Here is a 920,100-nt window from a genome sequence, read left to right as displayed (position 1 = left end):
ATATAAGCGGGTTGAGAGTGGGTTTTTGTATACTGCTCTTCAAAAAATTATTGATAGTTTAAATAATGAGAGGAGTATTGGTGGTGATACTCTTGCTGTACATAAGGAGATATGTGAAATATATGATATTAACGAATCTCGTCAACTGGATGAAGATTGTCTTTTTTCTGTTCAATTTATATTTCACCTAGTTATGATTTTTTTTGATATTATTGGTATTAAAATTCCCAATATTAATTTTCCTAGCTTTTCTGTTCCTATGATCGAAGTTCCAAGCTTCTCTATAGAAAAGCTAATGGAAGATTTAATGTCGGGAATAAAAAACAATTTTAATAATTTAGTAACTAAGATTAGTACTCCTGAGATGAAAATATCACTTATTATTCTTGTTGCTCTGCTCATAGTAATACTGTATAGAAGTGGAATCATAAATAAAAAAATCAAAAAAGATAGTAATTTGAAAGAGAAAGCAAGGGTAAAAGATGAACGTTCGATAGTTCCATCTGAAACTAAAGTTTCACAAATTCCTGCATCTATATGCTTGATCGTATATGCTAGGGATGTTGCAAATTTGACAGTAGGCCAGATTATTTCTGTTGATGAAGTGAAAAAATATATAGAGGGTGCTTCATACTATAGGGTAATCAGAGATGAGCTTGTAGATAATTTAGAGAAAAAATTGTCTATATCAAATAAACCAATTTTAAAAGATAGTGTGAATGACACATACTTAAGAATAAAGGTATCTGACGGTAAAGAAATTATTGGCAAATCCCCCAAGTTCGCAATATATGGAAATTTGAATGCCAGTTCTAAATATACTATTGCTTACCTTAGCTGCTTAGATAATCTTAACGGTGTTGAAGAGTTTATTCGCGCATAAGGATAGCTTCTAGAATGGATTGGAAATCAGCATCATCCTATTATGAGTCTCGTCTAACTGATGCTCTAGCTGTGAGTCGTTATGCAATTAGCTTGGCTACTCTACCCCAAGCTGAAGTTCCGAGCACCCTCAAGGAAATTCTGATACAGGAAGCTGAGCCAGCACGCCGTCAACTACAACGACTGAAAAAGCGTGAGTTTCGTATTGCTGTGGTAGGTTTAGAGAAAGCTGGTAAAAGCACATTTATTAATGCTTGGCTAGAGTGTGATCTACTGCCAGCAAAAGGAGCTAGATGCACATTTACGACAACTCAAATCTACTCAGTTGTTAGTGATACAGAGCAACGCCTAGAAGTTCAAGCAAAAACCGATGAGCAATTTTTCCAGCTTCTTGAAAATCTGAAACAAGCTAATGCAACTGAAGATCTGCGGATTATTCAGCAGTATGAAGACACTTTATCTCAAGTTAGACAAGAAGGCAGTCTGACAATTCCTTTCACTCGCTTAGAAGATATTAAAGAACATCTCAGAAAATATGTGGCAGACGAGCATTATGCCCATGCGGTTCAAGAAGCACGCCTATATACCAGCAAGCTAGCTCAAGCCGAAGGGATTGTTTTCTATGATGTTCCAGGCCTTGATTCGGGCTTGGCAATGCACGTTGAAGAAGCACGTAAAATGCTCTCCGATTGTGATGCTGTGATATTAGTGCAGCGATTTACTAATTTGCGAGAAAGAGAGTTAGAAATTATTCAGTTTACAGAACTTGGCGATGTTAATGTTGCTGTTGCTGATAAGCTGTTTGTTTTTTTAAGTCGAATTGATTCATTTGCTAGTCCTGAAGCCTTAAAACAACATATTAGAGAAGCTTCCCAAGATTGGCTATTACGAGCAAAATTACCTACCAATCGTATTGTTTCGGGATCGGCGGGAGCATATTTAGTCTTAAACGGACTAGCTGAAAAGCAGACAGAGCTTGAAGTTGGTGATCCTATTTCACTAAAAAATAGATTTGAGCTACTTGGGTTCTCTACTGATAGTCATGAGTCCCTCAATGAGGCAACAGGAATCCCTGAAATTAAGCAAAAGGTCTTTGATTACATTAATTTTGAGCGTGTCAATGTTCTAAAAAGAAGGTGTGATGCAATTATCACTAAGATCATAGAAACTTCAGAGAAAATTGCTGCTCTAGTCAAGGAAAAATATCCTGAAAATCCTGAGGATGCACAACGTGTTCAAGAAGAAAGACAGCGCATTCTCTTTACTGAGTGGTGGCATAAGAAATGGGAGCAAGTCAAAGCTGATCTCCAAACCTATTTCAATACATCTGTTGTCAGTCGTGATGCGAATAGTTCGGTGCCAAGTCCAAGTAGTATTCAAAAATTTAAGCAACGTTACTATGAACTTGTTGAGTCTGAAATGAATGCTCTGATTGAAAGAGCACAGCAGAAAAAGGAAGTGATTTTTGCGGCTAACTCTAATCCAGTTTTTGATCGGGTTAATGCAAATTTTAGATGGCGAGAAGCTTTATATATCGATGTCAGTAAAGCTTTGGCTTCTATTGCTAGTCAACTGGCTCAAGAACTACAGGATGAAGCTACTAGTCTTATTGATTATATGACATCGCTTCTTTGGGGAAGTTCTTTGGTGCATGATCGGTTGATTGGTAGCTCTGGCAATCTTTTTGCATTTAAGCTAGAAAATAGTTTAAGTGTTTTATTTCTGAGATTTGCTAGACCTGTGGCAGAGGCTATTATTCGTGGGCCTGTTAATAGTGATACTCGCAATGAAGTCGTTAAGAATCTGGGAGTAGATGTTGAGATAGTTGATAATTACTACAATGGCAAGGAACCTGCCTTTCAAGTTTTAAGGCGTTATGTCAGGTATGGCTCAAAGCTGCTGTTTGATTCTGGATTGAGACGAGAGGTTTTGGGCGTTTCGCAGCCCACTACGTTAGAAGACTTTCAACCCCTTGCTTGCGAGCCACAATCCCCTGAAGAGGTAGTTACTTTTGAAGTTCTTTGTGATATAAAAGCCTTCAAGGAGTTTCTGCTTTCAGCCATATTTGATGCTGCGGGATTTGAATCCTATTGCATTCAGGAGCTAAAAGGTCTCGTTGATCAATTTAGAGACATGGAAGGGACATGGGCAGGTGTTGCTCTCAATGAGTGGCTGCAAGGTAATCCTGCGCTACTGTCTGAAGTTCCCAATAGCCTTAAATCCCTAGAAATTAACTTAGAGGTCAGTGAGCGTTTACGGCAATTAGTTTCCTCGTTGCAGAGTTTTAGGCTGAATGCTGAGTTAAGTGTTTGAGAAGGACAGTTATCCTACTTTTTGTTAATCAGCAGATCTAAAATCTCTGTGGCGGCGCGATCGACCACACCGGGGGTACCCATGGCAGCTCGCATTTCCGCATAGCCTGCCTGCATCGCGAGGCGCTTCTCAGGCTGATCGAGCAACTCAAGGGCAGCGGCGGTAATGTTGGCAACGGTGGCTCGTTCTTGAAGGAGTTCAGGGACAATTTCTCTATTTACGAGTAAATTGGGGGGGGAGACAAATTTGAGATCAAACTTCAGGAAGCGCTGATAGAGCCACAAACTGAGGGGATGGACACGATAGATCACGACTTGGGGCACGTTCAAAAGGGCTGTTTCTAAATTGACGGTGCCCGACTTGGCGATCGCCAGATCCGCTGCCGCCAGAACTTGTAGGGAGTCTTCCGCAAGGGTGACGCGAATTGGATACTGTTTGAGGACTGCTTCAATGGCTGGACGATACTGCCGCAGAGACAGGGGTAACCAAAAGCGGGCTTCAGGATAGGCTTTGGCAATATTTGTGGCAGCCCCTAAAATCAGTGGCAAGAGGGATTTGATTTCCTGTTTGCGAGATAGAGGCAACAGGGCGATCGCTAGCTCATCGGCAGCTATGCCCAAACTTTGACGGGCGACTTCACGACTGGGAGCCGCAGCAATGCGATCCAAGAGGGGATGCCCTACCCAAACGACATTGGCACCATGACGACGGTAATAGGTGGCTTCTTCTGGAAAAATGGCAAGCAGGCGATCGCTGAGGGCAACAATTTGACGAGTCGCCTTGAGGCTATGGGACCAGACCCACTCTTGGGGGGCAATATAGTAAACCATCGGCACAGAAAAGTGCTTGCGAATAAATCGCCCCATAGCCACATTGCCGCCAATGTAGTCAATCAAAACCACCAGATCGGGCGGGTGCTGCCGTAGATAGCGACGTGCCTTGAGTTGCAGCACGATCGTCGGTTTGATCAATGGCAGGGCTTCTAGTAGCCCCACGGAGCCAATTCCCCCAGTATTAAAGAGCAGCTTTGCCCCCGCAGCAGCCATGCGATCGCCCCCAAGGGCAGAAATTTCTAAGGGAATCCCCCGCTCTACCGCCAAGCGATAGAGTGCCTTGACTAATAGGGCACCCTGCAAATCCCCGGAGACTTCCCCCGTGCTAATGAACAAATGCGCCATGCCTAGCCCCGCACTGCCGCCACTGGTTGACAGAGTTGATCCGCAAATTCCTGTTCGCTAGCGGCCATTTCCTCTACGGCGGCAGCCATAATCTCAGGGATGGATTGCCCCGCTGCATATTGAGCCAGCCATTGCCGGGCAGTATTCCCCTGTCGCAGGATTTTCTTAATCGGTGCCAGAAAGCAGCTAAAGCCCTGTGCTTTGGCGATCGGCCAGACTTCTTCATAGAGTTCTGCTATCCAAGCGGCTGCCGTTAGTTGTCGGCGATCGCGCCAATGGGTCAACACGGCCTCTAGGCTATTTTTTGCAGCAAGCTGCTCGTTTTCATCGGCTAGTTGTGCCAGCATCTCACCATCACCCCAGCGGAGTGGGTCAAGATCAGGAGTGTCGAGCAATTGTAGGAGTCGCGCCTCCAAAAGAGCGGTAATCGCCAGTAGGGCAATGGGATCCGTAACTAAATCACAAATTCGCAGTTCAAGACGATTCAGATCATAGGGTCGGCGATCGCCATTAGGACGCACTGCACTCCAGAGATGCCGCACATTTTGCATTGTGCCCAGTTGCAGTTGTGTTTCTGTCCACTCAATGAAGTGGGCATGGCTGGTAAAGAGGGGCACTTGGGGTGGTGTTTTGGGAAAGATTGCCCAACGGGTGGAGTGATAGCCCGTTACCTTGCCATCGAGAAACGGCGAAGCAGCACTCAGCGCTAGAAACAGAGGTGCCTCCACACGCACCAGCCGACAGGCACGGATCAACTCTTCTGGATCCCGCAGGCCAATGTTGATGTGGACACTGGCGGTGACAACCCGCGTGCCATAGGTTTGCTCAATGTAGGTGTGGTAGGGGTTCTGGGGGTCAGAGCGATAAAAGTGTTGACTATCCCCTAGGCTCAGGGTGCTGCCGGGGACAAGGGTTAAATCCCCCAAAGATTTCAGATACGCCCGCAGCCGAAAGCGAGGACGCAGCAAGTCACAGAGGGCTTGATCATAGAGATACACAGGGGGCGTTGTGAATTCGACATTGCGGCTATCGGGTTCGCGCACAAACCCCGGCAAGTCCCTCACGATTCGATCCGACAGTCCCACAATCTCGCCCGTGGGTTTACCCGTGTAGAGTTCAACCTCAAAGCCCTTTGATAGCATGGCAGCCCCTTAACTGAGTTGGGTGAGCGGGCAACCCCGCGTAGATTGGGAATTTTTAGCTACTTAGTCACGATACCACGCTCCCGCGCTTGTCGCATATATGAACATTCATGAAACTGCTGCTGTAAGCATAAGAATCTGATACGATAGCCTGTAATTCAAATTACACTGACCACTAGGAGTTTATAGGTATGTTTGGTCAGCGGCGAGCCCAAGCAGATGTCCGCGTTGGTCGTCTCTTAGATCACTTGGGAATTCGCTACCAAGTGGATGAGGATGGCGATTACCGTGTCGTCTTTGATTTGGGCAATGGGCGATCGCAACAGGCCTTTATTGACTCGCAGACCCAACAACTGGGCAGCTATGAAATTCGCGATGTCTGGTCGATTGGCTATATCTCCGACGGCTATCTCGACCAAGAGGTGGCCAACTATCTGTTAATTGAAAATGCCAACACGAAAATTGGTGCTTGGGAATTGCGCTCTAATGGTAACAAATATGCTGCTGTTTTTTGTAACAAAATTGCTGCTGATTGTGATGCCGAAGCTCTTTACACTAGCATCCGCGTGGTTCTACAGGTAGCAGACGAGCTGGAGAAAATCCTAGAGGCGGGCGATCGGCTGTGATCTAAATGCATCAGGAAACATCTCCATGGCTCAATCCCTGACCTTAACAGAATTTCTCGATACGCAAACTGTGGCTGAGCGGCTCGACAAAGGCAACACCGCAGAACTAGATACATTCCGCAATGAGGAAACGGGTCAAACGTGGGTCAAGCGCATTTGCTTAAGTGGCATTTCCCTTGAGTGGGAGCTAGCAATGAGTTTGGAGTTAGCAGAACTGGGCATGGCACCCGCCGTCGAACCCTTTTTGGAAAATGGCTATATGCTGATCCAATTGATTGATGATGGCATTGCTCTGCGGGACATTCTTTTGGGGCTAAGTTCAGGCTACGGCACCTGTGACCAAGCGAGACACATTGGTGCACAGATGGGAAAGCTCCTCTACGAATTTTGGCATGCAGGCTACATCCATGGTGATCTTCATACAGGCAATATTGTGTTCTCACTGGCAACCGTACAGCCGTTTTTGATCGACTTTACGACCACATTTCAAGATACAGAAACAGGGCGCCGTGAATTTCGGCAGGCACATCCAGAGTTTCAACATCTGCGGCTCTGTTCACGGGAAGAGGAGGAAGCCTTTCTCATTGAGTGCATTGAGGACTACTACCGAGCGGTTACATGGGAATTGGGTCAGACCCTGATTGATGAGCTGCTGGATAGCCTCAGCCGTGAAATTTAGTCTCCTAGGAGCTGCTGCCATGTTTGTTGCCCGCAACCTCTACAACAAAGTGACCTGTCGCTTAACCCGTCGTGAAACCTTTGGCTCAGCTCGGCGTTCTACCCTCACTAAAATTGATGGTGTCCAGCAGTGGCTGCGCAAAGAGGGACATTATGACTTGCGCCATGAGTATGAGTGTCAAGTGGCTTTGGCTGCCGCAGGCCTAGGCCCAAAAATCATCACAGAGATTGGCCTGCAAAACAACAGTTATGTCATGCACGAGGAACTGGGGGGAGCAACCCTCTACCATTACCTAAAAGCGATGGGGGATAACATTGCCACCCAAACGGAATCGGGGGATTTGGGCATGGCGGTGGGAGAACTGCTCAGGACATTTTGGCGATCGTGGCGGCATGGGGCATTACGTCCTCAAGAAATTTTGGTTTTCTATACGGAATCTGAGCTAACTTGGGGTGGCCATATTATTGATATGGAGTGGGGCGATCGCCAGCCTGACAATGGTACTGAAGCACGCCAGTTTATTGCAGACACGTTACCCCAGACTTGGCTAGAACTCGGCTTCCCAGCCAACCACCAAAATTATTCGGCATTTATGGAGACGTTAAAAACGGAAATTGCTGGGTCACTCTAGAATGAACTTAAGTCCCCTTGAACTCCACCCATGAGTGAACCCGTCACCCAATCTCAATTCGCAGAAGTCCTCGAGACCATGAAGGCCATGCAGTCCCAACTGGCGGAACTCACCCTTGAGGTGAAAGTCGGTCACGCCGAAATCCGCGAGAAATTCAATACGATTGATCAAAAGTTCCAGATAGTAGATGAAAAATTGAATGCTATAGAAGTCAGATTTGGAGAAAAATTCAACACCCTAGAGGCCAAGTTTGAAGAGAAACTAAACACGCTGGAAGCAAAATTTGACGAGAAATTTAACACGATTGACGAGAAATTCAACACCATAGAAGCCAAAATTGAGGCAGTGCGCTTGGAAGTACAAACCAATCGTGAGCAGTTAGTGGACTTAGGGAAGCGCCAAGGTTCAACGGAAAATCGCCTCTGGGCACTGCTAGTGGCCCTCTTTTTGATGGTGGCGGGACTGTTGGCCAAGATTACGCTGTTTGACCGAGGCTACTGAGGCAGGTTGTGGCTGTTCAGAATGGGTTAAAAAAAGAGGGCTGAGGGGAAAGCCCCAACCCAACCCTCTTGAATCGGTCTCAGTTGCCCCTAAACGGTTACCAGTTCCGCTTGGCGCTGGAAGCTGAGGCGTTCGTTGTCGCCCACATCCACCAGAATCGTATCGCCATCAAAGAAGTCGCCCCGCAGGATAGCTTTGGCAATGGGGGTTTCCAGTTGTTTCTGGATGGCGCGTTTCAGCGGGCGAGCACCATAGACGGGGTCGTAACCCACTTCGGCCAAGAAGTCGATCGCCTTCTCAGTGAGGGACAAGGTAATGTGGCGATCGCTCAGGCGTTGCTGCAACCGCTGCACCTGCAATTGAACAATTTGCCGCAATTGATCCTTGCGCAGGCTGTGGAAGATGATAAATTCATCCACGCGGTTGAGAAATTCGGGTCGGAAGTGGGCACGCATCGCCTCCATGACACGGTTGTACATTTCCGTGTAGCGACTGTCATCGCCGGCCACATCGAGAATGTACTGGGAACCAATATTGCTGGTCATGATGATGATCGTGTTCTTGAAGTCCACCGTCCGCCCTTGGGCATCCGTGACGCGGCCATCATCGAGAATTTGCAGGAACACGTTGAAAACATCGGGATGGGCTTTCTCGATCTCATCGAAGAGAACCACGGCATAGGGACGGCGGCGAATGGCTTCCGTGAGTTGACCACCTTCGTCATAGCCCACATAACCGGGGGGCGCCCCAATCAACCGCGATACGGCGTGTTTCTCCATGTACTCGGACATATCAATCCGCACCATCGCCTCTTCGGTGTCGAACATGAAGGCCGCCAAGGCTTTGGCCAATTCTGTTTTACCGACACCCGTTGGCCCAAGGAAGATGAAGCTGGCAATGGGACGATTGGGATCCGCTAGCCCGGCACGGGAGCGCTGAATGGCTTCCGCCACTGCGGTGACCGCCTCATCTTGACCCACAACCCGTTTGTGCAACTCTTCTTCGAGGTGCAGCAGTTTTTGGGCTTCCGACTCCACCAGTTTGCTCACGGGGATGCCTGTCCACTTCGAGATGATTTCGGCAATGTCGGCCTCAGTCACTTCATCTCGCAGGAGCGATCGCCCGCCTACTTGAATCTCCCGCAGTTTGGCTTCAGCTTCCGCCAGTTTTTTGTGGAGTTCTGTGAGCTTGCCGTATTTGAGTTCGGCAGCCCGGTTGAGGTCATAGTTGCGTTCCGCTTGCTGGATCTCGATGTTGACTTTTTCGATGTCCTCTTTGATGGCTTGGAGACGGTCAATGACTTCTTTTTCTGCTTGCCACTGGGCATTGAGGCGGCTTTGCTCCTCCTTGAGGTCGGCTAGCTCTTTTTCGAGTTTCTCAAGGCGATCGCGCGAGGCTGCCGAGGTTTCTTTTTGCAGCGAGAGCCGCTCCATCTCCAATTGCAGGATTTTGCGGTCAATCTCATCCAATTCCTCGGGTTTCGAGGTGATTTCCATTTTTAATCTGGCTGCCGCTTCATCCACAAGGTCAATCGCTTTGTCGGGCAAGAAGCGATCGCTAATGTAGCGGGCTGAAAGCGTAGCCGCTGCCACCAAGGCGGTATCGGAAATTTTGACACCGTGGTGGATCTCATAGCGTTCCTTGAGACCGCGCAAAATCGAGATCGTGTCTTCAACGCTGGGCTGATCCACATAGACCTGCTGGAAGCGCCGCTCTAAGGCTGCATCCTTTTCAATGTATTTGCGGTACTCATCGAGGGTAGTGGCACCAATACAGCGCAGTTCGCCCCGTGCCAACATTGGTTTGAGCAGGTTGCCGGCATCCATCGCCCCTTGGGTAGCCCCGGCCCCAACGACGGTGTGGATTTCATCAATAAAGAGGATGATTTGGCCGTTGGAGTCTGTCACTTCCTTGAGAACAGCTTTGAGGCGCTCTTCAAATTCACCGCGATACTTGGCACCGGCAATCAAGGCACCCATGTCGAGAGCAATCAACTGGCGATCGCGCAGGGAATCAGGCACATCCCCCGCCACAATCCGCTGTGCCAAGCCTTCAGCAATGGCGGTTTTACCAACGCCGGGTTCACCAATGAGCACCGGGTTATTTTTGGTACGGCGGGAGAGAATCTGAATCACGCGGCGAATTTCATCATCACGGCCAATGACGGGATCCAGTTTCCCTTGCCGAGCCAAGAGCGTCAGATCACGGCCATATTTTTCTAGTGCCGCATATTTGCCCTCTGGGTTTTGATCCGTCACTTTTTGAGAGCCACGAATCTGCTGAATCGTTTCCCGCAGCACTTTTTCCGTAAGGCCAATGTCCTGAAAGAGTTTTTTACCAAAGCGATCGTCGTGGGCAAAGGCCAATACCAAGTGCTCAATCGAGATAAACTCATCGCCAAACTGTTTGCGTGCCTCTTCGGCGCGATCAAGGAGCTTGTCAAGGCTCTGTCCCAGATAGACGCCACTGGGATTACTGATTTTCGGCTGACGGTTAATAAACTCATCGGTGAGATCCCGAATGCGCTGCACCGAACAGCCAGCTTTTTGGAAAATTTGTGTGGCCAGACCCTCTTGCTCGAGCAGCGATTTCATCAGGTGTTCACTTTCGAGATTCTGATGCTGTGCCTGCTTGGCTAGATCCGGCGTGCGGGCGATCGCGGCCCATGCTTTTTCGGTAAATTGATTTGGATTGGATGGTTGCATAGCTGACCCTTTGACCCCTTTTTACACTTTTTAACTATTTATATTGTATGGATTGCAAGAAAAACGCTGTTTCGGACTTCCCTACTCTACAGGTAGAATTAGCCACCCAAGAGTAGTTCTAGCCTAGCTTTTATGCAGAGCATTGTGGGGCAGAGACATTCTTTCTTTAGGAATACCCCCAATTTCTCTTAATATGTAAAGTGCTTTAACTTTGGCAACGCAAGCTATGACGAACTCCCCTGTAACTGAGCCATCCCCGCGTCAAGAGTCGGTTCTGCGCTATACGGTGCTGGGTTCCCGTCGCCCTAGTAACTACTTTTGGGCAACAGCGGTCTCCATTGGTGGCTTGGGCTTCTTTTTGGCTGGTCTCTCTAGCTATTTGCACCGCAACCTACTGCCCATTGGTAACCCAATTGATTTGGTCTTTATTCCCCAAGGCATTGCCATTGGCTTTTATGGAGTGGCGGCGCTGCTGTTGGCAACATATCTGTGGCTGGCGATCGCCTGGGACATTGGCGGTGGCTTCAATGAGTTCAACAAAGAAACGGGCTTTGTGCGCATTTTTCGCTGGGGCTTCCCCGGTAAGAACCGCCAAATTGAGGTCAGTTGCCCGATTAGCGATGTTCAAGCTGTGAAAATTGTCATTAAAGAGGGACTCAACCCCAAGCGTGCCCTCTACCTGAAGATTAAAGGCCGAGGTGAAGTCCCCCTGACTCGCGTGGGTGCACCGCTGCCCTTGGCCGAACTGGAGACGCAGGGAGCAACAATCGCCAGCTTTTTGGGAGTTCCCGTCGAGGGATTGTGATTTTAGTCCTCGTGATCGTCGAAGGGATCCGCTAGCTCCTTCGAGGGGGGGCCAAAGGAAAGATAGATGGAGTAGCCAGTGACGCCAATGCAGACGGCAGCGAGAGCAATGCTAAGAACTGTTGCAGGTTCCATAGAAGCGTACTAAATGGGAGCAAGATATGCTTCTATAATATTACGAAACATTAAAACGCTGTTCATTTCGTTCAAAAAAGGGATTTATGGCACGACGGACTTGGCTCGGGGATATTCTGCGCCCCTTGAACTCTGAATACGGTAAAGTCGCCCCCGGCTGGGGTACCACTCCCTTGATGGCGGTCTTTATGGGGCTATTTTTGGTCTTTTTGCTGATCATTCTGCAAATCTACAACTCGACACTGATCCTCGATGGTGTTAACGTGAGTTGGAAAGCACTGGGATAATCCATGAACGTTTTTGGGATCGGTCTGCCGGAACTCATCGTCATTTTGGTGGTGGCACTGCTCATCTTTGGCCCGAAAAAGCTGCCGGAAATTGGCCGCAGCCTTGGCAAAACAAAGCGTGCCTTTGAGGAAGCCTCCCGCGAATTCCAAGATGAAATGAAGCGGCAGACCGCTGCCCTCGAGCAGGAACAGCAGGCCAAGACAGAGTCTGAATCACCTCGGGAACCCTCCGCTTAGGTGGCATGGCACTCCAGCCCTGTGTGATTGTCGGCCTTGGAAATCCGGGGATAGAGTACGCTACAACGCGCCACAATATTGGCTTTCGTGTCCTCGACGCCCTTGCCGAGCGGTATAGGGTACAGTTGACCCCGCAGCGGCGTTTCTTGGGAGAGGTAGGAGAAGCTCTGATTCATGGTCAAAAGGTGCGCCTCCTCAAGCCCACTACCTATATGAATAGTTCGGGGCAATCTCTCCACGCCCTGTTGAATTTTTATAAGCTGCCCCTTGAGCGAACCCTTGTGGTCTATGATGATGCCGATTTGCCCCTGGGGCGGGTGCGCTTGCGCCTGAGTGGCTCAACGGGGGGACACAACGGGATTAAATCAATTATTCAATATTGCCATTCCCAAGAGTTTCCCCGCCTGAAGGTGGGCATTGCCTTTGGCGATCGCCTGAAGCAACAAACCGGGCCACGCAATGCTGTGCCCTTTGTTTTGGGACATTTTTCAGCCGCCGAACTGGCGATTTTACCGGCTGTGCTTGACCTTGCTGTGGATGCGATTGAGTTAAGTATTCAGTCTGGGGTTGAGGCGGCCATGAATCTCTACAACGGCAAAAGTATTCCCCTACCGCAATCCTGAACCTGAGGGGAAGGAGCCTCTCAAGTTAGATTAAAAACAGGTGTTTTCGGCGCAGGATCATGGACATTGCTGAAAGTGTGCGCATGGCGATCGCTACCCTTAAGGCCAATCGGCTCCGCAGTGGGCTAACGATGCTGGGGATTATTATTGGCAATGCAGCGGTGATTGCTATGGTCGGCGTGGGTCAGGGGGCACAGCGCTATGCCGCCAGTCAGTTTGAATCCCTCGGTCCGAATACGCTTTTTATTGTGCCGGGGACGCCCCAAGCCCGTAACCGCACGTTTAATGTGCCGCAAACCCTTGTCCTTGAGGATGCCAAGGCGATCGCCACCCAAGTACCCACGGTGAAGGAAGTGGCGCCGCAAATCCAAGTGCAACAACGGGTCACCTATCGAGGACGCAACACGAATGTGCTGATTGTCGGAACCACCCCCACCTTTCCCTCAGTGCGCAGTTTTACAGTGGCGCAGGGGCGCTTTATCTCCGATAAGGATGTGGAACGGCATCGTCGCGTCGTGATTTTAGGCTCGGATTTGGCGAAGAAGCTCTTTATCAATGAAAATCCTGTGGGTCAGCAGGTGCGGATTAAGAATCTTTCCTTTGAGGTGATTGGCGTCATGGCCGAAAAGGGCGCGTTCCTTGGCAACAATCAGGATGAGGCGGCCTATATTCCGATTACAACGATGTCTTCCCGTATTGTCGGGCAGCGTTCCCCCTATGGGATTTCCCTAACCTTTATTTCAGTGTCGGCTCGCGATGAGCAGAGCATTGATGCGGCCAAGTTTCAGATTACTAACCTCCTGCGGCTGCGGCATCAAATTGTTGATGAGGATGACTTTACCATTCAAACTCAAAAGGAAGCCTTGCAAATTATTGGCAACATTAGCAATGCCCTGACCTTGATGTTGGCGGCGATCGCGGGCATTTCGCTGCTGGTGGGGGGGATTGGCATTATGAACATTATGCTGGTATCCGTGACGGAGCGTACCCAAGAAATTGGTCTGCGCAAGGCCATTGGTGCCACGCAGCGGGATATACTGGCACAGTTTATGATTGAGGCGATGATCCTGTCGGCCCTCGGTGGCCTAATTGGTACCGGCGTCGGTGTGGGCGGTGTGATGCTGGTGGTAATGCTCACTCCCCTAGAGGCTGGAGTTGCTCCCGTTGCTGTGGCTCTTGCTGTGGGCGTTTCGGGCAGTATTGGCCTCTTCTTTGGGGTGGTTCCGGCTCAACGGGCAGCGCGGCTGGATCCGATTGTTGCCTTGCGCAGTGTCTAAAAGTACGGAAATTGCTGATGGAAACGACAACCCTAGACTGGATTGCTGGCGGCCTTGCGATCGCCATTGTCATTGGTGGCCTGTTGATGATGTTTACCAATCTTTGGACACGGCGATGACCCTACGGCGAGGCTGGATATACCTGCTGTTGGTGGCGATCGCGATCGCCATGCTGCTGCCTTTGGTCTGGCTCACCAGTACGGCCTTCAAGTCTGCCAATGAAGATATTTTTGCCTTTCCACCCCGCTGGCTGCCCGCCGAACCAACCTGGGCGAACTTTGTCACGGTTTGGCAAACGAATCCCTTTGGCCAGTACCTGTTCAACAGTGCGCTAGTGGCGGTCTTAACGGTGGCCTGCAATCTCCTGACCTCTGCCTTGGCCGCCTATCCCTTGGCACGGCTGTCCTTTCGCGGGCGTGAGGTGATCTTTACGGCCATTTTGGCGACGATCATGATTCCCTTTCAAATCATCATGATTCCCCTGTTTATTTTGGCGGTGCAGTTGGGGCTGCGGAATAGCTATCTGGGAATTATGCTGCCAAGTTTGGCCTCCGCTTTTGGGATCTTTCTGTTGCGACAGGCCTTTATGGCGGTGCCCAAGGAACTAGAGGAAGCGGCTCGCCTCGATGGCTGCTCAGAACTGGGGCTGTGGTGGTTTGTGATGCTGCCGGCCATTCGCCCTGCCCTCGTTACCCTTGGCATTTTTGTGTTTATTGGCGCTTGGAGTGATTTTCTCTGGCCCCTGTTGGTCTTGGATCAGCCAGAGCTTTATACCCTGCCCATTGGCGTGGTCACCTTGGCGGGGACGTTTTCCTTGGATTGGCGACTCATTGCCGCTGGCTCCGTAATTTCAATTGTGCCCGTGTTCATTGTGTTTATTTTCTTGCAGCGGTATATCATTCCCTCCCAAACTGGTGCTGGTCTGAAGGGCTAACTTCCTAGGCCGCGATAGCGAATTGGCTGGCGGTGGGCATATTGGCGAAAGAAGGTTTTAATTTCCGCTGCTCGGCCAAGGGCAATCAGGGTGTCTCCCGGTGCTAGGGGCAAGGTTAAGGGGGGATGGGTCACCAAGGCACCATTCTGATGGCGGATAGCGACAATAATAAAGCGGCCTCGGCCTTTTGCTTCCACATCGGCGATCGCTAACCCCACCAGCGAGGACTCCAAGGGCAGCGTAAACTCCTCAATCTGAAGATCGAGTTGGCTGAGTAGCTCAATCAGGTGACTGCGCTCATCCTTTTCCTCAAGAAAATCCAACACTGTCGGGCGAGTAATGAGCTGCACCATGCGTTGGGCACTGATACTCGAGGGCAAGACCACATGATCAGCTCCAGCAAAACGCAGTTTGGACTCTGTGGCTGGCAATTCACCATAGGCCAAGATTTGCAAGTTGGGATTGAGGCGACGGGCAATCAAGGTAATAAAGACATTACTGGCATCATCGGCCAAAACCGCCACCACAGTACGAGCGCGATCCACCCCCACCGCCAAGAGTTCATTTTCATCCATGAGATCGTCACCGCGATAGAAAAGGTGCCCTGACTGTTGGGCAAGCCGTAGTCGCTGCCGCTGGTTGTCAATTACAACAAAGGGGATTTGGGCAGCGGCCAAGTTCATCGCTAGGGTGCGACCAAGGGAGCCATAGCCGCAAATGATGACGTGATCCTTGAGGTCAGCAAGATGAGCGGGAGTTGTCATTGGGAGTGGCGGGAGCGGGACGTATATTTGCGAATGAGCTTGGGGGCATCTTGGGCATGACCCAATAAAATCAATGTATCGCCCACTTCCACAAGGGGATTGGCGCGGGTTGGGAATAATTGGCCATCACTTTTGCGCAAGCCAACAATAATAAATGCCCCTTGGCCACGTACCTCAAGTCCTGTCAAGCGCGTACCCACGTAAGGGTAATCGGCGGTAATCTCCAGTTCCTCAAGGCGAGCATCAATGTTGCTCAAGAGGTCGTTGAGGGTCTCGCGATCGCCCGTTTGTTCGAGGAAGTCAATGCGTGGCCGCCGAATGAGGTTGGTCATTTGACTGGCGCCAATTTTTGTTGGCAAGACGATGTGATCTGCCCCTGCCATGCGCAGCTTCGATTCCGTGGTGGCTAAATTCGCCCGTGCCACAATCAGCAGGCTCGGATTCATGGATCGCGCTGTCAGCGTAATAAAGACATTGATCGTATCATTGGGCAGCACTGTCGCTAGGGCGATCGCCCGATCAATGCCCACCACGCGCAGCGTTTCTTCCTCCGCCGCACTCCCCAAATAGGCCAAATAGCCCAACTGTATCGCTAGATCAATGCGCTGTTCATTGACATCCAAAATCACAAAGGGGGTTTTTAATGCCGATAATTCTTGGGCCATCACCTGACCAATGCGGCCAAAGCCACAGACAATGACATGGCGGTTGAGTTTGTTGATGTCGCGGCTCGCCCGTTGAATATCGAGTAGGCGTTTAATCTCCCCTTCGGTAAACAGTTGCACCACGGCACCGATGGTATAGACGGTTGCGGCACTGCCGGCCACAATGATCATCATGTTAAAGAAGCGTTGCGCTGGCGTAATCAGCGGTCGCACTTCACTGTAGCCAATGCCAAAGACGGTGATCACGTACATGTAGAGGGCATCGAGCCAGTTCCAGCCAAAGCTGGTGTAGCCCACCACCGCCACCAACATAATCAGGACAAAGAGGGTGATGCCAATAATAAAACGGTTGAGGGCAGGGGTCGCAGGTAACCGTCGCATGGCTTTAATACTTGCGCTCCTGGGGGGGAAACATGGTGATGGTGACGGGTAGATAGTCAATTTTAATGCCGTCGCTGTGGTAGGTGGCTAGGGTGTGGCGTAGGAAGTTGACATCATCCCGCTGAGGGTAGTCCTCACGGAAGTGGGCACCACGACTCTCTTGGCGGGCAAGGGCACTACTGAGAATCACCTCAGCAACGATCAGTAGGTTGGCCAGTTCAAGAGCCTCAACCAGCTCTGTATTCCAATAGCGCTGGCGATCGTCGAGGCGAATCCGGCCATAGGCCGCCTTGAGCCGTTGCAATTCCGCTAGCCCCTGCTGCATTAAGTCAGCCGTGCGAAACACGCCACAGTATTGGGTCATGCAATCTTGTACTTGCTGCCGCAGTTGGGCAATGCGTAGATCCCCGGCTTGGTCAAAGAGGTGTTGAATTTGTTGCTCCGCTGCTTGCAGGTAGGGCTGGGGGTCAAATTGGGGGCGGGGCAGACTCGGTAAATCCTTGGCGATCGCGGCACCCGTGCGGCGGCCATAGACCACGCACTCTAAGAGAGAATTACTGCCCAAGCGGTTGGCACCATGCACCGAGACACAGGCACATTCGCCGGCAGCATAGAAGCCGCTCACCATCTGCGTAGCATTGGCACGCACCTGACCATTGACATTGACGGGAATGCCCCCCATTGAGTAGTGTACCGTCGGACGGACAGGAATCGGCTCCACCACCGCATCCACCCCCGCCAAGCGATGGGCTTCCTCCCAACAGAAGGGAATGCGACTCATGATGGTTTCGCGACCCAAGTGGCGGACATCGAGATAGACAAAAGGCCCACCGGCAGAACCGTCACTGTGGATGCCCCGCCCTTCGCGAATTTCGATGGCGATCGCCCGCGAGGTAATATCACGGGGAGCCAGTTCCATGCGACTGGGAGCATAGCGTGCCATAAAGCGTTCCCCCTCGGCATTGAGTAGATAAGCCCCTTCACCGCGCACCGCCTCAGAAATCAAAACCCCCGCTGGATACAACCCCGTTGGGTGAAATTGCACAAACTCCATATCCTCAAGGGGCAAGCCTGCCCGTGCCGTCATCGCTAAGCCATCCCCAGTGGAGGCAAAATCATTGGAAGTGGTATTAAAGACGCGACCATAGCCCCCTGTGGCAAAAAGAATGGCGGGTGCCCGCAGAATGTCCAGTTGACCGGTTTCAATGTGGTAAGCGACGACCCCCTTGGCCTGCTGATCCTCGACAATTAGCCGCAGCACATACCACTCACTAAAAAAGGTGACATTGTATTTCAGGAGATTGCAGTAGAGTTCGTGGAGAATGGCATGACCAGTTTTGTCGGCTGCATAGCAGGTGCGCTGGTGCGTGTGACCACCAAAGGGACGTTGGGCAATGCGGCCATCGGGCAAGCGAGAGAAGAGCACTCCCAAATGCTCAAGGTCAATCACTACATCGGGCGCTTCTTGGGCAAGAATGGCGACGGCATCCTGATCCGCCAGAAAGTCTGACCCCTTGACGGTGTCAAAGGCATGGCTTTCCCAAGAGTCTTCGCTGTCCACATTTTTCAGCGTAGCGGCAATGCCCCCTTGGGCGGCAACGGAATGGGAACGAATGGGATGAGTTTTGGCCACAAGGGCAATCGGGATCTCCGGGGCAAGGCGGCAAATTTCCAAAGCAGCACGACAGCCTGCTAGGCCACCACCAACAATCACAACGCCAAAGTCTTGCATCGTCCGTTTGTCCAGCATCTTTTCCTATACTAAGTTGGCGATTAGGAGAGCGGCGGCGGCAGCAAAGCAGCAAAGATGAAACAAAGATAAAAACAGTAGCAAAATGATCTTGCGAGCCTCACGCTGAATCGTTAGAGTGGCAGTACAGTTCTTTTGGGGGCACAGCGCTTTCGATGCTTTTGTGCGTGTTCTCTCTCTGGGAAAAGGACTGTAATTTTATGGGAGGCAGCCGTCCTTGAGTGCATTTTTTCTTCACTATGGGGATTGTGGGGTGCGCCATTGGTGCGATCGCGATCGGGCAGCGGTCATGCACCTCATTGCCAATGTCCTCAGTGAGTTTGGCCTTTCTTGGCAACCCGAAGGCGCCGATGCCGATGTGGTTCACGTTGAAGATTACTACCACCGCCGGGGCGGACAATTTTGGGTGGTGGAGCAGGCCTCGGAAGTCGTTGGCACGATCGCCTTCTATCCCATTCAGCGGGGCGAAGCTGCTGTCGAAATTCGCAAAATGTATCTCCATCCCCGCGTGCGCGGCCAAGGCCTAGGGACGTTTCTCTTGCACCATCTGGAGGCAGCCATTGCAGCGGCCGGCTACCGCAAAATCTGGATTGAAACGGCCTCGATTATGACTACGGCCGTCCATTTGTACGAAAAGGCGGGCTATCAGCCGGCGACAGGTGTGGAAACGCAGCGCTGCGATCGCGTCTATGTCAAGGATTTAGCACTTCATGGCATGGCTTCGATGGCTTCTGCCCCCTGCTAGTCTGATTGTCCTGCTGATTGCACCTGCCGCCTTTGGTCTCTGCCGCCAAGACTTGGCTCGTGCCCTGCAACAGGAAATTCAAAATCCCCAATGGCAACGGGGTCAGTGGGGCATGGTGGTGCGGGACTTAACCACGGGGGATCTTCTCTACGACTACCAAGGGGAAAAGCTCTTTTTGGTGGCCTCGAATGTCAAGCTAACAACAGTGGCCGCCGCCCTAGACTATTGGGGAGCCAATCATTCCTTTGAGACCACCCTCAGTGCGCGATCGCCCGACCGAACAACGCTGCGCCTTCAGGGCAGTTTTGACCCCAGTTTTAGCAGCCAAGACCTGCAACAAATGGCCACCGGTCTTGCTCAGCAGGGGATTCGCCAGATTCCAATCTTGGAAATCGGCGGTGTTACACCCGTAACGATCGAACCCACATGGGCGATCGAAGACCTGACGATGGGTTATGCAGCCGTAGTGACGCGCTTTAGTCTCAATCAAAATGCCCTGAACCTAGAGGTCATACCACAACAGTTGGGGCAACCCTTGATACTACGGCAGCCGCAGACTCATTTTCGGGTAGTGAATGAGACCCGCACCGTGGCTCCCTCTGAGCCGGAATTTCTCGAAAGTGAGGTGCGCGGCCAGCAAATCATTGTGCGGGGTCAACTCCATGGGGGCAGTGAGCCAGCAGAAATGCGCATTCCCCTCAGTGAGCCGATCCCCTATCTTCAGCAGCAGGTGCAGCGTGCCTTTGCCCAAGCCGGTATTCAAGTGCAGCAAATTCGCCTTGTGGAGACAGCAGAGCCATTACCCGATGTGTTGGTGCGCCATGCCTCAGCTTCCCTAGGGGCGTTGATCTTGCCAATTCTCCAAGAGAGTGACAACTTCTATGCAGAAATGCTCCTTGCGGCTCTGGAGGCAGCACAGCCCGGCTATCGCCAACGCTACCTACAGCGAATCGGAGTACAAGGGGCGGTGTTGGTGGATGGTTCTGGACTCTCACGGCAAAATTGGCTAACACCCAATGGATTGGTGACGCTGTTGCAACAGATGGCGCGCACGGATCATGCCTCGCTGTGGCGGCGATCGCTCCCCCTTGCTGGGCGATCAGGGACGTTACGTCAGCGCTTTCGCAATACAGCAGCTCAAGATCGCGTTTGGGCTAAAACCGGGACACTGCGGGGCGTCGTTGCCCTAGCTGGCTATGTGGAACCCGTGCAGGATCGCCCCCTTATCTTTAGCCTTGTGGTCAATCAAGGGGGGGAGGCCACGGCTCAACTCCGTGCTGGTTTGGATCGCATCGTTGTTTTGCTGGCGCAATTGCAGAACTGTCCTCACCGCTAATAGCGAAACTCTACATCTATGCAGTGGTTCAAACTACAGCCCAACATACACTCAAAACGGCGAAGGTGGGAGAGGAGTGCATACTTTTGATGTATTCCATATTTTTTTGATGTATTCCATATTTTGGAAAAGGGCTATATCTATTGATTATGCTTATAAAAGAAATATAAAAACAAAGATCAAAAATAATAACACTGAATCTTTTGATTTGATAAGATTAGGAAGTATTAAGGTTTTCGAGTGTTAACCGATTTCTTGAATCCTAATAACCTAATAATTTTATTATTTGAAAAATGAGCAAATGAAAGAATAATAATCAAAAATAAAAGTTTTTACTCATAATTCCCTAGGCTATTAAACTACGTTATAGTGGCAGTGCTATTTCGATATTTTCGATAACAGTACCGCAGATAGGTCTTCAGGAGGTGTCCAATGCTCACGGAAACTCGTCCCCGTGATGTGCAAGTCGCAGAAATTGCGCCTGGGGTTTTGGTCTTGCGATCGCGCACTTGGGATCGGCTGAAGTTTGAAGTGGAGTATGGCCGCCAACAGGGAACTACCTCCAATTCCTACCTCATCCAAGCCCCCCAGCCCACACTTCTAGATCCGCCGGGGGAATCCTTTACCCAGATTTATTTGCAAGAACTCCAGCAGCACATTAATCTGAGTCAACTGCGGTACCTGATTCTCAGTCATGTCAACTCCAACCGTCTGGCGACCGTCAAGGTTTTGCTGGAAAAAGCGCCCCAGATTATTATCGTCTGCTCTAAGGCAGGGGCAGTAACATTGCGCTCTACCCTTGGCGAGCAATTGAATCTCTGGATCCCTCGTGCGGAAACACCCCTAGAGTTAGGAGGCGATCGCCAACTGGAATTTATTGCTGCTGCTACGCCCCGCTGGCCCGATGGCTTGATTACCGTTGATCCTCAGAATCAAATTGTGTTCACAGATAAGCTCTTTGGTGCCCATGTCTGTGGCGATAGCCTCTACGATGAGCAGTGGAAAAAACTCGATGAGGATCGTGCCTACTACTTTGAATGTTTGCATGCGGCACAAACCCGCCAAGTGGAAAGCATTTTGGATCGCTTGGCAGAACTGACACCGCCACCGCGCCTCTATGCCCCTGCCCACGGCCCGATTGTGAAGTTTAGCCGTAGCCGCCTCTTTCAGGACTACCGCGACTGGTGCCAAGCCCAAACGGAACAGGACACCAAGGTGGCGCTTTTCTATGCCTCTGCCTATGGCAATACGGCAATTCTAGCCAATGCGATCGCCCAAGCCTTAACCGCAGCCGGCGTTCAAGTGGAGGCCGTTAACTGTGAAACGACACCCCCAGCGGAAATGCAAGCCCTGATCCACAGTAGCGACGGCTTTATTATTGGCTCGCCCACCCTAGGGGGACACATGCCGACACAGGTGCAGACCGCCTTGGGGTTTATCTTGGCGGAGGGCAGCCAAACCAAGCTGGCGGGGGTCTTTGGCTCCTATGGTTGGAGTGGCGAGGCCATTGATGACATTGAGCAAAAGCTGCTTGATGCTGGTTATACCCTTGGCTTTGAAACGCTGCGGGTGAAGTTTACCCCCACGGCCAGTGATCTTGAAAAATGCCAAATTGCTGCCAACGAGTTTGCCCAAGCCCTGAAGAAACTGCGCAAGAGCCGCACTGTCCGCCCCCCCAGTCTCGTGGAAGCACAGGTGGATCGCACCGAACAAGCCATGAACCGGGTCGTGGGTTCCCTGTGTGTTCTGACCACCCTACCGGAAGGGTGTTTTCACCTTACCCAAGCGGCGGCTATTTTGGTGTCGTCGGTCTCCCAAGCTTCGTTTAATCCCCCCGGTATCACAGTGTCCTTGCCGCAGGAATGGGCAGAAAGCCTCTGCTTGGTGGGCGATTGCTTTGTCTTGAATATCCTCAAGGAAGGCAGTCCCCTCGTTCGTCAATTTCAGCAGGCGCAACGCCTTGGTGAGCAACAATTAGCCACCCTTGGCCTCAAAAGCGCTGAGAGTGGTGCCCCCATTTTGCTCGATGCCCTTGCCTATTTAGAATGTACGGTAGAGTCCCGCATGAACTGTGGCAACCACTGGCTCATCTACGCCGTGGTCGAGAGTGGTGAGTTGCTGCAAACTAGTGGCTTAACGGCAATCCAACATCGCAAAACCAGCAGTTAGCACGGGGATCTAAAACGCATTTTCAGCCGTTAATTCAGCCGCTTGTTGCTGCGCTAGCTCCGCGGGATGGGTGAGCAGGTAGAGCATTGGCAGATCTTCTTCGCGAATATGGCGCACTACTAGGGCACCAATCGCCTCAATGGTCTCTGGTGTCAGCTTTTCGGGATGACTCTGCACCTCCTCAAGCACCCCACTCAAATCCCGTAGCAGATTTTGGTGAGCCGCACGGTGGGAGAGATAGAGGGGATGATTGGCAGCAGCCATCAGGGTCTCTTCGTGCTGGAAGTGGCGTTCCGTTTCGCTGGCACACTCTAGTAATCGCGGCTTCACTTGCGAAAAGGTTGCCCCGTCGGCGATCGCTGAGTGTAACTGCTGCAACATCTCCAGCAGTGCCTGATGTTCCTGATCAATTTCCGCCAAGCCAGAGACAAACTCCGCTTGCCATGCCAGCCCATCCATAGATCGATCCTCCAGACTGCAACAGGGAAAGGATGCTTTGAGGTAGTGCCTCCAGCCTAACAACCCCCTATCGTAGCAGGCAGGAACTGTTACAAAGCGTAGCGGACTGGCACCGTTTGGCTAAGAAGCCTTAACGGCCACCCAATACTTACTCATAAAGTGGTGCTGCACCTCTTTGACCACCAGACCCGCTTTTTCTAAGCGGATGTTGAGATCATCTTCGATGTAGTTGCGGTAAAAGGGTTCGTGGAAAAGGTTGGCAAAGTTTTCCATCATCGGGCGCTGCTCTGGGGAATCCAAAGCTTGAATCGAGTCACAGATGACAAAGACGCCCCCCGGCTGGAGAACGCGGGCGCATTCATTGATCACGTTTTGGCGCACTGGGGCGGGCAGTTCATGGAAGAGAAAGACACAGGTGATGGCACTAAAGTAGTTGTCCACGTAGGGCAGGGTCTCGGCATTCCCTTGAATCAGTTGTGGCAAATCCCCGGTCTGGGTAGCGAGAAGCGAGTTGGCCTTGCGCAAATAGGTGGGCGACAGATCAATACCAAAGAGTGCCGCTTCTGGAAAGCCATAGCGCAGTTGTTTCAGCGTGCGACCGGTGCCACAGGCGACATCGAGAATGCGTACAGGTGGCGTAGGAGGATGAGTGGCGAAATGTTGGGCAACGGGAGCAATCACGCGCCGCCGCATCGCATCTGCCGTACCGCCAAAGAGCAGTTCCACTTGAACATCGTAGAGGTTGGCGGAGGTTTCACTGAGGTAGCCATCAGTTTGGTAGTGGAAGTTTTGGCGATAATACTGCGGATAGTCCTCAAGGCGCACGTCTTTGGCAAACTCCTGAAATTGACGCGATCGCGCCCGCTGCCACATCTGCGGCAAATCTAGCCACAGCACTGGATAAAAGCGCAAAAACTCTTCCCAAGGGGCGTCAAAAAGGAGTGTGGGGGGATACAAGCCAGCCGCCGCATCCTGCCAATCCTGCTGGAGTAGGGCTTCATAACGTTCCTTGAGCCATGCTTGCAACTCAGGGCTAAGGGGTTGCGTCCGCTCTTCGGTCGGAAAGAGAGTATTCAAAAGACGGGCACTCAGGGTTTTGTGGGCGATCGCAAAAATGTTTTTGCCCCATTGCAAGGCTTGATAACCACTGTGCAGCGTCTCTTCCACAAAGGGTAACTGAGAGGCAAAGGGCGCAACCAACATAGCTCTTAACTAAACTTCATAATTTCCATTCCTCACTATATCGCAAACCCTAGGGGCAGTACCCCCGTTCGCGGTACCAAGTCACGGCGTCTCGGAGCGCCTCATCAATCGGCGTCTGGGGCAAGCCCAATTCGGCCACGGCTTTGCGCGCATCGTAAAACATTTTTTGCTGTGCCATTCGCACCCCATCCACGGGAATCGCGGGTGGTTTGCCCAAAGCCCCCAGCACCACTTCATCGAACCAAGCCACCACGAGGGGAATCACCACGGGAATTTCACCCAAGGGGCGCGGCAGCCCAGTGATCGCAGCTAACCGTTCTAGAATGTCCGCCAGCGTTAGGTTTTGGTGACCGAGGATGTAGCGTTCACCGGTTTTGCCTTTTTCCAAGGCCAAGAGATGACCGATCGCCACATCCCGCACATGGATCAGGTTCAACCCCGTGTTGACGTAAAAGGGCATCTGTCGCCGTAAAAAGCGCAGGATCATCTCGCCAGTGGGGGTGGGCTTCGCATCCCAAGCGCCAATGGGGGTACTGGGATTGACAATCACAATATCTTGCCCTTGGCGGATCGCCTCGTGAGCCACCTGCTCTGCCCAGTACTTGGAGCGCTTGTACTCGCTAATCAGCTTTTCGGGGGGGCTTTGGTAGGCTTCGGTGGTGGGTTGGCCACTGGGATCCACACCAATGGCGGCCACGGAACTGGTGTAAATGGTGCGCTCAATGCCAGCCTCACGGGCAGCAGCTAAGATGCGACGGGTGCCCTCCACATTAACGGCATAGAGGAGGGGGCGATCGCGCCGCCACAGACTGTAGTGGGCTGCAACATGGAAGAGAACTTGGCACCCCTGCATCGGGGCAACGAGGTCATTGGTGCGCAGATCCCCTTGCACCAACTCCACACCCCACGCCTTGAGGTGGGCTGCCTGCTGCGGTTGCCGCACAAGGGCACGGACGCGATACCCCCTTTCTGCAAGAACCTGAGCCACATGGGTACCGACAAAGCCACTGGCACCCGTGAGAAAGGCGGTGGTGCTCAATCTTCCTCGGCCTCCATGCTACCGGGGGGCAAGACGGCTGCCGTGACAATTACATCATCCTCATCTAGGCGTTGCAGACGGACGCCCGTGGCCGATCGCGACTGTGAGGAAATATCCATCACCTTTTGGCGAATAATGATGCCGCGACTGGTAACAATCATCAATTCATCCTCAGCATTGACAATCCGCAGGGCAGCCAGTTGATCCTCGTTACTTTTGGCTTTGAACTTGGTGGCGGTAATGCCCATGCCGGCGCGGTTTTGTAGCCGAAACTGTTGCACAGGTACCCGCTTGCCGTAGCCATTGGTCGTAATTACCAGTACCCAAGGGCCTTCACTGTGAGCTACCGTCTCCTCAGTGTCTTCAATCTCGGCACTGTCATCCTCAGGGGTGGTGGCAAAACGGTTAGCGATCGCCGCCGGCAGAATATCCATCCCCACCAGTTCATCCCCCGGCCGCAGGCTCATGGATTTGACCCCCCGCGTGGCGCGGCCAAGGGGGCGCAGTTGATCATGACTGGCGCGAAAATGAATGGCCATGCCCTGCCGCGAGCCGATGATAATCGTGTCCTCTTCGCGGGTACGCCGCACCCACCGCAGTTGATCCCCCTCTTCAAGGGAAATGGCAATCAGGCCATTGGTGCGGATATTACTAAAGGCCGCCAGTGCCGTTTTCTTAATGAAGCCCTTGCGGGTGAGCATCACCAGATACTCATCTTCACTAAACTCTTGCACCGCAATGACGGAGGTAATTTTTTCCTCGCGGGGAATGGGCAACAGTTGGACAATGGGGGTGCCGCGGGCTTGGCGGGAACCACTGGGAATTTGGTAGGCGGGCAAGGCATAGACTAAACCGCGATCGCTAAAGAAAAGAATGCGATCGTGATCATTACAGCTAAAGAAGTGCTCAACGGCATCATCCTCTTTAATCTCTGCCCCTTTGCGTCCCCGTCCATCGCGACTTTGGGCTTCAAAGGTATCCACGGGCATGCGCTTGATGTAGCCCTGCTGGGTAACGAGAATAACGGATTTATCGTTGGCAATTAAATCGGTGTCGCTAATCTCCCCATCCGCTTGCACAATCAGCGATCGCCGCGGCGTGGCAAACTTGGCCTTGAGTTCTGTGACTTCTTTTTCAATAATCTCCAGTACCCGCTGCCGATTGGCCAAAATATCGCGGTAATCGGCGATTTGCCGCTGGAGGTCTGCGTGCTCCCGCTCAATTTTTTCCGCCTCTAAGGCCGTGAGGCGCCGCAGTTGCATCTGCAAAATGGCATCAGCTTGGGCTTCACTGAGGGCATAGGTCTGCATCAATTGCTGACGCGCAAGGGTCGTGTCACTGGCACTGCGAATGAGTTGAATCACGGCATCGAGATTGGCCAGCGCCACCAGCAACCCTTGGAGCAGGTGATCCCGTTCTTCAGCCTTGCGCAGGGCATAGCGGGTACGGCGGGCGATCGCCTCTTCGCGGAAACTAAGGAACACCTCTAAACTGCGCTTGAGGGTCAGCAGTTGCGGCTCGCCGTTGACGATCGCCAGCATATTGGCGCCAAAATTCACCTGTAGCGGCGTTTGCTTGTAGAGGTTGTTGAGCACCACCCGTGGGTAGGCATCCCGCTTTAGCTCAATCACCACCCGAATGCCGTCGCGATCGCTTTCGTCCCGCAGATCGGCAATGCCCTCAATTTTTTTCTCGTTGACCAACTCGGCAATTTTTTCCATCAGTGCTGCCTTGTTGGTTTGGTAGGGCAACTCCGTCACAATAATCGCTTCGCGAGGTTGGCGACCCGGTGCTTCAAGGGTTTCAATCGTGGCCACTGCCCGCAGTGTAATCGAACCGCGACCGGTGGTGTAGGCCTCTTCAATCCCCCCTTGGCCGAGGATATGCCCGCCAGTGGGAAAATCAGGCCCCGGAATGTAGCGCATTAGCTCGCGATCGCTGATCTGGGGGTTATGAATTAAGGCCACCAGCCCATCCACCAGTTCTCCCAAGTTATGGGGTGGGATATTCGTCGCCATCCCCACAGCAATGCCGGAGGTGCCATTGAGCAGTAACTGGGGAATCCGCGCCGGTAAAACTAGGGGTTCCTGCTGCGAGCCATCAAAGTTATCAACAAAGTCAACGGTTTCCTGCTCGATGTCCTGCAACAGGGCTTCTGTGGCTAGGGCTTGCAGCCGACACTCGGTGTAGCGCATCGCTGCCGGCGGATCATTGTCAATGGAGCCAAAGTTGCCATGGCCATCAATCAAGGGGTGACGCATGGAAAAGTCCTGAGCCATTCGCACCAGGGCATCATAGACCGCTGAATCGCCGTGGGGGTGATATTTCCCTAGCACTTCCCCCACCACACGGGCACATTTGCGGAAGGGGCGATCGCTGGTCAGCCCCAACTCGTGCATGGCATAGAGAATGCGGCGGTGTACCGGTTTGAGACCATCGCGGGCATCGGGAAGGGCACGCCCAACAATGACGCTCATGGCATATTCAAGGTATGAGCGCGAAATTTCGTCCCGCAACTCAGTGGGAATGATCCGAGAAGAATCAGCAGCAAAGCTCATGGGCGTGTTTTACCAAGCAATTAATCTGGAAGCCTTGTTGTTCAGTTGGAAAATTTAATGATATCACGCCCGCCTAAACGCCAACCTTAACCCCTCTCTGCTGCGGCGTTCTAGCCCTCAAGTCAGCCTCAGCGATCGCTGGTTTACTGGCTCCTATGGCCAAACCTTAACAATCTCTTGCTTTGACGTTTCTGGATCCAAGAGAAACCCCTATAATAGCGAGAGACCCTATACGTTGCTCCATCACCAGCACTCTCTAATCTCTATACTGTCGCCTTGGCTCCCCCTTTCGAGTCGTGGCGTTTTTCAGTCCCTAGAGCAGGTTGCTGTTGCCAAGACAACGTTTTCATCCCTCAGTCGATTGAACGCTTTCAGACCCATGCAACAATCCACCTTTTCTTCCCCCGTGCATCAAGTTGGTTACCATGGACAGCCTTGGCTTGTGGCCGAGCGAGATGCCTGTGGTGTGGGTTTTGTTGCCCATCGCAAGGGGGTGGCCAGTCACCGCATCTTGACCCAAGCCCTTGAGGGATTGACCTGCCTTGAACACCGGGGGGGCTGTAGTGCCGATCGCGACTCTGGGGATGGGGCTGGCATCATGACGGCAATTCCGTGGGAGTTGTTGCCGGAGTTTGGCATTCCCCGCCAGCGAATTGGGGTGGCGATGATCTTTTTGCCCCAGGGGGCGGCAACAGCAGCGGCCAAAGCCATTGTGGAAAAAGTTCTCAGTGAAAATGAACTGCGCCTATTGGGCTGGCGACCGGTGCCCGTGAACCCCAGTGTGTTGGGGGTGCAGGCCAAACAAAATCAGCCCCAGATTGAGCAACTTTTTGTGGCTTCGAGCAAAGCCAGTGGCGATGAACTGGAGCGGCAGCTCTATTTGACCCGCAAGCGCATTGAGCGGGCGATCGCCCAGACGAAAGCGGACTGGCGACAGGATTTTTATATTTGCTCCTTCTCGACCCGCACAATTGTCTATAAGGGCATGGTGCGATCGGTGGTGCTGGCTCAGTTTTATGATGATCTGCGCAACCCCAACTACATCACCCCCTTTGCCCTCTATCACCGTCGCTTTAGTACCAACACCATGCCCAAGTGGCCCTTGGCTCAACCAATGCGGATGCTGGGGCACAATGGCGAAATCAATACCCTCTTGGGGAATATCAACTGGATGCGGGCACGGGCAACCCAACTCAGCCATCCCTATTGGGGCGAAGCCTTTGCGGATCTCATGCCGATTGTCAATGCCGAAAACAGCGACTCCGCCAACCTCGACAATGTCCTTGAACTGCTGGTGCAATCGGGACGACAGCCCTTGCAGGCAATGATGATGCTGGTTCCGGAGGCCTATCAAAATCAGCCCGATTTAGCGGATCACCCAGAGGTGGTGGACTTTTACGAATACTACAGTGGCATTCAAGAGGCGTGGGATGGTCCTGCCTTGGTGGCCTTTTCCGATGGCAAAATTGTTGGCGCCACCCTCGATCGCAATGGCCTACGCCCCGCCCGTTACACCCTCACCAATGATGATCTCGTGATTGTCTCTTCCGAGGCAGGCAGCATTCAAATTGATGAAGCAACGGTGATTGAAAAAGGCCGCCTTGGCCCCGGGCAGATGATTGCCGTTGACTTGGAGCACCAAGAACTCCTCACTAACTGGGAAATCAAACAGCGGGTGGCGCAGCAGCAGCCCTACGGCGAATGGCTGAAAACCTATCGCCAAGAACTTGCGCCTCAACCCTACGGCGAAACCCCCACCCTCGAAAGCCAAACCTGCCTGCAACAGCAAATGGCCTTTGGCTTTAGTGCCGAAGATGTGGAAATGATCATTGAGGCCATGGCCAAGGACGGCAAGGAACCCACCTTCTGCATGGGGGACGACATTCCCTTGGCGGTGCTGTCGCAGCAACCCCACCTGCTCTACGACTACTTCAAGCAGCGCTTTGCCCAAGTCACCAATCCTGCCATTGATCCGCTGCGGGAAAAACTGGTGATGTCGCTGGTGACTCGCTTGGGTAAGCGGGGGAATCTGCTCATTGAAAGCCCAGAAGATGCCCGCCTGCTGCAACTGAATTCACCCCTCATCAACGAAGCGGAGCTAGAGGAGATTCTCAGAGCACCCTTTGGCACGACCCGCCTTTCGACGCAGTTTGCGATCGCCCAAGGGCCGGCGGGGCTTGAGGCCGCCGTAAATCGCCTTTGTGAACAGGCTGCCGCTGCCGTCAAAGGAGGCGCCGAAATCCTGGTGCTGAGCGATCGCCACAACGTTGCTGGCGAACCCCATCTTTTGGATGCCGACACGTCCTATATTCCACCCCTATTGGCGGTGGGGGCAGTGCACCACCATTTGATTGCCCAGGGCATTCGCCGTCGTGTCTCCCTTGTGGTGGAAACAGCCCAATGCTGGAGTACCCATCACTTTGCCTGCCTGATTGGCTATGGCGCTGGGGCAGTGTGTCCCTACCTGACATGGGAAACGATTCGCCAGTGGTGGCATAGCGATCGCACCCAAAGCCTGATGGCCAAGGGCAAACTACCACAACTGACACTGCAACAGGTGCAGGCCAACTATCGCAAAGCCGTTGAGGAGGGACTCCTGAAAATCCTTTCCAAGATGGGGATTTCTCTGATTGCTAGCTATCGCGGTGCCCAAATTTTTGAGGCCATTGGCATTGGCGATGACCTGCTCAACAAGGCCTTCATTGGCACTACGTCGCGGGTGGGGGGTCTGACGCTCCAAGACTTGGCCCAAGAAACCATTGCTTTTCACCACAAGGCCTTCCCCGAACTCACCGCCAAGAAACTGGAGAACTTTGGCTTTGTCCAATTCCGTCCCGGTGGCGAGTACCACATGAATAATCCGGAGATGGCCAAGGCACTCCACAAGGCCGTGAGCAGCAATAGCTACGACCATTACGAGGTCTATCGCCGTCAACTCACGGAGCGGGTACCCACAGCACTGCGGGATCTGCTGGACTTCCAGAGCGATCGCCCCAGTATTCCCCTCGAGGAGGTTGAACCCGCCAGCGAAATTGTCAAACGCTTCTGCACAGGGGGGATGTCCTTGGGTGCCCTCTCGCGGGAAGCCCATGAGGTGCTGGCGATCGCCATGAACCGTCTTGGCGGTAAATCCAACTCTGGCGAGGGGGGCGAAGATCCGATTCGCTTCCAAGTGCTCACGGATGTCGACGCTGAGGGACACTCTCCCCAATTTCCCCATCTGCGGGGCTTGCGCAACGGTGATACCGCCAGTTCCGCCATTAAACAGGTGGCCTCTGGTCGCTTTGGGGTCACCCCCGAGTACCTGATCAATGCCCAGCAAATTGAAATCAAGATTGCCCAGGGCGCGAAACCGGGGGAAGGTGGTCAACTGCCGGGCACCAAAGTCAGCCCCTACATTGCCATGCTGCGGCGCTCCAAGCCGGGCGTGTCCCTCATTTCGCCGCCGCCCCACCACGACATTTACTCCATTGAGGATTTGGCGCAACTGATCTTTGACCTGCACCAGATTAATCCCCAAGCCCAAGTCTCCGTGAAACTAGTGGCGGAAATTGGTATTGGTACGATTGCTGCTGGGGTGGCAAAAGCCAACGCCGATGTGATTCAAATTTCCGGTCACGATGGTGGCACCGGTGCTTCGCCCCTGAGTTCGATTAAGCATGCGGGCAGTCCGTGGGAATTGGGGCTGACGGAGGTGCACCGCGTTCTTTTGGAAAATCAACTGCGCGATCGCGTGATTCTGCGGGTGGATGGTGGCCTCAAGTGTGGCTGGGATGTGGTCATGGGGGCACTGATGGGTGCCGAGGAATTTGGCTTTGGCTCGGTGGCAATGATTGCCGAGGGCTGTATCATGGCGCGCATCTGCCACACCAATAACTGTCCTGTGGGCGTGGCCACTCAAAAAGAGGAACTGCGCAAGCGTTTCCCCGGCATCCCTGAGCATGTGGTGAACTTCTTCCTCTTTATTGCCGAAGAGGTGCGCTCGATTCTCGCCAAACTGGGCTACCGCACCCTCAATGAGATCATTGGTCGCGCCGATCTGCTGGTGCCTCGCCAGGATGTCACCCTAACGAAAACTGCCCCCCTGAATCTGGCTTGCCTGACGAAGCTGCCGGATACGCGCAGCGATCGCCAGTGGTTGCAGCACGAAACAGTGCACAGTAACGGGGCTGTTCTCGATGATGAAATTTTGGCACGCCCAGAGGTGCAAGCCGCCATTGAGAAGCAGCAAACCGTTGAACTAGAGCTGCCCATTGTCAACACCGATCGCACCGTCGGGGCACGCATTGCCGGTGCCATTGCTAAAAAGTATGGCAACACGGGTTTTGAAGGTCAGATTACCCTCAACTTCCGAGGCAGCGCTGGCCAGAGCTTTGGCGCCTTCAACCTGCCGGGGATGATCCTCAACCTGACAGGCGAAGCCAATGACTATGTCGGCAAAGGCATGCACGGCGGTGAAATCATTATCAAGCCCCCCGCCAATGCCCCCTATGCGGCTGCGGACAACGTCATTATTGGCAATACCTGCCTCTATGGCGCCACGGGTGGGTTCCTCTTTGCGAATGGCCGTGCCGGTGAGCGATTTGCTGTTCGCAACTCCAAAGCCGCTGCCGTTGTCGAAGGCACAGGGGATCACTGCTGCGAATACATGACCGGTGGGGTGGTTGTGGTCTTGGGCACCACGGGTCGCAATGTGGGTGCCGGTATGACCGGTGGCTTGGCCTACATCTTGGATGAAGCCGGTAACTTCCCCGCCAAGGTCAACCCCGAAATTGTCAAACTTCAGCGGGTCACCTCTAGTATTGGCGCCGCCCAACTCAAGCAACTGATTACTGCCCACCACGAGCGCACGGGGAGTGCCAAAGCCGCGATGATTCTGGAGCAGTGGGAGCGCTATTTACCCCTCTTCTGGCAGGTGGTGCCGCCTTCGGAAGCCAATACTCCGGAAGTGGTGGGTGAAGTGGCCACTGACAGCGACAGCAAAGTGCTCAGTCCCCTTTCCTAAAGGATTCGCCGTTTTAGGCAGCCTAAAATTAAGGGGAAAGCCTAGGGAGGGCGATCGCCATGCTGAGCAAGCTATCCTTTCGCCATAAGCTCTTGCTGGGGACGCTCCTGCCGATTGTTGTCATCTACACAGGCCTATTCTTCTACATTCGCGGGCGGGTGATTCGCCGCAGTACCACTGATTATGAAGAATGGCAGCAGGCCATGGTGTCGCTCTATGCCACCCAATTTGATGACAACCTAGAGCAGATGGCGGAGTTGGCAACGGCCAGTGCCCATGCCCTAGAGACCTTCCCGATGGCCAGTGAACAGGAATTGTATTCATTTCTGCGCCGCAATGTGGAAATGAATCATCTGGCCTATGGCGTGGCGATCGCCTTTACCCCCTATAGCTTTTCCCCTCGCAAACGGCTCTTTGCCCCCTACGTTTATAAAAACAACGGCACATTGGTACAAAAAGACACTGGCCGCATCTACGACTACACGCAACCCCGATGGGACTGGTATAGCGAAGCAATCCGCACGGGCCAATCCCGCTGGAGTGATCCCTACTTTGATCAGGGGGCAGGGGATGTCTGGATGGTGACCTATGCCGTTCCCTTTCGTCGGCAGGGGAAAGTGCGCGGGGTGGCCACAGTGGATGTGGCGCTGGAAACGCTGCAAAGACAAATCAACATTCAAGGCCTGAAGGAGGAGCAATTTTTTGTTTTAGATCGCAAGGGACGGATTATCTTTCACGGCGATCCTCAGTTCATTGGCCAGTCCATTTTCTACATTGCCAAAGAAGAAAATCGCAGTGATCTTGAGGCCTTGGGCAGAGCCATGGTCAGCGGCCAAAGTGGCCATCTGTGGATGCGGGATTGGACTTCCAATGAGCGGCAATGGGTCTTTTACACGCCGATTTCCCAAGCGGGCTGGAGTCTGGCGATTCGCCTCAATGAAGCCACCCTCTTGGCCTTTATCCACGAAGAAACACGGGCGGGGCTGCTCATTCTCGTCGTCTCTTTCTGTCTGATTAGTCTGGTGACGTGGGGAGTCACGGGCTACATGGTGCGCCCAATTCAGAAGTTGGATGCGGCAGCCCACAAAATTGCCGTGGGAGATCTGGCGATTGAAGGGGATGTGGACACCCACAGCCAAGATGAAGTGGGGAACTTGGGGCGAACCTTTCTCGATATGGCGGGGCAACTCCAAGAGAGTTTTGGTGAACTGCATCGCTTTAATCAACGCCTTGAAGAAGAAGTGACCCACCGTACTGCTGCCCTTGAGGCGGCCAATCAACAACTGCTCGAAAAAGAACGGGTGCTCCATGACCACAATGTGGCTCTTGTGCAACTCAGCCAATCTCCCCATGTGCAGCAGGGGCACTTTCGCATGGCCTTGCAGGAGATTATTCAGGTAACCGCGACAACACTGCGCGTCCAGCGGGCTTCGGCATGGGAACTCCAAGGCGATCGCCTCAAGTGTGTTGTGCAGTACGACCCTGCTGCCAATAGCCATGCCCAACCCACCTACCTCACCCAACCCCCCTATCCGGAGTACTTGAAACTGCTGCGCACCGGAGAACCCCTCGTCGTCAATGATTTACTCACGGATCCGCGCACTCACGAACTGCGGGACTATGCCAAACTCCAACGGGTGTATTCTCGCATTGATGCGCCAATCATCTTCAATGGCCAATTATTGGGGGTCATCTGTGTTGAGAGTATTGGCGAGCATCGGGTTTGGCTGGTGGAGGAACGCAGTTTTGTCTCCAATGTCGCCGATATTGTGACGATCGCCCTTGCCGCCCATCAACGCCATCAAGCGGAGCGGGAGCTGCTCAAGGCGAAGGAAGCAGCGGAGGCCGCCAACAAAGCCAAAAGTATTTTCCTTGCCAATATGAGCCATGAACTGCGCACTCCCCTCAATGCCATTCTCGGCTTTAGTCAAATTTTGCTTAGCGATCGCACCCTTGCACCGCAGCATCGGCAAACCCTTGAAAAGATCAACCGCAGCGGTGAACACCTTTTGGGTTTGATTAACGATGTCCTTGACATGGCCAAAATTGAAGCTGGGCGCATCACGCTTCAGGAAACCACCTTTGATCTGCGGCGCATGCTGCAAACCCTCGAAGAAATGCTCAAGGTGCGAGCTGAAGCTAAAGGGTTGCGTCTGGTCTTTGATTTGCCCGCCAATCTGCCGGTGGCGGTAACCACCGATGAAATGAAGCTGCGCCAAGTATTGGTGAACCTCTTGGGCAATGGCATTAAATTCACCAAAGAGGGGGGCGTTTCCCTCAAGGTCAGCTATAAAGCCCAAGACCCCCCACGACTCGCCTTTGAAGTCAGCGACACGGGTATTGGCATGACCCCGGCAGAGTTGAAAATGCTCTTTCAGCCCTTTGTCCAAACCGATAGCAGTAAAAAAGTCAGTGAAGGCACTGGGCTGGGGTTGGCCATTAGTCGCCAGTTTGTGCAATTGATGGGGGGTGATATTCAGGTGCGCAGCACCAAGGGGCAGGGAAGTCACTTTTACTTCGAGATCAACATTGGCCTTGGCGATCCCCAAGCGTTACAGGAGGAAAAGGCACAGACTGTTGTTGGCCTGCGATCGCCCGCCTCAGAAGTTCGCATTCTGGTGGTGGATGATATTCCCGAAAATCGCCAACTGCTCACGCAACTCCTAGAACCGGTGGGCTTTCGCTGTCGAGAAGCGGGCAATGGTCAAGAGGCGGTGCAGATCTGGCGAGAATGGCAGCCCCATGCAATTCTTATGGATATTCGCATGCCCGTGATGGATGGCAAAACGGCAACGCGACAGATCAAAAAAGAAGTGGGCGATCGCCTGCGACGCGGCGAAGCGGTTTGCCCCCCGAAAATTCTTGCGGTGACCGCCAGTAGCTTTGAGCAGGATAAAGAGGAACTGCTGAATCTCGGTTGTGATGACTACATTGCCAAGCCTTTCCGTCCGCAAACGATTTTTGAACGACTTGCCGCCCAGTTAAACCTAGAGTATGCCTACGAGGATGCTTTGGCCGCCGCGAGTGCCCCTCGTCCTCAGGTGCTGGATCCAGCCGCCCTAATGGTGATGCCCCGCCCTTGGATTACCGAACTCCAAGAAGCCGCCAAAAAGCTCAATGCCAAGCGCATTCGCGAACTGATTGCTGAAATCCCACCCGAAGAAGCCGCCTTGATTGCAGGCCTTCAGCAACTGGTGAAAACATTCCGCTTTGATAAAATTGTCGAGTTGACGCTGGTTTGATGTTCACGCTGACGCAACTTTGCCCTACAACATTGGAAAATGCCCGTCAGTTGCACCTCTCATTGACCGCAGAGGAACGCTGTCGCAGTCGTCTCCATTGCCACAGTGATGAGGGGGAATCCCTCTATCTGAAGTTGCCGCGCGGGATTACCTTGCAGCCGGGCGATCGCCTTCAAGACGAGGACGGCACAGTGGTCGTCACGGTTCATGCCAAACCCGAACCCACGCTAAAGGTGATGGCTACCACTCCCCTTGACCTTCTACAGGCGGCCTACCACCTTGGGAATCGCCATGTCCCCTTGGAAATTCACACCGATTATCTTCGCTTGGGGGCAGATTCCGTGTTGCAAACCATGCTGGAACAGCGGGGCTTAACAGTGACGTTTGAAGTCGCTCCCTTTTGTCCCGAACGCGGTGCCTACCATGCTCACTGATTCAGCGCTGTTAACCTTGTTGCAGTGGGTGAGTCCCGCTTTGCCCATTGGCGGCTTTAACTATTCCGAGGGCTTGGAGACCCTGATTGCCCAAGGCAAGATCACCTCAGCCGCAGCGGTACAGGACTGGCTCACCTTTGAACTGACCTTTGGCAGTGCCCACTTGGAAACAGCAGTGATGGGGCGGGTCTATGGGGCGATCGCCAAGGGTGATTTTGATGCCGTTCACCAGTGGAATGCGTGGCTCTCGGCTGCCCGCGAAAGCGCCGAACTGCGTGCCCAAAATTGGCAAATGGGAACAGCATTGATCAACCTCGTCGCTGCCCTCGATCGCCTACCCCCAGAACTTCAGACTGGTCAGCCCTACCCCTGGAATGTCAGTGTTGCCTTTTGCATTACCGCTGCCCTTGCCGACATTCCCCTAGAAACGGCACTGCTAGGCTATCTCCACAGTTGGGTCACCACCCTGATCAATGCAGCGGTGAAACTGATTCCCCTTGGTCAGACAGCGGGTCAAGTGCTCCTGCGCCAACTTCAGCCCCAAATTCAGCAAACCGTGCAGCAGAGTCTGAATGTGACTGACAATGATTTAGAAAGCTGTACCTTGGGCTTAGCCCTCGCCAGTATGCAGCACGAAACCCTCTACTGCCGCCTATTTCGCAGTTAATCCTGTCTAGAAAATGATTTCCGTTGAAACAGCCGTTGACCTGATTCAGCAGCATTTGCCCGATTGGGGCACAGAGAGCATCTCCTTGACTGAGCCTCGGTACAGCCGACTGGCGGCAGCCATTACCAGCGATCGCCCCTATCCGCCCATTGACCGCATCATGATGGATGGTATTGCCCTGCGATGGGCCGCCTATGAGTCCGGTCAGCGTGCCTTCCCGATTCTGGGGGTTGTCCCTGCTGGTGAAGCCCCACCCACGTTGACGGATCCACAAGCCTGCTTGGAAGTGATGACGGGTGCCACGTTGCCCCAAGGCTGCGATCTGGTCATTCCCTATGAGGCTCTGGAAATTCGGGACGGCATTGCCCATATCCGCCACCCCGAACCGTGGTCGCCCTATCAATTTGTCCACCGCTGTGGCAGTGATGCCTCGGCAGGTCAACGGGTGCTGGCGGCAGGTACCCCTCTCCACAGTCCGGCTTGGGGCATTCTTGCCTCTGTGGGGCAGACTGAAGTTTGTGTGCAGCGCACCCCCCGCACTCAGATTGTTGCCACCGGCAATGAACTGATTCCCCCAGACCACGTACCTCAACCCCATCAACTGCGCCTCTCCAATGCCTACGCCCTAATGGCCGCCCTCAAGCACCAAGGGTACAGCCACGTCAGCATCACCCATTTACCTGATGATCCAGTACAACTGGCAACCCACTATTGCCAAGCGAGCCAAGCGTACGATCTCCTGATTTATTGCGGCGGCGTTTCCAAGGGCAAGTTTGATTACTTACCCCAACTGTGGCGCGATCATGGCGTGCAGCAATACATCCACGGTGTCGCTCAGCGCCCCGGAAAACCCCTCTGGTTTGGGGTGGATCACAGGCAGCAAACGGCAGTGTTTGGCTTACCGGGGAACCCCGTCTCCAGTTTGGTGTGTTTACACCGCTATATTTTGGACATGCCACCCCTCTATGCCCGCTTAGCCACTCCCTTCTCTTTTGAGAAGCCCTTAACCTACTTTTTACCCGTTAAACTAGAAACCACGAAAACCGCTGAACTGATTGCTCACCCCCGTCCGATGCAAAACTCTGGTGATTTTTTGGCCTTGGCTGACAGTGATGGCTTCTTGGAACTACCCGCCTCGCAAGGGATATTTGCCGCTGGGGAGTGCTATCGCTATTTTCCATGGAGTTAGGGCGGATGGTTGTCACCACAGCTATCCCTAGCCAACGTTTGCTGGATACCCAAGGGCGACACATTCGCAAGTTGCGCCTGTCGGTCACCGATCGCTGTAATTTGCGCTGTACCTACTGTATGCCCGTGGCTGCCGCCTTTATGCCCCCCCAGACCTATTTAAGCCCCACAGAGTATGCCACGATTGTGGCTGAACTAGTGGCACTGGGGATTGAGGCGGTGCGCCTAACGGGGGGTGAACCGCTCCTACGAGCTGAGTTTGCTGAGATTGTCGCGGCCTTGGTGGCAGTGGGGGTACCAGAGCTAAGCTTAACCACGAATGGGATTCGCTTGCTGCCCTTTTTGCCCCTCTTGGCACACTATGGGGTACGGCGTTTGAATATCAGTCTGGATAGCCTCGACCCCGAAACCTTTGCCGCCATTAGTCATGGCCACCACTTAGAAGCAGTGAAGGCGGCGGTGGCCACTGCGGTTCATCAAGGGTTTCAAGTGAAGCTGAATATGGTGGTTATGGCGGGTGTCAATGATCACGAACTGGTACCAATGGTGGAGTATGCCAAGGGGTTAGGGATCGAGGTGCGCTTTTTGGAGCTGATGCGCATTGGCTATGCTTGCCACCTAGGGAGCGATCGCTTTGTGAGTGCCGCCACAATGATTGAGCGCTTGCGCCAACACTATGATCTGCAACCTGTGCCACGTCCTCTAGATTCCACCTCGTTTAACTTTGAGACGGCCTGTGGCGGGCGAATTGGTTTTATTGCTTCAGAATCGCAACCCTTTTGTGGCCACTGCGCCCGTTGGCGCTTGTCTGCGGATGGTGTCCTGCGGGCGTGCCTGTTTAAGGAGGCGGGGGTGTCCCTGCGGGGCTTAAGTCAAAGGGAACGGTATGCTGCCTATGAGCAAGTGTTGGGCATGAAACCCAGCCTGCGCGCAGCAGAAGTTCACCATGCGATGCACCAGATCGGAGGCTAGGAGGATGCTCTCCCACATCAATGAGAACCAACAACCCCAGATGGTGGATATTAGCGAGAAGGCCGTGAGCGATCGCCGTGCGGTGGCAGAAGCCCTCATTGAACTGCCGCCAGTCTTTCAGGCCTATGTGCAAGGGGGAGATCTCTTTCTCAAGAAAGGGCCTGTGGTGCAAACAGCGATTATTGCTGGCACAATGGCGGTAAAACGCACCGCTGAAGCGATTCCCTTTTGCCATTCGCTGCCGATTACCAGTTGTCGCTTTGAGACGGATATCGAGTCCCTAGAGAGTGGCCTACGAATTCGCCTGCGCTGTGAGGTCAAAACCCGCGATCGCACCGGGGTGGAAATGGAAAGCCTGCATGGGGTGGCGATCGCAGCCCTCACAATCTACGACATGGCCAAAGCCCTCAGCCCCCATATTGTGATTCGCGAGGTGCGCCTACTGGCAAAAAGTGGCGGCAAGAAAACCCTCGGCCAATATCCCCTCTACGGCCTTGTGCTCACCGGCGGCCAGAGTCAGCGCATGGGTCAGGCCAAAGCCCTGCTAGACTACTACGGCGAACCCCATGCCCAGTACCTCTACAATTTGTTGAGTGAATCCTGCGAACAGGTCTTTCTCTCAGCGCAACCCAACCAATGGCAGGGGACTCCCCTTGCCGATTTGCCAACGCTCCCCGATACCCTGCCTCAGATTGGCCCCATTGCCGGCATCTTAACAGCTTTACGTGCTTATCCCCAAGTGAACTGGTTAGTGGTGGCCTGTGACTTGCCCTATTTGACCACAGAAACCCTTGCGCCCCTGTTGCACCATTACCGCGAAGATGTGGTGGCCACCTGCTATCACCATCCCCAAGAGGGTTTCCCAGAGCCGCTGTGTGCCATTTATACCCCCCAAGCTCTGCCAGTGTTTGAGGCCGCCTATGCAGAAGGGATCTACTGCCCTGTGAAAATTCTCCAGCGATCGCCCTGCCAGCGGATTGCCCCACCCCAGCCGACCATTACTGCCAATATCAACACCCCTGAAGACTATCTTGAAGCCCTACACCATGTCCGACGCCCCTAAAACAATTTACCTGCGCTACTTTGCCCAGTTGCGGGAGCAAAGCCAACGGGAACAGGAGGAGCGAGTGACCACCGCCCAAACCTATGGCGAGCTATACCAAGAGCTAAAGAGTCAGTACGGCTTTACCCTTGATCTCACCCATATTAAGGTGGCGGCTAATGATACGTTTGTGACACTGGATCAACCCCTACGAGCGGGAGATAAGGTCGTCTTTATTCCCCCTGTTGCGGGGGGTTAACTAAGCGATGGTGATCAAGCAGTTCTCTCTAACCAATGCTCCCCTAGAGCCAGCCCAGTTGTGGCAGCCCCTTGCCAACTTGAGGGCCGGTGCCTTTGTTAGCTTTGAAGGTTGGGTGCGCAATCACAACCACGGCAAGATCGTCACTGCCCTAGAATACGAGGTCTATCCCGCCTTGGCTCTCAAAGAAGGGGAGCAGATTCTAGGAGAAGCCATTGAGAAATTTGACTTGCTGGGGGCGATCGCCAGCCATCGCTATGGAACGCTCACTCTTGGCGAGGTTGCTGTGTGGGTAGGGGTGACGGCGCCTCATCGCCAACAAGCCTTTGCTGGAGCCGCTTATATCATTGACGAGATCAAACACCGCCTACCGATTTGGAAAAAGGAACACTATCTAAATGAGCCAGCCACTTGGGTGTATTGCCGTGAGCATCACCATGACAGTTCGTTTTAGGACACAAGATGGTTTCTATGGTGGCGATCGCCGACCCTTAAATGTGGGCGCAGATTTTGCGATGAGTGTGGCGATCGGAGCAGAAATCAGTGACATTCTCCTTCACTAACCTAAAGGTATCGTGAAGGCTTCCAACATCGCTATTGGAATTTCCTGCTTCACAGGCTGGGGAACCCCTAAGCCTCCACAGGCAGACACCGCGAGTCCCACGGCGTGTAAGGCACGTTTCAGAATCACTCTCGCCGAGTTGTGGTCTCTTGTGGTATTCAGCCCACAGGCACAGCGATGCTCTCTATCGGCCAGAGTCTTGGGAACCATTGCGCCACAGTTTGCACACTCTTGTGATGTGCCTTGCGGGTTGACCTTCACCATCCAGACGCCGCATTTGACTGCTACTGCTTCCAGAATCGTGAGGAACTGACCCAAGGCCGCATCCAAGATTGATTTCGCCAGCTTGCTCCTAGCCAGCCCTCGGATGTTTAGGTCTTCCACTCCGATTAAGTCGTATGTTCGGCATAGTTGATAGGCCTCTTGGACATTCAGGAATCTCACCGATGGGTTGAGAGACCAAAGAGCATCGATCAATGAAGCAGCGAGCGCGATGCAACCAATCGAGTCTTTGTCCCAAGCAGTAGTTCCAGTAAGGACAGACCCGCAATTCCCCGTACCACTCAGCTACGCTATAGTGGTAGCCCCCTTGCGAAGTTTATGATGGATCACGCCTATTTTTGTCCAGCATGTTTTGCGGAGATTGCTGCGGACGACTCAATCTGTCCTGTATGTGGTGTTGATATTCACCAGTGGGAACAGGAGCATCCCTCCTATGAAGATCGACTGATCAATGCCCTGAAGCATCCCAACTCCGAAGCCCGCATGGGTTCAATTATTACCCTTGGCAATCGCGGTAATCCAAAAGCGGCCATTCCCCTTGCCGAATGTGCTTTAACCTACTCCATTGACGTTTGGCAAGCTATGGAAATCGTCCGATCCTTAAGAAAGCTACCTGACTCTCCTGAGAAAACCACAGCCTTGCAAATGTTATTGGATCATCCTGCCCGAGTCATTCGTGAGGAAGCAGCGGCCACTCTAACTCAAGTCACCCATGAAACATGTTCCTAATGGATTGGCATCCCCCTTGAAGTTGCTATACTCTTTTCACCACAAACCCATCCTTAAGGCAAAAAATTAGGGTAGATATTTATGCCTGTTAATCTACCCTAGACAGCTATTTCAGTAAAATAAGGATGGTTACCATTATTGCTATAGACGATCAGGATTGGGCACTTGGATACTGCCACCCAAGGGAGCTTCATGGAGGTCATTTTCCTCTTGACCCGCTAGCTCCGTTTTGAGGATACGCCCATTACCGGCATCCACCTTGACCTCAGCATTGGGAAAGCGCACTTCGTACACCAAGCTACCGTTTTCTGCCCCTAGGGCAACCCGTATTGCCTTTCGGCCTTGAGCCACTTCTGCAATTTGTTGAGCTTGTTGGGGGCTAATTTTAGCAAGGCTACGGTATTGGGCTTCCTCTTGCATTTCCTCAGCCGTATTGTTCGCTTCGTAGCGATCGCTCTCATCATACCCACCCTTTTGATCTGTTTGCGCTGCCACAGCATAGCTAATGTGACGCTGCGTTTTCAGTGCCATTGCACTGCCACCAATAGCGACAGTTCCAAGTAGTCCCAAAGCAAGTACTGTTCTAGTGAAGGTCTTCATCACTCTTATCTCCAGTAAATTCGACAGCCCCTTTAAGGAGCTATCTTCAAGGTAAGATGCTATTGTCAAGAAATCGTCAAGACTATTCACCCCTTGGAAATTAACTTAAGTTTAGATATAACTCTTTTCGCATACATAGAATATGCTCAAAACTGTAAAAGCTTCTATAGAAGAGACTTGCATTTGCTTTGTATGATCTAGATTTTAGAAAATGACTGTATTAACAAGTTCTTGACATTTATTTGCTTTTCTATTGAAAATTGGCTAGAGACGTTTCCATATTTGTCGAATTTTCTTAAGTCATCATCTATCCTAGCTGGAGTGCACTCTCGGATGTTGTTGTTGGCTGGGTACGGGCAGATTCTAGCGATCGCCTACTAGATTATTTCAGGTTCGGATGCTAGCAAAAGGGGGCGAGGGAGAGAACCCTCGATTCCCCTGTGAGGAGCAATGAGTTAGGACGACCTTACTTACTAGTTGTGTTTGTCATTGGTTTTAGAGGAGATTGAGTGTGGTGCTTTTTGGTTTCTTTGGTTTTAGTTTTATTTTTTTGGGTTTGGATTGAGTGATCATTGGTTGGCTTTGTGTGTTGGGCAGTCATAGTACCCTGAGTGGGTTTTGAGTTACTTGGCATTTGGGACAGAGGGCTTAAGGGAGCAGCCATTGCTGCACTAGTGGTTGCCACTGCTGAGAGTAAGCCCAAGGTAAGGGTGGCCTTGATTAACTTTTCCATCGTTGTTTTAACTCCGTTGAACGTGACTTTGATGCTCTGTTGTAGAGCCAGCCTTCAAGGTAGGGGAGAATTGTCAAGAAATCGTCAAGATATTAGAAATTCCTTGGAGTGATCCATCTTTTTAGAAAAGAGTCGCAACAGAGCTTTCTTGCAGAGTTTTTAACAGTTGGTCTGTAAAGTCAGGCTGAAGTGTTGGAAGCATCCCCCGATGAAAAAGCTATAGCTATTTCGAAAGGAAGTGAAATATTTTCAAGAGGGATAGGCTATACTCAAAGAGTCATGAATGTTACTCAAGAATATGAGCTATAGCTTGGACTTACGAGAGCGGGTTGTCTCCTATATCAAGCAAGGCGGCAAAATCAGTGAAGCGACTCAAATCTTTCAGGTCAGTCGCGCTACCATCCATCGCTGGCTGAAGCGAGAGGACTTAGCCCCCACGGTTGTCCCTCGTCGTCCTTGGAAACTGGATTGGGCGGCCTTAGCAGCCGATGTTGCTGCCCATCCCGATGACCGTTTAATCGACCGCGCCCAGCGATTTGGCGTCCAAGTTTCCACCATTAGTTACGCCCTCGACCAGATGGGCATCACCCGAAAAAAAAACAGATGCGTTACCAAGAACGGTGTGAAGAAGAGCGCCAAGCGTATCAACAGCAGCTCGACACATGGGTAGAGAGTCACGGCGAGGAAACGGTGGTGTATATCGATGAGATGGGGTTTGACTCTCGGATGGATCATGCGCCGATTCACCCGAAAGGGGCGATTCAGGAAGCAGTCAAAGCAGCGGGTCATGAGGTGTTATTTTTACTCTCCCGATTTGAATGTGATTGAGAACGACTTTAGTGCATTGAAGCGAGTGCAGATGTATGCAAGGTCAAATAGTTCTATTGGTGAGGTGATTTGCAGTTATTGTGCCGAATAATATCTCATTCTTAGTTGGAATAGCTATAATGAGTTTTTCGGCGAGGATTTATAGTTAGTTGTGATTCCTTTGCAGGTTTTTGATTAATTATATATGAATAGCTGATTTCTTCTCTGAGCGTGACAAATCCACTTTTGACTGCTGCCCAAGGGGCACTTGCAACCACCTTTGCGGAAATTGATGGCCGCGTTAAGGAAAATTTGGATCGGGTTCTAGGGGCGTTTCGTCAGCAGCGGCTGGGGGTGCATCACTTCAGTAGCATGACGGGCTATGGTCATGGGGACTTAGGGCGTGAGGTGCTTGATCGCGTTTTTGCGCAGGTGATGGGAGCTGAGGCGGCTTTAGTGCGGGTGCAATTTGTCTCTGGTACCCACGCGATCGCCACTGCGCTATTTGGTGTGCTCCGCCCCGGTGATGAATTGATTTCCCTTGCGGGTGCTCCCTACGACACCCTAGAAGAGGTGATTGGCCTGCGGGGTCACGGCCAAGGCTCCCTCAAGGACTTCGGCATTCACTATCGCGAGATTCCCCTCCTGAGTACGGGCGAACCGGATTGGGGGGCGATCGCCACCTGTGTCCAACCCCAAACCCGCATGGTGCTCATTCAACGCTCCTGTGGCTATACATGGCGCCCGAGCCTCAGCCTTGAGGACATTGGCAAGATGATCCAACTGATCAAGGGGCAGAATCCCGATGTGGTTTGTTTTGTGGACAATTGCTACGGCGAATTTGTCGAGACCCAAGAACCGCCCCATGTTGGCGCCGATTTGATTGCGGGTTCCCTGATTAAAAATCCCGGCGGCACGATCGCCACAGCAGGGGGTTACCTAGCAGGACGCGCTGATCTCATTGAGCAGGCCAGTTATCGCCTCACCGCACCGGGGATTGGCCACGAAGGGGGTGCCACATTTGATCAACATCGTCTGCTCTTTCAAGGGCTGTTCTTAGCACCGCAAATGGTCGGCGAAGCCCTCAAGTGCGCCCATCTCTTAGCCTATGTCTTTGACCAACTCGGCTATTCTGTCAACCCCGCCCCCCTCGCCCCCCGCCGCGATGTCATTCAAGCCATCCAATTGGGCAGTCCTGAAAAGCTGATTGCCTTTTGCCGCACGTTGCAACGTTACTCCCCCGTGGGTTCCTATCTTGATCCCGTCCCCGCACCCATGCCCGGCTATGCCGATGATTTGGTGATGGCTGGGGGCACCTTTATTGACGGCAGCACGTCGGAACTCTCTGCCGATGGCCCTTTGCGTCCACCCTATATTGTCTTTTGTCAGGGGGGAACCCACTGGACGCATATGGCCTTGATGTTAGAGGCTCTCCTAGAGGATCAGGCTTTTTGAGGCCAGCCGTAGGCTTGGGCAACCGCTTCCCATTGGCATAAAATGCTCTGCTCAAAGGCGCCCTGCCAGGTGGGGCACGTTGCTTGGGTGATCTGGTGTGCCTGTGCCCCCATCCGCTGGCGATAGTGGGCATCGTCTAACAGTGGGGTGATGGCGGCGGCCCAATCTTGGGGGTCGCGACTGTAAACCACTACCCCGTCCTCCCCTGAACTTTGCACATATCTACGTCCACCATCAAATCCAGAAATGACGACGGGTAATCCCGCTGCCCGTGCTTCCACCACCACATTGGGACCTGTTTCCGACTCTGAGGGAAAGACGAATAGATCACTGCTGGCATAGATTGCCCCTAATTTTTCTTGGGGTACCTTGCCTGTGAGGGTGACGCGATCGCCCAAAAGGTCTTTGACAAGGGCAGCCTGCGCCCCTTCGCCGACAATCAACACATGGAACGCCTTTCCCTGATTGGCTAACACTTGAGCCGCCTGCGCCAACAGGAGCACATTTTTACTGGCATCCACCCGACCGACAAAAAGCAGGATTGGCACCTCTGGCAGGTGGTACTCCTCCCGTAGCCATTGGGGATTGCGAAATCGCGGATGAAAGCGATCGCGATCGATGCCGCGCTGAAACCACGCCACCCGCTCAGGGGGCAAAAACGTGAGCAGCCAATCGGCATCCTGCTGCCGCGAGACCAGTACGCGATCGCTCGCACGCATAAAGCCTGCTAATTTACGTTCGGCTCGGTAACCAAACCACTGATCCACTTGTAATTTCTCCAGCCATAGCCAGCGCCAAAACTCCCGCCCCCAACTGCGGCCACTCATGCGCCAAATAATTTCCCGCGAATAGGTGCGGGTCAATAAGGGCAAATCCGTGTGAATTGAACTGAGCAGAGGACGATGCTGCTGGCGACAAAAGCGGCGCACCGTTTGAGCAAAGCTAAAGGTATCCGTCATGTGAAACACTTGATGTTGGGGTAAATAACGGCGCAATGCCCAGTGAAAGGGAGCCACATCGGTCATGCCTGCCCCTTGGCGCATAATTTCCAGTGAGTGCGTGCTGAACTGGGGCGGTAGCAATTGGTAGCGAACATTAGCTGCTACCTCTAGGGTTTGCTGTTTTGCACTAAGGAAGTAAATGGTCAGGTCAACGCGGTCTGGGTAGTGGCTGGCAGCTTCCGCAAAACGTTCCCAACATTTGACGTGTCCCCCGGCATTGGGTTGCCATTCTAGGCAAATAAAGACAGCAACAGATAGTGGTTGTGGCAATCCAGACTCCTCAAGGTTGCGTTTTGCTAAAGATTAACTAAATATCGCATTCTAGAGTCATGTATGGTTTCACATGATGGGCTACCGTAATCGCGCGATCGCCATTCTCTTAGCCTTGGCCGGCATCTTTCTCCCCGGACTCCATAAGTTTTATTTGCGTCAACCCCTGTGGGGTGGCGTTTACCTCATGCTGGGGCTACTCTTTTCGACGGTGCCCTACGGTTCTCTGGGTAGCATTGCTCGCATTGCCTGTGTGATTGAGGCCGTGTGGTATTTGTTTCAGGGAGCCGATGCCTTTGATGCCACCTTCAATCCTGAGATTAGTGCCGTCGTTCCGAAGCTCCCCGCGTCTCGTCTTGAGGAAGCGAATTAATACCGCCAGTAGCGACGACCTTGCCAGAAAATCCCCACGGCTGTGCCAATCAAGAACACCTCTGTGAGCGGAAAAAATAGCGGCCGCAGTCCCAAGGTGCCGCCCAAAAAGCTCAAGAACACACTGGCCATTAGGACACACAGAAATAACGCCCAGAGGGTGCCGCTATAGATAGGCGCTGGGTTAAACCACACCTCCAAAGAGATCACTGCCACCATCCCAAGACCAATACTCAGACCAAGGCGGACTAAGAGACCCAAAGGAGGCTGAAGCAGGATGATCAACGCCTCGCGGACAGATGCAACAGCACCAGCAATATAGTAAAGCCCGGTATCAAACAGCGCTGCAAGCAGGGCAACGAGAAGACCTGTGGGCACCAGCGATCGCCAAGGCAGTGCCTTAAACTGTTGCCAAGGATCAGACACAAGCAAGACTCACATCAAGTTATGTTGGGAGAACCTAGGGCATCGGTAGATCGCCGAGGCTCATTTCCAGTTCCATGCGCTGCTCCATCTGGCGCAGAAAATACCCCGTCATCATGGCTGAGGCCAATAACCCCGCAAGGTTATCGCGATCGGTGGCAATTTGGACATTAAAATCCTCGGAGGGAAGGCCGCCCACGAGACCTTGGACATTTTGGCTGATAATTTGGCGAATTTCTGGACTGACGGAACGGGCAATACGGTTCAAAACTTCTGGCGATTGGCTTTGCAGGTACTTCAGGAGCAGATTGGGCTGCCCATCATCCGTAGAAGACTGGTAGAAATTAGCGTTTCCGGGATCAAAAACCATAGGCAGTGCTCGTTAGTTATGTTAACTATATGTTACCAAACCCAAATGCGCTACTAGAGCTAAGACTCCCGTGCTACCTGCTCTAACTGTAGAATAGACCTCAGCACTCGGTGAGACTGAATACACAAGGATTCTTGCATGACCGCCCTCGATCAGCTTCAGCCTGCCAACGCCCGGGAAGTGAATATCTTTGCCCCCTACATGCGTGCTGAGAAACGTCCACTGCTGCCCTTGGGCATTGCCCTCTACCGTCTGGGGAAGTTGGAGGGACAACGGGGGATTGAAGGCGGTAACAATGTTGATTTTGTTGCCACATGGACGATCGCCAATTTGCCAGCGGATTTATCCCGTTGTACGGTGACCTTTGATAACTCTCCTGATCTACAGTACGAAATGTCTATCACCACGTTTGAACTGGTGGATCATCTCATTGATGTAATTATTAACTATAAAAAACATCGTATTGCCGATTTTTCTAAAGCGTTTTATCGTAAGCTGTTACGGCTTGACTAAGGATAGCGTGTTTAGGGTTGGGGTTGCGGGAGGAGTAACTAAACGGTGGCAAAGCATTTATTGATTGGTTCAATTGTGCCCTACAGCGGCAAATCCGCAACGGTTTTAGGCTTGGCCAAGCTCTGTCGCGATCGCCATCTGCGCATTGCCTATGGTAAGCCCTTGGGCACATACCAACCCGCTACCGACAGCGAAGAAACCGAAGCTGATGTCAGTTTTTTACAGAAAACCCTCAACCTAGAGAATGTGCGACCAACATTACTCACGCTGACGCCAGAAGCCATCAAGGCACGGCTCATGGGCACAGATCAGCAGGATTATCGCCAAGCCCTAGCCGCCTATCACAATATCAACAGTGAAGACTTGGTGCTCCTTGAAGGGCCAGCCACATTGGCAGAGGGGCGGCTGTTTGATTTGGGGTTAGCTCAGATGGCAGCAGTGTTGGATGCACCCATTTTACTGGTGGTGCGCTATGAGTCCCCCTTGGTGGTGGAATCGCTCCTCCTCGCCAAGTCGGAATTGGGCGATCGCCTATTGGGGGTGATCATCAACGATATTCCCCAACCCGAAGCCCAACCCTTGCCTGCCATTCGTCAATATCTCGAGGCACACCAAATTCCAGTTTTTGGTATGTTGCCCCGTAGTCAGTTGCTGCGCAGTGTCAGTGTCAAGGAATTGGTACGCCAGTTAAATGCCGAAGTTTTGTGCCGTCCGGATCGCTTGGATTTGCTGGTAGAAGAACTTACCATTGGGGCAATGAACGTCAGTGCTGCCCTGAAGTATTTCCGTAAAGCGAACAATATGGCGGTGATTACCGGGGGCGATCGCACCGATATTCAATGGGCGGCCTTGGAGACTTCCACCCACTGTCTGATCCTCACGGGGCATTTGCCGCCTTCCCCTGCGATTCTTGCCCGTGCCGAAGAGTTGGAAATTCCCATCCTCTCAGTGGACTTAGACACCCTGACAGCCGTGGAAATTGTGGATCGTGCCTTTGGTCAGGTGCGCCTCCATGAAATCGCCAAAGTCAAATGCGTCGAACAAATGATGCAGGAGCACGTGGATGGCGATCGCCTGCTGGCTCAGTTGGGACTCTTGACGGTTGAGGCCTAAGGTTTCGCGGTCAAGGCAAAAATCAGGACTTGGGTCGGCGTTTTGCCATCAAAGTTGTTATCGCCAATGATGTAGAGCGATCGCGCCCCATCGGCCAAGGGGGGCCCCAAACTCATTCCCTCTAAATTGGTGAGGGGAATCCCCAGCGTCTTGAAATCCAAAATCAGACGTTTCTGCACAGGGCGGATGGTGCGTAGATCAACCGGTAACGTGGCCATGCCAAGGGTATCTGTCGCCCCTGCTAGGGACACTTCAAAGAGCTTGATGCCATGCCCCACCCCCGGACTATAGCTGCGCTCCAAGCTCAGAAAATGACCACCATTGTCAAGGGCGAGTAGCTCCACGAGGCCGTTAAACACTGCCTCTGAGGGATCCAAGGGATAGAGATGCTCCGCCAGCAACACAGGGGCAACATCCCCCCGCAGGTAATGGAGCAGGCGGCAGTAAATGGGGATATTGGGGCGGACATCTTGGGCAAGGGCCGATTCAACGCCGACAAACAGGCGATCGCCCGCCGGCGAAAGCGTCAGTGCCTCAAAACCAAGATTATTGCGAATGCCCTGCTGGCCATTGGGGAGATAGTACTTGGGAATAGGGAGAGCTACACTGGTTCGTCCATTCGCGCGCTCAAACTCTTTGATCCAAGGGGGGCTAGCCGTAGCCGTTACCCCTTCGCTGCTAATGACAAACTGCCCCTCAGGCGTCAGCGCAATCCCCTCAGTGTCGGCAGTGTTGGGCGGATACACCTCACCATTAGGCTGCCGCAGAAAGGTCACGCCCTTGGGGGTAATAGTTTCGGGAGTGATTTCGAGGGTGTAAAACCGAGGTTGCTGGCGATCGTCACTAATGGCATAGAACTGTTGTTGACGCGGATCGTAGGTCAAACCCGACAGCCCCCCCACCTCGGTATTCTGCCACTGGCTGCCGACGGGTAGTTGGACTTCACCACGAAATTCCACCCCGACATTCAGAAACAGGCGCTCCTCTGCTCGCACTTGAGGAAGAGCACATCCCCACAGAAAGCCAAGGATCAAAATTCCCGTTAGCAGGCGTCGCCAGGGCATGGGTGTGTCTTAGCGGTTCGTTCCACTCCCCTGTTGATTCGGTCGCTGAGCATTATTGCCACCGCTCTGTTGCACGGCAAACTGAATCGCCTCAGGGGTTTGTACCAATTGAATTTGACCCGCCACGGGATCGTTGGTACTCAACATGGTTGCCACCAAATTATCCAGCATGACGACGCGAATCCCCGTATCCTTGGCCAGTTCAGGACGCTGCTGGCGGGCTTGATCCACTTCCCGTTGGAGTTGGGTTTTGTCAAAGTAAAAGGGGATAAACCGCTGGGTGCGGGTCTGGCCGTTTTCGCGTAGTTGTGCTTCTACGGCGATGGGGTTGCCTGTTTTGCTATCTGCTAGGAAAAAGAGAGGGGTACCGCCCATAAACGGCCTACCATCCTTGGTCAGAATTCTGCCATCGCGCTCGACTAGATCGCCACTTTGTTTGAGCAGATTCACCGCTGCTTCCAGTTGCGGTCTGGAGGGGATAATGTCCACACCAATGGCAGGGTTCTTTTGGCTTTCGAGGGCAATTTTCACCGCTCCACTGAGGGCGGCTGCCGAGACCCGAGCCACGCGACCCACATCCGGCTGCTGGGTTTTAATCGTGTTCAGGGCCGTTTGGGCATCCTGCTGACTAACAAAGAAGGTAAAAACTTGAATTTTCTTGCTTTGATCTTGGGGATTGGGCATCTCAAAGGTCAGCGGCTCCCCCTTATCATTGGTGATCATAAAAACGGGCACATTGTTGAGGATCCGCAGCACTTGTTCTTCGGGCAAGGCAGTGGCAATGTCATAGCGGCTGATGGTGGGTGCGAGCCACAGGCTACTCACTAACCCTGCCAAAACACCCAAGTGTGCCAATCTTTTCATACAGTCTCCTAAATGAATGCTCTATTGCAGTAGATCAACTCTCCAAATTCAGTCTCTTAGTTGTGGAGAGGGGTGGCGATCGCAATGTAGTACCTAACTCACACCAAAACTTATGCATTAAGTACAGCCCTTTTCTTAAATATGGAATACATAAGGGGGATGTAATCCTTGCCCATAGCGGCTTTCACGGTTTTGAGCGTGTGCCATCCTTGTGAAAGGGGCTGTAAGTGAGTATTTTTACATATCAAGTACTCCCTTTGCTTTCCCACCCTAAGCCAATTTGACGCAATGGACAAGGGGCAAGTTTCTATACCCTTGCGGGAACTAGCGTTCAGTCTCTAGGGGGTCTAAGCTGGTGGTGCTTTTGAACCAGCCCTTGCGCCAGAAAAAGAAAAATAAACTGCCCGCCACGGTAAGCATGACCGCCCAGCAGGCCGGATAGCCCCAATACCACTCGAGTTCCGGCATATTCCAAGGAGAGGAACTGGCCGCCAGTTCACGGTAGGTTTCCACCATATCTAGTACCTGAATGGCATGGTCATAGCAATCTCGTAGGTAGATGCGCACTTCCTCAGAAAGAAGAGGGCTGGGATCTCGAATCATGGCATTGATGGCATCCCGTTGCGGCCAAATGGCACGGCGCAGCGCCAGTAATTCGCGGCGCACTTGGTGGACTTCTTCGAGAATGGCGCGACTGGGACGGGTGACCACAGCATCCTCTAGCTCTTCAATGCGTTCGCCATAGTTCTCCAGCACAGGATAGAAACCATCAATAATGGCATCAAGGAGGGCATAGCCCAGATAATCGGGGCCGTAGCGGCGAATAATGCCACGGCTCGTCCGAATCCGCTGCCGCACCATGTCAAAACAGTCCCGTTCGGGTTCTTCTTGGACAGTGAGCAGAAAATGTTGCCCTAGGACGAAGCTCACCTGTTCGGTATAAAAGCCGTGTTCATTTTCTTTGGGGGTGACCATGCGGGTAATCAGCACCATGTAATCGTCATGGTCTTCAACTTTGGGGCGCTGCGGAACGTTGACAATGTCTTCAAGGACAATGGGGTGCAGGTGAAAAACTTGGCCGAGTCGCCGCATCACGTCTTCATCACCAATCCCTTGAACATCTATCCAACTGACGGAGGGACTGCTGAGGTAGGGGCCACATTCTTCAGGTGTTTCTAAAATGCGACGGCTGGCCTGATCTGGCTGATAGTCAATGAGAATGATAGTTGGTGGTGGCGCATCGGCCTCAATACTGAGGGTACCCGGCATGGCTCCGGGTTCATCAAAGAAGTAATCTTCAAGATAGTTATCTTCTTCCTCGGCGGGGGGTGTGGGGTCTGGCGGGGGGGCACTACGGAAAAAGTGAAAGGGTTTTCTGGCCATAAAGAGCGAACAGACGGAGTACAGGCTGGCTACTGGAAGCCTAGGGCAAATGGGGCGGCAACGTCCCAAAACCGCCTGAAAAGTTAAGATTTTTAAGTGTAGTGGCATTCACGGTGGGAGCGGTGTGGTGAATTCTCAAGTTTCGAGAACCTCAGTGCCAACTTGGATGGCGATCGCCCAACTGTTGCGCTGGCATAAGCCTGCGGGTCGTTTGATTCTCCTCATTCCTGCGCTGTGGTCGTTGACGTTGGCCAGTGAGGGCTTGCCGTCGTTGCAGTTGCTCCTCATTATCACAGTGGGGGCGATCGCCACCAGTGCGGCGGGCTGCATTGTCAATGACTGCTGGGATCGCAATATTGACCCCCATGTGCAGCGGACTCAAAACCGCCCCCTAGCCAGTCGCCGCCTCTCCCTCAGTGTGGCCTTGGGCTTGATGGTGATTGCTTTCCTCTGTGCTTGGGGATTGACGTTTTACCTCACTCCCTTGGGGTATTGGCTGGCGGTGGCCGCAGTGCCGGTAATTCTCCTCTATCCCTTGGCGAAGCGAGTCTTTCCCATTCCGCAACTGGTCTTGGCAGTGGCTTGGGGGTTTGCTGTACTCATTCCTTGGGCAGCGGTACAGGGACGTTTAACCTTGACCACCGCGTGGTTGTGGGCGGCAGTGGTGATGTGGACATTAGCCTTTGATACGGTGTATGCCATGCCCGATCGCCCCGACGATCGCCGCCTGGGGGTAAATTCCAGTGCTTTATTTTTCGGTGCCTATGCACCCTTGGCGATCGCGCTATTTTATGGGCTGACGGTGGTGTTCCTGATCATTGTTGGCTGGAGTGCGGGACTCACTTGGCGATTTTGGCTAGCTTTGGCCGTGACCACCTACTTTTGGCTGCGCCAATCCCTGCAAATCTATACCCACGAACGTCGTGATACCCAAACCACAACGCTCCCCATTCAGACCTATGGTCGTTACTTCAATGAAAATGTCTGGTTGGGCTTTTTGCTTTGGGTGGGGATGTGGTGCCCTAGGCCTTAGTCAAGAGCTTGGGGGAAACCTGCCACGGCACAATTGCCAAAATATCCACTTGGGCACAGTATTTGAGATCGGCTTCATTGCCAAGGTTGAGCAAGCGCTGCCCGTGGCTGGAATGGTGAAAGAGGGTCAATAGATCATCTTGGTAGTAGCGGTACAAAGCAGTAGCCGCAATGGTTTCGTCATTACCCGCAAGGGCTTCGAGGGGGGCATCCTGCTGACCCCAGAGGTGATGAATCAGCGCCCCGGCACAGACGGTATCTTCGAGGGAATAGCTGCCTTCCCAGCCGGAACCAACAATCCAGATGGTTTCCGGTTGATGTTTTTGGACAAACTCGGCAACGGCAGCACGATTGACAAGGGCGGCAGCAAGAACGAGAGGACTGGCTTGAATTCGCTCAAGGGAACGGGTGCCATTGGTAGTGCTCATAAAGAGGCGACATCCCTTCACCCGCTCTGGCAAGCATTCAGCAGGAGAATTCCCCATGTCAAAGCCAGCAACTTTTTTCCCACCCCGTTCACCGACGCGAATCCGCTTGGCTGCCGGCCACTGCTGACTGACTTGTTCTAACTCTGCCAAATCACTAAAGACTTGAACGGCTTCTGCGCCAGCGGCAAGGGCAGTGGCGATCGTGGTGGTTGCCCGCAGGACATCAACAGCAATGGCACAGTCGGGTTGCCAGTCGGCTGGTACACGCTCTGGTGTGTGGTAGGTATAGATTTTCATAAATGGAAGGGGAGCTTGGCTACGATGATCCTTGATACATAAAGTATGTCACCATTGGGATCACTGTAGCGGCGATTAGCAGGGCAACCACGATAATTGTGGCGGAGCGATCGTCGGTTTCCTCTTTGCTCTTGTAGGTTTTCTCGACAACCACTTCGCGTACCACAGGAGGCCCTGGATCGGGTTCGCCTTTGAGGACTTTCGCAAGGCGATCGACGGTGTCAAGGACTGATTGATTGTAGTTGCCATCCCGTAGGGGCACCCGCATCGTTTCTTGGACAATACTTTCGGCAGTTTCAGGATTCAAGCGTTCGGCCACGGCGTCGCCATAATGAATGGCTGTACCATTGGTAACGGTATCGAGGGCAATGATGACTTGATTGGCTTGGGACTCAGGATCGGGAAACCACTGGTTAAAGAGGTCATCCACAAAGCTCTGGGGGGTTTCACCATAGTCGAGGCGGTGCAGTGTAACCACATGAACATTGATGCCCGTTGCCTCGGCGAGGTCTTGGAGCGATCGCCCGACGCTGCCTTGGGTGACGGCACTGAGCACATTGCCTTCATCAACGACACCAGCCGCTGTTCCCGGAAAAGGGATATCGATCGCGCTAGTTGCCCAGACGGGGGTGACCCACAACGTACTAGCGAGTAGTGCCAGCAAAAGATAGCGAATGCCGTTTTTCCAAGCCACTTGCCAATCCATCTGTGCTTAATCCTGTATGTCTCTATGCAATTTTCTCAGATGTTGATCGCAAAAATAAATTTTCTTCTAATAAATCTTAATTTTCCACTGCTGACCATGAATAGATCAGATGAGGCTGCCACTCACTGGGGGGCTGTTGGGTGTAGGCTTGGCGATCGAGATCCATCGGTAGGTTGAGCATCGGATCGCTGCCGGTGGCCACAAGAAACTCAAATCCCTTCAGGGTTGGCCATTGGCAAAATTGGCGCAGCAGGGTTTGCACCGCAAGCACATAGGGGTGTTCCGGCTGCTGATACCACTGGCGATCGGCCACATGGGGTTGATCAAAGCCAAAGTGAACAATCAGGTCAGGATGCCCAAAGATGGCCTGAGCAACGGGGCGAGCTTCTTCGCGCACTAGCAAATGGACGCCTGCGGCCAGATGACGTAGTTTTTCCAACCGCTCATAGCGATCGCCCGCATTTAATTGCGACTCCTGCCAGCGAAAGGCCACCGTAATCAGGTAAGTTTGCAGCAGCAGATGCCCCAGTTTCTCCGCTTTGGTTGTCAAATAAGGGGTGTTGTAGGGAGTCGCTTCAATCAACAGGGGCACCCGATCCACCACTTCGAGGCCATAGCCCTTGAGGCCAGCAATTTTGCGGGGATTATTGGTAATCAGGCGAATCTGCTTCACTCCCAAGTCATTGAGCATTTGGGCGCCGACGCCGTAGTTGCGCAAATCCGCTGGGAAGCCGAGGTGCTCATTGGCCTCTACCGTGTCCATTCCCAAATCTTGCAGCGAGTAGGCACGCAGCTTGTTCACTAGCCCAATGCCACGACCCTCTTGGCGCAGATAAACCACCACACCACGTCCTGCTGCGTTAATCATTTTCAGAGCCGCTTGCAGTTGCATCCGACAATCGCAGCGCAGGGAACCTAGGGCATCGCCTGTCAAACATTCAGAATGAACGCGCACTAGTACGGGGTGCTCGCTAAATGTGGCGGGATCCCCTTTGACAATGGCGACGTGCTCCGATTGATCAAGGGAATTGCGATAGCCATAGATTTGAAATTCGCCGAACTCCGTCGGTAGCTTGGCCACAGCTTCGCGGCGGACAAAACGCTCATGCTGGAGACGATAGCTAATTAAGTCGGCAATGCTAATAATTTTCAGTTGGTGGGTGCGGGCATATTCAATGAGTTGGGGCAGCCGCGACATGGTGCCGTCGGGATTTTGAATCTCACAGATCACCCCCGCTGGATAGAGACCTGCCAACCGCGTTAGATCCACGGCGGCTTCGGTATGACCGGCTCGCTTCAGAACCCCCCCAGGGCGCGATCGCAGGGGAAAGACATGGCCGGGGCGACGTAAATCTTGAGGCTGGGTGGTGGGGTCAATAAGGGCTTGAATGGTGCGGGCACGGTCTTCGGCGGAAATGCCTGTGGTCACGCCCCAACGGGCACCGGCATCAACACTCACCGTAAAAGCGGTTTGATTACTATCGGTATTTGTTGTTACCATTAAGGGCAAATCCAATTCATCGAGGCGATCGCCCTCCATGGCGAGGCAAATCAGTCCCCGGGCATGAACAGCCATAAAGTTAATCATGGCGGGGGTCACACGCTCAGCGGCACCAATGAGATCCCCCTCATTCTCACGATTCTCATCATCCACCACGACAATGACTTCACCCCGCCGCAGGGCATCCAACGCAGATTCAATTGGGTCAAACACAGGCACATCCGCCAAGGCAGTTCCTTCCAGAATTTTTAAGGTTTCTTATTATTAAGTTACAGCCTTTTTCACGAGGATTGGGTGCCGGCAGCACTAGCAGGCAGGATTGCACCAATTTTTCAAGATAGTATTGAGCAGCGTACAATCTCCCACGAACGAAAATCCATCTGTGGCTCTTTCCCTTGTGAAAATGCTGAAAACCTCGCCATTATAGTGAAAGGTTTCACCAGCCAATCTACTGCATGTCTCATCTATTGCTCATACTGGTTATCACTGTTGGTGCGTTAGTCCTCGTGGGGTTAGCGCTTTATCTACTGTTTCCCCGCAAGTACGAGTCTGCCCGCTCTGTCGCCGAGTCCTATGACGACTGGACCAATGACGGCATTCTTGAATTTTACTGGGGTGAACATATTCACCTTGGCCACTATGGTTCGCCCCCCCGTCCCAAAGACTTTCGCCAAGCAAAGGTAGATTTTGTCCATGAAATGGTGCGTTGGGCAGGTCTCGATCGCTTGCCGCCGGGGAGAACGGTTTTGGATGTGGGCTGTGGCATTGGCGGCAGCAGTCGCATACTGGCGCGTGACTATGGCTTTCACGTGACGGGAATTACGATTAGCCCTGAACAGGTAAGGCGGGCGCGGGAACTCACTCCTGCGGATCTCAATGTGCAGTTTCAGGTGGATGACGCTCTAGCCTTGTCATTTCCAGATGCCAGCTTTGACGTGGTTTGGTCCATTGAGGCAGGCCCGCACATGCCGGATAAACAGCAGTTTGCTAAGGAATTACTCCGTGTTCTGAAGCCGGGGGGAATTCTTGTGGTTGCCGATTGGAACCAGCGGGACGATCGCCAGCACCCCTTGAATATCTGGGAGCGGCTCATTATGCGGCAGCTCTTGGATCAATGGGCACACCCCGCCTTTGCCAGCATTGAAGGCTTTGCCGAAGCCCTTGCCGCAACGGGTTTAGTGGCTGGAGAGGTGATGACTGCGGACTGGACACAGGAAACGCTCCCCTCGTGGCTAGATTCGATTTGGCAGGGAATTGTGCGGCCAGAGGGGCTGATTCGCTTTGGTTTACCAGGGCTAGTGAAGTCCTTGCGGGAAGTGCCGACATTCCTGCTAATGCGGATTGCCTTTGGCATGGGACTGTGCCGCTTTGGCATGTTTCGCGCTGTGCGAGCAGAAATTCCTGCTGTCTCCCTTCACTCAGCCTCTCAAGTTAATTGCTGATAGATGATCGGATACATCATGCCCCAAATGGCCGGCTGTACCTCCTTGAGGGCGTGATCACTGTCCAATTCCACCCGACTTACCCAAGGGCGGCCTGCACAGTAGCGACGACTGGCTTCGATGGGAATCACCTCATCCTGAAGACCATGGAAAATGAGGGTGGGCACAGGCCGCTGAAGCTGGCGATCGTCATAGGCCAGTAAATCCTTGGCAAAGCCATAGCTGAGGGGCAATAGGCGTTCTTCGGTGTAGTGATAGACCTCTAAAACGCCCGTTTCTTGCCAGCGACGGTATGCATCGCCTAAACGCGGCAGCCACTGGATCGCAAACTCAAAGGCAGGGGCAAGGAGAAAGAGTTGCACCACTTGGGGATGCTTTTCGGCTAGCCAAGCAGCCGTCAGGCTACCAAAACTGGAGCCAATCAATGTGACGGGTTCCTCTGGGGCGAGCAGCGCTTCTACCTGTTCAATTTGGCGACTCAGGGTCAAGTGAAAAAAATCCCCTTGATTGAGATCAGGAATGAGTAGCGGTTGACCGAGTTCCTCAAAGCGATCGCGAAAATACTGAGCTTTACTCGATCGCGGCGACGAGGCAAATCCATGAAGGTAGAGATATTGCATTGCTCAATAATCCCTTGGGAGGAGCGGACATATTTTTGTCGCACTTTGTCAATAATCTTAACAAATTAGCCCTTTAGCCATAAGTTTTTCAAGGGTGATCATTGAAAATAATTCAGAATGCTGATCAAACAGCTCAACAACAATTCCTTATTTTGAAGGAACTGTTACAGTTTCTCACAACTCGCATCAACACCGCGATTTCAATGCTACGATGCCGTTGAATCTGGCTACAGCCCTTTTCCCAAGGATGGCAAACGCTTAAAACTGCGAAGGCCTCTATGGGAGAGGATTGCATCCCTTTTGTGTATCCCATATCCAAGAAAAGGGTTGTATCCAGCCGATCTTAAGGATAAAAACGTGAGAGATTGAGGATCGAACGCATGACAACACTCACTGGGCAACCTCCGCTCTATGGTGGCAGCACCGGCGGCCTCCTCAGCGCAGCGGACACCGAAGAGAAATACGCCATCACTTGGACAAGCCCCAAAGAACAAGTTTTTGAAATGCCGACGGCTGGGGCTGCTGTTATGCGTGAAGGTGAAAATCTCGTTTACCTTGCCCGTAAGGAGCAGTGCCTTGCCCTCGCTGCCCAACAACTGCGTCCCCGCAAAATTAACGACTACAAAATCTATCGCATTTTCCCCGATGGCGAAACAGTATTGATCCATCCCAAGGATGGCGTTTTCCCTGAGAAAGTCAACCAAGGGCGGGAAGCGGTCAACAGTGTACCTCGCTCCATTGGCCAGAATCCCAACCCCTCTCAACTGAAGTTCACTGGCAAGAAACCCTACGATCCATAGGTCGGTGCTGAACGACCACTTTGGTTGCCCCCTGTGGATGAGCCATGGGGGGTATTGTTTTTGTGGAATCAGAGCAGTTTATGATTCAGCAGTGCCGCTGTGGAGTCCCTCAGTTCGTTGTGATTGAGCAGTGCCGCTGTTGAAGCTTCTAATTCATTGTGATTCAGGAGTGCTGCCGTAGAAGCCTTTAACTCCTCATGGGTTTGGCGAAGAGTTCTCAGGTTCTGCGCAAGGGTGAAAATCGGTTCAATGGCTGCCTTGGCATCGGCATACCCCTGCGCTTGCAGAGCGGCAATGCGATCGCCCCGGAAATCGAGCAAGCTTTCTAGACTCCCCAGTACAACTGTGTTTGAAGTATTGAGCAAGGTTTGTGGTCGAATCTCGATGATCGTCAAGTCAGGAAAGTCATAACGATTCCAGGGCACTCCATCCTCAAGGTGAATAACAATGGCATGGGTACAGCCCCGCTGCGCCAACGCTCCCAAGGGCACATTATCCTGAAGTGCCCCATCCACATAGGTTTGACCATTCACCTGCCGCTGCGGAAAGGCTAAGGGAATCGCGGCACTGGCCAACAGCAAATTCAACAACGTCTCTGGGTCATTAATGTCCTGTGCCCGTAGCCAATCGGCCTTTGTCCCTGTGCAAGCGCGAAACCCATCAATTAGTGCCATCAACAGGTCATAGCCCAACCCCGGAATCTTCAATGAGGGAAAAACTGTCACCCAAAGCTCCGTACCCCGTTTCAGTTGGTTGTAGTTGACATAGGAGCGCACGAGTTCTTCGATCGGGCGCGGGTCAAAGAAGGAATGGCATTTGGGGAGGATGCCCGTCATCTCCAGAAAAGCATTGAGCCATCCGCCAAATTCAGGCAAGGCAGATTGCAGGCCATAGCTGATGAGAATGCTCGGCCAGTTGGGGTTAGCGGAGATGATATTGGCGGCACCAATCTCACGCCAAATCTCCTCGAGCTTGCTCACACCCCGAGCCAACTGCTGGGGATAACTGGCAATGATGGCACCGTTTAGGGCACCAATACTCGTACCTGCAATGATGTGGGGTTCAAACCCCTTTTCGGCAAGGTAGCGCAATGCCCCCACTTGGTAGGCACCTTTGGCACCGCCACCCGTGAGTACTAAACCAACTTTTGAACCAGCGGCGAGGCTCAGCATAATAACTCCTTGGGTTTCAGGGACTGGAGGGAATGCAACGTTGCAGCGGCAGTTTCATAAACAATCCGCTGAATGACTTCTTTGGCATCTAGGGTATAGGGGGCGTGCTGGGGAAAAAAGGCAGGCCGCTGTTGAGCATACAGCGTTGTTAGGGTGTGTAGCAGGGGATAGGGTTCTGAATAGCGGCAGCTTGCTAGGATGTCGTGAACAAGGGCTTGATCCTCGGGTGCTGTTGCTTGCCAAGTTGCTTCTAGCAGCGTTGCGGTACTGAAGAAATGCTTGGGTAGGTAGTGCCGTTGGTGTGCCAAAATTTCATTTACCAGTAAGTCACGATAGTAGGTGGCCTGTTGCTCTAATTCTAGGTAGGCAATGGAGCTATTGTAGATTTCGCGGGCTAAAAACAGAATTTGAACTGCCCAAGGGAGATCGTGATAGCTTTGGCCACTTCGCCAAAGGGAGAAAATACGATCGAAATCTTCTCGTGCCGTCACCCGCCGTTCAAGGGTAGCAATGCGTTTCTCTTGCTCTTGAAACTTGCGATCGCACACCTGAATTAAATTTACCAATAACTGGGTGTTGCGATTAAGCACCTCGCGGGTTTCTAGGAGGGAGCGTTGTGTAGCTACAAGATCTCTGCGCGTTTCTAGAAGAGAGTTTTGCGTAGCTACAAGAGCTTTACGGGTTTCTAATAACGAGTGCTGAGTAGTGATAAGGGCATATTCAGCAAATTCTAACTTTTCAACCAGTTCATTAGTGATGCTCAGCAATGCTTCCTGCCCTCGGGTCAAGTTTTGAGCAAGGAGGGTGTCTTGCTTATAAGTACGACCTGTTAAACTATCCAGCAACCTACCAAAGAAACCTCGATTAGCGCGATAGGCTATCAAAGATTGATTTGTGTGAATGCTATTGACTAAATCAATCAGTAGCTGATCATGCACAAGAGGAATACGCTCTTCAATGGCCGAGTAATTCATAGAATCTAAACTCCAAAAAAGTACTTTAATCGGCTTAAATAAATCGGCATCATCTGCAAAATACTTCGAATATTTATTTCAATTTCATCAAGTGAGTTATAATACTCTATAAATTGATAAACTTTATTTTCACAGTTCTTTTTACAATCACTTAAATGATCGATATACTGATGTAAATTAGCCCTAGCATATTGTTCCAAATATTGATTTACTATCATTGCTGTTTCTTCTAGCTTTGTAGATAATTCCGATAAGTGTGTGATTTTTGGAATTTCTAAAGATTTAAAAGTTTTAGTAGGAGCACTAGAAATAGAACAACTAAATGTAAAATCATAATCTTCTTTCATTTGATTCTTTAGTTTTTTCAGGAAGTTATACATTTTTTTATCAATATGTTTATTTATTTTATTTACTTTATCATAGATGGTATCTTTGATGGTCTGAGAAACAGTATTTTGATCTACTGAATATGAATAAAACCACATAGAGAAGCGTAATTTAGATGATTTGTTATACAACTGTTGATAAGTATGATGAGCAGTAATAATGCTATCAATATCAATTAGTTTGCTTAGTTCCTCAATACTTTCATCGATTTGGTTGATTTTATTTTTGTATCTATTAATATCTGATTGATAATTTTTCTTTTCTAGTTCAATGCTCTGTAAAAGCTGGTTCATAAAACCATAAATTGTCTTCAGGGACTCTTGTATTAATCTTGGGATAGGATTTTTTCTTAATTCATGAATAGTGTTTACATAAAAGTAATAGAAATTTGAGTGTTGATACCACTGCTGCTTTGCTCTTGCAGTTAACTCTTCTCTGGTAATTACTTCTAAATCTCTTTCCCAGTTGTTTCCAAGAATTTCTTGTGCTAAATCTCTAGTTTCAGGCTGACGCTGCCAGTCTTCTCCTAAATTAGGTTGCTTCAAAAAACGAGCCGCACAATAGGCACGTTGAGCAGACACCTCAAAAACGTGAGGGCTAGGAATATTGAACGTTCGCTGTACAAACTCCCGCACTTCTTCAGGAGTCATATCCCCTCTGCGTCGTTGATCAACTTTGTTTACAAGGGCATAGACGTTTTCAGTATCACTGCGAATCTCAGCAATTGCTTGAACAGTGTCTTGCACACTTTTAGCCGCTTCAGTGTTGAGTTGGGTAAAATCCAGTACTACTAAAGCCAGACTACTACGCTGAATCTGTTGAGCAAAAATATTCTTAATCCCTAAGTTCTCTCCCACTTCGTTCGGGGGTGGAGTGTCAATTATTACAAGGTTACCTAAGCCCGCATTGATAACCTCTCCCTCAAGAGTAAAAGGTGCCACCCTAATCTGAGGTAGCTCTCGCATCCACTTTACAGGGTTATAAGGAGGAACGATTTCGCTAGCTAAACGTACCAAATCATTCATTATCTGTAAGCTAGTACATACATTTTCAACACCTGTTGTTTGTGGAGCAAGCAAAGTATAATTGCTGATGATATCGATCAATGTTTTGAGAAGATGAGGATACTGCTGTCGTAGTCTAGCTTCAACTTCGACACGATTCTGGTGGCATTCTTGGCGGATTTGCTCTGCTGTGTCTTCAAGTATAGTGCGAGTCTCTTGGGGAACAAAGAGAACAGGTTCAGGGTAGTTTATATCTAAAATAATTTCAGTTGCAATGGCAGTCATCGCTGTGTTGCGGGCTGGTAGCAGCGGTTGACCAACGATCGCATTGATAATCGTGGACTTTCCTGCCTTCATGGGGGCGACCACGGCCATGCGAAGAGCAATTTCCTCAACATTGGCGAGGGCTTGCCGAATCGCTAGTGTACCTGAAAATTCTGTGCCTGTTGTTTTATGGAGGTTGTTGTAGCGTTCAACAATATCAACGGCCTGTTTCAGCAAATGAATGACATCTTGGCGCAAGTCTTCTACTAGCGTCTCACGCGGCTCAATGTCTTGGGGAATACCGTGGGGGATGGCCGTGGCCATATCATCAGCAGTCAGGGAGTACTGATGGCTAGGCTAGCACAAAAGATAAAAAGTGTTGACACTGTACAGCAAGAAAGTTGAATCTGCAATAAAATTTAATAATTGGTCTGCTCAGCAATCGCCCTTAATCAGGGGAGATGAGTAATCATGGGTTTTGGCAGGTTCTAGCGATCGCCCCCCTGACTGCTACAAATATAGTGAATCAAACATCGGTGACCTCAATGAGTCGTACCCCCTTCATTGAACGCCTTGCGGCGGAAATTGGCCGTGAGATTTATATGGATGTCGCTAAATGGCACCTGTATCTTGGCGATGCAAAGCTGGCAACCCCCCTTGCGGAGGCATTTTTGCCCCTCTTGGAACAGGGGGAGATCAGTTCGGCGCAGGTCACTAGCATCTTGCAAGAGGTTTCAGTTCCTCTTGGCGGGGGTCAGCAGTCCCTTTCCCTCGATCGCCTGATTCCCAAGGCCAACCAAGCGTTGCTGGTAGAACTGCTCAACCGTTTTCGCCAAGAGGAGCTTTAGTCTTAGTGAACGGTGCCCCATTCCTGTTGGGCATTGACCGGGGGCAATAGATAAATGCGCAGGAGATGACCCGCGATCGCCAACTGGTGAGGAAGCTTCCGCAAGGCCTTCAGCCACTTCGGTTGATTGCTGGCTTCAATGGCTTGGAGTTTCTCGCTGATTTCAACACAGCGTTGCAGACGCGGATAAAACTCAGGGTGATCGACATTGAGCACCACAGAGAAGGTGCGCGCCGCTGTTTCATTGGTTTTGGCAATCACCTCGCGATCGAATTCCGTGGCATCGAGGCCAAGGGCTTCATAGAATTTGGCTCGCTCATGCACCGTCAGCGTATGGGTGGCAAACACCGTCAGCAGGAAGAAGCGCATCCATAGTTTGGCGCCCCAGCCTTGAATCAATTGGGGTTGGGAGTGGATCAAGGCCTTGAAAATATCGCCGTGGCGGTTTTCGTCTTGGCACCAACTTTCAAAGTAGTTAAAGAGGGGATAGAAGGAATGTTCGGGGTGCTTTTCCAGGTGACGGTAGATGATGATGTAGCGCCAGTAGCCAATTTTCTCCGATAGATAGACGGTGTAGAGTACCCACGGTAGCGGGAAAAACGTGTAGGTGCGCGCCTTGGAGAGATAGCCCAAGTCCATGGCATGGCCAAAATCCATCATTGCCTTGTTGAGAAACCCTGCGTGCCGCGCTTCATCCCGTGCCATCAGGTGAAAGATTTCCGCCAAGAGGGGGTTACGATTCTTGAGCTTGCGCGAGAGTTCCTTAAAGAGCAAAAACCCTGAAAACTCAGAGACACAGGAACGTTCAAGGTAGTCAATAAAGGCTTTGCGGGTCTCGGCATCCAAGGTGTCCCATGTGCCTTTGAAGGAGTCATCGCGGACAAAGTGATGGCGGTTATAGTCTGCCCGCATTTCCGCCAACATTGCTTCGAGTTGTTCCTGCTGGCGACTGAGGTCAAGTTTTGCTGCGTGTTCAAAATCTGTTGTGTAAAAACGGGGGGTTAAAAGGTTTTCGCGAATGGTTTTAACGCTCTGGCCTGAATCGGGATTGGGGGCGATCGCCACCATAAGCCTTTCACTCCTATAGAACTAAACCTATGCAGGTCATACCGTTTTACTATACTATATCCCTGAGGACGGTCAATAACCGCCTTGACGATTTTGCAAAAGTAGGCAGTTTTGTAATGTTTTTTGAAGTTTCGCTTGACAGCCATATGGTCAAAAAGTAATACTCACCGGTAGTTTGCCGTTCTGCCCCTATTCAGCCCACGGCCATTCTCCGTTGGCAGGATGAACTTGTCCCAAAAAAGATTGTCAAAAACTGATTTCAGGAGTTACAGGTATGACAGTACTCTCCCTTGCGCTGCGGGAAGGAACTGCTGAGGCTCACACCTTGGCTGAACACACCGCCTTCATGAAATGTTTTGTGCGCGGGTTGATTACCCCTAGCCTTTTTCGCCAATTCTTGGCCAACCTTTACTTCGTTTACACCACTCTCGAAGCTGCCTTAGCCAGTGCTACGGGCGATCGCCTGCGGGCAATGTACTTCCCCGAACTGAACCGCAGTGGCCAACTGGCCGAAGACTTGGCCTTCTACTACGGCGACAATTGGCGCGATCAGATTACCCCCCTCACGGCTACTCGCGTTTACCTCAGTCGTATCCATGATCTAGCCCAGAGTGATCCTCTGTTGCTCATTGCCCATTCCTACACCCGCTATATGGGGGATCTGTCCGGCGGGCAAGCCCTGAGTAAAATTGTCCGTTCCCAGTTAGCGCTCCCCGAAGGCAAAGGCACCGCTTTTTATGAGTTTCCAGCACTGCCAACCCCGGAAGACAAGAAAGCCTTTAAGCAGCGGTATCGGGAAACCTTAGATAGTCTTGGCCTCGATGAGGAGGCGATCGCCCGTATTGTCAAGGAAGCGAACTTTGCCTTTGCCCTCAACTGCAACCTGATGCATGCCCTTGAGTCGGAGTTAAAAGCCACCATTGGCGATCAGATGTGGCAGTCCGTGGTGATTGAGAATCAGCCCAGTCGGCGGGAGCACCCGCGTCCTGAAGCCGTTGCTGTCTAAGACCCACTGTTGATCTTGTTAGGAGCTTGCAAACATCCATGAGTGTGGTTCAGCCAATTCAATTTGATGGGGCACTGCTGCAAAAATACGATCGCCCCTTGCCCCGCTATACGAGTTACCCCACGGCTGCCGAATTTACTGCCGATTTTGATAGCCACTGTTTCCAGCGGGAGCTACTGCGGAGCAACGAAGAGTACCTGCCTCTCTCCCTCTACGTGCATATTCCCTTTTGCCAGACCGCCTGCTATTTTTGCGGTTGCAACGTCATCGTCACCCAAAGCCAAACGATCGCCAAAACCTACTTGGATGCCTTGGCGGAGGAAATTGCCCAAGTGGCGGCACGGCTGGATCGCACTCGTCCCGTGATTCAAATGCATTGGGGCGGCGGTACCCCCAACTACCTCACCATTGATCAAGTGGAATCCCTGTGGCGGACGCTCACTCACCACTTTGAATTTGCCAACAATGCGGAAATTTCCATTGAGGTGAATCCCCGCTACATCAACCGTGAGTACCTCTTTCGCCTGCGGGATCTCGGCTTCAATCGCATCAGCTTTGGCCTGCAGGACTTTGATCCCCAAGTGCAACTAGCGGTGAATCGCGTACAGCCTGAAGCATGGCTCTTTCAAGTGATGGAGTGGATCCGCGCTGCCGAGTTTGAGAGTGTCAACATTGACCTTATCTATGGCCTGCCCTATCAAACCGTCCAATCCTTTGAAGCCACAATTGCCAAAACGCTGCGCCTTGACCCCGATCGCATTGCGGTCTTTAACTTTGCCTATTTGCCCAATCTCAAACCGATTCAAAAACGCATTGACCCGACAACGCTCCCCGATGGCACAACCAAATTGGCCATTTTGCAGCGGGTGATTGAAACACTGACTTGTCAGGGCTATCAGTACATCGGCATGGATCACTTTGCCAAGCCCACCGATGAGTTGGCGATCGCCCAAGAGGCAGGGACGCTGAAGCGCAACTTTCAGGGCTATACAACACTGCCCACCGCAGATTTAATTGGCTTTGGCCTCACCTCGATCAGTATGTTGCAGGAGGCCTATGCCCAAAATCAGAAACACTTAGCCACCTACTTTAGTGAGGTTGCGGCGGGTCAACTGGCCACAGAACGGGGTATTCAACTGCACCGTGAGGATTTGCTGCGCCGCACGATCATCATGGAACTGATGTGCCAATTTACCCTCGACAAAGCAGCGATCGCCCGCCAGTTTAATCTCGATTTTGATACCCACTTTGCCCCCGAGTTAGCTGCGCTGCGGGAATTGGCTGCCGATGGCCTCATTCACTTGGGGCGCGATCGCCTAGAGGTCACCCCCGTAGGCCGACTCCTCATCCGCAATGTGGCTGCCGTCTTTGATACCTACCTGCAACAAAAATCTGGTAGGACATTTTCTAAGGCTATTTAGTCCCACATTGCCTCTCCTATTTTCGGGGTGATCCAGAATCCCGAGATCTAAACTCGCGTCTAAACTCATAAACGGTGTTGAGGAGTGCCTATGTCATCATCCTTGGAATTGCAACCGGAGACTGCCCGCCTCAATTGGGGTTTTGTCCTCTTTCTCGCGGCTGTCCATGTCTTGGCCGGGGTTGCCTTCTTCTTTTTCTCGTGGTCTGCCTTGGCTGTCACCATCTTTCTCCACTGGCTCTTTGGCAGTATCGGCATTTGTTTGGGATACCATCGCCTCTTGAGCCATCGCAGTTTCCAAGTGCCCCAGTGGTTGGAGTACATCATTGCTGTTTTGGGTGCCTTGGCCATGCAGGGCGGTCCTATTTTTTGGGTTGCCGGTCACCGCTTGCACCATGCCCACACCGAAGATGAAGTCAAAGATCCCTACTCAGCGCGGCGGGGCTTTTGGTGGAGCCATATGCTCTGGTTGGTCTATCCCCACCGCCAATTTTTTGATGCTGAGGAGTATGCCCGCTATGCCCCGGATTTGACACGAGATGCCTTTTACCGCTGGCTCGATCGCTACTTTTTGCTGCTGCAAGTGCCCCTTGCCTTGCTGCTCTATGGCCTAGGGGGTTGGTCGTGGCTGCTGTGGGGAATGTTTGTGCGGGCGGTCTTCCTCTGGCACAGCACTTGGTTTATTAACTCCGTGACCCACAAATGGGGCTACCGCCGCTTCGACACACCGGATAACTCCCGCAATCTCTGGTGGGCGGCACTCCTCACCTATGGTGAAGGTTGGCACAACAACCACCACGCCTATCCCCACGTCGCCAAAGCCGGCTGGTACTGGTGGGAAGTGGATCCCACATGGTGGGTCATTCGCACGCTCCAAGGGCTAGGACTGGCTTCTAAGGTACAGTTGCCCCCGCCCACGGCATTGTCCTAATTGCCTCGGCTCCGTTGGGCGATCGCCAGATTGCTCAGCCGATTGAGACCGACGCCCTCGGTGGTCATTAACTCTGTCCAGAGAGTGTTAATTTTGGTGTCATTGGGCTGCTCTTGCCGCAGTTTCACCAACGCATCGAGGGCATCATACCAAAGACCATTGCTAGCCAACAGATCATATTGTTGGAGCGGACTGGCTTCGCGGAGTTGTTTTTCCAGGGTCTCGGGCAGAGCGACCCGTTGTACCCAGCCTTCGACAAAGCGAATTTGTGAGGGATCAGGGTCACTGGGGTTACAGATGAGGCTCACCGTCCAGCGGTAATCTACCCCTTCCTGTAGGGGCGGTACGTCACCCGCCAACGTCATACTGTCTAGGCGCGGGCGATTAGCCATCGGAAACTGCTGCTTGTAAATTTGCACCTGCGTCCCATCGGCAAGGTTTTGAAAGAGGGCAAACTCCAGAGCTTGGTAATTATTGGCGGGTAAATACCAGTAAAACGTGGGGCGATTGGCTGCCGTCAAACCAATGTTACTGGCTGGCACCAGTGTCGTTAGATCAGGCTCATTCGCTGCGGTTTGCACTTTACAGACACCACGGGTGGCCGCCCCCTCACGATTCCCCGGCCGGGATAGGTTTCTGGGGGGCGTAAATCCCGCCCAACTCAGACCCGCATTGAGGATGAGTACGGCCAAGCTCCAAGGAGCGAAATATCGCAGTGACGTGAAAAGAGGGCGTTTCATAGGTCAATATCCTTAGTGAAAAGCGGTAGCGGGACGTGTTAGGGGGTCGTTCATCTTTGGTTATTTCCCTACCTGCCACACTACTACCATAGGAGTTTGGTGTGGGCTGCGGGGTGATAGTGCCAACGAGATGGTGATGATGTCCATCACGTACTGGTATTGCGCTGGCTCACAACCTGAGTAGTTTTCGAGACGAGGACAGCACCCTCGCAGTTCCAAAGTGGCGCGGGCATGATGTCAGCAGCAGGCATATTAGCAAAGGGCTATCTCTATACTGGAAAGTACCTATAGAATTTTTGCGCTGAGCGCTGTTCCCACTACTTTTCTAAATTTCTTGATCTAGTGGTGTTGCGTGACTCCTCGCTGTGAACACTCTCTCCCTTAAGTGGTTTCTCTTGCCCCCCCTCAGTGTCGTGGCGGGTCTCAGCATCTTTTTGGTGGGATCAAGGGGGCTGTCGGCAACGGCAGCAGAGCGGATTATTTTTCGCTATGGCCCCTTCGAGCGATCGCTCCCCATTGCTGATTTGGAACGCTTTGCTACCACTGGCCAAGCCTCGCCAGAACTCGCTAGCTATTTACGGTTATTGCCGCCTGTGCATCAGCAGCAATTGCGCTTGGCCTTACAAGAACGGCTGCGATTGTCCCCCGTGGCTGTTGCCCAACTGCTGTACTCCCCCCTAGGTCAAGAATTGATGGTGCAAGCGGGTCGGATCCTCGAAACCCAAAGCCGCCAAGAAAATGCCCTTGCCCTGCGATCGGCGCTGATTCTCGCTGCCACTGATCCCAAGGGTCTCACCGCGTTGAGTGTGATGCGCCATTACCCCTCCCCCAGTATCCGCTTTGACCTCAAGGAAGGACTGGCGATTCTCAAAAACTTCCAGCACACAATCCGCGAAACAGAGACAATTCTGGATGTTGTTCGTCAACAGGCGATCGCAAATCAGACAGAATCTATCCCTGCCAGTGTGCAATTACTGCTCCAACCGGGGCCTTGGCGGTGGCTAGAGATGCCTTGGACAGCGGTGGATGAATCGCCTCGGCGGTTGCAGTTGACGGGACATGCCCGCCCGATTGAAGCGGATCTCTATCTACCCATTGTTCCTGCGGGACAGCGGGTTCCAGTGGTCATTGTTTCCCATGGACTAGGGGCAAGCCGCTACAGCTATCGCTATTTGTGTGAACATCTGGCCTCCCACGGTTTTGCGGTTATTGCCCTTGAGCACGTTGGTAGCTCGACCCGTCAGGTACTGTCGTTTCCCATGGGCTATGTCAGTCCAAAGATGGCGGCTCAAGAATTTCTGGATCGCCCCCTTGATGTCACGTTTGTCCTCAATCGTTTGGGTGCATTTCCTGAGCAACTCTACCCTTGGGCAGGGCGGCTCAACTTGGAGCGGGTGGCAATGATTGGTCAATCCTTTGGCGGCTACACGGCTCTCGCCCTCGCGGGGGCACCGTTGGATTTTCAACAACTGCGGCGACATTGCACCAGAAGTGTCCTCGACTCGTTTAATGTGTCACTGCTGCTCCAATGCCAAGCGCAAGCATTACCCCCAAAGGTCTATTCCCTACAGGATCCCCGTGTACAAGCGGTAATTGCTGTTAACCCGATTACCAGTGCTGTCTTTAGTCCTGAATCCTTGAGTCAGTTGAAAATTCCCGTTATGTTTGTGGCTGCCAGTGACGATACGATCGCCCCAGCGGTCGAGGAGCAAATTTATCCCTTTACGTGGCTGACGACGCCCGATCGCTACTTGGTGTTGATGGACAACGCGACCCATTTTTCGACAATTGGTGAGGCTGGTCAAAATGAAGCTGTCTTGCCTGTGCCCAAGGCACTCGTCGGTGCCATGCCCCCGCGATCGCGCACCTATCTGCGAGGATTGAGCTTAGCCTTTTTACGCTTGCACCTTCTCGGAGATGAACAGGCACGGCAATGGCTGACACCAGCGGCAGCGATGGCGTTGAGTTCGCCCACCCATGGCCTAAACCTGACCCAATCCCTAACCCCAGAACTGTTGGAAAAGGTTCCGCAGGCAGTGAAGTATCGCTAAGCTAACTGTGAGTTTCTGCAAGCACCGTTTAGAGTTGTCTCAAGATTGACATGGCGATCGCTATCCCAATTCCCCAATCAGAGCTAATTGCACTTTGCCAGCGCTACCGAATCACACGACTTTCTCTCTTTGGTTCAGTGACGCGCGCGGATTTTGGGCCAGACAGTGATGTGGATATCCTAGTAGAGTTTGCGCCAGATGTCCCTGTTGGTTTTCTGACAATGAATCGCCTCGCTAGGGAACTAGCTGAAGTGCTGCGAAGACCGGTTGATCTCGTACCTCGCAATGGCCTCAAGCCCGCTATTCGTGATGCTATTCTCCGCGAAGAGCAGGTGATCTATGCGGCCTGAGCGTCTCTATCTACTAGACATGATAGAGGCTGCAGATGCCATTGCTCGTTTTCTTAAGGGAGTTAAAGCATCAGATTTTATGGAAGATGAGTTACGGCAGAGCGCTGTATTGCAAAAGTTGATCGTCATTGGTGAAGCTTGTGCGCGACTACCGCGGCGATTTACTGAACAGCATCCCCAGATTCCATGGAGCGATGTTGTTGGGTTTCGCAATATTGCTGTGCACGAATATTTTGCCTTGAACTGGCACATCGTTTGGGTAACAGCTACCCAAGAAGTACCGCTGTTGCGGGCACAGATCGTTCATGTTTTAGAGCAATTGGGTGATGATCAAATCAACTTTGAATGCTAAATCCCTGATGGTAGTGGGCACCACGTCCCATGCAGGTAAATCTCTCCTCACAGCGGTAATTTGTCGTTGGCTGGCGCAGCAGGGCTATCGTGTCACTCCCTTTAAGGGACAGAATATGGCCTTGAATGCCTACGTCACCCGTGAGGGCGGTGAAATTGGTTATGCCCAAGCAATGCAGGCCTGGGCGGCAGGGATAGAACCTGAAGTGGCGATGAATCCGATTCTCCTCAAGCCCCAAGGCAACATGACCTCTCAAGTGATTCTCAAGGGGCAGGTGGCGGGGGTCACCCAAGCGGCAGACTACTATCGGGACTATTTTGAGCGGGGGTGGCAGGCAATTACCGAGGCATTGGCGGATCTGCAACAACGCTTTGATTGGATTGTGTGTGAAGGCGCAGGGTCACCGGCGGAAGTCAATCTCAAGCACCGCGATCTCACGAATATGCGGGTGGCCACCTATCTTGGGGCACCGACGATCCTTGTGGCGGATATTGATCGAGGGGGGGTGTTTGCCCATATTGTCGGGACATTGATGCTTCTTGACCCTGCCGAGCGATCGCTTATTCAGGGGATTGTGATTAATAAATTTCGTGGCCAGCGATCGCTCCTTGACAGTGGTGTGCAATGGCTAGAGGAGACCACGGGGGTACCGGTTTTAGGGGTGATTCCATGGCTCGAGCGCCACTACGCGGCTGAAGATTCCCTGGATCTATGGGATCCGCGTCCCCAACGCCAAGGGGGAGACTTGAAAATTACAGTAATTCGACTACCGCGTATTGCCAACTTCACCGATGTTGATCCCCTATTGGCGGAACCCAGTGTCTCCCTTGAGTTTCTGCCCCCCCATCGTCCCTTGGGGCAACCCGATGCCGTGATCCTGCCGGGGACGAAAACGACGATTGCCGATCTCCACGTCCTACGGCAAACGGGGATGGCAGAGCAACTACAAGCCTACGCTGCCCAAGGGGGAACGATTCTCGGCATTTGCGGCGGTTGGCAGATTTTGGGTCAGACCATTAGCGATCCGCTGGGATTAGAGGGCTGCCCCGGCACCTATGAAGGACTGGGACTCATGCCGCTGCACACGCAATTGGGGGTAACTAAATGTACTCGACAGCAACAAACCCAATCGCTGTATTTCCCCTGTTCTGAGCCGATCGTGGGCTATGAAATTCACCAAGGCCAAAGTGAATACACAAGTGATCTCAACGGTTGGCAACCCCTTTTTGCTGCCTCAGAACTCGGGCTTGTTAATGCAGCGGGCACGCTTTGGGGCACCTATCTGCATGGGCTATTGGAAAATGGTGCTTGGCGCCGTCATTGGCTCAATGGGTTGCGATCGCGCCGCCAACTGCCCCCCCTACCCACAGCCATTCCCCACTATGCCGAGCAACGGACTGCTGCACTGGATCAACTCACAGAAACCGTGATGGCTCACCTGAATCTAGAGAGCATTTGTAAATTATGTTGATGTAAAAATTTCAAATTGTTAGCAATTGTCATCCCTTGCAAATGACTCCCCTAGACTGAGGAACGATGTGCTGATGATAGGGAGTGCAAAAAGACAATGACAGTGGCTGCTTCTTGGTCAGTGGGAATCTTAATTGTTTCAGCGATCGCCGCCCTGAGTGGCTTAAGCTGGCTCTTGTACAGTGCTCATCAAGAGGAAAAACAATGTCCCCTACGGGAGTATTCCCCCCAAGAGGCCTATGGTGAAACCCTTTGGCGCATGATCTTTGTCTATTGGCTCGTCTATTGTGGTGCGCGGGGTCTGCAAATCGCTGTACCATTAGAAGGCACCGATTTAGGTCAAATGTGCAAAATCACCGCACTCTTGGCCTTTTTGCTCACCACCTCTTCGCTGCTTTGCTTACCGATGCACTATTGGCAGGCACGTCAGCGCCAGCAACAACTCAATTAAGTCTAGTTAAGTCTAATTAAGTCTCGATTCTCTGCCTACACGGTTCAATGTGGTCTGACCTGCTCCAACAACTCCTCGATCGCCAAGCCCTGACGCAAGAGCAGGCCACCCAGTTAATGCAAGGATGGCTAGCAGCAGAAATTCCCGATGCCCTCTCCGGTGCCATTCTCACCGCCTTACAGTTCAAGGGGCTGACGGTTGAGGAACTTACGGGGATGGCCAATGTATTGCTGGCTCAGTCCGCCGGTGCGCCCCTAAATTTAGCCGAACCCCTCATTGATACCTGCGGCACTGGGGGCGATCGCGCCGGTACCTTTAATATCTCCACAGCGGTTGCCTTCGTCGTGGCAGCAGCGGGGGTCAAAGTGGCCAAGCACGGCAATCGTTCAGTTTCTAGCCGCGTCGGTTCAGCGGATGTCCTTGAGTGCCTTGGGATCAATCTTGCCCACAGCGATCCCGCCTTTTTGCTCAAGGAAGTGGGGATCACATTCCTCTTTGCCCCCGGTTGGCATCCCGCCATGAAAGCCGTGGCTTCCCTGCGCCGCACCCTGAAAATTCGCACCGTCTTTAATCTCCTCGGTCCTTTGGTGAACCCGCTCCATCCCACAGGGCAGGTGATTGGGGTCTTTAGCGATCGCTATCTTGAAGCCATGGCCGGCGCCCTACAACGTCTCGGACGCCAACGCGGCATTGTCCTCTATGGTCGCGAAGGGGTGGATGAAGCTACCCTCGGCAATATGACCGATCTCGTGATGTTTAGTAGTCCTGAGGAGTCGCTGCGCCAAGAAGTCCTTGATCCCCAAGCCTTGGGACTTGCGAGTGCCCCCCTGCGGGATCTGGCTGGGGGAGATGTCCAGACCAATGCTGAAATTCTTACGCAAGTTCTGCAGGGCAAAGGCACAACGGCTCAGCAGGATGTGGTGGCGCTCAATGCCGCCTTAGCCCTCTACGTGGCAGCAGCCGTTCAGGATTGGTGGGAAGGGGTGGATCGGGCAAAGGCGATTCTGGCCAGTGGCGCGGCATGGGATAAGTTACAGGCATTGGTGACGCTCTCCAATGAGTCCTAAGGTATCTGCCTATTTGCCGCCGTGGTGTGTCTTGGATCCCCTCTTGGATCAATGGTTACAGGAGGACATCGGTCGGGGCGATCGCACCACCCAAGCCCTGCATCTCCAAGATCGCCAAGGCAAAGCCCATATCCGTCTCAAAAGTCAGGGAGTCATTGCCGGTCTGCCCATTGTGGAGCGGGTGTTTCAACGCCTGACAGCAGCAGTAGGGTTTACCTACGAGCAGGCCGAGGGCACCCTTTGTGAGGCGCCGACAATTGTTGCTCGGATTGCAGCTCCCTTAGAAACCTTGCTCTTGGGTGAACGGCTCGCTCTCAATTGCTTGATGCGCCTGAGTGGGATTGCTACCCTTACCCATACCTATGCCCAGCAAATTGCTGACTTGCCGACGCAACTCGTCGATACCCGCAAAACAACGCCCGGACTGCGCCTGTTAGAAAAATATGCAGTGGCGGTGGGGGGCGGTGTCAACCATCGCTTTGGCCTTGACGATGCAATCATGATTAAGGACAACCACATTGTGGCAGCGGGGGGCATCACGGCTGCGGTTGAGCAAGTCCGCCAAGCCAGTCCCTTTCCCTTGGCCATTGAGGTGGAAACTGAGACGCTAGAGCAGGTGCGCGAAGCCCTCTCCTTGGGGGTAGAGGTGATCATGCTCGACAATATGCCGATTCCAGAGATGACCCAAGCCGTGGCGATGATCCGCGCCGCAGCCCCCCACACTAAAATTGAGGCCTCTGGCAATATCACCCTAGAAACCTTGCGAGCAGTGGCCTTGACGGGGGTGGACTACATTTCCACGAGTGCGATGATCACGCGATCGCCCTGGCTAGATTTTAGTTTGACGATTCTTTGAGTCTTTTTGAGGAAGTGAGTGCCTGTTTTCGGAGGTTGTGCCGTGTCGAAATCCCTAAGCCTACCTCGGTGGGTTCGCCTGAAACCTTGGGAGTTACTGGTGTGGCTGATTGCCCTTGTGATTGCCGTGCCCATTCTTGTCATTCTCAGTCAAGTCTTTGTGCATACGGGTGACACTTGGCAGCATCTCGCCACAACGGTTTTGCCCGACTACCTGTTGAACTCCCTCTGGTTGATGGTGGGGGTGGGAATAGGCGTCGTGGTCATTGGCGTCAGTACAGCATGGCTGGTTACCAACTGTCAATTTTGGGGCGTGCGCTGGTGGCAATGGCTGCTGTTGACCCCTTTGGCGGCACCGGCCTATGTCTTGGCCTACACCTATACGGAGTTTTTTGCCTTTGAAGGTCCGATTCAGGCATGGCTGCGGGAATTAACGGGCTGGGGCTACGGTGATTATTGGTTTCCCAATATCCGCTCCCTCGGCGGGGCGATCGCCATGCTCACCCTCGTTCTCTATCCCTATGTCTTTCTCTTGGCGCGAGTAGCCTTTTTGGAGCAGGCCACCTGTAGCTTAGAGGCCAGTCGTTCCCTTGGCTGTGGGCCTTGGCGCAGTTTTTGGACGGTGGCGTTGCCCCTTGCTCGGCCAGCGATCGCTGCCGGTACCAGTCTCGCCCTGATGGAAACCCTCAATGATTTTGGTACTGTGCAGTACTTTGGTGTCGATACCTTCACCGTTGGCATTTACCGCACTTGGTTTGGCATGGGCGATCGCGTGGCGGCGGCGCAGTTGGCCTCAGTTTTAGTGGTGATTGTTTTTGCCCTGCTGCTAGTGGAGAAATGGTCTCGGGGCAAGGCACGCTATTACAATCGCGGCGGCGATCGCCCCATTCCCTACGTGCTCAAAGGCTGGCGAGCGGCTTTGGCTTGGCTAGTCTGTGCCCTACCGGTGTTCTTGGGTCTTCTACTCCCCGGCGGGTTGCTCCTTTACTTGGCCATCAGTTACCAACAACTGCACCTCAGCCGTGAATTTTTAGAACACGCCAGCCACAGCCTGATTTTGGCCACCCTCTCTGCGGTTTTAGCGGTGGGTATTGCCCTGCTACTGGCCTATGGGCATCGCTTGCTGCCAACGGTTTGGGTGCGTTGGGGAACACAGATTGCGGCGATGGGCTATGCCATTCCCGGTACAGTGATTGCGGTGGGGATTCTCATGCCCTTGGGGTGGCTAGATAACGTCATTAATGATCTCACTGAGCACCTGTGGGGCGTGGAAGTGGGCTTGATTCTCAGTGGCACGATCACAGCCTTGATCTACGCCTACTTGGTACGCTTTTTGGCGGTTTCCTTGGGCAGTGTGGAGGCCAGCCTAGTGAAAATTCGTCCGTCCTTGGATGAGGTGGCGCGGACATTGGGGCGATCGCCTTGGAATATTCTGCGCACGGTTCACTTCCCGCTGATGGTGCCCGGCCTTTTTACCGCTGCCCTGATGGTCTTTGTCGATGTGATGAAGGAATTGCCTGCAACATTGGTCATTCGCCCCTTTAACTTTGATACCCTAGCAATACAGGTTTACCGCTTTGCCTCTGATGAGCGACTTCCCGAAGCCGCCTTAAGTGCTTTGGCCTTGGTGGTCGTCGGTCTCATCCCGGTCATTTGGCTGGGACGGCAAACTCGCTGGGCAGATTAGGGAGTTCGGTTTACCGTTTACCGATCTTCGTAATAATTCGTTACATTAGAAACAACGTTCGCTAGGTGTGCTATGTACTTAGAATTTAAGGCCAGCCAATCTGTCCGCCTCAGTATTGAAACACCCACGGCTCCCTTGCAGCACTACCTGCGCCAACCCCAGCGGCTTGTCTATGCCCTCACCGATCCAACCCGAGTGGAATTTTTGGGGAGCGATCGCTTTCGCCTGAAGATGCGTCCTCTGAACTTTCTCATGGTCAGTTTGCAGCCCACGGTGGATCTGGCTGTCCATGCTAATAGCGATGGCTCTTTACAATTGCACTCCCTTGGCTGTGAAATTCGTGGGGTGGACTACATCAATCGCCGCTTTCACCTCGCCCTCGAAGGTTACTTGTCTCCCCAAGCAACGGCAAACGGCACGGATTTGATTGGTCTAGCTGACTTGCAGGTGGGGGTAGATATTCCGCCGCCTTTGGATCTCACACCGCGCCCGATTCTTGAAGCCACCGGCAATGGCTTACTCAAGAGCGTTCTGTTAACGATTAAACAGCGCCTCAGTCAACACCTTGTCGCCGATTACCAACGCTGGCTGACGGAAGTGGAAACCCATGGCAGTGGCGATTGGCTCACGCCTCTCCCTGTCAGTTCCAGCTAAAACTTCCCTAGAGATAGACCTGCTTCGTGCTCAGTAACTGCCTAAGGCCAAAGAGTCCCCGCTGGAAACCCCTTGCAGCAGCACCAATGGCCAAGGCATCTAAGCGCTCTAGTTGGGGGGGACGATTGACAAAAACAAGGGGGGTTTGCACCTGCTGATAAAAGGCACGGCAGTCTTCGTAGCTGCTGGCCATAATCCCACTGGCGGCGCTGCCATACTGGTGAATCCAATGCACTGCGGCGGCTAAATCTTCTTCGTAGTGCCACGCCAAGCGTTGATCTAGATAGGGGAGCGGCCACTCACTGGCATCCACGAGGGGAATTTCGGGATAGTTGCGGTGTAAGTGCTCATCCACCCCCTGCTTGTAGCCCGCTTGAGTGAGTTCATTGATCACAAATGCCAGATGGGAGGGATTGACATTACTGAGCACAATCACCTTTTCAATGGCAAGGGCGCGATCGGGATTGGCTTGGTGGCTGTGCTGAATACAGTTGAGAACACTCTCTGGCGAGACGGAACCATCCCAAACCAGATAGGTATTCCCAAGGGAAAGAGAGACCAAGGGACAGCGAGCAGCAGCGCGTTGCTCGGCCACAAAGCGGGAGCGGCCATAGGCAAGGGCAAGATCAACGGCGGTGGGATCCGCAAGCCAACTGGCTGGACTCAAGGAGAGGGTTTGAATGGCGGCTTGGGGCAGACTGGTTTTACTGAGGGCGGCCTCGATGAGACTGGCGATCGCCCCAGCAGTATAGCGGCTACTTTCACCACTCCAGAGCACAAGGGCATTTCCTGTCTTGAGTGCCATGCCCGCCAGCATCAAGCTTAAAGTGGGTAGCCCTTCATAAACCAAGGCCACCACCCCTAGGGGAACGGCATACTGAAAGCGCTCGGGTCGCGTCGGTAATGGTTGCTGCCATGGATCTGCGGCATGGTAGAGGTGCTCGAGCCACTGGCGAATACGGTGCAGGCGCTCATGGGTCAGCCGTAGCCAGCCAAGAACAATCTGAGACACTGCTAGATCGCGGCTGGATTCCAGATCAAGGGTATTTTGCTCCAATAGGAGGGGTTCTGCTGTTGCTAGCTCCTCAATCAATCGCCGAAGCGCGTCCTGACGGAGGGCATAGCTCACTTGGCTGAGGTGTGTACTGGCGACTCGCGCCCCCCTTAGCGGCTCAGGCAACATGGCCGCAGCGCATTCAACGACGGGAGAGGGCAATCCAGACTAGAAATGCTGGCGTCAGTGCAATCAGCAGGGAGGCAATAATCCATAGCAGCCCTTCAGGTTTTAAGGACAATTGTAGAAGTAAGGGCAGCCAGAGGAGAATAGGCATCAATAAAAAGAAGCTCAGGCCAATCGCAAAATACCAATAGCTTTCTGAGAAGCCCCGCTGCAACTGATTCCACTGCAATCCTGTCCAATACCACGCTCGCTTGTAGGGATAGGTGGTGGCCAACTGCTCAATGGAAAAGCCATCAGGACGGACGACAAAAATTTGCTGACAGCGCCGACAGCCAAAAGCTTCCGTGAGGGCGATCGGCATCAACTCCCCTTGGCGACGACAGGGGCAGGGGTAACTTGCATCGAGATCCAGTTTGTGAGGTTTAATCGGAGCCACGGTGGCTGTCCAAAACGCAAACGACAGGAAATGATTCGATGGCGGGCGATCGCTCGCCTACTGATACAGCATACAAAGAGAATTCTGTTTTGCCTGTGACTTATACAATTTGTTAAAGATAGCGGCGAAAGGGGGATATTTCGATTTTTCTGTAATGAGAGAATGTAGGCTAGGATACAGTTCTGCCGCAACCTCTCTTGATCATGATTCCCCAAGATTTTCTCGACCAAATTAACCCCGATCGCTACATTGTTCCCGTGGGGGAGAAATTTCACTGGAAGGACTATGATCCTGCAGATACCGCTGGCCTCAAAAGCAAAGTCGAAGCCCAAGAACTCCTTGCCGCGGGCATTAAGAAGCTAGCCGCCTATCAAGATGTTCTCTATGCCCAGAATATCTATGCGCTGCTGATTATTTTCCAAGCGATGGATGCAGCGGGCAAAGACAGCACGATCAAACACGTTATGAGTGGCATCAACCCCCAAGGCTGTCAGGTCTATAGCTTTAAGGCACCGAGTGCTGAGGAGTTGGATCATGACTTTTTGTGGCGCGCGAATCGGGCATTACCAGAGCGAGGCTGTATTGGTATTTTTAATCGCTCCTATTACGAAGAAGTTCTTGTGGTGCGGGTACACCCCGATTTGCTCAATCGCCAGCAACTTCCCCCCGAAACCAAGACCAAGCACATCTGGAAAGAGCGCTTTGAGGACATTAATCACTACGAACGTTACTTAACCCGCAATGGCATTCTCATCCTCAAGTTTTTCCTGAATATCTCCAAAGCAGAGCAGAAAAAACGCTTTTTGGAGCGCATTAGTCGCCCGGAAAAAAACTGGAAATTTTCCATTGATGACGTGCGCGATCGCGCCCACTGGGATGAGTATCGAGAAGCCTATGCCGATGTCTTTCGCCACACCAGTACCGAATGGGCACCGTGGCACATCATTCCCGCCAATCGCAAGTGGTTTGCCCGCCTCATGGTGGCTCACTTCATTTATCAAAAATTGGCGAGTCTCAACTTGCACTACCCGATTGTCAGTGAAGCCCACAAGCAGCAACTCCTAGAGGCAAAAGCGCTGCTGGAAAATGAACCGGATGAGGATTAGGCACTGCCATCGCCTTGGGGCACGTCTTGCCAGAGGGGGGTGATCTCCCGCAGACTTTGGTAATCGCCATTGCCAAGAATCAAATGATCCAGCACTGGAATCCCCATGAACTGTCCCGCTTGTAGCATTTGTTTGGTTAAGTCCAGATCCGCTTGACTGGGAGAGAGATTGCCTGAGGGATGGTTGTGGGCAATGATCAGGCGGCTGGCATTGCGGCGCACGGCTTCACGGAAAACTTCGCGGGGATGGGCAAGGGTTTCTGTAGCGGTTCCCACCGTAATCACATGAGACCCCAACAGGCGATGGCGCACATCTAGCAAGAGAACGGCAAAGCGTTCCGTCGGTTGCCACATCAGATCAGTACTGAGGACAGCGGCAGCAAGCGCAGGATTATCAATGATCGTTTGCTCCCCCGGCCGCGACTGAAAGACCCGCTTCCCCAATTCGACTGCGGCTAGGATCGTGGTGGCTTTGGCGGGGCCAACACCGGGGATGGCCATCAATTCCTCTGGGGTAATGTCGCGTAAAACGCTCACAGCATCGCTACTGTCACCACTGCGCTCCCCCAACTGTTTGAGGATGAATTGTCCTAGGCCGACGGCTGAGAGTTTGCCAGCCCCTTGACCCGTGCCCAGTAAAATCGCCAACAGTTCTGCGGAACTTAGATAGCGGGCACCTTGGCTGAGCAGCTTTTCACGGGGGCGATCGCCGACGGGCAGATCAGCAACACGGAGCGAGTAGGACATGACAGCAGCGATCAACGGAGTTGCTAAAAAGCATATCAAGATTTGCTTGCAGTAGCATTGGGACTGGCTTAGAGAAATTCGCAAGAAGTAGTTGACTTTTATTTGCAAGTAGTTCAAGCTAAAGAAAGTAAAGAAACCGTTTTCCTCTGTTCAGCCTCAATGAACTTATTGCGAATCCACTCCTAACTTTTCCTAGGGGGCAGGTGATGGTTGCCTGTTCAGAAGTGCTGCGGGCGATCGTCCGATTGCCCTTGAATATCCTATCAATCGAGGCTTGCAGATACTTTGATCATGATTGAGGAGTGAATAATGGCGAGATCGATCGCGGTCTGGCTGGGGCTGGCTTTGGCTCCTGCTTGGGGAATGTCAGCGGCACTAGCTGCAAATCAATTGCAAAATACACCCCATACGAGTGATGTGGCTTCTTTTGAGTTTTTTGATGATGAGTTGCAACAAGTCACTCATTCAGTAAAATCCCCCTTGCAAGTGGCACAAATGCCAGCGGTGGCGGACTTAGAGGCGCAAGCTCCCCGACTCCCTGCCGCCGAGCCGTCTTCGGGAATGCAGCGGACAATGCCGCAAGTGACCTCAGTGAATCAACTCTCGGATGTGCGCCCCACGGACTGGGCCTATCAAGCATTGGCCTCACTGGTGGAGAAATATGGCTGTATTGCCGGTTATCCCGATGGCACCTTTCGCGGCAACCGAGCAGCGACACGTTTTGAAATTGCTGCGGCCTTGAATGCCTGCCTCGATGTGATGAGCGATCGCTTTGCCAGCAAGGAAGATCTGGCCACACTGCAGCGCCTAGCGGAGGAATTTAGTAGCGAATTAGCCGTGATCAAAGGACGGGTGACAAATCTGGAAGGCCGCGTTGCCAATCTTGAGGCAACCCAATTTGCCACCACCACTAAACTACGCGCTTCCGCAATTTTTAGTGTGTCGGATGTCTTCACGGGCACCCAAGCCGTTGCTGCTCCCGGTCGCGGGCCAACCATCGAAGACAATCCCGTTGCCACCTACCGCGCGCGGCTCAACTTTGACACCAGCTTCTATGGCAAGGATGTCCTGCGGGTGCGCATCCAGGCGGCCAATATGCCTAACTACGGAACCGTTACCGGTACCAACATGGCACGCCTCAGCTACGACACCAACACGGCTGGCCAATTCGCCATTGATGACCTCTACTACCGTACCCCTCTGACCAACCGCCTGTTCCTTGCCTTTGACGCCGCAGCAGGGAACTTTGATAAGAATGTCTTCACCTTTAACCCCCTCTTGCAGTCCGATGAAACGGGAGCCATTAGCCGCTTTGGTCGCTTTAACCCCCTCTATCGCTTTGGTGGCGGTAACAGTGCGGGTCTGACCCTGCGTTACACGCTCCTTGAAAACAAAGAGCAGGGCACAAGCCTTGTCCTCAATCTTGGCTATCAAGCGCCCAATGCCAACAATCCCAACCGCAATACCCCGAATACCAATGGTTTGATTGGGGGCGCCTATGCAGCCTTGGCTCAATTAGATTGGCGACCAGTGAAGAACTTAGCCCTCGGATTCACCTATGTGCGCTCCTTTGGTACGAGTGTTGCCGGCGGCACAGGCAGCAATGGTTTTATTGGATCTGCTGATAACCCGATTGGGAGTAATGCCAATGCAGCCGCTGATAACTTTGGCTTTCAGTTTACCTATCGCCCGATTCCCAAGTTCAATATTGCTGGTTGGGTCGGCTACTCCAATGTCTATCAAGTGCAAAACTTTACAGGACCTCGGGCAGAAGCGGAGGTTTTGAACTGGGCAGCCACCTTTGGGGTGCCGGACATCTGGCGTAAGGGCGATGTTCTGGGTTTGATTGTCGGTCAGCCCCCACAAACCATTAGCGTTCGGAATGTGGCGGGTGCTCCCGGCGCAACGTTTAACTCCTACCACATCGAGGGGTTATACCGCATTCCCATTTCGCCCAACATCTCGATCACACCGGGGGTCATTGCTTTAGTCAACCCCAACAGCAACAGTAACAATGCCCCAATCGTCCTCGGCGTGGTGCGCACAACCTTTAGCTTCTAGTGCCTTGCATCTTCCCTGCCCAACCGGGCGGGGTTTCACTTTAATCTTTTGGGAGTTGGGGCAAAACGGCATTTGCTAAGGTAGGGGTACAGCCCTTTTCTGGGGTGCTCAAAATAATTGCTAAGCTTGTTGAGTACTCACTTGGGAGTATTGCCCTATGTCCGAAGAACAAGTTTCGCCACCCGAGTCCCCGACTCCCGAACCTGAAACAGAAGCCGTTAGTCCAGAAGAGGTCACCGAAGCGGCAAAAGCTCTCCTTGCGGCTCTGCAACGCTTTGCAACTGCTCAACTCAAAGCCCTACCAGCGGATGTGCAAAAAGCCCTTGAAACAGCGATCGCGGAGCTGAAGTCGAATGCTGATACTGTCTCTAGCCATGTCAAGGATTTTGAGGAGCGACTCAAAGCCGCATGGGAGGTGCTAACGGCAAAGAAAGAGTTGCCCAGTGGTGGTGATGGCGAGTCCTAGCCCGTTATTGCTTGAGCCATTCCCTTGGCAGGAGACCCTCCAGTGGCAACCCACACCCCAACAGCAGGAACAGTTCCAACGCTTCTATGGGGCAATCCTCACAGCCAACCAAGGGATCAACTTGACGCGGATTACGGCAGTCCCTGATTTCTGGGAGAAGCACCTCTGGGATTCGTTGCGGGGGATTTTGCCATGGCTTCAGCCCGCTGCGGGAATGCCGTGGGGAACTAAAATTCAACAGGTCATTGATATTGGTAGTGGCGGTGGTTTTCCGGGGGTACCGGTGGCGATCGCCCGCCCCGATTGGTCAGTGACGCTCCTTGAAGCAACCCAAAAGAAAGTCAAGTTTTTGCAGTCTCTCCCTTCAAGCGTTGGTTTGGCCAACATTCACCCGCAATGGGGACGGGCAGAAGACCATGAGCGCCGCTATGATTTGGCCTTGATTCGAGCCGTGGGTGATGTCGCTCGTTGTTGTGCCTATGGCTTGCCCCTATTGCGATCGGGGGGCATTTTAGTCCTGTACCGAGGCCAGTGGAGCGACGAGGATAGCCAGCATTTAGAGACCCTCTTGCCGCGATACCGCAGTCAACAGTTAGACATTCAGGCATTCACGACCCCCTTGAGCCATGCCCAGCGCCACTGCATTTACCTTCAGCGTCAGGCTTGAACATGTTTAGCCTGCACTCCCCCATCCTCGCGTCGCAGGTGGGGTTTAAGGCGCAGCAATGTAGCGAAAACGCGAGTGGTTCACTCAAACGGTGAAGGTTTATCGTCGTTTGTGCAGGCACTTGATGGGCATTGTGTTTACCCACTGGTCAACTTTGGCCGACTTGAGTGCGCAGCAAGTGATCTTTGCTGTCGAGAGACTGAGCCACGCGACCGCTCACCGTCCCCAAGTCACTTACCCCATTGACCGCACCTTTTACAAGTTCCCCAGCTATTACCGTCGAGCTGCCATTGCCTTTGCCGTCGGTCAGGTGAAGAGTTTTGTCACTCGCTATCAGCAATGGCAATCAGGTACTTGCTCGCACCGTGATGCGAAGCCGCCACCCTCAACGGTGATACTGTCTGCTACCCCGTCTTGTACAAAGGGCAGTGCTACAAACTTCATGGAGAAGACAAAGTCGCAATCAAAGTGTTCACGGGCAGGGATTGGGTGTGGACGACGGTGGCCATCACCCGCCGAGGGGAGCGGCATCGAGTAGAAGCGAACCAAAGGTTGTCTCCCTCACGCGTCACCGATGGCAAACGTTGGCATTTGTCGGTTCCCTTTGAGTGTTCTCCTGAACAGCGGCAACCCGATACAAATGTGGTGGCGGTTGACCTCGGCCTCAACACCACAGCAACGGTTTGCGTCGTGAGCTTTGACGGCACGCTCACCCAGCAGCCTTGGTGGAATAACCAACGGGGGTGGCAGAACTTATTAAACAACCTGCGACTGATGATCCAACCCCTGATTTGCTTCAATGGGCTGAAGCGGTGGTTAGGGATCTTTCCGATGCCATCGTTACAGTTTGGCTTTGCCCAAATCACCCATCAGATGAATGCCTTTATTTGTCCACTTGTGCACCAGTGGAACCAACAACGTGTCTTTTCATCCACCTAAAGTCACTAAAGAGGGATACATAATCCGCCCACTGCCCATTCGATCTAAGGATCCCTAAAAATTCTAGACTTGTGTAATGCCATCACAGGAGAGTAGGCTGAAAAATGGCAAAGTATGACGTTTTGTTGAGGATTCCATGCGGGTTTCCCTTCGCTGGCTACGGGAATTAGTGGCTGTTGATCTCGATGTGACGACTTTGGCCGATCGCCTGACGATGGCGGGGTTTGAAGTCGAAGAAATTGAAGATCGGCGCACATGGGCGGAAGGGGTTGTGGTGGGTCATATTTTGGCCTGTGAACCCCATCCCAATGCCCAAAAATTACGGGTCTGCCAAGTGGATGTGGGTCAAGGGGAACCGCGCACGATTGTCTGTGGGGCACCCAATGCCGCCGCAGGCTTGTATGTACCCGTGGCACTACCGGGGGCATATCTGGCCAAAATTGATCTGAAAATTCGACCGGCAAAACTGCGGGGGGTGAAATCTGAGGGGATGATTTGCTCCCTTGCTGAATTGGGGCTAACCAAAGAGTCTGAGGGCATTCACACATTCGTTGATGGGGTGACGGTGGGCGAAGATGTCCGTCCTCTCCTTGGCTTGGATGATGTGATTTTGCACCTGACCTCAACCGCCAACCGTGCGGATGCCCTGAGTATGGTGGGCATTGCCCGTGAAGTGGCCGCACTCACTGGTGCTTCCCTGACGCTCCCCACCCCCAAGGCGATCGCCCCCAAAAAGTCTCGCACCAAGGCTCCCGTACAGCTTGCGATCGCTGACCCTCAGGCCTGTCCTGCTTACTGTGGCACACTGATCACCAATGTCCAGATTGCCCCTTCGCCCCTTTGGCTCCAGCAACGGTTAGAGGCTGCGGGTTTGCGTGCCATCAATAACGTGGTGGATATTACCAACTACATCCTGCTGAAGTGGGGCCAGCCCCTCCATGCCTTTGATTGGGATCGGTTGCAAGGGGTTGCTGCCCAAACCCCAGTGAGTGTCGGCGTGCGTTTTGCCAAGGCTGGGGAAACCCTGAAAACCCTCGATGGTGAGCAGCGGGTGCTGAGTACCGACAATCTCCTGATTACCGCCGGGGATGTGCCCGTTGCCCTTGCGGGGGTCATGGGGGGCGAAGAAACTGAGGTTTATGAGGGTACGCAGAATGTCTTCCTTGAGGCGGCACTCTTTGCCAGTCCAGTGATTCGGCGATCAGCTCGTGCCCAAGGATTACGCACGGAAGCTTCGGCTCGCTATGAACGGGGGGTAAACCCCGCAGAACTAGAGGCGGCCACCGCTGAGGCGATCGCCCTATTGACTGAGGTGGCCCAAGGGACAGTAACCTACACCACACTGGCGGATCAGCGTCCGCCCCTCGAACGTACCCTTACCCTACGACTGGAACAAGTGCATCGGCTCTTGGGGGCCGTGGTTGCTGATGCAGCGGAGAGCGAGGAACTCGCCTATTTGGACGCAGAGACCGTTGAAGAGCTACTCAGCCGCCTTGGCTTTCACCTCAGCCGTCAAGAAACCTTTGAGGACGAGTTAGTGGTGTGGTCGGTAACAGTGCCCCCCTACCGCTTTCGTGACATTGAGCGCGAGGTGGATCTCATTGAGGAAATTGCGCGGCTCTACGGCTACGACCGCTTTGAGGAAACCTTGCCCGCTCAATCGGAATTGGGAGCACTACCGCTGGAACTCACCCTACTGCGGGAGCTACGGGCGGCCTTTCGCGGAGCGGGTCTGACGGAATTGATGCACTATTCTTGGGTAAAAGGTGGTCAGCCCAACCAAGTCACCGTTGTGAATCCGCTAGTGGCGGAGTTTTCGTCGCTGCGTACGGATCTAATCACGGGTCTAGTACAGGCCTTCCGCTACAACCAAGAACAGGGGAATCCGCCCCTCAATGGTTTTGAAATTGGCCGTGTTTTTGGTCAAGATGAAGAGGGTCTCTGGGAAAGCGATCGCCTTGGGGGCATCATCGGTGGCGATCCGTGGCAGGGTAAATGGGTGCGCCGCTCACAGCAAGCCCAACCCCTCACCTGGTATGAAGCCAAGGGGATTCTTGAGAGTGTCTTTCAGCGATTTGGTTTGCATGTGGAATATCAGAGCGATCGCCAAGAAGAACGCCTGCATCCGGGGCGGACGGCAGCCCTTTGTTTGAATGGGGAACGGCTCGGTATTTTTGGCCAGTTACACCCGCAGTATGCGGCGACCCTCGACCTGCCGGCGGCAGTGTATGTCTTTGAACTGGATCTAGAGGTACTCCTGAGCCGTCTTGAGGAACGCTATCGCCAGATCATCTTTCAACCTTTTTCAACCTATCCCGCCAGCGATCGCGACCTCGCCTTCTTTGCGCCAGCGGATCTCACTGTGGCGGAACTCAGCCGCACCATTTGGAAAGCCGCAGGCGGGCGCGACTCCCTCCTTGAGAGTGTCGAAGTCTTTGATGAGTACAGTGGCACGGGTGTCCCTGAAGGGCAGCGCAGTTTGGCCTTTCGCCTCACCTACCGCGCCAGCGATCGTACCCTCACCGAGGCCGAGGTGAATGAATTGCATCAGCGCATTCGCGACAGCCTTGTGGAAAAATACGCCGTGACCCTCCGTAGCTAAGAAAAAACCATGAACACAGTATTGACGACCGATTGGCAGCAGCTTGCCGATTTAGCCCTTGCCGATGAATGCCTCAGCCGCGATCAAGCGCGGGCGGTGTTACAAGCCGCAGATACCGAACTTCTGAATCAATTGGCGGCGGCCTATCGGGTGCGCTACCACTACTGGGGGAATCGAGTACGGCTGCACTATCTGCTCAATGCCCAAAGTGGTCTCTGTCCAGAGGATTGCCACTACTGCTCACAATCAAAAATCTCCACGGCTGAGATTGAAAAGTATCCCCTACTCTCGCAGGAAAAAATTCTTGCCGCGGCCGATCGCGCGGCCCAACTCAAGGCCGGTACCTTTTGCATGGTTATTTCCGGGCGATCGCCCAATGAAAAGGTCTTTGAGCAGGTGCTTGCGGCTATTCGAGCGGTTAAGGAGCGCTATCCCCTCAAAATCTGTGCCTGCTTGGGCTTACTCACCGCTGAGCAAACCGCCCGGCTGGCGGCAGCAGGCGTCGATCGCGTCAATCACAACCTAAATACTTCGGAAAACTTCCACGGCGAAATTTGCACCACCCACACCTTTAGCGATCGCGACCAGACCCTAGCGAATATCCAAGCCGCTGGAATTACAACTTGCTCTGGCGGCATTTTGGGTATGGGGGAATCCGATGACGATGTCATTGATCTTGCCCTTTCCCTGCGGCAGCGGCAGGTGACCAGTGTACCGGTGAACTTTCTGATTCCCATTGCGGGGACCCCCCTTGGCCAACAGCACAACCTCAATCCGCGCCACTGTTTACGCATTCTCGTGCTGTTTCGTCTGCTTTTGCCGCGCCAAGAGATCCGCATTGCCGGTGGCCGCGAAGTGCATCTGCGATCGCTCCAACCCCTTGGCCTCTATGCCGCCAACTCCATTTTTGTCGGCGATTATCTAACGACCCCCGGCCAAGCCCCCCACCAAGACTGGCAAATGATTGCCGATGCTGGCTTTGTGCTTGAAGACCCCGAAGGGCGGGCGATCGCCCCATAACATCTGCACTGCGCATCGCTAAACTAGGGATTGGCGGCACTACTGTTGCGGAGTCTCCAATGGGCGTTTTTGGTGGCCTTTTGCTAATTGCGGCGATCGTCCTCTTTTTTGTGCAGCGCCACTATCGTCTGAAGCTCCGTAGCCTCAAGCTAGCCACGCCATCCACCACAGCGGATCTTCATCAGCTCCAACAGCAGGTGGCGCAGGAAATTGGCGGTGGCAACCTACGGGAATATGTGAAGGTCTCGGGTCAGATTGTTGTGGATCAGCCCCTGATCTCAGAGTTAAAGCAGGTGCCCTGCGTCCATTACCGCATGTGTGTCAGCCGCGAGTATGAAGAACAGGTGCGCGAAACCGATAGTGAAGGCCGCACCCGCTGGCGCACTGAACGCCGCTCCGACACGATTAGCAGCAATAGCCAGACCATTCCTTTCCGCGTGCGCGATCGCTACGGCGAGATTGAAGTCGATCCCCGCGGGGCTGATATGGAAACCATCCAAGTCCTCGATGAATTTCGACCCGCCAATAACACTGCCCGCCTTGGCTTTGGCAGCTTTCAGATCAACGTGGGCAGCCTCACCTTTGGCAGTGGCAATACCATTGGTTATCGCTATCAGGAATGGATCACGCCAGTGGATCGGCAGGTGTTGGTGGTGGGTACTGCCAGTGATCAAACGGGTACGCTGCGCATTGAGCGTCCCACCGCCAAGGGACAAAAGTTCTTTGTCTCCCTAAAATCAGAAGACAGCCTGAGTCAAGACACCAGCAATGCCGTACTCTACTCAACCATTGGTGCTGCGGCCTGTGGTGGGTTGGGGGTCTTGTTGATCTTGGTAGGGCTGCTGTAGCAGTTCACTGAGGGCGAGCCAATCCTCGAGGCTGAGGGCTTCGGCGCGGCTATTGACATCTCGCCCCAACTGAAGCAGCGCTTGGCGCACTTGATCGGGTTCCACAAGGGACTTGAGGGCATTGGCCAGCATCTTACGGCGAGTGGCAAACCCCTGTTTCAGCAGCGTTTCTAACCATTGGGGCGATCGCACCCTTGGCAGTGTCGCGTGGGGACGCAGACAGATCACCACAGAATCCACCTTAGGTGGCGGCTGAAAGGCCCGGGGGGGCACCGCACACACCTTCTCACAGGTGGCCAGAAATTGCACCCGTACGGAGAGGGCACCGTAGGCTTTGCTACTGGGGGTTGCCATCAGGCGATCGCCAATTTCTTTTTGCACCAGTAGAATCAACCGCTCAAAGGCCGGGCGACGCGGTCGGGCAATACTGCCAAGCAGATGCCCCAGTAAGGGTCCTGTAATGTTGTAGGGGATATTGGCCACCACTTTGTTGCACCCCAAGGGCGCTAAGTCCAGCCGCAAAATATCGCCTGCGATCAACTGAAACCGGTCACTGCCAAACTGCCGTTGCAATTGGCCACAGAGATCTCGATCCAGTTCAACGGCAATTACCTCAGCACCGCTAGCTAGAAGAGGACGAGTGAGGGCACCCCGACCGGGACCAATTTCCAAGACGCGATCGCCCGCGTGCAGTTCAGCCGCTGCAATGATCTGGGCTAAAACCGATTCGCTGCGCAGCCAATGCTGGCCAAACCGTTTGCGGGCACGAATCACCTAGCGCGGCCCCAAGCCCACCGTGGGTGCGTAGACCGCCTGATCCCCTAATTCTGCTTCAATGCGCAACAGGCGATTGTACTTGGCAACCCGTTCACTGCGGCAGAGGGAACCGGTTTTAATTTGACCCGCACGGGTGGCCACGGCCAAATCGGCAATCGTGGTATCTTCGGTTTCACCAGAGCGGTGGCTAATCACTGAGCGGTAGCCCTTGCGGGTTGCCAGATCAATGGTTTGCAGGGTCTCGGTTAGCGAGCCAATCTGATTGAGTTTAATCAAGATGGCATTGGCTACGCCATTGTCAATCCCCCGTTGCAAGCGCTTGGGATTGGTAACAAACAGATCATCCCCCACCAGTTGAATGCGACCGCCAAGGGTTGCGGTCAAGAGTGCCCAGTTGTCCCAGTCCTCCTCCTGCAATCCGTCCTCAATCGAGACAATGGGATAGTTGCTCACCAGTTCTTCGTAGTAGCGGATTAACTCAGGGCCAGTGCGGCTGGCATTATCAAACATATATTTGCCGTCTTCATAAAATTCATTGGCGGCGACATCGAGGGCAAGGGCAACGTCAGTGCCGGGGGTGTAACCTGCGGTTTCAATCGCCTGCAGCAAAATATCCAAGGCCGCTTGGTTGGAGTCAAGGTTAGGCGCAAAGCCGCCTTCATCCCCCACACCGGTCAGTAACCCCTTATCCGCCAGCACCTTACTCAGAGCGGCAAAAACCTCTGCCCCCCAGCGCAGTCCCTCCCGAAAACTAGGGGCACCAATGGGCATGATCATGAATTCCTGGAAGTCAATATTGTTGGCGGCGTGGGCACCACCGTTAATGACATTCATCATTGGTACAGGCAGCACATTGGCCAGCGGCCCCCCCAGATAGCGGTAGAGGGGTTGACCAAGATATTCGGCGGCTGCTTTAGCCGTGGCAAGGGAAACCGCAAGAATGGCATTGGCACCGAGGTTGGATTTGTTCTCACTGCCATCCAGTTCCAAGAGGCACTGGTCAATCACCGTCTGATCAAGGGCGTTGAGATCCACAAGGGCACTGAGAATCGTGGTTTCAATGTTTTCCACCGCTGTGAGGACGCCTTTGCCACCGTAGCGCTTGGGATCGCCGTCCCGCAGTTCATGGGCTTCAAAACTCCCCGTTGAGGCACCACTAGGAACCTGCGCCAGTCCAACAATGCCACAATCTAGTTCGACTTCTGCTTCTACCGTGGGGCGCCCCCGCGAGTCGAGAATTTCGCGGGCACGAATCGTTGCGATCGCCGTATCCATCATCTGCTTATCCTCAATATGCAGCTAGATTGTACGATAGATGCCCGATAAAACTGAAATGGCTTAAGGATGACCTAAGCTATTAAAGTGCCCTGTATTGCATTGCCTTTCTTGTCTGAGACTGGTTTAATTTGACTCAACTTTGGTGTATATCATTCACAATTGGGGGAGTAACGATTACCGAGACTGTTAGTCAGTTTCACTTGACCAACCATTCGTAGGAATCCATCATGACCACTATTGCCCGAAGTCGTTCCCCGCAGTCTGAGATACCCGCCCGTCCTATCACCACAGAGACCGTTCACTATCAGGTTGTGCATTGGATTAGGGGGCGCTTTCGGATTCGTATTCCTCGGTTGGGCTTTGATGCAGAATATGGGGCACGGCTGCTCTACATTGTGGGCAGTTTACCCGCAGTAACAACGGCACGCATTAACCCCCCTGCCCGCTCCCTTGTGGTGGAATATAACCCTAAACTTTTTGGGGAAGCCCTAGCAACGATTCAGGGGCAAATTTTTGAGTCGATTCAAGTGGCCGCCAATCCAGATCTTCCCGCCCTGAGCACTGAAAAAGCCACCCCTGCGGCAGAAGCTCACGAAATTAACTATTGGGAACGCTTGGGTTTACCGGCTCTGGGTTTGGGGTTGAGTGTGGCCTCCCTGATGGGGGTACCGATTCCCGGCTATGTGATTGCTAGTGTCGTGATTGCTGGGGCAATGCCGGTGTTTCAGCGAGCATGGGAAGCGATTCAGGAGGAAAAACAGTTAACGATTGACTTCCTCGATGGGTTGGCAATTTCCCTGCACACCATGCAAGGACACTATTTTGCCCCCTCCTTTATGCTGGGTCTGATTGAGGGGGGGGAAGTGATCCGTGACCTCACGGCACGGGGATCGGAGCGGGCGAACCTTGATTTGCTCGACTGTCTGGGCAAAACCGCCTTTGTGGAACGGGACGGCGTTGAGGTGGAGGTGGCAGTCAAGGATCTCGTGGAGGGCGATCGCGTGGTCGTCTATCCGGGGGATCAAATTCCCGTTGATGGCATTATTTTGCGGGGTACAGGCCTCATTGATCAGTGCAAACTCACGGGGGAGTCCGTACCGGTAACCCGCACTGAGGGAATGGAGGTTTTTGCTTCGACCCTACTGGTGGATGGCCAATTGGTGATCTTAGCGGAGCGGGTGGGTAACAATACCCGTGCGGGCGTGATTGTCGGCTTAATGCAGTCGGCACCGGTGCATGACACTCGCATTGAAAACTATGCGGCTGCTGTCGCTAACCAGATGGTGGTGCCTACCTTGGCCATTGGGGCAGGCGTGGGGTTACTCTCTGGGGATTTGAATCGGGCGATCGCGCTGCTGACCCTTGACCTCGGTACGGGGATTCGGGTCTCTGTGCCCACCACGATTTTGTCGGCGCTCACCTATGCAGCCCAACATGGCGTGCTCATTCGCAGTGGCCGGGCGATTGAAAAACTGGCGCAAATTGACACGATTGTTTTTGATAAAACGGGCACCCTCACCCAAGGTCATGCTGGCGTGACAGATATTAAAGTCATGGATCCGCGCTTCAGCGCCGATGACATCCTCAGTATGGCCGCCAGTGCTGAGCAGGGACTTACCCACCCCGTGGCTGAAGCCATTGTCCGCCATGCCCGCGAAACCCAGCAACCCCTCTTTGACTGTGAAGACTGGGAATACCGCGTTGGCCTCGGTGTGGCCACAAAAGTGCGGGGTGTGGATCTGCGGGTGGGCAGCCGCCGCATGATGGAGCAGGAAAACATTTGCCTGATTGATCTCAATGAACGCTTTCCCGATCTCGATTCTGGGCGAGCTTCGATTGTCTATGTGGCTGGGGATGGGCGTTTGATTGGGGTGATTCTCTACAGCGACCCGATCCGCAATGAAAGTCCTGAAGTCATCCGTGAACTCAAGGGGGCGGGCATTACTCCCCATATGCTGACGGGCGATATTGGCCGCGTTGCCCGTGCGGTGGCCAAAGACTTAGGGATTGCTGCCAACAATATCTACGCCGAAGCCTTCCCAGAAAAGAAAGTGGAGGTGGTGCGTGCCCTTCATGACAGCGGTAAAGTGGTGGCTTTCTGTGGGGATGGGATCAATGACTCGGCGGCGCTTGCCTATGCCGATGTCTCTATTTCCTTTGCTGGGGCAACCGATATTGCCCGTGAAACCGCAGATGTGGTGCTGATGGAGGATGATCTGCGGGGACTGACCCTTGCCATTCGCATTGCCAAGCAGGCGATGGAGATTGTCTGGCAAAATACAGCAATCGTTGCCATTCCCAATATTGGGGCGCTGCTGTCGGGGGTGTTCTTTGCCCTTGACCCGATTTTGGCAGTGGTCATTAACAACGGCACAGCCATCTTAGCGGAGTTGAATGGGTTGCGCCCCTTGGCGGGTCCCGGTGGCTCCTTGCCCTTACCCCCCGTCAAAGACACGCAGGAATTTCTCGCTGAATGGGAAGCCACCCACCCGGATCATCCGGTGCAGCATATTCCGCCGAAAGTCACTGGCGCTCAGGCTGAGCCTTCGCGGTTGGCTGGATAAGCAAGGGCAGCCAATTCACGGCGGCTGAGGGGACGAACGGCTCTGGGGCGAAGATTGCCGAGATGAACCGGGCCGATCGCGATCCGTTGCAAGGCAACAACAGGATAGCCAAGCTGATCGGCCACACGGCGAATCTGGCGGTTGCGGCCTTCGTGCAGGATGATTTCCAAGAGGGAGCGATCGCCCTCACTGCGCAGGAACTGAACCACCGCGGGTAACGTCATTACCCCGTCCAAGGGAACCCCTTGTCGCCATCTTTGTAACACCCTTTCTGGCGGCTGTCCCTGCACCCAAACGCGGTAGGTTTTGGGGATGTGATGGCGGGGATGACTGAGATAGTAGGTGAAAGCCCCATCATTGGTCAGCAGCAGCGCCCCACTGGAGTCAGCATCTAAACGACCCACAGGATGTAGCCCCCCCACGCCCTGATACATTCGTGGCAATAGATCCAAAACCGTGGTTCGACCTTGGGGATCGTGACAAGTACAGAAAACCCCCTTGGGTTTATGGAGCAGCAGGTAGAGCCGTTGGGGTGGGTGGGGTGGGTTCAGGCACTCTCCTTTGTATTCAATGCGATCGCGCGTTGGATCGACTTTGTCCCCCAATTGTGCCCGCTGACCATTGACAAAGACGTGACCACTGCGAATGAGTATTTCCGCATGGCGTCGCGAGGCCACTCCCCAATGGGCAAGGACTTTTTGTAATCGCTCAGTCGTCATAGGGGGTATAGTTGCTATCTAGGATGTGGTGGCACTTTTGAGGAGAATCTCTATGGCAGATGGTTGCCCGGTAGTTGCCAATCCCGCAGCAAACTTGATAGAAAAGAACTGTTTAATCCTTAACTATTATCTGCCGTGAGGAGTTCTATGAAATCTTTTTATAAACTTGCCGCCCTAGGCTTAATTTTAGTTGGTTTTTCTACAACACTGGTTGCCTGTGGTGGTGGCGGTGGTACGACCGATAACCAAACACCAGCGGAATCTCCGAGTCCGCAGACCCCAGGGCAGTAGTTCCCTCTCATCCTTACTAGCATATTGACGACACTAAGTGGGGGTAGCCGTAGGGGTTGCCCCTTTCATTTGCACGAAATGCAGTAAGCAACTCCCCTATCCGAGGGAGCTTTCCAGTTGATACTGCTCCCAAAGGGATTGATAGAGTCCCTCGGTTGCCACCAGTTCATTGTGGGTACCCTGTTGAACAATGCGCCCTTCATCCATGACCAGAATGCGATCGCAAGTTGCCGCTGCCGACAATTGATGGGAAATAAAGAGCACCGTGCGCGTGTGCTGTTGCTGCCGCAGCGCTTGCAAAATTTGGCTAGCGGTTTGGTTATCAACGCTGGCAAGCGCATCATCGAGGACTAAAATCGGCGCATCCACCAGTAGGGCACGGGCTAAGGCGGTTCGTTGGCGCTGTCCCCCAGAGAGGGTAATGCCCCGCTCGCCCACAAGGGTGTCGTACTGCTTGGGAAAGTTGAGAATTTCGTGGTGAATTTGGGCTTGGCTGGCGGCAGCAATCACCTTTAGCTCCGTGGCATCGGGTTCGCCATAGCGGATGTTGTTTTTGATCGTGGTGCTAAAGAGAAAGCTTTCTTGGGGCACGTAGGCGATCGCCCCCCGCAGATCGGCAAGGCGCAGCCGCGTAATGTCAATGCCATCAAGGAAAATCTGATTCGGAGCAATCTCCAAGAGTCGGGGTAGGGCACTGGCCAAGGTGGATTTGCCACAGCCAATCGGGCCGACGATCGCCACCATTTCCCCCGCTTGAATTTCAAAACTAAGGTGATTGAGGGCAGGGGTGCTGCGATTGGGGTAGGTAAAGGTCAAGTCTTGACAACGCAGGTGTCCTTGAACGCGATCGCGGGGGAGGGCAAGGGCATCCGGGGCATCGGCAATGCGCGGCTCGACACTCAAAATCGCTTCAATACGGTCAATGCTCACTTCACCCCGTTGGTAGGTGGTAATCGTAAATCCCAATAATGCCGTCGGGAAAATCAATCGCTCAATGTACAGCAGCAGGGCAATAAAATCCCCCACCTGAATCGTATTGGCTGCAATCATGCGGCTGCCAAACCACAGTAAAATCAGCAAACTAAAGCTGACCATCCCCCCCAAGAGGGGAAAGAGAATGTTGCGGGTTTTGGCCAGTACCAAGTTATTGCGGAGTAAGTCTTGATTTAACTGGTCAAATTGGCGTTGTTCATTGGCTTCTTGGCCATAGATTTTAATTAGGGCAATGCCACTCATGTCCTCTTGAATGAGATCGCTGAGTTCCGAGAGGCTTTGTTGCACATCGAGCTGCTCTGCCCGCAGGCGATCGCTAAAGGTTTGGACAATAAAAAGAACCGCTGGATAGACGGCGATCGCCCCCAAGCTCAACCCCGGATGAATTGCCAGCATCACGGGCAGCGTCATACCGTAGGCAAACAGGGTGTTCGCCGCACTCAAAAGGGCAAAACCCACCAAACGGCGAATATTATCCACATCACTGGTGGCACGGCTAATGAGATCCCCAGGGGTATTCTCCGCAAAGTAACTGGGTTCTAAACGCAGCAGATGTTCAAAGAGCCGTTGCTTGAGGTCAAATTCCACCAATCGCCCAGCCCCAAAGATCCACAGGCGCGAAGCCATGCGAATCAGCCACATCAGAGAGGCTAGGCCAATCAGCAGCAGGGCATAGAACACCACCCGCTGAAAGTCAAACTTAGCCTGCAATTCATCAACGGCAGTGCCGATCAGCAGTGGCAAATAAGTCCCTAGGAGGTTGACAATGAAAAGCGCCGCAATGCCCCCCCAAATTTTTGTTTGGTGAGGACGCAGATAGGCCAGCAGGCGACGAAAACGGCCAGAGCGGCCAGCTTTAGGAAGAGTAACCATATCCTCAACCTAACAGATATTGCCCCCCTAGGGGGTAGCGCTTTCGAGAAACTGGTTGAGGTCTTCCACTAGACGATTTAGCTCTGCTTCAGTGGTTAAGCGAATGCGGTCATCGCGTACCGTCAAGAGGACTTTAGCGGCGTAGGGGTTAGCCCAGATATTCGGGTTACAAAATACTTCAAAAAAGACTTCACCCACGTGCTGGTATTCCATCGCCGCTTGGGGAGACAGGGGAGTACCGCTGGCTTTGGCATTGGCGATCGCCCGCATCCGTTCCATTAAGACTTGAATCTCTTGCCGTAGGGCCTCTGCGGCTGCCGCCGAAAAGCAAAAACTTACTGAGCCTTCGACCAAGTTCACCCGCATTCGCTGCTCACTCATCGGCTCTGGCTGAACACATCTGTTGTCATTATAGAGGGCATCTTCTCAGTCAAAAGGTGGGGAATCCTCTTGGGGGGGATCTACGCTATGCTCCACCAGATATTCATAGCGCAGCAGTTCAAAACTCCGCTCACCGTAGCGATCGCGAATGTGTTCACAGCAGCACTGAATGGCAAATTCATCGAGTTCCTCGGGCATGACGCCGTACAAGTCCTCAAAAACCTCTGGGGTGACGCGGCAAAAGCGGGGGCGATTCTCATATATACGACAGCGGCGGCTCAGGGGTTCAAAGTGAATACACCAGCCATCGGCACCAATGAGGGATTGGTAGAGGGCAAATTCCTCTGCATTGAGAATGGTGGGCACCTCTGAGCGATCGCTCAACTCAAGGTAACAGCAGGCACCACACCCCTGCATACACTGCCATTTTTTCATGCTTTCAGGATAATGCAACGGTTTCTGGGGGCATTGGTGTCTCAGCAGGCACTTCCTCCAGCCAAATTTGATCACTACGGGGATCAACACGACTCACCCGCACCAGCACACACTCTCCTAAATTAGCCTGCCGTTGAAAGCGCATTGCCAGTTCTACTCCCAAATCCTCCAGTAAAACCAGCCCCAGCCCCTCCTCAGAACGCAACCAACGCAGTAGAATGCCCCGCCACACCTCTTCGCGATGCCGCCGCAGGTACTCCAAGCACCAATAGCGGTTGGTCTGCCGCTCCACAAGGGAGGACTCCTGAACTGAAGATACCAACCCCAATAAAATTTCATTCAGTTGCTCGGGGGTTAGGGGTGGGGTTTCCCCGCGCAGGTGGGCTTTAATTTGACGGTGCGCCAGCAGATCCGTGTAGCGACGAATGGGGGAAGTCACTTGGCAGTAGGCATCAAGACCCAGACTGGCATGGGGATTGGGTTGGGTACTCATTTCACTGCGGGGCATACAACGACGAATGGCACAGTCACGCACCATTCCAGCGGGCAGTTGCAACAATTCCTCCTCTGAGGGCAGTTCTGGCGGTGATTGACTGCGAAAGGGCAGAGGGATGCCCTCACGGGCGCCAAAATGGGCGGCTACTTCACCAGCAAGAATCATCATTTCTGCCACCAGTTGGCGGGCGGGGGAGTCATGGAGGGGCGAGATTTCCACCTCTTCACCAGCCACTTTAATGTTGGGTTCAGGGATATTAATGCGAATCGCTCCCCGTTGTTGTCGCCACTCACTGCGCCGCTGTCCCCATTGGGCGATCGCCAGCAGATCCGCTTCCCCAGTCACCCCCTGCTCCAAAATCATGTCCACATCGTCATAGCTCAGGCGATAGGTGGGGCGAATCCAACTGGGGCAAATTTCGTACTCCAAGACCTCACCACTCTCAGCCAACAGAATGCCAAAACTCAGCGCACAACAGGTTTGTCCCGCCACCAAACTCATCGGCCCTGTGGCCAACTCTGTCGGAAACATGGGAATCATCCCCGTCGGTAGATAGACCGTTGTGGCGCGGCGGCGAGCCTCCTGATCCAAGACATCATCCACCATCACCCAGCGGGTGGGATCGGCAATGTGAATCCACAGCTTTTGGCGATCGCCCACGACTTCGAGGCTGAGGCCATCGTCAATTTCTTGGGTACTTTCGTCGTCAATGGTATAGACCTTGAGATGGGTGAGATCGCGGCGCAGGGGAGCGTCAATATCTGTGGGGGGTGAGGTGAGGCGTTCATGGGCCACAGCAAGTACCTTGGCAGAGAATTCAACGTCAATTTGACTACGGCGCAGGAACAGATTTTCGTGCTCTGACCAGAGACCCAGATCCACCAACAGTTGGAAGGCGCCCAAGGGTTGGGTGGGACGCTTCAATTCACTGAGGAGGTCAATGGCTGCTTGGTGTTGGCCACTGGGTTCAATGGCTATAGCATAACGTTCTAACTGCTCAAGGCGCTTGCGATCGCTGGCAGACCACGCCACAGTTTCCCCTTTCAGGGCTTGGGTCAAATGTTCACGGAAGCTGACTTCCTCCGCCAAGCGTTGGGCTTCCCGCTCGCTTTGATGTTTGAGTTCTGCCACTTGGGCAGCCGGTCGAGCCTCGTAGGTTTCCCCCTTGAGCTTGAAGTAGAAACGATCCTCGCTGAGGAGATAGTAGGCGGCATAGCAGGCCACCGCCGATCGCTCCGAAAAAAGTAGCTCCGCTAGATCCGCTGGCGTAATGGCGCGGTTTTCCTCGCGGATAATTTCCCAAGCCACTTCTAAACTGTCGGCATCCAAGAGCGGCTGCACCTGTTGCCAAAATGTGGGAATCTCTTGGGGACGAAACCGCTCCTCGGGCACCGTAAAGGTCAGTTGGCGCGGATGAATGGTGTGGGCTTGCAAATGCTGATCAATGGCAATCCAATGCTTCTTACCTTCGGGACGATCGATCACCGCCAAGCGACGCTGGTTATTGACCCGAAATTCAATGAGGGTGCCTTTTTCCACGGCTGCCGTGCTGTACCATAACCTGACAATTATAAAGTTTATTGCCTCTGACTGAGCAGCAGGGGATAACCACAGTAGCGTTCCAACAGGACAATGGCGACAATATCATCAATGGGTCGGGGGGGCAGGCGCAACCCCTTGGGAATCAGCCGCTGCCAACCTTGGGGCGGAAAGAGTTGCCAATAGCGATCGCGGGCCTCTAGGGTGCTATTGCGCTCATCCACTGGAATAATTTCTACAGCCAACGCCGCTTGCAGTTGCTGCTGCCACTGGCGGGAAGTGGTTTGATTGCCCATAATCACCTGTTCAAATGGGTAGGCTTGATGCCACTCCTGGACACGGGCGATCGCGCGATCGCTGGCCACCACTTCATAACGGATCACTTCTTGACCAAAGGCAAGGGCTAACCCACACTTGTCCCGCCCCGGATCAAACCCCAACAAATACTTAGTGCGACCCATTTGCGTCATTTGCTAGAGTGGAGAGGTTATCGAATTGGGAGCGATCGCCCTGTGAGCCTACCCGCTGCGACCATCCGTCGTCTGTTGAATGTACCGCAAGTTGCTGCCATTTGGGTCGGTGGCGGCCGCAGTCTCGACAGCGAGAACGACGAGGTCTTTTGTGCTGCTTGGCTCGATCCCAAGGATCAGGGGGTACGCAGCATGGAGGTTGGTCAGTTTCCACCCACCCCAGAGCAACTCATGCGGCTGTTGGTGCAGGCGATCGAATATCCCCGCCATCCCCAAGCTCAGCCCTGCCGTCCCCACACCATCATCGTTGATGACCGCGAGTTGCAATTTTTTCTGCGCGGTGTGGTGGCTCCCCTCGATATTCAGGTGGAGTATCAAGCCCACATTCCCCTGCTGGATGAATTTTTTGAATTCATTGCGGCAGAAGTAACCAGTGATGATGAAGATGTTGAGGTACTCCCCCCTGAATATGTTTCTCTCTACAAACAGAAAATTAGGGAATTTGCTCAACTGGACATCTGGCGGCGCCTAGACAGTCTTACCCCCCTTAAACTCCACTGCGACGCTTGGGACTCTCCCACCCTTTTTGCGGTACTGGTGAACCCCCAAGGAGCCAACCGTGACTTTGGTCTGATGCTCTACCGCGGGGAGGAGGCACTACGCAACTTTTGGCAGCAGATTGATCAAGAATATCCCTACATTGACGAAGACGATGATGAACGCTTAGAGGAAACGGTTCTGCGCAACGATTGTCTCTTCTTGAACTTTTCTGAGGTTGACGAAGAGGATTTAGGCAACGATCTCTTTTTTGCCCTCAAGGGCCATCTTTACACCATTGAACCAGGTGTCATCCATCCTTTGGAGGGAATGCGACCCTTTTACGCCCCTGAGGAAGCGGAAATGGTCTATGTGGCGATCGAGGCTCTGATCAAATTCTGGAAAAAGACCAAGAAACAGTTTGAGAAGGAGGAGTGCCCTGAACTAGAGCTGAGGTTCAAGATTCCTTCACCCCGCCATTCTGCCCTTAGTTATCAGGTGCAAGTGGCAACCGTGCCAGAGATGATGGCAGAAATCAATGGTGACCTTGAGGAGAGCGAATCACAGCACCAGATTCCCATTGATACGGAAGCAATTCCGGGGGAAGCCTATATCCTCTTTAAGTTGTTTCCGCCGAAAGAGCTACAGGAATTACAAACAGCCGTCTCTTACCATCAACGGGGGGAGATTCCCGAGGCGTTTGAGGGCTATCCTGTGTTGACGATTCAAACCAAAAAAGCCGCAGCAGAGGCGCTCGCCGCGAAAATTGCCGAGGAGGGCGGCATTCACCATCTGACGGTCTTTCCCCTCTCAGGCCCCGAGCAAATAGTCATGCTCCTTGCCCAAACCAATGCCAATCATCTGTGGCTTTTGGATACCTTTGACCCCGAAAGTGGTCCGCTGCTCCTCGACTGGATCAAGGAGGTCAATGAACTTGAGGGCGCCTGTGGCCTTGCTGTGGCCTATGGCATGACGGGCAAAACGCGGATGCAGCCAACCCTCAAGCAAATCGTGGGACTTTTTGAAACGTCCCTTGTGTTTAGTTTCGTGGACACCCAACGTCCACCAACCCCTCAGCCCATTGAGATTTCTAAACGCTAGAGAACGGTGAAGTCTCTACGGATTCTACTGCTTCAGGCACGGGGCGATCGCACCACCCAGCAGGAGGAATTGGCGGAGTTTATCCGCCTGAGTGCTTTGGCCGCCGAGCAATTTACAGTGCTCAATGGCTTTGAGTGTGCTGACTTTAGCCCCGACTGTATTCAAGGCTTTGATGCACTTTTTATCGGTGGCTCCAGTGATGCCACAGTGCTTAAGCCAGACATCTATCGCTTTGTCCCGCCGGCAATGGACTTAATTTTGGCCTGTATTGAGCAGGAGATCCCCGTGTTGGCCTCCTGCTTTGGCTTTCAATTGGCAGTGCAGGCTCTAGGCGGTCAAGTGATTGTGGATCGCGAGGCCATGGAAATGGGCACCTACCCTTTGTATCTCACCCCAGCGGGGGTTGCGGATCCATTGTTTGCTGGCTTTCCCAATCCCTTTTTGGCCATTTCCGGACATCAGGAGCGTGCCTTGACGCTGCCAGCGGGAGCGACCTTACTGGCCTACAGTGAGTTGTGTCCCTACCATGCCTTTCGCTTGGAGGGCAAGCCCTTCTATGGCTTTCAGTTTCATCCCGAAGTGGACGATCGCGACCTGATTGCCCGCATTAGCCGTTATTGCGATCGCTATCAATTGGGCACTGCGGAACTGGAAAAACTCAAGCAAACAGCCCGTCCCACCCCCTACGCCAATCAGTTGATCCGCCGCTTTGTTGAGGTGGTGCTGGGCTATATCCCCAGTTGTGCTTGAATCTCGGCTAGTTGCTCCTCTAGGGTGGTGGCTTGGAGCCAATGAATCCCCGGTTCTGCCCGAAACCATGTCCGCTGTCGTTTGGCAAATTGCTGTGTGTGCTGCACGGTGAGGGCAATAGCCTCCGCGAGTGTGACTTCTCCCCGCAGATATTGGCGCATTTCGCGATAGCCCAGTGTGTCTAATAGGGGCAGTTCATCACCGTACTGCGCTTGCAGTTGCCGAATTTCATCGAGCCATCCCATCGCTAGCATCTGGTGGGTGCGCTCTTCAATCCGTGCCCGCTGTTGTTGGCGATCGCCCCCCGGCAGGGCAAAGTACCAAATCGGGTAGGGAGGCGGTTCGCGCCGCTGCTGCTGGCTGAGGGGTACCCCCGTTACGTAATAGACTTCCAAAGCTCGCAGGGTACGCACCTGATCGCGGGCATGGATGCGTTGCGCCGCCACAGGATCCACCTTTTGGAGCCATTGATAGCATTCCTGCTGACCCAGCGCCATCAACTGCGCCCGTAGATGCGGTTGCGGTGGGACTTGGGGCATCGTTAGCCCTTGGGTAATACTGCGGATGTACAATCCTGTCCCCCCCACCAAGAGGGGTGTGATTCCTTGGGCGTGGTAGTGGGCAATGAGGGCTTGGGCTTTGGCTTGGTAAATCGCTAGGGTCAAAGTATCGCGGGGGTCACAAATATCAATGAGGTGGTGAGGCACCTGCTGTTGCTGGGCTGGGGTGGGCTTGGCGGTGCCAATATCAAAGCCCCGATAGACTTGGCGGGAGTCCGCACTCAAAATCACGCTATTCAATTGCTGGGCAAGGGCGATCGCCAGCGCCGTTTTGCCTGTGGCCGTTGCCCCCCCAATAACAATTAGCCCTGCATCCCCCACTCAAATACAGCCTGAAAATTTCCTAGAATCCCCTATAACCCTTATGTGCTAAAATTTAGGTCAGATTTGACATTTAGGCAAGTGAAGACGCATTTGCCTCGATTCTATAGCAGTTAGGGAGTTGCCATGACCGCCGAGTATTCCTCTGCCCAGTTGCGGGTGCTCAAAGGCCTTGAACCCGTGCGGACACGACCGGGGATGTACATCGGCAGCACTGGCCCCAAGGGACTCCACCACTTGGTCTATGAAGTCGTGGACAACTCCGTTGATGAAGCCTTAGCGGGATACTGCTCCACTATTTTAGTCCAGATTAATGCCGATGGTTCCGTCACTGTCACCGACAATGGGCGCGGTATTCCGACGGATATTCACCCCGATACAGGCGTCTCTGGGGTTGAAACCGTGATGACGGTGCTCCACGCCGGGGGCAAATTTGGCGATGGCGGCTACAAAGTCTCAGGGGGGTTGCACGGGGTTGGTGTCTCTGTGGTCAACGCCCTCTCGGAATGGTTAGAAGTGACGGTGTGGCGCAATGGTTTTGTCCATCATCAGCGCTATGAACGGGGAGTTCCCATTACTCCCCTCGAAAAGACCCCCGATACTGAAGAACGGCGGGGTACGTCAGTGACCTTCTTTCCCGATCGCCAGATTTTCACAGAAACGATTGAATTTGACGCCAAGGTGCTGATGACACGGCTGCGGGAACTGGCCTACCTCAATGCCGGCATCCGCATTGATTTCAAAGATTTGCGCGTTACGCCCCCCCTCAGTGAAACCTACTGCTATGAAGGCGGCATCCGTGAATATGTCCGCTACATGGTGCAGGAAAAGGAACCCCTTCACCCCGAGATCATCTACATTCAGGGGGAAAAAAACGATGTGCAGGTGGAAGCAGCCCTACAGTGGTGTGCCGATGCCTACAGTGAAAACCTGCTAGGCTTTGCCAATAATATCCGCACCATTGATGGCGGTACCCACATGGAAGGGCTAAAGGCAGTCCTGACGCGGACGCTCAATGCCCTTGGCCGCAAGCGCAACAAACTCAAGGAAAATGATGCCAACCTTGCCGGCGAAAACATTCGCGAAGGTCTGACCGCGATCATTTCTGTCAAGGTACCCAACCCCGAATTTGAAGGGCAAACAAAAACCAAGCTGGGCAATACCGAAGTACGCGGCATTGTGGATGCCATTGTGGGCGAAGCCCTAACGGAATACCTTGACTTTCATCCGACGGTCACTGACACGATTTTGGAAAAAGCCATCCAAGCCTTTAATGCGGCTGAAGCGGCGCGGCGGGCACGGGAAATGGTACGGCGCAAGTCGGTGTTGGAGTCTTCAACGCTGCCGGGGAAATTGGCGGATTGCAGTTCACGGGATCCGGCTGTCTCGGAAATTTTCATTGTCGAAGGCGATTCTGCCGGTGGGAGTGCTAAACAAGGGCGCGATCGCCGATTCCAAGCGATTTTGCCGCTGCGGGGCAAGATTCTCAACATTGAAAAAACTGATGATGCCAAAATCTACAAGAATAATGAGGTGCAGTCCTTAATTACTGCCCTTGGTTTAGGTGTGAAGGGTGAGGAATTTGACCCTGCCAAGCTGCGCTATCACCGCATCATTATTATGAGTGTGGCCGGGGATGAACCCACCCTTGTCATGAATGCCTACGGCCATGTGGAATTGGTCAAAATTGGCGAGTTTATTGATCAGTGTATTGAGGGGCAGCGGATTGCTGAGCACTATCAGGTGATGTCCTTTGATCCCAAGACGGGTCAGACTCGCTTTCAACCCCTGAAGGCAGTGATTCGCCATTCCCATGAGGAGCCAATGTATGCAATTCAAACCCGCTACCATCGCTCCATTAAGGTGACGGCCTCCCACAGTGTCTATGTCTATGAAGACGGCCAGATCAAGTTGAAAAAGGGGAATGAGATTCGAGTGGGCGATCGCCTTGTTGCCAGTCGCCGTTTACCGCGTCCCCCAATTGTTGAGCGCATTGATCTGCTGCACCTGTTTTACCAAGCGGGTCTCACGGAGGGGCTGTATCTCAAGGGGGAAGGTGTCAAAGCCCTCTGTGGCCAACAACTGCTGGCACGGGTCGAGTGCCCCTCGGAATGGCAAGAACCGCGTGTTGCCTATGATCCCCATTTGTGGGAAACCCTACGGCAGGCCCGCCAAGCCCAAGGCCTCAGTCAACAGGCTGTTGCTACCCAAGTGGGGGTTAAACAGGCCATCACCATTTCCCAATGGGAACGGGGTCAAACAACGCCCACCCTGAAACACTTCCTCAATTACCTCGAGGCCATTCAGTGGCATTACCCACTACACTACCAAACACTACCATCGCGGCTGGAGAGTATTCAAAATCAAAGTGACGACAGCCGAAATGCCCCGTACCGCCAAATCAGTGGTTATAAGCCCCTCAATAGCTTTACCCTTGCGGAACTGGCGTACCTCACTGGGGATGTGCAACTCGTACCCCGCGCCCACCATGACAAAGCCTTTGATCGGTATTTAGCGGTCAGTCGGCAGTTACTGTGGTTTTTGGGCTGGTATGTGGCCGAGGGAAGCTTGAGTGAACATCAGGTGAGCCTGAGCCTAGGGGCAAAAGATCAACCCTTCATCCCTGAACTCTGCCGTACCATTGAAACCCTCTTTGGTGAGTCTCCCCGCTGCTATGCAGATCCTGACAGTCAAGGGCAAAAGCTCTACTTCCACAGTGTCTTGGCAGCCCGCTTGCTTAAAGCCTTGGGAGTGGCGGGCAAGGCCCATGAGAAGTCCCTGCCTTCGCTCATTTGGCGAGTGTTACCAGAGCTACAGTTGGCCTTTTTGGAGGGGTATTTCCTCGGCGATGGGGCGATCGCCCGCAGCCACATTTCTATGACCACCACTTCTCCTACCCTCAAAGATGGCCTCCTCTACCTGTTTGGTCAGTTGGGCTGGGTAGCAAGCTGGACAACGCTAAAACCAGAAGCCGTTGCCAATTCACGGGTACAAACCCGCCACGAAGTGCATTGCCTCACCCTGAGCGGTAAACCCCAACTGGAAGCTGCTCGACCCATTTGGCAGCGTCATCCCCACAGTGAATCCCTGAAGGCCTATCTAGCTTCCCCCCACCACAGGTCACTGGCTTTTACCCCTATTAGTGAAGACTTAATGGCACTAGAGGTGACGCAAGTTACCGAAATTCCACCCGTGGGTGAGTATGTCTATGACTTCTCAGTGGCGGGGGATGAGAACTTTATTTGTGGTATCGGTGGGTTGTGTGCCCACAATACGGACGCTGATGTGGATGGCTCACATATTCGCACGTTGTTGCTGACCTTTTTCTATCGCTATCAGCAGGAATTGATTAACCAAGGCTTTGTCTATATTGCCTGCCCACCCCTGTATAAGGTTGAACGCGGGCGACAGCACTTCTATTGCTATAGCGATCGCGAGCTGCAACAACAGATTGCTTCCTTCCCGGAAAATGCCAACTACACGATCCAGCGCTTTAAGGGTCTTGGGGAAATGATGCCTGAGCAGTTGTGGGAGACGACGATGAACCCAGAAACGCGCATTCTCAAACGGGTGGAAATTGAAGATGCCGCTGAGGCCGATCGCATTTTCACGATCCTCATGGGCGATCGCGTGGCACCTCGTCGCGAATTTATCGAGACCTATGGCCCACAGTTGGCGCTCGAGAACCTCGATATCTAAAGCCAGCCCCCAGAGTAGATGTGCTATAGTAGCTTTAGTTTGGCTGCGACGTTGGTGACTGCCAATATTGTTTTGTGATCTACAATTGCAAAACATTTGGGAATCAACACTGTGGGCGGCAGTAAACTGGTCTTCGAGCCAGAAACTTCTAAGTCTGCGGTTAGCATTCCCCCCTAGTCTTTACTAGGTCATAAACTGAGGTAAAACGGCGTCGCGGTTAGACTTTTCCTAACCATGAACCATCGTTACATTCTCCTGTACAAGCCTTATCGCGTTCTCTGTCAGTTTCAAGATCAAGAGGGGCGATCGACCCTCAAAGATTACGTTCCTATCCCCGATGTTTATCCCGCTGGGCGCCTCGACTACGACAGTGAGGGGCTGGTTCTGCTCACCAATGATGGCTGGTTGCAACACCGCTTGACGGATCCCCGCTATGGCCATCCGCGCACCTACTGGGTACAGGTGGAAGGTGAACCGGATACAGCAGCCCTGACTCAATTAGCGGCGGGGGTAGTGATCCAAGGCTACCGCACCCGACCGGCTCGTGTCGAGATACTCAAACAAGACCCGCCTTTGCCGCCAAGGGATCCCCCGATTCGCTATCGCCGCCATATCCCCACCCAGTGGCTGAGCTTGACTCTACAGGAAGGTCGCAATCGCCAAGTCCGCCGCATGACGGCTGCGGTAGGATTTCCCACCCTGCGCTTGGTACGGGTGGCGATCGCCAACTTGCAATTGGGTGACCTTGCCCCCGGCCAATGGCGAGAGATTCTGCCCTCAGAACGGCAAGCCCTTTGGCAATCCTGCGGTCGGCGACCTTAGCATTTCTTAATAACCTTGGAAGTCTATATTAAAATCAAGTAATGCTTATTCGCCTTGACTGCACTGCATTTATTTACGAGGTCGTCCGATGGGACAGCCGTTTCTCAGTAAAATTGGTCGTCCATGGCTGATCGGGGGGGCGATCGCCATCGGATTGGGAAGTTTGGCAATTAGTTTTAACTACTGGCAGCAGCTTCAACGCGCCAGTGAAGAGCAAGAAATCCAAGCCGCCCTCGCCAACCCCATCAGCGATCGCATTACCGCCCTTGGCCGACTGGAACCGGAAGGGGAAGTGGTGGCGGTGAGTGCCCCCTCAATGACAGAGCGATTGGGACAGTTGTTAGTGCGCGAAGGCGATCGCGTGGTTGCTGGTCAACCCCTTGCCTATTTAGATACCTATCCAGAGCGCAAAGCCGAACGGGATTTGGCTGCCAGTCAGTTGCAGGAAGCCCGCCTACGCTATGAGGCCGAAACCCGCTTAGCCCTTGCTCAAATTGCCGAAGCCGAGCGCCGTCGCGATCGCGCCAATGAACCGGCGATTGCCGCCATTCAAGCCCAGCAGGCCACGATTCAACGCATCCAAGCGGAACTCGAGACCGCTAACCGGGAGTATCAGCGCTTTGCCCAACTCTTTGCCGATGGGGCAGTGTCGCAACAGGATCTCGACGATCGCACTGTCCGCGTCCGTAGCTTGCAGGAAGAACTGCGCAACGCCCAAGCCAACCTCGTTCGCTTGCAGGAAGAGCGCCGCACAGAACTGGCCACAGCAAATGCCCAAGTGGACGCCGCCCAAGCGAATCTGAGACGGGTACAAACCCAAGTGCAACTCCTTTCAGCAGAGCGCAATCTGCAACTGGCAGAAGCCCGCCTTGAGCGCACCATTATTCGCGCCCCCCGCAATGGTCGGGTGCTGCGGATTCACACCAGAGCCGGCGAAACCATCAATGAACGGGGGATTCTTGAATTGGGGAATACTGACCAAATGTATGCCGTTGCTGAGGTGTATGAGACCGATGTGCCTCGGGTTCGTGTGGGGCAGCCCGCTGAAATTCGCAGCAGTGCCCTCAGTGCGCCGCTTACTGGCCGTGTGGCTCAAGTGGGGCTGGTGGTGGCCAAGAATGACGTGACTGATACGGATCCAGCCGCCAAAACCGATGCGCGGGTTGTGGAAGTCAAAATTCGTTTAGATAACAGTGAGCCAGTGGCGGGGCTGACCAATATGCAGGTGGAAGTGGCCATTGATCCCCGTTGAGGTGCACCAATGATTTTTGCGATTCCCCTTGCTTGGCTGCAACTGATTCGGGAGCGGATTCGCCTCTTGGTGGCGATCGCTGGCATTGCCTTCGCAGTCGTGCTGATGCTGATGCAGTTTGGCTTTCGCGATGCCCTCTTTAAGGCGGCAGTGCGCTTCCACGAGAGCTTAAACACCGATATTGTCCTCATTAGCCCTCAATCCACGGCGCTGATTGCCATGCGCAGCTTTCCCCGACGGCGACTTTACCAAGCCGCGGGCTTTGAAGGGGTTGAGTCGGTTTCTCCCCTCTACCTGAGTTTTGGTCTCTGGCGCAATCCCATTAACAAAAGTACTCGCCAACTGATGGTGATTGGCGTGGATCCGATGGCGGTGTCCATTTCCGTATCCGATACCCCCCACTGGCAGGATGCCATTAAGCTGGCGGATCACGTCCTTTTTGATGCCCAATCCCGCGCTGAGTTTGGCCCGATTCCTGAGCTATACCGCCAAGGGGAAGAGGTCACGACCGAAGTCTCTGGCCGCAAAATCACCGTAGCAGGCTTGTTTCGCATGGGAGCCAACTTTGGTGCCGATGGTAATTTGCTCACGAGCGATTTGAACTTTTTGCGCCTTTTCCCCGAACGTAATCCGGGGCTGATCGATGTCGGTCTAGTACGGGTGCAGCCGGGGGTAAATACGAAAGCACTGGCACGGCGGATGAATGCTTCCCTCGGAAATGATGTGCTGGTGATGACCCGTGAGGAGTTTGCTGAGTTTGAGCGCAGTTACTGGGAAAACAGTACCTCCATTGGCTTTATTTTCTCCCTCGGTGCCCTAATGGGATTTATCGTTGGTTCGGTGATTGTCTATCAAATTCTCTACACCGATGTCACGGATCACTTGGCGGAGTATGCCACCCTCAAGGCCATGGGCTACCGCGATATCTTCTTCTATGGCGTGGTGATGCAGGAGTCGTTGATTCTTTCCTGTATGGGTTATATTCCTGGATTCATCGTTTCGTTTTTACTCTATATCGTGATTGCCGATGCCACATCACTGCCAGTGTGGATGACAGTAGAGCGAGCCAGCTTGGTCTTTACCCTCACGGTGCTGATGTGTACCCTTTCGGGGGCGATCGCCATGCGGCGGATCCAAGCGGCTGATCCTGCCGATATTTTCTAGGATGGTGTTATGGAGCCAGTGATCCACATTCAAGGCCTCAATCACTACTTTGGTCAGGGGCAACTGCGCAAGCAAATTCTCTTTGATCTTTGCGCTCGCATTGAGGCGGGTGAAATTGTGATCATGACGGGGCCTTCGGGGTCAGGGAAAACCACACTGTTAACCCTGATCGGTGCCTTGCGATCGGCACAAGAGGGCAGTCTGCGGGTGCTGGGTCAGGAGCTACGCAATGCCACAAAAGAGCAGCAGATTCAAATTCGGCGGCAAACGGGCTATATCTTCCAAGCGCACAATCTGCTCCATGCCTTGACGGCTCGCCAAAATGTTCAGATGGCACTGGATTTGCAACCCCACCTCAGTCCACAGGAAGTCCGAGAACGAGTGGAAGCAATGCTCTGTGCCGTTGGCCTTGGAGAGCGCCTTGACTACTATCCCCATGAGCTGTCGGGGGGGCAAAAGCAACGGGTGGCGATCGCCCGCGCTCTCGTGGGACACCCCAAAATTGTGCTAGCAGATGAACCCACGGCTGCCCTCGATAAAAAATCGGGTCGCGATGTGGTGGAAATCATGCGTAGCCTTGCTCGCGAACAGGGCTGCACTATTTTAATTGTGACCCACGATAACCGTATTCTCGATGTCGCCGATCGCATTATTCACATGGAAGATGGCCGCCTCTCAGAAACCACGATTGGCATTTCCGCCTAGCCTAGAATAGGGGCAGGCAGTGCAGGGCAAATCCGCTGATCATGTTTGCAGCTCGAACAGTACCCATTTTGGAGAGTGGCGATCGCCTCAGTCGCGAGGCCTTTGAGCGCCTCTATGCCCAATGTCCCCACATTAAAAAAGCGGAACTGATTAACGGAGTCGTGTACGTGGCCTCCCCTGTGCGGGTGAATTCCCACAGCCGTCCCCACAGTCTGATCATGGGCTGGTTGATGGCCTTTGAAGTGGCAACAGTCAACGTCATGGTGCTCGATAATGCCACCGTCCGCTTAGATGCCCAAACAGTGGTGCAACCCGATGCCCTGCTGCGCCTTGTCAATGGCACCTCCCGTATCAGCGAGGATGACTATCTTGAAGGGGCACCTGAACTGATTGTCGAAATTGCCAGTAGCAGTGCCGCCTATGACCTCCACGACAAACTAGAGGTTTATTGTTGCTGTGGCGTTCAGGAATACTTGGTCTGGGTGGTACCGGAGCAGGATTTTCACTGGTATCTCAAGGAAGGAACCAGCTACCGCCGTCAAGCGCCCGATGACCACGGCATTTTTCGCAGTAGGCACTTCTCTGGATTGTGGCTACACTGGCCAGCCCTCAGAGATGGGCATTTACCCCTAGTGCTGGAAACCCTGCAAACAGGATTGAAGTTGCGGCAAACCCCATAACTATTAGTGAACTGTCGCTTAACTGTAAGAACTCTGTGCTATGGTCATAGGTAGCGGCTTGCAAGCGCGGCAGTGGCACTTGTCAACTCTTCTCGTTTCCAACAGCTTCATCTTGCCAGAGGTCTCCGGCGGCAGTGTTTGCCGTAAGCGGAGCTTTTGGTGTGCTTGACAGGGCGACGCCTCTTCATTTAAGATGCAAGATCCGCGTTTTAGCGATACCCTCTAGAGGATATACATGGCTAGTAATCAGATTTACACGCCACCCGCTTTTACCTTGCCAGACCTTGTCGAGATTCAGCGGGCCAGCTTCCGATGGTTTCTTGAAGAAGGACTCATTGAAGAGCTAGAGAGTTTCTCCCCCATTACTGATTATACCGGCAAAATTGAGTTGCACTTTTTGGCCAAGGACTACCGACTCAAGGAGCCGAAGTATAGCGTAGATGAGGCCAAGCGGCGGGATGCCACCTACTCAATGCAAATGTATGTCCCGACTCGCCTCATTAACAAAGAAAACGGCAATATCATTGACCAAGATGTGTTCATCGGCGATCTGCCCCTGATGACCGATCGCGGGACATTTATTATCAATGGTGCAGAGCGCGTCATTGTCAACCAGATTGTCCGCAGTCCCGGCGTTTACTACAAATCAGAAACCGACAAGAATGGTCGCCGTACCTACAATGCCAGCCTGATTCCCAACCGCGGCGCTTGGCTGAAATTTGAAACCGATAAAAACGATCTGCTCTGGGTACGCATTGACAAAACCCGTAAGCTCTCAGCCCACGTTCTCCTCAAAGCCTTAGGATTAACCGATAGCGAAATCCTCGAGCGACTGCGTCACCCCGAGTACTACCAAAAAACTGTTGAAAAAGAAGGCAAATTCTCCGAGGAAGATGCCCTCATTGAACTGTACAAAAAACTGCGGCCAGGGGAGCCGCCCACGGTTTCAGGGGGACAACAGCTTCTGGAGTCGCGCTTCTTTGATCCCAAACGCTACGACCTTGGCCGGGTGGGCCGCTACAAGCTCAACCGCAAGTTGCAGTTGAATATTCCCGACTCGGTGCGCATCCTCACCCCCGAGGATATTCTTGCGGCCATTGATTATCTGATTAACCTCGAGTTTGATCTGGGAACGATTGATGACATTGACCACCTCGGCAACCGCCGCGTCCGTTCTGTTGGTGAATTGCTGCAAAACCAGGTGCGCGTTGGCCTCAATCGCCTAGAGCGCATTATTCGCGAGCGGATGACCGTGTCTGACACGGATTCTTTGACGCCCACTTCGCTAGTCAATCCGAAGCCCTTGGTGGCGGCCATTAAGGAATTCTTTGGCTCTAGCCAGCTTTCCCAATTCATGGATCAGACCAACCCCCTCGCGGAACTCACCCACAAACGGCGCTTGAGTGCCCTAGGCCCCGGTGGTCTGACTCGGGAGCGGGCGGGCTTTGCGGTGCGGGATATTCACCCTAGCCACTATGGTCGTATTTGCCCCATTGAAACCCCTGAAGGCCCCAATGCTGGGTTGATTGGCTCCTTGGCGACCCATGCCCGCGTCAATGAATATGGCTTTATTGAGACGCCTTTCTATCCGGTGAAAGATGGTCGCGTCCTGAGGGATCAGCCGCCTATTTATATGACCGCTGACGAAGAGGATGATAAGCGGGTGGCGCCGGGGGATGTGCCCACCGATGAAAACGGCTACATCCTTGGGGATGTGGTGCCAGTGCGCTATCGTCAAGATTTCACCACCACCACCCCTGATCAGGTGGACTACGTGGCGGTTTCGCCAGTGCAGATTATCTCTGTGGCCACATCGCTGATTCCCTTCCTTGAGCACGATGACGCCAACCGTGCCCTGATGGGATCGAACATGCAGCGGCAGGCAGTCCCCCTGTTGCGATCGCACCGTCCCTTGGTGGGTACTGGCCTAGAGGCTCAGGCAGCACGGGACTCTGGGATGGTGATTCTCAGCCAGACCAATGGCGTGGTCACCTATGTGGATGCCAATCAAATTCGCGTCAAAACCGATAATGGCCCTGAGATGACCTACACGCTGCAAAAGTATCAGCGCTCCAACCAAGATACCTGCTTGAATCAGCGACCGATTGTCTTTGTCGGCGATCGCGTCCAAGCGGGGCAAGTGATTGCCGATGGCTCCGCCACTGAGGGGGGTGAACTCGCCCTTGGCCAAAACATCCTTGTCGCCTATATGCCTTGGGAGGGCTACAACTACGAAGACGCGATCCTGATCAGTGAACGGCTGGTGCAAGAGGATGTCTATACCTCTATCCACATTGAGAAGTACGAAATCGAGGCGCGGCAAACTAAACTAGGTCCTGAGGAAATTACCCGCGAAGTGCCCAACGTCTCTGAAGATGCCCTGCGGCAGTTGGATGAAAACGGCATTATCCGCATCGGTGCCTTTGTAGAGGCGGGGGATATTCTTGTCGGTAAAGTCACCCCCAAAGGGGAATCGGATCAGCCCCCCGAAGAAAAACTCCTGCGTGCCATCTTTGGTGAAAAAGCGCGGGATGTGCGGGATAACTCCCTGCGGGTGCCCAATGGTGAAAAAGGTCGCGTGGTCGATGTGCGCGTCTTTACCCGTGAGCAGGGAGATGAGCTACCCCCCGGTGCCAATATGGTGGTGCGGGTCTATGTGGCCCAGAAGCGCAAAATCCAAGTGGGAGATAAAATGGCTGGCCGCCACGGCAACAAGGGGATTATTTCCCGCATTCTCCCTGTAGAGGATATGCCCTTCCTGCCCGATGGTCGCCCCGTGGATATTGTCCTCAATCCCTTGGGGGTGCCCTCACGGATGAATGTGGGGCAAGTCTATGAGTGTTTGTTGGGCTGGGCTGGGGAGTGCCTTGGTCGTCGCTTCAAAATTACCCCCTTTGATGAAATGCACGGCAAGGAAAAATCCCGCGAAACCGTCCATGCCAAGCTGCAAGAGGCCAAAGAAGTCACAGGCCAAGATTGGGTCTTTAATCCTGAGGATCCGGGCAAAATGGTCGTCTATGATGGCCGCACCGGTGAACCCTTTGACCGACCCGTGACGGTGGGCATGGCCTATATGCTGAAGCTGGTGCACTTGGTGGACGATAAGATCCACGCCCGCTCCACGGGTCCCTACTCCTTGGTTACCCAACAGCCCCTCGGTGGTAAAGCCCAGCAAGGGGGTCAGCGCTTTGGCGAAATGGAGGTGTGGGCACTGGAGGCCTATGGTGCCGCCTATATTCTCCAAGAGTTGCTGACGGTCAAGTCCGATGATATGCAAGGACGCAATGAAGCCCTCAATGCCATTGTTAAGGGGCAATCCATTCCACGACCGGGCACGCCAGAGTCCTTCAAGGTGCTGATGCGGGAGCTGCAATCCCTGTGCTTGGATATTTCCGTGCGCAAGGCCAGTATTCCCAGCTTTGATGACGATGGCGAAATGAAACCTGACCCCGAGGTGGATTTGATGGTGGATGTCAGCCCTCGCCGTACACCGGCACGACCCACAATTGACTACAGTGCCCTCGACGACACGGACGACAAAGAAGGGGCAACGACATTCTAAACGCTCAGAACTGAGTCAGCTTGTTTGGGGGCGATCGCCCCCTTGATCCATTCACCGCCAAAGGATTTGTGAGTTTATGCCCAGAATCGAGCAACGCTTTGATTATGTAAAAGTGTCTCTCGCGTCACCGGAGCGCATCATCCAATGGGGGCAGCGCACGCTCCCCAACGGTCAAGTGGTGGGCGAGGTGACCAAACCAGAAACCATTAACTATCGCACGCTCAAGCCGGAGATGGACGGCCTCTTCTGCGAGCGGATTTTTGGTCCTGCTAAGGATTGGGAGTGCCACTGCGGTAAATACAAGCGGGTACGCCATCGTGGCATTGTCTGCGAACGTTGTGGCGTTGAAGTCACCGAATCGCGGGTGCGCCGCCATCGCATGGGCTACATTAAGTTGGCTGCCCCAGTGACCCATGTCTGGTACCTCAAGGGGATTCCCAGCTACATGGCGATCCTACTCGATATGCCCCTGCGGGATGTCGAGCAAATTGTCTATTTCAACTCCTATGTAGTGCTAGATCCGGGCAATCACCCCGCCCTCAGCTACAAGCAGCTCCTGAGCGAAGATCAGTGGCAGGAGATTGAAGAAGAGATCTACAGCGAAGACTCAGAGCTCGAGGGCATTGAGGTGGGCATTGGGGCTGAAGCCATTCAACGCCTGCTTCAGGATTTAGATCTGCAAGCGGAGGCCGACCAACTGCGGCAGGAAATTCTCAACTCCAAGGGGCAAAAACGCGCCAAGCTGATCAAACGGCTGCGGGTCATTGATAACTTTATTGCCACGGGTTCCAAGCCGGAATGGATGGTCTTGACGGTGATTCCCGTGATTCCACCGGATCTGCGGCCAATGGTGCAGTTAGATGGCGGGCGCTTTGCTACCTCTGACCTTAATGACCTGTACCGCCGCGTTATTAACCGCAACAACCGCCTTGCCCGCCTGCAAGAGATTCTCGCACCCGAGATTATTGTCCGCAATGAGAAGCGGATGCTTCAAGAGGCGGTGGATGCCCTGATTGATAATGGTCGTCGCGGTCGTACGGTGGTGGGCGCCAATAACCGTCCCCTGAAGTCGCTTTCCGACATTATTGAGGGGAAACAGGGTCGCTTCCGCCAAAACCTGCTGGGAAAACGGGTGGACTACTCTGGTCGTTCAGTGATTGTGGTGGGGCCAAAACTGCAAATGCACCAGTGCGGCCTGCCTCGGGAAATGGCCATTGAACTCTTCCAGCCCTTTGTGATTCACCGCTTGATTCGCCAACAAATTGTCAACAACATTAAGGCAGCGAAGCGGATGATCCAGCGCAATGACCCCCAAATTTGGGATGTGCTGGAGGAGGTGATTGAGGGTCACCCGGTGCTGCTCAACCGTGCGCCGACACTCCACCGTTTGGGGATTCAGGCCTTTGAGCCAATTCTGGTGGAAGGGCGTGCTATTCAACTGCACCCCTTGGTGTGTCCCGCCTTCAACGCGGACTTTGACGGTGACCAAATGGCGGTGCACGTGCCCCTCTCGATTGAGGCTCAAGCGGAGGCGCGAATGCTGATGCTAGCCTCAAATAATATTCTGTCGCCGGCCACGGGCAAGCCGATTATTACCCCCAGCCAAGATATGGTTTTGGGCTGCTATTACTTGACGGCAGAAAATCCGAAGCTGCCGGATTATAGCGATCGCTACTATGCCAACTTCCAAGACGTGGTCATGGCCTACGAACAGGGACACTTGCCGCTCCATGCCTTTGTCTGGGTGCGCTACGACGGTGAGGTGGACGATGGCGACACCAGTGAACCCCAAATTACGACCTATGAAGATGGTTCCCGTTTGCTGGAGTATCCCCTGCGGCGGGTCAAGGAGGATGCCAACGGTCAACTGATTTCCCAATACATCCGCACCACCCCCGGTCGCATCATCTACAACCAAACGATTCAAGAAGCCCTAGCCAGTTAATTTGGGAGACCCCAACACCATGACTGAGAAAAAGCCTGTTTTCTTTAACCGCATCATTGACAAAAAAGGCTTGCGGAACCTCATTGCTTGGTCATTTAGCAACTTTGGCACCGCCCGCACAGCGGAAATGGCCGACAAAGTCAAAGACCTTGGCTTTCGCTATGCCACCCGCGCCGGCGTCTCCATCAGTGTTGATGACCTGCTCGTGCCTCCGAAAAAACAGGAACTCCTCGAAGCGGCCGAAAAGGAAATTAAAACCGCTCAGGAGCGCTACTCGCGGGGTGAAATTACGGAGGTGGAACGCTTCCAGAAGGTGATTGACACTTGGAACACCACCAACGAGGAACTGAAAAACGAGGTGGTACGGCACTTCCGCAATACCGATGTCCTCAACTCCGTGTACATGATGGCCTTCTCGGGGGCACGGGGGAATCTCTCGCAGGTGCGCCAGTTGGTGGGAATGCGGGGGTTGATGGCCAATCCCCAAGGTGAAATCATTGACCTGCCGATTAAAACCAACTTCCGCGAAGGGCTGACGGTGACGGAGTACATTATCTCCTCCTACGGTGCGCGTAAAGGACTGGTGGATACGGCACTGCGGACGGCGGACTCCGGTTACCTGACCCGGCGCTTGGTGGATGTCTCCCAAGATGTGATTATCCGTGAAGAGGATTGTGAAACGGAGCGGGGCATCACGCTGCGCAGTATGACGGTGGGAGATAAGGTACTGGCGCTAGAGGATCGGCTTTTGGGTCGGGTGGTGCTTAATGATGTCTGCCATCCGAAAACAGGCGAAGTGCTGGTGGCCAAAAATCAAGCCATCTCTGCGGATCTAGCGAAGAAAATTGTTGATGCGGGTATTGAAGAGGTGGTGGTGCGATCGCCCCTCACCTGCGAGGCCACTGGCTCTGTGTGTCGTCTCTGCTACGGCTGGAGCCTTGCCCATGCCCAACTCGTGGATATGGGGGAAGCCGTAGGGATTATTGCGGCTCAATCCATTGGTGAACCCGGTACGCAGTTGACCATGCGCACGTTCCACACCGGGGGCGTGTTTACGGGGGAAGTGGCTCGCCAAGAACGCGCTCCCTTTAGCGGCACGGTGGAGTACGGCAAGAAATTACGGGTACGTCCCTACCGCACCCGCCATGGCGATGATGCCTTTATTGTCGAAACCGCTGGCAAGCTTGTGATCAAAGGTGGTCAGCAAAGCCAAGAATTTGACCTCTCCCAAGGGTCAATTGTGCTGGTGGCAGAGGGTGAAACCGTTGAAGCGGGTCAATTGTTGGCGGAAGTGGCGCAGGCCTCCCGCAGTGTCCGCAAGTCCACGGAGAAAGTGACCAAGGATGTGGCCTCGGATTTGGCGGGTCAAGTGAAGTTCGTCAACCTCGAGGCAGAGGAGAAGCGCGATCGCCAAGGCACCACAACGCGCATTGCCCCCAAAGGTGGGTTGATTTGGGTACTGTCTGGGGAAGTCTATAATCTGCCCCCCGGTGCTGAGCCGGTGGTGAAAAATGGCGATCGCATTGAAGCCGGGGCTGTGCTTGCAGAAACCACGGTGAAAACCGAGCATGGCGGTGTCGTGCGTCTCCCTGAGCAACAGGACAGCAAAGGCGGTCGCGAGGTCGAAATTATTACTGCCTCAGTGATGCTCGATAAAGCCAAGGTGCTCAAAGAAACGCAGCAGGGACGCGAGCATTACATTATTGAAACCGCCACTGGTCAGCGGTTCTCCCTGAAAGCCGCCCCCGGTACGAAAGTCGCCAATGGTCAAGTGGTGGCTGAACTCATTGACGATCGCTACCACACCACGACGGGCGGTATCCTCAAATATGCCGACATCGAAGTAGCCAAAAAAGGCAAAGCCAAGCAGGGTTACGAAGTCCTCAAGGGGGGGACGCTCCTGTGGATTCCCGAAGAAACCCATGAGGTGAACAAAGACATTTCCCTACTGATGGTAGAGGACAACCAATACGTCGAAGCGGGGACTGAGGTTGTCAAGGACATCTTCTGTCAAAACAGCGGTGTCGTCGAAGTCATCCAGAAAAACGACATCCTGCGGGAAATTATTATCAAGCCTGGCGAACTGCACCTTGTGGATGATCCGGAAGCCGCGCGGCTGAAGCATGGTGTGTTGGCGCGTCCCGGTGAAGAGGTACTCCCCGGCCTTGTGGTCGAAACCCTTTCGCAAGTGGATTATCTTGAGGACACCCCCGAAGGACCAGCGATTCTGCTGCGCCCCGTCCAAGAATTTAGCGTGCCTGATGAGCCATCGGTACCCAGCCAAGACTCCAGTGATAGCTCAGGGCAGTCCATTCGCCTGCGGGCCGTACAGCGGTTGCCCTACAAACACGATGAGCGAGTTAAATCCGTTGATGGCGTTGATCTGCTGCGGACGCAGTTAGTCCTTGAAATTGGCAGCGAAGCCCCACAACTGGCCGCTGACATTGAAATTGTGACGGATGAGGTGGATCCAGAAGCGCAGCGCCTCCAACTGGTGATTCTGGAATCCTTGGTGATTCGCCGTGACATTGCTGCGGATCAAACCCAAGGCAGTACGTTTACTTCCCTCTTGGTCAAAGATGGCGATCACATTGGCCCCGGTGCCGTGATTGCCCGCACGGACATCAAAGCCAAGCAGGCGGGTGAGGTGCAGGGGATCTTGCGCAGTGGCGAATCGGTTCGCCGCATTCTGGTCGTTACTGAGAGCGATCGCCTGCGGATCGAGACCAACGGGGCTAAACCCACGGTGAAAGTTGGCGATCTCGTGCGTCCCGGCGATGAACTGGCCAAGGGAGTGAGTGCCCCAGAAACAGCAGCGGTAATGGCGGTGGCCGATGACCACGTGATCCTGCGCTTAGCCCGTCCCTACCTTGTCTCGCCCGGGGCGGTGCTGCAAATTGAGGACGGTGACCTTGTGCAGCGGGGGGATAACCTCGCCCTGTTGGTGTTTGAGCGGGCGAAAACGGGTGACATCATTCAGGGGTTACCTCGGATTGAAGAACTCCTTGAAGCGCGCCATCCCAAAGAAAAATGCGTGCTGGCGGTACGCCCCGGCACCTGTCAAGTCACCTACAACAGTGATGACAGCGTAGATATCAAAGTCATTGAAGAGGATGGCACAATTCAGGAATACCCTGTCCTGCCGGGTCAAAACCCCTTGGTGGTGGATGGTCAAAAGGTGAATCTCGCTGACCCCCTCACCGATGGCCCTGTGGATCCCCACGACATCCTCTCCATTTACTTTGAGTACTACAAACCCCAAGGGTTGCTCAAAGCCGCCCAAATTAGCCTTGAGAAGGTGCAATCCTTCTTGGTCAATGAGGTGCAGTCGGTCTATCTCACCCAAGGTATTGAGATTGCCGATAAACACATTGAGGTGGTCGTCCGCCAGATGACCTCCAAGGTGCGGATTGATGATGCGGGCGATACAATCGTTCTCTCCGGTGAACTCATGAGTCTGCGTCAAGCGGAGCAAGCCAACGAACCCATGGCACTCACCGGTGGTGCACCTGCCCAATATACCCCCGTCCTCTTGGGGATTACCAAGGCTTCACTGAATACCGATAGCTTCATTTCAGCCGCCAGTTTCCAAGAGACAACACGGGTACTCACGGAAGCGGCCATTGAAGGCAAGTCCGATTGGCTGCGGGGACTCAAGGAAAACGTGATCATTGGCCGTCTCATCCCAGCGGGTACCGGCTTCAACAGCTACGAGGAAAGTACCAACGGCGACGAAGAGTGGGAAGAGGGTGAAGATCGCTTGGGTCAAACCCACGTTGTCAGTCCTGAACCTGAACCCCCCTCAATGACGGTCAATGTGACCGCTGACCTCGGTGAGGATGTCCTCATTGACGATGAAACGGCACCCCACGTGATTGAAAAAATCACTGGACGGACTCGCGATTTTGAATTCGCCAGTAGTGATGCTGACGATGAGGAGGACGACCTTACAGACGAGGACGATGACTATGGGGATGAAGAGGAGGATGACGCCTTCTAACTAAAACTCCCTTGATTGCAGAAGGCTACGGTAGGAGTTGGCACCCAATCCAGTAATGTCCTGAGGACAAACTATAGGTGCACTTGCCGTAGCTTTTTTTGGTCTCAGGTCGGAGATCATGCCGAACACCCCCGAACGTTTTGGCAGGGATGCGAGAAACCTGTGCCATGCCCTAAAATTGGCAGTAGAGGGGTCAAAGTAAAAATTACGATTTCATGCCTGTTTCAGCGTATTCCAGCCTCAGGGCAGATCAGTTTCGTCATCCCCGCGATCGCGAGGCCACCCAAGCACTCCAACAACTGCCGGGGTTAGATATTCTCGTGCGATCGCTCCTAGGTTCGGTGGCAGAGCAGGCCTTTTACCTTGAGAACATTGGCAGTAGTCTGCGCCTCAGTGAACAGCAACTTCCCGACATTTACGGGCTGCATATCGAGGCTTGCCGTATTTTAGGCCTAGAGCCACCCCAACTGTATCTGAAACAGCATCCTGTCCCCAATGCCTATACCTTTGCCATGCGGGGCAAGCAGCCCTTTGTCGTACTACACTCCTCCCTTGTCGAATTGCTGACACCCAAGGAATTGCAGGCAGTACTGGCGCACGAGTTGGGACATCTGAAGTGTGAGCATGGCGTGTATTTGACGATCGCCAACCTGCTGCTTTTTGCCACTAGTCAACTCTCTCCTTGGGGCTTGCTCTTGGCGCAAGGACTGCAAACCCAATTGATGCATTGGTTGCGCTGTGCTGAACTGACCTGCGATCGCGCGGCATTGTTGGTGACCCAAGACCCGCGTATTGTGGCCTCGGTGCTGATGAAACTCTGTGGTGGTTCGCCGCAGTGGAGCGATCGCCTGAATCTCGACGCCTTCATTGCCCAAGCCCGCGAATATGAGGCTGCGGATTGGGGTTGGTACAACCTTTTCAAGGAATTGCAAGCCAGTCAACTCACCCACCCTCTACCTGTTCTGCGGGCACGGGAAATTCTTGATTGGGCGGAAACTCAACAGTATGATCGCCTCGTCAAGCAATTACGTCCCGCTCGTCAATAACGATGGCCAAATCTATTCCCTATCAACCCCTTCTGCTGCGCCTTGCCCATGGGGCGATCGCGATTTTGGCACTCCTCGCTCTCATCTCAGGGTTTTGGGTCTATAACACCTACGATGGCCGCTGGGGAGCACTCCCTCTACCAAGGATTCCCGATATTCAAGGCCTCCACGGGACGATTGCCCTCGTCCTTTTATTGCTGTTTCCCTTCTTTGCGCTCTACTGCTTTCATTGGGGTGATCGCCGGCTGTTGCACAAGAAATCCTTGGCGCAACTTTCCCAAGGGAATTGGCACGCTTGGCAACGGTTGGCAAATACCCTCATGCTGGTGGCTGTCACGTTTGCCCTCATCACTGGGCGAATGATGAAAGAGGAGTGGTTGCCCACAGGTGAGCTAAATCGAGGCTGGTACTTGGCTCATTTAGGGGCTTGGAGCGTGGTGCTCCTGAGTTTGCTGTCTCACTTGATTCTGGGGGCAAAGGCAGGGGGGCGGTCACTTTTGGTTTCAATGGTGAGTTTTGCCATCCGCCCAGAGGATCGGCGGGTCGGCAACTGGTGGCGTGGCGGTAGGCTCAAGCCTGCCAATCAACTGTTGTTGGGTCTAGAAATCATTGTTTTGCTGGGGATTGTGATCGCTTTTGTTTTGCCCGCTCTCATAACTGCTCGATAATGCCCCGCAGACGATCGTAGTCATCCTTGAGGAGTCGGTTCAGGTATTGAGCTGCCTGCACCAGCCACTGGCGATCGCGCTGGTGGAGTTGATACAGGGAACGCAGCGTTGCCGCCACCAAGGCATCGCCGGGACCATAACGCAGGGTCAACAGTGTTCGCAAAAAAGTCAATGTGCCACTGAAGGCAATCACTTCCTCAGCGGGACACCCATAGACCTGCTGATGCATTTGGGGTGGGCGGGGGGGCAAATGGTGATAAAAGCGTTCCTGTTCCTGAAAGCCAGTGATGGCGATTGTGATCTCAGTTTTCAGCATGGCAAAAATATGGGGCTGCTCTTGCCGTAGTTGCTCTAGGGATAGCCCCAAGGCGGTGGCACGGTGAATCGTGTCAATGGGAGCCGTCACTACATAGGCAACAACGCCATAAATGACGCGATCGCCGTCGGGAATCCGCACCCAACTGCCCAGAGCTGGCACCACGGGAAAATCGAGGCTAGCGGGTTCGTGGCACTGGGCAATGCAGTGATCCGTTGCTGTCTGGATAATTTCCGCAAAGGGCTGGAGGGGAGGCGATCGCTGCGCCATCGTTTACTTTTTCGCTTTCGCTTTTTCCTTAGGCGTGGTCACGACTGGCTCTAGCTCACTGGTCTGAAAAGTAACCAATTTATCCCAGTTCCCGCCTTCAAAGAGCACTGCCACTTTACCATCAGTGATCCGCTGCACAATCCCCTGAAATCGGTAGTAGGTATCGTTGGGATTGGTCACCTTCACGGTCATACCGGGGAGAATCGTCATTGCTAAGTCGCTGGCCATCGTCTTATCCCAAAGATGTTGATGTAAACTTATTATCTCCTGCCCTTGACCCGTTCGTGCTTTGCTGAGGGGTAGCAAAGGATAAGTTTCAGCTATTGGTTTGATGATATTTTCTTTAACGGAGAGGGAGGGATTCGAACCCTCGGATAGGAGTTACCTGCCTATCAACAGATTAGCAATCTGCCGCTTTCGACCACTCAGCCACCTCTCCTTTTTGAGGGTTCCTTATTCTAGATCAGTTTTCTCCCCCTTTTCAATCCTCGTGGTCTGCGGCTGTTGCTCTAGGGGGCGATCGCAATTGAGAATCCATGCTAGAGTTTTGCAGAATGGGTGTGTTGTGGGAGTGAAGCACATGGCTGTATGCTGGCAATCTTCACCAGTACTTAGGCGAAGTCCTACCGTGGCTAAGTTGAGCAGGTTGCACGTCTAAGTTCTCATGTTGAATGATCTGGCCCTGAATCCGAAAAACATGCTGGTGTCGGGACTCCTCGCGATCGCCCCTGTGACGTTGCCTAGCCTCGTTCAAGCTACACCCACCACGACGCCAGTGGCACAGGCATCTTCCCAAACGTCGGATGCCCTCACGCCTCTCAACCCCAATCCCGATAGACTAGCACTTCCTGAGACAGTCAACATTGACCTCAATCAACCCCTCACCCTCGAGCAAGCGATTGAGGTGGCCATTCGCAATAACATTGGCCTACAAATTAGTGAGCTACAACTACAACGGGCACGGGCACAACTGCGACAGGTGCAAGCACAGCTTTATCCCACCCTTGCGTTTCAAGCTAGCATTGGCCAAAATACCTCCCCCGGTGGCCAGCCTGCCTACCTGCCCCTCAACTTTCAGCAGCAGCTCTCTTTACAACAGCAGCAACAGCAACAGGCGCAGCAACAGCTTCTCGCTCAACAACTGGCCGCCAGCAGTATTTTGAATACTCAGGTGCAGCGGCTGCAACAACGATTTCAAGGTCCGCAACTCACGGCATTTTCGGATCAGCAAAACCTAGAACTGCAACAGCAACTGCAACAACTGCAAAATAGTGCTAGTCAGGCGGCTACGCCCTCCAACTTCACTCCCATTACCCTTGCACCAGTGAATCAACTCAACTTCACGAACTTTTTCACCAATCTTTTTGGGGCGACGAGTGGGGCAACGTCGAATGCAGCCCTAGTGATGAACTATACGTTGTTTGCGGGGGGCGGGCGATCGGCAGCCATTGCAGCAGCTCGCGACCAAGTGCGCTTCAGTGAACTAGAGGTACAACGCCAACTCCAACAACTGATCTTTGATGTAACCAGTGATTACTATTTGGCGCAACAGGCCAAGGTACAGGTGCAAATTGGTGAAGCAGCAGTAGCCAATGCCCAAGTGACCCTGCGGGATGCAACGGCCTTTGAGCAAGCAGGGATTGGGACGCTCTTAGATGTGTTGACCGCAGAGGTGAGCCTTGCCAATGCCCAGCAAAACTTGAGCCAAGCGCGCAATTTGGAAATCACCACCCGGCGGCAGTTGGCACAGCGATTGAATGTGAATCAGACGGTGGATGTGGCGATCGCTGACCGCGTTGAACCCGCTGAAGAATGGTCACTTTCCCTTGAGGACAGTATTCTCCTTGCCTATCAGAACCGTGTTGAGCTAGAGCAGCGGCTGCTACAGCGCACGATTGCCCTGAAAAATCGTCAGGTGGCCTTGGCGGCTACCCGTCCCCAACTGAGTCTCTTTGCCAGTGGCAATATGCTCGACAAAGTCACCGATGATCTCGCCCCTCGCTTTGGCTATGGGGTAGGGCTGCAAATGCAACTAGCCCTCTTTGATGGCGGCAATGCCCGTGCCAGTGCGGCTCGCCAAGAAGCCCTTGCGGCAACCGCTGAGGAACAATATGCCAATCAGAAAAACACCATCCGCCTAGAGGTGGAAACAGCCTACACCAATCTCAGAGCCAATGAGAAAAATATTGCCACCGCACGAACAGCGGTTACTCAAGCCACTGAAGGGCTGCGCCTCGCTCGGCTGCGTTTTCAAGCGGGGGTGGGAACGCAACAGGAAGTTACCAATGCGGAAACGAATTTGACCCAAGCCCAAGGGAATCTTCTTGCCGCCATTTTGAACTATAATCGCTCCCTAGCCGCATTAAAGCGGGCTGTGGGCTATCCAGAACAAACACGTTTAGGATCAAGGCAATAAAGGATGGGCGATCGCAAGCGGGCATTAATTACCGGCATCACGGGTCAAGATGGGTCTTATCTGAGTGAGCTACTCCTAGAGAAGGGCTATGAAGTTCATGGCATTATTCGCCGCACTTCTACGTTTAACACCGATCGCATTGACCACATCTACGTTGACCCCCACCAAGAGGGGGCTGCCCTGCGCCTGCACTATGGCGATCTCACCGATGGCGGTACCCTACGGCGGATTTTAGAGCTGAGTCAGCCCGATGAAATTTACAATCTGGGGGCGCAATCCCATGTGCGGGTAAGCTTTGATGCGCCGCAATACACTGCAGAAACGGTGGCCATGGGGACGCTGCGACTCCTAGAGGCAATTCGCGAATATCAAGAGCGCACGGGCAAACAGGTGAAGTTTTACCAAGCAGGTTCCTCGGAGATGTTTGGCCTTGTGCAGGAAGTGCCGCAGCGGGAAACAACGCCCTTTTATCCCCGCAGTCCCTATGCCTGTGCCAAGGTCTATGCCCACTGGCAAACGGTGAATTATCGCGAGGCCTATAACCTTTTTGCCTGTAATGGGATTCTCTTCAACCACGAGTGTGTGACTGGCACCACACCAGTGATTCTGCGGCGGCGGGGACTGATTGATATTCTGCCCATTGCCGATGTTGTTCCCCATCGCACGGATCCCAAGCATGGTAAACGCTATACGACCGACTTAGCACCCGAGGATCGCTTTGAGGTCTGGGATGCCCAAGGCTGGACCAGTGTGACCTGCATGACGGCCACTTGGAATGGCGGTGATAAAACCGTTCATCGGATCATGGCGCGGGCAGCCCTCTACGAAACAACTGCTGATCATCAAGTTTTTGTTCTCGATGGGGAAACGCCCTGTGCGAAGGAGACACAGCAGGTACAGGTGGGCGATCGCCTTGCCCTTATTGATCTGCCCCCCGCTACGGAGCAAGTGGATGTCAGCCCCAGCGAAGCTTGGCTCCTCGGGATTTTAGTCGCAGAGGGGCATATTACTCCTGAAGGTAAAGTAAAAGTCGCCAACCAAGACCCAGAATTATTGGCGCGGGTCAGTGCCACATGGCGAAAAGTTGCCGCAGGATATACCAGTGAGTACACCGCTGCGAGTGGCTTCCCAAACGGTCAACCTGTGACCCAACTGCATCTTAATGGCAATTGCGACTATGGCCGCTACCTCTACCCCCAAATCTATACCCGTGAGGGTCACAAGCGGATTCCCCAACGCATTCTCAACGCTGATCATGCGGCTCGCTTGGCGTTTCTTGAGGGCTTTAACGCTGGGGATGGTTTGCGCAGTACCCCTTGTACCTATGAATTTCAGGGCTTTTGCACGGCTTCACCCGTATTGGCGGCAGGCCTCTATTGGTTGGTGAGCACCACCTTGGAGCAGCGTATTACCCTTTGCCTCGAAGAACGGGGCGATCGCACCTACTACAAGTTGAATTTGAACAGTCCCCAGACCACCCAATCAGGACAGCATCTCTGCAAACCCAAGGACGAAGTCATTAAAGCCCACGCGATCGCCCATGAAGGATGGGTATTCGATTTGGCAACCACCTCTGGCACCTTTCATGCTGGTATTGGCCAAGGTTGGATCCATAACTCCCCTCGGCGCGGTGAAACATTCGTGACCCGCAAGATTACCCGTGCCGTTGCCCGCATTGTAGCTGGCCAGCAAAACAAGCTCTATTTGGGGAATCTAGAAGCGAAGCGGGATTGGGGCTACGCCAAGGACTATGTGCGTGCCATGTGGCTGATGCTGCAACAGGAGCAACCCGATGACTATGTGGTGGCCACAGGCGAAACCCACTCCGTGCGGGAATTTTTAGAACTGGCCTTTGGTCATGTGGGTCTCAATTGGCAGGACTATGTGGAATTTGACCCCCGTTATTTGCGTCCCACAGAGGTGGATTTACTCTTGGGGGATCCCACCAAAGCCAAAACGGTTTTGGGCTGGCAGCCCTCGGTTACCTTTCCTGAACTGGTGGCCTTGATGGTGGAAGCGGATCTCCATGCCGTGGGGATTCAAGGAACAACTCCCAAAACCACCTCTGACACCGTACTCGATCTCATTGCCCAGCGGCAGTTTATCAGTAAGGCAGACTAGTCATGGATCTCAGTGAAAAAAGGATTCTCGTCACCGGTGGAGCAGGATTTTTGGGACGCCAAGTGGTGGCACAATTGCAAAACGCGGGGGCAGTGCCTGAGCAGATTACGGTTGTGCGATCGCGCGACTACGACCTACGCCAACTATCTGCTTGCCAAGCTGTCGTTCAAAACCAAGATATTGTTATTCACCTTGCCGCCCATGTGGGGGGGATTGGTCTCAATCAAGCCAAGCCCGCTGAACTTTTTTATGACAACCTGATGATGGGGGCACAACTCATTGACTGTGCCTATCGCGCAGGCGTCGAGAAATTCGTCTGTGTGGGGACGATTTGTGCCTATCCCAAATTTACCCCCGTTCCCTTCAAAGAAAGCGATCTTTGGAACGGCTACCCCGAAGAAACCAACGCCCCCTACGGCATTGCTAAAAAAGCCCTTCTCGTGCAATTGCAAGCCTATCGGCAGCAGTATGGCTTTAATGGTATCTATCTCTTGCCCGTGAATCTCTATGGGCCGGGGGATAACTTTGACCCCCTGAGTTCCCATGTGATTCCTGCTTTAATTCGCAAAGTTTACATTGCTCAGCAACAGGGGGAGAGGGTGATTCCCGTGTGGGGGGATGGCAGTCCTAGCCGCGAATTTCTCTATGTGGAGGATGCGGCTCGCGGCATTGTCATGGCTACCCAAGCCTACGATCATCCGGATCCGATTAACCTCGGTACAGGCGAAGAAATCACCATTAAGAACTTAGTTGAACTCATCTGCGACCTGATGGACTTTCAAGGGCAAATTGAATGGCAAACCGATAAGCCCAATGGTCAACCCCGGCGTTGCCTCGACACCACTAAGGCAAAAGAAGCTTTTGGGTTTCGTGCCCAAATTCCCCTCAAAGAAGGCTTAGAACGTACAATTACTTGGTACCGTCAGCACGCTACATCCCTATGAGACACTGGCTCCAGCTTATTCAGGAGATTGCCCAAGACATCTTCCAAGAATTAGGCAGTGGTTTCAGCGAAGCCATCTACCAAAAAGCTTTTGAGGTTGCCCTGCGGGAGCGGCAAATTGAGTACGAAGAACAACGCAAGGTACCGATTTTCTTTCATGGTTATTTTGTCGGGGAGGCCATTCCCGATCTGATTGTGCGTGACAATGGCCAAGCGGTTATTGTAGTTGAACTCAAGGCTGTTCAGAACATTGGTGATAAGGAAGTCAAGCAAGTCAAGAAGTACATGGAGACCCTCAAAATTCCTGTGGGGGTTGTCGTCAATTTTCCCACTTCTACGGCAGCAGATCGCCCACAAATTATTGAAGTGAACCTAAGTTCTTAATTGTTCAGAACTCCCCTATTCTAAAGGCTCTCCCGATACTGAGCCAGTAGGGCAATTACCTGCATCAGTACCTCTCGATTATGGGGCGAGGGGTCAACTAGAAAGTTGAGGAGTGCAAGATCGCGTTCAGCTTCGATTCTAGCTCGGCGAGCCGCTCGTTCTGCTTCTGCAATTCGGCGTTGCTCTTCTGCAATTCTTTGAGCCTCTGCTCGTGCCAAGCGATCTGTTTCTCGATTTCGACGGTTCCACTCAACGCCGAGATTAACCACTGCCACCAAGAGGGCTGCCACGGTGAGTCGGTTGCTCCAGATGCGGGGGTGGGCAAGGTATCCGAGGAGGGTAAAGTCGGTCTGGTCATAAAATCTTAGAAAGGCAATACTGATGACTAAAATCGTGAGGATGGTATTAGGGAGCAGGGCAAGCAGGTTAATCCAACGGCTCATACCTTCATCCTAAAGGCTCTCCCGATACTGAGCCAGTAGGGCAATTACCTGCATCAGTACCTCTCGATTATGGGGCGAGGGGTCAACTAGAAAGTTGAGGAGTGCAAGATCGCGTTCAGCTTCGATTCTAGCTCGGCGAGCCGTTCGTTCTGCTTCTGCAATTCGGCGTTGTTCCTCAATAATTCTTCGTTGCTCTTCTGCAATTCGGCGTTGCTCTTCCGCAATTCTTTGAGCCTCTGCTTGTGCCAAGCGATCTGTTTCTCGATTTCGACGGTTCCACTCAACGCCGAGATTAACCATTGCCACCAAGAGGGCTGCCACGGTGAGTCGATTACTCCAGATGCGGGGGTGGGCAAGGTATCCGAGGAGGGTAAAGTCGGTCTGGTCATAGAATCTCAGAAAGGCAATACTGATGACTAAAATCGTGAGGATGGTATTAGGGAGCAGGGCAAGCAGGTTAACCCAACGGCTCATAGCTTGAATCCTACTCCCTATGTATCCAGTATTAACCCAGTTGATTGAGGGGAGGTTGGCCACGCATTTGCCGTAGGGCATTTAGACACAGGGGACAATCACAGCCAAATAGCGCGATCGCGGTATTACTTTCTTCCTCAGTAAATTCCAGTACGGGAGGGGGCAGCGAACCATTATCACGGCTGGCTTGCAGTTTCGTTTCCTGAGCGCCTAGGCGAGTACAGACCAGTTGAAACTTCTGGTGGGGATTGGTGACACACTCACTGGTTTCTGGGGGTGGCACGGGAATAGGGGTACTGAGTTGGGCATGGGCAGGTGCAATCAATGCAACCAAGCTCAGGACGGATCCCAAAAAGGTAGGGCTGACTAAAAGAGCGAGACGCAAAGCTGACATACATCACCTCACAAATTTTTGTTGAACAAGTCTTGGATGACTGAGGGTAGTCATTGCTACTCTAACCACGATTGCTTCATTTGGCGCACCCATGCAATATGCTGAGGACAGTCACAGCCAAAGAGGGCAACCGCTAAATCACTTTCTTCTTCGCTGAAGTCAAGCACTGCTGCTGTAAGACCTGAGAGGTCATCTAGACCAGTGATGCAAGATTCCGATAGGCTTGGTGAACAACTTGGGGACAGTTGATCTGGGTTTAATTTCGTGGGGGCAGCGATCGCCAGCTCTGACAAGAAAGTAAACAAACTCACAAGGGTAACGAACCACCAGCGCAGATGCTTCATAATTTCCTCCACGTTCTTGGATTTTGATTCTAACTCAGTCAATTGCGCGCTCTGCTTTTACGACTTTTCGCTACACCTGTGCAGTTCTTTCAGTTTCTGTCTGTACTAAATGATCTTCGATAGTAGTGGCCTGAATTCAGGACTGGCAGTGAGCTGTGGAGCAAGAGATGCGATCGCCCACAATCAGGGTACGCCACTGTTCTGGCTTTAAGCGGGTTTGTGCCACCCGTTGCAGATCCGCCGCCGTTGCTGCTTTAACCGCTTGCTGATAGCGGAAGATAAAATCCTTGGGCAAATCGTAGTATTCGTAGCGCAGGAGACGATTGAGAATTTGCAGGCGATCGCGAAAATTAAAAACAAAGGAATTGAGAATACTGTCCTTGGCATAATTCAGTTCCGCTGTGCTCACAGGTTCCTGTTGCAGTCGTTCAATTTCTCGTCGTAGGGCGCTGAGAAACTTGGCCGTGGTTTCTGTTTGCGTTTGGCCGACGCCATAAAATACCCCCGGATAGTCAAATTCCGGACTCCAAGCGGCATAGACACTGTAGGCCAAGCCTTGGCGCGATCGCAGTTCATTGAAGAGGCGCCCGCCAAAGCCATTGAGAACCCCATTGAGGACATAGAGGTTAAACACGTCTGGGTCTTTGAGTGTGCCCCCCAATTGGCCGGTATAGATGTAGCTCTGGGAGAGATGGGGGCGCTCAATTACCACTGTTGTGGGCGAGGTATCCACGGTTACCCTCGGTACAGGGGGTAGGGGCGGTAAGTTCGGCGGATCCTGCCATGAGCCAAAAATGGCTTCAAGGCGATCGCCCATTTGCGAGGCATCAAAGTCGCCCACCAAGCCCAAAATACAGCGGGCGGGAGCGAGGTACCTGCGGTAAAACTGCTGCACATCCGCTGGTGTGATCTTGGCAAGGGTCTCTAACTCTTGGGTGCGGGCATAGGGACTCTCAGCACCGTAGATTAGCTTGTAAAATTCCCGTTCTGCTTGGGCATTGGGTTGATCATCGCGGCGTTGAATAATCCCCTGTCGGCGCCGAATCGCCAGTTCAAATCGCTCTGGTTCTACTGCTGGCGCTTGGAGCATCTCCGCCAGTTGGCTCAAAACCGCTTCACTGTGTTCCTTGAGGCTGTTGAAATTAATCCGCCCTAAACTTTTGCCGACACCCGATTCAATGGCTGCTGCTCGATCCTCAAGCCATTGGTCAATTTCAGCGGCACGATGACCTTGGGTACCACCCGTGCGAATCAGGTCACCACTCACTTCTGCCAAACCCACCTGAGCCGGCGGATCCCAACGACTACCTGCCCGAAAAATTAAGGTGCCTCGCACCAAGGGCCACTCGTGATCCTCTAGGAGATAGACCACCATCCCATTGGCCAACTGACGACGTTGATAGGCCGGTACCTGAATCTCTGGTAAGGGGGGAAATGTCAGCTCAGTGTAGTGCTTGGGGGTCATGGCTGCCGCCAAAGGGGGTGGGATCAACCATAGCAGGAGAGCAGCTAGGAATCCAAGGCAAAGCGATCGCCCCAATGGACGGCGTCTTTGGAGCCAGACAGCCACCAAGAGAAAAAGAATAAAAATAATCCGATAGGATGAAGCCAACATATAACCCTTTTCTAAATGATGGGATATGTCAGGGGGATGTCATCCTCTCCCAGAGCAGTTTTCACGGTTTTAAGTGTGTTCCATTGATGTGAAAAAGACTGTCACCAATGAAAATTACATTACACTATTAAGGAATGCTTAACTTATTCTAAGTATTGTCAGGATAAAGACTGTACTGCAACCCAGTAAATTTTCTGTAAACAGGATAAAATCTTACCCCCTAGAATAGCAAATGAGTCTCTTCATCAATACCCGTTTGATTGGGGAGTTGCTAGTGAAAACCGTTCCCTCATGACAATTTGCCGAGGCGATTAATGTGAAGTCTGATCCGCCGAAGAAGTGGCGCCATCTTCTCGTTATTGAGGATCAAGAGGGTCGGCGTACCATTCCCTTGGAAGCCAGCACCTATACGATTGGGCGACATCCCAGTAATACGATTGTTCTCAAGTCGCCAATGATTTCCCGCCAGCATGCTGTCTTGCTACGGGTGTTGGATCCCAACAGTAGTAACTTTTTCTTTCGCCTGATTGATGGCGATTTGCAAGGGAAGCGCAGTGTCAATGGTCTGACGGTCAATGGCAAGCCCTGTCAATCCCACATTCTCCAGCATAAGGATTTGATTGTCTTTGGGGGTGATGTGCGTGCCCGCTACCACGCGATCGCCAATATCTCTGATTCAGGGTTCAACCGCTACACCCGTGCCCTACAGGCCTCAAGTATTTCAGATCAGGATGTGGCTTCCTTTGGCGGCGCCTTCATCGGCAGTCAGATGTCCGAGTTGACGGAACTGCAACTGCTACGACTATCTTCTTTTCCAGAGCTAAGCCCCTATCCAATTATTGAACTGGCTCCCAATGGGCAACTCACCTACCTCAATCCAGCGGCGATTCAGGAATTTCCCGATCTCGGGGAACCAGATGTGCAACATCCGCTGCTATCGCGCCTCCAAAGCTGGTCGTTGCAGGAAAAGCGATTTTCCGTTGAGGAAATCAACGTTGGCGATCGCACCTACGAAGTGACAATCCATCTGCTGCGGGAGAGCCAATTAATTCGCTGCTACATTACCGATATTACTGAGCGCAAACGTTCCGAACTCGCCCTGCGCATTAGTGAAGAACGCTATGCCCTTGCGGCTGAGGGTGCCAATGATGGCCTTTGGGATTGGCACATTAGCGATCGCTCGATGTATTATTCCCCCCGCTGGGAACTACTCATTGGCGAAACCCCCGGTACCCTACAACCCACCATCGAAGAATGGTGGCGGCGTGTCCACCCCGATGACCTAGAGCGGTTGCGCCAGAGCATGAAGGAACATCTCCTCGGTACCCGTCCCCACTTTGAGTGTGAATTTCGCATTAAACACGCCGATGGCAGCTACCGCTGGATGCGATCGCGGGGCAAAGCCCTGCGCAATGAAGAGGGGCAGCCCTATCGCATGGCCGGCTCGATGACCGATGTCACGGAGTACCACCTAATTCAGGAGCAAATTCTCCACGATGCACTCCACGATGCAATGACGGGGCTACCCAACCGGGTGCTCTTTATGGATCGCCTCAGTCAAGCCATTACCCGTCGCGTGCGGCGTCCCCACTCCCTCTTTGCGGTGCTGTTTTTGGATGTGGATCGCTTTAAGGTGATCAACGATAGCTTGGGGCACTTAGCTGGGGATCAACTCCTGATTGGCATTGGCCAGCGACTGACCGCCTGTACCCGCGCTGAGGACACGATCGCCCGCCTTGGGGGGGATGAATTTGCCATTCTCTTGGAGGAGTTAACGACTCCCGCCCAAGCGATCGAAGTGGCAGAACGAGTGTTGGTGGCCTTGAGCCGTCCTTTTCTCCTTGAGGGGCATGAAGTCTTTACCAGTGCCAGTATTGGCATTGCCTTCCCCAGCGAGGAAAGCAAAACGGCTGAGGACTTATTGCGGGATGCGGATACCGCCATGTACCGCGCCAAATCCTTGGGTAAAGCTCGCTATGAAGTCTTTAGTATGACAATGCGTGCCCAGAGCATTGCCCTGATGCAAATTGAAACGGATCTGCGCCGGGCAGCAGAGCGCGATGAATTTTTGGTGTACTATCAACCAATTGTCGATCTATCAACGCTCAATATTGTCGGCTTTGAAACGCTGCTGCGCTGGCAACATCCCGAACGGGGAATCGTCTCCCCCGGTGAGTTCATGAGTGTGGCTGAAGAAACGGGTCTGATTCTACCCATTAGTTGGTGGGTGATGGCGGAGGCCTGTCGGCAAATGCAACGCTGGTCAAAGGTGTTTCCCCGCAGTCGCGGTTTAAGCATTAGTGTCAATCTCAGCGGTCGTCATTTCCAGCAAGCGGATCTGCTGCTCAACTTAAGATCAATTTTGTCAGAAACAGAATTTCCCGCTGAGCGACTGCGCCTTGAGGTGACGGAGGGGATTCTGATTGACAACAAGGAGGTCGCGATCGCCACCCTTGAGGAAATTCGTGCCATGGGCATTGGCCTGTATATGGACGATTTTGGTACGGGGTATTCTTCCCTGAGTTATTTACACCGCTTTCCCATTGACACACTAAAAATTGATCGCACGTTTATTTCCGCCCTCAATAGTGAGGAATCTTCGGCAACAATTGTGCACACGATTCTCATGCTGGCGCATTCTTTGCGGCTAAAGGTCGTGGCGGAGGGCATCGAAACCCGTCAACAATATCGTGTGCTCCAAGCCCTCGGCTGTAACTATGGCCAAGGTTATTTCTTTGCCCGTCCCCTCTCGGCTCAACAGGTGGAACAATTATTTGCCAGCCAATCGTTACCGCACTTAATACGCCCCACTCCCAAAGAGCACAATGCGCACGGTCTCCACTAGAATTTCCAAATCCAGATTCAGAGACCAGTTATCGATGTAGTAAAGGTCAAGGCGGGCGGCTTCATCAAAATTGTCAATTTGAGAGCGGCCAGAAATTTGCCACAGTCCGGTAATCCCCGGCATCACCTGATGGCGAATATGGTGCCAAGAATGAAAACGGGCAACATCCCGCAGGGGGAGCGGACGCGGCCCCACTAAGCTCATGTCTCCCCAAAGGACATTAAACAGTTGCGGCAGTTCATCAATGCTGGTCTTGCGTAGGAAACTGCCGAGGCGCGTGCGGCGGGGGTCGTTTTTCACCTTGAAGAGAATGCCATCGGCGGATTCATTTTGTGCTTCCAACTGCGCTTGGAGTTGCGGGGCATCGGCTCGCATGGTGCGAAATTTCCACATCTGAAAGACTTGGCCGTGGAGTCCTACCCGCTCTTGGCGGAAAAAGACAGGCCCCGGAGAGGTGAGTTTGATGGCGATCGCCACCACAATAAAGAGCGGGGCCAGCACCACGATGCCAAAGAGTGCCAAAATCACGTCCAAATAGCGCTTCAGCCGATACTCCCAACCATTGAGATACGTCATATCTACCCGCAGGGTGGGCAAAGCCGCCACAATTTCCGGGGTGCCCCGTCGGTAAAGCATTTCCAAGCTGGAGGGGATCAACCGTAGGGCAACGCCATGTTGGCGCAATTGCCAATAGAGTGCTGAAGCGAGATGGGCTGGGGGGAGGCCTTCTACAATCACCTCTTGGGCTTGACAGTTGAGAATCTTGGTCAAGGTTTCCGGTTCATTGGCCATGGTCGCGATCGCCCTGCCGACAATCTTATAGTTCGAGCGTTGCTCTAGGAGGTTGCTGAGATGTTCCTGCCGCTCCGGAGGTGCCACTAGAAAAGCGCGAATCGGTTGCCGTAGGGTGCAAATTTTGAACGCCAGACTCACGGCCAAGCGCAAGATCACGGCGAAGACTACACTCAGACCCCAAGCACTAAAAAACAGTGAGCGAGGTAAATCTACCTTGGGATCATAGAAGTAGGCGATCGCCAGTGCCAACAAATAGCCCAAGCTCAGTACCTTAGCAAGGCGCAGATAATTTTTCCAATGGCCGCGCGGGTGATACAGCCCACTCACAGCAATCAAAAACAACAGACCAGTGGCAAAGAGCCAAAAGACACTGGGCAATCCCAGCCAGTACCACGCTGCCAAATCAGGGGGCAACGGCGCATAGAAGCGATTGAGTTGTAAGCCCAACTTCCAAGCCAACACCAACCCCACGAGGTCACTGGTCAACAGCAGCAGGGCAAAGGCCGTTTCTGAGCGTAACCACATCCGACGGCAGCGGGGTGCCCGAATATCGCGCGGAGACGTGTGAAACCGCATCTTGGAGCAGCAAAATCACTATCGCTAGGGTTTAGTATTCCGCAGAACCCCAAAGGGCGATCGCCGTGCAATATCTCTTTGCAGACCCCAATAAATCCTCGACAATGAGGGTAGCAAGTGCATCCGTTCAGACCCCCTCAACATGTCCAGCGATTTAATTTATCCTTCCACTCTCCTACTCACGAGCCTCTTGGCCGTCGGATTTGTGTTTTTTATTCGTGCCTCCACCAAAGAACGCATTGAAACCAAAGAATGGCTCATTGCCCAGCCCATTGCTGAACTTGCTCCCCGCCTCAAGCAGTATTTTCAGCAGCGGGGCTACCGCCTGCATACCGTCAGTGCTGATGGTAGTGAAGTGACGTTTCAGGGACATGTTGCCGCGAGTCCCTTTTTGGCCGCATTGCTTTTTGGCCTTGCCGTCTCTGGCGCTACAGCGATCGCCCTTGTGTTGACCGTCCTCTTTCCTGATCGCGGCATCTTGGCCTTTGGCCTCATTGGTCTGACCCCCATTGCCCCTTGGTTCTACTGGCGAGGTGCCCAGCGGCTCGAAACCGTCAAACTCTCTTTGCAGCCCCATGCGATCGGTACCCAAGTCACCCTAGAGGGACACCGCGATGAACTAATGACTTTCGAGGACACGGTGTTGGAAGGTCAGTAGGGCGCGTTCTCAGGTGAAGTGCATAACGGAGAAAACGTCACAGGATAATCTTTTGACGACCTGTGAGGGACTTCGCGATGACCTACTCCCAAACCACCACCACCACTGATCAGCGTACCTTTGGTCAACTCCTGCTGGAACTCGACATCCACCTCAGTCCCGAGGAAGTGGATCGTTTAGAGAAAAACTTTCGGGTGTATCTCGCCTGTAAAGGCTATCCCCTCACTAAAGTTCCTTACTGCGCTATCGAGCGTGAGGTAGATAGTCATGGTCGCTTGATGGCTGAAACGGTCAAGCCCAGTTCCCTAGAGACCAATGCCGCCTTTGAGCGGGCTTGTCAATGTGCTCAGATGTCCCTGAGTCACCTCAGTGCGATGACCGAACGCTTCCTAGGGGATCTCCAAGACTTGGCCACAAGCCACGGTTACCCCAAACGGTTGGGAACTGACCTTGCGCGGGGAATTCTCGCCAACTATTGGCAACAATGGGGGCGGGAGCGATTTTACCAATGGGTGATTTGGTTGGTGGAAAATTACACCAATGAATCCACGGAAGAAATTCGTGAATTGAGTGAACTCTATGAAACAGCGTTAGAAATTTATGATCAACTGTTTCGGGATTATTGCGGCTTTTCACCGCGTCTAGGGGCGAAATAATGCCCAACTTCGGCGGGGGACTTTGCTAGAATCAGTCAACAGATAGTTTTTCTGTGGTCAGCGGTAGGCTATCGCTCCTAGGTATCTTGCGAGGTCGGGTTTCTATGCACTTAAGTGAACTCACCCATCCTAACCAGTTGCATGGGTTGTCCATTGCCCAATTGAGTCAAATTGCCGCCCAAATCCGCGACAAACATTTGGAAACGGTGGCGGCCACGGGAGGACACCTTGGGCCAGGGTTGGGGGTTGTCGAACTCACCCTCGCACTGTACCAAACCCTTGACTTAGACAAAGATCGCGTGATTTGGGATGTGGGGCACCAAGCCTACCCCCACAAAATGTTGACGGGTCGCTACAACAACTTCCATACCCTGCGGCAAAAAGGAGGAATTGCTGGCTATCTCAACCTCCGCGAAAGTCCCTTTGATCACTTTGGTGCCGGTCATGCCTCCACCAGTATTTCGGCAGCCTTGGGGATGGCGATCGCCCGCGATCTCAAGGGAGAGAAGTTCAAAGTCGTGGCCATTATTGGCGATGGTGCCCTAACTGGGGGGATGGCGCTAGAAGCGATTAACCATGCCGGCCACTTGCCCCACACCAACCTAATGGTGGTGCTCAACGACAATGAGATGTCCATTTCCCCCAATGTGGGCGCGATTCCCCGCTATCTGAATAAAATCCGCCTCTCGCCGCAGGTGCAATTTATTACTGATAACCTCGAAGAGCAGTTCAAACATATCCCCTTCTTTGGTGAAAACCTCACCCCAGAGATGCAGCGCATCAAGGAGGGGATGAAACGCCTTGCAGTTCCTAAGGTAGGCGCCGTCTTTGAGGAATTGGGCTTTACTTACGTTGGCCCGGTGGATGGCCACAATTTGGAAGAACTCATTACCACATTCCAACATGCCCATACGATTCCCGGTCCTGTCTTGGTTCACGTGGCAACGGTTAAGGGCAAAGGCTACGCGATCGCCGAGAAGGATCAAGTGGGCTACCATGCGCAAAACCCCTTTGATCTCGTCACTGGTAAGGCCAAGCCCTCCAGTAAACCCAAGCCCCCCAGCTACTCCAAAGTTTTTGGCGAAACCCTGACCAAATTAGCGGAAAACGACCCGCGCATTGTTGGCATTACAGCGGCGATGGCCACGGGTACAGGGCTAGATATTCTCCAAAAACGGGTGCCCAACCAATACATTGATGTCGGGATTGCCGAGCAGCACGCCGTAACGATGGCCGCTGGTATGGCCACCCAAGGAATGCGCCCCGTAGCGGCGATTTACTCCACCTTCTTGCAGCGCGCCTACGACCAAATTGTGCACGATGTCTGCATCCAAAAACTACCCGTCTTCTTCTGCATGGATCGGGCGGGGATTGTCGGTGCTGATGGCCCCACCCACCAAGGGATGTACGACATTGCCTATTTGCGCTGCTTACCGAATATGGTGCTGATGGCACCCAAGGATGAGGCCGAACTGCAACGAATGATTGTAACGGGCATCAACTACACCGATGGACCGATCGCCCTGCGCTATCCCCGCGGCAATGGCTATGGTGTCGCCCTCATGGAGGAAGGCTGGGAACCCCTCGAAATCGGCAAAGGGGAACTCCTGCGCCCCGGTGAAGATATTCTCTTGGTGGCCTACGGCTCAATGGTCTATCCAGCGATGCAAGTGGCGGAAATCCTCAAGGAACACGGCATGAGTGCTGCAGTGATCAATGCCCGCTTTGCCAAACCGCTAGATAGTGAGTTGATTCTGCCTTTGGCGAAACAAATTGGCCGCGTGGTCACCTTAGAAGAAGGCTGCCTGATGGGCGGCTTTGGCTCGGCGGTACTCGAGGCACTCCAAGAGGCGGATATTCTGGTGCCTGTGCTGCGTTTGGGGGTACCGGATATCTTGGTTGAGCACGCTAGTCCCGATGAATCAAAAGCGGACTTAGGACTCACACCCCCACAAATGGCTAAAACGATCATGCAAAAGTTTGGGGTTGCTCAACCAACGGTGGTGACTGCCTCCTAGGGATAGGGACGTGCCAGAGTGATCACGGCATTCTGACCACCAAAGCCGTAGCTACAGCAGAGAATGTGCCCTAAAGAGGCAGTGCGGCTGTGTTGGACAATGTCGAGGTCAAAGGCGGGAGTCTCACAGCCAACACAGGGGGGAATCTCCTGTGCCCGCAATGACAAACAGGACAGGGCGATCGCGATCGCGCCAGCAGCACCTAGGGTATGCCCAAGGGCACCTTTGTGACTCGTGACCGCAACCCCTTGACCAAAAAGGGTTTGAATCCAAGTGGCTTCGGCGGCATCATTACGCTGTGTGCCCGTACCGTGACTATGGATACAGTCGATCTGGTGCGGTGTTAGCCCCGCCTGAGCCAAGGCCTTTTGGATAGCTAGGAGAGCACCGGTTTGGTTGACACTGGGAGCAGCCATATGCTCGGCATCGGCACTGAGACCCACCCCAGCAATTCGGGCATAGGGGTCAATACCTCGCGATCGCGCCCGTGCCTCGGATTCTAGGACGACAATGGCACCGCCGGCAGCTAAGCCAAATCCCTGCCGCTGGCGATCGAAGGGAGCCGCGCGTGCCTGAGCCAACACCCCCAACTGCCGAAACCCTGCCAAGGTCAAGGGGGAGACAGCGGATTCAGCGCCCCCAGCCAACACCAGATCACAATAACCCTGCTCAATCAACAGTGCCCCTTGGGCGATCGCCCACATTCCCGTGGCACAGGCCGCTGTGGGGTTGAGCACTATCCCCTGAATGCCCGCAATTTGCGCCACCTGCTGCGAGACAGTTGCTGGCAAGGTTTGTAACCATGTTTCTCGCGATAGGGAAGGCTGCCGCAACCACGTTTCCCACTGAGCTTGGAAGCCCCGACTGGAGCCAACCACCACTCCAGCACCGCCTAGGGGAGCCGTTAATTTTGCATCGTTGAGCGCTTGAGTCGTCGTCGTTGCAATAATTTTCTCAATCGGCAAGGTGATTGCACCCACCAGTCCTTCAGGCGTGGCGATGAGTGCCGTTTTTCCTTGACAGTAGCGCTGCCATGTGGCGATCGCGGTGTCCCCAAGCGCTGTCCACAGCCCAATCCCAGTAATAACAACATTCACTGCACAATTGATTCAAGTTATGATCGACGTAATCAAAACGTAATCAAAATCGTGACGCGAGGACAGCAAGCTTGGAAGCGGCAACGGAGTATTGTGTGGTGATGGTTACCACGGCCACAGAAGCTGAAGCACTCTCCTTGGCCGAACAACTCGTGGCTGAGCACCTCGCCGCCTGTGTGCAGATTCTGCCCATTCAATCAATATACCGCTGGCAAGGAACCGTACATCGCGATCCAGAATGGCAATTGCTCATTAAAACTCGCATCGCTTTATTTGAGCAGGTGCGCGATCGCCTGCTGGCATTGCACAGTTATGAAGTCCCAGAGATCATTGCCCTACCCATCATTGCTGGTTCTCCTGCCTATTTGAATTGGGTGCAAGAGCAAACTCAAAAGCCATCTAGAGGTTAAGAATGTCGGAACCCAAGATCAAAAGTTTGTATTACATTACCCATATCAACAACCTACCCTCTATCTTCCAACATGGCATTCTTTCCCACCAACAAGTTATAGAGCGTCGTCTTTCCCCCACACCGATTTATAACGCAGAAATTGTTGCGCGGCGGCAGCAACGCCTCACGCCGAAGGGGCGGAGCCTATGGGAGTATGCCAACCTCTATTTTCAAGCCCGCAATCCGATGCTCTATAAAGTCTTGAGTGAAACCAATAAACATAACGTCGTCATCTTAGGAATTAAACCCCGTGTCCTAGACACTGAGGGAGCATTGATTGCTTTAGGGAATGCAGCTCACTCCCTGACTGAGCTAGTCGATGTTAAAACTGGATTGCAAGTCATCAATCGCGATTATTGGAGCATTCTCAATAATGACTGGTGGAAAACTGAAGACGGTACAAAACGGAAAATCATGGCAGAATGTCTCATTCCAGAAGCAGTTCCCCCCACTGAAATTCATTCTGTCTATGTTGTCAGTCAAGAGAGTGCTGAACGCATTCGAGGACAGTTGAATTCCGTTGCAGTCGTGGTTGAACCCCACATGTTTTTCCAGCCTCGACGACGTGCTGCAATTACCAGCCATCTATCTTGGGTAGATGGAGATATGTTCTTCTCCCAAATGCAAACCTTAACAATCAGTGTCAATACCGTTGGTGTGATGGGTAAGGGATTGGCGTCGCGGGCGAAATACCAATTTCCCGATATGTATGTTGTTTATCAAGATGTCTGCAAGAAAAAGCAACTCACAATGGGTAAACCCTATTTGTATAAGCGTGAAGCCTCCTTGGACAGTGATCTTGCTGATGAGCCTTTGAGCTTACCCAACTTAAATGCCAACAAATGGTTTTTACTCTTTCCGACTAAAACTCACTGGAAACAATCTTCTGATATCACAGGGATTGAGCAAGGTTTGCAGTGGTTAGTGGAGAACTATCAAACGGAAGGAATACAATCTCTTGCTGTGCCAGCCCTTGGCTGTGGTCTCGGCGGGCTAGACTGGAAAGAAATCGGGCCACTGATGTGTCGTTATCTTTGCCAAATGCAGATTCAGGTTGCCATTTACTTGCCCCAAGAACAAGAGGTGCCAGTCGAGTTTTTAACCAAGGATTTCTTGTTGGCTTCTTAAGGTCATCGCGAACCTCTTTGCTCCAACTGCTTGAAAACGCCTAGACACCGCTTCCTCTAAAACTTAAGATGGAGAAATGGTCTCCCTTGCTCGCAAAAATCTTTTAGAAGACTTTAGTCGCTTTCTCGTTGCGCAACTGGGCATCACGTTTGCTGTCAGTCTCGTTACCATTCAAACGGGACTGCTTGAGGGGTTTGGTCGCTCCGCCACTCTCTTGGTGAACAAAAGCCAAGCGGATTTCTGGATTGCCTCCAACGAGCTGCGTTATTTTGGCCTGACATTGCCCATTGAGTATCAAGTTGTCCTCGATGCCCAAGCAGTGGAAGGGGTTGCGGCCGCAGAACCACTCCTGACCCAATCAGCGATGTGGCGGCGTTCAGAGACAGAGGCGATCGATCCAGTACAAGTGGTGGGTATTGAACCGACAGGAACCTTGCTGCCTTTGACGACAGTGGCTGGTGCAGCCCTGACGGAGCTAGAGGAACCCTACCGTGTCATTGTGGATCGCATTGACCTCAATGCCCTTTCCCTCACGGCTCTAGGGGAGCAAGGTCGCGTGAATAACTACCCAGCGACGGTCATTGGCTGGACGCGCGGTGTCAAATCCATTGTCTCTAGCCCCTATGTCTTTACCTCGTTGGAAACGGCGAACCTATACTTGAACTTCCCTCGGTTTGATACCAGTGAGCCGGTGCCCGAATTTCTGCCGTTGGTGTCCCCCAGTACTCGCATCACCTATGTCATGGTGAAAGCCAAGCCGGGAGAGGATTTAGCAAAGGTACAGGAGCGATTGCGGACAGCCTTTCCCAACTATCAAGTGCTCAGTCGTGCCGCCCTGACTGAAATGACGCGGCGCTATTGGTTGGCCAGTACCAGTGTGGGGTTTATTTTGGGGCTGGGAGCAGGGGTGGGCATGGTTGTAGGGGTCGTGATTGTTAGTCAGATTCTCTATTCCTCGGTGAGCGATCGCCTACAGGAGTATGGCACCCTCAAAGCAATGGGGGCTTCTGACTGGTACTTGTATCGCATTATTATTGAGCAAGCCCTGTGGATGGCAGTACTGGGTTATCTGCCCGGTTTAGGCCTGTGCTGGGGACTGGGGATGTGGACGATGCAAGCCCGTGCCATCCAAATTATTATTACTCCCCAACTCGCCCTAGCGGTTTTTAGTGCCACCGTGGCCATGTGTGTCAGTGCTTCCCTATTGGCGATTCAAAAAGTGATGCGTCTTGATCCCGCCCAAGTTTTTCGAGCTTGAATCATGCCCCGCCCTACCCTCCCTTGGTCAACCTGTCCGCCTCAAGGAGAACCTGTCCTCAGTGGTTGGGAACAGGCGTTGAGTGAAGTGCCCCGTTGCCCCCCCTTGCCCCCCCAAATGCTCTCCTCTATTCGCGCGGCCTTTGCCTGTGCCCTCCATATGCACCAGCCGACCATTCCAGCGGGGGAGGGCGGCAGCCTCATCAGTCACTTGCAGTATATGCTGATGCATCCCCATGAGGGGGACAATCACAACGCGACCCAATTTCTCTGGTGTTATCGGCGCATGGGAGACTGGATTCCCCAGTTGGTGGCTGAGGGCTGTCAACCTCGGATTATGCTCGATTACTCCGGCAACCTCCTCTGGGGTCTGGAGCAGATGGGACAGGAGGAGGTACTGGACGCCCTACGGCGGATTACCGTCGATGCCTATGCTCCCTATGTGGAATGGCTGGGCACCTGCTGGGGACATGCGGTGATTCCCTCCACTCCAATCGCTGACATTGAGTTGCATATTCGCGCTTGGCAGCATCAATTTGTGGCCCTCTTTGGGGTTGAGGCGCTGCAACGGGTACAGGGCTTTTCACTGCCAGAAATGCATTTGCCCAACCATCCGGATACGCTCTTTACCTTGGTGACCTGCCTCAAACGCTGTGGATACAGTTGGTTGTTGGTACAGGAGCACAGTGTCGAACAGTTGGATGGGGCGCCGCTACCCTACGCTGCCAAGTATGTACCGAATGTCCTTGTGGCTCGCAACTCCCAAGGAGAGGTGGCGGAAATAACGGTGCTGATTAAAACCCAAGGCTCGGATACGAAACTTGTGGCGCAAATGCAGCCTTATCACGAAGCTAAGCATCTGGCCACTCACTGGCAGGCTCCCCTCGGTCCCCCCTGTGTGAGTCAAATTGCCGATGGTGAAAACGGCGGTGTGATGATGAATGAATATCCCCGCGATTTTATGCCGGTGTGGCATGAGATAAAAGCGAATCCGCAGGCGGGGGTGGTGGGTCTCAATGGCAGTGAGTACCTTGCCCTCTTGGCGGCTCAGGGGGTGACTAGCGATCAATTTCCTCGCTGTCAGGCGGTGCACCAACATCTACTCTGGCAGACCTTAGGGGATAGCCCGATGACGCCAGAAAGGGTTGCGGCAGCGATCGCCCACCTCGAGCAAACCAATCCCCGCTTCTCCATGGAAGGTGCCTCTTGGACGAATCACCTCAGTTGGGTCAAGGGCTATGAGACCGTTCTGCAACCGATGGAACGCTTGAGTGCCGAGTTTCACCGCATCTATGATCCTTTGGTGGCGGCTGATCCGCAAGTGACCCAAAGCCCTGCCTACCGCGAAGCGCTCCTCTATGTGCTGACATCACAAACCAGTTGTTTTCGCTATTGGGGGAGTGGCCGCTGGACAGACTATGCAAAAACGATTTGCGATCGCGGGATGGCACTGTTGCAAGAAACCCGCGTTTGAGAGGGAGTTTGCCAAGAATTCGTAAAATAAGTTATGGCATGGCAGAACTGGTGCATACCTCCTTTAGGAGCGATTGTGGCGGGTTCCCTCGCCGTCACCCTTACCCGTGAACCGCTTCCTGTGGTGGCGGTCAGTTCTGTGGGGGCATTGGTGGGCACTTGGGTGCAAGATCGTCAACGTCCTTCCCTAACCCCCCAGATCGAAGACCTCCTCCAACGTTTAGAGGAAAGACTGCAACACCTTGAAACCCCAACTTCTGGGAATGGCCCACGTCGTACCGCTATTTTCTACGACATTGAAAACCTGATCAAAGGCTACAACATCAAAGCCGCAGATGTGGCCAAAATTTCCCTCGCGGCCATCCAAGCCCATATTCGCCAAGCCTACCCCATCGAGCGGGTGCTGCTGCAACGTGCCTATGCCAACTGGAGTGATGCTCGCCTTGGGTCACTGCGCCGGGAAATGCACCAATTGGGCATTGAGCCTGTACAGGTCTTTGGTTTTTCCTACGAAAATCGCAAAAATGCTGCTGATATTCAGTTGGCCATTGATGTGGTGGATTTGATTTTTCAGGATGACCGCTTTGATACGTTTGTGATTGTCTCCGGCGATGGTGGCTTTGGCTCCCTTGCCAAGAAGTTACGGCAGTACGGCAAAACAGTCATTGGCTGCGCCTACGAAGATGCGGCTGGCAAGAGCTTTCAGGCCATTTGTGATGCCTTTGTCCACATCCCTGATCCAACCGTAAAACCCCGCCCACCTGTGGCCAGTCCCGCTCCCCCCATTGAAACTCCGCCCCCGAGCATCCCACCCTCCGCCATTCCCTTAGATCCCGATAATCGTCGTTTGTGTGCGGATTTGAGTGTCAGCTTGGCTCGCCATGCTGAGGGGGCGATCGCCAAAACGCGGGAGATTCTCGATTGGTACCGCCGTGATCCAGAGTGCGGTAAACTCCTGCGCGAGGAAGGGCTACCCATTAGTAAAGTCCAAGGGGCGGTGCAAGCCCTGCTGCCCAACTTTGACATTTTGCTATTGGGGATGGTCAAGTTCTCGGAATACTTGCGCTACGTCTGCAAAAACACGATCTTCTGCGTCTTTCATCGTCAGGGCAGTGCCAATCAACTGCGTCTTGGTCTACGGGAGCATCTTCCCCCCAGTGCTGTGGTGATGGCCAATTTTGAAAAGCGTCCCCTCCATAGTCTGGCAACCTATCGCGCTTTGCTCAGTCACGAACGGGTGGCGATCGCTCAACCGACAGCCTTGGCTCATACTTTGGCATGGCTCCTTGATCATCGCGATTGCGCTGCGACTCTAGAAGAACTGGCCACCATGATTGAGAAAACCGCGCCAACGGAGCTTAGTCGCAGTCAAACTGAAATTGCGTTGAATAACTGCCAAGCGGCGAATATTCTCGTGCCGGCTCCCCACACGGGCGATCGCTATTTTGTCGCTGCGAAAATCACAACACTCCCCGAAGGCTATGCAGCACTGGCGCAGTGGCTAGATCAGACCCTTCAGGTGTTTTTTGAACGGGTAGGGGCACATCCGAAACCAGAACTGTTGCGGGCACTCATTGAGCCATCTGTTTCAGTACCCAAGTAGGCGATCGCCATGGATTTTCCTTGGTTGGTGTGGTTAGAGACCTGTGAGAGCACGAATACATGGGCATTGCACTACGCCGATCAGCTCTATGGTGGTCAAGTTATCTACACTCAGGCACAAACACGGGGGCGAGGTCAGTACAACCGTACTTGGCAGTCCCCAAAGGGAGTGTTGACGGCCTCTTTTATCCTGCCGCAGTCACCGGCGATCGTTGCTCCCAGTGTCCAAGCCGGGATAGCAGTGATGCGGGCGTTGAGTGGGCTGCGGCCAGCGGTAGAACGCCATCTGCAATTGAAGTGGCCGAATGATGTGATGGCTCAGGGCAAGAAACTGGCGGGAATTCTCTGTGAAAGCCGTTCCCCTTGGCTGGTGGTGGGGGTGGGACTTAACCGCTGTGTTGATGTTGAGGCGATGGGCATTCCCCAAGCCATGAGTCTTCATCGGCTTCTTGATCCTTGTGAAGCGGTCCCCACAGACTTGGAACTCTTGGCGGCCATTCGTGCTGAACTCCTTTGGTGCTGGCAACGGGCACAGGGGGCGGGGGTAGCTGCGGAGCGAGATTTTCTGCGGGGGCGATCGCTCACTCTTGTTCAAGGAGCACAAAGGTGGCAGGGCATCGGTGTGGGAATTAGCGATCGCGGGACATTGCAGGTGCGCCTCAGCAATGGCGAAGTGCGGGAATTTAGCAGTGGCCATGTCATCTACACCCTCTAGAATTGATTGCGGAAGTGGGCAGCCCGTCTGCGAAAATTGTCCTTGGTACTACAACCATCTGAGGTGTGCATGAAGGGTTGGCAGGTCTGTTGGCAACGGGCGATCGCTTTCGTTCTCAGCATCGTTCTCCTGTGGTCAGTGGGGGACATCGCAGCGGCAAAATCCAGTGGCTCACTGGCAGAGGTGGCGGCTCCTGTGGCCATTGAGGATATGAAGGATTGGTTCGATCGCTATGAACCTCGGCTGAAAATTCTCACCCCCGAAGCCAACCAAACCCTCCAAAGCCGCAACGTCACCGTCAAGCTAAGTGTCCAAGGGCTACGCCTGTTTCAGGATCAGCGCACAGGGTTAGGCCCCCATGTGGAGGTGGTGCTCGATGATCTGCCCAGCCGCAGTGTCTATGACCTGAGCACCCCCATTGAATTTACGAACCTTGAGCCGGGAACGCACCTTCTGCGTGCTTTTGTCGTGTATCCGTGGGGTGAAAGCCTGAAAAATCCCCTTGCCTATGCTCAAACCGCCTTTCATCTCTACACCGCAGATGAGGACACTCGATCTGCCAGTCTTCCCCTGCTCACCTACAATCAGCCCAGCGGTACCTATGGCGCTGAACCAGTGCTCCTTGATTTTTATCTCAGCAACCTGCCGTTGGATCAGGAATTAAACAATGAGAAGGTGTGGCAGGTGCGCTGCACGATCAATGGTCAATCCTTCACGGTCGATCGCTGGCAGGCCTACTATCTCACCGGACTCCAGCCGGGGGATAACTGGGTGCGGCTCGAACTTCTTGATGGCAATGGTCAGCGTATCCCCTCTCCCTACAATCCCATTACCCGCCTCGTGACCTATCAACCCAATGGCAAGGATGTCCTCTCGCGCCTGCTGCGGGGAGAACTGGCGGCAAAAAATCTCCAAAGCAGCCTCAGTCCGGATCTACCCAGCAACCTGCCTCCCGAACCCACGCCAGAGCCAAGCCCTGTTGTTGAGGAACCCGCAGCTCCCGTTGCTCAGGAATCTGCACCAACACCACCCGCAGAAGAAGTCGAGGAAGCGTCACCCACCCCTGAACCCGTAGAGGAACCAGCCGTTGCCCCAGAGTCAACCCCAGAACCGACAGTGAAGGTTGAAGCAGAAACAGAGACACCGGCACCGCAAAAACCCTTCTGGCAGCGTCTGAATCCCTTCAAGAAAGCAGAAAGCCCCACTCGTTCTGTCCTCGTTAGCCCGCGAATCAAACCCTCTCCTTCTGTGGATGAACCCACCCCAGCGGCTACTACACCTGAGGTCACTGAACCCGAGACTGCTGCCACTCCAGAGGATTTGCCACAATTAGAAGAACCGACGCCCCCTCAGGAGTAAAACCATGCAAGGAACCTCCTTAGCCACTGTTCGCCTTCAACCCTCATTTGCCGTCCCTTTAGGCGTACTGCTGTTGAGTCTGCCCCTATGGTGGCTGCGCTGGTGGTTGGGCTTGCCCCTTTCGCTCTTTGCGATATTTTTGGCGGTGCAGGCGGCGACGCTGCGCTTGGAGTTTACCGCAACCGCTCTCGATGTCTATCGCGGCAGCCAACAGATTCGCCACTTTCCCTATCAACAATGGCAGCACTGGGAGGTCTTTTGGCCAGCATTTCCTGTCCTCTTTTATTTTCGGGAGGTCAAGAATATCCACTTTCTGCCGATTCTGTTTGACGCCAAAACTTTAGTACAATGCCTCCAAGAACGCTGCCCACGCACAGCCTTTATTTCCAAGGTTCGCAATGACGGATGACCCTACGGTGACTGATGCCTCTGAACCTACCCCAGAGGAATTGACTGCCCTGAAAGCTCAGCGGGATGCCCTCAAAGCTGAAATTCAAGCCCTTGATGCTGAGTTTCATCGTCTCGTTCACGATCGCCTCAAGTCCCTTGAAGAGCGGCAACAAAGTCTGCAACTCACCATTGAGCAACTAGAACGGCGCAAGGAACGCATTGAACAGGAGCTACGCCGCAATTTTGTGGGTGCCTCCCAAGAACTCGCGATTCGAGTGCAGGGGTTCAAGGAGTTTCTCGTCAAGAGTATGCAGGAGTTGGCGGCCACCGTCGAGGAAATGGAATTGCTGCCCCCGCCGCCCGCTGTAGCGGAAACTGCCCCTGCCCCAGCAGAAACAGCGACAACGCCCCCCAAGTTAGTTCTTGATGAGGGATTTCAGGAGGAAGCGGATCGGATTCGCCGTTTGCTAGAGCAATATCGGAGTAGCCCCAACTACTATGGCCCCCCTTGGCAGTTGCGACGCACGTTTGAGCAAGTTCATGCTGAGCGAGTAGAAAGTTGGTTCTTTGATCTCGGGGGACGGGGTGCCCTGCGATCGCTCCCCAGTCGGTTGCAAAATATCCTTGTTGCCTCGGCAATCATTTCGATCCTACGGGACTTCTATGGCGATATGTTGCGGGTTTTGGTTTTGGCTGATTCCCCTGAGCGGCTGGGGGACTGGCGACGCGGATTGCAGGACTGCTTAGGGATTAACCGTCAAGATTTTGGCCCCGATCAGGGAGTGGCCCTCTTTGAATCTGCGGATGCTTTGGCCTTTCGGGCCGATCGCCTCGAGCAGGAGGACTACATCCCTCTAATTCTCATAGATGATTCCCAACCCCAAGTCAGCCTTTCCCTGCTGCAATATCCCTTGCTCTTGGGCTTTGCCCCTGAACCCCAGTTGCGTCCTAGCCGTAGTTCTGATTTCTTTGAGTAGTTTCAGTCACCCTTGGAGGCTCCCGTGACCACTGCATTGATCCTTGGACTACTGGCGCTCATGAGTTACCTGCTTGGCTCGATTCCCACGGGCTACCTCTTGGGGAAAGCACTGCGGGGTATTGATATTCGTGAGCATGGCTCTGGTTCAACGGGGGCGACCAATGTGCTGCGGGTGGTGGGCAAAGGCCCCGGACTGGTGACGTTTTTAGTCGATGTGGGCAAGGGACTAGGGGCAGTTCTTTTGGCACGTTGGGTCTTGGGGCAATCTTGGAGTACAGTACCCGCCAATTGGTTGGAATTTGTGCTGCTGGCGATCGCCTTCATTGCGGTTCTCGCTCACAGTAAGCCGATTTGGTTGGGCTGGCGCGGCGGCAAATCCGTTGCCACGAGTTTAGGGGTGCTCCTTGCCCTCAATGCCCCCACGGCTTTGGCCACCTTTGGGGTGTTTCTCGTGGTCTTGGCCGCCAGCCGCATTGTCTCCCTGAGTTCAATCACTGCTGCTATCTCTTTGCCCTTCTGGTTTTGGTTCTTTACGCAGTCGTGGCCGTTTATCGGCTTTAGCGTGATTGCAGGGGCTTTTGTGATTTGGCGACACCAGAGTAATATTCAGCGCCTGCTTGCAGGGACAGAACCACGTTTGGGCGCCTCGGAAGGATAGACCGCTGAGAAGGTCACGTTTGGACAGGTTCGGAGTTTGCTCCCCACATTTGAGAAAACGGTTGTCTTTGTACATTTGCAAGGCCTCTGAGGTTGCTACGATGAGTGGATACCAGTTTTGGTGGGGAGATTTGTGATGGAAACACTGCGGGGTCGTGATTTGCTGAGCATCGCTGACCTTTCACGGGCAGAGGCGGAGTATCTGCTGGATTTAGCAGCACAGATGAAAATCGGCAAGGTGGCTCCCCAGTGTCCCAAGGTCTTGGGGCTGCTGTTTCAGAAGGCTTCCACCCGTACCCGTGTCAGCTTTACGGTGGCGATGTACCAACTGGGTGGCCAAGTTATTGATCTAAATCCCCAATCCACACAGGTGGGGCGCGGTGAACCGTTGCCCGATACAGCACGGGTATTGGATCGCTATTTGGATGCGGTGGCAATTCGTACCTATGGTCAGGCGGAAGTGCAACTGTTTGCTGACTATGCACGGATACCCGTGATTAATGCCCTCACCGATCGCGAGCATCCCTGTCAGATTTTGGCGGATCTGCTGACGCTACGAGAATCCTTTGGCACGTTGGCGGGACTGACCCTCTGCTACATTGGCGATGGCAATAATGTGGCGCATTCTTTACTCCTGGGCTGTGCCCTCTTGGGGGTGAATATTCGTGTGGCTTCTCCACCGCAGTTTGCGCCTTTGCCCGATATTGTGGCGCAAGCCAAGGCATTGAGTGGCGGCAAGAGTGAAGTGACTGTTCTCACGGATCCGCAGGCAGCGGCTAAGGGTGCCCATGCACTTTACACGGATGTCTGGGCGAGTATGGGACAGGAAGCAGAAGCAGGCGATCGCCAGCCCATTTTTCAGCCCTACCAAATTAATGATCAACTCCTAGCCCTTGCGGATCCACGGGCGATCGTTCTCCATTGCTTGCCGGCTCACCGCGATGAGGAAATTACGGCCAGTGTCCTTGAAGGGCCGCAGTCTCGCGTTTGGGAGCAGGCGGAAAATCGTCTCCATGCCCAGAAGGCTTTGCTTGCCAGTCTCTTGGGATAGGGTGATGCTCTACCACCGTTGGCAGAAATTCAGCCTCTCAGATCGGTTATTGCTGGTGGGAGCGGTCATCTGTGGAGCTTTTCTGCTGCTGGCGGTTCTTGCTCCCCTTGGCCAAGCCCTCGGTTGGATTGCCAATCCCCAAGAATTTCTTGACTTTCCGATTCACGCGCCGCCTTCACCGCAGCACTGGTTTGGTACGAATCGCTTGGGCTATGATGTCTTTTCCCGCACGATCTTTGGTGCCCAAGCGGCCTTGCAGGTGGTCTTGGTGGCAACGGTTTTGAGCTTGCTGGTGGGGGTGCCCTTGGGATTGTTGAGTGGCTACCGCGGGGGCTGGCTCGATCGCGGGTTGCTCTTTTTTATGGATACGATTTACACGTTGCCGGGGCTACTACTGGCGGTAACGGTGGCCTTTGTGGTCGGCAAGGGGGTGCTCAATGCGGCGATCGCCCTTAGTGTCGCCTATATTCCCCAGTACTATCGGGTTGTGCGCAACCACACGGTGAGCCTGAAAAATGAGGTCTTTATCGAAGCTGCCCGCGCCCTTGGTGCCTCTACCCCTCGCATTCTGCAACGCTATCTTTTGGTGAATGTGCTTCCCAGTATTCCCGTGCTCTTTACGCTCAATGCCGCCGATGCCATCCTGACCTTGGCCGGATTGGGGTTCTTGGGCTTAGGGTTGCCGCCGCAGGTACCAGAATGGGGGCAGGATCTGCGACAGGCCTTGGATGGGTTGTCGGTGGGCATCTGGTGGACGACGCTCTTTCCGGGACTGGCCATGACCCTGCTGGTCGTGGGTCTGTCGCTCCTTGGTGAGGGCTTGGGAGAACGTCTTGATCCCCGACAGTTGAGTTAGCCAACAGTGTCTCATCATGCCTGATCATGTCTTGGTGACCGGTCCGAGTCGCAGCGGCAAGAGTGAATGGGCAGAAGCCTTTGCCGCCCAAAGCGAACAACCGGTGATTTATATTGCGACGGCGATCGCCCCCCCAGAGGATACAGAATGGTTGCAACGGATTGACCAGCACCGTGCTCGCCGCCCCCCTGAGTGGGAGTTACGGGAGTGCCCCCTCGAACTGGCTGCCCTGCTGCGTGAGCTGCCGCCTGATCATTGCGCCCTTGTCGATTCCTTGGGAACATGGGTGGCCAATTGCCTAGATCAATCTCAAGATCAATGGCAAGAAACCGTTACTGAATTCCTAGCGAGTGTGCAAGGGTGTGCCGCTCAACTGATTTTTGTGGCTGAAGAGGTGGGCTGGGGAGTCGTTCCTGCCTATGCCAGTGGTCGCTGTTTTCGCGATCGCCTAGGGGAACTGTGTCAGCAATTGAGTCCGTTGATGGCGGAAGTGTATCTTGTCACAACTGGCTTTGCACTGCCGCTGCACCAATGGGGTATCTGTCTCAGACATGTTAGGGATAAATTGGACTCGCAAGGATAGCCTTCAGGGGGATTCCTCAGGGGTCATGGGGGCAAGGGCAGCCACAATGGCATCAGTGACACGACGTACAGGATAAATTTCTAGCCCCGCGATCGCGCAGGCTTGGCTTTCGGGAACAATGGCACGGCGAAATCCCAACTTCAGCGCCTCCCGCAGCCGTAGCTCCAATTGAGAGACTGCTCGCACCTGTCCCCCTAAACCCACTTCACCAATGATCACGGTTTGGGGGTGCACCCAGCGATCGCGAAAACTCGCCACAACAGCCACTGCCACCCCCAGATCAGCAGCGGGTTCCGCCACATTCAGCCCCCCCGAGGACGCCACATAGGCATCTAACTTTGAGAGGGGCACCCCTAGGCGTTTTTCGAGGACGGCGAGAATTTGCAAAAAGCGATTGTACTCAATGCCTGTGGCCGTGCGGCGCGGCGAGGGATAACTGGTGGGGCTAACTAAACTTTGCAACTCAACCACCAGAGGACGGGTACCTTCACAGGCAACAATGGTGGCAGTACCGGGGGTTGGCTCGCGATCGCCCAAAAACAGCGCGGAAGGATTGCTGACCTCGGCTAAGCCCTGCGCCCCCATTTCAAAAACACCCATTTCTTGACTGGCACCAAAGCGGTTTTTGACGGCGCGCACCAAGCGGTGACTGGCAAAGCGATCGCCCTCAAAGTAGAGCACGGTATCCACCAAATGTTCCAGCACCTTCGGACCGGCGATCGCCCCCTCCTTTGTTACATGACCCACAATAAACAGACTCATCTGCTCCCGCTTGGCTAAGCGCATCAAGGCGGCGGTGCCCTCGCGTACCTGAGACACAGATCCCGGAGCTGCCGTCAGTTGGGGCAGATACACCGCTTGGATGCTATCAATTATCGCTAGATGGGGTTGCAGGTGGCTAAGTTCCTGCAAGATGACCTCTAAATCCGTCTCGGCCAATAGATAAAGGGAAGGGGGGGCAGCAATGCCCAGTCGTTGCGATCGCAATTTCACCTGTTGGGCTGATTCCTCTGCACAGACATAGAGCACCCGCTGCTGTTGCCCCAAGGTGGCTGCCATCTGCAACAAAAGCGTGGACTTGCCAATTCCCGGTTCGCCGGCCACCAAGACGAGGGAGCCAACCACAATCCCCCCTCCCAAAACCCGATCCAACTCAGTAAATCCAGAGGCAGAACGGCTCTGTGTCTGTTCGCTAATCTCTCCTAAGGCCTTGGCGCTGAGGGGTTGGGGAGTGGTCGATTTGCGGTGGGTTGTGCGTCGAGCAGCGGTCTCTACAGGGGTAACCACCTGCTCATCAAGGGTATTCCACTGACCACAGTTGGGACAGCGACCAAAGTATTGCAGCGACTCGGCACCACACTCGCGGCAGATGTACAGTACCTTGGCCTTGGGCATCCCTTGCCGAGTTCAATCCTATTGCACACCCAACAGTTCAACGTCAAAAATCAGCGTCGCATTGGGGGGAATGACCCCACCGGCACCGCGTGCACCATAGCCTAAGTTCGGGGGAATAATCAGCCGCCGCTGCCCCCCCACGTGCATCGAGCCAACTCCTTCATCCCAGCCTTTGATGACTTGACCGACACCAATTTGGAATTGGAAGGGCTGACCGCGATCGCGGGAGCTATCAAAAATGCGGCCATCGGTGAGCATTCCTGTGTAGTGCACCGTTACCCGATCGCCCACTTGAGGCTGTGCCCCTGAGCCGACAACAATATCTTCGTATTGCAAACCTGAAGGGGTGGTCACCACCTTTGGATTCCCCATAAGTCCCGCAGCCTCCGTTGACGCTTCCAAGGGCACACTGGCGATCGCGATCGGAGCGGCCACCAACCATACCACTACTAGGACAATACCACACAGGAGCCAGCCGTAGGCTCGATGCACCAGTTGTCTTACCATGAGCGATTTTTTAACTCCCTAACTTCCCGTTCGAGGCGATCAATGCGTCCCCGCAGTTCATCAATTTCTGACTGTTGTGGCACCCCCAAGCTCTCTAAAAACTGGCGCGTTTGCCGTTGCACCGCTTCATCGAGGGAAGCGGCATCTTCTTTGAGGTGGGCAAGGACTTCATCCACCATTGCCTTGGCCTGATCGGCATTGAGGCGTCCCTCTTTCACCCATTGGTCGCTCACTTGACGTAACTTTTCGGCCACAAGAGAGGTGGTGCCGACACCAATTAAAAGCAATTGCTGAAGCAGATTTTGCTGGTTCATGGGGCACGTTCAAAACGCCTATCTTGTATTGTGCCATCGGCTCCTAGGGTTGCGGTAAGATGAGTAAAAGGTCAAGTTGTATAGATTCGCATCGCCAGCGAGGTTGAGGATGATTGAAAAAATTGCCATTGGTCTGTGGGCATTTTCAGCAGTTGGCCTGATTGTATTGGTCTTGCTCCACAGTCCCAAGGGGGATGGCCTCGGTGGTATTGGCGGTCAAGCCCAGCTCTTTACCAGCACCAAAAGTGCAGAAACCACATTAAACCGTGCCACTTGGACATTGACGGTGTTGTTTATGGCGCTCACCGTTGCTCTGAGTGCCGGTTGGCTGCGCTCGATTTAGTTAAGACAGCGTGTCTTTCTCCTTTGCGATTCGTCCAGCGACCCCAGCGGATGTTCCCATCATTTTCCAACTGATCCAAGCGCTTGCGGCCTATGAAAAGCTTAGCCACGCCGTAACGGGTACAGAGGAAGCGCTGCGGCAGCATTTGTTTGGCGATCGCCCTTATGCCGAGGTACTCCTTGCCCATACCCCCACAGAAGTGATTGGCTACGCCCTGTTTTTCACCACCTACTCCACATTCCTGACGCGCCCCGGCCTTTGGCTAGAGGATTTGTTTGTCCTCCCTGCCTATCGGCGTCAAGGGGTGGGCACTGCTCTCCTGAAGGCATTAGCCCGGCTAGCCAGCGATCGCGACTATGGCCGTATCGAGTGGAGCGTCTTGGACTGGAATACTCCCGCGATTCAATTCTATGAGCGCATCGGTGCCACAATCCTATCCGACTGGCGAATCTGTCGGTTAACCGGCAGCGCCTTGATGAATCTGAAGGAGATGACCTAAAGTCTATTGCCCAAACAAACGCTTCAAATCTTGCTGTGAGGAGCCAAAGCGAGAATTAACTCGCAATGACTGTTGGTCGAGTGAACGGCTGTAAGTTAGTGGTTCCAAGGCCCGCAAGCGAGCTTGCCCCTGCGCCCGCAAACTATGAGCTGGTTTTTCGACGATTAGTTGCTCAATTGCTTTGATGCGAGCAGGAACATTGGGATGAGTAGTATCAAACTCAGAACCCGGTAGGCGTGCTAAAACTTGAAGTAGTCGCAAACAACCCTCTGGCTCGAAACCAGCCGTTACAGCATAAACATAACCCGTAGCATCTGCTTCAAATTCCTGCTTGCGACTACTTTCGAGAATTTCACGCTCAAACTGCTCTTTCTTTTGGCGTTTAATCTCTTCAATCCGTTGCCGAGAGACTTCAATGGTGCGCTGACTAAATCCAGAAGTATTCACCCCAAAAATAGAGCCTAGGATTGCATTGGTTGTTAATTTTCCTTGGGCACGGCGAATTTCCTCTTTGATTGCTGCTTCAGCCTCCGCTTCAATTTCCTTGAGGCGCTGCTGTCGCTGAGCTTCACTGAGGGCAATGTGACGGTGAGTGTGATGGGCAATTTCATGACCCACTAAACAAGCCAATGCTGAGGCGTCTCCTGACAATTGATCAACAATACCTGCATATAATGCGACAAGATTTACTTCAGTTGCAAAGGCATTAATGTCATACTTTGGGAGAATAACAATGCGCCATGGATTTTGTTCCAACCCATTTGCCCTAACAATTCGCTCGGTAACACGATAAAGTACGTACCAATCATGGGATAGTTCTTTTTCAGCCTTCTGATAAATTGGATGAGGGGTATTTGCAGGGCGAGAACTTACATTTTGAGCACTGACGGCAGGAGCAAATCCTAGAAGGCTTGTCAATAAAAATGATAATATTTTTGTGGTTGTTTTCGGCTTAATAAGCATGATTCGTTAACTCAATGTAGGAACAACAAAACTGAGTTTTTACTTGAATAACTCAGTACAAATTAAGTTAAGCTTTTTGGCAACTTAGTACCGTAGGTCACTACCAAGTAATGATCCTTCCTTAGTTTTTAACAAAGAAAGCTCTCATGGTTTGTGACTAGAAAGACAATTTATTATAAAATTTTGCTTGGAAAGCCTATAGACTTATGTCTATGATTTTGATTTTTGAATAACCCGTCGCCCCAGATAGCGGCCAAGGGTGTAGGCCAACCATTCTAGATCTCTTGAGGTCACGCTAAGGGCATTTTCAGTCAGTTCGATCGCTTGGCTACCGGCACGAATCACCAGTTTGCTCGCTAGCTCTTGGCGATCGCCCCCCTGATCGCGGTAGGTGCCTTGGGGCTGAAATTCAATCTGTTCAATCACTTCAAGGGGCAGGACTTTGGGACGACGCCAGCGGAAACCCAGGATATGTTCGTAGAAGCGCAGATCCTTACGGGTGACCATCAGCACCTGCCATCCCAATAGCATGTAAAGAATGCCACCAATGAGACCTAAACCGACAGCAAGATGACCAGTGGCAAAAACAGCCATCAGCCAAAAGCCAGAACTAATCGCTAGGCTGTACCAGACCACTAAAAACCCATTCCAAGCCACGGCAAAGGGAATCAGGAAGAAGAGACTGACATTAAATCCAACCGGGGGAATTTGCACCAGTAGCCCTTGGGGCGTTTCTCTCACCTGTAGGCGGGAGCCGTAGGGTGGCGTTTTTGTGATGAGTGAGGCATTGTCGGGTGACGTGTCCAGTTGCTTGAGGGCTTGGCGAGCCGCAGTCGCGGAGTCAAATCGCTCCTCAAGGGCGGGGGCAACCATCTTTTCGAGCCAGCGGATAAAGGGGGGACTTAAGGAGACCAAGGGTTGAAATTGAACCCGCAGTTCCTTTTGTGGCAGTTCATCGGGGGGAGTGCCGGTTGCTAAGTAGATGAGGGTCATGCCCAAGGCGTAGAGATCACTGGCGGGCAAGGTTTTACCGCCGAATTGTTCCGGGGGCATATAGCCGTAGGTACCCACCACGGTTCGGGTGCGGCCTGCGATCGCGGTTTGTACTGCCCCAAAATCCACAAGATAGACCTTGCCAAGATCATGACCGGAGCGATCGCCCAAGAGAATATTCGTCGGCTTAATATCGCGGTGAATCACCGGCGGTTGACGGCTATGGAGATAGATCAAAATATCCAGCAGGCGATCGGCCAAAAGCCGCAAATCCTCTTCGCTAAACACTCGTCCTTCTGCTTGCCATGTGGCGAGGGATTTTGCCTCAATGTAGGTTTGCACCAGAGCAAAGCCCTTGAGATCAGGGGTATTGATTTCAAAGTAGTCGAGATAGCGGGGAATGGCCGGATGATCCAAGGTTTGCAGCACCGCCGCTTCCCGTTCAAAGAGCTTAAAGTCGTCCCATGTCATGCCGCCACCAAAGAGCAGCAGCTTCAGCACCACCTGTTCATAGCGCCGCCGATCCAACGCCAGATAGGTGCGCCGCCCCGGATGAGACCCCAGTTCGCGCAGAAGTTCATAGCGATCGCCCAAAATTTGACCAATCAGCTCCGCCACATGTCTTTCCCCGTTGGCCAACTCTATCCTAGCGAGTGAGTTGCTGAACAATCTCTGGGGCAATCCCTTCGAGCACCTTGAGGGCTTTGAGGCTGCCTTGAATCAAATGTGCCGCCGCACGGGGGTTGCGCAGCATTGCGATCGCCAGTGGCCCCGGACGCAAATTGCCTTGAGAATCAAAGGCTTGACTCAATTCGGGTAGGTCGCGATCGCCACCATCACTGATCACCCGCACCATCACGACTGGAATTCCCGCTAAAGCCTTGAGGAGTGGCACCCCCTCCATATCCACCACCTCCACCCCCCAGCGAGCCGCAAGGCTCTGTTTTTCCTGAGCCTGAGAAAGGGTTCTTGCTGTGGTGATGCCTTTCACCCGTCGCCACGCAGGCGCCAATTTCGCCGATAACCTCTGGTCTAAAGAATAGGTTTGCCCTGCTTCATCCTGACACGTGGTATAGACCACCACTTCACCAACGCGATCATCAGGACGTAAGCCGCCACAGACCCCCAAGATGAGAACCATGGCAGGCGATTCCTCAAGGGCACTCATCAACGCCGGTGTGGTCACTGCGGCTGCCCCTGCTCGGATCGGAATAATCACCCCCTTGGACGCCTGTAGCCCCCGTTGTACCGCTTGATATTCTGCCCCTTGGGGCACAAGGATGAGGCATCGAGTCATTGTTGATGAACGTTGCTGTGCTGCCCTGTTGACACAACCGCTACGCTGGGAGTACACATTTTCGAGCTGACTGCCGTCTTAACTTTTGGATAGGCCGATCGCGGGCAATTTAGAAACTGACCAATGGAAAGAGTGTCACACTCAAGCGTCCGCTATGGTGGACGAGAGGCATTTTCCGCCAAATCTGATACCGTTGTTAATTGTTGAAGCTATGTTATTGTTCTGGCAAATTGTGAGCTATCCGCCATTCTACCTCAGGCAATCTCGGCAACTGTCACAGGCCACCTAGACAAACAAAAATGAGTATGATAACTATAGATTTTGCTCAATCCTTGTTTGTGGAAGTCGTCCCCTGCTGGGTTGCGATCGCGAGACCCTTTTGGAGAATCGTGAATTGACTGCCCTAGAGCGTTGGCCTGAGGAACGGTCGAGGATTGACTCAACTATCGATCAATGCGTGTAGGAGTGAACCCCCATATGATTCAAATGGTGCTGGAGAACCCAGTTTCCGTCAAGGATGCTGAGCGCTTTTGCCAAGAGATACTCCCCCAAGTCTCGCGCACATTTGCCCTCAGTATTCGCTTCCTTCCTGGAAATTTGGGTCGGGCGGTTCTTGTGGCCTATCTCATCTGTCGCATTGCCGATACCGTTGAGGATGATCCGGTGGCCAGTATCCCGGCAAAAACAGCCCTCTTGGATCACCTGCTGGAGTGTTTTGACAGTGCCGATCTAGCCAATAGCTATGGTGAAACCGCACGGGGGGTTCAGGGGGAGCCAGCCCATGTCCAACTGGTGAAAAATACGGGACTCGTTTTTGCCCTCTACCGTTCTTTGCCCCTCACGTCCCAACAGCACGTCCAACGCTGGGTCAGCGAAATGGTGCACGGGATGAAAAAGTTTATTAACCTCTATCCCAACGGCATTCGCATTCAAACCCTCGATGAATATAAAGAGTACTGTTACTACGTCGCGGGTACCGTTGGCTATCTCCTGACGGATTTGTGGTACGAGCATTCCCCCAGTATTGGTGCCGATGAATACCAAGTCCTGCTCAAGCGCTGTGCTGCTTTTGGTGAAGCGCTGCAAACGGTGAACATTCTCAAGGATATTGCTTGGGATGCGGAGCACGAAAACTCGATCTATATCCCCAATGAATCTCTTATGCTCCAAGGCAGTAGTCATCAGTCCATCCTCAGTGCTGAACATCTTGAGCAAAATCATGCTGCCATTAAGGAATTGATTGCCCTTGCTTGGCATGATCTCGATGAAGCCCAAGCCTACTTGCTGTCGGTGCCCAAGGCGGCGATTCCGATTCGCCTCTTTTGCGTACTGCCGCTGCTCTTTGCCTATGCCACCCTGCGGGAACTCACTCACTCGACGGCGATGCTGCAGCCGGGGGGGGTGGTTAAAATTAGCCGTGCCGAGGTGAAATCCCTGATGGTCATGGGGCCTTTATCGATTCTCAGTAACCACAGTCTGCGCTGGCTGATTGGCCAAGTACGGCAAAAGCCTTTCATCCTTGGCGGTCTTTAGGCAAATGTGCCAAAAAAGCCAATGGTTGGGAGAACCAGAATCCGTTAGGATAGGGGGAGATTGCTGAATTGTTGCAAATCTTCATAACCCGACATGAATTGTATTATTCACCGCCGTGCTGAGTTTGCCGCCAGTCATCGCTACTGGTTGCCAGAATGGTCTGAAGCGGAGAATTTGGCTCGGTTTGGTGCCAATAGTCGCTTTCCCGGCCACGGTCATAACTATGAGTTGTTTGTTTCGATGGGGGGCGTTGTTGATGACTTTGGCATGGTGTTGAACCTATCGGATGTCAAGCACATCATTCGCCGTGAAGTCATTGAACCCCTGAATTTTTCCTATCTCAATGAGGTGTGGCCAGAGTTTCAAGCCACGTTACCGACAACTGAGCATATTGCACGGGTGATTTGGGATCGCCTCTCGCCCCATTTACCCCTGGTGCGCATTCAACTGTTTGAACATCCCCGCCTTTGGGCGGACTACACGGGAGACCCTATGGAAGCCTATCTTTCTGTTGGTACTCACTTTAGTGCGGCGCATCGCCTAGCCCTTGAGGATCTCAGCTACGAAGAAAACTGCCGCATCTATGGCAAGTGTGCCCGCCCCCACGGCCATGGCCACAACTACCACGTGGAGATTACGGTTAAGGGGGCGATTCATCCGCGTACGGGCATGATTGTTGATTTGGTCAAGCTCGAAGAGGTTCTCAAGGAACAGGTGATTGAACCTTTGGATCACACGTTTTTGAATAAGGATATTCCCTATTTTGCGACGGTGGTGCCGACGGCAGAGAATATCGCCATTTACATTGCCCAATTGTTGCAGGAGCCGATTCGCCAGTTGGGGGCGACGCTGCATAAGGTGAAGTTGATTGAGAGTCCCAATAACTCTTGCGAAATCCTCTGTGAGGAATTGCCCCCTTGCGATGGGGTGCTCAGTGGTGCGCTGCCAGTGTTGGAGCGAGTCTAGGTCATGTTGAGCAATATCCCTTGGCTACTGGCCGCTAGTTTGTTGACAGCAACGTTGCTGATCTATTTTCCCTACATTTTCGTTGTGGTGGGGCGCTTGCAGGCGGGCTTTGATATGGCAGCTCCCCGTGCCCTCTTTGAGAAGCTGCCCCCCTTTGCGCAGCGGGCGGTGTGGGCACACGAAAATAGCTTTGAAACCTTCATGCCCTTTGCGGCGGCAGTGTTGCTGACCCTTTTTGCGGGGGTGAATAATTCAACGGTGGCGATCGCCAGCCTCAGTTTTGTCGCGGCTCGCTTTTTGTACAGCATCTGCTACATTGCCAACTTTCCCCTTGGTCGCTCTCTCATGTTTGGCGTGGGAACAGCAACCACCTTGACGCTTTTTTGGCAAAGTCTCACCGCCCTTGGCCGTTAATATAGTTTATAAAATCCTTGAGGAAATGCACTGAGCATAGAGTATTCTAAATGTCTCTTGATAATCTCCGCACCCTCTACCAGCAAGTCATTCTCGAGCACTACAAGAAACCCCGCCACCGTGGCCGCACCCAGCCCGTGGATCGCCAGCAGCGGGGACATAACCCTTCCTGTGGAGACACAATTGATTTAACCGTTGCCCTAGGCACCAATGAGCAGGGGGAGACGATCATTCAGGATATTCAGTTTGAGGGGGAAGGCTGTGCGATCGCCATGGCCTCAGCGGATTTAATGGCCGATGCCCTGCGGGGGCAACCCGTGAGTCGTGCCCTACAAATGGTGGAGCAGTTCCAAGCGATGATGAAGGGGCAGTTTGAATTCCCTCGCGAGTTTCGCAAGCTCAATGTCATGCAGGGGGTGGCTCAGTTCCCGGTGCGAATTAAGTGTGCGACATTGACATGGCATACCCTACGGGCAGCGTTGCAGCAGGATCAAGCCCCTGTGAATGGTTTTGTCAGTAATGAGGAGGAAGAGTAGTGCTGACCCCCGCCGATTTTGCCACCTATAGCCGTTGGGCTGGCATTGCCACCCTTGTCATGGCTGGCTTAACCGCAGTCACATTTGTTTTTCGCTGGGGTGTGCGCTTTCGCTTTGTTGGTATTACGGGGTTTCTCGGTGTTGTGACGGTGGGACTCTTTGCCCTGAGTATTGTGCCGATTGTGCACTCCCCAGTGCCCGGTGCCGGCAAATACACCCTCGTCTATGACAATGGGGCAACGCAAGTCGTGATCACAGTGCCCCCTGATATCGAGAGCAGTACCCTTGAGGCAACGCTCGTACAGGCAGCGAATGATTTATTTTCCTTGGGACGGTTAGGCCGAGGGGGCGATCGCCTGACGGTGATTGCGCGTACCGTTGCGCACCCTGAACCGGGGGTGACTGAACCCATCATTTTAGGGGTGGCCACCCGCTCCTTGAGCGATCGCACCTATACAAATGTGACGGTTAAACTACTCAAAACCTAACCGCATGTATGGTATATTAGTAATTCCGAGGACGCATAGCTCAGTTGGTTAGAGCACCACGTTGACATCGTGGGGGTCACTGGTTCGAGTCCAGTTGTGTCCATTCTTCTAAAATTTTGAATTCAAGGAATTTTGAAGAAAGCCTCAGGGAGGCTAGTTGACAATCCCTTCTTGGCTCCCAACTGCAAACTTTGCACTCAATTGCTAATCGCTAAGATGCGGACGGAGGGACTTGAACCCACACACCTTGCGGTACTAGAACCTAAATCTAGCGCGTCTGCCAATTCCGCCACGTCCGCAGCAAACCTAGTCTAGCGCACTTTGGGTAGGGAGTGCCCAAGTTTAGTAATGGTTCCCCACTTTGCGATGGTGAACGGCGGTCATGCCATCGGGTTTCGAGACGCGGCCACTGTCAACGGTGCTATAGACAATCCAGTGATCGTGGGCATCAAGACGGCTGACCACTGTGCATTCCATATAGGCAAGGGCATCGGCCAAAATCGGACTGCCGTTATTCGCAGGATAGGTTTTCACATGGGCAAAGCGATCGGCGCCCGGTGGGAAGCGTTTCAAGAAGTGGCGCATCAGGGGCTGATAATTCTCCTCTTCAAGAACGTTGAGAACAAAGGTATCCCCGACGTGTAGGAAGGACTCAATGGCACGATCCTTGGCCACTGCAATCGAGACGCCAAGGGGTTCAGTACTGGCCTGTGCCACCCAAGAGGCCAACATAGCACTGTTAATCGCACCCTTTTGGGCGGTGATGATGTAGAGACCACCGCTCAGTCGCCCAAGGGCTTTATCGAGGTCGGTATCCAAGGCCTTCATCTGCTTGACGGTGCGATCGCGCAACAGCCATTGACCCATGTCGGTACCCGCTTCTTCCGCCTCTTGAAAGAGGGCATCGGTGGGAGTTGCTGTTACCCGAATCACCGGAAACGAGGGCGTCAGACCGGCATCCCGAAACTGGTTGAGCAGGGGATAGGCGGGTTCAGCATCGGCCACGCCACTTTCAAAGACCCCAATGGCCTGTTTAGCATGGGCAGCCGCACGAATCGTACTCAGGGCAGTTTTAGCAACGGCGGTGGTGGGTGGTGTACCGATAATCACCCCAGCGGCAATCTCGGTGAGTTCGCGAATATCTTGGGGTTCAGCGGTGAGCAGATCCATTTTTTCAACCACCACACCCGTTTTTGCGGCTCCCCGTTCGATCGCCTCTGCGAGAGCATTGGCATAACCATAGTTGGCGGCGTAGAAAATGGCCACCGTTGTTGCTGCTTTGGCCTGTTCTTGACTCCAGTTGCGGTAGGAATCTAGCCACTGAGGGAGATGATGGCGCAGCAGTGGACCATGACCTGTGGCAACCAGTTGCACGGGGGGCAAGGGTTCCAAGCGCTTGAAGGCGGAGAGGACTGAGCGGGCATTGGGTCCCATGAGACAGTCATAGTAAAACTTGAAATCTGGCTCTAATAGTTCTGGCTCGGTGTCAAAGGGATCGTCATTGCAGAAGTGGGCACCAAAAACATCGCAGGTAAAGAGGGTCTGGGTGCCGTGATCAAATGTGAGGATCGTGTCTGGCCAGTGGAGATTGGGTGCCATGACAAATTCAAGAACGTGCCCTTTGCCCAAGTCAAGGCGATCGCCATTTTTCACCTGCCGCTGACTAAAGGGCTGATGGATCAAATCCCCCAGAAACTGCAAGGCCACCTTCGAGGCCACCACGGTCACATGGGGGGCTTTTGCCAATACGTCCTTGACGAGGCCACTGTGATCGGGTTCGGTATGGCTGACGATGAGATAGTTCAAGTCACTGGGGTTCACCAGTTGCCAGAGTTGCTCAAGGTAGCGATCGCCAAACTTGGCATGGGACGTATCTACGAGGGCAATCTGTTCCCCTTTGATCAGAAAGGAGTTGTAGGTGGTGCCATTTTCAAGGGCAAACTCAATATCAAAGCGATCGCGATCCCAATCTAGGCAGCGAATTGCCGTCGTCTCAGGGGCAATGTCCAACACCTGAAGCGTTAAGCGCGGTGGACGTTTGGGCGTACTGACGGCCATAGGCAGTTCCTCAATCTTTGAAACTACCTTTTATCCTGACATATGAAGAAAGGTAACAGTATTCAAAGTTTTTAATAGCCGTGATAACAGGCTTTACAAAGGGCAATCCTTATTCGGGTTCAAGGGGTGCCATTGTCAGCCCCGCCCGCAAAAGTTGCTCATGGTACAGTTCCGCCTGTTCTTGGGGACCGACCCAAACAATGGCTTGGCCTTCGTAATGGACTTGATTCGTCAATTCCCACGCGCGATCGCTGGTCATATTGGGAATGTATTTCATCAAACAGGCAGCCACGTGCTGAAACGTATTGAAGTCATCGTTGAGGACAATGACTTTGTAGTTGGGGTAGTGCTTGCGAATAACCTGCTGCCGCTCTTGGGGAACAACGCTAGGCATAGGTCAGACACTTTTGTAGCTACACTGCCCCCTAGTTTACCTCATTCGTGAAGGATTGGTTAGTTGGCTATAGCAACATTGGGAAAACTCCTATGCTATAGCTAGACTTAGGTTGATGACTTGGGGGCATTGGTGATGACGGCAATGAATGTGTTGGGAACACCCTTAGAGTGCTGCTGTCAAAATCCACTCACAGGATTCTATCGCGATGGTTTTTGTCGGACGGGGGCGGGGGATGTTGGTGCCCATGTGGTCTGTGCTGAAATGACCGCAGAATTCCTCACGTTTACCCGTTCGCGGGGCAATGATCTTTCGACGCCGGTACCCGCCTATCAATTTCCGGGGTTGAAACCGGGCGATCGCTGGTGTCTGTGTGCCTCCCGTTGGCGGGAAGCCCTTGAAGCCGGCGTGGCTCCCCCAGTGATTCTGGAAGCAACCCATGTCAGTGCCCTTGAGTATGTCTCCCTAGAGGATTTGAAAGCCCACGCCCTCGGTGGTAGCCAGCAACCCTGATCTGGGGAATACTCAAGTATGCCCGATCCAGACTCCGATTTTCGCTTAGATCCTCGCTACGTTGCGGGTTTAGCGGCCTTTAATCGCGGCGATTATCAACTGGCGATCGCCGCCTTCAAAGCAGTTATTGCCAGCCACGGTCAACGCCGCGAAGGTCTAAAGGCTCACCTGCACCTGATTAAGGCCTATGCCCACACCCGCCAGTGGCAAGAGGCCATTGATCTGTGTCAACTCTTGGCGCGATCGCCCCTGCCGCCGATTCAGGCTTGGGCACAAAAGCATCTACCAGAGCTAGAACGCTATCTCGATGAGGAACCAACTTCGCCCCATCTGCTGTTTGTTGCGGCAACGGGTGCCAATGCGCCCATCCAACTACGGCGGGTGCCTCGCATTTATCTCTGGCTGAGTCAGGGGGCAACACTGCTGCTGATTGCTTGGCTGCTGCAAGGGCTGCTCCAAAGGCTGATTGCGGGTCTCCTCAGCGATGCCAATGATCAACTGGCACTCCTGCGGGGCTGGGAAGGGGTGATGGCGTGGTTTTTGCTGGGCTGCTTGGGGCTGGGGCTGCTCAGTGGTGGCAGTTGGCTGTGGTCGTGGCGATTGCGTGCCCGTTATGGTCTGCGTCCCGTGAGTCTCGGAGAACTTGAGGAGTATAGTCCTGAAACGGTGATGCTCTTGGGGCGTTTGCCGTGGTCATGGTGGCAACCCCGTCCCCAGATAGGCTGCTTGATGACGGCAGCACCGATCGTTTTTAGCTATGGACGCTGGCAGCGCCGCATTATTGTCAGCGAAGGTCTGTTGCGATCGCTCTCTGGCGAGGAACTGCTGGCTTTAATGGCCAGTGAAATTGCCCAACTGCGGCTGGGGCTGAATACCCTAGTCACCCCCCTTGTGCTGCTGTTGCAACTGCCCTATGACCTTTACTGTTGGTCTAGCCGTTGGGGCGATCGCTTGGCACCTCCCTATGGCAACGACTGGGGACGATGGATCATTAGGGGTACCCTCTATCTCCTCTGTGCCATGGTGGGTCAAGGGAGTTACCTCCTCTTTCGCGGGCTGGAGATGCTCTGCTTTTCGAGCAATCAAGTGCGGCAGTACTATAGCGATCGCCAAGGGGCAGCCTTGATCGGTAATCCCAATACCCTTGTGATGGCTTGGTTGCGCCTCATGGAAGCCACAGCAACGACCGTGGGTGCCCAAGGGGAAATCGGTGCCCCCCTAGAATCTTTGCGCCTGCTCCTGCCTCTAAATCCAACCCAAGCTGCCCTGTGGGGCAATCAACCCCTCGATTGGCCAACGTTGATCCGCTGGGATACCGCCCATCCCCTGCGCTATTGGTTTCGCTTGACCTCCTCCCATCGACCCCTTGGACTGCGCCTGCAAGCGCTGATGACCTATGCGCGGCAATGGCGAGTGGAACCCCTGCTGTCGCTGCCCTCGACTACCTCCCCTCACTGTCAACGAGCTTGGCAACAACTGGCACCCTTCTGGGGGGCGATCGCGGGAGTGATCATCACAATCATCCTCATGGGCATTGGTCAATTTGCCCTGCGGGCGGGGACAATCGCCTTTCCTCTCTGGTGGTTGGCGGATGGGTCAACCTTGGCACGGGGCTTCATTCCCATTGGCCTTGGCTTAGGTCTCTTTTTACGCTTGAATGCCTACTACCCGCCTCGACCCCCCCAAACCTACACCTTGGCTCAGCTTCTCCATCGTCTTTTACCCCTCGATAGTCCCGTTGTGGAGCTCAAGGGGCATTTACGGGCAGTGACGGGCTTGCGCAATGGCCTAGGACAGCACCTCTGGCTGGAGACCGATCAGGGCTTGTTTCCCCTGCGCTGCCATCGAGCTTGGGGGCCGATTTGGCCAATCCTTGAGCCAGCCTATCTCAAAACCTTGGCGGGGCGATCGCTGGTGGTACGCGGCTGGTTTCGACGTGGGACAGTTCCCTTTGTTGAAGTGAGCGAGTGGCACGCTTCGGATCTGCAAGAAAAGCAATCTTGGGCCGCTCCCTATTGGGCGATCGCCCTTGCCACGCTGTGGATTCTCTACGGCATCATGACACTATTGGGTTGGATTTAGACGATGCAACTTTCCCAAGCCCATCTGCGCACCCTGCAAACCTGTCCACGGCAATATCAGTATCGCTATCTTGACAGCCTAATGCTGCCAGAGGCCACACAACTAACGGAAACCACTGCCCAAAAGCAGGGTCGCGACTTCCACCGCCTGATGCAACAGCACTTTCAAGGACTCGATATCCGCCCGATTCTTGAGGCGCAGCCCGAATTACAACCTTGGTTTACAGCCTTTCAAACCATGCCACCCCCCATGATTGAGGGTCAAGGGGAAGCAGAGCATGTCCGCAGTCTGGGCTGGCAGGAATTTACCCTTGTGGGCGTGTATGACTACGTGATTTTTGGCCAAGGGCAAGCGCAGATTCTCGACTGGAAAACCTATGCCCACCCGCCCACCCCAGCGACCCTAATTCACCATTGGCAGACTCGCCTTTACTGTTATCTACTGGCAGCCACCAGCTCCTATCTCCCCAGTCAGATTTCCATGACCTACTGGTTTGCCCAAGGAGAAAAGGGGGCAAATTTCTACACCTTTCCCTACAGTGAGGCGATCCACCAGCAAATCCACCACACCCTAGAGCAGTGCCTTCACCAACTGCGCCAATGGTTGCAAGCCTATGAGCAAGGGCAGGATCTGCCCCAAGTGCCCCCAGCCCAGATTCGGCAATACTGCGATGCGTGCGCCTTTAATGAGCGGTGTCAGCGTCGCCAGCCAACTTCTGTTTCGACCATTGACCCGTTTCTAGCCGTGCTCAAAGACTTGGGTGTACCCCGCTAAATCCAGATCGACGATCGCGGGTAGGCAACTCAGTGCCGTTTGCACTAACTCAAAGCGTTCTTCCCGTTTCAGCATCGCCGTTAGTTGCTGCCGCAGGGGAATCAGATAGCGCACATCATTGGCCGCATACCGCAGTTGATCTTCCCGCAGTGCCATGGCATTCCCCCAGTCGGAGCTTTGCGCCGATTTATCAATTTCTACCCCCAGCAGGTCCAAGACCAAATCCTTAAGGCCGTGGCGGGGGGAATAGGTGCGGGCAATCTTACTGGCAATTTTGGTGCAGAAAACAGGATGAACACGAATCCCCAAGTGGTAGCGCAAGGTAGCTAGATCAAAGCGGGCATAGTGGAAGATTTTGGTAATGCGGGGGTGCTCTAGGAGTTGCTGAAGGTGGGGGGCTTCGGTTTGGCCGCGACCAATCTTGACAACGGCTACTTGCCCCTCGGGGTCACACACCTGCACTAAACACAAGCGATCGCGGGGGATATTCAAGCCCATGGTTTCCGTATCCACGGCCAACTGATCAGCATTGAGAAAATGGGCGAGAGCCGTGGCACTCAAATCGTACTCAAAACACTCAAGGGGAAATTCCAGATCCATGATTCGCTCACAAACTACGTCGGGGGCAATTCTGAGGACTGCTCTTTGGCGACATCAATACGTTCCAATTGCCAGAGAATTTGGTTACTCTCACGGCGGACGCGGGAGATCTGCCAATTGCGCCATGTCCATTCTTCACCGCGACTGGTGACGGCACTGGCGTGCACATCCATCAATTCTGCCAATTCACCACTGGTAATCAAGTATTTACCAGCCGCTAATTCATCGGCAATCCGCAGTGTCACAATTAATTCTTCAAGGCGGGCGCGGCGCTCAGACCACTGGGGCGATTTTCCCCCCAACCATTCACCGTCACCATCGATCCCTAGGGATGGTTGCACCATGAATTTTTTCCCGTAACTGACGTGCTCCAAAAATCTTAGCGACAAATGGCACCTTCACCAAGATTCCAGATTTAGGCGAGTGGCAAACATTGCTCAGGTGAGCATCCGCTCTAAAAATTGACGGGCGCGATCGCTCTGGGGATGACGAAAAAAGGCTTCAGGAGACGCATCTTCAGCAACAACACCTCGATCAAGAAAGAGAATTCGACTGGCCACTTGGCGGGCAAAGCCCATTTCGTGGGTAACAATGGCCATCGTCATCCCTTGTTCTGCTAGCGATCGCATCACCTCTAGCACCTCTTTCACCATTTCTGGATCAAGAGCAGAGGTGGGTTCATCAAAAAGCACCATTTCTGGTTCCATCGCTAAGGCGCGGGCGATCGCCACCCGTTGTTTTTGTCCCCCTGAGAGCGTTGCGGGATAGACCTTTGCCTTATCTGCCAGTCCCACCTGTGCAAGGAGCGTCATCGCCAGTTCTTCAGCGACAGCAGGCTTCAGTTTGCGTACCTTGATCGGGGCATAGGTGAGGTTTTGCAGCACCGTCATGTGGGGAAACAAATTGAAATGCTGGAACACCATCACCAACCGCTGGCGAATCTGGCGGATATTTACGTTGGGGTCGAGAATATTGATGCCGTTAAAGAAAATTCGCCCTTGACTGGGTTCCTCGAGTCGATTGAGACAACGCAAAAAGGTTGACTTGCCTGAGCCTGACGGTCCCAAAATCGCCACGACTTCCCCCGCATGAATCTCGGTACTCAAACCCTGCAACACAGGGAGTGGACCATACGATTTATGCAAATTTTCAACCCGAAGCACTGCGATTCATCCTTTGTTCTAAACGACTGGTGGCGAAGGTTAAGAGCATCACCATTCCATAGTAGAGAGCACCCACGAAAATCAATGGTTCAAAGTAGAGATAGGTTTCCGCCCCAACCACATTGGCACGACGCAGCAGATCCGCAGCCCCAATTGTTGAAACCAGTGCCGAATCCTTGAGCAAGTTAATGACTTCATTGGCAAGGGCTGGCAAGATATTCCTGAGGGCCTGAGGCATGATAATGTCCTGCATCATCAGCCAATAGTTGACACCAAGGGACTGAGCCGCCTCCCACTGCCCCCGATCCACTGCCAAAATACCGCCCCGTAGGGTTTCAGAGACATAGGCGCCTGAATTGAGCGTAAAGGCAATGACTCCCGCTTGGAAGGCTGGAATGTTGTAACCCGTCAGTTGGGGAGTCGCAAAATAGACAAGGGCAATTTGCAAGATCAGGGGAGTGCCGCGAAAAACCGATGTATAGGCTGTGGCCAACCACCGCAGCGGTGCAAGTTTACTAATTTTGGCCAGCACAAGGACGATCGCCCAAAGAAAGCCACCAATTGCAGAGACAAGCGTAAAGGACAGCGTTACGGGCAGCCCCCCCAAAATATAGGGAATTGAACTAGCAATCTGTTGCCAACCACTTGGGCGTTGGGCGTCGCTATCAGTGAGCCACTTTTGAGCCAGCCGTGTCAGGGTGCCATCTGCTTTCATTTTCTGAATGACTTGATTGAAGGGTGCCACTAGGGGTGATCCCTTGGCAAAGGCAATGGCATAACCGCCACTGCTCTCGGGCAACACCGTAAACATCAGGTCGGGAAAGGCTTGAATGTAGCCTAGGGCAACTGATTCTTCGATCAGGGCAGCATCTACGCGGCCAGCTTTCACCTCCTGAATTAAATCAGGAATGCGATTGTACACCCGCACTTGCGCTTGGGGAATGCGGTTGGCTAACTCCTGTTGCGTACTGCCCAACTGAACCCCCACGATTTTGCCCTCAAGGTTAGCTAGGGTGGTGAGGGGGCGGTCTTTGGGCGTCACAATCGTGTCGTGCACCTCATAGTAAAGTTCAGAAAAGTCCACGTTTTGGCGCCGCTCAGGAGTAGGAGTCATTCCCGCAAGGACAAAATCCACCCGCTTGGCACCCAATGCTGGGATGAGGCCATTAAAGTCCATATCCTTGATTTGCAGGGCAAACCCCAATTCAGCGGCAATGTGTTTGGCCACATCAATATCGAAGCCAACAATTTGTTCGCTACCTGCTGCTGTTTCATAAAAGGCAAAGGGTTTGTAGTCGGCAGAGGTGCCCATCGTCAATTCCTTGGGAATGGCCGTTGCACTGCATATCCACAGCCCCCACCCCAGTAGGATGCCCAAAAGAATCATCACCTGTCGTTTCCTGTTCAAGTTGCTCCGCTCCTATCGCTCTTTCCTAAAATAGGGCGATCGCCCACCACGCCGAGGATAGGGCTAGAATGGTTTTAAGATTTGTTAATTCATTGAACCGAACACCATGACGGTAGCCTTGACCCCTGCATCCACCCTTCACGAGCGGGTCGCCACGATCGCCCGCCGCCTTGGGATTGAGAAATTTGACCTTGGTGGCTCCCATGTGGATGAGGTGAGTGTCCAAGTGCAGCAGGGGGAACCCAAACAGGTGAAGGCCTCCCAGCGATCGGGCATTACCGTGCGGGTGTGGAACTCAACGGGTCGCCTAGGGGTGGCCAGCACCACCCAACTGGACGATCGCGGTCTGGAAACAGCCCTAGAAATGGCCAAAGAAGCCAGTGCCTTTGGCGTCACTGAGGACATTCCCGACTTTAGCCCCTTGGCCACAGCGCCCCTTGGGGAGACAACGCAAACGACGGCTGATGTGCCCCTTGCCCCAGCCAAAACCCTTTTGGATCAACTGATTGCTGCGGAACGAGACCTCTTGGGACGCCACCCAGCGATCGCCAGTGTGCCCTACAATGGCCTGAGTCAGCGGCGGCTAGAACGGTTTTATCTCAACAGTGAGGGCGCCAATCGCCAGCAAACCACCACCACTACCACGCTCTATCTCTACAGCAAAACCGATGAGGCGGGTCGCAAACCCCGCAGTGCGGGTGCCATTCGCATGAGTCCCGACCTTGAGCACTTAGATATTGCGGGCTGCATTGATGAGGTGGCCGACAAAACCATTCGCCACTTGGCCTATGAACCCATTGCTTCGGGTCAATACCCCGTTCTTTTTTCGCCCGCCGCCTTCCTCAGCTTGCTCAATGCCTTTAGTAATCTCTTTAATGCCCAAAACATTTTGGATCGCCAGAGCCTCTCAACGCCAGAGTCCCTGCATCAGGCGATCGCCAGCCCCCTGCTCAGCATCTATGATGACGCTCGCCACCCTGAAAATGTCGGTCAACCCCTGTTTGATGGCGAAGGCACCCCCACCCGCCGCACCCCTTTGATTGAGCAGGGGATTCTCGCGGGTCTTTACCACAGTGCAGGCACCGCTCGCCGCTTTCAAACCCAGCCCACAGGTCATGCCAACTTGGGGGCAAAGGTGACGGTGAGTGGTCACTTCTACGATGTCCCAGCGGGTGAAGGGGGCGATCGCGCCGATGGCCTTGTGTGGATTGATGAACTCCATGCCCTGCACGCCGGTGTCAAAGCGCTGCAAGGCTCATTTTCCTTGCCCTTTGACGGTTGGTTACTGCGCAACGGCGAAGCGATCAGCATTGAAGCAGCTACCGTGGCCGGAGACATTCGCAGCCTGCTGAAAAATATCCTTCACCTAGGCACCGAGGTTGAAGTGACCCCCTACGGTTGTTGTCCGCCCGTGTGGGTGAGTCCCCTTGCGATTACAGGTGAATAGCTAAACCTGCATCAAGTCGAGACTACGCGAGGTGCCCAAGCGGGTCGCACCGGCATCAATGAGTTCAAGGGCTTGCTCCCGAGTACGAATGCCGCCAGAGGCCTTAATGCCCACGCGATCGCGACTCAGGCGCTTGAGCAGACGCACGTCCGCAACCGTGGCACCACCCCGCCAGCCCGTACTGGTTTTCAGGAAGGCCACTCCGGCATCCAAGCAAATATCCACCGCCAGTTGTTTTTCTTCCTCTGTCAGCACCGTGGTTTCCAAAATGGCCTTGACGGTCACCCCCGTTTCCGCGCAGATTTGGGCAATATCGCGATAGACGGCCTCGGTGTTTCCCTCCTTCAGCCAACCCAAGTTAATGACCACATCCAACTCTGTCGCACCACTGTCAACCGCCTCCTGCGCCTCATAGAGTTTCGTGGCACTGGTGTGGGCACCACTGGGAAAGCCAATGACGGTACACACTTTCACGGGTGTGCGATGCAGAAGCTGCACTGCCGTCTTCACCCATACGGGCATGACACAGACAGCGGCAAATTTCCATTGTTCGGCTTCGGCACAGCAACGTTCAATCTCTGCTGTGGTTGCCAAGGGGTCAAGCTGGGTATGATCAATGTAGGGTGCAAGGTCAAACAAATCACGTTCCGTCATACGGATTCACCAAGAACAACCCTATTTTTAGTAACTAAAAATAATAATAAAAACGGGGACGGAAAATGAGACCTTGGGAGATCGGTTCTCCCACCCCCCACCTAAAATTCACCCTTGCTAGATTAAATCTAGGCTATCACAGGCACGATGACCTGTTGGCCAGACTACCTTTTTGGGAGGACACTCTATGGAGCCAACCATGAACCCTCGCAATCTTCAAGAAAGTGCTGATTCCCTCTGGAACTATCTGCAAAGTTTGGATGCAGAAGTGGTGGCTCGCCTGTCCCGTCCCGCGTCGCCGGAAATGGCCATTGTGATGGAACGCCACATTGGTAACCTGCTGGGCTACTTGCCACCGGAGGGGTTTGAGGTTTCCATTACCACGAATCGGGAGCACCTTGGGCGTCTCTTGGCTTCGGCAATGATGAGTGGTTACTTCTTGCGCGGTGCCGAGCAACGTCTTGAATTCGAGCGATCGCTCCAAGCGGCTGCCCAAGCGGAAGACAGCAAATAACCCATGCCAACGGTACAGGACAGTGGGGGCGGGTACACACTACCTGCCCTTCGTTTTGCACTTTTACAGTGGTATCAGCAGCAGGGGCGGGATTTACCTTGGCGGCACACTCGCGATCCCTACGCCATCTGGGTCTCAGAAATCATGCTCCAGCAAACCCAAGTGGCCACGGTGATTCCCTACTACCAGCGTTGGCTAGCTACCTTTCCCGCGATCGCCGACTTAGCGATTGCCGATTTGGAAACCGTCCTGAAACTGTGGCAGGGATTGGGCTACTACGCACGGGCGCGCCATTTACACCGCGCGGCTCAACAGATCATGGCCGATCATGGGGGGCAATTTCCCTGCACCTACGAGGCCGTGCTGGCATTACCGGGAATTGGTCGGAGTACCGCAGGTGCGATCCTCAGTGCTGCCTTTAATCAGCCCCAGCCGATTCTCGATGGCAATGTCAAACGGGTGCTTGCCCGTCTCTATGGACTCACGATCCCCCCCAAGCAAGCGGAAGCCCAACTCTGGCAGTGGTCAGCACAACTGCTGTGTCCCCAATCTCCCCGCGATTTTAATCAAGCCCTGATGGATCTGGGGGCAACGATCTGTACACCCCGCCAACCCCTGTGTCATGCTTGTCCTTGGCAAGACTATTGCTTGGCGCATCGCCACCAGTTAACCCATGAGATTCCTCGCAAAATGAGCCGTTCCCCCTTACCCCACAAAAAGATTGGTGTCGCGGTGATTTGGAATGCGGCAGGTCAGATTCTCATCGATCGCCGGCCACCAACAGGTCTATTGGGGGGACTATGGGAATTTCCGGGGGGCAAAATTGAACCCAATGAGACGGTGCAGGAGTGTATTCAGCGCGAAATTCGTGAGGAATTGGGCATTGAGATTAGTGTTGGTGAGCATTTGATTGACATTGATCATGCCTACACCCATTTTCGGGTGACGCTCCATGTTTACTACTGCCACTGTCTTTCAGGCACCCCTCAGCCGTTGGGCTGTGATGCCATCCGTTGGGTAACCCCTGAGGAATTGGAGCAGTTTCCCTTTCCGAAAGCCAATACTGCAATTATTCAGGCCATTCACGAACGGGGCAGACCCCCAGCCTAGGCGTTTTCAACCACACCCTCAGCCGCCGCCGCATCCAAAAACCAAAGGGCATTGCCAGTAATCAGCCGCGCTGGATAGAGATGGGGATCACCCGTGCCGGCAAAAATATGGCGCAGGGCAGTTTGTTTATTGGCACCGGTCACGAGAAAGAGAATTTGGCAGGCATGGTTAATCAGGGGCACTGTGAACGTCAGGCGGAGCTGACCATCTTTGTTGCCCACAGTTATCAGGCGATCGCCCACCGTCAGGGCTGCTGTGTGGGGAAACAGGGAGGCCGTATGGCCATCGGGTCCCATACCGAGCAAAATCAGATCAAAGCTGGGAAATTCTCCTTCACGGATGCCAAAGGTTTGGCGCAGGGTTTGCTCATAGCGATCGGCAGCGGTCTGCGGATCCGCATCCTCCGTTGGCATTGGGTGAATCTGGTTTTTGGGAATCGGTACATGATTGAGCCACGCCTGAAAGGCCATCCCCGCATTGCTGTCAGGATGATCGAGGGGAACATAGCGTTCATCGCCCCAGAAAATGTGCCACCGTGACCAAGGGGTATCCGCAGAGACAAGGCTTTCATACAACGGTTTAGGCGTGTTGCCGCCGGCAAGGGCAAGCGTAAATTGCCCCCGTTGGGCGATCGCCCCAGTGGCCTGCTCAAGAACAAACTGCTTTGCCGCCGCCGTCAGGGCAGTCAAATCTGGAAAAACACGTACATTGGGTGTTGGCATAGAAGCATCATCCTAATTGGAGCGAATCACACCATCGGTCGCCGTACCCAGTCCAGGACTGGAAAAGGGATCAGCATTGCCGCGCCAGTTAAAACCATTAATGCGCAAAAGAATCGTCGCCAACTGGCGATCGAGGTTATAGCGAAACACCACCCCATAGGTGCGCCGGCTATATTCCACAATAATGTCGGTATCGAAAACTGTGCCAGTATCCACATTAATCTGCATTTGCGCACCCGCTCGCAACGGACCATAAATCTGCTGCAACAATCCCACATTGAGCACACTAAAGTCAGTAATCCGATCAAAGAGAAAGGGGGAGGATGGCTCACTCAATGTCTGTGTAAATCCGACATCAAAACTGGTGTAGTCAAACCAATTACGAGAAAAATGACCCACTTGACCCCGAAAACCTGCCCCTGCAACTAACGCGGGTTGGTTACTGCCATTGGTATAGTAGTTCGCTACACCGCCCAACTGACTATAGAACTGCAAGAAGGGTTGTACGGGACGGGGGCTATAGCGCAGGCCTTGGGTTCGCGTAGGTGGTAAGGGAGTGCCTCGCCAAATGGGCATCACCCAGTTAAGACTTGCAGCAGCTTGAAGACGACCTAGGCTTGGCTTAGGGGGTAATGATGGATCATCACTGGCCGCCGTGACGTATTGACCTCCCAGAAGATAACTGAGTGCTAGGCCTTGAGTTAAGGGAATGCCTGTACCGCTAAACGTGCCCCCAAAGCTACTAGTAATTTCCTGCTCCCCAAGGGAACGATTAAAAACCCGTTGGCGATAAATGGCAGAAACCGTCAGCAGATTTCGAGCATCAATGTTGTGGAATAAGTCTGCTCCCGCCCGTGACGTACTTGGCCAGTCGTTAGGGTTGAGGGTATTCAAGAAGCCGTAACCGCGTACTCGCGTTTGGGGGGTGAATCGATGGCCTAGCTCAATTGCTGCCCCATAGCTTTTAGCATCAAAAACATCAAAGTCGTTGTTGATGATCCGTTCTAAATAAATGGATGGTAGGAAGGTGATTTGGGTATTGGGGGTATTGATTGCTCTGTACCGATAGGCGAGAAATAGTCCGCCGCGATCCTGTTCATCATAGCCAAACTCAAAGGGCAACACTTCGTAGGGACGCCCCACCACAAATCGGCGCAGGACAATGGGCAGAGCCACCCGTTGATCAAAAACGACTCTGCCTCTTCGCACAGTTAGGACTGTTTGATCAGGACCGAGAGGTTCGGCGGTGGCTTCCTGTGCCCGTGCTTCCAGCTCTGGCGGACTAAAGGGATCATTCGTAATTCGTAAGTTTGTCGCTAACCAGCGGCGGCCATCAAATTCTAGGCGATCGGCCTCAAAGCGCAACCGATCAAACGTTTCCGTCACTTCGGCTTGGGGATCTGTGCCCTGTTCGTCAAGGCCGGGGAGGGTGCTAAGGGGTGGGGGGCTAGGAGAACTCGTCAGGCTTAGGTCTTGATCTACCCTAGCGGTATTGACGACGCCGCGAGCATTCGTGAGGGAACCTTGATCGAGTCTGAGATTATATTCCAAGCGATCGCCCTGTAGGACTTGATCGCCGCGCGTAATCGTCACATTGCCTTCCGCCACAAGAATTTGGGCGTCAATATCGGTTTGAATGCGATCTGCGGTGAGTTCGGCTTCCTTGAATCGGAGGAAAACATTGCCAATGGCATTAAACAATCGCCGCATCAGGTCAAACTCTTGGCGATCAGCCGTCACCTCTAGGGGGTGATCACGGACAATGGGCGTTTCAGCATTGGCCTCCCCAAGGCGGAGGGGGGCTGTAAAATCAGGTGCTGGCCTAGGGCTGATCGGCGTTGTACTGCTGAGATTGCTGAGATCAGGGGCTACCGTTGTTCCCAGTAAATCCGCTTGTGATGCGCCGATGACCTCAGTAATTTCTGCGGGTTGTGTCGGGGGGGGCAGACTAGCAAAAAGGGGTAGGAACAACAACGGCCAAACTTCCTCACGACCACTGCCTAGTTACCTTACCCGATGCCCACCCCCTTTGGCGAGGATTACTCGAGATCCTTACGCTTGGGATTACGAGCTGGGTCACCCGAGAGAAACCCGAAAACAAACAGCAGGACAAAGAAAGTCACAACGATATAAACGGTAATTTTGAGTGTTTCCATGATGTTGTCGTTTTTCGTAGCGTCACCTTCTGATCATACGGGATGAGGGACTCCCTCGCATCCCCTAAAACACTTGGCTTTTTGTCGCATCCGACAGCGTGGGAATTTCGGCATAGATGCCGCGTACAGACTGCACCACTGCATAGACAACGCCAATCACCGTGGCAATAAAGACAAAGTTGAAGAGCACTTTAATCAGCAGGTCAAAACTAGCAACGCGGATCAGCAGTTGTACCAGTAGTTGGACAATAAACAGCACAATCCCCATCAACAGTGCCTGCATCGTGTTGTAGCGAATAAAGAGACTCACACGGTTGTTGCGCACTACCAGTAGGTACAACAGCATAAAAACGAGCAGCCCCGCAAAGGGAATTGAGTAGATCAAGGCAACGGGCAGTACCACCAACACCAGCGCTTGCAGCGGTGGAAACAACTCAAATAAAAAGCCGCCAAAGGGCATGACGTAAAAGAGTGGTAGCAGATATGCCAAGCTGGCAAAAATCCGATCTGGGATGGTGGTGGTGGCACGCCAACTCATGGGGTTCTCCTTAAAGTGCTGATGGTTGCTGGCTCATCACCTTTAGCAACAGTTCAGGGGGAATCATATTGCATTCCACTGCTTTGCTAATCAAGGGTGGTCCGACCCGCGAGGCAATGATGGATTGCAGATCGGGGCTGTTTTTAATTGAGAGCATGACCGCACCAATAATCGAGTTGGGATCAGGTGCTGGATTGCTGCCATTGGTGGGGAGCATCTTGATCAACTGGGCAATGTCAGTGCAACTAGCTCCCGACACGTATTTCGCAAGGGAATCACTCACCTGCTGAACCGTGGTTTTCATCATTTCTGGTGGCAGAGGGCTGGCGGCTTGGGCACGCACGGGCTGACTCGTCCCCAAGGTCATGAGGGCACCCACAAGGAGAGGGAGGCTGCTAACAGATAAGCTAAGGCCTACGGCACGCTTTGGCGAATACCTACAGCACGCTTGCGCGATTTGCAACATAGTAAACCTCAATATCTTAATAAGTGTAACGAGTGCAGGCTAACTAGTTGGGACGCTCCTCAATCACTCGATCAATCAGGCCGTAGTTTTTTGCCTCTTCAGCGGACATGAAGAAGTCGCGATCCATATCCCGCTCAATTTTTTCGAGGGGCTGGCCAGTATGGTAGGCGTATAGCTCATTGAGTTGTCGCCGTACCCGTAAAATTTCGCGAGCTTCGATCTCAATATCCGTTGCTTGGCCACGGGTACCACCAGACGGCTGGTGAATCATGATGCGGGAGTGGGGTAGTGCCAACCGTTTGCCTTTGGTACCGGCTGCAAGGAGGAAAGACCCCATCGAGGCAGCCAGACCCACACAAATGGTGACGACATCGGATTTAATATGTTGCATCGTGTCATAGATTGCCATACCAGCGGTGACGGAGCCACCGGGGGAGTTGATGTAGAGCATGATGTCTTTGCCCGGATCTTCGGAGTCAAGGTAGAGCATCACCGCCACAATTTGGTTGGCAATCTCATCATCGACTTCTTTACCAAGGAAAATAATCCGCTCGCGATAGAGACGGTTGTAGATGTCAATCCACTGGGTGTAGGGTTCACCGGGCATCCGGTAGGGGACTTTGGGTACTCCGATGGGCATAGAATCCTTCCACGCTGAGCTATCAACGCCGCAACCTGAGCCATGAAGGCGGCTTTTCTCCCTGATTCTAACCTATTCCTAGAGCCTTCGTTCTAAACTTGGCAGAGGCAGAGAGCAAACCACTGCTGCGGATCAGTAAAGGCGTTGATCCATCGAAATCCAGTAGCCGTTAATGCCGCCTTGAGGGCAGCAAGATCAAACTTGCGGGAAATTTCGGTGAGAATCGGTTCACCCACAATAAAAGTGCACTGAAAATCAAGGGCAGCCAAGGTAACGGTTTGCCTCTGCTGCGAATCGAGATACATTTCAATTTGCTGGGCAATCGGGTTATAGATGGCGCGATGGGCAAAGGCTGCGGGCTGAAAGTTTCCTTGAAAGCGCCAGTTGAGGTGATGAAGGATGTTGCGGTTAAAAGCCGCCGTCACCCCTTGGGCATCGTTGTAAGCAGGGAGCAAAATGCTGGTGTCTTTGATCAGATCCACGCCCAGCAGGAAATAGTCTCCGTCCCTAAGAACCCGATGAATCTGTTGAAAAAGGGTCTGGCATTCGCTAGGAGAGAGGTTGCCAATGGTGCTACCGAGAAAGCAGAGCAAGCGGCGGGGTGCCAAGGGGGGTGGTAGGTGCTCTAAGCCCACTTGATAGGTGCCGACAAGACCATGAATACTGAGCTGGGGATAGTCAGCCAGAAGAGCCATGGCACTGGTTTTGAGGATCGAGCCACTGACATCAATGGGACGATAGTAAAGCCGAGGTTGTACGTGGGCATAGGCCGATAGGAGAAGGCGAATCTTGCGATCGCTGCCACTGCCAAGTTCCACGAGTTCACAGGCGCCCGTGAGTTGGGCGATCGCTTCAGCGGCGGTCTCTAAAATGCCCAATTCTGTACGGGTGGGGTAGTATTCCGGCAGCTCACAGATTTGCTCAAAGAGGCGCGATCCCGCAGCATCGTAGAAGTAGTAGGAGGGAAGGGACTTGGGTTGTTGAGTCAGACCTTGGATGACATCTTGGCCGTCCCGTTCTGTGGCGAGACTGGGTAAGTGGGTCAGGTGCAGGCGATCGCTCACAGGGAAAGCGGCTCCAGAATGTGCAGACCTTAGGATATTTTAGCCTTTAGCCGCTGCTCCAAACGCCGTCCCCACCACGCGATCGGCAAACTCATCACCAAGTAGAGGATTAAGGCCAGCGCATAGAGGGGAAATGGATTGCTACTATTGCGAATCACCCATACCCGCATCACCGAGGTTAAGTCCACGCCGGCAATCACACTGACAATGGCCGAATCCTTGAGCATGTAGATAAAGTCATTGACTAGGGGTGGGATCACAATTTGAATGGCTTGAGGCAAAATAATGCGCACAAATCCCTGTTGTTGACTCATGCCTAGGGAGAGGGCAGCTTCCCGTTGACCCACATCCACCGCTTGCAGACCCGCACGAAAGACCTCTGCTTCATAGGCGCCATAGTTGAGCGCCAAGGCTGTCACCCCCGCTGTCCACGCATTCACCCAAGTCGCAAGATTCATCTGGGCTAAGACTGCACCGACGCCGTAGTAAAGCAAGAGCAGTTGGGTGATCATGGGAGTATTGCGCATTAGCTCAATAAAGCCAAGCGCTGGCCAGCGCAGAAACAGAAAGGGGGAGGTGCTCATGGCGGCGAGGACAATGCCCAGCAGTACCGCCAAGGGAAAAGAGATGCCACAGTAAATGAGTGTATTCAGTGCCCCTCGCAAAAAGGCCGGCAGGGCAGCTTGGATCAGTTCCATCGAAGAGGTTGGGTTACGTCTGTTGCTACTGCCTAAACAATACCAATTTGCGTCTGTTGATCATTCCACATTTTCCATTTTTCGTAGATGCGGCGTAATGTGCCGTCCTTCTTGAGGATGTCAAGGGCTTCATCAACTTCTGTTTTGAGGGTTTCTCCTTTGGGGTTATTCTTGTTAAAGGCAATCACATAGTTATTCAAAAAGATGGGGACACCAATTGGGCGCAGGCTATTGTTCACCGTCCCCCCCGGACCGGCGCCAAGAACGTAGTAGGCAACAATTGGATAGTCTAGCATCACGGCATCAATGCGCCCTTGGGCAAGATCATCAAAGGGCAGGTTGCCATCGTAGGCACGGGTTTTAATGTTTTTGTCCCTTTCAAGAATTTCTTGGGCTTTGTAGCCAATGCCAGTACCGACAGTCATGCCAGCCAGATTGGCCAGTGTGACTTCACTCGTGGCAGTGTATTGCTCAAAACGGGGGTCATTGGCTCGGACAACGATCTGTTGGCCATAGCGATAGTAGGGCTGGGAAAAGAGTTGGGTGCGATCGCGATCGGTGGTGATTTCCCAACCGTTGAGAATCATGTCAAAACGATTGGCAGCAAGGGCAGCGGACAGTTGATCGTAGGCAGTGGCAACGAATACGGCATTGACCCCCATCAGTTGGGCGATCGCGTCGGCAATTTCCACCTCAAAGCCAATCAACTTACTGGGATCAACTGGGTCGTAAAAAACGTAGGGAGCACCACTAATCGCCTCAGCCCCCCAGGCCAATGTACCGGGATTGAGGAGGCCATTGCTGGAGACGGTGCCCGTAGTTGAGGTTCCAGAGGTCGAATCCACATTGCCGGCACAGGCCGTGAGTAGGGTTTTACTCCCTGTGGCGATCGCGATCGCCCCCATCCCCTGTGCCATACGGCGCAAAAACGTACGACGGTGCAGTCCCATAGTGCTCTCCTCACATCAGGTTGATCATGAATTTAGAGTTATCAATTGATCAACTCTGACTCAGTTTAGTTTCTATCGCTACCGCTGCCAAGACTACGACGTTTTGTCACTGTTTGGAAGGCGTAAATAATATCTCCTTCCTGCCATTGTTGAAAATCATCCAAGCGTACACCACATTCGTAGCCCGCCGCAACTTCGCGAACATCGTCCTTCATGCGTTTGAGCGAACTCAAGATGCCTGTGTGAATGACGTTTTGCTGGCGCAGCACCCGTACTTTGCAGTTGCGTACGAGCTTGCCATTGAGGACATAACAACCGGCCACAGCCCCTTTGCTGAGGGGGAAGATCGCTCGCACTTCGGCTTGACCCAGTTCTTCCTCGACCAGTTCGGGTTCCAGCATCCCCTCCATTGCCCCTTGAATATCATCGAGGAGCTTATAGATGATGTTGTATTCGCGGACATCAACGTTGTGCTGCTCAGCCGCTTGGCGTGCCCCTGAGGCAAGGGTGGTATTAAAGCCAATGATGACGGCACTACTGGCGGCGGCAAGGTCAACATCGGTTTCGGTAATTTCGCCGGGGGCAGCCAACAAGACTCGCAACTGGACTTGATCTTGGGGCAGTTGGTTGAGGGCCGCCAAAATTGCCTCGACGGAACCTTGAACGTCGGCTTTGAGAATGAGATTGAGTTCCTTGAGTTCCCCTTCGCGGGCTTGACTGGACAATGAGGTAAGGGAGACCCGCCGGGCGGCTGCGGCTTGGGCAAGGCGGGATTGGCGTTGAGCGGCGGCTCGCTCCTCCGCAAGGGCACGGGCGGCTTTTTCATCGCTGAGGACTTCAAATTCATCCCCGGCAGCAGGGACATCCGCCAGACCCAAGACTTCGACGGCAAAGGAGGGGGTTGCTGCCTCGACACGCTGCCCGCGATCGTCAATCATGGCGCGCACCCGACCAAAACAGGCACCTGCCACCAGAATATCGCCGACCCGCAGGGTACCGTTTTGTACCAGCAATGTTGCCACAGGTCCCCGTGCCCGATCCAAGTGGGCTTCAATGACAGTGCCTTTGGCGGGGCGATCGGGATTGGCGTAGAGATCCTCCACCTCAGCCACAAGCAGGATCATCTCTAGAAGCGTATCGAGATTTTGCTGTTGCAAGGCACTGACGGGCACCATAATTGTGTCACCCCCCCACTCTTCGGGCACCAACCCGTATTCAGTGAGTTCCTGCTTGACCCGCTCCGGTTGGGCAGACTCTTTGTCAATTTTGTTGATGGCGACAATGATCGGCACTTTAGCTGCCTTGGCGTGGCTAATGGCTTCAATGGTTTGGGGTTGTACCCCATCATCGGCAGCAACAACGAGAACGGCAATATCGGTGACCCGTGCCCCCCGTGCCCGCATGGCGGTAAAGGCTTCGTGACCAGGGGTATCGAGAAAGACCACCTGATGTTTCTCGCCGTTGTGTTCGACATCCACGTGGTAGGCGCCAATGTGTTGGGTAATGCCGCCTGCTTCCCCTTGAGCCACTTTGGCATTGCGAATGGCATCGAGAAGGCTGGTTTTGCCATGATCCACGTGACCCATAATCGTGACCACGGGTGGACGCCGTTGCAGGTGATCGAGGTCGCTCGACTCCAGCATTTCGGTGACTTTTGTGGCCTCGGCTTTGTGCTGTGCCGTTTCCATTGTAATTCCCAATTCCTTGGCCACGAGTTCAATCGTTTCCACTTCAAGGGTTTGGTTGATAGTGGCAGCAATTCCCTTAAAGAAGAGAATTTTAATGATTTCTGCTTCGGGGCGACGCACTAAACTGGCCAACTCCTGCACTGACATCGGGCCTTCAATCGTAATGTGATCGGGCGGTGGTGCTTCGGCTGGCTCTTCGTGACGGCGATCGCGATGGCGGGGTTGTTTTTTCTCGCTGCTTTTTTCGGTTTTCGCCGCTGGCGTAACGGGACGGGCGGGACGAGGCACCTTGGGCTTGGGTGGCCGTTGCAGTGATTGACTGACATCAACCGTGACTTGGTGCACCCCGACCAAACGGCTGGTGAGTTCCAGTTCTTCCTCTTCGTCAATGACTTCTTCCCGCAACTTGACGACGCGGGAGGATTTCCGTTTGTTCTCCTCATCATCAAAGTCTTTGTGACGGTGGCGCTCTTTGATGACTTTACTAACGGACTTGTCATCGAGTACCTCAACGGTTTCGGTGACGGGCTTCGGCGGATTTGGTGCCCGCAGGACCGGCGCAACGGGTTTGGGTGGCGGTTGTAGCTCTGGTAAAGCTGGCTTGGGCGCCATTTCCGGGGGCTTGACGGGTGCCGGGGGAACTGCCCGCTGGACAATTTCAATGCGATCTTGGCTGCTGGGTTTGGCGGGAGCGATCGCCCCTTTCTCTTTTTTAGGGGGTTCCTTGAGTTCTTTGCGGGGTGGGGGAGCCGCAGCGACTTTTTCCACTTTCTTGGTGGGGCGGGCGGGCGGGGGAACTAAAGTAGGCGCTGGGCGCGGTGGTGTCGGCTCGGGTTTTGCAGGGAGTGTAGGGGGCTTGGGCGCCACAGGTTCTACTGGCTTGGTGGCAACTGGCGCAGGGGGAGTGGGCCGCGCAGGGGGTTGCGGCGGTTGAGGGCGAGCAGGAGGTTGTTGTAATTGAGGCTTGGGCGCTTCTGGCGTCTCAGAGCGGGGTTGAGTGTGCACAGCAACAATTTGCTGTGTTTTTTGGGGGGCTGGGGCTTTCTTCACTGGGGGCGGTGTTTTTGAGACTTTACGGGGAGGGGTACTATGGGGTTGATAGGTTTTGGCAGCTTCGCGAATGCGATCGGCATCAGCATCGGAAATCGTGCTGCTGTGACTTTTATAGGCAATTCCCAACTGTTCACAGATCGCCAATAAATCTCGATTATCTAGGTTGAGTTCTTTTGATAGGTCATAAATACGAACTTTACCAATGCTCATGCTGTCTCTCAAAGGCTCTGAAATCTCTACGAAAGGACAGACGGTAGGGCGATCGCGATCGCTCAGGTAAAGGCTACCGTCAAAGTGGAATTAATGGGTTTTAAGGGATGGGCTGGGGCAACTCACTCAACAACAATCTCAAGAGTCGGGGCTAAAAAAATAGAAGTATCCCTATTATTAACGATTTTGGTAGGGATTGATCAGGGCAACAGCCCCAAGGGGGGATCAATTTCAATTCTTCGGGCTGCTAGATCAACCACCGGCACGATGGCTGGCACAAAGGGAATATACACGGATGGGGGTGCTTCTGGCGCTGGGTCGAGTAACTGCACTTCTAGTAAGTCATTGCCCGCATTGACCAAGCCCACCACTTCACCAACCCGCTCACCTTGGTGATACACGGCGAGTCCAATCAAGTCCATGAGGTGGTATTCATTGGCCGCAAGGGGTGGGCGATCGCTAGCCGGGACTAGAATTTCTGCCCCCTTGAGTGCCTCCGCTGCGGTGCGATCGCTGACTTCTGCAAAAGTAACCACAAACTGTTCGGCACGGGGTAAAAATCGCCCCCGCACAAGGGTAACCGCATAGGGTTGGGGCTGCCGAGGCGATCGCAACCAACGGCAACCCGCCACCGTAAAGCGTTCGGGAAAATCACTCAAGGGCTTGACCTTGACCTCTCCCCGCAGGCCGTGGGCACCGACAATTTGGCCGATACAGAGCCATTCACTCGTCTCAGGGAAGGGGGTCACCATAGGCCGTCCACGCCAACTTGAGTAAACCGTTCATAATTGCTGTGGCAACGCTCACACCCCCCTTGCAACCCTTAATGGAGATGTGGGGCACCCAAGACTTTTGCAGGCGATCCAAAATGGGGGGGAGAAAATTGGGGGCAGCGTCAATAATTAACGCAGGGCGAATTTCCTGAGCCTCCACTAAGGTCAGGAGGGGTTCTAGGGCTGAATGATCACTACTCAGGACAAAAATGGCTGTGGGATGGCGTCGTGCCAAGGTTTCTATGCCAAAGGCAATGCGGGACTTTTCTTGCTGCGGACGGGTGAAGGTTTCTGCTCCACAGTAAATGGGATTGCCAAAGGTGTTTTGAGTGTAGGAGAGCACCCCCACCTGCACCATCGTGACATCCACCACAATCGGGGTATGAGCGGCAAGGGCAGCCACACCGGATTGCAGGGCCTGCTCTGAATAGACAATCAAATTCAGATATTCTAAATCCCCCGTCGCATAAATCACACGGCGCGTAATATCATACTGGGCTGGACTCAGGTTGTGTCCGGCCAGCAACTGGTCAATCAGGCGTAATTGCGCAACATCAGATTGGTGCCATTCCATCAAAGGTGCCGCAAGGGAGTTAGGGAATAATCAATATAGCAACAAAGTTTCTGCCCCACTAGACGCGGGGTAGGCGTGACACCCTCTAGTGTACGGGGCGATCGCCCGATTTCATGCATGGTGTGGCGATCCACGATTTCAGCGAGACTGGTATGCTGGAAACAGCGTCCTTGAACTTGTGCCACTGTGTCTCAGATTCTCTGTCCTGTCCCGGCAGATCAACGACCGATCAACGAATATCGTGACCTCAAAGCCTCGTGGTTTTTTGAATGGTCGAGTTGGCCGCGTCCGCGCTTTCAACGGCGTTTGCTACTGCTGTGGGGGATGGCCTGGCTAGTCAGTGGACCGGTGGCGATCGCCAGCTTTTCTCTAAAAGAGGCACCCCTTCACACGTTCTTGGCCGGTGCCCTAGGCGCCAATTTCCTGCTGTTACTTATTCTCCTGCGCCTTGTGTTGGGCTGGGCCTACGTCGGCGATCGCCTGCAACGTCCCACCGTGGTTTATGAAGAAACGGGCTGGTATGACGGTCAAGAATGGCAAAAGCCCGAAGCTGAATTGGCTCAAGATCGCCTGATCTATACCTACGAGTTGCGCCCGATTTTGCAACGGTTACAGGTGACCCTTTTGGCGCTCGTGATCTTTTCTTTGGGACTCGCCCTTGCTTGGGCACTCCTGTAGCTGCTGCTGATATTGTTGCTCATTTACCCGCATGACCGAACCTATGTCCAAACGCACCCAAGCCCCTGCCCTCGATGTTTGCTTACTGCGGGAAGGGATTGTTGAGTCGCGCCACTATGCCCATGCCGTTGTCTGTGATGTCCGGGGTCGAATTCTTGCCCTTGCGGGAAATGCTGAAACCGCTGCTTTTATCCGCTCTGCCCTCAAGCCCTTTCAAGCCTTGGCAGTGACCACCACAGGAACGATGGAGCGGTTTGACTTGAGCGATCGCGACCTCGCCATTATCTGTAGCTCTCACCAAGGCCGTATTGAGCAAGTGCGCCAAGTCTTTAACATTCTCTGGCGTGCTGATGTGGATCCCACCGCGTTGCAATGTCCCGTTCCCGCCGGCCGCCAAGGGGCACTCCAACACAACTGTTCGGGTAAACATGCGGGGATGCTGGCGGTTTGTCAACAGCGCAATTGGCCATTGGCAAGCTATCTGCACAAAAATCACCCCGTTCAGACCCTGATCCTCTCCAAGGTGGCGGAACTGCTGAAGATGCCCGCCGCAGAATTTATCTGTGCCCACGACGACTGTGGGGCGCCCACGTACTTGATGCAACTGGTGCAGATGGCTACCCTTTACGGCCAACTGGCCTCGGGCAATGACTGGGCAATGGAGCGCGTCGTTCGTGCCATGACTCATCACCCTGATTTTGTTGCCGGTCCCGGGGCCTTTGATAGCGAGCTGATGCGCCTTACGGAGGGGGAAATCCTCAGTAAGTCCGGGGCTGAGGGGATTCAGTGTGTGGGTCGTGTCGGTGAAGGGATGGGATTGGCGATTAAGGTGAGTGATGGTGCTAAGCGTGCTAAATATGCCGTTGCCATTCAACTATTGAAGCAACTGGGCTGGATTACTCCCAGTGTGGCGGAAGCCTTGGGGGAGCAGTTTCTGATTCCCAACCAATTTACCCGTCTCGAGGTGAATGGGGAACTGACCTTTGCCTAGGGAGCTAAATTCCAGACGGATAGGCTCTCCCTTGGGTTATGATTTGTATTCAATTTGAGTGAGCACGGAGGCTGTTGTGGCTGTCACAGCAAATGTCGGAACCATCTTTCCTGTGGTGTGGGCGGGCGATCGCGTGCAGTTAATTGACCAAACCCGCCTGCCAGAACAGTATGAACTCAAGGACATCACCACCGCAGCGGAGATGGCCACCGCCATTCGGACGATGATTGTACGGGGTGCGCCAGCGATTGGTGTGGCAGCAGCTTTTGGTATGGTCTTGGGGGCACGGGAATACACCGGGAGCGATCGCGCGGGCTTCTTGGCTCACCTGGAGAATGTCGCTGCCGAATTACGGCAAACCCGCCCAACAGCAGTGAATTTATTTTGGGCGATTGATCGCATGTTAGGGGCAGCCCAGCAAGCCACCGCCAGCCTTGAGGAACTCCAGCAGCACCTTCTTGACACCGCCCAAACCATTGCCCGTGAAGATGTGCAAACCTGTCAAGCCATTGGTGAAAACGGCCTTAGTGTCCTGCCGAAAACGCCTGAGAAATTACGCCTGCTCACCCACTGCAATGCCGGTGCCCTAGCGACGGCAGGCTATGGAACAGCGTTAGGGGTGGTTCGTGCGGCTTGGGCGGCGGGTCGCTTGGAGCGGGTCTATGCTGACGAAACTCGTCCCCGTCTTCAGGGAGCGAAATTAACCGCTTGGGAATGTGTGCAAGAGGGCATTCCCGTCACTCTCCTTGCGGATACGATGGCGGCGCACTGTATGCAGCGGGGGATGATTGATGCGGTGGTGGTGGGTGCCGATCGCATTGCCCTGAATGGCGATACCGCCAACAAAATTGGCACCTATAGTGTGGCTCTTGCCGCCAAAGCCCACAACATTCCCTTCTTTGTCGCCGCCCCCCTTTCTACAATTGACACCAAAATTGCCACTGGGGCAGAAATTCCGATTGAGGAGCGCCACCCCCAAGAAATTTATCAGGTGGGGTTTAGCCGCATTACACCCGCTGGGGTAGATTTTTATAACCCTGCCTTTGATGTCACCCCTGCCCATTTAATTAGTGGCATTATTACGGAACTAGGGGTTTTTGCTCCCGCTGACCTCGCACGGGGTATTGGTGCAGCAGTAGACTAACGGCGACAAACCGCACGGCCAATATCACCAGATTTATGTCTGGAAGCCCCGTTACTTTAGTACAGGGAGGAAAGACAAAGGCGACTTTAGTCGTTGCCACAGACGATACAATCTGATGATAGAATATTATCCATGGAACAAACCCTAACAGTCGTTTGCAAGCTTCAGCCCACTCCTGAACAGTCTCTCAAAATCGAGAGATTCTTGAAAGTGTTTGCAGATGCTTGCAACTTTGCCAACAAAACCGTTCAGCCGACCGTAACGAATAAGATAACCATTCAAAACAGGGTTTATCAGGAACTTCGTTCTCGGTTTGGGTTAAGCGCTAATCAAGCGGTTCGGGTTTGTGCCAGAGTCGGAGCCAATCGCAAGACCGCCAAGCTCAAAGGTAAAGTGGTTAAAGAATTCAAGCCAACTTCGGCAGATTATGATGCTCGCATCTTTACCTTTAAGGAAAAAGATGGGGCGGTGAGCCTGACGCTGTTGGAGGGTCGAGAGACCATTCAGCTCGATATGGGTGATTATCAAAGGGACAAATTGAGAGGGCGAAAGCCCACATCGGCTCAGTTGTGCAAACATCGGGATGGCTCCTACTATATCCACATCCAATTAACCGAAGAGGTTCCTGAACCTTCTGAACCGAGCACCGTCATTGGCGTGGACTTGGGGCGACGAGAAATTGCTAAAACTAGTACAGGTGGAGGTTGGGATGGGAATCAGTTAAACGAACGTCGAGATAAATTTCATCGAGTGAGAGCGTCGATTCAAAAACGAGCCTCGCAGGGCACGAGAAGTTCGCGGCGGTCTTGCCGAAAACTCTTGAAACGGCTGGCGGGTAAAGAACAACGCTTTCAACAGTGGTTAAACCATTCGATCAGTGCTGCAATTGTCCGTGAAGCGAAAGCACTCAATGCAGTGATCGCGATTGAGGACTTGACGGGAATTCGCGAGCGCCTGAACCAACAACCCCGAAGTAAAACCGAACGCAGACGCTCCAATAGCTGGTCGTTCTATCAGTTGCGGCAGTTTATTGAGTACAAATGTTTGCGAGACGGCGTGAGGTGGGTAACGGTCAATCCAGCGTATACTAGCCAAACTTGCCATCGATGCCTGCATATTCATCCTGATCCTTGTCGGTTCTATCGAAATGGCAAACAGTTTGCTTGTGGTCATTGTGGCTGGGTTGGTGATGCTGATCTGAATGGTGCCTCTGTGATTGCCTTATTGGGCGAGTCCGTAACGCTCGCTGGAAGTTCAGGCTATTTGGCTTGTTCAATGGCCTAGGGCTACTGAAAGCCCCCGACTTTAGTCGGTGGGAAGTTTACTCTTAACATCGTAGGGATTGCAGGAGGCGGTTGCCCGATGCCAGTAATCATCGCCAAGAGTCGAGAGGCTAAAATCCACTTGGATAATGCCATTGCTATTCCATTGCTATTTCTATAGAAGCGACGGGAATCCATATCCACAGTGTAAACACGGCCTCTACTGTCGCGAGCCACTTCCACTTCCATTTCTGCCAAGACAGGGGGAGCGATCGCCAGACCTAGGCTCAAAGTTGCTGCCCCCAGCAGGGCAACAGGCGTCCGAAACATGGTCAGAAACCTCTTTCTTTGGTACTACGATCGTAGCAACTGTGCTAGAACATCGTTATTCTCAGTTCAAAAAGCTTTATAGAAAAAATAGCAAAAATGATTTCCTCGCCATCCTCTTTAAGTACAACCGACCTCAACGCCCTTGCTGAACGTATCCGTATGGCGGCTGAGCGAGCCAATGGAAATGTCCATGACCTGTTGGCATTGCTGCGGCTTTTGGAGCAATTGCATCGCGAAATTTGTGACAATCAGTTTCAGGCGGCATTGCCCACGAACCGCCAAGCCCTCTATAAATTGCTGCGGGATATTGAAACCAATGGCGGCTGGCCCTACATTCCTCGCAAACGCCTAGAGTCCTTTTTGGGGGCAATTCAAGAGGAAGCGGATAGTCATGAATGTTGAACGCTGGCTGATCCGCCAAGAGCCGCAGTGGCTAGAGCTAGAACAACTCCTCAACCGTGCTGAGACAGAGGGGATTCAGAGCCTATCGGCAATGGAGATTTGCCGCCTCAGTCAGTTGTACCGCTTGGTTAGTGCCGATTTAGCGCGGGCAAAAACTCGCCGCTTGGGCAGTAGCATCATCAACTATTTGCAGGGGCTCACCGTGCGGAGCTACAGCCAAGTCTATCAGGGGCAGCGTTCCCAAGATTGGCGCAAAGTTTGGTGGTTTTTCCAGCGGGGCTTCCCAGCAGTTGTCCAGCAAACATGGGTCTATACGGCCTTTGCTTTGGGGGTGTTTCTGGTGGCGGCAGCGATCGCCTGGTGGTATGCGTGGAGCGATCGCCAATTTTTGGAGCTAGTGGTGCCCTCAGACATTCTGTCCCTTGTGGAAGAGGAGGGCAAGCTGTGGATGGGGTCAATTGTGGGTGTCGAACCCTTGGCCTCGAGTGCCATTATGACCAATAACCTGAGTGTCGCCTTTGCAACGCTGGCGGGGGGCATCCTAGGGGGGCTAGGAACCCTCTATATTCTCTGGAACAATGGTTTGCATATGGGGGCGATCGCTGCCCTTGTGGCGCAAAACAACCTAGAGTATCCCTTTTGGGCGTTTGTTAGTCCCCATGGTGCCTTGGAGTTGCCCGCCATTTTTCTAGCCGGCGCTGCGGGTCTATTGCTGGGGCAGGCGATTCTCTTGCCGGGACGGTACCGCCGCTTTAGCGCTTTGAAACGCAATGGTGCCTTAGCCGTGCAACTGATGTTTGGGATTGTACCCCTACTGGTGATTGCGGGTATTATCGAGGGCTTTTGGTCGCCTAATCCGCTGATTCCCAACAGTGTGAAGTACCTTTCTGGTCTAGGCTTGTTTGCTGCTTTAGGGTTTTATTTGGCTTGGCCTGTAGAGCGATCGCCCACGGGTGAGGGAAAATAGAAGGATGCTTTATTGACAAGAATGGGCTTTAGCCCGCCGCAAGCTGCTATGGTTTTAACCTAAGCAGTTAGGCGCTTTCTAATTTGCTAAAATTGAGTTGTTTCCACGTTCAGTTAGAGACGTGCAAACTATCTACAAAGTATCTGGGTCTCAGGTCAGTCCCAGTAGTTGGGGTTATGGCTCCCCCCATTGGGTTAAGCCCGATGTAGCTCAGTGTGTAACAACACTGAGAAGCCGCCGTCCCTTTATGACGTGCGGAGAGTCACGTTTAGGCCGATCGCGAGAACACTATGGCAGAAAACTGGCGCAGTCGCATCATTACAGAAGGCGTTCAACGCACCCCCAACCGAGCCATGCTGCGAGCCGTGGGCTTTGGCGATGAGGATTTCAACAAGCCCATTGTTGGGGTGGCCAGTGCCCACAGTACGATTACCCCCTGCAATATGGGAATTGCTGCCCTTGCCAGTCGCGCCGAAGCCGGCATTCGGGCAGCGGGGGGGATGCCGCAGTTGTTTGGCACAATTACGGTCAGCGATGGGATTTCCATGGGCACGGAGGGGATGAAATACTCCTTGGTCTCGCGGGATGTGATTGCTGATTCGATTGAGACCGCCTGTAATGCCCAAAGTATGGATGGGGTGCTGGCGATCGGTGGCTGCGACAAAAATATGCCCGGTGCGATGATTGCCATGGCACGGATGAACATTCCCGCCATTTTTGTCTATGGGGGCACGATTAAGCCCGGTCACTGGCAGGGTCAAGACCTAACGGTTGTTAGCGCCTTTGAAGCCGTGGGTCAGTTTAGTGCCGGCAAAATGGATGAGGCGACGCTCCATGCGATTGAACACCATGCCTGTCCGGGAGCGGGTTCCTGCGGTGGCATGTTCACGGCCAACACAATGTCCTCAGCCTTTGAAGCCATGGGCATGAGCCTGATGTACTCCTCAACAATGACGGCGGAGGATGCTGAAAAAGCTGACAATACAGAGCTAGCGGGCAAGGTGCTGGTGGAGGCGATTCGTAAAAATATTCGACCCCGCGATATTATCACCCGCAAATCCATTGAAAATGCCCTCAGTGTGATTATGGCCGTGGGAGGATCTACGAATGCCGTGCTGCACTTTCTGGCGATCGCCCACAGTGCCGAGGTTCCCCTCACCATTGATGACTTTGAAACCATTCGCCAGCGGGTGCCCGTCCTCTGCGACCTCAAGCCCTCGGGTAAATACGTGACTGCGGATCTACATCGGGCAGGGGGCATTCCCCAAGTGATGAAAATGCTCCTCAATGCTGGCTTGCTCCACGGGGATTGCCTAACGATTACGGGGGAAACCATTGCTGAGCGGCTGCGGGATGTGCCCGATACCCCCGACCCCAACCAAGATGTGATTCGTCCGTTTGACAAGCCTCTCTACGCCACCGGCCACCTGACGATTCTCAAGGGTAATTTAGCCAGTGAGGGGGCTGTGGCCAAAATCTCCGGGGTGAAAAATCCCCAAATCACTGGGCCAGCACGCGTCTTTGACTCCGAGGAAGCCTGTCTTGATGCCATTCTTGCTGGCAAGATCAATCCCGGCGATGTCATTGTCATTCGCTATGAAGGCCCTGTCGGCGGTCCGGGGATGCGGGAAATGCTGGCTCCCACCTCTGCCATTATTGGTGCCGGTTTAGGGGATAGCGTTGGCCTCATTACCGATGGTCGCTTCTCTGGTGGAACCTATGGCATGGTCGTGGGTCACGTGGCTCCGGAAGCGGCAGTGGGTGGGACGATCGCCCTTGTGGAGGAGGGAGACTCGATCACCATTGATGCCCATCAGCGGCTGCTGCAACTCAATGTCAGTGAGGAAGAACTGGCAGCGCGGCGGGCTAAATGGCAGCCCCCGGCACCTCGCTATACCCGTGGGGTATTGGCCAAATATGCCAAACTGGTGTCTTCTAGTAGCTTGGGGGCAGTGACCGATCGCTTTGTTTAGAGGTGGCTAATTCCTGCAAAAAGGCCTCGATACCAGCGCGATCGCTCGTTTGGCGCGGATAAACCATAGGCGGGCGTTGCAGCGTAATCAGCTTCACCCCCAGCTCACGGGCAAGGGTCTGCTTGATCTGCTCACTCTCGGTACCCGAGGCCTTGGTGACCACCGTTGTAATCTGCCACTGTTGCCAGAGGGCGCGCTCTAGCTCGAGGGACACGGGTGGGAAAATAGCAATTAACCGCTGGCGATCGAACCCCGCCGCTAGGGCAGCTTCTAGGGCAGTGACCGTCGGCAAAATCCGTGCAAAGAGCGTTGCTTGACGCTGGAGAGGGGTAAAGGCCGCCAACTGTTTTACCCCTAGGGTCAACAACACCCGCTCCCCCACCAAGAGATGACTTTGCAGCAGCGTCGCTACATCTGTATAGGTACCCGTTGCTTGGGGCAAATTTGGGCGTTCAAACCGCAGGTAAGGCAGCCCCAGTTCTTGGCTGATCTCAATGGCAAGGGCAGAAATGTCAACCGCAAAGGGGTGGGAGGCATCCACAATCCCTTGAATGGTGTGTTGCTGAATTAACTTGCGGGCGCGGTCAGCGGTCAAGCGCTCCACATGGCACGTGAGCAAGGGATGGGCGGCATAAAGGCTAGAGGCGGCCGGTGTGGTTACGCTTACCCAGCAAGGAAACCCTTGGCATAGGATTAAATCGGCAATCCAGCGACTCTCATGGGTGCCGCCAATCAGCCAAATCGTCCCCCTCACCTAGCCCAGCAGTGCGCGGCGAAAGTTTTCCCGATAGGACTTATTCATGAGTAGCGGTAGCCACAGCACGCTGAGCACAAAGCGCGATTGTGTGTAGTAGGTGCGGTGAAACCCTTGCCAAAAGCGCAGGGCAATCAAGAAGTAGAGAACAATTGCACCAAGACCAAGGAGTTCCATAGAGAGGTTGGTGAATCTGAACTACCACTTCCACATTACTGGATTCTCCGGATCAAGGGTGGCGATGACCGGCTGGCTAATTTCATCGAGCATGGCCAAAATCGACTCATCCAAGTGGAGGTCAGCCGCTTTGATATTTTCTAGCACCTGCTCTGGATGGCGGGCACCGACAATGGCACAGGTTTGCGGTTGATGGAGTAGCCACGCCAAGGCTAAATTCCCTACCGTTGTGCCCAAGCTGGTGGCAATGGGCTTCATCAGCTCAATCGCTTCAAGGGCACGGGCGTAGGTTTCCCCCTGAAAGAGTTGGTTTTTGGCACGGTTATCTTCAGGATCAAACTGGTGGCCGGGGCCAAAGCGACCCGTGAGTAACCCTTGGGCAAGGGAGGAGTAGGCCAAAACCGTAATCTCATGCTCAATGCAAAAAGGAATTAATTCTGTTTCTGCCCAGCGCCAAAAGAGGGAATAGGGGGGCTGGATACTATCAATGCGTCCGTACTGCATGGCTTCGGCCAGTTGGGCACGGGAGAAGTTAGAAACACCAATGGCACGGATTTTGCCGGCGACTTTCAACTCCACCATTGCCTGCATGGTTTCCGCAATGGGCACGATTTCTGAGCCAAAGGAACCGGCTGGCCAGTGAATTTGGTAGAGATCAATGTAGTCGGTATTGAGGTTGCGGAGCGATCGCTCGCAGGCGGCAATCACCTCTTTGTAGCGCAAGTGATTCGCAAAGACCTTCGTCGCATAGACACAGCGATCGCGCAAGTCGCCGACAGCGGCGGCCACAATCCGCTCTGAATGACCATCGCCATAGACTTCAGCCGTATCAATGGTGGTCATCCCTGCTTCGACAGCGGTACGAATTGTGCGAATGGACTCCTCATCTTCAATACCGACCCACCAACGTTTGCCTGCTTGCCAAGTGCCAAGAATCAGCGGTGTAATTTGAATCTCTGTGCGGCCGAGGGGGCGAGTTTGCATAGAAAATCCCCATAAAGGAACCACTAACGAGGCACTGTGGGCGACTTGACAATGGGGCGGACAACAATGCGGTTGCGTCCTTGGCGTTTGGCATCATAAAGGGCCTGATCCGCTGCGTTAAAAAGCTCTAAGGGAGACTCACTGCCCCTCGGAATCAGGGCTGCCACCCCAAAGCTAAGACTCACACAATGACTCGCTGAAGAATATTCATGGACAATGTACCGTGCCTGCATAGCTTCCTGCAACTGCCGTGCCACCAATTCAGCACCACCAATGTCGGTATTGGGCAGGATGATCACAAACTCTTCACCGCCATAGCGGGCAACAAAGTCACGGGGACGGCGCACCCCCTCACGTAAAACCATTGCCACCTGCTGTAGGCAGAGATCGCCGGCGTGGTGACCGTAGTGGTCATTGTAGGTTTTGAAGCAGTCCACGTCCGCTAGAATTAAGGCGATGGGCTGGCGATCGCGAATAGCAGCCAACCACTCTTGACGTAAATAGGCATCAAAATAGCGGCGATTCGGCAATTCCGTCAGAGCATCTGTTACCGATAGGCGCATCAGTTCTTTGTTGGCGGCTTCCAGTTCGGCAGTGCGGGCAGCAATAATCGCCGCCTGCTGACTCACCACCCGCTCCAGTTCGCCATTGGCTTCTCGTAGCTCTTCATTTAACAACTGCAAGCGGTAGTTTTGCTCCTCTAGCTTGCGGTCTTGGAGATAGCTGTGAACTGCTTCTAAAACGGTCACTTTCAAGTCTTCGGGAGACCAAGGCTTTGCCATGTAGCGATAGAGTTTAGCCTGTTTCAAGGCATTACCAACGGCCTCCAAATTGGCTTGCCCCGTCAGCATAATCTTGAGGGTGTTGGGGGACATTTCATGCATCCGTGCTAGCAGTTCATCCCCTTTGATATTTGGCATGATGTAGTCGGAGAGGACAAGGGCAATCTCGTAATCTTCCTCCTGTAGCTCACTCATCAAGGCAAGGGCATCTTCACCATCTTCTGCGGTTTCCACAATGCACTCCTCTCCGAGGGCACGCCGCAGTTCAATCCTTAAACTCTCAAGTACGGCTGGCTCATCATCCACACAGATGACAACAGGCTTGCGGTTCATTGGTTGATTTTTCACGGGGGTAGGCAATATGTGTAGAAGCTTTTGAGGAGTACTGAGGAAACTTTACTTACCATAGCCTAGGAGAGCGATCATCTTTCGTAGTCTTTGCTATCAAGTTCGCTCCTTGAATGTCAATTTTTGTAACAAGCCAAGAAGAGTACTGTCGTGCTGCCATAGGTTTTAATACGTTGCTGCTGCCAGCCGATCGCCCGAATCGCCTCGAAGTCTGGTGGATGTTTCGTGCGACACTCAACAGCAATTTCGCCCTCAGGACTGAGCCGCTTGTCCTGCCAAAGTAACTGGAGAACGGGTAGATATAAATCACTATTGTAGGGTGGGTCAAAATAGATAAAGTCAAACTGGGGAATAGGAACTTGGGGCAATTTCTGGCGCACATCCCCCCGCAGAACTAGCGTGTGCTGATGGGGTTGGGCAAGGGCTGACCAGTTTTCACGAATGACTTGGCAGGCTTGGGAAGATTGCTCAATACCTACTACCCACTGGGCACCACGCAGCAGGGCTTCTGCTCCCATTGCACCGGTACCAGCACACAAATCCAGCCAGCAACACCCCTGTAGGCGACCTTGCCAAATATTGAAAATCGCTTGGCGAACTTTGGCACTCGTGGGACGGGTACTGTGGCCGGGAAGCGTTTTGAGCGATCGCTGGCCAGAAATTCGCAACGGCATACTCTATAAGGTAACGGCTTGAGCCCAAAATAAAAAGCCCCGGGAGTCTTGCCGTGTTTCGACCCCAGGACTTTTGTTTGCGAATCACTCCTCACTAACTAAACAATACTCTGAGCTTCTGGGAAGCTGTAGAGCGACACATGACACTTTCTCAAGCGGCACCTGTTGCTTCCTAGGCTGAGGGTGTTGACTGCATTGTGGTGGTTGATTTTGTTTGGGCAAGCTTGCCAATTTCCTGATCGATAAAAAAGAGCCCCTGTCCGTCTGTGCCAATCAGTTCGATTTTGTCGAGGATGCTCTTGAATAAAAACTCCTCTTGATGCTGTTCAGCAACATACCACTGCAAGAATTGCAATGTTGCATAGTCAGGTTCGGTATCTGCTAACTGCACTAGCTCGTTAATTTTGCGGGTCACAAACTGCTCATGCTCATAAACTTTGCTGAACATCTCTTTTAGGGATTGAAACGTGTGCGGGGGCGCTTCCATGCCACCTAGGATAGCCAAGGCACCAGTTTCGTGCATGTAATTCAAGAGCCGTCGCATGTGAGCCATTTCTTCATCGGCGTGTTGGCTGAGGAACGCTGCACACCCTTCAAGAGCCTTATGAGCACACCAAGAACTCATTTGCAGATAGAGGTGCGCTGAATAAATTTCAAGGTTGATTTGTTCATTGAGCCGATTGGTCATTGCTTGAGATAGCATTATTTGTCCTCCATTGGTAGAGTTCAAGGGTATGGAAGCCACACTGGTGACAGCCTCCACAGCGGCTAGAAGCCACTTTCTGCACGCGCCCTTTGCGGATGAGTTGGCCTAAGATTGGTTCAATGACTGTCGGAGATGTCTGAAAATGGGTTGCCAATTCTGCCAAGGACACCATTTGCCGCTGTTGAATATACGCCTGTAGTTGCAGGAGCATGATCATGTCCTCCGTGGCGTAGAAAACCGCTGGCGATCGCCCCGATATTTGAAGGCCAAGATCACCACCCCCATCACTGCCCCTAGGCCTAATAACCAGACCAGCGAGAACATTGGATGCGCTGCAAATGTCATGACTTGGTAGTAGGCAGTGGCCACCCAATAGGCCAAGCCCGTTGTCCAAGCCGCTACAAAGACCGTCCAGCCCAAATTGGTTTCTCGATAGACAGCAGCAGTGGCCGACACACAGGGGAAGTAGAGTAAAACAAATAGTAGGAATGCGATCGCCGCCGTGGGCGTACCAAACCGCCGTGCCATCTGGCCAAAGGTTGTGTAGTGCACATCCTGAACCTCAGCCGCTGCTTCGGGGTTGTCAGCGTTCTGCAACACGTTCAATCCCAACGGATCAAGAATTTGCTGTCCAATCTCACCAAGATTGTTGGGAATACTCAACACAGCTTCCCGCAATCCTGCCCAAACTGAGAACGGTTCTTCTGGCTCATCTGCCGCGTCAACTGCTTGAGACTCTTGGCGGGCTAAATCGGTATAGAGGGCATCCATGGTTCCCACCATCACTTCCTTGGCAAAAACTCCGGTAAAGAGTCCCACGGTTGCTGGCCAGTTCTCAGGCTGAATCCCCATGGGTGAAAAAATCGGTGTAATCTGGCGACTAAAGGCGCTCAAAATTGAGTGGGTGCTATCCTTTTTGCCAAAGCTGCCATCAGTGCCTACGGAGTTGAGCAGTCCAAGGATGACCACAAGGATGATAATCATCTTGCCTGCCCGAGTAATAAATGTCTTCAGCCGCTCCCAAGCCCGTAGGATTATCCCCTTCAATGTGGGCAAATGGTAGGGGGGCAATTCCATGATAAAGGGGGCAATCTCTCCTTGAAACAGAGTGCGCTTCATCAGGAATCCGGTGAAGATAGCTGCTGCAATGCCTAACAGATAGAGCAAAAAGACGATATTTTGGCCATTGCGAGGAAAGAAAGCAGCCACAAACAGGGCATAGACGGGTAGGCGGGCACCGCAAGACATAAAGGGATTCATCAGGATCGTCATTAGGCGATCGCGCCGATTTTCAAGAGTACGGGTGGCCATGATGCCGGGGATGTTACAGCCAAAGGAGACCATCATTGGCACAAAGGATTTCCCCGGTAGACCCAGCCAGCGCATTAACCGATCCATGACAAAGGCTGCCCGTGCTAGGTAACCGGAGTCTTCAAGGAGCGTGAGAAAGATAAAGAGCAACCCAATTTGGGGAATAAATGTTGCCGTTGTTTGGATACCGCCCCCCACGCCTTCTGCCAAAAGACCAATCAGCCAACCGGGGGCATTGAGGGTTTCGAGGATCTGTGTTGGCCAGCCGACAACCAGCGTACCCACACTAATATCGAAAAAGTCAATAAAGGCACCCCCCACGTTAATTGAGATCAGAAACACCAAGTACATGACGGCCAAGAAAATGGGAATGCCTAGCCAGCGGTTGAGCACAATACGGTCAATGCGATCCGAAACTGTGGTGGTCAGGCGATCGCCCTGTTCCAGAACCTCAGCCATTAGGTGCTGAATCCAGCAATAGCGACTATCGGCAATGATGAGATCAATATCTTCCCCGAGGGTCTGGTGAATCCGCTGTCGCCATTGGCGCAGTGATGCCAAAACATCATTAGGAACCGATTCAACGTATTGCAACCACGCCAAGGCCTCAGCTCGATCCTTGACACCTTGGGTGAGCAACTCAGCGATCGCCTCTTCAATCACAGGGGGTTGGGGTACGCTAACGTTGGAAACAGGCGGTGCTGCCAAGGCGGTGCGAATAGTTTGCCGCAGTTGAGCAAAATGCTGCTGTTGTTTGGCACAAAAAGGCAGAACTGGAAGACCTAAGCGCTGGCTTAAGGCCTCAACATTAATCTTGATTTTGGCGGCACGAGCCACATCCATCATGTTGAGGACAAGGATGAGGGGGACTCCTAGATCAAGCAACTGCGATGTGAGGTAAAAATTGCGCTCTAAGTTAGCGGCATCCAGAATATTCACTACCAAGTCATATTCCCCCGCCAACAGAAATTTGCGGGCAATCTGCTCATCTAAACCAGTGCTATCCTCAGCATCGAGGGCATAGACACCTGGTAGATCGACGACCTGAACAGTGATGTCGCGATCGCGATAACGCCCTTCCTTGCGTTCAACAGTGACTCCTGGCCAATTCCCCACCCGCTGATTTGCCCCTGTAAGACCATTGAAAATCGTTGTTTTGCCACAATTGGGGTTACCAATCAGAGCAATTGTTGCTACCATGTCGCACTCCTTTGCTAGAGTGGATAGACGTTGAGAGCATCAGCTTCATCCTTGCGTAAACTCAAGTGAAAGCCCCGAACTTTAATATCTGTGGGATCACCCAAGGGGGCATGGCGAATTACCTCAACTTCAGTGCCAGGGGTTAAACCCATTGCTAATAATTTGCGTTTGTAGCTGGGGGCAGTGGGGGCATAGCCAATAATGCGCAGGCGAGTCCCAATGGGGGCAGTGCGTAGGTTTACTACTGGCAGTTCCAACACCTTGAGGAAGATGTTTTGGGCTAGCTCATGGTTAATGCAAAACCGCTGTGAATCAAGACCCACCATGACGGCTCCGCGATCGCTTCGGTGCAGGACGGTAATGACTGCTCCCGGTGCTAGACCCATCCCCAAGAGTTGTTGAGTATTGCCGCACATTAATCTCGCAATGCAGTAGCGATCGCCTACCTTAGCTTCAGCAAGGGAAATCAGGTTAGACATGCCTCGTCTCCAGCGCTGTCTTTGAGAATGGGGGTCGGCGATATAAGTAAAGGGTGACCACAAAGGTGATGACATATTGCATTTAATGACTTTTTGAAAGCTTCTTATTGCAGATGATTCTCAATTTATAGCACAGCTTTGCAGTGAAACTATGACTTTAGCAAGTCTTAACCTATCTCCAATCATTCTGAGAGCTGGGGCTATTTGAAAGTTTTGGTGTAGCTTTTGTCTTAAGTGAGATATTTAGACTTGTAATAAGTCTTTTATTGAGACGTTTAATCTTATAAGAGATTTTATAAAGAGCCATTTTTTATGGATGGGCAAAGTTGCTGCAATGTCACCTCAGCGTTATGGCACGGGGATCAAACGCGCTCAAGACTACGAGAGTCCCTATAGGTTTAGAAATCACCCTTGCTCATAGAGGCAGTTTGAAAATTTGCCTGAGTTTTGTGGTCAGCCAAGTTTTGATGGTCTTTTTCTGCGCTTGGGTCATCTCCGCCTCGATAAAACAAATAAACAGGCGAGCAAGGTCAGAGCTTTTGATTTCCAAGTAGCGTTTGAACTCATTGGGTTCTTCAGGCCAGTGGGGTAGCGTGTCATCCCCCATTCCCAGCGCTTTGGCAGCGACAATTAAATCGTAGTAATCGGTGTACCACACCTGTGGGTCATCCATATCGGGAAAGAGCCGAGCGTGGCCAATCAGATACAGGAGAGCGACCAGCATCGTCTTTCTGGTGCGGTAGAGCTGTCTAGGCGAGCAATGTTCTGCTGTGAGCAGATGAACAAGACGAATCAGGGCAAACACGCGACTTAAGGTGATCTCGAAGTCTGACCGTACTCGAGACGGCGGATGCTCTTCTCCTTGGCCATAGGTTGTTCGCGGTAGGTTATCGTGCTGAAGCCGTGCTGCTTTTAGCTCTGCTGGAGAGACATTGGCCGTTGATCGCAAGAGAACCTCAAAGAAGCGCATCTGACTGGCTCCTAGGGTGGGAGAGGATATTCCTAGCCTACAAACTATAAAGGAATTTTGTCATAGAGTCTTCATCAAGGTTTACAGTTCCCATCACGGCAAAGAGCAGTGGCTACGGAAGACTTCAGTAAAGGACTGTGCCTGACTGGTTCCGTTTGACCGATTGTGGGTGCCGCAATAGAGCAGATTTTTCAAAGCACCTCCCAGAGGGAGTTTTAATTTCTCTAGTTTGGACTATGGACTAAAATTGGCCTAAATTTCCTTGCGGCACAATCCCCACAGCTCAATTGAGGAAAAAGCCAGCAAATGCTATCTTAGATAAGTTATCGGGATGTAGCGCAGCTTGGTAGCGCACTTCGTTCGGGACGAAGGGGTCGCAGGTTCAAATCCTGTCATCCCGATTGGTCAGCCTTCAACTGTTAAGATAGGTAATACATACCCTAGGATTGTGTTGTGCTATGACCTCGGCTGCATCCTCAGTTGCCCGTTCTGACTTAGCAGAATTGCGTCGTCTCAAGTCTCTCTTGCCACCAGAGCTGCAAAGCTGGGTGATGATCGAACCAGCCAGTGGGGTGAATCCTCCCCTCATTACCTGCGAAGAAATTGGCAAGGATGAGGTGGAAATTCAAATTGATTTAGCCCGTTGGGATCAATTGGCCAAGGATCAGCGCAATCTCCTCTTTTGGCATGAGGTGGCTCGTATTCAAAATGACACGATTCCCCGCGATGGCTGGGAGATGGCGGCACTGGCGATTGGTCTGGGGGGAGCCGTGGGAGAACTTTGGGTACAGGATGGCCTATTGTTGCTACTTGCCCTTGGGCTGTGTGGCTTTTCGGGCTGGCGGCTTTACCAGCGCAATAATGGTGAAAAGGTTCTGAAGGAAGCGATTGCTGCTGATGAGCGGGCGATCGCCCTTGCGACTCGTTTTGGCTATGAACTCCCTAACGCCTACAAAAGCCTTGGCAGTGCCCTCAAGCTCTTGATTGAGCAAGCCCCCAATCGCCGCCAACGCAAACGTTATGAGATGCGTCTGCAAGCCCTGAAAAAAAGTGCGGCCAAAGCCAAAGCCCGCATGCAGGCCATGCAAAACGATACTCCAGCGGCATCCTAGATCATGGCTCGGCCAAAGCGTCAACTGCTGCTGCCAACGGTCATTCTCCTATGGACAGTGGCTAGTCTAGGGTTGATGGCGCAGTGGGATTTACATCCTGTCCTGCGGTACTATGGCTGGGTGTTCACGGCTCAAGTTGCCTTTTTGATTTTCTTTGCGCCAGCGATCGCGCGACAGCTTAGGGGTGCCAAACGTTCCCAAAAAAATGAAAGCCTGCCTTAAATTCATAAAAACCCTCGATCGCTCTGACCGAGGGCAGCACCTATGGCTCAAGAGGAGAACTATTGCGATTAGCTTTCAACAACTGGATTGAGAAATTTTTCTAATTCCTTGAAATTGAATCCCATGGCTCGTAGAGCGTGCCAAAGATGCCCCTGTAGGAAGAAAAAGGCAAGGAAGAAGTGAGCATTTGCTAACCAAGCACGGGGGGTATGCTGCCCAAGCGGCAAATCAATGGTGTCCGCAAAGTAGGGGGCAATTCCCAATTTCACTTCTAGGGGTGGCCCATAAAACTCTACGGGATAGGCGAGGGTATTCACCGCACAGAAATAGGCTGCCACAAATCCCGCGAGGGCAATACCGCCAAGGGAGTAGGAAAGGATGGCTTCAGCATTAAACATCAGGACTTTCCGTGCCCAATTCAGCGGCGGCACAAGAATATGCCAAATGCCACCCGCAATCAGCAAGACAGCGACGTAGATATGCCCGCCCACGAGGTCTTCCAGATTGTCAATCGTGGCAAAGTGAGTTTGATAGCCGTAGATGACAAAGGGATCCAACGTCGGTTCAGTAACAAGGCGTACCGTCTGCAAGTTCGCGTCATAGAGTCCACCCCAGAGCGTGGCCTTGAGCACTAATAGCAGGGCACCAAACCCCAAAAAGAGCAAATGATGCCCCAGAATAATCCCTAGTTGTTTCGGATCGTCCCAGCGGAAATGGAAGCGCCGCGCCCGCCCTGTCGCGGTACTGAGATCGTGAGGGGCACGAAAAGTATGAAAGAGGGCACCGGCACCAAGCACTGCCGAGGCAATGAGATGCACTGCGCCAATGACAAAGTAGGGATATAAATCAACAACTTTACCGCCCTCGCCGATGCCAAAGCCCAGTGTCGCTAGATGGGGCAATAAGATCAAACCCTGTTCCCCCATGGGCAGATTGGGTTGGTACTGGGAAATTTCATAAAGCGTAAACGCTCCTGCCCAAAATACGGTCAGTGCTGCTTGCGCCACATGGGCAGCGATAAATAACCCTGAAAGGTTGACGAATCGGGCATTGCCTGCCCACCAGTCGTACTTGACATTGGCTTGGCCATAGGTTTGCAGGCCTGCACCTGTTGGTGGTGGTGTCGTCACAGAGGTTGCGGATTCACTGGCGATCGCCATACGTTCCTCCTTCGATAAACGCATAATGTCAACACTGAACTTATTGAGGATAAATCTCAATAAAGCCTAGGCTAACTATAGCACCACTATTGAGAATTAATAGCATCTAGCAAGAATAAGAATGTAAAAATATGTAACTGCTCTCCAGCGGCAATCTGTATCTCCGAGAACTTGAGCAAGATCAAGCCAAGGCAGTAGGGTAGTAGCAATAGGCTGTTGGCGGGCAAGTATGGCCATTTTGCTTTATCACGACGACGTGGCAACGGCAGCAACGTTGGTCTCCATCTTGACCACTGCGGATCATCGGGTGGATGTCGTTGCTCGAGCGGAAGACTTCTGGGGATTAGTAGCCAGTAGTCGCTACCATCTCTTGATTGTGGATGAGTCCCATTTGGGCACAGCAGTTGACGCCTTTTGCCAGCAGGTGCGCGATCGCGGATTTCAGGAACCGATTTTGATTCTCACCCGCAAAGATTGGCCAACCCAGCCAGAAACCCAAGTGATTTATTACCACTATCCCTGCTCCCCAGCCGCCCTCCTTGAAATTGTCCAGCAACTCCTCAGCGCGATCGCCACCTCCAAACCTGACAATAACAACGACTCAGGCTTGCCCCTTGTCCTGCACATTGACAACGACGCCGAGTTAATTCGCTCTCTTGAGGAGCACTCCGCTGATGGTGGGTTTCGCTACGTCGCTATGGATAGCTGGCCGCTGGTCAACACCTTCCTTGAGGAATGCTGGCCGAATGCTGTCATTCTCAATCCTGAAGTGATGCCTGATGAGGTGACCACCCGCGAGTTTTTGCAGCAATTGCGACAACATCGTCCGCCCATCCCCGCACTGGTATTTACTGCCCATGACACGTGGCGCGATCGCCTTGCTGCCATTCGCCTTGGCTCACGGATGACCCTGAGTAAGCCCGTAGATGTTGAGCGGCTGTTGCAGACCCTCGAACAGTTACTCCAACCCCAAGAAATTACCTCCGCTAGTATCCTGACCGTGGATGATGACGCCGTCACCCTAGCCATCTTGAAACGGCTCTTGGAACCTTGGGGAATGAGTGTCACCTCCCTTCAGGATCCCGATCAATTTTGGGATGTCCTAGAGGCCACCAACCCCGAATTGGTGATTCTCGATGTCCAAATGCCCGGTATTAACGGCCTAGAACTCTGCCAAGTGGTGCGCAATGATCCCCGCTGGAACCAGCTTCCGATTCTCTTTCTCACCGCAACTACCGATCCAGCCCTTGTCACCCAACTCTTTGCCGCTGGCGCCGATGATTTTGTCAATAAACCGATTGTTGGCCCTGAGCTAATGACACGGATTATCAATCGCCTCGAGCGTACCCGCCTCCTGAAACGCTTAGCAGAGGTGGATCCCCTCACGGGGTTGAGCAATCGTCGTAAAGCCACAGAAGATATTGAACGCTTTTTGACCCTTGCCAGCCGCCAACAACAAACCCTTTGCATTGCCGTTTTAGATTTAGATCATTTCAAACGCATCAATGACACCTATGGTCACGACGTTGGCGATCAGGTGTTGGTAACCACTGCCCGCATGCTGCGACAGTCCCTACGGATGGAAGATGTGGTTGCTCGCTGGGGCGGCGAAGAATTTTTAATTGCCCTCTATGATATTTCCCTTGATGTGGCCAAACACCGCCTTGCCATCTGTTTACAGCGATTGCGGAATCACACCTTCCATGCCCCCAACCATGACAGCTTCAAGGTGAGTTTTAGTGCTGGTATCAGTCAATTTCCCACCCATGGACAGAGTTTACTGCAACTGGTGAAAATAGCCGATGATGCCCTCTATGCCGCTAAGGCAGCAGGACGCTCTCAGATTGTCATCGCCCCCAAAGAGGCTGCCCCAGAATTTGCCAACGCTTCCTCCCCAGAGGAATAAGCTATCCTAAAGGAGCACACTAATTCTCAGTAAAACCCTGCACCAGCACCGTTGACTGTCCTAACCGTATGAACCTTGAGGCGTCCCCTGCGCAAAATGCCACGATTCTCTTGGTAGATGATGACCCCAACCTTGTCCTCTTGGTGAAGGATTACCTTGAGATGCAGGGGTATCGTGTGCTGACGGCAGCCCATGGCAATGAGGGTCTGGCCATTCTGCAGCAGCAGACGCCCGACTTAATTATTTGTGATGTGATGATGCCGCAGATGGATGGCTATAGCTTTGTCAGTGCGGTGCGACAGCAGACACACCTCAGTTGGTTGCCGGTGCTCTTTCTCTCAGCCAAGGGGCAAACCCACGATCTCATTAAGGGGTTGCAAACCGGTGGTGATGTTTACTTGGTCAAGCCCTTTGAACCGGATGAACTCCTCGCCCAAATTCAAGCCCTCCTCAAACAAACGGCTCGCCTACGGGAAGCCCAAGGACTGCAATCGCCGCCTGTGCCCACACCACCCCCCGGTGTCGAACTCACCCCCACAGAAACGCGAATTCTGCAATACGTCGCTCGAGGCATGTCGAATCGTGAAATTGCTGCTGAGCTACATGTGAGTCAGCGCACGGTGGAAAGCCACGTTAGCAATATGCTGGGGAAAACAGGCTGCCACAATCGTACTGAATTGGCTCGCTGGGCGATCGATTACCATTACGTGTAACATCCTCCTGACGATCGCGGGGCTGCCCACCTATATTACCGCTGCATGTGCTCTGCCAATAGGGCTTGGGCGCGGGGTTTATAGAGCAGATAGAAGAGTGCCTCCATATAGCGCATCATGTCTTCGCGGTTTTCTTGGGAAGAGAAGTTCCAGAAGCCGTAGATCTTGGCGAGGGAGAGCAGGCGTGTGCAGTGAATTTTCCAAGTGTAGGTGCTATAGACCCGCTCAATACCGGCTTTGGAAATCCGTTGCCACTGCTGCGGATCGCGATCGCAAGCCTCCAAAAAGCGGACAATGGTTTCGGCCATTTCTTCTAAGTGGGTGGGGTTGATATAAAAGCCATTCACCCCATCTTGGATAATTTCCAGAGGGCCGCCAAAGCGCGTGCCAAAGGTGGGCAGACCACTGATCATTGCTTCGAGAATGGTCAAGCCAAAGGCTTCAAACAAAGCAGGCTGGACAAAAATCCCTTGGCGATCGGCAATGATGCGGTAAATTTCCCCCGAATCTGCCTTCGGTAAACGAATTCCCAGCCAGCGAATTTTGCCGTGGAGATTGTACTCGTGGATGATTTGATAGAGCTTCTCAATTTCGGCGATTTCCTCGCGATCGCTGGAGTCTTCGGTGCGCAGCTTGCCCGCCACCAAAATTAAGTTGCAACGCTCTTGCAGTTCTTTACTCCGACCAAAGGCCTCTGCCAATCCTGTCAGGTTTTTGATCCGATCCAGCCGTGCCATCGAAAAGAGGGGGCGCTTTTCCGGATCCTCTAAGTGACCGTAGATCTGCTGCGGGTCTTCAAGGGTAAAGAGTAATTCCTCCAACCGCTGGCGATCGCCCTCCAGTCGCTCCGTGTAGTGGTAGTAGGGAAAGTAAACCTGTTCATTCACCCCCGGTGGCACCACATTAAATTTTGGGCTAAAGAGTTCAATGCCATTCACCACATGGTATAAGTCAGGCATGGTAAAGGATTGATAGGATTCGTACTGGCCAATACTATCGGGCGTCCCCACAATCTCTTGGTAGGTGCTGCTGATAATAAAGTTGGCGGCATTCATGGCAATTAGATCCGCCGTAAATTGCAGCGAGAAGTGATACTTATCCTCTAAGTCCTGCCAGTAGAGGTTACTAAAGAGGTACTTGGATTTCTCCAAGGCATGGGCAATGTTGCATTGGGTTACCTTCAGTCGCCGCGCCAGCAAAAAGGCCACCAAGTTGCCATCGGAATAGTTGCCAATAATCAAATCGGGAACATGGCCAAACTCGGCGCGCAACTCCCGCTCGGCATCAATGGCAAAGGTTTCCAGATAGGGCCAGATTTCAAAGCGAGAAATCCAGTTTTGTGTCACCTTGGGATTAAATTCACGGAAGGGCACCCGCAGGATCCAAGCATCATTGGTGCCGTAGATTTTCTCTAGGCGTTGGTTGCACAGCGTCCCTTCCGCATTGGGAATCAGGCGAGTCAGGACAATAATTTTAGGCCGTACCTCCAGTACCCCCAGCCCGGCCAGTTCTAAATCCTCGCGCATTTGTTTTTCAAGGCTTTTCACTTGGTCGAGGATATAGACCACCTGCCCACCCGTGTCGGGTCGCCCCAGCACCCCCTCTTGGCCAAACCAGCCGTGGGGAGAAATTAGGGCAATGCGAAAGAGCATCGGGATCCGCGAGACAAAGGCCTCCAGCACTTGGTGATCGGGGGAATCCAAGAGTTGATCCAAAATTTCTAGGGTGTCCCGCACTCGGGCGACGGTATTGCCCCAACCCGGTTCAAAGCCGAGATTTTGCAGTTCAAAGCGAAACTCACTATAGGCCTCGTCGGGGGCGCGATCGCTAAGGGCTACGAGGGCTTGTTTTACCTGTTCTGAGAGGTGCTGGGGAGAGCGAATCCGCTCATTGATCAGGAGTTGATAACCGTTGTAGCGGTGAATTTGCAAAAAGTTAAAGAGGTTCTGCTGCCACTGGCGCGGGTCTTGGAAAAGCTTACTAGATAAATAGCGATTGAGAAATTCCACCCCCTTACCGATATTCTTGGCATCACGGATAATCGGCGAGTAGTCATAGAAGGGCTGGACATCAATTTCAAAAACATCCCCCTCGTTGGGATGGTACCGATTCACTAGGCGATCGCGCAGATCCAGTAGCTCTGGAATCGTCATCGGCACGATCGTCAAATCCTCCACCAGCAGCCGACACACCTCCTGCTGCGCAATCCGTGGTCGAATAATCCAACACAGACTTTCGTTGTCAACAATGATCTCTTGGGTATAGAACACCAGCTTGCTGAGGCGGGATTCTAAGGGGGTGGGGACAGGGCGATCAAGATCGCGACAGTAATCTGCAAAGGCGCCCAGAATATCATTGCGCAGAAGATAGCGTTTTTCCCCGAGTTGCAGGATGCGTGAAAATTGGCGCAGATCGGCACGTTCATCACTTTCAACAACGGATTTGAGGAGCACAGAGGTCATTGGCAAACTCACAACACGGCTTTTACCTGAGACGGCACAGCGGCTCAAGTCGTTTCTATTCTAGGTTTCTCCCCGAATAGGGTCAATTTTGTGCCAGCGATCGCCGGATTTGGCCATAATTCCACAAACCAAACCACAACCACAGCAGCAATAGCACACCGGTCAATCCCAGCACGGGCACAACGCCAAAATTACGGATCAGAATGGGTGCTGCCGCCGTAAATAACCCACCGCCGACAATTGGCTCAAAGAGAATTTGCTTGTAGGCAAAACTTTCCAGTGCTCCCGATTGGTTGTGGGGATCCACCATACGAATCAGCAATAGCCCAGTAGATGTCACCCCCATCGATTGCCCCATATCGCCAATCCCCCGCTCAAACCAAAACACGGGCAAAATTCGCGGCGCTAAATAGAGCATGACAAAGAGATTCCAAGCAATTCCCCCTACGCTCAAGAGGAGAAAGGGAATGAGATTTTCACCAATGGCGGCTAAAGAGAGGGTAGCCAAGGCAGTAATAATCGTCACATCCAAGGCGACACCGCCAATGTGGTTAATCAGTGGCCGGCTAATTAGGTACTGTTTGCGCCAACGGGTCAAGATGAACTGCACAATAATGCCACCGATCAGCGCCAAGGGAAATAGGGGTACATAGGCCATGAGCTTCAAACCCGTTTGTCCCCAAGTGACACGCTCCAAGAGCCGCAGAGCTTCAAGAATCACCCAGCCCACAATAATCGCCAAGCCCACAAAACAGAAATTTAATGACAAAGGATCAATGAGTAACTCCCGCAGCAGTTGTCGCCGCCGTTGCCGTGTTTCTAGGTCATCGTGGGGATGGGGGTTGGGATTCTCCTCGACTTCAGAAGTCACTAGGGGTTTGACCTGTAAGTGTCCCGTGCGCCGTGCCCAGTTAATCAGTGCCACCCCAAAAACCACCCCAGAGACTAAGCCCACAGTGGCCAAACCCAAGGCCATATCAGCCCCAGCGGTAAAGTTTAACTCCCTAAAGGTATCGGCCATGCCAGCAGCAGTGCCATGCCCCCCCTCAAAGGTGATCTCAATCAGGGCACCAGCAATCGGATCCATGCCAAATACAGGAGTGAGAACGAGCAACGTCAGCACCAACCCCACCACGTATTGCCCCCAAGCCAAAATCTGACCAAAGGCGACCTGCGGTGAAGCTTTCTGCCAAATTTCCCGGGGGCTAGGGATAATCTCCCCTAGAAATAGACAGGCAAAAACAATGTTGATGAAAATGCTGGGGGACTGCTTCCAAACTTCACGGATGTCTTCGGCAAAAAGACCGTTCACTAAGCCAGAGTTGGGAGCAATTTGACTGGCGATCGCCCCCAGCACACTAGGGCCAAGAATGAGTCCCAAAACGCCCGCAATCACTGAACTGGGCATATAGAGCGATCGCATCAGTGCCCAACGCTGCCGCACGATTCGCCCCAAGAGGAGCAAAACACCAATAAAAATAAACGCCCAGAAAACCGTAATCAGCCTAAACATCCGCCACGCCAACTTCTAAAGATTGCCGTGATCATAAAGCCTGCAACCGTAGGACTCAACCCCTCGCCAGTTCATGGCTGCGCAACCAATCCAAAATCAGCCCATTGACGCGATCGGGCTGCTCATCGTGGGGACAGTGCCCCGTGTGCTCCAACTCCACCACCTGCATCCTTGGCTGTACCTGTTGAAACTGCTGGCTGAGCATCGGCGGGATGAAGCGATCCTGTTTGCCCCAGATCAGCAATAGGGGTTGGGACACCGTTTTGAGCATGGTTTTGGCACTGGGGCCAAAGTCCGTACGACTCATGGCGCGGGTTATTTGCACAAAGGCGCGATCGCTATCACGGTCATAGGCAGGCGTAAGCAGGATGTCCAGCAATTCATCATCCACACAGTTGGGGTTGGCGTAGCCCAGTTGTGCCCAACGCTTGACAATGAAGGGACGGCGAATCGCATAAAAAAGGGTGCGTAGCAGCCAAGGAGCCGTAAAAACTTGTTCAATTCCGCTCACAAGGGGAGCGATCGCCCTTGGAATCAACTCTTCGCGCACGGCTGGATCCGGCAGACTCAGCATCACCACCCCCGCCGCCATCTGCGGATAGCGATAAGCACAGGTCAGGGCAATCAATGCGCCAATGGAGTTGCCAACAATCACTGCTGGCTGCCCGACAATCTTCTGCCAAAAGGCGTGAACCTGAGCCGCCCAAAACTCAGCCCCATAGGCCGCAATGGGCTTTTCTGCTGCCCCCAACCCCATCAAATCAAGGGCATAGGTCGGCTGATGCTCTCCCAAGAGCCGCAAATTGTATCGCCAGTGCCGTAGAGAGGCCCCAAAGCCGTGGAGCAAGATCACAGGAGACCCCCCATGAGCGGGTCGCCAAAAACTATAGCGACTCTGCCACCCCCGCCAGCACCACTCCCGCTGGACGCCATAGCGATAAGGCTCCACCAGTTGTCTCCTGTACCTATTCGTCCAATAATGGCTTCTATCTTATGAAGTTTTGCAACAGGTTCATCCAGCCCCAAAAAGGAGTTCGACCTTGAGTCCATCAGCAACAGTACAAACAAAGGACGCGATCGCCCCCCACGGCGGTGTTCTCGTCAATCGTATTCTCTCCCCCGAACAAAAACAGGCTTGGCTTGCCCGTGCCGATCAATTGCCCCGCATTACCCTCGATGAACGAGCCGTCTCTGACTTGGAACTCATTGCCATTGGTGGCTTTAGCCCCCTGACGGGCTTTATGGGACAGGCCGACTATGAGCGAGTGGTCGAAGAAATGTACCTTGCCAATGGCTTGCCTTGGTCAGTGCCCATTACCCTCTCAGTCAATGCTGAGGTGGCGGCTCCCCTAGAAATTGGCCAAACCATTCGCCTCGATAATGCAGCAGGTCAGTTTTTGGGAATTCTCGAGCTTACAGAAAAATACACCTACGACAAACGCCGCGAGGCTCACTGTGTCTATCGCACCGAAGATGACAAACACCCCGGCGTCAAGGTGGTCTATGAACAGGGAGAAGTCAACCTTGCAGGCCCGATTTGGCTCCTAGAGCGGCATCCCCATCCCCAATTCCCCAACTATTGCATTGATCCAGTGGATTCCCGTGCCCTCTTCCGTGAAAAAGGGTGGCGCACAATCGTTGGTTTCCAGACCCGCAACCCGATCCACCGCGCCCATGAATATATCCAAAAATGTGCTCTTGAAATCGTCGATGGTCTCTTTTTGCATCCCCTCGTGGGTGCCACCAAGGAGGATGACATTCCCGCCGATGTACGGATGCGCTGCTATGAAATCATGCTGGAGCACTACTTCCCCAAAGATCGGGTAATTCTGGCCATTAATCCGGCAGCGATGCGCTATGCAGGGCCACGGGAAGCGATTTTCCATGCCCTTGTCCGCAAAAACTACGGCTGTACCCATTTCATTGTGGGTCGTGATCACGCTGGCGTGGGGGACTACTACGGCACCTACGACGCCCAACACATTTTTGATGAATTTGATCCAGCAGCCTTGGGGATTATTCCCTTGAAATTTGAGCATGCCTTCTACTGCACCCGTACCCAGTCTATGGCCACCAGTAAAACCAGTCCCAGCAAACCCGAGGAGCGCATTCACCTCTCAGGGACCAAGGTACGGGAAATGCTGCGGCGGGGCGAATTGCCACCCCCAGAGTTTTCGCGCCCAGAAGTAGCAGCAGAACTAGCACGCGCCATGCGCCAACCGCAACTCACGCCATAGCCTAAACATAAAACGAGGGGGTCAAGCTGACGGCAGCAAGACCCCTAACGAAGTTAGCAATGACGAAGTAACTCAACAACTAACGTGGACAAAACGTGGTTTTAGCTGGCGATCCAAACCCCCACTAGGCGATCTCAACCGATCAAGCTTGGAGCATGGACACTAGGTAATGGATTGCTGTCAACGTTGACGACCTTGGATACTGGGAGGTTACCTAGCTTTGCCTTAACTCCCATGGACGACAGGATGGGGACTTCGGCAGTAACCACACAAACGATAAGGCTGGATAAAGCGAGAGGACAACTATACAACGGTGAAGCTCAAAGGATTGATTTTGATATTACTCGCAAGACAGGAGTGAGATTTATCTTGGAGTAACTTTGCTTTATCCCGAACTCAAGGACTGGGAGGCACAAGCCTTAAGTTCACTCTTATCGTTAACCTTTCTTTCTGTGCCTACTTTTAAGTTAGCATAGGCCTTTGGGAATGCTCAAATGTTAACGGGAAATTCAATATCTGAAATATTCCTTAACTAATTCTGCAATATGCCGTTAGATTCAGTGGTTGCGACCTTTTAGTGATATCCTCAGCGCTGAGCGTTATCTCTAAGTTTTAACAGTTTGGGCGATCGCCCCAAGCTTATCAAAAAAACTGCACCAGCCCCATGATTGCCGCTGTGGCGGAGCTGATGCCGAACTCATACTAGTTATTTTTACCTGTAAACTCTCTACAGGGATTCTGCTTGTGGAAGACAGTAACTAACTCTTACGGGAGGGCGTTCCCGTGAAGGGCTGTGCTCCTGTGGAAGGATAGTGATCATTGCGAGGGGTGAAGATGCGCCCAAATGCCTCCATCAAAAAGACCATCATACTTTGTAGTTTCTCACGTAGTGCTTTTAACATAGGTCAACTCCTAAAGAAAGCGATTTAGGCTTCAGCCTTTGGCTTAATGATTGAACACCGCAGGAAAAACTTGAAACTTGCTCTACCGGAGCAACGGAATCGGACTTCACCTCAAGATCATTAGGTATAGCCCTTTTCACATGAATGGAACACACTCAAAACAAGTAAGGCTCCTATAGAGGAGGTTTATTTCCCCTTATGCAGCCCATACTTAGAAAAGGGCTGTAAAGGCTGTACTTTTAGTATAAAAAATCAGACCAGTTACCTGAGAGAGTTTGAGACAATTTTTTATATCCTAAATAAGGAAGTTATTGATTTGTGAAATTTTGTTCTGCATGAGACGACACCCATGACATTTATTCCCCCTCTTTCTGATCTTTCGCTGCGGGCACAGGTGGCGCAGATGGTGGTTGTACGAGCCAGTGGCTACCTCTACGATCGCCAGATTCAGTACCCCGCGTGGGAGCCGCCCCAAAACACCTTAAAACACTGGATTAAAGACTGGGGAGTTGGCGGGGTGATTCTCTTGGGGGGCAGTGCCGTCGAAGTGGCAGAACGCTGTCGGCAACTCCAATCTTGGGCGACGATTCCCCTATTACTAGCGGCGGATATTGAGGAGGGGGTTGGTCAACGCTTCAGTGGTGCGACACAATTTCCCCCGCCAGCAGCCTTGGGAGCCATTGCCCAAAAAAACCGAGAACGGGCAGTTGACCTTGCCAAGGAAATGGGCGCATACACCGCAGCCGAGGCTTTAGCCATTGGGTTGAATTGGGTTCTCGCGCCGGTGGTGGATGTGAATAATAATCCCGCAAACCCAGTGATTAATGTGCGTGCCTTTGGCGAGGAGCCAGACATTGTGAGTGCCCTTGCAACCGCTTTTATTCAAGGGGCACGTACCTATCCAGTGCTCACAACGGCAAAGCACTTTCCCGGCCATGGGGATACAGCCACGGATTCGCATTTGGAGCTGCCCGTAATTCCCCACGATCGCGATCGCCTGCAAGCCATTGAATGGCCGCCTTTTGTTGCTGCCATTGCCGCCGGGGTGGATACCGTCATGAGCGCCCATGTCCACCTACCCGCCTTGGATGCGGAGCGACCCGCCACCCTTTCTCCCCCGATTCTCACGGGAATCCTCCGCCACGAGATGGGGTTTAAGGGTCTAATTGTGACCGATGCCTTGGTCATGGGGGCGATCGCCAACACCTACGGTACCGCCGAAGCTGCCGTCAAAGCCGTAGAAGCAGGTGCTGATATTTTGCTCATGCCCTTGGATCCGCCGGCAGCCATTGAAGCGGTGGTTGCCGCCGTTGAGTCAGGGCGGATTCCTCCTGAACGCATTCAGGCCGCTGTAGCCCGCATTCAAGCTGCAAAGGCTCGTCTTCAGCCCTTGGCATTGCAGTTGGACTATTTCCAAACCACACCAGCCGTTGAGGTGGCCACCGCCATTGCCCAAGACAGTCTCGAGCGGGCTGGCCAAGCCTTGCACCCCGTGACCTCAGGGGTGAATTGTCTGATAGTGGATGATGCCCTGCACGCTAGCTTTTTGCACCGTACTTGTCCCGCATTAACACTGCCCGCCACTTGGGGCTTTGGCCAACGGGTGGTGATTGATCAGCAAACGCCGCTCACCATGATTGAGGGCTTCCCCAAGGCACCGACCTTAGTGCAGGTGTTTAGTCGCGGCAATCCCTTTCGGGGTAAAGCGGGTTTAAGTGCGCCAGCGATCGCCACCCTCGAACGACTGCAAGCCCAAAATCAACTGGCGGGTCTCGTGGTTTATGGCAGTCCCTATGCCTATCGCGAGATTGCCCAGCATCTGCACCCCGATGTGCCCCGCGTTTTTAGCTATGGGCACTACAGTATCGCCCAAGGTCTGGCTCTAGAGTGCTTGCTAAAGGTTTCTTGATCTTTTGCAAGGGAATCCATAGGGAACCCCTATACTTTCTCTACGTCCCTAGAGACAGCCCCATAGGATTTGGTCTTTCCTCACTATGATTAGGTTTCCCACTGCGGCTGGCTTGGCAACCCTCTACACAGTGGCCACAACGCTGGCGATCGCCCCCATGAGTTTGGCAGCCCCCCAGTCTTGGCTCGATCAACCGCCGCGCAACTGGAATCCCAACCTTCCTATCCTAGACATTCCCCCACGGGGCAATCCCGATCCCAGTGAGTTGAACCGCTGTCGCAGCACCCTACGTTCTCCCCAATCCATGGCCGATCGCCTGATCCAACAGCGGGGTTGGTATCTAGTGGGCACCCCCATTCGCCATCAGAATCTGGAGATTATTCTCGGCAATAGTAGCTTTGATGGCATGTGTCGCCCGATGGGGTATCAGGCCTTTGTCTTTTCCGGGGGACGTTACTTGGGAACCTTATCGCCGAATCTCATGGACTCTCGTACGGATGGCTCGTTTCTTGGCGAGGTCAAGTTCCAAAACGATGGCACCTTCACTGCTGAATTTGCCCGCTACGCTCCCAATGATCCCCTCTGCTGCCCCAGTCGCATCAGCACCGTCACCTATCGCCTTGAAGGAGGACTCCTACCCCTGCCGCGCTTGGTGCCTGTGGCGGTTTCCACGCGAGCAACGGTAAATAACCCTCCCTCTCAACCCCTAGAACTAAGCCTCAGCGGTCAACGGTGGCGTCTCAGACGCATTGGCAATCAAGCCGTGCCAGTGGATACCGCCTTTATTGAGTTTGATAGTGCCAACCGCCGTGCCAATGGTTTTACGGGCTGCAATAGCTTTAATGGTGGCTACACCGCCAACGGCCCGCGTCTGCTTTTTGCCCCCGTAGCAACCACCCAACGCCTCTGCGGCCAAGAACCGCTTCAGAGCGTGGAAACCCAGATGCTACAGGGGCTAAGCCGCACCAACCGCTACCGCGTTCAAGGAAATACGCTGCAACTCTTTGAGGGCAATCGGCTGCTGTTGACCTTTGAAGCGGGTGCGACTGCAAGTCCCCTCAGTGGCCGCTGGCAACTTCAGCGTCTAGCCAATATGCCAATGCCACCGCGCAATCCCATGAATACGGCGTTTATTGAGTTTGATAGCAACGCCCAGCGAGCAACGGGCTTCAGTGGCTGTAATAACTTTAACGGTGGTTACAACGTCAATGGCCAGCAATTGCGGTTTTCGGCAGTGGCGACAACGCGGCGCGCCTGTATGAGCCAACGGGCACAACGGATGGAGATGTCGTTTTTGCAGACCCTTGAGCAAACGAACCGCTACCGCATTGAGGGAAATACATTGACGTTCTATGATGGCGATCGCCCCCTTGCGATGTTTCAGCGAACACCCTAGGGAAGATCTGCAATCTTAGTGACTCTTCATGACCGAGAAACCTCGTCCCCGCAAAAAAAATCGCCCGACAGCGACTCGCCCTCCTCGCCCCCAGCGACGCACCCCAGCTCAACCAATTCGGAAAGCACCCCCAACTGCGGAGGATGCCCCCGAACTCCTCTATGGCCGCCATGCCGTGCTCTCAGCCCTTGAAAGTGGCCGCCCCTGCAACCGTATTTGGGTGATTCCCTCGCTGCGCTACGATCCGCGTTTTCATCAACGCCTGAATGAAGCCAAACAGCAAGGAGCCATTATTGATACCGTGACCCCCGAACGCCTTGATCAACTCTGCCAGCGGGGACGACATCAGGGGATCGCCCTGCAGGTGGCGGCCTATAACTATTGGTCCCTTGAGGATCTCTTGGCCAAGGCGTCAACTGTCAATCAACCGGTACTCTTGGCTGCCGATGGTATTACAGATCCCCAAAATCTCGGTGCCATGATCCGCACCGCAGAGGCGCTCGGGATGCAGGGGGTGATTATTCCCCAACGCCGGGCAGTGGGCATTACCGCAACCGTGGCCAAAGCAGCCGCAGGCGCCCTAGAGTATTTACCGGTGGCACGGGTGATCAACCTCAATCAAGCCCTTGAAACCCTGAAGGCGGCGGGCTATTGGATCTATGGCCTCTCAGAGCGCGGCGCGGTGCCCCTACCGAAAATCACCTTCGATCGCCCCACGGTCTTTGTGGTTGGTAGTGAAGGGGAAGGGATTAGCCTGCAAACGCAAAAGCACTGCGATGAAATTGTCGCCATTCCCTTGGCGGGGCGCACCAATAGCCTCAATGCCTCAGTGGCGGTGGGCATTGCCCTCTACGAGATCAGTTGTCAGCGATCGCCCGCTTGGGATTTGACCCAAGAACCAGAGGCCTAGGCAACCGTCGCCACAGACCGTAGGGCAAAAATTTTATTGAGCACCTCCTCGACCACCTTATCGGGAGTGGAGGCACCGGAGGTAATGCCAATGGTGATTGGGCGATCAGGCAGCCAGTGTTCAACCACGGTGAGATCCTGATGCAGGGGCTTGTGCTCAATGCGATTCCCCGGCCCAATGCGATCGGCAGAATCAATGTGGTAGGAAGGAATCCCATGTTCAATGGCAATTTCTTGAAGGTGGGTGGTATTCGAGGAGTTGTAGCCACCGATCACCACCATCAGATCTAAGGGTTCCTTGACCAAATTCAGCATCGCATCTTGGCGTTCTTGGGTGGCATCGCAAATCGTGTTGAAGCTCATGAAGTGCTCATTGAGGCGATCGGGGCCGTACTTTTGGATCATCGTGCGTTCAAACAATTTGCCGATCTGCTCTGTTTCTCCCTTGAGCATTGTGGTTTGATTGGCAATGCCGACCCGCACCAGATCGCGATCGGGGTCAAAGCCGGCAGAACAGGCCTTGGCAAACTTGGCCATGAAGGCCTCGCGATCGCCCCCCTTAAGGATGTAATCGCAGACATAGCGGGCTTCTTCGAGGTTGAGCACAATCAAATAAGTCCCCGCAAAGGAACTGGTGGCGATGGTTTCCTCGTGGTTGTACTTACCGTGAATGATCGAGGTGAAGCTCACCTTTTTGTGCTTTTCAACACTGTGCCACACCTTTGACACCCACGGGCAGGTGGTATCGACAATTGTGCAGCCGCGCTCATTCAGCAGTTGCATTTCTTGGACACTGGCACCAAAGGCGGGCAAAATCACCACATCCCCTTGGCGCACCCCACTAAAGTCCTTTGCCCCATTGACCACCGGAATAAATTCCACGGCCATTTGCCGCAGGCGCTCATTTACCGAGGGATTATGGATAATTTCATTCGTGATCCAAATGCGCTCCGTGGGAAAGTGGGTGCGGGTTTCATAGGCCAAGGCAACGGCACGTTCTACCCCCCAACAAAAGCCAAAGGCCTCCGCCAAGCGAATCGTTACATCCCCCTCCTGCCAGCGATAGCCATTGGCGCGGATTTGCTGAATCAGAGAACTTTGATACTCCCCTTGGAGCTGCTGGTTCACTTCCTCGCCGTGGCCGAAGCCTTTGCGGTGGTAGTTTTCTGAACTGTGTAGCGATCGCTTGAATGCGCGGGTATCCATTGGCTTTCCTCTGAAGCAATCTGTATGGTATTTTGACACACTCTAGAGAGCAACCATGGGGCTAGCTCCCCGTTGTGCCAACTCCTGTACCGTTTCTCGCGCCCAGCGATCGGCGGCCAAAATGTCCTCTAGGGTAGGGTTGCTAATGTTTTGGGCAGAGTAGCGATCGCAGGTCATCTCAATCAGGCGGGGAATCTCAAGGAACGAAATCGCCTCGGCAATAAAGAGCGCCACCGCCTGTTCATTGGCCGCATTAAGAACTGCGGGCATGGCGCCGCCAGCACGACCAGCCGCATAGGCCAGTCCCATGCAGGGATACTTTTGGTGATCGGGCGATCGAAACGTCAAATCCCCTGCCTTCACGAGATCCAGTGCCGACCAATTCGTGGGAATTCGCTCCGGCCACGAGAGGGCATACAACAGTGGCAACCGCATATCTGGCCAGCCCAACTGCGCCAGCACGGAGGTATCCTGCAACTCAATCAGCGAGTGGATAATACTTTGGGGATGGATCACAATCTCGATATTGTCGTAGTCCATACCAAAGAGGTAGTGAGCTTCAATCACCTCTAGGCCTTTATTCATCAGGGTTGCTGAATCCACGGTAATTTTGGGTCCCATCGACCAGTTGGGGTGTTTGAGGGCATCGGCCACCGTCACTTGCGAGAGCTTCTCCACCGGCCAATCACGAAAAGCGCCCCCGGAAGCAGTGAGAATAATTTTCCGCAGTCCTCCCTCGGGTACCCCCTGCAAACACTGAAAAATCGCCGAGTGCTCAGAATCAGCGGGCAAGAGCTTGACACCGTACTCCTGAAGCAGCGGCAAAACCACTGGCCCACCGGCAATCAGCGTTTCCTTATTGGCCAAGGCAATATCTTTGCCCGCTTTAATGGCGGCGATCGTCGGCACCAGACCGGCACAGCCAACAATACCAGTGACCACAACATCGGCATCCCCATAGGCCGCCACCGTCGCAATACCCGCTTCCCCGGCCACCAGTTGCGGTTTTTGGGGCAGATCGGCCAATGCCGCCTCTAACTCTGGCAGTTGCTTGGCATCGGCAATACTGACAATCTCCGGCTGAAATTGGCGAATTTGCGGAATGAGTCGCTCCAAGTTGCGACCGGCAGCAAGGCCAACGATACGAAAGCGATCGGGATATTGGGCAACAATGTCAAGGGTTTGGGTACCTATGGAGCCAGTGGAGCCAAGGAGATTGAGTGCCTTCACAGTTTTTGGGGGAGGGTCAGTGGACACCTTAATATCTACCGCAGGAGGGGACACAAGGCAAACCCATACCTATTCCGATGAGAATAGCAACAGGCGTTTCTCTGGTCTTTTGCGGTCATGGTGTTACCCCTTTCCCAACTGGTGCAGCAACTGAATCATAAAAAGGCTGAATTTCTCAGCTATGACACCGCCTTGGCTCAGGTGCGACAGGCCTATCAACAGGCTCTCAAGACATGGCAGCAGCAAACCATTCCCGACATCACCGCTGCCATTGATCCGCAGATCCCAGATTGGGGGGCACGTCCCATTGAACCTTGGCATCAGGGGTGGCGCATTCCCTTGGGGGTACAGTGGCCCCATCGCCAGGCGGCGCGGGACTGGGCGATGACTCAACTCATGGATGTCACCACTGTGGCGGTGGATGGCTCCCAGATTGTGCCCAGTGAGGAGCTATTTTTGCCCGTGGGTGTGGTACAGGCAGGGTGGTTTCTCAATCCCCATCGCCGCGATCGCCCCTACGCCAAGGAAATTCTGCTTGAACTGATTACACCGGCGGAACTGCGCCAAGCGGAAGAACAGTTGCGACAGCCGCAAATTTATCGCTTCCACGAACGCTATATCCACCTGCGCCGCTTTGAACTGGAACTAAAAATCCTCCGGGAGCGCATGGCTGAGGTAACCGCACCTGCATTGCTCTTGTTTGATGGCTCCTTTGTGGCCACGTTTGCCGAGTCCTATGCCGCCGAGTGGCAAGGGCGATATGTGGCAGCCCTGCGTCAGACCTTAGAGGCGAGTTTGCAGCAACGCATTCCAGTGGTCGCTTACATTGATAGCTCCCAAGCCCGGGATTTAGTCACTCTCTTGGGGCATCTGGATCATCTCGCCCCTAGCCCTCACCTCTCCGATGCCCAACTCTTGAACACTGTTTTGACCCAATGGGGCGATCGCTCCCCCTTGTTTATCTGCGATCGCGGCGGCATCCTTGAAAATTATGGTGCTTGGGCCAAGGGCATTGGCTTTTGCTACCTTAAGGCGCATCAAGGCTATCCCGTGCGTCTAGAACTCCCCTTGTGGCTCTACGAAGCCGGCCTACTGGATCAGGTGATTCGCTGGCTCTGTGGCGAACTGATTACCGGTCAAGGCTATCCCTATGCCCTTGAAGCTGCCGATCAATTGGCCGTTCTCCAAGGGAGCGATCGCCAAGCCTTCCTCAAGCAACTACAAGTCTGGGCAGAGGGCGTGGGCATGGAACTGCGCTTTAGTCGCAAATGGGTGAGTAAACAGCAGCGGCGTTAGCTTTATTGGGGCGAATTTTGCAGCGCCTTCAGTGCCTGTTCCAATTCCCTTTGCGACCTCGGCATCCAGTCTTTGCCCCGCAATCGCCGCAACATTTCTAGGGCTTCCTCACGGGTCTGACCCGTATTTTGTTGGTGCCGTTGCCAGAAGTCATCCCACCAGCCGGGGGGTTCCTGCTTGCTGCCGGTGTATTCGGTGGGGCGGCCAGTGTCGCCATCAATGACGAGGCTACCCACATAATCGGCATTGCTATAGACCTTGGCAATTTGATCGTTGATGTGGCGCATATCCTCGGCAGAGACAACCCCATTATCGGTGGCCTTGTAGAATTGCACCGTGACGCGGATGGGGAAGCGCGGATCCCGCTCGATCGGCAGGTTATCAATTTCAGTGAAGGGGCCTTCCACCTTGCCATAACTAATGACTGCCGCCTCGACATTGGAACGACCAGCGCTAGCGCTAGGTGCGGCCTCCATGAGCGCGGGTAGTGGCATCGAGAAAAGGGGCATGGCTGGTCGTGGCCGAGGGGCTTGCTTCAGGGGCACTTGGATCAACATCACCATATTCATCCCCGCCGCTTCCGCTTGGGCAGAGGTGATCTCGCCGCCGCCGGTTCTCACCCCAAAATCACTGGCGCGTTGTCCCACGAGGCTCGCCCGTTCGCCATTCTTATTGAAAAACAGTCGCTGCCCCCACGTTCGCCCGGCTTCAAAGGCATCCCGCTTGTTGTCAATAACGGTGGCACTGGTACCTTGGCGGGTGACGAGAATTGCTAAAACTGCTGGATTTTTTTCGTAGCTCTGGTAGTTAAAGAGGACGGGGTTAAAGGTGGCTTCCCCTTGGGATGGAATGGGTAGGAAACAGGCTTGGGCACTCACGAGGACGTGGCTATCGCGATCGGCCAAAAGGGAGCGACGATTCCCTGCCCACGATCGCGGGTTGTGGAGATAGTTGCGGAAGTTACCCAGAAATTCCTTGAGGTTCACCCGTTGCAGCGGCTTGCCCTTTTCATTGCCGACAAGGATAAAGAAGCGCTCAAGGGGAATATCCGCTGTGCGATCGCTAAAGTTGGGAAAGCGAATCACAGGCATCAGACTCAGTTCATACCCCTTGGTGCGTGGGTTGTACTGCTGGATTTGAATCGTCATGTCACTGATATTTGGCCCCACAGCGGAGTTGTGGTAACGACCCGTGTCTTCCCATGTAACGTCCAAAATATTCAAGCCATACCGCTGGGCCAGTTGCTGCGCCTCTGGGTTGTGGATCATGCTGCGGGTGCGCTCAATCACTTGGCGATAGCGATCGTAGTCGGCCACAGAAACGCGCGGTGGGGGTTCAGGTTTAGAGAGTGGCGTCGGGTCTGATTCAATTCCCCAATTGGGTTGACCTTGGGCAGAGGACATCAAGCTTTCTCCTAGGGAGAGCAACTTCCCCGCTAAAAGGGTACCAAGAGCCAGTAAACCAATGAGGCCAAGGGAGAGTTTGAGGGGCACAGCCATAGCAGCGTTCTGAATCCTACCCTCTAGCCTAGTCAAGCAGCCTGAAAATCCTGCCATGGTTTCACTTTTTGCAACAGGGTTTTAGGATCAAAAAGCATCCTTGCCCGCAAATTGCCTGTGTTATCCGCTGCTGAAATTCGCGATCGCGCCACCCACCTCAAATCAACGCTTCCGCCCCATGTCCGCCTGATTGCCGTGAGTAAGTTTATGCCAGCGGCCGTGATTCGGGCTGCCTACGAGGCCGGCATTCGGGATTTTGGCGAAAGTCGCGTCCAGGAAGCGGCCAGCAAACGTGCTGAATTGGCTGACCTCACGGATATTACTTGGCATCTCATTGGCCACCTCCAAACCAATAAAGTGCGGCAGGCACTGCAACTCTTTGACTGGATCCACACCGTTGACCGCTGGAAATTGGCCGAGCGCATCAATGCCATTCTCAAGGAAACCGACACCCCCAGTCCCCACTGTCTATTGCAAGTGAAGCTCCGCCCCGACCCCCAAAAACACGGCTGGGAAAGATCCGAACTGGAAGCAGCCCTGCCCCAACTCGATGCCCTCTCTCATCTGCGCTGCTGTGGCCTAATGACGATTCTGCCCTTGGGGTTGCCCCCCTCAGAACAATTGCAGGTCTTTCAGGAATTGCGGGCTTGGGGTGAGGAACTGCGTACAAAACCGTGGCGGCAGCTTCAGTGGCAGGAGTATTCCATGGGCATGACGCAGGACTATCCCCTTGCGGTGCAGGCCGGGGCAACGATGGTGCGCATTGGCACGGCTATTTTTGGCGATCGCCAAGCAGCGCTAGAAATTCACCACGACTAAGGCGCTGGGCAGCGAGTGATTCGGGAATCATCGCCAGTGGCGCAAAGAGGGGACTGCCCGGCCACCAAAGCTTGAACTCTCCCTAAAACCACGTCTTGCGCTTAAAGAGCAACACCACCCTGTTGGGGCGCACATTGGGCTGCAAGCCAACAACAAGATTTGATTGTCCAAAATTGGGATGCACTGTTTCATCCTCCACAAAAGAATCCACTAGCTCCCATCCCTGCTTACCCAGCTTTTCTACCTCACTCTCCAACTCCATCAGGGAAACTTCTTTTGCGGAAAATTTTGGGTACGCATCTGAAGATACTGTTTTTGCCCTCACATATACCGTCTTGTACTCCCACTTGCCATTCGGGAAAAGCCCCCCCAGCAGCAGCATCAAGAAGATCGCAAGGGCTGACGCCGCCGTAATGGTTTGATTATAGAACTGAAACCGCTGCCCAAATTCCGAGAGGCTTGTTTGCAGCTTTTCTTGAATAACCGCTTGCGGGGGTGGGGGGGATAGCGGTTCGGCATATTCCCATTCAGGGGTTCCCCCAGTTTTGCGCCCATAAAATTTCACGAAGTTGATCCGTCCCAAGGGCTGCCGATTTAGGATATCCACAGTTTGATCCGCTAGAGCCGTAAAGTCCACTGTTTTGTCCCTAGGGCGATTGAAAATGACCGTGAGTTGAGAGCCTGTCTGTGAAACTTCAACCGTCACTGCTTCGCTGGTGATCGCGCTTTGGATCTCTTGCTTGATGGCCTCAAGATTCATTTTCATCACTGCTAATCCCAGAGACACAATATCTTTCCCTAGGTTTTATCCATTCGAGAAAAATGCAATATGCACCGCTACGCCTTTTTTCTCTGTCCAGCCAAAGCCAAAAGCTACACTAAAAGAGCGATGCCGCAGGAGCCAAGCAACAGACTGCAAGATGACTAGACCTGCCATTCTCCAGCCCGGACAGTCCTATACCTTTCGACAATACTTTGAAATGCCCTATGAGCCAGAGGATATTCTGGCAGAATTTGGCTACACCCTTCAGCGGTCTATGCTCACGCTACCTCAATCCACTGCCCCCCTCGATCGCCTTGAGGACTTAAAAGCACGGATTGAAGAAAGCCTCCCCTACATTAGCCTGACCAGTGAAGCTGCTCGCCGTGAACTGCTCATTGCGCCTATCTTGCTCGATGTTGTGCACTATACCCATGCCCAACTGCGCATCGAGTATCCCCTCACCGTCAGTGACCAGCTTAAAGGCTCCCTCGACTACTACCTTTACGCTGTGGGCAAGCTGCTGGTGGTTGAAGCCAAAAATGCTGACCTTGCCAAAGGCTTTACGCAACTGGCCGTTGAACTGATTGCCCTCGACCAATGGACAGAGAGTCCGCAGCCCATCCTGCAAGGGGCAGTTTCCACAGGGGATATTTGGCAATTTGGCCTGCTGCATCGAGAGCAAAAACAAATTCAACAAGGCCTAACTCTGTACCGTGTGCCCGACGATCTTGAGAGTTTGATGCGGATTCTCGTTAAAATTTTGGAGCCATCTTCTGCTTAGAGCTTATCAAATATAACGTCGCTTAGGGGCACAGGGAATTGCGGTTCTGTCCTTGAGACTCAGACTATAAATGATGGCACCCGCTCAACACCAAGAATTGTCTTATCCGACAACAATCTCCATGCCGTTGCTAGCCATCCTCCTGAAGCACTAATTCTCGTACTCGATCGCCCCTATCACTTTAGTAAAATTACCACCTATCACTAGAACGGTGGTCGAGGTGCTCCTGCTGGACAAGTGATGCTCTGGAATGTGGAAACGCGGCAAGTGGTGGGCACATGGCCTGCACGACTAGAAAATCGCTACTATTGGGTCGTGCAACCCGAAATTGTGGTAGCGCCGGGGCGGTATGCAGTCTTGACCTCCAGCCCGCAAACGTGGTCTTACAATGCGACTTCCAAAAATGCTGATTTGGATTGAAGGGTACCCAATGCCTCGCTAGTGTCAAGGTTGGAGAAATTGTTTGGAAGGGGGGCGATCGCGAGTCGCAGGGCGGGGCTTCAGACCCAATTCTTTGGTAAGCTAAAGAATGCTTTCTAAAACCGTGCTAAAACCTCCTATGGCTGCATCTGTAAGCTTTGACCTCGATGCCCTGAACCAACGCTTTGAGGGGGCACATCCCCGCGAAATTCTAGCGTGGGCAGTGGCTGAAATTCCCCAAGGGCTGGTGCAGACCAGTGCCTTTAATGTCGATGACATGATGATCACGGATTTGCTCTACCGTGATCTACGCCCCAATCCGCCAGTGCCCGTTCTCTTTTTGGATACGCTGCATCACTTTCCAGAAACCCTTGAATTTGTGCAGCAGGCCAAGGAAAAATACGGTCTGGATTTGCGCACCTACAAAACCCCCGATGTGGACAGCCGTGAGGCCTTTGCTGCTCGCTATGGCGACAAGCTTTGGGAAAGCAATGTTGAGCAGTTTCACCATCTGACTAAAATTGAACCACTGCAACGGGGCTTGGCAGAACTCAATACTGTGGCTTGGATTACGGGACGGCGTCGGGATCAGGCGGTTACCCGCGCCAATATGCCCTACGTGGAACTGGACAAAGAGGGGCGTCTGAAAATTAATCCCCTTGCTGCTTGGACACGCAAACAAACGTGGGCCTACGTGATGGAGCACGGAGTGATTTACAATCCCCTCCACGATCGCGGCTATGCCAGCATTGGCGATGAACCCCTCACTACCCCTGTCGCCGAAGGGGAAGATGAACGGGCGGGTCGCTGGCGTGGCATGGGCAAAACCGAGTGCGGCATCCACATCTAAGCCCATGTACTTTCAAGACGTTATTGCCACACTGCACCAATTTTGGGCGGCTCAGGGATGCCTGATTGCCCAGCCCTACGACGTGGAAAAGGGCGCCGGTACCAAAAGCCCCCATACCTTTTTGCGTGCCCTCGGTCCTGAACCTTGGGCAGTAGCCTATGTTGAACCCTGTCGGCGACCCGGAGATGGCCGCTATGGCGAGAATCCCAACCGCTATCAGTACTACTACCAGTACCAAGTGCTGATTAAGCCCTCTCCTGACAATATCCAAGAGATCTATTTGGAGTCGCTGCGCGCCCTTGGCATTCGCCCCCAAGAGCATGACATTCGCTTTGTTGAAGATAACTGGGAGGATGCGGCCGTTGGCGCGTGGGGTGTGGGCTGGGAGGTCTGGCTCGATGGTATGGAGGTTACGCAGTTTACCTATTTCCAGCAGTGTGGTGGTCTAGATTGTCGGCCAGTGTCCATTGAGATTACCTATGGTTTGGAACGGTTGACAATGTACCTCCAAGAGGTGGACGCGATCGCCAGTATCCGCTGGAACTCTACCCTTACCTATGGCGATGTCCATCTCCAAGGGGAAATCGAGCAATCCACGTACAACTTTGAGGCCTCTAACCCGGAACGATTGTTCACCCTTTTTAGTCTCTACCAGCAGGAGGCAGAGCAGCTTCTAGAAAAGCAGTTGGTACTGCCCAGCTTGGATTATGTGCTCAAGTGTTCCCACACCTTTAACCTGCTGGATGCCCGTGGTGTGATTTCGGTGGCAGAGCGCACTCGCTACATCGGTCGCATTCGTGGACTGGCACGGCGCGTTGCCCAAGCCTATGTCCAACAACGGGAAGCCCTAGGATTTCCACTGCTGAAGGAGCCAGCGCCGATTGCCTCCTAGATCACTACTATTCAAGGAGCATCCATGGGACGGCAGTGGCATCTGTCGGTGGTCTTGGCTTTGTTTGCAGCATCGGCAACGCTGGCAGCGGATGTGCCGCGCTTTCTCAGTCCTAGAAAGTTTTGGGGGCAGTTGGTCTATCAAGTCAAACCCGTGAAGCCTGAAAAAGTGGTGGCGCTGACCTTTGATGATGGCCCTTGGGGAACCTCAACCCGCCAAGTGCTGCAAATTCTCAAGGAGGAGGATGTCAAGGCCACATTTTTTGTTCTTGGCAAGCACGCTCTCATGTACCCCGATATCATTGCTGACATTGTCAAAGCCGGTCATGCCGTTGGCAACCATAGTTGGAGTCATCCCTACAAGCGCGTTGACCCTGAAGTAGCCAAGCAAGAAATTGAAAACACCTCTGCGCTCATTGCCAAGCAAAGCCAAGCGCAAACGCGCCTTTTTCGGCCACCAGGGGGCAATTTGACCACGGGGCTAGTGGATTATGCCAAGTCGAAAAACTACGCCATCATCATGTGGTCGGTGGATACCCATGACACCCGCCCCAACACCACAGCAGCGGACATTGTTGAGCGCACCCTCAAGGAAGTGAAACCGGGTAGTATTATTTTGCTCCACGATGGCGGCGGCGATCGCGCCACTACCCGCCAAGCTCTCCCAACACTGATTCGTCGCCTGCGGCAAAAAGGTTATCGCTTTGTCACTGTGCCGGAACTACTGCAACTGGCAGTTAAAGCCCCCACGCCGAAGCCTGAACCGACACCAACACCCACGCCTCAACCGACAATCACGCCGACACCGACTCCTGAGCCAACTGCCACCCCGGAACCCAGTCCAAGCCCAGTTCCCACCCCAGAAAGCCTGCCCAGTCCTGAGCTGACGCCTACCCCTGCCGTCCCTAGTGAACCGCAATTAGAGCCACCACGCATGCCCCCTAACTAAGGCTCTAGGGGAAATTCACTAATCTGTGGCGTCGAGGTACCATTGAGGGTTTCCCCCAGTTGATGGAGGGGTTCGTAGACCGGTTCTAAACTGGCTTGGGTGTGGGCGATCGCCCGCAGGAGTTCGGCCGTGAGATATTCCAAGGGATGGGGAGGGGGCGGTTGGCGGCGCCGATACTTGGGGGTGGGCACAAACTCACTGGCCACGGCTTGAAGTTGGTAGGCCAATGCTTTCACCTTGGCAAGGTAGGTCAGGGTTTCCTCAAGGTGCTGGGTAATTTGCTGGTGCTGAACTTGCAGTTGTTGCCACTGTTCGGGAGCGATCGCACCCGCTGCTGGTTTGAGATCGAGGGGAGTCAAATCCTGAAACAGTGCTTCTAAGTCTGGGGTTTCACTACTCACGAGTCCCTCCAACAAGGCCGCATCAAATAACTCCCCGAGCACTTCGGGAGAGACGGCTGCCCACTCACTGGGGGAAGAAAATGCAGGGTCAGGCGCTGTCATGGGCATTTACCAAGTCGCGTTGGGCGGGATTGCAGTGCATCAAAAGGGGGCAGTTGCCCTAACTTTGTTAACCTTATAACGGTTTTGTTTGGTGATCGCGGTTGTGACCTCCTCTTCTTTACCCATTGTTTTGGGTGTAACGGGTGCGTCTGGTCTGATTTACGCAGTGCGTGCCATTAAATTTCTATTACAAGCGGACTATCCTATTCAATTAGTGGCATCAAAGGCCGTGCATCAGGTGTGGCAGGCAGAATATGGCCTCACCTTGCCGATTCAGCCCGATAAGCAGGAACTGTTTTGGCGCGAACAGGCGCAAGTCTGGGAAGGTTCGCTCACCTGTCATCGGCCAACGGATGTGGCAGCCGCGATCGCCAGCGGTTCCTTTCGCACCTTGGGCATGGTGATTCTCCCCTGTAGTATGAGTACGGTCGCTAAGTTGGCGGCAGGCCTGAGTTCAGATCTCCTAGAGCGGGTGGCGGATGTCCACCTCAAAGAGCACCGTCCATTGGTGCTGGTGCCCCGCGAAACGCCTTTTAGTCTCATTCACCTGCAAAACCTGACCCAATTGGCAATGGCGGGGGCGCGAATTGTACCCGCTATCCCGGCGTGGTATCACCGACCGCAGACCATTGAGGACTTAGTGGATTTTGTGATCGCCCGTGCCCTTGATCAGTTAGGGTTGGATTGTGTGCCTCTGCGACGTTGGCAAGGACCCCTTTCCTAATGCGCGCTTGGATTTATCTGGGGGCGATCGCCCTGCTTACGACACTAGTCGTCCAAAATTGGCAACCGGTGGTCTCCCTGCGCTTTTTGGGACAGCAAACCCCAGCGCTGCCCCTTGCTGCTTGGATTGTGGTGGCAGCCCTCTCAGGAATCGTGGCAGGGCAGTGTTTACTTTGGCTATCCGCAGAAGCACCAGCGCCAGTAGCGCGGCCAACCCCGCGATCGCAACCCCGTCAAGCAGCACCCCCTGAACCTGAACTAGATGCCTCGATGCGTCCGCCAGAGGATGAACCCGAGATCGATACCAGCGATGTGGAGGATTGGTTTAGCGAGCCAGAGCCAGCCCCCCGCGAACCTGAGATTCAAGACCGCCCCCGCACCACCTATTCGTATCAATATCGCCCTTCCCGCAAAGCCACCGCCAAAGCCCCACCGCCCCCCGATCAGGTTGTGGATGCTGAATACCGCATTCTGACGCCGCCGCCCCCCAAGGACGCTCCCCCAGAGGATGAAGAAGACTGGGATATTCCCCTATGATCAAAGGCGTTGCCATCGGAGGGACGTGCTGTGAAGGTTGCAGTGGTTGGTGCCACAGGTCGCACAGGTCATCGCATTGTGAGTGCCCTACAAGCGTCTGAGCATCAGGCGATCGCTGTTGTGCGCAATCCCGCCAAAGCCCAAGGGCGCTGGCCAACGGTAGAGATTCGCACTGCTGATGTGACCCAGCCCCAGACGCTGCCCCCAGCGCTGCAAGAGTGTGATGCTGTGATTTGTGCCACGGGAGCCAGCCCCAGCCTCAACCCCTTAGAACCGCTCAGCGTGGACTATCTCGGCACCAAGCATCTGGTGGATGCCGCCAAGGCTGCCCATGTGCAGCAGTTTATTCTTGTCTCGTCGCTGTGTGTCTCGCAATTTTTCCATCCCCTGAATCTTTTTTGGCTGATTTTGTATTGGAAGCAGCAGGCAGAACGTTATCTCCAAGAAAGCGGTCTAACTTACACGATTGTGCGGCCGGGGGGTCTGAAGGAAACCGATGACGGTGGCTTTCCGATCATTGCCCCAGCAGATACCCTCTTTGAGGGAAGTATCGCGCGATCGCGGGTGGCGGAAATCTGTGTGGCAGCCTTGGGCGAGCCGAGTGCCTACAACAAAATTTTTGAGGTGGTAAGCTGTCCCGATCAGACGCCTGTGGCCTATCCAGAGTTATTCCGCTCAGTTGCGGCGGTGTGAGGAGTAGTTGGTGCGTTTTTCCCGTTGGTTGCTGGCGATCGCTCTGCTGGTGGGCATGGGCTATTTCTTTTTTGGGTCGCGTTCAAGTGCCCTCTGGTGGTACTGGTACCGCTGGCAGCCGGGTCAAATTGCCCCCTTAGTGATGCAGGGGGGTGATCCCTATGTGCGGGCACTGATGCGCACCATTTCTGCCAGTGAGGCCAATGACGCTAATCCCTACACACTGCTCTATGGGGGTGAGCACATTCAAGACCTCAGCCAGCATCCCGATCGCTGTATTCCCATTCGCCGAGGCCCCAATCAGCACCTATGTACCACCGCCGCAGGCCGCTATCAATTTCTCACCACCACTTGGGCAGAAAAAGCCGCCCGCTATCATCCCCAACCGCCGAGCTGGTTTTGGCAGGACTATAGCTTTGCCCCAGAGTATCAAGATCAAGTGGTCTATCGCTGGCTCACAGATCCTGCCGCTTGGAATGCCGATATTCCCCAACTGTTGCGAGAAGGTCGAGTACAGGAAGTTTTTGCCCTACTGTCGGATACATGGACCAGTCTGGGCTATGGCATTGAAAGCAACCTGATCACACCCCACCTCGAAGAGATTTACCAGCAACTATTGGCTCAAGAATTAGCTGCCTCACAAACTGCACAGTCTCCAGCGGGGAGGAATACGTTACGCTAGTCAATTTTCTCTGCCGACGGATCTATTCATGTGCCCCAATTTCTGATTCTTGCGTAGAATCCCTCGGAGTCGCTCTAGGAGAGAGTTTGAGTATTTTCGATGGTTTCGTAGAAAATAATTTGACACCCCTCGCAGGGGATACCTCGGAACAGGGGGTTGCAATCCGCTCAGGGAGAGGCTATATTGAAGATGCTATTGCTTTCCTTCGGGGAAGTCGATTAAATGGAAACTGGGTGGCACTCGTCACGTTCGTGCTCGCCGTCGGCTACTTGCTTTCCTTCGGGGAAGTAGATTAGATGTGGACTTGAAACTTTTAAGTTTGTTCAGAAGTCTGGTGGAGTAGTATTGCGTCTCAGGGTTAAGGGCGCGATCGCCAAAGTAAAATTTCACAAGTTTTTGTAGTCAATGATTTTAGTGCGAGGGTGGCAGATTCTTGAAGATCCCTATGGGAGGAAGAACGCAGACCCTTCAAGGGAGGCTAGAATATACGCTCTCATCTCTTTTTGCAGTTTTTGCTTTAGGCGGCGCGCCCAGCAGAGTGCTCAATGAGCCGCTCCCCGTGAATCCTGCAATCAGCAGCAGCACTTGCTTTCCGTTGCAGAAGTAGATTAAATGGAAACAAAAGAAATATATTTTGAATGGAAAATAAATGATGACACCACAACCGATCAGTTTGGTGAGTAGAAAAATCAAGGAGATTATTTTTGTGGTTGAGGAGGATGCTGAGGGTGGCTATATTGCTCAGGCGTTGGGTGAGTCCATTTTTACTCAGGCAGATGATTTAGACTCCCTGCGAGGAATGATCAAAGATGCTCTAGAGTGCCATTTCGCCAATCCAGAAGAACGCCCCCAACTCGTTCGTTTGCATATTGTCCGAGATGAGTTTTTTACTCTATGAAGCTACCTCGAGACATCACAGGTACAGAATTAGCAAGCACTCTCAAGCAATTAGGATATGAAATAGTCAGACAAACAGGCAGTCATATCCGCTTGACAACTCAGCAAGGAGGAGAGCATCACCAGATTTATGTCTGGAAGCCCCGTTACTTTAGTACGGGGAGGAAAGACAGACACGACTTTAGTCGTTGCCACAGACAATATAATCTAATGATAGACTGTTATCCATGGAACAGACCCTAACAGTCGTTTGCAAGCTTCGACCGACTCCTGAACAGTCTCTCGAAATCGAGAGATTCTTGAAAGCGTTTGCAGAGGCTTGCAACTTTGCCAACACAACCGTTCAGCCGACCGTAACGAATAAGATAACCATTCAAAACACGGTTTATCAGGAACTTCGTTCTCGGTTTGGGTTAAGCGCTAATCAAGCGGTTCGGGTTTGTGCCAGAGTCGGAGCCAACCGCAAGACCGCCAAGCTGAAAGGGAAAGCGGTTAAAGAATTCAAGCCAACTTCAGCAGATTTTGATGCTCGCATCTTTACCTTCAAGGAAAAAGATGGGTCGGTGAGCCTGACGCTGTTGGAGAGTCGAGAGACCATTCAGCTCGATATGGGTGATTATCAAAAGAACAGGTTGAGAGGGCGAAAGCCAACATCGGCTCAGTTGTGCAAACATCGGGATGGCTCCTACTATATCCACATCCAAATAACCGAAGAGGTTCCTGCACCCTCTGAACCGAGCACCGTCATTGGCGTGGACTTGGGGCGACGGGAGATTGCTAAAACCAGTAGAGGTGGAGGTTGGGATGGGAATCAGTTAAACGAACGTCGAGATAAATTTCATCGAGTGAGAGCGTCGATTCAAAAACGAGCCTCGCAGGGCACGAGAAGTTCGCGGCGGTCTTGCCGAAAACTCTTGAAACGGCTGGCGGGTAAAGAACAACGCTTTCAACAGTGGCTCAACCATTCGATCAGTGCGGCAATTGTCCGTGAAGCGAAAGCACTCAATGCGGTGATCGCGATAGAGGACTTGACGGGAATTCGCGAGCGCCTGAATCAGCAACCCCGAAGCAAAACCGAACGCAGACGCTCCAATAGCTGGTCGTTCTATCAGTTGCGGCAGTTTATTGAGTACAAATGTCTGCGAGAAGGCGTGAAGTGGGTGACGGTCAATCCAGCGTATACCAGCCAAACTTGCCATCGATGCCTGCATATTCATCCTGATCCTTGTCGGTCCTATCGAAATGGCAAACAGTTTGCTTGTGGTCATTGTGGCTGGGTTGGTGATGCTGATCTGAATGGTGCCTCTGTGATTGCCTTATTGGGCGAGTCCGTAACGCTCGCTGGAAGTTCAGGCTATTTGGCTTGTCCAATGGCCTAGGGCTACTGAAAGCCCCCGACTTTAGTCGGTGGGAAGTTTACATCGCTGCTCACAAACACTCGATCTACCATCGCGAAGAGCTAGAAAAAAGTGAGTATTGCGGATGTTTCTTTTGTCTTCGGGTTTTTGACCCCTCTGATATCGAGGAATGGCTTGATGGCGGCGAAACAGCCCGCTGTCCCTTCTGCGGTATTGATTCTGTGATCGGTTCTGCGTCGGGCTATCCCGTTGACGACGACGATTTCCTAACAGCCATGCGTCGACACTGGTTTTGGTAGGAAGAACAAAGAAATACTGTCATTAAAAAGAGGCTCACTAGTCAATTTCTTTGAGGGGGTGTTTTCTGCACCCCTATTTTTTTGGCAAGCAAGTTCAAGGCCGAGCTGTCAGTCTCATCCTTGGGAAAAGGGCTGTACCTCTCCCGGACAGATTAAAATCAGAAGAACCCTCTGGTGCAAATTGGCTGGCCTTGGTGGATGTCTATGTCGTTTCTTGAGTATCTCCATGCAGAACCCCGGCGCGTCATTGTCTTTGATGGCGCAATGGGCACGAATCTTCAGGCACAAAACCTGACGGCAGAGGATTTTGGTGGTAAGGAGTACGAAGGCTGCAATGAATATCTGGTGATCAGCAAGCCAGAGGCGGTGGCCAAGGTGCATCGCGATTTTTTGGCAGCGGGGGCGGATGTCATTGAAACGGACACTTTTGGCTCATCCTCGATTGTTCTCAGCGAATACAATTTGGGCGATCGCGCCTACGAAATCAGCAAGAAAGCTGCCGAACTGGCCAAATCCGTGGCCGCTGAATTTAGCACCCCCGAAAAACCCCGCTTTGTCGCTGGCTCGATGGGTCCCGGCACCAAACTCCCCACCCTTGGCCACATTGACTACGACACCCTCTACACCGCCTTTCGCGAACAAGCCGCTGGTCTCTTTGATGGCGGGGTTGACCTATTTATTATTGAAACCTGCCAAGACGTGCTGCAAATCAAAGCAGCCCTCAATGGGGTCATGGCCGTTTTTCAAGAGCGCGGAGAACGCCGCCCCCTCATGGTCTCGGTGACGATGGAGCAGCAGGGCACGATGCTGGTTGGCTCGGAAATTGGCGCTGCCCTGACGATTCTGGAACCCTATCCCATTGATATTTTGGGACTCAACTGCGCCACGGGGCCTGACCTAATGACGGAGCATATCCGCTACCTCTCGCAGCACTCCCCCTTTGTCATCTCCTGCATTCCCAATGCTGGCTTGCCCGAAAATATCGGTGGCCACGCCCACTATAAATTGACGCCGATGGAATTGCGGCTGACCCTCACTCGCTTTGTCGAGGACTTTGGGGTGCAAGTGATTGGCGGCTGTTGTGGTACTCGCCCGGATCATATTGCCGCTCTGGCGGAGATCGCAGCAACCTTGACCCCCAAGGCGCGATCGCCCCAACGGATTCCTGCTGCCGCCTCGATCTACAGTCCGCAGCCCTATGACCAAGAGAATTCCTTCCTGATTATTGGTGAGCGACTCAATGCCAGTGGCTCGAAAAAATGCCGCGATCTCCTCAACGCCGAAGACTGGGATGGCCTCGTTGCCCTTGCCCGTGCCCAAGTGCGTGAAGGTGCCCACATTCTTGATGTCAATGTGGACTATGTGGGGCGCGATGGGGTGCGCGATATGCACGAGTTGGTGTCGCGATTGGTCACCAATGTCACCCTGCCCCTGATGCTTGACTCCACTGAATGGCAAAAGATGGAAGCAGGTCTCAAGGTAGCCGGCGGGAAATGCCTGCTCAACTCCACCAACTTTGAGGATGGTGAACCCCGCTTTTATAAGGTCTTGGAACTGGCAAAAACCTACGGCGCTGGCGTTGTCGTCGGCACCATTGATGAAGAGGGGATGGCACGAACCGCTGAAAAAAAGTTTGCCATTGCTGAACGAGCCTACAGGGCTGCCCTTGACTACGGTATTCCCCCCTACGAGATTTTCTTTGACCCCTTGGCACTGCCCATTTCCACAGGGATTGAGGAGGATCGGGTCAACGGACGTGAAACCATTGCTGCTATTCGCCGTATCCGTGCTGAACTCCCCGGCTGTCATATCCTGCTGGGGGTCTCCAATATCTCCTTTGGCTTGAATCCAGCGGCGCGGCAAGTCCTCAACTCCATGTTTCTCCATGAGGCGATGCAAGCGGGCATGGATGCTGCCATTGTCAGTGCTGCCAAGATTCTGCCCTTGGCCAAGATTGAGCCAGAGCACCAAGAAGTGTGCCGTGATCTCATCTACGATCGGCGGCGTTTTGAGGGGGAAGTGTGTGTTTATGACCCCCTTGCCGAACTGACCCGCCTCTTTGAGGGCAAAACCACCAAACAGGATCGCTCACAGGTGGAGAACCTGCCCATTGAGGAGCGGCTAAAGCGCCACATTATTGATGGCGATCGCCTTGGCCTCGAGGACACCCTTGCCAAAGCCCTTGAAACCTATGCCCCCCTTGAAATTATCAATACATTCCTGCTCGAGGGCATGAAGGTGGTGGGGGAACTCTTTGGCTCTGGGCAGATGCAACTGCCCTTTGTTTTGCAGTCAGCAGAAACGATGAAGGCTGCCGTCGCCTACCTTGAACCCTTTATGGAGAAATCCGTCACGGGGGACACTGCCAAGGGCACTGTTGTTATTGCCACGGTGAAGGGGGATGTCCATGATATTGGCAAAAACTTGGTGGATATTATCCTCACCAACAACGGCTATCGGGTGATTAACTTGGGGATTAAGCAACCCGTTGAAAATATCATCCAAGCCTACGAAGAGCATCAGGCAGACTGCATTGCCATGAGCGGCCTCTTGGTGAAATCCACCGCCTTCATGAAGGAAAATCTCGAGGTTTTTAATGAGCGGGGCATTACCGTTCCCGTGATTTTGGGAGGAGCTGCCCTGACACCCAAGTTTGTCCATGAGGATTGCCAGTCCACCTACCACGGTCAAGTGATCTACGGCAAGGATGCCTTTGCCGATTTGCATTTTATGGATCGGCTGATGAGTGCAAAGGCCGCAGGTCAGTGGGACGATCGCCAAGGATTTTTGGATGGTACAACGGTCGCCACCCCAGAGGCAGAGAGCACACCCGCGATCGCCCCCGAACCCCCCTCGATTTCTGAACCCGAAACGCCAGAAGTAGTAGATACCCGCCGCTCTGAAGCCGTTGCGGTGGATATTCCTCGCCCGACGCCCCCCTTCTGGGGCATTTGTCACCTCAAGGCGGATCAGATTCCCCTTTCTGAGGTTTTTGGCTATCTGGATCTCCAAGCCCTGATTGCGGGTCAGTGGCAGTTTCGCAAACCTAAGGATCAAGACCGTGCCACCTACGACGCCTTCCTTGCCGAGAAGGTCTATCCCATCCTTGAGGAGTGGAAACAGCGCATCCTTGCGGAAAACCTACTCCATCCTGAACTGATTTATGGTTACTTCCCCTGCCAAAGTGAGGGCAACACGGTCTATATCTATGATCCCGAGCGGGTAGGGGATAAAGATGCCTGCGTCCCTGAACGGGCGATCGCCCAGTTTACCTTCCCCCGCCAAAAGAGTGGCCGCCGCCTCTGTATTGCTGACTTTTTTGCCCCTGTGGAATCAGGCATCATAGATGTCTTTCCCATGCAGGCTGTTACTGTGGGTGAAATTGCTACCCAAGTGGCGCAGGAGCTATTTGCGGCCAATCAATACAGTGACTACCTCTACTTCCACGGCATGGCGGTGCAAACGGCTGAAGCCCTCGCAGAGTGGTGTCATGCCCGCATTCGCCGCGAATTGGGCTGCACTCCCGATCCAGCGTCGATTCGCGATATTCTCGCCCAGCGCTACCAAGGCTCCCGCTATAGCTTTGGCTATCCTGCCTGCCCGAATATGCAGGATCAATATACGCAACTGCGACTCCTCCAGAGCGATCGCATGGGGATGTACATGGACGAGAGCGAACAACTCTACCCTGAGCAATCCACCACGGCGATCATCTGCTACCATCCCACCGCCAAGTACTTTAGTGTCTGAGCCTCAGCTTTCTTCGTGCTAAAACTAATCATTAAAGGGTGCCCTAATCCTCTAGGGCAACAGGTTCACTGGGATCAGTGTACTCGATGGGTACCCCCCGTAGAGGATAGGGATTTTCTGAGATTGCTTGGCCAAGCTGTTGCCCCAAGGCCACGATGTCCTTGTAGCGTGCCAAGGTCTGCCACCAATCCGCAGGCACATCCCCAAGGCCACAAGCAAGGGCAGCTATGCCGCCTGTCACTGTTGCGGTTGTATCGGTATCGCCCCCCAAGTTGACCGCCTTCAGCACCGCCTCCAAGTAGGATTGACTGTTCAAGAGACACCACAGTGAGGCCTCAAGGGTATGCACGACATAGCCCCCCGATTCAATGGCGCCTCGATCGAGGTGGGGTAGCTTGCCGCTGAGGATGCGTTGAAAGTGCGACAGTTCGGCAGCAAAGGGGTCACGGTTGTAGGTGGTATTTGCCCAGTCAATCGTTGCCTCGTAGGCACGCATGGGGGTCATTCCCTGCTGAAGCTGGATGGCAAAGAAAACATAGACTCCACAGGCCAGTTGCGATCGCGGGTGCGCGTGGGTGATGCCACACACCTGATGCACTTCCTCTAGCAGCCGCTGCTGATCGCGATGCCGCCAATAGTGAAAAGCAAGGGGGAGCGTGCGCATCAAACCGCCATTGCCATTGCTGTATTCGTCAGTCCCGCCCGAGGTGAGGGGGGAATTCCCTGCTTCTAACTTCATCAAGGCGCGACGGGTGGCAATACCGACATCAAAGACGGCGCCATGGGGAGTCCAGAGATTTTCGGCGTACCATGCCAGAAACTTAGCGGCAATCTGCTCTAGGTCAAATCCCCCACAGAGAGCATCCGCAAGGCACAGCATCAGCGAACTATCATCCGACCATGTTCCCGGCGGCTGGTAATAGGTACCGTAGCTGCGCATATCCACCACCGGGTCGCGATCGCGCTCCCAGCGAGTGCTAAATTCCACAGGTACACCAAGGGCATCCCCTAAACAGGCACCCAACAATCCATTGACGACGTATTCAGTATTCATAGGGGGCGATCGGGAGTCTCTAAACTTCTCAAAAATCCTTACTATTATTTTATTTCCATCAAACTAATAATGGTCTTAATTAGAGCAGTGAAGTCTCTGATTTTCCAGTTAGCAGGCAACTCCCTTAATAATTTGCATTTCCTCTGGAGTTAAACCGTATAGTTTCGCTACTATTTGATCAATTTCTCGCTCCCATTGATCTACTCCCTGTCCTTTCGCTGATATGCACTGCTGAACTAGTCTCTCAAGGATGGTGCGATCTTCTAAAGTTGGGTTAGGGATAGGAATTTTTTCAAGATTCTCTTTATAAGCCTGTAAGTAACCATTTTGCAAGTCAGTACATAGCTTTTTCAAGTAATACCAACCGATTGAGGAATTGAGAATAGATGTCACATACTCATCTGCCCCAGCTATGATGTGCAAAGCATTATTTACAAACAAACCATTTCTATCAAAAGCAAATGTTGGCTTATCCATGAAAATTCCTAGAATTATCTTAGGTTGCTCAAACTCCTGCCAGTAATTTGCTCCCCATCGCTGGAGTGCATACCATTCATATCTAATCCCTGTTTCTGATTTATTTCTTGCTGACAGTTGAGGCTTAAATTTGAGCATATGTTTATAAATTGCTGGATAAAGTTTACTAAATTCTTCTTCTGCTCTCAATGATGCACCTGTAATGCTGATGTCTTGGTGTAATGGGAAATGCCAAGGAATGAATAATAGATACTGTTCCGCAAATTCAATACTCCACCGTTTTACATCACGCCCTCTCAAAAAAGGTTTAATCACTTCTGCTGAGGATGGATGCTCGGCAATCAGGCGGTCTCTGGTAGCACGATCGATTACAAAAGCTTCATTACAGCCTGTTTTGATACCATAGTAAAACCTGCCATTGACGTATTCCCCTAAAGGTTTGCCTGCTTTTCTCAGTTTGTCGAGCAGTGCCAATACTGTACTTGATTCTAGTCGCCAGCCATCGGCAGTTAATTCCTTTTGATTAACAGTGAAGTGCTGAGTTTGGAAGGTAGAGGCAAAGTTATTGAGGTCAAATTCGGGCTTCCATGTTAGGGCTGTAATTGATTGCTGGTTAGGTTTACACTTCTTGAAAATCAAAATACTAGGATAGGCAATCGCTTCAAATACGCTAGTATCGCCGAAGTCAATGATGCTTTTAATAGTAGCATTTTGACAGAGAAAATCCCGTAGTTTTTCCCCGTAAGCAGAACGGAAGTATTTATTAGAGGTGATATATGCCAAATAGCCATTTTCCCTGAGTAGCCTAAAGCCCCGCTCATAAAAATAGACAAAAAGATCGGCAGTACCTGTGTAACAATCATACTCTCTTTGTAAGGCTGGTTTTAATTCTTTAATCTGTTCTTGGCGCACATAAGGCGGGTTGCCAATGATAATATCAAATCCTTCTCTAATTCCAAACATCCACTCAGCATCAAAAAAGTTAGCTGAGGCATTCTGATTATAGGGATTCCATTTCGCTAAAGTATCACTAGTGGCAGGTTCTAAGCCTGTTTCTGTGAGTAAGCGGGCAATTTCGCAGCGTATTTCCTCATCCCGTTGGCGATATTTCATCTTTGTCTTAGGTGTGCGGGCTGTAAAGTGTTTTCTGCGAATTTCTTTTAATTCTTGCTCTAGGGCAATCACCCCTGGACTCCTTAAATTGAGTTGGCTACTGATTCCTATCAAAGTATTTGCTGATACAAATTTAGTTTCTAGGTTAGGTAAGGGTAGGATTCCTCGATTAGGGGCATGATCATTTACCTTTTGCTCCACAATTAGAGAGATAAAGAATCTAAGTTTCGCGATCTGAACAGCAATAGGTTGAATATCTACACCATAGATGCAGTTCTCAATGAGGAATAGTTTGCGGGGGTAATCCATTTCATTGTTGGCAAAGTCTGCTTCTATTTGGGCTAATCTCTCTTCAAGTTGCTGGATAGCGGCTAATCTTGCCTCTTCATAACTGATTTTTTGTGCCTGCTGAAGATCGTTTAATACAGGTAAAATTTCTCGCTCTCTTTGTTGTCGTTTCCAGCGCGCATTGTTAGGGTCTAATTTGCCCAAAATGAAAACCAATTTTTGTAAAATACCCATCGGAAATGCACCTGAACCTACGGCAGGATCAAGCACTTTCAAGTTATCAATTGCAGAAATAAGTAAATCAGTTGCCTCTGGATCATCGGCAAAGGGATTGGTAGGAGTGCTATAGTCTAGCAGTTGTTCTAACTTCTCCCGATGTTGTGGTTTACCAGCAATCTTATCTTCTAGGTAGAGTAATAGAGACTGATTGACCATGTAGTCCACGACTTCACGGGGTGTATAAAATGAGCCTGTTTGTTTGCGGGCTGTAACTTTAGTTTCAGGGTTATATGCCGCTAGTAAGTTTTCAAAAACTTTGCCTAATAATTCTGGATCAAGAGCAATTTCCTCTTCTATGGGAGTGTTTTCAGTAATAGTGAACTTATAGCGATTAAAAATATCAATCAATCCCCGTACTTTATACCTCTTATTTTTTGTACCATAGGCTTGGTTGAGATCAACTGTTTGTTCCTCAGAGAAGAAAAGATAGTTAGGTACTGTTAGTTTATTGTCAGGGCGATCAGAAAAACCATCTATGCGTACTTGTTTTTTGGTTTGTGGATCAAGATAATCCAAGCATTCAAACAAGCCACCATTGAGAAATGGAATAGATTCAAACAACTTTAGGGCTTGGTCAGCATTGCGGAATAGGTCTTCGTAGCGATAGACATTGTGGATCATGTAATGCTGGTCTTGACCATTGCTTCGACTCTTGCCTCTAAATTTACGATTGTCAGGTTTGTCAGGGGTGTTCATTTCTTGGTTGAGAGTGGCAAAAAAGAGGTTTTGTAGAATGGCTTTGTAGTAAGTAGTGGCATTTGCATCATCTAGGTCAATTAGATTCTGCAGGTAATCTTTACGGAACAGTTCATCAGGTACAAGTGGCTGACCATCCTCTCCCTTCTTCTCTTTCAAGAACCAAATAAAAATTAGGCGAGTGATTAATCTAATCAAACTGGCAGAGTCTTTCCCTTCCTCATCCTTTGGTGCAGAATCAGGAAAACAAACGCATTCTCTTGCCCAAAAGTACCAGTTGGAAATTTCTTGAAAAAACTGTTTATTTAATTCTGTAATGTTGAGTGTATTTTGCCATGCGCGATGTAATTCAACAAAATTAGTGAATTTATATTTTTTGTGAAGCTCGCCTAGTGATAGGTCAAACAAAATTTCTATGTGGGCACGGTGGGGTCTAGCAATACTAACATCCTTAATCAGGGTAACTTTGCGTAGGACATCTTTTGATTCATCCCGCTTGTTTATCTCTCGATCGATGATTGCTAAGGAAATTGTTTGACCATACTTAAATAACACCATCACAGGCATCGCAAATAGTTTGTTTACTTCACGGGCGATGGTGGCTAGTTTAGTACGGCTGTGCTGACTGCCTACTAATTCAATAGCTATAAATAGATAAGATTCAATGATGGTATTGTCTACTCTGCTCTGTTTACTAAAATCTAGCTTAGCCTGCTCATTACCAGTAATTTCATCTTTGGTAAGTTGAAATACTAAATCAACAAATTGCCAGTCTTCTGTAGATATTGATTTCTCTTGTGCAAATTGCTCTATGAATGCTGATGGAGTAGGAGCTTCAAGGCGGATAGATTTGTTTGTGCCATAACCCAGAGTATGGAATAGGTTCTGGGTACAGTCCGCTAGGTTATCTGTGGCAAATCGCTGGATTGCCCTTTCTATCTCTTGCTTTAGTCTCATTTCATTCATTGCGTTACTCCATTGGTTGTCTGGGAACTAAGCTTTACTAGATGCTTTAGTATCTGGGCTACTCGTATGAGGTTGCAATCGCTATCGGAAAGTAGAGTAAAGTTGTGGGACAAAGCAAATTCATTGCCTAGCAGTTTCACAAAAAGATAATCATAGCCATTAGTTACCATGCCAAAAATAGGACTATTGCAATCGGGACGAGCAGACATATAGGCGAGGGCTTGGGGCACAGCCCGTAATACACTAAAACCACTGCGTTTACCTTCAATCACCACTAGCCAAAAGTGATCCCGAATGGTCAGCGCATCTATCCGCCCCTCTAGGTTGATTTTGCCTTCTTCACTATCAATTTCTGTTTGGATTTCTACCCATGTTTCGCCTCGAATCCGATAGGGTGGGTCGCACAAACCTAGTGCATCCAATAGAGGGGATAGCAAAATAATGTTTAGCGTACCTTCACTAACTTCACTTTCTTCTAAGTAGAGTAAATACCTTTGGGATAGACGATTTAACGCCTCTGTTTCCCTATCAGTTAGCGGTGGGGTTTCGGATTGCCACTCAGTAAAAAAGCTAGGGTTTGCTGATTTAGTGAGACCTAACTTGGTTTCTACATCCCGAAAGTTGATGATTGCTCTAGCGATCGCTGTTACAGTAACCATTATTGTTCTTCATTAGACTTGATCACTAACCATGTAATTAAATCAAATTGAGTAGAGTCTGTCACTTGGTGCTCGTGGTCTGGCAGGATAGCACTGCGGCTGGTGGTCAGTTGGGATAGCGATCGGCGTTTGAATGTATTGGCGATTGATTTTATCGCTGATTGCAGTAATTCATTGTATTTGGTCATGTCTCTTCCCTGTTCAGTTTCTCTATCAAACAGACTGCACAGTTCTTCGTAGGGGGCGGTATGATGGGCGCAAAGTAGGCGGTAGATTTCTAAAATTTGTTTTGGTTGGGCAAAGTTATAGCGAACGATTCGATCCTTCTCCAGTACATATACCAGAAAGTACGGTTGTAGAGGGTTTACCGTCTCTTGATTTGTAGCGCTTCTTTGCCTTAAGCAGAAAATTACACCGGGAGCGATCGTGCTGTAGTTAGGATTAGTCGGTACGACTGCATACAACCCAAGGGGAGAGGATTGCAATAATTTGCGGTTACTTTCTATATAATTACTCAACTCGATGCGAAAGTCATCTAAAGTGAAGTCGGTCAAGGAAATACTCTCATTGAAATCCTCTAAGTCTAATACCTCTTCCCGTAGGCGAAGAAGTTGTTGGTCTCGGAACTGTAAGTCTGCCTTGATATTATCTAACAAATTATCATCACCAGTGGCGGTGATGTCCACCAGTGCCATCCGTGCTTCTACCCGATTTTTCAAGTCAATGTATTTATTTAAGTCTTCAGTAGCCCAAAAGTTTACCATCTGTACTGCTGTGTTTAGACTACCAATGCGATCAATTCGTCCAAATCGCTGAATCAAGCGTACAGGATTCCAGTGGATGTCATAGTTGATTAAGTAGTCACAGTCCTGTAAATTCTGCCCTTCAGAAATACAATCAGTGGCAATTAGTAAATCTATTTCACCATCTTGAGGCATACTAGAAATACGCGATCGTTGCTTGGCGATGGGAGAAAAATTTGTCAGAATATGATTGTAATCAGCCTTGCCAAAGGTAGTGCGATTGCGGGATGCATCTCCTGTAACTAGAGCAATATGAATTTTTAGTTCTGCTCTAGCCCATTTTTCTAAAGCTTCATACAAGTAGCAAGCGGTATCAGCGAAGGCAGTAAAAACTATGACTTTACGATTAACATTGCCCTGTTTGTTGATGGTAGGATGCTCTACTTTCTGTTTGATCAGTCGTTTGAGTTCTGCTAATTTTGCATCTCGTTCTACAGTAACTACCTTGGCTGAATTATATAATCCCACTAATTGATCTTTGTCTTGTTCTAAATCTCTTAACCAAGTCTCTACATCCAAATGGGCTAGTTTGTAGATAAAATTTCCCCCCACCTGCATAGCATCATTAAGTTCTTCATCATCAGTTTCGCTATCTAAGTATTTTGTAATATCTACTTCTAGCGATTGAAATTCCTTAAGTTTCTCCTGTAATTCTTCTATTTTTTTAATTGTTCTATCCATTGTGATCGCAAAGGATGACACTGAGCTTTCTAGGCGTTTGAGAAAATTAACTTTCATCATGCCAATTAGATAATGCTCCCGATCGCTCTGCTTAAACCCTACCTTATCTTTGTCGTACAGAGATTGATATTCTGGCAGAACGTATTTAGAGGGATTAAATAAAGAAAGTTGATATTTGGAGATTTCATCATTTATTTTGTCAAAAGAGGGGAAACGCCCGCCTGTATCAATTCGTGGATAGACAGAAATAGGTTGTAGTCTTTCAGGGAAACCGCCTAACTGAGAAATAGTCTCTTGGTAATACTGCTGGATATGTTTGCGAGAACGAGCGATCGTTAGCTCATCTAGTAACTTAAAAAAGCTGGGGCTAAGTTTTTCTAATAAGTCTCTAGTTTGACGGTTGGGATCCTTTGCCCAATTAGTGAATGTGCGTTGAGCAGATGCTAGGGTATCTCGCAGGCTATTGATACCCATAGATTCACGGAAGGCATCGTCTCTTCCCTCAGTTAGAAAGTACAATTGATTACGCAAGTCTTTGAGATCGTTATTAACAGGTGTAGCTGACAGTAGTAATACTTTGGTTTTGATCCCTTGTTTGATAATGTCATCCAGCAAGCGATCGTATCTGCTCTTGCGAATTATGTTGCCATCTGCATCCCGACGACTCCTTGTGTTATTGCGAAAATTGTGGGACTCATCAATCACTATTAAATCATAGTTTCCCCAATTGATTGTTGCTAAATTTATATCGCCTGAATATCCAGTATCACGGCTTAAATCAGTATGGCATAGGACAGTATAGCTAAAGCGGTCTTTAACAAAAGGATTCAGTTCACTGTTATTTTGCACTTGATAAATTGTCCAGTTCTCCCGCAATTTTTTTGGACAAAGCACTAGCACCCGATAATTTAGTAGTTCAAAGTATTTAATGATTGCTAATGCCTCAAATGTTTTTCCTAGACCCACGCTGTCTGCAATAATACAGCCGTTGTGGATACGCATTTTGTTGATGGCTCCCTTTACTGCATCTTTCTGAAATTCAAAGAGCGTTTTCCAAATCTCTGTATCTATTAGTTGGCTCTTGGCAGTGAGTAAGCCACTTGCATCTTGTTCACTGAGAAATTTCTCAAAAATATGAAATAGTGTCTTGAAATAAATAAACTGGGGTGCATGATTTTGATAGAGTTGTTCTAGGTACTGTAAAACTTCATATTTGACATCTTCTACTAGTTCATCGTTTTGCCATATCTCGTCAAACCATGCCTTCAGGTCTTGGCGATCGCGATCGTCATTCACAATTAGATTTAGCTCTATGTTATTCCCGTCTTGACCTAATCCTAATCCCCGCACAGTGAAGTTAGAACTACCTATGATAGCTTGCTCTACTCCATTGCGCTCAATGTGATACATCTTTCCGTGTAGTAGGTTGGCTTGCTTGATCGAACGAATTTCTACTTTTTCCCTAATCCATTCGGCGCAAGCTCTAGCAAGCGGTTTCTGTTGTAGGTAATTCTGTAACTGTAAGCCTTCGTCTGTAATCTGAAATGACTTCTTCTCTGTCTTTTCTGGATCAAGGGTATTTATAAAATGGGGTTCGCCAAATAAAAATCGCAATCCTTCAATGCTTTGTAGTTGTTCCTGTAAGGCATCAAAGGCATAGATTGTGAAGTAAGCTGAAACGATTGCTAACTTTGAGCCGTCTTGAATTTTCTCCCTTAAGAACTCCCCTACAGTACCACGATCATGGTTGTCTCTGATTCCCGAATTATAGTTTACTGACATAAAGAAGCTAAAATTGTTGGTATTGTGAGGTAATAAAATTATGCTACTACATAACTCTGCTGATGGTGGCAACCACAAGGTCAAGCTCTTTCAGGTCAATATTGAAGGCTTGATGCTACCCAGAAGTGCTGAATCCTACAACAAAACTTAACATTCTAAGCCACACGTGGCTCTGGCTGCCAAGGGAAGCTGCAATGCACTACCGTATCTTGCGTGACGCTAGCCATACACCGCCGACTCAGTTCCAGTTGTACATATCGTAACTTATCTAACAGCTTCCTCCTAAAGTATTCAGGCGTATCCACTAGCTCTAAACTTAAATACGCAATCAATACCATGTATATCTGGTTTACTACTTCATTGGTTCAGATCAGCGATCGCCCCAATGATAAACTGCAAACGAAAGAGTGTCGGAGATGCCCTCGGTGACGCGCCCAAAAATTATTGTCCTAGATGATGACCCCACCGGTTCACAAACGGTGCACAGTTGCCTGCTGTTGACCCGCTGGGATGTGGATACCCTCTGTCGCGGCCTCACCGATCCTGTGCCTATTTTCTTTATCCTTACCAATACTCGTGCTTTGCCAGCAGAAATCGCAGCAGAGGTCACGCGCACAGTTTGCTGTCATTTGAAAGAGGCGATCGCCCAAACCGGCACAACCGACTACATCGTTGTCAGCCGTTCCGACTCCACCCTACGCGGCCACTACCCCCTTGAAACCGACGTGATTGCTGCTGAACTGGGTCCCTTCGATGCCCATTTTCTGGTCCCTGCCTTTCTCGAGGGGGGGCGCATTACCCGTGATAGCCAGCACTATCTGCTCGTTGAAGGTGAGCCTGTGCCTGTCCATGAAACGGAGTTTGCCCGCGATTCCGTCTTTGGCTATCACCACAGCTACTTACCCGACTATGTAGCCGAAAAGACCCAAGGGCGCATCCCCGCCGCAGCCGTAGAGCGTTTTGTCCTTGCCGATGTGCGCAATCCAGAGACCCTGCGCAGTCGCTTGACGCAGTTGACCGGCAATGTGTGTGGGGTTGTCGATGCCGAGAGCCAAGCAGATTTAGACCAATTTGCAGCGGCAGTGCTTGAGGTGGCCAGTCAAGGAAAACGCTTTTTGTTCCGCAGTGCTGCAAGTTTACTGACTGCCTTGGCACAATTGCCCCCCCAGCCCACCCCCCCAGAGGCAATGGCCACCTATTGCCGCCCGGGTCGTTACGGTGCGGTTTTAGTGGGTTCCCACGTGCGCAAAACTACTGAACAACTAACTGCTCTGCTAGAGGAACCGAGTGTGTTGCCCATTGAAGTGCCGGTAGCCCGATTGCGCGACAGTGCAGTGGCTGAACCTGACATCATCAACGAAGTCTTGGCGGCAGTGGATCAGGCGATCGCCCGTGAGAAAACCCCCGTCATCTTTACCAGTCGTGAGGAACTCACCTTCGCGGATGCGGCGACACGGTTAGCCTTTGGGCAGCGAGTCTCGGAAGTACTGATGGCGATCGTCCAGCAGTTGCCCGCCGATTTGCGCTATTTGATCAGCAAGGGGGGCATCACCTCCAACGATGTGCTGAGTAAGGGCTTAAACCTAGCCACGGTTCGCCTCTTGGGGCAAGTGATTCCGGGTTGCTCCGTGGTACGCACCGGTGCTGATCATCCCCGTTTTCCCGAATTACCCGTGGTGCTATTCCCCGGCAATGTCGGCGATCGCGAGGCACTGCGCACGGTCTATCATCGCTTTCAGGGCAGTGGCACCGCAGTTTAGGAATGATTACTCACTCGCTTGAATCTAGCTGAGTTCAGGGTTTAGAATGCAGTTGTAACAATAATAAACAATTTTTAATCTTTCCCGATAAGTGAATGAGTTTAGTCAACACGGTTGGGGCTAGATCAACGGTATGGCGCTGGCTGCTGCCGGTCTTGGTGGTGCTGGTGGTGGGCGGCGGTTGGGGGTTTTCTCTCCTGTTGCCCCTGCGGGATCCCTACATTCAATCCGTACGGGCGGCGGTGGGCGATCCGAGTCGCGGCGAGCAAATTTTTATTCTCAACTGCGCGGGCTGTCATGGCATTGATGGCAAAGGCGAAGTCGGCCCTAGCCTCGTGCAGATTAGTCACCGCCGATCGCAGGCGCAACTGATCCAGCAAATTATCAGCGGCAACACCCCTCCCATGCCCAAGTTTCAAGCCCAACCCCAAGACATGGCCGACCTATTAAGCTACTTGAAGACACTCTAAAACTTTTGACAAGAATGGGCTTTAGCCCGCCGCAAGCGGCTACGGTTTTAACCTAAGCAGTGAGGCGCTTTCTAATTTGCTAAAATTGAGTTGTTTCCACGTTCAGTTAGAGACGTGCAAACTATCTACAAAGTATCTGGGTCTCAGGTCAGTCCCAGTAGTTGGGGTTATGGCTCCCCCCATTGGGTTAAGCCCGATGTAGCTCAGTGTGTAACAACACTGAGAAGCCGCCGTCCCTTTAGGGCCTGCGGAGAGTCACAAAAATCTCACAGGGAAAGCCAGTATATTAAATTGAAAATTGTGTTATCAGCATTACCAATTTCGAGCATCCTTTGGTGGGAATGGAAGAAGCCTTTGCGGTGGGCGATCGCGTTCGCCTTGTAGAATTGCCCCCCTATGTGAAAACAGCGGAGCCAATGCCAATGTTGCGTCCCGCCAGTATCCTCACCCTCGGTGAAGAAGGGGTGATCCTCGGCCAGCAACCGGGGAACTATTGGGTTGTGCGCCTAGAGCGGGGTGCCTTTTTGCTGGAAGCCAAGTATCTCAAGCGGCTGTAGTGCCTTCGCTGCCATGGCTCCGCTGCTGTCCCTGTGCATGATTGTCAAAAATGAAGCCCATCAATTACGGCGTTGCTTGCAGTCGGTTCAGCCTTGGGTGGATGAAATCATTATTGTGGACACGGGTTCGACAGATGAGACGATCGCCATTGCCCGTGAATTTACCCCCCATGTCCATGCCATTGTCTGGCAAGCAGATTTTGCTGCCGCCCGCAATGCCTCCCTGGCCCACGCAAGCGGGGAGTGGGTCTTTTACATTGATGCCGATGAAGAATTGGTGGTTACGGATCCCCAGTGGCGAGACCAATTGACGGCTGAAAGTGCCAATACGATCAATCAGTGGAGTCTGCTGCGCCGTGAACAGGCGGCGAATCTCAACTGGAGTGAGTTTTGGAATGTCCGCTTTGGCCGTCGCTTTCCTGATCTCCACTTTGCCGGGGCACTCCATGAGCAACTGTACTATCGGGAGCGGCAGGCAGTGGTGGGTCAGTTGCAGGGGGTCTATCTTATTCACCACAACCAACAAAGCCAAGACCAGTTCCTCGCAAAAATTCGCGATCGCAATATCCCCATCCTGGAAAGAATGGTGCAGCAGGGCGATCGCCGACTGCAAAACTTGGTGTGCCTTGGGGATCACTACGCCGCCTGTGGCGATGGCGATCGCGCCCAAGCATGGTACGAACAAGCCCTTGAGCAGATTGCCCCTGTCGTCGAACAGGGAGTGTTGCCGAAGGACACCACATGGCTGCGTCATCTCCTTTTTTGGGTGAGCTACCGCGCCTTTACAGCCAAGGACTACGAAACAGCTCAGTATTACCTCAGCTATGGCCTACGCTTCTTTGATCGCTATCCGCCCCTGCTCTACGTGGCGGGGTTACTCATCTTTGAATTGGGCTTGCATCGGGGAGCCTTGCCCTACTTTCACCGCTGCTTAGATCTCTTTGAGCAGGGAACCTACGATCGCGCTGAACCCTTCGATCGCCAGTGGCTGACTACTCAGCCTGCCTACAGTCTGGGTTTTACCTACATGACCCTTCAGGAGCGCAATCGCGCCATTGCCTATTTTCAAAAGACCCTTGAATTTAACCCTGACTATCCCCCCGCGCAGATGTACCTGCAACAACTGTTGACGGCATCGGCAAATCAAGGGTAATGCGAGTACCCGCCCCGGCTGCTGAGCGAATCCACATCCGTCCCTGAAAGCGCTTGGTAACAAAGAAGGCCTTCGTCAGCCCAAAGCCACCCCCCATCGTGCGGCGATCTTGAACGTTGGAGCCTCGGTAGCCAAAGCCAACCACCTTGGGAATTTCCTCGACGGGGATGCCACAGCCCGTATCCTCCACCACAAACTTGAGATGATCGGCCGTTTGAACCAGTCCGGCAATAATTTTGCCCCCTTGGGGAGTATATTTACGGGCATTGGCAATCAAATCTCGCATCACATCCTCAAAGACGGGGGGCATCAAGACCGTGCGACCATTGGGGGTTTGAATGTCAAAGGTAAGAAAATAATCCGAAGCTTCCTGAGCGGCAATATTGTGGAGAATGCGGTAACGCCCCTTACTATTTTTCTCGATGGCTTGGAAGACTTGCTCAAACTGAGCCTGCAATTGCTCAATGGGTACCTCGACCCAAGCGGTGGGTGCCTTTTCGCGGGCAAGGAGTTGCTGCACTCGTACCTCCACCACATCAAAGACCGATTGGATATTGGCTACTGCCTCCTGCACATCAGGGGTTGTGGCTTTGTCTGGATGCTGGGCTAGTGCAGTTTCAATGTTGCTGGTGATGGCTGCCCGTAGATCACTGATTTGCTGTAGATAGGCTAAAATCGTCGGGCGATCGCCCAACGCATTGACAAGTTGCTCTAAGCTTTTCAGACTGGGCTGCAATACGTCCCAATCATCGAGTTCCAGTTCCAAAAATTGCAGTTCCCCCAGCAAGATATTCAGGGTATTCAAGACACTGTGCATATCCAACAGGGTTTCCTGCTGACTGGAAAGGGGGGGCGCCTCAGTAATTTCTATCTCCACAGGGCAACAGGATTGCGTACTCATTTCAAACCAACCTTTTCCTTAAAGTTATCAATACTGCTTTCGGCTAGGGTTTCCTTTAGCCTAGGCCAAATTTTTGTCGTCTGCCTTATGTCACAAGGATGCCACTCAAGGTCAGGGTAAGAGTTTGTTAGGATCAAAGGGCAGTTCAATCGGTCTAAGACTATGGTACTGCTGGGACAATCCGCAGCAGAACTGAAAGCATGGGTAGAAGCGCAAGGGCAGCCCGGCTATCGGGGGCAACAACTCCATCAGTGGCTCTATCAAAAGGGGGCGCGATCGCTCCAAGAGATTACGGTTTTTCCCAAGCAGTGGCGTGACGCCCTTGCTGAGGTAGAAATTGGCCGCTCCCAAATTCGCTATCGCCATGATGCCCAAGATGGCACTGTGAAGCTTCTGTTGACCTTAGCCGATGGCGAAACCATTGAAACGGTCGGTATTCCCAGTGGCGATCGCCTGACGGTGTGTGTCTCTTCCCAAGTGGGCTGTCCCATGGCCTGTGATTTTTGTGCCACGGGGAAGGGGGGCTATCGCCGTAATCTGGCGAGCCATGAAATCATTGATCAGGTGCTCACCATCCAGAGTGAAATGGGGCGCCGCGTCAGCCATGTGGTGTTTATGGGCATGGGCGAACCCCTGCTAAACCTCAAGGCCGTCCTACAGGCCGTCACCTGTCTCAACCGCGATATTGGGATTGGTCAGCGGCACATCACCATTTCCACTGTGGGCATTCCCCAGCAAATCCAGCGACTGGCACAGCACCAATTGCAAACCACCCTTGCCGTCAGTCTCCATGCCCCCAACCAAGCCCTACGAGAACAGCTCATTCCCAGTGCCAAGCACTATCCCCTCAGCCAGTTAATTGCCGATTGTCGTGCCTATGTGCAGCAAACGGGGCGCCGCGTCACCTTTGAATATACGGTTCTGGCTGAAGTCAACGATCGCCCGCAGCATGCCGAGGAACTGGCGCAGCTCTTGCGAGGCTTCCAAAGCCATGTCAATCTGATTCCCTACAATCCCATTACTGAGGCAGCCTATCAACGTCCCACGGAGCAGCGTCTGCGGCACTTTCTCAGCCAACTGCAAGCCCTAGGGGTCACTGCCAGCATTCGGCGATCGCGGGGTCTAGATCGACAAGCTGCCTGTGGCCAACTGCGCCAAGCCCAACTCAGTGCCTAAACATTTTTTGCTATCATAATTTCCTAATTCGTGTAATTCCTATCACATTTTGAATGAAGCCAGAGCTTTGGTTCATTGCTCCCGTTAGCGCGATCGCCCTCGGTGGTATTGCCACACTGATTCAACCCCAACAACCCTTAGCAACCCTTTTAGGGAGTGGCATCGGTGCCCTTGCGGGTGCGCCCCTCATTGAAAAGAACCAACGCCGTAGCGATCGCCTGCTTCGAGACATTCACACCGTCCTCTCCTCCGCCCCAGAGACCACCGACCTCAAAGCACTTCTCCTGCGAGAATTGGAGCAACAACGTCAACAACTCACTGACCTTGAACAGCAACTGCACCAAACACTTCCTGAAGCCCTGCGTCCGATGCGTAACGAGATCATGCAGAGGCTGGAAACCCTCAAGGACCATCTAAGGGACGCTGCTGTTAACACGGCGCCGCCGCAGCAACTTGAACCGCTCATTGAAGCCATTCATGCCCAGAGTGCTGCTCTGCAAACCATTCAAACCCTCCTGCAAAAACCCCAACCCCCAGCAACCACCCTAAAAACCGCTGTCCTCTACGACATTGAGAACTTAGTCTTTAACCAAGGGCAGCGACTGGATCCGGCCAGAGTCAATGAGCTGGTGTCCCTCGACAAGATCCTGGAATCAATTCAAGGCACCATTGATCTGGGGGAAATCGCCATCAAGCGTGCCTATGGCAACTGGCAAAATCAAATTCTCCAAGCCCTCAATGCTCAACTGGAGCGATCGCAAATCGAGCGGGTAGGGGTCTATGGTCGCAATCACAATCAGCGGAATGCGGCGGACATTCAACTTGCCCTTGATGCCATTGATCTAGCCTACCAACATCCCGACATCAATACCTTTGTGCTCATCTCCGGGGATGGTGGCTTTGGCTCCATTGCCCTGCGTCTGCGGGACTACGGTAAAACCGTGATTGGCTGTGCCTACCGTAACGCCGCCAGTGATAGCTTTCAGCGGGTGTGCCATCAATTTATTTTCCTTGAGAATCCCTTCATTCATTCTGCCCCTGCCACCAATGGCAGAAACGGCACACCTCCCCCACGTCAACCCCATCCAGAAAGTCGCCCAGCGCCACCCTCACCTCGGCGTCTTCCCATTGAGCCGTTGAACTATGAACAAATTCCGCCATCGGCGATTCAACAACGGGAAACTGAAAAACTCTTGGAGCTATTCTCCTACTACACCACTGATGCAACAAAACGGCGAGAACTCGCTAGGGGTATCGTCTTTAATACTGTATTTTTAGAAATGAGATCTGTGGTACCCCAACTCGATCCGCTGCGATTTGGCTTTTTGAAGCCCTCTGAACTAGTGGCCTACTTAACCACGCAACATCAGTTACAAATTGGCGTTGCGGTGAATGGTCAATTGGGTAGAACGATTCTCTGCTGGCGAAATAACCTACCCGAACGTTACACCCTGCGCACCTCCAGTCCCCAAAGCATTCACACCGTCTCGATCTACCGTAGTATCTTTGCCGATGAAGTGGCAGCAGATTTTTTACTGACTCAGGTGGGAGAGTGGTTAATTGCCCATCGCCCTCGCAATGCCCCTTTTGAGAGAATGATCAATATTATCCTTGAGCAAGCTCGTCGGCGGCAGCAGCGCATTGGTCAGCAAGGGATTAAGCGGGCGATCGCCAACTATGTCAAAGCGGGTATTCTCACCCGAACAGCGAACACCCTTACCCTCAACCCTGCCATCAAGGACTTTGCCACTTTGGCGATCGAGCTGCAAACCCGCTTTCGCCAAGCCGTGGAAGAGCGCCTCAGGAACATTGGTGAAACCGTGAATGAGCAGGTCTTTGCCCAAGCCGTTCCCCTCAAGCCGCTGCAACTGCCCACCCAGAGTCCAGAGAAGGCACCGGAATCTCCCTCTTAGGACGCATTGGGGGGTTCAATATGACTCGGTAGCTCTAAGCAGTACCCAGCCCCATAAACTGTTTTGATATAGCGAGGACTGCGGGGGTCGGGTTCTAATTTTGTCCGCAGGTGACGCACATGGACGCGGATGGTTTCAATGTCATCATCGGGGTCATAGCCCCAGACTTCCTTAAGGATTTCACTGGGGGAAACGGTTTGGCCGTGGCGTTGCAGCAGGCAGTGCAGCAGTTCAAATTCAAGGCGTGTCAGCTTAATAATTTTGCCAAACCAAGAGACCTCAAATCGTTCGGGCACCAGTGTCAATGGACCATAGCTGAGGATTTCGCGGTGGCCTGCGGTTGCCGGAATGCGATCGGCCCGGCGCAAAAGAGCACGCACCCGTGCCAGCATTTCCTCCAATTCAAAGGGCTTAGTGAGGTAGTCATCGGCACCAGCATTAAACCCCTCCACCTTGTTGTGGGTTTGGCTCAGAGCCGTCAGCATCAAAATCGGAATATCTTGGGTACGCGGATCGCGCCGCAGGCGTTGGCAAATGGTGAAGCCATCCACTTGGGGCAACATCAGGTCAAGGAGAATCAGATCGGGAGAGAGTTGCACGGCGAGGGCTTGCCCTTGCATTCCATCTAAGGACTTGGTGACCTCGTAGCCCGCCATTTGCAGGTTAATTGCCAAAACGTCAGCGATCGCAGGGTCATCATCAATGATTAAGATGCGGGGCTTCATAAGATGGACGGTACTCAATCCTCATGGGCGGCGAACTACCGCTTCTGAGAGAATTATAAACATCGCTGCAAAAACCTTAAGAGTTTGTTGAGTTTCTTTAGATTTTCTCAATATTTGACGCCAATCTAGGGATACAGACCTTCTCTAAAATAAGGGGTACATCCAGCAGATCAGAGGCTATCCTGCATCAGCTTGTCCAGTGTTGAGCGTGTGCAATCGATGGGACACTTAACGATCTAGAATTGGCCTAGACCACTTTCTAATCAGCACTTGGCGCAGTCTGAAACCCAGTTCTAGGCTGGCATTACGCGAAGCAACCTAAACTGAAAGTACGTTCATGCCGCGAGCTTTATGCGGTCTTCAGCGGATTTTCCACAAACCTAGGCTATACTTTGGGAATGCAACTTTTGGGCAGAAACGATGATCCTGTCCTGACTTTTGCGAACTGCTCACTCATGTAATGCTGTGGTTTGGATCGAATATGCTTGCTCCCATTCTTGTGGCACAAGCCGCTCTAGCAACTCCACCCCAACATGCATCCACCGTTGTACAGGAATATTCGCCTCGCTCGAATGTTGTTGTTCAGGCCAATGCGGTACCCGTCAACGTTCCACCTCCTGAAGTTCCTTCCCCACCCGCTGCAACGGCCTACGTCACACCCACCAATTTCGCCTATTTTCCCCAAGACATTCGTCCCCTCCCCGGCCAATTAGATGATGTGCCGGTCTTTAACAGCAACAGTCCAGAGATGGTGCGCTCTGAGGGGATTCTCCTCTCCACCTTTCCACCCCAAGGGAAATGGCAACCGGCCGCTCACCTCAACTATCCCCTAGAGGGACGCTTTGATGTCTTTGCCCACCACATTACCCAATCCAATCGGGCGGTGAGTACGCCAACCCTCTATTTGGGGCTGCTGGCCTATAACCCCACGGATCGCTATGTCACGGTGAGATTTCATCAAGCCGCTAGTTTTTTAAGTACGCCAGATGCTCCCTTCCGCAATTTGCCCGCCATGCTCGATAACCCCACGGGCTTTGTCTTTTCAGGGCCTGGCAGTCGAGTCACCAACCAAGTGCTGCGGGGGGTACGGCAGACGTTCTTTCCCTCACAGGTAACCATTCCCCCTCGTGAAGCACGGATGCTGGCTAATTTGCCGCTGCCATTGCCCACCCAATTTCCCAATGCGGTACTCAATCGGGTTCGCGCAGAGTTTATGCTCAATGCCGATGGCACGGTCGGCCCAATGCTGCCCTTAATCCCAGATACGAATCCCTTTGGCGAGGTCTCCTCCTCCAATGGCCGCTCCACCCTAATGTATTTAGAAAGCAATGGCCCGATTTATCTAGCGCAAATGTCAATGTTTGCCCGCATGAACGAGCAGGGCACCGAACGGGCACCCACCCTAGAGGAATGGTGGGCAATGCTCCATCGTGGTCAACTGGTGACCCCCCGCGATATTCCACCCACTCCCCCCAATAGTAGTCAGTTTGGTCGCTTTTTCTATGGTCGTGTGGCCGGTGTTAGTCAAGGCTCTCGCTGGCAAGCCACGCTCACCGATGGCCAAACCCATGGACAGGCTTTAACGATTCCGGCACCGGGGCGAGCCATCTCCTATGGCATTAGTACGCTCCACCGAGGCACCCTTGGCACGGGTCAAATTCAAAGTGCCCCCATGTTGGTACGCTATCCAGACACCGCCTACTACGCCCATGGCAATTATGGCGTTCACTATAGTTTGACCTTGCCCTTGGTCAACAATACTCGCCAGTTTCAGTCGGTGGTGCTAACGCTGCAAACCCCTCTCAAACAAGATCACCGCAGTGTAACGCTGCAGTTTCTGGAACCCCCTGCCCCGCAAGTCTTTTTCCGCGGAACGGTGCGCGTTCGTTTTACGGATGATTTAGGACAGATGCAAGAGCGCTATGTCCATTTGGTACAGCGGCGGGGTCAGCGGGGAGAACCATTAGTAACACTAAATATGCGTCCGGGTGAAAAACGCGATGTTACTGTCGATCTACTCTACCCACCTGATGCTACCCCACCCCAAGTGCTAACAGTAGCGACATTACTTGGCCCTAGCTATGAGAACACCACTCAAGTGCCCGCCGCTCCCAATTCTCTCTCCCTCACACCCGTAACGACACCCTAGGAGTGACCAGAGTGGGCGATCGCGCAGCGTGGCCAAAGGACAATCGCCTTGTTCTCATTGGGGATGTCCACGGCCATTATGAAGGCCTGTGCCGTTTACTGGATCTCATTTCACCTCGGGTGGGCGATCGCCTGTACTTTCTTGGTGACCTCGTGGATCGAGGGCCGAGTAGCGCCTCCGTCGTAGAATTAGTGCGCCAGTGTGGCTATGGTGCTGTGCGGGGCAACCACGAAGACATGATGCTCCTCACCTTCGAGGGCAAACAAATCAATGCTGCGCGGCTCTTTGTCTGGTGCAATAGTGGTGGCGATGAAACCCTTGCCAGTTACACTTCTACTGATTTGCTTTGGGAGCACCTCGACTGGCTGCACACGGTTCCCTTCTATGAAGATTTAGGGGATGTGTTTGTTGTGCATGCGGGTCTTGATCCCTATCTTCCCCTAGAACAGCAAGGCAGCCAACAATGCTGCTGGATCCGTGAACAGTTTTTAGGCCACCCCAAGCCCTACTTTGCCGATAAAACAATTGTGGTGGGTCACACGATTACATTTACGTTTCCCGGTGTGGAAGCCGGTAAAATTGTGCGCGGGGCTGGCTGGTTAGGGATTGAAACGGGTGCCTACCATCGCCGCAGTGGTTGGTTAACGGCGCTCGACTGGACGAATCAATGGGTCTATCAAGTGAATGTGCTCTACGGTGGTACCCGCCAAGGGGAATTGGCTCAATTTTTGACCGATTTAGGAGATGTCTCCTACAGTATCAGTTAGCGCTGGCGCCACGCCGACCACAAAAGACAGGCAATGCCGATATTGATGGCAATGTCCGCCACATTAAAGACGGGAAATTGAATCAAGCGAAAATCCAAGAAGTCAACCACCTCGCCCGTGAGAAAGCGATCAATACCATTGCCCAAGGCGCCACCCAGTAAACAACCATAGCCCACCTGCTGCCAGCGATCGAATCTCGGACCGAGCACTGCCCAAGTGATCAGACCCAAGCTCACGATGAGAGACAGCCAGCGCAACCAGACACTGCCATTGGCAAAGAGGCTAAAGGCCGCCCCGGTATTTGTCACGTAGGTAATATGAAAGACACCCGGGATAATGGGTGTTGTTTGCGGCGGCACTGTTAGGGCATAGGTGGCCACAATCCATGCTTTGGTCAGGCGATCGCTCATTAAGGCGAGGCCAGCCGCCCACCAAAAAAGGGGATTCTTGATCTTGAAGCGCTTACTGCTCATCCCACAGGACTAAGGGCAGCCACTGAGACCCGTGCTGCCACCTGTTGGGCGATCGCCCGTAGGGCTTGAGCCGAAGCAGACTGCGGATCCGCAATGAGAATCGGTTGACCCAAATCTCCCCCTTCCCGCACGGACAATTCCAAGGGCACCTGTCCTAAAAGGGGGACACCCATTTCCGCTGCCAAGGCTTCACCGCCCCCACTGCCAAAAATGTCATAGCGACGATTGGGCAAATCAGGGGGAATAAAGTAGCTCATATTTTCCACCAACCCGAGGACAGTGACCCCCAACTGCTGAAACATCCGCAATCCCCGCCGTGCATCGCCAAGAGCAACGGGTTGGGGCGTTGTTACGATGACCACCCCTGCCATCGGTACCGCTTGCGCCAGTGTGAGTTGGGCATCCCCAGTGCCGGGGGGCAAATCCACAATCAGATAGTCCAATGCGCCCCAATCACTTTGGTAGAGAAATTGGCGAATAATGCCATTGAGCATCGGACCGCGCCAAATGACCGGCTGATCGCGATCAATCAGGAAGGCCATGGAGACCACTTTCAAGCCGTGAGCCACTGGGGGTAACAGAACATCGCCTCTGGCTTCCTTGCGCACTTCGACAATGGCATCCTCTAGCCCCAGCATCGTCGGAACATTCGGCCCATAGATATCCGCATCAATAATGCCGACAGCAGCCCCCGCTTGGGCAAGGGCAAGGGCTAAATTCACCGCAACGGTACTTTTGCCGACCCCCCCTTTACCACTGGAGACGGCAATAATGTTCTTGACCCCCGCTACATCGGTGCGATCGGGCAGGCTCTTTTGCTGCGGCGTTTCAGCGGTAACCGCCACTTGCACATCCATCACCCCCGGCAGGGTAAAGATAGCCTTTTTGCAATCCTCGACAATGAATTCCCGTAGGGGGCAGGCGGGGGTTGTCAGCACCAGCGTAAAGCGAACCGTGCCATCCTCAATGGCGACATCGCGGATCATGTTCAACTCCACCAGCGATCGCCGTAACTCGGGATCTTCCACAGGGCGGAGAACGGCCAACACAGACTCAACAGTAAGGGGGGCACTCATGCAGGTGATTCGTTACATTCGCTACTTAGATAGCGATCGTACCACTGTTGGGCAGATTCCCCCGCCAGCCACAGCAGCGATACAGCCAAGAATGCAAGCCAAGAGCGCTCTCCGACGGGATTACATCACCCATATTTCAGAAAAGGGCGGTATTCTGGAAAGTATGAGCTATTTGGGATCAGAAGGATTGCAACGTTGACTCACTCCACCCTCCACCAACCCGCCACAGCCGCCGACCAAGGCCTGCAACGCCAACTTATTGTCATTCTCGATTTTGGGTCGCAGTACTCCGAACTCATTGCCCGCCGCATTCGTGAGACCCAAGTCTATTCCGAGGTCATTTCCTACCGCACCACTGCTGAGCAACTTGCCCAATTGGCTCCCAAGGGCATTATTCTCTCCGGTGGCCCCAACTCTGTCTATGACGAGAATGCTCCCCACTGCGATCCAGAAATTTGGAACCTCGGGATTCCCATCCTTGGCGTGTGCTATGGCATGCAACTGATGGTGCAACAGTTGGGGGGAACTGTGGAGCGAGCCACCGCCGGCGAGTATGGTAAGGCAGCGCTCTTTATTGACGACCCCACGGATCTGCTCACGAATGTTGAGCAAGAAACAATTATGTGGATGAGTCATGGCGATAGCGTCACCGAGCTGCCCCCCGGTTTTCGCGTCTTGGCGCATACCCACAATACGCCAATGGCAGCGATCGCCCATCCAGAGCGGAAACTCTATGGCGTGCAGTTCCACCCAGAGGTGGTGCATTCCGTGGGCGGTATTGCCCTGATCCGCAACTTTGTCTATCACATCTGCGATTGCGAACCCACTTGGACAACCGCTGCCTTTGTTGAAGAAGCGATCCGTGAAGTGCGCGCCAAAGTGGGGGACAAACGGGTACTCCTTGCCCTCTCGGGGGGGGTAGATTCCTCGACACTGGCCTTTTTGCTGCACCGCGCCATTGGTGATCAACTCACCTGTATGTTCATTGACCAAGGGTTCATGCGCAAAGGGGAACCGGAGCGACTCCTCAAGCTCTTTCAGGAGCAGTTTCACATCAAGGTGGAGTACGTCAATGCCCGCGATCGCTTCCTTGCCCAACTGGTGGGTGTCACAGACCCCGAAGAAAAGCGCAAACGCATTGGCCATGAATTTATTCGCGTTTTTGAAGAAGAGTCGCAGCGGCTAGGGCCCTTTGACTACCTTGCTCAGGGCACGCTGTATCCCGATGTCATTGAATCGGCAAATACCAACATTGACCCCCAAACCGGCGAGCGCGTAGCGGTGAAAATCAAGAGCCACCACAATGTGGGCGGTCTGCCGGAGAACCTGCGCTTTAAGCTCGTTGAACCCCTGCGTAAGCTCTTTAAGGATGAAGTGCGCCAAGTGGGGCGATCGCTGGGGCTGCCCGAAGAAATTGTGCGGCGCCATCCTTTTCCCGGTCCCGGTTTAGCGATTCGGATTCTGGGGGAAGTGACTCCGGAACGCCTCGAGATTCTGCGGGATGCAGATCTGATTGTGCGGCAGGAAATTAACCGCGCTGAGATGTACCACGACTTTTGGCAGGCCTTTGCGGTGCTGCTGCCGATTCGCACTGTGGGGGTCATGGGGGATCAGCGCACCTATGCCTATCCAGTGGTGCTGCGGTTTGTTACCAGTGAAGATGGAATGACTGCTGATTGGGCACGGGTGCCCTACGATCTCCTCGAGCGCATTTCCAACCGCATTGTCAACGAAGTACCGGGGGTGAATCGGGTCGTGTATGACATTACCTCCAAGCCACCGGGAACCATTGAGTGGGAATAAATTTGCCAGAAAGGGGAGCGATCGGTTTAACTGGGAAAGATGGTGGTGTAAACTTCCCACCGACTAAAGTCGGGGGCTTTCAGTAGCCCTAGGCCATTGAACAAGCCAAATAGCCTGAACTTCCAGCGAGCGTTACGGACTCGCCCAATAAGGCAATCACAGAGGCACCATTGAGATCAGCATCACCAGCCCAGCCACAATGACCACAAGCAAACTTTTTGCCATTTCGATAGGACCGACAAGGATCAGGATGAATATGCAGGCATCGATGGCAAGTTTGGCTGGTATACGCTGGATTGACCGTCACCCACTTCACGCCTTCTCGCAGACATTTGTACTCAATAAACTGCCGCAACTGATAGAACGACCAGCTATTGGAGCGTCTGCGTTCGGTTTTGCTTCGGGGTTGCTGATTCAGGCGCTCGCGAATTCCCGTCAAGTCCTCTATCGCGATCACCGCATTGAGCGCTTTCGCTTCACGGACAATCGCCGCACTGATCGAATGGTTGAGCCACTGTTGAAAGCGTTGTTCTTTACCCGCCAGCCGTTTCAAAAGTTTTCGGCAAGACCGCCGCGAACTTCTTGTGCCCTGCGAGGCTCGTTTTTGAATCGACGCTCTCACTCGATGAAATTTATCTCGACGTTCGTTTAACTGATTCCCATCCCAACCTCCACCTGTACTGGTTTTAGCAATCTCTCGTCGCCCCAAGTCCACGCCAATGACGGTGCTCGGTTCAGAAGGTTCAGGAACCTCTTCGGTGATTTGGATGTGGATATAGTAGAAGCCATCCCGATGTTTGCATAACTGAGCCGATGTTGGCCTTCGCCCTCTCAACCTGTTCTTTTGATAATCACCCATATCAAGCTGAATGGTCTCTCGACCCTCCAACAGCGTCAGGCTCACCGCCCCATCTTTTTCCTTGAAGGTAAAGATGCGAGCATCAAAATCTGCCGAAGTTGGCTTGAATTCTTGAACCGCTTTACCTTTCAGCTTGGCGGTCTTGCGGTTGGCTCCGACTCTGGCACAAACCCGAACCGCTTGATTAGCGCTTAACCCAAACCGAGAACGAAGTTCCTGATAAACCCTGTTTTGAATGGTGATCTTATTCGTTACGGTCGGCTGAACGGTTTTGTTGGCAAAGTTACAAGCCTCTGCAAACGCTTTCAAGAATCGCTCGATTTTGAGAGACTGTTCAGGAGTGGGCTGAAGCTTGCAAACGACTGTTAGGGTCTGTTCCATGGATAACAGTCTATCATCAGAGTGTATCATCTTTGGCAACGACTAAAGTCGTCTCTGTCTTTCCTCCCCGTACTAAAGTAATGGGGCTTCCAGACATAAATTCAGTGAGTGATGTGCAATGAACGGCAAATGGACACTGGCTCTTGGCTTCAGTGTAGGTGTGTGGCTGCCCCTCGCGGCAACGGCGCAATCTAGTCCACCCCAATGGCAAATTGAGGCTCGGCCAACAACTAACCCAACCTTTGAAGTGGCACCAACGGCGGAAGCACCGCCCCAATGGCAAGCCGTTCCCGAACCCAGTGGCGATCGCCCTTGGCAGCCAGCGACGCCAGAAGAACTAGCACAACCCATTCTCCCCCCCGTTGCTGAGCAGGCACCGACACCGGTCATTGCCGAAGAACCCCAGTATCGCATTCCCCCTTTAATGCGTCCGCCCACCCGTCTCTTTAACTTGGAGACCGCCAATATCCTGCCGGAGCAAACCCTTGAACTGCGGGGCGGCATCCGCAACTATGATCCCCAAGTGGCTGGGGGTGGCGGCGGTCTGCAAATTTTCTATGGCTCCATTGACTATGCGATCAATAATCGCTTGCAAGTGAGCTTTAGTGGCAATTACTACGATGACCCCTTGGGACGCTTGGTGAACGGGCTACAACCTGACCTTCAGTTTGGGGCGATCGCTGCTGGTCTCAAATATCAAGTGCATCGCGGCGAGAATCTATCTGTGGCTGTGGCTGGCTCCCTAGAGGCAGTGCGGGTGCGATCGGACAATTTCCTCTTTGTGCCGGGTGCCGCGCGAGCGGGGACGTGGACGGTTGCCGCCTCATTACAAGCGCCAATTACCTATTCCTTTAATCCCCAGTTGCAGTGGCACTTTACGCCCAACCTCACCTATTTTCCCGACACAGTGAACAAGGGCGGGGAATTTTACGGCACGAACTTCAACTTTGGCACAGGCATTAGTTGGCAGCCCCATCCTCGCTTTAATCTTTTTGCCGATGTCAATATGCCCGTCGGTCCGGGGGGCAATGCCGTGCGCAGTAGCGATGGCGCGATCGTCAACTTGCCCGTGTGGAGTGCCGGTGTACGCTTCCTAGTGAACCCTGCAGTGAGTATTGATTTGGCAGCCACCAACGCCTTTGGCATTACACCTGCCAGTCGAACCTTGGCTTTTTTGCCCGGTGCCGATCAAGTGGGTGTCATGGCGGGATTAAGCTATACCCCCAATATGGGGCCTGATTTTGCGCCACCCTTTTTGCCCAGTTTTCGCAGTGGGCCTCGGCAACCCCTCACAGATCGCGATCGCCAGCTTTTGCTCAATGGCCTCACCCTTACCTCCCCCAGCACCCTTGATCCGGGGATGCTGCACCTGCGGGGCAATAGCGGCACCACAGGAACCGGTTTTCAGGTGGGCTTTGGTCTTGCCTACGATGCCCAATTTGCTGTTGCCATTGAACAGTGGGAACGCGGCGAAACCCTCATCGAAAACATCAACTACAGCGGTAACTTGCAGTTGGGGCTAGCGGCTAAGTTGCGTTTCCTCGATCAGGCTCAAGGGGATCCCTTTTCTTTGGCTTTTCAAGGCTCATTTAATCGTGGCATTAAGCAAGGAGGGGGTGGCAGTCGTTCCCTAGGTGGCTTGGAACTGGCCTTTATGTATGAGCCAACTAAGAATGTGGCACTGCTGCTGAATCCCAAGTTAGGGATTTTTACTCCCAATCAAAAAGTAGTGGGTGGCGTCGGGGTCGGCCTCAATGTTGAGGTAGTCCGCAACCTCCAATTTATTGCGGAAGCCACTCCTGTCTTTGGCCAAACGGGGGTTTATAGTGCTGGCTTGCGTTACGTCGTGCCCCAGTGGGGACTAGGCATTGATCTCTATGGATCAACGGCAGTCGGCAGCAGTATTCCCAATGCAGGTCTTGTCGGTCAGGGGTCACCGGGGGTAGGGGTTAACCTCCATTGGCTATTTGGCGGATCGCGACAGCCAGAGAATTAAAGTCAAGCAAACTCAATAGTTGTTAATCCCCCCTCAAGAGAAATGAAGGGGGAGAAGGGGCTAACGCCTAACTGCCGTAGATACCTTTATCATCCCGTTGGAAGAGGCGCTTGATGTGCTCCCACGCCTTAATGAGGGCATTTTTTTCATCGTTGGACTCCTTCAGCGCCTCGTTGTAGGCTTCGACAAATTTAGACTGAGCGGCCTCCGAGAGATCTGCACGTACCTCTGGGGAAATATCCTCTGGCCCAGACAACTGCCCCTCAGGCTGACGCGGAATTTGCATCTCCGTAATGGCCGCCTCTTGACCGCCGACGGATTGCAATAAGAGAAAAATCTCCCCGGCTTTGTCCTCAGGGACTTCAACGACCAGAAAAAATTCACCTGCCTGTACCCGCGTTTGATAAATGGCAGCTTTGTCCTGCGGCATCCCCAAGGAAATCAGTGCGGAGCCTAACCCGGCGCCCAAAGCACCATAGAGAGCACCACTGGTCGCCCCCAAAAGGGCAGCCGCCAAAGGACCAGCAGCAGCCACAACGCCAATAAAAGGAATAAAGAGGACACCGACGCCGGTCAGCAGACTCAGTAGCGAACCAAACACCGAGCCATAGAGGGCACCCGTGGTGACGCCATCCAAAATAATATCTTTCTTAGTAATAAATCCACTAATGCGGGCTTCAGACTGAAAATTGCGGCCAATGATTGAGATATTTTCCTTGGGCACACCGCGATTCAAGAGCCGTTCGATCGCCTCTTTGACTTTGGCCTCTTCCTTGAAGGTGGCCGAGACACATTTTGTTGCTGGTTGAGCAAAAGTCGTACTCATTGATGGGTTTCCTCATCAGGACATAACCCCAGTATAGATACGAGCAATTATCGTTGACACCGAACCTCCAAGGTGAGGAAACAGAACGCTCTCCCCACTCGACTAATCGCGAGCAAGGTTTTCAAAGCGAGTGTATTGGGGGTCAAAGAGGAGCTTGACGGTGCCCACCGGACCATTGCGGTGCTTGGCAATCAGGAGTTCACAAATGCCGCGATCGGGGGTGTCAGGGTTGTAATATTCATCGCGGTACAGCAGGATCACTAAGTCGGCATCCTGTTCAATGGAGCCGGATTCGCGCAAATCAGACATGAGGGGGCGTTTATTTTGCCGTGATTCGACACTGCGGCTGAGTTGGGAGAGAGCAATGACAGGGACATTGAGTTCCCGCGCCAGTCCTTTGAGGGAGCGGGTAATTTTCGAGAGTTCCTGCACCCGACCTTCTGTGGTTTCTTCACCGCCCATTAGTTGCAGATAGTCAATCAAAATGAGGCCAAGGCCATTGGGATGCTCAGCATGGAGACGACGGGCAGTGGAGCGAATCTCCCCAAGGGTGGGATTGGGGGTGTCGTCAATGTAGATGGGCAGTTGCGAGAGAATCCCGATCGCCCGACTTAGGGGTTCCCACTGGTGTTGGCTAATGCGCCCTGCCCGTAAATAGTTGCTGTCAATGCGGGCTTCGCTGGCAAGGAGACGTTGCACCAGTTGCTCCTTGGACATCTCAAGGCTGTAGATCGCCACCCCCAGATTGTGAATTTCGGCAATGCGACGGGCAATTTGCAGGGCGATCGCCGTCTTGCCCATTGAAGGACGACCGGCAATGATAATCAAGTCCGATCGCTGGAAGCCTTGGGTCATGTTGTCCAGATCATAGAAATTGCAGGATAGACCCGGCTGAATATTACCGATTGCCCGCTGCTCTAACTCCGTAAACGTGCGGGTAAGAATTTCATCGGTGCGGGTCAATCCCTGCTGAATCCGATCCTGCGTCACGCTAAAGATCTGCTGCTCGGCCTGATCCAAGATCACATTCAATGAGAGACTGCTATCGTAGCCCAGCTTCACCACATGGGTACCAGCTTCAATGAGCTTGCGGCGCAGGTATTTTTCCTTGACCAAGAGGGCGTAGCGATCGATATTGATCGCGCTGACTGTGCGCTCCACCAGTTCCGCCAGCTTGGTGTGCCCCCCAACTCGCTCCAATAGACCCTGATCCTGTAACCAAGCGGTAACGCACAGCAGATCCGTGGGGCTGCCGCGACTGTGGAGAGACACTGCTGCCCGATAGATCTCACGGTGGGCACTGAGGTAAAAGGCCTCAACCGGCAAAATATCCACCACCCGGTTAATGGCTTCCGGGTCTAAGAGAATACCCCCCAAGATCCACTCTTCCGCTTCGAGGTTCTGGGGGGGAATCAGTTGGCTATCGGGCTGAAAACTTGGCTCCTGAACCATCAAGGAGGTTAGCCCTAATCGGCAACGACTTGGATATTGAGTTTGACACTCACTTCAGGGTGGAGCTTAATTTCAGCCGTGTAGGTGCCCAATTTGCGAATCTCAGGCAGAATCATTTCACGGCGATCAATGGTTTCGCCGGTAATGGCTTGGATGGCATCGGCCACATCTTGGGGCGTAACGCTGCCAAAGAGCATATCTTTTTCGCCCACGGGCATCGAGATAGTAATGGTGGCCAGTTTTTCGAGGGTGGCTTTTTGTTTTTCAGCAACGCCTTTGAGTTCAGCGAGCCGCTGCCGTTCTTTTTCTTGGAGCCGCTCTACACGCCGCAGGGCACTGGGGGTTGCTGGCTCGGCAATCCCTCTTGGAAATAGGTAATTACGGGCATAGCCAGGGGCGACTTCGACGACTTGACCCATTCGCCCGAGTTTATTGACGGTTTCATTCAAGACAACTTGCACCCGCTTTGCCATGGGGATCCTCTTTCATTGAACTGGATGGGTTAACAGCAAGCGTCAGCGCTGGTGGCTACGGCTGCTATTTTAGGACAAATAACTATTTTATAGCCTCTGGGGAGCAAACACCTACGGTGCGCGATGCGATCGCGACAAAAAAAGGGCAGAACGCTGTTCCACCCTTGTACCGAGTTTGTTCAAAAGTTAAGGGTTCACCTAGAGGGGATGGAAGAGCAAGTCGGGATAGAAGCGATTAAACTCAATCAAAATCCCAGCAGTAATCGTCATCCAAATGGCGGCCAGCACGGGCGCGGTGGAAAGATAGGTCAAAAAGTGTTTCATGGCACGTCGTCCTTGTAACAATCAACAAACAGTAAAGCTAGCGAGGGGAAACCGTGATTTCGTTATCTTTGGCGGTGAGTTCACCCGATGCCAGCTCTTTGAGGGCAGCCAGCGGCCAAGCAAACCCCGTGAGCATGCATTTGATGGCAAGGGGCACATCAATAATGATTTCTTTTTCGTTGGCCTCACCGCTATCGCGCACGGCAATCAAGTAGGCACGACCCACCCAGCCAATCCAGCCGGCAATGTACAGGAAGAGCACACTGGGAATGAGAAAATCACCCGCACGGCTGAGGCGACCATCCACAACGAGGTGGGGCAGACCATCTTGGCCGCACAGGGCTTGGCTGTAGCGCTCAAACCGTTTTTGACCGGAGGCGGGATCAGCGGTGGTATTCACAGCAGCGGCAGCGCGTTTTTGAAAGGCAGAAGAATCTTTGCAGGGGACGAGTCCTGCCACATCAGCGGAGGCTAGAGGGGTAAAACCTAGCCACAGGGTCAAGACAAGGAGTAGGGCTAACAATCGACGCATGGAGTGTTGTCCTCAAATGCAGACAGGTCAAAGTGCATTCACGGAGAGAGCAATCCCTCCCAAAGCTGCCATCATTTTAGCGGATGGGCTTCAACCCAACTCTAGGGGAAAGGTTAATAATTTTTACGAGGGCAAATAGTGACTAATGCTTCCTCTGGCGATCGCTCTATGGTTGATTGGGGCTACCGTACAGACTGCATCTATTGAGCCAGACAAAGCTCCTTTGCTAGACTAGATCTATTGCTGGACTTCACTTTCAAACATTTGCACGTCGGTGGCGCTGGGGGGAGAGCTGACCCACGGTGATTTCTTAACTATGAAAAGTGTTTCTCCTATTTTGCCCCCCATGGATGCTGACCTGACGTTTAACTTGCCCGATCAAAAAATCCTCGAAACCTTACCCCCCAAACAATTAGTGGCGATTATTTTGCGTCAGCAGCAAATTATTAATCAACTGCGCCATACCCTTTCGCAAATTCCCGGTGTCCCCGAGGTCATTCACCCGGAAGCTCCACCCCCCTCAGAACCCCATCTAGCACTGGTGAGCGAGGACACGGTTTGTTATTTTCCCTTGACGGGTGGGAACTGCTGGACAATTGGCCGCAGTGAAGACAATTCCATTGTGCTCGGCGATCGCTGGATGTCACGGAACCATGCCATGATTCAGCGCATGGGACAGGGGGAGTTTTATCTGATTGATCTCGGCAGTCGCAATGGTACGTTTGTCAATGGTCGCCGCGTCAGTATTCCCGTTGCCCTGCACAATGGCGATCGCATTACCTTTGGCCAAACGGAACTGGACTTTTTTAACGAACCCTTTGCCCCCCTATTTGGGGAAAATGCCACTCTGTCTTTACCCCAATCCGAAGGCTCCGCCACAGCACTTCTCCATGTCCGCCGTCTGTTGACGGTCTTAGTTGTGGATATTCGTGACTTTACCAAGCTGACCCGGCAACTCGAAGAGGAGCTACTGTCGGAGCTAATTGGCACGTGGTTTCATCGGGCGGGTGAAATTATTCGTCAATACGGCAGTTGGGTCGATAAGTACATTGGTGATGCGGTCATGGCGGTTTGGATTCACGAAAGCGAGGAGATTGGCTATCAAGAAATTTGCCACACCCTCTCTGCCTTAGAGGATTTACGGCTGATGACGGGAGAACTGCACCAGCAATATCCCTTGCCGTGGCCACTGCGCATTGGTTCTGGCTTAAATACAGGCTATGCAATGGTCGGTAATACGGGGAGTGGCGATCGCCCCGACTATACTGCTCTGGGAGATACCGTTAACGCCGCCTTTCGCCTTGAGAGTGCCACCAAAACCATTGCGGCTGATCTGGCCATGGGGGCAACCACCTACCACTACCTTGTGCAGTCTTGTCCAACCGTTGTTCCCTTTCGACCCCAAGTGCTGAACCTCAAGGGTTATGATGCCCCTGTACCCGCCTACGTAGGCAGCTTTGATGAGCTTCATAGGTTCCTTGCCCAAGCCATCAAAGGTCGGGACACCCTGCACTAAACACCTCAAAAAAGGGATTAAGGGACGGCCTCCCTCTGATATTATTGAATCACCTGTAGGGGGCAGCCTAGACATCAGTCTATTGTGGGCGTGATGCCTCAGTTTCCTCTGTCACCCTGCTGGCGATCGGCTACCGCCGCCTGCGCTCGCTGTGCGATGTGGTCAGTTCTTTGCTTTGACTCTTAATGAACCGCTGTTTTTTGTAATGACCTGTGAGATTTGGGAGGTAAAGGAATTATGCAACGTTTGGGCCGCTGGCTAGCACTGGCTTACTTCGTGGGCGTTAGCCTGTTGGGCTGGATCAACTGGAGTGCCCCAACCTTGGCGGCAACTGCATCCACCGAGAAAGAACTGGTCAATGTGGTAGATGAGAAACTCGGCACTGCCTTTGGTGAAAAAATTGACCTCAACAATACCAACATTGCCGCCTTTATTCAATACCGGGGTCTGTACCCAACCCTAGCTAAATTAATCGTTAAAAATGCCCCCTATCAATCCGTTGAAGATGTCCTGAACATTCCCGGTTTGACGGAGCGGCAAAAGGAAATTCTGCGGGAAAACTTGGATCACTTTACGGTGACCGAGGTGGAAACGGCTCTCGTTGAGGGTGGCGATCGCTATAATAATGGGCTATACAAATAACTACCCCCATTAGATCAATTTTGGGTTAGCGTTGACTCCCGCAACTTCTGAATTTGATGTCTTAATCATTGGCAGTGGTGCTGCGGGTCTCAGTGCTGCCCTTGCCCTTCCCCCTAGCTATCGCATTGGCCTCATTACCAAAACTGACCTGCGGCAATCTGCCAGCGGCTGGGCACAAGGCGGTATGGCTGCGGCCATTGACCCGACGGATTCTCCCTTGCTCCATGCCCAAGATACCCTTGCTGCGGGGGCGGGTCTCTGTGATCCAGTGAGTGTCCAGTTTTTGGTTGAGCAGGCACCGGCACAGGTGGAGCGGCTCTTGGCGATGGGGGTCGCTTTTGATCGCGCGGGCGATCGCCCGGCCCTGACTCTCGAAGCGGCTCATTCCCGTCCTCGGGTGCTCCATGCCGCTGACACCACCGGTCAAGCCCTGATTACGACCCTGCTTGAGCAGGTCACTGCTGCACCTCACATTACACTTCTACCCAATAGCTTTGTCTTTGATCTGTGGCTAGAGTCGGGGCGATGCTGTGGGGTGTGTCTGTTGCGGCAGGGACAACTTCAGTGGCTGCGCTCGGGTGCAGTCGTTCTCGCCACGGGGGGCGGCGGTCAAGTTTTTGCCCAAACCACGAATCCCCCCTTAAGCACTGGCGATGGTGTGGCAATGGCATGGCGGGCAGGCGCCCACATTCGCGATGTCGAGTTTTTCCAGTTTCATCCCACTGCTCTTGCCGTTGAGGGAGCACCGCGATTTCTGATCAGTGAAGCAGTGCGCGGTGAAGGGGCGCATTTAATCGACAACACAGGGCATCGCTTTGTGGCGGATTACCATCCTGCTGGCGAGCTTGCACCACGGGATATTGTCAGTCGTGCCATTTACCGTCACCTTCAGCAGAGCCATGCCCCCCATGTCTGGCTGGACTTACGACCGATTCCTCGCGATCGCCTGCACTACCGTTTTCCGAAAATCATTGCTGTCTGTCGGCAGTGGGGCATTGATGTTGAGCAGCAACCCATTCCCGTGTCTCCAGCAGCCCATTACTGGATGGGGGGAGTCGTCACCGATTTACAGGCCAAAACCAGTCTTCCCGGCCTCTATGCCGTTGGCGAAGTTGCCAGTACGGGTGTCCACGGTGCCAATCGCCTAGCGAGTAACTCCCTTTTGGAATGCTTTGTCTTTTCAGCGCAACTGGCACATCTGCACCTTCAGCCCCTTCCCTTGGCGGTGTCCCCTGTTGGTCAGCAAGCCCTTGAAATTCAGCCAGTGAGCTTTCAGCAGTGGCGCCAAGATCTGCGGGAACTCCTGTGGCAAAGTGCTGGCATTTGTCGCGATGCTCCCACCCTGATGGCCGCTCTTTCCCAAGTGAAGGAATGGCGCCAAGAATTGCTGGCTCATCCGATCGCGATCGCCTTTCGTGAACTCAACCCCAATCACTGCTATACCCTCAGCAATGCAGCCGCTCAAACGACTCTTTGGGAATGGGGCGAGCTACGCAATCTCTTGGACATTGCCTACTTAATTCTTAAAAGTGCCCTCTTTCGCGAGGAAAGCCGCGGGGGTCACTACCGCCAAGACTACCCCCAACCCGATCCCAACTGGCAAATGCACACCCTGATTTGGGGAGAGCACTGGCAAAAGGCGGCGATTCAAGGCGTCCAGAGTAAACTATAGTTGCTATAGATTCCAAAAATTTTTTGCGGTGATCTATCCCTATGATGCAGTCACGGCGTGTGCAGGAAAGTTTGGTGGGTCTGGTGATCCTTGGGGGCTTAGCCACATTAGGGGTCGGCCTACTCTGGTTGCGGGGCAACCTTGCCGGTGCCAATAGCTACACCCTTGAGGTGGAATTGGATACAGCACCGGGTTTAGCAGTGGGGACACAGGTGCGCTATCGCGGTGTCCAAGTGGGACGAGTCACGGCCATTGGTTTTGATGCCAATGGTGTCCAAGTGAGTGTGCGCGTCAACAATGTGTTGATTCCGCGTAGTGCTGTACCGGAGATTCGCCAGTCGGGCTTTATTGGTCAGGCCTTTTTGGACTTTACCCCCAAGGAGCGGGTACCGGAGATTCCCGAGGGCATCACCGCCTTTGCCCCCAAGTGCCAACCCGACTTGATTTACTGCAACGGCGATCGCGTGACTGGGGTACGCACTGCTAGCTTAGAGGATTTAGTGCGAGCGGCCACTCGTTTTACCACTGCCCTTGAGGAATCGGGCATTATCAACAACGCCAATACCCTGATTTTGGGCGCAACCCGCACCGTCAATCGTGCAGATCAATCCCTGACGAAGGTGACCACTGCCCTCGATAGCTTCAACGCCCTGAGTAATGAAGCCCGTGCTGAACTACGGAACTTTGGCACAGCCTCGCAAGCAGTGACCCGTGCGGCCAACCAGATCAGTGAAATGGTTGAGGTCAACCGCAACACGATTAACTCCGCCTTGCGCAATATTGATGGTGCTGCCCGCGATCTGAGAACCACGCTCAAAGCACTGCGCCCCCTGACAAATCAACTGGAGCAAGGGGAATTGCTGGCCAATTTGGATGCCCTCATTAAGAATGGTGCCGAGGCAGCGGCTAATCTCAATAAAGTCTCTGGAACACTGAGCAGTCCTATCATTATGCTGTCGATCGCCCAAACCCTAGATGCAGCACGGGCAACATTTATCAATGCCCAAAAACTCACGAATGACTTGCTCAAACTCACCGGCGATGAATCTTTCCAGTCTGATTTGCGACGCCTTATTAAAATCCTCAGCCGCCTACTGGCTTCGAGTCAAGAGCTTGAGCAGCAATTTTTGGCACTCCATGCCACTTCCCTAGGCGAAACTCAGCCACCCCCCCCTAGCCCCGTCCCCAGTCCAAGTGTGGCTGCAACGCCCCCCAAAGAGGAGGAAGCTGCCGTGACCAGTGATCCTTAGGCTGGCAATTTAGCGGGCAGTTTCCGTTCTACTCGTACGGGTAAAGCGCACTTCGATACGACGCCGGGAAGCATCTGGATTGCGGTTCGCGGGTGCAAGTTGACCATTCAGCAAGTAGAGCTGCCCCGCCGAGTAGGCACGAAATTGGAGGCCGGCTAGTTTGGGTTGTTTTGCTTGGGCTTTGCGGAGTTCGTTGGCGATCGCCAGTGCCCGCATCAGACCGAGATCAGCATTAGATCCGGGGGTCAAGCGGTTCAATGTATTGGTGGCTGCCGCCTGCTCTAGCAATGTATCGAGATTACTGCCACTGCCTTGATTGGGTTGGCCGTCGGTATGGCCAATGATTTCCACGGTGTCAATGCCGTATTCGTCGCGAGTATCCATAATCTTGGAGGCTAAATCGACCCAAATATACTCACGAAAGGGTTCCGAGAGTTGTGCGCTGCCAACAGGAAATCGAAATTTTTCATTATCTGGAATAAAGAGAATAGGTGCATCGCACTTGCGAACACTAAGAAACGTGATTAACACAAGGTTGGCCATGCTTAAAATTAGCAAGGCGCTCGACATCAGATCCGTGTAGGATATCCAAGGGTTAAAGTCCTCTGACTCTTCTTGGGAGAAACGATGAAGTCGCCGCATCAAAGATAACCTTTGGTTACAAATTTGAGGATTGGTGTTTAATACAGCCCTTTTCCAAAATATCCCGTGCCCAATCCCGACGTAAAAATCCGTAACGTTGATTTTAGCGAGCTGTTTGGGTTTCTCCTGTGCGGGTAAAGCGCACTTCGATACGACGCCGGGAAGCATCTGGATTGCGGTTCGCGGGTGCGAGTTGACCATTCAGCAAGTAGAGCTGCCCCGCCGAGTAGGCACGAAATTGGAGGCCGGCTAGTTTGGGTTGTTTTGCTTGGGCTTTGCGGAGTTCATTGGCGATCGCCAGTGCCCGCATTAGACCGAGATCAGCATTAGATCCGGGGGTCAAGCGGTTCAATGTATTGCTGGCAGCCGCCTGCTCTAGCAATGTATCGAGATTACTGCCACTGCCTTGGTTGGGCTGGCCGTCGGTATGGCCAATGATTTCTACGGTGTCGATACCATACTTTTCACGGGTATCCATAACCATTGAGGCTAAATTTACCCAAATGTATTGGCGAAACGGTTCGGAGAGTTGCGCACTGCCCACAGGGAAACGAAATTTTTCATTATCTGGAATAAAGAGAATCGGCGGCGGACCTTGGATAGGCGGTTGGGTTTGAAGCTTTTTTCTCAGTTCATTCACTTGTTTTTGATTGACAATCATAAAAATCATCATGAAAAACGTGATTAAGCTCAAAATCAGCAAGCTGCCAGACATCAGATCTGTGTAGGACATCCAAGGGTTGAAGTCATCTGGTTCCTGTTGCCAAGAGCGACGCAGTGGGCGCATAGACAATTACCTAATTTTGGGTGGGGGCGGGTGTGATTTTTTGGGAGAGAGTGACCAAGTTGCGATTGATCTGTTCAAGGGATTGAACGGCTTTGGTCATTGATTGGCCAGAGTCTTGGCTTTGTTTCTTCAATTGGCTTAATTGCTCGTTGACCACCTGGGTGACTTGATCCGTCACTTGCTCTAGACACTTCTCAAGGGCTTTGATCTGGCTCTGGCGATCGCCATCGCTTGCGGAGCGTTGCTTGCGATAATTTTCAAAGCTATTTCTGAGAGTTGTTAACTGGTCGGTGAGGGATTTATATTGCCGATCCAACTGCTCGGTGACACGGGAAATTTGGTTTGCGGCTGTACTCAGTTGTTCGACATGGGAGGTATTCTTCCTCAAAACAGTGAGCAACTGGTCTTGATTGGTTTTGTTCTGCTCAATAATATTGGACACTTCTGTAGAAAACTTACTAACGCCAAAACGCACTTGCCGCAGTTCCTCATTCCCTTGGAGGAGGTGTTGACCAACATCATTACTGAGTCGCTCCATGGAGCGCAGCATCGTCAGGAGTTCCTGTTGATTTTGGCTCAGGGTATTTTGTGATCTTTGGGCGATCGCCAGCAGTTCCGTGAGTTGATCCGCCACTTGTGCCAGTTCTGTGGACTTTTGCGCCACTTGCCGATTCACCTGCTCAATCTGGTTGACCAAGCCCAAAACCATGTCGTGAATATGTCTAAAGGTAGTCGTGGTTGTGCTGAGATCGCTGGCAATTTCCTCAAAATTCACGTGGGTGCGATTGACCCGCTCTAGGGTTTCTGAAACTTGGCTGGTCAGGGCAATCACTTGACTATTCAGTTCTTGCGATCGCGCCCCGGCTTCCGTTAATTGATCAATAAACTGCGCAAGTTGCTGTGTTGCCGTACTAAACTTCTCTGCAAACTCGCTATTTTCCAATGTCCGCACTGCTGTCTGAAAAATATTTGCCCCAGAGACAAGATTGCCCGCTGCGTTGTCAATTCTGGCAAAGACCCTCTCCGCTAGCTCAATATTCTTGCTGTGCATTTGCCTAAGATTGGCCAATTCCCGCTCGAGGGGTTCTCCAATTGCCCTAGTGACGGTTTCATGGAAGTTCTCTAAAAAGATAGAAAAATTGCGATCAATTGATCTAATCAGTCGTCCCGTGGGGTTCCGCTGTTCGCTAGCCAGCTCATGATCTAGGTGCAGTTCCACTGCTGCGAAAAAATGCCGCCGTGCCAACGTAGTATTCCAAATAGAATTAATAAACGTCAGGAAAATTCCCAGCGAAAGGCTGACCAAGCTAGACACAAAGGCCAACGCCATCCCCCGCAGCGGCTCACGGAACCGAGTGAACAATTCCTGAAGCACGACATTCTGTTGGGCAGGATTTTCCCCTTGAAGGGCAGAAATGTCCAGTGTTCCCAAGTTGTCGATGATGCTAAAGACATTGATCGTGATGCCCAAAAACGTGCCCAGCAACCCAATCGCAATCAGTAAATTGGGGGTTACCCGTGTCAGGTACTCAATTTGTTCTAGGGACATGCCCCACAACCGTTCTTGGCCAAGCGTGTAGTCCACCAAGGCCACGGTATTAATCTCGTCGTACTTTTCTAAGCAGCGCGTCATCCGCTGCCGCAGGTTCTGAATCAGAACGGGGGCTTGTGTCGTCTCACTGGCCACAGCCCAATCCCAGCGGATAAACTCCATTAACCGTGAAAAAAGGCGCCACCGCAGCACAGCACTCACAAAGGCAATGAGGATTGGCGTCCCAATAAAGAGTTGGAGGATGGGCGAACCCTGCACCTCTTCTAGAAACAGGCTAAACAGCTCCATTCTTTTTACCTCAGGGAAAACGATGGGTTATGGCTCTAGCTTGTCTTGATCGTCCTCATCTTCAGCATCAACGTCTGGCTCCTCAGGGGGGGGTGACTGATTGAGTAGGCGATCGCTACGAGTTGTACCCGAAGTTGATGTTTGGCTCCAGCGATCTTCAATCCGTTTGTCCAGTTCCTCAATCAACTCCTCAAGAATCCCCTTTTGGGCAATCCCCGTGAGGCCTCGAATCTCTGTGCCCGCTACAATCGGCACCATGGCAAAGTTAATGTGATCCGCTGGATAGGCGCGAATTGCCTCAATCAGTGCCATCACATGTGGCCGATAGTCCTTTTGCCATTGTGGGGGATTACTCACTAGAAACTCAATTACCCCATTCAGTTGTTCGCGAAGGACATCTGTTAATGTCGTGGTACGTTGATCTTGATTGCGGATTTGAACCCACGTCAGTTGATCAATAACGGCTGACCAATCATTGCCAAAGGTAATTTTCTTGCCCTTGTTTTTCGGATCAAAGACAAGGTTATCGCCCTCTAGGGCAAACATTCTCAAGCCGAGGCACTTAAAAAATAGTTCCTGCACTTCCCGCACTACTTCTGGCGGCGGCGGCAAAATATCCGTGAGCGTAATCGTTTTATTGGTATGCAGAGCATCAAAATTACCTGCTTCGCCTCGGTTTTCGTAGGCATACTGGAAATTCTTGGCCGTCAAATCATTGATCAACCGCAGGGGAAAACCGGCATACTCCGTCATGAAAATCACTTGATGCTGTTCTGACGCCGGCAATTGCACCCGCTGTGCATTCCCCAGTAGCCCTGTTTCCGTCAGCAGTTGGGTAAAGGCCTGCACATAGGCATCCTCTGTGGGGGGTTGGTGGTAGGCAATGAAGACCGTTCGCTTATGGGGGGCGTTGTTAAAATAGCCGTCATTAAGATTCAGGGGCAGGAGAATGTCCGACTGGTTCTTCAGCGATGTTAAATAGGCAATTAACTGCTCACGGCTGCCCATTTCCATAAAACGCTGAATTGCCGATCCCCGCAGTGCCAGCATCATGGTCGAAATCCGTCTGTCCACCACTTGATCAAGGGCAATCGGAACTTCCGCTGTAAACTGGGGTTTGAGGAAACGTTCTAAGCTGGGTGGCGCCTCTGTGCTGACAACCACTGCTTTTTGAATCACCTCAGTGGAAAGTTCGTTCAAGGCCAAGCGCCGCTCCCCTTCCTTGGGGGGTAACACCGCATTAATTGCATTTTCGGTGTCTTGGGGATTGACAATGGGCAAGCCAATTCGCTCTTGAACATTGACTTCCGACAGCTTTTCACCCCGCCGTTGCAGGACGAGGATATTTTCTTGGATAAAGTTGCGTAACTGCACCAACTGGGCAATTTTTTGATTCGTAAATACAATCAGGTCTTCTGTAGCCACCCTGACTTGACGACTCACCTGCGATTGGTAGTTTTGGCGAGCGAGGGTCAGCACTTGATCCACAGCTACCCGAAAGGCAGTTTGAATTTTTGCCGTTTTGCCAAAGGGAAGAAATTGCCCCTGAATGGCCTGCACCTCATTTTGCAGTTGGGTGGTAATATTGCGCAGTTCCGCATCAGCATTTTGGGGACGATTCGCCTCGTATTGAGCACGAACACGCTCGAAGTTGGTCTTGAGTCCCTGTAGCCAGTTAATGGCATTGTCGAGGCCAAAGAATTGGTGATCCGGTTGCAGGATTTGCTCTAGAAATTTTTCAATACTGGCTTTGATGTCATTGGTCACGTCTGACGTGTGCTCAACAATTGGTGTGAGCCAAACCCCCCGTTCTTTGCTGTTTTCCGCAGGGCGCACATAGTTCAGCAGTGCCATGGCATTCTGGGGAAACTGCGTTTTCAACAGATCTTGCTGCCCACGGGATTGAGCTGCACTAATTTGACTATATTGATCGTTGCGCCAGCGTTCTAAATTGGCACTTAGCGTTCCCCCCTGCACGGGGACTTTTTCCAACCGTTGTTTCAGCAGTTGCCCTAGATCATCCGTCCCCCAGTCAAATTGAGTGGTATAGAACTGCTGCATTTGGCTATTGGTGGGGGCTTGACCAAGACCATTTTTCCAGAACTCTAACACTTGAATTTTGATTTGGTTGGCAGCCAGCAAATTGATCTTGTCTTGGGGGAAGTAAATGCTCGCTAGTCCAGTGGCCATGTAGCGCTGGCGATTCGGACGGGGGTGTTTATCGTATTCTTCGGTGGCATCAATGGCACGTAAATTGTCACGGGCAGAAATGGCGGCGGCAGCGGTGGCACTGCTACTTAAAAAGAGGCAAATTTTCTGAGCAATGGTGTTAGTGATTTTGCCCTTGGCGTTGGGATCCGTTGGGGGAATGATGAATGTGCCGCCGGGGGTAGCGTTGGACATCAAGTAGGTGTAGTCGTAGGGCGGGCGAGACTCCCCTAGACGGCGTTCGCCGGGGTATTGGGCATCAAAAATGGTGCCCTTGCGGGTGTAGTAGTCCAGTTCCTTAAGGGCAGCGTAGCAGTTGGCCTTGACGACATCGTTGCCACCGTAGAGATCGGGGCTGACGACAAAGTAGCCGTAGGTTTCAAAGTTGGGCACACTTTCGGCAAAGAGCCGCCGCAAAATGTAGCCGATATCGAGAAACATGCCGCTACCGGTACCGCCGCACAGGGAACCCGCCACAAAAACCCGTAACCCCGGCCGGACTTCGATGCCACGGGCAATCAGGGCACCCGCATTAGCACCGACCACACGGCCATGGGCTAAGTTCAAGGTTCTCACCACCCGATCATAGTTTTTGAAGAGGGCAAAACGACCCACTGCCCTCACGGCGCCTGCTCCCTGCTCAATGGCGCTGAGGTTGCGAATCAGTTGATCGGGAAACCATTCAAGGATATGGTCGTCGGGATTTTGCACATAGGTATTTTTTTTGCGCCGTTCGTAGTTCTGCTTAAATTCATTGACTTCGTTGAGGGAAACGCGGATATGGACTTCCTCAGCCGGGGTAAATTCAATGCTTTGGCCTCGGTAACTGGGAATCGGACCCCCGCGATCGGTATCAATTTGCACAAAGCTGACGATGGGTAGCTCCGCCAAGGAACCAAATTCTTCAATGATATTTTGGCGAATGCGTACCAGAACATCTCGCCCGGTGCCCCCTAGCCCCACGCAGATAACGGGCATCACGGTCAAATTATTGTTTTCTGCGGTATCTGTGGTAAACATCCAGCCCCCTGTGAGTCTGCTGCTAAACGAAAGAAATCAACCTTAAGGAATCACTTTATAGGGTTATCCTAATGATTTCATCCTTGTATGCAAGGAGAGCAAAGCTACGCTGTTTGGGAATGGTGATCGAGCCAAAGATTGGCTGACCATCACAGGTGAGTTCTCCTGATTCTAGGGCATGAATGATCAGGTTTTGATTTCGCCGTTCAAGGGTGGCGATCGCCACCATACTGGGCAAGGGCACCACTAGGAACGTACCAGCGACACTACCGCCAACACCAATTTTCTGGCCATGCTTGAGGGCAAAGCGATACTCTTGATCGCCCACTTGGACAGTGACAGACCAAGGAATTTGCTGCCGCAGCCAATGCACAGCAAACCACAGGCCACCCCCGAGAACCAACACCCCCAAGACACTCGCCAGCAGAATCTGCCACCCCAGTTGTCCCCGAAGATAGGCGTCCACTAGACAGATGTCGCCGCCGCCGGGTTTAGGGGTACAAAATTCCTGCACTGTGGCTGGTACATCAACAACGGTTAACTGAAATTGTCCGGGCTGAATACTGCGCTGCTGCATTGGTAGAGCCGCAAACCATTGGCTGCGCTCTTGGGCTTCTGGGGTATCGGCTAGGCCACAGACACTATTGGGAACTTCTATCCACTGATTGGCTTGCCCTTGGGGGAGGTTGAGGGGAGCATCCGTAATCCAAATCACCGACTGGTTTTTGATCGGTTGCTGGTTGTGGAGGCGGTCTTGGTTGAGTTGCGCCAAATAGCGATAGACAAAGAGTTCGGCACACATAATATCGGTGCCCTGCTCGGTGCCGGCATTCATGGGCACCGCTTCTAAAATTTTGGGAATATCTGCAGGCCCTTGGTATTCAAAGACGACGGGCGATCGCACCGTCATGGCAAAGGGCAGAATGTGAACGGTATCCCCCTTGGTTAAGGTTTTTTCAATGATCTGCCGTAGGTGGAGCCGCCCCGGATCATTGAGGCCAACACTCTCTGTGAGATCGATCGCCAGCACCACATCCCGACCGCCCCAACGCCCAACCCACGCCAACCCGTCCTTTTGCTGGGGGGTGAGGGGACGATTGCCGGGAACCACAGGTGGATTCATAGTCAGTGGCTTAAATTGCGAGATTTCTGGGGTTAAGGGGGGCGCCTCTGTTTATCATAGACCTAAGGAATAAGTGTGTAGAGCCTCAATTTTAGAACGATCGGTTGTTAGTGGGGATACGACTCGCCATGGAGAATGCTTTACCTGCGGTTTACTTAAGCGTGTTGATTATTCTACTCGGCGTCTCAGCTTGGTTTGTGATCAAACAAATCCTTAAAACCCGCCGCATTGAGTCTAGCTTGGCACGCCTACAACGAAAACTCAAGCAGGAACCGGGCACGACTCAGGAATACTTTGAGCTAGGCAGCATCTACCTCACCAAAAAGCTCGCCAGTCAAGCGATTCCCCTGTTTCAAAAGGCTCTGAAGGCGGCTGAAAATGAAGGCGAAACCTACCTCGCCCCCATCTACAATGCCCTTGGCTATGCCTACTTCATGCAGGAGCAGTATGACTTGGCCATTCGCCAGTACAAAGAAGCCCTGAAAAATCAACCGGAGTATGTGACGGCGGCGAATAACCTTGGTCACGCCTACGAGAAGAAAAATTTACCCCAGCCAGCCCTTGAGGCCTATCAGCACACGCTGAAATACGACCCCAACAACGCGATCGCCCAACGGCGGGTGAATTCCCTGAAAAAGCGGCTGAGTGGCGCGGCGGCTTGAGGATACCTCAGCAAGCAACAACTGGTTAGCAACAAAAAACTGGCTAGGACATTCCCCAACCAGTTCTCAATTCACTATTTGTATTTATTGTATTTAGCTGGATAAGCTACCCCTCGGCTTAGGCGTCTCCTTCGATGTAGAGGAACAGCAGCCCCATCACCACCGTGGGCATCAGCCAGCACACCACGGGAATAAAAATCCAAGGCAAAAAGGATGCAGCGTAAGATCCCATCATAGTCAGCGGTTCTCCTTCTGGATGATCAAACGTTAAGGGTGACCAAGGCTCTAGTTAAACAAGCCAGTCATGATGCCATCGACAACAGAAAAGTTTTCGAGGAGGAAGAAGGCCACAAAGGCAGCTCCCATGGCACCCACAAAAAAGCCAGCCGTAAACTGACTCCAACCTTCACCGGTTTTCAGGGGATCGCTGCTGCTGCCACCCTTTTGAAAACTGACTAGACCATAGGCTGCTAAGCAGGCCGTGGCAATCAAAATCAGGGCGATACCAGAAATCAAACCGCCCAAGTTGGCCACATCGGAGTCCCGCAGGGGACCGAGCTTGACCCAAGGACCAATGAGGAAGTAGCCATGGGCCATGCCAATTTCAAGACCCCGCAGAATGGGAGAGAGGCCTTGACGATAGGCGGGGAGGTTACCAATAAAGGTCTTGACTAGGCCAGAGTCAGAAATGGGCGTTGACAAGTGCCCCACAAAGGGATCGCCATTGTATGGCTTAACCAGTTCTTCTGCCATGATTTTTATTTCCCTAGCATTCCGTCATGTCCGCGCACAGGCACGAACCTAAGTGGTTATTCTAGGCAAGGGCGGGCGATCGCGCGAGAGAGAGCGTTCATCTCTTCAAGAAAGTTCATGTATCGCAACATCCCCTTACGCAGCCCCGCCCCTTATCTTGGGCTAGTAGGTGGGTACGCTGGGATCGACTTCCTGACTCCAAGCGTTGATGCCCCCTTTGATATTGATCCCCTCAATGCCAGCCTGTTTGAGGATGCCCAAGGCTTTGGCAGAGCGACCCCCCATCTTGCAGTGCACTAAGAGGCGATGGCCATTCACCAAATTGCGGATTTTCTCCACACCGGGGCCATTTTCAATTTCCGATAGGGGAACGAGTACAGCGCCGGGAATCTTGGCAATTTCGTACTCGTTGGGGTTGCGCACATCCACAAGGACGTAATCTTGGGCACCGCTGTCCATGAGGGCTTTGAGTTCCTGGACAGTCATTTCGGGAATTTCTGCCATTTGTGCGGCCTCCTGTGCTTTGGCTTGGCGAATACCACAGAATTCTTCGTAGTCAATGAGCTTGTCAATGACTGGCCGTTCGGGGTTTGGGCGCAGCTTGAGTTCACGGAATTTCATCTCTAGGGCATTGAAGAGCAAGAGGCGGCCACTGAGGGTTGTGCCTTTGCCAAGAATAATTTTAATCGTCTCCGTGGCTTGGATGACGCCAATAATCCCCGGTAGAATCCCAAGAACGCCCCCTTCCGCACAAGAGGGCACTAGACCCGGTGGCGGTGGTTCTGGATAGAGATCACGATAGTTGGGGCCGCCTTCATAGTTAAAGACCGTGGCTTGACCCTCAAAGCGAAAGATGGAGCCATAGACATTGGGCTTATTCAGGAGCACACAGGCATCGTTCACCAAGTAGCGGGTGGGGAAGTTATCGGTGCCATCCACCACAATGTCGTAGTCCGCCATAATCTCAAGGGCATTGGCGGCGCTCAAGCGAGTTTCGTAGAGATCCACTTGGCAGTAGGGATTGATCTCAAGGATGCGGTGCTTCGCAGATTGAATTTTCGGCTTGCCCACCCAAGAGGTGCCGTGGATCACCTGTCGTTGCAAATTAGAGCTATCCACCACATCAAAATCGACAATGCCAAGGCGGCCAATACCGGCAGCAGCGAGATAGAGCAGCAGAGGTGATCCCAATCCACCCGTGCCAATGCAAAGCACGCTGGCAGCTTTGAGGCGTTTTTGACCCTCAACACCCACCTCCGGCAAAATCAGATGGCGGGAATAGCGTTCATAGTCGTCTTTCGTGAGTTCAATCGTAGAAAGGTCTGGATTTAGCATGGTAGCCCTTCATAAAAAATGCGGCTGATCTAACCCGATCAGCAAGGGTGAGGGGATTTTCTTATTTTACTTAGGGGCGCGACAGAGGATCTGCCAAGGTTTCAATTGTCAACACTTGGGGGGGTGTCGCATCCGGCGGATAAAGCATGGTGAACTGTACCCAGCGGATTTCTTGGGGTTGTAGCGTGAGCCGCACGAGATCGTCCCCCTGCTGGCCTTGGCGTTGGACAAGGTGAATGATCCGACTTTGGGGGGTGCCTTGATCATCGCGGAAGCGCAATCGGACACTGCCTCGGAAAAAGATGCGGTTGGGTGGTTCAGCAAAGAACCGTAAGCCACTGGCGGGGGCGTCGAACTTGATGGGGGTTTGGAGGGCAAGGCGCACGGTTTGGGGGCGATCGCTGGTGTTTTGCAACGGCAGCACTAGATCATATTCAACGGCATAGTTACCATGGGCAGCATAGGCCGTATCCGGATAGCGCACCACGAGGGGAGCCGTTTGCACTTGTCCTGTGCCCAAGCGCCCCGCCACTAACGAACTAATGGGATAGGAAAAGGCGGTACCCGCGGCGGGAATCGGAATCGGTTGCTGTTGGGGATTGTGCCAGCGGGAGCCAAGGGCGACACCCGCCACTCGGCCATAGATAATGTTGCCCCCTTGATCGGGGGGTGTGGGGGCGCGATCGCGGGGGGTGACCAATTGTCCTTCGGTCAACGTCTGCTGCCATTGCTCTAGGGTCGGCGGTTCATTGCCAAAGCGGGCTAAACTGGCGAGGTAGATGTTGCCACTACTGCGGGCACGAATCAGCAGCGAACGGCCATTGAGGGGGGGGTCGAGTCCCTTGACCGGAATCGGTAAATTGGCGATCAGGGCATAACTGCGCGGGGGAATCACGATTTGTGCCGGCCAGCCCGCTTGCCGCCGTTGTCGCAAAATATCCAGCATGACGCGATCGCCCGGACCCGCAAAAACTTGACCGAGATCATTGGCCTGCTGATTGGGCAGAGGACGAAAGGGCGCATCCGGCTGACTCAGGTAACTAGCGGCATGGATCAAATTCACCGTTACCGCTTCAGAACTGGGGTTGTAGGCGAGAATCCCTAGGTAGAGGGTCGTGAGATCCTGCGGGTCGAGGGGCTTGGCAATATGGTGGGCAAAAATATCAAAGCGATCGCGAAAGGCAACGTTCAAGTGGGCATTGGGGGTTGCTTTGCCCTCTGGCGGAAAGGTGGAGAGGAGAATCCCTGATCGCTGTACCACCTCTGGACTATTGCTATTAAACACCGGCACCTGATCAAGGGCCCCCGGTAAAGGGAGCACTTTTTGCGGTTTTTCAATCGTTGCCGGCACCTGAGCCAGCACTGGGGAAATGACAACGAGCGCTGCACAGCTCCCCAAAAACCAACGGAAATCAACAGACATTACCCAGACCTAGTAGCTAATTTGCAGCGTGACACTTGCCTCTACCTGTAATTCCCCGGACACCACAGGCGTGCTATCGGCCATGTTTGCTGCCCGAACGGCAAGGGGTCTTGGCGGGGGTGCCGCTTGATTAATTTGAATACTCACCACTTGGCGCGGTTGGAGATTGAGGGCACTGAGCACCGCTTGGGCTTGACTTTGGGCATCTTGGGTCGCTCGCTGCAGGGCAGTGCGTTGGGCAGCGGCAATCGTGGCCTCTGGTGCCGTAAAGCTAATATTGTCAATCGTGGTTGCGCCAGCTTGGACAGCCGCATCAAGGAGGGGCCCCACGCGATCGCTGGCAATGCGAAAACTCACCGTATTGCGCCCGATATAGCCCACCAGTATCCGTTGATTGTTGGTGTACTGATAATTTGGGCTGAGGCTAAGCCCCGTGGTTTGCAGTTGACTGACTTCCCGTGCCCGCAGAACCGCCAAAACGGCATTGGCTCGCCGCGCCACCTCTTGCTGTACCTCTTGAGCCGTGCGACCTTGCACCTCGACCCCAAGGCTGACTTGGGCAAGGGTTGCTGAAATGGCTTCTGTGCCTCGACCCGTAACCGTCAGGGTACGTTGGGCTTCTTGACTCACGGCGGGTCGCTCAGCAACCACCACAGATCCCCCGACAAGAAGCGCGGCAAGACTGAGGGTATAAAAAGGCGTTAACGGATGTTTCACAGCGGCATTCACCACAGCTAAGCAAAAAACTCATGAACGTTGTTTCTCTCCAGACCGCCTCTCACTGGGATTCTGTTCCCCTTTAGGCGCTAATCGTATGAATTTTAATAAAATTCGTTCCTTGGGGAGTTTGGGCAGGAATGCCGCCCAGAATCAAAATTTTATCGCCCTCAGTAACCATCTGACGCTCCTTGAGTTGGTTTTCGGCCACGGCAATCATCCCTTCAAACGTCATAGGCAGTGTTTCCAAAAGAATCGGCTTCACGCCCCAGAGCAAATTCATCCAGTGATAAACGCGGGGGCGATCGGTAAAGGCGACAATCATGGGTTTCACCCGTTCCCCAGAGGCAATGGTTGCGGTGTAGCCCGTTTCCGTAAAGCAGGCGATCGCCCGCAGATCGAGGATTTGAGTAATGGTGGTCAAGGCTTCACCCAAGGCATGGGTCTCATCATTGCGGTAGGCGGGCATATTGTCAAACTCAAGGTGCGGCTCCACATCCGCTGCAATCCGCGCCAACATCTTCACCGCCTGTACAGGAAAAGCCCCCACAGCAGATTCGCCCGACAACATCACCGCATCCGTACCATCAAGAATGGCGTTGGCGACATCACTGGCCTCTGCCCGCGTCGGCCGGGGATTGTGGATCATGCTCTCTAGCATTTGGGTTGCCGTAATGACGGGAATACTGCGGTAGTTGCACTCGCGAATAATTTGCTTTTGCAGCAGCGGTACTTTCTCCACCCGCATTTCCACACCGAGATCGCCGCGAGCAACCATGATTGCATCGGCCACCCCCAAAATCGCTGAGAGGTTTTCCACCGCTTGGGGTTTCTCAATTTTGGCCAGGACGGGCATATCACTGGCACCGTGGGCCGCCAAGTACTCTCGTAACTCCCAGAGATCCTCAGCGCGGCGCACAAAACTCAGGGAGATAATATCAACCCCCTGCTCAATGCCAAATTGAATATCCTGCTTGTCTTTGTCTGTGAGGGAAGGCAACCGCAGATTGAGATCCGGCAAGTTTACCCCCTTACGACTTTTCAGCGTGCCCCCCTGCACCACCCGGCAAGTGACCCGATCTCCCTCAACGGCCTCGACCACCAATTCCAAGAGGCCATCATCCAAGAGCACCTGCATCCCCGGCTGCGCCTCTTCGGCGAGATAAGGATAATCAATGCCAATGCCTTGTGTCTCTTCCTCAGTGAGCGGCACGAGGTGGACTTGCTCCCCTTCCACTAATTCAATGCTCCCTTCAGGAAGTTGGCCGACGCGAATCTTGGGACCTTGCAGATCTTGCAGTAGCGTCAGGGGCGTTGCTTCTTCATTGGCCACTTGTCGCAGCAGGGCAATGGTTTCGGCATGATCTTTATAGTCACCGTGGGAGAAATTTAACCGTGCCACATTCATGCCAGCGGCTAGCATCTGCTGAATCACTTCCCGCGATTGACTGGCAGGGCCAATAGTGGCAACAATTTTGGTGCGACGAAACAGCATAGGAGAGGGGGATAACTTCATGCTCTCCTAAATCTTAGGTAAAGGTCAGGGAATCTGGTGGTGTTCTGGCTTGCATTCACCATGAAGTTTTGTGGATGCATGTGGCTATAATTTGCCTCGTGGAGACTACCGCTGGAGGCCGCAATGGCACGCCCCCTTACCCCCGATAATCAAACGCTAAATCGTGCTTGGACTTGGCAAGATGGCCTGATTATTTTGGCCTTGATTGCCCTGATCTTTTGGATTGTCAACACGGCTGCGCAGTTTACAGGACAGTATGACCCCACGATCACCATTGAGCTGAGTCCAGCAGTCTTGCCAAGTTACACCGCTCAAACGCTGCTGCGGATGCTGATTGCCTACATGATCTCTTTGGTGTTTAGCATCCTCTATTCCTATATCGCCTACTACAACCGCACTGCTGAAAAAATCCTGCTGCCCCTGCTGGATATTCTGCAATCGATTCCTGTGCTGTCGTTTTTGCCGGGGGTGGTGCTGGCACTGATTGCCCTCTTTCCGGGGAGCCGAATTGGCGTGGAATTGGCGGCCATTATCCTCATCTACACGGGGATGGCTTGGAATATGACGTTTAGCTTTTATCAGTCTTTGATTAGCGTGCCTCGGGAACTGCGGGAGGTGGCAAAGATTTATCGGCTGGGGTGGTGGCAGCAGGTGTGGACGTTGGATTTGCCGGCGGGTGCCATTGGCCTGATCTGGAATAGTGTGATGTCAGTGGCGGGGGGCTGGTTTTTCCTGATGGCGATCGAGTCCTTTACCATTGGTGAGAAAACCTTTACGTTGCCGGGGTTAGGTTCCTATCTGGCAGAAGCAGCCAACCAACAGGACTATGCCGCTCTGATCTACGGCTTGGCGGTTCTGATTGGCGTCATCATCATTATTGATATTTTGGTGTGGCGCCCTCTGATTGCTTGGGGCGAAAAATTCAAGATGGAAATGGTCGAGGCGGAGAATGTTCCTAAATCCTTCGTTCTTGATTTCCTGCGGCGATCGCCCACGTTGCGGGCCTTCCACCAAAATATTTTTGCCCCCGTCTGGGAACGACTGGATGAGCAGTTGCGCCCCAAACACCCACGTCAATCCCTTGCCCCTGAGAATGGTCAAGGCAACTGGCTGATAACCCCCATCATTTTGCTGATTTTTGCCGCCTTCGTCGGTTGGGGAGCGATCGCCTTTTTGCGGCAAATGTTTGGTGTCAGTTGGCAAGATTGGCAGCAAATTGGTCTAGGGGCGGTTCTGACCACGGTGCGGGTAGCGGTGGCGCTGGTTCTCTCCCTACTGTGGACGGTTCCAGTGGGGGTGGCGATCGGTCGCAATCCCCGTGCCGCTCAAGTGTTGCAACCCATTGTCCAAATTGCGGCATCGGTACCGGCCACGGCGCTGTTTCCCGTGCTGCTGTTGGCGCTGGCCAATGTGGGTGGGGGTTTGGAGATTGGCTCTGTGGCGCTGATGATGCTGGGCACGATGTGGTACATCCTCTTTAATGTCATTGCTGGTGCCCAAGCCATTCCCACGGAGCTATTTGAAGCAGCGGTGGTCTATCAACTCTCTTGGTGGCAGCGGTGGCGCACCCTCATCCTGCCCGGCATTTTTCCCTATTTGATTACGGGCATCATTACGGCGGTGGGCGGCGCTTGGAACTCGAGCATCGTCAGTGAATATGTGGAATTTCAGAATCAAACGGAGCAGACCCTTGGCTTGGGGGCCACGATTTCTGAGGCTAGTGTTCGCGGGGATTTTCCCCTACTGATGGCCGCCACGGCAGTGATGTCACTATTGGTGGTTTTGACCAACCGCTTGGTTTGGCGCCCCCTCTACCGCTTGGCGGAAACAAAATATCAACTGTTGTAGGCGCCGGTCATGCGTGTCATTGGCCTGATGAGCGGTACCTCGGTGGATGGCATTGATGCGGCCTTAGTTGCATTGGCGGGGGGCGATCGCGACCTTCAGGTACAGGTGCTTAATTTTTGTACGGTGCCCTATCCCGCAGCCCTACGGCAGCAGATTCTCGACGTTTGTGGCGCAAAACCCTTGACCCTTGCAGCGTTGGCAGAGTTGGATGAGGCGATCGCCGAGGCCTTTGCCCTTGCGGCACAAAGGGTCCAACAGGGGTATCCCCGCGCAGATCTGATTGGCTCCCACGGTCAAACGGTCTTTCATCGCCCCCCCACGGGCGATCGCCTCGGCTACAGCCTACAACTGGGACGGGGGGATTGGATTGCTTGGCGCACGGGCATTACCACCATTGCTAACTTTCGTGCTCAGGATATTGCCTTGGGGGGTCAAGGGGCGCCCCTCGTGCCTCGGATCGATTGGTCTCTTCTCAGTCATCCCACGGAAGTCCGCTGTGTGCAAAACATCGGTGGCATCGGCAATGTTACCTACTTGCCCCCCCAACGAGAGGATCCTGACGGCAAAGGGGTCATAGGTTGGGATACCGGTCCCGGCAATGTGCTGCTTGATCTGGCCGTCACGGAGTTATCGGGGGGTGAATTGACCTACGATGCCGATGGCGCATGGGCAGGGCAGGGCAAAATTATCGATCCACTGGTGGCGCACTGGCTACAAGACCCCTTCTTTCAGCAGCCGCCACCAAAGTCCACAGGGCGAGAATACTTTGGTCTGCCCTTTTGGCAGCGATGCCGCACGGATGCCGCGGGTTTAGCGCCTGCAGATCTGCTGGCCACACTGACGGAATTTACGGCTCGCAGTATGGTTGAGAGCTATCGCCAATTTTTGCCCCAACAACCGCAGCGAGTCTTCCTCTGTGGCGGCGGTGCCCACAATCGTTTTCTCAGGGAGCGCCTTCAGGTGCATTTAAGAGACATTCCCGTAGAGACCACTGCGACGGCGGGCGTACCGGTGGATGCGAAAGAGGCGATCGCCTTCGCGATTCTCGCCTACTGGCATGAGTTGGGTGTGGCGGGAAATCTGCCCCAAGTCACTGGTGCGCGCCAAGCGGTTCCCCTAGGTCAGCGTTGGATTGGACAGTCATGAAAACAACCTTTCCAGCCATTGTCACCACGGCTGAAATGCAGGCGATTGAAGGGGCGATGTTCAATGCCGGCTTTCCAGTGCCAGCCCTGATGGAAAAGGTGGGACAACGCCTCAGCGACGTTCTCCAGCGTCAGTTTCCACAGGGTTCCCGTGTCGGGGTTTTGGCAGGTCCGGGGCACAATGGCGGCGATGCTCTGGTGGTGGCGCGGGAACTATGGCACCGCGGCTATGGGGTGAAAGTCTGGCAGCCCTTTGAACGTCTGAAGCCCCTGACGGCGGATCATGCCCGCTATGCTCGCTTTCTCGGTCTGCCCTTTGTGGAGACGGTGGACGGCTTGCAAGAGGTTGACCTGATCGTGGATGGTCTTTTTGGCTTTGGCCTAGAGCGGGAACTGACGGGTGAACTTGCCGCTGCCATTGATCAGATCAACACGTGGCGGCAACCACGGCTGAGCATTGATGTCCCCTCGGGGCTACACAGCGATACGGGGGCAGTGTTGGGCACGGCAATTCAGGCCGATCGCACCCTCTGTTTAGGACTGTGGAAGCGGGGACTACTGGTAGAGGAAGCACAGCCTTGGGTGGGGCAGGGGGTGTTAATCCCTTTTGATATTCCTGCGGCGGTGATTGAAGCGGCGTTGGCCACGGCACCGCGGCGATATTGCTTAGATGCTTCCTGTTGGCAAGAATTGCCCCTGTCGCGATCGCCGATTACCCACAAGTATCAGCAGGGACAACTGTTACTCATTGGCGGCTCTGCCCAGTTTGGCGGCAGTATTCTCCTCAGTGCCCTCGCTGCACGCTGTACAGGTGTGGGAATGCTGGTGGTGGCGGTGCCCCAGTCCCTGAAGTCCCTTGTGCTCTCACGAGTCCCCGATGCCATTGTTGTTGGTTGCCCAGAAACAGCGAGGGGGGCGATCGCGCGTTTACCCGAGAGCCTAGAGTTAGCGAAATTTTCCGCCATTGCCTGTGGGCCGGGGCTGACCCCTGAGGCGGTGCCCGTTGTGGAAACCGTTTTGAAGGCGGGGCGATCGCTGGTCTTGGATGCCGATGCCCTGAATATCCTAGCCACCCTCTCGCCGTGGCCACTGTTGGGTTCCGTCATTTTAACCCCCCACTATGGCGAGTTTCGGCGCCTGTTTCCAGACCTTGTCACGGGCGATCGCCTTGATCAAGTGACCGCCGCCGCGAACCGCAGCAACGCTATTGTTCTTCTCAAGGGGGCACGGACGGCCATTGCCTCGCCGCGGGGTGACCTCTGGATCAACCCCCACAGTACCCCTGCCCTTGCCCGAGGTGGTAGTGGCGATGTTCTCACTGGCCTCATCGGTGGCCTTTTGGCACAGCAGGAAGCCCTCAGCGCAACCTATGGTGGGGTTTGGTGGCACGCCCAAGCAGGCCTTCAGGCAGAACGAGAAGCGACTGCCCTAGGGGTCTATCCTGAACAACTGATTGCCCACCTATTACCGACGTTGCACGCTGCGCTAACTGCCGGCGTTTAGCTTTTTGGCCAAGAGTTGATTCGTCAGCTTGGGATCGGCGCGTCCACCCGTTTTTTTCATCATTTGGCCAACAAAGAAGCCCTGAAGTTTCGTTTTACCGGCGCGGTATTGCTCCAGTTCATTGGGGTGTGCCGCCAGCACCTCATCAATCATCGCCTCGAGGGTAGCGACATCAGAAATTTGACTGAGGCCTTTTTTCTTCACGAGGGCTTTGGGGGAGCCGCCTTGAGCCAGTAATTCCGGCAGCAGATCCTTGGCCATTTTGCTACTGATGGTGCCCGCCTCAATGAGTTGGATCAGTTCCGCCAATTCAGCAGGCTTCAGGGGCAGGGCCTCGATCGCTAGTTTTTGTTCCTTGAGATAGGCGGTAATGTCCCCCATGATCCAGTTGGCCGCCAATTTTGGGGGTGCCCCAGCGGCAACGGTGGCTTCAAAGTATTCGGCAACGGCTCGCTCATCGGTGAGAACGCGGGCATCTTGGGGGGGTAAGCCCCACTCGGTCTCGTAGCGGTGCCGCTTTTGCGCTGGCAGTTCAGGTAGATCCGCACGCCAAGTGGCCAGTTGCTCAGCACTGACTTCAATGGGGCCGAGATCGGGTTCAGGAAAGTAGCGGTAGTCACTGGAGCCTTCCTTGACCCGCATGGTGCGCGTTTGCTGCGTGGCCTCATCCCAGAGGCGGGTTTCTTGAACGATGGCTTCGCCCGCTTTCACAGCAGCCACTTGCCGCTCAATTTCATAGTCAATGGCGCGTTGAATGGCACTAAAGGAGTTCATGTTCTTAATTTCGACCTTCGTGCCAAAGGTGGTGCTGCCCACGGGGCGCACGGAGATATTGACATCGCAGCGCAATGACCCCTCCTGCATATTGCCATCGCAAACCCCTAAATAACGGAGAATGCGCCGCAGTTCTTGGGCATATTCGGCAGCTTCTTGACCGGTGCGCAGATCTGGCTCAGAGACAATTTCCACAAGGGGTACCCCTGCCCGATTCAAGTCCACTAGGGAGTAGGTGGAGCCAGACAGGCGATCGCTCCCCGCGTGAACCAGTTTGCCGGCATCTTCCTCCATGTGGAGACGAGTAATGCCAATTTTTTTGCAGCGGGCGGTGCCGTTCTCATCCACCAGTTCAATCTCAAGGTAGCCATGCTGGGCAATGGGCAGGTCGTACTGCGAGATTTGGTAGTTTTTCGGCAAGTCGGGATAAAAATACTGCTTGCGATCAAATTTGCTGTAGGGGGCAATCTGACAATTGAGGGCTAAGCCTGCCTTCACCGCGTACTCGAGCACCTTTTCATTCAAAACGGGGAGTGTCCCCGGCAAACCCAAACACACTGGATCAATGTTGGTATTCGGGGGTGCCCCAAACTGGGTTGAGCTAGACGAGAAAATTTTGGTTTGTGTACTCAGTTGGCAGTGAATCTCTAGGCCAATCACCGCCTCGTAGGTCAGACTGGCGGGATCCACAGGGGTAGGTTCAGGCGCAATGGTTGTTGCCTGCTGTGTCGAGGTTGATGGGGTGGATTTCGCCGTTTTTGATGTTTTTGACGTTTTTGATGCTTGCCGTTTGCTTGATTTTGCCTTTGCCATCAGAAACTCCACAAGAGTACCGCCACTATAAAGCAGCTTAGACAGGGGGGAATTTGAGGATCAAGAGTTAGGGGCGATGATTGCGCTCCTCCATGGGCACATAGGGTTGATTGTGGGCACCCGTATAGACTTGGGTGGGGCGATAGATGCGATTGGCCTCCAGTTGTTCTTTCCAGTGGGCGAGCCAACCGGCCACGCGGGCGATCGCAAACACCGGCGTAAACAAGTCACTGGGAATCCCCAACCGCCGATAGACAAGCCCCGAGTAAAAGTCCACATTGGGATAAATCCCCTTGTAACTGAGGTATTCGCCCACCACTTCTTCCAGTTTCAAGGCAATGTCGTAGTAGCGATCGCCGCCAAACTTATCAAACAACTGCTCCGCCAACTTCTGCAAAATCGTGGCACGGGGATCCTTGACCTTATACACGCGGTGGCCAAAGCCCGCAATTTTGATCTTATTCTGGACGCACTTTTCCACATAGGGACGGACATTTTCAACGCTGCCGATTTCTTCGAGCATATTGATCACATCTTCATTGGCGCCCCCGTGCAGTGGCCCTGCCAGCGTACCCACCGCTGAAGCAACCACAGCGTAAGGGTCGGTCAACGTCGAGGCGGTCACCCGCGCCGAGAAGGTAGAGGCATTCATCGTGTGCTCGGCATGGAGAATCAAGCAAATATCAAATACCCGCGCCGCAAAGGGATCGGGACGCCGTTCATTGAGCATATAGAGAAAATTGGCCGCATAGTCCAGTTCATCACAGGGCATGACCGGATCATTCCCCTTGCGGATGAGTTGAAAGGCCGCCACCATCGTTGGAATTTTGGCCAAGAGGCGAATCACCGCTGCCCGAATGTACTCTGGATCATCGAGTGCCCGCCGTGAATAGAATAATCCTAAGGCTCCCGCCGAGGCCTGCAGGGCATCCATGGGGTGGCCACTGTCAGGAAAGCATTTCATCATGTCGCGAATGCGATATTTCACGCGGCGATGGTAGGTAATATCGTGCTCAAAGGCCGCCAACTCCTCCTTGCTCGGCCAGTAGCCCCAAATTAAGAGGAAGGCCGTTTCTAAAAATGTACTTTTCTCCGCTAGTTCCTGAATCGGGACACCGCGATACTCAAGAACGCCTGCTTGGCCATCCACATAGCTAATGGCCGACTGAGCAACGGGAATACCGTCAAGACCGGGGCTAAATTCGCAAGCAACCATGCGTGGGTGTCCTTAAAAGGGGCAAACTGAATTGCAATTGCAGTATTTATCAATTTTAGGGGAGAGGGGAAAGATGTTGGTATGTTAAGCTGCATTCCCACTTCCTTCAAGTTTTGCAACGTTTTGGCGGGCGAGGGAAAGAGCCTCGCTACGATCGCGATCGAAGATCAAAATGCCTCTGCCCAAGGAGTTGACGCGATGAAACTTGCCTACTGGATGTATGCAGGGCCAGCCCACATTGGTACTCTGCGCATTGCCAGTTCCTTCAAAAATGTTCATGGCATTATGCACGCGCCCCTTGGGGATGATTACTTCAACGTCATGCGATCGATGCTCGAGCGAGAGCGCGACTTTACCCCTGTCACCGCCAGTATTGTCGATCGCCATGTCTTGGCACGCGGCTCCCAAGAAAAAGTGGTGGACAATATCACCCGCAAAGACACTGAAGAGCACCCCGATTTAATTGTGCTCACCCCCACCTGCACCTCGAGCATTCTTCAGGAAGACTTACAAAACTTTGTCCAACGCGCCAGCCTCAGCACCACTGCCGATGTCCTCTTGGCGGATGTCAATCACTATCGCGTCAATGAATTGCAAGCCGCCGATCGCACCCTTGAGCAAATTGTGCAGTTTTATATTGACAAAGCCCGCCGCCAAGGCACCTTAGTCACCAGCAAAACCCCCACCCCTAGCGTCAACATTATTGGCATCACCACCCTCGGCTTCCACAATCAGCATGATTGCCGCGAGCTAAAACAACTCATGGCTGACCTTGGGATTGAGGTGAATCTGGTGATTCCTGCGGCGGCCAGCGTCCACGACCTTGCCCGACTGCCCCAAGCATGGTTTAACCTTGTCCCCTATCGGGAAATTGGTGGCCTCACCGCCCAGTACCTAGAAACGGAATTTGGCCAGCCAAGCGTGAGGATTACGCCGATGGGTGTCGTGGAAACTGCCCGCTGTATCCGTGCCATTCAAGGGGTGCTTAACGCTCAGGGGGCGAATGTGGACTACGAAGCCTTTATTGAGCAGCAAACACGGGATGTGTCCCAAGCCGCTTGGTTTTCCCGCTCCATTGACTGCCAAAACCTCACCGGTAAAAAAGCCGTGGTCTTTGGGGACAATACCCATGCAGCGGCAATGACAAAAATTCTCAGTCGAGAAATGGGCATCCACGTTGTTTGGGCGGGGACGTACTGCAAATACGATGCCGATTGGTTCCGCGCAGAGGTGGCAGGCTTTTGTGACGAGGTACTCATTACCGATGACCACACAGTGGTCGGGGACGCGATCGCCCGCGTTGAACCTGCTGCTATCTTTGGCACACAAATGGAACGCCATGTGGGCAAACGCCTCAACATTCCCTGTGGTGTTATTGCCGCCCCCATCCACATCCAAGACTTTCCCGTGGGCTATCGGCCCTTCTTGGGCTATGAGGGTACCAATCAACTGGTGGATTTAATCTACAACTCCTTCACCTTGGGCATGGAAGATCACCTGCTGGAGATTTTTGGTGGCCATGACACGAAGGAAGTGATTCACAAGGGACTTTCCGCCGACTCGGATTTAACATGGACCGCAGATGGGCTAGCGGAATTAAACAAGATTCCCGGCTTTGTGCGCGGCAAGGTGAAGCGCAACACTGAAAAATTTGCCCGCGAACAGGGGATTAGCGAGATCACCGTAGAAGTGCTCTATGCTGCCAAAGAAGCCGTGGGAGCTTAAGTTTCGCCTCTGGAACCTGCATGAACCTGACCCTTGCAGCGTATAGCGATTGGCATTTAACAAGCAATTGCTATGGTATTGCTGAAACGCATCATTGCCCTTGGTTTACTGGCAGCAGGGGTTGGCTTTGCGCCGGGTGCCCTTGCCCAGCGGCTACCCCGTTTACGCCAAGGCATGAGCTATGCCGATGCCCGCCAACGTCTCATTGATCGCGGTTGGCAACCCGTGGTCAATCCAGCCATGATAAATCCGACAACGACAACGCCGATTGTGGCCTATCTGCTCAGTCAAGGCTACAGCGAACTGATGGGCTGTCAACTGGTGGGGGTGGATATCTGCGCCTTTCAGTTTCGCAATCGCAAGGGGCATCTGTTGGAAATTGCCACCGTGAATTTGCCCATTCTCCCCGGCGGCACGGTGACCAGTTGGGCACTGCGGAAGAATTCCCCTTAGGCGATTATAATGGGGAGCCGTAACCTTTTTTCAGGAACCGCAGTATGGTGTCTTCTCCGATTAAACCTGAAGCCCCCGTTCGTCACGATGTCAAAGATTTGAGCCTTGCGCCCTTGGGTCAGCAACGCATTGAATGGGCAGGGCGGGAGATGCCAGTGCTGCGCCAGATTCGCGATCGCTTTGAGAAAGAAAAGCCCCTCGCAGGTATTCGCTTGGCCGCCTGCTGCCATGTGACCACAGAAACCGCCAATCTGGCGATCGCCCTCAAAGCCGGCGGCGCCGATGCCGTTCTCATTGCCAGTAACCCCCTCTCCACCCAAGACGATGTGGCCGCTAGCCTAGTGGTGAACTACGGCATCCCAGTCTTTGCCCAAAAAGGGGAAGACACTGCCACCTATATGCGCCACGTCAATATTGCCCTTGATCACCGTCCCAACATCATCATTGATGACGGCTGTGATGTGGTTGCCACCCTCGTCAAAGAGCGCCAGCACCAACTCAGCGACATTATTGGCACCACCGAAGAAACCACCACCGGTATTGTCCGCCTCAAGGCCATGTTCCGCGATGGCGTCCTCACCTTCCCCGCCATTAACGTCAACGATGCCGACACCAAACACTTCTTTGACAACCGCTACGGCACCGGTCAATCCACCCTAGATGGCATCATTCGGGCAACGAACATTCTCCTTGCCGGTAAAACCGTTGTCGTGGCGGGCTATGGCTGGTGCGGTAAGGGGACAGCACTGCGGGCACGGGGCATGGGTGCCAATGTAATCGTGACGGAAATTGATCCCGTGCGTGCCATTGAAGCAGTCATGGATGGCTTCCGGGTCATGCCGATGCTCGAGGCGGCACCCCTTGGGGATATTTTCATTACCGTGACGGGGAATAAGCATGTGATTCGGGCAGAGCACTTTGCCGTCATGAAAGATGGGGCAATGGTCGCCAACTCCGGTCACTTTGACATTGAAATTGACCTCGCCACCCTGAAAACCCTCGCCAAGGAAGTCCGCGTCGTCCGCAACTTCACCGAGGAATACATTCTCCCCAGCGGTAAATCCATCATTGTTTTGGGTGAAGGCCGCCTAATTAACCTTGCGGCTGCCGAAGGCCACCCGGCGAGCGTCATGGATATGAGCTTTGCCAACCAAGCCCTTGGCTGCGAGTACCTCGTGAAAAATAAAGGTCAGTTGGCTGCCGGCATCCACCCCATTCCTACCGCCGTGGATCAAGAAATTGCCCGCTTGAAACTGCAAGCGATGGGCATTGCCATTGACACCCTCACCCCTGAGCAGGTGGAGTACATGAACTCTTGGACATCAGGTACCTAGAGATTCCCATCAACCTGCGAAATTATCACCAATATTGAACAACCTTCTTGATCAGGGTCAGAGAAGTCCTGAACACCAGCCACTTCGCTAACGGTTGGGATCACGGGGTGGATCCACCTGATTTGGCGGATTGAAGCGAGAAGGATCGTGCGGCTGACCTTGGGGGCGTGGTTCAAAACCCGGATTGACTAACAAGTTGTCGGGGTCAATGACGAGGCGAGGTGGGGCGGTACCACTCTCTGGCTCAGCAGGGCGAACCTGTGCCCCCGGTCTTTCTGACTCCATCAGTCGGTCTCGGGGTGTCTGCGGACGCAGATGTTCAAATACAGGGGATACCTCCCACGGCTGAGGGCTAGTGTTGCCGCCGCAAGGCATGTCAGGGGCACAGTCTCTCGTTCTGGCTCGGGGAGGTAGAGACATTTCTCCACGGTCAATATGAATAACATAAGCAGCCTCACGCAAGCCAGCAGGTTCTCTAGTCGAACCAGAGGATCCTATACGTTCTGTATGTCCATTGCGATCCGTGTGGTAAACGTTATGCTCATACCGCCCATCACTACGGCGAGTGGACTCAATGCGATACATCTCCCCAGTAGGAGTAGTCACAGTCATTATGTATACCCGTGAGCCAGGGTGATGTTCGACAGTGACGGTATAACCCGCATACTGACCAGTACTTTCGTAAGTTGTTCGGGTTTCTGTGCGTTCCCGCTGAGCGAACCCTACCGGCGCTGGCCTGCTACCGCTGCCTCCACCTCCTCCATCCCGCACGAGGCTGTCCTGACGAGGCAAACCGGGTTGCCACTGCTCCCTAGTACGCTCCCGCTGACTATTACTTGGCCGATTCCGCAGTGCCCCCAAGTGCTCCATCAAGCCAAAGTCCTCTGGCTGAGATTGGCGCTGGCGTTCTTGGGATCTAGCTCCTTGACGTTGCTCCTCTCGCTGCCGAGGGTCAAATTCCTGCACCTGTGACCCTTGAGGCAAGAGATTATTGGACTCTTGTAAACGTTGGCTCTCTTCCTGTAGCCGCCGACCTTCTGCACTATGGTGCGCCCCTGCTGGTAGAGATGGCAGCAAGGCAGGGTCTATCTGCAATATTTGCCCTTGGTTAGACAAATCTTCGGTTAGGCTGCGTTCTACATCTCGGTTGCGGTTCGGCAACTGTCGTTGCACATTGCCAGACACCGTGGGCATGGTACTGCCCGTGTCGTTGAGAATTGGAGGGATCACCGCTGGCAATTGAAGATATTGGTTGTACGGGTTGCCGATGTTTGCGCCTCCGGGAGGTTTAATCTGCGTCATTTGAGCCAATACTTGGGTGGGCAGGCTTCCCGCTAGCACCAAACTGAGCAACATAACTGGAAATGATCGCACTCGCATAATGGTGTGACTCCTAAGTGCTTCATTCCCTAGGGTGGCTCTCGTCTCCCGATCTCAACAGCAACACCTGTCACTTCCTGCCGTTGATCCCTATCACCTAGTACCCAAGTCTTAACGGCAGTGTTTCTATTAGCGATAGATGTAATTTCAGCATATCCTTAATACAAAAGCTGTATCACGACAAGAAAAAAGTAGCAAAGTTTACAAATGTTCATGGTTGACCCGCCTAAATTGGATGTTCAAGTAACCCGTTGAAGACAAGGGCAACAACCGTGAGCAACAAAATTGAAGCCATTAAAAAAGAGAAAGATGGCTTAGCGGTTAAACAAGAGCTAGAGAAATTTGCAGCCATGGGCTGGGAAAACATCCCAGAAGCCGATCGCGATGTCCGCCTCAAGTGGCTAGGGATTTTCTTTCGGCCAGTCACCCCTGGCAGGTTCATGATGCGACTGCGGGTACCCAATGGGATTCTCACCAGTCAGCAACTGCGAACCCTTGGCGCAATTGTGGATCGCTATGGCGAGAACGGCAATGGAGACATTACTACCCGTCAAAACATCCAGATTCGTGGCTTACCCATTGAAGACATTCCTGAAGTCATAGAGCAGCTCCAAGCCTGTGGCCTCACCTCTGTCCAATCGGGAATGGACAATGTGCGCAACCTCACTGGCTCTCCTGTGGCGGGCATTGATGCGGCCGAACTCATTGACACTCGCCCCCTGATCATGAAACTGCAGGCCATGATTACCAACAACGGTCAGGGGAATCCGGAATTTAGCAATCTACCCCGCAAGTTCAACATTGCGATTGAGGGGGGGCGGGATAACTCTGTCCATGCCGAAATTAACGATGTTGCCTTTGTGCCTGCCTACCGGCAAGGGCGTTTGGGCTTCAATGTTTTGGTCGGTGGTTTCTTCTCTGCTCGGCGTTGCGCTGCCGCTATCCCCCTCAATGCTTGGGTACCTCCCGATGATGCTGTGGTGCAGCTCTCACGTGCCATCCTTGAAATTTTCCGTGACCATGGCCTGCGGGGCAATCGGCAAAAAGCGCGGCTCATGTGGCTTATTGATGAGTGGGGTATCGAGAAATTCCGAACAGCCGTGGCGGCTAAGCTCCCCTTTGAACTCCTCAGTGCTGCCCCAAAAGACGAAATTGACTGGGACAAGCGGGATCATTTGGGGGTGCACCGCCAAAAACAACGGCGCCTGAACTATGTGGGACTCCATGTACCTGTGGGGCGACTCTATGCCCCTGACTTCTATGAGTTGGCACGGCTTGCCCAAGTGTATGGCCAGTCGGAAGTGCGGCTCACTGTGGAGCAAAACGTGATCATTCCCCATGTGCCGGATGCTGTTTTACCGAGTCTGCTGCGGGAACCTCTCCTGAGCAAGTTTCGGCCTGAACCCCCGCCCCTAGAGCGCGCCCTTGTTTCCTGTACAGGAGCACAATTTTGCAACTTTGCCCTTATTGAAACCAAAAATCGTGCCCTCGCCCTTGCCCGCTGGCTCGATCAACAATTGGTGGTGCCTCAACCAGTGCGCATTCATTGGACGGGGTGTCCCAACTCCTGTGGCCAACCGCAAGTGGCCGATATTGGCCTCATGGGCACGAAAACTCGCCGTAATGGCGAAACAGTAGATGCGGTGGATTTGTACATGGGCGGCAAAGTGGGGAAGGACGCCAAGCTGGGCACCTGTGTGAAAAAAGCGATTCCCTGTGATGAACTGCCCGAGGTACTGCGGCAACTATTGATTGAACAGTTTGGTGCTCAGCCCATCAGTTCAGATACCCCACCCATGGCTACCCCTGCTGTGGCAATGGTAGTTTCCTGATACACGCTGAATTGACCTTTTTGATTGTTTTGATTGTCTAGGAATTGAAGGATTTCTCAACTTATGGTGAATATTTCGCGTCGGCGCTTTCTCATGACTGCTGCGGCCACAACGGCTGTGACATTGATCGCCCACGGCTGTGGCAATAGCCAGCAAAGCAGTGAGGTTGCCCAACCCACAACAGTGGCGGAAACCCCAGAGGTGACGGGGGTCAAACTGGGCTTTATTGCTCTCACAGATGCGGCTCCCCTGATTATTGCCAAGGAAAAGGGGCTCTTTGCCAAGTATGGCATGCCTGATGTGGAGGTGGTGAAGCAGGCGTCTTGGGGCGTCACCCGCGACAACTTGGTATTGGGTTCCGCTGGGGGTGGCATTGATGGTGCCCACATTCTCACACCGATGCCCTACCTGATGACCGTGGGAACCATTACCGGTGGCAAACCCCTACCCATGTATATCTTGGCGCGGTTAAACACGAATGGTCAGGGAATTGTCTTGGCAAATGCCTACAAAGATCTCAATATCAGCACCGACAGTCGTCCTCTGAAGGAGGCCTTTGCCAAAACCCGTGCTGAACGGCGTGCCCGCAATCAAGAGGAGGACATCAAGGTGGCCGTGACCTTTCCGGGAGGCACTCACGACCTCTGGATGCGCTACTGGTTGGCTGCTGGTGGTATTGATCCGGAAAAAGATGTTTCCGTGATTGTCGTGCCACCGCCCCAGATGGTGGCCAATGTGAAAACTGGAACGATGGAGGCTTTTTGTGTAGGGGAACCATGGCCACAGCAAACGGTGAATCAGCAGGTGGGAGCCGGGGGCATTACAACGGGTGAGTTTTGGCAGGATCATCCCGAAAAGTCTCTTGCCCTACGTGCCGACTGGGTTGATAAACATCCGAAGGCCGCCAAGGCTCTCTTAATGGCAGTGATGGAAGCCCAACAGTGGTGCGATCGCCCTGAAAATAAACCAGAAATGGCCAAAATCATTGCCCAGCGCCAATGGCTCAAGGTACCGGTCGAAGATATTTTAGATCGCTCCCTTGGCAAGTTTGACTTTGGCACACGCACCCTAGAAAACGAAAATCTTGCCATGAAGTTTTGGCGAGACAATGCCTCGTATCCCTACCAAAGTCATGATCTGTGGTTCCTGACAGAGGACATTCGCTGGGGGTATTTGCCGGCGGATATGGATACTAAAGCTCTCATCCAAAAAGTGAACCGTGAGGATCTGTGGCGCGAAGCTGCTCAAGCGATGGGGGTGCCGGCAGCGGAAATTCCCACCACCACCTCTCGGGGCGTGGAGACCTTTTTTGATGGTGTGGCCTTTGATCCCCAAAATCCTCAGGCCTACTTGAGCGGTTTGGATTTGAAAAAAGTTTAGAGGTAAAGAGCAATGGCAAGTTCTTCTATGGGGTTCACGCAATCTCGGCGGCGCTGGCTAAAGCATCTCAAGAAATCAGCAGTGTTCCGCAAAGTGGTGCTAGGTAGTTTGGGGGTGCTGTGTTTCTTGGTCATTTGGCAGTTTGTCTGTATGGCAGGGCTACTGCGTCTGCCAACTCCCCTCAAGGTGATTGCGGAAACGTGGGATTTGATCATTGATCCCTTTTATCAAGGGAGTGGCACTGATGTCGGGTTGGGGTGGCAAATTCTCACCAGTCTGCGGCGGGTAGCTATTGGTTTTTCCTTGGCGGCAGTCATTGGCGTTGGGCTGGGAATGCTGATTGGCTCTAGCCGAGTGCTCTACGACGCGGTGGATCCGATCTTGCAGGTATTGCGTCCAGTGCCGCCTCTTGCTTGGTTGCCGATTTCCTTGGCGGCTCTGCGGGACAATGAACCAGCAGCGATTTTTGTGATCTTTATTACCGCAATTTGGCCGATTATTATCAACACGATTGTCGGTGTGCAGCAAATTCCCAAGGACTACAAGAATGTGGCACGGGTGTTGCGGCTCTCCCGCAAGGATTATTTCCTGAATATTCTCGTGCCAGCAACGGTGCCCTATGTGTTTACGGGGCTGCGCATTGGCATTGGGCTGTCTTGGTTGGCAATTGTTGCCGCAGAGATGCTTATCGGCGGTGTCGGCATTGGCTTCTTTATCTGGGATGCCTGGAACAGCTCACTGATTAGTGAAATTATCGTTGCTGTGATCTATGTCGGCATTGTTGGCTTGGTGCTGGATCGCTCGGTAGCTTTTGTGGGGCGCTTGCTTAGCCACGGTGAAGAGGTGCATTCCTAGCTCCCTCGTGATTTCCAAGATTTTCCAGATTGTCTGAAAACATGAGTTTTTTAACCCTATGGCCAAGTCTTTACCATTGATTGAAATTGACCATGTGGATCAGGTCTTTGACCTGCCGGGGGGCGATCGCTACATTGCTCTCAAGAATATCCACCTTGAAATCCAAAAAGGGGAGTTTATTTCCCTTGTCGGTCACTCCGGCTGCGGCAAGTCCACCCTCTTGAATATCATTGCTGGGTTTCAGCGGCCTAGCAGTGGTGGTGTGGTGATGGCAGGACGGCAGGTAACTCAGCCGGGGCCTGATCGTATGGTGGTGTTTCAAAACTATTCGCTGCTGCCTTGGAAAACGGTGTATCAGAATGTGGCCTTGGCGGTCGCAGCAGTGCTGGGGCATTTAAGCAAGGCAGAGCAACGGCAGCGGGTAGAGGCAGCGCTGCAACAGGTGCACCTCAGTCAGGCGCGCGATAAATTTCCTGCCCAATTGTCGGGAGGAATGAAGCAACGGGTGGCAATCGCCCGTGCCTTGGCGATTCAACCGCAGGTACTCCTGCTGGATGAACCCTTTGGTGCCCTTGATGCTTTGACGCGAGGCTCTTTGCAGGATGAGTTGATGCAAGTCTGCCAAGGCAGTGAAACCACCTGCATTATGGTGACCCACGATGTGGACGAGGCACTACTGCTCTCGGATCGCGTGGTGCTGCTCACCAATGGCCCTGAAGCCCACATTGGTCAAATTTTGAAAATTCCCTTTGCCCGTCCCCGCAATCGCCATGATGTGCTGAATCATCCCAGCTACTATGGCCTGCGCAATGAGATGATTGCCTTTCTCAACCAACAGAAACGCCGCCGCCAACCGTTGCAGGTACCCACCACAACCTCAACGGGTCTCAGCCTTGGCTTTATCCCCCTCATGGACAGTGCCCCCCTCATTGTTGCCAAGGAAATGGGCTTTTTTGCTAAGTATGGCCTCGAGGATGTAACACTGCACCGCGAAGAAAGCTGGCAAGACTTGGTGATGGGGGTACTCAGCGGTCGCTTGACGGGGGGGCAACTGCTGGCGGCAATGCCTCTAGCAATGACCTTGGGATTCAATGGCCAACCTTCGCATCCCCTAATGACCTCGTTGGTTCTCAGTCGCAATGGCAATGCGATCACGTTTCATCGGGATTTGTGGCAACAGGGGGTGAAAACCGCTGAGGATCTGCGAGCCTACATTGAGCGCACAGGCGATCGCCCCCGCTTTGGTGTGGTGCATCCTGCCTCAATGCACAATCTGCTGTTGCGGTATTGGCTAGCTGCTGCAGGTATTGACCCGGATTATGATGTCGAGTTGCTGGTGATTCCGCCACCGCAAATGGTCTATCACCTCAAGGCGGGACACATCAGTGGTTTTTGTGTCGGTCAACCTTGGAACTCCCATGCGGTGCGCGAAGGCATTGGCGTTATCGTTGCTACGGATTTGGACATTTGGCCGGGGCACCCCGAAAAGGTCTTAGGTATGCGTCCTGACTGGGTACACGCTCACCCCCGGGAACACCAAGCACTGGTCAAGGCGCTGATAGAAGCCTGTGAATACTGCGACACCATCAAGCATCGCCCGGAAATTGCGCAACTGCTTTGTCGGCCAGAGTATGTAGGCTGCACCCCAGCAGATGCCTATGCGGGCTTTGTCGATCCTTTGGACTGGGGAGACGGCATTGCCAGTGCCTTTCAACCTCGATTTCACCAGTTCTATGTGGATCGCTCCCCCTGCCCTGGACGGGTGGAGGGGCTGTGGATCATGACCCAATTGGCGCGTTGGCAACTCACACCTTTCCCGAAAAACTGGCTAGAAATTGTTGAGCAGGTGCGGCGGGTCGATCTCTTTGGGGCGGCAGCACGGGAGCTGAAGGTTGTGGATAATGAGCCAGATCGCTGTGCCTTTGCCCTTTTTGATGGTTTGCCCTTTGACCCCGATAATCCCCTTGGCTACATTGAGGCGGCTGCGATTCGCCGTGGCCTTGATATTCGCACTGTTGATCCCCAAGCGGTTGTTGCTGTCTAGGTATTTTGAGAGAAGTCTATGGAAACCCTCTATCGTCTTGACCCCCGTTTAACAGCCACCCAGCATCTGCGCATTGATGGGGTGAGCAAAGCCTACCCTACGGCCAATGGCGACCATGTGGTACTTGAGGATATTCACCTTGAGGTGAGCAGCGGCGAATTTGTCTGTTTCATTGGCCATTCCGGCTGCGGCAAAACCACACTCTTGAATATGGTTGCGGGTTTTACAGCGCCAACACGAGGGGAAATTACTCTCAATGGCGTGCCCGTGCGCCGTCCGGGGCCGGATCGCATGATGGTGTTTCAAAACTATGCCCTGCTGCCTTGGTTGACCGCCTATCAGAATATTGAGCTAGCAGTGAAGTCTGTCTATCCCCAGAAAACTCGCCAACGCCGGCGCCAAATTGTCGAGGAGCACTTGGAACTGGTGGGGCTGACGGCGGCTGCCCACAAACGGCCTGCCCAACTCTCGGGAGGGATGAAACAACGGGTGGCGATCGCCCGCGCCCTCGCCATTCGCCCAGAGGTATTGATTTTGGATGAACCCTTTGGTGCCCTCGATGCCATCACTAAGGAGGAGTTACAGGATGAACTCTTAAAGATTTGGCGCACCCACCGGCTGACGGTACTGATGATTACCCACGACATTGATGAGGCACTCTATCTTGCGGATCGGGTGGTGATGATGACCAATGGCCCCGCTGCCCATATTGGCGAGATTCTAGACATTCCCTTTGCGCGCCCCCGCCGGCGATCGCAACTCCTCGAAAATCCGCAGTACTACGACCTGCGCAACCAAGTGGTTGACTTTTTGTACACCCGCTTTGGACACTAACCGATGACTACGCCACAGATTGGCTCACTGGCAGTTCAATCTAGTCGTTACCTCTGCTACTACCGCAATACCAGTGAGAGTGTTCAGCAAATCAGCCTCTCCAATCAGCCCACTTGGCAACGGGTGGTGTTTCCGGGGCAACAGCTTTTGTTCCATGGCGATGCCACAGCCAATCTTGTCATTACCTCGGAGCAGGGGGTAACGTGCTGTTCCTGTGAATCCCTACGGATCGAGGAAAAAGGCCGTGCTGTGCTTGAGCCAACAGAACCCGTGTCATCCCTGTGTCCTTACTGTGGGGTGGGCTGTGGCCTAGAGGCGGTGCCCCAAGGCAAGGGAACCTATAAAATTCGTGGCGATCGCCAACATCCCTCGTCCCAAGGCATGGTCTGTGTGAAGGGGGCAACGATTTTGGAAGCCCTTGATCGCGATCGCTTGGCCTATCCCCTTTGGCGGGAGCGACTGGATCAGCCCTTTACGGTGATTTCTTGGGACGAAGCCCTCACTCGTCTTGTGGAACGCATCCAATGGGTGCGCCGTGAGCAGGGCGCCGATGCCATTTGTATGTACGGTTCGGGGCAATTTCAAACCGAGGACTACTACGTAGCCCAGAAACTTATGAAGGGGTGCCTCGGCACAAACAACTTTGATGCCAATTCCCGCTTGTGTATGTCCTCGGCAGTCTCGGCCTATATGGCCAGCTTCGGTGCTGATGGCCCCCCCTGCTGCTACGACGATTTGGAGGCCACCGACTGTGCTTTTCTCATTGGTACAAATACTGCTGAGTGCCATCCCATTGTCTTTAACCGCCTGCGCAATCACCACAAGCGCGATCGCCGCGTCAAGCTCATTGTTGTCGATCCTCGGCGCACCCCGACAGCGGAAGTGGCGGATCTGCACCTTGCCATCCGTCCCGGCACGGATATTGATCTGCTCCACGGCATTGGCCATCTGCTCTTGCAATGGGGACACATGGATGCGGAGTTCATTGAGGAGTGTACTGAGGGCTTTGCCGATTATGTGAAGCTGCTGGCGGCCTACACCCCAGAATGGGTAGCAGAACGGTGTGGCATTGCTCAAAGCGATCTAGAACAGGCGGCTCGCTACTGGGGACATGCCCAAGCGGTGCTCTCCCTCTGGTCTATGGGGATCAACCAGTCCGCTGAAGGTACCGCCAAAGCCCGCTGTCTCATTAACCTACATCTGCTCACGGGGCAGATTGGTCGTCCGGGGAGTGGTCCTTTTTCGTTAACGGGGCAACCCAACGCGATGGGGGGGCGCGAAGCGGGGGGGTTAAGCCATCTGTTGCCGGGCTATCGCCAAGTCACGAATCCCCAGCACCGCCAAGAGGTGGAGGACTTTTGGGGATTGCCTCGCGGTCAAATCAGCGATCGCCCCGGTCGCACGGCATGGCAAATTGTTGAGGGCTTAGAACAGGGAGAAGTGGGTCTGCTGTGGATTGCGGCCACCAATCCTGCGGTCAGTTTTCCCCATTTAGAGCGTGCCAAGGCGGCCTTTCTCAAATCTCCCTTTACCGTCTATCAGGATGCCTACTTCCCCACTGAAACAGCCGCCTATGCCCATCTGATTTTGCCGGCGGCGCAATGGAGTGAGAAAACAGGTGTGATGACCAACTCTGAACGCCGCGTCACCCTTGCCCCCGCTTTTCGCTCGCCCCCCGGTCTGGCTCGCCCTGATTGGGAAATTTTTGCTGAGGTGGGGCGCCGCTTGGGATATGGGCATCTTTTCCCGTTTGCCGATGCCGCTGCCGTCTATGCTGAATTTGTCCAACTCACTGCCAGTCGCCCCTGCGATCAATCGGGTCTGAGCCACGAACGCCTTGCCCGTTTAGGCGCCTTGCAGTGGCCCTGTCCTGCCGGTATGAATGACGAAGAAGCCTGCAAACCCAAGCGCCTCTATACTGACTGGCGATTTCACACCCCCAATCAACGGGCATATTTTTGCCTTGCCCACAGTCAGGGCGTGGCGGAACCCACCGATCACATCTATAGTTTTACCCTGACAACAGGTCGTCTCTACGGCCACTGGCACACCCAAACCCGTACCGGTCGCATTGCCAAAATTCAAAAAATGCACCCCGATCCCTTTGTGGAAATGCACCCCGACGATGCCGCAAACTTACATCTCAAAGACGGGGATTGGGTGGAGGTGCGATCGCGCCGAGGTCAAGTGTGCCTGCCTGTCACCCTCACCAAGGCCATTCGGCCGGGGACGCTCTTTGTACCCATGCACTGGGGCTTTCTCTTTGCCGATAGTGGTGAGGCCAACCAACTCACCCATCCGATTGCCTGTCCAGTCTCAAAGCAGCCAGAACTCAAAGCCTGTGCAGTGCAAGTGTTGCCCCTGAAGTTGCGGCAGACGCCCTATACCCCCACCGTGCAGGAAAGCGGCATTGCCCTCAGGCAATAATAGAGTCAATTCCTTGGGGAGAGTTTTTGCGATCCATGTCCCACTTCTTTGAGTTTGAAGCTGAGTTCACGGCTTCTTTGCGCTGTATTCCCATGATTGTCCGCTACAAGCTGGATCTGTGTGGGGTGAAGCTGAAGCTGCTCCACTGGCATCAACTTTCCCAAGAACAGCGGCAATGGCTCGTTGTTACCCCCTGTAACACCCCGGAAGATCAGGCCAGCTATCGCCAGCAACTGCGGGATTGGGTGACCCACAACCATGGAACCCCACCGAGTGATTTAGAGATTCCCCAGCCCTACCCTTGGGACATTGTCACAGAACTACCAGAGACGGTGCAGCAACAACTGACCAAGGTACCCCACCACAGCCTGACGGTGGAAAAATGGGCAGCCCTGACCCCTCTACAACGCTTTGCCCTTGTGAAGCTCAGCCAGCCCGGCCACGAGAATCGCAATTTTTGGCCAGCATTGCAGGAATTTGGTCTGGCCTAGAGAACTAGGACAGTTGTAGCGGCATCTTTTTGCCAAGGTAGTACAGCGTTGTACCAACAAGGGTACCCACTAAGAAGCCTTGGGGCACACTGAGGGCGATCGCCCCCACCAAGAGCGTAATCATCCAATTTTCGGGCATGGCGGCTTGGTCTTTAATAAAGCTCATCAGTACCCACGCTTCAAATAAAAGAATCACCCCCAAAATCGAGAGAGGAAAAATTTCCAGCAGTTTATCGACACTAGAACCAAAAAAGAGACCCAAGACAAGATAGAGGCTGCCATAGATCACCACTGCGCCACCCGTACGGGCACCTAGGGCATAGTGTCCTGCCAAACCGCTACAGCCGTGGCAGAGGGGGACGCCACCAAAGAAGGGCACGATCAAGTTGGTGAGGCTATACGTGAGGCCAATTTGGCGAATCGAGAGGGGGCGATCGGGAAAGAGATCGTGGGCAGTTTGCTGGGTTGCAATCACTGCATTGGCGATCGACAGCGGCAACTGCGGCAGTGCCAATATCAAGAGTCCGGGAATCAAGGCCTGAGGCTCTAAAGGCTGCAGGTGGGGAAGCTGCCAAGCCACAGTTAAGTGCCATTCTGGATCAGCCAGCAGCCGGCTGATAGCGACGCCGACACCCAACAGCACCACCAATAGCCCTGCGGGTACCCCCCGTTCCTTCGGCAGTAGTAGCAAGATTAAAAAGCCAATGGCACCGAGGAGATAACCAAAGGTATCACCCGTGGGTAGATAGGTTTTGAGGGCAACGGCGGCCAAAGATAGTCCCAAGCCCAATTGACAGCCCCGCACCACCGGTTGGGGAATCCAGCGAGCCAGTCGGGTCAGGATCCCTGTGAGCGTCAACACCAGCATCATCGCTCCCACCATTAACCCCCCTGCCCAAAGGATGGAGCCGCTGAGTTTTTCCGTCATCACAATCACCGCCATGGCCTTGAGGGGTTGCATCGGCATGGGAAGGCCATAGAGTACCCCCGTGAGAATTTGTGCTACGCCAAACACAGTGAAGACACTAGCACTATCCAACTGGGCAGCCATGATCATCCCCACCAATAGGGGCAAATCCGTACCCAAATCGCCAAAACTGCCACTGAGTTCTTGCCAATTAAAGCGCAGTCGCTCCCGCAACACCTAGACCTGCTCCAGAATGGTTTGCAATTTCTGTAGGTGTTGAGCCACCCGACCACTGCGAAGCAACTCACTGCTGAGTGCGAGTCCGGAATGGAGACTCTCGGCTTTGCCCCCTTGCCACAGGTAAAATCCACTATTCCAGATCACAGAGGTGGTGAGGGGTTGCTCCTCAGCGGCTAAAACGGCAGCCATCATTTTTGTAGCGGTCGTTGTCTCCTCTGGCCAAGGCACATTACTGCTGGCCATACCATACTCTTGGGGATGGAGACGCAGGCGTTGCCAAGGCGGGTCTTGATCACGGGCGAGGCCGATAATCGCGGTGCGTTCGCGGGGCAAATCACAACTGCCTTCAAGACCTTTGACGGTAGTAAATTCCTGAACACCATGGAGATAGAGGGCATCCCGCATAATCCCTTCCGTCGGCGGATGGACAAACCCTGTTACGAGGTGACTGCGCCCTTGATAAGGATTCCAGATTAATTCCAATGTGGCAATGGGGGGACGTTTACCAATTTGCTCACGGTAGGGGACTAGCCCTTGGGCGGCGGCAAAATGACGCGGGAGATAGACAAAACCTAAACCCGTTTGCTCTAGGCAGTGGGTGATTTGTTCTAGGGTCAGGGTTGACCAGTCCACCCCTAAGCAACGCCATAGATCAATAAGGGGAACCCCTTCTTTGGTGGGCATGCGATCGCCCCCGTGTTGCAGTACTGGAATCCCAGCCGCCGCCAAAACCAATGCTGTTAGAGGACTCAGGGGAAACGTGCGATCGCGACCATCATAGGGCTGACTGAGGATCATCACTGGGCTACTGGTCTCAAGCGCTGGAATTTTCGGCCCCATCGCGTTGTAGGTATCGAGCATACCCGCCATCTCTTCCGGGGTGGGTCGCTTAATCCGATGGGCAATGAGAAAGGCGCCAATTTGGGCGGGGGTTGCCACCTGCTCCAACATCAGTTGCAACGCTAGGGCTGCCTCAGCACGGCTCAAATCTTTATGGGTGTGGGCACCACTGCCGACTTTTTTAAGAAGATCACGAAAGAGAGGACTCATGGGCAGCCTGCTGGCGGATCAACGTAAGCAACTGGGCAACGGGCGGTAAGCTCAGGCGATCGCGGGTGGTAATGGCCAATACTTGACGGGGGGGCGGTGGTGTCGCCAGATCACGGATCACTAGGGTGGGATCGTGGAGCGCCTCTTTCAGTGCCGAGCGGGGGAGCAAAGCCAGCATCTCACTTTCGCGAATAACGGCAATAAAGGCATCCGGGGTATTGAGTTCAAGAGCGGGTTGCCAAGGTAACCCCCGACGGCTAAATTCCTCAGCTACCAAGCGGCGCATACCATAGCCATCCTTAAACACCACATGGGGAAAGCGAGCTAGTTCTTGCCATGTCAAAGTCTCATTAACAGCGAGGGGATGTTCAGCCGCCATCAGCACTTGCACAGGTTCACTGTACAGCGGTTCAATCACCCATTCCGACTGTTTGAAGAGATGGCGATCGCCCATGACAATCGCTAGATCCACTAAGCCATCCTGCAACACTTTAAGGGCGCGATCGCTGCCGAGGGCAGTTACCCGCAACTGCATCTGGGGAAAAGCCTGACAAAACCTTGGCAACAGCGTGGGCAAAAAGTAGCGGCAGATGGAGTGAATCGCAGCAATGCAGAGTTCCTGCTGCTGGCCATTTTGCATGGCTTTGAGTTCAGCACTAGCGGCTTGCCATTCCTGACAGATGCGATGGGCACGGCGAAAAAACAAGTCCCCCGCCACAGTTAACTTGGCACGGTTCGAGCGGTGCAGCAGTTGAATTCCCAAACTTTCCTCTAAAGCTTGAATTTGCCGACTAATGGTGGGTTGCGTCACCCCACACCGCCGCGCTGCCGCTTGGAAACTCCCTGTCTCAGCAACAGCTAAAAAGGATTGCAACTGATCAAGTCGCATAATGCCTGCTGTGTTCTCCCTCTGCGTCTATGTCTATTGATGCAATTGTGGCTCTTGTGGCTCTCAATCTTATGCAACTTTCGCATGGTAAAGGGTGTTGATTGATACAGTTTCTTGAAAATGTCCTACAGCATACCTTCTTGGTTCCAGCATTAATCCCGATGATTGAAAATTGTTACCAAAGATACAGAAATCTCGTCTCTTTCCCTAGAGGCTTAAAAATGTTCTTTTTGCAAGTGGTGTGTACCAATAATGATTCCAGAGATCACTGTCAAGCTCCTAAAAGCCAAGCAGGAGAAGGGTCTCACTTTCGCTGAATTAGGTAAACTGATTGGTCAAAGTGAGGTATTCACAGCAGCACTTTTTTATCGTCAAGCAACGGCTACAGCCGACCAAGTCAAGCAATTATCAACCGCTCTAGAACTGCCAGAATCCGAATTGGCTGAACTAATGATTTATCCCGTTAAAGGTTTAGGTCCTACGGTGCCCACTGATCCCCTGATATACCGTTTTTACGAAATCATGCAAGTCTATGGTCTGCCCCTCAAGGACGTGATTCAAGAGAAATTTGGGGATGGAATCATGAGTGCGATTGATTTCACGCTAGATGTTGAAAAGATAGAGGATCCCGCTGGTGCAAGGGTTAAAGTGATCATGAACGGTAAGTTCTTGCCCTATAAAAAGTGGTAGCCATTACAGCTTTAATTTTAGAGCTAGTGCATATACCTGAATACTTTGTGAGGAAGCTTTTAGATTACGATATGCACAACTAGAACTGAGTCGGCGGTGTATGGCTAGCGCCACGCAAGCTACGATAGTGCACTGGAGCTTTGATTGGCAGCCAGAGCTATGTGTGGCTTAGAATGTTAAGTTTTGTTGCAGGATTCAACACTTCTGCTTTATTACCTACTTTGCTTAATTCTAGGGGAGCCTTTGATTAAGGGCTTAGGAACAACAGGAATAGGGGTACTCAATCGGATTTTGGGCTTTTTGATTTTAGCGATCGCGGTACAGCTCATTGCGGATGGCGTGATCACCTTCATCAAATAAGTGAATGACTGAGGGGGAGTCTGACGGTAAATGAGGTGCCGTGACCCACTTGACTCTTGACATCAATGCTGCCGCCATGGCTTTGGACAACTGCTTGGACAATAGACAGGCCTAACCCTGCTCCCCCATCCACATAATGACGCGACGGATCTGCTCGCCAAAAGCGCTCAAAAATTTTACTGAGGTGCTCAGGCGCAATACCAATACCCGTATCAGCGATAGTCACTTGAATATAGTGCATGAGACGCTTGGCGGTCACACTCACTTTGCCCCCCTCAGGCGTGTAGCGCAGTGCATTTTGTAGAAGGTTGGTGAAAGCCCGTATGAGAGCCGCTTCATCGCCCCGCAGCAGTAGTTGAGGATCGGTACTAAACTCTAGGCTAATTTGCTGTTGCTGTGCCTGTGGTTTATAGAGTTGAATTAATTGTGCCAAGGTCTCTGAGAGGTTGATCGTCCGCATAGCTATTGGCTGTTGACGATCAGTTCTTGCCAGAATCAACAAGTCGTCAATGAGGCGGGTCATTTGATCCGTGGCGCTGGCGATCGCCCCTAGGACTTCCCGATCCTCTGGTCGCATTCCCTCATCGTACTTGAGGGCAACTTCCGCATTACTGGAAATAGCCATCAGGGGACTGCGGAGTTCATGGGAGGCATCGGCCGTAAACTGTCGCAACCGTTCAAAACTTGCTTCAATAGGCTGCATGGCTTGGCGATTGAGCCACAGACTGCCCATAGCACTAAGAAGGATGCCTGTGATCACCCCGACAATGAGACCAGTATCGAATTGCCAAATCGTCTCATTAAATTCATCCAATTCTTGACTAATACGGATGTAGCCAATGATTTCGTTGGTTTCCTCGCGCAAAATTGGCAGTGTGACTAACTGCAAAGGGGGATCATGGGTGTGAATAGCTACCGTAACCTTTGGATTGAGTGGGATGTAGGGAAGTGCTTCGCCCTCTTGCTTGAGAAGTCGGCCGTGGGCATCAAACCACTCCAAGGTTTCTGCTTGCTTTTTTAGCTCATGGGGCAAACCGTGCTCCTCAATCTTGAGCTGACCATTCTCAATATCAGCATTAGCAGCAGCGCCTTGGGCAACGGCAACGAGACGATTGGTGAGTTGCTCCCTGAGATTGTGAACAAAGACCACGCGGACAGCGATCGCAAACCCCCCAAGGACGACTGCAAACACGAGGAGATTAAAGAACAGTAGGCGGCGGCGAATATGGCTAAACATTGGGCTAGACGTGGGGGGGCACAAAACGATAGCCAACACCATAAACCGTTTCAATCAGTTCTTGGGAGCAACCCGCTGCCTTCAGCTTATGCCGCAGATTGGTGATGTGGGTTTTGACAGTGCCTTCACCAGCCTCTTGATCGAATGTCCAGAGTTTATCTAGGAGGGCTGTGCGACTAAAGACCTGCCCCGGATGCCGCAGAAAATGCTCTAGAAGTAGATATTCCTTGGGGGTAAGAGAGAGCACCGTTTGATCGTACGTTACCATCTGACTCGCCGGATCCAATTGCAGTGCCCCGTAACACAGCACAGGGGGTTTCAGTTCACGACTGCGGCGTTGCAGTGCCCGAATCCGTGCCGCCAGCTCTTCCAACTTGAAGGGTTTGACAAGGTAATCATCAGCACCCGCATCTAGGCCAATGACTTTATCGGTGGTTGTATCCTTGGCGGTCAACATCAAAATCAGTGCCTGACAACCTACCGCCCGCAACCGTTGACAAAGGGTGATGCCATCTAGGCGGGGTAGCATTAAGTCGAGCAAAATGAGGTCATAGGCAGTTGCTTGGGCATAGTCCCAGCCACTCAGGCCATCCTCGGCAATATCAACAGTGTGGTGTTGATGTCGTAAATCCTTCGCCAACGGTGCTGCAATGCGGGGGTCATCTTCAACAATGAGAATTTTCATTGCCCTTGCCCTTGCCAAATTGACTAGGCTTAAATTGTATTGTGGCTAAAATCAACCCTCATTGACGAGTGACGCCCCTGCGCCTTTTTGTCTACGGCACCCTCAAACCCGGCTATCAACCCCATGACATCCTCTGTCGGCCTTGGCTAAGTGCCCATCAACCAGCGCTGGTGAGAGGCCGCCTTTATCACCTACCGATGGGGTATCCCGGTCTGACGGCTGAGGAAGGTTGGGTGCAGGGGGAGTTACTGATCTTTAATGATCCACCCCCCAGTGTATTGGCGCGGCTGGATGCCTTTGAAGGCTATAACCCCAACTTGGCTCCCGAAGTGAATGCCTACCATCGCCAAGAGGTGCCAGTGTATGACTTGAATCATCAACCCTTGGGCACAGCATGGGCTTACATTATGAGCACTGAGCGGGTGCGGGATGTCAACGGCGAATGGTTGCCAGAGGGGGTGTGGAATCGGCTAACGGATCTACGTGCCTAGGCTTTGGTTTTAGCGGTGGTTTTTGCGGGTTTGGCAGGCGTCACATGGAGTTCCTTGAGTTGTTGCGGTTCGACGCTGCTGGGAGCACCGGTGAGAAGGCAACGCGCCTGCTGGGTTTTCGGGAAGGCGATCGTATCGCGAATCGAATCTTCCCCGGCAAGGAGCATGACTAAGCGATCCAAGCCATAGGCAATACCGCCGTGGGGTGGCGTTCCAAATTCAAAGGCCTCTAAAAGGAAGCCAAATTTTTCTTGGGCAGCCGCTTCATCAAGGCCAATGGTTTCAAAAACTTGCCGCTGCAATTCCGGTTGATAAATGCGCAGACTGCCGCCGCCCACTTCGTAGCCGTTGAAGATCAGATCGTAGGCTTGGGCACGGGCAGTTTTGAGATCCTCAAGGTCGGCGGGATGGGGTGCTGTGAAGGGGTGGTGCAGCGCCTCAAGGCGTTTTTCCTCGGCATTCCACTCAAACATGGGGAAATCAACGACCCACAGGAGATGGGTTGCCGTCGGATCAATGAGGTCAAATTCACGGGCAATGGTCTGGCGCAGGCGATCAAGGGTTTTATTTACCGTTGCAGTGTCCCCTGCCCCAAAGAGGAGGAGATGCCCCGGCTCGGCACCCGTGCGCTCGAGGAGCGTGGCTTTCTGCTCTGGGGAGAGATTGTCCTTAATGGCACCAATGGTATCAATCTCGCCGTTGTCACGAACGCGGATATAGGCTAGTCCTTTGGCGCCGGCAGTGGTGGCTTCTTGGAAGAGATCGCCGCCGGGTTTAATGCGCACGTTGGAGATGCGATCGTTGCCATTGGGAATCGGCAAAATTTTCACCACGCCCCCTTGGGCGATCGCTCCACTAAAGACTTTGAAACCAGAGTCTTTCAGAATATCGGAGACATCCACCAGTTCAAGGCCGTAGCGGGTATCGGGCTTATCAGTGCCATAGCGATCCATGGCCTCTTGGTAACTCAGGCGGGGAAAAGGGCGCGGTAGATCCATGCCCTTCACAGTTTTGAAAATGTGGCAGATGAGCGCTTCGTTGAGATCAATAATTTCATCCTGATCCATGAAGCTCATTTCCATGTCCAGTTGCGTAAATTCTGGCTGGCGATCGGCTCGCAAATCCTCATCGCGAAAGCAGCGGGCAATCTGGTAATAGCGATCGCACCCCGCCACCATCAACAACTGCTTGAACAATTGCGGCGATTGAGGGAGGGCAAACCATTCTCCCGGATTCACGCGACTGGGCACTAAATAGTCGCGGGCACCCTCCGGAGTCGAGCGGGTGAGAATGGGAGTTTCCACCTCAATAAAGCCCGCCTCATCCTCTAGGAAGCGCCGCATGGCTTGGACAACGCGATGGCGTAACTGCAAATTCCGTGCCATCCGTTCCCGCCGTAGATCAAGATAGCGGTAGCGCAGCCGCACCTCTTCTCGCACTTGCTCATTCTCGGTGCTGGAGATGGCAAAGGGGAGTTGTTGGCGCACCGTATTGAGGACATCAATGTGATCGGCGTAGATCTCAATGTCCCCCGTAGCCAGTTTCGGGTTCACTGAATCCGCAGGCCGCTTGCTGACACGGCCAACAATTTTCACCACATACTCACTACGCAGGCGATCGGCTTGAGCATAGGAGTCAGGAGTGCGCTGGGGATCACTGACAATTTGGACAATGCCGGAGCGATCGCGCAAATCAATAAAGATCACGCCGCCATGATCTCGCCGCCGATCAACCCAACCGTAGAGGGTGACCGTTGTTCCGACATCCGTTAGCCGAACATCGCCACAGTAGTGTGTGCGCATAGACCCCAATGATTTGTGAGTATGTTGGTAAAGCCTTACTATTTTAGCGGCTCACCGCCCTACCGTTAGCAGGGCATCCCCAAGGAAGGACCGGTTTGCAGGAGGGCTGTACTTTAGAAACCGCAACAGAAGTTTACAGGACTTCATGTGGATTCCCTAACTTTAGTTGCAGCTTCAGCAGATTGCACCCCAATTTCCGAGTGGCAACGTATGGTAGTAGATAGGCAAAATCTAAAGAAAACCTTAAAAGGAGGGCAAGCATGACCCCCTCTCTCCTCCGGCAGTTCTGGCACTTTGTTGAGCAAGCACAGGTGGGACGATTGTTGAGTATGGATGATCACGCCCTACAGGGGTGGCTGGTGACGCAGTTTAGTGACGTTTATCCCCTAGAACACAACCAGCGCTATCATCTGGAACGCTACATTTCCTCGCGTCTTTCGTTAATCCGCGATGTGGCCAGCGACTGCACTCCCCGCAGCTTTGGCGATCGCCCCTAGGGAACCTCAAGTTAGGCCAATCCTTCAAAAGGTGAGAGGATAGTCTTGGGCAGTGTTGCCGTGCAGAATATCAGTACGTGCGAATGATCAACGGATATCAACGATTATGGCGATGGGGTGCGATCGCCCTTATCACTTTCTTTTTAGCCATTCTCTCTCCTTGGTCAACTGTAGCTCAGGTTCCTCTGCCGGGAATTAGTCAAACCACAGTTGCTCCCACCCCCCCCGGCGTCACCCGCATTGGCGAGCTGGAAATTGCCGATGTCCGCTTTGATGGCAATACACTCTTTACAATTGCTGCGCCAACGGTTCGCGATCGCAATAACCCCGGTAATGCAATTCCCGTTGAAGTCCGAGCGGATTTGATTCAATCGAACCTACGGCGGGTACTCCAAACTGCCCTTGATCATGGGCGGCGATCGCCGGCGAGAGTCGATATTGGGGTTGCTCGCCTCAATAATGTTTTAGTCATCAGTGCCCGCATTGGCCAAGCGGAACGCACCACTCGCCTCCTCACGGTGACAGAGGCCGATAGCGACTACCATCAACTGCCCCCTGAAACCCTTGCCCAGCAGTGGCGAGACATTTTGCAACAGCAGATGAACCGAGCGATTCAGGAACGCACCGACACAGCCCTGATGTCGCAAATTCAGGAAGCTGTCTTGATCTTTGTCAAGGTAAGTGCAGGTAGTTTCGTCATTTTAATTGTGCAGCGATTCTTGATCCGCCAACGCAAGCATCTGCAAGGGCAACTAGACACAGTGACCACTCAAACGACGGAACCGGAGTGGGTTTTGCCTCTTCTACCCCACCTGCGACATCACTTTTTTCTCAAGCAGCGCATCAAGCTAATTAGTCTCGTTCGTTATTTACTGTTGTGGGGACAAGTGGCTCTGTGGCTACTCGGCCTAGCAGCAATTCTGCGCCTCTTCCCCATGACCCGCTGGCTCAGTTCCCAAGTCTATGGCTTGCCGATTCTTTGGATGGTTGTGTGGTTTGGCACGGGGCTGCTCAACCAATTTGCTGACTTGGCCTTCGATCGCATTCGTGTCTTTTGGGAGCAAAATAATCTGCTCAAGTTTGCCGATACCCAGCGTAAAACCCTGCGGATTAGTACCACTGTGGAAGTGATGCGCGGCTTTAAGACCGTTGTCATTTATTTGATTCGACTAGTGGTTATTTTAGGTTCTTTAGGGGTACCTGTTTCCTCCATTCTCGCTGTGGGGGGCTTTTTAGCCTTGGCCATTTCCCTAGGGTCACAGAACTTGGTGAAGGACATTATCAATGGTCTGCTCATTGTCTGGGAGGATCAGTACGGCATTGGCGATGTGGTGGAAATTGAACCCTACTCAGGCCTAGTGGAAAATCTCAATTTGCGCATTACTCAGTTGCGCAATGCCGAGGGTCGGCTGATTACAATTCCCAATAGTACGATTACCAAGGTAGCCAATCTCACCCGCACTTGGTCGCGGGTTAATCTCGAACTGTGGGTGGATATTGAGACCAATCCCGATCGCCTGTTATCGTTGCTGAATGACTTGAGTACCCACTTTTACGAAGAACCGGAGTGGCAACTGAAGATGCTGGAGCGGCCAGAGGTTCTAGGGATTGATCAGATTACTGCCAGTGGCTTACTGGTGCGCATTTGGATTAAAACCCAACCGGGACAACAATGGGCTGTGGGGCGGGAGTTTCGGCGGCGGGTGCTCAACTTGATGGCCGCAGAGGGGATTGCCGTGGGTCGGCTGCATCAACAGCTTCATTTGGCGCGCGATCGCAACGGCAAAAACGGCAACGATGAAAATACCTATCCTTCTCCCTTGGAATCTTGATGGCAGGTCAGCGCATTTTGGTCATTGGCGGTGGTGCCGCTGGATTTTTTGGGGCGATCGCCTGTGCGACGGCTAATCCCCGCGATCGCGTCACGATTTTAGAAGCTGGAGCAACGGTGCTGAGCAAAGTCCGCATCTCTGGCGGTGGTCGCTGCAATGTCACCCACCATTGTTTTGATCCAGCCCTATTGGTGCAGCACTATCCCCGTGGCGGCAAGGCCTTGCGTGGTGCTTTTAGTCGCTTTCAACCCCAAGACACGATCGCTTGGTTTGAGGCGCGGGGGGTGAAATTGAAAACCGAGGCCGATGGGCGAGTCTTTCCTGTCAGTGATGATTCAGAAACCATTATTAACTGTCTAGTGCAGGAAGCAACGGCCTTGGGCATTCGCATCCGTACGCGGGCGGCGGTAAAGGAGATGGTGAAAGTGGGCAGTGAGTTTCAAGTCACGGTTGCTCAGCAGCCTCAACCCCTTGTGGGCGATCGCGTGCTTCTGGCCACCGGCAGCAGTGCCCAAGGCTATCGCTTGGCGGCACAATTGGGACACACGATTATTCCCCCCGTCCCTTCTCTGTTTACCTTTCAAATTGATGACCCGCTCTTGCAGGAGCGCTCAGGCCTCAGTGTCCAACCCGTGGAAGCGACCCTCAAACTACCCCAGCAGCCGCCCTTGACTCAAACTGGCGCTATTCTCGTCACCCATTGGGGCTTGAGTGGCCCGGTGGTCTTGAAACTCTCGGCATGGGGGGCACGTGCCTTAGCAGCGCAGAACTATCGCGGCACCTTGGTTATCAACTGGCTGCCCCATCTATCGCTGCCGCAGATTCAAGGGGAGTTGGCAGCCTGTCGTAGCCATACCCCGAAGCGGGCGATCGCGAACCACTGTCCCTTTCCGCTGCCGCGTCGCCTCTGGAGCTACTGGACAACCCGCGTGGGGATTCCGGCTGAGCAAACTTGGGCACATCTCAGTAAAAAACACCTGCTAGCTCTGGCGGAGGCCTTACACCGAGGTACCTTCGCGATCGCTGGCAAGGGCGCCTTTAAGGAGGAGTTCGTCACCTGTGGCGGTGTGGCTCTCAAGGAAGTGGACTTCAAGACCATGGCCAGCCGCTGCTGTGAGGGGCTATTCTTCGCAGGGGAAATTCTTGATATTGATGGGGTGACGGGGGGCTTTAACCTGCAAAGTGCGTGGACAACGGGCTGGATTGCCGGTCAGGGATTGGCAGAGGGTTCGACGGGCACCGTTTCGGCAGGCGCTTCCACGGCCACACTGTCTTGAGCCGCGCCTTGGAGGGCAAGGGGTTCGGTGTCTTTTTGCTTGAGGGTAAGGGGTAGCCGCAGGGGTTGCAGTTCCCGTTGTAGGGCGGGTGCCAAGGGCAACGATTGATCCAAATCCTCAAGGGGACGGGGCACCAACATCACGGCATGGAGTTCACCAATGCGATCGGCTTCCGCCATCCCAGCCTCAAGGGCGATCGCGGTATTGGAGGCCGTGCCGCGAATAATGGCCGTACACAAACCGGCGCCAATGGTTTCGTAGGCCGTCAGGATCACATCTGCCGCTTTGAGCATGGCATCCGCTGCCCCCACCATGGCTGGAAATCCTCGGGTTTCCAATAGGCCAACCGCGTGGCTACTGAGGCGATGGCCACGACTTTTAGAGGCAATCTGGGCGAGGAGACTGCCAATGGGAAGAATTTTCTCGAGGTTGGGGTCAGGCCGGGGAATGACTAAGGTACTGAGTTCTTGACCAAACTGCTGCGCCCGCTCAGCGCCCTCTTCCACAGCCAGACGCACATCGGCAATTCGCCCGCGCACGATCGCGGTACAGTGGCCACTGCCAATTTTTTCATAGCCCACTAGGAGGACATCGGAGGATTTGAGCATATGATCGGCAATGCCCACGATCGCCGGAAAGCTCTGGGCTGACACCAGTCCCAAGGCTAAGTCCGTAAAGTCATCCCGTCGCTCCATTAGCGGAATTCGTCAATCCTTTCCATTGGGTGCATTTCTATCTTAACGGTTGGGTTGCGGAGGGCGCGGATCCCCCAAAAAACCAAATGATCGTCTTCACGCCAGCGGTGTGGCTCCAAAAACGTTCCCAATAGCTGACTGATAAAGGGGCGATCGCCCCCGGTCACAATCACCGTACCTTGGGGAAACGCTTGAAAAAAGGCACCCAGATAGGCGTGTAACATGGCGGCAGTGCCGTGGTAGAGACCGCTTTCAATGGCTGTGGTGGTGGTGGTGCCCCAACGGGGGGGTGGCTCTGGGGGAGGTGTCACATAGGGTAACGCTGTCGTATAGTCCGCTAGTGCTCGCGCCATTAATCCAACACCGGGGAGAATCACACCGCCCGCAAATTCACCGCGATCGTTGGCTAGGGTCAGGGTTAATGCAGTGCCCGCATCCACGACACACACTGGCGCCCCATAGACCTGAAGCGCTCCCCAGAGGGCAAGGGCACGGTCAATCCCTAGGGTGGGGTACATCCGAGGAATGGGAATATCCTCGAGGGTGAGGGCGATCGCCGTCGGGTAGACTTGGTGCAAGGGCACAGAACCAACACTCGCACCCCAGCAGGGGAGGTTGGGATAGTCTTGGGCAGGATGAAAGGCCAATTCCTCAGGGGTGAGGTGCCAAGTGCGGCTGAGGTGTTCACCCGTAAAGAGGGCCCAGTGCTGCCGACTATTGCCAATCATCAGGGCGAACCATTGATTACTCTGTGGGGGCACCATCCTCTTCTGCTGGATCGATGAGATAGAGATGAATATGTTTATACCCCCGCTTAATTTTGAAGGTATCCCCCGGCTTTAGGTTCATCGCTTTGGTATAGGCAGAACCAATGACAATCTGACCATTTTGGTGCACTTTCACCCGATAGGAGGGCGATCGCCCCCGTCCTGATTGACCATTGACTTCTTTTTCCGATGACTGGACTTCTAGTCCACCGGCAGCAAGTACCGCTTCGTAAAATTTCCCTAAGTTGACACGCACCTCACCGGATTTTGTGACGCGATAGTAACCACAGAGCTTTGCGGCTTCTTTACGGGATGCAGAATCCAGTTCACTTAATCGCTGCAAGAGTGCTTTACCAGTTAGGGGCTTTGGTTTTTCCATTCGCTCTATATTTCCTCTATCAGAACGCTATTCAAATGAATAAAGCAACTAAATTGTTCTTTAATCAACAGGTACCCACACGAGAGAGAAAAAGGTTGTCTGCGAGCATGATCTAACTAGAAATCATTAGATTTAATCAAGTTACCACTTTATTTGAAACAGGAAGTATTCTTTTTAACAATATGTTAGTTTGAAGCAATCAATATAATCATATAGTGATACCGAATCTATTTAACAAGAAAAGTAATTTCGTGTTACTTTGTTAAGTTTTATTTATCACTTATTGATTTTTGAGTCAAACTTATCTACAGCACGGTGCCTCTCTAAAAGCGCCGAATACGTGTAGGCCTTCAGTCTGTCAGAGCAGCCCTAGGATAGAAAAAAGGCTGTATAGTGGCTGTACCCTAGCGGATGAGTGACGAATGACCCCTTGGCAAACGTTGCGGCGCAATCCCTTAGTGATGGTCAGTTTGGGGGTGTTGCTGACGTTGTACCTGCTGGCGATCGCCGCAGATTTTATTGCCCCCTATAGTCCCTATGCCTTTCAAATGGATGGTGCCCTGCTCCCCCCCACCCGCATTTACTGGCGCACCCCCAATGGTCAGTGGCTCGGTCCCCATGTCTATCCCACCCGCTTAGGTCCTGTGAGCTTAGAAACGGGGGAACGACCTCTGATCGTGGATTGGCAGGAACCTTCACCCATTCGCCTTTTTGTCAAGGGCAGCCCCTATCGCTTCTTGGCAATTACCCTGCCCCTACCGACCCGCTGGAGTCTCACCAATCCGCAAATTGAACCGCGTACGATCTTTGCAGGGTTCCCCAGCGATCGCCATCTCTTTGGCACGGTGGGCAAGGGCTATCTGAATCTGTTGGGCACGGATGACCAAGGACGCGATCAGTTGAGTCGGCTGCTCTTTGGTGCCCGCATTAGCCTCAGTATTGGCCTTGTGGGGGTGGCGATCGCCTTCCCAATTGGCATTCTGGTGGGGGCGATTTCTGGCTACTTTGGCGGCTGGCTCGATGCAGTGTTGATGCGGGGTGTTGAGGTGCTGATGACGCTGCCGACTATCTATCTGCTGGTGGCCTTGGCGGCAGTACTCCCTGTGGGACTCAGTAGTGGTGAGCGATTTTTGCTAATTACCGTGATCACCTCGTTTGTCAGTTGGGCAGGGCTAGCACGGGTGATTCGCGGTCAGGTGCTGGGGATTAAAGAAATGGCCTTTGTCCAAGCGGCGCAGGTGATGGGGGGGCGATCGCTCTATATTATTGTGCGGCACATCATTCCCCAGACAGCGACCTACGTGATTATTGCGGCAACGCTCTCGATTCCCAGCTTTATTGTGGCGGAATCGGTACTCAGTCTCATTGGTCTAGGCATTCAGCAGCCGGATCCCTCTTGGGGCAATATGCTCTCTTTGGCAACCAATGCCTCAATCTTAGTCTTGCAGCCGTGGTTAGTTTGGGCACCCGCCACACTGATTGTACTGACGGTGCTGTGTTTCAACATTGTTGGCGATGGCCTGCGGGATGCCCTTGATCCCAAGCGGATACAAAAATAGCCAAGACCCTTGGGATACACTAGGGGGAGATTTTAAGAATTAGGCTATGAGTGGCGATCGCCAGCGCTATCAAATTCTAGTTATTGATGATGATCCCACCACCCGACTCTTGCTGCGCAAAAGGCTCAAGGATCTAGGCTATCAGGTATCTGTGGCAAGTCATGGCCGCGAGGGGATCGCGATCGCCACCGCTGAGAAACCGGCGTTAATCATCTGTGACTGGATGATGCCCGAACTGGATGGCCTAGAGGTGTGCCGTCAAATCAAGCAGGATCAGGAACTCTCCCGCAGTTTTTTTGTGCTGCTCACCGCCAAGGGGGAACTGGAGGATCGCATTCAGGGCTTGGATGCTGGGGCGGATGAATTCTTATCAAAGCCCATTGACCCCAATGAACTGCGGGCACGGATTCAAGCGGGTCTGCGCCTTTATCAACTTAACCAAGATCTGCTCAAGCAAAAACAACTCCTTGAGGCGGAACTGCACGAGGCTGCGGATTATGTGCGATCGCTCTTGCCGGCTCCCCAAGAAGCGCCCTGCAAAATTAACTACTGCTTCTTACCGTCGAGTCAGTTGGGCGGTGATTGCTTTGACTTTTTTTGGGTGGGCGATCGCTATTTAGTGCTCTACATTCTCGATGTTTCAGGCCATGGCTTGGGGGCGGCTCTGCCTTCGGTCTCGGTCTTGAACCTGCTGCGGAGCACAACGCGGGAGCAAACCAGCGGCACATTTGACTACCTGCACCCTGCCCAAGTTCTGGAAGCCCTCAACAATGGCTTTCAAATGACGGATCAGCACGAGAAGTATTTCACGATTTGGTACGGCGTGTACGATCGCCAAATGCGGCAGTTGACCTATGCCAGTGGTGGACACCCGCCGGCACTGCTCCTCATTCCTGAGGCTGATGAGTGGCGAGCGACGCTTCTCAAGACACCGGGCATTCCCATTGGTATGTTTGCTGACATGGCTTTTAGCCAAGCCACGATTGAAGTCCCCCCTTCGGCAGTTCTCTACCTCTTTAGTGACGGCATCTATGAGTTTGAAACAACCGCCAATCGGGTTTGGGGTCTCGAAGCCTTTAGGGAGTTGCTCATTGCTGCCCACACCCAAGACCCTGTGCCGGCGTTGCCGCAGTTGATTGCCCAAGTGCAGAGCCATGCAGCCCCCGATGCCTTTGGCAGTGATGATGTTTCATTAGTGCAAGTGGCCTTTCCATCGGCCTAACTTTGCATCTGAGATTGCATAATGTGGCCTTTTCTGTGCAATATCCTAAGCAGTGGGAGAGTGAAAATGAGCTATGGGCGGATGGGAGTTTTTGCTGCAAAAGGAGGGCGATCGCGCTTGGTTGCCCCTAGAGCCACCCTCGGCGGAAGTTTTGGAGGGCAGTTACCGCTTGATGGCGCGCTGTCCGGTTGCCGAAACCTCGGTGGAAGTGCAAATTACCCATCTTTACGATGATCAAGGGGTGCCGAAGCAACGCTATCAACGCCGCACCCACCGCAGCAGTTCCACAGGACTTATGGGCATTCTGCCCTTTACGTATTTGCAGCCGGGGCGTTGGGAATTTCAATGCCGTGTTGCCCAAGAGGGGGTGCTGGATTCAGAGGTGTTTGCGATCGCCCTTGATGTCCTTGCCCAAAGCGAAGAGTGGGATTTGCCGGCACCAGCAACCTTTCCTGCGGTTCCAGAGCAGCCAGTGAAAGCTACCGAACCCCCTAAGCCGCAAGCACCCGCCCCGGCTGAGCTGCCCACGACGCTGATTGAGCTGCCCCAAAGTGCCTATACAATCTTTGCCGATGAGACGTTGGTTTTAGAGGGCACGGTTGCTGTTCCGGGTACGGTGGTGATTCGTTTGCGTAACCCCGTCACCCGCGATGTGGTGCAGGAGCACTCAGTGCCAGCGATCGCCCGCGAGGGGCAATGGGGGTTTCACTGTACACTCACCCCCTTGGCCGATTATCCAGTCATGGTGGGGGAAGCCCGCCTCCTGCCCAACGAACCCCTAGAGCACAGCGATCTTCGCCAAGTCCAAGCCTTTATGGTTACGGTGTTACCGGCACCGGAGATGCCTGCCGTCTCTGCGCCCCCCCAACCCACCCCACCGAAGAGCGAAACCCCCACTGGCCCGCAGTTGCCCATCTTAGGGGATAGCACCCTCGAACCTGTACCAGTGAGCGGCTTTTCCCTACCGCCCCAACTGAAGCCCGTAAAAGCCCCTGTTGTTGTCGATTTGCCCAGCTTTTGCCAGCCCCTATCTGCCGTTACTGTACCGCCGCCTCGGGATTTGCCCATCGATCGCCAAGAGCGCTTTTGGTCGCGATTGCAACAGTTAGCGGAATTAGCGCCCCCCGTTGAACCCACACCGCCAGTATCCACGAATCCTGAGAGTTGCTATCTATTGACCCCCCCCCAGCTCCTGCTGTCACCGGAGCCACTGGTATCGCCGCTGCACCTCAAGGTAAATTTGCCGGCAACCCAACGGGGCTGCTCTGTCAAAGTGTGGATCACCAATGGCGAAACAGGAGAGTTGATTGCTGGCCCCCGCTGGCTCGTGGAGTTTGATTTTTATCGCTATGGGGACTACTGGCAAACCGTGCTTCACATTGACGTGCCTGCGAGTGTGCGTTCCATTGCCCTGATGGCGATCGCCATTGACCCCAAAACAGGCGCGGAAAGTCCGACGGTCACCCTGCGGCGGCAGCTCCAAGTGGCTTAGCTTTCGGGTTCCGGTTGTGTCTCTGCCCGCTCAAAGGCTGGACAATAGCCCTCCGGTGCCACTTTGAAGTTGTAGAGCGCAGAGGCTTCGTTCCAGCAGCGCTGACCCCGATAAAACTGGCAATTAAAACAGCTTTCCTGATCGGGGGCGATCGCAGCCGATGTTCCACCCAGCACTTCCTTGGGGGTCATGCCGCGAATCAGCAATTGCTCCCCCTGCCATGAGGCAAGGACAAAGCCCGTATCTGCTAGCCGTCGCCAGCGCGGATCCGTGGTAATAGACGCGGGTAGGCGAATCATCGCTTCATCGTTCCACTCACTCACCTCCCCTTCATAGGCCAGTTGCACCAATGAACTCGGCGTCGAAAGCGTCAGTTGGCCAATGGGAAATTGAATCGTTGAGCCACTGGTGGGGGTGTGCAGATGGTAGCGATTGCTCAATTCATTCAGGCTGGCTAAATCGGCAAGGTAGTTGGGGTCGCCGTGGATCAGCACCACATGCTGCGGGCGAATATTGTGAATGAGTTGCGTCGTTGCAGGGCCATCGGCATGGAGAGACAGTAAAAACGTATCCACCTCTACATTGGGTAATCTGGCTAAGGCAGGATTGCCGCCCCGAAAGGGCTGACCATAGCGCAGACGCGGGTAGAGCACCAGCCAAGGCCGTCTCCCTTGGGCCACGTAGGGACGCAGGTCTTGATCCTCCTCCACAAGGACAATGGTGGGGGCTTCGCCTCGAATTTGCGCCAAATCACTCAAGGGCTGCACTTGGGGTTTGACCCGCTGATCCCAAAAGAGGGACTGGTGTTGGGCAAAATTTTGAATGGCCGTGGGTAAATGGGGTAAAACCGTGAGGTAGGCATCACAGCCGCGAGCGATCGCTGGCGTGACCCAAATTTGAATCGGCTGTCCTGTAAAAAGATGATGACTGCGCAGCAGGATGAGAATTTCTTGAGCCGTACCGAGGGGCGGCAGCGGCAGTAGCACATTGTAGCCTTGATCAACCGCTGTGCGGATGCGTTCTGCCAGTTGGTTTTCCTGTTGACGGCGGTGGGGATGACGCGCTGTGCCCAAGCTGGCCTCAATGATCAGCACATCCGGCTGCAATCCCCGTAGATCTGCAAGGGGCAGTCCTTCCGTAAAGCGAGTATGGGACAGGAAAAAATCCCCAGTATAGACCACGCTCAGGGGCGGTTGCTCTGTGTTTGGGTCTTGGTATGTGAGGGCAAAAACCGCAGCCCCCGGTAAATGTCCCGCAGGAAAGAGTTCGGCGGTCAGGCCATCCCCAAACTCAACGGGCGATCGCCAAGGCAAGGCGCGACAGAAGGGGGGAACCGTTTCATCCGGCCAATTGAGGGGCAAAAGCTGGGTCGTGACCTCACTGGCATAGATGGGGATATGGGGAAAACGGCGATGGAGTGCCAATAGACTCTGGGCATGATCCGCGTGGGCATGGCTACAGAGCACCAAGTCAAAGGGATGCTGTTCAATTTCATCAAGGGGCAAAACATCAAGGGACGGCACACCACAGTCCAGCAAAATCCGATAGGTGCCAATTCCTAAGCCAATGCACACCCCCTCATCTGCGTGACCCACCCCATAGTTGAGGCACTCGATCATGAATGACGAACAGTCACCCTCCTTAGTTATCTTTAGTGAGCAGAACCGTTGCCGTGGTAGTTATCGGTATCGTAGAAGCCATTGCGGGTGCCAAAGACCAAACACAGCAAAATAAACACCGGCGTAATGGCTAGTAGAATGGGTTTCACGTTAATGGCCACGTCCATGGCTGCGCTCCTCGCTCTTGTCAACTAAGTCAATGGTGTCTTCTGCTACTCAGTGTATCGTGGATCATTCGCGGGCATGTGCTGATTTTCTCTCCTCAAAGTAACGCAACTGCCGCCAACCCACAAAATTGGCATAGGGCTGGCGATCGCCCATGCATTCAGCCACGTGTTCTAGGGGAGACAAGTGCTTGGGTTCTGCCCCTGCCAAGCGTTGATAAAGCGCCAGATCAGAGGCGGGGTCACTGCGTTGGCCATCCCGCAGATAGTAGGACACCCGCGCACAACGTGCCACAGACATATACTTACATTCCTCCAAACTGTATTGTTCCCGTTCATGGGCGTCAATATAGGGAAGGTGCCAATCCCCCACAGCCACGGGTGTCGGTTCATGGGTTTCCAGCAGATGCTGAATGAGCTTAGCCAAGGCTTGCATTTCGGGCTGGGCATCGGGGTGGTTGCGCAGACGCAAAAAGTTTTCCCACTCCGTGCTACTCACCACCGTTTGCATCCACATCCACGGTTCCAGCATGCGGTTCACCACCTGCTTGTGAATGCCTAATTCATGGAGTTGGCGTGCCCCCTCCAGAACCGCGAGGCGAGTTTTCAACCAAATTTCCTTTGCGGCCTCCTTGTGCTCACTCTCTTGGCGCGCCTGCATGCCCCGCTGGTTTTGCCCCCAATGGTAGGGAATCACGGGATCCTCTTCTACTTGCGCCATCATTTTTGTGACTGGTACTGCCCGTGAACTGGCGGAATTACGGGAAAACACGCGATGGGTGAGCAGTTCACTATGGATAAAACGCGGATACGTTAGTTGCAGCGTCACCAAGCGCACCCCGGCTGGCGAAATCGAATCGGCAATCACACGCCCGTCTTGCATCTTTGTCTCTTCTGAATCTCTGCCTTTTCTAGGCTAGTGCAAGGGGAACACCGTCCGTGCGATCCGCAACCGCAAAGCGCGTCAACCTTGATGCTGTGGCACAGTGGAACTAGACCTGTTGTGGATATACTTTCCCATGTATGCGGTTGTTTCTCCAGCCAAAATTATTCTTCCCCCTGGCAGTGTCCTACGCATGCCCGGTACGTGGCAAGATTACTGTTGCCTCCGCGACAGCCGTGGCGATGGTTCGATTCCCCGCATCAAGTTTCGTCGGGGGGAAATTTTGCTCATGAGTCCCTTACCCCGTCATGGCCGTGAAGCGAATATCGTTGCCGATGTTGTCAAAATTTTGCTGGATAGTGAGGAGCGCAATTACGAAGCCTTTACACCGATCACCATGGAGATTCCTGAGATTGGCGGCATTGAGCCTGACTATTGCTTCTATATTGACAATTGGACGGCAGCCGTCGGCAAAGACCGTATTGATTGGCAAACCGATCCGCCGCCCGACTTGGTGATTGAAATTGATGTCACTACCTATACAGCGGCTGAGGATTACCTTCTTTACCGCGTTCCTGAAGTGTGGCTCTTCAAGTCAACGGGCTTGAGCATTTATGCCCTCGATGGCCAGACCTATGTCCCTCAATCCAAAAGCCGCTATTTTCCAGAAATTAACTTAGTAGAGTTGATGAGTACTGTCCTCGAAGAGGCGGCAACCCAAGGCACAGGAGCTGCGCTGCGACGGCTGCGGCAACAGTTTGCCCGTCAATAATAATTAATTTAATAAATATAATTAATTGGCTTATTAGTGCGAAACTTCTATAGCAATGACACGCGAAGTTGCTTGTGTTCCCGAGTCTCTAAAGTCATACGTCCAGATTGACCAGTGGGGGACAGTTCCCGTTGTTCTGGGACACGGTTTTGGTACTGATAAAAGCGCTTGGGATTACCTAATACCTTTCTTGCCTAAGGGCTTCACCTATATTCGTTATGATCTTGCAGGCTGTGGTTCTGATGAAGACACGCTGCGCCGTTACAACCTGCAAAGACACAGTCATTTGTATGGCTATGCGGATGATCTCATTGAACTACTGGATAGCCTTGGCATCCAATCTTGCATATATGTTGGTCATTCGGTCAGTTGCATGATTGGGGCAATTGCCGCGATCGCCAGACCTGACTTGTTTCAACGACATATCTGGCTTAACCCCTCCCCTTGCTATCTCAAAGATGAGAATTATCCCGGCACCCTTACCCCCGAAGATCTACAGGCCATTTATGACGCAATGATCACCAACTACCAAGCATGGGCTGCGGGTTTTGCTCCCCTAATGTTTGGTGTGACCGAGAATCACCGGCTAGCTGATTTTTCTAAAACCCTCTTTCGATTGCAACCAAGCATTGCCTTGCGCACACTTCAGGTCATTCTTGACTCTGATACAAGAGCTTTTGTAGCCAAAGTTTCTCAACGGGTACACCTCATTTTTAACCGTGACGACTTCGTGGTTCCCCAGCCTGTGGCACTGTGGCTGCATAGGAAACTGCAAAACAGTACACTTGATTGGATCGAGGCTCAAGGTCATCTCCCCCACATGACCCATCCTGAGACCGTTTGTCCTTTAATCAAAAAATATATAATTTACTCAGACTAGGGCATGGGCAAAAGTTTGTACGAATACCTACCCCGCCAACTTCTCCCTGCTCCCGATGCCATTACCGCATTTTGTTATCTCGTCGCGAATTGGTCTCAGTCTGACCTTGTCCTAGCGCTCACTGTCAATGACCAAGGCCATCGGGCACAAGTTATCGCGACAACCAGCACCACCCAATTTCCCAATGTCGAAATCATTGCCCCTTGGCCAGATTTGGTTGAGGGGGCGGTCATTGATATCACGCCTTTTCTAAAACTGCCTTCTATTTTTTTCTGCCTTTTGGATAAGGTTGAGCGAATCGTTTATATTCCCTGCGGTGAGCCGGAGCAGTGGCGGCAAGGGTTGCTATTGGTGAATCCCGTAGAGGGGGGACTCTGGCCACTCGCAGAACAAAAAGTCTACATTGCAGCTCTTTACCGGCAACTGTTGGCTAATCATCGCCAACGGCAAAGCAGCTTCATCTTTGAGGTGCAGTTTCAAGATATTTTCGATACGGTGCCGCTGGGCTTGGTTTTGATCAAGGGGGATGGCTCTACAGCAATGGTCAATTCCTATGCCAGTCAATGGTTGCAACTGCCAGCGGGGAGCCATCCAGTTCAACTCGTTGCCGAACATATGAAACAGGCACGGGAGAGATGCGATAACCGCGATGAGTTAACCAAAATTTTTCAAGGCTTGAGTGCCGATCCAAACTTCAGTGCTCAGGGGGAATGTCTCATGGGCGAGAAAACATTCCTTATTGATACCCATCCAGTACGAGGTGACAGCCGGCTAGGGCGTGTCTGGATCTTTTCCGACATCAGCGATATGCGCCAGCGGGAGCAAGCACTTTTGGCCTTGGCTTGGTTGGATCCCCTGACTGGAGCCTTTAATCGCCGCTTTCTGTTGAGTCGGGTTGAGGCTTACCAGTCCCAAGCAGTGACAGGGGAGGTGCTGTTAACTGTCATGATTTTCGACATCGATCACTTTAAGTGCATCAACGATACCTATGGTCATGATCAGGGCGATGTGGTTCTGCGCACGTTAGCGGCAAGGACAAAGCAGGTGATAGAGGCCTGTAAAGATAGTGTTTTGGTTCGCTGGGGAGGTGAAGAATTTGTGCTGTTGTTTTTTGCCACCAATGAAGACCATGCTAAATCCGTTGCCGAGGAACTTTGCGCTGCGGTGAGAAACCAACCAATTGAACTAGGGGATCAGAAGTTTTTGACTGCAACCATTAGTTTGGGTGGCACGCTTTTTCGACCCGGCGAACAAGTGCTCAGTGACTCGATTCCTCGCGCGGATCAAGCCTTGTATAAGGCGAAACATGGGGGGCGCGATCGCTGGGTCTGGGAATGACACTCTGCTCCTAACCACGCCCGCGAACTTGAGTGAACGTTCTATGGTTATTGACACTCCCGCTGAATAAATTCGGGGGATTCTCACGCAGTTCAAAAGTGTTAGTGGCCAATCCCCACATAGCGGAAGCCCAGTGACTCTAGCCCCTTGCGATCCAAGAAGTTGCGGCCATCAATGAGCACAGGTTGGTGCATCACCTTGGCCAATTTCCCATAGTCCACCTCTTGGAACTGTGGCCAGTCGGTCACCAATACCAGAGCATCACAGCCATCGGCGAGGTGCAGCAAATCCGTTTCCACAATCACATGGGAGAGGCCCGATCGCAGGCCAGACTGGGACACGAGGGGGTCATAGGCCTTAACCTTGGCACCCAAGCGATGCAGTTCCTCGATCAGATTAAGGGCAGGGGCATCCCGTAGATCATCGGTGTTGGGCTTAAACGTTAACCCCAAAAGGCCAATGGTTTTACCTTTGAGGATTTTTAGCACCTGTTGCAGTTTTTCAATAACAATAAACCGTTGCCGTTGGTTCACTTGAACCGCTGCTTTGAGCAACTGGGCATCGTAGCCGTAGTCTTCGGCCGTGTGGATGAGCGCTGAAACATCCTTGGGAAAACAGGAGCCACCCCAGCCCAAGCCCGCTTGCAGAAATTTCTCGCCAATACGGGAATCTAAACCAATCCCCTTGGCCACTTGAACCACATCCGCCCCGACGCGATCGCAAATATTGGCAATTTCGTTGATAAAGCTGATTTTAGTGGCTAAAAAGGCATTGGCAGCGTACTTAATCATTTCCGCCGAACTGAGATCCGTCACCAAAACAGGCACGGGGGGCAAGGTGGGATCAGCCGCATACTTGCGTTCAATGATCGGCGCATAGAGTTCCTGCATGATTTGAATCGCTTTGCGGCTACTGCTGCCCAAGACAATGCGATCGGGATTAAACGTGTCATAGACCGCTGAGCCTTCCCGCAGAAATTCAGGGTTGCTGACCACATCAAAATCCAATGGCGGATGGGTCGCCCCGCCTTTAATGGCATCGGCTAAATCGGGTTCTCGCTCAACCACACCATCGAGAATAATCATCCGCACCCAGTCCCCTGAGCCAATCGGCACTGTGGATTTGTTGACAATGACTTTGTACCCCAAATGCAGATGGGCACCAATGCCCCGAGCAACGGCTTCCACATAGCGGGTATCGGTTTCGCCATTGGGCAGGGCAGGCGTACCGACCGCAATAAAGAGCACTTCACCAAACTCCACCCCAGCGCCAAGATCACTACTGAAGCGAATGTGGCCACTGGCAATGCAACCACGGAGCAACTCCGTCAGACCGGGCTCATAAATGGGGGATTCCCCCTGTTGCAGCAGTTTGACTTTATCAATGTTGTTGTCAATGCAAATCACCTCATGGCCAATATGTGCCAAGCACACTCCCGTCACCAAGCCCACATAGCCGGTGCCGATCACACATACCCGCATTTCCTGTGGCCTCCCTAAACTTCCACCATCATAGGCGTATAGGGCACACCCAACCGCTCGGCAAAGTCAGGAATTGTGCGCTGCAGCCCCTCTAGGAGGGGGATGGTCGGTTGCCAGCCCAACACCGTGCGAGCAAGGGTAATGTCAGGACGACGGCGCTGGGGATCATCACTGGGCAGGGGCTTAAACTGAATTTCCACCCCCGGATTAATCAGGGCTTGGATTTTTTGGGCTAGCTCCAGCACGGTGTATTCATCAGGGTTACCAAGGTTCACAGGGCCAATGTGATCGCTATTCATTAGCCGAATCAACCCTTCCACCAAATCGCTGACATAGCAAAAACTGCGGGTTTGGGAGCCGTCCCCATAAACGGTGAGGGGAATGCCCTGCAAGGCTTGGACAATCAAATTGCTGACTACGCGGCCATCGTTGACCTGCATTTTCGGGCCATAGGTATTAAAAATCCGTGCCACGCGAACATCGACATTATTCTGGCGGTGGTAGTCAAAGGTGAGGGTTTCTGCCACCCGCTTGCCTTCGTCGTAGCAAGATCGGATACCAATGGGGTTGACATTCCCCCAGTAGGACTCAGATTGGGGATGCACCAACGGGTCACCATAGACTTCTGAGGTGGACGCAAGGAGAAACCGTGCTTTCACACGTTTGGCCAACCCCAGCATGTGGAGGGTACCCATGACATTGGTTTTAATCGTTTTGACGGGGTTGTACTGGTAGTGAACTGGCGAGGCGGGGCAGGCCAAGTGATAAATTTGATCCACCTCAAGGCGAATCGGATCAGTGACATCGTGGCGGATCAGCTCAAAATTGGGGTGACCCATCCAGCGCAGAATGTTGCGCTTTGTACCCGTGAAGTAGTTGTCAAGGCAAATGACCTCGTGACCCGCTTCCATCAGCCGATCAATTAAATGGGAACCAATAAACCCAGCGCCGCCAGTAACCAGAATACGCATTGTGTTGTCTAAATAGAGTTACGCTATTCCTTTGCCTCAGATTAGCACGAGTTCATAGGAAGCCCGCAATGTCTCATTCCAGTCCGCGATCGCTCCCCCCTCGGCAGTTGCCTATCCCCGCCGCCGCTAGTCCACAACTACAGCAGGCCCTTGCCCAACCCCTAGAGGACATCATCGAAGCAGTGATCCATGCCCCTACGGATGAGCAGGGTTGGCGAGACTTCATTGCCGCTGTCGATGATGCCCAACGGCCTAACCTTGCCCTGCTCAAGGCGCACTATCCAGTGGAGATCCTCGCCACCGAAATGGCGGGGGTTAGGGTCTATCAAATTGTGCCCCCCCAGATACCTGAGCAGTTTCGTCATCACTTGCTCCTCCACTTTCACGGCGGTGGCTATACCCTTGCCAGTGGCGAGTTGGGCATTGGCGAAGCTATCTTAGCTGCCTATCGCTCTCAAAAAAGAGTCCTCAGTATTGATTATCGTCAAGGGCCTGATGAGGCTTTTCCCGCAAGTTTGGAAGATGCTTTGGCGGTGTGGCAAGCCTTAATTCAAGTTCAAGCACCGGCCGCCATTGGTCTTTTTGGCACCTCAGCAGGGGGTGGGTTGCTCTTAGCTTTGGTGTGCGAGCTACGGCGGTTAAATTTACCGCTGCCGGGGGCGATCGCTCCCCTGACTCCTTGGGCTGATCTCAGCAAAACCAGTGACACCCTATTTAGCCACGAATATATTGACAGCACCATCGTCAGCTATGAGGGCATGTTGGCGACGATGGCACGCCGCTATGCAGGCAGCTATGATCTACAGCACCCCCTAGTGTCCCCTTTGTACAACGATTTACAAGGATTGCCCCCCACCCTGTTAATTTCTGGCACCCGTGATTTGCTCCTCAGTGACACCGTGCGCTTACAACGGAAACTGCGACAGGCTGGCGTTGTCGTTGAGGTACAGTTGTTTGAGGGGATGTCCCACGCGGATTATCTGTACCATTGGCAAACCCCCGAATCCGAGGAAGTTTTTGCAGAGCTGGCGTCTTTTTTTAATCGGTACTTGGCCAATGCCCCTAGCCCAAGCCAAACTTAAGGGCACGTCCACGCACGTCGGTATTCACCCGCCCTTGGCTAAAAACAATCTCACCATTGACAAAGGTGTAAACGGGCCACCCCGTCAATGACCAGCCCTCAAAGGGACTCCAGCCGCATTTGGTGAGCAGTTCCTCGCGGCGCACTGGGCGATAGGTCTGCAAATCCACGAGCACCAGATCCGCATCGTAACCGGGGGCGATTTTGCCTTTATTGGGAATTTCGTAGGCCGCAGCAACGGCAGTGGACATCCAACGCACCACTTGGGGCACAGTACAGCGACCGGCCATGGCTTGGGTCAACATCAGGGGCAAAGAGGTTTCCACCCCCGGCATACCCGAAGGGCTTTGGGGATAGGGCTGCGCTTTTTCCTCTAGGGTGTGGGGGGCATGATCGGTGGCAATAAAGTCAATCACCCCATCCAATAGTCCCTGCCAGAGTTTTTCATTATCTACTGCGGTGCGTAGGGGCGGGTTCATTTGGGCAAGGGAGCCAATTTTGGCATAGGCCTCTGTGGTCAGCAATAGGTGCTGGGGGGTGACTTCCACCGTTATCCAAGGAAGCTTGTGCTCGCGCAGAAAGTCCACTTCAATCCCTGTGGACAGATGGAGAATGTGCAGGCGGCGTTCGTATTTACGGGAGAGCTTCACTGCTAACTGGGTGGCGTTGAGGGCAGCAATCTCATCTTGAATTTGCGAGTGTACGGCCACATCGGTCATGCCGGCAAATTGTTCGCGACGGGCACGGATTCGCCCTTGATCTTCGGCATGGACAGCAATGAGGCGCTTGCCCTCACTAAAGATACGGTCTAAGATTGGCTCTTCATCCACCAAGAGGGGGCCGTGCATTGACCCCATAAAAATCTTGATGCCACAGACGGGGTGGACGGTGTTGAGGACGGCAAGGTTATCCTTAGTGGCGCCAATGAAAAAGCCATAGTTAACAACACATTTGGCGGCAGCACGGGCTAGTTTATCGTCGAGGCTGGCCTGATCAATCGTCAGGGGACGGGTATTGGGCATTTCCAAAAAGCTGGTGACTCCCCCCTTGGCACAGGCACAACTGGCGGTAAATAGATCCTCTTTGTGCTCTAATCCCGGTTCGCGAAAATGCACTTGTGGGTCAATTACCCCCGGCAGTAGGGTTAAGCCCGTTGCATCAATCACGGTATCGCCGGGGTTCACGGTTACGGTGTCTGCCACTTCTGCAATGCGATCGCCCTCAAGGCGCACCTGTTGCTGTCGCAGTTCTCCCTCTGGGGTACAAATCACCGCATTCTGGATTGCGATCGCCACCCTGTTCTCCTTCAAAATTGGCTCTCTCCCTTGATCCTACTGACATCTGGAACCCAAAGGGCGTATATCAAAAACTATAAACATCTGTAATACCTGTGGTGATAAAAATTTGCCCCAGATCTATCTTCGGAACGGAAATAAAACCCTTATACTGTAGAGCGTGTCTGTAGGTGGGGCGCGATCGAATCGCTATGGAATCTGGTATTGACTTACAGGGGCAGTTTATTAGTGCATTGGAATCCCTTGGCCTCTCCCATGATCTGGCCAAGCTACTATGGCTACCCCTGCCAATGTTAATGATGCTCATTGTGGCTACCGTGGGCGTACTGGTAGCCGTTTGGCTAGAACGGAAAATTTCTGCCGCTGTGCAACAGCGTATTGGCCCGGAGTACATTGGCCCATTGGGGATTTTGGCTCCCTTGGCCGACGGCCTAAAACTGATTTTTAAGGAAGATGTTCTGCCCGCGAATACTGATCGCTGGCTGTTTACCCTTGGACCAGCGGTGGTCGTGATTCCCGTCTTTTTGTCCTATATTATTGTCCCCTTTGGCCAAAACCTACTGATCTCCAACTTGGCGATGGGGGTCTTCCTCTGGATTGCCCTCTCCAGTATTGCGCCCATTGGCCTGCTGATGTCGGGCTATGCCTCCAACAACAAATACTCCCTACTGGGGGGACTGCGGGCAGCGGCACAATCCATTAGCTATGAAATTCCCCTTGCCTTGGCGGTGTTGGCGGTGGCCATGATGTCCAATGGCTTGGGCACAGTGGAAATTGTTGAGCAGCAGTCGGAGTATGGCATCCTGAGTTGGAATGTCTGGCGGCAGCCCATCGGCTTTTTAATCTTTTGGATTGCGGCTCTGGCAGAGTGTGAGCGCCTCCCCTTTGACTTGCCAGAGGCTGAGGAAGAACTCGTGGCTGGCTACCAAACAGAGTACGCTGGCATGAAGTTTGCCCTCTTTTACCTTGGTGCCTACGTTAACCTTGTGCTTTCGGCGCTCTTGGTGAGTGTTCTTTACTTCGGTGGTTGGAGCTTCCCCATTCCCCTAGAAACCATTGCCAATCTCCTTGGGGTGAGTGAGAGCAATCCCTTTTTGCAGATTGCCTTTGCGGTGTTGGGCATCACGATGACCCTGATTAAAGCCTACTTCTTTGTCTTTTTGGCGATTCTGCTGCGCTGGACAGTCCCCCGTGTACGCATTGACCAACTCCTAGACCTAGGTTGGAAATTCCTATTACCCGTGGGTCTAGTGAACTTGCTACTGACCGCTGGCTTAAAGCTCGCCTTTCCCGTAGCCTTTGGCGGTTAAGAAACTCTCCATTCCCATGAGGTGACACCATGAAATTCCTCAATCAGATTACCAACTATGCCAAAGAGGCAGTGCAGTCCGCTAAGTACATTGGTCAAGGCCTCTCCGTTACCTTTGATCACATGCGGCGGCGACCCGTGACGGTGCAGTATCCCTACGAAAAACTCATTCCTTCGGAACGGTTTCGGGGACGAATTCACTTTGAGTTTGACAAGTGCATTGCCTGTGAAGTGTGCGTGCGCGTCTGCCCGATTAACCTGCCGGTGGTGGATTGGGTCTTCAACAAAGAGATCAAGAAGAAAGAACTCAAGCACTACAGCATTGATTTCGGCGTGTGCATCTTCTGTGCCAACTGTGTGGAATACTGCCCCACCAATTGCCTCTCGGTAACAGAGGAATACGAGCTGGCCACCTACGATCGCCATGAGCTGAACTACGACAGTGTGGCAATGGGACGCATTCCCTACAAAGTGACCCAAGACCCGATGGTGACCCCGATCCGCGAGTTTGCCTACCTGCCGGCGGGGGTGATGTCTGGCCATGATTTGCCTGCGGGTGCCCAACGGGCCGGAGAGCGTCCAGAGGCGATCGCCAACACTGCTGAATCATCTGAGAACTAGGAGTTGTTGCTGTGGACTTAGCCACCCTGACCCAAACGATTACCTTCTTTGCCCTTGCCGGTGCAGTGATTGTTGCTGCCCTTGGTGTTGTGCTCCTGAACAATGTTGTCTATTCTGCCTTCTTGCTGGGGGGCGTGTTCCTGAGCATCTCTGGGCTGTATATCCTCATGAATGCTGACTTTGTCTCAGCGGCACAAATTCTCATCTATGTTGGCGCGGTGAACGTTCTCATCCTCTTTGCGATCATGCTCGTCAATAAGCGCGAGGCCTATACCCCAGTGCCGGGGCGTTGGCTGCGTCAGGGGGGTGCCGCTGTGGTCTCCCTTGGCGTCTTTGCCCTGCTGACAAAAATGATTTTGCAAACCCCTTGGCAACTCAGTTCCCTGCCGCCCACGACTGACAGCATCACAACGATTGGCCAGCACTTTTTCAGTGATTTCCTCTTGCCCTTTGAATTGGCCTCGGTCTTGCTGCTGATGGCCTTGATTGGGGCAGTGGTTCTCGCCCGTCGCGAACTGGTCTTGGAACCTGAACCCATCTTAGGGGAAGAGGTGGTACCCCCCTTGGAGTTGCCGGAACGTCCCCGTGAACCTGTAGCCTTGTCTGAAAAATAGGGAAAGACGATGCAGTTAACCTATGTTTTGATCTTGGCAGCACTGCTGTTTTGTATTGGCATCTATGGCCTCGTCACCAGTCGCAATGCGGTGCGTGTGCTCATGTCCATTGAGTTGCTTCTGAATGCTGTCAACCTCAACCTGATTGGTTTTGCCAACTATCTGGATGGCCAGCAAATCAAAGGGCAAGTCTTTGCCGTGTTTGTGATTACGGTAGCAGCCGCCGAAGCAGCCGTGGGTTTAGCCATTATTTTGGCCATCTATCGCAACCGTGACACTGTTGACATGGAGAAATTCAACCTCCTGAAGTGGTAGGCTAGAAGTTGGAACTTGCTTCCCTCAATTGCCGTCTACTTTCAAGAACCAGTGTCAGCAAAAGGGCAATCACCTATGACAGTGCGTCTTGGTAAATCGGTCACTTATCTGTCGTTAATGGCATTGGGGGCAGCCGCTGCAATGTTTGCCACCCACCTGATGCCAGCGTCAACGCCCTTGGTGACCCCCAGCTTGGCGCAGTTACCAGCACCGCTACCGGCGGGAAATGACATTAACTTTATTGCCCGTGCTGTTGACCAAGTCGGCCCGGCGGTGGTGCGCATTGATGCCTCCCGGACGGTGCAGACCCGCGTGCCCGCCATCTTTAATGATCCTTTCTTTCAGGAATTTTTTGGGCCAATGATGCCCCCCCGCAGCCGTGAAGAACGGGGTCTCGGGTCTGGCTTTATCATTAGCAGTGATGGCTTGATCCTCACCAATGCCCATGTGGTGGATGGTGCCAACCGCGTCCGAGTAACCCTCAAGGATGGCCGCACGTTTGAGGGGCAGGTTCTGGGTCAAGACCGTCTGACCGATGTGGCCGTGGTCAAGGTGAATGCCAACAATTTACCGGTGGTGCGCCTTGGCAATTCTGATAATTTGCGCCCCGGTGAGTGGGCGATCGCCATCGGCAATCCCTTGGGTCTGGATAATACGGTCACTGCGGGCATCATTAGTGCAACGGGACGCTCTAGCGGTGATATTGGTGTGCCCGATAAGCGAGTGGGCTTCATTCAAACCGATGCGGCCATTAACCCCGGCAATTCTGGTGGCCCCCTGTTGAATCAACGGGGAGAGGTGATTGGCATGAATACCGCGATCATTGGCGGTGCCCAGGGCTTGGGATTTGCCATTCCCATCAACACGGCTCAACGAATTGCCAACCAATTGATTGCCAATGGTCGGGTGGATCACCCCTTCTTGGGTATTCGCATGACCAATCTCACCCCTGAGGTGCAGCAACGTCTCAACGCCAATCCCAATAGTCCCGTGCGCGTGCAGGAAAGTTCAGGGGTTTTGATTTTTCAAGTCCTGCCCAACTCCCCGGCCGCCCGGGCGGGTCTGCAACCGGGAGATGTGATCCGCCGTATCAATGGCCAAAACATTACCAAAGCGGATCAAGTGCAGCAAATGGTGGAAAGCACAGGCATTGGTCGCACCATGGAACTGGAAGTGCGCCGTAGTGGCCAAACTGTAACTGTGGCCGTGCAGCCGGCTCCCCTCCCTGCCCAAGCTAGTCGCTAACGTGCTGACGGCCGTTCTGATCATTCCAACGGGCATTGGGGCTGCCATTGGCGGCTATGCGGGTGATGCGATTCCAGTGGTTCGTGCCTTGGCGCAGGTGTGCGATCGCCTGATTACCCATCCCAACGTTCTCAATGGGGCGATGCTCTATTGGCCGCTGCCCAATGTTTGGTATGTCGAAGGCTATGCCCTTGATGAATTTGCGGTTGGCCGTTGGGGATTGCTGCCACCGCGTCCCAATCGTATTGGTCTGTTACTGGATGCAGCGATTGAAGCGGATCTGCAACTTCGCCAGCGTCAAGCAGCGGCGGCCTGTTCTGCCACCTTGGGTTTAACCATTACGGAACCTGTGATTACAGATGAACCCTTGGGAGTGCAGTTACAAACCGCGGCCTCCGGCGCAACATGGGGCACGGTGGCCAACCCCGCTAGTTTATTGCGGGCGGCAGAAAAACTGATGCAAGCAGCTCAGGCAGAGGCGATCGCGATCGTCACTCGCTTTCCCGATGATTCGGGCACAGACGCATTGCACCACTATCGCAGTGGCCAAGGTGTGGATCCCCTCGCCGGGGCGGAAGCGGTCATTAGTCACTTGGTTGTCCAGCACTTTCAGATTCCGGCAGCCCATGCCCCCGCCCTGCAACCATTGCCCCTAGAGGAGACTGTGCATCCCCGTGCCCTTGCTGAAGAAATTGGCTACACCTTTTTGCCGTCCGTGTTGGTGGGGTTGAGTTGTGCTCCCCGCTATAGCCCAACTGCCCCACAGGCGCTGTGGCGACAGGACGTAAATGCCGTAATTGTACCCGCCACTGCCCTTGGTGGACGGGGAATTCTGGCCTTGGCGCAGCAGGGTGTCCCGATCCTAACCGTGGCTAACAATACCACAACCCTCAATGTGACAGGTGCCGATTTGGGGATAGAGACAATTCCTTGCCAGTCCTATGCCGAAGCCATTGGCGTGCTGAGTGCAATCAAGGCGGGGGTATCTTGGCAGAGCGTTACAACAGCAACCTGAAAAAATTTTTGCCTCCTGTGCATACCGACCCTATCGCCAAAGGATAACTCAATAGACATGAGTGGAGAGGCCAGCCGATGAACGCAACCTTTGACCCCCAAGACCCCATTCAACACCTTCTGAGTGAAGTGGCAAAGATTAAGGAGTTTTTGCGAACCCTGCCCGTGGACTTAAACCAAAAGGATCTAATTGCGATTGCTGAAGAAGAGGGGTGGGAAGTGGTCCGTGGCGGTTATCATACCCGAAATGCGAAGCGGCCGGGGTATCCAACGGTGAGTCTGTGTGGTCACGGCAACGCTCCCTTACACCCCCTAACAGCCCGCAATATTGTTACCCGCCTGCTCCAACCCAAGCAAGACCGCTTGATGAAAACATTGGGGGAACTGGTCTGGCAAGCCGGTGGGATTGTGGTTGATGGGGTCGCTTCTGAGGAGAGTGATATTTCTCTGTGGCAGGAGTTAGCGATCGCCAAAGCGCGTGTGGAAAAATTAAAAGCCGATTGCGAAGCAGCTTTTTCCCTTGCTGACGAGCAGGAACAGCGCAACCAACAATTGCAGAGGGCAAATAACCAACTGCTGGATGAACTCGTAGTGGCTGAAGCCAAACTTCGCCAACTGGAACTCGTTAAAGAAGAAATGATCAGAAATGCCCAAATTCAACTGGCGATCTTCCGGGAGCAACAGGAGAAAGCACTGGCCGTCGCTGAAGCGATGGAGAAAAAACTAGCGGCCACTGAAGCCCAATTAGCGGCTGAACGCGAACTCAATCGGCGACTGTTAGCGGTTCTGGCTAAACTGGCTCACTTTTTCCAAAGCCTACCCATTGGTTTTCGCGAGGTTGCCCTGAAGCTCCTCCAACCAGTGCGCTTGCATCTCCAGACCTTGAGCCGTCCCTAGAGGTGAAACGCCATGGAAACGTCTGAACTCCCTCTGTCTCAACAGTTGCGGCAGGTCTTCCAAGCCGCGAATGAAAACTATGCGGCATTGCTGAAAACATCGGTGTCGTTGGTCTCTGATTATGAAGCCTATCTAAAGGAGCAGTTGCACCGTCATCAGCCAATGGTTGTTCAGCACTGGACAAGGGCACGCATGCAAAAAGCGTTTCCCTCGTTTCGAGCGGCTAAGGCCTATTTTCGCGATCGCTATGGGATTACCGCGCGCGGATTTGATGAACTGGTGGCACGGGTCAATGCGGCAGAGGATGTGCTGGTTCACCTCGGCTATGCGGTGCGAGCCAATGCCCAGATGGCCCCTGAATCTATGGCTCTAGCCCCCAGAGCTGAATCTGCTAGGCAATTGCCTTGAGACGCTCTTCACGGAGCAGGTCTAGGATAGACTCCCGCTGCTGCACAAAATCCAACTGGCGTTTGCAGCTAAAGGTGCGATCGCTGGGCAGATCAATAACCACCTCTTGCTTAACGTGCCCCGGAGACGAAGTGAGCACGTAGATGCGCTGCGCTAGGAATACTGCCTCTTCCACATCGTGGGTAATCATGAGAATGGTTGTGCCCGTGCGGCGCCAGAGATCGAGCAGGAACTCGTGCATCATCTCCTTAGTTTGGGCATCCAAGGCACCAAAGGGTTCATCCATCAATAGCACTTGGGGTTCTGTGACTAGGGCGCGGGCGATCGCCACCCGTTGCTTCATCCCCCCTGAGAGTTGATGGGGAAAAAGATGGGCATAGCGTGCTAGACCGACAATGTCTAGGTAATGGCGCACGCGATCGCGCCGTTCCCCCTTGGCTAGCCCCTGCAATTTGAGGCCAAATTCGATATTGTCCTGTACCGTCAGCCATGGGTAAAGGGTATAGGTTTGAAACACTAGCCCGCGATCGCTGCCGGGACCGGTCACCACCTGTCCATCCACCGTTACGTGTCCTTGGGAGGGTTGCTCTAGGCCGGCAATAATCCGCAGCAGGGTGGTTTTACCGGAACCAGAGGCACCGAGGACACAGACAAATTCACCACTGTTGATGTAGAGATTCACATTGTCTAACACCAACAATCGTCCCCGGCGGGTGAGAAACACCTTAGAAACATTTTGAACATCGAGGTGCATCGTTCGTCCCTCCCCTAGGCTTTGCGAAAGGCCCAACGACAGGTTCGCCGCATCAACAGGCGCATCGAGAGATCCAATGTCAGGCCAATCAGACCCAATACCAGCAGACAGGCAAAAATTTCATCGGTGCGAAAGAAACGCTGTGCCAATTGAATCCGTCTGCCTAGACCTTCATTGGCGGCAATCAACTCCGCCACAATCACCAAGTTCCAAGAGGCGGCAATGTTCACCCGAAAGGCATCCAGCACATTGGGCACGATATAGGGCAAAATGACCTGCGATAGTACCTGCCAGCGCCTGCCCCCAAGGGTATAGGTAACCTCAATCAGCTCCTTGGGGATAAACTTCACCGCATCCATAATCATCAACACATTAAAAAAGAGCGTGCCAATAAAAATCAGGGCAATCTTGGGTTCCTCGTCTAGGCCAAAGTAGAGAATTAACAGGGGAATAAAAGCTGGTGCTGGCATATAGCGCAACAGGCCAATAATGGGTTCGCCAAGGGCGCGAATACTGGCAAAGGCACCCATACCGACGCCAATGGGCACCGCCACCAAAGCGGCCAAAACAAAGCCCGTCGTCACCCGTGTAAAGCTGGCGATCGTATCCGTGAGCAGTAGTCCCTCTTGCCACAATCGTCCAAGCGCAGCAACCACCATTTGTGGTGTGGGCAAAAAGCGCGGATCTGCCCAAGCACTGTGGGCAATAATGATCCAAGCCACCAGCGGCAACAGCAGTGAAAGGGCATTGAGGCTCAGTTGGAGAACTTGGGGAATGGCTTCACGGATCCGCCAAAATACGGTGGGAGAAAGAGTTGATCGGAGCATTGCCGCCTTCACCATTGTTGTTGTCATAGGGTTCGCTCATTAACGTTTTAAGTAGCCTCGAATAAATTGATCATCAAAAAGATTGCTCATGTCGGGCACCTTGGGGATAAAGCCGACACTCACCATAAAGTCCGCCATTTTCTTAGCCGCATAGGGCATGTGTTTCATACTGTTGCCCTCACTGAAGGCTTCGAGGTTGTCCTCAGGGGTAAAGAAAATAATTCCCTCAGAAAACAGCTTCAGTTCCTCAGGGGTGACTCCCGCCCGTGCCGCCATAATCTCATCCGCTCGCTGCGGATTTTCCTGCATGAACTTGCGAATATCAAACCAAGTATTGACAATGGCTTGCACATCCTTGGGTCGCTCATTGACCAGTGTTTGACTCACGACCAGCAAGTCGGGAATCGCTCCCGGAAAGGCTGCTGAGGAAATTAACTCCTTACTGCCGGGGCGCTCTAAGGCCTTCGCCCAAAAGGGAGGAAATGCGCCTACGGCATCCACTTGACCCGCCACAAAGGCCGCCACTGCTGCGCCCGTTTCCATGGGGACAATCTCGACATCCTTACGGGAATAACCGGCCTGATCAAGCGCCAGCGCCAAGAGGAAGTCATCCACCACCCCCTCCTCGATCGCCACCTTTTTGCCAATCAAGTCCTGAATTGTGTTAATTCCTTCACGGACGATGATCTTGTCGTTCCCTGCGGAGTTGTCGTTGACCAGCACAACAACGGGGGGCACAACCGCCTGATCAATCATTGAGATGGTATCGTTGAGGGTCTGGGCATTGCCATCAATTTGACCCCCAGCAAAGGCTTGGATGGACTCCAGATAGCCATCAAACCAGCGCATTTGCACATCCACCCCATTGGCCTTAAAGAGTCCCTCCTGTTCACCAATGGCCCAAGGCCACCAACCTGCCCATGAACTGTAGCCCAGAACAATCGGACGTTGGGCTTGTTGAGGCGGCGTACAGCCTTTAGCGAGAATAGCGAGGGCAGTGGCACTAAGGCCAAGCAGTACAGAACGTCGAGAGGTCATCGCCAACACCCTCAGCAAGAGACCGCAGGTTGGGGAGCACACAATTGGCTATCGATCCAGTCCAGCCATTCAGCAATGCCGGCTTGCTCTTGGACAGAAACCCAAAAAATGGGGGCGGTTGGGTTGATTTGCCGTAGGTTGTGATGCAGGAGCTGGCGATCGCAGGGCAAATAAGGAAGCAGGTCTGTTTTCGTCACCACTAGGCAATCCGCTTCGCGAAACATGATGGGGTATTTCAGGGGCTTGTCTTCCCCTTCGGTGACGCTCAGCAAGGCAATTTTTGCGTGCTCGCCAACGGCAAATTCCGCTGGACACACCAAGTTGCCGACATTTTCCACCAAGAGCAAGTCAAAGGCCTCTAGGGGAGCAACATCCCGCTCCAGAATGGCCACACCGCCGTGCACCATGGCTGCATCCAAATGGCAAGCGCGACCTGTGGTAATGGGAATCACTGGCACCCCAAACCGCCGCAGGCGATCGGCATCCAACTGAGTAGTCATATCCCCCTCAATAATGGCGAGGCGATAACGCTGCGCAAGGGTACCCAACACTGCTTCTAGAAGAGCCGTTTTACCCGCGCCGGGGCTACTCATCAGGTTCAAGCAACGCACCCCTGCGGCATCGAAATGTTCACGGTTGTGGGCGGCTTGGTGGTCGTTGGCATGGAGGAGGTTAACACCAACATCAACAATTTTGTGCATAGGCGTCTGGGGCAGTAACAATGTGGGCAATTTTCAGTTCCCGACCGGAGACAATGTCCGTCAGGGGATCGTGACAGGTGGGACAGGCATAGGCCTGCTCTAATTGGGGCTGATAGGTGTGACCGCAGCGGTGGCAATACCCCACCAACGGAATGGATTCAATGTGCAGCGTGCAGTGGGCTAGGAATGTACCGGGCACAGCCGCCGCGAAAGCAGTTTGTAAACTCTGCGGCTCCACACAGGTAAATTCCCCCACTTGCAGGTGTACTTCCTGCACCACAGGACAGGCCGCCGCTTGCCACCAGTCGTAGAGGGTTTGCAGCAGTGCCTTCGTCATATCCACTTCGTGCATTAGCGGCCTCGCCAATCAGCAACGAGTTCGGGTTGGGCAAAGGGATGAATATAGTCGGGCTTGCGGGGACGGGGCAGTTGACCGGAGCGCACCAAATGAGCCAAGGTGTCGCAGATCACGCGAGTTGCCATCAAAGAGGTGATGTCGCTGATGTCATAGGGAGGTGAGACTTCCACCACCTCAATCCCGCAGACAGGAACGCGGGGGATAATTCGTGCCAATAGACCCAAAGCCTCGCGGGGAAGCAAGCCCCCCGGTTCTGGCCAACCCGTGCCGGGGACAAAACCAGCATCAATGCAGTCAATGTCAAAGCTAATCCACACGCAGTCCGTCCCCGCCGTTGCTCGCTCGATCGCAAACTCAGCAGCGGCATCCAGACCCATCTCAGTAATATCGGTCACGGTCAAAATATTGGTGGCGCGATCGCGACAAACCTTGACCCCCGCACGGGGCACTTGCCAACCGCCAATCCCCAACTGCACTAAATTTTCGGGAGGGGCATTGCGGATATTGGTGGCGTGGAACCACGGGCAGGTGTGCATCCGCTCGTCGAGATCCGTTTCTTGGGTATCCACATGGCGATCGAAGTGGATAATGCCAACCTTCTTATCGCCCAAGTGGCGGCAAATACCGCGAATCGTGGGATAGCCAATGGAGTGATCGCCCCCGAGTACAACGGGAAATGCCCCACTGGCAAAGACATGGGCAACCGCCTTGGAAATCTGATCAAAGGATTTTTCAATGTTGGCGGGAATGGTAAAAACATCGCCAATGTCCGCAATCGTGATCGACTCCCGCAGATCAACCCCCAGTTCAAAGTTGTAGGGGGTATAAAGGGCGGAGATACGGCGAATGCCCTGCGGGCCAAAGCGAGTACCGGGACGATAGGTGGTGCCACAATCGTGGGGAACCCCTAGAATGGCAACATCGTACTTACCCACATCGTGGACATTCTCCACATAGGGCGCTTTGAGAAAGGTGTTGATGCCGGCAAAGTGGGGCAACTCTCCGCGCGAGAAGGTGGGAATGGTGCGATCGCGAATACTCTCCGCCGCTTCGAGACCATAGTGCAATCCACGGGTAACTTCTCGCTGCCAACCTATCTCTGGAAGCTTTGCTTCAGCATCTAGGCCAAATTGAGCCTCTGAAGGCGGTTCTTTTGTCATTTCTTTTCCGGTTAGACACGACAAAGTTAATGGTCTCCCGGGCTTTTATCCCGCCGTGTCACCAGAAAATATCGTCTGGCTGCCTCTCTCGGACCAGTGTACAGTTTGCCCATTAGGGTACAAACCCGGAACCCTAGAGGCGACTCTTACGAGTATTGCATCCTATGCTAGTGGGGGGCAGGGGGATAAACTGTATTGATCACTACCGTTCGCCAAAAAGTTGACTTCGGAGCGATCGCTCCACCTAGCCCATGCACCGCGACTCCCTCTTTTACCAATTGTTTGCCCAGTTACCCCAAACGCTGTTTGACCTATTGGGCATAGACACACCTCAGGGTTACCGCTTTGACTCCGTGGAACTCAAACAAACCGCCTTTCGCATTGATGGCGTCTTCGTGCCCCCTGATCCCTCAGGAACCGTCTATTTCTGTGAAGTTCAGTTTCAACGGGATACGACCTTCTATGAACGCTTCTTTGCTGAAATCTTTCTCTACTTGCGTCTGTATCGCCATACTTTTGCGGATTGGCAAGCCGTGGTCATTTATCCTGATCGCCAAACTGAACAAGAGTCTTTTGAGCCGTATCAATTGTTAGTGAATAGCGATCGCCTGCGTCGGGTCTATTTGAATGAACTCGGTTCACTTGAGGCCTTGCCATTGAGCCTAGCCCTAATGCAGCTCACAGTGCTACCCGAAGCAGAAATGCCGACAGCAGCGCGGATGCTGGCAGAGCGCACTCGCATAGAGGCAGTTCCAAGGCCAGAAGTCATAATGGAGTTGATCACAACCATTGTGCTCTACAAGTTCACCAAGCTAAGTCGCGAGGAGGTGCTGCGCATGCTGGGGTTTACCACTGAGGAACTAAAGCGGACACGGTTTTATGAGGAAGTTTATGCCGAGGGGCGAGAAGAAGGATTGCAGCAGGGATTACAACAAGGACTACAGCAAGGCGAAGCAGCCGTTGTCCTACGGCAGTTAAGGCGGCGGTTTGGCAGTGTCCCCAGTGACCTTGAAGAGTGGATTCGTCAGCTCTCTCCCACTCAAATCGAAGCGTTGGCAGAAGCACTTCTAGACTTCACTGACCTAGGGGAAGTGTCTGCATGGCTAAATCGCTCCACCTAGCCCATGCACCGTGACTCCCTCTTTTACCAATTGTTTGCCCAGTTACCCCAAACGCTGTTTGACCTCTTGGGCATAGACACACCTCAGGGGTATCGTTTTGACTCAGTCGAGTTGAAGCAAACTGCCTTTCGCATTGATGGCGTCTTCGTGCCCCCTGACCCCTCAGGAACCGTCTATTTCTGTGAAGTTCAGTTTCAACAGGATAACACACTCTACGAACGTGTCTTTGCTGAAATCTTTCTCTACTTGCGTCTGTACCGCCAAACCTTCTCTGATTGGCAAGCCATAGTCATTTATCCCGATCGCCAAGCAGAACAAGAGTCTTTTGAGCCGTATCAATTGTTAGTGAATAGCGATCGCCTGCGTCGGGTGTATCTGAATGAACTTAGTTCACCTGAGGCCTTGCCATTGAGCCTAGCCCTAATGCAGCTCACAGTGCTACCCGAAGCAGACATGCCGACAGCAGCACGGATGCTGGCAGAGCGCACTCGCATAGAGGCAGTTCCAAGGCCAGAAGTCATAATGGAGTTGATCACAACCATTGTGCTCTACAAGTTCACCACGCTGAGTCGCGAGGAGGTGCTGCGCATGTTGGGGTTCACCACTGACGAACTAAAGCGGACGCGATTTTATCAAGAAGTTTACTCTGAGGGGAGAGAAGAAGGGCGGCAGGAAGGACTACAACAAGGAGAAGCACTTGTTATTTTGCGCCTCCTAAGGCGGCGATTTGGCAGGGTGCCCAGTGACCTTGAAGAACGGATTCGTCACCTCTGTCCCGATCAAATCGAAGCGTTGGCAGAAGCACTCCTAGACTTCACTGACCTAGGGGAAGTGTCTGCATGGCTAAATCGCTCCACCTAAGAATACTGCCTCGATTGTTGATCTATTGGGATGACATGCCCTAGCCCCAAGAGGGGTAACCTCGGCTGTTAAAATTTGTGATGGATTATTCATACGTGCAGCATTTTTACCCTTAGGAGAGAACTGATTTGAGCGAAGCAGCCGTTGCCATTGTCACTGGTGCCTCACGGGGAATTGGTCGGGCGATCGCCCTAGAACTAGCGAAAGAAGGAGCCACTGTGGTTGTCAACTACGCCCGTTCTGCTGAGGCTGCCCTTGAAGTGGTGCAAATGATTGAACAGCAAGGGGGAACAGCGATCGCGATCGCTGCCGATGTGTCTGTCCCTGAGCAGGTCGACACCCTTGTGGCCAAAACCGTGGAAACCTATGGCCGTGTCGATGTGCTGGTCAACAATGCGGGTATTACCCGTGACACGCTGCTGTTGCGTATGAGCCTCGAGGACTGGCAGGCGGTGATTAACCTGAACCTCACTGGGGTTTTCCTGTGTACCCGGGCGGTGAGTAAACTGATGCTCAAGCAAAAACGGGGACGAATTATCAACATTGCCTCGGTGGCCGGGCAAATGGGCAACCCTGGCCAAGCCAACTACAGTGCTGCCAAAGCAGGCGTGATTGGGTTTAGCAAAACCGTGGCCAAAGAACTCGCCAGTCGGGGTATTACCGTGAATGCCGTTGCCCCCGGCTTTATTGCCACTGAGATGACCGCTGGACTCAAGGCAGAGGACATTCTGAAATTCATTCCCCTAGGGCGGTATGGCGACCCCACAGAAGTGGCAGGGATGGTGCGCTTTTTGGCCTTGGATCCAGCAGCCGCCTACATTACGGGGCAAGTCTTCAATGTGGATGGTGGTATGGTGATGGCCTAGGCGCCTTGGAGTAGTGCAGCAACCCATGACCGACACGATTACCCTCCCCAGTCAATACGATCCCAAGCAAACCGAGGCCAAATGGCAACAGCTTTGGGAAAGCAGTGGTGTCTTTCACGCTGATCCCAACCACCCCGGCAAGCCCTATTGCATTGTCATTCCGCCTCCGAATGTCACTGGCAGTTTGCACATGGGGCACGCCTTTGAGCACGCCCTGATTGATGTGCTGATTCGCTATCACCGCATGATTGGTCGTAACGTCCTCTGGCTGCCGGGGACAGACCATGCCAGTATTGCCGTTAGCACGATTTTGGATCAACAGTTGCAGGCGGAGGGCACCAACCGCTTTGCCTTGGGACGAGACGCCTATCTCCAGCGGGCTTGGGCGTGGAAGGAGTCATCGGGCAATACGATTGTCGGCCAAATTCGTCGCTTGGGACTGTCGGTGGATTGGTCGCGCGAACGCTTCACAATGGACGAGGGGTTGTCGCGGGCGGTGCTGACCGCTTTTAATCGCCTGTATGAAGCAGGCCTGATCTATCGCGGTAAGTATTTGGTGAACTGGTGCCCCGCCAGTCAATCAGCGGTCTCGGATTTAGAGGTGGAAAACCGTGAAGTACAGGGGCATCTCTGGCATTTTCGCTATCCTCTGACGGATGGCTCAGGATATTTGGAGGTGGCGACGACCCGTCCAGAAACGATGCTGGGAGATACAGCGGTGGCAGTTCACCCTGAGGACGATCGCTATCGCCATTTGATTGGCAAAACGCTGCGCCTTCCCCTGATGAATCGGGAAATTCCCATTATTGGCGATCCCTTAGTGGATCCCACCTTTGGCACCGGCTGTGTGAAAGTCACCCCAGCCCACGATCCCAATGATTTTGTCATGGGGCAACGCCATCACCTACCGATGATTAACCTGATGAATAAGGATGGCACCCTCAATGAGAATGCTGGTGAGTTTGCGGGTCTGGATCGCTTTGTGGCGCGTAAACAGGTGGTGGCTCGCCTAGAGGCAGAGGGCTTTTTGGTGCGGGTGGAGGACTATAAACACACCGTTCCCTATAGCGATCGCGGCAAAGTGCCCATTGAACCGCTCCTCTCAACTCAATGGTTTGTGAAAATTCGTCCCCTCGCGGATGCCACCCTCAAGGCACTGGATAAAAAACACTCCCCCCGCTTTATCCCCGATCGCTGGGCAAAGGTCTATCGCGATTGGCTCGTGAATTTGCGGGATTGGTGTATTTCACGGCAACTGTGGTGGGGGCATCAAATTCCCGCGTGGTATGTGGTCAGTGAAACCGAAGGCGAAGTGCGCGATGATACCCCCTTTGTGGTGGCCATGGATGAGACCGCTGCCCGTGCCAAGGCGATCGCCCAATTCGGCAAGGAGGTACAGCTCCAGCAGGATCAAGATGTGCTGGATACGTGGTTTTCCTCTGGTCTATGGCCCTTTTCGACATTGGGCTGGCCCGATGATACGCCAGACTATCGCTGCTATTACCCCAACACCACGCTTGTGACTGGGTTTGACATTATCTTTTTCTGGGTGGCGCGGATGACCATGATGGGGCAGTACTTCACAGGTAAAATCCCCTTCCGCGATGTCTATATCCACGGCTTGGTGCGGGATGAAAACAACAAAAAAATGTCCAAGTCCGCCAACAATGGCATTGACCCGCTGATCTTAATTGAAAAATACGGCACCGATGCGCTGCGCTATAGCTTGGTTAAGGAAGTGGTGGGTGCTGGTCAGGATATTCGCTTGGCCTACAACCGCAAAACCGATGAATCGGCAACTGTCGAGGCGGCACGCAACTTTGCCAACAAGCTCTGGAATGCCTCTCGCTTTGTGCTGCTGAATTTGGAGGGACAAACCCCCAGCCAGTTGGGGACACCGCAGCGGCGGGACTTAGCGGCCAGCGATCGCTGGATTCTCAGTCGCTACCACACGGCCATTCAAACCACCCGCGAACGCATTGAAAGCTATGGCCTTGGGGAGGCGGCCAAGGGACTCTACGAATTCATCTGGGGCGATTTTTGCGACTGGTACATTGAACTGGTGAAACCCCGTTTGCAAGGGGAAAACACCAAAGCCAAGCGCACGGCGCAACAGGTACTCGCCACGGTTCTCGATGGTATCCTGAAGCTACTCCATCCTTTCATGCCCCACATCACAGAGGAGATTTGGCACACGCTGCATCAGGTGGGAGACAATGAAGTTTTAGCGGTACAACCCTACCCGAAAGTGAATCGCCGCGCCATTGACCCTGACCTTGAAGCCCAATTTAGCCTGTTGATTGAAACCATCCGCACCATTCGCAATTTGCGGGCAGAGGCGGGGATTAAGCCGGGATTGTATATTACCGCCCTGATTGAGGCCAGTGCCGAGGAAGCCGCGATCTTTGAAGCTGGGGCGGCGGATATTCAACACTTGGCGCGTCTCGAGGCGCTAACTATCGGTACCGGACTGCAAATTCCGCAGCAGGTGTTTAGTGGTGTGGTTGGCCAGAGCGAGGTGCTCATTCCCCTAGCGGGGGTCGTGGATGTGGAGGCCTTGGTCACAAAACTCCAGAAGGAGGGCGATCGCCTGACCAAAGACATTCAATCTTTAACGGCTCGCCTCAACAACCCCAATTTTGTCCACAAAGCCCAACCCGAGGTGGTGGCTACGGCTCAGGCGCAATTGACCGCTGCCCAACAGCAACTCACGATTATTCAGCGCCGACTCCAGTCGCTAAGTGCCGATGCCTAAACCCAACCCTGATCAGTAGAAAACGGCACAGCAAGCAGTTGAGGCCTATTTGCGCGATCGCTCGCCTCGTTAACGTGCCATAAAAAATAGGGGGGTCGCTTCCCCCCTGAACTGCAATTTAATTGCAATGAACTGAGAACATCTCAGCCTTAGTAGCGATAGCCGCTGTAGCCACTGTTGGCCTGATTGGGCTTATAGACAATAAAGCTCATCACTTGGCACTGCTTGATATTGTCAAAGGCGACAACACGGATGAAGCAGTTGGGATACTCCGAGCGGCACTGCTGCACTTCGTTGAGCACCTCTTGGGCATTGGTGCAGTTAAACAGGGGCAGCTTCCACATCGTCCAGTAACGAATCTCAGCATCGGAGCTTTCGTTGAACTCCACACAGGGGTGGTAGCCCTGATCAATGGCGTACTGGATTTGGCGGGCAATTTGGGCGTCACTGAGGGGAGGCAGGTAGGAGAAGGTTTCGTAACGACGCTCTTTGGGCAGTGTTTTCATAGGTTCCTCAATTGGTTCACAGTCAATAGATTATTCAGGGGTTTCTGGGTTGCTGCTCTCAACATTGGCTTCCGACACTTGGGTCATCCGCTCCAGTTGTTGACAGCGTTGTTGCAAATTGGCCTGCTGGATGCCGGCACGTAGCATTTCTGGTAGGTAGTCGGCCACCATTTCCGCGAGATGTTCGCGTACCGTGAGAATGCGAAAACCGAGATCGGGCTGTTCGCGAAAGAGGGCTTCCAAGTAGCGTTCACCATCTTGGACACTTTCTTGACTCGTGAACTGGTGTAGCCAGAGCGATCGCGGTGGATCGGTTTCGGCCAGTTGCCCAATCACGGTTCGCACCGCCTGATAGGTGAGATAACTCATCAGGGTTTTGGTGGTTTGCTTGGCAATGTGCTTGACATCCATAGACCTACGGGGAAATCGTTGCCGTAGCTCCGATTGAACCCCAACTGCACCACCTAGATCGTGTCTTGCGCTTCAAACTCGAACTTGATTTCTTTCCAGAGTTCGCAGGCAGCAGCCAGTTCGGGACTCCAGCGAGCCGCTTCGCGGATGATGTCACCGCCTTCGCGCATGAGGTCACGACCTTCGTTCCGAGCTTGGATACAGGCTTCAAGGGCGACCCGGTTGGCAGTTGCCCCCGGTGCATTCCCCCAAGGGTGACCCAGTGTGCCACCACCAAATTGCAGCACCGCATCATCACCAAAGATTTCCACAAGGGCAGGCATGTGCCAGACGTGAATCCCACCAGAGGCCACGGCCATCACACCCGGCATCGAAGCCCAGTCTTGGGTGAAGTAAATACCACGGGAGCGATCCTGCTCAATGTAGTTTTCCCGCAGCAGATCGACAAAGCCTAGGGTGACGGCTTTATCCCCTTCCAGCTTACCGACAACGGTACCAGTGTGGATGTGGTCACCACCGGACATCCGCAAGCACTTGGCCAATACGCGGAAGTGCATCCCGTGGTTTTTCTGGCGGTCGATCACAGCGTGCATGGCGCGGTGAATGTGCAGCAGCATGCCATTGTCACGGCACCATTTCGAGAGGGTGGTGTTGGCGGTGAAGCCAGCGGTGAGGAAGTCGTGCATGATGATGGGCATTTCCAGTTCTTTGGCGAACTCTGCCCGTTTCAGCATTTCCTCGCAGTTACCCGCCGTTACGTTGAGGTAGTGGCCTTTAATTTCACCGGTTTCTGCTTGGGCTTTGTGAATGGCATCAGCAACAAACAGGAAGCGATCGCGCCAGCGTTGGAAAGGCTGGGAGTTGATGTTTTCGTCATCCTTGGTGAAGTCCAGACCACCGCGCAAGCATTCGTAAACGGCACGACCATAGTTTTTCGCCGACAGACCCAGTTTCGGCTTAATGGTGCAGCCCAAGAGGGGACGACCGTATTTGTTCAATTTGTCGCGTTCCACTTGAATCCCGTGGGGTGGCCCTTGGAAGGTTTTCAGGTAAGCCACAGGAATCCGCAGGTCTTCAAGGCGCAGCGCTTTAAGGGCTTTGAAACCAAACACGTTCCCCACAATGGAGGTCAGCATGTTGGTGACAGAGCCTTCTTCAAAGAGATCCAACGGGTAGGCAATGTAGGCGATGAACTGATTATCTTCACCCGGCAGGGGTTCGATGTCGTAGCAGCGACCTTTGTAGCGATCCAAGTCGGTCAGCAGGTCAGTCCACACGGTGGTCCATGTACCTGTCGAGGATTCTGCGGCAACGGCGGCGGCAGCTTCTTCAAAGGGCACGCCCGGCTGCGGGGTCACACGAAAGGCCGCTAGAATATCAGTGTCTTTGGGGGTGTAATCAGGGGTGTAATAGGTCAGGCGGTAGTCTTTTACCCCTGCCTGATACCCAGCTTTCTGGGATTTGGATTGCGTATAGGCCATAGACGTTTTTCCTCTTTAACAGTTACTGTGCCGAATAGAGCAATCTCTACGGGCAACCTTTGCAATGGGTAGTGTGAACGCTACGATTCCCCGAAAATGGGGCAAAATTGAGCAATGCAAAACTCAGCGAGATGATGCAACCATCCGCAAGCCTGTGATATCGTCGTAGGTCTTATGCTTAGCATCAGCTTAGTTGATACCCAATGCAATAACTTTTGCTTTGGAGATTCTTAATTATTCTATAGGTTTGGGTTATCAATCTTTAGAGTTGTTTATAGGTTTCTAATCAGAGGCGCACAACGATAGTCTCCTCTCTATTCAAAAATGATTGAGGATTATCTGGAATCAATTTAATGGCACTCATGGGGGGCGATCGCTCTATTGTTTTTGAAAAAAAGGGAGTGGAATTTCTATGAGTCCGATCATTCAATGGTACCCTGGCCACATTGCTAAGGCAGAACGCGCCCTTAAGGAACAACTGAAACAGGTGGATGTGATCTTTGAAGTGCGGGATGCACGGATTCCCCTTGCCAGTTGCCATCCCCAAATTCGGCAGTGGGCCAGTGGCAAGCACCGCCTCTTAGTGCTCAATGGCATGGACAGAATTAGCGATCGCGATCGCCAGCAGTGGCTGACATGGTTTGAGACCCAAGGGGAAACCGTCTTTTTCACCAATGCGCAGCGGGGTGAAGGGATTCGCCGACTCCAACAAGCAGCGGTGCGGGCAGGGGCTGCCATGAATCAACGCCGTCAACAGCGGGGCATGCAAGTCAGAGCTGTGCGGGCTGTGGTGCTAGGGTTTCCCAATGTGGGTAAGTCAGCCCTGATTAATCGCCTTTTGCAGCAACGGGTGGTCGAGAGTGCCGCTCGGCCGGGGGTGACGCGGCAACTGCGTTGGGTGCGCTTGTCTCCCACCTTGGAACTTTTGGATGCCCCCGGTGTCTTACCGATGAATTTCAAGAATCAAGAGGCGGCAGTAAAACTGGCCATTTGTGATGACATTGGCCAAGCTGCCTACGATCCTTGTCGGGTGGCGCCGATTCTTGTTGAGCTACTGCATCAGTTGGGACACGCCGATCGCCTCAGCGATCGCTATGGTTTAGCCGTCACTGACACGGGTGAAACCTATCTTCATGATCTCGCTACTAACCGCTACCACGGCGACTTGGAACGGGCGGCACGACAACTGTTGCAGGACTATCGCCGAGGGTACTTGGGGGCGATCGCCCTTGAGCATCCCCCTCTACAATAATATCTAAATAAAGTCAATATAAAATGTAATCAAGGGAAGGTTTAGGTAGCAATCTCCACGCCAAAGACCTCTTGGAAGACTTTGCCCACCTTGTAGCCGGAGTCAATGGACTCAAGGGGATCCTTGCGCAGTCGGTGGCGCAGACAGAGGACAATCACCCGCGCAATATCGTCAACGGTGACATCGGTGCGTCCCTCAAAGGCGGCCAAGGCCTTCGCAGCGCGGTTGGTGACAATGTCTCCCCGCAGACCATCCACATCTAGCTCGGCGCACACTTGGGAAATTTTCACCCGCAGCTCGTGATCAATGGTCACGCTGGGCAATAGGGCTTGGGCGGCAACTAGCTTGGCTTGCAGCGCTTCCTGTTGGGCTTGGTATTTGGCCAAAAAGGCTTCGGGGTTTTGATCAAATTGCGATCGCTGCTCCACAATTTCCACCCGCAGGGTTGGATCCTTGACGGTGCGAATCTCAGCGTGCATGCCAAAGCGATCCAGCAGTTGCGGTCGCAATTCCCCTTCTTCGGGGTTACCAGAGCCGACCAAGACAAAGCGTGCGGGGTGACGAATTGAAATGCCCTCGCGCTCAACGGTATTCCAACCGGAGGCAGCGGCATCGAGCAGGACATCCACCAAGTGATCATCCAGCAGGTTCACCTCGTCCACATAGAGAATGCCGCGATTCGCCTTGGCCAAGAGTCCCGGCTCAAAGGCTTTCACCCCCTCAGCAAGGGCTTTTTCAATGTCAATCGTGCCGCAGACCCGATCCTCGGTTGCCCCCAAGGGCAGATCGACCATGGGCACTTTTTTCTTGATGGTGTGAATTGGTTCACCCGCTGCCACAGCGACCTTGACCGCATCGCTCATCAGATCGGGATCGCTGGGGTGACTATTAAAAGGATCATCAGCCACCACCTCGATTTCTGGCAGCAGATCCGCTAGAGCGCGAATTGTGGTTGATTTGCCCGTACCGCGATCGCCCATGATCATCACCCCACCAATTTTGGGGTCAATGACATTGAGCAACAATGACAGTTTCATTTCGTCTTGACCGACAATTGCCGCAAAGGGAAAAACAGGCCGACGAGGGACAGCAGTCGCAGTCACAGGCATCACATCGCAAAAACAGCATTGATCATTGTGCCACATTGCGTTTGCGCTGCCACAGCAAAATTTTTCCGCAAAATCCTAGCCCTAGGTGGAGAAAGCGTGGTACCCTAAATAGGGACAACTCAAGAGCTAAGTGCTCTCACTGCCTTTGCTCTGCTCCATCCATCAAGGTTCTCAATTAGCAACAATCGCTGTGAACCAATCCAGTCATTTCACACCACTAATAAAAGCAGGGTCTTTGCGTGCCATTCTTGGCCCTAGGCCTTGGTTACGAGCGGTTTCTCACGCCCGAGTGTCCATTTTTGAATCATGTTGTTTTTAAGCTGCCTAAGGGAGGTTTCTTTATGTCCGTGCGTTTATATGTGGGCAATCTGCCGCGTGAACTGAGCCGCGAAGAGCTAGAAGCCCTATTCAACCAAGAAGTGGGCGAAGTAGGCACCACCAAACTGATTACCGATCGCAAAACTGGTAAGTGCCGCGGGTTTGGCTTTGTCACCGTTGAATCCGAAGAAGTGGCGGATCAGGTGATTGAGAAACTCAACGGCTACACCTTTAAGGACAATCCCCTCAAGATTGAAAAGGCCAACGACAAGCCCAAGTCTGAAGCGAAGGAAAAAGAAGATGCAGCGGCAGAAAAACCCACTCCCAGCAACCGCAGCAGCAATCGCAAAAATAATAAAAATAATGGGCGGCGTACCCAAGCCAATTCGGCGCCGGCTGAGTATAGCTCTATGGATACAGAAGCGGCTCAACCGGATCCCCGCTGGGCAGATGCCTTAGCACAGCTTAAGGAACGGCTCCTCGCCCAAAGCAGCAACGCTTAAGGGTTTTAGGCAGTTTCTATGACGGCGGATCCCTGGCCATTTGTTACTCCGGGTATCCCCGATGGTCTTTTTGAGCGCTTACCAGGTATTCCCCTCACCCAACGGGAAACGCGGTTATTGATGCTCTCCTATCTGCGGCTTGAGCCAGACTCTTGCCTTTGGGATGTCGGCGCCGGCACAGGGACGATCGCCGTTGAGGCAGCACGCTTGGCGAAGCGGGGACAGGTGATTGCGATTGAACGGGATGAAGAAGTCGTTGATCTGATCCAGCGCAATTGCGATCGCTTTGGCGTCAAGAATGTGCAGATTGTTGCCGGTTCGGCTCCAGATTGCTTTCCTCAGTTACGTCGCACACCGCAGCGGATTTGTCTCGAAGGAGGGCGCCCAATTAAGGAAGTTTTGCTGCAAGCATGGGAGTACCTTGCCCCCGGTGGCCGCTTGGTGGCGATCGCCAGCAGTTTAGAAAATCTCTATGCCCTCTCTGAAGGTTTCGCGACCGTCCAAGCCCGCAGCCTAGAGGTGGTGCAATCAGTGATCAATCGTCTGGAAACGCGGGGCGGCCACCAAATTTTTGCAGCAGTGGAACCCATCTTTATTCTCAGTGGTGAAAAAATTTCCTGATGGGCATCGGGCAATTGTGGGTCGTAGGTACCCCCATTGGCAATCTTGAGGACATGAGCGCTCGCGCCCTGCGCATTCTTAAGGCGGTGGATCTGATTGCTGCCGAGGATACCCGCCACACCGGCCGCCTGTTACAGCACTTTGGCATTAGCACACCGCAAATCAGTCTCCATGAGCACAATACCCAGCAGCGTGTGCCCCAACTGCTTCAGCGCCTAGAGGCAGGTCAACAGATTGCCTTGGTTAGCGATGCGGGCTTACCGGGGGTGTCTGACCCCGGCTATGAATTGATCACGGCCTGTATTGCCGCAGCTATTCCAGTGACACCGATTCCCGGCGCGAATGCTGCCTTAACAGCCTTGATGGCCGCAGGATTACCCATGAATCGCTTTTGTTTTGAAGGGTTTTTGCCGACTAAGGGGCGCGATCGCCAGCAGCGACTAGCAGCACTGCAACAGGAAACGCGCACAATTCTTCTCTACGAAGCCCCCCATCGCTTGCTGCAAACGGTAACAGAGTTATGTCAGAGCTTGGGGAGTGATCGCCCCCTCGTCCTTGCCCGCGAACTGACGAAGCGCCACGAAGAATTTTGGCGGGGAACCCTCGGCACTGCCTGCACTTATCTACAGGAGCATCCCCCGCGGGGCGAATACACCCTAGTTTTAGGTGGCGCTCCTGAACACTCTGTGTCCGTAAATCCCAATCATCTCGCTGACGAATTAGCGACACTGCTCAGCCAAGGCCTTTCCCTCACCCAAGCCAGCCGTCAACTGGCCGATCTTACGGGGCTTTCGCGGCGCGACATCTATCAACTGGGACTCCAGCTCAAACAGGCATCCCCCTAACCTTCTCCCTCAAGGGCGGCGGCAACCCATCCACAAACTGCGGATAGACGGGGAGTCGTGGCACTAATTCCCATCCCCAAGCCTGTAATTGTTCCCTGAGGGCTGCCACATCGGTATGGGGATAGTCTGGATTGACATGATCTAAGGGAACGATGCCCCCCAAATCGCGAGCGCCCGCTTCTAGGCACGCCCGAAAGACCGCTGGATCTGTAACGAGATTTGCAGGAATTTGAATCGTGATGTCCTTGGGCAAGAGCGATCGCGCCCACCGTACCACGTTCGGTAATTGCCTCAGATCAAAGGGGGGCAACGCTGCTTCCTGCTGCTGGCCGGGACTGTGGGGCTGCAAAATCACTTCCTGAATATGTCCCCACCGCCGATGACACTCAGCAATGGCCATGAGCGTTTCTGCCCAATCCTGCGGCTCTTCACCAATCCCCAAGAGCAATCCCGTGGTGAAGGGAATGCCCAGTTCCCCGGCCTGTTCCAGTTGGTGTAAACGCAGTTGCGGATCCTTGCTAGGGGCATGGCGATGGACGCTTTGCAACAACTTTGGTGTTAATTGCTCTAGCATCAGTCCCATCGAGACATTCACCGCCTTGAGAGCAGCCATTTCCGCTCGACTGAGGGGACCCGCATTGGTGTGGGGCAGAAATCCCTGATCTAACGCTAAGGCGGCTAGATTGTAGAGACGCTCTAACCATTGGGAACGCTGGGGACTGGTGGGGGCAACTTCACCGCTGAGAATCAGAATTTCTCGCACCTGTTGCGGATCAAGCCCTGCCAACTGTTGAGCCGCCGCCTCTAAACTCAACCAACCCCTCGTGCCAATATCCTGACGGAAGTTGCAGTAGGTACAGCGATTAAAACACTCGTACGTCGGCACAAGGGTAAAAGCTGGACTATAGGTGATGGTGCGATCGCTCATGGAGACTAACGAAAAAGTGCTCTTATCTCAGCACCACTGCGCTCAAGGCGGTTATTTCCTAAGCGACAGTCATCATTATTGGGGTTGCCATCGATCCGAATATCAGGATCATAGCCAATCTCCAGCACATAGCTAGGCGGGAACTCTCCTTCCGCTGGGGATGAAATGTTCCAAGGACGCTCAAAGCTCACGGTGACCTCTTGACCCACGGCCAGGTTTTGGAATGACTGCTGGCCAACTAGTCGCGACCTGCCACCGGGGATTTGTTCATACAAATAAACAATTTGTTGATTGGCGGCTGATTGATAGGTGGATGTGCCCCGGTTGCGCACTACCCCTGTAATCCGTACCTGTCCTTGAAACGGACTTGTGCGATTTAGCAAGCTAAAATTCACTGCCTGCGCTGCTGGGTCAGGGCAAGAAAGCTGGGGCTGTAAATCGCGAAGGATCGGCGGGCGAGGAATTGCCTCGAAATATCTGGGGTTGATCGTGGATTGAGCTTGAAGGGGACGTACACCCATCGCCAAGGGGGTTAACATCGCTCCAGTCAACAAAATTAGGGATAGACTTTGACGCAGCATGGTTATGGCTCCAATAGGGGTAAAGCTGTGGAAATCGATAGGAAAGTGGGTTTTCCTAGTCCCTATCTTGTTCCTCAGCTAAGGGGGAGCCTGTGCGTTAAGAGCGTTTTATCAGTGATCTCGATCATTCAGCAGATGATCACGCTCAGTTGTTACAGCTATGGCAGGTAGGGTTTTTAGTCAGCATAACGGGCGATCGCGAACACGTAGAGGGCATGGCCTACCAATAACGTTAACCACACCAGCGTTACCGTCGGCATAAAGGGCACCGCCGTGGGTTGCACCTGATGCCAAAACCAGCCACCGGAGTTAAAAGCAGCAAAAAGGGCAACATGAACCGCAAAATTCATGCGATCGTCCAAACGGCGATAGCTCGGATCACGACGATCGGGTTTACGGGGCCAACGGGGAGGCATATAGAGCGTACCTAAATCACTTCCAGCTCGTCGGGGTGCAAATGGGCAATGAACTTGGGACTAAACCGCACCTGAATCGGATAGTTGGGACTAATGGGACGGCCTTGCCAGTCGCTGAGAATGGCGAAAATCTCCCCTTCCATGCCCTGAATGTCAAAGGGTTCGTTACGGTGATCAGGATGGTGATAGACAATGGTGGGGGTCTTAACGCGCACCCGCAGACCGACACTTAAAGCTTGTTGCTCCATAACGCTCATTCGTTTCTTGCTCTCCTCGACTGGCAGGGGTTTTATTTTTATCGTCGCATACGGATCGGCAAGGGCGATCGCCCTAAGACAATTGAAAATCAATTGTTACCATTGCCGCCCGACCTCTGTCAGTTGGCAGAGGAGATCATTGGATGACCGAGGGAATTGCCATTGGTGCTCATTGTCATTGGTGGCATCAGGAGTAAAGAGCGCACTTGATGGCGTTTTTCGGGGCTGAGGTATTCCTGCTGGACGCAGCGCCAAGTTTGCCACTGGCGTGTTTGCTCAAGGGCAATCATTTCTGCAAGGCAAGGAGAGGCTTGGCGAAGATTGAGTCCAAGTTGGGTACGGAAAAAGTCATAGAGGACAACGCCATCGTGAAGTGTGCCTAGGAGTTCTTGTAACTGAGCAAAAGCAGCCACCTGTTCGCTGAAGGCGTCTCCATAGACACTGCTAAAGAGTTCCATTTGGTAGCGTACCCGCTTGGTTTGCTTGCGTAAATCGTGGAGATCTTCACCTGCTGTTTGCAGCCACTGGGGCGGGTTACTCACTGCAAGGAAGAGGGGGCGATCGCCCTGCCATTCAATGGCCACTTGCCACCCCGGATGCAGCAACAGTTGACACACCAAGGGCAACAAAATATCTGGGGCAATCAGTTCCGTCGGTAAGTTAGCAATCTCACGATATTGAGGGGCAGCTAGCCATTCTTCTAACCCCTGTTGCAATTTGCGATAGCGATCGCTGCGCAGCAATTGAAGGGCTTTTTGTAGCAGTTCTGTCCGTTGCTTTTCGAGTTTTTTGATGAGCTTTGCCAGTTGTTGTTGCTCAGGCCGAGGTAAATGGGGGTAATACTGCTCCTTGAGCGCCAGCATCATCACATCCAAATCCCGTACGGGACTGAGGCTGCCCGCGATCGCCCGTACCCGCTGAATGGAGACTCCCTTGGGCAAACGTACGGTATTACAAAACACCTCCAGAGCCGTTCGCAGGCGGCGCAAACCTACCCGCATCTGGTGAATTGCCTCAACATCGCGATCGCGAATCACGCCCGGCTCATGTTTGCTAATTTTGCGGTAATACTTCTCAAAAGCGGCGTACGCGATATGCCCTAGGGTTTCCATAAGACCCCCTCCCTGCTCAACGCCCAAAGGAATACCACTATCAAATTAACGTTTATTAACCAAGCTTACTTTTATCTTAATTTTAACTTAACCACACTCTATACTTGTCCTATGGCTGAATCACGGCTCGGCAACAAAAAGCCCCGCTCAACCAGAACGGGGATGACTAAAATAGATTTTTACGAAATAAAATTGAAAATCTTAGGCAGCCGCCAAGTTCTTAGCAACAAAGTCCCAGTTCACCAGTTGGTTGAGGAAGTTATCAATAAAGTCTGGACGGCGGTTTTGGTAGTCGAGGTAATAGGCATGCTCCCACACGTCAAGGGTCAGGAGGGGCACTTGACCATGAACCAAGGGGTTTTCGGCATTGGGAGTTTTGGTCACTTTCAGCGTACCAGCCTCGAGCACCAGCCATGCCCAACCGCTACCAAATTGGGTCGCCGCCGCATTTTTGAACTGGGACTTGAACTCGTCGTAGCTACCAAAGGCACTGTTGATCCGGGCGGCCACATCACCCGTAGGAGCGCCACCGCCACCGGGCTTGAGGCTATTCCAAAAGAAGGTGTGATTCCACACTTGAGCTGCGTTGTTGAAGATGCCCACCTTGGCAGCATCGCCATAGGTCATGCGAATGACATCTTCAAGGGATTTGTCAGCGAGTTCCGTATCTTGAGTCAGTTTATTGAGGTTGTCCACGTAGGCTTTATGATGCTTGCCATAGTGAAATTCAAAGGTTTTCGCAGACATCCCATAGGGTTCAAGGGCACCCGGATCAAAGGGAAGGGGTTCTTGTACAAATGCCATAGTGTTCGATACCTCTCTAAAGGTGATGCAGGTTTAGGCTACTAGAGATCAGTCATCGCCAAAAGGCACCTAGCAGCAGTGCCCATCGCCTAATTAACAATTCGCAATAATTATATCATCCTCCTTTCCGCTTCAGAAAAGAGCTGTCTCGCAGCATGATATGTTCAGAGGGGTTCTTGGGTCTTGGGTTCTATGGTTGGTTCTGTCCTTCGCCTAGATCAGGTTTTGATTCCTGAAGATGCCCCGATTCGCTTTGGTACCGATGGCTGGCGCGGCATCATTGGCGCTGAGTTTACCTTCAACCGTCTGCTGCGGGCAGCCAAGGCAGCGGCGGCAGTGCTTTATCAGACCTATGGCAAGGGCACAACGCCTCGGATCATAGTGGGCTACGATCGCCGCTTTTTAGCGGAACAGTTTGCCGCAGCCGTTGCCCAATTACTGGCGAGCCAAGGCTATGAGGTGTGGCTTTCCAATTGTGCGGCGCCGACCCCCGCCTTTAGTTGGGCTGTCAAAGCAGAGGGAGCCATTGGCGGCTTGGTAATGACGGCAAGTCACAATCCCGGTCTCTATGCGGGGCTGAAGGTGAAGGGCGCCTTTGGCGGCTCCGTACCCACAACAGTCACCCAAGCCATTGAAGCGCAGTTAGCTCAGGGAGACCCGCCACCCGTGGGTGAGGCCAAAAGAGACTATCAAGCTTTTGATCCGTGGCCCAGCTATTGTGCGGCCTTGCGCACTCATGTTGATCCAAGACCGATTCGTGAGGCGATCGCCAGCGGTAAACTGCAAGTCTGTGCCGATGTCATGCATGGGGTCGCCGCCGGTGGGTTAGAGCGATTATTAGAGATTCCCATATCGGAGTTTCGGCGCGATCGCGATCCCCTCTTTGGGGGGGGTGCTCCTGAACCCATTGGCCGTTATTTAGCCGCAACTCAAGAGCAACTACGGCAACAACACAGTGCTACCCCGACGGTGTGTCTAGTCTTTGATGGCGATGCCGATCGCTTGGCGGTCATTGATGGCGAGGGGGTGCTGTACACCGCTCAAGAAATTATTCCCATCTTGATTGATCATCTGGCACAACACAGTAGCTACCGAGGGGCCGTGATCAAATCCATTAGCAGTTCTGATCTGGTAGCGCGAGTGGCCGCCCACCATGGTTTAGCGGTGATTGAAACCCCCATTGGCTTTAAGTACATTGGCGATCGCATGCTGGCAGGGGAAGCTGTTCTCTTAGGCGGTGAAGAATCAGGGGGAATCGGCTATGGCCACCATCTTCCTGAGCGCGATGCCTTACTCTCAGCACTGTACCTACTACAAGCCCTAGTGACATCCGGCTTGAGCATAGGGGAATACTATCAGCAGTTGCAGAGAACCACGAACTTTTACAGTGCCTACGATCGCGTTGATCTCACCCTCGCGTCCTTAGCGCAGCGACAAAAACTAGAAGCCATCCTAGCAGCGCATCCCTTCACCCAGATTTTGGATAGCCCTGTGAGCCACTGGGAGAGCACTGACGGCTACAAGTTTCATCTAGCCGATGGCAGTTGGTTACTGATTCGCTTTAGTGGCACCGAACCCCTGCTGCGCCTCTACTGCCAAGGGAAAACGCCTGAACAGGTGCAGCGCATTTTAGAATGGGCAAATCAATGGGCAGTTGCAGTGGCTGGCTAATCGTTAAAAAAAACAATCGCAATGGACAACGCATCATGCCAATAGACCCATCCAGCCCAAATGCCGCTGCCACCAGTGCCCGTCCGCCCCTTTCCCTATGGACAAAACTTGCCTTTGGCGCCGGTGATCTCGGAACTGCGATTACTGCCAATTTACAGGTGTTTTTCCTGATGGTGTTCTTGACCAATGTGGCTGGACTCAATGCGGGCTTGGCAGGCAGTGTGCTAATGATTGGCAAAATCTGGGATGCCGTCAATGATCCGATCATTGGCTACCTGAGCGATCGCACCCCTGTGGGCAAGTGGGGACGCCGCCACATCTGGATGATCTCAGCAGCCCTTCCCTTTGGCATTTGCTTTTTCTTGAACTGGTGGGTACCGACGACGGATCAAGGGTTGCTCTTTGGTTACTACGTTCTCATGGGTCTGCTCTTCAACACCTTTTACACCGCAGTCAACCTGCCCTACAGCGCCCTAACACCAGAACTGACGGAGGACTACAACGAACGCACCAGTCTCAATAGTTTTCGCTTTGCCTTTTCCATTGGCGGCAGTATTGGCTCACTGCTGTTGGCGCAAATTCTCTTCCAAGTCATTAAGGAACCCAAAACTCAGTACATCGTTCTGGGGGGCATTGCCACTGTATTATCTGTGCTGCCCATCTATTGGTGTGTCTGGGGCACACAGCAACGGGTACGGGAGTTTGAACGGCATACCCCCGGCAGTGGCCACAGCCCTTTACCCCTGAAAACGCAACTACGCTTGGTCTTTAGCAATCGTCCCTTCCTGTTTGTGATGGGGATTTACCTCTGCTCTTGGCTCGCGGTGCAAATTACTGCCTCGCTGATTCCCTTTTTTATTGGCGATTGGTTGCAAATGTCCGCCGCTGAATATACGCAAGTGGCCCTAGCGGTGCAATCAACGGCGATGATCATGCTCTTTGTTTGGAGTGCCGTGAGTCGGCGCATTGGCAAGAAGGCAGTGTATTACATGGGCATGGCACTGTGGATTATTGCCCAAGCTGGCTTGTTTTTGTTGCAGCCGGGACAAACAACGCTGGTGTATGTGTGCGCGATTCTGGCGGGGTTTGGGGTTTCGACGGCCTACCTTGTCCCTTGGTCAATGATTCCCGATGTGATTGATCTCGACGAACTCAATAGTGGCCAGCGCCGGGAGGGAGTCTTCTATGCCTTTATGGTGCTACTGCAAAAAATTGGCCTTGCCTTGGGGCTGTTTCTCGTGGGTCAGGCCTTACAGTGGGCAGGCTACCTCTCCAGCGTTGCCGGTGAACCGCGACCCGTTCAGCCCCCCTCGGCACTGTTGGCAATCCGCATTGCCATTGGACCGCTACCAACCTTGTTCCTCATCATTGGCATTGTTTTGGCCTACCTCTATCCCATTACGCAAGCGGTACACCAAGAGATTCTCTTAAGGCTGCACGCTAAACGGCAAGGAGAGGCGGGTGCATGAAGGGCTGGTACGTGGGCGATCGCGCCTTTGTTTGGGGAGAGCGCACCTATATCATGGGGATCTTAAATATCACCCCCGACAGTTTTAGCGATGGTGGTGACTTTTTTAATCCCGCGAGTGCCGTTGCCCATGCTCTCGAGATGGTGGCGGCAGGGGTTGATGTCATTGATGTGGGGGGTGAGTCCACCCGTCCGGGTGCCAGTGAAGTGCCGATTAGTGCCGAGTTAGCGCGAGTGTTGCCCGTGATTGAGGGCATTCGTCAGCAGTCGCAGATTCCCATTTCCATTGATACGACCCATGCCGTGGTTGCCCGCGCAGCAGTGGCCGCAGGTGCCAATATTGTTAACGATGTTTCAGGGGGGCAGGCGGATCCCGAAATGTTTGCCACGGTAGCGGCATTGGGGGTGCCCTATATCCTCATGCATCGGCGGGGAACCCCAGCCACTATGCAGCAATTAACGGACTACGAGGATTTGATTGGCGATTTGCTGCGCTATTTTCAGGAACAAACGCAGCGGGCGATCGCCAGCGGTATTCCCCCCGAACATCTAATGCTTGATCCCGGTATTGGCTTTGCCAAAACCACGCCACAGAATCTCACCCTTTTACGAGAACTGCGGCAATTTCACAGCCTTGGCTATCCTCTCCTGCTAGGGCCATCGCGCAAACGCTTTATTGGTGATGTGCTGAACCTGCCCAATCCTAAAGACCGGGTTTGGGGTACCGCAGCAGTTTGCTGTCATGCCATTGCCCAAGGGGTCGAGATGGTGCGCGTCCACGATGTGGCGGCAATGGTGCAAGTGTGTCGGATGGCCGATGTGCTCTGGCGATCGCCCTAGGGGGACTCAAACCACTTGAGGACACCCACCGCTATGAGAAAAAGACTCGCCAAGCCCTCTAAGTAAGGGCCAAAGCGCAAGGGGGTTTGTTCGCGGAGTTGCTGCCCCAACCAAAAGCCACTGCCAATACAGACCCAACTGGTCACTGTGCTCGCTATCACAGCACTAGCGATCGGTAACTGTGCCAAACCCGCAGCTACTCCTGTGGCAAAGTTCGTCAGGGTCAAGGCTAAACCCAACAGCAGCGACTGGTAGAGCGTGAAGTCATAGGCATAGTCAAGAATCGGTAATAAGTTCGGCTTTGTGGTTTTAGAGGGATGATGCAAGTTGAGCAACACGCCCCCCAGTGCTGATGCCCCCATGACCATCAGTAAGCCACTGCCAAGCCGCTGTGCCCAAATCAACGGCACATATTGCTGCACCCATCCACCCAACCCCATGGCCAAAAAGGTACTGCTACCAGAAAGAGCCGCAATCAGGACATTCCCCAGCCAACTCATGCGATAGCGGCGCAGACCATAGCTAACGGCCACGCTAAAGTTATCCATGTTGGTGGCAAAGCCAAAGAGTAGGGAGGCGATCGCGACTGGGAGCATTATTCTAAGGAACCCCGCAAGAATTTACCCTGAGCATAAGCGATTTCTAAGGACAAAGGCACCGGTTAATTAGGATGGTCTGGCGGGGCGATCGCAAATTTTCTGGGTGGGTGCATATCCCTAACAACAGCAATGGATAACAAGATGTACACCCTTGCGAGGTGATCCCATGAATCTTCTCCAAGAACTCCTACAAACCGTTGAAATTGGCACCCCCCAAACCTTTGGTGGCATGACGCTGTTTCCCCTGCTGCGGCCGATCGCGGCAGAACCCGACTATTGGACGCTGACAACAATGGGCTTTAGCCCGCCGCAAGCTGCTACGGTTTTAACCTAAGCAGTTAGGCGCTTTCTGGCTTCAGCCACTCAAGGAGTTTAATTTTTCGATAGAGCCGCTGATGAAGAAGCACTGAGCTACAATGGCAAGACAAAAGCTACTTATCGCCCAATGAGCTATACCGTCCGCAAGTTAAAGATTGGCAACAGCGAACAAATGCAAACGCTTTCCCGTGCAGCGGGCGAGTTGTATTCACGGACGGTTGTCAGTTTTTGGCGAACGGTTCGTAAGAAAGGCATCTGGCTTAAATCATCTTCTTTAATGCGTTGGTTGCCCAACGACCCTGAAAATCAGCTCCACGCCCATTCTGCGGATGCAGTTGTCCAAAGCTTCTTCGCTTCCCTCAAGTCTTGGCGCGAGAGACGCCAATCAGACCCAGACGCACGTCCGCCGCGCAGACGCAGGCGGTTTTATAGGGTGCAGTGGAAATCATCGGCGATCAAAGTAAAAAATGGCAAGCTGTACTTGTCTAACGGACGGGACAACGAACCATTAGTCATTGATTGGGCATGGGATGTCCCTAAGATGGTTGAAATGGGCTGGGACGGCGAGCAGTATGAACTGAGGGCGATTTACCAAGACGAACCTGTTGCACCTATCGAGGAAGGCGCCGTAGTGGGCGTAGATTTAGGCGAAATCCACCTTGCAGTTGTCCATGATGGCGAACAGACTTTTATCCTCAATGGGCGATTGTTACGTTCCAAGCGTCGTTATCAAAACAAGCTCAAAGGCAAGCTGTCTTCGCTAATTGACACCAAAAAGCCCGGTTCAAAGCGTCGTAATCGGCTAATTAAATCAAAGCGCAGACAACTTTCAAAGCTAAGCCATCAGATCAAAGATATTCTGCACAAACAGACCAGCAAACTTGTTTCCACGTTCAAAGCTAGAAACGTGCAAACCGTTGTAATTGGGGACATTCGCGATATTCGCAAGTCAGCCAAGTACAGCAAAAAGGCGAATCAAAAAATCCACCAAATGCCGTCAGGACAAACCCGCCAGATGCTTGAGTACAAATGTCATCGAGCGGGCATGAAAACCGTTCTGCAGAATGAAGCGTACACGAGTCAAACTTGCCCTGCCTGTGGAAAACGCCACAAACCATCAGGGCGAGAGTATCGCTGCGCTTGCGGATTTCAATTCCACAGGGACGGCGTGGGTGCGATAAATCTTCGCAGAAAGTATCTGGGTCTCAGGTCAGTCCCAGTAGTTGGGGTTATGGCTCCCCCCATTGGGTTGAGGTTTTATGCTCATACCCGATGTAGCTCAGTGTTTAACAGCATTGAGAAGCCGCCGTCCCTTTAGGGCGTGCGGAGAGTCACTTCCCTGCCACCTTTGGCAAACTGCTCCCCAAATTTAGCCGCAGCTATGGCCTTGAAGCCCTGAAACCCTCTCTTTCTCACGGTTCAGAAGTTACGACTGCCGATGCCAAGGCCTTTTTGAACACGGTGGCGGCTGCAACAGTGGAAACCTTTGATGCCCTTGCCGAAGGCACAGATGTGCGGCTCACCCACCCCGAAGTCATTGGTAGTGCCCTTGTGGCCAAGGGGCGGGTGGTGCACTTGAGCGCTTTTCCCACCGAGATTGCTCAATCTAAGCCCCGCCAGTATGCTTGGGTAGATTAGGTATAGTCTTAGGGGCAATTGCTGCGCCCTGGAGCAGGCACACACAACTCCCACTCGGCATTGAAGGGTTCATAGCCCAGCGCCACCCCTGCCCGTTCCGCTTGGTAGCGCACCTCCTCAAAGCAGTCAAAGCCATCGGGCCGCACAGCAATAATAATGTACTCGCGATCGCCCTGACGACGAAGGTTGGCCAACAAAATGGCCAGTGTGGAAGTGGGCTTGGTGAGGTCTGCTTTGGGCACCAGCACCTTTTGGGGATGGATGATCACCCCCTCGCGACGACACTCCAAATAGCGGGGGGTACGTTCTGCGTTCTGGGCATTTTCCCGTGCCAAAATTTGCACATTGGTGCGTTCTCGCCCAAGGCTACTGGCACTAATCACCACCACAAGCAGGATCAGCGTGCCAATGGTACAGGCCAAGATCGAGAGGAAGGGAAATAAGTCCAGTTGCAAATGGTGGGATTGACGCCGCCGCACAGCCTGATGCCTTACATAATTTTGGGCACACGGAAAAAGTCATCCTCGCGATCCGGGGCAATCGCCAGCAAGTCCTCCCGATTCGGCCAAGGTTCCAACACATCGGGACGAGTCACATTACTGACTTCAATCGCACGGGTTGTCGGCGGAATATCTGTGACATCCAGTTCACTCAATTGGTTCACATAGTCAAGGATGCTATCTAGTTGCTGGGTTAGAGCTTCAATCTCGCTTTCATCAACGGCGAGGCGAGCTAGGTGAGCGACCTTGCGCACATCCTCTGCGGTAATAACTTTTGTTGCCATGCGTGATCCCTTAGAAATAAACATCCATACTGGAGCGACCCGTGGTCTTCAGCCAGTTTTGCGCCTCGATATAGTTATTGGGCGCCAGTTGAATCGCCCGTTTCCAGTAGTCTGCGGCGCGATCGAAGAGTTGTTCAGCCTCCTCTGAACGCTGTTGCTCCTCTGCCTGTGTCCCCAAGTAGTGGTAGATCACCGCAATATTATTCAGGGCTTGGGGCATGCGGGGATTGAGTTCAAGGGCTTGGTGATAATACTCCAGTGCCTTCTCATGATCACCATTACTGGCGTGGATTAAGCCAATGTTGTAGAGAATGTAGCTGCGATCGTTGGGGTCTTCCTCTAGTTCTAGGGCTGCTTGGTAGTTCTCCAGCGCCTCAGCATATTCGCCGTCCGCTTGGGCAGACATGCCATCGCGATAATAGGCAAAGGCAGTTTTTGACTGTGAACTGGTGGGCAAGACCTTGAGAATGAGGTCAGCCATGACCGTAAAGGTTTTGTCAATAAAATTGTCGTTCCGTTGCGATCGCGGCATAGGGCTTCCTTGAACGATCTCTTGCCTAGTGTATCAAAAGCACCCCCAGCGATCGCACCCCTAGCCAATGCCTAAGATTTGTAGCGTTCCACCAAGAAGCCCCTAACCCAGACCTAAGATCGTCATACAGCCCTTTTCTAAGATATGGCGTGTACGAATGAGGAGAGCATCCTATCCTCCAGCAGTTTTGACTGTTTTCAGCATCTGCCATCCTTGGCAAAGGGCTGTAGTGGCCATCCGTGCCGTGATGCTCACCAGATGTTGGGAGTTTAAGATTTATGATTGAAAATATTCTATTGGCAGACTCAGGAACGGGACAATCCGAACAAATGCTCAAGTCGCTGATGGAGTTGCCAGCGATTCAACGGGCTGCCGTCACTGTTTTGCACGTGATTCCACCGAAAATTACTGCCGAGGAGATGGCCGAACAACGTCAAGCGGGTGCCAAACTCCTAGCGGAAGCCGTTGCCCGACTGCACCTTGATCCAGTGATTAGCGTCAATACCATGCTGCGGGAGGGGGATCCCAAAGATACCGTGTTGCACGTCGCCGATGAAATCAATGCCGACTTGATCATCATGGGATCGCGGGGACTCAAGCGCCTGCAATCCATTCTCGAAAACTCCGTTAGCCAGTATGTGTTTCAACTGTCTTCCCGACCGATGTTGCTGGTGCGCGATGACCTCTTTGTGAAGAAAATCAACCGCATCATGGTAGCGCTCAATAATTCTGCCGCAGCCAAAGCCTCCTTGGACTTAGCAGTGCGCCTGATAGAGGGGGTCAAAGGCGGTAAACTGATTCTTGCCCACGTCAATCCCGACCTCAAGGGTCATGCTGATACCCCTAGCACGGCTGCTGAAAAAGATCCAATTCTCTCGGAAGCGGCAACGGTGGCTAAGCAGCGGGGTGTGGAATACCAGTGTGTCCTGACCACCGGCAAGCCCGGTGAAGAAATCTGCCGCATTGCTGCTGATACCAATGCCGATCTCCTCGTTCTGGGTTCCCCGGATCGGCGTCCGTCGATCGCCCGCAGTTTACCCGACTTGGATCGCCTTTTGGGCACTTCCCTTTCTGACTATGTGCGGGTCTATGCCGAGTGCCCCGTGCTCTTTGTGCGACAATCGGAAGCGTAGTCTCGTCTGGCGGCGGTGACCTTTTTCGATGATCTGCGCTGGCAGGGCGATCGCCAGTGGCGACAATTGAGCGAAGCCCTTGAGTACACCTTTCTCCAACTCTTTCAGCAGCAAACGGAGCCATTTTGGGAGGACTCCCCCTCCTTAGCGGCATGGCTACGCTGGTTCTTTCAAGGGGTCTTGCTCGTTGGCCTTGGACTCGCCCTGTATTCCCTAGGGCGCAGCCTGTGGCGATGGTGGCAGCGGCGATCGCGATCCTCCTCAGCAACACTCGTTTCTACCCTTGAGGAGCGCCCCAGACCTGTAGGGGAATGGTTGGAACTCGCCCAAAACCTACAATTGGCGGGGGACTACCGGGGAGCCTGCCGTGCCCTTTACATGGCTTTGCTCTATCGGTTGCAGGAGGCGGGCTGGCTGCGGCTTGAGACCCACTGGACCAATAGCGATTACCTGCGGGAATTGGAGCGGCTCTTTCAACTGGGGGAGCGATCGCCAGCCGTGCGGCGGAGTATTCAGCACCTCTTTCAAGTTCACAGTCGCAGTTACTATGGGGCCGAGGCGGTGGATGCCCAAACCCTAGCCACCTGTCAAGCCGCCTATTTTGAGGTGGAACCCTTCCTGCGGGAGACTCAGCAATGATCGCGATCAACCGTCGCCAGTGGGTTTTCCTTGGCTTCGCTGTCCTTGTGCTATTGGTGGTCGGCCTCCTGATTCTAGCGGTGGCTCCCAGTAGCCGCGCTGGCTCCTCCTTTGATGCCTCTCCTTGGGGCACGCAGCAATTCTATACCTACCTAGAGCAGCAGGGGTTGCGGGTGGAGCGTTGGCAGCGGAACTATAACAACCTCAGGGGCAAAGGGCACGTTCTCCTGCAAATGAGTGGTCGTCCCATTGGTTGGCCACCGTCCCTTGTGGAGTGGCTAGGTCAGGGCAATACGCTGGTGCGCTTCTACTGGCATGGTGAACCCACCGCAGCTCCCTTTGCGACACGGCTCTCAATGTCCCAAGGCAATGTGTTAGTTGAAACGCGCCGCCGCGTTCCTTTCCAGCAGGGCGATCGCCCCCTCCTCAAGGATGATCACGGTTTGATTGTCTATCTCAAACGCTCTAATAGTCCCCATAACCATGAGCAGCGCGTCCTTGGGGTCTATCCTTGGTTGGTGGCCAATGCCTATGGTGGCGAAACCGGTCTTGCTAACTTTGCGGTTGTGGCTCAGCTCTTGCAGGAGGTGGCCGAACCGGGAGCAACAATATACTTTGATGAATGGCTCCACGGCTACCGCCAACACACGCCAGAGGATGTGGTCATTGAGACGGTGCCTGAAACCCTCTTCGACTACTTCAGTCGTACCCCTTGGTTAGCCGTGGGGGTGCAATTCGCCCTCTTGCTCCTCTTCTTGCTATGGCAGCAAAGTCAACGTTTTGGCCCGCCCCTATTGGAAAAAGAACCTGTCGCCAGTAATAGTGCCGCCTACATTGAAGCCCTCGCAGGCGTTCTTGAGCGGGCACAGCAGCGGCAGTTTGTCCTAGAACAGCTTCAAGATCGCTTTCGCTATGACTTAGCCAACCAACTCGGCCTTGCCGCCAATCCCCACCATCTGCCTAGGGATTCAGAACTCATTCAAGCATGGCAGACCGCAACAGGGCGATCGCCCGACTCCCTGCAAGACCTCCTCAGTATGCACCACAGCATTGATGATGCTCAGTTACTCCAATGGCTAGAGCAGGCCGCTCGTGCCCTACAGGCTCTGAAAAAGGCTGTCTGATGATCTAGCCCTTCGGCTTTGTCCTCACACACACGGGTCCATTGACAAGGGTTTGGCAAGCCAAGCGATAATTCTCTGGCTTACGGCGGAGCTTGCGTTCTTCCACTGCTGTGCGGGGGGAGAGATTTTCCATACCCTCGACGATCTCAACAATACAGGTGCCACACTGGCCATAGCCCCCACAATTCAAGAGCTTGCCCTTGAGGGTGTAGAGGTCAACCCCCGCTTCCATTGCTTTTAAGCGCAGATTCGCGCCGTCGGCAGCAATAATTTCTTTGTTTTCGTTAACAAACTTAATATTTGTGGCCACAAATTCAGCTTTGCTTGCCATAGGAACCTACGCTAGTTACCATTCTTAATACATTCTCATTTTGGCAGAAAAACTGCCCAACCGTAGCTGAAGTTACGGGTAAATTGGCCGTTAAACTCTTAGTAGGGAAGCGGTTGTTACCGTGATCCGGCTGCTTAATAAAATTTGTTCATGCAAACGCTAAATTTTTGTATAGGAGGAGCGTAGTCAATGGGACTACCCTGGTACCGAGTCCACACTGTCCTGATCAACGATCCAGGGCGGTTGATTGCGGCCCACCTGATGCACACGGCATTGGTCGCCGGTTGGGCAGGGTCGATGGCTCTTTATGAGCTAGCTATTTTTGATCCCAGTGATCCCGTTCTCAACCCAATGTGGCGGCAGGGAATGTTTGTGTTGCCCTTCATGGCACGGTTGGGGGTCACGGGGTCTTGGAGCGGTTGGAGTATTACTGGCGAAACAGGGATTGACCCCGGTTTCTGGAGCTTTGAGGGGGTTGCCCTTGCTCACATCGTTCTGTCAGGTCTGTTGTTCTTGGCGGCCTGCTGGCACTGGGTCTATTGGGATCTCGAACTCTTCCGCGATCCTCGCACGGGTGAGCCTGCCCTCGACTTGCCGAAAATGTTTGGCATTCACCTGTTCCTTGCTGGTTTACTCTGCTTTAGCTTTGGTGCTTTTCACCTGACAGGTCTCTTTGGTCCTGGGATGTGGGTCTCTGACCCCTATGGCTTGACGGGCAGTGTTCAGCCTGTTGCACCCGAATGGGGACCCGATGGCTTTAACCCCTACAACCCCGGTGGTGTGGTTGCTCACCATATCGCCGCAGGCATTGTCGGTATTATTGCGGGTTTATTCCACCTGCTGGTGCGTCCACCCCAACGGCTTTACAAAGCTCTGCGCATGGGGAATATCGAAACAGTACTCTCCAGCAGTATTGCCGCCGTCTTCTTTGCTGCCTTTGTCGTTGCCGGCACGATGTGGTATGGCAGTGCCACCACGCCCATTGAACTCTTTGGGCCGACTCGCTATCAGTGGGACAGTGGCTACTTCCAACAGGAAATTAACCGCCGCGTGCAGGCCTCCCTTGCCAGTGGCGCCACCCTTGAAGAGGCTTGGTCGGCTATTCCAGAGAAACTGGCCTTCTACGATTACATTGGCAACAACCCCGCCAAAGGTGGTCTCTTCCGTACTGGCCCGATGAACAAAGGGGATGGGATTGCCCAAGCTTGGAAAGGCCATGCTGTCTTCCGCAACAAAGAGGGTGAAGAACTCTTTGTCCGTCGCATGCCCAACTTCTTTGAAAGCTTCCCTGTCATCCTTACCGATAAGAATGGCGTTGTCAAAGCCGACATTCCCTTCCGTCGTGCCGAGTCGAAGTATAGCTTTGAGCAACAAGGTGTTACCGTCAGCTTCTACGGTGGTGAATTGAACGGCCAAACCTTCACCGATCCACCCACCGTCAAGAGCTATGCCCGTAAAGCTATCTTCGGTGAGATCTTTGAATTCGATAAGGAAACCCTCAACTCTGACGGGATTTTCCGCACCAGTCCCCGTGGCTGGTTTACCTTCGGCCATGCGGTGTTTGCCTTGCTCTTCTTCTTTGGTCATATTTGGCATGGTGCCCGCACGCTGTTCCGCGATGTCTTCTCTGGGATTGATCCCGAACTGTCGCCGGAGCAAGTGGAATGGGGCTTCTACCAAAAAGTGGGCGATGTCACCACTCGTCGCAAAGAAGCTGTCTAGTCATTCCTAGGGGACTACTATGGAAACCATCACCTACGTTTTCATCTTTGCCTGCATTATCGCGCTGTTCTTCTTTGCCATCTTCTTCCGTGAGCCTCCTCGGATCACTAAGAAGTAGCCTCTGACCCCTCAGCGAATAGGTCTTTAATACTTGCCGATCGCCCCTGCGGTCGGTTTTTTGATTTTTATCTGATGTTCAGGGGGATGATGCCCGCCGATTCCTGAATCTTTCGCTCCCGAAGCCACGGTTTCTGGTACAGTCTTTATGGCACGGTGGGACGGCCAAACTTGTTGTCTGTTAATCGCTAAGGAGAAACCTCTGAGTACCCGAGTCATTATTGTCCGCCACGGTGAAAGCACGTTTAATGTCCAAGAGCGGGTGCAAGGTCACAGTGATGCTTCTTCGCTCACGGAACGTGGTCGTTGGATGGCAGCCCAAGTGGGTCTCGCTCTACGGGGCATTCCCATCCGCAAGATTTACACCAGTCCCCTGAAACGGGCAAAGGAAACCGCAGAGGGCATCCATGCTCAGCTCCAAGACCCGCAACTCAAGCCACCCCATTCCCTTGATTTACTCAAAGAGATTGCGCTGCCCGCTTGGGAAGATCTGCCCTTTGCCGAAGTGAAGGCACGGTTCCCAGAGGACTATCGCCGCTGGCAGGAAGCCCCAGAAACCTTGATGATGAAAATCACCACGGAGAGTGGCCAAACCAAGGAGTTTTTCCCGCTATTGGATCTCTACGATCGCGCGGGCATTGTCTTAGAAGCGCTGCTGACGGCTCACGAAAATGAAACGATTGTGATTGTCGGCCACAGCGGTATGAATCGTGCCCTGATTTGCACGGGTCTCGGCTTGGGGGTCAAGGGCTATTTGCGGCTCCAGCAGGCCAATGGCGGCATTAGTGTCTTAAATTTCAGCAACGGCTTGCGGCAACCAGCGCAACTGGAAGCTCTTAATCTCACGAGCCATCTCCATGATCCCTTTCCCCAGCCCCGCTTCAAGGAGCAAACGCTGCGCATCTTTCTTGTCCGCCACGGTGAAACGGACTGGAACCGCGAGGGACGCTTCCAAGGGCAAATTGATGTGCCCCTCAATGAAAATGGCCGTGCCCAAGCGGCGGCGGTGGCTGAGTTCCTCAAGGAGGTGCCCTTTCACCATGCCTTGAGTAGTCCCCTACTGCGTCCCAAGGATACGGCCTTGGCAATTTTGCAGTACCACCCTGATGTAGCGCTAGAGCTAGAACCCGCCCTTGCCGAGATTAGCCACGGGGATTGGGAGGGCAAGTTTGAACCGGAGGTGGAGGCGGCCTATCCGGGGGAACTGGAACGCTGGCGGACAACCCCTGCCCTTGTGCAAATGCCCAATGGGGAAAACCTCGAACAGGTGCGCGATCGCGTCGTTAAGGCCTGGGAAGAGTGGCTAAAACGCTGGAAAACCAATGCTCCCACTCCCCACAATGTCTTGGTTGTGGCTCACGATGCCACTAATAAGGTCTTGCTCTGCCACATCGTTGGCCTAGGCATTGAAAACTTTTGGCTTTTTAAGCAGGGGAATGGCAGCGTCACGGTGATTGACTATCCCCTCAAGGGCGGTCTGCCGCGATTGCAGGCAGTGAATATCACCACCCATTTGGGGGGCGTGCTGGATCGGACGGCGGCGGGAGCCTTGTAGGCCATGGTGTGGCGACTGTTGCAACAGGTGCGGCTGCTGGATCCGGTCAACCGCCAAGATCAACGCGCGGATGTGCTGCTCGCAGAGGATCAATTGGTGGCGATCGCTCCGGCAGAGGTGCCCGCTGACGCGGAAATCATCCCAGCCAGTGATTGGGTTTTGGCACCGCCCTTAGTGGATCTCTACAGCCACAGTGGTCAACCGGGCTACGAAGCGCGAGAAACCCTAGACAGCCTTTTGGCCGCCGCTGCTGCCGGGGGGGTGCAGCATTTAACCCTATTGCCCACCACCGAACCCGTGATGGATGATCCTGCCCTTTGGCAAGCCTTACAACGCCAGATACCGCCCAGCGCTTGGTCACAGGTACGGGTTTGGGGCGCACTTACCCAAGGATGCAAGGGAACGGCGCTAACGGATTTAGCTGAACTGGCGGCCAGTGGTGTGGTTGGTTTTTGTGATGACCGGGGATTGACCCATTGGCCCTTGGTACAGCGGGCACTGACCTATCTCCAGCCCCTCGGGAAACCCGTTGCCCTTTGGCCCTTTGATCCAACCTTGGCGGCCAATGGGGTGGCGCGGCAAAGTGGGGTAGCCACTCGTCTGGGATTGGTGGAGCAACTGGTCTGCTGTGAAACCATTCCCCTATTGGCGATTTTGGAATTGGCACGCACGGTCTCAACGCCGATTCACCTCATGCGCCTGTCAACGGCTCGCAGTGTCGAGATTCTCGCTAAGAACAAGCCCGCACGGATCAGTGCCAGTGTGTCGTGGTTACATCTACTCTTTGCCGTTGAGGACTTAGCGAGTTACGATCCGAATCTCCGCCTTGAGCCACCCCTAGGAACGGCTCGCGATCGCCAAACGCTGCTTGAAGGACTCAAAACGGGGGTCATTGAGGCGATCGCCATTGACCACACCCCCTTGCTCTATGAAGAAAAAATGGTTTCCTTTGCCGAGGCACTCCCCGGCGCCATGGGTCTTGAATTAGCCCTACCCGCCCTCTGGCAGGAACTCGTTGCCAAGGAATACCTGAGTGCCCTTGATCTGTGGCACGCCCTCAGTACGGCACCAGCGCGGATTTTGGGTATTGAGCCACCCCGCCTCGAACTGAACAGTCGCAACTTTGTTCTCTTTGATCCAACCGTGACTTGGACAGTGACCTACCAAAGCCTGCGATCGCGCGCCAGCAATACGCCCTTTTGGCAGCAATCCCTGCGGGGTCAACTGGTGCCCTTTTCGCCCAGCATCAACTCTGGCCGCACCCACTGATCAAACTCCTCAGCCGTGAGGTACCCCAATTCCACCGCCGCTTCCTTGAGGGTTTTACCTTCGCTGTAGGCTTTTTTCGCGACTGCTGCCGCCTTGTCGTAGCCAATGTGGGGGTTCAAGGCCGTCACCAACATGAGCGATCGCTGCAAATGCCGCTGAATTTGCTCCCGATTGGGTTCAATGCCCACAAGGCAAAACTGGGTAAAGGCTTCCCCGGCATCACTCAGAAGTTCAATCGAGCGCAGCACATTGTGAATGATCAGGGGCTTAAAAACATTCAGTTCAAAATTCCCTTGACTGCCCGCTATCCCCACGGCGGCGTCGTTGCCCATCACCTGCACACACACCATCGTTAGGGCTTCACATTGGGTGGGGTTGACCTTACCGGGCATAATCGACGACCCCGGCTCATTGGCAGGTAAAATCAGTTCTCCTAGACCACAACGGGGGCCTGAGGCCAACCAACGAATATCATTGGCCATTTTCATCATCGCGGCGGCCAATGTTTTTAGGGCACCACTGAGCATCACCAAGGGATCATGGGCGGCCAAGGCGGCAAAGGGATTCTCTGCCTTGCAAAAGGGATACCCCGTCATCTCTGCCAATTCCGCTGCCACGCGATCGCCAAAGCCGGGGGGGGCATTGAGGCCTGTACCCACTGCTGTACCCCCAATGGCGAGGGGATAGAGATGCTGTAATGCGTACTCAATATGGGCTTGACAGGCAGCGATTTGACTGGCATAACCCGAGAATTCTTGGCCAAGGGTTAGCGGCACTGCATCCATCAAGTGGGTGCGCCCGATTTTAATAATGTCAGCAAAGGCCGTCACTTTTTCCTGCAATACCGCCAGTAGGTGCCGCAGCATCGGCAACAGTCGCTCCTGAAGCTCAATTACTGTGGCAACATGCATCGCCGTCGGAAACGTGTCATTGGAAGACTGGCTACAGTTCACATGGTCATTGGGGTGGATCGGAGTTTTGCTCCCCTTAACGCCCCCCGCCAGTTCAATGGCACGGTTGGCAATCACCTCATTCACATTCATATTGGTTTGGGTACCGCTGCCCGTCTGCCAGATGGAGAGGGGAAACTGATTATCCCAGCGTCCCTCAATCACTTCAGTGGCGGCTTGAATAATCCATGCTGCTTTATCCGCAGCTAAAACCCCTAAATCGCGGTTGGCGATCGCTGCCGCCTTTTTCAGCCGTGCCATGGCATGGATCACCTCTAGGGGCATCCGCAGGCCACCAATGGGAAAATACTTGAGGGAACGCGCCGTCTGGGCACCCCAATAGCAGTCCGCTGGCACCTCAATGGCACCCAAGGAATCGTATTCTACGCGAGTTGCAGTTGTCATTTAGATTCAGTCAAATCAAGGATAAAAATCAAAGTGCGTTGCTCTGCGAGCCGAGATGCTCCGAATAATATCCTAGAAGTATTTGGGGAAAGCAAATGTCCGATTGTGGTTGCCACATTGAAGCGAAGAATGCGGCGGAGCGTAAAACCCTGCGCATCGTACTTCTTGTGAATTTGGTGATGTTTCTTGTGGAGTTGGGTAGTGGCATTCTTGCTCATTCCACAGCGTTGATTGCTGATTCTCTTGATATGCTTGCCGATGCTCTGGTCTATGGCCTCTCCCTCTATGCTGTGGGGCGTTCTGCAAGGCACAAAACCCGTGCAGCAGGTCTGAGTGGTCTTTTTCAGATGACCCTTGCCGTTTTAATTTTGGGGGATGTGATCCGTCGCTTTATAGCAGGTAGTGCGCCAGAGGCCGATTGGATGATGGCGATCGCTCTCCTTGGAATGGTGGCCAATGGCTACTGCCTTTACTTGATTGCCAAACATCGGCAAGGGGAAGTGCACATGCGCGCCAGTTGGATTTTTACCCAAAATGACGTGATTGCCAATGTCAGCGTGATTATTGCCGGCGGGCTGGTCGCCCTCTTTCAGTCCCCTTATCCCGATTTGATTGTGGGCTTTGGCATCGCCAGCCTTGTGCTCTGGGGAGGGATTCGTATTGTGCGGGATGCAAGACAAGCGGTGATGAACACCCTTGTAGAATAAGTAGGGTTACCTTTGGGGAAGTCTCCTGTGAGCGCACCAGCGATCGCCATAATCGCCACAATCAGCGCCGGCGAGAGATTAATCTTGACATACTCTCCCGCCTAAAGTCGAGGGATTCTTGACACTTCAACGGAGCGATGGCTCCGACCTGTCCGTTTTAACGTCGGGCGATGCCCCATCCCGATTTCTTTGGTCACTATAACCAAGCTGCCAAGAGTGTGACCACGCCCAAGCCTGTGAGGGCAAGCCAGATGAAGGCATTCGGTAAAGGCGTAGCAGGGGGCGGTGGTTCTTGGGGTTTGGGGGTGTCAGCCGATGGCTTTTTGGCGGAACGGCTGTAGGGGGACGTGTAGGCGCGATCGCCCACATGGGATAGGTCGGGAATTTCGCTGTACCATTCCGGACGGCGTTTGAGTTGGGGAGCCTCCAAAATCGCCAGCAAGCGACGACTTTCCTGCCGCGTGTGATGATCTGGGTGGCGTTGGAGTTGACGGCAGAGGCTCACGGCTGCCCCTTGATCGCCAGCAGCACTATAGGCCGTGACTAACCAGAGGCTAATTTCCCCCGATCGCACTGCATTTCCCTCCGCCAGCGCCGCCGCCTGTCCTAAAAGAGCAATGGATTGTTGGTAATTTCCCCGCTCGAAGGCCTGTTGCCCCTGCTGAAAGAGGGCAGCCACCGCATCCGTCATGGTCTAAAAGAGAAAGTAACGTTGGGCAAGGGGCAAGACAGTGGCCGGTTCACAGGTGAGCAATTCGCCATCCGCCCGCACCTCATAGGTTTCGGGATCCACCTCAATCTGGGGTAAGTAGTCATTGAGCTTGAGATCTGCTTTGCGCAGTTGGCGGATGTGGCGCACTGGTAGCACTGTTTTTTGCAACCCCAATTGCCCGGGGATGTTGTTGGCAATCCCCGCTTGGGACATAAAGGTTACGGATGTGGCCGTTCGGCAGCCCCCATAGTTGGCAAACATGGGTTGCATGTGCACGGGTTGCGGTGTGGGAATACTGGCATTGGCATCCCCCATTTGAGCGTAGGCAATCATTCCCCCCTTGATCACCAGTTCCGGCTTGACGCCAAAAAAGGCAGGCTTCCAGAGGCAGAGATCAGCGATTTTACCCACCTCCACGGATCCCACATACTCAGCAATGCCGTGGGTGATGGCGGGATTAATCGTGTACTTGGCCACATAACGGCGGGCGCGAAAGTTGTCGTGATCCACGCCCGGCTGCTGGGGATCGCTGAGATGTCCTCGCTGCACTTTCATTTTGTGGGCGGTTTGCCACGTGCGAATAATGCTCTCCCCCACCCGTCCCATGGCTTGGGAGTCCGAGGAGATAATACTAAACGCCCCGAGGTCGTGGAGAATATCTTCAGCGGCAATGGTTTCTCTGCGAATCCGCGACTCGGCAAAGGCCACATCCTCTGGAATACTGGGGTCGAGGTGGTGGCACACCATCAACATATCCAAGTGCTCATCGAGGGTATTGACGGTGTAGGGGCGAGTGGGATTGGTGGAAGAGGGCAACACATTGGCTTGACCGCAGACCTTGATGATGTCTGGGGCGTGTCCGCCGCCGGCGCCCTCGGTGTGGTAGGCGTGAATGGTGCGGTTTTTGAAAGCGGCAATGGTATCTTCGACAAATCCCGATTCATTCAGGGTATCGGTGTGGATGGCCACCTGAATATCGTAGTCTTCGGCAACACTCAAACAGGTGTCAATGGCAGCAGGGGTGGTGCCCCAGTCTTCGTGGAGTTTGAGACCAACCACACCCGCTTGCACTTGCTCAATCAGTCCTTGGGGTTGGCTGCTATTGCCCTTGCCCAAAAAGCCTAAATTCATTGGAAAGGCATCGGCAGCCTGAAGCATGCGGTAGATGTTCCAAGGTCCCGGCGTACAGGTGGTGGCATTGGTACCCGTGGCAGGCCCCGTTCCGCCGCCAATCATTGTCGTAATGCCCGAGGCAATGGCAGTGGCAATCTGCTGTGGACAGATAAAGTGAATGTGGGCATCAATCCCGCCGGCGGTGAGGATCATCCCTTCGCCCGCGATCGCCTCCGTGCCGGGGCCAATGATAATATCTACGCCTTCTTGGGTGTAGGGGTTTCCCGCTTTACCAATTTTGTAGATTTTGCCCTCTTTGATGCCGACATCGGCCTTGACCACGCCCCACCAGTCGAGGATCACGGCATTGGTGATCACCACATCCACGGCACCTTCTGCATTGGCAATCGGGGACTGTCCCATGCCGTCGCGGATCACTTTGCCGCCGCCAAACTTGACCTCATCACCGTAGTGGGTGTAGTCGCGCTCAATTTCAATAATCAGGTCAGTATCCGCCAATCGCAGGCGATCGCCCACTGTGGGGCCATAGGTTTCGGCATAGGTTTGGCGATCAATGCGGTAGCTCATGGGGGTCTAAAGAGGTCAGGTGGGAGAGCAGCTTGGCATTCTCAGTCTAAATTTAGCCCAATTCTTCGACAACAACGAGTCCCTTTTTAATCAAGGCTTGCAGGTCAGCATTGTGGGTTTTGCAGTTGCGCCAGCGGCGTTCATCGACATTTTCATTGCGACCGGGCTGAAGGGTCACAGGCCCAAAGAAACTATCAAAGGTCATGGGCTGTTCGAGGTAGCTAATCACAGTCAGCATGGCAGCAGACGTTCGACAAACTCACTACTTTCAGGATAAGGCTACAGTGGATCTAATGCCGAGTTGGGTTCAGTATGGTTCGTACGCGGTTGAGTCTCGTTGGGATGGCGATCGCCCTTGTGGCACTGACGGGCTGTCCATTGCGCTTGCCCGATCGCAGCCCCCCCACCCCCCATACGGGGACATCTTTGCCTCCCCTTGCTCCCACGGAGCGACCCAATGCGGGCGAGAATTTCATTGCCAAGGTGGTTGCTGAGGCAGGACCAGCGGTGGTGAGCATTGATACCCTACGCCTGCGCCGCAGTAAAGAGGATAGTTTTCTCAATCCTTTTCCGATCCCAGATGTGCCGGTGCGCCAAGGTCAAGGCTCTGGGTTTATATTTACCCCCGACGGCAAGATTATGACCAATGCCCATGTGGTGGAAGGCGCCAGTGCCGTGCGAGTCACGCTTCCCGATGGTCGCCAGTATGAGGGCAAGGTGGTGGGTGCTGATTCCCTGACGGATGTGGCGGTGGTGCAGATTGAGGCCGAGAATTTACCGACGGTACAACTGGGCAATTCCGATAGCCTTGTCCCCGGTGAGTGGGCGATCGCCATCGGTAACCCCTTGGGGCTAAGTAACACCGTAACTGCTGGGATTATTAGTGCAACGGGGCGTGCCAGTAATGAAATTGGTGCTGCGGATAAGCGGGTGAGCTTCATTCAAACCGATGCGGCGATTAATCCGGGGAATTCCGGGGGGCCACTCCTGAATGCTGCTGGGCAAGTGGTGGGCGTCAATACCGCCGTGATTTCCCAAGCGCAGGGTCTTGGCTTTGCCATTCCCATCAATACCGCCTATCGCATTGCTGAGCAGATTATTACTACGGGTCGCGCCCAGCACCTCTATTTGGGGATTCGCATGGTGCAATTGACGCCGGAAGTGGCTGCCCAAATCCGTCAAGATCAGCCCAACTGGACACTCAACCAAACCCAAGGGACGCTGATCATTGGCATTGCCCCCAATTCCCCGGCAGCGAAAGCGGGTCTGCAAGCGGGAGATTGGATTGCCAAAATTAACGATGTCAATCAACCCACTCCCCAACAGGTACAAAGCGTTGTCGAGCAAACAAAGTTGGGGGAGAAAGTGACTTTGGAGATTCAACGGGGCGATCGCCAGCAAACCGTGAGCCTGCAACCGGAGCCAATGCCACCGGAATTGTATCCCTCCTCGCAGCCAGAATAGGTTAGCGTCGAGGATCCGGCAGCACTGCTTCCCCCGTGAACCACCGACCACAGTAACTGAGTCGCCCATTAAAGATGCGACAGGTGCGATAGGCATTGTTGTGCCATAGAACCGTTTCGCCGGTGAACCAACGGCCACAATAACTGAGGCGTCCGTTAAAAATGCGGCAGGTGCGATAGAAATTGTTGTGAAGTAGAACGGTTTCCCCCGTAAACCAACGGCCACAATAACTCAGGCGTCCGTTAAAAATGCGGCAAACTCGATAAACATCACTGCGGGGCGTTTGGCTGAGCCATGTCGGCACCCCTTGAGCCTGTTCCAGCCCGATGACAAAGGCCGCAAGGATCTGAGCAACCATCAAAAAATCCCCAATTATGGGACGAGTACCACCTTACCCTGCACCAAGCGTTGGCTGAGATAGCGATGGGCATCCGCCGCTGCACCGAGGGGAAAGGTTTTATCGACAACAACCTGTAGCTCGCCGCGATCCACAAGGGTGGCCACCTGCTCAAGGATGTTTCCCTGATGGGCAAGGGCATCACTCAACCCCATGAGTTGGGGGGTCAGCATCAGTGTGAGTTGGATCAAAAGGTTGCGTTGGCGGGCAATTTTCCACGGCGTATCGGCGGCGGGTTCCAAAAGGGTGGCGAGGGTGCCATAGGGACGCACCGCTTTGAAGGTTTCACCAAAGGTTGTGCCGCCGACGGTGTCAAGGGCAAAATCAACCCCTTTGCCCCCTGTCCAATCCAAGACTGCCTGCACCCAATCACTGGTGGTGTAGTTAATGGCAAGGGTGGCTCCAAGACGTTCAGCAAAACGGGCTTTGGCTGCGGAACTAATGGTTGTGGCAACAGTGGCCCCCGATCGCCGCGCTAATTGAATGGCGAGATGCCCCACCCCGCCCGCCCCGGCATGAATGAGAACGGTTTTTGCGCTGGAGAGGACATTCAAAGGTGGCACTGCACCGCGATCGCCCAAGGCTTCCCAAGCGGTAATCACGGCCAAGGGCAAAGCAGCCGCCTGAATAAATGAGAGGGACTTGGGTTTGTGGGCAACGGCCATTTCTGGGACAACGGTATATTCGGCATAACAGCCGCCGCGATCGCCTAAGCCCCCATAGCAAAAATAAACTTCATCCCCTACGCGAAACCGCTGCACCGCTGCACCGACAGCCACGACCACCCCCGCCCCATCACAACCGAGAATGGCTGGCTGGCGATCGGGAAAAAACGTCCCCCGCTGGCGCAACTTAGTATCAATGGGGTTGACGCTGGCCGCCCGCAATTGAATTTTTACTTCATTGGCAGCCTGTAGCTCTGGCTCGGGCACCTCCCGCAGCACTAAAACATCGGGGTCACCAAATTCTGTGATGGCGATCGCTTTCATCGTGTTTCCAGCCGTTTCTCTAGTACCACAATAGCGGTTTAGGCAAAGCCTCTATACTAAGCTAAGATATCAACCCTCTGGCGATGTCCTTTGCACCATGAGCTTGCTCCACGTTGCTGATGTCTATGCTGGCTATATTCCCGATGTGGATATTCTACGGGGCGTTAATTTTCGTCTCGAAGCCGGCGAGCTAGTGGCGGTCATTGGCCCCAATGGAGCGGGAAAATCAACCTTGGCAAAAACGATCGCTGGGTTGCTGACGCCCCGCCTCGGCACCATTACCCTCGCCGGAGAAGATATTACCTACTTGCGTCCCAACCAAATTGTCAAAAAGGGAATCGGTTATGTGCCGCAGATTGCCAATGTCTTTCGCACCCTGACGGTTGAAGAAAATCTCGAGATGGGTGCCTTTACGAAAAGCGGCAACCTTAAAGCCCTCAAAGAACGGGTCTATGACACCTTTCCCCGCTTGGCTGAGCGACGACAGCAACGGGCAGGAACCCTTTCGGGGGGAGAACGGCAAATGCTGGCCATGGGACGCGCCATGATGCTAGACCCGCAAATTATGGTCTTGGATGAACCCTCCGCGGCGCTCTCCCCAGCCCTCGTCAATGATGTCTTTGCCAAAATCAAGGAAATTAATGCCCAAGGCACCGCTATTATTCTGGTGGAGCAAAATGCACGGAAAGCCCTTGCCATGAGCGATCGCGGGTACGTCTTGGAAATGGGCAAAGATCGCTATGAGGGACTGGGCAGCGAATTACTCAATGACCCCAAAGTGGGGGAACTCTACCTCGGTATTGTGCGGGCAGAGCCTTAGGGGGCAGGGCTAAAAATTGCTGTTTCGAGGGCAATCAGGCTTTTTTCCAGATCATCATTGACAATTTGGACATCAAATTCTGGAGCCGCCGCAATTTCAGTTTCCGCTTGGGCTAAACGGCGGGCGATCGCCTCCTCACTATCTTGGCCACGGCTGCGCAGACGGTGCTCGAGTTCCGCTAAAGATGGCGGCAGAATGAAAATGTGGCGCGCTTGGGGATAGGATTGGCGAACTTGGCGTGCCCCTTGCAGTTCAATTTCAAGGATGACCGTTTTTCCCTCTGCAATCAGCCGCAGCAGGGGATCGCGCGGGGTGCCGTAGTAGTGACCGGCAAACTCTGCCCATTCCAAAAGTTTGCCAGCAGCAATCATAGCTTGAAAATCTTCCACGGAGACAAAATAGTAATCTATGCCTTCTACTTCTGTGGGGCGCGGTGGGCGGGTCGTGGCCGAAACTGAAAGTGCCAGTTCGGGATGTCGCTGCCGCAGTTGCCGTAGGAGTGTCCCTTTGCCGACCCCACTAGGGCCAGTAATCACAATCAGTTGTCCGGGCTGGGGCGTTGCAGTGGTCATCGTTGCATGGGTGGGAAACTTTTTGATCCTACTCTGTCTGCTCAGCGTTTTATCATTGAGGCAGTGTGGTTGAGGAATGGCCGTGAAGATTCATTTGCCCAGTGAGAGTGAAAATGCCCGCATTGAGATGCTACCCCTGATTGATGTGGTCTTTTGTATCCTCACGTTCTTTATTTTGGCGGCGGTGAGTCTGACGCGGCAGCAGGCGATTACCTTGAATCTGCCCCAAGCAAGCACCAGTCAAGCGCAGTCGCAAAAGATGTTGGTGGTGAGCATTGATCCAGCGGGGCAACTCTTTGTGGATAAAGACCCCGTCAACCGCAGTGAACTCTATGAACGTTTGGCCACGTACTTGAAAACGAATCCGCAAGGGGTGGTGATTTTGCGGGCATCGCAGGTGGTGAGCTACAACGAAGTGATTCAAGTCTTGGATCTCCTGCGATCGCTAGGGGGCAATCGTGTGGCTTTGGCCACGCAACCTGTTGAACAGCCGGTGCTGAGTACGGAGACTAGTCCTACCCCCCTCCCCTCGCCGCCCGCCAACGATCAACCCACGCCCTCCAATCCATAGGGACTCACGGTGGAACCGATTGCCAGTATTCCTGTTGCCCCGGACGGCTTTCGCTCTGGCTTTGTTGCCTTAGTGGGTCGTCCCAATGTGGGCAAGTCCACCCTCTTTAACCATCTGCTGGGGCAAAAGGTCGCCATTACCTCCCCCGTGGCGCAAACGACTCGCAACCGCTTACGGGGCATCCTGACAACAGCAACGGCACAATTTATCTTTGTGGATACCCCCGGCATCCATAAGCCCCACCATCGTCTTGGGGAAGTGCTAGTGCACAATGCGAAGGGCGTTCTCAATCGGGTGGATGCGATTGTCTTTGTGGTGGATGCGGCAAGTCCACCCGGTCGGGGCGATCGCTACGTGGCGGATCTGCTGACAACGACCCCATCTCCTGTGCTTATGGCCATCAATAAAATTGACTTGCTGCCGGCAGAGGAGCGAGAACAGCGACAACAGGACTATCAAACCCTTGGCCCTTGGCCAGCCTATCCCTGCTCAGCGCTCACGGGAGAGGGAGTTGGTGTATTACAATCGGCGATTGAAGCGCAGTTGCCCCTTGGCCCCTATTACTATCCGCCAGAAATGGTCACCGATCAGCCGGAGCGCTTTATCATGGCGGAATTGATCCGTGAGCAAATTTTGCACCACACCCGCGAGGAAGTCCCCCATTCGGTGGCCGTGACGATTGAACAGGTGCAGCAGGATCGCAACCTGACTCGTGTCCACGCCGTGATTTATGTGGAGCGTCCAACGCAAAAGGCGATTATTATCGGTCAAGGGGGTCAGTTACTCAAACAAATTGGCACCGCTGCTCGCCAAGAAATTGAAACCCTGATTGGGGGCAAGATTTATTTAGAACTGTTTGTGAAGGTGCGCCCCCGCTGGCGACAGGATCGGTTGCGCTTGGCGGAGTTGGGCTATCGCATTGAAAAGGATTAAGGTGATGAATACAGCATTGCGAGTGGGTGTGGCAGGACCTGTGGGGTCAGGTAAAACCGCCCTTGTGGATGCCCTTTGTAAAGCTTTGCGCGATCGCTATCGCCTCGCAGTCGTGACTAATGATATTTACACCCAAGAGGATGCCCAGTTTTTGGTGCGCTCCCAAGCCCTTCCCCCCGAGCGAATTCTCGGCGTTGAAACGGGGGGATGTCCCCACACCGCCATTCGCGAAGATGCTTCCCTCAATCTGGCGGCCATTCAACAGTTGGAAACCGCACTTCAACCTTTGGATCTGATTTTTGTCGAGAGTGGCGGCGATAATTTGGCTGCGACCTTTAGCCCAGAACTGGTGGATTTAACGATTTACGTGATTGACGTGGCTGCTGGCGATAAAATTCCCCGTAAAGGGGGACCGGGGATTACCAAGTCGGATTTACTGGTGATTAATAAAATTGACCTAGCTCCTTATGTGGGTGCTGATTTAGAGGTGATGAAGCGGGACACCCTGAAAATGCGGGGCGATCGCCCCTATGTGATGACAAATCTGAAAACTGGCCTTGGGCTAGATCAGGTGATTGCTTTTCTCACATCCCATTTGGCAGCCTAAACATAACGGAAGTTGACCCAACGCACAAAAAATCACTGATCACCATCACTAGCATTGAAACAATTTGCCCCTTAGAATCGTCCTATCGGTGTCGTCAGGTAGGAAGTATGATGAGCTACGCATGGGTGAGGGGTGCAACGCTCGGCGCAACGGGGTTAGTGGCCATGGCTTTACCCGCAGTGGGTCAAGTCCAACCCCTGAGTGGTGAGCAAATTAACGAGATTGCCCGCAACATCACGGTCTTGATTGTAGGGAAAGATTCCCACGGTTCTGGTGCCATTATTTCTCGCTCCGGTTCGACCTACTATGTGCTTACGGCAAAGCACGTTGTCAATCGTAAGGATAATTACCGCGTGATTCCCATTGATCAGCAGGCCTACGCTGTTGATTTCAATAAGATTAAATTTTTGCCGAATACAGATTTAGCGATTGTGGAATTCACAAGCGAGAAAAAAGACTATCAGGTGGCTACGCTGACAAACTCTGACTTTGCTAAGGAAGGGTCGCAGGTCTTTATCTCGGGGTGGCCGCAGCCGGGGGGCAGTGGTCAGTTAGTGCGGCAGTTTACCGATGGCCGTATCTCTGGCTTTTTGATTGAACCCATTGATGGTTATAAAATGATCTACACCAATGTTACCCGTCGCGGCATGAGTGGTGGCCCTGTTTTGGATAGTGCAGGGCGTGTGGTCGGGGTGCATGGTCTCGGTGATACAGAAGACCCCCGCTCCCTTGAGCGCCAAGGCTTGAGTCCAGAGGCGGCAGCGAGCATTGCCAGCTTGATTAAGCCGGGGTTTAACTACGCGATTCCGATTAACACCTTTCTGACGGGTGCGCCAGCGGCGGGTGTATTTCTTTCCCTGCAAGTGGATAATCAGGCGATCGCCAGTGGCACTGCGCCGGTGGTTGTGACCGCACCGAGTCAACCCGATAGTCGCGATCGCATTGAGAACATCAATTCAATTTTGAATACTGTCAATACGGGTGTGAGTGTCATCCGCAACATCTTTGGCTTCTAAAAAAATCCCTATGACCTGTTGAACTGAGTCCCGGTTCATTGCCTGTTCAATTGCGAGGATTGAGTAATATGGCTATTCAAGTTGGGATCCGCCCCATTGCCGTTCCCCTAAGCTTGGCAGTGGTGATGATTGGGGCGATCGCCCATGCCTCTTGGGCCAGTTATCGTCCACCGGCCAATATTGGCCGCCCCGGTAACCGTGAGGGAGCTGCAACGCGGATTGCTCGTCCCATGCTATTGCGGGAAAGTACTGGTGGCACCGAAAGCTGTCTGACTGAGCCAAAACAAACGGTGGTTGCCCTCGTGCCCAAGGATAACAATGGCCTCAGCAGCACCCCCACCCCCACCCTCTATAGCTTCATTCCCGCCAATCAGGGCGCAACCCTAACTCTGACGCTGCGGGATCCCCAAGGCACCGAAGTCTATCGCCAAGAGCGTCCTGCCCCCACGGAAGCGGGTATTATTGGTTGGCCTGTGGAGAATGTCTCCCTCAAAAATGGTGTGGACTACCAGTGGCAACTCACCCTCACCTGCACCAATGGCACCACCGCCGTCAAAACCGTCAGTTGGTTTCGACCGATGCCCTTATCCCCAAGCCAACAGCAGCGCATTATCCAAGCCAAAGATGTGGCGGATGCCTTTGCCATGGCGGGCTACTGGTACGACACCCTCAATCAACTGGCTAAGCAACGCCTAGCGCAACCGGGGAATGCCCAACTCCAGCAAAAATGGCAAGCCCTCTTGCAGTCTCCCGCTGTCCAGTTGGCCAATGTGGCGAATCAACCCCTCGTTCCCTTACCACCCCAACCCTAACCCTCTAAGGAGAGGTCTGCCAGCCACTTGTAGAGGTCAGGAATATTGGCATTGGGTTGCAGCAGATCTTCTTTGATGTGCATCAGCACCTTGGCCAAGGGTTCGGCGCGATCGCGATACTCAGCAACACTGGCCAGCAGATCCGTAAATACCTGTTCTTCGATCTGGGCGCGGGGGGGTGGCTCAGCCGTCGCATCACGGTAGGTTTGATAGGCCACAGGGGTTGCCGCAAACCCCAATCGAAAGATAAAGGCCTTGGCCGCTTCTTGCAGTTGTCCTTGGAGCGATCGCACAGATAAATCACCCCGCTCAAACCCCACTTCACCTTTGAGGGTGACTTCAACAATTGCCTCTGCCATGTCTGCCCGATGCCGCTGCACCAGTTGCTGGAGTCGGCTCTCCACATCGCTCACGGTGTCACTGGGGGTGAGGGTAAGGGTGTAGCGATGGATGGGACGCTGCCAATAGTCCCGCTTGAGTTCGGCTTGGGGTGACCCCTGATCGAGGCTGACTAAGAGCACCCCGCGCGGATTTTGCTGCTGATTTTCCTGAGTCGAATTGGCCTCAACCGAGCCGGGATTAAAGATCCAGTCCTCAACGGCGTAATGGCGATGGATATGCCCGAGGGCGAGGTAATCTACACCCGCTTGGCGCAGAGGTAGGAGTTCGTTGTAGCGCAATGCCCCTTGGTAGCGGGAGACTTGCCCCTCAAGGCCGTGGTGAAAGAGCAAAATCGTCGCACCAGCAGCGGGCGGCAGCGCCTGAATTTGACTGGCAAGCTGTTGAATGGCACGGGGGGCACTGGCACCATACCACTGGGAACCAATCACACGCACGCCACAGGGGAGATCCATATAACCACCCCGCGCTGCCTCGGAGTCCCACGGCTGTAATTGGCCACTTTCATCAGGTTCCAGTAGATAGAGATAGTCTTTTTCACAGAGGTAGCGTAGCCAATTGGACTTGACACCGTAGGGACAGTTATCGTGGTTGCCCTCGATCGCCAGCACTGGAATCCCCGCCGATCGCACCTTGTCGAGGACATATTCCGCTTGATTGAGAATGCCGGGGGTAATCATCCGCTCCTCAAACAGATCACCAGCAATCAGGACAAAATCCACCTGTGCCTCGATGGCGTAGGTTTGCAGGGCACTGTCAAAGGCGGTGAAAAAGTCAAATGTGCGATTGGGATTGTCTTGGCGGTACTTGTTGAAGCCAAGGTGGACATCGGCAACATGGAGAAAACGTACCATTGGACACTGTCTCCTAGGGGCGATCGCTGGGAAGTTGGGCAAGGCGTGCTGCCCAATTGGGATAGGCCTCTGCGGCTTGATCTGTGGCCACCACTTCTACGGTGCGATAGCAGGCCACGGGCAAATTCAGCAAGCTGGCCAGAAATGCCGCTAAATCTTCACGACTCAGAGAACCCGTCAGGCGATCGCCCTGATCAAGGCGCAACTCTTTACCACCGGGCTGATCCGTCAGACCACAGGGACGGACAATCGTATAGGGCAAGCCACTTTGGCGCAGCATATTTTCTGCCGCCAGTTTCCACGTGAGGATGCCCCCCAGTTGGTCGTTGTATTGAACCGCCAAGGGTTGCCCCTTCAGGTCAAGATCCGCTTGTTGCGGCCGGGTCACCCCCGCAGAACTCACCTGAATCATGCGGGGTAAGGGCAAGCCCCCATAGGCTTGGATCGACTCAATCTCCAAGCTGAGGGTGCCGGGGCGGAAGTGGGGGTTAAGGGCACCGTCATACTCAAATTTGCTGAGCATCAGTTGCAGCGAGTAAATTTGCCCCACATTCAGAGGCGGCGCATTGGTGGCGGTGCGAGCCCGAAACACCGGAATAAAGTGGCTAAAGGGCAATTCAACCGTGATCCACTGATCGGCCACCGTATCAAAGGACATGGCATAACCGACGCCATCCCAAGCGGGGTCACTGCGTAGGAAAAATTTATAGCGCTGGCCATCGCCGCGAACCCGGAGTTGGATGCCCGTGTACCCTTGCAGATTGAGGGGTGGGGTGAGGTTGCGGGTGCGAATCGAGACAAACCCCCCGGAATTTTCCGTAGAAACCAGCCCCGTGAAGAGGGCACTGTGCTCCTTAAGGTAAAACTGGCTGGCACTGACCCCACCCATGACCACATCATCGAGGGCGCCCCAAACTTCCTTCAAGGGGGGCGTGGGATAGCGATAGTCAAAGAGGGGATAGGTGTTGGGTTGACTTTGAAAATAGGGTTGGGCACGTTCCAATAAATGCCGCATGCCCTCAAATTCAACCGCCTCTGGACTCGCACCGACAATTTCAAGGCCGGGGGGTGGCGCGTTGGGATTGGGCTGTACCTTGGCCCCAACACAGTTGATCACTGCTCGACTGCCCTGCAAGAGATCGGCAGGCAAGGGTTGAGTCACGTCGGCAACGACAATGTCTAAAAAAGGGTCTGAGGGAAGTACACTCTCAGCTTTGGTGCGATCGCGCACCCCTGCCCGTACAGCATAGCCTTGACCCAAGAGGGTTTTCACCACGGCTTGACCGGTTCGCCCCGTTGCCCCCATCACCACAACAAGGCCACTGCCCCGATAGGCGGGCGGCTTAAAGAGATCCGGTAAAAGGGGTGACAGCACAGGGCGCAGAGGTTCCAGCGTTCCCACAAAGGGTAAGGTTTGAAAAAAGCGCAGTGTATCGAGAAAGCGACTGAGTTCCCAGTTATTTGCCATAGAGGGGCACCACGCTTGACCAATGGGGGAGCTTTTCCCCTGCCCTTAGTGTATCGTGCCACTGTTGGGCTGCCCATGTGAGCAGAGCGCGGCCATAGTCGGTGGGGTTAGGGGGATTCAGGTGTTTGTAGGGGTGAGGCCAAGTGGCTAAGAGCGTTTCTGCTTCGTGGTCTGCTAGCAGGCGATCGCCCCAAATAGCGTTGAGACTCCCCCCCTGATAACGGTAAATGCCAAGGTACTGATGCCCCTGCTGGGCACGACGCGACACCACCCCATCCTGTTCTACAAGTTCATCACGATAGTGCCACGCCATTGTGCCAAGGCTAGACAGACCCAAAAGGGGGACTTCCAGTTGTTGGGCTAGGATGCGGGCAGTCACTACCCCCAAGCGCGTTCCCGTAAAGCTGCCCGGCCCACAGCCAATGGCGATCGCCCCCAGTTCACCCCACGTGTAGCGACCCATCAGTTCCCCAAGGCAAGGGTGAAGTTGGCTGGCCAGTTCGCGACCCAGAGGCCATGTTTTCACCGCCAGCAGTTGATCTGACTCTAAATCATAGAGACCAGCCACCAGTGTGGCATCGCTCGTATCAAAACCCAGACAAAGCAGATTAGCTCACTCCGACGGCGATCGCCACCAAGCCAGCCACTAAAAGCAATCCGCCCCCAACCAACAGGGCTGCCCGTACTTTTTGCTGAGGTGTCCAAGGCTGCGCTTGATAGACCTTAGGCTCAATGGCAAAGTTGTTTAGGCGACCGCCCTCATCGGTGGTATAGCGCATCGAAACAAACCTCAATTCAGCGTTACAGTGCAGCTATTCTAACAAGCGAGCTTTACGACCCTTGAGAATCCTTAACAATTTCTTGCAATTGACCGTGGCGATAGACCCGCAACCAGCGACCCCGCCAGTAGATGCGATTGCCAAAGCAGCCCCCCAGCCAAATCAGGAAGCTCATCACATCCCGCAGGGGCAATAGCCAGAGCCACAATAGCAGCCGAGGGGTGCCCATCCAGACCATGCTCATGCTTGCCTGCAACCAACGAATGCCCTGAACCCCGAGAAAGACGCTGAGGGTCCATGGGGCTGGAAACAGTCCCCACAGCAGGGCACTATAGACGGTGCCAAACATAAACACCATGCCAAAATACTGATTGCCACGATTGGAGCGAATCGTACGCGACCAGCGCAGTTCCCGTTGCACGGCCTTTAGGAAAGATTCATCACTGCAATCGTTGTCAAGGATGTACCTAGATAGCTCTACTCGATAACCCGCCTGCCAAGCGGTATAGCCCAGTCGGTAGTCGTCACCAATGCGGTTGAGGGCAATCTCAAAGCCACCAATGTCTTCAAGCACCTGCCGCCGCAGCACCACCGTCGGGCCAATGGCAAAGCGTAGCCCCCGATCCAAGAAACGAGCCATTAGTACACCGGGGATAAAATCAATACAGCGACCCATGGCCAAAAAAGCAGCCCCTAGGCGTTTGGGATGGTGGTCAATGTAGCCGCAGGTAACCACGCCAATGGTTGGATCTGCCAAGGGAGCGGTAATGCTCCTGAGATAGGCACGAGTGACGCGCACATCGCTATCGGCTAATACAATCACGTCGTAGTGGGCATGGGGCAAGAGTTGCGAGAGGTTACTCATCTTGCGGTTAATGCCGCGAATCTCATCGCAAAGGTACCAGCGGGCGCGATCGGGATACTTTTGACACAGTTCTTTGAGCACGGGCAAGGCGGGGTCTTGCAGGTCTTGGACGCCAAAGAGCACTTCGTAGGTCTCGTAGTCCTGCTCACACAGTGATGACCAATTTTCCCAAGCGCCAGCATCCAAACCACAGACAGGAACAAGCAAGGAGACCGCTGGTGCCGGATCGAGACGTTGAGGTGTTTTCTGGCCAAAAAATTGTAGCGTTAAGCCCCCAGCAATCAGGTAAGAGGTAGTACCCGTCAGACTCAACAGGCTCAGTAGAATGAGCACAATCATCATGGTGTTGTTGTAATTGTCCCAGTCGTCGGCGAACTGGCACTGGCATAAGCTTTGACCGGAATCCGACCGGCTAAGTAAGCAAGACGCCCAGCAGTGGTTGCAAGTGCCATGGCTTTGGCCATTGCTGGTGCATTTCCCGCTTGGGCGATCGCGGTATTAATCAAGAGTGCATCTGCCCCTAACTCCATCGCGGCGGCAGCCTCACTGGGCGTGCCAATGCCGGCATCGACCACAACGGGAACACTGGCTTGATCAATAATGATTTGAATATTAGCGGCATTGCGCAGACCTTGCCCCGAACCAATGGGGGAGGCCAAAGGCATCACAGTAACACAGCCCACTTCCTCAAGGCGTTTAGCCAGCAGGGGATCTGCATTGATGTAGGGAAGAACCGCAAATCCTTCTTTGACCAGTTGTTCTGCGGCGGCAAGCGTGCCAAAGGGATCGGGCAGCAAATATTTCGGGTCGGGAATCACCTCTAGCTTGACAAAGTTGTTGTCCTCTTGACCCAAGAGCTTGGCCATTTCTCGGCCTAAACGGGCAACGCGAATCGCCTCCTCAGCGGTTTGACAGCCAGCGGTGTTGGGCAGCAGCCAGATTTTACTCCAGTCAAGGGCATCCACGAGGCCTTCGTGACCGGGGGCATTGGTTTGAACACGACGTACGGCTACCGTAACAATTTCACAGCCACTCGCGGCAACACTAGCCTGTAGATCCGCAATGGAACGATACTTGCCCGTACCGGTCATCAGGCGTGAACGGAACTGCCGCCCAGCGATCGTTAGCGGGGCATCTTCAATTAACAGCTCAGGAGGAGGCGCAGTCACCATGATGCATTTGTGAAGTAAAAAGCACTAGGGTTTGCCTTTCTACGATATCAGGGTTAAGCTCTTTGCTGCTGCGACCTTGGAAAACTTGTGGCATCATAGAGGCACCGTTACTGCGGGAGTGCAACATTGGTGCATGGCACATATTGGCAACAATGCCGCCATTCAGGCTGCCGATCGCCTGCTACGTCAATATGGGTTTGATTTGGATGGCTCCTCAGTTGAGGTCATCCTAGATCGCTGGTTGCGCCATTTTCCTCCCCGTTGGATTCGCCTCGCACTTATTGAAGCCCTCTATCTGGGGCGCTATAAGGCCATTTCCGTAGAGCAAATTTTAGAGCTATGGCAACGCCGTGAGCAACCGATTTATCACTTCAACAGTGAGTTTGAAGCCATTATCTGCCAGTCATTACCCATTAGTGTGCCGGAACCTCCTCCCTCTCGCCTTTCAGAGGCACCTAGCGATACAAGAATTAGTGAATTTCACCCTAATTTAGGGTCTGACCCATTTGTTACCAAGTTAACCAGTATTGTGCGGCAGTGGCAGTCCCAAGACTTCCTAGTGGAGCAAGGCGATCGCTCCTCCTAGGCCGTTGCAGGTTATACTCTTTTGGGTAAGATTTCGCACCTCCACCTATGGCTGTTTTTGAAGGCACCTATCAAGTTCTGGGAACGCCTCGCTTTGGCATTGTGATTTCCCGCTTCAATGACCTGATTACGACCAAGCTGTTAGAGGGTTGCCAAGATTGTCTGCGTCGTCATGGCGTTGATCCCAATCCCCACGGTTCTCAAGTGGACTATGCTTGGGTTCCCGGTAGTTTTGAAATTCCCCTTGTGGCAGCTCAACTGGCGGCCAGTCGTCGCTATGCTGCCATTATTTGTCTAGGGGCAGTCATCCGTGGCCAAACCCCCCACTTTGATTATGTGGCTGCTGAAGTCACCAAAGGCATTGCCACTGCCTCCATGCAAACGGGTGTGCCGATTATCTACGGCATTCTCACCACCGACACGATGCAACAGGCCCTTGAACGCGCTGGCATTAAAAGCAATAAAGGTTGGGAATATGCCCTCAATGCCCTCGAAATGGCAAACCTGATGCAAACCCTCCCCAGCAGCATCAATCCACCCACAGCCAAACTCAGCCCCAGTACCCCCGTTCTCACGGACGGGTAATCCCAAATGGTGAAGCAGAAATTTCTTCCTAGGGCTACCAAGGGCTGCCAATCATCGTAAATCCTGCCCAAAAGTACGGATGAGAAAGTTGACGCCCACCCCCAACTTGAACTTCTTGAGGCAAAGGAATTGAAAGCCCTCCCCGCAGTCCAGCACCGCGCAGGTGATTCTCCTCAATCACAATCTGCTGATGGATCAGGGCAAGCTGTGCCTGTCGCAAGGCCTCTGCTTTAATGGGAGCAGTTCTCAACTGGCCATAAAATGCCGTCATCAAAGCCAGTGTCCCTTCATCACTAACATACCAAAGGCTGGCAACCGAACTTTTCACACCCGCTTGGAGTGACAGTCCAGCAAACCCAAGTTCTGCATTAGTATCTCCTACCGCTGTGCGACAGGCACTCAGCGTCATTAGCTCTGTGGGTGGCTGGAATAACCGCAACTGCCGTAATTGAGCCATTGAAAGCTGGCTATCCCAAAACTGAATATAGGAATTTTGCGGCTTACCCGCATTAAATTCACCATGGGTCGCTAAGTGTAGGATAGGGTAGAGACTGCGCCGCCGCTGAGTTTCCAAGTTTGAGACCGTAAAAGCTTCATTGAGGAATACTTGCCCTCGTCCTACCAGTTGCGTAATTGTTTGTAGCTCGATAGGAACCGCTGGCAAAGGACTTTGCTTTGTGAACTGAGAGGCACCCATTGCCAGCACAGAAGCACTTTGCAACGGCTGGTAGCGGGTATCCACCAAGTTGATACTGGGAATGAGACCCAGATTATAGCGTTCCACTAGAAACTGACCATTACGACCTATTGGACTATCACTGACCGTCGAGGAAATAAGATTTGACCCCGTGTGCAAAGCAGCGATCGGTACACTCCGCAACCCCTGATCAAGGGCAAAAACCAGTGTATTAATGCCTTGTGCTTGCAATTCAGCATCGACGCCGCCCATGATCCATTGGTAGAGCTGCTGCGCGAAGGGTAGATAGGATTCGCTATTGGTTTTCGTTGGATCTCGCACCTCTCGGTTAAAGGCAGCAATGACGCGGCGCACTGCTTCTTGGGACACTCGAACGGGTTGATAAATGGGTTCCCCTTCGGGTGTGATGATGAGAATATCCAACTGTTCAGGTCGCCAAAAGACATAGCTCACGGCAGGTTTTTGACCTGTTTCTTGAGCCATACGCCCTAGTAATTCTTTGATTTGATCAATGTCAAGGAACTGTAGTTCCTCTTGACTAGGAGTGCTCAAAAATTCGCCAAAGTAGTCACTAAACTCAAAGGAATAAAGCTGCTGAAGCAGTTTGATAGCACTGTTGTAGTCTCCCTGATCAAAAGCAGTACTGATTTGCTGACGGATGATCTCAACTCCGGGGAAGTAAACGACTTGAGCGGTATTCTGGGGCAGTTGAGTGCCTTGTATCTCCTCGCCAAGTAAGATCCGACCCAGATTCTCTTGAATTTGGGGTTCTGGAGGTACTGGTGGGGGTGGAGATGGCGATGTCGGTGGTGGAGGCGGGGGTGGCTCCGTTGGGGGTGGGGATGGCGATGTCGGTGGTGGAGGCGGGGGTGGCTCCGTTGGGGGTGGGGATGGCGATGTCGGTGGTGGAGGCGGGGGTGGCTCCGTTGGGGGGGGGGAGGCGATGTCGGTGGTGGAGGCGGGGTGGCTCCGTTGGGGTGGGGATGGCGATGTCGGTGGTGGAGGCGGGGGTGGCTCCGTTGGGGGGGTGGAGATGGCGATGTCGGTGGTGGAGGCGGGGGTGGCTCCGTTGGGGGTGGGGATGGCGATGGTCGGTGGTGGAGGCGGGGTGGCTCCGTTGGGGTGGGGATGGCGATGTCGGTGGTGGAGGCGGGGGTGGCTCCGTTGGGGGTGGGGATGGCGATGTCGGTGGTGGAGGCGGGGGTGGCTCCGTTGGGGGTGGAGATGGCGATGTCGGTGGTGGAGGCGGGGGTGGCTCCGTTGGGGGTGGAGATGGCGATGTCGGTGGTGGAGGCGGGGGTGGCTCCGTTGGGGGTGGAGATGGCGATGTCGGTGGTGGAGGCGGGGGTGGCTCCGTTGGGGGTGGGGATGGCGATGTCGGTGGTGGAGGCGGGGGTGGCTCCGTTGGGGGTGGAGATGGCGATGTCGGTGGTGGAGGCGGGGGTGGCTCCGTTGGGGGGCTGGGGGGGGCTTGAGAAACCCGATAGAGAAAACCAGAACCAGAAAATAGGGCAGGCTCAGGATAGGTGGTATCGAATTGCTCTGAACCCGTGAGGCCGCCGTTGATATTGAAATTCGGGTCAGTCGAATAAACTAGCCAGCGACCGTTGGGGGTACTGAAGACATTTGAGCCATAGTTATTAATAAAGTTATTTTCCGCAGCAAGGACAATTGCATCTCCAGTCCCAACGGCAGAAATTGGTGCATTGAGAATCACGTCGCCTGTTAATGTTTGCAGGAAAATGCTGCGCCCTGTAATGCCTATCGGGTTAACACTGCCAACGCTAAGGGTACTGTTATTGATAAATTGCAAATCACTCGAACTGTTCAACTCAGCGGCTAGTATCCCCACTTGGTTGTTCGGGTTAGTCAAAATTGCACTGCCATCTCCTAAAGTTAAACCCAAGCTGCCTGCTCGAATGGGCGCACTTTGCGTTAGGTTCCCACTGCTTAAACTGAGGATTAGGGTATTGCCGTTGGTATTGATGCCAGTGGTGAGACCATTGACACCATTGTTGAAACTGACGATACCTAGGGCACCTTGATTACTCAAGTTCACATTTCCAGTGACATTTCCTGAGAGTGCCTGCAACCCATTGTTGGGATTGTTGAGGATGAAACTCCCCTGTCCGAGGAGTTGGAGCGTCCCCCCAGAAATGACATGGCTGCCCTGAGTAACGCCGCCACCGCTATTGAGTGTGAGATTGCGACCATTGAGATCCGTCGTGCCAGAGCCATTGAACTGAATACCTAGGGAACTTGCACTGGGGGTTTGTAGGGCGAGATTGTAGTTTAGGCTGAAGGGGCGAACATCAATGAGACCAGTACCACTAGGATGACCGATGGTAATTAATGAGAATCCACCCGTGATTTGGTTGAGGAGAAACTGATCAATGATTAAGTCACCCGTTGCACCATCGCCAATGCCGACGGGAGTATCCGCATCAATCGGTTGAAAGACAAGGCGGCCTGCCCCGGCACTATGGATATCTAGCAGAGAGGGAAGATCACCAAAGACTTCAATCCCCCCCTGAGCTGCTAATGTGAGCACGCCATCTTGAACAGCTAATGTCAGAGAGTCAGAGACTTCCATGACCAGCCCGGGATTGCCATCAGTGCCGCGACCTTCGACGAGAATATTCCCATTCCCAGTCGTCCTGATTTCAGCAGGGTAATCCGTGTCAGTAGTAGCGATGAAACGAATCCCAGCGCTTGATTCCCCCCCTGTGCCACTGAGGGTGATGTTGCCACCTTGACTGGTGATGCTGGTGAATCTGCTCTGGATGCCTTCTTGGTTAAAGGCAAAGCCGGTACCGCCAGTTCCCGTAAGGGTAATATTCCCTGTCGTGGTTTGAATTTCTGACTCTTGAAGACCGACGCCAAGGTTGAAAAATACTTCACCACCATCACCCCCGGTACCCGTTAAGGTAAGATTGCCAGCTTCGGCGCTGATGAAGGAGTTCTGAATCCAGATACCATTCACAGCGCTATAAACACTAGAACCACCTGTCCCTAGAATGGTGATCTCCCCAGACCCTGAGGTGAGGATTGAACTTTCACGGATCATCACCCCTTCTTGGCCATCCGTTGTTGCACCGCTGCCATGAATCCTAATATGGCCGCCATCTGCATTGAGGGTCGAGTTTTGGATATTAACCCCAGCAGTATTGACACCGATCGCTGGACTGGTGAAAGGATCAGAACCACCCCCCAAAATAATATTGCCGCCGTTAGAAATGAGTGAGACCGAGTCTAATTCAATGGCACCGGCACCGCTGTTATCGGCATCGGCATGGAGGATGATATTCAGTCGGCCTACTTCTGAGCGAATGTCATACGCAACAAGAATGTCATTTGCGGCTTGGAAAGTCAGGGACGCATCGCTACCCGCTGTTTTGGTGATAGAAGCAAAAACCAAAATGTCACCAGCTTGCGTTCCAGTATCACCGGTTGTGATGATGACACTAGTGCCGAGATTCAGAGCAGCTTCAATGGCAGTATTCGCAACAAAGGCATTATCAGTGGTGGGGGTAAAAATATCAGGATTGCCGCCAGAAAATATACCGCCATTGGTCACGTTGTAAATGATGACATTGCGTGGGTCGAGGAGCCATGTACCAGGCTGACCATTAACTGCACTGGCATCTACTGTTCCCCAAACGCTGAGTAATTCTCGACCAGAAGTTTCCACAAAGCCGCCATGACCGCTAAGTTGCCCACCGCGTGCGCTGATCGTGCCGGCAAATTGAGTGCTGTTGTCTGCCCATGCAATGATAGTGCCACCATTGCCTTGATTGAGGGCATCCGCTGCAATCACACTGCCACTGTTGATAAAGAGATTTTGGGCATTGAAACTGCTATGCAATCGGTTGGTACCAGTGGTGCCCCCTAGGTAATCGCCCCCCAAGAGAATCGTGCCACCCCCGAGTTGACCAGAGGCAGTTAAGTTGGCATTGATGAGGGCGAGATTTTGACCGGTGATCGTGATTTGGCCACCCATACCGAGGGGATTGGCGACGGAAAGGCTGCCACTGATGACGGCGGTGTTGGTTGTGGTGGAGATTTTGCTGGGGTCATGGACAAGGCGAATCGTGCCGTCGGGATTTTGAATGACGCTATTGACAGGTTGTAAACCATTGCCAGTGAGTAAGCTAGGTAAGTCCACAGCAGCGATCGCTCCGCCAGTGGGTAGTCGCTCTTGAGGAATCTCAAGGCTGAGCAGCATTCCCTCTTGGGAGACGCGCACCATTCCTGTTTCAGGTACAGCCGCAATGTGGATATTTCCTGCGGGGGCTGCCAGTGTACCCGTATTGATCACATGGTGTGCCATTAGGCTGAGGGTTTGACCACTACCGACCCTAAGCTCGCCTTCATTAATGATGAGGCCTTTACTCAGGAATTCAAAACCTGTGGGCTGACCATTGAGGGATTGATAGAGATTCTGGCCATTGACATCAAAGACCCCTCCCTCAAACAGCACCCGTTGAGCGGTAGAAGCATGGAAGGCAGCGGGGAGATTCAGACGGGCATTGGGGCCAAAAATAATTCCCGCAGGGTTGAGCAGATAAAGGTTACTGTTGCCACCCGTGATTTGAATCAAGCCATTGATGTAACTGGCGTTGCCACCATTGACCCCCGCAAGAATGTTGCGAATTTGCGGATTAGAGAGAAAGTTGGCGATTTGGCCGTGACTGACATTGAAGTCACGGAACAGGTGAAAGAGGTTTTGGCTATTTCCTGATAGGCTGCCACCGCCAATATCAATCTGCTGCCCATTTTGGATGACAGTGGTGCCAGTGCCATTGGTGGCTGGGGTAATCTGGCTGTAAGCAGCGCTACTCAACAGTCCCCAAAAAGCTAAGGCGATGGGAAATAGGTACTGTTGGAGAGTTTTCACGATCCCAGCCTCCAGATGATTCATCGAGTCCTGCCGCTGGCGACTCTTTTTGGGGAGTGCAGAGGCCGTTGTAGAAATTGGCTGTAGCCATTATAGATACAGCAATAAAATTTCCAAAGTGCTGTGCCTTGTTACTTCTTAATCCGCAACGATCATAAAATGAGCTTAATATTCCTAGGAGTAATGGTCTTGGCACAGGGATTACGGGTTGGCATTTTAGGAGCGACAGGTGCGGTTGGCACGGAAATTTTAGCCATTTTGGCGGAACGGTCGTTTCCAGTGGCAGAGTTGCGGCTGTTGGCTTCGCCCCGTTCAGCCGGTCAAACCCTCTCTTTTGCGGAGACAGTGCTGCCCGTACAGGCGGTGAGTGAGGAGACCCTCAAGGGACTGGATTTGATTTTGGCTTCGGCAGGGGCAAGTGTGTCGCGGCAGTGGCTACCGATCGCCATCCAAGGGGGAGCGATCGCCATTGATAATTCCAGTGCCTATCGCATGGACCCCAACGTTCCCTTAGTGGTGCCCGAAGTTAACCCTGAAGATCTCAAAACCCACCAAGGCATCATTGCCAATCCCAACTGCACCACGATTTTGATGACGGTTGCGCTCTGGCCCTTGCATCAGGTGCGACCGATTCGGCGAATTGTGGCGGCCACCTATCAGTCTGCCAGTGGGGCGGGGGCAAAAGCGATGCAAGAACTCAAGGATCAAGCCCTCGATATTCTCAAGGGCCAACCACCGCGCACAGAGGCCTTTCCCTATCCCTTGGCCTTTAACCTCTTTCCTCACAATTCTCCCCTCAATGAGCAGGGCTACTGCCAAGAGGAGATGAAGATGGTCAATGAAACCCGCAAAATTTTCCATGCCCCAGAGTTGCGGCTAACGGCCACCTGTGTGCGGGTACCTGTGCTGCGTGCCCATTCGGAAGCGCTGAATGTTGAGTTTTTTGAGCCTTTTCCGCTGCAAGAGGCGCGCGATCGCCTGCAACAGGCCGCAGGAGTCCAGTTTGTTGAAGATTGGCAGCGCAATTATTTCCCCATGCCCCTAGAAGCCACAGGTAAAGACCCAGTGCTGGTGGGACGGCTGCGCCAAGATCTTTCTGAACCCAATGCCCTTGAATTGTGGCTGTGTGGCGATCAAATTCGTAAGGGGGCAGCCTTGAATGCAGTGCAAATTGCTGAATCTCTGATTGCCCAAGGACTCCTCTAAGCCCAAAGAGCCTACCACGGTTGGCTGAGTACATTAAGGATGTCTTGCCGTGCCAGTACCTGCGCACAGTTGCGCCACTGATCGGGATCGTCGCTGACATGGCGTTCATAGCGTAATTCAAAAGCGTTGCGGGCTTCTTGGCGGAGGTGGAGGTACTTGTCCATCAAGTCTTCGAGTTGCTCGATGTTGTCAATCCATTCATCCTCAAGGGTGTCGGGCAGGCTACCAAAGATGTCGTAGCGATCCTTCATGCGGCGCGAGAGGGCTTCATAGATTTTTTCATCAAGGGTGTGGTGATAGACCAAGTTGAGCATTTCTACGGTGGGGCGGCGTTGGCCAAAGCGTTTGATCCGACCCAAGCGTTGCTCCAAACGGGAGGGATTCCAAGGGAGGTCAACATTAATCAGGGTGCCAAGGGTCTGAAGGTTCAACCCTTCACAGGCAGCATCAGTGGCAATGACGAGGCGGATGCGGTGGTGCTTGACGCCGTCCTTGATGGCTTCGCGATCGACACTTGTGAATTGTCCCCCTTGCCAAAGACCACTTTTGCCGACACCCGCATAGACAGCAATGAGTTCTGTGGGGAGAGCTTGGGTCAGGGCAGTGGCCACGGCGGTCACGGTATCGTAAAACTGACTGAAAATAATGCAGCCATACTCGAGCCAAGGGTGGGGGTCAGTGAGGGGCTGGGTGAGGAAAGCCAAAACAGCGGTGAGTTTTGGATCTCGGGCTTCGGGACGCTCTAGCTCGGCAATGACCTGTTCGAGGGCTTGCTGCTCGGCAGGAGTCAGGTCACTAAAGATGGAAGTGGCGGGGGCAAGGTCGCTGTCCTCGTCGAGGGATTGATGGTTGAGGATTTTGGTAGCGGTGATCCGTCCGGCCGCAAAGCTAGAGCAGAGGCGTTGCAGAAGGATTGTTTTGAGAAAGCCAGCGGCACGGGTGCGTTGACCAAGGGCATGACTAAATTCTTCAGCGGCTGTGTAGGCACACTCAAAGGTATAGTTGGCCATGAGGCCGACACCCATAAAGGGAACGTCGCCATAGGTGCCTAGGGGGGCATCGGGTTGGGGGTGGACAATGACACCCACTCGCTCTAGGAGGCCTTTTTCTTCGAGGGTGCGACGGCGACGTACAACGGTATGGCGAACGATGGGATTGTGGTGGTAGAGGAATTCAGATGCTGCGGGTAGCTCAACTTCTAAGCGTGTCTGGGTAAAACAAGGAAGGCTGGCAAATCCTGTGCTGACGCGGTACTCTTTGTCATCCAACCCTAGCTGAAGTCGGATGGCAGAAAAGATGTGGTGCTCTTTGGCGGGGGGAAGGGGGTTTTGCAGCCACTCCCACATTTCGCGGGCACTCGGGGGAAATTGTTCGCCTTTGACAATGGGGAGGGCGTTTTCCCATATTTGCCAGCGGGAGTAGGTTCCCAAAACAAAGCCTGCTCCTTGGTTGAGGATGCCGAGGAGATCCCAGAGTTCATAGACTTGGGTTTGAATGGGGGTGGCGGTACCTAGGAGGACGTGTCGGCTGCGTTGGGCAATTTGCTGCATGAAGTCCAGCAGGTGGTTGGGTTGGCCTGCTTTTTGACCGATACCCCCCCGCCGCCGCGCCCGATGGGCTTCATCGAGGATGACGGTGCCATAGCGGCGACTGAGTAAAACCTCACATTCGGGGGATTGCTGAATGATTAAGCCCGTAGAGACAATGGCGATTTGTACGGGGCAGCGGGCAATGTCTTCAACGCCACGGGTACGGATGATGTGACCTTGGGCATCTTGCCAGTATTTGCCTTGGGACATCCAAACGGCGCTGGGAATGGCGAGTTTGTCGAGGAGTTCGGTTTGCCATTGCAGGGTGAGGGGGGCAGGGCAAAGGATGAGGACAGGGCCATCCCCCAATAGATTGGCCACAAGGGCAGCGGTGGCGAGGGAGAGGGTTTTGCCCACCCCCACTTCATCGGCGAGGAGGAGGCGCACTTGATCATAGGTTTGGCGGTGCTCAAGAAAAAGGGCGACAAAGTCTCGTTGCCACGGTTGGAGGGTTTCACCACGGCGGTAGAGGGGACTTTCGGCAAGGGTGGCAGCAGGCAGGTCTGGGGGAGCTAGGTCAATCAGTTTGACTTCTTGGCGATCGCCAATGCGGTGAATCTGCTCAATAATCACTTCAGGCAGGGGAATGCCCATCTCCCAGAGGGCAGCAAATTCCGCTTCGACCCAAGCCACACCTTCGGGGGTGGGGTCTTCCCAGAGGAGTTCATAGTTGGTACTAAAAGCCCGTTTCGACTCATTGACGGAGCCAAGAAAACAGGTCTTGTGGCCTGTGGCCGATTCAATCACTCCTGCTTTGCCGTGGAGAAAAAGCTGCTGGGCGGGAACGACGCGAATGTGGAGATTGCCTTGGCGGAGCAGTTCATAAAGGCGACGGTATTGGGGGCGATAGAGGGCGGCTTCGAGGGCAGGATCCGCTTCTTGCCAGCGATCGAGGAGAGCGGCTTCACGGGCACGGCGGGACACTTGCCAATCTTGGGGGTCAAGGTCACTGTTGCAAACCACTTGGATCGTGGGAATGGTACTGAGGGACTCGCCCACCAGTTCTAGGATGGAGCTACGGAAATAGCCCGCAATGCGACGGTAGGCCACTGCCCCCTGCAAGCGATCCTCAAGAAAGGTGCGATCGAGGGGTTGGAGACGGGAGGAAAAACGGTTCAAGGCACCCATAACCCTAATTTAATCGTTGATGCAAGAGGGCTTCGGCAAGGATGCGGGCGGCACTGGCTTCGGCGGCACGGTGGTAGCGCAGGTGGTGTTCGATGTATTGGCAGACTTCAATAACTTGCTCCCGTTGACGATAAAAATCGGGCAGGTTATGGCTCAAGTGCTGAATCACCACATCCACGTCCTCATCCTGTTGCAGTTCCATGAGGGCATAGAGGATGCCGCGCAAAAGGGTTCCCCCAAATTCACTGCCGCTGTCCATGAGGCTGCTGCCCAGTTCGATGGCACTTTTGAGGCGGGCATGGTTGGCGCGTTTGTCCGCCATCAGGGGATAAAAATCGCGCACTTTGAAGGCTTTGGCAAAGTTTTGATAGTTGTCTAGGGTTTTCAGACCCCGCAGTTCAAGATCCAGCATCTTTAGATAAAACCGCTCCGTGGGCTGGAGTTCCTTCCAGAGGTCGCGGCTTAGCCCCGAGGGCACAAGGTGCTGGTTGGCAATATCCACGGCAAAGGCAATCAGTTCATCCACAAAGGTGGTTTCGCCCTTGATGCGGGGTCGTAGGGCTTCGTTGGTCATGTCGCGGCCATCAATGCGGTCATATTGGGTCAAGACCCGCAGGGCAGCCGCATAGCCCGCCATCTGCAAATCAGCATCTTCAAAGACATTTTCATCGCGATACCATCCCCGCGCCTGCTGATTTAGCCCCGTCAGCAAATTCACCTGCTGCTCCACTTCCTCTTGCAAGTCCCATGCCAAATCATCGCGGGTGGTACTGAGGTGGCCTTGGCGTTTGCGACACACTAGCAGAACCGTGCCCTTGACATAACTACCACTGCGCAAAGCACTATCGGTTTCAGTGACCACATACCATGCTGCTGTTACCTGCAAGCCCGCTGCCCAAACAATATTGGCCATGTCCGCCCAGATCGCCCCCGACTGATGGGTAAACATGATCACTTGCAGGCCATTGTCCACCATGCACTCCGTCATGCGGCGGTAAGACTCGACCATATTGCGGCGAAACTCTTCCCCTTCCCCTTTGATGGCGAGGGCACGACGACTGTCCCACACCCAATCGGCAAACTCTGGCGGTGGATTTTTGCGCAACCAAGCAATAAAAAACTCAGTAATTTCTTCGTACTTCACCGCGTCGCCATAGGGCGGATCAGTAACAAAAAGCTCTATTCTATCTGTAATTTGATTGGCAGGTGTTGATGAGACATTAAGGGTGAGTTGATTATCGAGTGGCCAGTGTTTATAAGATTGAAGAAGGAAATTGCAAGCATAAAGTAAGCTTCGACATCCATAGTTTAGTAATGTATTTAGTGCTTGATTATCAAATATTCCTTCAACACTACCACCTACTCCTTTTTTTGCACTATGCCAACGACTTGATCGACAATTACAATTTAATGTTTGAGCAAAGGCAAACTTCAAGTTTGAATTGCTATAGCCATTGATTAAAGCACCCAACAATAACTGTCTAGGATTAAACAAGTGATGCCAATACGTCCATCCGCGTGTGCGAATCGGTTCATCCGTTTTATCCCCGGGTTCAATAGCCATATCAGGCGCCCAGCCTTTTTCCTGCCATTCAGTCAGGTGTTTGGCCACATAGTCTTCAACAATTCGCTCCCGTTCTAAATCAGCAGCAGTGACCTCACGAAATTCATATTCATAGCGATTGGTATTGGCAATGGGGCGCATCCACTGAATGCAGTAGAGTCGCTCTTGGAAAATGTCATCGGGCTGGGGTTTGAAGTCAGATTTTTGCCAGCGGCGGAGGCGATTGGCGGTTTTGCCGTCAGGGGTTTTGTAGTCGCCCCGCAGGGTGGAAATTTTGGTGCGATACTCACGACCGTTGACCGTATGAATGAGGTAGGGGTCTTGGCCGCGTCCATCGGAGCGCACAGTGCCTTTTTCGGCAGCTTTGAGGTCTGCATCGCTGACACTCGTACGAATGCGAATGCGATACCGCTGCTCACTGGCCTCTGGCTCTAATTCGGCAATCACCCGATAGCCTTTGCTAATGACTCGCGTTGGTAAGAGGGGCACCCACCAGCCCGTTTGTGGACAGCGACTCTCAAGACAATACAAAAAGACTTTGGCATGCCAACCCTTGCCATCCTCTTCAATGCCCAGTTGATCAATTTCTGCTTGGACTTTGGCCACCAGTTCCTGTTGATCTTGCTCCAGTTGTGCCCGCTCTTCGGGGGTGCCACCAACAATGTGAAATGCGCCCCACGTCAGCAAACAGGCAATGGGATTCAGGTCACTGGCATAGACATCACAGCCAAGGCGAGCCGCTTCAAAGGGGATTTGCCCCGAACCGCAAAAGGTATCGGCCACACGGGGGCGATGACCAAAGCGCAGAATGCCCAACTGTTCAATCAGTTCAGGAAAGGAGTGGGCATGGGTTCCCAAGTGAGCATTGACCCGCTGCCAAATGTGATCGTGGACATCGGCCACTTCTTCGGGGCGGTAGAGATTTTCAATGCGCTGCCGATAGGGCACCTTGGGCAAGAGTTCAGCTTCGAGGTGACGGCGATCCCACAGGGGAACATCATCGCGCCAAGATAATTTCACATTGGCATAGAGGGGGTTTGACCAATCTACAGGAGCAGCGCGCAGCAGCAACTGAGGCGGTGAAATATCGAAAAAATCCTGTAGGCGAGCAAGGGTGACGTTGGCCGCAATTTCCTTGGGGGTGGGTTTCTTTTTGGTGCGGGCAGCAAGGGAGGCATCATCCATGCCCATCAGCAGTTCAAAAATTTCCAAATCGCGCTGCGGGTCATCCGTGGCGGGCAACAGACACCCCAAAATGCAAGCCTTGGCAAGAATCAGCGGTTTACGACCTTTCCAATAGGAACCGAGAGCCGTGAGGGTTTGACCTGCCCCTGCCATGCGTTCCTTATACACTTCGGCAGAGAGTTTCTGGACGGGTAAAAGGCGTTCAATCAGGGCGGGACGATGTGCCCAAGCACGGGGGGGGAGGGTGGGTGGGGATTCCGTAGTTGGGGGGCGATCGGGCATCGTGGCTTTGATGACTGTGAATCTAGTCTAGTCCTCAGAATGCTCCTGTAGCCAAGCATTCACCGCCTCAAGGGAGGCAATATCAAGCAGGATGTCCGCCAAAGCAGCAATTCTCTCAGGGGAAAGGTTTCTAATTTTCTGTTCAATGTCCGCAGGAAGGTCACCAAAGCGCCGCTTTAGGAGCTGCAATACTATCAAACTTTCTCCCTCCTTTATCCCTTCCTGACGGCCTTGTTGTAGCCCTTGCTGGCGGCCTTGTTGTAGCCCTTCCTCTAAGCCCTGTTGCTTGCCAAGCATCTCCCCTTCTGCCTTGGCTGTGGTGTAAATCTCGTCGTATAGCTCACGATAGAAACGTGTTTGCTTCAGCTCATCCTTGGTGAATCCCAACATTTGCTCCACCTCCTCGCGGCTCAGGTGTTCAAACTTGTACAGCACTATCGTGGTCAGTAACTCCATTATCGCCCCCCGTATCGGTTCAGGGGCTGTGCGACTCCGCTGCGCAAGCTGTTGAGCCACTGTCGGCATTTCCGCTGCGGTCAATGCACTTAATTGCATCAGCGCCACCCCCAACGGTAACGTGGCAGGGTTCCCCAACTCATTCAAATAGACCCGCTGTACCTGACCGCTATCCAGTAGCAGTTGATAAGGCGTGATTGAGTCTTGCTCCACTTGTCGGTTGGGATAAATCACCACTGCCCGCCAGTCAGAGAAGGTGCCCCGATACAACCGCAGATACAAAAAGATTTCCGCAAAGAGCCGCTCATAGAGCGTGTTGTCTCGCTGAAACTGGACTTCGCAGAAATAGACAATGCCTGACGGCTCAGGGGGCACAAAGACACCGTCAATGCGGAAAGCCGTTTGCTTGATCTCGACCGAATCAAAGCGGTAGCCAAGGGGATAGTCAACGCCAAGGAGGTCAAAGAGAGTCTGGGGCAGTTGGGTAAAAAGCTGGTAAAAAAGGGAGTCGCACCGCATTAGTTATCTAGCCAAGCAGCCACCGCCTCAAGGGAGGCCAGCACAGACAATGTTGTTATGATAGATCAAAGTCTTTAAGCGTCCTATGGAATCTGTTCGTAAAGCCTGTGTTCTCCAGCCCAATGCTCTCAGTATTCGCGTTAGCGATCAAGTTGAGAAGTTAGAAGAGCTAATCATTGCTGAGGGGGATGGTGTTGCCTTCTTTGAGCGTACCTATATCACTGAAGGGATGCGCTCCTTAATTGAGGAAGGGTTGAAACGATTGGCGGGCTGCTCTGCGCAAGCGGTTTTTCATCTCAAGCAGGCCATGGGGGGTGGCAAAACGCATTTGCTGGTGGGCTTTGGTCTCTTGGCGAAGCACCTGAGCTTGCGACAACGGATTGTTCCAGAATTGAGCGATCGCTATCCTTTTGAGAGTGCGGCGATCGCCGCCTTTAATGGCCGCAATGATCCACCCCGCTTTTTCTGGGGGGAGATTGCCACACAACTGGGTCAACCAGAGACTTTTCAACGGTTTTGGCAGCAAGGCCCCCTTGCCCCAGCCGAAGAAGACTGGCTGCAATTGTTTGATCAGCCACAGCCGATTTTGATTCTCTTGGATGAATTGCCTCCCTACTTCCAAAACTTGGCGAGTCGTCCTGCGGGGACGGTAACTGTTGCTGATATTGCCACCCGTGCCTTTGCTAACCTCCTCACTGCTGCCAGTAAAAAAAGGAATGTCTGCGTCGTTGTTTCTGACTTGGCTGCCGCCTATGAAACAGGGAGCCGCTTAATTAACCGTGCCCTAGAGGATGCCCGCTCAGAATTGGGGCGTCAAGAACGGGTGATTACCCCTGTGGATCTTTCCACCGATGAAGTCTATGACATCCTGAAAAAACGCCTCTTTGCCCAGTTGCCACCCCCTGAAACGATCCGTGCCATTGCCAATGCCTACGCCGCCAAACTCACAGAGGCAGCCAAAGCAAAAACGATTCAACGGGATGCGGTTGACCTAGCCAATGAAATTTATAACACCTATCCCTTTCATCCCCGCTTGAAAAATCTCATTGCTCTTTTCAAAGAAAACGAGAACTTTAAGCAAACCCGTGGCCTACTTGAACTCACTTCTCTGTTGTTGCGATCGGTGTGGGAGCGACCCACCGATGATGTGTATCTTCTCGGTGCCCAACACTTTGACCTCTCGATTCCCGATGTGCGCGACAAACTCACTGAAATTTCCCAGATGCGGGATGTGATCAGCCGCGATATTTGGGATGCCGAAGGTAGTGCCCATGCCCAAATCATTGATCAAACGACGCAACATCGAGCTGCCACCGAGATTGCTACCCTCCTGTTGACGGCTAGTTGTTCAACCGCCGTGAATGCCGTCAAGGGATTAACCGCCGATGAAATTGTTGCGCACCTGCTGACGCCGACGACCCATGCCTCTGAGATTACCGCTGCCTTTAATGAGCTAAGGAATACCGCTTGGTATCTGCACCATACCGCTGAAGGTCGCTACTACTTCGATCGCCAAGAAAATCTCACGAAGCTGCTCAAAAGCTTGGCCACCGAAGCCCCTGAGAATAAAATTGATGAGCGCATTCGCACTAAATTGCGGCAAATGTTTGAACCCAAGCGCAAAACTGCCTACACCGACGTACTGCCTTTACCGCGTTTGGATGAAGTTGTCGAAAAATTGCGGCGCGATCGCGTGCTCCTGATTCTCGAACCCAATCATCCGATTCCCTCGGCGCAACTGACAGAGTTATTTGCCAACTTGACCCAGAAAAATCATTTGCTTGTGCTGACGGGCGAAAAAAGCCACATGGCCAGTTTGACCGAGGCTGCCCGCTATGACTATGCTGCCCAAGAGGCCGATAAACGCATTCCCAAAGGCCATCCCCAACGGGAAGAGCTGGAAAATAAACAAGCAGAATATGCCCATCAATTTACGACAACCGTTGAAAGTCTCTTTGATAAAGTGGTGTTTCCCATTCAACGGCCAGGGCGAGAACCGCAGTTGGTCTCAAAACCCCTGATCACACGGGATCCCAACCAGCCCTTTGATGGCGAATTGCAAATTGAGCAGACCCTTAGCCGTGACCCGATCAAGCTCTATCTCGATGTTGAAAAAGACTACAATGCCTTGGTGGAAAAGGCAGAACTGCTCCTGTGGCCTGAAAATCAAGATGATACGCGCTGGTCAGATGTGGGCGATCGCTATGCCGAACAGCCCGGAATGCCTTGGCTGCCCCCAAGGGGACTCGATCAACTGCGCACCCTCGCCTGTCAACGGGGTCGCTGGGAAGACCTCAGCAATGGCTACTTGACCAAGAAACCTAGACCCAAGCGCACCAGTGTTCAAGTCATTGCAGACTCAGGGCCTGATGAAAAGGGCACCGTCCGCCTCCGGGTCACCCCCATCAATGTGGGTGCCAACGCCATGATTTTCTATGCCGAAGACAGCGATACTGTCTCAGAGTTGAGTCCCCGCCTCCAAGAAACAAACCTGACCACCAACGCCCTCAAGGTTACCTTCTTGGTCAAAGACCCCACGGGTAAGAGTGAAACAGGGGATCCCTACACTTGGCGCAATCAACTGACAATCCGCAATCAATTGACCGTTCGCGATGGCCAGCGCTTCGTTGAATTATTTGTTGCCCCCCGAGGTGAACTGCGCTATACCCTCGATGGTTCTGAACCCCGCAATGGCATGGTGTACACTGAACCGATTCAGATTGGTGATGGAGAAGTTCTGCTGCAAGTTCTGGCCACCGCTGATGATCTAGAAACCAAAGCCAAGTTTACCTTTCCTGCGGTTCACAACTCCCACGCCGCCACACCCAGCATCGTTGCCGATAAACCCGCGCAGTGGAAACCCCGCAAAGGGGCATTGATCAGCTCGCGGCAAAAGATTTTCCAAGGCTTGGAGGTGGCCGATCGCGCCCAAACAAAGTTTCGCGGCGTTGTGCTCAACTTGGGTCAAGGAAAAGCAATCATGTCATTGACCATTGGTTCTGATTTGGCAGTGGAGGCGGTCTTTCTCAAGCAACTACTGAGCCAGATGATGACGCTCTTTCCCCCCGATGCCCCCTTGGCCTTGACCTTTCAGGAGGCGAATCTAACAACCGCCCATGATTTGCAGCAATTGGCCGAAGAGCTAGGGCTGAGTGTCTCCCACGACGACGTGTACCAGTAACATCCCCTATGAGTAAGCCAGCCAGCAATTTTGGCGCTCCCACTGCTCTGGAGGGAGATCACTTTCGCGTCGAAATTCCCAGTCAGCGCAGCCAAGCGATCGCCATCGTTGAGGTTTACGGCACTCTTCCCCCTGAAGAGGAACCCCGCATTTTCATAGAACGACGGGTTTGGGTGGCCATTGCCGATGTAGCACAAAAGGAATTTAATGCCCGCCTGCGAGCGGCAAAACTGAGTCAAGGACGGTGGCACACAGGCATGAATTACCTCGATCGCCTCCTCGGACGAGAACTCTGCGTTTTAGCTTGGGCAGCCGAACAGGCCAGTGACACTCAAATTTCTACCATCTGCCGCAAGTGGCTGGCGCTCCGTCCTGAAGAACGCTGGTGGCTCTTTCTCAAAACGGTGGCGGAAGCGGGTTTCCCGGAAGATCGCGATCGCGGTTGGCGGCGTGCTCTGTATTTTGCCCTCTCCGATGCTCCGCCAACAACCCCCCGTTCACCCCGTCCTGTAGAACCACAGTTTACCGAGTTGCCGCTTTTTAGCCTACCCCCACGGGAATAGGGATAGGTTTGTATTGATTAAGTCACTGGAAACAGTGCCCCCTCCAAATAGGCTTCAAAGTGCTCCTGAAAATACAGCCAAGAGGTCATATCAGCACCCTCGCGGTATTCAGTGGGGGCTTCACGGTATTGGGGCAGTCGCTCTAACTGCGCTTGTAGGAGGGAGGGCAAGTCTTCGGCGGTCAGGGCTTTGCAGCCAGTCGCACTGTAGATGAGATAACCGGGGCGATCGCCCATCTTCATCCAAGGCAACCAAGGGCCAATTCGACTCCAACACAGATGCACATCGGCAATCGTCGCCGTATCTTGTTGTAAATCGGCCGTGGCCACCGTTAGCTTAAAGAGTTCTGCCGCTTGGTAGATTGGCTGGGGGCTGTAGGCCTGAAACCGTTCCTCAGCCGCAAGGGGATTGTCATAGTAGGGAAATAGATCAAACTGAAACGTAGTGGTTCGCTCACTGACCTGGGCAGGCACCTCACGGCGAAATAGCCCCTGCACGGGATCATTGGCAACGGGAATCACGGGAACCATGTCCTCTGTCCAAGGATTGTGCCAGCGATCGCACAGGGATTGATTTTCTGGATCCAGATAAAACGTCAATTCACGGGAGATAAAATACCACCCGCCCTCGGGATGGGGCAAACAGCGAGCGGCACTCATGCCAACAATGTTGAAGAGGTGACGGCGACGCTCTTGGGGAACAAAACTATACACAGCTCCCTGCCACGCGATAAACGTGGTCTTGCCCGTCAAATCTGCCCGCACCCGTACCCAATCGCGAGCACTCAACCATTTTTGAACAAATTCAGCAGCGGGCATGGCTACTCCACAGGAATATTGGCAGCTTGCAATTGCACATCCTGATTCGGATAGCTGGCAAGGCGCAGGGTCAACGTTTTTGTATTGTCGAGGAGGCTTTTGGGAATCAAAATCGTGCCTTTGACCAGATCGCTACCGGGGGCTAATTCCGTGGGTAGGCCTTCGGTGAGAGCACTCAAAAGGGCACCTTTATCATTTTTGATTTCAAGAAAGGTGTAGATAAACTGCACCCCTTGGCTACTGTCGTTTTTCAAGCTGACGTGCAGGGCTAAATCTTGGCCAATGGTGTCCACATGGCTAATTTCTAGGCGCACCCCCTTATCCTCAGCAACGATGGGTAGTGTCCGACTCGTCTCCGGTTCCGCTGCTGGGGGGTCATTGGCAGTGGTGGGGGCAGGCACAATCTCGCGATCGCTGGCGCCTTCGGTCATTTCGGCAATGCGGGCTTTGGTTTGGGCAATGATCTGTGCCTCGTCAAGAATGGGCGATCGCTCCCCTGGAGCTTGATCATTGGCATTCACGGCACTGCCAAGGATGGGATTCACCACGGGCTGGGACACACCGCGCAATGACTCTCGCCCTAGGTGGTAGCCAATAAAAGCCGTGACTAGGGTAATGGCGGCTGTTGTACTGATCAAAACAAGGGAGGTGAGAATTCCGGGGTGAAGGGCACGCAGCATTGTTCTACTCCACTGAGGATGGCTTCATTGAGGAAGAAACAGGCGGTAGAGGGGGCGGATTACTGGGGAGGGCAACGGTGGCATCCATCTCCTCGGCATTGAGGCGCGATCGCACACTCACAAGGAAAGTTTTGATCACCACCGCGATCGGAACCGCAATCAAGACCCCCACCAAGCCCGAGGCGCGTGCTCCCGTCAGAATCGCTAAAAAGACCCACACCGGATTCAGACCCGTAAAGCTGCCAATAATGCGGGGTGCCACCACATTTTCAAGAAACTGCTGAAAAAGAAACGAAAATCCCGCCACCTTGAGGGAGAGCCAAACATCCTGAAGCGCCACCAGTAAACTAATGGAAATAATCCCCACCGTGCCGCCAAAGGGCACCAAGGCCATGACGCCAATAATCACCCCAAAGAGCAAGCCATAGGGCACCTTCAAAAAGACATAAATCGTGGTCAAGCCGATGCCCATGCACAGACCCAGCACCAACTGACCAATAAAATAGCTTTCAAAACTGCGGCGTATCGTTTCTGAAACCGTGGGGCGCAGCGTATCAGGCAACCAACTGAGTAGGCCATCCCACAATTCGTCACCATGCTGCAGCAAATAGAACGTGAGAACAACGGTCAAAATCAGGTTAATCAGCACATCCACCACACTGCTAACCGTGCCCAAAATTAAATTCAGCGCCTCGCGAGCTAAGCTTTGCAGTTGATCCTTGAGTTTTTCCAACAGTTGATTGGCAAGGGCATCCACATCCACCGTCACCGGCAGGTTCAGGGAGTCCACCCACTGGCCAAATTCCAAGAGTCGCCGTTGGCTGGAGTTAAACCATTCCGGCAGACGAGCAATGAGTTGTTGCGCCTGATTAAAGACATTGGGCACCACGACCAAGGCAATGATGGCAATCAGTACTAAGGCCAGCAGAAAGACGAAAATGGCTGAGGGGCCTCGGGGATTTCCCTGCTCCTCCATCCAACGCACCGGATAGTTCAGCAAAAAGGCAAACAAAGAGGCAAGGACCAGCACCGCGACCAGTGGCCCAAAAAACTTAAGAACAGTGGCAAATGCCCAAAAGTTGAGCGTCAAAATCGGCCCTGCCAAGCCAATAATCAGAAACCGACTGGCAATGGAGAGGCGATTCCACCAGTGACCCGAGGCCGCAGATTGGCTCATAGCTCTAAGCACAGTTGACGAAAGTGATCACCGCGTTCTTCAAAATTCTGATATTGGTCAAAGCTGGCACAGGCAGGGGAAAAGAGCACGGTTTTGATCGGGTACTGGGTCACCAGTTCAGCAGCCGCCGCCACTGCCCGATCCAGTGTCTCCATGATCTCATAATTTGTAAAGCCGATCGCCTCTAGGCGCTGCGCAAACTGCGGTGCTGCTTCACCAATTAAGAGCACCCAAGCGGCTTTCTCCTGAATCAAGTTGAGCCAAGCGCGATCGTCCCCCTTTTTGGCCTGTCCACCGGCAATAAGAATCACTGGTCCTGTCACAGAACGCAGCCCAATTTCAGCGGCGTCATAATTGGTGGCCTTACTATCGTTGATCCACTCCACCTGTCGCCATTGACGAATCCGCTCTAGACGATGGGGGACACCGGCAAACCCCGCCACCGCTTTGGCAATTGTTTCGGCAGGAATACCGGCTAAATGTGCCGTTGCCACAGCTAGAAGGAAGTTTTGCTGATTGTGTTGACCCGGCATTTGCAGGACATGGGTGGGCAGCAGGGGTTGATCCTGAAACCACACTTGATCCCCAGCAATATAGATGCCCTGTTCAATCCCCTTGGGTAGGGCTGCCGCCCCTTGGGTACTGATCCACCAAGCTTGCGGCCAACGATTCACCATGTGCTGACGCAGGTAGGGATCATCCCCATTAAGGATCACCTGTTTCGCACCATTCATGAGGTGAGCTTTGGTTTCGACATAAGCGTCGAGGGTGCCGTGGCGTTCCAAGTGATCTGGTGTGAGGGTTGTCCAAAGGGCAAATTGGGGTTGCAGGGGGGGGCTAGACTCTAATTGATAGCTACTAATCTCAGCAATCACCCAATCAAGGGCGCTAGCGGTCAAAGCCACTTCGCAAATACTATTGCCGATATTGCCACAGGCGGGAGCATTGTACCCCGCTGCTTGAAAAATGGCGGCAGTGAGGGCGGTGGTTGTTGTTTTGCCATTGGTGCCCGTAATACATACCCACGGCAGATGGGCAAGGGTCTGCCAAGCAATTTCCACTTCCCCCCGAACGGGGATGCCCGCTTGGCGAGCGGCAACGAGCGCCGGTGAGTACCAAGGGACACCGGGACTAATGACAATTTCATCTGGGACACGCAGACCCACACTGGCGAGGGTTTGCAAATCAAAGTCGTAGTTGAGTTGAACAGCAATGCCTTCGGCTTCTAGGAGTTGCTGCTGGGATTGTAGGGCGGGGGTTTGCCGACTATCACTCACCTCCACTTGCCAGCCTTGACGTTTCAGTAAACGGGCGGCGGCGATGCCAGAGCGACCAAGACCAATCACATGAACAGTTGGCATAGTTAAGTGGGGTGAATCCAATCCAGCAGGTACAGACTCGGGGCAGCGGTCACTAAGGTGGTATCCTCAAGGCCAGTGAGGCCGATCGCTCCCGCTGAATGTTGCGTCTTAGACTCTATTATTGTTACACCGGGTAGAGAACAATGCCTAGCTTACGCACAATTTGGCTCTGCGGTCTGCTATTGACGACCAGTGTCGGGTTCCTGTCTCTTGATGGTAGTCCGGCGATCGCCCGCCGCCGCGAAGCGCCCAAAGTGGTGCGCGTCACCGATGTCCAATTGCAAAGCGAGAATATTGCGGGTGTCTGGTACCACCGCCTGACGGGGCGCGTGCGCAATGAAACGGCTACACCAGCGCGCAATGTCCAGATCTACTACGAGATTTATGACCCGACGAGCAAGCGACTACTGGAAGCGGGATCCACCCAGTTGCGCAATCGCGTGATTAATAGCGAAGGAGAGGCGGAGTTTCTGGCAACTCCCAATGCGGGCGGACGGGTGAAAATTACGCTGGTGGAATGGCTGAGTGGCGATCGCGAGTACCGTTCGTTTCAGCAAATGCAGGAATTTTCCCAATAGCGCCTACGGGGGCGTCTCACTGGAGGTGGAGGATTGAGCTGTTGTTTCCTGCACACCAAAGGCCAGTACCCAGCCTTCAAGATTATTTTTAGTGCGAACCTTCAGCCATTCCCCATCCTCACTGCGCTCTAGGATCGTCACCACCTCATCAAAGGCCACACCGCCTAGGGCATTTGCCTCGCGACTGGGGCGATCGCGCAACCGTAAACCATCGCCATAGATCACTCGCCCTTCAGGGTTTGGCTGCGGCGAGGGGGTCGGGGTTGGTTCAGGAGTGGGTGAGGGTGAATTCGGTGACGACGCTGGTGGCGTAGGCGGTGGTGAATTTTGCGCCTCGACCTCAGGACGGGGGGGTGGCCAGAGCAAGTTAAAGACGAGGGGGGTAATGATCGCAGCGGCCACAAGGGTAATCAGACCTAAACCCAAAAAGGTTCCCAAGAGCCATTGCAGCAGACGCACCACTGGTTTCATGATCTAACGCCCTGTGGGGGGAGACAGGATCCGTGAGGCAAAACGTGCCCGCCCGGAGGCCGCCCATTCTTGTAATTGGTGTACCTGTTCGCGAGCTGTCCGTGCCAAGGGGATAATTTCGCTGGCGGCGTGGAGGAGATCTTCGGTGGTAAAGTCGCGATCTTGGCTAAAGGCAAGGTGCATCGCTTCAATGATACACTGCTCGATTTCAGCCCCAGAAAAGTCAATTGTTTCGTAGGCCAAGCGCTCTAGATCGTAGTTTTGCAGGCGATCGCGCCGCACACGACTGAGGTGCACTTCAAAAATCGCTCGCCGCTCATCCACATTGGGCAGCCCCACAAAAAAGATTTCATCAAAGCGCCCCTTGCGCAGCAGTTCTGGGGGCAACACTTGAACGTTATTCGCCGTCGCCACCACAAAAACAGCGGAGGTTTTCTCAGCCAGCCAAGTGATTATCGTGCCAAAAACGCGGCTACTGGTACCGCCATCGCCTCGGCCATCAATGCCCGCAAAGGCTTTATCCATCTCATCAATCCAGAGGACACAGGGGGCTAGCGCTTCAGCAATTTGAATCATCTCGCGGGTACGTGCTTCGGATTCCCCCACGAGGCCACCAAAGAGCCGCCCGACATCCAATCGCAAAAGGGGCAAGTGCCATTGGTGGGCGATCGCCTTGGCTGTCAGGGACTTACCTGTACCCTGAATCCCCACTAGCAGCACCCCACGGGGATAGGGTAGCCCATAGCGCCGTGCCCGCTCGGAAAAAGCACCGCCGCGCCGCAGCAACCACTCCTTGAGGTTATCAAGACCGCCAATGTCGGCAATCGTTTCTTGGGTGGGGTAAAACTCGAGAATTTGGGTTTGCCGCAGGATCTGCCGTTTCTCTTCCAAGATCAAATCCACATGGCTGCCGTCCAGCACACCGTGGAGAGCAATGATCCGACCAATGACGCGGCGAATCCGCTCTAGGGTCAAGCCCTGACAGGCGCGGATCAACTCATCGAGAATCGGTTCTGGGGGAATGTTGCCGAGACTTTGGCAGAGCTTCACCAGTTCAAGGCGAATTTCTTCCCGTTGGGGCAAGGGAAACTCGACAACGGTAATCACATCCCGCAGTTCTGGGGGCAACTGTACCGTCGGAGCCAGCAGGATCAGGTTTTTGGGCTGGGACTTGAGTTGGCGGGCGAGGTTGCGCAGTTTGCGAGAGACCGCTACATCCTCAATAAAGCGATGAAAATCCCGCAGCAGAATCATCGCCGCTGCCGGTGGCGGTAGTTTTTCGACAAATTCAAGGGCACTGAGGGGATTGCGCTTCGCTACCCCCAGATCATTGGGATTACCCTGATACCCCTCGACAAAATCCCAAATATAGATAGGGCGCTGATTCAGGCGATCGCTAATGGTGTGCAATGTCGCCTCAAGGCGTTCTTCCTCTGTTGTGGCCACATACAACAGGGGATAGCGTGCCCGTAGCAAGAGTTCAAGGTCAGACTGAGCACTCACGGCGATGGTTCCGAACGCTCCAGAGCCGATTGGAGTTGCGCTAGCATTGCCCAGCGGTGATCAATGGGGGGTTCCGCAGGGGCGGGGGGGTGAATACCGCCACAGTTGGGATCGCAGTACTTGGGATAGGGCAGGGCAAGGCACAGTTGCTGGTAGAGCCAGTCCGCCAGATCAAGGCGACCAGTTGCCGGCAAGGTTTCCACCAGATCATCGTCGGGTTGACTAGCTGGGGTTTCCGCCAGCCAAATGAGTTCCGTGGTCGTACACTCGAGGCGGTGGTTATAGTACTGCAAGCAGCGATCGCAAGAGAGGGTGACAATCGTCTGCACACTGGCACGCAGTTCCAAGTAGGTGTGGCGGTGACTGGCAGCCACAATCCCTTGCACGGGCGTCAGCGTTGCCAAGTCGGGAAAATCAGTATCCACCCGCCACTCATAGGTTTGGGCGGGCAGCCGCAGGAGTTCAGGAATGGTTAGCCAGTGGGCGGGGGTCACGCTAGGTTCCTTGACTCATGTCGTAGAGTTCTTTCAGGAAACGGAAGCACTGCTCAGCCGTCATTGACGTAGGCTGAAACGTTGCTGCTGGAGAGTATTTTAACCGCAGGTGCCGAATTGTATCGCTGTCCATCTCGCCCAACTGCACCAAACGCATTGACCAATTGATAAAGGTGCGCTCTTCGATCGCTTTGAATTCAATGATTTCAGCGCTGTGGTGGCGGGGATCCTTGAGGATGCGGGCGTAGGTTTCACTGATTTTTTGGCGATCGCCCTCAAGGGTTTGCAGGAACATACCATTGCCGTAGCACAGCATTCCCGTAATGCCATCGCGGACATTGTTCACCTCTGACTTGGCCATAATATCCCGCAGGTCTGGGTAGGATAGACCATCCGTGGCGCAACTGAGATAAATCAGGCGATGTAATCTCATGGGTCTCCGGTTCTCGATCGAACACAACCGAGTTTTACTATCCCATGAAAGGGAACCTTGCTAAAGACGACTGCCGTGATCTTTACTTTAAGTTTCGCGAACCCCCCTAACCACCGCGCTAGTGCCAGCACTGGATTTGACAAATCCGGCAAAAGTAACCTTGGCTCCGTGACGTTCAAACATAGCAGCAACATCTTTGATTCTTTGGGGATTATCATACTCCGGCGAGAACATATCAAAAGTGTCTAAAATTGCCCATTCACGGCGTTTTTGCTGATCAATAGTACTAGGAATTGTTCGTAGATCAACAATTGGTAAAAATCGAGTCAGTACGCCTAGTTTAACTTTCACTAAAAAATCAAATAGCGTGATTAAGCTATCAATATTCTTTTCAATCGTATTCAAAAGAGCTTGGTGTGACATCTTTTTTGTTAAGGGTCTTAAAAGATATTTTGCGTGTATTTTTGTCCAAAAACCTTTAATCGGATAGAAATCAACCACAATCTCAGCACCGATTTTTGCGTATTTAATGAGACTTTTTACAGATTCTTCAAAGTCAGGTGTATGTTGTAGAACCCCAAAACAAAACACCTTATCGAAAGAGGCTTCGGGTAAGGGAATCTCATAGATGCTCGCCTGAAATAGGTGTAATCTTCCACCAGCAATCTCAGAATTATTTTGCCAATTTGCCTCAACCGCCTCTGAATAATCAAAACTCCAAAGATAAGCAGAGGTTTTTTCTAAGATAACCCGCGTAAATCTACCTGCACCAGAACCAGCTTCTAAAATACTTTTGCCAGCAAGCTCCTCAGGCTGCCAGTTTGTTGTTGCAAAGAATCGAATTTCAGATTGTTTTTGATCTGTATCATCTATTTGTGTTTTTGAGAACTTATTCCATTGCAGACCAAAACTTTGCGTATAGTTTTGGCTTGAATCTACAAATCTAGGAATCTGATTAACAATTGGATAAACAGAACCCGTCTCACTATAGTACGCAGTATCATCCTTTCTGAGTGGTGCTTTCGTCTTGGGATCAACGTAATGAATGGAGATAGTCATTGATTAACTCCTCAGAAAGATGTCTTTTAGGGGATTGATATAAAATTCCCCTGTCTGAAATAGGCTGTACAGCCGTAGGCCATAGTAGCCAAGATAAATCACCCCCAGCCACCACCCGTTTTGAATGCGTTCATTGATGTAGCGAAAGGGGGTGTGCTGCAATCGTCGCCCCGTTTTCAGTTCGATGGCCATCAATATAGCGGCCAGTGTAAATGCCAGAAAGAGCACAGGGCCAAAGAGATGCATTCTCAGGGCATCTTCAACATTGCCGCGAGCGATCGCCATAAAGGAACGAGTCAGGCCACACCCCGGACAGGGAATGCCCGTCGTTGCCCGAAAGGGACACAGTAAAAAAGGTGGCGTCCCCGTATGGTTAAAGAGTGCCGCTCCCACTAAAGGTGCCGTGGTCAGTCCCAAAAAGCCCCAGCGGCTCAAGCGTTCCTGCCTTGATAAAACTGCATCAGAGAAGCGCAGCATCGGGTTCCTCAGCATCCACCACTAGTCGCTGCTCCCATTCTGCCGCAAAGGCCGCAAATCGCTCCTCTAAAATTGCTTGGCGTGCTGCTTGCGTAAAGCGAATCAATTCTGTCACATTATGAATCGAGAGCAAGGTATAGGCCAGTAGCTCCTTGGCACGCACGAGGTGGCTGAGGTAAGCGCGGCTAAAGGTAGTGCAGGTATAGCAGGGACAGGTGGCATCGAGCGGCTCATAATCGCGGCGAAAGCGGGCATTTTTTAGGTTCCAGCGCTGCCCTTGGACAATGGCACAGCCGTGGCGGGCTAACCGCGTGGGAATCACACAATCAAAGAGATCGACTCCGGCAGCGATCGCCCGCAGCATTTCTAAGTGCGTCCCCACCCCCATCAAATAACGCGGCTTATGGGCAGGCAAGAGGGGAGCCGTCACCGCTACAATTTCGTGCATGGCACTATTGGGTTCACCGACACTCACCCCACCAATGGCATAGCCCGGCAGGTCATAGGGCACCATCGCCTGGGCACATTCTCGCCGCAGGTCGGCATACACCCCCCCTTGGACAATGGCAAAGAGGGCTTGATCCGATCGTTGTTTGGCGGCAATACAGCGCTCTAACCAATGCAGTGTGCGTTGCGTCGCTTGGATCACTGCCTCACGGCTAGCAGGGTAGGGGGGGCACTCGTCAAAGGCCATGATCACATCTGCCCCCAAAGCCTCTTGAATGGCGATCGCCCGTTCGGGTGACAATTCAATGATCTGCCCATCGTGGGGCGAACGAAACACCACCCCCTGATCGGAAATTTGCCGCATTTCACTGAGGCTAAAGACCTGAAACCCCCCCGAATCCGTGAGAATTGGCCCGGACCAGCCCATAAAACGGTGCAGCCCCCCCGCTGCGGCCACAATGTCTTCCCCCGGTTGCAGGTGCAGATGGTAGGTGTTGGCCAAAACCATTTGGGCGCCCGCCGCCTTGAGGTGTTCGGGGGTGAGGGTTTTCACATTCGCTAAAGTACCCACGGGCATAAAACGCGGCGTTGCCACTACGCCATGGGGGGTGTGAAACAGGCCTGCCCGTGCTTGGGTATGGGCACAGTCCTGCTGGCAGACAAATTCAAACACGCTGCTGGATCCACAAGGAAGGCGTAAAAAATGTTACCAAATGCCTAGACAAACCCACAATCGCTGATCTATGATTAAAACTTGTGACCAAAAACGGATACTGAGTGGGCGCGATCGCCTCAACCCCCTTAAGTCCTTGGTTCCACTGATCCAGGGGTGGCAGCGTGTTCGCAACTTGCAATCATAGCCTTGCCATCTATACCTGCGCCTGTCCTTGATCAACGATGGATGCGCTCTGAGCGTCATCGTCTTGACCGTGTAACTGCTGGGTCAATCCACCATTCCTAACTGTAGGAATCTGCCGAGGTGTAGCCTTGCGGCTGCCTCTCGCTGTTTTGTTGTGATTCGTATTTTTAAGGAACGCGATCGTGACAGTTGGTATTTTAGGGACAAAGTTGGGCATGACCCAAATCTTTGACGAGGCGGGCCGATCTGTCCCCATTACGGTGGTACAAGCGGGGCCGTGTCCGATCACACAAATCAAAACCCCCCAAACCGACGGCTACACGGCAATTCAAGTGGCCTACGGCGAAGTGCGGGAGAAAAACCTGAGTCGCCCCGAGCGCGGCCACCTCAACAAATCGCAAACGCCCCCCATGCGTCATCTGCGGGAATTTCGCCTCGAAGATGCCTCTGCCTATCAATTGGGTCAGGCCATTACCGTTGATATTTTTAGTCCGGGGCAGCTTGTGGATGTCCACGGCACCAGCATTGGCCGAGGCTTTGCGGGCTATCAAAAACGCCACAACTTCAAGCGCGGTCCAATGGCGCACGGCTCGAAAAACCACCGTTTGCCCGGTTCCACTGGGGCAGGAACCACCCCGGGTCGGGTTTTCCCCGGCAAGCGGATGGCCGGTCGCATGGGCAATACGGCAGTCACCATTCGCAAGTTGCAGGTGGTGCGCGTTGATGCTGAGCGCAACTTAATCCTGATCAAAGGGGCACTACCGGGTAAACCGGGGGCACTGGTGAGCATTACCCCCGCCAAGGTTGTCGGTCGCAAATAAGGGCTGGAGAGTAGTTATGGTTGCATGTGTGGTTAAAGACTGGCAGGGTGCCGACAGTGGTGAAGCCACCCTTGATCTGACGACGGCAAAACCGGAAACCGCCAGTCATATTGTTCATCGTGCCCTTGTGCGGCAGTTGGCCAATGCTCGGCAGGGAACCGTTTCCACCAAAACCCGTGCTGAAGTGCGCGGCGGTGGTCGCAAACCTTGGCGGCAAAAGGGAACAGGGCGTGCCCGTGCTGGCTCGATTCGTTCTCCCCTCTGGCGGGGTGGCGGTGTGATCTTTGGTCCTAAGCCCCGTGACTACAGCCAAAAAATGAACCGTAAGGAGCGGCGGCTTGCCCTGCGCACAGCCCTGATGAGCCGCGTTGAAGACTTGATTGTGGTTCAGGACTTTGCCGATCACTTGCCCCGTCCCAAAACCAAGGAACTGGTGACGGCGCTGCAACGCTGGGGCATTGAGCCAGAACAAAAAGTGCTGCTACTGGTGGAAGACATTGCCGAAATGGTGGCACTCTCGGCGCGAAATGTGCCCACCCTGAAACTGCTGCGTGCCGATCAATTGAATGTTTTTGATTTGCTCTATGCCGATCGCATTGTTGCCACCACTGGCGCGATCGCCAAAATTCAGGAGGTGTACGGTGACTAAAGTCCAACCCCGCGCCCTTGCGGATCTCATCAAGCGCCCCATCATCACAGAGAAGGCCACGATTTTACTGGAAAACAATCAATACAGCTTCGATGTGGATCGGCGCGCCACCAAACCGCAAATCAAGGCCGCGATTGAGGAACTCTTTAACGTCAAAGTTACGGCAGTGAATACCTATCATCTGCCCCCCAAAGAGCGCCGCGTGGGTCGGTTTGTTGGCCATCGTCCTCGCTACAAGCGGGCGATCGTCACCCTTGCCCCCGACAGCAAGATCGTTCTCTTCCCCGAAGTTTAACGGAGTAGATCATGGGCATTCGCGTTTACCGACCCTACACCCCCGGCGTTCGCCAAAAAACTGTTTCTGACTTTGCTGAAATTACCACCGACAAGCCCGAAAAGTCGCTGACCCGTGGCTTCAAGCGCGACAAAGGCCGCAACAATCGCGGTGTCATTACCAGTCGGCGGCGGGGGGGTGGCCACAAGCGTCGCTATCGCATTGTTGATTTTCGCCGCAGCAGCAAGCTCAATGTCCCCGCCAAAGTGGCAACCGTGGAGTACGATCCCAACCGCAATGCTCGCATTGCCCTGCTCCACTATCGCGATGGCGAGAAACGCTACATCATCCACCCTCGGGATTTGACCCCCGGCACCGAGGTGATTGCCAGTCCCGATGCCCCTATTGAAGTGGGCAACTCCCTTCCTCTGGGCAAAATTCCCTTGGGGACCAGTGTGCACAATGTGGAAATCACCCCCGGTCGCGGTGCGCAAATGGTGCGAGCTGCCGGTGCGATGGCACAAGTGGTGGCCAAAGAAGGGGATATGGTCACCCTCAAGCTTCCCTCAGGTGAAGTGCGGCTCTTCCGCAAGGAATGCTATGCCACCATTGGCCAAGTAGGAAATGTTGAAGCCAACAACATCAGCTTGGGGAAAGCAGGTCGCAATCGCTGGAAAGGGCGTCGTCCGAAGGTGCGCGGTTCAGTGATGAACCCCGTGGATCACCCCCACGGTGGTGGTGAAGGGCGCGCCCCCATTGGTCGTCCTGGACCGGTCACCCCTTGGGGTAAACCCACCCTTGGCTACAAAACTCGCAAGAAGAAAAAACTCAGCGATGCCCTCATTGTGCGCCGTCGCAAGAAGTCTTCCAAGCGGGGTCGCGGTGGTCGTCAGTCTTAGGTTTTTGCGGAGAAGTTAGGTTATGGGACGTTCATTAAAAAAAGGCCCCTTTGTGGCGGATCATCTCTTACGCAAGATTGAAGCCCTCAATGAGCGCAATGCCAAGGAAGTGATCAAAACGTGGTCGCGTGCCTCAACGATTGTGCCAGAAATGATTGGCCACACGATCGCCGTCCACAACGGCAAGCAGCACGTGCCCGTGTACATCACTGAGCAGATGGTGGGTCACAAACTGGGGGAATTTGCCCCCACCCGCAACTTCCGCAGTCATGTTAAGGGCGATAAAAAAGCCCGCCATTGATTCTCTTGTTCGCGTCTGGGATAGCCGTCTATGGTTTCTACCTCTTCTCCTACTGCCCGTGCCTGCGCCAAGTATGTCCGCATGTCACCCCACAAGGTGCGGCGGGTACTGGATCAACTGCGGGGTCGCACCTACCGCGATGCCCTGATTATGCTGCGCTTTATGCCCTATCGTGCCTGTGAGCCGATTACGAAGGTCTTGCGATCGGCGGCAGCCAATGCCACCCACAACTTAGGCTTGGATCCCGCCACCTTGGTCATTAGTCAAGCCTATGCCGATCAAGGGCCTTGCCTAAAGCGGTTCCGCCCCCGCGCCCAGGGTCGCGCTTACCAAATTCGCAAGCCCACCTGCCACATCACGATTGCTGTGGCGCCCCAAAACACTGCTGACGAATCGTAGAAGGATACCACCGTGGGACAGAAGATTCACCCAATTGGCTTTCGCCTCGGCATTACACAAGAACATCGCTCCCGCTGGTACGCCGATAGCGATCGCTATCCCGAGCTATTGCAGGAGGATCACCGCATCCGCACGTTTATTAACAAGCAACTGGCCAATGCTGGCATTGCGGAAGTGCGCATTGAGCGCAAAGCGGATCAAGTGGAGTTGCAAATTCGCACCGCCCGTCCCGGCGTTGTCGTTGGCAAAGGCGGCCAAGGGATTGAGGAACTGCGCAAGCAACTGCGGCAGATGCTCCCTAGCAACCGCACGATCAAAGTGAACGTAGTGGAAGTCAACCGTGTCGATGCTGAGGCCAGCCTCTTGGCGGAATACATCACCCAGCAACTGGAGCGACGGGTGGCCTTCCGACGCGCCGTGCGCCAAGCCATTCAGCGGGCACAGCGAGCAGGCATTGAGGGGATCAAAGTCCAAGTGGCGGGTCGCCTGAATGGGGCAGAAATCGCCCGCACCGAGTGGACACGGGAGGGTCGCGTTCCCCTGCATACCCTACGGGCAGACATTGACTATGCCTACCGCACCGCCCGCACAATCTACGGCATTTTGGGCGTGAAGGTGTGGATCTTCAAAGGTGAGGTACTGCCGGGACAAACCGAAGCCGTGACACGGGAACCGAGTCGCCGCAGTCCCCAACGCCGCCTACCCCAATTTGAAAATCGCTCTAACTAACAGGGAAGCCAGCGATGTTAAGTCCAAAGCGTACAAAATTTCGCAAACAGCAGCGGGGTCGCATGACGGGGGTTGCCAGTCGCGGTAACTCCATCCATTTTGGCGACTATGCCCTTCAAGCCCTTGAACCCGCTTGGATCACCTCACGGCAAATTGAGGCCGGTCGTCGTGCCATGACCCGCTATATCCGCCGCGGTGGCAAAATCTGGATTCGCATTTTCCCCGATAAGCCGGTGACGATGCGGCCTGCGGAAACGCGGATGGGGTCAGGGAAAGGCTCACCGGAATACTGGGTGGCGGTGGTCAAACCCGGTCGCATTATGTATGAAATTGCCGGTGTGCCGGAGGCGGTTGCCCGCGAAGCCATGCGCCTTGCTGCCTACAAAATGCCGATCAAGACCCGTTTTCTGGTGCGCAATCAAGAAGAGGAACAACAGGAGGGTTAAGAATGGCACTGACAAAAATGAAAGACCTGCGGGAACTGAGTGATCAAGAGGTGAGCGATCGCATTGCCGCGATTAAGAAAGAACTCTTTGATCTGCGCTTCAAAAAAGCCACCCGCCAAGAGGTCAAGCCCCATCAGTTTAAGCATTTGCGCCACGAGTTGGCACAGCTTTTAACCCTTGAGAATGAACGTCGCCGCAGTGGAGGCCAAGGCTAATGGCAGTTAAAGAACGTGTTGGCGTTGTCGTCAGCGACAAAATGCAAAAAACCGTCGTCGTTGCCGTCGAAAACCGCGCCCCCCACCCTAAGTACGGCAAAATTGTCGTCAAAACCCGCCGCTACAAAGCCCATGATGAAAACAATGAAGCCAAAGTGGGCGATCGCGTGCGCATTCGGGAAACCCGTCCCCTGAGTCGCACCAAGCGTTGGGTCATTGCCGAGATTCTCAGTCCTCGCACTGCCTAAGGAGAGCCAGCCATGATTCAACAGGAAACCTATCTTAACGTTGCCGACAATAGCGGCGCCAAAAAGCTCCTCTGCATCCGTGTGCTCGGCGGCGGTAACCGTCGCTACGGTAGTGTCGGCGATGTGATCATTGCCACCGTCAAAGATGCCACCCCCAATATGGCAGTGAAAAAATCCGATGTGGTTCGCGCTGTCATTGTGCGCACCCGCAAAACCATCCGCCGTGAAAGTGGCATGAGCATTCGCTTTGACGACAACGCCGCTGTCTTGATCAACCAAGAGGGCAACCCTCGCGGTACCCGTGTCTTTGGTCCTGTGGCTCGTGAACTGCGGGATAAAAACTTCACGAAAATTGTTTCATTGGCACCGGAGGTACTCTAATGGCGGCCAAGAAAGCAAATAAAAAGCCTGTGCGCTATCGCATGCACGTGAAAAAAGGGGATACGGTTCAAGTCATCGCTGGCAGTGACAAAGCCAAAGTGGGTGAAGTCCTCGCCGTTTTCCCCAAGACCAGTCAGGTGATTGTTAAAGGGGTGAACCTGAAAACCAAACACGTCAAGCCCCGCCAAGAGGGCGAATCCGGGCAAATTATCACCAAGGAAGCCCCGATCCACAGTTGCAAGGTGATGCTCTACTCCACCAAGCAAAACGTGGCCAGCCGCATCTGCTACACCTACACCGAAGATGGCCGTAAGGTACGGATGCTCAAGAAAACTGGCGAAATCATTGATTAGCCCTAACCCGTTTTCCCCTCTCTGACCCAGCCCAGAGAATGCCCCTAGGAGAAGCCCCATGTCCCAACGCCTCAAAGATCACTACAACAAAACCGTTGTGCCGCAGCTCATGCAGCAATTCCAGTACAAAAACATTCACCAAGTGCCCAAGATTGTCAAAGTGACGGTCAACCGCGGTCTGGGTGAAGCGGCGCAAAATGCCAAAGCCCTTGAAGCCACACTGGCAGAAATTGCCACGATTACCGGCCAAAAGCCCGTAGTCACCCGCGCCAAGAAGGCGATCGCTGGCTTCAAAATTCGCAAAGGCATGCCCGTGGGGGTTGCCGTAACGCTGCGTTCCGATCGCATGTATGCCTTTTTGGATCGCTTGATTAACTTGGCACTGCCACGGATTCGTGACTTTCGCGGTGTCAACCCCAAAAGCTTTGATGGCCGGGGCAACTACACCCTAGGTTTGCGCGAGCAACTGATTTTCCCCGAAGTCAACTACGACGACATTGATCAAATTCGCGGCATGGATGTCTCAATCATCACCACTGCCAATACTGATGAAGAAGGACGCGCCCTGCTGAAAGCAATGGGCATGCCGTTCCGTGAGAACTAACGCCGGAGGCAGATTTTTAAGGAGCAACTATGGCAGTAAATGACACGATTGGCGATATGCTAACTCGCATCCGCAACGCAAACCTTGCGCGTCATCAAACCACCACCATTCCGGCCACGCGCATGACCCGCAGTATTGCGCAGGTGCTGAAAGCGGAAGGGTTTATTCGCGATTTTGAAGAGCAAGGGGACGGCATCAAACGGCATCTTGTGGTTTCCCTAAAATATCGCGGCAAGCAGCGCCAGCCGATTATTACTGCGCTCAAGCGGGTGAGCAAACCCGGTCTGCGCGTCTATGCCAATTCCCGTGAGTTGCCCCGGGTGCTCGGTGGCATCGGCATTGCCATCATCTCCACCTCTAGCGGCATCATGACCGATCGCGAGGCACGGAAGCAGGGCATTGGCGGCGAAGTACTCTGTTACGTTTGGTAAGCTCGGAGGAAGTCCCACATGTCTCGTATTGGCAAGCGTCCCATCCCCCTGCCCAAAAATGTCACCCTCACCCTAGACGGTCAGCAGGTCACAGTTAAAGGCCCCAAGGGTCAACTGAGTCGGGTTTTTCCCCCCGAAGTAAATGTTGCCCAAGAGGGCGAAACGATTGTTGTCAAACGCCGCGATGACTCTCGACCTGCTAAGGAACGCCACGGCCTCTGCCGCACGCTACTGGCCAACATGGTGGAAGGCGTCTCCCAAGGGTTTACGAAAAAGCTGGAGATCCAAGGGGTCGGTTACCGTGCCCAACTCCAAGGTAAAACCCTTGTCCTTAGCATGGGCTACAGCCACCCCGTTGAGATTGTGCCACCCGAGGGCATTACCCTAGAAATTGAGGACAACCAAGGTAAAAAAGTGCAGCAGGGCACGATTGTCCTTGTCAGTGGCATTGATAAAGAACTGGTCGGCAACACCTCTGCCCGTATTCGCGCCGTGCGTCCCCCTGAACCCTACAAGGGCAAGGGCATTCGCTATATGGGTGAATTTGTGCGTCGTAAAGTTGGTAAGACAGGGAAGAAATAGATGAAGCAAACTCGTATTGCGGCTCGCCAAAGTCGGCATCAGCGCATTCGCCGCAAAGTCAAAGGTACCAGCGATCGCCCCCGCCTCGCTGTCTTTCGTTCCCATCAGCACATCTATGCCCAGGTGATTGATGACACCCAGCACCATACTCTTGTGGCTGCTTCGAGTGTTGAGCCAGAACTGCGGCAAAAGCTGGGGGATGGCAGCACCTGTGCCGCCTCTATCGAAGTGGGGCGCCTGATTGCAGAGCGTGCCAAAGCTGCTGGCATTGAGCGCGTTGTCTTTGATCGCGGTGGCAATATCTACCATGGTCGTGTCAAGGCCTTGGCGGATGCCGCCCGTGAAGCTGGACTAGACTTTTAGAGGATGACCCGATGGCAAATCGTCGTAAAAACCCCCGCAAAGTTGAAAAAGAAACCGACTGGCAAGAGCGGGTCGTCCAGATCCGCCGCGTCTCCAAAGTCGTCAAAGGCGGTAAGAAACTCAGCTTCCGCGCCATTGTGGTTGTTGGCAACGAGCGTGGCCAAGTGGGTGTGGGTGTCGGTAAAGCTGCCGATGTCATTGGGGCAGTGCGCAAAGGCGTCGCCGATGGTAAAAAGCACCTGATTGATGTCCCGATCACCAAATCCAACTCGATTCCCCACCCCACCTTTGGCGAAGGCGGTGCTGCCCGCGTCATGATTCGCCCCGCTGCACCCGGAACGGGGGTAATTGCCGGTGGGTCTGTGCGGACTGTTCTCGAACTAGCAGGGGTACGCAACGTGCTGGCCAAACAACTAGGCTCCAGCAACCCCCTCAACAATGCCCGCGCCGCCCTCGAAGCCCTTGCGGCCTTGCGCACCTTCCAAGAAGTTGCCGAGGAGCGGGAAATCCCCATTGAAAACCTCTATAGCAAATAGTTAGGAGTTGTCCATGCGGTTTCAAGATCTGCACCCCCAAGCGGGATCGCGACGGCGCAAACGGCGGATTGGTCGGGGCATTGCCGCAGGTCAAGGGGCAAGCGGTGGCTTTGGTATGCGCGGGCAAAAATCCCGTTCTGGTCGCCCCACCCGTCCCGGCTTTGAAGGCGGTCAAAACCCCCTCTACCGTCGTCTCCCCAAACTCAAGCACTTTCCCCTCGTCAACCGGAAGGTTTACACTACGATCAACGTGGGTCGTCTCAATACCCTACCCGCCAATAGTGTAGTGACGGTTGAGTCTCTCCTTGAGGCTGGTATTCTCACCACTGCCAAATATCCCCTCAAAGTGCTGGGGGATGGTGAGCTAAACGTCAAGCTAGAGGTTCATGCTGCTGCCTTTAGTGGCAGTGCCCGCAGCAAGATTGAAGCCGCTGGTGGGGTATGTGTGGAGACCTCCGTTGCTGCCGACAGTGAATAGAGGAACCCCAATATGATTGTGAATCGCGGCAAGGCACCCACTGCCCAAGAAACGTTTATGCAGATGGCTCAAGCGGCTGGTCTGCGGGGGCGACTCCTGATCACCATTGGGCTATTGATCTTAGTACGACTGGGGATCTATCTACCCATTCCGGGCATCGATCGCGCCGTTTTTGCCCAGAGCGTCCAAGATAATGCCGTGATTCGCTTCCTCGACATCTTTTCAGGCGGTGGCCTTTCTGCCCTTGGTATTTTTGCCCTTGGTATCCTGCCCTATATTAACGCCTCCATTATCATGCAATTGCTGACCGCTGCTCTCCCCTCCTTGGAGCGGCTACAAAAGGATGAGGGGGAAGCCGGCCGCCGCAAAATTTCCCAAATTACTCGCTACGTCGCTGTCGGCTGGGCAGTTCTGCAAAGTTTTGGCATTGCCATTTTTGTGAGTTCAATTCCCGGTGCGGCTTTGCACCCCGGAGCGTGGTTTGTTGCTGAAATTGTCCTTGGGCTAACCGCTGGCTCAATGGTGGTGATGTGGATTTCGGAATTGATTACTGAGCGGGGTGTGGGTAATGGGGCTTCACTTTTGATCTTTTTGAGCATTGTTGCTTACTTGCCTGCCTCAGTGGGTCAGACGATCGCCCTTGCGGAAAGTGGTGGCAATATTGGCGGCATCGTTATTCTGTTGGCCGTCTTTTTGGCCATGATTGTCGGCATTGTCTTTGTGCAAGAAGGTACCCGCCGCATCCCCATTGTTTCAGCACGTCGCCAAGTGGGGCGCAAACTCTACCGCGAGCAAACCAGTTACCTACCCCTGCGCTTAAACCAAGGGGGGGTGATGCCGATTATTTTTGCCTCAGCAGTACTGATTCTGCCTTCGACCTTGGCGCAGTTTACCCGTAACGAACTCGTGGCACGATTTGCGAGCTATGTTTCTCCAGCAGGGCCGACGCCGTGGCTATACGTGATTTTCTATTTGCTGTTGATTCTCTTCTTTAGTTACTTTTACTCCTCCTTGGTGGTCAACCCCGTGGATATGTCCCAAAACCTGAAAAAAATGGGCGCCAGTATTCCGGGAATCCGACCGGGAAAAGCCACCTCTGATTACCTAGAGCGGGTTCTCAACCGCTTGACCTTCCTAGGGGCGATCTTCTTGGGTCTGGTGGCAATTATTCCCACGGCAGTCGAAAGTGCAACCAAAGTAACAACATTCCAAGGGCTGGGGGCGACCTCCCTGTTGATCTTGGTGGGGGTGGCAATTGACACCTCAAAACAAATTCAAACCTATGTGATTTCACAACGTTATGAGGGGATGGTGAAGCAGTAATGCGCTTAATTTTGTTTGGCGGCCCCGGTTCGGGCAAAGGGACACAGGCAGCAATTCTGACCACACTTTTGGGAATTCCCCATATTTCCACAGGCGATATTCTGCGGGCAGAGCGAGCTGCGGGCACCCCCCTCGGTCAACAGGCTCAAAGCTACATGGATCGCGGTGAACTGGTACCGGATCAGGTGATTGTGGATATGGTGGCCAATCGCTTGCAACAGCCAGATACGGCTGCGGGTTGGCTTTTGGACGGCTTTCCCCGCAATGTGGCACAAGCAGCAGTCTTTGAGGAGATGCTCAAAAGCATTCACCAAGACTATGATTACTTGCTTTTCTTAGATGTGCCCGCTGCAATTCTCCAAGAACGCGCCCTCAATCGCGCCAAGCAAGCTGCCAATGGTCAGCAGCGCTCCGATGATACCCCCGAAACCATTCTCAAGCGGGTACAGGTCTATGAGCGGGAAACCCTACCGATGATTCAACAGTACATGAGTCATCCCAAGTTTGTGCACATTGATGGAACACGTACGATCGAAGAGGTAACTGCTGCCATTCAAGCACGTATTGGAGAGGTGAACCGTGTCTAAACAGGATGCCATTGAAATTGAAGGGACAGTGACCGAGTCATTGCCCAACGCCATGTTTCGGGTGGATCTGGACAATGGCTTTAATGTCCTTGCCCATATTTCCGGTAAGATTCGCCGCAACTACATCAAAATTTTGCCGGGCGATCGCGTGAAGGTGGAATTGACCCCCTATGACCTGACTAAGGGGCGGATTACCTATCGCCTGCGCAAAAAGTAGTTTGATCTTTGCTGGCTACTCTGCTAAGATATAAAATTTGCGACTACATGAGCAACTGATATGAAAGTAAGAGCATCGGTACGGCGTATTTGTGAAAAGTGCCGCGTCATTCGGCGGCGTGGTCGGGTCATGGTGATCTGCACCAATCCGAAGCACAAGCAGCGCCAAGGGTAACCCACTGTTGTTGCATACATAGGAACTAGATTCATGGCTCGTATTGCTGGTGTTGATTTACCCCGCGACAAACGCATTGAAATTGCCCTCACCTACATCTATGGGATTGGCTTGACCCGCTCCAAAGAAATTTTGGCAAAAACCGGTGTGAATCCAGATACCCGCACTCGCGATTTGACCGATGCTGATATTGCGGCACTGCGGGCTGCGATTGACGAGTACCAAGTGGAAGGGGATCTGCGCCGCCTCGAGGCCATGAATATTAAGCGGCTCATGGACATTGGCTGCTACCGGGGGCGTCGCCATCGCCTTGGATTGCCGGTTCGTGGTCAGCGCACCCGTACCAATGCTCGCACCCGTCGTGGTGGTCGCCGCACTGTGGCTGGTAAGAAAAAGCCCGCTGCTAAGAAATAAGTTTTTCCGCTCCTGCTACCTGATTCACGGTTTGGATAGATTATGGCACCCTCTGCAAAACGCTCTGGCCCTCGTAAGCAAAAGCGCAATGTCCCCAGTGGCGTTGCCCACATTCAGTCCACATTTAACAACACGATTGTCTCAATTACCGACCCCAATGGTGAGGTGATTGCTTGGGCCTCTGCTGGCTCCAGTGGTTTCAAAGGTGCCAAAAAAGGCACACCCTTTGCAGCTCAAACTGCTGCTGATAATGCGGCTCGCCGTGCCATTGATCAGGGGATGCGGCAAATTGAGGTCATGGTGAGTGGTCCCGGCTCCGGTCGCGAGACAGCGATTCGGGCGTTGCAAGCCGCAGGCCTAGAAATTACCCTCATTCGGGATGTGACCCCCATTCCCCACAATGGTTGCCGTCCCCCCAAACGGCGGCGGGTTTAGGTTGGTTTGGGTCACTTGGGAGCACAGCTATGGCATATCAAATTGAATGTTTGGAAACACGGGTTGAGGAGGATCAGGGGCAGTACGGCCAATTTGCGCTGCACCCCCTCGCCCCCGGTCAAGGGATTACGGTGGGGAATGCCCTGCGGCGGGTTCTCCTTTCCAACTTACGCGGTAGTGCCGTGACAGCGGTGCGCATTGCCGGTGTGAATCATGAGTTTTCAACAATTCCCGGTGTGCGCGAAGATGTCATGGACATTTTGCTGCAAATGAAGCAGTTGGTGATTCGCAGCCACACTTCAGAACCCCAAATGGGTCGCCTTTTTGCCCAAGCCTCCGAGAATGAGCCATTGACGGTCACTGCTGGTATGGTGCAACTTGGCTCTGAGGTGGAGGTGGTCAACCCCAACCACTATATTGCCACGCTGATGCCGGGGGCAACCTTGGAAATGGAATTTAAGATTGAACAGGATCGCGGCTATCGCTCAGTGGAACGGGTACGGGACGATCGCCTTGCCTTGGACTATCTGCAATTGGATGCGGTCTTTATGCCCGTGCGGCGGGTGAACTATACCGTTGATTCGGTGCGCAGTGCTGGTGCAGAGGGCGATCGCCAGCTCCAAGACTATCTAAAGCTGGAAATCTGGACGAATGGCAGCTTGACCCCCCAAGATGCCCTCAATCAAGCGGCAACGATTCTCGTGGATCTCTTTAGCCCCTTGAAGGAAGTGCCCCTGCACACCTCCGAGGCCACCACCGCGGATGAACATGACGAAACGGGACAAATTCCCATTGAGCAACTCAATTTGTCAGTGCGTGCCTACAACTGTCTCAAGCGTGCCCAAGTCAATACGGTGGCTGACCTCCTTGAGTATTCCCAAGAAGAGCTACTGGAGATCAAAAACTTCGGTCAAAAGTCTGCCGAAGAAGTGATCGAGGCACTGCAAAAACACTTGGGAATTACGCTACCGCCCCAAAAAGCTGCCCGTAACTAGAGAGATTGAATGAGGTTTGTCTATGCGTCACCAACGTCGGGTTCCCCAGCTAGGACTGCCAGCCGATCAACGCAAAGCACTGCTGCGGGCACTGACCACTGAATTGATTCGCCACGGCCGCATTACCACCACCAAAGCGCGGGCAAAGGCTGTACGCGCAGAGGCGGAGCGGATGATCACCTTGGCAAAGGATGGCTCCTTGGCGGCACGGCGGCGTGCCCTTGGCTATCTCTACGATAAGCAACTGGTGCATGCTTTGTTTGCCCAAGCCCCACAACGCTATGGCGATCGCAAGGGTGGCTATACCCGCATTATCCGCAGTGTGCGGCGGCGGGGTGATAATGCCGAATTAGCAGTCATTGAACTGGTTTAGCAGGCAATGATGACGGCGATCGCACCTCCTCAGAGCGGCCAACGCTTGGCACTACTCATTCAGTACCAAGGCACCCATTTCCACGGCTGGCAACGGCAAGTGGGACAGCGCACGGTACAGGAGGTGATTGAGCAGGCGATCGCCAGTGTTGTCAATCATCCCGTCTCTGTTGTCGCAGCAGGTCGCACCGACACAGGGGTTCATGCCGCGGGTCAAGTGGCTCACGTCACGGTCAACTCGCCCATTCCCGTTCATCGTTGGCCGGGGATTCTCAATGCTCGCTTGCCCGCCGATGTGGTGATTCGTGCGGCGGCGGTGGTACCCGATCACTGGCATGCCCGTTTCTCGGCGCTGTGGCGTCGCTATCGCTATACCCTCTATACCGATCCTTGCCCCAATATCTTTCTGCGCCCTTGGACATGGCACTACTACTATGCCCCCTTGGATGTGGAAAAAATGGCAGCCGTGCTTCAGCCACTATTGGGGCGGCATCACCTCAGTGCCTTTCATCGGTCTGGCTCTAATCGTGCCCATTCTTGGGTGGAGGTGCAGGCGGTGAGCTGTCAGCGGCGCGGTGCCCTTGTGGAAATTGAGGTGCAAGCTTCGGGGTTTCTCTACGGCATGATGCGCCTGTTGGTGGGACTCTTGGTACAGGTGGGGCAAGGCCAGCGATCGCCCGCCAGTTTTACGGAAATTTGGCAGCAGGAGCAACGCCACCTCGTCAAGTATGCTGCCCCCCCTACGGGTCTTTGTCTATTGGGGGTGGGTTATCCTGAATCACCTTTCCCCCTTGCCCTGTGCACCGAGGCGATGCCCCAGTTTCAGTTAGCCTCCATTACCCCTGAATTGTCCATTGCATAGAACCATGGAGTTTGTAATGACCAGTACCGTAAAGACACCACTGCCCGCCGTGGATGACCTTGCTCCCCAGTGGTATGTCATTGATGCTGCTGATCAACGGTTGGGTCGGCTAGCCGCAGAAATTGCCCGCATTCTCAGGGGCAAAAACAAAGCCATTTACACCCCCCACATGGACACGGGTGACTTTGTAATTGTCATCAATGCCGAGAAAGTCACTGTCACCGGCAGAAAACGCTCCCAAAAACTCTACCGTCGTCACTCGGGACGCCCCGGCGGCATGAAAATTGAAACCTTTGATCAACTGCAAGCCCGCATTCCCGAGCGGATTATTGAGCATGCTGTGAAAGGGATGCTGCCGAAAAATTCCCTTGGCCGTAAACTCTTTACCAAGCTGAAAGTTTATGCTGGGCCAGAGCATCCCCACCAAGCGCAAAAACCCCAGCCTTTGACCATTAACACGATTCCGGGAGCCTAACATGCAGATTGCTGATCAGTCTAAGCGGGTAGTTTACTTGGGAACCGGTCGCCGTAAGTCGGCGGTGGCACGGGTGCGTCTCATCCCTGGCAGCGGTCAACTGTTGATCAATGGCCGCAATGGGGCTGACTACTTGCAAAACAACCCCACTTATCTCAACTTGGTGAAAGCCCCCCTTGAAACCCTTGGCCTTGAAAGTAGCTATGATATTTATGTCAATGCCACGGGGGGTGGTCTGACGGGGCAAGCAGATGCCATTCGTTTAGGGATTGCCCGCGCCCTGTGTCAACTGGACATCGAAAACCGCAAGCCTCTGAAAACGGAAGGCTATCTCACCCGCGATCCCCGTGCCAAGGAGCGGCGTAAATACGGTCTGCGCAAAGCCCGCAAAGCCCCCCAATACTCAAAACGCTAAGATTTTTGTTTTTTACTTCTCGTTTGTGGTGAGACTCCTATGCCAAAACCGAACATTCATCCCCAGTGGTATCCCGAAGCCAAAGTCTATTGTGATGGTGAAGTGGTGATGACCGTTGGTTCCACAAAACCCGAACTGCACGTGGACATCTGGTCAGGCAACCATCCCTTCTTCACGGGTACTCAGAAAATTGTTGACGCTGAAGGGCGGGTGGAACGCTTCCGCCGTAAATACAGCGGCGCCAAACCCCAGCAAACCGCTAAAGGGAAAAAAGCCGCCGCTAAACCTGCACCCAAAACCAACAAAAAGGGCTAATCGCTCTTCATGTCCCCCTTTTTTCAGCCCGCTGAGTGGCTGCCCCATCGCGCCTGTTGGTTAGCCTTCCCTAGTCACGAGGATTTGTGGGGAGAACTATTACCGCAGGTGCGTTTAGAATTTGCCGCCCTGTGTCGAGCGATCGCTGATCCCGATCCAATCACGGGAGCGTGTCGGGGGGAGCAACTAAAAATTCTGGTGCTGGATGAGGCCGGCGAAGTCACTGCTCGTTCTTACCTTGGGGATCTGAATCCACAGTTTTATCAACTGCCCTTTGGGGACATTTGGCTGCGGGATACGGCTCCTGTGGGCTTAATCAATGAGGCGGGGGAGCGCCGACTCCTCTGTTTGCCCTTTAACGGCTGGGGCAAGAAGTATCAACTCCCTGGCGATAGTGACTTGGCCGTGCGCCTTGCTCTAGCCATCGGCGTCCCCTATGGGGCAGTGCCCTTATTCTTGGAGGGAGGGGCGATCGAAGTGGATGGCGAAGGAACCTGCCTCACCACCCGCCAGTGTCTCCTTAACCCCAACCGCAATCCCTATTTAGACAGCGAAGAAGTGGAAGCCCGCCTCAAGCCCGCCCTTGGCGTGAGCAAAATCCTCTGGATTGAATCGGGTCTAGCCAACGATCACACCGATGGTCATATCGATACGCTGGTGCGTTTTGTGGCCCCGGCAACCGTGGTTTGTATGTTGCCGGAAAGCCCTGAGGATCCGAACTATGATGTGCTCCTGACGATTTATGAGCAGTTGCAAACGCTAACGGATGCGAAGGGGCGCTCCCTAGAAGTAATCCCGGTGCCTTCGCCCGGGCGGGTGACGAGTCGAGAGGGGGAGATTTTACCCGCTAGCTATGTCAATTTTTACATTGCCAATACCACTGTTGTCGTCCCCACCTATGGTGTCGAAGCGGATACCAAAGCGGTTGGGGCGATCGCCAAGCTCTTTCCCAGTCGCAAAACCGTTGGCCTTCCCGCACGGACGATTTTAGAAGGGGGCGGTGCCTTCCATTGCATTACTCAGCAGGAACTATGAGAACACTGACCGTTGCTGCCATTCAAGCGCAACTGACCGATGATGTTGAGACCAATATTCTGCACCTCAGTGATTTAGTGCGGCAGGCGCATCAGCAGGGGGCACAGGTCATTGTTCTGCCAGAGCTATTTGAGGGTCACTATTTTTGTAAGGAAGAGCGGGAGATTCACTTTCAGCGGGCACACCCCGTGAAAAACCACCCCACAATTGCCCACTTTGAGGCCTTGGCGCGGGAACTAGAGGTGGTGATTCCAGTGTCCTTTTTTGAAAAGGCGGGCACCGTCTATTACAACAGTGTGGCCATGATTGATGCGGGGGGCGTCAACCTCGGTGTCTATCGCAAAAGTCATATTCCCGATGGCCCCGGCTATGAGGAAAAGTTTTACTTCCGTCCGGGGAATACAGGCTTTCGAGTCTGGCGTACCCGCTACGGCAAAATCGGTGTCGGCATCTGTTGGGATCAGTGGTTTCCAGAGGCTGCACGGGTGATGACCCTGATGGGGGCAGAGGTGCTCGTGTATCCCACCGCTATTGGTAGTGAACCCCATGATCCCACACTGGACACCAAAGACCCTTGGCAGCGGGTGATGGTTGGCCATGCGGTAGCAAATGTGATTCCGGTGGTAGCAGCGAACCGTGTGGGTGATGAGGGGGGGCAAGTATTTTATGGCAGTTCATTTATTGCCAATCCAAGGGGGGATTTGGTGGCCGAGGCCGATCGCACCCAAGAAGCAGTGCTTGTTCATCAATTTGATTTAGAGGAAATTGAGCGCCTACGGGCGGCCTATGGCTTCTTTCGCGATCGCCGACCCGGACTCTACAAAGCCCTATTGACTGCGGATGGTGTTAGCTAATTGCCGTGGCTTGGCTGGGGATGAAAGTGTAGGTGCTGATGAGCCTGTAGCGGATGGCAATGATTATGCTCGCTGTCGTGCTCATGGGGATGAGTGTGCCAAAAACCGGCGGGGAGATGTCGCAAGTGCCACGGTTGGGTCAACACCACAAAAGTGATGAAAAGCACCATGCTGCTGAGGCCAGTATAGAAAAAATGTTGGGCTGGAAACTGACTGCCGAACCATCCCGCTAGGGGATAGGCCAAGACCCACCAAAGATGACTCCAAGCAAACTGAGCGCCATAAACCCGACCCTGCAAGTCCACGGCTACTCGCTCAGCAATTACCGTCTGCATCGGCACATTGACGAGGGTTTTACCGATACCCGCGATCGCCCACAACAGAGCGAGGCTAGGAACATTGGCACCATAGGCAGCCAGCAACGGCAGCACCGTGAGTATCCCCCCTAGCGCCATCACCACCACTGCACTGATCCTGTGACAGGAAGAACCCCAAATCACCGCAGCCAAAGTAGCACCCACACCAAATGCCGCCATGATTGAGCCGTAGGCCTGACTTCCTGCCTGTAGCGTGCCCTGAACATAGCCGACGGTATTCACCAAAATTTCCGCACCAGCGATCGCCGCCACCAATTGCAGCAGTAATCCATAGCGAATCGCTGCATCCCACCAAAGGCACTGACTGCCAACACTAAGCTCCTCAAGAAATCCTCTACGGGGGGGTACTGATCCTTCTCTAGAGACGATCAAAGCATTGGGCAGCCGAGCAATCAACGCCGCTGCAACCAAAAAGGTCAAGGCATCCAAAAAGAACACTGAACGGGTGCTAAATAGCGCCGCAACACTGCCCGCGAGGGCTGGGCCTAAAATACTCAGGAGTTGGTACGTGGCATTCGAGAGGGCGATCGCCCGTGGGCACTCCTCAGCAGTCGTCATCAAAGGTAATGTGGCGGTGTAGGTTGGGGTGAAGAGGGCGTGAAAGCCGCTCAGCAAAGCCACCAGCAGATACAGTTGCCAGCCGTCAGTAACAAACGGAAAGAACGAAACCAAAATCATTCGCATAAGATGGGTGGTCATCATCAACCCCTTGCGATCCAATCGATCTGCTAAGACACCAGCAATAGGAGCCAATAGCACAAAAATGGTGACCCGCAGAGTTAAGGCAGTTGAGAGCCACACTCCTGAATTCTCTCCTGCTAACTCAAAAGCAAGGAGTGCTAAGCCAAGCCAAGTGAATGCATCCCCAATCAGATTGATCGTTTGCGCCGCATAGAGAACGGCGAAGGCTCGATTCCGTAGGCACTGCAACAAGGGAGGAAGTTGAAAGGTCATGGTGGCCACCTGAGAACCCACACGTTTACTATATCCCCCCTAGGGGGATGTTCGCCAAGGGAACTCACGGATGAACTATGATTGGTGTAGGTTGTTCTTAAATACTTGTGAGTGGTGCAGCCACATTTCAGTGTCCTGCTCGCGATCGCCAGCGGCCTCGCTCTACCGACAGTTGCTTTTGCAAACTGCACCATTAACAGCGTGACTGGCCTAAACTTTGGTGCCTACAGCACCTCTAGTCCCTCTGCTAACGATGCCACTGGTCAAATTATCTTCGTCTGTACGAATGTCCAAGGGGCAATTACGATTCGCCTGAGCGCTGGTAATGCGGGTCGTTTTACCCCTCGACAAATGACCTCTGGCAGGGGTCGCCTTGACTACAACCTATACATTGATGCCGCTCGCACCCAAATCTGGGGGGATGGTACTGGCGGGAGCAGTTTGCGAACCTTAGTGCCTGTGAATAATGCCCCCACAGCCCTTGAAATTTTTGGTCGCATCCCCACCCGGCAGTTTGTGCCTGCGGGCATCTACAGCGATACGATTGTGGTGACGCTGGAATACTAAGAAACCGTAAAGCGATTGGTTTCCTCACGGATTTGCTCAAAGGAAATCTCTTGAGCCGTACCTGCAAAGGGATGATCCGGCGTTAAAAAGAGAAGGCAGTGACACTCCCGCCGTTCGCGCATGGGCACACAGGGGCAGTTCCAGTAGGCCGCTTCTACCTCTGCTTCTTTGTCTTCATAGTGGCGGCAGGGACACAGGGGAGAACCGTAGTCGTCCTTATGTTTGGCTAATCCTTCGAGAACAACTGCCGTTGTCCCTAAATCTGAGCAAAAGTAGGTTCCTGTGCGCTTGGCATAGGTTTCCGCAAACTTGCGCATGGCTTCAAGATTTTTGTCGGAGGCCTGTTGCGGTTTATAGGTGCTACTCATGGCAAAATTTGCGACACGAAACTTCTTTCAGTTTAGCGGAAGGCGATCGCTGGATTAGCGGTGATTGAATTGAAAGATCCAGGGTGCTGGAGTTGAACCAGCCTATGGCGAATTATGAGTTCGCTGCCTCATCCGCTCGGCCAACCCTGGGCAGGTGATTATTATTTTTCAATATACAGCCCTTTTCACAAGGTTCGAACATACCCAACAGTGGGAAACCTAGAGTGGGATAGCATTTGATTCCCTTATTTGTCCCCCATCATTCAGAGGTTTTCAAAGGTGTTGCGGTTAGCGCTCTGTTACTCGGAGGTTTTGCTATGAAGCCCATTTATTTAGATGGACTGGCCACCACACCCGTTGATCCGCAAGTGCTAGCCGCAATGCTGCCCTATTTTAGCGATCGCCCCGGCAATGCGAGTAATCGTGCCCATGCCTATGGTTGGGAGGCCGCCGCTGCCATTGATCTTGCCCGTGAAACGATTGCCGCAGCCATCCATGCCCATCCCGAAGAAATCATTTTCACCAGTGGTGCCACTGAAGCAGACAACTTGGCGATCAAGGGGGTGGCTGAAGCATACTACAGTCGCGGTCGCCATATCATTACCGTGCAGACGGAGCACAATGCGGTGCTCGCTCCCTGTCGCTATTTGGAGTCCCTTGGCTTTCGGGTGACCTATCTGGGGGTGAATGAGAAAGGGTTCATTGATCTAGGTGAGTTAGAGCAAGCCTTTACCCATGAGACCATCTTGGTGTCCGTGATGGCCGCCAATAATGAAATTGGGGTGCTCCAACCCTTGGCCGAGATTGGTCGCCGCTGTCGCGATCGCGGGGTACTCTTCCACACCGATGCCGCTCAAGCCTTGGGCAAAATTCCCTTGGATGTTCAGGCGCTTCAGGTGGATCTCATGTCCCTGACTGCCCATAAACTCTACGGGCCAAAGGGCATTGGTGCCCTCTATGTGCGGCGCGATCGCCCCCGGGTGCAACTCGCACCTCAACTCCACGGCGGTCATCAAGAACAGGGCTGGCGATCGGGAACCTTGGCCACTCCCCTCATTGTCGGCTTTGGGGCAGCAATACGACTCGCTCAGGAACGTCAAGCAACGGATATTCCCCATCTGTGGCGTCTCAAGGAACGGCTGTGGCAGGGGTTGACCTCCCTTGGGGAGATCTATCTCAATGGTGATTGGCAACAGAGTTTGCCCAACTCTCTCAATGTCAGTATTGCTGGGGTTGAGGGCAATGCCCTGCTGCGCGCCATTTATCCCTATGTCGCCCTCTCAACGGGGGCAGCCTGTAGTAGCGAAAAGCCAACTGCCTCCCATGTCCTCCTTGCACTGGGGCGATCGCCCACCCTTGCCCGTGCCTCGCTGCGCTTTGGTCTGTTGCGTACCACCACAGAGGCGGACATTGATATCGCCCTTGAACACATTGGCCACCGCATTCGCCAACTACGCCATCCCAGATAGAGATTCTTCACATTTGTTAATAGTTATGGCTTCTTGATATAAATTTACAATATTCCCAAATGCCGATAATGTCATGGTTTCCGTGATCTAAATCACATCTAAAAGTGCTTTTACGTGAAACTACGCATGATCCCCAAGTTGCGAAGTTCATAGAATAATAACGTACGGTAAATCAATCCTTAACGAGCAGTTATATCCCCTGTTGATCCCCCACAAAATTTGCCCATGGGTGGAAGTGGACAGTGGGAAATCAATTCATCAGATGCCGACATAGTAGTTGGGGGAACACAACATGACAAAATTATTGCCTGTTACTGCCTACACAATTCGCCGTTTGTTACGGCAATACCAAGGACAGCTCAAATCCGTGGTGGTGGAAGGGGCTTGCTTAGTGGCTGATCCCGAAGCAGACTTGAATGCGGTGCTCGAGAGTCTCTATTTGGATGAAGAAGAAGTCCGCACCCAAGTGGCTGAAATTGAGAAGCTGATGATGACCCATCAACTGCTGTTGAAAGCAGGGGCAAAAGAGCAAGCAGCAGCCATTGAAGATCAAATCCTCTGGATTTTTGGCCTGAAGCGGATCAAGAATCAAGCTAGCCAAGAAGCAGCCCCTGCAATGCCGATTATGATGGCCGTGGGCATTTAAGGACCCGCAAAAATGGCTTCCTCCACCTCAGCACGGGGACAGGAGTACTTAAAAGAACGCTGAGTCACGCTGCCCTCAAGGCGATCGTGATAAACCACCTGCAACTCTTCAATATCCAAGCAAATCCGAGCTGACCACTGGGGATACTCTAACTCCCAACAGTGGATATCCGTTTCGTCCCGCACACAGCCCTTTTGCTGTAGCCATGCTTCAATTTGCGGCAGGGCATGGTTGTAGAGGGGAGTTTGGGGATTAGGCAAGGTATTCATCCAAGTTCTGAGATGCGACTGACAATTTGCAAGATCCATTCTTGCCCCTGTTGGGACAAACCGACAATCACCGCCAGAACCAGACAGCCAACAAAGGTGACCCCCAAGATAAACAGAGCAAATAGCTCTCCCGGTGAAAGGGGGCGATCGTCGGGTGGCACAGCAGTAGAACGCACAGACCCTTGGGAGCGAGAGAACGCACCTATCCCCGTCGTATTTGACTGTTTTGACTGTGCCCGCAGGCGTAATTGCAAGTCATACCACTGCCGTTGCTCTGGATTCGTCAGCACTGCATAGGCCTCATTGAGGCGATGAAACTCCTCGCGGGCGATCGCCACCGGCAATGTCGTCGTATCAGGATGGTAGAGCTTACTCTTCTCTCGATAGGCACGGCGAATCTCCGCCAACGAGGCCGTGGGTGCCACCTCGAGAATGTCGTAGTGGGTTCGCGACGGGGACAGATGTGCCATGGCAAGGCTTACTTGACCAGATCGAAGATCTTGAACATGGGCAGGTACATCGCCACTAGAATTGACCCTACCATACCCCCTAGCACCGCAATCATCAAGGGTTCCATCACACTTGTTAGGGACTTCACTGCCTGTTCCACTTCATCTTCATAGAAGTCGGCCACCTTCATCAGCATCTTATCGAGTTCCCCTGTCTCTTCGCCCACGTTAATCATCTGGGTCGCCAGCACTGGAAAGACCCGTTCCTGTTGTAGGGCAAGACTGAGCATCCCCCCTGTCTGGACTTCCTTCGCGGCACGATCAATGGCATTGGAGATCACTTGGTTACCCGCCGTGGCACTGACAATCTCAAGGGAGCGCAAAATCGGTACCCCTGAACGGGACAGCGAACCAAACGTGCGGCAGAACCGTGCCACCGCTGTTTTTTCCACCAAATCGCCAAAGAGGGGTAGCTTCAACAGCAAGCCATCAATCATCAGGCGGCCAGCCGGGGTCTTGTAATAAAAGCGAATCCCCAATACCAAGCCCACCACACAGATAATCAACAATGCCATATACTGAGGCGTGCGCAGAAATTCACTCAGCGCCACCATCATGGCAGTAAAGGGCGGCAATTCCCCCCCCAACTGTTTGAAAATCCCCTCAAACACAGGAATAAGGAAAATCACCATCCCCAAGAAGATGCCGACCGCCAGCAGACCCACCACCACGGGATAGGTTAGGGCGGACTTGATTTGGTTATTGAGGCGGGCTTGATCCTCCAGCAACTTTGAGAGACGGTTGAGCACCTCATCCAGCACCCCCCCCGTTTCCCCCGCTTGGATCATGGCCACAAACAGATTATCAAAGGCCTCTGGATGGGGGCGCATTGCATCGGCTAGAGTGCTTCCCTGCTGAATATCATTGTTGACCGCCATGAGGATTTTTTTCAGTTTCGGGTTGGTACATTGATCCGCCAATACACCGATCCCGCGCACCAAGGCCACCCCCGCATTCACCAGTGCCGCAAACTGCCGCGCAAAGATCGCTCGATCCTTCACCGTAATTTTCGAGAGGAAGCTGAGGTCGAGGTCTGACTTGAGGGTGAGTTTTTTGGCCTCCTTGACCTCTAGAACCTGTACCCCTTGCAATTGCAAGGCCATGCGTGCTTCCCGCGGTGTCGAAGCTTCCTCGCGGACGGTCTTGTACTTGCCTTGGGCATCCCGTATCCGCACTTCATAGGTTGCCATGACTCAATACCCCTTCTCTTTATCAATAATTGCTAACTAGCGTGCTGCTGCCGCAGGTGTACCCGTACCAATCAGACGTTGCAGCTCGTCCTGACGCGAGGACTTGGCCATTGCTGCTTCATAGGTGATAATTCCCGCACGATAATAATCGGCCAAGACTTTTTCGAGGGTTTGCATCCCTAGCTTGCCGCCCGTTTGAATCGCCGAATAAATCTGCGAGGTCTTGCCTTCGCGAATCAGGTTGGAGATAGCAGGGGTCACCACCATAATCTCTTGTGCCATAATCCGCCCAAATTCACCGGGCTTAGGATTTTTCTTAGGAACCAGCGTTTGGCTAAAGACCGCCACCAACGAGTTCGACAACTGAACGCGAATTTGCTGTTGCTGCTCTGGCGGGAACACATCCACCATGCGGTCAACGGTTTGGGCGGCTGAACTAGTGTGCAAGGTACCAAAGACCAAGTGCCCTGTTTCCGCCGCTGAGATGGCAAGCTGAATCGTTTCCAAGTCACGCATCTCACCCACGAGGATAATATCGGGGTCTTCCCGCAGCGCTGCCCGCAGAGCATTGGCAAAACTCTTGGTGTCTTCTCCCACCTGCCGTTGGTGGATCAGGCTCTTGATGGGTTCATAGACAAACTCAATGGGGTCTTCAATCGTCAGGATATGCTCAGCGCGGGTTTTGTTAATCAAGTCAATCATCGCCGCTAGGGTTGTGGTTTTCCCTGATCCGGTAGGTCCAGTCACCAGAATCAAGCCCCGTGGCCGCTCACTCATTTCGCGGACAATGTTGGGCAATCCCAACTGCTCAAACGTGGGAATTTTGGAACTCAAAGCCCGCAAGCAAGCAGCATAGGTCCCCCGGTCTTTATACACATTGACGCGGAACCGAGCGAGGCCACGTACGCCATAGGAGCAGTCCAACTCCCAGTTTTGCTCTAAGTGCTTGCGTTGGGTATTGTTGAGCATGCTGAAGATCAGGCGCTGGCATTGCTCTGGGGTGAGTGGCTCGTAGTCTGTCGGCGTTAATTTGCCACTAATGCGAATGTAGGGGGGTAAGCCAGCGGAGATGTGCAAATCAGAGCCACCATTGGCCACCACTTGCTCCATTAGGTCTTCAATCATTAACTCCATAGGGTGTTCCTCGTCTAAGCAGTTGGGTCAACAACACGAAAATTTATCGAATACGTTAGTAATCCTGTTAATCCACAAAGCGCGGTGTCATGCAATAGGGGCATTCTAACCATTCGGGCTGGGCCTCGGCACCGCAAGTACGGCAGGTTAAAGAACTCTTACGTTTGGCCTTGAGTTCTGATTCGAGACCCGTGTCCGTAAAGGTGACGCGCTCGACTTCTTCGAGGGTGGTGACACCTTCTTTGACAAGGTTCAGGCTATAGGCCAACAGGGTTTTCATGCCCTCCTCAACCGCCGCTTCTTTGATCCGCTCCGTGGGGGCACCCTCAGTAATCAGGCTTTGCAGGCGCTCCGTCACCCGCATAATTTCATAGACCCCACAGCGCCCTTTGTAGCCAACACCGCCACACTTGCTGCAAATCGGCTGGCCACTGGCTTTGGCTGCTTGAATCTGCTCGGGTGTGAGTTTATTGGCTTTGTAGAGGGTGAGGTTGACATCCTTAGAAGCGGACAAGCCAAAGCGTGCCAGTTCCTCACGGGTGGGCGTATAGGGAATGCGACACTCACTGCATACCCGCCGCATGAGTCGCTGGGCAACGACCCCAATTAAGGAAGCGGAGACCATGAAGGGTTCCACCCCCATTTCCGAGAGACGGGCAACGGCACTGGCGGCATCGTTGGTGTGCAGGGTGGTTAACACCAAGTGACCCGTCAAGGCAGCTTCAATAGCGGTTTTTGCTGTTTCTTTGTCGCGGGTTTCCCCCACCAGAATCACATCGGGGTCTTGGCGGAGAAAGGCACGCAGAATGGAGGCAAAGTCCATGCCTTTTTCGCGAATAACCTGTACCTGCGTCAGGCCAGGGAGCGTGTATTCAATGGGGTCTTCCGCTGTACTGATGTTGACACCAGGACTATTACATTCAGCCAGCGCCGAGTAAAGCGTGGTGGTTTTCCCTGAACCAGTCGGACCTGTAACGAGGATGAGGCCAAAGGGACGCTTGGTCATCTCCCGCACAATGGCAAGGCTCTCAGGGTCAGTAATCAATTTGTCGAGACCCAGTTGGGTGGCGGAGTTATCGAGAATCCGCAGTACCACTTTTTCACCCCAGCGGCTGGGGAGGGTATTCACCCGGAAGTCCACCCGTCGTCCTTGGAACATTTTGCGGATACGACCATCTTGGGGGGCACGCCGCTCGGCAATATCGAGGTCAGCCAAAATTTTGAAGCGGGAAACCACGGCTGGCACGATCTTCTTTGGTAGTGGATCAAAGGCTTGGTGGAGCACCCCATCTTTGCGGAAACGAATCCGAAGGTATTCCTCTTGGGGTTCGATGTGAATGTCGGAAACGCCTTCAGTGAGGGCCTTGGCCAAGATTTTATTCACAAGGGCAATAATCGGAGCATCCTCTGCGCCTTTCAGCGCCTCAGCAAGGTCAACCTCCTGCTCCCCTTCAAGTTCTTCAAGGCCACCCATGGCTTCGATGTCTTCTTCAATGTTGATGTCACCGATCGCGGCGGGGGCGTTTTTGCTAGCGGCGGTTTCAGCCACCTGTTTATTGAGAATCGGGTCAATCAGGCGTTGATAATCCTCTAGGGTGATCACCATCCGCTTGAGGGTCAGGTTGTGGGCGCGGAGCAAGCGAGTGAGGTTGTCAATGGCTTGGAGGTTATCTGGATCCACCATCGCCACGAGCAGATAGGGGGGATCGGCGTCGAGGTGCTTGGCAATGGGGATGACTTGGTAGGTGCGGCAGGTGTCAATCGGTACAATCGTGTTGATCAGTTCCTCGATTTGCTCAGTGGGAAAACGATTGAGTTCGGGATCAAGGCAATCAACCCCGTAGATCACTTTGAGTTCAAAAAGCTGTTGCTTGTGGTATTGGCGCAACACATCGGGGGGCATGGTGCTGCCCGTAATCTCCTGCAGCACGGTTACGAGGGACTTGCCCGTTTTGCGGGCGGTGTTCATGGCTTCCCGCACCTGATCGATACTGGCGTAACCGGAGGCAACAATGGCGCGTTCGGTGGGGCTAGCGGCTCTGCCGCGCACGGTAAGTGCTTTGCGAGAGGAAGATGACGATGTGTTGACCATAGGGCGCGTTGGGGTCTGGATGGCTTGCCTACTATAGTAGCAACAACCTTCCCAGAGATTTCATACGTATTTTCACGGTTTATGTTTATTGACATTTTTGTTGACAATTCTTGTTATAGACGCTTTGTAACCGCGATCGCCATCTTTTGTATAGGCTGAAAATTATTTACAATCCTGCGGCACATTAGAAACTATTAGTTATCTGTTATCTTGTCTCCCTGTTAGCGCGTCCTCTCGATTCCGCCATCGTCCTGTGGAGGTTTGCCCTATGCGTGTCAAAGACTTGATTTTGCCTGTACTGGTGGTTGGTTTGGTCTTTGTTGGTTTTGGCGATCGCTTTTTGCCGGCACCTCTGAGTACGGCCAGTGCCAGTACCCGCGAGCAACTGAATGGCTTTTTCAGGGGAATGTTTACGGGGTTTTCCACCTATAACCGCTACCATAAGACGGAGGAGATGATTCGCCAAGCCGAAGGGAAGTAAATGCGCCGCTTTTTGCTCTTTTTACTCTGGATGATCAGCAGCGGGGCGATCGCCCTTTTTTCGGTACAGAATGCGAAAGCGGTGTCCCTAAAATTTTTATTTTGGCAATCCATTGAGATGCCCCTTGGCTTGCTGCTGATCTTTGTGGCAGCGATCGCCCTCTGGGTGCCCTATTTAGCCCGTCCACTGCGGCGATGAAGTGGCAACACTGGCTGCTCATCCTACTTGTGATTGTTTTGTGCTTGACTGGGCAACCAAGAATTGCAGCAATTCCAGCCTCACCCCTCACCCTAGAAGTCAATCCAGCGGATCCCCAAGCCAGTGATGCCGGTAAGGAAATTCCAGCAACCCCTTTCCGCACGATTGGTGCTGCTTTGGTGTGGGCACAGGCGCACGATCGCCCCACAGACATTTACATTCATGGCGGCATTTATCGGGAGGCGCTGGGAACGATTCATCATCGGCAGACACCCCTGCGACTAATGGCCAAGATGGGCGAACCCGTGATTTTGCGCGGCAGTCAACAATGGTCAGATTGGCAAGAAGTCTCCAGCACGCCTAGGTTCACCATTTACCGTCACCCTTGGACACTGGCTTGGGGCTTTTCGGGTAACCCTTGGACAGCGTTTGACATTGAGTTACCGCTCGTGGCGCAGCGGGGCGAACTGGTGTGGTGGCGGGATACTCCCCTGCGGCAGCGGCTCTCGTTTAGGGAATTGCAGGGGAATGATTTCTATGTGGATGATACGGAGCAGCAACTGTATGTGGCAATTCCTACGGGTATCTCAGCCAGTGAATTAGAAGTCGCCGTTCACCGTGAAGCCCTACGCATTTTAGACAGTGGTTTGATCAGTTTGGTGGGGCTACGCTTTGAGCACTATGGCGGCACATTTACCCAAGCGGTGCGCATTGAACGCAGCCATGACATTGAGGTCAAAGATTGTACTTTTTGGGGAAATAATTGGGGCGGCCTCGAAAGTCACCAGAGCGATCGCCTGCGGGTGGAGCGAACGCAATTTCTGCAAAATGGCTGGCGGGGCATGGCGGGGGTTCATTTGCGGGACTTCACAGTGCAGCAGGTGCTTGTTCAAGGCAATAATTGGCGGGGGGGATGGGCAGGCTTTTACGATTGGGATGCGGGAGATAAGTACTTTCACCTGCGCCGCGCTGTCTTCGATCGCTACCGCGCCATTGAGAACCAAGCGGCCGGTCTGTGGCTTGATACCGATAATCAAAACGTCGAGATTCGGCGATCGCAATTTGTCGGCAATGCCGTTGTCGGCCTTTTCCTCGAGGCGGGCACAGGGCCAGTGACCATTGAAGACTCCTTAATTGCCTATAACTACAGCATCGCCCCCAACTATCTGCAAACCCCCGGCATTTTTGGCTGGGCGGCTGCCCATGTTACCCTGCGCCGCAACTGGATTTGGGAAAACCAAGGGGCACAAATTGGTGTCCGCGATCCTGCGCCTCGAACCGTCACCCTGCCCGAAACCGGTGAGGAAGTCACGATGATCTCTCAAGATTGGTACCTAGAGGGCAATTGGATTGGTAGCCGCCAAGAACGACTCCTGACCACCCTCAAGGGCGAACCCTTTTTGCAAACCCTGAGATTGCAGGGTAACCACTGGTGGAGTGAAGCGGCCTACCCCTTTCGCCTAGAGGGGGAAAATGTCACTTGGTCGCAGTGGCAGGAACGATATGGCCATGCCAGCGATCGCTGGCTCACCCCCTAGAGGCGATCGCGCAACTGATTGACCATTGCTTGGGCAGAGGCTTCATCGACAAACATCCCCAGTTGAATCTTGGTTTGATCACCATTGCCCACCAAAAAGGCATCGGGCACAACGGCTTGGACTTTTTCTAAGTCCGCAGGTTCCTTGTAGGGAGCCAGCACATAGTAGCGACCATTGGGCATTTTCTCCACAAAGAGCCGTGTCGTATGTTCAGGTTCAGCCGGGGTTGGGCTGGCGGTAGGGGTGGGTGATGGACTGGCCGCAGGTTCCAATTGGGCAAGGGTGCTGCGATTGACATCGGGAAATTCCCGCGCAGTCATATCAGGGCCGACGGGGGGCGTGGGTGATGCTGTTGTTGGTGTTGCAGGTGATTCAGTAGCAACGGGGGCGGGTCGGCGGTTGAACCACCACAGGGCTGCGCCACTAAAGCCGGCCAGAATGCCAACCACAATTAACCAGCGTTGCACCAGATGTTGACTATTGCTTTCACGGCGCTGGAACCAAGGCCGCTGCTGGTTCTTTCGAGCCTGCTTGAGCAGCTCACGGGTAGAGGCAAAGGGGCGCTTTGTTGGCGTTGGCGTTTGCGGGGCAGGGGGATCGCTGGCATAGGAGGGGGGCAAGAGTTCTGCTAAATCTGTGGGGTCAAACTCGAAAAAGGGATCGGCGGGCACCTCATTGGCACGTTCATCGGTGGCTGGTGCTGTCTCAGGGGTAAGGGCGAGAGAACTGGCAACGGCAGGAACGGTTGGTGAAGTCGGCTCTGTCGTAGCGGTAGGGGTGACACTCGGTTCTGGGGAAGTCGCAGATTCAGGAACAGGCGGGGCTTCAAAGGGGGAATGGGCTTGTACCATGCGATGGCAGCGATATTGAGTGAGTTCTGCCTCTAAACTAAGGTTGAGGGAAGCCAAAGCCGCTTGCAAACGTTGGCGATCGACGGTGGCAGAGGTCATAGCAATCGCTCCGAAAACAGTGCCCTACAGTCCCTTGAGTTAACGCACCACCCCGATGGATTATGCAGCAAACTGTGCAGGTTCGCCAAAATGGCACAGATCCCCACTCTTGAGTGTTTGCATTCCCGCCTATAACCGTCCCCAAGGACTCCTGCAAGCAGTGCGCTCAGTGGTGGCAGCATTGCCTCGTGAGCACCAGAATCAGGTGGAAATTATCATTAGCGATGACTCCGCTACCCCCACCGCAGTCGCAGATTTATTCACTGCATGGTCAGGTCGGTGGCACTACCAGCACAATGCCCAGCGCTTAGGGATGGTGGCCAATTGGAATGCCAGTTTAGCACAGGCCGCTGGGGAGTTTATCCTGCTGTTGCACGATGATGATTACCTACTACCCCAAGGGATCACGACGATTCTGGAAACCCTCAGCAAGTACGGTAGCCAGTTTGATATCTTTCTCTTTGGCGTGCATTTGGTGAATTTGCATCAACGCTGTTTGCGACGGCAGATACCCCGGCGGCAGGGATGGCTCTCTCCGACTGAAGCCCTTAGGCAATTGCTGCGTCATTCCTCGTTTGTGCGCTTTCCAGCCTTGATCTGGCGGCGATCGCTCCTCGACGAGGTGGGCTACTTTGATCCCGCCTACGGCGAAGCCACAGACCTCTACCAATGGCTACACTTCTTTGCCCGGAAGGGAGTTTACACGGTTCCCCATGCCACCGCTGCCTACACGATCCACGATCAAGCTTTGACAATGGAGATGTTTCAAGCCCAGACCTTGGCTACTCTGGGGCGTATTTTTGCCGCCGCTGCTGATTTATCCATTCTTTCACCAGCGGAACTGCGGCAGTACCAGTGTGACTTTTTTCACCAGTTTATCTTGGCGGGAACGTGGCGATTTTTGCGCCGACGGCAGTGGCAACGGGCACAGGCAGTGTATCAGCTTTTTAATCTGCCAGAGGTGATTGCATTGGGGCGATCGCGCCGCTGGCAAGGCCTGCGTTCGCTCTTTGGGGCTGGGCTTTGGTTACTGCGACGGGTTAACTAACCGCCCACTGCACATAGGGCAGCCGTGCTGCGACTTCGTGAATTTTGTCCCGATTGGCCAACAGTTGACCACAGGCATCCCATTGACCAGAAAGGAGCATTTGCCGCGTACTTTCCGCCATGGTTAGGGGAATCACTTGATCGCCTGCCGTTAGGGTCAGCGCCTGCAAGTCTAGGGTCAGTTCCGTAGCGGGCTGATCTTCCAAAAGAGTTTGCAGCGCTTGTACCTGTTCTGGGGCTGCCGTCAGACAGGGAACCCCCATCGCCAAGCAGTTCCCGGCAAAAATCTCGGCAAAGCTTTCGCCGACAATCGCCTGAATCCCCCAACGGGCGATCGCTTGGGGGGCGTGCTCGCGACTAGAACCACAGCCAAAATTGGCATTCACCACCAGAATGCGTGCCCCTTGGTACTGAGGCAGGTCAAAAGGGTGTTGCCCCGACTGGCGATCGTCAGCAAAAACGTGTTCTCCAAGGCCATCAAAGGTGACACAGCGGAGAAACCGGGCGGGAATAATGCGATCTGTATCGATATCGTTGCCCCGCAGGGGAAGGCCACGACCCGTAATGCGTTCAATCTTGCTCATAGGCCTATCTTACTGGATCCCGCAGCCTGCAAGTGCTGTTCGGGGGGAATTGCCCTGAAGCAGGTTACTCAGCAATAGGGTCGGCGGTTGGGCATGGGGCCAAGCAAAGGCGTGGCGAAAGGCGGCTTCCTGACAGGCTTGCAACTCCTTGAAGTTGAGGATGTCGTGGGTGAGTAAGTTTTCGTATTCAAAGGGCAGCCGCACGTTGTGCAGACCCGCGTTATCGGTACAGATGGCCACGTCCACCCCCGCCTCAAAACAGCGTTCAAAGACGAGGCGTAATTGCGCGTAGCTCTCAAGGGTACCCGTTTGAAAGTAGGTGGTGGGGCACACTTCGAGGCATTGACCCGCTGCGGCCACTTCCTTGAGCAGCTCTGGATAGCGCAGCGGAATTTGAATGCCATGACCAATGCGTTGCAGGTAGGGGAGCAATTCGGGGTAGCAGCCATTCACCGTTTCGTAGAGGTGGCCGGTGGTTTTGAGACCGCGATCGCGGGCATAGGCATAGAGTTCAATAAATTCCGCCATGCGATCGCCATAGACGCTATCGCCCCCGGCCAAGTCAATGCCACAGACAAACTGCGGAAAACTTGCCGCCAGATCAACAATGGCACGGTTCACCGCATAGGGCAGCCGCGTGTGCATACAGAGAATTTGACTCGTGACAATCGGGTACTCTGGGACTTGGCAAGCTAGACCCACCGTTTTAACAATCTCGGCCATCTGCTCAATGCGATCGCTCTGGGATCGCTGCGGATCCGTGCGCAGATAGGGGGTATAGCGCAACTCTAAATAGGCCAAGTTTTCAAAAATATAGGCGCCACGAATCAAACGAAAAATGAAATAGGGCAAGGTTTGCGGTGTTTGCACACTCTCCACTAGGGTGTGGAGTTCGAGGTATTCTTCAAGGGATTGGCGAGGGCGAGTATAAAAGGTTTCAAATTCCTCATAGTCGGGAAAGCGATCCGCAAGGGCGCGATCGTTCCGCTGAAAATACCGCCAAAGAATACGCGGTACAACTGAGCCACCCAAATGCCGATGTAGTTCTGCGTACAGTGCCATACGTGCTCCTTGAACTGGCCAAAACGCAACCAATACCTAAGCTGGCCAGAGGGGTCAATGCCCACACCTCAGCCATCGAGAACAGAACAAAAACAGCGATGAACGAAGAAAAGATAGGGTTAAATTGTTCTAATGTTAACAAATTTTACAAAGGTGGCGCAGGAACCAATGGGCGCAAACGCTAGGATCATCTCGATCTCCAATTGGTTGGGTATCGCGAATGTGGCCTTTTCGACGGCGAGGACGGCTTCCCCATTCTCTCTCTAGCGGCAATGTGGTCACGATTGCTTTGGAACTGTACCGTCATCAGGGCAATCGCTACTTCCTTTTGAGCCTTTTTGCCCATGCGTGGTTTTTTCTGCTCTCCATTGCCGCCGTGCTGATCGTGGCTGTGGCACTGATTGTGGGGGGGATTCTCGCTGGGGCGATGGATAATGTTGCCCCCTTTCTCTGGCTCGCAGGCATGAGTGTCCTCGTGGCGTTGCCCTTTTATCTCTTTGGTTGGACACGGCTAATGGCCAGTGGTGCCCTGCTTTCTCGCCGTATCTATGCTGTCTTGACGGCCCTCGAGGAATCAGAATCAACAGCCCGCAGCTTCATCTTTCCCAAGATGCTGAATTATCTGCTGGCCACTCTGATCGTCGGTGTCATTTTGCTCTTGGTGTATGTCGTCTTGGGGGCGATCGGCTACTTAATTTATTTGGTGGCATCCCCTTTAGTGCAATTCCTAGATCAGACTATTCAAACTCAACCCGCAAGAAGTCTCGTCTTTTTAACTTTTCTGCTCAGCATCCTGTTGCTAGTGCTCCTTGCGCTGTTGGTGATTAGCTACTTTATGGCGCGGCTCTCCCTTGTTGATGTGGTCTTGGCTCTTGAACCCGACTGTACGCCCCTCAAATCCGTTCGGCGCAGTTGGCAACTCACGCAGGGACAGGCATGGCATACCCTAACGGTGTTTTTTGTTGCTTCCCTGGCAACGATTCCCGCCAATCTTCTTGGCAGTATTATCAACAGCGTGGTGATTATTCCCGTCGCTGGCCTCTTTGTAGCAGTTTTGCTCCTGCCCCTCTGGCAAGGGATCAAGGCAGTTCTGTACTGGGATCTGCGGGTGCGCAATGAAGGAGCAGCCTTTCAAGTCCGCCCTGAAGCGGTGAATCCCCTGCGCTGGTTGCGGCGGGTCACACTACGCACCCCTGAAACCATCGAGTTGGACTTTGCCCTTGGGGGAATCGGCAGCCGCGTCTTGGCTTGGCTGATTGATCAGGTGATTCTCTACACGGCGCTTGTGCTTTTTTCGCTCGCCGCAGGGTACATCTACTTCTATGCCCTTTACCCGTGGTTGATTGATGTGCTACCCGCCAGTGGTCAAAGTATTGAAGCTTGGAGTTTGGGCATTTATCTATTGGTGATGTTTGCCCTCTACAACGGCTATTACATCTTCTTTGAAACCTACTGGCAGGGGCAAACCCCCGGCAAGCGCTATGCAGAAATTCGCGTTGTTCAGGAGAATGGCCGCCCCATTGGTCTGCGGGAAGCGACATTGCGCAGTCTGCTACAACCCATTGATTTTGCTTTTTTTGGTATAGGGGCATTCCTAGTGGCGTTATCTCGATCAGAAAAACGTTTGGGAGATATGGTGGCGGGTACCCTTGTGATTCAAGATGAACAGGCGACGCGGTTGGCCCCTAAAGCGACAACCCTTCAGCAACCACAGGCGGCTTGGGTGCAGGAGTTGCGATCGCTCGCCCATTGGGAACAGATGACCCCTGAACACTATCTCCTAGTACGGAACTACCTCAACAGTCGCGATCGCCTGAGTCCTGTCGGTCGTTATCAAGCGGCTCAAGAGCTGCGCCAGCAATTAGAACCCCTGTTGCTGCCCACCTATCCCGCCAACTGGCCTGCCCTCAGTGCTGAGGACTTTCTAGAAGGTCTATACATTGCTTATCGTCAACAATACCAATCATCCCCCTAGTGTGAGGCCGTTATGCGTTTGCTGCTGACCCTTGGTTGTAGTCTGACCCTTTTGGGTGCCTTTCCCCTGCTCATGGGTCGGGCGAGTGAAGCAACGATTCAGGCTGTAGCCCCTGTTCCCCAACGCTATCAACTACTGGGGTTATCCTTTGAAACACCCCTACAATTTTCGCCACCCACTTCTTTTGGTGAAAATGGCGTTGCTGTGGTCTATCCCGCCAATGCCGTACCGGGGGAGCACGAGTTAATGGTGAGCCTGATTAGCCTACCCAAAACAAGCGAGGTACTGGGGGGTCTTTCGGATCAAGAGTTGCGCAGTTGGCTGCGATTTACCCAAGTGGGCGGCCCTCTCTCAGCAGCCCCGGCACGCATTGAGCGGCGGATTTTGGGACGGCGAGTACGCGGTGAAATGTTTTACTATCCAACCCCCCGACCAATTCACCAAGAGTTATATTTAATGCATCTCCAAGGGGGGCAACGGCTCGCCATTCTCTTTGAAGCGGAAGAGCAAGTGCCCTTACCCGTGATGGAGCAGGTTTTTAACCATGTGGCAGCATCATTGCAGGAATTACCCCCGCGATCGCGAGAATGGAAACGCAGTTTTGAATGGTGGAAAAACCGCTAGATATGGCAATAGCCATGAACCATGCTCCCCCCGTCTATCTACCCAAAACCCTGCGGTTCACTGAAGAGCAATTCGCAGAGATTATCAAAGCCAATCCTAATCTACGGTTTGAATTAACTGCTGCGGGAGAATTGGTTGCTATGCCCCCTACGGGTGGCGAAACGGGTCGCTACAATGCCGCCCTCACGGCTGACATCAGTCTTTGGAATCGCCAAACCCAACTGGGCGAGGTCTTTGACTCCTCAACGGGATTTCGCCTACCCAATGGCGCCATTCGCTCACCTGATGTTGCATGGATTACCAAGGAACGTTGGCAGCGCCTAACCCCAGAGGAACGCCAAGGTTTTGTGCCTCTTTGCCCTGATTTTGTGATTGAACTCGCCTCTGCTAGTGATGAGTTATCTCACCTAAGGGCAAAAATGCAGGAATACATCGACAATGGCTGCCGCCTTGGCTGGTTGATTGTCCCCCAGCAACAAATGGCAGAAATTTATCGCCCCCAGCAAACACCCGAGAGCGTGTCTCTGCCAACAACGCTTTCAGGAGAGGAAATCCTTCCCGACTTTTGCCTTGCATTTTCTCCCTAAGGCCAATGGATAAACCAGTGGGATGATCTTCTCACTGGAGATATCAATCATGGAACAGACCATTGCCTGCGCTGAAACGGAGACACTGCGCGTTAATTCTCTCCATGCTTTTGCCTACTGTCAGCGGTTATTTTATCTCGAAGAAGTTGAGGAGCTTTACACCCAAAATGAATCCGTCTTTGCCGGGCGACGGCTCCACGCTGAGCTACAAAAATTAGAACGGGAAGATTGGCAGGAATTTCATCTGGAAAGTGTAGCCCTTGGCTTACGGGGACGGGTTGACGCACTGCGTACCCTTGAGGGACATTTGATTCCGTACGAACACAAAATCGGTCGCTGTTATCGCGATCGCCAGCAGCAGCCCCAAGCTTGGCACAGCGACAGGGTACAAATTCTGGCCTATGCCTGTTTACTAGAAACCGTTCTCGGCGTCACTGTCCCCGAAGGCCGCATTCACTATCACCGGGATAACGTCACTGTCCGGATCCCTGTGGATGAGGCAGGCCGCCAACTGGTGCGGGACACCATCGAGCAAGCGCGTCAACTGCGTGCTTCCCTAGAACGTCCCCCTGTCTGTAGTAATGAAAGGCTTTGTCTCAACTGCTCCTTGGCGCCTGTGTGCCTGCCTGAAGAAGCCCGCCTCGCCCGTGATCCTGAGCATTTACCCCTGCGGTTATTTCCACGAGATGACGAGCGTGAGATTATCCATGTCACGGCTGGGAAAGCAGTAATCAGGCGAGCTGGCGAACAACTTAGGATTGCCATTGACGATGAACCTGAGCAAAAGCTGCCCATTCAGCAGGTGGGTCAAGTCGTTATCCACAACTTTGCCCAAATTACCACCCCAGCCATTCATCTCTGTGCCTATGAGGATGTCGGTGTTCACTTCATCAGCAGTGGTGGGCGTTATATCGGCAGCATTGACAACCGCAAAGGCAGTATTCAGCGGCGTATTCGTCAATATCAAGCCCTGACAAACCCAGACCAATGTTTACGTCTTGCCCGGTTACTGGTGAACTGCCGGGGACAGAGTCAGCGTCGCCTGTTACTCCGAGGACAGCGGAATCGCCAAGATGCTCTGCCTGCATTACAAGAGATCACGACGCAAATGGAGCGGCTCCTCAGTACCATCTCCCACGCCAATTCCCTAGAGGCTCTACGCGGTATTGAAGGCCATCTTGCTGCCCTGTATTTTTCAGCGTTGCCCTATCTACTGGGGGATCACGTCCCAAAGGAGTTGCACTTCAACGGTCGCAATCGCCGTCCCCCAAAAGATCGTTTTAATGCGCTGCTGAGTTTTGGCTATGGCATGCTCCTCAAGGATGTGATGAATGCCATTCTCACGGTTGGTCTTGAACCAGCCTTTGGCTTCTATCATCAGCCGCGTACCCAAGCACCGCCCCTTGCGTTGGACTTGATGGAAATTTTCCGTGTCCCCCTTGTAGATATGGTTGTCATTGGTTCGATTAACCGCATGCAATGGAACCTTGACGAGTGCTTTGAGGTACGCCGAGATCACGTATGGCTGAGTGACTATGGTCGGCGTAAGTTCATTGAACTCTATGAAGCCCGCAAAGGTGAAACGTGGAAGCACCCAGTAACCAACTACTCGCTCACTTATCGGCGACTCTTGGAGCTGGAAGTGCGTTTGCTCGAAAAGGAATGGTGTGGTGAAGCAGGTCTATTTGGGAAACTCATTTTGCGCTGACCTATGGGCGAGTCCAAAAATTGGTACCTCATCTGCTACGACATCCGCGACCCCAAGCGATGGCGACAGGTTTATAAGCAGTTGGAGGGTTACGGTGAACGATTGCAGTTCTCAATTTTTCGCTGTCGTCTCACGCCACGGGAGCGAGAAAAGTTGCGCTGGCAGCTCGAAAAAGTCCTAACGGAGGAAGATGATCTCCTAATTGTAGGACTGTGCAACCAATGCATAGAGCGGGTGCGCGCCTGCAACCGTTCAGGGGCATGGCCAGTGTCGGAGCAAAATTTCAAAATCTTCTAGTACAGCTATGGGGATGAAACACGCTCAAAACCGTGAAAGTCACCACGGGAGAAAAGGACTGTATGCAAGCACCTCTGGACTTAAATATTCTCTGAATTTGCAAATATTCAAAAATAGCCTCTTGACTTGGTTTGAGAGTTTTTGTTAGATTTAGAGGTGCTTGAAAATCTCTGAACCTATTCCCCAGAGCGGGATTGACAACTGAATACTGAGCTAGGCTAAAAATTTTACAGCCGATAAAAAATGAAGTGCCTGAGGTGCTTGAAAATAGACTGTGCTAAGCTAGTCCTAGAGGCAATTCTAGGGCACCACGGTGCCTCTACCTCTGATGCCGTAAGGCGTTGAGCACTACAGCCATCCAGTTATCCACCCAAATGCGAGTGGTGCCTCTACCTCTGATGCCGTAAGGCGTTGAGCACATTTCTTTTGATGCGGAATCAGGAAATACAGGAGTGCCTCTACCTCTGATGCCGTAAGGCGTTGAGCACGCAAGCTCTTTTCTATCCAAGACGAAGATGGCCGAGAGTGCCTCTACCTCTGATGCCGTAAGGCGTTGAGCACTTTCATAATGCTCAACAAAAATCGAGTCAGGTAGTGCCTCTACCTCTGATGCCGTAAGGCGTTGAGCACCCACAGGTGCTCCGACACCGCGATAACAGATAGAGTGCCTCTACCTCTGATGCCGTAAGGCGTTGAGCACGTATTGTGTGGGCGCATATCTAAGTCAGTATCGCAAGTGCCTCTACCTCTGATGCCGTAAGGCGTTGAGCACCATACGACAAGAAACTCGTCCTCTAAGGATAATGGGTGCCTCTACCTCTGATGCCGTAAGGCGTTGAGCACATCTTTGTCTTAAAAGGTATAGTGTCTTCAGGTTGTGTGCCTCTACCTCTGATGCCGTAAGGCGTTGAGCACCAGTCTCAAGAGGAAAAAGATCGTATCGTTCAGCAGGGTGCCTCTACCTCTGATGCCGTAAGGCGTTGAGCACTCCGCAATGCGCTAGTGGGAATTTTTGTTGGCTACAGGTGCCTCTACCTCTGATGCCGTAAGGCGTTGAGCACCTGTCCTAGTGAAGTCGCCAATTCCATCCACTCCTGTGCCTCTACCTCTGATGCCGTAAGGCGTTGAGCACGTTAATCTAAAGACAAATAGATCACAAAAAACCCGTGCCTCTACCTCTGATGCCGTAAGGCGTTGAGCACGGAAACACGCGCACAACGAGCCGCAGACATCCATTGTGTGCCTCTACCTCTGATGCCGTAAGGCGTTGAGCACCTTAGGACAATTGTCTATTTAGGATCGATGCTGTGCCTCTACCTCTGATGCCGTAAGGCGTTGAGCACCAAGATCGGCTCCAAGGGAAATCGCAAACCCTTGATGTGCCTCTACCTCTGATGCCGTAAGGCGTTGAGCACAGCTTGAGGCACAACTGTTCCAATCGCTACAGGAGTGGTGCCTCTACCTCTGATGCCGTAAGGCGTTGAGCACTTTAGCTCGCTGAGACGATCCAAGAATGCTTGAAGTGCCTCTACCTCTGATGCCGTAAGGCGTTGAGCACCTCCAATTCCAAGCGCCGCATCTCAGCCAAACTAGCCGTGCCTCTACCTCTGATGCCGTAAGGCGTTGAGCACACCGATTTGGTGCTGAGTTATGTGCGCAGTGGTGGTGCCTCTACCTCTGATGCCGTAAGGCGTTGAGCACTCCAACGGACAGCCACTGAGGCACTTCTAGAAGCTGGTGCCTCTACCTCTGATGCCGTAAGGCGTTGAGCACCATCGTAAGATTGAAGCTGTTCTTGGCTTGCACGTGCCTCTACCTCTGATGCCGTAAGGCGTTGAGCACACTGCTGTCATAACGCCCAATCCATAGCGTAATAAAGTGCCTCTACCTCTGATGCCGTAAGGCGTTGAGCACCATCGTAAGATTGAAGCTGTTCTTGGCTTGCACGTGCCTCTACCTCTGATGCCGTAAGGCGTTGAGCACACTGCTGTCATAACGCCCAATCCATAGCGTAATAAAGTGCCTCTACCTCTGATGCCGTAAGGCGTTGAGCACACTGAACCTTGAAAACTGAATATCCGCAGCGATAGTGCCTCTACCTCTGGTGCCGTAAGGCGAAGCTCATTCCAAAAAGTTGGCTATGAATTATCTTTATTTAAGAGAAAATAAAAATCCTAACTCGGAAAGGTTTTTGCCGTCTTAGTTGTTTAGGATAAGAACAACACTTTTTCTTGAGTTACATTTGTGAGCCGTCACTTAGAGCGTTTACTGAAATTAGATGAGTGCCTGCGCACGCGCACTAACCAACGTTGGACAGCTACTGCGCTCGGCGAAAAGCTAGAGGTTAGCGAGCGGACAGTCCGCAACGACATCGCTTTCTTGCGCGATCGCTATCATGCACCGATTGAGTTCAGTAAGACCCGTGGTTACCACTACACAGACTCGAGTTGGCGGCTTCCTAGTATTCCCCTGACAGGAGGTGAATTGTTTGCTCTCACGCTTGGGGCACGCATGTTAGAAACCTACAGTGGTTCAGCCTACGCCTCCCAATTGCGCTCTGCGATCCAACGCTTGGCCGAACGACTTCCCCAAAATTACTGGGTTGATTTACAGCAAGTGGCCAATGAGAGGATTATTTTTTGGCGTGGTGCAGAAACTCAGCTTGATCCTTTGATTTGGCAAAACTTGGAAATAGCGTGTAAAAACTCACAATCTGTTAAAATCCGCTACTATACTGCCAGTCGTAATGCAGAGTCAGAACGTATTGTTGATCCCTACCTGCTACATATCTATCGCGCAACTAACCCTTACTTGATTGGCTACTGTCACACGCGAAAAGAGATTCGCTGGTTTCGCGTCGATCGCATCAAAGTGTTACAGATTTTAGAGCAGACCTTCGAGCGTGACCCTAGCTTTGAAGCCAAGACTTACCTCGAGCAAATTTTTCAGTATGAGGCAGGCGGTATCCCTGAAAAGGTCAAAATTTGGTTCGATGCACAAACAGCACCCTACATTCGTGAGCGTCGCTGGCATAGCACACAGCAAATTGAAGAACACTCAGATCAATCTTTGACCTTAGTAATGGAGGTAGCGGGTTTGAATGATTTGAAACGCTGGATTCTAGGTTATGGCAAAGGTGCAAAAGTGCTAGAGCCTCCAAAACTTGTCGCAATGATAACAGAAGAGTTGTTGTCAATGCAGCAATATTACCCATGTCATTGAGGATCAAATAAAATGCTGACTCTTGAGAAGACCCTAACCGAGGATTTACAGGGTAGCACACCCTACATTGAGTTAAGTTTTGCTGTCGTGGGTGATGTTTTACCCGCAGATCATGGATACGGGCTGTACAGCGCGATCGCCCACAAGTGTGCTGATATTCATGGGCTAGAAGGACTGAGCATTCAAACGATCGCTGGCAAACCCGATCAGCAAGGTAAAATCTTTCTTTCGCATCGTTCCCGACTCAAGCTTCGCCTACCCTACAGTCCTTCTCATCTTGGGCTTCTATTGCCGTTAGCCGGCCAGCAACTGACCATTGGCCAACACACGATTCAATTGGGCATTCCCCAACTTTACCCATTGCGACCAACCAATAAATTGCGATCGCGCATCGTTACTATCAAAAATTTTGAAGAACCAGAGCCATTTCTCGCAGCAGCCAAGCGACAGTTAGAAGCCTTAGGGATTCAAGGCAATCTTTTCATCCCTCTTAACGAAAAAGGCGAACCAAGCCGTAAAGCGATCAAAATTAAGTCTTACTCGGTGGTTGGCTTTAGTCTCATTGCTACCGATCTCAGGGATGAAGATTCCATCAAACTGCAAATGTTTGGTTTAGGGGGCAAACATCGCATGGGCTGTGGTGTGTTCACTCTATTTCCACATGCTTGGAGGTTCTCCGATGCCTGAAATGCCACCACAACTCTTGGCAAAAAGCCCGCGTTCTGGCCAAAAGCCCATCACCCTTGAGGCTCATCTAAAGGACACTGAAAAAGCGGCATTACACATCTTTCGACTAGACGGACGCTGGGGACAAAATTGGTGTCGTTTCTTTGGGTTGACCACTGAAGAACAGCGGCAACAGTTTCTCCTCAATCTGAGAGTTGCGGCTTTGTTACACGATATTGGCAAGGCCAATGAAGATTTTGATAAGGCTGTTTCTAAAAATGGCTTCACACCACAGACGATTCGCCACGAACACCTCAGCGCTCTAGTTTTGTGTCTGCCTTCAGTGCGGAATTGGCTTGGTCAGAACCAGACATTAGATGTGGATGTTATTACAGCAGCCGTGTTATCTCACCATCTAAAGGCTGCCAGTGGTTCTGAATCAATTAAAGATAAGGAGCGGAGTGAGCGCATCAAAAATTATCGCTGGGGGCAGCCTCAAACCCTTAAGCAGTCTGTAGCACTCTATCTCCAGCACCCTGAGTTAACGGCAATTTTACATCGGATTGCCCATGTAGCAAATCTTGAGGGACTGCCAACCTTACCTACCGCTTCCTGGAAACCCACTGGAGAATGGCAACAAGCTTGGAAGAGCGGAAAAAAACTATTTGCGCCGGCATTGGAACGAGCATTGAAGGAAGATTCACACAGGCGATCGCTCCTCTTGGCGGTCAAAGCAGGATTAATCGTGGCTGATGCCGCCGCATCTGGTTTGGTGCGAGAAGGACATGACATTACCAAGTGGATTGAGGCAGTTGTACACCCTCCAGCGATCGCCCCCGACGAAATTTCGGAAAAAATTCTCTCACCTCGTATCCAGCAGATTGAAGATCGGACAAAAAAGCCCTTCAAGTTTCATGCCTTTCAGGAACAAGCTGCTCAGCAAGGCTCTAAGGCGCTATTACTGGTCGCTTGTGGAGGTGGTAAAACCCTAGCTGCTTGGAAATGGGCAGAGCAACAGGCCAAAGACCGCAACATTGGCAAAGTCATCTTTCTATATCCCACTCGTGGAACGGCGACTGAGGGGTTTCGAGACTATGTGGGCTGGGCACCGGAAGCAGATGCCGCACTGGTAACAGGAACTGCGAAATATGAGCTCGAAGCCATGGCAGACAATCCGAGTGAATCCACCGCAAATAAGGTGTTTCGCACGGAAGCCGACGATCGCCTTTATGCCTTGGGTTTCTGGAGCAAGCGGTTCTTCAGCGCTACGGTCGATCAGTTTCTCAGCTTTATGGAGCACAGTTACCAAAGCCTCTGTTTGTTGCCGGTTCTGGCAGATAGCGCAGTCATTATTGACGAGGTACATAGCTTCGATCGCTCAATGTTCGATAACCTGATCAGTTTCCTGAAGCACTTTGATGTACCCGTTTTATGTATGACAGCAACCCTGCCTCAATCCAGACGAGAGGAGCTAGTCAATGCGGGATTGAAGGTATTCCCAACGGCTGACGATCGGGCTAGTGAATCCCTGAGTGACCTGAAAGATCTAGAGCAGAAGGAGCGCTATTACCTAGAGCCAGTTTGTTGCTTTAGCCAAGCCCTTGAAAAAGCAGTTGCTGCTTATAAGTCGGGACAGCGAGTTCTTTGGGTCGTGAATACAGTTGATCGCTGCCAAGCCATTGCTGAGAAACTCGAGAAGGAGTGGCAGATATCGGCTCTGAGCTACCATAGTCGCTTCAAGCTGAGCGATCGCCAAGCCGTTCATGCTAAGACTGTTGAAGCTTTCTCTTTTACAGAAGGAGATAAACCCAAGCCAGCCATTGCTGTTACCACTCAAGTCTGTGAAATGAGCCTTGATTTGGATGCCGACGTGCTGATTACTGAAGTTGCACCCATATCTTCCCTAGTGCAGCGCTTTGGCCGGGCGAATCGCCACCTGAAACGTGACTTTGCAATGTTGCATCCCTATCTTCCCCCCAGCCATCACCCCTATCAGAAGGAAGACCTAGAGGCAGCTCAATCTTTCTTGAAAAGCTTTGAGACACCACGAGTGAGTCAATGGCAACTAGCCAATGCTCTAGAAATTCATGCTAAGGCTGAACGCACGGCTGAGGATCGTGCCCTCTTCCTGACCAGCGGCTACTACGCTATTCCCGGCTCCTTTCGAGATACCGACGACTTCTCCGTTCCCTGCGTTTTGGACGAAGATGTGAATGAAATTAAATCGTTAATGAAGAACCGCAAGCCCTACGATGGCTTTGTGCTCAATGTACCAGAAAAGTGGGCAACAGCAGGAAACGCCGAGTTGCCTAAATACCTGAAAATCGTCAGCAGTAGCCAATATCAACCTGCTCGAGGCTTCATCACGAAATCTGTAGAGGAAGTAGAACTTGGCTGAACCTGAGACTCGCATATCAGAGCTTGTATTTCATTGTTATTGTCATCTTAATTAATTTTGAAGGAGACGAGCACATTGATAAAAACAAAACAAAATAATAGGAACGCAACAAAAATTAAACAACTGTCACTAACTTACGGACTTGCAGAGCTGCCCTCTTCCCAGCATCGAGCAGGTTTGGCTGGATTAATTATGATTCTTCGTTGGCTAGAACGTCAGCCAGAGTTCAAACGAAAACGAGAAGCGGGTGCGATTTGTCAACTGACTCATTTAGATGAAAGGGGCGCAACAATTGAACTTAATCAAGCTGGTGTAGAGGCACTATTCGATGAAATCTATGCTGCTAGTCTTGAGGAACAAAAACGCTCACAACCGTTCAAAAATAAGCAGAAAGAAATCATTTCACCGCTGCGAGAAGAGGAACGGGAGGAAGTTGACCAAAAAGGTAAGGTAAAAAAGAAAAAAGTTTATATCTATGAAGTTGTCGTACCTGCAGGCTCCTTCCTAGCCGATCCAGCTTATGACAAGAGTTCTGATGGCAAAAATGGCCTTTGGATCAAGTTGTGGCGGGATATGGTTTGGAGTATTCTGCGGGGTGTTCCTAGTACCCGTAGGCCGTTTGAAGCCAGAGCTGAGGGTACTTACAAAGAAGATGCAGTCAGTGTTTGGCAGCAATTAATTCAGCCAGAGGACTTTACAGTAGATTTACCCAGTACCTATTTTCTAGGCGCACAAGCGAGTAATGCTGAAAATGTTCCCTTCAAGGATCGTGCCCGCTTGCAGTTTCTTCTGCATTTCTGGTTGTTTGTTGCTCAGATTTATGTGCCACAAGTGACTTCTTTCAAAAAGGAAAAGGATGAGGAGGGCAAAACGAAATGGGTTGAGAGACGAGATTTTATAGGTTACGCTCTAGCGATTCCTGATATTGCAAACTTGGCATGGTTTTGTGATGAGTTCCCTGATATCTTAAGTAGTCGTGGTATTGAGAAATCAGGTTATCGTCCGCGAGACTGCATTGTAGATTTAGCAGTAGAAAGTGCGCTGGATGTGATGAAGCGACTGCGCGATCGCCTGAAACAAAAAACGGGCGAGAAATTTGAAATGATTGTTTTTGGCATGGATGTTATTCACACTGAAAAGCAAGGAAATAATGTGCGTGTCCTTAGTACAGCTCGGCTTGATCCAGAAGAATCCATGTTGGATGAATACGCCCAAATTCGGGAAAATTTCTGGAGTCCCCTCTTTCGGCGGCAATCTCTACTCAACTTGGTCAATCATCAGCCTTGGTATGTTGGTTTCGATGCTTTGCTATGCACGCTCCCCTACGAGCAAACGATTGGAAATGACTACTTCTGTCGGGACGTTTGCCACAAAATGAAATCAGTCGTTACTCAGGACTCAATTATGGATGAAGAAACACTTGTAGAAAGTTCAACTGATATCGAGACACTTGTTTTTCGCTTAGTGAGCAACTATGTAAACCGTAAGCTGAAGGCAAAGTATGACCTAGAGTGGAAAGCAGAATGGAAAGGTCTAAAAAATGAGGAATTAAATCAGCGTGCTGATTATAAAGATTATGCTGATAAACGATCTAAAATTGCCAAATCAGCATTTCTAGACATTCGCAGTCGAACAGAACAAATGGATTTTATTAACTACTTTGTATCAAGTCTTTGTTCTGTGCCACAACATATGAAGACTCAAGCCTACGTGGATCTAACCCGTGCCCTGTATCAGGATACGGATAGGATTCGAACCCTAACATTGCTTGCGCTTTCAGCGAATGGCTAATTGACTTAACTCATGCCAACTCAACCATCTTCTGAGGTAATACATCATGAATAGGAACTTATTTGCTACTGTTTTGACCTATCCTGCTCCTAGTGCTAACTATCGTGGTGAAAGTGAAGAAAACCGCACCACACTGCAAAAAATTGCTAAGGGCAAGCAGGAATACACTGTCATTAGTCCTGAATCGATGCGCAATGCCCTGCGGGAGATGCTGATCAAAGCCGGTTTACCTTGTAATCGCACTCGTTTGCACAGTGAGGATCAGCTTGCAGTTGAATTCAAAGAGTTTCCAAATGCTGAGAAGTATGCAGATGATTTCCTGTTTGGCTTCATGGTGGCTGACAGCGATGCTATTAAGAAGAACAAGGGATTACCTTCCAAGCGAGATAGCGTTCTGAGAATGAACTTGGCGGTTGCCCTCACTCCCTACCGCTTTGATGCCACCTTTCATCAATCGCCCTTAAATGCAGGGAATAGTCCTTGGAAAAATGCCTCAACTTCGGCTCTCCTACATCGAGAAGTTGCATACACCGCCTACCAATATCCCTTTGCACTGGCCTATTCTGATTGCAAAGCCAAGCCTGATTGGGTTAAAGCTCTACTAAAAGCAATTGGTGAACTTGCAAATGTTGCTGGTGGTCATGCCCGTAGTTATTACGAAATGGCACCTCGCAGTATTGTGGCGCGGCTCACGCCCAGTCTAGTCGCTGGGTACAGCACCTACGGCTTTAATGAACGGGGCGAATTTCCTGAGTTAACACGTATCAAACCTAGCGATTTGCCCGGTGAGGAGTTTTGGGTTGGCGGTGAAATTGTGCGAAACATGCCGCCTGAAATGCAAGCTCACTTGGAGAGTGCAAAAGTTCATTTGTATGAAAACCCCCAGAAATTGCTAGCTGACCTTGCAGATGCATTTTTAAGCGAGGAGGCTCAATAGATGGACTGCCTTTGGCTGCGCATTCAAGCGCCCTTTGCGGCATTTCGCGGATTTCAGGCCGGGGTTTATCGAGCAACGGCTCCCGTCATACCACCCTCAGCAGCCTTGGGTTTGATCTTAAATCTGGCAGGCATCGAAATACGAGATGGCTTGGATCGTCCTACCACCTTGATTCGCAAAGATATTCCCCGCCTAAGGTTGGCCATTGGTGTTCCTGAAGAGAGCATGAGCCATGGGAAGGGATTTTATGAGAGCGATCGCGAGACCTATACCCTATATCAGCAATTGCACAGTTACCCCGTTGGTAACTCAGGTAAAGAGCTAAAGGAGCGAACCCATGGCGCTAAATATTGGATTGTGCCAGTGCGGCGTGAGTTCTTAGTTGGTTTCGATGTGGTGTTGGGAGTACAAGGGGATGCAGAAATACTAAAACAGGTTGTCAAAGGACTGGCAGGGGAGTTTAATTCTACACGGTACGGTCTGCCCTTTGCGGGAGATAACAATTTTCTCTTTGATCGCATTGATCTATTAGAGACTCCCCCACTCACTCACTGGTATGTTCAACTACAACCAGACAGCTCACCAATGCGGGGGTCTTATCGACTCACCGTTGGTATTGATCGAGCTGACAATAGTAAAACAACAAGTTTTCTTTATGCTCCCTTAGCTCAGCCGGAAACTACTCCCCCCGAAAATGCATGGACTTGGACGCCTGACTCTCCAAAAGCTCAAAAGGATAGAACACCCTCGACACAAGCCCAAAGCATCCAATAACGGGGATAGCAAAATAATATTGAGTGTTTCGGATTGCCATTCAGGAAAAAAGTAAACTTCCCACCAACTAAAGTCGGGGGCTTTCAGTAGCCCTAGGCCATTGGGCAAGCCAAATAGCCTGAACTTCCAGCGAGCGTTACGAACTCGCCCAATAAGGCAATCACAGAGGCACCATTCAGATCAGCATCACCAACCCAGCCACAATGACCACAAGCAAACTGTTTGCCATTTCGATAGGACCGACAAGGATCAGGATGAATATGCAGGCATCGATGGCAAGTTTGGCTGGTATACGCTGGATTGACCGTCACCCACCTCACGCCGTCTCGCAGACATTTGTACTCAATAAACTGCCGCAATTGATAGAACGACCAGCTATTTGAGCGTCTGCGTTCGGTTTTGCTTCGGGGTTGTTGATTCAGCCGCTCGCGAATTCCCGTCAAGTCCTCAATCGCGATCACCGCATTGAGCGCTTTCGCTTCACGGACAATCACCGCACTGATCGAATGGTTGAGCCACTGTTGAAAGCGTTGTTCTTTACCCGCCAGCCGTTTCAAAAGTTTTCGGCAAGACCGCCGCGAACTTCTTGTGCCCTGCGAGGCTCGTTTTTGAATCGATGCTCTCACTCGATGAAATTTATCTCGACGTTCGTTTAACTGATTCCCATCCCAACCTCCACCTGTACTGGTTTTAGCAATCTCTCGTCGCCCCAAGTCCACGCCAATGACGGTGCTCAGTTCAGAAGGTTCAGGAACCTCTTCGGTTAATTGGATGTGGATATAGTAGAAGCCATCCCGATGTTTGCATAACTGAGCAGATGTTGGCCTTCACCCTCTCAACCTGTTCTTTTGATAATCACCCATATCAAGCTGAATGGTCTCTCGACCCTCCAACAGCGTCAGGCTCACCGACTCATCTTTTTCCTTGAAGGTAAAGATGCGAGCATCATAATCTGCTGAAGTTGGCTTGAATTCTTGAACCGCTTTACCTTTCAGCTTGGCGGTCTTGCGGTTGGCTCCGACTCTGGCACAAAGCCGAACCGCTTGATTAGCACTTAACCCAAACCGAGAACGAAGTTCCTGATAAACCCTGTTTTGAATGGTGATCTTATTCGTTACGGTCGGCTGAACGGTTTTGTTGGTAAAGTTGCAAGCATCTGCAAACGCTTTCAAGAATCGCTCGATTTTGAGAGACTGCTCAGCAGTGGGCTGAAGCTTGCAAACGACTGTTAGGGTTTGTTCCATAGATAAAATTGTATCAACTCTAGCACCGGCTAAAGTCGTCTTTGTCTTTCCTCCCCGTACTAAAGTACCGGGCTTCCAGACATAAATTCGGTGAGGGCTAGTTGATTTATTGAGACCTAGCTTGGTTTCTAAATCTCGGAAGCTGATGATTGCCTGAGCGATCGCGGTGACCACGATGACTTCCCTCCCAAAGGTCGGGTTGGTTTGCAAACGGGCAGTGGTGTTTTCAGCCTAGAGGTTCTGATTGAAGGCATTGATGCGCCACCAGCGGATATTTTCTGCTTCAAAGCGGCCATCTAAATCCACCCGTACTGAGAAGTCAAACCAAGCAGCCGGCGGAATTTCCATTCCCCACAGGCGATCGCTCCCCAGAACAACGCTAATCAGGCACTGCAAAAAGCCGCCATGACTAATACACCAAACGCAGTCCTCATCCCTGTGGCGTCGGAGTTGTTTCCAAGCCTGTTTTGCCCGCTGCCAAGCCATGGCCATTGACTCTGCCTCAGGGACTGGAATCAGGTAGTCACTTTCTTCTAGCTCTTCACAAAGCTCGGGATGTTGCGCCTGCGCCTGTGCCCATGTGAGTCCTGTGAAAATCCCCTGATCAATTTCAATCAGCTCCGCTAGCTCTTGAATCTTTAAGTCAGGACAGGGATTGATGAGCGTCGCCGTATCGTGGCAGCGTTGCAGCGGACTCGTGTAAATGGCATTCGGTGGCGGGAGTTTTTCCCGCAGGGCAAGGGCTTGCTGCCGTCCCCGTTCTGTGAGGGGCACATCTTGCCGTCCTAACATAACACCTGAGGCATTCCCCACAGCCTCACCATGGCGGATCAAAATTAAGCGCATTGTGTAGCTCTCCCCTAGGGCGGCAATTGGCAAGTGCAACCCCTGATCGCTAAAATTATCGTACTGTGTGGCTGCACTCTATCCTCAGCCTCAAATTTATTCATATTTCTTGACTGCGTACCTGTGCCTGTAACACTCTCTGCTCCCCCCATCCGTCCTGCTTGGCATGGCCTGATTCACGCCTACGGCGACTTTTTGCCCGTGAGCGATCGCACCCCAGTGGTTACGCTCTATGAAGGCAATACACCACTGATTCCCGTGCCTCAAATTGCTGCACGGATTGGCCGCAATGTCTCGGTTTATGTCAAGTATGATGGCCTCAACCCGACAGGGAGCTTCAAAGATCGCGGCATGACGATGGCCATTTCCAAGGCGAAGGAAGCGGGAGCCGAAGCCGTGATCTGCGCTAGCACAGGCAATACCTCAGCCGCTGCTGCCGCCTATGCTCGACGAGCCGGCCTGCGCGCCTATGTCTTGGTACCCGAAGGCTATGTTGCCCAAGGGAAACTCGCCCAAGCCCTCCTCTACGGCGCTGAAGTCATTGCCATTGAGGGCAACTTTGATAAAGCCCTAGAGATTGTGCGCCTAATGGCGGAAACCTACCCCGTGACGCTGGTCAATTCCGTCAATCCCTATCGGCTGGAAGGACAGAAAACAGCCGCCTTTGAGGTGGTGGATAGCTTGGGCAATGCCCCCGATTGGCTGTGTATTCCCATGGGTAATGCGGGAAACATTACTGCCTACTGGATGGGCTTTTGCCAGTATCGTGAGCAAAATCGTTGCGATCGCCTGCCGCGCATGATGGGCTTTCAAGCGGCGGGTTCTGCTCCCCTTGTCAAGGGCGAGGTTGTCACCCATCCAGAAACGATTGCGACGGCGATTCGTATTGGTAATCCTGCCAACTGGCAACGGGCGATCGCCGTCAAAGAAGCCAGCCAAGGTGCCTTTAATGCCGTTACCGATGAGGAAATCCTGAATGCCTATTGTCTGCTGGCCTCTGAGGAAGGTATCTTCTGTGAACCGGCGAGTGCGGCTTCTGTGGCGGGCCTCTTGAAATTGGCCGATCAGGTGCCCAGTGGTGCCACGGTGGTTTGTGTGCTGACGGGCAATGGTCTCAAGGATCCAGAAACGGCGCTCAAGCAGGAGAGCGATCGCTTCCACCGCCACATCGAACCCACTGAGCAAACTGTGGCCAAGGTCATGGGCTTTTAGAAACCGCGCTCCGCTCGCATCAGGTGGCGACTTGCCTTCAACAGTTGTACTGCGGCTCGATTGGTGGCTAAGTTGGCAACATTGGCGGTGGTGGGTGCCGGTGCTGTCAAGCTGGCAGGTTGGGCTAACTGCTGAGCACGGCTAAACAGATCGCGCACGGTGGGATTGCCCCCCCGAAAGTAGGCCATTTCTGCTTCGGTGCGGGTCAACTCACGACTCACTTGAAAAGGCGCATCAAAGTAACTGCGGGAGAGATCCGCTTGACCCGTGCGAGCCTCACCGAGGTTACGAGCGGCTTCATAAATGCGGGTGGCTGCTTTGGCAGTTTCCTTGGCTTGGAAGTAGTTGCCGTTTTGCTGAAGTTGCTGGGCTGAGGCCAGTAGGCGATCGCCCAAGCTCAACAGACTGGCATCTACCCCACTCATGGACTTTGCCCGCATCCCCTCATATTGTGCCTTGGCGAGGTCTCGAAACGCACTCCGCGCCTCCCGTTCCACAGAGCTAGGTGAAGGAGAGCCGGGACGAGCCATTGCGGTTGGAGCGATCGCCAGCGGTAGGAGAATTGCTGCAACAGTGGTTGCCACAAGAGGTTGCCATCGTAGAGTCATCATCCTATCCTCCAATTCAACTTGAGTCAGCACATCTGGCGCTTGGAGCAGTGGTCTGTGCCAGATACAGGTTGAGAATATCAAGTGAAAGTGACGTAAAAGTGACAGCGGATCCTAGGGAGCAAGGGGCAATCTGACGGTAAAGGTAGAACCTTGATTCTCTTGGCTGTAAACTGTGATGCTGCCCCGGTGGAGATGGACGATTTGGCGCACAATCGCTAGTCCTAGTCCTGAACCGCTAATGCCCTGTTGCCGCACCCGCTCGTCACGATAGAAATAATCAAAAATATGGGGCAGAGCCGCCTCACTAATTCCCATTCCTGTATCGCTGACGTGAATCACTGCTGAGCTTCCCTGCGGTTCTAACTGGAGAGTAATCGTGCCTCCCTTAGGCGTATAGCGATCGGCATTGGTGAGCAAATTGAGCACCACTTGCTTGAGCATCTCGCGATCGCCCTGAATAACTAGAGGAACTGATGGCACTTCGAGATAAAAGTGATGAGTAGCTGTGCTTGTTTCCTGCCATTCTTGGGTGACTTGCTCGATGAAGGGCACTAAATCAAAGGATGTGGCAAAGTCTGGGGGAGATACCCCCTCATAGCGAGCCAGAAAGAGCAAATCATTTACCAGTTGTCCCATGGACTTCGCCAGCGTGGCCACTTTTTCTAGCCGAGGTAGGGATTGCTCAGGGGCTTGTCGAGCCAGTAGGAGTCCCACTTGGGCATGGCTGAGAATCGCTGCAATGGGTGCTCGCAGTTCGTGGGAAGCATTGGCCGTAAATCGAGCTAGGCGATCGCAGGCGGCCTCAAGACGCTGTCCCCGCAGATCCACTTCCTGATAGAGTTGGCGAAACCAATGAATCGCTAAGCCACTACTGCCTAACCCCACCACCACGGCCAATAGGAGCACAACGGTATTGATCTGCCGCAGCGCCTCTAAATGTTGTTGGCGATCGGCCAAAAGGCGATCCTCTTCGCTCATGAAGGCGTTAATGGCAGCACGGGAACGATCCATTGCCTGTTTTGCTTGCTCCAACTGCCGATAAAAGTAGAGTCGTTGCTCCGTCTCTGCCAGAGAAAGGTTGGGGGCGTCCTCCAGTTGCTGTGCTAACAAGTGAAAGGTCTCTTCTACTAAGGATTTGAGGTGCCGAAAGTGATCTAACTGGTGGGGGTTATCGCTAATTAGTACCTCTAAATTCTCAAGGGTTAAGGGCAATTGGGCGGCGGCAGTGTAGTAGGGCTCGAGAAAGCCCACCTGTTGCGTGAGATGATAGCCGCGCACACCTGTTTCAGCATCAATGAGGTGATTCAATAGCTCCCGTCCCTCAAGCTGCACCCGTTGCGTATGGCGCACCCAGCCTTCGTAGTCGGCAATGCTAGCACTGAGCCAAATCAACACCCCCACAGTACTCAAGAGACAGCACACAGGTAGGGCAATGATGACAATGCCCCGTTGGGTGGGGGGCAGTCGCTGCCATCCTTGAACCTTTAGGCATAATCCCTTCAGCATCGTTCTAGGCACTGGCTTGTAGGCGGTAGCCCATACCGTAGATGGTCTCTAGCCAATCGGCACACCCCAGCTCCCCTAGGCGCAGGCGCAAGCGGCGAATTTGGGTACTGACGGCATTACTTTCTGGTTGATTGTCCCACTCCCAAAGGTTCAGTTCCAGTTGTTCGCGACTAATGACTTGCCCCGGATGGCGCAGAAAAAACTCCAAAAACTGGTATTCCCGTGTGGAGAGCACGATCGCGCGATCGCCCCGTTGGAGTGTCATTGAGGGCAAATCTAAGACTAAATCTTGCAGATGCAATTGATCGCCTAGCCATTGGGGCGATCGCCGGCCAAGGGCACGCACCCGCGCCAACAGTTCCATCACATCCACGGGCTTGATCAAATAGTCATCGGCACCCGCATCTAGCCCCATCACTTTGTCAGCAGTGGTATCCTTGGCAGTGAGCAACAGTATGGGTGTGCTCTTCCCCTGTTGACGGTACTGGCTACACAGTTCGAGGCCACTGACTTTCGGTAGCATCCAGTCCAAAATCAGCAAGTCATAGGTTTTTTCCTGCATCAGCCATTGGGCTGTTTGCCCCTCCTGAACCCCATCCACCAGATGCCCCACGTGGGAGAGGGCAGTGCTCAGCGGCTCTAGTTGCTCTGGATCATCTTCTACGAGGAGAATGCGCATCCAACCAAACCCTGAGTCAACCTAGAGACACTACTCTAATAATTTTAGTTCTTGGCCTTTGTTGAATAGCCGCAACACCAGTTTCTCTAGCTCCACCCACACAAAGACAAGCATACTAAAGCCAATACACACGGCTAGCTCAGTCCCCGAGAGCAGGTAGGTGCCAAAGAACCGTCGCAGGGGGGAGACGTAGATCAGCAGGAGTTGCAGAATCGTTGTCAGGATGACTGATCCCCAAACAAAGAGGTTGGAGGTGGGGCTCATTTCAATCGTCAGCCGTGTACTTGAACGAGCGGCTAGGGCATGACCCATTTGAGCGAGACAGAGGGTGGTGAACACCATGGTTGTCCAACGTCTGGGATCGAGTCCTCCTTCGAGATGTTCAGGGGTGTAGCTGTAGGCCCATACCATCAGGGAAATGCCGACGATCGCCAAGATCAAACCAACACGAATCATATAGGAACCCAAGCCACGGCCAAAAATACTCTCATTCGGCTTAATGGGAGGACGCTTCATGACATCGGGATCCCCCGGTTCAACAGCAAGGGCAAGGGCAGGTAGGCCATCGGTGACCAAGTTCATCCAGAGAATTTGCAGGGGCGTCAGAGGAACCCCTCCTAGTCCCAGTAGGGGTGAGCAGGCGATCGTGATTACTTCACCAATGTTGGAACCCAGAATATACCTAATGAAGCGGCGAATATTGCTGTAAATCACTCGCCCTTCCTCAGTAGCGGCCACAATGGTGGCAAAGTTATCATCCAAGAGCACCATATCGCTGGCTTCCTTGGTGACATCCGTACCCGTAATCCCCATCGCTACGCCAATATCCGCTTGTTTGAGAGCCGGGGCATCATTCACACCATCCCCAGTCATGGCCACAATTTCACCGTGACGTTGCAGCGATTTGACAATCCGCAGTTTATGTTCCGGTGAGACCCGGGCATAGACACTGACAGTGGGGGTGGCAGCATCCAATTCCTCGGTACTGAGTTTTTCAATGTCCCGACCCGTAAGGGCGCGATCGCCCCACTCACAGATGCCGATTTGACTGGCGATCGCCTGGGCAGTCAGTTGATAATCTCCCGTAATCATAATCGGGCGAATCCCAGCAGTGCGACAGGTGGCGACGGCCTCCAGTACCTCCGGGCGAGGGGGATCAAGAATGCCCACTAGCCCCAACCAGATCAAATCCTGCTCACTGGTGTCTACACTCTCCGCTGGCGGCAGCGCTGACCAGTAGCGATGGGCAATGCCCAAGACCCGCAGACCTTGAGCAGCAAAGCGATCGTTTTGAGAGAGAATCTCTTGGCGATCGGCCAGTGTTAGGGGTTGAATGTCGTGACCCACCTGCTGCCATTGACAGCGTTCCAAGGTCAGTTCGGGTGACCCTTTGGTAATCATCCAGTAGGGTTCCTTGGCGGGAATTTCAGGAACGGACTCACTGCGGTAGAACGTACTCATCCGCTTGCGATCGGCATCAAAGGGAAACTCCGCGACCCGCTCCGCCGTTTCCTGCAACGCTTTCAGATCAATGCCCCCCTTAACGGCCAAAGGTAAGAGAGAGCCTTCGGTGGGGTCGCCGAGAATCACCCACTCCGCTGCGTGTTGTTTGAGCAGGGCATCATTACACAGTGCCCCGGCCAGTAGGAGTAGGTGGCGTTCGTACAATGCTGAGGCATCGTCGGTATTGGCGTCGTAAAAGTCGCCCTTGGGTTCATAGCCATTACCGCTCACCTTGGCGCGATAGGCGGTTGTGGCGATCGCCTGCACCACCATTTTGTTTTGGGTGAGGGTACCCGTTTTATCTGAGCAAATGGTTGTCACACTCCCCAGCGTCTCCACTGCCGGCAGCCGACGAATCAGGGCATGGCGTTTCACCATCCGTTGCGTTCCCAATGCAAGGGTGACGGTAATCACGGCGGGCAAGCCTTCGGGAACCACGGCCACCGCCATACTGAGAGAGACTTCAATGAGATGCTGCAGGAGTGAGGGATCGTAGAGACCCCCAGCAATCACGACAATGCTCACCAGCACCAAGGCAATAGCAACTAGGCGATTTCCCAGCTCGGTCATCCGTTTTTGCAGGGGTGTGGGTTCCTGCTCGACCCCTTGCAGGGCAGCGGCAATTTTCCCCAGTTCGGTGTCCATGCCGATCGCGGTGACGATGGCGGCTCCTCGTCCTTGGTTGACTTCTGTGCCCGCAAAGACCAGATTGGCGCGATCGCCCACTTCCGTATCAATGGGCAAGATTTTCACGGCATTTTTACTGGCGGCTTCTGCTTCACCCGTAAGAGCTGATTCTCGGATTTGCAGGTTGACGGCTTCTAGGAGGCGACCATCGGCAGCCACTTTTACCCCCGCTTCCAAAAAGAAAATGTCGCCGACAACCAGTTCAGGGGAATCAATTTCCATGACCTTGCCCTCGCGCAGGACACGCACCTTGGGAGCCGCCATATTTTTCAAGGCTGCCAGCGCCTCTTCAGCACGGGATTCTTGAACATAGCCCAAAATGGCATTGAGAATCACCACCACCAGAATTGCAGTTGCGTCCTTGGGGAAGGGAATGGTGTTTTCTTCGAGGGATTCGAGAATTTCCAATGTGCCAGAGATGAAGGCCACCACTAGCAGCATGATCAGCATGACATTGCGAAACTGATCAATGAAAATCTGCCAGCGGGGACGGCGGCCATTGTCAACCAGTTCATTGCGGCCATATTGGGCTTGTCGCCGTTGCACTTCTGCAAAACTTAGCCCCTGTTGGCGATCGCTGCCAAGGCGGCTAATGACTTCATCAGCACTCAGAGCATGCCAAACTGATTCACGATCCATGTGGGAGGAGGCATTGGAGGAGGTCATGGCAAATGGGGAGATGAACTGTTTTTATTCTTTCTTTATCTTCGTCTATTTTGCTGGGAGCATACCAAACCGCTGCCAATAGTCCTCATAGCGCGCCATCAGCGTCAGAGATGGCTCAGGCTGTGTCCAAAACTCTACGAGGGTGTGTCCCGTTGCCCAAGTGTCTTGATCTAAAGGGCTACGACGTTGTAGCAGCAAGGGAGCCAAGGCTTTCAGATCAAAGGGGCGCGTTGGTACCTCTATGCGATCGCTGGCATTTTGCAACAGTGTGTAGAGTTCATAGGCCAGTTGCAATTTACAAAGAATCACTGGCAGGTGTTCTAGGGGCAGTTGTTCAGCGAGGAGCCATGCGGCGGCGGGAGACCCCGTGAGCATGGTCGAAAGAAACTGGAGCACTGGTCGCTTGAGCAAATCGGTAATGCCCTGACTGGTGGTGATGCGGTGGCAATAGGTGTCAATAAGGCGAGAAGCGGTGTGGAGCCGTGTCTGGCGATCGCTAAGCCAGCGAGCCATGCGGATCTGCTTGGCAGGGGCAATTAAATTCACCAAAGTATCACTGAGGGCATCGAGTCCCCAAGCCATGCGTTCTTCAGTACTGTTGACAATGGGCAGAATGTGGGGGGTATAGACGGCCAACTGTTCTTGGCGATAGGCTACCGCCTCGCGAATACTCACTTCCTTGGGACGGCTACCCCGTTGCCAGTCGTAGGGCGGCTCCCATTCCCGCAGGGGGCGCAGCCGATCCACTTGGGTGACCGCCACCACAATCGGCAACTCTCTCACCTGTTGACGAATCAGTTGCAGGGCGGTGATGTCCGGGGCGAGGGCAGGATCCAGCGCTGGCGTCAGCAGCAATACCACATCCATACGCGGCAGTAATTCCCGCAGGCGAGCTTGAATATCGGCACCGCGAATATCCTCGTAGCCGGGGGTATCCCATAGGGTCAAGTCTTCCTGCCAACGGTATTGCTGGATCTCGTTTGTGTTGGGCAAGGGGGAAACACGGGTGGTGGGGGCAGCAAATAAACTATTGATCAGGCTACTTTTGCCTGCCCCGGTGCGACCCACGAGAAAGACATTCACAGGCTCAGTTTCGGCACGGGCAAGGGGCAGACTCTGTTCTAGAATTTCCTGTAATGTCCCTGTATCTGTGCGCGGGGTGGGGGTGGGCAATTCCAGTTGGGTGAGGCTACCGCTATAAAGGGCGATCGCTCGCAATCCCAAGGCCTTGAGCACCTGTTCCCGCAGGGTGAGTCCCAAGTTGGCAATCAGGGCTTGATTGGCCTTCTGCTGCTGCTCTTGAGTAAACGTTTTGGCGATCGCCACACTTGGATTGAGGAGCCACTGTGCCCAATTCCAAGTGGTAAAGCCCCAACGGGCAAGGGGCGCCACCTGCCGCGAGAGTTCATAGGCGCGCACTGCCTGCCCCACAGTTACCCGCGACAAAATTGGGTTGAGGGTTTCCAGCCAGCGATCCACATCATCAATCGTGTCCCGCAGCAGGCGGTAGGCTTGGGGCACATAGATTTGGAGCAGGGGACGCTGAGCATTGGGATAATAGACTTTGGCAATCTCACTGACAAGGGTTTGTGCCCGCTGCCAAAAGAGTGGCCAATTTTCCCAAGGGGGCGGGTCTTGACGACTCTGTTCAAGGGTGTGTTGGAGAATCTTCAGGGCGCGTTGATCCGTTTCTGAATCACTGCTCCTCGGCAAATCAAAGGGACGAGAATCAATGTCTGTCGGCTGACCCTTGAGCCAATGGGCAACTCCCCACCGCCACAACAGCAGAATCACGACCACCACAGCCCAGACCCAACTCAGTCCCCAAGCATGAATTTGGATCGAGGCGGCGGTGAGGATAAAGCTGGCGATCGCCACCAGTGGCAGGACAAAAAGAACCCACTGCCACCAAGAGGGCTGCATCGGCTAGGTGGTCACCAAGGACTCAAAGGGAATGCGATGGGCGTGCCCCCAAAAGGCCTCAAGGTTGTAGTATTGACGTTCCTTGGGCAACTGCACATGGACAATGACATCGCCGTAGTCCATCAGCACCCATGAACATTCCGCTTGGCCTTCAATATGTTGGGGTTGGCGTTGGCAATGTTCGAGAGCCGCCTCCTCAATCCCTTGGTAAATGGCGCGCACTTGGGTTTTTGAGAGTCCCGTAATGATCACAAAGTAATCGCTGAGGTAGGACACGCCACTCACATCCAAAAGGCAGATATCCACTCCCTTGCGATCGTCGGCGGCATAGGCTGCGGTCCATGCTAGTTTAAGGCTAGGGTCAGTAATTGCGGCTACCCGTTGCATCGGTTGAATAGTCAGGCTGCTCTCTCCTAAACGCACTCCTTTATCCTTTGATTTTACCCATTGGTTTAGGGAGGCGCAGGACAAATTTGTTACAAAACCTTACAAGTATTGCCCCCCACTGGCTGTGGTATCCCCACAAGGGACAATGGCACACTGCTACCGCCAGACTCCGCGAGCAATTAGCCAACTATCAAGAGCAACTCCAAGAGCGGCAGCCCACTCTCCTTGTGTTGGCCGAACCCGATCCCCTCTCCTTCCTCAGTAGTTTTCTCGCAGCGCTCTCCACAGGGACGCCCCTATTGCTGGCCAATCCCCAATGGCAGTCCCAAGAGTGGCAGCAGGTGGCAGCAATCCTACCCCAGAATTTTATGGCTTGGGGAACGGTGCCCCCCCTCGACCCCCAAGGCTCTGAAGAACTATTGCCCCAGGGTTGGATTCTGATTCCCACTGGCGGCACTCAAGGGCGGTTGCGTTGGGCGATTCACACGGTGGCGACCCTTCAAGCGGCGGTGATGGGGCTACAACGCCATTTACAACAAGGGGCGATTCACTGTCTCAGTATTTTGCCCTTATACCATGTCAGTGGCCTGATGCCCGTGGTGCGATCGCTCTGGAGTGGCGGAGAACTCTATCTCGCGAGCCATTTACGGGACTTACGGCAAACAGCCCCGCCCGCCAATTGTGATCTGTGGCTGTCTCTAGTGCCTCGGCAACTGCAACAGGTGCTTACAGAGCCACTACCGTGGTTAGGGGAGTTAAGGGGGATTTTTATTGGCGGTGGCCCCACCTGGTCACAACTGTTAGCGGCAGCAGCAACCCAGCGATTGCCTCTGTGTCTCAGTTATGGCATGACAGAAACTGCTGGCATGATCTGTGCCCAGCGACAGGGGGACTTTTTGGCGGGCGATCGCTCCTGTGGTCAAGTCTTACCCCATGCCCAGATTGCTTTAACCCCTACGGGCGAAATTCAGATTCAGGCGGCCTCCCTTGCCCTTGGCTATTACCCTGAGTTATTCCATGAAGAGAGATTCCAAACGGACGATCGCGCTCAATGGCGGGGCGATCGCCTCTACATCTTGGGACGCACCAGCCGCAAAATCATCAGTGGCGGCGAGAATATCTACCCCGAAGAGTTAGAAGCCTTACTCCTTGACAGTGGCCTTGTCCAAGACATCTATATTTATGGCGCACCCGACCCCCTGTGGGGCGAACAAGTGACTGCCCTCTATGTGGGAGATGCCTCCCCTGAGGAACTCAGCATATGGCTCAAACAGCGGTGCAGTGCCTACAAATGCCCCAAGCAATGGATTTCCATGCCCCAAATTCCCCGCACGCCCCAAGGAAAAGTGCGATTATCCTCGATTGAGACCTAGCCACCAAGAAAGCTAATCCTTATCCCCATACTCAGCAAGGATTTCGAGGGCATAGGTAGGAGTATTCGGGTTCCCCGCTACTGCTGCGCGAACATTTCTATCCTTATCCTCAGCAAGGGTTTCGAGGGCAGAGACAGGAGTCTTCGGGTTCCCCGCTACTGCTTCTCGAACACACCTATACCCATCCTCAGCAAGGATTTCGAGGGCAGAGACAGGGGTATTCGGGTTCCTCGCTACTTCTTTGCGAACATCGCTATCCTCATCCTCAGCAAGGGTTTCCAAAACAGAAGCAGGAGTATTCGGGTTCCTCGCTACTTCTTTGCGAACATCGCTATCCTCATCCTCAGCAAGGGTTTCCAAAACAGAAGCAGGAGTATTCGGGTTCCCCACTACCGCTGTGCGGATATACCAATTCTCATCCTCAGCAAGGGTTTCCAAAACAGAAGCAGGAGTATTCGGGTTCTCCACTACCGCTGTGCGAACATCACTACAAAAATGGCTAGCTAGCTCTGCTAGTCGGGTAGTAGGGGTGTCGTTGCTCTTAGCCTCCTCAATCAAAAAAACAATTTCAGGTCTTTTTGCTACTGCTGCCCGAACATCGCCATCCTCATCCTCAGCAAGGGTTTTGAGGGCAGAGACAGGGGTATTGGGATTTTCCGCTACTGCTGCCCGAACATCGCTATCCTCATCCTCAGCAAGAGTTTCCAAAATATAAGCGGGGGTATTGGAGTTCCTCGCTACTGCTTCACGAATATTCCAATCCTCATCCTTCGCAAGGGCTTGGAGAAGAGAAACGGGTGTATTGACGTTCTTCGCTACCACCTCGCGAACACTATGACTCTTTTCATCCTCATACCAACCTTCATCATCTAAAATCTCTTCATCCTCATCCTCAAAAGTTACCAAAACAGAAGCAGGAGTATTCGGGTTTTCCGCTACCATTTTGCGAACATCGCTATCCTCATCTTCAGCAAGGGTTTCGAGGAGGGAGACAGGGGTATTCGGGTGCCCCGCTACCATTTTGCGAACCTTCCAATCCTCATCCTCAGCAAGAGTTTCCAAAATATAAGCAGGGGTATTGGGGTTCCCCGCTACCGTTTTGCGAACATCGCTATCCTCATCCTCAGCGAGAGTTTCCAAAATATAAGCAGGGGTATTCAGGTTCTCTGCTACCGTTTTGCGAACCTTCCAATTCTTATCCTCAGCAAGGGTTTCGAGGAGTGAGATAGGAAGACTCAAATTCCCCGCTACTGCCGCGCGAACGCTATTACGCCTATCCTCAGCTAGGGTTTCGAGGAGTGAGACAGGGGTACTCAGGTTCCCCGCTACTGCTTCGCAGATCTTCCAATTCTCATCCTCAGCAAGGGTTTCCAAAATATGATCAGGGGTATTCGGGTGCCCCGCTACTGCTTCGCAAACCTTCCAATTCTCATCCTCAGCAAGAGTTTCCAAAATATAAGCAGGGGTATTCAGGTTCTCCGCTACCGTTTTGCGAACATCGCTATCCTCATCCTCAGCAAGAGTTTCCAAAATATGAGCAGGAGTATTGGGGTGCCGCGCTACCGTTTTGCGAACATCGCTATCCTCATCCTCAGCAAGGGTTTCCAAAATATAGGCAGGGGTATTGGGGGTTACCGCTATCGTTTTGCGAACATCGCTATCTTCATCCTCAGTAAGAGTTTCCAAAATATAAGCAGGAGTATTCGGGTGCCCCGCTACCGTTTTGCGAACATCGCTATCTTCATCCTCAGCAAGGGTTTCCAAAATATAGGCAGGGGTATTGGTGGTTACCGCTATCGTTTTGCGAACATCGCTATCTTCATCCTCAGCAAGAGTTTCCAGAATATAAGCAGGGGTATTGGGGGTTACCGCTATCGTTTTGCGAACATCGCTATCTTCATCCTCAGTAAGAGTTTCCAAAATATAAGCAGGAGTATTCGGGTTTCCCGCTACTGCGTCGCGAACCTTCCAATTCTCATCCTCAGCAAGGGTTTCCAAAATATAAGCAGGGGTATTGGGGTTCCCCGCTACTGCTTCGCGAACCTTCCAATTCTCATCCTCAGCAAGGGTTTTGAGGGCAGAGGCAGGAGTATTCGAGTTGCCTGCTACCGCGGCGCGAACGTCGCTATCCTCATCTTCAGCAAGGGTTTCGAGGAATTCAGGAGGAATCGTTTTTGCCTCAGCCGCTTTCTGTCTCACTGTCCAGTCACGGTGGACTGCAACTGTAAATGCCCAAGTGGGTGGCTCTGTCAATTCCAATAGTTGTATCAGTGTTTCATCGCTGAGTTGCTTGAGATGAGGATCTTGCAACACCAAAACTTCAAAAACTGCGTTGCTAGCTAAAGCTTGCGCAAATTCCTGACCCAGTTGATCCAATGTCGCCAGATCAGTTTGGGGATTCATTGCGAGCTTACAGCGAACATTAGCATCGGGATGATTGACCAAAGCTTTTAGGAGATCGATGGGAGCACCGTAGTTCTGAGCAATGGCTTCTGCAAGTTTGGAGTTGGTCAGTGCTCCGGGCAGCCAAGCCTCTAGCACCTCAGCAGGGGTATTGCCATTGGCAGCAACCGCAAGGCGTACTTTTTCATCGGGGTCATTGGCCAACATCCGCAAAATGTTTGCTGAAGTAGTAGCAGATTGCGCTACTTGCCGACGCACACAAGGGTCAGGATCCTGAGCTGCGGCAATCATCGAATCTGTCTCAGGTTGATTAGTAGCCATCACGTATAAAGTGAGTTGTGTGTAAACAACGTAATTTGTAACAGGCTTAAAATCTTACATATAATGTTAGCACAAATTAAACCTTGAATGGCGGGGTGGTACCTCTAGATCGGCGGCTCACCCAAACAAGTGACTGCCCTCTATGTGGGAGATACCTCCCCTGAGGAACTCAGCAGATGGCTCAAACAGCGGTGCAGTGCCTACAAATGCCCCAAGCAATGGATTTCTGTGCCCCAAATTCCCCGCACGCCCCAAGGAAAGGTGCGACTATCCTCGATCATGAAGGCGCTTTGAGGTTTTGTGGGTAGTGCTTGGCGATAACTAACTCGACGATCCTAAAATACGGAAAAACTAGCGTTCCTAGCCATATCCAACAATGTCCCAGCAGCCACCGAATCCAACTCATCAAACCTCTCCTCGTGCATGGGCGACATTTATTAAACTCAATCGTGTCTCCCAAGGAAACTACAGAAACTTAGTAGGAGATTACCAACATCTGGCCAAGTGGCACGCCCGATTCCGACTTGCCAAGAGTTTCCAAGGATTAAATCTCAGCAATAGTTACGCACAAGGTACTGCACAAATCTACTCATCCTTTACGCGGGTATTTTTTACCTACACAGCTTTTGAAGTCTATTGCTCAGCGCTTGGGTTGAACGCAAGTCGTGAATCACAAATTGACTCATTGCTAGATACGCGTGAGCAGCAGAAAATTATCAGCAGAATCAGACAAATTGACCCTAGAAATAAGCTAATTGACTATCTACTCTGCTATATCCGTCCAGGGCTACGACAGCAGTTAGAGGACTTCAAAAACGGTCAAGAAGTCAATGTAACTTGTCTTGCCAAAAGCATACGCCATATTTTTGCCCATGGAAAAATTGCAGCCCATTCCCCCGGACTGTCATCCGATAAAATCAACACAATTTGTACACTCACTTCTGATTTTCTTTTGGAAACAATGGACAACGACTTTGAGAAGCGAGTCAATGAGGCTGTAATCAGTCTGACGAATAGCACCCCTTAACCTAAATTTCGATTCTCATCAATAAGCACCTACAACTTCAGGTAAATGATTGATGCTTAGAATTATTAGTGTCTTGGTAACAGATGATACTCTTAGCGTTGATCTAGAGGATGGGCGAACGATCGCGGTGCCGATCGCGTGGTATCCACGTTTGGCCTATGCCACCACAGAAGAACGTAGCCACTTTCAAATTAGTGGTGCAGGTTATGGCATTTATTGGCCAGATCTCGACGAAGATATTGGTGTTGAGGGGTTGTTGCTCGGCAAAAAATCAACTGAAAGCCCCCGATCGTTTCAACGCTGGCTAGCGCAGCGGACGCAAAAATAAACGGGCAGGGATGCCCTACAAAATAGGCACGATCTCCTGCCCAAGGGGCTTGGTACTAGCCAACCACAGAAGCGGTGCTGCGACGCCGCCGAATTCCTGTGGTCACAGTGGGGGTGACTTCAATGGGTTGCAGGAGCAATAGGACTGAGGCATTGCCCTGAAGTTCACGGCGCACCAGTCGCACCAGTTCCCGTTCAATGTGGGCTTTCACCCCTGCCCAATCTATATCGCCGTTGCGGGCATATTCACTCCAGCGATCGCTCAAAGCGGTTTCGACCGTGGCATGTACCCAAGCCTGCCAAGCCTGTGGCTCAATCGCTGTAACCACGCCCCGTAGGTGGACTTCAGGAGTGGCCTTGAGGCTGCCATCAGTACCCACCGCCACCGCCACGGTGATAATGCCTTCCTCGGCCAGTTGTTGCCGCTCTTGCAGCACATGGGCTTTGACAATGCCACCGCGATCCAGTAGCTCAATGCCAGCGGGCACCTTATCTACGACACGAATCGAGTCACGGGTGAGTTCCACCACATCGCCGTTGTCAATAATCACCATATTCTCAGGGGGAATGCCCATGCTCTGAGCCGTTTGGGCGTGTTTCACCAACATGCGGTGCTCGCCATGCACGGGTAAAAAGAACTTCGGCTTCGTCAAGGCCAGCATCAGCTTTTGATCCTCTTGGCAGGCATGGCCAGAGACGTGAATGCCCTGTTCGCGACCGTAGATGACTTTGGCGCCTTGCATCATCAGGCGATCGATCATGTTGACCACGGCAATCGTGTTCCCCGGAATGGGGTGAGCCGAGAGAATCACCGTATCGCCGGGGCGAATTTTAATTTTGTTGTGTTCTCCTTTGGAAATCCGCGTCAGGGCAGATAGGGGTTCCCCTTGGGAGCCAGTGGTCAGGTACATCACCTGATGATCCGGGTACTTGTGCATCATGTGTAGCGGCACAAAGAGATCATCGGGGCAGCGAATGTAGCCCAACTGCCGTGCATGGGCAATGACATTGAGCATCGATCGCCCCAAGACCGAAACCACGCGGCCATGCTTTTGCGCCAATTCCAAGGCCATACTGAGGCGATGTACCGAAGAGGCAAAGGTGGTAAAAATAATCCGCCCCTCTGCTTGGCTAAAGGCACGATCCAAGTTGGGAAAGACTGATCGCTCCGAGGGGGTGTGGCCGGGGACTTCCGAGTTGGTGGAGTCACTAATGAGACAGAGAACCCCCTTCTCCCCATGCTCCGCGAGCCGCTGAATGTCAAAGCACTCGCCATCAACGGGGGTAAAGTCAAACTTGAAATCCCCCGTGTGGATAATCACGCCAATGGGGGTATGAATCGCCACCGAGAAGCTATCGGCAATGGAGTGGGTATTGCGGATATACTCCACAAGGAAATTTTTGCCCAAGCGCACCATGTCCCGAGGCTGTACAGTACGAAGTTCGGTGCGATCGGCAACCCCTGCCTCTTCGAGTTTCCCTTGCAGCAACGCCATGGCAAGGCGAGGGCCATAGATGACGGGAATATCAAACTGCTTGAGGTGAAAGGCAATGCCACCAATGTGATCTTCGTGGCCGTGGGTCACAATCATCCCCTTGATTTTGTCGCGATTTTGCCGCAGGTACGTCATGTCGGGCAAGACGATATTCACCCCGTGCATGCCATCGGTGGGAAAGGCCAGCCCCGCGTCCAGCAAAATAATTTCATCTTGGAATTCAAAAACGCAGGTGTTCTTGCCAATTTCATGCAGCCCACCGAGGGGAATAATTTTTAGGGCAGCAGTTGCAGCGGATTGACTCATAGGTCTCCTTACGATGAAACGAACAAAAAAGGTGCAGCTTGGGAAATGCCCAGCGTTGTCTTAAGACTTCAGTAGGCCAAGATCATCTAAAACCGGCTTCAATTGGCCAATCACCGCGTCACTCGCAGACGTGAGGGGCAGTCGGGGAGCACCCACCGCCCAACCTTGCAGGCTGAGGGCAGCTTTAATCGGAATCGGATTCGTCGTCACAAATAAAACCTTGAACAGTGGTAATAGTTGACAATGAATAGCAGTGGCTTTGGCCGTCTCTCCTTGGACAAAGGCTTGAATCATCTCTTGAATGCGTGAGCCAACAAGGTGACTGGCCACACTGACTACACCATAACCACCAACGGCCAGTAATGGCAACGTTAGGGAATCATCGCCGGAGTAAATGCGAAAGGTCGGCGGTAGGGCAGCACGTAGGGCACTGGCTTGATCAAGGCTGCCGCTGGCTTCTTTGATGGCAACAATGTTCGGGTAGTCAGCAAGGCGGATCACTGTTTCTGGTAGCAGGTTCTGCCCTGTGCGGCCGGGGATGTTGTAGAGCATGAGGGGAAAGTGCGGCACCGCCTTGGCGATCGCCTGAAAATGGGCGTAGAGTCCTTCTTGGGGCGGTTTGTTGTAGTAGGGTACCACCAAGAGGGCACCATCGAGGCCGAGTTCTGCGGCCTTTGCCGTGGCATGAATGGCTTCACGGGTGGAGTTGGAACCCGTCCCTGCAATCACCTTGGCTTTGCCCGCCACAGCCTGCTGTACTGTTTGAAAGAGTTGAAATTCCTCTTCCCAAGTGAGGGTGGGGGATTCGCCTGTGGTGCCGCAAACAACAATACCATCGGAACCATTGGCCACAAGGTGCTGTGCCAGTTCTGCCGCCACATCGTAGGCGATCGCGCCATCGGCTGTAAATGGCGTAATCATGGCGGTAATCACACGTCCAAAGTCAGTCACAGTCCACCCTCAGCCAAGTCCCGTTGCAGTTGCCGAATCGTGACCGCACGGCTATACACCCGCCGGCGATCGCCCAAGGTTTCCAGAATGATTGCCCCGCGTCGCCAGCTTTGGGGCGAGCGATAAATGGTCAAATTCTCTGCGGTTTCAGTCACTTCATAGCCGTTGTCCTTGAGCCATGCTTCTAGTCGGGGCAGTTGCGGCAAGGCGATCGCAAGGACTTGCGTATGATTCCAATAGGCAGCGATCGCTCCCACGACAACCCCCACGGCTAATCCCCAACGGTAGGGCAGGGGAGACAACAGACTCCAGTGGCAAATTTGGCTCAAACTCAAGGCAGTGATGGCAGTGACACAGGCAAAGTAGTAAATAAACACTACCTTCACATCTAAGCCTTCAATGGCGGGGGGGTCAGCGGTTGTGGGAGAGTTGGGCATAGGCACTTAGTTGAGGGCTTGGGCACGCTCGTAGGCCGCTTTTACCGTTTGCATGAGGGTTCCACGCACACCAGCAGCTTCCAGTACTTCGAGACCCGCAATGGTTGTCCCCGCAGGACTGGTGACCGCATCCTTGAGTTGCGCTGGATGCAGCCCGCGCTCATTAAGTAATTGTACTGTGCCTGCTATTGTGCCATAAACGAGTTCCTGTGTCAGCGATCGCGATAAGCCCACCGCCACCCCAGCATCACAGAGCGCTTCGACAATCAAGGCAACAAAGGCAGGGCCAGAGCCAGACAGCGCGGTTACCGCATCCATTTGGCCCTCACTGACAGCCACCACCTGCCCCAGCACCCCTAACAAATTCTTAATCTTGCGAATCTCCAGTTCACTGGCGGCACTATCGCTGGCAAGGGCAATCACGCCGGCACCCACCTGAGCCGGTGTATTCGGCATCGCCCGAAAGATCAACCGCTGGGGAAAGAGTCGCCGCAGCCGCCCACTGTTGATCCCTGCCATGATGGAAAGGGCAACCCCCGTGCCCTGAGCCACCGGCGTATCCGCCAGTTCTGACTCAATATCGGCAAAGACCTGTGGCTTGACCGCCAGTAGAAGCGTTTCGGCTGTGGCCACCTCTAGGTTCGTTGTCACCCTAACCCCATAGGTGTGGGCTAAATACTGTTGCCGTTGGGGCGATCGCGCCGATACCCACACCTGCTCTGGCAAGAGACCATCCGCCAGCAGCCGCGAAAGCATTGCCTCCGCCATGCGGCCACAGCCAATGATCCCAAGAGCAGGCACCCTAGGCACTACGCTGTTGTTGGGCATCCATACCCCAAGCGGGTGGTGGAGCAACGGGTGTGGGGGTTGGGGTGGCAGTTGGACGCACCCCACCAACTTGGGTACTCACTTGGACGCAGCTTGGCGTAAAGAGGAAAATACTCTCGCCAATACGCTCTTGATGGCCATCAATTGTGAACGTGGCACCGGCAACAAAATCCACTGAGCGTTGGGCTTGCTCTGGCTCCATCAAGGTCAGATTTAGCACCACAGACTTCCGCTCTTTAAGAGCCTTGATCACCTCAGGCATTTCACTAAAACTGCGGGGCTGCATCACCAAAACTTCCGCCACTGCCCCCCACCAACGACCGGCATTGGGCATCCCAATCACATTCGAAGGAGCTGAACCTGTCGGCACTGAACCAGTGGCCACTGAGGGAGCCGGACTGGGGTCAAAGTCATGACTCAGGGTTGGCCGCGATGCGGGCAGCGGTTCCACCTCTGGTTCCGTGGTTAGCGTTCGTGCCGTTCCTTGAGGGTATTCCTCATCGTAGATGTCAGTCTCTGGGGTTAGGCCCATGAGGTCACGGAGTTTGCCCAACATAACGACTCACTATTGCTCCTAATAAATGTATTGGTTGTAAGAGTTTTCTGACGTGCCGTAGTTGAGTCACCGCGACAGGTCAGAGGGATAAAAGCCAGATGATATGTTTCATGTCTTAACAATTCTAGTTTCGTGGCTAAAAGGGAACCTATGCACAAACGTCCACGAAAGTTGAGTTAAAACAGGAAGGTTCAACTGGCCATTTTACAGGAAACCGAGAGAAAAAGATGAAGTTGGCCTTAAGTCTCTCGCTTTTGCCTTGGGTTTGTCAAGGGTAACAATGCTCTAAATTGGGTTGGCTAAAGGAATCCGAAACCAAAACGTCGCTCCCTGCGCATCGCCCTCTTTCACCCCGATTTCACCCCCGTGAGCGATAATAATTTCTCGGCAGAGATATAGACCTAAACCAATGCCCGTGCGATGGTGGTTTGCACCGCCACGGTAATAGAGATCAAAAAGGTGCGATCGCTGGTCAGGGCGGATGCCGACACCATTATCCTTGACGGTGCAGTAAAGGCTATCTCCCTGTTCTTCGGCTGTCAGGGTGATGGTTATGCCGGGACGATTGTGTTTTAGCGCGTTGGTGATCAAATTCTCATAGACTCGCCGCAGTTGCATGGGGTCAACGGGCACAAGGGGCAATGTGGGGGGGATGTCAAGTTTCACGGTGGCCTTATTTTTCTGGAGCAGCGGTTGCAGATCCGCCAAGATGTCATTGACAAGCGTGGCTAAGGATGTGGGGGCGATCGCCAAAGAGAGGGAAGGTTGCTGATCGACGTGAATATGCAGCAGTGTTTCAATCAGATGTAGTTGCCGCTGCTGGCTATGTTGAATACAGGTTAAGGTGCTGCGGGGCACAGCAATCGTATCGCTGGTGTCGCTCTGCAAGAGATGGTTAATCACCATGAGGGTACCCAAGACAGGGGTGCGTAAATCATGGGACACGGCGTGCAAAAAGACATCCTTGAGGTGGTTGAGTTCCTCTAGTTCACGCATTTTTTGCTGTAACTGCTCAGTGCGCTCGGCCACCTGCTGTTCCAAATTGGCATTCAAGGCCGCCAGTTGTTGATAAAGTTCTGCCTGTTGCAGGGCGATCGCCACCTGAGTCGCCAACTGCTCCAAAAAAGCGCGCTCGTAGGGCTGCCACTCTCGCGGGCGGTCACATTGGTGGACTCCCAGTAAAAAGCACGGGCCTTGGGGCTGATGTTGGATCGGAATCAGCAGACAAGACTGGATATGGTGCGCTTCATACACCTGTTTCAGATGGGGATCAAGCATTTCCCGCTCGCAGGAGAGCGTGGCCGGGGTGGTCAGCAGCCGTGAACGGTAATGCACGTTTTGCAGGAGAGCCTCAAGGTTCGTGTGCCACTGGGGCGCCATCGCCGCAGCCACCACTTGAATCTCCTCTGTCCTTGGGTCAAAAGAGACAATAAACACGCGATCGCTGAGGAGATAGCGGCGCACTTCCACCACTGTGGTATTGAGAATCTCTGGCAGTTCCAGTGTTTGGCGAATGCGCAGGGCAATTTCCGCCAGCAGTTGTTGCCGTTGGGCAGCCAATTGCACGTTCTGTTCAGCGGTTTTGCGTTGGGTAATATCCCGTATCCCCACCACCCGCGCCCAGCGCCCCCGATAGAGAATGGATTTTCCCTGAACCTCAACAATTAGTGCTTCACCACTTTTGGTGCGAGCAAGGGCTTCAAAGGGGACATCAATGGGCTGCTGAATTCGCTCTAAAATCAGCGATCGCGACTCTGGATGGGTCACTAACAACACCGACTGACCCACCAGTTCTGAAGCCGTATAGCCAAACAGCCGTTCGGTTGCCGCATTGACATCAAGAATTGTCCCCTGCTCATGGATGATGACCGCCTCAGAGGTGGCTTGAAAGAAGGTAGCTAAGCGGGCTTCGCTTTCCTCTAGTGCCCTGAGGGCGCGGTGGCGATCGCGACTTTCCACCACCAAGGACACCAGATCCGCTAGGGAAGCGGCAAACTGCTCCTCGGCAACCGTCCACTGGCGAGGCGGCCCCACGTGCTCATAGCAGAGGATGCCAATCATCACCCCTTCAACCCAGATGGGCACATCCAGCAGTGAGGTGATGCCAAGGGGTTCGAGGTAATTTTGGCGAAACTCTTGGGTGCGTGGATCAAGCCAAGCATCATGGGCCGTAATCGTGCGCTCCTCTTGCAGAGCCGCAAAATAGCGAGGATAGTCACTGGCCGTCAGCTTCATCCCTGCCGTAAACCCCGGCGGCGACTGTTGAAACAAGTGCACACATTCAATGTGCTGGCGATCGCCCGAATAAAACCACAGACTCACCCGCGCCACATTGAGACTGCGGGCACTCGTACAGAGAATGTCCTGCAAAATCTCCTCAAAGTTTGCCCCGTGGAACGGCTGCCGCCGCGCCAGTTCTACCAAAATGCGGTTGAGACTTTGCAGTTGTTCAATTACGGGGGTCATGCAGAGGCGGCAGATTCAGGGATAAATTCCAGTGCCGCTGAGTTAATGCAGTAGCGCAGTCCTGTGGGTGGCGGGCCATCCTCAAAGACATGGCCGAGGTGGGCATCACAGACATCACAGAGAACCTCCGTGCGCACCATGCCATGGGACAGATCCCGCTCCATGCGGATATTTTTGGGGTCAAGGGGTTGCCAAAAACTCGGCCAGCCACTGCCAGAGTCATACTTGGTCTCGGAGCGAAAAAGCGGCGTGCCACAGCAGACACAGCGATAGAGTCCGGGCTTTTTGTTATTCCAGTAGCAGCCCGTGAAGGCACGCTCCGTTCCCTTCTTGCGGGTGACATAGTACTGCTCAGGGGTAAGTTGAGCTTGCCATTCCGCATCTGTTTTCACAACCTTAGCCATGCTTGCCTCAGAAATAGACAGTGATCCTACTCCTCAGCATAATCAGGCAGACAGGGAAGTTCCAGTCTTTTTGCCAAAGGTTCCCTGCCAAGGGGAAAATGTAAGGGCAATCTTGACCTTGTTTGGTTATGCCCGTTTCGCTGCCCCTTACTTTTGATTTGTCCTCTGAGTCCGAGTTTTATACTCAGGTCAGTGCCGGAATTCAGGCAGCACAGCAGGCCAATTGTCAGTTCCTTAGTTTAGGCATCTCCCTACCCACCGTTGATCCCCTGATCCTATTGGCTGGGCTGATGCAAGTCAGTGGCGAAAGTGAGCATTTTTACCTTGAGCAAGCGGGGGAGATCGTTGCTGCCTGTGGTGCGGTGGCGACCCGCAGTGTTCAGGGACATCAACGATTTGTGGAACTCCAGCGTTTTAGTGAACAAACCCTCAGCCGAGTGTGGGCGATCGCACCAGCCGAACCGCGCCTATTCTGTCAATTCAGTTTTTGGGATCACACCGGCTCTAACCGCGGGTTCTTACCCCGCTGGCAGGTGATTCAGCGTCTGGATCATGTTTGGCTCACCCTCAGTTGTGCCTTAGAGACCAGTACACCCCATCGCCTCTGGCAAGACTGGCAACTAGTGCAGCGGGCACTGACCCACATTCTCGCTGATCCGCCCCCCTGTCCACCCCCCTTGGCGATCGCCCTACCACCGCTAACTGAGCAATACAGGCAATTTATTACCGGTGTCAAGCGGGCCCTCAAGCTCCTAGAGGAGGGAGACTTCGAAAAATTGGTTTTGGCCGCCGCCCTCACCCTAGAGCAGCCTCAGGGGTTTAACTGGCTGGGAACGTTGCAAAACCTGCGGCAGCAGTACGCCAATTGCTACATCTTCAGTGTTGGCCAAGAGCGGCAGCAGGTCTTTTTGGGGGCCAGTCCCGAACGCTTGGTCAAGATTGCCGATGGCGTTCTCTGTGCTGATGCCTTAGCGGGTTCCCGTCCCCGGGGGCAAACCCAACAGGAGGATCAAAGCCTGCGCAATGGCCTTTACCACAGCCCCAAGGAACGCTACGAGCATCAGGTCATTGTTGAATTTCTTTGCCAAACCCTTCAACAGTTGGGCATGACCTGTGAGGTGCCGACCAAGCCGCGCATCCTTGAGCTAAGTCATATCCAACATCTGCAAACACTGATTCAGGCACCGCTGCCTCAACCCATTCATATTCTCCAAGTGGTGGCGGCCTTACATCCTACGCCAGCAGTGGCGGGGTATCCTGCTTCACGGGCACAAGACTGGCTGCGGCAACTCGAACCCTTTGATCGCAATGGCTATGCGGCTCCCCTTGGTTGGGTGACACCGACGGGCGAAGGGGAATTCATTGTCGGCATTCGCTCTGCCCACCTTCAGGGCAACCATGCTCATCTTTTTGCTGGGGCAGGTATTGTTAAAGGCTCTCACCCGGAACGGGAATGGCAGGAAATCCTGTGGAAATTTCAGACGATGATCTCGGCTTTGGCCTAGCGCAGGGGGGGCTGTTTTTTGCTCATGGTCAGCATCGGCAAGGGCTGGGAGGATTGGGGCGGCAGCGCATACTGGGGCACTTTCTCAGGGAGAGGACGTTCGGGCGATCGCTGGAGCAGGCGATAGAGCAGTGCACTGCCCATCAAACCTAGACCCAATAACAGCAGACCGTTGTAGCCCCCCAAACCGCCAATGGTCGAATCAACCCCCCCCATTAGCAGAAGGAAGGCGGAGATGGGTTCTTTGCGGTAGGCTTTGCGCAGAAAGCGAGGATAAATCATAGGCGATCGCTGGGTACTCACCATTAGAAGAATACGAGAATGTTCATGACTTGGCGTTAAATAGGTTACATTTTAGCGACCCTACGCCAAACATTGATTTCTCATTAACAGCTCGATCAGGCAACTTACTTCTATCCTGACAGATCCAAGCGGCAATTGGCATTGAGGAAAAAAGGGGGCGATCGCCCCCCAACTGATCTCCCTAGTAGGTTTCCACGTGCCAACGGCCTTCTTTTTTGAGCGTGCCCTTGAGGAACTCTTGCCAATCGGCACCATTTTTGGCTGCCGCTGCTGTCATTGCCTCATCAATCCCCGGCTCCATCCCCTTCAGACCACACATATAGACATGGGTGTTTTTCTTCTGGAGGAGTTGCCAGATTTCATCCGCATGCTCAGCAATGCGACCTTGGATGTACATCTTGCCGCCGTCAGGAGTTTTTTGCTCACGGCTGATGGCATAGGTGAGGCGGAAGTGATCGGGATACTTGGCCTGTAGTTCCTCTAACTCATCCTTGTAGAGGATATTCGCAGTATAGGCAACGCCAAAGAAGAGCCATGCCAGCCCCTTGAATTGATAATCGGGGTTATTTTCCTTGAACATGCGCCACAAAAAGGCCCGGAAGGGGGCAATCCCCGTTCCTGTTGCCAGCATAATGATCGTAGCTTCGGGGTCATCGGGCAGGAGCATTTCTTTACCCACTGGCCCTGTGATTTTCACCTCGTCGCCGGGTTGCAGTTGGTTCAGGTAGGAGGAACACACGCCATAGATGGTTTCCCCTGTCTCTTTGTCCTTGTACTCTAGGCGCCGCACACACAGAGAGACGGTTTTATCATCTTGAAAGTCACCGTGGCGGGTCGAGGCAATGGAGTAGAGGCGCAGCTTGTGGGGTTTGCCGTTGGCGTCAGTACCCGCAGGAATAATGCCAATACTTTGGCCTTCGAGATAGCGCAACTCAGTACCAGAAATGTCAAAGATGATGTGCTTGACGGTTCCCTCGCCCCCTTCACGCACTAACTCTTCATTGGAAATGACCTTACCAATGCAGGGATTGTTGGGACGATAGATATTGACGGGAATATCAACTTTCTTTTCTTTAACCGGAGCAGCACCATTATTGGATGCGGGTTCCGTGGTGGCAGCCAAGGGCGCAGCCGTACCATCGAGGGGTTGAATGCTGACAATTTTGCCCCCCCACCGGGTAATCTGCTGCATAAACTGATTCATGCGGTCATAGGGAACGTTGAAAAATTGACTGCCACTGTTGCGGATGGCATAGTCGGTTTTATCGGTTTCGGCATTTTGTCGCAGTCCCACCACTTCATAGCGAAACATCCGACTGCCAGAATTCGTCGCATTGTACATGGGCTACACGATCTCCAAAAATTAACTCAGCTTTACATTCTGCAACACAACGTCCCAACCGCGATCAACTCTCACGTTTTAGCTACGGGATTGCCGTGCTTTGGCCACCCACATTATATCTAGCAGAGGCAGCTAGAGGGGCTTTCTCTAGGGGTAGGGCTGAATTTCTTGACTGGAAGAGACAGGCGCACTCAGCCAAGCATAGGTTTGCAAGACATAGCGATCGCGCCCTGAGCGTTTGGCCTCGTACAAAGCAGCATCAGCAGTCGCCACCAACTCCGCCATTGGACAGTCCCTAAGGGTGGCGGTCACAATGCAAATGCCGGCACTGACGGTGAGGTAGGGTTGCACGGGCGAACTGGCATGGGGAATCCCGAGGCTGCGAATGTAGTTAAAAATCCGCTCTAAAACGCAAATGGCAACGTCATGGTGGGTGTGGCGCAGCAAGAGAATAAACTCTTCACCGCCATAGCGAGCCACGAGATCAGCTTCCCGCACTTGGGATTTAATGGCATGGGCAACCCGTTGCAGAGCGCGATCGCCCGCCAGATGGCCATAGGTGTCGTTATAGCGCTTGAAGTGGTCAATATCCAGCAGGGCAATGGCAAAGGGGGTATGGGTGGTGGCCGATTCCCGCCAAGCTGAGCGCAGACAGGCTTCAAAGGCACGGCGATTTGCCAATTTGGTCAGGCTATCTTGCTGTGAGACCCCCTGTAGGTGGCGATTTTCCGCCTCTAGTTGTTTTTGCCGCTGCTGTAGCTCCACAATCAAAGCCGTTTGCCGCGCCATCTGCTGTTGCAACTGCTGAAACTGTTGTCGCTGGACGATAAACTGCCGTAGAAACCGAGGTTGGCGAAAGAGGCGCAGCAGAATCAAGGGGGGCTGGCAACGGTGGATACCCACGGCTTCCACTTCAATTTTTTGGCCTTGGTGGCTGCGGAGAGTGCCGGGCACCATTTGCGTGGCCTGTTGCCAGAGGGGCAGCCATTTATTGAGTTTCTCTGGGGGAGTGGCCACCAGTTCCCTAAGGTTGCGATCGAGCACACTGCTGCCAAAAAATTCACGGCCACTGGGGTTAATAGCCACAATGGTACCCTGGGCATTCATGACCAGCGTTGGCTCTGGTAACAGATCAATCCATGCGCCAACATCGAGTGTAAAGTCGCTCATTTTGACCCCGCTGGAATGAAGGACTTGGCTGGCTTAGACTGGCTCAATACGATAATACTCTCGCCCCTTGGCGGCTTCAGCAGCAGCACTGGGTTGGGTATAGATCACCACGCGGCAGCCTTGATCCCCATTGGCGATCGCCGCTTCAATACAGACCTTGGCATAGCCTAAATGGTGCGCCACAATCACGCCAAACACATTCGAGGTCATCATGCACAACGAGGGATGACCCACCACGCCACTGCCAAGGGGGCAACGCTGATTTCCTAAAATAATCCGTTCCTCATCCTGCTCAATCAGGAAAAATCCCCCTTCAATGCGATTTTTGAGATCCAGAAGAATTTGGGCAACGGTCTTGGCATCAAGGGGGCGATCGCCGAGGGCTTGGGTGTAAAGCTCATTGATCTGATTGCCCATTTGCTGTCCCACAAGGGCGATAAACCCCGAGGCATCATCTAGCCCCACCACATCTTCGAGGGTTTCTGCCACTAATCCCAGCAAATTTTGCAGAAAGCTAGCGGACTGTAGGCCAATGGGCAGATCTCCCACGTTTGGGCGAGTCTCAACTGGGAACATTTCGGTTGCTGTCATAGGGGTTGTCCTAGGGGAACAGGGTTTGAGCGACTGGAGCACCCTTTGCCGTTGGTCATGCTTAGAGCACTGGATGTTGCCATGAAGCCCTTTTAAGGTGTGGCTGAAAGGGTGTAACTATATGACTCTATGGTAGATAAGCGACAAAGAATGATAAGAATCCGTAAAGAATTCTTTACATTTTATTGATGAGAGAAGCGTACGTGTCTCAACGATCGCGCTTATTCGGCGTTTTGCGATCGCTGGGCTTGATAGGCCTGCCAACTCTCAACCACACGACCAAAATTGGTGCGGAACTCTTGCCAGCCGAGCCAACTTCCCTGCTCGTGCTCATCCCAAGAGGCAGAAAGAATCCCATAGCTCAGCCCCAGCGCCCCAAGGCCAAAAAGACCGAGACTAGCAATGACAACGGCCACATTGGGCAACTTAAACCAGCCCTCATGGACAATGAAATAGCTGAGGGGAAAGGTCATCAATCCCAAAAGCGTGGGGGTACCACAAAAGATCGCCATCCGCGTCACCATGCGTTGGCTGACAATTTCTGGAATGCCTGTACTTTTTTTGGCTGGCTTGGCTGGGGATTTTGGGGCATTAGAACGGACGGCTGCGGCGGCAGGAGCTTTGGCAGACTTGGTTGCTCCTTTTTTCTTTTTAGGCTCAAAAGGCAGATCCGACCGTTTTGCCATTGTCTTTAACCCCGAATTCCTAGACGTTCAATGAGTTGGCGATAGCGCTGGGCATCGTGGCGATGGATATAGGCCAATAGCCGCTTGCGACGGCCAATAATTTTCAGCAGTCCTCGGCGAGAGGCGTGATCTTTTTTATTCGCCTTGAGGTGCTCGGAAAGCTGCTTGATCCGCTCCGTGAGGATGGCAACTTGGACATCCGCAGAGCCAGTATCCGTACCGTGGATCTGGTAGGTGTTGATGATTTCTTGTTTAACGTCGTGTTGCAGGGCCATGGTCATTCGTTATGAACAGCGCGATCTATTATCATACTCCGATCTTTTGAAATAATAAACTCTCCTGAGCGCGACCATTCTGCCCTAAGAATTGCTGACATTGGTGCTGTTTTCCTCAATAGGGGCGATCGTCAGCAGTTCCTTAAGGGGTTTTTCACTATCGGAGATGGGGGGTTTGGCCGTTGTCAGTTCTGTATCAATGGCAAAGGTGGCAAATTGGGTGAGAATTTCACGGCAGAAGACCTCGGCTGCCCGCGATCGGTAGCGATTGGGATTGGTAATCAGCGATAGGGTGCGCTTCACCACCACATTTTCGATACTGATGCGGCGTAGGCTCCCCAGTTGTAACTCCTTCTCAATGGCGGAAATGGAGACAAAGGCAGCCCCCAAGCCCGACTGCACGGCGTTTTTAATCGCCTCGATGGAATTTAACTCCATCTCTACCTTGAGGCGGCGGGGGTCAATGTTGGCGCGTTGCAGTACTTGATCAATCACCTTGCGAATCGTGGATTGGGCATCGAGGGCAATAAAGCCTAGCTTATACAAGTCTTCTTTGGTTAGGGTTTCGGCACTAGCCAAGGGATGATCCACGGGTAAGACCAGTGCCAGTTCATCCTCCGCATAGGGGGTGACGGTAATTTGCTCACTCAGTTCTGAGGGGACTTCGCCGCCAATAATCGCCAGATCAATTTGACCGTTGACCAAGCTCCAGCAGGTGCGACGGGTGGAATGCACATGGAGTTGAACAGCGACTTCGGGATATTTACTGCGAAATAGCCCAATCATGCGGGGCATCAGGTAGGTGCCGGTGGTTTGGCTGGCCCCAATGATCAGGGTGCCCCCTTGCAATTTTTGCAGGTCTTCGATGGCACGGCAGGCTTCATGACACAGGGAGAGAATTTGATCGCCGTAGGCCAGTAGGAGTTGTCCGGCTTCAGTGAGTTGGGCGCGGCGTCCCCCACGGTCAAATAGGGGAACATCCAGTTGCCGCTCTAGGTTTTGCACCTGTAAACTCACTGCGGGTTGGGAGACGTAGAGGCTGTCAGCAGCTCGCTTAAAGCTTCCTTCGAGGGCGATCGCCTTCAGGATTCGCAATTGATCAAGGGAAAAGGGCAGTTCGGACATAGGCATTGAGGCCATCGGCGTGCCACTAAGAGGCGTTTTTCTGAACTTATCAGGAATCATGCCCAATTGATATCTATCCCCGCACAAGAAAGCTGAGTTCGGCGTGCCAGTGACGCAAAATAGCACGTCTGAAACCTATTGTAAGGGTTGGGTTTCCCCCGCGCGATCGCTGACTTTTTTACATATTGTTACATTATTGCGCTGGGGAACGAGCGATCGCCCATCTAGCATCAAAGGAATATTTGCCTCTAATTTGCCGCTTCTTGACCCCTATCCCGTTGCTCATCCCCTAGCAGCAGCGGAAAGGGAAGATGGCGGTTCGCTAAAATCGGTCTAGCGATGCTCTCGGGGAGCCGCTGCACAATTGCGCGAGGAGTTGAAATCGTGCCCTACCCTTGGCCAAAATGGCTGCCGATGCCGGTTGTTGCCACCACACTGGGAGTCGCCGCTGTGGTGATCGGTGTGCGCCAACTGGGACTGCTTCAGCCGTCGGAACTGAGTTTGTATGACTTCTATGTGCGATCGCAACCTGCCCGTGACCCTGATTCGCGTATCCTGACAGTGCTGGTGACGGAGCAGGACATTCAAGCCCAAAAAACGTGGCCGCTGCCGGATGCTACCGTTGCCGATCTCCTCACCCGCCTCAATGCCGCTAGCCCGCGTGCCATTGGCTTGGATATTTTCCGTGATTTGCCCCAGCCCCCCGGCCATGCTGAGCTGCAAAACATGATTCGCATTAACCCGCGCATTATTCCAGTGTGCAAATCAACGGGCGAAACAGCGGAGCAACCCGAAGTGCCGCCACCACCCAGTATTCCCACAGCACAGGTGCCAGAGCGGGTGGGCTTTGCCGATATTCCCCTCGATAACGATGGTGTCATTCGCCGCAATCTGTTTGTGATCAGCAATCCCAAGGCGCAGCGGTGTACAACGCCCTTTTCCTTTGCCCTGATGCTGGCACTGCGCTACCTCGATCAGGATCCCACTCAGACGATCAAACTCGATGACAAGGGGTTGACGCTGAATGATGTGCATTTTCCCCTGCTCACCAGTGATGCCGGTGGCTATGTGGGGGTGGACGATCGCGGCATGCAAACCCTGCTGAAGTACCGCTCACGCAACGCAGTGGGGCCAACGGTGTCCCTAACGGATGTACTGACCGGACGAGTGAGCGAAGACCTGATTCGCGATCGCGTGGTTTTGATTGGTGTCTCTGCCCCGAGCATCAAGGATATTTTCCTCACCCCCTATAGCGGTAGTGATGCCGTGACGCAGCAAATGCCGGGGGTGATTGTCCATGGCCAGATGGTCAGTCAATTCCTGAGTGCGGCCCTCGACGGGGAAGGTCCCATTTGGTATTGGCCGCTGCCAGTGGTGCTCGGCTGGATTCTGCTGTGGGCCGGGGTGGGCAGTGTCCTTGGCTGGTGGTTGCGGCAACCCCTGTGGTTGGGGGGTGCGGTAGTGGGGGGGCTAATTGTCCTTTTTGGTGGTGGCTTTGGCATTTTTGTCATGGGGAGTGGCTGGATTCCCGTGGTGCCGCCGGCGATCGCCCTAGTGCTCAGCAGTGTGGGTATGGTGGGCTACGTCAGCTATCAGGCGCAGCAGGAGCAAAAATCCTTCCAAGAAAAAGTGCAGGAACAGGAAAAAGCCTTGGCGCTGTTGCGATCGCTGATGGCCGAGGATACAGCAGCCCTCAATGCAGCCCTGCGAGAACCCACAGAAATTACCGGCAAACCCCGTTCCCTCCTCAGTGGTCGCTACAAAATCCAAAAAGTCTTGGGTTCAGGGGGCTTTGGCCGCACCTATTTGGCTCAGGATACCCAGCGGCCGGGGAACCCCCTCTGTGTCGTCAAGCATCTGCGACCGGGACGCACCGATGAGCGCTTTATGCAGGTGGCACGGCGACTCTTTAATACCGAAGCAGAAATCCTTGAAAAGCTAGGACGCCATGATCAAATTCCCCTCTTGCTGGCCTATGTTGAGGAAAATCAGGAGTTCTATCTGGTGCAGGAGTTCATTGATGGTGCTTCCCTGAGTGAGGAACTGAAACGCAAACACACAGAAGCCGAAGCGATCCAACTCCTACGGGAAATCTTGGAAGTACTGAGTTTTGTCCACAGTCACTATGTGATTCACCGTGATATTAAGCCGGATAATATTATTCGCCGTGCCAGCGATCGCAAGCTAGTCCTGATTGACTTTGGGGCCGTGAAGCAAATTCAACCCCAAGAAGTGGAGAAGACCCAAGGGAGCACCGTGGTCATTGGTACGATGGGTTATGCTCCGCCAGAGCAGCTCTCTGGTCAGCCCACCCTCAGCAGTGATATTTACGCCGTGGGCATGATCGTGCTGCAAGCTTTAACGGGTATTAAACCCCGCGATCTACCGCGAGATCCGCGCACGGGTGAAGTCGATTGGCAGCAGTGTGTCACAGTGAGTGAAGGTCTAGCGGCAGTGCTCAATAAGATGGTGAAATTTAACTTTAGCGATCGCTATCCCTCAGCCAAGGAAGCCCTGCAAGAGGTTCGGCGCTTAGCGACGCCTGCTGCACCCGTCTCGTGAATCATTTTGTGAATCGTTCTGTGTTGCTCTCTGACCTCCCCCTTGGTACTTCGGCGCGGATCACTGCCATTGAGGGAACCCCCGCTTGGCAACGCCGCCTTGCCGCCGTGGGATTGACGGCCGGCCAAACCGTTACCCTCTTGCGTCGTGCCCCCTTCAGTCAAACCTTGGCCGTACGGGTGGGTGCCCTGACTGATGTGGCCATACGGGCAACGGATGCTAGCACCATCCTTGTGGAACCGCTGCGAAATTTAGAGAGTGGGTACTAACTGCGCATCCTCACGGTTAGAATCCTTGGCTGCTGCTGCCAGCAAACCGTAAAAGAGAGGATGAGGCGCATTGGGACGGGAACGAAACTCGGGGTGAAACTGCACCGCAATAAAGAAGGGGTGAGCCGGATACTCGATAATTTCTACTAAGCGGCCATCAGGAGAGGTGCCCGTAATTTGATAGCCCGTTTCCAAAAAAAGGCTGCGATAGGCATTGTTAAACTCGTAGCGGTGGCGGTGCCGCTCGTAGATGACCGTTTCGCCGTAGAGCTTTTCGGCAAGGGAATTGGGGGCTAGGCGGCAGGCATACAGGCCCAAGCGCATTGTTCCCCCCAAATCAACAATGTCCTGCTGTTCGGGCAAGAGGTGAATCACGGGATGGGGGGTATTGGCATCAAACTCAGCACTGTTGGCATTTTCTAAGCCCGCAATGTGGCGTGCCCACTCAATCACCGCGCACTGCATCCCCAAGCACAGCCCCAAAAAGGGAATTCTCTGCTCCCGGGCGTACTGAATGGCTGCAATTTTGCCTTCGACGCCGCGAATACCAAAGCCCCCCGGCACAACGATGGCCGCGACATTGCTAAGGGCATTTTCCACACCGTTTTCAACGATTTCTTCGGAGTTGACCCAGCGGATACGCAGTTCCTGATCAAGGGCGATCGCCGAGTGCCGCAGGGCTTCCACCACCGAAAGATAGGCATCGCTGAGGCGGACATATTTGCCAACGATCGCCACCTCTAGGGGCGTATGGGAACGGTAGAGCCGCTCCACAAGGGCTTGCCACTGACTGAGATCCGGTTGCCGTTGCTCCAAGTTCAAAAGACTCAAAACTTGGGTGGCTAACCCTTCGCGCTCAAGCAGCAGGGGCACTTCATAAATACTTTTGGCATCCGGCGAGGGAATGACGCATTCCACAGGGACATCACAAAATTGGGAGAGCTTTTCCTTGATGCCGGGAACAAGGGGGCGATCGCAACGACAGATCAGAATATCCGGCTGAATCCCAATGGAGCGCAACTCCTTCACTGAGTGCTGGGTGGGTTTTGTTTTCATCTCCCCTGCCGAGGGAATCCAAGGCACCAAGGTGACATGCATAAACAGCACATGGTGCCGCCCCACTTCCGTGCGAAACTGGCGGATGGCCTCTAGAAAGGGCAGCGACTCAATATCGCCAACGGTTCCCCCAATTTCAATAATCACCACATCGGGGTTTTTGTCCTTCGCCACCCGCAAAATGCGTTCTTTAATCTCATTCGTAATGTGGGGGATGACCTGCACCGTTCCCCCCATATAGTCACCGCGTCGCTCTTTGTTAATCACGGCCTGGTAAATGGATCCCGTGGTGACGCTATTGAGGCGGGACATGGGGGTATCCGTAAAGCGTTCGTAGTGCCCCAAGTCCAAATCCGTTTCAGCACCATCGTCGGTCACAAACACTTCCCCGTGCTGGAAGGGACTCATCGTGCCCGGATCCACATTGATGTAGGGATCAAGCTTGAGAATTGACACGGAATACTGCCGCGATTTCAAGAGGCGCCCTAGACTAGCGGCGACAATTCCTTTCCCAATACTGGAGACAACACCGCCAGTCACAAAAACATATTTCGTCATTGCTGAATGCTAGTGCTAAGCCGCAGAGGCCATACTCATCAAAACCTACGCACCTATTCTCGCATATTGGGGCATGGCGCCTAGGAGAAATTGTGCACCAATTCCTTGACGACTTGGGATTGTTCCTCAATCCGCTGCCTCAGCCGCTGGCACACCAGATCACACAGCGGAAAGATTGTCGGGTCAGCAATTTCATAATAGACGGTCACCCCTTGGGGTTGTCGCCGCACCAGACCCGCCTGAGCAAGGGTTTTCAGGTGCTTTGAGACATTGGCCTGCCCCAACCCCGTCTCCTGAATAATCTCCGAGACATTGCGCCGTCCCTGTTTTAGGGCACAGAGCACTTGCAGGCGACTCGGTTCCGACAGCACTTTGAAATACTCGGCAACGTGGGTGAGCAAGTCAGGGGAGGGGAGGTCAACCATAGGGGATATCGCACACTAGAGACAGAGATCAAGATAACTTAACTTAGTAATTCTATTATATGACTGTACAGTAAATAAAGCAGCTCACCCCAGGAATGGGAATGCTACGAGGAGCGTTAGCGCAGCTTCACTGGTAACTTGATGGCAGATTTAGGTGAGGTGGCGGTTGTGTTGTTTTGCCGTAGCCGTTGGGCGTAGAAGGACGCTGCCTCATCACCACGGGCACATTCTTGGGCAAAGTTAATCAGATGATGCCCGACCACACCCACGTGGATCACTTGTTCAATTTGGCCTTTTTTCAGGGCAGGCCCTGCCAGCTTCCAGAACGTCTTGCGGTAGCTCCCCCAAAGCCCCACGTGCCAGAGGAGATTTTTCATGATCCGCAGTCCCCGCAGGATATTTTCGCGGCTGAGGCGAGCTGGGCTATTCGGCACCGCAATGCGGTTGGGATAGGTGTGTTCCATTTGATAGGCAAACCGCTCGTAGAGAAACTCCGGTTCATAGGCGGTGGTGATGGTGCGGCGCCACATTTCCACTACTTCTTCGTAGGGCATGAGGAACTCAACATTGGATTCGCGGTTTTCGTCATGGTTGAGGCGGCCTTCCGCTTCCAGCCGACGCCAGAGGGGGGTACGGGGTAGGGCGTGCAGCAGGTTAATCGTCAATGTCGGAATGTGGGAAGCGCGAATAAACTCAAGAATGCGATCGCCCGTTTGTGGGGTATCGGTATCAAAACCAATAATGATCCCAGAAACCACTTCCATGCCGTAACGATTGAGGGTTTGCACCGCCTGCAAAATCGGCATACTGAGGTTTTGATCCTTGTGGATGGCGTGGAGCGCTTCAGGTTCCGGGGTTTCAATGCCACAGAAAATCGTACAGAAATAGGCTTCCCGCATCATTTCTAGGAGTTTTGGGCTTTGGGCAATGTTCAGAGTCGCTTCGCAGGCAAATTGCAGCGGATAGCCATTGGCCTTTTGCCAGTCAATGAGGTGCGGTAGCAGTTCGGTTACGGCGCGGCGATTGCCAATAAAGTTATCATCAACGAAATAGACCGCCCCCGGATTCCCAGAAGCCAGCATTGTATCCAGTTCCTTGAGGATTTGCTGCGGCGTTTTCAGGCGCGGATTGCGGCCATAAAGTTCGGGAATATCACAAAACTCACAGCGAAAGGGACAGCCACTGGAAAACTGCACACTGCCGAGGAAGTAATTTTCCATGCGCACGTGCTGGTAGGCAGGCACAGGAAATTCACTCAGGGGTAACCGTGCGGTGGTTTCAAAGATCAGTTGTTGGGGCGGGCGCTGGCTGCCGTACTCGTCAAAGTAAGCAATCATTTTATCGGTGGCATCCCCCAGTTCCCCTAGGTGGAGAATATCCACATCGGGATAGTATTCCGGACAACTGGAGACCGAAGGCCCGCCGAGGGCAGTAAGTTTACCGTGACGATGGGCAATGTCGTTGATTTCTAAAATTTGTGGCCGCTGAATGTGCATGCCGCTAGTAATGACAATATCAGCCCAAGCGTAGTCAGCATCAGTTGCTGGCCGTACATTTTCATCAATCAGGCGCACTTCCCAAGATTCGGGAAGATAGGCCGCCACCAACAAAATCCCCTGGGGTGGCATAAAGGCGCGCACCGTCCCCATGAGGGGGTAGGCGTGGTGAAACGTACCAAAGGAGCGGCTGTAGCGGGGGAAAATGCAGAGAATACGGCGATGGTTGCGGGGGGTATAGGGGACTCGACCACCGGTCATCTCAGGAACCAGTTTAATCTCATCGGTGCTCCGACTGAGGTTCATAGCCCACCACTCCTACCTACACGCACTTTTCAATAGGTATAGCCTACAAATGCGGCTATCGCCTAGGTTTTAGTACCCTTTGGCACTAAAGTCCAATGTGAGGGGAATTTCTACCCGCTCAATGTGGGTTCTAAAGGTGCCATCGGGGTATAACGACAGATGACGAAAACCGGGACCAATGGGTTCAAGGGAAAATTCAGGGGCGCGAGGCAGAAACTGGATACAGGTGGAGGGGCAGCCGAGATACGTCACCCCTTGCCGCTCGGTGGCAAATTCCTGATGGATATGACCAAAGAGGACGAGCTTCACCTGCGGATGGCGATCTAATACGGCAAAAAGGTGCTCAGGGTTTTGTAGGCGGCTACTGTCGAGCCAAGGGGCACCGGTCTCAAAGGGGGGATGGTGCAGGGCAATGAACGTGGGGCGATCGCCCGTGCGACTCAAGGTTGCCTCTAGCCAGCTTAAGGTTTCAGGACGCAATTCACCATGGACCTTGCCATCCGCTTGGGAACTGAGGAGCAGGCCTTGCCAAGTCCCAAGATGGATCTGGCGATCGCCCCTCAGCGGCGGATGTTCCAGCGCCGGCAGCATTACCTTTGGTTCATCATGGTTGCCGGGAATCCAATATACGGGACAAGTAAAGTCTCCGAAGGCAGTAGCCAAACGGTCGTAAGTAGTGGCAACGGGTTCCTGTGCCAAGTCTCCCGTCAGCAGCAGGGCATCAGGGGCATGACGGCGAATTACCCCTAAAACAGCGGCTAGGGATTGAGCCGTGGGCAGGCCAAGGAGTCTGCCTTCATCTGTGGCAAATAGATGCAGATCTGATAACTGGATCAGGTGAATGGGTTGATTCATAAACGTGCTGGGGTCGGGGAACGCTGCGGCTCGGATGCTCAACAGGATGGGGGCTACTTAATCTGATCAGCTACCTTAACGCTGACAGACGTTGCCGATTCACGCAAGCGGGCAGGTAAGGGGAGTTGTTGCCACCACCGCCCAAGCACTTGGCGTTGATTGATGATGTAAATGCTCACGAGGGTCAGACCCACTCCTAGCAACTGAACTTGGCTCAGGGTTTCCCCCAAGAACCAATGCCCAAAGGTGAGGGCAAACACTGGCGTGAGAAACGTCAGGGCACTGAGACTGGTGAGGTTCCCCTTGGCGGCGAAATAGAAAAAAACACCGTAGGACAGGGCACTACCGAAGAGGGTGGCATAGCCCAGATTGAGGATATCCGGCCACTGTAGGGCGGCCCAAGGTGCTGGGGTATTCAGGCTCGGCAAGAGCAATAGGGGCAACCCGCCCAAGACCATATGCCAGCCTGTCGCCACAACGGGATCCGCATAGCGTGCCAAGGGACGCATGAGAATGGTTCCCACGGCCATCGAGAGGGCAGCCAACAGCATCCACAGTTCACCTCGCTGCCACCACTGTCCCCAAGGAATACCTTGCCATGCGCTGGGTTGATGGAGCAAAGTCAAGAGATCATCGCCTAGCCCAATACCGCTAATGCCCACTAAGCCAAGAAATAACCCCAGCCAGCCCCAGCCGCCAACGCGCTCTTGATATAGCCAGCGGGAGAGCAATGCCACCGCAAGGGGTTGGGAGTCAATCATGACGGAGCCAAGGCCAGCACCCGTTTTCGCTAAGCCAGTGGCCAGAAACCCCTGAAATAAAAAGCCATCCACAAGGGCAAAAAGACCAATCCAGCCCCACGCCCGTAAGCTATTGGGTTGGGGTTTACCGAGGGCGATCGCCACCGCTAAGACCAACAGGCCTGCGGGCACAAGGCGCACACCAGCAACCCATAGTGGCGAGGTATGGGGCATCACCTCTTTCATGGCCACCATGGCAGTTCCCCAAAAGAAGAAGGGGGAGATTAAAATCAAGCGTTGCCAGAGTGCGGTCACAGGCGTTGCAAAATCAGGAGAAATGTTAAGGATTATTGCGATTCGTATCCTTAAATTATAGTCCTGCCGTGGGAAACAGCAACTTGAGGAGGGAATTGCCAAGTTGATTTGCTATAACAAGTTCTAACGACCTCCCTAGCATTCTAGGGAAGCTTCAGGCAGTGGGTGAGGAGCCGCAGCAGGATAATGAAAGCACTAGAGGTTTGGCAACGGTGGTTCCGGCGGGTTCCTAAGTCAGCGGAGCTAGCGATCGCCCCCGTGGGGACAACAGTCACCAAATCTCTGCCCTCCCGCTGGCAAACCTACCGCCAACGACTGATGGCATATGAGGGGTGGCCTTGGCTCATCCCCTTTTTAATCTCTGGGGCAACCCTGATGACCGCCAGTACTTGGCTACTGGTTTTACCCCCCTTACCTGATTGTCGTCACCCCGGCCTCGTCATGAGCGATGGCGATCGCCTCTACTGTGCCGATCAAGCAGCCCTCCACGGCAACTTACCCTCTCTCGCTCAAGCCATTGAAACCGTCAGTCAGTGGCCCGAAGATCACCCCCTTTTTCCTCAAGCGAAGCGGCGCGTGGATGAATGGTCAGCCGCCCTACTCGTGATTGCTCGCCAGCAGTTGAGCCAAGGCAATATTGATTTGGCAACGCTGCTCCTGAAAAAAATCCCCACCACCGCAGCAAGCTACTCCCAAGCTCAAGAACTACTGACCGCAACGAATGTGGGAGAAGGGGGAAACTTGTTGGCCACGGCGGAGGCCGCACTGCGCCAGCAGGATTGGGGGTTGGCATTACTGCAAGTGAAACTAATGAACCAGTTGGGCACCGACTACTGGCGCGAACAGGCACAAAAGCTCTCGGTGCGTATCTCCCAAGAACAGGATGCGTGGGTGCAATTGGTACAGGCACGGGATTTGGCGGCTTGGTTAACAGCCAATGAACTGGCCGAGGCGGTCATGCTGGCTCTGCAAATTCCCCGAGAGGCGGTTGTTTATTCCCAAGCCCAAGCGGATATTCGCCGTTGGATTCCTGAAGTGTTTGTGTACGCTGAAGAGCGCTTAGCGGCCGGCGATCGCGAGGGTGCTTTAGCCCTCATTGAAAAAATTGCTCCTGCTCTCGATGTGTCCTACCACGATCGCCCGATTGTGATCTTGGGTCAGGCCAAAGCCCTTGCGGCGAAAGGAACGGTTTTGGGCTACTGGGAGGCGATCGCCCGCGTGCAGCAGATTCCCACCACGGATCCCTTCTATGAATCGGCTCAAGCCTACCTCAAGACATGGCAGCAGCAGTTGCGCAACCAGCAGCATCTTCAGTGGGCATCGTGGCTCGCCAATTCCCATCTGCGCTGGGGGTATGCCTTGGCTATTGCTCAAGCTCGACAGGTGCCCCTTGGTCAGCCAGAACGAGGTCAAGCACAAGGTTTGATTGCCCTTTGGCAGCGGGATCTGCGTACGATTGATGAGCAGCCCTTGCTCCATGCAGCGATCGCCCTTGCAGAACAGAAACAGTATCAGGCCGCCCTAGGGGTTCTGCAATACTTTCCTAACAATGCAGTGCTCGCTTCTGTGGTGGCCAACTACCGCGACGAGTGGCAAGAAAAACTGGAAGAAATTGAGGATCGTCCCATTCTGGATCGAGCGATTCGCTTGGCACGGGAAGGCAAACTGGAGGAAGCCATTCAAACCGCTGAGCAAATTGGTCGCGATCGCGCCCTCTACCGTGAAGCCCTCAATCGCATTTGGCAATGGGACTATGAACTCAGCGTGCGCCAACGTCAACAGGCAGCACCCACGCCTGCTTGGTGGGAAAGCCCCCCCAGTACTCCTGACAGGACTTCTGAACCAGTAACCGAACCAGAATCAGCTCCCCCAGCAATACCCACACCTGAAGCCACTGCTGCTCCTACACCGACACCTGAGACATCTCCGACGCCTACGCCCACTCCTGAAACCACCGTTGCTCCGACCCCTGCCAGTCCTGCACCCACCCCTGAAGCCACTGCTGCTCCTACGCCGACACCAGTTCAACCGCCAGCAGCGGACCCCGAACCAACGGCTACCCCCTAGCGATCGCTGCTCATCGTAAAATAGAGGCTCTGTGCAGTATCGGTAGCCCAGCTATGCGCCTCTCGCAAATGCTTTTTGTCACGCTTCGCGATGATCCAGCGGAAGCAGAAATTCCCAGCCACAAATTATTGCTGCGGGCGGGATATATTCGGCGGATTGCCAGTGGCATCTATAGCTATCTGCCCTTGATGTGGCGAGTGCTGCAAAAAGTCAGCGCCATTGTCCGTGAGGAAATGAACCGCAGTGGTGCCTTGGAATGTTTGCTGCCGCAACTGCAACCCGCTGAACTGTGGCAAGAGTCAGGACGCTGGGACACCTATACCAAAGCTGAAGGGATCATGTTTTCCCTCACCGATCGCGCTGAGCGGCAGTTGGGACTAGGCCCCACCCATGAAGAGGTGATCACCACCCTCGCCAAGGATTTGATTCGCTCCTATCGTCAGTTGCCCGTTCACCTGTACCAAATTCAAACAAAGTTCCGCGATGAGATTCGCCCGCGATTTGGTCTGATGCGGGGACGGGAATTCATTATGAAGGACGGCTACTCCTTCCATGCCGATGTGGCTAGCCTCAAGGAAACCTATCAGGTGATGTACGACACCTATAGCCGTATTCTTCAGCGCTGTGGTCTGACGTTCCGAGCCGTAGAGGCGGATTCGGGTGCGATCGGCGGATCGGGATCCCATGAGTTTATGGTGCTGGCTGCCGCCGGCGAAGATGAGGTGCTCTATACGGCTGACGGCCAATATGCGGCCAATGTGGAAAAGGCCGTTTCGCTGCCCCCTGATGCGGTGCCGACAACCTACAAAAAGGTGGCGACGCTGGATACCCCCAATACGGCAACGATTGATGCCCTTGTTGAGCACTTGCAGTGCCATCCGACGCAAATTGTGAAAAATGTCCTCTATCGAGCGGTTTTCGATAATGGGCGGGTGGGTCTCGTGTTGGTGAGTATTCGCGGCGATCAAGAGGTGAATAGCGTCAAGTTGCACAACACCCTCACGTCCCTTGCACCCCACTACGGGGCAACCAAATTGCTGGATCTGCGGGTGGCGGATGCCAATACAGCTCAAGAGTGGGCAGCCACCCCGATTCCTTTTGGTTACATTGGCCCTGATTTAGAAGATGCGGTAATTAAAACCGATCCCCAAATTATTCCCCAGTGGATTCGCATTGCCGATCGCACCGTAACGGAGTTGAAGCGATTTATTACCGGCGCCAATCGTGATCAACAGCATCGGGTGGGGGTAAATTGGGGCAAATCCTGTCCTTTGCCAGCAATTGTTGCCGATGTTCGCAAAGCTCAAGCGGGCGATCGCGCCTGCCATGATCCAACGCAGCACCTCGAAACGGCACGGGGCATTGAAATTGGCCATATTTTCCAGTTGGGTACCAAGTATTCTGAGGCAATGAAGGCCACCTACACCAATGAACAGGGGGAAGAAGTACCTCTGGTGATGGGCTGCTATGGCATTGGGGTTTCCCGCTTGGCCCAGGCAGCGGTGGAGCAGCACCACGATGCCCAAGGGATCATTTGGCCACTGGCGATCGCCCCCTATCAAGTGATCATTGTCGTGCCCAACATTGAGGATCAACAGCAAATGCAGGTGGCCACGGACCTCTACGAGCAGCTTCAGGCGGCAGGGATTGAGGTGCTCCTCGACGATCGCGATGAGCGGGCAGGGGTGAAATTCAAAGACGCTGATTTGATTGGCATTCCCTATCGGCTGGTGACGGGGCGGGCGATCGCCAATGGTGAAGTGGAACTCGTGATCCGTGCAACAGGGGCTAAATCCACCCTCCCCTTAACCGAGGTTGTTCGCTATCTTCAGAAGGAGATTGCTCAGCAGTTAGCCCGATGATTCTCAATCCCCAACAGCGCACGAAATTGGATAGCCGCAGTGATGCTCTCTTTTATGCGGCGCCGCGCTTTGTAACCCATGTCGATGATTTCTTTCTGGCGCGCCTCACGGATCTCTACCGCCAATACTTGCAGCCACAAATGCGGGTTCTGGACTTAATGAGTAGTTGGGTGTCCCATCTACCCCCAGAGCTATCCTTTGAGGAAGTGGTGGGTCATGGGATGAATGCGGCGGAGCTAGCCCGCAACCCTCGGCTGGATCGTTATTTCGTTCAGAATCTCAATGAAGAGTTGGCCTTGCCCCTAGAGGATGCCAGTTTTGATGCGGTGCTGATGGCGGTGTCGGTGCAGTACCTCCAGTATCCTGAGGCCACTTTTACGGAAATTGCCCGTATCCTCAAGCCCCAAGGGGTCGTCATTGTCAGCTTCTCGAATCGAATGTTTTTTGAGAAGGCGATTCAGGCGTGGCGAGAGGGTACTGAGGGCGATCGCGTGCAGTTGGTGCAAACCTATATCAACAGCATTCCCTCCCTCAAGGTGATCGAAACCCATCTGCCCCGTCGCTGGTCTTGGTTGGGATTTACTGATCCTTTCTATGCTGTCGTGGGTCAAAAGCAGTCGGCGTGATGGTCAGAGGGGGCGTCTATGAGCAGTTTCGCGGTGCCCTCCTTGGACTCCTATGGGGCATTGCTAAAGAGGATATCTATCTAGCCCAGACACTGCCCCACCAATGGTTAACCCCCAATCAAGGGGAGTGGCTCGTTCAGCTTCCGCAGTTGCTGGCATCATGGGATCAACCTCTGATTGCCGTCCCCAAAGGGTTGCAGGAGATTCAGACCCTACTCCATGAATACCTCGCGGCGGCTTGGGCACCTGAGGCTCTGCCCGTACCTCTAGAGAGAGGGGAGATGATCCGCTATGCCTTGGCGATCGCCCCTTGGGACTTAGAATTAGCCCATGAAATTGTGATCAAGCAGCAACCCAGTGCTGGTTTTCTCTTAAGCTGTCTTTTTGGTGCCTATTGGGGGGCATTGGCCTTACCCCTCAGCGCATGGGAGCATTGGACGCCCACCGTAGCTGAAGTGCTGGCGAATGTAATGGCGCAATGGACAGGGGGGATAGGAACCGAGATTGCAGTTGCCCCCAAGGCCGGACTAAAAAACTGGAGAAGGGGCTGCATTCGGAATATAGCGCTCTAGCTGTGCGCCCAAACCCCGCAGCTTAGCTTCAATTTGCCAGTAGCCCCGATCTAAGTGCTGCAAGCCATAGACGTGGGTTTCGCCGTGGGCAGCCAGTCCAGCAACAACTAAAGCCGCTGTGGCACGTAAATCTGTCCCTGTGACCGGTGCACCGGAAAGATGGGGCACCCCTCGGATGGCGGCGTGATTCCCCTTGACGCGAATATCGGCACCCATGCGATTCAGCTCAGCCACATGGCCAAAGCGATTTTCAAACACTGTTTCGCTGACTAAACTATTCCCCTCACTGATGGCCAGCAATGTCATCATCAAGGCCTGCATATCCGTGGGAAAGCCGGGGTAGGGGAGCGTTTCAATGTCGGTGGCACGATAGCGCTGGGCAGGGGTAAAGCGGACACGGGTGGGATCGGGAAATTCAACCGTTGCTCCCATTTCTGCAAGTTTGGCGATAACGGGAGTCAGGTGACTGGGAATCACGGGTGCGAGGGTAATGGCCGAGCGGGTGACAGCAGCCGCCAAGAGAAATGTGCCCGCTTCGATGCGATCGGGGATAATTTCGTATTCAGTGCCGTGGAGACGATCGACCCCGACAATCGTGATCGAATTGGTACCCGCGCCATAGATTTTTGCCCCCATTGCGATACAGAAGTTGGCCAAATCCACCACTTCGGGTTCCTGGGCGGCATTCTCAATTGTGGTTTCCCCCTCAGCAAGGGTGGCGGCCATCATCAGGGTTTCCGTTGCGCCGACGCTGGGATAGTCCAAATAAATCCGTGTTCCTTTAAGTTTGGCCGCACTCGCAGTGACAACACCGTGATCAATGGTGACTTCGGCACCCATGGCTTGCAGACCACGCACATGCAGTTCCACTGGACGGGCACCAATGGCGCACCCCCCCGGCAAGGGGACGCGGGCAACACCCAAGCGTGCCACCAAAGGGCCAATGGCAAAGAAACTCGCCCGCAGTTGGCTGACCAAGCGATAGGGGGGATCATTGGTATTTAAGTCCGTGGCATCAATGGCGATCGCCTCACTGCCGAGGCGTTGTACCTTGACCCCCAATGCCTGTAAAATTTCCCCAAGGCGACGAATATCTGCTAAGTCAGGCACTGCACGGAGAATGGTTGTATCCGCTGCTAAGAGTGCCCCCGCCATCAAAACTAATGCTGAATTCTTGGCTCCGCTAATCCTCACCTCACCCGATAACCGATAGCCCCCCTGAATCTTGAGGTGTGCCTGCTCTGTGGTCAGCGGCGTTGTGGTCGAGGTTAGCATATTTCACTCTCACAGCCAAAAGAATTCCAAGCGATTATATCCTATCAGTGCGAATTTTATGCAAAGATCAACAAGAGAGAGACTGTTATTGTGCAAGTAATTGAATCATTCATTTGATGGAACACCAAAACCTCAGCGATTTACTGCGGCAAGAGGCAGCCAAACAGCGTCAAGCGCCCAGCAAGCGGAGTCGCCACCAGCCCACCAAGGCAGAACTAGAGCAAGAACTGACCACCCTCAAAGCAGCCTTAGCAGCCGCAGAAGCTGAGAAAACCGCTCAGAGCACCCAGATAGAGCAACTGCAACAGGACGTGCAGACGTGGCGCGATCGCGCCCAAGCCCTCGAAACTGAGCTTCAGGAACTCCAAACCCGCCATCAGGCCCTAGAAGCCGAATTTGAAGAGGCCAAAGAAGTCATTCGCCAACTCACGGCCCCTCAGCCCTACCGCTTTGAGGATGTGGGATTTAAGCCCCTTGTCAATGAAATTCCCATCCCCAATCCCAATGCCTCTCACCTTGGCGATGCGGAAATTGGTTGGTTTGATTAGGGATTGCCCAAGCGCTTGGCAGACTCTTTGAGAAGATTAAAAAGAAGATTAAAAAAATGTAAAGGCAGATAAATCAATTATTAAAATTCCCGCAGCGGTAATCTAATGTACATTTCACAAATCTGTATTAGCCTTAAGTTAAGTTATTTCCGATTCCTTCAGAGCCACAGGTTGCATGAATAATTCCGCCACTCCTAACGGTCATCCGGTGAATTCAGTTTCCCACACCAACCCTGCCGCCACCGACGAACACTGCGACTTGTATATCGAGAGCGATCGCACAGGGATGACAGTGCAAACCCTGAAGCGCGCCTTTGTTGATAATCTCCACTACATCCAGGGCAAGGATGCCATGTTTGCCACGCCCTACGATTACTTCATGGCATTGGCCTACACGGTGCGCGATCGCCTGCTGCATCGGCGGATTAAAACCGCCCAAACCTATTTTGAGCAGGATGCCAAGGTGGTCTATTACCTGTCGGCAGAGTTTCTCATTGGTCGCCTGCTCCTGAACAATCTGATTAACGTCGGCCTCTACGAGCAAACCAAACAGGCAATGGCCGACTTTGGCCTTGACCTCAATGAACTCATGGAGCGCGAACCGGAGCCGGGGCTAGGCAATGGCGGTTTAGGACGCTTGGCGGCTTGTTTCCTCGACTCTCTTGCAACTCTTGAAATTCCCGCTGTCGGCTACGGCATTCGCTACGAGTTTGGTATTTTTGAGCAAATTATTACCAATGGCTGGCAGCACGAAGTGCCCGACAACTGGCTGCGCTTTGGTAACCCTTGGGAAATTGCCCGTCCCGATTACAACGTTGAAGTTAAGTTTGGTGGCCACACCGAAGCCTACACCGATGCCCAAGGGCACTACCGCGTCCGTTGGATCCCCAGCACTACGGTTTTTGGCACGCCCTACGACACGCCAATTCCGGGCTATGGCAAAAATACGGTGAATACGCTCCGTCTGTGGAGTGCCCGTGCAGCGCAGGACTTTAACCTTCAGGTGTTCAACGCCGGTGACTACACCCAAGCGGTCTCGGAAAAAACCTTCAGTGAGAATATCTCGAAGGTTCTCTACCCCAACGACAACACCCCCCAAGGCAAAGAATTGCGGCTGCGGCAACAGTATTTCTTTGTCTCCTGTTCATTGCAGGACATTATTCGTCTCTACTTGCGGCGGCACACCAGCTTTGATGCTTTCCCCGATAAGGTGGCCATTCAGCTTAACGATACCCACCCCGCCATTGGTGTGGCTGAACTGATGCGCCTACTCGTGGATGAGTATCAACTCACATGGGAAAAAGCGTGGGACATCACCCAGCGCACCTTTGCCTATACCAACCACACGCTGCTAGCCGAAGCCCTCGAACGCTGGTCAGTGGATCTCTTTGGTCAACTGCTCCCCCGCCACTTGGAAATCATTTATGAGATTAACTACCGCTTCCTGAATGAGATTCGCCTGCGCTACCCCGGTAACACAGCACGGTTGGCACGGATGTCCCTCATTGAGGAAGGTCATCCCAAGCAGGTGCGCATGGCACATTTGGCCTGTGTCGGCAGCCATACGGTGAATGGCGTAGCTGAACTGCACACAGAGCTGATCAAGCAGGAGCTGATGCGGGACTTCTACGAGATGTATCCCAGCAAGTTCCAGAACAAAACCAATGGTATTACCCCCCGCCGTTGGCTATTGATGAGTAATCCCCGCTTGGCCAGTCTGATTACCGAAACGCTGAAGAGCGATCGCTGGATTACCCACCTTGAAGAGCTGCGCGGCCTAGAACCCTACGCCAACGACCCCGCCTTTCAGGCCAAATGGCAGCAAATCAAACAAGCCAACAAAGAGCGCCTAGCGGAGTACATCTGGCGAAACAACCAAATCGAGGTGGATCCCTATTCCCTCTTTGACATTCAAATTAAGCGCATCCACGAGTATAAACGGCAGCACTTGGCGGTGCTCCACATCATTACCCTCTACGAGCAAATCAAGGCCAACCCCAACATTGACATTCAGCCGCGCACATTTATTTTTGGCGGCAAGGCAGCCCCCGGCTACTTCATGGCCAAGATGATCATCAAACTGATCAATTCTGTGGGGGATATGGTCAACCACGACAGTGATGTGAATGGCCGCCTCAAAGTAGTGTTCCTCAGCAACTACTCAGTCTCCCTTGGCGAAATGGCCTATCCCGCCGCCGATCTCTCGGAGCAGATCTCCACCGCTGGCAAAGAGGCCTCTGGCACTGGGAATATGAAGTTTGCCCTCAATGGTGCCCTGACGATTGGGACACTAGATGGCGCAAATGTGGAAATCCGCCAAGAGGTGGGGGCAGAGAACTTCTTCCTCTTTGGTCTGACGGCGCAAGAGGTGATGAGCCTGAAGGCTGAGGGCTACAATCCCCGCGAGTACTACAACAGCAACCCCATGCTCAAGAAGGTGATTGACAGCCTGATTTCCGACTACTTCAATCCGCGTGAGCCGGGGCTATTTGAGCCGATTGTCAGTTCTCTGCTCAACGAGGATCAATACATGCTCCTGGCGGACTACCAATCCTACGTGGACTGTCAACAACGGGCAGCGCAAGCTTTTCGTGACAAAGCTCACTGGACACAGATGTCGATTCTCAATGTGGCGCGCATGGGCAAATTCTCCAGCGATCGCACGATTGCTGAGTACTGCAAAGACATCTGGCACGTTGAACCTGTCCCCGTTTCCTTGGACACGTGTCGGCCTGCCTTTCGCCCCAGCCGCATCAGTCAAGCTAGTAGTCTTTAGGTGACCGCCCTTTTTGCTCTAAACTAGGGCAAGTTTCAAGCGGTGGAACAAAATGAATGGCGGGAATCGGCGCAGCTCTACGGGTTTTTCAAAGTCGCAAAATGGCGGCATTGCTCTTTTTGGGGTTCTCGTCAGGGTTGCCCCTGTTTCTCACCAGCCGAACACTGCAAGCATGGATGACCGTTGAGGGCATTGACTTGACCGCCATTGGCCTCTTTAGCCTCGTGGGGTTGCCCTACTCACTGAAGTTTCTCTGGTCCCCCTTGCTGGATCGCTATACGATTCCTTTTTTGGGACGGCGGCGGGGCTGGTTACTGCTGATTCAGGTGCTCCTCTTGGGAGCGATCGCCCTCATGGCGGTACAGGATCCGAGTACGAGCCTACGGCTGTTGGCGGTGAATGCTTTCGCCATTGCCTTCTTGAGCGCCAGTCAAGATATTGCCGTGGATGCCTACCGTGCCGATGTCCTAGAACCCCTTGAAATGGGGGCGGGGGCGGGCATTTACGTCCTTGGCTATCGCATTGCCCTCTTGGTCACGGGTTCCCTAGCCCTGATCCTTGCCGATCAACTGCCTTGGCCCGTGGTTTACGTCCTGATGGCGCTGCTGATGCTCGTGGGCATGATCACGACCCTTTGGGCACCGGAACCCGAAGTCCATCCCCCGTCTCCTCCTTCATTGGCACAAGCAGTGATTCGCCCCTTTCTTGATTTTTTCCAGCGTTACGGTTGGGGAACGGGGCTGATTATTCTGGTTTTTATCTGCCTCTACCGCTTGGGGGATGCTCTCACAGGGAACATGATGACCCCTTTTCTGTTGCAGCAGGGCTTTAGCCAAACCCAAATTGGTGCAGTACAAGGGGGAGTGGGGCTGATTGCCACCATTGTTGGTGCCCTTGCCGGCGGGGCGGCCATCAGTCAAATCGGTATTCACCGTGCCCTGTGGATCATGGGGGGATTGCAAGCCTCCAGCAATATCTCCTACTTTGTTTTGGCCAATGCTGGTGCCAATCCAACGGTGATGGTGGCCGCCATTAGTATCGATAACTTCTGTGCGGGGCTGGCGATCGCTGCTCTGACGGCGCTTTTAATGAGCCTCTGCAACCCCCAATTTAGTGCAACACAGTATGCCCTCCTCTCCAGTCTGTTTGCCTTTAGTCGGGATATCCTCGCAGCCCCTGCGGGCAAAGCGGCAGAAATCATGGGGTGGCCGCTCTTTTTTCTCTTTACAATTGGCGCTGCCTTACCCGCACTTCTCCTCCTGCCGTTTTTTGCCCCTTGGCAAGCGAAGCCAGCCTTTCCCCGCCCCGGCAGTGATGAGTGAAAATACTGAAGTAGATGTCCCCAGCAAATCCGACAATGACGACGCTGATTCCCGTTCCCCTTGGTGAACACGCCTACCGAATTGCCATTGGTGCCAACACACGGCGACAGTTGCCTGCACTGTTGGCCGAATATACGCCCTTGACGCCGAAAGCCCCCGCCCTCATCATTTCTAATCCACAAATTTGGCGGCACTACGGCACGGATGTGCAAGAGGCATTAACCCAAGCGGGCTGGCAGGTCACCCCCTGTATTCTCCCAGCAGGGGAACGCTACAAAACCCTCAGAACCGTCGAAAAGATTTATGATGCTGCCCTGAGTCAGCGTTTAGAGCGGGGGTCCACTCTCTTTGCCCTTGGGGGTGGCGTCATTGGCGACATGACTGGCTTTGCGGCGGCGACGTGGCTGCGGGGGATTGCCGTGGTTCAGATTCCCACCAGTCTCTTGGCGATGGTGGATGCGGCGATTGGCGGGAAAACAGGGGTGAACCATCCCCAAGGCAAAAATCTCATTGGTGCCTTTCATCAACCCCGTCTTGTGGTCATTGATCCCGATGTTTTGGCAACCCTGCCCCCCAGAGAATTCCGGGCTGGCATGGCAGAGGTAATTAAATACGGTGTGATTTGGGATGCTGAGCTGTTTGATTTGTTGAGTCAGTTGCCGCGCTTGGATCGCATGGCTGCTTTGCCTGCTGAGCAGTTGCTCCAAATTCTGCAGCGTTCCTGCCAAGCGAAGGTGGATGTGGTCAGCAAGGATGAGCGGGAAGCGGGTCTGCGGGCCATTCTGAATTACGGGCACACCATTGGCCATGCCTTGGAAAGTATGGGCAACTATCGTCTTTTGAATCACGGCGAGGCGGTGGCCATTGGTATGATTGCCGCTGGCGAACTGGCGGTGGCCTTGGGGTATTGGTCAGCAGAAGCTGCCGCTGCCCAACGGGCATTGATTCTCAAAGCAAAACTACCGACAACAATCCCGCCTCACTTTGATGTCGAGGGACTGCTGACACTCCTCCAGCATGACAAGAAGGTTCAGGCACAAAAGGTGCGGTTTATTCTCCCCACCGCCATTGGCCATGTGGAAATCTTTGATCAGGTGCCGACCGAACTGATTCGGGAGACGCTCCATCGCCTCCAAGCCTAGCTAGGGGGTGCCGTATCTAGCAAAGCTTTTTTGCTCGCTTTCAGCTCTTTCCAAAGGCTTTTAATTTGCTCATAGGCTTCCTGAGGGGAGAGCTTGCCACTGTTTTCGAGGCCGGAAATGTAGCTCACTCGGGTCGCAAACTCCTGCAAGTTGGCATCAAATAAAAAGTTTTCGGGTGTAAACTCACCGTGGTAACGGCTATGGGGATGTAAAAATTCGTATTTATTCATTGCTTACCTATCCTTTTTCCTCAGGGGTTAACCTGTTCTTAACTTCATTTTAACCAATTCCCCTCGGATAACCGTAGCTGCTGTAACAAAACGGTGATCTCGCTGGTGGGCAAACGGGGCTTTGTTAACAACTATGGGCAAAAGATTAAGCATTATTAACTTTGATTGATCAAATAAAGGAGACTTATCACACTACATATACGAGAGTGATCCCTAGCGATCGCCAGATATCAATGCTCTGATTTAGGAAATGGATAGATGATGCACGGACTCTCCTTAGCTCCCCGTTATCGCTTAGATGATGTTGATCCTTGGCTCTTGGGAATTGATCCCAGCCGTCATTATTGGTTGCAAGTCAATGGGGATCCCCAGCAGCGGGTAGCCATTCCGGGGGTCTGTGTCCAGAGCATCTCGGAACTGCGGGAGATTATGGATGCGGTGCGATCGCTCCTACCGGGGCAGCAGTTGCAAATTCAGCGGGCAGCCACCTGTTTAGAAATCCACTGTGTGGCTGAAAATCTGCTGGCGATCGCCCACCATGTTGACGGTGCCCCCGTTTGGCATCTCTTTGATCGCGAAACCCTCGAAAGTTTGGTGATGAGCGCCCATCCCCACTGGCAATGTCGGCCTGAGGATGTGGAATTGGGGCGGCAGCAACTATGGCAGTCGTTTCAGTTACCCGTGGCTGCCTGAGCTGTGTCAAGGGCTTCACTGATCCGCCGCAGCACGCCATTGATAAAGCGGTGGCTGCCCTGATCGCTGTAGCGTTTGGCCAGTTCGATCGCCTCGTTGATCGCCACTTGCTTGGCCACATCAAGATAGCGCATCTCTGCAACGGCAATTTCAATAATGGCGCGATCTAATTGTGTCAGTCGCTCCAGTTGCCAATCCACCATTGAGCGATTCACCAGTTCTTGAATCTCCGTTTGGTGTCGCTGCAAACAGCGCAGTAGGGCGATCGCGTAGGCTTGGACTTCCTCTTGATGGGCAAAGTAGAGAATTTCGGGTAAATCCAGAGCAGCGCCTATTTTGTTCAAGCCCTTTTCCGCCCGATTGAGGGCATCTTGAAGCACCATCTGTGCCTTTTCGAGATGGGGCAACTGAAACTCGCTATGGTGGAGCAGTCGCTGACTTTCACTAAGTTCAGTGCCGGCCTGTTCGAGGGTATCGCGCACATCACTCGCCAGCGTGCGTACGGCTGTCAGGATCAAGCTGCGGCAGTCACTTTCATCGAGCAGTTTCGGTTGGCGTAACACTTGAGCGGCACTGAGCAACGCTAATTCACGGGCAACACGACGAGCAGTAATCATGGCTAAATCCTCAAAAACAAGTTCTTAACGCAACGACGCAGGGGCAGGGGGCAGGGTCGAGGTCGGAACCGATCCCGGTGTCACAATCCCCCCGGAAATAATCAGCTTAAAGGCATCCTCGATCGAAATATCGAGATCGCGTACATCCCGCTCACTGGCAATCACATACCAACCGGTGGTGGGGTTAGGCGATGAGGGGATAAATAAACTCAACATCGGCTCGGAAAAGACCGTTTGCAATGAACCATTAATTGTGCCAGTGACAAAGGCCACAGCCCACAGCCCCGGCCGCGGGTATTCTACAAGCACCACCCGCCGAAAGCGATCGCGCGAGTCCCGCAGAATCGTCTCTAGGAGTTGTTGCAGCACTTTATAAATGGTGCCCGCCAAGGGGATGCGCTTGAGAATGCTCTCACCGGTGTTCAACAGCCACTGGCCAAAGATATTGCGTGCCATCAAGCCAATGAGCAGGATCCCTGTTAAGGGCACAACAATCCCCACCGCCACATTGAGCAGATCCACCAACAGGGGGTGCCACGTTTTGAAGGGGTTCACCTGCTTGGGAATACGGGTGAGGAGATCCAAGACCCAACTGGAGACAGAAATCGATAGCCAAATCGTCGTTGCCAGCGGGATCACCACCAGCAGACCAGCGATGAGATCATTTTTAATTGCTTGTTGGAGTCGGTGCAGCACAGATACTCGCACGAGCAGACTTCTGTTTCTAGCTTAGCGGTTGCTGCTACTGCGGGCACGGTGAAAGGCCAAACTGCTGTAGAGCATGAAGGCGGCATCCCAAGGACTGTCCTCACGGCGAAAGAGGTTAATGTGGGGGGGAATTTTACTCAGGAGTTCTGTAAAGTCCAAGGCGGTTTCGGCAAAACTGGTGAAGTCTTGCCAGACGGGGCGATCGCCACAGTGCTGCTGCCACAGACTCGATAACTGCCGCCACTTTACCCATGAGGTATTTTGATCCAAATCCAAATCACTCTGGATCACCTCCGCCACTTGATTGAGGGGAATCCCTTGGTGAAACTGGTAACCGCCGCGATAAAACCGCAGGATTTGATTTTGCTGAAAGAGGTGAAGATCACAGCACTGAGCATGATCCTGAATTTGTTCTTTGCGGGTGACTTTTCCTTGGCGATCGCGATCGAACACCTGCTCAAAAATCGGCAGCAACCCCTCTACTCGCTGGCTGACCTGTGACCAAGTAAACGTTAACTCCACTGGCTCTGGCGAGAGCGAACTGGTACACACGACACGCGGCTGTGGCTCCAAGGCTTCAAAATAACGCACCTGTAAGACGGGTGTGGCTGTCAGCGCCTCAAGGGGGACACAAAAGAGGGTAAACCCCTGCTGCTTCAGTTCTTGGCAATAGACGGTGAGTTCCGCAAAATTGCCCGTGCGGATCAAACGCCAGCCCCGCGACGGAATCAACAGTCGCGCCGTGTAGGGGTCAATCTTAAACATGGTGGCCAAAAGACGGGCAAGGATCGTCCGCTGCTCAGAGGCAGCCACCCCCTCCAAAACCAGAACGCCCTGCTGCTCGACTCCCACCACGGCATGGGTTGCTAAAATCGCCTGTTGCCGCTGCTGTTGGCGAATTTGTTCAATTTTTTCGAGGCCACGCCGAGCCATTTGCGTCAGCTTGGGGCCACAGTTCAGCCGCAATAATTGGCGAAAGTCTGACTCCGCCTCCTCTAGCCGCTCTGTCTTGAGATAGAGTTGACCTCGGCACAGGAGAACACGAGGATCCTCAGGAGGCAAGGTGGCCAGTAATTTTTCTGCCTGTTGGAAATTTCCTTGATCCAGTGCTGTCAAAACCTCAGTCAGCATGGCCAGCGCCCCCAACGGTTTTTTCTATTTTAGTTACTCAGTTGCACGTTCCAGAGGCGGGAGGTTTCGAGGCGATCCAGCCACGTTTCGTAGAATGACCGATTGGCGGCTTGCTCTTGGGGGTCAGTGGTCGTCCAAGGATAGGGAGCAAGGGCGGTGATTGCTGCTGTGGTGACGCAAAACATTGATTTTTGGAAGGTTTGGCAAATTTTCACCCGCAGATCGTCTTCACCTCGGCCTTGGCGACGATAGAACTCAAAAAGATAAGGAGGGAGATAGTGGCGCATATCCTGCATGAGCAGTGTGGGGGGAATACCAGCCGCACCCGTGGGAATGGGATCCGCAAAGAGGGCACCATAGCCAAACTCCCCTTGATCGCGGGAAATTTGCTGGGCTTGGGCATTGAAGGAAATAAGGCCAAAGAAGGGCGTGCCCCGCACAAACACAGCTTCAACGTAGGGAATGGCTGTGTCTGGCAAAAAGGTGAGTCCAGCACTGGCGGGCAGAATCTCGTAGGTTTGGCCGTGAATTTTAACGCTGTAAGTAATCGGGCGATCGGCAGCGGCAATCAGCCCCGCGCGAATATGATCCACGATATCGGGAATGCTGCGAATTTCACCCGCATCGTAGCGATCGCTCAAGGTGAGAAAGATGGGATACATCACTGTCCAAAACTGCCCCAAGCCACTGTAGTAGCAGAGCATCCGCACCGTTTCCAACAAAAACTCGGGAAAAAGCTGGTTCACCAATTGCATCAGGGGGTTGCCCCGCAGTTTAGCGGCGATCGCCTTGCCCGCCAATTGCCGAAATTCTGCCGAATCAAGGAAGGCATCCAGACCACCGCCCCCATGCCACATCATGGCACGCATACAGTATTCGGCATATTCGTAGTTAATGCGGTCATGCCACCAGTGGCGCAGCAGCTTGGGAATCGTAATCTCGCCGTTGAAGTATTTGAAGAAGGGAAACAGCACCAGAAACTGCCGCTCACTAATGTCGCAGAGATTTTCCGCATAGGCCTTGAGCACCACCCCATAGCTTTTGAGGATGCCCACCACTTCCATCACATGGGTTGGCGTATCCGGTAAGAGGGCTTGACCGTGGAGCAACCGCTCGAGGATGGCGGTACGCAGTTCTTGATGCAAGGAGGTGGGAGCAGCGGTAGTTAGGGTCATGGTACGGGCAGCGTAGCAACAGCAGTGGTGAGAAGGCTAACAGTGGTTTCACTCCAATGGATTAGCCAGTTGGGAACAATCCCTAAGATCAAGATTAGCGTGGCTAATAGGAGGCTCGGCAGGCGATCGCCCCACGCCACAGGCGGCAGCTCCGTCAATTCATTGGGCAAACGACCAAAAAAGGCGCGGTTCACCAACAAGAGAAAATACACTGCCGTTAACCCCGTCCCCACCATACACAGGAGCGTTTGCACTGGGAAGGTGAGAAAACTACTGCGGAAGATCAGGAACTCCGCCACAAAGCCGACCATGCCGGGAATACCACCACTGGCCATGACACCGACAATCATCAGGCTGCCAATCAGGGGTAACCCCCGCTCAGGGTTCAGCAAGCCCCTTAGCACCTCAATGTTGCGGCTACCGGTTTTTTCATAGACAACCCCCACCAACAAAAAGAGAAGGGCGGAAATTAACCCGTGGCTCATCATTTGGGCAATGGCCGCCAGAATGCTCAAGGGGGTGGCAGTGGCAGTGGCCAAGAGGACAAACCCCATGTGCCCAATGGAACTGTAGGCCACCATTTTTTTCATATCCGTTTGGGCGATCGCCATCAGGGAACCGTAGAGCACACTGACCACCGCCCAAGTGGCCAACCCCGGCGCCAAAACCTGCCATGCCTGCGGAAATAACTGCACGCCAAAGCGCACTAGCCCATAGGTACCCAGTTTGAGCAGTACCCCCGCCAGCAGCACAGAAATCGGCGTGGAGGCTTCGACGTGGGCATCGGGTAGCCACGTATGGAAGGGCACGAGGGGAATCTTGATGCCAAACCCCACCAAAATCAGTCCCAGCAAAACAAGCTGCGAACTCAGGGGCAAGAGGGTGGATAACTGGGGGTCAAAGTCAAAGGAGGGGGCATGGGCAAGCCATACAAGTCCTAAGAAGCCCGCGAGGAGCAGCACCCCAGAAATGGCCGTGTAAATTAAAAACTTGGTGGCCGCATAACTGCGCCGTGCCCCACCCCAAATCGCAATTAAGAGGTAGAGGGGAATCAACTCCAATTCATAGAAGAGGAAAAAGAGCAGCAAATTATCGGCCAAAAAGGCACCACTGACACCCGCATTCAACAGCAGTACCAGCGGATAATACAACCGCGGACGGGGCAGATTGACAGAAGTGGCCAACAGGGCAATCAGCGTCAGGAAGTTATTTAAGACCAATAGCGGCAGCGACAGACCATCGACGCTCAGGCGATAGCTCAAGCCCAATGGCTCCAACCAAGGAATCACCTCGGTTAATTGCGGGGCGGCATTGGCGGGGTCAAATAGACGGGCGATCGCGAGACTAACGACAAGGGCGATCGCCATCACCACAGCGGCTAAACTGCGGTAGGTGCGCCCCAAACTCGCAGCAGGCAACAGGCTGAGGGCAAGGGCACCCAGTAAGGGCACCCAGAGCAGGAAACTTAACAGCGGCATTACAGTAGTAGCCATGCGATCGCCCCCCCAAGAATTGCCACACCAATAAACACCAGCAGCAAATAGGCTTGGGATTGACCGCTGGCACTATACTTCAGCAACTCACCCCCCACAAGCGACGCCACACCCGTTGTATTCACAATGCGATCGACAATGTGGCGATCCACCCAAGCACTCAACTGCGAGAGCGATCGCACTGCCCAGATCACGGTATAGCGATACAACTCTTCAATGTAAAAATCATAGGCCAGCAGATCCTGCACAAAGCGCAGAGGCACCTTGATGGGGCGCGTCCAACTGCGTTTGAGGGTAACAAACCCACCCAAAAGAATGCCCACCAATCCCGACACCACAAGCAGCGCCACAATCGTCCAATCGATGGTCTCTGGTAACAACTGCACCCGCTGCAAGATAAAGGGCACCAGCACATTCAAAATACTCAAGGTCACCATTGGCACGGCCAGAGGCCAAGGCACTTCAGGGGCACGGCGGGTTTTGGGCTGAGCAGGTCCTAGGAAGACCAAGCGAAAGACACGGGTGAGGTTGACAGCCGTCAGCACATTGACGACTAAAATCAGACCCACCAGCCAAGGCATTGTTTGCCAGTAGTAGCCAATACCGCGATAAAACGACCAAAAGGCACCCAAGGGCAGACAGCCAATTAGGGATAGACCACCGATCACAAAGGCTGAACTTGTGGCTGGCATCCGTCCGCCTAACCCGCCCAATTCCGTCAAATCCTGACAGTTGGTGGTCATAATCACACTGCCAATACTCATAAACAGCAGTGCCTTGGCGATCGCGTGGGTGAGCAATACAAACAGGGCAAAATCCGTCCAATTCGTGCCGACACCAATAAACACCAGCCCTAGATAGACACTGGTGGAGTGGGACAGTGCCCGTTTAATGTCAATTTGGGCAATGGAGACAAGGGATTCACTGAGGGCTGTGACGGCCCCAATCAGGATCAGCGCAATGTTTGCCCCCGGACAGGCCACCAGAATCGGCTGTAGCTTAATGAGAATATAGGCTCCCGCCGCCACCACCACTGAGTTGCGCATAATCGAAGCGGGGTTGGGCCCTTCCATGGCTTCATCGAGCCACAGGTGCAAAGGCACTTGAGCACATTTACCCGTGGGACCTGCAATCAAAGCTAAGCCCAGTAAAAAGCCCCAACCATCTGGTAAATTAGCCTGCTCTGCCCATTCATAGAGATCGGGAAAATCATAACTTCCCGCAAGGCTGCCGACAGCGACCACCCCCATCAGGAGTAAAATATCCCCCACCCGTTTGGTGAGAAAGGCATCCCGTGCTGCTTTGACCACAAGGGGCTGAGCATACCAGAAGCCAATAAGCAGATAGGTGGAGAGGGTCAGCATCTCCAACAGACCATAGCTCAGGAGCAGCGAGTTACTGATGGCAATGCCACTGAGAGCCGCCTCAAAAAAGCCCATGAGAGCAAAGAAGCGGGCCATGCCCCAGTCTTTTTCGAGATAACCCAGGGCAAAAATCTGGGCGAGGATACTCAGGCCCGTCACCAACTCCATGGCACCCGTGGTGACGCTGTTGATCAGCAATGAAAACGAGAGATCGAGTCCCGGTGCCTGTAGCCAATGCCAAACAATCGTTGCGGTGGCGCCACTGCGAGTTTGTTGCAATAGAAAAAAGCCATGCACAAAAGCAACAACCGTCATCAAAAGGTTGAAATAGGCGGCGGGTCGAGGCCCGGTGCGCCGCACAACACCGGTGGCCCAAGGCAACGTCAGGGCTGCACCCACTAAGCCATAACAGGGCACCCACCAACTGGTTTCTAACAGTGAATTTGGCATGGCAAAAATGAACCTTGGCGGTTGAAGACGTTTGCAATAATGCTCTCTTCGTGTATTTTACAGGCTGGGGTTCCGCAACAGTTTTGAGCCAAATCAATCATGGGGCAAGGATTCACTCTAGGGAAGGTTAAGCAATGGGGGCGATCGCCCTTCCTCGCTATCGTCCTAGCGGTGACATTTTTTCCCACCCCACCCGCCCCAGCTCAAACAATCGGCCAGCGGGGAATGGTGACAGCAGCTCAACCGGCAGCAGCAAAAGTAGGAAGAGACATCCTCAAGGCAGGGGGCAATGCCGTGGATGCCGCCGTGGCAACCGCATTCATGATCGCCGTCGTTGAACCCTATGCCGCTGGGATTGGTGGCGGTGGCTTTGCCCTGGTGTATCAGGCCCAATCCCAAACTATGCGTGCCCTTGATTTTCGGGAGCGGGCACCCCTGCAAGCGACACCAACGATGTATCTCAACGCAAAGGGAGAGGTGATTCCCCGCGCCAGTTTGGATGGGGTCTTGGCCGCAGGCACCCCCGGCACCGTTGCTGGCTTAGCCGCTTTGCACCAGCGCTATGGTCAACTGCCTTGGTCTCAGGTGGTGGCACCCGCCATTCAGGCTGCCCAACAGGGGTTTGCGGTTACCCCGCGTTATCAGCAGTGGGCAACGATGCGCCAAGCCGTTCTGCAGCAAGATGCCACCGCCGCGCGCATTTTCCTTAGGGATGGTCAAGTTCCCCCCGTGGGTACGGTGATTCAACAGCCGGAGTTGGCAAAAACCTTGGGGGCGATCGCCCGTGATCCGCGCAGCTTTTATGAGGGTTGGATTGCCACAGCGATCGCAGACTTTATGGCACAGCAAGGGGGCAAGATCACCCCAGAGGATTTACGAACCTATACCGCCGTTTGGCGAGAGCCAATTTGTGGTACCTACCGTGCGTTTCAGGTCTGTTCCATGCCACCCCCCTCTTCTGGTGGCGTTGCCCTTGTGCAAATGCTCAACCTCTGGCAACTGCTGCCCCCTGCTTCTACCCCCAGCGATCGCGGTCACTACCTAGCCAGCGTGATGCAAATTGCCTACGCCGATCGCGCCCGTTACCTCGGCGATAGTGACTTTGTGCCTGTGCCGGTCACTGCCCTCACCCATCCTCGCTATGGCCAACAGCGGGTTAGGGAAATTCTTCCCCGTCGTGCCCGTCCCCAAAGCGCGGTGAGTGCCGCCACCCCGATCCAACTTGCAGAGTCAGACAACACCAGTCACCTGAATGTGGTGGATGCCCAAGGGAATGCCGTTAGCCTCACCTTTACGATCAATGGTCCTTTTGGAGCGGGGGTGGTGGTGCCGCAAACGGGGATTCTCCTCAACAATGAAATGGATGATTTTGCCATTGCCCCCAATCAACCCAACCTCTTTGGTGTAGTTGGTATTCAATCGGACAACGCCCCCCTAGCCAATGGCATCGCACCCGGCAAGCGTCCCCTCTCGAGCATGAGTCCGACCATTGTCCTCAAGGATAATCGCCTCAATATGGTCTTAGGCTCCCCCGGCGGCAGTCGCATTATTACCACTGTGCTGCAACTGTTTTTGAACGTCGTTGATTTAGGGCAGGATGCTGCCACCGCCGTTGCCCGTCCCCGCATTCATCAGCAGTGGGCACCGGATACCCTCTTTGTCGAGCCAACGATTCCAAGTTCTTGGATGCAAACGTGGCAGCACTGGGGCTATCGGGTAGAACAAACCCGCCCTTGGGGGAATGCCAGCTTAATTCGCGTTTTGGATCAGGGACAATTGGAAGGGGCAGCGGATCCTCGCGGCGAAGGGGCTGCCATTGGTTGGTAGAGGAGAAATATGGCACAGGTGAGTATGGCCGCCTTAGTGGCCGCAGTGCGAACCGGCAATTGGTTGATTAGTTTTCCCACAGACACGGTGCCCGCCTTAGCCAGTCGGTGCGATCGCGGGGAATTGATCTACACCGCCAAGGAACGTCAACCGGATAAACCCTTGATCCTGATGGGCGCCAATCCTGAGCAACTCTGGCCCTTTGTGCGCGGTAGTGCTGCTGAATGGGAACAGTGGTCTGCAATGGCAGCGCGTTATTGGCCGGGGGCAGTGACCTTGGTGTTGCCCGCTGCTGAACTTCCCCCCGGTTTGAACCCCCTAGGTACAGGCACGATTGGCTTGCGGGTTCCCGATTGGCCGCCTGCCCAAGCCCTCCTCGAGCAAACAGGACCGTTGGCCACTACCAGTATTAACCGTTCGGGACAGCCGCCGCTCATTGAACTGGGGGCGATCGCCCGCGAGTTTCCCCAAGTGCTGACGCTCCACCCGTGGCAGTTACCCCCTACCCCCCCAGAACCCTCAACCGTGGTGCAATGGCAATCGGGGGAATGGCACGTCCTGCGCCAAGGGCGAGTGCAGATTAAAACACCCTAATACTGGGAATCAATTTCCCCAGAGGCGACCCGTTCAAGGAGTTCCTGTAAAATCTTTTCCTCTTCTTCGGAAATTTGGCCATCGGAAAGCACTGCGTCAATAATTTGGCCATGCTCTTCGAGGGTAAGAATTTTATCTTCTAGCGCTTTTTCCACTAAAGCTTTAATTTGGGCTGTATCCATACTGCGACTCCACGTCGTCACTGCCAGTATAGCCTCACCTTGGATCAGGCTGAAGTTTATCTCTATTGGCAAGGAAATTGGCTATCCAAAACTTTCTCCAAGGGGTAGGGGCAACTTTCAGGCAGATCCGAGTAGTCCAAGGGGGTTTCACGCACCACCAAATCTTTGCCAGATTCATAGGCCTCAGCGATCGCTTGGGGTAGGTAGGGTTGCAGGCTGGGGTTTTGATGGATCAGTTTCTGCACAGCTCGCCGTTGTTCGCGAATGGTTGCTCGCCAGCTTTTACTGCGTTTTTGCGGCTGATAGTCCCACTTCAGGAGATGTCCAATCAGAATCCCGAGGCGATTTTCTAGCTCCCGACGCTCCTGCCGTCCCAAGGCTTCGATTTCCTCTACTAAGTGGGCAATATCAAGGTGAGCAAAGTCGCCTGCCTTGAGCAACTTCGCCTGTTCTAGGGTCCAAGCATAAAAGTCCGTGTCATACAGAGGAGAGGTCATGGCCTTTGATCGTGAACTATTCCGTGGGATACAAATCTCGCGGGAAGTCTGGGTCGAGCAATTGTTCTAGGGTATAGGGACAGGTTGGGGGTAAATCTGGATAGTCTAGGGGGGTTTCCAAGCACACTAAGTCTCGTCCTGCCAAATAGGCTTTGGCGATCGCCTTCGTGAGATAAGACTGAAGGCTAGGATTTTCTTCCAATAAATCCTTAATCTCGCGTCGTTGCATCTGAATCGTGACTCGCCAACTTTTACTGCGTCTTTCGGGCTGATACTCCCACTTCAGCAAATGCCCAATCAAAACACCGAGGCGGTTTTTCAGTTCTTGCCGCTCCTGCCGTCCCAAGGCTTCGATTTCCTCTACTAAGTGGGCAATATCAAGGTGGCCAAAGTCTCCTGCCTTGAGCAACTTCGCCTGCTCTAGGGCCCAAGCATAAAAGTCGCTTTGATAAAGATTGGTTTGCATGATTTTTTATTGGCAGATCCCCTCAAGCTGCATTTTAGATAATGTATGCCGCAAAAAATTGCCCCAAGCTAGGACTGGCACTCACCAGTGTATGAAAGATACGACTCCCGGCTTCATGCCCCGGCTGAATTGGAAACATTCTCTGCCACGGTTCTGGCGGGTCTAACCATTGCCAGTGGGCACCAGCAGCATGGACAATCGGCCAAGCGGGGGCAACATCCCAAATGCGAGGTGTGCGCTCCACAGCACCGAGGGTATAACCCGCAGCAACGGTCAGCAAGTTGTAACTGGCGGATCCCAACATGCGAATTTTGCAGGGGAAGGAACGCTTGAGCACATCAGTACTGCGGGCACAAAGACTAAAAAACGTCTGCAAAGTTGGCTCACTAACCTTGACGCGAATGGGTTTTTCATTCAAATAGGCACCGTTGGCATGGTCAGGGGCTTGATAGAACCCATGAAACGTCTGCTGAAAGCCGGGAACGTGCACATAGCCAAATACGGGTGTGCCTTGGTAGAGCAGACTGAGGGCAATACACCAAATGGGCAGACCATGACTATAGTTAGTTGTGCCATCAATGGGATCAATGATCCAACACCACTGTTCACCACCGTAGGTATGGTTGCCCTCTTCACTCAGACAGCCGTGGTGGGGAAAGCGCTGTTGCAGCATCTCGGTGATTTTCTGATCGGCCCAAAGGTCGGCACGGGTAACAAGGCTGCCATCAGCTTTGCGATCGCTGGGGGACTGTCCTGCCCACTCCAGCAAACGGGGGGCAACCACCTGTTGAATCTGTTGACAGGTGTCCAGCACCTCAGACCAAAACCCTGAGTTCATTGGCTGTCTCCCACCGCGATACAATGAGCACGTTTGATCCTATACCCACTAAGCAATCTTCGTCCCGACTCCCCATGGCACAAACACTGGTCGTCAAAATTGGCACATCGAGCTTAACGGGGGGTAAAGAAGGAAATCTGGCCTTGGCCACCATTGCCCAACTAGTTGAGGTCTTGTGTCACTGTCAACGGCGGGGCGATCGCGTGGTGCTCGTCTCCTCTGGGGCGGTGGGTGTGGGTGCCGTGCGCTTGGGCTTAACAGAGCGTCCTCAACAATTAGCCCAAAAACAAGCAGTGGCAGCAGTGGGGCAGGGACACCTAATGCGCATGTACGATGATCTCTTTGCAGTGCTGCGCCAACCCATTGCCCAAATCCTCGTGACGCGGCAAAATTTTGTCGATCGCCAGAGCTACCTGAATATCTACAACACGTTCCAAGCGCTGTTTGAACTGGGCGTCATCCCCATTGTCAATGAAAACGATACAGTGGCGGTGGATGAACTCAAGTTTGGCGACAATGATACCCTCTCCGCCCTTGTGGCCAGCCTTGTCGAAGCCGATTGGTTATTTTTGCTCACGGATGTCGATCGCCTCTACTCAGCGGATCCGCGCATTGATAAAACAGCCGTTCCCATTGAGCGGGTGGTCTCCCTAGCCGAGTTAACCCAAACGATTCAAATTGGTGCTGCTGGCTCCCCTTGGGGTACCGGGGGCATGACCACCAAAATTCGCGCTGCCGAGATTGCCACCGAAGCTGGCGTCCGCACCGTGATTACCGATGGGCGATCGCCCACTAACCTCCTGAAAATCCTGGCGGGTGAACCCTTGGGCACCCACTTTGAACCTCGTCCCAAAACCATCAATGCCCGCAAACGCTGGATTGCCCGTGCCCTCATTCCCAAAGGCGAGTTGTGGCTCGATGAGGGTGCCGTTAAGGCCATTACGGTGGGGGGCAAGTCTCTTTTGGCCGCAGGCATCACCCGTGTTGAAGGAGAGTTTCAAGCCCAAGATGCCGTGAAGCTCTGTGACCCCGCGGGAACTGAAATTGCCCGTGGCCTTGTCAACTACAACAGCGAAGAAATCCGTCGTGTGCAGGGGCAACAATCTACGGAATTGGCCAACATCCTCGGCTATGCCGGTGCCGATACAATTGTCCACCGCGACAACCTAGTCGTAACACTGTAACGGTGTTCTATCCTCAAGCACAGGACGATAGCCAACCAGTGCGGTAAAATTACTCACTAACTGTGACGGTTTATGCAGCGATTGGGGGTAGGTTTTGCATCTGGCATAGCCACACCAAGGAAGGCGTATTAGGACAGTACCTGATTGGCGGAAAAAGTATGGTTCAGTTCCACATCCAACCAGATAGCGAAATTCCTGCTTCAACTCAGCTTTTTAATCAAATTAGTTTTGCGATCGCTGCACGGCAATTTCCGCCGGGGTATCGCTTGCCCAGTACGCGGCAGCTCGCCATGCAAACTGGATTGCACCGCAACACGATCAGCAAAGTTTACGAACGCCTTGAAGCTGCTGGTTTAGTCGTGCCCCAAGTGGGGTCGGGCATCTATGTGCGTGCCCTCGGCCAAGAGGAAACCCGTCCTCGCCAACGCCGACCCGCTGTTGTACCTGTGCACCGCATTGTTCAAGAAAGTGTCGATACCCTCCTCGAAATGGGCTATTCCCTGAGTCAGATTCGGGAGTTATTCCTTGCGGAGATTGATGCCCGCCAGAAAGCCGGGGTGAGGGTCTTGGTGACGGTGCCCCGCCACGATCAAGGGGCTGGCGAACTGATTGTTCAGGAACTGCAACAACTGCTGCCAATTCCCGTCGAGCTGATCTTTCTTGAAGACTTGGAAACCGTCCTTGATGGCGATACCTCTGCAACCGTCGTTACCGTGCGCTATTTTGCCAGCATGACGGAAGCGATCACCCGCGATAAGGACGTGCGCGTATTTTTCATCGACATCTACAACTACCAGCGGGAACTGGAAGTGGTACGGCAATTGCCCAAAGGCTCCTGCTTGGGGTTGGTCAGCCTTAGTTCCGGTACTCTTGGTGTCGCAGAGGTGATGATCCACAGCCTACGGGGGGATGAGCTACTCTTGGTGACCGCTCAAGCCAACGATAGCTATAAGCTCAATGCCTTGGTGCACCGTGCCCACACGATCATTAGCGATCGCGCCAGTGGGGAACGGGTCAAAGCAGCCATTGCGGCGGCTCGCCATGAGTTGATTCGTATCCCCCGTCTCATTTGCTGCGAAAGCTACATTGATCCGCAGTCAGTTGAACTGCTGAAACGGGAAATTGGCCTGACGGAAGATCTCCCCCTCGAAGCTAAAGCCTCTTGACTCAGGGATTGAGGTCATTCAGGCTATGGGACAATTGCACCGTGATGGCCTGATTTTTTGCTTGATTGTGCATTGCATCCAGTTGTAGGTTCGTAAGATACCCTAGGCCAGCGGCTAGACCACAGTACAGGATGCCGACGGCACTGAGTTTTGGCCAATGCAAGCTCATAAAACGCCACATGAGTTGACTCCTCATTGACAGAACCACACCACTAAATCAAGACCCCTGCTGCTAGCCCAGACCACAGCCCTCTTCACAGGGATGGAACACAGTTAAAACGGTGAAAGTCTTTATGGGAGAGAGGTACTTCCCTTTGTGTCCCCCATGTTTTAGCACAGGGGTGTACCTAGGAAATCTCTGGAGAATTTCCTAAGCGAGGGAAAGCGGTTGGCGAGTAGGGGTCACACCTAAAAAGTTATTTCCAATTTTACTGATTGAGCTAAGAATCGTACTAAGGGTGTTACAGTTATTCAATTTATGAAATATGCGGCAAAGTCCTGAATTTGTAAGGACTTGAGAAAGACTAAAGAAGTCTTCTAAAATCATCTAGAAAACGTTAATTATTTTTTTATTTTGGCTCAGCCAGCAAGCGTGGATACTCTGCCTTCGGTGCGCATTGTCCTCGTTGAACCCCAAGGGGAGATCAATGTCGGCAGCATTGCCCGTGTGATGAAAAATATGGGGTTAGAGCAGTTGTGGATTGTCAGTCCCCGCTGTGATCCCAAGGGAGAGCTAGCCCGGCGTTGGGCGGTTCATGCAGAGGATGTGCTCCAGCAAGCTAGAATGACGGATTCCCTTGCAACGGCACTGGCGGATTGTCAGCGGGTCTTTGCCACGGTGGGGCGAGATGTGGCGGATTTGGCGTTACCTCTGTGGACACCGCGGCAGGCGGCACCGCAACTGTTGGCTGTCCCGCAGTCAGCACTGGTCTTTGGTCGCGAGGATCGGGGACTCACGAATGCCGAATTGGAGTGTGCCCATGGTTTGGTGCAGATTCCTACGGCCAATGCCTATCCATCTTTGAATCTGGCGCAAGCTGTTGCCGTATGCTGCTATGAGTTGTGGTTGACGGCCTGCGACAGTGGGGGAACTTTTCCCCAAGGGTCTGCCGTCCCCTTTGAGCGGTTGCAGGGGTTTTATGACCATTTAGAGCAGGTGCTGCTCCAGATTGGTTTTTTGTATCCCCATACCGCTGCTAGTCGTATGGCCAAGGTGCGATCGCTCCTCGGGCGCGCCTACCCCACGGATGCCGAAGTGGCGCTGTTGCGGGGCATGGTTCGTCAGGTGGAGTGGGCGATTCAGCACGCAGCCACAATCTCTTCGGACACCTTCCCTCTAAAGTAAATGGCATGGTTGCTCAGTCTCGTTCAATGGTTCAGTCCTCTGGTCTTTCCTCACTGCCTCGTCCAGTCACACCCCCGGCGCCGTCCCGTCCCAATTTGTTCTTAATCACTTTTCGCTTTGGCGTGAGTGTAGTGGCTCTGGCTGCGATGGTGGGAACGCTGCTGTCGGTGTTGCAGCCTAAGGAACTGTCCCTAGAAACCACTGCCAGTCAGGCGATCGCCCCTGAAACACCAACCCCCAACTTGCCTCCAGAACGTCCCCTCCCCACCCTGCAACAGCAAATTCAACAACTGGTGACCCGTCAACCCAATCTGACGGCGGGGCTGTACTTTTTTAACTTGGACTCTGGGGCATCTCTGAATATCGGTGGCGATGAGGTCTTTCCAGCGGCCTCTACGATTAAATTTCCGATCCTTGTTGCCTTTTTCAAGGCGGTGGATGAGGGACGAGTCACGCTCCATGAACGCCTGACGATGCGCCCCGATCTGATTGCTTCTGAGGCAGGCACATTGCAATACCAAAAGCCCAATTCCCAGTATCCTGCCCTTGAGGTGGCCGATTTAATGATTACGATTAGCGACAACACGGCAACAAATATGATTATTGATCGCCTCGGGGGCGCCGCTGTGCTGAACCAACAGTTTCAGGAATGGGGCTTAGAAAATACGGTGATCAACAATCTGCTACCGGATATGAAGGGTACCAACACCACTAGCCCCCGCGATTTGGCAACGCTGATGCTGAAAATTGGTCAGGGGGAAATTGTCTCCCCCCGTAGTCGCGATCGCCTGCTGGACATTATGCGGCGCACGGTCACCAATACGCTCTTGCCCGCTGGTCTTGGCAAAGGGGCGACGATTGCCCACAAAACGGGAGATATTGGTATTGTGGTGGGGGATGCGGGCATGGTGGATATGCCCAATGGCCAACGCTATGTGGCAGCAATGATGGTGAAACGCCCCTACAATGATCCCCGAGGCAGTGAACTCATTCGCCAAGTCTCGCGCATGGCCTACCAAGCCTTCGAGAAACTTCCTCCTTCTCAGCCCTAGATGTCGCAGCCACTCCTGACCTTAGAGAATGTGTGCCGCTACTTTGGCGGTCTGAAGGCGGTTGATCGCGTGTCCTTTAGCGTGGCAACGGGGGAGATTTTTGGCATTATTGGCCCCAATGGCGCTGGTAAAACCACCCTTTTTAACCTGCTGACGGGGTTAATTCCTCTCACCTCAGGGGAAATTCACTTTCAGCAGCAGCCCCTGCACCCGCTTAAGCCCCACCAGATTGCGGGGTTGGGTATTGCCCGCACGTTTCAAAATATTCGCCTCTTTGCAGAGATGAGTGTTTGGGAGAATGTGCGCATGGGACAGCATCTCCATGCCCCTGCCAGTTTCTGGGCTAATCTCTGGGGGGCAGGGTCTGTACGTTATGCTCAGGAGCGCTTGGAGAACCGCGCCAAGGAACTCCTCTACTGGGTGAATCTCTACGAGCGGCGCCACGAGCGGGCAGGTAACTTACCCTATGGTGAACAACGCCGCCTTGAACTGGCGCGTGCTTTGGCACTGCAACCCCGCCTGCTCTTGCTGGATGAACCGGCTGCGGGCATGAATCCCAAGGAAAAGCAAGACCTCTGTGAGTTGATTCGTCGCCTCAAGGAGACCTTTGACCTGACGGTGATTCTCATTGAGCACCATGTGCCCTTGGTGATGAGTTTGTGCGATCGCCTAGCGGTATTGGACTTTGGTCAACTCATTGCTCTGGGTGATCCCCTAACGGTTAAAAATGATCCCAAGGTGATTGAGGCCTATCTTGGCGGTAATGTTTAGACCCACCGATCGCTACTTCCAAGGACGCACGGCAATTCTTGCCACCAAGCATGGCAAAGAGCAGGCGATCGCCCCGGCGCTGGCTCGCTTAGGGGTCACGGTGGTGGTGGCCTCGGATTTTGATAGCGATCGCTTTGGCACGTTTAGCCGTGAAATTCCCCGCTGTGGCACCCAAGAAGAGGCGGCTCTCGCCAAGGCAGAAGCAGTGCTAGCGCAAACCGATGCAGACTTAGTGATTGCCAGTGAGGGCAGCTTTGGCCCCCATCCGCAATTTCCGATGCTTCCAAGCGATCGCGAACTTGTCCTGCTTGTGGATCGCCGCCATGACCTTGTCTTGCGGGGAGAGGTGCTCTCCCTAGAAACGAACTTTAACCATGCCACCGTGAGTAATCTTGCAGAGGCCTTGGCCTTTGCCGAGCGGGTGGGCTTTCCGGAACATGGTTTGATTGCGATGGCGCAGGCTGATCCTCTCCCCAATACACCAATTTTCAAAGGGATTCAAAGTGAGGAACAGTTGCAAAGGGCGATCGCCACCCTGCAAACCGATTGCCCCACCATTCACCTTGAAACCGATATGCGTGCTCACATGAACCCGACGCGCATGCAGGTGATTGCTCAAGCGGCTGCTGACCTCGTTCAAGCGATGGCTCAGGGCTGTCCCCAGTGTGGTTGGCCGGGGTTTGTGGCTCGTGAGAAACTACCGGGGCTACCCTGTGAACTGTGTGGCGCACCTACCAGCGCCATCAAAGCCAGCCGTTACCGCTGTCAACGCTGTTTGCACCAAGTGACAGTGCCGGTTCCGGAAACCGTTGCCGATCCTAGTCAATGCTACTTCTGCAACCCCTAGGCAACGCCAAAGACTTGGTATAATCCCTTGTACAGCCCTCGGCACCGATTGAGCCATCCTATCGTCTGCATTCCTAGCGCATGTTTTGAGGAGTGACCCATGACACCTCGCTATCTGACCAGTCTTGCCCTTGCTGCACTCACTCTCAATCTCGGGAGTATGGCGCTTGCCCAGACTGCAAACACGAATAACCCAATGGAAGGCTGGCAACAAAACGGCAATGCCAATGATTTGGGCACCATTCTCAATCCCCAGAATGGCAACTTTTCCGTGCCCGGACTGATGAATCGGCTGCGTTTGATGGATGGTCGCGATCCCAACGAAGTGGTGGCGGATCAAATGGAAAATCTCAATGCTGAAGCAGAGGCCTTTCGCAAACGGCAGCAGCAAGAATTTCAAAATCTAACGGTTACGCCCTAGGACGGGGATGGTATGTCCCCAAGGGTATTGATTTTGGGCTTAGGTCATTGGGGACAAACACTGGCATACCTATTTGAGCAACAGGGCTGCACGGTCTCCTGCTGGGGGCGATCGCAGGGGGCACTCTCGGCGGCTCTTTTCCAAGACATTCATTTACTGGTTTCGGCTCTCCCCATCAAAGCCGTACGGGACGTGGCTGCCCAAGTCGCTGCTCTTCACCCCCCCTTAGGAATGATCCTTGTCAGTGCCACAAAGGGTCTAGAATCGGAAACCTTTGCCACAGCGGCGGATATTTGGCAAACTTACTGCCCGCATCATGATCTTGTGGTGCTTTCAGGCCCCAACCTAGCCAGTGAAATTCAGCAGGGACTACCGGCAGCGGCAGTGGTGGGGGGCAACCTAGCAGCAACTAAGCAAGTACAGGACTGTTTGGGCAGTACCACCTTTCGCCTCTATAGCAATGAAGACCGGCGGGGTGTGGAAATGGGGGGCATCTTCAAAAATGTGATTGCGATCGCCTGTGGCGTCAATGATGGTCTGGGTCTTGGCGTCAATGCCCGCTCTGCCCTGATTACCCGAGGACTGGTGGAAATGGTGCGGGTGGGTACCCACTGGGGCGGACAAGTGGAAACCTTCTACGGCCTTTCGGGGTTAGGGGATCTCCTCGCCACCTGTACTAGTGCTCTGAGTCGCAACTATCAAGTGGGGTGGCATCTTGCCCACGGTAAGTCCCTCTCCCAAGCCCTAGCCCTGACCAAGGGGACGGCTGAAGGGGTGAACACCGCTCGCGTGCTCTGCACCTATGCCCAGCAGCACCAGTTAGATATTCCGATTACCGCCATGGTCAATGCCGTTCTTGGTGGCCATCTCACTCCCCAAGCTGCCCTCAATTGTCTTTTGGAACGTCCCTTCAAGCCCGAGATTATTCCTAGTCAGTAGCTTCAGTCCTTGGCTGTGAACTTGCACGGGGTGCCGGCAGCGCTGCAGGAGCCGTTTCACTCACAGGAATCGCCACAGGGGGACGGTCAAGACTGAGCATCAAACCGACTGCTGTTGGCTCAATCGGTAGGGGAGAGACCTCTGGCTTAATGTCGGCAGGACTGGTGATAGCCACAGGCAGACTGGGGAAGGGATTGGGAATGAGACCCGTCAGCATTGCCACGAAGGATGCCGCTAGGGTTGCCCCCGCACTCCCTAAAACCCAAATGCGACGGGGGCGATTGGCCTTAGCAATCACTTGAGCCGCCAAACGATCCGCTGGACAGGGGGTCAAGGGTACGGGCAGCTCTTGCATCTGCTGCTTGAGGGTCAGGAGTCGCTGATAGAGGCGTTGGCCTTCGGGGTCAGTGGCCAGCCATGCTTCCACCTGTTGCCGTTCCGCAGCCGTCACTTCACCATCAAGGTAGGCGCTCAGAAGTTCAAAGGTATCGCGTTTGCAGTGATCAAGTTCGTCCATCATAGGGGTCTGTCCTTGCAGCAAAAGGGTAGGGGTGATTCGCATCAGGTTGAAGGGAGATCGAGGTGGGGTTGGAGTTCTAGTTGGAGTCGCTGGCGGGCACGGGCGATTCGCGATTTCACGGTTCCGAGGGAAACCCCGGTGATTTGGGCAATTTCTTCGTAGGAGAGGCCTTCAATTTCCCGCAGGACAATCGTTGTCCGAAAGGTTTCCGGTAGGTTGGCGATCGCCCGCCGTAATTGATCATAGAATTCATCCGTGCGCAACCGGTCATCGGGACTGGCATCACTAGCGGCAAGTTCCCAACTCATTTCTCCCTCTTGGGTTTTCAGGGGCGCATCCAGCGACAGGGGCGGTTGATGGCGTTTGCGTTTGCGCAACTCATCGTAAAACAAGTTGGTGGCAATGCGGCTGAGCCAACCCCGAAATTTGCTGGCATCTTGCAGTTTGTGAATGTTGCGATAAACCCGAATCCAGACTTCTTGCACAAGGTCGGCGCGATCGTCCCAGTCGGGCGCGAGGTGATAGATAATTCGCTCCACATGGGATTGGTATCGCCGCAACAATTCAGTAAAGGCAGCGCGATCTGGGGTTCTGCCGGCTTGACAGCGGACAACCAACTCTTGGGGTGTAAGTTTTGTCAGCGGCAGCGTCACCCGAGCACTGGTCTCCTCAACACGCGTCCAAGCAAGGGGAAGACTGGATGTCATGGATACAATCGACCTCAGACCAATCGCTTTTCATGACGCCCTTGCCCCCATGATGTTCCCTGATCCGTTATAGCTTGCCAAGGACATTGCCATGCATCCTCTTTGGGCTGCGAGTCTGTTAATGTTCCCTTAACGTTAGTGAATTTAGATTAAACTTTTTATTGTAGCGGCGATCGTTCTTTGGACGCGCTACGCAACCACTCAACGCGCGGCTCAATGTAACCCCTTATCACCGCCCCTCACCACCATGCTCTGGATCCGCATTGCCAGTGGACTTGTCGCGATCGCTCTCGCGCTGCTGATGACCTTTCTAGGCGGTTGGTATTTTTGTCTGGGCATTGGGGCACTAATTTATCTGGGTCAACTGGAATACTTTGAGCTAGCCCGTGCCAAAGGGAGTGCACCCGCCGCTAAAACCACCCTCGTGGTCAGTCAAGTACTCCTGATCACCTCTCTGCTGCGTCCCGATCTTGCGGATGCTGTCTTTCCCGTCGCAGGTACCTTTATTTGCTTCTACTTGCTATTTCAACCCAAGCTGGCCTCGATCGCCGATATTTCGACCTCAATCATGGGATTGTTTTACGGCGGTTATTTGCCCAGCTATTGGGTGCGCCTGCGGGGATTAGAGCAACAGACAACATTACCTTTGGGGGGATTTTGGCCGGAGCAGTTTCAACTCACCGCTTTGCCCTTGGGGTTACAGGTGACCCTGTTGGCCTTTGTCTGTATTTGGGCAGCAGATATTGGTGCCTATGCTGTTGGTAAGCTCTTTGGCCGGACGCGGCTTTCCCACATCAGTCCCAAGAAAACCGTAGAAGGGGCAGTGTTTGGCGTTTTAGGGAGTTTAGGTGTCGCCCTTTGGGGAGCACATTCCCTTGGCTGGCCACTCCCTTGGCTTTTGGGTGCAATGTTTGGCCTCATGATTGGCATTGCCAGTCTATTGGGAGATTTAACAGAGTCAATGATGAAACGGGATGCCGGGGTCAAAGATTCTGGCCAGTTGATTCCCGGTCATGGCGGCATTTTGGATCGCGCCGATAGCTATGTTTTTACGGCACCCCTTGTGTTTTACTTTGTGACGTTGCTATTGCCCCTGTGTCAATGAAAAAAAACAGCGTCCCTTCCCGTGTGATTATGTGTTTGCTCCCGAGGTGAATTCCATTGAGCGGTTGTGGCAGCATCTGCGAGCAGCATTGGCATGGCAGTCGTTCGACACACTGGAAGTCCTGCGTCAAAAGCTGCAAGCTGTATTGTCACAAATGACGGCGGCAGTGATTCCTTCTTTGACGGGCTGGTCGTTCATTACACAGCCTCTATTAACCCTATCTTCAAATTGAATTGGTATTAGAAGCTTTGCACGCTAAAGTGAGAACAAATAAAAAAGAGGGTTTTGCTGCTCGCCGAGTTACAATTACTCGCCCTGATGGTAAAGAAATTCACCACATGGTCTGGATAGATCAAGGAATGGAAACAAAAGTCCAGCCGATTGTTGACCAGATCCTTGGGCAGTGTCCAGAACTTCAGATGCGACAGGCGTTGATTACGCAGCTTATTGAGGCTGTTTTTAGTAACCTAGAAAATGGGCGTGATTTTGCAAATTGTAACGCTGAGAGATTGTTCAACATAAGAGTAACTTTCTATGGATACTCCATACAGTCTGCCTAGTTCTGAAAGCTTAGATATCGCCACTTTTTCTAGACTGCTTGATGACACTACAAATTCCTATAAATTTCTCTTTTTTATATCACTATTAGACATTTTAAGTAGTCGCTTATTTGAGGTGACTTCACCAATTAGTCTAAAAGATTTGGCTATTGAGATGTTAGTTAATGCTTGGTATCCTCATTCAGTATTTAGACTATCCTTCGGATTGCGAGATATGGTTACTGAAAAACTAAATTCTTTAAATTTAACTTTTGATAATTTGCCATTAAAAATTAAGAATATAGAAAGTGATAAAACCGTTATTCGTGAAGCGATAAAAAGTAAAAATATTGATGAAAGGCTTACTAGATATGTACCTTTTCGATTGATACGACCCTTTTTTAGAGAATTAAGTGGATTGAAAGATCAGCAAGTTAACAGAGAAGTAAAAAAACTAGCAGAGAGATTATTTGAGGAGCGTAAACCCTTGTATAAATTTAGTCAGAATAATACAGCAATCTTAATTCATCCTGAATGGGCTGCTTATATTCAAACTAACTATCAAATTGTTAGAGGCTGGGTCTCATGGTGTTGGCTACAGTATATGCAAAAAAGAAACCCTAACACTGCTGCAATTGTTAATAAGTTGTTTCCACCCAGAGAGCGAGAATCTTTACAATGGCAAACTTCTTACTGGAGAACAGTTATTGAAAATTGTGAAGATTTAAGATGTATATACTCAAACCAAATACTAGAACTTAATGACATTTCACTTGATCACTATTTGCCTTGGTCTTTTGTGGCTCATAATCATCTTTGGAATTTGATTCCAGTTCCTAAAAGCGTTAATTCTTCTAAATCAGATAATATTCCCGATGATATTTATTTTGAGAGATTTATTAAAATACAGCATACAGGGCTTGTTATTTTCTATAATCATAGCTCTCCAAAGAAATGGAATAACTATATTGAATCATATTTGGTTGATTTAGGCTTTTCTAGTAAAGAAGAGTTGTTAAACTTTGAAAGCCTCAAAAGACAATACAAAATAAAATTTATGCCTTTGATTGCTCTAGCAGTTAGCCAAGGATTTAATTCTAATTGGAGATATATTTGAAATTGCCCTGATCACCAAAATTCAAGTTCCTCGAAATTTCGTAGCAGACTTTGGTTTACCCAATGAGATCTTAACGGATGAACGCACGGTTCACCTGCATCACTCGGCTTGCGATCGCCCTGCACTACTGCTTGCCAATACCAGTAAAGTGCCTGAACAGGATAGGCTGCTTCCTAACTTAGTAGTGAACGGAGACTTAAAACATCGCTTAGCAGGTAATCTACATGTCTCTGTTCTAGGGATTCCAAACAGTGCCATTATCGCTAGAGTCAGACATCAGTTAGCTATTTCCACAGGTTCTGCTTGTTCTAGTGGCGTCGAAACTCCTTCACATGTCCTGAGAGCAATGCAATTGCCGCTAGAAAGAATTGAGGGAGCGTTACGCATCGGTCTAGGCAAATTCACGACGGATGATGAAGTGACTCAAGCAGCACAAGTTTTAATTTCGGCTGTTCAAACTATTCAAAGATTACTTAGCAAGTAACCAACCTAGAAAATCTAGAAGTTTTGAAAGATAGTTTAGGAGGTTAGAAAAAAGGCAGCAGTACTGTATTCCTTCCTCCAAAAGAGAACTGAAACTAGTACCATAAAAATGTTGGTTTCTCTAAATCTGCCCTTATTATGTCTGCTTCGGCAACGAATTCCCCTTCCCGCTGGCGATCGCTACGCAATAATGCCCTGTTGATTGGGGTAGCTGTGCTGATCACGCTACTGATTCGTATTTTTGTGGCGGAGTCGCGCTTTATTCCCTCAGAGTCTATGGAGCCAACGCTTTGGCCGGGCGATCGCATTGTGGTGGAAAAGATCACCTATCGCCAGCGATCGCCCCAGCCGGGGGATATTGTTGTTTTCTATACCCCACCCCTCTTGCAGACCCTTGGTTATCGCGCCGATCAAGCCCTCATTAAACGAGTGATTGCCACTGCTGGGGATACAGTTGCCGTATATGATGGCCGAGTTTGGGTCAACGATCGCCCCCTTGAAGAGCCGTACATTGCTGAACCACCCGTTTATACACTCTCGCCAGTGACAGTGCCAGACAATATGCTCTTTGTCATGGGAGATAACCGCAACCACAGCAACGACTCCCACATCTGGGGATTTTTGCCCCTTGAGAATGTCATTGGTCGGGCGATCGCCTGCTATTGGCCCCTCAACCATGCGGGTAAAATTTCGTCCCCGGCTGCCTAATAGGTGACCAGCCGCATCAGTGTGGGGTTAGCATCGTCCACTAGTCCCCATTCAACTGGTAACGGCACCACTTGTCCCACAGGGCTTGTTTGCGTTGCTTGGAGGCAATCGGTCTGCAAGCTGTAGTTGCCATTTCGCAGGCTTGACGGTTGGGCAGGGCGGCTGACTTGACAGGTTTTAATGACTGTTGCTCCCACCTGTAGCGTGCTATGGGTTTGGCTGTGAGCCAAGGGTGTCCAAGAAAACACGGCTAACAAACTCAAGGCGATCGTGGCGACACGAGGCTGCCGCCAAAACTGCATGCTGAACATAATTCCCCCGCCTTCTCTTTATCGAGAAGTCATTGACAAAATCGCTTGCAACAGCTCCTTAGATTTCTTCCACCGCCTCTAGAAATGTTTTAATTCTTTAACGGTGAATCCTAAGGTCTTGAATCGAAAGAAAAATTAGAAAGTGTAAAGAACTATATAGGTTGGTAGGTGATGAGTGGTTTCCCCCACACTTCTATTATAGTTTCCGTAACCAAAACTATGACGACTGTGTATAAAAATTAACCACTTTCTATCAAAACATAAAGAAGTGACACACAAAGGATTGGCTCAGAGCAAGGCGATCGCTAGGCTAAAGGCAAACCCTTGGAACCGCCATCATGTACAGTGAGTCAGAACATACTCCCCAAGCGATCGCCAACCGCCGCTATCAAGTACGGATTGGTCAATACCTCAATGAGGGCTGGCAAATTTTCAGCACTCAACCCGCTGCCTACATTGGTTTTCTCATTCTGGCAACCATCATCAATGGTGTGCTCAACAATATTCCGGGGGCTGGCCCGATTGTGAGCACGATTTTGGCAGGCCTCTTTGCTGCAGGCTACTACTTTTTCAGCTTTCAGATTGCCCGCAACCAAAGACCCGAATTTAGCCACTTTTTTAATGCGTTCAAAAACAACTACTTTTTGCCGATCTTTTTGACGAACTTGATTATTGGTTTGATTACGAATGTGTTTGTGATCAGTGCCAGCATTCTATTTGTGATTGCGGGGTTGCCCTTCTTTCAAGGCATATTAGAGCAGGCGGCGGCTGAAGCAACGGAACCCGATGCCGACTTAGAACAACTGCTAGCGTTACTAGAGCAGCTCCCCTCTCTGCCAGATGCCCTGACCCCCGTTTTAATCTTGGCGGGTGCCATCCTGCTGCTGCCGGGGGTTTACTTTGGGGTAGCCTATATGTTTGCTGTGCCTTTGGTGGTGGAACACCGCTTTGATGTGTGGCCAGCCCTAGAAACCAGTCGCCGCTTGGTCTCCCGTGATTGGTGGAGCTTCTTTTTCCTCAATGTGTCAATTATTTTCTTCAATACTTTGGGCTTTTGCCTCTGTTGTGTGGGGCTACTGGTGACGATTCCTTGGAGTAGTTGTGTGATTGTGGCGGCCTACCGCGATATTATTGGCCTCATGCCCACTACTGACAGTACCAACCAGTTTTAGTCTGATGACGCTGCCCACCCTTGCGGATCTCAACCTCGACCCCTTTTGGATGCCCTTTACGGCCAACCGCCAGTTCAAGCAAAGCCCTCGGCTCCTTGTTTCGGCAGCGGGGATGTACTACAAGAGTATTGATGGCCGTGAGATTCTCGATGGCACCGCGGGGTTGTGGTGTGTCAATGCCGGCCACTGCCGTCCAGAAATTGTCAGCGCGATCGCCCAACAGGCAGCAACACTGGATTTTGCCCCCACATTCCAGATGGGACATCCGGGACCCTTTCAGGTGGCCGATCGCCTGCGTGCCATGACCCCTGACCCCCTTAACCATGTCTTTTTTGCCAACTCTGGCTCTGAGGCTGTGGATACAGCCTTAAAAATTGCCCTTGCCTACCATCGGCTGCGGGGAGAGGGAACGCGGCAACGGCTCATTGGGCGTGAGCGGGGCTATCACGGGGTCGGTTTTGGTGGGATTTCGGTAGGGGGAATTGCGCCCAATCGCAAGTTCTTTGGTTCTCTCTTGGCAGGGGTGGATCATCTGCCCCACACCCACAACCTTGAGTACAATGCCTTCAGCAAGGGGCAACCCGCTTGGGGAGCACATTTAGCCGATGAGCTAGAACGCTTGGTGGCACTGCATGATGCCTCAACGATCGCGGCGGTGATTGTCGAACCCCTCGCTGGCTCGACGGGGGTATTGATTCCGCCCCAGGGGTACTTGGAACGCCTGCGTGCGATTTGCGATCGCCACGGCATTTTGCTGATCTTTGATGAGGTAATTACAGGTTTTGGCCGTCTGGGTGCCCCCTTTGCCAGTCAGTACTTTGGTGTGACCCCAGATCTCATCACTGTTGCGAAGGGTCTAACCAATGCCGCTGTGCCCATGGGAGCGGTGATTGTCCGCGATGAGATTTACGACACCTTCATGCAAGGCCCCGCGGGGCAAATTGAGTTTTTCCATGGTTACACCTACTCGGGACATCCCCTTGCCTGTGCGGCCGCCTTGGCAACCCTAGAGATTTACGAGAAAGAAGCCCTATTTGAGCGGGCGGCTTCCCTTGCGCCCTATTGGCAGGAGGCCATCCACAGCCTACGGGGTCTTCCCCATGTCATTGATATTCGCAACTTGGGTTTGGTGGCAGGGATTGAATTGGCGCCACGGCAAGGAGGGGCACGGGGCTATGATGCTCTCTGTCGTGCCTTTGAAGCGGGACTGCTGATTCGTGTCACGGGGGATATTATTGCCCTCTCACCACCGCTGATTGTGGAGCGATCGCACATTGATCAAATGGTGGAGATTTTGAGTCGTGTTCTGCGGGAACTTCCCTAGGCACCGCAGCGTCAGAATCAGCGGATCACTCTCTCCTTGGAGGCTTCTATGTTACGCTTCCTGCCGTTGGCCATCGGTAGCTTCGTCACGCTGCTGGCGATCGCTCCCCCCAGTCGTGCCGCCTATCCCCTCTTTCCTAATCAGCCGGGTGTCGATGTCTTTTTCCCGGGGCTAGAATCCTTTGGGCGGCCACGAACCCCACAGTATGATCCCTACAATCCCGTCATCTACCGTCCGCCGGGGCAATCTCAAACCTACATTATTGTGCCAGTGCCCTATCCACCTCGCCCAGTGATTTACCCGCCCCCCTATTCACCCGTTTATTATCCCTATTACCCCTGTTATCCATTCCGTTGCCGATAAGCAACAATACTGGGGATTGATACTTGACTCGACTTGGGAAGCAGATCGAGAGCCTGTTCTCCTGCTAAAATAGCGGCTAATTTAGCCATTTTCATTCGAGAGAAATCTATGGCTCAGTTGGCGATCGCTCCCGTTTTATTCCACCTTGCCTTTCCCGTCAGTAATTTGGCGGACACCAAGGCCTACTACATTGATGGGTTGGGCTGTGAACCGGGGCGCGAAAATCCCCACTGCCTGATCATGAAGCTTTATGGCCATCAACTGGTGGCTCACGTCACCGATGAACCCTTAACCCCAGCCAAGAGCATTTATCCGCGCCACTTTGGCTTGATTTTCTTGGCAGAAGCCGACTGGCAAAACCTCTGCGATCGCGTGATCAAGAAGGGACTTGACTTTTATCAGCCACCGCGCACCCGCTTTGCCAATACCCCCTTAGAGCACCAAACGTTCTTTCTCGCAGACCCTTTCCACAACCTAATTGAAATTAAGCACTACCGCCATGTAGAAGCCATTTTTGGCCTGCGGGATCACCGTCACATTGGCGATACTCCCCTCGTTTCTGCGCCGCAACCGTGACCCATCTGATTCTCTATAGCAAGCCCGGCTGTCACCTCTGCGAAGGACTGCAAGAAAAGCTGGCCACCCTGAGGGAATTTACCCTTGAGGTACGTGACATCACCAGCCGCGATGATTGGTGGCAGGCCTACCAATACGAGATTCCTGTCCTCTACCTCGTGATTGGAACGCAAGTCCTTCCCGTACCGCGCTTTTCTCCCCGTGCCAGTGCTGCACACATTCGTCAGCGACTGCAACAATTGACCCCTTCAGGCGGCTCAGCGTCCACTCCTTAACGGCATGATCAATTACAACTCTTTTCACAGCAACCGAATACGCCCAACAATTTACCGAAAAATTTAATCGCCAGATTGCATCCCCCCGATGTATCCCATATGTTAGAAAAGGGCTGTCATCGGCATCGCAAAGCCAATAGGAAACTCAGGAATGGTCGATTTTGGAGCAATGCTCTTTCGCGGGCGGGGGGTCAAGATCTCGCAGCAGTATGCGGTGATTGGCCTAGGGCGGTTTGGCCGGGGAGTGTGCGAGACCCTGCACGGCATGGGCTATGAGGTGCTTGGCAGTGATAACCAAGAGCGACTGGTGAATCAGGTGCTTCAGGATCACATTGTGGATCATGCGATTCAACTGGATTCCACGGATCCCCAAGCCCTGAAGGAGGCTGGCTTTTTTGAGTTTGAAACGGTGATTGTCGCCATTGGCAATCATCTGGACGCTAGCATTATCACCACATTGAACCTGAAGGAGGCAGGGGTGCCCAATGTCATTGCCAAGGCTTCCTCAGAGATTCACAAAAAACTCCTAGAGCGAGTCGGGGCAGATCGGGTGGTCTTTCCAGAGTATGAGGCGGGTTGTGAACTGGCGCGATCGCTCACCCGGCCAGCAATTCTCGATTGGTTTGACCTTGACCCCGAAAAAAGTATTGTGGAAGTCAAAGTGCCCGAGGCATTTCACAATCGCACAGTTGCCGAGGTGGAACTCCGCAGTCGCTATGGCCTCAACCTAATTGCCCTGCGCTTTGATGATAAGTTTGAGATCAATCCCAGTCCCAACCAGAAGCTCAATAAAGGGGACATTATGGTGGTGATTGGTGCCAATAACGATATTGATCGCTTTTTGCGTAGTCAGCACATTAATTAGGGCATAACCCTTGAGCTTGCGCTGCTGGTCGCCGCCGGCACGGGTGATGGCGATTCTCCTGTGGATTTTTTGCATTAGTAGTTTGCGGCGGTTGGACAGTCTGGCGATCGCGACCTTGCTGGTGGTGCTCCTCTATCTCCTGAGCCATGTCCCTTGGCAGCGCTTGGGCAAACGTCTCCAACAACTGTGGCTCTTTTTTCTGGGACTGTGGTTACTGTTGGCGGTTACCGCGTGGCCGATCGCGCTGCTCCTGACGTGGCGCTTGGTCTTGTGTCTTGCCCTCGGCGTGGTGTTGCTAGAAAGCCTGACATTTAGTGAATGGGTGCAGGTCTGTCGCTGGTGGGGACTCCCCCCCTTGTTGGTGGATACGCTGGCCTTGACCTATCGCTATCTGTTTGAGCTAGAGAGTCAGTTGGCACAAATGCAGCAGGCACTCTTTCTGCGGGGATTTCGCTTGAGTTGGCGCCGCCTTCGCCCGTGGGCACAGGTGATTGGTATCTTTCTCATTCGCGCCGAGGAACGGGCACAGCAGATCTATCTCGCAATGCGCTTACGGGGCTATGGGCAAGTGCTTCAGCGTCGTCCGCAATTTTCTGAGGGGGCGCCTTGGAGTTGGGGGCTAACGCTGAGTGCTGGCTTGGGGGCAGGGTTGTTGGCAGCCTATGATGCCCTTGGTAAAATCCAACTGCCTTTTTGAGGTGGCTAGACGACAGTGGGAACAGTGGTACATTAACATATTAACATTTGTAAACGATTGCCCCTTTGAGATTGCCCCTATGAAACCCAAGAACGCGCTTTTCGTTGCGGAGCAGGTGTGCCTAGTTGGCCACATTGTGGCGATGGCCTTTGGCTTAGCGGGGTTGCTCCTCGTCGTGCCCCATCCCGAGTTTATTCTGGCATTGCCCACGTGGGGTCAGCAGCTTTTTCAATGGAGTATGGGAAGCGGGGGGGTCGTTTATATTGTCCTCGGTGCGCTGGCGATCGCCCTTCACACCTATCGCAACTTTGGCCTGGGCAAACTGCTTGGCTTTTTGCTGCCAGCGGTGGGCATTTCCCTGACGAGTGAACTATTGGGGACAAGTACTGGCTTTCCCTTTGGCCATTATGGTTACCTCAGTGGCTTGGGGTACAAAATTGCTGGGCTGGTGCCCTTCACGATTCCCCTCTCTTGGTTTTATATGGGGCTAGTGACGTTTCTTTTGGCCTACAGTGGCTTCATCAGTCGTCCCCTACGAGAAGGCAAAGGCGTGGGCTTGGGGGCAGCCTTGATCACCGTGGGCTTGGGAGCAATCTTTTTAACCGCTTGGGATTTTGTCCTTGATCCGGCCATGAGTCAAACCGCCATTCCTTTTTGGCAATTTCAGGATGTCGGTGAATTCTTTGGTATGCCCTACCGCAACATTCTGGGATGGACGGGCACCGGGGCTGTGTTTATGGGGTTGGCGATGATCACTTGGTGGCCAAAACCCATGGTGGTGAACCGTGGGCAACTCATTACCCCCTTGGTGGTGTATCTGGTGAATTTTGCCTTTGGCGCGATGATTACCCTCACGTCCTTGGATCAACGCTTTTGGATTCCGGCAACGCTGGGATTTGTTTTGGGGGTCGTGCCGGTCACGGCGCTGTGGTGGTTTGCTGAAGCCCCCCTAGAGAAAGTTCAAGGGGTCAACATCAATACTGAGGCGGGTTGAGCGGGGACACTGCTCTTTGAGGTGCAGGAGAGACTGGCTGAGTTCAGAAACTCGTTCTAGTTTGCCCTTGAGTAAAATTTGCCAGCGATAGCGGCCAGCAATTTTGGCGATCGCGGCGGGAGCGGGGCCAAGCACTTCCCATTCTCCCCCAGTTACCGGGGCTAACGTTTGGAGCTGTTGGGCGATCGCCTGTGCCGTGGCAGCCACATCCTCAGGATCGGGACTACTCAAGCGCAGAAGAATCAGTTGGGCATAGGGGGGATAGCCCAACGGGGCACGGCCACTTAGCTCCTGTGTGGCAAAGGTGTCCCAGTCATAGGCTTTGACCGCTGTAATCACTGGATGCTCCGGCACATAGGTTTGGAGAATCACTTTACCCGGATGTGCCCCGCGGCCCGATCGCCCCGCCACTTGGGTGAGAATTTGAAAGGTGCGTTCCGCCGCCTGATAATCGGGCAAATGCAGGAGACTATCGGCAGCCAAAATTCCCACGAGGGCGACCTGCGGCAGATCAATCCCCTTCGTCAGCATTTGCGTCCCCACCATCACATCGGCTGCGCCGGCGGCAAATTGAGTTAATAACTGGCGATGGGCACCCTTGCGTTGGGTGGTATCACTGTCAAAGCGCAGTACCCGCAACTGGGGAAAGAGGCGATTCAGTTCACTCACCACCCGCTGCGTTCCGCCACCAAAGGGTTTGAGATAGGGGGAGGCACAACTGGGACAGCGCTGCGGCACCGCCTGACTGTAGTTGCAATAGTGACAGCGCAGCACTTCCATCTCCTCACCAAAGAGGTGTCCAGTGAGAGAGACGCTGCAATGGGGACAGTACATCACCGTGCCACAACTGCGACAGGAAACAAAGGTGCTGTGACCCCGCCGAGGCACAAAGAGAATCGCCTGCTGTCCCTGAAGATTCCCCAGAGCGTCTTGCAGTGGACGACTGAGCATCGAACGGTTGCCACGGTGCAATTCTTGGCGCATATCCACAAGGGTGATCGGCGGCAGGGGGGTAGCATGGATACGCTGAGGAAGAGAAAGGGTCTGAATCTGGCCGGTTTGGGCAGCCTGCCAAGTGCTGAGGGCAGGGGTGGCAGTTCCTAGAATCAGGGGACACTGTTGTTGGCGCGATCGCCATTGGGCAACGGTACGGGCATGGTAACAAGGCTGAGGTTGATCCTGTTTGTAGCCGCTGTCATGCTCTTCATCGAGAATGATTAGACCTAGGCCCACCAAGGGCAGCAGTACCGCCGATCGCGTGCCAATGATTACCCGTGGCTGCGGCATCAAGGTCAATCGCCAAGTATCGTAGCGCTCCCCCTCACTAAGACCACTGTGATAGACCAGCAAGCGTTCACCAAAGCGTGCCCGCACTCGGTCCGTGAGTTGGGGTGTCAAGCCAATCTCTGGCACCAGCAGTAGGGCCGATCGCCCTCGCCCTAGGCACTCAGCAATTGCTTGCAGATAGACTTCCGTTTTGCCCGACCCCGTAACCCCGTGCAGTAGGAATGTTTGGGCACAGTCTAGGTGTTCGGAAATCGCTTTTAGAGCAGTGGCTTGGGCAGGGGTGAGGGCTTTTGGCCGATCCGGTGTCACCGCTACCCCCTGTTCAATGCGGCAGTGCTGCTGCTCGACAATAGCAATGTATCCCTTGGCAGCAAGGCGATGGAGGGTTTGGGCGGTGGTGCCCGTGGCCTTGAGCACCTCTTGTAGCCAGCAATCGCGACCCTGTTGCTGCAAATAGCGGAGGATTTGGCGCTGCCGCTGCGTTAAGGTCTCCCCTTCACTATTGAGGAGTACTACGGCTTGCTGCTGTTTTGGCTGTTGACTGGCGGGTGCCGCTAAGTAGGTTTCCACCCAGCCAAGGCGTTCGAGTTCTGCGAGGGCCCGCTGCACCTTGGGAAGCTGTTGCTGGAGGTAGCGCACACTGTAGTCCCCACTGCCCTTGGTCTGGAGAAAGCGCAGCAAATGTTGCCCTTGTTCAGAAAGGGGGGGAATCCCCTGTTGTGGCCGTAGGCGCACCCGTCGTTGCGATCGCCCCAAGACCCCCGGCGGCAGAGCAGTGCGCACCACTTGGATTAAAGGCGTGCAGTAGTATGTGGCAATTTGTTCTAGCAGTGCCCAATAGTCCTTGGGAAAAAGCTGCTGGTCAACCACTTCAAGGAGCGATCGCAAGCGTTGTGGATCAACCGATGGCGGTACAGTTTCCAGTACCTCGAGGACAATCCCCCGCACCACCTGAGAGCCAAAGGGCACTTCCACCACATCGCCCCCCTGCACCCACCAACCCGCAGGAACTTGGTAAGTGTAAGCCTCGCTTGCCCCCGGACAGTCCACAAGCACACTGGCGTAGATAGAGGGTTGTTGAGGTGCTAAGGCCATCGGATCGTTTAATTGCTTTTCACTCAAGCAGGCAGATAAAAAGTTCCCCAACCACTCTACATATTTCTTTATTTCTTTAGATTTTCGCTATTCCACAGCGCGGATTTGATCGCTAGGCTATGAGGTAGCAGTCAAGCTGACGGGGACTTTGCTATGGCTGGATATTTTTCCTTGAGCTTTCCTAGGCTTCTGGCAGTCACTCCCCTGATCCTACTGGCACAGGGATCCTCTCTACCACAGCCAGATAAGAATGGAAATTATATGCGGACAACCCATCCCTATTGGAAGGTTGTTGCTACTAAACCCGTAAATTGTCGTTTGGCGCGATCGCTCAATGATGTTGAAGGCAAGAAAGTACCAACGATTAATGTCGAGCAATTACCCCTAGGTATTAAGCTCAAGCCGGGTCAACAAATCCTAACTAATACAAGCCAGACACGCGGTGAACCCGCAGTTGTTATGGACACCAATGGTAACCCTTGGTTGAGGGTATCCTATGGCTATGATACTTGCCTAGTCCGTGCTCATCGAAATTTTGTCCGTCCCATTCCTAACCCATTCTCAACCCCACAGCGCTAGCCAGAGGTACACTGCTGGATGAATCACAGTATTTGGGCTGCTTTACTGCTGTTCCCAGTTCTTGCTCAAACGCCAAACTTACCCCAACCCAACAGCAATGGTGACTATATCAGCCGCACTAGTCATCGTACTTGGGTGGTGGTTGATCCCGATATCAATGGTCTCAACTGTCGCTGGTCGGACAAAGTACCGCAGGAGTGGTACGCCCCCAATGCCCGTTGGCCGGATCTGGAGATTATGCGCTGGCCGGTGGTGCGTCGCTTTCCCCAAGGAACCGTTCTAACGGCCAATATCACCCCCGCAGGCTTTGCCACGATTACCGATAGCCGCGGTTTGCCTTGGCTCAAAGTTTCCATTGGTGACGAGGATCGCATTTGCTTGGTGCGAGCGAACCGCCGATTTATTCGTCCCCGCTAAGAATTGGGTTGTTTGCTTGAGAGGACGTGGGAAAATAGGGAAGACTGCTCCTCACCCAAGATTCTCCATGACTGGTCTTTACGAAGCACAAACGATCGCCATCGCCCGTCAACTGTGGACGGCTAGCCAAGAGTCCCGCAACTTTTTCAGCCAACTGCGGGAGCAAATGCGCATTGAAGATAAGCTCCTCGGCTGGGCAATGGAACATCCGGGGCTACGGGTGCAACTGTTTCGCCTCATTGACTGCCTGCCCAGTCTGCGTAGTAAAGCCGAGGTGGCTCGCCACTTGCAGGAGTACCTCAGTGACCCCAGTGTGGAATTGCCGGAAGGCCTCAAAAAACTCTTGAACTTTGCCCAGCCGGATTCCCTGCCCGCCCAAGCAGCGGCAACCACCTTCACAACAGCGGTTCAAGCCCTTGCCCACAAGTACATTGCTGGTGAAACCACCGAGCAGGTGCTGAAAACCATTGGCCGCCTACGCAAGCAGGGCATGCTGGTGACGATGGATATTCTTGGGGAGGCGGTGATTACGGAGGCAGAGGCGCAGCAGTATTGCGATCGCTACCTTGACCTAATGCAGCAACTCAGTCCCCTCGGGCAACGGGAGGGCGTGAATCCAGTCCAAGTCTCGGTGAAGCTGACGGCCTTTTACTCCCAGTTTGATCCCCTAGATGTGTCTGGCTGCCGTGCTAAGGTGGGGGAACCAATTCGGCGGCTGTTGCATCGTGCCCAAGAATTGGGGGTGGCGGTGCACTTTGATATGGAGCAGTATGCCTACAAAGACATTACCCTCGCGATCCTCAAGGATATTTTGCTAGAGCCAGAGTTTCGCGATCGCGCCGATGTCGGGCTGACATTGCAAGCCTATTTGCGGGATAGCTACCAAGATGCCCAAGACCTGATTACTTGGGTGCAACAGCGGGGGACACCGATTACCGTGCGAGTGGTCAAGGGCGCCTACTGGGATCAAGAACTGATTAAGGCGGTGCAGCAGGATTGGCCATTGCCCGTCTATCAACATAAGCAGGACACCGATGCCAACTTTGAGCGGGTGATTGAACTGCTCCTGAGTCACCATACAGTTTTGCGCACGGCGATCGCTAGCCATAATGTTCGTTCCCAAGCGCGGGCGATCGCGATCGCCCAACATCAGCACATTCCGCCTACGGCCATGGAATGCCAAGTTCTCTATGGCATGGCCGATAAACTTGCCAAGGCTCTCGTGGATGCAGGGCAAACGGTGCGCGTCTATTGTCCCTACGGTGATCTAATTCCGGGGATGGCCTACCTGATTCGGCGACTCCTAGAAAATACCGCCAATAGCTCCTTTTTGCGCCAACAGTTGGGGGCTGTCGCAGTGGAGGAATTACTGGCACCACCGCAACCAACGGCGGACTTTGACGCTGTGAACGTTCATCTGACCACGGGCAAGACCTCAACCTTTGTCAATGCTGCCAATAGCGACTATGCCCGCGCCAGCCAGCGGGAAGCGATTCAAGCGGCCTTAATTCATGTCCATCGCCAACTGGGGCAAACCTATACCCCCATCATCAATGGCGATCGCGTCAATACCCTCGAATACAGTGAGTCCCTCAACCCCTCACAGCCCGAAGAAGTTGTCGGTCGCGTTGGCTTAGCCACCATTGAGGATGCTGAGCATGCGATCCGGGCTGCCAAAGCCGCTCAAGCGCAGTGGCAACAGACCCCCGTGGCTGAACGAGCCACCCTGCTACGGCGGGCAGCGGATCTCCTCGAGGCACAACGCCATGAACTAGTGGCTTGGATGTGCTACGAAGTGGGCAAGGTGGTGGCGGAAGGGGATGCCGAAGTTTCCGAAGCCGTTGATTTTTGCCGCTACTACGCCGATGAAATGGAGCGCCTCAGCAGTGGCTATGACCGCAACTTTCCCGGCGAAACCAACCATTACCACTACCAAGGGCGCGGCATTGCAGTCGTCATTTCCCCTTGGAACTTTCCCCTAGCGATTCCCACGGGTATGACCGTGGCTGCCTTGGTCACAGGCAACTGTACAATTCTCAAGCCTGCGGATCCGGCTGCCGTGATTGCTGCCAAACTAGCGGAGATCCTGATTGCCGCCGGTTTTCCGCCAGGAGTGTTTCAGTTTCTCCCCGGCCGTGGCTCCGTGATTGGCCCCTACCTCACCAAACATCCCGATGTGCATCTGATTGCCTTTACTGGCTCCCAAGAGGTGGGTTGCCGCATTATTGCTGAGGCAGCGGTGTTGCAGCGGGGACAAACCCACATCAAGCGGGTGATTGCTGAGATGGGAGGCAAAAATGCCATCATCATTGACGAAAGTGCCGACTTAGATCAGGCAGTGGCAGGGGTGGTGCAATCGGCCTTTGGCTACAGCGGCCAAAAATGCTCCGCCTGTTCACGGGTGATTGTCCTCGAGTCCATTTATCAACCCTTTGTGCAGCGCTTAGTGGAGGCCACCAAGTCCCTGAATATTGGGCCTGCCCATTTGCCCAGTACCCGTGTTGGACCAGTGGTGACGGCAGCCGCCCGCGATCGCATTCAGGAATACATTGCCAAGGGACAGCGGGAAGCGGAACTGACCTTGAGTGTACCGGTACCGGAGGTAGGGTATTTTGTCTCGCCTACCATCTTTACCAATGTCCCCCCCACCGCCACGATCGCCCAAGAGGAAATTTTTGGCCCGGTGCTAGCGGTATTACGGGCAGAAACCTTCAGCCAAGCCCTTGCAATTGCCAATGCCACGGCCTATGCCCTGACGGGGGGGTTGTATTCGCGGACGCCGTCCCATATTCAGCAGGCCAAAGACCAATTTGTCGTAGGGAACCTGTACATCAATCGTGGGATTACGGGGGCGATCGTCGATCGGCAGCCCTTTGGTGGCTTTAAGCTCTCGGGGATTGGTTCCAAAGCGGGGGGCCGCGATTACCTGCTGCAATTTCTGGAACCGCGTGTCATTACCGAGAATGTGCAGCGCCAAGGGTTTGCCCCCATTGCTGGAGTGGATGATTGATGCCAAAAGGCACGCAGTTATTGGCCGACCTTCAGGAGCGCATCAGGGCAGCGGGCGCCATTTCCTTCTGTGAGTTTATGGCCTTGGCTCTCTATGCACCGCAGTGGGGCTATTACAACCGTCCCCAAATGCAGATTGGTCGGCGCGGCGACTTTATCACGTCCAGTAGTCTGACGAGAGACTTTGCGGAACTGCTCACTGAGGCTTTTGTGCAGATGTGGCACGCCTTGGAGCGACCGCAGCGCTTTACCCTCTTGGAGATGGGTGCGGGTGAAGGCCAATTTGCGGCTGGGGTCTTAGGCTATAGCCAAGCGACCTACCCCGATTTCTTTGCCGCCCTGGAGTATCAGATTCAAGAGCAGTCCCCCAGTTTACGGGAACGCCAACGGCAACGCTTGGCCCCTTGGGGAGATCGCCTGTGCTGGCGAGGCTCTGACACTCCCACTGCACCGATCACTGGCTGCATCTTTAGTAATGAACTCGTGGATGCTTTTCCCGTGCATCGGCTGCAATGGCAGGGGGACGATTGGCAGGAAATTTATGTCAGTCTCGATGCCCAAGGGGCGTTGCAAGAGGTTTTGCGTCCCCTCAGCGACGATCGCATTCCCGAGTACTTTGCCACCGTTGGTATTGATCCGCAGCAGCAGGGCTACAGCGACGGCTATCGTACCGAGGTTAACTTGAACCTAATCCCGTGGCTCAAGGATCTGAGTCAGCACCTAGAGCGGGGCTTTGTTCTCACCATTGACTATGGTTATCCCGCCCAGCAATACTATCATCCCGCCCGCTGTGAGGGCACCTTGCAGTGCTACTATCAACACCGCTACCACGACAATCCCTACTCCTTTGTTGGCGAGCAGGACATTACAGCCCATGTGGATGTGACCGCCTTGACCCGCTATGGTGAGCACTTTGGTCTTGAAACCCTCTATGTCACCCGCCAGAGTTTATTTCTCATGGCCTTGGGCTTGGGCGATCGCCTACTGGCGCAACAGCAGAGTAATGGCAATCTTCTTCAAGCCCTCAACCGCCATCAATCCCTGCACCAACTCATTGACCCCCTTGGCCTCGGTGGCTTTTACGTCGTGCTCCAAGGCAAGCAAGCCACCCTCGATCTGCCGCAACTCAGGGAAGCGGATCAGGGATTCGGTTAATGACTAAGAGCCACATCCCGCTGGGGAACAGGCAAAACCGATCGGTAGTACTGTTCTAGTTGCTGGGTGGCTGCCGCCCAACTCCAGCGTTCAGCTTCTTGGCGGGCATTTTGGCGTAGGGTCTCGCGATCGCCCGGCGAGTCAAAAAGGCGCTGACAAGCTGTAATCGCTCCTGTAGAATCCGCTGGGTCAAACAAAAACCCATTCACCCCATCAGTGACAATATCGGGAATCCCCCCACTATTGGCAGCCACCACAGGACAGCCCGCCGCCATTGCTTCTAGGAGAACCAAGCCAAGGGTTTCCGTGCGCGAGGGAAAGACAAAGACATCAGCAGAAGCAAAGGCCGCTGCCAAGCGTTCCCCCCGCAGATAGCCGACAAAATGGGTGGGGGTACCCGCAAAGTGCTGTTCAAGGGCTTCCCGATGCGGGCCATTGCCCACGAGCGCCAGTCGCGCCTGAGGAATCTGCTCGAGAATGGGTTTAATCTGCTCAATTTCCTTTTCAGCAGAGAGGCGACCGACGTAAAGCAGCAGGGGCGCTTCTGGGTGTCCTTGGCTGAGAAAGTAACGCATTTCTTGACTTTGGCGCTGCGGATGAAACAACTCCACATCTACCCCCCGCTGCCAGAGATCCAGATGGCGAATGCCGTGCGCTTTCAGTTCTGCCACCATTGCCGTTGAGGTACACAAGTTGAGTTGAGCACGGTTATGGGCCAACCGCAGCAGCGACCAGAGCACCTCTTCAAGAAACCCCAAGCCATAGTACTTCAGGTATTGCGGCAAATGGGTGTGGTAAGAAGCCACCAAAGGTAAGTGGAATTTCTGTGCATAGTACAGACCCGCTACCCCCAACACCGCTGGGTTCGCCACATGGATCAGATCGGGTGCAAAGGCCTCTAGGGCTTGACCAATGGCGGGTCGCGGCAGGGCTAATTTGAGTTCAGGATACAATGGGAGGGGAAAACCAGAGACACCATAGATCTGCGCGCCTTCGTAATGGTCTAGCCCGCCCTCGGGAGCCACCACCAACACCTGATGGCCATTCCGTTGCAGATGTCGGACGGTTTGACACAAACGGGTAACAATGCCATCAATTTTGGGCAAAAATGTCTCGGTAAATAGCGCGATCCGCATTTCGCTAACCTGAATGGGAGGGGGATTTTTCCCATTCTCGAATTAGGGGGGTCTTGACGCAACCCATCGGGGCGAAAAAGTTTCTTGCACAAGGAGGGGTAAACTGTGGCAAAAGCAGAGTTATTGATGGCGATCGCTGGCCTGAATCGAGGCATTCTAGCCACACCGCGCGATCGCAAACAGGTGGCTGCTCTTGCTGCTTCCCTTGAAGCCATGAATCCCACCCCGGATCCCCTCAATGCCCCTGAAAAATTGGCGGGGGATTGGCGACTGATCTACACCAGTAGTCAGGCCCTTCTCGCCTTAGATCGCTCTCCCGTCGTGAAGCTGGGGCAAATTTATCAGTGCATTCGTCCGCAACAGCAGCGCATCTACAATATTGCTGAACTCTATGGGTTGCCCTTCCTTGAGGGGATTATCAGTGTGTTGGCGCGCTTTGAACCCTTAACCCAACAGCGGGTACAAGTGTATTTTGAACGTTCCATTGTTGGCCTGCGTCAGTGGCTCAATTACTATTCTCCTTCTCAATTCATTCCTCAACTCCACAGCCGTCAGCCGCTAATTGCCCTAGATGTGCCCCTCAACAGCAATGATCAACAGGGCTGGCTTGACATTACCTACCTCGATGAGGATTTGCGAATTGCCCGAGGCAATGAAGGTAGCCTCTTTGTCTTGACTCGTATATAGCCCCGATTCCCTATGCCGTTAGACTAAGGAAGAGTGGCACCATTCTCACACCCCACCCAATGGAAGCACAGCCCCCCAAGCAACTTAGTTTTCCATGGAATCCGATTCTCTCTGAGCTTGCAGCGGAAAGCGCACTGGCAACGGATCTGGCCTCAGAGGGTGAGAATAGCCAACGGCGCATCCAGCATTTAGAGCAAGCCATTGATCAGTGCCAGCACTATATCAATGAATTAAAGCAACAACTGCGCAATCAGGCGTTTCTTGAGGATTTACTAGCTCGCACTGAGGAAACCGCTCAGATTCAACAACAGGCAATCATTGCTCTCCAAGAACAATTGCGCTCCCAAGCCACCTGCGCCCACGAGTTGGCCGAAATGAGCCACCATCGCCAATCTTTGGAAACCATTCTTCAGCAATCACAAACCGAAATTGAGCACCTGCATCAGGAGGTGGATCGGCTCCTCAAGGCTCAAGATGCCCTCGAGGCTAAATTGGTGAATAGCCATCGTCTCCTGCGACAACGGGAACAGGAATGTCAACTCCTTGAATCCCAACTGCGCCAAGTCCAAGAGGAAAAAGCGCTGCTGCAAACTCGCCTTGAACAAGCCCGCTCAGAGTTGAGCGATCGCCAAACCCAAATGGATGATCTCAACCGTCGCCTCACCCAAGCCAACCATTTAATTGAAACCCAAGAACGGATCATCACTGCGCTGCAACAGGCGCAAGGATCAGAGGCCAGCAAAAACAGTGTGATTCAGGGACTGAGTAAAACATTGCTAAAAACCCAAACCAAGTTACAGGAATTGGAACGGGACTATCAGCAGCAGCGCCTGCAATATATGACCACCCAGCACTACAACCAAGAGCTGGAAGCCCGCAATAGCCAACAACAGGAACGCCTACAACACCTAGAAGCCCAAATTGCCGAACTCCAAGAGCAAATTCTCCATCAGGCGCAGCAGGCACGGGAGCAGGAAACCGCTGTTCAACACTGGAAAGATCGCTACACCGAGGCCGAGCGATCGCTAGCGCAGTTACAACGCGTCATTACCCAGATGGCCACGGGCAGTTCTATTTCCTTGAGTGAGGTTCCTTCTTAGGGAGGATGTTGGAACAAATCTAAATTTTGTATAATAAGCCATAGTCATTACGAGTTTGTTTATGGTCAAATTCATTGGTTGGGCAGGGAGTCTGCGGGATGGCTCCTACTCTCAAAGCGCCCTAGATGTTGCCATTGCCAAAGCAGCCGCCCAAGGCGTTACCGTTGAACGTCTGGATTTACGGCAAATGACGCTCCCCTTTTGTACGGGTGCTGAGAGCTACCCTGACTACCCCGATGTAGATACCTTTCGAGCCAAGGTCAAGGAAGCCGATGGTATTTTGCTCGTAACACCGGAGTACCACGGCAGCGTTAGCGGTGTGCTCAAGAACTCCCTTGATCTCCTCAGCTTTGAACACCTCAGCGGCAAAGTAGTTGCCATGATGAGTGTCCTCGGTGGCCAAACCAACAGCAATGCCCTCAACGATCTACGGGTGATTCTGCGCTGGGTGCATGCTTGGGTGATTCCGGAACAGGTGGCCATTGGTCAGGCGTGGCAAGCCTTCACACCCGAAGGGGAATTGAGTGATCCCAAGCTTGATGAGCGGGTGGACAAAATGATTGCCAGTTGGATTCAGACCACCCGTCAACTACGAGAAGCAAGCGCCTAATTCAATCCCTCTTGCAGCCACTGCGCCACCTGCTTGGCATGGTAGGTGAGAATGACATCAGCACCTGCCCGCTTGAAGCCAAGAAGGGTTTCTAGCACCACTTTTTTCTCATCAATCCAGCCATTGCGGGCGGCGGCTTTCACCATTGCGTATTCCCCAGAAACGTTGTAGGCGGCCACCGGAACATCGCTCACCTGCTTGAGTTGAGCAATGACATCCATGTAGGCAAGGGCAGGTTTCACCATCACCAGATCGGCGCCCTCCTCAATATCCAAGCTGACCTCCCGCACCGCTTCGCGGATATTGGCCGGATCCATTTGGTAGGTTTTTTTATCACCAAACTTCGGTGCCGAATCTAAAGCATCGCGAAAAGGGCCATAGTAGGCGGAGGCGTATTTGGCAGAGTAGGCGAGAATCCCCACGTGGGTATAGCCTGCGGCATCTAGACCCGCCCGAATGGCACCGACACGGCCATCCATCATATCTGACGGGGCAACAAAATCAGCCCCCGCAGCCGCTTGACTCACTGCCTGTTTGACCAGCACCTCTACAGTTTCGTCATTGAGAATTTCACCATCTTTGACAATGCCATCGTGGCCTTCACTGCTGTAGGGATCAAGGGCGACATCGGTAAAGATCAGCAGGTCGGGTAAGACGGCCTTAATGGCACGTACCGATCGCTGGACAAGACCCTCAGGATTGTAGCTTTCAGTACCTGCATTGTCCTTGAGGTGCTCAGGAATCAAAGGAAACAGCGCGATCGCCCCAATTCCCAAGGCATAGACCTCCTTCAGCTCTAAAATCAGGCGATCCAGCGTATAGCGATAGCAGTCGGGCATTGAGGGGACTTCCTGCACCTGATTTTCCCCCTCCATGACAAAGACCGGATAAATCAAATCCCCCGTAGTTAGGGTATGCTCGCGCACCAAGCGACGAATTTGAGCCGTGCGGCGTAAACGGCGAGGCCGATGGGTTAGCTCCATAATTCAACAATCAAAAACTCAGTAATGTCCCAGTTCAAACGGCTGTAAGTCAGCACGTACAACCTTTAGATTATTTCCGCATTATCTCACTTTGAGGGATCAAGACTGTGGGCGGTGCAGGATGCTTACAAACGTTTACGAACCACTTCAGTGCTCAAGCGGGCTGAAGATAGGGCAAGGCCAGATAGAAACTGGTGACGGTCTTGGCATCTTTCACTTGACCACTATGAATCGCGGCGGCCAAGTCAGAGAGAGAAAACTCCACAATTTCAATGTGCTCGTCGGTGTCCTGAGGCGGGGGTGTCTCTAGTTTTTCCAGCTCAGTGGCCAAGTAGGCGTAGATCACCTCGTCGGAATAGCCGGGGGCAATGTAAAACTCCCCCAGTTTTTGCCAGTGGTGGGCGCGGTAGCCCGTTTCCTCTTCAATTTCCCGCTCAATCGTAGCAAAAGGCTTTTCGTGATCCTCAACGGTGCCCGCTGGGAACTCCAGCAAATATTCCTCAGTGGCAAAGCGGTATTGTTTGACAAGGATCAGGTTGCCCTCTGGAGTCACCGGGACAGCTAATGCCCCCCCTGGATGCCGCACCGTTCCCAAGATCGAGACAGACCCATGGGGCAGGCGATATTGATTGACCTCAAATGTAAACTTACGACTGCGGCAAAAGCAGTGGCGCTCGAGGACTTCGGGGGGGATTTTAGTCATAGGGGTTACACAAGCGTGCGATCGGTGAGGATTTCGTAGCCCGTTTTGGTGACCAAAACCGTGTGCTCAAATTGGGCAGAGAGGGAATTATCAACCGTAACCGCTGTCCAGCGATCGCGCAAAATCCGCACCTGTTTTGACCCCGCATTCACAATCGGTTCAATGGCCAAGGTCATCCCCGCCCGCAGTCGCACATTCTTGAGTTCATTGGTGCGGAAGTTAAATACCGAGGGTTCTTCGTGGAGATTGCGCCCCACGCCGTGGCCAGTAAAGTCCTCGACTACGACAAAGCCATTGGCTTCGACATAATCTTGAATAGCACCCGCCAAATCCATCAGGTAGTTGCCTTCTTTGACCTGCTCAATGCCTCGGTAGAGAGCTTCTTCAGCCACTTTTACCAGCTTGGCTGCTTCCTCGGAGATTTCCCCCACTGGAATCGTAATGCAAGAGTCGCCATGGAAGCCGTTGTAGTAGGCACCGGTGTCAATCTTAACGATATCGCCATTGCGAATCACTTTGCGGGGGCTGGGAATGCCGTGAACCACCTCGTTGTTGATGCAAGCGCAAATGGAGGCCGGAAAGCCCTGATAGCCCTTGAAGCTCGGTGTTGCCCCCATTTCCCGGATGCGTTTCTCGGCATAGGCATCGAGATCTGCCGTTGTCATGCCCGGCTCGATCATCTGGGAGATTTCCTTGAGCACCGTCGCCACAATGCGCGAGGCCTGCCGCATAATCTCAATTTCTCGCTTGGACTTAATTTCAATGCCGCGGCGGGGACGGGTTTGGACGGGGGTGGTGGGGGGAGTGAGCAGACTACCAAGGATATTCATGGGCGCGATGCAACCGCAAAAATCGTTCTTTTTCAGGATAACGCTGTTGCGCTGATCAGGGGAACGTCAATTTTATCCTTGAGGGATAGGTGAACGAAAATGCGCTTGATAGAGCTGCTTAAATCGCCGCTGTTGCTGCCCGTGATCCACAATCGGTAAGGGATAACCACAGCGATGCCGCTCTAGGGGAGAAATATTTCCCGTCACCAAATCTGCCGTGTCTAGGGATTTCAATTCCGGCAGCCAACGGCGAATGTACTCCGCCTCAGGATCAAATTTTTGGGCTTGACTGGCTGGGTTAAAAATCCGCAGCGGCTTTGGATCCATGCCACTGGAGGCACTCCACTGCCAACCGCCATTATTGGCTGCCAAGTCGCCATCAATCAGTTTTTGCATAAAGTACTGCTCACCCCACTGGGGATTGATGATCAAGTCCTTGGTGAGGAAACTGGCCACAATCATGCGGCAGCGGTTGTGCATCCAGCCCGTTTCATTGAGTTGGCGCATGGCAGCATCCACAATGGGGTAACCGGTGCGACCCTCACACCAAGCCGCAAAGTGTTCTGCGTGATTCAGCCAAGGAAAAGTAGCAAATCCTGCGCGATGGGGACGCTCCGCCAAGTGGGGAAACCAGTAGAGGGCGTGCTGATAAAACTCCCGCCACGCCAATTCCTGCTGCCAGGTGCGAATACTCGTTTGTGCCTCTTCACTACGGGCTGCGGCCATAGCGGCCTGAGTGGCTGCCCAGACACGGCGAATACCAATGACACCGAACTTGAGGGCGGGGCTTAAGAGGGAGGTTCCGGGCTGCGCTGGATAGTTGCGCTGCTCGCCATAGTCTTGAATGTGCTGGTCAATAAAGGTCTCCAGTTGTGCTTGGGCAGCGGCTTCACCGGGAGCAAGGATGAGTTCTCCGGACCAATGAAATCCCAAATCCTTGGCGGTGGGAAGAGGTATAGCTCCCAAAGCTCTTGCCGTGGCTTGTTCTGTTTCTGTGAGGGGTTCGAGGTGGCTGGGGCTGGGGACAGGCTCTGGTTTAACTAAGCTTGACCAGTTGCGCCAAAAGGGGGAATAGACGGTGTAGGGCTGTCCCTGTTTTGTTTGGACGGCCTCTGGGGGATGCAGGAGTTGATCCCAAGCGGTTTCTACGGCAATGCCCTTTTCTTTGAGGGCAGCGGCCACTGCGCGATCGCGATCGCGACCGTAGGGTTCCACATCCTCATGCCAATGCACCGCCACCGCCCCTAAGCCACTGGCCACTTGGGGCAGAATTTGACGCGGGTCACCATGGAAAATCAAAAAGCTCCCCCCAAGTCGCTGATAGGCTTCTTGCAAGGCCTGTAGGCAACCAACGAGGTAGGTCACCCGCACCGCCGCAATGTCCGAGGCACTGAGAATCGCCGGGTCAAAACAGAAAACACCGACCACTTTGGGGGTTTGGGTGTAGGCAGCCGCCAACCCGACACTATCACTGAGGCGCAGATCGCGACGATGCCAAAAGAGGCGCAGGCTCATCGTCCGTGCATCCTAGGCGGATTAGAAAAGAGCACCAATACATTCATTGGTTGCAGCTTTAACTTCCGGCGGTTCATTGTCGGGCGTGATTTGCTGAAACTGCTCATAGCTCATTTTTTCTTGGAGGCGGTTTATCACGCAAGTGCAATAGCGATCGCCGCGATCGCCAAAGCCGGGAGGTGCTTGCGCCGCAAATTTGGTTTGACACTCCTGCATAAAGATCGCGATCGCCTCTGGAGGATAAGTCGCCGCTGGCGTTTCTTGAGCGAAAATCGATAAACTCAGCAATCCCAGACCGCTACCGCTGAGAAGGCTGATCACGAGTTTGGAGAATTTCATCGGGGCGACTCCTAGGGGCGATACCTGATCCGATTCTGGCAAAGAGCTTCCTGCGGTTGCTGCACTTCCAAACTTTTGTTGAGTTGCCGATCAAGTCATAGACAAGGATGCCACGTTTATCTATACTTGTCTTCTATCGTTTTGTGTGTCCAGTTATCGGCAAAGGAGGCTCTCATTTCTGAACCACTTGCCCTCACCCAAAGCCTAAGGGGTACCCGTGAGATTCGCGATAACTATCAAGTGTTTCGCCTGACGGGTCTCATTGATGCGTTTTCCGAGTCGGCCTTTCGCAAGGTCATTAGTAAGTGTTTTGACGATGGGCCTGCCAACGTCATCTTAGATCTTTCAAAAATTGAGTTTATTGACAGCTCTGGCCTCGGCATTTTGGTACAACTGGCCAAAAAAGCCCAAGAGCATCAGGGTCAACTGCAAATTGTCACCAATCCCCGCGTCACCCAAACGGTCAAACTCGTGCGCTTAGAAAACTTTTTGCCCCTTCAGCCCGATCTGGCGACGGCGATCGCCCAAATTACCGGCGAAACCCATTCCTAAACCTTCTGTTCCTGCGACAGTACAACTAAGGGGGGTCTCTTTAGCTGAAACGTCATGCTTGACTCTGCTGGATTATTGCCCCTTGTCCCCCCCAAAATTCCCGCCCATCAACTGCCGCCGGCGGCTTTAGCCTACTTTGGCGACGCCGTTTATGAACTCTTTATCCGCTGGCTTTTTCTAACCCCACCCCAACGCATCAATACCTACCACCGCCAAGTGGTGGCGCATGTCCGTGCCGAAAGTCAAGCCCGCTACATGGACTTTCTTTGGGAGTATTGCACCGAGACTGAACGCTCGATTTTTCGTCAGGGTCGCAACGCCGCTGCCGATGGCCCAAAGCGAGTCGCTGCAAAAATTTACCGCCAAGCCACTGGTTTTGAAGCCCTACTGGGATACCTTTACCTCACCAACCCGCAACGCCTACAGGAGATTTTTCAACTCCTTGAGCGGCACATTCGCAATGAAATGAACAGCAATATCGAGGAAGCAGAATCCTGTAATGAAACGTAACCACTGCATGATAGGATGCTTAGTGGCCAGTTCAAGGCATCCTCGGATGCTCCCTATTCTGCTGTGACCGTTCCCGATTCTGCTTCAGCACCCTCTGCGCCATCAACCATTGCCAATTCCCCCAAGAAGGGCGGCTCGATGGCGGAGTTTTATCAACTCTGTCGCGAATTATTCACGACAAGCCTTGTGCTGATGGCGATCGCCTTTGGAGCGGTTTGGCTTATTTACGGCCTGAACACAGCGTTGAATTACCTTTTGGGGGCAAGTGCGAGCCTAATTTATCTGCGGCTCCTCGCCCGGAGTGTGGAGCGCCTAGGAAACGACCAGAAAAAGCTGGGGAAAACGCAGCTCCTTGTCGTCGTGGTTGTGATTATTTTGGCAGCCCGTTGGCAAGAGCTACATATTATTCCAGTGTTCTTGGGGTTCTTAACCTACAAAGCCGCCATTCTGGTCTATATGTTTCGTACGGTTTTGCCGTCCCCTTAACGCTGGCTCACTGTAGTGCTTAGACAACCGAGCGCGGAGGCATGATGCCTTTGATACACCTTTGGACAGCTCTTCCCCTTGCCAAGTTGGAGGTGGGGCACCATTTCTACTGGCATATTGGCAACCTAAAAGTTCACGGTCAAGTCTTCATCACCACTTGGTTTGTGATGGCCATTCTGATTGCAGCGGCCTTTGCAGCCTCGCGGAATATTCAACGGGTGCCCAGTGGTATTCAAAACTTGATGGAATACGCGCTGGAATTCATCCGCGATTTGACCAAGAGCCAAATGGGTGAGCACGAGTACCGAGCTTGGGTTCCCTTTGTGGGGACACTGTTCCTGTTCATTTTTGTTTGTAACTGGTCAGGGGCACTGGTACCGTGGAAACTCATTGAACTGCCAGAAGGGGAGCTAGCAGCACCCACCAATGACATCAATACCACCGTAGCCTTGGCTTTGCTGGTCTCCTTGGCCTATTTCTATGCCGGGCTACGCAAGCGGGGGCTGAAGTATTTTACCAAGTACATCGAGCCAACGCCCGTTTTACTTCCCATTGCCATCTTGGAAGATTTTACAAAACCTCTTTCCCTGAGCTTCCGTCTTTTTGGCAACATCTTGGCGGATGAATTGGTGGTGGGGGTCTTGGTGTTGCTGGTGCCCTTGTTTGTGCCCTTGCCCGTGATGGCCTTGGGACTCTTTACCAGTGCCATTCAAGCCCTTGTGTTTGCCACCCTCGCAGCCACCTACATTGGGGAGGCCATGGAGGGACATGGCGGCGAGCACGAAGAGGCTCACTCCTAAAAGGGGTACATACCCTGCTATTGTTATCTCTGGAAATTTTGTTTCGTCCTACTACGTCTCGAGGAAATCAACTATGGATCCGTTAGTCGCTTCTGCTTCTGTTTTGGCTGCTGCTCTGGCAATTGGTTTGGCATCGCTTGGGCCTGGGATTGGTCAAGGGAATGCCTCTGGTCAAGCCGTGGAAGGGATTGCGCGGCAACCGGAAGCGGAAGGTAAAATTCGGGGTACACTGCTGCTGACCTTGGCATTCATGGAGTCCCTGACCATCTACGGTCTGGTGATTGCGCTGGTGCTCCTGTTTGCCAACCCCTTTGCATCCTAATTAACCCCAGTGGGGGAGGCTTGGATGAGCTTTCCCCCGATCCCCCATTCTGGAGAGGCTGATGTTTGATTTTGATGCCACCCTACCCCTGATGGCTGTGCAATTCTTAATCTTGACCGTCATTTTGAATGCGCTGCTGTACAAGCCCTTGGGTCAGGCGCTGGACAATCGGGATGAATATATCCGAACCAACTTGCAGCAGGCCAAGGAGCGGTTGCAACAGGCCACTGAACTGGCTCAGCAGTATGAGCAGGAATTGGCCAGTACCCGTCGCCAAGCCCAAGCCTTGATTGAAGAGGCCAGAGCCGAGGCACAGAAAATTGCCACCGCCGAAATTGCCGAAGCACAGCAGGCCGTGCAGGCAGAGTTACTCAAGATTCAAGCAGAGATTGATCAGCAAAAGCAGGCGACACTGCAAGCGCTTGAGGGTCAAGTTGCCAGCTTGAGTGAACAGTTATTAGCGAAGTTACTGGCCTAGGAGTGTGGGTCATGGACGCAGTATTTTTATTGGCAACGGAAGAAGCGGGGCATTTTGGCATTAACACCAATTTGCTCGAAACCAATGTGATCAACCTTGCCATCATTATTGGGGTATTGGTGTATTTTGGGCGGGGCGTACTTGGCAAAACCTTGGGCGATCGCCAGCAACAAATTGCCACAGCCATTGCGGAAGCCGAAGAACGCCAGAAAGTAGCCGCTGCCCGCCTCGCCGAAGAGCAGCAAAAACTGGCTCAGGCCAAGCAGGAGGCACAACGCATTCGCGAAGACGCCCTTGCCCGTGCCAAGGCTGCCAAGGAAGAACTCATTGCCCAAGCCAAGCGGGAAATTGAGCGCTTGAAGGAAACCGCTTCCCAAGATACCAGTGCCGCCACTGAGCGGGCGATCGCCGAAATTCGTGAGCGGATTGCTGCTATGGCACTTGCGGAGGCCGAAAACCAACTCAAAGCGCGTTTGAGCCAAAATCCAGACCTTCAGCGCACCCTTGTTGATCGCAGTATTGCCCTACTAGGAGGCAAATGATGCAGACCACTGTCCGTGGTGAACTTGTTGAACCCTACGCCGAGGCGCTGCTGTCGTTGGCGCAAACCCACAACCTCATTGATCAGTTTCAGCGGGACACGCAGTTAATTCTGGAACTCCTTGCCAGCTCCAGTGAACTGCAACAGTTTCTTGCCAATCCGCTGATCAAGCCTGAGGCCAAAAAGAATGTGCTGCGGCAGTTGACAGTGGATAAGGTGCACGGCTACTTCCTCAACTTCTTAATGTTGCTTGTGGATCGGCGGCGCATTAACGTTCTTGGCCCGATTTGTGAGCAATATCGTGCCCTTGTGCGCAAACTCCGCAATGTGGTCTTGGCAGAAGTCACCAGTGCCGTCGAACTCAACGACGATCAACGCCGTGCCGTGGTCGACAAGGTCAAAGCCATGACCGGTGCCGCCGATGTGGAGCTTGTCACTGCCTGCGATCCCGAATTGATTGGTGGCGTGGTGATTAAAGTTGGCTCCCAAATCTTTGATGCTAGTCTGCGGGGTCAACTCCGCCGCCTCAGTCTCACCTTGGCGCAAGCCGCCTAACGTCCCCTTTGTAAACTGTTCAACCCTTGAGAGCGACTTCTATGGTAAGTATCCGACCCGACGAAATCAGTAGCATTATTCGCCAGCAAATCGAGCAGTACGAACAGTCGATCAAAGTCGATAATGTCGGTACTGTCTTGCAGGTGGGTGATGGCATTGCCCGTGTCTATGGCCTCGACAAAGTGATGGCCTCAGAATTGGTGGAATTTGAAGACGGCACCGTGGGGATTGCCCTTAACCTCGAAGAGGATAACGTGGGGGTGGTGCTGATGGGCGATGGCCTCGGTATCGAAGAAGGCAGTACGGTGCGGGCCACTGGCAAAATTGCCTCGATTCCCGTGGGTGAAGCCGCCATTGGTCGGGTCGTGGATGCACTGATGCGCCCCATTGATGGCAAAGGGGAGATCCACACGACGGCAACCCGCCTGATTGAATCCCCCGCCCCCGGTATTGTCCAGCGCAAATCTGTGTGTGAGCCGTTGCAAACGGGGATTACCGCCATTGACGCCATGATTCCCATTGGTCGTGGTCAGCGGGAACTAATCATTGGCGATCGCCAGACGGGGAAAACGGCCGTTGCCATTGACACGATTCTGAACCAAAAAGGCCAAGACGTGATTTGCGTCTATGTGGCCATTGGTCAAAAAGCATCCAGTGTCGCTCAAGTGGTGAACGTGCTGCGGGAGCGGGGTGCACTCGATTACACGATTGTGATTGCTGCCAACGCCAGTGATCCAGCCGCCTTGCAGTATCTCGCCCCCTACACCGGTGCCACGATTGCTGAGTACTTCATGTACCAAGGCAAGCACACCCTTGTTATTTATGACGACCTCTCCAAACAAGCCCAAGCCTATCGGCAAATGTCGCTGCTGCTGCGTCGTCCCCCCGGTCGTGAAGCCTATCCAGGGGATGTGTTCTATCTCCACTCTCGCCTGCTGGAGCGTGCCGCCAAACTCAACGATGCCCTCGGTGGGGGCAGTATGACGGCGCTTCCTGTGGTTGAAACCCAAGCCGGTGACGTGTCTGCCTACATTCCCACCAACGTTATTTCCATTACCGACGGTCAAATCTTCCTCTCCTCTGACCTCTTCAACGCTGGCTTGCGTCCTGCCATCAACGCGGGGATTTCCGTGTCGCGGGTGGGTTCCGCTGCTCAAATCAAAGCCATGAAACAGGTGGCTGGCAAGCTGAAGCTGGAATTGGCGCAATTTGATGAATTGCAAGCCTTTGCCCAGTTTGCCTCTGACTTGGATAAAGCCACCCAAAACCAACTGGCGCGGGGTCAACGCCTTCGGGAAATTCTCAAGCAGCCCCAGTACTCACCCATTCCGGTGGAATACCAAGTGGCGACCATTTACGCCGGTACCAATGGCTACCTTGATGATATTCCCGTTGAGGCGGTGGCCAAGTTTGTTGCCGGTCTGCGGGACTATCTGCACACAAGTAAGCCCGAATACGGCGAAATCATCCGCACCACCCAAAAACTGGATGAAAAAGCTGAAGCGCTCCTGAAAGAGGCGATCGCTGAATACAAAGCTGGCTTTACTGCCTAGGCGCGATCGCGTCCTATCATCAGTCTGAACCTGCCCTCTACCAAGGGTAGGTTTTTTATGCCCAGCCGACTCTGGAGTGTCAAAAATCATTGCAGTTTCCTTGAGCCATCCCCCTGAGCCTGCCGTCCTCTCCTACACTGGGATCCTAGGGCGAGGTTTGACAAAGGAGAAAACAGTGCGTGTCGTCCTCATGGCCGGGGGAAGTGGTACTCGGTTGCGTCCCCTCACCTGTGATCTACCTAAGCCAATGGTGCCGGTGGTCAATCGTCCCATTGCCGAGCATATTCTCAATCTCCTGCGCCGCCATAGCCTTGATGATGTGGTCATGACATTGCACTATCTGCCCGATGTCGTGCGTGACTATTTTGGCGATGGGAATGAGTTTGGGGTGCACCTAAGCTATGTCGTTGAGGAAGAGCAGCCCCTTGGCACAGCAGGGTCAGTCAAAAATATTGCCAATTTGCTAACGGATCCCTTTTTGGTGGTCAGCGGCGATAGCATTACCGATGTTGATTTAACCGATGCCCTACGTTTTCACCAGCAGCACGGTGCTCCCGTAACCCTGATCCTTGCCCGTGTGCCTCAACCGAAGGAGTTTGGCATTGTCTTTACCGATAGCGATGGCCGCGTGCGGCGGTTTCTCGAGAAGCCCTCAGCAGGGGAAGTCTTTACGGATACGGTGAATACGGGCATCTACATCCTCAGTCCTGCGGTCATGGACTATCTCAATAGCGGCATCGAGCGGGATTTTTCGCGGGATTTGTTCCCATTGCTGTTGCAGGCCGATGTGCCGATGTATGGCTATATCACCGATGCCTACTGGTGCGATGTCGGTAGTCTGCAAACCTATCAACAGGTGCAACAGGATGCCCTCTATGGCCGCGTGCACTTGGAAATTCAGGGGCATGAAGTTCAGCCGCAAATTTGGGTAGGACACAACACCACATTGCCGCAAACAGTTCAGCTACAGGCGCCGCTAGTCTTGGGCAATAACTGCCGCTTTGGGGCAGGGGTCACCCTTGGGGCGGGGACGATCTTGGGGGATAACGTGATTGTTGGCAATGGCAGTCGGTTGCGCTCAGTGGTGGCTTGGAGTGGCTGTTTTATTGGAGATGACAGTGAATTGGAGCATTGCATTTTGGCTCGCCATGTCCATGTCGATCGCCATGTAACGCTGCACGAAGGGGTGATTATTGGCAGTCGCTGTGTGGTCGGGGAGGAGGCTAGCCTCAGTCAGGGGGTGCGGCTCTGGCCGGGCAAACGCATTGAAGCGGGTGCGATTGTCAATGAAAGCCTGATCTGGGGCACAACAGGTCAGCGCTATCTCTTTGGCCAGCGGGGGGTTGCCGGTGTGGCCAATGTGGACATTACACCGGAGTTTGCTGTGCGGTTGGCGGCCGCCTATGCCTCAATCCTTGAGCCGGGAACCAGTGTGCTAGTGTCGCGGGATCAGCGCAATGTGTCGCGGATGGTGTCCCATGCCCTGATGTCGGGTTTGATGTCGGTGGGGATTCATGTCCTCAATTTGGAGGCGATCGCCCTGCCCATTGCCCGCTTTGCTGCCCAAACCCTTTCAGTCAGCGGGGGCATTCATGTGCGTGCCCATCCCGATCGCGCCGATCAACTCTTGATTGAGTTTTTTGACCATAAAGGCATCAACCTGAGCAAAGCTAAAGAGCGGCAAATTGAAACCGCCTACTTCCGCGAAGATATTCGCCGCGCCCTACTTACGGATGTCGGTGTCATGACCCATCCCAACAACTGCGTGGCTGCCTATGCCCAAGGCTTTGAAAAGTGGCTGAATACGCAACTGTTTTATGGTAGCCCCGCCAAAATTGTCATTGACTATGCCTATGCCGTTTCTGGGGTTGTCTTGCCGCAAATCCTCAGTAAGTTTGGCTGTGATGCCGTTGTTCTCAATGCCACCCTGCACCCAACCCCCGTGAACATTCTCGAGCGACAGCGGCTCCTGCGGGAACTGGGACAGGTGGTGACAGCGCTATCTGCCAGTTTGGGGGTGCAAGTCTCCGCCAATGGCGAACGGTTGACCTTGGTGGACAATGCTGGTCAGGTGTTCAGTGATCAAGAACTCACGGCTCTAATGACCTACTTGACCCTCTTGACCCATCCGGGGGGCACCGTCGTGGTGCCGGTCACAACCTCTAGCGCCGTGGAGGCGATCGCCCGCCAGCAGGGAGGACACATTATCCGCAGTCGCACCAACCCAACTGATCTCATGGAAGCCTGCCAGCACCACAGTGGCGTCGTCCTAGGGGGTTCCGCAGAAACCGGTTTTATCTTCCCACAACTGCATCCGGGATTTGATGCCATGTTTACGATCGCCACCCTGATCGAACTGCTGGCACTGATTGGCAAACCCCTCACCGTCATGCGCCAAGAACTGCCCCGCGTCCACTACTATCACCGCCCGATTCGCTGTCCGTGGATTGCCAAAGGGTCATTGATGCGCCACTTGGTGGAAACCCATCCCCGCAATCACTTGAGTCTCATTGATGGTGTCAAAATTGGTGAACCCAATACTGACCACTGGGTACTGATTCTGCCCGATGCCAGTGAGCCATTGGTACACCTCTACGTCAATAGTCCCGATGCCACTTGGAGTGAGCAGATGCTGCAACGCTATAGCCGCCGCATTGAAGAGTTTGCCCGCTTGGAACCTCTCTCAGATGCCACAATAAAGATGTGAGCAAAATCCCGTAGAATCAGGGAAAATTTTTCGTACGTTAGGCGCAATGGTGGTGTTGAAAACGGAGAAAACTCAAGGGGACTTGAGCGATAAATTGCGGGGAATTGCCCGTTGGTGGTCGGAATTCAAAATTCAAACCCGCCTCATGGCCACAGCAACCCTCGTGGTCTCGATCATCATGAGTGGCCTCACCTTCTGGGCGGTGAACACCATTCAAACCAATGCCCACCTCAATGACACCCGCTATGGTCGCGATTTAGGGTTACTCCTAGCTGCTGATGTGGCGCCCCTTGTGGCCAAAGGGGATACCGCCGCTGTTGCTGAATTTTCCCGTAAGTTCTACGAGCGCAGTGCCAGTATTCGCTACATCCTCTATGCGGATCCCGAAGGGGAAATTTACTATGGCCTGCCCTACTCTGCCCCCCAAGTGGAAAGTGCCCTGACGCTGCGCCGCCGTATTCAACTGCCAGAGACCTACCGTGCTAGCCAAGAACCCCTCGTGCGCCAACACCAAACCCCCAATGGCCTGGTTGCTGATGTCTTTGTTCCCCTGACTTTCAATGGCGAAAACTTAGGGGTTGTTGCCTTGGGGATTAACCCAAACCAGACATTTATTGCCTCGGCCAATCTCACGCGGGATCTCACGATCGCCGTCTTTGTCTCCCTCTGGATCATGGTGATCTTGGGGGGCGTCTTCAATGCCCTCACCATTACTCAGCCCATCAAAGAATTGGTGCAGGGGGTGAAAAACATTGCAGCGGGGAATTTTAAGCAACGCATTAACCTGCCCTTTGGCGGTGAACTGGGGGAGTTGATCACCAGCTTTAATGACATGGCCGAGCGCCTCGCTTCCTACGAAGCCCAAAACATTGAAGAACTGCAAGCCGAGAAAGCGAAACTGGATACTTTGGTGTCCACCATTGCCGATGGGGCGATTCTCTTAGATACCGACATGCGGATTATTCTTGTCAACCCCACGGCGCAGCGCCTCTTCAATTGGGAAGGGATGAACGTCATTGGCCAAAATGCCCTCAACTGCTTTCCAGCGCCGGTATGCGAAAAGCTTACTTGTCCCCTTTACAAAGCCTCTCGCGGCGAGTCAGAGGGGGGAGAATTTCGGGTGACGCTGCAAGAACCTAGCTCGCGATCGGTACGGATTCTGCTGACAACAGTTATGGATGTGCAGCGGGAAAAACCCAAGGGCATTGCGATTACGATTCAGGACATTACCCGTGAGGTGGAACTCAACGAAGCCAAAGCGCAATTGATTAGCAATGTCTCCCACGAATTGCGCACCCCCCTATTCAATATCAAGTCGATTATCGAAACCATTCAAGAGTACGGCAGCAGCCTCAGCGAAAAAGAGCAGCAGGAATTCCTCGAAACCGCTAACCACGAGACCGATCGCCTGACTCGTCTTGTCAATGATTTCCTCGATATTTCTCGCCTTGAATCGGGTCGCCCCTATCAATTTGGCTCGGTACAGATGGCGCAGGTGATTGATCAGATCATGCGCACCTACCAACTCAATGCTGCCAATAAGTCCATTACCCTCACTGCCGAGGTGGAAAACCCCCTGCCACCGGTTTGGGGCAACTACGATCTTCTCATTGGTGCCCTCACTAACTTGGTGGGCAATGCCTTGAAGTTTACCCCCGAAAATGGCCGGGTAACGATTCGTGCCTATGTCTGGCATCCCCCCAGCGATCCAGAGCAGGAACGGGTGCGCATTGAGGTGGCCGACACGGGTATGGGCATTGCCCCAGAGGATCAACCCCGCGTCTTTGAACGCTTTTTCCGCGTTGAGAATCGTGTGCATACCCTAGAGGGAACGGGGCTGGGGTTAGCGATTGTTCAAGATATTATCCACAAGCACAATACGCAAATTCATTTAATTAGTGAATTAGGGGTCGGCAGTACCTTTTGGTTTGATTTGGCCATTGATGAATCTGCCCTCGTGGATACCCCTGATAGCACTGCTGAAACGGCGCTACCCCCCGCTTGAATCACGGGGATGGGGGCGATCGCCCCGCCTTGCCAACAACCACAAATGATCCGCTAAAATCTGAAGGCAAGAATCAATAACTCCTCACGCCAATGGTTCCTTGGGCTTGACCCTTAGGAAAAAATACAGATTTTTGTATTGATTTTGCTGCTCTACCTAAAACCGAATAATTAAACATTGGGGTTGAGGACGTGAGAACAAACTTATTTACACCCGTTGCCCTTCTCTCTCTTCTCGGCAGTACGGGGATGGTGTTACCTGCTTTAGCGATTCCGATTATCACCCCCACCCAACAGGATATTCAGCCACCCCTACCGGATCCACCCCCCCTACCCCCCACTTCGCCGCCCGTTTTTGAACCACCCCCTTTACCCCCTAGCCCAGCCCCCGAGTCAGAAAGTATTTTAATACCTGTACAAAAAATTGTTGTTGAAGGCAGCACTATCTTTGGGCCTGCCGAATTTGATCCGATTATCAAGCCCCTCGAAGGGCGGCAGGTGACGCTTGCAGAGCTACAGGGCGCTGCCGATGCAATTACAAGACTCTATCTCGAGGGGGGCTATTTGACCTCTCGCGCCGTTTTAGGCGAGCAGGTGGCACGGGATGGAGTGATCACGATTCAAGTGCTTGAAGGCCGCCTAGAGGACATTCGTATTGAAGGGAATAAAGGAATTATCCAACGCTATATTCGCAGTCGTATTGCCCTCGGTGCCGGCGTGCCCCTCAACTCCAATCGTCTGGAAGAGCAGTTGCGCCTGCTGCGAACGGATCCCCTCTTTGCCAATCTTTCTGCTAGTCTGCGACCCGGCACGACGCCCCAGGACAGTATCTTGGTAGTACGGGTGGTACCTGCCCGCTGGTTTAATGCGGCTTTTGGTCTGGATAACAATACGCCGCCAGCGATCGCCCCGGATCGGGCCACGGCCTTTTTGGGATACAACAACCTCAGTGGTCGCGGCGATAGTGTCTACGGTTCCTACGCCATCGGTAATAATCTAGGCACGTTTGACTGGGGAGCGTCCCACACTGTGGAGTTTGGCTACAGCCTGCCCCTCAATGCCATGAATGGCACACTCACCATTCGCACCGTACAAGCCGAGAGTAAGATTACTCGCCCACCTAACCTTGCTACTTTCAATATCCGCAGTGAATCTTCTATTTACGAAGCCAGTTTTCGCCAACCGGTGATTCGCAATATCCGTGAGGAACTGGCCTTTGGCATTGGCTTCTTGATGCAGTCGGCTCAGACATTTGTCGGCGGAGTGCCAACCCCCATTTCCATTGGTTCTGATCCATCGGGCTATAGTGCCACCCGTGTGCTGGAACTGAGTCAAGAATATATCCGCCGTGATCCCCAAGGGGCATGGGTCTTTCGCTCGCAATTCAACTTTGGCCTGCCGATCTTTGGCGCCACCGAAAACCCCAGTCCGACCCCTGATGGTACTTTCTTTAGCTGGCTGGGACAGGGACAGCGGCTGCAACGCCTCTGGGCAGATAACTTCTTGATTTTGCGTACCGATGTGCAACTGAGTCCCAATAGCCTGCTCCCCTTTCACCAATTTGTGATTGGTGGGCCTCTGTCGGTGCGGGGCTACTCAACCAATGCCCTCTCTGGGGATAATGGCCTGCGGTTCTCTGGGGAAGCCCGTTTTCCCGTACTGCGCACTGCCAATCGTCGCCCGATTATTTCCATTGGGCCGCTGTTTGATCTGGGGGTGGTCTGGAACAATAGCCGTAATCCTGCGGGTGCAGTGCCCGATAACGTGATTGCCGGCCTAGGTATGGGACTCTTGGTGCAACCGACCCCAAACCTTGACATTCAGTTCCAATACGCGGCGCCGTTGATTGATCTGCCCGGTCAAACCCGTAGTTTGCAGTCCGATGGCATTTACTTTACGTTGACGGTGCGTCCCTAGGGCGTATCGAGGGCTGTGCGGAGTGATTGACAAAACTCGGCGACGGCAGCAACTCCCTGATCGGGTTCTGCCAGACGTTTGACAAAGGCACTACCGACAATGGCAGCATCGGCGCCCCAATCACGCACTTGGCGGGCATGCTCCGGACTGGCAATGCCAAACCCGACACCAATGGGCTTGGGGGTGATCTGGCGTAGGGTGTGCAACAGTTCCTGAACGCGAGTGGCTATTTCTTGGCGCATGCCAGTCACACCCGTGGTGCTGACCAGGTAAATAAATCCTTGGGAAGCGGTGGCGATCGCCTGCATGCGGTCGGGCGATGTGGTGGGCGCAATTAGTAGTGTCAATTCCAAGCCGAGATTCGCTGTCTCCGCGAGTACGGGTTCGGCTTCCTCAAGGGGCAGATCGGGAATCACTAACCCCTTGATCCCGGCTTGGGCAACCGCTTTCAGAAATGAAGAGACCCCCCGATGGTAGATGGGATTGTAGTAGGTAAATAAAATCAGTGGCGCCCTCAGTTGGCGGTGCACGTCCGTTGTCATTTCTAAGACTGCTTCGAGGCGAGTTCCCCGTTGCAGGGCACGGGTGGCGGCTGCCTGAATCACTGGACCATCGGCCAAGGGATCCGAATAGGGCATTCCCAGTTCAATCAGATCTGCGCCATGGGCATCCAAGGCTTTGAGGGCAGCAACCGTAGTCTCTAAATCAGGGTCACCAGCGGTCAAAAAGGGAATCAGGGCACAGCGTTGACGGGCACGACATTGCTCAAAGCGTTCAGAAATTGTAGGCACAGTCACGGGCAGTCGCTCTCAAAGATGCATAACAATTGTGCCAGATTAGAGACAGCCCTTTTCTAGAATATGAGATACAGATAGTGGCCGATGCCAGTGAGGGTCATCTCAGCGTGAGTTGGTGGCGTTTTCTCCCCTTTGGCGATCGCCTGCGGCGCAGCGAAGCGGTTGGCGACCTGCGGCAGTGGACCCTAGAAGCACGATTGCTCCACTGGTTGACCCTCGTGTGGATGGGTCTTGGCTTGGTCGTTCTCTTTTCCGCTAGTTTTCCCGTCGGATTGGCCGAAACAGGGGACGGGCTGTACTACTTTACGCGCCAGTTGCTGTGGCTTGCCCTTGGCTGGGCAGGGTTTCAATTGTTTCTACGGCTTCCCCTGCGGCGATCGCTCCAGATGGCCATTCCAGGCTTCTTTTTGTTTTTGCTGCTAATCTGGGCAACACGCCTACCGGGAGTTGGGACAACGGTGATGGGCGCCACCCGCTGGATTAGTCTTGGCCCTTTTCAACTCCAGCCCTCAGAGATGATGAAGCCTTTTTTAGTCCTGCAAGCGGCTTGGGTGTTTAGTTCTTGGCGGCGGCTGCACCTGAAGGCGCGTTGTTTTTGGTTAACGGCCTTTGCCCTGACGCTGCTGGGGATTCTAATTCAACCGAACCTCAGCACCACGGCTTTGTGCGGGATTACATTATGGCTGATTGCCCTTGGTGCGGGTTTACCCTTGGCGCCCCTGCTGTTAACAGCCATGAGTGGCTTGGGCTTGGCAGTCCTCAGCATCAGCATTAACGAGTATCAACGGCGGCGGGTCATGTCCTTCCTCAACCCTTGGGCGGATGCGATGGGGGATGGCTACCAACTGGTGCAGAGTCTCTTGGCGGTTGCTTCGGGGGGCGTTTTGGGCACGGGCTATGGTTTTTCACAGCAAAAGCTCTCCTACTTACCGATCCAGCACACGGATTTTATTTTTGCGGTCTATGCCGAGGAAATGGGGCTATTGGGGTGTCTCTTGCTCCTAGGACTGCTGGCGGCCTATGGTTGGCTGGGAATGCGGGTGGTAAATCGGGCGCGGGATCCCCTGATCCAGCTCATTGCCTTGGGGGCGACGGTGATCATGCTCCTACAGGCTCTGATTAATATCGGTGTCGCCATTGGTATCCTACCGACAACGGGATTACCCTTTCCCCTCTTTAGCTATGGCGGTAGCTCAATTATGGCCAGTATGGCGATCGCTGGCCTGTTGATTCGCTGTGCCCGTGAAGGACAGCAGGCAGAGGTGATTACCTTCCCCGGTGCAACAAACCCTCGCGCCAAAACGTCTAGAACCCACCGCCGCCGTGCTGCTCCCGTTGTACCTCTGCGTCCCGAAGGGATCAATCGCTATTCTTCCCGCAAGCCCTAGGCTGAGATTTCCCGGCCATCTAGGCGCCACACCGCAATCACGGCAGGGCGAGGCACGACGACTTCTTCTCCATAGGGCCAGCGTGTTGGCAGATCAACCGTGGACTTTGCCCCTTCCCCCGGATGCTGAATCGCACAGAAGAAGGTTTGATAGTCACTGCTAAATTCAGGGCCACAAATTTCACAGCCGGGCACGCCAGAGAGGAACATCTTCAGTTCGCGGCGCTGCGGATTGAGGACATAAACGCCATCATTTTTGCCCAAGCGGGTTGACCCACCATTGCCATCCGTGGCAATCCAAACATTGCCGGCGCGATCGAAGGTCAAGTTATCCGGTGCTGAGATTGGCGGTACTTCTGCGTTCGTGGGTTCACCATACAGCACTAACTGGCGGTTCTGTTCTGGGGCGGTGGGATCTCCACAGAGCAAAGGCAGACGCCACTGAAACTGTAAGGCGGTTGGGTTATTGCCCTGCTCAATCATTTCAATCACATGCCCCATCACATTTTCAGGACGCGGATTGGCGCCATCTGTGGCCTTCGCCTTGCGTTTCTCGTTGTAGGTCAACGCCAGCCAGACACTTTTGGTGACGGGATTCCATTCAAAGTCCTCGGGCCGATCCATTTTTGTTGCCCCTAGGGCATCGGCGGCAGCGCGGGTGTAGATAAAACAGAGGGCAGGATCCTGTTGGAAGGCGGTGGGTAGATTGGGGTTGGGGGTAATTGTGCTGCCCTCAACGCGGGCGATCGCTCGCCATTCACCCGTCAGATCGTCATTAAAGCGAGCAACGTACAGTTCCCCTTCATCCAACAGGTTCAAGTTGGCAGCGCGATCGCTAGCTTGGTACTTGCCCTTGGTAATGAATTTGTAGGCATACTCAAAGCGTTCATCATCCCCCATGTACACCACAACTCGACCATCGGGGGCAATCACCGTTGTCGCCGCCTCATGGCGAAACCGTCCTAGGGCTGTGCGTTTAATGGGGGCGCGATCCGGGGAAAGAGGATCCACTTCCACAACCCAGCCAAAGCGAAAGGCCTCTTGGGGTTCCTTCGCGATGTTGAAGCGATCTTCATAGAAATAAAAGCCATAGCGATCGGCCCGCTCATTGGGAATGTCATAGCGTTTATGCAGCTCCTTGACCATGCCCGTGAGGTTGCTATCACTGCCGCCAAAATAGCTATGGAAGTTTTCCTCGCAGGTGAGGACCGTGCCCCAAGGGGTTTTGCCCGCTGAGCAGTTATTGAGCGTGCCGTTGACTCGTGTCCCCGTGGGATCCGCAGCCGTTTTCAAAAGGGCATGGCCTTTGGCAGGGCCTGAAATCTCACAGGGGGTTGAACCCGTGATGCGGCGGTTGTAGGGCGAGGCTTTTACATACTGCCAGCCGCCATTGGTGTTTTTAGCAATCTCGACAATGGAGAGTCCATGGGCTTCCCGCTGAAGGGCGGCCTGCCATTGATTGGGGCGATCGCCCACGGTTTGAAACATCAGTTCAGGATTGGTGTATTCATGATTCACGACCAGCAAATGCTTGCCATCGGGCGTGGTCTGATAGCCAACAAAATCACAGTTGTAGCCAAAGCACTGCTGCTGCCGCTGAACATCCGCTTCGGTGACTGTTTGGTGAATGCGATTCCAATTCAAGTTTTCACCACCATCGAGGGCATCCCCCCAGCGAATCACCACCCCATGCTCAAAGCCCTCAGGCAGCGTAATTTTATCGTCAGTGTTGGGGTAAATCGTTGGAAAGCCTAAAGCTGGTGCAGTGGCACACCCTTTGGTCAGGGTTGCAAGGGTTAAACCCGCCGCGCCAAAAAGAGCCGTTTTCAGTACGGTGCGTCGGCTTAGGACACGGGGTAACAGATCACCAAAATATTCAGCCATGAAGCGTCTCTCGTTCCAAATTCATCCACGGTGGGCAGCCAGTTCATAACTTAGGGAAGTTGGGTTAGGGTTTGCCTAAGAAATGGGGTAAAAATGGTTAAGGCCAGCTACAGAGCAGCGGCAAGGAGTTTTTGAGTGTAGGGATGTTGCGGCTGGGCAAACAATTGGGCGGTAGGAGCCAGTTCAACAATCTTGCCAGCATACATGACGGCAATGCGATCGCAAAAACTGCGGGCAACCGCCAGATCATGGGTAATAAAGAGATACGTGAGTTGCAACTGCTCTTTTAACTGCTGCATCAGCGCCAGCACCTGCCGTTGGATATGGGCATCGAGCATACTCACTGGTTCATCACAGACCACCAGTTGCGGATGGGTAATCAGAGCGCGAGCGATCGCCACCCGTTGGCGTTGTCCCCCCGATAGGGCATGGGGATAGCGATGGACATACACTTCACTGGGGGTTAATTCCACCTGTGCCAACATCTCGCGGACCCGCTCTTGGGCAGCCTCTTTGGCCATCAGCCGATGAATTAGCAGTGGCTCCAGCAAGTTTTGCCCCACGGTCATTTTCGGATTGAGGCAGGCATGGGGGTCTTGGAAAATCATTTGCAGATCGCGGCGGGCTGTGCGCAGTTGTGCGGCTGGCAATTGAGTTAAATTGCGCCCCAAAAAGACCACTTCACCGGCATTGGCGGGAATCAGTTGCAGAATCAAGCGGGAAAGGGTACTTTTGCCACAGCCAGATTCGCCCACGAGGCCCAGGGTTTCTCCGCGGCGCAATGTGAGATCGACGCCATCCACGGCGCGAATTGTGGTTTGTGGTTGTAGCCATCCCCCCAAGCGGTAGTGCCGCTGTAAATTCTGAACCCGCAGCAGTTCCGGGGCAGTGTCCAATTGCGGGGTTTCTTTAGAGGTGAGTTGGCTGGCCGCCAGTAGGGATTGGGTATAGGGGTGCTGTGGCTGTTGCAGGACTTGGCGAGCCGCTCCCAGTTCAACAATTTTGCCTTGGTGCATCACCGCTAGGCGATCGCAATACTTGGCCATCAGTGCCAGATCGTGGGAAATCAGCAACAGTCCCCGCTGCTCCTCTTGGCACAGGCGCGTGAGTTCATCTAGAATTTCCGCCGCGACGGTCACATCCAGCGCCGTTGTCGGTTCATCGGCAATGATCAGGGGGGGGTTCAAGAGCAAGGCAAGGGCGATCGCCACCCGTTGACGCATTCCACCACTAAACTCATGGGGATACTGATGCAGGCGATTGGCCGGAATTTTCACCCGATCCAATACCTCAACAATCCGCTGCCGCCGTTGGGAGCGACTCCAAGCAGACCAATGACTCCGCAATAGCTCATCGCAGTGGTCATAGACACTCATGAGGGGATTCAGGCGCGTCATCGGATCCTGAAAGACCAAGCCAATTTGCTCGCCCCGCAGTCGCCGCAATTGAGAAGCGCTTAGCCCCAAAAGGGATTGCCCCTGAAGGGCGATCGCCCCAGCAACCTGTGACCCCGGCGGCAATAACTGCAAAATGGCCTTACCAATCGTGGATTTGCCACAACCTGACTCCCCCACCAAACCAAACCGCTCCCCGGCGGCCACGCAAAAAGAAACACCATCCACCACGAATGTTGCAGCAGATGATGTCTCCGTTGTAGGGTAGGCGACCCGCAGTTCCCGCAGTTCTAAAAGAGTCGCCATGGGCTGGTCGATCCTAGGCAGGTTCGATGCGGGCGTAAAAGACCCCTTGAATTTTCACTTCGTGAGGTTCGTGGGCACCCATATCGTCATCGGAGAGTTGCTCACTTTCAAAGGTTCCAGCAATTTCACCCGTGCGGCCATCCACTTTCGCCACATTCAGAGAAATTTCACCCTTGGTCAGGGAGAAGCGTTTGACGTTGGCGCGAGCCAGTTCTTCTTCTTTACCTTGGGGAATGGCGATCGCCGAATCATAACCAGAGGCCAAGCCCCGTCCTTTGGGATCCAAGAAGTTGGCGGTGCGGTAGGAAGGAACGTTGAATTCGCCCTTGAAATCCGTTGACGTGGTGATGCTGCTAATGTTGGGCTGAGTGCTCGCCACCAAGTTTTTCACCGTAAACAGCAGTGGGATACGCTCGCCACCGGGCATTTGCACGGTCACTGGTTGGAAATCAATCCCATCCTCTTCTATGAACGTGAGGCTGCCATCGCTGTTGACCTTGAGTTCCCCTTGAATTTGATCCAAGCTCGTGGTTTCGCGGGTCACCAGTTTCGTGGGAACAAATTCGGCCTCTTGGCGTTTGTTCTTAGGCTCTTCCTTGACCAAAAATGTCGTTGGCTGCAAGCACAGTTGGGCAATGCGATAGGTTTGGGAACTATCAATGGGGTAGGCACCACGCGCCGTATCATCAAGGGTGGGGCACTTGTTGGCCAGACCTGTACCGACAATATCGTCATAGGTTAAAGTCTGTTTTGCGGCAAAGGCGGGGGCGCTCAAGGAAAAAATCCCTAGACATACCGCCAGCAGAGTCGCCATTAAAATGCGATATTTCATGGTTAACCTCAGAAGTCAAAGCATCTCAAAGCAGTCAGAGTGTGGGAGATACCCCTGCGTAAGAGTCCAGTGAAGGCAGCCATGCAACTACCTTATCAATCCATGATTATACGGAGCTTTGCGATCGCCTCAGAAAGGAAATTTTCGCAGATATTTTAATTTCGCAAGAGCAAAAATAATGACCGACCTCTCTCCGACTGGAGCCACAAAGTAAACTAGTAAAAAAGCAGGATCGGGAGTGAGTTCATGGATGACAGCGAGTTGTTTGCTGTTTTTGTTGCCGATGTTGTCAATGGGGCTGAGAGCCTTGCCTCAAATCCTAACTATCGCATTGAATCGGTTTTAGGGACTTTGCAACTGGTGGACAACAAAGCCGGCGTCATTGCCACGGGCAAAAGTGAAAATGGGCAACCGCAGATCATGGTCAAGCGCTACTGTGATGCGTGGGAATCTTTGCGACAAGCACTGACCCATGGCTCATTCTTTCCTGATCTTGCTCAAAATAAGGCACAACTGGTGCCCTTTACCTGTGCCGCCATTCCCGAAGGCTATCAACTCTATGATTGTGCTGCCAGTGAGATGTGGCGCAGTTGGCGACGGGGCGCCGTTGATCAGGTGCATATCTACACCGCGAATCAGTGGCGATCGGTGGGGGAGATTTCCTGTAGCGGTGGCGTGGTTTTTATCCCCGTTCCTGATCTGGAGAAAGAGATTCAGATTACCAGTTCCTCACTGATGTCTTGGTTAGGCGTTCCCAATGCTTAGAACCCTAAAAATGCTTAAGAAACTACGGATTAGGGGGAGCGATCGCCCCAATGGATCAAACAGAACCTAAAGACTCTAGAGATAATAGACGTATAACCATAGCGACCTAGCAACACAATGCTTGCCTGTTTGCGACCTCGCGAGATTTCCCCTTGAGGCAACTATGTCAGAACCGCACCGCGATACCAATATTGGCCAAATTCTGATGAATCGGTACCGGCTGACGGAGCTGATTGGCAAAGGCTCAATGGGGCGGGTGTATCGCGCAGAGGATATTCTCCTTGGGGGTGTTCCCGTTGCGGTTAAATTCCTGTCGCAAACCCTGCTCAACGATCGCATGAAAACCCGCTTTGCCCAAGAAGCGCGGGCGGGTGCTCTCCTCGGCCAGAAAAGTATGCATGTGGTGCGGGTGCTCGACTACGGCATGAACAATGAGGAAATTCCCTTCTACGTCATGGAATTTTTGGAAGGCGAAAACCTCAGTGATTTGCTCCTAGAAGAACCCCTGCCTTTAAGCCGATTTCTGCGAATTGCACGGCATATGTGCCTTGGTCTTCAGGTAGCCCATGAGGGAATTATCATCGAAGGCCAAAAATGCCCGATTATTCACCGTGACATCAAACCCAGCAATGTCCTTGTGATTCAGGACGGCACGATGGGGGAACTTGCCAAGGTATTGGATTTTGGGATTGCCAAATTTTTGGGGGATGTGTCGGAAAAGGGGCAAACCTCGTCGTTTATGGGCACTTTGGCCTACTGTTCGCCAGAGCAGATTGAAGGGCGAGAGTTGGATCACCGCTCGGATATCTACAGCCTTGGCATCACGATGTATGAGCTACTCACCGGCAAGATGCCCATTCAGGCGGAAACCCACTCTATTGGCAGTTGGTTTAAGGCACATCACTTCCAAAAGCCTGTTCCCTTCAATGTGGCGAGTCCGGGGCTGCATCTTCCCCCTGTTCTTGAGGAGCTGATCATGGCCTGTATGGCCAAATCCCCCAGCGATCGCCCCCAAAATGTGGGTGAAATTATTAACGTTCTCACCGCCCTTGAGGAACAGTTTGGTAGTAGTCGAGTCACCCAGCCGGGGGTAGAGGTTGCTGCCAAAGTCTCTCAACCCTCAGAACGCGCATCTCAACCGCCCGTTGCCCTTGCTACCGTTGAAGAAGTCTGCTGGCAAAGTGTTTGGCCTGCCGATAAACCCGTCGCGGAAATTGTCTTCCCCATGCCCTTATATGCCCAACGAGAATCAGCGGCGTCACTGTGGGTGATGTTGCCTCGGGCAGAGATCGATCGCCGCATGCTCAATATCCGCTACAACCAGTTTCTCTTTACCACCAGTCCCCACCCGATGATCCTCTGGATTACCGCCATCTACGATCCCAAGCAAGGGCCTCGCTGGTTGCCCTGTTATTTGGATATGAAACTGCCACGCAACCAAGAACTCTGCGTTTTGCTCTCGGACACCGGCTACTATCCGCTGCTCTTTTTCTCCCTTGAGGATCCGCAACACTGCATCAATGTCCGCATGTTTACCATCGCTACCTTCCAGCGGCAACTCCTACGGGACTGGCTGCAAACCAGTAAAAGCTTACCCAGTTCTGCCCCAGCAGTTGTGAGCCGCAATCTCCTCAAGGCAGAGTTTGAAAACTACAAGCCGCAAATCCTTGCCAAGCTGGAGAACGTGAAGATGGCCACAGTCATTGATTAGGGATACCGCGATCGCCTTCTAGGGCAGCAATAGAGAAAAATATATTAAGAGATGTTGCGCGATTGGTAAAGAATTGTTACAGTGAGGGTACAGGGTTCGATCAGGAGTCAAAACCATGGAAGATACCAAAACCATCAAAGCTGAAGATCGCAACGCATGGGTGTTTGGATTCACCCCCCAAGCTGAAATTTGGAACGGTCGCCTCGCCATGATCGGCTTTGTGGCGGCGCTACTCACAGAACTGATCACCAAACAAGGCGTGCTTCACTTCTGGGGTCTGCTCTAGACCTTAACTCTCTCCCAATTTTCAGCGGTCAAAGTGTCATTTTGAGGTCAGTAATGGCCTCTTTTTTTTGGCCAATTGATTTTTTTGATCAATTGATGGCTAGCACAGATCAAGGGTAGCCCTTTTCACAAAGACAGTACAGGATCAAAGCTGCAAAAGCTACCATGAAAGAGGATGATTGCACCCCTTTTATGTATCCCAATCCCAGTACTCAAGAAAAGGACTGTAGGGGGAAGTTACCTGTTAAATGGTTGATGAGGAAATCTAGGAGTGATTGACACGGGGAATCCCGAGACTGTAGTTGCGCACACGGCTATTGAGGTTGTAGCCAATTTCCCCTTGCATCAGTAACGAGCGAATAAAGTGCTCCAAGTCCGAGCCAATCCGCCGCAAATTGTATTCCGTCAAGTCTTCCCCTGCGGCATTGGCAACCAGCTCCTGAAACTTGGCTTCCACCTTCGCTAGGGCGGCGTCGTTCCACTCCAACTCGTTATCGGGATCCACATTTAGCGTCAGTGTTTCCGTATCAGGATGAACTTCACCATCAACCACATGGCCGGCATAGATGTGAACGTGGCGTGTCGTGGACTTCAGTAGCATGGCTGACCCAATGACGAGTGGACAGTAGTTCCTAAACGCTTCTACTATACCAAGAATCCTTTCAGGGAAAGTTTAGAAAAACTCATGGCTTAGCCCAAGAAGCAGTAATAGAACTGGGCTAGCTTTCAGGCTGCTTTTGGCTAGCGATCGCTCAAAGGGACAATCGCCCCCTTTATAACAATTTACCGTGCCTGTCGTTGCTCCCAGCGTCGCCGGCCACCCGCCCAAGGGGGAGATCCACCATGGGGACGAATGTTAATCACCTCGCCATTCCCACGGGTAATGCGAAAGGCATCAAAGTCATCGTCATCATATTTACCGACAACTGTAACGGTTTCGCCCGGCTGGAGATTGATTTGGTGAAACCAACGCGGCCCCGCATCCACCATCACTTGGCCAGTACCATCGTCGAGGATAAACGCATTGCCAACGACACTACGAACTGTGCCGCGAATGGTTATCCCCTGAAAATTAGTCAAATTGCGAATCGGCGTTGCCGACTGGGCAAAGCTCTCGGCTATTGGCGGAAGAACAACTCCTGTAATGCCGATGAAAAGAGGAAGACCAAGGCTCGATAAACGTTTCATAACTGATAGAATGCACATTCCTAAGGCTGGGGCGATCGCCCATATAAAAACTATGGTAACCATGTTGAAATCCCCCTGCCATTAGACAACAAAGAGCCAACTTCGGTTCAGTGTCAATTCAAGGTTGAGCAGAAGGGGAAGGCGTGCTTAACTTAGTTAAAGAGTTTTTAACATTTGCTGCTATGCCCTTGATAACGTCACTTTTTCAACCTGTTCTTGCCGATGTTGCAGCAGAATCAGTGAACTTGGCGGAAGCAGGTCCATTGATCTTGGCGGCTGTTCTGCTGAGTCTAGTGGTGATTTACTTTGCCAGCAAAGTCGGCGGTGAAATTTGTGCCCGCATTAACTTTCCACCAGTACTGGGCGAACTGGTAGGGGGTGTGGTTGTTGGTATTTCCGTCTTGCACCTGTTGGTTTTTTCCGAAGGGGGGCCAACGGAACCCTCTGTCCTGACCACCTTTATCCAGCAGACGGCAGGCATGGATGGCACTGTCGCTTCAGTGGTTGCCAATACCGCCAGCGAAGTGATTTCCGTCCTCTCGGAAATTGGCGTCATGATCCTGCTCTTTGAGATTGGCTTGGAATCGGATTTAGAGGGCTTGCTCAAGGTGGGTCCCCAAGCGGCTGTCGTCGCCGTGGTGGGGGTGGTGGCTCCCTTTGTTGCGGGCACTTTTGGCCTCGTGACGCTCTTTCATGTGGACTTGGTACCTGCCATCTTTGCCGGTGCAGCGCTGACGGCAACCAGTATTGGGATCACAGCCAAAGTCCTTGCTGAAATTCAACGCCTCACTTCTCCGGAAGGTCAAATCATCATTGGGGCAGCAGTTCTCGATGACATTCTCGGCATTATTGTGCTGGCAGTGGTGGCCAGTCTAGCCAAAACGGGCACGGTCGAGATCAGCAATGTGATCTATTTGATCATTAGCTCTGTGGTCTTTTTGGTGGGGTCTGTTGTCCTGGGGCGGCTGCTGAGTCCCTTCTTTCTGGGGATGGTCGATCGCCTGACCACGCGCGGTAACTTGCTGATTCCCTCTCTTATCTTTGCCTTTGTCCTTGGTTATGTTGCCGTGATCCTGCAACTGGAAGCAATTCTCGGTGCTTTTACTGCTGGCTTAGTTCTCGGGGAAACGGAAAAACGGCGTGAGCTAGAGGAGCAGATTTTACCCATTGCCGATATGCTGGTGCCGGTGTTCTTTGTCTGTGTCGGCGCACGCACCGATATTAGCGTTCTCAATCCCCTAGAACCAGCCAATCGTGCAGGTCTGATTATTGCTTCGTTCCTTGTCGTTGTGGCCATTGTTGGTAAGGTGGTAACAGGGGCAACGGTCTTTGGTCAGCCGGGAATTAACCGTTGGGCCATTGGCATTGGTATGGTGCCTCGCGGTGAAGTGGGGTTGATTTTTGCGGCTGTCGGGTCGGCCAGCGGTGTGCTCTCGAAGGCTCTAGATGCCGGCATTATCGTAATGGTGATTGTGACCACATTTGTTGCGCCACCCCTGTTGCGTTTGGTCTTTAAGCCAGAGGCTGAGGCCGCAGAGGCGTTACCCAGCTCAGATGTGGCAGTGGAGTCTCCCCCAGAAGGATAGCGATGGAACCGATTACGGTCATTGGTGGTGGTTTAGCCGGTACAGAAGCGGCTTGGCAAATTGCCCGTGCGGGCCTGCCGCTAGTGCTCTATGAAATGCGCCCGCAAGTGGCCAGTCCAGCCCACCATACGGCGGAGTTGGCAGAGTTGGTGTGCAGTAATTCCTTTGGTGCCAAGGCCAGCGATCGCGCCACGGGGTTATTACACCATGAACTGCGTGCCCTCGGCTCATTGATTATTGCCACTGCCGATCGCCATCAAGTGCCCGCTGGTGGTGCCTTAGCGGTGGATCGCGCCCAGTTTAGCCGTGAGCTGACTGCAACCCTCGCAAGCCATCCCCTTGTGACATTGCGGCGCGAAGAACTACCCCGCCTCCCAGAAAGCGGGATTGTGGTGTTGGCCACGGGCCCACTGACCAGTGAAGCCCTGAGTGCCGATCTCCAACGCTTGACGGGACTGGACTACCTGAGTTTTTTTGATGCCGCCAGCCCCATTGTGGTCGGGGAGTCCATTAACCGTGAGGTGGCCTTTTTGGCCTCCCGCTACGACCGAGGGGAAGCAGCCTATCTCAACTGTCCTTTTACTGCTGAAGAATATCAGCGCTTTTGGCAGGCTCTCTGTGAGGCTGAACAGGCACCCTTGAAGGACTTTGAGCGCGAGAATGCTCAATTTTTTGAGGCTTGCTTACCCGTAGAGGAGTTGGCGCGGCGAGGGGTGGATACCCTGCGGTTTGGCCCTTTGAAGCCGGTGGGCTTGCGGCATCCGCGCACCGGGGAGCGTCCCTATGCGGTGGCACAACTGCGCCAAGAGGATCGCCACGGCCAACTCTGGAACTTGGTGGGCTTTCAAACGAATCTGCGTTGGGGGGAACAGCAGCGGGTGTTTCGGATGATCCCCGGTTTAGAGCAGGCGGAGTTTGTGCGCATGGGGGTGATGCACCGCAATACCTTCTTAAATGCGCCGAAGTTGTTGAGTGCTAGTCTCCAGTTTCGCGATCGCCCCACCCTCTTGGCAGCGGGTCAAATTACGGGTACCGAAGGCTATACGGCAGCGGCGGCGGGGGGCTGGTTAGCGGGAACGAACGCGGCTCGCTTGGCACGGGGACTCCCACCCTTGGTATTGCCCCCAACCACAATGGCTGGTGCCCTCTTTCACTACATCAGTACAGCGGAGAGCAAAACTTTCCAGCCCATGCCCCCCAACTTTGGTATTTTGCCACCCCTAGAGCAAAAAGTTCGGCAAAAGGCCTTGCGCTATGCCGCTTATCGCGATCGCGCCCTCAAAGATTTAAGCACTTGGGCAACAGCGATGTCGCTGCCCCTACAGCCTCTAGAGTTAGACAGGTGCGATCCTGCTGTCGTTGAAGCTGGAGCCTAAGGTAGTCTGGGGGTAGCGTTGGCAGGCGATCAGGCCACTCAATGGCAACAATTCCGAGATCAATTTCTTCGCCAAGCCAATAGCGTTCCGGTGCCAAATCCGCCACTTCAGCGGGGGTCAGGCGATAGAGATCAAAGTGATAGAGGGGCACACGCCCTTCGGGGTATTCCTGAATCAGGGTGAAGGTGGGGCTTTGAATGACATCCGCAATGCCCAATCCCTCCCCCAAGGCTTGCACAAACGTGGTTTTCCCTACCCCTAGCTCCCCCGCTAACAAGAGCACCGTCCCCGGTGGCAGCCATGTCCCCCACTGGCGTCCCAAGGCTTGCAGATCGGTTAAGCTGAGGTTGAGGCTCGTCATTTAGGCGCGCACTGCTTCTAGGAGTCGCGAAAAGTAAAAGCGAGTTTTGGTCATGGCATTGCGCTCAATCCGCCAACCCAAGTCCCGCAAAATGCCAACAATAAATTCCTCACTGTGGAGATAGGCACGGGTGGCCTTGCTAGAGCCGGGGAAGAATTCACCAATTTTTTTCAGGAGTGTATATTTTGGTGTTTTGGGGGCAAAGCTGAGGATCAGCCGCTCCATTGCCAAGGAACTCAAGTGGGCTAGCATCCCTGCCATTTGGCTATCGGGATAGTGGATGAGGACATCAAGACAGATGACGGTATGGTATTGTCCCCGCAGGGCTTCGAGATCACTGACACTGAGGATCAGTTCATGGTGGCCATTCAACTGAGCAGCGGCGCGATCGCGGGCTTCGGCCACCATCTTCTCGGAAATGTCACTGGCATAGACCCGTGCCCCCAATTCCGCCAAGGGAATGCTCAGACTACCAACACCACAGCCCGCATCACAGATGAGTTTACCCTTGAGGGAGCCATCGGCCTTGAGCCATGCCAGTACCGTATCAATGGTTTGTTGGTGTCCCATGCGAATATCCGCTTGCACCTTGCTGACCTGATCCGTGCCATAGATGCGCCGCCAGCGATCGAACCCCGTGGTGTTGAAGTAGTTTTGCACAATTGCCTTTTCGTCAGCCGTAGATTGCGTCATAAGTTCCCGATGAATCGTCATTGCCCCAATTATTGTGGCATAGGGGCTGTGGTTTGCAGTGCCAATCGGGTACTCACTAGCCCCAAAATCACCCCAAGGATGATCAGGAAGACCCCCAAGCCCACCGACCATTCAACGGAGACATTGCTGGCAAGAGCGCGAAAGCTGGCCTGTTGGGTTAACAACTGCTGAAGCTGTTGACTACTGCCCCAACCAACCATCCACGCTAGTAAACCGCCGCCGCCACCTAGACTAGCGGCTTGAATAAATAGGGGTGTATAAATCCAAGTTTGGGTCGCGCCCACGAGGGTCATGATCTCAATTTCAGGTTGGCGCACAAGGATAATCAACCGCAAAATGGCGCTCACCAGCGCAACCACCGTTAAACTCAGCAGCAGCACCAAAATGAACGTGACTCCCCGCACCACCTGCTGTACACTTTGCAGGCCTGTTAGGGCGCGCTCAAGATACTGCACAGACTCAATGCCTTCCTTTTGGGCAATTTGGCTGGCTAAGGGAGCCACTTGTGCGAGGGTTTGGGCACGGATCTTGATTTCATCGCTGAGGGGATTGGTGTCAAAGAGGTCTAAGCCACCCTGTTCGCTTTTGAGGCCTAAATCAGCTTGCAATTCTGCCCAAGCGCGATCACGATCAATCCAAGTGAAGTCGGCTACCCCCGGTAATGCTGCCAACTGCTCCTTGAGACTGGCCACTTTGGCTGCGGGAAGAGTAGGCGAGACATAGGCCGTAATTTCTAGCCGATTACCCAAGGACTCGACACTAGCGCCAAGGAGTTGCGACACTTGCCAGCCCCAACCAAAAATAAAGAGCGTCACGGCCACAGCAATGACGGCTGCGCCATTGAGCCAACCACCGCGCCAGAGACTACGGCGCACTTCTGGAAGCAAAAAGTCAAGGGTGGGTAAGGGACTCAAGTTTGCCATGGTGCAAATGGAGAATCCGATGGGGGACTAAGCGAGTCAAGGCTAAGTCATGGGTGGTAAAGAGAACCGTTAGCCCATGTTGATGGAGGCGATGAAGCAGGGCAAGAATTTGCTGGCTGGTTTGTGGATCTAGATTACCCGTGGGTTCATCCGCCAGCAATAGCTCAGGCCCACCAACGATCGCCCGAGCAATACTCACCCGCTGCTGCTCTCCCCCCGATAGAGATTGGGGATTAGCATTGGCTTTGTGGCTCAGGCCCACCAGTTTGAGCGCCGTTTGTACCCGCTGCTGAATTTCTGCTTTGGCAATACCGCGCACCAGCAGCGCAAAAGCCACATTTTCTGCCACGGAGCGATCGCCCAAGAGCTTAAAGTCCTGAAAAATGACCCCTAGGCGCCGCCGCAACTGTGCCATCCGCCGATCCTGCTGGGGATTGACTTCCTCACCAAAGAGGCGAACTATGCCCTGATCTGGGCGCAGTTGACCACAGAGCAGTTTTAAGAGGGTGGATTTACCCGACCCCGAAGCCCCCGTGAGAAAGTAAAACTCTCCCCGTCGTAGTTGCAAACTGACGCGATGTAAGCAGGGCAAGGCGCCACCAAAGGCTTTCGTGACTTGGCACAGTTCTGCAATGATTGTCCCCTCAGAGGTGGGTTCACAAGAGGGTGCCACTAGGGTCACTGCTGTCATCGGGATGAGAAACGCTGTCGCCCATGCAAACGACTCAGGAGTGCTTTCCATGCAAATTGCGGCAAAGCCAGCATCCGCCGCCAGCGCCACGGTTCTTGATACAAGCGATAGAGCCACTCTAAATGAAGCTTTTGGAAGAGCTTAGGTGCTCGTTTTTTCACCCCCGCCCAAATATCAAAGCTGCCCCCGACACCAACCCAAATCGCCTCTGGGCAAATGTGACGATGGCGATCGATCCAGTATTCCTGCCGGGGCACCCCCAAAGCGACAAAAATAATGTGGGGTTGCTCCTCTTTAAGCTTTTGAATGAGGGCAGCTTCGGTATCCGCATCATGATAGCCAGATTGCACGCCCACAATCTTTAGGTTCGGCAACTCTCGATGCCAGCGCTCAGCCACCTTTTCTGCCACCCCCGGTGCTGCCCCATAGAAAAAGACCCGCTTGGGCTGGGGCGCTTCATTGGCAAGTCGCAGGAGGGCTTCGGCAAATTCAATTCCCGGCAGACGGCGCACAGACAAGCCATGCAACTTGAGGTAGAGAATGACCCCCGATCCATCGGGAATCACCAAATCAGCACGGTGTATAACATCGGCAAATTCTGGTGTGCGCTCCGCCAGCATCACCATCTCGGAATTGAGCGTGATCACGTGTTGACCATGGCCATCCCGCTGCTGCATCAGCAACCACTCGGGAGCATTGTCCACCAAATGAAGGGGAAATCCGAAAACTGAGACTTTTGCGGGAATGGTGGGCATCACAAGGGGGTAACCCATAGGGAAATTGAGCACAAGAAACACCGAGTATCTTACAGCCCTTTTCACGGCAAGTGAACACTCTGCGCAAAACAGCCTGATGGGCAGGAGAACGCTTCAGTCGTGGATCCTCATCGTCTGGAAAAGGGCTATATCGGATATACAAGGTCATCCCACGGAATATGCCTTGTTGAAATCCACAAAACGCCTTTGCTAGATTAGAGTCGTTATTAAGATTCGTAAACTTAGCTCTTATTATCCCATTGAGCTACCTCACGAATCTGTTTTTATCACTTCCTTTCGGAGTTGAGTTTTATGACGATCGCGATTGGACGAGCGCCAGCAGAACGGGGATGGTTTGACATCCTCGATGACTGGCTCAAACGTGACAGATTTGTCTTCGTAGGCTGGTCAGGCATCCTGCTTTTCCCCTGCGCCTACCTTGCCCTCGGTGGCTGGCTAACCGGTACCACCTTTGTTACCTCTTGGTACACCCACGGCCTTGCCTCCAGCTATCTCGAAGGCTGCAACTTCCTCACCGTTGCCGTTTCCACCCCCGCCAACAGCATGGGGCACTCCCTTCTTCTCCTCTGGGGGCCCGAAGCCCAAGGGGACTTCACCCGCTGGTGCCAACTCGGCGGTCTGTGGACCTTTATCGCCCTCCACGGCGCCTTTGGCCTCATTGGCTTCATGCTGCGGCAGTTTGAAATTGCCCGCTTGGTGGGCATCCGTCCCTACAACGCCATTGCCTTCAGCGCCCCCATTGCTGTCTTTGTCAGCGTCTTCTTGATGTATCCCTTGGGGCAATCCAGTTGGTTCTTTGCCCCCAGCTTTGGCGTGGCTGCCATCTTCCGCTTCCTGCTGTTCTTCCAAGGGTTCCACAACTGGACCTTGAATCCCTTCCACATGATGGGGGTGGCCGGTGTGCTCGGGGGTGCCCTGTTGTGTGCCATCCACGGTGCCACAGTGGAAAACACCCTCTTCCAAGATGGCGAAGGCGCCAGCACCTTCCGTGCCTTTACTCCGACTCAATCGGAAGAGACCTACTCGATGGTGACGGCGAACCGTTTCTGGAGCCAAATTTTTGGGATTGCCTTCTCGAACAAGCGCTGGTTGCACTTTTTCATGTTGTTTGTGCCCGTGACGGGGCTGTGGATGAGTGCGATTGGCGTGGTAGGTCTGGCGTTGAACCTGCGGTCCTATGACTTTATTTCGCAGGAGATTCGGGCAGCGGAAGACCCTGAGTTTGAGACGTTCTACACGAAGAACCTGCTCTTGAACGAGGGCATTCGCGCTTGGATGGCGCCCCAAGACCAACCCCATGAAAACTTTGTCTTCCCAGAAGAGGTACTCCCCCGTGGTAACGCTCTGTAGGGCCTAATCGTATCCTCGTCTGAGTGTCCCTCTCCAATTGGGGAGGGATTTTTTATCTCAAGCGAATAGGGGAAGTTCGTTGAAAGACTTGCCCTGCTGATCCTTGGCAGAAAGAAGGGGTTCGTTGTCGATGGGCCATTGAATGCCGACGGTTGGATCATTCCACAGCAGTGTGTATTCATCCCCCGGATTGTAATAGTCCGTTGTTTTGTAAAGCACTTGGGCGGTGGCTGATTGCACCCAGAAGCCGTGGGCAAAGCCAGCGGGAATCCATAGTTGCTGGAACGTGTCTGCACTGAGCCAAGCCCCTACCCATTGGCCACAGGTGGGCGAGGAACGCCGCAAATCAACTGCGACATCAAAAATTTTTCCTTCGATAACGCGAATGAGTTTGCCTTGCGGCTGTTGGTGCTGGTAGTGTAATCCCCGTAGTACGCCCTGTTGTGAGGCAGAGTGATTGTCTTGGACAAAGGTCACGTCTAAGCCTGTAGCGGCCATAAAAGCCCGTTGATTAAAGCTTTCTAGGAAAAAGCCCCGCTGATCGCGAAAGACACGGGGTTCCAAGAGCAGAACATCAGCGATCGCCAGTGGTTGTACCTTCAGCATGCATACCTCCTGTGATTTCTGCCCACACCTGCAAGAGATATTGGCCGTAGCTACTTTTGCGTAGGGGTTGGGCGAGTTCATAAAGTTGCTCTGGGGTAATGTAGCCCTGATGCAAAGCAATTTCCTCTAAACAGGCAATTTTAACCCCCTGCCGTTCCTCTAGGGTGCGAATGAAGCTACTGGCCTGTTGCAGCAGATCATGGGTACCCGTATCCAGCCACGCGTAGCCGCGTCCGAGCAATTCCACCCGCAGTTGTCCCTGTTCGAGGTAGAGACGGTTGAGGTCGGTGATTTCCAGTTCTCCCCGGGCTGACGGTTGCAGTTGGGCTGCCAGATCACACACTTGATGGTCATAGAAATAAATCCCCGGCACGGCATAGTTGGACTTGGGTACTGCTGGCTTTTCCTCAATGCCGAGGACGCGACCGTTGGCATCAAACTCAATCACGCCGTACTGCTGGGGATTGGCCACCCGATAGCCAAAAATCATTGCCCCTTGGGTAAGTTGAGCAGCTCGTTGTAACTTCTCTGAAAGATCATGGCCGTAGAGAAGATTATCGCCAAGAGTGAGGCAGACGGGTTCCCCCTGCAAAAATTCCCGCCCTAAAATAAAGGCTTCCGCTAGACCATTGGGCTGAGGCTGCACACAATAGCTGAGGGACAAGCCCCACTGATGACCATCCCCCAGCAGCTTTTCAAAAAGATAGAGGTGCTCTGGGGTAGAAATAATCAGAATCTCCCGAATCCCCGCCAACATCAGAATTGAGAGGGGATAGTAAATCATCGGCTTGTCGTAGATAGGTATCAGTTGTTTACTGACCACCTGCGTTAGGGGATAGAGGCGGGTTCCAGAGCCACCAGCCAAGATAATTCCTTTCATGGGCAAGGGGTTAAGAGACTGCCATAGTTGGTTGCTAGCCAAGCGCTATAGTCGGCGGTGCGCGCTGCTGCCACCCAATCTTGATGGGCAAGATACCACTGCACCGTTTTTTCGAGGCCACTGCTGAAGGTTTCTTGGGGCTGCCACCCCAGTTCCCGCTGGATTTTGCGGGCATCAATGGCATAGCGGCGATCGTGACCGGGGCGATCGCTCACAAAGGTAATCAAGCTGCGGTAATTCAAATCAGACCGAGGCACAAGGGTTTGCAGCAGGTCACAGAGGCTTTGCACCACCTCAAGGTTAGGCTTTTCGCAGTTGCCGCCAATGTTGTAGGTTTCGCCCACCTGACCCTTTTGCCAGACGGTATAGACCGCGCGGCAGTGATCTTCAACGTAGAGCCAATCCCGCACATTTTGACCATCACCATAAATGGGCAGCGGTTGCCCCGCCAAGGCTTGGCAGATCATCAGGGGAATCAGTTTTTCCGGAAACTGGTAGGGGCCGTAGTTGTTGGAGCAATTGGTTGTCAGGGTGGGCAGGCCGTAGGTGTGGTGGTAGGCACGTACAAGGTGATCTGAGGCGGCCTTTGAGGCGGCATAGGGGCTGTTGGGGGCGTAAGGGGTGTCTTCCCGAAAGGGCGGATCCTCAGGGCCAAGGCTGCCATAGACTTCATCGGTGGAAATGTGAATAAAGCGGAACTGCTCCTGTGCTCCAGTGGCTAACTGTTGCCAGTAGGTTTTAACCTCTTCTAGGAGATTGGCGGTGCCGACAACATTGGTTTGGATAAAGTCTTGGGGACTATTGATGGAGCGATCGACATGGCTTTCGGCAGCAAAGTGAATCACGGCATCAGGCTGAAAGGTCTGCAATAGCTCTTGCACAAGGGGGCGATCGCCCACATCTCCCTTGACAAATTGATAATTGGGCAATTGCTCGAGCATGGCCAAGGTGCCGGGGTGACAGGCATAGGTCACTTTATCGAGGTTGAGTACCGCCCCCCAGCCTTCCGTAAGGGCTAAGCGCACAAAGTTGGCGCCAATAAAACCACCCCCACCCGTTACCAAAAACTTGATCATAGACCCTGACACCACCAGATTCTGGCTTGCATCATACCAAGACTAGACGCCGATTCAAAAAAAGATGTTTACTAGGAATGAACATTTGCTCAGGCGAACAATCATGGATGAATTTATGGCGGCGGCGATCGCCGAGGCAGAGCAAGGACTCAAAGAAGGCGGCATTCCCATTGGCTCAGTCTTGGTGCGCAATGGCCAAATTATTGGTCGCGGTCACAACCAACGGGTACAGCGGGGCAGTCCGATTCTGCATGCGGAGATTGATTGTCTAGCCAATGCGGGTCGCATCGGTCGCTATGAGGATACGGTGCTGTACTCAACCCTGATGCCCTGCTATCTTTGTGCGGGTGCTGTGGTGCAGTTTGGCATCAAAAAAGTGATTGCGGGTGAATCCCAGACCTTTGCAGGGGCACGGGAGTTCATGGAAGCCCATGGCGTTGAGGTGATTGACCTGAACTTGGAGCGATGCCAGCAGTTAATGCGGGACTTTATTACGCAGCATCCCCAGCTCTGGTTTGAGGACATTGGTGAACTTATTTCCGAAGAAGAGTAGTTAGGACACGGGAATACGCGGCAAGCGGTTCTTGAAGCCGCAGAGAATTTCCCAAGTAATTGTGCCTAGGGTGTCCGCCCAAGTTTCTACGGTTAGGCAGTCCTCGCCATCTTCGCCTAAGAGCGTGACGACATCCCCCTCTTGCAAGCCATCAATGTCACTCACATCAATCATTAGTTGATCCATCGTAATGGCCCCCACTTGGCGCACCCGTTTTCCCTGGACTAGAACTTCAAGCTTGTTGGAAAGAAGGCGGGGCACCCCATCAGCGTAGCCAATGCCAACAACGGCAATTTTCATCGGTTTTGGGGCAATGAATTGGTGGCCATAGCTGATGCCCGTATGGGCGGGAATATCTTTCAACAGCGTAATGCGCGATCGCACCTGCATCACCGGTCGCAGTGGCACCACATCCCGTAAATGGGGGGCAGGATACACACCGTAGAGGCTCAAACCAATCCGCACCATGTCATAGTGGCTACTGCGATTCGCCAAGGTGGCTGCTGAATTGGCCATGTGACGCCGCACCGACCCCAACCCAAGGGGAGCAAGTTCTTGACACACCTGCTCAAAATAGGCCTGCTGCTGCCGCATCAAACTGGGGTCAGGGTCATCGGCACTGGCAAAGTGGGAGTAAATGCCTTGGATGCGCAGGTGGGGTAACCGCTGCACAAATTGCACAAAACCCACTGCATCCTGCCACGGACAACCCAAGCGAGACATGCCCGTATCAATCATCAAATGGACATCAAGGGGTTCCCGCAGGTGATCGGCGTAGTCGGAGAAAATCAGGGCCTGCTTGGGTGTCGAGAGGGTGGGCTGAAGCTGCCACTCGGCCATCATCTGCACCTGCACGGGCAAATTGACGGATCCCAAGACCAAAATTGGCGCTGTAATCCCCGCCTGCCGTAGAGCAATCCCTTCGGGAATCGTTGCCACCCCTAGCCAAGTTGCACCGTGGGCTAAAACCGTCTGTGCCACTGTGAGGGCGCCATGACCATAGGCATCTGCTTTCACCACGGCTAACAGTTCCGTGGTTGGTGCCAGCCATTGGCGAAGATGTTGGGTATTGGCTGCCAAGGCCCCTAAATCAATTTCAATCCACGCGCGCTCACACTCATGGGAACTGGTGAGCTGTTCCTGACTGAGCATTGTTTTTCCTATCCTCACACCATAATTCCGCAGTAGGGGGTGACCAACCCTACAGCCACTGACGGTCTGTGATTCAATGTATAGCACTCTATGTTCAGTCTTAGTGTCAATCATTCGGTTCTTGGCAAAACCTGCTAGAGTGGCACTACAGCCCTTTTCTCAGACCTAGAGTCCATCAAGGAGATCTCACGGTTTTGAGCGTGTTCCATCTCCGTAAAAAGGGCGGTAGATTGGCTGTGGTTGCCCTCTATCTGAACGGGGCGATGTCATTTTTGTTGGTGTGAGGTCGAGGTTCGAGTGGACAACTGGCACAAGACATCCCTAGGGCTAAATCCTCTGGGAGCGATTGGCGTGTTTGACAGTGGAGTGGGAGGCTTAACGGTTTTACAGGCACTCCAAAGCCTTTTACCCCAAGAATCGTTTCTCTACTTTGGTGATACGGCACGGTTGCCCTATGGAACTCGCCGCCGCAGCGAAATTCTCCAATATGTGCGGGAGATTCTAACGTGGATGCATTCCCAAGGTGTCAAGATGGCGGTAATGGCCTGCAACACCAGTTCAGCCCTTGCCTTGGCACAGGTCCGCAGTGAGTTTCCCTTTCCAATCCTTGGCTTGATTGTCCCCGCTGCCAAGATGGCGGTCACGCTGGGAAAGCGCATTGGTGTCATTGCTACCCCCGCAACGGTTAAAAGCGGTGCCTATGCACGGGCGCTTCAGGAACTCTCACCCACGGTGGCGATCGCCCAAGTGGCTTGTCCTGAATTTGTCCCCCTTGTGGAAAGTAATTGCCTAGAGGGTGATCGTGTCCATCGCATTGTGCGTCAGACCCTAAGACCCCTTGTTGACTTTGACCCCGATACCCTCATTTATGGTTGCACCCATTACCCCCACCTGCGCCATGTGATTGAGCAGTATTTGCCCGCAACGGTTCATCACCTTGATCCTGCCCATGCCGTTGCCCATGCAACCGTGCGCAAACTAAAGGCCATGGATTTAGCGACTCCCTGCCCCCAAGGCCAAGTGCAATTTTATGTCAGTGGGATACCCGAACAATTTGCCCAATTAGCTAGCCAATGGCTGGGATACTACCCAACGGTGGAACATCTGTCCTTGAGTGTCTTGACCCAATTCTATCCGCCATTAGAGATAACCCCAGCAGAGGTCTCCGTGGTTGTTGCCAGCTAGGTGCCCTTGGGAATTTTGGCACAATAGAACTATGCCATCTGGCCGTGTTGTCTATTCACCACCCTTGGAGGATTCCCGTGAGTAGTACCAGTAACTTTCAAGATGCGATTCGCGAGGCGCGTAGTAGCGCGATCGTCGGTCCCAATGTTATTCGCAATGCCCTGCCCTTTGTGGGTGGTGGCCTCGTCCTGACGGCGGTGGGTAGCTGGGGTGGTCTGGGCGTGATTGCTGCTGCGCCCCAACTCTTCATGCCCACGTTTATTGTGGCCATTATTGCTGAACTTGTCCTCTTTTTTGTGGCGCAGGGAGCCGCTCGCAAAGGGAATAATGGGCTAGCACTGCCACTGTTGGCCACCTACAGCCTGCTGTCGGGCTATACCCTTTCGGGTTTAATTTATGTTGCCCTCAATACCGTCGGCATCATGGGCATTATCATTGCCGCTGGGGGCTGTGGCATCACGTTTATGGCCGCTAGTCCCATTGGTTCCAATCTGTCGGAACGCGATGGCTTTGCCCTTGCCAAAACAGTGCAACTGGGGATTATTGCCCTGCTGGTGGTGCTGGTTCTCCAGTTAGTCTTCAGCTTCTTTGGTGTCTTTACGCCCACGTTTCTGGAAATTGCGATTTCGGGCATTGGTGTCGTGCTCTTTGTGGGGGCTGCGGTGGTGGACTTCTTTGTGCTGCCGCGTACCTACCGCGATGACCAGTATCTCTCTGCTGCCCTTTCGATGTACCTGACCTACATCAACCTCTTTATCTTTATCCTGCGGTTACTGATTGCCCTCAATCGCAGTCGCTAAAACAGCAGGTGACACTGGGCATGATCCCGTAGCAGATGGTCACAGAGAACCAAAGCCACCATTGCCTCGACCATCGGCACCGCTCGCGGTAACACACAGGGATCATGCCGCCCTTTTGCCGCTAAAATTGTTTCCTTGCCTGCTTGATTCACGGTTTTCTGGGCTTGACCAATGGTGGCAGTGGGCTTAAAAGCTACCCGCAAAATAATGTTTTCGCCATTGGAGATGCCCCCCTGAACCCCGCCGGAGCGATTGGTGCGGGTGCGAATGCGCCCCTGTTCATCGGTGTAAAACTCGTCGTTGTGCTCTTGACCTGTGAGCAGGGTACCCGCAAAACCAGAGCCAATTTCAAAGCCCTTACTGGCAGGCAACGACATCACCCCCTTGGCGAGATCCGCTTCCAGTTTGTCAAAGACGGGGCAGCCTAGACCGACAGGGACATTACGAACCACGCACTCAATGACGCCGCCAATGGAGTTGGCCTGCCGCCGCACCTCATCCACAAGGGCAATCATCTTTTCTGCGGTGGTGGCATCGGGACAGCGCATGATATTGGCTTCAACGGCCGCCGCTGCAACGGTATCGGGATCAACAACGGCTTCAATGTCCTTGACCCGCTTGACGTAGGCAATGATTTCGGTGCCAGCGACTTGAGCCAGAATTTTGCGGGCGATCGCCCCCGCTGCCACCCGCCCAATGGTTTCCCGTGCCGAGGAACGCCCACCCCCTTGCCAGTTGCGAATCCCATATTTGCCGTCATAGGTGGCATCCGCATGGGAGGGACGATAGACCTGTGCCATTTCGGCATAATCTTCGGGGCGAGTGTCCTTGTTGCGCACCAGAATGGCAATCGGCGTACCGAGGGTTTTGCCCTCAAAGACCCCGGAGAGAATTTCACAGCGATCGCTCTCTTGGCGGGGGGTCGTGAGACGACTTTGGCCGGGGCGGCGGCGATCCAGTTCCTTTTGAATATCCGCTTCCGATAGCTCCAGCCGGGGAGGGCAGCCATCCACAACCACCCCTACACCGCCGCCGTGGGATTCACCAAAGGTGGTGACGCGAAAGAGATGCCCAAACGTATTGCCCATAATGATTTCTGAAACCTACGATCCGCTCACCCGAAAGGCCATGCCACAGCCACAGGTTTGACTGGCATTGGGATTGTGGAAGCGAAAAGCGCCCCCCATTAAGTCTTCGATGTAATCTACCCGCAAGCCCCGCAACATCTCAGCCGCTTCCGCCGCGATCGCGATCGTCCAGCCTTGGGACTGGGTGAGTACATCCGTCGGCTCAGGTTCGGCCACAAGGGCAAGATCATAGCGCCAGTCACTGCACTCACTGGGCTGCACCTGAATCCGCAGAATGGCTGCTTGGCCTCGACTGACGCCGTGGGCTTGGAGACGTTCCAACTCTTGAATGGCTGCGGGGGTCAATTCCACCATTTTGCACAAAACTAGCGGGAACCATCAGTATATCGTGGTTTGAGGAGGTTGGTTAGAGCCGCCTTGGCGTTGGGGTAGTCAAATTGAAAGCCCGTAGCCAGCGTCCGCTCCGGTAAGACCCGTTGCCCTTTGAGCACCACATCAGCTCCTTCCCCCAGCAGCAGTTGGAGGACGGGGGCAGGCACAGGCAACCACGCGGGGCGTTGCATCACCTCTCCTAATACCCGGCAAAAGTCGGCCATCGTCAGTGGCTCCGGGGCGGTGGCATTGTAAACCCCCTGCATTCCTGCTTGATCCACTGCGGTCAGAATCAGGCGCACTAAGTCCTGCTGATGGATCCACGAAAACCACTGCTGACCTGAGCCAAGGGGACCCCCTAGATACAACTGAAAGGGCAATAGGAGCTTGGCCAGTGCCCCTTGCTCCCCGAGGACAATGCCAAAACGGAGAATCACTAACCGCACCCCCAAGTCTGTCACCCCTTGGGCAGCCGTTTCCCAGTCCACACAGACCTTGGCGAGAAAATCATTTCCCGCTGCATGGGTTTCGACAAATGTTTCTGTATCGCTCGTGCCGTAGTAGCCAATGGCAGAGGTGGAGACCAACACCTGCGGTCGCTGTTGACATTGGGCGATCGCCTGCACCAACTGCTGCGTCCCCACCACGCGACTCTCGTAAATCTCTTGCTTGCGCTGAGCCGTCCAACGGCCATTGGCTAGGGGTTCACCCGCTAGGTTAATCACGGCATCCGCCCCCTCAAGGGCAGCAAACCAATCCCCGGCAGCTTTGGGGGTATAGCCCACCCATTCCACATGGGGCAGGCCAGCGAATTGTTTAGCGGCTTTCGCCGGGGAGCGTACCAAGGCAACCACGTGATCACCGCGATCGCTCAGGGCCTTGACGACCTGTTGCCCGACAAATCCAGTAGCACCGGTTACAACGACTCTCATAGATCTTTATCCATGGGTTGCGCTGGACGCTTTTGCCTCAAGGGCGGCCACCACGGGTTGCCACTCTGTGCCGTAGCGCTGCCGCAGAGCCTGCCAAGCTGCCACTTGACCTTCGGCGTATTCACCGGGTTTGCCCCATTGCAAAAAGGCGCTGAGGACAGATTTTTCATTGGCATCGAGAAAGCGAATGGCGTAGGTGGGAAAGTTACCCCGCTTGGCTTGCCCCTCTTCAAAGCGGATTTTAACCACCTGATCCATATTCAGGTGAAATTCAAAGTCTTCCGTGTGCATATTGGCATAGCGCCCTTTGGGCAGTTCGGCATAGAAGACCTTGGTAAGGGGCGATCGCACCTCTAAAACCGCAACATCGTTGGTGACGACAAGGCGCAGTAACCCCAGTTGCTCACAGTCACTGAGGAATTGCTGAAAAGAGGGAGAAGGATCGGACATTGTTGGTGCATCAGCTATGAACGCTTCTTTCACTGTGACGCACAGGGGATGCCGATGCAAGCCTGCCGAGTTGGCTCTCTATTTCGCCTTAGCCAAGTGCAGCACCACGCCCAAACCCGCGCCCATATCCTCTGGCGTGACCTTACCATCGTGGTTGGCATCGAGGGCATCAAACACGGCATCGGTTCCCAGCCACTCTTCGCGGGTAATAATGCCATCGCCATCGAGGTCATAGACATGGAAGAGTTCTTCTGCCGCATGGGTGAGGGTTTCAGCACCTTCAAGGCGTGCCAGTCGCTGTGTCAAAAGATCTTCAAGGGTCTCCAGTGCCTTGGTGAAGCCCTTAATGCCCTCATCGAGTTTTTCACTGGCCATCTCATCAGCGGCGTGCATCTTGCGGAAGGTGGCTTCATCCATGGCGACTTTTTCAATGTCAAGGGTGGCAGCGATCGCCGGATCCAACTTGCGCTTTAGCTCGCCACTGGTGTTTTGCAGCTCTTGCAGCAGCGCCGGTGAAATCGTCAGCAGATCACAGCCCGCCAGTTCAATAATTTCGCCAATGTTGCGGAAGCTGGCGCCCATCACTTCAGTGGGATAGCCGAATTTCTTGTAGTAGTTGTAGATTTTGGTAACAGAAATCACTCCCGGATCCTCAGGCCCCGGATACTCGGCACGACCGGTTTTTTTCTTGTACCAGTCGAGAATGCGACCAACAAAGGGAGAAATCAGGGTCACACCCGCCTCAGCGCAGGCGATCGCCTGATGGAAGCCAAACAGCAGGGTTAAATTGCAGTGAATGCCCTCTTTTTCCAGAATTTCGGCTGCGCGAATGCCTTCCCAGGTCGAGGCAATTTTAATCAGCACGCGATCGCGCCCCACCCCTGCGGCTTCGTATTGGCCAATTAAGTCCCGCGCCTTTTGCACTGTAGCTTCTGTATCGTAGGAGAGCCGCGCATCCACTTCCGTTGAGACCCGACCGGGGATAATCTGCAAAATTTTCAAGCCAAAGGCCACCGCCAAGCGATCCACAGCAAGGGAGACAATCTCACGGGGAGTGGCACCAGACCCCAAATCAGCTTTGGCTTTGCGTAGGGTTTCATCCACAATGGGCTGGTACTCCTTCATTTGGGCAGCCGCCGTAATCAACGAGGGATTCGTGGTGGCATCGCGGGGGGTGAATTTTTCGATGGCGAGGATGTCTCCCGTATCAGCGACCACAACTGTCATTTGTCGCAACTGTTCCAGCAAGTTCATGAGACAGGTCTCCCAAACGTGTCCCTTTCATTATCGTTCGCCAGCCCAAGGGTGGGGGAAAGCACCGTAACAAAGCGCAATATGTTATCCCTAGGTTCTCTAGGTGCGATCGCTGAGCAACCAACCTTGCGCCTCGACCCGCGATCGCCAGTACTGCCAGTGCTGCTGAAGTTCTTGACCCGTTTCGGGAGTATTGAGGTGATTGCGCCAAAGAATCAGGGCATCCTCTGGGGGGTTCTCGTAGTAGTGGGGACGCCGTCCGACCAGTTCAAAGCCAAAGTGCTGATAGAGCCGTTGCGCCGCTGCATTGCTGGCCCGTACTTCCAAAGTTGCCCACTGGCGATCGCCCCCCTGATGCCCCAGTTGCAGGAGCCGACACAGCAGTAACCCTGCCAACCCCTGCCGCCGGTACTGCGGATGCACCATCAACAGCACAAGGTGCAATTCATCGGCAATCCCCCAGCTCACGCCACAGCCCCACACCTGATCAAGGGTGGCCACCACCAGCAGCGTATGTTGCGGATGCTCCAACTCACGGGCATAGCCTTGGTGCGACCAAAAGCCCCCCAGACACACCTGATCCAGTTGAACGATGCTATCTAAATCCTTAATCGTTGGGCGTCGTAATTCTAATTGCCCCATGGCCGTTGCCTGCAAGGGAGAGTGCTATCATGCAGAGGAAATGGTACCGTGTAGCAGCGCTATGGCAGAAGAGACGCCCACCCAAGCCCCCAAGAAAGAAAAGCCCCCCGCCATTGAGGATAAACCCTTTGCTGAGTTTATTAATGAGGCTTTTTTACCTGCTCTCCAGAACGCCCTCAGCGCCAAAGTGGGGGAGGTGAGTCTGCGCCTAGAAGAGAATACCGTGATTGGTGAGTGGGGCAAGGGAATGTATCAGTTTCGCCTCTACTTCCTAGAGGGGGATATCCAAGGGCCGAAGGCCTTTGTCTGTAGCAGCGGTGGCATTGCCCCCAGTACCATTGAGCCATTTTTGGGGGATGAGCGCAAAGTGACGCTTGATCTATTGGTCTTTGGGGTGATGCAGCGCCTGAATGGCCAAAAGTGGTTGGGAGGCAATTAGCGAGAGTATGGCCACCGCAATTCAAGTGGGCGATCGCGCCCCTGACTTTGAACTCCCGGCTGCCGATGGCCGCAAGGTGAAGCTCTCCGACTTTCGGGGCAAAAAGAACGTTGTCCTCTACTTTTACCCCGCCTCAGAAACCCCCGGCTGCACGATTCAAGCCTGTGCCTTTCGCGATGCCTACAGTATCTTTCAAGAACTGGGCGCTGAAGTGATTGGCATTAGTGGTGACCCCGTGGAGCGACAGCAGGGCTTCCAAAAAAATCACCAACTCCCCTTTCTCGTCCTCAGTGATCCCGGCAACAAAGTTCGCCAGCAGTATGGCGCCTCTTCCCTCTTTGGTCTCTTTCCGGGGCGGGTTACCTATGTCATTGATCAAGAGGGCGTGGTGCGCTACGTTTTTGACTCTATGCTCAACTTCAAAGCCCACGTGGACGAAGCGCTCAAGATTTTGCGCCAGTTGGCCAGTGCCACTGCCTAAAACAAGCGATCGCAATCACAACCCAACAGTAAGCAAGTTCACTGCCAAGGCCGACTCCCCAGGGCTAGGGTAGAACCATTCTTCTTAGGAGTTTGGCCATGCGTTCCTGCCTTGCCTTTGTACCTGCGGCGACCTTCTTTCTGTTGCCCCTTAGTTCTCTCAGCCTTGCTCAGGGAACGACCCCTGTGGTGAGCCAACCTTCAAGTCTTGTGGCGCGTCTACGGGCAAATCTGCCGAACCGTGGTGTTCCCGGTAGTCGCTTTGGTGGGGCAACCCGTGGTGCCTGTGTAAGCGGCAGTGAACGTTTAACGGCATTGCTCCCTGATACCCACCTTGGCCAAACGGCTGTGGCGACACCAACCCTCTTTGTTTTTGTGCCGAAGAGCAAAGCCACCCAAGGGGAAGTGGTGATTGCTGATGCCGAGCATCGTCCCCTAGCAACAATGGTGGTGGATCTGCCCGCTGAACCGGGGATTCTGGCACTGAAGCCCAATGTGCAACTCCAACCCGGCCAAGACTACCGCTGGACTTTTACCTTGCTGTGTGGTGCTGATGCCGATGATCCCTCTGCCTTTATCTCCGTCAGTGGTGTGATTTCGCGGGTGCAGCCAGCCACGGATTTGGCCAAGCAACTTCAGGGCAAGAGTGGGGGCGATCGCCTTGGGGCAGCAGTTGATGCAGGCCTCTGGTACGAAACCTTGGCCATTTTGGCCGAGCTGCAAGGGAATGAAGCCACACGAAACCTAGCCCGCAGCGAATGGGTGGCTGTATTATCTGCCGTTGGTCTAGGGAGTATTGCCCAAGCACCCCTAGTACAATAAAACTGAATGAGTTAGCGCGGTGGTTGCGGGAGTCTCCCACTCCTGAGGAAAGTCCGGGCTTCCGAAAGACCAAGCTTGCTGGGTAACGCCCAGTGCGGGTGACCGCGAGGATAGTGCCACAGAAATATACCGCCGATGGAGGGAAACCTCACAGGCAAGGGTGCAACGGTGCGGTAAGAGCGCACCAGCAACATCGAGAGGTGTTGGCTCGGTAAACCCCGGCTGGAAGCAAGGTGTGCTAGCGCTAAGGAACCAGGGTTGGTCTTTTCCCCAGTTCTTTGCTAGCCAGAGCCGCTAGAGGCACTTGGTAACAAGTGTCCCAGATAGATAACCACCCTTTGAACAGAACCCGGCTTACGTCTAACTCATTCATTGATTATTCTTAGAATCCCCTTGTGAGGATGTGTCCTTGAGTCTTTGCCCCCCTTGTCTGGATCATCTATGGTGAAGCTGGGTTATCTTGGCCCAGTGGGCACCTACAGTGAAGAAGCGGCTCAAAGCTATGCCCAATGGCAACAGGGTGAACCCCTGATACTGATTCCCTTGACGACGATCGCTGGCTGTTTGGAGGCGTTGGCCGCCGGCGAGTTAGATTTGGCGTTAGTGCCCAGTGAAAATTCCGTTGAGGGCAGTGTCAACATTACCCTTGATTCGCTGTGGCGACTGGATACACTGCACATTCAGTATGCCTTTATTCGCCCCATTGTCCATGCCTTCATTGCCCAAACCACAGATTTAGCCCAAATTCAAGTGGTCTATTCCCATCCCCAAGCTCTCGGGCAGTGCCAGCGCTGGTTGCAAACCCATCTTCCCCATGCGCGCCAATGTCCTGTGACCTCTACCGCCGAAGGGCTGCAATACGTGGCTCACTCTGATCGGGCGGGGGCGATCGCCTCTGTGCGAGCCGCCCAACTCCATCAATTGCCCATTGTGGCCACCGAAATTCAGGATATTCCCGACAATTGCACGCGGTTTTGGGTGGTGAGTCGCCAACAGGGGGAAGGCTGGCCACAGCCGGGGGATACCCACACTTCCATTGCCTTTAGCCTGAAGGCCAATGCCCCCGGTGCCCTGCTCAAGGTGCTGCAACTCTTTAGCGATCGCCAGATTAACCTCAGCCGCATTGAATCGCGCCCCAGCAAACGTGCTTTGGGAGATTATCTTTTCTTTGTTGACTTAGAGGTGAATGGTCGCCCCGATGTGGTGGCTGATTGTCTGCTGGCGCTCAAGGACGCTACAGATGTGTTGAAAGTCTTTGGTAGTTATCAATTTCTAGACCTCGGAGAATAGATTGGCCATGCGTATCGGTGTCCCCAAAGAAATGAAGGATCAAGAATTTCGCGTTGGTCTGACGCCAGCGGGGGTACAAAGTCTGCGGGAGCGCGGCCATGAGGTTCTCATTGAAAGTGGTGCGGGAGTGGGTTCAGGCTTCCTCGATGAGGCCTATGTTGCCGCAGGTGCCCAAATTGTTGCCACGGCTCAAGCCGCTTGGGATGCCCAACTGGTGGTCAAAGTCAAGGAACCCCTGCCCTCGGAGTATCGCTATTTGCGTTCGGGCCAATTGCTCTTTACCTACTTGCACCTTGCCGCTAGTCGCGAGCTAACGGTGGCACTGCTGCAATCGGGGACAACAGCGATCGCCTACGAAAGTGTTGAAGAAACGCATCATCACCAACGCAGCTTCCCGCTGCTAACCCCTATGAGCATGATTGCTGGTCGGTTGGCAGTGCAGTTTGGTGCCCGCTTCCTAGAGCGTACCCAAGGGGGGCGGGGAGTGCTCCTCAGTGGCATTCCGGGGGTGCGGCCGGGGCGGGTTGTCATTTTAGGGGGCGGTGTCGTCGGCACAGAAGCGGCGCGGATGGCCGTGGGATTGGGGGCACAGGTGAGCATTCTTGACATCAATGTCGAGCGTCTCAAGTACCTAGAAACCCTCTTTGGCGCACGGGTGGAGTACCTCTACAGCAGTTCTCACCTCATTGCCGAGCTATTGCCCCAAGCGGACTTAGTGATTGGTGCTGTCCTTGTGCCGGGTCAGCGTCCCCCCTGTTTAGTACCCAAGTCCCTCGTGCAAACGATGCGCCCCGGAGCGGTGATCATTGATGTGGCCGTGGATCAAGGGGGCTGTGTGGAAACGCTGCGACCCACTACCCACTCCAACCCCACCTATACTGCCTTTGGTGTGGTTCACTATGGCGTGCCCAATATGCCGGGAGCCGTGCCTTGGACAGCCACCCAAGCCCTGACGAATAGCACCTTGCCCTATATCCTTTGCCTCGCCGATCATGGCGATCGCGCCCTTGAACTCTCCCCTGCCCTTGCCAAGGGTCTAGTGGTCAAGCAGCACCATTTAGTCCATCCCGATGTGCGGGTTGTCTTTCCCGATCTTTAGGCCAACGATCAAGCACCTCTGGACAGACTGAGACCCGTTCTTAGTAGATTGAGTGGAAACAGGTCTTGACCACGATTCTGGAGCCGACTAAGCTGCCCTTATAGTGATAGTCCCCTTGTGGAGCCTCCTAATGGGTATTCAAGTTATTGCCACCACTCCCTTCAAGGATCAAAAACCCGGCACCTCTGGGTTGCGTAAGGCGGTACCTGTTTTCCAGCAGCCCCATTATCTGGAAAACTTTATCCAAGCGATTTTTGACACCATTGAGGCACCGCAGGGGCAAACCCTTGTCCTAGGGGGTGATGGCCGTTACTTCAATGCTGAGGCGATTCAAGTCATCCTCAAGATGGCCGCAGCCAATGGCTTTGCACGGGTCAAGGTGGGGCAAAATGGCATTCTCTCAACGCCGGCAGCCTCCTGTGTGATCCGCAAGTATGGGGCGATCGGTGGCATTATTCTCTCAGCCAGTCACAACCCCGCAGGGCCACAGGGAGATTTTGGCGTCAAGTTCAACATTGCCAATGGCGGGCCTGCTCCAGAAAAAGTCACCAATGCCATCTACGAGCGCAGCCTCGCCCTCACCAGCTACAACATTTACACCGCCCCCGATGTCAATCTGCACACCCTTGGGGAGTTTCCCTTGGGTGAAATGATTGTTGAAGTCATTGACCCCGTCGCCGATTATCAAGCGCTGCTGGAGACTCTCTTTGACTTTGATCGCATTGCCGAGGTAATTCGCACTGGGAAGCTGCGCCTTGTCTTTGATGCCATGCACGCAGTTACGGGACCTTATGCCCATCGGATCATTGAAAAACGCCTAGGGGCACCCCAAGGCACGGTTCAAAATGGTGTGCCGCTACCGGACTTTGGCGGTGGTCATCCCGACCCCAATTTGGTCTATGCCCATGATTTGGTGCAGCAACTGTTTGGTGAGCATCCGCCGGATTTTGGTGCTGCCTCTGATGGCGATGGCGATCGCAACATGATTTTGGGGGCAAACTGTTTTGTTACCCCCAGCGACAGCCTAGCCATTCTGGCCGCCAATGCCCAACTCGTGCCCGGCTACAAAGACGGATTAGCGGGGATTGCCCGTTCGATGCCCACCAGTCAAGCGGCCGATCGCGTTGCGGCCAAGCTGGGTATTGACTGTTATGAAACCCCCACAGGCTGGAAGTTTTTTGGCAACCTCCTCGATGCTGGTAAAGCCACTCTCTGCGGTGAGGAAAGTTTTGGGACTGGCTCCAACCATGTGCGCGAAAAAGATGGCCTCTGGGCTGTGCTCTTTTGGTTGAATATCTTGGCTGTCCGCCAAACCTCGGTGGCTGAGATTGTCAAAGCCCACTGGCAAACCTATGGCCGCAACTACTACTCGCGTCATGATTACGAAGGCATCGAGAGCGATCGCGCCCACACCCTAATGAGCCAACTCGAGCAAAAACTGCCTAGCTTGGTGGGTCAGACTTTAGGTGCCTACACCGTCGCCACTGCCGATAACTTTAGCTACACCGATCCAGTGGATCATAGCGTCAGCCAAAATCAAGGCATTCGGCTGATTTTTGAGGATGGCAGTCGTATTGTCTATCGCCTGTCAGGAACGGGAACCCAAGGGGCAACGCTACGGGTCTATTTAGAGCGCTTTGAACCCAATCCTGCCCAGCAGCACCTCGATGCCCAAGTGGCTCTCGCCGATCTCATTCAACTGGCCAATGAAGTGGCGAATATCCAAGGCTTAACGGGTCGCAATCGCCCCACGGTCATCACCTGATCGCTATGAAAATTCTCCATGTGTCTGATATTCACCTCGGCAGTGGCCTCAGTCATGGCCACATTAACCCGGCCACAGGCTTGAATACGCGCCTTGAGGATTTTATTGCTGCTCTGGCCACCTGTATTGACCGTGCCCTCAGTGAACCGGTTGATCTGGTGCTCTTTGGCGGTGATGCCTTTCCCGATGCAACGCCACCGCCCCTTGTCCATGAAGCCTTTGCCAGCCAATTTCGCCGCTTGGCGGATGCCCGCATTCCCACGGTTTTGCTGGTGGGCAACCACGATCAGCACGCCCAAGGACAGGGGGGCGCGAGTCTCAGTCTCTATCGCACCCTTGGGGTGCCCGGCTTTATCGTGGGCGATCGCTTGGCTACCCATCGCATTGAAACTCGCCGCGGCAGTGTTCAAGTCATTACCCTCCCTTGGTTAACCCGATCTACGCTCCTCACTCGGCCAGAAACCAGTGGCCTTTCCCTTGCGGATGTGCATCAACTGCTCCTAGAGCGGCTGCGCCTTGCCCTTGAGGGGGAAATTCGCCAACTTGATCCGGCGTTGCCTACGGTCTTACTTGCCCATGCCATGGTGGATACGGCTCAGTACGGCTCTGAACGCTATTTGAGTGCCGGCAAAGGTTTTACGATTCCCCTGAGTTTTTTGGCACGCCCCTGTTTTGATTACGTTGCCCTTGGCCATGTCCATCGCCATCAAGTCCTGTGTCACGATCCGCCCGTGGTCTATCCCGGCAGCATTGAGCGGGTGGATTTTGGGGAAGAGGGGGAAGAAAAGGGCTATGTCTTGGTGAACCTCGCTAAGGGCAAAACGGAATTTCAGTTTTGTCCCCTACCCACCCGCCCCTTCCGCACCATTCGTGTGGACTTAACCGAGGTGGAACTGGATCCCCAAGCCGCGCTCTTGGGGGCGATCGCCAGCGGGGACATCACCGGAGCTGTGGTGCGGGTCATGTATCAACTGCGCCCCGATCAAATTCCCCTGATTAACCTCCATGAACTGCAAAAAGCGCTTGAAAGTGCCCACAGCGTTAGTCTTCTGCCTCAACTCGTCAATAGCCAGCCCATTGCCCGCCTGCCAGAAGTTGCCCTCGAACAGTGCCTTGACCCCAGCCATGCCCTGCAACTATATCTGGATCATCACCCTGACCTTGAACCCCTGCGCCAAGATCTGCTAGCGGCACTCCAAACCCTTGATGGTTCTCCTGAAGAGGAGAGTCAAGACACTCCAGAGATGCCGCGATCGCCCGAACCTGTGATTCAGCAACTGAAATTGCTCTCCTAGCCTGAAGTTAAGCTTTGACTCAAGTCCGGTAGGCTAGGCTGGAGTTAGGCATTAAAAATTGTGTTTGAATTTGCGAGATTCAGCCATGACTCAAACTCCCGTTAAAAAGGTTACCTTTGCGGAGTTCCTTGATTATGATGCGGCAGATCATCGCATTGAATTAGAAGATGGCGAAATTATTACCATGCCAACCGGTAGCCCCCTACATATCGCAATTATTCGATTTTTATTCACCACGCTTGAAAACGAAATTAAAGCGAATCATTTACCCTTTGAAATTTTCCCCGGTGGCATTGGCGTGCGTACTGGCCTGCGAACATCACGGGAACCAGATTTATGCATTTTGCACTGCGAAGACTGGGATGCTCTGCGCAAACAAAATCCGCTTTCGGCGATCGTCGAACGCCCACCGCTTTTAGTAGTAGAAGTCGTTAGTCCAGGCAATGTGAATCGCGATCGCGAGTATCACACAAAACGTCGAGAGTATGCCGAAATGGGCATTCCTGAATATTGGATCGTTGACCCTGAAGAACAAAAGGTGGTGCTTTGCGTTTTAGTCGGTCAATCTTATCAGCTCACTGAATTGCAAGGACAATCCCTAATTCGATCAACGCTACTCCCGCAATTGGTGGTGACGGCTGAGCAACTCTTCAACCTTTAGCACCCCCCTAAGCAGTGGTAACTTTTCTCAGAGGTTAGGGCGAAAGCCCATGGCTTGGAATCTGAGGGAGACAGGGCAAGAGGGTGCTCGGCATCTTGGGCAAACTTTTTCTTCGAGCTTGTTGACATTTTTTCTCATCTGACTTAGGCTAAGTCTTAGTGTTCTCCTCTCTGAGGAATCGGCAGGCGGGGTCAGTCATTGCGACGACCCCATTTTTTCTTTAGTCCCTACGGTTGATCCGCAGCAAGCGCTTGATCTCACGCTCCTTAGGGGAAGTTGACTATTGCCAAAGATTTGCAAATTCTTGGTAGGGAATATGGCGGCTACAGTACCACAGCACGGTATAGGGAGCCATCAGGTAGGGTTCTTCTTGCGCCTTGAAAACGGCAATTTTCTGGCAAACCCACGGGATAACTGTGGTTGAGATGTAGGGGGTTAGGGGCTGCTGCAATTCATCGAGAGCCGCTAGGCCATAGTAAAAGCCGAGAATATCTTGGGTTTCCTGTGCCTTGGCTAGGAGCGATCGCAGGGTCGCCAATACAACGGGATGCTCAGGGGCAATGCGGTGAAGGGCACGCACCGCCGCCATCAGTGTTTCTAAGTCATAGGCCTGCTGCTCAATGATTAACTCAAGGGTATCAATGGCTTGGGGATGATTCGGACTCACAATGCCAAGGGCGCCGGAAAGGGCAATCTGGTGGGACTGTACCGTGGCCAAACCCAAATAGCGCTCTAGCCGACCCACAACTTCCCACTGCCGCACCCCCGCTTGGTGTAAACACCGACTGGCAAGGATCACATCCTCTAGGTATGAGGAGTTACGAAAAATCTCTAGGGCAACATTGCTGGCTTCAACCGCCCAACGGCCTTTTGCAGTAATGAGAACAGAGGCGATCGCCAGTTTCAGGCGGTTAGACTGTTGGGGATAATGGAGCAGCCGCTGTAAAAACTGCTGTAGGTGCTCCCCCGTCGTACTGTCCCAAACGCTCCTGACAAGCTTGGCATCTAGCTCCTTGAGAAATTGCTGACACTCCGCTAATAGCTCTTCGCGCACTTGGGGCTTGGTGTCTTGGCGTAAGGTGTTCTCTAAAACTTGAAACGCTGTACTGAGGTGGCTGACATTGGGATATTGCTGGGCAATCAAAAAAGCGGCACGGATGCGGGAGAGTTCCTGCTGCTCAACAACTAGGGATTCAAGGTAGGGTAGTAGCTCTCGACTAGAAACCCGTGGCAGACATTGGCGAGCCTCCGCCCCAAGGGCAGGAAAGAAAAAGGCCAGCTCCGGTTGCTCGGGAAAGCCGCCGGTGGTTTGTTGGACACCACAGGCCCAGTGGCTAATATTGGCAAGGGCGTGTTGGTAGTTTTGCTGCGGCGTTTGGTGATTCACCCCCTTGGGCATGACCGTTATCCAGCGACCCGGATCATCTTGCAGCGCTTGGGGTCTCAGTTGCGCTAGTTCCAATTGCCAGCGACACCAGTAGAGGAAGTTGGGGAATTCAGAAGCTTTTGACGAGGGGCGATCGCTGGTCGTCACACTAACAGTCACAGGACTGGCGTCCGATCGCCATAGGTGGTGCCAGTGTAGGCAGCGGGCTTGGGGATGGCGGCAAATTAAGGGCAGCGCTGATGTGCCCGGCAGATGATCATCGCAGCGACTCAGTTCGCGCAATTGCGATCGCGCTTGAGCAACAGCGGCATAGAGATCTGCACCGCCGTGAAAGTTCTGTAAAAAGTACTTCAAAAACAACTCAGCGGCAATATTCGGAACCGCTTCGCGCATCACGATCGCGTGGGGCAACCCCAACTGAATTAAAAACTGTCCTAGGGGAATACTGTCACAGGAATTAAAGATCGCCAGTTTTAGCCCCTGCCCCACTGCACGTTCAAGCGTACGATAAAGTTCGCGAATCTCTAATGGTTCCTCTTGATTGTTGATAATAATGCCATTACCCTGACTATGCCCAGCAAAAAAGAGAATGTCCCAAGGCTGACACCACAAAGAATAGAGTTCACTTAATTGGGGCGATCGCAGGCAGCGGAGTTCAACATTGGGTAACGCCCTGAGAACCTCAAGATCCCCCTCCAAATCGAGGTCGCCATTCGCCCCAAAAATTGCCAAAATGCGTACCCGCTCATGGTGCGCCGTCGAAGACTTCAGGGACTGATACACCATTGGTGAAAACACCACATCCAGATTGCTGTGTTGGCGAATCGGTGTCCAGTCGTGCCATGGATAGTGCCACAGTTCAACAAAATCTGTCTGCACAGAAATGCGGTGAATCTCGTTCATCGGCGGCGGCAAGATAAAGTTGCCTAGGCCAAAAAATGAAGTCTGCTCCTTGGAACATGAAGTTTGCTCCTTGATCTGTTCCTCGCGGAGATAACTGATGCGAGTATTGTGCAACCACGTGCCAAGGGTAGTCACAAGGTCAGTGTAGTTTTGCCGTACCTCTTTAAGGAGGGTGGGTTGCTGAGTACCAATGTTCGTAATTTGGTTACCGCTAGCCCCCAGACGAGTATTCTTCGCATACCCGTGATAGGCGTCGCGCCACTGCCGATACCGGTGGGGAAGGTGAGGCATTGCTGGAAACTCTACAGGATACACCCCATAGGCATCCACTTGGCTTTCTGTCCCCAGTAATAGGCGACCCCTGAGGGAATGCTGCTCAAGGCAGCCCCCGTAGATTTCGAGGCAGACGTGTTTCATCGCAGCAGCAGTTAAAAAGAGCCAATGCAGCTAGACAACAAAAGTTTCCGTGATCTTAGCATCTCCATAGGCCAATGTGATGCCAAAAGTTTCGCCAATTTGTCCCCAAAACTTGTACTGCACCGCTTGATCCTGCTGCCGACTGGTGACTTGGGCAAAGGTATTGCCATTGGCCTCCGTAATCGTCAAAACCAAGTCTGGGGGCAAGGTTTCTCCCACCTTGAGGGCAGTGACGCGCACAAGAATATTGGCAGACACCGCATCTCGCGGCAGTACGGCCATGACCAAGCCAAAGGACTGTCCGCCGAGGGCAAGACCCAAGTCCACGGTACGAGTTTTCCACACCCCCGCCTCTGGGGCATTGGCATCTTTAGCGTGGAGATATTCTGCCGCCATCCAGCGCAATCCTTCATCGGCAGTGGTGGCAATCAGGTCTTTGAGGAGGGCAACCGCTTGGCGACAATCCTCCGTTTCCAAGGCTTGGCGTAATTGAGCTTGAGCTTGCATGGCTTCTAACGTGTCATTGGAGCGCAATGCCCACTCTGGCGATGTCCAGCCCAGCTTCCAACTGAGATAGGGATTGATCATAGCGCCCTCCTCAAGAAGTTCCTGCACGTCTTGCCACACTTGACCCAACAGGTTGCTAACGCCCTTGGTCTTGGCATAAAGCCATAGACTCAGCCGCTGCGGATGACAGGCCAAAAAGAGATCAAGGCGATGGCGAGGTTGCCCAATGATGTGCAGCCATTGCTCTAGGGGCAACACCAAGCGGGGCAAGAGAATCTCGCCACTGGCAATTTGCTGAAGCGTGTCTGTGGGAATGGCAGTTGCCGCAGGTGATCGAACAGGGATGTGATGGCATGCCGGCAAGGCAGCAATGAGGGGCACATCTTCGATCATGTCCTCGCGATCGAGGATGTAGGTACGGCTCAAGGCATCAATGGCAGAACGATTCACACTGCTGCTTGGTGCATAGCCCCAGAGTCTGACCTGCGCTTCTTCAGCAAAGACTTGTACACCCAAGATGTAATCAGGTTTCCAAGCGGCAATCTGCAACCATTCCTGAGGAATGCGGCACTCGTCAAGCTCTATGGTGGTATCGGGCACAATCAACACTTGACCGATGGCGGTCTTGAGGAGGGTGCCGTTGACAAATTCCCAAAAGATGGGCAGTTCGACGGTGGAGAGAAACGCTTCGGCACTAATGCCCATTTCTGCGAACCAGTAGCGCACGGCTACATAGGCCATCGCATTCATTCGGACACTGCCACGGCGGTAAGCGCGGGCAGCCGCTGTGATCTGCTCAATCCACTGGCGATCGCCCAAGCTGCTCGGAACGCGATCGCCACAATCTGCTAAGTCAATGTGAACGTGTTCCGTGTGCGCCATCGGTGGCGCATCTATGGCAGTGAGAAACGAAAGTGATAGCGATGTCATGGTTCCTTACCTAAGTACAACAACTCCCAAAAGTTCATACCGTTTACAAAACAGTCAAGATGCACCCTCATAACGACAGTGTTATGCCATACCCACCCGACCACACCGCTGACAAGACGCTGCTAACACTTTATAACCCGCCTTCAACCAGAGATTGATAGCCACCGTTACCTCCTTGAGGCGTTGAGGATGCGTGGGTTGGTTAAGGGCTGCGAGTAGCGCTTTCGCCAAATGACCACGAATCCGCTCTAGGGCGCGAGACACCTGATATTGTTTTGCAAAGCCCAAGTGCTGGGCAATTTGTTGTTGGCTGACCTGCTCGCAATAGTACAGACAAAACACCTGACGGCTAGCGTCATCCAGTGCCTCAACCGCATGTTTCAGAATTTCAAAGACCCGTTTAAGGGTTTCCTGTTCTTCCTGCCTCAGGGTTACTGCCCAAGGGCTATTTCCTCCTTCTAGGGTGTCCCAAAACCTTTGCTCAGTGGTATTCACCACCTGTGGTTGGCGATAGGCTCGCAAGGCAGCGATCGCTGTGCGGAGCAGGGTTTCAACTTCGCTAGGGGTTATAGCGGGAAGATCAGGCCGACATTGATGATAGGTTTTAGCCATCTGATCTAGCAGTGCCTGATCGGGAGCAGTGGGCTGATCCACCAACTCTTTCCAGAACTGGACAAGCTGTTGGATTTGCTCGATTTCATCTTCCCTGTATCCTTGATTCTTCAAGGCTGAGGAGAGAGAGCGGGGGCGTGTGTGTTTAAGTAAGCCCCAATCTGATTGCCGAACCCCCACCAGCACAGCATACACACCGTCATAGATACGGAGATAAGCATAGGTGGATAGCCGCGTACCTCGTTGGGGATCAAAGCCACGCAGTAGCTTGAGGGGATCATTAGTGAGACAGCAAGCCTGCTGAAAACAGTCAGTGACCTGATGCATCCCGCCAACTTTCTCTCGTAGGGTCATGGCTACAGACCAACTAGTTTCTTGGAGATAGCAAAACAGACCCCGCCGCCAGTAGTGGGCGTCACCATGGTTCGGCTGACTCTGTAATTGTTGGAGGAGGAAGACAGCCGTTGGGTCCGGCTCCTCGAGGTTGTACCCCGCTGCTGTGAAGTAGGCCTGTAGTTGGCGATCACAATACCAGCGCGGGCGATCGGAACCGTCAAATCGCAGCAAAGCAATGAGTTTATCGCAGGGTTGGCGTGTCATCAATCGCTCTCACTAGATATCAATACATAAGGACAACCGTACGGAGAAACGTGACCGCCTGCTTTATTCACTGGGCATTTTCATCTATCCTCCCGACACAACCCTTTATTCATTTATCCAATGACGTTTTTGCAAATATGCACTCCCCTTGCAGATTTTAGAAAAAATTTTTTACCAACCTTGGTGGCAGCTAGCCCCCACTCTATCAACTCCTAGCGTCACAGCAGGAGGATGATCCATATCACAAGTCAAGAGTGTTTTCTGTGGCACACTACGATCAAGATTTGCGATATGCCCATGTTTAACCCACTTACCATTCGGTTTTGGGGCGTGCGCGGCAGTATTCCCTGTCCCGGTTCCCACACTGTCCGTTATGGCGGTAACACTCCCTGCGTGGAAATTCAAGCCAATGGTCAACGGATTATTTTTGACGGCGGTACGGGCTTGCGGGTTCTGGGGGAGCACTTAATGAGTCAACAGCCGGTGGCGGCACATTTATTCTTTACCCATACCCACTGGGATCATATTCAGGGTTTTCCCTTCTTTCAGCCCGCCTTTGTACCGGGGAACCAGTTCCATATCTACGCAGTGCCGGGGAAAAATGGTCAGGGCATTGAACGACGACTCAATGATCAAATGCTGCACCCCAACTTTCCTGTCCCGTTGCAGATTATGGGGGGAGATTTGCGTTTTTATGACTTGGAAGCGGGCGAACAGGTACACCTAGGCGGTGGTGTGGTGGTGAGTAATGAAGCCCTGAATCATCCAGGTGGAGGGGTGGGCTACCGTGTGAGTTGGCAGGGTATTCATGTGGCCTATATCACAGACACGGAGCATTTGCCCGATCAGTTGCATCCGGGGGCGTTTGCCTTGGCCGATCGCGCTGATGTGATGATCTACGATGCCACCTATACCGATGAAGAATACTATCACCCGCAGCAGAGCAAGGTGGGGTGGGGGCATTCCACATGGCAGGAGGCGGTTAAGCTTGCCCAAGCCGCCCAAGTCAAGCAACTGATTTTGTTTCACCATGACCCCAGCCACGATGATGACTGTCTAGATCGCATCGGTGAGTTGGCACGGGCACAATTTCCGCAGACGCTCTTGGCTCGCGAGGGGCTAATGATTTCCGTCTATCCAAATGTGATACACTTCCCGGCAACGCCTCAAGCAAGTTAGCCCTGTGTTGCCTGTCGTTCTTTTACCGGGATATTTAGCGGCTGCCCCTGACTACTACCCACTGCGGGATTATCTGCGGCAATTGGGGTTTGTGGCGGAGGTGGTGCCCCTCAGGGTACGCTCGTGGTTTCCCACGTTGGGGGGGCGATCGGTGGCGCCAATTTTACAGGCCTTGGATACCACCATTCAGCATGTTCTGAATGAAACAGGGGCGTCCGCCGTGCATCTCATTGGCCATTCAGCGGGGGGCTGGATTAGCCGCATTTACCTAGGGGATCAACCCTATGATGGCCAGGTTTGGGCGGGTCACAAATGGGTGCACACGCTAATCACGTTGGGTACTCCGCATCGGAGTCAGGAGCGTTGGACGCGCCGCAATCTCGACTTTGTGAACACCACGTACCCTGGTGCCTATTACACGCAAGTTCGCTATGTGTGTCTGGCGGGCAAGGCAATCTATGGCACACCACGCGGTTCGTTTGCCAATTGGTTTACCTATCAAAGCTATAAACTCACCTGTGGCGAGGGTGCCTGTTGGGGAGATGGGGTGACACCGGTGGCAGCAGCCCACCTCGAGGGAGCAGAGAATCTGGTCTATGAAGATGTGCTCCATGCGCCTCGCAGTCGCTTGCGCGATCGCCCCGATGCCCCTTGGTACGGCTCCCCAGCAATTGTCGCTACTTGGCAGCAGTATTTGAAAGCCAGTTAGAGGGCACGCCGCTCAAATTGCCAGCGGTAAACGGGTAATCCTTTACTGAGGACACATTTTTCCCGTTCTGTCGCGACGGGCCAAGGACTCTGGGGTAACCAATTGGTACAGGTTGAGCTAAAGGCGGCATGGGCACGAAACTGTTGCACCATCGATTCAGCCACCTCAAAGACATCTGACTGAAGGACAACACGCCCACCAGCGGGCAGGAGTTCGGCAAGGGTGGCCACCAGTTCAGGAGTGACGACACGGCGTTTATGGTGACGGCGCTTGAACCACGGATCTGGAAATTGAATCGTGACCGTGTGCAAGGGGAGTCCGCCGAGGATTTTGCCCAAGTGGACATTGGCATTGCCCCAAAGGTAGTGGAGGTTCCGAAGTTGCTGGCGATCGCGCCGCTCATTGGCCGTCACCACCAGCGGGTAGCGAATTTCCAGACCCAGAAAATTTTGCTCTGGATACAGTGCTGCCATTTCTAACAAGAACGTCCCCTTGGCACAGCCAATATCCAGATGTAAAGGCTGCGAGGGTTGCTCGTAAATCGTTGACCAATCAGGAACAGCAATGTCCTGCTGGAATTTTTGACTGAGAGGGTTAACGTGTTGTCGCACCCGTACCACCATGGCGCGATCGCTCATCCAAAACTCCCTAATGTACTGCCGCTATAGCGTAGCGTATATCACTGCCAAGTTAGAAAAAAACTGCCCTCAAAAGCTGAGGACAGCAAAAACCACCTAGGGCAATGGGATCGTCCAGCGGCGTGGTACGACCCCAAACTTATTGGCAGGCGAGTTACTCCTTCAAGAAACCGCTGTAGGCTTCCATGCCATGCTCGCCGATGTCCAAGCCTTTGAGTTCCTCTTCTTCGGAAACACGAATGCCAAGCGTTTGTTTGAGAGCCAGCCAAAAGATACTGGTCAGCAGTACAGTAAAGCCACCGACTGTCAAAATACCGATGATCTGGGCAATCAACTGAGTCACTCCGTGGCCGGTGAGCAAGCCTAACTCTTTGTCAAACAAGCCAACGGCTAAGGTACCCCAAGTGCCGCAGACTAGGTGGACAGAGGTAGCACCAACGGGGTCATCAATTTTGATGCGGTCAAAGAAAAGGACAGAATAGACCACAATCACACCGCCAATGGCACCAATGATCACAGCACTCCAGTAAGACACACCTGCACAGGGTGCTGTAATGGACACTAATCCCGCCAGAATACCGTTGATAATCATGGAGAGGTCAGGCTTACCAATGGCTAGCCAAGCGGTAATTGTTGCCGCAACCCCACCGGCTGCCGCCGCCAAGTTTGTTGTGACTGCGATGTAGGGTACAGCTTCATTTGCAGCCAGTTCAGAACCAGGGTTAAAACCAAACCAGCCGATCCAGAGGATCAAACACCCCAGCATGGCAAAGCCCATGTTGTGACCCGGTAAGGCTTGGGGAGTACCGTCGGCCGCATACTTGCCGATCCGTGGCCCTAGGAAAGCAGCACCCATTAGAGCCGCCCAACCGCCGACTGCATGCACCACGGTTGAACCAGCAAAATCACTAAAGGCAACATCTTCACCAAGGAAACCAATGCTGCTGAGGAGGCCACCACCCCAAACCCAGTGCCCCGTAATGGGGTAAGAGATACCAGTGAGCAGGAGGCTGAAAATCAAAAAGTCAATAAACTTGATCCGTTCGGCCACTGCCCCAGAAACAATGGTGGCTGCGGTTCCTGCAAAGGCAGCTTGGAACAGAAAGGCCACAGCGATGGGTAAACCCTCCGGAAAGGGATCAAGACCGTAGGTTTCGGGGTTTTCACTACTGAGGAAAAAGCCCCCCAAGCCGATAAAAGCATTGCCCTCGGTACCAAACATGAAAGAGAATCCGATCGCCCAGTAGGCAAGGGTGGCCAAAGCAAAAACAATTAGGTTTTTAGAAAGAATGTTGACAGCATTTTTCTGGCGGCAGAAGCCAGTTTCCAACATGCCAAACCCGGCATTCATGAAAATCACCAGAATCGCTGCAATTAGTACCCAAATGGTGTTGAGTACTCCTTGAACGTCTTCAGCGGTGAGGGGTTGATCCTGTGCCTGAGCAGCCACTCCCCAAACAGCCACAATGATTAAAGCTAGGGGAATGCAGGCGACAAGGGCTGGCGATCGCCAGCGGAAATTGGGCTGCCAGTCGAGGTTTAGTAACGGGCGCTTTTGCCGTCTAGCACGTTTCAGTTTTAACTTGGACATCGCTTTCATTCTCAACGATTATGGAGTAGAGTTGCACATGAGTTCAGCGGAGGAGAAATCGCAGTTGCGGCACCATCGCGCCAGAAAGTCATCTGGCTGTTGTTTGGCTTGAGCTAAGCGAAGCATTGACCCGCAGTTAACTTCTGATTGCACCAGTTCTTAGATTGGAAAATCTGTATCGCGTTATACATTTACCTTGACGACCAAAACCGCCTATCCTAAGAAAGGCAAATAACATCAAGTTTGCGGCTAACGTTCCTGATAGGTCTCAATGCATACGATCTGGGAGTTGGATTTTTATTCCCGTCCCCTAGTGGATGAAAACAACAAAAAAATCTGGGAGTTGCTGATTTGCGATCGCCAGCAACAATTCCAGTTCAGCAAAACTTGTGCCGGAGCTGAAGCCAATGCCCGCTGGTTAGAAGCTGCCCTCAAAGAAGCCATGGATCAATGGCGGCAGCAACTGGGACTTGCAAACAACGCTCAACCGGATCGGGTACGTTTTTTCCGCCGCGCTATGACCAGTATTATTACGCGGGGGGGAGAAGCGGCAGGATTAGTGATGGTGCCCAGTCGGCGCACGTTTGCCCTCTATGATTGGCTGCGCGATCGCGCCACAAACCTCTATCCAACCCTACCCAACTACCAAGCTGATCTGGCAACGCCACCCCAGTTGATCCCCCCTGCACCGCAACCTTTACCACCCGCCCTGCGCGGCGATCGCTGGCAATTTAGTGGTCTCCCTCTGGGAGAAATTAAAACGGCTGGTGAATGGGAACTGCCCTTTGGTGAAGTACCCCCACTGCCCTTTTTGACCCTCAGTGACGATACGCTACTGCCGGGGTTAATTATCTATTCGCAGCGCGCACTGCCCTTGGCGGGTTGGCTATCGGGATTAGAGCCTGCCTATTTGAGTTTTGAGGAGGAACCCCAACCGTTATTGGTATTAGAAACAGGAGCGAGCGATCGCTGGGTTCTCATTAGTGGCCGCAATCCCCAGATTCAGAAGGAACTGGCTGCCTTTAGGGACGCCTGTACCCAAAGCCAAGGGCTGCACTTTATCGCCGTGAAGGAACGCCCGGAACAAGACGCATTGCAAGGCTTTTGGTTGTTGCAGCAAACCCCTCAAGTTTAGACTAGAGCAGCTTTTCAAGGCCATAGATCAAGCGTTTGAGTTGCGTGACTTTGCGAATGGCCAGCAGTACCCCCGGCATATAGCACTGGCGATCGCTGGTGTCATGGCGCAGCGTATAAATTTGCCCCGGTGCCCCAAAAATCACCTCCTGATGGGCAATCAGTCCGGGGAGGCGAACACTGTGAATGCGAATTTCAGCGTCAGCACACGCCCCTCGCGCCCCCGTAAGATGTTCGGACTCCTGCACTTGGGGGGGGTTAAAGGTTTTGCCCAATTCTGCTAAACGCTGCGCAGTTTGCAGCGCAGTACCACTGGGAGCATCGGCTTTTTGGTTGTGGTGCAGTTCAATGATTTCCACATGGTCAAAGTATTGGCTGGCACGAATCGCCGCCTCCTGAAGCAGGATCATACCAATGGAAAAGTTGGGGGCAATCACAGCCCCCATATCCGCTTTGTCGGCAAACTCGGCGAGATCTTCAATTTGCTCTGGACTCAAGCCCGTTGTCCCCACCACGGGATACACCCCGTAGGCGATCGCCATGCGCACATTCTCATACACCGATTGGGGATGGGTAAAGTCCACCATGACCACGGGTTGTTTTTCTTGGGCAGCCGCCACACACACCTCTTGCAAACTACTGCTAATGGGAATCTCTAAGGCTCCTAGCCCCAAGGCTTCGCCAATATCTTCCCCCACCTGCTTGCGATCGACGGCCGCATAAAGAGTCGTGTCAGGAGCCTGCTGCACCGTTTTCACAACTTCGCGTCCCATTTTACCGAGGGCGCCAACAACAATGACAGGGATGGGTGTACTCATGCAAAACTCCGACACAGACCACAGGCTAGGATAGCGCGATCGCTTGGCGATACAATAAGCCAATGCTGAGTATTTTGTCCTAAAGGCACGATGTTAGTTTTTTCTTTTCCTGAGTTGGTTGAGCGCTGTCAAACTTGGACACCAAAGCGGCCGGGCTATGCCGTCTGCCCCTTGGATCACCACAACCCTGAGCTAGCCTCTAGTCTCTATCGCATTGAGCCAGGACAAGCCAACTATCCCCATTACCACCATCGCGGTGACGATATTTTCCTGATTGTATCGGGAGTTGGTGAACTCATTACCTGCCCGATGACACCCCCTGCGAGTTCTGTGGCGGCAAACGCCTTGATCCGTACCCCCGTGGAAACTGGTTCCTATGTCCATGTGGATGCCCAATGTCTGCATTGGCTGCGGAATCTTTCTGCCGATCAGCCGCTGTATTACCTCAACATTGCACCCCTATCCCACGAGGGCGATCGCGTCGATGTGACCATTGAGGGCTGGAGCTAAGAAAATAGTTATTCACTCTTGAACTTACTGGCTGCTTCCTCAAAGGCCTTGCTCAACTCATCCCACGCACTCTGGAATCCTGCTTTGAGCGACTCCCAAGCATCATCTCCCGCTTCTTTGAGGGCAGCCAATTTCTGAGTGATCTCATCGCGTTTGGCCTTGAGGGCTTCGATTTTAGCTTCAATATCTGCCTTGACATCTTCACCAGCTTGATCCGCCTTTGCCTTGAGTTGATCAAGTTGGGCACCGAGTTGTTGCAGCTTCGTTTCCATTTCACCTTGGTAGGTCAAGCGATCGGACATACAACTATCCTCCCTTGCTCAAGATAAATACCTATGATTACTCAAAGCATCCTAGATGGATAACAATGCAAGGGTGGCATACTCCGTACCATGGGGTCAAGGCATTGGGGATATTTTGTAAAAGTTACTTTCATTTCCACACAAAGCGAATTAAAAAACTAAAGAATAATTAAAAAATGTGTCTAATCATTTTATTTTGTGTAGTATTCCGAGAGATACAGTCAAAGAACTAAAGAGAAATCTATACTTTTCATTAGAAAGCTAGGGGGATACTCTGCATTAACCACAGCCTGTTTCTGCAACACAGAGTTATGAGTAGGCTAACCTCACCCTTATTTAGAGTCGTTGGCAACTTTTATTTCTGTGTTGAGTCCCTGTGAAATAGGCGAAGCCTGAGGTAAGGTTACGTGTTGTGGAGTGAGAAAGCACTTTATAAAGCAAAGCATTCAATGGCGAGATTTATACCAGCGATGCTTGAATTTTTAAGGGGCATCTTTAATTATTCCTGAAATTTTCGGCTTTTCCGAGGATTGTTTGTTAAGTTGCAAGAGCAAACCCTTGACTTGATTCTCATCACTGAATTATGAATCCTCAGTCAATTCACCCGATCTACTAGTAATTAAAGTCATTCAGTGTTTCGAGGCGAAAGAGATGACAATTGAGCCAATCAATTTTATGGCAACAATGGTGCGACGTGTCCAGTTGACCGATGAAGATAAATCGCTGTTAGCTGAGGCCGCCCCTTGGGGAAAAGAAATTGCTCCACAGATGGCCGATATTTTTTATGACTATCTAGGCCGTGACGAAGAGATGAGTGCCATCCTCAATGCCACAGAGGGGCGAATCCATCGTCTGCACCAAACCTTTGTGGACTGGTTTTATGAAATGTTCACAGGGATGGACAACTGGGGCAAAGCCTATGCTGAACGCCGCTGGAAAATTGGCCTTGTTCATGTGCGCATTGGCATTGGCCCGCAGCACGTGGTGCCCGCAATGGCCGTTGTCGTCAACGCAGTACGCCAAAAGTTAAGACAAGACAACAAATCCGAAGCCCTTAGTGACGCTCTTGGCAAAATTTGCATGATTGATCTTGCCTTTATTGAGCAGGCCTACTTTGAGGTGTCCTCCCAAGCGGTTCTGCAAGAAACGGGTTGGACGCAGGCACTATTTCAGCGTCTGATTGCCACAGGTGCTGCTGCCATGTAGGTCTCCCGACAAGGAGAGCAGTTGTTCAAAGATTCCCAATCAGAATTTAACGAGGATTTGAAAATGTCGATTAACGCCGCAAAACTTGAAGCTACACTCCAAAACTTTGTTGCTAATGCCAGTAATGTCCAAGGGGCAGCCTTGGTGTCTCCCGATGGTCTGACGCTGGCGGCAACTCTGCCGGGGGGAATGGACGATGAACGAGTAGCTGCCATGTCAGCCGCAATGCTCTCACTGGGGGAACGGATTGGCCGAGAACTGGGGCGTGGCAAAATAGAGCGCATTTTGGTGGAAGGCAGCAATGGCTATGGCATTCTCACCAGTTGTACTGAGGATGCCGTCTTTCTCGTGCTAGCGGATGCCTCGGCCAAGTTGGGGATTATCAACCTCGAGATTAAAAATGTGTTGGCTGAGCTGCAAACCCAACTCACGGGTGTGAGTCAAGCCATCAATGTTTAGACCGCAGCGATTCCCTGAATTTGAGGTGCTAACCCATGGAAATTATGCGCATTGTCATCACAGGGCCAGTGGGAGCAGGGAAATCTACCTTCATCCGCACGATTAGTGAGATTGAGGTGGTGGATACCGATCGCAAGGCAACGGATGAAATTGCTGCTTTCAAGGAAAAGACAACGGTAGCGATGGATTTTGGGCGACTTCAGTTTGGTCCCAATGTTGCCCTGCATCTGTATGGCACCCCTGGTCAAGAACGCTTTGACTTTATGTGGGATATTCTCATTCGCAAAGCTCATGCGTTTATCCTGCTGGTGAGTTCTCACCGTCCCCAAGATTTTCGAGCGGCACGGCGGATTTTGGCCTTCATGCGCCATCGCACAAAGATTCCAATGCTAGTGGGTCTGAGCCATGCCGATAATCCCGATGCGTGGCCTGCTGAAGAGATCGCGATCGCCCTCGGCTACTTGAGTCCCCATCGTCGGCCACCGATGTTGCCAGTCAATGCCTTAGATCAGTCCTCTGTTGCCGCTGCCATGATGGCACTCATTCAAGCCTATGCCAATGCCCAATCCTCGCAATTAAACCGCAGTGCACTCACCACTTAGAACAACATCACTCAGTAGGGGGAATATATGAAAATTACAGGTTATCTATCGGACTTTTCCTTGGGGGAAATTTTCCGTTTTCTGGAGCAGGGGCAAAAAACGGGTTGCCTCTCCATTAAGCCCGTCGAAATGGCAGGGATGATGCCGCTGATTCCACAGATGCAGGAGTACTATATCTTCTTTCGCTTGGGTCAGATTGTGGCCGCAACAACGAGCTTGGATCATCAAGGACTGCAACGGCTCATTGAGCAGCGGGGATGGCTCCGTCCCACAACGATTCAACGCCTCCTGCCCTTTTGCTCCCTCACAGGTTCCCTTGGCCTCTGCTTGAAAACACAGGGCGCCCTTGAGCCAGAACAGCTTCAATTATTGTTTAAGCAGCAGGTACTGACGCCAATCCCTCACCTCTTTAGTCTCAATGAGGGCTGGTTTAAGTTCGATGCCAACCATCCCCTGCCCTTTGGCGAAATGACGGGACTGAGTGCCTCACCGATGGACATTTCCTTGGCGGGTCTGCGACTGCTGCGGGACTGGACCGCCTTGATGGATAAACTGCCCTTGCCCAGTTCAGCGATCGCCAGCACGATTGAGGGACAGCCCCCCTACCGCCTCAATCGCCATGAATGGCAGGTGTGGGAGTACGCCAATGGCACAATGACCCTTCAGGAGATTGCTGATGCCTTGAGCTTACCAATTCTAGAGGTACAAAAAATCTGCTTCCGCTTGATGGTGGTGGGCATTGCCGAGGAAATTGCGGGCATCACCGCGCCCTCTGCCGCCGCTACTGAGCCTGAACTGATTGAAACGACAGAAATCAGCACTTCCTTTTTGGAGGGACTCTTTACATTTCTGAAAACGAAAACCCATACGCAACCAGCCTAGGGAAGTAGAGGCAATGATGCAACGCTTTGAATGGACAGATCGCCTGAGTACTGGTGTGCCGATGATTGACATTCAGCACAAGGAGCTAGTTGCCGCGATTAATGATCTTGCCGATGCCATCGAGCAGGGTCGCGGTGCCTCTAGTATTAAACAGCTCATTGTGTTTATGAAATACTACGCTGAGTGGCATTTTGAGAATGAAGAAAGCTGTGCCAACAAGTACCAGTGTCCTCTCGCAGAGGTCAACCATCGCGCCCATGAACAATTCATCCAGCTCTTTGAGGAACTTCAGCAACAGTATCGCCACAGTCAAGCGGATGAGTCTGTTGCCGTGATGATTCATGGCAAGCTGTCGGACTGGTTGGTCAACCACATCATGAAAATTGATAAGGAGATTGGCCAGCACATTTGTGCCCACCGCTAAATGTCAAGTAAAAAATGGTGATAAAGGAGTCGAACTGCTCGATCAAGAGCGATCTAGACTAGGTAGGGAGTGCTGTGCGATCAAGCTTATGACCCTTGATATCTCCTCTGCAAAATCCTTTGTTCTCAGCGGTGCCCGCCCCCACTACAGTCCCGATCGCCCCGGACGGGTGGAACATATTTTCCTTGATTTGACGCTCGATCTAGAGGCGCAAACCTGCTGGGGACACTGCCACATTCACTTGCGCCCGCTCCACACCCAACTGCGACACCTACGCCTCAATGCCGTGGGGCAACAGATCAAGGGGGTGACCGTGCAGCACCAACCCCAAACCTTCCACTACGATGGCGAATTCCTTGATATTTCCCTCGATGAGAGCCTAGGGATTAGCCCCGATCAGGTGCTACTCATTACCATTGACTATCGCCTTGAACAGCCTCAGCGAGGGTTGTATTTTGTCCCCACCCACCCACCCCAAGCTTGGACCCAAGGGGAAGATGAGGACTCCCGCTATTGGTTTCCCTGCTTTGACTATCCGGGGCAACTCGCCACCTCAGAGATCAGGGCGCGGGTGCGGCAACCCTTACAGGCTATTTCCAATGGTGAATTGCGTGCCTGTTACAGTGAAGGGGAGTGGCAAGTCTTTCATTGGTACCAACCCCAAGTTCACCCCACCTACCTGATGACCCTAGCAGTGGGGGATTTTGCCGTTTTTGATGACCAGTGGCAGGGAAAGCCCGTCACCTACTACGTTGCTAAAGATCGCGCTGCCGATGCCCGCCGCACCTTGGGTAAAACGCCCAAGATGATTGACTTTTTCAGCCGTATCTATGGCTATCCTTACCCCTACCCAAAATATGCCCAAGTCTGTGTGGCCGATTTTATCTTTGGCGGCATGGAAAATACCTCAACGACGCTGCTCACCGATCGCTGTCTGTTGGATGAGCGGGCGGCTGCTGAAGATTTTCGCAGTGAAAGCCTCGTTGCCCACGAACTAGCGCACCAGTGGTTTGGTGATCTGGTGGTGATCAAGCATTGGTCCCATGCCTGGATCAAAGAGGGGATGGCTTCCTATGCCGAGGTGCTCTGGTTTGAGGAGGAATATGGCGCTGATTTTGCCGCCTACTATCGCCTTGGGGAATTGCGCAACTACCTCAGTGAGGATAGCGATCGCTACCGCCGCCCTATTGTCACCCATGTCTATCGCGAAGCCATTGAACTCTACGATCGCCACCTCTACGAAAAAGGCGCCTGTGTCTATCACATGATCCGCCAAGAACTGGGTGAAGAACGATTCTGGAAAGCCATTCAAACCTTTGTCCAGACCTACGCCCATCAAACTGTCGAAACGGTGGATCTGCTGCGGGCGATTGAAACCGCCACCGGGCGCAACCTACTTCCCCTCTTTGACCAATACGTGTTCCGCGGGGGACATCCCGACTTCCATGTGAGCTATCGCTGGGAGGCCGCCGATCAATTAGCCGTTCTTACCGTCAAGCAGCAGCAGGTGACCGATGGCGTAACTCCCCTAGAGCGCAATCTTTTTGATCTGCGGATTCCCGTCGGGATCGGTACCGTGGATGAGCAGGGACAGATTTCGGTGAAGATCATCCCACTGCGCATTCATGAGCCAGAGCACACCTTCTATCTACCCTTACCGCAGCAGCCCACCTTTGTCAGTTTTGATGCTGGCAACCACACGCTAAAAACGGTTACGCTGGAATACCCCCTGCCAGAACTCAAAGCGCAACTTCAGCAGGATCCCGATGTTCTCGGACGGATTCAAGCCACCATTGCCCTTGGCAAAAAAGGCAGCTTAGAGGTGGTTCAAACCCTTGCGGCGGCATTGCAGCGGGAACCCTTCTGGGGGGTACGGCGTGAAATTGCCAAAGTACTGGGCACAATTCAACTGGATCAAAGTTTAGAGGCGCTCAAGCTGGCACTGGCCGATGCTCACCCCCATGTTCGTGCCGCCGCAGTGGAGGCCATTGCCGGTTTTAAGTCCGCCAAAGCCTACGAACTTCTGAAGCCCATTGCCAAGCACGGCGACCCCAGCTATAGCGTTGAAGCAGCCGCCCTGAAGGGAATTGGTGTGATTGCCGCTGCCAAACCGCAACCCAAACCCAAGCTTGAAAAAGTGCTGAAACGGCTGCGCAAGGCCTTGGAAAAACGACAAGGCTGGAATGAGGTGGTACGCTGTGGGGCGATCGCTGGCTTGGGGCAACTCAAGGAGTCTCCAGAGGCGGTGAATTTAGTTCTTGACTATACCGCTATTGATGTCCCGCAACCCCTGCGCTTGGCCGCCATTCGTACCCTTGGCACCATTGGCGATCGCCACCATCCCCAACTGAAGCAAATTCTGGAACGGCTAGAGCAACTCAGCCATGAGACCTTTTTCTTTACCCAGATGGCCGTTGTCCAAGCCCTAAGTCAAATTGACCATCCACGGGTTCTAGGCATCCTGCAACAGGTGGGCGATCGCACCACCGATGGCCGCATCAAGCGATTCGTGGATGAAAGCATTGCTAACGTCCAAAAAGCCATTGGCAGTGATGACCGCCTCAAGACCCTCGAGACCACCCTCAGCGAATTACAAAAGGAAAATCAAACGCTGAAAAGCCGTCTGGAAGAGTTAGAGGCACGAACCAAGGCTACCAATCAGGAATCAGCGCCAAGTTAGCCACGTTGATCGTATAGACCCCTGCGGGCACCGCTGCCGTCGGTTGGGCACAGATTACACTGTCCGCAGGACCAAGAATCACCACCACATCAGAGGCATTGGTGCAAGGAACCTGTACCAGCTTGTAGCTACTGAGGAGTTGGCCGCCGGGACTATTACTGACGACCACCACTTGGGGAGAATTGTTATTGGCAATGCTACCCGCAATTGCACCAGCCACCGCCGCTGAGGTTAAGCCAATCGCTAAATTTCCCCAGAAGCCGCCACCCCAGTAATTGGGGGTTGGATACCAAGGACGAGTACCATTCCACCACCAACTGTTCCAACCCGGTCGCCAGCGCGGATTCACAATAATGTTGTTGTTATTCCAGCGATTATTAGCGCGATTATTGACGTTATTCCAGTTGGGGCGGCTGATGTTAGTATTCCCAGTATTGGGTCTTCGGTTGGGACGATTGATGTTACCGATATTGCCGCGATCAATATTGCGAATTGTGTTGGGGCGGTTACCCCGATTGATGTTTTCGCGGTTGATCTGATTTCGGTTTACGCGATTACTGAGACTCCGCTCTCCATTAAAGGAGGCGCCACCGCGACGGCCAACCCCGCGATCGGCAAAGGCAGGAGAGGGGTTCACAAAAGCCGCTAGCAGCAGTGTAATCAGGAGTCCCCGCGGAAGGATAGCGGGGTATTTCAGTAGAGATTGTGAGGTATGCATACAGTGATTCCTAAAATTCAAGAAAGGCTCTGCCCACTTGCAACAGGCCAAGCACTCTACAGTGGTGTTAGGGAAAGGGTTTCTGGATTAACAACATAAACACCACTGGGTACCATTGCGGTGGGCTGAGCACAAATGACACTCCCCTCCGGTCCACGAATGACCACTAAATTAGGCGAGCTAGCACTGCTACAGGGTACCTGTACTAACCCATAACTTGAAAGTAACTGTCCTCCCGGACTGGTAACAACCACCGTTGGTTCCTGATTCGCTGCGGCCACACTACCGGCAACGGCACCCGTAACCGCTGCACTGGTGACATTGCCCCAAAAGCCACCCCCCCAGTACCCCGGGTTGGGATACCAAGGGCGATTGCCATTCCACCACCAATTCCCGAGGCCGGGGTTCCACTGTGGATTCACAATCGGGTTATTGCGACGAACGGGGGTCCCGGGGTTGACAGGCGTGACATCTACACCGCCACGAGGGGTAACATCCACAGGGCCGCGGGGGGGATTCCCGGCAGGTCGCCCTCGCCCACGGGGCGCCGCCATGACTGCGAGTTCTGCACTCAGTAGTAGGGTTAGGCTGGCCGCCGTCAAGGTGAACCAACCCTGTTTCAGTATGTTCTGCATCTTCCTTACCCCCAATACGCTATCAAACACAGCACAACCTTGTGGCAACGCCCTCTGTCCCACTCTAGCCAATCGATTCCAAGGGCAGTGCCCTACTGTTGCCCTCTGTGATGTTTCGACACAATGGGATGTAAATGTTCATACTGTGATGTCTGTTTTGAGTATATTTCATCCCAGAAGTATTGAATCCTGCAACAAAACTTAATATTCTAAGCCACACGTAGCTCTGGCTGCCAATCAAAGCTCCAATGCACTATCGTAGCTTGCGTGGCGCTAGCCATACACCGCTGACTCAGTTCTAGTTGCACATATCGTAACTTGTCTAATGCCAGCTCTTTGTAACATTGAGCTTAATAAATAGGTCCTAAACGAGGGGATTGTTTATCCCAAAACTAAAGTCATCTCAGTCGGAGACTTTCATGGCTCGCCTGCTCGTCTTCACAATTACAAAAAGCTCTAAAAAACTACAACGTCGCCTACAGCACGAAACGGATGCCCGACAGCAGGAACGCTTGCAGATGCTCTACTGGCTCAAGCAAGGACTTGTCCATAGCCGCCCACAAATTACCCAATTGCTCCATCGCAACGCGTCCACTATTACTCGCTGGCTCAACGCCTATCGCCAAGGGGGACTCCAGCAGTTATTGGCAGTCAAGACGCCCCCCGGCGCCGCCCGAATCATCCCCCCAGCCGTGATGGCACAGTTGCAGGAACGCCTCCAAGACCCCAGCGGGTTTGACAACTATAGTGCCATTGTGCAGTGGCTGCGACAGGAACATCAGCTTGAGGTCGCCTACCTGACGGTGCATCGCATTGTGCGCTATGAATTGGGAGCAAAGTTGAAAGTTCCCCGTTCCCGCCATCAGCAGCAGGCACTAGGAGAAACTGAAGACTTTAAAAAAACTCCCTGTTCTCCCCCAAGTCTTGCAAGCGGTCATCGATTCCCGCAAGCGGCTGCACTACTTTTGTCAAGACGAGAGTCGCTGGGGACTGCTCACGCTCACGGGACGGCGGGTGATGTTGCCGGGGATTAAGCCTCAAGGCCTCTACCAATGGCGGCGACCGACGTTTTGGCTCTATGGTATGGTCAAGCCGTTGACGGGAGAACACTTTTTTCAGGTCTATGACCAGCTCAATGGTCGAGCTTTTCAGGACTTTATTGAGGCGTTTGCGGCACGGTATCCCGATGCGGTGCTGGTGGTGCAGATGGATCAAGCGGCTGCGCATCGCGCGAACACCATGAATTGGCCACCGAATGTCGTGCCTGTATTTCAGCCGCCTTACACTCCCGAGGTGAATCCCATTGAGCGGTTGTGGCAGCATCTGCGAGCCGCATTGGCATGGCAGTCGTTCGAGACACTGGAAGCCCTGCGGCAAAAGCTGCAAGCTGTATTGTCACAAATGACGGTGGGAGTGATTCGTTCTTTGACGGGCTGGTCATTTATTACACATATTACACAGCCTCTATTAAACCTATCTTTAAATTGAATTGGTATAAGATGTCAAAAGCAGTAAAAATCTTAATATAGTGCTTTTGTAGAGTATGAGTTATGCTCCTATCCCAGTGCCTGCCGTCAGCGCAGTGGTTTTAACCGTTTTGAGGGTGTCCTATCCCTATAAAAAGGACTGTACCATGCTCTATAAGGCTTTTGCGTTTTCTAAAGATCCGGTATGTCCACTCAAAATCAGTATCATTTAGGATTTATTAGCGACGAAGATATTCGTGCTCATGTTAAAGAAACAATCCTAAAGTATCGCTCATCAATTGATTTCACAGAATTTAAGAAGCTCAAAATTGATCCAATAAAAGCAACTTTCGATATCGCTGTTTATAATCTCAGTGATGAGGAATTTATTGAAAGAGAAATCATAAGATAAATTGACAAGTCTAACAATAATCACATTGGCTATTTTCATCAAAACATTTTTCGATATATTCAAGACTGGGAAGTTCTTGAAGCAGGTTATGACATAGTCAATCGCAAGAAATCTTACTATGCGGAAATTAAAAATAAATTTAATACCATGAATAGTAATGTGAAAGAAAATATTTTCCGTAAAATGCAACAAACTATTGATAGTGATTTAGAAGCAACTTGTTTTTTGATTGAAGTGATTTCAAAAGAATCTAAAAACCTTCCTTGGTCTGTTAAAATAGATGATGAAGTAGTCAAAAATGAAAGAATAAGAATAAATAATTTCAATTGACAAGTTTTATGAGATTGCCACAGGCGAAAAGGATGCATTTGCAAAATTGTGCAAAAACTTACCACAAATCATTCAGGATGTTATTGAATCTGAAGGAGTTGAAATTGGTTTCTCATCTGAGAATAAAAATATCAGGGAAAGTTTAAGGAAAGTCCATCCCAATCTCTTGGCAGCTCTGTATTATTTAGCATTTTCCAACTATGAAGGATTTAAGAATTCTAAACAAAACCAATGATGTTCTCTCCGCTGAGCTAATCGCTGACATTCTCAGTGTGACAAAAGCCACGGTACAAAAGTGGGAGCGCCAAGGTCTCTTGACCTGTCGTAAAGAGGATGAACGGGGCAAACGCTACTATCCTGTCGCACAACTGCTTCAGTTTCCAAAATTTCAGGAACTCATTTTTAGTTCTTGGGAGCAGGAGCAATTAATCCAACCTTTACGGCCTTATCGAACCCTTGAATTGTTTGCCGGGGCAGGGGGATTGGCCTTAGGACTTGAGCAGGCGGGGTTGCACGTTCTCTGTCTAAACGAAATTGATAAGGATGCCTGTGGAACGTTGCGGCAAAATCGTCCCCAGTGGCAAGTGATTGAGGCGGATATTCGCACCCTCAACTGGGAAGGTCTGATCGAAACAGAAATTGATTTATTGACGGGTGGATTTCCCTGTCAGGCCTTTTCCTATGCAGGGGAAAAGTTGGGCTTTGCCGATACCCGTGGCACGCTATTTTTTGAATTTGCGCGAGCCATCAAAGAAGTTCAACCGAAGGTGTTTTTAGGCGAAAATGTGCGGGGTCTGCTCAGCCACGATCGCCGGCGCACCATGAGAACCATTGAAGCTGTGCTTTCCGAAATTGGCTATACACTGATGCCGCCACAGGTTCTCAATGCTCTGTTTTATCGCGTCCCGCAAAAGCGACAGCGGTTGTTCTTGGTGGGCATTCGCAATGACTTGGTGCCCTATGCTCAATTTGCTTGGCCGAGTCCCTGTCCACAAATTATGACGTTGGCGGACGCCCTCAAAGCTGGGGTGCTCTATGGGAGCGATGTGCCTCCCTCCATAGGTCAGCGTTACCCTGAGCAGAAAGCGGCAATTTTGCAGCAGGTTCCTGAAGGAGGGTGTTGGCGCGACTTGCCCCCAGACCTGTAGCAGGCCTATTTGATGGGGAGTTTTCGTCTTGATGGTGGCAAAACGGGGATGGCACGGCGCTTGGCATGGGATGAACCCGCGTTGACATTGACTTGCTCTCCTGCCCAAAAGCAAACAGAACGTTGCCACCCCACCGAAACACGACCGTTAACGGTGCGCGAATATGCGCGTATCCAAACCTTCCCCGATGATTGGCAGTTTTGTGGTTCTCTTTCCAGCCAGTATCGGCAGATTGGCAATGCGGTGCCTGTGAATTTGGCGGCAGCGGTGGGGCGATCGCTGGTGAATCTATTGAATGCCCTAGAAATCCAATCACCCCAGCCCACTATTTGCTTGTCGGCGGCAAAACAACTAGAGTTTTCCTTTGCTTGAAGCCAGAAAGGGGTATCATCAAGACTTGCTCTCGGTGCAAGGGACAATTATCTTTAGGGGTGATGAGTTTGCAAAGGTCTCAATGAAAGCCCAAGTGTTCCGAGGGGTGAATCAACTCAGCTACGAAGAGATTCCGATTCCAGAAATTGCTGCCGATGAAGTGCTGGTGCGGGTCAGGGTGGTTGGGTTGTGCCAATCGGACATCAAAAAAATTCGCTATCCCCTCTATGAGCCGCCTCGTATTTTTGGCCACGAAACGGCGGGTGAAATTGCGGCGGTGGGCGAGGCCGTGAAAGGTTGGCAGGTGGGTCAGCGGGTGGTGGTCATGCACCATATTCCCTGTATGCACTGTGCCTACTGCTTGAATGAAAACTACTCGATGTGCCATGTCTATAAGACAGTAACGACAACGGCAGGCTTTATCCCCAGTGGTGGGGGCTTCGCTGAGTATGTGAAAGTGCCGGGGCATATTGTGCAGCATGGGGGCTTAATCCCCATTCCCGATGACATTAGTGATGAAGAAGCGAGCTTTGTTGAACCCACCAACTGTTGTCTGAAGGCAGTCAAGAAGGCGGGCATTGCTCCCGGTCAGACGGTGTTGATCACTGGGGCAGGGCCTATTGGCCTGATGTTTATTATGTTGGTGAATCTCTTTGGCGCACGGGCGATCGCCACCGATCTACTGCCCTCCCGAATTGCTAAAGCTAAGGAAGTGGGTGCTGCTGCTGCTTTTGATGCCCGCGATCCAGATCTCAGTGCCAAGGTGCAGGCCCTGACCCACGGCTTGGGGGTGGATGTCAGTCTCTTGGCGGTTCCCAGTGAGAAGGCCTTTTTCCAAGCTTTAGAGTGTACTCGCAAGGGGGGCAAAATTCTCTTTTTTGCGGAGTTTCCCGATGAGGTGGAGATTACCCTCAATCCCAACATTCTCTATCGCCGTGAGATTGACCTCATGGGGAGCTACAGTTCCTCCTATCGCTTGCAGTCCCTTGCCTGCGAGATTATCTTTAACCGCCGTATTGATGTCAACGCCCTCGTCAGCGATCGCTATCCCCTATCAAAACTGGCTGAAGCGGTGGAACAGGCAGTACAGCCGACGCCGGCAACCTATAAAATCCTCATTTATCCAGAGTCCTAATGCACGCCCTATCAATTCCCACGTGGATGGTGCATATTTCCAGTGTGCTGGAGTGGATGGCGGCCATTTGGTTTGTGGCACAACTGGATCGCCGCTGTCCGGAGCAGGGGTGGCGGTGGTTGGCATGGGCAATGCTGCCAGCGTTGGTGAGTGCCATGTGTGCCTGTACGTGGCATTACTTCGATAATGCAGTGACACTGGCTTGGTTGGTGGATCTGCAAGCGCTGCTCACGTTCATTGGTAACTGTACCCTCTGTGGTGCAGCGGCATGGCTGTGGTGGCGATCGCAAAGCGCACCCTAGCTGTCCTCTTGAAGTAAAGCTTAACAAGATTGATTGAAATTGGCAGTGCTCAAAGACTTCCAGTATCCTGTAATCAGGTTCCCCCGCGATGGGGTGTGACAAATGCAACAGCCCAATACTCAATTTTGGCGTAGAACAAGGAGGAACGCTTGCCCGTCAGTCTAGCCCTAAACGCCTAAACCTCTGTGGAGGCTGCGATGGAAAGTAGTGCCGAACTCACCGCCTTGTTCGTCATCACCGTTGTTCTGGGCATTGGTGCCCAAGTGACTGCCCATTGGCTACGGCTGCCGAGTATCGTTCTGTTGTTACTGGCGGGCATTGTCTCAGGCCCCAGTGGCTTGGGGCTAGTCCATCCGGAAGTTTTAGGCGAAGGCCTAGAGGTGTTAGTACCCCTGTGTGTGGCCTTGATTCTCTTTGAGGGGGGCTTGAGCTTAGACCTGAGCCGCGCTGACCAAGATATTACGGGTAGCCTCTGGAAGCTAGTGACGCTGGGGGGATTGGTGACGTTTGTGGCTGGCGCCATGGCCGCCCATTGGATTGGCGAATTTCCGTGGCAACTGGCCTTTCTTTATGCCTCCCTCGTGGTGGTGACTGGGCCTACGGTTGTTGGGCCCCTGCTGCGGCAAGTGGGGGTAGAGCATAAGCTGGCGGTCATTCTCGAAGGGGAAGGGGTACTGATTGACCCCATTGGTGCCATTTTGGCGGTGATGGTGCTGAACGTAGTTCTCAATCAAGACCTCGGCATGGGGGCGATCGCCCTTGGGATTATTCAGCGCTTGGCGGTGGGGACCTTGATTGGTGGTATGGGTGGCTGGTGTCTCAATCGCTTCCTGCACCGCGCTTGGTTTTTGGCGGAAGATTTGCGGAACCTGTTGGTGCTGGCAGTGCTGTGGGGGCTATTTTGGCTCTCGGATCAATTGGTGAGCGAATCCGGTTTGATGATGGCGGTGGTTCTGGGGTTGGTACTGCGTTGGTCGGATGTGCCGGGGGGGCGGCTGCTGCGGCGTTTTAAGGGTCAACTGAGTACGCTCTCGATCTCAGTCTTGTTTGTCCTGCTCGCTGCGGATCTCTCGATCGCTGGCCTATTGGAGCTAGGTTGGTCGGGGGTGCTCACGGTGTTGTGCTTAATGTTCCTGATCCGTCCCCTCGGCGTTGTCCTATGTACGTGGGGCAGTGATCTCAGTTGGCAACAAAAAGCCTTCCTCAGTTGGATTGCTCCTCGGGGAATTGTTGCGGCTTCAGTGGCTTCTCTATTTTCCATTACCCTTACCAATGCGGGAATTAGTGGGGGGGATGCCATCAAAGGACAAGTGTTCCTGACGATTTTGATGACGGTTTTCGGCCAAGGCTTAACGGCTCGCTGGGTGGCAACGCAACTGAATGTGCGTGCCCAAGGGGCTTCAGGGGTGATGATTGCTGGCTGTACGCCCTTGGGTCGCTTGTTGGCGCGGATCTTGCGCGATCGCGGCGAAGAGGTGGTGATGATTGACACCGATCCCGAGGCCGTCGAACAAGCCCGCCGTGAACACCTGCCCGTCTATCTCAGTAGTGCCCTTGACCTGAATATTTTGCAGGAGGCGGGTATTACTCAATTGGGTACCTATCTGGCTGTGACGAGTAATACTGAGGTGAATGCGGTGCTGGCACAGCGCGTCCTCGAAGAATTTCACCCGCCACGGGTCTTGGCCGCCCTTGAGTTAGAGGATTGTCCCTTGGGGTTGAGTCCGGCCTTTGCGCCACAACTGTCGATCAAAAAATGGAATCAATATATCAACACTGAGGCAGTTCGTCTGGGGGAACTGGTGATTGAGGAGGAGCGATCGCAATTGCAACGCCAGCACCTTGACGCCTTGATCCGCTCTGGGAAAGTGCTTCCCCTGCTTGTGGAACGGCCAGAGGGATTGCGGGTGGTGCGAGCCAATGAAGAGTGGCAAGTGGGCGATCGCCTCATTTACCTGCTCCACAGCCCTAAACCCCATACCCTACCCGCTGCCTTAATTTCGGGTTGGCAAATGAATACCCAAGTGGAATCGGTTCTTGTCCCCAGTGAAGCCCCTACCCCCAAGGGAACCTAATCTATGGCACTGCGTCCATAGGCATCAGCAGAGTCAACGATTGACGTGTTTTCCTAATCAAAATTGCTGAGGGGTAGCCAAAACCCTCTCAGATAACTTGAATACCCTCTTACTTGGAGAGATTTGCTATGCAGAGCCTAGCGCAGCGCAGCTTGGCCGTTTTGAGCTGCGGTTTAATGAGTTCTGGTACCCTTGCCCTTGTAGCGGCTGTTCCGGTTCAAGCCCAATCCCGTTTTACCGATACCCAAGGCATCTGGGCACAGGCCTGTATTGACCACTTGGCCAGTCGCAACATTATCAGCGGCTATCCCGATGGCACCTTTCGCCCCTTTGCGGAAGTCACCCGGGCTGAATATGCAGCCATGCTGGGGAAGGCGTTTCCCAATGCCCCAGTGGTGCGTGCCCCCAGTACGTTTAACGATGTCCCCAGCACGTTTTGGGCCGCGAGTGCGATTCAAAATGCCACCCGTACCGGCTTCTTGAGTGGCTACCCTGGCAATGTTTTTCAGCCCAATCAAAATATTCCTCGCGTTCAGGCGATCGTGGCCTTGGCCAGCGGCTTGCAATATCCCACACCGCCTTCTGTGGAGGGGGTCTTAGCCCAGTTTAATGATGCGGCTGCAATTCCCGCCTATGGACGCGCGGGTGTGGCTGCTGCCACCGCTAAACAAGTGGTGGTGAACTATCCCAATGTGCAGTTTTTTGCGCCGAATCAACTGGCCACCCGTGCTGATATTGCCGCGTTCCTCTGTCAGGCGACCCGTGCCCCCGGTGCCCAAGCCCTTGTCCCGACGCAGTACATTGCAGGTGTAGCTACCACCTCGCCCATTGCGCTCCCAGCCGGTCAGCAAATTCCGGCTCGTTTCCCCGATGCAGAGCGGATTGTCCTTAGCCCCAATGAAAGTGTTGCGATCCGCTTGGTGACGGCTGCCGATGTCCGGGATAGCCAAGGTCGTGTTGTGATTCCCGTGGGCAGTGAAATTTTTGGCCAGATCCAGCCTGCCCAAGGGGGGTCTCAATTTGTGGCCAATACGGTGGTGATCAATAATCGCCAACTCCCGATCGCTGCCAATTCCCAAGTAATTCGTACAATTCGCGATGCCCGTGACCCCAACATTGGCAATGTCTTCCGCAATGCGGCCATTGGTTCCGCTGTTGCTGCGGGGATTTCTGGCTTGGCGGGAGACCGCAGGATTACGCCCCTAAAAGTGCTCACGGGGACTGTGACGGGGGCAGCGATTGAAACCAACCAAGGACGGCCTGCTACCTCCATTATTCGCGATACACTGATTGGTGCTGCTTTGGCCACCGGTGCTTCTGCGGTGATTGGCGATCGCAAGATTACCCCCGAAAAAGTGATTACCGGTGCAGCCGCTGGTGCCACTATTGGGGGTGCCATTGATCCAGCCGTGCAGCGACTAGTGGTGATTGATGCCAATACGGATTTGGGCTTGACCCTGACTCAACCCTTTACTGTCTCGCAATAGAGACTAGGCACGCGCTAACCCCAGCGATCGCGCGCATTCCTCGACAGCCTTGGCCACTGCTGGTGCCACCCGTGGATCAAACACTGAGGGAATAATATAGGCTGAGTGCAGTTCCGAGGGACTCACCAAGGCCGCGATCGCTGCTGCTGCCGCGAGGAACATCTCCTCCGTCATGCGGGGTGCCCGACAGGCAAGGGTACCCTTAAACACCCCCGGAAAAGCCAGCACATTGTTGATTTGATTCGGATAGTCACTGCGGCCAGTGGCCACCACCGCCACATGGTCATAGATGAGTTCGGGTTGGATTTCCGGAACGGGATTGGCCATTGCAAAAACAATCGCTTTTTTGGCCATGCGTTGCACCATTTCCAAGGTCAGGACGCCGGGGGCACTTAAGCCAATAAAGACATCGGCATCCACAAGCGCATCAGCAAGGGTTCCCGTTTGGGTAACGGCAAATTCCTGTTGAGCGGGGGTCAGGTCTGCCTGCACCGAGAGAATGCCTCGGCGATTACATAAGATGAAGTCTTTGGCGCCGGCTTTGCGCAGGAGTCGTGCCACGGCAATCCCGGCTGCCCCCGCACCGTTAATGACAATGCGCACCGTTTCTAAGGATTTACCCACTAGTTGCAGGGCATTTTTAAGGGCGGCGAGGGTGACAATGGCGGTGCCGTGCTGGTCATCGTGAAACACAGGGATATCCAATTCCGCTTGCAGACGGGCTTCGATTTCAAAGCAGCGGGGGGCACTAATATCCTCGAGGTTGACGCCACCAAAGACGGGGGCGATGCGCTTCACGGTGGCGACGATTTCATCCACATCCTGCGTGCTCAAGCAGATGGGAAAGGCGTCCAGACCGGCAAATTCCTGAAAGAGCATGGCCTTGCCCTCCATCACCGGTAGAGCAGCCTCTGGGCCGATATTGCCCAATCCCAAGACCGCACTGCCATCACTGACAATGGCCACGGTATGGCTTTTGATCGTGAGTTTGTGCACCAATTGAGGATCGTCAGCGATCGCCTGGGACACCCGACCCACGCCCGGCGTATAGGCCATGGCCAGATCGTCGTATTCCTGAAGGGGATGCTTGCTTTTAACGGTGATTTTGCCGCCCTCATGGAGGCGAAACGTGCGATCGCTTACCTCTAGCACGGTGGCTTGGGTATCAGATTTCAGAGCATTGACAATGTCCTCAGCATGATCGCGGCTGGCAGCCACCACCACCAGTTCCCGCAGGATTGTATTGGCCGTTTTTTCAAGGAGGGTAATGGAGCCCACCTGCCCCTGTTGCCCACCAATGACCTGAAGAACGGTTCCCAATTCCGTCGGATCCAGAGAGGTCTCTAATCGCAGCGTCAGACTATAGGCAGGCGTCGGGGTCAGCTTAACCATTCAGACTTAACCAAAAGTTAACGGCAAAAGGTACCGTCTGATGATAGCATCTCTGCCTAGCTTCCTGTTTGGGTGGCAATGGGCAGGGGTTCGGCTTTGCAGGCGGCCAAAATGGCGCGATCGCTGGCACTAATACGACGCAAGCTATAGAAACTGGGTAAATCAATTTCTGCTTGGTAGGGTTCCTCCTCGTAGGTGGGCAGAACGGTCACCTGCAACTGGCGATCGCCCACGGTACCCCGAAAACAATCAAAGGAGGAATTGGGCATGTAAAACGCCCCATAGACTTTCTGATCTTTGACTTCAAAGACAATATAGCTATGACCCACCTGTTGGGGTTGGGGGGACTCGCCAAGGAGATACCGGCCATTGGCCAATGGGGATTGATTTTGTCGTGCCAAGAGCGGTTGAGCGATCGCCAGCCCATTGGTGAACCCAAGGGTAACAACTCCCAATACAACTGAAAGTGACCAACCCAAACGTGCCAACGAAATCATTCTATTTCCCTACCTGAAACGCGAAGTGGCCTAAACCAGCGTTTTGAAGCGTCAACCGTATCGAAGGGCGGTGTCGTTACGCTGATACTTTGATCCTGACAGGTGAATCGCCGTTTTTCGTTGGAACTATGCCAGTAGTGGCACAGGCACAAATTGACCCCTAAAGAGGATAGTCCTTGCTAGCGTTCCCATTTAATCGACTGCCTTGAAGGGAAGGGAGTTTATACGATTATTTGCTGAGCAGCAAAAGATGGCGAATTGTTTGAGTTCACTCGTTGGGTTGAGGTGCCATTTGTCGTTGACACTCCCGCCGAATGAATTCGGGGGATTCTTACGCAGTCCACAATCGAACTCGTAATGGCGCTGTCAAGACGCCCCTACTGACTCCTCTCAGGTCAAACCTGAAAGTTGCCTCTACTTCTCTATGTCATCGTTCGGGTTTTTCACCGAATTTAGGTCTCTCTCTGTTTTGACATACTCCCACGACTAAAGTCGTTGTAGGGTTTTTCCGCCCCGCACTAAAGTGATGGAGCTATCCAGCTAAATTGTGGTGTGAATGATGGGGCTTTGAGTTTGCATAGAACAACTGTATCCACATTAGTCTATTGGCAACTCCGCTTCGCTACATTGCCGCGCCTTAACCCCCGACTGCGACGCAAGGATCAGGGAGTGTAGGCTAAACATGTTCAAGGAGTGCACAGCGTCACCAACCTCCTCTATCAGCAGGTATAATCTAATGATGTTCTGCCCCTGCGGTTTCACTGATTATGCCCTTCGAGATCAATCACGGTCTGGGTCGCTTTAACTCCAAACGGGATCTCCATGCTGCCCTAGGCATTCCACTGTCGGCAGCACCCGCCGAAATTCGCAAGCGGTATCTCAAAATTGCCAAAACGCTGCACCCCGACAGCCGTGATGATGAATCGGGCAAAAAAATGGCCAGTGATTTGCTCTCCAAATTTGTGAATCCTGCCTATGAGGTGCTTTCCCAAGAAAAAGAGCGGGAAGAATATCAAGTCATTTTGCGCTTGCTGGAAAAGCAACTGCTAACGGCCAATATTGTACCAACGCCCACCTTTGATTTGGCACAGGAAGTCTTTAACGCCGCCAATGTTGAAGAGGCCTATCAAAAGGCGCTCAATACCCTTGCCCAAGATCAATACAAAGACTTAAACAATGCTCTGAAAATCAGCGAACAAATTAGCGAACTGAATTTAATTTACTTGTGGCGATCGGCAGGCGGCAAGGCAACCGCAGCCACACCCACCGTTTCTACACCTGCGCCCCCACCCAAATCAGATGAAACCCAAGTGCGTGTCACACCAGCAGCCGCCACAGGGACGACGCCACCGACAGAGGCTCCCAAAACAGAGCAATTTACAGAGCAATACTTCCGACGGGCAGAGGAACTCTTTAATAAAGGCATTTATCTGGAAGCGATCAAAGAATTGAAGGATGCCCTGAAAATTGACCCCCGCAGTGCCCGCTGCAATGCTTTACTGGGCAAGGTGTATCTGCAACAAGGCTCCCTCAGCATGGCCAAAATTCACTTTAATCAAGCCCTGAAGCTCAATCCTCAAGAGGTGATGGCCATACAGGGACTCGAAGCAATTAGCAAAAGAGAGCGCAAAGCCCAGCAACAGCAAAAAAATACTGAGCCGCCAAAACCGGAGAAAAAGAAATCTTCCTTCTTTGGTCTTTTTGGGAAAAAATAATTCACTATGGTGTATCAACCTGCCTGTGGTGCCCGCGATATTTTGCCCCTTGATGTGGCACGGCAACGGTGGCTAGAGCAGCGCTTGGAGCGCGTCTTTCAAAGCTGGGGCTACCAAGAAATTATCACACCCACCATCGAGACCCTAGCAACCCTCACAGCGGGGGGCACGGTTCATCCCGAGACGGTCATTCAAGTGCAGGGGAGTGGTGATGAACCCTTGGGATTGCGGCCAGAATTAACGGCTTCGATCGCTCGCGCCGCCGTAACTCGCATGGCAGGCCGGCAACTGCCCCAACGGCTCTATTACAAAACCAATGTCTTTCGGCGGACAACCGTGGCAGAGTTGGGCAACCAGCAGGAATTTTTCCAAGCGGGGGTGGAGCTACTGGGGGCAACCGGTTTAGCGGCCGATGCAGAAATTCTCTGGCTGGTGCAGGAGTGCCTTGGGGCGTTAGCGGTTGAGGACGCCTATCTCTTGGTGGGGGATGCCCACCTGACGCAACAGTTGCTCAGTCCCTTTCCAGCGGAACTGCAAAAAACGGTGCGCCAATGCTTGGCCAATTTAGACCGCGTGAGTTTGCAGGCTCTGCCCACCCCTTGGCGCGATCGCGCCCTTGCCCTCTTTGATCTACGGGGCACTCCAAGGGAAGTCGGGGAACGTTTGGCGCAGTGGTCTGACGTGGCAGGGGTGGCCGATCGCTTTGCGGAATTGCAACAGTTGTTGGGCTTGGTGGCCGAGTCTTTGGCGATTACCCTTGATCTCAGCCTTGTGCAGTCCTTTGATTACTACACGGGGATTATCTTTGAGGTCTTGATTCCCACGGAAACGGAACTGCGATTGGTGGCTCAAGGGGGGCGCTATGATCAACTGCTCAGTATCTATCATCCCGATGGTGCCACGGTGCCGGGAATTGGTTTTGTCTTTAATGTCGAGGCGCTCTTGCAGGCGATCGCCATCCCCCCCGCCGCCCTCTTAGCTCCCCGCAGTCAATGGCTGGTGGTTCCCCGCACAACCAGTGCTCTCGCTGCCGCCCTACACCATGCCCAAACCCTACGCTTGGATGGCTCGACGCGGGTGGAGTTGGCACTTCTGGATCTAACGCCAGAGCAAATCCGCGCCTATGCCCGCGATCGCCAGATTCCCTATATTGCTTGGATTGAGCGTGATGCGCCACCGCAGATCGAAGCCCTCAGTGATGGGGCAACCTATTTGCAGATTCAGAGTGTCTAGGCCATGCTAACGATCGCCCTACCCAAAGGTGCCCTACTCAAAGACAGTATTGCCTACTTCCAACGGGTGGGCTTAAATTTTGCAGCGCTCCTCGAGCCGGGAAATCGGCAACTTCAGGTGCTTTCTCAGGATGGCCGAGCCCGCGCCCTTTTGGTACGTGCCCAAGATGTCCCCGTTTATGTGCAGTATGGTCAAGCGCAGTTGGGCATTGTGGGCTACGATGTGCTGCGGGAAAAAAATCCCCACGTAGCCAAGCTAGCAGATTTAGGTTTTGGTCAGTGTCGGCTGTCGGTGGCCGTCAAAGCCTCTAGCCCCTACCGCAGTGCCCGCGATTTGCCCCCCCATTGCCGCGTCGCCTCAAAGTTTGTCCGCTGTGCCGATGCTTTTTTCCAGCAGTTGGATTTGCCCGTGGATATTGTGCCGCTCTATGGTTCGGTGGAACTAGGACCAATTACGGGTATGGCAGAGGCGATTGTGGATTTGGTGTCAACGGGGCGCACCCTCAAGGAAAATGGCCTTGTGGAGTTAGAGCAAATTTTTAGCAGCACAGCCTACTTGATTGCCCATCCCCGCAGCTATCGCCTCAACCTCAATGGACTTGGACACTATGTTCCGCAGTTAACAGGGGCGATCGCCTAATTACTTTTGGCCGTGCACAACCATGGCTGGCAAGGGTTCATTGATCGACCCGCGGCAGTTGCCATTGGCGCGATTGAGTTCCTGCATCTTGTGGTGGGCCCGCTGCCATGCTTCAACAAAACGGCTGACACGAATGGGGTCAATGGGTTGTTCAATCTGACCATTGCGCTTCAGAGAACTGGCCACAATGACGCCATTGACGTAGGGCACCAACTGCTCCACATTGTCCCAAGAGGCACCACTGCCAATAAAGAGGGGTTGTCCCTTGGCGGCACTGGCGGCGACGGATAGATCTTCCTCAGTGGGCGGATGTCCCGTTGCCCAACCGGAGAGAATCACCCCATCGGCGAGTCCCCGTTCAAAGGTGTCCCGTATCGCAGTGGCGAGGTTCGGACTGTGGAGCGGCTGGGCGTGCTTCACCATCACATCGGCAAAAATTTTGATGTCTTGCCCCAGTTCACGGCGGTAGCGTAGGAGTTGATGGGCTTGGCCTTCGATAATGCCTTGATCTGTCGCCATTACCCCAGTGAGCACATTGACGCGGATAAATTGTGCCCCGGTACAGGCCGCGATCGCCAGACCACTAAAGGCATCATTGCGCAGCACATTCAGGCCAATGGGCAGGGACACCAGATTCTTTAACCGCTGCACGACTAACGTCATGGCACTGACAACGGCGGCATCCACCCGATCTTTGGTGAAGGGGGCATCAAAGAAATTCTCAACAATAATGGCATTGGCTCCCCCTGAGGCGAGGGCTGTGGCTTCCTGTTCTGCGCGGTCAATAACGGCCTTGAGGCTCCCCCCCCAACGGGCGGAGGTGGGTAAGGGAAGGAGGTGGACAACACCAATGACGGGGGTTGCAGTGTGAAAGAGAGTCCGGAGATCCACAACGATTTCGGCGATAGGTGAACAGTGCAGGTATAACAGGAGGAGTGGCAGGCACTCTACACAGGCACAATGGCAGAATGCACTGACTTAAGTATATCCCCGTCTGACCCCCCCCTCGTGGCGATCGCCCTCGGAAGCAACCTTGGTGAGCCATTGCTGCAACTGCGCTCAGCCGTCCAAATGCTTGCCCAAACGCCGGGGATCGATGTCTTAGCCTGCTCGCCGTGGTATCGCACGACCCCCGTCGGCCCCCCGCAACCGGACTACTGGAATGGTTGTCTCATTGCCCGGACGCAACTTTCCCCTTGGGCACTCCTGCAAGCGCTGCAAAGGATTGAGATGCAATTTGGTCGCCAACGGCAAGAGCATTGGGGGGCACGGACGCTTGATCTCGATCTGCTGCTCTATGGCGATCGCGTCATAACCAGCGCTGAACTCACCCTGCCCCATCCCCGCTTGGCCGAGCGGCCCTTTGTCCTTGTGCCCCTTGCGGCGATCGCCCCCCACTGGCAACACCCTCTACTGGGTGAAACCATCCAAACCCTACGGGAGCGGGTGGGGGATGCGGGCATTATTGCCGTTCTTTCTGACGATGCTGGCGAAACCACGTTTGCAACTGCTGCCGACAGGCCGCCGCCTGCACCCCGCTAATCACCTGAATGCGGTGGAACACTGCTGGGCTTTGGGGAAGTTGCAGCACTGAATCAATGGCCCCTGCTTTTGGATCGGTCGTCCCATAGATGAGGGTGTGAATGCGGGCTTGGATAATGGCACCAGCACACATCGGGCAGGGTTCTAGGGTCACGTAGAGGCGGCAGCCCGTTAAATACCACGTCCCTAGACGTTGACCCGCGCGGCGGAGGGCAATGATTTCGGCATGGGCAGTGGGGTCATGATCTCGCTGGCGGCGATTTTCCCCCGTGGCAATCAGTTCATTCTCGGCACTGACAATCACCGCGCCCACGGGCACTTCATCGGCGGCTCCTGCCTGTTCTGCAAGGGCGATCGCCTGTTGCATCCAAAAGTCATGCGGGTCGGTTTCGGATAAAGGGAGAATGTCTGGCATGGCGATCCCGTTGCCGCAGCGGCTATGGTACTATTTTTTCAGTTCTCTTGCGATCGCTGAATTCTTTTAGGAAAACACCATGATTGATGCTTTGGTTTTGGTTGCTAAACTCCCGGAAGCCTACGCCATTTTTGATCCCCTCGTGGATGTGCTGCCCGTGATTCCTGTGCTCTTTTTGGCCTTGGCCTTTGTTTGGCAAGCCGCTGTCGGTTTCCGTTAAAGATCGCTTCGATCAAAATCACCCTGTTGACTTGCCCCGTTGATTTCAGCGGGGTTATTCTTAACTTTTGCATGTGCTTCCCCTATGGCAGGTCACAGTAAGTGGGCAAACATTAAACGGCAGAAGGCGCGGGTGGATGCCCAAAAGGGCAAGATCTTTGCGCGGCTATCGCGAGCAATCATTATTGCGGCGCGGCATGGGGGAGGAGATCCAGCGGGCAACTTTCAACTGCGCAGCGCCATTGAGAAGGCCAAAGCCGCAGGGATTCCCAGTGAAAATATTGAACGGGCGATCGCCAAGGGTACCGGTACCCTCGACAGTGATGCTCCCCTAGAAGAAATTCGCTACGAAGGGTATGGGCCGGGGGGTGTGGCGTTTTTGATTGAGGCCCTCACGGATAATCGCAATCGCACGGCAGCGGATCTGCGGGCTGCCTTTAATAAACAGGGGGGCAACCTCGGCGAAACCGGCTGTGTGGGCTGGATGTTTGAGCAGTGGGGCATGGTTACTGTTACCGCCCCTACAGATGAGGAAGCCTTCCTTGAGGCACTACTGGCGGCGGATGTTGAAACCTATGAGATCCTAGAGGGGGTGGCCGAAGTGCGCTGTCCCGTACCCGCCCTTGAAACCGTCAGCGAAACTTTGAAAGAACACGGCTACACTGTTCTCGACACCGAAAGCCGCTGGGTTCCAATGAATACCGTAGAAATCACTGATGAAGACACGGCGCGGCGCGTCCTTAAGCTCATGGATGCCCTCGAAAATCTCGATGATATTCAAAGTGTGGCCACCAACGTCACGATGAGCGATGCCCTGATGGAGGCGATGTACGTCTAGGCATCCGTGGTTTTACGGAATCTGAGGGAGAATTTCTTCTTTCTTAAGGTTGGCAAAGTTGAGTGGAAACACGGTAGGCAGCCAAAGGCAGCCGTGGGAGGATAAAAGTACGGTTGCAGGCATTGCACCGAGGCACGTTGTGTGTAACCAGATTGAGGCTCTCCTCAGAGCGATCGCTCTTCTTCTCTCGATCAACGTTGATTGCCCGTGTGTTCCCGCCTTGTGTGTTTCCCCTGTCGGCTCGTGTGTGTTCCTCAGTTCCCTGTTGAAAAAAAGTTGTAGCCAGTTTTTAGTGTGTTTCCTGAAGTGCTTGGAGGGGGGCGGCAGCAAAATAGCGACGACGGAAATTCTCCTCGGCGATCGCTGCTGTGAAGGTCTCTAAGGCCACTGCCGTATGGGGGGAAGATTTCACTTCGGGTGGCCACTCACACCAAAACTCTTCTCCACTCTGAATAACTTGAACCCCCAGTGTCTCCAGCACATTGAGGGCATAGTTCAAGGTGGCCGCTTCAATGCCAAGGTGTTCCCGCAGCCCCTCGCGGTGTAAACCTGTTCCCTGTTGACTGGCTTGTTGGCACAGCGTCAGGAATTCCTGCCAGACCTTTAAGGCGTCCTGCTCTGGGGGGGGAGAGTAGGCCAGAATCAAGGGTTGCTGTTCTCTTTTTGCGCGCTGAATCCATTGGCGCCAGCTTTCCCGTGATGTCGGGCAGGTTTCGACGCGCAGACCCTTGACGCTGGCCTCGTAGGGGCGATCGCGATAATCCATGAGGGACTGAAAAGATGCCGCTTGGATCACATGGGTTGCACTGGGTCGCAGCTCTTTAATGACGGCTGAGAGGGACTCTTGCCACTGCTCTAGCTCAATCACCAGATCACAGCGTTCCTTGGGGCAATCCCCCACTTGATGATCCCACCACTTGGCAGGAAAGGTGTGCTGGCCGTCATGGAGCACCATTGAGACATATCTTCTGGTGTTCTGATTCTGGCGGTTATTGTTATCCCTGAGGTCAGTGAGTTCCACATTGCGCACCAGCAATCGCGGCGGGGGATGGTGGGTGGCATCAAAGGGGGCAAGCACTTCTAGTTCCTTGAGCAATCGCTGATTGAGTTGATCCAAGGTCACTTCCAAGTCAATCCGCAAGGGTTGTGGTGTGGCGCTAGCGGTGCCCTCTTTTTGGGTCAAGAATTGGTTCAGAGCCGCTTCCAAAAGGGGAATATGCGCCATCTTGAGCCGAAAGCCCGCTGCATAGGGATGCCCGCCAAATCCCTCAAATAAATGCCGTTGGCTGTGGAGTGCTTCATAGAGATCCACAAAGCCATCCGACCGCGCCGAACCTGCTGCCATGCCCGTTTCTGGATGGGTCTGAAGCAAAATGGCGGGGCGGCCATAGGTTTTGACCATCTCGTTGGCCACTAGCCCCAAAAGACTCAATGGCCAAGTGTCATCGGTAAGCAGAATCACCCGCGATGCTGAGAGATCCAACTGAGCGACTTTGTCATGGGCCATCTTGGCAATCTCTTTTTGGCGTCGCTGCCGTTCTGCATTCACTTTTTCAATGTGCTGTGCCAACTGCCGTGCTTGGTGCCAATTTTGAGTCGTCAAAAGCGTAATCAGCGATCGCACATCTCCCTCGACACGACTGACAGCATTGAGGCGGGGTGCGATGGTAAAACTAATCTGCCGTTGCCGCGCCGTGCCTTTGGATGCCCCCTTCAAAAGGACAGCAATCCCCGGGCGTAGGGTCTGACACTTTCCGAGTTGTTCTAGGCCGCGCTGAGCAAGATAGCGGCACTCTCCGCGCAATTCAACCAAGTCGGCAATCAGGCCAATGGCCACCAGATCAAGGAGAGTCTCTAGGGAATATCCTTGGGTTTTCTCTGGCCATCGGGCATAAACCGCTTCCAAAAATTTGTAGGCGACGCCAACCCCCGATAAATGACGCAGGGGATGATCCCAAGGTAACTGCCGAGGATTGATCAGCGCCACAGCCCCCAAGGGAGTGGGTTCAAGGGTGTGGTGATCGGTAACAATCACATCCATCCCCAACTGACGGGCAAAGGCAATTTCAGCATCGTTGGTGCAGCCCGTATCACAGGTGATAATTAGAGAAACTCCCTTTTGCTGAAGCTCCTCAAGGCCATGGCGCGAGAGACCATGGGAATCTTGCTGGCGATTGGGAATGTAAAAATCCACCAATTGCGCCCCCAAAACGGGTTTGAGTCCTTCCCAGAGGACGGCGGTGGCCGTGACCCCATCGGTATCAAAGTCTCCCCAAATGGCAACCTTTTCCTGTTGATCGAAGGCTTGCTGCAAGCGCCCTAGGGCAGCAGGCATTTCTGGAAACTCAAGGGGAGAGGCTGACTCATAGTACTGCCAATCTAAAAAAGGGGGCACTTGCCGAAGCGGATCACGATAGCCTCGCTGCCAAAGTAACTGAGCAGTGATGGCGCCCGCATCGGGGTGGAGCTTCTGGATTGCCTCAATGAAGTCTAGGGGGGCGGGGTCAGCGGAATAGACTTGCCAAGGACGCTGCATGGCGGTGAATTTCTCAGGGAAGGCGGCAAAGATCTTCTTTGATCATAGCGATCGCCCGCCCAAGCTGGAGAAATTAGCAAAAAGTTCTGCCGATCTCTACCCCTACCCATAGGGTAACGATACAATCAGGACAGCCATTGGGGATATGAGAAACGTGAATCATACATTTTTAGTTGATGGGGGGCGGTGGCTGCTCAAGGGCACGTGGCTAGAGGCCAATCAAGAACCGATTCCAGTGACGGGGAAGATTTTAGTCTCCTACGGCCAAGATGACTGGTTTTCAATGGCGGCCAAGATTACGTTTCCCGGACAAGTGAAGCCAGAATTAGTGTTGCAGTCGCGGGGAAAGTTGGAACTAGATGAGCAGGTGTTTACCTATGTGCTCCAACACAGCCTCTTTGGTCGGCTAGAAGGGGAAGGCTGGATTACGCCCCACGCGATCGTGCAGCAGTTTATTTTGCTGGGGGATGCCAACCGCTGTACGGGCTTCGAGCACTACTGGCAACTAGACGCCAATCACTACACACTCCTCAGCGGTATTCACAACAGCCATAAGCTCAAACATTTACTAGAGGCAACCCTCGAACGGGTTTAGTGGGGGCTAGGGGTGCGCTGGCGGTGGCGTATCTACGAGGAACCCCTTCGGGAACCCTTGGCAACGGCGCAGGGGGTCTGGCGATCGCGCTCAGGAATTTATCTGCGCCTCGAAGATGAACACGGCCAAGTGGGCTACGGTGAAATTGCCCCTCTCCCCGGCTGGGGCAGCGAAACCCTCAGTGCCGATATTGCCCTGTGTCAGCAACTGCCTTACTACCTCACCCCCGAGATCATTGCCACGCTTCCAGAGGCATTCCCCGCCGCCCAGTTTGGTTTTGCCACGGCATGGCAGAGTGTCGGGCAACTTCCCTATCGGCTCCGCCCTTGGCCAATCTGCGCCCTTTTAGGCAGTGGTCGAGCCGCCCTTGAGCAGTGGCAGCAGCCTTGGCAGCAGGGGCAAACCACATTCAAGTGGAAAGTTGGTGTCCTGTCCCCAGAGGAAGAGCAAGGGATCCTCACGACGTTATTGGCGGCACTGCCCGAGGTCGCAAAATTACGCCTTGATGCCAACGGGAGCTGGGATTTAGCAACCGCAGTGCACTGGTTGACTTGGCTCGATCGCCATGGGAACGGCAAAATTGAGTATGTGGAGCAACCGCTACCCCCCAATCAATGGCAAGCTCTATTGCGGCTGTCGCAAACGGTGAGAACGGCGATCGCCCTCGATGAGAGTGTAGTGAGTGCAACGGAATTGCAGCGTTGGTTAGAGTGGGGCTGGCCGGGACTCTTTGTGATTAAGCCAGCGCTGTTTGGCTCTCCAGACCGCTTGAGTGTCCTGTTGCGTGACGGTTTAGAACCGCAGCGGCTGGTCTTTTCCTCTGCCCTCGAAGGGGCGATCGCCCGCACGGCAATTTTTCAGTGCTTTGAAACATGGCAGCCCTGTCGTGCCCTTGGCTTTGGCGTTGAACGCTGGCGATCGGCACCCCTGCTCACCTCTTTGGCAGACTATGAGGCAGAATGGCATCGCCTTGACAATTATGGTAAAAGTTACTATAAATAAAACATCCTTTACATCCTCAGAGCCATGACGGGTTTCACCTTGGCCGCCAGTGACTACAGTTTGCTGACGGATCTCTACCAATTGACGATGGTGGCCACCTACGCAGGTGAGGATTTGGCTTGGACACCCGCCAGCTTTGAACTGAGTGTGCGGCGACTGCCCCGCGGATATACGTATCTGGTGGCGATGGGGTTAGCTCAGGTACTGGAATACCTACAACAGGTGCAATTCACCCGCCAACAAATTGACTACTTGAAAGGTCTAGCGGTCTTTGAGCGCGCACCCGCTGCCTTCTGGGAGCTGTTGAGCCAGAGCCAGTTCCGGGGGGATGTGTGGGCAGTGCCGGAAGGAACAATTGTGTTTGCCCAAGAACCCCTGCTGCGGATTGAGGCGCCCCTTTGGCAAGCCCAGTGGCTAGAGACTTGTCTGCTCAATATCGTGAACTACCAAACCCTTGTGGCCACCCGCGCTTCTCGGCTGCGACAGTTGGTGGGGGCAGAGATTGATCTGTTGGAATTTGGGACGCGCCGTGCCTTTAGTCCCCAAGCGTCCCTGTGGGCAACACGCTCAGCCCTCGCCGCCGGATTTACGGCCACCTCGAATGTCTTAGCAGCACAGCAGTTGGGGGTTGCCCCCACAGGCACGATGGCGCATTCCCTTGTGATGGCGATCGCCACCCTTGCCGGTACAGAACAGGATGCCTTTACGGTCTTCTTGCGCTACTACCCCGAAGGGGCGCTCTTAGTAGATACCTATGACACATTAGCTGCCGTTGCCACCCTTGCCGATCGCCAAGCGTCTGGGGAAATTGTCGTCAAAGCGGTGCGCATTGATTCAGGGGATCTGCTGAGCCTCTCCCAGAAAATTCGTCAACTCCTACCCCAAGCGAAAATCATTGCCAGTGGCGATCTCGATGAGGGGGAAATTCGCCGCCTACGAGCAGCGGGGGCCTGTATTGATGCCTATGGCATTGGCACGAAGCTGGTAACGGGAGATCCGGTCAATGGGGTCTATAAGTTAGTCGAGATCAATGGTCAGGGGGTGATGAAGGTCTCCAGTGGCAAAATGACCCTACCCGGACGCAAGCAAATTTATCGCCGCCCCAGTGGGGATTGCCTTGCCCTTGCCAGCGAGGAAAATGTTTGGGGCAGACCGCTCCTCGAACCCGTCATGAAGGCAGGACGCCCCCTCTATCCGCCGGAGTCCTTGGCGACAATTCGCGATCGCCACCGTGCTAGCCTAGCGGAATTGCCGGAGACCCTCTTGGATGTGACCCAGCCCGTGGTTTATTCCCCTGCCCTTGACGCCCTGATTCAACAGTTACGCCACCGCCCATGACGATCGCCCTTTTTGGTACCAGTGCTGATCCACCCACCGCCGCCCACGGGGATATTCTCCAGTGGTTGAGCGATCGCTATGACCGCGTCCTAGTGTGGGCAGCCGATAACCCCTTCAAAGGGCAGCAAACCCCCTTGCCCTATCGCCAAGCCATGCTCAATCTCTTGGTGCGCAGCCTCAACCGCCCCAATGTCGAACATCACCCCGAACTCAGCCACCCCTACACCATTCATTCCGTTGAGCAGGTGAAACAGCAGTGGCCCGATGAACCCCTTACCCTTGTGGTGGGCAGTGATGTTCTCACTAAGCTACCCCAGTGGTATCAGGCGGCGCAGCTCCTGAAACAGGTGAAGCTTTTGGTCTTGCAGCGTCCCGGCGTCGTCATTGACCCCAAGGATTGGCAAGCTGTGCGGCAACTGTGTCCCGAGATGGAACTGGCAAACTATCGTGGGCCAGCAGTCTCCTCGACGACCTATCGGCAACAGCGGGATGAACAACAACTCCTGCCGGCGATCGCCCAGTACATTCAGCAGCAAGGACTTTACTCCCAGCCATGAGCGCTTCCCCTTTGCCCCTTGCAGAATTTGTTGTTGGTGTGGACAACGTCATTTTCTCCGTGGATACGGATCAAAATCGCCTCCTTGTGCTCTTGGTGCAGCGACAACAGGTGCCCTTTGCCGGGTATTGGAGCCTGCCCGGTACCCTCGTGCGGCAGGGGGAATCCCTCGAAGCGGCTGCCTATCGCACCCTCGCGGAAAAAATTCGCGTCAGTAACCTCTATCTGGAGCAACTGTACACCTTTGGCGAACCGGCGCGGGATCCCCGTGAGACCACCTATGGCAAGCGCTATCTCTCGGTGAGTTACTTTGCCCTAGTGCGCTTTGCCGATGCGGAACTGATTGCAGCGGGGGACTCTCCAGTGCAGTGGTTTGCCCTAAGTGCCTGTCCAGAACTGGCCTTTGACCACAGCAAAATCTTGGCCTATGGTCACCGCCGCCTCTGCAATAAGCTGGAGTATAGCCCTGTGGCCTTTGATGTGTTGCCTGAGTATTTCACCCTCAATGATCTTTACCAGTTTTACAGCACGGTCTTGGGGGCGAACTTTTCTGATTACTCCAACTTCCGCTCACGGCTTCTGAAACTGGGCATTTTGCAGGATACGCACCAAAAAGTGATCCGAGGGGCGGGCCGACCGGCAACCCTCTACCGCTTCGATCGCGAGGCCTTTGCGCCGCTCAAGGATAAACCCCTAGTTTTTGTCTAAACTTTTTGAGGAATTCCTATGGCCGTGCATCTGTGGATTGCGCAACTCAACCCCACCGTCGGCATTCTCAAAGCCAATGCCCAAGCAATCCTCACCGCAGTCCAAGAGATCCGCAGCCAGCAACCTCTGGATCTGCTGATCACCTCTGAACTTGCCCTCTGTGGCTACCCCCCCAAGGATCTGCTCCTCAACCGCTACTTTGTTGAAGCGATGCAAGCGGAACTGCACCACCTTGCCGCTGCCTTACCGGCTGATGTGGCGGTTTTAGTGGGCACAGTGCTAGCCAATCCCGCCGCTGGCGTAAAGGGAGAAAAGCCCCTCTACAATGGCGCGGCACTCCTTAAGGGGGGACAGGTGCAACAGGTCTTTGCCAAGCAGTTATTGCCCACCTACGATGTCTTTGATGAATGTCGCTATTTTGCCCCCGGCGGTACGGAGAATCTCTTTACGCTGACGACGGCCAGCGATCAACTCAAAATTGGCGTCACCATCTGTGAAGACCTGTGGAACAATGAGCAGTTTTGGGGAGAGCGGCACTACCAGCGCAATCCCGTTGCTGAATTGGTGGCGCAGGGGGCGGATCTAATTGTGAATCTTTCAGCATCGCCCTACTGTGTTGGCAAACCGAAGTTGCGGCAGGCGTTGATTGAACACACGGCTCAGCAGTATGGCTGTCCCTTAATCTATGCCAATCAGGTGGGGGGCAATGATGATTTGATTTTTGATGGCAGCAGTTTAGCGGTGAATCGTCAGGGGCAGATTGTCAGTCAAGCCAAGGGCTTTCGCGAAGATCTCCTGCCTGTGCGCTGGGAAAAGGGAGACCTCGAACCGACGGCGATCGCCCCCGCAGCCAGCAGTGAACCCGAGGAAATTTGGCAAGCCTTGGTGCTAGGGGTGCGCGACTACGCTCGCAAATGTGGCTTTCAGCAGGTGGTGATTGGTCTCAGTGGCGGGATTGATTCAGCCTTGGTGGCAGCGATCGCGACGGCTGCCTTGGGCAACCAACAGGTGCTGGGGGTGTTGATGCCCTCTCCCTACAGTTCCGATCACTCAATTACGGATGCCAAGGACTTGGCCGCAAATCTGGGCATTGCCACGCAGGTCTTACCGATTGCGCCCCTGATGCAGACCTACAGTGAGGTGCTGGCGCCTCTATTTGCTGGTACCCCCAGTGGGGTTGCCGAGGAAAATATCCAAGCTCGCATTCGCGGTACGCTGCTGATGGCGATCGCCAACAAGTTTGGCCACTTGCTCATTTCCACCGGCAATAAATCTGAGCTGGCGGTGGGCTACTGCACCCTCTATGGCGATATGAGTGGTGGTCTCGCGGCTATTGCCGATGTACCCAAAACCCGCGTCTATGAACTCTGCCATTGGTTGAATCAGCAGGCCGCTCAGGGGCATCCGATTCCCGAGCTGGCGATCGCAGGCGACGGGGTGATTCCCCCCCACATTCTCACCAAAGCCCCCAGTGCTGAACTTAAACCCGGCCAAACGGATCAGGATAGCCTCCCGCCCTACGATATTCTCGATGGCATTTTGGCACGGATGATCGATCGCCACCAGTCGGATCACGACATCGCTGCTGCCGGATACGATCTCGACCTTGTACAGCGGGTGCGCCGCATGGTTCAACGGGCAGAATTCAAACGCCAGCAGGCGGCACCGGGCTTAAAGATTACCGATCGCGCCTTTGGTTCCGGTTGGCGGATGCCAATTGCAGCAGAGTGGTAGGTGAAGTTCACGGTGGGAGCAGTCCCATTGCTTGCAGTTCTTGGGTGAGGCGCTGGGCTTCCGCAGGATTTTGATCCCACAATAGGTGAATGGCTTGACGCAGCTTGTCAAGGGCCGCACTGACCTTTCCTAAGCGTAGTAGGAGTGCCCCCTGATTTTGATAGGCCAAGGCACAGGTGGGATCCAACGCTTGCAGGCGATCGTAGGTAGCAAGGGCATCGCCCCAACGTTTTAATTGCTTTTGGGCGTCCGCTAGCCGCAGATAGGTGGCAAGATGCATCACCGCAGGGGTGGGCGTTCCTAGAGCCATTTCATAGGCTGCAATTGCCGCTGGCCACTCCCCGCGCTCGGCATAGAGATTCCCCTGCTGATAGTAAAGTTCATGGGCGATCGCTGGCGGGAGTGTCTTGGCCTTTAAGCCCTGTTCTAAACACTGCTGAGCTTGCTGCCAGTTTCCTGTGGCCAGATAGACACCGGCTAATTTACTCCACAGGTAGGCATCCTCAGGGTGCTGCTCAAGGTAGCGGCGCATGATCCGCTCGGCTCGTTCCTGCTTCTGTTGCCGCTGGGCACCAAGATAGCCGCTATGGACAATGGCGACACCGTTAACGTGACCAATTTGCCAATGGGGTTCCCGCTGTTGCAGGGCAAGCACGCTGTCATCAATCGTTTCGTGGTAGGGACGCTGAAAAAAGAGGTCGGGATGGCGACGAAAGAGGCGCGACACATAGGTATAGGGGGGCACCACACCCAATTCCTGTCGTAGCAGCGTCACCACCAGCCAGTGGGGTTGTTGGCAAATGTCGGGCAGGACAGCCGCAAAGGTGGGAGTTAAAGTTTCATCGGCATCCAGCACCAGCACCCACTCCGTGGTGACATATTTCAGGGCAATGTTGCGAGCGGCTGCAAAATCCTCTTGCCAAGGGACTTCATAGACCCGTGCCCCCCAATCGCGGGCGATCGCCACCGTTGCATCCTGTGACCCCGTATCCACAATCACCGCTTCATCCACCACACCAACCACACTGGCAAGGCATTGGGGCAAGCGTGCCGCCTCATCCCGCACAATCATGCAGAGGGTGATGGCCATAGGTGCTAGGCAAAGTCACCAATCAGCTTGACTTCTGGGTGCAGCCACACCGACCAGCGATCGGCGACCGTGGTTTGCACATGACGGATCAAACGATAGACATCCATGGCCGTTGCGCCGCCACAGTTGAGGATAAAGTTGGCGTGTTTTTCGGAAACTTGAGCACGTCCCATCTGGTAGCCCTTCAAGCCCGTTTGCTCAATTAACCAGCCCGCTGTGCGCTCTTGGGGATTGCGAAAGACACTGCCACAGTTGGGAAAATCGTAGGGCTGCGTCCGCAGGCGATCGCTGAGGTGTTTTTGGGTCGCTGCTTTTACTTGGGCAGGATCATGGCCGGGTTCCAACTGCCATGTGGCTTGCAGTACCAAGCGCTGCGTATCCTGAAGATTCGATGTGCGGTAGGCATAACCCAACTCCCGTGCCGACACCACTGCCAAGGTGCCATCGGGTTCTAAAATCACTGCTGACACCAGTCGCTCCGCTGTACAACCGCCATGGGCACCCGCATTCATCACCACTGCCCCGCCTACAGTGCCGGGGATGCCAACAATCCACTCCAGACCGCGCCAGCCCAGTTTTGCGGCATAGTGAGCCAACTTGGGCAAGGGATAGCCCGCACCCACCGTCAGTTGCCCAGTCTCTAGATCACTTTTGAGATAGCGCAGATGCTTAGTGGAGATCACCAGACCCGCCACACCGCGATCGCTCACTAACAGATTAGACCCTGCTCCCAAAACCGTAATCGGCAGTTGCTCTTCCTGTGCCCAAGTGTAGGCCGCTTGCAATTCAGTAATCGTACGCGGTTCCACAAACCATTCGGCAGCGCCACCCACATTCAAGGTCGTAAACTCGGCAAGGGAGATGTGGCGTTGTAGGGGGCACTGGGTTTGGGGCAAGCAGGCCAAGGTCATAGGGCGATCGCCTCAGTGAGGGAAGAGACACTTAATTGTTCTTGATCCGCCATTACAGACGGAATGAGTTGATTGAGGTTGCCAGCCCCAAGGAAGATGACCAAATCCCCCGGTTGCAGCAGATGCGCCAAGCGAGTTTGTACTGCTTCAAGGGTGGGGCAGTAATCTACTGAAGCATGATATTGACGGGCACAGGTGGCCACATCGGCACCACTAATTGTGCCGGGATTGGGTTCGCCCGCACTATAGATATCCGTCAAGATCACGTGATCCGCTGCGGTGAAGCACTGGCCAAAGGCCTCAAGAAAGGTTTGGGTGCGGCTATAGCGATGGGGTTGAAAGACAGCTACGACCCGTTGCCAAGGGGCTTGCGTACCCACTTGCAGGCGAGCTGCCTCTAAAGTTGCAGTAATTTCGCTGGGATGGTGGGCATAGTCATCAATAAAGCGAATCCCATTCACCTGTCCCCGTTCTTCAAAGCGGCGGCGGGCACCGCGAAACTCTAGTAAAGCAGCAGCAATGGTGGCAAAGTCAATGCCCAGATAACGTCCCACGGCAATCACCGCCAAGGCATTTTGCAGGTTGTGGGCGCCCAAGACATTTAATTGCAGAATTCCAAGGGAGGTGCCCCGCTCCCAAACCCGTGCCGTGGTGCCCTCAGAGGTGTATTGAATATGATCCACACAGTAGTCCACGTCCGCTTGCCGCTGCAGGCTATAGGTCAACAGGTGCGGATGACGCAGGCGATCGCGGATATTCGGACAATCGGCACAGCCAATAACAATGTCTGCTTGATCAGCAAACTGCTGAAACGTGGCCACCACCTCTTCTAGGGAATTGTAGTGATCGGGGTGGTCAAGCTCGATATTCGTAATGACGCCAATATGGGGATGGAATTTGCGCAGGGAGCCATCGGACTCATCGGCTTCAGCAACAAGGTAAGGACTTTGACCCACACGGGCGTTGCCCTGCCAAGCCGCCACTTCACCCCCAACAATAATCGTTGGATCCAGCCCGGCTTGCAACAGCAAATAGGCAATCATGCTGCTGGTGGTTGTCTTACCGTGGGTACCTGCAACGGCAATACTTTGGCTACGGTGCATCAGTGCCGCCAGCACATCGGAACGGTGAAAAATAGGACAGCCTAACCGTTGAGCCGCTTGATATTCAGGATTATCGCTGCGAATGGCGGTGGAGCAGATGACTTGAGGCAGCGGGGCAAAGGGATACGTTTCAAGGTTGGCCGCACTCTGGCCAATAAAGATCTGCACGCCTAACTCAGCCAGTTGCTCGGTCAAACGGTTGGGGCGCAAATCGGATCCAGACACCCTAAAGCCCTGCTTGGCGAGAATGTAGGCAAGGGCTGACATACCAATACCACCAATGCCAATGAAGTGGAATGGACGCTCACTAAACTCCATCACTGGCTGATTTGCCACAAACAACTCCTTTGCTCCACCAAAAAGAAATACCTTGAATCAATAATTAATATCAATAGATGAGTATCAATAGGCATAAATCCTTAGGCTCATCATAGCAGGTCACCCTCAATCCTCATGGGCTAATACTGGCAGATCCAAGGCAAATATGTCACCCTGAGCCAAAAATTTTTTGCAAACAGTTTATTCAGCCCGTGGCACCCTCTTCCTTGGGGATCAGCAATTCGACAAAGAATAAACTCTAGCAGAGACAAATTCAGTGCGGTGTAAGGTAGAAGGTTGATACCGCCTTGTCGGTGTGCCGTTATCTTGCTGAGGACTGGGAATGCTGACGAACTTGCTGGCTTGGAGTATGGCGATCGCCAGTTTAGGCTTGTATCTGTTGGGGTTCTTCCTGCCGGAACTGTACCGTAGGTTTGATCTGGTGGCCAGTGGCGCGGGATTATTCTTTGCCCTGACTCTGTGGATCTATGGCGATCGCATTGGCGGTGGATTGCTCCTAGGAACAGCAGCCGCAGTGGCCTTAATTCTTTGGTTGGGTTGGCAGACCCTCAGCTATCGTTGGCAACTCACCTACCCAGGCGATCGCACCGACACCCAAAAAGCCCAAGCCCTCTGGCAAAAAGTCCAGTCTCTGCTGCCCGCAGGCACCTTTGCGAAAATCGGTGAGCAACTGCAAAGCCTCATCAGTAGCTTGCGCGATCGCCTCCAGAAACAGCCGGATCGCCCCCAGCTTCCCATGGACACCCCACCACCGCCGATGGATACTGGCGACATTAAAGAAGATCTGTGGACAGGGGAGACAGAGACTCCCAGTACCGTTGCCGAACAACCCCCCCCAGCCACTGAGGAAGCTGCCACCGTCCCAGAAGAATCTGCTGAACCAACGCCAGTCGCAGAAACCACGGCCAGCCCCACCGCAGCCACTCCTACAGACGCACCAGCGGATCAGGAAGGGGTTGCCGCAATGACTCCCCCAGAAGCGCCTAGTGTTGAAACGCCGCAGCCGCCCACTGCCAGCACCCCAGAGGAGCCAGAACCAGCAACGGTTACTGCTTCAGAAGAACCAACCCCTCCTGAGACAACAGTTGACGCTCCAGAACCCACAGTGACCGCCGAAGCGCCAGAAGAACACGCAGCTCCTGAAACAGCAATTGAGACTCCAGAACCCACGGTCACTCCTGAGGCAGTGGCAGAACAAACCCCTCCTGAAACGGCAGCAGTGACGCCCCCTGAGACAGTCGTTGATGCCCCAAAACCCACGGCCACTCCTGAGCCAGTGGCAGAACAAGCCCCTCCTGAAACAGTCGTTGATGCCCCAGAACCGACAGCGACCTCTGAAGCAGTGGTTGAACCGCCTCTAGTCTCTGAATCTGCTCCTGATGCTGAACCCACAGAAACGCTGCCTCCAGTGCCAGAATCGCGTACCTCTGCCGCCGATCTCCTAGGAGATATTCCGGAAAGTAGTGATATTGAGGATGAGGCAACATCAGAGGGGACAACCATCGAAAATCCAGAACATACTCCCCCTGAGGACGATGACTGGCCGCCCCGTGAAGCCCGTCTGTGACATCTCACTCGATTGGGTACAGGGCAGGACTGATCACTCCGCGAATCCTGCAAAAGTTAATAAAGTCATGAATCCCTGACTTTTGCCGCTTTTATTTTCTCTGAAGCGAATCTTAATAGAACCTTAATTTTCCCCTAACTTTCCCCAAAAATTCCCCAATTTTCCCAAAGTTTTCCACAGATTGGGGCAAAGTTTTCCACAGGTCTTGACGGTGTGATCGCATTTCAAGACATTTCTGGGGATAACTGCTGCTGGAGCCTTGGGGAAAACGCAAGGAGCGTCAAAAGTCTGGAAACGCTTATTCTGTCGTGGATTGCGATCGCCAAGATGGGTGAAAACAAGGATTGACAGACCCTAGGACAACCCAGACAATGGAGTTCCACGGATAGAGATTCACTTGCTCTGAAACCTTGTGAATGTAGGGCTAAATCCCGCTCTGAGTCAGGGGTTTGGGGATTTGGTCAGAACTTTTATGGGAGTTTTCCACAGGTTTACCCAGGGCGAGCTGATGGCGCCTGCAATTTTGTCTTGGTTTTATTGAGGTAACTCACGGTATGAACGCTCAAGCCACGATTAGTATTCTTGCCGAGATTCCAGAGGAGCTACACGAAACCCTGAAATACTACCTCGAGCGGCATCCCGATTGGGATCAGGATCGCGTCTTTGTGGCCGCACTGTCGCTCTTTTTGCTGCAAAATGGAGAATGCGATCGCCGCACGGCACGGGTCTATCTCGACTCGTTGTTCAAGCGATCCTAAACACGTTGGAGGGTAGCAAAACGGGTGAGTGAGGTAGATGTCGCAATTGTGGGTGGTGGCCTCAGTGGCCTGAGTCTGGCTTGGCGGTTGCAGCAAAGCGCCCCCCAGTACAGCGTGGTTCTTTTAGAGGCCAGCGATCGCCTTGGGGGCAATATTACGACGCAAGCAGCCGAGGGCTTTGTCTGGGAACTGGGTCCGAATAGCTTTGCACCGACCCCTGCCCTGTTACAACTGATTGCTGAGCTGGGCTTGCAGTCGGAACTCATTCGGGGCGATCGCCACCTACCGCGCTACATCTACTGGCGGGGACAACTCTACCCCCTAGAACCCACCCGTCCCCTTGCCTTGGCCACCTCAAATCTCCTCAGCCCTTGGGGCAAAGTGCGGGCAGCCCTTGGTGCTTTAGGGTTTGTGCCCCCCTATCTGGGTAGTGGCGATGAGTCAGTCAATTCATTTTTCCGTCGCCATTTGGGGCAAGAGGTGGCTGAGCGGCTGGTGGCGCCCTTTGTCTCTGGGGTTTATGCGGGTGATCCGCAACAACTGAGTGCCGCTGCTGCTTTTCGTCGTATTGCCCAACTGGAAAAACTCGGGGGTGGCCTCATTGCCGGTGCCCTGCGCCTACGGCGTCAACAACCCCCTAAACCGAAGCCGCCTACGGGTGTACAGATGCGACCGGGGGAACTTGGCTCCTTTAAGGAAGGTTTGGCTGCGCTACCTCGGGCGATCGCCCAACAATTGAAAGCACCCATTCACCTGCAAACCCCTGTTCAAGCAATCACCCCAGACCCCAAGGGTGGCTATCTGCTGCGCAGTGGTGAGCAAACGTGGCACGCCCGCAGTGTGGTCTTGGCAACACCCGCCTATCAAACCGCAGAGTTGGTGGCACCTTTTCAGCCAGCGATCGCCCGTGTTTTGGCCACCATCCCCTATCCCACCGTGGCCTGTGTGGTTTTGGCCTACCCCGCTGGACTCGGGCGCAGTGTCCGCCCCGGCTTTGGGGTACTGATTCCGCGCGGTCAGGGCATCCGCACCCTTGGCACCATTTGGTCGTCCTGTCTTTTTCCCCAACGTACCCCCGCCGGTTGGCAAGTCTTTACGAGTTTTATTGGCGGTGCCACGGATTCTGCTTTGGCAAGCCTCAGCGAAGAAGCCATTGTCCAGCAGGTGCAGCAGGACTTGAGCCGACTCCTTGATTTACCCGCAGCCAAGGCACGCTTACTCGGCATGAAGGTTTGGCGACGGGCGATTCCCCAATATATCGTGGGCTATCCTGAGCAGTGGCAGCAGGTGACCCATGCCCTCAGTCAAACCCCCGGCCTATTCCTGTGTAGTAACTATGCTGAGGGTGTCGCCTTGGGCGATCGCGTTGAACATGGCAATCGAACCGCTGCTGCTGTTGCTGCCTACCTTTCAGGAGGCCAGCCCTAGGGATGTCGCTGTCGGACTATATGAATGCCGCTCTTGAGCGGGCTATCTATCACTTCAATGCAGAGGATGGCCTGATTTACGGTGAAATTCCAGACCTTGAGGGGGTCAAGGCCCATGGCAAGACAGTGCTTGAATGCCGCGAGCATCTCTCCGAACTCTTGGAGGATTGGATCTACTTCCATGTCTCGCGGGGCATCCCTGTACCGGTGATTAACGGTATTGACGTTCCCGTACGCGAGATTTTTTGAACCTCACCCTCTTTGGCTACCCCTTATCTATAGAAAAGGGATTGTAAGCAGATAGCTCGAATCTTAACAAATCTGCTAGAATCCATAAGTATGGAAAGTAAATTTGTTAAAATTGACGTTGCGGCTAAGCTGTTGGGGGTTTCAATTGAAACCCTTCGCAACCGCAAAAGCATGGGTGGGACTCGGTTTTACGACTCCACCAAGCTGGGAGACGCTGATAGTCCTACAGTTTGCCATGGCCGCGTTAGCAGCTATAAAGCTGTCAGAGCGTGTACCTAACCACAACGCCTATGCTGGCGTGAAGTCAGCGAAGCACGTATGGTCTGCATGGTACGCGCTAAACAAAAAAACTGATGCTTGTAAAACGGCATCAGTATCTTACGCTCTCTAACAGAGAACTAGAGGTCATGCTTTGCGCCGAATCCTCGGATGGAGTGCATGGCAAGCGGAAACGCGCTTCTAGGTGTGGTGCAAGTCCACAGCGGAGCAATCGTACCGCTACGGTTGCGAATTCCTAGGTTTCTGTAGATTTTACAGATTCTCGTAGGTTTGAATTAGCGGCTGTATTCTCAATAGGCTAGGGAGCACTCCCCTGTAACATAAACGAGCAAACATAGCCTAAGATTATCGGTAAGCTTAACGAAGCGATACATCCGCTCTACTAAGGAGGACATAACCCTATGGCACTCGTACCCATGCGCTTGCTGCTAGATCACGCAGCCGAAAATGGTTACGGCATTCCCGCCTTCAACGTCAACAACATGGAGCAGATCCAAGCCATCATGCAGGCGGCCCACGAAACCGACAGTCCCGTGATTTTGCAAGCATCGCGGGGTGCCCGTAAATATGCTGGGGAAAACTTCCTGCGTCACCTGATTTTGGCTGCGGTGGAAACCTATCCCCACATCCCCATTGTCATGCACCAAGACCATGGTAACGAGCCTGCCACCTGCTACTCCGCCATTCGCAATGGCTTTACCAGTGTGATGATGGATGGCTCCCTCGAAGCCGACGCCAAAACCCCTGCTAGCTATGAGTACAACGTCGCTGTCACCAGTGAAGTGGTAAAAGTCGCGCACTCCATTGGTGTTTCTGTGGAAGGCGAGCTGGGCTGCCTTGGCTCCTTGGAAACCGGTAAAGGGGAAGCCGAAGATGGCCACGGGTTTGAAGGTGCCCTCGATCACTCGATGCTGCTTACTGACCCCGATCAAGCCGTGGATTTTGTGGAGCGCACCCAAGTCGATGCCCTGGCAGTGGCCATTGGAACCAGCCACGGTGCCTACAAATTTAGCCGCAAACCCACTGGTGAAATCCTCGCCATCAGCCGCGTGGAAGAAATCCACCGCCGTTTGCCCAACACCCACTTGGTGATGCACGGTTCTAGCTCCGTACCCCAAGACTTGATTGACATCATTAACCAGTACGGTGGCACCATTCCGGAAACCTACGGCGTGCCTGTGGAAGAAATCCAAAAAGGCATCAAGAGCGGTGTCCGCAAAGTCAACATTGACACTGACAACCGCCTAGCCATTACCGCTGCGGTGCGCGAAGCCCTCGCCTTGGCACCCAAGGAATTTGACCCCCGTCACTTCCTGAAGCCATCCATTAAATACATGCAAAAAGTCTGTGCCGATCGCTATCAGCAATTTGGCACCGCCGGCAACGCCAGCAAAATCAAGCAACTCAGCCTTGATGACTATGCCGCCAAATACGCCAAAGGTGAACTGAAACAAGTCACTCAGAAAACCGTGGTGGTCTAAGCACTCTGCGATCGCTAAGCAACGATAAGTAACGTGATAGAGGGTGGCTACGGTCACCCTTTTTTGATTTGAAAAAAAAATAGCTCTATAGTTTTATTTAACTTTATTCAACGGGCTTGGAGGGACTCGAACCCCCGACCTGCTGATCCGTAGTCAGCCGCTCTAATCCACTAAGCTACAAGCCCAAGTCAGGAACACTATCGTAGCATGAATTCCAAGAGAGATCAAAGGGGCGAAAGGAAATTTGCGCGCGGGTGTGTCATAGTCGGGAGCGGAGACCCTTGACCCAAACGGATAGATGCTGAAGAAACTCCACCGCTGGTTCCTGACCACTCCCCATCTGCCGCGATCGCTAGTGGCCTTTGGTCTGAGTCTGGCTGCCCTTGCCCTCTTGGATAGCGGTGCTAACCTTGTCCTCGCTCATCTAAAAGCAACTGCCCCAAGGCTCTTTGCTGGTTTGGTTGCCGGTACCTTTGACACTGGCTTTGCTCCAGAGGTGTGGCTCTCGGTGATTGGCCTTACCCTCGGCACGTTAATCATTGTGATTTCCATTGCAGCGCAAAATATCCCCAAGATTACTGAACTCTACATGCAGGACTGGACAAGCCTGATCTATGTCTGGTGTCTGGTTTTAGGCGGTGCCCATATCTTCTACATCAAGATTTTGCAGGACTTGGGCAGGCATCCCGTTGGCAGCATCTTCTTGAATTTATACGGCCTCTTGCCCTTGGCAATTTTGACGGCACTGCCCTACATCTTCTACATCCTGAAGTCCATTCAACCGGAAAGTGTGGCTCAGCAAATTTACCGCCGCCAGTATCACTACATGAGTCAACTGGGCATTGTTCTCAAGGATGGGGTGTCCTATCAACCACAGTTCTTGCGCCGTAGTCAGGCTCACCTGATCGCGGGATTGAACCAATTGGATGATTTGCTGGCCTATGTGGCGTTTCGGGGAGCGCAGGCCGAGATTATTGGCGCCGTCAGTGAACTGCTTCAGCACTACATCAGTTGCAAGCCCGACTATCCAGCCTATTTCTTTCGCCTCAGTGGTGCGGTAATGGGAGACATTGCCTTCAAAACGATGTTTGACCAATTTAGCCAGATTGAAGAGAACCATACCTTCTATGAGCAGAAGTGTTTTCGGCTCCTCGGGAATGCCTATGTGCGCTTTTTGGAGGAGGAGCAGTTTCCTTTGGCGTCGCTGTGTGGCTCTGAGATGTGCGCGATCGCCCACCGCATTCTCAGTATGGGGGATGACATTCTACTGGACTTAATCATTATTCGCTTCAATACGATGATGCGCTTTGCCATTAAACACGGCAGTCGTCACAACGAGGCACGCAATCTCTATAACTTGGCCTTTCACTATCGGCGGTTTATTGAGAGTCTGGTGCATTACCAGCGACCCCAGCTCACCCAAAAGTGTGTGAATTATCTACGTGCCTATGGGAATGAGGTCTATGAGTTGGCACAGAATAGTCCTGCTCTCTATTTCATTGTTGATGTTTTTGCTGCTGAGCTAAAGAAGGTCTTAATCTTGGTCAACGAGCAGCAGTGGGAGGAGCGACTGCAACTGGAACTCTTGGAGGAAATGCTTCGCCTAGATAATCCGCCGGAACTGCGTCAACCCCAAAATGGCGATCGCCCCTATGGCAAAAGTACAGGCGTGCGCCTACTGCAAATGGGACTCGCCCTCTTTTACTTGGCACGCCAACAACCCCAGTTTGCGCAGCGGATTGTTGAGGATATGGTGGAGGATGCAGCGATTCTCGGCTTGGCAGGGTTTAAGCGTCTCTTTCAGCAAAATTGCGATCGCCTGCGCCATGCTCAGCCCAAGTTTTGGGAGGACACCGATCGCGGCAATGCCAATTTGTACTACTCAGAACACACTGAGCAACTGCCTGCCCTACAGACCCTTGTGGATCGCGCCTGTCACGCTCTGGAGATGGCTCAGTCGTCCTAAAGCATGGTATAGTAATAAGTCTGAGGGCGAGTGGCGAAATGGTAGACGCACTACACTCAAAATGTAGCGGGGTTTCCCCATGTCAGTTCGAGTCTGACCTCGCCCATTGACTAACCGCCACCAAAGACTTGGATATTGGCAAAGGCACATACGGGCGAAGCGTGTCCCACACGAATGGCTTGGTTGGGTTCTCCCTTGCCACAAAACGGTGTACCAAAGATGCCAAAGGTGGAGGCATCTCCGACAGCAATCAAATTCTGCCAAAATTCTGGGGTGGTGCCGCGATAGTTGGGATTGCGCAGTGTGCGGGTTAGGCGGCCATTTTCAATGAGCTTGGCATATTCACAGCCAAACTGAAACTTGAGGCGATAGTCGTCAATTGACCAAGAGCGATTGGACTCCATGTACACCCCTGATTCGATGTTGCCGATAATCTGAGCAAAGGATTGTGTGCCCGGCTCGATATTCAGATTGGCCATACGGTCAATGGGGGGACGATTCCAAGAACAGGCACGGGCATTGGCAACGCCGGCCACCCCGGCTCGCTGCTGACTTTCAAGGCTGCCCAGACCCCGCAGCAGACGTCCTTCCTTGATGAGATAGAGGCGTTCAGCCGGCACCCCCAAGTCATCAAAGGCGTAGCTGGCCAGTTCACCGGCAACAGTCGGATCAAACGTGACATTCAAGAGCGGGGAACCGTACTGCCGCTGCCCAAAGTCCTCAAGGCGAATAAAGCTGCTGCCGGCATAGTTGCGCTCATCCCCCAAAATACGGTCTAGCTCTAGGGGGTGGCCGATGCTCTCATGGATTTGCAGCATCATTTGATCGGGGGCAAGTACTAGCGTTGTTGTGGTTTCTGGGCACTCTTGGGCACTGAGGAGTTCAACCGCCTGCTCGCCAATGTGATGGGCGCGATCGCTCAACTGATCAGCCGTCAGCCATTCCAGCCCCCCTTGATAACAGCGGGCTAACCAACCGTGATCTGTGCGTTGCTGCACCACCCCTGCCGCCTGAGCCGTGGCGCTCATATCCGTGAGCACTTGATAAAACTGTTGTTCAATTTGACTGCCATCACTGGTGAACCACTGGCTGGTGGTCTCTACGGTTTGTACAAAGGCGCGGGTTTGGACAATCTCGTCACTCACCTTGAGGCGATGGCAAATGTCCTTGAGGAGGTGATTCAACTCAGCCGCTGAGAGGTGATCAAAGGGTTGCTGTTGGGGCGATCGGTAGAGTCCTTTGCCCTTGCCCCGTGCCGCTGGCGTAAAGTTAAAGACTCGCCAATGGGCAGCGGTTTTTGCTTGTTGATAGGCCTGCTGAATCGCCCGATGGATAGCACTGGGTTGCAAATCTGGGGTTGCGGTATAGGCAAATTGGCCATTGACGAGCACCTCGACCATGACACCCCGCTGGCGCGATCGCTGGTTCATTTCAGGATGTCCATCCCGAGCACTGCGAGTCGTGACAATCTCCTCAACATAACGCAGCCCTAGCCAATCGAGGGGTAAATCAATCTGATTCAAGATGGCAGTGAAATTCGGTGCAGTCATGGCAGCGTGCTACTTTAAGGGATGGTAAAGTTTGAATCTTTTCCTATGCTAACGGCTTTTACTGCGGGGCTGACCCTCATCACGATTTCTGAGCTGGGAGACAAGACCTTCTTTATTGCCATGATTTTGGCAACCCGTCATAGCAAGCGGTGGGTCTTCCTAGGGTCATGGGCGGCTCTAATTGTGATGACACTGCTTTCAGTGGCCGTGGGCAAGGTCTTTCAACTTTTACCGCGAGAGTTCACCTTCTATGGGGCGATTTTGCTTTTCACCATTTTTGGTCTCAAGATGCTAATTCAAGGCTGGCGGATGGGGAATAGCCCCTGTGAGGATGAGTGTGAAGCGGCAGTGGAAACCGTTGAAAAGGCGGAAGCCAATCTCAGCCGTTGGGGCAGTAACCCTGCTTGGGCGACTTTTGTGGAGGCCTTTAGTCTCACCTTCATTGCTGAATGGGGCGATCGCACCCAAATTGCAACGATTACCCTTGCTGCTGCGAGCCATGCCTTGGGCGTTGCCGTCGGTGCCATTGTTGGCCACGGGATTTGTGCCGCGATCGCGGTTCTAGGGGGCGGCCTCATGGCTGGACGCATCTCCGAACGGACATTGACCTTGGGTGGGGGTGCCCTATTTTTAATTTTCGCGATTGTTACCGCCTTGCAAGGGATGCCCAAACTGTCTTGAGTTCGGCCTATCCTGCTCTCAATCCAGAAGCCCCTATAGCAGGCAGCCAGAGGTGGCAAACTCCTGCACCGCAGCGCGCATAAAGTCTCCAAGGGAGCGCACTCCCGCTTGATCCTCAAGCACTTTTGGCAGGTTGTCTTGAATTTTTTCACGGATGAACTGGCGATAGTCAGCATTTTGACCCAGTTCAATGGCTTTTTGAACGTATGCAGACGGGTCTGGAGCAATCAATTCAGGTATCTCCAACAGCGTCAAAATAGCAGCGGTATGTCGCCCGCGCATGAATCGCCCCGGTGTGGTCACGATAGGTACTTGAGCATAGTAGAGTGCTTCTAGCGTCGTATTGCCCCCCGACCATTCCAATGTGTCTAGGAAAACATCAAGACAATGCAGCATTGAGGTAAAACCATAGAAAGTTAAGCCACAGGAGAAAAAGCAGTACTCCCGATAGTCGAGGTTCTTAGCGGCAAAGGCACGCTCTAAACGCTGTTCAAACCGTCGCTGGGTGTTTTTTGTGATTCGATCAATAAACACAAATTGGCAATTCCCCACTGCTGCTGCAATTTCGGGATAGATGTCGTCAAACTGGGGAAGATACTTGAAGACAGTTTGCAGGCAACCGTAGATCACCGCATCGCTTTTGAGACCAAATTCCTCGCGGGTAATCGGCGATCGCGGATCCGGTGGCAGCGGACTAAAGGCAATTCCGAGATTTTTCAGCCGCACCAGCTTTTCTGTGTAATGCTTGTCTCCGTCAGGCGGCTCCATCAACTCGCTACTGAGGAAATAGTCAATTGTCGGCAGGCCAGAAGTGTCGGGATGCCCCCAAGACATACATTGAATTGGCGCTAATTTCAGAGCAGCAATCTTGATCAGTTCCAGATCCATGCCCAGTTCGGGGAAAATCACTAGATGTAATTGATCGGCACGAATCTGCTCAAACCATTCTTCGGGTGATTTGCTGCCCATGACAAACTGATGGCAATAGGTTTCTGCTACTTCTGTCCAGCGATCGCGATAATCTCGCACGTAGTAGCCATAAAGCTGAAACTGTGCTTTATCAAGATGTTTAAGCCAGCCGTGGAGCATCAATTTCCAAACCGTATGCTCGCGAAAGTGCCCTGAAACAAACCCAATCCGCAGGGGTTCATTGGCCTTCACTGGTGGCATTGGGGGGCGTTCTTTGGCGGCTGGAATCACACTGGTCATGATTTCATAGATCATCTGCCCGTACTGCTGTTGGACATCGCTGGTTTCTTCCCCTTGATAGGGCAGTAAAAATGTGCCCACATTCCCCAGCCACTTAGAGAGGTATTGTTTCTTATCTAAAGAGAAAGTTTGAAACGTTTGATAGAACTCGGCAACGGATTCTCTGATTTTTTGACGGCAATTCTGTAGCTCTTCTACATCTTTATAAACGTAGATCAAGTACCTCGTACACTTGAGAAAATCAATGCCAATTTGCCAGTCGGGTCTCAGTTCAATTGCTTTTGCGTAGGCTTCCAGCGCCTGTTGGAAATTACTATCAACGCCACTGATCATGCCAAACAGATACCAACATCTCGCTAGGCGAGGATCAAGTGCCAAGGCATGCTTCAGGCCTGAGACCACGGCTCGATAGTCGTTGTCATTCCATTTATTAATGGCTAGTTTTTCCCATCCCCTAGCAAAAGCAAGATGGCCTTTTTGTTGAGCTGTTCTTGCAATGAACTCTTCGATACACCCCATAACTGAAAACTTAGCAATCCCGACGGTATAAGAAGCGCATATATTTGAGGATAATCTCCCGTGCTTTCGGGCGGAGATCCCGCTTCAGTTGGGGATTTTCATCCACGCGATGCACCGCTTGCCACACTTGACACCAACTGACATCAAAGAGAGTTTGTGCTTCTACAAGGCCGCGTACCATCGCGATCGCATAGCTTTCGGGGTTGCGTTCCTGTGCTGCATTGAGAAAAGACATTCCCCGCTGTGGTTGAAAGTAGTTGTCCATTGCCGTGAGATACCCTAGGGCCATTAACTCATCGGCGGTCAGGCTTTCCAGCGGGATAGTTTCAGGGGTCGTGCCCTGTCTTAGGGCAAGATAGGCGCGGTAGGCTTGACCATTGGTTTTACCGTTGAAATCCCAGCCGAGGGCATTGATCAAGGCAGCTTTGTGATCGGTGGGAACCTGCGGCGAGGAGAGCCACTCCGACATTTTCAGATCAAGGCGGCCACTGCGCTTGGCTCGCATCACCATGGGAATATCGGTATAGGCTTCGTGGAAGGGAGTGGAGGTCAAGGGCGAATCTGCTCGCCCACTGGGCTGGAGGCAGACCACCGTTGTCAGGGCAAGGGCAGTCGCTAAAAGAGGAATAGACCCATGACTTTAGAACTTCTGCCTATTCCAGTGCCAGTACAGTTTGAACGCGCCTTGGCTCTACCTGCGCAATCCCGTTGGCTGGGTCTGTATTGGGAGCCACAACTGGGCTACCCCTGCTACACCGATGGCCAGACAGTGGACACAGCAAATCTGCAAGGATGGCAATTATTTTGCCAACATCCAGAAATACAGCCCCGCCTGTTGTCCTATCAACTGACGGCAGGGGAACGGGCGCCCCGGCACGGATTACTCTTCGATCGCCAACATCGCCGTCTATACATTGGTGAGCTAGAACGCATCCAAGAGTATTTGCAGCATCCAGTTGCCCTAGAAATTTTAGAGCCACTGACGCCAAGGCGTGGCTTTTCCCTAAAAGAGGGTTGGCGGTTCCTCAGAGAGAAGTGGTTAGTGGGGGTAGCTCTCGTGTTGTCGGCAATCGTGGGGATGGGTGTTGTGCGTACGGCTGGAGAGTATGTTCACGAGGTAGTCGAGGAGGTCTTTGATGACTGATCCAATGGCCAAAATCAAGTGTTCAATAGGGCAATAATCTCATGGCTAATGGCGCGCAGTTGGTTTTGTAGGTCTTCGCTGGGCAAATTGTTGCCACTAAAAACCCCCTGACCAATACTACTGAACCGCCACTGCTCACTCATATAGCTAAACCCCACGATGTCTAGACCAATGGCACGGCGTTGGGGAGAGTCTGGATCGCCATAGAGGCGGATTTGCAGCAGCAAACTGCGGGCTTGCCAGCGGCGACTCCAGCCCGGTAGGTGAAAGCCAATGTCAATTGAATCCGGATCCACCCAGTTGCGGGTGTGGGGGTCATCGGCCCAAGGGTGCAGGTCTGCGCGCAGATCCGGATTGCACTGCTTAAAGAGATGAACGATCGCCCCCAATTTGCTGGCCATCTGCACCGTCACTGCCTGCTCTGCTGCATTCACCGTCATTCTCTCCGCAACACCTTTGTTCCCAAGGTTAGCGAGGGGAAACGGCTTGATCAACTCTAGGGGTTGGCAGCGGTGCCAAAGGACGCTCAAGGCGGGGTTGCCCCACGGAGTAGCTCAGGGCATAGCTTTGCACCAAGAGCCAAAACCAAAGTTGGGGTGCCAAGGGTTCTAGCCACGGTTGACAACGGCGCACCAAGGGGGGCAGCCAAAAGCCAAAGAGGGCATGATACAGGGCATCCAAGCTAAAACTGAGGTAGCTTTGCAGCCAACGCAGCAGATCCCCAAGCCCTACCATTTCGTAGATCCACCAGAGAAGGCCGGGGTTTTGCCAAGCAGCTCGCAGTGCCATACGGTTAAAGGGCAGCCAGCCAGCGCGGTCTTTGATAAAGCGATCGGCCAATTCGGGGGATTCTTGGCCGAGGATGCCAAAAAAGGTGTTGAGCATGGCATTGACCCGCTCAGGGGGTAAGGGGCGATCGCTAGGCACCATCATTCCCCGCGAAAAGAGCCAAGTTACCGCTGTATTGCTCTGATAAGCGCGAATTTGGTTGAGAAATTGCTGTTGCACAAGGTCATGACGTAGGGCGGTGTCCAGCAGATCCGTCAAGCGTGGCAGGTTGCGCACCAGCGAGCCAAAACCGGTAAACACCAAGGGAGACTGGAGTGAGGCGGCATCGCCAATGGCCAAAACGCGATCAAATGCCACGGCGCGATCGCCCCGGTGGTGGCTAAAGTAGCCGGGGATGTAACCAAACGTCGGCTTCACCCAAGTCAGTTGATCTAAATCGCAGCGGCGGTACTCCGGCAAGATCGTAAAGAAGTCTTCGTAAAGTTCCAGCAAAGAGCCGGGAAACGCTGGCTGAATGTGGTGGTAGTGAAAAAGATAAATTGTGCGCTCTTCCCCTGCCCCCGGAAACAGTTCCCAAATGAGTTGCCGTCCCCGCGAAATATCACCGTGGCTAAAGAGCACATCGCCATAATCGCCATCCCAAACTTGCGGGGCAATCCCCTTAACAATCGCCCCCACTGTTGGACAAACACTATCGTAGGCACGACCACCGTTCAGTTGACGGGCAATGGGGGAGGCAGTCCCCATCGCATCCACAAGGACACGGGCGATCGCCGGTCGCTGTTCTTGGGTCTGGCGGTGCTGGGTTTGCAGAACCACACCATTGGGATGAATCGTGGCCGTCTCAAATTCTGTCCAATCCCAAATCTCACCCCCCGCTTGGCGCAGTTTCTCACCACACAGATGCAGGAATTTTGCTGAGTCGAGGGCAATATTGAGAACCGTCGGGGTGTGCAGTACAGGTGCCCGACAATGGGGAGGACTAGTGGCATCAAAGAACTTGTTAAAGCCATCGCGGTATTCGCGGGCAATGAGGCTCTCAAACTCCGCCGCCGTAAATAAACCCAGATCAATCAGGCTCTGAAACTCCATGCGGGAGATATTCCACTCCCGATTCATCCGGCCAAAGGGCAACCGCTCGATCACTAGCACCCGATAGCCCAACCGCGCCATCACCGCTGCGTGGATCACCCCCAAGGCACCCCCCACATAAACGAGGTCATAGCGAGGGGAATCACAGGGGGTCGTTGCAGTGTGCAAAACCGGAACCGGGGGCGTGGGCTGTTGTACCCCTTGGCGCCAGCGTTGCTCCCACCAATAGACCCGCTCTAAATCCGCCTCACCTTGGGGCATGCGTTGGAAGTATTTCACCGTCAGCGGATAGCGATCGACCAAGGCTTCAAAAATTGTCTTGTCAGCAGGCCAAGGAGGGAGCACCTCAGGTTTGAGGGGAAAGGCCAAACGTAGCTCCCGCTGCAGGTGTTGGACACAGGCACGCTCCTGCGGAAAACGCTGCGCTCCCCAGCGCATCACCTTGAGGTACGTTGTGCGTTGCACACTCCACAGGAAAATGGCGAGTTCCGTGGTGCTATTGGAAACCTGCCAACAGCCGCCGCTAGATTTGGGCGCGATGGCGCCAATGCGTGGCTCAAAGGTGTGATGCAGCCAGTGAATAACCGCTGCCGTATCGGGAGTGGGCACCTCAAGGTATAGGAGTTCTTGCATTTTATTTCAAAAGTCCGCTAAGGAGCTTGACAAGGGCGCGATTTGGCGTAAACTTCACTGTACTAAACAGTTTAAGAGAGTTTACGGTTTCTCAGAATTGCCCTGTTGCCCTATGCATTATCCCATTCCAAGGAGTCTCGAAGAAATGGCGGCCCTCAGCCAGCAGCCGGTGAGTGAAGAGGTGGTGGCGGCAGCGATCGCCGGCGTGATTACGATTTGCCGTGCCCAAGGCCACAGTCTGGCGCAGGTGCAGGAATGGGTACTCGCAGACGATGATCTTCTGGATCAAAAAACGCGCCAATGGCTCAGTGAAGCAGTGGAAGTGGCTTGGTTAACTGTTGATACTGTTGCAGTGACGACTGGCCGTGAGGGCGATCGCTAGGGCATCAGCAGCGTCATCGGGCTTGGGCAGCGTCCTGAGATTGAGTTCCCGTTGCACCGCCTGTTGAACGTCTATTTTCGCGGCATTGCCGTAGCCGGTCAGGGCTTGCTTCACTTGGGGAGGGGTGAATTCCATGAGGGAACAGTGCAGTTGACTCAGGACTAAAAGAATCACGCCCCGCGCTTGAGCAACCACAATCGTATGGCTCATTTTGTAGAAAAAGAGTCGCTCCAAAGCCACTAAATCTGGTTGGAGGGCAGGAATGAGCGTGTGCAGATCGGTGTAGAGACTCTGGAGGCGATCGCCCACGGGGGCAGCCGCAGGAGTGGTGATCACGCCAAAATCACACACTTGGCAGGTGTTGCCGTGGATCTCAATACAACCATAGCCAAGGGTCGCAAGGCCGGGGTCTAGGCCAAGGATGCGCACACAGTCTAGTTCACGGTGCCGGTCAACAGATCCAAAATGGGCTTCGCCATCCAGTTCAACCCCACCTTCAGTTGATGTTCGAGGGTGGGCATGCGGTAGAGGTAGGCCAGTCGCCGTGCCAAGTAGGCCAGAGGGCCATCGAGGGTCAACCCCAAACCCGCCAAGGCGGCGCGATCGGTACCAAGGGTGAGCATTTCACCGAGATGGGAATAACGACAGGGCAGTAGCGGGCGATCGCTCAGACTGGCCCAAAGATTCCAAGCCGCATAATCCGCCTGTTGAAAAGCCGCCTGCGCGGTATGGGGAATCGCTTTTCCTTGCTCATCCACGGCATCCGCAGCATCCCCAAGGGCAAAAATCTCGGGATGATCAACGACTTGTAATGTGGGCGTCACCTGCAGGCGCCCCGTGGACGTTTTGGGCAAATCAAGGGCAGCAATCACGGGTGAAACCGCTGTACCCACCGTCCATAGGACAATATCAACGGGCAGATCATCAACGCGGTCTTTGTATTGCAAGGAAATCTGATCGGCAGTGACAGCAACGGGCGTCGTTTCCAAATCAATCCAAACGCCCCGCTCCTCAAGGGCACGCAGAGCCGCCTTGCGATTAAATTCTGGAGAAGACTTGAGAATTTCAGTGTTGCGATCCACCAAACGAATACGCCCGCGGCTGCCTAAGCGCTCCGCTAGTTTACAGGCCAATTCCACCCCACTCGGACCCGCACCCACCACGACAACGCGAATGCGATCGCGATCAGAGTGCTCACACCGTTGTAGCGCCTCTTCAAGGCGGTAGGCATCACTGAGGGTACGGAACGTCAAGGCGTACTCCGCCACACCGGGAATACTGTTTTTCGGTGTTTCACCCCCCAAGGCGAGCACTAGTTTTTCATAGGTGAGAGGGTTGCCCTCGCTCAAGTGAACTGTTTTTGCCTTGAGATCAATAGCGGTCACCGTTCCCTGATGAAAGACGACGGGTGTATCCTTGAGTAGCTCCACAAAGGGCGGTGCAATTTCCCACGCTTGTAGCTCCCCCGTAATCAATTCGTAAAGGAGGGGAGTAAACACAAAGCGATCGCTATGATCCACAAGGGTGATCTCTGGACGCGAAGACCAAGGAAATTGAGCAAGGCGGAGGGCGGTATAAAGCCCGCCAAAACCACCACCCAGAATGCAAATTTGGCTTGTCACCGCTGATTCCGTCATGATGCTGTCTCCCCCAGTATAACTTGGGCATCTGTGAGGTCAGTAATTTGGGGCACGGCTAGGGTCTCGTGGATGACTGGTTCTGGCAGCAAGGGGCGATCGCGCCGCAGCCAAATCGCTTGCAGACCAGCACTTTGGGCACCGAGGACATCATCCTCCCAACTGTCGCCAATGTGCCAGACCTGAGAGGTCGCATAGGGGATCACTGCCCGCTCAAAGATTAGCCGATCCGGTTTCGCCGCCCCCACCTCACTGGAAATCCACACCTCCTTGAAAAAAGGGGCTAACCCCAAGGCCTCGAGGACACCATACAAACGGCTATCAAAATTGGACACCACCCTCAGGGGAATATCCTGCGCTTGCCAATGCTTCAACGCAGGCAAGACATCCTCATACAGGAACCAAGGTTCAGCCGTGGCGTAGTAGGCAAAGACAGGGGCAAAAAACGTATCAAAATCAGCAAATTGATCCAAGACGCCCGCGCGGCGAAATGTGTCTGCCGCAACCCCTTGCCACCACCGCAATTCTGCCTCTGCCCGTTGTGAAGCCTCAAGCTCAGGAAAAGTACAGGGCGGAGCGGCCTTAAAGGCCTTAAAGAAGGCCACATCCAACGCGGCTGGATCGACATGAACCCCGACTTGGGCAGCAAAGCGACCATAAACGGTACCTACGGATTCCCGTAGGCCAAAGAGGGTGCCGACCGCATCGAGGGTAATGAGTTGGGGCGGATCAAGCGGGAGCATCGGAACTGGCATCTACAGCGGGTGGGGGAGAGGCCTCCTGAGCACGGCGCTTGCGTTCTTGCTCCACCAGTTCTTTCATCAGACTGCGAGCCTGATTGATTTTGTCGAGGTTGCTGCGGTAGAGTTCGAGATCCCGCTTGACTTTCTCGATCGGCAGCTTAATGACGGGAGCCAGTTGATCCAGTGTTTCGTTGAGATTTGTTGTCAAATCCCCCGCCAACTGTTGAAGGAAGGCATAGAGTCCCACCGCATGAAGGCGGCTATACTTGCCCTCGTGGTTGAGGCTGTTGAGGGGGGCACTGGGTTGACCACTGTTGAGTTCATCGAGGATTTGGCTCAAGGGGCGGCCTTGGTATTGTTGCCAACTGGCGGCATCCTCCTTAAGTTGTTGCGGGTTCATTTCCTCAGCCACACAGAGGGCATGGAAAATACTGGCGCGATCGCCCTCGGGCTGATAACCCTCCATAAACTGGTCAAAGGCGGTAACGACCCCAAGGGCAAAGAGGGGAGAGTAGCGAAAATCTATATTGACGCGCAGCAAGTGGATTTCGACAAGCAGTTCTTCAATAAAGCGACGGTAGATCGAGTGAATCGGTCGCGTGTGAGCCGCATAAAAGGCGCGTTTGGTATCAGAGACAGTTCGAGGATTTTGCACAAGCTCTGCCGATATTCGTTAAAAAATGTCATGATTCTTTACTATTATCGCCCATTGCGCTTTCCCAATCAATGATGCGTCCGGAGCTTGCCCTAGCCATCACTCAATTCAACAGTGGCGAATTCTATGCCTGCCATGACACCCTCGAAGCTCTCTGGTTAGAGGCCAGTGAACCTGAGCGCACGTTTTACCAAGGCCTGCTACAAATTGCCGTGGCCTGCTATCACCTGAGTCGGGGCAACCAGCGGGGGGCAGTTTTGCTGTTGGGGGAAGGGCGGCGTCGCCTTGAGCAGTGTGATCCAGACTGTTGTGGCCTAGACTTGGCAACCTTTTTGACGGCAGTGACGGAGTTACAAGCGCAGCTTCAGACCCCCCTTGACGCAGAGCCAAAAATTCAATTGCATCTTGCCGTTTCCCAACCGATAGATCATCAGGCCTAGCATCACTAGAAGCATGGGACGCCTACAACAGCACTCTAAAACTCCAGCTCATCCTCTTCAGACGCTTCAGCAATTGGGGTGTCTGGACTTTCCCCCTCATCGGGTAAGCGAATAACCACCCCGTTAAAGAAGCGTGCCAGTTTTTCGGCGGATTCACGCACAGGATCCGGGGCAGTAGTGAGAGGGGGTGGCGGTGGAGCAGGGGTTGGTTCTACTGGGGGTGGCGGTGGTTCTTCCCGTGGCCGAAAGGGAACGACAACAGCGGATTGCGGCGGCTCCTTGGCTTTTGGCGCCGGCGTGGTTTTGTGGGGCAGGGGAGCAATCTCAAAGGCGACTTTGATGCGGCGGCCTAGAACTTGGGAAAAGGCGGCCTCGATTTTGGCTTGGTTATTCTTCGTCAGATTTAACAGTGTTTGATTAACAATGCCGATGTGCACCTCGCGATCGCTAATTTGTTGCAGGTGACCATGTTGCGAGAGCAGAGCATAGGTGCTCATTTGCATCTGCTGCAAGACCTGTAGTGCCTGTTCCCACACGGGTTCGGTATTGTCTGCGCGCGGTGCAGGGGTTGGCTTGGGTTCAGGAGCTGGAGCAACCGTATCTTTCGTGTCTTTAATTTGAACGTGTTTGAGTGGTGACTCTGACTCCTTGGGGGGTGCCGCAATGGCTGGGGGTTCAGTTCTAGGGGGCGAGACAATCGTAAGTTTCGGAGTGGCAGTAGGCGTTACATTGGGCACAGGGGATTGGGGTGCCGTCTCCGTCATCAGCCCCAGAATGCTAATTTCCAACCAGAGGCGGGGTTGATTACTCTGTTTGATTTGGCTTTCACAGGTGCGCAGATGTTGTTGGGCGTGCAGAATCTCCTCAACGGACCATCCCTCAGCAAAGCCAATCAACGCCTGCCAAGTTTCCGCTGTCAGGGCTACCAAGTCCTGCCGTTCAGGGACGGTTTTCGCCAAGAGCAGATCCCGATAGAGACTAGCCAGGTTTTGCAGAATCGTCAGCGGATCGCGACCCCGTTCCAGTAATTGGCGGGTGTGCTCAAGAACGGCCACCGCATCCCGACGGGCGATCGCCCCCAACAATTGCCGCAGATCCTGTTCTGGTACTGCCCCGGCCAGTTGCCATACGTGTTCTACGGTGATCCGTTCAGGATATAAGCTCAACTGGTCCAGCAAACTTTCAGCATCCCGCAGTCCCCCTTGGGACAATTGCGCCACCAGCGTCAAAGCCTCAGGCTCAATATCAATGTGCTCCTTGTCAGCAATGTGCTGAAGGTGGGCAACCATCTCCCCTAGGGGAATCCGCCGAAAATCAAAGCGCTGACAGCGAGAAATAATCGTTGGCAGGACTCGCTGCGGATCCGTGGTGGCAAGGACAAAGACCACATGGGGCGGCGGTTCCTCTAGGGTTTTAAGTAGGGCATTGAAAGCCGACACACTGAGCATGTGGCAGTTATGCACCAATAGCCCATTGGCAACAAAGTTGTGGTTATCTTCCACCTCAATGTCATAAACTGGCTCAGCTCCAGCGGGGGTTACAGATACGACCGTCTCCAAACTTGTATTCCATTGCGGGGACAAGGGTGCCGCATCCACAGGCGCAGGGGACAAGATTCGGCTTCCTACTGTGATGTCCCTTGCGGCTATCCATCCCCGATCCGTCCTAATTAGGTGATTTTCAGTACACCTGATCCTACGATGGGTCGTCTGAATTTCCAAGACATCGCGGGTGCCTTGGTCAAGCCAACGGACAATTCGCTTGAACTCCCATCGGCCACTTTGCTCGTTATAGCTGAGCACCTGCTTGCCCCTAAGCGCTGGATCATCAATCCTCATCAGCCCATCTTGGGTCAGCACGAGGGAATCACCCGTGAGGCATTCGTCAATCACATAAACTTTGTAGCGACACTGTACTGGGGCAAATTGTGCCTTCTCAATCAGTTCGCGAATGTTGTCCACCCCGGTGTGGCTAGCCGCATCAATTTCAATCACATCTAAACTGGTGCCATTGGCCACCTGCCGACAAACTTCGCACTGGCCACAGGGGTCGGGGGTAGGCTTGGGACTCTTCAGGCAGTTGAGAGACTTGGCCAAAATGCGGGCACTAGAGGTCTTACCCGTGCCTCGCGGACCACAAAAGAGATAGGCGGGGGCAATGCGCTCCTTGAGTAGAGCTTGGGTAAGTGTGGTGGCGATCGCCCCTTGACCCACTAGATCTGCAAAGCGTTGGGGACGATATTTGTGATGCAGGGGTTCGTAGGTCACTGCTGGGCTGCAATGGATATGCCAGAAGACGCTGGTGGGTAAATGCCGCGCATGTTATTCTAACAGGCCGACGATAGCCATAGGCTCGCTGTAAGCGATCGCCCCTCAGTCTCCCCCGATGAAATCAGCCCTAGCCCCTAGAACCAGCCTTTTTTGCCAGCAACGTAGGTTCTGTAAAACTCTTCATCACTCTTGGTGAGATAGATAATGCCCTCAATCAGGCCAATGATACCCATGACAGGGGCAACCAAACCGCAGGTCAAAAGGCTCACCAACAGCATGATCAAGCCCTCAGTGTTGTAGCCCAGCACAAATTTGTGAATGCCAAGGGCACCCAAGAGGATACCGCAGATGCCGGCTGCAATTTTCTTCCCTGAAATATCGGAATTTGAAGTCATCGTCCCTTCCCCAATGGTTATTTTTGATACAGCGCGATCGCGCCCTCTTGGCCTATATCCTTCAGGGTTTAAGGGGGACTGTCAAGGGGTCAGTAGGCAGTTTGTTGATTGACGCAAGACGTGTCTGGTCTTAAGCGGCAGCGACCCAATCGGCAAGAGGTTCCCAGCGCACATAGCGATCGCCCCCCACTTCCACCACCACTTTGAACTTCGGTAGGGTCTGGGTCAACTGTGCCAAATAGGCAAATTCTTGTCTTGAGAGCCGCTTACCATCAATCAGCCAGAGCACCAGTCCCTTGGCATTGGGGGGCAGGTTTTCCAAGTGGTAGGTCACTAAGGGCGGCTGGAAATAAACGCGAATGTCTTCTTTGCCCGTGTGCGCCGGACGAATCCCGTGCTCTTGGGTCAGGTAGGCTGCTAAATCCCCCAAGCCCGGTGCGCTCATGTGCAAGGTGGTATAGCCCTTGGAACGCAGTCGCCGTTGATAACGACCCTCAAAACCGCCTTCTGGGGGAACAAAGAGTGCCAATGCCCCAGCGGATTCTAAATCTTTGACAAATTGATAGCCAGCCAGCAGACCCATAGATCCTTTCTCACAGGTTTTAGCATTCCATCCAGCACTTTATCATGGTCATTCCTACTGCGGGTATGCCTAAGTTAATAGCAGTGCAAATAACCCACATAAGGCAATTCCATCAAAGACACCGGCACCACCAATACTCAGCACCCCCGCCGACATCCGCTCAATTTCCCGTAGGTGGAGTAAATCTGCACCAATCAATGTTCCCAGCACACCGCCAGCAAAGGCTATGGGTGCCGCCGCTACGCCCCCAGAAATCAAAATAGCTGTCATTGCTGCCGTCAGGGGCGCGACCAAGGCATTCATTTGAATACCAATCCCCGGTACCACCTGAGCAGAGTAGTAACTGACAGCGGCCACAATTGCCGTCACCAAGAGAATCGCCAAGGGACTGACGCGGGTAAATTGATAGAGCGCCAGCACCGTCGGGATCAGGCCGCCCCCCACATTCAGCGCCACAATCGTCTTTTGCTCAATTTTGCGCAGGGGAATGCCCCAAAACCGACTTAACCAGAGTTCTTCAAAGTCGGGAACAATGGCCACCGTGGAGACCCGCTCGTAGAGGGGGATATTAATCGTGCTGCCGAGAATCACCAGCAGCAGTAGCACTGAGGCAGCAGTGGGTGAAAAGCCCAACTTGGCAACGGCCACTTGTACGGCATCGAGGGCGATCGCTAGCCAAAGAAAAGGCAGCGACAGCAACAGCAGCACAAAGAGCAGGGCAGTAACCGGCAGATAAATCATCAAAGACCTCCGAGAAATCCTGCACTTTAGGGCAGGGAGGGATAGCCGCCAATCGAAGTCTTTCCTATTCTCTACAATATAGGGTGTTGCGGAGAGCACAAAATGTATGTCACTCAGAAGAACCAAATCCGGGGTTTGAGTCGGCAGGAATTTGCTGCCTTACGCGCCCTGTGCAGACTGACCAAAAATCTCTACAACGTAGGGCTTTATTTCGTCGGGCAGTTTTTCTTTGAAAAACATCAGTACCTCCGTTATGAAGCCAACTACCACGCCTGCAAGGAGAACGAAAACTATGCGCTACTGAATACCGACATCGCTCAGCAAACCCTCAAAGCAGTGGACAGAGCCTTCAGGTCGTTTTTCCGCTTGCTCAACAAGGCTCAGCAAGGGCTGTACAGGCAGGTGAGGTTGCCCCGCTATCTGAAGAAAGATGGCTACTTCCCGCTGATCATGCCGCGCATTAAAGTGAAGGATGGATACTTCCAGATTCCGATGTCGAGGCAGTTTAAGAAGGCATTCGGTGCTGTTCGTCTCCCCTTCCCTGAAAAAGGTGAGGATCATCCCGCGCTGCAATGCCCAATGGTTTGAGGTGGAATTTGTGGTTGAGCAGGAGCCAGAAACTACTGAAGTTGACCCATCGAGGGCAATGGTCGTCGATTTGGGGCTAGATAACCTTGCGGCTTGCGTGACGACGAGTGGGGCGTCCTTTTTGATGGACGGCAAGCAACTGAAAAGCATCAACCAGTGGTACAACAAGCAAAACGCCAAGTATCAATCCATCAAGGATCAGCAAGGCATCCAAGGCCTGACCCGTCAGCAGGGGCGACTCTTGCAGCAGCGCAATCACAGGGTCAGGGATTACCTGAACAAAGTGGCTCAAAGGATGATTGAGCACTGCCTGCAATTTCAGATTGGCACCTTGATTGTGGGGGTCAATGTGGGTTGGAAACAGGGGATCAACCTCGGCAGTCGCAACAACCAGAACTTTGTGCAAATTCCGTTTCACTCACTCAGAGTGAAATTGATGTCCCTGTGTGAACGCTACGGTATCCGATACATCGAGCAGGAAGAGTCCTACACGAGCAAGGCCTCGGCGATAGATGGTGAGGAGCTACCGATTTACGATGCGGATAACCCGAGAGAATACCAATTCTCTGGCCAGCGGGTGAAGCATGGCTTGTATCGGTCGGCTGAGAATCAACTGGTGAACGCGGACTGCAACGGGGCTTGGAACATTGGCAGGAAAAGTAAGCACGAAGGCTTTGCCAGAGTGTCTAGAAGGGTTTTGGCGGCCCCAAGGAGAATCTTTATCTCCTGAATCCGCATAAGGTCGGGGAGTCGTCAAGAAAAATTTCAGGACTTTACCTATTGGGGAAAGAGTTGTTTGAGGGCTTCTTCGAGGGTGGGTGCCATCACAATCCGCTGGTTGTCCATGACGATGACCCGTGCCAAGGTGGGTAGTTGATTTTGATCGGCTTCGAGGTAAATGGGTTCGACGTAGAGGAGCGATCGCTCGATGGGGATAATGAGGAGATTGCCCTGCACGGATCTTGACCCTTGGCGATTCCAGAGGGAAATTTGCTGCGAAATGACGGGGTCTTGATTGATCCGCGCCTCCATTTGCTCAGGGCCAAAGACCAATTCTTGCTTGGGAAAGACGTAGAGCAGGAGCTTGCCATAGTTTTGGCCATCGGAGCGAGCCGCCAGCCAACCAATGAGGTTGGGACGATTCACGGGTGTAAAGGGGACCAGCAGAATAAACTCCTCGGTGTAGCCAATGGGCAGTTTGGTAATGAGGTAGTAGGGGGCAACGGCTTGGGGTTTTTCGCGGTAGATCTCCTTGGGAATTTGCCAGAGGTCTTCGCGGTTGTAAAACACCACGGGATCTGTCATGTGGTATTTCAGGAGCTGCTCGGACTGCACTTGCAATAGATCAATGGGATAACGAATGTGGCGATAGAGGCGGTGGGGCATGGCACTCAGGGGATGAAAGAGGGTTGGGAAGATCCGCTGCCACGTGCGAATCATGACATCGTCGGGTTCCACCACATAGAAGGTGACATCGCCGTTATAGGCGTCCACCACCACTTTGACGGAGTTGCGAATGTAGTTAAACGAGTGCTCCCCCGGATCGCCGTAGGGGTAGTAGCGACTGACAGTATAGGCATCAATAATCCAGTAGAGATAGCTAACCCCCGCAGTGCTCGGGCTAGTCGCAATGTCGTGTTCAGAGCGTGGATCAGCGACGACAAGATAGGGTTCACTGTCAAAGCGCAGGAAGGGGGCGATCGCCCGCACGCGATCCTGAATCAATCGCCGAAAGAGCACCCGTGAATCTGGTCGCAAGTTGGGGGTCAACAGGAGTTGCCAATCCCGGAAATAGACGCTATAGACCAAGCGTCGCCACCAACTAGCAATGGGTACGCCGCCAGTGCCGTCGTAGTGGTTATAGACATTTTCAGCCCCGCGGGGAAAATCCAGTTCTGGGACATCGGAAGGGGCAAAGATATAGGTATTGGTGAGTTCACCGTAGTAGATCCGCGGGTAGAAAAAGGGAATACTCTCGCGAATCTCGGGGGGATTGACCAGTAGCTCACCCGTATCGCCAATATCACGAACAAAGTACTTGGGCAGACCATTGGCTTCGGCGGTATTCACGGGACTCATGGTGAAGCCATAGCCGTGGGTAAACACGAGATGCTCATTAATCCAACTGCGGGCAAACCGCTGAACTGCACTGTAGTCCACTTCGCGAGCGGCAATGAGAACTTGGCGAATTTCTGATTGGTCTTGCTCAGGATCCAGTTTCAGATAGTAGCGATCCAAAAAGGCCGCTGGAAACCGATAGTAGGAGCGCAGTTGTTGCAGTTGGCGGTTGGTTTCGAGAAGGGGACGGGTATCCCAAAGGCGAATGTTACGGGTGGTAGCCGCATTGGCAGCAATGATCTCGGCGTTGAGGTTATTTTCCGGCTGAAAGGGTTCGACCCGCATTTTTTCAAGGTTAAAGCCTTCGCGGGTGTGGGTAATGGTGCGTTGAATGTAGGGCAGTTCCCGTTGCAGTTGGTTGGGTTGAACAATGGCTGCTTCAATGGCTGTGGGCAGGAGCCAATCGGCAATCAGGATGACCACCAGATAGCCCAATGTAAAGCCAAAGAGGCCGGGGGCGATCGGTCCTAAGCGCCGCTGCCCTTCGCCGCCCCGTCGAATTGCTGACCAAGCCAGTAAACAGGCAACGCCAAAGGCCGAGGCTGAGAGCCAACCATAGAGGGGTAAGCGCACGGTGACATCGGTATAGCCTGCGCCAAAGGCAGCCCCATTGGTGGAATAAAGAAGCTTATAGCGCTCTAGCCAGAAGCTAAAGGCCACTGTGGCAAAGACAAAGGCACTTAAGCCCTGTAAATGCCGCCGTTGCGATCGCACGAAGCCGAGGAATTTGCCATGACTGAGACTTTCATTGGCAAGGAGATAACCCAAGGCCGTTCCCCCTAAGCCAACAACACTGAGGTTCACCAACCATAGGCGCAACAGTTCCCACAGGGGGATTTCAAACAGGTAAAAGCTAATGGAATGGTGAAATAGCGGTTCGGTATGGGGATCACTGGCGGCAAACAGTCCCTTGAGAACCACTGACCAACTGAGACTGGCGATCGCCCCCATAGTAAGGCTTAAGAGAATGCCCAATCCCTGAAAGAGGCGCACGGGCAACCACAGCCCCAGTACCGATGCCGCCAAACTCGGCACTAATAGCCAAGGATTCTGCACCATTTGCAGGGATAACTCCGCCACCCGCCAAACACTCAATTGTGGCAGCAGAGGGCTGTTAAAGGTAATTTCTGAGCGCTGTTGCCAGAGTTGGAAGGCGATCGCCCCAATGTGATAAGTAGCAACAATCAGCAGCCAAGTTAAACCGCCGGCACACAACAAAAGCCGCCATAACCCTAGCCCCCGATAGGTACTCTGGGCGGTCAGGGTAGGATCGAGGGTCACGGTGCGTTGCCGCAGGAGCCAGTGTTGCTGCCAACCATAGAACAGTGCCGATGCCCCCGCAACCGCTAGAAACAGTAAAGCTTGGACACTCCAGCGCTGCCAGACCACCGTCAAATAGCCCAGTTGATCAAACCAAAGGCTTTCGGCAATTAAGCGGCACAACCCCACCCCAAGGGCGATCGCCAGCACTAGGCCAGAAAGCCAGCGCAACCAACGGGGCATCAACTGTACAACGGAGAGCGACGGCATCAACCTCGAAAAATCGTTAAAACTACGGTACAGTGCAGCTAGATGCTTTCCTAAGGCCAGTTTAGCGATTTAGCCATGTTCTTGCGTTCAATACTTGTTGCCCTTTTGAGTTTGATTCTGTTTCTGGGTTCATCAGCCCCCAGTTGGGCGCTCGGGGGTGAATTGCCGCCCCTCAATGCCCCAGCACCTGACTTTTCTCTTCCTAGCAGTGTCGATGGTCAGCCCATTTCCCTGAAGGATTATCGCGGCAAGTGGGTAGTGCTGTACTTTTACCCCAAGGACTTTACCTCTGGCTGTACCCTCGAAGCCCAACGCTTTCAGCGGGATATTGAGCAATTTCATGCCCACAATGCTGAAGTGATTGGCGTCAGTGCCGACTCCGTGGACTCCCACGAAGATTTCTGTGACAGTGAAGGCTTGACCTTTCCCCTCCTCTCTGACCCTGATGGCCAAGTCAGCAAGGCCTATGGCTCGTGGTTGGGGTTTGTCTCGCTGCGCCACAGTTTCATCATTGATCCTGAGGGCATCCTGCGGGAGCATTATGTCAAAGTGAATCCCGCGATCCACAGTCAGGAGGTACTGGCTCGCCTAGAGGAACTGCAACAGCAAGTTTAGGCCTCTATTGCTGCGGTGAGGGTTCAGGGGTTGCTGGAGATTCATTTTGCACCTGCTGTGCCGCCTGCTGAATGGCATCTTTATACTTGGCGGGGGCTAATTCCACGGCTTTGGCATAGAGGGACGCCGCCTCAGTCTTTTTCCCCTGTTCCGTCAGTGCCATCGCTTGGGCAAGCACCGGGCGAAAATCGTTGGGGTTTTCTTTGCCCAGATTTTGGAAGAGGGTCAGCGCCTCATCATAGCGTTTTTGCGCCATATAGACATCGCCAAGGAGGAGTTGTACCGCCGTGACATCGACGCTCCCCGGTTGGACTTTGTTGGCTTGCTCTGCCCCTTGGAGGGTCTCTTCAATCAAACCAATAGCCGCTTGGGGACGATTTTCCTTGAGGTAGAGATCCACGAGACCCCGCAGGGCATTGAGGTTCCCCGGAGATTTAGCAAGAACCCCCTGAAAGGTTTGGGCAGCCCCCTCGCGATCGCCCGTTTGTTGTTGCGCTTGCCCTAGGAGAATGGCATAGTCTGTTTGTTCGGGTCGCTGAGCCGCTAACCGCCGCAAGGGGTCAATGACGCTGGCAATTTCGCCTTTGCCCAGTTGAATCAGTTGCAGCCGAGCCAGCACCAAGCCTTCTAGTGCCGTGGCATTGTTGGGTTCACGCTCTAGCACCAGTTGATAGCCCTTTTCTTGGGCTTGCAGTTCTGCAACTTTATCCCCAGCAGGGGGACTGGCCACAGGGCTAGGGGTGGCTTGGGGTGACGTAAAGGCACTAGTGAGCAGAGGCATGACGGAAATGGCGATGAAGGGAATCATCCCCAACACCAACACTAAAAGAGTGATCCATTTCTTGCGCATTCTGCCTCCTGCCCAACGTTTGCCTTGCCAGTACGATTCTAGCCTAGGGGGTAGGGCAATCATTGCCAATTTTCAGGTGGCTTCCCCTTGTTAAAATTTGAAGGATTCCTCGGAGAGCTGCCATGAGCGAACTAACGCCAGAAACCATTAATTGTGCAGAGGCCTGTGTCAATGGCTGTGTCCTTGGCGATCGCTGTCCCAACCGCGAGTACATTGCTGCCGCCACCAAGTTTATGAATGATACGCCCCTCGATCAAATTCTGCAAATCGCAGCGGATAGCTATCCTAAACGTCTTTTGGCCTCGATTGAGCGCGATCGCCAGCGCGCGGCGAACCCACCCCAAGAATAACTCGAGCAATTCATGTCTCGTCTGCGTGCATTGCAGGGGTACCTGCTCCTGCGGCTTTTACTTGCGCCGCTGATGCTGTGGACGATTGTCACCGTCGTCTTTTTGCTGTTGCGAGCCACACCGGGGGATCCCGTGGATGCGATTTTAGGTCCCCGTGCCCCGGCGGCTGTCAAAGAGGCCTTGCGAGAACAATTGGGCTTGGCTCAACCCCTGTGGCAGCAATACTGGGCTTACTTAGGGCAACTCCTGCGATTTGATCTGGGAACCTCCCTCACCAGTCAAGGGGAAGCAGTCACGAGTATCATTGCCAAGCATTTTCCTGCAACGGCAGAATTAGGCCTTGCGAGTCTGGCGATCGCCTTTGGTTTAGGGGTGCTTATTGGCAGTCTGGCTGCGGTGAAATCTGGCACTGCTTGGGATATCGGAGGGCGTCTCTTTGGCATCATCACCTATGCCTTGCCCCTCTTTTGGTTGGGGATGCTTTTGCAACTGCTCTTTGCGGTGAATTTGCGTTGGCTTCCCTTGGGCACTCGCTACCCGATCACGGAAACACCCCCCCAAGGTCCCACAGGGCTGTATCTGCTGGATGCGCTCCTGAATGGCAATCTCCACCAACTGGGAACTGCTTTCAGTTACTTGCTCCTGCCTGCGGTGACGTTGGCGATCGTCCTCAGTGGTATCTTTGAGCGCATTGTGCGGGTGAATCTCAAGCAAACCTTAGTAGCAGATTATGTGGAAGCCGCCCGTGCCCGTGGTATCCCTGAGCATCGGATTCTCATCCACCATGCCCTCAAGAATGCCTTGATTCCGGTGATCACGGTTTTGGGTCTGACCCTTGCGAGCCTCTTGGGGGGAGCCGTGTTGACAGAGGTGACGTTCTCTTGGCCGGGGTTGGGTCAGCGACTCTACGAGGCGATCGCGCTGCGGGACTATCCAACCGTACAGGGCATTGTGGTTTTCTTTGCCGTGATTGTGGTCGCCGCCAGTATTCTCATTGACTTGCTCAATGCTTGGATTGACCCCCGCATCCACTACTAACTTTTTGGCGCCTGCCGATAGAATAAAAAACGAAACAACGTAACAAATCTTAACGTTAGGAGGTTATGCATCATGGCTCTAGCCGTTGGTACACCCGCACCGCCCTTTACTGCCAAAGACACCCATGGCAATACCGTCTCCCTTAGTGACTTTGCAGGCAAAACGGTGGTGCTGTACTTTTACCCCAAGGATGACACCCCCGGCTGCACCAAAGAGGCCTGTAGCTTCCGTGACAACTATGCCGCCTATCAGGGCAAAGATATTGTGGTTCTGGGGGTGAGCGCTGATGACGAAACCTCGCACCAAAAATTCACTGAGAAATTCAACCTTCCCTTCCCACTGCTGGCGGATGTGGATCAGTCCATTATCAGAGCCTACGATGTGGATGGCGGCGGCTACGCCAAGCGAGTCACCTATGTGATTGACGGCAATGGCATCATTTCCCATGTCTATACCAGCGTCAAAACCGATACCCACGCCACCGACATTTTGGCGGATCTCGGCTTGTAGGTCACTCTAAAAAGTCATCATTGGGTCAGGCGGCTGGAGAAGTTCTGGCTGCCTTTTTGTTGATTAAACGGAGAGAGAGGGATTCGAACCCTCGGTGACATCACTGCCACACTCGATTTCAAGTCGAGCGCATTCGACCACTCTGCCATCTCTCCCAGCATTCTATATTGTAACCTCAGCTAGGATAAGGTAAAGCCACAAAGAGTCGCTGCCGGAAATACTCCTATGAGTTTTAGTCCAGAGTACTTAATGACAACAGAAGCCTTAGCCCATAACCAGAACAGAATGGACGGCTATTTTGGTGATTTTTTTGGCTTGATGCGGAAGGCGCTTGTTGCTGGTGGCTCAGAACTGGGGTTGGGGATGACACTTTTTTCTCTAGCGGTGAGTATTCGTGCGACTCGCATCATTGAAATTGGCCGCTTTAAGGGATTTTCAACTCTCTGTCTAGCAAGTGCGCTACGATTCATTGATATTGGCTGGCAAGAACCGCAACAACATAAGCAGCGACCTGACATCAATTACAACGAATTTGAAGCACCGAAAAAACGACAACTGCTTTCAATTGATCCATTTCCAACCAAGGAAGCTGAGGAATTAATTCTTGAAGCAAATCTTGAAAACTATGTTGAGTTTATTAATGCCCGCTCCGATGAAGTCACGATTGACGGTTTAGTTGATCTCATTTTTATTGATGGTGATCACAGTTACGAAGGGTGCAAAGCGGATGTCTTCAATTATGTACCGTGGTACCTACGGCCAGGGGGATACTTTATTTTGCACGACTACTATGGCTGGTATGATGCCGAGGGGAATAATAACTCACCCGTTAAGCAGGTCATTGATGGATTGATTGCAGAGGAACTATTTGAGCATATCTTAATTGATACTAGCTATCAATCTTTTACCGTCTTTAGAAACCCCAATCCTTAGCAAATCACTTTCCTTAGCTTCTATGAGATTAACCCTAGGTTTGAGATAGATATTCGTTAATGTTCAGATCATCACTAACATTGGTATTGGGATTTTCCTCATCGGGATAGAATACAATTTCTAATCGCACTCTGCCCTTATGCCAACCCGTCTTATCGAGCATCATAACTCTTGCTGAGCAGCCTCTAACTAATGGCTGAATCAATCTAGCATCATTAGAAATGAGATTTAGAAATTCTTCTGGATAGGTAATTTCGGTATTACGGTATCTGTAAATTGTTCTTGAGTTATCATCCTCGTTCGGGATAAAACGAATGACCTCTTCGCGATCAAGAACATGGCAGTTTGTATTCATAAGTGCTGGTACAGATTTTATTGAGTCTTTCACTTAGTATAGCCTAATCCTTGTCAAAATTAGGTTTCCTGCCTCGCTGATGGCGACAATTTGGCGATCGCGCCCAAACAAGGCACAGCCTACCTGTAATGACCGGCCGATGGGCGCGGCACAATGGGCATGGATATAGGCAATGGCACGCTCATCAATGCGGTGGGCAATGTGGCTAAGAATCTCAGGTAAGGCTTGGGGAGCCATTGTTTCTAAAAATTTGAGGGCAGCCTCAACCGTTGCTGCTTGCCACACCTGCTGTAGAATCTCTGAGTCTAAGCCGGCAAGGGCACAAAAGGCGGTGAGAATTTCTTGGCGAGCATCCGCAAGGTGGTGATGGGTATGGAAAATGCCGCCGGCGAGTTTAATTAATTTGCCGTGGTAACCCAAGAGGAGCAACTGTTGAACCTTGTGCTGTGCGGCTGCCACCAGCATTGGGCCGAGCCAATTGGCGGTTTTCACGCAAAGGGAAGGGGGAATCTGGAGTTGTTGCGCCACATGAAGACCATTCTCACCAATGCAAAAGACAAGGGTTGGTGATTGGGCGGCCTTCTCGGCTAAGTCCTCGCGATAGCGATCCAGTTGCTCCGAGGCTGTGAGGGGTTGTGCCAAGGCAGTGGTTCCCAGTAGGGAGAGTCCCTCAACAATGCCAAAAGCCGCATTCGAGGTGCGCTCTGCCAAGTCTCGCCCTTGGGGCAGCAGAATTGTAACGGCGATCGCCCGCTCTTTGGGGCAATAGAGCAGTAGGTTCGTGGTTAACAACAGACGGGCATAACGGTAAATAGCTGCCTCGCCGGTGGCGCGATCGCGCCCAACCCCAAAGCCCCCCTCAATGTGAATTTTGGGAGAGGTGGCGGGGTCTTGCCAGCGCACCCAAGCCCAGATCGGGGTATGGCGGGTGAGATCAAGGGTGTCACTGGGTTCACTGTAGGTAATGGCCAAGGCCTGCTGATCATCTAAGGGTGCCCCTTGGGCAATGGGTAGGGTTGCACAGTGATTGGGGCGTAGCAGGGCAAGGGTGACTTCCTGAGGACAGGTACCGTCCGTGAGGCAACGCAGTGCCGCCACCGCCGCCGCCGTCGCAAAAACCGGTAGCGTGTAACCCACGGGTGCTAAGTAGTCAATTGCGCCAAACTGGTGCGAGCCGCTTCAGCAACCGCTTCCGCAGAATCAGTGGTTAATTGTTCAAGCAAGGGGCGAACCTCTGGGGTGCCAATTTGGCCAAGGGCGATCGCCAGCCGATGGCGGACTTGCCAATCGGGATACTCGACAAACTGCCGCAGGTGGTCAATGCTTTCTGGTTGTTTCAGTTCCCCCAGAGAACCAATCGCGGCCAATTTCACCAATTCTTGGGGACTATTGAGGGCTTCCGTGAGCAGCCCAAGGGCGGCAGGATTGCCTAGGGCACCCAAGGCGGCAATGATACTAAACTGCAACAGCCAATCATTGGTACTGTGGTAGGCCGTTTCTAAATCTTCGAGGGCAAAGGGAACTTGCAGGGCAGCCATCGCATCTGCTGCGGCCGCACGGACATCCGTTTCACTGTCATGGAGCAGGCGATCGCGCAACAGGTCATGGGCTTGATCAAGGTTAACGTGCCCAAGGCTGGCAATTTGACTGACGGCAGCGTAGCGGACACGGGAATTTTCATCTTGGCTGAGGGGTTGAATCAGCGTAAAGGCATCATTGGGGTCAAGGCTACGCAGTTGATTGATGCCCCGCAGGCGATCGCCCACATCCGCTGAGGTAATGAGTTCCTGAATTGCCGCTGTGTCCACGCCAATATTCTCCACCTGATTCCTTTGATCCTACTCGCTGGCGTCACCCACAGAAAAGGGCAGAGCGATCGCGGCTTCGATTCCCTGCCCTCAACTTAGGAGTTGTTACTGGGTTGTGCGTTCTAGGCTGCTTTTTCCGCCTCAGCAATTTGCAGCATGGTCTTCAGGACGGAGTCGGGGTTGAGGCTAATGGAGTCAATCCCTTGCGCCACTAAGAATTGGGCAAACTCAGGATAGTCACTGGGGGCTTGACCACAGATGCCAATTTTGCGCCCCTTGGCCTTCGCTGTTTGAATCGCTTGCGCCACCATGCGCTTGACCGCTTCATTGCGTTCATCAAACAGGTGCGCCACCAAGGCCGAATCGCGATCCAATCCCAGCGTCAGTTGCGTCAGGTCATTGGAGCCAATGGAGAAGCCATCAAAGACTTCGGCAAAGGCATCCGCCAACACCACATTACTGGGCAGTTCGCACATCACATAGACTTGAAGACCATTTTCCCCTTGCTTCAGCCCATGTTTGGCCATCTCCGCCAGCACGCGCCGCCCTTCATCCGGCGTACGACAGAAGGGAATCATCAGAATCACGTTCGTCAGACCCATCTCATCGCGGACTTTCTTCATGGCGCGGCATTCAAGGGCAAAGCCTTCGGCATAGTTGGGGTCGTAGTAACGGGAAGCGCCCCGCCAGCCAATCATCGGGTTTTCTTCGTGGGGTTCAAACTGGCGACCGCCCAAGAGGTTGGCATACTCATTGCTCTTGAAGTCCGACATGCGCACGACCACAGGCTTGGGATAAAAGGCGGCAGCGATCGCCCCAATCCCCTGAGCCAACTTATCAACAAAGTATTCCGCCTTGTCGGTGTAGTTTTGGGTCAGCTCGGCAATTTTTAGCTTCGCCACCTCATCGGTTAGCTCATCGTAGTGGAGCAATGCCAAGGGGTGCGCTTGAATATGGTTGGCAATAATAAACTCCATGCGTGCCAACCCCACCCCATCATTGGGAATTGCCGCCAAGCTAAAGGCTTCCTCTGGGTTACCCACATTCATCAGGATTTGGGTGCGGGTTCGCGGCAGATTTTCGAGAGCCACTTCCTCCACATGGAAGGGTAGCAATCCTTGATAGACGTGCCCCTCTTCCCCTTCAGCGCAGGAAACGGTGACCTCAACACCATTGGGGATCGTCTCGGTGGCATCGCCACAACCGACAATGGCAGGAATCCCCAACTCACGGGCAATAATCGCCGCATGGCAGGTGCGTCCCCCCTGATCGGTGACAATGGCACTGGCTTTTTTCATGATTGGCTCCCAGTCGGGATCCGTGCGGTGGGTCACCAAGACTTCGCCCGCTTGGAATTGATCGATATTGCTGACATTAAGGATGACGCGGGCACGGCCTTGGCCAATCATTTCGCCAACCGCCCGACCAGTGGCGAGGAGCGTCCCTTTTTCTTCGAGATGGTAGCTGCGTAGGACGTTCGTGGCTTTTTGGGATTGGACGGTTTCGGGGCGGGCTTGGACGATAAAGAGTTCACCCGTGATGCCATCTTTTGCCCACTCGATGTCCATCGGTGTATAGGTACCCCGCAGAGCAGAGTAGTGCTCCTCAATGATGCAGGCCCAGCGACCGAGGGTGAGAATTTCTTCATCGGTAAGGGCAAATTGTTTCCGCAGCGTCTCAGGCACGGGTTCATTGCGGGTGAGCTTCGTCCCGCCGAGGTCATAGACCATGCGGATTTCTTTGGTGCCGAGGGCTTTTTTCAAGATCGGTTTATAGCCCGCCTTCAACGTCGGCTTAAAGACAAGGTATTCATCGGGGTTGACGGCACCTTGGACAACGTTTTCGCCCAAGCCATAGGCGGCAGTAATCAGCGCTGTGTCCTTAAAGCCTGTTTCCGTGTCAATGGAGAACATCACACCAGAGCAGGCCAAGTCGGAGCGCACCATTTTTTGCACCCCCACCGATAGGGCCACATTGAAGTGGTCAAAGCCCTTGATCTGACGGTAGGAGATCGCCCGATCCGTAAAGAGCGAGGCAAAGCAGCGATGACAGGCATCGAGAACGCCCTTGAGGCCATGCACATTGAGGTAGGTTTCCTGCTGACCCGCAAAGCTAGCATCGGGCAAATCTTCAGCGGTGGCACTGGAGCGAACCGCCACGTCCGTATTCGGGCCATAGCGATCGCACATTTTTTGGTAGGCGGCAGCAATCGCATCCGTCAATTCTTGGGGAAAGGGCGTGTGCAAAATCAGCGAGCGAATTGCCTGACCCACACGGTGGAGTTCGGTTACGTCCTCGACATCAAGGCCTTCAAGCAGCCGCCGCAGTTGGGTATCAAGATTGCCCGCTTGGATAAAGTAACGGTAGGCATAGGCTGTGGTCGCAAAACCATCGGGGACATTGATCCCTTTGGGCGTCAGTTGTTGGAGCATTTCCCCCAAGGAAGAGTTTTTGCCCCCTACCAGTGGCAGGTCTTTGCAGCTTAAGGAATTCAGTTCTAAAACAAACGCTGTTTCCCGATGGGTCATTTCACTGGTCGGTCTAGGGATGGATTGAGTCATTGTTATGCTCCCAAACATTAAGTTTCATTGATTAAATTGCCGTTTGCTGTCCCTCTGGGGATGCAACAGCAGTGCTTGAGCCGTTAAAGTTTTGAGTGTCTTTGGCTCCCTTTGCTATCGTGAATCTGTGAATCACCTAACTGCACGCAATTCCCAAGTCAGAATTGTCCGTTGACAAACGCAGGCTGCTCCTTTGCTACGACACTGGGTAAAGCACGCAATACATTTCCAACGGAGACTTGATAGGCAAGGTTTGCAGAGGTCATCATCTGCACGGTGGTTAAATCACGATTGCCCTATATCTCCATTCTGAAACAGAAAAATTGGCTTTGTTTGTTGCTTAACAATCCCTTAAATTCGTTAGGATTCCAAATCACGATGGGTAAAGGGTTTGGCATTGGCGCCGCTATAGGTTGCCACAATGTGGCCATCCCCCACCAGTTGGTATTTGTAGGTCACTAATCCCTCTAGCCCCACCGGGCCTCGTGGCGGTAATTTGTGGGTACTGATACCGACTTCAGCGCCAAAGCCATAGCGGAAACCATCGGCAAAGCGAGTGGAGCAATTGTGAAAAACGCCAGCGGCATCCACCTCTTGGAGAAAACGGGCGGCGGCAGCAGCATCCTCGGTAACAATGGCTTCGGTGTGCCCCGATCCATAGGTGGCAATGTGATCCAGGGCGGCATCGAGATCGGGAACGACTTTGATGGAGAGGATCAAATCGCAGTATTCTGTCGCCCAGTCGGCTTCACTGGCAAGGGTCATGGGCACGAGGTGACAGGCGATCGCGTCCCCCCGCAATTCCACCCCTGCTTTCTCAAGGGCAGCAGCCACTGGCGGTAAAAAGGCTTCGGCAATCCCCCGATGGACAAGGAGCGTCTCAATGGCGTTACAGGCAGCCGGGTATTGGGTTTTGGCGTCGAGGGTGATGGCGATCGCCTTCTCCAAATCCGCAGCCACATCCACATAGAGATGACACAGACCATCGGCGTGCCCCAACACAGGAATCCGCGTGTTGTTCTGGATATAGCGCACAAATTCATTGGATCCGCGCGGAATGATCAGATCAACCCATTGATCCAGTTGCAGCAATTCCGTAATTTCCGCCCGCCGCATCAGTAGGGCGATCGCCCCAGCGGGCACTGCTGACTTCTCTAGCCCTCTGTGAATGGCCTGCATAATCGTTTGGCAAGAGCGACTGGCCTCCTGTCCTCCCTTGAGGATGGCGCCATTCCCCGATTTAATCGCCAAGGCAGCTATCTGCACGACGGCATCGGGACGCGCTTCAAAAATTACCCCCAGCACCCCCAAAGGACAGGTGACGCGACTGAGAATTAACTCCGTATCCAATTCCCGATGGAGTTGGCGCTGACCCAGAGGATCCGCAAGGGCAGCCACTTGACGCACCCCGGCGATCGCCGCCGCTAGTTTACTGGGACTCAGTTCCAACCGTGCATAGAGAGAGGGATTGAGCTGATTGGCCTTGGCCTGCTCACAGTCGGCAGCATTGGCCGCCAGAATCTCCTCCTGAGCCTCTTCAAGGGCACAGGCCACCTGTTCTAGGGCATCATTGCGGGCAGCGGTATCCAGCGTGGCCAACAGACGCGCCTGCTCATGAACTTCTTTGACCCGTTGCACGAGGGGAGAATCGGTCATAGGGGGTGTCAATTCCAAAGACGTATCAAGGGCGATCGTACGCCAAATTGTCCCGCACTTGTGGTAGGTTAACGGCAATTGCGTTGCCCTAGAATTGGCCAAAAAACAGGTTCAGGAGGATCATGCGAATTCTATTTGTTGCTGCTGAGGCGGCACCGCTCGCGAAAGTGGGGGGCATGGGAGATGTGGTGGGTTCCCTACCCAAGGTGTTACGCCGCATGGGACATGATGTGCGCATCTTTATGCCCTACTATGGCTTCTTGCCCGATAAGGTGGAGATCCCCAAGGATCCCATCTGGATTGGCCATGCCATGTTTCAGACGTTCCATGTCTATGAAACCGTGTTGCCGGGGTCGGATGTTCCCCTTTACCTTTTTGGCCATCCCTGCTTTAATCCCCGCCGCATCTACTACGGTGAGGATGAGGACTGGCGGTTCACCTTCTTTGCCAATGGGGCAGCAGAATTTGCTTGGAACTACTGGAAGCCCCAGATTATCCATTGCCACGATTGGCACACGGGAATGATCCCAGTGTGGATGCATCAAGACCCCGACATTACCACTGTGTTTACGATCCATAACTTGGCTTACCAAGGGCCTTGGCGGTGGCGCCTAGAGCAAATTACTTGGTGTCCGTGGTACATGCAGGGGCACAATACGATGGCGGCAGCCGTGCAGTATGCCGATCGCGTCAATACCGTTTCACCCACCTACGCCGAACAGATTAAAACCCCCGAGTATGGCGAGAAATTGGAAGGGCTGCTGTCGTTTATTAGTGGCAAGCTCTCCGGGATTCTCAATGGTATTGATACAGAGGTCTTTGATCCCAGTACTGATCGCGCCCTTGTGCAAAACTACACCGTAGATACCCTCGAGCGGCGTAAGGCCAACAAAATTGCACTTCAAGAGGAACTGGGACTAGAGGTGAACTCCGGTGCTTTCTTGGTGGGGATGGTCACCCGCTTGGTGGAGCAAAAGGGGTTGGATTTGTTGATTCAGGTGCTGGATCGCTTTTTGGCCTACACCGATAGCCAGTTTGTCCTTTTGGGAACGGGCGATCGCTACTACGAAACCCAAATGTGGCAAATTGCCTCACGGTTTCCGGGGCGCTGTAGTGTCCAGTTGCTCTACAGTGATGTCCTGTCGCGGCGGATTTATGGCGGTGCCGATGCCTTCATTATGCCGAGCCGATTTGAACCCTGTGGCATTGCCCAAATGATTGCCCTGCGCTATGGCTGTGTGCCGATTGTGCGCCGCACCGGTGGTCTTGTGGATACCGTCTTTCACCATGACCCAGAGAAGCAAACGGGAACGGGCTACTGCTTTGACCGCTATGAACCCCTTGACTTCTACACCTGCTTAGTGCGGGCTTGGGAAGGGTATCGCTACAAACGGGAGTGGCACACCCTTCAGCAGCGGGGTATGCGCGAAGACTTTAGCTGGACAAAATCGGCACTGGCCTACAATGCCCTCTATAACTCCATTTATGGCTTACCGCCGGAGACCATGCCCAATCCTAGTCCAACCCTAGTACCAGCAACGACCTGATCCTCAGGACGATGTAATGTGTGGTCATTATTGCCTACGAGTACATTGATCCCCTCTGGCAGCCCCTACCCGATCCCCAAGTGTGGGGGCAAGAGATTGACCACTGGGTACTGGATGTGGAGGCCGCCCGGCCGCAGTTGCGGTACTGGTTGCAGCGGTTAGTGCCGGGCTATTGGCTGTTGCACCAACTGAGTGCCCTTGGCCAAACGGTGATGGAAGTGAGCGATCGCCTGCGGCAACTGGAGGCAGCGGGTATTACCGTGATTGCCCTAGCCGAAGGCTACGTGAGCGATCGCCCCCCCAGTGGAGATCAACTCTTAGCCCTTTGGGATCAGGTAAAGCAGCAACTCCACCAGCAAACCCTCTGCCACAGCCATGCCCGCAATCGTCTTAAGCACCGTCCGCCGCCGGGTCGTGCTCCCTATGGCTATCGCCGCGGCAAAGAGCACTATGTGATTGATCGAGCGGCAGCCGTTGTCGTCAAGGATTTTGTCGAGCATTTTCTCCTCTATGGCTCCCTCAGTGCAGCGGTGCGCTTTATTGCCACCACCCACCACAAGCGGATTAGCGTAGCGACCGGTCGGCGCTGGTTGACCCACCCCGTCTATCGCGGCCATCTCTACTACCAGGGGAAAACAGTGATTCCCCAGACCCATGCCCCCCTCATTGCCCCCGATGAAGCGGCTCAGGTGGATCGGCTGTTGCGACGCCAACGCTCTCTACCCCGTCGTAGTGCCAGTGCCCCCCATCCGCTGGCGGGATTGGTGATTTGTCGCGAATGTCAGCAACGCTTTGGCCGGACTCAGGTGCAGCCCTACCGCCAACCGAGTCAATATGCCTACTTGCGTCCTCTGCACTGTCCCCTTTCCCCCAAATGTCGCAGCATTCCCTACGAGGCGGCCTTAGCTGCTGTGATTGCTCAAATTGCCGAACGCCTACCGCCCGCGATCGCCCAACTTTGCCTACCGTCGCCAACCCTCACCACCAAAATGGAAGCGATTGACCAGCAACTGCAACAACTCACTGCACTAGAAGACCAAGGCCTCTTGGATGCGGAAACGGCTCAACTGCGCCGCTATAAACTGGCTGGGGAACGGGCACGAATTGAGGCACAGCAGGCTCAATTGCCCCCTAGTAATCTCTTGCAACTGGCGGTTACCCTTGGTCAGCCGCAATTTTGGTACCAACTCTCAGCAGCAGAGCAACGGTTCTATCTACGGGAGTTTTTACATGCCATAGAGGTTACCAGCCGCCCCCCACAGCCTTGGTCTATCCATCTGCGATTTATTTGGGAATCCCCTATTGGCAGTGTTTCTTAACCATTTCCAGTGCCGTGTTTGGCTCCCAAGAGAGGAGATAGGCTTCCCGCTCCAGTGGTAGTTCTGCCGTTTCATAGTGCTGGCTGAGCAACCTTTCTAAATCAGGGTACAAAAACAGGGGCACATGGTATTTAGGATTAATCGGCACTCCCCGCTTAAATCCATAGGGACGGCCATAATTTGCTTTGCAGGTTTGCGCCACATGGATCGCCTCATGGTGCAGTGTGTTGATAAATTGCAAAAAGTGGTCGTGCTGGTAGATATCAATCGTGATTTTGGCCGAGGCGTTAATAATCTGGTAAGTGTCACTCCAGTAGGTGAAACGGTAGCCGAATGTGCCCATATGGCCTTCCGGCAGTTGCGCCACCGCTAAGCGGACATTCTGTTGTTCCAGTAGATTCAATAGTGCTCCTAGGTTAGGAGGTGTATTGGCAAAGGGTTCAAAATTGCTGATGGTTTCACTGTCATAAAATTGGCGCAGAATTTGCTGGTTCAGCTTGAGGGCACTGTCATAGTCACGGATACTGCCCACTAAGTCGCCAAGGCGCAGTTTCATGGTTGAGCGCTGCATCAGTCCTTGGGCATCGAGATGACCGCCATACTGGCCAAAGTGATTCAAGTCGGTAAGGGCTTGGCGGTAACGCTCTTGGGAGGTGGCAAACTGGCGATCGGTCCACAGTTGATCTGCCTGTTGACGATAGATGTGACTGCGGTTGAGGTGGGCACGCTGCATACTTGACTGGAATGACTGACAGCGGGCGATCGCCATCGCGAAGATCGGCAGCGCTTCGTTGTATTGTTGGATTTCATAAAAGGCTGCCCCCTTGAGGCTCACCAACTCACAGTAGGGTTCACCAAAGGTCGTATGGCCTAGGTATTGAAAGTAGGGTTCCGCTTCGTCCGCTGTCTTGAGCACACTTTCATACTGTTTGTCACCATAGGCCGCCTGTGCCTGCTGTTGCAGGGTTTGTACCCGCCCGAGCATCGTGTTTTTAGCAAAGTCTTGCATTTTCGGGTCACACAGGGCAGTCGCTTCCTGAAAAGACTGGATAGCATGGGTTGGCTGCCCGAGGTGGCTAAAGGCGGCGCCCTGCAAACTGGTTAATTGGCACTGGGTTTCTGTGGCGATCGCCGAGGGGAGATAGGCAAGGTAGGGGCGTGCCTCGTCGGCGTGGCTCAAAACCAGTGGATAATTCTGCTGATCATGGGCTTGCCAGCTTAGGGTCAGGAGATCCTGACTCCGTTGCTCGAGGGTTGCTTGGGCAAAGGCCACCAATTCAGGAAAAGCCTGACAATTCTCAATTTGATTGGCAAGAAGATCAATCGCTGCTGCGGGCTGCTGCTGATGGGCAAAGATTGCCCCCCGATAGACTTGAATTTGACAAGCCAAAAGGGGACGGGTTTCAGCACTGGCAAAGGAGAGATAGGACTCGGCTCCTTGGAGTTTGTGGCTAGCCGTTTGGTACTGACCGGCTTCGTAGTATTTTTGAGCATCGGCAATCAGGTTTTTGCTCTGGTTGGTCAAGACGGCATAGGTGAGGCTACCGAGGAGTCCCACCGTACCGATAGCGGCTGCCAGTATTTTTTTATTGAAAATGGTATTAGGTATTACAAAATTTGGCCAATGCCATGCTTGCGGTCTGAGTGTCATGAGGAGTATCCTAAATCGCTTTATAGATAGGCTTTTGAGCTTATTAGCTTGATCCTAGCGACTGAGAATTTTCACTGACTTAGCATAAAAACTTCACAATCTTAGTTGATATACTTTAATAGTCTCATGATTTTTGGTTACAAAAACTCGATCGCCCCCCGCAGTCGTTGCAGGGCATCATTGCTGAAATGGGAAGGCTAGTTTATAGATAAATAAAAAACATCAATAACAAATCGCAGGTGTAAGGGGTTATGACGATTGAACTCAGCGATCGCCAAAAGCAAATTCTTGGCGCCACGATTAACCATTACATTGCCACGGCAGAACCCGTCGGCTCAAAAGCGATCGCCACCGAATACAACCTCAACGTCAGCCCGGCCACGGTGCGCAATACGATGCTGCTCCTCGAAAAAAGCGGCCTGCTTTACCAACCCCACACGTCCGCAGGGCGGGTACCCTCTGATTCTGGCTATCGTGTCTATGTGGACGAACTGATCCAGCCTATTCCCGATGTGGCTCGCAAAGCCGAGAGTCTCTTGAGTGAGCGGTTTATTTGGGGACAACAACGCCTTGAGGTGATCTTGCGGCAAGCGGCGCAGTTGCTCTCGGATCTCAGTGGTTACATTACGCTGATCACGCTGCCCAATCGTTTGGAGCGGCAGATTCGGGTGATTCAACTGGTCGCCTTGGATGCGCAGCAGGTGATGGTGATTCTTGTGCTTGATACCTACGAAACCCAGTCGGCACTGATTCAATTGGGGCAAGGGGAAGAAGACCCTGAGCTACGGGAGCGCACCCTACAGGTACTGACCAACTTCCTCAATCATCAGTTGCAGGGGCGATCGCTGGTGGAACTCAGTGCCATTGACTGGCAAAAACTGGATTTGGAGTTCCAGACCTACAGCCAGCAGCTTCAGACCCTACTGCGGCAATTGAGCGATCGCTACAGCCACCAAGGTACTTCCTTTGTGATCAGCGGTCTTGCCGATGTTCTCCAGCAGCCGGAGTTTTCCCAAGTGGAGCAGGTGCAAATGCTGCTGCATCTTCTCGAAGACCAACAGGATCAACTCGCTCCCTTGATCAGTAGTGATAGCCAAGCCCCCTCGCAGGTGCAAATCCGCATTGGCAGTGAAAATACCTTAGCGCCGATGCAGTCCTGTACATTGGTTTATTCCTGCTATTGCTACGGAGACTCCCCCGTGGGCAGTATTGGCATTCTAGGGCCGACGCGGATGCCCTATGCACGGATTATTCCCCTAGTGGCCACAGCAGCAGATTATTTGACCGAACAGGTGAGTCGCCGCAAGTAAAGAAATCAAAACATTAGACCATTCCTGCACAATCAACGGCTGGCTTTATCGTGCACAATAAACTATTGGGCTTTCCCAGTTGGAGATATTGCAATGCCGACACCCGCCTTGCTGGTTCTTGCCGATGGTTCAGTCTTTCGCGGTTTTTCCTTTGGGGCACCGGGAACGGCCATTGGCGAAGTAGTCTTTAATACCGGCATGACGGGTTATCAAGAGGTGCTCACTGACCCGAGTTATTGTGGTCAAATCGTGACATTCACCTACCCTGAGTTGGGCAATACGGGAACCACCCCCGAAGACGATGAATCCGATCGCCCCCAAGTGTGCGGTGCGGTTGCTCGCAATATCTGTGACATTCCCAGTAACTGGCGATCGCAACAATCCTTACCTGATTACCTCAAAGCCCATCGCATTCCTGCAATTTATGGCATTGACACCCGCGCCCTCACCCGCAAAATTCGCACCGTCGGTGCCATGAATGGCGGCATCTCCACGGAAATCCTTGACCCCGTTGAACTGCTGCAAAAAGTCCTTGCCGCTCCCAGTATGCAGGGACAAAATCTAGCCAAGGTGGTGACCACCCGCACCCCCTATGAATGGACAGAACCCACGCCCCCCGCTTGGGAATTTCGTCCCCAGACACCCACCGAAGAGCCACCGCTCACAGTTGTCGCCATTGACTTTGGCGTGAAGCGCAACATTCTCCGTCGCTTGGCTAGTTATGGCTGCCGTGTGATTGTCGTGCCGGCGGATACACCAGCGGAAACGATTCTCAGCTATGACCCGGATGGCATTTTCCTCTCCAATGGCCCCGGCGACCCTGCCGCAGTTCAGGAAGGCATTGAAACCGCGCGCAAATTACTGGCGGCTCAGCGTCCCATGTTTGGCATTTGTCTGGGGCATCAGTTGTTGGGACTTTCTTTGGGGGCGGAAACCTTCAAGCTCAAGTTTGGTCACCGCGGGTTAAACCAGCCCGCTGGCCTGACGCGGGAAGTGGAAATTACCAGCCAAAACCACGGCTTTGCCATTACTGAAGAATCCCTTGCCCAAACCCCCGTTGAGATTACCCACTTTAACCTCAATGACAAAACCGTTGCCGGTCTGAAGCACCAAACATTGCCGATTTTCTCAGTGCAGTATCACCCTGAGGCCAGCCCCGGCCCCCACGATGCCGATTATCTCTTTGGCGAGTTTGTGGCGCAAATGCGTGCCTATCGTCAACAACACCCCCGCAGCCAATGAAAGGGCGATCGCTCACCCCCTACCTCTTTCTTGCCCCTGCCTTGGGGTTACTCACATTGACGGTCTTTTGGCCAGCGCTACAGGCCTTTTTCCTCAGTTTCACCCGCTATGAAACCGATCTCCTGAGTCCGCCTGTGTGGGTGGGATGGGCCAATTTTGCGCAGTTGTGGCGCGATGGTGTTTTCTGGAAAACCTTGGCCAATACGTTCCTCTATTTAGTGGTGGTGGTGCCGATTCTGGCGATCGCTCCCCTGCTGCTGGCGATTCTGGTCAATCAACCCCTGCGGGGCATCCACTGGTTTCGTGCTGCCTACTACAGTCCCGTGATTATCTCAATGGTCGTGGCGGGGATTGCCTGGCGCTGGCTCTATGCCCCCAATGGCCTCTTCAACCAACTGGTACAGGGTCTGCATCTGCGGGACACCCCGATTCCTTGGCTGACCAGTCCCCAACTCGCCCTCTTTAGTGTCATGGCCGTCACCGTCTGGAAAGGCTTGGGTTACTACATGGTGATCTATCTGGCGGGACTTCAGGGGATTAGTGGTGAACTCTACGAAGCGGCGGCGCTTGATGGCAGTGATGGCTGGCGACAGCATCGGGATATTACCTTACCGCTGATGCGCCCCTATATTCTTTTGGTGAGCATTATCTCAGCAATTTCTGCCACGAAGGTCTTTGAAGAAGTCTATGTCATGACCCAAGGGGGACCCCTGAATAGCTCCAAGACCATTGTTTATTACATCTATGAGAATGCCTTTCAGCGCTTAGAGATTAACTACGCCTGCACGATGGGACTGGTCTTATTCCTGTTTATCCTGTCGTTGTCCCTCTTCAATCTCAAGTTTGGCCGCCAGGTGGAAATGCCCCTCAGCTAAGCACTTGCATGCGTTGAATCAACCATTGATCGCCGCGACGGGTAAAGGTGTAGATGACGCGGTAGGGATCGCTATAGGAAATATCATTGCGTAGTGTCCCCTGTTCATAGAAACGGGCATCCTCATTGACTTCTGCCAATACATCCACGCGATCGCTGCCTTGGGGACGCACTTCCTTCACCTCTAGGTTCTTGAGGGTATAAACCCAATGGCTGCCCTCGGACTTTAAGCCCTGTGCCCGCGATCGCCAGCGGCTGAGTTCTGGCTCCGCCAAAATTGTTGCGAGTTTGTCCATGTCAAAGGCCGTGCCAAGGGCTTGGGCTTTAATTTGCTGCCACGTGCGGAGGCGATCGCGCGCCATCTCCGGCGTTAAGGTGGTGGCTAAGGGCGTCGGTTGTGGTGTCGGGGTCGGCGTTGCCACAGGAGTTGGCGTTGGGGTCACTGGCGGTGGCGGGGTGGGGGCTTCAGCCGTTTTGGCTGGCCAATAAACTTTTGCCAAGGCGCCTAACCCAACCAGAACAACCCCTGCACCCATCCAAAACCAAGTCTGACGTTTTTTATGGCGACTGGTTGGAGAGCGGCGCCGTTTGCGAGTGGAGGCTGGGGGCGTGTCGGTCTCCGTTGTGGTTGAAGAACTGGTAGCAACTGATGTCGAAAAGCCTTGACCCAGCCCAGTATGATACTCCAAGGGCAACGTTTCCGCTGTAAACGAGACGGGCGGCGGCACGGCCACCGTTGGTCTAATGACTTCGGGGAGGGCAGAGGCAGTAGTGCTGGGTGGCTCAGGGGCAATGGCGTCGTCACTGAGAGCCTCTAGGTAGGCTTGGATATTGGGATCGGCAAAGTAGGCATCCAAGGCCACTGGTGTTTCCCCCAAGTCCCGAAAGGCAGGATAAATTTCTTCCCGTAGCCATTGCTCTGTGTAGTAGTACAGCCCCGGCAGCAGATCGCTAGAATCATTGGAGTGACGGCGGATAAAGGCGAGACTCTGCTGATCTTGAGAGCGATCGAGAGCGGCCAAGGCCTCAGCAGGTTGTCCCAACAGCAGTAAACAACTGGCCAGTTCAAGGTAGATGTCTTGATTGGGCGAGAGTCGCTCTAGTAAATCCTTGGCGCGGCGAATATAGCTGGGCTGAAGTTCCTGTACACCCCGTGCCACCAGCGCATGAACGGCAAGATAGGTTGCTACGGCTGAGGGACGCCGCGATTCCCGTTCAAAGAGTTCCTGTTGCTCTGCCACGGTGAGATGGCTGCGCAGTTGCAAAATAAATTTCAGAAAATCCTCAACCCCTAGGCCAGAGTAATCATCATGGCGACCTTCAATGCCCCCGCGATCGCTGAGCATCTCCCGCAGCAATAAAATACCCCGCTGCCGATTGACACTATCGGATAGAGGCAGTGCCAGTAGCTCGAGAATGCGGTAGGGACGCAGGCGATTCAGTTCCGTCTGAAACTGCTCCTGTAGTTCGGGAAACAGGTTCGCCCGCTGAAGTACCCCAAGACCGGCTTCGAGGCGAGAGGCGGCTGCTTGGTAGGATTGCCGCTGCCATTCCTCGCGTCCCAATTCCAGATAGGCCAAAGCCACAGTGAGGGTAATATCGGCAACGGCGGCAGAGGAAGTGTAGGGGCGGTTGAGATCAAAGGCATCCCCTTTTAGGAATTGTTCTCCCAGTTTGACCACTTGGGAGTAGTTCCCCAGTTCATAGAGCAGTAGGAGCGCCCCCGAAAATTGCTGATCACTAATTTCAAGGTGGGGAGCGGTGGCATCGGGATCCAACTGGGCAATTAAATCATCGGGATCAACGGCACGGCAGTGGCGATCGTAGGCATGGCGCTGCTCAGGTTCTCGCAAAACTGCATAGGCTTGCTCAATGAGTTCACGACGGGTGGCAACGGTGGTGGGGGAGTGCTGATGGGTGGGCAGTTGCAACAGCCGATCCTGAAACGCTTGCTCAATTTGCTCCGGCGTTGCCTGAATTGGCACACCCAGCACTTGGTAATAGTCGAGGGGAATGCGCACCTGAACCCAAACCTCTATAGATGAACCCGTCCATCAGTGATGATATCTGTCTTTACAGCAAGAACAGGGAAACCCTGCCAACCCTTGCTTCACTTGAAGCATGACACTGTGTAGTGTTCCCAAAGAAAAGGGAGCATCAAGCGTTCTAGGGTATCACAATTTTTGCCCCTCAGTGCGAGTTTGTGCAGAGATTGGGTGGCTTAGCCGCGCACTTTTGCTGTAAAGCCAGAGGCCTTAAATTGCTCCAACTGCAAAGGCGTTGGTTGGTCGTAGGGCACGCTAATGCGAATTTCAAAATCACTAATGCCGGGTGGAATCACATCAATTGCCCCAACCCGTGTGCGGTTTTGCAACACTGGATTGCCATTAGCATCGTAGATGCGGCCAAAGACATCGGCATCCACCACCGTTTTGCCGGATTTATTCTCGGCTTTGCCAGTAATCAGGTAGCAGTTGGCCTTGAGGGTCGTGCCCCCGGGTGTGACTGAACCTTCACCAATTTCTGGCGGACATTCGTGGTAACTGAGGTCAAAGAGCCGCACTTGAATAGCGGCGATCGCCGGCAGCGTGGCGATACTTGACCAGCACAGGACACTGAGGAGCAAACATACCACTCCTCGACGCAGATATCCCACAAACCGATTCGCACTCATCGTCATCGCTCAGCACTTCAACACGCCCCTATTATCCCACAGTGGTCAAAATCCACAGATCAACCGCTCCCAATAGCAGCGTCAAGACGGCCAAAATACCGTACATCCAAGGCTGAGCAAGGGGCTTAATCACCTCTGTGGGCAATCCCGTATGGGCTTCAATGGCACGCATCATTTGGGCAAACCCCGCCACTCGCATCGGCAGAAGATACCCTTGACCTGTGGCAGTCACCAGATAATAGACCAAGCCCCCTTGGCTGGTACTGCGGGGCTGAAGCCCTTGAATCTCTGACCAAGCCAGTTGCCACTGCCGCCGCAGGAAGGGGGGAACCCAACCGGGATAGGTGAGGCGGATTCCTTGAGCATCCAGTTCTACCCGTTGACTCAGCGCCCCCCAGAGCAAAACGCCCCCAAGGGCGATCGCCCCCCAAAGGAGCAGGGGTGAAACAGGCGCCGCCGTCTGTGCCGCCAAAAAGGGGAGAGGAAGTGTGAGGGCGCCATAGAGGGCAATGAGGGTTCCAGAAATCAGGGGCGAGGTTTTGAAGCGCAGGGGTTCAGTCATTGTCGTTGCTGAGTTATTACCTAAAAGGTGCATGATCATTCATCAATAGAATAACCAAGTGGCAAAGGCATATTTAGTCCCCTGCACCACGGGCAAGGCAGCATGGGGATGGGTGTAGTAGGCAGGAAAGACAACAACATCCCCCGTCCGTGGGGTGACCTTTACCCCTTGGCGATCGAAGTAGGTTTCTCCCCCCTGAAAGTCTTCATTGAGATAGCCCACGAGACTCACATCCCGCGTCGGAATACCTTGCGCCAGTTCCATTTGCCGACTGGCCAGCAATAGGTTGTCCACATGGCGGCGATAGCCCTCACCCACCCGATAGCGCAGGATCGAGAAGTTCTCAATTTCAGGAAAGCGAATGCCATAGTGCTGGTAGAGGACGATTTGAATCGTTTGGGTGGCTTGGAGAAGAATCTGCCGCATCGTGTCCTGTTGGGGGTCTTGGGGATCAAAGCGCAGTAGGCCGCCGCCGCGCACTGAGCGATCCACCGTCCCCATGAGAATTTGCGCATCCTCAAACCCCACCTTCTCAGCCGTAGCAATCACCTGCTGACACTGGCGAGCGGGAATCAAACGCTGGAAGAGGAGAATCTCACCCCCCAAGTCAAGAATTTGCAGCGGTGCAGCACTCATAGGGCAAAGATGGTCGCTGTTTCTACGATAGGCCTAGGGGAGGCGTAGTTGCACCGGCACTTCACTTTGGACATTGCCACTGACAATCACCTCTTGGCGATCGAGCCACCCTTTTGCCCGCTGTCCCTGAACTTGAATGCGGGGATTGCTCTGGCGGTAAAAGACGCCCCCTTGGGCTTCCACTTCCTGTTGGGGAATCCGCCAAATCAGTTGAGCCGTGCGTAGGTGGGCATTGGGGCGCTGGATTTCCACTTCACCGCTGGCTTCCACCCGCTGTTGGGGGATCCACCAATTGAGGCGTTGGGCACGCAGTTGCGCCTGTTGGGGTTGACTGTTGATCTGGGCATTGTCAAAGATGGCGCGGTTTTCAGCCATCAGGAAGACACCGCGATTGGCTTGCCCTTGAATGCCTTGAGTGGGGTACTGCACCCGCACCGGGCGATCGCTCACCAATTGCTGCTGCGGAATCAACCAGCGCACCGTTTCTCCTTCAACCCGTAGGGCAGGGTTAGGAAGCTGCACCTGAACGCCCCCCTCAAGGGTAACTACCTGATCGCTAATTGACCAGATGGCCCTTTGGGCTTGCAGCCGCTGCCCTTGGCGATCGCCCGCCACACCAATGACAGTCACCCCCCCTTGACCAATCACCCCTGCCAAGAGCCGATTGGGTTCCTGCTGCCACACCAGACTCTCCGTATTGAGGCGCAAATCCTTGGCGTCCTTGGCGGGCGAGGTCACCTGAACGGCATTGAGGGCACGCAGTTCTTGGCGTTGGCTATCGGCTTCGAGGCGCTTGGCAGTAACGGTGACTTGGGGATAGCGGGCTTGCAGGTTTTTCTGGGCAATGAGAACGCCGCGATCGCCCTGCCAGACCAATTGATCGGCCACAATCGTCCCCTTTTGCTGGAGATCAGTGACCGTGGTGCGACCCTCAATCCAGAGTTGCCCATCCCGCTGCCGCACATTGACTGCCTTAGCTTGCACCTTGTAAGCAGTTTTGCCCTCTGCCTTTAATTCCCCCGTGAGGTTTTGAATCTCCAATTGCTGGCGATCGTCATCGCGATAGCGTGCTCCCGCCGCTTGCAGTAACCAGAGAAGTTCACCTTTGGCATTGGTTTGCCGTAGGGTCAGATTTTGCAGCTTGACATCACCCGTGATTTCTGGTTCTGGTGAGGGTTCCTCGCCCACCCACTGATCCACCCAGCCACAGCCTGTTAAGGCCAGTACAAGGCAAAGGGGGAGGAGGGGTCTAGGCAGAGGCATTGTTGTCTAGGTTCTCTAGGGTCTCGGGTGACTCATTGCCCGCAGCTTCCTCTTTCCCTTCGGCGGTATCTTGCTCCCAATGGGGAGTCACAATGGGGGGTGGCGTCAGGCTACCCGTGACGGGGCGGTAGGTATAGGTCGGGCGGGGCGCTTTTTGGATTTCTTCGCGAATGCTCTCCAGATCAATGTAGCGATCGGCAACGTTAATGAGGCTATCGCTCGTCATCGATCGCAGGCTCACCACCTCAACCCGTGCCCCTCGGTAACTCACCGCATCCACCGCATAGGCCAAATCGCCATCACCACTGACCAAGATGGCAGTATCATAGCAACCCACCAGCGCCATCATATCCACGGCAATTTCCACGTCAAGATTCGCCTTTTTAGAACCGTCGGGGAGTTGGACGAGTTCCTTGGAGACAACACGATAGCCATTGCGGCGCATCCACAGCAAAAACCCCTGCTGTTTTTCATTGGTGGGGTCAACCCCCGTATAGAAGAAGGAGCGAAAGAGACGGGAACCTTGGGTCAGGTGGCAGAGGAGTTTTGAATAGTCAATTTCAATGCCCAGTTGCAGTGCTGCATAGAATAGGTTGGAGCCATCAATAAAGATGGCAACGCGCCCGCGATTTTGTAACACCTGTTCTGGCGTGTAAATAACTGAAGACGAAGATGTAACCATGTAGAAATCATCTCAAAAAAAGTGTGTTATCGAAATATGAAGTCATACCTCTAGCGTATCGCGCGTCAAGGGGAATCGGCGACGGTTGCAGGCAGCGACAGTTTTTGGAAAATCGGCTCTGGATTGGCCAGAGGTTGTGACGCCGGTAAAACACCCCACTGGGCTTGGCGATCGCCCAAAAGGTCTGGGGCAACTGATCCGTTAAATTTAATACTATAGCCCAACTGCCCATAGATGGCCTCACTCAGTTGGGGGATAATCGGGGCAAGGACATAGGCCACAAGCCGCACTGACTCCAATACACAGTAGAGAATCTCCGCCACCGCTTGCGTTTCCCCAGCCTTATAGCGTTTCCACGGTGCCTCTTCATCAAGAAATTTATTCCCTGCCCGTGCCAGCGCGAGTGCCTGTTGACACACCTCATGGAAGGCCAGTTGCCGATACCCTTGGCCATAGGTTTGGCTGAGGTGCTCTGCCGGTTGCCGCAGGGGATGCTCGCGCGGAATCGCTGACCCTTGGACATTGGGCACCTTCCCATCGGTATATTTCCAAGCCATTTTCAGCGTGCGATTGAGTAAATTCCCCAGATCATTGGCCAGATCCGCATTGAGGATATTGACAAAGCGGGTCTCACTAAAGTCACCATCGCGGCCAAACTCCACCTCTTTCATGAAGTAGTAGCGCACCGCATCAGCACCGTATTGCGCCACCAAGGCAAAGGGATCAAGGGTATTCCCCAGACTTTTGCCCATCTTTTGACCATCCTTGGTGAGAAAGCCATGGACAAAGATCTGCTCTGGCAGCGGCAAGCCCGCCGACATCAACATGGCTGGCCAAGAGATGGCATGGAAGCGCAGAATATCCTTACCGATCATGTGCAGGTTAATCGGCCACCAGGTTTTAAGGGCATTGGCCAAGGTCGGCTCATCTTCTGGTTCCAAGAGGGCGGTGACATAGCCCAAGAGGGCATCAAACCAGACATAGAGGGTCTGTTCTGGATCCGTGGGCACGGGAAACCCCCACGCCAGATTCACCCGCGAAATGGAAAAGTCCTGAAGCCCCCGCTCAATAAAACTCAGCACCTCATTGCGACGGCTGGGGGGCTGGACAAAGTCAGGATGTGCAGCGTAGTAGTCCAAGAGCGCCTGCTGATACTTCGAGAGGCGGAAAAAATAGTTGCGCTCATCTCGCCATTCCACCGTCCGATTCACATGGATCGGGCAGCGCCGACCCTCAAGCAGTTCGCGTTCTTCCTTGAATTCTTCGCACTCGACACAGTACCAACCCTGCTGCTGACCGAGATAAATGTCGCCGTTGTCCCATACCCGCTGAAAAAACTCGTTGACAATGGCTTGGTGGCGAGGACTGGTGGTGCGGCTAAAGCGATCGTAGTGGATATTCAGTTGTTGCCACAGGGCTTGAAAACCAGCGGCAATCTCATCGCAGTGGGCTTGGGGACTGAGACCCCGCTGTTGAGCCGTGCGCTCAATTTTCTGGCCATGCTCATCGGTACCGGTAATGAACCGCACCTGATAGCCCTGCAAACGATAAAAGCGAGCGAGCACATCGGCAGCAATGGTTGTGTAGGCACTGCCAATGTGGGGAAGGGCATTGACGTAGTACAGGGGGGTAGTGAGTGAAAAGTGCGGTGACAAGCAGTGTTTCTCCCTAGGAGGTCGAGCAAATCGCGTTATTTATCATAGTGCCATCAGTAACAGCTTGGAGGCGATCGCCCACCGCCAGATCTACCCAAGGACTCAGGGGGCCTTCTTGCTCACTGCCATTGGCAGCCAAGTCACTGTGGCAGAGGAATAGGCGATCGCTCACCCGTGAACATAGATCCACCAGTAAATGCGCCAGACGTTCTGACTCCAATTGCCACACCCGCGCACTGGGACTCGCCGCCCCTTGTCGCAAAAAAATGGGTGCCTGCCAGAGGCATTGCAAGCCGCCATCCTGCCAACGCGGACTCCCCACATCCAGCCAAAAATGCCAGCGATGGGCGAGTTGGGCACTGCGATATTGAAACGTTGTTGCTAATAAGACCCCTTGGGGCTGCCGCAGGGGTGGGGCGGGATCAGCGGTTACAATTCCCCGCCGCAATAGAGCAATCCATTCCCGTAGCCGCTCAGCCGTTGGCGTGGCTCGGTGCTCTGGGAGGTGATCATAAATTTGCCAGTAGGCGGCTGTGCCCTCAAGGAGCGATCGCAGGGGAGCCAATTCACTGGCCGTCAGGTTTTGTGGCCAGAGATAGCGTTGAATCGCCGCATCGAGGAGATAGACAGGCGTTTGGCTAGGATCTAGCGTGCTCAGCCAATGGCGGAACGTCTCATAGGCGTCGGTGGCTCGATGGCCAAAGCGATCCCAATGGCTGTATTGGGTTGTGCTCAGCAATTCAGCTTTCTCCAGACCCGGTTGAAAACAATAGCAAGAGAGCAGGCCTGCCCGCACCGGATCAATCGCTCGCGGCAGCAAAACCGTTAACATCTCCGCAACCGCCGTTGCCTCTGGCATTATTCCCGTTCGCGGATAAACAAACAGCAACAGTGTCAAAAGGGCACGCACAAAGGGGGATTGAATCAGGGGGCGCTGCTCATTCCAGATCACAAGGGGAATGCCGCGTTTTTTTAGCTCAGTGCTAAAGACATGGCGGGCAACGCTATCTAAACCGGGGGCAAGGATGGCAATCTCGTTTGGTTGCACCATCCCTTGATGAATGGCGGTGACAATTGTCGCAACCACTTCCTGTAACAGTTGCATCCGCGAAGTGGTTTGAATGGCCGCTATGCTTTCAGGCAGGGTGGCTTGAGGCGTAGTGAGGCGTTCTTGAATCTCAGTTTGGAGAGGGGTATTGCCAAAAATCGTTTCAGCGGGGTAGGGCTGTTCAATGACAGTGGCTTGGTTTTTCAGGCCGAGAAACGCATCGGGATCAGCTCCGAGACCGAGACGGACAGCGCCAATGGGTTGATGGGTTAGGACAATTTTGATCCCCTGTTCGTTAAAGAGGGCGATCAAATCCGCCATCACCGCTGGATAGTTGTGGGTATTGTCAGCCAAGAGACACTGAAACCGTTGCCCCAAGGAGGCTTGGTATCGGGGATGGTCAAGGAGAACCCGCCCAAATAAATCCGTGGTGATGCCGTAGGTGAGAAGGCTGTGGGTAGTACACCAACTTTGCCACTGTTTCAGGGCGGTGACGATCGCCCCCACCGTTTCTGAAGGCATCTCAAGCTGCTGATCCCAAATGAGTTCGGGCAGGTCATCAAGGCTGAGGCGGGCAAAGGCAGCCAATTGAAAAATATCAAGAAGGTGGCGCGTGGCGCGATCGCCTACGGCGCAGCGGAGCTGTTCGCTATTTTCACTGAGGACGGCAAACGTATGGTTAGCAAGCCAAGGCTGCCACAACCGCTCTGCCCACACCAACTCCGTTTCTGGTTTCAGACGCAAAGGGGGATGCGGATCAACGGCCTTCGCCTCGACCAGCAGCGGCCAAAAAAGTTCTACCTCATCCTGCATGAAGCCCACTGGCGTGGTGATATAAGGTCTGTAGCCACTGCCCAACTGCGACTCAATTTCCCGTTGGATGGCTTGGCGGCCTTCGACGGTATCGGTCAAAAAGAGGAGCGATCGCTCGCGGGGAATCACTGAGCTGTCTTGGCCCACCCACTGGGCAAATTCCCTCACCAGTGCATAGGTTTTGCCACTGCGACTACTGCCACTGATCCACTGCAACACCGCCAACAAAGCCCGCAAAGTCAATTTGCTACGATTTTATCTATCCTATCGATTTATTGCTTTTGCGGTAGCCGTCGAGAACAACAGCAATGTCCAGCAATCCCTTTATTCGCCTCAGAGACTGGATCAAGCGTGCAGAACAATGGTATCTCACAACTCCTAACCGCGCTCTACAGGAAGCCTATGAAGCCGCTCTAAAAATTCGCGCCATTGAACTGGAACATTTTGACGGTCAACCTATTAGTCCCCTCAATCTACCTGTGGGAGAAGTCTCTAGCTATTTCGAGACAGAGCTAAAACAACTGCTGAAAACCATTCGTATGCGGATGACGGAGTTTCGCGCCAGCCGGCAAATTTTGCCCCTTGCTCCCCCCCAAAGTTCCCCCACTCCTGTCAATGGCAGTATCAGTGACGCAACAGCAACCTATACGGTGACGGCTACCGTCAGTGGCACGACGGAGGAACCCAGCGTCTATGAAAAGCTGCGGGTGATTGATGCCACCCTCAACCGCTATAAACGGCAGCGCGAAAAGGAACTCAATGCCCTTGCCCGTCCCAGCCTCAGTCGCCAAGACCCCCAACAACGCCAGCAGGTGGCCGCCCTCGACAAAATTGAGGACGATTCTCTCTACCTATCGGAATATATCAGTGATGATCTCACCGATGATTCCAAGCTGGACAGCAGCAGCTTTATTCCCCGCTCGATTTTGCGCACCGCCGATCGCTTTCGCCGTGAACTTAATTCCGATGAAGCCACTGAAGCTGAAGTCGTTCGTGATTTTCGCACCTCAAAGCTGCGCACCCGTCTGGCCGTTCGTTTTATGCTCTTGTTGGTGATTTTGCCCCTGTTGACTCAGCAAATTTCCAAGGCGCTGATTGTCAGTCCCCTCGTCAACCACTTTAAGGCGGTGGGGCAGATCGAACGCATCATTAACTCCCAACTGGAGGACAACATTCTTGATGAGCTGGCTCGCTTTGAGAACAAAATTCGCTTTGAAAGCCTTGTCAGTAATGTGCCAGTTTCCCCCGAGGAGATTCAAAGCCGCATCCGCGAAAAGGCGATTGAGCTATCCACGGAATACCAAAAGGAACTGATTGAACCCCTGAAGAATATCCTCTCCGATGCCTTGGGCTTTACGGTCTTTTTGGTGCTAGTGTTTACAGGTCAACGGCAACTGGCGATTGTCAAGGCTTTTTTGGATGAGGTGGTCTATGGCCTCAGTGATAGTGCCAAGGCCTTTATCATTATCCTATTTACGGATGTCTTTGTCGGATTCCACTCCCCCCACGGCTGGGAAGTGTTGGTGAACAATACCCTCGAGCACTTTGGTTTTCCTCGCAATGAGGACTTTATCAATATGTTTATCGCCACCTTTCCGGTGATGCTGGATACGGTGTTTAAGTATTGGATTTTCCGTTATCTCAACCAGATTTCCCCTTCGGCAGTGGCCACCTACAAGAATATGAACGAGTAGTTAGGAGCGCACCACTGGCTGGAGAATGGGACAGATCGTGCCCTCTAGGGGTTGCGCGGGCGATCGCCAGCCGGAGAGGAGGCCTTGCAATTCCTGTTTAAGAATGTGCAACTGCTGAATTTGCGCCTCAATGATGGCCAATTTTTCCTCTAACTTCTCCTTGATGTGGTCACAGGGAATCTCACCGCGATCGTACACCTCAAGAAAAGCTTTGATGTCGCTCAGGCTGAGGCCAAGGGACTGGGCACGTTTAATAAAACTGAGGCGAGCAAAGACATCCTCAGCAAAGAGGCGATAGCCCCCACGGGTTCTGCCAACGGTTCGCAACAGCCCCAATTCCTCATAATAGCGAATGGTCTTGACGGGCAGACCACTACTGTGGGCAACGGTACCAATCAAATAGGCGGCTGCATTCATTGCAGTTCTCCCAAGATCAGCGAGACAGCGATTTTAGAGAGGGGTACTTTAATTTTCTGCCACTCAGAGGCCAGATCACCACTTTCGGAAATTTAGCCATCTGCGCTATAATCATAAAGCTACGCGGATGTGGCGGAATTGGTATACGCGCACGTTTGAGGGGCGTGTGGCTTTGCCTTGCGAGTTCGAGTCTCGCCATCCGCATCTTCTCTATGGGTGAATAAAGAAGGCGATCGCCAGCACGAGGTAGGTGATCATCAGCAAGACACCCTCTAGCCAATTCGTGCGGCCATCGTTGCTAATGGAGTTGGTGATGGCAACCGCAGCCACAACGGCCAAGAGTTCAAAGAGATTAAAGCTCAGGTTCATCTCCGCTTGACCCAAGAACCAGCCCACCAGCACAAGCACCGGTGCCACAAAAAGGATAATCTGCAAGCTAGACCCAATCGCCACCGCCACTGCCCCTTCCATGCGGTTATTGAGGGCAAACTTGATACAGGTGATAAACTCAACCACACTGCTGAACACGGGAATCAGAAACACGCCTGTAAATAACTGCGTCAGTCCCATTTCACTAATGCTGTCCTGCAAGCTATCCACGAGGATGTCGGAAACAAAGACCAGCAAAATCGTACCCCCCAGCAGAATGGCAACGGGCACCTTGAGATTGACAGTGGGGGAGGGTTCCTGACCCGCGATCGTCTCATCCAGCAAGTAGAGGTGACGATGGGTTTTCATGGAAAAGAGCAACATCAGACCGTAAAAAATCAGCAGCAAAATCGCCGACGCATAGGAAAAGCGATCAATCAAGTGAAGCTGCACACTGGGCGCCACCGCCTGAATCGCGGTTGGGGTCATCAGTACAATCACCGATAGGGTGAGGGCAGAGGCGTTAATGCGAGCCACAGGTGCCGAGAACTGCTGCTCGGGAAATCGGATGCCCCCAACAACAATGGCCAGCCCCAATCCCAAAAGCAAATTGGCAATAATGGCACCGCTGAGACTGGCTTTCACCACCTCTGCCAGACCCTGACGCAGGGCGACAATGGCAATAATCATCTCGGTGACATTGCCAAAGGTGGCATTCAAGAGTCCACCAAGGGCAGGGCCAATCACTTCGGCGATCGCCTCTGTGGAATTGGAAATCCAAGCCGCAAGGGGCACAATGGCTAGACCACTGAGGATAAAGCTCACCATTGGCGGCATTTTGACGATAAAGTTAAGGAGGGCAAGGGGCACAAAAATCAGTAGGCCCAGCAGAATTTTTTCCTGTGTTGTCATGGATCGATGCCCTTGAGCGAATCATCAATTGACTGTCTCCACCTCTCGGGAATTCGCTACTACGGCTATACGGGCGCCTTACCAGAGGAACAAATTCTCGGCCAGTGGTTTGAGATTGATATTAAGCTCTGGTTTGACATGGCACAAGCGGCGGCCAGCGATCGCCTTGAGGATACCCTTGACTATCGCCCCCTTTTGCAGGCCATTGAGCAGTTAATGCAGCAGCAGCGCTTTCAGTTAATCGAGACCCTGGCGGCAGCCATTCTCAACCTTTGCCTTGCTCCTTCCCAAGTGCAGCGGGCTGCTGTGCGCGTAACGAAACTTGCCCCGCCTGTGCCCAACTTTACGGGTCAAATTAGTGTCGAAATGGTACGCCCCCATGCCGAATCGCCTTAGCCAGTGTCAAAGCCTCTATCTGCGCAAGCACGCCGAAAACCCCATTGACTGGTGGCCGTGGTGTGACGACGCCCTCGCCAAGGCGGCTGCGGAGGATCGGGTGATTTTTCTCTCGATCGGCTATTCCAGTTGCCACTGGTGCACCGTCATGGAGGGGGAAGCTTTCTCGGATCTGGAGATTGCCGCCTATCTCAATGCCTATTTCCTGCCGATTAAGGTGGATCGCGAGGAGCGACCCGATATTGACAGCATCTATATGCAGGCCTTGCAATTGATGACGGGTCAGGGGGGCTGGCCGCTAAATATCTTTCTCACCCCTCAGGATCGCCGTCCCTTTTATGGTGGTACCTACTTTCCCGTGCAACCGCGCTATGGCCGTCCGGGGTTTTTGCAGGTGTTGCAGGCGGTGCGTCGCTTCTATGACCAAGAAAAGGAAAAGCTCGCTGCCCAACAGGCCACTCTCTGGCAATATCTCGCCCCCCCCGCGGAGATGGGAGAGGCCGTCCCCCTGACTGAAGAACTCCTAAGGGCAGGGATTCGCCAAGTGATGCCGATTTTGCGCGATCGCCCCCAAGGCACCTGCTTCCCCATGATGCCCTACGCCCAAATGCTTCTACAGGGGCTGGCTTTCAGTCCCAATCCCCCAGAACTGTTGCACCTGTGTCAGTTGCGGAGACACAACCTCTTGCAGGGGGGGATCTATGATCATGTTGGCGGTGGTTGGCATCGCTACACCGTGGATCCGCAGTGGACAGTGCCCCACTTTGAAAAAATGCTCTACGACAATGGCCAAATTGTGACCTATTTAGCGCGGCTGTGGCAGCAGGGCGATCGCTCCCCCCAGATTCCCGCTGCAATTGCCCAAACAATTCAATGGCTCGATCGCGAAATGACCGCCCCTGAGGGCTACTTCTATGCAGCGCAGGATGCCGATAGCTTTGTCAGTGCCAATGATCCTGAACCTGAGGAGGGTGCCTTTTATTGCTGGCAATATGCCGAGCTAGAGCAGACCTTAAGCCCAACGGAATTGGCACAACTACAAGCCCACTTTGATATCTCTCCCAGTGGCAACTTCGAGGGCAAGATTGTGCTCAAGCAAGTGCGCCCCCCAGAGAATCCTGAAGTGCTACTGCCGATTCTGCGCAAACTCTTTGCCCGCCGCTATGGTGCTGATACGCCGGTGGATCAACCCTTTCCCGTGGCCACCGATAATGCAACTGCAAAAGGGCGGGCTTGGCCGGCACGGATTCCCCCCGTCACCGATACAAAAATGATTTTGGCTTGGAATAGCCTGATGATCACTGGCTTAGCCACGGCAGCCCAAGTCTGGCAAGAGCGCACCTACTGGCAGCGAGCGGCTAAAGCGGCGCAATGGCTCCACGAGCATCAATATCAACAGGGCAAACTTTACCGCCTCAACTATGGGGGCACCGTGGCCGAAGTGGCGCAGGCCGAGGATTATGCCTACTGGATCCAAGCTCTCCTTGCCCTGTATCAAGCCAGTTTAGCGGTGGGGGAGGCGGCGCAGCCGTGGCTGGAATTGGCCACTCAGTATCAAACCCTCTTTGATCAAGAATTGGCGGCAACAGAGGGGGGCTACTACAATGCACCCGAACGCGCGGATTTGATTGTGCGCCAGCGGGAAGGTCTCGATAATGCCACACCTTCTGCCAATGGGGTGGCGATCGCCAACTTGGTGCAACTCTTTTTGCTCACAGAGAATCCCGCTTACCTCGAACAGGCGGAAAAGGGACTGCGTTTCTTTAGCCCGTTGATGAAGGAGTCTCCCCAGAGTTGTCCGAGCCTTTTGGCGGCGTTGCAGTGGTATCTGCATCCTGTGTGTGTCCAAGTGCGCCCTGATCAGGTAACAACCCTCGGGGATCGCTACTTGCCAACGGCTGTCCTCAAAGTTCGCGCTGACCTCAAGCCAGTCGCCCTTGTCTGTGAAGGCTTGCGCTGCCGTGAACCCGCACTGACCCCCGCCCAACTGCAACAACAATTGGATGATCTCTATGGCTGAAGCATTGCGTCGTACCCCCCTCTATCCCCTGCATCAAGGCGCACGGTTTACCCCCTTTGGCGAGTGGGAGATGCCCCTTCAGTACAGCAGCATTTTGCAGGAACACCAAGCGGTGCGACAGCGGGTGGGGATGTTTGATATTTCCCACATGGGCAAGTTTCTGCTGCGCGGCTCGGAGGCGATCGCGGCACTGCAAGAACGGGTACCCACCAATCTCAGTCGTCTCCAGCCCGGCCAAGCAAAATACACCGTTCTCCTCAATGAGGCTGGGGGCATTGTTGATGATGTCATTCTCTACATTGGGGATGGCCAAGTCCGCTGTATTGTGAATGCGGCCACCACTGCCAAGGACTGGGCATGGTTTCAGACCTATTTAACCGCCAGTATTGAGTTGATTGATGAGTCAGCAACACAGGTGCTGATTGCCCTTCAAGGCCCTGCCGCGACAGCGACCTTAGCTCCCCTGTGCGATCGCCCCCTAGATGACATCAAGACCTATCGCCATGCTCAAGTGAACCTCTTGGGACAGCCCGCTTGGATGGCCCGCACCGGTTACACGGGCGAAGAGGGGTGGGAAATTCTTGTCACACCAGAACTGGGGCAACAGTTGTGGCAAACCCTGCTGGCGGCGGGTGTTACGCCCTGTGGGCTAGGGGCGCGGGATACCCTGCGCTTAGAGGCGGCCATGCTCCTCTACGGCCAAGACATGGATGAGCAAACCACCCCCCTAGAGGCGGGTCTTGATTGGCTGATTGATTGGCAAAAGCCCGATTTTGTGGGTCGTGCGGCTCTCTGGGCGCAAAAGCAGCAGGGCATTGAGCGGCAGTTGGTGGGTCTAGAACTCGTGGGCAAAGGCATTGCTCGCCACGGCTATCCCATTTATGCGGGGGCACAGGCTGTGGGGGAAGTCACCAGTGGCACCCTATCTCCCACCTTGGGGAAGGCGATCGCCCTTGGCTATGTCTTTCCAGAGTTTGCCCACATCGGTCGTGAACTAGCAGTACAGGTGCGCGATCGCCAAGTTCCAGCCGTGGTGGTTCCTCGCCCCTTCTATCGCCGCCCTCGGTAGCCGCTGCCATTCCGCTAAAATTTGATCCATCAGTGGTGATACGCAACGAATGCTGGAAACCTGCCCTCGCTGTTCTGCCCGTCTAGGAAAGCCGCTGTCTTCTGGCCGCCAAGTGTGTAGTGCCTGCGGTTGGAGTACGGTGGTCATTGAGCGATCGCCCCCCCCGCCACCCACGGGATTACCCCTGCTTTTGAGTCAGATCGGGCGGTTGATCAAGCGTTTTTTCCAGTATTTGGGGGTGCAACTGCAACTACTGTGGCGATCCCTAACCGCTCGTTCGCAGCAGCAACAACCGCGCCGCAACCTATGGGAAAGCCTCGTCACCAAGCTCAAACACCTCGAGGAGAAAATTCCCACCGGTGATCCCAGCAAGGAATGGTTGACTCCCGAAGAGGCCTTTCAACTGCTGGGGGGTAACCCAGACAACCCCAACTCGAAGGTGAGTACCCTTGATGGCAAGCGACGGATTGGTTTATCGGCCTTTCGGCGACTGGTGAATACCGCCGAATATGCAGATTTTGGCTTTCAATACTCTAGCGATCGCCACCTGAAAAATTTACCCTATTTGCGTCGTCTACCTCGCCAACCCTAGGGCGATCGCAGGCCGAGAATAATTTGCCACTCCGATTCAGTAACCGGTTGTACCGAAAGACGGCAGCCCTTTTGCAACAGCAGCATCCCCTCTAGGCCGGGCGTTTGCCGCAGTTCTGGTAGTGTAATTGGCGGCGCAAAATCGCGGCGATACTGAATATCCACCATAAACCAGCGGGGATTGTCAGGGGTGCTTTGGGGGTCAAAGTAGCGACTGTCGGGATCCCAAGCAAAGTGATCGGGATAGGCGGCCTTGACGACTTCGGCAATGCCCATGATGGCTGGTGGGTTGGCATTACTGTGGTAAAAGAGGACGCGATCGCCCACCTGCATGTGATCGCGGATAAAATTGCGGGCTTGGTAGTTGCGTACCCCTTCCCAACAAGTCGTCTGTTGCGGTGCCGCCTGCAAATCCTGCCAAGAAAAAACGCTTGGCTCCGACTTCAGTAACCAAATCCCTGCCATCAAAGATTCCGCAATGGTTCATTTAGAGGTCTGCCGTGCCCAAACTACAGCGTAGCAAATCCGCCACTGTCGCACAGTAGGGGGTTAGCCCCAAGGTTTGAGGATTGAGCACCGTCTCATAGGTAAAGTTGCGATAGTTCAAGCAAAAATAATCCCAAGGTGACATCTGCACTCGAAATACCCGCACAAAAAAGTTGATCACCGGCAGTGTCAAGGGGACTTGCCCATAAATGGGGAGCTTGGCAGCAGCACACAACTGGGCTAGCATCTCGTTAACAGTAATTGGCGGGTTACCCAGAGCCACCCGACGCGGTACGGGATACTCAGGATGCTGCAACAGATAGAGAACCACTTGGGCTATGTCGCGGGCATGGACAAAGTGAAAACTGGCATCAGCGCGGAAAAAGCGAGCCAACCACAGCCACTTGAGGACTTCGCGCATGCCCTCAGTGATGAAGGAGGGACGCTTCCCATCAGACCCGCCGCCAAACACCATGGTCGGAAACAGTTCAATCACGCGATCGCCCACGGGCAACTGCTCAATGGCATGGAGACACTCATACTTGGAGCGAATATAATCCGTTCCCAAAGTGCCTGCTTCCGGCAGCGGTTCCATCTGATGATTGAGGATACTGGCTGTTGAAAAATAGAAGACCCGCTGGCAGCGTTGCGGATCCAGTTGCTTGAGGAGATGGCAGGTTTGCTCGTAGTTGATAGCAAAGACTTTCTTTCCCCCCCAAGCGGTTGCCGTTAGGATCGCAACATCGAGGGTGGGCAGTAGCGGCTCCAGGGGGGTCAAATCCATGAGATCCGCCTGAATCACGTTCACCCCGGCTCGTTGGTGAGGATCAATCTGCAACCGTGCGGGATCCCGCACCAGCAAAAAGAGTTCGTGATCCGTCTCTTGGATCAGCGCCTCAGCGATGTACTGGCCAATGCAACCACTGGCACCCGTGATCAAGATGCGCATTAGCCGAGGGACTTCACCAGATCAAAGAGAAAACCCACATTCTCCTCAGGGGTTCCTTGGAGAACACCGTGGCCAAGGTTAAAGATATATTTGCCCTTGCGACCCGCCTCGATAATCCCTAGCGCCCGTTCCTTGAGCACTGGCTGCGGGGCAAAGAGGGTGACGGGGTCTAAATTCCCCTGAAGACCAACACTGGCAGGAAACTGCTGGCGAATGGTGCCGATGTCCACGGTCCAATCAAGGCTGACAATATCTGCCCCGGTTGCCGCCATGCGATCGACCACTGCGGCACTGCCATTGATATAGAGGATGATTGGCACATCGGGATAGACCGCTTTGACTTGCTGCACCACCTGCTTTTGGTAGGGGAAGGCAAAGGTATCGTAGTCCTGACGGCTGAGTTGACCCGCCCACGAATCAAACAGTTGCACCACTTGGGCACCACAGTCAATTTGATAGCACAGGTAGTCGGCAATCGCGGTGGCCAAATGGTTTAAGAACTTGTGGAGCAACTCTGGCTCACGGTAGGCCATCGTTTTGATTTCAATGTAGTCCTTAGAGCTTTTGCCCTCAATCGCATAGGCGGCAAGTGTCCAAGGGGCACCGGCAAATCCCAGCACCGTGGCGCGATCGCCCACCTCTTGGCGCAGCGTCGAGAGAATCGGACGAATAAAAGGACAGGCCGCTTCCGGTTCCAAGGGATGGAGTTGTTGCACCTGCTCAAGGGTGCGGATAGGTGGATCAATGATCGGCCCTTTACTCTCGACGATGTCAAAGGGAATACCAATCCCCGGCAAGGGCGTGAGAATATCCGAAAAGAGAATCACGCCGTCTGGGGCGAAGGCACGAAAGGGTTGGAGTGAAATTTCAATAGCCAGCTCAGGGATTTCCGATCGCTCCCGAAACGAGGGATAGCGATCGCGCAGGTCACGATAGACCTTCATGTAGCGTCCAGCTTGCCGCATCAACCAAATGGGGGGACGCTCAACGCTTTCACCACGGGCAGCACGTAGGAGTAAAGGGGTGGTCATCCTAAAATGTGTAATTCCAATCGTTTTCAATGGCTCTGGAAGACTCGCTTAGCAAGCCCTATTGAAGTCAGGTGTTGCCTGCGATTCACAGAGTTTAACCCTACAATCATACCCTAGGGGGCGATCGCTCCCACACCTCAGAAGAGAATTCCCTTGCTTTACCAAGCGCGGGGCTGAAACTGCGGGTCATTGAGAATCGCCACGCCATCCCCCGACTGTGCCAACACAAATAGACCCTGCCGATAGGCATAGCGAGCCACCTCAGGCGGCACAATCATCCCCGCCACCGCTCCTAGGAGTTTTGTACCCCGATACTGATGGGCCAAACGGCGAAATTTGGCAATCCGCTCTAAGTGTTCATCGACATCACTTTGGCTGAGCTTGGTTTTCACCTCAACGAGAACGGCTTCATCGGTGTTAACGACCAACAGATCAATCTCTAGGCTCTCGTTTCCATCTTGGAGGATCACATCGCTGTAGAGTTGAGAGACGGCAATGCCCCGACTCTGAAATAAGCGCAGCACGGCTGGACGTACCTGCCATTCGACAAATTCCCCAAGACGGTTACCCAGTTTGCCAATCTGTTGGTTAAGTTGGCGAGCTTCTTCTCGCAGTAACCGTTCAGTCTCCTGAAAACGACGCTCAGTTTCTTGAAATCGGCGTTCTGTTTCCTTTTGAGCTTCCAGTAGCTCCCCCAATAACCGCCAAACATCTTCAGGAGTGTATGCTTGTGTCATCTTACTTGATTGATGATTCCCCATAGACTGGGGTATTTCCTATAGGATCATACCCTAGGGGATAGAACCGATGAATGATCAACTACTCGAACAATTTCTAAACCTCATCCGCCGACAAACAGGGATCAGCATTCGTGCACAGGATAAACCATACCTAGTGCGTAAGCTGATGAGTCGCTGCCGCGCTCTTGAATATCAGAACCCTAACCAATATCTGGCTTTGCTAGCTAATTCCCATTCTCCCAACTGTCAGCAGGAATGGCAGCACCTTGCGGACTTGATTACCACTGGTGAAAGCTATTTTTTTCGGGATCAAGGTCAGATGACCGTCTTGCGGGAGCGCCTCTTACCAGATTTAATTGCTCGTCATCAGCAGGATCGCACATTGCGGATTTTAAGTGCGGGATGCTCCACAGGAGAGGAGGCCTATTCCCTAGCAATTTTATTGAGAGAATTGATTCCTGATGCTACAGGATGGCAAATCAGCATTGTTGGTTATGATCTCAGCCAAGGGGCGATCGCTAAGGCAAAAGCAGGGGTCTATGGTCGCTGGTCGTTTCGGGGGCTAGATTCCAGCCTGCAACAACGTTATTTCCAAGCTACTGGTCAGGGATGGGAAGTTGTGCCTTCCCTACGTGAGTGGGTACGCTTTCGCTGTCTGAATTTACTAGCACCCACAGAGTATGATTTGCTTCCTGCAAGTGTTGATCTCATTGTCTGCCGTAATGTATTTATTTATTTTGACAGTGGAGCCATTCAGCAGATTTTACAAACATTTATTTCACTGCTGCGCCCTCAGGGTTATCTACTGACAGGACATACAGAACTTCAGGGACAAGAGGTTAGCCCCCTCCAAGTCATTAGTTTTCCTGAATCCGTTGTCTATCAGTTGGGCAATGGTACCTCTGTGAGTCCCGTACCTCCAACACCACCACTGACCCTTCAACAGGAAACCCACATCGCTTTTAGTGAACGTAACTATAACAATGCCCTTGCTCTAGCACAGCAGTGGCAGCGATCCCAGCCACAGAACGAAGACTGTTTATTGCTCATGGCACAGATCCACGCCGATCAGGGTCGCTACACCCAAGCGATCGCCCTCGGCCAGCAAATTCTCTCCCTAAATCCTGAAAATATTACAGCGCTCTTTCTCCTTGCCCATCTTGCGGAGGAGCAACAGGATAAAATCACTGCCAAAGAATATTTGCGACGGATTATCTTTCTGAGTCCCAATACAGTAGCAGCCTATGTTGAACTGATTGAACTCCACCTCAGTGAGCAGGAGTTTGATCCCATTCCATCCCTGCTGGCAACCGCACAAATGCTCCTGCAAGATCGGTCTGGAGATGAAGTGATTCCATTACGCCAAGGGGTGACTGTGGCGATGCTCCGCCATTACTTGGCTCAAATTGCTGCTACAGCCATTCAGTGATGTCGGATCCCATCGGTGAGGAACAGATGAAACCCTGTACTACAGCGGTTTTTACTGTTTTCAGCTTGTTCAATCTTTTTGAAAAGAACTATATGCCCCTTGCACGAAGGCAGAAGTATGCTACAATCCCTGTGTTATTTGTAAAGTTTTGATCCAGAAAGTCAATAAAAAAGTTAAGCTGCTATCAATGTAGTTGTTAATACATTAATTTATTAGGTGATATAGTAACCTAGGTAATAATTTATAAACTCTTCTCTAGAAAACATAGCTTAGTGATTCCCTGTTAATTTATAGCTCAGTGTATGTTTCTATACAAAAGGCCTCACTGAGTCTTGCACGTCCATCAGTTCCGTCTATTTGAGATGTTTGCATTAAACTCACGAAGTTCACGGTGAAGTATTGGCAAATGAACTGAAGAATACAAGCTTACTGTTGAATGGTTCTGTGATTGTCTGTTGTGTTCAAAAGGGGGAATTTATGCAAGCGTTTGATGATTCTACCTACTGTTCTACTCAAACTTTAGGTGCCATCCTGTCACTGCCACAACTATTACAACGCTTAAAGGCACAGCGCTTTACAGGTGTGTTAAAAGTAGCGGCAAACATTCCAGAAACTCAACGCCACTTGGTCTATCGTGTTGGTTTTTATGAAGGGGGATTGACCTTTGCCGCTTCTCGTCTCCCTAGTCCTGATGAACTGCTCCACCTGCTTGGAAAAGTGTTGAAAGTGGGCTTTATGGATACGTTAATGCAGTATGCCCATAGTCGTACAGCCGAGGCCTCCCATCGTGGTGTTTTAGAAGCTGTCGTCAATACACGGGCGTTGAGTTGGGAAGATATTGAGTCAGCAATGACAGAGCGCCTAACAGTACTTTTAGAACGACTGGCTCCCTATACCTGTACTGCTGAGCCTCAACCCGATGCCGTTTGCGATCTTTACTATGGTGACGATGGCCATGGGATTGATCCTGATCGAATTCTAGAGCAGATTGAGAGTCGTAAGGCCCTTTGGCAGCAACTCTATCCTACTATTCCTTCCCTAGAAGCGATTCCTCGCCTCCATGCAGGTGCTTTAGATACCATCCACCACGAGGCCACGGTGCAGCACCTAAAAACTTGGGTCACGGGTGAGAGAACGATTGCTGATATTGCTGAGGGGTTGTATAAGGATTCTCTAGCGTTGGCATCCCTCTATGTTCGCTGGGTTAATGATGGCCTTTTGGGATTTGTTACCACGGCGGACACTCCTACTCAATTACCTGTTGTTTTGACTGTAGATGATAGTCCCATTGTGCAAGCGATGATTCGCCGGGCCTTGGGCGATCGCTACGAAGTCATTAGTGCCACTAGTGCCATTGATGCGCTGTCCCTGTTAAATAACCGCAATGTTTCCCTCATTCTTTTGGATGTGACCATGCCGGAAATTGATGGCTTCGAGTTTTGCCGCACCATCCGTAAAATTGAGAAATTCAAAGAAATTCCGGTAATCATGCTCACGGCTAAGGATGGTCTCATTGACCGTGCAAAGGGGCATATGGCTGGTACCAATGCCTATCTCACCAAACCTGTGGATCGCGAGATACTGCTCAGCACAATTGAGAAGTTTATTTAGGGTGCCCTATGGACTATCTTCAACTGACAACAGCAGGTTTGAAGTGTCTGCTGCCCCTATCTATCGTTGAAGAAATTTTTAGTCTCCCAGAGTTGACGGTTATCCCAGAAACCCCTAGCGATATTCTCGGGATACTCAATTTGCGGGGGGATCTCGTTCCGGTCATGGATTTGGGTTGTCGTTTAGGGATTAGGCCGCCCCAATGTCGCGACACGGATGTTGTTATTTTGCTAAGGGCAGCTGGATTACGGGTGGGGGTCGTTGTCAATCAGGTTCAGGATGTGGTTGCAGAGAGTGCAGTTGAACTGCGACATGAGCCGGACTATGGCCACCTTAGCCCCCTTAACACTGCTTTTGTGGCTGGGTTAGCCCAAATGGGTGAGGAGTTGTTGATTGTCATCAATGTTGAGACCCTCATTCGTGCCCCAGCAGCAGTGGCAGCACTGACCTCAGAACTAACGCCAGCGGATCTGGAGCGGCACACCAGTTATGATTTCTATGATTGCTATTGGCCAACAGCAACGCCAGCCCAGCGATCGCTCCTACGGGAACGGCAACACCACCTCAGCCGCACCGCAGCAACCACAGAGCTTGCGGATGACACTCTAACTGTAGGTGTGTTTGAGTTGGGAAGAGAGCAATTTGCCCTTCCCTTGAACGAAATCCGCCAATTTGTTGAGGTTACTACGGTCGTCCCCATTCCCCATGCTCCAAAGTTGGTTGTGGGACATCTCCCCCTACAGGGTGAAGTGATTCCAGTCTTGGATATTCGTGAACCTCTAGGTTTGGAGCGATCGCCCATTCCCTTGAAAAAAGCAGCCGTTGTTTTTGTAGAGAGCACTACAATCGCTATTTTAATTGATGATGTGCGGGGGATTATCACCTACCGCTACCAACAAATCAGATTAAGTTCCTTTTTGGCCACTCATGATAGTGGTTGTATTGGTTCTATTATTGAAGGGGGGCAAGTGATTAAACTACTGAGTATTAGCCAGTTGCTTAGTAAAAGTCTTCAACTCAGTAACGCTGCTTAATCAGCATCAATTGATGATTTACGATTGATTCTTATTATGTGAGGAGTATTCATGCGTATTCGTTATCAGCTTTACTCTTTGATTGGTGCCATCTCCTTTATGGCTCTAACGAGTTTAGGGGTGGTTCTCTTTAACCGTGCTGGCGAGGATGCAGTTGTTGTCAACGAAGCAGGCTTAGTACGGGGTGGCACTCAGCGAATTGTGAAATTGCGGCTTGCTGGGGCGAATATTAATGAACTGATTGCCCGCAACGATCGTCGTATCAACGCTCTCATCAATGGAGATGCAGAAATGGGGATTCCTCCCGCTCGAGATCCCCAGTTTCGCAACCTAATGCTACAGGTGCAATCGGAATGGCAGCAATTGCGGCAACAGCTTCAGCAACCCCAAATTAACATTGCCCAACTCATTCAAGATAGTGAAGACTTTTTCAAACTAACTGATGATGCCGTTAAGGCTGCCGAAGTTGCTGCTAAAGAATCCAATGATTTTATAAAAATCACTGAGATCGTGATTATTTCTCTAGAAGTTATTCTTGTTATTATTGTGCTACTCATTATTAAGCGGATTATTTCGCTACTGTCACGACTATCTACGCAAATTGCCACCTCCTCTAACGAAACGGCTGCCGCTCTTGCTGAACAGGAAAAGGTTATTGCCCAACAAGCGGCTTCAGTGAATCAAACAACAACAACCATGGAAGAATTGGGTGCCTCTTCTCGTCAGTCGGCAGAGCAAGCAGAAGCCTCAGCAGCAGGAGCCAAGCAGGCCATGGAGTTGGCCACCTACGGTAAGGAAACTGTCCAGCAAACTGTTCAGGGCATTGAGGCCCTCAGGGGCAATGTTATGGCCATTGCTGAAAAGATTATGCAGTTGAGTGAGCAAACAACCCAAGTAACGGCGATTTCTGAACTGGTGGCCGACATTGCCAATCAAACGAATATCCTTGCGCTGAATGCCGCCGTTGAGGCTGCCCGTGCCGGTGAGCACGGTAAGGGTTTTTCTGTGGTGGCGCAGGAAGTTCGCAAGCTCGCCGATCAAAGCAAAAAATCAGCGGAGAAAATCACAACACTGATCCGCGAGGTGCAAGCAGCGATGAATGGCACAGTGATGGTGACCGATGAAGGAATGAAAGCAACCAATGAATGTGCCAAGTTGGCGCATACCACCTCTGAGACCTTTGCCACGATCGCCAACGCCATTGATGCAGTGCACCTCAACAGTCAACAGATTGCTCTGAGTTCTAAACAGCAGGCCGTAGGGGTTCAACAGGCCATTTCGGCCATGAATGCAATTAACTTGGGAGCACAGGAAACCTCTACAAGCGTGTCCCAAATCAAGACGGCGACCCAGCAGTTGGTAGAAGCCGCAGAAACCTTGCAAAACTCGGTGTAGGGGCTATGTACATTGAAGATGATGAACTGCGATCGCTCTACCAAATTGCCAGTACAGAGCATTTACAGGCAATTGAGGCAGGACTACTGGCCCTTGAAGCGAATCCTCGTGACCTCTCTCCCCTAGAGGGGCTACTGCGGGAAGCCCACTCCCTTAAGGGGGATTCACGGATGTTGGGGGTAACTGACGCGGAAAGTTTGGTTCACCATCTAGAGGAAATCTTCAGTCGCTGGCGGCAGGGGAGCCTTGCACCGAACGCTCAACTGTTTGAAGTGCTTTATCGCGGTCTTGATGCGGTCAAAAAAATTGCCCATGAAGCCGTCACGGGTGAACCAGCCAATGTCAGTCCTTTCCATATTGCTGCTGAGTTAATGCAGTTTTTACATGGTGCATCTACGACAGAGACTCTGGACACCAGTTCCTCTCCAACTGCTGCCATAGATGATCTCGATGCGTTGATGGCTGCCACTGAGACGCTCCAAGAGCCCCCGCTAACACCGAGTACCAGTACAGATGAGGAACCGGGGGGTATTCCTGCCCCAGTTACAACTGACGATCGCTATCACATTGACAGTGTGCGGGTGGACAGTCGCCGACTCGATGCCCTAATGACTGCTATCGGTGATTTGAGCGTCACCCAGCAACGAATTGCCCGACAGCAGGAACTGATTGCCGAAGTTTTCAGTTATTGGGAGCAAGTTCAAGCCCATACCCTTGCCAGCCAACGCTTGCTGCAAGCCCATCCCGAACTCTTAACACTGCGACAGCACTACGATCATCTGCGGCAACAACTCGACGCCCTTGGCAAATCCCTACAGCAATTGCAAAGCCGTGTTGATGTGGATGATGCCCACCTCACTGCCGTGGTCAGTAGTTTGGAAAAGGACATTCAGAACCTGCAATTTCTACCGTTGGCCACCATCTTTAACCTGCTGCCTCGGGCAGTTCGCGATATTGCCAAACAGCAAAACAAACAGGTGAAACTAATTATTGAAGGGGCAGAGGTGGCCGTGGATCGCCGCATCCTTGAGGGAATGAAAGCACCCCTGACGCATCTTGTGCGCAACGCCCTTGATCATGGTATTGAGTCCCCGACTGAACGGCAACAGCGGGGAAAACCTCCCGAAGGAACCTTGACCGTGCGTGGACGCACCCAAGGCAATGAGGTGGTGATTGAGGTCATTGATGATGGCCGTGGTCTAGATCAGACGGCAATTCGGGAAACAGCCCTAAAACGGGGACTCTACACAGCAGCAGAATTGGCAGCCATGAGTCCCACGGAGATTGAGGCGCTCATTTTTGCCCCCGGCTTTTCAACGCGCCAGCAGGTGAGTACCCTATCGGGTCGCGGGGTAGGACTGGATGTGGTGCGCGCTAATGTCGAGGAACTCAATGGCAGTATTCAGGTCACCTCCACCCCTGGTCAGGGTTGCTGTTTCCAAATCACGCTGCGAGCTAACCGCGCCACAATGCCAATCTTAACGGTGCGGCTGCAAGACAATTTCTATGGTTTGCCCATTGAGGCCGTAGCCACCACATTACTCCTGCGACAAGAGGAGTTATCCTTGGACGCCAGTGAGCCAATACTATTGTGGGAGCAACACCCCGTTCCCATTGGCTGGTTGGCAGATTGGCTCGGACAAGAGTCATCGCAACGGCACTCTCCCTACCCCTGTGTGATTCTGCATCAGGGCGATCGCTACCGGGGGCTAATTGTCGATGAAATTGTTGATTTCCAAAATGTACAACTCAAGCCCCATCACCCTCTGTTACACCAGCTTCCCCACCTCTTGGGGGTCACGCTACTGGATACTGGTGACCTGTGTCATCTGCTGCGGCCAACTGCATTAATGACGGCGGTTGATCGCCCCCGTACTAGTGTGACCCTTAAACCAGCTCCTAAGCCTCGGATACTCCTTGTCGAGGATTCTCTGCCCATTCGCACACAACTGCGGCGCATTCTGGAGCGGGCGGGTTATGAGGTTGTCACAGCCGTGGATGGTGCCGACGGTTTTCAGCAGTTACGGGCGGGTAAATTTCAAGCTGTGGTCTCCGATGTCGAAATGCCACAACAAAACGGCATTGAAATGACCCAACGCATTCGTCAACTGCCAGAGTATCAAACGCTACCCATTATCCTAGTGACTACCTTGGCGGGAGCCAGCGATCGCCAACGCGCCCTTGCCGCCGGTGCCAATGCCTACCTAACCAAGGGTAATTTTGATCAAAGTTTGCTGCTAGATACCCTAAAGGAGCTAATTCATGAGCAAAATCAAAGTCGTTCTAATTGAAGACTCGGTGGTTGCCCTCGAAATTTTGCAGCGGCTAATTAACTCCTCCGAAGAAGTGGAGGTTGTCGGCACTGCCCTTGATGGCACCTCTGGCCTGCAGATGATTGAGCGTACCCAACCCGATGTGATCTGCACTGATCTACAAATGCCGGGAATGGATGGCCTCGAATTTACTAAGGAGGTCATGAAACGCTTTCCCCGACCCGTCTTAGTCATTAGTAATGCCGTACAGCCGACGGATGTCGATAACATCTATAACCTGATGCAAGCCGGTGCCCTTGATTTCTTTCCCAAGCCCACCACTGGTTCAGCAACAGACTATGAACGCCTCAAAAGTACACTGATCACAAAAATTCGCGTTTTGGCCAGTAAAAAAGTTCAATAGACAACCCATTGGGTTATCGTATTGGCTAAGTCTGTGGACAGTCTTGAATGCCAATTCGTGTTTTTTTGGTCGAAGATTCGCCCATTGCCCTCAATATTTTGCAGCAACTATTGCAGACCGCCCCTGATCTGGAAGTTGTGGGCACGGCAACCAATGGCAAAGCTGCTCTACTGAAGATTCCAGAATGTCAGCCCCACGTGGTCTGCACCGACTTTTATATGAAAGAGATGGATGGGCGTGAGTTTACCCGTCAGTTAATGGCGCGCTATCCTCGTCCCATCTTGGTGATTAGCGTTGCGGTAGGGGAAGCTCAAACTGCCTTTGAACTACTGCAAGCAGGTGCGACAGATGTCTTTCCTAAGCCCAGCAGTGGCCTGATGGCAGATTATAACCGCAGTGAACTCATCAATAAAATCCGCGTGCTGGCTGGCGTCAAGGTCTTTACCCGCCCCTTGCGAGCAACACCCACAGTACCGACGGCATCTACCCCCCCTCTACCCAAGGTAACATCCTCGCAGCAGCTAGCGATTGTCGGTATTGGCGCTTCTACAGGGGGTCCCCAAGCGATTGCCAAGGTCTTGCAGCCGTTGCCGGCTCATTTCCCGGTTCCGATTGTTTGTACGCAGCACATTAGTCTGGGGTTCCTTAATGGTTTAGTGTCATGGCTATCCCAAGAGACTAAGTTGCGAGTAACGGTGGCAATGGCAGGCGAGATGCCTCAGCCCGGTGTGGTTTATTTTGCACCTGATCGCCACAATTTAGAGATTGATCGCCGAGGTAAGTTTTACCTAACCCCAGCGGATCCCCATGAGCGTCATTGTCCTTCTGTGAATGTCATGTTCCGGTCTTTGGCGGCCTACTATGGAGAGGCTGTGGTGGGCGTTCTGTTGACAGGCATGGGAGATGATGGCGCAGCAGGAATGCGGGCGATCGCTAGTGTAGGCGGCATTACCATTGCCCAAGATGAGGCCACCAGTGTGATTTTTGGCATGCCCAAGGAGGCCATTGCCCTTGGTGTTGTGCAGTATGTGCTACCCATTGACCGCATGGGGGTCTTTTTGCAGGAGTTAGTGACTCCCCCCGTCTGATCAACGGGAGAGATTGGGGTAAATCCGCAGCCGTCGATTCGGCTCTTCGCCAAAGCTACAGGAGGTCAACTGGTAGTGCTCAATCAACTCGTGTTGCATTCGCCGAATGTTGGCCGATCGCGGGAGTAGCTCCACTGCTTGCCCCTTGGGAATAACAATTTCTTCCACAGCTAAGCGCGCCTCCTCAAGGGCTTCTAATTCATCATCGCTCCCCGTCGGACTAAAGAGGGAGAGATCTGCTGACTCTGCTGGACTGGGGTCTTCAATTCCCAGCAAATGCCGTAGTCCCCGCACAATTTGCGCCATACTATTTGTCTTAATGGCATGGACGGGGAGATGGTGAATATGGGCAAGGTGCCGCAGCTTGCTTTCCCCCTTGAGATGGGAGCGGAGTGTCAAAATCACATCCGCTTGATCAATGTCCTTAGTGACAATAATGGGTAGGTTGAGAGTGCGAATTGCTTGCTCTAAGTGATGGCGGCTGACAGCATAGGGAAAGACATGGAGGGGAAGTTCTTCGCCATTCGGCCCGACCGTGGGGGCATCCAATGTGGCTTCGAGCAGTTGGGCAAAATTCGCCCGCAGGGGTTCTTTGTTGGCATCAACGACGGGTAGCATCTGGCCACTCTCACGCCAAGAGGGACGCTGAGGCACAGATTTCACCTCTGATCGCTGGGGGGCAGGCTCAGGACGACTAATCACCACGGAGCCATCGGCAGCAAGACTGCGAATTTCAGGTGAGGGTTGGCGACCTCGCAGTAGGAGATCCACACTAGCGGCCACATCGAGATGCACAACCCAGCGATCGCGCTCTAGCATTTCCACGGCTATTTCAAAGGTGGGTGGAGCTTTGCGTTCAAGAACACTCTTTTGGGTACCTCGCCGCCGCGCTTCCTCATCCCCAAGGGTGACCGATTGAATACCGCCCACCAAATCCGCAAGGGTCGGGTTTTTCATTAGGTTCTCAATTTGGTTGCCGTGGGCAGTACCAATGAGTTGTACACCTCGCTCAGCAATGGTGCGTGCCGCTAGTGCCTCTAGTTCTGTGCCAATCTCATCAATGACAATCACTTGGGGCATGTGGTTTTCCACCGCCTCAATCATCACCTGATGCTGAAGTTCCGGGCGTGCCACCTGCATCCGCCGCGCCTTGCCAATCGCTGGATGGGGAATATCACCGTCGCCCGCAATTTCATTGGAGGTGTCAATAATCACCACCCGTTTGTGCAACTCATCGGCCAAGACGCGGGCAATTTCCCGTAGTGCCGTTGTTTTACCGACCCCCGGACGCCCCAAGAGCAAAATAGACTGGCCACTTTCGACCAAGTCGCGAATCATCCCAATCGTGCCAAAGACGGCTCGCCCCACCCGGCAGGTCAAGCCAATAATCGTTCCTTGGCGATTGCGCAGGGCACTAATGCGGTGCAGCGTACGCTCAATGCCGGCGCGATTGTCACCACTAAACTCGCCCACCCGATCCACAGCATATTGCAACATTTCACGGCTGACGGGAGTCTCGGCAAGGTATTGGGTGCTGTGGATAAACCGCGCTTCCGGCAATCGCCCCAAATCGAGAACAATTTCTAAGAGTTCTTCCCGCTGCGGATGATCGGTGAGGGACTGTCCAAGGGGCGGCGGTAGGATGGCCAATAATTGATCGAGATCGTCAGTGACTTGGCGTTGTCCAGCAGTCAATTCAACCATAGGGTACAGAGGGTGACGGGACAGATTTCAGAGGAGACACAAGGGTAGCTGCTTCAGCAACAGCCGCTGCAAGGACGGCAGGAACAGTTTGCCAGGGTTGGTCGGCGATCGCGTGGAAAGGGACAAGGCGTTTGCGAGCATAACTCCCATAGGCAACACCAGCGATTCCCTGTGGATCTAGCAATCCCATTGCCCTGAGTTTAGCAACCGTATGACCATTTGTGCCGCCCGCCAACTGCACAAATCCGGGTAAATTTGCTTCTAAAATGGCTTGACCCAATTGAATGGTGGCTCGCGTTGCGCCATCGCCAATATCGCCACTCATGGGACGACCATCCGCCTGCCAAATGAGGGCACATTCCAACGGTTGAATCTGCCCATTGATCCAGCGCAAATAGTCAATTACCCCCTCTCCTTGGGGACAACTGATGGCCAGCACCTGTAAATACCGCACCCAAGGGCGAACTTGCTGCCAAAGCTCGTTAAAAGCGCTGTAGCGTTGGGGTTGAGTATGAATTTCGAGGGCTTGGATCATGCCCGCCCGAATCAGGGGTGTGATCTGCTCAAACACTGCGGGTTGCTCATCGGTGCGAATCAAGCCCAAGGGGCAGAGGGGTAAACAGCGGCCACAACCATAACAGCGATCGCGCACCACCCCCTGCACCTGTTCATCAAAGCGAATGGCGGCAGCAGGACAAATGCGTTCACAGGGGCGATCGCAGGCTGGCAGACAGCGACTCGGATCAAACGTGGCCTTACGAAAATGCGGGTCAGCCCCATCATTAATACTCACCATCAGTAGGGGGCGAGTTGCCCCAAGGCTTGTAGCAACCGTCAAAGCGTCATGAGCCGCGTAAATCACGGCAGGGTCGGCGGCCACATCAATACAATCAGCCCCTGCGAGTGCATAGGCCAACGTCAAATTATAAATTTGGGCAACATCTTGGAAACTGGCACCGTTAATGAGTTTGAACCAACGATGTGCCGCTAAAGCCGCTAGGGGGGCAGCAAAATCAGTCATGGATATATTTTATGCGTTTTCAGGATTCAGCGTCGTCGTGACTCATCATCCGTTGTAGGGCTTGGAGGCCTTTTTTAATCTGGCGAGAAACTGTGACCGCACTTAGCCCCAAGAGTTCAGCGGTTTCTTTTTGACTCAAATCGTGCAAAAAGACAAATTCTAGAATCTGACAGGTGCGGGCTTCTAGCTTTTGCAGACACTGCTGCAAACGAATACGATCTTCTTGGGCGAGTTGAAAACTTTGGTACCGTTGATCGGGCACGATGTCACCGAGGGAAACGGCATCTTCCTCACCCTCAAAGGTGGGGGCATCTAGGCTGACAGGGGTGGTGTGGTAGTTGGCAAATTTTGCCGCTTGCCATTCTTCAAGGGGGACATCGAGAGCTTGGGCAATTTCGCTATCGGTGGGGGGGCGATGCAGTTGTTGGCGGAGTTCTTGAATCACCCGCTTTCCTTGGCTTTGCAACGTTTGCCAACGGCGGGGGACGCGAATTTGCGGACTTTTATCCCGCAGGTAGTGTTGAATCTCACCGCGAATGTAGGGAATGGCAAAGGAACTAAAGGCCACTCCCTTACTTGGATCAAAGCGTTCAATGGCGTGAATGAGGCCAAGGGTGCCCACTTGCATCAGGTCGTCAAAGCTTTCTTGGGTGCACTGTACCCAGCGATGGGCTTCCTTGCGTACCAGTCCCATGTTCAACTCGACAAGGCGATTCCGCAATTCACGTGCAGGGTTGTCTTGGTATGCCTGCAACAGCGAGAGGGTGGAATGCTTGAGGTCAGTATTGGCTGTCGTGCTGAACATAGAACACACAGTACCTTAAATCCCCCACAGCTTCAAAATGAGTACATCATACAGTTTTCTTTAGCTATCGAACAACAACTTAAATAGATAACTGAACTAGATATAAACTGCGGCTATGAAATCGCCTATTCTTACGATTCCACATCTAGTATGGCAAGGCATCCGTAGTTTCCCTGTGATCTCGACCACAGGTTAGGTTAAATTTTGCTAAATGTTGTTCCTTAGGTTCGCAGACTACCGAGGGCGATCGCGCCCCACAATGCAGTTCCCAAGCCAATGCGATACCAGATAAAGACCCACGTGGAATGGCGTTGCAGGAATCGCAGCAGCCAAGCGATCGCCAAATAGGAAAAAACCATACTTGAGAGTGTGGCAATCACAAGGGGAATAAACAGCGTCCCCTCATCAAAAACATCTTTGGCTTGGACAAGGGTGGCGATCGTCAGTGTGGGAATGCCCAACAGAAAAGAAAAGCGCGCCGCTGTTTGCCTCGCCAGCCCTAAAAATAAAGCTGTCGTTAGCGTGGAGCCTGAACGCGAAGCACCCGGCAGCAGGGCAATCATCTGGCCACAACCGACTAAGAAGCCATCTAAAATGCCAATGTCTTGATAGGTGCGTTTACGGGAACCCCATTTTTCTGCGAGTCCCAAAAGAATCGCCATGGCGATCGCCATTGTGGCAATGATCTGAGGCCGATCCAACTCGACTTTGGCCCATTTCAGAAGGAGCCCTGCCGCTAGTGCGGGAATCGTGCCCACCGTGATCCCAACCAACAGTTTCCATTCTTCCCGTTGCCAATCCCGCTGTTGCCATGCCTGCCAAGCCCCTTGGGCAATTTGGCGAATATCCTGCCAGAAATAGCCAAAAACTGCGATCACACTACCAAACTGCATCGCATCCAAGGCAGTTTTGTGCCAGACACTTTTCCACCCCAAGAGGTCACTAAAGAGAATCAGGTGAGCGGTACTGCTAATGGGTAAAAACTCTGTAATGCCTTGCACTAAGCCGAGGATAACCGCTTGCAACCAGAGAATCATATTCACGTTTTTGCCTCACCGTTGCGACCTCACCATCTTGCCATGAGTCGGTGAACAGGCTATCCTCACCAAGATTTTGTAATAGATTGTAGAAACAGTCCTCTAAACGCAGCAGCACTGTTTTGCCGTTTTGCCAGTTTAGGCGTGTATGTCGGGTAACTTAGAAGCCGTTGAGCGCGAAATTTTAGGGTTACAGGGGATGCTATTGGCCGCGTTGGCGGAAATGCGTCAGCTTTATGATGTCTATCTGGAGATGCTTGCCCCCATTGCCCGTCAGCAGTTGATCACCGTCAGCTATCAGGTGTGTACCCAAGTCTTTCCAGAGCAATTTTTGACCCTTGAGGATCCAGAGCGGCAGGAACTTCAGCGTCAGATTGTTGAACTGGCGATCGCCTTGGAAACCGCTATTGTAGGCCTACAACCCCGTCGCCAAGAAGACTCGACTTCAAGGCAAGAGGCGGTGAATGGGGAAGAAGACGCAACCAAGGAACAGGAACCCCCCTCCCTATCGGAGCAATTGAGCCAAGTCCTGTATCAAAGTTCGCTCAAGATTAACCATCTGCTGCAACGGGCGGCTATCTTACCGCCTGCCCCAATCGCAGTCATTTTAGAGATTGCTAGTAAGGCGGAAAATCGTCCCCTTGGGCGGATTCCCCATTTATTGACGATGATGGTGGATGAGCAGAAACTACAAGAGGAGGGCGAAGAGGAGCGAGACCCCAGTGAATCCCCAAGGGAATCTTCCAGTCATCACCCCATGGCAGCCATTTACCTGCAACTTGAGGAACTGGAGTTTCAGCACCCCCCCCTCGGCAATCAGCGCAGTCAAATCCGCCAACTGGAAGCGCGTCTGGCCACCCTCCAGAAGCAACTGCTTAAAAAACAGCGGCAATACCTGGTTCTCAAGGCCAGTCGGGCATGGTGGCAAACGTGGAAAGCCAATGAGGCCGCAGACGCGACCGCCAGTATCCCCGAAGCAATGGATGGTGAGCAATAGGTAAGGAGGCCTGCTGTGTCCCTTGACTGGCCACGCCTACAACGCGCCCTTGCCATTGAAACAGAGCGGGGTTTTTGCAACCTTCAGGGCAATACCTATCGGTTTAATGAGTATTTACACGCAGCATTAACGCAAGCCCCGCTGCAACAACTCCCCCTTCAGGTGCGCGATCGCTGGCAGGAAACGGCGGCAGCCTACGCCCACTACAACGATCTGTCCCCCAGCCAACGACAACACCTCGTGGTGAAAACGCGCCAACTGCTCCACGATGTCCACAAACAACTCACGAGTCCTCCCCCGCGCCCCCGTCCCCTCGATCAAGCGCTCAAAACAGTGAATGGGATTGGCGAGCGCACTGCAGCGAAACTGGAAAAACTCGGGCTTTATACGGTTGCGGATCTCATTTACTACTTCCCCCGCGATCACATTGACTATGCCCGCCAAGTCCCGATTCGGCAACTCCAAGCTGGGGAGACCGTCACCCTTGTGGGTAAAGTCCGCCGTTGCAACTGTTTTACCAGTCCCCGCAATGCCAAGCTGACGATCTTAGAAATTGTTCTTCAAGATCGCACAGGGCAAATTCGCCTGAGTCGCTTCTATGCCGGTGCCCGCTATGCCCAACGGGGATGGCAAGAGCAGCAAAAACGCATCTATGCCCCACAGACAATTGTGGCTGCCTCTGGCCTCGTAAAACTGACAAAGTATGGCCTCACCCTTGAGGATCCGCAGTTGGAAGTGCTGGATCATGCTGGGGCAGAAATAGACTCCCTCACGATTGGCCGTATTGTGCCGGTCTATCCCCTAACGGAGGGGGTCTCTCCCGATGTGATTCGCCGTGCGGTTGATCTCGTTCTGCCATTGGTGCAGGGCTATCCTGATCCCCTACCGCAGGGACTACGTCAACGTCACCAACTGATTCCCCTAGATACGGCGCTGCGTCACATTCACTTTCCGCCAGATCAAACGCAACTGAGTCTGGCACGGCGGCGGCTGATTTTTGATGAATTCTTTTACCTGCAACTGGGGTTACTCCAACGGCGGCGACAGCAGCAACAGCAGGCCAGTGCCCCCCTCAACCCCCAAGGGGAACTGATTGAGCAGTTTTACCAACGGCTGCCCTTTCAACTCACAGGGGCGCAGCAACGGGTGGTGGCAGAAATTTTGGCGGATTTAGAGCGCCCGATTCCCATGAATCGCCTTGTCCAAGGGGATGTGGGGTCAGGGAAAACCGTTGTTGCAGTGATTGCCCTATTGGCGGCAGTGCAGTCTGGCTATCAAGGGGCACTCATGGCACCCACAGAGGTGCTGGCAGAGCAGCACTATCGCAAGCTCTTTGAATGGCTCACCCCCCTCCATGTGCCGGTGGAACTGCTCACAGGATCCATCCGCACGGCCAAGCGCCGCCAGATTCTGGATCAATTGGCAACGGGGGAATTGCCGGTGCTGGTGGGCACCCATGCCCTGATCCAAGAGGGGGTGACGTTTCAGCGGCTCGGTCTAGTCGTGATTGATGAACAGCACCGCTTTGGGGTGGCGCAACGGGCAAAGCTGCAAGCTAAAGGACTCCTGCCCCATGTGCTGACCATGACGGCGACACCGATTCCCCGTACCCTTGCGTTGACCCTCCATGGGGATTTGGATGTGAGTCAAATTGATGAATTGCCCCCCGGTCGGCAGCCGATTCAAACAACCGTCTTGGGACGGGGCGATCGCCCCCATGCCTACGATTTAATCCGCCGCGAAGTGGCCCAAGGGCGTCAGGCCTACATTGTTCTGCCTTTGGTTGAGGAATCGGAAAAACTGGATCTGAAGTCCGCCATTGCCGAGCACGAGCGATTACAAACGGAGATTTTTCCCAATTTTCGGGTCGGGCTGCTCCACGGTCGCATGGCATCTAGTGACAAGGATGCGACGATTCAAGCCTTTGCTAAGGGGGAATTGGATATTCTTGTGGCTACCACGGTGGTTGAGGTGGGGGTGGATGTCCCCAATGCCACGGTGATGCTCATTGAACATGCTGAACGCTTTGGCCTATCCCAACTCCATCAACTGCGGGGGCGGGTGGGGCGGGGTGCCCAACAGTCCTATTGTCTGCTCCTCAATAGTTCTCGCAATGATGCTGCCAAGCAACGGCTAAATGTGCTGGCGCAGTCCCAAGATGGCTTCTTTATTGCGGAGATGGATCTGCGGCTGCGCGGTCCGGGGGAGGTGCTGGGGACGCGGCAATCGGGATTACCGGACTTTGCCCTCGCTAGTCTTGTTGAAGATCAAGATTGCCTAGAGGCAGCGCGATCGGCGGCCAGTGAACTGATCGCACAGGATCCTGAGTTACGGGGCTATCCTCTGCTGCAAGCAGTTCTCCAGCAACGGCGCGATCGCCTAGGGCGCAGCGGAGCTGATCGCCTGCTTGAGGGCATGATGAACTAATACCTCCCCCTTTGGGAGGGATATGTTAAATTTAGTTAAGAACCTGATAAAAAGCGCCGCCAATGAAAGTCTCTTGGAAAACTGTTCTCCTTTGGTCAATCCCCCTACTGCTCATGGGGGTTCTCCTCTGGCAGGGGGCGAGCAACTTTATGCTCAATCAAAGTCAGCCGCCGCTGAATACCGCCAGTACACGCATGAGCTATGGGCGATTCCTCAACTATTTAGATGCGGGTCGCATTAGTAAAGTGGACATTTTCGATAATGGTCGCACCGCCATTGTGGATGTTTCTGATCCGGAACTGATTAACGGTCGCCCCCTGCGGGTACGGGTAGATATGCCGGGGACGGCTCCAGAAGTCATTAGTAAACTGCGGGAGCAGCACGTAGAAATTGATGTCCATCCCGCTCGCAATGATGGTGCCCTGTGGGGGCTTTTGGGTAATTTACTCTTCCCTGTCTTGCTTTTGGGGGGACTCTTTTTCCTCTTCCGACGCTCCAGCAACGTGCCCGGAGGACCAGGCCAAGCGATGAACTTTGGTAAGTCTCGCGCCCGCTTCCAAATGGAGGCCAAAACCGGTGTCATGTTTGACGATGTTGCCGGTGTCGATGAAGCCAAGGAAGAACTGCAAGAGGTGGTTACCTTCCTGAAGAAGCCCGAGAAATTTACAGCGGTGGGTGCTCGCATTCCCAAAGGGGTGCTACTAGTGGGCCCCCCCGGTACGGGGAAAACGATGCTGGCCAAGGCGATCGCGGGTGAGGCAGGCGTACCCTTCTTCTCCATCTCGGGTTCAGAATTTGTCGAGATGTTTGTTGGCGTCGGTGCTTCCCGCGTCCGTGATCTCTTCCGCAAAGCCAAAGAAAATGCCCCCTGCTTGATCTTTATTGATGAAATTGATGCCGTGGGTCGCCAACGGGGTGCGGGGATTGGCGGTGGCAATGATGAGCGGGAGCAAACCCTCAACCAACTGCTCACGGAAATGGATGGCTTTGAGGGCAATACTGGCATCATTATTATTGCTGCCACGAACCGTCCCGATGTCCTTGATGCGGCGCTGTTGCGTCCCGGTCGCTTTGACCGTCAAGTGATTGTTGATGCCCCTGACATTAAGGGTCGTTTGGCAATTCTCAAAGTGCACGCCCGCAACAAAAAACTGGCGCCCGAAGTCTCCTTGGAAGCCATTGCTCGCCGTACCCCTGGCTTTACCGGTGCTGATTTAGCCAACCTGCTCAATGAAGCGGCGATTCTTACGGCGCGTCGTCGCAAGCCTGCGATCACCATGCTGGAAATTGACGATGCCGTGGACCGGGTTGTCGCTGGTATGGAGGGCACACCGCTGATTGACGGCAAGAGCAAACGCCTCATCGCCTACCACGAAGTGGGTCATGCCATTGTCGGTACGCTGCTCAAGGATCACGATCCCGTACAAAAAGTAACATTAGTGCCCCGTGGTCAAGCCCGTGGTCTGACTTGGTTCATGCCCTCAGAGGATTCGGGACTGATCTCGCGATCGCAACTCATGGCGCGGATGGCCGGTGCCCTTGGGGGTCGGGCGGCTGAATACGTTGTCTTTGGTGATGCTGAAGTCACGACCGGCGCGGGCAATGACCTGCAACAGGTAACGGCGATGGCACGGCAGATGGTGACCCGCTTTGGTATGTCTGACCTTGGGCCACTGTCTTTAGAAACCCAAAACGGCGAAGTGTTCTTGGGGCGCGATTTGGTGTCTCGAACTGAATACTCCGAGGAAATTGCCGCTCGCATTGATGCCCAAGTGCGCGAATTGGTGCAGCACAGCTACGAACTGGCCATCAAGATCATCCGCGAAAATCGCGTGGTCATTGACCGCTTAGTGGATCTCCTCGTGGAAAAAGAAACCATTGATGGTGAAGAGTTCCGCCAGATCGTTGCCGAATACACCGTAGTTCCCGATAAAGAGCGCTTTGTGCCCCAACTTTAGGGAAAGATGTCTGTGTAGCTGCCATCCCTCAGTTAGCGCTGGGGGATTTTTTATTGGCTTCGGCGCCCCAGAGTGAGGTTACACCGAAGCATTCAACGCCCTATTCTGATTGAGAATTTTTGCCCCTGAGCAAGGCAATCCACTCTTCCACCTGAGCCGCCGCGATCGCGCGACATCCCAAGCCAAAGGCAAGGGCGATCGCCACCGCAATTGAGCCAAAGAGCAAACCAAAGGCCAGATTGACAATACTAGCGGCAATGCCCATGTGTTGCAGCGCCATAGCGCCCACAAAGGTCATAATCGCAATCCGTGCCGCTTGGGCTAGAAAACGGGCTTGAGCCGTTCCCGAACTGGCCAGAATCCGAAACGCCAAGTTGGCAAAGTATAGACCCACTGCCAAGATCAGGATACCGACGAGGACTCGACCGAGAATGACCACAAGGGCACTCACAAAGGCACTTAGAGCAGGGATATTCAGTACCCCCACCGCCGCGATCGCCCCAAAGAGGATAATCCCCACCAAAACAATGATTCCCATCACTTCGGAAGGTTGCCGCCAGCGACGCTCGCCAGCGGGACTGTCTTGGGGTTCCACCGCAGGGGCAGGTTCAATTCCCAGCCAAACCAATACCTGATCAAAGCCAATCGTTTGCAGAAAGCTCTGCACGGCCTCAGCCACAAAGCGACCAATCACGTAGGCCAAAATCAAGATAATCACCGCCGTAAAAATCTGCGGTAGAGCAGTCAGCACTTGATTCAGCATTGCCGTGGCGGGTTCTGTGATCGCCATAATTTGCAACGCATCAAGGCTGGCGATCGCCGTCGGAATCAAAATCAAAACATAGACAATCGTACCGATGACCGTTGCCAGAGACTGGCCTAAACTCGTTTGCCCAATCCCTAAGCGCTGACCGATGCGCTGTATGCCCATGGCCGTCATCAAGTTGATGACCAGTCCGCGCACAATACGAGCAATAAACCAACCGACAACCGCAATAATCCCCGCCTTCAGGACAAAAGGCAGTGCCCCCAAAATATCGTTGAGAAGATTTTGCACTGGCTGAAGTGGGCCTTGGAGGTCGAGTACCCCCAAAATTAAGGGCAAGAAAAAGAGAAAGACAAACCAGTAAAGGGCATTCCCCAGCATTTCACTGACGAGAATCGGCGGTGCAGCCTCTTGGGAACTTTCCTCAGGAGATTCCTGTAGCAGTGGCCGATCCAAATTCAGAGAGCGGGCAGACTGTACGACCATGATTTTTGCCAGTGTGGCCACAACCCAAGCCACCGCCGCCAGCAAGATAGCCGCCCCCAGTTTTGGTAGAAAACTAAAAACTTGATTGAGAAAGGCATTGAGGGGCTGGGAAACCGTTGTCAGCCGCAGAGCATCCAAAAAGGCCACCACTGCCAGCAAAAAGATGACCCAAAAGACCACCCCCGCTAGGATTCTTGTCATGGATAGACCACGGAGAGAGTCCTCACCCCCCAAAAATTGAGCCAACCGTTCATCAAACCGTGTCCGCTTGAGGAGGGATTGCGTCACTTTCGCCAAAACAGTGGCAATAATCCAGCCGATGATCAACAGAACAACGGCAATAACCACCTGAGCTAAGACTGCACCTAAGTTGTTGAGGTCAAAGGTTGGCGTTGCTTGATTTGGGCTGGCGATCGGGGAGGGTTCTTGAATAATCAATTGTGCGAATGACCAGCCAATATCATTCGTGTAAAGCGATATAAAAAAGACGAGTTGATCCTGCATCACGACTATCCTCAGTCAAGATCAAAGCAAATCAGCAGCAAGATGCAGTCTCACTATACCTGAGGCATAGAGTGATATTAATGAAAATAATTTTTAAGTTTCTAGGATATTAAGATGTGTCACAAATTGCTAACTTTTGGCACAATAGCATCCTTTGCTAAAAGATGGGCTACGCGACTAGAGGCAGCAGTGTTGATATCCCCAAGGGAGAGTCCGATTCGGATCCCCCCTGTCAGGCGGATCAACATAGACAGCCTCACGAACAGTGCCATTGGGCATCCGATAAACTGAGACCATCATCCCCGTTGCTGCCAGTCCAAAGCTCACGATCGCCACATTGACACAGTGATCAGTAATTCGTTGGGCATAAATTTGGCGTAAATCAACGCTTCTAAGGAGTTGCTCAGCAGCTCTTTTACGGCGAGGGGTATTGTGGGCTAAGGCGAAAATCAACCATTTATTGCGGTCTCTAAAGGGATTTGTGCGCTCAGTAACGGGACGAATTTCCACGCGATCGACCACAACCCCAAGGCGTGAAGTCATACTTTGCTGAATTTCAGAAATGACTGCGTTACAGTTCGCTCGAGCGATCGCCGCTGGAAATACTGCCAGTACACCAAACCCCAGAGCAACAAGAGCACTTTTGAAAATCATAGGCAACGAGAACGTTTGAACGACAAGTATAAAAAATCCCCCACCACGAGGGTAGGGGACTGAACGAAGGTTATCTCAACTCGATCAACCGAATTTAGACGCGGTTGAGGCAATCAGGAAGGCCGCGTAGGTCAAGATATAGCCAACGCTGAAGTGTGCCAAGCCCACCAAACGGGCTTGAACAATCGACAGCGCCACCGGCTTGTCTTTCCAGCGCACCAAGTTGGCCAAGGGAGTGCGCTCATGCGCCCACACCAAGGTCTCAATCAGCTCTTGCCAGTAACCACGCCAGCTAATCAGGAACATGAAGCCCGTTGCCCACACAAGGTGACCAAAGAGGAACATCCATGCCCACACCGACAGGTTATTGGTACCGAAGGGGTTGTAGCCATTGATGAGCTGGGAGGAGTTCAACCAGAGGTAATCCCGCAGCCAACCCATGAGGTAGGTGGAGTTTTCGTTGAACTGAGCCACATTGCCTTCCCAGACACCAAGGTGTTTCCAGTGCCAGTAGAAGGTAACCCAGCCAATGGTGTTCAGCATCCAGAACATGGCCAGATAGAAGGCATCCCATGCAGAAATATCGCAGGTACCGCCACGGCCGGGGCCATCGCAGGGGAAGGCATAGCCGAAGTCTTTCTTATCTGGCATCAGTTTGGAGCCACGGGCATCCAACGCACCTTTGACCAAAATCAAGGTGGTGGTGTGCAGACCCAAGGCAATGGCGTGGTGCACCAAGAAGTCACCGGGGCCAATTGTCAAGAACAGAGAGTTGGTGCCACTGTTGATGGCATCGAGCCAGCCGGGTAGCCAGACATTGCCGTAGTTAGGCCAAGCTGTGCTAGCAATGCTATCGGGGTTCGACAGCAGCGTATCAAAGCCATAGAGCAGTTTGCCATGAGCCGCTTGAATGAACTGAGCAAACACTGGCTCAATGAGGATTTGCTTCTCAGGGGTACCAAAGGCCACCACGACATCGTTGTGGACATAGAGACCCAACGTGTGGAAGCCCAAGAAGAGGGACACCCAGCTTAGGTGGGAAATAATCGCCTCTTTGTGTTGCAGCACCCGATCCAACACGTTGCCTTTGTTTTGGGCTGGATCATAGTCCCGCACCAAGAAGATGGCACCATGGGCAAAAGCACCCACCATCAAGAAGCCAGCAATGTACTGGTGATGGGTATAGAGGGCAGCCATTGTGGTGTGGTCTTGGGCAATGAAGGCATAGGGCGGCAGCGAGTACATGTGCTGTGCCACCAAGGAGGTGATCACGCCCAAGCAGGCCAAGTGCCAACCCAACTGGAAGTGCAGCGAGTTGTTGTAGGTTTCATAGATGCCTTGGTGAGGCATGTTGAAGGGACCTTCCACCTTCGTGCCAAAGAAGTCCTTGGCATCCATCATCTCTTTAATGCTGTGGCCAATCCCAAACTGGGTGCGGTACATGTGACCCGCCACAATAAAGAGAACGGCGATCGCAAGGTGGTGGTGTGCCATATCCGTGAGCCACAGGGACTCCGTTTGGGGATGGAAACCACCCAAGAAGGTCAGAATCGCCGTTCCAGCACCCTGTGCCGTGCCAAAGACGTGGCTAGCCGTGTCAGGGTTTTGGGCATAGACACCCCAGTTGCCCGTAAAGAAGGGCGCTAGACCAGCGGGGTGGGGCATGGTGCTCAGGAAGTTATCCCAGCCCACGTGCTGACCACGGGACTCGGGAATGGCCACGTGAATCAGGTGACCGGCCCAAGCCAAGGAGCTAACGCCAAACAGACCGGCCAAGTGGTGGTTCAACCGCGATTCGGCATTTTTGAACCAAGAGAGGCTCGGACGGAATTTGGGTTGTAGGTGCAGCCAGCCAGCAAAGAGAGCCAGCGAAGCCAGAATCAGCAGGAAGATGGCACCTTGGTAGAGGTCACCGTTGGTGCGCATACCGATGGTGTACCACCAGTGATAGACACCGGAGTAGGCAATGTCCACAGGGTTAGAAGCCCCCGCTTGGGTGAAGGCATCCACTGCGGCTTTGCCAAATTGAGGATCCCAGATCGCATGGGCGATGGGACGGGTGTTGACAGGGTCTTGAATCCATTGCTCAAAGTTCCCCTGCCACGCAACGTGGAATAGGCTACCAGACACCCACAGGAAGATGATGGCCAGATGCCCAAAGTGGGAGGCAAAAATCTTCTGGTAAAGATTTTCCTCGGTCATGCCATCGTGGCTTTCAAAGTCGTGAGCCATGGCGATGGCGTACCAAATCCGGCGTGTGGTCGGATCCTGTGCGAGGTCTTGGCTAAACTTCGGAAATTTAGTTGCCATAGTTGGTTATATCCTCCTCGCCCCTATCCTACAGAAATAATCCGAGCTAGGAAGAATGCCCAAGTCGTGGCAATCCCCCCTAGGAGGTAATGGGCTACACCGACGGCACGGCCTTGAATAATGCTCAGGGCACGGGGCTGAATAGCCGGTGCAACTTTCAGCTTGTTGTGGGCCCAAACAATGGACTCAATCAGCTCTTGCCAGTAGCCACGACCACTGAAGAGGAACATGAGGCTGAAGGCCCAAATGAAGTGAGCACCCAAGAACAACAAACCATAGGCGGATAGGGCTGAACCATAGGAGCCAATCACCTGAGAAGCTTGTGCCCACAGGAAGTCCCGTAGCCAGCCATTGATGGTGATGGCACTTTGGGCAAAGTTACCGCCCGTGATGTGAGATACCGTGCCATCGGGAGCAACAGTACCCCAGACATCCGACTGCATCTTCCAACTGAAGTGGAAAATCACAACGGAGATGCAGTTGTACATCCAGAACAGACCCAAGAAGACGTGATCCCAACCGGAAACTTGGCAGGTACCGCCACGACCGGGACCATCGCAGGGGAAGCGGAAGCCCAAGTTGGCTTTATCGGGAATGAGGCGAGAGCTGCGAGCAAAGAGCACGCCCTTCAGCAGAATTAGCACTGTCACGTGGATCGTGAAAGCGTGAATATGGTGCACCATGAAGTCGGCAGTTCCCAGCACAATGGGCATCATGGCGACTTTGCCACCGACAGCAACCACATCGCCACCAAAGGCAACACTAGCGGTCGCTGCTGCATTGGGAGCAGTGCCACCGGGGGCTAGGGTGTGCAGGTGTTGTACCCATTGGGCAAACACGGGCTGAAGTTGAATCCCCGTATCCGAGAACATATCTTGGGGACGACCAAAGGCGCGCATCGTGTCGTTGTGGACGTACAGGCCGAAGCTGTGGAAGCCCAAAAAGATGCACACCCAGTTCAGGTGAGAAATGATGGCATCGCGATGGCGCAGTACCCGATCCAGAACGTTGTTTTGATTCATTGCCGGATCGTAGTCACGCACCATGAAAATGGCACCGTGGGCCGCACCACCAACAATCAGGAAGCCGCCAATCCACATGTGGTGGGTAAACAGCGACAGTTGGGTGGGATAGTCGGTGGCCAAGTAAGGATAGGGGGGCATTGCATACATGTGCTGCGCCACAATAATGCTCAGCGACCCCATCATGGCTAGGTTGATGGCCAGTTGGGCATGCCAAGAGGTGGTCAGCACTTCGTAGAGACCTTTGTGGCCGGCACCGGTGAAGGGACCTTTGTGGGCTTCAAGAATCTCTTTGAGGCTGTGGCCGATCCCCCAGTTAGTGCGGTACATGTGACCCGCAATGATGAAAAGGACGGCGATCGCCACGTGATGGTGAGCCGTATCCGACAGCCACAGGCCACCGGTAACAGGGTTCAAGCCACCGTTAAAGGTCAGGAAATCCGAGTAGGCAGCCCAATTAAAGGTGAAGAAGGGAATGACGCCACTAAAGAAGCCCCAATCCACTTTGGGATATAGCTCGGCCATCAAGCTGGGGTTAAGGATAAACTCGTGGGGCAAGGGAATATCCTTAGCAGCAACCCCTGCATCCAAGAGCTTGTTGATGGGTAGCGAAACGTGGATCTGGTGACCTGCCCAAGCCAAAGACCCCAAGCCAAGCAACCCGGCAAGGTGGTGGTTGAGCATGGATTCCACGTTTTGGAACCATTCCAGCTTAGGAGCGCGCTTGTGATAGTGGAACCAGCCTGCAAAGAGCATTAAGCCAGCCATGACCAAGCCACCGATTGCGGTGCAGTAAAGCTGGAACTCATTGGTGATCCCAGAGGCACGCCACAGTTGGAATAGCCCCGAGGTGATTTGGATGCCGTGGAAACCACCGCCGACATCACCATTGAGAATGCCTTGACCCACAATGGGCCAGACCACTTGAGCACTGGGCTTGATACCGGTGGGATCGGCCAGCCAAGCCTCATAGTTTGAGAATTTTGCACCGTGGAAGTACATCCCACTCAGCCAGATGAACACCACAGCCAGATGGCCGAAGTGTGCACTGAAGATCTTGCGGGAAATATCTTCAAGGTCGCTCGTGTGTGTATCAAAATCGTGGGCAAGAGCGTGGAGGTTCCAAATCCATGTGGTGGTTTGGGGTCCTCTGGCCAAGGTGCGGTCAAAATGCCCGGGTTTTGCCCATTTTTCAAACGATGTGGGCACCGGGTCATTGTCAACCACGACTCTGACCTTTGGCTCTCGCTCCGGTGGACTGATGGTCATCGAGTCTCTCCTCTCTCTTAGGCAAGGAAGGAACGAGGGCATTCACCTCGGCAATATAGAAAGATCTTTAGATCAATGATTGTGAAGAATCGTGAATCTAAAGACCCAGAATGGAACGATAAAGCCCGTTCAGGAGGCGAATGCTCAATTCAGCATTATAGAAGGGGAGTACAGACTTTGCCGATAATTAACATTATTTAAGATGCTTGAATTCTTGACATGATTATGGGGGTATAAATGCATAATATATGGGCTATCATATCCATTGATTTAACACAGGTAGATGTGGCTCAATCCCCTGTAGAATGAGCGTTTGGGGCGATCGCGCCCTCGACGTAATTGTTTTAAGTTTTATGACAAAAGTGATTATTTATACCACTGATGCGCCTATGCCCGTTGGCCCCTATAGCCAAGCCGTGCGGCAAGGGGAATGGGTCTTTCTTGCAGGGCAAATTGCTCTTGATCCAAAAACGGGTGAGATTGTTGGTGGCGAAGATGTCAAGGAGCAAACCCGCCAAGTCATGGATAATCTCAGTGCTGTCCTTAAGGCCGCTGGCAGCGATTGGTCACAGGTGGTGAAGACAACCGTGTATCTTGCAGACCTCAATGACTTCGCCGCCATGAATGAAATTTATGCTCAGTACATGGATGCTGAGACGGCACCTGCCCGTGCCTGTGTGGAGGTATCGCGACTGCCGAAGGGGGTCAAGGTTGAAATTGACTGCATTGCCTACTGTCCTACAACGGTCTAACGGCAATCACTGAAGCACGAAAGTTATACTCTTTGCCCTCTAATTCTACGGGCGTCCCTACCTTGATGCCAGTATTCCCCAGCACAGGCCCATTGTTAGTGATTTGGCCTCGGCCTTCGAGGGTTAGGAGTAAGTTGCTACTATAGGCCATCTCTGGGCGGGGATCTGGCAGCGCTTTAACCGACCCATCGGGCTGAGAAACAGTAACTGTGCGCGGCAGTACCTGGACATTTTTCACAGTGATTTGGCCGTAGGGCTGGTTGCGAATAATAAAGTTGGCCGTACTGCCCTTGGGAATCAGGTCTTGGGGAGTAGGGGTACTCAGACCCAGAACGAGAACATCGACTTCAATGGGTTGGGCAGCGGTCATTTGTGCCAATGAGGTGCCCGATCGCCCCGGCAGGAGGAATAAGCCCGCCAAGACACACAGGAGCACAACCCCTGCCCCAAGGTCTAAAAGACTCAGCTTGCCAAAAAGACGGCCATAGCGATCAATGAGTTTCATCGGCACTCTAGCTTAAACCCGCAGCAACATCCTACCATGCAGGTACTCTTTAATTGGCTTGCCAAACCCAGAGTTCCCCTTGGGTGCCGCCGGCGGCTAAATACGCTCCCTTGGGGTGCCAAGCAATCGTTGTGAAGTATTCTTGGGCACCTTGCAGTAACTCCTGCGGTTGAGTTTGCTGCCAATAACACAGCCATCCCTCATCACCGCTGGACACGAAGCCTTGACCTTGGGGATGAATAGAGAGGGCGCGCACAGTGCCGCGGTGCAGATCGAGCACTTGGGGTTGCCAGCCACTTTCGTCCTCGCTGAGGCGCCAGAGGATAATCCCCTCTTGGGAACTGCTCAGGAGTTGGGGGGCTTGGTTCGCGGTTTCTAACCAGTGAAGATTCCGAACTTTACCGGGAAAGCCCTGCATTTGCCACGGATACTGATCGCCCCAACGCCAGACAAAAAGGGTGTGATCCATGTTGCTGGCCGCGAAATAGTCCCCTGTGGCGGACCAAGCGACGCCCACTGCCGCAGACATAAACCCCAATTCTTGGGGATCGGCATCCCAATCTTCAGCCGACCACACCCGTACACCGCCATAACCGGCAACGGCCAAAGCGTCACCCGTAGGTTGCCAAGCCAAAGCGAGCACTGACGAGGCCGCAAAATCAAGGGTGGCAATGACATCGGCTTGAGCCGCATCCCAAATCTGGACGTAGTGACCAAGACTAAAGGCAACCCAAGGCAATGTGGGATGCCAAGCCAGTTGATCAATCCAGTGGGAACCGTAGTGGAGCACCTGAAGATTCTCAGCGTCAGCTAAGGAACCAACGAGTACCCGTCCCTGCTCTCCCGCCGCTGCCCACCACTGGCGATCGCTCGCCACTGCGAGGATGGTTAAGCTTTGATCGGTCGCTGTTTGCAGGATGAGCTGCTCACCCATCTCTGGATCAATGTGATATACCTCTCCTGCGGCTGAAGCGGCCAACAGATGGCGATCGCCCCACGCCAAGGCGGTGACATACTCTTGAAGTTGGGTTTGTCCTAACGGGATGAGGGAATTCACCAGTGACTCTCCGCACGTCCTAAAGGGACAGCAGCTTCTCAGTGTGTAACAACACTGAGCTACATTGGGCTTAACCCAATGGGGGGAGCCATGACCCCAACTACTGGGACTGCCGTGAGTCCCAGATACTTTGTACACAGTTTGCACGTCTCCGATTTATGGACGTGGAAACAACTCAACTTTAGCAAATTAGAAAGCGCCTAACTGCTTAGGTTAAAACTGTAGCAGCTTGCGGCGGGCTAAAGCCAATTGTTGTCACGCCCCTAGTGGAGGGTGTCGAAATAGATCTGAATGCCGACAATCATGGCAAACATGAGGACAATAAACAAGCTAATGATCAGCCAGTGCCCCACCACATTCACGTCAAAGATCTCACCATAAATGCCGTAGAGCCGGTCAATAATGCCTTCCGCTTGGCCAATGGCTTTTTCCCGCTTCAGCATCCAGTTAGAATACTGTTCCTGCCAAATCTCCAGATCATCCTTGTAGTTGGCCATCTCCTCTTGGAAAGTGGCAAAGGCGGCTGGGGTGGCTGGCGTTGCTGGTTCCGTGGGCTTTTGCGGTTCGGCCTCATCAAGGGCTGGGGTGTAGTAGCCACGAACCCCCGGGAAGTAGCAGGTCTTAAAGAGTTGGGCACCCGTGCAACGACAGCTTTCGGGGGGATGGGTTTCATTGGGTTTCGTCCAGCAGGGATCCAAGGCTACATCCTTGCCCACTTTTGTAATCGTGACAAAGGCTTCAAAGGGCCACTTGGTTAAGGTAAAGACATTCATGACTTGGCCAATGGGATTCATCTGGGAGGGGGCAATAATCCCGCCCCCAAATGTGACTTGGGGAATAATAAAGAGAATTAACAACAGGGGGGCGATCGCCGTATTGGGTGACAATGCCGACACCAATAGCCCCATCATCATGCCACTGAAGGAGGCCAAGAACATCGTCAGCCATAACTGCAATTGGGTAAGGCTATCGCCGGGAAAATCAATGGCAATGTTTTTGAACAGGAGAAAGGCCGAGGCCTGATACAGTGCCAGCAATAGCGCCACCGTTGTCTTAGAAAAGACATAGGCACCAATTTTCAGCCCCACGAGGTGTTCGCGGCGGTAAATCTCTCGTTCCTTGGCGATTTCGCGCATTGTGGTTAAATTACCCACCATCACTGCTACCAAGGCGGTGGCAAAGAGCATCGTAATCGCTGAGGCGGCATCCCCCTTGCGAATATCAAAGAGGTGGCGATCCCAAACAATTAAGTCCAGTAAACCAATAAAGAAAGGGATCGAGAAATTCAAAATTAAACTGACGCGATCGCGCAGCAAAACCGCCGCTTCCCGTTGTAGCAAGATTAGGTACTGCCGTAAGGCTGAGACAGGGTGGTACTGGGGAATTTTGCTGGCACGTTTACCTTGGGCATCTGGGGTGCGTCCCTGATCCAAGTGGCAAACCACTGACTTCTGGCGATCGAGAACGTAGGTCTTGTACTGCTTCGACTGCAAATATAACTGCTGCCATTCCTCAGGGCTACGTTCGCGCTCAACCAAGGGATAAATGTCATTAAAGGACTTGACCCCAAAGTAGTCAGGAGCTTCATTGGGGGGGCCAAAATAGGCAATGCGACCGCCAGCGGCGAGAAACAAGACCAAATTACATAGCTTAATATTTTCTGTGACGTGGGTAATCAGCACAACCGTGCAGCCACCATTGGCTAAGCGCCGCAATAGGGTCATGACATCTGCCTCGGTACCCGGATCCAGACCTGAAGTGGCCTCATCGAGAAAGAACAAACTGGGTTTGGTAATTAACTCAACACCAATGGAGACCCGTTTTAGTTGACCACCACTGAGATTTTTGATTGGTACATCCCGCCGTTGGCTCAAACCCAAAATCTGCATCACCTCTTCCACGCGGCTGTGGCGTTCAGTGGGTGTGATGTCAGCGGGCATCCGCAATTGGGCGGCAAAGTCGAGGGCTTCCTCAACAGTGAGTTCCTTGTGGACGATGTCTTCCTGAGGCACATAGGCAAACTGAGAGCGGTAGGCATCAAAGTTGTGGTAGAGATCGTTGCCATTCACCAGAACCGTGCCACTGGTGGCCGGGTTAAATCCCGTCAGCGCCCGCAATAGGGTGGATTTACCACACCCACTCACACCGGCAATGACCACAAATTCACGGGGCAAAATGGATAGGGAGACATCGTGGAGGAGCTTTTTATTCCCTTTGACGACTTTCTCTAGGCCAAAGGCATCCAGGCGAATACTGCCCGTTTCATTATCAACGGTGATCGTTTCATCAACATTGATTTGCAGCAGATAGGGGCCGATGCGAATTTTGTCACCAATTCGTAGGGCATGGGGTTTAGTGAGGCGCTTGCCGTTGCAAAAGACACCGTTGGAGGAGTTGAGGTCTGTAATGACAATGGAGGTGCCTTGACGTTCAATCTTGGCATGGTGGCGCGAGACTTGGGGGTGATCTATTTGGATGTCATTGTCCTCACCCCGACCAATCCGTAGGACGGTCTTGCCCTGAAAGCTAATGGCTTTTTGCAGAAACTGAGCTTGGCCTTCACGGAAGGTAATCTTGACGTTGGCACCGATGTAGAAGGTATCCCCGTCCTTGAGGTCTTTTTCCTTGATGGGGCGATCGCCATAGACCAGACCAAGCTTACTGTCCAAGTCACGGATGCGATAGCCGGTGTCCGTCTTAACAATTTCAAAGTGATGCCGCGAAATGGTTGGATAGGAAATCACAATCTCATTGTGGGGCGATCGCCCTACCCGTACCATTGGTTGCAGGAGCGGAAACTCCTCGACGGAAGCGGGCGTACTAATTTGCAGAAAAGGGGATGATTCTTGATCCGAGGCTAAAACCGTTGCCTCATTACTATGGGATGCCATGGGACACAGGCTCGACACACCGACGGTTCCCCTTCACGATAACAAGTGCCCTTCAGTCTTGTGGAAGGCCTAGACCAAACCGTTACGAAGTGCAACAACCGCCGCCTGCACACGGTCATCCACTGCCAACTTGTTCAAAATGCCGCGCACATGGGTCTTGATCGTGTTTGGGCTGAGAAACAGCTTACTGGCAATTTCAGGGTTACTATAACCTTCGACCATCAGCTTCAGGACATCCAGTTCCCGCTGCGAAAGGTGATAGTCCATTGTCGGTTGGGGCGGATGTAGGTGCTGGATCACATGGCGGGCAATCTGGGGATCAAGGTAGGTCGCTCCCTCTTGGGCAGCAGCGATCGCCATCAGTAATCGCTCAACGGTTTCCCCCTTGATACAGTAGGCATCGGCACCACTAGAAAGGGCAGCAACGGCCTCAAGAGCCGATTGGTGGGAGGTGAGCATCACCACATGAATGTCTGGAAATTCTCGCTTCAGCCGTTGGGTGGCGGCAATCCCGTCTAGCCTTGGTAGGCCAATGTCCATAATGACCACTTGCGGCTGCAACTGCCGTGTCATATCAATGGCGCCATAGCCATCTTCGGCATAACCCACCACAGCAAACTGCTCTCCTAGGGCTTGTCCTAGCCCCAGTTGCATCATTGGATCATCTTCAACAATCAGGAGCCGCAGCTTGGGTGCCATGGTGGGCGGGGAAGTGCATTAACCGAGACCCGGAACGTTCAAGCCACCCGTTAACTCTTCCATCCGTTCCCGCATGGTGGCGGTGGATTTTTGGTAGGCATCGCGCATGGCGGCGGTCACCAAATCAGAGAGCACTTCAGCCCCTTCACTCAGGAGATCTGGGCTGATTTCGACGCGGCGGGGTTCTTGGGTACCACTCATAATCACTTTGACGGCACCGCCCGCTGCTTGACCCTCGATGTCCATTTTTTCAAGGTCTTCTTGCAGCTTCTTGGCGCCTTCTTGAACTTGCTGCGCTTTTTGGATGGCTGCGGCCAGCTCCTTCATTTTGCCAAGACCGAAGCCAAAACCCTGTCCCTGTGCCATAGTGTTCCTTCTATACAGTGCGGACTATTGACTGCTATCTTATCACTGTCTTGATTAGCGAGCTGCACGGGCAAGGGCATTGTAGAGACCGTTGAGGACAGGGGGTGAGGGCAAGGGCGGTGAATTCTCAAAAATTTGCGTGGGGGTCAGGTTAGACCGGCCATAAAAGCGGGTACTGGCACTACGGTCAAAACTAATATTGGCGCCCTCAAGGGCAACACCAGCAAAGAGACCCGCACTGCGTGTGTAGGAAAAGACTTGGGGACTCGGGTCTGTAGGACTGACGACTTCACCACCCACAGGGCCTGCGGCAACAGAGACATTACCCCCTAAGCGAAACGACTGCGCCAAGCTGCGCATGACGACGGATTTATCCATGAAGGCCAGCACCACATCCGTGGATTGGGCACCAATTTGCAGGCCAAAGCTCCCACCGGTCATTGTGATAAAGGCGGGCTTACTCCATTCGTTATTTTCATTGCGCACAAGGAGAATGCCAGCACCCCGCCGGCCACCAAAGATAAAGCCAGCTTGAACCACGCTGGGAATGATGGCAATGCCTTGGGCACGCTGAACAATTGTTGGGGGAATGCGATTGTTGTTGTTAAATGTAAACTCGCCAAGGACAAATGTGGCGTTCTCCACCCGTTGCACCATGCGCGAATCAGGGGCATTTTGGGCAAGGGTGGTATGGGGGATGACAACCAAGGCGATCGCCCCCCCCATGACAGCCCCCACTCGGTATAAACGTCCCATTACAAAACGCAATTCCATCGCGATCTCCCTCATTGGTGCATCAATGTATCGTTAGACGGGTGAACCTTTCTGGCTTGTTCCATCATCAATCATCCCCATTTAATGGCGGCAAAGCTAAAGAAAATCCGTTTTTTTAATTTTCTGTAACTGGTAGCCCTCGTCCCTTGCTAAAAGGGATATGGCAGAATGTAGAGGGTTTTGCCTACACTAGCGATTCATACCTATTTGGTTTTCTAGGCAGGCAGCTCTCATGGAAAGTTAGGTGGCACGCATGGAACCCCTGTATCAATACGCTTGGCTGATTCCCGTTTTACCCCTCTTGGGAGCGCTAATTGTTGGCTTTGGCTTGATTGCCTTTTCAGAGACCACGTCGAAACTGCGGCGACCCAGTGCCATTTTCATCATGGCGTTGATGGCGATCGCCATGGTGCATTCCCTGAGCCTCTTCTGGAGTCAAGTCCAAGGCCACGCCCCCTATACGCAAATGATTGAATGGGCAGCGGCGGGCAATCTCCACATTGCCATGGGATACGTGATTGACCCCTTAGCGGCATTGATGTTGGTCATCGTCACAACGGTGGCCTTTTTAGTCATGCTCTACAGCGATGGCTACATGGCTCATGACCCGGGCTATGTTCGCTTTTTTGCCTATCTCAGCCTGTTTGGCTCCTCGATGCTGGGGTTGGTCGTCAGTCCCAACTTGGTGCAGGTCTATATCTTTTGGGAATTGGTGGGGATGTGCTCCTACCTGCTGATTGGCTTCTGGTATGACCGCAAAAGCGCGGCGGAAGCAGCACAGAAGGCGTTTGTTACCAACCGTGTCGGTGATTTTGGCCTTTTGTTGGGCATGGTGGGGCTATTTTGGGCGACGGGTACCTTTGACTTTGGCGGCATGGGCGATCGCCTGACGGAACTGGTCAATACCGGGCTACTTTCCCCTGGTCTTGCCGCCATTCTTGCCATTTTGGTCTTTCTCGGTCCTGTGGCCAAATCTGCCCAGTTTCCCCTGCATGTGTGGCTGCCGGATGCGATGGAAGGTCCGACCCCCATTTCTGCTCTGATTCACGCGGCAACCATGGTGGCAGCCGGGGTTTTTCTGATTGCGCGGATGTTCCCTGTGTTTGAGCAATTGCCCCAAGTCATGACGATCATTGCTTGGACGGGGGCTTTTACGGCATTTATGGGGGCAACCATTGCCATCACCCAAAACGACATCAAAAAGAGCTTGGCCTATTCAACCATTTCCCAACTGGGCTACATGGTCATGGGGATGGGCGTGGGTGCCTACAGTGCCGGCCTTTTTCACCTGATGACCCATGCCTACTTCAAAGCAATGCTCTTCCTGGGATCGGGGTCAGTGATTCACGGCATGGAAGGGGTGGTTGGCCATAACCCAGACTTGGCTCAAGATATGCGCTACATGGGGGGGCTGCGCAAGTATATGCCCATTACGGGGGCAACCTTTCTAGTGGGGTGCTTGGCCATTTCTGGCGTGCCTCCCTTTGCTGGCTTTTGGTCAAAGGATGAAATTTTAGGGGCGGTTTTTCATGCCAACCCGGCAATGTGGCTGCTGACGTGGCTCACGGCTGGCTTAACCGCTTTTTATATGTTCCGCATGTACTTCATGACCTTTGAGGGCAAGTTCCGTAATGTGCCCCCCGAGTTACAGGAGCACCATGATCACGATGCCCACCATGCTGCTGAACCCCATGAATCTCCTTGGACAATGACGTTGCCCTTGGTGGTGCTAGCGATTCCCTCGACGTTGATTGGCTTTGTCGGCACCCCCTTCAACAATCTCTTTGAAGCCTTTATCCATGCTCCCGGTGAGGAGATGGTGGCGGAGCACGCGGTGGATTTGACGGAGTTCCTCATCCTTGGCGGTAGCTCTGTGGGCATTGGCCTGATTGGCATTACCTTGGCCTCCCTGATGTATCTCAAGGGCACTCCCAGTCCGCAGGCGATCGCCAAAGCCATTCAACCGCTGTACCAGTTCTCACTGCATAAGTGGTATTTCGATGAACTCTATGAAGCGGTCTTCATCAAAGGCTGTCGTCGCTTGGCGCGTCAGGTCTTGGAAGTGGACTACAACGTGGTGGATGGGGTGGTCAACCTCACGGGCTTTGTCACGATGGTCACCGGTGAAGGGCTGAAATACTTCCAAAATGGCCGTGCCCAATTCTACGCCCTAATTGTGCTGCTGGCGGTGTTGGGATTTGTCATCTTCTCGGTGCAAGCCTAACCCCGGTCATGGTTCTTTCCCAACTGCTGGAGGAGTAAACACGACTGCCATGAGTACGTTTCCTTGGCTGACAACGATTATCCTGTTCCCGATTGTGGCTTCCTTGGCGATCCCCTTCATTCCAGATCCCACAGGCAAAGGACGCCCAATCCGCTGGTATGCCCTGACGGTGGGGTTGATTGACTTTGCCTTGATTGTCTATGCTTTCACCAATTTCTATGACCTGAACACCCCCGGCATGCAACTGTGGGAAAGCTATGACTGGATTCCCGAAATTGGCCTGCGCTGGTCAGTGGGGGCAGATGGCCTCTCGATGCCGCTGATTTTACTCACGGGATTTATTACCACGCTGGCGATTTTGGCGGCTTGGCCAGTGACCCTGAAGCCACGACTCTTTTATTTCCTAATGCTGGCGATGTATGGTGGCCAGATTGCTGTTTTTGCCGTGCAGGATATGCTGGTCTTTTTCCTAGCGTGGGAACTGGAGCTGATTCCGGTGTACCTGCTTTTGGCAATTTGGGGCGGCCACAAACGTCAATACGCGGCAACAAAGTTCATTCTCTACACGGCGGGTAGCTCCCTCTTTATTTTGGTGGCGGGCTTGGCCATGGCCTTCTATGGCGACACGATTAGCTTTGATATGCAAACCTTGGCGGCCAAGGACTATGCCATTGGTTTTCAACTGCTGGTTTATGCCGGCTTTTTGGTGGCCTATGGCGTCAAGCTGCCGATTGTCCCCCTGCACACGTGGCTGCCCGATGCCCACGGTGAAGCAACAGCCCCAGTACACATGCTGCTGGCGGGGATTCTCCTGAAGATGGGCGGCTATGCCCTGATTCGCATGAATGTCGATATGCTGCCGGCAGCCCATGCCAAGTTTGCCCCCGTTTTGGTGATTTTGGGGGTGGTCAACATTATCTATGCAGCGCTGACCTCCTATGCACAGCGCAATCTCAAGCGCAAAATTGCCTACTCCTCGATTTCCCACATGGGCTTTGTGTTGATTGGGATTGCTTCGTTTACCAATTTGGGCATGAGTGGGGCGGTGCTGCAAATGGTTTCCCACGGCTTGATTGGGGCGAGTCTCTTCTTCTTGGTGGGAGCTACCTATGACCGTACCCACACGCTGATTCTTGAGGAAATGGGCGGTGTCGGCCAGAAAATGAAGAAGATCTTTGCCATGTTTACGGCCTGCTCCTTGGCCTCCCTTGCTTTACCGGGGATGAGTGGCTTTGTGGCTGAACTGATGGTCTTTATTGGCTTTGCCACTAGCGATGCCTATTCTTTGCCCTTCCGGGTGATTGTGGTCTTTTTGGCGGCAGTGGGGGTGATCTTGACGCCGATTTACCTGCTCTCAATGCTGCGGGAAATTTTCTATGGCCCTGAAAACAAAGAACTGGTCGAGCATGAAGCCCTTGTGGATGCCGAACCCCGTGAGGTGTTTATCATTGCCTGCCTGTTGGTGCCGATTATTGGCATTGGCCTCTATCCCAAGCTATTGACGCAAATTTACGATGCCACCACAGGTCAAGTGATTGCCCGCGTGCGGGAAGTGGTTCCCACCCTAGCTCAGCAGGTGGATCAACCCCTAGGGACGCTAGTGGCACCGAGCCTGAACTCTACCTCTAAATGAGTTGGCGGCGAGATTGGGTACTGGGGGAGTGGAGTTGGCTGCGCTTGGGGCGATCGATACTCCTGATTTACCTGATCATTGCGGTCTATCTCTACTTTGGCGCTGATGCCCTCATCTTCCATCCCCCCCGTCCTACCTATTCCCTTTCTGAGGAGATCAGGCTGATTCCCGTGGGGCAGGGCGATCGCCTTGCGGTGCGGTATGTTGCCAACCCAGACGCTCACTTTACACTGCTGTTTAGTCACGGCAACGGTGAAGACCTCGGCATGGTGGAACCCTTTCTCCAGACGCTGCGGCAGTGGGGGTTTTCCGTCCTCGCCTACGACTATCGTGGCTACGGCTTGAGTTCAGGTCGTCCTAGTGAGCGTCATGCCTACGCAGATGCTTTGGCGGCCTATACCTATCTGATAGAGGAACTGCGAGTGCCTCCAGAGCGGGTAATTCTCTATGGCCGTTCCCTTGGCGGTGGGGTGGCGACGGAACTGGCAACACAGGTTGCGATTGCGGGGTTGGTCTTAGAAAGTACCTTTACTTCCATCTTTCGGGTGGTGGTGCCTTTCCCGTTGTTTCCCTTTGACCGCTTTATCAACCGAGATAAACTGCCGCAAGTCAAGGTGCCGCTGTTGATTCTCCACGGTACTGCCGACAGCATCGTGCCCTTTCGTCATGGCCAACACCTTTTTGCCATTGCCCGTGAGCCAAAATTTTCCCTCTGGGTCGAGGGTGCAGATCACAATGATGTTGTTGAGGTGGCGGGCGATCGCCTGCGGACAGCCTTAGAGGAATTTGCCACTTTTTTGAAGGCGCAGTCTAGCTAGGGTGTTTATTAAGGGAAAGCTGATGTTCCCAGTAAAGGACAGTTGTTGAGGTACGCTGAGATCGTAGCGCGAGAGTATTTTCTTATGGATGCTTTGGCTCTTTGGCAGCATTACCAAGACTGGTTGTACTACCACCCTGAGTTGGAGTTCTATGTGGATGTCAGTCGTATGGGGTTGACCCCAGCGGTCGTGCAGCGCCTAGAGCCAGCCTTTGAGCGCGCTTTTCAGCAAATGAAGGAATTGGAAGCAGGGGCGATCGCCAACCCCGATGAAGGCCGCATGGTGGGGCACTACTGGCTGCGGGATGCCAATTTGGCACCCACTCCGGAATTACGTGCCGAAATTCGCGATGCCATTGCCCAAGTCAAGCAGTTTAGCCAGCAGGTGCACAGTGGCGCCATTGCCCCACCCCAAGGGGGTCGTTTTACGGACATTCTCTCCATTGGCATTGGGGGGTCTGCCCTTGGCCCGCAGTTTGTAGCGGCTGCCCTTGCCCCTGTGAATCCGCCTCTGAACATTCATTTTTTGGATAATACTGACCCTGCGGGCTTTGAGCGCGTCTTTGCGGAACTGGGCGATCGCCTGCGGACGACATTGGTGATTGTCATTTCCAAATCGGGGGGGACACCGGAAACCCGCAATGGCATGCTAGAAGCCCAAGCTCGCTTCCAACGCGCCGGTCTGGCCTTTGCCGATCACACCGTAGCCGTCACCATGCCCGGCAGTGGCCTTGCCCAAGTGGCGGAGTCAAACGGTTGGCTGGCCATTTTCCCAATGTTTGACTGGGTGGGGGGACGCACCTCGGAACTGTCAACGGTGGGTCTATTGCCCGCTGCCCTGCAAGGGATTGACATTGATGCCCTCCTCGCGGGAGCAAAATTGATGGATCAGGCAACCCGCGTGCCGAAGATCCGCCAAAATCCCGCCGCCCTACTCGCCTTGGCTTGGCACCATGCAGGCAATGGTCGGGGTGAAAAAGATATGGTTGTCCTGCCCTACAAAGATAGTCTGCTGCTGTTTAGCCGCTACTTGCAGCAGTTGGTGATGGAGTCCCTTGGCAAGGAAAAAGACCTCGACGGCAACATTGTCCACCAAGGGATTGCGGTCTATGGCAACAAGGGAACCACGGATCAGCACGCCTATGTGCAGCAGTTGCGGGATGGTCTACCCAACTTCTTTGTCACGTTTATTGAGGTGCTGCGGGATGGCCAAGAACCCGGCATTGATGTCGAACCAGGGATTACCTCTGGGGATTACCTCAGTGGCCTGCTCCTCGGCACGCGCCAAGCCCTCTATGAAAAGGATCGCCCCTCCCTGACGGTGACGATTCCAGAGGTGACACCCAAAACGGTGGGTGCCCTGATTGCCCTTTACGAGCGCGCAGTGGGTCTCTATGGCTTCTTGGTGAATATCAATGCCTACCATCAGCCGGGGGTGGAAGCTGGCAAGAAAGCAGCAGCGGCGAATTTGGCGTTGCAACGGCAGATTGTTAAAGTCTTAGAGCAAAGTGACGAACCCCTTGACTTGGGGGCGATCGCCAAGGCGGTGAATGCGCCGGATCAACTGGAGCGGATTTACCTGATTCTGCGGCACCTTGTGGCCAACGATCGCGGCATCGAGCAACTGGGGGATCCCGCGCAGCCGAGTCAATTGCAGTTTCGGTGGCAACGCTAATGCAGCGGCGACAATTTTGTCAGGGGTTGTTTGCCTTGGGGGCGATCGCCCTGAGTGGTTGTCAAGCAAGTGTCAATGGCGGGCTAACCGTTCATCTGCTGCGCAAATCCTTACCGCCTCAACTGATTCAGCGATTTCGGCAACAGGCGGGTGTGGGCATTCATCTGCGCCTTCAGGAAACCCCCCAAGCCTTAGCCCATACCCTTGCAGCAGGCAACCTAGGATCAGCCGTCCTCAGTTTGGGGGATGCTTGGTTACCAGAGGCGGTGGCAAAAGGGCAGATCACTCCCATTCCTAAACAACTGATTCAAAATGGATTTGATTGGGCTAAGCCGTGGCAGCCGTTTCTAAAGTTCATCACTAAAGAGGATGCCCTCTGGGGTCTTCCCTATCGCTGGGGAGCCACCGCCCTCATTTATCGCCGCGATTTCTTTGCTGACTTGGGTTGGGAACCCCAAGATTGGGATGCTCTATGGCACCCCGCAGTGCAGGGGCACTATAGCCTCTTGAATACTCCCCGCGAAGTGATTGGCCTAACCCTGAAAGCCTTGGGACTGTCCTACAATGCCCCACCCACCCACCCGCAGTTACGGGAGCGACTGTCTCGGCTGCGCCACGGTTGCCGTTTCTTTAGTTCCGATGCCTACCTGCAACCGCTGATGCTAGGGAGTACGCAATTGGCAGTGGGTTGGTCAACGGATCTGCTGCCGCTGCTGAAGCGGGATCCGCAGACCTATGGAGCAGTCTTCCCCGCCAGTGGTACGGCGCTTTGGCTAGATTTATGGGTCTGTGGCCAAGCCCCCGATCGCCCCACCTTGGATTGGTTAAACTACTGGTGGCAGCCAGAGGTGGCTGAGCAACTCAGTCAATTTAGTGATGCGCTCTCGCCCCGCGTCAGTGATTTAACGGGCACCCTCTTGCAGCGCTATATTCCCCTCGCTGACCCCACTGCCTTTGCCAAGAGTGAGGTATTACTACCCCTCGATGCGGTGAGCCAAAAGACCTATGACACCCTTTGGCAAGAGATTTTTCTCACCAATTCCTAACGGTGTTTTGGTTCGGTTGAATCCTTGAGGAGTTGTGCCACATAGGCGAGGGCTTGGGGGCGATCGCTAATTTCTCCGCGCGCTTGGGCTGCTTCCACAGCTCGCAGCAATTCACCCACACGCGGTCCCGGCGAGACCTGAAACGCTTCCACCAGATCCGCACCCCGTACCAATTGGGGGGGATGGGCAAGGGCATCCTTGGGGTCTAACCATCCTTTGACCAAGGGCACGAGATGCTCTTTGGGGATGCCACGACTGAGGGCAAGGGCAACAAAGGCTGGAAAATAGCTACCCGCCGCGCGGAATAGATAGAAGGCTTGCTCACGGTTCAGAGGCTGTTCGAGGGGGACGAGCCAGTGGTTGAGCAATCGGCACAGGACTTGGACAATGCGAATTTCATCGGTGGTGTAGGTGAGGGCAGTCAGTTCCTCGGCCGCTTGGCGATCGCTGGCATGCACGAGGCAGGTGAGCTTTGCCAAAGCTGCTAGGGTTCGTCGTTGCGGTTCGCCGGGGGCAGTTGTTGCGGCAATGGATGTCGTTAGCGCCGGCCAAAGGGCTGGGAAGGGGAAATTCGCTAGGGTGGATTCAAGGGCATGGTAGTGGGTAATCCGCTCCTCGGTGACCGACGGCAGCCACACCGCCAACACCCCATCACGAAAGGCGAGGGTCACTTGAGCCGCCCCCTCAACGACACTGAGGAGATAACTGAGTTCCACCCGTACCCGTTCTGCTGCCACTCGCCGCAGTTGGGGAGCAAGGGTTTGGATCACCTGCCGCGTTTCCGGTGTAATCGTAAATTGCAGTTGGGCGGCTTGGCGATAGGCGCGTAGGAGTCGCAGGGGATCAGCCGCGAGATTTTCTGGTGCGACATAGTGAATTTGGCGGCGTTGCAAATCCAAAAGGCCACCGAGGGGATCGACAATGTGGTGGTGGTGAATGTCGTAGGCAATCGCATTGAGGCGAAAATCGCGATCGCTCAAATCGGTTAAGAGCGTTTCACCATGCCGTTGGGCAATATCCACGGTGGTATTGGCAAAGACCAAGCGGGCAATCTGCCGCTGCCGATCTAAAACCACTAAACCAGCCTTGTACTTCTCCGCTAGTTTTTTCGTTAGGGCAATGGCATCCGCCGGCACAATAAAATCCAAGTCGGGGTACAGCGTTGTCCGACCGAGGAGAGCATCCCGCACCGCTCCGCCCACGAGGTAGGTATCGGCAGGTAAATCACTGACGGCGATCGGCCAGCGACTAAAATCAAAGGGCTGAACAACGACCATTAGAGCTGGGTTAGATCGATCGCCTGACCACCGATAGTGATCGTCAAATTGTCGCCCCGCACACAGACCGGTCCCGCCGCCGTTTGAATCGTCAAGCAGTTATTTTCAAATTTCAGCAGGCCGTTCCAGAGAGGTGCTGTGGGGGTGGGCACTGGGGCAGGGGTTGTGGGTGATCCAGACGGAACACTTTCTAGCCAAATCAGCGACGCATCCGCAGGATAGTGGCGATCGCCCGCAGCAGTTTTAATAATCACGCCGCCACTAGCCGAGGGGGAAAAGGCAATATCGCGAATCGGCTGCCAACTCTTGCCCACCAGCAGTTGTAGCTGGGCTGGCTCCTGCCCTGTGGCCGTGGACTTCAAGAGTAACCACCACGTTTTCCACAGTTGCCGTGCCGTTCCCAAACGGACTTCACTGCCGGGGGGAATGGGTACCTGCTCGTACTGCCATGCAGGCACAGGGTCACTGATGTATTGCGTTGGCAAGAAGGAATGGGCTTGGAGCACACTGGCCACCAAATCTGCAAAGGGGGCTTCCACAAAAAGGGTGACTTTTTCATCGGCCACACTCGACCCCTCAACCACCGCCACCACCGTTTCAGTGACCGTTCGCAATTGATAGCAGTGATTGCCAAGATCCACCACCTTCAAGTCAGCACTTTGATAGGTACTAGGCAACGGATGCTGTTGCAGGATCAACATTTGGATCACCTGCTCATTGGTCCACTCAATCACCGTGGTTTCGTTAGCGGTTGCCATTGGCTCAGCAATTGCCGGCGTAGTCGGTAACGGTACCTCGTCAATCTCCCCCTCATCAAAGACCACTTCCCCATTGGGGAGTGTGGCACCAGAGAGCTTGGCTTCCTCTAAGTCTTGGCGGCGGGCGATCGCCCCAGTCAGATCTGCCTCTGAGAGATCTGCCCCCACCACATTGGTTTCCTTGAGGTTACTGTCGTGGAGAACCGCCCCCTTGAGGATTGCCCCACTCAGCACTGCCCGCTGCAAATTGGCGCGCGATAGATAGGCACCCACCAAAATTGCCCCACTGAGCATCGCCTCTTGCAAATCCGCATCGGTGAGGTTGGCACCACTCAAATCCGCACCAATCAGATTAGCTCCCCGTAGATTGGCATTGGCAAGGTTCGCCTTAATCAAATCTGCCCCACTCCAATTGATACCCTGCAGATTGGCTCCCGCCAGATCAATATGGCTGAGTTGCACCAAGGGAAACACACTGCCCGCCAAATTAACCCCACGGAAATTCCGCACCCCACGGGCAAATTCACTTAACAACGTTTCAAGGGTAATGGCTTTGCTCATAGCCGCTCACAATCAGGGCACAACAGAGTCACTCAGGCACACTGCTTATAGCTATTCTAGGTCTTGATTGAAATCCACAGGAGCCAGTCACCGATGCCATGGTTTGTCAAAATTGAACGCGGCATTGTGGATAAAGCCACCTTTGATCAACACGTTGGTGCCCATCGCGCCTATGTGCGCTCCCTCATTGCCGCCGGGCATCAAGCCCGCACAGGATACTGGGCTGAGCGAGGGGGTGGCATGTTGTTGTTTCAGGCCGATTCCCGCAAGGCGGCTGAGGAAATTGTTGCCCGCGATCCCCTCGTCCAACACCAGTGTGTGCAGTACGAACTCCACGAGTGGTGTATTGTCGAAGCACCCGATTAGCCTTGGCGCAGTTTTTCTGCCCAGACACGGGTGGGTAGCCCCCACACATAAATAAAGCCCTCGGCTGCTTTGTGATCAAATTGATCCTCAGCGCCATAGGTGGCCAAGTCGGGTGTGTAGAGGGAGTAGGGAGATTGCCGCCCCACCACCCGTGCCGTTCCCTTAAAGAGTTTGACGCGCACGGTACCTGTCACCCGCTTCTGGGTCTGTTGAATAAAGGCATCCAGGGCTTCCTTGAGGGGGCTGTACCAGAGGCCGTTATAGACGAGGCGGCTGTAGGTCTCTTCAATTCCCCGTTTGTACTGGGTGACATCGGCGGTCAGGGTCAAACTTTCCAAATCGCGGTGGGCGTCAATGAGCACCAAGAGGGCAGGGGCTTCATAAATTTCGCGGGATTTAATGCCGACAAGGCGATTTTCAATCATGTCAATGCGACCAAAGCCGTGGCGACCCACCCGCTCATTGAGTTCACTCACCAGCGTTACGGGATCGAGGGAGCGACCATCGAGGCTGACGGGAATCCCGGCTTCAAAGCCAATATCCACATACTCTGGAGAGTTGGGGGTATTTTCAATGGCTTGGGTCATCAAATAGATTTCCTCAAGGGGTTCAATCCACGGATCCTCAAGGGGGCCTGCTTCAATACTGCGTCCCAAAAGATTGCGGTCAATGCTGTAGGGGGAAGATTTTTTGACGGGGGCGGGAATGCCAAAGCGTTCGCCGTAGGCAATGGTTTCTTCACGGCTCATGCCCCATTCGCGAGCGGGTGCCAAGACCTTGAGGTTGGGATTCAGAGCAGCGATCGCCACATCAAAGCGGACTTGATCATTGCCTTTTCCTGTACAGCCGTGGGCAACGGCATCGGCACCATACTCAGCAGCCGCATCCACCAAGAGCTTGGCAATCAGGGGGCGAGCAAGGGCCGTCGAGAGGGGATAGCGATTTTCGTAGAGGGCGTTGGCCTGAATAGCTGGAAAGGCATAGTTGCGGATGAACTCAGCTTTGGCATCGGCCACCAACGAGGCACTGGCACCAGAATCAAGGGCTTTTTGGCGAATCGGTTCCAGTTCATCCCCCTGTCCTAAATCAGCGGCGAGGGTAATCACTTCCTTCACGCCCCACTCGTGCTTGAGATAGGGAATACACACAGAGGTATCCACTCCCCCCGAATAGGCCAAAATCACTTTTTCTGCACGCCCCATGACTTTTTTCCTGAAATAAACGCGATCGCTACTATAGCGGATCTGTTTGCCAGAAACGTTATAGCAATAACCGTTTCGCTGAGCCTCACATTTGTTTTACTTCGTTCGCTAGGGGCAGGCCTTGCTCAAAACAGGTCAAATTTTCAATCGTGGTACGGGCAATATCCGTGAGGGCATTGCGGGTAAAGAAGGCTTGGTGGGCAGTAATCACCACATTGGGGAAAGATTGCAGGAGTTGGAAGGTGTCATCTTGGATGATTGTGTCCGAGAGGTCTTGGAAAAAGAGGGAGTCTTCCTCTTCATAAACATCAATGCCCAGATAACCAATTTGGCCGCTTTTAATGCCCTCAATCACTGCTTTGGTGTCCACCAGTTTGCCGCGACTGGTATTGATTAACATCACGCCTCGCTTCATTTGGGCGATCGTGGTGGCGTTGATCACGTGTTCATTTTCGGGCACCAAGGGGCAATGGAGCGTCACAATGTCGGATGCCGCCAGCAGTGTCTCTAGGGTTGTGTAGGTACCAATCTCCCTGAAGGCTTCACTCGGGTAGGGATCATAGCCGTAGAGGTGGCAGCCAAACCCCCGCATAATCTGACCCACAATACGGCCAATTTTACCCGTGCCAATAATGCCAACGGTACAGCCATGCAGGTCAAAGCCCATCAGCCCCTCTAGGGAAAAATTATCATCGCGCACGCGGTTGTAGGCACGGTGGAGTTTGCGGTTGAGCATCAGGATCAGCCCCACCGTATGCTCCGCCACTGAATAGGGGGAATAAGTACTCACGCGGGTAACTGTGATGCCCAAGCTAGCCGCCGCAGCCAAATCCACATTGTTGAAGCCCGTACAGCGCAGTGTTACTAGACGCACCCCCAACGCCGCCAGCCGTTTGAGGGTCTCTGTCCCCAGATCATCATTGACAAAGCCACAGACCGCCTCATGTCCCTCGGCAAGGGAAACTGTTTCAGGGCGCAGCAGCAGATCGTAGTAGTTGAGAAGATGGGGATGGCCTTGAGCCGCATTGGCGGCATTCAAAAACTCGCGATCGTAGGATTTGGCACTGAAAACGGCAACCTTCATGGCACTGTACTCCTGCCCTAGCAACATTACAGGTTTTACAAAAGAGCTGTTGCTAGCTTAGCGATTGCAACTTTAAGGTTCTGTTAACTCAGGATAAATACTTGGAAGATGTACCTAGACCTTCTGAAAAAACTGGCGAATGGTTGCAGCAATATGCTCAATGGTGGCATCGCTCAATTCAGGCCAAATTGGTAAGCTCAGTACCTCGCGCGCAAGGCGATCGCTCACAGGATTGGGTGGAGATTGCCCCTTGTACATCGGACAGTGGTCTTGGGGAATCGGGTAGTAAATCATTGAACTAATGCCAGCTTCCTGCAAGTAAGCCGCAAGGGCATCCCGCTGGCCATTGAGCACCCGAATGGTATATTGATGAAACACATGCCCCGCAGATACCGCTGGGGTGACTATCGTCTCAATATCCGCCAAGGCTTGGTTATAGGTTTGCGCCACTCGCCGTCGCTCTTGATTCCAGCGATCGATATGGGGTAGCTTCACCCGCAGAATTGCCGCCTGTAGGCTGTCCAAGCGAGAATTGTAGCCAATCATTTCGTGGTGGTAGCGTTGACGGGAGCCGTGAACCCGCAGCATGCGCGATCGCTGGGCTAAATCATCATCGTTGGTGGTAATCAGCCCGCCATCGCCATAGGCACCCAAGTTCTTTGTCGGGAAAAAAGAAAAGGCACCCATGCTGCCGATCGCCCCCGTGAATTGATGGGCTAGGGTCTTTTGAGTCACCTCTGTACATTGACAATTGTTACAGGGCGGGCAATAGCGGGCACCAAAGGACTGGGCACAATCCTCAAGAATCGCTAACCCATGAGCTTGGGCAAGTTCCACAATTGCTCCCATTGCTGCCGGCCGCCCAAATAAATGCACGGGCAAAATCGCCTTGGTGCGGGGGGTAATCGCTGCCGCAACTTTACTGGGATCCAGGTTAAAAGAGTCTAATTCCACATCCACAAAGACTGGGCGGGCACCCACCAAACTAATCGCCTCTGCCGTCGCAAAAAACGAAAAGGGGGTTGTAATCACCTCATCGCCAGCACCTATTCCCAAACTGCGCAGGGAAATCACCAGTGCATCTGTGCCTGAATTCACGGTTACTGCATGGCGCACTCCCAAATAGGCGGCTACCTCTTCCTCAAAGGCCTGTACCTCTGGCCCTAGAATGAACTGGCCGGATGCCAGTACGCGGGCAACTGCGCGATCGATGTCTGCTTGCAGGGATTGATATTGGGCTTTGAGATCAAGAATAGGAATGGTATCCATGAGAACATCGAGCGCAAGTCTTTATTATCATCCTCTCACGAGCGTAGTGTGGTTTTAGCGAATTAAGCTAGGCTTAGAGTGTAGAGCCGCTCTCAAGGGCGGGGTTCCAGACCCGTTTTTTTTGATGAATCCCCAAGAGTTGTTAAAACGCTATGCCAGCGGTGAACGGGACTTTAATCGTGCCAGTTTGACAAATGGCGAGTTTATCAACGCTGATCTACGGGGGATTATTCTCTCCCGTGCCGACATGGAGTGGGTCAACCTGAGCGGGGCCAATCTCAGTGGTGCGGTGCTGTGTGGCGCCGAAATTGTTAATGCCATGCTCATTAAAGCAGAATTGGTGGATGCCAACCTCGCTGGCGCAAACCTCAGCCGCAGTGATCTCAGTTGGGCAAACCTGACGCGAGCGAATCTCAGCCGCGCTGAACTCAGTGAAACCACACTGCGGGGAACGGTGCTTCAGGGTGCAAATCTCTCCCGCGTGGATTTGGCCAATGCGGATCTACGGGGATTGACGCTCGATGGCGTTAACCTTTCGGGGGCAAATTTACAGGGCGCGAATTTGCATGGCACGGATCTAAAGCAGGCGAACCTAACCCGTGTGGATTTAATTCAGGCGGATGTCAGCAATGCCAATCTCAGTGGTGCAAACCTTAGCGGTGCCAACCTGAGTGGTGCGAACTTAACGGCAGCGAATCTCACGGGTGCCAATCTCAGCCGCGTTGATCTCACGGAAGTCAAGCTCAGTGAAGCCAACCTTGCCAAGGCCAACCTTGTCGGCGCCGAACTGGCCAAGGCGGATCTGTCCTCCCTAGAACTCTCAGATGTCAACCTCAGTGGTGCTAATCTCAGTGGCGCGAATTTGAGTCATACCAACCTTAGCCGTGCCGATCTCAGTGGGGCAAATTTACGGGGCGCTAACCTCAGCCATGCCAAACTGGTGGGCACCAATCTGCGGGGCGCCAATCTCCAAGGAGCAAACTTGCAGGGGGCATTGCTGGACAATGCCGATTTGAGTCAGACGGATCTACGCAGTGCCAATCTCAGTGGCCTCGTCTTTAATGGCGTGAAACTGCGGGGTGCCAATCTCAGTGGTGCCAATCTCCGCGAAGTGGAGTTAACGGAAGCCAACTTTAGCCGTGCCGACTTGGTAGAAGCGAATCTCAGCCGTGCCCGCTTGGTGGGAGCCAACCTGAGTCGGGCTACCCTCTCAGAAGCCAACCTGAGCCGAGCGACCCTCAGTGGAGCCACCCTGAGCCGCGCCACGTTTAGTGGCAGCTTACTGGGAACTGTGGATCTCAGCGGTGTTAACTTGAGTGGGGCAGATTTAGGGGATGCCAACCTCTCAGGCTCTAACCTGTCGCGGGCGGATTTGACGCGGGTGAACCTGACTGCTGCGGATATGAGTGGTGCCAACCTTAGTGAAGTGGATTTGCGGGGCACGATTATGCCCGATGGCCGACGGCGAGCTTAGGCGGGGTCTTTTTCGGGGACGGCTTCTTCGGCAGCTTCAACCGGCTGGGGTCTCGGTGGCGCTTGACGGCCAAAGAGGTGCACCAAGTGCTTCAAATGAGCGGCAAGTTCAGGGGTGAGTTGACCCGCAGTTAGCCGCCACGCCCAGTTGCCTTCGCCAGTACCGGGGAAATTCATGCGGGCATGACTATCGAGGCCGAGCAAATCTTGAACGGGAAGAATGGCTTGGTTGGCAACGGTTCCCAAGGCCATGCGAATCAAGGCCCAGTGGGGTTCGCTGGGGGTATAGCCCAAATAGTCAATGAGGCGCTGCCGTTCCCAGTCACTTAGGGTGCGGTACCAGCCGACAGTGGTGTCATTGTCATGGGTGCCGGTGTACACCACACAGTTGCGCTCCTGATTAAAGGGTAAAAAGGGATTATCCGAACCACCACCAAAGGCAAACTGGAGAATTTTCATCCCCGGAAACTGAAACTGATCCCGCAGGGCAATGACATCGGGGGTAATATCCCCTAAATCCTCGGCGAGAATGGGCAGTCGTCCCAAGGCAGCTTGCAAGGCTTCAAAGAAGGCAGCACCGGGACCCGGTTGCCACTCGCCGTTGACGGCTGTTTCCTCCCCTTCGGGCACTTGCCAGTAGCCCTGAAAGCCGCGAAAGTGATCGACACGGATAATGTCCATGTAAGAGAGCAGGGCACGGAAGCGCTCAATCCACCAAGAGTAACCATCGGCAGCAAGGGCCTTCCAGTTGTAAATGGGGTTGCCCCAGAGTTGACCCGTAGCACTAAAGTAATCGGGGGGCACACCGGCCATGAGGGCAGCCGCACCCGTTTCTGGATTGAGTTCAAAAAATTGGGGAAAGGCCCAGACATCGGCACTGTCGTGGGCAACATAAATGGGAATATCACCGATAATCTGAATCCCCTGTTGATTGGCGGATTCCTTGAGGGCGTGCCACTGCTGGTAAAAGAGAAATTGCTGAAACTCGTACTCAAAAATGCGCTCTTTGAGAACGGCTTGGATCGCAGCAAGGGCGGTTGGCTCGCGATCGCGCAAAGGAGCCGGCCATTCATACCACGGCTGTCCCTCGTGGTGATCCTTCAGCGCCATAAAGAGGGCATAGGTAGGTAGCCAGTAGTGGGCAAGGGTTTGAAAGTCGCGAAAGGCCTGCCAGTCTTCTGGGGTGGCTTGACTCTGAAAGCGTTGGGCAGCAAGGCGGAGCAGGGGCAGTTTTTGGCTAATGACAGCCTCGAAATCAACGCGATCGCCATTCTCAAACCTGAGTCCTGCCAAGTCTGCTTCCGTTAACCAACCCGCCTTGACCAGTTCATCAAGGCTGATCAGCAGTGGGTTGCCGGCCATGGCGGAGTAGCACATATAGGGGGAGTTGCCAAAGCCCGTTGGCCCTAGGGGCAAGACCTGCCAATACTGCTGATCACTGGCAACCAAAAATTCAAGGAACTCACGAGCCGCCGCACCCAAGTCACCAATGCCGTGACCACCGGGCAGGGACGTGGGATGAAGCAGTAAACCACAGGAGCGGGGAAAGTGCATTATCAAGCCATGGGGAAACTTGAGCTAATTATCGCCCAATTCTGGATCGGCCATCTCGCTGGATTCCGCTAGAATTTCGGCTTCAAGGGCGGCTAGCTCCTCTGGTGACATGCGTGCAAGGCGATCGCTAATCACGGCCTCCTCATAGTCTTTGAGTTGCTGATGGTAGGTCATCCGTCCCGTAAAGACCCGCAGAAGATAGGTGGAAAGCCAACCGAGAACTCCCAAGACAAAAATGGCTTGACTCCAAATCCCCGCTTGCAGTGGCTCAACCCCCGCAATCCGCAACAGAAGATAGACTAAGCCGCCCGCAAAGAAAACACCAATACCAATCCCGAGAACATCAATGCGGCGCATAGCACCTAGGAATTGAGGGAGCGCGGTTGGGGACGAAAGTTAATAAAGGGTGCCAGTAGGAGTAATCCTGGAAAGAAGAAAGTCACCAGAAAGTACATAAACGCCCGCTCAAAGGAGCTAGCCACATACCAGCGAGCATTCAAATAGGCGTAGACGATCGCCGGCACCACCAGCAGATACAGCACGGCTAAGGCGCCATAGACACCCAGTACCAAAAGTTCCGTTGAAACTGCCATAATTCCTACCTCTTACCAACAATGACCCAACTACTCTGCAACGGTGCTTGTTTCGCTCACGGGTTCCCCAAGGGCAGGAACTGCCATTCCCATGGCTTGCGCAAGGGCTGGGGGCGGGGCTTGGCGACTGGGGGCATTGAGATATTGCCCGGTCAAGATGGGGGGCACCGGCTTCATCTTGTGCTTGGCGGTAAAGAGGCGGTGGGTTTGGGCAAGGTTGTCGCGCTCACTGATATGCTCGTTGGCAATTTTCTTGCGCAGCTTGACGATCGCATCCATGATTGCCTCTGGACGGGGCGGACAGCCGGGCAAATAGACATCCACGGGAATCAGCTTGTCCACACCGCGCACGGCAGAATAGGAGTCAGAGCTAAACATCCCCCCTGTGATCGTGCAGGCACCCATGGCAATCACGTATTTAGGGTTGGGCATTTGATCATAGAGACGCACCAAGGCGGGTGCCATTTTCATTGTGATGGTGCCAGAGGTGATGATCAAATCTGCCTGACGGGGGCTGTTGCGGGGCACCAAGCCAAAGCGATCGAAATCGAAGCGCGAGCCAATCATGGCAGCAAACTCAATGAAGCAGCAGGCAGTGCCATACATGAGTGGCCAAAGGCTCGATAGCCGCGCCCAGTCATAGACATCATTGAGGGAAGTGAGAATAATGTTTTCAGCAAGTTCTTGGGGAACTTCAGGACGAGCAATCGGATTGAGAATGGCAGGCGAGGTCGTATTGGTCATAGGGTTCCCTCAAGGGACATCGGCCAAATGTAAAAACACTTAAGATTATAGGCGTTTGCCCCCACAGATGCACCCCATCGGATGCAGCAAGCAATAAAAAAACTTGACAGCAAGGATAAATTATTTTTGACTGCCCACCTGTAGCCCCGCTGGTAATTCCAAGGTATCGCCAATAGCCGTGCCATCCCAGTAGGCCGCAAGCAGGACATCACAGGTTTTGCCCCAGGCGATCGCCCCTTGGTGATCGAGGCCAATGGCGCCAAAATCCCGTTGCCGACTCGCGGCTTCGCGGAAGGATTTTGCAAAGGCTGCCTCTAGGGACAAGCCATCGGTGACCCGCACCACAATCCGCGTGGCCAGCGCCTCATCAAGAATATCCTCCCCAATGCCGGTACAACTGACTGCTGCTAAGTTGTTGGCATAGTTGCCGGCTGGGGTTGCGGAGTCACTCACCCGCCCAATGCGCTCAAAGCCTTTGCCGCCGGTGGACGTCCCCACGGCCAAGTGTCCCTGCTGATCTAAGACCACGACACCAATCGTGCCCCGCCTTGCCTCCTCGGCCACGACTCCGGCCATGGATTTTTGGAAATTGCCCTTGCGTTCCTCCAGCCACTCGTAGAGTCGCTGATCCGTGAGGGGTTGATACACCGGAAGCTGCAATTCACGAGCAAGTTCTGCTGCTCCTATATCGGACAGAATGCGATCGGGGCACTGTTGCAACCAATGAGCCAGATCAATGGGATTTTTCACTCGTGAGACATTGATGACACCGCTAAGGCTCTGCCGCTGCCCATCCATGAGCGACGCACTCATGCGAATTTGACCGTCGGATTGCAGCACAGACCCCGTGCCTGCATTAAAGCGCGGTTCATCCTCTAGGAGCCGACACCCCAAAACCACTGCCTCAATGGCCGTTGCCCCTTCTTTTAGGGCCTGAACCACTTGGCTAACAATGGTATGCAAGGATTGGCGGACGGGAATGAGACCGCCTTTGTCTTGGAGCGAACTGCCAGCGCCGCCATGGAGAATCACAGTGGGTTGGGGCATCCTTAATCCTAGAAATGAAGCGTGTTCTAGCTCCAAGATACCCTGTGGCGATCGCCGAAATCCACTGCCCTAGGCAACAGCAGCCGTCGGCACCGCCTCATACTCCGTGGTGACTTCCTCAGCATTCAGGAGCGCTTGCAGTTCTTGGATGGCTTGCTGCGTATCTTCGACTTGACTGAGGAGCGATCGCGCGATTTTTTCACCAGAGGCGGTGGACTGCACCACTTCGCGGATGTGATGGCGAAAATGATTGGCCATTTCTTCTACCTGTTGGTTGGCAAACACCACTTGGTTCGCCAGTTTGTTAATGGCCTCACTGATGAAGTCAAAACCAGCCATGTGCTGGCCGCTGCGACTGGCGATTAGCCCTGCTTGGACGGCAAGGTGCTTCACCTGACGGGTAATCTCGGCAATTTGATGGGTGGCTTGGTCAATAATTTCCACGTCCTGCTTCAGCCGTTCGCTGAGGCGATAGACCTCTGCTGTGTGGCGGGTGATTTGATTAACCCCCGTAAAGGTTTCCTGAAAGGCTTTTTGGCCGCGCTCTGAAAGCACTTGGCTGATGGAGATGAACCGCTGATTGAGTTGGGCAATCCGTTCTGCTTGCTCGCGGACAGAGCGCTCCTGCTGCTCTAGGGCTTCGTTCATCTGTTGGGTGCGGGTTAGCTCGCTTTCAAGGCGCTTGGCGTAGTCTTGGTTGCGCTCTTTCTCCACCTTTAACTTCTCAAGGAGTTGCTGGGTGTGGAGATGCTGCTGCTGAATGAAGAGATTTTTCTTGCTCAGCACTTGCGCTTGGGCAATCAGGATCACCCGCATATCCACCAACACCAGTTGCTTGCCCTTGCGTACAACCACGGGTTCATAGACAAAGGCGGGGGGGCGACTCAAGGCCTGTTCCACGGCTTCTTCGACAGGCGTGCGTGCCATCAGGACAAGGGGCGGCACTTGGGGGGCGGCAATTTCTGGAATCAATTTGATCGGGCGTGGCAAGTAGAGATCGCGACCAAATTGCTTACTCATGCGCTCAAAAAACTTGACCTTGGAGATCATGCCGATCACGCGATCGCCCGCCACCACCAGTACTCCGGGTAGCTCAGGGTGGCGTTGAAATTCATCAGCTACTTCTTCAGAGATGGTTTCAGGGGAAACCTGATAGGAAAAATAGGGTAAGTCAGCCAAGGTAGCGGCTGCGGACAGTTGGATATTGACTGTCTCATTCATTTGATTGTCCCCCGGAATGAGTATTGAATTTTTTAGGGTGAAAACTGTACTTTTGCTCTACCTCAGTCAAATTATCCCGACTTGAGAGTAGGAGGAATTTATTTTTTGGTTATCTTTTGGTTAAGTTTTATTCGCGCTAGGGTCTAAAAGGTCTGAAATTTTAGAGAAACAGCAGACTCGTCCGCTTTAGCTAAAATTTAAGAAATCCCAGTAATCTGGAATACAGTTTTCATTTCTTTGATCTATGAATTTTCGGCATACCACTGTTCCACCTGCTGTTGAATTGCTGTTGTTTCTGCAGGGCTAAATTTATCGAGATTTTTGAGAATCACGCTCATGCGTCCTTGATGAGTGAGAACTGCGCGGTGGCGTCCTAGGAAATGCCAATAGAAAAAGTTAAAAGGGCAAGCGCGATCGCCCACTCGTTGCTTGGGATCATAGGCGCACCCTTGGCAATAATTACTCATGCGCTGAATGTAGTTGGCAGACGCTGCATAGGGCTTGGAGGCCAGCAGCCCGCCATCAGCAAATAAGCCCATTCCCAAAACATTGGTTTGCATCACCCAATCGTAGGCATCAATAAAGACGCTGTGGAACCAGTTTTCCACCTCTTGGGGAGATAAGCCAGTAATCAGGGCAAAGTTGGCGAGGATCATCAGCCGTTGAATGTGGTGGGCATAGCCTGTGCGCTCAATTTGCTGCAGAACGTGGCGCAGACAGTTCATGGAGGTGCGATCGCTCCGCCAAAAGAACGTTGGTAAGGGTTGAGTGTGCTGAAAGAAATTGTGCTGGCAGTAGTTGGCACCAAGGTAGTGATAGAGACCATACATATACTCGCGCCAACCCAAGATTTGACGAATAAACCCCTCAACGCTATTTAGGGGGAGTGAGCGTTCACTATAGGCCACCAAGGCTGCATGGATCACTTCTTGGGGATGCAGGAGGCCGAGATTCAAATAGGGGGACAGCAAACTGTGCCACAGAGTCTCTTCTCCTGCCACCATGGCATCTTGGTAGGGGCCAAACTGGGGCAAGCGGTATTCAATAAAGTTTTCCAAAACTTGCAGGGCTTGGGCGCGGGTGACCCCCCAGTCAAAGGGTTCGAGGTGGCCGTAGGTGTCAAAGTTCCCTTGGCGCACTGTCTCAATGACCTCTTGGGTGATCTGATCGGGAGAAAAGCGCAGCGGTGGTGGCGGTTTGAGGTGCGTCGGCGGTGGTTGGCGATTTTCGGCATCGTAGTTCCACTTGCCCCCGCGGGGGGTTTTGCCATCCATGAGAATTTGAAACCGCTGGCGACCAGCGCGGTAGAAGTACTCCAAGACCAGTGTTTTGCGACCTGTCGCCCAGTCCTGAAATTCTGCTTCTGACCAGAGAAAGTGATTGTTGGGCAAGAATTGGATGGCACAGGGGAGATCGAGAGCCACAATCAGATCCCGAAAGGGGCGATCGCTGGGTTGCATGATCCGCAGTTCGTGGATATGGTGGGCTGCAATCCACTGTCGCAGGGGGGTAGCAAAGTCGGCGGCGCTGATCGCATAGGTCACTGGCCAACCGGCTGCTTCCAGTTCTTGGGCAAAATGCCGCATTGCCGACCAGACCAGCACCAATTTTTGAGCATGGTAGCGGCGTTGTTTCACCCATTGGCGGGATTCAATGAGGATGACGGGCACCGGGGTTGGACAGCTTTGCAGGGCTGATTGCTCTTGCCACAGTTGATCGCCTAAAACCCAAACGCCAATGGCCATCTCGACTCAGGTTGTGAATAAGCACTAGGGGGAGGATGGTTTAGTACCGCCAATGTGATTTATCTTAGTGTTCAACTGTTGCAACTCCATACGAAACTCATCATGCAAATTCGCCGGCGTCCCCCTAATCCCGCTGTGACGGTTCACAATCTCCACTACCAAGTACCGGTGGCCGATGACGCCCCCCGCAATATCCTCGAGAAAATCGTGTGGCACAAGGAACAGGAGGTGGAGCAACTTCGGGAAGTGTTGCCCCTGCCGGACTTGCAACGTCAGGTGCTCGATGCGCCACCCGTACGCTCCTTTTTCGCCGCGCTGCAAAATCCTGTCACCCAGCCGGCACTGATTGCTGAGGTCAAGAAGGCCTCTCCCAGTAAAGGGATTATTCGCCCCAACTTTAATCCGGTGGCGATCGCCCAAGCCTACGTTGCCGCTGGCGCGACCTGTCTTTCCGTGTTGACGGACAGTGAGTTTTTTCAAGGAAGTTTTGAGTACCTCGCCCAAATTCGCCAGGTGGTCGATGTGCCGCTGCTGTGCAAGGACTTTATCATCTACCCCTACCAGATGTTTCTGGCAAGGCTGCGGGGCGCCGATGCAGTGCTACTGATTGCCGCTATTCTCTCGGATCGCGATTTGCGCTATTTTCTGCGCATTGCCCAAGGATTGGGACTAACGGCACTGGTGGAAGTACACACCGCCGAGGAGATGGAGCGGGTTTTAGGCCTTGAAAATGTGCGCCTCGTGGGCATCAACAATCGCAATTTGACGGACTTTAGTGTTGATCTGGCCACTACTGAAAAGCTGTTGGCTACCTATGGGGCGCAATTGCGCGATCGCAACATCCTTGTGGTCAGTGAATCAGGCATTCATCAGCGTGCCGATGTTGAGCGGGTGGCACAAGCCGGTGCCCAAGCCATTTTAGTCGGAGAATCCCTCATGCGACCCGCAGCAGAGATGGCGCACTTGAGCGAGGCGGAGCAACTCCAAGCACGGATTCAGCAGTTATTCCCAGAGTTAGCACGCTAGGTATGCCCCTGAAGGCAGTTTTGTTTGATTTCAATGGTGTGATCCTCGACGATGAGGCGATCCATGCTGCCCTCATTGAGGAGATTCTGCTGCAAGAAAATCTGCGACCCCAGCGGGGCGAGTACGACCTATTTTGCCTCGGCCGCAGCGACCGCGCCTGTTTGGATAACCTCCTCAGCCGCCGCGGCCGGGCAGTGACCCCCGCCTATTTGGATAAACTGGTGGCACAAAAGGCAGCCGCCTACCGCGCACGCTTGGCCAGTATCGAACCATTTCCCTTCTTTGAGGGGGCGATCGCCCTGCTGGAGAAACTCCATGCTGCCCAATTGCACATTGCCATTGTCACCGGTGCCCTGCGATCCGATGTGGACTTAGCCCTTGAGCGGGGAAACTTGACTGGCATTGTGGATTGCATTATCAGTGCCGAAAGCGTGGAACGGGGCAAACCCTATCCTGACCCCTATCTGCGTGCCATTGCAGCCCTGCAAGCCCTAGGGGGCGATCTCACAGCCGCTGATTGTCTGGCGATCGAGGACACGTTGGTGGGGGTGCAATCCGCCCGTGAAGCTGGGGTCAAAGTCTTGGGGGTCGCCCACACCTATCCCTTCCACATGCTCCAGCGTCGCTGCCATTGGGTGCTCGATCGCCTTGATCAGTTTGACCTTGAGGAAATTGCCCGCGTGTTTGACCGCAGCGTGGCCGCCACCGCCTCCTAGAGGTGTTTGACCTCAGCAATGAGTTGATTGAGCACTTCCTTGGCATTGCCAAAGAGCATCAGCGTTTTGTCTTTGTAGAACAACTCATTGTCAATACCGGCAAAGCCCGGATTGAGGCTGCGCTTGATCACAATCGTGTGCCGTGCCCGATCCACATCGAGAATGGGCATGCCATAGACGGGGCTACCGGGGTTGGTGCGAGCAGCAGGGTTGACAACATCATTGGCGCCAATCACCAGTGCCACATCCACATTCTCAAACTCTGGATTGATGTCCTCCATATCCTTGAGTTGGGGGTAGGGGACATTGGCTTCCGCAAGCAGCACATTCATGTGCCCCGGCATGCGACCGGCAACGGGGTGAATCGCGTACTTAACATCGACGCCAAGCCGCTCCAGTTGATCCGCCAGTTCTTTGACACTGTGCTGCGCTTGAGCCACCGCCATCCCATAACCGGGGACAATGACCACCGACTTGGCATAGCCGAGCATCATCGCACTTTCTTCAGGATCAATCGTGTGTACTGACTTCGCCGTGGCGTGGGCTGTCACCTCGGCGTTGCCCGTGGTCGCACTGCCAAAACCACTAAAGAGGACATTGGCCAAGGAGCGATTCATGGCTTTGCACATGATCTGCGTCAGAATCAGCCCTGAAGCCCCCACCAAAGCACCAGCGATAATGAGCATACTATTGCCAACAATAAAGCCAGCGGCACTGGCAGCCAGCCCTGAGAGGGAGTTCAAAAGGGAAATCACCACGGGCATATCGGCACCGCCAATGGGCAGGACAAAGAGCACTCCCAAAATGCTGGCGATCGCCACCAAGCCCCAGAAAATCGGCATCTGACTTGGATCCAACCACACCCAGCCACTGGCCACCAAGAAAGCCACCAGCAAGCCAAGGTTAATCGCCTGCTGCATCGGGAAAATGATCGGGGTTCCCGAAATCAATCCCTGAAGTTTACCAAAGGCAACAAGACTACCAGTCAGGGTGACCCCACCAATGAGCACCCCCAAAATAATCGTGATCAGCGTACTGGCGGTCAGCGGTTCACCCACGGCCACAATGCGGCAAAATTCACCAATGCCTACCAAGGCAGAGGCCGCCCCTCCTAAGCCATTGAGTAACCCCACCATCTGGGGCATGGCCGTCATTTCCACTTTGTAGGCAGCGATCGCGCCAATGACACTGCCGAGGCCAATGGCCGCTAGGATGCCCGTATAGCTAATAATCTGGCGATCGAGGAGCGTGACCACAATCGCAATCAACATGCCCAAGGCGGCAAGGCGATTTCCTTGACGGGCCGTGGCCGGAGACCCCAATTTTTTCAAACCGAGGATAAAGAGCGCCGCCGCGCCCAGATAGCTCAATTCTTCAATGCGTGTTAGCCAATCCATGGTTCCTACCGCTTAAACATCTGCAACATGCGATCCGTGACCAAAAAGCCGCCCACCACATTAATCGTGGCGAGCACTGTCGCAATAAATCCCAAGACCACCGTTAAGGTCGTGTGCCCACTCCCCGCCATCAGTAGGGCACCAATCACGGCAATCCCCGAAATGGCATTGGAGCCAGACATCAGGGGCGTATGCAGCGTGGGGGGGACTTTGTTAATCACCTCAAAGCCAATGAAACTGGCCAGCACAAAAATAATCAGACCGACAAGAATGGGATCTGTCATAGAACGAACCCTCTAGGGACATCTCTAAACCGTCGTTGCCAAAGTTTGGGCCGGATGCAGCAGTTGCAGTACCCGTGGGTTGCGAACCTGCCCTTCATGGGTGATACAGGCGGCATCAACAATGTCATCGCCAAAGTTCAACACCAATTCCCCTTTAGGAGCAAGGTACTTCAGGAGCGTTGAAATGTTTTTGGCATACATTTGACTGGCATGCACCGCCATTGTCGAGGGCAGATTAATCGGGCCAATAATGGTAACCCGCTGATGACAAATAGAGCGCCCCGGTTCTGTGCAGGCACAATTGCCCCCCTGTTCAGCGGCCAAATCCACAATCACCGAACCCGGTTTCATGCTGGCCACCATGCGTTCTGTGACCAAAAGAGGGGCAGGCTTGCCGGGAATTTGAGCCGTGGTAATGACCACATCGGCACTGTGCACATGGGCAGCGATCGCCTCTTGGGTTTTGTGCTTCGCGGCCTCAGAGACCTCTTTGGCATAGCCGCCGGCTGCAACCGTATCCTCCTCAAGGTTGACTTCGACAAATTTGGCACCGAGGCTTTGCACTTCTTCCTTGACGGCTGGGCGAATATCAAAGGCTTCAACTACAGCGCCCAAACGCCGCGCGGTGGCGATCGCCTGCAAGCCAGCCACCCCTGCCCCAATCACAAACACCTTAGCGGGGGGAATCGTCCCCGCTGCTGTCGTCAACATCGGGAAAAAGCGCGGCAAATTGGAAGCAGCCAATAACACCGCCGCATAGCCGGCCACCGCTGCTTGGGAAGATAGGGCATCCATACTCTGGGCACGACTGGTGCGGGGAATACACTCGAGGGCAAAGGCGGTAATATGCCGCTCTGCCAAGTGTTGCATCTGCCATGGATTGCCCAAGGGATTGAGAAAACTAATTAAGGTGGTGCCGGGGCGAATCCACTCCACCTCGCGATCGCGCAGCGGCGCAACCTTGAGCAGCACATCCACACCGCCCCAGACCTCTTCAATGGAATAACCAATTTCCGCACCTGCTGCACGGTAGTCATCATCGCTGAAGTGAGCCATATCCCCTGCACCGGACTCCACACAGAGGTGATACCCCTGCTGCACCAGCTTGGCAACAACTTCGGGAATCAGGGCAACCCGTTGTTCACCCACTTCGCGTTCCTTAACGACCCCAACTTTCATAGGCACTCTTGGATAGGGTTTGCAGTCTTGACAGAACAATTCCTTGGTGTACTCATCAGGGCATTTTTATAACCGCCCGACACCGTCACAACACATTCACCTACTGTCCTGTACTGATCCTCAAGCTACTGCGATCCCCTTGGGAATGCGAGGAAATGTCAGCATTTCATGGGGGTTCTCCACAAGTCTTATGATCCCCGGTAACCTTTGTAACAAATGTTGACATAGCTCTTTTCTGAAATCGAATACATAAACGATGTGGGATGCTACCCTACAGCGGCATTGGCGTTTACACTTTTGAGTGTGTTCAATCCATGTGAAAAAGGCCGTATTATCGCTGGGTACTTCTACTTGCCAAACCTAGAAAATATCAATCCCAGCACCCTTGTGGCAGACTAGGAGATTGCAAGTACAGAGTCACAGGCATGTTCAAAACAATTTTAGTGGCACTCGATACCAGTGAGTTATCGGCACGGGTGATGGCAGCGGTGGCACAGTTAAATCTTGACCCAGATGCCCAAGTGATTCTCAGTCATGTGATTTCACCGGTGGAGTCGGGGTTTGGGGTCAGTGCCGATCGCCCCTCCTTGCATCCGCAAATGGGCACCTACCGTAGTATTGAACAGCATTTACAACAGTTTCAAAGCCACCTCCCCTGTGACTCAGAAATTGAAATTGTGACTGGTGACCCCGTCGAGGAAATTTTACGCTTGGCCAATATCTATGGGGCAGACCTGATTGTACTGGGGAGTCGCGGTCTCACGGGGGTTGAGCGGGTGGTGCAAGGCTCGGTAAGTGGCGCCGTTGTCGCTGATGCCCCCTGCTCAGTGTTTGTGGTTAAGTCAGCGGAAACCTAAGCTATGACAGCACCATTGACGGGTCTGACAGCGGCGGAAGTGGCGGAGCGGCAAGCCAGGGGTCGCATTAACCGTCAAGCGAGTGAAAGCAATCGCACCTATGGCGACATTTTGCGGGAAAACCTCTTCACGTTTATCAATGGGGTTTTTGCTTTTATTAGCGTCATTTTGCTCTTTTTAGGTCGTCCGGGGGATGTGGCTGCCATCATCGTGGTCGTGTTTCTCAATGCCATCATTAGCATCCTGCAGGAAATTCGCGCCAAACGGCAGTTGGATGAAATTAGCCTCCTCACCCGTCCCCGTGTCAAGGTGCTGCGCGATCGCCAAGAGGCCATTATTGATCCCGCAGAAGTTGTCGAAGGGGATATTCTCCTTTTGGAGCCGGGGGATCAAATCGTTGCCGATGGCACGGTGGTTGGGGATGGACAAATTCAAGTGGATGAGTCGTTACTCACAGGGGAGTCGGATCTCATCTCCAAGCAAGCGGGCGATCGCCTGTACTCTGGGAGCTTTTGTGTGCGCGGTGCCGCTGCCTATGTCGCCGAACAGGTGGGGGAAGCCAGTACTGCCCATCAACTCACTGCTGCCGCCAAAACCCACCACCACAAACTCACTCCCCTGCAACGGGAAATTAACCTGATTATCCGCGTCATTCTGGCGCTCGCGGTTTTCCTATGGCTATTGGTGCTGCTCTCGCTATTGGTACGCCTGACCACCCTACAAATGAGTGTGCAAACGGCAGCCGTGGTGGCGGGTCTTGTCCCCGTGGGCTTGTATCTGACGATTACCCTCACCTATGCCTTGGGGGCACTGCGTATCTCCCGTGCCAATGTCTTGGTGCAGCAGGTGAATGCCATTGAGTCCCTGAGTGGGGTGGATATTCTTTGCCTTGATAAAACGGGCACGCTGACGGCCAATGCCCTTGAACTCCATAGCTGGTACGCCCTCACCGATACAGCAGAAAAGACAAAAGCGGCCCTCGCCACGTTTACCGCCAGTGTTAGTGCGCCGAACCGTACCATTGTTGCCCTCACAGAGGCTTTTGGCGGCAGTTCCCAGCCCCTCCGCCTTGAAATTCCCTTCTCCTCCGCCTACAAGTGGAGTGCCGCAGCGTGGCATGACTCAGAAGCATTTATTTTGGGGGCACCGGATGTCCTCTTCAAGAGTGAAGACCTCTCCCCTGAGCTGGCTGAATTACTCCAGCGGGGACGGCAGCAGGGATTGCGGGTGCTCCTCTTTGCTCGTAGTCGCACTGATCCTCAATGGGATGAGCGGCAGGAGACGCCCCTCTTGCCCCCAGATCTCGAACCCTTGGCAGTGATTTGGGTGGGCGATCGCCTGCGACCCCAATCCCGCGACGTTTTGGAACGCTTTCAACAGGCTGGGATTCAAATCAAAATTATCTCCGGTGATCATGCGGAAACGGTGGTTGCCTTGGGTAAACAAGTTGGCCTCGATGCAGGGGCGATCGCCATCTCCGGCACAGAACTCGCCGCCATGGATGATGCGAGCTTTGATCAAATGGCTGAGAAAGCCACGGTTTTTGGTCGCATTACCCCAGAGCAAAAGGCGAAACTCGTGACTCGACTGCGCGCCCTCGGGCATCAGGTGGCCATGATTGGCGATGGTGTGAATGATGTTCTGTCCCTGAAGCAAGCCAATGTGGGAATTGCTATGGAAAGTGGCAGTGCCATTACCCGTAACGTGGCTGATATTGTATTGCTTGCGGATTCCTTTGCCGCTTTGCCAGAAGCCTTTCGTGAGGGGCAGCGCATCTACAACGGTATTCAAGATGTCACGAAGCTCTTTTTGGTGCGGGTCTTTAGCTTTAGTTTGCTGTGTCTAGTCACCGTTATGGCAGGGCGCGCCTTTCCGCTGCTGATTAAGCACAATAGCCTGCTAACCCTGTGGGGGGTCGGTTTGCCTACCTTGGCGGTGGCTTTTTGGGCAGTGCCGGGACCGCGTCCCCATCGATCCCTGATTCGATCATTACTGCACTTTGTCATTCCTGCTACCCTGAGCCTTGCACTGTTGGCCATTTTCATGTATCTGGGGGTGTTGGCACGGGAACTGACGCCCCTTGTGGAATTGCTCCAAGGACGCTTTGATCCAACGCTGTTGAATGGTCGCGAGGTGCTCTCGGAATTGGGGCACAGTGTGGCGATCGCCCGCACCGCCTTGGTGACGACCCTGATGCTGGCCTCCCTCTGTTTAGTCCTGTTTCTCAAACCTCCCCATAGCACATGGGTTGGCGGCGCGCCTCTAGTGGGCAACTGGCGTTATGTTGCTGTGGTTTTCGCCCTACTGGCTGCCTTCTTAATCATCAGTTTCTCGCCGACCCTACGGGCAGTGGCTGAACTGGAACCCCTTTCGTGGTCGCTGTGGGCATTGATTGTGCTGATTGTTTTGCTCTGGGTGATTCTCCTGCGCAGCTTTTGGCGCTATCGGCTCTTGGATCGCTTCCTTGGTGTGGATCTCAGTTAGGCATGGGGGGCGCGATCGCGCTGAATGGAATAGAGATGGGCATACAACCCCCCTTGGGCAAGGAGTGTCTCATGGTCTCCCTGCTCACGAATCGTGCCTTGATCCAAGACCACAATTTGATTGGCATCCCGTACCGTACTGAGGCGGTGGGCAATCACAATCATTGTGCGAGTCCCGGTAATGGAGCGCAGGGCCAGTTGAATTTCCCGCTCCGATTCATAATCTAGGCTTGAGGTGGCCTCATCAAAGATCAGGACATCGGGATCTGCTAAGAGAGCACGGGCAATCCCTAACCGCTGCCGCTGTCCCCCCGAAAGCCGCAACCCCCGTTCACCGACAATTGTGCGATAGCCTAGGGGCAACTGATGCACAAATTCATCCACCCGCGCAATGGCACAGGCCTCATAGACGGCATCGGCACTGACCTCGGGGTTGGCATAGGTGAGGTTATCCCAAAGGGTGCCATTAAAGACATCGACTTCTTGGTGGACAATGGCCAGCCGCCGACGATAGGCACGGACATCGAGGGTTTGAATATCTTGGCCGTCAATAAGAATTTGCCCCTGATCCGGCTGGAAGTAGCGAAAGAGAAGCTTGATCAAGGTGGATTTCCCTGAACCCGATCGCCCCACCAAGGCGACTGTTTGGCAGGGTTCAATGAGTAGGTTAATGTCCCGCAGAATGGGACGCCCCGGCGTGTAGCTAAACCAAACGTGCTGAAAATCCACCTTGCCCGAAAACTTTAGGCTAGGAATCTGCTGTTGCTCCAGATCAATGGCATCGCGACCGGGGGGCAATTCCATAAATTCATGGAAGCGCAAAATTGAGGCATAGCGGCGCGCAAACACCTCCGACACCTGCGAGAGGGGGGTAATTTCGGCATAGGCCATACTGGCAAGGGTATAAATCGTAATGAAGTGGCCAATGGAAACCCGTCCGGCGATCGTGGCCGCTAGGGAAAACCCCAACAAACTAAACAGACAGAATTGGACGACGGTTCCCTGCCAAGTAATCAGGTGCATATAGCCGCGATGGATGCGGTCAATGACCATCTTGAACTCGCGATCGAGGCGCTGCTGTTGGCGAGCGAGTTCACGGGCTTCGGTGGCAAAGGCTTTGACGGTTTTGATATTGGTAATAATTTCTGAGGTGCGACTTTCTGTGCTTTCGATGTGGCTGTCGAGGATTTCTTCTTTTTGAATAATGCGCCGTAGGGTGCGCAGGGTTAGCACCAAGATCACTGTAAAGGAGATCAACAGCCCAAGGGCGATCGGCCAATCAAGCCACCAGACAATCACGCCAATGCCCAGCACCCGTACCAGTTTGGGAATCAGTTGGCCGGCAATCTCAGGATAACTCCAAGTATGGTTGGAAATTCCTTTACTGACACGGTTGGCAATGCGACCAGGGTTGTTTTCCTCAAAGAATTCTAGGGGCAGCGTCAGGATTTTCTCGACGGCTTTGCGAGTGTGGTCGCGGCGGGCAGCCAGGGCAATCCACCAGTGGAACCATACCCCCAGCCACGGTTGAATTGGGGCACGCACTACAGTGGCCAAAAAGACAATACTGCCAAGAACGGTGAGATTGACGCCAAAGGCATTGTTCCAGCCCGTCCATGCTTGGAGCGTATGGGCGATCGCCACCACTGGCGGATCAAGGGGTTGTTGCGAGAGCAGGTTGAGAATTTGACCAATGGCATAGGGCACGAGCAAATCCACCAGTTCGCAGAGACTGGCAGCGGTAATACTAGCGATCGCCATCCCCCGATAGGCGCGATAGTAACCCAGAATGGAGCGAAACGTGGCCATAGAAACAGGACAAGCACTGTTCCTATTTTAAGAAATCTTAAAATTTTCTGCCGTCGCTCTTGGGTTGAGAATGCCCTTAGACCTTCACAGAGACCGGGGTGCGATTGAGGCGCGTTTCATAGGGGGCACTGACAATCAGCGATCGCCCCGTCATCTCAGGGGGTTGAGGCAGCCCCAAAATTTCCAGAATGGTCGGTGCAATATCAGCCAGACAGCCATCCTGCCGCAGGCTCACATCCGTGCCATGGCCGGGGATTTTACGTTTCTCCCCTTCCACCAAGATGAAGGGAACGGGGTTGGTGGTGTGAGCCGTCCAGGGGTTGCCGTCTTCATCAATCATGTACTCAGCGTTGCCATGATCAGCAGTAATCAGCAGCGTGCCCCCCACTTTTGTCGTCGCTTCCACCAATACGCCTACACAGCGATCCACAGTTTCAATGGCTTGAATGGTCGCTTCCATCTGCCCCGTATGCCCCACCATATCGGGGTTAGCAAAGTTCACCACAATTAGGGCATATTCCTGTTTCTCAATGGCTTCTTTGACCGCTTCTGTGACGGCAAGGGCAGACATGGCTGGCGCTTGATCGTAGGTGGCCACCATTGGACTGGGGATGAGAATGCGATCTTCACCGGGGAAGGGTTCCTCAAGGCCACCATTGAAGAAATAGGTGACGTGGGCATATTTTTCTGTTTCCGCTGCCCGCAGTTGCTTTAAGCCATGCTCGGCAATCACCTCGCCAAGGATATGATTGAGGTTTTGGGGCGGGAAGGCGACACCACAGTTAAAGTTGGCATCGTATTGGGTGAAGGTTACGTATTCGAGCGGCGTAATTAGCGTCCGTTCAAAGCCGCTAAAGTCAGGGTCAATAAAGGCTTGGGTGAGTTGGCGGGCGCGATCGGGACGGAAATTAAAGAACACCACGCCATCGCCGGGTTCAACAGCTCCTTCAGCAATGCGTGTGGGGACAATGAATTCATCGCCAATATCCTGGGCATAGGACTTACTGGCCACATCCACCGCCCGCAGGGGTTGAATATTCTCATTGCTAGTCATGACGCGGTAGGCCGCCTCAGTGCGATCCCAACGGCGATCGCGATCCATGGCATAGTAGCGACCACTCACCGTCACAATCCGTCCACAGCCGATAGTTTTCAGGCGCTGCTCCAATTCCTCAAGGACACCTGCTGCATCGCGGGGGGGCGTATCGCGACCGTCGGTAATGGCATGAATACAGGCCGGTAACTCCTGGCGCTTGGCCAGTTCCACCAAGCCGTAGAGGTGATCAATGTGGGAATGCACCCCACCAGCAGAACACAGACCGATAAAATGCAGCTTGCCCTTGCGCTCCTTCACGGTTTGGCAGAGCTTGACAAGGACGGGATTGCTAAAGAGGCTGCCATCTTCGACGGCATCGGAAATGCGCACCAACTCTTGGGGAACAATGCGCCCGGCACCGATATTTAAGTGCCCCACCTCGGAGTTACCCATTTGACCCTTGGGGAGTCCCACCGCCTTCCCAGAGGTGTAAATCAATGTGTGGGGGTAGGCTTGCCACAAACTGTCCATGACTGGCGTATTAGCACTGGCGATCGCATTACCGTAGGTCTCTTCGCGATAGCCCCAGCCATCCAAAATCATCAAAACAACGGGCGCAACAGGAGACGATGCCATGTGAATGCCCTACCTTAAACTTCTCTGGGAAATGGTGTAAATTGTACAACCTCGCAAATGATACCATTCTCCACCGCGAGAGACAAATTGGGTAGCTTCTGCTACAGTCCGCACGTTGGATCAATTCTGAATCAATAGATGGATCTATCCTAGCGGATCAGAGATGGCCAAATGTTGAAAACTGTTACAGATGCGGCTTTTCGGGATTAAATCCTTGAAGACAAAAAATTGCCGTGATAGTATCCAAACTGTTGTTTGTTAGCCAAAATTGGGAGTCGTCCGTTGTCACTTCGGGTAGCAGTGGTCGGTGGTGGTCCAGCGGGTTCCTCAGCCGCCGAAACCTTAGCCAAAGCCGGAATCCAGACCTATCTCTTTGAACGTAAATTAGACAATGCCAAGCCCTGTGGCGGTGCGATCCCCCTGTGCATGGTCAGTGAATTTGACTTACCACCGGAAATCATTGACCGCCGCGTGCGCAAAATGAAAATGATTTCCCCCTCCAATATCGAGGTGAACATTGGCCATACCCTCAAAGACCACGAGTATATCGGTATGTGCCGCCGCGAAGTCCTCGATAGCTTTATGCGCAATCGGGCGGCAGATTTGGGTGCCAACTTGATCAATGGCACCGTCTTTAAGCTGGAGCAGCCCACCACCAGCGATCAGCCCTACACCCTCCACTATGTGCAAGAGGATGGCACAGCTCAGACCCTTGAAGTGGATGTGGTGATTGGTGCCGATGGGGCAAATTCCCGCATTGCCAAGGAAATTGATGCCGGCGATTACAACTACGCCATTGCCTATCAGGAGCGAATTCGCCTGCCTGAGGACAAAATGGCCTACTACAACGAGTTGGCAGAAATGTACGTGGGGGATGACGTGTCCCCTGACTTCTATGCATGGGTTTTCCCGAAATATGACCATGTCGCCGTGGGCACCGGCACCATGAAGGTCAACAAAGACCGCATTCGGGAATTGCAAGCGGGAATCCGCGCTCGCGCTGCTGCCAAACTGGAAGGGGGGCAAATTATTAAAGTGGAAGCTCACCCGATTCCTGAACATCCTCGGCCACGGCGGGTGGTCGGTCGCGTCGCCCTTGTAGGGGATGCTGCGGGTACTGTCACCAAGTCCTCTGGGGAAGGCATTTACTTTGCCGCCAAGTCAGCCCGCATGTGCGCTGAAACCATTGTCGAGACCTCCAACAGCGGTCGCCGTATCCCCACGGAAGCAGATCTCAAGCTCTACCTGAAGCGCTGGGACAAAGCCTACGGCATGACGTACCTAGTCTTAGATCTGCTGCAACGGGTCTTTTATCGCTCCGATGCCACCCGTGAGGCCTTTGTGGAGATGTGTAGCGATATTGATGTCCAGAAGCTCACCTTCGATAGCTACCTCTACAAAACCGTTGTGCCAGCTAATCCCTTAGTGCAGTTGAAAATTACGGCAAAAACCATTGGGAGCCTGATGCGGGGCAATGCCCTTGCACCCTAAGTGAGTTTCGGATCCGCCCTCGGCCCTTAGAGGGCTTGGATCCACTCATGAATGCTGTACTCTGTCCACACTTGATGCTGCCAGTAGGGGTCGTTTTCAATCACTTGGCGCACGGTCTCTTCGCTATCCGCCTCGTAAATGGCAAAAAAGTAGCGCAGGTCTTTCGTCGGGCCAATGGTGATCAGTACCCCTTGGGCTTTTTGAGCCGCGAGGCCATCGAGGTGGGCTTGGCGATGGGGGGCACGCCGTTCGAGGACATCCTCACAGTAGCGTCCCCAAGCCACAAATTTGGTCATTTCATCCTCCTAGGCTTGTTCGGCAGCCAGTTGCGCCAATTGTTCCTGCTGATCACGGCTAATGCAGGCTTGGATAATTGGTTCCAGATCCCCTTCTAGGACGCTGCTGAGGCTAAAGTTTTGTCCCAAACGGTGATCGGTGACGCGGTCATCTTTGTAGTTATAGGTGCGGATTTTTTCGGAGCGATCGCCCGTACCCACTTGGGAGCGACGCATTGAGGTAATGGCTTCCTGCTGTTCCCGCAGCTTCATTTCGTAGAGTTTCGCCCGCAGGATTTGGAAGGCGCGCTCCTTGTTTTTCAGTTGGCTACGCTCTTCGGTGCAGAAGATGCGAATACCCGTCGGCTTGTGGAAGAGGTCAACGGCTGTTTCCACCTTGTTGACGTTTTGACCGCCTGCGCCCCCCGATCGCGCCGTGGTGAGTTCAATGTCCTTAGGATCAATTTCTACTTCCACTTCATCCACTTCGGGCATTACCGCCACGGTGGCCGTAGAGGTGTGAACTCGCCCCCCCGCCTCAGTGACAGGTACCCGCTGCACGCGATGGACACCGGATTCAAACTTCAGCTTGCTATAGACGCGATCGCCCTTGATTTCGAGGATGGCTTCCTTGAAGCCCCCCATTTCGGCAAGAGATTCACTGACTAAGCTCACCTGCCAGCCTTGACTTTTGGCATAGCGGGAGTACATTCGCACCAAATCCCCTGCCCAAATTCCCGCTTCATCACCGCCCGCACCGGCGCGAATTTCGAGCATGATGTTTTTGTCATCATTGGGGTCGCGGGGCAGGAGCAGAATTTTGAGGCGTTCCTCCAGTTCGGCAATGCGGCGGCTGAGATCAGCGACTTCTTCTTCAGCCATTTGCCGTAGTTCGGGCTCATTGACCGCTTCTTTAAGCAGTTGGCGGGCATCCACCAGTTGCTGATTGAGGGACTGCCATTCGTGATAGGCATTTACCGTCTCCTCTAGGGCAGCACGGGAGCGAGCCACCTTCTGAAATTCGGTTGGGTTGACCGCCACATCGGGATCCGCCAAGCGACGGGTCAGTTCCGTAAAGGTTTGCTCGACAGTGCGGAGTTTTTCCAGAAGATAGGCTTCTGCCATAGGAAGGGCGGCGATACTCTAGACTTTGCGGGAGTAGTACTCAACCACGAGGAGTTCATTGACTTGGAGAGCCACCCATTGCCGTTCGACAATACCGGTCACTCTGCCGGTGAGGGTGCTTTTATCCAGTTCCAAGTGGCTGGGAAGATTGGCAAGACCGGGATTTTGCAGGTTGGTTTCCACCAAGCGGCGCGATCGCTCGTTATCGCGGACGGTAATCACATCCCCCGGCCGGCACTGATAGCTGGGAATAGACACACTGCGACCATTGACCAGAATATGGCCGTGATTTACCAGTTGGCGGGCTGCTGGAATCGTTGGCGCCATGCCAAGGCGGAAAACAGTGTTATCCAGCCGCATTTCCAACAACTGTAGAAGGGTTTGCCCCGTGGAACCACTCACGCGACGGGCTTTGCGCACATAGCGCACGAGTTGCCGCTCCGAGACCCCGTAGTTGAAGCGCAGTTTTTGCTTCTCGTCAAGGCGCAGGGCGTATTCCGAACGCTTTTTGCGGGCTTGGCCGTGTTGACCGGGGGGATAGCTCCGCTTGGGAGCTTTGCGGGTGAGACCAGCCAGTTCACCCAGACGACGGACAATTCTCAAACGAGGGCCACGATATCGAGCCATGCAACTATACCCAACCTACAGTGATGATGGTGTCCAACCAAAAATGTGCAAAAAATACACTGATCTGCCGAGGGCAACTTAATCAGCTTGCCTAGTATATCAAGGGCATGGGGGCGATCGCAACCCTAGGATGAGGATTTCGGGGCAGCCTCACTGCTTGCCTGCAAGGCTTTGAGATCGAGCAAACTAACGATCGTCCCCGTAATGGGAATGGCAAGGAAAATACCGACAATACCTGCAACCGTTGCCCCCACCAAAAGGGAAAAAAATAAAACCACTGGATTCAGGTTGACGGAGTTGCGCATCACACGGGGCATGAGGATATTTTCCTCCACCTGTTGCAGCAGAATACAGCTAATCAGCACTTGTACACTCAGGGCAATACTCTTGGGCAGCAGGATCAAGCAGATGAGGGAAATGCCCATCGTTGAGCCAATCCCTGGAATGAGATCCAAGCCCCCGGCGATCGCCCCAAGGGCAAGGGCATAGGGGGCACGTAACACCAGCAAGACAAGGAATGTGGCGGTACCAAAGAAGAGAGACAGAAGCAAACGGCCACTAAAGAAGCCCAAAAAGTTCCGCTCTAAGGCTTGGGGCACGCGATCGCGCCATGGGTCGGGCAAAAAACTCAGTAGATACTGCCATAGCCGTTCCCCCTCCAGCAGCATAAAGAAGGTAATCACAGCAACAATAATGCCGCCTAGGAAGAGGGCAAAGATGGACTGAAGCTTACCAAAGCCAAACTGAATCCCCGCAAGGGCAAAGTTGCGTAATTCTGACTCCAGTTGCTGAAAATTGATGTCTAGATTCCATCGCGCTAGAAACTGCTGCATCCTCTCAAGGGAGTCAATCCACAGATCAATTTGGCTGGGCAAATTGGTGATTAAGTCCTGCAACTGGCCAATGATCGCCAACCCAAGGGTAATCCCCAAGCCGATCAACAGTGCCAATGTCCCGAGAAACACAATGGTCACTGCCAAACCATGGGGCAAGTAACGCTTGAGCCAGCCCACGGGATAGTTGAGTAAAAACGCCAGAATGGCCGAAAAAAGAAAGATCAGTAAGACGTAGGCAAAGTAGTGCAAAAGTTGTACGCCAATCCAGCCAAGAGCAAAGAGCAGCAGCAGGCGCAACAGGCGGCGGTTTTCGAGGCGATCGAGCCAATTGAACATAGATTGATGATCGGATGCCCTCAACGCCTTGACTATAGCTCATAGGCTGAGTTTTCCAGCTTATTTACATTACTTTACAAAGCGTCTGACCCTTTGGGATCATGGGAAGGGGTTTCAATCGTACGGAGTAGATCGGCGTGGATCAGCACAGTTGGCAAACCAGTTCGCAGTGGATCATGGTGGGGCTATTGCTCTTGTTTGCGATCGCCCACAGTGGATTGGCGAGCTTACGTCCTTGGGCAGAAAAGCGTGTGGGTGCCCGCCTTTATCGCATTTTTTTCGCCCTAGTGAGTCTGCCCTTAGCGACAATCTTGATTCTCTACTTTTTGGCCCATCGCTACGACGGCGTGCAACTGTGGCAACTCCAAGGAGTACCGGGGATGGGTGCGCTCGTGTGGGGGCTATCGGCGATCTCGTTTCTCTTTCTTTATCCGGCCACATTTAACTTGCTAGAGATTGCCGCTGTACAAAAGCCAGAAGTGCACCTCTACGAAACGGGCATTATTCGCATTACCCGCCACCCGCAGTTATGGGGGCAGGTGATCTGGTGTGTGGCGCATACGCTGTGGTTGGGCACGTCCTTTACACTGCTGACCTCCCTGGGTCTAATTGCCCATCACTGCTTTGGGGTTTGGCATGGCGATCGCCGCTGGTACGCACGGCATGGAGAAGCGTTTACTGCTCTGAAAGCCCGCACCTCAATCATTCCCTTCAAAGCCATTTGGCAGGGCAAGCAACAACTGGTGTGGCAAGAATTTTTGCGCCCCGCCTATGGGGGAGTGGCCATCTTTGTCGCCTTGCTGTGGTGGCTGCATCCCTACTTTTACCGTGTCACGCCGCAAATTTTGCCCTTTTAGCGTCTCCACTGGAAATTGCGCATAATTAAGTTAGAACTATCCCGTTTCAGGCAACTTTTTTCCACCAGTGTCCTCCCTCTCCCCCCTTTCTGCTGCTGAATCTCGCCTCACTCGTCTTTTCAATCAATTGCAACCGCCCCCGGAAACCGTCGTACTAGTCTTGGCAGTACTCATTGGCGGCAGTGCGGGGCTAAGTGTGCTGCTGTTTCGTTACCTGATTGAGACCATTCATCACATGGCCCTTGAAGACTTGATGGGGCTGATGGGTCGATGGGGCGCTTGGACACTGGCCTGTGTTCCCGCTCTGGGGGGCTTGCTGGTGGGGATCATCCGCTGGTTTGTCCAAGAGTTTAGTCCCAACCTGATGTCATTGATGGGTGCTGTAGAAGCGGGCAAGGAAATTCCCTTCATTCGCCCCATTGCCAAAACCCTTGCGGCGGCGATTTCCCTTGGTACAGGTGCGTCTCTTGGTCCAGAAGGGCCCAGTGTGGAAGTGGGCGCCAACATCGGCATTCTCTTGGGTCAAGCGCTGAAAGTTTCCCGAGAACGGCAAAAGTTGCTCCTCGGTGCAGGGGCGGCGGCAGGTTTGGCAGCAGGCTTCAATGCCCCGATCGCTGGCGTGTTCTTTGCCCTAGAGGTGGTATTGGGCACCACGTTTGAAACAACGGCTGTGAGTGTGGTGCTTTTGGCCGCTGTGATTTCTGCCCTGATTACCCAAATTGGCTTGGGGTCACAACCCGCGTTTGATTTGCCCACCTATGAGGTGCGCAGTTCCCTTGAGTTGCCCTTGTATTTGGGCTTGGGACTGTTGGCCTACGGCGTTGCCATTGTCTATACCCAGTTACTTCAGTGGCTCCCCCAAGTCTTTCAGGGGAAGATTCCACCCATGCAGTTTTTAGGTCGTATTCCCCTCGCGCTGCGTCCTCTGGTGGGTGGCCTCTGCGTTGGCCTTGTTGCCCTGTATTTGCCGCAAGTGCTGGGCATTGGCTATGAAACGGTGGAAGCGATTCTCAGGGATGTGAATTTTTCCCTCGGCTTGCTGTTGATACTGCTACTGACCAAGATGGTCTTGACAGCAGTGAGTTTAGGCAGTGGTCTAGTGGGGGGCATCTTTGCACCGGCACTCTTTTTGGGAGCTTCCCTTGGTGCCGCTTATGGTCAAGTGTTGCCCATCCTGCTACCGATGTTTGCCAACAGTATTGCTGCTCCTGCCGCCTACGCCACCGTGGGAATGGCCGCCGTCCTTGCCGCTAGCGTCAATGCCCCCTTAACCGCTATTTTGCTGCTCTTTGAAATGACGCGGGACTATCGCATTATTTTGCCTCTGATGGCAGCGGTGGGCTTGAGTGTCTGGCTAGTGAATAGTTTGAGTGTGCAAAAACGGGGCGAGCTGTCCGCATTGGCACCCAGCGCTCAGATCCAGAAGGAGGAGCAGGAGGAAAGTTCCCCCAATCTTTCTGTGGCCGAAGCCATGCAATCGGAGGTGCTGTTTCTTAGCGAAGCGATGCCTGTGGTCGAAGCTGGCTTACAACTGATTGAAAAAAAAGCCTACTGTGCCTTTGTGACTGATAGTCAGCAGGACTTGATGGGGTTGGTCACCCTTGGGGATATTAATCGGGTGCTGACCCGTTGGGAAGCGGATCAGGAAACAACCGCCTATCAAACGCAAACGGTGGGGAGTGTCTGTACGCGCGACCTGTTACTGGCCTATGGGGATGAACCGCTGAAGGACGCCCTCGATCGCATGGCAGCGCGGGATTTAAGGCAGTTGCCCGTGGTTGATCGCCAGAACCCGCAACGGGTGTTAGGCCTACTCACCAGAGAGAATATCCGCCTTGCCTATTCTCTGGATCAAACGCGACGTAAGCTCTTGCCCTATTTAGAGCGGGCGATGCTGTCGCTGCCCCTAGAACCTGAACCTGTTTCTTCAGATCTAGTGGAGACTTCCCCCTAACTGGGAGCGCAGGTGAATAACCTCACCAATGACAATCAAGGCAGGCGTTTGAATCTGTGCCTCGTCATAGGTGGCGATCGCTCGCTCTAGGGTTGTCACCACCACCCGTTGTTGCGGTGTTGTCCCCGATTCAATAAAGGCCAAGGGCGTCTGGGGCGATCGCCCCCCTGCCAGCAGTTGCGGCACAATTTCCCCCAGATGGTGGAGTCCCATGTAAATCACAATTGTATCCACTGCCGTAGCCAGAGCCGACCAATTCACACGCGGTTGATAGCGGCCAGCAGCCTCATGACCCGTGACAAAGACCACCGAAGAACTAAAATCCCGATGGGTGAGGGGAATGTGCGCATAGGCAGGCGCCGCCACCCCACTGGTGACTCCCGGCACCACTTCGACAGTAATGCCAGCCTCGACAAGGGCAAGACACTCTTCACCCCCTCGGCCAAAGACAAAGGGATCACCCCCCTTAAGGCGCACAATCACCGCATGGCGCTGTGCCAACTCAATCAACAGGCGGCAAATCTCGGCTTGGGAGAGGGTATGGTTGCCCCGCCGCTTGCCCACATGAATTTTTTCCGCTTCGGGGTTGATCAAGTTAAGAATTTCGGGGCTAATCAGCGCATCGTAGAGCACCACATCCGCCCACTCCAGTAACGTCTTGGCACGCACCGTCAGTAGCCCCACATCCCCAGGGCCTGCACCCACTAAATATACTTTGCCAATTAATTGCGGTGAATTCATGCCTTAACCCTTTGCGTGAAATTCCTTATCTACCAATGGGATTCAGAAATGTTCAATCCACAGTCACCAGTTCTGCCGGTAGCGCTTCCCACCCTTGTCCCTTGCGTACCAGTAGCGGGGGTTCAACGGTGAGATCAAGGATACTCGACATTTGCTGTCCGGGGGGTTCGCCGGTATCAATAATTAAATCCACCCGTTTGTCAAAGGCATCGAAGAGATCTGCGGTATTCACATAATAGGTCTCGTCGTCGGGCAGTCGTGCTGAGGTGGAAATAATCGGATTCCCCAAGGCGGTCAAGAGCGCTTGGCTCACAACGTGGTCAGGTACGCGAATCCCTGTGGTTTTGCGTTTGGGATTTTGGACAAGGCGGGGCACCAGTTTAGTAGCCGGCAGCAAAAAGGTATAAGGCCCCGGAATCAGCCGACGCATGAGGCGATAAGCGGCATCGCTGACATAGGCATACTGGGCAATGTTGGAAAGGGAAGAGCACAAAAAAGTGACAGGTTTATCGTTCGAGAGTTGCTTGAGTTGGCGTACCCGTTGCACCGCCCCTTTGTGGTTCATGTCGCAGCCAATGGCATAGACCGTATCCGTGGGGTAGAGCATGACTGCCCCTTCTTTGAGAGCCTCAACAATTTGGGCGATCGTGCGGGGCTGGGGGTTAACCGGATGAAGCTCAAAAATCGCTGCCATTCAAAAATTTACAAGGGCACTGCCGCTATAACGTAGTTTTAGTTTAACGGCAATAGCAGGGGCAAATGCACCTCATCTAATGTTTTGAGCTAAGTGTCCGTTTCGGGGAGCCAATTTTGGGTCAAAACCATCTCTAGGGGATAAGGGCAGGTTTCAGGAAAGGTGCTCAGCGGTAAACCCGTTTGCTCTGCTGCTTGGCGGCGAGCGCGCTCATAACTTGTGGCAAGTTGGCTGGCTGGATAATGCCGCAAGCTCGGACTATCAGCTATGGTCAGCTCAATTTGAGTGCGGGCATCCGTGATCGAATCCAACCAACTATCGGAGCGGCGCTGGGGTTGATATTGCCACTTTAAGAGGTGTAGCAGCAGACGAGTTAACTGGCTATTGATGGCGCGCCGTTCACTTTTGCCCAAGTCCTCTACCTCAGCAATGAGATGGGGCAGATCCAGCTCTTGCCATCGTCCTTCTCGCAATAATGCCACTGTTTCTGCAATCCATGCACTGTAATCTTGGTCGTATTGCTGCTTCATTTTTGCTAGAGAAGGCGTGCCAGCATTATTCTTAGATTCAATTTTCAGAATAGCGGAACTCCAAGACAGTACTCGCGGTCTTTAGCTCTAGCACTGTGTGGAATGCAGTACACTGAATTGGGTTAGTGGATGGTTCTCGATGAAAAACTCCTTGCGCTATCTCCTGTTTGGCTTGGGTGTGGGGCTGGCGATCGCCCTTGTGCCCCGTTTACCTGTTTTGCAATCTCCCGATAGGGTCATGGCGCAGGGAACTAGTCAGACCATTTCCCCCCAAGGGCTGGCAAACCACCTGAAGAAAATCAATGCCAAGATGTACGGTGCCTACTGGTGTCCCGCCTGCATGAAGCAAAAAGAACTCTTTGGCAGCGCCTTCAAAAGCATCAACTATATTGAGTGCGATGCGCGCGGTACCAATGGCCAACCAGAACTGTGCAAACAGGCCAATATCCGTGCCTATCCCACATGGGAAATCAACGGTAAACGCTATGAGGGGGTCTATCCCCTAGAGGGTCTGGCTCAGCTTTCGGGGTATCAGGGGCGCTAATGCTCGCGAACCCTAAAAACGCTTTCGAGGAGAGAATTCGGCACCAACTTTTGTAGTCAGTTGCCAATTGATTGTCTTGTTGCGTATCATCAAAAAGTAGTAGGGCGTTTGCGCTAGTCAGTGATCAAAGGTACCTAGGTCATTCTTGTGATTAGGATCACGAAAAAAACGTGGTTGCGATCACAAGTTAACGATATGTTGCCTTTTATGATGCAGGTATGTTAGAACCTCTCAGTTGTGCCCCCGAATTCCAGCACTGTCGGTAGCAGCGTGGCTTAGGAGCGCATTCCCCCCTATGAATACTTGGATGAAGGCAAACGACTACCAACTGATTTACGACCACTTGCTGGAATGTGTGCAGCATGAGAGTCCGCAGCAAGTCATTGAGCGGTTTCGTGCCCTTTTCCTCATGGGCTATACCTATCCCGATCGCCAGATTCAAGAGGCAATGGATCGCATTGTGACGGGGGCGCGGGTGGCGGACAATTTTCGTCCCTTTATGAACCGCTGCTGCCATATTTTGATTAACCGCTGGCAGTCGCGTCCATTGCTCCAAGGGGCAGTTCCCGAATTTCTGGCCATGCTGCAAACACCTGTGGCGATGCCGGCGGGGGGTCTGAGCCGGGCACCAATTGTGCGCAAGCTGCGGCTGCTCCTCAAGGATTATTTAGAGAGCGAGGCTTTTCAGAAGCTCCAGCGCATGGTGCAATTTCTGCAAGAAGATGCCCAAGACGTTTCACAAATTAAGCAAAATAGCGATCGCCCCCTGGCAACCTTGATTCGCCGCTACCCTTACCTCTACAACCACTGCCTAGTGGGCGATGATACGACACCCGAAGATCTGCGCTACATTCAAGACTTTCAGCAAAAGGCCACTCAGCAGTTTGAAATGAACCTGAGTCAATACCTCACGAGTGAGTTTCGCCGTGCTCAGGGGCATAACAATATCCCACTGGTGAAAAATCCCACCTTGCTCTCTGCTGAGGAAGTCAGAACCTCGATTCAACACTTTGTCGGTAAGGTGGATGGCCGCCACACCTATCGCGACTTGGCCAGTCAATTTCAGCAGCGGCTGCAACGCCTGAAATCCACCCACGACTTTCGGGATGCCTTCTTCCACTACTTGACGGACACCACAGCGGATGTGGGACGGGGTCGCTTTCGCCAGCGCTTTTACCAGTATTTGGAAACGCTGCCCCTCTTTCAGCAGCCACAACCTCTGAATGAATTTACGATTGTCCGCACCTGTAGCCAGACCCTCAACTACTTAGTGGTGGATAGTGCCCAAAATCCTAACCATTTGGTTTTTGTTGACTTGCTCAATAACATCGGCACAGCGGCAACGATTGGCCTATTGCTCAAGGTTGTGCTCCTCAGTAAGAAAGTAAAACCCTATCTCGAAAAACGCTTTGCGATCCTGTTTAACCACTATCAATCCTTTAGTCGCGGCAAGGTGCGCTGGCTAGTGAATTGTCTAGAGCATTTTAATATTGCCAATGTCACCCACTTTGGTAAGTTGGACTTTTCCTTCTTTGCCCGTTGTTAGGTGACTCTATTCCAAGTCCTCAGCCAAGACCTTGGCGATCGCCACCTGAGATTGTTGACGAAATTGACTGACATCCACTCGTTTCAGAAGCAAGACAGCGGCCAGCATTCCCAGCATTGGCAGACAAAAGACAAAGCCATAGGCGAGGATCGGCACGCCAAACAGTTGACGCCCAATATCAAGGGCCGTGCCGCCGACAACAGTCGCTGATCCCCGGGCAATGGCCTGCGCTAAGCCCCAAGCACCAATAAATGTCCCCGCCGTCTCCGCCGCCGTTAAGTCCAGCATGAGACTGAGGGCGCCGGTCGTTGTCACCCCAGCGGCAATGCCAAAGAGAAAGAGTTGCAACTGAAAGAGCCACACCTGCTGCGTCACGCCTGAGATGATCAGCAGCAAGAACATCAAGGCCACCCCCCAACAGCCATAGGTGGTGGTACGGATCTTGCCGAGGCGGGGCACAATCAAAAATCCCGTGAAACTGAGACCCACAAGGGTGCCCATGCCCCAGTAGGCATTCAAGCGAGTGGTTTCGGCGATCGTCATACCAAAAACTTCACCGCCAAAGGGTTCCAGAATCGGCTCCTGAATAAATAAACTCAAGGTCATCAGGACAAGGAAGAGAAAAAAGCGCCACGTTTGGGAGTTGGCCGTGAGAATTTTCAGGGCGCGACCAAGGGTAATGTTTTCCGGGTTGTCACAGGCACGACTGCGCACATGGTAGCGGGAATACTTGGCCTCAACCCCCCAAGTGCTGGCGATCGCCAGTGCAAAGACCACCGTCAAGACCACTAAAAAGAGGCGATTGACACTTTGTTGCAGGAGTTCAATCGGGGTATCTAGCTCCAACTGCCGCAGCAGCACACTACTGAGAATGGCACCGACAACAATGCCCACAGTCAACATGGACCAGACAATGCCCACCAATTTGCCCCGATCCTCTTCTTCGGAGACATCCACCAGCAGGGCAGCAAAGGGGGTGGAGCTACTACTGACACAAATGCCATAGGCGGCAAAGAGCAATCCCAATAGGCCAATCCACCCTTGGGTAACCAGACTCCAGCCCGCTTGATCTAAACTTTGCCCCACTTGCCAGATCACTTGAACAATGGCGTAGGTGACCAAGGTAAAGGCCAGAGCCCCACCCCAAACATACCCCGTGCGATGATAGCCGCCAATGGGATGGGCATCGGACAGTTGACCAAACCACACCCGCACTGGTGAGACAAATTGATGCATGGCGATCGTCAGGGTCACCAATGTGGCCGGCACCGCCAATTCCTTGATCAGGATGCGGTTGAGCACCCCCAACACCAGAATCGACATCATGCCCAGTCCCATCTGAAAGAGACCTAAGCGAAACATGACCCACAGGGGCAGAGGGGGGGGTGCAGCGGCAGAACGAGTGGCCATACCTCACTCAACTCACATCACTGATAGAGGATGATAAATGATTTTCAGGACAAATTTAGATTGCCATCAAGAAGGAAATCGTCAATGATACAACTAGGGCAATCAGTGTCAAAAAGAGCGATCGCTTCAAAGATTCCGTATAAGCAGACATGGGTTGCATCACCTCATCAGTAGGATGTTGTGGGCGGTGTCCAATCGATGGGAAAAGGGCTGTATTGTGTTAAGTTGTAGTCTTTTATTGTACTGCCTTTTTCTGGGGGTCAAAACCGTACCGGTCAGGCATCCATCACATGAGGACGTATCAGATCAATGGGGATAAACCTACGCTCACCATTATTCATTGTTTTGCTCACAATTGTCATCGACCGTTTGGGTGAGAGTCTCATTTTCCCCATTTTGCCTTTCCTCGTGGAGCGATTTAACTTTGATGCGTTGAGCCTGACGCTGTTATTTTCTGCCTTTGCTGCTGCTCAATTTATTGCTGCTCCCCTCTTGGGTGCCCTCTCGGATCACTGGGGACGCCGGCCGGTGTTGCTGATTTGCATTGCCGGCACTGCTCTGTCCTACATTCTCTTTGCTGTGGCGACGGTCCCTTGGCTGCTCTTTGTGTCGCGCATTATTGATGGTCTCACGGGGGGCGTGGTTTCAACGGCTCAGGCCTATATTGCCGACACCTCTGCCCCGGCAGATCGGGCTAAGAACTTTGGTTTAACGGGGGCAGCTTTTGGCATTGGCTTCATTTTTGGGCCGGCCATTGGTGGCAGTCTAGCAGCCATTGATCTCAAGTTGCCGATTTGGTTTGCCGCTGTTTTGGCACTGGTCAATGTGGTGTTGGCCTATTTCATCTTGCCGGAGTCATTGCCCGTAGCCCAGCGATCGCCCCTGACCCTCAAGAGCTTTGCCTTGCAGCAGCAGTGGTTGGAGCTATTTAATCAACGCACTCTCCAAGCCTTACTCATGGCCTTTTTTATCTTCAACTTTGCCTTTGCGGGCTTTACCAGTATCTTCGTCCTCTTCTTGAAGCGGCAATTGAGTTGGGGACCTGCCCAAGCGGGGATCATTTTTGTGATTATTGGCGTGGTGAGTACGATTGTGCAGGCGGGCTTGATTCGCTCGTTGATTCCTCGCTTTGGTGAGCAGCGCTTGAGCTTGGGGGGATTGCTATTGGTGGCCTTGGCCTTGTTGGGGATTGCCGCTGTTCCCAGTGGGGGCAGTTTCAGCGTGCCACTCCTCTATGGCTGTGTTGTGGGTTTAGCCTTTGGGGTGGGGATCATGTTGCCTTCCCTGCGGGGGGTGATCTCCAATCGGGTGCGGGATCAGGATCAGGGGAAAATTATTGGCGCTAGCCAATCGCTCCAAAGTGTGGCGGGGATTGCTGGCCCGGCATGGGCAGGGTGGGTCTTCGATCGCTGGGGTGGGGTGGCGCCCGCTTGGCAAAGCAGTGTGATGATGGCGATCGCCCTTGGCTTTTTGGCACTGGGATTGGGCAAGCCCAAGGATGCGACCCCTAGCACTCTCTAAGCAAAATATGTCAAACTGCTAAGCAAAGACCTTCATTCCCCCATTCTTGCAACCTTTGACCCCTCTCGAAGCTCACCTATGATGCGGTTGTCTTTTCCCCAGCCTTCTCGACAGCCCCGTTGGCTCCATGCTTGGCGACGATCGCTCCGCTATCACTATTTGCGCCTGATGCGCTCCCACAGTAGCACTGAGAGTATTGCTCGTGGTCTCGGGGCAGGGGTCTTTGCTGGCATGCTCCCCCTCTTTGGGGGTCAGATGCTCATTGCCGTCAGTGTAGCGCTCCTCGTGCGGGGAAATAAGCCCTTGGCCGCCCTTGCCACTTGGGTGAGCAACCCCTTCACCTATGTCCCGCTGTTTTGGTTTAACTTTCAGGTGGGCTGGTGGCTGATGGGGCAACCTTCTCTATCGTTTGGTGAATGGCAATCTTGGGAAAAGCTCCTCGAACAGGGGGGGCAAATGGCAACGATTCTGATTTTTGGCAGTGTTTGGGTGGGCGTGATTGCCGGACTCCTCACCTACGCCCTGTGTTTGCGGCTATTACCCACCCTGCGGCAACGCTTTCGGCGGCGTTCTGCTATGGCTGCTGTAAATTTTCCAAACCGGCCACAACCTTAGCGGATTGCAGGCGATCGCCCTGTTGGATTGTGTCCACCACGTCCATACCATCGGTAACATAACCAAAGACGGCATAATTGCCATCCAGAAAATCCAGTTGATCGAGGGCAATGTAAAACTGGGCTGAGGCCGAATCGGGGAGTTGCGATCGCGCCATGGCCACTGCACCGCGCGTATGATTCAGGACGGGTGAGACTTTGCCGGCTTGGCTATAGGTGGGGGTGTCACTGCCCTGACCAAGAATTTCTAGGGGAATATAGCGGGGGCGATTGGTTGCGGGGTCAATAAATGAACCAGTGCCGTAGAGTTGCGGTGACACACTGGGGTCTTTGCTCTGGGGATCTCCCCCTTGAACCACAAAGGGTCGGGGTTCACGGACAACGCGGTGAAAAATCGTGCCATCATAGACCCCCCGCTGCACTAAATCCACAAAATTGCCAGCGGTAATCGGGGCAGCATCCCCCTTCACTTGAATCGTAATCGGGCGATCGTTGACCGTCAGTACGACCGTTGCATCGCCATTGAGTCGAGGTAAATTGGCCATAGGGGTTGGGCTTTGTGCTCCTGGAATTGAACTGGTGTCAGCCACTGAGGAGAGGGACCCGCAACTCACCAGCAGAAGCACACCGAGCACCATCACCAACCGTGGCAGAAATCGTGGCAGTATTGTGCCGAACTTCAGGGGTTTCATTGACAAGCCACTCCAAGCTAACCGTTCTATTATGCCGTGCTGTTGTGTCTTAATTGCTGCGGGGAAGGGGTTGCTGTGTCGGCTGTTGCCGCAATTGCACCAAGGGTTCATCGGGATTCACCAGATCAATAAAGACCATTTGGCGAGGATCCAAGTACTGGGGTAACTGCTTAAGGCTGGCTAGGGCACTGAGTTGTTTCTTAAATGTAGGACTATGCCACTGCACGACCCCAAGGTGAACCGGCGCGAGGGGAGTTTGGACAATTAGATTTTGTTCGTTGCGCCAATCTAAACCAGTAATCGGTAAATCCTGCTGCTGGAGAATCTGGTGAATTTGCTGCCACTGCTGCTGGCGATCGCCATCCACGGCCAATGTCTGCGGGCGTGGCGCATCCTTAACGGGTACAAAATACCCCTGCAACTGGAGTGTGGGCATTGGCTTCACGGCACTGGCTTGATAGCTACTCAGGGGGGCAACAAATCCGAGGCCATCCACCAACCAACGACTGGCAGGCCCTTGAAGCTGCCCCGTTGCACTCATTACCCAGCATTGATTGCAGGTGGCGACCGCGACAGGCTTGCGTTCTTGGACTTCGACAATCAGGGTCGGCGGAAAGAGTTGGCGGGCGATCGTCACCCGTTGCAGAGGCAGCGTTGTTTCTAGGGCATGAATGATCTCCTGTGGCCGCAAACGCAACAGTGACTCCGGATACTCAAGGGGCAATTGTGCCTGCAACGCTTCCGTCTTCAGCAGTTGATTGCCACGAATCACCACTTGCTCCGGGCGACGGATAACCCAGTCCGGCAGCGTCAGTCCCCAAACCAGCCCCCCTGTTAAGGTCAAGAGGACACTGGTACGCCAAAGCCCTGCCAGTTGGCGCCAGCGGCGTTTACTTTGCAATTGGCGGCGCCGTTCACGAATGGCATCATGAGTCGTTGTCCCCTGAGGGGTGGGATTTACCATGGCCACGGCCTCAGTCTTGAGGAAAATTGGAACTTATGATCCTGCACGGGCTGTCATTACTTGGTGATAAGATACGCGATGTTGATTGTCCGCTTGACTGCCTCTATCTTAGTAAAGGCTTCGCACCATGCCCCTGAATACATTTGCTCACTGGTCAAGATCATCGCTGCTCCTTGGGGTGTTACTACTGGGGGGACTCCCTCGGGCGGTGTTTGCTCAGAATCAATCTTCTAGCCCCAATGTCCAGATTGTGAATCCCACACCCCCACCCAGCTCTTCAATCTATACCCTTGAGGGGGGCAAGCGCTTGATGGATGAGGCTGCCGCCGCAGTCAATAGCCAAAATTATGCCGTCGCTGCTCGCAAGCTGCTGGAAGCCCGTACGGTGATGAACCAGCTCTCGAACTTTTACCAGTCCCTCAACTCTAGCTTTTTGGGCATTGATACTGCCGCTGCCGATAGCAACCGTCGCCGTGCCCTAGAAGCAGCACAACTGCGAGATCAAGCGACTTTTCAACTGGCTTTGGTCTATCGCGCCAATAACCAACCTGAGCTTGCCGTGCCCCTTTTGGTGGAAATTATCCGCAGTCAAAACCCCACCCGTGAACTGGGACAAAAGGCCTATCAGCAATTGCTAGAATTAGGTTTTGTGGATGTGCCCTTCCCGCGTACAGGGGCAATTCCTTCCGGAACGCCTGCGGCGAGTCCACCCCCAGCCACCTCTGCCAATCCCCAACCGCGTCAGTAACCCTGCATGAATGACTCTCTCCTCAGTAATGGCCACGTGCCTCTATTGCGCCAAGCCACGGTTGATCGCCAGACCAAAGAAACCAAGGTTCACGTTGAACTCACTTTAGATGGCAATGGTCTAGCGGACAATCACACGGGGATTCCCTTTCTCGATCACATGCTGGATCAGCTTTGCTCCCACGGCCTTGTCGATTTGCGGGTGCAGGCCAGCGGCGATACCCATATTGACGACCACCACACCAATGAGGATGTGGGCATTACCTTGGGGATGGCACTCGATCAAGCCTTGGGCGATCGCCGGGGGATTCATCGTTTTGGCCACTTTGTGGCACCCTTGGATGAAAGTTTGGTGGAAGTTGCCCTAGACTTCTCGGGGCGTCCCCACCTCAGCTATGGGTTGCAGATTCCGACACAGCGGGTGGGCACCTATGATACACAACTGGTGCGGGAGTTTTTCGTTGCCTTGGTGAACCATAGTCGCATGACGCTACATATCCGCCAATTGGATGGCATTAACTCCCACCACATTATTGAAGCGACATTCAAAGCCTTTGCCCGTGCCCTACGCATGGCGATCGCCATTGACCCGCGCCGCAGTCAGCAAATTCCCAGTTCTAAGGGTGTGATCCAAGCCTAGGCATGGACGTGCCCATCGGGCATAATTGCTCCCGTGAGGCGTGCCCCGGTCAGTTTAACCAAGAGACGATTGCCTTGGCTCATCTTTGCCCCCCGTAAATCGGCACCCCGCAGATCAGCCCCACTCAAGTCCGCACCAATGAGGTTGGCCTCTTGTAGGTCGGCATAGCTGAGATCCGCTTGCAGCAAATTGGCGCGAAAGAGATTGGCGTGGCGCAGGTTAGCACGGTGGAGAATCACGCGGTGCAAAAAGGCATCACTGAGATCGGCATAGCTAAGATTGGCATGGCTGAGGTTGCGCCCCTCAAAGTCCTTTTCACTCAAGTTAGCTCCCTGTAAATTGACCCCTGACATATCCTTGTGGGGCGGCGTCGTGCGCGGTGGCTCTGGGGGCGGTGGTGCTGCGGTACGTTGGCGTTGATAGGTGCCGTAGGTATGGTTGTGGTGTTGACTATAGGTGTGCTGCGTGGTTTGCTGCGGCTCACGGGGCGCATGATAGCTGCGATAGGTGTAGGGATTGGATTGATAGCGTGGGGGTGGGGGTGAGGAACGATAGGTTTGCCGCTGGCTAGCAGCCCGCTGGGAGGTTTGGCTGCCGTGTCGGGTAATATGCTGCCGCAGTTGATCCCGCGCTTCATTAAATTGCTTAATTTTTTCTTGTGCCTTCTCGATTAGCCGTGTGTTGTCCTTCGGGATGCGATCGGGATGCCAAATAAACACCAAATCCCGATAAGCTCGGTTCACTTCCTCGAGGGTTGCCCCCGGCTCCAACTCTAGTACCCGGTAGCAGGTGTCTAAATCGAGCATTTTCTGACGGCTTATCATGGATATTGATGATCTTAACCACGGGACTGCTCACCTAGGGTTGCGAAAGAATGCGTTAGTATGAACTTATGTAAAGACTTTTCACTTTTCCTAGCGGAGGATGGCGATCGGTGAATAAACAATGGCGAAACGCAGGTCTATACGTTCTTCTTGCAATCGTGGTGCTGGCCTTGGCCACTGCCTTCTTTGATCGCCAACCCACGACCAAACAAACATGGCCCTACAGTGAGTTCATCCAACAGGTCGAAAGTAAGCAAATCACCAAAGTCAGTATCACCCCTGACCGCTCCCAAGCTCAAGCCATCACCCAAGATGGCACACGAGTGCTCGTCAATCTTCCCAATGACCCTGAACTCCTTGACATTCTCACGACCAACAATGTGGACATCGCTGTCTTGCCCCAAAGCAACGATGGCTTCTGGTTCCGCGCCCTGAGCAGCTTGCTCGTGCCCATTGGCCTGTTGGTACTGCTCTTTTTCCTACTGCGGCGTGCCCAAGCAGGTCCCGGCAACCAAGCGATGAACTTTGGCAAGTCACGGGCACGGGTACAGATGGAACCTCAAACCCAAGTGACCTTTAATGATGTGGCTGGGATTGATCAGGCCAAGCTAGAACTGGGTGAAGTGGTGGAATTCCTCAAGTACGCCGATCGCTTTACCGAAGTGGGCGCCAAAATTCCCAAGGGAGTTCTCCTTGTGGGGCCGCCGGGAACGGGTAAAACCTTGCTTGCGCGGGCAGTGGCTGGTGAAGCAGGCGTTCCCTTCTTCTCGATTTCCGGTTCTGAGTTTGTGGAAATGTTCGTTGGGGTGGGTGCCTCACGGGTGCGCGACCTCTTTGAACAAGCCAAAGCCAACGCCCCTTGTATTGTCTTCATTGATGAGATTGATGCTGTCGGTCGCCAGCGCGGTGCTGGTCTGGGGGGAGGTAATGACGAACGGGAGCAAACCCTCAACCAACTGCTGACGGAAATGGATGGCTTTGAGGGGAATACGGGCATCATTATTATTGCTGCAACGAACCGTCCGGATGTTTTGGATGCAGCGCTGTTGCGTCCGGGGCGTTTTGACCGTCAAGTGGTCGTGGATCGTCCCGATTACAAAGGTCGCCTCGATATTCTCAAAGTCCATGCCCGTGGCAAAACCCTCGCTAAGGATGTGGATCTCGATAAAATTGCCCGCCGTACCCCCGGCTTTACCGGTGCGGATCTCTCGAACCTGCTCAATGAAGCGGCCATTCTGGCAGCTCGCCGCAACCTGACTGAAATCTCCATGGATGAGATTAACGATGCCATCGATCGCGTCCTCGCTGGACCTGAGAAAAAAGACCGTGTCATGAGCGATCGCCGCAAGAAGTTAGTCGCCTACCATGAGGCGGGTCATGCCCTTGTGGGTGCCCTGATGCCCGACTACGATCCCGTCCAAAAAGTGAGCATCATTCCCCGCGGGCGGGCAGGTGGTCTGACTTGGTTTACTCCCAACGAAGATCAGATGGATTCGGGTCTCTATAGCCGTGCCTACCTGCAAAACCAAATGGCCGTTGCCCTTGGGGGTCGCATTGCCGAGGAAATTGTCTTTGGCGAAGATGAGGTGACAACGGGTGCCTCAAACGACCTGCAACAGGTGGCAAGGGTGGCGCGGCAAATGGTGACTCGCTTTGGCATGAGCGATCGCCTAGGACCTGTGGCTCTGGGACGGCAAACGGGGAATGTCTTCCTTGGCCGCGATATTATGGCAGAACGGGACTTCTCCGAGGAAACGGCTGCCACCATTGATGACGAAGTGCGCAACCTTGTCGAGCAAGCCTATCGCCGTGCCAAAGAGGTCTTGGTAAACAACCGCCACGTCCTTGACCAAATTGCCCAAGTGCTGATTGAAAAAGAAACGATCGATGCTGAGGAACTCCAAAGCATCTTGGATCGCAACGACGTGAAGATGGCAACGATTCCCTAAGATTGCCCTTTGCGATCGCCCCAAGGGTCGTGCTAATGTAGTATTCCTTGGGACTGCGGGCATGGTTTAATGGTAAAACCCTAGCCTTCCAAGCTAGAGACGCGGGTTCGATTCCCGCTGCCCGCTTAAGACTCAACTCCTTTAAGAACCTGCATTTGCGGGTATTGCAGAGACTCTGGGATGCTCTTGCATACTCTCAAAATAGGCTCAAACTGGTTTTAGCACCCTATTCTGTTGGTGGCCTATGGCTCAGCCACGTCGGCTAGGATAGCGCTTCTGGATTGATGAATGATTCTCACTGAAAATCTCAATGTCCTCTGGGCGAGCGTCCTCTTTGAAACCCTCTATCGCTTGGGACTGCGGACAGTTGTTCTCTCGCCGGGATCACGTTCTGGACCATTGGCGATCGCGGCTGCTGCCCATCCGCATCTTGAGGCTCTGCCGATTCTTGACGAACGCTCGGCAGCTTTTTTTGCTCTTGGCCTTGTCCAACAGCAGGGACGCCCCGTTGCCCTTGTCTGCACTTCAGGCACTGCTGCTGCCAATTTCTACCCCGCGATTATTGAAGCCAGCCTCAGTCATTTACCGTTAATTGTGCTGACCGCCGATCGCCCCCCCGAATTGCGCTTTTGCCAAGCGGGGCAAGCCATTGATCAGGTGCATCTCTACGGCCATGCTGTACGTCACTATCGCGAACTGAGTCTGCCGGAACTCCCCTTGCTGCCCTACCTGCGGCAAACGCTCTGCCATAGCTGGCAAACTGCCCTTTGGCCAGATCCGGGGCCCGTACATTTGAATATTCCTTTACGGGATCCCCTTGACCTGCGCTCTGAGGCCAATTTTCATGGGGCACTTCCACAGAACTTCTTTGCTCAGGTGCAGCCCTTTGTGCCGCCTCGCGTTGTCACCGCTCTCCCTTGGCAAACATGGCAACAGATGCAGCGGGGGTTGATTATTGCGGGGCCTAGTCATGGGATGGAGCCTCTGGTGGAAGCGGCCGCAATTGATCGCCTGAGTCGGTTTCTACAGTGGCCAGTGCTTGCCGATGCCCTTTCCTCAGCGCGGGGACTGCCCCACGGCATTAACCATTACGATCTGCTGCTGCGAAATGCCCACCTCCGGGAATCCTTGCGTCCTGAAGCAGTGATTCAACTCGGACCGCTGCCTACCAGTAAAGCCCTGCGGGAGTGGCTGAGTGCCTGCGATCCCCTGATCTGGTGCCTTGACCCCACGGGCGATAACAACAATCCCATCCATGGCCGCTGTCAAACGGTGGCGATCGCCCCCCAAGCGGTGGACTGCCCCCCCGACCCCCTGCCCCCCAACCCCTACCTCAAGGATTGGCAAGACCACGATCAACAAGTACATGAGCAATTGAAGCGAACATTTGAGGCCATTGATTGGTTCTGTGAGGCCAAGCTGATTTACCATCTGCCGCAGTGGTTGCCATCGCAAACGGCTATTTTTGTGGCCAGTAGTATGCCTGTGCGGGATGTTGAGAGTGTTTGGCGGGCAAGCGATCGCTCCCATCGCTTTTACTTTAATCGGGGTGCCAACGGCATTGATGGCACATTATCTAGTGCCCTAGGGGTTGCCCATCGTGGTCAGCCCACCCTCTTGATCACGGGAGATCTGGCCTGCTTGCACGATACCAATGGCTGGCTGATCACGCCCCAGTTTCAAGGGTGTCTGACGGTACTGCTGATCAATAACCAAGGGGGCGGTATTTTTGAGCATCTGCCAATTCGCCAGTTTGATCCGCCCTTTGAGGCCTTTTTTGCCACACCGCAGCAGGTAGATTTTAGTTGCCTTGCCGCCGCCTACGGCATTCCCTACCACTGTCTCAAAGATTGGGCTGATGTCGCGGCACAGCTTCGCCAGACTCCTTGGCCAAAGCTACGGCTTTTGGAATTTAGGAGCGATCGCCAGCGGAATGCCCAATGGCGACAGCAGGTACTCGCCCATCTGGGGGGCTGACTTCTGGGACTTTAGTGGCTGTGGCTGTGGTGGGACAGCAACTGCTCCTCAAGGGCCGCAATCTGGTTATAGGCCGCCGTCAGTTGTGCCGTGAGCCGTTGAATTTGAATCTCTGGACTCAGGGGGCGATCGCCACTGAGGTTACGCGCCTGACCATAGTCATCATCCACAAGAATATCCTTGTGCTCTGGGGTACTCACCACAGGGCGAGGTTTGGGCAGGGGATTTTGCTCAGCAGGAGTTGCCGGTAGCGGTTTGAGCCGCCCTTCCTCTAAGGCCTTAGAAACCTTTTGGTTGAGTTGTTCAACGATCTGGTACAGGGCATCAATTTTGTTACTCAGAACCAGAATCTGCTTATGTAATAAATCCACGGGTCAAATCCTCTCGCGGTGGAATGCTGTAGTTGTCAACTCAACTGCCTTTGGGGAAGATAGTCGTATGAAATATCATCAACCCTCGGCACTAGAGGTACGCTTGAAAAAGTACGCACTTCCCCCAACCTTAGGCTACCCAGTTTCAAGAGCCTAGAGTGCTGAATGCAGCTTGGCCAATAGGTTAATATTGACTCTGGAAACAGGGATATGACTATAACTCCAGCCTAAGAAAAGTTATTGGTCAATGGCCACTTTTTCAAGAAGACTTAAGCCCGAGTAAATTTTTGTAAAAGCCTGCGGCATTCTTGGAGAAATATAGTGGAAATTCAGCGACTCACTCTAAAAAACTTCAAAACCCATCAGGATCGCACCTTTGAGTTTCTGCCGGGGGTGAACGTCATTTGCGGTGAGAATGGTGCCGGCAAAACCAGTCTTTTTGAAGCCATTGCTTGGGTTCTCTTTGATGCGACGTTGGGGTATGGCAGTGGCTTTAATAAGGCGATTATTCGCAAGGGCGCTAAACGTGCCGAAGCTACGGTGCAGTTTATCTCAGCGGTGGATGGTCGCTCCTATGTGGTGCGGCGCAATACGCAAACAGGGTACACGATTTTTGACCCCCAAGTGGGAGACCTCGGTCTTTCGTTGCGTGAAGATGTGCAGGTGTGGTTGCAGGAGCACCTTGGTATCCGCAGTGCCTTTCCGCTGCGGGATCTCTTTGAGCAGATCATTGGCATTCCCCAAGGGATGATCACGGCGGATTTTCTCAAGCCACCAGCGCAGCGGCGACAAGTCTTTGAACCAATTTTGCAGGTGAGTGATTATCGCCAAGCCTTTGACAATGCCCTTGCCCTCGTCAATTTTTCCCAAGAGCAGGTGGTGTCCCTAGAGCGGCAGTTGGCTGTGCAAAAACAGGAACTGGCCACGCGATCGCAATATGAACAACAGGCAACAGCCTTGGCAGCGGAGCTAGAGCGCGATCGCCAGCAGTGCGAGGAATTACAACAACAATGTCAGGCCTTGGCCGCTGAAAAACAGCAATACGAAGCTGCCGTTGAAACGCTAAACCGTCTTGAGCAAACCTGCCACCGCCTCGAAGCCCAACTCCGTCAGCAGGAGGAACTCTGTCGCGATCGCCAACAGCAGTTGAGCGCTGCCCGCGAAAGTCAAGCCCAGTGCCAGCAATTGCAAGCCGACTACGATCGCTATCGACAGCAGGAGGCTCGCTACCAAGAACTCGAGCAGCAACTGCGGGGACGAGCCGCCCTTGAGCAGAACATCCGCAAACTAGAGCAGCAGCAACAAAAGCTGGCCACCCAATTAGCCAGTATTGAAAGCCAGCGCCAAGCGATCGCCACCCTTGCCAGCCAACTCGCCGACCTTGAACCCCAAATTGCCGCCGCCGACGCCCTCGATGCCGAAATTGCCCCCCTTGAGGCGCGCTACCAGCAAGCCCAACAGGCGGATCAGGAACTGCGCCATCTCAAGCAACAAGCGGCAACGCTGCAAACCCGCCTCGCGGACATTGCTCAACAGGTGCAAGCCCTAGAGCAACAGCGTCCCTTGGCCGCCACCTTGAGTGCTAAACAGGCAGAACGGGAGCGACTCCAAGCCCAACTCAGCCATGCCACCGCTGCCCATGCCTTTGCCGCCACCCTTGATCCCATTCTCAATACCGCTCAAAGCCACGCTACAGCAACCAATCCCCTTGTCACAGCGGCCATGACAAGCCTCACGGCGGCACAGCAATTTTCCCTCGTGGCCACCGCCATTCAAGAGGGGCTAGAAGCACTTCAGCAGCTTCAGCAGAACTATCACTGGCTTTTGGAGCAACTCACGGCACTGCGACAAACCCTCACCGATCCCGCAGCGATTCCAGCCCTCAACCAGACGTTAAAACAGTTAGAAACTGACATTGCCCGTGCTGCCGCCGCAGAACGATCCCTCTTGCAAGCCCAAGCCCTTGAGGAGGAACGCAGCCGTTTGGCAACAGAGCTGAAGCAGTTGGGCGATCGCCAGCAACCCCTAGAACCCCTCAGTCAAGAACTCCCTGATCTCGAACGCCGCCTGCAACAATTACGCCAAGAACGAGCCAACCTTGGTCAACCCCATGCCCAGCAGCAACTATTACTGGAGCAGCAGGCAGCAGCCCCCCAACTGGAAGCCGACTACGCGCGTTTGGGTAGCGAACAGGCCAACCTACAAGCTCGTCTCACCCCTCTCTATGAGGAACGCCAACACTATGCCACCCTTGAGGAACAGCGGCAACAGCTTAGGGATGAACTAGCTAGCCTACGTCCCAGCTATGATACCTATCTCCAACACCAGCAGCAGGCCGCCCAAGTAGAGAGCTACGAAGCTGCCCTAAGAACCGCGACCCAAGCTGCCCATGAGTTGCAAGCTGACCTTGCCCAAGCCCAAGCAGCGTATAAAGCCCAACAGCAGGAGGTGGATTTAGCGGCTCTGGAAGCCGTGCGCGATCGCTACGAGAGCCTACACCGTGAGTATCAACGGCTCCTTGGTGCCATTCCCGAAAAGGAAAAGCAGTACCAAAACTGCCTTGCCACCCTCAAGCACCTTGATGAAGTCGCCGCCGCAAAGGAAAAGACCCTTCAGCAGCTTGTGGCCGCCCAAAGACACCACTATCTGATTGAGACCGCTCGCGACATTTTCAAAAAGAGTGGTCCCCACGTCAGTGAAGCCTATTTACACACGGTCTCCGCCGAAGCCGATCGCCTACTGCGCGAACTCCTCAATCGTCCTGATGTGGCGCTCCAATGGACATCGGACTATGAGATTCAGGTCAACGAAGGAGGCTACTGGCGACCCTTCAAAAGCCTCTCCGGGGGTGAGCAAATGTGTGCTGCCCTTGCGGTGCGCCTCGCCCTACTGCGGGTACTGGTGAACACCGACATTGCCTTTTTTGATGAGCCGACCACCAATATGGATCAAATGCGCCGCCAACAACTGGCCGAGAGCCTGAGCAACCTCAGAAGTTTTCATCAACTCTTTGTCATTAGCCACGATGAAACCTTTGAAGCCCTCACCGAGCACACGATCCATCTGGAGCGATCGCTGCCTTAGGCGTAGGCCGTGTGGAGTGCCCACCAAATGAGTGCCGCAATAAAGCCAAGAATCAAAACGGCAGAAATCGCGATCATCGCCGGGCTGTCGGCACCATCAAACTTCATAATGCCGCGATTAAAATCCGTGGCCATAGGAATAAACTCCAAGCACCATTGAATCCACAGTAACCAAATTAATTTTAGGCTGCTTTTCTGGCAGTGGGGTTAAGGATAACGACTTGTTACGATTTGAGGCGCTCCCTAAAAACCCTCTTAAATGTGATCAATATCACAGCAGCCCTAGGTCAAACAGGCAAAGGTAGAAGTAAGCACACAGCCTAGACCACTTGTTGAAGTGTCACGTTTTGTAACGTTGCTCCTGCCCTAACTCAAGCTGAAGGCGGGCAGTACTCAGATTTGCAGAGGGGATGATTTCTTGAGGGCTGTTGAAACACGGGGGATAGAGATAATGAATAGCCTGCAACAGGAACGTCACGTCTTAATTTTGAATACCGTGGGTGGCCGGCGGGCGATCGCCCTTGAGGCAGCGGCCTACTCCCTTGGGCGGGATGAGAGTAATGCCATTGTGATTGACTTTGAAACGGTTTCTCGCCAGCACGCCATTCTCCTGCGGGTGCCTGTCCCCGGTACCACCAGCTATCGCTATCGTTTGGTGGATGGCAATGCCAATGGTAAGCCCAGCACCAACGGCACCTTTGTCAATGGCAAGCGCATTAGTAGCCATGAATTGCAGCACGGCGATGTGATTCTCTTTGGTCGTAAAGCCAAGGCTTCCTACCTCATGCTCTCAATGGCGGATACCGAGTTTAGCCAATATCTGCAATCCATTGCCTTCCAAAGCATTAAATCCGATCTGCGGGGTGCCAAGGAAACCCTTGTGGGGATGGAGCTAAGTGGCGAACTGCGGCGAACCCCGAACCGTGAATTGGTGGCAGCCGGCGCCACCCAGTTGCACCCTGAAGCCGAACCCGCAAAAGATACCTTGGCCAGTGACAGCGACAGCGAGCCGCAGGGGAACAACAAAGAAACTGTCCATGAAAAAGAGAGCCAAGGCTCAAAACCTAGCCTCGTGGGTCTAGGGGCGATCGCCCTTGTGGTTGTTGCCATTATCGTAGGAGCCGTCTGGCGATCGGGCTTCTCCCCCAGTCAACCGCAGGGTACACCACCTGCCACTCAAAACCGCAACTAGCTCAACTCAGATCCTGCATCGCTTTGATAAATAGTTTCAAAGTATAAACAATCCCGTATAACAGTCGTTCCCCTGAGTCCCTTTGCTAAAATGAAATCAATGATGGAATGCGTTCTACAACTGCCTGTGGGGTTGCGATCGCTCTAAAGTCATGAGTTAAGCGGACAAACAGACAGGCATTTCAAAAGCAAGTTTTAGGAGAACTTGAATGACAAAGCGGGATCATAGCAAAGTTTATAATGTCACACTGGTTAACGAAGCAAAAGGCCTGAATAAAACCATTCGCGTTCATGCCGACGAGTACATTCTCGATGCTGCCGAAGCCCAAGGCATTGCTCTGCCCTACTCCTGCCGCGCTGGTGCCTGCGTCAACTGTGCCGGTCGGATCATCAAAGGCACGGTGGATCAGTCGGATCACTCTTTTTTGAAGCCCAAGGAGTTGGATGCTGGATTTGTGCTGCTGTGTGCGGCCTATCCCACATCCGATTGTGTGATCTCAACCCACGAAGAAGATAACCTATTAAATTTGACTTAATCTTTGAGTTAACTGACGCATCGTTGTCGCTCAAAAATTTAAGTACTTTATAAGAGCATGACCACAGGTTTTTCTATGTGGTCTTTTATTAGTTACTGGCATCTCCGCCGATCCTTGTACTGCAAGGCTGCTGGGCATTCCCCTGTCATAAAGTCACAGAGGTTGAGTCGCAATGCTTCAATTCGATCAAGGTATTGTTTGTTCAGGCATTCATAATAGAGCATCGGCCGTACTGAACCGCCAAGAGCAGGATTGACTTCCCACTGGCAATGCTGAACAGCAACTCTTTCCCAATCAGCTTGAATTCTGCGCAACGCTTGTGCATTGGTGCCACTCGATCTCGCAGAAATTTTATTGATGAGGGAATTCAGCCTTTGCTGAGACTTTTGCAAGTCTGCTGCTGCACATTGAGTCAGCTCGGCTTGTGTGACTGCATTTCTGCACTGGTTTTGCGCCAACTGTAGTGTATGAGGTGGAGGATCAATTGTTAGACTGTGCTCATCCCTCTCTGAAGAGTCAACTGCTACCACTGATGACTGCCCAAGCGAGTGTTCAGCCGCAAAAACATTACTACAACCAATTAAGAGAAATAAAGCGGTACACAGCTTCGGAAATGGTGAAAAAGACTGTAGCTGGATTTTGAGAAGTCCCATAAAAATCTGTTCAGGCACTACTATCGTTGAAATTTAGTTTATCTTTAACACTTAAACCTGAATATGTCAACTATGGGTACAGCCCTTCTCTCCAATAGGGATACAATCCCTTGCGTAGTTTTGAGGGAGCGTGATGGGAAAAGGGCTTTATCTGAAGGCTACTCAACGGTTACTGACTTGGCGAGGTTGCGGGGTTGATCCACATCTAAACCACGACGGGCAGCAATGTGATACGCCAACAGTTGCAGGGGCATCACCGTCAGGATGGGGGAGAGAAGCTCATCAACCTCAGGCACGGGTAAGAGGTTATCAAAGGTGTGCTGGGCTTCGGCCTCGTCAAGGGGGGTGACACCAATGAGGCGGGCATCGCGGGCACGGGCTTCTTGGGCATTGGAGAGGACTTTCTCAAAAACACTGCCGGGCATGGCGATCGTCACCACCGGCACTTTGGCATCGAGCAGGGCGATCGGGCCATGTTTCATCTCACCCGCAGGATACCCCTCGGCATGGATATAGCTAATTTCCTTGAGTTTGAGAGCGCCTTCGAGGGCAATGGGAAAGTTGATGCCGCGTCCCAAAAAGATAAAGTCTTGGGTTTCGGAAAAGTCATGGGAGAGAGCTTCAATATAGCGTTCTTGGCTCTCTAAGATTTGCTCCATCTGGGCAGGCAATTGCCGCAAGCCAGTGACTAGTTCTGCTAAACGGGAGCGATCGCAAGACTGACGTTGCCATGCCAACTCTAGGGTCAGCAGATAGAAGGCCATCAACTGGGCAACAAATGTTTTTGTGGCGGCCACACCAATTTCAATGCCGGCACGGGTATCAATAATATGAGGCACCAGATGCCCTAGACTACTTTCCGGGCGATTGGTAATCCCCAGCAAACGGGGTTGGAGAGCGCCCTCAAGTCCTTGGCGGCGTTTTAGCTCCATCTCTAGGGCGGCAAGGGTGTCGGCTGTTTCCCCAGACTGGGTGACGCCAATAGTCAGGGTATTGGGCAGCAGGGGTGGCGGCGCGTAGCGAAACTCTGAGGCATATTGCACACTGGTGGGAATCTGAGCCACCTGCTCGAGGAGATATTTGCCCACGAGGCTGGCGTGCCAACTGGTACCACAGGCAACAATTTGAATGTGCTGGAGATTTTCGAGGAGGCTGGGGTCTAGGTGCAACTGCACCGGACTAAAGGAACTGTTCTCATCCCAATCAGCTCGCAAATAGTCCTCTAAACAGGTGCGCACCACCCCCGGCTGCTCATAGATTTCCTTGAGCATGTAGTGCTTAAAGCCCTGCTTTTCCACCATGACGGGGTTCCAGTTGAGGGTGCGGGGGGTTTTGCGCAGGCGGTGTCCCGCAAAGTCATAGACTTCAACCCCGGTGGGCGTCAGCCGAGCCAGTTCGCCATTTTCCAGCGGCAACACAGCACGAGTATAGGGAATGATCGCTGGGGTATCCGAGGCGCAGAAGAATTCCCCTTGGCCAAAACCAATCACAAGAGGAGCTTGCTGCCGAGCCACGATCAATTCATCGGGATAATCCGCACAGATAACGGCGATCGCAAACGCGCCTTCCAATTGATGGACGGCTTGGCGCACCGCTTCTAGGAGGCCATTGGCGGTGGGAGTCTCAGGCAACGCTTCGGCAATCAAGTGGGGGATAACTTCTGTATCGGTCTCGGAGCGGAACATGTGCCCCCGCGCCTGGAGTTGCTCGCGCAGTTCACGGTAGTTTTCAATGATGCCATTTTGCACCACGGCTAGGCGATCGCGACTGTCACGATGGGGGTGGGCATTGTGCTCCTCTGGTTTACCGTGGGTCGCCCAACGGGTGTGACCAATGCCAACATGGGCAACAATATCAAGCTGTTCAACTTTTTCGGCTAAGTTGTGGAGTTTGCCCTTGGCGCGCACACAGAGGAGTTCGCCCTCATTGAGTGTGGCAATGCCAGCGGAATCATAGCCCCGATATTCCAGCTTTTGCAGCCCCTGAAGCAGGACTTGTGCCGCTCGCTGTGGGCCAATATAACCAACAATGCCACACATAATTTAGACCTCGTAATCTGAGAGAAATTGGGAGTGCTCTAACGACGGCTGGCAAATTGCGGCAGTTCCACCTGTGACCGTTTGAGGGAAAGTCGCGAACGGGAGGCAAAGCGTTCTTTGGTGAATTCGGCTTGCCACGGTTGAATGCCAATGGGTTGAATCGAACGCGGATGGGAAACTGCTGGCATGGCGATCGCGTCTAAGGGTTTCGAGGCGGTTCTGGCGGGAACCTGAACGCGGTGAACTGTCCTGTGCCAAGAGGTTTCAATCTGGCGGCGAGAATTGGCGATCGCGTGCCATTCTTGATCATCCATGTTCCACTCTACTTTGTGCCACTCACTCATCACCCAACACCCACACCTTGATGACATCTTGTTATTTGGATTTTTATGAACTAGATTATCGGAATTTTAACAAAAGGCAAGCTTTGGGCAAAAATTGTCACAGGATGCCAGAGGGACAGCCTGTAACTCCCGTCACCTGCTGTGTTGAGCAATTACGCCAATCCGCTAGGGTCCATGCGCTTTCAGTGCAACTCAAGACACTTCACAAACTGGTACGTGCCTAGGCTTCATCTCCTCTCGCAGAATTCCTCATCCCTACAGTGGGGTCGTTTATTTCCGTATCTTTCACCGGCGAGTGCCGTAGTGCCACAATACCCTAAACGGCCTATCACTGGAGATGGACAGCCATGAACCTACGGGAACTCCTGACAGCGGCAGCGATTACGCCGAGTTTTGAGCATCCTGCCCTCGATCAAGAGGTGAAGTCCCTGAGTACGAATTCTTGGGAGTGTCAGCGTGGCTCGTTGTTTATTGGTATGCCCGGCACACGGGTGGACGGGGGCAATTTTTGGCCGAGTGCCTTGGCAGCAGGGGCGATCGCGGCAGTGGTGTCTCCGCAAGCCAAACCCCCTGAGGGAGATGCCTGTGTGATTGTAGTGCCCGATATTGAGCGTGCCTGTGGTCGGCTCGCGGCTGCTTTTTATCATTACCCCAGCCAACATCTCAGCCTACTAGGGGTTACGGGTACCAATGGCAAAACAACCACCACCCACTTGGTGGAACATCTCCTCAATAGCGTGGGCTATCCAACGGCACTCTTGGGAACGCTCTACAGTCGCTGGCCGGGACACTGTGAGATTGCTAGTCATACGACGCCCTTCGCGGTCACCCTTCAGGAACAATTGGCGGCAGCAGTGGCGGCGGGCTGTCGGTTTGGGGTGATGGAGGTGAGTTCCCATGCCTTGGCGCAGGATCGGGTGTGGGGCTGTCAGTTTGAGGTGGCGGCTTTTACCAACTTGACCCAAGATCATCTCGATTATCACCGCGATCTGGAGGACTACTTTGCCGCTAAGGCCAAGCTCTTTACTGCTGACTATCTCAAGGGTCGGGCAATTCTCAATGGCGATGATCCCTTTGGCCAGCGACTGGCTCAACAGTTGCCGCGCGATCGCTACTGGACCTATGGCCTAAGCGAAGATGCTGATTTTCGGGCTGAGCATCTCAACTATCGCGTCAATGGCGTGACGGGCACGGTTCATACCCCTATCGGTAGCGGCACTCTAGACTCCCCCTTGGTGGGACAGTTTAATGTGGCCAATGTGCTGGCAGCGATCGCCATGGGGGCAGCGGTGGGACTCCCCCTAGAATCAATGCTCAAGGCCATTCGTGACTTTGCGGGGGTGCCGGGGCGGATGGAGCAGGTGCGCATTAGCCCAGACCAAGAGATTACGGTTCTTGTGGATTATGCCCATACCCCCGATAGCCTTGAGAACTTGTTAAAAGCTGCCCGTCCCTTTGTTCCCGGTAAGCTGATCTGTGTCTTTGGCTGTGGCGGCGATCGCGATCGTAGCAAGCGTCCCCAAATGGGAGCCATTGCCGCCCGCCTTGCGGATCAAGTGGTGGTGACATCCGATAACCCGCGCACCGAGGATCCCCGCCGCATTCTTGATGACATCCTTGCCGGTATCCCACCGCAAACGCCGCTGATCGTTGAGGCCGATCGCCGCCAAGCGATTCTGCAAGCAATTCTGAGCGCAGCGCCGGGTGATGGCGTGATCATTGCCGGTAAAGGCCATGAGGACTACCAAATTCTCGGGACTGAAAAAGTTCACTTCGACGATCGCGAGGAAGCCCGTACTGCCCTCGAACAGCGACGCAAACAACAACTGAATCAAGGCTAACGTGCCACAATAGGGGATCGTTGTTCCATAGCGAGCAGATTGTGATTGAGGCAGAGGTTCACCGCCAATTACGGGCATTTTTACGCAGCAGTGGCGATCGCCGGTGGCCTCACCATCTCACCTTGGCGCGGTTGGTTGCCCGTGCCCTGCGGCTGCAGCGGGGGTGTTTACTTCAGGTTAGCCAACGGGCGGTGTTGCACCATCGCTATGGCCTGAGTTATCTGTTGCCGCTGCTGTTGTATCCTGAACCTGCTCTGCTCGTCGTTCCCCAAGAGCGGCTGACACGACTACTGCACCAAGAAATTCCTGAACTGCTCACCTTCCTTGCGGTGACGAAACCGATTCAGCATAGCCAGTACCCGCAGCCCGCCTTTGAGGGGGTGCTCGTAATGAGCCTCGAGGACTGGTGTCGCCACGCCACCGCCCATCCCAATGTCGTCACGATCATTGATGGCATTGAAGCCTTGCCCCAAATTGCCCAGCAGCAGATGACCTGCACAATTACCACCAGCGATTGGGAGCACTTGAAACTCGCGATTCCCAGTGCCGTTGGTGCCATTCGCCAAGTCTATGCCCAGTTGGTGCAGCACCTCTTTCAGCGACCTCAGAATCCCTATGGCGACTATCTGCTCACCCCTACAGAACAGCAACCGCTCCTTGAGCTGCTCCATCAATGGCCGCAGGCACTACCTACCCAATGGTCGCAATTGCGGGACTACCTCAACCGCAGTGACACGGTGATTTGGGGACGGCGCCACCCCACGGTGGGTTACTTCAGCCTCCAAGGACACCCCCTCAGTTTCCGCGCCTATTTTGAGGATCTTTGGTCACAGGCGCCTTTTGTCCTTATCGGCAGCGGACCCGATACGGACTCCCCTCTAGCCTATGTGCAGCAGGAACTAGGGATTCCGCCCCAAACGACGATTAAATTTGCTAGCGATCGCCACAGTGAAGCGATTACCCTCTCAATTGCCGAAGACTTACCTCTCCCCAATACCCCAGAATTTGCGCCAGCGGTTTTGCGCCGTCTCTACGATCTCATTGGCACGATTGGCCATCGGCGGGCGGTGATCCTCGTTAGTGATGTGCCGCTGCGGGAACAGTTGGCCACCCAATTGGCTGCCCTCTACGGTTCACGGGTACAGGTGGAGACGACGACCCTTGAGACGAACACGATTTTAGTGACGGGGGAGACCTTTTGGCTGCGTCATGGGGCGCAGTTGCCCTGCCCGGCGCTATTCATCTTGACCACACTGCCCTTGCCCTCGCCGGAAAAAGCGGTGGTGAGTGCCCGCATTGAATGGCACAAGCAGCAAAAACAGGATTGGTTTCGCCAGTATCTCTTGCCAGAGTGCTTGACGGTGCTGGATCGTGCCCTTGCGCCGGTGCGTCAGGATGACACGCTGGTGGCGATTTTGGATCGGCGGCTTACGGAGCGCAGCTATGGCCGGGAAATTCTCCAGAGTCTGAGTCCCTACAACCGCGTTAGCGATCGCGCCCAATCACCGCGTTGAGTTTGCCACTGCGAAAGCCCTCAAGATCCAAGGTGACATAGGTAAAGCCAAGGGACTGAAAGTGGTTCACGAGCTTCTCGAGATCCGTCATTGTCACAAAGTCAGCAATCTGCTCTTGGGGCACCTCAATGCGAGCCGTATCGCCATGACTGCGGACGCGGCACAGTTCCCAGCCCTGCTTGCGCAGGTAGTATTCGGCATTGCCCACCCGTTGCAGCTTGGCGAGGGTAATTTCTTCACCGTAGGGAAAGCGCGAACTGAGGCAGGGTTGGGCGGGTTTATTCCACCACGGCAGCCCTAGGGATTTGGCAATTTCTCGCACCTCGAGTTTACTAATCCCCACCTCGGCAAGGGGCGATCGCACCCCCCGCTCTTTGGCGGCAACAATGCCGGGGCGATAGTCTTGGAGATCATCGGCATTGACACCATCAAGAATGTAGTCATAGCCCCACGCCTGTGCCAATTCCCGCAGGCGATCGTGGAGTTCACTCTTGCAAAAGTAGCAGCGATTGACGGGGTTGGTGGCGTAGTTGGGGTTCTCCAGTTCATGGGTTTCAATCAGTTCATGGCGAATGCCAATGGCCGCCGCCTGAATGCGGGCATCTTCTAGATCTGCTGGAAATAGGGAGGGGGACACCGCCGTGACCGCCACAGCGCGATCGCCCAAGACGTCCTGAGCAACTTTGGCCACGAGGGTACTATCAATACCACCAGAGTAGGCAATCAAGGCTTGATCGAGTTCGCCAATGAGATCGCGTAAGGCCGCTAGTTTGTCCACGCCCATCACCGACCAATGTTCCGAGAATTCTGCTCCTACAGTTTAGCTTAGGGATAGAAGCAGTAAGCTCAAGCCCCCATTAAGCAAATGCTGCGAGTGCTCCCCCCTGCTCTAAAATAAAATCACGAACTGATAACCGCTGATTGCTCGGGAGAACCTATGGGAATTTTCAATGGCATTATTGAGTTTCTTAGCAATATCAACTTTGAAGTCATTGCTCAACTGACCATGATTGCCATGATTGGCATTGCAGGGCCGATGATTATTTTCCTGTTGGCGGTGCGTCGCGGCAATTTGTAGGCTATTTCTTTATTCAAGACTTAGGAAGTCCCCCACGTTTGGGCAAGCCGTGCCAAATCCTTGGCTTGCAGTTGATACCAGCGTTGCAATCGTGCCAGTTCTGCGGTAATGCTCAGGGTGGGGGCAAATTCTTCACAGCCATAGCCCAGATGGCGCAGGATCGCTACAAGCGTACAGGGGGCAATCCAATAGGTTTGACTCAAGGCTAAAAGATTCACCTTAGTCTGTTCTTTGAGGTCATTTTGAATTGAGAGGATGAGGGTCGTCAGGGGGGCGATCGCCGGTCGTTGGTATCCTACATAGACGATTTCTGGCTGGGCAATGGCCAATAGCCAACGCAAATGGGTGGACGAGGGCGGCAGTGACCAGAGAATGAGCGTGCGACAGCGATCGCGGGGGCGATCGTAGTGAATGGCTGCGGTGGTTAAGTTCGGGGGTACCTCAGGGCGGCCATAGCCATAGAGCAAAACATTGTTGCGCAACTGCGGTAGGAGCGTTGTCAAAGGCGGTAGGGGTTGCCAATGGGGAATCGGGTGACTGGGTGGATCAGGGACGTGCCACGCCAGTGAGGGCTTGACGCCCTTGAGTTCGAGTTCCAACTGGGTTTCGCCGTTCCAAGTGTGGGCTGTGAGGTGATAGGCAATATCGACCCTGGTCGGCAACGGAAAAAATTGTCCCCAGCGCCAAGCCTTAGCGGTCATCTGCTGCCCATTCTGCTCTAGGGTGAGTTTCATATGTTCCCCCTGCTGACCCATGGGCACTTGTTCGAGAATTTTGACCCCGCGACTACAGAAAATCGGCTGCGGATTCTCACTGCCAAAGGGTTGCAGTTGCTCCACTTGGGCGTAAAAGTCCCACGTCAGTTGCTCAAAGGAGACTTCGGCATCAAGGGTAACAAGGGGACGCAGATCCTCTGGTTTGAGACAGGTTTGGGCAAAGGCTCGCAGGCGATCGCGCCAAGCGGCTAAATGCTCTGCCCGTAGGCTAAACCCCCCGGCCGCCCTATGACCGCCATATTTCAAGAGCAGATCCTTGGTGGCCTCAAGGGCCTCAAAGACATGGAATTCGGGAATACTGCGAATGGAGCCGCGAATGGTCGTCTCATCCTCATAGGTGCCAATAAACACTGGTACGCCGTAGCGCTCCACAAGGCGAGAGGCAACAATGCCAATGACCCCATGGTGCCAGTCGGGCTGGACGATCACTAATACCCACTCCTGTTGGGGATCAAAGCCCGTCTCTTCAAGGTGGGCGATCGCCTGTCTCTCAATCTCAGCACAGAGTTCCTGACGGCGGCGGTTCGTCTCCTCACAGAGGGTGGCCAGTTCCAGAGCACGCTGCGGATCCTCGGTGGTCAGCAGGTCAATCACGACTTGGGGATCGCCAATGCGGCCAATGGCATTGATGCGCGGTCCTAGGCGAAACCCCACCGCTGTGGGCTTGAGGGCGGTATTCTGGGCTGGCAAACAACCGGCCATCTGCATCAGCGCTTGCACCCCCACTAGGGGAGACGTGGGAATCGTTTGCAACCCTTGTTTGACCCAGCGGCGATTCACCCCCGTTAAGGGCGCCAGATCGGCAATCGTGCCAAGGGTACACAGCTCCCGCAAAGGCCGCACCAGTTCCCGCCAGTTGCCCAGTCGCTGCGCTAGGGACAGCGCAAGGGTATAGGCCATCCCCACCCCTGCAAGGCTATGGTAAGGAGAGGTCGGGGGCACCAGTTTGGGATTGAGAATGGCATCGGCAGGGGGCAGTTGCGGCGGCACATCATGGTGGTCAGTCACAATCACCGTCAGTCCCAGTTCCCGTGCCTTGAGAATGGGTTGCAGGGCAGCAATGCCGTTGTCCACCGTGAGAATGAGTTTGACACCCCGGTCGTAGCACTCCTGCACAATTCGCTCATTGATGCCGTAGCCTTCCTGCATCCGCGAGGGAATTTCATAGTCAATATCGGCGCCTAGATGACGCAAAGCACGCAATAGAAGAGCCGTGCTGGTCATGCCATCGGCATCGTAATCGCCACAAATGGTCATTTTGTCACCGTGGGCGATCGCCTGTTGCAGCAATTCCACTGCTAAATCAAGGTCAGGAAAGACTGTGTTCGGAGGCGGTAGCTCTAGGGTTTCGGGTTCAAGAAACGCCCGGACGGCTGTAGGAGTTGTCAGACCCCGCCGCAGATAAATTTCCGCTAGCGCTGAGGGGCAACCCAAGGCCTGCCTCAAGGCGTCACAAGACTCTAGATCAATTGGAGGAAAGAGCCAACGTTGCTGGGGAAGAGCACCCATAATGCGGAGGGGGGAGATAGGCAGGCCAATAACCCCAATGCTAACTTGAGCGTAGCTTTGGTTGACAGACCGAAAAAATAGAATGATAATCATTACCGTTCTATTTAGCCTTGGTGAATTCCCGAGGCAGTGTCTTGGTGTGAGGTAAGGAGGTCAGTGATGGAAAAATCCCTAACAACGGTCATGGTGGCTGCCATTCACCTTGCACTACTCAGTCCAGTCGCTGTTGCTGAACCTCAGATGCCCGCTCGTGCCAGCATGGGACAGGTGACCTCTGTGTCGCAGCTTTCTGATGTGCGCCCCACCGATTGGGCCTATCAAGCCCTTGCCGCTCTAGTGGAAAAATATGGCTGTATTGCCGGCTATCCCGATGGCACGTTTCGGGGTAATCGTGCCCTGACGCGCTTTGAAATGGCAGCGGCTTTGAATGCCTGCCTCGATGTGGTCAGCGATCGCTTTGCCACCAAGGAAGATTTAGCCACCTTGCAACGCCTCTCTGAGGAATTTGCCGCTGAACTGGCGACCCTACGCGGACGAGTGGATAACCTCGAAGCCCGTACGGCCAATCTGGAGGCCACGCAATTTTCGACAACCACCAAGCTCTCTGTCGATGCGGTGATGGCCTTTCAAGCCGGTGGCAATACTCGTCAAGTCTTTGACCCCGTCTCTGGGAGTACATTTACGGGGGGCAGCTATAATCCGACGGTGATTAGCAAGGTGGAGATTAACCTCAATACCAGTTTTCGCGGTACCGACTTGCTAACCACGACCCTCGAAGTGGGGAACAACGGGTTGGATACGTTTGGGGCAACGGGGATTGGTACCAGTGGCGCTATTGCAGGTGGCTCTGTGGACTACGGCGGGGTAGGATCAACTGTGGAATTGTCTCGCCTTTTCTACAGCTTCAAGCCCACAGAGGATTTAACAATTGGTGTCGGGCCGCAATTTTATCCCAGTGATATTGTTGATACCAATAGCTACGCCAACGATTCTTTCACGGATTTTAGTTCCAATTTCTTTATCAACAACCCGCTGATTGTACCCTACGCTGTCAATGATCCCGGTGGAGCAGGTGTCAGTATTGAATGGAATCCGGGGGGCGGATTCTTTACGCTGCGCGGTGTTTATGTGGCTGCGGAAGCGGGAGCACCGACGGGGGTTGCTACGGGCGGGGGGCTTTTTGGCGATCCCTATCAGGGAACTGTGGAATTGGAGTTTGCCCGTGCCTTTGGTGCCAATGAACGGAACAACTTTGCGGTGCGCCTGCAATATACCAACGCCTCAACTCTGAACATTTCCCAGAATGCCGGCGGTGTGAATGTGGAACTCACCCTCGGTAAGTTTGGCCTCTTTGGTCGCTATGCCTACTCCGATATGAAACTCTATGGCGATGGAGCAACGATTAATGGCTTGGGGCCATTTGCTGTCGATCCGGGGGTCTTTGTCATTCCCGCTGGTGGCCAAGTGAAGACCACCGCGCAAACATGGATGGCAGGTTTGGCCTATCGGGACTTGCTGGCGGCAGGATCGCTGTTGGCGGCGGCGGTGGGGCAACCCTTTATTAACTCGCTGGGATCAGCACCGGGCATCAATGATGCCACTCAAACCAACTATGAACTCTTTTTCCGCTATCCCCTCAGTGACAATATCTCAATTACGCCCGTGTTTATGGCGATTACCAATGCCAACAATAGCGCCACCAATAGCCCCATTTTCCAAGGGCTGATCCGCACCACGTTTAGCTTCTAAACAAGACACGCCCTAAAGGCTTGGCGCAGTTGGCTCTCATCAAGGTTGCGGCCAATAAAAATGAGTTCATTGCGCTGATGGCCAAGGGGGCGATCGAGGGGACGACCATCAAAGAGCATATGCACCCCCTGAAAGACAAAGGGCTGGGGCTGCTCCGCTAGATGCAAAATCCCCTTCATGCGGAAAATATCGGGGCCTTGGGTTTGCAGCAACTGGGTCAGCCACGTTTGCAGCTTGGCGCCATCCAATTTGCCCTCAGCAACAATGGCCACAGAACCAACAGATTCATCATGTTCATGGTGATCTTCGCCAAGGAAGTCTGGGTCGAGTTCGAGGGCCCGCTCAAGGTCAAAGCCCCCCACATCGAGGATGTGCTCCATGGGTACAGCGGCCTGTTGGGTGTAGTACACCTTGGCCAAGGGGTTCATGGCATGGATGCGATCGCGCAACTGGGCGAGGTCTGCTGCGCTCACCAAGTCGGTTTTATTGAGCAAAATCACATCGGCAAAGGCAATTTGCTCTTGGGCTTCGTCCGCTTCCCAGTGGTAGTGAATGTGCTTGGCATCCACCACGGTAATCACCGCATCTAGGTGAGTTTGGCTGCGGATATCCTCATCCATGAAAAAGGTTTGGATCACGGGTGCGGGATCGGCTAGCCCCGTGGTTTCAATGACAAGGTGATCAAACTTGTGCCGCCGCTTCATCAGGTTGCCAATAATGCGGATCAAGTCGCCGCGCACCGTACAGCAAATGCAGCCATTATTCATCTCGAAAATTTCTTCATCGGTATTGACCACCAGTTGATGATCAATGCCCACTTCGCCAAACTCGTTGACAATCACAGCGACTTTCTTACCGTGTTCGTGGGTGAGAATGCGATTCAGGAGTGTGGTTTTACCGGCGCCCAAGTAGCCAGTGAGCACTGTAACGGGAACGGTCATAGGCTGGACAACAGCTAGAGACTCTTTGAGCCTATCAAATATCAGTTACAGTCGTTGTGAAAAGGGCTGTAGGATAAAAAAATGCACAACTACGGAAAGTTTCAAGTCTATGCTGCATCCGCGTTTAGCCGCTGCCTTTGAGCAGCGTTCCGTTCTCAAGATTATTAGTGGCCTCAACAATTTTGATCGCGATCGCGTGCGGGCGGTGGTAACTGCTGCCGATCAGGGGGGTGCCACTTTTGTCGATATTGCTGCCGATCCTGAACTGGTGCGCCTTGCCAAGGAACTGACGACACTGCCCGTCTGTGTGTCTGCGGTGGAGCCATTACAACTGCTGAATGCCGTTGCCGCTGGTGCCGATCTCGTTGAAATTGGTAACTACGATAGCTTTTATGCCCAAGGGCGGGTGTTTAGCGCTGAGGAAGTGCTGGGGTTGACGCGCCAAACTCGCGAGTTGCTGCCCCAAATCATGCTGTCGGTAACCGTGCCCCACACGCTGCCGTTGGATCAACAGGTTGCCCTCGCTGAGGCCTTGGTGGCCGCCGGTGCCGATGTCATTCAAACCGAAGGAGGGACAAGTAGCCAACCCTACCACAGTGGCACGTTGGGTCTCATTGAAAAAGCAGCGCCCACATTGGCGGCAGCCTATGAAATTTCCCGCGCTGTGGCGGTGCCGGTGCTGTGTGCTTCGGGGCTTTCGACGGTGACGATTCCGCTGGCGATCGCCGCTGGGGCTGCGGGTGTCGGGGTCGGCTCTGCTGTCAACCAACTCAATAGTGAAGTGGCCATGGTGGCCAGTGTGCGTGCCCTCGCCGAAGCAGTCAAAGGTGCCATCGCCATCCACCGCTAAAGCTGGGGTGAAGCTCTCCCGATTGGCTGTGGCCTGTGCTAACCGTCTCTTTGAGGGCGATCGCGGAGCACGCGGCGATCGGGAGCGTTTTTTAGAGGCTCTCACCACTCCCCCACCCTACCCTGCCACGGTGCTTTGGTGCAGAGAGCCAAATTCCCCCTTACCCTTTGAGCCATTGCCGCCACTTCCTTGGCAGCCCCCTTGGGTGAGTCGCTTTGCCCCGGGCAGCCGTACCGGTCAACATCCTCTCCATGAGGCGGGTGCCTACTATTGCCTAGATAGCTCATCGGTATTTGCGGCGGTTCCCCTGCTGACACTGCCCCAAGAGCCGTCCTTAGTGATTGATGTGTGTGCGGCGCCCGGCGGCAAGAGCCTCTTTGCGTGGCGATCGCTCCAACCCCGTTACCTTGTGTGCAATGAAACCATTGGTAAACGGGTAGGGATGCTCATTAGCAATCTCAAACGCTGCCGTGTCCATCCCGTGGGCGTCACTGCTTGGGATAGTGAAGTGCTGGCTGCTGAGTTTCAAGGCACTGCCGATGTGGTGATTGTGGATGCCCCCTGCTCCGGCCAATCCCTGCTGGCCAAGGGGCAAAAAGCCGAGGGGTGTTTCCATCCCCTGACGATTCACCGTAACCAAGGGCGACAAAAGCGGATTCTGGCGGCGGCAACTGCCCTTGTGCGGCCGGGGGGATGGCTGCTCTATAGCACCTGCACCTTTAGTCAGGATGAAAATGAGGATGTGGCGGCTTGGCTCATGGCAAAGTTTCCGCAGTGGGTTCCTCAACCCGTGCCGGCACTGGCGGCCTATCAATCCCATCTAGCGGCATTTCCTTGCTATCGGCTGTGGCCCCACCAAGGGGAAGGGGCAGGTGCCTTTACGATTCTCTGGCAACATCAGGGCATGGGGGAATCAAACCCGCTCCCCGATTTGGGCGAGCGCTGGCGCTGGCAATCTAGCTCCCAACCCGCATAGGTAATGGCAGCAACGGCATTTTGATCTAAACACCGCCCGAAAATGCGACCACTGGCGATCGCTGCGCGTCCCATCAGGGTGACGCCTAGAAGCTGCCATTGGCGATTGATCACCACTTGACCCAAGCTCTGACCCTCAGGATTAAACTGCTGAATCTCCCACAGTTGAATCGGTTCTCTGAGGCGCTGCTGTGCTTGCCGCGCATTCCAACCGACGCGGACAATGGGAACAGGTAGGACAATCCACCAGGGCTGACAACGGTAGTCGAGGGTCATGGGTTTGCGCTGCAAAATCTGGCGGGCGATCGCAAAGGCCTCAAAGTAGGTCAGAGAGGGCAAATGGTATCCCCGCTGCCAACCGCCACAGGCATAAACTTGGGGATGACTGGTGCGCCCTTGGCCATTGATCCGCAACCACCCTTGGCCATCTCGCTGGAGGCGGTGCAGGTTCAAAGGAGTTGGATCGGGGGCTTTCCGCCTTCCCAGCAGGGGAACCCCTAGACCGAGGCCACTCAGGGCCGCGTGCAGGCGATCGTTGAACCACGCATCTTCTGTGGCCACCAGCGGCAGACCTTGTGCCTCGGGATCCGGGGCTTTGCCAGACCAGTGGTGCCAACAGGCCAGCTCAATTCTGCTGAGGGCGTCCATTCCATGGGCATCCATTGCCGCAGGCGCATCAAGGAGTAAATAGCCTCGCGCATAGAGGCGATCGCCCCCCACCTGAAAATGACAGCGGGGCTGCCAGACAAATTCCCCCGCCCCTGTGATCACATCGACCCCCACCAGTTCCAAGACCCTAGGGGCATAGCGTCGCTGGCCGTGGCTGAGGTGGGCTTGAAAGTGCTGCCACTGCTGAGTATCCAACCTTTGGGGGGGAAACTGCGACAGCCACCAGCGTTGCCACTGCCATTGCCACTGCGCATCAGCGGCTGGGATCACCAAGCCAATCCGCCCCAAGGCCGCACACCGATAGGCAATGTCCAATGCCAAGGGACTCGCCGCCACAATCAGCAAATCATACTCAAAGCGCATAGGAAATTAAGATAGAAACGACGACACTGGCAGCCGCTATGAAGCCCATCCGCACGTTTAACGTTCGTCCCCACTTGCCGCAACGTTTGGAACCCCTGCGGGAATTGGCCTACAACCTCTACTGGACGTGGAACACGGAGGCGATCGCCCTCTTTCGCCGCCTCGACCCAGAACTGTGGGAGCAAACAAACCACAACCCCGTCGCCCTCTTGGGACGCATTCGCCAAGATCGCCTCTTGGATGCGGCTGCCGACAACGGCTTTTTGGCACAGATGGAGCGGGTGATCAGCCAATTTCAAGAATATGCCCAGCCTGTGCAGACGTGGTACCAGCAAACGCGCACGGACGCGCCCCCCGGCGAGTGTATTGCCTACTTTTCCCTTGAATTTGGCCTCACAGAGTGCCTGCCCATCTATTCGGGGGGCTTGGGGGTCTTGGCGGGAGATCACCTCAAATCCGCCAGTGACTTGGGACTTCCCTTGGTGGGGGTGGGGCTGCTCTATCAAAAGGGCTATTTTTCGCAGTACCTCAGTGCCGATGGCTGGCAGCAGGAGCGCTATCCCAGCAATGATTTTTATACCCTGCCCCTGAAGCTGATCACGACTCCCCAAGGCCAAGAACTCCGCATTCGCGTGGATTACCCCAATCGGGACGTGCAAGCACGGATCTGGCAAGTGCAAGTGGGTCGGGTTCCCCTCTACCTGTTGGATACGAATTTGCCGGAAAACAGTGCCTACGATCAGCAGATCACCGATTACCTCTATGGCGGCGATATGGATCTGCGCATCCATCAGGAGATGCTGCTGGGCATTGGGGGAGTACGCCTGCTGCGCAGCTTGGGGTTGCGGCCAACGGTCTATCACATGAATGAGGGGCACTCAGCCTTTTTGTCCCTAGAGCGGATTCGTCAACTAATCACCGAAGACCATCTCACCTATGATGAGGCCTTGCAGGTGGTGCAGGCCAGCCAACTCTTTACCACCCACACTCCTGTGCCTGCGGGAATTGATCTATTTCCTGCCGATAAGGTGACCTACTATGTCGGCCACTATGCGGAGGCGTTTAACCTTTCGCAGCAGGAGTTTCTCTCCCTTGGCCGCGTGAATCCGGGAGCTTTTCAAGAACCCTTTAGTATGGCGAACTTAGCCATTCATACCGCCAGTTTTGTCAACGGGGTGAGCGCGCTCCACGGTGAAGTCTCCCGCCAAATGTTTCAAGGCCTGTGGCCCAATCTGCCGCCGACGGAGGTGCCGATTACTTCGATTACCAATGGCGTCCATGCTCGCAGTCGCGTTTCTGAACCACTGCAATACCTGCTGGATATTTACCTTGGGCCGCAGTGGTCTGATGCGCCCTTGGCGGATCCCCTCTGGTCGCGGGTCAGCAGTATTCCCGATGAGGAGTTGTGGCGTATCCATGAGATCTGCCGCTATCAGTTGGTGATGTTTGTGCGATCGCGCCTGCAACGGATGCTCGAAGAGCAGGGCGCCTCTAGTGCTGAATTGACGCAAGCAGCAGAAGTGCTGGATCCAACGGCCTTGACGATTGGCTTTGCCCGTCGCTTTGCCACCTATAAACGCGCCACTCTCTTTTTGCGGGATGTGGAACGGCTGCGGCGGATTCTATTGGGATCCGTACCGGTGAAAACGGGAGCAAAGCAGCGGCGTCCCATTGTTCAGTTTGTGATTGCGGGGAAGGCACACCCCAAGGATAATCCCGGCAAAGAACTGATTCAGGAAATTATTCACTTTACGCGCCAAGAGGGCATGGCCAACCACATTGCCTTTATCCCGGACTACGATATGCACGTAGCAAAAATGATGGTGGCGGGGTGTGATGTCTGGCTGAATACCCCTTTGCGGCCTCAGGAGGCCTCGGGTACCAGTGGCATGAAGGCGGCCATGAATGGGCTACCCAATCTAAGTACGTTGGACGGTTGGTGGGACGAGGCAGATTATGTGAAAACGGGTTGGGCGATTGGCCACGGCGAAACCTATGACGATCGCCACTACCAAGATCAAGTAGAAGCCAATGCCCTCTATGAACGCTTAGAGCGGGATGTCATTCCCCTCTTTTACGATCGCGATGAAAATGGCGTGCCGCGCGGCTGGGTGCAAAAGATGAAAGCCGCCCTCTCTTTGAATACGCCCCAGTTCAATACTGCCCGCATGGTGCGCGAGTATGCCCATCGTGGCTATTTCCCCGCTAGCGATCGCTACTTTATCCTCAAGGAAAATAACTATGCCGCAGCCAAGGAACTGGCTCGCTGGAAAGCCCATGTCTTTGAACATTGGTACTCGATTCAGATCATTCGTGTTGAAACCTCGGCTGAGCACAACCTCGAAGTCAACGAACTGGTTGAAGTCAAAGCCGTGATTGCCCTCGGTGCCCTATCGCCAAGCGATGTGCAGGTGATTTTGTTCCAAGGGCGGGTGAATGAGGCCGGTACCCTAGAGGAGGCCTGTCCTACCCTGATGACATTTGTGGGTACCACCCCTGAAGGGCATAGCCTTTACACCGCTGAGATTAGCTACGACACAAGTGGCCACCAAGGCATTGCCCTACAACTGCTACCGCGTCACGCCTATTTGAGTCATCCCTATGAAATGGGACTGGTTTTGTGGGCTTAGGAGAGAATCAGGTTGCGATTAACGGATCAGCAAGTGCAGCAAATTTGCCAGATAGTGGCGGCGCTAGTGGGTACTGAGGCTGAGGTGTGGTTGTTTGGTTCGCGGGTGGACGATCGCCTCAAGGGCGGCGATGTGGATTTGTTAATCAGGCTCTCCCAACCCGTTGAGCATCCTGCCCTTGTTAGCGCCCGCCTCGGTGCCAAAATCAGCCGTGCTATGGGGGGTCGTAAAGTGGATATTGTTCTCTGGGCACCCAATCTCCAGCGGCAACCCATTCATGATTGGGCTCAACAAACGGGAATCCGCTTGCAATGCTAAGTCCGCAACTTCAGGAACGCCTACATCACCTTTGCGAATTGGTGGCGCGAGAAGTAGCACACCTACAAGTAACGGATCAACGCCTCTTTCAGGAACCCTTTACAGCACAACGGGCGGCACAATTGGAGGAAGATGTTGATCTTGCGGAGCGCGTGGATGCTTTTGTGGCACGCTTTGGCCGCCTTCAAGATACCCTAGGGAGCAAGCTCTTGCCCGCCTATCTCAGTGCCTTTGGCGAACCAGTGGCCACTTTTTTGGAAAACCTTGACCGTGCTGAACGGCTCGGCCTTGTGCCCGATGCTGAGGCTTGGTTTACAATGCGGCAACTGCGCAATCAAATGGTTCACGATTACATTCGAGATGCGGCCGTTTTAGCCACGAGTTTGCAAGCTGCCCATGAGTTTGTTCCTGTCCTGATTGAAACTGCGACTCGGTTTTGTCAACGCATCAAAGAGGTGTCCCCTTCCTAAATGGCCTATGCGATCGCCCCCCCCAAAAACGGTTGTTGATCTCCCCACCATCACCCTCACCCTCGAAAGTCAGGGGAAAACGCTGACCTATGCCCTAACACAACCAGAGCATCGCCTAGGGCGAGATCACCAGTGGGCAGATCTAGTGGTGCCCGATGATCCACTGTGGTCAGTGATTTCCAGCCGTCATGCCGTTTTGCAGCAACAGGGGGCAACCTACTACCTCTGGGATGGCGATGGCCATCAACGCCGCAGTACCAATGGCACCTTCTACAACCGACGCCGCATCGGCATTGAAGAGGGCTTTGCCCTTGGGGAAACCCTACGCCTAGAAATTGGCCAAGACCCGAAAAACAAAGTGCAATTGCTGGTGCAGATCCAGTTTTCGGGAGCGACTAGCCCACCGCCCTTGCCACAGCAGCGTCGCCTTGTCCTCAAACCCCTCAAGGAATGGCCGCTGACTTTAGGGCGCGAAGCCAGCAACAGTTATCAGCATTGGCAACTGGATGCCCCCACGGTGTCTTTGCGCCACGCCAGTATTGATCGCACCAGTGCCGGTCTCTACGTCCTACGGGATTTGGGCAGCAGCAACGGTACCTATGTCAACGCCAAGCTCCTCAAAGACCCCTACACACTCCGCAATGGGGATCAAATTCGCATTGGGCCTTTTGTCCTGCTCTACCGCCACGAGACCCTCGAGATTACCGATCAGGGCAGTCACATTCGCATTGATGCTTGGGGGTTGGAACGACGGGTAAAAACCCCAGCGGGCGATCGCCCCCTCTTACAAGAGGTTTCCTTTGTGGCGGAGCCGACACAGCTTGTGGGTATTGTCGGTGGCAGTGGTACGGGGAAATCCACCCTCTTGAAAGTGTTGATGGGGCTGGATCCCCTTCAGGCAGGACAGGTGCTACTCAATGGTCTCGATCTGCATCGCAATCTTGCCACCTACCGTCACCAAATTGGTTATGTGCCCCAAGATGATATTGTCCATGCCCGCCTCACGGTGGCCGAAGTCCTGAACTATGCGGCGCAACTGCGCTTACCAGCGGATACCGATGCCCAAAACCGCAAAGCAGCCATTCAGCGAGTTCTTGAACAGGTGCAGTTAACGGGGACTGAAGATCAACTAGTGGCGAGTCTCAGTGGCGGTCAGCGCAAGCGGGTGAGTATTGCCGTTGAGCTATTGGCCAACCCCAAGCTCTTTTTCCTTGATGAACCCACCTCGGGTCTGGATCCGGGGCTAGACTTTTTGTTGATGCAGTTGCTGCGGCAATTGGCAGATCAAGAACGCACGATTGTCTTGGTGACCCATGCTACAAGTCATGTGCATTTGTGCGATCGCCTGCTGGTTCTAGGTTCGGGTGGGCGTCTTTGCTATTTTGGCCCCGGCGATCAGGCTCGGCAATTCTTTAGTCGAACGGGCGATCGCCCCCTGAATTCCGTGGCTGAAATCTATGCCCTCTTGACCCCCGAAAAGAGTGCCGAATGGAGTCAAAAGTTTCGCCAATCCACGGACTATCAGCGCTACCTGGCCAACCACCTCAGCATGGGGCACCACTATGAGAGCACCAGTGTTTTGGGGGGCGAAAACCGTGCCCGTGCCGAACCCCCTCCCCAACAGCCAGCACCCCCTCACCTCTATCAATGGCGGGTGTTGTGTCAACGCCAGTGGCAACTCCTGTGGCGCGATCGCCTGAGTCTTGTCTTGAATCTGATCAGCATCCCCATTGCCCTGCTGCTCACCCGCTTTGCCATCGATCGCTCCCCCTTTGTGCCCCAAGATCCCCCCGGCCTGCTGCAAGCGGCTCAAACCCTGCGCATTCTCTTTGTCTTTACCTGTGCCTGTCTTTGGGTGGGACTCTCCGGCTGGGCGCAAGCCTTGATTACAGAGGTGGCCATCTACCGTCGCGAACGCCTTGCCAATCTCAGTCTCTGGGCCTACATGGCAGCTAAACTCACCCTTGGCAAGGGGATGGCTTTGGTACAAACGCTGCTCATTACCCTTGTGGCACTGTTGGCCTTTGGTCTGCCGCAGGGTGCCCTCCTGCCTTGGCCTTTGGGGTTTGGCATCACCACTTTCCTGACGCTGGTGGCCAGTCTCTGTTTGGGACTGTTGATCTCCGCTGCCGTGAGTAATAGCGATCAAGCGAGCAAGATTTTACCACCATTGCTCCTGCCGCAAATTATCTTTGCCGGTGTCCTCTTTAAGCTCACAGGCATTGCAACGGCGCTCTCTTGGCTGACGATTGGCCGCTGGACAATGGGTGCCTATGGTGCCTTGATTGACGTGAATGGCATGGTACCGCCGCCCCTTGATTTTGGCCTCTTTGAACCACCGCCTCAGCCCTTTGATCCAACCCCTGTCTATGCCCCCACTTGGGGTAATCTGCTGCTAAATTGGGGACTACTGATCCTCCACAGCCTGATATACACAGGTGTGGCCACGTATCTGCAACGGCGCAAAGGCTAGTACGGTTCTTTGATCACCATGAATAAGCTCGTCACGCCAGTTGTGGGGGCAGCTTACTGAGGACTGTTGGTGTACCGAAAACTGGTATCCAAAAATACAACGACTCCCGATCAAATCAGTTAGGTTAGTCGATTAGCCTCCTAGTATTCCCTGACATTCCGTTCAAAGCATTGAGACGAGCACCTATGACCCGATCTGCGAGTTCCCCTAGCCTGCTCTCTGTTGCCGAACTGCAAGACCTCAACCAACGCAGCAATTGGGCTGGCCTCCGACAGTTAACCCTCCATTTAGGCATCATCCTTGTCAGTGATGCGGTGTGGCTGACGCAATTCGGGGAGCGCTGGTGGTTGGCGATTCCGGCTCTTGTCCTCTGTGGCACTAGTTTAGCGACGATGTTTGCCACGCTTCATGAGTGCTCCCACCGCACGGCCTTTGCCAGTCAATGGTTGAATGACGCGGTGGCGTGGTTGGCCGGGCTGCTGTGCTTTTATAACAGTGATTTTTACCGGCGCTATCACAAATGGCACCATCGCTATACGCAAATCCCCGGCAAAGACCCAGAACTCGATGATCCTAAGCCCACAAACTGGCGGGAGTATCTCTGGGAACTGAGTGGCTTGCCTTGGTGGTGGGGCAAACTGCAAACCTTCTGGAACCTGTTCCTTGGCCGCTTGGAGCGCTATCCCTACATCACCCCTGAGGCACGTCCTGAGGTGATCCGCTCGGCACGACTGCAACTGTTCGTCTATGGGGGGGCGATCGCTCTTTCGGTGGCCTTGGGCTATCCTTGGTTTGTCCTGGCTTGGGTAGTCCCCTTGGCAGTCGGTCAGCCCGTCCTGCGGTTCATTTTGCTGGCGGAGCATACCAATTGCAGCAATGACAATAATGGCTTAACCAATACGCGCACCACCCTCACCCTGTGGCCAATTCGTCTCTTGATGTGGAATATGCCCTACCACACGGAGCATCACCTCTATCCCTCGATTCCTTTCCATGCCCTTGCCAAGGCGCATACCCTGCTGAAACCCCATCTAGGGCACTGTGTCTCGGGCTATTTCCAAGTGCACCGCCAAATTGTGGCGCAGTTTAAGCAAGCATGACGGTAGGGACGTGGCAAACCCACAACTTTCCCCTTGCCTGTGGCGTCACGTTGCCGACCCTGCAATTGGTCTATGCCACCTATGGGGAGTATCGCGGGGACAATGCCATTCTTTACCCCACTTCCTATGGTGCCCAGCACCCCGATATTGACTGGCTGATTGACCCGACGGGTATCCTCAACCCCCAAGACTGGTTTGTGATCATTATCAATATGCTGGGGAATGGCCTATCCACCTCCCCGAGTAATGATCGCCACTGTGGTCTGCGGGAAACGGGCTTTTGGTTTAGCCATTGGGACAATATCCGTGCCCAAGCGCAGCTTCTTGCAGAAGTTTTTGGCATTGAGCGGCTGGCCTTGATCTATGGCTGGTCGATGGGGGCACAGCAGGCCTACTATTGGGGTGTGCATTTTGGCGATCGCGTCCAGCGCATTGCTGCCCTTTGTGGCACCGCCCGCACCACGGATCACAATCGCCTCTTCTTGGAGAGCCTGCGGGCAGCCTTGACAGCGGATCCAGCGTGGGATGGTCAGCGGTTTCAGGGCATTCCTGAGCGGGGGTACCGCGCCTTTAGCTATATCTATGCCAGTTGGGCAGCGTCCCAAGCCTTTTACCGCCAAGGCATCTACCGCCAGTTGGGCTATGCCTCCCTAGAGGAGTATCTACAGCAGGGCTGGGAAGCCAATTATCGTCGTCGCGATCCCCATGATCTATTGGCCATGATTGACACGTGGCTGAACTGCGATGTCGGCTCCCTCCGTCCCGATGGCAATTACACCGCTGCCCTTGGGCAAATTACCGCCAAAACCCTCGTCATGGCTGCCAGTACCGACCTTTACTTTACGCCAGAAGACTGCGAGGCAGAGGCAAAACGCATCCCCAATGCCCGTTTTCAGGTGATTGATTCGATTTGGGGGCACCGCGCGGGCAATCCTCGCCAAAGTCCTGCGGATGCTGCGGTGATTCGTAACGCTGTGGCGGAACTTTTGGCCAGTTCCTAACTTTCTGTATATCTACTGATTGCGATCGCCCGAGCATTGCGGGAAGATCTAACAAATGAGCCAAAACTGTTCCTTCTAAAGAGAGACCGCTGCCGCACCCATGGAGACTGATGTCGTTTCCCTGTACGGGCGCGATTACATTCCGATTGTCGCCCCGCCCCTGCCTGCTACCAAGATTCAAACCCACCCCAAAACCGTTCCCGTCCTCAAGGACGATGATGTATTGCTCATCTGTGATGAGTTGGGCAATATCTGCAACGACGAACAGCAAACGGCGATTACGGGGCTATTTTGCCAAGATACCCGCTTCCTGAGTCAAGCGGAGTTGCGGGTGGGGGGCGATCGCCCGGTGCTGCTGAGTTTTCACTGTACGGGTAGCCATGCCCTCAAGGTGGTGTGCACCAACCCTAAACAGCCCGATGTGCCAGCGGAAGCATTGGCGATCGAACGATACCTCGTTGTGCGCGGTGCCCTTTTTGAGACGATTCTGATTACCAACCACCAAGTACAGCCCGCCGTGGTGGATATTCAACTGACCTTTGCGGCAGACTTTCAGGATTTATTTGAAATTCGCCAATACGGCAGTGGTCGCCCGCAGCGGGGACAGACGTTGCAACCCGTCAGTTGTGAATTGCGCCATACCAAGGGACGCGCCGATCTCTGCTTTGCCTACCAAGGCCTTGATGGTGCCCTCATGGAGACCCAAGTGCAGTTCTTGGGCACCCCCCCCGACCGTCTTGATGACACCACCGCCACATGGCACCTCAAGCTGGAACCCCAAGGCTACCACAGCATTCACTATTGCGTCCGTCCCTTTACCAATGGCGCACCCACAGCCCATGTCTCTGTGCCTTCATCTCTAGCGGCTGCCGATCAAGCGGCGCAACAGGAACGGCAACAATGGTGGTCAGACTGTACGGAAATTGTCACCTCGAATCCCCAGTGGAATCGCATCCTGCGGCGGGGGATGGCGGATCTCTATATGCTGTTGCAGTCCTTTGGTCACGGCAAGGTCTTGACGGCGGGTATTCCTTGGTTTGCGACGCTTTTTGGTCGCGACTCGATTATTGCCGCAATGCAAACGCTGATCTTGAATCCAGCGATCGCCCGTGATACGCTGCGCACCCTTGCCCATTACCAAGGGAAACAGGTCTGTCCTGAGCGCGATGAGCAACCGGGGAAAATTCTCCACGAGCTGCGCTTTGGCGAGATGGCACGCAACCGCGAAATCCCCCATACGCCCTACTACGGCACCGTGGATGCCACGCCCCTCTGGCTGATGCTCTATGCCGACTACTACCATTGGACGGGCGATCGCGCCACCCTAGAGCAGTTATGGCCCCATGCCCTTGCGGCAATGAATTGGATTGATCAGCAAATGGCGGCCACGGGCTACCTCACCTACGATCGCCAAGCAGCCAAAGGCATTGACAACCAAGGCTGGAAAGATTCTGGCAATTGCATTGTCAACCGTCGCGGTCAACTGGCGCACAGTCCCATTGCCCTCTGTGAAGTCCAAGGCTATGTCTATGCCGCTAAAACCCGTCTCAGTGCCCTTGCTCGAGACTTTGGCTATGGCGAGTGGGGCGATCGCTGGCAAAACGAGGCCGCTGCCCTCAAAGACCGCTTCAACCGTGACTTTTGGCTAGAATCAGAGGGCTTCTATGCCCTTGCCCTCGATGGCGACGGTCGGCCGGTGGATAGCCTTACCTCTAATGCAGGGCAGTGCTTGATGACAGGGATTTGCGACCCCGAGAAAGCGCAGCGGATAGGGCAACGCTTGCGGCTACCTGATCTCTTTAACGGTTGGGGCATCCGCACCCTCAGCAGTACCTCCCCTGCCTACAATCCCATTGGCTATCACTTAGGGTCGGTCTGGCCCCACGATACCAGCCTCATTGCCTTGGGACTACGTGCCATTGGTGATAGTGACTTTGCCCTGACTTTGGTGGAGACGCTCTTTGAGATGGTGTGTCGCCAACCGGATCTGCGCCCGCCAGAACTCTTTTGTGGCTTCGATCGCCAGACCTACCCCCAACCTGTGCAATATCCCGTGGCCTGCTCTCCCCAAGCTTGGGCAACCGGCAGTCTCTTCCAGTTCATCCAGATCATGGTTTGGCCGCTGGTGGATGCCTGCCAGGGCAAGTTCTTGGTGCATCAGCCCCTGTTGCCCGCCAGTATCGAGGAACTCCACATCCGTCATCTGCGGGTGGGTGACAGTCGCTTTCATCTGCGGCTCTGGCGCACCGGCGAGAAGGGCTGTGACTGGGAAGTGCACCCAGCGTAACGAAGCGTAACTAGCGGCGATCGCCCTCGCTAAAGTAGAGGTGGCTCAGTTCCCACCCTCTGTAACGCGAGTAACAGCATGACACGAACCACGGCCTACGACATTTGGCGCGCCGGTCATCAGCCCCTGCGTCCCCTCTTTGCCCCCAAAAGTGTTGCTGTCATCGGTGCCAGTGAAAAAGAAGGCAGTGTTGGCCGCACCCTTCTCTGGAATCTGATTCAAACCCCCTTTGGCGGAACGGTTTTTCCGGTCAACCCGCGCCGCAGTTCGGTGTTGGGCATCAAGGCCTATGCCAGTGTGACGGCGATTCCCGAAGCGGTTGATCTCGCGGTCATTGCCACCCCTGCGGCTACAGTGCCAGCGGTGGTTGCCGAGTGTGCAGCAGCGGGTGTGAAGGGGGCAATTATTGTCTCGGCTGGGTTTCGGGAAGTGGGGGCGGCGGGTCTTGCCCTCGAAGAAGAGATTTTAGCCATTGCCCGGCAGGCGCGGATGCGCATTATTGGTCCCAATTGTTTGGGGGTAATGTGTCCGCCCACGGGCCTGAATGCCACCTTTGCCGCCACGATGGCGCGATCAGGTCATGTCGGTTTTCTCAGTCAAAGTGGCGCCCTGTGCACTTCGATTTTGGACTGGAGCCTTCAGGAGAATGTCGGCTTTAGTGCTTTTGTTTCCATTGGCACGATGCTGGATGTGGGCTGGGGCGACCTCATTTACTACCTAGGCGATGACCCGCAAACCCGCTGCATTGTTATTTACATGGAATCTTTGGGGGATGCGCGATCGTTCCTCTCCGCCGCGCGGGAAGTGGCCTATGTCAAGCCAATTATTGTCATCAAAGCAGGACGCACTGCTGCCGCCGCTCAGGCTGCCGCTTCCCATACCGGAGCATTGATGGGTTCCGATGCAGTGGTGGATGCGGCCCTAGAACGCTGTGGGGTGCTGCGGGTGGAAACCATTGAAGATTTATTTGACATGGCAGAGGTCTTAGACAAGCAATCGCGCCCCAAAGGCCCCCATCTGACGATTCTCACCAATGCCGGCGGCCCCGGTGTCTTGGCTACCGATGCGCTGATTCGGGCGGGTGGTCAACTCAGTCCCCTTTCTGGGGATACGCTACAGGCACTGAATCAAGTGCTCCCCCCCGCTTGGAGCCACGGCAACCCCGTGGATATTTTGGGGGATGCCACTGCCGATCGCTACCTCAAGGCACTGCAACACTGTGAAACCGATGCCAACAGTGATGGCCTACTGGTGGTGCTCACCCCCCAAGCCATGACGGATCCGCTGGCGATCGCCCAAGATCTGGCTGCCTATGCCAAAAAACGCCCCAGTGGTGCCAAGCCGATTCTGGCCAGTTGGATGGGGGGCACAACAGTCAAAGGGGGAGAAGCGATTCTCAATCAGGCGGGCATTCCCACCTATGCCTATGCCGATACCGCTGCCCGCATCTTTAGTTATATGTGGCGCTATAGCGATCACTTGCAGGCGCTCTATCAAACCCCCTCGCTGCCCCTAACCACCACCCCCCCGGATCGGGATGCTGTGAGTCAACTCTTTGCGCACGTGCGCAGTGAAGGGCGCACCCTGTTGACAGAGTGGGAAGCCAAGACGGTTCTTGCTGCCTATGGCCTGCCGGTGGTGGAAACCTGTATTGCCCGCAGTGAAGCAGAGGCGGTGGCTGCCGCCGATCGCCTAGGGTATCCCGTAGTTCTCAAGCTCTATTCGCCCACAATTACCCACAAAACCGATGTCGGGGGTGTTGCCCTCAATCTTCCCGATGCGGCTGCAGTTATCACTGCCTACCAACAGATAGAAAAAAATGTCACCACTGCTGCTGGGGCGGGTCATTTTGCTGGTGTCACCGTGCAGCCGATGATCCCTTGGAAGGGGTTTGAACTGATTTTGGGCAGTTCCACCGATGCTCAATTTGGGCCGGTGATTCTCTTTGGCACGGGCGGACAGTTGGTGGAAGTCCTCGAAGACACAGCGATCGCCCTTCCGCCTTTGAACACCACCTTGGCACGTCGTCTGATTCAGCAAACGAAAATTTCCCGTGCCTTTGCCGGAGTGCGGGGCTGGCCGGCGGTCAACCTTGCCCTGTTAGAAGATCTGCTGGTGCGCTTTAGTCTGCTGGTGGTGGAGCAGCCGTGGATTAAGGAAATTGACATCAACCCCCTCCTAGTGGCGCCCCCCGATCGCCTGATGGCCTTGGATGCCCGCATTGTGCTCCACAAAGAGGAAAGCACCTTTGTCAAGCCCGCCATTCGTCCCTATCCCAGCCAATACGTCAGTCCGTGGCAGTTGCGCGATGGCACTCCGGTGCTGATTCGGCCAATTCGGCCAGAGGATGAACCCCTGATGCGGCAGTACCATGCCACCCTTTCGGAGCAAAGTGTCTATTTGCGCTATTTCCACCTGATGAAGCTATCGCAGCGGGTTGCCCACGAGCGCTTGGTGCGCATCTGTTTTGTGGACTACGATCGCGAGATGGCTTTGGTGGTCGAGCATCAAGACGCCAGTGAACCGCAAATTATTGGTGCCGCTCGCCTCAGTAAGGATCACTTTAGCAATACAGCCGAGTTTTCAATGTTGATTAGCGATCGCTGGCAGCGGCAAGGCCTTGGCACTGAATTGCTGCACCGCTTGATTCAAATTGGCCGCGATGAGGGGCTAAGTGCCATCCACGCCTATGTTCTCAAGGACAACGAGGGGATGATTCGTATTTGCCGCAAATTAAACTTTGAGTTCGCGGCGGGTGATGATCCCAGCGTTTGGTTTGTGCAGCTTGCCCTCTAGGGGATCCAAAGCATGGAACCCTAGGATCATTGATGTAGGACAATAGGTTCCGTTGAGTCGATTACGGGAAGCGTGAACAAAGTAACCAAGATTGGGGTGATTGGTGGCGGTCAGTTGGCTTGGATGTTGGGGCTGGCGGCCAAGGAAATGGGACTCTCACTGTGGGTACAAACGCCTGCGGCAACGGATCCAGCCGTCGCGGTTGCTGAGGGGGTCTGCTATGGGGCGATCGCTGATGTAGCAACGACAGCGCAACTGGCTAAGCGGGTTGAGGTGATTACCTTTGAGAATGAGTTTGTGGATCTCGAGGGGTTGCAGCACCTTGAACAGCAGGGGGTTTGTTTTTATCCCCGCCTTGCTTCCCTCGCCCCCCTCTTGGACAAATACCAGCAGCGGCACTTTTTGCAGACACTGGGGATTCCTGTACCGGCCTTTAGCTATTTGGGCGATCGCCCCCCCACTTTACCCTGTGTGATTAAGGCCTGTCGCCACGGCTATGACGGCCAAGGAACATTTGTCATCCCCGATGAACAGGCATGGCAGCAGTTTCAGCAGCGCTGGCCAGAAATCCCGCCCCAAGGGTTTTTGGTGGAAGCCTTTGTGCCCTATGTCAAAGAATTGGCGATCATGGCAGCGCGATCGCCCCAAGGGGAGATTGCCCTTTATCCTGTGGTGGAAACGCAGCAGGTGGATGCCATCTGTCGCTGGGTCATTGCTCCCGCCCCGGTTGACCCCCAAGTAAGTGAGCAAATTGAGCAGATTGCCCGCCAAATCCTGACGGCCCTTGATGCTGTGGGTATTTTTGGCATTGAGTTTTTCCTCACAGCTAGGGGTGAGGTACTCGTGAATGAAATTGCCCCCCGCACCCACAATTCTGGGCATTACACCATTGATGCCTGTGTCACCAGTCAATTTCAGCAGCACTTGCGCGCCATTAGTGGCCAGCCCTTGGGCAGTCCCGCCATGCAGGTACCGGCAGCGGTCATGGTCAATCTCCTAGGCTTAGCCGAACCGCAGGTGGACTATGGAGCAAAATGTCAGGCCTTGGCGGCTCTCCCCCACGCGAACCTTCACTGGTATGGTAAAAGTCAAACCTACGCGGGTCGCAAGTTGGGGCATCTTACGGTACTGTTGGCAGAACCGACGGCAGCCCTACCCATGATCCAGCACATTGAAGCTATCTGGTATAGTACGCCTGTTGCTGTGTAAGCGTTCCTGCTAATGCGTTCTCACTCCTTTCCTCAGCCCCTTGATCGCGCTGCTTTGAGTGTGTTCCTTGTGGCGCTGGTGCTGACCCTTTTGCTGTTGTGGGGGGGCGATCGCACCCAAGCCCAAGTGCGGGACTTTACATGGCAAAACCGCGATGTCGGGTCTGACGATCGCGCCTTTATCCTCGCCTTTAATCGGCTGATGGATTGGTCATCGGTGGCGGAGCATCTCAAGATTGAGCCACCCCTTGAGGGCAAGGCCAGTTGGTCGGGGCGCCGTTTTGCCTACACGCTGACGCAGCCAATTCCCTACGGTCAAACCTTCAAAGTCTCCCTCGAGGATGCTATTTCTGTACCCCAAGGGAAACCAATCAAACCCTTTCAGGGCCAGTTTCGCAGTCGCGATCGCGTGCTGGTCTATCTTGGCTCCGGGGTCGAAGAGGGGCGCCTCATCCTCTATAACCTGACGCTGCAACAGAAGACCTTCCTCAGTCCCCCCAATCTACGGGTGTTTGACTTTCAGCCCTACCCTGCCGGCGATCGCATTCTCTTTAGTGCCGGCGAGCGGGGCGAGCAAATGGGTTTTGACCCCCAACTGTACACTGTCACCACTGGGCTATACTTCAATGCCCCTGAAACCCCCCGCCGGCAACCGCGACCCGTGGGGGAAATTTCCCTGATCCTTGACAACAGCGAGTATCAAAACCTGCGCTTTCAGTTGGCCAATGATGGTAGCAAAATTGTGGTTCAGCGGGTGAATCGTCTCCAGCCTGCGGATAGCTCCCTGTGGCTCCTCGATGAAAATTTTCAGCCTCGGCGACTCAACCAAGCGGCTGCCGGTGATTTTCGCATTGCCCCCGACAACCAGCATTTAATCATTGCCCAAGGGCAGGGGTTAGCGATTGTGCCCCTAGAACCCGGCAATGGCGAGAGTGACTTTGACTTTTTGCCGCAGTATGGCATGGTGCTGGACTTTAGCCGGGATGGACGACAAGTGGCAGCGGTGAAGTTTAACCCCAACTTCTCGCGATCGCTCTATGTGGTGGACATCTTTGGCGAGCATAGAGAACTGCTAACCATCAACGGCTCAATCATTGCTGGTCAATTTGACCCCAAGGGGGAATTTCTCTATGCCATCCTCACCCGCATTGAAGGGGAAGGCCATTACCGCGAAGTTCCCTACCTTGCCCTTTTTGATCTAAAAACCAAGGAACTGTTTAAGCTCAAGGATTTTGACCCGCAGCAGGAACTCTACCTCAGCTTGGCGCCCGATGGCCGTACATTGGCCGTTGACTATGTTGAGGGACGAGAAATCCCCGATGTTGTGGACAATAGCGATCTGTATAGTGAGACTGCCCCCGTCAACCCCAGTCCCAGTGATTTGGCAGAACTGCCCACTGACCCCCAAATATCACCCCCGCCACCGCGTCAACTGCCCCCTCAACAGCATCAAATTTGGCTCTTCCCCCTAGAATTAGATCAAGATAAGATTGTCGTTGGGATGCCAGAACCCTTGGCACCCGGCTTGCAAGCACGGTGGTTACCTTAACAATGGCAGCAGCAACTGGTCGGGTTGTCCTCAATCACTCTACCCATATTGAAGGCCTGATTCCCGTCTTGGAAAAATTAGCCAAAGTGGCGGGGATTAGTACGCTCACGCCCGGTGTCATTGCTCCTGTCAAAGGTAAATCGCCTCACCTGCATCTACGGGTCTCGGTGCCTATCAAAGGCGGTTTTAAGGTGATTGCGCGGCGCGGCAAAACTGTGCAGGAAGTCTTTGTTGTCACCCAACTCAGTGAAGCCGAATTGAAAGCGGCCATTGATGCCGTGCTGGCCTCTAAATAAGCCATGTTCAAATCCATTGGCCAAGGCCTAGGGAATGAAACCAGCCGCTTGATTTTGCGACGCTTGGGGGAAGCGCTGATCACGCTGCTGTTGGCCTCGGCGTTGAGTTTTGCCATTATGCAGTTGGCGCCGGGAAACTACCTCGACAATCTCAAGGCGGATCCGCAGATTTCCTTGGAACGCTTGCAGGAATTAGAGCGGCAATTTGGCCTCGATAAGTCCCCCGTAGAGCAATACTTTCGCTGGCTGTGGCAAATTATTCGCTATGGCAACTTTGGTACCAGTTTTGTCTATCAGCGATCGGTGGCCTCCCTATTGTGGGAGCGCGTACCCGCCACCCTCCTGCTCTCTTTTAGCTCGATTCTCCTGACATGGGGATTAGCGATTCCCTTAGGGATTTGGGCAGCGGTGACCCAAGATCGTTGGAGCGATCGCCTGCTGCGGGTCATTAGTTACATTGGCCAAGGGTTTCCCAGTTTTATTACCGCCCTCTTGCTGCTCTTTCTTGCCCAAAGCACCCCCTTGTTTCCGGTGGGGGGGATGACCAGCCTCTTTTACGATGAGCTACCGTGGTGGGGCAAAGTTCTCGATATTGGCTGGCACCTGATTTTACCGACTATTGCCCTCACCCTCACCAGTTTTGCCGGTTTACAACGCCTGATGCGCGGCAATTTACTGGATGTGCTGCGGCAAAACTATATTCAAACGGCACGAGCCAAGGGACTGCCGGAATCACGGGTGATCTATGTCCATGCCCTGCGCAATGCCGTGAACCCCTTAATTACCCTGTTGGGCTTTGAATTTGCCAGCCTCCTCAGTGGCGCCTTTATTGCCGAGTTTTTCTTTAACTGGCCGGGTCTCGGTCGGCTCATTTTACAGGCGGTAACTGCCCAAGATATCTATGTTGTCATGGCCAGCCTGATGATGGGGGCAGTGATGCTGATTGTCGGCAACCTCCTTGCGGATTTACTCCTGAAATGGGCTGACCCACGTATCCAGCACTGATGCAGATAAAAGTTTACATAAAAAATACAAAAATTTACAGAAATAGCTCGATGCCATATTTACAAGTTATAGTGACGTAGGATATTTTATGAATGCTGCTCTACATATCAATCCCAATTTTTTGAGTGGCGTAAGGCTTTCGTACAGGAATATCCTTGCAAAAGGTTAGGTGACATTATGGATAAAAGTACCTCTAGGCAGGAAAGCACGAAGCAAAATAGCTCCAGAGAATACTTTGAAGATATTATAGAAGACGTTACGCAAGGTATAGCTGCACTGACCAACGAAAATAACATCAAAGAAGCTGTAGCTACTGTACTTACTACTACTGGTACTGTACTTACTACTACTGGGATAGCGGCTGCTATTGGCGCAGGAGAATTGATTATTCCAGTTGCAATTGCAACCTCTACAGTGCCCGCTGCTGGACTTGCTGGCTGGTTAGGCTTCACGACAACTGCTACAACTGTTGTTGGTGTACCAGCTCTAGGAGTTATTGCAGCAGCTTCCTTAGTCGGTTACAGTGTCTACAAAGGAATTGAAGTTGCCCAAAAAGAAGCTCAACAAGAAAAAGAAGAGTCATAAAGACAATTATAGCTATTCCAATCAAGAATGAGACATTATCCAGCACAATAATTGCGAATCACTTCATCAATAGAACTGTTTGACCCTGCATATATCCGCGCTCGCTTCAACGCAATGAGGTCGTGCTCAATCACGTTCAAATCAGGAGAGTATTTCGGTAAAAATAACACCCCGTGACCCGCCGCTTTGACCGCTTCCTGAATCGCCCCTTTCGGATGAATTGGTGCATTATCCATCATCAACAACGAACGTTTCTCTAACGCCGGCAAACAGTACTGACTCAGCCAGTTCATAAACCCTAACGCATTCAAATATCCTGAAAACAGCATCGGCGCTATGAAGTCTTTCTGCTGCCTATACCGTCCCGCCACTAAACTCTCTCTTCTCTTACGCTTCCCCGCTCGCTCTCCATTAATTCGTTGGCCTCGCGCTGACCCCCCATACTCACACTCCACCCGAGCGTCAAACCCCGTCTCATCGATATACACCACCGTTTCCTTCCCATGGCTCTCTACCCATGTGTCGAGCTGCTGTTGATACGCTTGGCGCTCTGCCTCAGACCGTTCTTGGTAACGCATCTGTTTTTTTTCGGGTGATGCTCATCTGGTCGAGGGCGTAACTAATGGTGGAAACTTGGACGCCAAATCGCTGGGCGCGGTCGATTAAACGGTCATCGAGATGGGCAGCAACATCAGCCGCCCAATCCAGTTTCCAAGGACGACGAGGCACAACCGTGGGGGCTAAGTCGTCTCGCTTCAGCCAGCGATGGATGGTGGCGCGACTGACCTGAAAGATTTGAGTCGCTTTACTGATTTTGCCGCCTTGCTTGATATGGGAGACAACCCACTCTCGTAAGTCCAAGCTATAGCTCGTATTCTTGAGTGATATTCATGACTCTTTGAGTATAGCCTATCCCTCTTGAAAATATCTCACTCCCTTTCGAAGTGACTATAACATGGCTAAAATCCTGAACTTCGTGGTTGAAAAGTAGCGAACCAATAGAGTGTAAGCACTCCTACAGTGCCAAGATTTTGCAGCCAAGTACCGCCCCAAGCATAAAGTGCGATAAGCGAGACTACTGCTGCCACAGTGGTAATCGTAAATCGCATCCTAAACTCCAAGCAATATCTTTGTTCCCTAGTAAACAATCTCAAGTAGCTCTTCTTTAGGCAGTTGGCGCATGGCTTTTCTTATTCTAAGCAGGATGTGCTACTATAATGAGTCTGGCATTATACATAGTGTTTAGGTATGCCCAAAGTTCTGGTTTCCGATCCCATTGAACAGGTGGGGCTTGATTTGCTTGCCCAAGTGGCACAGGTGGATGTCAAAGTTGGCCTCTCAGAGGAAGAATTGATCAAAATCATTCCCGAATACGATGCCCTGATGATTCGATCGGGAACCAAGGTCACGAAGGACGTAATCGAAGCGGCTAGCCAACTGAAAATTATTGGCCGTGCTGGGGTTGGCGTAGATAACGTGGATGTGCCTGCGGCCACCCGTAAAGGGATCATGGTGGTCAACTCCCCAGAGGGCAACACTATTGCTGCTGCGGAGCATACCTTGGCGATGATGCTCGCCCTTGCTCGACATATTCCCGATGCGAATGCTGCGGTGAAAGCAGGTCAATGGGATCGCAAGCGCTTTACGGGGGTAGAGGTTTACAAAAAAACCCTTGGCATTATTGGCTTGGGCAAAATTGGCTCCCATGTGGCCACGGTTGCGCGTGCAATGGGGATGAAACTCCTTGCCTATGACCCCTATCTTTCAACGGAGCGAGCCGAACAACTGGGCTGCCGTCTTGTGGAATTGGATGTTCTTTTTGCGGAATCGGACTTTATTACGCTGCACTTGCCGAAGACCCCAGAAACTCAGCATCTGATTAATGCCAAAACCATTGCCAAGATGAAGCCCACAGCCCGTATTATTAACTGTGCACGGGGCGGCATTATTGATGAAGCAGCGCTGGTGGAGGCGCTCAAGAGCGGTAAGCTGGCGGGGGCTGCCCTCGATGTCTTTGAAAATGAACCCCTTGAGGCAGAGTCTCCGCTGCGTGCCTTGGGGATGGAAGCCATCTTGACCCCCCACTTGGGGGCTTCCACCGAAGAAGCACAGGTGAATGTGGCCATTGATGTTGCCGAACAAATTCGCGATGTGCTCCTAGGGTTACCGGCGCGATCGGCAGTCAATATCCCCGGTTTGCGTCCGGATGTTCTCGAAAAACTAGCGCCCTACATGCAGTTAGCAGAAACCCTCGGTAACCTTGTGGGGCAATTGGCTGGTGGTCGGGTCGAGTCTCTGGAAGTCCGTTTACAAGGGGAACTGGCTACCAATGACAGTCAACCGATTGTGATTGCTGCTTTGAAGGGGCTGCTCTCACCAGCGCTACGGGAGCGGGTCAACTATGTGAATGCTGGGTTAGAGGCCAAAGAACGGGGAATTCGTGTGGTCGAAACCCGCGATGAATCGCAGCGGGATTATGCGGGGTCGCTGACATTGATTGCCAAGAGTCCCTCGGAAACCCGCTCGGTGTCTGGTGCCTTGCTGGCTCACAGTGAATTGCGGATCACCAGTATTGATGACTTTCCCATTAGTGTGGCACCAACTCGTTATATGTTGCTGACGCTGCACCGCGATATGCCGGGCATCATTGGTAAAATTGGTACCCAGTTGGGGAGCTTCAATGTCAACATTGCCAGTATGCAGGTGGGACGCAAGATGGTGCGCGGCAATGCGGTGATGGTGATTAGCTTGGATGATCCCCTACCCGAAGGCCTCTTGGAGGAAATCCTGAAAGTCCCCGGTATTCGTGATGCCTATATCGTGAATCTGTAGGCACGGTTGTGGTACAACGTTGGTGGGAAATTACCGTCACTTGTCAAGCTGAGGCGGAAGAGCTGGTCTATTGGCGCCTTCAATCCTTTGGCTGTCAGGGTACGGCAACCCAGCAACAGCAGGGGCGGGTGTTGATTCAAGGCTATGTGCCGCAGCAGCAGGTGACCTTACTGGACATTGCTGCCCTAGGGGTTTGGATTGAGCAGGATGTGGTGGCGCAGGGCTACCTCTCGCCAAAACTCCACTGGCAGTTGGTGAATGAACAGGATTGGGCCCATAGTTGGCAAGCCTACTGGCATCCGATACCGGTGGGCGATCGCCTGCTGATTTGTCCCGCTTGGGAAATCCCGCCCCTCGAGAACACCCGCTTGGTGATCAAATTGGATCCCGGCATGGCCTTTGGCACAGGCACCCATGAAACCACCCAGCTTTGCCTTGAAGCCCTAGAGATGCAATTGGATCAGACCTTTGAGCCACTGCCGCCCACGGTGATTGCGGATATTGGCTGTGGTAGCGGCATTCTGGCGATCGCCAGCCTCTTACTAGGGGCACAAAAAGCCTATGCCGTGGATACCTCGGATCTTGCGGTCACCGCCACCCAACGCAATGCTGAACTCAATGGCATCAAAGCCGACCAGTTGATTGTCCACCAAGGGAGTTGGGAGCAAGTCCTTGAACTGGTTGATGGCGTCGTCTGTAACATTCTGGCACCGGTGATTATCGAGATTCTGCCCCACTTGCCAGCAATCGTCAAACCCAAGGGCTGGGGCATCTTTAGTGGCATTCTTTTAGATCAAGCAGATCGCGTCGCAGAACAACTAGAACAACAGGGCTGGAGCTTGGGCAGTGTCTGGCGACGGCACGAATGGTGTTGTCTCAATGCTCGCTTTGAACGTTTGCCAGATTAGAAAACTCTAGCTTTTCACCTTGGCCGCAGGTCGCACCAAAGCATAGGAGGTCATCAGTTCTTGATAACAGGCCTCTAAGCGATCCAAGTTGTGACTGAGGCTATAGCGCTCCAGCACTCGTTTGCGGGCTTTGTCCCCCAGCAGGCGAATCATTTCCGGATGCTGATAAAAAATGGGCAAGAGCGTTTGCAACTGGGTTTTCACATACTGCGGATTCAAGACAATGCCTGCCCCAGTGAGCACTTCACCGTCAGCACCGACATCGGTGGCCAAGCAGGCCAAGCCACAGGCCATTGCCTCTAGGAGCGACAGGGACAATCCCTCAATTTGAGAGGGCAGGATGAAAACATCACAGCCGCGTAAAATTTGTAGCCGCTCTTGATCATCGACGATCGAGCCAAGCCAAAGAATATTTTGCTCGGGGCCATAATTGGCCATCAGTGAGGGCATCAGTGCACCACCCCCCACCATCAGCAACTTACAATCAGCGGGCATTTCTGCTGCACACCAAGAGCGCAGAAGCGCTTCAACATTTTTCTCAATGGCCATCCGTCCTTGATAGACATAGAGGTAGCGCGCCTTAAAGTCCTCTTTGGCCGTAGAAGGTCCCGGTGTATATTTGCGCGTATCCACCCCATTGGGAATGACTCGCAGCGTCTCAGCACCAACCCCAAGACGAATCAGCAGTTCCTTTTGCGATTGGGAAAAGACAATCACGCGGTCATAGCGAGCCAAAAAGGGGGCATACAGTTGGTAAGTCATCAAGGCGGTGCCCGCCGTTAGGGTACGATACTTTTCGCTGTAGGCAGGATGAAACGTGGCAACCAGGGGAATGTTTAACTCTTCGCAGATGTCGGGCAGAAAGAAATCGAGGGGGGAAAGAGTCAATGAGGCGTGGACAATGTCGGGTTTGAGTTTCTTGAGGGATTCAACCAGAACTTTGTTGGCTCGCAGGGAGGGCAGGGTATAAACTTGCGATTTATAGAGGCACGGGAGCGTCACATCTGGCATCTCCCCTTCATTCTCAGCTTCCTGTTCATCCTCTTGGGCAAAATGCAGAAAGCTCACCTGATACCCGCGATCCAATAGCCCATTGGTAATTTCACGACTATAGGTGACATTGCCGCAAGGGGGAGATTTTTTGCCAAGCCATGCGATGTGTAAAGCCACGATTATTGATTCCTTTTTATTACGTTATTTATAGAGCAGCGGTACCCACTTGATCAATGATGCGAATGGGGCCATTGACATCGCCACTGAGAAACTGCCGCAGGTAGGGATTATCGGTCGTGCGGGCTTCGGCATGGGTGCCCTGCCAACAAATCCGACCTTGGTAGAGGAGAATCAGGCGATCGCCTGTGCGCTCAATTGTACTGTTTTGGTGAGTGACGACAACGTAGGCATGCCCCGTCTTCTCCCGTAATTCGCGAATCAAATCCTCAATCACTGTGGAGGCAATGGGATCTAGCCCTGCCGTTGGCTCATCGTAAAGCAGGAGATAGGGATCGTCATCGGGGTCTTCGGGATTATCAACAATGGCGCGGGCAAAGCTGACTCGCTTGCGCATCCCCCCGGACAACTGGGCTGGGTAGAGGTCTTCCATGCCAGAGAGGCCGACCATCGCCAGTTTTTCACTGACAATTTCGCGAATGCGGGCTTCGGGCAAACGGGTGTGCTGGTACAAGTAAAAGCCGACATTTTCAGCAACCGTGAGAGAGTCAAAGAGGGCAGATTGCTGAAAGACCATGCTCATGCGCAACCGGCACAGGCCATCTTGGCGCAACCCTTGACGGCGTTCACCAGCCACATAAACTTCGCCTTTATCGGGAGCAAGTAACCCAGCAATAATCCGCAGAATCGTTGACTTGCCCGTGCCAGAGGGGCCGAGAATCACAAGGGCATCTTGGGGATAGATGACTAAATCCACATCATTGAGGACATGCTTATTGCCAAAGGCTTTGCAGACACCGCGCAGCTCTACCAGTGGTTCGGCCATCTGACGCATCCCCTAGCCAAAGGCTTCTAATTGCAGGTCTTCGATCGCTTGCAGTCCCCGTGCATCCCCCAGCTTAAAGAGGGCTGCTTTGGCATCTTCTTGGACACCCATATCAGTGTCCCGCAGGGCAGCAATGAGTTGATCAATGGCTTGGGTGTAAAGAGGCCCAAGGGGAATTTTGCGACAGGCATGACCTAAAGCCCAAGCACAGTTACTACGCACAGCCGCGATCGCGTCCTGAGCCAAGGCAAGGGCAAGGGCAGGAATGGCAACCATCGCCGCCTCTTCACTAGCTTCTGCCACCTGACCCAAGGAACTAGCCGCCCACAGACGCACAGCAGAAATATCCGTTTGCAGGGCACGAATCAAGGGATCAAGGGTGCGCCGATAAATTTCTGGCAAGGGAAAGCGGACGCCACAGTTACCTAAGGCCCAAACAATGCCTTTGCGGACATAGCCATTCCAGTCGCGCTCCAATTGCTGAATGAGAGCATCCACGGCTGCCAAACTGGGGTTACGGCCAAGGGCATAGGCGGCACTGACACGGACAAGGGGACAGGGTTCTTGCAGGAGATTGATGAGATAGGGTGTGGCGCGTTCATCCTGCAATTCGCAAAAGGCGCGAGCCGCCAACATCCGCTCCGTCACATCGGCGGAGGTCAGCAGGGGCAACATGGCTTCGGGATCGGGGCGATCGCTCTCCTCACTCGGCAGCGCCGCTAGTGCATCTTCTGAAGTGTCGAGAAGGGGGAAATCATTGTCATCCATACTGTTTAATCTACAGGATGCTTGGAATCCCGACTAGAGCGCACCGTTGACTTCGCCGCGAAAGCCATAGATCTGGCGACTGCCGCCAAAGGCCACCAATTGCACTACTCGCTCATCCCCCGGCTCAAAGCGAATGGCGGTGCCAGCGGGAATATCTAAGCGCATTCCTCGCGCCTGTTGGCGATCAAATTGGAGGGCAGGATTGACTTCGTAAAAGTGGTAGTGAGATCCCACCTGAATCGGGCGATCGCCCGTATTGGCCACCGTTAACGTCACCGTTGGCCGGCCAGCATTGAGTTCAATGGTTCCCTCTGCGGGGATCAGTTCACCGGGAATCATGGGTGTCTCAGCCAATCTCTAAAGGTATCCCTATCCTAGGGGTAGAGGCGCACCCGCTGCCAGTGGTCTCCTTGGCGCCGATAGCACAGGCGATCGTGGAGGCGATTGGGTCGCCCTTGCCAAAACTCAATCAGAGTCGGCAGAACGCGATAGCCCCCCCAATGCTCTGGCCGGGGGACATTTTCACCATAGCGGGCTTCCACTTCCGCAAGGCGGGCTTCCAAATCGGCGTAGGACTCTAAAACCTCACTCTGCTGAGATGCCCATGCCCCCCAACGGCTACCCAAAGGACGACTTTGAAAATAGGCATCAGACTCCGCTGCACTAATTTGCTCAACAGTGCCCTCAATGCGCACCTGTCGTTCTAGCTCTGCCCACCAAAAGACAAGGGCGGCCTTGGGATGGGCGGCTAATTCTAGACCTTTGCGACTGCGATAGTTGGTAAAAAAGACAAACCCGCGATCGTCCACCTCTTTGAGCAACACCACTCGCGCAGCGGGCATCCCATCCAAGCCAATGGTGGCTAGTGTCATGGCATTGGGTTCTGGTAATTCGGCGTTGACCGCATCCGTAAACCAGAGGCGAAACTGTTCGATCGCATCCTCAGCCGCCTCACTTTCGAGGAGACGTTGACGACGGTAATCACGGCGCAGATCAGCAATGCGGGTCATGGGTTTTCTTCGGACTCGTTGCTTGGGGTTTCTTCACTGATCCTAGAGGATTCCACGGGCGATCGCCGCCACAGGGCGCGGAAAAAATAGCTCAGCAGCAAAAAAATCAAACCAAACCCCATAAATAGGAGTACTCGCCACACCGGCGCAAGATTGATGAGATCAACAAAGAAAAGCCGCAGCAAAGTAATGATCAGCGTGATTAAAGCCACCGTGCGCACTGCCGAGGTGTCCCGTCGCAACCCATAGATCAGCAGTCCGACGCCAAAGAGTCCCCAAACAAGGGTGGCTGCCCCGGTGCCAAAGGGCGCTAGTTCGTGCTGCATCCAGATCATCGTTACCCCATAGCCCAAAATCCAGTAGAGGGGGCGGGTGGGTGGGTGCAAAAAACGGATACTGACTGCTGCGGCGGCAAGCACCACCAAATGGGTGAAAAAAGCCAGATTCAACAGCGGGGGGCGATCGGCGGCGGTAAACAGCAGTTGCCCAACCAAACCCAAGCCGAGCAGTCCCCACCAAAGATGGGCAATAATCCGCAGGGTGCGCGAGGTATAGTGTTGGCTCAGATAATGCAAAATCAACCCCTCGATCGCCAGCGGTGCGAGGATAAAGCGATTGCTGTAGTAACGAATAACAATGCCAAGGGCAATGAGCACAAGTCCCGTCAAGCTATAGACCCAGCGCCAAGGTTGCGGTAAGCGTCGCCAGAGCAGACTGGTGCCAAGGTAGAGCACCCCAAAGACGATAAACACCCGCCCCGTTAGCGTGGCTGACCACTGCCAGAGGGAAGCACTCAAGCCGAGGGCAATCAGTGGGTTAAAAAGGGCGATCGCCTGACCATAGGGCTGTTGAGGGCGATACAGCTCGCGATCGCGCCACTGATACCAAGGGGGCAATACCGTAAAGCCCAGCCAAGTCAACCCAAGAATGGTTTGTAATGCCACGACCCGATCAAGCCGTTGAACGGTAATAGACACCGTTAACATCAGCCATCCCAACCAAAAAGCGGACAGCAGGAGCGATCGCCAGCCCTTCACCCCATAAATTGCCCAACTGCCCAAGAGAATTAAAAAGGTATAACTGGCCAAGGCCAAGGGACGACTCATCTCGGTATTGGCGAGCAGCAAAGGGGTTGCTAGGCCACCAACCACACCAATCACGGCAAAAATGGCTCGATTTTGGCGCAAGGAGATGAAAAATGTCCCTAGGGTCACCAGCACCATCAACGGGAAGGCCACGCCCCAAGGCATGACGGTTAAAAACTGATAGGCGGCAAAGATCGTCAGGTAATAGGTCGCAAGGCCGCCCCCCTGCAAAAACTGGCTAAAGATGGCTCGCCGCTGCAATCGCCAGCCCAACCCCATCAGCACCGTACCAATGACAAAGCCCATGGCCACCAGAACCGCATCGGTAATCCAGCCCAATTCAACGGCGTACCGAAAGAGGAAGCCAATGCCCAACAGCAGCAGGCCAATACCGAGACGGTTGAGCCACAGTTCCCAATTTTGTAGCCAGTCAGCTTGGGAAGGCCTCACTGGGCGTAACGGTGGCACCGCTGGAGATTCAGGCGCTTGGGGTGGTAATTCAACAGTAGGGGCAGGAGCGATCGCAGCCGGTTCCTCAGGTGGCGTTGATTGTGTTGCAGGTTCTGGGAGTCCAGAAGAGGAAAGGTCTTCACGGAGAATAGCTCTTTGCAGAATCTCGAGCGATCGCTGCAGGGCAGCCACAGCGGCTTCTAAGTTTTCAAGACGACGCCGCAAGTCATCCCTGTCTTCCATGGTTTGGCTCCCTACGGGCTATATCCCCGTTTTATGCGCTAGAGAGGAGAGCAATTCCTTGGGCAATGCACTTTATGAAGTGGCTAGAGGAGCATCCCAACAGGGGTACAACGGGAAACAAAATTGGGTGAGAAATCGTCCTATGACACACAGAAAAGGTCGCAAAAAGCAAATTTTCTCTTTTAGATAAATTTTTATTTTCGGTGATCTCAGTCACAAAAATCTTCAGAAATTAAAAACAGTTTGTTAAAAGTTTATAAAATTTTCTTATTTTCTTTCGTCAACTGTAAATTCCGTCAATATGCCAGTCTGCGTAGGTTTCACCGTCTTCAACGCTTTTTTATTCTTTTTCAAAATGTTTGCCACGAACAAAATGCCCCTGATGCTTGATTCTAGGCCTTCGTGGTAGGTTGAAACAGTTCCGCGATGAGAGCGAACACGGCACCAGTAGGGGTAACCCCTGTGTGATGTTGGTGCCCTACTGTCCAGCCGTATGGATGCCCTTTTTAACGGACGCCTATGAAAAAAACGCTTTATGTGGGTCTGACAACAACCACGTTGGCTGTGTTGGGAATCCTTTCCAGTAGCCGTGCCACCACGACCGCACCAGCCCCAGATTCTGTTTCAGCCCCAGCCTCGCCGGTCGTTGCCACCAAAGTGGGGGAACGTCAATCCACGACCCCGACGACAACGCGGGCGATCGCCAGTCTGCATCGTCACCAACAGCAAGGCCGCGAAGCCGTAACCGTCTATTTGCGGGGGATTCCCGTACTCACCTTCTTGGGTCAACGGGTAGCAGCCACAGAGGGAGTGAAAGTCGCTGCTGCCAACGGCGCTGGGATACCAGAGCAAACCACCCTCTCAGAAGCAGCCCAGCAGGCAACCATTCTCACCGCTCGCCTCAATCAGCTTCACGAACAGGGCTTTGATGCCGACCTTGTGCGCGTGCGTTGGGATGGCCAACAACAGAACTATCGCATCTACGCCGACCAAGAACCTCTCCTGACTCTGAACAATCAAGTCACGCTTCCCAATGGTTCGCAACGCAACGATGAAAACGCCCTGCGCATTGCCAACCTGATCCGCCGCCAACTGGGGAATGCCCCTGCCCTAACCAGCGTAGAGGGTAGCCCAAATACCGTTGTGGCCATGGGACCGATTCGAATGCAGTTGACCGGTCTTGCCTCGTGGTATGGTCCCGGCTTCCATGGTGCCCGCACCGCCAATGGTGAGCGATTTGATCAGGATGCCCTGACGGCAGCCCATCGCACACTGCCCTTTGGGACACGGGTACGGGTGACGAATCTCCAGAATGGCCGTTCAGTGGTGGTGCGCATTAACGATCGCGGGCCTTTTACGGGGGGACGGGAAATTGACCTCTCACGAGGCGCTGCGGCTGCCATTGGCCTCATTGGTGCCGGTGTTGGGCCTGTACGCATTGACGTTTTGGATTGATCCCCACCCCGCCAAGGGCAAAATGGTAGAATGAACGACATGCTAGGGGTGTCTGCGGTCAGAGCAGGCTGAGAGCAAACCCTTAGAACCTGAACCAGATCATGCTGGCGCAGGGAAGCTGTCTAGAGAGGATTCTATCAATGGTGCGTAGCGAATGGATTGCTGCCCGCAAGGGGCACGACAATGTCACCCAAATGCATTATGCCCGCCAAGGGATTATCACCGAAGAAATGCACTATGTGGCACGGCGCGAAAACTTGCCCCCAGAATTGATTCGCGATGAGGTCGCCCGTGGACGGATGATTATTCCCGCCAATATCAATCACCCCAACCTCGAGCCGATGGCGATCGGGATTGCCGCCAAGTGCAAAGTCAATGCCAACATTGGTGCCTCTCCCAACTCCTCAAACCTCGAGGAAGAATTGGCCAAGCTGCGTCTCGCAGTGAAGTATGGTGCCGATACGGTGATGGATCTCTCCACCGGGGGGGGTGACCTTGATGCCATTCGCACCGCCATTATTAATGCCTCACCGGTGCCCATCGGCACAGTACCCGTTTATCAAGCCCTTGAAAGCGTCCACGGCAGCGTTGAGCGGCTCACCCCTGATGACTTTCTTCATGTGATTGAAAAGCACGCCCAGCAGGGGGTGGACTACATGACGATCCATGCGGGGATTCTCATTGAATACCTGCCCTTGGTAAAAAACCGCATCACCGGGATTGTGTCGCGCGGCGGCGGCATTCTCGCCAAGTGGATGCTGTATCACCACAAGCAAAATCCCCTCTATACCCACTTCCGCGACATTATTGAAATCTTCAAAAAATATGATGTCTCCTTCTCCCTCGGGGACTCGCTGCGGCCGGGGTGTCTCCATGATGCCTCTGATGAAGCGCAATTGGCGGAATTGAAAACCCTCGGTCAACTCACCCGCAAGGCTTGGGAGCACGATGTCCAAGTGATGGTGGAAGGCCCCGGCCACGTGCCCATGGATCAAATTGAATTCAATGTGCGCAAGCAGATGGAAGAATGCTCTGAAGCTCCTTTCTATGTCCTTGGGCCGTTGGTCACGGATATTGCCCCCGGCTATGACCACATCACCAGTGCCATTGGCGCGGCGATGGCAGGTTGGTACGGCACGGCCATGCTTTGCTATGTGACCCCCAAAGAGCACCTTGGCTTACCCAATGCTGAAGATGTGCGCAATGGCTTGATTGCCTACAAAATTGCGGCTCACGCAGCGGATATTGCCCGTCATCGTCCAGGGGCGCGCGATCGCGATGATGAACTGTCGCGGGCACGGTATAACTTTGACTGGAACCGCCAGTTTGAACTGGCCCTCGATCCGGATCGGGCACGGGAATACCACGACGAAACCCTACCGGCAGATATCTATAAAACCGCTGAGTTCTGCTCCATGTGTGGGCCGAAGTTTTGCCCCATGCAAACGAAGGTGGATGCCGACGCCCTTGCCGAACTGGAGAAGTTCCTCGCCAAGGACAAAGATCAAGTGAGTGCCTCTGCCTAGGGCATGGCCATTGATTTTAAGGGGGGGCTGATTGCGATCGCCCTCCTTTTTGATGTCACCAATGGCTTCCATGATGCCGCCAATGCCATTGCAACGGTGGTGGCGACTCGTGCCCTTTCCCTGCGAGCGGCGCTCATTCTTGCTGCTGTGGCTAATTTTGGTGGTGCCTTTTTGAGTACACGGGTGGCGCTAACAATTGAAGCAGGCATTCTCAACAGCAGTGCCTTGGGTGCCCATTGGTTTGGCGTGATTAGTGCCGCCCTCCTCGGCGCGATGGGCTGGAATTTGCTCACTTGGTATTGGGGGTTGCCCAGTAGTTCTTCCCACGCCCTCATTGGTGGCTTGGTGGGGGCAGCCCTCTTTCAAGTGTCACCACAGATCATCTATTGGCAGGGGATTGTTGAGGCGGTGGTTATTCCCATGGTCGTGTCCCCCTTGGTGGCGATCGCCATTGGCCTGAGTTTCATGACGCTTGTCGAGAAATGGCTACAATCCCAAGACATTCCCCCAGAGCACTGGCAACGGTTGCAGATTCTCTCCGGAACATTGATGGCCGTTGCCCACGGTGCCAATGATGCCCAGAAAACAATGGGGGTGATTACGCTGGCACTGGTGAGTTGGGGACAGTTACCCCATGACGCTGGGATACCCCTTTGGGTAATTGTCGCCTGTGCTCTGGCGATCGCGATCGGTACCTATGGCGGCGGCGAACGCATTATCCGCACCACGGGGGAGAAAATTACCCCCCTTGACCCTGTGAGTGGCTGCTTAGCGAATCTCAGTGCTGCCTTAACCGTGGGGGCGGCGAGTCTGGTGGGCTTTCCCGTCAGTACGACACAAGTCGTGGTAGGCGCGATTACGGGCGCGGGCTATCGCCATCAAGGGGAAGTGAACTGGCAAGTGTGGGCGCAAATTTTCATAGCGTGGGTACTCACATTTCCCGGTGCAGCCCTGCTGGCGATCGCGATCTCTTTTGGCCTAGCGCAACTTTAAGCCAAACTCAGGAAACCTGTGTGGGCTGCATCTGTTGGGCATACTCACGAAAGCGTTCGAGATCCGCTTGCAATGTACTTTCAACCACACGCCCCAAGAAAAGGCGATCCATAATTTGTCCCAAGACCCCCGGAATTGCATAGGAGACCGAGAGCTTAACAATTGTGCTGCCATGGCGATCGTAAAAGCGAATTGCGCCCCGATTGGGCAGCCCATCCACCGACTCCCACTGAATAATTTGGTGCTTGACTTGGCGGCAAATGCGCGATCGCCAGCTAAAATGCCAGTTGCCTGTGGCCAATGTCCAGCGAGATAGCGTGGGGTCTTCTTCGGTGATGACCACAGATTCAATCCACTTCATCCACAGGGGCATTTTCTCTAGATCCGACCACAGGGCCCAGACGCGATCGACATCGGCTGCCACTTCAATCTGAACCGTATGCTCTAACCAACTCATCCATGACCTCCTGCCAAAATCGCTTGGGCGGCTTGTCGTCCGGACATCGTCGCGCCCTCCATACTGTCAATGTAGTCCTGCTGCGTATAGCTGCCCGCCAAGTAAAAGTTAGGAACGGGTGTTTTTTGGGGCGGACGATAGGGATCCATGCCGGGGGCTTCGCGATAGAGGGACTGCGCTAATTTGACGACACTGTACCATGTCATGTTCAGATGGCGCGACGAGGGGAAGAGTTCATGGACTTGGCGCAGCACATGTTGGGCAATCTCTTCATTGCTGGCTTTGATGAAGGGATCACCGGGGGTAAGCACCACTTGTAGTAGGGAACCTTGACCTTCGCGATAGTAGTCCGCTGGGCTAGTGAGGGCTAGATCCGCAAAGCAGGAAAAGTCAGCATCGGCAGTGTAGAGCAGGTTATCAATACCTGTTGCCGCCACCTGTTTTTGCTTACTGGGGTCTTGCAGTTCCGTAACCCAGCCATCAAATCGCAGTTGTACCGTAGCCACAGGCACGGCCTCGAGCTTAAAGATGTTGTCAAAGGTTGGGTGCGATCGCCATGCCTCTGGAATCAGGCGTTGAATCCCCGGCACATCACAGGCACATAGATAGGCATCCGCCGTAACTGTTTCTAGCTCTTCGCCTAGGGGAATCACCAACCCTTCCACCTGCCAAGTGCTCGGATCCTCACCGCGAAAGAGAATTTCCTTCACCCGTCGCCGCAGATGAATCTTAGCCCCCCGCGCTTCAATGTAGTTCACCAAGGGCTTGAGCAGGTATTCCGCCGGTGATCCCTTAAGCATATTGAGCCGTGAGGCAGTTGTTTTGGCGGCAAACATCATAAAGATCGTCAGCATACAGCGAGCGGACATGTGCTCGGTATCAATGAAGCCCAAGGCGTAGGAAATCGGATTCCAGAGGCGTTTGAGGCTATTTTCTGAACCGCCATGCCGCCGAAACCACTCCGCAAAACTGACGCGATCCAAGGCGCGAATTTGGCGCATCGCCCCCTCATAGTCCACTAGACCGCGCACCACAGGACTGGTGCCAAGGGCAATGGCATTAAAGAATTTATCGGCAGCAGAGAGTTGACTGGTGGTGAAGAAGGCCTTGAGACCATTGAAGGGGGCACCCAAGGGAAAGCGAAAATCCAGTTCCCCTACCTGACCACCGCGATTAATAAATGTGTGGGTATGTTCCTTGGGCAGTAGGTTGGCGATCGCCCCCACCTTGGTCATCAGTTCAAAGAGATTGGCGTAGTTGTAAAAGAAAACATGCAGCCCCATCTCAATGTGGTTTCCATCGGCATCTTGCCAACTGCTGACCTTGCCCCCCACAAAGGGACGGGATTCATAGATTTCAACACTGTGACCGGCATCCACCAAATCCACTGCGGCGGCTAAGCCGGCTAACCCTGCACCAACAATGACAACCCGCATCGGTGATCCCAGAAAACTTTACAGATTTTAACATTTTTCGCCCCTCGGACGGTTTCTCGCGCGTTAAGAAACTTGGCAGAGACCCTTGCCCCCCAGAACCCTCGTCTATGATCAAGGTAAGTTGAAGTTTTTGAATCGCTCACGCTCACGGTGTGCTTATGGCTACGCGTCGTGTCCTCGCCTTTCCCCTCTGGCAGTATTTGAACCAACGGCTATTTAGTCCGGGCTTTACCCTCAATCCCAAACGGTTCTGGCGGCAGTATTACGATGCTTACCTCGAACGCTGCTGGCAAAAGGACTGTGCCTCGAAGGAAGAACCCTCCTGTTAATCGTTCCACAGGTTCGCTAAAATGAGATAGCTCACTTTCCCGATCAAGATTAGGGACTTTTAGCTGTCGTCATTTTGGTTACTTTCGCCTGTTGGAAGACAGAAATACTATGGTTGCTTCGCCCCCCTCTGCCGATGCGGCACTGAAACGCTCAAAAATTGAGGCTCTCAAGGAACGGAGCCAACATCTGCGAGAACCTGTGGCCACAGAATTGCTAGAACCAACGAATCGTTTTAGCGAAGAGGGGGTGCAGATCCTCAAGTTCCACGGCTCCTATCAGCAGGACAATCGCGATAACCGCGTCAAAGGGCAGGAAAAAGACTACCAATTCATGCTGCGCACCCGCAGTCCAGCGGGGTATATTCCACCACAGCTCTATCTAACCTTGGATCGCTTAGCGGATGAGTATGGCAACCACACCCTGCGAGCAACCACACGGCAGGGATTCCAGTTGCACGGCATTCTCAAGAAGAATCTGAAAGCAGCGATCGCTGCCATTGTCCGCAGCATGGGATCGACATTGGGCGCCTGTGGTGATTTGAACCGCAATGTGATGGCGCCACCCGCCCCCTTTCGCGATCGCCCGGAATATACCCTTGCCTATGAGTATGCCCACCGCATTGCCGATCTCTTGACCCCGCAAACCGGTGCCTACTACGAAATTTGGCTCGATGGTGAAAAGGTGATCTCCGCCGAAGAGCACCCCGATGTGAAGGCGGCACGGCAGCGCAATGGCAATGGCACGATCTTTGCCAATAACGAAGAGCCAATCTACGGCGACCACTATATGCCCCGCAAATTTAAGTGCTGCGTCACAGTGCCGGGGGATAACTCCGTAGATCTCTTTTCCCAAGATTTGACACTGGTGGTGATGACAGATTCCCAAGGCCATCTTGAGGGCTTCAATATCTATGCTGGTGGTGGCTTGGGACGCACCCACAACAAAGAAGAAACCTTTGCCCGCATGGCCGATGAAATTGGCTTTGTCCGAGCGGCAGATGTCTATGATGCGGTGAAGGCAATCGTGGCCACCCAGCGGGACTATGGCGATCGCTATAATCGGCGCCACGCCCGTTTGAAATACCTGATTCATGATTGGGGGGTCGAAAAATTCAAGGCTAAGGTGGAAGAATACTTTGGCAAACCCCTCGAACCCTTTCGCCCGCTGCCGCCGTGGCGCTATCAGGACTTTTTGGGCTGGCACCCCCAAGGAGATGGCAAATTCTTCTATGGCCTGTCCATTGCCAATGGCCGCATCCTTGATCAGGGCAACTTCAAACTCAAGTCGGCCCTCAAGAAAATCGTCAAGGACTTTCAGCTCCCCCTGCGGGTCACGCCCCACCAAAATCTGCTCCTGTGCGATGTCTCTCCCGATCAACAGGATGCAATTCAGCACATCCTTGAGCAGCACGGGGTGCGTGATGTCAATGCCATTGATCCCCTCGAACGCTATAGCATGGCCTGTCCGGCATTGCCCACCTGTGGCTTGGCCATTACCGAGTCGGAACGGGCGATTCCGGGGGTACTGGAGCGGATTCGTCGCCTCATGGATCGGCTGGGACTCCAAGGGGAGCATTTTGTGATTCGCATGACGGGGTGCCCCAATGGCTGTGCCCGTCCCTACTTGGCGGAATTGGGCTTTGTTGGCATTGTCCCCGGCGCCTATCAGACTTGGTTGGGGGGGAGTCCCGATCAAACCCGCTTGGCAGAGGTCTATATTGAGCGGTTACCGATTGCTGAACTGGAAACAGCCCTAGAGCCGTTGCTCGTTTTTTATCGCGATCGCCGACAGCAGGGAGAATCCTTTGGTGATTTTTGCCATCGGGTTGGTTTTGCGGCTCTGCGGGAGTTTGCTGCGAATTACGTTCCCACTGCCACAACAAAGCGCTATCGCGTGGATGTGCGGGCTGATCAATACCAGCAACTCAAGGAATTGGCGGCAGCCAAGGGCATGTCTCTCGCGGCAGTGACCCGTGAAGCGATTCAGCGTTACCTTGAGCAATCGCGCTAAAACAGGCAAGGATAGGATGCCTATCGGCTATAATGAGAAATCGCCAAATAGGGCGGCATAGCCAAGTGGTAAGGCAGAGGTCTGCAAAACCTTTATCCCCCGGTTCGAATCCGGGTGCCGCCTTTGTTCATTCAGTCTGTGGTTTCAGTTTGCTGCACTAGCCAATCTAAGAGTCGGTGGATACCCCAGCAGTAGTCAGGATCGCCCCAGAGGCGTTGGCACTTGCGATCGCTGGTAAAACCGACATGGCCGCCCTGTTCTGTCATTAGCAGGGTGAGGGCAGGATTGCTCTCGGCAATCGCTAGGAGTTCCGGCACAAGACAGGGATCAAATAGGGGATCATCAGCAGCATAGAGAATCCATACGGGTATTGTCAGTTGCGGCAACAGCGGCAAGGGACTACTGGCAGCGTAATACTCGGCCACACTGCCAAAGCCAAGGCGGTCAATGACGAGGGCGGCATCAAAACCGGCAATGGTGTTAATCTGGGCAACGGTTTTGAGATCAAAGATTTGAGGATGAAGGCGATGGAGGTAGCGAGCCAAGTGTTGGAGTTGGTGGCTGATGGCGCGTTCAAATTGCCGTCCCCAAAAGGTCGTGCCGAGGTGAGCAAGGGAACGGTTGGAGTCAAGGTTGGGGCAAATCACAGCAGCCCCCCCAATGTCTGTTGCGCCTTGCTGTTGGGCATACCACGCCCCCCAAAGGGCTAACTGCCCCCCCAAGGAATAGCCAACAAACCAGTAGGGAGGGGTATAGTTAAGTCCTTGACACTGCTGCGCGATCGCCACAAAGTCTTGCCCTTCGTAGAGACCATCACTGGTTAACACGGGGGACAACTCCGCGCTGCGGCCATGGGCACGCCAATCAAAGAGCACGACATCAAAGCGGCGGGCGATCGCCCAATGGGCAAGGGTATGCAAGTACCATTGATTCTTGAGATCACCCGTAATGCCGTAGGTGGCAATGATGGTTCCGCGTGCTGGGCCAACCCGATACCCCTCACCGTACAGGGGCACGCCCTCCGCCCCATGGAAAACATGGCTGGTTTGCGGTTGCCAAGGATAGAGGCACCCCCAGCGTTGGACATAGGCAGTAAAGACCGTGTGGATCACGCCAGAGTGCAGCGGCAGTGGTGGCCAATAGGATAGGGATTGCATAGAATTTAGTCATCCATCGTAAGCAAAATAAGCAAGGTTGGGCGTTTTTGGTGATCATTGTGAGGCATGGGTGATGACACGGAGCGATGATCCGCAGAGGACAGACCCCTACACCATGGAAACCTGTCTGACGGATGTCCAAGCCAATCGCTTGCTGGATGAAGTCTTTGCCGCTGTGGAGGCCGACCTCAATGAGCCAGAATCCCTAGCAGCGGTTTTAGAACCGGAGCCTTCCCTCCTCGTCCCCTTTGAAGCGACGACTCCACCACCGCCGCCGGAACCTTCTCGCTGGCTGCACCGCTCTCAACCGCAGCAGGCCTTTTCTTGGGGCGATCGCTTTTTGATGGGGGTCGGCATTGCCTCCTTTGTATTGGGGGTTGGCCTCTGGATCAGCCTGAATCGCCAACCAGTCGCAGTTGCCCCTGAGGGTGCGGTGACCACAACCACCAGCCCTGCCGATATGGCCTTCGCTGAGTATCTGCAAACCTCCCTGCAACTTCTTAGCCAACAGGCCGCCACCCCGACCCCTTCACCGCCGGCGATCGCCAGCAATTCTGTCCCCAGTCCCACAGTCTCTGCCCCAACCGTTGAGCGCATCTACGTTCCTGTTTACCAAGCCCCCACAACACCCACGGTGACCCTGCCCAATTTACCAACGGTGACAGCCCCTACACCGGCAGCCACACCGGCGCCCCCTGCCCCTACCCCTGCGCCCCCCCAACATACCTTGGTTGGCATCCTCGAACTGGGCGATCGCTCAGTGGCTCTTTTTCAAAGCAATGGCCAAACGCTGCGCTTGAGTGTGGGCGATACAATTGGCAACGACGGCTGGCAACTGGTACAGATTCAAAATCAGCGGGCGGTGCTACGGCGTCAAGGGGAAGTGCGCTCCCTCACCGTTGGCCAAAGTTTTTAAGAAAGGGGCACTCATGAGCTTTTTCCGCGACTTGAATGCATTCCTAGAGCAAAAACTCGAGGACTTTATTCGTGCTAATCCGCAGCTTGAACTCAATCTGCTGCTCCTTGAGCTAGAGGATCAAGACCGGGAAACCCAAGAGCGACTACTGCGGTTGCAACAGGAAGTCAATACCTGTGAACAGCAAATTTTAGGCCTTGTTTCCGAGATTCGCCGCTGGCGCGATCGCATCCAAACGGCGATGGCGGCTCAACGTCCTGACCTTGTGGAATTGGCACGGCAACGGGAGGCCGAATTACGCCGACGCGGCGAGCAATTGTGGACTCAGCGCCTCAATGCCCTCAATCAAATTCCCGTGACCCAGCAGCTTCTGCAAAAGATTCGCGATCGCCGGCGAGAAATCATGAACCGTGTGCCTACTGCCAGTGCACCCCCACCCCCGCCCCCACCGCCACCGCACATGACCAGTGACCTCAATGATCCAATTGAAGCCGAGTTTCGCCGCTTGGAATTGCAAACTGCCCTCGAGGAACTGAAGCGCTCGATGGGGCGATAGCGTAACAGACGTGGGACAATCGAGAACGCGGTTTTATCCAAATGTCCCATGGCGGTTATTCAGATTACATCCGACGACACTTGGCAAATTCAGGCTGATGGCCATCCCCTGCAAGGCACCCTCCAAGTACCGGGGGATAAATCCATTTCCCACCGTGCCCTGATGTTGGGGGCCATGGCAGAGGGCACCACCCATATTGAAGGCCTGCTCGTGGGTGAAGATACCTGTAGTACTGCCGCCTGTTTTCGTGCCCTTGGTGCTGAGATTTCAGATCTCAATGCCACAGCAGTCACGGTTCAAGGCTTGGGAATTGGCCATCTCCAAGAACCTGTGGATGTGCTGAATGCTGGCAACTCTGGTACAACGATGCGGTTGTTGTTGGGGGTATTGGCAGCGCAAACAGGTCGCTTTTTTACGATTACGGGGGATGCCTCGTTGCGATCGCGTCCTATGGCACGGGTCGTCACGCCCTTGTTGCAGATGGGTGCCCAGATTTGGGGGCGTCAACACCACAGCCGTGCCCCCTTGGCCGTTTTAGGACAGCCCTTAGAGCCAATCACCTACTACAGTCCCATTGCCTCCGCTCAGGTGAAATCAGCGCTATTGCTCGCCGCCCTCCACACCGAAGGCACCACCATTATTCGCGAACCCCACCGCTCACGGGATCATAGTGAACGTATGCTTCAGGCCTTTGGTGCCTGTTTGAGCGTGGATGAGGCCACCTGTACGGTGAGTCTTGAAGGACCGGCGGTCTTAAAGGGTCAGAAGGTGATTGTCCCCGGCGACATCAGTTCAGCCGCCTTTTGGTTGGTGGCAGCCTCCATTACCCCTGATTCAGAACTCGTGCTGACCAATGTGGGCGTTAACCCCACCCGCACCGGCATTCTCGACGTGCTTTGGGCAATGGGAGCCGAGATTACCCTTGAAAATGAGCGGCTCGTCACAGGCGAACCAGTGGCAGATTTGCGGGTGCGATCGGCGAGACTGAAGGGAACCCGTATTGGCGGTGAATTGATTCCCCGCTTGATTGACGAGATTCCGATTTTGGCCGTGGCCGCTGCCTTTGCCGAAGGGATCACCGAAATTCGGGATGCAGCAGAACTGCGGGTGAAGGAAAGCGATCGCCTCAAGGCCGTGGCCACCGAGTTGCAAAAAATGGGCGCTAAGGTCATTGAACTCAGTGATGGCCTCGATATTCAGGGGGGCGTGCCCTTGCAAGGCACCCATGTGGAAACCTACGGCGATCATCGCATGGCCATGAGTCTGGCGATCGCTGCCCTCAATGCCACAGGAACAAGCCACATTCACAACGCTAGTGCGGCAGCCGTCTCCTATCCAGAGTTTGTAACAACTCTGCAACAAATTGCTTGACAGCACAAAAATCCCAGTAATTTTTGGGACAACTTCACTCAACACCAAACGCTGTATGCTAACATCAAATAAATTGTTTTGGTGTCACAATGCAGCTTCGCGTTGCATTGAATTCTCTGTAGCCTTCTAATATTCAGGTGTTTACCTTCCTTGATACTTGTAAGACTAAATTAGACCCAAAATGATACAGAACAAAAAAATACGGTAATATAGTTTCACTCCTGCTCTAGGGGCGCCCTTGCGTTTTACCTAGGCGAAGGAAATTCCTCTCTAACTGACTTCTTTGTTTTTTCGTTCAAAAAAGGCTGTGTTTGTTCATCATGGCAACAATTCAAGATTTCATCCACGTTCAGGATCAATGGTCATTAGATGAGTTGGTGGAAATCGCCAACGAACTCTTGCCCCAGCACCTCCCCCAGGAGGACTCCAAAAACCGTGTTTTGGAAGAGGTCAACCCGCGTCTAGTGCGCCATTACACCTCCTGCAAATTGATTGACCGTCCCGCTCGCATTGGTCGCGAAGGTCGCTACGGCTATCGCCACTTGGTGCAATTGCTGGTGGTGCGGCGGCTGTTGATGGAGGGCTATACCGCAGGTGCCATTTACAAGCTGGTGTATCGCATGAGCACCCCAGAACTGCGGGCACTCCTTGAGCAAGGGGTTCATCTGCAATTGAATCCCCCCCCAATCAACCCAGCTTTGGCCTTTTTGCAGCAGGTACAGGACCGCTCCGAGCATCGCTATGGGGAACCCATGCGTGTTAGTCCCAGTGTCAGCCGCCGTGAGGTACCGCCCCCGAGCCATTCACCGCAACCAGAATCTTGGAAGCGCATTGAGGTAGTGCCGGGCTTTGAGGTGCATATTCGCGATGACTTTAACTTTCCCCAGATCAATCGCGATCAGGAAGCCCTTGTCAAGCAACTGGTGCAATTGCTCTCTAGCTATACCCAGCGCTAACTGAGACTGAATATGCGGTGTCGCGGTCAGCCCGCGGGCGATCGCTATAATACGGCCATGGAAGGATGCCTCAACGATACGGATATTTACACGCTGTGCCAAACCCTTGCCCTTGGCCAGCGCACCGGGGAACTCTACCTCGAAGATGATGCCGGTCATACGTGGCTTCTCTTTTTGAGTCATGGTCACCTCGTTTATATTGCCGATCGCCACAGCCACAGTTTAGAGCGGTTGCAGGATCTGCTCTATGGGCAGGGCATTCCTTGGCCGAGTCCCGATAGCTTCATCGAAAGCAAAGCCGGTGCCAGTTGGGTGGAATACGAATGCCTGTGGTGGCTCCTCGATCACTGCAAGCTCAATCAAATCCATAGTGTGTGGCGGGCACTGCTGCGGGAGAGTCTCTTTGACGTTGTTAGCCTCAATCGCGCTTGGTTCAAGTTTTATAGTGCGAGTCCCCTCACCCCCCAATGGCACAATCTCTCCCTGACAATGCTGCTCAATGACAGCCTGAGTCATCTGCGGGAATGGAAAAAACTGCATCCAGAGTTGCGTTCCCTTGATCAATCCCTCGAACTGACGGATATTAAACCCACAGGCAACGATCCAGCGGATCAGTGGTTTCGCCAACTCGAACCCTTCGTGCGCGAGCGGATCACCTTGCGCCGTCTGAGTCGGCAACTGGGACGAGATGGTGTGACGGTCGGCAAACTCCTGCTGCCCTATCTCCATCAAGGGTACTTACAAGTCAGTTCTTGGGGAACCAATGGCCACACCCGTACCTTTCCCCCCCTCTCTTGGCGGCGATCGCCCCGGGTCGTGTGTGTGGATGATGCCGCCACTGTCCGTCAAGTGGTTGAATCCACCCTGCAAGCCGCAGGTTATGAAGCCACGGCGATCGCCCACCCGTTGACTGCCTTGAGTCTCATTTTCCAACTCAACCCCGACCTGATTTTCCTCGATATTGCCATGCCCGAATTGGATGGCTACGAATTTTGCACCCTTCTGCGGCACACCCCTCGCTTCCGTTATACGCCGATTATTATGCTGACTAGCCTCGTTGGTTGGAGCGATCGCCTGCGCGCCAAAGTGGCCGGTGCCACTGATTACCTCAGTAAGCCCTTTTCAACCCAAGAATTACTAACAATTACGCACCATTATATTGGTGCAGCCCCACCTGTGACTTCCTTAACAGACGAGTCCTTTGGCGACGTGCTAGAACCAAAATCAGGCCTTGAGACTCCCCGTTAGCAGGTTAGCTGTCATCAACCTGTCATCCTCTTAGGCTTTTAGAATATAAAGCAAACCCTTAATTCGTACGTGTAACCCCCTATGAGTAAAGTCTTAGTTGTCGAAGATAGTCCGCCCCAGCGGGAAATGATTAGCGAATTGCTAGCGAAAACAGGCTTTGAAGTGACAGTTGCCACCGATGGTGTCGAGGCAATGGAGCAATTGCAGCAGAGCACTCCCGATGTGGTTGTCCTCGACATTGTGATGCCCCGCATGAATGGGTATGAAGTCTGTCGGCAAATTAAGTCCGACCCCCGCACCCAATCCATTCCCGTGGTTATCTGTAGCTCCAAAAGTGAGGAGTTTGATCGCTATTGGGGCATGAAACAGGGGGCTGATGCGTACATTACGAAGCCCTTTGACCCCAAAGAACTCGTTGGCACTATTAAGCAACTCTTGCGAGGCTAAAAAAATGTTTAGTAGCTCAGACCTACTCGCAACCAATGCCCCCATCGAAAGTGGCAATATCGATGACCTCAGAACCCCAGAGGGGGACTTACATATCCTCTTTACCATCCCTAGCGGTGATACCCTAGCCCTACCGGCTATTGGGGTGCGCGAAGTTGTGGCCGTGACTCCCGATCGCATTACCCCAGTGCCCAATACCTCCAACCTACTACTGGGGATTTTGAACTTACGGGGGCAGGTGATTTGGGTAGCGGATACTGGTAAGTTTCTTGGGGATGACACCCCCTTGAATACCGATCGCTCTGAGCTATCGATTATTGCCATTGAGGATGATGAGTTAATGGTGGGGCTAGCAGTTCATCAGGTTCGAGGCATGGAGTGGCTAAACAATGACACCATTAAGCCCGCGACTCATGTCAGCGATCAGATGGCTCCTTTTGTCCGTGGTGAATGGGTTTTTGATGCCGAGCAACAGGACATTGTTAAGCTTTTGGATCCCCTCGCCATTTTACGCAGTGCTCGCTGGGGACTCTAAACTAGAAAAGTAGAATCTCAATGGACACTCGCGCTCAAGTGTCACCATGGAACTCATCTACACCAGTCACTTTAGGAAAATTAACACCCCCGTGATATCTTTCCCAAGGATTGGCGCATACTTTGTAATTAAAGCTTCCTTAATTGAGTCCCTAGAATTATCTGCCCCTTGTCATCGTCCATTCTGGGAGTAAGCCCATGGCATCCAGCAGCACCCAACACACCCAAGAATATCAAAAAGCGGTTGCCGCTTATGTGCAAGGCAACTACGAAGAAGCGGCCAAAATCACTGACCAGTTGGTGGGCACCCGACCGGGCGATCCCAACCTACGGCTGCTGCGGGGGCACATTTACTGCTGTCAACAACGCTACAGCGAGGCTCAAGAGCAGTACCATGCAGTTCTCAATGCCACCACTGATCCAGAGTTGATCAATCTGGCCAACGAGAGCCTCGCCAAGATTAAGGATTTGATTCCTGCTGCTGAACCTACCAAAAACAGGGGCGAAGAACATCACACCACCCTGCAAGGAGATCACACCCAACTTCAGGGGGACAATACCTTTGTGCAAACTACCCCACCCCCTCTGGAACCCCAAGCCGCGAACCCCTCAGAGGAATTGAGTCTTGAAGACTTTGGCAGTGAGTTAGGAACAAGTAACCCCTTTGACGATCTCGAGGTTGCCGACATTGAAGAAGAATTTGGCGTCAGTTTAGAAGAGGGTACCTTTAATCCCTTCGACGAAGATGCAGCGGTTCAGGATCCCTTTGCCTTTTCGGCCAATTCTTTGGAGGAGCCAGTAGCGGATATTCCAGAAATTCCCATTGGTGAATCGGTGCAACCTCTAGGCGCTGAAGCCATTGGGGATGATGATATCACGATGCTCATGGGAAGTTCTCCTTTGACCCCGTCCGAACCGGCCAGACCTATTTTTAATGGTGAGACATCAGAAAGTACTGCAGATCCTTTTCAAGAAATGACGCCGCCCTCCCCAGAAACATTTGATGATCCCTTTGCCGTTGAGATGGCGGTGTCTGAAGAGAGTCTCTTTGCCGGTTCTACAGAATCCGCAGCAAATGTTTCTGAAGAGAGCCTTTTTCCGGGTCTTGAGGAATCCCCAGCAGCCAGCATTTCTGAAGAAAGCCTCTTTCCAAATCTGACGGAAGCCGTTGAGACCAACGTTCCTGAAGTCTCTACCTCTGCCGCTGGTATCAGCGATTTGTTGACCAATGAGACGGCAGATGCCATTGAATTGTTGCCGCAGCGCGAATTAAGTTCTTCTGATGCAACCGAGGAGGAAGACGATCTCTTTGGTGACTTCTCAGCTTCTCTTGAGGCTTTTGAAGCCCCAGATATTGTGGCAGAACCCCTGTCTCCTGAAGCCTTTGACCCCGCTACCTTTGACGATGAGCAAACGATCGCTATGTCTGAGTTTCCCGGACGTGAGGCCATTGCCGAAGACCCGAGGGCACCAGAGGCACCAGCGATCGCGCAAGGGGAAGCTAGCTCTGGTGGTGCTGAACCCTTTGAATCCATTGCCGACTTTGACTTAGAGGATCTCTCCTTTGGCAATGCAGATCTCTCCGGTGCGGGATTTGATGATGAAATGACCATTGCCAATCCCCAAGTGCATGGCATGGGCGCCGTTGGCTCAGAGGCTACAGTGATGACCGATGCCGGCACCGAGACCTTTGCAGTTTTACCGGATGAATTTGATCTCAGCCAGCAAAGTCTTGAGGACTTGGCCGATTTTAGCCTCGACCTGAGCCAAAGCACTGCTAGCCGCGCTGAAACCCCACCCCCTCCAGCAAGTCAGGATCTCTCAGCCTTTACCGAGCAGGTGGCCATTGCAGCACCAGTAGCTACTCCCTCAACACCTCCCCGTAGTCCTAGTCCTGTGGCTGGAACAGTCCCAGCAGCCTCAACGGCCACGAGTTCCTTTGGCCAGCAAAACATTACCTCAGCCGTAACCAGCGGTGTGCTTTCCGCCTTGGCTGCGGGGGCCGTTAGTTTAGGCTTTAGTGCCCCTGGCCCTGCGCCTTTAGTGAGTGGTACTGCCGCCGGTCTCACCGCCGGGGTGGCCGTCTATGCCATGGGGCAGCGCAGTGTCAGCCGCATCAAGCGCTTCTGTACGGATTTGCAGGCACAGTGTAATGCCGTGATTGCTGGTGATATGACGGCGCGGGTGCCGGTCACCAGTAACGATGAACTGGGACTCTTGGCACAGAGCTTTAACCAAATGACGGATACCATCCAGCAAATTACCGCCGATGCCCAGAAAAAAGCAGAGGAAAACGAACGGCAGCGGGATGATTTACAGCGCCAAGTGATCCGACTCCTCGATGATGTCGAGGGTGCCGCCCGAGGTGACCTGACCGTACAAGCGGAAGTGACAGCGGACGTGCTCGGCGCAGTGGCCGACTCCTTTAACCTGACAATTCACAACCTGCGGACGATTGTGCAACAGGTGAAAATTGCCGCCCAGCAGGTGAGTCGCGGTGCGGCAGAAAACGAAACCTTTGCCCGTAGTCTCTCAGCAGATGCTCTGCGGCAAGCGGAGGAGCTAGCCGTCACCCTGAACTCGGTGCAGATGATGACCAATGCGATTCAGCGGGTGGCTGAAAGTGCCCAAGAAGCCAATGAAGTGGCACGCAATGCTTCAGAAACAGCCCTCCGTGGTGGTGAGGCGGTGGAACGCACGGTGGCGGGTATTTTGCAGATTCGGGAAACGGTGGCGGAGACCACCCGCAAGGTGAAGCGCCTAGCGGAATCTTCCCAAGAGATTGCCAAGATTGTCGGTGTGATCTCGTCGATCGCCAACCGCACGAACCTATTGGCCTTGAACGCCAGTATTGAGGCCGCACGGGCCGGGGAAGCAGGTCGGGGTTTTGCGGTGGTCGCCGATGAAGTGCGGCAACTGGCAGACCGCGCAGCCAAAGCCTCGAAAGAAATTGAACAGATTGTGTTGCAAATTCAAAGTGAAACCGGCGCGGTGATGACCGCCATGGAAGAAGGGACACAGCAGGTGATCGAGGGAACGAAGCGGGCTGAACAGGCCAAGCACTCCCTTGAGGACATCATCCAAGTGTCGTCGCAAATTGATACCCTGGTGCGCTCGATTACCAACGCCACGGTCGAACAAACAGAATCGGCGCGAGCTATGGCTCAGGTGATGCAATCCATTGAGTTGACAGCGCAGGCCACCTCTCAGGAGGCACAGCGGGTGTCTGACTCGTTGCAAGGTCTAGTGAGTGTGGCACGCAACTTGCAAGCATCGGTGGAACGGTTCCGCGTTGAAAATACTGAAGATCAAGCCTAAGCAATCCGGGAGGGGGCTATGCAAAGCGATCAACAAAAGCGCATTCTTGGCTACTTCATTGAGGAGGCGCAGGAACACCTGACCACCATTGAAGACAGTTTGATGAATCTCCAGCAGGTGGTCAATGACCCCGAGGCGATGAGTGAAATGTTTCGGGCAGCCCACTCCGTCAAAGGGGGAGCGGCTATGCTCGGACTCCATAGCATTCAGCACACCGCCCACAAGCTGGAGGACTACTTCAAAATTCTGCGGGAACACCCCGTAGCGGTGGATGAAACCCTAGAGCAACTCTTTTTGCAAGCCTTTGATGCGCTGCGGGAACTCCTCGATGAATTGCAAGGCCCCTTTGGTTTGACGGAGGAGACAGCAACGGCAACGCTGAATCGGGTGGAGCCAGTCTTCAATCAACTGCAAGCCCACTTGAGCCACCTGACCAAAGGAGCAGAGGCAGCGCCCCCGGTAACTGCGCCTTCTCCCCCTGTGGCCGAACCCGTGAAGCCGCCGGTACAACCCGTTGCTGATTCCAGCTACCGCTTAGTCTTTCAAACGGAAGTGCCCGATCGCCTGCGGGCAATGTTGCAACTCTTTAAGCAGCCCGATTCGCCCCAAGTGCGGCAAGAATTGGCGGAGGCCTGTTCTAATTTGGGTCAATTGGGGGAAACCTTTGCGCTGCCCCAGTGGGTTGAATTGCTGGCGATCGCCCAACAGGCGGTAAGTAACACAGCTCAGCCCCTCACGGCTTTGGCACCCGTGGTGATCAAAGAGATTATGGCGGCCCGCGACTTGGTGCTCAATGGTCAAGGCAGTGCGATTCGTCCCAGTGACAGTTTAGTGGCGCTTCAGCCGCCTGTGATTGAGGAAGCGCCGGCTGTTGTTCCAGAAGCGCCAGAGCCTGCGGTCTTAGAATCAGCTCCCGTGACTCTTGAGGAACCACCGCAACCCCCTGAAATAGCCTCTGAGGTTGCTCCGCCAGAGGTGAGTGCGCCTGAAGAGGAGGTTTCCGAGCCAATGGAGCCAATGAGCAGTGGTGGCGATGGTGTCACGGTTTTTGGCGAGGAGAGTGGGGCTGATTTCCAAGAATTGAGTGACATTTTTAGTGATGCCACGGCACTGCCGACGGACTGGCTGGAGGACACCCTTGAGGAGGATTTGGCCAGTTTAGGGCTGGGGGATGAAGCGGCCTTTGATGAGGAAATTTCCGACTTTTTGAACATGACCGCTGCTGAGGAGTTGCCTGAGGTAGAACCCAACTTTGATGCCATCCTCGATGAAATTGAAGACCTCTCTGGTGAGCTGGTCTCTGCGGAGGTGGAGGAAGCATCCCTCGATGACCTCACGCCGCCAGCGATCGCCGAAAGTATGGCTGAGACCCTTGAGGCGCCCTTGACACTTGACAGTCCGGCTGAGGAGAGTGCAGCCACAGAACCCGCCGAAATCGGTCTGGATGCATTCCTTGAACAATTCACCGAGGAAGCCCCCTCAGAGATGGCCGCTCTTGATGAGGCAGTTGCTTCCCTAGAAGACTTTTTGGGTGAGATGGAAACCACTGAGGCTCCCGATCTGCTTCCCTTAGAAGAGGACTTTGAGATCTCTGCTCTCAGTGATGTCGCTGAGGATGTGGCTGAGTTCCTTGAAGAGGTGCCTAGTCTCAATGATGTCCTAGAAAACTTGGTCGTGGATAATGTGGCGGAAGAAGCCCTCGCGGAATTTATTACCCCGCCAAGCACTGATGATCCTTGGGCAGAAACGCTATCCGAGGCGCCGGCGATCGCTGAGCCAAGTACGCCTGAAGTCACAGCGGCAAATATCGCTGAATCCGAACCACTAGTAGAGGAGGTTGTACCCGCTCCTGAGGCTGCCAGCATTGCCGAGCTAGAATCCCTGATGGAAGCGTCCCTAACCTCGCCTGAGGCTGCGACCGTTGCTGAATCTGAAGCACTGGCCGAGGAATCTCTCGCCTCTCCTGAAGCTGCGGGCATTACAGAACCCGAAGTGCTGGCCGAGGAATCTGTCCTCTCCCCTGAAGCTGCCAGCATGGCTGAACTGGAAGCGCTGGTGAATGATGCCACGGTGCCTGCTAGCCCCGAAAGTGTCCTAGAGGAATTGGAGGGGCTGATTGAGCAAAGTACAACCAGTACACCCCCACCCGAGGCTGCCACGTTCAACGAATTGGATCAGCTTTTAGAGACGGCGGCACCACCTCCATCAGCCTTTGAGGATCTCGAGCAACTCTTGGGGCAAGCCACCCCAGCACCCGCCACCACTGATGATAGTTTTGCCGATTTAGAGAAATTAATTCCCCAACCCGCAGGGAGTAGTGCCAAGGCAGCCACCCCTCGACGAGCCGGGGCAGGGGCAAAAGGTGGCTCCTTAGTGGAACAAACCATGCGCGTACCCGTACGCCACCTCGACACCTTGAGTAACCTCGTTGGGGAGTTGGTGGTCAACCGCAATAGCCTCGAAGACACCCAAGAACGCCTGCGGCAGTTTCTTGATAACTTGCTCTACCAAGTCCAACAACTCGGGGATGTCAGCCAACAGATGCAAGACCTCTACGAGCGATCGCTCCTTGAAAGTTCACTGTTGGGCGTAACGACAGCACGGGCAGCCAACGGCCAAGGAGAACGGGGAACCCACGCCACGGGGGTCGAGTTTGATGCCTTGGAAATGGATCGCTTTACCGGCTTCCACACCCTCTCCCAAGAGGTGATTGAGCGGATCGTGCGGGTGCGGGAGGCGGCGGATGACATCCAGTACGTGATTGATGAAGTGGAGCAGGTGGCACGGCAATTTCGTCAAGTCACCACCCAAGTCCAAGAGGGGTTAAGCCGCTCACGAATGGTGCCCTTCCGTGAAATGTCTTCCCGCTTACCGGGCGCCGTGCGTCGCGTTGCCAGTACCATCGGCAAACAGGTGGAACTAAAGATTGAAGGGGAAGATACGCTCATTGACAAGGGCATCCTTGAAAAGCTCTTTGACCCAATGACCCACCTGATCAATAACGCCGTCTATCACGGCATTGAACCGCCCGAAGAGCGGCGGCGATTGGGCAAACCTGAAAAAGGCCTGATTCGGGTGCGGGCCTTCTATCAAGGGAGTCAAGCGATTATCTCCGTCAGTGATGATGGGGCGGGGATTGACCCAGAACGGGTAAAACGCAAGGCGATCGAGAAGGGTCTCCTGAAGGAGGCTGATGCTCCTAATCTCTCGCGTCAAGAGGTCTATGCCTTCCTCTTCCAATCGGGATTTAGCACCAAAGATCAAGCCGATGCCCTTGCCGGTCGCGGTGTGGGTATGGATGTGGTGCGCAAAAATCTTGAGGACATTCGCGGCACGATTAACATTGACTCTACGGTGGGTAAAGGCACCACATTTACGATCCGCTTGCCGCTGACGCTGAGCATTACCAAAGCTCTTTGCTGCATTGATAACCACTGCCGCATTGCCTTCCCCATTGATGGTGTGGAGGATATGCTGGATATTCCCCAAGAGCGCATCCAAACCCTAGAAGATGGTCAACGTGTTCTCTCGTGGCACGATCGCCTGCTGCCGGTGCGTAAACTCGGAGATTTGCTGAAGTACAGCCGCAACATCAGCCGTAGCAATGTCTATGGCGGTAGCACCCAAGATGATGGCATGGTCTCGATTGTCGTGTTGCGCAGTGGCGATGATCTCGTGGCGATGGAGGTGGATCAGGTCATCGGCGAACAGGAAATCGTGATCAAACAGTTGTCGGGGCCTGTGCCGAAGCCAGTGGGTGTTGCTGGAGTAACTGTCCAAGGGGATGGCCGCGCAATGGCGATCGCCGACGTGCTGGAAATTATTGACCTGTCCCTAGGACGCATGGATCGCGACTGGCGTGGCTTTGGCCATACCATGGATGTTGCGGAACCCGAGGAAGCCTCTGAACCCTTGGTGCTGATCATCGACGACTCGATTACAGTGCGGGAGTTGCTCTCAATGACCTTTACACGGGCAGGCTACCGCGTCGAGCAGGCACGGGATGGTCAAGATGCGTGGGAAAAACTGCGCTCGGGCTTGCCCTGTGACTTGGTCTTCTGTGACATTGAGATGCCCCGCATGGATGGCTTGGAGTTGCTCTCGCGGATTCAGAAGGATCCCAAACTCAACCACCTGCCGATCGCCATGCTGACCTCACGGGGCGCCGATCGCCACCGCAAGATGGCCGCACAACTGGGGGCACGGGGTTACTTTACGAAGCCCTATCTAGAGGAGCAATTACTGGATGCGGCAGCGCGGCTCCTCAGGGGTGAAGTCCTTGTGCAGCAGGAGCCGACACCTACCCCATGAGTGAGCGATCGCCCGCCCTAGCCGACTTCCTTGCCCAACTCCCCTTTGAACTGGATGCCTTTCAAGAAGCGGCGATCGCTGCCCTTGATGCCGGTCGCTCTGTGGTGGTCTGTGCTCCTACGGGGTCAGGTAAAACCCTCATTGGTGAGTATGCAATTCACCGTGCCCTGACGCGGCAGCAGCGGGTTTTTTACACCACCCCCCTCAAGGCACTCTCGAACCAGAAGTGGCGTGACTTTCAGCAGCAGTTTGGCGCGGAGCAGGTCGGCCTCTTGACCGGGGATGTCTCGATTAACCGCGATGCCCCAATTCTAGTAATGACGACGGAAATTTTCCGCAATATGCTCTACGGCACCCCCATTGGCGAAGTGGGTACCTCCCTTGCGGGGGTTGAAGTGGTGGTGCTCGATGAATGCCACTACATGAACGATCGCCAGCGGGGCACCGTTTGGGAAGAATCGATCATCTACTGCCCCAAGGAAATTCAACTAGTCGCCCTCTCCGCCACGATCGCCAATGGCGAGCAACTCACCGACTGGATTCAATCCGTCCATGGGGATGCTGAACTCATCTACTCCGACTGGCGACCCATTCCACTGCACTTTTACTTTTGCAATGGCAAGGGACTCTTCCCCCTCTTGGATGGCCAACGCAAACGCCTCAACCCGAAGCTCCACGGTCAGCCCGAACTGCGGCGACGCGGCGGCAAGCGGGACTTTTTGAGCATCCGCTACGTGGTCAGCCAACTGCAACAGCGGGAGATGCTGCCGGCCATTTACTTTATCTTTAGTCGGCGCGGCTGTGACCAAGCCGTTCAAGAGGTCTTGGGCATGAATCTGCTCACCAAGGCAGAACAGCAGGCACTGGCGGAGCGGGTCGAGGCCTTTTTGGCACAACATCAGGATATTGTTGCCCCAGAAATGATTGCCCCCCTCTACCAAGGGATTGCCGCTCACCATGCCGGGGTGCTACCCGTGGTGAAAACTCTTGTGGAAACCCTCTTTCAAGAAGGCCTGATCAAACTCGTCTTTGCCACGGAAACGTTGGCCGCAGGGATCAATATGCCCGCGCGCACCACTGTTATTTCTACCCTCTCGAAGCGCACCGACAGCGGTCATCGCCTCTTGACAGCCTCGGAGTTTCTGCAAATGGCAGGACGAGCCGGCCGCCGGGGCATGGATACGGTGGGTCATGTGGTTACCTTGCAAACCCCCTTTGAGGGCGCCCATGAAGCGGCATTTTTGGCCACAGCCGCCCCGGATCCCCTAATTAGCCAATTTACCCCCAGCTATGGCATGGTCTTGAACCTGCTCCAACGCCACACCCTCGAAGAAGCGCGGGAATTGGTGGAGCGCAGTTTTGGGCAATATTTGGCCACACTGCAACTGACCCCGCAGCGGCAGGCGATCGCCCAACTGGAAACAGAATTGCAAACCGTGCAACAGCGCCTCACGGGCATTGATCGGCAGCAACTGGCGCAGTATCAAAAGCTGCGGGAACGGCTGCGGCAGGATCAACGCCTCCTAAAAATCCTTGAACAGCAGGCGGAGCAGGAACGTGCCCAAGAACTGCTCCCCTTTATGATGGCAGTGCCACCGGGAACATGGCTCCATATTAAATCCCCACTGCGGGATCATCCCCCCTTAGCCGCCGTCCTCTGTCAGCCCGTTGCTGGCTCCGGGCAGTTGCCCCACTGGCTGTGTCTTGCGGCCGATGGTCGCTTTCGGGTCGTTGGCATTGATGATATTTTGGGTGTCTATCCCGATCGCCCCCCCTGTAGCACTCTCCCCCCGCCCCCAGAGGCAATGAAACTGCGCCTAGGGGAAAGTTATCCCTGCAATGAGGCGAATCACTACCTCGGTGCCCTCCCAGATCTGCCACCCGTCTTACCCGCGCCGGAAGTGGCTGCCCAAGCCGCTAAAATCGCTGACCTTGAGGCGAAATTGAGCCAACTGCAAGGGAGTCTGCCGCAAAATGTCCATTCACTGCTACGCCTAGTGCGTCGTGAAGAACGGCTACAAACGGAACTGCGCGATCGCCAGCACAAGCTCCATCAACAGTCCCAACGCCACTGGGAGCAATTTCTTGCCCTCATTGCTGCACTGCAAGACTTTGGTGGCCTCAATGATCTAACCCCCACCCCCCTTGGGGAAATGGCCGCTGCCCTGCGGGGAGAGAACGAACTTTGGTTGGCCTTGGCCTTGGCCTCTGGCGAACTCGATGACTTGCCCCCCCATCTCTTAGCAGCAGCGATCGCAGCTCTGGTCACTGAAACGCCCCGTTCCGACAGTTGGTGCAACTACCCCATCCCCAGTGAAGTGGAAGAACGCCTTGCCGCCCTGAGTCCGATTCGCCGTCGGCTGTTTCAGGTGCAGCGCCGCCATCACATTATCTTTCCTCTCTGGTACGAGTGGGATCTCATTGGCTTGGTGGAGCAGTGGGCCTTGGGCACGCCGTGGAATGAATTGTGCACTGAAACCAATCTCGATGCCGGTGATATTGTGCGGTTGCTGCGGCGCACCCTCGATTTTCTTTCCCAGATTCCCCATGCGCCCCACACCAGTCCCCAACTGCGCCAAAGTGCCCAGCAGGCTCGCTATCTCCTCGATCGCTTCCCCGTGAATGACTTGCTGGAAGGGGTGGAGCTAGAGGCAGCAACCGTATAGCTTGAATCACGATAAGGAGTGGCTCAGGCGGGATTTGAACCTGCGACCTTGGGCTTATGAGTCCCCTGCTCTAACCACTGAGCTACTGAGCCGAAATTTTTGCGCAATTTTCATTATAACGCGAATGTCCCAAAACTCAAGGCTTGGCTCGCAGATTCCAGTCAAGTTCGCCGTACAATAAAGAGTGGATCCATTAGAGGAAAGATAGGCGTTGAGCAAAGCAGAACGCACGGCGCTTGACAACAAGCTATCGCAGCGATTTATTCATCTCGATCCGGCAGGGTATTTCATTATCTATATTGACCCTGAGCAAGAACTGATCTGGATGAAACACTATCCCAATGACATCAATGAGAAGGGTCTAGCAGTCGATCCCGATACCGGGGAACCCATTCCCACGAAAGGGAAAGTCACGCGGGAACCAGATCTAGTCCTCAGCGGTCGAACAGCCAAGGAGTTATGTATTGAACTCTTTGAAAAAGATCGCCAACTGGTGACGATGTTTGACCATGCGGCCTATCTCGGTCGTGAATTGATGCGGGCACAGTTTTGTTTGGATGAAGGGCTTGAGTATATCCAAGATTAGACAACACTGGCGCTGGGGGGTAGGGGCAGTTCTTTTGATGCTCTGTGCGCTAGTGGGTACAGCCTTAGCAGCGATCGCCACCCCAGACTTGAGCGGTACCGTCGATGTTTTGCCCTTGAATGCCCAGTTGGGAGCGCAAATCTATCTGCGGCGCTGTGGCAGTTGTCACCTCGCAGTGCCCCCGGAAACATTACCCACTCAGGCATGGCGGGTGCTGATTCAAGATACTAATCACTACGGCGCAATCCTCGAACCTATTCCCCGCCCAGAGTTGGTTCCCCTGTGGAACTATTTGCGTACCTATTCTCGACCCCTACCTGACGATGCCCAAATTCCCTTTCGCGTCGGGCGATCGCCCTTCTTTCGCATCCTCCATCCCCGTGTTGAGGTGCCGCAGCCAGTCACCCTCGATGGCTGTGCCCAATGTCATCCCAAGGCCACCCTCTTTAACTTTCGTGAGCTAAGTCCGCAGTGGCAGGATTCCCCCTAGAATGTTTAGGGATGGTGAATTTTCCACCGCCCCATGTTTTCTAGCTCCTCCAATCGCTATTCTCCGCGTGTTCAACGCATGATGATGCGCCGTCGCTGGCTACAGCAAGAGTGGTGGACGGTTGTGGCACTCCTCCTCTGGGGAATGTTGTTTTTTCGATATTGGTTGCAGGGGCGACTGGGGCTACTGATCCACCCCAACTACTTTGGACTGGCGATCGCTGCTGGGTTTCTTTTAGTTGCTGTGAGTGGTTGGCAAGGGTGGCGGTTGTGGCGGGGTCGAGTGACACCTGTGCAGCATGTTGCGCTCTTACCGGCGCGTTGGACGCTCAGTATCCTGATTTTCGCGGCAGTGGTGGGGTTGATGATTACGCCCCGTCCTTTCAATAGTGCAACGGCCATTCATCGCGGTCTCGAGGATGGCTTGACAGTGACCCGCAATAGTCCCGTGGCCTTTCGCCTCAATCAACGGCCTGAGGAACGTACGCTCATTGACTGGATTCGTACCCTTGATGTCTATCCCGAACCCGATGCCTATAGCGGGTTGCCCGCTCGCATTGAGGGATTTGCTGTCCATAGTCCCCAACTACCAGAGACTTATCTCACCCTCACCCGTTTTGTCATTACCTGTTGTGCAGCGGATGCCTATCCTGTGGGACTGCCCGTGAAATTGGGGCGATCGCGCCAAGCCTATCCCCAAGATCAGTGGTTTCGCGTTGAAGGTCGGATGACCACAGAAACCCTCAACGACCGCCGCCAATTGGTATTGGTTGCTGAGACGATCACGCCGATTCCTGAGCCTGAAAATCCCTTTATGTACTAAGGCAATGCTGTTTCACTTGATTCACACTCCCTACTGGATTGTCTTGGGCATGGGGGTTTTGCTCTTTTTGACGGTGATCTTTGGTGATGTGGGCGATGAAGAGGTGGAGCTAGAGGGAGATGCCGATCCCTTGGAAGTGGACGTCGAACTAGAGGAGGGCATCTCATTTCTGACAATTTTGCATTGGTTGGGGGTGGGGAGAGCGCCCCTCATTCTCTTGCTCGCCTTGGACTTTAGCCTTTTGGGCGTGCTGGGCTGGTTTTTTAATGTCCTCTTTTACACCCTGAGTGGCAGTTGGCCGGGGGTGGTGTGGTCTGGGGTGATTGCGATCGCGGCACTGCTGTTAGCGCTGACAACTGGCGGTCTGTGTTCGCGGCCTTTGGGGCAAATTTTTGCGCAGTTTAGTGAAGATACCAGTCGCGATCGGCTGCTGGGGTGCAGTGGCCACGTCAGTTCTGCCCATATTCCCCACAGTGGTACTGGTATTGGCCAAGTGAGTGTTTTGGATGCCAATCGCAATCGGCTAATTCTGCCGGCAGTGCTGCCCGCTTGGGCAACGGTTACCCCCCAGCATGGTCAGGAGATTTTAATTATCGATCGCCAAGAGAATGAGTACATCGTCGTGGCCAAAGACAGCTTGGATGAGGCCACATGGTTACGCCAGCAGCGGCAATCCCAGATTAAAGATAGTGAAGAGTCTTAGGGCATCTTTGATGGGCGGTGAGGGACTCGAACCCCCGACAGCCTCGGTGTAAACGAGATACTCTACCAACTGAGTTAACCGCCCAAGTTCCAGAGTCTCTATCATAGCAAAGGTATAGCCCGTTTCTAAAATAACGGTACACAAAGCGGATAGCAGCTTGTTCTACGATTCTGTGAACGGGGAATCTCCTGCTATACGCCTAGCGTTAGCGGGATGAGTGTCAAAGAAGTTTGAACCTTTCAAGCCCGTTCAATCCCTGTCGCTGTAGGTCAACATGGGTCAACTCTTGTGAAGAAAATCCGCTAGGATCAACGTGTCGAGACGTGCAAGGAATGCCCTATGGGAGCAGCAACGGCAGCCAGTGGTCAACGGTTACGGAATTTTGTGATTGCTGTTGTCGCCATTCTCATTAGTCTTGCCCTATTGGCGGGTTTACGCAGTAGCAATCAACCCCTCACCCTCGCCGAGCAAGCCCGCCAAGCTACCCCTTGGGAGGAGGCTCAAGTCAATGGCAAGCCGACACTTTTGGAGTTTTATGCCAACTGGTGTAGCACCTGTCGTTCGATGGCCAAGGATTTGGGGGAATTAAAGGCGCAATATCGCGATCGCCTGAACTTCGTCATGCTGAATGTGGACAACACCAAGTGGTTACCGGAAATTGAGCAATTTAATGTGGATGGCATTCCCCACTTTGTCTTTCTGAATCGGCAATTGGAACCCCAAGCAGTGGCGATCGGCCTCCAACCCAAGGAAGTGATGGCCAAAAATCTGGAAGCCCTCAGCAATAATCTCCCTTTGCCCTATGGTCAACTGACGGGTGAAATGTCCCAACTCACGAGTCCCCTCGCCCGCCAACGCAGTGATGATCCCCGCAGTCATGGGGGCTAGACTGTGGAACCCCAAGATGAGGTGCGTCAGGTCTACGAAGAGACGCAAGCACGGATGGCAGAGCTTTACCGTGAGTACGAGCAGATCAAAGCCACCCAAGCACGGTTGAAAGGACGTAATCAGGCTGCCCTAGATCAAGAGCGCGATCGCCTACAACAGGAACTGCGGCAACTAGAGGCGGAGTTTGGCCTCACACTGCTTTTTCATCTGGGAGAGGCGGCACGGGAACGCTGGCAGGAAATTCTCGCCCAAGAAAACTTCTGGCAATTCGTTCGCTTTGCGGGTTTGGGGTTTGTCCTTGGCCTCCTCGTTAAGAGCCTGATGGGCTAATCCTTAAGGCAGTTTGCCAGAGTCCGGGGCGGGAATCGGGGATGGGCATGGCGCCAACGGTCTTCGCATAAAACGCCTCTGAGGAGACCCAGCCAATAACGGCATAGCCATAGCCAGCGCTGCGCATTTGAGCCAAGGTGAGCTGCAAGAGAAGGCGACCAATTCCCCGCCCGCGGTGAGGTTCGGCCACAGCCATCGGCCCAAACAGTCCCAAGGCGGCTGCATCGTAGCAGGCAAAGCCCAGCAGATCTCCCTCCTGCACCGCAATCAGTCCGCGGGGCGGTCTCTGGCTCAAGGCAATGGCTACTTCACTGCGCCAACCGGCACTAAAGCGATCGCCCACCCACTGGATAATCCAATCCACTTCTGATCCCAAGGGCTGCCGATAGTGAATCCCCTGCTGTTGATGCACCATCACGGCGGGCCAGTCTACTGCCAGATCGTAGAGCTTGACCAGCATATCAGTCATGGGCTGTTTTCCTGTCTTTCCTATCGGCTCAGACTAACAAGCGGACGTTGGAGTGCCTGCATTAACTCGTCAAACTGATCGGGGGTGAGGGATTGGGCACCATCGGAGAGCGCCTTGGCTGGATTGGGGTGTACCTCAATCATCAGGGCATCAGCACCTGCGGCGACAGCGGCTTTGGCCATTGCCGGCACAAATTCTGCCCAGCCGGTGCCATGACTAGGGTCAATCATAATCGGCAGATGGGTGAGCTTGCGCAGTACCGGAATCGCTGCTAAATCCAAAGTATTGCGGGTATATTCGCGGTCAAAGGTACGGATGCCCCGTTCACAGAGAATCACATTCGGGTTGCCTGCCGCCAAAATATACTCCGCAGCCATCAGCCATTCCTCAATAGTCGCGGACATTCCCCGTTTCAGGAGAACGGGTTTGGGTTGGGCACCGACGCGCTTCAGAAGAGAAAAGTTTTGCATGTTGCGGGCACCAATTTGCAGCACATCGGCCACTTCGGCAATTTTTTCTAGATCCGCTGCATCCATCACTTCGGTAATGATGCCCAAGCCAGTTTTAGCTTTCGCTGCCGCCAATAGATCAAGGGCACTTTCGCCGTGACCCTGGAAGGCATAGGGGGAAGTACGGGGTTTGTAGGCACCGCCGCGCAGGAATTTGGCACCCGCTGCTTTCACCCGCTGCGCCGTTTCAATGATCATGGACTCGTTCTCAACCGAGCAAGGCCCCGCCACAACCACCACATCATGGCCTTCGCCGAAAATGACCTCCCCATTGGGGGTTGACACCACCACCTCGCTAGGTTCACCGTGGCGATATTCGCGACTCGCCCGCTTGAAGGGCTGCTCAACCCGCAGAACGTGCTCAATCCAAGGGCTAATTTCTTGAATCCGTAGGGGATCGAGTTCCGCTGTTTCCCCAACAAGGCCGATAACTACCTTATGCTTGCCCACAATTTTTTCGGGGGTGAGTCCCCAAGTGCACATCTCGGCGCTGACCCGCTCAATTTCTTCACTGGGGGTGCCACTTTTTAGAACGATAATCATCGGCTTGCTGATCCCAAATTTTCGGCTTAGGGTTTGATTGTATTTTGCCAAATTGGTTCGATTCTGCCTATGTTCCGTCGTTCCCCCGCCCTGCGATTTCTCATTTCGCTCGCGATCGCCACCATGGTGGTGGTGTCCCTATGGGGCGTGATGATCGGCTCAATCTCCAGTGGTGATCCGCCTTTGAATCTCAGCCAAGCGGTGTCCATTGACGACCCACGATTTGATCCGCCCGCAGAATCACCTCCTCCTTCACCAGAGCCTCCCCCTTTGCCCCTGCAACGCAGTGACGGTGCTGATTATGATCGCCTCTTTGCCCAAGTCCGCCAAGTTCATCAGCAGTGTTCCTTTGCTCCCCCTTGGTACAGCGTGCCTGCCAATCCCACCAATTTTGGCGATCGCTTTCGTACGGATGTTCGCGGCCAAGTGTTGAACAACGCTCCCCTGATTGTTTTGCATGAAACGGCAGCGTCTGCCCAATCAGCACTGGACTTCTTCCAAACCCCGCATTCGCGCGATGAGGATCAGGCCAGCTACCATGAATTGATTACCCTCAGGGGCTGGATCCTGCATTTAGTGCCCTGGTCTAAGCGTGCCTATGGGGCAGGCAACTCCGCCTTTGGTAGCGAAACTGTACAGACCAATCCCCGCCTTGCCTCTTCGGTGAATAACTTTGCCCTCCACTTTTCCCTAGAAACACCGCCCCAAGGTTGGCACAATGGTTGGCAGCACGCCGGCTATAACGATGCCCAATACCGTGCCTTGGCGTGGCTAGTGGCACAAACCGGCATTGCCCCACAGCGGATTACAACCCATGCTGCGGTTGATCGCTCTGGGGAACGTAGGGATCCGCGTAGCTTTGATTGGGCTAAGTTTAATCGCTATTTGCAGCTCTATCGCGATCGCCCCTGTGGGGATATCCGCGGCTAGAAGTAGCGATCCAAGAAGGTCTCTAGGGATTCAAAGGAGAGTTGAAAATAGGTTTGGGCACGTTCAATTTCACTGGCAGGGCAGAGACTTTCATAGGCCAACAGTGTCCGCAGTGTCCCGAGACTAGCCTCCAAATCGCGACTCATCATACCGAGAAACTGGCGAGCACCATCAATCACACTTAGGGGCAGTGTCATCACAAAGGGGCGCTTATTGAAAAAGCGACCGAGGCGATCGGCAATCTCTTGGCGGGTGAAGACCTCTGGATGCGCCATGCTAAAAATGGCTGGCTGGCTGGCTTGACTGGCAATGAGAATACAGTGGGCTAAATCCTCGGGACTAAGCAGTTGCAGGCGGTGCTGCGGCTCCCCAAGCACAATGTAAACCCCCGTCTGCTGAAAGCGCTCCGCAAGGGGCAGCAAACTGGACATGAGGGTAGGACAGCGGAAAATGGCATAGTTGAGGCCACTGCTGATGAGCACCTGCTCGACTTCGTACTTGGCCTTGAGAAAGGGGGACTGCTGGCGATCGCCCGTCACCGCCAAAGGAGAAATCAAGGTTATATGGCGCACCCCCTGCTCCTGAGCCGCCTGAATCACATCCAACGTGGCGCGGTAATCAATCGCCTGAATGGCACGGCTGAGTAACTGACTACCATGGCAGCAAATCACCGCCTCCACACCCCCCATGGCAGCTTGAATATCGCGGGGCTGTTGCAGATCACCAATGAAAATCTCGGCACCCCATTCCTTGAGGAGATCGTATTGGCTCGTTAGGCGCACAAAGGCTCGTACAGGTAGCCCCAACGTGATACAGCGGCGCACCACCCGCAAACCCAATTGTCCTGTGGCACCCGTGACCAAGTACATGAAGCGGAACTATGAAGGGATTCTTGTCTCAGCGTGCCCTAGGGAGAGCCACAATGCAAGACTCTTGAAGGATGTGCAGGGGGGGAATGCGCTAACCTAAGGAATACCCTTGAGAATCTTCGCAAGAACTCTGCGCCGCATGACCCTTGACTTTTTTGCTGCTCAGCACCTGAGCCATGAGCTGTTTGCTGCCTTGAAACCGCCAGAGGCGCTTTTTGTTGAAATTGCAAGTGAATCTAGCCAGTTTATTCGCTTCAATCGGGCGCGGGTTCGTCAAATTGGCACCGTAGAAGATACGGTGGTGACACTGCGGTTGCAATCGCAGCAACGGACGGCGAGCACCTCTTTTCCCTATACGGGGACGGCGGATCTAGCGGCTGCCCTAGACCACTTGGTGCAATTGCGTTCCGAAACCGTGCAACTTCCTGTGGATCCCTACCTCGTGCCACCAACGGATACCGGTTCCATTCAAGACACCTACCTTGGCCGCTTACCTGATCCTGACACCGTCGTAGAAACGATTCTGACACCCGTTCAAGGCCTTGATTTTGTTGGTATTTACAGTGGCGGCACGATCGCGCGTGGCAGCTTTAACTCCGCTGGACAGGAACACTGGTTTGCGACGGAAACCTTTTGCTTGGACTACTCCCTCTTTACGGCGGCGGGTAAGGCGGTGAAAAATAGCTACGCCAGTACCCATTGGGACACTGCCACCTATCAAGCTCAAATTGAGGGCGATCGCCAGCAACTGGCACGATTGGAACAGCCTCCCCGGCAGTTAGCACCGGGACGCTATCGCACCTACTTTGCCCCAGCGGCTGTGGCCGAGCTAGTGGGTATGCTCTCTTGGGGAGCCGTGAGTGAGGCGGCCTATCGCCAAGGCGGCAGTGCCCTTGCCAAGTTACGGGAAGGGGTCACCCTATCCCCCCTTTTCAGTTTGCAAGAGGACTTTACAACGGGGACAGTCCCCCGCTTTAATACCGACGGCGATATTGCGCCCCCTCGCCTGTCATTGATTGATCGCGGGGAATTGCAAACGTTGCTCATTAGTCGGCGCACCGCTCAGGAATACAATCTTGTGGCCAATGGTGCCAACCGCCAAGAAACCCTGCGATCGCCCCTCCTCTTGCCCGGCACGCTACCCGAGCAGGATGTGCTGGCTGCCCTCGATACGGGTCTCTATGTGGGCAATTTACACTACCTGAACTGGAGCGATCGCCCCAATGGACGCATGACGGGCATGACCCGCTACGCTTGTTTTTGGGTAGAGCAGGGCAAAATTGTTGCACCCATTACGGATTTGCGGTTTGATGACAGCCTCTATGAGTTTTGGGGCAGTCACCTTGAGGCCCTGACCGATACCCCCGTTTGGATTGCCAATACGGACACCTATGAGCACCGCTCCCTTGGGGGTATTACGGTGCCGGGGATGCTCGTCAAGGCCTTTCAGTTTACCCTTTAGGCTACTCAGCAGTGGCCAATTCGGTGCTGCCGCGCTGTTTACGACGAGTCAGCGTATTAAAGAGCAACTGGCCAATCGCTTTGATCAGGTTGCCCTCCAGTTCTTGGAAGAGCTTCATGTTCATACCAAAGGCGGCATTGGCTTCATCTACAATCCGCTCCGCCGTTGCCTCATCCACCGCCAGTTCATCCAAGCGTTGGCGATAGAGTTGCTTAAAGGCCTTTTCGTCACTGATGGATTCAAAGCGATAAAAGGCAGTGCCTTCGCCGTCTTGAAGATTCATCGCCCGCTCAGCAATCCCCTTGAGGATTTGGCCGCCGGAAAGATCGCCAAGGTAACGGGTGTAGGAGTGCGCCACCAACAGTTCTGGGGCAGTATTGGCCACTTCGTGGATGCGGGCAACATAGGCCTGCGTGGCGGGTGAGGGGGTAATTTCTTCCCGCCAATTGGAACCAAAGTAGTAGGTGAGATCTCGCTCAAGGCTGTTTTTGCGGTTCAGCTCCGGAAAGTAAATTTTGCCAACAATGGGATGGTCTTTGAGCCGTTCCATCTCCTGTTCCATGGCACTGTAAACGTGATAGAGGCTGGCAACGAGTTTGCGGTAGGAGCTTTTTTCCACGGTGCCTTTGAGGAAGCAGCGCACAAAGCCAACGTTCTCAGCCATGGTGTGGGCTTTTTTGGTGCCTTCGCGCAATTTCGTCGCTAGAGACGTCGTCATCACGAGATCCTTCTTAAAAATTTGCAACGTTTTGTTTCTAAAAGCGACCGTCAGTGCAGTCTATTTCTCAGGCTAAGGGCAAATGACACCGTTTTTCATTAAAAATCATTAAGGCGATCGCGAGCCGCCGCGAGGGCTTGGCGCACCTGATCAAACCCTGTGCCCCCATAACTATTGCGGGCAGCCACCACCTGTCGCGGTGCAATGCGTTCGTAAATATCCGCTGCAAAGGCAGGGTGCAGGGCTTGCCATTCTTCAAGGCTGAGGTCTTTGAGGAATTTCCCCTGAGCAAGACAGGTTTTCACCACCTGCCCCACCAAGTTATAGGCCTCACGGAAGGGCACCCCCTTACTAGCCAAGTAATCGGCGACATCCGTGGCATTGGCAAAATCTTGGGCAACCGCGGCCGCCAAGCGTTCCGGTTGAAACACCACGCCCTCCGCCATCAAGATCGTCATCGCCTCTAGGCAGGCACGCACAGTATCAACAGCATCGAACAGGGCTTCTTTATCTTCTTGGAGATCCTTGTTGTAGGCCAAAGGTAGCCCCTTCATGATCACTAAGAGCGCTTGCAAATGGCCAAAGACCCGCCCCGTTTTCCCCCGCACCAACTCCGGCACATCGGGATTTTTCTTTTGGGGCATGATGCTAGAACCCGTGGCACAGGTGTCGGTGAGCTTGACAAAGGCAAATTCTTCAGAGGCCCACAGAATAATCTCCTCCGAGAGCCGCGATAGATGCACCATGATTAAGCTAGCGGCACAGAGAAATTCAATGGCAAAATCGCGATCGCTGACGGCATCGAGGCTATTGCGATAGGCTTCGCGAAAACCCAACAATTCTGCTGTGTAGTGGCGATCGATGGGAAACGTCGTGCCCGCCAGTGCCCCAGCCCCCAAGGGAGAGACATTCACCCGCTCACGAATTTGCCGCAGTCGCTCGATGTCCCGCTCTGCCATTTCCACATAGGCCAGCAAATGGTGAGCCAAGCTCAGGGGTTGTGCCCGTTGCAGGTGAGTGTAGCCGGGAATGAGCGTTTCCACATGGGATTCTGCTAAGTCCAAAAGAGTGCGCTGCCACTGCCGCAATTGTTGCAGAATCTGGTCAATTTCTGAGCGCAGGTAAAGGCGAATATCAGTGCCCACCTGATCGTTGCGCGATCGCGCCGTGTGCAGTTTCTTACCCACATCCCCAACCAATTCTGTGAGGCGGCGTTCGACGGCAAAGTGGACATCCTCCGCTTCAATACCGGGGGTAAACTGGCCCTCTCGGTATTCTTGGCGAATCTGCTCTAGGCCTTGGATTAGTGTTTCGGCTTCCTCAGGGGAAATAATCCCCGTTTTTGCCAGCATGCGGGCATGGGCTTGGGAGCCGGTGAGGTCGTATTCAATGAGGCGAATGTCAAAACCAATACTGGCATTAAAGCGGGCGATCGCCGGATGGAGGGCTTGTTCAAAGCGCTGGCTCCAAGGCTGGGGTTGGGCACTCACAGGCAGTTCTCAGGGCTAAAAATTCAGGAGCTTGCCAAAGATCCAGCCAATGGCCAGACCAATGATCAGTGCCCACAGTTGGCCAGAATCGACAAAGTTTGCCCACGCCTTAGAAACGTCTTCCCCCAACGTGTCTTTGAATTTCTGTGCCACGATAATCTGCGGCTCAATCGTTATTTGGCTGGCAATAAAGTAGTTCGGTGCAGTATTCATAGCCATTGGCGGAAACGCAACTCAAGTTTATCCTAGCGGAGGCGGCGGCGATCGCCAACCAGTATCGCAGCACTGAGGATTAGAAGACACATTTTGTGACCACTCAAGAAGAATACAGCGATCGCGCCCCTGTTGCTTGGCCCGATAGAGAGCGGCATCAGCAATGGCAAAAATCTCCGTTAAGGTGCCCTGACTTTCCTTGCTAGGGACAAAGCACAAGCCACCACTGACGGTAATGTAGGGATGGTGTGCCGTCTCCGCTTGGGGAATTTTCAGTTCTCGGACATGATGGAGCATTCGTTCAACAATGTGTAGAGCCGTGTCAGCAGAGACATGGGAGAGCACAAGGGCAAATTCCTCACCGCCGTAGCGAGCAATGATATCGTTGGAGCGCAAATGGGCCTTCAGGGTTTGAGCCACCTGTTGCAGTGCGCGATCGCCCGCTAAGTGACCACAGCAATCGTTATAGGCCTTAAAGTCATCAATATCAATGAGAACCAACGTCAAAGCATGGCCTTGGTCTTGAGCCTGCTGCCAGAGCTGATTCAAGGCTGTGTCAAAAAAGCGACGATTGCCTAACCCCGTTAAGGGATCCCGTTCCGCAAGAATCTGGAGGTGCTGTTTTTCCTGCTCTAGGGCTTGTTGGCGTTGTTGCAATTCCGTCACAAGGGCGATTTGCCGAGCCAGTTCCGTCTGTAGTTGCTGCAACTGGGCAGCGAGTAACTGCTGATTGTGACAAAAGCTAGGAACAATCCGCGTCAAAATTGCAGGTTCACCATTTAGATTGACACCAATGCCTTCAATAACCCAATGATCGGTTTCAGGCTTCGGAATTGGAAAATGGGCAGCCAACATCTGGGCATTGCCTTGGCATAGCTTTAACCATGCCTCTACTTGATCCTGAGATTGTTGGAGCAGCGCTGCGAGGGATTGACCCATCAATTCCTGGGCATCCCGTTGCCAAAAGAGCGAGGCACCATTGT

General features: G+C 53.5%; 867 protein-coding genes, 13 tRNA genes, 2 other RNA genes, 10 pseudogenes, 1 CRISPR repeat array and 2 riboswitches (2 of these 895 running past the window's edge). Of the genes and pseudogenes, 494 read left to right on the top strand and 398 right to left on the bottom strand.

Annotation, left to right across the window (positions count from 1 at the left end; all coding sequences use genetic code 11):
• On the top strand, positions 1-883 hold the 3' portion of the coding sequence (locus tag KV190_RS04735) for a hypothetical protein (RefSeq protein ID WP_460194818.1). The gene continues 53 nt to the left of window position 1, outside the view; only the last 883 of its 936 coding nucleotides appear in the window; its start codon lies off the left edge, out of view; the stop codon is at positions 881-883.
• A 14-nt stretch (positions 884-897) separates the two neighbouring features.
• Positions 898-3,195, top strand: a complete 2,298-nt coding sequence (locus KV190_RS04730) for a dynamin family protein (protein ID WP_460194817.1) — start codon at positions 898-900, stop codon at positions 3,193-3,195.
• Between the two features lie 14 nt (positions 3,196-3,209).
• Here the strand turns inward: KV190_RS04730 and lpxB are convergent, their stop codons facing one another.
• Both lpxB and gshA read right to left on the bottom strand, forming a co-directional pair.
• Positions 3,210-4,373 carry a lipid-A-disaccharide synthase gene (gene lpxB / locus KV190_RS04725; protein ID WP_460194816.1) on the bottom strand — a complete coding sequence of 388 codons (1,164 nt, stop codon included), beginning with the start codon at positions 4,371-4,373 and terminating at the stop codon, positions 3,210-3,212.
• A gap of 2 nt (positions 4,374-4,375) precedes the next feature.
• On the bottom strand, positions 4,376-5,515 hold the full coding sequence (gene gshA / locus KV190_RS04720) for a glutamate--cysteine ligase (protein WP_460194815.1): 1,140 nt from the start codon (positions 5,513-5,515) through the stop codon (positions 4,376-4,378).
• Positions 5,516-5,706: 191 nt separating this feature from the next.
• Between gshA and KV190_RS04715 the strand changes: the two genes are divergently transcribed.
• From KV190_RS04715 to KV190_RS04700, 4 genes are read left to right on the top strand one after another with little or no spacing between them, the layout of a single operon-like run.
• A complete protein-coding gene (locus KV190_RS04715) occupies positions 5,707-6,141 on the top strand; it encodes a hypothetical protein (RefSeq protein ID WP_460194814.1) in 435 nt (144 codons plus the stop codon).
• A gap of 25 nt (positions 6,142-6,166) precedes the next feature.
• Positions 6,167-6,820: a protein kinase family protein gene (locus KV190_RS04710; RefSeq protein WP_460194813.1), complete on the top strand. Its 654-nt coding sequence runs from the start codon at positions 6,167-6,169 to the stop codon at positions 6,818-6,820.
• A gap of 19 nt (positions 6,821-6,839) precedes the next feature.
• The gene (locus KV190_RS04705) at positions 6,840-7,451 is read left to right on the top strand and encodes a hypothetical protein (protein WP_460194812.1); all 612 of its coding nucleotides are present in this window, start codon (positions 6,840-6,842) and stop codon (positions 7,449-7,451) included.
• A gap of 30 nt (positions 7,452-7,481) precedes the next feature.
• Positions 7,482-7,952, top strand: coding sequence for a hypothetical protein (locus tag KV190_RS04700; protein WP_460194811.1), 471 nt, complete (start codon positions 7,482-7,484; stop codon positions 7,950-7,952).
• A gap of 89 nt (positions 7,953-8,041) precedes the next feature.
• Here KV190_RS04700 and clpB read toward each other — a convergent pair whose 3' ends face one another.
• Positions 8,042-10,657 (bottom strand): ATP-dependent chaperone ClpB, encoded by a 2,616-nt coding sequence (gene clpB, locus KV190_RS04695; RefSeq protein WP_460194810.1) that lies wholly within the window; start codon positions 10,655-10,657, stop codon positions 8,042-8,044.
• A gap of 226 nt (positions 10,658-10,883) precedes the next feature.
• Here clpB and KV190_RS04690 point away from each other — a divergent pair, with 226 nt between their 5' ends.
• Entirely contained in the window at positions 10,884-11,462 is a 579-nt protein-coding gene (locus KV190_RS04690; protein ID WP_297051826.1) for a photosystem I assembly protein Ycf4, read from the top strand.
• Between the two features lie 2 nt (positions 11,463-11,464).
• On the opposite strand, the gene psbN is transcribed toward KV190_RS04690, so the two are convergent.
• Complete coding sequence (gene psbN / locus KV190_RS04685; RefSeq protein ID WP_011057227.1) at positions 11,465-11,596, bottom strand: photosystem II reaction center protein PsbN; 132 nt, start codon at positions 11,594-11,596, stop codon at positions 11,465-11,467.
• 86 nt (positions 11,597-11,682) lie between these two features.
• Here psbN and psbH point away from each other — a divergent pair, with 86 nt between their 5' ends.
• From psbH to KV190_RS04660, 5 genes are all read left to right on the top strand, one after another.
• On the top strand, positions 11,683-11,883 hold the full coding sequence (gene psbH / locus KV190_RS04680; protein WP_297051828.1) for a photosystem II reaction center phosphoprotein PsbH: 201 nt from the start codon (positions 11,683-11,685) through the stop codon (positions 11,881-11,883).
• 3 nt (positions 11,884-11,886) lie between these two features.
• Entirely contained in the window at positions 11,887-12,120 is a 234-nt protein-coding gene (locus KV190_RS04675; protein ID WP_460194809.1) for a TatA/E family twin arginine-targeting protein translocase, read from the top strand.
• Between the two features lie 5 nt (positions 12,121-12,125).
• A complete protein-coding gene (pth, locus tag KV190_RS04670; protein ID WP_460194808.1) occupies positions 12,126-12,743 on the top strand; it encodes an aminoacyl-tRNA hydrolase in 618 nt (205 codons plus the stop codon).
• Between the two features lie 59 nt (positions 12,744-12,802).
• Positions 12,803-14,020 carry an ABC transporter permease gene (locus tag KV190_RS04665; protein ID WP_460194807.1) on the top strand — a complete coding sequence of 406 codons (1,218 nt, stop codon included), beginning with the start codon at positions 12,803-12,805 and terminating at the stop codon, positions 14,018-14,020.
• Positions 14,021-14,135: 115 nt separating this feature from the next.
• The gene (locus KV190_RS04660; protein ID WP_460194806.1) at positions 14,136-14,954 is read left to right on the top strand and encodes a carbohydrate ABC transporter permease; all 819 of its coding nucleotides are present in this window, start codon (positions 14,136-14,138) and stop codon (positions 14,952-14,954) included.
• Here the strand turns inward: KV190_RS04660 and KV190_RS04655 are convergent.
• Genes KV190_RS04655 through KV190_RS04645 form a run of 3 tightly spaced genes read right to left on the bottom strand, consistent with a single transcriptional unit; the run spans position 14,951 to position 18,496 of the window.
• Positions 14,951-15,718 carry a potassium channel family protein gene (locus KV190_RS04655; protein WP_460194805.1) on the bottom strand — a complete coding sequence of 256 codons (768 nt, stop codon included), beginning with the start codon at positions 15,716-15,718 and terminating at the stop codon, positions 14,951-14,953. The two genes, KV190_RS04660 and KV190_RS04655, sit on opposite strands and share 4 nt — an antisense overlap.
• Positions 15,715-16,764 (bottom strand): potassium channel family protein, encoded by a 1,050-nt coding sequence (locus KV190_RS04650; RefSeq protein ID WP_460194804.1) that lies wholly within the window; start codon positions 16,762-16,764, stop codon positions 15,715-15,717. Before KV190_RS04650 ends, KV190_RS04655 begins: the two co-directional genes overlap by 4 nt.
• 4 nt (positions 16,765-16,768) lie before the next feature.
• On the bottom strand, positions 16,769-18,496 hold the full coding sequence (locus KV190_RS04645) for a succinate dehydrogenase/fumarate reductase flavoprotein subunit (RefSeq protein ID WP_460195225.1): 1,728 nt from the start codon (positions 18,494-18,496) through the stop codon (positions 16,769-16,771).
• A 307-nt stretch (positions 18,497-18,803) separates the two neighbouring features.
• Between KV190_RS04645 and KV190_RS04640 the strand changes: the two genes are divergently transcribed.
• From KV190_RS04640 to KV190_RS04630, 3 genes are all read left to right on the top strand, one after another.
• Complete coding sequence (locus KV190_RS04640; RefSeq protein ID WP_460195224.1) at positions 18,804-19,259, top strand: GNAT family N-acetyltransferase; 456 nt, start codon at positions 18,804-18,806, stop codon at positions 19,257-19,259.
• A complete protein-coding gene (gene dacB, locus KV190_RS04635; protein ID WP_460194803.1) occupies positions 19,225-20,595 on the top strand; it encodes a D-alanyl-D-alanine carboxypeptidase/D-alanyl-D-alanine endopeptidase in 1,371 nt (456 codons plus the stop codon). The genes KV190_RS04640 and dacB overlap by 35 nt, the downstream gene beginning before the upstream one ends.
• A gap of 432 nt (positions 20,596-21,027) precedes the next feature.
• The gene (locus KV190_RS04630) at positions 21,028-22,764 is read left to right on the top strand and encodes a diflavin flavoprotein (protein ID WP_460194802.1); all 1,737 of its coding nucleotides are present in this window, start codon (positions 21,028-21,030) and stop codon (positions 22,762-22,764) included.
• Between the two features lie 9 nt (positions 22,765-22,773).
• On the opposite strand, the gene KV190_RS04625 is transcribed toward KV190_RS04630, so the two are convergent.
• From KV190_RS04625 to gyrA, 4 genes are all read right to left on the bottom strand, one after another.
• Positions 22,774-23,223: a hemerythrin family protein gene (locus KV190_RS04625; protein ID WP_460194801.1), complete on the bottom strand. Its 450-nt coding sequence runs from the start codon at positions 23,221-23,223 to the stop codon at positions 22,774-22,776.
• Between the two features lie 120 nt (positions 23,224-23,343).
• Positions 23,344-24,426, bottom strand: a complete 1,083-nt coding sequence (locus KV190_RS04620) for a class I SAM-dependent methyltransferase (RefSeq protein WP_460194800.1) — start codon at positions 24,424-24,426, stop codon at positions 23,344-23,346.
• A gap of 49 nt (positions 24,427-24,475) precedes the next feature.
• Complete coding sequence (hpnA, locus tag KV190_RS04615) at positions 24,476-25,465, bottom strand: hopanoid-associated sugar epimerase (RefSeq protein WP_460194799.1); 990 nt, start codon at positions 25,463-25,465, stop codon at positions 24,476-24,478.
• Positions 25,462-28,023, bottom strand: a complete 2,562-nt coding sequence (gyrA, locus tag KV190_RS04610) for a DNA gyrase subunit A (RefSeq protein ID WP_460194798.1) — start codon at positions 28,021-28,023, stop codon at positions 25,462-25,464. The genes hpnA and gyrA overlap by 4 nt, the downstream gene beginning before the upstream one ends.
• Before the next feature lie 379 nt (positions 28,024-28,402).
• Between gyrA and KV190_RS04605 the strand changes: the two genes are divergently transcribed.
• The 10 genes from KV190_RS04605 to KV190_RS04560 are packed head-to-tail and all read left to right on the top strand — an operon-like array spanning position 28,403 to position 41,395.
• A complete protein-coding gene (locus tag KV190_RS04605) occupies positions 28,403-33,028 on the top strand; it encodes a glutamate synthase-related protein (RefSeq protein WP_460194797.1) in 4,626 nt (1,541 codons plus the stop codon).
• Between the two features lie 59 nt (positions 33,029-33,087).
• Entirely contained in the window at positions 33,088-36,270 is a 3,183-nt protein-coding gene (locus KV190_RS04600; RefSeq protein WP_460194796.1) for a PDC sensor domain-containing protein, read from the top strand.
• Complete coding sequence (gene ureE, locus KV190_RS04595; protein ID WP_460194795.1) at positions 36,270-36,704, top strand: urease accessory protein UreE; 435 nt, start codon at positions 36,270-36,272, stop codon at positions 36,702-36,704. The genes KV190_RS04600 and ureE overlap by 1 nt, the downstream gene beginning before the upstream one ends.
• Positions 36,694-37,371 carry an urease accessory protein UreF gene (locus KV190_RS04590; protein ID WP_460194794.1) on the top strand — a complete coding sequence of 226 codons (678 nt, stop codon included), beginning with the start codon at positions 36,694-36,696 and terminating at the stop codon, positions 37,369-37,371. Before ureE ends, KV190_RS04590 begins: the two co-directional genes overlap by 11 nt.
• Before the next feature lie 13 nt (positions 37,372-37,384).
• Positions 37,385-38,560, top strand: coding sequence for a molybdopterin molybdotransferase MoeA (locus KV190_RS04585; protein WP_460194793.1), 1,176 nt, complete (start codon positions 37,385-37,387; stop codon positions 38,558-38,560).
• 5 nt (positions 38,561-38,565) lie between these two features.
• Positions 38,566-39,531: a GTP 3',8-cyclase MoaA gene (gene moaA / locus KV190_RS04580; RefSeq protein WP_460194792.1), complete on the top strand. Its 966-nt coding sequence runs from the start codon at positions 38,566-38,568 to the stop codon at positions 39,529-39,531.
• A gap of 4 nt (positions 39,532-39,535) precedes the next feature.
• Entirely contained in the window at positions 39,536-40,594 is a 1,059-nt protein-coding gene (moaC, locus tag KV190_RS04575; protein ID WP_460194791.1) for a cyclic pyranopterin monophosphate synthase MoaC, read from the top strand.
• Positions 40,578-40,832: a MoaD/ThiS family protein gene (locus tag KV190_RS04570; RefSeq protein WP_460194790.1), complete on the top strand. Its 255-nt coding sequence runs from the start codon at positions 40,578-40,580 to the stop codon at positions 40,830-40,832. Before moaC ends, KV190_RS04570 begins: the two co-directional genes overlap by 17 nt.
• A gap of 7 nt (positions 40,833-40,839) precedes the next feature.
• Positions 40,840-41,286: a molybdenum cofactor biosynthesis protein MoaE gene (locus KV190_RS04565; RefSeq protein WP_460194789.1), complete on the top strand. Its 447-nt coding sequence runs from the start codon at positions 40,840-40,842 to the stop codon at positions 41,284-41,286.
• Positions 41,270-41,395, top strand: a complete 126-nt coding sequence (locus tag KV190_RS04560; RefSeq protein WP_460194788.1) for a hypothetical protein — start codon at positions 41,270-41,272, stop codon at positions 41,393-41,395. The genes KV190_RS04565 and KV190_RS04560 overlap by 17 nt, the downstream gene beginning before the upstream one ends.
• Here the strand turns inward: KV190_RS04560 and KV190_RS04555 are convergent.
• A pseudogene (locus KV190_RS04555) lies at positions 41,392-41,820 on the bottom strand (RNA-guided endonuclease InsQ/TnpB family protein); the annotation flags it as partial. The gene KV190_RS04560 and the pseudogene KV190_RS04555 overlap by 4 nt on opposite strands.
• Before the next feature lie 174 nt (positions 41,821-41,994).
• On the opposite strand from KV190_RS04555, the gene KV190_RS04550 reads away from it, so the two are divergent.
• On the top strand, positions 41,995-42,405 hold the full coding sequence (locus KV190_RS04550; protein WP_460194787.1) for a HEAT repeat domain-containing protein: 411 nt from the start codon (positions 41,995-41,997) through the stop codon (positions 42,403-42,405).
• 141 nt (positions 42,406-42,546) lie between these two features.
• Here KV190_RS04550 and KV190_RS04545 read toward each other — a convergent pair whose 3' ends face one another.
• Positions 42,547-42,936 (bottom strand): PepSY domain-containing protein, encoded by a 390-nt coding sequence (locus KV190_RS04545; protein ID WP_460194786.1) that lies wholly within the window; start codon positions 42,934-42,936, stop codon positions 42,547-42,549.
• Positions 42,937-44,036: 1,100 nt separating this feature from the next.
• Between KV190_RS04545 and KV190_RS04540 the strand changes: the two are divergent.
• Together KV190_RS04540 and KV190_RS04535 are read left to right on the top strand one after the other, a co-directional pair.
• A pseudogene (locus tag KV190_RS04540) lies at positions 44,037-44,657 on the top strand (IS630 transposase-related protein).
• A 119-nt stretch (positions 44,658-44,776) separates the two neighbouring features.
• Positions 44,777-46,000: a methionine gamma-lyase family protein gene (locus KV190_RS04535; protein ID WP_460194785.1), complete on the top strand. Its 1,224-nt coding sequence runs from the start codon at positions 44,777-44,779 to the stop codon at positions 45,998-46,000.
• Here KV190_RS04535 and KV190_RS04530 read toward each other — a convergent pair.
• Entirely contained in the window at positions 45,988-47,271 is a 1,284-nt protein-coding gene (locus KV190_RS04530; RefSeq protein ID WP_460194784.1) for a glycosyltransferase, read from the bottom strand. The genes KV190_RS04535 and KV190_RS04530 overlap by 13 nt on opposite strands.
• A gap of 73 nt (positions 47,272-47,344) precedes the next feature.
• Between KV190_RS04530 and KV190_RS04525 the strand changes: the two genes are divergently transcribed.
• Positions 47,345-47,644 (top strand): TM2 domain-containing protein, encoded by a 300-nt coding sequence (locus KV190_RS04525; RefSeq protein WP_149818088.1) that lies wholly within the window; start codon positions 47,345-47,347, stop codon positions 47,642-47,644.
• Here KV190_RS04525 and KV190_RS04520 read toward each other — a convergent pair.
• Together KV190_RS04520 and KV190_RS04515 are read right to left on the bottom strand one after the other, a co-directional pair.
• On the bottom strand, positions 47,641-48,069 hold the full coding sequence (locus KV190_RS04520; RefSeq protein ID WP_460194783.1) for a hypothetical protein: 429 nt from the start codon (positions 48,067-48,069) through the stop codon (positions 47,641-47,643). The genes KV190_RS04525 and KV190_RS04520 overlap by 4 nt on opposite strands.
• Positions 48,070-48,103: 34 nt before the next feature.
• Entirely contained in the window at positions 48,104-48,436 is a 333-nt protein-coding gene (locus KV190_RS04515; RefSeq protein WP_460194782.1) for a DUF760 domain-containing protein, read from the bottom strand.
• Positions 48,437-48,574: 138 nt separating this feature from the next.
• On the opposite strand from KV190_RS04515, the gene ebsA reads away from it, so the two are divergent.
• Together ebsA and KV190_RS04505 are read left to right on the top strand one after the other, a co-directional pair.
• On the top strand, positions 48,575-48,949 hold the full coding sequence (gene ebsA, locus KV190_RS04510) for a type IV pilus biogenesis protein EbsA (RefSeq protein ID WP_460194781.1): 375 nt from the start codon (positions 48,575-48,577) through the stop codon (positions 48,947-48,949).
• 45 nt (positions 48,950-48,994) lie between these two features.
• Positions 48,995-50,062: a phosphotransacetylase family protein gene (locus KV190_RS04505; RefSeq protein ID WP_460194780.1), complete on the top strand. Its 1,068-nt coding sequence runs from the start codon at positions 48,995-48,997 to the stop codon at positions 50,060-50,062.
• On the opposite strand, the gene KV190_RS04500 is transcribed toward KV190_RS04505, so the two are convergent.
• From KV190_RS04500 to corA, 3 genes are all read right to left on the bottom strand, one after another.
• On the bottom strand, positions 50,059-51,126 hold the full coding sequence (locus tag KV190_RS04500) for an esterase-like activity of phytase family protein (protein WP_460194779.1): 1,068 nt from the start codon (positions 51,124-51,126) through the stop codon (positions 50,059-50,061). The two genes, KV190_RS04505 and KV190_RS04500, sit on opposite strands and share 4 nt — an antisense overlap.
• Positions 51,127-51,135: 9 nt before the next feature.
• Positions 51,136-51,990, bottom strand: coding sequence for a Tic22 family protein (locus tag KV190_RS04495; protein WP_460194778.1), 855 nt, complete (start codon positions 51,988-51,990; stop codon positions 51,136-51,138).
• A gap of 324 nt (positions 51,991-52,314) precedes the next feature.
• A complete protein-coding gene (corA, locus tag KV190_RS04490; protein ID WP_460194777.1) occupies positions 52,315-53,373 on the bottom strand; it encodes a magnesium/cobalt transporter CorA in 1,059 nt (352 codons plus the stop codon).
• Between the two features lie 166 nt (positions 53,374-53,539).
• Between corA and KV190_RS04485 the strand changes: the two genes are divergently transcribed.
• The gene (locus KV190_RS04485; protein WP_460195222.1) at positions 53,540-54,406 is read left to right on the top strand and encodes a 4-hydroxybenzoate solanesyltransferase; all 867 of its coding nucleotides are present in this window, start codon (positions 53,540-53,542) and stop codon (positions 54,404-54,406) included.
• On the opposite strand, the gene KV190_RS04480 is transcribed toward KV190_RS04485, so the two are convergent.
• From KV190_RS04480 to ribBA, 3 genes are all read right to left on the bottom strand, one after another.
• Entirely contained in the window at positions 54,396-55,130 is a 735-nt protein-coding gene (locus KV190_RS04480) for a 2-phosphosulfolactate phosphatase family protein (RefSeq protein ID WP_149818073.1), read from the bottom strand. The two genes, KV190_RS04485 and KV190_RS04480, sit on opposite strands and share 11 nt — an antisense overlap.
• A gap of 19 nt (positions 55,131-55,149) precedes the next feature.
• A complete protein-coding gene (gene psb32, locus KV190_RS04475; protein WP_460194776.1) occupies positions 55,150-55,836 on the bottom strand; it encodes a photosystem II repair protein Psb32 in 687 nt (228 codons plus the stop codon).
• A gap of 76 nt (positions 55,837-55,912) precedes the next feature.
• Complete coding sequence (gene ribBA / locus KV190_RS04470) at positions 55,913-57,556, bottom strand: bifunctional 3,4-dihydroxy-2-butanone-4-phosphate synthase/GTP cyclohydrolase II (RefSeq protein ID WP_460195221.1); 1,644 nt, start codon at positions 57,554-57,556, stop codon at positions 55,913-55,915.
• A 236-nt stretch (positions 57,557-57,792) separates the two neighbouring features.
• On the opposite strand from ribBA, the gene KV190_RS04465 reads away from it, so the two are divergent.
• Positions 57,793-58,779, top strand: coding sequence for a methyltransferase domain-containing protein (locus KV190_RS04465; protein ID WP_460194775.1), 987 nt, complete (start codon positions 57,793-57,795; stop codon positions 58,777-58,779).
• Here the strand turns inward: KV190_RS04465 and KV190_RS04460 are convergent.
• Positions 58,764-59,399 (bottom strand): YqiA/YcfP family alpha/beta fold hydrolase, encoded by a 636-nt coding sequence (locus tag KV190_RS04460; protein WP_460194774.1) that lies wholly within the window; start codon positions 59,397-59,399, stop codon positions 58,764-58,766. The genes KV190_RS04465 and KV190_RS04460 overlap by 16 nt on opposite strands.
• 380 nt (positions 59,400-59,779) lie before the next feature.
• Here KV190_RS04460 and KV190_RS04455 point away from each other — a divergent pair, with 380 nt between their 5' ends.
• The gene (locus KV190_RS04455; RefSeq protein WP_149819488.1) at positions 59,780-60,199 is read left to right on the top strand and encodes a photosystem I reaction center subunit II PsaD; all 420 of its coding nucleotides are present in this window, start codon (positions 59,780-59,782) and stop codon (positions 60,197-60,199) included.
• A 68-nt stretch (positions 60,200-60,267) separates the two neighbouring features.
• Here the strand turns inward: KV190_RS04455 and KV190_RS04450 are convergent, their stop codons facing one another.
• From KV190_RS04450 to KV190_RS04440, 3 genes are all read right to left on the bottom strand, one after another.
• The gene (locus tag KV190_RS04450) at positions 60,268-61,371 is read right to left on the bottom strand and encodes a patatin-like phospholipase family protein (protein WP_460194773.1); all 1,104 of its coding nucleotides are present in this window, start codon (positions 61,369-61,371) and stop codon (positions 60,268-60,270) included.
• A complete protein-coding gene (locus KV190_RS04445; RefSeq protein ID WP_460194772.1) occupies positions 61,365-61,961 on the bottom strand; it encodes a hypothetical protein in 597 nt (198 codons plus the stop codon). Before KV190_RS04445 ends, KV190_RS04450 begins: the two co-directional genes overlap by 7 nt.
• A gap of 389 nt (positions 61,962-62,350) precedes the next feature.
• Positions 62,351-64,324 (bottom strand): dynamin family protein, encoded by a 1,974-nt coding sequence (locus KV190_RS04440; protein ID WP_460194771.1) that lies wholly within the window; start codon positions 64,322-64,324, stop codon positions 62,351-62,353.
• A 137-nt stretch (positions 64,325-64,461) separates the two neighbouring features.
• On the opposite strand from KV190_RS04440, the gene KV190_RS04435 reads away from it, so the two are divergent.
• Positions 64,462-64,848, top strand: a complete 387-nt coding sequence (locus tag KV190_RS04435; RefSeq protein WP_460194770.1) for a DUF3181 family protein — start codon at positions 64,462-64,464, stop codon at positions 64,846-64,848.
• 2 nt (positions 64,849-64,850) lie between these two features.
• Here the strand turns inward: KV190_RS04435 and acsF are convergent, their stop codons facing one another.
• A complete protein-coding gene (gene acsF / locus KV190_RS04430) occupies positions 64,851-65,915 on the bottom strand; it encodes a magnesium-protoporphyrin IX monomethyl ester (oxidative) cyclase (RefSeq protein ID WP_460194769.1) in 1,065 nt (354 codons plus the stop codon).
• A gap of 274 nt (positions 65,916-66,189) precedes the next feature.
• On the opposite strand from acsF, the gene KV190_RS04425 reads away from it, so the two are divergent.
• The 3 genes from KV190_RS04425 to KV190_RS04415 all read left to right on the top strand — a co-directional run bounded on the left by KV190_RS04425 (position 66,190) and on the right by KV190_RS04415 (position 69,272).
• Positions 66,190-66,921 (top strand): biliverdin-producing heme oxygenase, encoded by a 732-nt coding sequence (locus KV190_RS04425; RefSeq protein WP_460194768.1) that lies wholly within the window; start codon positions 66,190-66,192, stop codon positions 66,919-66,921.
• Between the two features lie 38 nt (positions 66,922-66,959).
• Entirely contained in the window at positions 66,960-68,342 is a 1,383-nt protein-coding gene (hemN, locus tag KV190_RS04420; RefSeq protein ID WP_460194767.1) for an oxygen-independent coproporphyrinogen III oxidase, read from the top strand.
• A 90-nt stretch (positions 68,343-68,432) separates the two neighbouring features.
• The gene (locus KV190_RS04415; RefSeq protein ID WP_460194766.1) at positions 68,433-69,272 is read left to right on the top strand and encodes an acyl-CoA desaturase; all 840 of its coding nucleotides are present in this window, start codon (positions 68,433-68,435) and stop codon (positions 69,270-69,272) included.
• Here KV190_RS04415 and KV190_RS04410 read toward each other — a convergent pair.
• Entirely contained in the window at positions 69,269-70,012 is a 744-nt protein-coding gene (locus KV190_RS04410) for a DUF928 domain-containing protein (protein ID WP_460194765.1), read from the bottom strand. The genes KV190_RS04415 and KV190_RS04410 overlap by 4 nt on opposite strands.
• A gap of 365 nt (positions 70,013-70,377) precedes the next feature.
• Between KV190_RS04410 and KV190_RS04405 the strand changes: the two genes are divergently transcribed.
• From KV190_RS04405 to KV190_RS04365, 9 genes are all read left to right on the top strand, one after another.
• A complete protein-coding gene (locus KV190_RS04405) occupies positions 70,378-72,063 on the top strand; it encodes an alpha/beta hydrolase (protein ID WP_460194764.1) in 1,686 nt (561 codons plus the stop codon).
• Positions 72,064-72,200: 137 nt separating this feature from the next.
• Positions 72,201-72,413, top strand: coding sequence for a nucleotidyltransferase family protein (locus KV190_RS04400; protein WP_460194763.1), 213 nt, complete (start codon positions 72,201-72,203; stop codon positions 72,411-72,413).
• Positions 72,403-72,765: a HepT-like ribonuclease domain-containing protein gene (locus KV190_RS04395; RefSeq protein ID WP_460194762.1), complete on the top strand. Its 363-nt coding sequence runs from the start codon at positions 72,403-72,405 to the stop codon at positions 72,763-72,765. The genes KV190_RS04400 and KV190_RS04395 overlap by 11 nt, the downstream gene beginning before the upstream one ends.
• On the top strand, positions 72,740-74,236 hold the full coding sequence (locus KV190_RS04390) for a cobyric acid synthase (protein WP_460194761.1): 1,497 nt from the start codon (positions 72,740-72,742) through the stop codon (positions 74,234-74,236). Before KV190_RS04395 ends, KV190_RS04390 begins: the two co-directional genes overlap by 26 nt.
• Positions 74,237-74,332: 96 nt before the next feature.
• Entirely contained in the window at positions 74,333-74,686 is a 354-nt protein-coding gene (locus KV190_RS04385; RefSeq protein ID WP_460194760.1) for a hypothetical protein, read from the top strand.
• 47 nt (positions 74,687-74,733) lie between these two features.
• Positions 74,734-75,753 carry an anthranilate phosphoribosyltransferase gene (trpD, locus tag KV190_RS04380; protein ID WP_460194759.1) on the top strand — a complete coding sequence of 340 codons (1,020 nt, stop codon included), beginning with the start codon at positions 74,734-74,736 and terminating at the stop codon, positions 75,751-75,753.
• Entirely contained in the window at positions 75,743-76,609 is an 867-nt protein-coding gene (gene nadC, locus KV190_RS04375) for a carboxylating nicotinate-nucleotide diphosphorylase (protein ID WP_460194758.1), read from the top strand. Before trpD ends, nadC begins: the two co-directional genes overlap by 11 nt.
• 42 nt (positions 76,610-76,651) lie before the next feature.
• Complete coding sequence (locus tag KV190_RS04370; RefSeq protein WP_460194757.1) at positions 76,652-78,295, top strand: ABC transporter permease; 1,644 nt, start codon at positions 76,652-76,654, stop codon at positions 78,293-78,295.
• Positions 78,296-78,367: 72 nt separating this feature from the next.
• Positions 78,368-78,949: a DUF1997 domain-containing protein gene (locus KV190_RS04365; protein ID WP_460194756.1), complete on the top strand. Its 582-nt coding sequence runs from the start codon at positions 78,368-78,370 to the stop codon at positions 78,947-78,949.
• Between the two features lie 7 nt (positions 78,950-78,956).
• Here the strand turns inward: KV190_RS04365 and KV190_RS04360 are convergent, their stop codons facing one another.
• Positions 78,957-80,132 (bottom strand): aldehyde dehydrogenase family protein, encoded by a 1,176-nt coding sequence (locus tag KV190_RS04360; protein WP_460194755.1) that lies wholly within the window; start codon positions 80,130-80,132, stop codon positions 78,957-78,959.
• A 13-nt stretch (positions 80,133-80,145) separates the two neighbouring features.
• Complete coding sequence (locus tag KV190_RS04355; protein ID WP_181496238.1) at positions 80,146-80,565, bottom strand: hypothetical protein; 420 nt, start codon at positions 80,563-80,565, stop codon at positions 80,146-80,148.
• Positions 80,566-80,768: 203 nt separating this feature from the next.
• On the opposite strand from KV190_RS04355, the gene KV190_RS04350 reads away from it, so the two are divergent.
• Positions 80,769-81,671 (top strand): polyphosphate kinase 2 family protein, encoded by a 903-nt coding sequence (locus tag KV190_RS04350; RefSeq protein WP_460194754.1) that lies wholly within the window; start codon positions 80,769-80,771, stop codon positions 81,669-81,671.
• Here KV190_RS04350 and radC read toward each other — a convergent pair.
• Positions 81,668-82,417 carry a RadC family protein gene (radC, locus tag KV190_RS04345; RefSeq protein ID WP_460194753.1) on the bottom strand — a complete coding sequence of 250 codons (750 nt, stop codon included), beginning with the start codon at positions 82,415-82,417 and terminating at the stop codon, positions 81,668-81,670. The two genes, KV190_RS04350 and radC, sit on opposite strands and share 4 nt — an antisense overlap.
• Positions 82,418-82,726: 309 nt before the next feature.
• Here radC and KV190_RS04340 point away from each other — a divergent pair, with 309 nt between their 5' ends.
• From KV190_RS04340 to KV190_RS04305, 8 genes and pseudogenes are all read left to right on the top strand, one after another.
• Positions 82,727-84,478: an iron uptake porin gene (locus KV190_RS04340; RefSeq protein WP_460194752.1), complete on the top strand. Its 1,752-nt coding sequence runs from the start codon at positions 82,727-82,729 to the stop codon at positions 84,476-84,478.
• 157 nt (positions 84,479-84,635) lie between these two features.
• Positions 84,636-84,944 carry a hypothetical protein gene (locus KV190_RS04335; protein ID WP_149819447.1) on the top strand — a complete coding sequence of 103 codons (309 nt, stop codon included), beginning with the start codon at positions 84,636-84,638 and terminating at the stop codon, positions 84,942-84,944.
• Positions 84,931-85,611 (top strand): 16S rRNA (guanine(527)-N(7))-methyltransferase RsmG, encoded by a 681-nt coding sequence (rsmG, locus tag KV190_RS04330; RefSeq protein ID WP_460194751.1) that lies wholly within the window; start codon positions 84,931-84,933, stop codon positions 85,609-85,611. The genes KV190_RS04335 and rsmG overlap by 14 nt, the downstream gene beginning before the upstream one ends.
• Positions 85,612-85,735: 124 nt before the next feature.
• Complete coding sequence (locus KV190_RS04325; protein ID WP_460194750.1) at positions 85,736-86,149, top strand: hypothetical protein; 414 nt, start codon at positions 85,736-85,738, stop codon at positions 86,147-86,149.
• A 170-nt stretch (positions 86,150-86,319) separates the two neighbouring features.
• A pseudogene (locus KV190_RS04320) lies at positions 86,320-86,550 on the top strand (IS701 family transposase); the annotation flags it as partial.
• A 136-nt stretch (positions 86,551-86,686) separates the two neighbouring features.
• A complete protein-coding gene (pheT, locus tag KV190_RS04315) occupies positions 86,687-89,152 on the top strand; it encodes a phenylalanine--tRNA ligase subunit beta (RefSeq protein WP_460194749.1) in 2,466 nt (821 codons plus the stop codon).
• 9 nt (positions 89,153-89,161) lie between these two features.
• A complete protein-coding gene (bioB, locus tag KV190_RS04310) occupies positions 89,162-90,172 on the top strand; it encodes a biotin synthase BioB (RefSeq protein WP_460194748.1) in 1,011 nt (336 codons plus the stop codon).
• 59 nt (positions 90,173-90,231) lie between these two features.
• Complete coding sequence (locus KV190_RS04305; RefSeq protein ID WP_460194747.1) at positions 90,232-91,020, top strand: E3 ubiquitin ligase family protein; 789 nt, start codon at positions 90,232-90,234, stop codon at positions 91,018-91,020.
• Here the strand turns inward: KV190_RS04305 and rsmA are convergent.
• Complete coding sequence (gene rsmA / locus KV190_RS04300; RefSeq protein ID WP_460195219.1) at positions 90,955-91,791, bottom strand: 16S rRNA (adenine(1518)-N(6)/adenine(1519)-N(6))-dimethyltransferase RsmA; 837 nt, start codon at positions 91,789-91,791, stop codon at positions 90,955-90,957. The two genes, KV190_RS04305 and rsmA, sit on opposite strands and share 66 nt — an antisense overlap.
• A 3-nt stretch (positions 91,792-91,794) precedes the next feature.
• Positions 91,795-93,075, bottom strand: coding sequence for a phosphopyruvate hydratase (eno, locus tag KV190_RS04295; RefSeq protein WP_460194746.1), 1,281 nt, complete (start codon positions 93,073-93,075; stop codon positions 91,795-91,797).
• 227 nt (positions 93,076-93,302) lie between these two features.
• Between eno and KV190_RS04290 the strand changes: the two genes are divergently transcribed.
• Complete coding sequence (locus KV190_RS04290) at positions 93,303-95,639, top strand: heavy metal translocating P-type ATPase (RefSeq protein ID WP_460194745.1); 2,337 nt, start codon at positions 93,303-93,305, stop codon at positions 95,637-95,639.
• Here the strand turns inward: KV190_RS04290 and KV190_RS04285 are convergent.
• Complete coding sequence (locus tag KV190_RS04285) at positions 95,609-96,358, bottom strand: pseudouridine synthase (RefSeq protein WP_460194744.1); 750 nt, start codon at positions 96,356-96,358, stop codon at positions 95,609-95,611. The two genes, KV190_RS04290 and KV190_RS04285, sit on opposite strands and share 31 nt — an antisense overlap.
• Positions 96,359-96,505: 147 nt before the next feature.
• On the opposite strand from KV190_RS04285, the gene KV190_RS04280 reads away from it, so the two are divergent.
• Entirely contained in the window at positions 96,506-96,649 is a 144-nt protein-coding gene (locus KV190_RS04280; RefSeq protein WP_460194743.1) for a hypothetical protein, read from the top strand.
• A 96-nt stretch (positions 96,650-96,745) separates the two neighbouring features.
• On the opposite strand, the gene KV190_RS04275 is transcribed toward KV190_RS04280, so the two are convergent.
• From KV190_RS04275 to KV190_RS04255, 5 genes are read right to left on the bottom strand one after another with little or no spacing between them, the layout of a single operon-like run.
• Positions 96,746-98,515, bottom strand: coding sequence for an ABC transporter ATP-binding protein (locus KV190_RS04275; RefSeq protein WP_460194742.1), 1,770 nt, complete (start codon positions 98,513-98,515; stop codon positions 96,746-96,748).
• Between the two features lie 27 nt (positions 98,516-98,542).
• Positions 98,543-98,896 carry a hypothetical protein gene (locus KV190_RS04270; protein ID WP_460194741.1) on the bottom strand — a complete coding sequence of 118 codons (354 nt, stop codon included), beginning with the start codon at positions 98,894-98,896 and terminating at the stop codon, positions 98,543-98,545.
• A 45-nt stretch (positions 98,897-98,941) separates the two neighbouring features.
• A complete protein-coding gene (locus KV190_RS04265; protein ID WP_460194740.1) occupies positions 98,942-99,331 on the bottom strand; it encodes a YkgJ family cysteine cluster protein in 390 nt (129 codons plus the stop codon).
• Between the two features lie 4 nt (positions 99,332-99,335).
• Entirely contained in the window at positions 99,336-101,366 is a 2,031-nt protein-coding gene (locus KV190_RS04260) for a ribonuclease catalytic domain-containing protein (RefSeq protein ID WP_460194739.1), read from the bottom strand.
• A gap of 38 nt (positions 101,367-101,404) precedes the next feature.
• Complete coding sequence (locus KV190_RS04255; protein WP_460194738.1) at positions 101,405-101,836, bottom strand: RuvC family protein; 432 nt, start codon at positions 101,834-101,836, stop codon at positions 101,405-101,407.
• A 42-nt stretch (positions 101,837-101,878) separates the two neighbouring features.
• Here KV190_RS04255 and KV190_RS04250 point away from each other — a divergent pair, with 42 nt between their 5' ends.
• Both KV190_RS04250 and KV190_RS04245 read left to right on the top strand, forming a co-directional pair.
• Positions 101,879-103,474 (top strand): DUF6930 domain-containing protein, encoded by a 1,596-nt coding sequence (locus KV190_RS04250; RefSeq protein WP_460194737.1) that lies wholly within the window; start codon positions 101,879-101,881, stop codon positions 103,472-103,474.
• Between the two features lie 6 nt (positions 103,475-103,480).
• Positions 103,481-104,224: a type 1 glutamine amidotransferase gene (locus KV190_RS04245; RefSeq protein ID WP_460194736.1), complete on the top strand. Its 744-nt coding sequence runs from the start codon at positions 103,481-103,483 to the stop codon at positions 104,222-104,224.
• Here KV190_RS04245 and miaA read toward each other — a convergent pair.
• A complete protein-coding gene (miaA, locus tag KV190_RS04240; protein WP_460194735.1) occupies positions 104,203-105,105 on the bottom strand; it encodes a tRNA (adenosine(37)-N6)-dimethylallyltransferase MiaA in 903 nt (300 codons plus the stop codon). The genes KV190_RS04245 and miaA overlap by 22 nt on opposite strands.
• A 126-nt stretch (positions 105,106-105,231) precedes the next feature.
• On the opposite strand from miaA, the gene KV190_RS04235 reads away from it, so the two are divergent.
• From KV190_RS04235 to KV190_RS04180, 12 genes are all read left to right on the top strand, one after another.
• Positions 105,232-108,804, top strand: coding sequence for a DNA gyrase subunit B (locus tag KV190_RS04235; protein WP_460194734.1), 3,573 nt, complete (start codon positions 105,232-105,234; stop codon positions 108,802-108,804).
• Positions 108,805-108,841: 37 nt separating this feature from the next.
• A non-coding RNA gene (ssrS, locus tag KV190_RS04230) (6S RNA) lies at positions 108,842-109,028 on the top strand.
• A 10-nt stretch (positions 109,029-109,038) separates the two neighbouring features.
• The gene (locus tag KV190_RS04225; protein WP_460194733.1) at positions 109,039-109,626 is read left to right on the top strand and encodes a pseudouridine synthase; all 588 of its coding nucleotides are present in this window, start codon (positions 109,039-109,041) and stop codon (positions 109,624-109,626) included.
• Between the two features lie 88 nt (positions 109,627-109,714).
• Positions 109,715-110,878, top strand: coding sequence for an ABC exporter membrane fusion protein (locus KV190_RS04220; RefSeq protein ID WP_460194732.1), 1,164 nt, complete (start codon positions 109,715-109,717; stop codon positions 110,876-110,878).
• Positions 110,879-110,887: 9 nt separating this feature from the next.
• Positions 110,888-112,042: an ABC transporter permease DevC gene (gene devC, locus KV190_RS04215; protein WP_460194731.1), complete on the top strand. Its 1,155-nt coding sequence runs from the start codon at positions 110,888-110,890 to the stop codon at positions 112,040-112,042.
• A gap of 9 nt (positions 112,043-112,051) precedes the next feature.
• Entirely contained in the window at positions 112,052-112,747 is a 696-nt protein-coding gene (locus tag KV190_RS04210; RefSeq protein WP_460194730.1) for a DevA family ABC transporter ATP-binding protein, read from the top strand.
• A gap of 41 nt (positions 112,748-112,788) precedes the next feature.
• Positions 112,789-113,427, top strand: a complete 639-nt coding sequence (locus tag KV190_RS04205) for a Uma2 family endonuclease (protein ID WP_460194729.1) — start codon at positions 112,789-112,791, stop codon at positions 113,425-113,427.
• Positions 113,428-113,662: 235 nt separating this feature from the next.
• Complete coding sequence (rpoB, locus tag KV190_RS04200) at positions 113,663-116,989, top strand: DNA-directed RNA polymerase subunit beta (protein WP_460194728.1); 3,327 nt, start codon at positions 113,663-113,665, stop codon at positions 116,987-116,989.
• A gap of 76 nt (positions 116,990-117,065) precedes the next feature.
• Positions 117,066-118,934 carry a DNA-directed RNA polymerase subunit gamma gene (locus KV190_RS04195; RefSeq protein ID WP_250682588.1) on the top strand — a complete coding sequence of 623 codons (1,869 nt, stop codon included), beginning with the start codon at positions 117,066-117,068 and terminating at the stop codon, positions 118,932-118,934.
• A gap of 19 nt (positions 118,935-118,953) precedes the next feature.
• The gene (locus KV190_RS04190) at positions 118,954-122,934 is read left to right on the top strand and encodes a DNA-directed RNA polymerase subunit beta'' (RefSeq protein ID WP_460194727.1); all 3,981 of its coding nucleotides are present in this window, start codon (positions 118,954-118,956) and stop codon (positions 122,932-122,934) included.
• Between the two features lie 215 nt (positions 122,935-123,149).
• A complete protein-coding gene (locus KV190_RS04185; protein ID WP_460194726.1) occupies positions 123,150-123,980 on the top strand; it encodes a M48 family metallopeptidase in 831 nt (276 codons plus the stop codon).
• Positions 123,981-123,982: 2 nt separating this feature from the next.
• Positions 123,983-124,648, top strand: coding sequence for a cytochrome b/b6 domain-containing protein (locus tag KV190_RS04180; RefSeq protein ID WP_460194725.1), 666 nt, complete (start codon positions 123,983-123,985; stop codon positions 124,646-124,648).
• Here the strand turns inward: KV190_RS04180 and KV190_RS04175 are convergent.
• From KV190_RS04175 to KV190_RS04165, 3 genes are all read right to left on the bottom strand, one after another.
• Positions 124,632-125,234: an HAS-barrel domain-containing protein gene (locus tag KV190_RS04175; RefSeq protein WP_460194724.1), complete on the bottom strand. Its 603-nt coding sequence runs from the start codon at positions 125,232-125,234 to the stop codon at positions 124,632-124,634. The two genes, KV190_RS04180 and KV190_RS04175, sit on opposite strands and share 17 nt — an antisense overlap.
• A gap of 3 nt (positions 125,235-125,237) precedes the next feature.
• Positions 125,238-125,462, bottom strand: coding sequence for an NAD(P)H dehydrogenase subunit NdhS (locus tag KV190_RS04170; protein ID WP_460194723.1), 225 nt, complete (start codon positions 125,460-125,462; stop codon positions 125,238-125,240).
• Between the two features lie 119 nt (positions 125,463-125,581).
• A tRNA-Ser gene (locus KV190_RS04165) sits at positions 125,582-125,673 on the bottom strand.
• 225 nt (positions 125,674-125,898) lie between these two features.
• On the opposite strand from KV190_RS04165, the gene KV190_RS04160 reads away from it, so the two are divergent.
• The 5 genes and pseudogenes from KV190_RS04160 to KV190_RS04140 all read left to right on the top strand — a co-directional run bounded on the left by KV190_RS04160 (position 125,899) and on the right by KV190_RS04140 (position 131,098).
• Positions 125,899-127,650: a TolC family protein gene (locus KV190_RS04160; protein WP_460194722.1), complete on the top strand. Its 1,752-nt coding sequence runs from the start codon at positions 125,899-125,901 to the stop codon at positions 127,648-127,650.
• 3 nt (positions 127,651-127,653) lie between these two features.
• Positions 127,654-128,229 (top strand): annotated as a pseudogene (locus tag KV190_RS04155) (GDP-mannose 4,6-dehydratase); the annotation flags it as partial.
• A gap of 1,032 nt (positions 128,230-129,261) precedes the next feature.
• A pseudogene (locus KV190_RS04150) lies at positions 129,262-129,771 on the top strand (GDP-mannose 4,6-dehydratase); the annotation flags it as partial.
• 2 nt (positions 129,772-129,773) lie between these two features.
• Entirely contained in the window at positions 129,774-130,715 is a 942-nt protein-coding gene (locus tag KV190_RS04145) for a GDP-L-fucose synthase family protein (RefSeq protein WP_460194721.1), read from the top strand.
• On the top strand, positions 130,712-131,098 hold the full coding sequence (locus KV190_RS04140; protein WP_460194720.1) for a GxxExxY protein: 387 nt from the start codon (positions 130,712-130,714) through the stop codon (positions 131,096-131,098). Before KV190_RS04145 ends, KV190_RS04140 begins: the two co-directional genes overlap by 4 nt.
• Before the next feature lie 20 nt (positions 131,099-131,118).
• Here the strand turns inward: KV190_RS04140 and KV190_RS04135 are convergent, their stop codons facing one another.
• The 5 genes from KV190_RS04135 to KV190_RS04115 all read right to left on the bottom strand — a co-directional run bounded on the left by KV190_RS04135 (position 131,119) and on the right by KV190_RS04115 (position 134,368).
• Positions 131,119-131,541, bottom strand: coding sequence for a hypothetical protein (locus KV190_RS04135; protein WP_460194719.1), 423 nt, complete (start codon positions 131,539-131,541; stop codon positions 131,119-131,121).
• A 9-nt stretch (positions 131,542-131,550) separates the two neighbouring features.
• Entirely contained in the window at positions 131,551-132,015 is a 465-nt protein-coding gene (locus KV190_RS04130) for a hypothetical protein (protein WP_460194718.1), read from the bottom strand.
• Positions 132,016-132,046: 31 nt separating this feature from the next.
• A complete protein-coding gene (locus KV190_RS04125) occupies positions 132,047-132,409 on the bottom strand; it encodes a hypothetical protein (RefSeq protein ID WP_460194717.1) in 363 nt (120 codons plus the stop codon).
• Between the two features lie 56 nt (positions 132,410-132,465).
• Positions 132,466-132,753 (bottom strand): hypothetical protein, encoded by a 288-nt coding sequence (locus tag KV190_RS04120; protein ID WP_460194716.1) that lies wholly within the window; start codon positions 132,751-132,753, stop codon positions 132,466-132,468.
• Positions 132,754-132,889: 136 nt separating this feature from the next.
• Complete coding sequence (locus KV190_RS04115; RefSeq protein WP_460194715.1) at positions 132,890-134,368, bottom strand: M16 family metallopeptidase; 1,479 nt, start codon at positions 134,366-134,368, stop codon at positions 132,890-132,892.
• Between the two features lie 316 nt (positions 134,369-134,684).
• Between KV190_RS04115 and KV190_RS04110 the strand changes: the two genes are divergently transcribed.
• Entirely contained in the window at positions 134,685-137,213 is a 2,529-nt protein-coding gene (locus KV190_RS04110) for an EAL domain-containing protein (protein WP_460194714.1), read from the top strand.
• On the opposite strand, the gene KV190_RS04105 is transcribed toward KV190_RS04110, so the two are convergent.
• Entirely contained in the window at positions 137,166-138,584 is a 1,419-nt protein-coding gene (locus KV190_RS04105; protein ID WP_460194713.1) for a sugar transferase, read from the bottom strand. The genes KV190_RS04110 and KV190_RS04105 overlap by 48 nt on opposite strands.
• A 142-nt stretch (positions 138,585-138,726) precedes the next feature.
• On the opposite strand from KV190_RS04105, the gene KV190_RS04100 reads away from it, so the two are divergent.
• The 3 genes from KV190_RS04100 to dxs all read left to right on the top strand — a co-directional run bounded on the left by KV190_RS04100 (position 138,727) and on the right by dxs (position 141,916).
• Positions 138,727-139,242 (top strand): cofactor assembly of complex C subunit B, encoded by a 516-nt coding sequence (locus KV190_RS04100; RefSeq protein ID WP_460194712.1) that lies wholly within the window; start codon positions 138,727-138,729, stop codon positions 139,240-139,242.
• A gap of 77 nt (positions 139,243-139,319) precedes the next feature.
• Positions 139,320-139,898 carry a hypothetical protein gene (locus tag KV190_RS04095; RefSeq protein ID WP_460194711.1) on the top strand — a complete coding sequence of 193 codons (579 nt, stop codon included), beginning with the start codon at positions 139,320-139,322 and terminating at the stop codon, positions 139,896-139,898.
• Between the two features lie 104 nt (positions 139,899-140,002).
• Positions 140,003-141,916 carry a 1-deoxy-D-xylulose-5-phosphate synthase gene (dxs, locus tag KV190_RS04090; protein ID WP_460194710.1) on the top strand — a complete coding sequence of 638 codons (1,914 nt, stop codon included), beginning with the start codon at positions 140,003-140,005 and terminating at the stop codon, positions 141,914-141,916.
• Here the strand turns inward: dxs and KV190_RS04085 are convergent.
• Positions 141,913-143,013, bottom strand: a complete 1,101-nt coding sequence (locus KV190_RS04085) for a beta-ketoacyl-ACP synthase (protein WP_460194709.1) — start codon at positions 143,011-143,013, stop codon at positions 141,913-141,915. The genes dxs and KV190_RS04085 overlap by 4 nt on opposite strands.
• Before the next feature lie 101 nt (positions 143,014-143,114).
• On the opposite strand from KV190_RS04085, the gene cutA reads away from it, so the two are divergent.
• The 13 genes from cutA to cobU all read left to right on the top strand — a co-directional run bounded on the left by cutA (position 143,115) and on the right by cobU (position 155,514).
• Complete coding sequence (gene cutA, locus KV190_RS04080) at positions 143,115-143,423, top strand: divalent-cation tolerance protein CutA (RefSeq protein ID WP_460195218.1); 309 nt, start codon at positions 143,115-143,117, stop codon at positions 143,421-143,423.
• Positions 143,424-143,425: 2 nt separating this feature from the next.
• Complete coding sequence (locus KV190_RS04075) at positions 143,426-144,592, top strand: DarT ssDNA thymidine ADP-ribosyltransferase family protein (protein ID WP_460194708.1); 1,167 nt, start codon at positions 143,426-143,428, stop codon at positions 144,590-144,592.
• Positions 144,593-144,668: 76 nt separating this feature from the next.
• Positions 144,669-145,850 (top strand): ABC transporter permease, encoded by a 1,182-nt coding sequence (locus tag KV190_RS04070; RefSeq protein WP_460194707.1) that lies wholly within the window; start codon positions 144,669-144,671, stop codon positions 145,848-145,850.
• Between the two features lie 3 nt (positions 145,851-145,853).
• Positions 145,854-147,323, top strand: coding sequence for a glycosyl hydrolase family 57 (locus tag KV190_RS04065; RefSeq protein WP_460194706.1), 1,470 nt, complete (start codon positions 145,854-145,856; stop codon positions 147,321-147,323).
• A gap of 75 nt (positions 147,324-147,398) precedes the next feature.
• Positions 147,399-148,925, top strand: coding sequence for an NYN domain-containing protein (locus KV190_RS04060; RefSeq protein ID WP_460194705.1), 1,527 nt, complete (start codon positions 147,399-147,401; stop codon positions 148,923-148,925).
• Between the two features lie 9 nt (positions 148,926-148,934).
• On the top strand, positions 148,935-149,639 hold the full coding sequence (locus KV190_RS04055; protein WP_460194704.1) for a biotin--[acetyl-CoA-carboxylase] ligase: 705 nt from the start codon (positions 148,935-148,937) through the stop codon (positions 149,637-149,639).
• A 69-nt stretch (positions 149,640-149,708) separates the two neighbouring features.
• Positions 149,709-150,998 (top strand): hypothetical protein, encoded by a 1,290-nt coding sequence (locus tag KV190_RS04050; RefSeq protein ID WP_460194703.1) that lies wholly within the window; start codon positions 149,709-149,711, stop codon positions 150,996-150,998.
• A gap of 4 nt (positions 150,999-151,002) precedes the next feature.
• The gene (locus tag KV190_RS04045) at positions 151,003-151,407 is read left to right on the top strand and encodes a DUF3119 family protein (protein ID WP_460194702.1); all 405 of its coding nucleotides are present in this window, start codon (positions 151,003-151,005) and stop codon (positions 151,405-151,407) included.
• The gene (locus tag KV190_RS04040; protein WP_460194701.1) at positions 151,397-152,365 is read left to right on the top strand and encodes a DUF3086 domain-containing protein; all 969 of its coding nucleotides are present in this window, start codon (positions 151,397-151,399) and stop codon (positions 152,363-152,365) included. The genes KV190_RS04045 and KV190_RS04040 overlap by 11 nt, the downstream gene beginning before the upstream one ends.
• A gap of 24 nt (positions 152,366-152,389) precedes the next feature.
• Positions 152,390-153,025, top strand: a complete 636-nt coding sequence (plsY, locus tag KV190_RS04035) for a glycerol-3-phosphate 1-O-acyltransferase PlsY (RefSeq protein WP_460194700.1) — start codon at positions 152,390-152,392, stop codon at positions 153,023-153,025.
• A 135-nt stretch (positions 153,026-153,160) separates the two neighbouring features.
• A complete protein-coding gene (argF, locus tag KV190_RS04030; RefSeq protein WP_460194699.1) occupies positions 153,161-154,075 on the top strand; it encodes an ornithine carbamoyltransferase in 915 nt (304 codons plus the stop codon).
• 4 nt (positions 154,076-154,079) lie between these two features.
• Complete coding sequence (locus tag KV190_RS04025) at positions 154,080-154,931, top strand: ABC transporter permease (RefSeq protein ID WP_460194698.1); 852 nt, start codon at positions 154,080-154,082, stop codon at positions 154,929-154,931.
• 16 nt (positions 154,932-154,947) lie between these two features.
• Positions 154,948-155,514, top strand: coding sequence for a bifunctional adenosylcobinamide kinase/adenosylcobinamide-phosphate guanylyltransferase (cobU, locus tag KV190_RS04020; RefSeq protein WP_460194697.1), 567 nt, complete (start codon positions 154,948-154,950; stop codon positions 155,512-155,514).
• A gap of 3 nt (positions 155,515-155,517) precedes the next feature.
• Here the strand turns inward: cobU and radA are convergent, their stop codons facing one another.
• Genes radA through KV190_RS04005 form a run of 3 tightly spaced genes read right to left on the bottom strand, consistent with a single transcriptional unit; the run spans position 155,518 to position 157,730 of the window.
• Positions 155,518-156,909 carry a DNA repair protein RadA gene (gene radA, locus KV190_RS04015; protein ID WP_460194696.1) on the bottom strand — a complete coding sequence of 464 codons (1,392 nt, stop codon included), beginning with the start codon at positions 156,907-156,909 and terminating at the stop codon, positions 155,518-155,520.
• 18 nt (positions 156,910-156,927) lie between these two features.
• Positions 156,928-157,416, bottom strand: a complete 489-nt coding sequence (locus KV190_RS04010; RefSeq protein ID WP_460194695.1) for an FKBP-type peptidyl-prolyl cis-trans isomerase — start codon at positions 157,414-157,416, stop codon at positions 156,928-156,930.
• Complete coding sequence (locus tag KV190_RS04005; protein WP_460194694.1) at positions 157,410-157,730, bottom strand: phasin family protein; 321 nt, start codon at positions 157,728-157,730, stop codon at positions 157,410-157,412. Before KV190_RS04005 ends, KV190_RS04010 begins: the two co-directional genes overlap by 7 nt.
• A gap of 109 nt (positions 157,731-157,839) precedes the next feature.
• Between KV190_RS04005 and secG the strand changes: the two genes are divergently transcribed.
• Positions 157,840-158,073, top strand: coding sequence for a preprotein translocase subunit SecG (secG, locus tag KV190_RS04000; RefSeq protein WP_297047470.1), 234 nt, complete (start codon positions 157,840-157,842; stop codon positions 158,071-158,073).
• A gap of 10 nt (positions 158,074-158,083) precedes the next feature.
• Complete coding sequence (locus KV190_RS03995) at positions 158,084-158,572, top strand: N-acetyltransferase family protein (RefSeq protein WP_460194693.1); 489 nt, start codon at positions 158,084-158,086, stop codon at positions 158,570-158,572.
• A gap of 3 nt (positions 158,573-158,575) precedes the next feature.
• Here the strand turns inward: KV190_RS03995 and KV190_RS03990 are convergent, their stop codons facing one another.
• From KV190_RS03990 to KV190_RS03980, 3 genes are all read right to left on the bottom strand, one after another.
• Positions 158,576-159,535: a M48 family metallopeptidase gene (locus KV190_RS03990; RefSeq protein ID WP_460194692.1), complete on the bottom strand. Its 960-nt coding sequence runs from the start codon at positions 159,533-159,535 to the stop codon at positions 158,576-158,578.
• 210 nt (positions 159,536-159,745) lie between these two features.
• Positions 159,746-161,146 carry a serine/threonine protein kinase gene (locus tag KV190_RS03985; protein ID WP_460194691.1) on the bottom strand — a complete coding sequence of 467 codons (1,401 nt, stop codon included), beginning with the start codon at positions 161,144-161,146 and terminating at the stop codon, positions 159,746-159,748.
• Between the two features lie 28 nt (positions 161,147-161,174).
• Positions 161,175-161,825 carry a phosphorylase family protein gene (locus tag KV190_RS03980; protein ID WP_460194690.1) on the bottom strand — a complete coding sequence of 217 codons (651 nt, stop codon included), beginning with the start codon at positions 161,823-161,825 and terminating at the stop codon, positions 161,175-161,177.
• Positions 161,826-162,302: 477 nt separating this feature from the next.
• On the opposite strand from KV190_RS03980, the gene KV190_RS03975 reads away from it, so the two are divergent.
• The 6 genes from KV190_RS03975 to KV190_RS03950 all read left to right on the top strand — a co-directional run bounded on the left by KV190_RS03975 (position 162,303) and on the right by KV190_RS03950 (position 165,865).
• A complete protein-coding gene (locus tag KV190_RS03975; RefSeq protein ID WP_460194689.1) occupies positions 162,303-163,358 on the top strand; it encodes a phytoene/squalene synthase family protein in 1,056 nt (351 codons plus the stop codon).
• A gap of 93 nt (positions 163,359-163,451) precedes the next feature.
• Entirely contained in the window at positions 163,452-164,324 is an 873-nt protein-coding gene (locus tag KV190_RS03970) for a 6-carboxytetrahydropterin synthase (RefSeq protein ID WP_460194688.1), read from the top strand.
• Between the two features lie 3 nt (positions 164,325-164,327).
• Positions 164,328-164,738 carry an MAPEG family protein gene (locus KV190_RS03965; protein WP_460194687.1) on the top strand — a complete coding sequence of 137 codons (411 nt, stop codon included), beginning with the start codon at positions 164,328-164,330 and terminating at the stop codon, positions 164,736-164,738.
• Positions 164,739-164,788: 50 nt separating this feature from the next.
• Positions 164,789-165,274 carry a Fe-S cluster assembly sulfur transfer protein SufU gene (gene sufU / locus KV190_RS03960; RefSeq protein WP_460194686.1) on the top strand — a complete coding sequence of 162 codons (486 nt, stop codon included), beginning with the start codon at positions 164,789-164,791 and terminating at the stop codon, positions 165,272-165,274.
• Positions 165,274-165,762, top strand: a complete 489-nt coding sequence (locus tag KV190_RS03955) for a DUF2518 family protein (protein ID WP_460194685.1) — start codon at positions 165,274-165,276, stop codon at positions 165,760-165,762. Before sufU ends, KV190_RS03955 begins: the two co-directional genes overlap by 1 nt.
• Positions 165,763-165,791: 29 nt before the next feature.
• Positions 165,792-165,865, top strand: a tRNA-Val gene (locus KV190_RS03950).
• A gap of 114 nt (positions 165,866-165,979) precedes the next feature.
• Here KV190_RS03950 and KV190_RS03945 read toward each other — a convergent pair.
• From KV190_RS03945 to clpS, 3 genes are all read right to left on the bottom strand, one after another.
• A tRNA-Leu gene (locus KV190_RS03945) sits at positions 165,980-166,061 on the bottom strand.
• Between the two features lie 43 nt (positions 166,062-166,104).
• Positions 166,105-167,820: a diflavin flavoprotein gene (locus KV190_RS03940; RefSeq protein WP_460194684.1), complete on the bottom strand. Its 1,716-nt coding sequence runs from the start codon at positions 167,818-167,820 to the stop codon at positions 166,105-166,107.
• Between the two features lie 109 nt (positions 167,821-167,929).
• Positions 167,930-168,214: an ATP-dependent Clp protease adapter ClpS gene (clpS, locus tag KV190_RS03935; protein WP_181495524.1), complete on the bottom strand. Its 285-nt coding sequence runs from the start codon at positions 168,212-168,214 to the stop codon at positions 167,930-167,932.
• A gap of 132 nt (positions 168,215-168,346) precedes the next feature.
• Between clpS and KV190_RS03930 the strand changes: the two genes are divergently transcribed.
• Genes KV190_RS03930 through KV190_RS03920 form a run of 3 tightly spaced genes read left to right on the top strand, consistent with a single transcriptional unit; the run spans position 168,347 to position 171,583 of the window.
• Positions 168,347-168,727, top strand: coding sequence for a DUF2237 family protein (locus KV190_RS03930; RefSeq protein WP_460194683.1), 381 nt, complete (start codon positions 168,347-168,349; stop codon positions 168,725-168,727).
• Positions 168,728-168,745: 18 nt separating this feature from the next.
• Positions 168,746-170,809 carry a hypothetical protein gene (locus KV190_RS03925; RefSeq protein WP_460194682.1) on the top strand — a complete coding sequence of 688 codons (2,064 nt, stop codon included), beginning with the start codon at positions 168,746-168,748 and terminating at the stop codon, positions 170,807-170,809.
• A gap of 3 nt (positions 170,810-170,812) precedes the next feature.
• Positions 170,813-171,583: a PD-(D/E)XK nuclease family protein gene (locus KV190_RS03920; protein ID WP_460194681.1), complete on the top strand. Its 771-nt coding sequence runs from the start codon at positions 170,813-170,815 to the stop codon at positions 171,581-171,583.
• Here KV190_RS03920 and KV190_RS03915 read toward each other — a convergent pair.
• The 4 genes from KV190_RS03915 to KV190_RS03900 all read right to left on the bottom strand — a co-directional run bounded on the left by KV190_RS03915 (position 171,548) and on the right by KV190_RS03900 (position 174,733).
• A complete protein-coding gene (locus KV190_RS03915; protein WP_460194680.1) occupies positions 171,548-172,183 on the bottom strand; it encodes a ribonuclease H-like domain-containing protein in 636 nt (211 codons plus the stop codon). The genes KV190_RS03920 and KV190_RS03915 overlap by 36 nt on opposite strands.
• 14 nt (positions 172,184-172,197) lie before the next feature.
• Entirely contained in the window at positions 172,198-172,527 is a 330-nt protein-coding gene (locus tag KV190_RS03910; RefSeq protein ID WP_297047426.1) for a hypothetical protein, read from the bottom strand.
• Between the two features lie 93 nt (positions 172,528-172,620).
• Positions 172,621-173,346, bottom strand: a complete 726-nt coding sequence (locus KV190_RS03905; protein ID WP_460194679.1) for an amino acid ABC transporter ATP-binding protein — start codon at positions 173,344-173,346, stop codon at positions 172,621-172,623.
• Positions 173,333-174,733, bottom strand: a complete 1,401-nt coding sequence (locus tag KV190_RS03900; protein WP_460195217.1) for an ABC transporter substrate-binding protein/permease — start codon at positions 174,731-174,733, stop codon at positions 173,333-173,335. Before KV190_RS03900 ends, KV190_RS03905 begins: the two co-directional genes overlap by 14 nt.
• A gap of 127 nt (positions 174,734-174,860) precedes the next feature.
• On the opposite strand from KV190_RS03900, the gene KV190_RS03895 reads away from it, so the two are divergent.
• Positions 174,861-176,201 carry a TldD/PmbA family protein gene (locus tag KV190_RS03895; protein ID WP_460194678.1) on the top strand — a complete coding sequence of 447 codons (1,341 nt, stop codon included), beginning with the start codon at positions 174,861-174,863 and terminating at the stop codon, positions 176,199-176,201.
• On the opposite strand, the gene deoC is transcribed toward KV190_RS03895, so the two are convergent.
• Positions 176,202-176,855 (bottom strand): deoxyribose-phosphate aldolase, encoded by a 654-nt coding sequence (deoC, locus tag KV190_RS03890; protein WP_286668750.1) that lies wholly within the window; start codon positions 176,853-176,855, stop codon positions 176,202-176,204.
• A gap of 187 nt (positions 176,856-177,042) precedes the next feature.
• Here deoC and KV190_RS03885 point away from each other — a divergent pair, with 187 nt between their 5' ends.
• Together KV190_RS03885 and mutY are read left to right on the top strand one after the other, a co-directional pair.
• The gene (locus KV190_RS03885; protein WP_024124133.1) at positions 177,043-177,369 is read left to right on the top strand and encodes a DUF760 domain-containing protein; all 327 of its coding nucleotides are present in this window, start codon (positions 177,043-177,045) and stop codon (positions 177,367-177,369) included.
• A gap of 3 nt (positions 177,370-177,372) precedes the next feature.
• Positions 177,373-178,479 (top strand): A/G-specific adenine glycosylase, encoded by a 1,107-nt coding sequence (gene mutY / locus KV190_RS03880; RefSeq protein ID WP_460194677.1) that lies wholly within the window; start codon positions 177,373-177,375, stop codon positions 178,477-178,479.
• Here mutY and pgl read toward each other — a convergent pair.
• The 12 genes from pgl to KV190_RS03820 form a co-directional block, all read right to left on the bottom strand.
• The gene (gene pgl / locus KV190_RS03875; protein ID WP_460194676.1) at positions 178,476-179,201 is read right to left on the bottom strand and encodes a 6-phosphogluconolactonase; all 726 of its coding nucleotides are present in this window, start codon (positions 179,199-179,201) and stop codon (positions 178,476-178,478) included. The two genes, mutY and pgl, sit on opposite strands and share 4 nt — an antisense overlap.
• Before the next feature lie 12 nt (positions 179,202-179,213).
• On the bottom strand, positions 179,214-181,172 hold the full coding sequence (locus KV190_RS03870; RefSeq protein ID WP_460194675.1) for a DUF3769 domain-containing protein: 1,959 nt from the start codon (positions 181,170-181,172) through the stop codon (positions 179,214-179,216).
• A gap of 68 nt (positions 181,173-181,240) precedes the next feature.
• A complete protein-coding gene (locus KV190_RS03865; protein WP_011056917.1) occupies positions 181,241-181,357 on the bottom strand; it encodes a photosystem II reaction center protein I in 117 nt (38 codons plus the stop codon).
• Positions 181,358-181,421: 64 nt separating this feature from the next.
• Entirely contained in the window at positions 181,422-181,895 is a 474-nt protein-coding gene (locus KV190_RS03860; RefSeq protein WP_460194674.1) for a Tic20 family protein, read from the bottom strand.
• A 10-nt stretch (positions 181,896-181,905) separates the two neighbouring features.
• A complete protein-coding gene (locus KV190_RS03855; protein ID WP_460194673.1) occupies positions 181,906-182,262 on the bottom strand; it encodes a hypothetical protein in 357 nt (118 codons plus the stop codon).
• A 142-nt stretch (positions 182,263-182,404) separates the two neighbouring features.
• Positions 182,405-183,001 carry an ATP-dependent Clp protease proteolytic subunit gene (locus tag KV190_RS03850; RefSeq protein ID WP_297047399.1) on the bottom strand — a complete coding sequence of 199 codons (597 nt, stop codon included), beginning with the start codon at positions 182,999-183,001 and terminating at the stop codon, positions 182,405-182,407.
• Between the two features lie 92 nt (positions 183,002-183,093).
• Positions 183,094-184,065 carry an L-histidine N(alpha)-methyltransferase gene (gene egtD, locus KV190_RS03845; RefSeq protein WP_460194672.1) on the bottom strand — a complete coding sequence of 324 codons (972 nt, stop codon included), beginning with the start codon at positions 184,063-184,065 and terminating at the stop codon, positions 183,094-183,096.
• Positions 184,066-184,094: 29 nt separating this feature from the next.
• Positions 184,095-184,763 (bottom strand): amino acid ABC transporter permease, encoded by a 669-nt coding sequence (locus tag KV190_RS03840; protein ID WP_460194671.1) that lies wholly within the window; start codon positions 184,761-184,763, stop codon positions 184,095-184,097.
• 32 nt (positions 184,764-184,795) lie between these two features.
• A complete protein-coding gene (locus KV190_RS03835) occupies positions 184,796-185,713 on the bottom strand; it encodes an ABC transporter substrate-binding protein (RefSeq protein WP_460194670.1) in 918 nt (305 codons plus the stop codon).
• A 65-nt stretch (positions 185,714-185,778) separates the two neighbouring features.
• The gene (gene infB, locus KV190_RS03830) at positions 185,779-188,664 is read right to left on the bottom strand and encodes a translation initiation factor IF-2 (RefSeq protein ID WP_460194669.1); all 2,886 of its coding nucleotides are present in this window, start codon (positions 188,662-188,664) and stop codon (positions 185,779-185,781) included.
• Positions 188,665-188,864: 200 nt separating this feature from the next.
• Positions 188,865-189,416: a ribosome maturation factor RimM gene (gene rimM, locus KV190_RS03825; protein ID WP_460194668.1), complete on the bottom strand. Its 552-nt coding sequence runs from the start codon at positions 189,414-189,416 to the stop codon at positions 188,865-188,867.
• On the bottom strand, positions 189,397-190,011 hold the full coding sequence (locus tag KV190_RS03820; protein WP_250682654.1) for a precorrin-8X methylmutase: 615 nt from the start codon (positions 190,009-190,011) through the stop codon (positions 189,397-189,399). Before KV190_RS03820 ends, rimM begins: the two co-directional genes overlap by 20 nt.
• Positions 190,012-190,197: 186 nt before the next feature.
• On the opposite strand from KV190_RS03820, the gene KV190_RS03815 reads away from it, so the two are divergent.
• The 4 genes from KV190_RS03815 (at position 190,198) to KV190_RS03800 (ending at position 194,108) form a co-directional block, all read left to right on the top strand.
• A complete protein-coding gene (locus KV190_RS03815; protein ID WP_460194667.1) occupies positions 190,198-190,689 on the top strand; it encodes a CGLD27 family protein in 492 nt (163 codons plus the stop codon).
• Positions 190,690-190,732: 43 nt separating this feature from the next.
• The gene (locus tag KV190_RS03810) at positions 190,733-191,680 is read left to right on the top strand and encodes an asparaginase (protein ID WP_460194666.1); all 948 of its coding nucleotides are present in this window, start codon (positions 190,733-190,735) and stop codon (positions 191,678-191,680) included.
• Positions 191,681-191,756: 76 nt separating this feature from the next.
• The gene (gene mtnA / locus KV190_RS03805) at positions 191,757-192,824 is read left to right on the top strand and encodes an S-methyl-5-thioribose-1-phosphate isomerase (protein ID WP_460195216.1); all 1,068 of its coding nucleotides are present in this window, start codon (positions 191,757-191,759) and stop codon (positions 192,822-192,824) included.
• Between the two features lie 210 nt (positions 192,825-193,034).
• Positions 193,035-194,108 (top strand): RNA-guided endonuclease TnpB family protein, encoded by a 1,074-nt coding sequence (locus KV190_RS03800; RefSeq protein ID WP_460195215.1) that lies wholly within the window; start codon positions 193,035-193,037, stop codon positions 194,106-194,108.
• Between the two features lie 2 nt (positions 194,109-194,110).
• Here KV190_RS03800 and KV190_RS03795 read toward each other — a convergent pair whose 3' ends face one another.
• Positions 194,111-194,416, bottom strand: a complete 306-nt coding sequence (locus KV190_RS03795; protein WP_460194665.1) for a hypothetical protein — start codon at positions 194,414-194,416, stop codon at positions 194,111-194,113.
• A 96-nt stretch (positions 194,417-194,512) separates the two neighbouring features.
• Between KV190_RS03795 and KV190_RS03790 the strand changes: the two genes are divergently transcribed.
• The 3 genes from KV190_RS03790 (at position 194,513) to ilvD (ending at position 197,758) form a co-directional block, all read left to right on the top strand.
• Complete coding sequence (locus KV190_RS03790) at positions 194,513-194,818, top strand: hypothetical protein (RefSeq protein WP_460194664.1); 306 nt, start codon at positions 194,513-194,515, stop codon at positions 194,816-194,818.
• Complete coding sequence (locus KV190_RS03785) at positions 194,808-195,785, top strand: stage II sporulation protein M (RefSeq protein WP_460194663.1); 978 nt, start codon at positions 194,808-194,810, stop codon at positions 195,783-195,785. The genes KV190_RS03790 and KV190_RS03785 overlap by 11 nt, the downstream gene beginning before the upstream one ends.
• A gap of 290 nt (positions 195,786-196,075) precedes the next feature.
• Complete coding sequence (gene ilvD / locus KV190_RS03780; RefSeq protein WP_460194662.1) at positions 196,076-197,758, top strand: dihydroxy-acid dehydratase; 1,683 nt, start codon at positions 196,076-196,078, stop codon at positions 197,756-197,758.
• Here the strand turns inward: ilvD and KV190_RS03775 are convergent.
• From KV190_RS03775 to KV190_RS03730, 10 genes are all read right to left on the bottom strand, one after another.
• Positions 197,721-198,512, bottom strand: a complete 792-nt coding sequence (locus tag KV190_RS03775; RefSeq protein ID WP_460194661.1) for a cobalt-precorrin-6A reductase — start codon at positions 198,510-198,512, stop codon at positions 197,721-197,723. The genes ilvD and KV190_RS03775 overlap by 38 nt on opposite strands.
• Positions 198,513-198,689, bottom strand: coding sequence for a hypothetical protein (locus tag KV190_RS03770; RefSeq protein ID WP_206200825.1), 177 nt, complete (start codon positions 198,687-198,689; stop codon positions 198,513-198,515).
• 21 nt (positions 198,690-198,710) lie between these two features.
• On the bottom strand, positions 198,711-199,673 hold the full coding sequence (locus tag KV190_RS03765; RefSeq protein ID WP_460194660.1) for an aldo/keto reductase: 963 nt from the start codon (positions 199,671-199,673) through the stop codon (positions 198,711-198,713).
• 23 nt (positions 199,674-199,696) lie between these two features.
• Complete coding sequence (locus KV190_RS03760; protein ID WP_460194659.1) at positions 199,697-200,788, bottom strand: GGDEF domain-containing protein; 1,092 nt, start codon at positions 200,786-200,788, stop codon at positions 199,697-199,699.
• Positions 200,789-200,919: 131 nt separating this feature from the next.
• Positions 200,920-201,477, bottom strand: coding sequence for a 16S rRNA (guanine(966)-N(2))-methyltransferase RsmD (gene rsmD, locus KV190_RS03755; protein ID WP_460194658.1), 558 nt, complete (start codon positions 201,475-201,477; stop codon positions 200,920-200,922).
• 172 nt (positions 201,478-201,649) lie between these two features.
• On the bottom strand, positions 201,650-202,180 hold the full coding sequence (gene ftnA / locus KV190_RS03750; protein ID WP_460195214.1) for a non-heme ferritin: 531 nt from the start codon (positions 202,178-202,180) through the stop codon (positions 201,650-201,652).
• On the bottom strand, positions 202,146-202,355 hold the full coding sequence (locus tag KV190_RS03745) for a FeoC-like transcriptional regulator (protein WP_460195213.1): 210 nt from the start codon (positions 202,353-202,355) through the stop codon (positions 202,146-202,148). The genes ftnA and KV190_RS03745 overlap by 35 nt, the downstream gene beginning before the upstream one ends.
• Positions 202,356-202,396: 41 nt before the next feature.
• Entirely contained in the window at positions 202,397-204,694 is a 2,298-nt protein-coding gene (gene feoB, locus KV190_RS03740; RefSeq protein WP_460194657.1) for a Fe(2+) transporter permease subunit FeoB, read from the bottom strand.
• A 14-nt stretch (positions 204,695-204,708) separates the two neighbouring features.
• Positions 204,709-205,173, bottom strand: a complete 465-nt coding sequence (locus KV190_RS03735; RefSeq protein WP_460194656.1) for a FeoA family protein — start codon at positions 205,171-205,173, stop codon at positions 204,709-204,711.
• Positions 205,174-205,588: 415 nt separating this feature from the next.
• The gene (locus KV190_RS03730; RefSeq protein ID WP_460194655.1) at positions 205,589-206,143 is read right to left on the bottom strand and encodes a hypothetical protein; all 555 of its coding nucleotides are present in this window, start codon (positions 206,141-206,143) and stop codon (positions 205,589-205,591) included.
• A 327-nt stretch (positions 206,144-206,470) separates the two neighbouring features.
• Here KV190_RS03730 and KV190_RS03725 point away from each other — a divergent pair.
• The 3 genes from KV190_RS03725 (at position 206,471) to KV190_RS03715 (ending at position 207,477) form a co-directional block, all read left to right on the top strand.
• Positions 206,471-206,544: transfer RNA gene (locus KV190_RS03725), tRNA-Pro, on the top strand.
• 57 nt (positions 206,545-206,601) lie between these two features.
• Positions 206,602-207,255, top strand: coding sequence for a DUF3318 domain-containing protein (locus KV190_RS03720; protein WP_460194654.1), 654 nt, complete (start codon positions 206,602-206,604; stop codon positions 207,253-207,255).
• A gap of 3 nt (positions 207,256-207,258) precedes the next feature.
• Positions 207,259-207,477 (top strand): hypothetical protein, encoded by a 219-nt coding sequence (locus KV190_RS03715; protein WP_460194653.1) that lies wholly within the window; start codon positions 207,259-207,261, stop codon positions 207,475-207,477.
• 68 nt (positions 207,478-207,545) lie between these two features.
• Here the strand turns inward: KV190_RS03715 and KV190_RS03710 are convergent, their stop codons facing one another.
• A complete protein-coding gene (locus KV190_RS03710) occupies positions 207,546-208,577 on the bottom strand; it encodes a chlorophyll a/b binding light-harvesting protein (protein ID WP_460195212.1) in 1,032 nt (343 codons plus the stop codon).
• 289 nt (positions 208,578-208,866) lie between these two features.
• On the opposite strand from KV190_RS03710, the gene KV190_RS03705 reads away from it, so the two are divergent.
• A complete protein-coding gene (locus tag KV190_RS03705; protein WP_460194652.1) occupies positions 208,867-210,543 on the top strand; it encodes a diguanylate cyclase in 1,677 nt (558 codons plus the stop codon).
• A gap of 68 nt (positions 210,544-210,611) precedes the next feature.
• Complete coding sequence (locus tag KV190_RS03700) at positions 210,612-211,256, top strand: response regulator transcription factor (RefSeq protein WP_460194651.1); 645 nt, start codon at positions 210,612-210,614, stop codon at positions 211,254-211,256.
• A 35-nt stretch (positions 211,257-211,291) separates the two neighbouring features.
• Here KV190_RS03700 and KV190_RS03695 read toward each other — a convergent pair whose 3' ends face one another.
• The 3 genes from KV190_RS03695 to KV190_RS03685 form a co-directional block, all read right to left on the bottom strand.
• Complete coding sequence (locus KV190_RS03695) at positions 211,292-213,718, bottom strand: sucrose synthase (RefSeq protein ID WP_460194650.1); 2,427 nt, start codon at positions 213,716-213,718, stop codon at positions 211,292-211,294.
• An 82-nt stretch (positions 213,719-213,800) separates the two neighbouring features.
• Positions 213,801-215,231: a sodium/glutamate symporter gene (locus tag KV190_RS03690; protein ID WP_460194649.1), complete on the bottom strand. Its 1,431-nt coding sequence runs from the start codon at positions 215,229-215,231 to the stop codon at positions 213,801-213,803.
• Positions 215,232-215,286: 55 nt separating this feature from the next.
• Positions 215,287-216,180, bottom strand: a complete 894-nt coding sequence (locus KV190_RS03685) for an alpha/beta fold hydrolase (protein ID WP_460194648.1) — start codon at positions 216,178-216,180, stop codon at positions 215,287-215,289.
• 91 nt (positions 216,181-216,271) lie between these two features.
• Here KV190_RS03685 and sat point away from each other — a divergent pair, with 91 nt between their 5' ends.
• Complete coding sequence (sat, locus tag KV190_RS03680) at positions 216,272-217,468, top strand: sulfate adenylyltransferase (protein WP_460194647.1); 1,197 nt, start codon at positions 216,272-216,274, stop codon at positions 217,466-217,468.
• 758 nt (positions 217,469-218,226) lie between these two features.
• Here sat and KV190_RS03675 read toward each other — a convergent pair.
• Positions 218,227-218,370: a hypothetical protein gene (locus KV190_RS03675; protein ID WP_181495457.1), complete on the bottom strand. Its 144-nt coding sequence runs from the start codon at positions 218,368-218,370 to the stop codon at positions 218,227-218,229.
• 349 nt (positions 218,371-218,719) lie between these two features.
• On the opposite strand from KV190_RS03675, the gene KV190_RS03670 reads away from it, so the two are divergent.
• The 3 genes from KV190_RS03670 to rlmB all read left to right on the top strand — a co-directional run bounded on the left by KV190_RS03670 (position 218,720) and on the right by rlmB (position 222,585).
• Complete coding sequence (locus KV190_RS03670) at positions 218,720-220,279, top strand: glycoside hydrolase family 3 N-terminal domain-containing protein (protein ID WP_460194646.1); 1,560 nt, start codon at positions 218,720-218,722, stop codon at positions 220,277-220,279.
• Positions 220,280-220,364: 85 nt separating this feature from the next.
• Positions 220,365-221,675 (top strand): META domain-containing protein, encoded by a 1,311-nt coding sequence (locus tag KV190_RS03665; RefSeq protein ID WP_460194645.1) that lies wholly within the window; start codon positions 220,365-220,367, stop codon positions 221,673-221,675.
• A 28-nt stretch (positions 221,676-221,703) separates the two neighbouring features.
• Positions 221,704-222,585: a 23S rRNA (guanosine(2251)-2'-O)-methyltransferase RlmB gene (gene rlmB, locus KV190_RS03660; RefSeq protein WP_460194644.1), complete on the top strand. Its 882-nt coding sequence runs from the start codon at positions 221,704-221,706 to the stop codon at positions 222,583-222,585.
• Here the strand turns inward: rlmB and KV190_RS03655 are convergent.
• Both KV190_RS03655 and KV190_RS03650 read right to left on the bottom strand, forming a co-directional pair.
• Entirely contained in the window at positions 222,582-223,790 is a 1,209-nt protein-coding gene (locus KV190_RS03655) for a 4-hydroxy-3-methylbut-2-enyl diphosphate reductase (RefSeq protein ID WP_460194643.1), read from the bottom strand. The two genes, rlmB and KV190_RS03655, sit on opposite strands and share 4 nt — an antisense overlap.
• Positions 223,791-223,832: 42 nt before the next feature.
• Complete coding sequence (locus tag KV190_RS03650) at positions 223,833-225,020, bottom strand: 1-deoxy-D-xylulose-5-phosphate reductoisomerase (RefSeq protein WP_460195211.1); 1,188 nt, start codon at positions 225,018-225,020, stop codon at positions 223,833-223,835.
• A gap of 117 nt (positions 225,021-225,137) precedes the next feature.
• On the opposite strand from KV190_RS03650, the gene KV190_RS03645 reads away from it, so the two are divergent.
• A complete protein-coding gene (locus KV190_RS03645; RefSeq protein ID WP_460194642.1) occupies positions 225,138-226,316 on the top strand; it encodes a DNA double-strand break repair nuclease NurA in 1,179 nt (392 codons plus the stop codon).
• 2 nt (positions 226,317-226,318) lie between these two features.
• Here the strand turns inward: KV190_RS03645 and KV190_RS03640 are convergent, their stop codons facing one another.
• Positions 226,319-227,815 (bottom strand): hypothetical protein, encoded by a 1,497-nt coding sequence (locus KV190_RS03640; protein ID WP_460194641.1) that lies wholly within the window; start codon positions 227,813-227,815, stop codon positions 226,319-226,321.
• A 117-nt stretch (positions 227,816-227,932) separates the two neighbouring features.
• Here KV190_RS03640 and KV190_RS03635 point away from each other — a divergent pair, with 117 nt between their 5' ends.
• Positions 227,933-228,634 (top strand): YggS family pyridoxal phosphate-dependent enzyme, encoded by a 702-nt coding sequence (locus KV190_RS03635; protein ID WP_460195210.1) that lies wholly within the window; start codon positions 227,933-227,935, stop codon positions 228,632-228,634.
• An 82-nt stretch (positions 228,635-228,716) separates the two neighbouring features.
• On the opposite strand, the gene KV190_RS03630 is transcribed toward KV190_RS03635, so the two are convergent.
• The gene (locus KV190_RS03630; RefSeq protein ID WP_460194640.1) at positions 228,717-229,421 is read right to left on the bottom strand and encodes a DUF4177 domain-containing protein; all 705 of its coding nucleotides are present in this window, start codon (positions 229,419-229,421) and stop codon (positions 228,717-228,719) included.
• Between the two features lie 133 nt (positions 229,422-229,554).
• Between KV190_RS03630 and KV190_RS03625 the strand changes: the two genes are divergently transcribed.
• From KV190_RS03625 to KV190_RS03605, 5 genes are all read left to right on the top strand, one after another.
• The gene (locus KV190_RS03625) at positions 229,555-230,178 is read left to right on the top strand and encodes a hypothetical protein (RefSeq protein ID WP_460194639.1); all 624 of its coding nucleotides are present in this window, start codon (positions 229,555-229,557) and stop codon (positions 230,176-230,178) included.
• A gap of 237 nt (positions 230,179-230,415) precedes the next feature.
• Entirely contained in the window at positions 230,416-230,598 is a 183-nt protein-coding gene (locus KV190_RS03620) for a hypothetical protein (RefSeq protein ID WP_460194638.1), read from the top strand.
• 139 nt (positions 230,599-230,737) lie between these two features.
• Positions 230,738-231,448, top strand: coding sequence for a phosphoadenosine phosphosulfate reductase (cysH, locus tag KV190_RS03615; protein WP_460194637.1), 711 nt, complete (start codon positions 230,738-230,740; stop codon positions 231,446-231,448).
• A gap of 4 nt (positions 231,449-231,452) precedes the next feature.
• Positions 231,453-232,340 carry a glycine--tRNA ligase subunit alpha gene (glyQ, locus tag KV190_RS03610; protein WP_460195209.1) on the top strand — a complete coding sequence of 296 codons (888 nt, stop codon included), beginning with the start codon at positions 231,453-231,455 and terminating at the stop codon, positions 232,338-232,340.
• 24 nt (positions 232,341-232,364) lie between these two features.
• Entirely contained in the window at positions 232,365-233,288 is a 924-nt protein-coding gene (locus KV190_RS03605; protein ID WP_460194636.1) for a polysaccharide deacetylase family protein, read from the top strand.
• Here KV190_RS03605 and KV190_RS03600 read toward each other — a convergent pair.
• Positions 233,285-233,791, bottom strand: coding sequence for a hypothetical protein (locus KV190_RS03600; RefSeq protein ID WP_460194635.1), 507 nt, complete (start codon positions 233,789-233,791; stop codon positions 233,285-233,287). The genes KV190_RS03605 and KV190_RS03600 overlap by 4 nt on opposite strands.
• A gap of 103 nt (positions 233,792-233,894) precedes the next feature.
• On the opposite strand from KV190_RS03600, the gene KV190_RS03595 reads away from it, so the two are divergent.
• The 8 genes from KV190_RS03595 (at position 233,895) to metH (ending at position 242,730) form a co-directional block, all read left to right on the top strand.
• Positions 233,895-234,515: a flavin prenyltransferase UbiX gene (locus KV190_RS03595; RefSeq protein WP_460194634.1), complete on the top strand. Its 621-nt coding sequence runs from the start codon at positions 233,895-233,897 to the stop codon at positions 234,513-234,515.
• A complete protein-coding gene (locus tag KV190_RS03590) occupies positions 234,515-235,051 on the top strand; it encodes a hypothetical protein (protein WP_460194633.1) in 537 nt (178 codons plus the stop codon). The genes KV190_RS03595 and KV190_RS03590 overlap by 1 nt, the downstream gene beginning before the upstream one ends.
• A gap of 30 nt (positions 235,052-235,081) precedes the next feature.
• A complete protein-coding gene (locus KV190_RS03585; protein ID WP_460194632.1) occupies positions 235,082-235,744 on the top strand; it encodes an SDR family oxidoreductase in 663 nt (220 codons plus the stop codon).
• Between the two features lie 55 nt (positions 235,745-235,799).
• Positions 235,800-236,426, top strand: coding sequence for a glycoside hydrolase family 24 protein (locus KV190_RS03580; protein WP_460195208.1), 627 nt, complete (start codon positions 235,800-235,802; stop codon positions 236,424-236,426).
• Positions 236,427-237,075: 649 nt separating this feature from the next.
• Positions 237,076-237,324, top strand: coding sequence for a 2-oxoisovalerate dehydrogenase (locus KV190_RS03575; RefSeq protein WP_460194631.1), 249 nt, complete (start codon positions 237,076-237,078; stop codon positions 237,322-237,324).
• Entirely contained in the window at positions 237,321-237,566 is a 246-nt protein-coding gene (locus KV190_RS03570) for a type II toxin-antitoxin system HicA family toxin (RefSeq protein ID WP_460194630.1), read from the top strand. The genes KV190_RS03575 and KV190_RS03570 overlap by 4 nt, the downstream gene beginning before the upstream one ends.
• Positions 237,567-237,622: 56 nt before the next feature.
• Positions 237,623-238,702, top strand: coding sequence for an RNA-guided endonuclease InsQ/TnpB family protein (locus KV190_RS03565; RefSeq protein WP_460194629.1), 1,080 nt, complete (start codon positions 237,623-237,625; stop codon positions 238,700-238,702).
• Positions 238,703-239,178: 476 nt separating this feature from the next.
• Positions 239,179-242,730 carry a methionine synthase gene (gene metH / locus KV190_RS03560; protein ID WP_460194628.1) on the top strand — a complete coding sequence of 1,184 codons (3,552 nt, stop codon included), beginning with the start codon at positions 239,179-239,181 and terminating at the stop codon, positions 242,728-242,730.
• Positions 242,731-242,773: 43 nt separating this feature from the next.
• On the opposite strand, the gene KV190_RS03555 is transcribed toward metH, so the two are convergent.
• The 4 genes from KV190_RS03555 to KV190_RS03540 form a co-directional block, all read right to left on the bottom strand.
• On the bottom strand, positions 242,774-243,784 hold the full coding sequence (locus KV190_RS03555) for an ADP-ribosylglycohydrolase family protein (RefSeq protein ID WP_460194627.1): 1,011 nt from the start codon (positions 243,782-243,784) through the stop codon (positions 242,774-242,776).
• A 108-nt stretch (positions 243,785-243,892) separates the two neighbouring features.
• Entirely contained in the window at positions 243,893-247,603 is a 3,711-nt protein-coding gene (locus KV190_RS03550) for an Eco57I restriction-modification methylase domain-containing protein (RefSeq protein ID WP_460194626.1), read from the bottom strand.
• Complete coding sequence (locus KV190_RS03545) at positions 247,600-248,262, bottom strand: type I restriction endonuclease subunit R (RefSeq protein WP_460194625.1); 663 nt, start codon at positions 248,260-248,262, stop codon at positions 247,600-247,602. The genes KV190_RS03550 and KV190_RS03545 overlap by 4 nt, the downstream gene beginning before the upstream one ends.
• Positions 248,262-251,528 (bottom strand): helicase-related protein, encoded by a 3,267-nt coding sequence (locus tag KV190_RS03540; protein WP_460195207.1) that lies wholly within the window; start codon positions 251,526-251,528, stop codon positions 248,262-248,264. Before KV190_RS03540 ends, KV190_RS03545 begins: the two co-directional genes overlap by 1 nt.
• A gap of 416 nt (positions 251,529-251,944) precedes the next feature.
• Here KV190_RS03540 and KV190_RS03535 point away from each other — a divergent pair, with 416 nt between their 5' ends.
• The 4 genes from KV190_RS03535 (at position 251,945) to KV190_RS03520 (ending at position 255,468) form a co-directional block, all read left to right on the top strand.
• Positions 251,945-253,288, top strand: coding sequence for a four-carbon acid sugar kinase family protein (locus KV190_RS03535; protein ID WP_460194624.1), 1,344 nt, complete (start codon positions 251,945-251,947; stop codon positions 253,286-253,288).
• Between the two features lie 95 nt (positions 253,289-253,383).
• On the top strand, positions 253,384-253,758 hold the full coding sequence (locus KV190_RS03530; RefSeq protein ID WP_460194623.1) for a c-type cytochrome: 375 nt from the start codon (positions 253,384-253,386) through the stop codon (positions 253,756-253,758).
• 341 nt (positions 253,759-254,099) lie between these two features.
• Positions 254,100-254,315 carry a regulatory protein SipA gene (gene sipA, locus KV190_RS03525; protein ID WP_206200898.1) on the top strand — a complete coding sequence of 72 codons (216 nt, stop codon included), beginning with the start codon at positions 254,100-254,102 and terminating at the stop codon, positions 254,313-254,315.
• Positions 254,316-254,328: 13 nt separating this feature from the next.
• A complete protein-coding gene (locus KV190_RS03520) occupies positions 254,329-255,468 on the top strand; it encodes a glycosyltransferase family 2 protein (protein ID WP_460194622.1) in 1,140 nt (379 codons plus the stop codon).
• Here KV190_RS03520 and KV190_RS03515 read toward each other — a convergent pair.
• Positions 255,398-256,369: a sensor histidine kinase gene (locus KV190_RS03515; protein ID WP_460194621.1), complete on the bottom strand. Its 972-nt coding sequence runs from the start codon at positions 256,367-256,369 to the stop codon at positions 255,398-255,400. The genes KV190_RS03520 and KV190_RS03515 overlap by 71 nt on opposite strands.
• A 162-nt stretch (positions 256,370-256,531) precedes the next feature.
• Between KV190_RS03515 and rlmN the strand changes: the two genes are divergently transcribed.
• Both rlmN and KV190_RS03505 read left to right on the top strand, forming a co-directional pair.
• On the top strand, positions 256,532-257,545 hold the full coding sequence (gene rlmN, locus KV190_RS03510; protein ID WP_460194620.1) for a dual-specificity RNA methyltransferase RlmN: 1,014 nt from the start codon (positions 256,532-256,534) through the stop codon (positions 257,543-257,545).
• A gap of 53 nt (positions 257,546-257,598) precedes the next feature.
• A complete protein-coding gene (locus KV190_RS03505; RefSeq protein ID WP_460194619.1) occupies positions 257,599-259,458 on the top strand; it encodes an NYN domain-containing protein in 1,860 nt (619 codons plus the stop codon).
• Here KV190_RS03505 and KV190_RS03500 read toward each other — a convergent pair.
• The gene (locus tag KV190_RS03500) at positions 259,455-260,183 is read right to left on the bottom strand and encodes a response regulator transcription factor (protein ID WP_297052096.1); all 729 of its coding nucleotides are present in this window, start codon (positions 260,181-260,183) and stop codon (positions 259,455-259,457) included. The genes KV190_RS03505 and KV190_RS03500 overlap by 4 nt on opposite strands.
• Positions 260,184-260,664: 481 nt before the next feature.
• Here KV190_RS03500 and KV190_RS03495 point away from each other — a divergent pair, with 481 nt between their 5' ends.
• Complete coding sequence (locus KV190_RS03495) at positions 260,665-262,332, top strand: DUF3370 domain-containing protein (RefSeq protein ID WP_460194618.1); 1,668 nt, start codon at positions 260,665-260,667, stop codon at positions 262,330-262,332.
• An 11-nt stretch (positions 262,333-262,343) separates the two neighbouring features.
• Positions 262,344-263,099: a metallophosphoesterase family protein gene (locus tag KV190_RS03490; RefSeq protein ID WP_460194617.1), complete on the top strand. Its 756-nt coding sequence runs from the start codon at positions 262,344-262,346 to the stop codon at positions 263,097-263,099.
• Here the strand turns inward: KV190_RS03490 and lspA are convergent.
• The gene (gene lspA / locus KV190_RS03485) at positions 263,096-263,572 is read right to left on the bottom strand and encodes a signal peptidase II (RefSeq protein WP_460194616.1); all 477 of its coding nucleotides are present in this window, start codon (positions 263,570-263,572) and stop codon (positions 263,096-263,098) included. The genes KV190_RS03490 and lspA overlap by 4 nt on opposite strands.
• On the bottom strand, positions 263,569-264,648 hold the full coding sequence (locus KV190_RS03480) for an Mrp/NBP35 family ATP-binding protein (protein WP_460194615.1): 1,080 nt from the start codon (positions 264,646-264,648) through the stop codon (positions 263,569-263,571). Before KV190_RS03480 ends, lspA begins: the two co-directional genes overlap by 4 nt.
• Between KV190_RS03480 and KV190_RS03475 the strand changes: the two genes are divergently transcribed.
• Both KV190_RS03475 and guaA read left to right on the top strand, forming a co-directional pair.
• Entirely contained in the window at positions 264,647-264,847 is a 201-nt protein-coding gene (locus KV190_RS03475; protein ID WP_460194614.1) for a hypothetical protein, read from the top strand. The two genes, KV190_RS03480 and KV190_RS03475, sit on opposite strands and share 2 nt — an antisense overlap.
• Positions 264,844-266,451: a glutamine-hydrolyzing GMP synthase gene (guaA, locus tag KV190_RS03470; protein ID WP_460194613.1), complete on the top strand. Its 1,608-nt coding sequence runs from the start codon at positions 264,844-264,846 to the stop codon at positions 266,449-266,451. The genes KV190_RS03475 and guaA overlap by 4 nt, the downstream gene beginning before the upstream one ends.
• An 88-nt stretch (positions 266,452-266,539) precedes the next feature.
• Here guaA and KV190_RS03465 read toward each other — a convergent pair whose 3' ends face one another.
• On the bottom strand, positions 266,540-267,691 hold the full coding sequence (locus tag KV190_RS03465) for an RNA-guided endonuclease TnpB family protein (RefSeq protein ID WP_460194612.1): 1,152 nt from the start codon (positions 267,689-267,691) through the stop codon (positions 266,540-266,542).
• A gap of 118 nt (positions 267,692-267,809) precedes the next feature.
• Here KV190_RS03465 and KV190_RS03460 point away from each other — a divergent pair, with 118 nt between their 5' ends.
• Positions 267,810-269,687, top strand: coding sequence for a hypothetical protein (locus KV190_RS03460; RefSeq protein WP_460194611.1), 1,878 nt, complete (start codon positions 267,810-267,812; stop codon positions 269,685-269,687).
• Between the two features lie 67 nt (positions 269,688-269,754).
• Here the strand turns inward: KV190_RS03460 and KV190_RS03455 are convergent, their stop codons facing one another.
• The 5 genes from KV190_RS03455 to KV190_RS03435 form a co-directional block, all read right to left on the bottom strand.
• Positions 269,755-270,513, bottom strand: a complete 759-nt coding sequence (locus KV190_RS03455; RefSeq protein ID WP_460194610.1) for a ChaB family protein — start codon at positions 270,511-270,513, stop codon at positions 269,755-269,757.
• 102 nt (positions 270,514-270,615) lie between these two features.
• Positions 270,616-271,965, bottom strand: a complete 1,350-nt coding sequence (dnaB, locus tag KV190_RS03450; protein WP_149820297.1) for a replicative DNA helicase — start codon at positions 271,963-271,965, stop codon at positions 270,616-270,618.
• A 14-nt stretch (positions 271,966-271,979) separates the two neighbouring features.
• The gene (rplI, locus tag KV190_RS03445) at positions 271,980-272,438 is read right to left on the bottom strand and encodes a 50S ribosomal protein L9 (RefSeq protein WP_149820295.1); all 459 of its coding nucleotides are present in this window, start codon (positions 272,436-272,438) and stop codon (positions 271,980-271,982) included.
• Positions 272,439-272,636: 198 nt separating this feature from the next.
• Positions 272,637-272,762: a photosystem I reaction center subunit IX gene (gene psaJ / locus KV190_RS03440; RefSeq protein ID WP_011058244.1), complete on the bottom strand. Its 126-nt coding sequence runs from the start codon at positions 272,760-272,762 to the stop codon at positions 272,637-272,639.
• A 37-nt stretch (positions 272,763-272,799) separates the two neighbouring features.
• Positions 272,800-273,294, bottom strand: a complete 495-nt coding sequence (locus KV190_RS03435) for a Photosystem I reaction center subunit III (protein ID WP_460194609.1) — start codon at positions 273,292-273,294, stop codon at positions 272,800-272,802.
• A gap of 316 nt (positions 273,295-273,610) precedes the next feature.
• Between KV190_RS03435 and KV190_RS03430 the strand changes: the two genes are divergently transcribed.
• The 4 genes from KV190_RS03430 (at position 273,611) to KV190_RS03415 (ending at position 278,374) form a co-directional block, all read left to right on the top strand.
• The gene (locus tag KV190_RS03430; RefSeq protein WP_460194608.1) at positions 273,611-274,810 is read left to right on the top strand and encodes an adenylate/guanylate cyclase domain-containing protein; all 1,200 of its coding nucleotides are present in this window, start codon (positions 273,611-273,613) and stop codon (positions 274,808-274,810) included.
• A gap of 237 nt (positions 274,811-275,047) precedes the next feature.
• Positions 275,048-275,452, top strand: a complete 405-nt coding sequence (psbU, locus tag KV190_RS03425) for a photosystem II complex extrinsic protein PsbU (RefSeq protein WP_460194607.1) — start codon at positions 275,048-275,050, stop codon at positions 275,450-275,452.
• 31 nt (positions 275,453-275,483) lie between these two features.
• Entirely contained in the window at positions 275,484-277,124 is a 1,641-nt protein-coding gene (nadB, locus tag KV190_RS03420) for an L-aspartate oxidase (RefSeq protein WP_460194606.1), read from the top strand.
• Between the two features lie 41 nt (positions 277,125-277,165).
• Positions 277,166-278,374, top strand: coding sequence for an MlaD family protein (locus KV190_RS03415; RefSeq protein ID WP_460194605.1), 1,209 nt, complete (start codon positions 277,166-277,168; stop codon positions 278,372-278,374).
• A 9-nt stretch (positions 278,375-278,383) separates the two neighbouring features.
• On the opposite strand, the gene KV190_RS03410 is transcribed toward KV190_RS03415, so the two are convergent.
• The 5 genes from KV190_RS03410 to KV190_RS03390 form a co-directional block, all read right to left on the bottom strand.
• A complete protein-coding gene (locus KV190_RS03410) occupies positions 278,384-278,758 on the bottom strand; it encodes a hypothetical protein (protein ID WP_460194604.1) in 375 nt (124 codons plus the stop codon).
• 361 nt (positions 278,759-279,119) lie between these two features.
• Complete coding sequence (locus KV190_RS03405; protein WP_460194603.1) at positions 279,120-279,803, bottom strand: OmpA family protein; 684 nt, start codon at positions 279,801-279,803, stop codon at positions 279,120-279,122.
• 10 nt (positions 279,804-279,813) lie between these two features.
• A complete protein-coding gene (locus KV190_RS03400) occupies positions 279,814-281,643 on the bottom strand; it encodes a methyl-accepting chemotaxis protein (protein WP_460194602.1) in 1,830 nt (609 codons plus the stop codon).
• A gap of 27 nt (positions 281,644-281,670) precedes the next feature.
• Positions 281,671-284,871: a tubulin-like doman-containing protein gene (locus tag KV190_RS03395; protein ID WP_460194601.1), complete on the bottom strand. Its 3,201-nt coding sequence runs from the start codon at positions 284,869-284,871 to the stop codon at positions 281,671-281,673.
• Between the two features lie 55 nt (positions 284,872-284,926).
• Positions 284,927-285,994 (bottom strand): VWA domain-containing protein, encoded by a 1,068-nt coding sequence (locus KV190_RS03390; RefSeq protein ID WP_460194600.1) that lies wholly within the window; start codon positions 285,992-285,994, stop codon positions 284,927-284,929.
• 128 nt (positions 285,995-286,122) lie between these two features.
• On the opposite strand from KV190_RS03390, the gene KV190_RS03385 reads away from it, so the two are divergent.
• On the top strand, positions 286,123-286,656 hold the full coding sequence (locus tag KV190_RS03385) for a tetratricopeptide repeat protein (RefSeq protein WP_460194599.1): 534 nt from the start codon (positions 286,123-286,125) through the stop codon (positions 286,654-286,656).
• A gap of 118 nt (positions 286,657-286,774) precedes the next feature.
• Here KV190_RS03385 and KV190_RS03380 read toward each other — a convergent pair whose 3' ends face one another.
• The 6 genes from KV190_RS03380 to pyk form a co-directional block, all read right to left on the bottom strand.
• The gene (locus tag KV190_RS03380) at positions 286,775-286,891 is read right to left on the bottom strand and encodes a photosystem I reaction center subunit VIII (RefSeq protein ID WP_149820283.1); all 117 of its coding nucleotides are present in this window, start codon (positions 286,889-286,891) and stop codon (positions 286,775-286,777) included.
• A 50-nt stretch (positions 286,892-286,941) separates the two neighbouring features.
• A complete protein-coding gene (locus tag KV190_RS03375) occupies positions 286,942-287,409 on the bottom strand; it encodes a photosystem I reaction center protein subunit XI (RefSeq protein ID WP_460194598.1) in 468 nt (155 codons plus the stop codon).
• A 162-nt stretch (positions 287,410-287,571) separates the two neighbouring features.
• A complete protein-coding gene (gene moeB, locus KV190_RS03370) occupies positions 287,572-288,744 on the bottom strand; it encodes a molybdopterin-synthase adenylyltransferase MoeB (protein ID WP_181495287.1) in 1,173 nt (390 codons plus the stop codon).
• 70 nt (positions 288,745-288,814) lie between these two features.
• Positions 288,815-290,167 carry a DUF3370 domain-containing protein gene (locus KV190_RS03365; protein WP_460194597.1) on the bottom strand — a complete coding sequence of 451 codons (1,353 nt, stop codon included), beginning with the start codon at positions 290,165-290,167 and terminating at the stop codon, positions 288,815-288,817.
• A gap of 9 nt (positions 290,168-290,176) precedes the next feature.
• Complete coding sequence (locus KV190_RS03360; RefSeq protein WP_460194596.1) at positions 290,177-290,884, bottom strand: SIMPL domain-containing protein; 708 nt, start codon at positions 290,882-290,884, stop codon at positions 290,177-290,179.
• 82 nt (positions 290,885-290,966) lie between these two features.
• Positions 290,967-292,400, bottom strand: coding sequence for a pyruvate kinase (gene pyk, locus KV190_RS03355; RefSeq protein WP_460194595.1), 1,434 nt, complete (start codon positions 292,398-292,400; stop codon positions 290,967-290,969).
• Between the two features lie 123 nt (positions 292,401-292,523).
• On the opposite strand from pyk, the gene KV190_RS03350 reads away from it, so the two are divergent.
• The 3 genes from KV190_RS03350 to KV190_RS03340 are packed head-to-tail and all read left to right on the top strand — an operon-like array spanning position 292,524 to position 296,896.
• Positions 292,524-294,248, top strand: coding sequence for an ABC transporter permease (locus tag KV190_RS03350; RefSeq protein WP_460194594.1), 1,725 nt, complete (start codon positions 292,524-292,526; stop codon positions 294,246-294,248).
• A gap of 9 nt (positions 294,249-294,257) precedes the next feature.
• Positions 294,258-295,394 (top strand): anhydro-N-acetylmuramic acid kinase, encoded by a 1,137-nt coding sequence (locus tag KV190_RS03345; RefSeq protein WP_460194593.1) that lies wholly within the window; start codon positions 294,258-294,260, stop codon positions 295,392-295,394.
• On the top strand, positions 295,391-296,896 hold the full coding sequence (locus KV190_RS03340; protein ID WP_460194592.1) for an NAD(P)H-hydrate dehydratase: 1,506 nt from the start codon (positions 295,391-295,393) through the stop codon (positions 296,894-296,896). Before KV190_RS03345 ends, KV190_RS03340 begins: the two co-directional genes overlap by 4 nt.
• On the opposite strand, the gene gatB is transcribed toward KV190_RS03340, so the two are convergent.
• Together gatB and KV190_RS03330 are read right to left on the bottom strand one after the other, a co-directional pair.
• Positions 296,879-298,381, bottom strand: coding sequence for an Asp-tRNA(Asn)/Glu-tRNA(Gln) amidotransferase subunit GatB (gene gatB / locus KV190_RS03335; protein WP_460195206.1), 1,503 nt, complete (start codon positions 298,379-298,381; stop codon positions 296,879-296,881). The two genes, KV190_RS03340 and gatB, sit on opposite strands and share 18 nt — an antisense overlap.
• Before the next feature lie 169 nt (positions 298,382-298,550).
• Positions 298,551-299,699: a citrate synthase gene (locus KV190_RS03330; protein WP_460194591.1), complete on the bottom strand. Its 1,149-nt coding sequence runs from the start codon at positions 299,697-299,699 to the stop codon at positions 298,551-298,553.
• A gap of 198 nt (positions 299,700-299,897) precedes the next feature.
• On the opposite strand from KV190_RS03330, the gene bchB reads away from it, so the two are divergent.
• The 3 genes from bchB (at position 299,898) to ahcY (ending at position 303,211) form a co-directional block, all read left to right on the top strand.
• A complete protein-coding gene (gene bchB / locus KV190_RS03325; RefSeq protein ID WP_460195205.1) occupies positions 299,898-301,424 on the top strand; it encodes a ferredoxin:protochlorophyllide reductase (ATP-dependent) subunit B in 1,527 nt (508 codons plus the stop codon).
• A gap of 72 nt (positions 301,425-301,496) precedes the next feature.
• Positions 301,497-301,877 carry a hypothetical protein gene (locus tag KV190_RS03320; RefSeq protein WP_460194590.1) on the top strand — a complete coding sequence of 127 codons (381 nt, stop codon included), beginning with the start codon at positions 301,497-301,499 and terminating at the stop codon, positions 301,875-301,877.
• A 44-nt stretch (positions 301,878-301,921) separates the two neighbouring features.
• Positions 301,922-303,211 carry an adenosylhomocysteinase gene (ahcY, locus tag KV190_RS03315; RefSeq protein ID WP_460194589.1) on the top strand — a complete coding sequence of 430 codons (1,290 nt, stop codon included), beginning with the start codon at positions 301,922-301,924 and terminating at the stop codon, positions 303,209-303,211.
• Between the two features lie 87 nt (positions 303,212-303,298).
• Here the strand turns inward: ahcY and KV190_RS03310 are convergent, their stop codons facing one another.
• Entirely contained in the window at positions 303,299-304,591 is a 1,293-nt protein-coding gene (locus tag KV190_RS03310) for a hypothetical protein (protein ID WP_460194588.1), read from the bottom strand.
• Between the two features lie 272 nt (positions 304,592-304,863).
• Between KV190_RS03310 and KV190_RS03305 the strand changes: the two genes are divergently transcribed.
• From KV190_RS03305 to KV190_RS03275, 7 genes are all read left to right on the top strand, one after another.
• Positions 304,864-306,423, top strand: coding sequence for a ferredoxin--nitrite reductase (locus tag KV190_RS03305; RefSeq protein ID WP_460194587.1), 1,560 nt, complete (start codon positions 304,864-304,866; stop codon positions 306,421-306,423).
• 63 nt (positions 306,424-306,486) lie between these two features.
• On the top strand, positions 306,487-307,803 hold the full coding sequence (locus KV190_RS03300) for a CmpA/NrtA family ABC transporter substrate-binding protein (protein ID WP_460194586.1): 1,317 nt from the start codon (positions 306,487-306,489) through the stop codon (positions 307,801-307,803).
• A gap of 12 nt (positions 307,804-307,815) precedes the next feature.
• Positions 307,816-308,658 (top strand): nitrate ABC transporter permease, encoded by an 843-nt coding sequence (ntrB, locus tag KV190_RS03295; protein ID WP_460194585.1) that lies wholly within the window; start codon positions 307,816-307,818, stop codon positions 308,656-308,658.
• Between the two features lie 58 nt (positions 308,659-308,716).
• Positions 308,717-310,702 (top strand): ABC transporter ATP-binding/substrate-binding protein, encoded by a 1,986-nt coding sequence (locus KV190_RS03290; RefSeq protein ID WP_460194584.1) that lies wholly within the window; start codon positions 308,717-308,719, stop codon positions 310,700-310,702.
• Positions 310,703-310,720: 18 nt separating this feature from the next.
• Positions 310,721-311,536, top strand: a complete 816-nt coding sequence (locus tag KV190_RS03285; RefSeq protein ID WP_460194583.1) for an ABC transporter ATP-binding protein — start codon at positions 310,721-310,723, stop codon at positions 311,534-311,536.
• A 3-nt stretch (positions 311,537-311,539) separates the two neighbouring features.
• A complete protein-coding gene (locus KV190_RS03280; protein WP_460194582.1) occupies positions 311,540-313,963 on the top strand; it encodes a molybdopterin-dependent oxidoreductase in 2,424 nt (807 codons plus the stop codon).
• A gap of 35 nt (positions 313,964-313,998) precedes the next feature.
• Entirely contained in the window at positions 313,999-314,454 is a 456-nt protein-coding gene (locus tag KV190_RS03275; RefSeq protein ID WP_460194581.1) for a nitrate reductase associated protein, read from the top strand.
• Positions 314,455-314,458: 4 nt separating this feature from the next.
• On the opposite strand, the gene KV190_RS03270 is transcribed toward KV190_RS03275, so the two are convergent.
• Genes KV190_RS03270 through KV190_RS03260 form a run of 3 tightly spaced genes read right to left on the bottom strand, consistent with a single transcriptional unit; the run spans position 314,459 to position 317,540 of the window.
• Entirely contained in the window at positions 314,459-315,598 is a 1,140-nt protein-coding gene (locus tag KV190_RS03270) for a putative sulfate/molybdate transporter (protein ID WP_460194580.1), read from the bottom strand.
• A complete protein-coding gene (locus tag KV190_RS03265; RefSeq protein ID WP_460194579.1) occupies positions 315,599-316,651 on the bottom strand; it encodes an anthranilate phosphoribosyltransferase family protein in 1,053 nt (350 codons plus the stop codon).
• Positions 316,632-317,540 carry a LysR family transcriptional regulator gene (locus KV190_RS03260; protein ID WP_460194578.1) on the bottom strand — a complete coding sequence of 303 codons (909 nt, stop codon included), beginning with the start codon at positions 317,538-317,540 and terminating at the stop codon, positions 316,632-316,634. The genes KV190_RS03265 and KV190_RS03260 overlap by 20 nt, the downstream gene beginning before the upstream one ends.
• A gap of 252 nt (positions 317,541-317,792) precedes the next feature.
• Here KV190_RS03260 and cynS point away from each other — a divergent pair, with 252 nt between their 5' ends.
• Both cynS and KV190_RS03250 read left to right on the top strand, forming a co-directional pair.
• The gene (cynS, locus tag KV190_RS03255) at positions 317,793-318,230 is read left to right on the top strand and encodes a cyanase (protein WP_460194577.1); all 438 of its coding nucleotides are present in this window, start codon (positions 317,793-317,795) and stop codon (positions 318,228-318,230) included.
• A gap of 243 nt (positions 318,231-318,473) precedes the next feature.
• Positions 318,474-318,590: a MarC family protein gene (locus tag KV190_RS03250; RefSeq protein WP_460194576.1), complete on the top strand. Its 117-nt coding sequence runs from the start codon at positions 318,474-318,476 to the stop codon at positions 318,588-318,590.
• Here the strand turns inward: KV190_RS03250 and KV190_RS03245 are convergent.
• Positions 318,583-319,827, bottom strand: a complete 1,245-nt coding sequence (locus KV190_RS03245) for a sensor histidine kinase (RefSeq protein ID WP_460194575.1) — start codon at positions 319,825-319,827, stop codon at positions 318,583-318,585. The genes KV190_RS03250 and KV190_RS03245 overlap by 8 nt on opposite strands.
• Before the next feature lie 4 nt (positions 319,828-319,831).
• A complete protein-coding gene (locus KV190_RS03240) occupies positions 319,832-320,512 on the bottom strand; it encodes a response regulator transcription factor (protein WP_460194574.1) in 681 nt (226 codons plus the stop codon).
• Between the two features lie 68 nt (positions 320,513-320,580).
• Here KV190_RS03240 and KV190_RS03235 point away from each other — a divergent pair, with 68 nt between their 5' ends.
• Complete coding sequence (locus tag KV190_RS03235; protein ID WP_460194573.1) at positions 320,581-321,003, top strand: gamma-glutamylcyclotransferase family protein; 423 nt, start codon at positions 320,581-320,583, stop codon at positions 321,001-321,003.
• On the opposite strand, the gene aspS is transcribed toward KV190_RS03235, so the two are convergent.
• On the bottom strand, positions 321,000-322,805 hold the full coding sequence (gene aspS, locus KV190_RS03230) for an aspartate--tRNA ligase (protein ID WP_460194572.1): 1,806 nt from the start codon (positions 322,803-322,805) through the stop codon (positions 321,000-321,002). The two genes, KV190_RS03235 and aspS, sit on opposite strands and share 4 nt — an antisense overlap.
• Positions 322,806-323,065: 260 nt before the next feature.
• Between aspS and KV190_RS03225 the strand changes: the two genes are divergently transcribed.
• The 3 genes from KV190_RS03225 (at position 323,066) to KV190_RS03215 (ending at position 326,411) form a co-directional block, all read left to right on the top strand.
• Complete coding sequence (locus KV190_RS03225; protein WP_460194571.1) at positions 323,066-323,302, top strand: hypothetical protein; 237 nt, start codon at positions 323,066-323,068, stop codon at positions 323,300-323,302.
• A gap of 83 nt (positions 323,303-323,385) precedes the next feature.
• Complete coding sequence (locus tag KV190_RS03220) at positions 323,386-325,134, top strand: mechanosensitive ion channel family protein (RefSeq protein ID WP_460194570.1); 1,749 nt, start codon at positions 323,386-323,388, stop codon at positions 325,132-325,134.
• On the top strand, positions 325,134-326,411 hold the full coding sequence (locus tag KV190_RS03215) for a BaiN/RdsA family NAD(P)/FAD-dependent oxidoreductase (protein WP_460194569.1): 1,278 nt from the start codon (positions 325,134-325,136) through the stop codon (positions 326,409-326,411). Before KV190_RS03220 ends, KV190_RS03215 begins: the two co-directional genes overlap by 1 nt.
• Here KV190_RS03215 and KV190_RS03210 read toward each other — a convergent pair.
• Genes KV190_RS03210 through KV190_RS03200 form a run of 3 tightly spaced genes read right to left on the bottom strand, consistent with a single transcriptional unit; the run spans position 326,345 to position 328,252 of the window.
• Positions 326,345-327,106, bottom strand: a complete 762-nt coding sequence (locus tag KV190_RS03210) for a carbon dioxide-concentrating mechanism protein (protein WP_460194568.1) — start codon at positions 327,104-327,106, stop codon at positions 326,345-326,347. The genes KV190_RS03215 and KV190_RS03210 overlap by 67 nt on opposite strands.
• A complete protein-coding gene (locus KV190_RS03205) occupies positions 327,106-327,870 on the bottom strand; it encodes a pantothenate kinase (protein WP_460194567.1) in 765 nt (254 codons plus the stop codon). Before KV190_RS03205 ends, KV190_RS03210 begins: the two co-directional genes overlap by 1 nt.
• Positions 327,851-328,252 (bottom strand): AbrB family transcriptional regulator, encoded by a 402-nt coding sequence (locus KV190_RS03200; protein WP_460194566.1) that lies wholly within the window; start codon positions 328,250-328,252, stop codon positions 327,851-327,853. The genes KV190_RS03205 and KV190_RS03200 overlap by 20 nt, the downstream gene beginning before the upstream one ends.
• A 422-nt stretch (positions 328,253-328,674) precedes the next feature.
• Here KV190_RS03200 and KV190_RS03195 point away from each other — a divergent pair, with 422 nt between their 5' ends.
• The 3 genes from KV190_RS03195 (at position 328,675) to KV190_RS03185 (ending at position 332,525) form a co-directional block, all read left to right on the top strand.
• Positions 328,675-329,811 carry an ABC transporter permease gene (locus KV190_RS03195; RefSeq protein WP_460194565.1) on the top strand — a complete coding sequence of 379 codons (1,137 nt, stop codon included), beginning with the start codon at positions 328,675-328,677 and terminating at the stop codon, positions 329,809-329,811.
• A gap of 46 nt (positions 329,812-329,857) precedes the next feature.
• Positions 329,858-331,033, top strand: coding sequence for a PP2C family protein-serine/threonine phosphatase (locus KV190_RS03190; protein ID WP_460194564.1), 1,176 nt, complete (start codon positions 329,858-329,860; stop codon positions 331,031-331,033).
• Between the two features lie 73 nt (positions 331,034-331,106).
• Positions 331,107-332,525 (top strand): hypothetical protein, encoded by a 1,419-nt coding sequence (locus tag KV190_RS03185; RefSeq protein WP_460194563.1) that lies wholly within the window; start codon positions 331,107-331,109, stop codon positions 332,523-332,525.
• Here the strand turns inward: KV190_RS03185 and KV190_RS03180 are convergent.
• From KV190_RS03180 to KV190_RS03170, 3 genes are all read right to left on the bottom strand, one after another.
• A complete protein-coding gene (locus KV190_RS03180; protein WP_460194562.1) occupies positions 332,522-334,144 on the bottom strand; it encodes an MBL fold metallo-hydrolase in 1,623 nt (540 codons plus the stop codon). The genes KV190_RS03185 and KV190_RS03180 overlap by 4 nt on opposite strands.
• Before the next feature lie 32 nt (positions 334,145-334,176).
• Positions 334,177-334,311 carry a hypothetical protein gene (locus KV190_RS03175; RefSeq protein WP_256468078.1) on the bottom strand — a complete coding sequence of 45 codons (135 nt, stop codon included), beginning with the start codon at positions 334,309-334,311 and terminating at the stop codon, positions 334,177-334,179.
• A gap of 64 nt (positions 334,312-334,375) precedes the next feature.
• Positions 334,376-335,191: an FAD-dependent thymidylate synthase gene (locus KV190_RS03170; protein ID WP_460194561.1), complete on the bottom strand. Its 816-nt coding sequence runs from the start codon at positions 335,189-335,191 to the stop codon at positions 334,376-334,378.
• A 136-nt stretch (positions 335,192-335,327) separates the two neighbouring features.
• Between KV190_RS03170 and KV190_RS03165 the strand changes: the two genes are divergently transcribed.
• The 3 genes from KV190_RS03165 to KV190_RS03155 are packed head-to-tail and all read left to right on the top strand — an operon-like array spanning position 335,328 to position 338,181.
• Positions 335,328-335,963, top strand: coding sequence for a Uma2 family endonuclease (locus KV190_RS03165; protein ID WP_460194560.1), 636 nt, complete (start codon positions 335,328-335,330; stop codon positions 335,961-335,963).
• 55 nt (positions 335,964-336,018) lie between these two features.
• A complete protein-coding gene (locus KV190_RS03160; protein ID WP_460194559.1) occupies positions 336,019-336,843 on the top strand; it encodes an alpha/beta fold hydrolase in 825 nt (274 codons plus the stop codon).
• A 3-nt stretch (positions 336,844-336,846) separates the two neighbouring features.
• The gene (locus tag KV190_RS03155; protein WP_460194558.1) at positions 336,847-338,181 is read left to right on the top strand and encodes a sensor domain-containing diguanylate cyclase; all 1,335 of its coding nucleotides are present in this window, start codon (positions 336,847-336,849) and stop codon (positions 338,179-338,181) included.
• Positions 338,182-338,282: 101 nt separating this feature from the next.
• On the opposite strand, the gene KV190_RS03150 is transcribed toward KV190_RS03155, so the two are convergent.
• Positions 338,283-339,662: a UDP-glucose dehydrogenase family protein gene (locus tag KV190_RS03150; protein WP_460194557.1), complete on the bottom strand. Its 1,380-nt coding sequence runs from the start codon at positions 339,660-339,662 to the stop codon at positions 338,283-338,285.
• A gap of 14 nt (positions 339,663-339,676) precedes the next feature.
• Positions 339,677-340,633, bottom strand: a complete 957-nt coding sequence (locus KV190_RS03145; RefSeq protein ID WP_460194556.1) for a UDP-glucuronic acid decarboxylase family protein — start codon at positions 340,631-340,633, stop codon at positions 339,677-339,679.
• A gap of 68 nt (positions 340,634-340,701) precedes the next feature.
• Between KV190_RS03145 and KV190_RS03140 the strand changes: the two genes are divergently transcribed.
• Positions 340,702-341,715, top strand: a complete 1,014-nt coding sequence (locus KV190_RS03140; RefSeq protein WP_460194555.1) for an alpha/beta hydrolase — start codon at positions 340,702-340,704, stop codon at positions 341,713-341,715.
• Here the strand turns inward: KV190_RS03140 and KV190_RS03135 are convergent.
• Positions 341,696-343,009 (bottom strand): dihydroorotase, encoded by a 1,314-nt coding sequence (locus KV190_RS03135; RefSeq protein WP_460194554.1) that lies wholly within the window; start codon positions 343,007-343,009, stop codon positions 341,696-341,698. The two genes, KV190_RS03140 and KV190_RS03135, sit on opposite strands and share 20 nt — an antisense overlap.
• 191 nt (positions 343,010-343,200) lie before the next feature.
• Here KV190_RS03135 and nuoH point away from each other — a divergent pair, with 191 nt between their 5' ends.
• From nuoH to KV190_RS03095, 8 genes are all read left to right on the top strand, one after another.
• Entirely contained in the window at positions 343,201-344,319 is a 1,119-nt protein-coding gene (gene nuoH / locus KV190_RS03130; protein ID WP_460194553.1) for an NADH-quinone oxidoreductase subunit NuoH, read from the top strand.
• Positions 344,320-344,348: 29 nt separating this feature from the next.
• Complete coding sequence (ndhI, locus tag KV190_RS03125) at positions 344,349-344,939, top strand: NAD(P)H-quinone oxidoreductase subunit I (RefSeq protein WP_310801381.1); 591 nt, start codon at positions 344,349-344,351, stop codon at positions 344,937-344,939.
• An 11-nt stretch (positions 344,940-344,950) separates the two neighbouring features.
• Positions 344,951-345,553: an NADH-quinone oxidoreductase subunit J gene (locus KV190_RS03120; RefSeq protein ID WP_250682723.1), complete on the top strand. Its 603-nt coding sequence runs from the start codon at positions 344,951-344,953 to the stop codon at positions 345,551-345,553.
• A 9-nt stretch (positions 345,554-345,562) separates the two neighbouring features.
• Positions 345,563-345,868 (top strand): NADH-quinone oxidoreductase subunit NuoK, encoded by a 306-nt coding sequence (nuoK, locus tag KV190_RS03115; RefSeq protein WP_011056517.1) that lies wholly within the window; start codon positions 345,563-345,565, stop codon positions 345,866-345,868.
• A gap of 75 nt (positions 345,869-345,943) precedes the next feature.
• Entirely contained in the window at positions 345,944-347,113 is a 1,170-nt protein-coding gene (locus tag KV190_RS03110) for an HhoA/HhoB/HtrA family serine endopeptidase (RefSeq protein WP_460194552.1), read from the top strand.
• 1 nt (position 347,114) lies between these two features.
• Positions 347,115-348,128: a DUF3326 domain-containing protein gene (locus KV190_RS03105; RefSeq protein WP_460194551.1), complete on the top strand. Its 1,014-nt coding sequence runs from the start codon at positions 347,115-347,117 to the stop codon at positions 348,126-348,128.
• A 77-nt stretch (positions 348,129-348,205) separates the two neighbouring features.
• A complete protein-coding gene (locus KV190_RS03100; RefSeq protein WP_460194550.1) occupies positions 348,206-349,024 on the top strand; it encodes a type II toxin-antitoxin system HicA family toxin in 819 nt (272 codons plus the stop codon).
• Between the two features lie 12 nt (positions 349,025-349,036).
• Complete coding sequence (locus KV190_RS03095; RefSeq protein WP_460194549.1) at positions 349,037-349,432, top strand: hypothetical protein; 396 nt, start codon at positions 349,037-349,039, stop codon at positions 349,430-349,432.
• Here the strand turns inward: KV190_RS03095 and KV190_RS03090 are convergent.
• Genes KV190_RS03090 through KV190_RS03065 form a run of 6 tightly spaced genes read right to left on the bottom strand, consistent with a single transcriptional unit; the run spans position 349,416 to position 354,270 of the window.
• Positions 349,416-350,186: an ABC transporter ATP-binding protein gene (locus tag KV190_RS03090; RefSeq protein WP_460194548.1), complete on the bottom strand. Its 771-nt coding sequence runs from the start codon at positions 350,184-350,186 to the stop codon at positions 349,416-349,418. The two genes, KV190_RS03095 and KV190_RS03090, sit on opposite strands and share 17 nt — an antisense overlap.
• Positions 350,187-350,200: 14 nt before the next feature.
• Positions 350,201-351,040: an ABC transporter permease gene (locus tag KV190_RS03085; RefSeq protein ID WP_460194547.1), complete on the bottom strand. Its 840-nt coding sequence runs from the start codon at positions 351,038-351,040 to the stop codon at positions 350,201-350,203.
• 12 nt (positions 351,041-351,052) lie between these two features.
• On the bottom strand, positions 351,053-352,051 hold the full coding sequence (locus KV190_RS03080) for an ABC transporter substrate-binding protein (protein ID WP_460194546.1): 999 nt from the start codon (positions 352,049-352,051) through the stop codon (positions 351,053-351,055).
• Between the two features lie 11 nt (positions 352,052-352,062).
• On the bottom strand, positions 352,063-352,752 hold the full coding sequence (gene hypB / locus KV190_RS03075) for a hydrogenase nickel incorporation protein HypB (RefSeq protein ID WP_460194545.1): 690 nt from the start codon (positions 352,750-352,752) through the stop codon (positions 352,063-352,065).
• Positions 352,736-353,104: a hydrogenase maturation nickel metallochaperone HypA gene (gene hypA, locus KV190_RS03070; protein WP_460194544.1), complete on the bottom strand. Its 369-nt coding sequence runs from the start codon at positions 353,102-353,104 to the stop codon at positions 352,736-352,738. The genes hypB and hypA overlap by 17 nt, the downstream gene beginning before the upstream one ends.
• A complete protein-coding gene (locus KV190_RS03065; protein ID WP_460194543.1) occupies positions 353,104-354,270 on the bottom strand; it encodes an agmatinase family protein in 1,167 nt (388 codons plus the stop codon). The genes hypA and KV190_RS03065 overlap by 1 nt, the downstream gene beginning before the upstream one ends.
• Before the next feature lie 32 nt (positions 354,271-354,302).
• A riboswitch (guanidine-I (ykkC/yxkD leader) is annotated at positions 354,303-354,418 on the bottom strand.
• Between the two features lie 103 nt (positions 354,419-354,521).
• Here KV190_RS03065 and KV190_RS03060 point away from each other — a divergent pair.
• The 4 genes from KV190_RS03060 (at position 354,522) to KV190_RS03045 (ending at position 359,873) form a co-directional block, all read left to right on the top strand.
• Entirely contained in the window at positions 354,522-355,391 is an 870-nt protein-coding gene (locus tag KV190_RS03060) for an Rpn family recombination-promoting nuclease/putative transposase (RefSeq protein ID WP_460194542.1), read from the top strand.
• A 3-nt stretch (positions 355,392-355,394) separates the two neighbouring features.
• Positions 355,395-356,252: an Rpn family recombination-promoting nuclease/putative transposase gene (locus KV190_RS03055; RefSeq protein ID WP_460194541.1), complete on the top strand. Its 858-nt coding sequence runs from the start codon at positions 355,395-355,397 to the stop codon at positions 356,250-356,252.
• A gap of 128 nt (positions 356,253-356,380) precedes the next feature.
• A complete protein-coding gene (fabG, locus tag KV190_RS03050) occupies positions 356,381-357,118 on the top strand; it encodes a 3-oxoacyl-[acyl-carrier-protein] reductase (RefSeq protein ID WP_460194540.1) in 738 nt (245 codons plus the stop codon).
• A gap of 25 nt (positions 357,119-357,143) precedes the next feature.
• Entirely contained in the window at positions 357,144-359,873 is a 2,730-nt protein-coding gene (locus tag KV190_RS03045; protein WP_460194539.1) for a valine--tRNA ligase, read from the top strand.
• A 149-nt stretch (positions 359,874-360,022) separates the two neighbouring features.
• Here KV190_RS03045 and KV190_RS03040 read toward each other — a convergent pair whose 3' ends face one another.
• Genes KV190_RS03040 through KV190_RS03030 form a run of 3 tightly spaced genes read right to left on the bottom strand, consistent with a single transcriptional unit; the run spans position 360,023 to position 362,271 of the window.
• Entirely contained in the window at positions 360,023-360,379 is a 357-nt protein-coding gene (locus KV190_RS03040) for a ribulose bisphosphate carboxylase small subunit (protein ID WP_250683123.1), read from the bottom strand.
• Between the two features lie 30 nt (positions 360,380-360,409).
• Positions 360,410-360,790: a RuBisCO chaperone RbcX gene (rcbX, locus tag KV190_RS03035; protein ID WP_181495056.1), complete on the bottom strand. Its 381-nt coding sequence runs from the start codon at positions 360,788-360,790 to the stop codon at positions 360,410-360,412.
• A 53-nt stretch (positions 360,791-360,843) separates the two neighbouring features.
• Entirely contained in the window at positions 360,844-362,271 is a 1,428-nt protein-coding gene (locus tag KV190_RS03030; protein WP_460194538.1) for a form I ribulose bisphosphate carboxylase large subunit, read from the bottom strand.
• A 412-nt stretch (positions 362,272-362,683) separates the two neighbouring features.
• Here KV190_RS03030 and ylqF point away from each other — a divergent pair, with 412 nt between their 5' ends.
• Positions 362,684-363,523 carry a ribosome biogenesis GTPase YlqF gene (gene ylqF, locus KV190_RS03025; RefSeq protein WP_460194537.1) on the top strand — a complete coding sequence of 280 codons (840 nt, stop codon included), beginning with the start codon at positions 362,684-362,686 and terminating at the stop codon, positions 363,521-363,523.
• A 41-nt stretch (positions 363,524-363,564) separates the two neighbouring features.
• Here ylqF and bchI read toward each other — a convergent pair whose 3' ends face one another.
• Positions 363,565-364,632, bottom strand: a complete 1,068-nt coding sequence (gene bchI / locus KV190_RS03020) for a magnesium chelatase ATPase subunit I (protein ID WP_460194536.1) — start codon at positions 364,630-364,632, stop codon at positions 363,565-363,567.
• 341 nt (positions 364,633-364,973) lie between these two features.
• Between bchI and KV190_RS03015 the strand changes: the two genes are divergently transcribed.
• The 3 genes from KV190_RS03015 to rsmI are packed head-to-tail and all read left to right on the top strand — an operon-like array spanning position 364,974 to position 366,919.
• Positions 364,974-365,453 carry an RNA recognition motif domain-containing protein gene (locus KV190_RS03015; RefSeq protein WP_460194535.1) on the top strand — a complete coding sequence of 160 codons (480 nt, stop codon included), beginning with the start codon at positions 364,974-364,976 and terminating at the stop codon, positions 365,451-365,453.
• A gap of 18 nt (positions 365,454-365,471) precedes the next feature.
• Positions 365,472-366,074 (top strand): precorrin-6Y C5,15-methyltransferase subunit CbiT, encoded by a 603-nt coding sequence (cbiT, locus tag KV190_RS03010; protein ID WP_460194534.1) that lies wholly within the window; start codon positions 365,472-365,474, stop codon positions 366,072-366,074.
• Complete coding sequence (gene rsmI, locus KV190_RS03005; RefSeq protein ID WP_460194533.1) at positions 366,074-366,919, top strand: 16S rRNA (cytidine(1402)-2'-O)-methyltransferase; 846 nt, start codon at positions 366,074-366,076, stop codon at positions 366,917-366,919. Before cbiT ends, rsmI begins: the two co-directional genes overlap by 1 nt.
• Here the strand turns inward: rsmI and cofG are convergent.
• The 6 genes from cofG to sodB all read right to left on the bottom strand — a co-directional run bounded on the left by cofG (position 366,900) and on the right by sodB (position 371,017).
• Complete coding sequence (gene cofG / locus KV190_RS03000; RefSeq protein ID WP_460194532.1) at positions 366,900-367,847, bottom strand: 7,8-didemethyl-8-hydroxy-5-deazariboflavin synthase subunit CofG; 948 nt, start codon at positions 367,845-367,847, stop codon at positions 366,900-366,902. The two genes, rsmI and cofG, sit on opposite strands and share 20 nt — an antisense overlap.
• Before the next feature lie 5 nt (positions 367,848-367,852).
• Complete coding sequence (locus KV190_RS02995; RefSeq protein WP_460194531.1) at positions 367,853-368,428, bottom strand: hypothetical protein; 576 nt, start codon at positions 368,426-368,428, stop codon at positions 367,853-367,855.
• 176 nt (positions 368,429-368,604) lie between these two features.
• Complete coding sequence (locus KV190_RS02990) at positions 368,605-368,844, bottom strand: hypothetical protein (RefSeq protein WP_460194530.1); 240 nt, start codon at positions 368,842-368,844, stop codon at positions 368,605-368,607.
• Positions 368,845-368,855: 11 nt separating this feature from the next.
• Complete coding sequence (locus KV190_RS02985) at positions 368,856-369,101, bottom strand: ferredoxin-thioredoxin reductase variable chain (protein WP_149819803.1); 246 nt, start codon at positions 369,099-369,101, stop codon at positions 368,856-368,858.
• Between the two features lie 119 nt (positions 369,102-369,220).
• Complete coding sequence (locus KV190_RS02980; protein ID WP_460194529.1) at positions 369,221-370,213, bottom strand: CHAD domain-containing protein; 993 nt, start codon at positions 370,211-370,213, stop codon at positions 369,221-369,223.
• Positions 370,214-370,414: 201 nt separating this feature from the next.
• Entirely contained in the window at positions 370,415-371,017 is a 603-nt protein-coding gene (gene sodB / locus KV190_RS02975) for a superoxide dismutase [Fe] (protein ID WP_460194528.1), read from the bottom strand.
• 192 nt (positions 371,018-371,209) lie between these two features.
• Here sodB and KV190_RS02970 point away from each other — a divergent pair, with 192 nt between their 5' ends.
• The 3 genes from KV190_RS02970 to folP are packed head-to-tail and all read left to right on the top strand — an operon-like array spanning position 371,210 to position 374,996.
• Entirely contained in the window at positions 371,210-372,688 is a 1,479-nt protein-coding gene (locus KV190_RS02970) for a phosphoglucomutase/phosphomannomutase family protein (protein WP_460194527.1), read from the top strand.
• Between the two features lie 35 nt (positions 372,689-372,723).
• Positions 372,724-374,157, top strand: a complete 1,434-nt coding sequence (locus tag KV190_RS02965; RefSeq protein ID WP_460194526.1) for an MFS transporter — start codon at positions 372,724-372,726, stop codon at positions 374,155-374,157.
• Entirely contained in the window at positions 374,154-374,996 is an 843-nt protein-coding gene (gene folP / locus KV190_RS02960; RefSeq protein WP_460194525.1) for a dihydropteroate synthase, read from the top strand. The genes KV190_RS02965 and folP overlap by 4 nt, the downstream gene beginning before the upstream one ends.
• On the opposite strand, the gene KV190_RS02955 is transcribed toward folP, so the two are convergent.
• Positions 374,993-375,592: a manganese efflux pump MntP gene (locus KV190_RS02955; RefSeq protein WP_460194524.1), complete on the bottom strand. Its 600-nt coding sequence runs from the start codon at positions 375,590-375,592 to the stop codon at positions 374,993-374,995. The genes folP and KV190_RS02955 overlap by 4 nt on opposite strands.
• 169 nt (positions 375,593-375,761) lie before the next feature.
• Between KV190_RS02955 and KV190_RS02950 the strand changes: the two genes are divergently transcribed.
• From KV190_RS02950 to KV190_RS02940, 3 genes are all read left to right on the top strand, one after another.
• Positions 375,762-375,929 (top strand): hypothetical protein, encoded by a 168-nt coding sequence (locus KV190_RS02950; RefSeq protein ID WP_460194523.1) that lies wholly within the window; start codon positions 375,762-375,764, stop codon positions 375,927-375,929.
• A 111-nt stretch (positions 375,930-376,040) separates the two neighbouring features.
• Positions 376,041-377,231, top strand: a complete 1,191-nt coding sequence (locus KV190_RS02945) for an RNA-guided endonuclease InsQ/TnpB family protein (RefSeq protein WP_460194522.1) — start codon at positions 376,041-376,043, stop codon at positions 377,229-377,231.
• A gap of 38 nt (positions 377,232-377,269) precedes the next feature.
• Entirely contained in the window at positions 377,270-377,551 is a 282-nt protein-coding gene (locus KV190_RS02940; protein ID WP_460195204.1) for an ARPP-1 family domain-containing protein, read from the top strand.
• Between the two features lie 8 nt (positions 377,552-377,559).
• On the opposite strand, the gene KV190_RS02935 is transcribed toward KV190_RS02940, so the two are convergent.
• The 3 genes from KV190_RS02935 to KV190_RS02925 are packed head-to-tail and all read right to left on the bottom strand — an operon-like array spanning position 377,560 to position 378,867.
• Entirely contained in the window at positions 377,560-378,030 is a 471-nt protein-coding gene (locus KV190_RS02935; RefSeq protein WP_460194521.1) for a hypothetical protein, read from the bottom strand.
• An 11-nt stretch (positions 378,031-378,041) separates the two neighbouring features.
• Entirely contained in the window at positions 378,042-378,335 is a 294-nt protein-coding gene (gene gatC / locus KV190_RS02930; protein ID WP_297049642.1) for an Asp-tRNA(Asn)/Glu-tRNA(Gln) amidotransferase subunit GatC, read from the bottom strand.
• A 10-nt stretch (positions 378,336-378,345) separates the two neighbouring features.
• Positions 378,346-378,867, bottom strand: coding sequence for a photosystem I assembly protein Ycf3 (locus KV190_RS02925; protein ID WP_149819824.1), 522 nt, complete (start codon positions 378,865-378,867; stop codon positions 378,346-378,348).
• Between the two features lie 278 nt (positions 378,868-379,145).
• On the opposite strand from KV190_RS02925, the gene KV190_RS02920 reads away from it, so the two are divergent.
• The 3 genes from KV190_RS02920 to KV190_RS02910 are packed head-to-tail and all read left to right on the top strand — an operon-like array spanning position 379,146 to position 381,763.
• Entirely contained in the window at positions 379,146-380,000 is an 855-nt protein-coding gene (locus tag KV190_RS02920) for a universal stress protein (protein WP_310743107.1), read from the top strand.
• 15 nt (positions 380,001-380,015) lie between these two features.
• Positions 380,016-380,639, top strand: coding sequence for a DUF4129 domain-containing protein (locus KV190_RS02915; RefSeq protein WP_460194520.1), 624 nt, complete (start codon positions 380,016-380,018; stop codon positions 380,637-380,639).
• Entirely contained in the window at positions 380,636-381,763 is a 1,128-nt protein-coding gene (locus KV190_RS02910; protein WP_460194519.1) for a DUF4350 domain-containing protein, read from the top strand. The genes KV190_RS02915 and KV190_RS02910 overlap by 4 nt, the downstream gene beginning before the upstream one ends.
• 4 nt (positions 381,764-381,767) lie before the next feature.
• Here the strand turns inward: KV190_RS02910 and KV190_RS02905 are convergent, their stop codons facing one another.
• The gene (locus tag KV190_RS02905; RefSeq protein WP_460194518.1) at positions 381,768-382,094 is read right to left on the bottom strand and encodes a 2Fe-2S iron-sulfur cluster-binding protein; all 327 of its coding nucleotides are present in this window, start codon (positions 382,092-382,094) and stop codon (positions 381,768-381,770) included.
• A gap of 189 nt (positions 382,095-382,283) precedes the next feature.
• Here KV190_RS02905 and psbB point away from each other — a divergent pair, with 189 nt between their 5' ends.
• From psbB to KV190_RS02885, 4 genes are all read left to right on the top strand, one after another.
• Positions 382,284-383,816, top strand: a complete 1,533-nt coding sequence (gene psbB / locus KV190_RS02900) for a photosystem II chlorophyll-binding protein CP47 (RefSeq protein ID WP_250683151.1) — start codon at positions 382,284-382,286, stop codon at positions 383,814-383,816.
• A 19-nt stretch (positions 383,817-383,835) separates the two neighbouring features.
• Positions 383,836-383,934: a photosystem II reaction center protein T gene (locus KV190_RS02895; RefSeq protein WP_011057371.1), complete on the top strand. Its 99-nt coding sequence runs from the start codon at positions 383,836-383,838 to the stop codon at positions 383,932-383,934.
• A 147-nt stretch (positions 383,935-384,081) separates the two neighbouring features.
• Positions 384,082-385,488, top strand: a complete 1,407-nt coding sequence (locus KV190_RS02890) for a histidine phosphatase family protein (protein WP_460194517.1) — start codon at positions 384,082-384,084, stop codon at positions 385,486-385,488.
• A 3-nt stretch (positions 385,489-385,491) separates the two neighbouring features.
• A complete protein-coding gene (locus tag KV190_RS02885; RefSeq protein ID WP_460194516.1) occupies positions 385,492-386,757 on the top strand; it encodes a dihydroorotase in 1,266 nt (421 codons plus the stop codon).
• On the opposite strand, the gene fumC is transcribed toward KV190_RS02885, so the two are convergent.
• On the bottom strand, positions 386,709-388,112 hold the full coding sequence (fumC, locus tag KV190_RS02880) for a class II fumarate hydratase (RefSeq protein ID WP_460194515.1): 1,404 nt from the start codon (positions 388,110-388,112) through the stop codon (positions 386,709-386,711). The two genes, KV190_RS02885 and fumC, sit on opposite strands and share 49 nt — an antisense overlap.
• A gap of 95 nt (positions 388,113-388,207) precedes the next feature.
• Between fumC and KV190_RS02875 the strand changes: the two genes are divergently transcribed.
• Entirely contained in the window at positions 388,208-388,819 is a 612-nt protein-coding gene (locus KV190_RS02875) for a cation diffusion facilitator family transporter (RefSeq protein WP_460194514.1), read from the top strand.
• 196 nt (positions 388,820-389,015) lie between these two features.
• Here the strand turns inward: KV190_RS02875 and KV190_RS02870 are convergent, their stop codons facing one another.
• The 3 genes from KV190_RS02870 to KV190_RS02860 are packed head-to-tail and all read right to left on the bottom strand — an operon-like array spanning position 389,016 to position 391,470.
• Positions 389,016-389,510, bottom strand: coding sequence for a hypothetical protein (locus tag KV190_RS02870; protein ID WP_460194513.1), 495 nt, complete (start codon positions 389,508-389,510; stop codon positions 389,016-389,018).
• A 3-nt stretch (positions 389,511-389,513) separates the two neighbouring features.
• Positions 389,514-391,232 carry an urease subunit alpha gene (gene ureC, locus KV190_RS02865; RefSeq protein ID WP_460194512.1) on the bottom strand — a complete coding sequence of 573 codons (1,719 nt, stop codon included), beginning with the start codon at positions 391,230-391,232 and terminating at the stop codon, positions 389,514-389,516.
• Positions 391,233-391,284: 52 nt separating this feature from the next.
• A complete protein-coding gene (locus KV190_RS02860) occupies positions 391,285-391,470 on the bottom strand; it encodes a hypothetical protein (protein WP_024125536.1) in 186 nt (61 codons plus the stop codon).
• Between the two features lie 74 nt (positions 391,471-391,544).
• On the opposite strand from KV190_RS02860, the gene KV190_RS02855 reads away from it, so the two are divergent.
• Positions 391,545-392,696, top strand: a complete 1,152-nt coding sequence (locus KV190_RS02855) for a trypsin-like peptidase domain-containing protein (RefSeq protein WP_460194511.1) — start codon at positions 391,545-391,547, stop codon at positions 392,694-392,696.
• A 1-nt stretch (position 392,697) separates the two neighbouring features.
• Here KV190_RS02855 and KV190_RS02850 read toward each other — a convergent pair whose 3' ends face one another.
• On the bottom strand, positions 392,698-393,054 hold the full coding sequence (locus KV190_RS02850; RefSeq protein ID WP_460194510.1) for a hypothetical protein: 357 nt from the start codon (positions 393,052-393,054) through the stop codon (positions 392,698-392,700).
• Between the two features lie 14 nt (positions 393,055-393,068).
• Positions 393,069-394,082 carry a zinc-dependent alcohol dehydrogenase family protein gene (locus tag KV190_RS02845; protein ID WP_460194509.1) on the bottom strand — a complete coding sequence of 338 codons (1,014 nt, stop codon included), beginning with the start codon at positions 394,080-394,082 and terminating at the stop codon, positions 393,069-393,071.
• Between the two features lie 97 nt (positions 394,083-394,179).
• On the opposite strand from KV190_RS02845, the gene KV190_RS02840 reads away from it, so the two are divergent.
• The gene (locus KV190_RS02840; protein ID WP_206201540.1) at positions 394,180-394,902 is read left to right on the top strand and encodes an ABC transporter ATP-binding protein; all 723 of its coding nucleotides are present in this window, start codon (positions 394,180-394,182) and stop codon (positions 394,900-394,902) included.
• On the opposite strand, the gene gmk is transcribed toward KV190_RS02840, so the two are convergent.
• Positions 394,899-395,474: a guanylate kinase gene (gmk, locus tag KV190_RS02835; RefSeq protein WP_460194508.1), complete on the bottom strand. Its 576-nt coding sequence runs from the start codon at positions 395,472-395,474 to the stop codon at positions 394,899-394,901. The genes KV190_RS02840 and gmk overlap by 4 nt on opposite strands.
• Positions 395,475-395,550: 76 nt before the next feature.
• Between gmk and KV190_RS02830 the strand changes: the two genes are divergently transcribed.
• From KV190_RS02830 to KV190_RS02810, 5 genes are all read left to right on the top strand, one after another.
• Positions 395,551-396,045, top strand: a complete 495-nt coding sequence (locus tag KV190_RS02830; RefSeq protein WP_460194507.1) for an ExbD/TolR family protein — start codon at positions 395,551-395,553, stop codon at positions 396,043-396,045.
• A gap of 9 nt (positions 396,046-396,054) precedes the next feature.
• Entirely contained in the window at positions 396,055-396,978 is a 924-nt protein-coding gene (gene era / locus KV190_RS02825; protein WP_460194506.1) for a GTPase Era, read from the top strand.
• Between the two features lie 4 nt (positions 396,979-396,982).
• Entirely contained in the window at positions 396,983-397,585 is a 603-nt protein-coding gene (ureG, locus tag KV190_RS02820) for an urease accessory protein UreG (protein ID WP_460194505.1), read from the top strand.
• 107 nt (positions 397,586-397,692) lie between these two features.
• Positions 397,693-398,601, top strand: a complete 909-nt coding sequence (locus KV190_RS02815) for a S1 family peptidase (RefSeq protein ID WP_460194504.1) — start codon at positions 397,693-397,695, stop codon at positions 398,599-398,601.
• A 68-nt stretch (positions 398,602-398,669) separates the two neighbouring features.
• Positions 398,670-399,413 (top strand): DUF928 domain-containing protein, encoded by a 744-nt coding sequence (locus KV190_RS02810; protein WP_460194503.1) that lies wholly within the window; start codon positions 398,670-398,672, stop codon positions 399,411-399,413.
• Here KV190_RS02810 and KV190_RS02805 read toward each other — a convergent pair.
• From KV190_RS02805 to KV190_RS02780, 6 genes are read right to left on the bottom strand one after another with little or no spacing between them, the layout of a single operon-like run.
• Entirely contained in the window at positions 399,410-400,666 is a 1,257-nt protein-coding gene (locus tag KV190_RS02805) for a metallophosphoesterase family protein (protein ID WP_460194502.1), read from the bottom strand. The two genes, KV190_RS02810 and KV190_RS02805, sit on opposite strands and share 4 nt — an antisense overlap.
• A 13-nt stretch (positions 400,667-400,679) precedes the next feature.
• Complete coding sequence (locus KV190_RS02800) at positions 400,680-402,134, bottom strand: CIA30 family protein (protein ID WP_460194501.1); 1,455 nt, start codon at positions 402,132-402,134, stop codon at positions 400,680-400,682.
• Positions 402,124-402,702 (bottom strand): tRNA (adenosine(37)-N6)-threonylcarbamoyltransferase complex dimerization subunit type 1 TsaB, encoded by a 579-nt coding sequence (gene tsaB, locus KV190_RS02795; RefSeq protein ID WP_460194500.1) that lies wholly within the window; start codon positions 402,700-402,702, stop codon positions 402,124-402,126. The genes KV190_RS02800 and tsaB overlap by 11 nt, the downstream gene beginning before the upstream one ends.
• Positions 402,703-402,742: 40 nt before the next feature.
• Positions 402,743-402,913 (bottom strand): photosystem II assembly protein Psb34, encoded by a 171-nt coding sequence (gene psb34, locus KV190_RS02790; RefSeq protein ID WP_011055918.1) that lies wholly within the window; start codon positions 402,911-402,913, stop codon positions 402,743-402,745.
• A 52-nt stretch (positions 402,914-402,965) separates the two neighbouring features.
• Complete coding sequence (hpnI, locus tag KV190_RS02785) at positions 402,966-404,120, bottom strand: bacteriohopanetetrol glucosamine biosynthesis glycosyltransferase HpnI (RefSeq protein WP_460194499.1); 1,155 nt, start codon at positions 404,118-404,120, stop codon at positions 402,966-402,968.
• Entirely contained in the window at positions 404,117-404,950 is an 834-nt protein-coding gene (locus KV190_RS02780; RefSeq protein WP_460194498.1) for a thiazole synthase, read from the bottom strand. Before KV190_RS02780 ends, hpnI begins: the two co-directional genes overlap by 4 nt.
• A gap of 133 nt (positions 404,951-405,083) precedes the next feature.
• Here KV190_RS02780 and KV190_RS02775 point away from each other — a divergent pair, with 133 nt between their 5' ends.
• Both KV190_RS02775 and ribH read left to right on the top strand, forming a co-directional pair.
• A complete protein-coding gene (locus KV190_RS02775; RefSeq protein WP_460194497.1) occupies positions 405,084-405,536 on the top strand; it encodes a hypothetical protein in 453 nt (150 codons plus the stop codon).
• 47 nt (positions 405,537-405,583) lie between these two features.
• The gene (gene ribH, locus KV190_RS02770) at positions 405,584-406,120 is read left to right on the top strand and encodes a 6,7-dimethyl-8-ribityllumazine synthase (protein WP_460194496.1); all 537 of its coding nucleotides are present in this window, start codon (positions 405,584-405,586) and stop codon (positions 406,118-406,120) included.
• Between the two features lie 34 nt (positions 406,121-406,154).
• Here the strand turns inward: ribH and KV190_RS02765 are convergent, their stop codons facing one another.
• Complete coding sequence (locus KV190_RS02765; protein WP_460194495.1) at positions 406,155-407,369, bottom strand: CHAT domain-containing protein; 1,215 nt, start codon at positions 407,367-407,369, stop codon at positions 406,155-406,157.
• A 112-nt stretch (positions 407,370-407,481) separates the two neighbouring features.
• On the bottom strand, positions 407,482-411,714 hold the full coding sequence (locus KV190_RS02760) for a two-partner secretion domain-containing protein (protein WP_460194494.1): 4,233 nt from the start codon (positions 411,712-411,714) through the stop codon (positions 407,482-407,484).
• A 183-nt stretch (positions 411,715-411,897) separates the two neighbouring features.
• On the opposite strand from KV190_RS02760, the gene KV190_RS02755 reads away from it, so the two are divergent.
• Positions 411,898-412,920 carry an aspartate-semialdehyde dehydrogenase gene (locus KV190_RS02755; RefSeq protein ID WP_460194493.1) on the top strand — a complete coding sequence of 341 codons (1,023 nt, stop codon included), beginning with the start codon at positions 411,898-411,900 and terminating at the stop codon, positions 412,918-412,920.
• Positions 412,921-412,931: 11 nt separating this feature from the next.
• On the opposite strand, the gene KV190_RS02750 is transcribed toward KV190_RS02755, so the two are convergent.
• Genes KV190_RS02750 through KV190_RS02740 form a run of 3 tightly spaced genes read right to left on the bottom strand, consistent with a single transcriptional unit; the run spans position 412,932 to position 419,643 of the window.
• Positions 412,932-415,637: a phospholipase D-like domain-containing anti-phage protein gene (locus KV190_RS02750; protein ID WP_460194492.1), complete on the bottom strand. Its 2,706-nt coding sequence runs from the start codon at positions 415,635-415,637 to the stop codon at positions 412,932-412,934.
• A 4-nt stretch (positions 415,638-415,641) separates the two neighbouring features.
• Positions 415,642-418,668, bottom strand: a complete 3,027-nt coding sequence (locus tag KV190_RS02745; RefSeq protein ID WP_460194491.1) for an anti-phage-associated DUF1156 domain-containing protein — start codon at positions 418,666-418,668, stop codon at positions 415,642-415,644.
• Positions 418,669-418,695: 27 nt separating this feature from the next.
• Positions 418,696-419,643 (bottom strand): Rpn family recombination-promoting nuclease/putative transposase, encoded by a 948-nt coding sequence (locus KV190_RS02740; RefSeq protein WP_460194490.1) that lies wholly within the window; start codon positions 419,641-419,643, stop codon positions 418,696-418,698.
• An 85-nt stretch (positions 419,644-419,728) separates the two neighbouring features.
• On the opposite strand from KV190_RS02740, the gene KV190_RS02735 reads away from it, so the two are divergent.
• Together KV190_RS02735 and KV190_RS02730 are read left to right on the top strand one after the other, a co-directional pair.
• On the top strand, positions 419,729-422,824 hold the full coding sequence (locus KV190_RS02735; RefSeq protein WP_460194489.1) for an anti-phage-associated DUF499 domain-containing protein: 3,096 nt from the start codon (positions 419,729-419,731) through the stop codon (positions 422,822-422,824).
• An 8-nt stretch (positions 422,825-422,832) separates the two neighbouring features.
• Positions 422,833-423,387 (top strand): anti-phage-associated DUF3780 domain-containing protein, encoded by a 555-nt coding sequence (locus tag KV190_RS02730; protein WP_460194488.1) that lies wholly within the window; start codon positions 422,833-422,835, stop codon positions 423,385-423,387.
• 17 nt (positions 423,388-423,404) lie between these two features.
• On the opposite strand, the gene KV190_RS02725 is transcribed toward KV190_RS02730, so the two are convergent.
• The 4 genes from KV190_RS02725 to murD are packed head-to-tail and all read right to left on the bottom strand — an operon-like array spanning position 423,405 to position 427,423.
• Positions 423,405-424,205, bottom strand: coding sequence for a DUF1838 domain-containing protein (locus tag KV190_RS02725; RefSeq protein WP_460194487.1), 801 nt, complete (start codon positions 424,203-424,205; stop codon positions 423,405-423,407).
• A gap of 2 nt (positions 424,206-424,207) precedes the next feature.
• Entirely contained in the window at positions 424,208-424,885 is a 678-nt protein-coding gene (locus tag KV190_RS02720; protein WP_460194486.1) for a hypothetical protein, read from the bottom strand.
• A 4-nt stretch (positions 424,886-424,889) separates the two neighbouring features.
• Positions 424,890-426,062 carry an AI-2E family transporter gene (locus KV190_RS02715; RefSeq protein WP_460194485.1) on the bottom strand — a complete coding sequence of 391 codons (1,173 nt, stop codon included), beginning with the start codon at positions 426,060-426,062 and terminating at the stop codon, positions 424,890-424,892.
• Entirely contained in the window at positions 426,059-427,423 is a 1,365-nt protein-coding gene (murD, locus tag KV190_RS02710) for a UDP-N-acetylmuramoyl-L-alanine--D-glutamate ligase (protein ID WP_460194484.1), read from the bottom strand. The genes KV190_RS02715 and murD overlap by 4 nt, the downstream gene beginning before the upstream one ends.
• 143 nt (positions 427,424-427,566) lie before the next feature.
• On the opposite strand from murD, the gene KV190_RS02705 reads away from it, so the two are divergent.
• On the top strand, positions 427,567-428,001 hold the full coding sequence (locus tag KV190_RS02705; protein ID WP_460194483.1) for a hypothetical protein: 435 nt from the start codon (positions 427,567-427,569) through the stop codon (positions 427,999-428,001).
• 3 nt (positions 428,002-428,004) lie between these two features.
• Here the strand turns inward: KV190_RS02705 and KV190_RS02700 are convergent, their stop codons facing one another.
• The 7 genes from KV190_RS02700 to tgt all read right to left on the bottom strand — a co-directional run bounded on the left by KV190_RS02700 (position 428,005) and on the right by tgt (position 433,558).
• Positions 428,005-428,472 carry an SH3 domain-containing protein gene (locus tag KV190_RS02700; protein WP_460194482.1) on the bottom strand — a complete coding sequence of 156 codons (468 nt, stop codon included), beginning with the start codon at positions 428,470-428,472 and terminating at the stop codon, positions 428,005-428,007.
• 3 nt (positions 428,473-428,475) lie between these two features.
• Positions 428,476-429,975: an AAA family ATPase gene (locus tag KV190_RS02695; protein ID WP_460194481.1), complete on the bottom strand. Its 1,500-nt coding sequence runs from the start codon at positions 429,973-429,975 to the stop codon at positions 428,476-428,478.
• On the bottom strand, positions 429,972-430,469 hold the full coding sequence (locus tag KV190_RS02690; protein WP_460194480.1) for a YceD family protein: 498 nt from the start codon (positions 430,467-430,469) through the stop codon (positions 429,972-429,974). Before KV190_RS02690 ends, KV190_RS02695 begins: the two co-directional genes overlap by 4 nt.
• A gap of 1 nt (position 430,470) precedes the next feature.
• Complete coding sequence (locus KV190_RS02685; RefSeq protein ID WP_460194479.1) at positions 430,471-430,902, bottom strand: BLUF domain-containing protein; 432 nt, start codon at positions 430,900-430,902, stop codon at positions 430,471-430,473.
• Between the two features lie 87 nt (positions 430,903-430,989).
• Entirely contained in the window at positions 430,990-431,961 is a 972-nt protein-coding gene (locus KV190_RS02680; protein WP_460194478.1) for a class I SAM-dependent methyltransferase, read from the bottom strand.
• 3 nt (positions 431,962-431,964) lie between these two features.
• On the bottom strand, positions 431,965-432,438 hold the full coding sequence (locus KV190_RS02675; RefSeq protein ID WP_460194477.1) for a DUF2752 domain-containing protein: 474 nt from the start codon (positions 432,436-432,438) through the stop codon (positions 431,965-431,967).
• Complete coding sequence (gene tgt / locus KV190_RS02670; protein WP_460194476.1) at positions 432,422-433,558, bottom strand: tRNA guanosine(34) transglycosylase Tgt; 1,137 nt, start codon at positions 433,556-433,558, stop codon at positions 432,422-432,424. Before tgt ends, KV190_RS02675 begins: the two co-directional genes overlap by 17 nt.
• Positions 433,559-433,926: 368 nt before the next feature.
• Here tgt and rplC point away from each other — a divergent pair, with 368 nt between their 5' ends.
• From rplC to aguB, 32 genes are read left to right on the top strand one after another with little or no spacing between them, the layout of a single operon-like run.
• The gene (gene rplC / locus KV190_RS02665) at positions 433,927-434,565 is read left to right on the top strand and encodes a 50S ribosomal protein L3 (protein WP_460194475.1); all 639 of its coding nucleotides are present in this window, start codon (positions 433,927-433,929) and stop codon (positions 434,563-434,565) included.
• A gap of 16 nt (positions 434,566-434,581) precedes the next feature.
• The gene (rplD, locus tag KV190_RS02660) at positions 434,582-435,214 is read left to right on the top strand and encodes a 50S ribosomal protein L4 (RefSeq protein WP_302676457.1); all 633 of its coding nucleotides are present in this window, start codon (positions 434,582-434,584) and stop codon (positions 435,212-435,214) included.
• The gene (locus tag KV190_RS02655) at positions 435,207-435,509 is read left to right on the top strand and encodes a 50S ribosomal protein L23 (RefSeq protein WP_206201513.1); all 303 of its coding nucleotides are present in this window, start codon (positions 435,207-435,209) and stop codon (positions 435,507-435,509) included. The genes rplD and KV190_RS02655 overlap by 8 nt, the downstream gene beginning before the upstream one ends.
• Positions 435,510-435,520: 11 nt before the next feature.
• A complete protein-coding gene (gene rplB, locus KV190_RS02650) occupies positions 435,521-436,387 on the top strand; it encodes a 50S ribosomal protein L2 (protein WP_149817908.1) in 867 nt (288 codons plus the stop codon).
• A gap of 22 nt (positions 436,388-436,409) precedes the next feature.
• Positions 436,410-436,688, top strand: a complete 279-nt coding sequence (gene rpsS, locus KV190_RS02645) for a 30S ribosomal protein S19 (protein WP_011055940.1) — start codon at positions 436,410-436,412, stop codon at positions 436,686-436,688.
• Between the two features lie 30 nt (positions 436,689-436,718).
• The gene (gene rplV, locus KV190_RS02640) at positions 436,719-437,087 is read left to right on the top strand and encodes a 50S ribosomal protein L22 (protein WP_011055941.1); all 369 of its coding nucleotides are present in this window, start codon (positions 436,719-436,721) and stop codon (positions 437,085-437,087) included.
• A 12-nt stretch (positions 437,088-437,099) separates the two neighbouring features.
• Positions 437,100-437,816, top strand: coding sequence for a 30S ribosomal protein S3 (rpsC, locus tag KV190_RS02635; protein WP_149817906.1), 717 nt, complete (start codon positions 437,100-437,102; stop codon positions 437,814-437,816).
• A gap of 14 nt (positions 437,817-437,830) precedes the next feature.
• Positions 437,831-438,262, top strand: coding sequence for a 50S ribosomal protein L16 (rplP, locus tag KV190_RS02630; RefSeq protein WP_149817904.1), 432 nt, complete (start codon positions 437,831-437,833; stop codon positions 438,260-438,262).
• A 2-nt stretch (positions 438,263-438,264) separates the two neighbouring features.
• Complete coding sequence (gene rpmC / locus KV190_RS02625) at positions 438,265-438,477, top strand: 50S ribosomal protein L29 (protein ID WP_181494831.1); 213 nt, start codon at positions 438,265-438,267, stop codon at positions 438,475-438,477.
• Positions 438,477-438,725, top strand: a complete 249-nt coding sequence (rpsQ, locus tag KV190_RS02620; protein WP_011055945.1) for a 30S ribosomal protein S17 — start codon at positions 438,477-438,479, stop codon at positions 438,723-438,725. The genes rpmC and rpsQ overlap by 1 nt, the downstream gene beginning before the upstream one ends.
• Positions 438,726-438,737: 12 nt before the next feature.
• Complete coding sequence (rplN, locus tag KV190_RS02615; protein ID WP_149817900.1) at positions 438,738-439,106, top strand: 50S ribosomal protein L14; 369 nt, start codon at positions 438,738-438,740, stop codon at positions 439,104-439,106.
• The gene (gene rplX, locus KV190_RS02610) at positions 439,106-439,459 is read left to right on the top strand and encodes a 50S ribosomal protein L24 (protein ID WP_226971991.1); all 354 of its coding nucleotides are present in this window, start codon (positions 439,106-439,108) and stop codon (positions 439,457-439,459) included. The genes rplN and rplX overlap by 1 nt, the downstream gene beginning before the upstream one ends.
• A gap of 58 nt (positions 439,460-439,517) precedes the next feature.
• The gene (rplE, locus tag KV190_RS02605; RefSeq protein ID WP_024125571.1) at positions 439,518-440,063 is read left to right on the top strand and encodes a 50S ribosomal protein L5; all 546 of its coding nucleotides are present in this window, start codon (positions 439,518-439,520) and stop codon (positions 440,061-440,063) included.
• Positions 440,064-440,092: 29 nt separating this feature from the next.
• The gene (gene rpsH, locus KV190_RS02600) at positions 440,093-440,494 is read left to right on the top strand and encodes a 30S ribosomal protein S8 (protein WP_149817898.1); all 402 of its coding nucleotides are present in this window, start codon (positions 440,093-440,095) and stop codon (positions 440,492-440,494) included.
• Positions 440,495-440,512: 18 nt separating this feature from the next.
• On the top strand, positions 440,513-441,076 hold the full coding sequence (gene rplF / locus KV190_RS02595) for a 50S ribosomal protein L6 (protein ID WP_460194474.1): 564 nt from the start codon (positions 440,513-440,515) through the stop codon (positions 441,074-441,076).
• Positions 441,077-441,439 carry a 50S ribosomal protein L18 gene (gene rplR / locus KV190_RS02590; protein ID WP_460194473.1) on the top strand — a complete coding sequence of 121 codons (363 nt, stop codon included), beginning with the start codon at positions 441,077-441,079 and terminating at the stop codon, positions 441,437-441,439.
• An 11-nt stretch (positions 441,440-441,450) separates the two neighbouring features.
• Positions 441,451-441,975 carry a 30S ribosomal protein S5 gene (gene rpsE, locus KV190_RS02585; protein WP_011055952.1) on the top strand — a complete coding sequence of 175 codons (525 nt, stop codon included), beginning with the start codon at positions 441,451-441,453 and terminating at the stop codon, positions 441,973-441,975.
• 13 nt (positions 441,976-441,988) lie between these two features.
• Entirely contained in the window at positions 441,989-442,453 is a 465-nt protein-coding gene (rplO, locus tag KV190_RS02580) for a 50S ribosomal protein L15 (protein WP_460194472.1), read from the top strand.
• A gap of 12 nt (positions 442,454-442,465) precedes the next feature.
• On the top strand, positions 442,466-443,776 hold the full coding sequence (gene secY, locus KV190_RS02575) for a preprotein translocase subunit SecY (RefSeq protein WP_460194471.1): 1,311 nt from the start codon (positions 442,466-442,468) through the stop codon (positions 443,774-443,776).
• Positions 443,776-444,363 (top strand): adenylate kinase, encoded by a 588-nt coding sequence (locus KV190_RS02570; RefSeq protein WP_460194470.1) that lies wholly within the window; start codon positions 443,776-443,778, stop codon positions 444,361-444,363. The genes secY and KV190_RS02570 overlap by 1 nt, the downstream gene beginning before the upstream one ends.
• Positions 444,356-444,580: a translation initiation factor IF-1 gene (gene infA / locus KV190_RS02565; RefSeq protein ID WP_011055956.1), complete on the top strand. Its 225-nt coding sequence runs from the start codon at positions 444,356-444,358 to the stop codon at positions 444,578-444,580. The genes KV190_RS02570 and infA overlap by 8 nt, the downstream gene beginning before the upstream one ends.
• A 60-nt stretch (positions 444,581-444,640) precedes the next feature.
• Complete coding sequence (gene rpmJ / locus KV190_RS02560; RefSeq protein ID WP_011055957.1) at positions 444,641-444,754, top strand: 50S ribosomal protein L36; 114 nt, start codon at positions 444,641-444,643, stop codon at positions 444,752-444,754.
• Between the two features lie 33 nt (positions 444,755-444,787).
• Positions 444,788-445,168, top strand: coding sequence for a 30S ribosomal protein S13 (gene rpsM, locus KV190_RS02555; RefSeq protein WP_024125578.1), 381 nt, complete (start codon positions 444,788-444,790; stop codon positions 445,166-445,168).
• A gap of 42 nt (positions 445,169-445,210) precedes the next feature.
• Positions 445,211-445,603: a 30S ribosomal protein S11 gene (rpsK, locus tag KV190_RS02550; RefSeq protein WP_011055959.1), complete on the top strand. Its 393-nt coding sequence runs from the start codon at positions 445,211-445,213 to the stop codon at positions 445,601-445,603.
• Between the two features lie 29 nt (positions 445,604-445,632).
• On the top strand, positions 445,633-446,598 hold the full coding sequence (locus KV190_RS02545) for a DNA-directed RNA polymerase subunit alpha (RefSeq protein ID WP_460194469.1): 966 nt from the start codon (positions 445,633-445,635) through the stop codon (positions 446,596-446,598).
• Positions 446,599-446,620: 22 nt separating this feature from the next.
• A complete protein-coding gene (rplQ, locus tag KV190_RS02540; protein WP_460194468.1) occupies positions 446,621-446,971 on the top strand; it encodes a 50S ribosomal protein L17 in 351 nt (116 codons plus the stop codon).
• A gap of 6 nt (positions 446,972-446,977) precedes the next feature.
• On the top strand, positions 446,978-447,832 hold the full coding sequence (gene truA, locus KV190_RS02535; protein ID WP_460194467.1) for a tRNA pseudouridine(38-40) synthase TruA: 855 nt from the start codon (positions 446,978-446,980) through the stop codon (positions 447,830-447,832).
• Positions 447,833-447,848: 16 nt separating this feature from the next.
• Entirely contained in the window at positions 447,849-448,307 is a 459-nt protein-coding gene (rplM, locus tag KV190_RS02530; protein WP_024125583.1) for a 50S ribosomal protein L13, read from the top strand.
• 1 nt (position 448,308) lies between these two features.
• On the top strand, positions 448,309-448,722 hold the full coding sequence (gene rpsI, locus KV190_RS02525; RefSeq protein ID WP_149817876.1) for a 30S ribosomal protein S9: 414 nt from the start codon (positions 448,309-448,311) through the stop codon (positions 448,720-448,722).
• 39 nt (positions 448,723-448,761) lie between these two features.
• Positions 448,762-449,037, top strand: coding sequence for a 50S ribosomal protein L31 (rpmE, locus tag KV190_RS02520; protein WP_149817874.1), 276 nt, complete (start codon positions 448,762-448,764; stop codon positions 449,035-449,037).
• A 9-nt stretch (positions 449,038-449,046) separates the two neighbouring features.
• A complete protein-coding gene (locus tag KV190_RS02515; protein WP_460194466.1) occupies positions 449,047-450,072 on the top strand; it encodes an agmatine deiminase family protein in 1,026 nt (341 codons plus the stop codon).
• On the top strand, positions 450,069-450,926 hold the full coding sequence (aguB, locus tag KV190_RS02510; RefSeq protein ID WP_460194465.1) for an N-carbamoylputrescine amidase: 858 nt from the start codon (positions 450,069-450,071) through the stop codon (positions 450,924-450,926). Before KV190_RS02515 ends, aguB begins: the two co-directional genes overlap by 4 nt.
• Here the strand turns inward: aguB and KV190_RS02505 are convergent.
• Positions 450,923-452,257 carry an MFS transporter gene (locus KV190_RS02505; protein ID WP_460194464.1) on the bottom strand — a complete coding sequence of 445 codons (1,335 nt, stop codon included), beginning with the start codon at positions 452,255-452,257 and terminating at the stop codon, positions 450,923-450,925. The two genes, aguB and KV190_RS02505, sit on opposite strands and share 4 nt — an antisense overlap.
• Positions 452,258-452,368: 111 nt before the next feature.
• On the opposite strand from KV190_RS02505, the gene KV190_RS02500 reads away from it, so the two are divergent.
• The gene (locus KV190_RS02500) at positions 452,369-452,824 is read left to right on the top strand and encodes a Csu type fimbrial protein (protein WP_460194463.1); all 456 of its coding nucleotides are present in this window, start codon (positions 452,369-452,371) and stop codon (positions 452,822-452,824) included.
• Here KV190_RS02500 and KV190_RS02495 read toward each other — a convergent pair.
• Entirely contained in the window at positions 452,821-453,192 is a 372-nt protein-coding gene (locus KV190_RS02495) for a ferredoxin-thioredoxin reductase catalytic domain-containing protein (protein WP_206201496.1), read from the bottom strand. The two genes, KV190_RS02500 and KV190_RS02495, sit on opposite strands and share 4 nt — an antisense overlap.
• 77 nt (positions 453,193-453,269) lie before the next feature.
• Positions 453,270-453,342: transfer RNA gene (locus KV190_RS02490), tRNA-Ile, on the bottom strand.
• Between the two features lie 167 nt (positions 453,343-453,509).
• Between KV190_RS02490 and KV190_RS02485 the strand changes: the two genes are divergently transcribed.
• Entirely contained in the window at positions 453,510-454,661 is a 1,152-nt protein-coding gene (locus tag KV190_RS02485) for a cysteine desulfurase family protein (protein WP_460194462.1), read from the top strand.
• Positions 454,662-454,953: 292 nt separating this feature from the next.
• The gene (locus KV190_RS02480) at positions 454,954-455,307 is read left to right on the top strand and encodes a hypothetical protein (protein WP_181494850.1); all 354 of its coding nucleotides are present in this window, start codon (positions 454,954-454,956) and stop codon (positions 455,305-455,307) included.
• On the opposite strand, the gene KV190_RS02475 is transcribed toward KV190_RS02480, so the two are convergent.
• The 5 genes from KV190_RS02475 to KV190_RS02455 form a co-directional block, all read right to left on the bottom strand.
• Positions 455,304-455,576 (bottom strand): DUF3143 domain-containing protein, encoded by a 273-nt coding sequence (locus tag KV190_RS02475; protein ID WP_460194461.1) that lies wholly within the window; start codon positions 455,574-455,576, stop codon positions 455,304-455,306. The genes KV190_RS02480 and KV190_RS02475 overlap by 4 nt on opposite strands.
• Positions 455,573-456,046 (bottom strand): J domain-containing protein, encoded by a 474-nt coding sequence (locus KV190_RS02470; RefSeq protein ID WP_460194460.1) that lies wholly within the window; start codon positions 456,044-456,046, stop codon positions 455,573-455,575. Before KV190_RS02470 ends, KV190_RS02475 begins: the two co-directional genes overlap by 4 nt.
• Positions 456,047-456,054: 8 nt before the next feature.
• On the bottom strand, positions 456,055-457,275 hold the full coding sequence (locus KV190_RS02465; protein ID WP_460194459.1) for a type II secretion system F family protein: 1,221 nt from the start codon (positions 457,273-457,275) through the stop codon (positions 456,055-456,057).
• A 36-nt stretch (positions 457,276-457,311) separates the two neighbouring features.
• Complete coding sequence (locus tag KV190_RS02460; RefSeq protein WP_149817851.1) at positions 457,312-458,409, bottom strand: type IV pilus twitching motility protein PilT; 1,098 nt, start codon at positions 458,407-458,409, stop codon at positions 457,312-457,314.
• Between the two features lie 67 nt (positions 458,410-458,476).
• A complete protein-coding gene (locus KV190_RS02455; RefSeq protein WP_460194458.1) occupies positions 458,477-460,501 on the bottom strand; it encodes a GspE/PulE family protein in 2,025 nt (674 codons plus the stop codon).
• Positions 460,502-460,769: 268 nt separating this feature from the next.
• On the opposite strand from KV190_RS02455, the gene KV190_RS02450 reads away from it, so the two are divergent.
• Genes KV190_RS02450 through KV190_RS02440 form a run of 3 tightly spaced genes read left to right on the top strand, consistent with a single transcriptional unit; the run spans position 460,770 to position 462,718 of the window.
• Complete coding sequence (locus KV190_RS02450) at positions 460,770-460,982, top strand: hypothetical protein (protein ID WP_460194457.1); 213 nt, start codon at positions 460,770-460,772, stop codon at positions 460,980-460,982.
• Positions 460,983-461,180: a lipopolysaccharide assembly protein LapA domain-containing protein gene (locus KV190_RS02445; protein ID WP_024125597.1), complete on the top strand. Its 198-nt coding sequence runs from the start codon at positions 460,983-460,985 to the stop codon at positions 461,178-461,180. It begins immediately after the preceding gene.
• Positions 461,177-462,718, top strand: a complete 1,542-nt coding sequence (locus KV190_RS02440; RefSeq protein WP_460194456.1) for a right-handed parallel beta-helix repeat-containing protein — start codon at positions 461,177-461,179, stop codon at positions 462,716-462,718. The genes KV190_RS02445 and KV190_RS02440 overlap by 4 nt, the downstream gene beginning before the upstream one ends.
• Here KV190_RS02440 and KV190_RS02435 read toward each other — a convergent pair.
• Positions 462,715-463,668 (bottom strand): SPOR domain-containing protein, encoded by a 954-nt coding sequence (locus KV190_RS02435; protein ID WP_460194455.1) that lies wholly within the window; start codon positions 463,666-463,668, stop codon positions 462,715-462,717. The two genes, KV190_RS02440 and KV190_RS02435, sit on opposite strands and share 4 nt — an antisense overlap.
• Before the next feature lie 109 nt (positions 463,669-463,777).
• Between KV190_RS02435 and KV190_RS02430 the strand changes: the two genes are divergently transcribed.
• Positions 463,778-464,716, top strand: coding sequence for a glycosyltransferase family 2 protein (locus KV190_RS02430; RefSeq protein WP_460194454.1), 939 nt, complete (start codon positions 463,778-463,780; stop codon positions 464,714-464,716).
• On the opposite strand, the gene leuD is transcribed toward KV190_RS02430, so the two are convergent.
• Both leuD and KV190_RS02420 read right to left on the bottom strand, forming a co-directional pair.
• A complete protein-coding gene (gene leuD, locus KV190_RS02425; RefSeq protein ID WP_460194453.1) occupies positions 464,709-465,299 on the bottom strand; it encodes a 3-isopropylmalate dehydratase small subunit in 591 nt (196 codons plus the stop codon). The genes KV190_RS02430 and leuD overlap by 8 nt on opposite strands.
• Before the next feature lie 9 nt (positions 465,300-465,308).
• Complete coding sequence (locus KV190_RS02420) at positions 465,309-466,361, bottom strand: adenosine deaminase (RefSeq protein ID WP_460194452.1); 1,053 nt, start codon at positions 466,359-466,361, stop codon at positions 465,309-465,311.
• A 220-nt stretch (positions 466,362-466,581) separates the two neighbouring features.
• Here KV190_RS02420 and KV190_RS02415 point away from each other — a divergent pair, with 220 nt between their 5' ends.
• The 11 genes from KV190_RS02415 (at position 466,582) to cas5 (ending at position 481,340) form a co-directional block, all read left to right on the top strand.
• Positions 466,582-468,336, top strand: coding sequence for an RDD family protein (locus KV190_RS02415; RefSeq protein ID WP_460194451.1), 1,755 nt, complete (start codon positions 466,582-466,584; stop codon positions 468,334-468,336).
• Between the two features lie 12 nt (positions 468,337-468,348).
• A complete protein-coding gene (locus KV190_RS02410) occupies positions 468,349-468,960 on the top strand; it encodes a hypothetical protein (protein ID WP_460194450.1) in 612 nt (203 codons plus the stop codon).
• 14 nt (positions 468,961-468,974) lie between these two features.
• The gene (locus KV190_RS02405) at positions 468,975-469,547 is read left to right on the top strand and encodes a Uma2 family endonuclease (RefSeq protein WP_460194449.1); all 573 of its coding nucleotides are present in this window, start codon (positions 468,975-468,977) and stop codon (positions 469,545-469,547) included.
• A gap of 49 nt (positions 469,548-469,596) precedes the next feature.
• Positions 469,597-471,255: a type I-MYXAN CRISPR-associated endonuclease Cas1 gene (gene cas1, locus KV190_RS02400; RefSeq protein WP_460194448.1), complete on the top strand. Its 1,659-nt coding sequence runs from the start codon at positions 469,597-469,599 to the stop codon at positions 471,253-471,255.
• A 3-nt stretch (positions 471,256-471,258) separates the two neighbouring features.
• Positions 471,259-471,552, top strand: a complete 294-nt coding sequence (cas2, locus tag KV190_RS02395; protein WP_181494866.1) for a CRISPR-associated endonuclease Cas2 — start codon at positions 471,259-471,261, stop codon at positions 471,550-471,552.
• A gap of 313 nt (positions 471,553-471,865) precedes the next feature.
• Positions 471,866-473,677: direct repeats of the CRISPR family, unit length 36 nt; unit sequence GTGCCTCTACCTCTGATGCCGTAAGGCGTTGAGCAC.
• A gap of 119 nt (positions 473,678-473,796) precedes the next feature.
• Positions 473,797-474,774 carry a helix-turn-helix transcriptional regulator gene (locus tag KV190_RS02390; RefSeq protein ID WP_460194447.1) on the top strand — a complete coding sequence of 326 codons (978 nt, stop codon included), beginning with the start codon at positions 473,797-473,799 and terminating at the stop codon, positions 474,772-474,774.
• A gap of 12 nt (positions 474,775-474,786) precedes the next feature.
• A complete protein-coding gene (gene cas6 / locus KV190_RS02385; protein ID WP_460194446.1) occupies positions 474,787-475,461 on the top strand; it encodes a type I-MYXAN CRISPR-associated protein Cas6/Cmx6 in 675 nt (224 codons plus the stop codon).
• Complete coding sequence (gene cas3 / locus KV190_RS02380) at positions 475,412-477,838, top strand: CRISPR-associated helicase Cas3' (RefSeq protein WP_460194445.1); 2,427 nt, start codon at positions 475,412-475,414, stop codon at positions 477,836-477,838. Before cas6 ends, cas3 begins: the two co-directional genes overlap by 50 nt.
• A 75-nt stretch (positions 477,839-477,913) precedes the next feature.
• On the top strand, positions 477,914-479,629 hold the full coding sequence (cmx8, locus tag KV190_RS02375) for a type I-MYXAN CRISPR-associated protein Cmx8 (protein WP_460194444.1): 1,716 nt from the start codon (positions 477,914-477,916) through the stop codon (positions 479,627-479,629).
• A gap of 46 nt (positions 479,630-479,675) precedes the next feature.
• On the top strand, positions 479,676-480,566 hold the full coding sequence (locus KV190_RS02370; protein WP_460194443.1) for a type I-B CRISPR-associated protein Cas7/Cst2/DevR: 891 nt from the start codon (positions 479,676-479,678) through the stop codon (positions 480,564-480,566).
• Entirely contained in the window at positions 480,567-481,340 is a 774-nt protein-coding gene (cas5, locus tag KV190_RS02365) for a type I-MYXAN CRISPR-associated protein Cas5/Cmx5/DevS (RefSeq protein ID WP_460194442.1), read from the top strand.
• Positions 481,341-481,432: 92 nt separating this feature from the next.
• On the opposite strand, the gene KV190_RS02360 is transcribed toward cas5, so the two are convergent.
• The 3 genes from KV190_RS02360 to KV190_RS02350 are packed head-to-tail and all read right to left on the bottom strand — an operon-like array spanning position 481,433 to position 483,430.
• Positions 481,433-482,113: an RNA-guided endonuclease InsQ/TnpB family protein gene (locus tag KV190_RS02360; protein WP_460195203.1), complete on the bottom strand. Its 681-nt coding sequence runs from the start codon at positions 482,111-482,113 to the stop codon at positions 481,433-481,435.
• A 54-nt stretch (positions 482,114-482,167) separates the two neighbouring features.
• Entirely contained in the window at positions 482,168-482,758 is a 591-nt protein-coding gene (locus KV190_RS02355; protein ID WP_460194441.1) for a hypothetical protein, read from the bottom strand.
• Positions 482,759-482,815: 57 nt separating this feature from the next.
• Entirely contained in the window at positions 482,816-483,430 is a 615-nt protein-coding gene (locus KV190_RS02350; RefSeq protein WP_460194440.1) for a histidine phosphatase family protein, read from the bottom strand.
• A 123-nt stretch (positions 483,431-483,553) separates the two neighbouring features.
• On the opposite strand from KV190_RS02350, the gene thrC reads away from it, so the two are divergent.
• Positions 483,554-484,642 carry a threonine synthase gene (thrC, locus tag KV190_RS02345; RefSeq protein WP_460194439.1) on the top strand — a complete coding sequence of 363 codons (1,089 nt, stop codon included), beginning with the start codon at positions 483,554-483,556 and terminating at the stop codon, positions 484,640-484,642.
• On the opposite strand, the gene KV190_RS02340 is transcribed toward thrC, so the two are convergent.
• From KV190_RS02340 to rsfS, 6 genes are all read right to left on the bottom strand, one after another.
• Complete coding sequence (locus KV190_RS02340; protein WP_460194438.1) at positions 484,639-485,253, bottom strand: hypothetical protein; 615 nt, start codon at positions 485,251-485,253, stop codon at positions 484,639-484,641. The genes thrC and KV190_RS02340 overlap by 4 nt on opposite strands.
• Before the next feature lie 111 nt (positions 485,254-485,364).
• Positions 485,365-486,759, bottom strand: coding sequence for a sensor histidine kinase (locus KV190_RS02335; RefSeq protein WP_460194437.1), 1,395 nt, complete (start codon positions 486,757-486,759; stop codon positions 485,365-485,367).
• Between the two features lie 4 nt (positions 486,760-486,763).
• Complete coding sequence (rppA, locus tag KV190_RS02330; protein WP_460194436.1) at positions 486,764-487,438, bottom strand: two-component system response regulator RppA; 675 nt, start codon at positions 487,436-487,438, stop codon at positions 486,764-486,766.
• A gap of 30 nt (positions 487,439-487,468) precedes the next feature.
• Positions 487,469-490,294: a cation-translocating P-type ATPase gene (locus KV190_RS02325; RefSeq protein ID WP_460194435.1), complete on the bottom strand. Its 2,826-nt coding sequence runs from the start codon at positions 490,292-490,294 to the stop codon at positions 487,469-487,471.
• 45 nt (positions 490,295-490,339) lie between these two features.
• Positions 490,340-492,217, bottom strand: coding sequence for a GTPase family protein (locus KV190_RS02320; RefSeq protein ID WP_460194434.1), 1,878 nt, complete (start codon positions 492,215-492,217; stop codon positions 490,340-490,342).
• A 3-nt stretch (positions 492,218-492,220) separates the two neighbouring features.
• Positions 492,221-492,640 (bottom strand): ribosome silencing factor, encoded by a 420-nt coding sequence (gene rsfS, locus KV190_RS02315; protein WP_460194433.1) that lies wholly within the window; start codon positions 492,638-492,640, stop codon positions 492,221-492,223.
• A gap of 50 nt (positions 492,641-492,690) precedes the next feature.
• On the opposite strand from rsfS, the gene KV190_RS02310 reads away from it, so the two are divergent.
• Positions 492,691-493,977 (top strand): AMP-binding protein, encoded by a 1,287-nt coding sequence (locus KV190_RS02310; protein ID WP_460194432.1) that lies wholly within the window; start codon positions 492,691-492,693, stop codon positions 493,975-493,977.
• 12 nt (positions 493,978-493,989) lie between these two features.
• Here the strand turns inward: KV190_RS02310 and KV190_RS02305 are convergent, their stop codons facing one another.
• Entirely contained in the window at positions 493,990-496,701 is a 2,712-nt protein-coding gene (locus KV190_RS02305; protein WP_460194431.1) for a variant leucine-rich repeat-containing protein, read from the bottom strand.
• Between the two features lie 129 nt (positions 496,702-496,830).
• Here KV190_RS02305 and KV190_RS02300 point away from each other — a divergent pair, with 129 nt between their 5' ends.
• The 3 genes from KV190_RS02300 to KV190_RS02290 all read left to right on the top strand — a co-directional run bounded on the left by KV190_RS02300 (position 496,831) and on the right by KV190_RS02290 (position 498,056).
• Positions 496,831-496,995, top strand: coding sequence for a hypothetical protein (locus tag KV190_RS02300; protein ID WP_460194430.1), 165 nt, complete (start codon positions 496,831-496,833; stop codon positions 496,993-496,995).
• Positions 496,996-497,077: 82 nt separating this feature from the next.
• Positions 497,078-497,728, top strand: coding sequence for a hypothetical protein (locus KV190_RS02295; protein WP_460194429.1), 651 nt, complete (start codon positions 497,078-497,080; stop codon positions 497,726-497,728).
• A 52-nt stretch (positions 497,729-497,780) separates the two neighbouring features.
• On the top strand, positions 497,781-498,056 hold the full coding sequence (locus tag KV190_RS02290) for a DUF2442 domain-containing protein (protein WP_460194428.1): 276 nt from the start codon (positions 497,781-497,783) through the stop codon (positions 498,054-498,056).
• A 55-nt stretch (positions 498,057-498,111) separates the two neighbouring features.
• Here KV190_RS02290 and KV190_RS02285 read toward each other — a convergent pair whose 3' ends face one another.
• The 7 genes from KV190_RS02285 to msrB all read right to left on the bottom strand — a co-directional run bounded on the left by KV190_RS02285 (position 498,112) and on the right by msrB (position 505,499).
• The gene (locus KV190_RS02285) at positions 498,112-499,857 is read right to left on the bottom strand and encodes a ribonuclease J (RefSeq protein ID WP_460194427.1); all 1,746 of its coding nucleotides are present in this window, start codon (positions 499,855-499,857) and stop codon (positions 498,112-498,114) included.
• A gap of 60 nt (positions 499,858-499,917) precedes the next feature.
• The gene (gene dapA, locus KV190_RS02280) at positions 499,918-500,808 is read right to left on the bottom strand and encodes a 4-hydroxy-tetrahydrodipicolinate synthase (protein WP_460194426.1); all 891 of its coding nucleotides are present in this window, start codon (positions 500,806-500,808) and stop codon (positions 499,918-499,920) included.
• Positions 500,805-501,245, bottom strand: a complete 441-nt coding sequence (locus tag KV190_RS02275; RefSeq protein ID WP_460194425.1) for a hypothetical protein — start codon at positions 501,243-501,245, stop codon at positions 500,805-500,807. The genes dapA and KV190_RS02275 overlap by 4 nt, the downstream gene beginning before the upstream one ends.
• Before the next feature lie 6 nt (positions 501,246-501,251).
• Positions 501,252-502,046 (bottom strand): pyrroline-5-carboxylate reductase, encoded by a 795-nt coding sequence (gene proC / locus KV190_RS02270; RefSeq protein WP_460194424.1) that lies wholly within the window; start codon positions 502,044-502,046, stop codon positions 501,252-501,254.
• Between the two features lies 1 nt (position 502,047).
• Entirely contained in the window at positions 502,048-502,629 is a 582-nt protein-coding gene (locus KV190_RS02265) for a cell division protein SepF (RefSeq protein ID WP_460194423.1), read from the bottom strand.
• A gap of 285 nt (positions 502,630-502,914) precedes the next feature.
• On the bottom strand, positions 502,915-505,095 hold the full coding sequence (locus tag KV190_RS02260; RefSeq protein ID WP_460194422.1) for a GAF domain-containing protein: 2,181 nt from the start codon (positions 505,093-505,095) through the stop codon (positions 502,915-502,917).
• On the bottom strand, positions 505,092-505,499 hold the full coding sequence (msrB, locus tag KV190_RS02255; protein ID WP_460194421.1) for a peptide-methionine (R)-S-oxide reductase MsrB: 408 nt from the start codon (positions 505,497-505,499) through the stop codon (positions 505,092-505,094). The genes KV190_RS02260 and msrB overlap by 4 nt, the downstream gene beginning before the upstream one ends.
• 158 nt (positions 505,500-505,657) lie before the next feature.
• Here msrB and KV190_RS02250 point away from each other — a divergent pair, with 158 nt between their 5' ends.
• A complete protein-coding gene (locus KV190_RS02250) occupies positions 505,658-507,004 on the top strand; it encodes an isochorismate synthase (protein ID WP_460194420.1) in 1,347 nt (448 codons plus the stop codon).
• On the opposite strand, the gene KV190_RS02245 is transcribed toward KV190_RS02250, so the two are convergent.
• From KV190_RS02245 to KV190_RS02215, 7 genes are all read right to left on the bottom strand, one after another.
• Positions 507,001-507,309, bottom strand: coding sequence for a hypothetical protein (locus KV190_RS02245; RefSeq protein WP_226971987.1), 309 nt, complete (start codon positions 507,307-507,309; stop codon positions 507,001-507,003). The genes KV190_RS02250 and KV190_RS02245 overlap by 4 nt on opposite strands.
• A 178-nt stretch (positions 507,310-507,487) precedes the next feature.
• The gene (petH, locus tag KV190_RS02240) at positions 507,488-508,648 is read right to left on the bottom strand and encodes a ferredoxin--NADP reductase (protein ID WP_460194419.1); all 1,161 of its coding nucleotides are present in this window, start codon (positions 508,646-508,648) and stop codon (positions 507,488-507,490) included.
• Positions 508,649-508,795: 147 nt separating this feature from the next.
• The gene (locus tag KV190_RS02235) at positions 508,796-509,818 is read right to left on the bottom strand and encodes a GGDEF domain-containing protein (protein ID WP_460194418.1); all 1,023 of its coding nucleotides are present in this window, start codon (positions 509,816-509,818) and stop codon (positions 508,796-508,798) included.
• Between the two features lie 33 nt (positions 509,819-509,851).
• On the bottom strand, positions 509,852-510,409 hold the full coding sequence (locus tag KV190_RS02230; RefSeq protein ID WP_460194417.1) for a methanogen output domain 1-containing protein: 558 nt from the start codon (positions 510,407-510,409) through the stop codon (positions 509,852-509,854).
• 221 nt (positions 510,410-510,630) lie between these two features.
• A complete protein-coding gene (locus tag KV190_RS02225) occupies positions 510,631-511,095 on the bottom strand; it encodes a photosystem II biosynthesis protein (protein WP_460194416.1) in 465 nt (154 codons plus the stop codon).
• 5 nt (positions 511,096-511,100) lie between these two features.
• Complete coding sequence (rpsO, locus tag KV190_RS02220; protein WP_149821602.1) at positions 511,101-511,370, bottom strand: 30S ribosomal protein S15; 270 nt, start codon at positions 511,368-511,370, stop codon at positions 511,101-511,103.
• Positions 511,371-511,454: 84 nt separating this feature from the next.
• Complete coding sequence (locus KV190_RS02215; RefSeq protein ID WP_460195202.1) at positions 511,455-512,495, bottom strand: LysR substrate-binding domain-containing protein; 1,041 nt, start codon at positions 512,493-512,495, stop codon at positions 511,455-511,457.
• 384 nt (positions 512,496-512,879) lie between these two features.
• Between KV190_RS02215 and KV190_RS02210 the strand changes: the two genes are divergently transcribed.
• Both KV190_RS02210 and KV190_RS02205 read left to right on the top strand, forming a co-directional pair.
• Complete coding sequence (locus KV190_RS02210; protein WP_460194415.1) at positions 512,880-515,057, top strand: CHASE2 domain-containing protein; 2,178 nt, start codon at positions 512,880-512,882, stop codon at positions 515,055-515,057.
• 8 nt (positions 515,058-515,065) lie between these two features.
• On the top strand, positions 515,066-515,326 hold the full coding sequence (locus KV190_RS02205; protein WP_460194414.1) for a FeoA family protein: 261 nt from the start codon (positions 515,066-515,068) through the stop codon (positions 515,324-515,326).
• On the opposite strand, the gene KV190_RS02200 is transcribed toward KV190_RS02205, so the two are convergent.
• The 5 genes from KV190_RS02200 to KV190_RS02180 form a co-directional block, all read right to left on the bottom strand.
• Entirely contained in the window at positions 515,309-516,940 is a 1,632-nt protein-coding gene (locus KV190_RS02200; protein WP_460194413.1) for a CTP synthase, read from the bottom strand. The two genes, KV190_RS02205 and KV190_RS02200, sit on opposite strands and share 18 nt — an antisense overlap.
• Before the next feature lie 80 nt (positions 516,941-517,020).
• Positions 517,021-517,365 carry an ArsR/SmtB family transcription factor gene (locus KV190_RS02195; protein ID WP_149817764.1) on the bottom strand — a complete coding sequence of 115 codons (345 nt, stop codon included), beginning with the start codon at positions 517,363-517,365 and terminating at the stop codon, positions 517,021-517,023.
• A 116-nt stretch (positions 517,366-517,481) separates the two neighbouring features.
• On the bottom strand, positions 517,482-519,167 hold the full coding sequence (locus KV190_RS02190) for a B12-binding domain-containing radical SAM protein (protein ID WP_460194412.1): 1,686 nt from the start codon (positions 519,165-519,167) through the stop codon (positions 517,482-517,484).
• Positions 519,168-519,236: 69 nt separating this feature from the next.
• Positions 519,237-520,064 carry a 3',5'-cyclic-AMP phosphodiesterase gene (gene cpdA, locus KV190_RS02185; protein WP_460194411.1) on the bottom strand — a complete coding sequence of 276 codons (828 nt, stop codon included), beginning with the start codon at positions 520,062-520,064 and terminating at the stop codon, positions 519,237-519,239.
• Between the two features lie 11 nt (positions 520,065-520,075).
• Positions 520,076-521,017: a DMT family transporter gene (locus KV190_RS02180; protein ID WP_460195200.1), complete on the bottom strand. Its 942-nt coding sequence runs from the start codon at positions 521,015-521,017 to the stop codon at positions 520,076-520,078.
• Between the two features lie 246 nt (positions 521,018-521,263).
• On the opposite strand from KV190_RS02180, the gene KV190_RS02175 reads away from it, so the two are divergent.
• The 4 genes from KV190_RS02175 to KV190_RS02160 are packed head-to-tail and all read left to right on the top strand — an operon-like array spanning position 521,264 to position 526,204.
• The gene (locus KV190_RS02175) at positions 521,264-523,144 is read left to right on the top strand and encodes a hypothetical protein (RefSeq protein ID WP_460194410.1); all 1,881 of its coding nucleotides are present in this window, start codon (positions 521,264-521,266) and stop codon (positions 523,142-523,144) included.
• 53 nt (positions 523,145-523,197) lie between these two features.
• Entirely contained in the window at positions 523,198-525,006 is a 1,809-nt protein-coding gene (locus KV190_RS02170) for a proline--tRNA ligase (protein ID WP_460194409.1), read from the top strand.
• Positions 525,003-525,632, top strand: coding sequence for a class I SAM-dependent methyltransferase (locus tag KV190_RS02165; RefSeq protein WP_460194408.1), 630 nt, complete (start codon positions 525,003-525,005; stop codon positions 525,630-525,632). Before KV190_RS02170 ends, KV190_RS02165 begins: the two co-directional genes overlap by 4 nt.
• Positions 525,629-526,204 (top strand): hypothetical protein, encoded by a 576-nt coding sequence (locus KV190_RS02160; RefSeq protein WP_460194407.1) that lies wholly within the window; start codon positions 525,629-525,631, stop codon positions 526,202-526,204. The genes KV190_RS02165 and KV190_RS02160 overlap by 4 nt, the downstream gene beginning before the upstream one ends.
• On the opposite strand, the gene murA is transcribed toward KV190_RS02160, so the two are convergent.
• On the bottom strand, positions 526,160-527,479 hold the full coding sequence (murA, locus tag KV190_RS02155; protein WP_460194406.1) for a UDP-N-acetylglucosamine 1-carboxyvinyltransferase: 1,320 nt from the start codon (positions 527,477-527,479) through the stop codon (positions 526,160-526,162). The two genes, KV190_RS02160 and murA, sit on opposite strands and share 45 nt — an antisense overlap.
• 116 nt (positions 527,480-527,595) lie before the next feature.
• Here murA and KV190_RS02150 point away from each other — a divergent pair, with 116 nt between their 5' ends.
• From KV190_RS02150 to aroB, 4 genes are all read left to right on the top strand, one after another.
• Positions 527,596-528,027, top strand: a complete 432-nt coding sequence (locus tag KV190_RS02150; RefSeq protein WP_460194405.1) for a hypothetical protein — start codon at positions 527,596-527,598, stop codon at positions 528,025-528,027.
• 175 nt (positions 528,028-528,202) lie between these two features.
• Positions 528,203-530,803: a glycogen/starch/alpha-glucan phosphorylase gene (locus tag KV190_RS02145; RefSeq protein ID WP_460194404.1), complete on the top strand. Its 2,601-nt coding sequence runs from the start codon at positions 528,203-528,205 to the stop codon at positions 530,801-530,803.
• A 56-nt stretch (positions 530,804-530,859) separates the two neighbouring features.
• On the top strand, positions 530,860-532,125 hold the full coding sequence (locus KV190_RS02140) for an AmpG family muropeptide MFS transporter (protein WP_460194403.1): 1,266 nt from the start codon (positions 530,860-530,862) through the stop codon (positions 532,123-532,125).
• A gap of 35 nt (positions 532,126-532,160) precedes the next feature.
• Positions 532,161-533,267 carry a 3-dehydroquinate synthase gene (gene aroB, locus KV190_RS02135; RefSeq protein ID WP_460194402.1) on the top strand — a complete coding sequence of 369 codons (1,107 nt, stop codon included), beginning with the start codon at positions 532,161-532,163 and terminating at the stop codon, positions 533,265-533,267.
• Here aroB and KV190_RS02130 read toward each other — a convergent pair.
• Positions 533,264-533,497: a DUF7219 family protein gene (locus KV190_RS02130; RefSeq protein WP_460194401.1), complete on the bottom strand. Its 234-nt coding sequence runs from the start codon at positions 533,495-533,497 to the stop codon at positions 533,264-533,266. The two genes, aroB and KV190_RS02130, sit on opposite strands and share 4 nt — an antisense overlap.
• A 258-nt stretch (positions 533,498-533,755) precedes the next feature.
• On the opposite strand from KV190_RS02130, the gene KV190_RS02125 reads away from it, so the two are divergent.
• On the top strand, positions 533,756-534,190 hold the full coding sequence (locus KV190_RS02125; RefSeq protein WP_149817736.1) for a hypothetical protein: 435 nt from the start codon (positions 533,756-533,758) through the stop codon (positions 534,188-534,190).
• Here the strand turns inward: KV190_RS02125 and nusB are convergent.
• From nusB to KV190_RS02095, 6 genes are read right to left on the bottom strand one after another with little or no spacing between them, the layout of a single operon-like run.
• Complete coding sequence (nusB, locus tag KV190_RS02120; RefSeq protein WP_460194400.1) at positions 534,169-534,807, bottom strand: transcription antitermination factor NusB; 639 nt, start codon at positions 534,805-534,807, stop codon at positions 534,169-534,171. The two genes, KV190_RS02125 and nusB, sit on opposite strands and share 22 nt — an antisense overlap.
• Positions 534,808-534,831: 24 nt before the next feature.
• Positions 534,832-535,503, bottom strand: coding sequence for a DUF502 domain-containing protein (locus KV190_RS02115; RefSeq protein WP_149817733.1), 672 nt, complete (start codon positions 535,501-535,503; stop codon positions 534,832-534,834).
• A 33-nt stretch (positions 535,504-535,536) separates the two neighbouring features.
• Positions 535,537-536,646, bottom strand: coding sequence for a tetratricopeptide repeat protein (locus KV190_RS02110; RefSeq protein WP_460194399.1), 1,110 nt, complete (start codon positions 536,644-536,646; stop codon positions 535,537-535,539).
• A gap of 29 nt (positions 536,647-536,675) precedes the next feature.
• A complete protein-coding gene (locus tag KV190_RS02105) occupies positions 536,676-537,821 on the bottom strand; it encodes a CO2 hydration protein (protein ID WP_460194398.1) in 1,146 nt (381 codons plus the stop codon).
• Positions 537,818-539,314, bottom strand: coding sequence for an NADH-quinone oxidoreductase subunit M (locus KV190_RS02100; protein WP_460194397.1), 1,497 nt, complete (start codon positions 539,312-539,314; stop codon positions 537,818-537,820). The genes KV190_RS02105 and KV190_RS02100 overlap by 4 nt, the downstream gene beginning before the upstream one ends.
• Entirely contained in the window at positions 539,299-541,128 is a 1,830-nt protein-coding gene (locus KV190_RS02095) for an NAD(P)H-quinone oxidoreductase subunit F (protein WP_460194396.1), read from the bottom strand. The genes KV190_RS02100 and KV190_RS02095 overlap by 16 nt, the downstream gene beginning before the upstream one ends.
• Before the next feature lie 99 nt (positions 541,129-541,227).
• Between KV190_RS02095 and ggt the strand changes: the two genes are divergently transcribed.
• Together ggt and KV190_RS02085 are read left to right on the top strand one after the other, a co-directional pair.
• On the top strand, positions 541,228-542,955 hold the full coding sequence (gene ggt / locus KV190_RS02090; RefSeq protein ID WP_460194395.1) for a gamma-glutamyltransferase: 1,728 nt from the start codon (positions 541,228-541,230) through the stop codon (positions 542,953-542,955).
• 9 nt (positions 542,956-542,964) lie between these two features.
• Positions 542,965-543,549, top strand: a complete 585-nt coding sequence (locus KV190_RS02085; RefSeq protein WP_460194394.1) for an L-threonylcarbamoyladenylate synthase — start codon at positions 542,965-542,967, stop codon at positions 543,547-543,549.
• Here the strand turns inward: KV190_RS02085 and KV190_RS02080 are convergent.
• From KV190_RS02080 to KV190_RS02065, 4 genes are all read right to left on the bottom strand, one after another.
• Positions 543,546-543,731 (bottom strand): hypothetical protein, encoded by a 186-nt coding sequence (locus KV190_RS02080; protein ID WP_011057956.1) that lies wholly within the window; start codon positions 543,729-543,731, stop codon positions 543,546-543,548. The two genes, KV190_RS02085 and KV190_RS02080, sit on opposite strands and share 4 nt — an antisense overlap.
• A gap of 62 nt (positions 543,732-543,793) precedes the next feature.
• Positions 543,794-544,228 (bottom strand): DUF29 domain-containing protein, encoded by a 435-nt coding sequence (locus tag KV190_RS02075; RefSeq protein WP_460194393.1) that lies wholly within the window; start codon positions 544,226-544,228, stop codon positions 543,794-543,796.
• Positions 544,229-544,244: 16 nt separating this feature from the next.
• A complete protein-coding gene (locus tag KV190_RS02070; RefSeq protein ID WP_460194392.1) occupies positions 544,245-544,694 on the bottom strand; it encodes a DUF29 domain-containing protein in 450 nt (149 codons plus the stop codon).
• A gap of 34 nt (positions 544,695-544,728) precedes the next feature.
• Entirely contained in the window at positions 544,729-545,532 is an 804-nt protein-coding gene (locus KV190_RS02065; RefSeq protein ID WP_460194391.1) for an inositol monophosphatase family protein, read from the bottom strand.
• Positions 545,533-545,606: 74 nt separating this feature from the next.
• Between KV190_RS02065 and proB the strand changes: the two genes are divergently transcribed.
• Complete coding sequence (proB, locus tag KV190_RS02060) at positions 545,607-546,716, top strand: glutamate 5-kinase (RefSeq protein ID WP_460194390.1); 1,110 nt, start codon at positions 545,607-545,609, stop codon at positions 546,714-546,716.
• Positions 546,717-546,874: 158 nt separating this feature from the next.
• Positions 546,875-547,882: a GntR family transcriptional regulator gene (locus KV190_RS02055; RefSeq protein ID WP_190278210.1), complete on the top strand. Its 1,008-nt coding sequence runs from the start codon at positions 546,875-546,877 to the stop codon at positions 547,880-547,882.
• A 1-nt stretch (position 547,883) separates the two neighbouring features.
• Here the strand turns inward: KV190_RS02055 and KV190_RS02050 are convergent, their stop codons facing one another.
• Positions 547,884-548,063: a hypothetical protein gene (locus KV190_RS02050; protein WP_206199720.1), complete on the bottom strand. Its 180-nt coding sequence runs from the start codon at positions 548,061-548,063 to the stop codon at positions 547,884-547,886.
• A 411-nt stretch (positions 548,064-548,474) separates the two neighbouring features.
• Between KV190_RS02050 and KV190_RS02045 the strand changes: the two genes are divergently transcribed.
• The 6 genes from KV190_RS02045 (at position 548,475) to KV190_RS02020 (ending at position 553,256) form a co-directional block, all read left to right on the top strand.
• A complete protein-coding gene (locus tag KV190_RS02045; protein WP_460194389.1) occupies positions 548,475-549,227 on the top strand; it encodes an RNA methyltransferase in 753 nt (250 codons plus the stop codon).
• A 26-nt stretch (positions 549,228-549,253) separates the two neighbouring features.
• Positions 549,254-550,279, top strand: a complete 1,026-nt coding sequence (locus KV190_RS02040) for a serine hydrolase (RefSeq protein ID WP_460194388.1) — start codon at positions 549,254-549,256, stop codon at positions 550,277-550,279.
• Positions 550,280-551,050: an ABC transporter ATP-binding protein gene (locus KV190_RS02035; protein ID WP_460194387.1), complete on the top strand. Its 771-nt coding sequence runs from the start codon at positions 550,280-550,282 to the stop codon at positions 551,048-551,050. It abuts the gene before it with no gap.
• Positions 551,043-551,897 carry a DUF6671 family protein gene (locus tag KV190_RS02030; protein WP_460194386.1) on the top strand — a complete coding sequence of 285 codons (855 nt, stop codon included), beginning with the start codon at positions 551,043-551,045 and terminating at the stop codon, positions 551,895-551,897. Before KV190_RS02035 ends, KV190_RS02030 begins: the two co-directional genes overlap by 8 nt.
• 99 nt (positions 551,898-551,996) lie before the next feature.
• Entirely contained in the window at positions 551,997-552,317 is a 321-nt protein-coding gene (locus KV190_RS02025) for a hypothetical protein (protein ID WP_460194385.1), read from the top strand.
• A 12-nt stretch (positions 552,318-552,329) separates the two neighbouring features.
• A complete protein-coding gene (locus KV190_RS02020; protein ID WP_460194384.1) occupies positions 552,330-553,256 on the top strand; it encodes an NAD(P)H-dependent glycerol-3-phosphate dehydrogenase in 927 nt (308 codons plus the stop codon).
• On the opposite strand, the gene KV190_RS02015 is transcribed toward KV190_RS02020, so the two are convergent.
• Both KV190_RS02015 and KV190_RS02010 read right to left on the bottom strand, forming a co-directional pair.
• A complete protein-coding gene (locus tag KV190_RS02015; RefSeq protein ID WP_460194383.1) occupies positions 553,246-553,776 on the bottom strand; it encodes an anti-sigma factor family protein in 531 nt (176 codons plus the stop codon). The genes KV190_RS02020 and KV190_RS02015 overlap by 11 nt on opposite strands.
• A gap of 41 nt (positions 553,777-553,817) precedes the next feature.
• The gene (locus KV190_RS02010; RefSeq protein ID WP_149818375.1) at positions 553,818-554,483 is read right to left on the bottom strand and encodes a sigma-70 family RNA polymerase sigma factor; all 666 of its coding nucleotides are present in this window, start codon (positions 554,481-554,483) and stop codon (positions 553,818-553,820) included.
• Positions 554,484-554,730: 247 nt separating this feature from the next.
• Here KV190_RS02010 and KV190_RS02005 point away from each other — a divergent pair, with 247 nt between their 5' ends.
• From KV190_RS02005 to lepB, 6 genes and pseudogenes are all read left to right on the top strand, one after another.
• The gene (locus KV190_RS02005) at positions 554,731-555,588 is read left to right on the top strand and encodes a phosphatidate cytidylyltransferase (RefSeq protein WP_460194382.1); all 858 of its coding nucleotides are present in this window, start codon (positions 554,731-554,733) and stop codon (positions 555,586-555,588) included.
• A gap of 31 nt (positions 555,589-555,619) precedes the next feature.
• Positions 555,620-555,820 (top strand): hypothetical protein, encoded by a 201-nt coding sequence (locus KV190_RS02000; protein WP_460194381.1) that lies wholly within the window; start codon positions 555,620-555,622, stop codon positions 555,818-555,820.
• Between the two features lie 28 nt (positions 555,821-555,848).
• Positions 555,849-556,148, top strand: coding sequence for a hypothetical protein (locus tag KV190_RS01995; RefSeq protein WP_460194380.1), 300 nt, complete (start codon positions 555,849-555,851; stop codon positions 556,146-556,148).
• Positions 556,123-557,244, top strand: coding sequence for an HNH endonuclease domain-containing protein (locus KV190_RS01990; RefSeq protein ID WP_460194379.1), 1,122 nt, complete (start codon positions 556,123-556,125; stop codon positions 557,242-557,244). Before KV190_RS01995 ends, KV190_RS01990 begins: the two co-directional genes overlap by 26 nt.
• A gap of 169 nt (positions 557,245-557,413) precedes the next feature.
• Positions 557,414-557,728, top strand: a pseudogene (locus tag KV190_RS01985) (aminotransferase); the annotation flags it as partial.
• A gap of 137 nt (positions 557,729-557,865) precedes the next feature.
• Positions 557,866-558,435 (top strand): signal peptidase I, encoded by a 570-nt coding sequence (gene lepB, locus KV190_RS01980; RefSeq protein WP_460194378.1) that lies wholly within the window; start codon positions 557,866-557,868, stop codon positions 558,433-558,435.
• On the opposite strand, the gene KV190_RS01975 is transcribed toward lepB, so the two are convergent.
• Positions 558,432-558,746, bottom strand: coding sequence for a hypothetical protein (locus KV190_RS01975; RefSeq protein ID WP_460194377.1), 315 nt, complete (start codon positions 558,744-558,746; stop codon positions 558,432-558,434). The genes lepB and KV190_RS01975 overlap by 4 nt on opposite strands.
• Positions 558,747-559,084: 338 nt before the next feature.
• Here KV190_RS01975 and KV190_RS01970 point away from each other — a divergent pair, with 338 nt between their 5' ends.
• From KV190_RS01970 to cruF, 8 genes are all read left to right on the top strand, one after another.
• Positions 559,085-559,918, top strand: a complete 834-nt coding sequence (locus KV190_RS01970) for a DUF975 family protein (protein ID WP_460194376.1) — start codon at positions 559,085-559,087, stop codon at positions 559,916-559,918.
• A gap of 4 nt (positions 559,919-559,922) precedes the next feature.
• Entirely contained in the window at positions 559,923-561,242 is a 1,320-nt protein-coding gene (gene aptA / locus KV190_RS01965; RefSeq protein ID WP_460194375.1) for an omega-aminotransferase AptA, read from the top strand.
• 48 nt (positions 561,243-561,290) lie between these two features.
• The gene (locus KV190_RS01960; RefSeq protein ID WP_460194374.1) at positions 561,291-561,605 is read left to right on the top strand and encodes a hypothetical protein; all 315 of its coding nucleotides are present in this window, start codon (positions 561,291-561,293) and stop codon (positions 561,603-561,605) included.
• 108 nt (positions 561,606-561,713) lie between these two features.
• Complete coding sequence (locus KV190_RS01955) at positions 561,714-562,181, top strand: VOC family protein (protein WP_460194373.1); 468 nt, start codon at positions 561,714-561,716, stop codon at positions 562,179-562,181.
• Complete coding sequence (locus tag KV190_RS01950) at positions 562,178-562,456, top strand: glutaredoxin family protein (RefSeq protein ID WP_460194372.1); 279 nt, start codon at positions 562,178-562,180, stop codon at positions 562,454-562,456. The genes KV190_RS01955 and KV190_RS01950 overlap by 4 nt, the downstream gene beginning before the upstream one ends.
• Positions 562,457-562,607: 151 nt before the next feature.
• The gene (locus KV190_RS01945; RefSeq protein WP_460194371.1) at positions 562,608-563,321 is read left to right on the top strand and encodes a potassium channel family protein; all 714 of its coding nucleotides are present in this window, start codon (positions 562,608-562,610) and stop codon (positions 563,319-563,321) included.
• A gap of 10 nt (positions 563,322-563,331) precedes the next feature.
• Complete coding sequence (locus tag KV190_RS01940) at positions 563,332-564,018, top strand: energy-coupling factor transporter transmembrane component T family protein (RefSeq protein ID WP_460194370.1); 687 nt, start codon at positions 563,332-563,334, stop codon at positions 564,016-564,018.
• Positions 564,019-564,097: 79 nt separating this feature from the next.
• Entirely contained in the window at positions 564,098-565,012 is a 915-nt protein-coding gene (cruF, locus tag KV190_RS01935) for a gamma-carotene 1'-hydroxylase CruF (RefSeq protein ID WP_460194369.1), read from the top strand.
• Here cruF and priA read toward each other — a convergent pair.
• Positions 564,968-567,394, bottom strand: a complete 2,427-nt coding sequence (priA, locus tag KV190_RS01930; RefSeq protein WP_460194368.1) for a primosomal protein N' — start codon at positions 567,392-567,394, stop codon at positions 564,968-564,970. The two genes, cruF and priA, sit on opposite strands and share 45 nt — an antisense overlap.
• A 261-nt stretch (positions 567,395-567,655) precedes the next feature.
• Here priA and KV190_RS01925 point away from each other — a divergent pair, with 261 nt between their 5' ends.
• From KV190_RS01925 to KV190_RS01910, 4 genes are all read left to right on the top strand, one after another.
• Positions 567,656-567,973 carry a hypothetical protein gene (locus tag KV190_RS01925; protein WP_460194367.1) on the top strand — a complete coding sequence of 106 codons (318 nt, stop codon included), beginning with the start codon at positions 567,656-567,658 and terminating at the stop codon, positions 567,971-567,973.
• Positions 567,974-567,991: 18 nt separating this feature from the next.
• Positions 567,992-568,390 (top strand): hypothetical protein, encoded by a 399-nt coding sequence (locus tag KV190_RS01920; protein WP_460194366.1) that lies wholly within the window; start codon positions 567,992-567,994, stop codon positions 568,388-568,390.
• A gap of 67 nt (positions 568,391-568,457) precedes the next feature.
• A complete protein-coding gene (gene pruA, locus KV190_RS01915) occupies positions 568,458-571,400 on the top strand; it encodes an L-glutamate gamma-semialdehyde dehydrogenase (protein WP_460194365.1) in 2,943 nt (980 codons plus the stop codon).
• The gene (locus KV190_RS01910) at positions 571,400-572,554 is read left to right on the top strand and encodes a class I SAM-dependent methyltransferase (protein ID WP_460194364.1); all 1,155 of its coding nucleotides are present in this window, start codon (positions 571,400-571,402) and stop codon (positions 572,552-572,554) included. Before pruA ends, KV190_RS01910 begins: the two co-directional genes overlap by 1 nt.
• Here KV190_RS01910 and KV190_RS01905 read toward each other — a convergent pair.
• Entirely contained in the window at positions 572,551-573,690 is a 1,140-nt protein-coding gene (locus tag KV190_RS01905; RefSeq protein ID WP_310841065.1) for a glycosyltransferase family 4 protein, read from the bottom strand. The genes KV190_RS01910 and KV190_RS01905 overlap by 4 nt on opposite strands.
• Positions 573,691-573,795: 105 nt before the next feature.
• Here KV190_RS01905 and KV190_RS01900 point away from each other — a divergent pair, with 105 nt between their 5' ends.
• The 3 genes from KV190_RS01900 to KV190_RS01890 all read left to right on the top strand — a co-directional run bounded on the left by KV190_RS01900 (position 573,796) and on the right by KV190_RS01890 (position 576,087).
• Complete coding sequence (locus KV190_RS01900) at positions 573,796-574,377, top strand: PAP/fibrillin family protein (protein ID WP_460194363.1); 582 nt, start codon at positions 573,796-573,798, stop codon at positions 574,375-574,377.
• Between the two features lie 59 nt (positions 574,378-574,436).
• On the top strand, positions 574,437-575,477 hold the full coding sequence (locus KV190_RS01895; RefSeq protein ID WP_460194362.1) for a hypothetical protein: 1,041 nt from the start codon (positions 574,437-574,439) through the stop codon (positions 575,475-575,477).
• 61 nt (positions 575,478-575,538) lie between these two features.
• Complete coding sequence (locus KV190_RS01890; protein WP_460194361.1) at positions 575,539-576,087, top strand: NADPH-dependent FMN reductase; 549 nt, start codon at positions 575,539-575,541, stop codon at positions 576,085-576,087.
• On the opposite strand, the gene hemB is transcribed toward KV190_RS01890, so the two are convergent.
• From hemB to KV190_RS01865, 5 genes are all read right to left on the bottom strand, one after another.
• Positions 576,084-577,070 carry a porphobilinogen synthase gene (gene hemB / locus KV190_RS01885; RefSeq protein WP_460194360.1) on the bottom strand — a complete coding sequence of 329 codons (987 nt, stop codon included), beginning with the start codon at positions 577,068-577,070 and terminating at the stop codon, positions 576,084-576,086. The genes KV190_RS01890 and hemB overlap by 4 nt on opposite strands.
• A gap of 154 nt (positions 577,071-577,224) precedes the next feature.
• Positions 577,225-577,773 carry an NUDIX hydrolase gene (locus KV190_RS01880; RefSeq protein WP_460194359.1) on the bottom strand — a complete coding sequence of 183 codons (549 nt, stop codon included), beginning with the start codon at positions 577,771-577,773 and terminating at the stop codon, positions 577,225-577,227.
• A 5-nt stretch (positions 577,774-577,778) separates the two neighbouring features.
• Positions 577,779-578,603: a type I methionyl aminopeptidase gene (gene map / locus KV190_RS01875; protein WP_181494290.1), complete on the bottom strand. Its 825-nt coding sequence runs from the start codon at positions 578,601-578,603 to the stop codon at positions 577,779-577,781.
• A gap of 72 nt (positions 578,604-578,675) precedes the next feature.
• A complete protein-coding gene (locus tag KV190_RS01870) occupies positions 578,676-580,118 on the bottom strand; it encodes a deoxyribodipyrimidine photo-lyase, 8-HDF type (protein ID WP_460194358.1) in 1,443 nt (480 codons plus the stop codon).
• A gap of 21 nt (positions 580,119-580,139) precedes the next feature.
• Positions 580,140-580,457 (bottom strand): hypothetical protein, encoded by a 318-nt coding sequence (locus KV190_RS01865; RefSeq protein WP_460194357.1) that lies wholly within the window; start codon positions 580,455-580,457, stop codon positions 580,140-580,142.
• Positions 580,458-580,598: 141 nt separating this feature from the next.
• On the opposite strand from KV190_RS01865, the gene KV190_RS01860 reads away from it, so the two are divergent.
• The 12 genes from KV190_RS01860 (at position 580,599) to KV190_RS01805 (ending at position 592,882) form a co-directional block, all read left to right on the top strand.
• Positions 580,599-581,009: an STAS domain-containing protein gene (locus tag KV190_RS01860; protein WP_225901526.1), complete on the top strand. Its 411-nt coding sequence runs from the start codon at positions 580,599-580,601 to the stop codon at positions 581,007-581,009.
• A gap of 54 nt (positions 581,010-581,063) precedes the next feature.
• On the top strand, positions 581,064-581,519 hold the full coding sequence (locus tag KV190_RS01855) for a Mini-ribonuclease 3 (RefSeq protein WP_460194356.1): 456 nt from the start codon (positions 581,064-581,066) through the stop codon (positions 581,517-581,519).
• A gap of 15 nt (positions 581,520-581,534) precedes the next feature.
• Complete coding sequence (locus tag KV190_RS01850; protein ID WP_460194355.1) at positions 581,535-582,005, top strand: ATP synthase subunit I; 471 nt, start codon at positions 581,535-581,537, stop codon at positions 582,003-582,005.
• A gap of 41 nt (positions 582,006-582,046) precedes the next feature.
• Positions 582,047-582,805, top strand: a complete 759-nt coding sequence (atpB, locus tag KV190_RS01845; protein WP_149818298.1) for a F0F1 ATP synthase subunit A — start codon at positions 582,047-582,049, stop codon at positions 582,803-582,805.
• A 73-nt stretch (positions 582,806-582,878) separates the two neighbouring features.
• Entirely contained in the window at positions 582,879-583,127 is a 249-nt protein-coding gene (atpE, locus tag KV190_RS01840; protein ID WP_009767951.1) for an ATP synthase F0 subunit C, read from the top strand.
• A 61-nt stretch (positions 583,128-583,188) separates the two neighbouring features.
• Positions 583,189-583,605, top strand: a complete 417-nt coding sequence (locus KV190_RS01835) for a F0F1 ATP synthase subunit B' (protein ID WP_206199672.1) — start codon at positions 583,189-583,191, stop codon at positions 583,603-583,605.
• Positions 583,606-583,616: 11 nt separating this feature from the next.
• Entirely contained in the window at positions 583,617-584,147 is a 531-nt protein-coding gene (locus KV190_RS01830) for a F0F1 ATP synthase subunit B (protein ID WP_226972001.1), read from the top strand.
• Positions 584,144-584,701, top strand: coding sequence for an ATP synthase F1 subunit delta (gene atpH, locus KV190_RS01825; protein ID WP_460194354.1), 558 nt, complete (start codon positions 584,144-584,146; stop codon positions 584,699-584,701). The genes KV190_RS01830 and atpH overlap by 4 nt, the downstream gene beginning before the upstream one ends.
• 41 nt (positions 584,702-584,742) lie before the next feature.
• Positions 584,743-586,254, top strand: coding sequence for a F0F1 ATP synthase subunit alpha (gene atpA, locus KV190_RS01820; RefSeq protein ID WP_286668945.1), 1,512 nt, complete (start codon positions 584,743-584,745; stop codon positions 586,252-586,254).
• 175 nt (positions 586,255-586,429) lie between these two features.
• Positions 586,430-588,961, top strand: coding sequence for a sugar phosphate nucleotidyltransferase (locus tag KV190_RS01815; RefSeq protein WP_460194353.1), 2,532 nt, complete (start codon positions 586,430-586,432; stop codon positions 588,959-588,961).
• Between the two features lie 46 nt (positions 588,962-589,007).
• Positions 589,008-590,966 carry a two-component system sensor histidine kinase NblS gene (gene nblS / locus KV190_RS01810; protein ID WP_460194352.1) on the top strand — a complete coding sequence of 653 codons (1,959 nt, stop codon included), beginning with the start codon at positions 589,008-589,010 and terminating at the stop codon, positions 590,964-590,966.
• A 191-nt stretch (positions 590,967-591,157) separates the two neighbouring features.
• Positions 591,158-592,882 (top strand): ShlB/FhaC/HecB family hemolysin secretion/activation protein, encoded by a 1,725-nt coding sequence (locus KV190_RS01805; protein WP_460194351.1) that lies wholly within the window; start codon positions 591,158-591,160, stop codon positions 592,880-592,882.
• On the opposite strand, the gene trpA is transcribed toward KV190_RS01805, so the two are convergent.
• Positions 592,879-593,673 (bottom strand): tryptophan synthase subunit alpha, encoded by a 795-nt coding sequence (gene trpA / locus KV190_RS01800; RefSeq protein WP_460195199.1) that lies wholly within the window; start codon positions 593,671-593,673, stop codon positions 592,879-592,881. The genes KV190_RS01805 and trpA overlap by 4 nt on opposite strands.
• Before the next feature lie 113 nt (positions 593,674-593,786).
• Here trpA and KV190_RS01795 point away from each other — a divergent pair, with 113 nt between their 5' ends.
• Positions 593,787-595,067, top strand: a complete 1,281-nt coding sequence (locus KV190_RS01795; protein WP_460194350.1) for an FtsW/RodA/SpoVE family cell cycle protein — start codon at positions 593,787-593,789, stop codon at positions 595,065-595,067.
• Here KV190_RS01795 and KV190_RS01790 read toward each other — a convergent pair.
• The 3 genes from KV190_RS01790 to psbO form a co-directional block, all read right to left on the bottom strand.
• A complete protein-coding gene (locus KV190_RS01790; RefSeq protein WP_460194349.1) occupies positions 595,064-596,950 on the bottom strand; it encodes a PhoX family protein in 1,887 nt (628 codons plus the stop codon). The two genes, KV190_RS01795 and KV190_RS01790, sit on opposite strands and share 4 nt — an antisense overlap.
• A gap of 107 nt (positions 596,951-597,057) precedes the next feature.
• Positions 597,058-598,650 (bottom strand): dipeptide ABC transporter ATP-binding protein, encoded by a 1,593-nt coding sequence (locus KV190_RS01785; RefSeq protein ID WP_460194348.1) that lies wholly within the window; start codon positions 598,648-598,650, stop codon positions 597,058-597,060.
• A 13-nt stretch (positions 598,651-598,663) separates the two neighbouring features.
• Positions 598,664-599,482 carry a photosystem II manganese-stabilizing polypeptide gene (gene psbO / locus KV190_RS01780; RefSeq protein WP_460194347.1) on the bottom strand — a complete coding sequence of 273 codons (819 nt, stop codon included), beginning with the start codon at positions 599,480-599,482 and terminating at the stop codon, positions 598,664-598,666.
• A gap of 246 nt (positions 599,483-599,728) precedes the next feature.
• On the opposite strand from psbO, the gene KV190_RS01775 reads away from it, so the two are divergent.
• From KV190_RS01775 to KV190_RS01765, 3 genes are all read left to right on the top strand, one after another.
• On the top strand, positions 599,729-600,247 hold the full coding sequence (locus tag KV190_RS01775) for a hypothetical protein (protein WP_460194346.1): 519 nt from the start codon (positions 599,729-599,731) through the stop codon (positions 600,245-600,247).
• Between the two features lie 163 nt (positions 600,248-600,410).
• A complete protein-coding gene (locus KV190_RS01770; protein WP_460194345.1) occupies positions 600,411-601,958 on the top strand; it encodes a serine/threonine protein kinase in 1,548 nt (515 codons plus the stop codon).
• A gap of 115 nt (positions 601,959-602,073) precedes the next feature.
• The gene (locus tag KV190_RS01765) at positions 602,074-602,244 is read left to right on the top strand and encodes a chlorophyll a/b-binding protein (RefSeq protein ID WP_011056299.1); all 171 of its coding nucleotides are present in this window, start codon (positions 602,074-602,076) and stop codon (positions 602,242-602,244) included.
• 264 nt (positions 602,245-602,508) lie between these two features.
• On the opposite strand, the gene ndhM is transcribed toward KV190_RS01765, so the two are convergent.
• Positions 602,509-602,844: a photosynthetic/respiratory NAD(P)H-quinone oxidoreductase subunit M gene (gene ndhM / locus KV190_RS01760; RefSeq protein ID WP_206199685.1), complete on the bottom strand. Its 336-nt coding sequence runs from the start codon at positions 602,842-602,844 to the stop codon at positions 602,509-602,511.
• A gap of 182 nt (positions 602,845-603,026) precedes the next feature.
• Positions 603,027-603,431 (bottom strand): DNA-binding protein, encoded by a 405-nt coding sequence (locus KV190_RS01755; protein ID WP_460194344.1) that lies wholly within the window; start codon positions 603,429-603,431, stop codon positions 603,027-603,029.
• Between the two features lie 182 nt (positions 603,432-603,613).
• Here KV190_RS01755 and KV190_RS01750 point away from each other — a divergent pair, with 182 nt between their 5' ends.
• Positions 603,614-605,017: a cation:proton antiporter gene (locus KV190_RS01750; protein WP_460194343.1), complete on the top strand. Its 1,404-nt coding sequence runs from the start codon at positions 603,614-603,616 to the stop codon at positions 605,015-605,017.
• Between the two features lie 2 nt (positions 605,018-605,019).
• Entirely contained in the window at positions 605,020-606,393 is a 1,374-nt protein-coding gene (gene trmFO / locus KV190_RS01745; protein ID WP_460194342.1) for an FADH(2)-oxidizing methylenetetrahydrofolate--tRNA-(uracil(54)-C(5))-methyltransferase TrmFO, read from the top strand.
• Here the strand turns inward: trmFO and tsaE are convergent.
• From tsaE to KV190_RS01720, 5 genes are read right to left on the bottom strand one after another with little or no spacing between them, the layout of a single operon-like run.
• The gene (gene tsaE / locus KV190_RS01740) at positions 606,296-606,754 is read right to left on the bottom strand and encodes a tRNA (adenosine(37)-N6)-threonylcarbamoyltransferase complex ATPase subunit type 1 TsaE (protein ID WP_460194341.1); all 459 of its coding nucleotides are present in this window, start codon (positions 606,752-606,754) and stop codon (positions 606,296-606,298) included. The genes trmFO and tsaE overlap by 98 nt on opposite strands.
• Positions 606,755-607,447 (bottom strand): magnesium protoporphyrin IX methyltransferase, encoded by a 693-nt coding sequence (bchM, locus tag KV190_RS01735; protein WP_460194340.1) that lies wholly within the window; start codon positions 607,445-607,447, stop codon positions 606,755-606,757.
• A 29-nt stretch (positions 607,448-607,476) separates the two neighbouring features.
• Positions 607,477-608,391, bottom strand: coding sequence for a cell division protein FtsX (locus KV190_RS01730; protein WP_460194339.1), 915 nt, complete (start codon positions 608,389-608,391; stop codon positions 607,477-607,479).
• On the bottom strand, positions 608,360-609,082 hold the full coding sequence (gene ftsE / locus KV190_RS01725; protein WP_460194338.1) for a cell division ATP-binding protein FtsE: 723 nt from the start codon (positions 609,080-609,082) through the stop codon (positions 608,360-608,362). Before ftsE ends, KV190_RS01730 begins: the two co-directional genes overlap by 32 nt.
• Positions 609,079-609,855 carry a WecB/TagA/CpsF family glycosyltransferase gene (locus KV190_RS01720; RefSeq protein WP_460194337.1) on the bottom strand — a complete coding sequence of 259 codons (777 nt, stop codon included), beginning with the start codon at positions 609,853-609,855 and terminating at the stop codon, positions 609,079-609,081. The genes ftsE and KV190_RS01720 overlap by 4 nt, the downstream gene beginning before the upstream one ends.
• 294 nt (positions 609,856-610,149) lie before the next feature.
• Here KV190_RS01720 and psbD point away from each other — a divergent pair, with 294 nt between their 5' ends.
• Positions 610,150-611,208: a photosystem II D2 protein (photosystem q(a) protein) gene (gene psbD / locus KV190_RS01715; protein ID WP_460192804.1), complete on the top strand. Its 1,059-nt coding sequence runs from the start codon at positions 610,150-610,152 to the stop codon at positions 611,206-611,208.
• Between the two features lie 57 nt (positions 611,209-611,265).
• Here the strand turns inward: psbD and rfbC are convergent, their stop codons facing one another.
• From rfbC to rfbB, 3 genes are read right to left on the bottom strand one after another with little or no spacing between them, the layout of a single operon-like run.
• A complete protein-coding gene (gene rfbC / locus KV190_RS01710) occupies positions 611,266-611,811 on the bottom strand; it encodes a dTDP-4-dehydrorhamnose 3,5-epimerase (protein WP_460195198.1) in 546 nt (181 codons plus the stop codon).
• Positions 611,783-612,694: a glucose-1-phosphate thymidylyltransferase RfbA gene (rfbA, locus tag KV190_RS01705; protein ID WP_460194336.1), complete on the bottom strand. Its 912-nt coding sequence runs from the start codon at positions 612,692-612,694 to the stop codon at positions 611,783-611,785. Before rfbA ends, rfbC begins: the two co-directional genes overlap by 29 nt.
• Entirely contained in the window at positions 612,691-613,770 is a 1,080-nt protein-coding gene (rfbB, locus tag KV190_RS01700) for a dTDP-glucose 4,6-dehydratase (protein ID WP_460194335.1), read from the bottom strand. The genes rfbA and rfbB overlap by 4 nt, the downstream gene beginning before the upstream one ends.
• A gap of 103 nt (positions 613,771-613,873) precedes the next feature.
• Between rfbB and KV190_RS01695 the strand changes: the two genes are divergently transcribed.
• Positions 613,874-614,323 (top strand): nucleoside deaminase, encoded by a 450-nt coding sequence (locus tag KV190_RS01695; protein ID WP_460194334.1) that lies wholly within the window; start codon positions 613,874-613,876, stop codon positions 614,321-614,323.
• On the opposite strand, the gene alr is transcribed toward KV190_RS01695, so the two are convergent.
• Positions 614,324-615,475: an alanine racemase gene (alr, locus tag KV190_RS01690; RefSeq protein ID WP_460194332.1), complete on the bottom strand. Its 1,152-nt coding sequence runs from the start codon at positions 615,473-615,475 to the stop codon at positions 614,324-614,326.
• Between the two features lie 351 nt (positions 615,476-615,826).
• Between alr and murI the strand changes: the two genes are divergently transcribed.
• Positions 615,827-616,660: a glutamate racemase gene (gene murI, locus KV190_RS01685; protein WP_460194330.1), complete on the top strand. Its 834-nt coding sequence runs from the start codon at positions 615,827-615,829 to the stop codon at positions 616,658-616,660.
• 77 nt (positions 616,661-616,737) lie between these two features.
• A complete protein-coding gene (locus KV190_RS01680; protein WP_460194328.1) occupies positions 616,738-617,460 on the top strand; it encodes a Bax inhibitor-1/YccA family protein in 723 nt (240 codons plus the stop codon).
• Here the strand turns inward: KV190_RS01680 and aroC are convergent.
• From aroC to rimI, 6 genes are all read right to left on the bottom strand, one after another.
• Positions 617,457-618,548 carry a chorismate synthase gene (gene aroC, locus KV190_RS01675; RefSeq protein ID WP_460194326.1) on the bottom strand — a complete coding sequence of 364 codons (1,092 nt, stop codon included), beginning with the start codon at positions 618,546-618,548 and terminating at the stop codon, positions 617,457-617,459. The two genes, KV190_RS01680 and aroC, sit on opposite strands and share 4 nt — an antisense overlap.
• 15 nt (positions 618,549-618,563) lie before the next feature.
• Entirely contained in the window at positions 618,564-618,902 is a 339-nt protein-coding gene (locus tag KV190_RS01670) for a HesB/IscA family protein (protein WP_286626684.1), read from the bottom strand.
• 11 nt (positions 618,903-618,913) lie between these two features.
• Positions 618,914-619,852, bottom strand: coding sequence for a thylakoid membrane protein ThyD (thyD, locus tag KV190_RS01665; RefSeq protein WP_460194324.1), 939 nt, complete (start codon positions 619,850-619,852; stop codon positions 618,914-618,916).
• A 6-nt stretch (positions 619,853-619,858) separates the two neighbouring features.
• Positions 619,859-620,302 carry a ChuX/HutX family heme-like substrate-binding protein gene (locus tag KV190_RS01660; RefSeq protein ID WP_460194322.1) on the bottom strand — a complete coding sequence of 148 codons (444 nt, stop codon included), beginning with the start codon at positions 620,300-620,302 and terminating at the stop codon, positions 619,859-619,861.
• Positions 620,303-620,380: 78 nt separating this feature from the next.
• The gene (locus KV190_RS01655; RefSeq protein ID WP_460194320.1) at positions 620,381-621,556 is read right to left on the bottom strand and encodes a transaldolase; all 1,176 of its coding nucleotides are present in this window, start codon (positions 621,554-621,556) and stop codon (positions 620,381-620,383) included.
• A 99-nt stretch (positions 621,557-621,655) separates the two neighbouring features.
• Positions 621,656-622,198: a ribosomal protein S18-alanine N-acetyltransferase gene (gene rimI / locus KV190_RS01650; RefSeq protein WP_460194318.1), complete on the bottom strand. Its 543-nt coding sequence runs from the start codon at positions 622,196-622,198 to the stop codon at positions 621,656-621,658.
• Between the two features lie 61 nt (positions 622,199-622,259).
• On the opposite strand from rimI, the gene KV190_RS01645 reads away from it, so the two are divergent.
• The 9 genes from KV190_RS01645 to KV190_RS01605 all read left to right on the top strand — a co-directional run bounded on the left by KV190_RS01645 (position 622,260) and on the right by KV190_RS01605 (position 630,049).
• Positions 622,260-622,637: a DUF2996 domain-containing protein gene (locus KV190_RS01645; protein WP_460194317.1), complete on the top strand. Its 378-nt coding sequence runs from the start codon at positions 622,260-622,262 to the stop codon at positions 622,635-622,637.
• Positions 622,609-623,118 carry a peroxiredoxin gene (locus KV190_RS01640; protein WP_460194316.1) on the top strand — a complete coding sequence of 170 codons (510 nt, stop codon included), beginning with the start codon at positions 622,609-622,611 and terminating at the stop codon, positions 623,116-623,118. Before KV190_RS01645 ends, KV190_RS01640 begins: the two co-directional genes overlap by 29 nt.
• A gap of 98 nt (positions 623,119-623,216) precedes the next feature.
• Entirely contained in the window at positions 623,217-623,939 is a 723-nt protein-coding gene (locus tag KV190_RS01635; protein WP_460194314.1) for a DUF928 domain-containing protein, read from the top strand.
• 7 nt (positions 623,940-623,946) lie between these two features.
• Positions 623,947-624,311: RNase P RNA component class A (rnpB, locus tag KV190_RS01630), an RNA gene on the top strand.
• 69 nt (positions 624,312-624,380) lie between these two features.
• Positions 624,381-625,229 (top strand): prephenate dehydratase, encoded by an 849-nt coding sequence (pheA, locus tag KV190_RS01625; protein WP_460194312.1) that lies wholly within the window; start codon positions 624,381-624,383, stop codon positions 625,227-625,229.
• Positions 625,230-625,236: 7 nt separating this feature from the next.
• A complete protein-coding gene (gene ald / locus KV190_RS01620; RefSeq protein ID WP_460194310.1) occupies positions 625,237-626,328 on the top strand; it encodes an alanine dehydrogenase in 1,092 nt (363 codons plus the stop codon).
• 130 nt (positions 626,329-626,458) lie between these two features.
• The gene (locus KV190_RS01615; protein WP_460194309.1) at positions 626,459-628,093 is read left to right on the top strand and encodes an alpha-D-glucose phosphate-specific phosphoglucomutase; all 1,635 of its coding nucleotides are present in this window, start codon (positions 626,459-626,461) and stop codon (positions 628,091-628,093) included.
• Positions 628,094-628,098: 5 nt separating this feature from the next.
• Positions 628,099-629,388 (top strand): exonuclease subunit SbcD, encoded by a 1,290-nt coding sequence (gene sbcD, locus KV190_RS01610; protein WP_460194307.1) that lies wholly within the window; start codon positions 628,099-628,101, stop codon positions 629,386-629,388.
• An 85-nt stretch (positions 629,389-629,473) separates the two neighbouring features.
• A complete protein-coding gene (locus KV190_RS01605) occupies positions 629,474-630,049 on the top strand; it encodes a Uma2 family endonuclease (RefSeq protein WP_460194305.1) in 576 nt (191 codons plus the stop codon).
• A gap of 280 nt (positions 630,050-630,329) precedes the next feature.
• Here the strand turns inward: KV190_RS01605 and KV190_RS01600 are convergent, their stop codons facing one another.
• The 3 genes from KV190_RS01600 to KV190_RS01590 all read right to left on the bottom strand — a co-directional run bounded on the left by KV190_RS01600 (position 630,330) and on the right by KV190_RS01590 (position 635,405).
• A complete protein-coding gene (locus KV190_RS01600) occupies positions 630,330-632,756 on the bottom strand; it encodes a CHAT domain-containing protein (protein ID WP_460194304.1) in 2,427 nt (808 codons plus the stop codon).
• 30 nt (positions 632,757-632,786) lie between these two features.
• Positions 632,787-634,193, bottom strand: coding sequence for a DUF1822 family protein (locus KV190_RS01595; RefSeq protein WP_460194303.1), 1,407 nt, complete (start codon positions 634,191-634,193; stop codon positions 632,787-632,789).
• Between the two features lie 81 nt (positions 634,194-634,274).
• Complete coding sequence (locus KV190_RS01590; protein WP_460194302.1) at positions 634,275-635,405, bottom strand: sigma-70 family RNA polymerase sigma factor; 1,131 nt, start codon at positions 635,403-635,405, stop codon at positions 634,275-634,277.
• Between the two features lie 291 nt (positions 635,406-635,696).
• Between KV190_RS01590 and KV190_RS01585 the strand changes: the two genes are divergently transcribed.
• Positions 635,697-636,584, top strand: coding sequence for an MBL fold metallo-hydrolase (locus KV190_RS01585; RefSeq protein ID WP_460194301.1), 888 nt, complete (start codon positions 635,697-635,699; stop codon positions 636,582-636,584).
• 4 nt (positions 636,585-636,588) lie between these two features.
• On the top strand, positions 636,589-637,293 hold the full coding sequence (locus tag KV190_RS01580; protein ID WP_460194300.1) for an esterase/lipase family protein: 705 nt from the start codon (positions 636,589-636,591) through the stop codon (positions 637,291-637,293).
• Here KV190_RS01580 and trmB read toward each other — a convergent pair.
• Positions 637,290-637,931, bottom strand: a complete 642-nt coding sequence (gene trmB, locus KV190_RS01575; RefSeq protein ID WP_460194299.1) for a tRNA (guanosine(46)-N7)-methyltransferase TrmB — start codon at positions 637,929-637,931, stop codon at positions 637,290-637,292. The two genes, KV190_RS01580 and trmB, sit on opposite strands and share 4 nt — an antisense overlap.
• A 154-nt stretch (positions 637,932-638,085) precedes the next feature.
• Entirely contained in the window at positions 638,086-639,507 is a 1,422-nt protein-coding gene (locus KV190_RS01570; protein WP_460195197.1) for an ammonium transporter, read from the bottom strand.
• Positions 639,508-639,793: 286 nt separating this feature from the next.
• Here KV190_RS01570 and KV190_RS01565 point away from each other — a divergent pair, with 286 nt between their 5' ends.
• A complete protein-coding gene (locus KV190_RS01565; protein WP_460194298.1) occupies positions 639,794-640,657 on the top strand; it encodes a Tab2 family RNA-binding protein in 864 nt (287 codons plus the stop codon).
• A gap of 1 nt (position 640,658) precedes the next feature.
• Here KV190_RS01565 and dapB read toward each other — a convergent pair whose 3' ends face one another.
• Positions 640,659-641,474, bottom strand: coding sequence for a 4-hydroxy-tetrahydrodipicolinate reductase (gene dapB, locus KV190_RS01560; RefSeq protein ID WP_460194297.1), 816 nt, complete (start codon positions 641,472-641,474; stop codon positions 640,659-640,661).
• A 90-nt stretch (positions 641,475-641,564) separates the two neighbouring features.
• On the opposite strand from dapB, the gene KV190_RS01555 reads away from it, so the two are divergent.
• The gene (locus KV190_RS01555) at positions 641,565-641,984 is read left to right on the top strand and encodes a cupin domain-containing protein (protein ID WP_460194295.1); all 420 of its coding nucleotides are present in this window, start codon (positions 641,565-641,567) and stop codon (positions 641,982-641,984) included.
• 8 nt (positions 641,985-641,992) lie between these two features.
• Here the strand turns inward: KV190_RS01555 and KV190_RS01550 are convergent, their stop codons facing one another.
• Positions 641,993-642,286 carry a sll1863 family stress response protein gene (locus KV190_RS01550; RefSeq protein ID WP_460194294.1) on the bottom strand — a complete coding sequence of 98 codons (294 nt, stop codon included), beginning with the start codon at positions 642,284-642,286 and terminating at the stop codon, positions 641,993-641,995.
• A gap of 651 nt (positions 642,287-642,937) precedes the next feature.
• Between KV190_RS01550 and KV190_RS01545 the strand changes: the two genes are divergently transcribed.
• The 6 genes from KV190_RS01545 (at position 642,938) to KV190_RS01520 (ending at position 648,539) form a co-directional block, all read left to right on the top strand.
• The gene (locus tag KV190_RS01545; RefSeq protein WP_460194293.1) at positions 642,938-643,492 is read left to right on the top strand and encodes a protoglobin domain-containing protein; all 555 of its coding nucleotides are present in this window, start codon (positions 642,938-642,940) and stop codon (positions 643,490-643,492) included.
• A 63-nt stretch (positions 643,493-643,555) separates the two neighbouring features.
• Positions 643,556-643,951 (top strand): roadblock/LC7 domain-containing protein, encoded by a 396-nt coding sequence (locus KV190_RS01540; protein ID WP_460194292.1) that lies wholly within the window; start codon positions 643,556-643,558, stop codon positions 643,949-643,951.
• A gap of 35 nt (positions 643,952-643,986) precedes the next feature.
• Complete coding sequence (locus KV190_RS01535) at positions 643,987-644,553, top strand: GTP-binding protein (protein WP_460194291.1); 567 nt, start codon at positions 643,987-643,989, stop codon at positions 644,551-644,553.
• A gap of 27 nt (positions 644,554-644,580) precedes the next feature.
• Positions 644,581-645,435 (top strand): DUF4388 domain-containing protein, encoded by an 855-nt coding sequence (locus KV190_RS01530; RefSeq protein ID WP_460194290.1) that lies wholly within the window; start codon positions 644,581-644,583, stop codon positions 645,433-645,435.
• A 13-nt stretch (positions 645,436-645,448) separates the two neighbouring features.
• On the top strand, positions 645,449-645,859 hold the full coding sequence (locus KV190_RS01525; RefSeq protein ID WP_460194289.1) for a hemerythrin family protein: 411 nt from the start codon (positions 645,449-645,451) through the stop codon (positions 645,857-645,859).
• Between the two features lie 88 nt (positions 645,860-645,947).
• Positions 645,948-648,539, top strand: coding sequence for a M1 family aminopeptidase (locus tag KV190_RS01520; RefSeq protein WP_460194288.1), 2,592 nt, complete (start codon positions 645,948-645,950; stop codon positions 648,537-648,539).
• Here the strand turns inward: KV190_RS01520 and KV190_RS01515 are convergent.
• Complete coding sequence (locus tag KV190_RS01515) at positions 648,511-649,257, bottom strand: hypothetical protein (RefSeq protein WP_460194287.1); 747 nt, start codon at positions 649,255-649,257, stop codon at positions 648,511-648,513. The genes KV190_RS01520 and KV190_RS01515 overlap by 29 nt on opposite strands.
• Before the next feature lie 56 nt (positions 649,258-649,313).
• The gene (locus tag KV190_RS01510) at positions 649,314-649,892 is read right to left on the bottom strand and encodes a hypothetical protein (protein ID WP_460194286.1); all 579 of its coding nucleotides are present in this window, start codon (positions 649,890-649,892) and stop codon (positions 649,314-649,316) included.
• Positions 649,893-650,311: 419 nt separating this feature from the next.
• Here KV190_RS01510 and KV190_RS01505 point away from each other — a divergent pair, with 419 nt between their 5' ends.
• From KV190_RS01505 to KV190_RS01465, 9 genes and pseudogenes are all read left to right on the top strand, one after another.
• Positions 650,312-650,926, top strand: coding sequence for a helix-turn-helix domain-containing protein (locus tag KV190_RS01505; RefSeq protein ID WP_460194285.1), 615 nt, complete (start codon positions 650,312-650,314; stop codon positions 650,924-650,926).
• A complete protein-coding gene (locus tag KV190_RS01500) occupies positions 650,817-651,380 on the top strand; it encodes an IS630 family transposase (RefSeq protein WP_460194284.1) in 564 nt (187 codons plus the stop codon). Before KV190_RS01505 ends, KV190_RS01500 begins: the two co-directional genes overlap by 110 nt.
• A 183-nt stretch (positions 651,381-651,563) precedes the next feature.
• Positions 651,564-652,100: pseudogene (locus KV190_RS01495) on the top strand (Eco47II family restriction endonuclease).
• The gene (locus KV190_RS01490; protein WP_460195196.1) at positions 652,087-652,335 is read left to right on the top strand and encodes an Eco47II family restriction endonuclease; all 249 of its coding nucleotides are present in this window, start codon (positions 652,087-652,089) and stop codon (positions 652,333-652,335) included. Before KV190_RS01495 ends, KV190_RS01490 begins: the two are co-directional and overlap by 14 nt.
• Positions 652,301-653,620, top strand: a pseudogene (gene dcm, locus KV190_RS01485) (DNA (cytosine-5-)-methyltransferase). The gene KV190_RS01490 and the pseudogene dcm overlap by 35 nt, the downstream one beginning before the upstream one ends.
• 82 nt (positions 653,621-653,702) lie before the next feature.
• Positions 653,703-654,755, top strand: coding sequence for a zinc-dependent dehydrogenase (locus tag KV190_RS01480; protein WP_460194283.1), 1,053 nt, complete (start codon positions 653,703-653,705; stop codon positions 654,753-654,755).
• A complete protein-coding gene (locus KV190_RS01475; RefSeq protein ID WP_460194282.1) occupies positions 654,755-655,057 on the top strand; it encodes a DUF2499 domain-containing protein in 303 nt (100 codons plus the stop codon). The genes KV190_RS01480 and KV190_RS01475 overlap by 1 nt, the downstream gene beginning before the upstream one ends.
• A gap of 197 nt (positions 655,058-655,254) precedes the next feature.
• Positions 655,255-657,132 carry a cation:proton antiporter gene (locus KV190_RS01470; protein ID WP_460194281.1) on the top strand — a complete coding sequence of 626 codons (1,878 nt, stop codon included), beginning with the start codon at positions 655,255-655,257 and terminating at the stop codon, positions 657,130-657,132.
• 176 nt (positions 657,133-657,308) lie between these two features.
• A complete protein-coding gene (locus tag KV190_RS01465) occupies positions 657,309-658,619 on the top strand; it encodes an S-layer homology domain-containing protein (RefSeq protein ID WP_460194280.1) in 1,311 nt (436 codons plus the stop codon).
• A gap of 3 nt (positions 658,620-658,622) precedes the next feature.
• Here KV190_RS01465 and KV190_RS01460 read toward each other — a convergent pair whose 3' ends face one another.
• Complete coding sequence (locus KV190_RS01460) at positions 658,623-660,011, bottom strand: malic enzyme-like NAD(P)-binding protein (protein WP_460194278.1); 1,389 nt, start codon at positions 660,009-660,011, stop codon at positions 658,623-658,625.
• Positions 660,012-660,067: 56 nt separating this feature from the next.
• Positions 660,068-660,508, bottom strand: a complete 441-nt coding sequence (locus tag KV190_RS01455; RefSeq protein WP_460194277.1) for a hypothetical protein — start codon at positions 660,506-660,508, stop codon at positions 660,068-660,070.
• A 767-nt stretch (positions 660,509-661,275) separates the two neighbouring features.
• Here KV190_RS01455 and KV190_RS01450 point away from each other — a divergent pair.
• The 3 genes from KV190_RS01450 to hisG are packed head-to-tail and all read left to right on the top strand — an operon-like array spanning position 661,276 to position 664,095.
• Complete coding sequence (locus KV190_RS01450) at positions 661,276-662,223, top strand: J domain-containing protein (RefSeq protein WP_460194276.1); 948 nt, start codon at positions 661,276-661,278, stop codon at positions 662,221-662,223.
• 6 nt (positions 662,224-662,229) lie between these two features.
• On the top strand, positions 662,230-663,456 hold the full coding sequence (locus tag KV190_RS01445) for an ATP phosphoribosyltransferase regulatory subunit (protein ID WP_460194275.1): 1,227 nt from the start codon (positions 662,230-662,232) through the stop codon (positions 663,454-663,456).
• Positions 663,457-663,459: 3 nt separating this feature from the next.
• Positions 663,460-664,095: an ATP phosphoribosyltransferase gene (hisG, locus tag KV190_RS01440; protein ID WP_310840502.1), complete on the top strand. Its 636-nt coding sequence runs from the start codon at positions 663,460-663,462 to the stop codon at positions 664,093-664,095.
• Here the strand turns inward: hisG and btpA are convergent, their stop codons facing one another.
• Entirely contained in the window at positions 664,096-664,986 is an 891-nt protein-coding gene (gene btpA, locus KV190_RS01435) for a photosystem I biogenesis protein BtpA (protein WP_460194274.1), read from the bottom strand.
• Positions 664,987-665,055: 69 nt separating this feature from the next.
• On the opposite strand from btpA, the gene folK reads away from it, so the two are divergent.
• The gene (gene folK / locus KV190_RS01430) at positions 665,056-665,637 is read left to right on the top strand and encodes a 2-amino-4-hydroxy-6-hydroxymethyldihydropteridine diphosphokinase (protein ID WP_460194273.1); all 582 of its coding nucleotides are present in this window, start codon (positions 665,056-665,058) and stop codon (positions 665,635-665,637) included.
• On the opposite strand, the gene tadA is transcribed toward folK, so the two are convergent.
• Positions 665,558-666,052: a tRNA adenosine(34) deaminase TadA gene (tadA, locus tag KV190_RS01425; RefSeq protein WP_460194272.1), complete on the bottom strand. Its 495-nt coding sequence runs from the start codon at positions 666,050-666,052 to the stop codon at positions 665,558-665,560. The two genes, folK and tadA, sit on opposite strands and share 80 nt — an antisense overlap.
• 79 nt (positions 666,053-666,131) lie before the next feature.
• Here tadA and KV190_RS01420 point away from each other — a divergent pair, with 79 nt between their 5' ends.
• Positions 666,132-666,272, top strand: a complete 141-nt coding sequence (locus KV190_RS01420; RefSeq protein WP_011056031.1) for a photosystem II reaction center protein K — start codon at positions 666,132-666,134, stop codon at positions 666,270-666,272.
• Between the two features lie 84 nt (positions 666,273-666,356).
• On the top strand, positions 666,357-667,109 hold the full coding sequence (locus KV190_RS01415; RefSeq protein ID WP_460194271.1) for a YebC/PmpR family DNA-binding transcriptional regulator: 753 nt from the start codon (positions 666,357-666,359) through the stop codon (positions 667,107-667,109).
• A 289-nt stretch (positions 667,110-667,398) separates the two neighbouring features.
• Here the strand turns inward: KV190_RS01415 and recJ (KV190_RS01410) are convergent, their stop codons facing one another.
• Positions 667,399-669,645 carry a single-stranded-DNA-specific exonuclease RecJ gene (recJ, locus tag KV190_RS01410; RefSeq protein WP_460194270.1) on the bottom strand — a complete coding sequence of 749 codons (2,247 nt, stop codon included), beginning with the start codon at positions 669,643-669,645 and terminating at the stop codon, positions 667,399-667,401.
• 145 nt (positions 669,646-669,790) lie between these two features.
• Here recJ (KV190_RS01410) and KV190_RS01405 point away from each other — a divergent pair, with 145 nt between their 5' ends.
• From KV190_RS01405 to KV190_RS01380, 6 genes are read left to right on the top strand one after another with little or no spacing between them, the layout of a single operon-like run.
• Positions 669,791-670,240 (top strand): hypothetical protein, encoded by a 450-nt coding sequence (locus tag KV190_RS01405; protein ID WP_460194269.1) that lies wholly within the window; start codon positions 669,791-669,793, stop codon positions 670,238-670,240.
• A gap of 12 nt (positions 670,241-670,252) precedes the next feature.
• On the top strand, positions 670,253-671,242 hold the full coding sequence (locus KV190_RS01400; protein ID WP_460194268.1) for an o-succinylbenzoate synthase: 990 nt from the start codon (positions 670,253-670,255) through the stop codon (positions 671,240-671,242).
• A gap of 24 nt (positions 671,243-671,266) precedes the next feature.
• Positions 671,267-672,580, top strand: a complete 1,314-nt coding sequence (locus tag KV190_RS01395; RefSeq protein WP_460194267.1) for a nicotinate phosphoribosyltransferase — start codon at positions 671,267-671,269, stop codon at positions 672,578-672,580.
• Positions 672,577-673,137 carry a nicotinate-nucleotide adenylyltransferase gene (locus KV190_RS01390; RefSeq protein ID WP_460194266.1) on the top strand — a complete coding sequence of 187 codons (561 nt, stop codon included), beginning with the start codon at positions 672,577-672,579 and terminating at the stop codon, positions 673,135-673,137. The genes KV190_RS01395 and KV190_RS01390 overlap by 4 nt, the downstream gene beginning before the upstream one ends.
• On the top strand, positions 673,134-673,844 hold the full coding sequence (locus tag KV190_RS01385) for an NUDIX hydrolase (protein ID WP_460194265.1): 711 nt from the start codon (positions 673,134-673,136) through the stop codon (positions 673,842-673,844). Before KV190_RS01390 ends, KV190_RS01385 begins: the two co-directional genes overlap by 4 nt.
• 24 nt (positions 673,845-673,868) lie before the next feature.
• Entirely contained in the window at positions 673,869-675,578 is a 1,710-nt protein-coding gene (locus KV190_RS01380; RefSeq protein ID WP_460195195.1) for an NAD+ synthase, read from the top strand.
• A 7-nt stretch (positions 675,579-675,585) separates the two neighbouring features.
• On the opposite strand, the gene KV190_RS01375 is transcribed toward KV190_RS01380, so the two are convergent.
• Genes KV190_RS01375 through murC form a run of 3 tightly spaced genes read right to left on the bottom strand, consistent with a single transcriptional unit; the run spans position 675,586 to position 679,000 of the window.
• Complete coding sequence (locus KV190_RS01375; protein ID WP_460194264.1) at positions 675,586-676,668, bottom strand: tetratricopeptide repeat-containing glycosyltransferase family 2 protein; 1,083 nt, start codon at positions 676,666-676,668, stop codon at positions 675,586-675,588.
• A 5-nt stretch (positions 676,669-676,673) separates the two neighbouring features.
• On the bottom strand, positions 676,674-677,579 hold the full coding sequence (gene murB / locus KV190_RS01370; protein ID WP_460194263.1) for a UDP-N-acetylmuramate dehydrogenase: 906 nt from the start codon (positions 677,577-677,579) through the stop codon (positions 676,674-676,676).
• Positions 677,576-679,000 (bottom strand): UDP-N-acetylmuramate--L-alanine ligase, encoded by a 1,425-nt coding sequence (gene murC / locus KV190_RS01365; protein ID WP_460195194.1) that lies wholly within the window; start codon positions 678,998-679,000, stop codon positions 677,576-677,578. Before murC ends, murB begins: the two co-directional genes overlap by 4 nt.
• 343 nt (positions 679,001-679,343) lie before the next feature.
• Between murC and KV190_RS01360 the strand changes: the two genes are divergently transcribed.
• From KV190_RS01360 to fba, 5 genes are all read left to right on the top strand, one after another.
• The gene (locus KV190_RS01360; RefSeq protein ID WP_460194261.1) at positions 679,344-680,588 is read left to right on the top strand and encodes a Ycf66 family protein; all 1,245 of its coding nucleotides are present in this window, start codon (positions 679,344-679,346) and stop codon (positions 680,586-680,588) included.
• Between the two features lie 554 nt (positions 680,589-681,142).
• The gene (locus KV190_RS01355) at positions 681,143-681,346 is read left to right on the top strand and encodes a DUF2811 domain-containing protein (protein ID WP_011056228.1); all 204 of its coding nucleotides are present in this window, start codon (positions 681,143-681,145) and stop codon (positions 681,344-681,346) included.
• Between the two features lie 24 nt (positions 681,347-681,370).
• Positions 681,371-682,774, top strand: coding sequence for a protoporphyrinogen oxidase (gene hemG / locus KV190_RS01350; protein WP_460194260.1), 1,404 nt, complete (start codon positions 681,371-681,373; stop codon positions 682,772-682,774).
• Between the two features lie 2 nt (positions 682,775-682,776).
• Positions 682,777-683,022, top strand: coding sequence for a type II toxin-antitoxin system HicB family antitoxin (locus tag KV190_RS01345; RefSeq protein WP_460194259.1), 246 nt, complete (start codon positions 682,777-682,779; stop codon positions 683,020-683,022).
• A 680-nt stretch (positions 683,023-683,702) separates the two neighbouring features.
• The gene (gene fba / locus KV190_RS01340; RefSeq protein WP_149820867.1) at positions 683,703-684,782 is read left to right on the top strand and encodes a class II fructose-bisphosphate aldolase; all 1,080 of its coding nucleotides are present in this window, start codon (positions 683,703-683,705) and stop codon (positions 684,780-684,782) included.
• Between the two features lie 111 nt (positions 684,783-684,893).
• On the opposite strand, the gene KV190_RS01335 is transcribed toward fba, so the two are convergent.
• A tRNA-Arg gene (locus KV190_RS01335) sits at positions 684,894-684,967 on the bottom strand.
• A gap of 113 nt (positions 684,968-685,080) precedes the next feature.
• Between KV190_RS01335 and KV190_RS01330 the strand changes: the two genes are divergently transcribed.
• The gene (locus KV190_RS01330) at positions 685,081-686,748 is read left to right on the top strand and encodes a hypothetical protein (RefSeq protein WP_460194258.1); all 1,668 of its coding nucleotides are present in this window, start codon (positions 685,081-685,083) and stop codon (positions 686,746-686,748) included.
• A 24-nt stretch (positions 686,749-686,772) separates the two neighbouring features.
• Positions 686,773-686,854: transfer RNA gene (locus KV190_RS01325), tRNA-Leu, on the top strand.
• Between the two features lie 4 nt (positions 686,855-686,858).
• Here the strand turns inward: KV190_RS01325 and KV190_RS01320 are convergent.
• Positions 686,859-688,298, bottom strand: coding sequence for a TldD/PmbA family protein (locus KV190_RS01320; RefSeq protein WP_460194257.1), 1,440 nt, complete (start codon positions 688,296-688,298; stop codon positions 686,859-686,861).
• A 45-nt stretch (positions 688,299-688,343) separates the two neighbouring features.
• On the opposite strand from KV190_RS01320, the gene KV190_RS01315 reads away from it, so the two are divergent.
• Positions 688,344-688,979, top strand: coding sequence for a TMEM165/GDT1 family protein (locus KV190_RS01315; protein WP_460194256.1), 636 nt, complete (start codon positions 688,344-688,346; stop codon positions 688,977-688,979).
• A 33-nt stretch (positions 688,980-689,012) separates the two neighbouring features.
• Here the strand turns inward: KV190_RS01315 and KV190_RS01310 are convergent, their stop codons facing one another.
• Positions 689,013-690,521: an O-linked N-acetylglucosamine transferase, SPINDLY family protein gene (locus KV190_RS01310; protein ID WP_460194254.1), complete on the bottom strand. Its 1,509-nt coding sequence runs from the start codon at positions 690,519-690,521 to the stop codon at positions 689,013-689,015.
• A 196-nt stretch (positions 690,522-690,717) separates the two neighbouring features.
• On the bottom strand, positions 690,718-691,260 hold the full coding sequence (locus KV190_RS01305) for a hypothetical protein (protein WP_460194253.1): 543 nt from the start codon (positions 691,258-691,260) through the stop codon (positions 690,718-690,720).
• Between the two features lie 81 nt (positions 691,261-691,341).
• On the opposite strand from KV190_RS01305, the gene KV190_RS01300 reads away from it, so the two are divergent.
• Positions 691,342-691,851, top strand: a complete 510-nt coding sequence (locus KV190_RS01300) for a hypothetical protein (protein ID WP_460194252.1) — start codon at positions 691,342-691,344, stop codon at positions 691,849-691,851.
• A gap of 14 nt (positions 691,852-691,865) precedes the next feature.
• On the opposite strand, the gene KV190_RS01295 is transcribed toward KV190_RS01300, so the two are convergent.
• Positions 691,866-692,291 carry a hypothetical protein gene (locus tag KV190_RS01295; RefSeq protein ID WP_460194251.1) on the bottom strand — a complete coding sequence of 142 codons (426 nt, stop codon included), beginning with the start codon at positions 692,289-692,291 and terminating at the stop codon, positions 691,866-691,868.
• Positions 692,292-692,319: 28 nt separating this feature from the next.
• Positions 692,320-694,365, bottom strand: coding sequence for an NAD(P)/FAD-dependent oxidoreductase (locus KV190_RS01290; RefSeq protein ID WP_460194250.1), 2,046 nt, complete (start codon positions 694,363-694,365; stop codon positions 692,320-692,322).
• A 145-nt stretch (positions 694,366-694,510) separates the two neighbouring features.
• Between KV190_RS01290 and KV190_RS01285 the strand changes: the two genes are divergently transcribed.
• Positions 694,511-694,747 (top strand): hypothetical protein, encoded by a 237-nt coding sequence (locus tag KV190_RS01285; RefSeq protein WP_460194249.1) that lies wholly within the window; start codon positions 694,511-694,513, stop codon positions 694,745-694,747.
• Here the strand turns inward: KV190_RS01285 and ruvC are convergent.
• Genes ruvC through psb29 form a run of 4 tightly spaced genes read right to left on the bottom strand, consistent with a single transcriptional unit; the run spans position 694,697 to position 697,782 of the window.
• A complete protein-coding gene (ruvC, locus tag KV190_RS01280; protein ID WP_460194248.1) occupies positions 694,697-695,176 on the bottom strand; it encodes a crossover junction endodeoxyribonuclease RuvC in 480 nt (159 codons plus the stop codon). The genes KV190_RS01285 and ruvC overlap by 51 nt on opposite strands.
• A 5-nt stretch (positions 695,177-695,181) precedes the next feature.
• On the bottom strand, positions 695,182-696,384 hold the full coding sequence (locus tag KV190_RS01275; RefSeq protein ID WP_460194247.1) for an NAD(P)/FAD-dependent oxidoreductase: 1,203 nt from the start codon (positions 696,382-696,384) through the stop codon (positions 695,182-695,184).
• Positions 696,381-697,127, bottom strand: coding sequence for an HAD-IA family hydrolase (locus KV190_RS01270; RefSeq protein WP_460194246.1), 747 nt, complete (start codon positions 697,125-697,127; stop codon positions 696,381-696,383). The genes KV190_RS01275 and KV190_RS01270 overlap by 4 nt, the downstream gene beginning before the upstream one ends.
• Complete coding sequence (psb29, locus tag KV190_RS01265) at positions 697,114-697,782, bottom strand: photosystem II biogenesis protein Psp29 (RefSeq protein ID WP_460194245.1); 669 nt, start codon at positions 697,780-697,782, stop codon at positions 697,114-697,116. Before psb29 ends, KV190_RS01270 begins: the two co-directional genes overlap by 14 nt.
• A 71-nt stretch (positions 697,783-697,853) precedes the next feature.
• Between psb29 and KV190_RS01260 the strand changes: the two genes are divergently transcribed.
• On the top strand, positions 697,854-698,222 hold the full coding sequence (locus tag KV190_RS01260) for a DUF309 domain-containing protein (protein ID WP_460194242.1): 369 nt from the start codon (positions 697,854-697,856) through the stop codon (positions 698,220-698,222).
• 35 nt (positions 698,223-698,257) lie between these two features.
• On the opposite strand, the gene dnaX is transcribed toward KV190_RS01260, so the two are convergent.
• The 4 genes from dnaX to KV190_RS01240 all read right to left on the bottom strand — a co-directional run bounded on the left by dnaX (position 698,258) and on the right by KV190_RS01240 (position 702,211).
• Positions 698,258-700,489 carry a DNA polymerase III subunit gamma/tau gene (gene dnaX, locus KV190_RS01255; protein WP_460194240.1) on the bottom strand — a complete coding sequence of 744 codons (2,232 nt, stop codon included), beginning with the start codon at positions 700,487-700,489 and terminating at the stop codon, positions 698,258-698,260.
• A gap of 137 nt (positions 700,490-700,626) precedes the next feature.
• Complete coding sequence (locus KV190_RS01250) at positions 700,627-700,887, bottom strand: TM2 domain-containing protein (protein ID WP_460194239.1); 261 nt, start codon at positions 700,885-700,887, stop codon at positions 700,627-700,629.
• Between the two features lie 130 nt (positions 700,888-701,017).
• On the bottom strand, positions 701,018-701,470 hold the full coding sequence (gene ndhN, locus KV190_RS01245) for a photosynthetic/respiratory NAD(P)H-quinone oxidoreductase subunit N (protein WP_250682876.1): 453 nt from the start codon (positions 701,468-701,470) through the stop codon (positions 701,018-701,020).
• Positions 701,471-701,539: 69 nt separating this feature from the next.
• Positions 701,540-702,211, bottom strand: a complete 672-nt coding sequence (locus KV190_RS01240; protein WP_206200455.1) for a DUF1614 domain-containing protein — start codon at positions 702,209-702,211, stop codon at positions 701,540-701,542.
• A 102-nt stretch (positions 702,212-702,313) separates the two neighbouring features.
• Here KV190_RS01240 and KV190_RS01235 point away from each other — a divergent pair.
• Positions 702,314-703,529, top strand: a pseudogene (locus KV190_RS01235) (RNA-guided endonuclease InsQ/TnpB family protein).
• Between the two features lie 47 nt (positions 703,530-703,576).
• Here the strand turns inward: KV190_RS01235 and KV190_RS01230 are convergent.
• Entirely contained in the window at positions 703,577-706,420 is a 2,844-nt protein-coding gene (locus KV190_RS01230) for a UPF0182 family protein (RefSeq protein ID WP_460194236.1), read from the bottom strand.
• Positions 706,421-706,522: 102 nt separating this feature from the next.
• On the opposite strand from KV190_RS01230, the gene KV190_RS01225 reads away from it, so the two are divergent.
• Positions 706,523-707,062, top strand: a complete 540-nt coding sequence (locus tag KV190_RS01225) for a peroxiredoxin (RefSeq protein WP_460194235.1) — start codon at positions 706,523-706,525, stop codon at positions 707,060-707,062.
• A 4-nt stretch (positions 707,063-707,066) separates the two neighbouring features.
• Here the strand turns inward: KV190_RS01225 and KV190_RS01220 are convergent, their stop codons facing one another.
• Positions 707,067-707,912, bottom strand: a complete 846-nt coding sequence (locus KV190_RS01220) for a tetratricopeptide repeat protein (protein ID WP_460194233.1) — start codon at positions 707,910-707,912, stop codon at positions 707,067-707,069.
• Positions 707,913-708,034: 122 nt separating this feature from the next.
• Between KV190_RS01220 and KV190_RS01215 the strand changes: the two genes are divergently transcribed.
• The 3 genes from KV190_RS01215 (at position 708,035) to KV190_RS01205 (ending at position 709,810) form a co-directional block, all read left to right on the top strand.
• Positions 708,035-708,262, top strand: a complete 228-nt coding sequence (locus tag KV190_RS01215) for a hypothetical protein (RefSeq protein WP_149819916.1) — start codon at positions 708,035-708,037, stop codon at positions 708,260-708,262.
• 12 nt (positions 708,263-708,274) lie between these two features.
• Positions 708,275-709,300, top strand: a complete 1,026-nt coding sequence (locus KV190_RS01210) for an ABC transporter permease (RefSeq protein WP_460194232.1) — start codon at positions 708,275-708,277, stop codon at positions 709,298-709,300.
• A 72-nt stretch (positions 709,301-709,372) separates the two neighbouring features.
• Positions 709,373-709,810: a peroxiredoxin gene (locus tag KV190_RS01205; protein WP_460194231.1), complete on the top strand. Its 438-nt coding sequence runs from the start codon at positions 709,373-709,375 to the stop codon at positions 709,808-709,810.
• Positions 709,811-709,878: 68 nt separating this feature from the next.
• Here the strand turns inward: KV190_RS01205 and KV190_RS01200 are convergent.
• A tRNA-Ser gene (locus tag KV190_RS01200) sits at positions 709,879-709,965 on the bottom strand.
• Positions 709,966-710,035: 70 nt separating this feature from the next.
• On the opposite strand from KV190_RS01200, the gene KV190_RS01195 reads away from it, so the two are divergent.
• Positions 710,036-710,743, top strand: coding sequence for a class I SAM-dependent methyltransferase (locus tag KV190_RS01195; RefSeq protein WP_460194230.1), 708 nt, complete (start codon positions 710,036-710,038; stop codon positions 710,741-710,743).
• Between the two features lie 34 nt (positions 710,744-710,777).
• Here KV190_RS01195 and KV190_RS01190 read toward each other — a convergent pair whose 3' ends face one another.
• From KV190_RS01190 to KV190_RS01170, 5 genes are all read right to left on the bottom strand, one after another.
• Positions 710,778-711,098, bottom strand: a complete 321-nt coding sequence (locus KV190_RS01190; RefSeq protein WP_460194229.1) for a hypothetical protein — start codon at positions 711,096-711,098, stop codon at positions 710,778-710,780.
• 33 nt (positions 711,099-711,131) lie between these two features.
• Positions 711,132-712,235, bottom strand: a complete 1,104-nt coding sequence (cbiD, locus tag KV190_RS01185) for a cobalt-precorrin-5B (C(1))-methyltransferase CbiD (RefSeq protein WP_460194228.1) — start codon at positions 712,233-712,235, stop codon at positions 711,132-711,134.
• Positions 712,236-712,240: 5 nt separating this feature from the next.
• The gene (locus KV190_RS01180) at positions 712,241-712,921 is read right to left on the bottom strand and encodes a HEAT repeat domain-containing protein (protein ID WP_460194227.1); all 681 of its coding nucleotides are present in this window, start codon (positions 712,919-712,921) and stop codon (positions 712,241-712,243) included.
• A 107-nt stretch (positions 712,922-713,028) separates the two neighbouring features.
• Complete coding sequence (gene ppsA / locus KV190_RS01175; protein WP_460195193.1) at positions 713,029-715,434, bottom strand: phosphoenolpyruvate synthase; 2,406 nt, start codon at positions 715,432-715,434, stop codon at positions 713,029-713,031.
• Between the two features lie 393 nt (positions 715,435-715,827).
• Positions 715,828-717,123 carry a glutamate-5-semialdehyde dehydrogenase gene (locus KV190_RS01170; RefSeq protein ID WP_460194226.1) on the bottom strand — a complete coding sequence of 432 codons (1,296 nt, stop codon included), beginning with the start codon at positions 717,121-717,123 and terminating at the stop codon, positions 715,828-715,830.
• 122 nt (positions 717,124-717,245) lie between these two features.
• Between KV190_RS01170 and glgA the strand changes: the two genes are divergently transcribed.
• On the top strand, positions 717,246-718,670 hold the full coding sequence (glgA, locus tag KV190_RS01165; RefSeq protein ID WP_460194225.1) for a glycogen synthase GlgA: 1,425 nt from the start codon (positions 717,246-717,248) through the stop codon (positions 718,668-718,670).
• 20 nt (positions 718,671-718,690) lie between these two features.
• Positions 718,691-719,989, top strand: a complete 1,299-nt coding sequence (locus KV190_RS01160) for a recombinase family protein (RefSeq protein ID WP_460194224.1) — start codon at positions 718,691-718,693, stop codon at positions 719,987-719,989.
• Here the strand turns inward: KV190_RS01160 and KV190_RS01155 are convergent.
• Positions 719,970-721,640, bottom strand: a complete 1,671-nt coding sequence (locus tag KV190_RS01155; protein ID WP_460194223.1) for a hypothetical protein — start codon at positions 721,638-721,640, stop codon at positions 719,970-719,972. The genes KV190_RS01160 and KV190_RS01155 overlap by 20 nt on opposite strands.
• 251 nt (positions 721,641-721,891) lie before the next feature.
• Between KV190_RS01155 and hrcA the strand changes: the two genes are divergently transcribed.
• The 3 genes from hrcA to KV190_RS01140 all read left to right on the top strand — a co-directional run bounded on the left by hrcA (position 721,892) and on the right by KV190_RS01140 (position 725,067).
• Positions 721,892-722,950: a heat-inducible transcriptional repressor HrcA gene (hrcA, locus tag KV190_RS01150; RefSeq protein WP_460194222.1), complete on the top strand. Its 1,059-nt coding sequence runs from the start codon at positions 721,892-721,894 to the stop codon at positions 722,948-722,950.
• Positions 722,951-723,043: 93 nt separating this feature from the next.
• A complete protein-coding gene (carA, locus tag KV190_RS01145; protein WP_460194221.1) occupies positions 723,044-724,192 on the top strand; it encodes a glutamine-hydrolyzing carbamoyl-phosphate synthase small subunit in 1,149 nt (382 codons plus the stop codon).
• The gene (locus tag KV190_RS01140; RefSeq protein ID WP_460194220.1) at positions 724,189-725,067 is read left to right on the top strand and encodes a carbohydrate ABC transporter permease; all 879 of its coding nucleotides are present in this window, start codon (positions 724,189-724,191) and stop codon (positions 725,065-725,067) included. Before carA ends, KV190_RS01140 begins: the two co-directional genes overlap by 4 nt.
• Here KV190_RS01140 and KV190_RS01135 read toward each other — a convergent pair.
• From KV190_RS01135 to KV190_RS01100, 8 genes are all read right to left on the bottom strand, one after another.
• The gene (locus tag KV190_RS01135) at positions 725,060-727,087 is read right to left on the bottom strand and encodes an IMS domain-containing protein (protein ID WP_460194218.1); all 2,028 of its coding nucleotides are present in this window, start codon (positions 727,085-727,087) and stop codon (positions 725,060-725,062) included. The two genes, KV190_RS01140 and KV190_RS01135, sit on opposite strands and share 8 nt — an antisense overlap.
• Positions 727,088-727,287: 200 nt before the next feature.
• Positions 727,288-727,746, bottom strand: coding sequence for a hypothetical protein (locus KV190_RS01130; protein WP_460194217.1), 459 nt, complete (start codon positions 727,744-727,746; stop codon positions 727,288-727,290).
• Between the two features lie 25 nt (positions 727,747-727,771).
• Positions 727,772-728,302 carry a hypothetical protein gene (locus KV190_RS01125; protein WP_460194216.1) on the bottom strand — a complete coding sequence of 177 codons (531 nt, stop codon included), beginning with the start codon at positions 728,300-728,302 and terminating at the stop codon, positions 727,772-727,774.
• Positions 728,303-728,344: 42 nt separating this feature from the next.
• Entirely contained in the window at positions 728,345-728,938 is a 594-nt protein-coding gene (locus KV190_RS01120) for a prolyl hydroxylase family protein (RefSeq protein WP_460194214.1), read from the bottom strand.
• A gap of 33 nt (positions 728,939-728,971) precedes the next feature.
• Positions 728,972-730,201 carry an LPS export ABC transporter periplasmic protein LptC gene (gene lptC / locus KV190_RS01115; protein ID WP_460194213.1) on the bottom strand — a complete coding sequence of 410 codons (1,230 nt, stop codon included), beginning with the start codon at positions 730,199-730,201 and terminating at the stop codon, positions 728,972-728,974.
• On the bottom strand, positions 730,188-730,883 hold the full coding sequence (locus KV190_RS01110) for a LabA-like NYN domain-containing protein (protein WP_460194212.1): 696 nt from the start codon (positions 730,881-730,883) through the stop codon (positions 730,188-730,190). Before KV190_RS01110 ends, lptC begins: the two co-directional genes overlap by 14 nt.
• A 65-nt stretch (positions 730,884-730,948) precedes the next feature.
• Entirely contained in the window at positions 730,949-732,538 is a 1,590-nt protein-coding gene (metG, locus tag KV190_RS01105; RefSeq protein ID WP_460194211.1) for a methionine--tRNA ligase, read from the bottom strand.
• 13 nt (positions 732,539-732,551) lie between these two features.
• A complete protein-coding gene (locus KV190_RS01100) occupies positions 732,552-734,642 on the bottom strand; it encodes a recombinase family protein (RefSeq protein ID WP_460194209.1) in 2,091 nt (696 codons plus the stop codon).
• Between the two features lie 65 nt (positions 734,643-734,707).
• Between KV190_RS01100 and pxcA the strand changes: the two genes are divergently transcribed.
• On the top strand, positions 734,708-736,093 hold the full coding sequence (gene pxcA / locus KV190_RS01095) for a proton extrusion protein PcxA (protein ID WP_460194208.1): 1,386 nt from the start codon (positions 734,708-734,710) through the stop codon (positions 736,091-736,093).
• Here pxcA and KV190_RS01090 read toward each other — a convergent pair whose 3' ends face one another.
• Positions 736,094-736,510, bottom strand: coding sequence for a heavy metal-responsive transcriptional regulator (locus KV190_RS01090; RefSeq protein ID WP_460194207.1), 417 nt, complete (start codon positions 736,508-736,510; stop codon positions 736,094-736,096).
• Positions 736,511-736,633: 123 nt separating this feature from the next.
• Here KV190_RS01090 and KV190_RS01085 point away from each other — a divergent pair.
• A tRNA-Leu gene (locus KV190_RS01085) sits at positions 736,634-736,714 on the top strand.
• Between the two features lie 6 nt (positions 736,715-736,720).
• On the opposite strand, the gene cax is transcribed toward KV190_RS01085, so the two are convergent.
• Positions 736,721-737,791, bottom strand: coding sequence for a calcium/proton exchanger (gene cax / locus KV190_RS01080; protein WP_460194206.1), 1,071 nt, complete (start codon positions 737,789-737,791; stop codon positions 736,721-736,723).
• 6 nt (positions 737,792-737,797) lie between these two features.
• Here cax and folB point away from each other — a divergent pair, with 6 nt between their 5' ends.
• The 4 genes from folB to KV190_RS01060 are packed head-to-tail and all read left to right on the top strand — an operon-like array spanning position 737,798 to position 741,868.
• Positions 737,798-738,187 carry a dihydroneopterin aldolase gene (gene folB / locus KV190_RS01075; RefSeq protein ID WP_460194205.1) on the top strand — a complete coding sequence of 130 codons (390 nt, stop codon included), beginning with the start codon at positions 737,798-737,800 and terminating at the stop codon, positions 738,185-738,187.
• Positions 738,171-740,207: a thioredoxin domain-containing protein gene (locus KV190_RS01070; RefSeq protein WP_460194204.1), complete on the top strand. Its 2,037-nt coding sequence runs from the start codon at positions 738,171-738,173 to the stop codon at positions 740,205-740,207. The genes folB and KV190_RS01070 overlap by 17 nt, the downstream gene beginning before the upstream one ends.
• A complete protein-coding gene (gcvT, locus tag KV190_RS01065; protein WP_460194203.1) occupies positions 740,191-741,276 on the top strand; it encodes a glycine cleavage system aminomethyltransferase GcvT in 1,086 nt (361 codons plus the stop codon). The genes KV190_RS01070 and gcvT overlap by 17 nt, the downstream gene beginning before the upstream one ends.
• A gap of 49 nt (positions 741,277-741,325) precedes the next feature.
• Positions 741,326-741,868, top strand: coding sequence for a hypothetical protein (locus KV190_RS01060; protein WP_460194202.1), 543 nt, complete (start codon positions 741,326-741,328; stop codon positions 741,866-741,868).
• Here KV190_RS01060 and KV190_RS01055 read toward each other — a convergent pair.
• The 4 genes from KV190_RS01055 to KV190_RS01040 all read right to left on the bottom strand — a co-directional run bounded on the left by KV190_RS01055 (position 741,865) and on the right by KV190_RS01040 (position 745,070).
• Positions 741,865-742,332 carry an EVE domain-containing protein gene (locus tag KV190_RS01055; protein ID WP_460194201.1) on the bottom strand — a complete coding sequence of 156 codons (468 nt, stop codon included), beginning with the start codon at positions 742,330-742,332 and terminating at the stop codon, positions 741,865-741,867. The two genes, KV190_RS01060 and KV190_RS01055, sit on opposite strands and share 4 nt — an antisense overlap.
• 22 nt (positions 742,333-742,354) lie before the next feature.
• The gene (locus KV190_RS01050; RefSeq protein ID WP_460194200.1) at positions 742,355-743,302 is read right to left on the bottom strand and encodes an NAD-dependent epimerase/dehydratase family protein; all 948 of its coding nucleotides are present in this window, start codon (positions 743,300-743,302) and stop codon (positions 742,355-742,357) included.
• Positions 743,302-744,333: a uroporphyrinogen decarboxylase gene (gene hemE, locus KV190_RS01045; protein ID WP_460194199.1), complete on the bottom strand. Its 1,032-nt coding sequence runs from the start codon at positions 744,331-744,333 to the stop codon at positions 743,302-743,304. Before hemE ends, KV190_RS01050 begins: the two co-directional genes overlap by 1 nt.
• A gap of 158 nt (positions 744,334-744,491) precedes the next feature.
• The gene (locus KV190_RS01040; RefSeq protein WP_286625897.1) at positions 744,492-745,070 is read right to left on the bottom strand and encodes a hypothetical protein; all 579 of its coding nucleotides are present in this window, start codon (positions 745,068-745,070) and stop codon (positions 744,492-744,494) included.
• 70 nt (positions 745,071-745,140) lie between these two features.
• Between KV190_RS01040 and KV190_RS01035 the strand changes: the two genes are divergently transcribed.
• The 7 genes from KV190_RS01035 (at position 745,141) to cheB (ending at position 754,306) form a co-directional block, all read left to right on the top strand.
• On the top strand, positions 745,141-746,502 hold the full coding sequence (locus KV190_RS01035) for a CheR family methyltransferase (protein ID WP_460194198.1): 1,362 nt from the start codon (positions 745,141-745,143) through the stop codon (positions 746,500-746,502).
• Positions 746,503-746,979: 477 nt separating this feature from the next.
• The gene (locus KV190_RS01030; RefSeq protein WP_460194197.1) at positions 746,980-748,113 is read left to right on the top strand and encodes a response regulator; all 1,134 of its coding nucleotides are present in this window, start codon (positions 746,980-746,982) and stop codon (positions 748,111-748,113) included.
• Positions 748,114-748,121: 8 nt separating this feature from the next.
• Complete coding sequence (locus KV190_RS01025) at positions 748,122-749,147, top strand: chemotaxis protein CheW (protein ID WP_460194196.1); 1,026 nt, start codon at positions 748,122-748,124, stop codon at positions 749,145-749,147.
• 51 nt (positions 749,148-749,198) lie between these two features.
• Entirely contained in the window at positions 749,199-750,542 is a 1,344-nt protein-coding gene (locus KV190_RS01020; protein WP_460194195.1) for a methyl-accepting chemotaxis protein, read from the top strand.
• A 5-nt stretch (positions 750,543-750,547) separates the two neighbouring features.
• On the top strand, positions 750,548-752,833 hold the full coding sequence (locus KV190_RS01015; RefSeq protein ID WP_460194194.1) for a hybrid sensor histidine kinase/response regulator: 2,286 nt from the start codon (positions 750,548-750,550) through the stop codon (positions 752,831-752,833).
• Positions 752,805-753,218: a response regulator gene (locus tag KV190_RS01010; RefSeq protein ID WP_460194193.1), complete on the top strand. Its 414-nt coding sequence runs from the start codon at positions 752,805-752,807 to the stop codon at positions 753,216-753,218. The genes KV190_RS01015 and KV190_RS01010 overlap by 29 nt, the downstream gene beginning before the upstream one ends.
• Positions 753,219-753,265: 47 nt before the next feature.
• On the top strand, positions 753,266-754,306 hold the full coding sequence (gene cheB / locus KV190_RS01005; protein ID WP_460194192.1) for a chemotaxis-specific protein-glutamate methyltransferase CheB: 1,041 nt from the start codon (positions 753,266-753,268) through the stop codon (positions 754,304-754,306).
• Here cheB and KV190_RS01000 read toward each other — a convergent pair whose 3' ends face one another.
• The 4 genes from KV190_RS01000 to KV190_RS00985 all read right to left on the bottom strand — a co-directional run bounded on the left by KV190_RS01000 (position 754,307) and on the right by KV190_RS00985 (position 758,873).
• Entirely contained in the window at positions 754,307-756,010 is a 1,704-nt protein-coding gene (locus KV190_RS01000; RefSeq protein ID WP_460194191.1) for a R3H domain-containing nucleic acid-binding protein, read from the bottom strand.
• On the bottom strand, positions 756,003-757,031 hold the full coding sequence (gene ldpA / locus KV190_RS00995) for a circadian clock protein LdpA (RefSeq protein WP_460194190.1): 1,029 nt from the start codon (positions 757,029-757,031) through the stop codon (positions 756,003-756,005). The genes KV190_RS01000 and ldpA overlap by 8 nt, the downstream gene beginning before the upstream one ends.
• Positions 757,032-757,050: 19 nt before the next feature.
• A complete protein-coding gene (locus tag KV190_RS00990) occupies positions 757,051-757,836 on the bottom strand; it encodes an RNA polymerase sigma factor SigF (protein WP_460194189.1) in 786 nt (261 codons plus the stop codon).
• A gap of 221 nt (positions 757,837-758,057) precedes the next feature.
• Positions 758,058-758,873: an undecaprenyl-diphosphate phosphatase gene (locus KV190_RS00985; RefSeq protein WP_460194188.1), complete on the bottom strand. Its 816-nt coding sequence runs from the start codon at positions 758,871-758,873 to the stop codon at positions 758,058-758,060.
• Between the two features lie 148 nt (positions 758,874-759,021).
• Here KV190_RS00985 and KV190_RS00980 point away from each other — a divergent pair, with 148 nt between their 5' ends.
• The 3 genes from KV190_RS00980 to ftsH2 all read left to right on the top strand — a co-directional run bounded on the left by KV190_RS00980 (position 759,022) and on the right by ftsH2 (position 764,255).
• Positions 759,022-759,870, top strand: a complete 849-nt coding sequence (locus KV190_RS00980) for a hypothetical protein (protein ID WP_460194187.1) — start codon at positions 759,022-759,024, stop codon at positions 759,868-759,870.
• Positions 759,871-759,885: 15 nt separating this feature from the next.
• Positions 759,886-762,297 (top strand): ATP-dependent DNA helicase RecG, encoded by a 2,412-nt coding sequence (gene recG / locus KV190_RS00975; protein WP_460194186.1) that lies wholly within the window; start codon positions 759,886-759,888, stop codon positions 762,295-762,297.
• A gap of 62 nt (positions 762,298-762,359) precedes the next feature.
• The gene (gene ftsH2, locus KV190_RS00970; protein ID WP_460194184.1) at positions 762,360-764,255 is read left to right on the top strand and encodes an ATP-dependent zinc metalloprotease FtsH2; all 1,896 of its coding nucleotides are present in this window, start codon (positions 762,360-762,362) and stop codon (positions 764,253-764,255) included.
• Between the two features lie 100 nt (positions 764,256-764,355).
• Here ftsH2 and KV190_RS00965 read toward each other — a convergent pair whose 3' ends face one another.
• From KV190_RS00965 to psaA, 4 genes are all read right to left on the bottom strand, one after another.
• A complete protein-coding gene (locus KV190_RS00965) occupies positions 764,356-766,011 on the bottom strand; it encodes a mechanosensitive ion channel (RefSeq protein WP_460194183.1) in 1,656 nt (551 codons plus the stop codon).
• 177 nt (positions 766,012-766,188) lie between these two features.
• The gene (locus tag KV190_RS00960; protein ID WP_460194182.1) at positions 766,189-766,665 is read right to left on the bottom strand and encodes a hypothetical protein; all 477 of its coding nucleotides are present in this window, start codon (positions 766,663-766,665) and stop codon (positions 766,189-766,191) included.
• A gap of 84 nt (positions 766,666-766,749) precedes the next feature.
• Positions 766,750-768,975 carry a photosystem I core protein PsaB gene (gene psaB, locus KV190_RS00955; RefSeq protein ID WP_460194181.1) on the bottom strand — a complete coding sequence of 742 codons (2,226 nt, stop codon included), beginning with the start codon at positions 768,973-768,975 and terminating at the stop codon, positions 766,750-766,752.
• Between the two features lie 23 nt (positions 768,976-768,998).
• Positions 768,999-771,206, bottom strand: a complete 2,208-nt coding sequence (psaA, locus tag KV190_RS00950; RefSeq protein WP_399371030.1) for a photosystem I core protein PsaA — start codon at positions 771,204-771,206, stop codon at positions 768,999-769,001.
• 413 nt (positions 771,207-771,619) lie between these two features.
• On the opposite strand from psaA, the gene KV190_RS00945 reads away from it, so the two are divergent.
• The gene (locus KV190_RS00945) at positions 771,620-772,018 is read left to right on the top strand and encodes a RidA family protein (protein WP_460195192.1); all 399 of its coding nucleotides are present in this window, start codon (positions 771,620-771,622) and stop codon (positions 772,016-772,018) included.
• Here KV190_RS00945 and KV190_RS00940 read toward each other — a convergent pair.
• The 6 genes from KV190_RS00940 to KV190_RS00915 form a co-directional block, all read right to left on the bottom strand.
• Positions 772,005-772,523, bottom strand: a complete 519-nt coding sequence (locus tag KV190_RS00940; RefSeq protein WP_460194180.1) for a DUF4330 domain-containing protein — start codon at positions 772,521-772,523, stop codon at positions 772,005-772,007. The genes KV190_RS00945 and KV190_RS00940 overlap by 14 nt on opposite strands.
• A gap of 49 nt (positions 772,524-772,572) precedes the next feature.
• Positions 772,573-773,580 carry a WD40 repeat domain-containing protein gene (locus KV190_RS00935; RefSeq protein WP_460194179.1) on the bottom strand — a complete coding sequence of 336 codons (1,008 nt, stop codon included), beginning with the start codon at positions 773,578-773,580 and terminating at the stop codon, positions 772,573-772,575.
• 263 nt (positions 773,581-773,843) lie between these two features.
• Positions 773,844-776,471 carry an FHA domain-containing protein gene (locus KV190_RS00930; protein ID WP_460194178.1) on the bottom strand — a complete coding sequence of 876 codons (2,628 nt, stop codon included), beginning with the start codon at positions 776,469-776,471 and terminating at the stop codon, positions 773,844-773,846.
• 69 nt (positions 776,472-776,540) lie between these two features.
• Complete coding sequence (locus KV190_RS00925) at positions 776,541-777,170, bottom strand: response regulator (protein ID WP_302677081.1); 630 nt, start codon at positions 777,168-777,170, stop codon at positions 776,541-776,543.
• 18 nt (positions 777,171-777,188) lie between these two features.
• On the bottom strand, positions 777,189-777,536 hold the full coding sequence (locus KV190_RS00920) for a YbaB/EbfC family nucleoid-associated protein (RefSeq protein ID WP_206200739.1): 348 nt from the start codon (positions 777,534-777,536) through the stop codon (positions 777,189-777,191).
• Between the two features lie 54 nt (positions 777,537-777,590).
• Entirely contained in the window at positions 777,591-778,310 is a 720-nt protein-coding gene (locus KV190_RS00915) for a lipid-binding SYLF domain-containing protein (RefSeq protein ID WP_460194177.1), read from the bottom strand.
• Between the two features lie 253 nt (positions 778,311-778,563).
• Here KV190_RS00915 and KV190_RS00910 point away from each other — a divergent pair, with 253 nt between their 5' ends.
• The 5 genes from KV190_RS00910 (at position 778,564) to KV190_RS00890 (ending at position 785,705) form a co-directional block, all read left to right on the top strand.
• Positions 778,564-780,534 (top strand): NAD(P)H-quinone oxidoreductase subunit 5, encoded by a 1,971-nt coding sequence (locus KV190_RS00910; protein WP_460194176.1) that lies wholly within the window; start codon positions 778,564-778,566, stop codon positions 780,532-780,534.
• 49 nt (positions 780,535-780,583) lie between these two features.
• Complete coding sequence (gene ndhD1, locus KV190_RS00905) at positions 780,584-782,167, top strand: photosynthetic/respiratory NAD(P)H-quinone oxidoreductase subunit D1 (RefSeq protein ID WP_460194175.1); 1,584 nt, start codon at positions 780,584-780,586, stop codon at positions 782,165-782,167.
• Positions 782,164-782,985: an alpha/beta hydrolase gene (locus KV190_RS00900; RefSeq protein ID WP_460194174.1), complete on the top strand. Its 822-nt coding sequence runs from the start codon at positions 782,164-782,166 to the stop codon at positions 782,983-782,985. Before ndhD1 ends, KV190_RS00900 begins: the two co-directional genes overlap by 4 nt.
• Before the next feature lie 84 nt (positions 782,986-783,069).
• Positions 783,070-784,659 carry a glucose-6-phosphate isomerase gene (locus KV190_RS00895; protein ID WP_460194172.1) on the top strand — a complete coding sequence of 530 codons (1,590 nt, stop codon included), beginning with the start codon at positions 783,070-783,072 and terminating at the stop codon, positions 784,657-784,659.
• The gene (locus KV190_RS00890) at positions 784,659-785,705 is read left to right on the top strand and encodes an extracellular solute-binding protein (RefSeq protein ID WP_460194170.1); all 1,047 of its coding nucleotides are present in this window, start codon (positions 784,659-784,661) and stop codon (positions 785,703-785,705) included. The genes KV190_RS00895 and KV190_RS00890 overlap by 1 nt, the downstream gene beginning before the upstream one ends.
• Here KV190_RS00890 and KV190_RS00885 read toward each other — a convergent pair.
• Together KV190_RS00885 and KV190_RS00880 are read right to left on the bottom strand one after the other, a co-directional pair.
• On the bottom strand, positions 785,702-786,982 hold the full coding sequence (locus KV190_RS00885) for a tRNA nucleotidyltransferase/poly(A) polymerase family protein (RefSeq protein WP_460194168.1): 1,281 nt from the start codon (positions 786,980-786,982) through the stop codon (positions 785,702-785,704). The genes KV190_RS00890 and KV190_RS00885 overlap by 4 nt on opposite strands.
• Entirely contained in the window at positions 786,982-788,301 is a 1,320-nt protein-coding gene (locus tag KV190_RS00880; RefSeq protein ID WP_460194167.1) for a pentapeptide repeat-containing protein, read from the bottom strand. The genes KV190_RS00885 and KV190_RS00880 overlap by 1 nt, the downstream gene beginning before the upstream one ends.
• Positions 788,302-788,394: 93 nt before the next feature.
• Here KV190_RS00880 and KV190_RS00875 point away from each other — a divergent pair, with 93 nt between their 5' ends.
• Positions 788,395-788,667 (top strand): YciI family protein, encoded by a 273-nt coding sequence (locus tag KV190_RS00875; protein ID WP_460194166.1) that lies wholly within the window; start codon positions 788,395-788,397, stop codon positions 788,665-788,667.
• Here the strand turns inward: KV190_RS00875 and KV190_RS00870 are convergent.
• The 3 genes from KV190_RS00870 to KV190_RS00860 form a co-directional block, all read right to left on the bottom strand.
• Positions 788,664-789,869: an argininosuccinate synthase gene (locus KV190_RS00870; protein WP_460194165.1), complete on the bottom strand. Its 1,206-nt coding sequence runs from the start codon at positions 789,867-789,869 to the stop codon at positions 788,664-788,666. The genes KV190_RS00875 and KV190_RS00870 overlap by 4 nt on opposite strands.
• A gap of 85 nt (positions 789,870-789,954) precedes the next feature.
• Entirely contained in the window at positions 789,955-790,953 is a 999-nt protein-coding gene (locus tag KV190_RS00865) for a 2-hydroxyacid dehydrogenase (protein WP_460194164.1), read from the bottom strand.
• A gap of 114 nt (positions 790,954-791,067) precedes the next feature.
• Positions 791,068-792,222 carry a DegT/DnrJ/EryC1/StrS family aminotransferase gene (locus tag KV190_RS00860; RefSeq protein WP_460194162.1) on the bottom strand — a complete coding sequence of 385 codons (1,155 nt, stop codon included), beginning with the start codon at positions 792,220-792,222 and terminating at the stop codon, positions 791,068-791,070.
• Positions 792,223-792,346: 124 nt separating this feature from the next.
• Here KV190_RS00860 and KV190_RS00855 point away from each other — a divergent pair, with 124 nt between their 5' ends.
• Positions 792,347-793,696, top strand: coding sequence for a pentapeptide repeat-containing protein (locus tag KV190_RS00855; RefSeq protein WP_460194160.1), 1,350 nt, complete (start codon positions 792,347-792,349; stop codon positions 793,694-793,696).
• Here KV190_RS00855 and malQ read toward each other — a convergent pair.
• The 7 genes from malQ to KV190_RS00820 form a co-directional block, all read right to left on the bottom strand.
• Entirely contained in the window at positions 793,693-795,249 is a 1,557-nt protein-coding gene (malQ, locus tag KV190_RS00850; protein ID WP_460194159.1) for a 4-alpha-glucanotransferase, read from the bottom strand. The genes KV190_RS00855 and malQ overlap by 4 nt on opposite strands.
• A gap of 24 nt (positions 795,250-795,273) precedes the next feature.
• Entirely contained in the window at positions 795,274-795,606 is a 333-nt protein-coding gene (locus KV190_RS00845; RefSeq protein WP_460194158.1) for a DUF3007 family protein, read from the bottom strand.
• Positions 795,607-795,611: 5 nt separating this feature from the next.
• Complete coding sequence (ndhL, locus tag KV190_RS00840; RefSeq protein WP_460194157.1) at positions 795,612-795,842, bottom strand: photosynthetic/respiratory NAD(P)H-quinone oxidoreductase subunit L; 231 nt, start codon at positions 795,840-795,842, stop codon at positions 795,612-795,614.
• A 30-nt stretch (positions 795,843-795,872) separates the two neighbouring features.
• On the bottom strand, positions 795,873-796,586 hold the full coding sequence (gene ndhK, locus KV190_RS00835; protein WP_460194156.1) for a photosynthetic/respiratory NAD(P)H-quinone oxidoreductase subunit K: 714 nt from the start codon (positions 796,584-796,586) through the stop codon (positions 795,873-795,875).
• Between the two features lie 120 nt (positions 796,587-796,706).
• Positions 796,707-797,633, bottom strand: coding sequence for an isoaspartyl peptidase/L-asparaginase (locus tag KV190_RS00830; RefSeq protein ID WP_460194155.1), 927 nt, complete (start codon positions 797,631-797,633; stop codon positions 796,707-796,709).
• 69 nt (positions 797,634-797,702) lie between these two features.
• Positions 797,703-798,854 (bottom strand): hypothetical protein, encoded by a 1,152-nt coding sequence (locus KV190_RS00825; RefSeq protein ID WP_460194153.1) that lies wholly within the window; start codon positions 798,852-798,854, stop codon positions 797,703-797,705.
• Positions 798,855-799,096: 242 nt separating this feature from the next.
• Complete coding sequence (locus tag KV190_RS00820; RefSeq protein ID WP_460194152.1) at positions 799,097-800,599, bottom strand: cryptochrome/photolyase family protein; 1,503 nt, start codon at positions 800,597-800,599, stop codon at positions 799,097-799,099.
• 102 nt (positions 800,600-800,701) lie between these two features.
• Here KV190_RS00820 and trpC point away from each other — a divergent pair, with 102 nt between their 5' ends.
• Complete coding sequence (gene trpC, locus KV190_RS00815; RefSeq protein WP_460195191.1) at positions 800,702-801,625, top strand: indole-3-glycerol phosphate synthase TrpC; 924 nt, start codon at positions 800,702-800,704, stop codon at positions 801,623-801,625.
• Positions 801,626-801,627: 2 nt separating this feature from the next.
• On the top strand, positions 801,628-802,341 hold the full coding sequence (locus KV190_RS00810; protein WP_460194151.1) for an HAD family hydrolase: 714 nt from the start codon (positions 801,628-801,630) through the stop codon (positions 802,339-802,341).
• Here KV190_RS00810 and KV190_RS00805 read toward each other — a convergent pair.
• From KV190_RS00805 to KV190_RS00795, 3 genes are read right to left on the bottom strand one after another with little or no spacing between them, the layout of a single operon-like run.
• Positions 802,338-803,738 carry an NAD(P)(+) transhydrogenase (Re/Si-specific) subunit beta gene (locus KV190_RS00805; protein WP_460194150.1) on the bottom strand — a complete coding sequence of 467 codons (1,401 nt, stop codon included), beginning with the start codon at positions 803,736-803,738 and terminating at the stop codon, positions 802,338-802,340. The two genes, KV190_RS00810 and KV190_RS00805, sit on opposite strands and share 4 nt — an antisense overlap.
• Before the next feature lie 5 nt (positions 803,739-803,743).
• A complete protein-coding gene (locus KV190_RS00800; RefSeq protein WP_250682948.1) occupies positions 803,744-804,022 on the bottom strand; it encodes an NAD(P) transhydrogenase subunit alpha part 2 in 279 nt (92 codons plus the stop codon).
• Between the two features lie 24 nt (positions 804,023-804,046).
• A complete protein-coding gene (locus tag KV190_RS00795) occupies positions 804,047-805,201 on the bottom strand; it encodes a Re/Si-specific NAD(P)(+) transhydrogenase subunit alpha (RefSeq protein WP_460194149.1) in 1,155 nt (384 codons plus the stop codon).
• 425 nt (positions 805,202-805,626) lie between these two features.
• On the opposite strand from KV190_RS00795, the gene KV190_RS00790 reads away from it, so the two are divergent.
• Positions 805,627-806,058: a universal stress protein gene (locus KV190_RS00790; protein ID WP_206200764.1), complete on the top strand. Its 432-nt coding sequence runs from the start codon at positions 805,627-805,629 to the stop codon at positions 806,056-806,058.
• A gap of 3 nt (positions 806,059-806,061) precedes the next feature.
• The gene (locus KV190_RS00785) at positions 806,062-808,542 is read left to right on the top strand and encodes an HAD-IC family P-type ATPase (protein ID WP_460194148.1); all 2,481 of its coding nucleotides are present in this window, start codon (positions 806,062-806,064) and stop codon (positions 808,540-808,542) included.
• On the opposite strand, the gene KV190_RS00780 is transcribed toward KV190_RS00785, so the two are convergent.
• Positions 808,539-810,350, bottom strand: coding sequence for an ABC transporter ATP-binding protein (locus tag KV190_RS00780; protein WP_460194147.1), 1,812 nt, complete (start codon positions 810,348-810,350; stop codon positions 808,539-808,541). The genes KV190_RS00785 and KV190_RS00780 overlap by 4 nt on opposite strands.
• 76 nt (positions 810,351-810,426) lie before the next feature.
• Positions 810,427-812,022, bottom strand: coding sequence for a 2,3-bisphosphoglycerate-independent phosphoglycerate mutase (gene gpmI / locus KV190_RS00775; RefSeq protein ID WP_460194146.1), 1,596 nt, complete (start codon positions 812,020-812,022; stop codon positions 810,427-810,429).
• A 282-nt stretch (positions 812,023-812,304) separates the two neighbouring features.
• Between gpmI and chlP the strand changes: the two genes are divergently transcribed.
• The gene (chlP, locus tag KV190_RS00770; protein WP_460194145.1) at positions 812,305-813,513 is read left to right on the top strand and encodes a geranylgeranyl reductase; all 1,209 of its coding nucleotides are present in this window, start codon (positions 812,305-812,307) and stop codon (positions 813,511-813,513) included.
• Positions 813,514-813,539: 26 nt separating this feature from the next.
• Here the strand turns inward: chlP and KV190_RS00765 are convergent, their stop codons facing one another.
• The 4 genes from KV190_RS00765 to KV190_RS00750 form a co-directional block, all read right to left on the bottom strand.
• Positions 813,540-813,809 (bottom strand): YciI family protein, encoded by a 270-nt coding sequence (locus tag KV190_RS00765; RefSeq protein WP_460194144.1) that lies wholly within the window; start codon positions 813,807-813,809, stop codon positions 813,540-813,542.
• Positions 813,810-813,818: 9 nt separating this feature from the next.
• Complete coding sequence (prfA, locus tag KV190_RS00760) at positions 813,819-814,913, bottom strand: peptide chain release factor 1 (RefSeq protein WP_149821148.1); 1,095 nt, start codon at positions 814,911-814,913, stop codon at positions 813,819-813,821.
• An 18-nt stretch (positions 814,914-814,931) separates the two neighbouring features.
• Positions 814,932-815,540, bottom strand: coding sequence for a 30S ribosomal protein S4 (gene rpsD, locus KV190_RS00755; RefSeq protein WP_181495092.1), 609 nt, complete (start codon positions 815,538-815,540; stop codon positions 814,932-814,934).
• 125 nt (positions 815,541-815,665) lie between these two features.
• Complete coding sequence (locus KV190_RS00750) at positions 815,666-816,712, bottom strand: AI-2E family transporter (RefSeq protein WP_460194143.1); 1,047 nt, start codon at positions 816,710-816,712, stop codon at positions 815,666-815,668.
• Between the two features lie 176 nt (positions 816,713-816,888).
• Here KV190_RS00750 and KV190_RS00745 point away from each other — a divergent pair, with 176 nt between their 5' ends.
• Both KV190_RS00745 and KV190_RS00740 read left to right on the top strand, forming a co-directional pair.
• Entirely contained in the window at positions 816,889-817,569 is a 681-nt protein-coding gene (locus KV190_RS00745; protein WP_460195190.1) for an NnrU family protein, read from the top strand.
• A gap of 67 nt (positions 817,570-817,636) precedes the next feature.
• Entirely contained in the window at positions 817,637-819,523 is a 1,887-nt protein-coding gene (locus tag KV190_RS00740; protein WP_460194142.1) for a chloride channel protein, read from the top strand.
• Here the strand turns inward: KV190_RS00740 and cobA are convergent.
• From cobA to KV190_RS00725, 3 genes are all read right to left on the bottom strand, one after another.
• Entirely contained in the window at positions 819,503-820,264 is a 762-nt protein-coding gene (gene cobA / locus KV190_RS00735) for a uroporphyrinogen-III C-methyltransferase (protein ID WP_460194141.1), read from the bottom strand. The genes KV190_RS00740 and cobA overlap by 21 nt on opposite strands.
• Positions 820,265-820,316: 52 nt before the next feature.
• A complete protein-coding gene (locus KV190_RS00730; RefSeq protein WP_460194140.1) occupies positions 820,317-820,958 on the bottom strand; it encodes an L-threonylcarbamoyladenylate synthase in 642 nt (213 codons plus the stop codon).
• Between the two features lie 89 nt (positions 820,959-821,047).
• Positions 821,048-821,488 carry a DUF29 domain-containing protein gene (locus KV190_RS00725; RefSeq protein WP_460194139.1) on the bottom strand — a complete coding sequence of 147 codons (441 nt, stop codon included), beginning with the start codon at positions 821,486-821,488 and terminating at the stop codon, positions 821,048-821,050.
• A 139-nt stretch (positions 821,489-821,627) separates the two neighbouring features.
• On the opposite strand from KV190_RS00725, the gene KV190_RS00720 reads away from it, so the two are divergent.
• On the top strand, positions 821,628-822,032 hold the full coding sequence (locus KV190_RS00720; protein ID WP_460194138.1) for a hypothetical protein: 405 nt from the start codon (positions 821,628-821,630) through the stop codon (positions 822,030-822,032).
• Between the two features lie 295 nt (positions 822,033-822,327).
• Positions 822,328-823,578, top strand: coding sequence for a hypothetical protein (locus tag KV190_RS00715; protein ID WP_460194137.1), 1,251 nt, complete (start codon positions 822,328-822,330; stop codon positions 823,576-823,578).
• Positions 823,579-823,584: 6 nt separating this feature from the next.
• Here KV190_RS00715 and KV190_RS00710 read toward each other — a convergent pair whose 3' ends face one another.
• Positions 823,585-824,988, bottom strand: a complete 1,404-nt coding sequence (locus tag KV190_RS00710; protein WP_460194136.1) for a BCD family MFS transporter — start codon at positions 824,986-824,988, stop codon at positions 823,585-823,587.
• Between the two features lie 345 nt (positions 824,989-825,333).
• Between KV190_RS00710 and KV190_RS00705 the strand changes: the two genes are divergently transcribed.
• Together KV190_RS00705 and KV190_RS00700 are read left to right on the top strand one after the other, a co-directional pair.
• Positions 825,334-826,509 carry an MFS transporter gene (locus KV190_RS00705; RefSeq protein WP_460194135.1) on the top strand — a complete coding sequence of 392 codons (1,176 nt, stop codon included), beginning with the start codon at positions 825,334-825,336 and terminating at the stop codon, positions 826,507-826,509.
• A gap of 78 nt (positions 826,510-826,587) precedes the next feature.
• Positions 826,588-827,124: a DUF2062 domain-containing protein gene (locus tag KV190_RS00700; RefSeq protein ID WP_460194134.1), complete on the top strand. Its 537-nt coding sequence runs from the start codon at positions 826,588-826,590 to the stop codon at positions 827,122-827,124.
• Here KV190_RS00700 and KV190_RS00695 read toward each other — a convergent pair.
• Both KV190_RS00695 and KV190_RS00690 read right to left on the bottom strand, forming a co-directional pair.
• Positions 827,084-827,815 (bottom strand): peptidylprolyl isomerase, encoded by a 732-nt coding sequence (locus KV190_RS00695; protein ID WP_460194133.1) that lies wholly within the window; start codon positions 827,813-827,815, stop codon positions 827,084-827,086. The genes KV190_RS00700 and KV190_RS00695 overlap by 41 nt on opposite strands.
• A gap of 49 nt (positions 827,816-827,864) precedes the next feature.
• The gene (locus tag KV190_RS00690; RefSeq protein WP_460194132.1) at positions 827,865-828,779 is read right to left on the bottom strand and encodes a cell division protein FtsQ/DivIB; all 915 of its coding nucleotides are present in this window, start codon (positions 828,777-828,779) and stop codon (positions 827,865-827,867) included.
• Between the two features lie 127 nt (positions 828,780-828,906).
• On the opposite strand from KV190_RS00690, the gene KV190_RS00685 reads away from it, so the two are divergent.
• Both KV190_RS00685 and hisB read left to right on the top strand, forming a co-directional pair.
• Positions 828,907-829,527 (top strand): hypothetical protein, encoded by a 621-nt coding sequence (locus tag KV190_RS00685; RefSeq protein ID WP_460194130.1) that lies wholly within the window; start codon positions 828,907-828,909, stop codon positions 829,525-829,527.
• Positions 829,528-829,533: 6 nt separating this feature from the next.
• Complete coding sequence (hisB, locus tag KV190_RS00680) at positions 829,534-830,166, top strand: imidazoleglycerol-phosphate dehydratase HisB (protein ID WP_460194129.1); 633 nt, start codon at positions 829,534-829,536, stop codon at positions 830,164-830,166.
• Here the strand turns inward: hisB and KV190_RS00675 are convergent.
• Positions 830,163-830,972 carry a pentapeptide repeat-containing protein gene (locus KV190_RS00675; RefSeq protein ID WP_460194128.1) on the bottom strand — a complete coding sequence of 270 codons (810 nt, stop codon included), beginning with the start codon at positions 830,970-830,972 and terminating at the stop codon, positions 830,163-830,165. The two genes, hisB and KV190_RS00675, sit on opposite strands and share 4 nt — an antisense overlap.
• A gap of 128 nt (positions 830,973-831,100) precedes the next feature.
• Between KV190_RS00675 and ftsH3 the strand changes: the two genes are divergently transcribed.
• The 3 genes from ftsH3 (at position 831,101) to menD (ending at position 834,916) form a co-directional block, all read left to right on the top strand.
• Positions 831,101-832,939: an ATP-dependent zinc metalloprotease FtsH3 gene (ftsH3, locus tag KV190_RS00670; protein ID WP_460194126.1), complete on the top strand. Its 1,839-nt coding sequence runs from the start codon at positions 831,101-831,103 to the stop codon at positions 832,937-832,939.
• A 55-nt stretch (positions 832,940-832,994) separates the two neighbouring features.
• A tRNA-Gly gene (locus tag KV190_RS00665) sits at positions 832,995-833,065 on the top strand.
• 162 nt (positions 833,066-833,227) lie between these two features.
• Positions 833,228-834,916 carry a 2-succinyl-5-enolpyruvyl-6-hydroxy-3-cyclohexene-1-carboxylic-acid synthase gene (gene menD / locus KV190_RS00660; RefSeq protein WP_460194125.1) on the top strand — a complete coding sequence of 563 codons (1,689 nt, stop codon included), beginning with the start codon at positions 833,228-833,230 and terminating at the stop codon, positions 834,914-834,916.
• 11 nt (positions 834,917-834,927) lie between these two features.
• Here menD and KV190_RS00655 read toward each other — a convergent pair whose 3' ends face one another.
• Complete coding sequence (locus KV190_RS00655) at positions 834,928-835,287, bottom strand: hypothetical protein (protein ID WP_460194124.1); 360 nt, start codon at positions 835,285-835,287, stop codon at positions 834,928-834,930.
• Between the two features lie 321 nt (positions 835,288-835,608).
• Here KV190_RS00655 and KV190_RS00650 point away from each other — a divergent pair, with 321 nt between their 5' ends.
• Positions 835,609-838,371: an AAA family ATPase gene (locus tag KV190_RS00650; protein WP_460194123.1), complete on the top strand. Its 2,763-nt coding sequence runs from the start codon at positions 835,609-835,611 to the stop codon at positions 838,369-838,371.
• On the opposite strand, the gene KV190_RS00645 is transcribed toward KV190_RS00650, so the two are convergent.
• Complete coding sequence (locus KV190_RS00645; RefSeq protein ID WP_024125599.1) at positions 838,368-838,505, bottom strand: hypothetical protein; 138 nt, start codon at positions 838,503-838,505, stop codon at positions 838,368-838,370. The genes KV190_RS00650 and KV190_RS00645 overlap by 4 nt on opposite strands.
• Positions 838,506-838,821: 316 nt before the next feature.
• On the opposite strand from KV190_RS00645, the gene KV190_RS00640 reads away from it, so the two are divergent.
• Positions 838,822-839,562: an FHA domain-containing protein gene (locus KV190_RS00640; RefSeq protein WP_460194122.1), complete on the top strand. Its 741-nt coding sequence runs from the start codon at positions 838,822-838,824 to the stop codon at positions 839,560-839,562.
• A 208-nt stretch (positions 839,563-839,770) separates the two neighbouring features.
• Positions 839,771-840,097 carry a 2Fe-2S iron-sulfur cluster-binding protein gene (locus KV190_RS00635; protein ID WP_149819700.1) on the top strand — a complete coding sequence of 109 codons (327 nt, stop codon included), beginning with the start codon at positions 839,771-839,773 and terminating at the stop codon, positions 840,095-840,097.
• Positions 840,098-840,189: 92 nt separating this feature from the next.
• Here the strand turns inward: KV190_RS00635 and KV190_RS00630 are convergent, their stop codons facing one another.
• The 3 genes from KV190_RS00630 to KV190_RS00620 form a co-directional block, all read right to left on the bottom strand.
• Positions 840,190-840,768 carry a lysozyme inhibitor LprI family protein gene (locus KV190_RS00630; protein WP_460194121.1) on the bottom strand — a complete coding sequence of 193 codons (579 nt, stop codon included), beginning with the start codon at positions 840,766-840,768 and terminating at the stop codon, positions 840,190-840,192.
• Positions 840,769-840,908: 140 nt separating this feature from the next.
• Positions 840,909-842,789: a glutamine--fructose-6-phosphate transaminase (isomerizing) gene (gene glmS, locus KV190_RS00625; RefSeq protein ID WP_460194120.1), complete on the bottom strand. Its 1,881-nt coding sequence runs from the start codon at positions 842,787-842,789 to the stop codon at positions 840,909-840,911.
• Positions 842,790-842,827: 38 nt separating this feature from the next.
• A complete protein-coding gene (locus tag KV190_RS00620; RefSeq protein ID WP_460194119.1) occupies positions 842,828-843,133 on the bottom strand; it encodes a hypothetical protein in 306 nt (101 codons plus the stop codon).
• A gap of 347 nt (positions 843,134-843,480) precedes the next feature.
• Here KV190_RS00620 and KV190_RS00615 point away from each other — a divergent pair, with 347 nt between their 5' ends.
• Together KV190_RS00615 and KV190_RS00610 are read left to right on the top strand one after the other, a co-directional pair.
• Entirely contained in the window at positions 843,481-844,974 is a 1,494-nt protein-coding gene (locus KV190_RS00615; RefSeq protein WP_460194117.1) for a UDP-N-acetylmuramoyl-L-alanyl-D-glutamate--2,6-diaminopimelate ligase, read from the top strand.
• A gap of 20 nt (positions 844,975-844,994) precedes the next feature.
• Positions 844,995-846,488 (top strand): helicase C-terminal domain-containing protein, encoded by a 1,494-nt coding sequence (locus KV190_RS00610; RefSeq protein WP_460194116.1) that lies wholly within the window; start codon positions 844,995-844,997, stop codon positions 846,486-846,488.
• Here the strand turns inward: KV190_RS00610 and larE are convergent.
• On the bottom strand, positions 846,460-847,272 hold the full coding sequence (gene larE, locus KV190_RS00605) for an ATP-dependent sacrificial sulfur transferase LarE (RefSeq protein ID WP_460194115.1): 813 nt from the start codon (positions 847,270-847,272) through the stop codon (positions 846,460-846,462). The two genes, KV190_RS00610 and larE, sit on opposite strands and share 29 nt — an antisense overlap.
• Before the next feature lie 153 nt (positions 847,273-847,425).
• On the opposite strand from larE, the gene psb30 reads away from it, so the two are divergent.
• Entirely contained in the window at positions 847,426-847,566 is a 141-nt protein-coding gene (gene psb30 / locus KV190_RS00600; protein WP_011057084.1) for a photosystem II reaction center protein Ycf12/Psb30, read from the top strand.
• A 20-nt stretch (positions 847,567-847,586) separates the two neighbouring features.
• Here the strand turns inward: psb30 and recJ (KV190_RS00595) are convergent, their stop codons facing one another.
• Positions 847,587-849,851, bottom strand: coding sequence for a single-stranded-DNA-specific exonuclease RecJ (gene recJ / locus KV190_RS00595; protein WP_460194114.1), 2,265 nt, complete (start codon positions 849,849-849,851; stop codon positions 847,587-847,589).
• 159 nt (positions 849,852-850,010) lie between these two features.
• Here recJ (KV190_RS00595) and KV190_RS00590 point away from each other — a divergent pair, with 159 nt between their 5' ends.
• A complete protein-coding gene (locus KV190_RS00590) occupies positions 850,011-851,600 on the top strand; it encodes an iron uptake porin (protein ID WP_460194113.1) in 1,590 nt (529 codons plus the stop codon).
• On the opposite strand, the gene KV190_RS00585 is transcribed toward KV190_RS00590, so the two are convergent.
• On the bottom strand, positions 851,597-852,541 hold the full coding sequence (locus KV190_RS00585) for a CobW family GTP-binding protein (RefSeq protein ID WP_460194112.1): 945 nt from the start codon (positions 852,539-852,541) through the stop codon (positions 851,597-851,599). The genes KV190_RS00590 and KV190_RS00585 overlap by 4 nt on opposite strands.
• 109 nt (positions 852,542-852,650) lie before the next feature.
• Here KV190_RS00585 and KV190_RS00580 point away from each other — a divergent pair, with 109 nt between their 5' ends.
• The gene (locus KV190_RS00580) at positions 852,651-853,391 is read left to right on the top strand and encodes a DUF561 domain-containing protein (RefSeq protein WP_460194110.1); all 741 of its coding nucleotides are present in this window, start codon (positions 852,651-852,653) and stop codon (positions 853,389-853,391) included.
• Positions 853,369-854,367: an RsmB/NOP family class I SAM-dependent RNA methyltransferase gene (locus KV190_RS00575; RefSeq protein ID WP_460194109.1), complete on the top strand. Its 999-nt coding sequence runs from the start codon at positions 853,369-853,371 to the stop codon at positions 854,365-854,367. Before KV190_RS00580 ends, KV190_RS00575 begins: the two co-directional genes overlap by 23 nt.
• On the opposite strand, the gene KV190_RS00570 is transcribed toward KV190_RS00575, so the two are convergent.
• Positions 854,289-855,398, bottom strand: coding sequence for a hypothetical protein (locus KV190_RS00570; RefSeq protein WP_460194107.1), 1,110 nt, complete (start codon positions 855,396-855,398; stop codon positions 854,289-854,291). The two genes, KV190_RS00575 and KV190_RS00570, sit on opposite strands and share 79 nt — an antisense overlap.
• Before the next feature lie 38 nt (positions 855,399-855,436).
• On the opposite strand from KV190_RS00570, the gene glgP reads away from it, so the two are divergent.
• From glgP to KV190_RS00505, 13 genes are all read left to right on the top strand, one after another.
• Positions 855,437-858,028 (top strand): alpha-glucan family phosphorylase, encoded by a 2,592-nt coding sequence (glgP, locus tag KV190_RS00565; protein ID WP_460194105.1) that lies wholly within the window; start codon positions 855,437-855,439, stop codon positions 858,026-858,028.
• A 12-nt stretch (positions 858,029-858,040) separates the two neighbouring features.
• Positions 858,041-858,346, top strand: coding sequence for a nucleotidyltransferase domain-containing protein (locus KV190_RS00560; RefSeq protein WP_460194103.1), 306 nt, complete (start codon positions 858,041-858,043; stop codon positions 858,344-858,346).
• Positions 858,340-858,816, top strand: coding sequence for a hypothetical protein (locus tag KV190_RS00555; protein WP_460194102.1), 477 nt, complete (start codon positions 858,340-858,342; stop codon positions 858,814-858,816). Before KV190_RS00560 ends, KV190_RS00555 begins: the two co-directional genes overlap by 7 nt.
• A 7-nt stretch (positions 858,817-858,823) precedes the next feature.
• A complete protein-coding gene (locus KV190_RS00550; protein WP_460194101.1) occupies positions 858,824-861,289 on the top strand; it encodes an ATP-binding cassette domain-containing protein in 2,466 nt (821 codons plus the stop codon).
• Positions 861,290-861,474: 185 nt separating this feature from the next.
• Entirely contained in the window at positions 861,475-862,389 is a 915-nt protein-coding gene (locus KV190_RS00545; protein WP_460194099.1) for a fatty acid desaturase family protein, read from the top strand.
• On the top strand, positions 862,386-863,390 hold the full coding sequence (locus KV190_RS00540) for an alpha/beta fold hydrolase (protein ID WP_460194098.1): 1,005 nt from the start codon (positions 862,386-862,388) through the stop codon (positions 863,388-863,390). Before KV190_RS00545 ends, KV190_RS00540 begins: the two co-directional genes overlap by 4 nt.
• Positions 863,391-863,490: 100 nt before the next feature.
• A complete protein-coding gene (locus KV190_RS00535; RefSeq protein ID WP_460194097.1) occupies positions 863,491-865,677 on the top strand; it encodes an amylo-alpha-1,6-glucosidase in 2,187 nt (728 codons plus the stop codon).
• A gap of 78 nt (positions 865,678-865,755) precedes the next feature.
• Entirely contained in the window at positions 865,756-868,473 is a 2,718-nt protein-coding gene (locus KV190_RS00530; RefSeq protein WP_460194095.1) for a bifunctional acetate--CoA ligase family protein/GNAT family N-acetyltransferase, read from the top strand.
• Between the two features lie 72 nt (positions 868,474-868,545).
• Positions 868,546-869,682 (top strand): 5-(carboxyamino)imidazole ribonucleotide synthase, encoded by a 1,137-nt coding sequence (locus KV190_RS00525; protein WP_460194094.1) that lies wholly within the window; start codon positions 868,546-868,548, stop codon positions 869,680-869,682.
• 12 nt (positions 869,683-869,694) lie between these two features.
• Positions 869,695-871,230 (top strand): hypothetical protein, encoded by a 1,536-nt coding sequence (locus KV190_RS00520; protein ID WP_460194093.1) that lies wholly within the window; start codon positions 869,695-869,697, stop codon positions 871,228-871,230.
• A gap of 2 nt (positions 871,231-871,232) precedes the next feature.
• Positions 871,233-871,526, top strand: a complete 294-nt coding sequence (locus KV190_RS00515; protein WP_460194092.1) for a DUF2103 domain-containing protein — start codon at positions 871,233-871,235, stop codon at positions 871,524-871,526.
• Positions 871,527-871,529: 3 nt separating this feature from the next.
• Positions 871,530-872,531: an ABC transporter permease gene (locus KV190_RS00510; RefSeq protein WP_460194090.1), complete on the top strand. Its 1,002-nt coding sequence runs from the start codon at positions 871,530-871,532 to the stop codon at positions 872,529-872,531.
• A 177-nt stretch (positions 872,532-872,708) separates the two neighbouring features.
• Positions 872,709-873,116 carry a hypothetical protein gene (locus tag KV190_RS00505; protein WP_460194089.1) on the top strand — a complete coding sequence of 136 codons (408 nt, stop codon included), beginning with the start codon at positions 872,709-872,711 and terminating at the stop codon, positions 873,114-873,116.
• Positions 873,117-873,151: 35 nt separating this feature from the next.
• Here KV190_RS00505 and KV190_RS00500 read toward each other — a convergent pair.
• Positions 873,152-874,004 (bottom strand): annotated as a pseudogene (locus KV190_RS00500) (IS630 transposase-related protein).
• Positions 874,005-874,364: 360 nt separating this feature from the next.
• Between KV190_RS00500 and serA the strand changes: the two are divergent.
• Together serA and prmA are read left to right on the top strand one after the other, a co-directional pair.
• Positions 874,365-875,948 carry a phosphoglycerate dehydrogenase gene (gene serA, locus KV190_RS00495; RefSeq protein ID WP_460194087.1) on the top strand — a complete coding sequence of 528 codons (1,584 nt, stop codon included), beginning with the start codon at positions 874,365-874,367 and terminating at the stop codon, positions 875,946-875,948.
• 8 nt (positions 875,949-875,956) lie between these two features.
• Positions 875,957-876,856, top strand: coding sequence for a 50S ribosomal protein L11 methyltransferase (gene prmA, locus KV190_RS00490; RefSeq protein ID WP_460194086.1), 900 nt, complete (start codon positions 875,957-875,959; stop codon positions 876,854-876,856).
• Positions 876,857-876,862: 6 nt separating this feature from the next.
• On the opposite strand, the gene KV190_RS00485 is transcribed toward prmA, so the two are convergent.
• From KV190_RS00485 to KV190_RS00460, 6 genes are read right to left on the bottom strand one after another with little or no spacing between them, the layout of a single operon-like run.
• A complete protein-coding gene (locus KV190_RS00485) occupies positions 876,863-878,026 on the bottom strand; it encodes a glycosyltransferase family 4 protein (RefSeq protein WP_460194084.1) in 1,164 nt (387 codons plus the stop codon).
• Positions 878,027-878,054: 28 nt separating this feature from the next.
• Entirely contained in the window at positions 878,055-878,852 is a 798-nt protein-coding gene (locus KV190_RS00480) for an ABC transporter ATP-binding protein (protein ID WP_460194082.1), read from the bottom strand.
• Positions 878,853-878,864: 12 nt separating this feature from the next.
• Entirely contained in the window at positions 878,865-879,620 is a 756-nt protein-coding gene (locus tag KV190_RS00475) for a HEAT repeat domain-containing protein (RefSeq protein ID WP_460194081.1), read from the bottom strand.
• Positions 879,621-879,653: 33 nt separating this feature from the next.
• Positions 879,654-879,959, bottom strand: a complete 306-nt coding sequence (locus KV190_RS00470) for an urease subunit beta (RefSeq protein ID WP_460194080.1) — start codon at positions 879,957-879,959, stop codon at positions 879,654-879,656.
• A gap of 35 nt (positions 879,960-879,994) precedes the next feature.
• Entirely contained in the window at positions 879,995-880,630 is a 636-nt protein-coding gene (pdxH, locus tag KV190_RS00465) for a pyridoxamine 5'-phosphate oxidase (RefSeq protein ID WP_460194079.1), read from the bottom strand.
• Complete coding sequence (locus tag KV190_RS00460) at positions 880,627-882,408, bottom strand: DUF2339 domain-containing protein (protein WP_460194077.1); 1,782 nt, start codon at positions 882,406-882,408, stop codon at positions 880,627-880,629. The genes pdxH and KV190_RS00460 overlap by 4 nt, the downstream gene beginning before the upstream one ends.
• 519 nt (positions 882,409-882,927) lie before the next feature.
• Between KV190_RS00460 and KV190_RS00455 the strand changes: the two genes are divergently transcribed.
• From KV190_RS00455 to KV190_RS00445, 3 genes are all read left to right on the top strand, one after another.
• On the top strand, positions 882,928-883,863 hold the full coding sequence (locus KV190_RS00455; protein ID WP_460194076.1) for a septal ring lytic transglycosylase RlpA family protein: 936 nt from the start codon (positions 882,928-882,930) through the stop codon (positions 883,861-883,863).
• A gap of 34 nt (positions 883,864-883,897) precedes the next feature.
• Positions 883,898-883,996, top strand: a riboswitch (TPP riboswitch).
• A gap of 10 nt (positions 883,997-884,006) precedes the next feature.
• On the top strand, positions 884,007-885,389 hold the full coding sequence (gene thiC / locus KV190_RS00450; RefSeq protein WP_460195309.1) for a phosphomethylpyrimidine synthase: 1,383 nt from the start codon (positions 884,007-884,009) through the stop codon (positions 885,387-885,389).
• Positions 885,390-885,392: 3 nt separating this feature from the next.
• Entirely contained in the window at positions 885,393-886,382 is a 990-nt protein-coding gene (locus KV190_RS00445; protein ID WP_460194075.1) for an inorganic phosphate transporter, read from the top strand.
• 7 nt (positions 886,383-886,389) lie between these two features.
• Here KV190_RS00445 and KV190_RS00440 read toward each other — a convergent pair whose 3' ends face one another.
• Complete coding sequence (locus KV190_RS00440; protein WP_460194074.1) at positions 886,390-886,839, bottom strand: SRPBCC family protein; 450 nt, start codon at positions 886,837-886,839, stop codon at positions 886,390-886,392.
• Positions 886,836-888,275, bottom strand: coding sequence for a 9,9'-di-cis-zeta-carotene desaturase (gene zds / locus KV190_RS00435; protein ID WP_460194073.1), 1,440 nt, complete (start codon positions 888,273-888,275; stop codon positions 886,836-886,838). Before zds ends, KV190_RS00440 begins: the two co-directional genes overlap by 4 nt.
• Before the next feature lie 158 nt (positions 888,276-888,433).
• Between zds and KV190_RS00430 the strand changes: the two genes are divergently transcribed.
• The 3 genes from KV190_RS00430 (at position 888,434) to KV190_RS00420 (ending at position 890,738) form a co-directional block, all read left to right on the top strand.
• Positions 888,434-888,604: a hypothetical protein gene (locus KV190_RS00430; RefSeq protein ID WP_190278128.1), complete on the top strand. Its 171-nt coding sequence runs from the start codon at positions 888,434-888,436 to the stop codon at positions 888,602-888,604.
• Between the two features lie 109 nt (positions 888,605-888,713).
• Positions 888,714-890,615 carry a sulfite reductase, ferredoxin dependent gene (sir, locus tag KV190_RS00425; protein ID WP_460194072.1) on the top strand — a complete coding sequence of 634 codons (1,902 nt, stop codon included), beginning with the start codon at positions 888,714-888,716 and terminating at the stop codon, positions 890,613-890,615.
• A 51-nt stretch (positions 890,616-890,666) separates the two neighbouring features.
• Positions 890,667-890,738: transfer RNA gene (locus KV190_RS00420), tRNA-Cys, on the top strand.
• A gap of 8 nt (positions 890,739-890,746) precedes the next feature.
• Here KV190_RS00420 and KV190_RS00415 read toward each other — a convergent pair.
• Positions 890,747-891,772 (bottom strand): YheT family hydrolase, encoded by a 1,026-nt coding sequence (locus KV190_RS00415; protein WP_460194071.1) that lies wholly within the window; start codon positions 891,770-891,772, stop codon positions 890,747-890,749.
• Positions 891,773-891,845: 73 nt separating this feature from the next.
• Between KV190_RS00415 and KV190_RS00410 the strand changes: the two genes are divergently transcribed.
• The 10 genes from KV190_RS00410 to KV190_RS00365 all read left to right on the top strand — a co-directional run bounded on the left by KV190_RS00410 (position 891,846) and on the right by KV190_RS00365 (position 908,095).
• A complete protein-coding gene (locus KV190_RS00410) occupies positions 891,846-892,688 on the top strand; it encodes a hypothetical protein (RefSeq protein ID WP_460194069.1) in 843 nt (280 codons plus the stop codon).
• A 13-nt stretch (positions 892,689-892,701) separates the two neighbouring features.
• Positions 892,702-893,244 carry a TIGR04376 family protein gene (locus KV190_RS00405; protein ID WP_460194068.1) on the top strand — a complete coding sequence of 181 codons (543 nt, stop codon included), beginning with the start codon at positions 892,702-892,704 and terminating at the stop codon, positions 893,242-893,244.
• Positions 893,245-893,292: 48 nt separating this feature from the next.
• Positions 893,293-894,615 (top strand): 3-phosphoshikimate 1-carboxyvinyltransferase, encoded by a 1,323-nt coding sequence (gene aroA / locus KV190_RS00400; protein ID WP_460194067.1) that lies wholly within the window; start codon positions 893,293-893,295, stop codon positions 894,613-894,615.
• A 320-nt stretch (positions 894,616-894,935) separates the two neighbouring features.
• A complete protein-coding gene (locus KV190_RS00395; protein ID WP_149817113.1) occupies positions 894,936-895,571 on the top strand; it encodes a MerR family transcriptional regulator in 636 nt (211 codons plus the stop codon).
• 12 nt (positions 895,572-895,583) lie between these two features.
• On the top strand, positions 895,584-896,819 hold the full coding sequence (locus KV190_RS00390) for a response regulator (protein ID WP_460194065.1): 1,236 nt from the start codon (positions 895,584-895,586) through the stop codon (positions 896,817-896,819).
• An 81-nt stretch (positions 896,820-896,900) separates the two neighbouring features.
• The gene (locus KV190_RS00385) at positions 896,901-897,266 is read left to right on the top strand and encodes a response regulator transcription factor (RefSeq protein WP_460194064.1); all 366 of its coding nucleotides are present in this window, start codon (positions 896,901-896,903) and stop codon (positions 897,264-897,266) included.
• A 4-nt stretch (positions 897,267-897,270) separates the two neighbouring features.
• Positions 897,271-897,801, top strand: a complete 531-nt coding sequence (locus tag KV190_RS00380; protein WP_149817107.1) for a chemotaxis protein CheW — start codon at positions 897,271-897,273, stop codon at positions 897,799-897,801.
• Positions 897,802-897,998: 197 nt separating this feature from the next.
• Positions 897,999-901,118: a methyl-accepting chemotaxis protein gene (locus KV190_RS00375; RefSeq protein WP_460194062.1), complete on the top strand. Its 3,120-nt coding sequence runs from the start codon at positions 897,999-898,001 to the stop codon at positions 901,116-901,118.
• A gap of 18 nt (positions 901,119-901,136) precedes the next feature.
• Positions 901,137-905,429, top strand: coding sequence for a hybrid sensor histidine kinase/response regulator (locus KV190_RS00370; RefSeq protein WP_460194061.1), 4,293 nt, complete (start codon positions 901,137-901,139; stop codon positions 905,427-905,429).
• Complete coding sequence (locus KV190_RS00365) at positions 905,426-908,095, top strand: DEAD/DEAH box helicase (protein ID WP_460194060.1); 2,670 nt, start codon at positions 905,426-905,428, stop codon at positions 908,093-908,095. The genes KV190_RS00370 and KV190_RS00365 overlap by 4 nt, the downstream gene beginning before the upstream one ends.
• Before the next feature lie 19 nt (positions 908,096-908,114).
• Here the strand turns inward: KV190_RS00365 and KV190_RS00360 are convergent.
• A tRNA-Met gene (locus tag KV190_RS00360) sits at positions 908,115-908,187 on the bottom strand.
• 119 nt (positions 908,188-908,306) lie between these two features.
• Here KV190_RS00360 and KV190_RS00355 point away from each other — a divergent pair.
• Genes KV190_RS00355 through KV190_RS00340 form a run of 4 tightly spaced genes read left to right on the top strand, consistent with a single transcriptional unit; the run spans position 908,307 to position 910,696 of the window.
• Positions 908,307-908,681, top strand: a complete 375-nt coding sequence (locus tag KV190_RS00355) for a DUF4346 domain-containing protein (protein WP_286626093.1) — start codon at positions 908,307-908,309, stop codon at positions 908,679-908,681.
• Positions 908,682-908,718: 37 nt separating this feature from the next.
• Entirely contained in the window at positions 908,719-909,171 is a 453-nt protein-coding gene (locus KV190_RS00350) for a cytochrome C (RefSeq protein ID WP_460194059.1), read from the top strand.
• Between the two features lie 33 nt (positions 909,172-909,204).
• On the top strand, positions 909,205-909,993 hold the full coding sequence (locus tag KV190_RS00345; protein ID WP_460194058.1) for a TIGR03943 family putative permease subunit: 789 nt from the start codon (positions 909,205-909,207) through the stop codon (positions 909,991-909,993).
• Between the two features lie 4 nt (positions 909,994-909,997).
• Positions 909,998-910,696 (top strand): DUF1449 domain-containing protein, encoded by a 699-nt coding sequence (locus KV190_RS00340; RefSeq protein ID WP_460194055.1) that lies wholly within the window; start codon positions 909,998-910,000, stop codon positions 910,694-910,696.
• Positions 910,697-910,707: 11 nt separating this feature from the next.
• Here the strand turns inward: KV190_RS00340 and KV190_RS00335 are convergent.
• Positions 910,708-910,780, bottom strand: a tRNA-Val gene (locus tag KV190_RS00335).
• A gap of 255 nt (positions 910,781-911,035) precedes the next feature.
• On the opposite strand from KV190_RS00335, the gene KV190_RS00330 reads away from it, so the two are divergent.
• Together KV190_RS00330 and KV190_RS00325 are read left to right on the top strand one after the other, a co-directional pair.
• Positions 911,036-911,584, top strand: a complete 549-nt coding sequence (locus tag KV190_RS00330; protein WP_286668818.1) for a thioredoxin family protein — start codon at positions 911,036-911,038, stop codon at positions 911,582-911,584.
• A gap of 3 nt (positions 911,585-911,587) precedes the next feature.
• Positions 911,588-911,914, top strand: a complete 327-nt coding sequence (locus KV190_RS00325) for a sll0565 family protein (protein WP_460194053.1) — start codon at positions 911,588-911,590, stop codon at positions 911,912-911,914.
• Here KV190_RS00325 and KV190_RS00320 read toward each other — a convergent pair.
• Together KV190_RS00320 and aroF are read right to left on the bottom strand one after the other, a co-directional pair.
• On the bottom strand, positions 911,895-912,383 hold the full coding sequence (locus KV190_RS00320; protein WP_460194052.1) for a GNAT family N-acetyltransferase: 489 nt from the start codon (positions 912,381-912,383) through the stop codon (positions 911,895-911,897). The two genes, KV190_RS00325 and KV190_RS00320, sit on opposite strands and share 20 nt — an antisense overlap.
• A gap of 20 nt (positions 912,384-912,403) precedes the next feature.
• Positions 912,404-913,435, bottom strand: coding sequence for a 3-deoxy-7-phosphoheptulonate synthase (gene aroF, locus KV190_RS00315; protein ID WP_460194051.1), 1,032 nt, complete (start codon positions 913,433-913,435; stop codon positions 912,404-912,406).
• A gap of 69 nt (positions 913,436-913,504) precedes the next feature.
• Here aroF and KV190_RS00310 point away from each other — a divergent pair, with 69 nt between their 5' ends.
• Entirely contained in the window at positions 913,505-914,365 is an 861-nt protein-coding gene (locus tag KV190_RS00310) for an N-acetylmuramoyl-L-alanine amidase (protein WP_460194050.1), read from the top strand.
• Here KV190_RS00310 and KV190_RS00305 read toward each other — a convergent pair.
• Entirely contained in the window at positions 914,362-915,234 is an 873-nt protein-coding gene (locus tag KV190_RS00305) for an SDR family oxidoreductase (RefSeq protein WP_460194048.1), read from the bottom strand. The genes KV190_RS00310 and KV190_RS00305 overlap by 4 nt on opposite strands.
• A gap of 139 nt (positions 915,235-915,373) precedes the next feature.
• Here KV190_RS00305 and KV190_RS00300 point away from each other — a divergent pair, with 139 nt between their 5' ends.
• Positions 915,374-916,696 (top strand): TldD/PmbA family protein, encoded by a 1,323-nt coding sequence (locus KV190_RS00300; protein WP_460194046.1) that lies wholly within the window; start codon positions 915,374-915,376, stop codon positions 916,694-916,696.
• A 1-nt stretch (position 916,697) separates the two neighbouring features.
• Here KV190_RS00300 and KV190_RS00295 read toward each other — a convergent pair whose 3' ends face one another.
• From KV190_RS00295 to KV190_RS00280, 4 genes are all read right to left on the bottom strand, one after another.
• Positions 916,698-917,414: a biliverdin-producing heme oxygenase gene (locus KV190_RS00295; RefSeq protein WP_460194044.1), complete on the bottom strand. Its 717-nt coding sequence runs from the start codon at positions 917,412-917,414 to the stop codon at positions 916,698-916,700.
• A gap of 98 nt (positions 917,415-917,512) precedes the next feature.
• Complete coding sequence (argH, locus tag KV190_RS00290; RefSeq protein WP_460194043.1) at positions 917,513-918,904, bottom strand: argininosuccinate lyase; 1,392 nt, start codon at positions 918,902-918,904, stop codon at positions 917,513-917,515.
• Positions 918,905-918,919: 15 nt separating this feature from the next.
• Positions 918,920-919,117 (bottom strand): hypothetical protein, encoded by a 198-nt coding sequence (locus tag KV190_RS00285; protein WP_250683015.1) that lies wholly within the window; start codon positions 919,115-919,117, stop codon positions 918,920-918,922.
• A gap of 27 nt (positions 919,118-919,144) precedes the next feature.
• Positions 919,145-920,100, bottom strand: the 3' portion of a protein-coding gene (locus tag KV190_RS00280; protein WP_460194042.1) for a GGDEF domain-containing protein. The gene runs 85 nt beyond the window's last position; only the last 956 of its 1,041 coding nucleotides appear in the window; the start codon falls outside the window, past its right edge; it ends in the stop codon at positions 919,145-919,147.

This window comes from Thermosynechococcus sp. FA-CM-4201, assembly GCF_054689355.1.
Note: the sequence above shows the minus strand (reverse complement) of the source record. Positions and strands in the feature narration are given on the sequence as shown.

Excerpts from the sequence above, each read along its gene's own strand:
- KV190_RS02740 (WP_460194490.1), bottom strand. The coding sequence starts at position 419,643 with ATGCGGTGCGACTCCCTTTTTTACCAGCTTTTTACCCAACTGCCCCAG.
- KV190_RS01480 (WP_460194283.1), top strand. The coding sequence starts at position 653,703 with ATGAAAGCCCAAGTGTTCCGAGGGGTGAATCAACTCAGCTACGAAGAG.
- KV190_RS03245 (WP_460194575.1), bottom strand. The coding sequence starts at position 319,827 with ATGTTTAGCCATATTCGCCGCCGCCTACTGTTCTTTAATCTCCTCGTG.
- KV190_RS03790 (WP_460194664.1), top strand. The coding sequence starts at position 194,513 with ATGATTTCCTCGCCATCCTCTTTAAGTACAACCGACCTCAACGCCCTT.
- KV190_RS01660 (WP_460194322.1), bottom strand. The coding sequence starts at position 620,302 with ATGTCCGATCCTTCTCCCTCTTTTCAGCAATTCCTCAGTGACTGTGAG.
- KV190_RS04630 (WP_460194802.1), top strand. The coding sequence starts at position 21,028 with ATGCTCACGGAAACTCGTCCCCGTGATGTGCAAGTCGCAGAAATTGCG.
- KV190_RS00390 (WP_460194065.1), top strand. The coding sequence starts at position 895,584 with ATGCGGTGTCGCGGTCAGCCCGCGGGCGATCGCTATAATACGGCCATG.
- KV190_RS04425 (WP_460194768.1), top strand. The coding sequence starts at position 66,190 with ATGACAGTACTCTCCCTTGCGCTGCGGGAAGGAACTGCTGAGGCTCAC.
- KV190_RS00615 (WP_460194117.1), top strand. The coding sequence starts at position 843,481 with ATGAACCTACGGGAACTCCTGACAGCGGCAGCGATTACGCCGAGTTTT.
- KV190_RS03900 (WP_460195217.1), bottom strand. The coding sequence starts at position 174,733 with ATGATTCTTTTGGGCATCCTACTGGGGTGGGGGCTGTGGATATGCAGT.
- KV190_RS03555 (WP_460194627.1), bottom strand. The coding sequence starts at position 243,784 with ATGAATACTGAATACGTCGTCAATGGATTGTTGGGTGCCTGTTTAGGG.
- KV190_RS03545 (WP_460194625.1), bottom strand. The coding sequence starts at position 248,262 with ATGGTTACTGTAACAGCGATCGCTAGAGCAATCATCAACTTTCGGGAT.
- KV190_RS02010 (WP_149818375.1), bottom strand. The coding sequence starts at position 554,483 with ATGACATCCAGTCTTCCCCTTGCTTGGACGCGTGTTGAGGAGACCAGT.
- KV190_RS02750 (WP_460194492.1), bottom strand. The coding sequence starts at position 415,637 with ATGGGTGCCTTGAACCGTTTTTCCTCCCGTCTCCAACCCCTCGATCGC.
- KV190_RS01270 (WP_460194246.1), bottom strand. The coding sequence starts at position 697,127 with ATGCTCCCGCTTGATCCGCCCCAACTCATTACCCTCGATGCGGTCGGC.
- rpsM (WP_024125578.1), top strand. The coding sequence starts at position 444,788 with ATGGCTCGTATTGCTGGTGTTGATTTACCCCGCGACAAACGCATTGAA.
- KV190_RS02945 (WP_460194522.1), top strand. The coding sequence starts at position 376,041 with ATGAGCTATACCGTCCGCAAGTTAAAGATTGGCAACAGCGAACAAATG.
- rplN (WP_149817900.1), top strand. The coding sequence starts at position 438,738 with ATGATTCAACAGGAAACCTATCTTAACGTTGCCGACAATAGCGGCGCC.
- KV190_RS03970 (WP_460194688.1), top strand. The coding sequence starts at position 163,452 with ATGAATTGTATTATTCACCGCCGTGCTGAGTTTGCCGCCAGTCATCGC.
- KV190_RS03375 (WP_460194598.1), bottom strand. The coding sequence starts at position 287,409 with ATGGCAGAAGAACTGGTTAAGCCATACAATGGCGATCCCTTTGTGGGG.
- KV190_RS03060 (WP_460194542.1), top strand. The coding sequence starts at position 354,522 with ATGCACCGCGACTCCCTCTTTTACCAATTGTTTGCCCAGTTACCCCAA.
- KV190_RS03210 (WP_460194568.1), bottom strand. The coding sequence starts at position 327,106 with ATGGAGCGACGGGATGACTTTACGGACTTAGCCTTGGGACTGGTGTCA.
- KV190_RS02895 (WP_011057371.1), top strand. The coding sequence starts at position 383,836 with ATGGAAACCATCACCTACGTTTTCATCTTTGCCTGCATTATCGCGCTG.
- KV190_RS00380 (WP_149817107.1), top strand. The coding sequence starts at position 897,271 with ATGTTTAGTAGCTCAGACCTACTCGCAACCAATGCCCCCATCGAAAGT.
- KV190_RS02515 (WP_460194466.1), top strand. The coding sequence starts at position 449,047 with ATGTCCCCCTTTTTTCAGCCCGCTGAGTGGCTGCCCCATCGCGCCTGT.
- KV190_RS01600 (WP_460194304.1), bottom strand. The coding sequence starts at position 632,756 with ATGAAACACGTCTGCCTCGAAATCTACGGGGGCTGCCTTGAGCAGCAT.
- KV190_RS04620 (WP_460194800.1), bottom strand. The coding sequence starts at position 24,426 with ATGTTGGTTGCGCCCTTTGCCTCTCAGTTACCCTTTGTGGAAGAGACG.
- KV190_RS02700 (WP_460194482.1), bottom strand. The coding sequence starts at position 428,472 with ATGAAACCAGTGGTGCGTCTGCTGCAATGGCTCTTGGGAACCTTTTTG.
- KV190_RS02850 (WP_460194510.1), bottom strand. The coding sequence starts at position 393,054 with ATGGTTGCTCAGATCCTTGCGGCCTTTGTCATCGGGCTGGAACAGGCT.
- murB (WP_460194263.1), bottom strand. The coding sequence starts at position 677,579 with ATGACCTTGGCCTGCTTGCCCCAAACCCAGTGCCCCCTACAACGCCAC.
- KV190_RS02545 (WP_460194469.1), top strand. The coding sequence starts at position 445,633 with ATGGCATATCAAATTGAATGTTTGGAAACACGGGTTGAGGAGGATCAG.
- KV190_RS03150 (WP_460194557.1), bottom strand. The coding sequence starts at position 339,662 with ATGCGGGTATGTGTGATCGGCACCGGCTATGTGGGCTTGGTGACGGGA.
- rimI (WP_460194318.1), bottom strand. The coding sequence starts at position 622,198 with ATGGGGCAATTAGAATTACGACGCCCAACGATTAAGGATTTAGATAGC.
- KV190_RS01730 (WP_460194339.1), bottom strand. The coding sequence starts at position 608,391 with ATGGCAAACTTGAGTCCCTTACCCACCCTTGACTTTTTGCTTCCAGAA.
- KV190_RS00910 (WP_460194176.1), top strand. The coding sequence starts at position 778,564 with ATGGAACCCCTGTATCAATACGCTTGGCTGATTCCCGTTTTACCCCTC.
- KV190_RS03215 (WP_460194569.1), top strand. The coding sequence starts at position 325,134 with ATGGCAGGTCAGCGCATTTTGGTCATTGGCGGTGGTGCCGCTGGATTT.
- KV190_RS01925 (WP_460194367.1), top strand. The coding sequence starts at position 567,656 with ATGCGGACAACCCATCCCTATTGGAAGGTTGTTGCTACTAAACCCGTA.
- KV190_RS02025 (WP_460194385.1), top strand. The coding sequence starts at position 551,997 with ATGACACCTCGCTATCTGACCAGTCTTGCCCTTGCTGCACTCACTCTC.
- KV190_RS03195 (WP_460194565.1), top strand. The coding sequence starts at position 328,675 with ATGACCCCTTGGCAAACGTTGCGGCGCAATCCCTTAGTGATGGTCAGT.
- KV190_RS04645 (WP_460195225.1), bottom strand. The coding sequence starts at position 18,496 with ATGCAAGACTTTGGCGTTGTGATTGTTGGTGGTGGCCTAGCAGGCTGT.
- KV190_RS00720 (WP_460194138.1), top strand. The coding sequence starts at position 821,628 with ATGAAAAACTCCTTGCGCTATCTCCTGTTTGGCTTGGGTGTGGGGCTG.
- KV190_RS04190 (WP_460194727.1), top strand. The coding sequence starts at position 118,954 with ATGACTGAGAAAAAGCCTGTTTTCTTTAACCGCATCATTGACAAAAAA.
- KV190_RS01040 (WP_286625897.1), bottom strand. The coding sequence starts at position 745,070 with ATGACACAAGCATACACTCCTGAAGATGTTTGGCGGTTATTGGGGGAG.
- KV190_RS02725 (WP_460194487.1), bottom strand. The coding sequence starts at position 424,205 with ATGCCCGCTGCTGAATTTGTTCAAAAATGGTTGAGTGCTCGCGATTGG.
- KV190_RS02050 (WP_206199720.1), bottom strand. The coding sequence starts at position 548,063 with ATGTGGCGTTTTATGAGCTTGCATTGGCCAAAACTCAGTGCCGTCGGC.
- KV190_RS03365 (WP_460194597.1), bottom strand. The coding sequence starts at position 290,167 with ATGTCTGTTGATTTCCGTTGGTTTTTGGGGAGCTGTGCAGCGCTCGTT.
- KV190_RS02735 (WP_460194489.1), top strand. The coding sequence starts at position 419,729 with ATGGAATCTGTTCGTAAAGCCTGTGTTCTCCAGCCCAATGCTCTCAGT.
- KV190_RS02955 (WP_460194524.1), bottom strand. The coding sequence starts at position 375,592 with ATGCTCCCAGTCGCGATCGCCTCCCTACTCTTTGGCTTTGCCACCAAC.
- KV190_RS04560 (WP_460194788.1), top strand. The coding sequence starts at position 41,270 with ATGACAGTTCGTTTTAGGACACAAGATGGTTTCTATGGTGGCGATCGC.
- KV190_RS03785 (WP_460194663.1), top strand. The coding sequence starts at position 194,808 with ATGAATGTTGAACGCTGGCTGATCCGCCAAGAGCCGCAGTGGCTAGAG.
- KV190_RS01505 (WP_460194285.1), top strand. The coding sequence starts at position 650,312 with ATGGCTCGCCTGCTCGTCTTCACAATTACAAAAAGCTCTAAAAAACTA.
- KV190_RS01220 (WP_460194233.1), bottom strand. The coding sequence starts at position 707,912 with ATGCGCAAGAAATGGATCACTCTTTTAGTGTTGGTGTTGGGGATGATT.
- KV190_RS03055 (WP_460194541.1), top strand. The coding sequence starts at position 355,395 with ATGCACCGTGACTCCCTCTTTTACCAATTGTTTGCCCAGTTACCCCAA.
- radC (WP_460194753.1), bottom strand. The coding sequence starts at position 82,417 with ATGTCCTACTCGCTCCGTGTTGCTGATCTGCCCGTCGGCGATCGCCCC.
- KV190_RS01070 (WP_460194204.1), top strand. The coding sequence starts at position 738,171 with ATGCCGAATCGCCTTAGCCAGTGTCAAAGCCTCTATCTGCGCAAGCAC.
- KV190_RS00885 (WP_460194168.1), bottom strand. The coding sequence starts at position 786,982 with ATGGTCGTTGTTCAGCCCTTTGATTTTAGTCGCTGGCCGATCGCCGTC.
- KV190_RS02970 (WP_460194527.1), top strand. The coding sequence starts at position 371,210 with ATGGTTGGTTCTGTCCTTCGCCTAGATCAGGTTTTGATTCCTGAAGAT.
- KV190_RS02295 (WP_460194429.1), top strand. The coding sequence starts at position 497,078 with ATGTCCCAGCAGCCACCGAATCCAACTCATCAAACCTCTCCTCGTGCA.
- KV190_RS02140 (WP_460194403.1), top strand. The coding sequence starts at position 530,860 with ATGGCGGGAATCGGCGCAGCTCTACGGGTTTTTCAAAGTCGCAAAATG.
- KV190_RS01555 (WP_460194295.1), top strand. The coding sequence starts at position 641,565 with ATGTTAGTTTTTTCTTTTCCTGAGTTGGTTGAGCGCTGTCAAACTTGG.
- KV190_RS01550 (WP_460194294.1), bottom strand. The coding sequence starts at position 642,286 with ATGTCCGATCGCTTGACCTACCAAGGTGAAATGGAAACGAAGCTGCAA.
- KV190_RS04325 (WP_460194750.1), top strand. The coding sequence starts at position 85,736 with ATGGGCATTGTGTTTACCCACTGGTCAACTTTGGCCGACTTGAGTGCG.
- KV190_RS02495 (WP_206201496.1), bottom strand. The coding sequence starts at position 453,192 with ATGAGTAGCACCTATAAACCGCAACAGGCCTCCGACAAAAATCTTGAA.
- KV190_RS04700 (WP_460194811.1), top strand. The coding sequence starts at position 7,482 with ATGAGTGAACCCGTCACCCAATCTCAATTCGCAGAAGTCCTCGAGACC.
- KV190_RS02920 (WP_310743107.1), top strand. The coding sequence starts at position 379,146 with ATGATTGAAAATATTCTATTGGCAGACTCAGGAACGGGACAATCCGAA.
- folB (WP_460194205.1), top strand. The coding sequence starts at position 737,798 with ATGCCCTTGAGCGAATCATCAATTGACTGTCTCCACCTCTCGGGAATT.
- KV190_RS04280 (WP_460194743.1), top strand. The coding sequence starts at position 96,506 with ATGAAATCTTTTTATAAACTTGCCGCCCTAGGCTTAATTTTAGTTGGT.
- psb32 (WP_460194776.1), bottom strand. The coding sequence starts at position 55,836 with ATGGATTGGCAAGTGGCTTGGAAAAACGGCATTCGCTATCTTTTGCTG.
- KV190_RS01990 (WP_460194379.1), top strand. The coding sequence starts at position 556,123 with ATGGATACTCCATACAGTCTGCCTAGTTCTGAAAGCTTAGATATCGCC.
- hpnI (WP_460194499.1), bottom strand. The coding sequence starts at position 404,120 with ATGATGATTGTGCTCATTCTACTGAGCCTGTTGAGTCTGACGGGTACT.
- KV190_RS04585 (WP_460194793.1), top strand. The coding sequence starts at position 37,385 with ATGATTTCCGTTGAAACAGCCGTTGACCTGATTCAGCAGCATTTGCCC.
- nusB (WP_460194400.1), bottom strand. The coding sequence starts at position 534,807 with ATGATTACTGCTCGTCGTGTTGCCCGTGAATTAGCGTTGCTCAGTGCC.
- KV190_RS01835 (WP_206199672.1), top strand. The coding sequence starts at position 583,189 with ATGTTTGATTTTGATGCCACCCTACCCCTGATGGCTGTGCAATTCTTA.
- KV190_RS01865 (WP_460194357.1), bottom strand. The coding sequence starts at position 580,457 with ATGAAATTCTCCAAACTCGTGATCAGCCTTCTCAGCGGTAGCGGTCTG.
- rpsK (WP_011055959.1), top strand. The coding sequence starts at position 445,211 with ATGGCACCCTCTGCAAAACGCTCTGGCCCTCGTAAGCAAAAGCGCAAT.
- KV190_RS02410 (WP_460194450.1), top strand. The coding sequence starts at position 468,349 with ATGCGTTTGCTGCTGACCCTTGGTTGTAGTCTGACCCTTTTGGGTGCC.
- rpoB (WP_460194728.1), top strand. The coding sequence starts at position 113,663 with ATGGCTAGTAATCAGATTTACACGCCACCCGCTTTTACCTTGCCAGAC.
- rpsO (WP_149821602.1), bottom strand. The coding sequence starts at position 511,370 with ATGGCCCTGCAACACGACGTTAAACAAGAAATCATCAACACCTACCAG.
- KV190_RS01585 (WP_460194301.1), top strand. The coding sequence starts at position 635,697 with ATGCCCATGTTTAACCCACTTACCATTCGGTTTTGGGGCGTGCGCGGC.
- KV190_RS00765 (WP_460194144.1), bottom strand. The coding sequence starts at position 813,809 with ATGACCAAATTTGTGGCTTGGGGACGCTACTGTGAGGATGTCCTCGAA.
- KV190_RS02110 (WP_460194399.1), bottom strand. The coding sequence starts at position 536,646 with ATGCTGACTGAGGTTTTGACAGCACTGGATCAAGGAAATTTCCAACAG.
- KV190_RS03205 (WP_460194567.1), bottom strand. The coding sequence starts at position 327,870 with ATGGTGCCCCCACAGAGTAATCAATGGTTCGCCCTGATGATTGGCAAT.
- KV190_RS04105 (WP_460194713.1), bottom strand. The coding sequence starts at position 138,584 with ATGCGGTTTCACACGTCTCCGCGCGATATTCGGGCACCCCGCTGCCGT.
- gmk (WP_460194508.1), bottom strand. The coding sequence starts at position 395,474 with ATGACCACTGCAACGCCCCAGCCCGGACAACTGATTGTGATTACTGGC.
- KV190_RS04730 (WP_460194817.1), top strand. The coding sequence starts at position 898 with ATGGATTGGAAATCAGCATCATCCTATTATGAGTCTCGTCTAACTGAT.
- KV190_RS03200 (WP_460194566.1), bottom strand. The coding sequence starts at position 328,252 with ATGGAAAAACCAAAGCCCCTAACTGGTAAAGCACTCTTGCAGCGATTA.
- lptC (WP_460194213.1), bottom strand. The coding sequence starts at position 730,201 with ATGCCTCTGCCTAGACCCCTCCTCCCCCTTTGCCTTGTACTGGCCTTA.
- cobU (WP_460194697.1), top strand. The coding sequence starts at position 154,948 with ATGCCTGATCATGTCTTGGTGACCGGTCCGAGTCGCAGCGGCAAGAGT.
- rpmE (WP_149817874.1), top strand. The coding sequence starts at position 448,762 with ATGCCAAAACCGAACATTCATCCCCAGTGGTATCCCGAAGCCAAAGTC.
- KV190_RS04135 (WP_460194719.1), bottom strand. The coding sequence starts at position 131,541 with ATGAGCCGTTGGATTAACCTGCTTGCCCTGCTCCCTAATACCATCCTC.
- ppsA (WP_460195193.1), bottom strand. The coding sequence starts at position 715,434 with ATGACCCATCGGGAAACAGCGTTTGTTTTAGAACTGAATTCCTTAAGC.
- KV190_RS02470 (WP_460194460.1), bottom strand. The coding sequence starts at position 456,046 with ATGGCACATCTGTCCCCGTCGCGAACCCACTACGACATTCTCGAGGTG.
- KV190_RS00480 (WP_460194082.1), bottom strand. The coding sequence starts at position 878,852 with ATGGCCGAACCACTGGTAGAGCTGCGCGGTGTCTGCAAAGCCTTTGGC.
- KV190_RS01765 (WP_011056299.1), top strand. The coding sequence starts at position 602,074 with ATGGAAGATACCAAAACCATCAAAGCTGAAGATCGCAACGCATGGGTG.
- KV190_RS00940 (WP_460194180.1), bottom strand. The coding sequence starts at position 772,523 with ATGAAACTCATTGATCGCTATGGCCGTCTTTTTGGCAAGCTGAGTCTT.
- KV190_RS02200 (WP_460194413.1), bottom strand. The coding sequence starts at position 516,940 with ATGACGAAATATGTTTTTGTGACTGGCGGTGTTGTCTCCAGTATTGGG.
- KV190_RS01125 (WP_460194216.1), bottom strand. The coding sequence starts at position 728,302 with ATGACTGAACCCCTGCGCTTCAAAACCTCGCCCCTGATTTCTGGAACC.
- KV190_RS04275 (WP_460194742.1), bottom strand. The coding sequence starts at position 98,515 with ATGGTTACTCTTCCTAAAGCTGGCCGCTCTGGCCGTTTTCGTCGCCTG.
- fba (WP_149820867.1), top strand. The coding sequence starts at position 683,703 with ATGGCACTCGTACCCATGCGCTTGCTGCTAGATCACGCAGCCGAAAAT.
- KV190_RS04710 (WP_460194813.1), top strand. The coding sequence starts at position 6,167 with ATGGCTCAATCCCTGACCTTAACAGAATTTCTCGATACGCAAACTGTG.
- dxs (WP_460194710.1), top strand. The coding sequence starts at position 140,003 with ATGCACTTAAGTGAACTCACCCATCCTAACCAGTTGCATGGGTTGTCC.
- KV190_RS03910 (WP_297047426.1), bottom strand. The coding sequence starts at position 172,527 with ATGGTGCAACCATCCCTAGGGATCGATGGTGACGGTGAATGGTTGGGG.
- KV190_RS01475 (WP_460194282.1), top strand. The coding sequence starts at position 654,755 with ATGCACGCCCTATCAATTCCCACGTGGATGGTGCATATTTCCAGTGTG.
- KV190_RS00685 (WP_460194130.1), top strand. The coding sequence starts at position 828,907 with ATGCCCCTGAATACATTTGCTCACTGGTCAAGATCATCGCTGCTCCTT.
- KV190_RS00640 (WP_460194122.1), top strand. The coding sequence starts at position 838,822 with ATGAATAGCCTGCAACAGGAACGTCACGTCTTAATTTTGAATACCGTG.
- priA (WP_460194368.1), bottom strand. The coding sequence starts at position 567,394 with ATGGCCTTAGCACCTCAACAACCCTCTATCTACGCCAGTGTGCTTGTG.
- KV190_RS04075 (WP_460194708.1), top strand. The coding sequence starts at position 143,426 with ATGTCGGAACCCAAGATCAAAAGTTTGTATTACATTACCCATATCAAC.
- KV190_RS04565 (WP_460194789.1), top strand. The coding sequence starts at position 40,840 with ATGGTGATCAAGCAGTTCTCTCTAACCAATGCTCCCCTAGAGCCAGCC.
- ntrB (WP_460194585.1), top strand. The coding sequence starts at position 307,816 with ATGGCAAGTTCTTCTATGGGGTTCACGCAATCTCGGCGGCGCTGGCTA.
- rplB (WP_149817908.1), top strand. The coding sequence starts at position 435,521 with ATGGGCATTCGCGTTTACCGACCCTACACCCCCGGCGTTCGCCAAAAA.
- KV190_RS00570 (WP_460194107.1), bottom strand. The coding sequence starts at position 855,398 with ATGCGCTTTGAGTATGATTTGCTGATTGTGGCGGCGAGTCCCTTGGCA.
- ribH (WP_460194496.1), top strand. The coding sequence starts at position 405,584 with ATGGCTGTTTTTGAAGGCACCTATCAAGTTCTGGGAACGCCTCGCTTT.
- KV190_RS03100 (WP_460194550.1), top strand. The coding sequence starts at position 348,206 with ATGAACGCAACCTTTGACCCCCAAGACCCCATTCAACACCTTCTGAGT.
- KV190_RS02145 (WP_460194404.1), top strand. The coding sequence starts at position 528,203 with ATGAATAATTCCGCCACTCCTAACGGTCATCCGGTGAATTCAGTTTCC.
- deoC (WP_286668750.1), bottom strand. The coding sequence starts at position 176,855 with ATGACGGAACGTGATTTGTTTGACCTTGCACCCTACATTGATCATACC.
- KV190_RS03655 (WP_460194643.1), bottom strand. The coding sequence starts at position 223,790 with ATGGATACCCGCGCATTCAAGCGATCGCTACACAGTTCAGAAAACTAC.
- pruA (WP_460194365.1), top strand. The coding sequence starts at position 568,458 with ATGACTGGTCTTTACGAAGCACAAACGATCGCCATCGCCCGTCAACTG.
- KV190_RS02165 (WP_460194408.1), top strand. The coding sequence starts at position 525,003 with ATGATTCTCAATCCCCAACAGCGCACGAAATTGGATAGCCGCAGTGAT.
- KV190_RS01530 (WP_460194290.1), top strand. The coding sequence starts at position 644,581 with ATGAAAATTACAGGTTATCTATCGGACTTTTCCTTGGGGGAAATTTTC.
- KV190_RS02860 (WP_024125536.1), bottom strand. The coding sequence starts at position 391,470 with ATGCTGACTGTGATTAGCTACCTCGAACAGCCCATGACCTTTGATAGT.
- cynS (WP_460194577.1), top strand. The coding sequence starts at position 317,793 with ATGATTCCAGAGATCACTGTCAAGCTCCTAAAAGCCAAGCAGGAGAAG.
- recJ (WP_460194270.1), bottom strand. The coding sequence starts at position 669,645 with ATGCAGCGTCCTTGGCAAGTCTATTCCGCTGACCCCGCCCCCCTAGAC.
- KV190_RS00580 (WP_460194110.1), top strand. The coding sequence starts at position 852,651 with ATGCTGCATCCGCGTTTAGCCGCTGCCTTTGAGCAGCGTTCCGTTCTC.
- KV190_RS04205 (WP_460194729.1), top strand. The coding sequence starts at position 112,789 with ATGTTTGCAGCTCGAACAGTACCCATTTTGGAGAGTGGCGATCGCCTC.
- KV190_RS04525 (WP_149818088.1), top strand. The coding sequence starts at position 47,345 with ATGATGGGCTACCGTAATCGCGCGATCGCCATTCTCTTAGCCTTGGCC.
- KV190_RS02840 (WP_206201540.1), top strand. The coding sequence starts at position 394,180 with ATGAGCTTGCTCCACGTTGCTGATGTCTATGCTGGCTATATTCCCGAT.
- KV190_RS03410 (WP_460194604.1), bottom strand. The coding sequence starts at position 278,758 with ATGGATACTCGCGACGAATACGGCATTGACACCGTGGAAATCATTGGC.
- proB (WP_460194390.1), top strand. The coding sequence starts at position 545,607 with ATGGCACAAACACTGGTCGTCAAAATTGGCACATCGAGCTTAACGGGG.
- KV190_RS02030 (WP_460194386.1), top strand. The coding sequence starts at position 551,043 with ATGTTTAGACCCACCGATCGCTACTTCCAAGGACGCACGGCAATTCTT.
- KV190_RS03090 (WP_460194548.1), bottom strand. The coding sequence starts at position 350,186 with ATGCACCTCGATGTTCAAAATGTTTCTAAGGTGTTTCTCACCCGCCGG.
- KV190_RS02175 (WP_460194410.1), top strand. The coding sequence starts at position 521,264 with ATGAAAGCACTAGAGGTTTGGCAACGGTGGTTCCGGCGGGTTCCTAAG.
- KV190_RS01655 (WP_460194320.1), bottom strand. The coding sequence starts at position 621,556 with ATGAACTTGCTGGAACAGTTGCGACAAATGACAGTTGTGGTCGCTGAT.
- KV190_RS03895 (WP_460194678.1), top strand. The coding sequence starts at position 174,861 with ATGACGGTAGCCTTGACCCCTGCATCCACCCTTCACGAGCGGGTCGCC.
- atpE (WP_009767951.1), top strand. The coding sequence starts at position 582,879 with ATGGATCCGTTAGTCGCTTCTGCTTCTGTTTTGGCTGCTGCTCTGGCA.
- devC (WP_460194731.1), top strand. The coding sequence starts at position 110,888 with ATGATTTTTGCGATTCCCCTTGCTTGGCTGCAACTGATTCGGGAGCGG.
- mutY (WP_460194677.1), top strand. The coding sequence starts at position 177,373 with ATGCCAACGGTACAGGACAGTGGGGGCGGGTACACACTACCTGCCCTT.
- KV190_RS02985 (WP_149819803.1), bottom strand. The coding sequence starts at position 369,101 with ATGAGCGTTATGGAGCAACAAGCTTTAAGTGTCGGTCTGCGGGTGCGC.
- KV190_RS03320 (WP_460194590.1), top strand. The coding sequence starts at position 301,497 with ATGGTATTGCTGAAACGCATCATTGCCCTTGGTTTACTGGCAGCAGGG.
- KV190_RS00645 (WP_024125599.1), bottom strand. The coding sequence starts at position 838,505 with ATGGCCACGGATTTTAATCGCGGCATTATGAAGTTTGATGGTGCCGAC.
- rpsS (WP_011055940.1), top strand. The coding sequence starts at position 436,410 with ATGGGACGTTCATTAAAAAAAGGCCCCTTTGTGGCGGATCATCTCTTA.
- pdxH (WP_460194079.1), bottom strand. The coding sequence starts at position 880,630 with ATGACCCGCATTGCTGATCTGCGCCGTGATTACCGTCGTCAACGTCTC.
- KV190_RS00945 (WP_460195192.1), top strand. The coding sequence starts at position 771,620 with ATGACAAAAGTGATTATTTATACCACTGATGCGCCTATGCCCGTTGGC.
- KV190_RS02245 (WP_226971987.1), bottom strand. The coding sequence starts at position 507,309 with ATGGTGAGTACCCAGCGATCGCCTATGATTTATCCTCGCTTTCTGCGC.
- KV190_RS04225 (WP_460194733.1), top strand. The coding sequence starts at position 109,039 with ATGAACCATCGTTACATTCTCCTGTACAAGCCTTATCGCGTTCTCTGT.
- hemE (WP_460194199.1), bottom strand. The coding sequence starts at position 744,333 with ATGACCACCCCTTTACTCCTACGTGCTGCCCGTGGTGAAAGCGTTGAG.
- ndhL (WP_460194157.1), bottom strand. The coding sequence starts at position 795,842 with ATGGCAGTTTCAACGGAACTTTTGGTACTGGGTGTCTATGGCGCCTTA.
- KV190_RS01390 (WP_460194266.1), top strand. The coding sequence starts at position 672,577 with ATGACGATCGCCCTTTTTGGTACCAGTGCTGATCCACCCACCGCCGCC.
- KV190_RS02905 (WP_460194518.1), bottom strand. The coding sequence starts at position 382,094 with ATGGCAAGCAAAGCTGAATTTGTGGCCACAAATATTAAGTTTGTTAAC.
- secG (WP_297047470.1), top strand. The coding sequence starts at position 157,840 with ATGATTGAAAAAATTGCCATTGGTCTGTGGGCATTTTCAGCAGTTGGC.
- KV190_RS03405 (WP_460194603.1), bottom strand. The coding sequence starts at position 279,803 with ATGCGCCCACTGCGTCGCTCTTGGCAACAGGAACCAGATGACTTCAAC.
- psbU (WP_460194607.1), top strand. The coding sequence starts at position 275,048 with ATGCAACGTTTGGGCCGCTGGCTAGCACTGGCTTACTTCGTGGGCGTT.
- atpB (WP_149818298.1), top strand. The coding sequence starts at position 582,047 with ATGATGCCTTTGATACACCTTTGGACAGCTCTTCCCCTTGCCAAGTTG.
- KV190_RS01330 (WP_460194258.1), top strand. The coding sequence starts at position 685,081 with ATGCTGAAGAAACTCCACCGCTGGTTCCTGACCACTCCCCATCTGCCG.
- KV190_RS04460 (WP_460194774.1), bottom strand. The coding sequence starts at position 59,399 with ATGCAATATCTCTACCTTCATGGATTTGCCTCGTCGCCGCGATCGAGT.
- KV190_RS01030 (WP_460194197.1), top strand. The coding sequence starts at position 746,980 with ATGCAAGCGTTTGATGATTCTACCTACTGTTCTACTCAAACTTTAGGT.
- rimM (WP_460194668.1), bottom strand. The coding sequence starts at position 189,416 with ATGGTGACCCCCTTCCCTGAGACGAGTGAATGGCTCTGTATCGGCCAA.
- KV190_RS03455 (WP_460194610.1), bottom strand. The coding sequence starts at position 270,513 with ATGAGTACGACTTTTGCTCAACCAGCAACAAAATGTGTCTCGGCCACC.
- KV190_RS02440 (WP_460194456.1), top strand. The coding sequence starts at position 461,177 with ATGAAGTGGCAACACTGGCTGCTCATCCTACTTGTGATTGTTTTGTGC.
- KV190_RS00785 (WP_460194148.1), top strand. The coding sequence starts at position 806,062 with ATGACAGCACCATTGACGGGTCTGACAGCGGCGGAAGTGGCGGAGCGG.
- rsmG (WP_460194751.1), top strand. The coding sequence starts at position 84,931 with ATGGCGAGTCCTAGCCCGTTATTGCTTGAGCCATTCCCTTGGCAGGAG.
- eno (WP_460194746.1), bottom strand. The coding sequence starts at position 93,075 with ATGATGGATACGGCGATCGCAACGATTCGTGCCCGCGAAATTCTCGAC.
- KV190_RS00545 (WP_460194099.1), top strand. The coding sequence starts at position 861,475 with ATGACCCGATCTGCGAGTTCCCCTAGCCTGCTCTCTGTTGCCGAACTG.
- rplD (WP_302676457.1), top strand. The coding sequence starts at position 434,582 with ATGGTTGCATGTGTGGTTAAAGACTGGCAGGGTGCCGACAGTGGTGAA.
- KV190_RS01295 (WP_460194251.1), bottom strand. The coding sequence starts at position 692,291 with ATGACGGTGAATGCAGCAGAGCAGGCAGTGACGGTGCAGATGGCCAGC.
- KV190_RS03460 (WP_460194611.1), top strand. The coding sequence starts at position 267,810 with ATGAACGGCAAATGGACACTGGCTCTTGGCTTCAGTGTAGGTGTGTGG.
- aspS (WP_460194572.1), bottom strand. The coding sequence starts at position 322,805 with ATGCGCACACACTACTGTGGCGATGTTCGGCTAACGGATGTCGGAACA.
- KV190_RS03915 (WP_460194680.1), bottom strand. The coding sequence starts at position 172,183 with ATGGATCTGGAATTTCCCCTTGAGTGTTTTGAGTACGATTTGAGTGCC.
- KV190_RS03390 (WP_460194600.1), bottom strand. The coding sequence starts at position 285,994 with ATGAATCCACCTGTGGTTCCCGGCAATCGTCCCCTCACCCCCCAGCAA.
- KV190_RS01960 (WP_460194374.1), top strand. The coding sequence starts at position 561,291 with ATGTTACGCTTCCTGCCGTTGGCCATCGGTAGCTTCGTCACGCTGCTG.
- cruF (WP_460194369.1), top strand. The coding sequence starts at position 564,098 with ATGAAACCCAAGAACGCGCTTTTCGTTGCGGAGCAGGTGTGCCTAGTT.
- rcbX (WP_181495056.1), bottom strand. The coding sequence starts at position 360,790 with ATGGATGTCAAGCACATTGCCAAGCAAACCACCAAAACCCTGATGAGT.
- ndhM (WP_206199685.1), bottom strand. The coding sequence starts at position 602,844 with ATGCTACTGAAGTCCACGACACGCCACGTTCACATCTATGCCGGCCAT.
- KV190_RS00980 (WP_460194187.1), top strand. The coding sequence starts at position 759,022 with ATGTCGGGTAACTTAGAAGCCGTTGAGCGCGAAATTTTAGGGTTACAG.
- KV190_RS03840 (WP_460194671.1), bottom strand. The coding sequence starts at position 184,763 with ATGGAACTGATCCAAGCTGCCCTGCCGGCCTTTTTGCGAGGGGCACTG.
- KV190_RS02845 (WP_460194509.1), bottom strand. The coding sequence starts at position 394,082 with ATGAAAGCGATCGCCATCACAGAATTTGGTGACCCCGATGTTTTAGTG.
- KV190_RS01025 (WP_460194196.1), top strand. The coding sequence starts at position 748,122 with ATGGACTATCTTCAACTGACAACAGCAGGTTTGAAGTGTCTGCTGCCC.
- rsmD (WP_460194658.1), bottom strand. The coding sequence starts at position 201,477 with ATGCCGTTGCGAATTTCTGGCCAGCGATCGCTCAAAACGCTTCCCGGC.
- gcvT (WP_460194203.1), top strand. The coding sequence starts at position 740,191 with ATGATCTCTATGGCTGAAGCATTGCGTCGTACCCCCCTCTATCCCCTG.
- KV190_RS04235 (WP_460194734.1), top strand. The coding sequence starts at position 105,232 with ATGACCGCCGAGTATTCCTCTGCCCAGTTGCGGGTGCTCAAAGGCCTT.
- KV190_RS02730 (WP_460194488.1), top strand. The coding sequence starts at position 422,833 with ATGAGTAAGCCAGCCAGCAATTTTGGCGCTCCCACTGCTCTGGAGGGA.
- rplV (WP_011055941.1), top strand. The coding sequence starts at position 436,719 with ATGGTTTCTACCTCTTCTCCTACTGCCCGTGCCTGCGCCAAGTATGTC.
- KV190_RS04485 (WP_460195222.1), top strand. The coding sequence starts at position 53,540 with ATGGCGATCGCCCAACTGTTGCGCTGGCATAAGCCTGCGGGTCGTTTG.
- carA (WP_460194221.1), top strand. The coding sequence starts at position 723,044 with ATGCCGACACCCGCCTTGCTGGTTCTTGCCGATGGTTCAGTCTTTCGC.
- KV190_RS00800 (WP_250682948.1), bottom strand. The coding sequence starts at position 804,022 with ATGACAGATCCCATTCTTGTCGGTCTGATTATTTTTGTGCTGGCCAGT.
- KV190_RS01195 (WP_460194230.1), top strand. The coding sequence starts at position 710,036 with ATGAGTTTTAGTCCAGAGTACTTAATGACAACAGAAGCCTTAGCCCAT.
- KV190_RS03570 (WP_460194630.1), top strand. The coding sequence starts at position 237,321 with ATGAAGCTACCTCGAGACATCACAGGTACAGAATTAGCAAGCACTCTC.
- KV190_RS02745 (WP_460194491.1), bottom strand. The coding sequence starts at position 418,668 with ATGCCCGATCGCCCCCCAACTACGGAATCCCCACCCACCCTCCCCCCC.
- KV190_RS00350 (WP_460194059.1), top strand. The coding sequence starts at position 908,719 with ATGCTCTGTGCGCTAGTGGGTACAGCCTTAGCAGCGATCGCCACCCCA.
- zds (WP_460194073.1), bottom strand. The coding sequence starts at position 888,275 with ATGCGGGTTGTCATTGTTGGTGCAGGGTTAGCCGGCTTAGCCGCCGCA.
- KV190_RS01460 (WP_460194278.1), bottom strand. The coding sequence starts at position 660,011 with ATGGTTAAGCTGACCCCGACGCCTGCCTATAGTCTGACGCTGCGATTA.
- psbO (WP_460194347.1), bottom strand. The coding sequence starts at position 599,482 with ATGAAATATCGCATTTTAATGGCGACTCTGCTGGCGGTATGTCTAGGG.
- KV190_RS04440 (WP_460194771.1), bottom strand. The coding sequence starts at position 64,324 with ATGGCCACGGCCATCCCCCACGGTATTCCCCAAGACATTGAGCCGCGT.
- KV190_RS04640 (WP_460195224.1), top strand. The coding sequence starts at position 18,804 with ATGCACCTCATTGCCAATGTCCTCAGTGAGTTTGGCCTTTCTTGGCAA.
- alr (WP_460194332.1), bottom strand. The coding sequence starts at position 615,475 with ATGCTCAGTCAGGAACAGCTCACCAGTTCCCATGAGTGTGAGCGCGCG.
- KV190_RS02125 (WP_149817736.1), top strand. The coding sequence starts at position 533,756 with ATGATGCACGGACTCTCCTTAGCTCCCCGTTATCGCTTAGATGATGTT.
- KV190_RS02775 (WP_460194497.1), top strand. The coding sequence starts at position 405,084 with ATGGCACATATTGGCAACAATGCCGCCATTCAGGCTGCCGATCGCCTG.
- KV190_RS03495 (WP_460194618.1), top strand. The coding sequence starts at position 260,665 with ATGCTTGCTCCCATTCTTGTGGCACAAGCCGCTCTAGCAACTCCACCC.
- KV190_RS01020 (WP_460194195.1), top strand. The coding sequence starts at position 749,199 with ATGCGTATTCGTTATCAGCTTTACTCTTTGATTGGTGCCATCTCCTTT.
- KV190_RS00415 (WP_460194071.1), bottom strand. The coding sequence starts at position 891,772 with ATGCAATCCCTATCCTATTGGCCACCACTGCCGCTGCACTCTGGCGTG.
- KV190_RS02065 (WP_460194391.1), bottom strand. The coding sequence starts at position 545,532 with ATGAACTCAGGGTTTTGGTCTGAGGTGCTGGACACCTGTCAACAGATT.
- KV190_RS04550 (WP_460194787.1), top strand. The coding sequence starts at position 41,995 with ATGATGGATCACGCCTATTTTTGTCCAGCATGTTTTGCGGAGATTGCT.
- KV190_RS03600 (WP_460194635.1), bottom strand. The coding sequence starts at position 233,791 with ATGACAGCGCCTGACCCTGCATTTTCTTCCCCCAGTGAGTGGGCAGCC.
- KV190_RS03290 (WP_460194584.1), top strand. The coding sequence starts at position 308,717 with ATGGCCAAGTCTTTACCATTGATTGAAATTGACCATGTGGATCAGGTC.
- KV190_RS01635 (WP_460194314.1), top strand. The coding sequence starts at position 623,217 with ATGCGTTCCTGCCTTGCCTTTGTACCTGCGGCGACCTTCTTTCTGTTG.
- KV190_RS01590 (WP_460194302.1), bottom strand. The coding sequence starts at position 635,405 with ATGACACGCCAACCCTGCGATAAACTCATTGCTTTGCTGCGATTTGAC.
- KV190_RS03190 (WP_460194564.1), top strand. The coding sequence starts at position 329,858 with ATGAGTGGCGATCGCCAGCGCTATCAAATTCTAGTTATTGATGATGAT.
- KV190_RS00860 (WP_460194162.1), bottom strand. The coding sequence starts at position 792,222 with ATGGATACCATTCCTATTCTTGATCTCAAAGCCCAATATCAATCCCTG.
- KV190_RS03695 (WP_460194650.1), bottom strand. The coding sequence starts at position 213,718 with ATGACCTCTGTGCTCCTCAAATCCGTTGTTGAAAGTGATGAACGTGCC.
- KV190_RS03765 (WP_460194660.1), bottom strand. The coding sequence starts at position 199,673 with ATGCAAACTCGCCCCCTCGGCCGCACAGAGATTCAAATTACACCGCTG.
- KV190_RS03400 (WP_460194602.1), bottom strand. The coding sequence starts at position 281,643 with ATGGAGCTGTTTAGCCTGTTTCTAGAAGAGGTGCAGGGTTCGCCCATC.
- rfbB (WP_460194335.1), bottom strand. The coding sequence starts at position 613,770 with ATGATCAAGTTTTTGGTAACGGGTGGGGGTGGTTTTATTGGCGCCAAC.
- ureC (WP_460194512.1), bottom strand. The coding sequence starts at position 391,232 with ATGAGCTACCGCATTGATCGCCAAACCTATGCCGAAACCTATGGCCCC.
- trmFO (WP_460194342.1), top strand. The coding sequence starts at position 605,020 with ATGGAACCGATTACGGTCATTGGTGGTGGTTTAGCCGGTACAGAAGCG.
- hemB (WP_460194360.1), bottom strand. The coding sequence starts at position 577,070 with ATGGAGCTAACCCATCGGCCTCGCCGTTTACGCCGCACGGCTCAAATT.
- ftsE (WP_460194338.1), bottom strand. The coding sequence starts at position 609,082 with ATGACAGCAGTGACCCTAGTGGCACCCTCTTGTGAACCCACCTCTGAG.
- KV190_RS03735 (WP_460194656.1), bottom strand. The coding sequence starts at position 205,173 with ATGTCTAACCTGATTTCCCTTGCTGAAGCTAAGGTAGGCGATCGCTAC.
- metH (WP_460194628.1), top strand. The coding sequence starts at position 239,179 with ATGTCTATGTCGTTTCTTGAGTATCTCCATGCAGAACCCCGGCGCGTC.
- KV190_RS04435 (WP_460194770.1), top strand. The coding sequence starts at position 64,462 with ATGAGTAATCATGGGTTTTGGCAGGTTCTAGCGATCGCCCCCCTGACT.
- KV190_RS01320 (WP_460194257.1), bottom strand. The coding sequence starts at position 688,298 with ATGACTGCACCGAATTTCACTGCCATCTTGAATCAGATTGATTTACCC.
- aptA (WP_460194375.1), top strand. The coding sequence starts at position 559,923 with ATGACGCTGCCCACCCTTGCGGATCTCAACCTCGACCCCTTTTGGATG.
- moeB (WP_181495287.1), bottom strand. The coding sequence starts at position 288,744 with ATGCTAAATCCAGACCTTTCTACGATTGAACTCACGAAAGACGACTAT.
- KV190_RS02720 (WP_460194486.1), bottom strand. The coding sequence starts at position 424,885 with ATGCTGCGTGCCCTTCACCCCGGAATTCTCACCTCCCTTGTTTTGATC.
- KV190_RS00535 (WP_460194097.1), top strand. The coding sequence starts at position 863,491 with ATGGAGACTGATGTCGTTTCCCTGTACGGGCGCGATTACATTCCGATT.
- KV190_RS02875 (WP_460194514.1), top strand. The coding sequence starts at position 388,208 with ATGTCCGATTGTGGTTGCCACATTGAAGCGAAGAATGCGGCGGAGCGT.
- KV190_RS04410 (WP_460194765.1), bottom strand. The coding sequence starts at position 70,012 with ATGAAACGCCCTCTTTTCACGTCACTGCGATATTTCGCTCCTTGGAGC.
- KV190_RS01880 (WP_460194359.1), bottom strand. The coding sequence starts at position 577,773 with ATGACTAAAATCCCCCCCGAAGTCCTCGAGCGCCACTGCTTTTGCCGC.
- KV190_RS02170 (WP_460194409.1), top strand. The coding sequence starts at position 523,198 with ATGCGCCTCTCGCAAATGCTTTTTGTCACGCTTCGCGATGATCCAGCG.
- KV190_RS03095 (WP_460194549.1), top strand. The coding sequence starts at position 349,037 with ATGGAAACGTCTGAACTCCCTCTGTCTCAACAGTTGCGGCAGGTCTTC.
- KV190_RS00710 (WP_460194136.1), bottom strand. The coding sequence starts at position 824,988 with ATGGCCACTCGTTCTGCCGCTGCACCCCCCCCTCTGCCCCTGTGGGTC.
- cax (WP_460194206.1), bottom strand. The coding sequence starts at position 737,791 with ATGACAACACAGGAAAAAATTCTGCTGGGCCTACTGATTTTTGTGCCC.
- KV190_RS04625 (WP_460194801.1), bottom strand. The coding sequence starts at position 23,223 with ATGGATGGGCTGGCATGGCAAGCGGAGTTTGTCTCTGGCTTGGCGGAA.
- KV190_RS01035 (WP_460194198.1), top strand. The coding sequence starts at position 745,141 with ATGAATGATCAACTACTCGAACAATTTCTAAACCTCATCCGCCGACAA.
- murA (WP_460194406.1), bottom strand. The coding sequence starts at position 527,479 with ATGCTAACCTCGACCACAACGCCGCTGACCACAGAGCAGGCACACCTC.
- KV190_RS03920 (WP_460194681.1), top strand. The coding sequence starts at position 170,813 with ATGCAACTTTCCCAAGCCCATCTGCGCACCCTGCAAACCTGTCCACGG.
- KV190_RS00895 (WP_460194172.1), top strand. The coding sequence starts at position 783,070 with ATGGATGCTTTGGCTCTTTGGCAGCATTACCAAGACTGGTTGTACTAC.
- lepB (WP_460194378.1), top strand. The coding sequence starts at position 557,866 with ATGTCTGCTTCGGCAACGAATTCCCCTTCCCGCTGGCGATCGCTACGC.
- KV190_RS03385 (WP_460194599.1), top strand. The coding sequence starts at position 286,123 with ATGGAGAATGCTTTACCTGCGGTTTACTTAAGCGTGTTGATTATTCTA.
- KV190_RS04360 (WP_460194755.1), bottom strand. The coding sequence starts at position 80,132 with ATGTTGCCTGAGCCGCTAAGGGGGGCGCGAGTCGCCAGTACACACCTC.
- KV190_RS04465 (WP_460194775.1), top strand. The coding sequence starts at position 57,793 with ATGTCTCATCTATTGCTCATACTGGTTATCACTGTTGGTGCGTTAGTC.
- KV190_RS02405 (WP_460194449.1), top strand. The coding sequence starts at position 468,975 with ATGAACCATGCTCCCCCCGTCTATCTACCCAAAACCCTGCGGTTCACT.
- KV190_RS02020 (WP_460194384.1), top strand. The coding sequence starts at position 552,330 with ATGTCCCCAAGGGTATTGATTTTGGGCTTAGGTCATTGGGGACAAACA.
- pgl (WP_460194676.1), bottom strand. The coding sequence starts at position 179,201 with ATGCCAACACCCAATGTACGTGTTTTTCCAGATTTGACTGCCCTGACG.
- KV190_RS02340 (WP_460194438.1), bottom strand. The coding sequence starts at position 485,253 with ATGATGACTCTACGATGGCAACCTCTTGTGGCAACCACTGTTGCAGCA.
- KV190_RS02465 (WP_460194459.1), bottom strand. The coding sequence starts at position 457,275 with ATGGCAACCTATGAAGTGCGGATACGGGATGCCCAAGGCAAGTACAAG.
- moaC (WP_460194791.1), top strand. The coding sequence starts at position 39,536 with ATGCTCTCCCACATCAATGAGAACCAACAACCCCAGATGGTGGATATT.
- KV190_RS03140 (WP_460194555.1), top strand. The coding sequence starts at position 340,702 with ATGTCTCATTCCAGTCCGCGATCGCTCCCCCCTCGGCAGTTGCCTATC.
- KV190_RS04095 (WP_460194711.1), top strand. The coding sequence starts at position 139,320 with ATGACCTACTCCCAAACCACCACCACCACTGATCAGCGTACCTTTGGT.
- KV190_RS03605 (WP_460194636.1), top strand. The coding sequence starts at position 232,365 with ATGGGACGGCAGTGGCATCTGTCGGTGGTCTTGGCTTTGTTTGCAGCA.
- KV190_RS04270 (WP_460194741.1), bottom strand. The coding sequence starts at position 98,896 with ATGAGTGAGCAGCGAATGCGGGTGAACTTGGTCGAAGGCTCAGTAAGT.
- KV190_RS01190 (WP_460194229.1), bottom strand. The coding sequence starts at position 711,098 with ATGAATACAAACTGCCATGTTCTTGATCGCGAAGAGGTCATTCGTTTT.
- KV190_RS00470 (WP_460194080.1), bottom strand. The coding sequence starts at position 879,959 with ATGATTCCCGGTGAACTGATCCCCGCAGAGGGAACCATTGAACTCAAT.
- KV190_RS00795 (WP_460194149.1), bottom strand. The coding sequence starts at position 805,201 with ATGAAAGTTGGGGTCGTTAAGGAACGCGAAGTGGGTGAACAACGGGTT.
- KV190_RS00690 (WP_460194132.1), bottom strand. The coding sequence starts at position 828,779 with ATGGTAAATCCCACCCCTCAGGGGACAACGACTCATGATGCCATTCGT.
- ndhD1 (WP_460194175.1), top strand. The coding sequence starts at position 780,584 with ATGAGTACGTTTCCTTGGCTGACAACGATTATCCTGTTCCCGATTGTG.
- prfA (WP_149821148.1), bottom strand. The coding sequence starts at position 814,913 with ATGGCAGAAGCCTATCTTCTGGAAAAACTCCGCACTGTCGAGCAAACC.
- KV190_RS00515 (WP_460194092.1), top strand. The coding sequence starts at position 871,233 with ATGGCAGCAGCAACTGGTCGGGTTGTCCTCAATCACTCTACCCATATT.
- KV190_RS01520 (WP_460194288.1), top strand. The coding sequence starts at position 645,948 with ATGACCCTTGATATCTCCTCTGCAAAATCCTTTGTTCTCAGCGGTGCC.
- KV190_RS02290 (WP_460194428.1), top strand. The coding sequence starts at position 497,781 with ATGCTTAGAATTATTAGTGTCTTGGTAACAGATGATACTCTTAGCGTT.
- KV190_RS03225 (WP_460194571.1), top strand. The coding sequence starts at position 323,066 with ATGACCCCCTCTCTCCTCCGGCAGTTCTGGCACTTTGTTGAGCAAGCA.
- KV190_RS00550 (WP_460194101.1), top strand. The coding sequence starts at position 858,824 with ATGCGATCGCCCCCCCCAAAAACGGTTGTTGATCTCCCCACCATCACC.
- KV190_RS02885 (WP_460194516.1), top strand. The coding sequence starts at position 385,492 with ATGGTGTGGCGACTGTTGCAACAGGTGCGGCTGCTGGATCCGGTCAAC.
- KV190_RS02800 (WP_460194501.1), bottom strand. The coding sequence starts at position 402,134 with ATGGCAAATAACTGGGAACTCAGTCGCTTTCTCGATACACTGCGCTTT.
- KV190_RS03015 (WP_460194535.1), top strand. The coding sequence starts at position 364,974 with ATGTCCGTGCGTTTATATGTGGGCAATCTGCCGCGTGAACTGAGCCGC.
- KV190_RS03265 (WP_460194579.1), bottom strand. The coding sequence starts at position 316,651 with ATGAGTCCTCTCTTTCGTGATCTTCTTAAAAAAGTCGGCAGTGGTGCC.
- KV190_RS02965 (WP_460194526.1), top strand. The coding sequence starts at position 372,724 with ATGCCAATAGACCCATCCAGCCCAAATGCCGCTGCCACCAGTGCCCGT.
- KV190_RS03110 (WP_460194552.1), top strand. The coding sequence starts at position 345,944 with ATGACAGTGCGTCTTGGTAAATCGGTCACTTATCTGTCGTTAATGGCA.
- KV190_RS03745 (WP_460195213.1), bottom strand. The coding sequence starts at position 202,355 with ATGGTGTCCTTGGCAGAATTGGCAACCCATTTTCAGACATCTCCGACA.
- KV190_RS03730 (WP_460194655.1), bottom strand. The coding sequence starts at position 206,143 with ATGCGCTTCTTTGAGGTTCTCTTGCGATCAACGGCCAATGTCTCTCCA.
- KV190_RS01275 (WP_460194247.1), bottom strand. The coding sequence starts at position 696,384 with ATGACGGAATCAGCGGTGACAAGCCAAATTTGCATTCTGGGTGGTGGT.
- KV190_RS03500 (WP_297052096.1), bottom strand. The coding sequence starts at position 260,183 with ATGAAGCCCCGCATCTTAATCATTGATGATGACCCTGCGATCGCTGAC.
- KV190_RS00590 (WP_460194113.1), top strand. The coding sequence starts at position 850,011 with ATGGAAAAATCCCTAACAACGGTCATGGTGGCTGCCATTCACCTTGCA.
- KV190_RS02450 (WP_460194457.1), top strand. The coding sequence starts at position 460,770 with ATGCGTGTCAAAGACTTGATTTTGCCTGTACTGGTGGTTGGTTTGGTC.
- pth (WP_460194808.1), top strand. The coding sequence starts at position 12,126 with ATGGCACTCCAGCCCTGTGTGATTGTCGGCCTTGGAAATCCGGGGATA.
- cas6 (WP_460194446.1), top strand. The coding sequence starts at position 474,787 with ATGCTGACTCTTGAGAAGACCCTAACCGAGGATTTACAGGGTAGCACA.
- KV190_RS00700 (WP_460194134.1), top strand. The coding sequence starts at position 826,588 with ATGATGCGGTTGTCTTTTCCCCAGCCTTCTCGACAGCCCCGTTGGCTC.
- rplE (WP_024125571.1), top strand. The coding sequence starts at position 439,518 with ATGTCCCAACGCCTCAAAGATCACTACAACAAAACCGTTGTGCCGCAG.
- KV190_RS02275 (WP_460194425.1), bottom strand. The coding sequence starts at position 501,245 with ATGCCCAACTCTCCCACAACCGCTGACCCCCCCGCCATTGAAGGCTTA.
- KV190_RS02235 (WP_460194418.1), bottom strand. The coding sequence starts at position 509,818 with ATGAGCGACTTTACACTCGATGTTGGCGCATGGATTGATCTGTTACCA.
- aroF (WP_460194051.1), bottom strand. The coding sequence starts at position 913,435 with ATGATTATCGTTCTAAAAAGTGGCACCCCCAGTGAAGAAATTGAGCGG.
- rpsI (WP_149817876.1), top strand. The coding sequence starts at position 448,309 with ATGCAGATTGCTGATCAGTCTAAGCGGGTAGTTTACTTGGGAACCGGT.
- KV190_RS01970 (WP_460194376.1), top strand. The coding sequence starts at position 559,085 with ATGTACAGTGAGTCAGAACATACTCCCCAAGCGATCGCCAACCGCCGC.
- KV190_RS03285 (WP_460194583.1), top strand. The coding sequence starts at position 310,721 with ATGGAAACCCTCTATCGTCTTGACCCCCGTTTAACAGCCACCCAGCAT.
- malQ (WP_460194159.1), bottom strand. The coding sequence starts at position 795,249 with ATGCACTTTCCCCGCTCCTGTGGTTTACTGCTTCATCCCACGTCCCTG.
- KV190_RS03345 (WP_460194593.1), top strand. The coding sequence starts at position 294,258 with ATGCGTGTCATTGGCCTGATGAGCGGTACCTCGGTGGATGGCATTGAT.
- larE (WP_460194115.1), bottom strand. The coding sequence starts at position 847,272 with ATGGGCGTGGACAAACTAGCGGCCTTACGCGATCTCATTGGCGAACTC.
- KV190_RS04515 (WP_460194782.1), bottom strand. The coding sequence starts at position 48,436 with ATGGTTTTTGATCCCGGAAACGCTAATTTCTACCAGTCTTCTACGGAT.
- KV190_RS04545 (WP_460194786.1), bottom strand. The coding sequence starts at position 42,936 with ATGGCACTGAAAACGCAGCGTCACATTAGCTATGCTGTGGCAGCGCAA.
- KV190_RS00960 (WP_460194182.1), bottom strand. The coding sequence starts at position 766,665 with ATGATTTTCAAAAGTGCTCTTGTTGCTCTGGGGTTTGGTGTACTGGCA.
- KV190_RS02680 (WP_460194478.1), bottom strand. The coding sequence starts at position 431,961 with ATGACTATCTCCATTCATTACGTTGATCCCAAGACGAAAGCACCACTC.
- KV190_RS00790 (WP_206200764.1), top strand. The coding sequence starts at position 805,627 with ATGTTCAAAACAATTTTAGTGGCACTCGATACCAGTGAGTTATCGGCA.
- KV190_RS04125 (WP_460194717.1), bottom strand. The coding sequence starts at position 132,409 with ATGTCAGCTTTGCGTCTCGCTCTTTTAGTCAGCCCTACCTTTTTGGGA.
- KV190_RS03080 (WP_460194546.1), bottom strand. The coding sequence starts at position 352,051 with ATGACCTCTCGACGTTCTGTACTGCTTGGCCTTAGTGCCACTGCCCTC.
- acsF (WP_460194769.1), bottom strand. The coding sequence starts at position 65,915 with ATGGTGGCGATCGCCCCCAATCCCGATTCAGGCCAGAGCGTTAAAACC.
- KV190_RS01110 (WP_460194212.1), bottom strand. The coding sequence starts at position 730,883 with ATGGTTACATCTTCGTCTTCAGTTATTTACACGCCAGAACAGGTGTTA.
- KV190_RS01525 (WP_460194289.1), top strand. The coding sequence starts at position 645,449 with ATGATGCAACGCTTTGAATGGACAGATCGCCTGAGTACTGGTGTGCCG.
- KV190_RS02855 (WP_460194511.1), top strand. The coding sequence starts at position 391,545 with ATGGTTCGTACGCGGTTGAGTCTCGTTGGGATGGCGATCGCCCTTGTG.
- KV190_RS02810 (WP_460194503.1), top strand. The coding sequence starts at position 398,670 with ATGGCTATTCAAGTTGGGATCCGCCCCATTGCCGTTCCCCTAAGCTTG.
- KV190_RS03795 (WP_460194665.1), bottom strand. The coding sequence starts at position 194,416 with ATGTTTCGGACGCCTGTTGCCCTGCTGGGGGCAGCAACTTTGAGCCTA.
- KV190_RS00965 (WP_460194183.1), bottom strand. The coding sequence starts at position 766,011 with ATGCAGGATCAACTCGTCTTTTTTATATCGCTTTACACGAATGATATT.
- psaB (WP_460194181.1), bottom strand. The coding sequence starts at position 768,975 with ATGGCAACTAAATTTCCGAAGTTTAGCCAAGACCTCGCACAGGATCCG.
- KV190_RS04265 (WP_460194740.1), bottom strand. The coding sequence starts at position 99,331 with ATGAAAAAATGGCAGTGTATGCAGGGGTGTGGTGCCTGCTGTTACCTT.
- KV190_RS01465 (WP_460194280.1), top strand. The coding sequence starts at position 657,309 with ATGAGTTCTGGTACCCTTGCCCTTGTAGCGGCTGTTCCGGTTCAAGCC.
- KV190_RS03705 (WP_460194652.1), top strand. The coding sequence starts at position 208,867 with ATGGCCATTTTGCTTTATCACGACGACGTGGCAACGGCAGCAACGTTG.
- KV190_RS00305 (WP_460194048.1), bottom strand. The coding sequence starts at position 915,234 with ATGTACTTGGTCACGGGTGCCACAGGACAATTGGGTTTGCGGGTGGTG.
- KV190_RS03580 (WP_460195208.1), top strand. The coding sequence starts at position 235,800 with ATGGGCTATTTCTTTTTTGGGTCGCGTTCAAGTGCCCTCTGGTGGTAC.
- tadA (WP_460194272.1), bottom strand. The coding sequence starts at position 666,052 with ATGCCAGACATTCTCCCTTTATCCGAAACCGACCCGCATGACTTTTGG.
- clpS (WP_181495524.1), bottom strand. The coding sequence starts at position 168,214 with ATGCCTAGCGTTGTTCCCCAAGAGCGGCAGCAGGTTATTCGCAAGCAC.
- KV190_RS00540 (WP_460194098.1), top strand. The coding sequence starts at position 862,386 with ATGACGGTAGGGACGTGGCAAACCCACAACTTTCCCCTTGCCTGTGGC.
- KV190_RS04140 (WP_460194720.1), top strand. The coding sequence starts at position 130,712 with ATGAGACACTGGCTCCAGCTTATTCAGGAGATTGCCCAAGACATCTTC.
- psaJ (WP_011058244.1), bottom strand. The coding sequence starts at position 272,762 with ATGAAACACTTTTTGACCTATCTTTCCACCGCGCCCGTGCTGGCCGCC.
- KV190_RS00430 (WP_190278128.1), top strand. The coding sequence starts at position 888,434 with ATGGCTACGCGTCGTGTCCTCGCCTTTCCCCTCTGGCAGTATTTGAAC.
- KV190_RS04050 (WP_460194703.1), top strand. The coding sequence starts at position 149,709 with ATGAAGGGTTGGCAGGTCTGTTGGCAACGGGCGATCGCTTTCGTTCTC.
- KV190_RS00745 (WP_460195190.1), top strand. The coding sequence starts at position 816,889 with ATGGTGGGGCTATTGCTCTTGTTTGCGATCGCCCACAGTGGATTGGCG.
- KV190_RS00805 (WP_460194150.1), bottom strand. The coding sequence starts at position 803,738 with ATGGATTGGCTAACACGCATTGAAGAATTGAGCTATCTGGGCGCGGCG.
- KV190_RS04605 (WP_460194797.1), top strand. The coding sequence starts at position 28,403 with ATGCAACAATCCACCTTTTCTTCCCCCGTGCATCAAGTTGGTTACCAT.
- KV190_RS03340 (WP_460194592.1), top strand. The coding sequence starts at position 295,391 with ATGAAAACAACCTTTCCAGCCATTGTCACCACGGCTGAAATGCAGGCG.
- KV190_RS01015 (WP_460194194.1), top strand. The coding sequence starts at position 750,548 with ATGTACATTGAAGATGATGAACTGCGATCGCTCTACCAAATTGCCAGT.
- KV190_RS02035 (WP_460194387.1), top strand. The coding sequence starts at position 550,280 with ATGTCGCAGCCACTCCTGACCTTAGAGAATGTGTGCCGCTACTTTGGC.
- KV190_RS00295 (WP_460194044.1), bottom strand. The coding sequence starts at position 917,414 with ATGACGACGTCTCTAGCGACGAAATTGCGCGAAGGCACCAAAAAAGCC.
- KV190_RS00985 (WP_460194188.1), bottom strand. The coding sequence starts at position 758,873 with ATGATTCTCTGGTTGCAAGCGGTTATCCTCGGCTTAGTGCAAGGCATT.
- KV190_RS04145 (WP_460194721.1), top strand. The coding sequence starts at position 129,774 with ATGGATCTCAGTGAAAAAAGGATTCTCGTCACCGGTGGAGCAGGATTT.
- KV190_RS00920 (WP_206200739.1), bottom strand. The coding sequence starts at position 777,536 with ATGGCACAGGGACAGGGTTTTGGCTTCGGTCTTGGCAAAATGAAGGAG.
- KV190_RS04100 (WP_460194712.1), top strand. The coding sequence starts at position 138,727 with ATGTCCAGCGATTTAATTTATCCTTCCACTCTCCTACTCACGAGCCTC.
- KV190_RS04365 (WP_460194756.1), top strand. The coding sequence starts at position 78,368 with ATGTACTTAGAATTTAAGGCCAGCCAATCTGTCCGCCTCAGTATTGAA.
- KV190_RS03275 (WP_460194581.1), top strand. The coding sequence starts at position 313,999 with ATGTCCCACTTCTTTGAGTTTGAAGCTGAGTTCACGGCTTCTTTGCGC.
- KV190_RS02815 (WP_460194504.1), top strand. The coding sequence starts at position 397,693 with ATGATGAGCTACGCATGGGTGAGGGGTGCAACGCTCGGCGCAACGGGG.
- ftsH2 (WP_460194184.1), top strand. The coding sequence starts at position 762,360 with ATGAAAGTCTCTTGGAAAACTGTTCTCCTTTGGTCAATCCCCCTACTG.
- KV190_RS00750 (WP_460194143.1), bottom strand. The coding sequence starts at position 816,712 with ATGTTCAATTGGCTCGATCGCCTCGAAAACCGCCGCCTGTTGCGCCTG.
- KV190_RS02480 (WP_181494850.1), top strand. The coding sequence starts at position 454,954 with ATGACAAAATTATTGCCTGTTACTGCCTACACAATTCGCCGTTTGTTA.
- msrB (WP_460194421.1), bottom strand. The coding sequence starts at position 505,499 with ATGGCTAAGGTTGTGAAAACAGATGCGGAATGGCAAGCTCAACTTACC.
- KV190_RS00505 (WP_460194089.1), top strand. The coding sequence starts at position 872,709 with ATGGATAAAAGTACCTCTAGGCAGGAAAGCACGAAGCAAAATAGCTCC.
- KV190_RS01360 (WP_460194261.1), top strand. The coding sequence starts at position 679,344 with ATGCTGACGAACTTGCTGGCTTGGAGTATGGCGATCGCCAGTTTAGGC.
- KV190_RS03395 (WP_460194601.1), bottom strand. The coding sequence starts at position 284,871 with ATGTTTACCACAGATACCGCAGAAAACAATAATTTGACCGTGATGCCC.
- KV190_RS00695 (WP_460194133.1), bottom strand. The coding sequence starts at position 827,815 with ATGAAACCCCTGAAGTTCGGCACAATACTGCCACGATTTCTGCCACGG.
- KV190_RS00915 (WP_460194177.1), bottom strand. The coding sequence starts at position 778,310 with ATGGAATTGCGTTTTGTAATGGGACGTTTATACCGAGTGGGGGCTGTC.
- KV190_RS02950 (WP_460194523.1), top strand. The coding sequence starts at position 375,762 with ATGAATCTTCTCCAAGAACTCCTACAAACCGTTGAAATTGGCACCCCC.
- KV190_RS04650 (WP_460194804.1), bottom strand. The coding sequence starts at position 16,764 with ATGCGACGGTTACCTGCGACCCCTGCCCTCAACCGTTTTATTATTGGC.
- KV190_RS03575 (WP_460194631.1), top strand. The coding sequence starts at position 237,076 with ATGATGACACCACAACCGATCAGTTTGGTGAGTAGAAAAATCAAGGAG.
- KV190_RS04600 (WP_460194796.1), top strand. The coding sequence starts at position 33,088 with ATGCTGAGCAAGCTATCCTTTCGCCATAAGCTCTTGCTGGGGACGCTC.
- KV190_RS02075 (WP_460194393.1), bottom strand. The coding sequence starts at position 544,228 with ATGACCTCTCCTCTGTATGACACGGACTTTTATGCTTGGACCCTAGAA.
- KV190_RS02095 (WP_460194396.1), bottom strand. The coding sequence starts at position 541,128 with ATGCCAAATTCACTGTTAGAAACCAGTTGGTGGGTGCCCTGTTATGGC.
- KV190_RS01345 (WP_460194259.1), top strand. The coding sequence starts at position 682,777 with ATGTCGCTGTCGGACTATATGAATGCCGCTCTTGAGCGGGCTATCTAT.
- KV190_RS01415 (WP_460194271.1), top strand. The coding sequence starts at position 666,357 with ATGGCAGGTCACAGTAAGTGGGCAAACATTAAACGGCAGAAGGCGCGG.
- KV190_RS01790 (WP_460194349.1), bottom strand. The coding sequence starts at position 596,950 with ATGGCTGAATATTTTGGTGATCTGTTACCCCGTGTCCTAAGCCGACGC.
- KV190_RS02890 (WP_460194517.1), top strand. The coding sequence starts at position 384,082 with ATGGCACGGTGGGACGGCCAAACTTGTTGTCTGTTAATCGCTAAGGAG.
- KV190_RS00620 (WP_460194119.1), bottom strand. The coding sequence starts at position 843,133 with ATGAGTGAGTGGCACAAAGTAGAGTGGAACATGGATGATCAAGAATGG.
- KV190_RS01910 (WP_460194364.1), top strand. The coding sequence starts at position 571,400 with ATGCCAAAAGGCACGCAGTTATTGGCCGACCTTCAGGAGCGCATCAGG.
- rplI (WP_149820295.1), bottom strand. The coding sequence starts at position 272,438 with ATGGCAAAGCGGGTGCAAGTTGTCTTGAATGAAACCGTCAATAAACTC.
- KV190_RS04210 (WP_460194730.1), top strand. The coding sequence starts at position 112,052 with ATGGAGCCAGTGATCCACATTCAAGGCCTCAATCACTACTTTGGTCAG.
- KV190_RS03810 (WP_460194666.1), top strand. The coding sequence starts at position 190,733 with ATGTCCAAACGCACCCAAGCCCCTGCCCTCGATGTTTGCTTACTGCGG.
- KV190_RS04660 (WP_460194806.1), top strand. The coding sequence starts at position 14,136 with ATGACCCTACGGCGAGGCTGGATATACCTGCTGTTGGTGGCGATCGCG.
- KV190_RS03975 (WP_460194689.1), top strand. The coding sequence starts at position 162,303 with ATGATTCAAATGGTGCTGGAGAACCCAGTTTCCGTCAAGGATGCTGAG.
- gyrA (WP_460194798.1), bottom strand. The coding sequence starts at position 28,023 with ATGAGCTTTGCTGCTGATTCTTCTCGGATCATTCCCACTGAGTTGCGG.
- KV190_RS00365 (WP_460194060.1), top strand. The coding sequence starts at position 905,426 with ATGAGTGAGCGATCGCCCGCCCTAGCCGACTTCCTTGCCCAACTCCCC.
- dnaB (WP_149820297.1), bottom strand. The coding sequence starts at position 271,965 with ATGGTTCAGGAGCCAAGTTTTCAGCCCGATAGCCAACTGATTCCCCCC.
- KV190_RS01170 (WP_460194226.1), bottom strand. The coding sequence starts at position 717,123 with ATGACCGATTCTCCCCTCGTGCAACGGGTCAAAGAAGTTCATGAGCAG.
- hemN (WP_460194767.1), top strand. The coding sequence starts at position 66,960 with ATGAGTGTGGTTCAGCCAATTCAATTTGATGGGGCACTGCTGCAAAAA.
- KV190_RS01055 (WP_460194201.1), bottom strand. The coding sequence starts at position 742,332 with ATGGCAGGGATTTGGTTACTGAAGTCGGAGCCAAGCGTTTTTTCTTGG.
- KV190_RS04070 (WP_460194707.1), top strand. The coding sequence starts at position 144,669 with ATGGTCTCCCTTGCTCGCAAAAATCTTTTAGAAGACTTTAGTCGCTTT.
- KV190_RS01540 (WP_460194292.1), top strand. The coding sequence starts at position 643,556 with ATGTCGATTAACGCCGCAAAACTTGAAGCTACACTCCAAAACTTTGTT.
- KV190_RS02505 (WP_460194464.1), bottom strand. The coding sequence starts at position 452,257 with ATGACCTTTCAACTTCCTCCCTTGTTGCAGTGCCTACGGAATCGAGCC.
- KV190_RS03155 (WP_460194558.1), top strand. The coding sequence starts at position 336,847 with ATGGGCAAAAGTTTGTACGAATACCTACCCCGCCAACTTCTCCCTGCT.
- pheA (WP_460194312.1), top strand. The coding sequence starts at position 624,381 with ATGGTGAAGCTGGGTTATCTTGGCCCAGTGGGCACCTACAGTGAAGAA.
- KV190_RS04340 (WP_460194752.1), top strand. The coding sequence starts at position 82,727 with ATGGCGAGATCGATCGCGGTCTGGCTGGGGCTGGCTTTGGCTCCTGCT.
- KV190_RS00460 (WP_460194077.1), bottom strand. The coding sequence starts at position 882,408 with ATGGAAGACAGGGATGACTTGCGGCGTCGTCTTGAAAACTTAGAAGCC.
- KV190_RS02445 (WP_024125597.1), top strand. The coding sequence starts at position 460,983 with ATGCGCCGCTTTTTGCTCTTTTTACTCTGGATGATCAGCAGCGGGGCG.
- rplM (WP_024125583.1), top strand. The coding sequence starts at position 447,849 with ATGACCAGTACCGTAAAGACACCACTGCCCGCCGTGGATGACCTTGCT.
- KV190_RS03160 (WP_460194559.1), top strand. The coding sequence starts at position 336,019 with ATGACACGCGAAGTTGCTTGTGTTCCCGAGTCTCTAAAGTCATACGTC.
- KV190_RS00440 (WP_460194074.1), bottom strand. The coding sequence starts at position 886,839 with ATGAGTTGGTTAGAGCATACGGTTCAGATTGAAGTGGCAGCCGATGTC.
- KV190_RS02715 (WP_460194485.1), bottom strand. The coding sequence starts at position 426,062 with ATGAGCCAATCTGCGGCCTCGGGTCACTGGTGGAATCGCCTCTCCATT.
- KV190_RS01445 (WP_460194275.1), top strand. The coding sequence starts at position 662,230 with ATGGTGTATCAACCTGCCTGTGGTGCCCGCGATATTTTGCCCCTTGAT.
- KV190_RS03820 (WP_250682654.1), bottom strand. The coding sequence starts at position 190,011 with ATGGAATGGCACCAATCTGATGTTGCGCAATTACGCCTGATTGACCAG.
- KV190_RS01785 (WP_460194348.1), bottom strand. The coding sequence starts at position 598,650 with ATGGCGACTCTTTTAGAACTGCGGGAACTGCGGGTCGCCTACCCTACA.
- KV190_RS03690 (WP_460194649.1), bottom strand. The coding sequence starts at position 215,231 with ATGTTTAGGCTGATTACGGTTTTCTGGGCGTTTATTTTTATTGGTGTT.
- KV190_RS04025 (WP_460194698.1), top strand. The coding sequence starts at position 154,080 with ATGCTCTACCACCGTTGGCAGAAATTCAGCCTCTCAGATCGGTTATTG.
- KV190_RS02870 (WP_460194513.1), bottom strand. The coding sequence starts at position 389,510 with ATGACGGATGCGGTGGCTGCCCTCTTTCAGCAGGGGCAACAGGCCTTC.
- KV190_RS01545 (WP_460194293.1), top strand. The coding sequence starts at position 642,938 with ATGACAATTGAGCCAATCAATTTTATGGCAACAATGGTGCGACGTGTC.
- KV190_RS02040 (WP_460194388.1), top strand. The coding sequence starts at position 549,254 with ATGGTTCAGTCCTCTGGTCTTTCCTCACTGCCTCGTCCAGTCACACCC.
- menD (WP_460194125.1), top strand. The coding sequence starts at position 833,228 with ATGATTCTCACTGAAAATCTCAATGTCCTCTGGGCGAGCGTCCTCTTT.
- rplF (WP_460194474.1), top strand. The coding sequence starts at position 440,513 with ATGTCTCGTATTGGCAAGCGTCCCATCCCCCTGCCCAAAAATGTCACC.
- KV190_RS03220 (WP_460194570.1), top strand. The coding sequence starts at position 323,386 with ATGATCAACGGATATCAACGATTATGGCGATGGGGTGCGATCGCCCTT.
- cysH (WP_460194637.1), top strand. The coding sequence starts at position 230,738 with ATGGCTGCATCTGTAAGCTTTGACCTCGATGCCCTGAACCAACGCTTT.
- KV190_RS02055 (WP_190278210.1), top strand. The coding sequence starts at position 546,875 with ATGGTTCAGTTCCACATCCAACCAGATAGCGAAATTCCTGCTTCAACT.
- aroB (WP_460194402.1), top strand. The coding sequence starts at position 532,161 with ATGACGACGCTGATTCCCGTTCCCCTTGGTGAACACGCCTACCGAATT.
- KV190_RS02455 (WP_460194458.1), bottom strand. The coding sequence starts at position 460,501 with ATGGTCAACACATCGTCATCTTCCTCTCGCAAAGCACTTACCGTGCGC.
- KV190_RS01285 (WP_460194249.1), top strand. The coding sequence starts at position 694,511 with ATGGCGGCCCTCAGCCAGCAGCCGGTGAGTGAAGAGGTGGTGGCGGCA.
- aroC (WP_460194326.1), bottom strand. The coding sequence starts at position 618,548 with ATGGGCAATACGTTTGGGCATCTCTTTCGCGTCACCACCTTTGGTGAA.
- bioB (WP_460194748.1), top strand. The coding sequence starts at position 89,162 with ATGAACACAGTATTGACGACCGATTGGCAGCAGCTTGCCGATTTAGCC.
- KV190_RS03700 (WP_460194651.1), top strand. The coding sequence starts at position 210,612 with ATGAACCTTGAGGCGTCCCCTGCGCAAAATGCCACGATTCTCTTGGTA.
- KV190_RS01455 (WP_460194277.1), bottom strand. The coding sequence starts at position 660,508 with ATGATTTCGTTGGCACGTTTGGGTTGGTCACTTTCAGTTGTATTGGGA.
- KV190_RS02215 (WP_460195202.1), bottom strand. The coding sequence starts at position 512,495 with ATGTCCGAACTGCCCTTTTCCCTTGATCAATTGCGAATCCTGAAGGCG.
- KV190_RS02780 (WP_460194498.1), bottom strand. The coding sequence starts at position 404,950 with ATGGTGACTGCGCCTCCTCCTGAGCTGTTAATTGAAGATGCCCCGCTA.
- KV190_RS02755 (WP_460194493.1), top strand. The coding sequence starts at position 411,898 with ATGGTCTTGGCACAGGGATTACGGGTTGGCATTTTAGGAGCGACAGGT.
- ebsA (WP_460194781.1), top strand. The coding sequence starts at position 48,575 with ATGACCGCCCTCGATCAGCTTCAGCCTGCCAACGCCCGGGAAGTGAAT.
- dacB (WP_460194803.1), top strand. The coding sequence starts at position 19,225 with ATGGCATGGCTTCGATGGCTTCTGCCCCCTGCTAGTCTGATTGTCCTG.
- KV190_RS01395 (WP_460194267.1), top strand. The coding sequence starts at position 671,267 with ATGACGGGTTTCACCTTGGCCGCCAGTGACTACAGTTTGCTGACGGAT.
- KV190_RS03300 (WP_460194586.1), top strand. The coding sequence starts at position 306,487 with ATGGTGAATATTTCGCGTCGGCGCTTTCTCATGACTGCTGCGGCCACA.
- psbH (WP_297051828.1), top strand. The coding sequence starts at position 11,683 with ATGGCACGACGGACTTGGCTCGGGGATATTCTGCGCCCCTTGAACTCT.
- KV190_RS00510 (WP_460194090.1), top strand. The coding sequence starts at position 871,530 with ATGTTCAAATCCATTGGCCAAGGCCTAGGGAATGAAACCAGCCGCTTG.
- KV190_RS02150 (WP_460194405.1), top strand. The coding sequence starts at position 527,596 with ATGGAACACCAAAACCTCAGCGATTTACTGCGGCAAGAGGCAGCCAAA.
- KV190_RS04705 (WP_460194812.1), top strand. The coding sequence starts at position 6,840 with ATGTTTGTTGCCCGCAACCTCTACAACAAAGTGACCTGTCGCTTAACC.
- KV190_RS00825 (WP_460194153.1), bottom strand. The coding sequence starts at position 798,854 with ATGAATGAGACAGTCAATATCCAACTGTCCGCAGCCGCTACCTTGGCT.
- KV190_RS01215 (WP_149819916.1), top strand. The coding sequence starts at position 708,035 with ATGAGCGAACTAACGCCAGAAACCATTAATTGTGCAGAGGCCTGTGTC.
- KV190_RS02265 (WP_460194423.1), bottom strand. The coding sequence starts at position 502,629 with ATGTTGGGCAAACTCCGTGACCTCATGGGCCTAACCCCAGAGACTGAC.
- KV190_RS04305 (WP_460194747.1), top strand. The coding sequence starts at position 90,232 with ATGGGCGTTTTTGGTGGCCTTTTGCTAATTGCGGCGATCGTCCTCTTT.
- KV190_RS00845 (WP_460194158.1), bottom strand. The coding sequence starts at position 795,606 with ATGCGCCGCATTGATGTTCTCGGGATTGGTATTGGTGTTTTCTTTGCG.
- fumC (WP_460194515.1), bottom strand. The coding sequence starts at position 388,112 with ATGACAACTGCAACTCGCGTAGAATACGATTCCTTGGGTGCCATTGAG.
- KV190_RS00300 (WP_460194046.1), top strand. The coding sequence starts at position 915,374 with ATGACCCTTGACTTTTTTGCTGCTCAGCACCTGAGCCATGAGCTGTTT.
- KV190_RS04170 (WP_460194723.1), bottom strand. The coding sequence starts at position 125,462 with ATGGCCAGCGACTTAGCAATGACGATTCTCCCCGGTATGACCGTGAAG.
- KV190_RS04285 (WP_460194744.1), bottom strand. The coding sequence starts at position 96,358 with ATGACGACTGAGCGATTACAAAAAGTCCTTGCCCATTGGGGAGTGGCC.
- KV190_RS01130 (WP_460194217.1), bottom strand. The coding sequence starts at position 727,746 with ATGACGATGAGTGCGAATCGGTTTGTGGGATATCTGCGTCGAGGAGTG.
- psbB (WP_250683151.1), top strand. The coding sequence starts at position 382,284 with ATGGGACTACCCTGGTACCGAGTCCACACTGTCCTGATCAACGATCCA.
- nblS (WP_460194352.1), top strand. The coding sequence starts at position 589,008 with ATGGTGGTGTTGAAAACGGAGAAAACTCAAGGGGACTTGAGCGATAAA.
- KV190_RS00880 (WP_460194167.1), bottom strand. The coding sequence starts at position 788,301 with ATGAGCAAAGCCATTACCCTTGAAACGTTGTTAAGTGAATTTGCCCGT.
- KV190_RS01210 (WP_460194232.1), top strand. The coding sequence starts at position 708,275 with ATGTCTCGTCTGCGTGCATTGCAGGGGTACCTGCTCCTGCGGCTTTTA.
- lspA (WP_460194616.1), bottom strand. The coding sequence starts at position 263,572 with ATGAGCAGTAAGCGCTTCAAGATCAAGAATCCCCTTTTTTGGTGGGCG.
- KV190_RS00730 (WP_460194140.1), bottom strand. The coding sequence starts at position 820,958 with ATGGCAGCGATTTTTGAGCTTCATCCGGTTAACCCCCAGCCCCGCACG.
- KV190_RS04415 (WP_460194766.1), top strand. The coding sequence starts at position 68,433 with ATGTCATCATCCTTGGAATTGCAACCGGAGACTGCCCGCCTCAATTGG.
- atpA (WP_286668945.1), top strand. The coding sequence starts at position 584,743 with ATGGTAAGTATCCGACCCGACGAAATCAGTAGCATTATTCGCCAGCAA.
- KV190_RS01310 (WP_460194254.1), bottom strand. The coding sequence starts at position 690,521 with ATGATCAGTGGCGTTGATAGTAATTTCCAACAGGCGCTGGAAGCCTAC.
- cas2 (WP_181494866.1), top strand. The coding sequence starts at position 471,259 with ATGGGCGAGTCCAAAAATTGGTACCTCATCTGCTACGACATCCGCGAC.
- KV190_RS03040 (WP_250683123.1), bottom strand. The coding sequence starts at position 360,379 with ATGAAAACACTGCCCAAAGAGCGTCGTTACGAAACCTTCTCCTACCTG.
- KV190_RS00385 (WP_460194064.1), top strand. The coding sequence starts at position 896,901 with ATGAGTAAAGTCTTAGTTGTCGAAGATAGTCCGCCCCAGCGGGAAATG.
- KV190_RS02320 (WP_460194434.1), bottom strand. The coding sequence starts at position 492,217 with ATGCAGCCCTCTTGGTGGCAGTGGGTTCTTTTTGTCCTGCCACTGGTG.
- psb30 (WP_011057084.1), top strand. The coding sequence starts at position 847,426 with ATGGGAATTTTCAATGGCATTATTGAGTTTCTTAGCAATATCAACTTT.
- rsmI (WP_460194533.1), top strand. The coding sequence starts at position 366,074 with ATGGGCATCGGGCAATTGTGGGTCGTAGGTACCCCCATTGGCAATCTT.
- KV190_RS01955 (WP_460194373.1), top strand. The coding sequence starts at position 561,714 with ATGGCTCAGTTGGCGATCGCTCCCGTTTTATTCCACCTTGCCTTTCCC.
- KV190_RS01775 (WP_460194346.1), top strand. The coding sequence starts at position 599,729 with ATGGATGACAGCGAGTTGTTTGCTGTTTTTGTTGCCGATGTTGTCAAT.
- sufU (WP_460194686.1), top strand. The coding sequence starts at position 164,789 with ATGTCTCTTGATAATCTCCGCACCCTCTACCAGCAAGTCATTCTCGAG.
- KV190_RS01890 (WP_460194361.1), top strand. The coding sequence starts at position 575,539 with ATGGTCAAATTCATTGGTTGGGCAGGGAGTCTGCGGGATGGCTCCTAC.
- KV190_RS02085 (WP_460194394.1), top strand. The coding sequence starts at position 542,965 with ATGGCACAGGTGAGTATGGCCGCCTTAGTGGCCGCAGTGCGAACCGGC.
- hisG (WP_310840502.1), top strand. The coding sequence starts at position 663,460 with ATGCTAACGATCGCCCTACCCAAAGGTGCCCTACTCAAAGACAGTATT.
- KV190_RS01535 (WP_460194291.1), top strand. The coding sequence starts at position 643,987 with ATGGAAATTATGCGCATTGTCATCACAGGGCCAGTGGGAGCAGGGAAA.
- KV190_RS01260 (WP_460194242.1), top strand. The coding sequence starts at position 697,854 with ATGATGCGTCCGGAGCTTGCCCTAGCCATCACTCAATTCAACAGTGGC.
- KV190_RS03860 (WP_460194674.1), bottom strand. The coding sequence starts at position 181,895 with ATGAGTTGGCGTGCCACCACCACCATCCCAGATCGGATTTTTGCCAGC.
- KV190_RS03535 (WP_460194624.1), top strand. The coding sequence starts at position 251,945 with ATGCCCTCGGTGACGCGCCCAAAAATTATTGTCCTAGATGATGACCCC.
- KV190_RS03965 (WP_460194687.1), top strand. The coding sequence starts at position 164,328 with ATGTTGAGCAATATCCCTTGGCTACTGGCCGCTAGTTTGTTGACAGCA.
- KV190_RS04350 (WP_460194754.1), top strand. The coding sequence starts at position 80,769 with ATGATTCCCCAAGATTTTCTCGACCAAATTAACCCCGATCGCTACATT.
- rpsQ (WP_011055945.1), top strand. The coding sequence starts at position 438,477 with ATGGCAGTTAAAGAACGTGTTGGCGTTGTCGTCAGCGACAAAATGCAA.
- KV190_RS03165 (WP_460194560.1), top strand. The coding sequence starts at position 335,328 with ATGTATGCGGTTGTTTCTCCAGCCAAAATTATTCTTCCCCCTGGCAGT.
- KV190_RS00285 (WP_250683015.1), bottom strand. The coding sequence starts at position 919,117 with ATGAATACTGCACCGAACTACTTTATTGCCAGCCAAATAACGATTGAG.
- KV190_RS02130 (WP_460194401.1), bottom strand. The coding sequence starts at position 533,497 with ATGAATAAATACGAATTTTTACATCCCCATAGCCGTTACCACGGTGAG.
- rpsE (WP_011055952.1), top strand. The coding sequence starts at position 441,451 with ATGGCAAATCGTCGTAAAAACCCCCGCAAAGTTGAAAAAGAAACCGAC.
- sir (WP_460194072.1), top strand. The coding sequence starts at position 888,714 with ATGGTTGCTTCGCCCCCCTCTGCCGATGCGGCACTGAAACGCTCAAAA.
- KV190_RS02925 (WP_149819824.1), bottom strand. The coding sequence starts at position 378,867 with ATGCCGCGATCGCAACGGAACGACAATTTTATTGACAAAACCTTTACG.
- KV190_RS04715 (WP_460194814.1), top strand. The coding sequence starts at position 5,707 with ATGTTTGGTCAGCGGCGAGCCCAAGCAGATGTCCGCGTTGGTCGTCTC.
- KV190_RS04120 (WP_460194716.1), bottom strand. The coding sequence starts at position 132,753 with ATGAAGCATCTGCGCTGGTGGTTCGTTACCCTTGTGAGTTTGTTTACT.
- KV190_RS03760 (WP_460194659.1), bottom strand. The coding sequence starts at position 200,788 with ATGAACCGCAAGCCTGTTGTCATCTGTGTGGATGATGAGCCAGCCGTA.
- ndhI (WP_310801381.1), top strand. The coding sequence starts at position 344,349 with ATGAAATTCCTCAATCAGATTACCAACTATGCCAAAGAGGCAGTGCAG.
- trpC (WP_460195191.1), top strand. The coding sequence starts at position 800,702 with ATGCAAATTCGCCGGCGTCCCCCTAATCCCGCTGTGACGGTTCACAAT.
- truA (WP_460194467.1), top strand. The coding sequence starts at position 446,978 with ATGATGACGGCGATCGCACCTCCTCAGAGCGGCCAACGCTTGGCACTA.
- KV190_RS02195 (WP_149817764.1), bottom strand. The coding sequence starts at position 517,365 with ATGGTTGACCTCCCCTCCCCTGACTTGCTCACCCACGTTGCCGAGTAT.
- hypA (WP_460194544.1), bottom strand. The coding sequence starts at position 353,104 with ATGCACGAAGTGGATATGACGAAGGCACTGCTGCAAACCCTCTACGAC.
- KV190_RS01920 (WP_460194366.1), top strand. The coding sequence starts at position 567,992 with ATGAATCACAGTATTTGGGCTGCTTTACTGCTGTTCCCAGTTCTTGCT.
- KV190_RS00865 (WP_460194164.1), bottom strand. The coding sequence starts at position 790,953 with ATGAAGGTTGCCGTTTTCAGTGCCAAATCCTACGATCGCGAGTTTTTG.
- dapB (WP_460194297.1), bottom strand. The coding sequence starts at position 641,474 with ATGAGTACACCCATCCCTGTCATTGTTGTTGGCGCCCTCGGTAAAATG.
- KV190_RS00475 (WP_460194081.1), bottom strand. The coding sequence starts at position 879,620 with ATGGATGACAATGATTTCCCCCTTCTCGACACTTCAGAAGATGCACTA.
- KV190_RS03885 (WP_024124133.1), top strand. The coding sequence starts at position 177,043 with ATGGAGCCAACCATGAACCCTCGCAATCTTCAAGAAAGTGCTGATTCC.
- pyk (WP_460194595.1), bottom strand. The coding sequence starts at position 292,400 with ATGAAGTTATCCCCCTCTCCTATGCTGTTTCGTCGCACCAAAATTGTT.
- KV190_RS03435 (WP_460194609.1), bottom strand. The coding sequence starts at position 273,294 with ATGCGTCGATTGTTAGCCCTACTCCTTGTCTTGACCCTGTGGCTAGGT.
- rplP (WP_149817904.1), top strand. The coding sequence starts at position 437,831 with ATGTTAAGTCCAAAGCGTACAAAATTTCGCAAACAGCAGCGGGGTCGC.
- KV190_RS04495 (WP_460194778.1), bottom strand. The coding sequence starts at position 51,990 with ATGAAAAGATTGGCACACTTGGGTGTTTTGGCAGGGTTAGTGAGTAGC.
- KV190_RS02080 (WP_011057956.1), bottom strand. The coding sequence starts at position 543,731 with ATGGATACAGCCCAAATTAAAGCTTTAGTGGAAAAAGCGCTAGAAGAT.
- KV190_RS03085 (WP_460194547.1), bottom strand. The coding sequence starts at position 351,040 with ATGACAACAACAATGGTGAAGGCGGCAATGCTCCGATCAACTCTTTCT.
- bchB (WP_460195205.1), top strand. The coding sequence starts at position 299,898 with ATGAAACTTGCCTACTGGATGTATGCAGGGCCAGCCCACATTGGTACT.
- KV190_RS01905 (WP_310841065.1), bottom strand. The coding sequence starts at position 573,690 with ATGCGGATCGCGCTATTTACCGAGACATTTTTGCCCAAAATTGATGGC.
- secY (WP_460194471.1), top strand. The coding sequence starts at position 442,466 with ATGATTGTGAATCGCGGCAAGGCACCCACTGCCCAAGAAACGTTTATG.
- KV190_RS02830 (WP_460194507.1), top strand. The coding sequence starts at position 395,551 with ATGGCCGTGAAGATTCATTTGCCCAGTGAGAGTGAAAATGCCCGCATT.
- KV190_RS00635 (WP_149819700.1), top strand. The coding sequence starts at position 839,771 with ATGACAAAGCGGGATCATAGCAAAGTTTATAATGTCACACTGGTTAAC.
- KV190_RS04005 (WP_460194694.1), bottom strand. The coding sequence starts at position 157,730 with ATGAACCAGCAAAATCTGCTTCAGCAATTGCTTTTAATTGGTGTCGGC.
- KV190_RS02285 (WP_460194427.1), bottom strand. The coding sequence starts at position 499,857 with ATGAGTCAATCCGCTGCAACTGCTGCCCTAAAAATTATTCCCCTCGGT.
- KV190_RS01450 (WP_460194276.1), top strand. The coding sequence starts at position 661,276 with ATGCCCTTCGAGATCAATCACGGTCTGGGTCGCTTTAACTCCAAACGG.
- KV190_RS03715 (WP_460194653.1), top strand. The coding sequence starts at position 207,259 with ATGGCTCGGCCAAAGCGTCAACTGCTGCTGCCAACGGTCATTCTCCTA.
- KV190_RS04450 (WP_460194773.1), bottom strand. The coding sequence starts at position 61,371 with ATGCTGAGCCTCGCCGCTGGTTCAAAAGTTGGTTTAGTACTCACGGGT.
- glmS (WP_460194120.1), bottom strand. The coding sequence starts at position 842,789 with ATGTGTGGCATTGTTGGTTATATTGGCCCACAGCGAGCGGCACAAGTC.
- KV190_RS03280 (WP_460194582.1), top strand. The coding sequence starts at position 311,540 with ATGACTACGCCACAGATTGGCTCACTGGCAGTTCAATCTAGTCGTTAC.
- KV190_RS02190 (WP_460194412.1), bottom strand. The coding sequence starts at position 519,167 with ATGAACCTCAGTCGGAGCACCGATGAGATTAAACTGGTTCCTGAGATG.
- KV190_RS00930 (WP_460194178.1), bottom strand. The coding sequence starts at position 776,471 with ATGGCATCCCATAGTAATGAGGCAACGGTTTTAGCCTCGGATCAAGAA.
- KV190_RS00410 (WP_460194069.1), top strand. The coding sequence starts at position 891,846 with ATGACACGGAGCGATGATCCGCAGAGGACAGACCCCTACACCATGGAA.
- KV190_RS02415 (WP_460194451.1), top strand. The coding sequence starts at position 466,582 with ATGTGGCCTTTTCGACGGCGAGGACGGCTTCCCCATTCTCTCTCTAGC.
- KV190_RS00780 (WP_460194147.1), bottom strand. The coding sequence starts at position 810,350 with ATGGCCACGTTTCGCTCCATTCTGGGTTACTATCGCGCCTATCGGGGG.
- KV190_RS00310 (WP_460194050.1), top strand. The coding sequence starts at position 913,505 with ATGTTCCGTCGTTCCCCCGCCCTGCGATTTCTCATTTCGCTCGCGATC.
- KV190_RS00990 (WP_460194189.1), bottom strand. The coding sequence starts at position 757,836 with ATGTTCAGCACGACAGCCAATACTGACCTCAAGCATTCCACCCTCTCG.
- KV190_RS00890 (WP_460194170.1), top strand. The coding sequence starts at position 784,659 with ATGCAGCGGCGACAATTTTGTCAGGGGTTGTTTGCCTTGGGGGCGATC.
- KV190_RS04180 (WP_460194725.1), top strand. The coding sequence starts at position 123,983 with ATGGCCAAATCTATTCCCTATCAACCCCTTCTGCTGCGCCTTGCCCAT.
- ndhN (WP_250682876.1), bottom strand. The coding sequence starts at position 701,470 with ATGGGTCTGCTGGCTGGCTATCAATTTGTCAAAGATTTAGAATCCGCT.
- KV190_RS04040 (WP_460194701.1), top strand. The coding sequence starts at position 151,397 with ATGACGGATGACCCTACGGTGACTGATGCCTCTGAACCTACCCCAGAG.
- infB (WP_460194669.1), bottom strand. The coding sequence starts at position 188,664 with ATGAGCATTGGTAAAGTTCGTATTTATGACCTATCAAAAGAACTCAAC.
- trmB (WP_460194299.1), bottom strand. The coding sequence starts at position 637,931 with ATGAGCGATCGCGCCATGGTGGTACGGGTGCGACAACACGTTAACCCT.
- glgA (WP_460194225.1), top strand. The coding sequence starts at position 717,246 with ATGCGAATTCTATTTGTTGCTGCTGAGGCGGCACCGCTCGCGAAAGTG.
- KV190_RS01755 (WP_460194344.1), bottom strand. The coding sequence starts at position 603,431 with ATGAAACGTTTATCGAGCCTTGGTCTTCCTCTTTTCATCGGCATTACA.
- KV190_RS01010 (WP_460194193.1), top strand. The coding sequence starts at position 752,805 with ATGAGCAAAATCAAAGTCGTTCTAATTGAAGACTCGGTGGTTGCCCTC.
- argF (WP_460194699.1), top strand. The coding sequence starts at position 153,161 with ATGGAAACACTGCGGGGTCGTGATTTGCTGAGCATCGCTGACCTTTCA.
- KV190_RS00405 (WP_460194068.1), top strand. The coding sequence starts at position 892,702 with ATGAGCTTTTTCCGCGACTTGAATGCATTCCTAGAGCAAAAACTCGAG.
- KV190_RS02685 (WP_460194479.1), bottom strand. The coding sequence starts at position 430,902 with ATGAGATTACATCGCCTGATTTATCTCAGTTGCGCCACGGATGGTCTA.
- KV190_RS03925 (WP_460194682.1), top strand. The coding sequence starts at position 168,746 with ATGCCCGATCCAGACTCCGATTTTCGCTTAGATCCTCGCTACGTTGCG.
- cbiT (WP_460194534.1), top strand. The coding sequence starts at position 365,472 with ATGACGGCGGATCCCTGGCCATTTGTTACTCCGGGTATCCCCGATGGT.
- KV190_RS00345 (WP_460194058.1), top strand. The coding sequence starts at position 909,205 with ATGTTTTCTAGCTCCTCCAATCGCTATTCTCCGCGTGTTCAACGCATG.
- KV190_RS03670 (WP_460194646.1), top strand. The coding sequence starts at position 218,720 with ATGACATTTATTCCCCCTCTTTCTGATCTTTCGCTGCGGGCACAGGTG.
- KV190_RS04045 (WP_460194702.1), top strand. The coding sequence starts at position 151,003 with ATGCAAGGAACCTCCTTAGCCACTGTTCGCCTTCAACCCTCATTTGCC.
- KV190_RS03980 (WP_460194690.1), bottom strand. The coding sequence starts at position 161,825 with ATGACTCGATGCCTCATCCTTGTGCCCCAAGGGGCAGAATATCAAGCG.
- murC (WP_460195194.1), bottom strand. The coding sequence starts at position 679,000 with ATGGAGTTTAGTGAGCGTCCATTCCACTTCATTGGCATTGGTGGTATT.
- KV190_RS01140 (WP_460194220.1), top strand. The coding sequence starts at position 724,189 with ATGAAAGGGCGATCGCTCACCCCCTACCTCTTTCTTGCCCCTGCCTTG.
- KV190_RS03180 (WP_460194562.1), bottom strand. The coding sequence starts at position 334,144 with ATGATCGAGTGCCTCAACTATGGGGTGGGTCACGCAGATGAGGGGGTG.
- KV190_RS01605 (WP_460194305.1), top strand. The coding sequence starts at position 629,474 with ATGACTCAAACTCCCGTTAAAAAGGTTACCTTTGCGGAGTTCCTTGAT.
- KV190_RS03145 (WP_460194556.1), bottom strand. The coding sequence starts at position 340,633 with ATGCGTATTCTGGTTACTGGCGGCGCTGGGTTTATTGGTTCCCATTTA.
- cas5 (WP_460194442.1), top strand. The coding sequence starts at position 480,567 with ATGGACTGCCTTTGGCTGCGCATTCAAGCGCCCTTTGCGGCATTTCGC.
- KV190_RS02995 (WP_460194531.1), bottom strand. The coding sequence starts at position 368,428 with ATGCTGCGTCAAAGTCTATCCCTAATTTTGTTGACTGGAGCGATGTTA.
- KV190_RS01090 (WP_460194207.1), bottom strand. The coding sequence starts at position 736,510 with ATGAATGCAGCCGCCTATTTGATTGGTACCGTTGCCCACAGTAGTGGT.
- psbD (WP_460192804.1), top strand. The coding sequence starts at position 610,150 with ATGACGATCGCGATTGGACGAGCGCCAGCAGAACGGGGATGGTTTGAC.
- KV190_RS01720 (WP_460194337.1), bottom strand. The coding sequence starts at position 609,855 with ATGGGTTACCCCCTTGTGATGCCCACCATTCCCGCAAAAGTCTCAGTT.
- pheT (WP_460194749.1), top strand. The coding sequence starts at position 86,687 with ATGCGGGTTTCCCTTCGCTGGCTACGGGAATTAGTGGCTGTTGATCTC.
- KV190_RS01830 (WP_226972001.1), top strand. The coding sequence starts at position 583,617 with ATGGACGCAGTATTTTTATTGGCAACGGAAGAAGCGGGGCATTTTGGC.
- KV190_RS03990 (WP_460194692.1), bottom strand. The coding sequence starts at position 159,535 with ATGCTTATTAAGCCGAAAACAACCACAAAAATATTATCATTTTTATTG.
- bchI (WP_460194536.1), bottom strand. The coding sequence starts at position 364,632 with ATGCCTGTGACTGCGACTGCTGTCCCTCGTCGGCCTGTTTTTCCCTTT.
- hrcA (WP_460194222.1), top strand. The coding sequence starts at position 721,892 with ATGACGATTGAACTCAGCGATCGCCAAAAGCAAATTCTTGGCGCCACG.
- KV190_RS01850 (WP_460194355.1), top strand. The coding sequence starts at position 581,535 with ATGCTTAGTGGCCAGTTCAAGGCATCCTCGGATGCTCCCTATTCTGCT.
- hisB (WP_460194129.1), top strand. The coding sequence starts at position 829,534 with ATGAATGACTCTCTCCTCAGTAATGGCCACGTGCCTCTATTGCGCCAA.
- KV190_RS03625 (WP_460194639.1), top strand. The coding sequence starts at position 229,555 with ATGACTAGACCTGCCATTCTCCAGCCCGGACAGTCCTATACCTTTCGA.
- KV190_RS04570 (WP_460194790.1), top strand. The coding sequence starts at position 40,578 with ATGTCCGACGCCCCTAAAACAATTTACCTGCGCTACTTTGCCCAGTTG.
- KV190_RS03505 (WP_460194619.1), top strand. The coding sequence starts at position 257,599 with ATGAAGCCAGAGCTTTGGTTCATTGCTCCCGTTAGCGCGATCGCCCTC.
- KV190_RS03185 (WP_460194563.1), top strand. The coding sequence starts at position 331,107 with ATGGGCGGATGGGAGTTTTTGCTGCAAAAGGAGGGCGATCGCGCTTGG.
- KV190_RS02370 (WP_460194443.1), top strand. The coding sequence starts at position 479,676 with ATGAATAGGAACTTATTTGCTACTGTTTTGACCTATCCTGCTCCTAGT.
- KV190_RS01615 (WP_460194309.1), top strand. The coding sequence starts at position 626,459 with ATGGGTATTCAAGTTATTGCCACCACTCCCTTCAAGGATCAAAAACCC.
- KV190_RS04335 (WP_149819447.1), top strand. The coding sequence starts at position 84,636 with ATGTCCGAAGAACAAGTTTCGCCACCCGAGTCCCCGACTCCCGAACCT.
- KV190_RS02675 (WP_460194477.1), bottom strand. The coding sequence starts at position 432,438 with ATGCTGCGCTTCTCTGATGCAGTTTTATCAAGGCAGGAACGCTTGAGC.
- KV190_RS03550 (WP_460194626.1), bottom strand. The coding sequence starts at position 247,603 with ATGAATGAAATGAGACTAAAGCAAGAGATAGAAAGGGCAATCCAGCGA.
- KV190_RS01640 (WP_460194316.1), top strand. The coding sequence starts at position 622,609 with ATGGCCAAAAGTGGTTGGGAGGCAATTAGCGAGAGTATGGCCACCGCA.
- KV190_RS02420 (WP_460194452.1), bottom strand. The coding sequence starts at position 466,361 with ATGGCACTGTACGCAGAACTACATCGGCATTTGGGTGGCTCAGTTGTA.
- KV190_RS01510 (WP_460194286.1), bottom strand. The coding sequence starts at position 649,892 with ATGCAGAACATACTGAAACAGGGTTGGTTCACCTTGACGGCGGCCAGC.
- KV190_RS01895 (WP_460194362.1), top strand. The coding sequence starts at position 574,437 with ATGGAAGCACAGCCCCCCAAGCAACTTAGTTTTCCATGGAATCCGATT.
- KV190_RS00555 (WP_460194102.1), top strand. The coding sequence starts at position 858,340 with ATGCTAAGTCCGCAACTTCAGGAACGCCTACATCACCTTTGCGAATTG.
- KV190_RS03260 (WP_460194578.1), bottom strand. The coding sequence starts at position 317,540 with ATGCGACTTGATCAGTTGCAATCCTTTTTAGCTGTTGCTGAGACAGGG.
- KV190_RS00395 (WP_149817113.1), top strand. The coding sequence starts at position 894,936 with ATGGCAACAATTCAAGATTTCATCCACGTTCAGGATCAATGGTCATTA.
- KV190_RS01595 (WP_460194303.1), bottom strand. The coding sequence starts at position 634,193 with ATGACATCGCTATCACTTTCGTTTCTCACTGCCATAGATGCGCCACCG.
- KV190_RS02105 (WP_460194398.1), bottom strand. The coding sequence starts at position 537,821 with ATGACCCTAACTACCGCTGCTCCCACCTCCTTGCATCAAGAACTGCGT.
- KV190_RS01000 (WP_460194191.1), bottom strand. The coding sequence starts at position 756,010 with ATGGTTGAATTGACTGCTGGACAACGCCAAGTCACTGACGATCTCGAT.
- KV190_RS01230 (WP_460194236.1), bottom strand. The coding sequence starts at position 706,420 with ATGCCCCGTTGGTTGCGCTGGCTTTCTGGCCTAGTGCTGGCGATCGCC.
- KV190_RS04290 (WP_460194745.1), top strand. The coding sequence starts at position 93,303 with ATGACCACTATTGCCCGAAGTCGTTCCCCGCAGTCTGAGATACCCGCC.
- bchM (WP_460194340.1), bottom strand. The coding sequence starts at position 607,447 with ATGACGCAATCTACGGCTGACGAAAAGGCAATTGTGCAAAACTACTTC.
- KV190_RS00340 (WP_460194055.1), top strand. The coding sequence starts at position 909,998 with ATGCTGTTTCACTTGATTCACACTCCCTACTGGATTGTCTTGGGCATG.
- KV190_RS01770 (WP_460194345.1), top strand. The coding sequence starts at position 600,411 with ATGTCAGAACCGCACCGCGATACCAATATTGGCCAAATTCTGATGAAT.
- KV190_RS03415 (WP_460194605.1), top strand. The coding sequence starts at position 277,166 with ATGATGCAGTCACGGCGTGTGCAGGAAAGTTTGGTGGGTCTGGTGATC.
- KV190_RS00875 (WP_460194166.1), top strand. The coding sequence starts at position 788,395 with ATGCCATGGTTTGTCAAAATTGAACGCGGCATTGTGGATAAAGCCACC.
- KV190_RS03520 (WP_460194622.1), top strand. The coding sequence starts at position 254,329 with ATGGCTCCGCTGCTGTCCCTGTGCATGATTGTCAAAAATGAAGCCCAT.
- sbcD (WP_460194307.1), top strand. The coding sequence starts at position 628,099 with ATGAAAATTCTCCATGTGTCTGATATTCACCTCGGCAGTGGCCTCAGT.
- KV190_RS01405 (WP_460194269.1), top strand. The coding sequence starts at position 669,791 with ATGAGAAACGTGAATCATACATTTTTAGTTGATGGGGGGCGGTGGCTG.
- KV190_RS04010 (WP_460194695.1), bottom strand. The coding sequence starts at position 157,416 with ATGGTAAGACAACTGGTGCATCGAGCCTACGGCTGGCTCCTGTGTGGT.
- gshA (WP_460194815.1), bottom strand. The coding sequence starts at position 5,515 with ATGCTATCAAAGGGCTTTGAGGTTGAACTCTACACGGGTAAACCCACG.
- KV190_RS03240 (WP_460194574.1), bottom strand. The coding sequence starts at position 320,512 with ATGAAAATTCTCATTGTTGAAGATGACCCCCGCATTGCAGCACCGTTG.
- KV190_RS00455 (WP_460194076.1), top strand. The coding sequence starts at position 882,928 with ATGAAAAAAACGCTTTATGTGGGTCTGACAACAACCACGTTGGCTGTG.
- KV190_RS03475 (WP_460194614.1), top strand. The coding sequence starts at position 264,647 with ATGCAGGTGATTCGTTACATTCGCTACTTAGATAGCGATCGTACCACT.
- KV190_RS01945 (WP_460194371.1), top strand. The coding sequence starts at position 562,608 with ATGGTCGATTTTGGAGCAATGCTCTTTCGCGGGCGGGGGGTCAAGATC.
- KV190_RS03940 (WP_460194684.1), bottom strand. The coding sequence starts at position 167,820 with ATGGCCGTCAGTACGCCCAAACGTCCACCGCGCTTAACGCTTCAGGTG.
- KV190_RS01420 (WP_011056031.1), top strand. The coding sequence starts at position 666,132 with ATGATTGATGCTTTGGTTTTGGTTGCTAAACTCCCGGAAGCCTACGCC.
- KV190_RS01355 (WP_011056228.1), top strand. The coding sequence starts at position 681,143 with ATGAACGCTCAAGCCACGATTAGTATTCTTGCCGAGATTCCAGAGGAG.
- leuD (WP_460194453.1), bottom strand. The coding sequence starts at position 465,299 with ATGAGCAAGATTGAACGCATTACGGGTCGTGGCCTTCCCCTGCGGGGC.
- KV190_RS02350 (WP_460194440.1), bottom strand. The coding sequence starts at position 483,430 with ATGCGCTTAATTTTGATCCGCCATGGTGAGGCTGTGGGGAATGCCTCA.
- corA (WP_460194777.1), bottom strand. The coding sequence starts at position 53,373 with ATGGCCAGAAAACCCTTTCACTTTTTCCGTAGTGCCCCCCCGCCAGAC.
- KV190_RS00320 (WP_460194052.1), bottom strand. The coding sequence starts at position 912,383 with ATGACTGATATGCTGGTCAAGCTCTACGATCTGGCAGTAGACTGGCCC.
- KV190_RS01155 (WP_460194223.1), bottom strand. The coding sequence starts at position 721,640 with ATGACACTCAGACCGCAAGCATGGCATTGGCCAAATTTTGTAATACCT.
- KV190_RS02260 (WP_460194422.1), bottom strand. The coding sequence starts at position 505,095 with ATGACCCCCGTAATTGAACAACTGCAAAGTCTCAACCGCATTTTGGTA.
- folP (WP_460194525.1), top strand. The coding sequence starts at position 374,154 with ATGAAGGGCTGGTACGTGGGCGATCGCGCCTTTGTTTGGGGAGAGCGC.
- KV190_RS03330 (WP_460194591.1), bottom strand. The coding sequence starts at position 299,699 with ATGGTTGCTTGCGAATTTAGCCCCGGTCTTGACGGTATTCCCGTTGCT.
- cobA (WP_460194141.1), bottom strand. The coding sequence starts at position 820,264 with ATGAATTCACCGCAATTAATTGGCAAAGTATATTTAGTGGGTGCAGGC.
- KV190_RS03590 (WP_460194633.1), top strand. The coding sequence starts at position 234,515 with ATGCGCGCTTGGATTTATCTGGGGGCGATCGCCCTGCTTACGACACTA.
- KV190_RS04255 (WP_460194738.1), bottom strand. The coding sequence starts at position 101,836 with ATGACGCAAATGGGTCGCACTAAGTATTTGTTGGGGTTTGATCCGGGG.
- KV190_RS01060 (WP_460194202.1), top strand. The coding sequence starts at position 741,326 with ATGCTGGAAACCTGCCCTCGCTGTTCTGCCCGTCTAGGAAAGCCGCTG.
- KV190_RS04480 (WP_149818073.1), bottom strand. The coding sequence starts at position 55,130 with ATGAAAATCTATACCTACCACACACCAGAGCGTGTACCAGCCGACTGG.
- KV190_RS04065 (WP_460194706.1), top strand. The coding sequence starts at position 145,854 with ATGCCCCGCCCTACCCTCCCTTGGTCAACCTGTCCGCCTCAAGGAGAA.
- KV190_RS02475 (WP_460194461.1), bottom strand. The coding sequence starts at position 455,576 with ATGAATACCTTGCCTAATCCCCAAACTCCCCTCTACAACCATGCCCTG.
- KV190_RS02980 (WP_460194529.1), bottom strand. The coding sequence starts at position 370,213 with ATGGAAACCCTAGGGCATATCGCGTACGCCGCTTTTGAGAAGTATTAC.
- KV190_RS04175 (WP_460194724.1), bottom strand. The coding sequence starts at position 125,234 with ATGGCGCAGCGATCGCCTCCCCTCCAGCCCTTTGCGGAAATTATCCAG.
- rpmJ (WP_011055957.1), top strand. The coding sequence starts at position 444,641 with ATGAAAGTAAGAGCATCGGTACGGCGTATTTGTGAAAAGTGCCGCGTC.
- ldpA (WP_460194190.1), bottom strand. The coding sequence starts at position 757,031 with ATGACTGATTTTGCTGCCCCCCTAGCGGCTTTAGCGGCACATCGTTGG.
- serA (WP_460194087.1), top strand. The coding sequence starts at position 874,365 with ATGCCCAAAGTTCTGGTTTCCGATCCCATTGAACAGGTGGGGCTTGAT.
- KV190_RS03855 (WP_460194673.1), bottom strand. The coding sequence starts at position 182,262 with ATGACCTTGGGGACGAGTCAGCCCGTGCGTGCCCAAGCCGCCAGCCCT.
- ndhK (WP_460194156.1), bottom strand. The coding sequence starts at position 796,586 with ATGACCAATACGACCTCGCCTGCCATTCTCAATCCGATTGCTCGTCCT.
- KV190_RS01375 (WP_460194264.1), bottom strand. The coding sequence starts at position 676,668 with ATGGCCATCACCCTCTGCATGATTGTGCGGGATGAGGCGGCACGCTTG.
- ftnA (WP_460195214.1), bottom strand. The coding sequence starts at position 202,180 with ATGCTATCTCAAGCAATGACCAATCGGCTCAATGAACAAATCAACCTT.
- KV190_RS01975 (WP_460194377.1), bottom strand. The coding sequence starts at position 558,746 with ATGTTCAGCATGCAGTTTTGGCGGCAGCCTCGTGTCGCCACGATCGCC.
- KV190_RS04130 (WP_460194718.1), bottom strand. The coding sequence starts at position 132,015 with ATGAGCCGTTGGGTTAACCTGCTTGCCCTGCTCCCTAATACCATCCTC.
- KV190_RS02305 (WP_460194431.1), bottom strand. The coding sequence starts at position 496,701 with ATGGCTACTAATCAACCTGAGACAGATTCGATGATTGCCGCAGCTCAG.
- KV190_RS03175 (WP_256468078.1), bottom strand. The coding sequence starts at position 334,311 with ATGGACGTGGCCATTAACGTGAAACCCATTCTACTAGCCATTACGCCG.
- radA (WP_460194696.1), bottom strand. The coding sequence starts at position 156,909 with ATGCCCAAGGCCAAGGTACTGTACATCTGCCGCGAGTGTGGTGCCGAG.
- KV190_RS04160 (WP_460194722.1), top strand. The coding sequence starts at position 125,899 with ATGTTGAATGATCTGGCCCTGAATCCGAAAAACATGCTGGTGTCGGGA.
- thyD (WP_460194324.1), bottom strand. The coding sequence starts at position 619,852 with ATGAGAGTCGTTGTAACCGGTGCTACTGGATTTGTCGGGCAACAGGTC.
- hypB (WP_460194545.1), bottom strand. The coding sequence starts at position 352,752 with ATGCACAAAATTGTTGATGTTGGTGTTAACCTCCTCCATGCCAACGAC.
- KV190_RS04055 (WP_460194704.1), top strand. The coding sequence starts at position 148,935 with ATGGATTTTCCTTGGTTGGTGTGGTTAGAGACCTGTGAGAGCACGAAT.
- KV190_RS03835 (WP_460194670.1), bottom strand. The coding sequence starts at position 185,713 with ATGGGACTGCACCGTCGTACGTTTTTGCGCCGTATGGCACAGGGGATG.
- KV190_RS03380 (WP_149820283.1), bottom strand. The coding sequence starts at position 286,891 with ATGATGGGATCTTACGCTGCATCCTTTTTGCCTTGGATTTTTATTCCC.
- KV190_RS03640 (WP_460194641.1), bottom strand. The coding sequence starts at position 227,815 with ATGGCTGTGCCCCTCAAACTCTCCCTTGGCCTCATTGGTTTACTGGCT.
- rfbA (WP_460194336.1), bottom strand. The coding sequence starts at position 612,694 with ATGAAAGGAATTATCTTGGCTGGTGGCTCTGGAACCCGCCTCTATCCC.
- KV190_RS01515 (WP_460194287.1), bottom strand. The coding sequence starts at position 649,257 with ATGCATACCTCACAATCTCTACTGAAATACCCCGCTATCCTTCCGCGG.
- KV190_RS00675 (WP_460194128.1), bottom strand. The coding sequence starts at position 830,972 with ATGCTCGATTTAGACACCTGCTACCGGGTACTAGAGTTGGAGCCGGGG.
- KV190_RS04675 (WP_460194809.1), top strand. The coding sequence starts at position 11,887 with ATGAACGTTTTTGGGATCGGTCTGCCGGAACTCATCGTCATTTTGGTG.
- gatC (WP_297049642.1), bottom strand. The coding sequence starts at position 378,335 with ATGGCAACAAAAGTTATTACCGCAGAGGATGTGCGCAAGGTCGCTCAC.
- sodB (WP_460194528.1), bottom strand. The coding sequence starts at position 371,017 with ATGGCATTTGTACAAGAACCCCTTCCCTTTGATCCGGGTGCCCTTGAA.
- atpH (WP_460194354.1), top strand. The coding sequence starts at position 584,144 with ATGATGCAGACCACTGTCCGTGGTGAACTTGTTGAACCCTACGCCGAG.
- KV190_RS01695 (WP_460194334.1), top strand. The coding sequence starts at position 613,874 with ATGGATGAATTTATGGCGGCGGCGATCGCCGAGGCAGAGCAAGGACTC.
- rpsH (WP_149817898.1), top strand. The coding sequence starts at position 440,093 with ATGGCAGTAAATGACACGATTGGCGATATGCTAACTCGCATCCGCAAC.
- trpD (WP_460194759.1), top strand. The coding sequence starts at position 74,734 with ATGTGGTCTGACCTGCTCCAACAACTCCTCGATCGCCAAGCCCTGACG.
- cutA (WP_460195218.1), top strand. The coding sequence starts at position 143,115 with ATGGTTACCACGGCCACAGAAGCTGAAGCACTCTCCTTGGCCGAACAA.
- KV190_RS03865 (WP_011056917.1), bottom strand. The coding sequence starts at position 181,357 with ATGGAAACACTCAAAATTACCGTTTATATCGTTGTGACTTTCTTTGTC.
- KV190_RS03310 (WP_460194588.1), bottom strand. The coding sequence starts at position 304,591 with ATGCGAGTGCGATCATTTCCAGTTATGTTGCTCAGTTTGGTGCTAGCG.
- KV190_RS04500 (WP_460194779.1), bottom strand. The coding sequence starts at position 51,126 with ATGCCCTGGCGACGCCTGCTAACGGGAATTTTGATCCTTGGCTTTCTG.
- ald (WP_460194310.1), top strand. The coding sequence starts at position 625,237 with ATGCGTATCGGTGTCCCCAAAGAAATGAAGGATCAAGAATTTCGCGTT.
- KV190_RS03350 (WP_460194594.1), top strand. The coding sequence starts at position 292,524 with ATGGCACGCCCCCTTACCCCCGATAATCAAACGCTAAATCGTGCTTGG.
- KV190_RS02435 (WP_460194455.1), bottom strand. The coding sequence starts at position 463,668 with ATGACCTCTGCCACCGTCGATCGCCAACGTTTGCAAGCGGCTTTGGCT.
- KV190_RS02910 (WP_460194519.1), top strand. The coding sequence starts at position 380,636 with ATGATCGCGATCAACCGTCGCCAGTGGGTTTTCCTTGGCTTCGCTGTC.
- cheB (WP_460194192.1), top strand. The coding sequence starts at position 753,266 with ATGCCAATTCGTGTTTTTTTGGTCGAAGATTCGCCCATTGCCCTCAAT.
- KV190_RS01385 (WP_460194265.1), top strand. The coding sequence starts at position 673,134 with ATGAGCGCTTCCCCTTTGCCCCTTGCAGAATTTGTTGTTGGTGTGGAC.
- KV190_RS04185 (WP_460194726.1), top strand. The coding sequence starts at position 123,150 with ATGCCTGTTTCAGCGTATTCCAGCCTCAGGGCAGATCAGTTTCGTCAT.
- KV190_RS00925 (WP_302677081.1), bottom strand. The coding sequence starts at position 777,170 with ATGGCACCCAAGCTGCGGCTCCTGATTGTTGAAGATGATCCAATGATG.
- KV190_RS01750 (WP_460194343.1), top strand. The coding sequence starts at position 603,614 with ATGCCCTTGATAACGTCACTTTTTCAACCTGTTCTTGCCGATGTTGCA.
- KV190_RS01050 (WP_460194200.1), bottom strand. The coding sequence starts at position 743,302 with ATGCGCATCTTGATCACGGGTGCCAGTGGTTGCATTGGCCAGTACATC.
- KV190_RS00370 (WP_460194061.1), top strand. The coding sequence starts at position 901,137 with ATGCAAAGCGATCAACAAAAGCGCATTCTTGGCTACTTCATTGAGGAG.
- KV190_RS02180 (WP_460195200.1), bottom strand. The coding sequence starts at position 521,017 with ATGGTGGCCATGAAAGAGGTGATGCCCCATACCTCGCCACTATGGGTT.
- KV190_RS00725 (WP_460194139.1), bottom strand. The coding sequence starts at position 821,488 with ATGAAGCAGCAATACGACCAAGATTACAGTGCATGGATTGCAGAAACA.
- KV190_RS01225 (WP_460194235.1), top strand. The coding sequence starts at position 706,523 with ATGTTCTTGCGTTCAATACTTGTTGCCCTTTTGAGTTTGATTCTGTTT.
- KV190_RS02485 (WP_460194462.1), top strand. The coding sequence starts at position 453,510 with ATGAAGCCCATTTATTTAGATGGACTGGCCACCACACCCGTTGATCCG.
- KV190_RS03065 (WP_460194543.1), bottom strand. The coding sequence starts at position 354,270 with ATGACAAAAGAACCGCCTTCAGAGGCTCAATTTGGCCTAGATGCTGAA.
- rpmC (WP_181494831.1), top strand. The coding sequence starts at position 438,265 with ATGGCACTGACAAAAATGAAAGACCTGCGGGAACTGAGTGATCAAGAG.
- KV190_RS01855 (WP_460194356.1), top strand. The coding sequence starts at position 581,064 with ATGCTTGACTCTGCTGGATTATTGCCCCTTGTCCCCCCCAAAATTCCC.
- KV190_RS04395 (WP_460194762.1), top strand. The coding sequence starts at position 72,403 with ATGCGGCCTGAGCGTCTCTATCTACTAGACATGATAGAGGCTGCAGAT.
- KV190_RS00520 (WP_460194093.1), top strand. The coding sequence starts at position 869,695 with ATGCGTTCTCACTCCTTTCCTCAGCCCCTTGATCGCGCTGCTTTGAGT.
- psbN (WP_011057227.1), bottom strand. The coding sequence starts at position 11,596 with ATGGAACCTGCAACAGTTCTTAGCATTGCTCTCGCTGCCGTCTGCATT.
- rplR (WP_460194473.1), top strand. The coding sequence starts at position 441,077 with ATGAAGCAAACTCGTATTGCGGCTCGCCAAAGTCGGCATCAGCGCATT.
- feoB (WP_460194657.1), bottom strand. The coding sequence starts at position 204,694 with ATGGTAGCAACAATTGCTCTGATTGGTAACCCCAATTGTGGCAAAACA.
- rppA (WP_460194436.1), bottom strand. The coding sequence starts at position 487,438 with ATGCGCATTCTCCTCGTAGAAGATGATCCAGAGCAACTAGAGCCGCTG.
- KV190_RS02100 (WP_460194397.1), bottom strand. The coding sequence starts at position 539,314 with ATGGCTACTACTGTAATGCCGCTGTTAAGTTTCCTGCTCTGGGTGCCC.
- ilvD (WP_460194662.1), top strand. The coding sequence starts at position 196,076 with ATGGCAGAAAACTGGCGCAGTCGCATCATTACAGAAGGCGTTCAACGC.
- KV190_RS04690 (WP_297051826.1), top strand. The coding sequence starts at position 10,884 with ATGACGAACTCCCCTGTAACTGAGCCATCCCCGCGTCAAGAGTCGGTT.
- KV190_RS03530 (WP_460194623.1), top strand. The coding sequence starts at position 253,384 with ATGAGTTTAGTCAACACGGTTGGGGCTAGATCAACGGTATGGCGCTGG.
- rlmN (WP_460194620.1), top strand. The coding sequence starts at position 256,532 with ATGGTACTGCTGGGACAATCCGCAGCAGAACTGAAAGCATGGGTAGAA.
- KV190_RS03850 (WP_297047399.1), bottom strand. The coding sequence starts at position 183,001 with ATGCCCATCGGAGTACCCAAAGTCCCCTACCGGATGCCCGGTGAACCC.
- KV190_RS03645 (WP_460194642.1), top strand. The coding sequence starts at position 225,138 with ATGGTGTTACCCCTTTCCCAACTGGTGCAGCAACTGAATCATAAAAAG.
- KV190_RS03480 (WP_460194615.1), bottom strand. The coding sequence starts at position 264,648 with ATGAGTGCCCCCCTTACTGTTGAGTCTGTGTTGGCCGTTCTCCGCCCT.
- KV190_RS00855 (WP_460194160.1), top strand. The coding sequence starts at position 792,347 with ATGAATCCCCAAGAGTTGTTAAAACGCTATGCCAGCGGTGAACGGGAC.
- KV190_RS04115 (WP_460194715.1), bottom strand. The coding sequence starts at position 134,368 with ATGTTGGCTTCATCCTATCGGATTATTTTTATTCTTTTTCTCTTGGTG.
- KV190_RS03465 (WP_460194612.1), bottom strand. The coding sequence starts at position 267,691 with ATGGAACAGACCCTAACAGTCGTTTGCAAGCTTCAGCCCACTCCTGAA.
- KV190_RS01250 (WP_460194239.1), bottom strand. The coding sequence starts at position 700,887 with ATGACTTCAAATTCCGATATTTCAGGGAAGAAAATTGCAGCCGGCATC.
- psb34 (WP_011055918.1), bottom strand. The coding sequence starts at position 402,913 with ATGCGCTATACCACCGATGAGGGCGGTCGCCTAAACAACTTTGCCATT.
- KV190_RS04385 (WP_460194760.1), top strand. The coding sequence starts at position 74,333 with ATGACAGTGGCTGCTTCTTGGTCAGTGGGAATCTTAATTGTTTCAGCG.
- map (WP_181494290.1), bottom strand. The coding sequence starts at position 578,603 with ATGAATATCCTTGGTAGTCTGCTCACTCCCCCCACCACCCCCGTCCAA.
- recJ (WP_460194114.1), bottom strand. The coding sequence starts at position 849,851 with ATGGGTGCTCTTCCCCAGCAACGTTGGCTCTTTCCTCCAATTGATCTA.
- KV190_RS02990 (WP_460194530.1), bottom strand. The coding sequence starts at position 368,844 with ATGCCTCCCCGTTGGCCCCGTAAACCCGATCGTCGTGATCCGAGCTAT.
- KV190_RS04195 (WP_250682588.1), top strand. The coding sequence starts at position 117,066 with ATGCCCAGAATCGAGCAACGCTTTGATTATGTAAAAGTGTCTCTCGCG.
- KV190_RS02230 (WP_460194417.1), bottom strand. The coding sequence starts at position 510,409 with ATGACAGCAACCGAAATGTTCCCAGTTGAGACTCGCCCAAACGTGGGA.
- rplQ (WP_460194468.1), top strand. The coding sequence starts at position 446,621 with ATGCGTCACCAACGTCGGGTTCCCCAGCTAGGACTGCCAGCCGATCAA.
- lpxB (WP_460194816.1), bottom strand. The coding sequence starts at position 4,373 with ATGGCGCATTTGTTCATTAGCACGGGGGAAGTCTCCGGGGATTTGCAG.
- KV190_RS03665 (WP_460194645.1), top strand. The coding sequence starts at position 220,365 with ATGATTAGGTTTCCCACTGCGGCTGGCTTGGCAACCCTCTACACAGTG.
- ahcY (WP_460194589.1), top strand. The coding sequence starts at position 301,922 with ATGGTGTCTTCTCCGATTAAACCTGAAGCCCCCGTTCGTCACGATGTC.
- KV190_RS00715 (WP_460194137.1), top strand. The coding sequence starts at position 822,328 with ATGAATACTTGGATGAAGGCAAACGACTACCAACTGATTTACGACCAC.
- KV190_RS03770 (WP_206200825.1), bottom strand. The coding sequence starts at position 198,689 with ATGGAACTCCTTGGTCTTGGTGCAATTGTTCTCTACTTCTTGATTGCC.
- KV190_RS03045 (WP_460194539.1), top strand. The coding sequence starts at position 357,144 with ATGACCGACACGATTACCCTCCCCAGTCAATACGATCCCAAGCAAACC.
- KV190_RS01870 (WP_460194358.1), bottom strand. The coding sequence starts at position 580,118 with ATGAGCCTGCGCCTCTTTTGGCATCGTCGCGATCTGCGCCTCAGTGAT.
- nadC (WP_460194758.1), top strand. The coding sequence starts at position 75,743 with ATGAGTCCTAAGGTATCTGCCTATTTGCCGCCGTGGTGTGTCTTGGAT.
- KV190_RS02325 (WP_460194435.1), bottom strand. The coding sequence starts at position 490,294 with ATGACCTCCTCCAATGCCTCCTCCCACATGGATCGTGAATCAGTTTGG.
- KV190_RS02015 (WP_460194383.1), bottom strand. The coding sequence starts at position 553,776 with ATGATGGACGAACTTGATCACTGCAAACGCGATACCTTTGAACTTCTG.
- KV190_RS04390 (WP_460194761.1), top strand. The coding sequence starts at position 72,740 with ATGATCAAATCAACTTTGAATGCTAAATCCCTGATGGTAGTGGGCACC.
- KV190_RS02335 (WP_460194437.1), bottom strand. The coding sequence starts at position 486,759 with ATGCTGAAGGGATTATGCCTAAAGGTTCAAGGATGGCAGCGACTGCCC.
- ggt (WP_460194395.1), top strand. The coding sequence starts at position 541,228 with ATGGGGCAAGGATTCACTCTAGGGAAGGTTAAGCAATGGGGGCGATCG.
- KV190_RS02225 (WP_460194416.1), bottom strand. The coding sequence starts at position 511,095 with ATGGCAAAACGGTCGGATCTGCCTTTTGAGCCTAAAAAGAAAAAAGGA.
- KV190_RS00445 (WP_460194075.1), top strand. The coding sequence starts at position 885,393 with ATGGCCATTGATTTTAAGGGGGGGCTGATTGCGATCGCCCTCCTTTTT.
- nuoK (WP_011056517.1), top strand. The coding sequence starts at position 345,563 with ATGCAGTTAACCTATGTTTTGATCTTGGCAGCACTGCTGTTTTGTATT.
- ylqF (WP_460194537.1), top strand. The coding sequence starts at position 362,684 with ATGAGTCCGATCATTCAATGGTACCCTGGCCACATTGCTAAGGCAGAA.
- KV190_RS04590 (WP_460194794.1), top strand. The coding sequence starts at position 36,694 with ATGCTCACTGATTCAGCGCTGTTAACCTTGTTGCAGTGGGTGAGTCCC.
- KV190_RS04220 (WP_460194732.1), top strand. The coding sequence starts at position 109,715 with ATGGGACAGCCGTTTCTCAGTAAAATTGGTCGTCCATGGCTGATCGGG.
- KV190_RS03675 (WP_181495457.1), bottom strand. The coding sequence starts at position 218,370 with ATGTTAAAAGCACTACGTGAGAAACTACAAAGTATGATGGTCTTTTTG.
- KV190_RS01290 (WP_460194250.1), bottom strand. The coding sequence starts at position 694,365 with ATGCAAGAACTCCTATACCTTGAGGTGCCCACTCCCGATACGGCAGCG.
- KV190_RS01470 (WP_460194281.1), top strand. The coding sequence starts at position 655,255 with ATGGAAAGTAGTGCCGAACTCACCGCCTTGTTCGTCATCACCGTTGTT.
- KV190_RS00330 (WP_286668818.1), top strand. The coding sequence starts at position 911,036 with ATGGGAGCAGCAACGGCAGCCAGTGGTCAACGGTTACGGAATTTTGTG.
- nuoH (WP_460194553.1), top strand. The coding sequence starts at position 343,201 with ATGGAATCTGGTATTGACTTACAGGGGCAGTTTATTAGTGCATTGGAA.
- KV190_RS02570 (WP_460194470.1), top strand. The coding sequence starts at position 443,776 with ATGCGCTTAATTTTGTTTGGCGGCCCCGGTTCGGGCAAAGGGACACAG.
- KV190_RS03515 (WP_460194621.1), bottom strand. The coding sequence starts at position 256,369 with ATGAGTACGCAATCCTGTTGCCCTGTGGAGATAGAAATTACTGAGGCG.
- sipA (WP_206200898.1), top strand. The coding sequence starts at position 254,100 with ATGGAAGAAGCCTTTGCGGTGGGCGATCGCGTTCGCCTTGTAGAATTG.
- KV190_RS01300 (WP_460194252.1), top strand. The coding sequence starts at position 691,342 with ATGACTTTAGAACTTCTGCCTATTCCAGTGCCAGTACAGTTTGAACGC.
- KV190_RS03540 (WP_460195207.1), bottom strand. The coding sequence starts at position 251,528 with ATGTCAGTAAACTATAATTCGGGAATCAGAGACAACCATGATCGTGGT.
- KV190_RS03030 (WP_460194538.1), bottom strand. The coding sequence starts at position 362,271 with ATGGCCTATACGCAATCCAAATCCCAGAAAGCTGGGTATCAGGCAGGG.
- KV190_RS01645 (WP_460194317.1), top strand. The coding sequence starts at position 622,260 with ATGGCAGAAGAGACGCCCACCCAAGCCCCCAAGAAAGAAAAGCCCCCC.
- KV190_RS01120 (WP_460194214.1), bottom strand. The coding sequence starts at position 728,938 with ATGAGTGCTGCACCGCTGCAAATTCTTGACTTGGGGGGTGAGATTCTC.
- ureG (WP_460194505.1), top strand. The coding sequence starts at position 396,983 with ATGAATACAGCATTGCGAGTGGGTGTGGCAGGACCTGTGGGGTCAGGT.
- rpsD (WP_181495092.1), bottom strand. The coding sequence starts at position 815,540 with ATGGCTCGATATCGTGGCCCTCGTTTGAGAATTGTCCGTCGTCTGGGT.
- aroA (WP_460194067.1), top strand. The coding sequence starts at position 893,293 with ATGGCGGTTATTCAGATTACATCCGACGACACTTGGCAAATTCAGGCT.
- KV190_RS00530 (WP_460194095.1), top strand. The coding sequence starts at position 865,756 with ATGACACGAACCACGGCCTACGACATTTGGCGCGCCGGTCATCAGCCC.
- petH (WP_460194419.1), bottom strand. The coding sequence starts at position 508,648 with ATGTACAATGCGACGAATTCTGGCAGTCGGATGTTTCGCTATGAAGTG.
- murD (WP_460194484.1), bottom strand. The coding sequence starts at position 427,423 with ATGCCAACTGTTCATGTGATTGGTCTTGGTCGCTCTGGCATCGCCGCC.
- clpB (WP_460194810.1), bottom strand. The coding sequence starts at position 10,657 with ATGCAACCATCCAATCCAAATCAATTTACCGAAAAAGCATGGGCCGCG.
- gpmI (WP_460194146.1), bottom strand. The coding sequence starts at position 812,022 with ATGGCATCGTCTCCTGTTGCGCCCGTTGTTTTGATGATTTTGGATGGC.
- KV190_RS02705 (WP_460194483.1), top strand. The coding sequence starts at position 427,567 with ATGCCTAGCTTACGCACAATTTGGCTCTGCGGTCTGCTATTGACGACC.
- KV190_RS03170 (WP_460194561.1), bottom strand. The coding sequence starts at position 335,191 with ATGCAAGACGGGCGTGTGATTGCCGATTCGATTTCGCCAGCCGGGGTG.
- rplX (WP_226971991.1), top strand. The coding sequence starts at position 439,106 with ATGGCGGCCAAGAAAGCAAATAAAAAGCCTGTGCGCTATCGCATGCAC.
- KV190_RS01670 (WP_286626684.1), bottom strand. The coding sequence starts at position 618,902 with ATGGTGGAATTGACCCCCGCAGCCATTCAAGAGTTGGAACGTCTCCAA.
- cofG (WP_460194532.1), bottom strand. The coding sequence starts at position 367,847 with ATGAGCGATCGCACCATCACCTATAGTCCAGCTTTTACCCTTGTGCCG.
- KV190_RS04665 (WP_460194807.1), top strand. The coding sequence starts at position 12,803 with ATGGACATTGCTGAAAGTGTGCGCATGGCGATCGCTACCCTTAAGGCC.
- KV190_RS00870 (WP_460194165.1), bottom strand. The coding sequence starts at position 789,869 with ATGGGGCGTGCAGAAAAAGTGATTTTGGCCTATTCGGGGGGAGTGGAT.
- rplO (WP_460194472.1), top strand. The coding sequence starts at position 441,989 with ATGCGGTTTCAAGATCTGCACCCCCAAGCGGGATCGCGACGGCGCAAA.
- KV190_RS04455 (WP_149819488.1), top strand. The coding sequence starts at position 59,780 with ATGACAACACTCACTGGGCAACCTCCGCTCTATGGTGGCAGCACCGGC.
- folK (WP_460194273.1), top strand. The coding sequence starts at position 665,056 with ATGGCAGAATGCACTGACTTAAGTATATCCCCGTCTGACCCCCCCCTC.
- KV190_RS00585 (WP_460194112.1), bottom strand. The coding sequence starts at position 852,541 with ATGACCGTTCCCGTTACAGTGCTCACTGGCTACTTGGGCGCCGGTAAA.
- aguB (WP_460194465.1), top strand. The coding sequence starts at position 450,069 with ATGAGAACACTGACCGTTGCTGCCATTCAAGCGCAACTGACCGATGAT.
- cas1 (WP_460194448.1), top strand. The coding sequence starts at position 469,597 with ATGGAACAGACCATTGCCTGCGCTGAAACGGAGACACTGCGCGTTAAT.
- KV190_RS00830 (WP_460194155.1), bottom strand. The coding sequence starts at position 797,633 with ATGCCCCAACCCACTGTGATTCTCCATGGCGGCGCTGGCAGTTCGCTC.
- KV190_RS02805 (WP_460194502.1), bottom strand. The coding sequence starts at position 400,666 with ATGGTACGTTTTCTCCATGTTGCCGATGTCCACCTTGGCTTCAACAAG.
- rlmB (WP_460194644.1), top strand. The coding sequence starts at position 221,704 with ATGACCGAGAAACCTCGTCCCCGCAAAAAAAATCGCCCGACAGCGACT.
- moaA (WP_460194792.1), top strand. The coding sequence starts at position 38,566 with ATGGTTGTCACCACAGCTATCCCTAGCCAACGTTTGCTGGATACCCAA.
- KV190_RS00900 (WP_460194174.1), top strand. The coding sequence starts at position 782,164 with ATGAGTTGGCGGCGAGATTGGGTACTGGGGGAGTGGAGTTGGCTGCGC.
- KV190_RS01315 (WP_460194256.1), top strand. The coding sequence starts at position 688,344 with ATGCTAACGGCTTTTACTGCGGGGCTGACCCTCATCACGATTTCTGAG.
- KV190_RS02460 (WP_149817851.1), bottom strand. The coding sequence starts at position 458,409 with ATGGAGTTAATGATTGAAGACCTAATGGAGCAAGTGGTGGCCAATGGT.
- KV190_RS04655 (WP_460194805.1), bottom strand. The coding sequence starts at position 15,718 with ATGACAACTCCCGCTCATCTTGCTGACCTCAAGGATCACGTCATCATT.
- KV190_RS02005 (WP_460194382.1), top strand. The coding sequence starts at position 554,731 with ATGCTCTGGATCCGCATTGCCAGTGGACTTGTCGCGATCGCTCTCGCG.
- KV190_RS00810 (WP_460194151.1), top strand. The coding sequence starts at position 801,628 with ATGCCCCTGAAGGCAGTTTTGTTTGATTTCAATGGTGTGATCCTCGAC.
- ureE (WP_460194795.1), top strand. The coding sequence starts at position 36,270 with ATGTTCACGCTGACGCAACTTTGCCCTACAACATTGGAAAATGCCCGT.
- KV190_RS03720 (WP_460194654.1), top strand. The coding sequence starts at position 206,602 with ATGACCTCGGCTGCATCCTCAGTTGCCCGTTCTGACTTAGCAGAATTG.
- glyQ (WP_460195209.1), top strand. The coding sequence starts at position 231,453 with ATGTACTTTCAAGACGTTATTGCCACACTGCACCAATTTTGGGCGGCT.
- KV190_RS01565 (WP_460194298.1), top strand. The coding sequence starts at position 639,794 with ATGCATACGATCTGGGAGTTGGATTTTTATTCCCGTCCCCTAGTGGAT.
- glgP (WP_460194105.1), top strand. The coding sequence starts at position 855,437 with ATGAAGCCCATCCGCACGTTTAACGTTCGTCCCCACTTGCCGCAACGT.
- KV190_RS01205 (WP_460194231.1), top strand. The coding sequence starts at position 709,373 with ATGGCTCTAGCCGTTGGTACACCCGCACCGCCCTTTACTGCCAAAGAC.
- tsaE (WP_460194341.1), bottom strand. The coding sequence starts at position 606,754 with ATGACGAGCCTCAACCTCAGCTTAACCGATCTGCAAGCCTTGGGACGC.
- pxcA (WP_460194208.1), top strand. The coding sequence starts at position 734,708 with ATGTCCAGCAATCCCTTTATTCGCCTCAGAGACTGGATCAAGCGTGCA.
- KV190_RS01240 (WP_206200455.1), bottom strand. The coding sequence starts at position 702,211 with ATGATTTATCTGCCGGTTACTGCCCTGCTCTTTGTGCTGCTGTTGCTG.
- KV190_RS03430 (WP_460194608.1), top strand. The coding sequence starts at position 273,611 with ATGAAAAGTGTTTCTCCTATTTTGCCCCCCATGGATGCTGACCTGACG.
- KV190_RS00820 (WP_460194152.1), bottom strand. The coding sequence starts at position 800,599 with ATGGCCATTGGCGTTTGGGTTTTAGGCGATCAACTGTGGCAAGAGCAA.
- KV190_RS00375 (WP_460194062.1), top strand. The coding sequence starts at position 897,999 with ATGGCATCCAGCAGCACCCAACACACCCAAGAATATCAAAAAGCGGTT.
- KV190_RS02070 (WP_460194392.1), bottom strand. The coding sequence starts at position 544,694 with ATGCAAACCAATCTTTATCAAAGCGACTTTTATGCTTGGGCCCTAGAG.